General features: G+C 55.8%; 820 protein-coding genes, 21 tRNA genes, 3 rRNA genes, 1 other RNA gene, 9 pseudogenes, 1 riboswitch and 2 other annotated features (2 of these 857 cut by a window edge). Of the genes and pseudogenes, 529 read left to right on the top strand and 325 right to left on the bottom strand.

Annotation, left to right across the window (positions count from 1 at the left end; translation table 11 throughout):
- A protein-coding gene (tcdA, locus tag NWV12_RS17690) for a tRNA cyclic N6-threonylcarbamoyladenosine(37) synthase TcdA (protein ID WP_048979243.1) crosses the window boundary here: on the top strand, positions 1 to 51 show its 3' portion. 756 nt of this gene lie to the left of the window's left edge; the window shows 51 of its 807 coding nt (coding positions 757-807); its start codon lies off the left edge, out of view; the stop codon is at positions 49 to 51.
- Here the strand turns inward: tcdA and csdE are convergent.
- Complete coding sequence (gene csdE, locus NWV12_RS17685; protein WP_047060010.1) at positions 42 to 488, bottom strand: cysteine desulfurase sulfur acceptor subunit CsdE; 447 nt, start codon at positions 486 to 488, stop codon at positions 42 to 44. The two genes, tcdA and csdE, sit on opposite strands and share 10 nt — an antisense overlap.
- Positions 488 to 1,693, bottom strand: coding sequence for a cysteine desulfurase CsdA (gene csdA, locus NWV12_RS17680; RefSeq protein WP_047743884.1), 1,206 nt, complete (start codon positions 1,691 to 1,693; stop codon positions 488 to 490). The genes csdE and csdA overlap by 1 nt, the downstream gene beginning before the upstream one ends.
- A gap of 192 nt (positions 1,694 to 1,885) precedes the next feature.
- Here csdA and NWV12_RS17675 point away from each other — a divergent pair, with 192 nt between their 5' ends.
- From NWV12_RS17675 to rlmM, 4 genes are all read left to right on the top strand, one after another.
- Positions 1,886 to 2,113 carry a YgdI/YgdR family lipoprotein gene (locus tag NWV12_RS17675; RefSeq protein ID WP_008499648.1) on the top strand — a complete coding sequence of 76 codons (228 nt, stop codon included), beginning with the start codon at positions 1,886 to 1,888 and terminating at the stop codon, positions 2,111 to 2,113.
- Positions 2,114 to 2,462: 349 nt separating this feature from the next.
- On the top strand, positions 2,463 to 3,380 hold the full coding sequence (gene gcvA / locus NWV12_RS17670; RefSeq protein ID WP_023309032.1) for a glycine cleavage system transcriptional regulator GcvA: 918 nt from the start codon (positions 2,463 to 2,465) through the stop codon (positions 3,378 to 3,380).
- Positions 3,381 to 3,419: 39 nt separating this feature from the next.
- Positions 3,420 to 3,815 (top strand): DUF423 domain-containing protein, encoded by a 396-nt coding sequence (locus tag NWV12_RS17665; RefSeq protein WP_023309031.1) that lies wholly within the window; start codon positions 3,420 to 3,422, stop codon positions 3,813 to 3,815.
- A complete protein-coding gene (gene rlmM / locus NWV12_RS17660; protein WP_048979244.1) occupies positions 3,808 to 4,908 on the top strand; it encodes a 23S rRNA (cytidine(2498)-2'-O)-methyltransferase RlmM in 1,101 nt (366 codons plus the stop codon). Before NWV12_RS17665 ends, rlmM begins: the two co-directional genes overlap by 8 nt.
- Positions 4,909 to 5,018: 110 nt before the next feature.
- Here the strand turns inward: rlmM and xni are convergent, their stop codons facing one another.
- The 5 genes from xni to queF form a co-directional block, all read right to left on the bottom strand.
- The gene (gene xni, locus NWV12_RS17655; protein WP_048979245.1) at positions 5,019 to 5,774 is read right to left on the bottom strand and encodes a flap endonuclease Xni; all 756 of its coding nucleotides are present in this window, start codon (positions 5,772 to 5,774) and stop codon (positions 5,019 to 5,021) included.
- Between the two features lie 112 nt (positions 5,775 to 5,886).
- Positions 5,887 to 7,254, bottom strand: coding sequence for an L-serine ammonia-lyase (locus tag NWV12_RS17650; protein ID WP_033146431.1), 1,368 nt, complete (start codon positions 7,252 to 7,254; stop codon positions 5,887 to 5,889).
- A 65-nt stretch (positions 7,255 to 7,319) separates the two neighbouring features.
- A complete protein-coding gene (locus NWV12_RS17645; RefSeq protein WP_029741560.1) occupies positions 7,320 to 8,615 on the bottom strand; it encodes an HAAAP family serine/threonine permease in 1,296 nt (431 codons plus the stop codon).
- Positions 8,616 to 9,130: 515 nt separating this feature from the next.
- Entirely contained in the window at positions 9,131 to 10,495 is a 1,365-nt protein-coding gene (gene ppnN, locus NWV12_RS17640; RefSeq protein ID WP_047060004.1) for a nucleotide 5'-monophosphate nucleosidase PpnN, read from the bottom strand.
- A 116-nt stretch (positions 10,496 to 10,611) separates the two neighbouring features.
- A complete protein-coding gene (gene queF / locus NWV12_RS17635) occupies positions 10,612 to 11,454 on the bottom strand; it encodes an NADPH-dependent 7-cyano-7-deazaguanine reductase QueF (protein WP_021241894.1) in 843 nt (280 codons plus the stop codon).
- 69 nt (positions 11,455 to 11,523) lie between these two features.
- On the opposite strand from queF, the gene syd reads away from it, so the two are divergent.
- The 8 genes from syd to NWV12_RS17595 all read left to right on the top strand — a co-directional run bounded on the left by syd (position 11,524) and on the right by NWV12_RS17595 (position 19,837).
- Positions 11,524 to 12,069: a SecY-interacting protein gene (gene syd / locus NWV12_RS17630; RefSeq protein WP_045888075.1), complete on the top strand. Its 546-nt coding sequence runs from the start codon at positions 11,524 to 11,526 to the stop codon at positions 12,067 to 12,069.
- Between the two features lie 630 nt (positions 12,070 to 12,699).
- On the top strand, positions 12,700 to 13,029 hold the full coding sequence (locus NWV12_RS17625) for a YqcC family protein (RefSeq protein WP_047060002.1): 330 nt from the start codon (positions 12,700 to 12,702) through the stop codon (positions 13,027 to 13,029).
- Positions 13,026 to 13,802 (top strand): tRNA pseudouridine(65) synthase TruC, encoded by a 777-nt coding sequence (gene truC, locus NWV12_RS17620; RefSeq protein ID WP_023309023.1) that lies wholly within the window; start codon positions 13,026 to 13,028, stop codon positions 13,800 to 13,802. Before NWV12_RS17625 ends, truC begins: the two co-directional genes overlap by 4 nt.
- 24 nt (positions 13,803 to 13,826) lie before the next feature.
- Positions 13,827 to 14,276 carry a flavodoxin gene (locus NWV12_RS17615; protein ID WP_029741558.1) on the top strand — a complete coding sequence of 150 codons (450 nt, stop codon included), beginning with the start codon at positions 13,827 to 13,829 and terminating at the stop codon, positions 14,274 to 14,276.
- 295 nt (positions 14,277 to 14,571) lie between these two features.
- The gene (gudP, locus tag NWV12_RS17610; protein ID WP_023309021.1) at positions 14,572 to 15,927 is read left to right on the top strand and encodes a galactarate/glucarate/glycerate transporter GudP; all 1,356 of its coding nucleotides are present in this window, start codon (positions 14,572 to 14,574) and stop codon (positions 15,925 to 15,927) included.
- On the top strand, positions 15,927 to 17,267 hold the full coding sequence (locus NWV12_RS17605; protein WP_048979291.1) for an enolase C-terminal domain-like protein: 1,341 nt from the start codon (positions 15,927 to 15,929) through the stop codon (positions 17,265 to 17,267). Before gudP ends, NWV12_RS17605 begins: the two co-directional genes overlap by 1 nt.
- A 15-nt stretch (positions 17,268 to 17,282) precedes the next feature.
- On the top strand, positions 17,283 to 18,620 hold the full coding sequence (gene gudD, locus NWV12_RS17600) for a glucarate dehydratase (protein WP_048979247.1): 1,338 nt from the start codon (positions 17,283 to 17,285) through the stop codon (positions 18,618 to 18,620).
- Between the two features lie 77 nt (positions 18,621 to 18,697).
- On the top strand, positions 18,698 to 19,837 hold the full coding sequence (locus NWV12_RS17595) for a glycerate kinase (RefSeq protein WP_048979248.1): 1,140 nt from the start codon (positions 18,698 to 18,700) through the stop codon (positions 19,835 to 19,837).
- A 95-nt stretch (positions 19,838 to 19,932) separates the two neighbouring features.
- Here NWV12_RS17595 and barA read toward each other — a convergent pair whose 3' ends face one another.
- Complete coding sequence (gene barA / locus NWV12_RS17590) at positions 19,933 to 22,692, bottom strand: two-component sensor histidine kinase BarA (protein WP_033146423.1); 2,760 nt, start codon at positions 22,690 to 22,692, stop codon at positions 19,933 to 19,935.
- 57 nt (positions 22,693 to 22,749) lie between these two features.
- Between barA and rlmD the strand changes: the two genes are divergently transcribed.
- The 5 genes from rlmD (at position 22,750) to eno (ending at position 30,432) form a co-directional block, all read left to right on the top strand.
- Positions 22,750 to 24,048: a 23S rRNA (uracil(1939)-C(5))-methyltransferase RlmD gene (rlmD, locus tag NWV12_RS17585; protein ID WP_048979249.1), complete on the top strand. Its 1,299-nt coding sequence runs from the start codon at positions 22,750 to 22,752 to the stop codon at positions 24,046 to 24,048.
- 51 nt (positions 24,049 to 24,099) lie between these two features.
- Positions 24,100 to 26,331, top strand: coding sequence for a GTP diphosphokinase (gene relA, locus NWV12_RS17580; RefSeq protein WP_023309015.1), 2,232 nt, complete (start codon positions 24,100 to 24,102; stop codon positions 26,329 to 26,331).
- Between the two features lie 67 nt (positions 26,332 to 26,398).
- Positions 26,399 to 27,190: a nucleoside triphosphate pyrophosphohydrolase gene (gene mazG / locus NWV12_RS17575; protein ID WP_032660259.1), complete on the top strand. Its 792-nt coding sequence runs from the start codon at positions 26,399 to 26,401 to the stop codon at positions 27,188 to 27,190.
- A 223-nt stretch (positions 27,191 to 27,413) separates the two neighbouring features.
- Positions 27,414 to 29,051 carry a glutamine hydrolyzing CTP synthase gene (gene pyrG / locus NWV12_RS17570; RefSeq protein ID WP_023309013.1) on the top strand — a complete coding sequence of 546 codons (1,638 nt, stop codon included), beginning with the start codon at positions 27,414 to 27,416 and terminating at the stop codon, positions 29,049 to 29,051.
- An 82-nt stretch (positions 29,052 to 29,133) separates the two neighbouring features.
- The gene (eno, locus tag NWV12_RS17565) at positions 29,134 to 30,432 is read left to right on the top strand and encodes a phosphopyruvate hydratase (protein ID WP_023309012.1); all 1,299 of its coding nucleotides are present in this window, start codon (positions 29,134 to 29,136) and stop codon (positions 30,430 to 30,432) included.
- 53 nt (positions 30,433 to 30,485) lie between these two features.
- On the opposite strand, the gene NWV12_RS17560 is transcribed toward eno, so the two are convergent.
- Both NWV12_RS17560 and NWV12_RS17555 read right to left on the bottom strand, forming a co-directional pair.
- Positions 30,486 to 31,595 (bottom strand): SDR family oxidoreductase, encoded by a 1,110-nt coding sequence (locus tag NWV12_RS17560; protein ID WP_048979250.1) that lies wholly within the window; start codon positions 31,593 to 31,595, stop codon positions 30,486 to 30,488.
- A 358-nt stretch (positions 31,596 to 31,953) separates the two neighbouring features.
- On the bottom strand, positions 31,954 to 32,778 hold the full coding sequence (locus tag NWV12_RS17555) for a MurR/RpiR family transcriptional regulator (RefSeq protein WP_048979251.1): 825 nt from the start codon (positions 32,776 to 32,778) through the stop codon (positions 31,954 to 31,956).
- A gap of 165 nt (positions 32,779 to 32,943) precedes the next feature.
- On the opposite strand from NWV12_RS17555, the gene NWV12_RS17550 reads away from it, so the two are divergent.
- The 3 genes from NWV12_RS17550 to queE are packed head-to-tail and all read left to right on the top strand — an operon-like array spanning position 32,944 to position 35,936.
- Positions 32,944 to 34,503 carry a PTS transporter subunit EIIC gene (locus NWV12_RS17550; RefSeq protein ID WP_048979252.1) on the top strand — a complete coding sequence of 520 codons (1,560 nt, stop codon included), beginning with the start codon at positions 32,944 to 32,946 and terminating at the stop codon, positions 34,501 to 34,503.
- On the top strand, positions 34,503 to 35,210 hold the full coding sequence (locus NWV12_RS17545) for an N-acetylmannosamine-6-phosphate 2-epimerase (RefSeq protein WP_048979253.1): 708 nt from the start codon (positions 34,503 to 34,505) through the stop codon (positions 35,208 to 35,210). The genes NWV12_RS17550 and NWV12_RS17545 overlap by 1 nt, the downstream gene beginning before the upstream one ends.
- Before the next feature lie 54 nt (positions 35,211 to 35,264).
- Positions 35,265 to 35,936: a 7-carboxy-7-deazaguanine synthase QueE gene (gene queE, locus NWV12_RS17540; protein WP_023333236.1), complete on the top strand. Its 672-nt coding sequence runs from the start codon at positions 35,265 to 35,267 to the stop codon at positions 35,934 to 35,936.
- A 28-nt stretch (positions 35,937 to 35,964) separates the two neighbouring features.
- On the opposite strand, the gene queD is transcribed toward queE, so the two are convergent.
- The gene (gene queD / locus NWV12_RS17535) at positions 35,965 to 36,327 is read right to left on the bottom strand and encodes a 6-carboxytetrahydropterin synthase QueD (RefSeq protein ID WP_023309002.1); all 363 of its coding nucleotides are present in this window, start codon (positions 36,325 to 36,327) and stop codon (positions 35,965 to 35,967) included.
- A gap of 306 nt (positions 36,328 to 36,633) precedes the next feature.
- Between queD and cysJ the strand changes: the two genes are divergently transcribed.
- The 3 genes from cysJ to cysH are packed head-to-tail and all read left to right on the top strand — an operon-like array spanning position 36,634 to position 40,901.
- Entirely contained in the window at positions 36,634 to 38,439 is a 1,806-nt protein-coding gene (gene cysJ, locus NWV12_RS17530; protein WP_048979254.1) for an NADPH-dependent assimilatory sulfite reductase flavoprotein subunit, read from the top strand.
- The gene (gene cysI, locus NWV12_RS17525; RefSeq protein ID WP_048979255.1) at positions 38,439 to 40,151 is read left to right on the top strand and encodes an assimilatory sulfite reductase (NADPH) hemoprotein subunit; all 1,713 of its coding nucleotides are present in this window, start codon (positions 38,439 to 38,441) and stop codon (positions 40,149 to 40,151) included. Before cysJ ends, cysI begins: the two co-directional genes overlap by 1 nt.
- A 15-nt stretch (positions 40,152 to 40,166) precedes the next feature.
- Positions 40,167 to 40,901 carry a phosphoadenosine phosphosulfate reductase gene (gene cysH / locus NWV12_RS17520; RefSeq protein ID WP_033146413.1) on the top strand — a complete coding sequence of 245 codons (735 nt, stop codon included), beginning with the start codon at positions 40,167 to 40,169 and terminating at the stop codon, positions 40,899 to 40,901.
- A 116-nt stretch (positions 40,902 to 41,017) separates the two neighbouring features.
- Here cysH and NWV12_RS17515 read toward each other — a convergent pair whose 3' ends face one another.
- Positions 41,018 to 42,061 carry an aminopeptidase gene (locus tag NWV12_RS17515; RefSeq protein ID WP_047650262.1) on the bottom strand — a complete coding sequence of 348 codons (1,044 nt, stop codon included), beginning with the start codon at positions 42,059 to 42,061 and terminating at the stop codon, positions 41,018 to 41,020.
- A 237-nt stretch (positions 42,062 to 42,298) separates the two neighbouring features.
- On the opposite strand from NWV12_RS17515, the gene cysG reads away from it, so the two are divergent.
- From cysG to rpoS, 13 genes are all read left to right on the top strand, one after another.
- Positions 42,299 to 43,657 (top strand): siroheme synthase CysG, encoded by a 1,359-nt coding sequence (gene cysG, locus NWV12_RS17510; RefSeq protein WP_048979256.1) that lies wholly within the window; start codon positions 42,299 to 42,301, stop codon positions 43,655 to 43,657.
- Between the two features lie 9 nt (positions 43,658 to 43,666).
- Positions 43,667 to 44,575, top strand: coding sequence for a sulfate adenylyltransferase subunit CysD (gene cysD, locus NWV12_RS17505; protein WP_010434549.1), 909 nt, complete (start codon positions 43,667 to 43,669; stop codon positions 44,573 to 44,575).
- A gap of 9 nt (positions 44,576 to 44,584) precedes the next feature.
- On the top strand, positions 44,585 to 46,009 hold the full coding sequence (cysN, locus tag NWV12_RS17500) for a sulfate adenylyltransferase subunit CysN (protein WP_048979257.1): 1,425 nt from the start codon (positions 44,585 to 44,587) through the stop codon (positions 46,007 to 46,009).
- Positions 46,009 to 46,614: an adenylyl-sulfate kinase gene (cysC, locus tag NWV12_RS17495; RefSeq protein ID WP_010434543.1), complete on the top strand. Its 606-nt coding sequence runs from the start codon at positions 46,009 to 46,011 to the stop codon at positions 46,612 to 46,614. Before cysN ends, cysC begins: the two co-directional genes overlap by 1 nt.
- Positions 46,615 to 46,672: 58 nt before the next feature.
- A complete protein-coding gene (locus NWV12_RS17490) occupies positions 46,673 to 46,999 on the top strand; it encodes a DUF3561 family protein (protein ID WP_008499610.1) in 327 nt (108 codons plus the stop codon).
- A gap of 166 nt (positions 47,000 to 47,165) precedes the next feature.
- Positions 47,166 to 47,477, top strand: coding sequence for a cell division protein FtsB (gene ftsB, locus NWV12_RS17485; RefSeq protein ID WP_008499609.1), 312 nt, complete (start codon positions 47,166 to 47,168; stop codon positions 47,475 to 47,477).
- 19 nt (positions 47,478 to 47,496) lie between these two features.
- Positions 47,497 to 48,207: a 2-C-methyl-D-erythritol 4-phosphate cytidylyltransferase gene (gene ispD, locus NWV12_RS17480; RefSeq protein WP_033146408.1), complete on the top strand. Its 711-nt coding sequence runs from the start codon at positions 47,497 to 47,499 to the stop codon at positions 48,205 to 48,207.
- Positions 48,207 to 48,686: a 2-C-methyl-D-erythritol 2,4-cyclodiphosphate synthase gene (ispF, locus tag NWV12_RS17475; RefSeq protein ID WP_029741541.1), complete on the top strand. Its 480-nt coding sequence runs from the start codon at positions 48,207 to 48,209 to the stop codon at positions 48,684 to 48,686. The genes ispD and ispF overlap by 1 nt, the downstream gene beginning before the upstream one ends.
- Positions 48,683 to 49,732 carry a tRNA pseudouridine(13) synthase TruD gene (gene truD / locus NWV12_RS17470; RefSeq protein ID WP_048979258.1) on the top strand — a complete coding sequence of 350 codons (1,050 nt, stop codon included), beginning with the start codon at positions 48,683 to 48,685 and terminating at the stop codon, positions 49,730 to 49,732. Before ispF ends, truD begins: the two co-directional genes overlap by 4 nt.
- Positions 49,713 to 50,474, top strand: a complete 762-nt coding sequence (gene surE / locus NWV12_RS17465; protein ID WP_023308990.1) for a 5'/3'-nucleotidase SurE — start codon at positions 49,713 to 49,715, stop codon at positions 50,472 to 50,474. Before truD ends, surE begins: the two co-directional genes overlap by 20 nt.
- Complete coding sequence (locus tag NWV12_RS17460; RefSeq protein ID WP_023333224.1) at positions 50,468 to 51,094, top strand: protein-L-isoaspartate(D-aspartate) O-methyltransferase; 627 nt, start codon at positions 50,468 to 50,470, stop codon at positions 51,092 to 51,094. Before surE ends, NWV12_RS17460 begins: the two co-directional genes overlap by 7 nt.
- A 116-nt stretch (positions 51,095 to 51,210) precedes the next feature.
- On the top strand, positions 51,211 to 52,335 hold the full coding sequence (gene nlpD / locus NWV12_RS17455; RefSeq protein WP_033146405.1) for a murein hydrolase activator NlpD: 1,125 nt from the start codon (positions 51,211 to 51,213) through the stop codon (positions 52,333 to 52,335).
- A gap of 59 nt (positions 52,336 to 52,394) precedes the next feature.
- Positions 52,395 to 53,387, top strand: coding sequence for an RNA polymerase sigma factor RpoS (rpoS, locus tag NWV12_RS17450; RefSeq protein WP_008499600.1), 993 nt, complete (start codon positions 52,395 to 52,397; stop codon positions 53,385 to 53,387).
- Between the two features lie 52 nt (positions 53,388 to 53,439).
- Here the strand turns inward: rpoS and NWV12_RS17445 are convergent, their stop codons facing one another.
- Positions 53,440 to 53,817 carry a DUF4440 domain-containing protein gene (locus NWV12_RS17445; protein WP_048979259.1) on the bottom strand — a complete coding sequence of 126 codons (378 nt, stop codon included), beginning with the start codon at positions 53,815 to 53,817 and terminating at the stop codon, positions 53,440 to 53,442.
- A complete protein-coding gene (locus NWV12_RS17440; protein ID WP_048979260.1) occupies positions 53,814 to 55,016 on the bottom strand; it encodes an MFS transporter in 1,203 nt (400 codons plus the stop codon). The genes NWV12_RS17445 and NWV12_RS17440 overlap by 4 nt, the downstream gene beginning before the upstream one ends.
- Before the next feature lie 108 nt (positions 55,017 to 55,124).
- Between NWV12_RS17440 and NWV12_RS17435 the strand changes: the two genes are divergently transcribed.
- Positions 55,125 to 56,012: a LysR family transcriptional regulator gene (locus NWV12_RS17435; protein ID WP_048979261.1), complete on the top strand. Its 888-nt coding sequence runs from the start codon at positions 55,125 to 55,127 to the stop codon at positions 56,010 to 56,012.
- On the opposite strand, the gene NWV12_RS17430 is transcribed toward NWV12_RS17435, so the two are convergent.
- Positions 56,009 to 56,416, bottom strand: coding sequence for a MarR family winged helix-turn-helix transcriptional regulator (locus NWV12_RS17430; protein ID WP_023308984.1), 408 nt, complete (start codon positions 56,414 to 56,416; stop codon positions 56,009 to 56,011). The two genes, NWV12_RS17435 and NWV12_RS17430, sit on opposite strands and share 4 nt — an antisense overlap.
- A gap of 171 nt (positions 56,417 to 56,587) precedes the next feature.
- Here NWV12_RS17430 and NWV12_RS17425 point away from each other — a divergent pair, with 171 nt between their 5' ends.
- From NWV12_RS17425 to NWV12_RS17415, 3 genes are read left to right on the top strand one after another with little or no spacing between them, the layout of a single operon-like run.
- Positions 56,588 to 57,190 (top strand): non-oxidative hydroxyarylic acid decarboxylases subunit B, encoded by a 603-nt coding sequence (locus tag NWV12_RS17425; RefSeq protein WP_048979262.1) that lies wholly within the window; start codon positions 56,588 to 56,590, stop codon positions 57,188 to 57,190.
- On the top strand, positions 57,180 to 58,607 hold the full coding sequence (locus NWV12_RS17420; RefSeq protein ID WP_048979263.1) for a non-oxidative hydroxyarylic acid decarboxylases subunit C: 1,428 nt from the start codon (positions 57,180 to 57,182) through the stop codon (positions 58,605 to 58,607). Before NWV12_RS17425 ends, NWV12_RS17420 begins: the two co-directional genes overlap by 11 nt.
- Positions 58,608 to 58,617: 10 nt before the next feature.
- Positions 58,618 to 58,839, top strand: a complete 222-nt coding sequence (locus NWV12_RS17415) for a non-oxidative hydroxyarylic acid decarboxylases subunit D (protein WP_033146398.1) — start codon at positions 58,618 to 58,620, stop codon at positions 58,837 to 58,839.
- Positions 58,840 to 58,932: 93 nt separating this feature from the next.
- On the opposite strand, the gene mutS is transcribed toward NWV12_RS17415, so the two are convergent.
- On the bottom strand, positions 58,933 to 61,494 hold the full coding sequence (gene mutS / locus NWV12_RS17410) for a DNA mismatch repair protein MutS (RefSeq protein ID WP_047059973.1): 2,562 nt from the start codon (positions 61,492 to 61,494) through the stop codon (positions 58,933 to 58,935).
- A gap of 113 nt (positions 61,495 to 61,607) precedes the next feature.
- On the bottom strand, positions 61,608 to 61,838 hold the full coding sequence (locus tag NWV12_RS17405) for a SymE family type I addiction module toxin (RefSeq protein WP_023333217.1): 231 nt from the start codon (positions 61,836 to 61,838) through the stop codon (positions 61,608 to 61,610).
- Positions 61,839 to 62,013: 175 nt separating this feature from the next.
- Here NWV12_RS17405 and NWV12_RS17400 point away from each other — a divergent pair, with 175 nt between their 5' ends.
- Positions 62,014 to 62,358, top strand: a complete 345-nt coding sequence (locus tag NWV12_RS17400; RefSeq protein ID WP_048979264.1) for a nitrous oxide-stimulated promoter family protein — start codon at positions 62,014 to 62,016, stop codon at positions 62,356 to 62,358.
- 5 nt (positions 62,359 to 62,363) lie between these two features.
- Here NWV12_RS17400 and NWV12_RS17395 read toward each other — a convergent pair whose 3' ends face one another.
- From NWV12_RS17395 to hypA, 10 genes are all read right to left on the bottom strand, one after another.
- The gene (locus NWV12_RS17395; protein ID WP_048979265.1) at positions 62,364 to 63,584 is read right to left on the bottom strand and encodes an MFS transporter; all 1,221 of its coding nucleotides are present in this window, start codon (positions 63,582 to 63,584) and stop codon (positions 62,364 to 62,366) included.
- 16 nt (positions 63,585 to 63,600) lie between these two features.
- Positions 63,601 to 64,362, bottom strand: coding sequence for an ABC transporter ATP-binding protein (locus tag NWV12_RS17390; RefSeq protein ID WP_048979266.1), 762 nt, complete (start codon positions 64,360 to 64,362; stop codon positions 63,601 to 63,603).
- Positions 64,362 to 65,399, bottom strand: a complete 1,038-nt coding sequence (locus NWV12_RS17385) for an iron ABC transporter permease (protein ID WP_048979267.1) — start codon at positions 65,397 to 65,399, stop codon at positions 64,362 to 64,364. The genes NWV12_RS17390 and NWV12_RS17385 overlap by 1 nt, the downstream gene beginning before the upstream one ends.
- Entirely contained in the window at positions 65,399 to 66,397 is a 999-nt protein-coding gene (locus NWV12_RS17380) for an ABC transporter substrate-binding protein (protein ID WP_048979268.1), read from the bottom strand. The genes NWV12_RS17385 and NWV12_RS17380 overlap by 1 nt, the downstream gene beginning before the upstream one ends.
- Positions 66,398 to 66,550: 153 nt before the next feature.
- Positions 66,551 to 68,623 carry a formate hydrogenlyase transcriptional activator FlhA gene (flhA, locus tag NWV12_RS17375; RefSeq protein WP_048979269.1) on the bottom strand — a complete coding sequence of 691 codons (2,073 nt, stop codon included), beginning with the start codon at positions 68,621 to 68,623 and terminating at the stop codon, positions 66,551 to 66,553.
- A gap of 61 nt (positions 68,624 to 68,684) precedes the next feature.
- A complete protein-coding gene (gene hypE, locus NWV12_RS17370) occupies positions 68,685 to 69,695 on the bottom strand; it encodes a hydrogenase expression/formation protein HypE (protein WP_048979270.1) in 1,011 nt (336 codons plus the stop codon).
- Positions 69,692 to 70,813: a hydrogenase formation protein HypD gene (gene hypD / locus NWV12_RS17365; protein WP_048979271.1), complete on the bottom strand. Its 1,122-nt coding sequence runs from the start codon at positions 70,811 to 70,813 to the stop codon at positions 69,692 to 69,694. Before hypD ends, hypE begins: the two co-directional genes overlap by 4 nt.
- Before the next feature lie 2 nt (positions 70,814 to 70,815).
- Positions 70,816 to 71,088, bottom strand: a complete 273-nt coding sequence (locus tag NWV12_RS17360; protein WP_023308975.1) for a HypC/HybG/HupF family hydrogenase formation chaperone — start codon at positions 71,086 to 71,088, stop codon at positions 70,816 to 70,818.
- Complete coding sequence (gene hypB / locus NWV12_RS17355) at positions 71,079 to 71,942, bottom strand: hydrogenase nickel incorporation protein HypB (RefSeq protein WP_048979272.1); 864 nt, start codon at positions 71,940 to 71,942, stop codon at positions 71,079 to 71,081. Before hypB ends, NWV12_RS17360 begins: the two co-directional genes overlap by 10 nt.
- Before the next feature lie 3 nt (positions 71,943 to 71,945).
- Positions 71,946 to 72,296 (bottom strand): hydrogenase maturation nickel metallochaperone HypA, encoded by a 351-nt coding sequence (hypA, locus tag NWV12_RS17350; protein WP_048979273.1) that lies wholly within the window; start codon positions 72,294 to 72,296, stop codon positions 71,946 to 71,948.
- Between the two features lie 211 nt (positions 72,297 to 72,507).
- On the opposite strand from hypA, the gene hycA reads away from it, so the two are divergent.
- From hycA to hycI, 9 genes are all read left to right on the top strand, one after another.
- Positions 72,508 to 72,972 carry a formate hydrogenlyase regulator HycA gene (gene hycA, locus NWV12_RS17345; protein WP_033146386.1) on the top strand — a complete coding sequence of 155 codons (465 nt, stop codon included), beginning with the start codon at positions 72,508 to 72,510 and terminating at the stop codon, positions 72,970 to 72,972.
- A gap of 70 nt (positions 72,973 to 73,042) precedes the next feature.
- The gene (locus NWV12_RS17340; protein WP_023308971.1) at positions 73,043 to 73,651 is read left to right on the top strand and encodes a 4Fe-4S dicluster domain-containing protein; all 609 of its coding nucleotides are present in this window, start codon (positions 73,043 to 73,045) and stop codon (positions 73,649 to 73,651) included.
- The gene (gene hycC / locus NWV12_RS17335) at positions 73,648 to 75,462 is read left to right on the top strand and encodes a formate hydrogenlyase subunit 3 (RefSeq protein WP_048979274.1); all 1,815 of its coding nucleotides are present in this window, start codon (positions 73,648 to 73,650) and stop codon (positions 75,460 to 75,462) included. The genes NWV12_RS17340 and hycC overlap by 4 nt, the downstream gene beginning before the upstream one ends.
- A gap of 1 nt (position 75,463) precedes the next feature.
- Complete coding sequence (locus NWV12_RS17330; protein ID WP_048979275.1) at positions 75,464 to 76,387, top strand: respiratory chain complex I subunit 1 family protein; 924 nt, start codon at positions 75,464 to 75,466, stop codon at positions 76,385 to 76,387.
- Between the two features lie 15 nt (positions 76,388 to 76,402).
- Positions 76,403 to 78,112, top strand: coding sequence for a formate hydrogenlyase subunit HycE (gene hycE, locus NWV12_RS17325; RefSeq protein ID WP_048979276.1), 1,710 nt, complete (start codon positions 76,403 to 76,405; stop codon positions 78,110 to 78,112).
- Positions 78,113 to 78,121: 9 nt separating this feature from the next.
- The gene (locus tag NWV12_RS17320; protein ID WP_048979277.1) at positions 78,122 to 78,664 is read left to right on the top strand and encodes a formate hydrogenlyase complex iron-sulfur subunit; all 543 of its coding nucleotides are present in this window, start codon (positions 78,122 to 78,124) and stop codon (positions 78,662 to 78,664) included.
- Positions 78,664 to 79,431, top strand: coding sequence for an NADH-quinone oxidoreductase subunit B family protein (locus tag NWV12_RS17315; RefSeq protein ID WP_033146382.1), 768 nt, complete (start codon positions 78,664 to 78,666; stop codon positions 79,429 to 79,431). The genes NWV12_RS17320 and NWV12_RS17315 overlap by 1 nt, the downstream gene beginning before the upstream one ends.
- Complete coding sequence (locus NWV12_RS17310; protein ID WP_033146381.1) at positions 79,428 to 79,838, top strand: formate hydrogenlyase maturation HycH family protein; 411 nt, start codon at positions 79,428 to 79,430, stop codon at positions 79,836 to 79,838. Before NWV12_RS17315 ends, NWV12_RS17310 begins: the two co-directional genes overlap by 4 nt.
- A complete protein-coding gene (hycI, locus tag NWV12_RS17305; RefSeq protein WP_048975984.1) occupies positions 79,831 to 80,316 on the top strand; it encodes a hydrogenase maturation peptidase HycI in 486 nt (161 codons plus the stop codon). The genes NWV12_RS17310 and hycI overlap by 8 nt, the downstream gene beginning before the upstream one ends.
- 102 nt (positions 80,317 to 80,418) lie before the next feature.
- Here the strand turns inward: hycI and NWV12_RS17300 are convergent, their stop codons facing one another.
- Both NWV12_RS17300 and ascF read right to left on the bottom strand, forming a co-directional pair.
- The gene (locus tag NWV12_RS17300; protein WP_048979278.1) at positions 80,419 to 81,843 is read right to left on the bottom strand and encodes a 6-phospho-beta-glucosidase; all 1,425 of its coding nucleotides are present in this window, start codon (positions 81,841 to 81,843) and stop codon (positions 80,419 to 80,421) included.
- Positions 81,844 to 81,861: 18 nt separating this feature from the next.
- Complete coding sequence (gene ascF, locus NWV12_RS17295; protein WP_032660344.1) at positions 81,862 to 83,313, bottom strand: PTS cellobiose/arbutin/salicin transporter subunit IIBC; 1,452 nt, start codon at positions 83,311 to 83,313, stop codon at positions 81,862 to 81,864.
- Between the two features lie 214 nt (positions 83,314 to 83,527).
- On the opposite strand from ascF, the gene NWV12_RS17290 reads away from it, so the two are divergent.
- The 4 genes from NWV12_RS17290 to NWV12_RS17275 all read left to right on the top strand — a co-directional run bounded on the left by NWV12_RS17290 (position 83,528) and on the right by NWV12_RS17275 (position 88,467).
- Positions 83,528 to 84,541 (top strand): LacI family DNA-binding transcriptional regulator, encoded by a 1,014-nt coding sequence (locus NWV12_RS17290; RefSeq protein WP_048979279.1) that lies wholly within the window; start codon positions 83,528 to 83,530, stop codon positions 84,539 to 84,541.
- A gap of 134 nt (positions 84,542 to 84,675) precedes the next feature.
- On the top strand, positions 84,676 to 85,221 hold the full coding sequence (gene hydN, locus NWV12_RS17285) for an electron transport protein HydN (protein ID WP_048979280.1): 546 nt from the start codon (positions 84,676 to 84,678) through the stop codon (positions 85,219 to 85,221).
- A gap of 5 nt (positions 85,222 to 85,226) precedes the next feature.
- The gene (gene hypF / locus NWV12_RS17280; RefSeq protein ID WP_101744644.1) at positions 85,227 to 87,443 is read left to right on the top strand and encodes a carbamoyltransferase HypF; all 2,217 of its coding nucleotides are present in this window, start codon (positions 85,227 to 85,229) and stop codon (positions 87,441 to 87,443) included.
- A 1-nt stretch (position 87,444) separates the two neighbouring features.
- Positions 87,445 to 88,467 carry a HoxN/HupN/NixA family nickel/cobalt transporter gene (locus NWV12_RS17275; protein WP_048975979.1) on the top strand — a complete coding sequence of 341 codons (1,023 nt, stop codon included), beginning with the start codon at positions 87,445 to 87,447 and terminating at the stop codon, positions 88,465 to 88,467.
- A 450-nt stretch (positions 88,468 to 88,917) separates the two neighbouring features.
- On the opposite strand, the gene norW is transcribed toward NWV12_RS17275, so the two are convergent.
- Together norW and norV are read right to left on the bottom strand one after the other, a co-directional pair.
- Positions 88,918 to 90,051: an NADH:flavorubredoxin reductase NorW gene (gene norW, locus NWV12_RS17270; RefSeq protein ID WP_101744643.1), complete on the bottom strand. Its 1,134-nt coding sequence runs from the start codon at positions 90,049 to 90,051 to the stop codon at positions 88,918 to 88,920.
- Positions 90,048 to 91,493: an anaerobic nitric oxide reductase flavorubredoxin gene (norV, locus tag NWV12_RS17265; protein WP_101744642.1), complete on the bottom strand. Its 1,446-nt coding sequence runs from the start codon at positions 91,491 to 91,493 to the stop codon at positions 90,048 to 90,050. Before norV ends, norW begins: the two co-directional genes overlap by 4 nt.
- A 186-nt stretch (positions 91,494 to 91,679) precedes the next feature.
- On the opposite strand from norV, the gene norR reads away from it, so the two are divergent.
- On the top strand, positions 91,680 to 93,194 hold the full coding sequence (gene norR, locus NWV12_RS17260; protein WP_048979284.1) for a nitric oxide reductase transcriptional regulator NorR: 1,515 nt from the start codon (positions 91,680 to 91,682) through the stop codon (positions 93,192 to 93,194).
- Here the strand turns inward: norR and gutQ are convergent.
- The 7 genes from gutQ to srlA all read right to left on the bottom strand — a co-directional run bounded on the left by gutQ (position 93,191) and on the right by srlA (position 98,161).
- Positions 93,191 to 94,156: an arabinose-5-phosphate isomerase GutQ gene (gene gutQ / locus NWV12_RS17255; protein WP_045888106.1), complete on the bottom strand. Its 966-nt coding sequence runs from the start codon at positions 94,154 to 94,156 to the stop codon at positions 93,191 to 93,193. The genes norR and gutQ overlap by 4 nt on opposite strands.
- Positions 94,149 to 94,922, bottom strand: a complete 774-nt coding sequence (locus tag NWV12_RS17250; protein WP_032640855.1) for a DNA-binding transcriptional repressor — start codon at positions 94,920 to 94,922, stop codon at positions 94,149 to 94,151. Before NWV12_RS17250 ends, gutQ begins: the two co-directional genes overlap by 8 nt.
- A 63-nt stretch (positions 94,923 to 94,985) precedes the next feature.
- Positions 94,986 to 95,345: a transcriptional regulator GutM gene (gene gutM, locus NWV12_RS17245; protein WP_048979285.1), complete on the bottom strand. Its 360-nt coding sequence runs from the start codon at positions 95,343 to 95,345 to the stop codon at positions 94,986 to 94,988.
- Between the two features lie 127 nt (positions 95,346 to 95,472).
- A complete protein-coding gene (gene srlD, locus NWV12_RS17240; protein WP_048979286.1) occupies positions 95,473 to 96,252 on the bottom strand; it encodes a sorbitol-6-phosphate dehydrogenase in 780 nt (259 codons plus the stop codon).
- A 14-nt stretch (positions 96,253 to 96,266) separates the two neighbouring features.
- A complete protein-coding gene (srlB, locus tag NWV12_RS17235) occupies positions 96,267 to 96,629 on the bottom strand; it encodes a PTS glucitol/sorbitol transporter subunit IIA (protein ID WP_023308951.1) in 363 nt (120 codons plus the stop codon).
- Between the two features lie 12 nt (positions 96,630 to 96,641).
- A complete protein-coding gene (locus tag NWV12_RS17230) occupies positions 96,642 to 97,601 on the bottom strand; it encodes a PTS glucitol/sorbitol transporter subunit IIB (RefSeq protein WP_023308950.1) in 960 nt (319 codons plus the stop codon).
- Positions 97,598 to 98,161: a PTS glucitol/sorbitol transporter subunit IIC gene (srlA, locus tag NWV12_RS17225; RefSeq protein ID WP_023333189.1), complete on the bottom strand. Its 564-nt coding sequence runs from the start codon at positions 98,159 to 98,161 to the stop codon at positions 97,598 to 97,600. The genes NWV12_RS17230 and srlA overlap by 4 nt, the downstream gene beginning before the upstream one ends.
- 252 nt (positions 98,162 to 98,413) lie before the next feature.
- Here srlA and mltB point away from each other — a divergent pair, with 252 nt between their 5' ends.
- The 19 genes from mltB to NWV12_RS17130 all read left to right on the top strand — a co-directional run bounded on the left by mltB (position 98,414) and on the right by NWV12_RS17130 (position 113,082).
- Complete coding sequence (gene mltB / locus NWV12_RS17220) at positions 98,414 to 99,514, top strand: lytic murein transglycosylase B (RefSeq protein WP_172620295.1); 1,101 nt, start codon at positions 98,414 to 98,416, stop codon at positions 99,512 to 99,514.
- A gap of 269 nt (positions 99,515 to 99,783) precedes the next feature.
- A complete protein-coding gene (locus NWV12_RS17215; RefSeq protein ID WP_048979287.1) occupies positions 99,784 to 100,437 on the top strand; it encodes a metal ABC transporter ATP-binding protein in 654 nt (217 codons plus the stop codon).
- Entirely contained in the window at positions 100,434 to 101,294 is an 861-nt protein-coding gene (locus tag NWV12_RS17210) for a metal ABC transporter permease (RefSeq protein ID WP_048979288.1), read from the top strand. Before NWV12_RS17215 ends, NWV12_RS17210 begins: the two co-directional genes overlap by 4 nt.
- 14 nt (positions 101,295 to 101,308) lie before the next feature.
- Positions 101,309 to 102,187, top strand: coding sequence for a metal ABC transporter substrate-binding protein (locus tag NWV12_RS17205; RefSeq protein WP_048979289.1), 879 nt, complete (start codon positions 101,309 to 101,311; stop codon positions 102,185 to 102,187).
- A gap of 129 nt (positions 102,188 to 102,316) precedes the next feature.
- Positions 102,317 to 102,814 carry a nicotinamide-nucleotide amidase gene (gene pncC / locus NWV12_RS17200; protein WP_023308944.1) on the top strand — a complete coding sequence of 166 codons (498 nt, stop codon included), beginning with the start codon at positions 102,317 to 102,319 and terminating at the stop codon, positions 102,812 to 102,814.
- An 89-nt stretch (positions 102,815 to 102,903) separates the two neighbouring features.
- On the top strand, positions 102,904 to 103,962 hold the full coding sequence (gene recA, locus NWV12_RS17195) for a recombinase RecA (RefSeq protein ID WP_023308943.1): 1,059 nt from the start codon (positions 102,904 to 102,906) through the stop codon (positions 103,960 to 103,962).
- Positions 103,963 to 104,030: 68 nt separating this feature from the next.
- On the top strand, positions 104,031 to 104,531 hold the full coding sequence (gene recX, locus NWV12_RS17190) for a recombination regulator RecX (protein ID WP_033146366.1): 501 nt from the start codon (positions 104,031 to 104,033) through the stop codon (positions 104,529 to 104,531).
- A 131-nt stretch (positions 104,532 to 104,662) separates the two neighbouring features.
- Positions 104,663 to 107,290, top strand: a complete 2,628-nt coding sequence (alaS, locus tag NWV12_RS17185; RefSeq protein WP_048979290.1) for an alanine--tRNA ligase — start codon at positions 104,663 to 104,665, stop codon at positions 107,288 to 107,290.
- 241 nt (positions 107,291 to 107,531) lie between these two features.
- Complete coding sequence (gene csrA, locus NWV12_RS17180; protein WP_000906486.1) at positions 107,532 to 107,717, top strand: carbon storage regulator CsrA; 186 nt, start codon at positions 107,532 to 107,534, stop codon at positions 107,715 to 107,717.
- Positions 107,718 to 108,059: 342 nt separating this feature from the next.
- Positions 108,060 to 108,152 (top strand) — tRNA-Ser (locus NWV12_RS17175).
- A gap of 4 nt (positions 108,153 to 108,156) precedes the next feature.
- Positions 108,157 to 108,233, top strand: a tRNA-Arg gene (locus NWV12_RS17170).
- Positions 108,234 to 108,297: 64 nt separating this feature from the next.
- Positions 108,298 to 108,374, top strand: a tRNA-Arg gene (locus NWV12_RS17165).
- Positions 108,375 to 108,403: 29 nt separating this feature from the next.
- Positions 108,404 to 108,480: transfer RNA gene (locus tag NWV12_RS17160), tRNA-Arg, on the top strand.
- A gap of 160 nt (positions 108,481 to 108,640) precedes the next feature.
- Positions 108,641 to 108,717: transfer RNA gene (locus tag NWV12_RS17155), tRNA-Arg, on the top strand.
- Positions 108,718 to 108,974: 257 nt separating this feature from the next.
- The gene (gene yqaB / locus NWV12_RS17150) at positions 108,975 to 109,541 is read left to right on the top strand and encodes a fructose-1-phosphate/6-phosphogluconate phosphatase (protein ID WP_032648006.1); all 567 of its coding nucleotides are present in this window, start codon (positions 108,975 to 108,977) and stop codon (positions 109,539 to 109,541) included.
- On the top strand, positions 109,538 to 109,966 hold the full coding sequence (locus NWV12_RS17145; RefSeq protein WP_008499541.1) for a YqaA family protein: 429 nt from the start codon (positions 109,538 to 109,540) through the stop codon (positions 109,964 to 109,966). The genes yqaB and NWV12_RS17145 overlap by 4 nt, the downstream gene beginning before the upstream one ends.
- Positions 109,967 to 110,049: 83 nt before the next feature.
- Positions 110,050 to 111,594: a glutamate--cysteine ligase gene (gene gshA, locus NWV12_RS17140; RefSeq protein ID WP_023333180.1), complete on the top strand. Its 1,545-nt coding sequence runs from the start codon at positions 110,050 to 110,052 to the stop codon at positions 111,592 to 111,594.
- Between the two features lie 153 nt (positions 111,595 to 111,747).
- Positions 111,748 to 112,263: an S-ribosylhomocysteine lyase gene (gene luxS / locus NWV12_RS17135; RefSeq protein ID WP_014884972.1), complete on the top strand. Its 516-nt coding sequence runs from the start codon at positions 111,748 to 111,750 to the stop codon at positions 112,261 to 112,263.
- A 54-nt stretch (positions 112,264 to 112,317) separates the two neighbouring features.
- Positions 112,318 to 113,082, top strand: coding sequence for a helix-turn-helix domain-containing protein (locus tag NWV12_RS17130; RefSeq protein WP_101744641.1), 765 nt, complete (start codon positions 112,318 to 112,320; stop codon positions 113,080 to 113,082).
- Here the strand turns inward: NWV12_RS17130 and leuA are convergent.
- From leuA to NWV12_RS17065, 13 genes are all read right to left on the bottom strand, one after another.
- Positions 113,069 to 114,724: a 2-isopropylmalate synthase gene (leuA, locus tag NWV12_RS17125; RefSeq protein WP_048979804.1), complete on the bottom strand. Its 1,656-nt coding sequence runs from the start codon at positions 114,722 to 114,724 to the stop codon at positions 113,069 to 113,071. The two genes, NWV12_RS17130 and leuA, sit on opposite strands and share 14 nt — an antisense overlap.
- Before the next feature lie 96 nt (positions 114,725 to 114,820).
- On the bottom strand, positions 114,821 to 116,368 hold the full coding sequence (gene emrB, locus NWV12_RS17120; RefSeq protein ID WP_032660391.1) for a multidrug efflux MFS transporter permease subunit EmrB: 1,548 nt from the start codon (positions 116,366 to 116,368) through the stop codon (positions 114,821 to 114,823).
- A 16-nt stretch (positions 116,369 to 116,384) separates the two neighbouring features.
- The gene (gene emrA, locus NWV12_RS17115; RefSeq protein WP_048979803.1) at positions 116,385 to 117,557 is read right to left on the bottom strand and encodes a multidrug efflux MFS transporter periplasmic adaptor subunit EmrA; all 1,173 of its coding nucleotides are present in this window, start codon (positions 117,555 to 117,557) and stop codon (positions 116,385 to 116,387) included.
- Between the two features lie 126 nt (positions 117,558 to 117,683).
- Positions 117,684 to 118,214 carry a transcriptional repressor MprA gene (mprA, locus tag NWV12_RS17110; protein WP_023333174.1) on the bottom strand — a complete coding sequence of 177 codons (531 nt, stop codon included), beginning with the start codon at positions 118,212 to 118,214 and terminating at the stop codon, positions 117,684 to 117,686.
- A gap of 313 nt (positions 118,215 to 118,527) precedes the next feature.
- Positions 118,528 to 119,712, bottom strand: a complete 1,185-nt coding sequence (locus tag NWV12_RS17105) for an MFS transporter (protein ID WP_045889178.1) — start codon at positions 119,710 to 119,712, stop codon at positions 118,528 to 118,530.
- A gap of 214 nt (positions 119,713 to 119,926) precedes the next feature.
- Entirely contained in the window at positions 119,927 to 120,922 is a 996-nt protein-coding gene (proX, locus tag NWV12_RS17100; RefSeq protein WP_048979802.1) for a glycine betaine/L-proline ABC transporter substrate-binding protein ProX, read from the bottom strand.
- Between the two features lie 9 nt (positions 120,923 to 120,931).
- A complete protein-coding gene (gene proW, locus NWV12_RS17095; RefSeq protein ID WP_048979800.1) occupies positions 120,932 to 121,996 on the bottom strand; it encodes a glycine betaine/L-proline ABC transporter permease ProW in 1,065 nt (354 codons plus the stop codon).
- Positions 121,980 to 123,191 carry a glycine betaine/L-proline ABC transporter ATP-binding protein ProV gene (proV, locus tag NWV12_RS17090; protein WP_032660399.1) on the bottom strand — a complete coding sequence of 404 codons (1,212 nt, stop codon included), beginning with the start codon at positions 123,189 to 123,191 and terminating at the stop codon, positions 121,980 to 121,982. The genes proW and proV overlap by 17 nt, the downstream gene beginning before the upstream one ends.
- A 331-nt stretch (positions 123,192 to 123,522) precedes the next feature.
- The gene (gene nrdF / locus NWV12_RS17085; protein ID WP_048979798.1) at positions 123,523 to 124,482 is read right to left on the bottom strand and encodes a class 1b ribonucleoside-diphosphate reductase subunit beta; all 960 of its coding nucleotides are present in this window, start codon (positions 124,480 to 124,482) and stop codon (positions 123,523 to 123,525) included.
- A gap of 9 nt (positions 124,483 to 124,491) precedes the next feature.
- Complete coding sequence (nrdE, locus tag NWV12_RS17080) at positions 124,492 to 126,636, bottom strand: class 1b ribonucleoside-diphosphate reductase subunit alpha (protein WP_048979797.1); 2,145 nt, start codon at positions 126,634 to 126,636, stop codon at positions 124,492 to 124,494.
- Positions 126,609 to 127,019 carry a class Ib ribonucleoside-diphosphate reductase assembly flavoprotein NrdI gene (nrdI, locus tag NWV12_RS17075; protein WP_048979795.1) on the bottom strand — a complete coding sequence of 137 codons (411 nt, stop codon included), beginning with the start codon at positions 127,017 to 127,019 and terminating at the stop codon, positions 126,609 to 126,611. Before nrdI ends, nrdE begins: the two co-directional genes overlap by 28 nt.
- Positions 127,016 to 127,255, bottom strand: coding sequence for a glutaredoxin-like protein NrdH (nrdH, locus tag NWV12_RS17070; protein ID WP_045889183.1), 240 nt, complete (start codon positions 127,253 to 127,255; stop codon positions 127,016 to 127,018). Before nrdH ends, nrdI begins: the two co-directional genes overlap by 4 nt.
- A 243-nt stretch (positions 127,256 to 127,498) precedes the next feature.
- Entirely contained in the window at positions 127,499 to 127,825 is a 327-nt protein-coding gene (locus NWV12_RS17065) for a DUF883 domain-containing protein (RefSeq protein WP_023308924.1), read from the bottom strand.
- A gap of 160 nt (positions 127,826 to 127,985) precedes the next feature.
- Between NWV12_RS17065 and NWV12_RS17060 the strand changes: the two genes are divergently transcribed.
- A complete protein-coding gene (locus tag NWV12_RS17060) occupies positions 127,986 to 128,330 on the top strand; it encodes a DUF2002 family protein (protein ID WP_023308923.1) in 345 nt (114 codons plus the stop codon).
- 32 nt (positions 128,331 to 128,362) lie between these two features.
- Here NWV12_RS17060 and alaE read toward each other — a convergent pair whose 3' ends face one another.
- Positions 128,363 to 128,812 carry an L-alanine exporter AlaE gene (gene alaE, locus NWV12_RS17055; RefSeq protein WP_008502567.1) on the bottom strand — a complete coding sequence of 150 codons (450 nt, stop codon included), beginning with the start codon at positions 128,810 to 128,812 and terminating at the stop codon, positions 128,363 to 128,365.
- Between the two features lie 496 nt (positions 128,813 to 129,308).
- Here alaE and stpA point away from each other — a divergent pair, with 496 nt between their 5' ends.
- Complete coding sequence (gene stpA, locus NWV12_RS17050; protein WP_048979794.1) at positions 129,309 to 129,713, top strand: DNA-binding protein StpA; 405 nt, start codon at positions 129,309 to 129,311, stop codon at positions 129,711 to 129,713.
- 38 nt (positions 129,714 to 129,751) lie between these two features.
- Here stpA and NWV12_RS17045 read toward each other — a convergent pair whose 3' ends face one another.
- The 3 genes from NWV12_RS17045 to NWV12_RS17035 form a co-directional block, all read right to left on the bottom strand.
- A complete protein-coding gene (locus tag NWV12_RS17045; RefSeq protein WP_023308920.1) occupies positions 129,752 to 129,931 on the bottom strand; it encodes a hypothetical protein in 180 nt (59 codons plus the stop codon).
- A gap of 79 nt (positions 129,932 to 130,010) precedes the next feature.
- Complete coding sequence (locus NWV12_RS17040; RefSeq protein WP_048979793.1) at positions 130,011 to 130,532, bottom strand: rhodanese family protein; 522 nt, start codon at positions 130,530 to 130,532, stop codon at positions 130,011 to 130,013.
- Positions 130,533 to 130,541: 9 nt separating this feature from the next.
- Positions 130,542 to 130,841: a helix-turn-helix transcriptional regulator gene (locus tag NWV12_RS17035; protein WP_048979792.1), complete on the bottom strand. Its 300-nt coding sequence runs from the start codon at positions 130,839 to 130,841 to the stop codon at positions 130,542 to 130,544.
- A gap of 179 nt (positions 130,842 to 131,020) precedes the next feature.
- Here NWV12_RS17035 and NWV12_RS17030 point away from each other — a divergent pair, with 179 nt between their 5' ends.
- Positions 131,021 to 131,179 carry a YqaE/Pmp3 family membrane protein gene (locus tag NWV12_RS17030; protein WP_023308917.1) on the top strand — a complete coding sequence of 53 codons (159 nt, stop codon included), beginning with the start codon at positions 131,021 to 131,023 and terminating at the stop codon, positions 131,177 to 131,179.
- Here NWV12_RS17030 and NWV12_RS17025 read toward each other — a convergent pair.
- Complete coding sequence (locus tag NWV12_RS17025; RefSeq protein ID WP_045888794.1) at positions 131,176 to 132,105, bottom strand: LysR substrate-binding domain-containing protein; 930 nt, start codon at positions 132,103 to 132,105, stop codon at positions 131,176 to 131,178. The genes NWV12_RS17030 and NWV12_RS17025 overlap by 4 nt on opposite strands.
- Before the next feature lie 320 nt (positions 132,106 to 132,425).
- Between NWV12_RS17025 and NWV12_RS17020 the strand changes: the two genes are divergently transcribed.
- The 7 genes from NWV12_RS17020 to NWV12_RS16990 all read left to right on the top strand — a co-directional run bounded on the left by NWV12_RS17020 (position 132,426) and on the right by NWV12_RS16990 (position 140,932).
- Positions 132,426 to 133,031 carry an ankyrin repeat domain-containing protein gene (locus NWV12_RS17020; RefSeq protein ID WP_039263421.1) on the top strand — a complete coding sequence of 202 codons (606 nt, stop codon included), beginning with the start codon at positions 132,426 to 132,428 and terminating at the stop codon, positions 133,029 to 133,031.
- A gap of 107 nt (positions 133,032 to 133,138) precedes the next feature.
- On the top strand, positions 133,139 to 134,680 hold the full coding sequence (fdrA, locus tag NWV12_RS17015; protein ID WP_048979791.1) for an acyl-CoA synthetase FdrA: 1,542 nt from the start codon (positions 133,139 to 133,141) through the stop codon (positions 134,678 to 134,680).
- Entirely contained in the window at positions 134,680 to 136,095 is a 1,416-nt protein-coding gene (locus NWV12_RS17010; protein WP_048979790.1) for a DUF1116 domain-containing protein, read from the top strand. The genes fdrA and NWV12_RS17010 overlap by 1 nt, the downstream gene beginning before the upstream one ends.
- Positions 136,096 to 136,106: 11 nt before the next feature.
- A complete protein-coding gene (locus tag NWV12_RS17005) occupies positions 136,107 to 137,687 on the top strand; it encodes a hypothetical protein (protein WP_039263425.1) in 1,581 nt (526 codons plus the stop codon).
- On the top strand, positions 137,684 to 138,640 hold the full coding sequence (locus NWV12_RS17000; RefSeq protein ID WP_033146348.1) for a carbamate kinase family protein: 957 nt from the start codon (positions 137,684 to 137,686) through the stop codon (positions 138,638 to 138,640). The genes NWV12_RS17005 and NWV12_RS17000 overlap by 4 nt, the downstream gene beginning before the upstream one ends.
- 1 nt (position 138,641) lies before the next feature.
- On the top strand, positions 138,642 to 140,021 hold the full coding sequence (locus NWV12_RS16995; protein WP_048979789.1) for an amidohydrolase family protein: 1,380 nt from the start codon (positions 138,642 to 138,644) through the stop codon (positions 140,019 to 140,021).
- Positions 140,022 to 140,197: 176 nt separating this feature from the next.
- Positions 140,198 to 140,932, top strand: coding sequence for a bifunctional 2-polyprenyl-6-hydroxyphenol methylase/3-demethylubiquinol 3-O-methyltransferase UbiG (locus NWV12_RS16990; protein ID WP_048979788.1), 735 nt, complete (start codon positions 140,198 to 140,200; stop codon positions 140,930 to 140,932).
- Here the strand turns inward: NWV12_RS16990 and NWV12_RS16985 are convergent.
- The gene (locus tag NWV12_RS16985) at positions 140,926 to 141,528 is read right to left on the bottom strand and encodes a short chain dehydrogenase (protein ID WP_048979787.1); all 603 of its coding nucleotides are present in this window, start codon (positions 141,526 to 141,528) and stop codon (positions 140,926 to 140,928) included. The genes NWV12_RS16990 and NWV12_RS16985 overlap by 7 nt on opposite strands.
- A gap of 97 nt (positions 141,529 to 141,625) precedes the next feature.
- Between NWV12_RS16985 and NWV12_RS16980 the strand changes: the two genes are divergently transcribed.
- The 3 genes from NWV12_RS16980 (at position 141,626) to NWV12_RS16970 (ending at position 144,309) form a co-directional block, all read left to right on the top strand.
- A complete protein-coding gene (locus NWV12_RS16980; protein ID WP_048979786.1) occupies positions 141,626 to 142,513 on the top strand; it encodes a LysR family transcriptional regulator in 888 nt (295 codons plus the stop codon).
- Between the two features lie 20 nt (positions 142,514 to 142,533).
- A complete protein-coding gene (locus NWV12_RS16975) occupies positions 142,534 to 143,715 on the top strand; it encodes a PLP-dependent aminotransferase family protein (protein WP_048979785.1) in 1,182 nt (393 codons plus the stop codon).
- An 84-nt stretch (positions 143,716 to 143,799) separates the two neighbouring features.
- Entirely contained in the window at positions 143,800 to 144,309 is a 510-nt protein-coding gene (locus tag NWV12_RS16970) for a DUF6622 family protein (RefSeq protein ID WP_048979784.1), read from the top strand.
- A gap of 2 nt (positions 144,310 to 144,311) precedes the next feature.
- On the opposite strand, the gene nudI is transcribed toward NWV12_RS16970, so the two are convergent.
- The 7 genes from nudI to NWV12_RS16935 all read right to left on the bottom strand — a co-directional run bounded on the left by nudI (position 144,312) and on the right by NWV12_RS16935 (position 160,606).
- Positions 144,312 to 144,737, bottom strand: coding sequence for a nucleoside triphosphatase NudI (nudI, locus tag NWV12_RS16965; protein WP_048979783.1), 426 nt, complete (start codon positions 144,735 to 144,737; stop codon positions 144,312 to 144,314).
- A 44-nt stretch (positions 144,738 to 144,781) separates the two neighbouring features.
- On the bottom strand, positions 144,782 to 145,129 hold the full coding sequence (locus NWV12_RS16960) for a HigA family addiction module antitoxin (protein WP_033146339.1): 348 nt from the start codon (positions 145,127 to 145,129) through the stop codon (positions 144,782 to 144,784).
- Positions 145,130 to 145,139: 10 nt separating this feature from the next.
- Positions 145,140 to 145,439, bottom strand: a complete 300-nt coding sequence (locus tag NWV12_RS16955) for a type II toxin-antitoxin system RelE/ParE family toxin (protein ID WP_033146338.1) — start codon at positions 145,437 to 145,439, stop codon at positions 145,140 to 145,142.
- A 251-nt stretch (positions 145,440 to 145,690) separates the two neighbouring features.
- A complete protein-coding gene (locus NWV12_RS16950; RefSeq protein ID WP_086374946.1) occupies positions 145,691 to 146,860 on the bottom strand; it encodes an HlyD family efflux transporter periplasmic adaptor subunit in 1,170 nt (389 codons plus the stop codon).
- Between the two features lie 10 nt (positions 146,861 to 146,870).
- Positions 146,871 to 149,069: a type I secretion system permease/ATPase gene (locus tag NWV12_RS16945; protein ID WP_048979782.1), complete on the bottom strand. Its 2,199-nt coding sequence runs from the start codon at positions 149,067 to 149,069 to the stop codon at positions 146,871 to 146,873.
- Entirely contained in the window at positions 149,066 to 150,469 is a 1,404-nt protein-coding gene (locus tag NWV12_RS16940) for a TolC family outer membrane protein (RefSeq protein ID WP_039263438.1), read from the bottom strand. The genes NWV12_RS16945 and NWV12_RS16940 overlap by 4 nt, the downstream gene beginning before the upstream one ends.
- Positions 150,470 to 150,550: 81 nt before the next feature.
- Positions 150,551 to 160,606, bottom strand: a complete 10,056-nt coding sequence (locus tag NWV12_RS16935) for a BapA/Bap/LapF family large adhesin (protein ID WP_048979781.1) — start codon at positions 160,604 to 160,606, stop codon at positions 150,551 to 150,553.
- 761 nt (positions 160,607 to 161,367) lie between these two features.
- Between NWV12_RS16935 and NWV12_RS16930 the strand changes: the two genes are divergently transcribed.
- Genes NWV12_RS16930 through NWV12_RS16920 form a run of 3 tightly spaced genes read left to right on the top strand, consistent with a single transcriptional unit; the run spans position 161,368 to position 163,221 of the window.
- Positions 161,368 to 161,895, top strand: a complete 528-nt coding sequence (locus tag NWV12_RS16930; protein WP_023294382.1) for a tetratricopeptide repeat protein — start codon at positions 161,368 to 161,370, stop codon at positions 161,893 to 161,895.
- Positions 161,896 to 161,902: 7 nt separating this feature from the next.
- Positions 161,903 to 162,433: a sigma-70 family RNA polymerase sigma factor gene (locus tag NWV12_RS16925; protein ID WP_080973605.1), complete on the top strand. Its 531-nt coding sequence runs from the start codon at positions 161,903 to 161,905 to the stop codon at positions 162,431 to 162,433.
- Entirely contained in the window at positions 162,430 to 163,221 is a 792-nt protein-coding gene (locus NWV12_RS16920; protein WP_048979778.1) for an anti-sigma factor, read from the top strand. Before NWV12_RS16925 ends, NWV12_RS16920 begins: the two co-directional genes overlap by 4 nt.
- Here NWV12_RS16920 and NWV12_RS16915 read toward each other — a convergent pair.
- The 4 genes and pseudogenes from NWV12_RS16915 to NWV12_RS16900 form a co-directional block, all read right to left on the bottom strand.
- The gene (locus tag NWV12_RS16915) at positions 163,213 to 163,770 is read right to left on the bottom strand and encodes a YceI family protein (protein WP_045888783.1); all 558 of its coding nucleotides are present in this window, start codon (positions 163,768 to 163,770) and stop codon (positions 163,213 to 163,215) included. The two genes, NWV12_RS16920 and NWV12_RS16915, sit on opposite strands and share 9 nt — an antisense overlap.
- Positions 163,771 to 163,944: 174 nt before the next feature.
- The gene (locus NWV12_RS16910; RefSeq protein ID WP_029740047.1) at positions 163,945 to 164,301 is read right to left on the bottom strand and encodes a hypothetical protein; all 357 of its coding nucleotides are present in this window, start codon (positions 164,299 to 164,301) and stop codon (positions 163,945 to 163,947) included.
- 546 nt (positions 164,302 to 164,847) lie between these two features.
- Positions 164,848 to 165,927, bottom strand: coding sequence for a hypothetical protein (locus tag NWV12_RS16905; protein WP_152680133.1), 1,080 nt, complete (start codon positions 165,925 to 165,927; stop codon positions 164,848 to 164,850).
- A pseudogene (locus tag NWV12_RS16900) lies at positions 165,915 to 166,842 on the bottom strand (tyrosine-type recombinase/integrase); the annotation flags it as partial. The gene NWV12_RS16905 and the pseudogene NWV12_RS16900, both read right to left, overlap by 13 nt.
- 16 nt (positions 166,843 to 166,858) lie before the next feature.
- Here NWV12_RS16900 and NWV12_RS16895 point away from each other — a divergent pair.
- Positions 166,859 to 167,058 (top strand): annotated as a pseudogene (locus NWV12_RS16895) (phage virion morphogenesis protein); the annotation flags it as partial.
- Between the two features lie 2 nt (positions 167,059 to 167,060).
- On the opposite strand, the gene NWV12_RS16890 reads toward NWV12_RS16895, so the two are convergent.
- Positions 167,061 to 167,588 carry a hypothetical protein gene (locus tag NWV12_RS16890; protein WP_048979776.1) on the bottom strand — a complete coding sequence of 176 codons (528 nt, stop codon included), beginning with the start codon at positions 167,586 to 167,588 and terminating at the stop codon, positions 167,061 to 167,063.
- 81 nt (positions 167,589 to 167,669) lie between these two features.
- On the opposite strand from NWV12_RS16890, the pseudogene NWV12_RS16885 reads away from it, so the two are divergent.
- The 3 pseudogenes from NWV12_RS16885 to NWV12_RS16875 form a co-directional block, all read left to right on the top strand.
- Positions 167,670 to 168,215, top strand: a pseudogene (locus NWV12_RS16885) (phage baseplate assembly protein V).
- Positions 168,212 to 168,611 (top strand): annotated as a pseudogene (locus NWV12_RS16880) (GPW/gp25 family protein). The pseudogenes NWV12_RS16885 and NWV12_RS16880 overlap by 4 nt, the downstream one beginning before the upstream one ends.
- A pseudogene (locus NWV12_RS16875) lies at positions 168,598 to 169,106 on the top strand (baseplate assembly protein); the annotation flags it as partial. The pseudogenes NWV12_RS16880 and NWV12_RS16875, both read left to right, overlap by 14 nt.
- 230 nt (positions 169,107 to 169,336) lie before the next feature.
- Here NWV12_RS16875 and NWV12_RS16870 read toward each other — a convergent pair.
- Positions 169,337 to 170,383, bottom strand: a complete 1,047-nt coding sequence (locus NWV12_RS16870) for an acyltransferase (RefSeq protein ID WP_065419812.1) — start codon at positions 170,381 to 170,383, stop codon at positions 169,337 to 169,339.
- Between the two features lie 256 nt (positions 170,384 to 170,639).
- Here NWV12_RS16870 and NWV12_RS16865 point away from each other — a divergent pair.
- Both NWV12_RS16865 and NWV12_RS16860 read left to right on the top strand, forming a co-directional pair.
- A pseudogene (locus NWV12_RS16865) lies at positions 170,640 to 171,385 on the top strand (phage tail sheath subtilisin-like domain-containing protein); the annotation flags it as partial.
- Positions 171,384 to 171,557 (top strand): annotated as a pseudogene (locus NWV12_RS16860) (ogr/Delta-like zinc finger family protein); the annotation flags it as partial. The pseudogenes NWV12_RS16865 and NWV12_RS16860, both read left to right, overlap by 2 nt.
- A 101-nt stretch (positions 171,558 to 171,658) precedes the next feature.
- Here the strand turns inward: NWV12_RS16860 and NWV12_RS16855 are convergent.
- The 3 genes from NWV12_RS16855 to smpB form a co-directional block, all read right to left on the bottom strand.
- Complete coding sequence (locus NWV12_RS16855; protein WP_152680134.1) at positions 171,659 to 172,522, bottom strand: HNH endonuclease; 864 nt, start codon at positions 172,520 to 172,522, stop codon at positions 171,659 to 171,661.
- Positions 172,523 to 172,723: 201 nt separating this feature from the next.
- Positions 172,724 to 173,087, bottom strand: a transfer-messenger RNA (tmRNA) gene (gene ssrA / locus NWV12_RS16850).
- A gap of 89 nt (positions 173,088 to 173,176) precedes the next feature.
- Entirely contained in the window at positions 173,177 to 173,659 is a 483-nt protein-coding gene (gene smpB / locus NWV12_RS16845) for an SsrA-binding protein SmpB (protein WP_008502505.1), read from the bottom strand.
- 156 nt (positions 173,660 to 173,815) lie between these two features.
- Between smpB and NWV12_RS16840 the strand changes: the two genes are divergently transcribed.
- Entirely contained in the window at positions 173,816 to 174,253 is a 438-nt protein-coding gene (locus NWV12_RS16840) for a type II toxin-antitoxin system RatA family toxin (protein ID WP_024908332.1), read from the top strand.
- Entirely contained in the window at positions 174,243 to 174,530 is a 288-nt protein-coding gene (locus tag NWV12_RS16835; protein ID WP_048979774.1) for an RnfH family protein, read from the top strand. The genes NWV12_RS16840 and NWV12_RS16835 overlap by 11 nt, the downstream gene beginning before the upstream one ends.
- A 103-nt stretch (positions 174,531 to 174,633) precedes the next feature.
- Here NWV12_RS16835 and bamE read toward each other — a convergent pair whose 3' ends face one another.
- From bamE to nadK, 3 genes are all read right to left on the bottom strand, one after another.
- Positions 174,634 to 174,972 (bottom strand): outer membrane protein assembly factor BamE, encoded by a 339-nt coding sequence (gene bamE / locus NWV12_RS16830; protein ID WP_008502502.1) that lies wholly within the window; start codon positions 174,970 to 174,972, stop codon positions 174,634 to 174,636.
- Positions 174,973 to 175,110: 138 nt separating this feature from the next.
- Positions 175,111 to 176,772, bottom strand: a complete 1,662-nt coding sequence (gene recN, locus NWV12_RS16825; RefSeq protein ID WP_039263457.1) for a DNA repair protein RecN — start codon at positions 176,770 to 176,772, stop codon at positions 175,111 to 175,113.
- 85 nt (positions 176,773 to 176,857) lie between these two features.
- The gene (nadK, locus tag NWV12_RS16820; RefSeq protein ID WP_008502500.1) at positions 176,858 to 177,736 is read right to left on the bottom strand and encodes an NAD(+) kinase; all 879 of its coding nucleotides are present in this window, start codon (positions 177,734 to 177,736) and stop codon (positions 176,858 to 176,860) included.
- A 122-nt stretch (positions 177,737 to 177,858) separates the two neighbouring features.
- Between nadK and grpE the strand changes: the two genes are divergently transcribed.
- Positions 177,859 to 178,452, top strand: coding sequence for a nucleotide exchange factor GrpE (grpE, locus tag NWV12_RS16815; RefSeq protein WP_023333122.1), 594 nt, complete (start codon positions 177,859 to 177,861; stop codon positions 178,450 to 178,452).
- A 51-nt stretch (positions 178,453 to 178,503) separates the two neighbouring features.
- Here the strand turns inward: grpE and NWV12_RS16810 are convergent, their stop codons facing one another.
- Both NWV12_RS16810 and NWV12_RS16805 read right to left on the bottom strand, forming a co-directional pair.
- Positions 178,504 to 179,790 (bottom strand): HlyC/CorC family transporter, encoded by a 1,287-nt coding sequence (locus tag NWV12_RS16810; RefSeq protein WP_025759264.1) that lies wholly within the window; start codon positions 179,788 to 179,790, stop codon positions 178,504 to 178,506.
- Positions 179,791 to 179,809: 19 nt separating this feature from the next.
- On the bottom strand, positions 179,810 to 180,601 hold the full coding sequence (locus NWV12_RS16805; protein WP_014884879.1) for an inner membrane protein YpjD: 792 nt from the start codon (positions 180,599 to 180,601) through the stop codon (positions 179,810 to 179,812).
- Positions 180,602 to 180,767: 166 nt separating this feature from the next.
- Between NWV12_RS16805 and ffh the strand changes: the two genes are divergently transcribed.
- The 7 genes from ffh to NWV12_RS16770 all read left to right on the top strand — a co-directional run bounded on the left by ffh (position 180,768) and on the right by NWV12_RS16770 (position 186,185).
- Positions 180,768 to 182,129, top strand: coding sequence for a signal recognition particle protein (gene ffh / locus NWV12_RS16800; RefSeq protein ID WP_014884878.1), 1,362 nt, complete (start codon positions 180,768 to 180,770; stop codon positions 182,127 to 182,129).
- 116 nt (positions 182,130 to 182,245) lie between these two features.
- On the top strand, positions 182,246 to 182,494 hold the full coding sequence (gene rpsP, locus NWV12_RS16795; RefSeq protein WP_003863133.1) for a 30S ribosomal protein S16: 249 nt from the start codon (positions 182,246 to 182,248) through the stop codon (positions 182,492 to 182,494).
- A 15-nt stretch (positions 182,495 to 182,509) separates the two neighbouring features.
- Positions 182,510 to 183,049 carry a ribosome maturation factor RimM gene (gene rimM, locus NWV12_RS16790; RefSeq protein ID WP_029741020.1) on the top strand — a complete coding sequence of 180 codons (540 nt, stop codon included), beginning with the start codon at positions 182,510 to 182,512 and terminating at the stop codon, positions 183,047 to 183,049.
- A gap of 31 nt (positions 183,050 to 183,080) precedes the next feature.
- Entirely contained in the window at positions 183,081 to 183,848 is a 768-nt protein-coding gene (gene trmD, locus NWV12_RS16785) for a tRNA (guanosine(37)-N1)-methyltransferase TrmD (RefSeq protein ID WP_014832949.1), read from the top strand.
- A 43-nt stretch (positions 183,849 to 183,891) separates the two neighbouring features.
- Positions 183,892 to 184,239, top strand: a complete 348-nt coding sequence (rplS, locus tag NWV12_RS16780) for a 50S ribosomal protein L19 (RefSeq protein WP_002914145.1) — start codon at positions 183,892 to 183,894, stop codon at positions 184,237 to 184,239.
- 132 nt (positions 184,240 to 184,371) lie between these two features.
- The gene (locus NWV12_RS16775; protein WP_048979772.1) at positions 184,372 to 184,776 is read left to right on the top strand and encodes a DUF2946 domain-containing protein; all 405 of its coding nucleotides are present in this window, start codon (positions 184,372 to 184,374) and stop codon (positions 184,774 to 184,776) included.
- Between the two features lie 38 nt (positions 184,777 to 184,814).
- Positions 184,815 to 186,185, top strand: a complete 1,371-nt coding sequence (locus tag NWV12_RS16770; protein ID WP_048979770.1) for a PepSY domain-containing protein — start codon at positions 184,815 to 184,817, stop codon at positions 186,183 to 186,185.
- Positions 186,186 to 186,187: 2 nt separating this feature from the next.
- Here the strand turns inward: NWV12_RS16770 and NWV12_RS16765 are convergent, their stop codons facing one another.
- The 4 genes from NWV12_RS16765 to NWV12_RS16750 form a co-directional block, all read right to left on the bottom strand.
- Positions 186,188 to 186,673 carry an OmpA family protein gene (locus NWV12_RS16765; RefSeq protein ID WP_029741023.1) on the bottom strand — a complete coding sequence of 162 codons (486 nt, stop codon included), beginning with the start codon at positions 186,671 to 186,673 and terminating at the stop codon, positions 186,188 to 186,190.
- A gap of 12 nt (positions 186,674 to 186,685) precedes the next feature.
- Positions 186,686 to 187,906 (bottom strand): diguanylate cyclase DgcN, encoded by a 1,221-nt coding sequence (gene dgcN, locus NWV12_RS16760; protein WP_029741024.1) that lies wholly within the window; start codon positions 187,904 to 187,906, stop codon positions 186,686 to 186,688.
- Positions 187,899 to 188,435, bottom strand: a complete 537-nt coding sequence (locus NWV12_RS16755; protein WP_033146572.1) for a YfiR family protein — start codon at positions 188,433 to 188,435, stop codon at positions 187,899 to 187,901. The genes dgcN and NWV12_RS16755 overlap by 8 nt, the downstream gene beginning before the upstream one ends.
- Positions 188,436 to 188,587: 152 nt before the next feature.
- The gene (locus NWV12_RS16750; RefSeq protein ID WP_047059300.1) at positions 188,588 to 188,962 is read right to left on the bottom strand and encodes a DUF2799 domain-containing protein; all 375 of its coding nucleotides are present in this window, start codon (positions 188,960 to 188,962) and stop codon (positions 188,588 to 188,590) included.
- A gap of 214 nt (positions 188,963 to 189,176) precedes the next feature.
- On the opposite strand from NWV12_RS16750, the gene aroF reads away from it, so the two are divergent.
- From aroF to NWV12_RS16735, 3 genes are read left to right on the top strand one after another with little or no spacing between them, the layout of a single operon-like run.
- The gene (gene aroF / locus NWV12_RS16745; protein ID WP_033146251.1) at positions 189,177 to 190,247 is read left to right on the top strand and encodes a 3-deoxy-7-phosphoheptulonate synthase AroF; all 1,071 of its coding nucleotides are present in this window, start codon (positions 189,177 to 189,179) and stop codon (positions 190,245 to 190,247) included.
- A 10-nt stretch (positions 190,248 to 190,257) separates the two neighbouring features.
- The gene (gene tyrA, locus NWV12_RS16740) at positions 190,258 to 191,379 is read left to right on the top strand and encodes a bifunctional chorismate mutase/prephenate dehydrogenase (protein ID WP_033146250.1); all 1,122 of its coding nucleotides are present in this window, start codon (positions 190,258 to 190,260) and stop codon (positions 191,377 to 191,379) included.
- Positions 191,380 to 191,439: 60 nt separating this feature from the next.
- Entirely contained in the window at positions 191,440 to 192,312 is an 873-nt protein-coding gene (locus NWV12_RS16735) for an SMP-30/gluconolactonase/LRE family protein (RefSeq protein WP_048979766.1), read from the top strand.
- Here the strand turns inward: NWV12_RS16735 and pheA are convergent.
- The 4 genes from pheA to bamD form a co-directional block, all read right to left on the bottom strand.
- Positions 192,309 to 193,469, bottom strand: coding sequence for a bifunctional chorismate mutase/prephenate dehydratase (gene pheA / locus NWV12_RS16730; protein ID WP_048979764.1), 1,161 nt, complete (start codon positions 193,467 to 193,469; stop codon positions 192,309 to 192,311). The two genes, NWV12_RS16735 and pheA, sit on opposite strands and share 4 nt — an antisense overlap.
- A 30-nt stretch (positions 193,470 to 193,499) precedes the next feature.
- Positions 193,500 to 193,625, bottom strand: a sequence feature (Phe leader region).
- Entirely contained in the window at positions 193,577 to 193,624 is a 48-nt protein-coding gene (pheL, locus tag NWV12_RS16725; protein ID WP_100249759.1) for a pheA operon leader peptide PheL, read from the bottom strand. It overlaps the preceding feature by 48 nt.
- Before the next feature lie 110 nt (positions 193,626 to 193,735).
- A complete protein-coding gene (raiA, locus tag NWV12_RS16720; RefSeq protein ID WP_003863162.1) occupies positions 193,736 to 194,077 on the bottom strand; it encodes a ribosome-associated translation inhibitor RaiA in 342 nt (113 codons plus the stop codon).
- Positions 194,078 to 194,345: 268 nt separating this feature from the next.
- The gene (bamD, locus tag NWV12_RS16715) at positions 194,346 to 195,083 is read right to left on the bottom strand and encodes an outer membrane protein assembly factor BamD (RefSeq protein WP_023308867.1); all 738 of its coding nucleotides are present in this window, start codon (positions 195,081 to 195,083) and stop codon (positions 194,346 to 194,348) included.
- 131 nt (positions 195,084 to 195,214) lie between these two features.
- On the opposite strand from bamD, the gene rluD reads away from it, so the two are divergent.
- From rluD to NWV12_RS16675, 8 genes are all read left to right on the top strand, one after another.
- Positions 195,215 to 196,195: a 23S rRNA pseudouridine(1911/1915/1917) synthase RluD gene (gene rluD / locus NWV12_RS16710; RefSeq protein WP_023308866.1), complete on the top strand. Its 981-nt coding sequence runs from the start codon at positions 195,215 to 195,217 to the stop codon at positions 196,193 to 196,195.
- On the top strand, positions 196,192 to 196,923 hold the full coding sequence (gene yfiH, locus NWV12_RS16705) for a purine nucleoside phosphorylase YfiH (protein WP_039263469.1): 732 nt from the start codon (positions 196,192 to 196,194) through the stop codon (positions 196,921 to 196,923). Before rluD ends, yfiH begins: the two co-directional genes overlap by 4 nt.
- 129 nt (positions 196,924 to 197,052) lie before the next feature.
- A complete protein-coding gene (gene clpB / locus NWV12_RS16700) occupies positions 197,053 to 199,626 on the top strand; it encodes an ATP-dependent chaperone ClpB (RefSeq protein ID WP_048979763.1) in 2,574 nt (857 codons plus the stop codon).
- A 428-nt stretch (positions 199,627 to 200,054) separates the two neighbouring features.
- Positions 200,055 to 201,596: ribosomal RNA gene (locus NWV12_RS16695) — 16S ribosomal RNA — on the top strand.
- Between the two features lie 85 nt (positions 201,597 to 201,681).
- Positions 201,682 to 201,757, top strand: a tRNA-Glu gene (locus NWV12_RS16690).
- Positions 201,758 to 201,940: 183 nt separating this feature from the next.
- Positions 201,941 to 204,845: ribosomal RNA gene (locus NWV12_RS16685) — 23S ribosomal RNA — on the top strand.
- A 69-nt stretch (positions 204,846 to 204,914) separates the two neighbouring features.
- Positions 204,915 to 205,030, top strand: a 5S ribosomal RNA gene (rrf, locus tag NWV12_RS16680).
- The 16S, 23S and 5S rRNA genes sit together here with 1 tRNA gene alongside, the layout of an rRNA operon.
- 209 nt (positions 205,031 to 205,239) lie before the next feature.
- On the top strand, positions 205,240 to 206,535 hold the full coding sequence (locus tag NWV12_RS16675) for an MFS transporter (RefSeq protein ID WP_029741120.1): 1,296 nt from the start codon (positions 205,240 to 205,242) through the stop codon (positions 206,533 to 206,535).
- Here the strand turns inward: NWV12_RS16675 and NWV12_RS16670 are convergent.
- The 5 genes from NWV12_RS16670 to trxC all read right to left on the bottom strand — a co-directional run bounded on the left by NWV12_RS16670 (position 206,532) and on the right by trxC (position 212,252).
- A complete protein-coding gene (locus NWV12_RS16670) occupies positions 206,532 to 206,855 on the bottom strand; it encodes a YfiM family lipoprotein (protein WP_033146245.1) in 324 nt (107 codons plus the stop codon). The two genes, NWV12_RS16675 and NWV12_RS16670, sit on opposite strands and share 4 nt — an antisense overlap.
- Before the next feature lie 44 nt (positions 206,856 to 206,899).
- Positions 206,900 to 208,255 (bottom strand): CDP-diacylglycerol--serine O-phosphatidyltransferase, encoded by a 1,356-nt coding sequence (gene pssA, locus NWV12_RS16665; protein ID WP_023333068.1) that lies wholly within the window; start codon positions 208,253 to 208,255, stop codon positions 206,900 to 206,902.
- 110 nt (positions 208,256 to 208,365) lie between these two features.
- The gene (gene pat, locus NWV12_RS16655) at positions 208,366 to 211,029 is read right to left on the bottom strand and encodes a protein lysine acetyltransferase (RefSeq protein ID WP_048978828.1); all 2,664 of its coding nucleotides are present in this window, start codon (positions 211,027 to 211,029) and stop codon (positions 208,366 to 208,368) included.
- A 35-nt stretch (positions 211,030 to 211,064) separates the two neighbouring features.
- The gene (locus NWV12_RS16650) at positions 211,065 to 211,763 is read right to left on the bottom strand and encodes a tRNA-uridine aminocarboxypropyltransferase (protein WP_039263763.1); all 699 of its coding nucleotides are present in this window, start codon (positions 211,761 to 211,763) and stop codon (positions 211,065 to 211,067) included.
- A gap of 69 nt (positions 211,764 to 211,832) precedes the next feature.
- On the bottom strand, positions 211,833 to 212,252 hold the full coding sequence (gene trxC / locus NWV12_RS16645) for a thioredoxin TrxC (protein WP_023308858.1): 420 nt from the start codon (positions 212,250 to 212,252) through the stop codon (positions 211,833 to 211,835).
- Positions 212,253 to 212,456: 204 nt separating this feature from the next.
- On the opposite strand from trxC, the gene NWV12_RS16640 reads away from it, so the two are divergent.
- On the top strand, positions 212,457 to 213,587 hold the full coding sequence (locus tag NWV12_RS16640) for a tRNA/rRNA methyltransferase (protein WP_029741125.1): 1,131 nt from the start codon (positions 212,457 to 212,459) through the stop codon (positions 213,585 to 213,587).
- A gap of 48 nt (positions 213,588 to 213,635) precedes the next feature.
- On the opposite strand, the gene ung is transcribed toward NWV12_RS16640, so the two are convergent.
- Positions 213,636 to 214,325, bottom strand: coding sequence for a uracil-DNA glycosylase (gene ung / locus NWV12_RS16635; protein WP_023308856.1), 690 nt, complete (start codon positions 214,323 to 214,325; stop codon positions 213,636 to 213,638).
- A 314-nt stretch (positions 214,326 to 214,639) separates the two neighbouring features.
- On the opposite strand from ung, the gene grcA reads away from it, so the two are divergent.
- Positions 214,640 to 215,023, top strand: coding sequence for an autonomous glycyl radical cofactor GrcA (grcA, locus tag NWV12_RS16630; protein WP_029741127.1), 384 nt, complete (start codon positions 214,640 to 214,642; stop codon positions 215,021 to 215,023).
- Positions 215,024 to 215,072: 49 nt separating this feature from the next.
- On the opposite strand, the gene srmB is transcribed toward grcA, so the two are convergent.
- Positions 215,073 to 216,401 (bottom strand): ATP-dependent RNA helicase SrmB, encoded by a 1,329-nt coding sequence (gene srmB / locus NWV12_RS16625; RefSeq protein ID WP_023308854.1) that lies wholly within the window; start codon positions 216,399 to 216,401, stop codon positions 215,073 to 215,075.
- 132 nt (positions 216,402 to 216,533) lie between these two features.
- On the opposite strand from srmB, the gene NWV12_RS16620 reads away from it, so the two are divergent.
- A complete protein-coding gene (locus NWV12_RS16620) occupies positions 216,534 to 217,271 on the top strand; it encodes a tRNA1(Val) (adenine(37)-N6)-methyltransferase (protein WP_048978829.1) in 738 nt (245 codons plus the stop codon).
- Here the strand turns inward: NWV12_RS16620 and nadB are convergent.
- Positions 217,256 to 218,875 (bottom strand): L-aspartate oxidase, encoded by a 1,620-nt coding sequence (gene nadB / locus NWV12_RS16615; RefSeq protein WP_048976589.1) that lies wholly within the window; start codon positions 218,873 to 218,875, stop codon positions 217,256 to 217,258. The two genes, NWV12_RS16620 and nadB, sit on opposite strands and share 16 nt — an antisense overlap.
- Positions 218,876 to 219,214: 339 nt before the next feature.
- On the opposite strand from nadB, the gene rseD reads away from it, so the two are divergent.
- The 12 genes from rseD (at position 219,215) to acpS (ending at position 228,673) form a co-directional block, all read left to right on the top strand.
- Positions 219,215 to 219,301, top strand: coding sequence for a rpoE leader peptide RseD (gene rseD / locus NWV12_RS22130; RefSeq protein ID WP_223862639.1), 87 nt, complete (start codon positions 219,215 to 219,217; stop codon positions 219,299 to 219,301).
- On the top strand, positions 219,298 to 219,873 hold the full coding sequence (gene rpoE / locus NWV12_RS16610; protein ID WP_006176728.1) for an RNA polymerase sigma factor RpoE: 576 nt from the start codon (positions 219,298 to 219,300) through the stop codon (positions 219,871 to 219,873). Before rseD ends, rpoE begins: the two co-directional genes overlap by 4 nt.
- A 31-nt stretch (positions 219,874 to 219,904) precedes the next feature.
- Positions 219,905 to 220,555 carry an anti-sigma-E factor RseA gene (rseA, locus tag NWV12_RS16605; protein ID WP_008502186.1) on the top strand — a complete coding sequence of 217 codons (651 nt, stop codon included), beginning with the start codon at positions 219,905 to 219,907 and terminating at the stop codon, positions 220,553 to 220,555.
- Complete coding sequence (gene rseB, locus NWV12_RS16600) at positions 220,555 to 221,508, top strand: sigma-E factor regulatory protein RseB (RefSeq protein WP_033146239.1); 954 nt, start codon at positions 220,555 to 220,557, stop codon at positions 221,506 to 221,508. Before rseA ends, rseB begins: the two co-directional genes overlap by 1 nt.
- On the top strand, positions 221,505 to 221,981 hold the full coding sequence (rseC, locus tag NWV12_RS16595) for a SoxR-reducing system protein RseC (protein ID WP_048978830.1): 477 nt from the start codon (positions 221,505 to 221,507) through the stop codon (positions 221,979 to 221,981). The genes rseB and rseC overlap by 4 nt, the downstream gene beginning before the upstream one ends.
- Positions 221,982 to 222,166: 185 nt before the next feature.
- Positions 222,167 to 223,966 (top strand): translation elongation factor 4, encoded by a 1,800-nt coding sequence (gene lepA / locus NWV12_RS16590; RefSeq protein WP_032659499.1) that lies wholly within the window; start codon positions 222,167 to 222,169, stop codon positions 223,964 to 223,966.
- A 15-nt stretch (positions 223,967 to 223,981) separates the two neighbouring features.
- Positions 223,982 to 224,956, top strand: a complete 975-nt coding sequence (gene lepB / locus NWV12_RS16585; RefSeq protein WP_048978831.1) for a signal peptidase I — start codon at positions 223,982 to 223,984, stop codon at positions 224,954 to 224,956.
- A gap of 222 nt (positions 224,957 to 225,178) precedes the next feature.
- On the top strand, positions 225,179 to 225,859 hold the full coding sequence (gene rnc, locus NWV12_RS16580) for a ribonuclease III (protein WP_003860711.1): 681 nt from the start codon (positions 225,179 to 225,181) through the stop codon (positions 225,857 to 225,859).
- On the top strand, positions 225,856 to 226,761 hold the full coding sequence (era, locus tag NWV12_RS16575) for a GTPase Era (RefSeq protein WP_006176722.1): 906 nt from the start codon (positions 225,856 to 225,858) through the stop codon (positions 226,759 to 226,761). The genes rnc and era overlap by 4 nt, the downstream gene beginning before the upstream one ends.
- Before the next feature lie 17 nt (positions 226,762 to 226,778).
- Positions 226,779 to 227,486 (top strand): DNA repair protein RecO, encoded by a 708-nt coding sequence (gene recO, locus NWV12_RS16570; protein ID WP_039263761.1) that lies wholly within the window; start codon positions 226,779 to 226,781, stop codon positions 227,484 to 227,486.
- Between the two features lie 75 nt (positions 227,487 to 227,561).
- Positions 227,562 to 228,293, top strand: a complete 732-nt coding sequence (gene pdxJ / locus NWV12_RS16565) for a pyridoxine 5'-phosphate synthase (protein WP_032659491.1) — start codon at positions 227,562 to 227,564, stop codon at positions 228,291 to 228,293.
- Positions 228,293 to 228,673, top strand: coding sequence for a holo-ACP synthase (gene acpS, locus NWV12_RS16560; RefSeq protein ID WP_023294331.1), 381 nt, complete (start codon positions 228,293 to 228,295; stop codon positions 228,671 to 228,673). Before pdxJ ends, acpS begins: the two co-directional genes overlap by 1 nt.
- Here the strand turns inward: acpS and NWV12_RS16555 are convergent.
- Together NWV12_RS16555 and NWV12_RS16550 are read right to left on the bottom strand one after the other, a co-directional pair.
- Entirely contained in the window at positions 228,670 to 228,930 is a 261-nt protein-coding gene (locus NWV12_RS16555; protein WP_008502177.1) for a YfhL family 4Fe-4S dicluster ferredoxin, read from the bottom strand. The genes acpS and NWV12_RS16555 overlap by 4 nt on opposite strands.
- Positions 228,931 to 228,976: 46 nt before the next feature.
- Positions 228,977 to 229,825: a MurR/RpiR family transcriptional regulator gene (locus NWV12_RS16550; protein WP_023308844.1), complete on the bottom strand. Its 849-nt coding sequence runs from the start codon at positions 229,823 to 229,825 to the stop codon at positions 228,977 to 228,979.
- Between the two features lie 117 nt (positions 229,826 to 229,942).
- Here NWV12_RS16550 and murQ point away from each other — a divergent pair, with 117 nt between their 5' ends.
- The 4 genes from murQ to tadA are packed head-to-tail and all read left to right on the top strand — an operon-like array spanning position 229,943 to position 233,412.
- On the top strand, positions 229,943 to 230,836 hold the full coding sequence (gene murQ, locus NWV12_RS16545; RefSeq protein WP_048978832.1) for an N-acetylmuramic acid 6-phosphate etherase: 894 nt from the start codon (positions 229,943 to 229,945) through the stop codon (positions 230,834 to 230,836).
- 11 nt (positions 230,837 to 230,847) lie between these two features.
- Positions 230,848 to 232,209, top strand: coding sequence for a PTS transporter subunit EIIC (locus tag NWV12_RS16540; protein WP_073001690.1), 1,362 nt, complete (start codon positions 230,848 to 230,850; stop codon positions 232,207 to 232,209).
- A gap of 3 nt (positions 232,210 to 232,212) precedes the next feature.
- Positions 232,213 to 232,848 (top strand): phosphatidylglycerophosphatase C, encoded by a 636-nt coding sequence (gene yfhb / locus NWV12_RS16535; RefSeq protein WP_023308841.1) that lies wholly within the window; start codon positions 232,213 to 232,215, stop codon positions 232,846 to 232,848.
- A gap of 24 nt (positions 232,849 to 232,872) precedes the next feature.
- Entirely contained in the window at positions 232,873 to 233,412 is a 540-nt protein-coding gene (gene tadA, locus NWV12_RS16530) for a tRNA adenosine(34) deaminase TadA (protein WP_048978834.1), read from the top strand.
- Here tadA and mltF read toward each other — a convergent pair.
- The gene (gene mltF / locus NWV12_RS16525; RefSeq protein WP_048978835.1) at positions 233,300 to 234,850 is read right to left on the bottom strand and encodes a membrane-bound lytic murein transglycosylase MltF; all 1,551 of its coding nucleotides are present in this window, start codon (positions 234,848 to 234,850) and stop codon (positions 233,300 to 233,302) included. The genes tadA and mltF overlap by 113 nt on opposite strands.
- Positions 234,851 to 235,117: 267 nt before the next feature.
- On the opposite strand from mltF, the gene purL reads away from it, so the two are divergent.
- The 5 genes from purL to glnB all read left to right on the top strand — a co-directional run bounded on the left by purL (position 235,118) and on the right by glnB (position 243,431).
- Positions 235,118 to 239,005 carry a phosphoribosylformylglycinamidine synthase gene (gene purL / locus NWV12_RS16520; RefSeq protein WP_048978836.1) on the top strand — a complete coding sequence of 1,296 codons (3,888 nt, stop codon included), beginning with the start codon at positions 235,118 to 235,120 and terminating at the stop codon, positions 239,003 to 239,005.
- 531 nt (positions 239,006 to 239,536) lie between these two features.
- On the top strand, positions 239,537 to 240,964 hold the full coding sequence (gene qseE, locus NWV12_RS16515) for a two component system sensor histidine kinase QseE/GlrK (protein ID WP_045888300.1): 1,428 nt from the start codon (positions 239,537 to 239,539) through the stop codon (positions 240,962 to 240,964).
- 1 nt (position 240,965) lies between these two features.
- Entirely contained in the window at positions 240,966 to 241,703 is a 738-nt protein-coding gene (gene qseG / locus NWV12_RS16510; RefSeq protein ID WP_048978837.1) for a two-component system QseEF-associated lipoprotein QseG, read from the top strand.
- Positions 241,690 to 243,027, top strand: coding sequence for a two-component system response regulator GlrR (glrR, locus tag NWV12_RS16505; RefSeq protein ID WP_023308835.1), 1,338 nt, complete (start codon positions 241,690 to 241,692; stop codon positions 243,025 to 243,027). Before qseG ends, glrR begins: the two co-directional genes overlap by 14 nt.
- Positions 243,028 to 243,092: 65 nt before the next feature.
- A complete protein-coding gene (gene glnB / locus NWV12_RS16500; RefSeq protein ID WP_003860685.1) occupies positions 243,093 to 243,431 on the top strand; it encodes a nitrogen regulatory protein P-II in 339 nt (112 codons plus the stop codon).
- A gap of 81 nt (positions 243,432 to 243,512) precedes the next feature.
- Here glnB and hmpA read toward each other — a convergent pair whose 3' ends face one another.
- Complete coding sequence (gene hmpA, locus NWV12_RS16495; protein ID WP_048978838.1) at positions 243,513 to 244,703, bottom strand: NO-inducible flavohemoprotein; 1,191 nt, start codon at positions 244,701 to 244,703, stop codon at positions 243,513 to 243,515.
- Positions 244,704 to 245,007: 304 nt separating this feature from the next.
- Between hmpA and glyA the strand changes: the two genes are divergently transcribed.
- Complete coding sequence (gene glyA, locus NWV12_RS16490; RefSeq protein WP_008502165.1) at positions 245,008 to 246,261, top strand: serine hydroxymethyltransferase; 1,254 nt, start codon at positions 245,008 to 245,010, stop codon at positions 246,259 to 246,261.
- A 55-nt stretch (positions 246,262 to 246,316) separates the two neighbouring features.
- Here glyA and NWV12_RS16485 read toward each other — a convergent pair whose 3' ends face one another.
- A complete protein-coding gene (locus NWV12_RS16485) occupies positions 246,317 to 246,739 on the bottom strand; it encodes a DoxX family protein (RefSeq protein ID WP_029741147.1) in 423 nt (140 codons plus the stop codon).
- 173 nt (positions 246,740 to 246,912) lie between these two features.
- Between NWV12_RS16485 and NWV12_RS16480 the strand changes: the two genes are divergently transcribed.
- Positions 246,913 to 248,058 carry a 3-phenylpropionate MFS transporter gene (locus tag NWV12_RS16480; RefSeq protein WP_008502163.1) on the top strand — a complete coding sequence of 382 codons (1,146 nt, stop codon included), beginning with the start codon at positions 246,913 to 246,915 and terminating at the stop codon, positions 248,056 to 248,058.
- Here the strand turns inward: NWV12_RS16480 and csiE are convergent.
- Complete coding sequence (csiE, locus tag NWV12_RS16475) at positions 248,053 to 249,330, bottom strand: stationary phase inducible protein CsiE (RefSeq protein WP_033146227.1); 1,278 nt, start codon at positions 249,328 to 249,330, stop codon at positions 248,053 to 248,055. The two genes, NWV12_RS16480 and csiE, sit on opposite strands and share 6 nt — an antisense overlap.
- A 125-nt stretch (positions 249,331 to 249,455) precedes the next feature.
- Here csiE and NWV12_RS16470 point away from each other — a divergent pair, with 125 nt between their 5' ends.
- Entirely contained in the window at positions 249,456 to 250,094 is a 639-nt protein-coding gene (locus tag NWV12_RS16470) for a DUF1007 family protein (RefSeq protein ID WP_048978839.1), read from the top strand.
- Complete coding sequence (locus NWV12_RS16465; protein WP_048978840.1) at positions 250,085 to 251,065, top strand: nickel/cobalt transporter; 981 nt, start codon at positions 250,085 to 250,087, stop codon at positions 251,063 to 251,065. The genes NWV12_RS16470 and NWV12_RS16465 overlap by 10 nt, the downstream gene beginning before the upstream one ends.
- 40 nt (positions 251,066 to 251,105) lie before the next feature.
- Here NWV12_RS16465 and suhB read toward each other — a convergent pair whose 3' ends face one another.
- Positions 251,106 to 251,909, bottom strand: coding sequence for an inositol-1-monophosphatase (gene suhB, locus NWV12_RS16460; RefSeq protein WP_023308828.1), 804 nt, complete (start codon positions 251,907 to 251,909; stop codon positions 251,106 to 251,108).
- A gap of 131 nt (positions 251,910 to 252,040) precedes the next feature.
- Between suhB and trmJ the strand changes: the two genes are divergently transcribed.
- From trmJ to sseB, 11 genes are all read left to right on the top strand, one after another.
- Positions 252,041 to 252,766 carry a tRNA (cytosine(32)/uridine(32)-2'-O)-methyltransferase TrmJ gene (gene trmJ / locus NWV12_RS16455; RefSeq protein ID WP_033146224.1) on the top strand — a complete coding sequence of 242 codons (726 nt, stop codon included), beginning with the start codon at positions 252,041 to 252,043 and terminating at the stop codon, positions 252,764 to 252,766.
- A 216-nt stretch (positions 252,767 to 252,982) separates the two neighbouring features.
- Positions 252,983 to 253,474 carry a Fe-S cluster assembly transcriptional regulator IscR gene (gene iscR / locus NWV12_RS16450; protein ID WP_023308826.1) on the top strand — a complete coding sequence of 164 codons (492 nt, stop codon included), beginning with the start codon at positions 252,983 to 252,985 and terminating at the stop codon, positions 253,472 to 253,474.
- Between the two features lie 117 nt (positions 253,475 to 253,591).
- Positions 253,592 to 254,806 carry a cysteine desulfurase gene (gene iscS, locus NWV12_RS16445; RefSeq protein ID WP_008502157.1) on the top strand — a complete coding sequence of 405 codons (1,215 nt, stop codon included), beginning with the start codon at positions 253,592 to 253,594 and terminating at the stop codon, positions 254,804 to 254,806.
- A gap of 24 nt (positions 254,807 to 254,830) precedes the next feature.
- Positions 254,831 to 255,217 carry a Fe-S cluster assembly scaffold IscU gene (gene iscU, locus NWV12_RS16440; RefSeq protein WP_003860661.1) on the top strand — a complete coding sequence of 129 codons (387 nt, stop codon included), beginning with the start codon at positions 254,831 to 254,833 and terminating at the stop codon, positions 255,215 to 255,217.
- 13 nt (positions 255,218 to 255,230) lie between these two features.
- Positions 255,231 to 255,554, top strand: a complete 324-nt coding sequence (gene iscA, locus NWV12_RS16435; RefSeq protein WP_003860659.1) for an iron-sulfur cluster assembly protein IscA — start codon at positions 255,231 to 255,233, stop codon at positions 255,552 to 255,554.
- A gap of 79 nt (positions 255,555 to 255,633) precedes the next feature.
- Positions 255,634 to 256,149, top strand: a complete 516-nt coding sequence (hscB, locus tag NWV12_RS16430; RefSeq protein ID WP_039263745.1) for a co-chaperone HscB — start codon at positions 255,634 to 255,636, stop codon at positions 256,147 to 256,149.
- A gap of 14 nt (positions 256,150 to 256,163) precedes the next feature.
- Complete coding sequence (gene hscA, locus NWV12_RS16425) at positions 256,164 to 258,014, top strand: Fe-S protein assembly chaperone HscA (protein WP_048978841.1); 1,851 nt, start codon at positions 256,164 to 256,166, stop codon at positions 258,012 to 258,014.
- Between the two features lies 1 nt (position 258,015).
- On the top strand, positions 258,016 to 258,351 hold the full coding sequence (gene fdx, locus NWV12_RS16420) for an ISC system 2Fe-2S type ferredoxin (RefSeq protein WP_048978842.1): 336 nt from the start codon (positions 258,016 to 258,018) through the stop codon (positions 258,349 to 258,351).
- A gap of 1 nt (position 258,352) precedes the next feature.
- Positions 258,353 to 258,553 carry a Fe-S cluster assembly protein IscX gene (gene iscX, locus NWV12_RS16415; protein WP_003860650.1) on the top strand — a complete coding sequence of 67 codons (201 nt, stop codon included), beginning with the start codon at positions 258,353 to 258,355 and terminating at the stop codon, positions 258,551 to 258,553.
- A 60-nt stretch (positions 258,554 to 258,613) separates the two neighbouring features.
- Positions 258,614 to 259,900 carry an aminopeptidase PepB gene (gene pepB / locus NWV12_RS16410; protein WP_101744640.1) on the top strand — a complete coding sequence of 429 codons (1,287 nt, stop codon included), beginning with the start codon at positions 258,614 to 258,616 and terminating at the stop codon, positions 259,898 to 259,900.
- Positions 259,901 to 260,010: 110 nt separating this feature from the next.
- Positions 260,011 to 260,787, top strand: a complete 777-nt coding sequence (sseB, locus tag NWV12_RS16405; protein ID WP_023333036.1) for an enhanced serine sensitivity protein SseB — start codon at positions 260,011 to 260,013, stop codon at positions 260,785 to 260,787.
- A 17-nt stretch (positions 260,788 to 260,804) separates the two neighbouring features.
- Here the strand turns inward: sseB and NWV12_RS16400 are convergent, their stop codons facing one another.
- The 4 genes from NWV12_RS16400 to NWV12_RS16385 form a co-directional block, all read right to left on the bottom strand.
- The gene (locus tag NWV12_RS16400) at positions 260,805 to 261,575 is read right to left on the bottom strand and encodes a MurR/RpiR family transcriptional regulator (RefSeq protein ID WP_048978844.1); all 771 of its coding nucleotides are present in this window, start codon (positions 261,573 to 261,575) and stop codon (positions 260,805 to 260,807) included.
- On the bottom strand, positions 261,575 to 262,423 hold the full coding sequence (gene sseA / locus NWV12_RS16395) for a 3-mercaptopyruvate sulfurtransferase (protein WP_048978845.1): 849 nt from the start codon (positions 262,421 to 262,423) through the stop codon (positions 261,575 to 261,577). Before sseA ends, NWV12_RS16400 begins: the two co-directional genes overlap by 1 nt.
- A 90-nt stretch (positions 262,424 to 262,513) precedes the next feature.
- Positions 262,514 to 263,881: a 6-phospho-alpha-glucosidase gene (locus NWV12_RS16390; protein ID WP_045888293.1), complete on the bottom strand. Its 1,368-nt coding sequence runs from the start codon at positions 263,879 to 263,881 to the stop codon at positions 262,514 to 262,516.
- 12 nt (positions 263,882 to 263,893) lie between these two features.
- The gene (locus tag NWV12_RS16385) at positions 263,894 to 265,438 is read right to left on the bottom strand and encodes a PTS transporter subunit EIIC (RefSeq protein ID WP_033146216.1); all 1,545 of its coding nucleotides are present in this window, start codon (positions 265,436 to 265,438) and stop codon (positions 263,894 to 263,896) included.
- Positions 265,439 to 265,724: 286 nt separating this feature from the next.
- On the opposite strand from NWV12_RS16385, the gene NWV12_RS16380 reads away from it, so the two are divergent.
- The 12 genes from NWV12_RS16380 (at position 265,725) to NWV12_RS16325 (ending at position 284,264) form a co-directional block, all read left to right on the top strand.
- Complete coding sequence (locus NWV12_RS16380) at positions 265,725 to 270,677, top strand: alpha-2-macroglobulin (RefSeq protein WP_048978846.1); 4,953 nt, start codon at positions 265,725 to 265,727, stop codon at positions 270,675 to 270,677.
- A gap of 1 nt (position 270,678) precedes the next feature.
- The gene (gene pbpC, locus NWV12_RS16375) at positions 270,679 to 273,003 is read left to right on the top strand and encodes a peptidoglycan glycosyltransferase PbpC (RefSeq protein ID WP_048978847.1); all 2,325 of its coding nucleotides are present in this window, start codon (positions 270,679 to 270,681) and stop codon (positions 273,001 to 273,003) included.
- A 156-nt stretch (positions 273,004 to 273,159) separates the two neighbouring features.
- The gene (ndk, locus tag NWV12_RS16370; protein ID WP_003860625.1) at positions 273,160 to 273,591 is read left to right on the top strand and encodes a nucleoside-diphosphate kinase; all 432 of its coding nucleotides are present in this window, start codon (positions 273,160 to 273,162) and stop codon (positions 273,589 to 273,591) included.
- A gap of 169 nt (positions 273,592 to 273,760) precedes the next feature.
- Positions 273,761 to 274,927 (top strand): bifunctional tRNA (adenosine(37)-C2)-methyltransferase TrmG/ribosomal RNA large subunit methyltransferase RlmN, encoded by a 1,167-nt coding sequence (locus tag NWV12_RS16365; protein ID WP_014171168.1) that lies wholly within the window; start codon positions 273,761 to 273,763, stop codon positions 274,925 to 274,927.
- Positions 274,928 to 275,220: 293 nt separating this feature from the next.
- Entirely contained in the window at positions 275,221 to 276,234 is a 1,014-nt protein-coding gene (rodZ, locus tag NWV12_RS16360; protein ID WP_048978848.1) for a cytoskeleton protein RodZ, read from the top strand.
- A 26-nt stretch (positions 276,235 to 276,260) separates the two neighbouring features.
- Complete coding sequence (gene ispG / locus NWV12_RS16355; protein WP_023308814.1) at positions 276,261 to 277,379, top strand: flavodoxin-dependent (E)-4-hydroxy-3-methylbut-2-enyl-diphosphate synthase; 1,119 nt, start codon at positions 276,261 to 276,263, stop codon at positions 277,377 to 277,379.
- Positions 277,380 to 277,459: 80 nt separating this feature from the next.
- Positions 277,460 to 278,734, top strand: a complete 1,275-nt coding sequence (gene hisS / locus NWV12_RS16350; protein ID WP_032622984.1) for a histidine--tRNA ligase — start codon at positions 277,460 to 277,462, stop codon at positions 278,732 to 278,734.
- A gap of 13 nt (positions 278,735 to 278,747) precedes the next feature.
- Positions 278,748 to 279,368, top strand: a complete 621-nt coding sequence (locus NWV12_RS16345; protein ID WP_039263736.1) for a YfgM family protein — start codon at positions 278,748 to 278,750, stop codon at positions 279,366 to 279,368.
- A gap of 10 nt (positions 279,369 to 279,378) precedes the next feature.
- Positions 279,379 to 280,557, top strand: coding sequence for an outer membrane protein assembly factor BamB (gene bamB / locus NWV12_RS16340; protein ID WP_039263735.1), 1,179 nt, complete (start codon positions 279,379 to 279,381; stop codon positions 280,555 to 280,557).
- A gap of 112 nt (positions 280,558 to 280,669) precedes the next feature.
- Positions 280,670 to 282,142, top strand: a complete 1,473-nt coding sequence (gene der / locus NWV12_RS16335; protein WP_023308811.1) for a ribosome biogenesis GTPase Der — start codon at positions 280,670 to 280,672, stop codon at positions 282,140 to 282,142.
- Positions 282,143 to 282,442: 300 nt separating this feature from the next.
- Positions 282,443 to 283,984: a peptide MFS transporter gene (locus NWV12_RS16330; RefSeq protein WP_023308797.1), complete on the top strand. Its 1,542-nt coding sequence runs from the start codon at positions 282,443 to 282,445 to the stop codon at positions 283,982 to 283,984.
- Positions 283,985 to 284,042: 58 nt separating this feature from the next.
- The gene (locus NWV12_RS16325) at positions 284,043 to 284,264 is read left to right on the top strand and encodes a zinc ribbon domain-containing protein (protein WP_048978849.1); all 222 of its coding nucleotides are present in this window, start codon (positions 284,043 to 284,045) and stop codon (positions 284,262 to 284,264) included.
- Here the strand turns inward: NWV12_RS16325 and NWV12_RS16320 are convergent.
- The 3 genes from NWV12_RS16320 to xseA are packed head-to-tail and all read right to left on the bottom strand — an operon-like array spanning position 284,261 to position 287,063.
- Positions 284,261 to 284,611 carry a protealysin inhibitor emfourin gene (locus NWV12_RS16320; protein WP_033146198.1) on the bottom strand — a complete coding sequence of 117 codons (351 nt, stop codon included), beginning with the start codon at positions 284,609 to 284,611 and terminating at the stop codon, positions 284,261 to 284,263. The two genes, NWV12_RS16325 and NWV12_RS16320, sit on opposite strands and share 4 nt — an antisense overlap.
- Positions 284,612 to 285,631 (bottom strand): M4 family metallopeptidase, encoded by a 1,020-nt coding sequence (locus tag NWV12_RS16315; RefSeq protein WP_048978850.1) that lies wholly within the window; start codon positions 285,629 to 285,631, stop codon positions 284,612 to 284,614.
- Between the two features lie 58 nt (positions 285,632 to 285,689).
- A complete protein-coding gene (gene xseA / locus NWV12_RS16310; protein WP_048978851.1) occupies positions 285,690 to 287,063 on the bottom strand; it encodes an exodeoxyribonuclease VII large subunit in 1,374 nt (457 codons plus the stop codon).
- A 158-nt stretch (positions 287,064 to 287,221) separates the two neighbouring features.
- Here xseA and guaB point away from each other — a divergent pair, with 158 nt between their 5' ends.
- Both guaB and guaA read left to right on the top strand, forming a co-directional pair.
- Complete coding sequence (gene guaB / locus NWV12_RS16305) at positions 287,222 to 288,688, top strand: IMP dehydrogenase (protein ID WP_023333022.1); 1,467 nt, start codon at positions 287,222 to 287,224, stop codon at positions 288,686 to 288,688.
- Between the two features lie 67 nt (positions 288,689 to 288,755).
- Positions 288,756 to 290,333, top strand: a complete 1,578-nt coding sequence (guaA, locus tag NWV12_RS16300; protein ID WP_006811514.1) for a glutamine-hydrolyzing GMP synthase — start codon at positions 288,756 to 288,758, stop codon at positions 290,331 to 290,333.
- A gap of 57 nt (positions 290,334 to 290,390) precedes the next feature.
- On the opposite strand, the gene NWV12_RS16295 is transcribed toward guaA, so the two are convergent.
- Positions 290,391 to 291,221, bottom strand: coding sequence for a MurR/RpiR family transcriptional regulator (locus tag NWV12_RS16295; protein ID WP_008502123.1), 831 nt, complete (start codon positions 291,219 to 291,221; stop codon positions 290,391 to 290,393).
- Positions 291,222 to 291,513: 292 nt separating this feature from the next.
- Here NWV12_RS16295 and NWV12_RS16290 point away from each other — a divergent pair, with 292 nt between their 5' ends.
- From NWV12_RS16290 to iolB, 10 genes are all read left to right on the top strand, one after another.
- Positions 291,514 to 293,019 (top strand): CoA-acylating methylmalonate-semialdehyde dehydrogenase, encoded by a 1,506-nt coding sequence (locus tag NWV12_RS16290; protein ID WP_048978852.1) that lies wholly within the window; start codon positions 291,514 to 291,516, stop codon positions 293,017 to 293,019.
- A gap of 11 nt (positions 293,020 to 293,030) precedes the next feature.
- Positions 293,031 to 294,956, top strand: a complete 1,926-nt coding sequence (gene iolD / locus NWV12_RS16285; RefSeq protein ID WP_048978853.1) for a 3D-(3,5/4)-trihydroxycyclohexane-1,2-dione acylhydrolase (decyclizing) — start codon at positions 293,031 to 293,033, stop codon at positions 294,954 to 294,956.
- Positions 294,957 to 295,257: 301 nt separating this feature from the next.
- On the top strand, positions 295,258 to 296,244 hold the full coding sequence (gene iolG / locus NWV12_RS16280) for an inositol 2-dehydrogenase (protein ID WP_038417345.1): 987 nt from the start codon (positions 295,258 to 295,260) through the stop codon (positions 296,242 to 296,244).
- A 31-nt stretch (positions 296,245 to 296,275) separates the two neighbouring features.
- Positions 296,276 to 297,205 (top strand): substrate-binding domain-containing protein, encoded by a 930-nt coding sequence (locus NWV12_RS16275; RefSeq protein WP_033146190.1) that lies wholly within the window; start codon positions 296,276 to 296,278, stop codon positions 297,203 to 297,205.
- Positions 297,206 to 297,253: 48 nt separating this feature from the next.
- Positions 297,254 to 298,801 carry a sugar ABC transporter ATP-binding protein gene (locus tag NWV12_RS16270; protein WP_047060733.1) on the top strand — a complete coding sequence of 516 codons (1,548 nt, stop codon included), beginning with the start codon at positions 297,254 to 297,256 and terminating at the stop codon, positions 298,799 to 298,801.
- Positions 298,802 to 298,812: 11 nt separating this feature from the next.
- On the top strand, positions 298,813 to 299,841 hold the full coding sequence (locus NWV12_RS16265; RefSeq protein WP_028014045.1) for an ABC transporter permease: 1,029 nt from the start codon (positions 298,813 to 298,815) through the stop codon (positions 299,839 to 299,841).
- An 8-nt stretch (positions 299,842 to 299,849) separates the two neighbouring features.
- Positions 299,850 to 300,983 (top strand): Gfo/Idh/MocA family protein, encoded by a 1,134-nt coding sequence (locus tag NWV12_RS16260; RefSeq protein ID WP_047060731.1) that lies wholly within the window; start codon positions 299,850 to 299,852, stop codon positions 300,981 to 300,983.
- Between the two features lie 12 nt (positions 300,984 to 300,995).
- A complete protein-coding gene (gene iolC, locus NWV12_RS16255; RefSeq protein WP_048978854.1) occupies positions 300,996 to 302,900 on the top strand; it encodes a 5-dehydro-2-deoxygluconokinase in 1,905 nt (634 codons plus the stop codon).
- Between the two features lie 11 nt (positions 302,901 to 302,911).
- Complete coding sequence (gene iolE / locus NWV12_RS16250) at positions 302,912 to 303,802, top strand: myo-inosose-2 dehydratase (RefSeq protein WP_048978855.1); 891 nt, start codon at positions 302,912 to 302,914, stop codon at positions 303,800 to 303,802.
- 9 nt (positions 303,803 to 303,811) lie between these two features.
- Positions 303,812 to 304,636, top strand: coding sequence for a 5-deoxy-glucuronate isomerase (gene iolB, locus NWV12_RS16245; RefSeq protein WP_048978856.1), 825 nt, complete (start codon positions 303,812 to 303,814; stop codon positions 304,634 to 304,636).
- Here iolB and NWV12_RS16240 read toward each other — a convergent pair.
- The gene (locus NWV12_RS16240; RefSeq protein WP_039263725.1) at positions 304,602 to 305,816 is read right to left on the bottom strand and encodes an MFS transporter; all 1,215 of its coding nucleotides are present in this window, start codon (positions 305,814 to 305,816) and stop codon (positions 304,602 to 304,604) included. The two genes, iolB and NWV12_RS16240, sit on opposite strands and share 35 nt — an antisense overlap.
- 115 nt (positions 305,817 to 305,931) lie before the next feature.
- Between NWV12_RS16240 and NWV12_RS16235 the strand changes: the two genes are divergently transcribed.
- On the top strand, positions 305,932 to 306,375 hold the full coding sequence (locus NWV12_RS16235) for a helix-turn-helix domain-containing protein (RefSeq protein WP_023308780.1): 444 nt from the start codon (positions 305,932 to 305,934) through the stop codon (positions 306,373 to 306,375).
- A gap of 10 nt (positions 306,376 to 306,385) precedes the next feature.
- Here the strand turns inward: NWV12_RS16235 and NWV12_RS16230 are convergent, their stop codons facing one another.
- From NWV12_RS16230 to NWV12_RS16220, 3 genes are read right to left on the bottom strand one after another with little or no spacing between them, the layout of a single operon-like run.
- Positions 306,386 to 307,129, bottom strand: a complete 744-nt coding sequence (locus tag NWV12_RS16230; RefSeq protein ID WP_048978857.1) for an alpha/beta fold hydrolase — start codon at positions 307,127 to 307,129, stop codon at positions 306,386 to 306,388.
- A gap of 11 nt (positions 307,130 to 307,140) precedes the next feature.
- Positions 307,141 to 307,608 carry a DUF6130 family protein gene (locus NWV12_RS16225; RefSeq protein ID WP_101744639.1) on the bottom strand — a complete coding sequence of 156 codons (468 nt, stop codon included), beginning with the start codon at positions 307,606 to 307,608 and terminating at the stop codon, positions 307,141 to 307,143.
- Positions 307,609 to 307,658: 50 nt separating this feature from the next.
- Positions 307,659 to 308,888 (bottom strand): MFS transporter, encoded by a 1,230-nt coding sequence (locus NWV12_RS16220; protein ID WP_048978859.1) that lies wholly within the window; start codon positions 308,886 to 308,888, stop codon positions 307,659 to 307,661.
- Positions 308,889 to 308,985: 97 nt separating this feature from the next.
- On the opposite strand from NWV12_RS16220, the gene NWV12_RS16215 reads away from it, so the two are divergent.
- Positions 308,986 to 309,876, top strand: a complete 891-nt coding sequence (locus NWV12_RS16215) for a LysR family transcriptional regulator (RefSeq protein WP_048978860.1) — start codon at positions 308,986 to 308,988, stop codon at positions 309,874 to 309,876.
- Here the strand turns inward: NWV12_RS16215 and NWV12_RS16210 are convergent.
- Positions 309,873 to 310,061, bottom strand: coding sequence for a YfgG family protein (locus NWV12_RS16210; protein ID WP_029739958.1), 189 nt, complete (start codon positions 310,059 to 310,061; stop codon positions 309,873 to 309,875). The genes NWV12_RS16215 and NWV12_RS16210 overlap by 4 nt on opposite strands.
- A 352-nt stretch (positions 310,062 to 310,413) precedes the next feature.
- Between NWV12_RS16210 and NWV12_RS16205 the strand changes: the two genes are divergently transcribed.
- Positions 310,414 to 312,654: an EAL domain-containing protein gene (locus tag NWV12_RS16205; RefSeq protein ID WP_048978861.1), complete on the top strand. Its 2,241-nt coding sequence runs from the start codon at positions 310,414 to 310,416 to the stop codon at positions 312,652 to 312,654.
- 4 nt (positions 312,655 to 312,658) lie between these two features.
- On the opposite strand, the gene ppx is transcribed toward NWV12_RS16205, so the two are convergent.
- From ppx to purM, 4 genes are all read right to left on the bottom strand, one after another.
- On the bottom strand, positions 312,659 to 314,197 hold the full coding sequence (gene ppx / locus NWV12_RS16200) for an exopolyphosphatase (protein WP_048978862.1): 1,539 nt from the start codon (positions 314,195 to 314,197) through the stop codon (positions 312,659 to 312,661).
- A gap of 3 nt (positions 314,198 to 314,200) precedes the next feature.
- Entirely contained in the window at positions 314,201 to 316,261 is a 2,061-nt protein-coding gene (gene ppk1, locus NWV12_RS16195) for a polyphosphate kinase 1 (protein WP_032643595.1), read from the bottom strand.
- 207 nt (positions 316,262 to 316,468) lie between these two features.
- Complete coding sequence (gene purN, locus NWV12_RS16190; protein ID WP_023308771.1) at positions 316,469 to 317,110, bottom strand: phosphoribosylglycinamide formyltransferase; 642 nt, start codon at positions 317,108 to 317,110, stop codon at positions 316,469 to 316,471.
- Complete coding sequence (gene purM / locus NWV12_RS16185) at positions 317,107 to 318,144, bottom strand: phosphoribosylformylglycinamidine cyclo-ligase (RefSeq protein WP_008501643.1); 1,038 nt, start codon at positions 318,142 to 318,144, stop codon at positions 317,107 to 317,109. Before purM ends, purN begins: the two co-directional genes overlap by 4 nt.
- Before the next feature lie 266 nt (positions 318,145 to 318,410).
- On the opposite strand from purM, the gene NWV12_RS16180 reads away from it, so the two are divergent.
- The 4 genes from NWV12_RS16180 to NWV12_RS16165 all read left to right on the top strand — a co-directional run bounded on the left by NWV12_RS16180 (position 318,411) and on the right by NWV12_RS16165 (position 322,865).
- Entirely contained in the window at positions 318,411 to 319,841 is a 1,431-nt protein-coding gene (locus tag NWV12_RS16180; RefSeq protein WP_047060721.1) for a 6-phospho-beta-glucosidase, read from the top strand.
- 226 nt (positions 319,842 to 320,067) lie between these two features.
- Positions 320,068 to 320,694, top strand: coding sequence for a uracil phosphoribosyltransferase (gene upp, locus NWV12_RS16175; RefSeq protein ID WP_023308769.1), 627 nt, complete (start codon positions 320,068 to 320,070; stop codon positions 320,692 to 320,694).
- 83 nt (positions 320,695 to 320,777) lie between these two features.
- Positions 320,778 to 322,067 carry a uracil permease gene (uraA, locus tag NWV12_RS16170; RefSeq protein WP_048978863.1) on the top strand — a complete coding sequence of 430 codons (1,290 nt, stop codon included), beginning with the start codon at positions 320,778 to 320,780 and terminating at the stop codon, positions 322,065 to 322,067.
- Between the two features lie 96 nt (positions 322,068 to 322,163).
- On the top strand, positions 322,164 to 322,865 hold the full coding sequence (locus NWV12_RS16165; protein ID WP_211438414.1) for a DnaA inactivator Hda: 702 nt from the start codon (positions 322,164 to 322,166) through the stop codon (positions 322,863 to 322,865).
- Positions 322,866 to 322,906: 41 nt separating this feature from the next.
- On the opposite strand, the gene NWV12_RS16160 is transcribed toward NWV12_RS16165, so the two are convergent.
- The 3 genes from NWV12_RS16160 to celB are packed head-to-tail and all read right to left on the bottom strand — an operon-like array spanning position 322,907 to position 326,607.
- Positions 322,907 to 324,328 carry a M17 family metallopeptidase gene (locus tag NWV12_RS16160; RefSeq protein ID WP_048978864.1) on the bottom strand — a complete coding sequence of 474 codons (1,422 nt, stop codon included), beginning with the start codon at positions 324,326 to 324,328 and terminating at the stop codon, positions 322,907 to 322,909.
- Positions 324,328 to 325,284 (bottom strand): N(4)-(beta-N-acetylglucosaminyl)-L-asparaginase, encoded by a 957-nt coding sequence (locus NWV12_RS16155; protein ID WP_039263716.1) that lies wholly within the window; start codon positions 325,282 to 325,284, stop codon positions 324,328 to 324,330. Before NWV12_RS16155 ends, NWV12_RS16160 begins: the two co-directional genes overlap by 1 nt.
- A 3-nt stretch (positions 325,285 to 325,287) precedes the next feature.
- Entirely contained in the window at positions 325,288 to 326,607 is a 1,320-nt protein-coding gene (celB, locus tag NWV12_RS16150) for a PTS cellobiose transporter subunit IIC (RefSeq protein WP_024907562.1), read from the bottom strand.
- A 146-nt stretch (positions 326,608 to 326,753) separates the two neighbouring features.
- Between celB and NWV12_RS16145 the strand changes: the two genes are divergently transcribed.
- Complete coding sequence (locus NWV12_RS16145) at positions 326,754 to 327,578, top strand: helix-turn-helix domain-containing protein (RefSeq protein ID WP_048978865.1); 825 nt, start codon at positions 326,754 to 326,756, stop codon at positions 327,576 to 327,578.
- Here the strand turns inward: NWV12_RS16145 and arsC are convergent.
- Both arsC and bepA read right to left on the bottom strand, forming a co-directional pair.
- Positions 327,575 to 327,931 (bottom strand): arsenate reductase (glutaredoxin), encoded by a 357-nt coding sequence (gene arsC, locus NWV12_RS16140; protein ID WP_023308762.1) that lies wholly within the window; start codon positions 327,929 to 327,931, stop codon positions 327,575 to 327,577. The genes NWV12_RS16145 and arsC overlap by 4 nt on opposite strands.
- Positions 327,932 to 327,949: 18 nt before the next feature.
- Complete coding sequence (gene bepA / locus NWV12_RS16135; protein WP_048978866.1) at positions 327,950 to 329,413, bottom strand: beta-barrel assembly-enhancing protease; 1,464 nt, start codon at positions 329,411 to 329,413, stop codon at positions 327,950 to 327,952.
- A gap of 221 nt (positions 329,414 to 329,634) precedes the next feature.
- Between bepA and NWV12_RS16130 the strand changes: the two genes are divergently transcribed.
- A complete protein-coding gene (locus NWV12_RS16130) occupies positions 329,635 to 330,699 on the top strand; it encodes an AI-2E family transporter (RefSeq protein ID WP_033146172.1) in 1,065 nt (354 codons plus the stop codon).
- A gap of 96 nt (positions 330,700 to 330,795) precedes the next feature.
- Here NWV12_RS16130 and bcp read toward each other — a convergent pair whose 3' ends face one another.
- Both bcp and NWV12_RS16120 read right to left on the bottom strand, forming a co-directional pair.
- Complete coding sequence (gene bcp, locus NWV12_RS16125) at positions 330,796 to 331,266, bottom strand: thioredoxin-dependent thiol peroxidase (RefSeq protein WP_032659360.1); 471 nt, start codon at positions 331,264 to 331,266, stop codon at positions 330,796 to 330,798.
- Positions 331,266 to 331,835 carry a glycine cleavage system transcriptional repressor gene (locus NWV12_RS16120; protein ID WP_045888584.1) on the bottom strand — a complete coding sequence of 190 codons (570 nt, stop codon included), beginning with the start codon at positions 331,833 to 331,835 and terminating at the stop codon, positions 331,266 to 331,268. Before NWV12_RS16120 ends, bcp begins: the two co-directional genes overlap by 1 nt.
- A 145-nt stretch (positions 331,836 to 331,980) precedes the next feature.
- Here NWV12_RS16120 and dapA point away from each other — a divergent pair, with 145 nt between their 5' ends.
- The 6 genes from dapA (at position 331,981) to ypfH (ending at position 338,438) form a co-directional block, all read left to right on the top strand.
- Positions 331,981 to 332,859: a 4-hydroxy-tetrahydrodipicolinate synthase gene (dapA, locus tag NWV12_RS16115; protein WP_033146170.1), complete on the top strand. Its 879-nt coding sequence runs from the start codon at positions 331,981 to 331,983 to the stop codon at positions 332,857 to 332,859.
- 16 nt (positions 332,860 to 332,875) lie between these two features.
- Positions 332,876 to 333,910, top strand: coding sequence for an outer membrane protein assembly factor BamC (bamC, locus tag NWV12_RS16110; protein WP_033146169.1), 1,035 nt, complete (start codon positions 332,876 to 332,878; stop codon positions 333,908 to 333,910).
- Positions 333,911 to 334,019: 109 nt separating this feature from the next.
- Positions 334,020 to 334,733 carry a phosphoribosylaminoimidazolesuccinocarboxamide synthase gene (gene purC, locus NWV12_RS16105; RefSeq protein ID WP_032659350.1) on the top strand — a complete coding sequence of 238 codons (714 nt, stop codon included), beginning with the start codon at positions 334,020 to 334,022 and terminating at the stop codon, positions 334,731 to 334,733.
- 120 nt (positions 334,734 to 334,853) lie between these two features.
- Positions 334,854 to 335,723, top strand: a complete 870-nt coding sequence (locus NWV12_RS16100) for a neutral zinc metallopeptidase (protein WP_047060716.1) — start codon at positions 334,854 to 334,856, stop codon at positions 335,721 to 335,723.
- On the top strand, positions 335,723 to 337,669 hold the full coding sequence (locus NWV12_RS16095) for a tRNA(Met) cytidine acetyltransferase TmcA (protein ID WP_048978867.1): 1,947 nt from the start codon (positions 335,723 to 335,725) through the stop codon (positions 337,667 to 337,669). Before NWV12_RS16100 ends, NWV12_RS16095 begins: the two co-directional genes overlap by 1 nt.
- 73 nt (positions 337,670 to 337,742) lie before the next feature.
- A complete protein-coding gene (gene ypfH / locus NWV12_RS16090; protein ID WP_048978868.1) occupies positions 337,743 to 338,438 on the top strand; it encodes an esterase in 696 nt (231 codons plus the stop codon).
- Positions 338,439 to 338,476: 38 nt separating this feature from the next.
- Here the strand turns inward: ypfH and NWV12_RS16085 are convergent, their stop codons facing one another.
- From NWV12_RS16085 to NWV12_RS16075, 3 genes are read right to left on the bottom strand one after another with little or no spacing between them, the layout of a single operon-like run.
- Positions 338,477 to 338,674: a YpfN family protein gene (locus NWV12_RS16085; RefSeq protein WP_048978869.1), complete on the bottom strand. Its 198-nt coding sequence runs from the start codon at positions 338,672 to 338,674 to the stop codon at positions 338,477 to 338,479.
- 24 nt (positions 338,675 to 338,698) lie between these two features.
- A complete protein-coding gene (dapE, locus tag NWV12_RS16080; RefSeq protein ID WP_039263709.1) occupies positions 338,699 to 339,826 on the bottom strand; it encodes a succinyl-diaminopimelate desuccinylase in 1,128 nt (375 codons plus the stop codon).
- A gap of 10 nt (positions 339,827 to 339,836) precedes the next feature.
- Complete coding sequence (locus tag NWV12_RS16075; RefSeq protein ID WP_033146164.1) at positions 339,837 to 340,187, bottom strand: ArsC family reductase; 351 nt, start codon at positions 340,185 to 340,187, stop codon at positions 339,837 to 339,839.
- A gap of 386 nt (positions 340,188 to 340,573) precedes the next feature.
- Here NWV12_RS16075 and ypfM point away from each other — a divergent pair, with 386 nt between their 5' ends.
- Entirely contained in the window at positions 340,574 to 340,633 is a 60-nt protein-coding gene (gene ypfM, locus NWV12_RS16070) for a protein YpfM (protein ID WP_015572204.1), read from the top strand.
- Positions 340,634 to 340,742: 109 nt separating this feature from the next.
- Here ypfM and acrD read toward each other — a convergent pair whose 3' ends face one another.
- Both acrD and narQ read right to left on the bottom strand, forming a co-directional pair.
- Positions 340,743 to 343,856, bottom strand: a complete 3,114-nt coding sequence (gene acrD / locus NWV12_RS16065) for a multidrug efflux RND transporter permease AcrD (protein WP_045888589.1) — start codon at positions 343,854 to 343,856, stop codon at positions 340,743 to 340,745.
- A gap of 142 nt (positions 343,857 to 343,998) precedes the next feature.
- Positions 343,999 to 345,693, bottom strand: coding sequence for a nitrate/nitrite two-component system sensor histidine kinase NarQ (gene narQ, locus NWV12_RS16060; RefSeq protein ID WP_048978870.1), 1,695 nt, complete (start codon positions 345,691 to 345,693; stop codon positions 343,999 to 344,001).
- A gap of 152 nt (positions 345,694 to 345,845) precedes the next feature.
- Here narQ and aegA point away from each other — a divergent pair, with 152 nt between their 5' ends.
- From aegA to NWV12_RS16045, 3 genes are all read left to right on the top strand, one after another.
- On the top strand, positions 345,846 to 347,822 hold the full coding sequence (aegA, locus tag NWV12_RS16055) for a formate-dependent uric acid utilization protein AegA (protein ID WP_048978871.1): 1,977 nt from the start codon (positions 345,846 to 345,848) through the stop codon (positions 347,820 to 347,822).
- Between the two features lie 66 nt (positions 347,823 to 347,888).
- Complete coding sequence (gene nudK / locus NWV12_RS16050) at positions 347,889 to 348,482, top strand: GDP-mannose pyrophosphatase NudK (RefSeq protein ID WP_023308745.1); 594 nt, start codon at positions 347,889 to 347,891, stop codon at positions 348,480 to 348,482.
- 101 nt (positions 348,483 to 348,583) lie between these two features.
- Entirely contained in the window at positions 348,584 to 349,627 is a 1,044-nt protein-coding gene (locus NWV12_RS16045; protein ID WP_048978872.1) for a DUF1176 domain-containing protein, read from the top strand.
- A 4-nt stretch (positions 349,628 to 349,631) separates the two neighbouring features.
- Here the strand turns inward: NWV12_RS16045 and tkt are convergent, their stop codons facing one another.
- Both tkt and tal read right to left on the bottom strand, forming a co-directional pair.
- A complete protein-coding gene (gene tkt, locus NWV12_RS16040) occupies positions 349,632 to 351,620 on the bottom strand; it encodes a transketolase (RefSeq protein WP_048978873.1) in 1,989 nt (662 codons plus the stop codon).
- Between the two features lie 19 nt (positions 351,621 to 351,639).
- Complete coding sequence (gene tal, locus NWV12_RS16035; RefSeq protein ID WP_033146157.1) at positions 351,640 to 352,590, bottom strand: transaldolase; 951 nt, start codon at positions 352,588 to 352,590, stop codon at positions 351,640 to 351,642.
- Between the two features lie 289 nt (positions 352,591 to 352,879).
- Between tal and maeB the strand changes: the two genes are divergently transcribed.
- A complete protein-coding gene (gene maeB / locus NWV12_RS16030; protein ID WP_023308741.1) occupies positions 352,880 to 355,159 on the top strand; it encodes an NADP-dependent oxaloacetate-decarboxylating malate dehydrogenase in 2,280 nt (759 codons plus the stop codon).
- Positions 355,160 to 355,206: 47 nt separating this feature from the next.
- Here the strand turns inward: maeB and hemF are convergent, their stop codons facing one another.
- Complete coding sequence (gene hemF / locus NWV12_RS16025) at positions 355,207 to 356,106, bottom strand: oxygen-dependent coproporphyrinogen oxidase (RefSeq protein ID WP_029739984.1); 900 nt, start codon at positions 356,104 to 356,106, stop codon at positions 355,207 to 355,209.
- Positions 356,106 to 356,981 carry an N-acetylmuramoyl-L-alanine amidase AmiA gene (amiA, locus tag NWV12_RS16020; RefSeq protein WP_023308739.1) on the bottom strand — a complete coding sequence of 292 codons (876 nt, stop codon included), beginning with the start codon at positions 356,979 to 356,981 and terminating at the stop codon, positions 356,106 to 356,108. The genes hemF and amiA overlap by 1 nt, the downstream gene beginning before the upstream one ends.
- A 212-nt stretch (positions 356,982 to 357,193) precedes the next feature.
- On the opposite strand from amiA, the gene NWV12_RS16015 reads away from it, so the two are divergent.
- The 10 genes from NWV12_RS16015 (at position 357,194) to pdxK (ending at position 365,531) form a co-directional block, all read left to right on the top strand.
- Positions 357,194 to 357,619: a GNAT family acetyltransferase gene (locus NWV12_RS16015; protein WP_023308738.1), complete on the top strand. Its 426-nt coding sequence runs from the start codon at positions 357,194 to 357,196 to the stop codon at positions 357,617 to 357,619.
- On the top strand, positions 357,606 to 358,055 hold the full coding sequence (locus tag NWV12_RS16010; protein WP_029739985.1) for a DUF2919 domain-containing protein: 450 nt from the start codon (positions 357,606 to 357,608) through the stop codon (positions 358,053 to 358,055). Before NWV12_RS16015 ends, NWV12_RS16010 begins: the two co-directional genes overlap by 14 nt.
- A 63-nt stretch (positions 358,056 to 358,118) precedes the next feature.
- Positions 358,119 to 358,694: an RpoE-regulated lipoprotein gene (locus tag NWV12_RS16005; protein ID WP_048978874.1), complete on the top strand. Its 576-nt coding sequence runs from the start codon at positions 358,119 to 358,121 to the stop codon at positions 358,692 to 358,694.
- A 92-nt stretch (positions 358,695 to 358,786) separates the two neighbouring features.
- Entirely contained in the window at positions 358,787 to 359,686 is a 900-nt protein-coding gene (locus tag NWV12_RS16000) for a Dyp-type peroxidase (protein WP_033146154.1), read from the top strand.
- A gap of 172 nt (positions 359,687 to 359,858) precedes the next feature.
- A complete protein-coding gene (locus tag NWV12_RS15995; RefSeq protein ID WP_023308734.1) occupies positions 359,859 to 360,872 on the top strand; it encodes a sulfate ABC transporter substrate-binding protein in 1,014 nt (337 codons plus the stop codon).
- Positions 360,872 to 361,705, top strand: a complete 834-nt coding sequence (gene cysT, locus NWV12_RS15990; protein WP_004123378.1) for a sulfate/thiosulfate ABC transporter permease CysT — start codon at positions 360,872 to 360,874, stop codon at positions 361,703 to 361,705. The genes NWV12_RS15995 and cysT overlap by 1 nt, the downstream gene beginning before the upstream one ends.
- On the top strand, positions 361,705 to 362,580 hold the full coding sequence (gene cysW, locus NWV12_RS15985; protein WP_023308733.1) for a sulfate/thiosulfate ABC transporter permease CysW: 876 nt from the start codon (positions 361,705 to 361,707) through the stop codon (positions 362,578 to 362,580). Before cysT ends, cysW begins: the two co-directional genes overlap by 1 nt.
- Positions 362,570 to 363,664: a sulfate/thiosulfate ABC transporter ATP-binding protein CysA gene (gene cysA, locus NWV12_RS15980; RefSeq protein WP_008501607.1), complete on the top strand. Its 1,095-nt coding sequence runs from the start codon at positions 362,570 to 362,572 to the stop codon at positions 363,662 to 363,664. The genes cysW and cysA overlap by 11 nt, the downstream gene beginning before the upstream one ends.
- Positions 363,665 to 363,777: 113 nt before the next feature.
- Entirely contained in the window at positions 363,778 to 364,689 is a 912-nt protein-coding gene (gene cysM, locus NWV12_RS15975; RefSeq protein WP_048978875.1) for a cysteine synthase CysM, read from the top strand.
- 5 nt (positions 364,690 to 364,694) lie between these two features.
- Entirely contained in the window at positions 364,695 to 365,531 is an 837-nt protein-coding gene (gene pdxK, locus NWV12_RS15970; protein ID WP_023332955.1) for a pyridoxine/pyridoxal/pyridoxamine kinase, read from the top strand.
- A 44-nt stretch (positions 365,532 to 365,575) separates the two neighbouring features.
- On the opposite strand, the gene crr is transcribed toward pdxK, so the two are convergent.
- The 5 genes from crr to cysZ form a co-directional block, all read right to left on the bottom strand.
- A complete protein-coding gene (crr, locus tag NWV12_RS15965) occupies positions 365,576 to 366,085 on the bottom strand; it encodes a PTS glucose transporter subunit IIA (protein ID WP_003861316.1) in 510 nt (169 codons plus the stop codon).
- A 40-nt stretch (positions 366,086 to 366,125) separates the two neighbouring features.
- Positions 366,126 to 367,853, bottom strand: coding sequence for a phosphoenolpyruvate-protein phosphotransferase PtsI (gene ptsI / locus NWV12_RS15960; RefSeq protein ID WP_023332954.1), 1,728 nt, complete (start codon positions 367,851 to 367,853; stop codon positions 366,126 to 366,128).
- Between the two features lie 44 nt (positions 367,854 to 367,897).
- Complete coding sequence (ptsH, locus tag NWV12_RS15955; protein ID WP_000487600.1) at positions 367,898 to 368,155, bottom strand: phosphocarrier protein Hpr; 258 nt, start codon at positions 368,153 to 368,155, stop codon at positions 367,898 to 367,900.
- Positions 368,156 to 368,472: 317 nt separating this feature from the next.
- The gene (cysK, locus tag NWV12_RS15950; protein WP_014884739.1) at positions 368,473 to 369,444 is read right to left on the bottom strand and encodes a cysteine synthase A; all 972 of its coding nucleotides are present in this window, start codon (positions 369,442 to 369,444) and stop codon (positions 368,473 to 368,475) included.
- A gap of 163 nt (positions 369,445 to 369,607) precedes the next feature.
- Positions 369,608 to 370,369, bottom strand: coding sequence for a sulfate transporter CysZ (cysZ, locus tag NWV12_RS15945; protein WP_048978876.1), 762 nt, complete (start codon positions 370,367 to 370,369; stop codon positions 369,608 to 369,610).
- Positions 370,370 to 370,599: 230 nt separating this feature from the next.
- Here cysZ and zipA point away from each other — a divergent pair, with 230 nt between their 5' ends.
- The 3 genes from zipA (at position 370,600) to NWV12_RS15930 (ending at position 373,885) form a co-directional block, all read left to right on the top strand.
- Positions 370,600 to 371,583, top strand: coding sequence for a cell division protein ZipA (zipA, locus tag NWV12_RS15940; protein ID WP_023308727.1), 984 nt, complete (start codon positions 370,600 to 370,602; stop codon positions 371,581 to 371,583).
- 69 nt (positions 371,584 to 371,652) lie between these two features.
- Positions 371,653 to 373,668, top strand: coding sequence for an NAD-dependent DNA ligase LigA (ligA, locus tag NWV12_RS15935; protein WP_101744638.1), 2,016 nt, complete (start codon positions 371,653 to 371,655; stop codon positions 373,666 to 373,668).
- Position 373,669: 1 nt separating this feature from the next.
- A complete protein-coding gene (locus NWV12_RS15930) occupies positions 373,670 to 373,885 on the top strand; it encodes a DUF3820 family protein (RefSeq protein WP_003861328.1) in 216 nt (71 codons plus the stop codon).
- On the opposite strand, the gene NWV12_RS15925 is transcribed toward NWV12_RS15930, so the two are convergent.
- Entirely contained in the window at positions 373,882 to 374,877 is a 996-nt protein-coding gene (locus tag NWV12_RS15925) for a bile acid:sodium symporter family protein (RefSeq protein WP_048978877.1), read from the bottom strand. The genes NWV12_RS15930 and NWV12_RS15925 overlap by 4 nt on opposite strands.
- 89 nt (positions 374,878 to 374,966) lie before the next feature.
- Between NWV12_RS15925 and NWV12_RS15920 the strand changes: the two genes are divergently transcribed.
- On the top strand, positions 374,967 to 375,902 hold the full coding sequence (locus NWV12_RS15920; RefSeq protein WP_048978878.1) for a LysR family transcriptional regulator: 936 nt from the start codon (positions 374,967 to 374,969) through the stop codon (positions 375,900 to 375,902).
- Here NWV12_RS15920 and NWV12_RS15915 read toward each other — a convergent pair.
- The 5 genes from NWV12_RS15915 to NWV12_RS15895 form a co-directional block, all read right to left on the bottom strand.
- Positions 375,899 to 376,237: a FlxA-like family protein gene (locus NWV12_RS15915; protein ID WP_039263694.1), complete on the bottom strand. Its 339-nt coding sequence runs from the start codon at positions 376,235 to 376,237 to the stop codon at positions 375,899 to 375,901. The genes NWV12_RS15920 and NWV12_RS15915 overlap by 4 nt on opposite strands.
- 188 nt (positions 376,238 to 376,425) lie before the next feature.
- Positions 376,426 to 376,501, bottom strand: a tRNA-Lys gene (locus NWV12_RS15910).
- A gap of 4 nt (positions 376,502 to 376,505) precedes the next feature.
- Positions 376,506 to 376,581: transfer RNA gene (locus NWV12_RS15905), tRNA-Val, on the bottom strand.
- A 29-nt stretch (positions 376,582 to 376,610) separates the two neighbouring features.
- Positions 376,611 to 376,686, bottom strand: a tRNA-Val gene (locus tag NWV12_RS15900).
- Positions 376,687 to 376,727: 41 nt separating this feature from the next.
- Positions 376,728 to 376,803, bottom strand: a tRNA-Val gene (locus tag NWV12_RS15895).
- A gap of 258 nt (positions 376,804 to 377,061) precedes the next feature.
- On the opposite strand from NWV12_RS15895, the gene gltX reads away from it, so the two are divergent.
- On the top strand, positions 377,062 to 378,477 hold the full coding sequence (gene gltX, locus NWV12_RS15890; RefSeq protein WP_033146145.1) for a glutamate--tRNA ligase: 1,416 nt from the start codon (positions 377,062 to 377,064) through the stop codon (positions 378,475 to 378,477).
- 52 nt (positions 378,478 to 378,529) lie between these two features.
- On the opposite strand, the gene NWV12_RS15885 is transcribed toward gltX, so the two are convergent.
- On the bottom strand, positions 378,530 to 378,913 hold the full coding sequence (locus NWV12_RS15885) for a YfeC-like transcriptional regulator (RefSeq protein ID WP_033146144.1): 384 nt from the start codon (positions 378,911 to 378,913) through the stop codon (positions 378,530 to 378,532).
- A 1-nt stretch (position 378,914) separates the two neighbouring features.
- Entirely contained in the window at positions 378,915 to 379,277 is a 363-nt protein-coding gene (locus tag NWV12_RS15880) for a YfeC-like transcriptional regulator (protein ID WP_033146143.1), read from the bottom strand.
- Positions 379,278 to 379,494: 217 nt separating this feature from the next.
- On the opposite strand from NWV12_RS15880, the gene NWV12_RS15875 reads away from it, so the two are divergent.
- The 3 genes from NWV12_RS15875 (at position 379,495) to NWV12_RS15865 (ending at position 382,092) form a co-directional block, all read left to right on the top strand.
- A tRNA-Ala gene (locus tag NWV12_RS15875) sits at positions 379,495 to 379,570 on the top strand.
- A gap of 41 nt (positions 379,571 to 379,611) precedes the next feature.
- Positions 379,612 to 379,687, top strand: a tRNA-Ala gene (locus tag NWV12_RS15870).
- A gap of 212 nt (positions 379,688 to 379,899) precedes the next feature.
- Positions 379,900 to 382,092, top strand: coding sequence for an EAL domain-containing protein (locus NWV12_RS15865; RefSeq protein WP_048980092.1), 2,193 nt, complete (start codon positions 379,900 to 379,902; stop codon positions 382,090 to 382,092).
- Positions 382,093 to 382,136: 44 nt separating this feature from the next.
- Here NWV12_RS15865 and NWV12_RS15860 read toward each other — a convergent pair whose 3' ends face one another.
- Positions 382,137 to 383,324 carry a NupC/NupG family nucleoside CNT transporter gene (locus NWV12_RS15860; RefSeq protein ID WP_008501591.1) on the bottom strand — a complete coding sequence of 396 codons (1,188 nt, stop codon included), beginning with the start codon at positions 383,322 to 383,324 and terminating at the stop codon, positions 382,137 to 382,139.
- 348 nt (positions 383,325 to 383,672) lie between these two features.
- On the opposite strand from NWV12_RS15860, the gene NWV12_RS15855 reads away from it, so the two are divergent.
- Complete coding sequence (locus NWV12_RS15855; protein WP_033146141.1) at positions 383,673 to 384,911, top strand: Nramp family divalent metal transporter; 1,239 nt, start codon at positions 383,673 to 383,675, stop codon at positions 384,909 to 384,911.
- A 32-nt stretch (positions 384,912 to 384,943) separates the two neighbouring features.
- Here the strand turns inward: NWV12_RS15855 and NWV12_RS15850 are convergent, their stop codons facing one another.
- Entirely contained in the window at positions 384,944 to 385,297 is a 354-nt protein-coding gene (locus NWV12_RS15850; protein WP_023308717.1) for a DUF2502 domain-containing protein, read from the bottom strand.
- 127 nt (positions 385,298 to 385,424) lie between these two features.
- Positions 385,425 to 386,423, bottom strand: a complete 999-nt coding sequence (gene mgrA, locus NWV12_RS15845) for an L-glyceraldehyde 3-phosphate reductase (protein ID WP_048980091.1) — start codon at positions 386,421 to 386,423, stop codon at positions 385,425 to 385,427.
- Positions 386,424 to 386,607: 184 nt separating this feature from the next.
- On the opposite strand from mgrA, the gene ipdC reads away from it, so the two are divergent.
- Positions 386,608 to 388,266, top strand: coding sequence for an indolepyruvate decarboxylase (ipdC, locus tag NWV12_RS15840; protein ID WP_048980090.1), 1,659 nt, complete (start codon positions 386,608 to 386,610; stop codon positions 388,264 to 388,266).
- Here the strand turns inward: ipdC and NWV12_RS15835 are convergent, their stop codons facing one another.
- A complete protein-coding gene (locus NWV12_RS15835; protein ID WP_048980089.1) occupies positions 388,267 to 389,502 on the bottom strand; it encodes an ion channel protein in 1,236 nt (411 codons plus the stop codon). It abuts the gene before it with no gap.
- 205 nt (positions 389,503 to 389,707) lie between these two features.
- Here NWV12_RS15835 and glk point away from each other — a divergent pair, with 205 nt between their 5' ends.
- A complete protein-coding gene (gene glk / locus NWV12_RS15830) occupies positions 389,708 to 390,673 on the top strand; it encodes a glucokinase (RefSeq protein ID WP_023308713.1) in 966 nt (321 codons plus the stop codon).
- Positions 390,674 to 390,708: 35 nt separating this feature from the next.
- Here the strand turns inward: glk and NWV12_RS15825 are convergent, their stop codons facing one another.
- Together NWV12_RS15825 and NWV12_RS15820 are read right to left on the bottom strand one after the other, a co-directional pair.
- Positions 390,709 to 391,440 (bottom strand): LytTR family DNA-binding domain-containing protein, encoded by a 732-nt coding sequence (locus NWV12_RS15825; RefSeq protein WP_048980085.1) that lies wholly within the window; start codon positions 391,438 to 391,440, stop codon positions 390,709 to 390,711.
- A 3-nt stretch (positions 391,441 to 391,443) separates the two neighbouring features.
- The gene (locus NWV12_RS15820) at positions 391,444 to 393,150 is read right to left on the bottom strand and encodes a sensor histidine kinase (protein WP_048980084.1); all 1,707 of its coding nucleotides are present in this window, start codon (positions 393,148 to 393,150) and stop codon (positions 391,444 to 391,446) included.
- Between the two features lie 386 nt (positions 393,151 to 393,536).
- Between NWV12_RS15820 and alaC the strand changes: the two genes are divergently transcribed.
- Positions 393,537 to 394,775, top strand: a complete 1,239-nt coding sequence (alaC, locus tag NWV12_RS15815; RefSeq protein ID WP_048980082.1) for an alanine transaminase — start codon at positions 393,537 to 393,539, stop codon at positions 394,773 to 394,775.
- A 52-nt stretch (positions 394,776 to 394,827) separates the two neighbouring features.
- Here the strand turns inward: alaC and ypdK are convergent, their stop codons facing one another.
- Together ypdK and lpxP are read right to left on the bottom strand one after the other, a co-directional pair.
- Complete coding sequence (gene ypdK / locus NWV12_RS15810; protein WP_099458937.1) at positions 394,828 to 394,899, bottom strand: membrane protein YpdK; 72 nt, start codon at positions 394,897 to 394,899, stop codon at positions 394,828 to 394,830.
- A gap of 357 nt (positions 394,900 to 395,256) precedes the next feature.
- Positions 395,257 to 396,177 (bottom strand): kdo(2)-lipid IV(A) palmitoleoyltransferase, encoded by a 921-nt coding sequence (gene lpxP / locus NWV12_RS15805; protein ID WP_024907634.1) that lies wholly within the window; start codon positions 396,175 to 396,177, stop codon positions 395,257 to 395,259.
- 12 nt (positions 396,178 to 396,189) lie between these two features.
- On the opposite strand from lpxP, the gene NWV12_RS15800 reads away from it, so the two are divergent.
- The 34 genes from NWV12_RS15800 to NWV12_RS15635 all read left to right on the top strand — a co-directional run bounded on the left by NWV12_RS15800 (position 396,190) and on the right by NWV12_RS15635 (position 437,049).
- Positions 396,190 to 396,330: a hypothetical protein gene (locus NWV12_RS15800; protein ID WP_162531704.1), complete on the top strand. Its 141-nt coding sequence runs from the start codon at positions 396,190 to 396,192 to the stop codon at positions 396,328 to 396,330.
- Positions 396,331 to 396,961: 631 nt separating this feature from the next.
- Positions 396,962 to 397,459 carry a type VI secretion system contractile sheath small subunit gene (gene tssB / locus NWV12_RS15795; protein ID WP_033146135.1) on the top strand — a complete coding sequence of 166 codons (498 nt, stop codon included), beginning with the start codon at positions 396,962 to 396,964 and terminating at the stop codon, positions 397,457 to 397,459.
- Between the two features lie 32 nt (positions 397,460 to 397,491).
- Positions 397,492 to 399,036, top strand: coding sequence for a type VI secretion system contractile sheath large subunit (gene tssC, locus NWV12_RS15790; protein ID WP_101744636.1), 1,545 nt, complete (start codon positions 397,492 to 397,494; stop codon positions 399,034 to 399,036).
- Between the two features lie 18 nt (positions 399,037 to 399,054).
- Positions 399,055 to 400,392, top strand: coding sequence for a type VI secretion system baseplate subunit TssK (gene tssK, locus NWV12_RS15785; RefSeq protein ID WP_101744635.1), 1,338 nt, complete (start codon positions 399,055 to 399,057; stop codon positions 400,390 to 400,392).
- Positions 400,389 to 401,042 carry a type VI secretion system protein TssL, short form gene (tssL, locus tag NWV12_RS15780; protein ID WP_101744634.1) on the top strand — a complete coding sequence of 218 codons (654 nt, stop codon included), beginning with the start codon at positions 400,389 to 400,391 and terminating at the stop codon, positions 401,040 to 401,042. Before tssK ends, tssL begins: the two co-directional genes overlap by 4 nt.
- 3 nt (positions 401,043 to 401,045) lie before the next feature.
- Positions 401,046 to 402,770, top strand: coding sequence for an OmpA family protein (locus tag NWV12_RS15775; protein WP_199767212.1), 1,725 nt, complete (start codon positions 401,046 to 401,048; stop codon positions 402,768 to 402,770).
- Between the two features lie 5 nt (positions 402,771 to 402,775).
- Positions 402,776 to 403,267, top strand: a complete 492-nt coding sequence (hcp, locus tag NWV12_RS15770) for a type VI secretion system effector Hcp (RefSeq protein WP_023325816.1) — start codon at positions 402,776 to 402,778, stop codon at positions 403,265 to 403,267.
- Positions 403,268 to 403,424: 157 nt separating this feature from the next.
- Positions 403,425 to 406,058 carry a type VI secretion system ATPase TssH gene (gene tssH, locus NWV12_RS15765; protein ID WP_101744633.1) on the top strand — a complete coding sequence of 878 codons (2,634 nt, stop codon included), beginning with the start codon at positions 403,425 to 403,427 and terminating at the stop codon, positions 406,056 to 406,058.
- Between the two features lie 25 nt (positions 406,059 to 406,083).
- On the top strand, positions 406,084 to 406,713 hold the full coding sequence (locus tag NWV12_RS15760) for a hypothetical protein (protein ID WP_101744632.1): 630 nt from the start codon (positions 406,084 to 406,086) through the stop codon (positions 406,711 to 406,713).
- 291 nt (positions 406,714 to 407,004) lie between these two features.
- Positions 407,005 to 409,500 carry a type VI secretion system Vgr family protein gene (locus NWV12_RS15755; protein WP_101744630.1) on the top strand — a complete coding sequence of 832 codons (2,496 nt, stop codon included), beginning with the start codon at positions 407,005 to 407,007 and terminating at the stop codon, positions 409,498 to 409,500.
- A gap of 16 nt (positions 409,501 to 409,516) precedes the next feature.
- On the top strand, positions 409,517 to 411,772 hold the full coding sequence (locus NWV12_RS15750; RefSeq protein WP_101744629.1) for a hypothetical protein: 2,256 nt from the start codon (positions 409,517 to 409,519) through the stop codon (positions 411,770 to 411,772).
- A gap of 11 nt (positions 411,773 to 411,783) precedes the next feature.
- On the top strand, positions 411,784 to 412,659 hold the full coding sequence (locus NWV12_RS15745; protein WP_101744628.1) for an SUMF1/EgtB/PvdO family nonheme iron enzyme: 876 nt from the start codon (positions 411,784 to 411,786) through the stop codon (positions 412,657 to 412,659).
- A 124-nt stretch (positions 412,660 to 412,783) separates the two neighbouring features.
- On the top strand, positions 412,784 to 413,374 hold the full coding sequence (locus NWV12_RS15740) for a hypothetical protein (RefSeq protein ID WP_101744627.1): 591 nt from the start codon (positions 412,784 to 412,786) through the stop codon (positions 413,372 to 413,374).
- A 218-nt stretch (positions 413,375 to 413,592) separates the two neighbouring features.
- Positions 413,593 to 414,135, top strand: a complete 543-nt coding sequence (locus NWV12_RS15735) for a hypothetical protein (protein ID WP_101744626.1) — start codon at positions 413,593 to 413,595, stop codon at positions 414,133 to 414,135.
- A gap of 30 nt (positions 414,136 to 414,165) precedes the next feature.
- The gene (locus tag NWV12_RS15730) at positions 414,166 to 414,432 is read left to right on the top strand and encodes a PAAR domain-containing protein (RefSeq protein WP_101744625.1); all 267 of its coding nucleotides are present in this window, start codon (positions 414,166 to 414,168) and stop codon (positions 414,430 to 414,432) included.
- Positions 414,433 to 414,435: 3 nt separating this feature from the next.
- On the top strand, positions 414,436 to 415,590 hold the full coding sequence (locus NWV12_RS15725) for a hypothetical protein (protein ID WP_101744624.1): 1,155 nt from the start codon (positions 414,436 to 414,438) through the stop codon (positions 415,588 to 415,590).
- Positions 415,577 to 418,993, top strand: coding sequence for an ImcF-related family protein (locus NWV12_RS15720; protein WP_101744623.1), 3,417 nt, complete (start codon positions 415,577 to 415,579; stop codon positions 418,991 to 418,993). Before NWV12_RS15725 ends, NWV12_RS15720 begins: the two co-directional genes overlap by 14 nt.
- Complete coding sequence (gene tssA / locus NWV12_RS15715) at positions 418,993 to 420,588, top strand: type VI secretion system protein TssA (RefSeq protein ID WP_101744622.1); 1,596 nt, start codon at positions 418,993 to 418,995, stop codon at positions 420,586 to 420,588. The genes NWV12_RS15720 and tssA overlap by 1 nt, the downstream gene beginning before the upstream one ends.
- A 20-nt stretch (positions 420,589 to 420,608) precedes the next feature.
- Complete coding sequence (gene tssF / locus NWV12_RS15710) at positions 420,609 to 422,372, top strand: type VI secretion system baseplate subunit TssF (RefSeq protein ID WP_101744621.1); 1,764 nt, start codon at positions 420,609 to 420,611, stop codon at positions 422,370 to 422,372.
- Complete coding sequence (gene tssG / locus NWV12_RS15705) at positions 422,327 to 423,430, top strand: type VI secretion system baseplate subunit TssG (RefSeq protein ID WP_101744620.1); 1,104 nt, start codon at positions 422,327 to 422,329, stop codon at positions 423,428 to 423,430. Before tssF ends, tssG begins: the two co-directional genes overlap by 46 nt.
- The gene (tssJ, locus tag NWV12_RS15700; RefSeq protein ID WP_172620293.1) at positions 423,411 to 423,947 is read left to right on the top strand and encodes a type VI secretion system lipoprotein TssJ; all 537 of its coding nucleotides are present in this window, start codon (positions 423,411 to 423,413) and stop codon (positions 423,945 to 423,947) included. The genes tssG and tssJ overlap by 20 nt, the downstream gene beginning before the upstream one ends.
- On the top strand, positions 423,940 to 424,392 hold the full coding sequence (gene tssE, locus NWV12_RS15695) for a type VI secretion system baseplate subunit TssE (RefSeq protein WP_101744619.1): 453 nt from the start codon (positions 423,940 to 423,942) through the stop codon (positions 424,390 to 424,392). Before tssJ ends, tssE begins: the two co-directional genes overlap by 8 nt.
- A gap of 14 nt (positions 424,393 to 424,406) precedes the next feature.
- On the top strand, positions 424,407 to 424,877 hold the full coding sequence (locus NWV12_RS15690) for a hypothetical protein (RefSeq protein WP_101744618.1): 471 nt from the start codon (positions 424,407 to 424,409) through the stop codon (positions 424,875 to 424,877).
- 103 nt (positions 424,878 to 424,980) lie between these two features.
- Positions 424,981 to 426,312: a VasL domain-containing protein gene (locus NWV12_RS15685; protein ID WP_101744617.1), complete on the top strand. Its 1,332-nt coding sequence runs from the start codon at positions 424,981 to 424,983 to the stop codon at positions 426,310 to 426,312.
- Positions 426,313 to 426,872: 560 nt separating this feature from the next.
- The gene (locus tag NWV12_RS15680; RefSeq protein ID WP_042713604.1) at positions 426,873 to 427,103 is read left to right on the top strand and encodes an AlpA family transcriptional regulator; all 231 of its coding nucleotides are present in this window, start codon (positions 426,873 to 426,875) and stop codon (positions 427,101 to 427,103) included.
- A gap of 10 nt (positions 427,104 to 427,113) precedes the next feature.
- Entirely contained in the window at positions 427,114 to 427,980 is an 867-nt protein-coding gene (locus tag NWV12_RS15675) for a hypothetical protein (protein WP_101744616.1), read from the top strand.
- Positions 427,981 to 427,991: 11 nt separating this feature from the next.
- On the top strand, positions 427,992 to 428,996 hold the full coding sequence (locus NWV12_RS15670; RefSeq protein WP_101744615.1) for a P2 family phage major capsid protein: 1,005 nt from the start codon (positions 427,992 to 427,994) through the stop codon (positions 428,994 to 428,996).
- 107 nt (positions 428,997 to 429,103) lie between these two features.
- A complete protein-coding gene (locus tag NWV12_RS15665) occupies positions 429,104 to 429,676 on the top strand; it encodes a host cell division inhibitor Icd-like protein (RefSeq protein WP_074143522.1) in 573 nt (190 codons plus the stop codon).
- Positions 429,673 to 429,912 carry a hypothetical protein gene (locus NWV12_RS15660; protein ID WP_042713601.1) on the top strand — a complete coding sequence of 80 codons (240 nt, stop codon included), beginning with the start codon at positions 429,673 to 429,675 and terminating at the stop codon, positions 429,910 to 429,912. Before NWV12_RS15665 ends, NWV12_RS15660 begins: the two co-directional genes overlap by 4 nt.
- Positions 429,902 to 430,312, top strand: a complete 411-nt coding sequence (locus NWV12_RS15655) for a hypothetical protein (RefSeq protein ID WP_042713599.1) — start codon at positions 429,902 to 429,904, stop codon at positions 430,310 to 430,312. Before NWV12_RS15660 ends, NWV12_RS15655 begins: the two co-directional genes overlap by 11 nt.
- The gene (locus tag NWV12_RS15650) at positions 430,309 to 432,996 is read left to right on the top strand and encodes a DUF927 domain-containing protein (protein ID WP_101744614.1); all 2,688 of its coding nucleotides are present in this window, start codon (positions 430,309 to 430,311) and stop codon (positions 432,994 to 432,996) included. Before NWV12_RS15655 ends, NWV12_RS15650 begins: the two co-directional genes overlap by 4 nt.
- Before the next feature lie 277 nt (positions 432,997 to 433,273).
- Entirely contained in the window at positions 433,274 to 433,546 is a 273-nt protein-coding gene (locus NWV12_RS15645) for an ogr/Delta-like zinc finger family protein (protein WP_045331406.1), read from the top strand.
- Between the two features lie 450 nt (positions 433,547 to 433,996).
- Positions 433,997 to 435,574: an LA2681 family HEPN domain-containing protein gene (locus NWV12_RS15640; RefSeq protein ID WP_101744613.1), complete on the top strand. Its 1,578-nt coding sequence runs from the start codon at positions 433,997 to 433,999 to the stop codon at positions 435,572 to 435,574.
- 119 nt (positions 435,575 to 435,693) lie between these two features.
- Complete coding sequence (locus NWV12_RS15635) at positions 435,694 to 437,049, top strand: hypothetical protein (protein ID WP_101744612.1); 1,356 nt, start codon at positions 435,694 to 435,696, stop codon at positions 437,047 to 437,049.
- Between the two features lie 4 nt (positions 437,050 to 437,053).
- On the opposite strand, the gene NWV12_RS15630 is transcribed toward NWV12_RS15635, so the two are convergent.
- The 3 genes from NWV12_RS15630 to NWV12_RS15620 all read right to left on the bottom strand — a co-directional run bounded on the left by NWV12_RS15630 (position 437,054) and on the right by NWV12_RS15620 (position 439,460).
- Positions 437,054 to 438,220 (bottom strand): tyrosine-type recombinase/integrase, encoded by a 1,167-nt coding sequence (locus tag NWV12_RS15630; RefSeq protein WP_101744611.1) that lies wholly within the window; start codon positions 438,218 to 438,220, stop codon positions 437,054 to 437,056.
- A 160-nt stretch (positions 438,221 to 438,380) separates the two neighbouring features.
- A tRNA-Arg gene (locus tag NWV12_RS15625) sits at positions 438,381 to 438,455 on the bottom strand.
- 75 nt (positions 438,456 to 438,530) lie between these two features.
- Positions 438,531 to 439,460, bottom strand: a complete 930-nt coding sequence (locus NWV12_RS15620) for a formate/nitrite transporter family protein (protein ID WP_029740160.1) — start codon at positions 439,458 to 439,460, stop codon at positions 438,531 to 438,533.
- A gap of 315 nt (positions 439,461 to 439,775) precedes the next feature.
- Between NWV12_RS15620 and mlaA the strand changes: the two genes are divergently transcribed.
- Complete coding sequence (gene mlaA / locus NWV12_RS15615) at positions 439,776 to 440,528, top strand: phospholipid-binding lipoprotein MlaA (protein WP_023312585.1); 753 nt, start codon at positions 439,776 to 439,778, stop codon at positions 440,526 to 440,528.
- Between the two features lie 44 nt (positions 440,529 to 440,572).
- On the opposite strand, the gene fadL is transcribed toward mlaA, so the two are convergent.
- The gene (gene fadL, locus NWV12_RS15610) at positions 440,573 to 441,856 is read right to left on the bottom strand and encodes a long-chain fatty acid transporter FadL (protein ID WP_033146109.1); all 1,284 of its coding nucleotides are present in this window, start codon (positions 441,854 to 441,856) and stop codon (positions 440,573 to 440,575) included.
- Positions 441,857 to 442,228: 372 nt separating this feature from the next.
- Here fadL and NWV12_RS15605 point away from each other — a divergent pair, with 372 nt between their 5' ends.
- The 4 genes from NWV12_RS15605 (at position 442,229) to sixA (ending at position 446,943) form a co-directional block, all read left to right on the top strand.
- Complete coding sequence (locus NWV12_RS15605; protein WP_048980074.1) at positions 442,229 to 442,513, top strand: YfcZ/YiiS family protein; 285 nt, start codon at positions 442,229 to 442,231, stop codon at positions 442,511 to 442,513.
- Positions 442,514 to 442,790: 277 nt separating this feature from the next.
- The gene (fadI, locus tag NWV12_RS15600) at positions 442,791 to 444,101 is read left to right on the top strand and encodes an acetyl-CoA C-acyltransferase FadI (protein ID WP_048980072.1); all 1,311 of its coding nucleotides are present in this window, start codon (positions 442,791 to 442,793) and stop codon (positions 444,099 to 444,101) included.
- Complete coding sequence (fadJ, locus tag NWV12_RS15595; protein ID WP_048980070.1) at positions 444,101 to 446,248, top strand: fatty acid oxidation complex subunit alpha FadJ; 2,148 nt, start codon at positions 444,101 to 444,103, stop codon at positions 446,246 to 446,248. Before fadI ends, fadJ begins: the two co-directional genes overlap by 1 nt.
- A 209-nt stretch (positions 446,249 to 446,457) precedes the next feature.
- Complete coding sequence (gene sixA, locus NWV12_RS15590; protein WP_032659231.1) at positions 446,458 to 446,943, top strand: phosphohistidine phosphatase SixA; 486 nt, start codon at positions 446,458 to 446,460, stop codon at positions 446,941 to 446,943.
- A gap of 46 nt (positions 446,944 to 446,989) precedes the next feature.
- On the opposite strand, the gene smrB is transcribed toward sixA, so the two are convergent.
- Positions 446,990 to 447,541, bottom strand: coding sequence for an endonuclease SmrB (gene smrB, locus NWV12_RS15585; protein WP_033146105.1), 552 nt, complete (start codon positions 447,539 to 447,541; stop codon positions 446,990 to 446,992).
- Between the two features lie 145 nt (positions 447,542 to 447,686).
- Here smrB and prmB point away from each other — a divergent pair, with 145 nt between their 5' ends.
- From prmB to NWV12_RS15555, 6 genes are read left to right on the top strand one after another with little or no spacing between them, the layout of a single operon-like run.
- A complete protein-coding gene (gene prmB, locus NWV12_RS15580) occupies positions 447,687 to 448,619 on the top strand; it encodes a 50S ribosomal protein L3 N(5)-glutamine methyltransferase (RefSeq protein WP_048980067.1) in 933 nt (310 codons plus the stop codon).
- Positions 448,620 to 448,679: 60 nt separating this feature from the next.
- Positions 448,680 to 449,765 (top strand): chorismate synthase, encoded by a 1,086-nt coding sequence (gene aroC / locus NWV12_RS15575; protein ID WP_048975418.1) that lies wholly within the window; start codon positions 448,680 to 448,682, stop codon positions 449,763 to 449,765.
- Between the two features lie 2 nt (positions 449,766 to 449,767).
- The gene (gene mepA / locus NWV12_RS15570; RefSeq protein WP_024908935.1) at positions 449,768 to 450,592 is read left to right on the top strand and encodes a penicillin-insensitive murein endopeptidase; all 825 of its coding nucleotides are present in this window, start codon (positions 449,768 to 449,770) and stop codon (positions 450,590 to 450,592) included.
- The gene (locus tag NWV12_RS15565) at positions 450,592 to 451,401 is read left to right on the top strand and encodes a sulfite exporter TauE/SafE family protein (RefSeq protein ID WP_038417370.1); all 810 of its coding nucleotides are present in this window, start codon (positions 450,592 to 450,594) and stop codon (positions 451,399 to 451,401) included. The genes mepA and NWV12_RS15565 overlap by 1 nt, the downstream gene beginning before the upstream one ends.
- Positions 451,401 to 451,946, top strand: coding sequence for an elongation factor P hydroxylase (locus NWV12_RS15560; protein ID WP_033146101.1), 546 nt, complete (start codon positions 451,401 to 451,403; stop codon positions 451,944 to 451,946). The genes NWV12_RS15565 and NWV12_RS15560 overlap by 1 nt, the downstream gene beginning before the upstream one ends.
- 13 nt (positions 451,947 to 451,959) lie before the next feature.
- The gene (locus NWV12_RS15555; RefSeq protein ID WP_048980064.1) at positions 451,960 to 452,238 is read left to right on the top strand and encodes a YfcL family protein; all 279 of its coding nucleotides are present in this window, start codon (positions 451,960 to 451,962) and stop codon (positions 452,236 to 452,238) included.
- 58 nt (positions 452,239 to 452,296) lie between these two features.
- Here NWV12_RS15555 and mnmC read toward each other — a convergent pair whose 3' ends face one another.
- Positions 452,297 to 454,294 (bottom strand): bifunctional tRNA (5-methylaminomethyl-2-thiouridine)(34)-methyltransferase MnmD/FAD-dependent 5-carboxymethylaminomethyl-2-thiouridine(34) oxidoreductase MnmC, encoded by a 1,998-nt coding sequence (gene mnmC, locus NWV12_RS15550; RefSeq protein ID WP_048980063.1) that lies wholly within the window; start codon positions 454,292 to 454,294, stop codon positions 452,297 to 452,299.
- Between the two features lie 158 nt (positions 454,295 to 454,452).
- On the opposite strand from mnmC, the gene fabB reads away from it, so the two are divergent.
- Together fabB and NWV12_RS15540 are read left to right on the top strand one after the other, a co-directional pair.
- Complete coding sequence (gene fabB / locus NWV12_RS15545; RefSeq protein WP_023336433.1) at positions 454,453 to 455,670, top strand: beta-ketoacyl-ACP synthase I; 1,218 nt, start codon at positions 454,453 to 454,455, stop codon at positions 455,668 to 455,670.
- Positions 455,671 to 455,877: 207 nt separating this feature from the next.
- The gene (locus tag NWV12_RS15540; RefSeq protein ID WP_048980062.1) at positions 455,878 to 457,056 is read left to right on the top strand and encodes an MFS transporter; all 1,179 of its coding nucleotides are present in this window, start codon (positions 455,878 to 455,880) and stop codon (positions 457,054 to 457,056) included.
- 84 nt (positions 457,057 to 457,140) lie between these two features.
- On the opposite strand, the gene flk is transcribed toward NWV12_RS15540, so the two are convergent.
- Positions 457,141 to 458,145 carry a flagella biosynthesis regulator Flk gene (flk, locus tag NWV12_RS15535; RefSeq protein ID WP_033146097.1) on the bottom strand — a complete coding sequence of 335 codons (1,005 nt, stop codon included), beginning with the start codon at positions 458,143 to 458,145 and terminating at the stop codon, positions 457,141 to 457,143.
- Between the two features lie 113 nt (positions 458,146 to 458,258).
- Here flk and pdxB point away from each other — a divergent pair, with 113 nt between their 5' ends.
- From pdxB to hisP, 15 genes are all read left to right on the top strand, one after another.
- Positions 458,259 to 459,395, top strand: coding sequence for a 4-phosphoerythronate dehydrogenase PdxB (pdxB, locus tag NWV12_RS15530; protein WP_048980060.1), 1,137 nt, complete (start codon positions 458,259 to 458,261; stop codon positions 459,393 to 459,395).
- A 67-nt stretch (positions 459,396 to 459,462) separates the two neighbouring features.
- Positions 459,463 to 460,476 (top strand): aspartate-semialdehyde dehydrogenase, encoded by a 1,014-nt coding sequence (locus NWV12_RS15525; protein WP_039263237.1) that lies wholly within the window; start codon positions 459,463 to 459,465, stop codon positions 460,474 to 460,476.
- Positions 460,476 to 461,288 carry a tRNA pseudouridine(38-40) synthase TruA gene (truA, locus tag NWV12_RS15520; protein ID WP_023312566.1) on the top strand — a complete coding sequence of 271 codons (813 nt, stop codon included), beginning with the start codon at positions 460,476 to 460,478 and terminating at the stop codon, positions 461,286 to 461,288. The genes NWV12_RS15525 and truA overlap by 1 nt, the downstream gene beginning before the upstream one ends.
- 28 nt (positions 461,289 to 461,316) lie before the next feature.
- On the top strand, positions 461,317 to 461,976 hold the full coding sequence (locus tag NWV12_RS15515; RefSeq protein WP_039263236.1) for a DedA family protein: 660 nt from the start codon (positions 461,317 to 461,319) through the stop codon (positions 461,974 to 461,976).
- A 154-nt stretch (positions 461,977 to 462,130) separates the two neighbouring features.
- Positions 462,131 to 463,036, top strand: coding sequence for an acetyl-CoA carboxylase, carboxyltransferase subunit beta (accD, locus tag NWV12_RS15510; RefSeq protein ID WP_003861408.1), 906 nt, complete (start codon positions 462,131 to 462,133; stop codon positions 463,034 to 463,036).
- Positions 463,037 to 463,106: 70 nt separating this feature from the next.
- Positions 463,107 to 464,375, top strand: a complete 1,269-nt coding sequence (folC, locus tag NWV12_RS15505) for a bifunctional tetrahydrofolate synthase/dihydrofolate synthase (RefSeq protein ID WP_039263234.1) — start codon at positions 463,107 to 463,109, stop codon at positions 464,373 to 464,375.
- Positions 464,365 to 465,051, top strand: a complete 687-nt coding sequence (gene dedD / locus NWV12_RS15500) for a cell division protein DedD (protein WP_039263233.1) — start codon at positions 464,365 to 464,367, stop codon at positions 465,049 to 465,051. Before folC ends, dedD begins: the two co-directional genes overlap by 11 nt.
- A 165-nt stretch (positions 465,052 to 465,216) precedes the next feature.
- A complete protein-coding gene (cvpA, locus tag NWV12_RS15495; protein ID WP_000262116.1) occupies positions 465,217 to 465,705 on the top strand; it encodes a colicin V production protein in 489 nt (162 codons plus the stop codon).
- Positions 465,706 to 465,738: 33 nt separating this feature from the next.
- Positions 465,739 to 467,256: an amidophosphoribosyltransferase gene (gene purF, locus NWV12_RS15490; protein ID WP_024908947.1), complete on the top strand. Its 1,518-nt coding sequence runs from the start codon at positions 465,739 to 465,741 to the stop codon at positions 467,254 to 467,256.
- A gap of 89 nt (positions 467,257 to 467,345) precedes the next feature.
- Entirely contained in the window at positions 467,346 to 467,915 is a 570-nt protein-coding gene (locus NWV12_RS15485) for a UbiX family flavin prenyltransferase (protein ID WP_029740194.1), read from the top strand.
- Positions 467,916 to 468,206: 291 nt separating this feature from the next.
- Positions 468,207 to 468,989 (top strand): lysine/arginine/ornithine ABC transporter substrate-binding protein ArgT, encoded by a 783-nt coding sequence (gene argT, locus NWV12_RS15480; RefSeq protein WP_023312560.1) that lies wholly within the window; start codon positions 468,207 to 468,209, stop codon positions 468,987 to 468,989.
- 226 nt (positions 468,990 to 469,215) lie between these two features.
- Positions 469,216 to 469,998, top strand: a complete 783-nt coding sequence (hisJ, locus tag NWV12_RS15475) for a histidine ABC transporter substrate-binding protein HisJ (protein WP_023336423.1) — start codon at positions 469,216 to 469,218, stop codon at positions 469,996 to 469,998.
- An 88-nt stretch (positions 469,999 to 470,086) separates the two neighbouring features.
- Positions 470,087 to 470,773, top strand: coding sequence for a histidine ABC transporter permease HisQ (locus NWV12_RS15470; RefSeq protein WP_023336422.1), 687 nt, complete (start codon positions 470,087 to 470,089; stop codon positions 470,771 to 470,773).
- Entirely contained in the window at positions 470,770 to 471,486 is a 717-nt protein-coding gene (locus NWV12_RS15465) for an ABC transporter permease (protein WP_048980058.1), read from the top strand. Before NWV12_RS15470 ends, NWV12_RS15465 begins: the two co-directional genes overlap by 4 nt.
- Before the next feature lie 8 nt (positions 471,487 to 471,494).
- The gene (gene hisP, locus NWV12_RS15460) at positions 471,495 to 472,268 is read left to right on the top strand and encodes a histidine ABC transporter ATP-binding protein HisP (RefSeq protein ID WP_023312558.1); all 774 of its coding nucleotides are present in this window, start codon (positions 471,495 to 471,497) and stop codon (positions 472,266 to 472,268) included.
- A 48-nt stretch (positions 472,269 to 472,316) separates the two neighbouring features.
- Here the strand turns inward: hisP and NWV12_RS15455 are convergent, their stop codons facing one another.
- Positions 472,317 to 472,826, bottom strand: a complete 510-nt coding sequence (locus NWV12_RS15455; protein WP_048980056.1) for a GNAT family N-acetyltransferase — start codon at positions 472,824 to 472,826, stop codon at positions 472,317 to 472,319.
- A gap of 83 nt (positions 472,827 to 472,909) precedes the next feature.
- On the bottom strand, positions 472,910 to 473,170 hold the full coding sequence (locus NWV12_RS15450) for a helix-turn-helix transcriptional regulator (protein ID WP_048980053.1): 261 nt from the start codon (positions 473,168 to 473,170) through the stop codon (positions 472,910 to 472,912).
- Positions 473,171 to 473,292: 122 nt separating this feature from the next.
- Here NWV12_RS15450 and NWV12_RS15445 point away from each other — a divergent pair, with 122 nt between their 5' ends.
- On the top strand, positions 473,293 to 473,541 hold the full coding sequence (locus NWV12_RS15445; RefSeq protein ID WP_048980052.1) for a helix-turn-helix domain-containing protein: 249 nt from the start codon (positions 473,293 to 473,295) through the stop codon (positions 473,539 to 473,541).
- Between the two features lie 24 nt (positions 473,542 to 473,565).
- Here NWV12_RS15445 and NWV12_RS15440 read toward each other — a convergent pair whose 3' ends face one another.
- The 4 genes from NWV12_RS15440 to yfcG all read right to left on the bottom strand — a co-directional run bounded on the left by NWV12_RS15440 (position 473,566) and on the right by yfcG (position 477,459).
- Complete coding sequence (locus NWV12_RS15440; RefSeq protein WP_048980049.1) at positions 473,566 to 475,386, bottom strand: ATP-dependent endonuclease; 1,821 nt, start codon at positions 475,384 to 475,386, stop codon at positions 473,566 to 473,568.
- A gap of 92 nt (positions 475,387 to 475,478) precedes the next feature.
- Positions 475,479 to 476,372 carry a TIGR01777 family oxidoreductase gene (locus tag NWV12_RS15435; RefSeq protein WP_048980047.1) on the bottom strand — a complete coding sequence of 298 codons (894 nt, stop codon included), beginning with the start codon at positions 476,370 to 476,372 and terminating at the stop codon, positions 475,479 to 475,481.
- Between the two features lie 13 nt (positions 476,373 to 476,385).
- Positions 476,386 to 476,754, bottom strand: a complete 369-nt coding sequence (gene folX / locus NWV12_RS15430; RefSeq protein ID WP_023312555.1) for a dihydroneopterin triphosphate 2'-epimerase — start codon at positions 476,752 to 476,754, stop codon at positions 476,386 to 476,388.
- A gap of 75 nt (positions 476,755 to 476,829) precedes the next feature.
- Entirely contained in the window at positions 476,830 to 477,459 is a 630-nt protein-coding gene (yfcG, locus tag NWV12_RS15425) for a GSH-dependent disulfide bond oxidoreductase (RefSeq protein ID WP_033146088.1), read from the bottom strand.
- Between the two features lie 141 nt (positions 477,460 to 477,600).
- Here yfcG and yfcF point away from each other — a divergent pair, with 141 nt between their 5' ends.
- From yfcF to yfcD, 3 genes are read left to right on the top strand one after another with little or no spacing between them, the layout of a single operon-like run.
- Positions 477,601 to 478,245 (top strand): glutathione transferase, encoded by a 645-nt coding sequence (yfcF, locus tag NWV12_RS15420; protein WP_032643441.1) that lies wholly within the window; start codon positions 477,601 to 477,603, stop codon positions 478,243 to 478,245.
- A 55-nt stretch (positions 478,246 to 478,300) separates the two neighbouring features.
- Positions 478,301 to 478,852 (top strand): phosphodiesterase, encoded by a 552-nt coding sequence (yfcE, locus tag NWV12_RS15415; RefSeq protein ID WP_048980046.1) that lies wholly within the window; start codon positions 478,301 to 478,303, stop codon positions 478,850 to 478,852.
- 55 nt (positions 478,853 to 478,907) lie between these two features.
- A complete protein-coding gene (gene yfcD, locus NWV12_RS15410; RefSeq protein WP_023312551.1) occupies positions 478,908 to 479,462 on the top strand; it encodes an NUDIX hydrolase YfcD in 555 nt (184 codons plus the stop codon).
- 3 nt (positions 479,463 to 479,465) lie between these two features.
- Here yfcD and NWV12_RS15405 read toward each other — a convergent pair whose 3' ends face one another.
- Positions 479,466 to 480,485 carry a LacI family DNA-binding transcriptional regulator gene (locus NWV12_RS15405; protein ID WP_048980044.1) on the bottom strand — a complete coding sequence of 340 codons (1,020 nt, stop codon included), beginning with the start codon at positions 480,483 to 480,485 and terminating at the stop codon, positions 479,466 to 479,468.
- A 234-nt stretch (positions 480,486 to 480,719) separates the two neighbouring features.
- Between NWV12_RS15405 and NWV12_RS15400 the strand changes: the two genes are divergently transcribed.
- The 5 genes from NWV12_RS15400 to NWV12_RS15380 all read left to right on the top strand — a co-directional run bounded on the left by NWV12_RS15400 (position 480,720) and on the right by NWV12_RS15380 (position 484,702).
- Positions 480,720 to 481,163, top strand: coding sequence for a PTS sugar transporter subunit IIA (locus NWV12_RS15400; RefSeq protein ID WP_047060619.1), 444 nt, complete (start codon positions 480,720 to 480,722; stop codon positions 481,161 to 481,163).
- Positions 481,164 to 481,243: 80 nt separating this feature from the next.
- Positions 481,244 to 481,516: a PTS sugar transporter subunit IIB gene (locus NWV12_RS15395; RefSeq protein WP_003861447.1), complete on the top strand. Its 273-nt coding sequence runs from the start codon at positions 481,244 to 481,246 to the stop codon at positions 481,514 to 481,516.
- A 21-nt stretch (positions 481,517 to 481,537) separates the two neighbouring features.
- A complete protein-coding gene (locus NWV12_RS15390; RefSeq protein WP_023312548.1) occupies positions 481,538 to 482,929 on the top strand; it encodes a PTS ascorbate transporter subunit IIC in 1,392 nt (463 codons plus the stop codon).
- Positions 482,926 to 483,756: a transketolase gene (locus NWV12_RS15385; RefSeq protein WP_048980043.1), complete on the top strand. Its 831-nt coding sequence runs from the start codon at positions 482,926 to 482,928 to the stop codon at positions 483,754 to 483,756. The genes NWV12_RS15390 and NWV12_RS15385 overlap by 4 nt, the downstream gene beginning before the upstream one ends.
- Positions 483,749 to 484,702, top strand: coding sequence for a transketolase family protein (locus NWV12_RS15380; protein ID WP_023312546.1), 954 nt, complete (start codon positions 483,749 to 483,751; stop codon positions 484,700 to 484,702). Before NWV12_RS15385 ends, NWV12_RS15380 begins: the two co-directional genes overlap by 8 nt.
- 74 nt (positions 484,703 to 484,776) lie before the next feature.
- Here NWV12_RS15380 and pta read toward each other — a convergent pair whose 3' ends face one another.
- Positions 484,777 to 486,918 (bottom strand): phosphate acetyltransferase, encoded by a 2,142-nt coding sequence (gene pta, locus NWV12_RS15375; protein WP_023312545.1) that lies wholly within the window; start codon positions 486,916 to 486,918, stop codon positions 484,777 to 484,779.
- A 76-nt stretch (positions 486,919 to 486,994) separates the two neighbouring features.
- Complete coding sequence (ackA, locus tag NWV12_RS15370; protein WP_033146081.1) at positions 486,995 to 488,197, bottom strand: acetate kinase; 1,203 nt, start codon at positions 488,195 to 488,197, stop codon at positions 486,995 to 486,997.
- Positions 488,198 to 488,534: 337 nt separating this feature from the next.
- Between ackA and yfbV the strand changes: the two genes are divergently transcribed.
- The 4 genes from yfbV to NWV12_RS15350 all read left to right on the top strand — a co-directional run bounded on the left by yfbV (position 488,535) and on the right by NWV12_RS15350 (position 492,156).
- Entirely contained in the window at positions 488,535 to 488,990 is a 456-nt protein-coding gene (yfbV, locus tag NWV12_RS15365) for a terminus macrodomain insulation protein YfbV (RefSeq protein ID WP_048980041.1), read from the top strand.
- Between the two features lie 92 nt (positions 488,991 to 489,082).
- Positions 489,083 to 489,577: a YfbU family protein gene (locus NWV12_RS15360; protein ID WP_023312542.1), complete on the top strand. Its 495-nt coding sequence runs from the start codon at positions 489,083 to 489,085 to the stop codon at positions 489,575 to 489,577.
- 11 nt (positions 489,578 to 489,588) lie between these two features.
- On the top strand, positions 489,589 to 490,248 hold the full coding sequence (locus NWV12_RS15355; RefSeq protein ID WP_033146080.1) for a sugar phosphatase: 660 nt from the start codon (positions 489,589 to 489,591) through the stop codon (positions 490,246 to 490,248).
- A gap of 75 nt (positions 490,249 to 490,323) precedes the next feature.
- Positions 490,324 to 492,156 carry an SLC13 family permease gene (locus tag NWV12_RS15350; RefSeq protein WP_048980040.1) on the top strand — a complete coding sequence of 611 codons (1,833 nt, stop codon included), beginning with the start codon at positions 490,324 to 490,326 and terminating at the stop codon, positions 492,154 to 492,156.
- 81 nt (positions 492,157 to 492,237) lie between these two features.
- Here the strand turns inward: NWV12_RS15350 and yfbR are convergent, their stop codons facing one another.
- Together yfbR and alaA are read right to left on the bottom strand one after the other, a co-directional pair.
- Positions 492,238 to 492,837 (bottom strand): 5'-deoxynucleotidase, encoded by a 600-nt coding sequence (gene yfbR / locus NWV12_RS15345; RefSeq protein ID WP_023312539.1) that lies wholly within the window; start codon positions 492,835 to 492,837, stop codon positions 492,238 to 492,240.
- Between the two features lie 94 nt (positions 492,838 to 492,931).
- Positions 492,932 to 494,146 (bottom strand): alanine transaminase AlaA, encoded by a 1,215-nt coding sequence (gene alaA / locus NWV12_RS15340; protein ID WP_008500204.1) that lies wholly within the window; start codon positions 494,144 to 494,146, stop codon positions 492,932 to 492,934.
- Between the two features lie 937 nt (positions 494,147 to 495,083).
- Between alaA and lrhA the strand changes: the two genes are divergently transcribed.
- The 14 genes from lrhA to nuoN all read left to right on the top strand — a co-directional run bounded on the left by lrhA (position 495,084) and on the right by nuoN (position 511,594).
- Positions 495,084 to 496,022, top strand: a complete 939-nt coding sequence (lrhA, locus tag NWV12_RS15335) for a transcriptional regulator LrhA (protein ID WP_029741933.1) — start codon at positions 495,084 to 495,086, stop codon at positions 496,020 to 496,022.
- A gap of 631 nt (positions 496,023 to 496,653) precedes the next feature.
- Positions 496,654 to 497,094, top strand: coding sequence for an NADH-quinone oxidoreductase subunit NuoA (gene nuoA, locus NWV12_RS15330; protein WP_014171000.1), 441 nt, complete (start codon positions 496,654 to 496,656; stop codon positions 497,092 to 497,094).
- Between the two features lie 15 nt (positions 497,095 to 497,109).
- Positions 497,110 to 497,784, top strand: a complete 675-nt coding sequence (gene nuoB / locus NWV12_RS15325) for an NADH-quinone oxidoreductase subunit NuoB (protein WP_003861482.1) — start codon at positions 497,110 to 497,112, stop codon at positions 497,782 to 497,784.
- 89 nt (positions 497,785 to 497,873) lie between these two features.
- Entirely contained in the window at positions 497,874 to 499,676 is a 1,803-nt protein-coding gene (gene nuoC / locus NWV12_RS15320; RefSeq protein ID WP_075204759.1) for an NADH-quinone oxidoreductase subunit C/D, read from the top strand.
- A 2-nt stretch (positions 499,677 to 499,678) separates the two neighbouring features.
- Positions 499,679 to 500,179 carry an NADH-quinone oxidoreductase subunit NuoE gene (gene nuoE / locus NWV12_RS15315; RefSeq protein ID WP_006176513.1) on the top strand — a complete coding sequence of 167 codons (501 nt, stop codon included), beginning with the start codon at positions 499,679 to 499,681 and terminating at the stop codon, positions 500,177 to 500,179.
- Positions 500,176 to 501,513 carry an NADH-quinone oxidoreductase subunit NuoF gene (nuoF, locus tag NWV12_RS15310; RefSeq protein WP_023312536.1) on the top strand — a complete coding sequence of 446 codons (1,338 nt, stop codon included), beginning with the start codon at positions 500,176 to 500,178 and terminating at the stop codon, positions 501,511 to 501,513. Before nuoE ends, nuoF begins: the two co-directional genes overlap by 4 nt.
- A gap of 55 nt (positions 501,514 to 501,568) precedes the next feature.
- A complete protein-coding gene (nuoG, locus tag NWV12_RS15305) occupies positions 501,569 to 504,292 on the top strand; it encodes an NADH-quinone oxidoreductase subunit NuoG (RefSeq protein ID WP_048980039.1) in 2,724 nt (907 codons plus the stop codon).
- Positions 504,289 to 505,266 (top strand): NADH-quinone oxidoreductase subunit NuoH, encoded by a 978-nt coding sequence (nuoH, locus tag NWV12_RS15300; protein ID WP_008500211.1) that lies wholly within the window; start codon positions 504,289 to 504,291, stop codon positions 505,264 to 505,266. Before nuoG ends, nuoH begins: the two co-directional genes overlap by 4 nt.
- Before the next feature lie 13 nt (positions 505,267 to 505,279).
- Positions 505,280 to 505,822 (top strand): NADH-quinone oxidoreductase subunit NuoI, encoded by a 543-nt coding sequence (nuoI, locus tag NWV12_RS15295; RefSeq protein ID WP_003861491.1) that lies wholly within the window; start codon positions 505,280 to 505,282, stop codon positions 505,820 to 505,822.
- A 10-nt stretch (positions 505,823 to 505,832) separates the two neighbouring features.
- Positions 505,833 to 506,387 carry an NADH-quinone oxidoreductase subunit J gene (gene nuoJ, locus NWV12_RS15290; RefSeq protein ID WP_023312534.1) on the top strand — a complete coding sequence of 185 codons (555 nt, stop codon included), beginning with the start codon at positions 505,833 to 505,835 and terminating at the stop codon, positions 506,385 to 506,387.
- Positions 506,384 to 506,686: an NADH-quinone oxidoreductase subunit NuoK gene (nuoK, locus tag NWV12_RS15285; RefSeq protein ID WP_003861496.1), complete on the top strand. Its 303-nt coding sequence runs from the start codon at positions 506,384 to 506,386 to the stop codon at positions 506,684 to 506,686. Before nuoJ ends, nuoK begins: the two co-directional genes overlap by 4 nt.
- Positions 506,683 to 508,524: an NADH-quinone oxidoreductase subunit L gene (gene nuoL / locus NWV12_RS15280; protein WP_014884634.1), complete on the top strand. Its 1,842-nt coding sequence runs from the start codon at positions 506,683 to 506,685 to the stop codon at positions 508,522 to 508,524. Before nuoK ends, nuoL begins: the two co-directional genes overlap by 4 nt.
- Before the next feature lie 76 nt (positions 508,525 to 508,600).
- Positions 508,601 to 510,130, top strand: a complete 1,530-nt coding sequence (gene nuoM, locus NWV12_RS15275; protein WP_023312532.1) for an NADH-quinone oxidoreductase subunit M — start codon at positions 508,601 to 508,603, stop codon at positions 510,128 to 510,130.
- Positions 510,131 to 510,136: 6 nt separating this feature from the next.
- A complete protein-coding gene (nuoN, locus tag NWV12_RS15270) occupies positions 510,137 to 511,594 on the top strand; it encodes an NADH-quinone oxidoreductase subunit NuoN (RefSeq protein ID WP_029740937.1) in 1,458 nt (485 codons plus the stop codon).
- A gap of 198 nt (positions 511,595 to 511,792) precedes the next feature.
- On the opposite strand, the gene NWV12_RS15265 is transcribed toward nuoN, so the two are convergent.
- The gene (locus NWV12_RS15265; RefSeq protein WP_033146077.1) at positions 511,793 to 512,797 is read right to left on the bottom strand and encodes a chemotaxis protein; all 1,005 of its coding nucleotides are present in this window, start codon (positions 512,795 to 512,797) and stop codon (positions 511,793 to 511,795) included.
- A 64-nt stretch (positions 512,798 to 512,861) separates the two neighbouring features.
- Positions 512,862 to 513,779 (bottom strand): ribonuclease BN, encoded by a 918-nt coding sequence (rbn, locus tag NWV12_RS15260; protein WP_048980038.1) that lies wholly within the window; start codon positions 513,777 to 513,779, stop codon positions 512,862 to 512,864.
- Positions 513,780 to 513,850: 71 nt separating this feature from the next.
- Here rbn and NWV12_RS15255 point away from each other — a divergent pair, with 71 nt between their 5' ends.
- From NWV12_RS15255 to NWV12_RS15210, 10 genes are all read left to right on the top strand, one after another.
- Entirely contained in the window at positions 513,851 to 514,312 is a 462-nt protein-coding gene (locus NWV12_RS15255) for a GNAT family N-acetyltransferase (RefSeq protein ID WP_033146075.1), read from the top strand.
- A 53-nt stretch (positions 514,313 to 514,365) separates the two neighbouring features.
- Positions 514,366 to 514,671 carry a stress response protein ElaB gene (elaB, locus tag NWV12_RS15250; protein WP_008500219.1) on the top strand — a complete coding sequence of 102 codons (306 nt, stop codon included), beginning with the start codon at positions 514,366 to 514,368 and terminating at the stop codon, positions 514,669 to 514,671.
- 86 nt (positions 514,672 to 514,757) lie between these two features.
- The gene (menF, locus tag NWV12_RS15245; RefSeq protein ID WP_048980037.1) at positions 514,758 to 516,053 is read left to right on the top strand and encodes an isochorismate synthase MenF; all 1,296 of its coding nucleotides are present in this window, start codon (positions 514,758 to 514,760) and stop codon (positions 516,051 to 516,053) included.
- Between the two features lie 88 nt (positions 516,054 to 516,141).
- Entirely contained in the window at positions 516,142 to 517,812 is a 1,671-nt protein-coding gene (gene menD, locus NWV12_RS15240; RefSeq protein ID WP_048980036.1) for a 2-succinyl-5-enolpyruvyl-6-hydroxy-3-cyclohexene-1-carboxylic-acid synthase, read from the top strand.
- Positions 517,809 to 518,585, top strand: a complete 777-nt coding sequence (gene menH / locus NWV12_RS15235) for a 2-succinyl-6-hydroxy-2,4-cyclohexadiene-1-carboxylate synthase (RefSeq protein ID WP_048980035.1) — start codon at positions 517,809 to 517,811, stop codon at positions 518,583 to 518,585. Before menD ends, menH begins: the two co-directional genes overlap by 4 nt.
- Positions 518,582 to 519,439, top strand: a complete 858-nt coding sequence (gene menB, locus NWV12_RS15230) for a 1,4-dihydroxy-2-naphthoyl-CoA synthase (protein ID WP_023312524.1) — start codon at positions 518,582 to 518,584, stop codon at positions 519,437 to 519,439. Before menH ends, menB begins: the two co-directional genes overlap by 4 nt.
- Positions 519,439 to 520,404 (top strand): o-succinylbenzoate synthase, encoded by a 966-nt coding sequence (gene menC / locus NWV12_RS15225; protein ID WP_048980033.1) that lies wholly within the window; start codon positions 519,439 to 519,441, stop codon positions 520,402 to 520,404. Before menB ends, menC begins: the two co-directional genes overlap by 1 nt.
- Complete coding sequence (gene menE / locus NWV12_RS15220) at positions 520,401 to 521,762, top strand: o-succinylbenzoate--CoA ligase (RefSeq protein WP_048980032.1); 1,362 nt, start codon at positions 520,401 to 520,403, stop codon at positions 521,760 to 521,762. The genes menC and menE overlap by 4 nt, the downstream gene beginning before the upstream one ends.
- Before the next feature lie 124 nt (positions 521,763 to 521,886).
- Entirely contained in the window at positions 521,887 to 522,426 is a 540-nt protein-coding gene (locus NWV12_RS15215) for a YfaZ family outer membrane protein (protein ID WP_029740927.1), read from the top strand.
- 93 nt (positions 522,427 to 522,519) lie between these two features.
- Positions 522,520 to 523,719, top strand: a complete 1,200-nt coding sequence (locus NWV12_RS15210; RefSeq protein WP_045354280.1) for a nicotinamide mononucleotide deamidase-related protein YfaY — start codon at positions 522,520 to 522,522, stop codon at positions 523,717 to 523,719.
- A 33-nt stretch (positions 523,720 to 523,752) separates the two neighbouring features.
- Here NWV12_RS15210 and glpC read toward each other — a convergent pair whose 3' ends face one another.
- From glpC to glpA, 3 genes are read right to left on the bottom strand one after another with little or no spacing between them, the layout of a single operon-like run.
- On the bottom strand, positions 523,753 to 524,943 hold the full coding sequence (glpC, locus tag NWV12_RS15205) for an anaerobic glycerol-3-phosphate dehydrogenase subunit GlpC (RefSeq protein WP_048980031.1): 1,191 nt from the start codon (positions 524,941 to 524,943) through the stop codon (positions 523,753 to 523,755).
- Positions 524,940 to 526,157: a glycerol-3-phosphate dehydrogenase subunit GlpB gene (gene glpB, locus NWV12_RS15200; RefSeq protein ID WP_048980029.1), complete on the bottom strand. Its 1,218-nt coding sequence runs from the start codon at positions 526,155 to 526,157 to the stop codon at positions 524,940 to 524,942. The genes glpC and glpB overlap by 4 nt, the downstream gene beginning before the upstream one ends.
- Positions 526,147 to 527,775, bottom strand: coding sequence for an anaerobic glycerol-3-phosphate dehydrogenase subunit A (glpA, locus tag NWV12_RS15195; RefSeq protein ID WP_048980028.1), 1,629 nt, complete (start codon positions 527,773 to 527,775; stop codon positions 526,147 to 526,149). Before glpA ends, glpB begins: the two co-directional genes overlap by 11 nt.
- A gap of 252 nt (positions 527,776 to 528,027) precedes the next feature.
- Here glpA and glpT point away from each other — a divergent pair, with 252 nt between their 5' ends.
- Together glpT and glpQ are read left to right on the top strand one after the other, a co-directional pair.
- The gene (glpT, locus tag NWV12_RS15190; RefSeq protein ID WP_045888627.1) at positions 528,028 to 529,380 is read left to right on the top strand and encodes a glycerol-3-phosphate transporter; all 1,353 of its coding nucleotides are present in this window, start codon (positions 528,028 to 528,030) and stop codon (positions 529,378 to 529,380) included.
- An 11-nt stretch (positions 529,381 to 529,391) separates the two neighbouring features.
- Positions 529,392 to 530,450: a glycerophosphodiester phosphodiesterase gene (gene glpQ / locus NWV12_RS15185; RefSeq protein ID WP_048980027.1), complete on the top strand. Its 1,059-nt coding sequence runs from the start codon at positions 529,392 to 529,394 to the stop codon at positions 530,448 to 530,450.
- Positions 530,451 to 530,555: 105 nt separating this feature from the next.
- On the opposite strand, the gene yfaE is transcribed toward glpQ, so the two are convergent.
- From yfaE to ubiG, 4 genes are all read right to left on the bottom strand, one after another.
- Complete coding sequence (yfaE, locus tag NWV12_RS15180; RefSeq protein ID WP_023294104.1) at positions 530,556 to 530,810, bottom strand: class I ribonucleotide reductase maintenance protein YfaE; 255 nt, start codon at positions 530,808 to 530,810, stop codon at positions 530,556 to 530,558.
- Positions 530,810 to 531,940 carry a class Ia ribonucleoside-diphosphate reductase subunit beta gene (gene nrdB, locus NWV12_RS15175; protein WP_023312514.1) on the bottom strand — a complete coding sequence of 377 codons (1,131 nt, stop codon included), beginning with the start codon at positions 531,938 to 531,940 and terminating at the stop codon, positions 530,810 to 530,812. Before nrdB ends, yfaE begins: the two co-directional genes overlap by 1 nt.
- A gap of 49 nt (positions 531,941 to 531,989) precedes the next feature.
- On the bottom strand, positions 531,990 to 534,275 hold the full coding sequence (nrdA, locus tag NWV12_RS15170; RefSeq protein ID WP_048980026.1) for a class 1a ribonucleoside-diphosphate reductase subunit alpha: 2,286 nt from the start codon (positions 534,273 to 534,275) through the stop codon (positions 531,990 to 531,992).
- A gap of 347 nt (positions 534,276 to 534,622) precedes the next feature.
- On the bottom strand, positions 534,623 to 535,351 hold the full coding sequence (gene ubiG / locus NWV12_RS15165; RefSeq protein ID WP_048980024.1) for a bifunctional 2-polyprenyl-6-hydroxyphenol methylase/3-demethylubiquinol 3-O-methyltransferase UbiG: 729 nt from the start codon (positions 535,349 to 535,351) through the stop codon (positions 534,623 to 534,625).
- Positions 535,352 to 535,497: 146 nt separating this feature from the next.
- Here ubiG and gyrA point away from each other — a divergent pair, with 146 nt between their 5' ends.
- Positions 535,498 to 538,134: a DNA topoisomerase (ATP-hydrolyzing) subunit A gene (gyrA, locus tag NWV12_RS15160; protein WP_048980023.1), complete on the top strand. Its 2,637-nt coding sequence runs from the start codon at positions 535,498 to 535,500 to the stop codon at positions 538,132 to 538,134.
- Positions 538,135 to 538,269: 135 nt separating this feature from the next.
- On the top strand, positions 538,270 to 541,116 hold the full coding sequence (gene rcsC / locus NWV12_RS15155; RefSeq protein ID WP_039263203.1) for a two-component system sensor histidine kinase RcsC: 2,847 nt from the start codon (positions 538,270 to 538,272) through the stop codon (positions 541,114 to 541,116).
- Positions 541,117 to 541,206: 90 nt separating this feature from the next.
- Here rcsC and rcsB read toward each other — a convergent pair whose 3' ends face one another.
- Both rcsB and rcsD read right to left on the bottom strand, forming a co-directional pair.
- Positions 541,207 to 541,857 carry a response regulator transcription factor RcsB gene (gene rcsB, locus NWV12_RS15150; RefSeq protein ID WP_003859405.1) on the bottom strand — a complete coding sequence of 217 codons (651 nt, stop codon included), beginning with the start codon at positions 541,855 to 541,857 and terminating at the stop codon, positions 541,207 to 541,209.
- Positions 541,858 to 541,873: 16 nt separating this feature from the next.
- The gene (rcsD, locus tag NWV12_RS15145; RefSeq protein ID WP_048980019.1) at positions 541,874 to 544,546 is read right to left on the bottom strand and encodes a phosphotransferase RcsD; all 2,673 of its coding nucleotides are present in this window, start codon (positions 544,544 to 544,546) and stop codon (positions 541,874 to 541,876) included.
- Between the two features lie 743 nt (positions 544,547 to 545,289).
- On the opposite strand from rcsD, the gene NWV12_RS15140 reads away from it, so the two are divergent.
- The 6 genes from NWV12_RS15140 to mgtE all read left to right on the top strand — a co-directional run bounded on the left by NWV12_RS15140 (position 545,290) and on the right by mgtE (position 552,657).
- Positions 545,290 to 546,402 (top strand): porin OmpC, encoded by a 1,113-nt coding sequence (locus tag NWV12_RS15140; RefSeq protein WP_033146057.1) that lies wholly within the window; start codon positions 545,290 to 545,292, stop codon positions 546,400 to 546,402.
- Positions 546,403 to 546,516: 114 nt separating this feature from the next.
- Positions 546,517 to 547,572 (top strand): FAD:protein FMN transferase ApbE, encoded by a 1,056-nt coding sequence (apbE, locus tag NWV12_RS15135; RefSeq protein ID WP_047060576.1) that lies wholly within the window; start codon positions 546,517 to 546,519, stop codon positions 547,570 to 547,572.
- 72 nt (positions 547,573 to 547,644) lie between these two features.
- The gene (gene ada, locus NWV12_RS15130) at positions 547,645 to 548,703 is read left to right on the top strand and encodes a bifunctional DNA-binding transcriptional regulator/O6-methylguanine-DNA methyltransferase Ada (protein ID WP_048980017.1); all 1,059 of its coding nucleotides are present in this window, start codon (positions 547,645 to 547,647) and stop codon (positions 548,701 to 548,703) included.
- The gene (alkB, locus tag NWV12_RS15125; RefSeq protein ID WP_048980013.1) at positions 548,703 to 549,359 is read left to right on the top strand and encodes a DNA oxidative demethylase AlkB; all 657 of its coding nucleotides are present in this window, start codon (positions 548,703 to 548,705) and stop codon (positions 549,357 to 549,359) included. The genes ada and alkB overlap by 1 nt, the downstream gene beginning before the upstream one ends.
- A gap of 69 nt (positions 549,360 to 549,428) precedes the next feature.
- Complete coding sequence (locus NWV12_RS15120) at positions 549,429 to 551,072, top strand: multidrug ABC transporter permease/ATP-binding protein (protein WP_048980100.1); 1,644 nt, start codon at positions 549,429 to 549,431, stop codon at positions 551,070 to 551,072.
- A 148-nt stretch (positions 551,073 to 551,220) separates the two neighbouring features.
- The gene (gene mgtE / locus NWV12_RS15115; protein ID WP_032659110.1) at positions 551,221 to 552,657 is read left to right on the top strand and encodes a magnesium transporter; all 1,437 of its coding nucleotides are present in this window, start codon (positions 551,221 to 551,223) and stop codon (positions 552,655 to 552,657) included.
- On the opposite strand, the gene NWV12_RS15110 is transcribed toward mgtE, so the two are convergent.
- On the bottom strand, positions 552,620 to 553,909 hold the full coding sequence (locus tag NWV12_RS15110) for a SulP family inorganic anion transporter (RefSeq protein WP_048980011.1): 1,290 nt from the start codon (positions 553,907 to 553,909) through the stop codon (positions 552,620 to 552,622). The genes mgtE and NWV12_RS15110 overlap by 38 nt on opposite strands.
- Before the next feature lie 187 nt (positions 553,910 to 554,096).
- Here NWV12_RS15110 and mqo point away from each other — a divergent pair, with 187 nt between their 5' ends.
- The gene (gene mqo, locus NWV12_RS15105) at positions 554,097 to 555,746 is read left to right on the top strand and encodes a malate dehydrogenase (quinone) (RefSeq protein WP_032646585.1); all 1,650 of its coding nucleotides are present in this window, start codon (positions 554,097 to 554,099) and stop codon (positions 555,744 to 555,746) included.
- Between the two features lie 135 nt (positions 555,747 to 555,881).
- On the opposite strand, the gene eco is transcribed toward mqo, so the two are convergent.
- Positions 555,882 to 556,385: a serine protease inhibitor ecotin gene (gene eco, locus NWV12_RS15100; protein WP_048980010.1), complete on the bottom strand. Its 504-nt coding sequence runs from the start codon at positions 556,383 to 556,385 to the stop codon at positions 555,882 to 555,884.
- 209 nt (positions 556,386 to 556,594) lie between these two features.
- Here eco and NWV12_RS15095 point away from each other — a divergent pair, with 209 nt between their 5' ends.
- Positions 556,595 to 556,855 (top strand): DUF2534 family protein, encoded by a 261-nt coding sequence (locus NWV12_RS15095; RefSeq protein WP_008500962.1) that lies wholly within the window; start codon positions 556,595 to 556,597, stop codon positions 556,853 to 556,855.
- Between the two features lie 138 nt (positions 556,856 to 556,993).
- The gene (locus NWV12_RS15090) at positions 556,994 to 558,181 is read left to right on the top strand and encodes an MFS transporter (RefSeq protein ID WP_033146051.1); all 1,188 of its coding nucleotides are present in this window, start codon (positions 556,994 to 556,996) and stop codon (positions 558,179 to 558,181) included.
- A gap of 36 nt (positions 558,182 to 558,217) precedes the next feature.
- Here NWV12_RS15090 and NWV12_RS15085 read toward each other — a convergent pair.
- The 3 genes from NWV12_RS15085 to NWV12_RS15075 all read right to left on the bottom strand — a co-directional run bounded on the left by NWV12_RS15085 (position 558,218) and on the right by NWV12_RS15075 (position 560,374).
- Positions 558,218 to 558,294 (bottom strand) — tRNA-Pro (locus NWV12_RS15085).
- 72 nt (positions 558,295 to 558,366) lie between these two features.
- Positions 558,367 to 560,127, bottom strand: coding sequence for an LPS biosynthesis-modulating metalloenzyme YejM (yejM, locus tag NWV12_RS15080; protein ID WP_047060568.1), 1,761 nt, complete (start codon positions 560,125 to 560,127; stop codon positions 558,367 to 558,369).
- Between the two features lie 19 nt (positions 560,128 to 560,146).
- A complete protein-coding gene (locus NWV12_RS15075) occupies positions 560,147 to 560,374 on the bottom strand; it encodes a YejL family protein (RefSeq protein WP_008500958.1) in 228 nt (75 codons plus the stop codon).
- Between the two features lie 134 nt (positions 560,375 to 560,508).
- Here NWV12_RS15075 and yejK point away from each other — a divergent pair, with 134 nt between their 5' ends.
- A complete protein-coding gene (yejK, locus tag NWV12_RS15070; RefSeq protein WP_008500957.1) occupies positions 560,509 to 561,516 on the top strand; it encodes a nucleoid-associated protein YejK in 1,008 nt (335 codons plus the stop codon).
- Between the two features lie 52 nt (positions 561,517 to 561,568).
- On the opposite strand, the gene rplY is transcribed toward yejK, so the two are convergent.
- Both rplY and NWV12_RS15060 read right to left on the bottom strand, forming a co-directional pair.
- Positions 561,569 to 561,853: a 50S ribosomal protein L25 gene (gene rplY / locus NWV12_RS15065; RefSeq protein ID WP_029740955.1), complete on the bottom strand. Its 285-nt coding sequence runs from the start codon at positions 561,851 to 561,853 to the stop codon at positions 561,569 to 561,571.
- 125 nt (positions 561,854 to 561,978) lie between these two features.
- A complete protein-coding gene (locus NWV12_RS15060) occupies positions 561,979 to 563,739 on the bottom strand; it encodes a DEAD/DEAH box helicase (RefSeq protein ID WP_048980009.1) in 1,761 nt (586 codons plus the stop codon).
- A 281-nt stretch (positions 563,740 to 564,020) separates the two neighbouring features.
- Here NWV12_RS15060 and rsuA point away from each other — a divergent pair, with 281 nt between their 5' ends.
- The 3 genes from rsuA (at position 564,021) to NWV12_RS15045 (ending at position 566,563) form a co-directional block, all read left to right on the top strand.
- Positions 564,021 to 564,728 (top strand): 16S rRNA pseudouridine(516) synthase RsuA, encoded by a 708-nt coding sequence (rsuA, locus tag NWV12_RS15055; RefSeq protein WP_045354252.1) that lies wholly within the window; start codon positions 564,021 to 564,023, stop codon positions 564,726 to 564,728.
- A gap of 15 nt (positions 564,729 to 564,743) precedes the next feature.
- A complete protein-coding gene (locus NWV12_RS15050) occupies positions 564,744 to 565,940 on the top strand; it encodes a Bcr/CflA family multidrug efflux MFS transporter (protein WP_008500953.1) in 1,197 nt (398 codons plus the stop codon).
- 278 nt (positions 565,941 to 566,218) lie between these two features.
- A complete protein-coding gene (locus NWV12_RS15045) occupies positions 566,219 to 566,563 on the top strand; it encodes a YejG family protein (protein ID WP_028013883.1) in 345 nt (114 codons plus the stop codon).
- Positions 566,564 to 566,566: 3 nt separating this feature from the next.
- Here the strand turns inward: NWV12_RS15045 and yejF are convergent, their stop codons facing one another.
- The 9 genes from yejF to NWV12_RS15000 all read right to left on the bottom strand — a co-directional run bounded on the left by yejF (position 566,567) and on the right by NWV12_RS15000 (position 578,160).
- Positions 566,567 to 568,156: a microcin C ABC transporter ATP-binding protein YejF gene (yejF, locus tag NWV12_RS15040; protein WP_048980008.1), complete on the bottom strand. Its 1,590-nt coding sequence runs from the start codon at positions 568,154 to 568,156 to the stop codon at positions 566,567 to 566,569.
- A gap of 1 nt (position 568,157) precedes the next feature.
- Entirely contained in the window at positions 568,158 to 569,183 is a 1,026-nt protein-coding gene (locus tag NWV12_RS15035; RefSeq protein WP_023312492.1) for an ABC transporter permease, read from the bottom strand.
- Entirely contained in the window at positions 569,183 to 570,277 is a 1,095-nt protein-coding gene (locus NWV12_RS15030; RefSeq protein WP_045402802.1) for a microcin C ABC transporter permease YejB, read from the bottom strand. The genes NWV12_RS15035 and NWV12_RS15030 overlap by 1 nt, the downstream gene beginning before the upstream one ends.
- Positions 570,278 to 570,286: 9 nt before the next feature.
- Entirely contained in the window at positions 570,287 to 572,092 is a 1,806-nt protein-coding gene (locus tag NWV12_RS15025; RefSeq protein ID WP_047060559.1) for an extracellular solute-binding protein, read from the bottom strand.
- 74 nt (positions 572,093 to 572,166) lie between these two features.
- Positions 572,167 to 573,723 carry a cyclic di-GMP phosphodiesterase gene (locus tag NWV12_RS15020; RefSeq protein ID WP_029740963.1) on the bottom strand — a complete coding sequence of 519 codons (1,557 nt, stop codon included), beginning with the start codon at positions 573,721 to 573,723 and terminating at the stop codon, positions 572,167 to 572,169.
- Between the two features lie 127 nt (positions 573,724 to 573,850).
- On the bottom strand, positions 573,851 to 574,420 hold the full coding sequence (gene mepS / locus NWV12_RS15015; RefSeq protein ID WP_008500946.1) for a bifunctional murein DD-endopeptidase/murein LD-carboxypeptidase: 570 nt from the start codon (positions 574,418 to 574,420) through the stop codon (positions 573,851 to 573,853).
- A gap of 415 nt (positions 574,421 to 574,835) precedes the next feature.
- The gene (locus NWV12_RS15010; RefSeq protein ID WP_172620292.1) at positions 574,836 to 575,549 is read right to left on the bottom strand and encodes a phosphatase PAP2 family protein; all 714 of its coding nucleotides are present in this window, start codon (positions 575,547 to 575,549) and stop codon (positions 574,836 to 574,838) included.
- A gap of 33 nt (positions 575,550 to 575,582) precedes the next feature.
- A complete protein-coding gene (locus tag NWV12_RS15005) occupies positions 575,583 to 576,569 on the bottom strand; it encodes a GTP-binding protein (protein ID WP_047647244.1) in 987 nt (328 codons plus the stop codon).
- Positions 576,570 to 576,693: 124 nt separating this feature from the next.
- The gene (locus NWV12_RS15000) at positions 576,694 to 578,160 is read right to left on the bottom strand and encodes a mannitol dehydrogenase family protein (protein WP_048980006.1); all 1,467 of its coding nucleotides are present in this window, start codon (positions 578,158 to 578,160) and stop codon (positions 576,694 to 576,696) included.
- A 205-nt stretch (positions 578,161 to 578,365) separates the two neighbouring features.
- Between NWV12_RS15000 and uxuA the strand changes: the two genes are divergently transcribed.
- Positions 578,366 to 579,556 (top strand): mannonate dehydratase, encoded by a 1,191-nt coding sequence (gene uxuA / locus NWV12_RS14995; RefSeq protein WP_045888643.1) that lies wholly within the window; start codon positions 578,366 to 578,368, stop codon positions 579,554 to 579,556.
- A gap of 115 nt (positions 579,557 to 579,671) precedes the next feature.
- Here uxuA and yeiP read toward each other — a convergent pair whose 3' ends face one another.
- Positions 579,672 to 580,244 carry an elongation factor P-like protein YeiP gene (yeiP, locus tag NWV12_RS14990; RefSeq protein WP_101744608.1) on the bottom strand — a complete coding sequence of 191 codons (573 nt, stop codon included), beginning with the start codon at positions 580,242 to 580,244 and terminating at the stop codon, positions 579,672 to 579,674.
- Between the two features lie 164 nt (positions 580,245 to 580,408).
- Between yeiP and NWV12_RS14985 the strand changes: the two genes are divergently transcribed.
- The gene (locus NWV12_RS14985; protein WP_023312483.1) at positions 580,409 to 580,663 is read left to right on the top strand and encodes a YkgJ family cysteine cluster protein; all 255 of its coding nucleotides are present in this window, start codon (positions 580,409 to 580,411) and stop codon (positions 580,661 to 580,663) included.
- Here NWV12_RS14985 and setB read toward each other — a convergent pair.
- Positions 580,660 to 581,841: a sugar efflux transporter SetB gene (setB, locus tag NWV12_RS14980; protein ID WP_048980004.1), complete on the bottom strand. Its 1,182-nt coding sequence runs from the start codon at positions 581,839 to 581,841 to the stop codon at positions 580,660 to 580,662. The genes NWV12_RS14985 and setB overlap by 4 nt on opposite strands.
- A gap of 361 nt (positions 581,842 to 582,202) precedes the next feature.
- On the opposite strand from setB, the gene fruB reads away from it, so the two are divergent.
- From fruB to fruA, 3 genes are read left to right on the top strand one after another with little or no spacing between them, the layout of a single operon-like run.
- Complete coding sequence (gene fruB, locus NWV12_RS14975) at positions 582,203 to 583,333, top strand: fused PTS fructose transporter subunit IIA/HPr protein (protein WP_048980003.1); 1,131 nt, start codon at positions 582,203 to 582,205, stop codon at positions 583,331 to 583,333.
- Entirely contained in the window at positions 583,333 to 584,271 is a 939-nt protein-coding gene (gene fruK, locus NWV12_RS14970; RefSeq protein ID WP_014170919.1) for a 1-phosphofructokinase, read from the top strand. The genes fruB and fruK overlap by 1 nt, the downstream gene beginning before the upstream one ends.
- A 16-nt stretch (positions 584,272 to 584,287) precedes the next feature.
- Positions 584,288 to 585,973, top strand: coding sequence for a PTS fructose transporter subunit IIBC (fruA, locus tag NWV12_RS14965; protein ID WP_048980000.1), 1,686 nt, complete (start codon positions 584,288 to 584,290; stop codon positions 585,971 to 585,973).
- A gap of 47 nt (positions 585,974 to 586,020) precedes the next feature.
- On the opposite strand, the gene nfo is transcribed toward fruA, so the two are convergent.
- Complete coding sequence (nfo, locus tag NWV12_RS14960) at positions 586,021 to 586,878, bottom strand: deoxyribonuclease IV (RefSeq protein ID WP_045354228.1); 858 nt, start codon at positions 586,876 to 586,878, stop codon at positions 586,021 to 586,023.
- 64 nt (positions 586,879 to 586,942) lie between these two features.
- On the bottom strand, positions 586,943 to 587,989 hold the full coding sequence (locus NWV12_RS14955) for a YeiH family protein (protein ID WP_048979999.1): 1,047 nt from the start codon (positions 587,987 to 587,989) through the stop codon (positions 586,943 to 586,945).
- Between the two features lie 97 nt (positions 587,990 to 588,086).
- Here NWV12_RS14955 and yieE point away from each other — a divergent pair, with 97 nt between their 5' ends.
- The 3 genes from yieE to cirA all read left to right on the top strand — a co-directional run bounded on the left by yieE (position 588,087) and on the right by cirA (position 592,798).
- Positions 588,087 to 588,953, top strand: coding sequence for a DNA-binding transcriptional regulator YeiE (gene yieE, locus NWV12_RS14950; protein ID WP_023312476.1), 867 nt, complete (start codon positions 588,087 to 588,089; stop codon positions 588,951 to 588,953).
- Between the two features lie 180 nt (positions 588,954 to 589,133).
- The gene (locus tag NWV12_RS14945) at positions 589,134 to 590,603 is read left to right on the top strand and encodes an amino acid permease (protein ID WP_023336352.1); all 1,470 of its coding nucleotides are present in this window, start codon (positions 589,134 to 589,136) and stop codon (positions 590,601 to 590,603) included.
- 224 nt (positions 590,604 to 590,827) lie between these two features.
- Positions 590,828 to 592,798, top strand: a complete 1,971-nt coding sequence (gene cirA, locus NWV12_RS14940; RefSeq protein WP_048979998.1) for a catecholate siderophore receptor CirA — start codon at positions 590,828 to 590,830, stop codon at positions 592,796 to 592,798.
- Between the two features lie 111 nt (positions 592,799 to 592,909).
- On the opposite strand, the gene fghA is transcribed toward cirA, so the two are convergent.
- Positions 592,910 to 593,737, bottom strand: coding sequence for an S-formylglutathione hydrolase (gene fghA, locus NWV12_RS14935; protein WP_048979996.1), 828 nt, complete (start codon positions 593,735 to 593,737; stop codon positions 592,910 to 592,912).
- Positions 593,738 to 593,875: 138 nt separating this feature from the next.
- Here fghA and NWV12_RS14930 point away from each other — a divergent pair, with 138 nt between their 5' ends.
- The 7 genes from NWV12_RS14930 (at position 593,876) to mglC (ending at position 602,070) form a co-directional block, all read left to right on the top strand.
- Complete coding sequence (locus tag NWV12_RS14930) at positions 593,876 to 595,024, top strand: YbfB/YjiJ family MFS transporter (RefSeq protein ID WP_101744607.1); 1,149 nt, start codon at positions 593,876 to 593,878, stop codon at positions 595,022 to 595,024.
- 102 nt (positions 595,025 to 595,126) lie between these two features.
- The gene (folE, locus tag NWV12_RS14925; RefSeq protein WP_023312471.1) at positions 595,127 to 595,795 is read left to right on the top strand and encodes a GTP cyclohydrolase I FolE; all 669 of its coding nucleotides are present in this window, start codon (positions 595,127 to 595,129) and stop codon (positions 595,793 to 595,795) included.
- Between the two features lie 19 nt (positions 595,796 to 595,814).
- Positions 595,815 to 596,972 (top strand): DUF418 domain-containing protein YeiB, encoded by a 1,158-nt coding sequence (gene yeiB, locus NWV12_RS14920; protein WP_048979994.1) that lies wholly within the window; start codon positions 595,815 to 595,817, stop codon positions 596,970 to 596,972.
- Between the two features lie 155 nt (positions 596,973 to 597,127).
- Complete coding sequence (galS, locus tag NWV12_RS14915) at positions 597,128 to 598,150, top strand: HTH-type transcriptional regulator GalS (RefSeq protein WP_029740403.1); 1,023 nt, start codon at positions 597,128 to 597,130, stop codon at positions 598,148 to 598,150.
- 295 nt (positions 598,151 to 598,445) lie between these two features.
- Complete coding sequence (mglB, locus tag NWV12_RS14910) at positions 598,446 to 599,444, top strand: galactose/glucose ABC transporter substrate-binding protein MglB (protein WP_023312468.1); 999 nt, start codon at positions 598,446 to 598,448, stop codon at positions 599,442 to 599,444.
- Positions 599,445 to 599,523: 79 nt separating this feature from the next.
- The gene (gene mglA / locus NWV12_RS14905) at positions 599,524 to 601,044 is read left to right on the top strand and encodes a galactose/methyl galactoside ABC transporter ATP-binding protein MglA (protein ID WP_023312467.1); all 1,521 of its coding nucleotides are present in this window, start codon (positions 599,524 to 599,526) and stop codon (positions 601,042 to 601,044) included.
- Positions 601,045 to 601,059: 15 nt separating this feature from the next.
- Complete coding sequence (gene mglC, locus NWV12_RS14900; RefSeq protein WP_008500921.1) at positions 601,060 to 602,070, top strand: galactose/methyl galactoside ABC transporter permease MglC; 1,011 nt, start codon at positions 601,060 to 601,062, stop codon at positions 602,068 to 602,070.
- A 49-nt stretch (positions 602,071 to 602,119) separates the two neighbouring features.
- Here mglC and NWV12_RS14895 read toward each other — a convergent pair whose 3' ends face one another.
- The 6 genes from NWV12_RS14895 to NWV12_RS14870 all read right to left on the bottom strand — a co-directional run bounded on the left by NWV12_RS14895 (position 602,120) and on the right by NWV12_RS14870 (position 607,485).
- Positions 602,120 to 603,508 carry a glutamine synthetase family protein gene (locus NWV12_RS14895; protein ID WP_101744606.1) on the bottom strand — a complete coding sequence of 463 codons (1,389 nt, stop codon included), beginning with the start codon at positions 603,506 to 603,508 and terminating at the stop codon, positions 602,120 to 602,122.
- Positions 603,509 to 603,632: 124 nt separating this feature from the next.
- The gene (sanA, locus tag NWV12_RS14890; protein ID WP_008500918.1) at positions 603,633 to 604,349 is read right to left on the bottom strand and encodes an outer membrane permeability protein SanA; all 717 of its coding nucleotides are present in this window, start codon (positions 604,347 to 604,349) and stop codon (positions 603,633 to 603,635) included.
- A 126-nt stretch (positions 604,350 to 604,475) separates the two neighbouring features.
- A complete protein-coding gene (gene cdd / locus NWV12_RS14885; protein WP_048979991.1) occupies positions 604,476 to 605,360 on the bottom strand; it encodes a cytidine deaminase in 885 nt (294 codons plus the stop codon).
- A gap of 129 nt (positions 605,361 to 605,489) precedes the next feature.
- Positions 605,490 to 606,185 (bottom strand): CidB/LrgB family autolysis modulator, encoded by a 696-nt coding sequence (locus NWV12_RS14880; RefSeq protein ID WP_029740398.1) that lies wholly within the window; start codon positions 606,183 to 606,185, stop codon positions 605,490 to 605,492.
- Positions 606,182 to 606,577, bottom strand: a complete 396-nt coding sequence (locus NWV12_RS14875; protein ID WP_023312463.1) for a CidA/LrgA family protein — start codon at positions 606,575 to 606,577, stop codon at positions 606,182 to 606,184. The genes NWV12_RS14880 and NWV12_RS14875 overlap by 4 nt, the downstream gene beginning before the upstream one ends.
- A 191-nt stretch (positions 606,578 to 606,768) precedes the next feature.
- A complete protein-coding gene (locus NWV12_RS14870) occupies positions 606,769 to 607,485 on the bottom strand; it encodes a type 1 glutamine amidotransferase (protein ID WP_048979989.1) in 717 nt (238 codons plus the stop codon).
- Positions 607,486 to 607,544: 59 nt separating this feature from the next.
- Between NWV12_RS14870 and NWV12_RS14865 the strand changes: the two genes are divergently transcribed.
- The 8 genes and pseudogenes from NWV12_RS14865 (at position 607,545) to NWV12_RS14830 (ending at position 617,912) form a co-directional block, all read left to right on the top strand.
- Entirely contained in the window at positions 607,545 to 608,342 is a 798-nt protein-coding gene (locus tag NWV12_RS14865) for a helix-turn-helix domain-containing protein (RefSeq protein ID WP_048979988.1), read from the top strand.
- 41 nt (positions 608,343 to 608,383) lie between these two features.
- Complete coding sequence (gene dusC / locus NWV12_RS14860; RefSeq protein WP_032658946.1) at positions 608,384 to 609,316, top strand: tRNA dihydrouridine(16) synthase DusC; 933 nt, start codon at positions 608,384 to 608,386, stop codon at positions 609,314 to 609,316.
- Between the two features lie 302 nt (positions 609,317 to 609,618).
- Positions 609,619 to 610,965 carry a carbohydrate porin gene (locus tag NWV12_RS14855; protein ID WP_048980097.1) on the top strand — a complete coding sequence of 449 codons (1,347 nt, stop codon included), beginning with the start codon at positions 609,619 to 609,621 and terminating at the stop codon, positions 610,963 to 610,965.
- A 155-nt stretch (positions 610,966 to 611,120) separates the two neighbouring features.
- The gene (gene licT, locus NWV12_RS14850) at positions 611,121 to 611,954 is read left to right on the top strand and encodes a BglG family transcription antiterminator LicT (protein ID WP_023616723.1); all 834 of its coding nucleotides are present in this window, start codon (positions 611,121 to 611,123) and stop codon (positions 611,952 to 611,954) included.
- Between the two features lie 24 nt (positions 611,955 to 611,978).
- A pseudogene (bglF, locus tag NWV12_RS14845) lies at positions 611,979 to 613,945 on the top strand (PTS beta-glucoside transporter subunit IIABC).
- A 12-nt stretch (positions 613,946 to 613,957) separates the two neighbouring features.
- Complete coding sequence (locus tag NWV12_RS14840) at positions 613,958 to 615,352, top strand: glycoside hydrolase family 1 protein (protein WP_048979985.1); 1,395 nt, start codon at positions 613,958 to 613,960, stop codon at positions 615,350 to 615,352.
- Between the two features lie 326 nt (positions 615,353 to 615,678).
- Complete coding sequence (gene mdtQ / locus NWV12_RS14835; protein WP_048979984.1) at positions 615,679 to 617,097, top strand: multidrug resistance outer membrane protein MdtQ; 1,419 nt, start codon at positions 615,679 to 615,681, stop codon at positions 617,095 to 617,097.
- Positions 617,098 to 617,147: 50 nt separating this feature from the next.
- Entirely contained in the window at positions 617,148 to 617,912 is a 765-nt protein-coding gene (locus NWV12_RS14830; protein ID WP_075204760.1) for an SDR family oxidoreductase, read from the top strand.
- Between the two features lie 94 nt (positions 617,913 to 618,006).
- On the opposite strand, the gene NWV12_RS14825 is transcribed toward NWV12_RS14830, so the two are convergent.
- Positions 618,007 to 618,579: a DedA family protein gene (locus NWV12_RS14825; protein WP_039263154.1), complete on the bottom strand. Its 573-nt coding sequence runs from the start codon at positions 618,577 to 618,579 to the stop codon at positions 618,007 to 618,009.
- A gap of 157 nt (positions 618,580 to 618,736) precedes the next feature.
- Between NWV12_RS14825 and NWV12_RS14820 the strand changes: the two genes are divergently transcribed.
- Positions 618,737 to 619,324, top strand: a complete 588-nt coding sequence (locus tag NWV12_RS14820; RefSeq protein WP_023312454.1) for a Yip1 family protein — start codon at positions 618,737 to 618,739, stop codon at positions 619,322 to 619,324.
- A 167-nt stretch (positions 619,325 to 619,491) separates the two neighbouring features.
- Positions 619,492 to 620,415, top strand: coding sequence for a D-alanyl-D-alanine endopeptidase (gene pbpG, locus NWV12_RS14815; protein WP_023312453.1), 924 nt, complete (start codon positions 619,492 to 619,494; stop codon positions 620,413 to 620,415).
- 94 nt (positions 620,416 to 620,509) lie between these two features.
- On the opposite strand, the gene NWV12_RS14810 is transcribed toward pbpG, so the two are convergent.
- Positions 620,510 to 621,064: a GNAT family N-acetyltransferase gene (locus NWV12_RS14810; protein WP_048979983.1), complete on the bottom strand. Its 555-nt coding sequence runs from the start codon at positions 621,062 to 621,064 to the stop codon at positions 620,510 to 620,512.
- Positions 621,065 to 621,176: 112 nt separating this feature from the next.
- Positions 621,177 to 622,925: a D-lactate dehydrogenase gene (dld, locus tag NWV12_RS14805; protein ID WP_101744605.1), complete on the bottom strand. Its 1,749-nt coding sequence runs from the start codon at positions 622,923 to 622,925 to the stop codon at positions 621,177 to 621,179.
- Positions 622,926 to 623,114: 189 nt separating this feature from the next.
- Here dld and bglX point away from each other — a divergent pair, with 189 nt between their 5' ends.
- The 5 genes from bglX (at position 623,115) to NWV12_RS14780 (ending at position 629,309) form a co-directional block, all read left to right on the top strand.
- The gene (gene bglX / locus NWV12_RS14800; RefSeq protein WP_048979980.1) at positions 623,115 to 625,412 is read left to right on the top strand and encodes a beta-glucosidase BglX; all 2,298 of its coding nucleotides are present in this window, start codon (positions 623,115 to 623,117) and stop codon (positions 625,410 to 625,412) included.
- 145 nt (positions 625,413 to 625,557) lie between these two features.
- Positions 625,558 to 626,475 (top strand): ABC transporter substrate-binding protein, encoded by a 918-nt coding sequence (locus NWV12_RS14795; RefSeq protein WP_032658918.1) that lies wholly within the window; start codon positions 625,558 to 625,560, stop codon positions 626,473 to 626,475.
- A 12-nt stretch (positions 626,476 to 626,487) separates the two neighbouring features.
- Positions 626,488 to 627,645 carry an ABC transporter permease gene (locus NWV12_RS14790; protein WP_048979979.1) on the top strand — a complete coding sequence of 386 codons (1,158 nt, stop codon included), beginning with the start codon at positions 626,488 to 626,490 and terminating at the stop codon, positions 627,643 to 627,645.
- Complete coding sequence (locus tag NWV12_RS14785; RefSeq protein ID WP_039263145.1) at positions 627,638 to 628,588, top strand: ABC transporter ATP-binding protein; 951 nt, start codon at positions 627,638 to 627,640, stop codon at positions 628,586 to 628,588. The genes NWV12_RS14790 and NWV12_RS14785 overlap by 8 nt, the downstream gene beginning before the upstream one ends.
- On the top strand, positions 628,572 to 629,309 hold the full coding sequence (locus NWV12_RS14780) for an ABC transporter permease (RefSeq protein ID WP_033146011.1): 738 nt from the start codon (positions 628,572 to 628,574) through the stop codon (positions 629,307 to 629,309). The genes NWV12_RS14785 and NWV12_RS14780 overlap by 17 nt, the downstream gene beginning before the upstream one ends.
- On the opposite strand, the gene NWV12_RS14775 is transcribed toward NWV12_RS14780, so the two are convergent.
- Together NWV12_RS14775 and mlrA are read right to left on the bottom strand one after the other, a co-directional pair.
- Complete coding sequence (locus NWV12_RS14775; protein WP_008500895.1) at positions 629,284 to 629,397, bottom strand: protein YohO; 114 nt, start codon at positions 629,395 to 629,397, stop codon at positions 629,284 to 629,286. The genes NWV12_RS14780 and NWV12_RS14775 overlap by 26 nt on opposite strands.
- 69 nt (positions 629,398 to 629,466) lie before the next feature.
- Positions 629,467 to 630,207 (bottom strand): HTH-type transcriptional regulator MlrA, encoded by a 741-nt coding sequence (gene mlrA, locus NWV12_RS14770; protein ID WP_029740179.1) that lies wholly within the window; start codon positions 630,205 to 630,207, stop codon positions 629,467 to 629,469.
- Positions 630,208 to 630,424: 217 nt separating this feature from the next.
- Between mlrA and NWV12_RS14765 the strand changes: the two genes are divergently transcribed.
- Genes NWV12_RS14765 through NWV12_RS14755 form a run of 3 tightly spaced genes read left to right on the top strand, consistent with a single transcriptional unit; the run spans position 630,425 to position 633,340 of the window.
- Positions 630,425 to 632,110, top strand: coding sequence for a sensor histidine kinase (locus tag NWV12_RS14765; RefSeq protein WP_023312444.1), 1,686 nt, complete (start codon positions 630,425 to 630,427; stop codon positions 632,108 to 632,110).
- Entirely contained in the window at positions 632,104 to 632,823 is a 720-nt protein-coding gene (gene btsR, locus NWV12_RS14760) for a two-component system response regulator BtsR (RefSeq protein WP_023312443.1), read from the top strand. Before NWV12_RS14765 ends, btsR begins: the two co-directional genes overlap by 7 nt.
- A 46-nt stretch (positions 632,824 to 632,869) precedes the next feature.
- Positions 632,870 to 633,340 (top strand): DUF1456 family protein, encoded by a 471-nt coding sequence (locus NWV12_RS14755; RefSeq protein WP_045888720.1) that lies wholly within the window; start codon positions 632,870 to 632,872, stop codon positions 633,338 to 633,340.
- Between the two features lie 31 nt (positions 633,341 to 633,371).
- On the opposite strand, the gene metG is transcribed toward NWV12_RS14755, so the two are convergent.
- A complete protein-coding gene (gene metG, locus NWV12_RS14750; protein ID WP_032658904.1) occupies positions 633,372 to 635,405 on the bottom strand; it encodes a methionine--tRNA ligase in 2,034 nt (677 codons plus the stop codon).
- Positions 635,406 to 635,542: 137 nt separating this feature from the next.
- On the opposite strand from metG, the gene apbC reads away from it, so the two are divergent.
- Complete coding sequence (gene apbC, locus NWV12_RS14745; RefSeq protein WP_029740176.1) at positions 635,543 to 636,652, top strand: iron-sulfur cluster carrier protein ApbC; 1,110 nt, start codon at positions 635,543 to 635,545, stop codon at positions 636,650 to 636,652.
- A gap of 93 nt (positions 636,653 to 636,745) precedes the next feature.
- On the opposite strand, the gene NWV12_RS14740 is transcribed toward apbC, so the two are convergent.
- Both NWV12_RS14740 and NWV12_RS14735 read right to left on the bottom strand, forming a co-directional pair.
- Complete coding sequence (locus NWV12_RS14740) at positions 636,746 to 637,201, bottom strand: GNAT family N-acetyltransferase (protein ID WP_232056980.1); 456 nt, start codon at positions 637,199 to 637,201, stop codon at positions 636,746 to 636,748.
- Positions 637,176 to 637,508 (bottom strand): RcnB family protein, encoded by a 333-nt coding sequence (locus tag NWV12_RS14735; RefSeq protein WP_023336316.1) that lies wholly within the window; start codon positions 637,506 to 637,508, stop codon positions 637,176 to 637,178. Before NWV12_RS14735 ends, NWV12_RS14740 begins: the two co-directional genes overlap by 26 nt.
- Positions 637,509 to 637,994: 486 nt before the next feature.
- Here NWV12_RS14735 and NWV12_RS14730 point away from each other — a divergent pair, with 486 nt between their 5' ends.
- From NWV12_RS14730 to NWV12_RS14715, 4 genes are all read left to right on the top strand, one after another.
- The gene (locus NWV12_RS14730) at positions 637,995 to 639,134 is read left to right on the top strand and encodes a polysaccharide export protein (protein ID WP_048979976.1); all 1,140 of its coding nucleotides are present in this window, start codon (positions 637,995 to 637,997) and stop codon (positions 639,132 to 639,134) included.
- Positions 639,134 to 639,568 (top strand): protein-tyrosine-phosphatase, encoded by a 435-nt coding sequence (locus NWV12_RS14725; RefSeq protein ID WP_048979975.1) that lies wholly within the window; start codon positions 639,134 to 639,136, stop codon positions 639,566 to 639,568. Before NWV12_RS14730 ends, NWV12_RS14725 begins: the two co-directional genes overlap by 1 nt.
- A 14-nt stretch (positions 639,569 to 639,582) precedes the next feature.
- Positions 639,583 to 641,763, top strand: coding sequence for a polysaccharide biosynthesis tyrosine autokinase (locus NWV12_RS14720; protein WP_048979974.1), 2,181 nt, complete (start codon positions 639,583 to 639,585; stop codon positions 641,761 to 641,763).
- 76 nt (positions 641,764 to 641,839) lie between these two features.
- On the top strand, positions 641,840 to 642,355 hold the full coding sequence (locus NWV12_RS14715; RefSeq protein ID WP_048979972.1) for a protein disulfide oxidoreductase: 516 nt from the start codon (positions 641,840 to 641,842) through the stop codon (positions 642,353 to 642,355).
- A 36-nt stretch (positions 642,356 to 642,391) separates the two neighbouring features.
- On the opposite strand, the gene NWV12_RS14710 is transcribed toward NWV12_RS14715, so the two are convergent.
- The 4 genes from NWV12_RS14710 to NWV12_RS14695 all read right to left on the bottom strand — a co-directional run bounded on the left by NWV12_RS14710 (position 642,392) and on the right by NWV12_RS14695 (position 647,087).
- Positions 642,392 to 643,858, bottom strand: coding sequence for an aspartate aminotransferase family protein (locus NWV12_RS14710; RefSeq protein ID WP_048979970.1), 1,467 nt, complete (start codon positions 643,856 to 643,858; stop codon positions 642,392 to 642,394).
- 18 nt (positions 643,859 to 643,876) lie between these two features.
- Positions 643,877 to 645,253, bottom strand: coding sequence for a diaminobutyrate--2-oxoglutarate transaminase (locus NWV12_RS14705; RefSeq protein WP_014884533.1), 1,377 nt, complete (start codon positions 645,251 to 645,253; stop codon positions 643,877 to 643,879).
- A gap of 313 nt (positions 645,254 to 645,566) precedes the next feature.
- Positions 645,567 to 646,001: a hypothetical protein gene (locus NWV12_RS14700; protein ID WP_048979969.1), complete on the bottom strand. Its 435-nt coding sequence runs from the start codon at positions 645,999 to 646,001 to the stop codon at positions 645,567 to 645,569.
- Between the two features lie 210 nt (positions 646,002 to 646,211).
- Positions 646,212 to 647,087, bottom strand: coding sequence for a YadA C-terminal domain-containing protein (locus tag NWV12_RS14695; protein ID WP_232056979.1), 876 nt, complete (start codon positions 647,085 to 647,087; stop codon positions 646,212 to 646,214).
- 632 nt (positions 647,088 to 647,719) lie between these two features.
- A riboswitch (TPP riboswitch) is annotated at positions 647,720 to 647,816 on the top strand.
- Between the two features lie 35 nt (positions 647,817 to 647,851).
- Here NWV12_RS14695 and thiM point away from each other — a divergent pair.
- The 3 genes from thiM to NWV12_RS14680 are packed head-to-tail and all read left to right on the top strand — an operon-like array spanning position 647,852 to position 650,208.
- Complete coding sequence (gene thiM / locus NWV12_RS14690; protein ID WP_101744604.1) at positions 647,852 to 648,622, top strand: hydroxyethylthiazole kinase; 771 nt, start codon at positions 647,852 to 647,854, stop codon at positions 648,620 to 648,622.
- The gene (thiD, locus tag NWV12_RS14685) at positions 648,619 to 649,419 is read left to right on the top strand and encodes a bifunctional hydroxymethylpyrimidine kinase/phosphomethylpyrimidine kinase (protein ID WP_048979966.1); all 801 of its coding nucleotides are present in this window, start codon (positions 648,619 to 648,621) and stop codon (positions 649,417 to 649,419) included. Before thiM ends, thiD begins: the two co-directional genes overlap by 4 nt.
- A 42-nt stretch (positions 649,420 to 649,461) precedes the next feature.
- Positions 649,462 to 650,208 carry a GntR family transcriptional regulator gene (locus tag NWV12_RS14680; RefSeq protein ID WP_033146000.1) on the top strand — a complete coding sequence of 249 codons (747 nt, stop codon included), beginning with the start codon at positions 649,462 to 649,464 and terminating at the stop codon, positions 650,206 to 650,208.
- On the opposite strand, the gene NWV12_RS14675 is transcribed toward NWV12_RS14680, so the two are convergent.
- From NWV12_RS14675 to NWV12_RS14665, 3 genes are read right to left on the bottom strand one after another with little or no spacing between them, the layout of a single operon-like run.
- The gene (locus NWV12_RS14675; RefSeq protein WP_048979965.1) at positions 650,182 to 651,135 is read right to left on the bottom strand and encodes a PfkB family carbohydrate kinase; all 954 of its coding nucleotides are present in this window, start codon (positions 651,133 to 651,135) and stop codon (positions 650,182 to 650,184) included. The two genes, NWV12_RS14680 and NWV12_RS14675, sit on opposite strands and share 27 nt — an antisense overlap.
- The gene (locus tag NWV12_RS14670; protein WP_048979964.1) at positions 651,132 to 652,136 is read right to left on the bottom strand and encodes an ADP-ribosylglycohydrolase family protein; all 1,005 of its coding nucleotides are present in this window, start codon (positions 652,134 to 652,136) and stop codon (positions 651,132 to 651,134) included. The genes NWV12_RS14675 and NWV12_RS14670 overlap by 4 nt, the downstream gene beginning before the upstream one ends.
- Positions 652,133 to 653,410 (bottom strand): nucleoside permease, encoded by a 1,278-nt coding sequence (locus NWV12_RS14665; protein WP_033145997.1) that lies wholly within the window; start codon positions 653,408 to 653,410, stop codon positions 652,133 to 652,135. Before NWV12_RS14665 ends, NWV12_RS14670 begins: the two co-directional genes overlap by 4 nt.
- Before the next feature lie 250 nt (positions 653,411 to 653,660).
- Between NWV12_RS14665 and fbaB the strand changes: the two genes are divergently transcribed.
- Positions 653,661 to 654,713, top strand: coding sequence for a class I fructose-bisphosphate aldolase (fbaB, locus tag NWV12_RS14660; RefSeq protein ID WP_023312424.1), 1,053 nt, complete (start codon positions 653,661 to 653,663; stop codon positions 654,711 to 654,713).
- Between the two features lie 68 nt (positions 654,714 to 654,781).
- Here the strand turns inward: fbaB and yegS are convergent, their stop codons facing one another.
- Entirely contained in the window at positions 654,782 to 655,681 is a 900-nt protein-coding gene (yegS, locus tag NWV12_RS14655) for a lipid kinase YegS (protein ID WP_047060495.1), read from the bottom strand.
- Between the two features lie 141 nt (positions 655,682 to 655,822).
- On the opposite strand from yegS, the gene NWV12_RS14650 reads away from it, so the two are divergent.
- Positions 655,823 to 656,323 (top strand): DUF523 domain-containing protein, encoded by a 501-nt coding sequence (locus NWV12_RS14650; RefSeq protein ID WP_045887878.1) that lies wholly within the window; start codon positions 655,823 to 655,825, stop codon positions 656,321 to 656,323.
- 161 nt (positions 656,324 to 656,484) lie between these two features.
- Here NWV12_RS14650 and yegQ read toward each other — a convergent pair whose 3' ends face one another.
- The 9 genes from yegQ to yegD form a co-directional block, all read right to left on the bottom strand.
- The gene (gene yegQ / locus NWV12_RS14645) at positions 656,485 to 657,846 is read right to left on the bottom strand and encodes a tRNA 5-hydroxyuridine modification protein YegQ (RefSeq protein WP_023312421.1); all 1,362 of its coding nucleotides are present in this window, start codon (positions 657,844 to 657,846) and stop codon (positions 656,485 to 656,487) included.
- Positions 657,847 to 658,146: 300 nt separating this feature from the next.
- A complete protein-coding gene (locus NWV12_RS14640) occupies positions 658,147 to 659,727 on the bottom strand; it encodes an alpha/beta hydrolase (RefSeq protein ID WP_048980146.1) in 1,581 nt (526 codons plus the stop codon).
- Positions 659,728 to 660,064: 337 nt separating this feature from the next.
- A complete protein-coding gene (baeR, locus tag NWV12_RS14635; protein WP_032642850.1) occupies positions 660,065 to 660,787 on the bottom strand; it encodes a two-component system response regulator BaeR in 723 nt (240 codons plus the stop codon).
- Positions 660,784 to 662,187 (bottom strand): two-component system sensor histidine kinase BaeS, encoded by a 1,404-nt coding sequence (gene baeS, locus NWV12_RS14630; protein WP_023312417.1) that lies wholly within the window; start codon positions 662,185 to 662,187, stop codon positions 660,784 to 660,786. The genes baeR and baeS overlap by 4 nt, the downstream gene beginning before the upstream one ends.
- Positions 662,184 to 663,599: an MFS transporter gene (locus tag NWV12_RS14625; RefSeq protein ID WP_048980147.1), complete on the bottom strand. Its 1,416-nt coding sequence runs from the start codon at positions 663,597 to 663,599 to the stop codon at positions 662,184 to 662,186. The genes baeS and NWV12_RS14625 overlap by 4 nt, the downstream gene beginning before the upstream one ends.
- Positions 663,600 to 666,677, bottom strand: coding sequence for a multidrug efflux RND transporter permease subunit MdtC (mdtC, locus tag NWV12_RS14620; protein WP_039263116.1), 3,078 nt, complete (start codon positions 666,675 to 666,677; stop codon positions 663,600 to 663,602).
- Positions 666,678 to 669,800: an MdtB/MuxB family multidrug efflux RND transporter permease subunit gene (locus NWV12_RS14615; protein ID WP_048980148.1), complete on the bottom strand. Its 3,123-nt coding sequence runs from the start codon at positions 669,798 to 669,800 to the stop codon at positions 666,678 to 666,680.
- Positions 669,800 to 671,002, bottom strand: a complete 1,203-nt coding sequence (locus NWV12_RS14610; protein WP_048980150.1) for an MdtA/MuxA family multidrug efflux RND transporter periplasmic adaptor subunit — start codon at positions 671,000 to 671,002, stop codon at positions 669,800 to 669,802. Before NWV12_RS14610 ends, NWV12_RS14615 begins: the two co-directional genes overlap by 1 nt.
- A gap of 212 nt (positions 671,003 to 671,214) precedes the next feature.
- Entirely contained in the window at positions 671,215 to 672,567 is a 1,353-nt protein-coding gene (gene yegD / locus NWV12_RS14605) for a molecular chaperone (RefSeq protein ID WP_048980152.1), read from the bottom strand.
- Between the two features lie 130 nt (positions 672,568 to 672,697).
- Here yegD and alkA point away from each other — a divergent pair, with 130 nt between their 5' ends.
- Complete coding sequence (gene alkA, locus NWV12_RS14600) at positions 672,698 to 673,570, top strand: DNA-3-methyladenine glycosylase 2 (RefSeq protein WP_048980154.1); 873 nt, start codon at positions 672,698 to 672,700, stop codon at positions 673,568 to 673,570.
- Here alkA and NWV12_RS14595 read toward each other — a convergent pair.
- Entirely contained in the window at positions 673,535 to 676,864 is a 3,330-nt protein-coding gene (locus NWV12_RS14595; protein WP_048980155.1) for a diguanylate cyclase, read from the bottom strand. The two genes, alkA and NWV12_RS14595, sit on opposite strands and share 36 nt — an antisense overlap.
- Before the next feature lie 343 nt (positions 676,865 to 677,207).
- On the opposite strand from NWV12_RS14595, the gene udk reads away from it, so the two are divergent.
- The 3 genes from udk (at position 677,208) to asmA (ending at position 680,395) form a co-directional block, all read left to right on the top strand.
- Entirely contained in the window at positions 677,208 to 677,849 is a 642-nt protein-coding gene (gene udk, locus NWV12_RS14590) for a uridine kinase (RefSeq protein ID WP_008500855.1), read from the top strand.
- A gap of 91 nt (positions 677,850 to 677,940) precedes the next feature.
- Positions 677,941 to 678,522 (top strand): dCTP deaminase, encoded by a 582-nt coding sequence (gene dcd / locus NWV12_RS14585; RefSeq protein ID WP_048980156.1) that lies wholly within the window; start codon positions 677,941 to 677,943, stop codon positions 678,520 to 678,522.
- A gap of 22 nt (positions 678,523 to 678,544) precedes the next feature.
- On the top strand, positions 678,545 to 680,395 hold the full coding sequence (asmA, locus tag NWV12_RS14580) for an outer membrane assembly protein AsmA (protein WP_048980158.1): 1,851 nt from the start codon (positions 678,545 to 678,547) through the stop codon (positions 680,393 to 680,395).
- 109 nt (positions 680,396 to 680,504) lie between these two features.
- Here the strand turns inward: asmA and NWV12_RS14575 are convergent, their stop codons facing one another.
- Positions 680,505 to 682,088, bottom strand: coding sequence for a TerC family protein (locus NWV12_RS14575; protein ID WP_048980160.1), 1,584 nt, complete (start codon positions 682,086 to 682,088; stop codon positions 680,505 to 680,507).
- 692 nt (positions 682,089 to 682,780) lie between these two features.
- Between NWV12_RS14575 and NWV12_RS14570 the strand changes: the two genes are divergently transcribed.
- The 33 genes from NWV12_RS14570 (at position 682,781) to ugd (ending at position 720,588) form a co-directional block, all read left to right on the top strand.
- Positions 682,781 to 683,920, top strand: a complete 1,140-nt coding sequence (locus NWV12_RS14570; protein ID WP_014170829.1) for a polysaccharide export protein — start codon at positions 682,781 to 682,783, stop codon at positions 683,918 to 683,920.
- 6 nt (positions 683,921 to 683,926) lie between these two features.
- Positions 683,927 to 684,370 carry a low molecular weight protein-tyrosine-phosphatase Wzb gene (gene wzb, locus NWV12_RS14565; protein ID WP_023312405.1) on the top strand — a complete coding sequence of 148 codons (444 nt, stop codon included), beginning with the start codon at positions 683,927 to 683,929 and terminating at the stop codon, positions 684,368 to 684,370.
- 2 nt (positions 684,371 to 684,372) lie between these two features.
- Positions 684,373 to 686,535 (top strand): tyrosine-protein kinase Wzc, encoded by a 2,163-nt coding sequence (gene wzc / locus NWV12_RS14560; protein ID WP_048980161.1) that lies wholly within the window; start codon positions 684,373 to 684,375, stop codon positions 686,533 to 686,535.
- A gap of 151 nt (positions 686,536 to 686,686) precedes the next feature.
- Entirely contained in the window at positions 686,687 to 687,529 is an 843-nt protein-coding gene (gene wcaA, locus NWV12_RS14555; RefSeq protein ID WP_048980163.1) for a colanic acid biosynthesis glycosyltransferase WcaA, read from the top strand.
- Complete coding sequence (gene wcaB / locus NWV12_RS14550) at positions 687,529 to 688,020, top strand: colanic acid biosynthesis acetyltransferase WcaB (RefSeq protein ID WP_023312402.1); 492 nt, start codon at positions 687,529 to 687,531, stop codon at positions 688,018 to 688,020. The genes wcaA and wcaB overlap by 1 nt, the downstream gene beginning before the upstream one ends.
- Positions 688,017 to 689,234, top strand: coding sequence for a colanic acid biosynthesis glycosyltransferase WcaC (wcaC, locus tag NWV12_RS14545; protein ID WP_048980166.1), 1,218 nt, complete (start codon positions 688,017 to 688,019; stop codon positions 689,232 to 689,234). The genes wcaB and wcaC overlap by 4 nt, the downstream gene beginning before the upstream one ends.
- Positions 689,209 to 690,429: a colanic acid polymerase WcaD gene (gene wcaD, locus NWV12_RS14540; RefSeq protein ID WP_039263105.1), complete on the top strand. Its 1,221-nt coding sequence runs from the start codon at positions 689,209 to 689,211 to the stop codon at positions 690,427 to 690,429. Before wcaC ends, wcaD begins: the two co-directional genes overlap by 26 nt.
- 16 nt (positions 690,430 to 690,445) lie before the next feature.
- The gene (wcaE, locus tag NWV12_RS14535; protein ID WP_033145980.1) at positions 690,446 to 691,192 is read left to right on the top strand and encodes a colanic acid biosynthesis glycosyltransferase WcaE; all 747 of its coding nucleotides are present in this window, start codon (positions 690,446 to 690,448) and stop codon (positions 691,190 to 691,192) included.
- 15 nt (positions 691,193 to 691,207) lie between these two features.
- A complete protein-coding gene (gene wcaF / locus NWV12_RS14530) occupies positions 691,208 to 691,756 on the top strand; it encodes a colanic acid biosynthesis acetyltransferase WcaF (RefSeq protein WP_048980168.1) in 549 nt (182 codons plus the stop codon).
- Positions 691,757 to 691,780: 24 nt separating this feature from the next.
- A complete protein-coding gene (gene gmd / locus NWV12_RS14525) occupies positions 691,781 to 692,902 on the top strand; it encodes a GDP-mannose 4,6-dehydratase (protein WP_014884502.1) in 1,122 nt (373 codons plus the stop codon).
- Between the two features lie 2 nt (positions 692,903 to 692,904).
- Positions 692,905 to 693,870, top strand: a complete 966-nt coding sequence (locus tag NWV12_RS14520; RefSeq protein WP_013097874.1) for a GDP-L-fucose synthase — start codon at positions 692,905 to 692,907, stop codon at positions 693,868 to 693,870.
- Between the two features lie 2 nt (positions 693,871 to 693,872).
- Complete coding sequence (locus tag NWV12_RS14515; protein ID WP_029742031.1) at positions 693,873 to 694,352, top strand: GDP-mannose mannosyl hydrolase; 480 nt, start codon at positions 693,873 to 693,875, stop codon at positions 694,350 to 694,352.
- Positions 694,349 to 695,572: a colanic acid biosynthesis fucosyltransferase WcaI gene (gene wcaI, locus NWV12_RS14510; protein WP_048980170.1), complete on the top strand. Its 1,224-nt coding sequence runs from the start codon at positions 694,349 to 694,351 to the stop codon at positions 695,570 to 695,572. Before NWV12_RS14515 ends, wcaI begins: the two co-directional genes overlap by 4 nt.
- A gap of 3 nt (positions 695,573 to 695,575) precedes the next feature.
- Complete coding sequence (gene cpsB, locus NWV12_RS14505) at positions 695,576 to 697,012, top strand: mannose-1-phosphate guanyltransferase (protein ID WP_033145975.1); 1,437 nt, start codon at positions 695,576 to 695,578, stop codon at positions 697,010 to 697,012.
- Positions 697,013 to 697,123: 111 nt separating this feature from the next.
- Positions 697,124 to 698,494: a colanic acid biosynthesis phosphomannomutase CpsG gene (gene cpsG, locus NWV12_RS14500; RefSeq protein WP_048980171.1), complete on the top strand. Its 1,371-nt coding sequence runs from the start codon at positions 697,124 to 697,126 to the stop codon at positions 698,492 to 698,494.
- A 46-nt stretch (positions 698,495 to 698,540) separates the two neighbouring features.
- Positions 698,541 to 699,935, top strand: coding sequence for an undecaprenyl-phosphate glucose phosphotransferase (wcaJ, locus tag NWV12_RS14495; protein WP_033145973.1), 1,395 nt, complete (start codon positions 698,541 to 698,543; stop codon positions 699,933 to 699,935).
- Position 699,936: 1 nt separating this feature from the next.
- Complete coding sequence (wzxC, locus tag NWV12_RS14490) at positions 699,937 to 701,415, top strand: colanic acid undecaprenyl disphosphate flippase WzxC (RefSeq protein WP_048980172.1); 1,479 nt, start codon at positions 699,937 to 699,939, stop codon at positions 701,413 to 701,415.
- Positions 701,416 to 701,432: 17 nt separating this feature from the next.
- The gene (wcaK, locus tag NWV12_RS14485) at positions 701,433 to 702,713 is read left to right on the top strand and encodes a colanic acid biosynthesis pyruvyl transferase WcaK (RefSeq protein ID WP_032658813.1); all 1,281 of its coding nucleotides are present in this window, start codon (positions 701,433 to 701,435) and stop codon (positions 702,711 to 702,713) included.
- Positions 702,710 to 703,930: a colanic acid biosynthesis glycosyltransferase WcaL gene (gene wcaL, locus NWV12_RS14480; protein WP_048980173.1), complete on the top strand. Its 1,221-nt coding sequence runs from the start codon at positions 702,710 to 702,712 to the stop codon at positions 703,928 to 703,930. The genes wcaK and wcaL overlap by 4 nt, the downstream gene beginning before the upstream one ends.
- A 12-nt stretch (positions 703,931 to 703,942) precedes the next feature.
- Positions 703,943 to 705,340, top strand: coding sequence for a colanic acid biosynthesis protein WcaM (wcaM, locus tag NWV12_RS14475; protein ID WP_048980176.1), 1,398 nt, complete (start codon positions 703,943 to 703,945; stop codon positions 705,338 to 705,340).
- A gap of 182 nt (positions 705,341 to 705,522) precedes the next feature.
- Positions 705,523 to 706,518: an NAD-dependent epimerase/dehydratase family protein gene (locus NWV12_RS14470; RefSeq protein WP_048980177.1), complete on the top strand. Its 996-nt coding sequence runs from the start codon at positions 705,523 to 705,525 to the stop codon at positions 706,516 to 706,518.
- A gap of 215 nt (positions 706,519 to 706,733) precedes the next feature.
- Entirely contained in the window at positions 706,734 to 707,630 is an 897-nt protein-coding gene (gene galF / locus NWV12_RS14465) for a GalU regulator GalF (protein ID WP_032641615.1), read from the top strand.
- 352 nt (positions 707,631 to 707,982) lie between these two features.
- Positions 707,983 to 709,068 carry a dTDP-glucose 4,6-dehydratase gene (gene rfbB, locus NWV12_RS14460; protein WP_048980178.1) on the top strand — a complete coding sequence of 362 codons (1,086 nt, stop codon included), beginning with the start codon at positions 707,983 to 707,985 and terminating at the stop codon, positions 709,066 to 709,068.
- Entirely contained in the window at positions 709,068 to 709,931 is an 864-nt protein-coding gene (rfbA, locus tag NWV12_RS14455; protein WP_048980180.1) for a glucose-1-phosphate thymidylyltransferase RfbA, read from the top strand. Before rfbB ends, rfbA begins: the two co-directional genes overlap by 1 nt.
- Positions 709,932 to 709,934: 3 nt before the next feature.
- A complete protein-coding gene (locus tag NWV12_RS14450) occupies positions 709,935 to 710,330 on the top strand; it encodes an FdtA/QdtA family cupin domain-containing protein (RefSeq protein WP_048980181.1) in 396 nt (131 codons plus the stop codon).
- Positions 710,331 to 710,785: 455 nt separating this feature from the next.
- Positions 710,786 to 711,889: a DegT/DnrJ/EryC1/StrS aminotransferase family protein gene (locus tag NWV12_RS14445; RefSeq protein WP_048980183.1), complete on the top strand. Its 1,104-nt coding sequence runs from the start codon at positions 710,786 to 710,788 to the stop codon at positions 711,887 to 711,889.
- Positions 711,890 to 711,891: 2 nt separating this feature from the next.
- Positions 711,892 to 713,148 carry an O-antigen translocase gene (locus NWV12_RS14440; RefSeq protein WP_048980184.1) on the top strand — a complete coding sequence of 419 codons (1,257 nt, stop codon included), beginning with the start codon at positions 711,892 to 711,894 and terminating at the stop codon, positions 713,146 to 713,148.
- Complete coding sequence (locus tag NWV12_RS14435; protein WP_048980186.1) at positions 713,149 to 714,465, top strand: O-antigen polymerase; 1,317 nt, start codon at positions 713,149 to 713,151, stop codon at positions 714,463 to 714,465.
- Positions 714,449 to 715,327 (top strand): glycosyltransferase family 2 protein, encoded by an 879-nt coding sequence (locus tag NWV12_RS14430; RefSeq protein ID WP_048980188.1) that lies wholly within the window; start codon positions 714,449 to 714,451, stop codon positions 715,325 to 715,327. Before NWV12_RS14435 ends, NWV12_RS14430 begins: the two co-directional genes overlap by 17 nt.
- On the top strand, positions 715,327 to 716,013 hold the full coding sequence (locus NWV12_RS14425) for a haloacid dehalogenase-like hydrolase (protein WP_075204820.1): 687 nt from the start codon (positions 715,327 to 715,329) through the stop codon (positions 716,011 to 716,013). Before NWV12_RS14430 ends, NWV12_RS14425 begins: the two co-directional genes overlap by 1 nt.
- A gap of 767 nt (positions 716,014 to 716,780) precedes the next feature.
- On the top strand, positions 716,781 to 717,608 hold the full coding sequence (locus NWV12_RS14420; protein WP_048980191.1) for a glycosyltransferase: 828 nt from the start codon (positions 716,781 to 716,783) through the stop codon (positions 717,606 to 717,608).
- Positions 717,609 to 717,788: 180 nt separating this feature from the next.
- A complete protein-coding gene (gene gndA, locus NWV12_RS14415; RefSeq protein ID WP_028013772.1) occupies positions 717,789 to 719,195 on the top strand; it encodes an NADP-dependent phosphogluconate dehydrogenase in 1,407 nt (468 codons plus the stop codon).
- A 226-nt stretch (positions 719,196 to 719,421) separates the two neighbouring features.
- The gene (gene ugd / locus NWV12_RS14410; protein ID WP_039263831.1) at positions 719,422 to 720,588 is read left to right on the top strand and encodes a UDP-glucose 6-dehydrogenase; all 1,167 of its coding nucleotides are present in this window, start codon (positions 719,422 to 719,424) and stop codon (positions 720,586 to 720,588) included.
- 78 nt (positions 720,589 to 720,666) lie between these two features.
- Here ugd and NWV12_RS14405 read toward each other — a convergent pair whose 3' ends face one another.
- Together NWV12_RS14405 and NWV12_RS14400 are read right to left on the bottom strand one after the other, a co-directional pair.
- On the bottom strand, positions 720,667 to 721,221 hold the full coding sequence (locus tag NWV12_RS14405) for a GNAT family N-acetyltransferase (RefSeq protein ID WP_048980194.1): 555 nt from the start codon (positions 721,219 to 721,221) through the stop codon (positions 720,667 to 720,669).
- A 35-nt stretch (positions 721,222 to 721,256) separates the two neighbouring features.
- Positions 721,257 to 722,261: an NAD-dependent epimerase gene (locus tag NWV12_RS14400; protein ID WP_048980196.1), complete on the bottom strand. Its 1,005-nt coding sequence runs from the start codon at positions 722,259 to 722,261 to the stop codon at positions 721,257 to 721,259.
- Between the two features lie 191 nt (positions 722,262 to 722,452).
- Here NWV12_RS14400 and wzzB point away from each other — a divergent pair, with 191 nt between their 5' ends.
- The gene (gene wzzB, locus NWV12_RS14395; RefSeq protein WP_048980197.1) at positions 722,453 to 723,433 is read left to right on the top strand and encodes an LPS O-antigen chain length determinant protein WzzB; all 981 of its coding nucleotides are present in this window, start codon (positions 722,453 to 722,455) and stop codon (positions 723,431 to 723,433) included.
- Positions 723,434 to 723,471: 38 nt separating this feature from the next.
- On the opposite strand, the gene hisIE is transcribed toward wzzB, so the two are convergent.
- The 9 genes from hisIE to hisL all read right to left on the bottom strand — a co-directional run bounded on the left by hisIE (position 723,472) and on the right by hisL (position 730,708).
- Entirely contained in the window at positions 723,472 to 724,083 is a 612-nt protein-coding gene (gene hisIE / locus NWV12_RS14390; RefSeq protein WP_039263829.1) for a bifunctional phosphoribosyl-AMP cyclohydrolase/phosphoribosyl-ATP diphosphatase HisIE, read from the bottom strand.
- Entirely contained in the window at positions 724,077 to 724,853 is a 777-nt protein-coding gene (gene hisF, locus NWV12_RS14385; RefSeq protein WP_023330862.1) for an imidazole glycerol phosphate synthase subunit HisF, read from the bottom strand. Before hisF ends, hisIE begins: the two co-directional genes overlap by 7 nt.
- Positions 724,835 to 725,572, bottom strand: a complete 738-nt coding sequence (gene hisA / locus NWV12_RS14380; RefSeq protein WP_033145952.1) for a 1-(5-phosphoribosyl)-5-[(5-phosphoribosylamino)methylideneamino]imidazole-4-carboxamide isomerase — start codon at positions 725,570 to 725,572, stop codon at positions 724,835 to 724,837. The genes hisF and hisA overlap by 19 nt, the downstream gene beginning before the upstream one ends.
- Positions 725,572 to 726,162: an imidazole glycerol phosphate synthase subunit HisH gene (gene hisH, locus NWV12_RS14375; RefSeq protein ID WP_032636077.1), complete on the bottom strand. Its 591-nt coding sequence runs from the start codon at positions 726,160 to 726,162 to the stop codon at positions 725,572 to 725,574. The genes hisA and hisH overlap by 1 nt, the downstream gene beginning before the upstream one ends.
- The gene (gene hisB / locus NWV12_RS14370; protein ID WP_048980201.1) at positions 726,162 to 727,229 is read right to left on the bottom strand and encodes a bifunctional histidinol-phosphatase/imidazoleglycerol-phosphate dehydratase HisB; all 1,068 of its coding nucleotides are present in this window, start codon (positions 727,227 to 727,229) and stop codon (positions 726,162 to 726,164) included. The genes hisH and hisB overlap by 1 nt, the downstream gene beginning before the upstream one ends.
- Positions 727,226 to 728,287 carry a histidinol-phosphate transaminase gene (gene hisC, locus NWV12_RS14365; RefSeq protein WP_047061156.1) on the bottom strand — a complete coding sequence of 354 codons (1,062 nt, stop codon included), beginning with the start codon at positions 728,285 to 728,287 and terminating at the stop codon, positions 727,226 to 727,228. Before hisC ends, hisB begins: the two co-directional genes overlap by 4 nt.
- On the bottom strand, positions 728,284 to 729,588 hold the full coding sequence (gene hisD, locus NWV12_RS14360) for a histidinol dehydrogenase (protein ID WP_048980212.1): 1,305 nt from the start codon (positions 729,586 to 729,588) through the stop codon (positions 728,284 to 728,286). The genes hisC and hisD overlap by 4 nt, the downstream gene beginning before the upstream one ends.
- A gap of 5 nt (positions 729,589 to 729,593) precedes the next feature.
- Positions 729,594 to 730,493 carry an ATP phosphoribosyltransferase gene (gene hisG / locus NWV12_RS14355; RefSeq protein WP_028018500.1) on the bottom strand — a complete coding sequence of 300 codons (900 nt, stop codon included), beginning with the start codon at positions 730,491 to 730,493 and terminating at the stop codon, positions 729,594 to 729,596.
- Positions 730,494 to 730,558: 65 nt separating this feature from the next.
- Positions 730,559 to 730,682: a sequence feature (His leader region), on the bottom strand.
- Positions 730,658 to 730,708, bottom strand: coding sequence for a his operon leader peptide (hisL, locus tag NWV12_RS14350; protein ID WP_001364200.1), 51 nt, complete (start codon positions 730,706 to 730,708; stop codon positions 730,658 to 730,660). (Overlaps the previous feature by 25 nt.)
- Before the next feature lie 175 nt (positions 730,709 to 730,883).
- Between hisL and NWV12_RS14345 the strand changes: the two genes are divergently transcribed.
- The 4 genes from NWV12_RS14345 (at position 730,884) to plaP (ending at position 734,309) form a co-directional block, all read left to right on the top strand.
- Entirely contained in the window at positions 730,884 to 731,708 is an 825-nt protein-coding gene (locus tag NWV12_RS14345; RefSeq protein WP_024908072.1) for an SDR family oxidoreductase, read from the top strand.
- Between the two features lie 41 nt (positions 731,709 to 731,749).
- On the top strand, positions 731,750 to 732,679 hold the full coding sequence (locus NWV12_RS14340) for a LysR substrate-binding domain-containing protein (protein ID WP_048980202.1): 930 nt from the start codon (positions 731,750 to 731,752) through the stop codon (positions 732,677 to 732,679).
- A gap of 219 nt (positions 732,680 to 732,898) precedes the next feature.
- The gene (yoeI, locus tag NWV12_RS14335) at positions 732,899 to 732,961 is read left to right on the top strand and encodes a membrane protein YoeI (protein WP_099458931.1); all 63 of its coding nucleotides are present in this window, start codon (positions 732,899 to 732,901) and stop codon (positions 732,959 to 732,961) included.
- Complete coding sequence (gene plaP, locus NWV12_RS14330) at positions 732,951 to 734,309, top strand: putrescine/proton symporter PlaP (RefSeq protein ID WP_023312362.1); 1,359 nt, start codon at positions 732,951 to 732,953, stop codon at positions 734,307 to 734,309. The genes yoeI and plaP overlap by 11 nt, the downstream gene beginning before the upstream one ends.
- Before the next feature lie 112 nt (positions 734,310 to 734,421).
- On the opposite strand, the gene sbcB is transcribed toward plaP, so the two are convergent.
- On the bottom strand, positions 734,422 to 735,858 hold the full coding sequence (gene sbcB, locus NWV12_RS14325; RefSeq protein ID WP_375379103.1) for an exodeoxyribonuclease I: 1,437 nt from the start codon (positions 735,856 to 735,858) through the stop codon (positions 734,422 to 734,424).
- Between the two features lie 198 nt (positions 735,859 to 736,056).
- Here sbcB and dacD point away from each other — a divergent pair, with 198 nt between their 5' ends.
- The 4 genes from dacD (at position 736,057) to NWV12_RS14305 (ending at position 739,461) form a co-directional block, all read left to right on the top strand.
- Positions 736,057 to 737,223 (top strand): serine-type D-Ala-D-Ala carboxypeptidase DacD, encoded by a 1,167-nt coding sequence (dacD, locus tag NWV12_RS14320; RefSeq protein WP_047061153.1) that lies wholly within the window; start codon positions 736,057 to 736,059, stop codon positions 737,221 to 737,223.
- A 119-nt stretch (positions 737,224 to 737,342) separates the two neighbouring features.
- Positions 737,343 to 737,816, top strand: coding sequence for a DNA gyrase inhibitor SbmC (gene sbmC, locus NWV12_RS14315; RefSeq protein WP_048980206.1), 474 nt, complete (start codon positions 737,343 to 737,345; stop codon positions 737,814 to 737,816).
- A gap of 92 nt (positions 737,817 to 737,908) precedes the next feature.
- Positions 737,909 to 738,967: an FUSC family protein gene (locus tag NWV12_RS14310; protein WP_048980207.1), complete on the top strand. Its 1,059-nt coding sequence runs from the start codon at positions 737,909 to 737,911 to the stop codon at positions 738,965 to 738,967.
- A gap of 158 nt (positions 738,968 to 739,125) precedes the next feature.
- A complete protein-coding gene (locus NWV12_RS14305) occupies positions 739,126 to 739,461 on the top strand; it encodes a DUF496 family protein (RefSeq protein ID WP_008499467.1) in 336 nt (111 codons plus the stop codon).
- A gap of 46 nt (positions 739,462 to 739,507) precedes the next feature.
- Here the strand turns inward: NWV12_RS14305 and NWV12_RS14300 are convergent, their stop codons facing one another.
- Complete coding sequence (locus NWV12_RS14300; protein ID WP_101744603.1) at positions 739,508 to 739,843, bottom strand: gamma-glutamylcyclotransferase family protein; 336 nt, start codon at positions 739,841 to 739,843, stop codon at positions 739,508 to 739,510.
- A 53-nt stretch (positions 739,844 to 739,896) separates the two neighbouring features.
- A tRNA-Asn gene (locus NWV12_RS14295) sits at positions 739,897 to 739,972 on the bottom strand.
- Positions 739,973 to 740,133: 161 nt separating this feature from the next.
- On the opposite strand from NWV12_RS14295, the gene emmdR reads away from it, so the two are divergent.
- The gene (emmdR, locus tag NWV12_RS14290; protein WP_123244567.1) at positions 740,134 to 741,588 is read left to right on the top strand and encodes a multidrug efflux MATE transporter EmmdR; all 1,455 of its coding nucleotides are present in this window, start codon (positions 740,134 to 740,136) and stop codon (positions 741,586 to 741,588) included.
- 103 nt (positions 741,589 to 741,691) lie between these two features.
- Positions 741,692 to 741,767: transfer RNA gene (locus NWV12_RS14285), tRNA-Asn, on the top strand.
- Between the two features lie 144 nt (positions 741,768 to 741,911).
- Here the strand turns inward: NWV12_RS14285 and NWV12_RS14280 are convergent.
- The 3 genes from NWV12_RS14280 to shiA form a co-directional block, all read right to left on the bottom strand.
- Complete coding sequence (locus NWV12_RS14280; protein WP_048979817.1) at positions 741,912 to 743,684, bottom strand: aminopeptidase P family protein; 1,773 nt, start codon at positions 743,682 to 743,684, stop codon at positions 741,912 to 741,914.
- A gap of 18 nt (positions 743,685 to 743,702) precedes the next feature.
- Positions 743,703 to 745,157, bottom strand: coding sequence for an AMP nucleosidase (locus tag NWV12_RS14275; RefSeq protein WP_048976440.1), 1,455 nt, complete (start codon positions 745,155 to 745,157; stop codon positions 743,703 to 743,705).
- 73 nt (positions 745,158 to 745,230) lie between these two features.
- The gene (shiA, locus tag NWV12_RS14270) at positions 745,231 to 746,547 is read right to left on the bottom strand and encodes a shikimate transporter (RefSeq protein WP_048979815.1); all 1,317 of its coding nucleotides are present in this window, start codon (positions 746,545 to 746,547) and stop codon (positions 745,231 to 745,233) included.
- Positions 746,548 to 746,803: 256 nt separating this feature from the next.
- On the opposite strand from shiA, the gene pagP reads away from it, so the two are divergent.
- Complete coding sequence (gene pagP, locus NWV12_RS14265) at positions 746,804 to 747,379, top strand: lipid IV(A) palmitoyltransferase PagP (protein ID WP_033145939.1); 576 nt, start codon at positions 746,804 to 746,806, stop codon at positions 747,377 to 747,379.
- On the opposite strand, the gene NWV12_RS14260 is transcribed toward pagP, so the two are convergent.
- Genes NWV12_RS14260 through NWV12_RS14250 form a run of 3 tightly spaced genes read right to left on the bottom strand, consistent with a single transcriptional unit; the run spans position 747,376 to position 752,485 of the window.
- Positions 747,376 to 748,341: an acyltransferase gene (locus NWV12_RS14260; RefSeq protein WP_048979814.1), complete on the bottom strand. Its 966-nt coding sequence runs from the start codon at positions 748,339 to 748,341 to the stop codon at positions 747,376 to 747,378. The two genes, pagP and NWV12_RS14260, sit on opposite strands and share 4 nt — an antisense overlap.
- Positions 748,338 to 751,400, bottom strand: coding sequence for an efflux RND transporter permease subunit (locus tag NWV12_RS14255; RefSeq protein WP_048979813.1), 3,063 nt, complete (start codon positions 751,398 to 751,400; stop codon positions 748,338 to 748,340). The genes NWV12_RS14260 and NWV12_RS14255 overlap by 4 nt, the downstream gene beginning before the upstream one ends.
- On the bottom strand, positions 751,400 to 752,485 hold the full coding sequence (locus NWV12_RS14250; RefSeq protein WP_048979811.1) for an efflux RND transporter periplasmic adaptor subunit: 1,086 nt from the start codon (positions 752,483 to 752,485) through the stop codon (positions 751,400 to 751,402). The genes NWV12_RS14255 and NWV12_RS14250 overlap by 1 nt, the downstream gene beginning before the upstream one ends.
- Positions 752,486 to 752,880: 395 nt before the next feature.
- On the opposite strand from NWV12_RS14250, the gene NWV12_RS14245 reads away from it, so the two are divergent.
- The 5 genes from NWV12_RS14245 to NWV12_RS14225 all read left to right on the top strand — a co-directional run bounded on the left by NWV12_RS14245 (position 752,881) and on the right by NWV12_RS14225 (position 759,887).
- Entirely contained in the window at positions 752,881 to 753,312 is a 432-nt protein-coding gene (locus NWV12_RS14245) for a universal stress protein (RefSeq protein ID WP_023312348.1), read from the top strand.
- Between the two features lie 47 nt (positions 753,313 to 753,359).
- The gene (locus NWV12_RS14240) at positions 753,360 to 756,053 is read left to right on the top strand and encodes a cation-transporting P-type ATPase (protein WP_033145935.1); all 2,694 of its coding nucleotides are present in this window, start codon (positions 753,360 to 753,362) and stop codon (positions 756,051 to 756,053) included.
- Between the two features lie 61 nt (positions 756,054 to 756,114).
- Positions 756,115 to 757,011 carry a L,D-transpeptidase gene (gene ldtA / locus NWV12_RS14235; protein WP_047061146.1) on the top strand — a complete coding sequence of 299 codons (897 nt, stop codon included), beginning with the start codon at positions 756,115 to 756,117 and terminating at the stop codon, positions 757,009 to 757,011.
- A 160-nt stretch (positions 757,012 to 757,171) separates the two neighbouring features.
- On the top strand, positions 757,172 to 758,878 hold the full coding sequence (locus NWV12_RS14230) for an AAA family ATPase (RefSeq protein WP_058842184.1): 1,707 nt from the start codon (positions 757,172 to 757,174) through the stop codon (positions 758,876 to 758,878).
- Positions 758,868 to 759,887, top strand: coding sequence for a hypothetical protein (locus NWV12_RS14225; RefSeq protein WP_048979807.1), 1,020 nt, complete (start codon positions 758,868 to 758,870; stop codon positions 759,885 to 759,887). The genes NWV12_RS14230 and NWV12_RS14225 overlap by 11 nt, the downstream gene beginning before the upstream one ends.
- 109 nt (positions 759,888 to 759,996) lie before the next feature.
- Here NWV12_RS14225 and NWV12_RS14220 read toward each other — a convergent pair.
- Positions 759,997 to 760,072: transfer RNA gene (locus NWV12_RS14220), tRNA-Asn, on the bottom strand.
- Between the two features lie 320 nt (positions 760,073 to 760,392).
- On the opposite strand from NWV12_RS14220, the gene nac reads away from it, so the two are divergent.
- Both nac and cbl read left to right on the top strand, forming a co-directional pair.
- The gene (nac, locus tag NWV12_RS14215; RefSeq protein WP_033145933.1) at positions 760,393 to 761,310 is read left to right on the top strand and encodes a nitrogen assimilation transcriptional regulator NAC; all 918 of its coding nucleotides are present in this window, start codon (positions 760,393 to 760,395) and stop codon (positions 761,308 to 761,310) included.
- A 96-nt stretch (positions 761,311 to 761,406) separates the two neighbouring features.
- Complete coding sequence (gene cbl / locus NWV12_RS14210) at positions 761,407 to 762,357, top strand: HTH-type transcriptional regulator Cbl (protein ID WP_023336219.1); 951 nt, start codon at positions 761,407 to 761,409, stop codon at positions 762,355 to 762,357.
- A 43-nt stretch (positions 762,358 to 762,400) separates the two neighbouring features.
- Here the strand turns inward: cbl and NWV12_RS14205 are convergent, their stop codons facing one another.
- The gene (locus NWV12_RS14205; protein WP_048980132.1) at positions 762,401 to 763,006 is read right to left on the bottom strand and encodes a glutathione S-transferase family protein; all 606 of its coding nucleotides are present in this window, start codon (positions 763,004 to 763,006) and stop codon (positions 762,401 to 762,403) included.
- Positions 763,007 to 763,179: 173 nt separating this feature from the next.
- Between NWV12_RS14205 and NWV12_RS14200 the strand changes: the two genes are divergently transcribed.
- The 3 genes from NWV12_RS14200 to NWV12_RS14190 all read left to right on the top strand — a co-directional run bounded on the left by NWV12_RS14200 (position 763,180) and on the right by NWV12_RS14190 (position 764,911).
- Entirely contained in the window at positions 763,180 to 764,073 is an 894-nt protein-coding gene (locus NWV12_RS14200; protein WP_048980130.1) for a LysR substrate-binding domain-containing protein, read from the top strand.
- Positions 764,074 to 764,250: 177 nt separating this feature from the next.
- Entirely contained in the window at positions 764,251 to 764,604 is a 354-nt protein-coding gene (locus tag NWV12_RS14195; protein WP_048980127.1) for a type II toxin-antitoxin system RelE/ParE family toxin, read from the top strand.
- A gap of 4 nt (positions 764,605 to 764,608) precedes the next feature.
- Positions 764,609 to 764,911: an XRE family transcriptional regulator gene (locus NWV12_RS14190; protein ID WP_029741460.1), complete on the top strand. Its 303-nt coding sequence runs from the start codon at positions 764,609 to 764,611 to the stop codon at positions 764,909 to 764,911.
- A gap of 75 nt (positions 764,912 to 764,986) precedes the next feature.
- Here the strand turns inward: NWV12_RS14190 and NWV12_RS14185 are convergent, their stop codons facing one another.
- Positions 764,987 to 765,907: a LysR family transcriptional regulator gene (locus NWV12_RS14185; RefSeq protein ID WP_048980124.1), complete on the bottom strand. Its 921-nt coding sequence runs from the start codon at positions 765,905 to 765,907 to the stop codon at positions 764,987 to 764,989.
- A 141-nt stretch (positions 765,908 to 766,048) separates the two neighbouring features.
- On the opposite strand from NWV12_RS14185, the gene NWV12_RS14180 reads away from it, so the two are divergent.
- Complete coding sequence (locus NWV12_RS14180) at positions 766,049 to 766,450, top strand: RidA family protein (RefSeq protein WP_048980122.1); 402 nt, start codon at positions 766,049 to 766,051, stop codon at positions 766,448 to 766,450.
- Positions 766,451 to 766,504: 54 nt separating this feature from the next.
- Here NWV12_RS14180 and NWV12_RS14175 read toward each other — a convergent pair.
- The 6 genes from NWV12_RS14175 to NWV12_RS14150 all read right to left on the bottom strand — a co-directional run bounded on the left by NWV12_RS14175 (position 766,505) and on the right by NWV12_RS14150 (position 774,711).
- Positions 766,505 to 766,580: transfer RNA gene (locus NWV12_RS14175), tRNA-Asn, on the bottom strand.
- Positions 766,581 to 766,744: 164 nt separating this feature from the next.
- Entirely contained in the window at positions 766,745 to 768,934 is a 2,190-nt protein-coding gene (locus NWV12_RS14170) for a TonB-dependent siderophore receptor (protein ID WP_045356712.1), read from the bottom strand.
- 26 nt (positions 768,935 to 768,960) lie between these two features.
- Positions 768,961 to 770,286: a lysine N(6)-hydroxylase/L-ornithine N(5)-oxygenase family protein gene (locus NWV12_RS14165; RefSeq protein WP_048980967.1), complete on the bottom strand. Its 1,326-nt coding sequence runs from the start codon at positions 770,284 to 770,286 to the stop codon at positions 768,961 to 768,963.
- Positions 770,283 to 772,025 (bottom strand): IucA/IucC family siderophore biosynthesis protein, encoded by a 1,743-nt coding sequence (gene iucC, locus NWV12_RS14160; RefSeq protein WP_048980969.1) that lies wholly within the window; start codon positions 772,023 to 772,025, stop codon positions 770,283 to 770,285. The genes NWV12_RS14165 and iucC overlap by 4 nt, the downstream gene beginning before the upstream one ends.
- Complete coding sequence (locus tag NWV12_RS14155) at positions 772,022 to 772,969, bottom strand: GNAT family N-acetyltransferase (protein WP_048980971.1); 948 nt, start codon at positions 772,967 to 772,969, stop codon at positions 772,022 to 772,024. Before NWV12_RS14155 ends, iucC begins: the two co-directional genes overlap by 4 nt.
- The gene (locus NWV12_RS14150) at positions 772,969 to 774,711 is read right to left on the bottom strand and encodes an IucA/IucC family siderophore biosynthesis protein (RefSeq protein ID WP_101744602.1); all 1,743 of its coding nucleotides are present in this window, start codon (positions 774,709 to 774,711) and stop codon (positions 772,969 to 772,971) included. The genes NWV12_RS14155 and NWV12_RS14150 overlap by 1 nt, the downstream gene beginning before the upstream one ends.
- 138 nt (positions 774,712 to 774,849) lie before the next feature.
- Between NWV12_RS14150 and NWV12_RS14145 the strand changes: the two genes are divergently transcribed.
- Positions 774,850 to 776,061, top strand: coding sequence for an MFS transporter (locus NWV12_RS14145; RefSeq protein ID WP_048980975.1), 1,212 nt, complete (start codon positions 774,850 to 774,852; stop codon positions 776,059 to 776,061).
- On the opposite strand, the gene mtfA is transcribed toward NWV12_RS14145, so the two are convergent.
- Positions 776,058 to 776,855 (bottom strand): DgsA anti-repressor MtfA, encoded by a 798-nt coding sequence (mtfA, locus tag NWV12_RS14140; RefSeq protein WP_033145920.1) that lies wholly within the window; start codon positions 776,853 to 776,855, stop codon positions 776,058 to 776,060. The two genes, NWV12_RS14145 and mtfA, sit on opposite strands and share 4 nt — an antisense overlap.
- Positions 776,856 to 777,070: 215 nt before the next feature.
- Here mtfA and NWV12_RS14135 point away from each other — a divergent pair, with 215 nt between their 5' ends.
- The 3 genes from NWV12_RS14135 to NWV12_RS14125 all read left to right on the top strand — a co-directional run bounded on the left by NWV12_RS14135 (position 777,071) and on the right by NWV12_RS14125 (position 779,735).
- A complete protein-coding gene (locus tag NWV12_RS14135) occupies positions 777,071 to 777,217 on the top strand; it encodes a DUF2256 domain-containing protein (protein ID WP_071891562.1) in 147 nt (48 codons plus the stop codon).
- On the top strand, positions 777,214 to 778,743 hold the full coding sequence (locus tag NWV12_RS14130; protein WP_172620288.1) for a cryptochrome/photolyase family protein: 1,530 nt from the start codon (positions 777,214 to 777,216) through the stop codon (positions 778,741 to 778,743). Before NWV12_RS14135 ends, NWV12_RS14130 begins: the two co-directional genes overlap by 4 nt.
- Positions 778,744 to 778,835: 92 nt before the next feature.
- Positions 778,836 to 779,735 (top strand): LysR family transcriptional regulator, encoded by a 900-nt coding sequence (locus NWV12_RS14125; protein ID WP_045887829.1) that lies wholly within the window; start codon positions 778,836 to 778,838, stop codon positions 779,733 to 779,735.
- On the opposite strand, the gene NWV12_RS14120 is transcribed toward NWV12_RS14125, so the two are convergent.
- The 4 genes from NWV12_RS14120 to NWV12_RS14105 all read right to left on the bottom strand — a co-directional run bounded on the left by NWV12_RS14120 (position 779,710) and on the right by NWV12_RS14105 (position 785,302).
- Positions 779,710 to 780,498: a substrate-binding domain-containing protein gene (locus NWV12_RS14120; RefSeq protein WP_048980979.1), complete on the bottom strand. Its 789-nt coding sequence runs from the start codon at positions 780,496 to 780,498 to the stop codon at positions 779,710 to 779,712. The genes NWV12_RS14125 and NWV12_RS14120 overlap by 26 nt on opposite strands.
- The gene (locus NWV12_RS14115; protein WP_048980981.1) at positions 780,495 to 781,808 is read right to left on the bottom strand and encodes an MFS transporter; all 1,314 of its coding nucleotides are present in this window, start codon (positions 781,806 to 781,808) and stop codon (positions 780,495 to 780,497) included. The genes NWV12_RS14120 and NWV12_RS14115 overlap by 4 nt, the downstream gene beginning before the upstream one ends.
- A 282-nt stretch (positions 781,809 to 782,090) precedes the next feature.
- Positions 782,091 to 783,740, bottom strand: coding sequence for a class I fumarate hydratase FumA (fumA, locus tag NWV12_RS14110; RefSeq protein WP_023312328.1), 1,650 nt, complete (start codon positions 783,738 to 783,740; stop codon positions 782,091 to 782,093).
- A gap of 53 nt (positions 783,741 to 783,793) precedes the next feature.
- Complete coding sequence (locus NWV12_RS14105; RefSeq protein ID WP_072210827.1) at positions 783,794 to 785,302, bottom strand: anion permease; 1,509 nt, start codon at positions 785,300 to 785,302, stop codon at positions 783,794 to 783,796.
- Positions 785,303 to 785,907: 605 nt separating this feature from the next.
- Here NWV12_RS14105 and NWV12_RS14100 point away from each other — a divergent pair.
- On the top strand, positions 785,908 to 788,688 hold the full coding sequence (locus NWV12_RS14100; RefSeq protein ID WP_048980982.1) for a flavocytochrome c: 2,781 nt from the start codon (positions 785,908 to 785,910) through the stop codon (positions 788,686 to 788,688).
- 94 nt (positions 788,689 to 788,782) lie between these two features.
- Complete coding sequence (locus NWV12_RS14095; protein WP_048980983.1) at positions 788,783 to 789,745, top strand: FAD:protein FMN transferase; 963 nt, start codon at positions 788,783 to 788,785, stop codon at positions 789,743 to 789,745.
- Here the strand turns inward: NWV12_RS14095 and dcuR are convergent.
- Both dcuR and NWV12_RS14085 read right to left on the bottom strand, forming a co-directional pair.
- Positions 789,726 to 790,445, bottom strand: a complete 720-nt coding sequence (dcuR, locus tag NWV12_RS14090; protein WP_033145914.1) for a two-component system response regulator DcuR — start codon at positions 790,443 to 790,445, stop codon at positions 789,726 to 789,728. The genes NWV12_RS14095 and dcuR overlap by 20 nt on opposite strands.
- Positions 790,442 to 792,058 (bottom strand): sensor histidine kinase, encoded by a 1,617-nt coding sequence (locus NWV12_RS14085; RefSeq protein WP_039263791.1) that lies wholly within the window; start codon positions 792,056 to 792,058, stop codon positions 790,442 to 790,444. The genes dcuR and NWV12_RS14085 overlap by 4 nt, the downstream gene beginning before the upstream one ends.
- 164 nt (positions 792,059 to 792,222) lie before the next feature.
- On the opposite strand from NWV12_RS14085, the gene NWV12_RS14080 reads away from it, so the two are divergent.
- Positions 792,223 to 793,086, top strand: a complete 864-nt coding sequence (locus NWV12_RS14080) for an N-acetylmuramic acid 6-phosphate etherase (protein ID WP_048980985.1) — start codon at positions 792,223 to 792,225, stop codon at positions 793,084 to 793,086.
- Between the two features lie 51 nt (positions 793,087 to 793,137).
- Here NWV12_RS14080 and NWV12_RS14075 read toward each other — a convergent pair whose 3' ends face one another.
- Positions 793,138 to 794,211 (bottom strand): porin, encoded by a 1,074-nt coding sequence (locus tag NWV12_RS14075; RefSeq protein WP_048980986.1) that lies wholly within the window; start codon positions 794,209 to 794,211, stop codon positions 793,138 to 793,140.
- Positions 794,212 to 794,495: 284 nt separating this feature from the next.
- Here NWV12_RS14075 and NWV12_RS14070 point away from each other — a divergent pair, with 284 nt between their 5' ends.
- From NWV12_RS14070 to NWV12_RS14060, 3 genes are all read left to right on the top strand, one after another.
- Positions 794,496 to 795,197: a phosphohydrolase gene (locus NWV12_RS14070; protein ID WP_048980988.1), complete on the top strand. Its 702-nt coding sequence runs from the start codon at positions 794,496 to 794,498 to the stop codon at positions 795,195 to 795,197.
- Between the two features lie 61 nt (positions 795,198 to 795,258).
- Positions 795,259 to 796,674: a DNA cytosine methyltransferase gene (locus tag NWV12_RS14065; RefSeq protein WP_048980989.1), complete on the top strand. Its 1,416-nt coding sequence runs from the start codon at positions 795,259 to 795,261 to the stop codon at positions 796,672 to 796,674.
- A complete protein-coding gene (locus tag NWV12_RS14060; protein WP_039263787.1) occupies positions 796,655 to 797,146 on the top strand; it encodes a very short patch repair endonuclease in 492 nt (163 codons plus the stop codon). Before NWV12_RS14065 ends, NWV12_RS14060 begins: the two co-directional genes overlap by 20 nt.
- Here the strand turns inward: NWV12_RS14060 and yedA are convergent.
- Entirely contained in the window at positions 797,118 to 798,032 is a 915-nt protein-coding gene (yedA, locus tag NWV12_RS14055) for a drug/metabolite exporter YedA (protein WP_033145907.1), read from the bottom strand. The genes NWV12_RS14060 and yedA overlap by 29 nt on opposite strands.
- Positions 798,033 to 798,210: 178 nt before the next feature.
- Here yedA and NWV12_RS14050 point away from each other — a divergent pair, with 178 nt between their 5' ends.
- The 3 genes from NWV12_RS14050 (at position 798,211) to dgcQ (ending at position 801,145) form a co-directional block, all read left to right on the top strand.
- Positions 798,211 to 799,122: a DUF808 domain-containing protein gene (locus NWV12_RS14050; protein WP_032658668.1), complete on the top strand. Its 912-nt coding sequence runs from the start codon at positions 798,211 to 798,213 to the stop codon at positions 799,120 to 799,122.
- A gap of 78 nt (positions 799,123 to 799,200) precedes the next feature.
- Positions 799,201 to 799,383 carry a YodC family protein gene (locus NWV12_RS14045; RefSeq protein ID WP_023312315.1) on the top strand — a complete coding sequence of 61 codons (183 nt, stop codon included), beginning with the start codon at positions 799,201 to 799,203 and terminating at the stop codon, positions 799,381 to 799,383.
- Between the two features lie 73 nt (positions 799,384 to 799,456).
- Positions 799,457 to 801,145, top strand: coding sequence for a cellulose biosynthesis regulator diguanylate cyclase DgcQ (gene dgcQ / locus NWV12_RS14040; RefSeq protein WP_048980992.1), 1,689 nt, complete (start codon positions 799,457 to 799,459; stop codon positions 801,143 to 801,145).
- Here dgcQ and NWV12_RS14035 read toward each other — a convergent pair.
- Together NWV12_RS14035 and yodD are read right to left on the bottom strand one after the other, a co-directional pair.
- Positions 801,142 to 801,942 carry a mannosyl-3-phosphoglycerate phosphatase-related protein gene (locus NWV12_RS14035; RefSeq protein WP_033145905.1) on the bottom strand — a complete coding sequence of 267 codons (801 nt, stop codon included), beginning with the start codon at positions 801,940 to 801,942 and terminating at the stop codon, positions 801,142 to 801,144. The two genes, dgcQ and NWV12_RS14035, sit on opposite strands and share 4 nt — an antisense overlap.
- A gap of 301 nt (positions 801,943 to 802,243) precedes the next feature.
- Positions 802,244 to 802,471, bottom strand: a complete 228-nt coding sequence (yodD, locus tag NWV12_RS14030) for a YodD family peroxide/acid resistance protein (RefSeq protein WP_008500310.1) — start codon at positions 802,469 to 802,471, stop codon at positions 802,244 to 802,246.
- Positions 802,472 to 802,600: 129 nt separating this feature from the next.
- Between yodD and dsrB the strand changes: the two genes are divergently transcribed.
- Positions 802,601 to 802,789, top strand: coding sequence for a protein DsrB (dsrB, locus tag NWV12_RS14025; RefSeq protein WP_013097741.1), 189 nt, complete (start codon positions 802,601 to 802,603; stop codon positions 802,787 to 802,789).
- Between the two features lie 101 nt (positions 802,790 to 802,890).
- Here dsrB and rcsA read toward each other — a convergent pair whose 3' ends face one another.
- The 14 genes and pseudogenes from rcsA to fliF form a co-directional block, all read right to left on the bottom strand.
- Complete coding sequence (gene rcsA, locus NWV12_RS14020; RefSeq protein WP_008500313.1) at positions 802,891 to 803,514, bottom strand: transcriptional regulator RcsA; 624 nt, start codon at positions 803,512 to 803,514, stop codon at positions 802,891 to 802,893.
- Between the two features lie 287 nt (positions 803,515 to 803,801).
- Positions 803,802 to 804,594 (bottom strand): annotated as a pseudogene (fliR, locus tag NWV12_RS14015) (flagellar biosynthetic protein FliR); the annotation flags it as partial.
- A 7-nt stretch (positions 804,595 to 804,601) separates the two neighbouring features.
- Positions 804,602 to 804,871 carry a flagellar biosynthesis protein FliQ gene (gene fliQ, locus NWV12_RS14010; RefSeq protein ID WP_008500315.1) on the bottom strand — a complete coding sequence of 90 codons (270 nt, stop codon included), beginning with the start codon at positions 804,869 to 804,871 and terminating at the stop codon, positions 804,602 to 804,604.
- Between the two features lie 9 nt (positions 804,872 to 804,880).
- The gene (fliP, locus tag NWV12_RS14005) at positions 804,881 to 805,618 is read right to left on the bottom strand and encodes a flagellar type III secretion system pore protein FliP (RefSeq protein WP_033145903.1); all 738 of its coding nucleotides are present in this window, start codon (positions 805,616 to 805,618) and stop codon (positions 804,881 to 804,883) included.
- Positions 805,618 to 805,992, bottom strand: a complete 375-nt coding sequence (gene fliO, locus NWV12_RS14000; protein WP_023312309.1) for a flagellar biosynthetic protein FliO — start codon at positions 805,990 to 805,992, stop codon at positions 805,618 to 805,620. Before fliO ends, fliP begins: the two co-directional genes overlap by 1 nt.
- 2 nt (positions 805,993 to 805,994) lie before the next feature.
- Positions 805,995 to 806,408 (bottom strand): flagellar motor switch protein FliN, encoded by a 414-nt coding sequence (gene fliN / locus NWV12_RS13995; RefSeq protein ID WP_023312308.1) that lies wholly within the window; start codon positions 806,406 to 806,408, stop codon positions 805,995 to 805,997.
- Positions 806,405 to 807,409 (bottom strand): flagellar motor switch protein FliM, encoded by a 1,005-nt coding sequence (gene fliM, locus NWV12_RS13990; RefSeq protein WP_023336184.1) that lies wholly within the window; start codon positions 807,407 to 807,409, stop codon positions 806,405 to 806,407. Before fliM ends, fliN begins: the two co-directional genes overlap by 4 nt.
- A 4-nt stretch (positions 807,410 to 807,413) precedes the next feature.
- Positions 807,414 to 807,884 (bottom strand): flagellar basal body-associated protein FliL, encoded by a 471-nt coding sequence (gene fliL, locus NWV12_RS13985; protein WP_023312306.1) that lies wholly within the window; start codon positions 807,882 to 807,884, stop codon positions 807,414 to 807,416.
- 106 nt (positions 807,885 to 807,990) lie between these two features.
- Positions 807,991 to 809,223 (bottom strand): flagellar hook length control protein FliK, encoded by a 1,233-nt coding sequence (gene fliK, locus NWV12_RS13980; RefSeq protein ID WP_048980994.1) that lies wholly within the window; start codon positions 809,221 to 809,223, stop codon positions 807,991 to 807,993.
- Positions 809,220 to 809,663, bottom strand: a complete 444-nt coding sequence (fliJ, locus tag NWV12_RS13975) for a flagellar export protein FliJ (RefSeq protein ID WP_023312304.1) — start codon at positions 809,661 to 809,663, stop codon at positions 809,220 to 809,222. Before fliJ ends, fliK begins: the two co-directional genes overlap by 4 nt.
- 21 nt (positions 809,664 to 809,684) lie before the next feature.
- On the bottom strand, positions 809,685 to 811,055 hold the full coding sequence (gene fliI / locus NWV12_RS13970; protein WP_023336182.1) for a flagellar protein export ATPase FliI: 1,371 nt from the start codon (positions 811,053 to 811,055) through the stop codon (positions 809,685 to 809,687).
- A complete protein-coding gene (gene fliH / locus NWV12_RS13965) occupies positions 811,055 to 811,762 on the bottom strand; it encodes a flagellar assembly protein FliH (RefSeq protein ID WP_023312302.1) in 708 nt (235 codons plus the stop codon). The genes fliI and fliH overlap by 1 nt, the downstream gene beginning before the upstream one ends.
- The gene (gene fliG, locus NWV12_RS13960) at positions 811,755 to 812,753 is read right to left on the bottom strand and encodes a flagellar motor switch protein FliG (protein WP_023312301.1); all 999 of its coding nucleotides are present in this window, start codon (positions 812,751 to 812,753) and stop codon (positions 811,755 to 811,757) included. The genes fliH and fliG overlap by 8 nt, the downstream gene beginning before the upstream one ends.
- The gene (gene fliF / locus NWV12_RS13955) at positions 812,746 to 814,425 is read right to left on the bottom strand and encodes a flagellar basal-body MS-ring/collar protein FliF (protein ID WP_101744601.1); all 1,680 of its coding nucleotides are present in this window, start codon (positions 814,423 to 814,425) and stop codon (positions 812,746 to 812,748) included. Before fliF ends, fliG begins: the two co-directional genes overlap by 8 nt.
- Before the next feature lie 228 nt (positions 814,426 to 814,653).
- Between fliF and fliE the strand changes: the two genes are divergently transcribed.
- Together fliE and yedD are read left to right on the top strand one after the other, a co-directional pair.
- Positions 814,654 to 814,968, top strand: coding sequence for a flagellar hook-basal body complex protein FliE (gene fliE / locus NWV12_RS13950; RefSeq protein WP_008500329.1), 315 nt, complete (start codon positions 814,654 to 814,656; stop codon positions 814,966 to 814,968).
- A 74-nt stretch (positions 814,969 to 815,042) separates the two neighbouring features.
- Complete coding sequence (gene yedD, locus NWV12_RS13945; RefSeq protein ID WP_039263781.1) at positions 815,043 to 815,456, top strand: lipoprotein YedD; 414 nt, start codon at positions 815,043 to 815,045, stop codon at positions 815,454 to 815,456.
- Between the two features lie 102 nt (positions 815,457 to 815,558).
- Here yedD and amyA read toward each other — a convergent pair whose 3' ends face one another.
- The 4 genes from amyA to fliD are packed head-to-tail and all read right to left on the bottom strand — an operon-like array spanning position 815,559 to position 819,328.
- Positions 815,559 to 817,046 (bottom strand): alpha-amylase, encoded by a 1,488-nt coding sequence (gene amyA, locus NWV12_RS13940; RefSeq protein WP_048981003.1) that lies wholly within the window; start codon positions 817,044 to 817,046, stop codon positions 815,559 to 815,561.
- A 51-nt stretch (positions 817,047 to 817,097) separates the two neighbouring features.
- On the bottom strand, positions 817,098 to 817,472 hold the full coding sequence (gene fliT, locus NWV12_RS13935; protein WP_033145899.1) for a flagella biosynthesis regulatory protein FliT: 375 nt from the start codon (positions 817,470 to 817,472) through the stop codon (positions 817,098 to 817,100).
- Positions 817,473 to 817,477: 5 nt separating this feature from the next.
- Entirely contained in the window at positions 817,478 to 817,882 is a 405-nt protein-coding gene (fliS, locus tag NWV12_RS13930; RefSeq protein WP_033145898.1) for a flagellar export chaperone FliS, read from the bottom strand.
- A gap of 21 nt (positions 817,883 to 817,903) precedes the next feature.
- Entirely contained in the window at positions 817,904 to 819,328 is a 1,425-nt protein-coding gene (gene fliD, locus NWV12_RS13925; protein ID WP_033145897.1) for a flagellar filament capping protein FliD, read from the bottom strand.
- Between the two features lie 401 nt (positions 819,329 to 819,729).
- Here fliD and NWV12_RS13920 point away from each other — a divergent pair, with 401 nt between their 5' ends.
- The 9 genes from NWV12_RS13920 to sdiA all read left to right on the top strand — a co-directional run bounded on the left by NWV12_RS13920 (position 819,730) and on the right by sdiA (position 827,640).
- Positions 819,730 to 820,554: a flagellin gene (locus NWV12_RS13920; RefSeq protein ID WP_033145896.1), complete on the top strand. Its 825-nt coding sequence runs from the start codon at positions 819,730 to 819,732 to the stop codon at positions 820,552 to 820,554.
- A 62-nt stretch (positions 820,555 to 820,616) separates the two neighbouring features.
- On the top strand, positions 820,617 to 821,822 hold the full coding sequence (fliB, locus tag NWV12_RS13915) for a flagellin lysine-N-methylase (RefSeq protein ID WP_048980998.1): 1,206 nt from the start codon (positions 820,617 to 820,619) through the stop codon (positions 821,820 to 821,822).
- Between the two features lie 129 nt (positions 821,823 to 821,951).
- A complete protein-coding gene (locus tag NWV12_RS13910; RefSeq protein ID WP_039263779.1) occupies positions 821,952 to 822,671 on the top strand; it encodes an RNA polymerase sigma factor FliA in 720 nt (239 codons plus the stop codon).
- Positions 822,672 to 822,725: 54 nt separating this feature from the next.
- On the top strand, positions 822,726 to 823,277 hold the full coding sequence (gene fliZ / locus NWV12_RS13905) for a flagella biosynthesis regulatory protein FliZ (protein ID WP_008500339.1): 552 nt from the start codon (positions 822,726 to 822,728) through the stop codon (positions 823,275 to 823,277).
- Positions 823,278 to 823,363: 86 nt separating this feature from the next.
- Positions 823,364 to 824,164: a cystine ABC transporter substrate-binding protein gene (gene tcyJ / locus NWV12_RS13900; RefSeq protein WP_033145894.1), complete on the top strand. Its 801-nt coding sequence runs from the start codon at positions 823,364 to 823,366 to the stop codon at positions 824,162 to 824,164.
- Positions 824,165 to 824,270: 106 nt separating this feature from the next.
- The gene (dcyD, locus tag NWV12_RS13895; RefSeq protein ID WP_048980999.1) at positions 824,271 to 825,257 is read left to right on the top strand and encodes a D-cysteine desulfhydrase; all 987 of its coding nucleotides are present in this window, start codon (positions 824,271 to 824,273) and stop codon (positions 825,255 to 825,257) included.
- A gap of 21 nt (positions 825,258 to 825,278) precedes the next feature.
- Complete coding sequence (gene tcyL / locus NWV12_RS13890) at positions 825,279 to 825,947, top strand: cystine ABC transporter permease (RefSeq protein ID WP_014884380.1); 669 nt, start codon at positions 825,279 to 825,281, stop codon at positions 825,945 to 825,947.
- Complete coding sequence (gene tcyN / locus NWV12_RS13885) at positions 825,944 to 826,696, top strand: L-cystine ABC transporter ATP-binding protein TcyN (RefSeq protein ID WP_047061118.1); 753 nt, start codon at positions 825,944 to 825,946, stop codon at positions 826,694 to 826,696. Before tcyL ends, tcyN begins: the two co-directional genes overlap by 4 nt.
- Positions 826,697 to 826,917: 221 nt before the next feature.
- A complete protein-coding gene (sdiA, locus tag NWV12_RS13880) occupies positions 826,918 to 827,640 on the top strand; it encodes a transcriptional regulator SdiA (RefSeq protein WP_033145891.1) in 723 nt (240 codons plus the stop codon).
- A 66-nt stretch (positions 827,641 to 827,706) separates the two neighbouring features.
- Here sdiA and NWV12_RS13875 read toward each other — a convergent pair whose 3' ends face one another.
- Positions 827,707 to 827,931, bottom strand: a complete 225-nt coding sequence (locus tag NWV12_RS13875) for a DUF2594 family protein (RefSeq protein ID WP_008500345.1) — start codon at positions 827,929 to 827,931, stop codon at positions 827,707 to 827,709.
- Between the two features lie 466 nt (positions 827,932 to 828,397).
- Here NWV12_RS13875 and uvrY point away from each other — a divergent pair, with 466 nt between their 5' ends.
- The 7 genes from uvrY to NWV12_RS13840 all read left to right on the top strand — a co-directional run bounded on the left by uvrY (position 828,398) and on the right by NWV12_RS13840 (position 832,830).
- Positions 828,398 to 829,054 (top strand): UvrY/SirA/GacA family response regulator transcription factor, encoded by a 657-nt coding sequence (uvrY, locus tag NWV12_RS13870; protein ID WP_013096026.1) that lies wholly within the window; start codon positions 828,398 to 828,400, stop codon positions 829,052 to 829,054.
- On the top strand, positions 829,051 to 830,883 hold the full coding sequence (gene uvrC / locus NWV12_RS13865; protein WP_048981001.1) for an excinuclease ABC subunit UvrC: 1,833 nt from the start codon (positions 829,051 to 829,053) through the stop codon (positions 830,881 to 830,883). Before uvrY ends, uvrC begins: the two co-directional genes overlap by 4 nt.
- A 56-nt stretch (positions 830,884 to 830,939) precedes the next feature.
- Positions 830,940 to 831,488: a CDP-diacylglycerol--glycerol-3-phosphate 3-phosphatidyltransferase gene (gene pgsA / locus NWV12_RS13860; protein WP_028019572.1), complete on the top strand. Its 549-nt coding sequence runs from the start codon at positions 830,940 to 830,942 to the stop codon at positions 831,486 to 831,488.
- 152 nt (positions 831,489 to 831,640) lie between these two features.
- A tRNA-Gly gene (locus NWV12_RS13855) sits at positions 831,641 to 831,716 on the top strand.
- A gap of 46 nt (positions 831,717 to 831,762) precedes the next feature.
- A tRNA-Cys gene (locus NWV12_RS13850) sits at positions 831,763 to 831,836 on the top strand.
- A gap of 11 nt (positions 831,837 to 831,847) precedes the next feature.
- A tRNA-Leu gene (locus NWV12_RS13845) sits at positions 831,848 to 831,934 on the top strand.
- Positions 831,935 to 832,482: 548 nt separating this feature from the next.
- Positions 832,483 to 832,830 (top strand): hypothetical protein, encoded by a 348-nt coding sequence (locus tag NWV12_RS13840; RefSeq protein ID WP_139153138.1) that lies wholly within the window; start codon positions 832,483 to 832,485, stop codon positions 832,828 to 832,830.
- A gap of 168 nt (positions 832,831 to 832,998) precedes the next feature.
- Here the strand turns inward: NWV12_RS13840 and NWV12_RS13835 are convergent, their stop codons facing one another.
- The 5 genes from NWV12_RS13835 to NWV12_RS13815 form a co-directional block, all read right to left on the bottom strand.
- Entirely contained in the window at positions 832,999 to 833,715 is a 717-nt protein-coding gene (locus tag NWV12_RS13835; protein ID WP_033145889.1) for an ABC transporter ATP-binding protein, read from the bottom strand.
- Positions 833,712 to 834,587 carry an ATP-binding cassette domain-containing protein gene (locus NWV12_RS13830; RefSeq protein WP_048980134.1) on the bottom strand — a complete coding sequence of 292 codons (876 nt, stop codon included), beginning with the start codon at positions 834,585 to 834,587 and terminating at the stop codon, positions 833,712 to 833,714. Before NWV12_RS13830 ends, NWV12_RS13835 begins: the two co-directional genes overlap by 4 nt.
- Entirely contained in the window at positions 834,584 to 835,858 is a 1,275-nt protein-coding gene (livM, locus tag NWV12_RS13825; RefSeq protein ID WP_048980136.1) for a high-affinity branched-chain amino acid ABC transporter permease LivM, read from the bottom strand. Before livM ends, NWV12_RS13830 begins: the two co-directional genes overlap by 4 nt.
- An 11-nt stretch (positions 835,859 to 835,869) precedes the next feature.
- On the bottom strand, positions 835,870 to 836,784 hold the full coding sequence (locus tag NWV12_RS13820) for a branched-chain amino acid ABC transporter permease (RefSeq protein ID WP_033145886.1): 915 nt from the start codon (positions 836,782 to 836,784) through the stop codon (positions 835,870 to 835,872).
- A gap of 99 nt (positions 836,785 to 836,883) precedes the next feature.
- Positions 836,884 to 838,005 (bottom strand): branched-chain amino acid ABC transporter substrate-binding protein, encoded by a 1,122-nt coding sequence (locus tag NWV12_RS13815; protein ID WP_033145885.1) that lies wholly within the window; start codon positions 838,003 to 838,005, stop codon positions 836,884 to 836,886.
- 423 nt (positions 838,006 to 838,428) lie between these two features.
- Here NWV12_RS13815 and NWV12_RS13810 point away from each other — a divergent pair, with 423 nt between their 5' ends.
- From NWV12_RS13810 to NWV12_RS13770, 9 genes are all read left to right on the top strand, one after another.
- Positions 838,429 to 839,097, top strand: a complete 669-nt coding sequence (locus NWV12_RS13810) for a YecA family protein (RefSeq protein WP_048980138.1) — start codon at positions 838,429 to 838,431, stop codon at positions 839,095 to 839,097.
- 380 nt (positions 839,098 to 839,477) lie between these two features.
- The gene (locus NWV12_RS13805) at positions 839,478 to 841,997 is read left to right on the top strand and encodes a type VI secretion system Vgr family protein (RefSeq protein ID WP_101744600.1); all 2,520 of its coding nucleotides are present in this window, start codon (positions 839,478 to 839,480) and stop codon (positions 841,995 to 841,997) included.
- On the top strand, positions 841,994 to 844,141 hold the full coding sequence (locus NWV12_RS13800) for a DUF3274 domain-containing protein (RefSeq protein WP_101744599.1): 2,148 nt from the start codon (positions 841,994 to 841,996) through the stop codon (positions 844,139 to 844,141). The genes NWV12_RS13805 and NWV12_RS13800 overlap by 4 nt, the downstream gene beginning before the upstream one ends.
- Positions 844,138 to 844,833, top strand: coding sequence for a hypothetical protein (locus tag NWV12_RS13795; protein WP_101744598.1), 696 nt, complete (start codon positions 844,138 to 844,140; stop codon positions 844,831 to 844,833). The genes NWV12_RS13800 and NWV12_RS13795 overlap by 4 nt, the downstream gene beginning before the upstream one ends.
- A 3-nt stretch (positions 844,834 to 844,836) precedes the next feature.
- Positions 844,837 to 845,532 carry a hypothetical protein gene (locus NWV12_RS13790; RefSeq protein WP_101744597.1) on the top strand — a complete coding sequence of 232 codons (696 nt, stop codon included), beginning with the start codon at positions 844,837 to 844,839 and terminating at the stop codon, positions 845,530 to 845,532.
- A gap of 3 nt (positions 845,533 to 845,535) precedes the next feature.
- Positions 845,536 to 846,243: a hypothetical protein gene (locus NWV12_RS13785; protein ID WP_048979953.1), complete on the top strand. Its 708-nt coding sequence runs from the start codon at positions 845,536 to 845,538 to the stop codon at positions 846,241 to 846,243.
- Between the two features lie 220 nt (positions 846,244 to 846,463).
- Positions 846,464 to 846,808 (top strand): hypothetical protein, encoded by a 345-nt coding sequence (locus NWV12_RS13780; RefSeq protein WP_158641727.1) that lies wholly within the window; start codon positions 846,464 to 846,466, stop codon positions 846,806 to 846,808.
- 105 nt (positions 846,809 to 846,913) lie between these two features.
- Complete coding sequence (locus NWV12_RS13775; protein ID WP_023333978.1) at positions 846,914 to 847,171, top strand: PAAR domain-containing protein; 258 nt, start codon at positions 846,914 to 846,916, stop codon at positions 847,169 to 847,171.
- Complete coding sequence (locus tag NWV12_RS13770) at positions 847,171 to 848,544, top strand: hypothetical protein (protein ID WP_053085579.1); 1,374 nt, start codon at positions 847,171 to 847,173, stop codon at positions 848,542 to 848,544. Before NWV12_RS13775 ends, NWV12_RS13770 begins: the two co-directional genes overlap by 1 nt.
- 120 nt (positions 848,545 to 848,664) lie before the next feature.
- On the opposite strand, the gene tyrP is transcribed toward NWV12_RS13770, so the two are convergent.
- The gene (gene tyrP / locus NWV12_RS13765) at positions 848,665 to 849,876 is read right to left on the bottom strand and encodes a tyrosine transporter TyrP (RefSeq protein ID WP_048979950.1); all 1,212 of its coding nucleotides are present in this window, start codon (positions 849,874 to 849,876) and stop codon (positions 848,665 to 848,667) included.
- A gap of 229 nt (positions 849,877 to 850,105) precedes the next feature.
- On the opposite strand from tyrP, the gene NWV12_RS13760 reads away from it, so the two are divergent.
- A complete protein-coding gene (locus NWV12_RS13760) occupies positions 850,106 to 850,447 on the top strand; it encodes a hypothetical protein (RefSeq protein ID WP_033145882.1) in 342 nt (113 codons plus the stop codon).
- 36 nt (positions 850,448 to 850,483) lie between these two features.
- Here the strand turns inward: NWV12_RS13760 and ftnA are convergent, their stop codons facing one another.
- Both ftnA and yecR read right to left on the bottom strand, forming a co-directional pair.
- Complete coding sequence (ftnA, locus tag NWV12_RS13755) at positions 850,484 to 850,981, bottom strand: non-heme ferritin (RefSeq protein ID WP_023336146.1); 498 nt, start codon at positions 850,979 to 850,981, stop codon at positions 850,484 to 850,486.
- Between the two features lie 204 nt (positions 850,982 to 851,185).
- Entirely contained in the window at positions 851,186 to 851,524 is a 339-nt protein-coding gene (gene yecR / locus NWV12_RS13750; RefSeq protein WP_023336145.1) for a YecR family lipoprotein, read from the bottom strand.
- A 234-nt stretch (positions 851,525 to 851,758) separates the two neighbouring features.
- Between yecR and azuC the strand changes: the two genes are divergently transcribed.
- A complete protein-coding gene (azuC, locus tag NWV12_RS13745; RefSeq protein WP_014884364.1) occupies positions 851,759 to 851,842 on the top strand; it encodes a stress response protein AzuC in 84 nt (27 codons plus the stop codon).
- 108 nt (positions 851,843 to 851,950) lie between these two features.
- Entirely contained in the window at positions 851,951 to 852,202 is a 252-nt protein-coding gene (locus tag NWV12_RS13740; RefSeq protein ID WP_008500405.1) for a DUF2766 family protein, read from the top strand.
- 42 nt (positions 852,203 to 852,244) lie between these two features.
- Here the strand turns inward: NWV12_RS13740 and NWV12_RS13735 are convergent, their stop codons facing one another.
- The gene (locus NWV12_RS13735; RefSeq protein WP_023312271.1) at positions 852,245 to 853,588 is read right to left on the bottom strand and encodes an anaerobic C4-dicarboxylate transporter; all 1,344 of its coding nucleotides are present in this window, start codon (positions 853,586 to 853,588) and stop codon (positions 852,245 to 852,247) included.
- A gap of 155 nt (positions 853,589 to 853,743) precedes the next feature.
- The gene (locus NWV12_RS13730) at positions 853,744 to 854,247 is read right to left on the bottom strand and encodes a non-heme ferritin-like protein (protein WP_023312270.1); all 504 of its coding nucleotides are present in this window, start codon (positions 854,245 to 854,247) and stop codon (positions 853,744 to 853,746) included.
- 787 nt (positions 854,248 to 855,034) lie between these two features.
- Between NWV12_RS13730 and araF the strand changes: the two genes are divergently transcribed.
- The 5 genes from araF (at position 855,035) to otsA (ending at position 860,990) form a co-directional block, all read left to right on the top strand.
- Complete coding sequence (gene araF, locus NWV12_RS13725; RefSeq protein WP_003859687.1) at positions 855,035 to 856,024, top strand: arabinose ABC transporter substrate-binding protein AraF; 990 nt, start codon at positions 855,035 to 855,037, stop codon at positions 856,022 to 856,024.
- Between the two features lie 71 nt (positions 856,025 to 856,095).
- On the top strand, positions 856,096 to 857,610 hold the full coding sequence (araG, locus tag NWV12_RS13720) for an L-arabinose ABC transporter ATP-binding protein AraG (protein ID WP_029742192.1): 1,515 nt from the start codon (positions 856,096 to 856,098) through the stop codon (positions 857,608 to 857,610).
- A gap of 14 nt (positions 857,611 to 857,624) precedes the next feature.
- Positions 857,625 to 858,611, top strand: coding sequence for an L-arabinose ABC transporter permease AraH (gene araH, locus NWV12_RS13715; protein ID WP_029742191.1), 987 nt, complete (start codon positions 857,625 to 857,627; stop codon positions 858,609 to 858,611).
- Positions 858,612 to 858,787: 176 nt separating this feature from the next.
- Entirely contained in the window at positions 858,788 to 859,591 is an 804-nt protein-coding gene (otsB, locus tag NWV12_RS13710) for a trehalose-phosphatase (protein ID WP_033145880.1), read from the top strand.
- Entirely contained in the window at positions 859,566 to 860,990 is a 1,425-nt protein-coding gene (otsA, locus tag NWV12_RS13705) for an alpha,alpha-trehalose-phosphate synthase (RefSeq protein ID WP_048979948.1), read from the top strand. Before otsB ends, otsA begins: the two co-directional genes overlap by 26 nt.
- Positions 860,991 to 861,005: 15 nt before the next feature.
- On the opposite strand, the gene uspC is transcribed toward otsA, so the two are convergent.
- Positions 861,006 to 861,434, bottom strand: a complete 429-nt coding sequence (gene uspC, locus NWV12_RS13700) for a universal stress protein UspC (protein ID WP_033145878.1) — start codon at positions 861,432 to 861,434, stop codon at positions 861,006 to 861,008.
- A gap of 794 nt (positions 861,435 to 862,228) precedes the next feature.
- Here uspC and flhD point away from each other — a divergent pair.
- The 6 genes from flhD (at position 862,229) to cheW (ending at position 867,661) form a co-directional block, all read left to right on the top strand.
- Entirely contained in the window at positions 862,229 to 862,579 is a 351-nt protein-coding gene (gene flhD, locus NWV12_RS13695; protein ID WP_008500415.1) for a flagellar transcriptional regulator FlhD, read from the top strand.
- Positions 862,580 to 862,581: 2 nt separating this feature from the next.
- The gene (gene flhC, locus NWV12_RS13690; RefSeq protein ID WP_013096051.1) at positions 862,582 to 863,160 is read left to right on the top strand and encodes a flagellar transcriptional regulator FlhC; all 579 of its coding nucleotides are present in this window, start codon (positions 862,582 to 862,584) and stop codon (positions 863,158 to 863,160) included.
- A 123-nt stretch (positions 863,161 to 863,283) separates the two neighbouring features.
- Positions 863,284 to 864,171, top strand: a complete 888-nt coding sequence (motA, locus tag NWV12_RS13685; RefSeq protein WP_008500417.1) for a flagellar motor stator protein MotA — start codon at positions 863,284 to 863,286, stop codon at positions 864,169 to 864,171.
- Positions 864,168 to 865,097, top strand: coding sequence for a flagellar motor protein MotB (motB, locus tag NWV12_RS13680; RefSeq protein ID WP_032658606.1), 930 nt, complete (start codon positions 864,168 to 864,170; stop codon positions 865,095 to 865,097). The genes motA and motB overlap by 4 nt, the downstream gene beginning before the upstream one ends.
- Before the next feature lie 4 nt (positions 865,098 to 865,101).
- Positions 865,102 to 867,138, top strand: coding sequence for a chemotaxis protein CheA (gene cheA, locus NWV12_RS13675; protein ID WP_048979946.1), 2,037 nt, complete (start codon positions 865,102 to 865,104; stop codon positions 867,136 to 867,138).
- 19 nt (positions 867,139 to 867,157) lie between these two features.
- Entirely contained in the window at positions 867,158 to 867,661 is a 504-nt protein-coding gene (gene cheW / locus NWV12_RS13670) for a chemotaxis protein CheW (RefSeq protein ID WP_023312262.1), read from the top strand.
- 104 nt (positions 867,662 to 867,765) lie between these two features.
- Here cheW and NWV12_RS13665 read toward each other — a convergent pair whose 3' ends face one another.
- On the bottom strand, positions 867,766 to 869,031 hold the full coding sequence (locus tag NWV12_RS13665) for a dicarboxylate/amino acid:cation symporter (RefSeq protein ID WP_033145875.1): 1,266 nt from the start codon (positions 869,029 to 869,031) through the stop codon (positions 867,766 to 867,768).
- A 429-nt stretch (positions 869,032 to 869,460) separates the two neighbouring features.
- Between NWV12_RS13665 and NWV12_RS13660 the strand changes: the two genes are divergently transcribed.
- The 11 genes from NWV12_RS13660 (at position 869,461) to cheZ (ending at position 881,077) form a co-directional block, all read left to right on the top strand.
- The gene (locus NWV12_RS13660; protein ID WP_023312260.1) at positions 869,461 to 870,033 is read left to right on the top strand and encodes a spore coat protein U domain-containing protein; all 573 of its coding nucleotides are present in this window, start codon (positions 869,461 to 869,463) and stop codon (positions 870,031 to 870,033) included.
- Positions 870,034 to 870,045: 12 nt separating this feature from the next.
- On the top strand, positions 870,046 to 870,594 hold the full coding sequence (locus NWV12_RS13655) for a spore coat U domain-containing protein (RefSeq protein ID WP_039263671.1): 549 nt from the start codon (positions 870,046 to 870,048) through the stop codon (positions 870,592 to 870,594).
- A gap of 16 nt (positions 870,595 to 870,610) precedes the next feature.
- Entirely contained in the window at positions 870,611 to 871,366 is a 756-nt protein-coding gene (locus NWV12_RS13650; RefSeq protein ID WP_048979944.1) for a molecular chaperone, read from the top strand.
- Complete coding sequence (locus NWV12_RS13645; RefSeq protein ID WP_048979942.1) at positions 871,342 to 873,726, top strand: fimbria/pilus outer membrane usher protein; 2,385 nt, start codon at positions 871,342 to 871,344, stop codon at positions 873,724 to 873,726. The genes NWV12_RS13650 and NWV12_RS13645 overlap by 25 nt, the downstream gene beginning before the upstream one ends.
- Positions 873,723 to 874,685, top strand: a complete 963-nt coding sequence (locus NWV12_RS13640) for a spore coat U domain-containing protein (protein WP_033145871.1) — start codon at positions 873,723 to 873,725, stop codon at positions 874,683 to 874,685. The genes NWV12_RS13645 and NWV12_RS13640 overlap by 4 nt, the downstream gene beginning before the upstream one ends.
- A gap of 84 nt (positions 874,686 to 874,769) precedes the next feature.
- Entirely contained in the window at positions 874,770 to 876,437 is a 1,668-nt protein-coding gene (gene tar, locus NWV12_RS13635; protein ID WP_039263668.1) for a methyl-accepting chemotaxis protein II, read from the top strand.
- A gap of 44 nt (positions 876,438 to 876,481) precedes the next feature.
- Complete coding sequence (gene tap / locus NWV12_RS13630; RefSeq protein ID WP_023312254.1) at positions 876,482 to 878,083, top strand: methyl-accepting chemotaxis protein IV; 1,602 nt, start codon at positions 876,482 to 876,484, stop codon at positions 878,081 to 878,083.
- Positions 878,084 to 878,102: 19 nt separating this feature from the next.
- Positions 878,103 to 878,969, top strand: a complete 867-nt coding sequence (gene cheR / locus NWV12_RS13625) for a protein-glutamate O-methyltransferase CheR (RefSeq protein ID WP_023312253.1) — start codon at positions 878,103 to 878,105, stop codon at positions 878,967 to 878,969.
- Positions 878,966 to 880,015 (top strand): chemotaxis response regulator protein-glutamate methylesterase, encoded by a 1,050-nt coding sequence (locus tag NWV12_RS13620; protein ID WP_029741783.1) that lies wholly within the window; start codon positions 878,966 to 878,968, stop codon positions 880,013 to 880,015. Before cheR ends, NWV12_RS13620 begins: the two co-directional genes overlap by 4 nt.
- A 17-nt stretch (positions 880,016 to 880,032) precedes the next feature.
- Entirely contained in the window at positions 880,033 to 880,422 is a 390-nt protein-coding gene (cheY, locus tag NWV12_RS13615) for a chemotaxis response regulator CheY (protein WP_008500431.1), read from the top strand.
- A 10-nt stretch (positions 880,423 to 880,432) separates the two neighbouring features.
- Positions 880,433 to 881,077: a protein phosphatase CheZ gene (gene cheZ / locus NWV12_RS13610; RefSeq protein ID WP_023312251.1), complete on the top strand. Its 645-nt coding sequence runs from the start codon at positions 880,433 to 880,435 to the stop codon at positions 881,075 to 881,077.
- A 48-nt stretch (positions 881,078 to 881,125) separates the two neighbouring features.
- On the opposite strand, the gene NWV12_RS13605 is transcribed toward cheZ, so the two are convergent.
- The 4 genes from NWV12_RS13605 to NWV12_RS13590 all read right to left on the bottom strand — a co-directional run bounded on the left by NWV12_RS13605 (position 881,126) and on the right by NWV12_RS13590 (position 886,061).
- Positions 881,126 to 882,292 (bottom strand): fimbrial protein, encoded by a 1,167-nt coding sequence (locus NWV12_RS13605; protein ID WP_048979941.1) that lies wholly within the window; start codon positions 882,290 to 882,292, stop codon positions 881,126 to 881,128.
- Between the two features lie 4 nt (positions 882,293 to 882,296).
- Positions 882,297 to 884,816: a fimbria/pilus outer membrane usher protein gene (locus tag NWV12_RS13600; RefSeq protein ID WP_172620285.1), complete on the bottom strand. Its 2,520-nt coding sequence runs from the start codon at positions 884,814 to 884,816 to the stop codon at positions 882,297 to 882,299.
- Positions 884,817 to 884,846: 30 nt separating this feature from the next.
- The gene (locus NWV12_RS13595; protein WP_048979937.1) at positions 884,847 to 885,539 is read right to left on the bottom strand and encodes a molecular chaperone; all 693 of its coding nucleotides are present in this window, start codon (positions 885,537 to 885,539) and stop codon (positions 884,847 to 884,849) included.
- A 129-nt stretch (positions 885,540 to 885,668) separates the two neighbouring features.
- Positions 885,669 to 886,061: a fimbrial protein gene (locus NWV12_RS13590; RefSeq protein WP_233788477.1), complete on the bottom strand. Its 393-nt coding sequence runs from the start codon at positions 886,059 to 886,061 to the stop codon at positions 885,669 to 885,671.
- A 685-nt stretch (positions 886,062 to 886,746) separates the two neighbouring features.
- Here NWV12_RS13590 and flhB point away from each other — a divergent pair.
- From flhB to NWV12_RS13565, 5 genes are all read left to right on the top strand, one after another.
- Entirely contained in the window at positions 886,747 to 887,895 is a 1,149-nt protein-coding gene (gene flhB, locus NWV12_RS13585; RefSeq protein ID WP_033145863.1) for a flagellar biosynthesis protein FlhB, read from the top strand.
- Positions 887,888 to 889,966: a flagellar biosynthesis protein FlhA gene (gene flhA, locus NWV12_RS13580; protein WP_033145862.1), complete on the top strand. Its 2,079-nt coding sequence runs from the start codon at positions 887,888 to 887,890 to the stop codon at positions 889,964 to 889,966. The genes flhB and flhA (NWV12_RS13580) overlap by 8 nt, the downstream gene beginning before the upstream one ends.
- A complete protein-coding gene (locus NWV12_RS13575; RefSeq protein ID WP_033145861.1) occupies positions 889,966 to 890,358 on the top strand; it encodes a flagellar protein FlhE in 393 nt (130 codons plus the stop codon). Before flhA (NWV12_RS13580) ends, NWV12_RS13575 begins: the two co-directional genes overlap by 1 nt.
- A gap of 261 nt (positions 890,359 to 890,619) precedes the next feature.
- Complete coding sequence (locus NWV12_RS13570) at positions 890,620 to 892,203, top strand: MFS transporter (protein ID WP_048979934.1); 1,584 nt, start codon at positions 890,620 to 890,622, stop codon at positions 892,201 to 892,203.
- Positions 892,204 to 892,207: 4 nt separating this feature from the next.
- Positions 892,208 to 893,347, top strand: a complete 1,140-nt coding sequence (locus tag NWV12_RS13565; RefSeq protein WP_048979955.1) for a glycoside hydrolase family 105 protein — start codon at positions 892,208 to 892,210, stop codon at positions 893,345 to 893,347.
- A gap of 35 nt (positions 893,348 to 893,382) precedes the next feature.
- Here the strand turns inward: NWV12_RS13565 and argS are convergent, their stop codons facing one another.
- A complete protein-coding gene (gene argS, locus NWV12_RS13560; protein WP_048979933.1) occupies positions 893,383 to 895,116 on the bottom strand; it encodes an arginine--tRNA ligase in 1,734 nt (577 codons plus the stop codon).
- A gap of 239 nt (positions 895,117 to 895,355) precedes the next feature.
- On the opposite strand from argS, the gene NWV12_RS13555 reads away from it, so the two are divergent.
- Positions 895,356 to 895,916, top strand: a complete 561-nt coding sequence (locus NWV12_RS13555; protein WP_033145857.1) for a VOC family protein — start codon at positions 895,356 to 895,358, stop codon at positions 895,914 to 895,916.
- A 78-nt stretch (positions 895,917 to 895,994) separates the two neighbouring features.
- Positions 895,995 to 896,738, top strand: coding sequence for a copper homeostasis protein CutC (gene cutC, locus NWV12_RS13550; RefSeq protein ID WP_048979932.1), 744 nt, complete (start codon positions 895,995 to 895,997; stop codon positions 896,736 to 896,738).
- A 189-nt stretch (positions 896,739 to 896,927) separates the two neighbouring features.
- On the opposite strand, the gene cmoB is transcribed toward cutC, so the two are convergent.
- From cmoB to NWV12_RS13525, 5 genes are read right to left on the bottom strand one after another with little or no spacing between them, the layout of a single operon-like run.
- A complete protein-coding gene (gene cmoB / locus NWV12_RS13545) occupies positions 896,928 to 897,899 on the bottom strand; it encodes a tRNA 5-methoxyuridine(34)/uridine 5-oxyacetic acid(34) synthase CmoB (RefSeq protein WP_048979931.1) in 972 nt (323 codons plus the stop codon).
- Positions 897,896 to 898,639 (bottom strand): carboxy-S-adenosyl-L-methionine synthase CmoA, encoded by a 744-nt coding sequence (cmoA, locus tag NWV12_RS13540; protein ID WP_029741772.1) that lies wholly within the window; start codon positions 898,637 to 898,639, stop codon positions 897,896 to 897,898. Before cmoA ends, cmoB begins: the two co-directional genes overlap by 4 nt.
- Positions 898,640 to 898,679: 40 nt before the next feature.
- Complete coding sequence (locus NWV12_RS13535) at positions 898,680 to 899,075, bottom strand: MAPEG family protein (protein WP_021240443.1); 396 nt, start codon at positions 899,073 to 899,075, stop codon at positions 898,680 to 898,682.
- A gap of 51 nt (positions 899,076 to 899,126) precedes the next feature.
- A complete protein-coding gene (locus NWV12_RS13530; protein ID WP_045887970.1) occupies positions 899,127 to 899,945 on the bottom strand; it encodes a DUF72 domain-containing protein in 819 nt (272 codons plus the stop codon).
- On the bottom strand, positions 899,942 to 900,508 hold the full coding sequence (locus NWV12_RS13525) for a hydrolase (protein WP_048979930.1): 567 nt from the start codon (positions 900,506 to 900,508) through the stop codon (positions 899,942 to 899,944). The genes NWV12_RS13530 and NWV12_RS13525 overlap by 4 nt, the downstream gene beginning before the upstream one ends.
- Positions 900,509 to 900,771: 263 nt before the next feature.
- On the opposite strand from NWV12_RS13525, the gene aspS reads away from it, so the two are divergent.
- The 6 genes from aspS to ruvB all read left to right on the top strand — a co-directional run bounded on the left by aspS (position 900,772) and on the right by ruvB (position 906,027).
- Positions 900,772 to 902,544, top strand: a complete 1,773-nt coding sequence (gene aspS, locus NWV12_RS13520) for an aspartate--tRNA ligase (protein ID WP_023312238.1) — start codon at positions 900,772 to 900,774, stop codon at positions 902,542 to 902,544.
- A 1-nt stretch (position 902,545) separates the two neighbouring features.
- The gene (gene nudB / locus NWV12_RS13515) at positions 902,546 to 902,989 is read left to right on the top strand and encodes a dihydroneopterin triphosphate diphosphatase (RefSeq protein ID WP_023312237.1); all 444 of its coding nucleotides are present in this window, start codon (positions 902,546 to 902,548) and stop codon (positions 902,987 to 902,989) included.
- A gap of 27 nt (positions 902,990 to 903,016) precedes the next feature.
- Positions 903,017 to 903,757 carry a YebC/PmpR family DNA-binding transcriptional regulator gene (locus NWV12_RS13510; protein ID WP_008500447.1) on the top strand — a complete coding sequence of 247 codons (741 nt, stop codon included), beginning with the start codon at positions 903,017 to 903,019 and terminating at the stop codon, positions 903,755 to 903,757.
- A 34-nt stretch (positions 903,758 to 903,791) separates the two neighbouring features.
- Positions 903,792 to 904,313 (top strand): crossover junction endodeoxyribonuclease RuvC, encoded by a 522-nt coding sequence (ruvC, locus tag NWV12_RS13505; protein WP_003859749.1) that lies wholly within the window; start codon positions 903,792 to 903,794, stop codon positions 904,311 to 904,313.
- Positions 904,314 to 904,393: 80 nt separating this feature from the next.
- Entirely contained in the window at positions 904,394 to 905,008 is a 615-nt protein-coding gene (gene ruvA, locus NWV12_RS13500) for a Holliday junction branch migration protein RuvA (protein WP_023312236.1), read from the top strand.
- Between the two features lie 8 nt (positions 905,009 to 905,016).
- The gene (gene ruvB / locus NWV12_RS13495; protein WP_023312235.1) at positions 905,017 to 906,027 is read left to right on the top strand and encodes a Holliday junction branch migration DNA helicase RuvB; all 1,011 of its coding nucleotides are present in this window, start codon (positions 905,017 to 905,019) and stop codon (positions 906,025 to 906,027) included.
- 58 nt (positions 906,028 to 906,085) lie between these two features.
- On the opposite strand, the gene znuB is transcribed toward ruvB, so the two are convergent.
- Both znuB and znuC read right to left on the bottom strand, forming a co-directional pair.
- The gene (gene znuB, locus NWV12_RS13490) at positions 906,086 to 906,871 is read right to left on the bottom strand and encodes a zinc ABC transporter permease subunit ZnuB (RefSeq protein ID WP_048979928.1); all 786 of its coding nucleotides are present in this window, start codon (positions 906,869 to 906,871) and stop codon (positions 906,086 to 906,088) included.
- A complete protein-coding gene (znuC, locus tag NWV12_RS13485) occupies positions 906,868 to 907,623 on the bottom strand; it encodes a zinc ABC transporter ATP-binding protein ZnuC (protein WP_023312233.1) in 756 nt (251 codons plus the stop codon). Before znuC ends, znuB begins: the two co-directional genes overlap by 4 nt.
- Positions 907,624 to 907,700: 77 nt before the next feature.
- On the opposite strand from znuC, the gene znuA reads away from it, so the two are divergent.
- The 3 genes from znuA to lpxM all read left to right on the top strand — a co-directional run bounded on the left by znuA (position 907,701) and on the right by lpxM (position 911,073).
- Entirely contained in the window at positions 907,701 to 908,645 is a 945-nt protein-coding gene (gene znuA, locus NWV12_RS13480) for a zinc ABC transporter substrate-binding protein ZnuA (RefSeq protein WP_045404493.1), read from the top strand.
- Between the two features lie 15 nt (positions 908,646 to 908,660).
- Positions 908,661 to 909,980 (top strand): murein DD-endopeptidase MepM, encoded by a 1,320-nt coding sequence (mepM, locus tag NWV12_RS13475; protein ID WP_024909694.1) that lies wholly within the window; start codon positions 908,661 to 908,663, stop codon positions 909,978 to 909,980.
- A gap of 121 nt (positions 909,981 to 910,101) precedes the next feature.
- Positions 910,102 to 911,073, top strand: a complete 972-nt coding sequence (gene lpxM, locus NWV12_RS13470) for a lauroyl-Kdo(2)-lipid IV(A) myristoyltransferase (protein WP_048979927.1) — start codon at positions 910,102 to 910,104, stop codon at positions 911,071 to 911,073.
- Positions 911,074 to 911,118: 45 nt separating this feature from the next.
- Here the strand turns inward: lpxM and pyk are convergent, their stop codons facing one another.
- The gene (gene pyk, locus NWV12_RS13465) at positions 911,119 to 912,561 is read right to left on the bottom strand and encodes a pyruvate kinase (protein ID WP_039263653.1); all 1,443 of its coding nucleotides are present in this window, start codon (positions 912,559 to 912,561) and stop codon (positions 911,119 to 911,121) included.
- Between the two features lie 140 nt (positions 912,562 to 912,701).
- On the bottom strand, positions 912,702 to 913,571 hold the full coding sequence (locus NWV12_RS13460) for a MurR/RpiR family transcriptional regulator (protein ID WP_023312229.1): 870 nt from the start codon (positions 913,569 to 913,571) through the stop codon (positions 912,702 to 912,704).
- A 356-nt stretch (positions 913,572 to 913,927) separates the two neighbouring features.
- Here NWV12_RS13460 and zwf point away from each other — a divergent pair, with 356 nt between their 5' ends.
- From zwf to kdgA, 3 genes are all read left to right on the top strand, one after another.
- Positions 913,928 to 915,403 (top strand): glucose-6-phosphate dehydrogenase, encoded by a 1,476-nt coding sequence (gene zwf / locus NWV12_RS13455; protein WP_023312228.1) that lies wholly within the window; start codon positions 913,928 to 913,930, stop codon positions 915,401 to 915,403.
- A 233-nt stretch (positions 915,404 to 915,636) separates the two neighbouring features.
- Complete coding sequence (gene edd / locus NWV12_RS13450; RefSeq protein ID WP_047061092.1) at positions 915,637 to 917,448, top strand: phosphogluconate dehydratase; 1,812 nt, start codon at positions 915,637 to 915,639, stop codon at positions 917,446 to 917,448.
- Between the two features lie 39 nt (positions 917,449 to 917,487).
- A complete protein-coding gene (kdgA, locus tag NWV12_RS13445; protein ID WP_014884307.1) occupies positions 917,488 to 918,129 on the top strand; it encodes a bifunctional 4-hydroxy-2-oxoglutarate aldolase/2-dehydro-3-deoxy-phosphogluconate aldolase in 642 nt (213 codons plus the stop codon).
- 41 nt (positions 918,130 to 918,170) lie between these two features.
- Here the strand turns inward: kdgA and purT are convergent, their stop codons facing one another.
- Positions 918,171 to 919,349, bottom strand: coding sequence for a formate-dependent phosphoribosylglycinamide formyltransferase (purT, locus tag NWV12_RS13440; protein ID WP_048979925.1), 1,179 nt, complete (start codon positions 919,347 to 919,349; stop codon positions 918,171 to 918,173).
- A gap of 170 nt (positions 919,350 to 919,519) precedes the next feature.
- Between purT and NWV12_RS13435 the strand changes: the two genes are divergently transcribed.
- Positions 919,520 to 920,167: a tellurite resistance TerB family protein gene (locus tag NWV12_RS13435; protein WP_047061091.1), complete on the top strand. Its 648-nt coding sequence runs from the start codon at positions 919,520 to 919,522 to the stop codon at positions 920,165 to 920,167.
- 85 nt (positions 920,168 to 920,252) lie between these two features.
- Positions 920,253 to 922,313, top strand: coding sequence for an oligopeptidase B (gene ptrB / locus NWV12_RS13430; RefSeq protein ID WP_048979924.1), 2,061 nt, complete (start codon positions 920,253 to 920,255; stop codon positions 922,311 to 922,313).
- Here the strand turns inward: ptrB and exoX are convergent.
- Positions 922,310 to 922,746 carry the 3' portion of an exodeoxyribonuclease X gene (gene exoX / locus NWV12_RS13425; RefSeq protein ID WP_010432611.1) on the bottom strand. It continues 226 nt past the right edge of the window, so 437 of the gene's 663 nt are visible here — the last part of the coding sequence; its start codon lies beyond the right edge, outside the window; its stop codon occupies positions 922,310 to 922,312. The genes ptrB and exoX overlap by 4 nt on opposite strands.

The raw sequence follows: 922,746 nt of genomic DNA, 5'->3' as shown, positions 1-922,746 counted from the left end.
GTGTCTCACGCCCTCAAGAAAATGCTGGCGAAGGCGGAACGTCAGGCCTGAGCCTGACGTGCGGCATCCAGTACCGCGTCGCTGAGCGCGATTAACCCCTGACCGCGCGAGGCGCTGAGCTGCGCGCGCAGCCCCAGCTCATCAAATAACGCCAGCGGCGAATGAGCCAGCAATTCCGCCGCGCTTTTCCCTTCCACAGCGGTCAGCAATACGGCCAGCAGGCCCCGAACGATGCGGCCTTCGCTGTCGCCGAAGAAGTGCAGCTTCTCGCCGGAGACGCTAACCCCCAGCCAGACGCGGTTTTCACAGCCTGCGATCTCTTTCGCCTGCGCTTTAAGATCGTCTGAAAGGGCCGGGAGCTGTTTACCCAGCAGGATTAGCTGTCGATATTTATCTTCCCACTGCTGGAGCGGGGCGAAGGTCTGTCTTAAGGTCTCTTCTGTGATGACCGTGCCAAACGGATGTCCGGCTAAAGCAGCGCTAGTCATTAATCCACCAGTATTTCAAGGGCGCGGTCAACGGCGGCAACCAGCGCGTCGACATCGCTTTGGGTATTGTACGGCGCAAACGAGGCGCGCAGCGTACCGTTAACGCCAAGCGCCGCCAGCAGCGGCTGGGCGCAGTGCTGTCCGGCACGCAGGGCAATGCCGTATCCGGCGAGCAGCGTCACCATGTCGCTATGGTGAACGCCCGCAAAATCAAAGGCCAGCAGGCTTGAGTCCTGAACGCGGAACGAGCGGAAGCCCGGGCGCTTTTTGAGCTCTTCCTCTGCCAGCGTCGCCAGCCCCCGGCTCCAGCTTTCAGCCTGAACGATGTCGGTTTCAGCCAGCCACTCCAGCGCCGCGCTTAAGCCAATCACCCCCGCCACGTTCGGCGTACCGGCCTCCAGGCGATAGGGAACATCCTGAGTTTTGAAGCCATCGAACGACACTTCGGTGATCATTTTGCCGCCACCGAGCCACGGCGTCATTTTTGCCAGCAGTTCAGGCTTGCCGTACAACGCCCCAATACCGGTTGGCCCGTAGAGCTTATGTCCCGAGAAGGCATAGAAATCGATATCAAGCGCCTGCACATCAGCGGGGAAGTGCACCACGCCCTGAGCGCCGTCGACCATCACCACCATCCCGCTGGCATGGGCAATCCGAATGGCCTGAGCCAGGTCCGGGCAACCACCCGTGACGTTCGACATCTGTCCGAGCGCCAGAATGCGGCTGCGAGGGGTAATCAGTTCGGGGAGACGGGCTACGTCGGGCAGAAGGTCTGCACCCAGTGGGAGTTTCACCACGCGCGCACCCGTTTGCTCCGCCACCATCAGCCATGGCACCAGGTTGGCGTGATGTTCCGCCTCGCTGACGACGATCTCATCGCCCGGCTGAAGCAGCGGGCGCGCGTAGCACTGGGCCACCATATTGATGGCTTCGGTCGTGCCGCGCGTCCAGACGATGTTTTTCCCGCTTTCGGCATTGATCAGGCGAGCGACCTGATCGCGTGCGGCTTCGTAGCGCGCGGTTAATCGCTGCGCTTCGGCAAACTGGCTGCGATGCACGTTCCCGGCGCTCAGGCTGTAGAACTGCTGCGTGGCCTCAATCACCGCCTGTGGCTTAAGGGCGGTGGCGGCGCTATCCAGGTAAATACCGGCATCGGCCAGGGCCGGAAACTGTGCGCGGAACTGCGCAGGACTGAAAGCGTTCATGGGATTCCTCATTTCAATATAGCGATCGTCGCGCAATTTCAGCGGCAGGGCAAGGAGGTTGATATCTATCAGAATTGTCTGCTTATCCTTACGACCTCAAAAAAGCAGGTTATGCTAAATAGTGTTAGGCGGATGTTTTAGCCTGTTATAAATCGAGGTTTGAATAGCATTAATTGCTAAAGGAGAATAATCATGAATAAGACAGCTGCAATCATTTCTGCCTGTGCGTTTACTTTTGCCCTGAGCGCCTGTTCCGGTAACAACTACGTGATGCACACCAACGATGGTCGTTCTATCGTTTCGGAAGGGAAACCGACTACCGATAATGATACCGGGATGATTTCGTACAAAGATGCTAACGGGAACAAGCAGCAGATCAACCGCACGGACGTGAAAGAGATGAAAGAGATCGAGCATTAACAGATCGCAGGCGAAAAAAAAGCACCGCAAATTGGCGGTGCTACATTAATCACTATGGACAGACAGGGTAAATGTACAGGAAGTGAAAAATTGGTAGCGTTGCTACCGTGGTCTGAATCGCAGACCAATTGCAAACACAACAACACAACATCACAACCGTAAGCCAAAAGCCCTTCAGAACACGCATTCCGAAAAAAGCTCTTCGTTCCGGCTCAGGAAGTGCCGCCACTATAGGTATTTGCTGGTAGTTCCTCAACGGACAAATTATAATGGCTCAGATAAAAAAAACTAATAGGTTAAACGTTGTTTCCTGTTTGTTAAATTCCGTTAACATCTAAGCCAGATAACCATGTCAAAGCGATTGCCACCTCTTAATGCATTACGAGTTTTTGATGCAGCAGCACGTCATCTGAGCTTTACCCGCGCAGCAGATGAGCTTTTTGTGACACAGGCCGCAGTAAGTCACCAAATCAAGTCTCTGGAGGATTTTCTGGGCCTTAAGCTGTTTCGTCGACGCAACCGTTCGTTGCTGTTGACTGAAGAGGGGCAGAGCTATTTTCAGGATATTAAAGAGATTTTTTCCCAGCTTACGGAAGCCACGCGTAAGCTGCAGGCTCGCAGTGCAAAAGGTGCTCTGACCGTCAGTTTATTGCCCAGTTTTGCCATTCATTGGCTGGTGCCAAGACTCTCAAGCTTTAACTCAGCTTATCCGGGGATCGACGTTCGAATCCAGGCGGTAGATCGTCAGGAGGACAAGTTGGCCGATGACGTGGATGTCGCCATTTTTTATGGTCGCGGTAACTGGCCGGGCTTGCGCGTAGAAAAATTATACGCAGAATATCTCCTGCCGGTCTGTTCTCCTCTGCTGTTAACAGGTGAGAAGGCGCTGAAGTCACCCGCCGATCTGGCTCAGCATACGCTTTTGCATGATGCTTCTCGCCGCGACTGGCAAACTTATACCCGTCAATTAGGTCTTACACATATTAACGTGCAGCAGGGACCCATTTTTAGCCACAGTGCGATGGTGTTACAGGCTGCCATTCACGGGCAGGGTGTGGCGTTGGCGAACAACGTCATGGCGCAGTCCGAAATTGAGGCAGGCCGCCTGGTTTGCCCTTTTAATGATGTACTGGTCAGCAAGAATGCGTTTTATCTGGTTTGTCATGACAGTCAGGCAGAACTGGGTAAAATAGCCGCCTTCCGGCAGTGGATACTGGCGAAAGCGGCAACCGAGCAAGAAAAATTCCGCTTCAGGTATGAGCAATAACGTTTGTGTGCCGGGCACGCATCAACTCAGGACTTAAACATGACCAGCCGATTCATGCTGATTTTTGCCGCGGTGAGTGGCTTTATTTTTGTTGCACTGGGCGCCTTTGGCGCACATGTATTAAGCAAGTCTTTAGGCGCAGTAGAGATGGGCTGGATCCAGACCGGCCTTGAATATCAGGCGTTCCACACGCTGGCTATTTTTGGGCTGGCGGTGGCGATGCAGCGTCGTATCAGTATCTGGTTTTACTGGAGCAGCGTGTTTATGGCGCTGGGTACCGTGTTGTTCAGCGGTAGCCTGTACTGCCTTGCGCTCTCACATTTGCGCCTGTGGGCGTTCGTTACACCTGTCGGCGGCTTCAGCTTCCTGGCGGGTTGGGTATTAATGTTTATCGGAGCTATCCGTCTGAAACGCAAGGGCGTTGTTCATGAATAAGGTTGTTTTATATTGTCGCCCGGGGTTTGAGAAAGAGTGCGCCGCGGAAATTACCGATAAAGCGGCGAAGCGCGAAGTCTTCGGCTTTGCCCGCGTAAAAGAAAACGCGGGCTATGTGTTATTCGAGTGCTATCAGCCTGAAGACGCGGACAAGCTGGCGCGCGAGCTGCCGTTCAGCTCGCTGATCTTTGCTCGCCAGATGTTTGTCGCGGGTGAGCTGCTGAAGGATCTTCCGCCGGAAGACCGCATCACGCCAATTATCGGCATGCTGCAGGGCGTGGTGGAGAAGGGCGGCGATCTGCGCGTTGAAGTGGCGGATACCAACGAAAGTAAAGAGCTGATGAAGTTCTGCCGTAAGTTCACCGTGCCGCTGCGTGCGGCGCTGCGTGATGCAGGCGTGCTGACGAACTACGAAACGCCGAAGCGTCCGGTGGTGCATATCTTCTTTATCGCACCAGGCTGCTGCTATACAGGCTATTCGTACACCACCAACAACTCTCCCTTCTTTATGGGCATTCCGCGTTTGCGCTTCCCGTCCGATGCGCCAAGCCGTTCCACGCTCAAGCTGGAAGAGGCGTTCCACGTCTTTATCCCGGCGGATGAGTGGGATGAACGTCTGGCAAACGGCATGTACGCCGTCGACCTTGGCGCGTGCCCGGGCGGCTGGACCTATCAGCTGGTGAAACGCAATATGTGGGTATCGTCCGTTGATAACGGTCCAATGGCGCAAAGCCTGATGGACACCGGGCAGGTTACCTGGCTGCGGGAAGACGGTTTCCGCTATCGCCCGAACCGTAACAACATCTCGTGGATGGTGTGCGATATGGTTGAGAAGCCGGCAAAAGTCGCCGCGCTGATGGCCTCCTGGCTGGTGAACGGCTGGTGTCGTGAGACCATTTTCAACCTCAAGCTGCCGATGAAAAAGCGCTATGAGGAAGTATCGCAGAACCTGGCCTACATTCAGGAGCAGATGGACGAGCACGGTATTAACGTGGAGATCCAGGCGCGTCAGCTGTATCACGACCGTGAAGAGGTGACGGTGCATATTCGTCGCTGGTGGGCAGCGGTTGGCGGGCGTCGCGACGAGCGATAGTGCGCTGATTGCCCCTCACCCCGGCCCTCTCCCCAAAGGGGCGAGGGGGGAAAAGACCGCACCGGGCAGTTCCCTCTCCCCCATGGGGAGAGGGTTAGGGTGAGGGGATATCAACGTTCTAACCGCAACTGCTGTAAATTCCCGTCCAGCTGTAAATCCGTCTGTAGCGTTGCGATTTCCCGGCAAATAAACGCCATCTCTTTATGCGCCTCCAGCTTCTTGCGCCACTTTTCTGGCACCTCATCCAGACGGGCGTAAATCCCTTCCAGACTCTGAAAATCCTTCAGCAGCTGCGCGGCGCTCTTCGGCCCAATACCGGCGACACCCGGAACCTTAGAGCTGCTGATGCCTGCCAGCCCCCAGTAATCCGGCAGTTGCTCAGGCGAGACGCCGAACTCGCTGGCAATAAACGGCGCGTCCAGCCAGCGTTTTTGAAAATAGTCGCGAATGCGGATAGTCGGCGAGAGCAGCTGGCAGTAGCCTTTGTCAGTTGAAACGATAGTGGCCTGATGCCCGGCGCTTGCCACCTTTACGGCCAGAGTGGCCGCGAGATCGTCGGCTTCATTTCCCTGTGCACCCCAGCAGGGAACGCCACGCTGTTCAAATGCAGCGCGCAGCATGGGCAATTCAGCGTGAAGATCGTCCGGCATCGGGGCGCGTCCGGCTTTGTAGTCGGGCAGACGCTGGTGACGCCAGCCCGTGTTGCGGGCTTCGTCATCAAATACTGCGACCGCGTGGGTGGGCTCACTGTGGCGGATAAGCTGCTCCAGCGCGTGCAGGCAGGTGTCTTTACAAGGCGTCCCCTGTACCGCATGGATACGGCGGATCAGGTTAAGAGCATCGACGATAAGTAAATGAACGGCCACAGATAATCTCCCTTCTATCTCATGCGTGAAGGGTAACACTGTCAGCAGCGTGAAACTATGAATGGTTGGGAAAACAGGAAGAAGCCTCGCAAAACGAGGCTTCCTGAGAGGCTTAATCGCAGGTCACAATCTTCATCGCCAGGCCGCCACGAGAGGTTTCGCGGTATTTGGCGTTCATATCTTTACCGGTTTCGTACATGGTTTCGATAACCTTATCGAGACAGACGCGCGGCTCGCTGGTGCGGCGCAGCGCCATACGTGCCGCGTTCACCGCCTTCACGGAGGCAATCGCGTTACGTTCGATGCACGGTACCTGTACCTGTCCGGCAACCGGGTCACAGGTCAGTCCCAGGTTATGTTCCATGCCGATTTCCGCAGCAATGCACACCTGTGTAGGGCTTGCACCCAGCAGTTCGGCCAGACCCGCCGCCGCCATGGAGCACGCCACGCCGACTTCACCCTGACAGCCCACTTCTGCACCGGAAATAGACGCGTTCATCTTATACAGCGAACCAATCGCACTGGCGACCAGCAGGTAGCGCGCCAGTGAGTTCGCGTTCACTTCACGGATAAACTTGTCGTAGTACGCCAGCACCGCCGGAACGATACCGCAGGCACCGTTAGTCGGCGCGGTGACCACGCGGCCCCCTGCGGCGTTCTCTTCGTTTACCGCCAGGGCGAACATGTTGATCCAGTCTACAACGGCCATCGGGTCCGTCGTCGTTTTGTCGGTGCTCACCAGCATACGGCGCAGCGCAGCAGCGCGACGCGGCACGCGAAGCTTGCCCGGCAGAACGCCCTCGGTGGTGATCCCGCGCTCAATACCGCCGCGCATCACTTCCCAGACGTTAGTGAAGTGCTGTTCGAGCTCTTCTTTACTGTGAAGCGCCAGCTCGTTTTTCATCATCAGGCCGGAGAGGGAAAGGCCCGTCTCCTGGCAGTGACGCTGAAGATCCGCCGCCGTTTTGTACGGATACGGCACTTCTACAGAAGAGGTATTGGTTTGACCAAAGTGGTCTTCGTCGACGATAAAGCCGCCGCCGATAGAGTAATACGTCTGGCTGTATACCGCTTTGTCGCCGGCCAGCGCGGTAATGCGCATGCCGTTTTCGTGCAGCGACAGGTTGTCCGCATGGAAATTCATGCAGTGGTCAACCGGGAATTCAACCTCATGCTCACCGTTCGCCAGCAGCAGGCGGCCGTGGGTGTTCACATCCTGGATGAAGCCAGGGATCGCATCAATATCAACGGTGTCCGGCAGGTTTCCCGCCAGGCCCATGATAATGGCGATATCGGTATGGTGGCCTTTCCCGGTCAGGGAAAGCGAGCCGTATACATCGACAACCACGCGGGTAATGTCATGCAAGATGCCGCGTGCAATCAAGTCATCCGTGAACTGCTTACCGGCTTTCATTGGTCCGACGGTGTGAGAGCTGGAAGGACCAATACCGATTTTGAAGATATCGAATACGCTAATCATGATGCGTCCATTGCTTTCAGTCAGAGAGGGAGGAGTGCGCCGTCCGAAGACGGCGCGGGTGATAATCAGAACATGGTGTACAGGGAGTAGAAGATCGCAGAGATTGCGATAAGACCCATGATAACCACAAACACGTTGCTCACATGACCGCTGTACTTGCGCATAGCAGGGACTTTCTGAATCGCGTACATCGGCATCAGGAACAGAATCATCGCGATGACCGGGCCGCCCAGGGTTTCAATCATGCCCAGGATGCTTGGGTTCAGGGTCGCTACTGCCCAGGTGGTGAGCAGCATGAACAGTGCAGTGATTTTGTTCAGCTTGTTGATTTCAATGCTCTTGCCTTTACCGCGCAGAGATTTAATCACCATACCGTTGAAGCCTTCACGCGCGCCGAGGTAGTGGCCCAGGAAGGATTTGGTGATGGCGATAATCGCGATGATTGGTGCCATCCACGCAATGACCGGTGCGTTAAAGTGGTTCGCCAGGTAAGACAGAATAGAGATGTTCTGCTCTTTCGCTGCCGCCAGATCCACCGGGGAAAGGCTCAGTACGCAGCTGAAGACGAAGAACATTACGGTCAGTACCATCATGATGTGAGCGCGCGCCAGGATGCTGGAGCACTTCTTCTCTGCGCCATTACCGTACTCTTCACGTTTCGCCACAGCGAAAGAAGAGATGATTGGAGAGTGGTTGAAGGAGAACACCATCACCGGAATTGCCAGCCAGAGGGTCATCAGCAGGCCGTTACCGGTTGCCGATGCGCTGCTCAGGGACAGGGTTTCCAGCGCTGCACCGTTCCACTGTGGGATCAGGTAGCAAGCCAGTACCATCAGAGCAATAACGAACGGGAAGACCAGTACGCTCATTGCTTTCACAATCATCTGCTCACCGAAGCGAACGATGGTCATCATGCCCACGATCAGGATCAGCGACAGAATCGCACGCGGAGGCGGCGTCATGTGCAGCTGGTGCATCATGAAGCTTTCAACGGTGTTGGTGATCGCCACGCTGTAGACCAGCAGAATAGGGTAAATCGCGAAGAAGTAGAGCAGGGTAATCAGTTTACCTGCGCCAACGCCGAAATGCTCTTCAACAACTTCAGTGATGTCCTCGCCCGGGTTTTTACCGGACAGCACGAAGCGGGTCAGACCGCGGTGTGCGAAGAAGGTCATCGGGAAAGCAATGATAGCCATGATGATCAGCGGGATCAGACCGCCGACGCCTGCGTTGATAGGAAGGAACAGTACACCAGCGCCGATTGCTGTGCCGTAAAGGCCAAGCATCCACATGGTATCCGTTTTGCGCCAACCACTTCGGGATTCAATCGAAGCAACGGTGCTGGTTTGAGTGGTTTCCATCTGTATCTCCTGGAGGAAGCAAATTGTCAGGTTTTTAGTCAAATCCGATGAAAAAGTGCCTGACGGTAATATGAAATTCGTTCAGTGACGGTTTTTTAATAATTTTCGCCCGTAACTATTGGCGGGCGGAAAGATACATTCTAGTTATGAATCTATCAGTGATCCTGATCCCAAATGCAATAATCCACTTATGATGTGGGCATCTTTAGACCATTTATCTGTTAAAAAAACGTCAAAGAGAATTTACGGGCGCGAAGGCTACCACCAACGACATGTGAGCTGAAAGACTGGCCCGTGATATAGGTGTCTTTAGCTGTAAAGAAATGGGTTTTTAGTATTTTCTGGCAGGTAATTTGGATTAAGGCTGATAATTTACGGTTGAAAAAACAAGGTAATCGTTTGCGTTTGCGCATAGTTTGTAAAAGACATAAGTGATGCGTATGAATTACCTCGGTAATAAAAAAAGCCGGGACGCGCAACAGGGCGACCCGGCTTTGATGAGATGCTGTTGAGCGTTATGTGCAGATTTCGTAGCAAGGAATATAGGCTGAGCCCGGCAGCTTCATGCGGTGCTGAGCGACAAAGCCCTGCAGCATGTCGTCCATGCGGCGCATCATCTCCGGGTCGCCGTGGATCTTGTACGGACCGTACTGTTCAATGGCGCGGATGCCCATCTCTTTCACGTTGCCCGCCACAATCCCGGAGAAGGCACGACGCAGATCGGCAGCCAGGACTTCCACCGGCTGGTCCGGGTAGAGTTTCAGGTTCGCCATATTTTCGTGCGTTGGCTCGAACGGGATCTGCAGGTCCGGCGCAATACGGATTGACCAGTTAAAGCTGTACGCATCGCCGGTATCGCGACGGTTTTCTTTTACCAGCGGCATCGCTTTTTTCATCTGGCGCGCCACTTCTGCGGCATCGTCAATGATGATGCGATAGTGACGACGCGCGGATTCGCCCAGCGTGTGCACGATAAACTCGTCCAGCACGCGGAAGTAGTCGGCGCTCTCTTTTGGACCGGTCAGGATCAGCGGCAGAACCTGATCTTTGTTGGCCGGGTTCATCAGAATACCCAGCAGATAGAGCAGCTCTTCCGCTGTCCCCACGCCGCCCGGGAAGATGATAATGCCGTGGGCGATACGGACAAACGCCTCAAGACGTTTCTCGATATCCGGCATGATAATCAGCTCGTTAACCAGCGGGTTAGGCGGCTCAGCGGCAATGATCGACGGCTCGGTCATGCCGATAAACCGTCCCTCTTTGTAACGCTGTTGCGCGTGTCCCACTGCGGCACCTTTCATTGGCGCTTCCATCGCACCCGGACCGCAGCCGGTACAGATATTCAGCTCGCGCAGGCCAAGCTGTGTGCCCACCCGACGCGCATAAAGGTATTCGGTTTCGTTAATGGAGTGGCCGCCCCAGCAGACGACCATGTTCGGCGCTTCGCCAACGTGCAGGGCACGGGCGTTACGCAAAATGGAGAACACCAGGTTGGTGATATGGACCGAGCTTTCCAGGTCGAGATGCTGGAAACGGCCTGCGTTGTGGATCTGCCCGTTAACAAACAGGATGTCACGCAGCACGGCAAACAGGTTAGCCTGAAGTGAACGAATGATACGGCCGTCGACAAAGGCCTCTTCCGGCGGGTTGATGACTTCAAGCTTCACGCCACGCTCGCGGCGCAGCACGTTGATATCAAAGCTTTCGAAGCGGGACAGCAGTTCTTTACTGTTATCTGTCAGGCTTCCGGAGTTCAGTACGGCAAGTGAACAGTTACGAAACAGTTGATAAAGATCGCTGCTGGCCGTGCGCTTAAGCATGTCCACTTCCAGCTGCGACAACATATCCATTGAGCCAAGCGGGCTAATATGTGTAATCAAGTGAGCTCCTTACGGGACGATTATCGTCTTTCCCTGTTGATTACAATAGCCCTGGCGCGTGACGTTTCACAACCTAAAGCGCGGAAGATACCGCGCATATTGTGAAAATATTTATATTACTGACGCACCAGCCGCCCCGTTGCTGGCACAAAATCGGTGTTGGTGCGCCACGGGTTGATGTCCAGACCGCCACGGCGGGTGTAGCGCGCGTAAACGCTCAGTTTTTCTGGCTGGCAGAAACGCTGAATATCGCTAAAGATACGCTCCACGCACTGCTCGTGGAATTCGTTGTGATGGCGGAACGACACCAGGTAGCGCAGCAACTTTTCCCGGTCAATTTTCGGGCCGCGGTACTGGATCTGCACCGAACCCCAGTCCGGCTGGTGGGTGATCAGGCAGTTGGATTTCAGCAGGTGGCTGACCAGCGTCTCTTCGACCACCTTTCCGCTCGCCGCGTTTTCGAGGTAATCGGCGCTGAATTCATAATTCTCCACCTCGATATCCTGATCGTCGATGCAGGTCCCGTTAAAATGGGCGACCGGCTGCCCTTCCAGCTCGTGCAGGCGATACAGTGAAACGCTCACCTTTCCCTGCGCGCAGGCGCTTAAATCACGTTCCAGGGTGTGCTGAACGTCGTCCCAGCTGTTGAATTTTGTCTGGTTAAAACTGTTGAGATAGAGCTTAAAGCTTTTGGATTCCACGAGATTAACGCTGGCGTAATCCAGCTCAACGTGGCCCACCGCCACCTGCGGCAGACCGCGCGCGTTAAGCCACGAGAGTTCGTACAGCGTCCAGATGTCACCGCCGACAAACGGCAATGCGTCTGCATGCAGGCCCAGAGGATCGCGGTTCAGGCTGCGCGGCACGCCCTGCAGCAGGCTTGCATCGTAGGTATCGCGGTAATCGGTCGATTTCCCCAGCGTTAAGCCGGTTAACGCCTGATGATTTTCGTAAGACATGTTTCATAGCCACTTTACAGGTACACTTATGGCCTGAGTTTATCCTGTCTGACAAGAAGAGAGAAATCGGTGGACATCGAAACTGCAAATGCCCTCACTAGCTTCACGACCCGCTATTGCGACGCATGGCATGAAAAGGACCAGACATGGCCGCAAAGTGCTGATTTGTATGGCGTACCTTCGCCGTGCATTATCTCTTCAGTCGACGATTACGTTATCTGGCAGCCAAAACCTTTCGACGGCGAGCAAAATGTAAATGCGGTTGAGCGGGCAATGGACATTGTGGTACAACCAGCAGTTCATGCGTTTTATACCACGCAGTTCGCAGGGGATATGCCTGCGCGCTTTGCTGATATCACGCTGACGCTGTTGCAGACCTGGAGCGAAGACGATCTGCAGCGTGTTCAGGAAAACCTGATTGGTCACCTGGTCACGCAAAAACGCCTGAAGCTTTCTCCGACGCTCTTTATTGCCACGCTGGACAGCGAACTGGACGTTATCTCCGTCTGTAACCTGTCAGGTGAAGTGGTTAAAGAGACTATCGGCACCCGCAATCGCGAGACTCTCGCCCCCTCTCTTGCGGATTTCCTTACCCGACTTGAGCCACTTCTGTAATCCTTGATGCTATAGCGCGTGTGAGAGATCTCTTACAACGTTTGTGAGAGATCGCTGAAGATTCAGTATTACCTCATTTAATTCAGATTAATATCACTCTATTTTTCAACGAATTACTTGTTCATCGTATTGTTTTTAGGGATTTCTTACGGCTTACAACCCAGAAAGGGTGGGTTGTAAGACGAAGCGGAATAGCGGATTCTATTTCTGTCGACAGGACGCCGACACGAGAAACGAACATCAGGATGATGGCGTTTCTTACACAGGACTCGTCAGGATGGCGCTTCAGGAAGGCTTCAGGATGAAGCGAAGTGGATAACGCAGGATGCGTAAGGGACACCTCCAGGAAGGAGAACGAGAGCCGGTCAGGATGGTCGGTGGGTCAGGAAGGCCAGGACGTTTCAGGATGAGACAAACACGTCAGGAAGATGTGTGCAGGATGCATCGGCTTACGGATGACCAGGCCTTCGGGCGTCAGGAAAAGTTGTCACGGATGAGCAGGGAGCACGAATTGTAGCTGGAATGCTGCGAAACGAACCGGGAGCACTGTTTTTACAGTGCTCCCTTTTTTTATTTCTGCCTTCCGCAATGCTATGCTGCGCGCCGTTCACTTTTTCAGTTGAGGTTACTATGACGCAACACGATAGCGTTCGTGCTCAGTTGCACGCCATCGAAGCCCTTTTGCGCCAACATCAGCTGTGGCAGGAGACCGCGCCGCAGCCAGAAGCGTTCGCGAGCACTCAGCCCTTCTGCCTGGATACGCTGGCCCCGTTTGAATGGCTGCAGTGGGTGTTAATTCCGCGCATGCACGCCCTGCTTGAGGGCGATCACCCGCTTCCGCAGGCGTTTGCTGTCTCTCCCTACTATGAAATGGCGCTCGAGGCGACACACCCGGCGCGCGACGTGATGCTGGTCGAACTGGAAAAACTGGATGCCCTGTTTGCCGGTGAAGATGCATGACGCTTGAGATCCTCTATCAGGACGAGTGGCTGGTGGCGGTGAATAAACCGTCAGGCTGGCTGGTACACCGCAGCTGGCTCGATCGCGATGAGAAAGTGGTGGTGATGCAGACCGTTCGCGACCAGATTGGTCAGCATGTTTTTACCGCCCATCGTCTCGACAGGCCGACCTCCGGCGTGCTGCTGATGGGGCTTTCCAGCGAGGCGGGGCGTCTGCTGTCACAGCAGTTTGAACAGCATCAGATGCAAAAGCGCTACCACGCGATCGTGCGCGGCTGGCTGACGGAAGCCGCCACGCTGGACTATCCGCTGGTGGAGGAGCTGGACAAAATCGCCGATAAATTTGCCCGCGATGACAAAGGTCCGCAGCCCGCAGTAACGGATTATCGCGGCATGGCGACGACCGAAATGCCGGTTGCAACCAGCAAATTCCCGACCACACGCTACAGCCTGGTTGAGCTTTTGCCTAAAACCGGGCGTAAGCACCAGCTGCGACGCCATCTTGCGCACCTGCGCCACCCGATTATTGGCGACAGCAAACACGGTGATTTGCGCCAGAACCGCAGTGCGGCCGAACACTTTGGCTGCCATCGTCTGATGCTGCACGCCAGCGAGCTGAGCCTGACGCACCCGTTTACCGGCGAGCCGCTGACCATCCGTGCGGGGCTGGACGACGTCTGGATGCAGGCGCTGTCACAGTTTGGCTGGCTGGGACAACTCCCCGAAAATGAAAGGGTTGAGTTTGTATCGGGCAACGTTCAGGATGAACGGTAAACGCATTCATTATGGGAAAATATCATGGCTGAAGTAGGCATTTTTGTCGGCACAATGTACGGCAACTCGCTGCTGGTAGCGGAAGAGGCTGAGGCAATACTCGCCAGCCAGGGCCATAAAGCCACGGTCTATGAAGACCCGGAACTGGCAGACTGGGAAAAGTATAAAGATAAATACATTCTGGTGGTGACCTCCACCACCGGGCAGGGCGATCTGCCTGACAGCATCGTGCCGCTGTTTCAGGGCATTAAAGACCAGCTTGGCTATCAGCCAGACGTGCACTACGGCATCATTGCCCTGGGCGACAGCTCTTACGCCAACTTCTGCGGCGGCGGCAAGCAGTTCGATGCGCTCCTGCAGGAGCAGAGCGCTCAGCGCGTCGGCGAGATGCTGCTGATTGATGCCGGGGAGCATCCTGAACCCGAAAGCGAATCGAACCCATGGGTCGAGCACTGGGCAACTCTCCTTAAATAGTTATCCAGGCCGGGTAAGGCATAGCCGCCACCCGGCGATACACCCCGCTCCAAACGCCAAATCCGTGAACCACCTTCCATTCCCCTGGGCTTATGCCATAAACAACCTCTCATACACCCTTTAATACTGTGTTTCTGCACGGTGAGGTGATGAGGCACTCCTTCATATACTTTTCCGGTCACTATAAAACGGCGTCAGGCCGTACCAAAACGACAAAACACCAATCTCATTCTGATTACCCTACCGGTGCTGTACAGAATGAACCAGGCGAAAGCTATGTTTCAGGAGTGCAACAATGAGTACATTAAGCCACGCAGCGAGCAGCGCTGAAAAGCGCACTAATGCCCGCTACTGGATAGTGGTGATGCTGTTTATCGTCACATCCTTTAACTATGGTGACCGCGCCACGCTGTCGATTGCCGGTTCGGAAATGGCAAAAGATATCGGCCTTGATCCGGTGGGCATGGGTTACGTTTTCTCCGCATTCTCATGGGCCTACGTCATCGGGCAAATTCCTGGCGGCTGGCTGCTGGACCGTTTTGGATCTAAACGCGTCTATTTCTGGTCCATCTTTATCTGGTCGATGTTTACCCTGTTGCAGGGTTTCGTCGATATCTTCAGCGGCTTCGGCATTATCGTGGCGCTCTTCACGCTGCGCTTCCTGGTAGGCTTAGCGGAAGCACCTTCCTTCCCGGGGAACAGCCGAATTGTGGCGGCCTGGTTCCCGGCGCAGGAGAGGGGAACGGCGGTGGCGATTTTCAACTCCGCACAGTACTTCGCGACGGTGATCTTCGCGCCAATCATGGGCTGGCTGACGCATGAGGTGGGCTGGTCGCACGTCTTCTTCTTCATGGGCGGGCTTGGGATCGTTATCAGCTTCGTCTGGCTGAAAGTGATCCACGAACCCAATCAGCATCCTGGCGTGAACAAAAAAGAGCTGGAGTACATCGCGGAAGGCGGCGCGCTGATCAATATGGATCAGAAATCCGCAAAAGCAAAAGTCCCGTTCAGCCAGAAATGGGCGCAGATCAAGCAGCTCGTCGGCTCGCGCATGATGATCGGTATCTATCTGGGCCAGTACTGTATTAACGCCTTAACCTACTTCTTCATCACCTGGTTCCCGGTATACCTGGTGCAGGCACGCGGCATGTCGATTCTGAAAGCGGGATTTGTCGCGTCGGTCCCGGCAATTTGCGGCTTCGTCGGCGGCGTGCTCGGCGGAGTGATTTCCGACTGGCTGATGCGCCGCACCGGCTCGCTGAACATTGCGCGTAAAACCCCGATTGTGCTCGGCATGCTGCTCTCCATGACCATGGTGTTCTGTAACTACGTCAACGCCGAATGGATGATTATCGGCTTTATGGCGATGGCCTTCTTCGGCAAAGGCATTGGCGCGCTGGGCTGGGCGGTGATGGCGGATACGGCACCGAAAGAGATCAGCGGCCTGAGCGGCGGCCTGTTCAACATGTTCGGCAATATCTCCGGGATTGTTACGCCGATCGCTATCGGCTACATCGTCGGCACCACCGGCTCTTTCAACGGTGCGCTAATCTACGTGGGTGTGCATGCGCTGGTGGCGGTGCTGAGTTACCTGGTGCTGGTAGGGGATATCAAACGCGTCGAACTTAAACCTGTTGCGGAGCGTGGATGATGACAACGCAATCGAGCCCAACCGTTACGGAGATGAAGGTTATTCCGGTGGCCGGGCAGGACAGCATGCTGCTCAATATCGGCGGGGCACATAACGCCTGGTTTACCCGTAATATCGTCGTGCTGAAAGACAGCGCAGGGAATACCGGCGTGGGCGAGGCCCCGGGCGGAGAGGTGATTTACCAGACGCTGGTCGATGCCATTCCGCAGGTGGTGGGCCAGGAGGTCGCCCGTCTGAACAAGGTGGTTCAGCGGGTGCATAAGGGCAATCAGTCGGCAGACTTTGATACGTTCGGTAAAGGTGCCTGGACGTTTGAACTGCGCGTCAACGCGGTCGCCGCGCTGGAGGCCGCCCTGCTCGATTTACTGGGTAAGGCGCTCAATGTTCCGGTTTGCGAGCTGCTGGGGCCCGGCAAACAGCGTGATGCGGTTACCGTGCTGGGCTATCTGTTCTACGTTGGCGATCGCAATAAGACCGATCTCCCCTATCTGGCTCGATCCACGGGCGATCACGACTGGTATCGCCTGCGCCATCAGGAAGCGCTCTCCAGCGACGCGGTGGTGCGGCTGGCCGAGGCTGCGCAGGATCGCTACGGCTTTAAGGATTTCAAGCTGAAGGGCGGCGTGCTGCCCGGCGAGCAGGAGATTGATACGGCCCGGGCGCTGAAAAAACGCTTTGCTGATGCGCGGATCACCGTCGATCCCAACGGCGCCTGGCTGCTGGAGGAAGCGATTAGCCTGTGCAAAGGGCTGGGGGATGTCCTGACCTATGCGGAAGATCCCTGCGGTGCGGAGCAGGGCTTCTCGGGCCGTGAAGTCATGGCCGAGTTTCGCCGCGCCACCGGGCTGCCTGTCGCGACCAATATGATCGCCACCAACTGGCGTGAAATGGGTCATGCGGTGATGCTGAACGCCGTCGACATACCGCTGGCGGACCCTCACTTCTGGACGCTTTCAGGCGCAGTGCGCGTGGCGCAGCTGTGCGATGACTGGGGGCTGACCTGGGGCTGTCACTCTAACAACCACTTTGATATTTCGCTGGCGATGTTTACCCACGTTGGCGCGGCGGCGCCGGGTAACCCGACCGCCATCGATACCCACTGGATTTGGCAGGAAGGGGAAGCCCGCCTGACGAAAAATCCGCTGGAAATCATCAACGGCAAGATTGCCGTACCGGATGCGCCGGGCCTGGGCGTGGAGATTGACTGGGATCAGATCCATAAAGCCCATGAGGCGTATAAAAAGCTACCGGGCGGCGCGCGTAACGACGCGGGCCCGATGCAGTACCTGATCCCCGGCTGGACATTTGACCGTAAGCGCCCTGTTTTTGGACGTCACTGATAAAAGGATTACACGATGAGTACTTTTTCTACCCCTGTCGTCACCGCCATGCAGATCGTTCCGGTTGCTGGCCATGACAGCATGCTGATGAACCTGAGCGGCGCGCATGCGCCATTCTTTACCCGCAATATTGTCATTATCAAAGACAATTCCGGGCATACGGGCGTGGGCGAAATTCCGGGCGGGGAGAAGATCCGCCAGACGCTTGAAGATGCCATTCCGCTGGTGGTGGGCAAAACGCTGGGTGAGTATAAAAATGTCCTCAACACCGTGCGCAATACCTTTGCCGATCGCGATGCCGGAGGGCGTGGCCTGCAGACTTTCGACCTGCGCACCACCATTCACGTGGTGACCGGGATTGAATCCGCGTTGCTGGATCTGCTGGGTCAGCATCTGGGCGTTAACGTTGCGTCGCTGTTGGGCGAGGGGCAGCAGCGCAGCGAAGTGGAAATGCTGGGCTATCTGTTCTTTGTCGGCGACCGCAGGCTGACGCCATTGCCTTATCAGAGCCAGCCGGATGAACAATGCGACTGGTACCGACTTCGCCACGACGAGGCGATGACCCCGGATGCGGTGGTGCGCCTGGCGGAAGCCGCGTACGAAAAATATGGCTTTAATGATTTCAAACTGAAGGGCGGCGTGCTGGCCGGTGAGGAAGAGGCGGAAGCCGTTACCGCGCTGGCAAAACGTTTCCCGCAGGCCCGCGTGACGCTGGATCCGAACGGCGCGTGGTCGCTAGATGAAGCGATCAAAATTGGCAAGCAGCTGAAAGGCGTGCTGGCGTATGCGGAAGATCCGTGTGGGGCTGAACAGGGCTTCTCGGGCCGTGAAGTTATGGCGGAGTTCCGTCGCGCCACGGGGCTGCCGACCGCGACCAATATGATTGCCACCGACTGGCGTCAGATGGGACACACCCTGTCATTGCAGTCCGTCGATATTCCGCTGGCGGACCCGCACTTCTGGACGATGCAGGGGTCGGTGCGCGTGGCGCAAATGTGCCACGAGTTTGGCCTGACCTGGGGCTCGCACTCTAATAACCACTTCGACGTGTCGCTGGCGATGTTCACGCACGTTGCCGCCGCCGCGCCGGGCACGATTACCGCTATCGACACGCACTGGATCTGGCAGGAGGGTAATCAGCGTCTGACTAAGCAGCCGTTTGAGATCAAAGGTGGCATGGTGCAGGTGCCTTCCACGCCGGGGTTGGGGGTTGAGCTGGATATGGACCAGGTCATGAAAGCCCATGAGCTGTATCAAAAACACGGTCTGGGCGCCCGTGACGACGCCATGGCGATGCAGTACCTGATCCCCGACTGGACATTCGACAATAAACGCCCGTGCATGGTACGATAAACGCATTGGGACCGCTCCCACAAGCGGTCTTTTACGTGGTGTATGCTTAACGTAACGACTATGCGTAAGGATGGCTTATGAAAATTGTTATCGCACCGGACTCGTATAAGGAAAGTTTGAGTGCGCTTGAGGTTGCGACAGCGATAGAACGTGGTTTTCGCGAGATCTTCCCCGAGGCGGTTTACGTCAAACTGCCGGTCGCGGACGGTGGCGAAGGGACGGTTGAGGCGATGATCGCGGCAACGCAGGGACGCATTGTGCATGTTCCGGTGACCGGCCCGCTGGGTGAGCGCGTGGAAGGATTTTATGGCTTATCCGGTGACGAGCATAGTGCCTTTATTGAAATGGCGGCGGCAAGCGGCCTGGAGCTGGTCGTTCCTTCGCAGCGTAATCCCCTGAAAACCACCTCGTGGGGCACGGGCGAACTTATTCGTCACGCGCTGGACGCAGGCGTTAAGCATATCATCATCGGCATTGGCGGCAGCGCCACCAATGACGGCGGGGCAGGGATGGTGCAGGCGCTGGGGGCAAAGCTGCTGGACGACAGCGGGCAGCCCCTTGGGCAGGGCGGGGGCGAGCTGGGAAAACTCGCGCGTATCGACCTGAGCGGGCTGGACAGACGTCTGGCGGAGTGCCGGATTGAGGTCGCCTGTGATGTGACGAATCCGCTCACCGGAAAGGATGGCGCATCAGCCGTATTTGGTCCGCAAAAGGGGGCCACTCCCGAGATGATCGTCACCCTGGACAACGCGCTGGCGCAGTATGCGAGAGTCATTGCCCGGGATCTGGATATCGATGTGCTAAACCTGGCTGGCGGCGGCGCGGCGGGTGGCATGGGGGCCGCGCTGTACGCCTTTTGCGGCGCGCAGCTGCGCCAGGGCATTGAGATCGTGACCGATGCGCTACACTTGGCCGACCATGTGGCCGATGCGGATCTGGTGATCACGGGAGAAGGCCGCATCGACAGCCAGACGATCCATGGCAAAGTCCCGGTGGGCGTGGCGAAAGTGGCGAAACGCTTTAACAAACCCGTCATCGGCATTGCAGGCAGCCTGACGTCGGACGTTGGCGTGGTACACGATCACGGCATTGATGCGGTGTTTAGCGTGATCTACACCATCTGCTCGCTGGAGGATGCGCTGGAAAATGCCAGCGAGAACGTCAGGATGGCCGCCAGGAATATCGCGGCGGTGCTGAAAGTGGGGCAGGGAATGTAGTTCTCCCTCTCCCTGTGGGAGAGGGGCGGGGTGAGGGCATCAGGCCGCACCCGCAATCATAGGCCCGGTAAGCGTAGCGCCACCGGGCTTTTATCTCAGCTTCCCAGCAACTTCGTCGCTTCCCGCGTTACGTTATCCATCTCATCCAGCAGCTCCAGGAACTCCGGTTCAAGCTCCGATTCCGGCGTGCCGGCACGCAGCTGCTGCTCCAGCAGCTGGCAGAGGTTTTTCAGCCGCGGCACGCCGCTGTACCCGCAGCTGCCGTGCAGCTTGTGGATCGCTTCCAGCAGATCTTCCGGGTTTTCACCCACCAGCTGCTCTTCCACCTTATTGCGAATTTCCGGCAGAAACGCGACCAGCATTTGCAGCATTTCGCGGGCTAAATCGGGTTTACCAGCCGCCTGGCGCAGCGCGAGCTGCCAGTCAAAGGTGGCGTTCTGGTTAACGCTGATTTCAACCGGCTCGCTGGAAACCGTGTACGTCCCGCCAATGTGACCCGGCTTATAGCGTAACAGCAGGTTATGAAGTTTCTCTTCATCGATGGGCTTCGCCAGATAGTCATTCATTCCGGCGCTCAGCAGCTTCTCTTTCTGACCGGCCATCGCGTGCGCGGTGACCGCAATGACCGGGGTTTGCTGCTGGTGCGGCAGCTGGTGGATCAGCTCGCAGGCCCGAATGCCATCCATGCCCGGCATCTGAATATCCATCAGGATTAAATCGAACTGCATCTGCTTCGCCTGTTCAACCGCCTGCGCGCCGCTGGTGCACAGCTCAACGTGCTGAACCTGGTCCTCAAGCAATGCGCCAATCAGCTTCAGGTTGGCCTGATTATCATCCACCGCCATCACGCTCATCGGCAATTTTTGCTCGTCGTCAATCAGAGGGAGAGCATGCTGGCTAAGACGGCAATACTCCGTGAGCGCGGGCAGGAGGCGGGTCGAGGTGAGCGGCTTCAGCAGACACGCGGCGGCTCCGTCGTTTTTCAACTCCTCCGCATTAATCTGGGCGTGGCAGGGTAGCGCCAGCAGCAGATAGTCGGTCATTGACGCGGCTTTCGCCAGCCGCTCCTGCTGCATGGTCAGTTCGCCGGTGAAGGTGACCGGGATCCCCATCAGCAGAATATCGTAATGCTCAACGGCAAGCGCTGAGAAGGTTGGGCTGTAAACCACCTCCAGCGGCGTGGTGCTTAAAATATCGAGCGCGCACTGCGCTGCCGCCGCGTTAGGTTCGACGTAGGCCAGACGCTTGCCTTTCAGGCAGTCCGTCACCGGGCCATCGGTTAGCACGTTCGGGTTGAGGTCCAGATTAATGTGGAACCAGAAGGTTGAACCGCGATTCGGCTGGCTGTGGAAAGAGATATCGCCGCCCATCTCGTTCACCAGGCGCTGCGTGATCACCAGCCCCAGGCCGGTACCGCCATGACGGCGGGAGATACTGGCGTCCGCCTGACGGAACGCCTGGAACAGACGCGACTGATCCCGCTCAGGAATACCGATGCCGGTATCGCGGATCTGGACTTCAATCTGCACCTTATTGCTGCTGATGGAGCGTTTTTCTACCAGAATGTCGATGTTACCGCTTTCGGTGAATTTAATCGCATTCCCGACAAGGTTGGTAATGACCTGCTGCAGGCGCAGCGGATCGCCAATGACGTTATCCGGCACGTCGTTTTTAATGTTGAGCGTCAGCTCAAGGCCCTTGTCGTGCGACGAGTGCGCGAGCAGCGTCACCACCTCATCGAGCGTACTGCGCAGCGGGAACGGAATGCTTTCCAGGATCAGCTTGCCCGCTTCCAGCTTGGAGAAGTCCAGCACGTCGTTGATGATCGCCAGCAGGTTGTTGGCCGAGCGTTCAATGGTGTGCAGGTGATCGCGCTGAGTCGGGTTGAGCTCGCTTTTCAGCGTCAGGCGGGTAAAGCCGATCACGCCATTGAGCGGCGTACGCAGCTCGTGCGACATATTGGCCAGGAATTCCGACTTAATACGTGCCGCTTCCTGGGCGCGCTTTTTCGCCAGATCCAGCTCAACGTTCTGGATCTCCATCTGCTCCAGCGTTTCGCGCAGGTCGGACGTCGCCTGGTCAACGTTGTGCTGCATCTCTTCGTGATACGCCGCGAGCGACATGGCCATTGAGTTGATGCCGTTCTTCAGCATGTCCAGCTCGCCCAGCATAAACCCTTCCACCCGGCTGTCGAGCTGTCCCCGGCGGATGCGGTCAACCGTATTAACCATGTTGCGGATGGGGCCCGTCACGTCGCGCATCAGGCGCCAGCCGAAGATCAGCGCAATGCCAATGCAGAACAGCATCATCACGCCCGAGATGAAAATTTCTTTGTACTGCTGTAGCCGGACCGACTTGAGATCCAGCTCCAGCGCCACATATCCCAGCATATTGTTGCTGGATTTGGCGTCGGATTGCGCTGACTCATCGGGGGAATAGCTTTCCGACACGATCGGCGTGCGCAGGATCATGATATCGCCGCGCCGCAAGACGGTGAGGTGGCGCGGGAATGGTGTACCGTCCGGGATCTTCAGGGCTGCCGGATCGAGATGAAAATTCGAGGTGACAAACAGGCGGTTATGTTCGTCGTAAACGGAAATGGCGCGTACGATGTCCGAGTGACGGCGGTGGAGCACGCTGATTAACTGGCCAATGGATTCGCGGTTTTGCAGGTTCATGCCGTACTCGCTGGAAACGGCAAGCGGTTCGATAATGCTGGCGCCTGCATCTTCAAGCTGTCGCTGCAAATCGTTATAGCGGTGCACCACAAAGAAGATACTCAGCAGCAAACCGATGAGAACGGTGGGGGCGAGGATCAAAATCATCATGCGCGCGCGCAGGCTGTAGTTGGTCATGGCGTTCCGTTATGGGACAATTAAGATAATTATGTTTATGTGAGAAAAATCTCGGCGATGGCGCAATTCTACTCTGCAAAGCGACGCGTGACGACGCGTCAAATCATTACTGTTGAAGCCACGGACCTCGATCCGTTTGGTCAGGGAGTGGCACGTCACAACGGTAAGGCTCTGTTTATAACAGGTTTACTGCCGACAGAACGAGCAGAAATTACGCTGACGGAAGATAAACGCCAGTTCGCGCGCGGACAGGTTAAGCGTCGCCTCAACGATAGCCCGGATCGCGTGAAGCCCCGCTGCCCACATTTTGGCGTTTGCGGAGGCTGCCAGCAACAGCATGCGAGCACAGAATTACAGCAAAAAAGCAAAAGCCGCGCGCTGGCGCGTCAGCTTAAACATGACGTTAACGAAATTCTCGCCGATGCGCCCTGGGGCTATCGGCGACGCGCGCGCCTGAGCCTCAGCTATCAGCCAAAAACGGCGCGGCTGGATATGGGGTTTCGCAAGGCCGGTTCCAGTGACATCGTCGATGTGCAGCAGTGCCCCATTTTGGTGCCCCATCTTGAAGCATTGCTTCCGGAAGTGCGCACCTGTCTCTCCGGGCTGGACGGCGTTCGCCACCTCGGACATGTCGAACTGGTCATGGCCAACAATGGACCGCTGATGGTGCTGCGCCATACCGCGCCGCTGTCGAAAAAAGATCGCGAAAAACTGGAACGCTTTTCGCATTCCCACGACCTGGCGCTTTTCCTTGCACCACAAAGCGAGATACTTGAGCAGGTTACCGGTGAGGCGCCCTGGTATGCGTCAAACGGGCTACGCTTAACGTTCAGCCCGCGGGATTTCATTCAGGTGAATGACGGCGTTAACCAACTGATGGTTGAGAAAGCGCTGACGTGGCTGGATGTTCAGAAAAGCGATCGGGTGCTCGATCTGTTCTGCGGAATGGGCAACTTCACGCTGCCGCTGGCGCAAAAAGCGGCCAGCGTCGTCGGCGTGGAAGGCGTTGAGGCGCTGGTGGCTAAAGGGCAGGAGAACGCGCAGCAGAACGGCTTGCAAAATGTGACATTCTTTCATCAAAATCTTGAGGAAGATGTCACCCAACAGCCGTGGGCAAAACAGGGCTTTGATAAAATTTTGCTCGACCCGGCGCGTGCCGGTGCCCAGGGTGTGATGGCACATATTATTAAACTCGCGCCAAAGCGTGTGGTCTATGTTTCCTGTAACCCGGCAACGCTTGCCCGGGACAGTGAGGCATTAATCCGCGCGGGTTACCAGATTCAGCGTCTGGCAATGCTGGACATGTTCCCGCACACTGGTCATCTGGAATCGATGGTGTTGTTCGAGCACATCTAATTTGTTTGGCTTGTCGACTTCGACAGGCCCAGGTCCCTAAAGGAGAGGACAATGGTTGCGGTAAGAAGTGCACATCTCAATAAAGCTGGGGAATTTGACCCACAAAAATGGATCGCAAGTCTGGGAATTTCCAGCCAGCAGTCGTGTGAACGCTTAACCGAAACCTGGGCCTATTGTCTGCGCACCACGCAGGGGCATCCCGACGCCGATCTTCTCCTGTGGCGCGGCGTGGAGATGGTGGAAATCCTGTCCATGCTGAACATGGATATTGAAACGCTGCAGGCCGCGCTTCTCTTCCCCCTCGCGGATGCGGACGTGGTCAGCGAAGACGTGCTGCGCGACAGCGTCGGGAAATCCGTCGTCGCGCTGATCCACGGCGTGCGCGATATGGCAGCCATTCGCCAGCTGAAGGCCGCGCACACCGATTCCGTCTCCTCTGAGCAGGTCGATAACGTTCGCCGGATGCTGCTGGCCATGGTGGATGATTTCCGCTGCGTGGTCATCAAGCTTGCCGAGCGTATTGCCCACCTGCGTGAAGTGAAGGATGCGCCGGAAGACGAGCGCGTGCTGGCGGCCAAAGAGTGTACAAATATCTACGCGCCGCTGGCGAACCGCTTAGGGATTGGTCAGTTGAAATGGGAGCTGGAAGATTACTGCTTCCGCTATCTGCACCCGGCGGAATATAAACGTATTGCCAAACTCCTTCATGAGCGCCGTATCGACCGCGAGCACTATATCGAGGAATTTGTCGGCGGGCTGCGCCAGGCGATGAAAGAAGAGAACGTGCGCGCCGAAGTCTACGGCCGGCCTAAGCATATCTACAGCATCTGGCGCAAAATGCAGAAGAAACACCTCGCGTTTGACGAGCTGTTTGACGTGCGCGCCGTGCGTATCGTGGCGGAGCGTCTGCAGGACTGCTACGCCGCGCTGGGGATAGTACACACTCACTTCCGTCATCTGCCCGATGAGTTCGATGACTATGTCGCCAACCCCAAACCGAACGGCTATCAGTCTATCCATACCGTTGTGCTTGGCCCTGGCGGCAAAACGGTCGAGATTCAGATCCGCACCAAACAGATGCACGAGGACGCCGAGCTGGGCGTGGCCGCGCACTGGAAATACAAAGAAGGCACGTCCGGCGGAGCGCGTTCTGGCCACGAAGACCGCATTGCCTGGCTGCGCAAGCTGATTGCGTGGCAGGAAGAGATGGCCGACTCCGGCGAGATGCTCGACGAAGTGCGCAGCCAGGTCTTTGACGATCGGGTGTACGTCTTTACCCCAAAAGGGGACGTTGTCGACCTGCCTGCGGGCTCTACGCCGCTCGATTTTGCCTACCACATCCACAGCGATGTGGGGCACCGCTGCATCGGGGCGAAAATTGGCGGACGTATCGTACCGTTCACCTATCAACTGCAGATGGGGGACCAGATTGAAATCATTACCCAGAAGCAGCCCAACCCGAGCCGTGACTGGCTTAACCCGAACCTGGGCTACGTCACCACCAGCCGCGGGCGCTCGAAAATTCACGCCTGGTTCCGTAAACAGGATCGTGACAAGAACATCCTTGCCGGCCGCCAGATCCTTGACGACGAGCTGGAGCATATCGGGATAAGCCTGAAAGAGGCGGAGAAATTCCTGCTGCCGCGCTACAACTTCAACGAGCTTGACGAGCTGCTAGCGGCGATTGGCGGCGGTGATATCCGTCTGAATCAGATGGTGAACTTCCTGCAGGCGCAGTTCAATAAGCCAAGCGCGGCAGAGCAGGACGCGGCGGCGCTGAAGCAGCTGCAGCAGAAAACCTATGCGCCGCAGCAGCGCAGCAAAGACAACGGCCGCGTGGTGGTTGAAGGCGTAGGTAACCTGATGCATCACATTGCCCGCTGCTGTCAGCCTATTCCGGGCGACGATATCGTCGGCTTTATCACTCAGGGACGCGGGATTTCGATTCACCGTTCCGACTGTGACCAGCTTGCCGAGCTGCAGTCGCATGCGCCGGAGCGCATCGTGGAAGCAGTCTGGGGTGAGAGCTATTCTGCCGGCTACTCGCTGGTGGTGCGCGTCACTGCCAACGACCGCAGCGGCCTGCTGCGCGACATCACGACCATTCTCGCCAACGAGAAGGTCAACGTGCTGGGCGTCGCCAGCCGCAGCGATACCCGCGAGCAGCTTGCCACCATCGATATGACCATCGAAATCTACAACCTGCAGGTGCTGGGCCGCGTGCTTGGCAAACTGAACCAGGTGCCGGATGTGATTGACGCGCGTCGTCTGCACGGCGGTTAAACACACTCTTCTGTAGGCCGGGTAAGGCTTTGCCGCCACCCGGCTTGCTTTTTTAATGGAAAACACTATGACTCAAATCGACCGCCTGCTCGGCATCATGAAACGCCTGCGCGATCCTGAAAACGGCTGCCCGTGGGACAAAGAGCAGACTTTCGCCACCATTGCGCCTTATACCCTCGAAGAAACCTACGAGGTGCTGGACGCCATTTCCCGCGAAGATTTTGACGACCTGCGCGGCGAGTTGGGCGACCTGCTGTTCCAGGTGGTGTTCTATGCGCAAATGGCGCAGGAAGAGGGGCGCTTTAACTTTGACGATATCTGCGCTGCCATCAGCGACAAGCTTGAGCGCCGTCATCCCCATATCTTCGGCGATGCCACCGCAGGGAACAGCGCTGAGGTGCTGGCCCGCTGGGAGCAGATCAAAAGCGCCGAGCGAGCGGAAAAATCCCAGCACTCGGCGCTGGATGATATTCCGCTGAGCCTGCCCGCGCTGATGCGCGCGCATAAAATCCAGAAACGCTGCTCCGCCGTCGGTTTTGACTGGACCTCCCTCGGCCCGGTGCTGGATAAAGTGCACGAAGAGATTGACGAAGTCATGCACGAAGCGCAGCAGGCGGTGGTGGATGAAGCAAAGCTTGAGGAAGAGATGGGCGACCTGCTGTTTGCAACCGTCAACCTTTCTCGCCATCTGGGTGTAAAAGCGGAAACCGCCCTGCAAAAAGCCAATATAAAATTCGAACGACGCTTTCGCGAAGTTGAGCGGATTGTCGCCTCGCGAGGCCTGGAAATGAGCGGAATTGACCTCGAAGCGATGGAAGAAGTCTGGCAGGAAGTAAAGCGCCAGGAATCTGATCTCTAACGAGATTTTGCGATCAAGCGCAATCTGTGTGATTTTTTAAATGACAAGCGCTTGATTTGCGTCAAAAACATTTACCCAAAAGGGGCTATTTTCTCACTCCTTATGTTTGTCATGGCCTGGAATGGAGACGGAGAATGAAAGTTTGTGGCGCTCGCCGTGTTCGGGTATACTACTTTCCCGTCCTGGTTATTCCATCGTTTCACCCTAACTTCTCAGGTTCAGCATGACAACGAACTATATTTTTGTGACCGGCGGGGTCGTATCCTCTCTGGGTAAAGGCATTGCCGCAGCCTCCCTCGCAGCCATTCTTGAAGCCCGTGGCCTCAATGTGACCATGATGAAACTGGATCCGTACATCAACGTCGATCCGGGCACCATGAGCCCAATCCAACACGGGGAAGTGTTCGTTACTGAAGACGGCGCTGAAACCGATCTGGATCTTGGCCACTACGAGCGTTTCATCCGCACCAAAATGACCCGTCGTAATAACTTCACGACTGGCCGCATCTACTCCGACGTTCTGCGTAAAGAGCGCCGTGGTGACTATCTGGGTGCAACCGTTCAGGTTATCCCGCACATCACTAACGCAATCAAAGAACGCATTGTTGCGGGTGGCGAAGGCCACGACGTGGTGCTGGTTGAAATCGGCGGTACCGTGGGTGATATCGAATCCCTGCCATTCCTGGAAGCGATTCGTCAGCTGGCGGTAGATATCGGCCGTGAGCACGCGCTGTTCATGCACCTGACTCTGGTGCCGTACATGGCCGCCGCAGGTGAAGTGAAAACCAAGCCGACTCAGCACTCTGTGAAAGAGCTGCTCTCCATTGGTATTCAGCCAGATATCCTGGTTTGCCGCTCCGATCGTGCGGTTCCGGCGAACGAACGTGCGAAAATTGCATTGTTCTGTAACGTGCCTGAAAAAGCCGTTATTTCAATGAAAGATGTCGATTCCATTTATAAAATCCCGGGCCTGTTGAAATCTCAGGGCCTGGACGATTATATTTGTAAACGATTCAGCTTGAACTGTCCGGAAGCGAACCTGTCTGAATGGGAACAGGTTATTTATGAAGAAGCCAACCCGGCAGGGGAAGTGACTATCGGTATGGTCGGCAAGTACATTGAACTGCCGGATGCCTATAAGTCAGTGATCGAAGCGCTGAAACACGGTGGTCTGAAGAACCGTGTTTCCGTGAACATCAAGCTGATTGATTCGCAGGATGTTGAAACGCGTGGCGTTGAAATCCTGAAAGATCTGGATGCTATCCTCATTCCTGGCGGCTTCGGCTACCGTGGTGTAGAAGGCAAGATCGCCACCGCGCGCTATGCGCGTGAAAACAATATTCCATACCTCGGCATCTGTCTGGGTATGCAGGTTGCGCTGATCGAATTTGCGCGCAACGTAGCGGGAATGGAAAACGCGAACTCTACGGAATTTGTGCCAGACTGTAAGTACCCTGTTGTGGCGCTTATCACTGAATGGCGTGACGAAGAAGGTAACGTCGAAGTCCGTACCGAGAAGAGCGATCTGGGTGGCACCATGCGTCTTGGCGCACAGGCCTGCCAGCTGTCTGACGATAGCGTGGTTCGCAAGCTGTACGGCGAGCCGGTCATCACCGAGCGCCATCGTCACCGCTATGAAGTCAATAACATGTTGTTGAAACCTATTGAAGCCGCGGGCCTGCGTGTTGCGGGCCGCTCCGGGGATGATCAGTTAGTCGAGATCATTGAAGTGCCAAACCATCCGTGGTTTGTCGCCTGCCAGTTCCACCCGGAATTTACTTCAACGCCACGTGACGGGCATCCGCTGTTTGCAGGCTTCGTGAAGGCCGCCAGCGACTACCAGAAGCGTCAGGCGAAGTAAAAAAAGTTAGAACGGCAACGCGTACCTTTGGTACGCGTTGTTTGTCTGGAGTTTTAGTTTAACTTGTACTGAGGAAAATCTAATGTCCAAAATCGTTAAAGTCATCGGTCGTGAAATCATCGACTCCCGTGGTAACCCGACCGTTGAAGCCGAAGTTCACCTGGAAGGTGGTTTCGTTGGTATGGCTGCTGCTCCATCAGGTGCTTCTACTGGTTCTCGCGAAGCGCTGGAACTGCGCGATGGCGACAAATCCCGCTTCCTGGGCAAAGGCGTACTGAAAGCGGTTGGCGCTGTAAACGGTCCGATTGCTCAGGCAATCCTTGGCAAAGACGCCAAAGACCAGGCTGGCATCGACAAGATCATGATCGATCTGGACGGTACTGAAAACAAATCTAACTTCGGTGCGAACGCAATCCTGGCAGTTTCTCTGGCGAACGCCAAAGCGGCTGCTGCTGCGAAAGGTATGCCACTGTTCGAGCACATCGCTGAACTGAACGGCACCCCAGGCAAATACTCCATGCCTGTACCAATGATGAACATCATCAACGGTGGTGAGCACGCAGACAACAACGTTGATATTCAGGAATTCATGATTCAGCCAGTTGGCGCGAAATCCCTGAAAGAAGCGGTACGTATGGGTTCTGAAGTGTTCCACAACCTGGCTAAAGTTCTGAAAGCTAAAGGTATGAACACTGCTGTTGGTGACGAAGGTGGCTATGCGCCAAACCTGGGTTCTAACGCAGAAGCACTGGCCGTTATCGCAGAAGCAGTTAAAGCTGCTGGCTACGAGCTGGGCAAAGACATCACCCTGGCGATGGACTGTGCAGCATCTGAATTCTACAAAGACGGTAAATACGTTCTGGCTGGCGAAGGCAACAAAGCGTTCACCTCCGAAGAGTTCACTCACTTCCTGGAAGACCTGACCAAACAGTACCCAATCGTGTCTATCGAAGACGGTCTGGACGAGTCTGACTGGGCTGGCTTCGCATACCAGACTAAAGTACTGGGCGACAAAATCCAGCTGGTTGGTGACGACCTGTTCGTAACCAACACCAAGATCCTGAAAGAAGGCATCGAGAAAGGCATCGTTAACTCCATCCTGATCAAATTCAACCAGATCGGTTCTCTGACCGAAACTCTGGCTGCGATCAAAATGGCGAAAGACGCTGGCTACACCGCTGTTATCTCTCACCGTTCTGGCGAAACTGAAGACGCTACCATTGCCGACCTGGCTGTAGGTACCGCTGCAGGCCAGATCAAAACCGGTTCTATGAGCCGTTCTGACCGTGTTGCTAAATACAACCAGCTGATTCGTATCGAAGAAGCGCTGGGCGAAAAAGCACCATACAACGGTCTGAAAGAGATCAAAGGCCAGGCATAATTGCTTAAGCCTTAAAATGAAAATGCCAGTCGAATGACTGGCATTTTTTTTGGCTATTTAAAATCGACCGCCATTTGCTCCGGAATGGTCAGCCCCTGGGTGGTTTGCACGCAGCGGGCGATATAATCCGTAAACCGGGGCGGCTTCGGCATCCCCATGCTCAGCAGCTTATCGTTGCTGAAGCGCACGTTAAGCGTGGCAAATGCACCGTATAAACGCATGGCTTTCAGCATCAGACGTTCGTTGCACGGCCCAAAAATATGTTTCAGCTCGCGGCGCATTCTGACCAGCGTTTCGTAGCTGACCTGCGCATATTTATCCCCGACGGGGGCTTTCTCCAGCGCCTGCGCCATTGCCTGATCGATATCCGCAAAGCGAACGCTGTTCTCTTCTCCCGCAGAAATGTGCACCACTTCTCCCGGACGAGCGTTGCTGTTGAGCAGCATTAACATCGCGTCGGCGCAATAATCCACCGGAACAACGTCAATCCGGTCTTCCATTGAGCACATAAACTTCTGCAGCATCAGGCCCATGCTAAAGACCCAGAAAATGCTGCTCGACGGCGTGCAGCCGTGACGGGTATGGCCGACGACGATGGACGGACGGGCGATGAGCAGCGGCAGGTTAGGGCACTCCTGGCGCATCAGCTGTTCGATGGTTGACTTCGAAAACGTGTATTCCACCAGGTGTTCAGCATTCTCTCTGAATTCAGCGCTTTCGGCGACCAGTGAATCTTGCTCCGGCGTGCATGACATTGCGGTGCCGACGTGGAGGAAACGCTGCAGGCCCGTGACCTGCTCCATACGGCGCGCCAGCGCGAGCGTACCTTCAACGTTGACCTTCCAGATCAGCGGGTTATTACCAAATGAGGCCACGGCCGCACAGTTAACCACGTGCGTGACCCGATCCAGACGGGGATCGTTCAGGAAGACATCCGGCTGGCTGAGGTCGCCAATCAGGATATTATCCACGCCCAGAGAGGCCAGTTTGTCCTCAGGAACGTTGAACTTGCGCATGTTCTCCTGCACGCGCTCCAGCCCGCTCTGCGGATCGCTGGCGCGCGCAAGCAAAAGAAGTTTTGCGGGTTGATCGCTGGTCAGGATTTTTTCAAGAACTGCACCGCCCAGAAATCCGGTCACGCCTGTAATCAATAACATCTTCATTAATACCGTCTCATTATGATTGATGAGGCGGATTGTAGGCGTGCAAAAGTAAACGGCATTTAAATAATAAAACGCCGAAATCAATGGCGTCTTAAGCTTATTTTAAGGAAAGGAAATCAGGTGGAGATATTGGACATTATCGCAAGGGTAAAAATTCACTATACTAAAATTTAAATTTTAACTCATTGAATTTTATGTTTTTTATCGGGGCCTTGCTGAGTGATGAACGTAATTCAAAATGTAATAAATATAATAATTTGTTACACCAAACATTTATTCAATAAATGTTTTAAACACCACTTAACTCAAATCAGACAACATAAGACGCAGGCCGATTTATTTAGCCTGCGAATGATTTTCAGAGCAAAAGGGGAAGCGTGGCGCTGGCTGTTTGCTGGCTAACGTCGCCGTAATGACCATCCAGCGCAATCATGGACGTGGTCAACAGCTCGACCAGCAGCATCACTCCAACCTTAGCATTGAGCGCGCCTGCACTTAGAGGGCCTTCTGGTTTGGCGGCAACCAGCTGGATGTCGCTCAGAGAGGCCAGTGGGCTGCGGGGCGTATTGCTGAGCGCCAGAACCTTAACGCCGCGCTTGCGGGCAAGCTTCACCACGTGGAGTAAATCCCGCGTTGAACCCGAACTGGAGATGGCCACAACCAGCGTATCTTTCGAAAGCGTTGTCGCATTCATGGCCGCACGGTGCATATCGCTAAACAGCTGTGCGGGTTTGCCCAGCCGCAGCAGCTTGTAATGCAGATACTCCCCGAGGATCGCGCTGGCCGCGACGCCATAAATCTGCACGGATTGCGCCTGATGCAGCGCCAACGCCGCTTTTTCAAGCAGCGCGCGGTCGAGGAGTCTGGCGGTATCCTGCAAAGCCTGCACCGACTCATCCACGACGTTATCAATCTCATCCCCCGCCTGACGCGCGGGCTGGCCCTGCTGAATATCCAGCGCAAGCGCCATTTTAAATTCGTTATAGCCCTTGCAGCCCAGCGTCCGGCAAAGGCGCGTGACGCTGGCTTCGCTGGTGCGGCTCTCGCGCGCCAGTTCAGTGATCGTCAGGTAGAGCACCCGGGCAGGATCGCTGAGGACAAACTCACCGAGTTTTTGTTGCGTTGGGCTGTACCCGGAAGCCTCCTGGCGGAGCTTCAGCAGCAGATTTTCATGGTCCGACATGCCACGTCCTTAATGTGTTTCGCTGCGACTAGTGTGGCGGAAAGGAGGGGAAAGATGCCAGTCATTTTGAAAAAGTATGATCGGCTTCCTGGTTTTTGATGGTAATTTTCACTGGGTGATGTTTATGTGGTAAAAATTTTCATCGTTTAACGGGGAGATGAAAAAATGATGCAAATGTTCAGTGGTGCTTCTTCGGGGGGATGGTTTGAAAAAGCGCAGCGCTTTGGTAAATCCTTTATGTTGCCTATCGCCGTGCTGCCCGCGGCGGGCCTGCTGCTGGGGATAGGCGGCGCGTTATCGAATCCCAATACGCTGGCGGCTTATCCGTTTTTAGATGTGGGCTGGCTGCAGGCCATTTTCACTATCATGAGCAGCGCCGGTTCAATCGTGTTTGCGAACCTCTCGGTGCTGTTTGCGGTTGGTGTTGCCGTCGGGTTGGCAAAAAGCGATAAGGGCACGGCTGGGCTGGCGGCGCTACTCGCGTTTCTGGTGATGAATGCCACCATCAACGCGCTGCTGATCCTCACCGGCAAACTGGCGCACGAGAACCCGGGCGCTGTAGGGCAGGGAATGACGCTGGGGATCCAGACGCTGGAAACCGGCGTGTTTGGCGGCGTGGTGATTGGGCTGGTGACCTGCACGCTCCATCACCGGTTTAATAAAATTGCGCTTCCGCAGTTCCTCGGGTTCTTTGGCGGGTCGCGCTTTGTTCCCATCATCAGCTCGCTGGCGGCGATACTCGTCGGCGCGCTCATGACGGTGGTCTGGCCGCATTTTCAGAAACTGATTTTTGGTCTCGGCGGGCTGGTGGATGCCACCGGCTATCTGGGCACCCTGCTGTACGGCTTCATTTTACGCATGCTGGGCCCGTTTGGTTTGCACCACATCTTCTATCTGCCGTTCTGGACCACCGCGCTCGGGGGCAGCGAGATTGTCAACGGTCACCTCGTCGAGGGCACACAGCGGATCTTCTTCGCCCAGCTGGCCGACCCGAACACGCAGCATTTCTATGAGGGCACGTCCCGCTTCATGTCCGGGCGCTTTATTACGATGATGTTTGGCCTGCTCGGCGCGTGTCTGGCGATGTACCACACGGCAAAACCGGAGAATAAAAAGCGCGTTGCCGGGCTGCTGCTCTCTGCGGCATTAACCTCGTTCCTGACCGGAATTACCGAGCCTATCGAGTTTTCCTTCCTGTTCATTGCGCCGGTGCTTTACGTCATTCATGCGCTGTTTGACGGGTTGGCGTTCATGCTCGCGCACATGCTGCATATCACCATCGGGCAAACCTTCTCCGGCGGTTTTATTGACTTCGTGCTGTTCGGCATTTTGCAGGGAGAGGCCAAAACCAACTGGATGTTCGTTCCGCTGGTCGGCGTGCCGTGGTTCTTCCTTTACTACTTCACCTTCCGCTATCTGATTAACCGTTTTGATTTTGCCACGCCGGGTCGGGAAAAGGAGGCGATGGCCAGTGAAGCGACCTTCTCGCAGAGCGAGCGCGCCGTTGCGGTGATCGCGGGATTAGGCGGAAAAGAGAATCTGGAAGAGGTGGACTGCTGCGCCACGCGGCTTCGCGTCACGGTGAAGGACGGCAGCAAAGTGAATGACGCGGCGCTGAAAGCCACCGGCGCGCGCGGCGTTATCGTGCGCGGTAACGGGGTTCAGGTCATTTATGGCCCGCACGTCACGATTATCAAAAACGAAGTGGAAGAGATCTTATCGTAATGAAAACTGTACTGGATAACCTGAAGGGAAAACTGGTCGTCTCCTGTCAGGCGCTGGAAAATGAACCGCTGCATAGCCCGTTTATTATGTCGCGCATGGCGCTGGCGGCGGCACAGGGCGGAGCCGCTGCCATTCGTGCCAACAGCGTGGTGGATATCGAGGCCATTAAGCAGCAGGTCTCTTTGCCTGTTATCGGCATCATCAAACGGGATTACCCGGAAAGCGAGGTGTTTATCACCGCCACGATGAAAGAGGTGGATGAGCTGATGACCGTCTCTCCGGAAATCATTGCGCTTGATGCGACGGCGCGGGAGCGCCCCGGTGGAGAATCCCTGGAAACGCTGGTCACGCGCATCCGCTCGCGCTACCCCTCAGTACTGCTGATGGCCGATATTTCCACCGTGGGCGAAGCCGTGACGGCGCAGGCGCTTGGCTTTGACTGCGTCGGCACCACGCTTTACGGCTATACGGCGGAAACGGCGGGCCATTCGCTTCCGGAGAACGACTGCGCGTTCCTGAAGGCCGTGCTGGCCGCCGTGACGGTTCCCGTGGTTGCCGAAGGCAACGTGGATACGCCTGAACGCGCGGCCAGATGCCTGGCGCTGGGCGCGCATACGGTCGTCGTCGGCGGCGCGATCACCCGTCCACAGCAAATTACCGAGCGTTTTATGGCGGCGATTGGCGCGCAAAGCACCGATGGAGCATGACCATCCGGCGGGGATCTGCGATACTTATCGTTTATCCCCTTTACTGAGATGACTATGCAGTACCCGATTAACGAGATGTTCCAGACCCTGCAAGGCGAGGGTTACTTTACCGGCGTTCCCGCTATTTTCATTCGTTTACAGGGATGCCCGGTTGGCTGTGCCTGGTGTGATACCAAACATACGTGGGATAAGCTCGCAGATCGGGAAGTGTCGCTGTTTAGCATTCTGGCGAAAACCAAAGAGAGCGATAAGTGGGGCGCGGGCAGTTCAGAAGATCTGCTGGCCATTATTGGTCGTCAGGGCTGGACGGCGCGCCACGTGGTGATCACCGGCGGTGAACCCTGCATCCACGATCTGACGCCGCTGACCGAGCTGCTCGAAAAGAACGGCTACAGCTGCCAGATTGAAACCAGCGGCACCCATGAAGTGCGCTGTTCACACACCACCTGGGTGACGGTATCGCCAAAAGTGAATATGCGCGGCGGGTATGACGTGCTGTCTCAGGCGCTGGAACGCGCGGATGAGATTAAGCACCCGGTTGGGCGCGTGCGTGATATCGAAGCGCTGGATGAACTGCTGGCAACGCTGACGGATGAAAAGCAGCGCGTCATTGCGCTACAGCCGATCAGCCAGAAAGACGACGCGACGCGCCTGTGCATTGAAACCTGTATTGCGCGCAACTGGCGCCTGTCGATGCAGACGCATAAGTACCTGAATATTGCCTAAAAAAAAGCCCGGTTTAGCCGGGCTTTTTTTACTCCCCGCGATAGATACAGCCGGCGGTACAGGTCTCTTTGATCATCACCGCGCTCAGCAGCGGCACCAGCGGCTTCATCTGATCCCAAATCCATTTCGCCAGCACTTCGCTGGTCGGGTTTTCAAGGCCCGGGATATCATTCAGGTAGTAATGATCCAGACGATCGTAGGTCGGCTTAAACGCCGCCTTCAGCTCGGCAAAATCCATGATCCAACCGGTATGCGGATCAACTTCACCGGTGATCTCAAGACGCACCATGAACGAATGCCCGTGCAGACGGCCGCATTTATGCCCTTCAGGGACATGCGGAAGGTGGTGGGCGGCTTCGAAGGTGAAATCTTTAAACAGTGTGGTGGACATGATCGCTCTCAGTAATGCGGAAAAAACCGCCGCATAGTACCGGAAAGCACAATTTTTAGCATTAACTAAAACGGCTCTGAAGCCTGGCGTCTCGTTAACAGGCGTTTTTTGATGCTTTTATCGATAATTTTCAGTGGGTTAATTAATCGCTTTTATCGCTAAGTATGACAACTAAAACAGGTTAGTCCATTTAGTTATTTATTATTTCCATCCCTTCTTTAATTGTTATTATCCTCGCCGTTAACCTTATCTTCAGTTTGGATTTATTCGCTTAAAGTCCGCTTGGCTACTGGAACATAACGACGCATGACAACACAGGCCCCACCTTCAAATTTGCTTCCCCTGAACCCGGAGCAACTGGCGCGCCTTCAGGCTGCCACCTCTGATTTTTCTCCCACTCAGCTTGCCTGGGTCTCCGGTTATTTCTGGGGAATGCTCAATCAGCAGCCTGGCGCAGTGGCGGGTGCACCGGTAACGGCCGTTGAAATTCCGGCTATTACCCTCATTTCCGCCTCGCAGACGGGCAATGCGCGCCGCGTGGCCGAAGCGCTGCGTGACGACCTGCTGGCCGCCAAACTGAACGTGAACCTGGTCAACGCCGGCGATTATAAATTTAAGCAAATCGCGTCAGAAAAACTGCTGGTGGTGGTCGCCTCTACCCAGGGCGAAGGTGAACCAGCTGAAGAAGCTGTGGCCCTGCACAAGTTCCTGTTCTCGAAAAAAGCGCCGAAGCTGGATGGCACGGCGTTTGCCGTATTTGGCCTTGGCGATACCTCGTATGAATTCTTCTGCCAGTCCGGTAAAGACTTCGACGGCAGGCTGGCTGAGCTGGGCGCGGAGCGCCTGCTGGACCGCGTTGACGCGGATGTTGAATACCAGACCGCCGCTGCCGAATGGCGTGCGCGCATCGTTGAGGTGTTGAAAGCGCGCGTGCCGAAAGAGACGTCGGCGCAGGCCTCGTTCACCGCGACGGGTGCCGTCAACGACATCCATACCAGCCCGTACACCAAAGAGGCGCCGCTGACGGCGAGCCTGTCGGTGAACCAGAAAATCACCGGACGCGACTCGGAAAAAGACGTGCGCCATATCGAAATCGATCTCGGCGACTCTGGCCTGCGCTATCAGCCTGGCGACGCGCTGGGTATCTGGTATCAGAACGATCCGGCTCTGGTGAAAGAGCTGGTTGAGCTGCTGTGGCTGAAGGGTGACGAGCCCGTCACCGTTGACGGCAAAACCCAGCCGCTTGCAGAGGCGCTGCAGTGGCATTTCGAGCTGACGGTGAACACCCCGAATATCGTCGAAAATTATGCCACCTTAACGCGCAGCGAATCCCTGCTGCCGCTGGTGGGCGACAAAGCGAAGCTGCAGCATTACGCCGCGACGACGCCAATTGTCGATATGGTGCGTTTCTCTCCGGCTCAGCTGGATGCGGATGCGCTGATCGGCCTGCTGCGACCGCTGACGCCGCGCCTGTACTCCATCGCCTCTTCGCAGGCCGAAGTGGAGAGTGAAGTGCATATTACCGTCGGCGTGGTGCGCTACGACATCGAAGGCCGCGCCCGTGCGGGTGGGGCATCAAGCTTCCTGGCGGATCGCGTCGAAGAAGAGGGCGAAGTGCGCGTCTTTATCGAGCACAACGACAACTTCCGCCTGCCGACGAACCCGGAAACGCCGGTCATCATGATTGGCCCGGGCACAGGCATTGCGCCCTTCCGCGCCTTCATGCAGCAGCGCGCGACAGATGAAGCGCCGGGTAAAAACTGGCTGTTCTTCGGCAACCCGCACTTTACCGAAGATTTCCTCTACCAGGTTGAGTGGCAGCGCTATGTTAAAGAAGGCGTACTGACCCGCATCGATCTGGCCTGGTCCCGCGACCAGAAAGAAAAAGTATACGTACAAGACAAACTGCGCGAACAGGGTGCAGAGCTGTGGCGCTGGATCAATGACGGTGCCCACATTTATGTCTGCGGCGACGCCAATCGCATGGCGAAAGACGTTGAGCAGGCACTGCTGGAAGTGATTGCCGAATTCGGCGGTATGGATGCCGAAACGGCGGATGAATTTTTAAGTGAGCTGCGCGTTGAGCGCCGTTATCAGCGAGATGTCTACTAATGAGCGAAAAACATCCAGGGCCACTGGTGGTCGAAGGTAAACTGACAGACGCCGAGCGCATGAAGCTGGAAAGCAACTATCTGCGCGGCACCATTGCTGAAGATCTGAATGACGGTCTCACCGGCGGCTTCAAAGGCGACAACTTCCTGCTGATCCGCTTCCACGGCATGTATCAGCAGGACGATCGCGACATCCGCGCCGAGCGTGCCGAACAGAAGCTGGAGCCGCGTCATGCGATGCTGCTGCGCTGCCGTCTGCCGGGCGGGGTGATCACCACCAAACAGTGGCAGGCCATCGACAAGTTTGCCGGTGAAAACACGATTTATGGCAGCATCCGCCTGACCAACCGTCAGACCTTCCAGTTCCACGGCATTCTGAAGAAGAACGTCAAGCCGGTGCATCAGATGCTGCACTCGGTCGGGCTGGACGCGCTGGCGACCGCCAACGACATGAACCGTAACGTGCTCTGCACGTCGAACCCGTATGAGTCCCAGCTGCACGCCGAAGCGTACGAGTGGGCGAAGAAGATCTCTGAGCACCTGCTGCCGCGCACCCGCGCCTATGCGGAGATTTGGCTCGATCAGGAAAAAGTCGCGACCACGGACGAAGAACCGATCCTTGGCCAGACCTATCTGCCGCGTAAGTTTAAAACCACGGTCGTGATCCCACCGCAGAACGATATCGACCTGCACGCCAACGACATGAACTTCGTGGCGATTGCTGAAAACGGCAAGCTGATTGGCTTTAACCTGCTGGTGGGCGGCGGCCTGTCCATTGAACACGGTAATAAGAAAACCTACGCCCGCACCGCGAGCGAGTTCGGCTTCCTGCCGCTGGAGCACACGCTGGCCGTGGCGGAAGCGGTAGTGACCACGCAGCGCGACTGGGGCAACCGTACCGACCGTAAAAACGCGAAAACCAAATACACCCTGGAGCGCGTGGGCGTTGAGACGTTCAAAGAGGAAGTGGAGCGTCGTGCGGGCATCAAATTTGAGCCGATCCGCCCTTACGAATTCACCGGTCGCGGCGATCGCATTGGCTGGGTGAAAGGTATCGACAATAAATGGCACCTGACGCTGTTTATCGAAAACGGTCGTATTCTGGATTATCCGGGCCGTCCGCTGAAAACCGGTCTGCTGGAAATTGCTAAGATCCATAAAGGCGAATTCCGCATTACCGCTAACCAGAATCTCATTATTGCCGGCGTGCCGGAAAGCCAGAAGGCGAAGATCGAGAAGCTGGCGCGCGATCACGGGTTAATGGATGCGGTTAAGCCGCAGCGTGAAAACTCCATGGCCTGCGTGTCGTTCCCGACCTGTCCGCTGGCGATGGCCGAAGCGGAACGTTTCCTGCCGTCATTCACTGACAAAGTGGAGGCGATTCTGGAAAAACACGGTATTCCGGACGAGCATATTGTTATGCGCGTCACCGGCTGCCCGAACGGCTGCGGCCGCGCGATGCTGGCCGAGCTGGGTCTGGTGGGGAAAGCGCCGGGTCGTTACAACTTGCACCTGGGCGGTAACCGTATCGGCACGCGCATTCCGCGTATGTTCCGCGAGAACATTACCGAGCCGGAAATCCTTGATTCCATCGACGAGCTTGTCGGGCGCTGGGCGAAAGAGCGCGAAGCGGGTGAAGGCTTCGGCGACTTTACGGTGCGTGCGGGCATCATTCGCCCGGTGCTCGATCCCGCAAGGGATTTCTGGGAGTAACCACGAGAGGTAATTATGTCCGTACTCGATCTAAACGCCCTTAACGATCTGCCTAAAGTCGAACGCATTCTGGCGCTGGCAGAAACCAATGCCCGCCTTGAAAAGCTGGACGCCGAAGGGCGCGTTGCGTGGGCGCTGGAAAACCTGCCGGGAGACTATGTGCTCTCGTCGAGCTTTGGTATTCAGGCGGCGGTCAGCCTGCATCTGGTGAATCAGATCCGTCCGGACATTCCGGTGATCCTTACCGATACCGGCTACCTGTTTCCTGAAACCTACCAGTTTATTGACGAGCTGACGGACAAGCTCAAGCTGAACCTCAAAGTGTACCGCGCGACGGAAAGCGCGGCCTGGCAGGAGGCGCGCTACGGTAAGCTGTGGGAGCAGGGCGTTGAGGGCATTGAGAAATACAATGAGATCAACAAAGTCGAGCCGATGAACCGGGCGCTGAAAGAGCTCAATGCGCAGACGTGGTTTGCGGGGCTGCGCCGCGAGCAGTCCGGCAGCCGTGCAACCTTACCGGTGCTGGCGGTCCAGCGCGGGGTATTTAAAGTGCTGCCGATTATCGACTGGGATAACCGTACGGTGTATCAGTATCTGCAAAAACACGGGCTGAAGTACCATCCGCTGTGGGACCAGGGCTATCTGTCGGTGGGCGACACCCACACCACGCGCAAATGGGAACCGGGAATGGCGGAAGAAGAGACGCGATTCTTTGGGCTGAAGCGCGAGTGCGGGCTGCACGAAGGGTGATTCCTTATCCCCCCCTCACCCTAACCCTCTCCCCTAAGGGGAGAGGGGATTGCTCGGAGCCGTCTTTTCTCCCTCGCCCCTTAGGGGAGAGGGCAGGGGTGAGGGGAAAATAAGCACTAGGCTTTCCCCGCTTTCGCCAGCTCCTTCACCAGCGGCAGCATGACCTTCACCACATCACGACTGCGGTGCTCAATCCGCTGCGGCAGCGCGCTGTCAATGTGCTGCTGATTATCCAGCATCACGTTGTGCCAGCTTGTCCCGTCCGGGAAGGCTTTCGATTTAGCGCGTTGCTGATAGCCATCTTTCTTGCCCAATGCCCAGTTTGTCGCTTCCACGTACAGCACCGGAATGCCCGCCTTATCGAACACTTCCCCGTCGTTGCAGCAGCCTGTTCCGCGTGGGAAAGCAGGATTCCCGCCCGGATTGGTCGTGGCAAAAACGCCATGGCTGCGGGCAATCGCCAGCGCCCGGTCGCGCGTCAGTTTCCGCACGGGTCCCGGCGTACTCTGCCCGCTGTTGAAATAAAGCTTATCGCCGACGATCAGGTTATCGAGGTTGATCACCAGCAGCGTATTTTTCTTCTCCTCAGCGCTCATGCGTTTAAGGAGATTCTCAGCGCCGAGTTTGCCCTCTTCCTCACCGCTGGTGGCCACGAAACGAATGCCATACTGGGTAGGAATATCTTTCATCCGTTCGGCCAGTTCGAGCATCACGCCCAGGCCCGCCGCGTTGTCGTCCATGCCCTGCAGCGTCAGCCCGCCGAGGTTGTTATCCGTATCGGCATCGCTCATCGGGGCGTAGGTATCAAGGTGCGCCATAATAATAATCTGTTCAGCCGCGCGACCTTCATGCGCCGCGATAACCGTACTGCCGGTCACGTTATGCCAGTTTTTCGTTTTATTTCGTGAGGTATAGACGTAGCGGCTGTGAAACGACCGGATATCGCTCTGGTAGCCCATCCCGGCAAACTGCTGGCGAAGATAGTCCGCGGAGAGCATCTCTGCAGGCGAGCCGGTCATGCGGCCAGGAAAGACGGTGGCAATATGCCGCGCCTGCATAGTGGCGATTTCACCATAAGGTTGGTTTTTTGCCTGGGCAGGAAGAATAAAGCAAACGCCGAGCGCCAGGGCAGCAATACGGTGGCGCGTTGCGGAAAACATAGTGAGTCCTTAAAAACTGAGCAAAATATTAACCCGCCTAGTATGAAACTGTGATCGCCCATACACAATTTGAATTGCTCTTAAATGCCCGATATTTCGCGTGTTAAGCACTTTTTGGTATTAGCTTTTTCACGGCGTTATTCCATTGAGTAACTACTCATTCCAATTCGTAATTTCATTCGGTCTAAGCCGCCCCCTATAGTCCCTTTATTCCTCGTTGTTAGTGAGTTGTTGCTTGTGGACTATCTGCCCTTATTTGCCGCGATAAAAGAGAAGCCGGTGCTGGTTGTTGGCACGGGTGAAATTGCCGATCGCAAAATCGCGTTTTTGCAGCGCGCAGGGGCGCAGGTGCGGGTAGTGGCAGAAGCGGATTTTGACGAATCACAAATCGACAGCGTCGTGCTGGTAATTGCGGCGACCGAAGATCGCGACCTGAACCGGCGGATTTCCGATGCCGCTCAGGCCCGCTACCGCCTGGTGAACGTGGTGGACGACCAGCCGTTATGTTCGTTCATCTTCCCGTCGATCGTTGACCGTTCTCCGCTGCTGGTGGCGATCTCCTCCGGCGGTACCGCACCGGTGCTGGCGCGCGTGCTGCGTGAAAAAATCGAAGCGCTGCTGCCGACCAGCCTCGGGCGCATGGCGGAAAAAGCCAGCTACTGGCGCAACCACCTGAAAACGCGCCTGACCAGCGTAACGGAACGCCGTCGCTTCTGGGAGCGCGTGTTTCGCGGCCGCTTTGCCAGCCTGATGCATGCCGGTAATGAGACGGCAGCGCAGAAAATCCTCGAGGACGAACTGGATAACCCCGGCAGCACGGGCGGGGAGATCATTCTGGTGGGGGCAGGGCCGGGCGATGCCGGGCTTCTGACGCTGCGCGGCCTGCAGGTGCTACAGGACGCGGACGTGGTGTTCTACGACCATCTGGTCACCGACGGCGTGCGCGAGCTGATCCGTCGCGACGCGGAGCAAATCTGCGTCGGCAAACGGGCTGGCGAGCACTCGGTGCCGCAGCACGACACCAACCAGATGCTGGTTGCCGCCGCCAAAGCGGGTAAAACCGTGGTGCGCCTGAAAGGGGGCGATCCGTTCATTTTCGGTCGCGGCGGCGAAGAGCTGCAGGCGGCAGCCGAAGCGGGCGTACCGTTCCAGGTGGTACCCGGCATCACGGCGGCCTCTGCGGTAACGGCCTACGCCGGTATTCCGTTGACCCACCGCGATTACGCCCAGAGCGTGACCTTTGTGACCGGCCACTACAAGGCCGACAGCACGCCGTTCGACTGGTCGCATCTCGCCCAGAGCCGCCAGACGCTGGCGATATACATGGGCACGATGAAGGCCGCGGACATCAGCGAACAGCTTATTCAGCACGGTCGCGAGGCGACGACGCCCGTTGCCGTCATTTCTCGCGGCACGCGCGTCGATCAGCACGTTGCGACGGGCACGCTGGAACATCTTGCAACCCTGGCGAAAGACGCCCCGATGCCCGCCCTGATCGTGGTGGGTGAAGTGGTGCAGCTGCACAGCACGCTCGCCTGGTTCCAACACACAACCGATACAGAAGGCTTTGGTTCTTCTGTCGTAAATTTGGCTTAAGGAACGGTTATGGACCAAAAACGTCTTACACACCTGCGGCAGCTCGAAGCGGAGAGTATCCATATTATCCGCGAAGTGGCCGCCGAGTTTTCTAACCCGGTGATGATGTACTCCATCGGTAAAGATTCCAGCGTCATGCTGCATCTGGCGCGTAAAGCGTTTTATCCGGGCACGCTGCCGTTCCCGCTGCTGCACGTGGATACCGGCTGGAAATTCCGCGAAATGTACGAGTTCCGCGACCGTACCGCGAAAGCCTACGGCTGCGAGCTGCTGGTGCATAAAAACCCGGAAGGGGTGGCGATGGGCATTAACCCGTTCGTGCACGGCAGCGCCAAGCACACCGATATCATGAAAACCGAAGGGCTTAAGCAGGCGCTGAACAAATACGGTTTTGACGCGGCCTTCGGCGGCGCGCGCCGTGACGAGGAGAAATCCCGCGCCAAAGAACGTATCTACTCCTTCCGCGACCGCTTCCACCGCTGGGATCCGAAAAACCAGCGTCCGGAGCTGTGGCACAACTACAACGGTCAGATTAACAAAGGCGAAAGCATTCGCGTCTTCCCGCTCTCCAACTGGACCGAGCTGGATATCTGGCAGTACATCTATCTGGAAAACATTGAAATCGTTCCGCTGTATCTGGCCGCCGAGCGCCCGGTGCTGGAGCGCGACGGCATGCTGATGATGATCGACGACGATCGTATCGACCTGCAGCCGGGCGAAGTGATCAAACAACAGATGGTGCGCTTCCGTACCCTCGGCTGCTGGCCGCTGACCGGGGCGGTGGAATCCAGCGCGCAGACGCTGCCGGAGATCATCGAAGAGATGCTGGTGTCCACCACCAGCGAGCGACAGGGGCGCGTGATTGACCGCGACCAGGCAGGCTCCATGGAGCTGAAGAAACGTCAGGGTTATTTCTAAGGAGCCGCCATGAATACCACTATTGCTCAACAAATTGCCAACGAAGGCGGCGTGGAAGCGTATCTGCACGCGCAACAACACAAAAGCCTGCTGCGTTTTCTGACCTGCGGCAGCGTGGATGACGGGAAAAGTACCCTGATTGGCCGCCTGTTGCACGATACGCGCCAGATTTACGAAGATCAGCTCTCTTCCCTGCATAACGACAGTAAGCGTCACGGCACCCAGGGTGAAAAACTCGACCTGGCGCTGCTGGTGGACGGCCTGCAGGCCGAGCGCGAGCAGGGCATCACCATCGATGTGGCCTACCGCTACTTCTCTACCGAGAAGCGCAAATTTATTATCGCCGATACCCCGGGGCACGAGCAGTACACCCGCAACATGGCGACCGGCGCGTCCACCTGCGACCTGGCGATCCTGCTGATGGACGCGCGAAAAGGCGTGCTGGATCAGACCCGTCGTCACAGCTTTATCTCGACGCTGCTGGGGATCAAACACCTGGTGGTGGCGGTCAACAAGATGGATCTGGTGAACTTCAGCGAAGAGAAGTTCGAGGAGATCCGCCAGAGCTATCTGACCTTTGCCGAACAGCTGCCGGGCAACCTGGATATTCGCTTTGTACCGCTCTCGGCGCTGGAAGGGGATAACGTCGCCTCCCAGAGCGCGAACATGCCGTGGTACAGCGGTCCGACGCTGCTGGAAGTGCTGGAAACCGTTGAAATTCAGCGCGTGGTCGACACCCAGCCGATGCGCTTCCCGGTGCAGTACGTGAACCGTCCAAACCTCGATTTCCGCGGTTTCTCAGGCACCCTCGCGTCAGGCTCCGTAAAGGTAGGTCAGCGCGTCAAGGTACTGCCATCCGGCGTGGAATCGACTATCGCCCGCATCGTCACCTTCGACGGTGACCTGCAGGAAGCGGGCGCCGGTGAAGCCGTAACGCTGGTGCTGAAAGACGAAATTGATATCAGCCGGGGCGACCTGCTGGTCGACGCGCAGGAAACGCTGGCGGCAGTGCAGGGGGCTTCCGTGGACGTGGTCTGGATGGCAGAACAGCCGCTGACCGCTGGCCAGAGCTATGACATCAAAATTGCCGGCAAGAAAACCCGCGCCCGCGTGGACGGTATTCAGTTCCAGATGGATATCAACAACCTGACCCAGCGTGACGTCACCGAGCTGCCGCTGAACGGCATTGGTCTGGTCGATCTGACCTTCGACGAACCGCTGGTGCTGGATCCGTATCAGCAGAATCCGGTCACGGGAGGTCTTATCTTTATCGACAGGCTGACCAACGTTACCGTCGGGGCCGGTATGGTTCGCGAACCGATTAAACAGGCTGCCGCGACGTCTGAATTCAGCGTCTTCGAGCTGGAACTGAACGCGCTGGTGCGTAAACACTTCCCGCACTGGGGTGCACGCGACCTGCTGGGAGGCAAGTAATGGCCGCCCATGATGAGAACGTCGTCTGGCATCCTCATCCGGTCACCGTCGCCCAGCGCGAACAGCTCCACGGTCATCGTGGGGTTGTGCTGTGGTTTACCGGGCTGTCTGGCTCGGGTAAATCGACGGTGGCCGGCGCGCTGGAAGAGGCGTTGCATCAGCAGGGCGTAAGCACGTACCTGCTGGATGGCGACAACGTGCGTCACGGCCTGTGCAGCGATTTAGGGTTTAGCGACGATGACCGCAAAGAGAACATCCGCCGGGTGGGCGAAGTCGCCAGCCTGATGGCTGACGCCGGGCTGGTGGTGCTGACCGCGTTTATCTCTCCGCACCGCGCCGAGCGCCAGATGGTGCGCGAACGCGTGGGTCAGGATCGCTTTATCGAGGTGTTTGTCGATACGCCGCTGGAGATTTGCGAAGCGCGCGACCCGAAAGGGCTGTACAAGAAAGCGCGTGCCGGAGAACTGCGCAACTTCACCGGAATTGACGCGGTATACGAAGCGCCTGAATCGCCTGAAATTCACCTGGAAGGTCAACAATTGGTAACAAATTTAGTAAGCCAATTATTAGACCTGCTCAGACGGGACGATATTATCAGATCCTGAGGCGGTATCGTTCGGGAGCTGTCTTCCCGAACGATCAGTCACGGTCACAGGATTAGCTATGCGCAACAGTGAACATTACATCACCACCACCGGGTCGGAGCCGCTAGCGACCGACGACGAAACGACCTGGTCATTTCCTGGGGCCATCATTGGCTTCGTCTCATGGCTGCTGGCGCTTGGCATTCCGTTTCTCATCTACGGCGGCAACACGCTGTTCTTCTTTCTCTACACCTGGCCTTTCTTTCTGGCGTTGATGCCCGTGGCGGTTGTCGTCGGCATTGCGCTGCACTCGCTGCTCAACGGTAAGCTCCTGTACAGCACCGTGGTCACGATTGTGACGGTGGTTCTGATGTTTGGCCTGTTATTTTTGTGGCTCATGGGCTAACTTCAGCCATAATTCAAACCGTAACCAACTGTGTAACGATATTGTGCAGGACGATTCTGCGGAAAAAATGTGGTACATTTGCCCGCGATGTTGCGGCATCTCTGTTACCCCGGCGTAGTGCTCTGGGGAAGTCTTGGGATGATGATGCCGTTTTTCAGGGGGCAGGATGGGTAAACTAACGCTGCTGTTGCTGGCTTTGCTAATCTGGCTGCAATATTCGCTGTGGTTCGGTAAGAACGGACTGCACGACTATAGCCGGGTGAGCGATGACGTCGCGGCTCAGCAGGCAACAAACGCCAAACTTAAGGCGCGAAACGATCAACTCTTTGCTGAAATTGATGACCTCAATGGCGGGCAAGAGGCGATTGAGGAACGCGCACGCAATGAACTCAGTATGACTAAGCCGGGCGAAACCTTTTATCGTCTGGTTCCGGATGCGTCTAAACGCAATCAGGGCTCAGCACAAAACAATCGATAATCAGGCCCAGGATTACGACATGGCAGTAACTTTTTCGGACGTATGCGCCGTGGTGCCGGCCGCAGGTTTTGGCCGGCGCATGCAGACAGAATGTCCCAAGCAGTACCTCTCTATTGGCGATAAAACGATCCTCGAGCACGCCGTGGCGGCGCTGCTGGCGCACCCGCGGGTGACGCGTGTGATCATCGCTATCAGCCCTGGCGATGCGCGCTTCGCGCAGCTGCCGCTGGCAAATCATCCACATATTACCGTCGTTGACGGTGGCGCCGAACGCGCCGATTCCGTGCTGGCGGGCATTCAGGCCGCCGGAAACGCGTCGTGGGTGCTGGTACATGACGCGGCGCGTCCGTGCCTGCATCAGGACGATCTTGCGCGCCTGCTGGCGCTAAGCGAAACAAGCAAGGTTGGCGGGATTCTGGCCGCGCCGGTGCGCGACACTATGAAGCGCGCCGAGCCGGGCAAACAGGCTATCGCCCACACCGTCGATCGCGTCGATTTATGGCACGCGCTGACGCCACAATTTTTCCCCCGCGAATTACTCCACGGCTGCTTAACGCGAGCGCTTAAAGAAGGTGCGACCATCACGGACGAAGCCTCCGCGCTAGAGTATTGCGGTTTCCACCCTGAGCTTGTTGAAGGACGCGCTGATAATATTAAAGTGACGCGTCCGGAAGATTTACAGCTTGCGGAATTTTATCTTACCCGTTCGACCCATCAGGAGAAGGCATAATGCGAATTGGACACGGTTTTGATGTACACGCCTTTGGCGGAGAAGGCCCAATTATCATTGGCGGCGTGCGCATTCCCTATGAAAAAGGACTGCTGGCGCATTCTGATGGCGACGTGGCACTGCATGCGCTGACCGACGCGCTGTTGGGCGCTGCCGCGCTGGGCGATATCGGCAAGCTGTTCCCGGACACCGACCCGGCATTTAAAGGCGCGGACAGCCGCGAACTGCTGCGCGAAGCGTGGCGCCGCATTCAGGCGAAAGGCTACACCCTCGGCAACGTCGACGTGACGATTATTGCCCAGGCCCCGAAAATGCTGCCGCATATTCCGCAGATGCGCGTGTTTATTGCAGAAGATCTGGGCTGCCATATGGACGACGTGAACGTTAAAGCGACGACGACCGAGAAGCTGGGCTTTACCGGGCGTGGAGAAGGAATTGCCTGTGAAGCCGTGGCGCTGCTGCTGAAGGCGAGCAAATGACAGACTTCGACAACCTGACATACCTGCACGCTAAACCGCAGGGGAACGGGGTGCTGAAAGCCAGCCCGGAAGATTTCCTCGTGGTGGAGGATCTGGGCTTTGAGCCGGATGGCGAAGGCGAACATATCCTGGTGCGTATTCTGAAAAATGGCTGCAATACCCGCTTTGTGGCCGACGCGCTGGCAAAATTCCTCAAAATCCATGCCCGCGAAGTGAGCTTTGCCGGACAGAAAGATAAACACGCCGTCACGGAACAGTGGCTCTGCGCGCGCGTTCCCGGCAATACGATGCCTGATTTAAGCAAATTTGAGCTTGAAGGCTGTAAGGTACTGGAGTTCGCCCGCCACAAGCGCAAACTGCGTCTGGGGGCGTTGAAGGGGAACGACTTTACGCTGGTGCTGCGTGAAGTGTCTCACCGCGAAGACGTTGAAAAACGTCTGAACGCGATCAGTGAACGCGGTGTACCGAACTACTTTGGCGCGCAGCGCTTTGGCATTGGCGGCAGCAACCTGCAGGGTGCGCTGCGCTGGGCGCAAAGCGATGCCCCGGTGCGCGACAGGAATAAACGCAGTTTTTGGTTGTCGGCGGCCCGCAGCGCGTTGTTTAATCAGATTGTGAGCGAAAGGCTGAAAAAACCGGACGCGAATCAAGTTGTTGTTGGCGATGCGCTACAATTAGCGGGACGCGGAAGCTGGTTTGTGGCAACGGCTGAAGAAATGGCCGATGTGCAGTCGCGCGTGGACGCAAAAGCGCTGATGATTACCGCCGCGCTGCCTGGTACGGGCGACTGGGGAACACAGGGCGACGCGCTGGCTGCCGAGCAGTTAGCCGTAGCGGATGCGCCAGAATTGCAATCCTTGCTGGTGCGGGAAAAAGTCGAAGCGGCACGCCGCGCGATGCTGCTCTATCCGCAGCAGTTAAGCTGGAACTGGTGGGATGACGTGACCGTCGAGTTACGCTTCTGGCTACCGGCAGGTAGCTTTGCCACCAGTGTTGTCAGGGAACTTATCAACACCTCGGGTGATTATGCGAATATTGCTGAGTAACGATGACGGTATCCACGCGCCAGGCATTCAGACCCTGGCGAAACACCTCCGCGAATTCGCGGACGTGCAGGTCGTGGCGCCCGATCGTAACCGCAGTGGAGCGTCTAACTCCCTGACGCTGGAGTCGTCGCTTCGCACCTTTACCTTTGAAAATGGCGATATTGCCGTGCAGATGGGCACGCCAACCGACTGCGTTTTTCTGGGCGTGAACGCGCTGATGCGGCCGCGTCCGGATATCGTTGTTTCCGGCATTAACGCCGGTCCTAACCTCGGCGATGACGTGATTTACTCCGGCACCGTGGCGGCCGCAATGGAAGGGCGCCATCTTGGATTCCCGGCGCTGGCGGTCTCGTTAAACGGCCACACGCACTACGACACCGCCGCCGCGGTGACCTGTTCGATCCTGCGGGCGCTCGGCCGCGAGCCGTTGCGTACCGGGCGCATCCTCAACATCAACGTGCCGGATCTTCCTCTCGATGAAATTAAAGGCATTCGCGTCACCCGTTGCGGAAGCCGACATCCTGCCGATCAGGTGATCCCGCAGCAGGATCCTCGCGGCAACACGCTTTACTGGATTGGCCCTCCCGGCGATAAGTGCGATGCGGGTCCGGATACCGACTTTGCCGCCGTGGATGAAGGCTATGTTTCGGTTACCCCGCTGCACGTAGATTTAACCGCGTATAGCGCGCATGATGTGGTGTCGGGCTGGCTGGATCGCGCAGGAGTGAACGCGCAATGGTAAACAAACGTGTACAAACTCTTCTGGAACAACTCCGCGCGCAGGGGATCCGCGACGAGCACGTGCTTGAAGCGCTTGCTCAGGTTCCGCGTGAGAAATTTGTAGACGAGGCGTTTGAACACAAAGCGTGGGAAAACGTGGCGCTGCCCATCGGACAGGGCCAGACGATTTCGCAGCCTTACATGGTGGCGCGCATGACGGAGCTGCTGGAGCTGACGCCTGACTCCCGCGTGCTGGAGATTGGCACCGGGTCGGGGTATCAAACCGCGATCCTGGCGCATCTGGTTCATCATGTATGCTCCGTTGAACGGATTAAAGGTTTACAGTGGCAGGCGCGTCGTCGCCTGAAACAACTTGATTTACATAATGTTTCGACACGACACGGTGATGGATGGCAGGGTTGGAAGGCGCGCGCGCCGTTTGACGCGATCATCGTGACGGCGGCCCCGCCTGAAATTCCTGCGGCCCTGTTGTCGCAGCTGGATGAGGGGGGCATTCTTGTTCTGCCCGTCGGGGACGAGCAGCAGCTTTTGAAGCGCGTTCGTCGGCGCGGCGGCGAGTTTATTATCGACACCGTGGAAGCCGTGCGCTTTGTGCCTCTGGTCAAGGGGGAGTTGGCCTGAGACTCGGAATTATCCAGGGTTATTAAGGCAAATTCAGCGTATGGTGTGGCGCGAAAGATTCGTGCCATCACGGTAAATTTTAAGTCACTGGTAGTTAACACATTCCTGGGGGATAAATGAGCGCGGGAAGCCCTAAATTCACCATCAGCCGTGTTGCGGCATTATCACTGGTTTCGCTCTGGCTGGCAGGCTGTACAAGTTCTAATAACGCGCCTGCGCCCGTCAGTTCTGTCGGCGGAAACAGCGGCTCGGGTAACACGTCCGGCGGAATGTTGATCACTCCTCCGCCTAAAATGGGCACCTCTACGGCGCAACAAAATCCGCCAATCCAGCCGGTTCAGCGTCCAATGACGCAGCCGACGCAGATTCAGCCAGTGGAACAGCCTGTTCAGACCCAAAATGGCCGCATAGTCTATAACCGTCAGTATGGGAACATTCCGAAAGGCAGCTATACCGGTGGCAGCACCTATACCGTGAAACGCGGGGATACGCTGTTCTACATTGCGTGGATCACCGGGAACGATTTCCGTGACCTCGCGCAGCGCAATAACGTCCAGGCCCCATACGGTCTGGAAGTTGGGCAAACGCTCCAGGTTGGCAACGCGACGGGCACGCCGCTTACGCCTGGCAACACCGTTTCAGCGGCCGATGTGACGGCTCAAAATAACAGCGTTAAGCCTGCACAAAAATCCACCACGGTGGTTGCTTCACAACCTGTAATTACGTATTCTGAGGATTCAGGTGATCAGACTGCTAACAAAATGTTGCCGAATAATAAAGGGACTGCGACTGTTGTCACAGCACCGGTGACGGCACCTGTGGTTAGCTCTACTGAACCGACTGCCAGCAGTATGACCTCCAGTTCGCCAATCTCTGCATGGCGCTGGCCAACTGACGGCAAGGTTATCGAGAACTTCTCTTCCTCCGAGGGGGGAAATAAAGGGATCGATATCGCAGGGAGTAAAGGACAGGCTATCATCGCGACCGCAGACGGGCGCGTTGTGTATGCCGGTAACGCTCTGCGCGGTTACGGTAATCTTATTATCATCAAACATAACGATGATTACCTGAGTGCCTACGCCCATAACGACACAATGCTGGTCCGGGAACAACAAGAAGTTAAGGCGGGGCAAAAAATCGCTACCATGGGTAGCACCGGAACCAGTTCTACACGCTTGCATTTTGAAATTCGTTACAAGGGGAAATCCGTAAACCCGCTGCAGTATTTGCCGCAGCGATAATTTGACGGGGCATGCCAGCCAGGGTGTCTCGTTCAGGGATCACGGGTAGGAGCCACCTTATGAGTCAGAATACGCTGAAAGTTCATGATTTAAATGAAGACGCGGAATTTGATGAGAACGGAGTAGAGGCTTTTGACGAAAAAGCCTTAGTAGAAGAGGAACCCAGTGATAACGATTTGGCTGAAGAAGAGCTGTTATCGCAGGGTGCCACACAGCGTGTACTGGACGCGACTCAGCTTTACCTTGGGGAGATTGGTTACTCCCCACTGCTAACGGCCGAAGAAGAAGTCTATTTCGCACGTCGTGCTTTGCGTGGTGATGTAGCCTCGCGTCGTCGCATGATTGAAAGTAACCTGCGACTGGTCGTGAAAATTGCCCGCCGTTACGGCAATCGTGGTCTGGCTCTGCTGGATCTGATTGAAGAGGGCAACTTAGGTCTCATCCGCGCAGTTGAGAAGTTTGACCCGGAACGCGGGTTCCGTTTCTCAACCTACGCGACCTGGTGGATTCGTCAGACCATCGAACGGGCTATTATGAACCAGACCCGTACGATCCGCCTGCCGATTCACATCGTCAAAGAGTTGAACGTTTATCTGCGTACCGCACGCGAGTTGTCCCATAAACTGGACCACGAGCCAAGCGCAGAAGAGATTGCTGAGCAACTCGATAAACCGGTTGATGACGTAAGCCGTATGCTGCGTCTCAACGAGCGCATTACCTCCGTTGACACCCCGCTGGGTGGCGACTCCGAAAAAGCGCTGCTGGACATTCTGGCCGATGAAAAAGACAACGGTCCGGAAGACACCACGCAGGACGATGACATGAAGCAGAGCATCGTCAAATGGCTGTTCGAACTGAACGCCAAACAGCGTGAAGTGCTGGCACGTCGTTTCGGTTTACTGGGGTATGAAGCTGCGACACTGGAAGACGTCGGCCGCGAAATTGGCCTGACCCGTGAACGTGTTCGTCAGATTCAGGTTGAAGGTCTGCGCCGCCTGCGTGAAATCCTGCAGGGGCAAGGTCTGAACATCGAAGCGCTGTTCCGCGAATAAGCAACCTTTCGTCAAAAAAGGCCCGTCGTGAGACGGGCCTTTTTCTTTTGCGCTACGGCTTAGCCGTTTCGTGCAGCAGACGCCACACTATCCGATCGCCTTCCTGATTGAGCACCGCGGTTGACCAGCGCACGTTGACGGGCAGGTCCGGCCGGGTTTGCGTCTCCCGGTAGTGGAGCACCGCGCCACGATCCCAGCGCTGGATCGTGGATAATTCGTCAATGACGATCTTCAGTCCTGGACGGCTTCCGCGCTGATTTTCCAGAAAACTGGCAAGACCGATATAGTCGATCTGAATGCCGCCCGGCGGGATCATCAGAAAATCCGGGCTGAAGCGGGCGAGCAGGGCGTCGGGATCTCCTTCTCCTTTGCCTAACCAGTTTTCAAGCGCAATGTGGAGGTCGATAATGTCGTGTTCGAAAGGCGTCATGAATTCTCTTGTCGCAGCTGGGTGAGCACCTGCGTATTGTTAAGACGAAAAACGTACGGTACAGGCAGAAAGGTCATGCCTGCGGCAAAAATAAACATCCCGTGCCAGGCCGCGAGCGGTGGCAGCCAGACCTGCGCCAGGTTCAGCGTCTGCGCCAGCAGCAGGGCGCCGGCAAAAAAGCTCAGCTGACGATTAAGATTCCACAGCGCGCTGGCATCCGGCATCTCTTCCCGGCGCGTCGTCAGAAAAGCGCTGCTCTGAGCCGTACTGCTGCACAGGCTTCCCCCCGCGCCCATCAGGGTAAACGCAACGCCAGGCAGCAGCGTAGCCGAACTGACGTTAATCAAAAGCAGGATACCCGTCGCCTGCAGCAGGCAGCCGATGACGATCAGCGGCCGGGGGCCAATACGGTTAAAATAGCGTCCCGTTGCCGTGATGGCGATAAACGATGCCGCGGACCACGGCAGCATGAGCATCCCCGTTGCGGCTGGGCTCATGTTCGCCACGTGCTGAAGATAAAACATGCCCGTGACGTTCACCCCAATAAACATGCCGGGTACGCAGATATAGACAAGCATGGAAAAACGCAAAAGCGGGTCCGCGAGCAACGACAGGTTTAGCAGCCTGGCCGCTTTCATCGCGGGCATTTCGTGTTTAAGCCACAGGCAGGCCAAAACAAAGGTCACGATAGCGACCGGTAGCGTGGCGAAAAATATCCATCGCCAGCTGAACGTCTGCACCAGCAGGCCTCCGATAGCAGGGGAGCAGGCCGGGGCCAGCAACGCAACCAGCATCACCGCCGAGGAGAGTCGGGCACGCTCGTGAGGCTTAAACTGTTGCCAGGTCAGCGCCTGTCCGACGGGGATCAGTAAGCCCCCTCCCACGCCCTGGAGTACTCGCCAGGCGATCAGGCTTTCAAGCGTTGCAGACAGGCCTGCCGCAGCGGAGGCTGCGCTGAACAGAAAAAGCGAGAGCAGGATGACGCGCTTTGGCCCGATGCGGCGCGTGAGCACGCTGCTAAACGGGATCACCAGCGTCAGGCCGGCAATGTACCCGTTACTGACCCAGGCAAGGGCTGAAGGCGTGGTGTTAAAGGCGTGAGCCATTGCCGGGAAGGCGACGCTGGCAATGAACATGTTGATCAAATCAAGAAAAAAGCCCAGCAGATAAACAGCGGCGACTTTGCTGCGATACGTCATGGTGGATCCTCCGGTGAGGTGGCGTATCGTATCGATCCGGGAAGCACGGATAAACCTGACAAAGCGCGATATACTGTCAAAAAACTTTTGACAGTAAAGGGCGTGATGATGATTAACCTGCAGCGAGCGCAGATGTTTGTCGCGGTGGCCGATACCGGCAGTTTCACTGCCGCAGCCGAGGCAATGGGGCTGACAAAAGCCGTGGTCAGCTTCAATATTCGCCAGCTTGAAGATGAGCTGGGCGTTACGCTGCTGCTGCGCTCCACCCGCCGTCTGACGTTAACCGAGGCGGGCGCGCTCTTTCATCAACGCAGCGTGGCGCTTCTGAAGGATGCGGAACGGCTGCAGGATGATGTCCGCGCGAATCATGCGGGGCTCACTGGCGAACTGCGGATCACGACGACGCCCGAGTATGGCTCACAGGTGGTGGTGCCGCTGCTGGCCAGGTTTAGCCAGCAGCACCCGGATCTTCGCGTGCGGCACGTTTCGTCCTCCCTGCACGCCGACCTTATCTCGGAGCGCTTTGACGTAGCTATCCGGCTGGGAACGCTTGCCGATTCGCGCAACCACGCCGCGCTGATTTCGCACTTCTCGATTCTCCCCGTTGCGACGCCCGAGTGGCTCGTTAACCATCCGATCGAAACGCTTGCACACCTTGCCAACGCCGACTGGATTATTCACGAGCGCCTGGCCTCGCCGCTGCGCTGGCAGGTGAAGGATGCCAGCGGTGCGCCTGAAACGCTGGAGATAAAAAAAGCGCCGCGCCTGTTTGCCGACAGCGCGCAGGCTCTTATGGCCTTTGCACTCGCGGGCGGAGGCGTGGCGTTACTGCCGGAATGGCTGGCGCGCGATGCGCTTGATGCGGGAAGACTGGTCCCGGTTTTACCGGGATATACCTTTGCGCAGCAGGGCATCTATGCGGTTTATCCCGATGCCCGGCACGTGTCGGCGAAGGTGCGCACGTTTATCGATTTTATGCGCACCAGCGTGAATTAATCGTGCATCATCTTTTTGATGAGCGCAGAGAACTGCTCCCGCTCGGCCTTGTTAAGACGTCCTAAAAACGCCTCATCCACCTCGTTGCCAACCGGTTTACAGCCCGCAAGCAGGGCTTCACCTTCTGGGGTCAGGAAGACAAACCGGCGGCGCTTGTCGGCCGGATCGTGCTCGCGTTTGACCAGCCCGCGCGCCTCCATGCGGCTGAGCATTTCCGCCAGGGTTGCTTTCGTGCTGACCGCCACTTCGGTCAACGCCACCTGTTCAATACCCGGATGCTCGGCAATAGAGCGCATCACCGCATACTGTGGCTTGGTCAGTTCCGGTAAGGCATGTTGCCACTGCGCGGTATGCTGTTGAAAAAGCTGACGTAACAGGTGGAACGCCTCTTGTCTTAGTTCCATGAACACTCCGACGGAAAAAATCTCCCCCTATGATAGCCGCTATTGCTCTCAATTTTAACGCGGCATCATTTAGCCATTCGTGTGATCGTATGCGAACGATCTTGTCAGGTAAACGATCCTGGAGTAGCTTATTTATAATGTTCGTACACGAACAAAATATTGAGGTGATGAATGAGATTGATAGTGGGAATGACGGGGGCAACGGGCGCACCGCTGGGCGTGGCGCTGCTGCAGGCGCTGCGGGAAATGCCGGAGGTGGAGACGCATCTGGTCATGTCTAAGTGGGCAAAAACCACCATTGAGCTGGAAACGCCCTACACCGCGCAGGACGTTGCTGCCCTGGCTGACGTTGTCCACAGTCCGGCTGACCAGGCCGCCACCATCTCCTCCGGCTCGTTTCGCACCGACGGCATGATCGTCATTCCCTGCAGCATGAAAACGCTCGCGGGGATCCGCGCGGGCTACGCCGAAGGGCTGGTGGGACGCGCGGCTGACGTGGTGCTGAAAGAGGGGCGCAAGCTGGTGCTGGTTCCGCGTGAAACGCCGCTCAGCACCATTCATCTTGAGAACATGCTTGCACTTTCCCGCATGGGCGTGGCGATGGTGCCGCCCATGCCTGCGTATTACAACCACCCACAAACCGCAGATGACATTACCCAGCACATCGTGACCCGCGTGCTCGATCAGTTCGGGCTGGAGCATAAAAAGGCGCGCCGCTGGAACGGGCTGCGGGAGGCGAAACATTTTTCACAGGAGAATAAAAATGGCATTTGATGATTTGAGAAGCTTCCTGCAGGCGCTCGATGAGCAAGGGCAGCTGCTGAAAATTGAGGAAGAGGTTAACGCCGAGCCCGATCTGGCGGCGGCAGCCAACGCGACCGGCCGCATTGGCGACGGCGCGCCCGCGCTGTGGTTCGACAACATTCGTGGCTTTACCGATGCCCGCGTGGTGATGAACACCATCGGCTCCTGGCAGAACCACGCCATTTCGATGGGGCTCCCTGCGAACACCCCGGTAAAAAAACAGATCGACGAATTTATCCGCCGCTGGGATAAATTTCCCGTCACGCCGGAGCGCCGCGCCAACCCGGCCTGGGCGCAGAATACGGTGGACGGTGAAGATATTAACCTGTTCGATATCCTGCCGCTGTTTCGCCTGAACGACGGTGACGGCGGTTTTTATCTCGATAAAGCGTGCGTTGTCTCGCGCGATCCGCTCGACCCGGACAACTTCGGCAAGCAGAACGTCGGGATCTACCGTATGGAAGTGAAGGGCAAGCGCAAGCTCGGCCTCCAGCCGGTTCCGATGCACGATATCGCCCTGCATCTGCACAAAGCGGAAGAGCGTGGTGAAGACCTGCCGATTGCGATTACGCTGGGCAACGACCCGATCATCACCCTGATGGGCGCCACGCCGCTGAAATACGATCAGTCCGAGTATGAAATGGCCGGCGCGCTGCGTGAAAGCCCGTACCCGATTGCCACCGCGCCGCTGACCGGCTTCGATGTGCCGTGGGGTTCTGAAGTGATCCTGGAAGGGGTGATTGAAGGCCGCAAGCGTGAAATCGAGGGGCCATTCGGCGAGTTTACCGGACACTATTCCGGTGGCCGTAACATGACGGTGGTCCGTATCGACAAAGTCTCTTACCGCACCAGTCCGATTTTTGAGTCGCTCTACCTCGGCATGCCGTGGACCGAGATTGACTATCTGATGGGACCGGCCACCTGCGTGCCGCTCTACCAGCAGCTGAAAGCGGAATTCCCGGAAGTGCAGGCGGTGAACGCGATGTACACCCACGGTCTGCTGGCGATTATCTCCACTAAAAAACGCTACGGCGGTTTTGCCCGCGCGGTGGGTTTACGCGCCATGACCACGCCGCACGGTCTGGGCTACGTGAAGATGGTAATTATGGTGGATGAGGATGTCGATCCGTTCAACCTTCCGCAGGTGATGTGGGCGCTGTCGTCGAAAGTGAACCCGGCAGGGGATCTGGTGCAGCTGCCGAACATGTCGGTCCTTGAACTCGATCCTGGCTCCAGCCCGGCGGGCATTACCGACAAACTGATTATCGATGCCACCACGCCTGTCGCGCCGGACACCCGGGGTCACTACAGCCAGCCGGTACAGGATCTGCCTGAAACCAAAGCCTGGGCTGAAAAACTGACCGCGATGCTGGCAACACGTCAATAAGGAGGAAAAGATGATTTGTCCACGTTGTGCCGATGAGCATATTGAAGTGATGGCGACGTCGCCGGTAAAAGGGGTCTGGACCGTTTACCAGTGCCAGCATTGTTTGTATACCTGGCGTAATACTGAACCGCTGCGCCGTACCAGCCGCGAGCATTACCCGGAAGCGTTCCGCATGACGCAGAAGGATATTGACGAGGCACCACAGGTGCCGACGATCCCGCCGCTGCTGTAAAAAAAAGCCCGGTGGCGCAGCGCTTACCGGGCATACAGGGTTTGTAGGTCGGGTATGGCGAAGCCGCCACCCGACAAAACAGACCGCAGAAAACTAAACCAGACTCTTCAACCTGTAAATCCACTCCAGCGCCTGACGCGGCGTCAGTGAATCCGGGTCGAGGTTTTCCAGCGCTTCCACCGCAGGCGACGTCTCTTCCGCAGGCACCAACAGCGACATCTGCGTACCATCAATCTGCGTCGCTGCCGCATTCGGTGACAGGCTTTCCAGCTCACGCAGTTTCTGACGCGCGCGCTTGATCACCTCTTTCGGCACACCAGCCAGCGCCGCGACGGCCAGGCCATAGCTCTTGCTCGCCGCGCCATCCTGTACCGTGTGCATGAAGGCAATGGTATCGCCGTGCTCCAGCGCATCCAGATGAACGTTCGCAACCCCTTCCATTTTCTCCGGCAGCTGCGTCAGTTCGAAATAGTGGGTGGCAAACAGCGTCATGGCCTTGATTTTATTCGCAAGGCTTTCCGCACAGGCCCATGCCAGCGACAGACCGTCATAGGTTGACGTTCCGCGCCCGACTTCGTCCATCAGCACCAGGCTGTGCTCCGTCGCGTTATGCAGAATGTTTGCCGTTTCGGTCATCTCGACCATGAAGGTTGAGCGACCGCTCGCCAGATCGTCCGCTGCCCCGACGCGGGTAAAGATGCGGTCGATGGGGCCAATCTCCACGTTTTGCGCCGGGACGTAGCTGCCGATATACGCGAGCAGCGCAATCAGCGCCGTCTGACGCATATAGGTACTCTTACCGCCCATGTTCGGACCGGTAATGATCAACATTCTTCTCTGCGGTGACAGGCTCAGCGGGTTGGCGATGAACGGTTCGTTGAGCACCTGTTCTACCACCGGGTGACGGCCTTCAGTGATGCGAATGCCGGGCTTGTCGGTAAAGGTTGGGCAGGTGTAGTTCAGCGTTTCAGCGCGCTCTGCCAGATTCACCAGCACGTCCAGCTCCGCCAGCGCGCTGGCGCTCTGCTGCAGGTCGCCCAGGTGCGGCATCAGCATGTCGAACAGCTCTTCATACAGCTGTTTTTCCAGGGCCAGCGCCTTGCCTTTCGAGGTGAGGACTTTGTCTTCGTACTCTTTCAGTTCAGGAATGATATAGCGTTCGGCGTTTTTCAACGTCTGGCGACGCACGTAGTGAATCGGCGCCAGGTGGCTCTGACCGCGGCTAATCTGAATGTAGTAACCGTGTACCGCGTTATACCCCACTTTCAGTGTGTCGAGCCCAAGACGCTCGCGCTCGCGGATTTCCAGCTTATCGAGGTAATCCGTCGCACCGTCGGCCAGCGCGCGCCATTCGTCCAGCTCTTCGTTGTAGCCTGGGGCAATCACGCCGCCATCACGCACCAGAACCGGAGGCGCATCGATAATAGCGCGCTCCAGCAGTTCGCGAAGCTCGGTAAATTCGCCCATGGTTTCGCGGAGTTTCTGTACCGGCGCGCTGTCAACGTCACCCAGCTGCGCACGCAGTTCCGGCAGCTGCTGGAAAGCATGACGCATCCGCGCGAGATCGCGTGGTCGTGCCGTTCGCAGTGCCAGACGCGCAAGGATACGCTCCAGATCGCCCACCTGGCGCAGAACCGGCTGCAGCTCGGTATAGCGATCCTGCAGCGCGGCAATCGTCTGCTGACGGCAAACCAGCGTCTCGGTATCGCGGATCGGCATATGCAGCCAGCGTTTCAGCATGCGGCTGCCCATTGGCGTTACCGTACTGTCGAGGACCGACGCGAGCGTATTTTCTACGCCACCCGCCAGGTTCTGCGTGATCTCCAGGTTACGGCGCGTGGCGGCATCCATGATGATGCTGTCCTGCTGGCGCTCCATGGTGATAGAGCGGATATGCGGCAGTGCGGTGCGCTGGGTATCTTTCACGTACTGCAGGAGACAACCGGCCGCACATAGCCCGCGCGGGGCGTTTTCAACGCCAAAGCCAATCAGATCGCGGGTGCCAAACTGCAGATTCAGCTGCTGGCGCGCGGTATCAATTTCGAATTCCCACAGCGGACGACGGCGCAACCCGCGACGACCTTCAATCAGCGCCATTTCGGCGAAATCTTCGGCATAGAGCAATTCTGCCGGGTTGGTGCGCTGCAGTTCGGCGGCCATCGTTTCACGGTCAGCCGGTTCACTCAGGCGAAAACGTCCGGAGCTAATATCCAGCGTCGCGTAGCCAAAGCCTTTACCGTCCTGCCACAGCGCTGCCAGCAGGTTATCCTGGCGCTCCTGTAACAGGGCTTCATCACTGATGGTGCCAGGCGTGACGATGCGCACGACTTTGCGTTCCACCGGGCCTTTTGAGGTCGCCGGATCGCCGATCTGTTCGCAGATGGCAACGGACTCGCCCTGATTCACCAGCTTCGCCAGGTAGTTTTCTACCGCGTGGTGCGGGATACCTGCCATAGGAATGGGCTCGCCTGCCGATGCGCCACGTTTGGTCAGCGAGATGTCGAGCAGCTGCGATGCACGCTTAGCATCGTCATAAAACAGCTCGTAAAAATCGCCCATACGGTAAAACAGCAGGATTTCCGGATGCTGTGCTTTCAGCTTCAGATACTGCTGCATCATCGGCGTATGTGCGTCGAAATTGTCGATTGTGCTCATGGAGTTATGATGTCCATTTCTTTGAAAATAAACCGTTTTGATGGGCTCAATGGCCGTTTGTTCCTTCTATTGTCGCATGAAAAAAAGGTCCGGCGCAGAAAAATGTCGTGGCTTTACGAGGCATCTTCCGCCATTAATTCGATGACAATTTTTCCATGCTCCACGCCCACCCTGACTCGGGAATGGGTCGTAAACCCCGCCTTTTCAAGCCAGTCACCTTTTAAGCTCAGCGCCGCATGTACGCTGTAGCGCTTCGGTATCTTTGTATTGCGGTCTTCATGGCGCTTTCTAAAATATCCCACTTTCAAATGGCGATAGGGTTTGCCGATCGTGAGCTCTTGCATAGGGTCTCCAGACAACACGGAAAAAGGTCATTTCTGATGCCTGTATAAAATACCAGTGATTGTTCGCCGGTGCAGGGCTAAAACTGGAATCAGCCTTCAGGAAACGAAATGCAACCGCTGAAATCCAGTGTTGAAAGGTGTATTATCGATGCACTTTATTATTCGGTAATCCGCTATGTCCGGTAAACGCATCTCACGAGAAAAAGAGACCATCGCGAAAATGATCGCGTTGTATGAAAAGCAGTGCCCGCAGGCCTCTCAGGAGGAAGGGTATTATCAGGCGCTCAACGCGTATGCCGATAAGCGCCTGGATAAATGCGTTTTCGGTGAGGAAAAGCCGGCCTGCAAGCAGTGTCCCGTACACTGCTACCAGCCTGCCAGACGTGAAGAGATGAAGCAGGTTATGCGCTGGGCAGGCCCGCGTATGTTATGGCGTCATCCTATTCTTACCGTTCGCCATCTGATGGATGACCGTCGTCCCGTGCCGGAACTGCCGGAGAAATACCGTCCGAAAAAGTGATCGGTTCAGCGTCTCAGCGGGCGGCAAATCACCTTCAGGGCCAGCGCGCTGCTGAGCGGGAAGAGGGCCAGCAGCAGCCAGGGGTACATCGCCTGCGTTGAGGGCACCAGCGCGCGGTCCAGCAGGCTGCCAAACACCAGGTTTCCCGCCAGTACCGCTATGCCTCCGGCGGTGGCGAGTGCGCCGTAGTGCGCGCCAAGCGTGGATTCCTCCGTAAACCGAGGGATCAGATCTTTAGCCGATGGCACCAGCAGCATTTGCCCCAGCGTCAACAGCGTCACAAAACAGACAGAAGGCAGTAAGCGCAGCCAGCCTTCCGGCGGCGTCATCGGGGCAAACGTCGCCACGCTCGCAAATGCGGCTGACAGCAGCAAAAATCCCACCGGCAGAATTCTCACCGCGCCCACGCGACGGGCGAAGCGCGCCAGCGGCAGCTGTAAGGTGATGATCAGAACGGAGGCCAGCATAAAAAGCGGGCCGAGATCTTTCTCGTTACCGCCAGAACGCTGGATTTCCACCGGCAGCGCCAGATAAAGCTGGTTATAGCTTAACAGCCACGAGCTGTAGGCAATGATAAAGGCGACAAAGCGCGGCTGGCGGAACGTTGTCCACCAGGGCTGTATTTTCAGCGTTTGTGAACGGTGGCCAGCAGCAGGCAGGCAAAAGAAGAGCACCACTAGCGCAATGATAAAGACGCCAGCTCCCGCCAGCGCCACCTGACGAAAGCCGAGGCCGGTGAGCAGGGCGCCAGCAACCGGGCCCAGTACCGCGCCGAGCTCTCCGCAGACGGCAAAGAGCGCAAACCACTCCGCGCGGCTGCGTTTGCCTTTTGTCTCGCTTTGAGTGCCCGCTTTTGCCAGCAGTGCCTCAATTGAGGGAGAAAATAACGCGCCGCCAACGCCCGTCAGACACGCGCCCAGAATAATCGGCCACAGGGATTCCCCGAAGGCCAGCAGCAGATAACCTGAAACACGAACAATACAGCCGCTCAGGATAATCACTTTCGCGCCAAACCGGTCCGAGAGCGCACCGCCAACGATAAACATCCCCTGTTGCGAGAAGGTACGCAGGCCCAGGATCAGCCCGATCAGTCCGCCGGAGAGCAGCATGTCGTCGCGCAGGAATATCGCCAGGAAGGGAACGACGGCGTAAAAGCCAATGTTGAAAACAAACTGGCTACCCAGTAAGACGGGCGGCCAGAGCGTGGCGGCAGGGCGAAGGGGCATCGTCGTTCACTCGTCCCTAAACGATAAAGTGGATGTGCTTTTTGCCATGGAACGGCGAGATCTCGATTTTGGTTTTCACCCGGAAGACATCCCACAACAAAGACTCGGATAAGATGTCCTGCGGTGTCCCCGTCGCCACAATTTGTCCTTTCTGCATCACAATCAGCGAGTCGCAGAACATCGAGGCGTGGTTGAGATCGTGGATAGCGACAATGCTGGTGACCGGTAATTCGCTGATCAGCTGCATCAGCTGCATCTGATGATGAATGTCCAGGTGGTTGGTCGGCTCGTCCAGCAGGATTTCCGTTGGGGTCTGAGCCAGGGCGCGGGCAATATGCACGCGCTGGCGCTCTCCGCCGGAGAGGCTCAGCCAGCCCTGGTCGCTTTTATCCAGCATATCCACGCGCTGCAGGGCGGCAGTGACGGTTTCGTCATCGTGGTTGCTCCAGTTGGAAAAAGCGGAGTGGTGCGGAATACGCCCGAGTTTCACCACGTCGCGCACGCGCATGTTGGCGTCCGTCATGCCGTGCTGCTCGACGAAGGCGACCCGGCGCGCCAGCTGCTTTTTGGCGATGCGGGAGATGTCCTGGCCGTCCAGGGTAACGCAGCCAGCATTCGGGCGACGAAGCCCGGCGAGGATCCGTAAAAGAGACGATTTACCGCAGCCGTTAGGGCCAAGCAGCCCTACCGTTTCGCCCCGTGACACCTTCAGCGAGACGTTGTTAACGATGACCTTTTTGCCGACCTTCCAGGTAATATTTTCAGCGCAGATACTCATCACTTATTCCTTGAACGGTAGATAATCACGGCAAAGAAAGGCACGCCAACCAGCGCGGTGACCACGCCGACGGGCAGGCTTTGCGGCGCAATCAGCATGCGCGAGGCAATGTCTGCCAGCACCATCAGGATCGCCCCTGCCAGCGCGCTGGCAATCAGCAGCGTGCGGTGCAGCGGCCCGAACAGGAAACGCATCACGTGCGGGACCACCAGCCCGACAAAGCCGATTGAGCCCGCCATGCTGACAATCGTCGCGGTAATCAGCGCGGTAGTGGTAAAGAGCGTCAGGCGCACCCACGGGACGGCAATACCTAAAGAGGCCGCAGCGTCATCACCGAACGTGAAGGCATCCAGCGCCCGGGAATAGTAGAGGCAAACGGCTAATCCAGTCAGCACCACCACCAGCGCCAGCTGGAATTCCGGCCAGCGAACGCCGCTGAAGCTGCCCAGCAGCCAGAACATCACGTCGCGCGCCTGCTGGGCGCTGGCGGAGGTGCTGATGGTGTAGGCAGTAATGGCGTTGAACAGCTGTGAGGCGGCAACGCCAGCCAGAATGGTACGTTCATTTCCCCCGCGCGCGCCGTTCGTCAGAAACGCGACAAACGCAAAGGCGGCGAACGCCCCGGCAAAGGCCCCGGCAGACAACGACACCGCACCGGTGCCAATCCCCAAAACGACGACCGACACCGCTCCGGTTGAGGCACCTGCCGACACGCCGAGCACGTAAGGTTCCGCCAGGGCGTTCTTCAGCAGGCTCTGCAATACGGCACCGCAGATGGCCAGCCCCGCGCCGCAGCAGGCCGCTACCAGCGCGCGGCTCAGGCGAAAGTCCCAGATCACGCTCTCATAGATGCGGGTGAGCGGAACCTCGGTGAGCCCCATTTTATTGCTGATGGCGTAAAACACCTTATCCAGCGGGATGGACAACTCGCCGACGCTGACGCTCAGCGCGATCGTCAGAAATAACAGTACCAGGGCGAGCAAACCCGAGGTCGTCAGAACCAGGCTCTGCCGGGCCTGAAGAACGGCGGTTGTCATCAGTTCAGCCCCAGCTTTCTGAGCTGTTCGCCGACCTGCTCAGCCCCGTAAATCGTACGGATCGTCGGGTTCATCGCCTGGCCGTCCATCACCACGATATGGCCTTTTTTCACCGCGTCCAGCTGGCTGACCGCCGGATCGCTCTTCAGGAATTTGATTTTTTCTTCCGCGTTATCCAGCGCCCAGCGGTTGCGGTCCAGGCTGGACACCACAATGACATCCGGATTGGCGGCAATAATGCTTTCCCAACCCACGGTTGGCCATTCGGTCTCGGACGTAATGGCGTTATGGCCGCCCATCAGGCTGGCGATAAACCCTGAGGGGCTATTTTTACCGCCGACGTAGGCGTCTGCAGAAGGGGATGAACTGGAGAACCAGAAGACAAACGAAAGGTCTTTGTTACTCTTGCCGAATTCCTTACGCAGGTCGGCCTCGCGTTTTTTGAAATCGGCAATAACGGCCTGACCGCGGTCTTCAACGTTAAAGATTTTGGCGAAATCCTCAATCTCTTTATAAAGATACGTCATATCCCACAGCTTCTGGCGGCTGCCGTACATATCGCCTGTGGCTTTTTTGGTCGCGCACATGCCCGGCGACACGTAGCTGTTCACGCCCAGGGTCATCAGGTCTTCGCGTTTTGCGACCTTACTTTCAGGCCCCAGCAGCAGCGGGGACTGCGCGGGGACAAAGTCAGGATTTTGCGCAAGAACGGATTCAAGGGTCGGGATTTCGACCGTCAGGGTTTTGATTTTTGCGTTCTGTTCCGCCAGCTGCGGCAGCACTTTGGTCGGCCAGAAGGCGCTGGCCTTCACCTTATCTTCCAGGCCCAGCAGGAGCAAAATTTCGACGGTGTTCTGGCCCAGGGCCACGACGCGTTCCGGCGCTTTGGTGAACGTCTCTTTGTAGCCACAGTTTTCAATCGTCAGGGGATAGGTGGTTGCCAGAGCAGAACCGACCGACGCAATCGCCAGGCCTAACGCGCAGATGACCTTTTTCATGAAACGCTACCCTTCATTAAAATTATTATTGATGCAAATGAAACTCATTATTAAGGCGGAATTTTATACAGAGGAAACGATTTTGTGTCAATGAGGGACAATTGCGCAGGGGAACAAAAGGCGGTGTCAGAAAAACACCGCCGGAATAAGGTCTTAAATGAGGCTCTCTTTATCAATCCCGAGACGCTTCATGCGTGACAGAAGGGTGGTGCGTTTTAACCCCAGGCGCTGGGCGGCACCTTTTGGCCCGGCGACCACGCCGTTGGTCTCTTTCAGCACGCGCATAATGAGCTGATATTCATCTTCTCCCTCTTTCGCTGTCTCGGCGGCGGGCGCGGTCACGTCAGGAAGCGTAACCTCAGGCAGGGAGAGTTGCAGCACGTTACCGCGCGTCAGCAGCACCGCGCGTTCGATGACGTTTTCCAGCTCGCGCACGTTGCCGGGCCATTCCATCGATGAAAGAGTGCGCAACGTCTCGGCAGGAATACTGTCGATGTTGCGCCCCATCCGGCGCGCGATCTTCGCGGTAAAGGCTTTGACCAGCAGGGGGATATCTTCCGGGCGCTCGCGCAGCGGCGGCAGGAAGATCGGGAAGACGTTCAGACGATAGTAAAGATCGCTGCGAAACTCGCGGTCGGCGACCATTTTTTTCAGGTCACGGTTGGTGGCGGCAATCAGCCGCACGTCGGTCTGGATAAGCTTGTTGCTGCCCAGGCGCTCAAACTCCTGCTCCTGCAGGACGCGCAGCAGTTTCGGCTGTAGCTCCAGCGGCATATCACCCACTTCGTCGAGGAACAGCGAGCTTTTGTCCGCCAGCTCAAAACGGCCCAGCCGCTGGCTGCTGGCCCCGGTGAATGCACCGCGCTCGTGGCCGAACAGATCGCTTTCCAGCAGTCCCGCAGGCATCGCGGCGCAGTTCATCTTCACCATCCGTCGGCTGTTGCGGTTGCTCAGGTTGTGGATGGCGCGGGCTATCAGCTCTTTGCCCGTGCCGGTTTCGCCCAGAATCAGCACCGTGCTGTCGCTTTGCGCCACCATTTCAACCTGCTTAAGCACGCTGTACATGGCGTCGCTGCGCCCGATGATTTCACCAAACTCGCTGTCCACGTTGTTGAGCTGTTCGGTCAGGGCCAGGTTCTCATCCACCAGCCGCTCTTTCAGGCGATGAATTTCCTGATAGGCGAGGGCGTTATCCAGCGCGATGGAAATACGCTCGGCAATCTGGCGCAGCAGCTTCAGGTTGGCGGTGGTAAACACGCCCTCCTCGCACTGCGCCAGCTTTAGCACGCCCAGCATGGTGTTGCCAGACATCAGCGGCAGCAGACAAAGGGTCTGAATTTTATTGCCCCAGGTGTTAAACAGCATCCGCTCGTACGGCGCGACCGGGTCCTGCTCGTTCAGGTTGAGCAGGAGGATCTCTTTGCTCTTGAAGACCCGCTCGGAAAGGGTGCCCGCTTCGTCCACCTCGCTCTGCTCGTGCGCCGGGTTGGCTTCATCGAGATAGTGCGTGGAGTAGATGTTCAGCTTGCCCTTGCGATGGCCGCGCAGCGCAATGCTGATGGCGTCGATTTTGAAATAGTGGTGGATCTCTTTCGAGACTTCGCTGACCAGCTCGTCCATGTCCAGGCGGGAGAGCACGGCGTTGGTGATGGCGACCAGAATGCGGAAGTTGTCGCGCTCGCGGCTCAGCAGGTCGTAATCGACGTTATTGGTGACGCGGCTTTGGATCTGCTCCGCGACGACGGCCACGATCTGGGTGAAGGTGTGCAGGCGCTCGTATTCCGCCTCGCTCCAGGGCTGGTCGGTCGTGCGGATAAACTCGCAGCCGCCAAAAATCTGTCCCTCAGCCGCCAGCGGCAGCATGCAGTAATGCCCGAAAGGCTGATAGAGGTCGCTCGCCGCCAGCTTCGGCCACGCCTGGCGGAACTCCGCAAAGTTGCAGTGCAGCACTTCAGGCCGGGAGAGTATGCGGCGCACCGGGCCGTGCGCCAGATACGTTTCGTCTTCGTATTCAAACGTTTTGCCATTATCACGCGTCGAGTAGTAGCTCGCGCGCTGCGTTCCGCTATGCCAGAGCACAATCGCGGCGCTGTCCGCCAGCGCCGATTGCCTGACCAGCCGCGTCAGGGCATCGCTCAGCGCGCCGAGATCGGGCTGCTGTAAAAGTGTGCGCGTGATGTCAAACAGGCCCTGCTGTCCAAGATCGCTCATCGGTGTATACGGCATATTGCTTTCCAATAGAAACTGGCAAAAAAGAGATTCAGTGCTGACCGCTTATGGCGCGGTTCTAGCAAATACGGGGTAAGGGTTCCGCGTGCGGCAGATCCAGCGTCCGTTTAACGCCATACAGCCCGGCCAGGCGCACCCCTTTGCGCTCAACCACTTCACCAATCATCGCCGCCTCTTTTCCTGACGGATGAGCCCGCAGCTGTTCAAGAACGGCTTCCGCTGACGCGCGTTCAACGCCAATAACCAGTTTGCCTTCGTTGGCAAAGTTGAGCGGGTCAAGGCCCAGCAGTTCGCAAAGGCCGCGAACGGCAGGCTTCACGGGCAGGCTACGCTCGGTGAGCTCAATCCCGTACCCGCAGCTTGCTGCAAATTCGTGGACCACGGCGTTCACGCCGCCTCGCGTGGCGTCCCGCAGGGCTTTCACGCCGGGAATACTCCGCAGCGTCTGGATCAGCGGGGTGAGCACCTCGCAGTCGCTGCGCAGTTCGCCATCCAGTCCCAGACCTTCGCGCAGGTTAAGGATGGTCGCCCCGTGGCAGCCCAGCGTCCCGGTCACGATCAGCACGTCGCCCACGCTAAGATGCTGTGCCGCCCAGTGAATATCGGCGGGGATCGCCCCCATGCCGGCGGTGTTGATAAACAGCTTGTCGGCCGCGCCGCGCTGCACCACTTTGGTATCGCCGGTGACGATAGCTATCCCCGCCTCGCGCGCGGTGTGCGCCATGCTGTTGACCACTATCGTGAGCGTCTCCATCGGTAACCCCTCTTCGAGGATAAATCCGCAGGAGAGGTAGCGCGGAATGGCGCCGCTGACCGCCACGTCGTTGGCCGTGCCGCAGACGGCGAGCTTGCCGATATCGCCGCCGGGGAAGAACAGCGGGTCAATCACGTAGCTGTCGGTGGAGAACGCCAGCCTGTCGCCCTGCGCGGTGAGGGTCGCGAGGTCAATGCGCGCCTGGTCTTCCTGTTCGGCGAGCCAGGGGTTGTTGAAGGCTTCCATAAACAGCCGGTTAATCAGCTGCTGCATCGCCTGTCCGCCGCTGCCGTGCGCCATTTCAACCGTATTCATGCTTCACTCTCCTGGTTGCGATACTGATACCACGCGGCACACGCCCCTTCGGAGGAGACCATCAGCGCGCCAAACGCCGTTTGCGGGTTACAGGTATCGCCAAATAACGGGCATTGATGCGGTTTGCATTTACCGGTGAGCACGTCGCCGCAGCGGGCCCGGGGATCGTCGCAAACCTGCTGCGGCTGCGGGCGGAAATGCGCTTCGGCGTCGAACGCGCGATAGGTCGGCGTCAGGCGCACGCCGGATTCGGCAATCAGCCCCAGACCACGCCATTCGCTGTCGCCCTCAACGCTGAACACATCGGCTATCGCCTGCTGCGCCCGCTCATTTCCCGCATCCGGTACCACGCGGCGGTACTGGTTTTCCACGGTACTCAGGGCCGCTATTTTCTGCTCAACCAGCATGGTGACACCTTGCAGTAGATCAAGTGGTTCGAAACCAGCGACCACTAACGGACGATTGTACTGTTCAGCGATAAAACCGTAGGCGTCTGTGCCAATTACCATGCTGACATGCCCCGGTGCCAGAAAAGCGTCAATGCCGTTTCCCGGCTCTTCCAGCAGGCTGCGCAGCGTGGGAATGAGCGTAATGTGCTGGCAGAAGAAGAAAAAATTCCCGACGCCGCGCGCTTTCGCCTGCTGCAGCGTGATGGCGGTGGCGGGCATGGTGGTTTCAAACCCCAGGCCAAAAAACACCACCTTGCGCGCGGGGTTGTCCTCCGCCAGCGTCAGGGCATCCATCGGCGAATAGACGATCCGGACGTCGGCCCCGCGCGCTTTCGCCTGCAGCAGCGAGCCGTTTTTCCCCGGCACGCGCATCGCGTCGCCAAAGGTGCAGAAAATGACGTCGGGCTGGCTGGCAATTTCGATACAGCTGTCGATGCGCCCCATCGGCAGCACGCACACCGGGCAGCCGGGGCCGTGGATAAACTCGATGTTCTCCGGCAGCAGCTGGTCGAGGCCAAATTTGAAGATGGCGTGCGTATGTCCGCCGCACACCTCCATGATCCGCAGCGGTCTCTCTTTGGTGTAGTCCAGCAGCGCCGCGCGCGTTTTCAGGTGCCCGATAAGCTGCAGCACCTGCTCGGGCGCGCGGTATTCATCAACGTAACGCATGGCTAACGCTCCTCGCCGTACAGCAGCGCGCCCACGTCCGGCTCCACGTCAAACATGTTTTGCAGGGCATCCAGCGTGTCGCGGGCTTCCGCTTCGTTAATCACGCTCATGGCAAACCCCACGTGGACCAGCACCCACTGGCCGAGACGCGATGCGCCCGTTTCATCGCTGCTGCCCACCAGCGTCAGGTCCACGTCGCGCAGAATGCCGCAAACCTCCACTTTGGCCTGGTTCCCGTCAATGGAATGGATTTGTCCCGGTACGCCTATGCACATCGTTCGTTCTCCAGCCAGTTCAGCCAGGCGTCCATCCCGTCACCGCGCGTGGCGGAGACCAGCAGGAGCTCAATCTCCGGATTCACTTCCCGGGCGCAGGACAGGCACTTATCCACGTCGAAATTCAGGTACGGCAGCAGGTCGACCTTGTTCAGCAGCATGATGGACGCGGCGGCAAACATATGCGGGTATTTCAGCGGTTTGTCTTCGCCTTCGGTCACCGAAAGCACCGCCACCTTGTGGCGTTCGCCCAGATCGAAGCTTGCCGGGCAGACCAGGTTGCCGACGTTTTCAATAAACAGAATGCCGTTATCCGCCAGCGGCAGACGCGGGGCGGCGTCGGCAATCATCTGCGCATCCAGGTGGCAGCCTTTGCCGGTATTGACCTGAATCGCCGGGGTGCCGGTTTCGCGAATGCGCGCCGCGTCGTTAACGGTTTGCTGGTCGCCTTCAATCACCGCGCAGGAGACGCGCCCGTTCAGGCGTTTGAGCGTTTCCGTTAACAGCGTGGTTTTGCCGGAGCCGGGGCTGGAGACCAGGTTCAGCACCAGCTGTTTGCGGGCGGCAAAGCGCGCGCGGTTGCGGGCGGCGATCTGGTTATTTTTGTCCAGCACGTTGATTTCCACCTCCAGCATCTGGCGCTGGCTGATGCCCGGCGCGTGGGTACCCGCTTCGCCGTGGCCGTAGTGCAGATCGCCCGCAGCGGAGCGCTGCGGGGCGAAGGTGATACCGGTTAAAGCCGCAGCTGGCCGCGGGGCAGGCGAAAAGGGCGCGGAGCGAAACGCGGAATGGGGACGGTGTTCATCCCCTTCTATATACAGGTTGCCTTCGGCGCAACCGCAGGTGCTACACATACTTTACTCCTTCTCGATTTCGAGGCGTTGGATCTGCATGCCGTCGTCCGCCACGATGCGAAGACCGGTGCTCTGACACTGCGGACAGCGCTGAACCTTTGATGACAGCAGGGTGACGTACTGCTGGCACTGCTCGCACCAGCACTCCGCCTGCTGCTCTTCAATATGGAGCTCGCAGCCTTCCGCCAGCGTGCCGCGACAAACCAGCTCAAAACAGAAATGCAGGGCGCTGGTCTCGACGCAGGAAAACGCCCCGACCTTCAGCCAGACGCCGGTGACGCGCTTCGCGTGGTTTTGCACTGCCTGCTGTTCGATAAGCTCCAGAGCCCGCTGGCAGAGGGTGATTTCGTGCATGACGCCTCCTCAATGAATTGCGCCATTGAATGCAATAACGGTGCCAGCTTGATTTTTGTTAAGGCGTGACGATGTCAACGCTGTCGAAATGACACGTCGACACCGCGGCGTTGACAGCGGTTTTGTAATTAAATCTATTTAAAATCAGCAATATAAAAACTGGCATGGAATCTGCTTAACAGCCGCTATCTCCATTAACCGGATACCTTCTATGACTATTTGGGAAATCAGCGAAAAAGCGGATTACATCGCGCAGCGTCATCAGCAGCTGCAGGACCAGTGGCACCTTTACTGCAACTCTCTGGTTCAGGGCATCACCCTCTCGAAAGCGCGTCTTCACCACGCGATGAGCTGCGCGGCGCAGGGCGACATGCGCTTCGTCCTGTTCGGCCATTTCACCATTAACGTTACCCTGGCGGATAACTTCAACAGCCACACCATTGAGTACCACCTCGAGACAAAAGACGGCGAAAAACAGTGTATTGCGAAGGCGCAGCTGATGGCCGATGGCATGGTGGACGGCCACGTCAGCAACCGCGATCGCCAGCAGGTGCTGGAGCACTATCTGGAAAAAATCGCGCCGGTCTATAACGGCCTGTACGCCGCCGTTGAACACGATCTTCCGGTCAACCTGAAGCAGCTGATGGATGGAAATACCTCAGCGAACGTGGCCTGACTCCTGCGTGTCGAGAAGTGTCGACAAGACAGTTTTTCGTCAAAAATGACTATCACCAGAGGATAACCCGGTGAACCGTTTTGTAATTGCTGACTCGACGGTCTGTATTGGCTGTCGAACCTGTGAGGCGGCGTGCTCGGAAACGCATCGCCTGCATGGGCTGCAGTCCATGCCGCGCCTGCACGTCATGCGTAATGAAAAAGAGTCTGCCCCGCAGCTCTGCCATCACTGTGAAGACGCCCCCTGCGCGGGCGTCTGCCCTGTGAATGCCATCACCCGCGTGGATGGCGCTGTCCAGCTGAACGAAAGCCTGTGCGTAAGCTGCAAGCTGTGCGGCATTGCCTGCCCGTTCGGCGCGATTGAATTTTCCGGCAGCCGTCCGCTGCATATTCCGGCGAACGCCAACTCGCCAAAAGCCCCACCCGCGCCACCGGCGCCGGCACGCGTAAGTACGCTGCTGGACTGGGTGCCCGGCATCCGTGCCGTTGCGGTGAAATGCGACCTGTGCAGCTTCGATGAGCAGGGCCCGGCATGCGTGCGCACCTGCCCGACTAAGGCGTTGATTCTGGTTAACATTCGCGACATCGCCCGTACCAGCAAGCGTAAACGCGAGCTGACCATCAACAGTGATTTTGGCGACCTTTCTCTGCTACAGGCGCTTAACGAGGGGGCGAAATGAACGCGGCGATGATGATTACCAGCGCGGTAGCCTGTTTTGCTGCCGCCGCTGTTCTGGCGCTGATCTTCTCATTCCATAAAACTCTGAGCGGCGCGATCGCCGGGATCGGCGGGGCGGTTGCTAGCCTGATGACGCTGGCGGCAGGCGGCGATGTCCTGCTCGGCGGCCGGTCCGCAGAGGCCGTGATGCCGCTGATTCGCCACACGGTTGCGATCACGCCGCTGAACGCCATCTGGCTGGTGACGTTTGGCCTGTGCGGGCTGTTTATCAGCCTGTTCAATATCGACTGGCACCGCCATCCGCACGCCAGGGCTAACGGCCTGCTGGTTAACCTGCTGATGGCGGCGGCGGTCTGCACCGTTATCGCCAGCAACCTCGGCTCGCTGGTGGTGATGGCGGAAATCATGGCGCTGTGCGGCGTGTTCCTGACCGGCTGCAGCGCCTCCGGCAAGCTGTGGTTTGCGCTGGGACGCCTCGGGACGCTGCTGCTGACGCTGGCCTGCTGGCTGGTGTGGCACCGCTTCGGCACGCTGGACTTCGCTGCGCTCAACGGCCATCCGCTGGGGAACGACGTCTGGCTGCTGGGCGTGCTCGGCTTTGGCCTGCTCGCCGGGATTATCCCGCTGCACGGCTGGGTGCCGCAGGCGCATGCGAATGCCTCCGCGCCCGCCGCCGCGCTGTTTTCTGCGGTGGTGATGAAAGTGGGTCTGTTCGGGATTCTGGCGATTACGCTGACCGGCGGACAACCGCCGCTGTGGTGGGGCGTCGTGCTGCTGGTCGCCGGAATGATTACCGCGTTCGTCGGCGGCCTGTACGCGCTGATGGAGCACAATATCCAGCGCCTGCTGGCGTACCATACGCTGGAAAATATCGGCATTATCCTGCTCGGTATTGGCGCGGGCGTGACCGGGCTGGCGCTCAATCATCCGGCGCTGATTGCCGCCGGGTTTATCGGCGGTCTTTATCACCTCGTCAACCACAGCCTGTTTAAAAGCACCCTGTTCCTCGGCGCGGGCAGCGTCTGGTTCCGCACCGGTCATCGGGATATCGAAAAGCTGGGCGGGATTGGCAAAAAGATGCCGGTGATTTCGCTGGCGATGCTGGTCGGGCTGATGGCAATGGCCGCGCTGCCGCCGCTGAACGGCTTTGCCGGGGAGTGGGTGATCTATCAGTCCTTCTTCGCGCTCGGCCAGAGCGACGCATTTATCGCACGCCTGCTCGGCCCGCTGCTGGCGGTCGGTCTGGCGATTACCGGGGCGCTGGCGGTGATGTGCATGGCGAAAGTCTACGGCGTGACCTTCCTCGGCGCGCCGCGCACCCGCGAAGCGGAAAACGCCTGCTGCGCACCCTTGTTGATGGGCATCAGCGTGGTCGCGCTGGCGCTGTGCTGCATCGCGGGCGGCGTCGCCGCGCCGTGGCTGCTGCCGCTGCTGGGCAACGCCATTCCGCTGCCGCTGACCGTGGCGAATACCACCGTCTCTCAGCCCATGATTGCGCTGCTGCTGATTGGCGCACCGCTGCTGCCGCTCGTCCTGATGCTGTTCTTCAAACGCGACCGGCTCGCCTCCCGCTCGCGCGGTGCGGCGTGGGCCTGCGGCTACGAACACGAACAGTCGATGGTTATCACCGCCCACGGTTTTGCCATGCCGGTGAAGGAGAACTTCGCCGACGTGCTGAAGCTGCGCCACTGGCTGAACCCGGTAGGCTGGGTACCCGGCTGGCAGAGCGCCGCCGCACCCGCGCTGTTCCGCCGTCTGGCGGTCATCGAGCTGGCGGTGCTGGTGGTCATTGTGATTTCACGAGGAGCCTGACATGAGTCTGTTACTGGCAATTCTTCAGGCGCTGGTGCTGTTCGCCGCTGCGCCGCTGCTGTCGGGCGTCACGCGCGTGGCGCGCGCCCGAATGCATAACCGTCGCGGGCCCGGTGTGCTCCAGGAGTACCGCGATCTCTTTAAACTGCTCTCCCGTCAGAGCGTCGCGCCGGATGCCGCAGGCTGGGTCTTCCGCCTGACGCCGTTTGTGATGGTGGGCGTCATGCTGACCATCGCCACCGCGCTGCCGGTGGTGACGGTGGCGTCGCCGCTGCCCGTGCTTGGCGATCTGATCACGCTTATCTACCTCTTTGCCATCGCCCGCTTCTTCTTTGCGATTGCGGGCCTGGACACCGGGAGCCCGTTTACCGGCATCGGTGCCAGCCGCGAGGCAATGCTCGGCGTGCTGGTGGAGCCGATCCTGCTGCTGGGGCTCTGGGTCGCCGCGCAGGTCGCGGGCTCCACCCACATCAGCTTTATCACCCACACCGTTTACCACTGGCCGGTGGCGCGCTCGATCCCGCTGGTGCTGGCGCTGTGCGCCTGCGCGTTCGCGACGTTTATTGAGATGGGCAAACTGCCGTTCGATCTGGCGGAAGCCGAGCAGGAGCTGCAGGAGGGGCCGCTTACCGAATACAGCGGCTACGGATTCGCGGTGCTGAAGTGGGGCATCAGCCTCAAACAGCTGGTGGTGCTGCAGATGTTTGTCGGCGTCTTCTTCCCGTGGGGGCAGATGACGCACTTCTCCGCAGGCGGTCTGGTGCTGGCCGTGGTGGTTACCGCCCTCAAGCTGCTGATCGGCGTGCTGGTGATTGCTCTGTTTGAAAACAGCATGGCGCGCCTGCGTTTTGTGGAAGCGTCGCGCATCACCTGGGCCGGTTTTGGTTTTGCATTTTTAGCGTTCGTCTCCTTGCTGGTGGCGTGATTAAAGAGAGTATTTATGTCTGAAGAAAAGAAAGGTCAGCAGTATCTCGCCGCGTTGCATCAGGCTTTCCCCGGCGTGGTGCTGGAGGAGTCCTGGCAAACCAAAGACCAGGTAACCGTCACCATTAAGGTGAACTATCTGCCGGAAGTGGTCGAGTTTCTGTACTACCAGCAGGGCGGCTGGCTGTCGGTGCTGTTCGGCAACGACGAGCGCCAGCTGTGCGGCAACTATGCGGTGTACTACGTGATGTCGATGGAGCAGGGCGAAAAGTGCTGGCTCACCGTGCGCGTGGAAGTCGACCCGGCTAAGCCGGAATACCCGTCCGTCACGCCGCGCGTGCCCGCCGCCGTCTGGGGCGAGCGCGAAGTGCGCGACATGTACGGCCTGGTGCCGGTCGGCCTGCCGGACGAGCGCCGCCTGGTGCTGCCGGACGACTGGCCGGACGAACTCTATCCGCTGCGCAAAGACAGCATGGACTACCGCCAGCGCCCGGCGCCGACCACCGACAGCGAAACCTACGAGTTCATCAACGAGCTGGGCAGCAAGAAGAACAACGTGGTGCCGATCGGCCCGCTGCACGTCACCTCCGACGAACCGGGCCACTTCCGCCTCTTCGTCGACGGCGAGAACATCATCGACGCCGACTACCGCCTGTTCTACGTCCACCGCGGCATGGAAAAGCTGGCGGAAACCCGCATGGGCTACAACGAAGTGACGTTCCTCTCTGACCGCGTGTGCGGCATCTGCGGCTTCGCCCACAGCACCGCCTACACCACCTCGGTGGAGAACGGCATGGGGATCGTGGTGCCGGAGCGCGCGCAGATGATCCGCGCCATTCTGCTGGAGGTGGAGCGCCTGCACTCGCATCTGCTGAACCTCGGCCTGGCCTGCCACTTCGTCGGCTTTGACTCCGGGTTTATGCAGTTCTTCCGCGTGCGTGAAGCGTCAATGAAGATGGCGGAGATCCTCACCGGGGCGCGTAAAACCTATGGCCTGAACCTGATCGGCGGGATCCGCCGCGACCTGCTGAAGGACGACATGATCCAGACCCGCCAGCTGGCGCAGCAGATGCGCCGCGACGTGCAGGAGCTGGTGGACATGCTGCTCAGCACGCCAAACATCGAGCAGCGGACCGTCGGCATCGGCCGCCTTGACCCGGAGATCGCCCGCGACTTCAGCAACGTCGGTCCGATGGTGCGCGCCAGCGGCCACGCCCGCGACACGCGTGCCGATCACCCGTTTGTCGGCTACGGCCTGCTGCCGATGACCGTGCACAGCGAGCAGGGCTGCGACGTCATCTCGCGCCTCAAGGTGCGCATCAACGAGGTGTTCACCGCCCTGAACATGATCGACTACGGCCTCGATAACCTGCCGGGCGGCCCGCTGATGGTGGAAGGCTTCACCTACATTCCGAACCGTTTTGCCCTCGGCTTTGCCGAAGCGCCGCGCGGGGACGACATCCACTGGAGCATGACCGGCGACAACCAGAAGCTCTACCGCTGGCGCTGCCGCGCGGCCACCTACGCCAACTGGCCAACCCTGCGCTATATGCTGCGCGGTAACACCGTATCCGACGCGCCGCTGATCATCGGCAGCCTCGACCCGTGCTACTCGTGCACCGACCGCATGACCGTGGTGGACGTGCGCAAGAGGAAAAGCCAGGTGGTGCCGTACAAAGAGCTTGAGCGCTACAGCATCGAGCGTAAAAACTCGCCGCTGAAATAAGGACTCGCCATGTTTACCTTTATCAAAAAAGTAATCAAAACGGGCACGCAGACCAGCCGCTATCCGCTGGAGCCGATGCCGGTGGATAAAAACTTTCGCGGCAAGCCGGAGCACAACCCGCAGCAGTGCATCGGCTGCGCGGCCTGCGTCAACGCCTGCCCGTCGAACGCCTTAACGGTAGAAACGGATCTCAAAACCGGCGAGCTGGCCTGGCAGTTTAACCTCGGGCGCTGCATCTTCTGCGGCCGCTGCGAGGAGGTCTGCCCGACGGTCGCCATTCGCCTGTCGCAGGAATTCGAGCTGGCGGTGTGGAAGAAAGAGGATTTTCTGCAGCAGTCGCGCTTTGACCTGTGCCGCTGCCGCGTCTGCAGGCGCCCGTTCGCCGTGCAAAAAGAGATCGACTACGCCATCGCGCTGCTGCAGCACAACGGTGACGCCCGCGCGGAGCATCACCGCGAAAGCTTTGAAACCTGCCCGGAGTGCAAGCGTCAGAAGTGTCTCCTGCCGTCCGACCGCATTGATATCACCCGCCATATGAGAGAGGCCAGCTGATGGAAAATTTACTCGGCCCGCGCGACGCTAACGGCATTCCGGTGCCGATGACGGTGGAGGAGTCCATCGCCAGCATGAAGGCGTCGCTGCTGAAAAAAATCAAACGCTCGGCCTACGTCTACCGCGTGGACTGCGGCGGCTGCAACGGCTGCGAGATTGAGATCTTCGCTACGCTGTCGCCGCTGTTTGACGCCGAGCGCTTCGGCATCAAAGTGGTGCCGTCCCCGCGTCATGCGGACATCCTGCTGTTTACCGGGGCCGTCACCCGCGCCATGCGCTCGCCGGCGCTGCGCGCCTGGCAGTCCGCGCCGGACCCGAAAATCTGCATCTCGTACGGGGCCTGCGGCAACAGCGGCGGCATCTTCCACGACCTCTACTGCGTCTGGGGCGGGACCGACAAAATCGTGCCGGTGGACGTCTACATTCCGGGCTGCCCGCCAACGCCCGCCGCGACGCTGTACGGCTTTGCCATGGCGCTCGGCCTGCTGGAGCAGAAAATCCACGCGCGCGAGCCGGGCGAGCTGGACAACCGGCCTGCGGCCATCCTGCACCCGGACATGGTCCAGCCGCTGCGGGTGAAGATTGACCGCACGGCGCGCAGGCTGGCGGGCTATCGCTATGGCCGCCAGATTGCCGATGATTATCTGCGCCTGCTGAGCCAGGGCGACCATCAGGTGGCGCGCTGGCTGGAGGCGGAAAACGATCCGCGTCTCAATGAGATCGTGGCAAACCTGAACAGCATCGTGGATGAGGCGCGTATCCGATGAGTGAAACGGTGGTGTTCAGCCAGCTGAGCCGTAAGTTTATTGATGAGAACGATGCCACGCCCGACGCGGCGCAGCAGGTGGTCTATTACAGCCTGGCGATTGGGCATCACCTCGGGGTGATTGACTGCCTGGAGGCGGCGCTGAGCTGCCCGTGGCCCGAGTACCTGGCGTGGATCGCCACGCTGGAGGAGGGCAGCACGGCGCGGCGCAAAATGGAGGGTGTGCCGAAGTACGGCGAGATCGTCATCGACGCCAACCACATTGCGATGCTCGCCAACGCCTTTGACGCGGCGCTCGCCAGGCAAACCCCCGAGCAGCAGTCGTGGAGCAAAACGCTGCTCGGCATGCTGCACGATATTCACCAGGAGAGCGCCATCTACCTGATGGTGAGGAGATTACGTGACTGACGTTTTACTGTGTGTGGGCAACAGCATGATGGGCGACGACGGCGCGGGCCCGCTGCTGGCAGAGATGTGCGCCGCGAATCCGCAGGGCAATTGGGTGGTGATTGACGGCGGCAGCGCGCCGGAAAACGACGTGGTCGCCATCCGCGAGCTGCGTCCGGAGAGGCTGTTAATCGTCGATGCCACCGATATGGGGCTCAACCCCGGTGAGATCCGCCTGATTGACCCGGACGACATCGCCGAGATGTTTATGATGACCACCCACAATATGCCGCTGAACTACCTGGTCGATCAGATTAAAGACGACGTGGGCGAGGTGCTGTTTTTGGGGATTCAGCCGGACATCGTTGGATTTTATTACCCGATGACGCCGCCGGTGAAGGAGGCGGTGGAACGGGTCTATTCACGGCTTGCGGAGTGGGTTGGGGATGGAGGGTTTGAACCCCTCACCCCGGCCCTCTCCCCAGAGGGGAGAGGGTGAAAACCGCGCCGAGCAGTCCTTTATTCCCGGAGTAAAGAGGGTGAAAACCGCACCAAACGGTTCCCTCTCCCCTATGGGGAGAGGGTGAGGGGTAAGGACAGGCTACTCGAGATCCGCCCCGTTACTCGCGATCACCTTCTTATACCACCAGAACGATTTCTTGCGCTTGCGGTCCAGCGTGCCGTTCCCGGCGTCGTCGCGGTCAACGTACACAAAACCGTAGCGCTTGCTCATCTCGCCCGTTGAGGCGGCCACCAGGTCGATGCAGCCCCAGGTGGTGTAGCCCATCAGCGGCACGCCGTCCTCAATCGCGTCGCCCATCGCGCGGATGTGCTCGCGCAGGTAGCTGATGCGGTAGTCGTCGTTGATCTCGCCGTTTTCATCAATGACGTCCTTCGCCCCGAGGCCGTTTTCCACCAGGAACAGCGGCTTCTGGTAGCGGTCGTACATCATGTTCATGGTGATGCGCAGGCCGAGCGGGTCGATGCCCCAGCCCCATTCGCTCACCTGAATATGCGGGTTACGCAGGGACTTCACGATGTTCGCCGCGCTGGTGTTGCCCGCGTTCATATCCGCCGACGCGCAGCGCGAGGCGTAATAGCTGAACGAGACAAAGTCGACGGTGTTTTTTAACAGCTCGTCGTCGCCGGGATCTTTCACAATCACCACGCCTTTTTCGCGGAACACACGGGCGGAGTAGGCCGGATAGCTGCCGCGCGCCTGCACGTCGATAAAGAACAGGTTCTCGCGGTCTTTCTCCAGCGCCATCCACACGTCTTCCGGCTTGCAGGAGTAGGGGTAGAAATTGCCGCCCGCCAGCATGCAGCCCACCTGGTTTTCCGGGTTTACCTCGTGGGCGATTTTGGTCGCCAGCGCGCTTGCCACTAGCTCGTGGTGCGCGGCCTGGTATTTCACCTGGTCTTCGTTTTCGCCTTCCTCAAACACCAGCCCCGCGCCGGAGAACGGGCTGTGCAGCATGATGTTGATTTCGTTGAAGGTCAGCCAGTATTTCACCAGCCCGTTAAACTCTTCAAAGCAGGTGCGGGCGTAGCGGGCAAAGAAATCGACCATCTTACGGTTGCGCCAGGAGCCGTATTCCGTCACCAGGTGCATAGGCACGTCAAAGTGGCAGAGCGTCACCAGCGGCTCGATGTTGTACTTTTTGCACTCCTCGAACACCGCGCGATAGAAGGCAATGCCCTCTTTGTTCGGCAGCGGTTCGTCGCCGTTCGGGTAGAGGCGGCTCCAGGCGATGGAGGTGCGGAACACCGTAAAGCCCATCTCCGCCATCAGGGCAATGTCTTCTTTATAGCGATGGTAAAAATCAATCGCTTCGTGGCTCGGGTAGAACTCGTCGTCACGCAGCGAAACACGCTTTTCCTTACCGAGCTTCACCGCCAGGCGATTCGCGCCGTGGGGGATCATATCGACCGTCGTCAGTCCTTTGCCGCCTTCACGGTAAGCACCTTCACTCTGGTTGGCGGCAAGCGCGCCGCCCCATAAAAATCCTTGTGGAAAAACAGACATTCTTACCTCGCTTTCAATTTATGCTTTTGCTGCGTTGTTCTGTACCGGTGCGGTCTGCAGGGCGCGCGCTTTTTCAGCCTCATCTTCGACCGGGATATCCTCAAACCCTAAAAGCAGGGTCAGAACAAACGACAGCACCACTGCCAGCCCCATCACGCCGAACACCCAGACGATGGTCATCGGGTTCGCCGGGTCAAAGAACTGCACGCTGGTGAACAGCCCCGGTGCCGCCATCGAGTGGCTGGCAAGACCGGCCATGCCGGCGACCGCCCCGCAGATAAAACCGCTTATCAGGCTCGCAATCAGCGGACGTTTCAGACGCACCGCCACGCCGTACAGGGCCGGTTCAGAGATCCCCGCCATAATGGCGGAGGCCGCTGCCGCCAGCGCCGTCTGGCGCAGCTCCGGGTTTTTGGTTTTCCACGCCACCGCCAGCGACGAGCCGCCGAGCGACAGGTTGGCGCCGATTTCCGACGGCATCACCATCCCTTCCTTGCCCGTTTCGGCAATGGTCTGAATGATGGTCGGCGTAAACACGCGGTGCATCCCGGTCATCACCAGCAGCGGCCAGAGCGCGCCCATGATGGCGACGGAGAGCCAGCCCAGGTAGCCGTGAATGGTGTAGACCAGCGCGGAGATGGCGCTACCGATCCAGATCCCCAGCGGGCCAATCAGCACGATGGCGAGCGGGGCGGCAATCAGCACGATCAGCATCGGCTTGAGGAAGTTTTTCGTCACCGCCGGGGTAATGCGATCCACCCAGCGTTCGATATACGACAGGCACCAGGTCATCACCAGCGCCGGGATGACGGTGTAGGTGTATTTCACCGCCGTCACCGGGATAAAGGCGAACTCAACGTGCTCGCCCTGCGCGGCTTTCGCCATCAGCTCGATAAAGCTCGGGTGCACCAGCACGCCGGCAATGGCGATGGCCAGCGACATGTTGGTTTTGAATTTCACCGCCGCCGAGGCCGCCACCATCAGCGGCAGGAAGAAGAAGGCGCCGTCGCCGATGACGGTCAGAATTGTGAGCGTCGGCGCGCCTTTTGGCAGCACGCCGGTCATCTCGAGGATCATCGCCAGCAGCTTGACCATCGAGCCGCCGATGATCGCCGGGATCAGCGGGGACATGGTGCCGATCAGCGCGTCGAGGATCCCGGCGCCAATGCGGCGTAAGGTCATCTTCTGCGGACCTTCCGGCACTGCGGGCTGCAGGTCCGTGGGCAGCAGGCTCACCACTTCGCGGTACGCCTGTGAAACCGTGTTGCCAATAATGACCTGGCACTGGTTGTCGTTGCGTACCACGCCGAGCACGCCGCTGATGCTTTTCAGTCGCGCAGCGTCGGTCAGGCTTTCGTCTTTCAGTACGAAACGCAGACGCGTCATGCAGTGGGTTACGGCGACGATGTTCTCTTTACCGCCCAGCGCGCTGATAACGTCGTTCGCCAGCGCAGCGTAATTTTTGGCCATCGGATGTGATCCTGTTATTGTTGTGAGACATGTAGGAAACCGGTTCCACATAATCATCATGAGTTTCTGTGAATGAAACAAGATCGCTTTTTGACCATTTTTTCGTTTCGTGATGCAGATCGCAATGAGGTATCGAAAGCGTGATTTCACCGCTGCGACAATTTTTTTGCAGTGCAGTACACTGCGCTCCATCAGATTCAGACGGAATAACACTATGACCACGATGCTTGAAGTGGCGAAGCGGGCAGGCGTTTCGAAAGCCACGGTTTCCCGGGTGCTGTCGGGAAATGGCTACGTCAGCCAGGAGACCAAAGACCGGGTGTTTCAGGCCATTGAAGAGAGCGGCTATCGCCCGAATTTGCTGGCGCGAAACCTGGCAACCAAACGTACCCAGACGCTGGGGCTGGTGGTGACGAACACCCTCTATCACGGCGTCTACTTTAGCGAACTGCTGTTTCACGCCGCGCGCATGACGGAAGAAAAGGGGCGGCAGCTGATCCTCGCGGACGGCAAGCACAGCGCGGATGAAGAGCGCGAGGCGATCCAGTACCTGCTCGATATGCGCTGCGATGCGGTGATTATCTATCCGCGTTTCCTGAGCGTGGAAGAGATGGATGAGATCGTCGAGAAGTGCGAGCAGCCGATTATGGTGCTCAACCGCCGCCTGCGGAAAAACAGCAGCCACTGCGTCTGGTCAGATCATAAAGCCTCCAGCCAGGAGGCGGTGTCGCAGCTGATTGCGAAAGGGCACCGGGAAATCGCGTTTATCACCGGCTCGCTGGATTCTCCCACCGGGGTTGAGCGTCTCTCCGGCTACAAGGACGCGCTGGCGCAGCACGGTATTCCGCTGCGCGAGGGGTTGATTGCGCAGGGGAAGTGGAACCCCGCCAGCGGCGCGGCGGCGGTTGTCGAACTGCTTGCGCGCGGTGAACGCTTTACGGCGCTGGTGGCGAGTAATGACGACATGGCGATCGGCGCCATGAAGCAGCTCCACGACAGCGGCGTGGCCGCACCGGACGCGGTATCGGTGATCGGTTTCGACGACGTGGCCATCGCGCCTTACATCGTGCCGTCGCTCTCCAGCGTGCGTATTCCGGTGACGGAGATGATCAAAGAGACCATCAGCCGCCTGATCTTCATGCTCGACGGCGGTGAGTTTAAGTATCAGCAAACCTTCTCCGGCGAGCTTGTCCTGCGCGACTCCGTTATTGACGGCCCGCACCGCTGATGTCGACAGCTGTCATCGTCATAAGTGACGATGACAGCACCATCGTGATTTTTAAATTCATCTAAAATCAACAGGTTAACTATTGGCACGGTTTATGAATATCTCCGCGCATAACTGTAATGCTGGAGAAGCAGATGAACCGTTTTATTATGGCCGATGCCAGTAAGTGTATTGGTTGCCGTACCTGTGAAGTGGCGTGCGTGGTTTCCCATCAGGAGGAGCAGGACTGCGCGTCGCTCACCCCTGACACCTTCCTGCCGCGCATCCACGTCATCAAAGGCGTGAATATTTCCACCGCCGCCATCTGTCGCCAGTGCGAAGACGCACCGTGCGCGAACGTTTGCCCGAACGGGGCGATTAAACGCGAGAAAGGCTTTGTGCACGTCATGCAGGAGCGCTGCATTGGCTGCAAAACCTGCGTGGTCGCCTGCCCGTACGGCGCGATGGAGGTGGTTGTTCGTCCGGTGGTACGCAACAGCGGCATGGGTCTGAGCGTACGTGCGGAGAAAGCCGAAGCCAACAAATGCGATCTTTGCTATCACCGCGACGCCGGTCCGGCCTGCATGGAAGCCTGCCCGACGCATGCGCTGGTCTGCGTGGATCGCGAGAAGCTTGAGCAGATGAGCGCCGAAAAGCGCCGTCGTGCGGCATTCGACACGTCGTCATCGCTGCTGTTCTGAACCGTATGTGCAGTAACGGTGTCCAGCTGCGCTTGCGGGGCAAGGTGCAGGGCGTGGGGTTTCGTCCCTTCGTCTGGCAGCTGGCGCAGGCGCTTCAGTTGACCGGCGACGTCTGCAATGATGGAGAGGGTGTGCTGGTGCGCCTCGCGGGTAATGGGGGGGCCTTTACCGCGAGGCTGCATCAGGACTGCCCACCGCTGGCACGCATTGACCACGTTGAAACGCATCCGTTTACCTGGGCGCAGGTGCCGGAGGACTTTATCATCCGCCACAGCGCGGGCGGGGCGATGGACACCCAGATCGTCCCCGACGCCGCGACCTGTCCGGCGTGCCTGGCTGAAATGCGCGACCCCGGCGAGCGCCGATATCGCTATCCGTTTATCAACTGCACCCACTGCGGACCGCGGTTTACCATTATCCGCGCGATGCCCTATGACCGTCCGGCCACGTCAATGGCCGCATTTCCCCTCTGCCTGCCGTGTGAGACGGAATACCGTAACCCGGCTGACAGACGTTTTCACGCCCAGCCGGTAGCCTGCCCGGACTGCGGGCCAGCGCTGGAATGGCGTGCGGGCGACATCACCGCTTCCCGTGAGGCTGCGCTGAGCGCGGCGGTGGCGATGCTGAAAAGCGGCGGCATAGTCGCGGTCAAAGGGCTGGGCGGTTTTCATCTCGTCTGCGACGCGCGTAATCCGCAGGCGGTCGCGACGCTTCGGGCACGCAAGCAGCGTCCCGCGAAGCCGCTGGCGGTGATGATCCCGAATGCGGACGGCGTGCCGGAGGCGATCCAGACGCTGTTACGCTCCTCCGCAGCGCCGATTGTGCTGACCCCAAAAGCCTCGCTTCCCGGATTTCCCGAAGGGATTGCACCCGGGCTCGATTGTATTGGCATCATGCTTCCCGCTAATCCGCTGCAACACCTTCTGATGATGGACTGCCAGCGCCCGCTGGTGATGACTTCCGGCAACCTCAGCGGCAGACCGCCTGCCATGACCAACCAGCAGGCGCTGGATGAGCTCGGCGACGTCGCGGACGGCTTCCTGCTGCACAACCGCGATATCCTGCAGCGGATGGACGATTCGGTGGTGGATCGCGACGGCGCGATGCTTCGCCGCGCGCGCGGTTTTGTACCCGATGCCGTTACGCTGCCTGCGGGTTTTGAGAATATCCCCGCCATGCTATGCACCGGCGCGGAGATGAAAAACACCTTCTGCCTGGTGCGTGGCAGCCAGGCGGTGCTGAGCCAGCATTTTGGCGATCTCGGAGACGAGGGCGTCGAAGCGCAGTGGCGCGGCGCGCTATCGCTGATGCAGAAAATTTACGCCTTTCAGCCGAAGCGCGTGGTGTGTGACGCCCATCCGGGCTATCACACACAACGATGGGCGCAGGCGCAGGGGCTGCCGGTCGAAACCGTACTGCACCATCACGCCCACGCGGCGGCGTGCCTGGCGGAGAACGGCTGGCCGCTCGACGGCGGAGACGCAATTGCCCTGACGCTGGACGGGATCGGCATGGGCGAGAACGGCGCGCTGTGGGGCGGGGAGTGCCTGCGGGTGAACTATCTCGCGTGCGAGCGTCTGGACGGGCTGCCTGCCGTTGCGCTGCCGGGGGGCGATCTGGCGGCGCGGCAGCCGTGGCGTAATTTACTCGCCCACTGCCTGGCGTCTGTCCCTGACTGGCAGCAGTACCCGGAAACGCGCGCGGTTCAGCGTGAAAACTGGCCGCTGCTGGCAACGGCGATCCGGCGCGGCATCAACGCGCCGCAGGCCTCGTCCTGTGGTCGCCTGTTTGATGCGGTCGCCTGCGCGCTGGGTATTGAAACCCAATCCTGGGAAGGTGAAGCGGCCTGCCGGCTGGAAGCGCTGGCGGCGCAGTGCGCGGGCGTCGACCATCCGGTGACGCTGGACGTGGATAACCTCGCGCAGTTCTGGCAGCAGTGGCTGAGCTGGCAGGCGGAATCCTGCGAGCGCGCGTGGGCGTTTCACGACGCGCTGGCAAAAGGGCTGGCGGAACTCGCCGCGCGCCATGCCCGACGCCAGTCGCTGTCAACAATCTGTCTCAGCGGCGGCGTGCTGCACAACCGTCTGCTGCGCGCGCGGCTGCGTCATTATCTTTCTGACTTTACGCTTCTTTTTCCTTCGCGCCTGCCCGCAGGTGACGGAGCGATCTCCTTCGGGCAGGCGGTGGTTGCCGCTGCCCGGTCATGTTCACAAAGGACTTAAAATGTTACGACTCTTACGCAATGAACCTCGCGCCGCGCTTCTGCTGCTGGCTCTGGTAATGGCAAACCTGCTGGCCTGGGGATGGGCATGGCACGCTTTTAGCGGCAGCACGGCGCTGATGGCCGCCAGCCTGCTAGCATGGTGCTACGGGCTGCGTCACGCGGTGGACGCTGACCACATCGCGGCGATTGATACCGTGACGCGTAAGATGATGCAGCAGGGCAAACGTCCGTCCGGCGTGGGGGCGTGGTTCTCGCTGGGGCACTCCACCATCGTGGTGCTGGCCTCCATTGCTATCGCCGCGACCGCGACGGCGTTTCAGAAAAACATGGAATGGTTCCACGAAACCGGCAGCCTGATTGGCACCGCGGTTTCCGCCACCTTCCTGCTGGCGATGGCGCTGGTGAACATGGTGATCCTGCGCGGCGTCTGGCGCAGTTTTCAGGCGCTGAAACAGGGCAGGCCCGTGCAGGGCGACATCACGCTCCCTGCCCAGGGCGGCGTCATGAACTGGCTGTTTGGCAAAACCTTCCGCCTGGTGAATAAAAGCTGGCAGATGTATCTGGTCGGTTTCCTGTTTGGCCTCGGTTTTGACACGGCCACCGAGATTGGCGTGCTGGGGATCTCTGCCGCCAGCGCGTCAAGCGGGATGTCGGTGTGGTCAATCATGGTCTTCCCGGCGCTCTTCGCCAGCGGCATGGCGCTGGTGGATACCCTCGATAACCTGCTGATGGTCGGCGCCTACGGCTGGGCGTTCAACAAGCCGCAGCGCAAGCTCTACTACAACATGACCATCACCGGCACCTCCGTGGTGGTGGCGCTGTTTATCGGCGGGCTGGAAGCGCTGGGTCTGCTGATGGACAAATTTGCCCTCAGCGGCGGCGTGTGGGATCTGATTGGCACGGTAAACGACAATCTGGGCAACGCCGGGTTTGTGGTGGTTGGGTTGTTTGTCGCCTGCTGGCTGATCTCCATGGTCAACTACCGCTGGCGCGGCTACGACGCGCTGGTGGTACGTTCCTGAACCGGCTCCTGCACGGCGCAACCTCCGCGACTTCCTCAATGGCTGGCGCATAGCGGCATACCGATAAAAAAGATGCTGAAAATGTAGAACTTTTGCGGAATAAATATATTCCGCATTCTTCGCTTGTGTGAAATAACGAGAAAGATAATTGAGTTATTTATAAAAATTCGCCATGATTCGCCTCCTGCTGATGATGTCTTTTCAGACTGAGTCGGCTGACAATAATAAAGCTGGATGATGTTTTTAATCTGTTTCAGATTAAAGTATTTACGAAAATAATAAATAAGGGATTGATAGCGATGATATATCTACTTTGCATTTATTTGATGAATAGAATACGTAAAAAAAAGCCCCGGAATATCGGGGCGGTGAATAATAAAATCCAAAGATTAAGACAGCGTAGACTTGCTGTTGGCCGGGTAAACGAAGCGCTACCCGGCAAAACGAGGGTTAAGCAGGTAACAGTTTCAGCAGAGCGAAAGCCTCCTTCATCCGGTCTTCACTAACCACAAAAGCGCGAATCTGACCCTTGTTATCCGCGCCGCGCGCGACCATTCCCTGCGGTTCGAGGGTAATTTGCCAGTTCAGATCCTGACGCTGTGTTTCACCGGCAAGATGCAGCGGTAATTCCGGCGTTTTGACTTTAATCAGCATGGCGGGTAATTTCAGCGGCGCGCTGCCGCCGAGCAGATTTTTCGCCAGATACATCGCGCTTAATTGAATTGGCTGTAAAAATGGCAGCACATGACCGTTAATTTCAGCGCAGTCACCTAACGCGTAAATATCAGGTTGCGTGGTTTGCAGGTAGCTATTTACCTTCACGCCACGCTGTATTTCGGCGCCTGCGCGATGCGCCAGCGCGGTTTCCGGGCGCAGGCCCGTTGCAGCGATTACCACATCCACCTCAACGCTGCGGCTGCGGTCGAGCGTGGCACGAATGCCGCCTTCGGTTTTGCTCAGGCTTTGCAGCTGCGATTTCAACAGCAGATGCACCCCCATGTCGGTCAGGCGATGCTGTAAGCGACTGCTTACTTCTGCCGGCATCAGCGACGACAGAATGCTCGCCGCATGGTCGACCAGAGTCACGGATTTACCCGCCCGGCAGAAATCCATCGCCAGCTCGGTGCCTATCAGCCCGCCACCAACAATCATTACCCGCTGCGCGTCGCGAAGCGCCGTTTCGCTGGCCTGATACTCCTGCTGGCTGTTGAGGGTGATCGTCAGCTCGCGGCCCTCAACCGGCGGCACAAACGCAGAGGCACCCGTGGCCAGCACCAGTTTGTCGTACTGCCAGGTTTTCTCTTTTGCTTTCACCACGTGGGCGGCGGCGTCGATGTCGGTGACCCAGGTATATGGGAACAGACGCAGGTTAAACTGTTCTGCGAACTCACCCGCCGTCTGGCGGGTGAGGTCCTCGGCGCGCTGATTCTGGCTAATCACGTGGCTTAGATCAGGCTTGTTGTACTCGTCCATGCTGTCGGCGGCGATCACCGTCAGCGGCACGCTGGCGTCCTGCTTGCGGATATTTTTCACCAGCTGGCGGGCGGCAAAGCCCGAGCCGATGATGACGATACCGTTGTTCATTTTGCCTCCGTACCCAGTTCGTCAAAGACGTCTTTCCCGAGTGAACACTCCGGGCAGAGGAAGTTGTCCGGCACCTCACTCCAGGGTGTCCCTGGCGCAACGTCCTGCAGCGGTTCGCCCAGTTCAGGATCGTAAATCCACTGGCAGACGCTGCACTGCATGCGCGGTCCGGGATCGGCGGCTGCGGCGGCGCAGGCGCAGGTTTCCTGCTGTGCGGTGGGTTTTGCCGCTACTTCCGGCAGCGGAGCGAGCGCCCACTGACGTGCAATGTCGCGGCCGTGCTGGCGGCAGATTTCGAGCGCGTCGATATCCGGCCGCCATTTCGCCTTCAGGCTGAGGGACATCTCAAAGCCCGCATCCTGTAAACGGGTGGAGAGACGGTCTACCGCGCCGCCGCTCCAGCCGTGGGAGCCAAAGGCGCTGGCGCGCTTGTTGCGAAAACGCAGGCCGGTCATCTCTTCCACCAGACCGGCAATTTTCGGCATCATCACGTTGTTCATGGTGGAGGTGCCCACCAGCACGCCCTTAGAGCGGAAGACGTTGGTCAATACCTCGTTCTTATCGCTGCGCGCTACGTTGAAGATTTTCACCGCCACGTTCGGGTCCACTTCGTTGATGCCCTGGGCAATGGCGTCCGCCATCATGCGGGTGTTGTTGGACATGGTGTCGTAGAAAATAGTGATGCGGTCTTCCTGATAGTCCGCCGCCCATTTCAGGTACAGCTCCACAATCTGGGTGGGATTTTCACGCCACACCACGCCGTGGGAGGTGGCAATCATATCCACCGGCAGGTTAAAGCCGAGGATCTCGGTGATTTTCGGCGTCACCAGGCGGCTGAACGGGGTCAGGATGTTGGCGTAGTAGCGCTGGCACTGCTCGAAGAGTTCGGTCTGGTCCACTTCGTCGTTGAACAGGCGCTCGTCGCAGTAGTGCTGGCCGAAGGCGTCGTTGCTGAACAGCACCGCGTCGCCGGTCATGTAGGTCATCATGCTGTCCGGCCAGTGCAGCATCGGCGTTTCCACGAAGATCAGCTGCTTGCCGTTGCCGATATCCAGCGCGTCGCCGGTTTTCACGGTGTGGAAGTTCCACTCCGGATGGTGGTGGTGGCCGTTGATTGAGTCGATGGCGTTAGTGGTGCAGTAGATCGGCGTGTTCGGAATGTAGGACATCAGCTCGGTCAGCGCGCCGGCGTGGTCCTCTTCCGCGTGGTTGATGATGATGTAGTCGATGTCGTCCAGGTCGATTTCACTGCGCAGGTTCTGCACGAACTCGCGGCTGAACTTGTGATCGACGGTATCGATCAGCACGTTTTTACCTTCACGAATGAGATAGCTGTTGTAGCTGCTGCCGCGCAGCGTTTTGTATTCCGTCCCGTGAAAATCACGCACTTCCCAGTCACGTTGACCCACCCAATGAATGTTATTTTTAACCAGAATAGACATAGCAACCTCTACGTAATACAGCATTTTCAAATAAGATGGTTTTCCTATATCAAGTTGCGTGCCAGTTTTTAATTTATTGATTTAACTTAATTAATATTTTTATGATCCGTAGTGGGTAGTCATTATGACTATCAAAAGCAATGTCAATATGACAACATCCATTGTCAAAATGACAGCGAGGTCACTATGAGCTTTTCCGTAGACGTGCTGGCGAAGATCGCCATTGAGCTGCAGACCGGTATCGGCCATCAGGACCGCTTTCAGCGGCTGATCTCCACGCTGCGCCACGTGCTGGCGTGCGATGCGTCCGCGCTGCTGCGCTACGAGGGGCGGCAGTTTATTCCGCTGGCTATCGACGGGCTGGCGAAGGACGTGCTCGGACGGCGTTTTACCCTAGAGGGCCATCCGCGTCTGGAAACTATCGCCCGCGCGGGTGACGTGGTGCGCTTTCCGGCGGACAGCGATCTGCCCGACCCGTACGACGGGTTGATTCCCGGACAGGAGAGCCTGAAGGTGCACGCCTGTATCGGCCTGCCGCTGTTTGCCGGACAAAACCTGATCGGCGCACTGACCCTTGACGGCCTGTCGCCGGACCAGTTCGACACCTTTAGCGACGAAGAGCTGCGCCTGATTGCCGCCCTGGCCGCCGGGGCGCTGAACAATGCCCTGCTGATTGAACAGCTGGAGAGCCAGAACATTCTTCCCGGCAGCCCGGCGGCGTTTGAGCAGGTGACGCACACGGAGATGATCGGCCTCTCTCCGGGCATGGCGCAGCTCAAAAAAGAGATTGAGATTGTCGCCGCCTCAGATTTGAACGTGCTGATCTTCGGGGAAACCGGCACCGGCAAGGAGCTGGTGGCGAAGTCCATTCACGAAGCGTCGCCGCGCGCGGTGAACCCGCTGGTGTACCTCAACTGCGCCGCGCTGCCGGAAAGCGTGGCGGAAAGCGAGCTGTTTGGTCACGTAAAAGGGGCGTTTACCGGGGCCATCAGCAACCGCAGCGGCAAGTTCGAAATGGCCGATAACGGCACGCTGTTTCTGGACGAAATCGGCGAGCTCTCCCTGTCGCTGCAGGCCAAGCTGCTGCGCGTGCTGCAGTACGGCGACATCCAGCGCGTGGGGGATGACCGCAGCCACAGAGTGGACGTTCGCGTGCTGGCGGCAACGAACCGTGACCTGCGTGAAGCGGTGCTGGCAGGGCAGTTCCGCGCCGACCTGTTCCATCGCCTGAGCGTGTTCCCGCTTACCGTGCCGCCGCTGCGCGAGCGCGGGGACGACGTGGTGCTGCTGGCGGGCTTTTTCTGCGAGCAGTGCCGTCTCAGGATGGGGCTTTCCCGCGTGGTGCTGAGCCCGGGTGCGAGGTCGCATCTACTGAGCTACGGCTGGCCGGGCAACGTGCGCGAGCTGGAGCATGCGATCCACCGCGCGGTGGTGCTGGCGCGGGCGACGCGTTCGGGTGATGAAGTGGTGCTCCACGCGCGGCATTTTGCGCTGCAGGATGAAACCGCACCGGCTGTCGCCCAGGCAGTACCCGAGATAGCGAATGAAAATCTGCGTGAAGCCACGGAGACATTTCAGCGTCAGATGATTACCCGCGCGCTGGAGCAGAATAACCGCAGCTGGGCGGCGTGCGCCCGGGCGCTGGAGATGGACGTCGCCAACCTGCACAGGCTGGCGAAGCGTCTGGGACTGAAGGGTTAGATAATCCCGGCCTGATAGAAATCCTGCAGGTTGATGGCGCCGCACAGCCTGCCGGCGTCATCCACCACCGGTGCGGCGGTAATTTTGCGCTTCATCAGCACCTCTTTGGCTTCAATGGCGCGGCTCTCGGCGTTCAGCGTCAGCCCGCCTTTGGTCATGGCGTCCGACACGTTGGTTTCCAGCCTGCCGCCGCCCACCAGCCAGCGGCGCAGGTCGCCGTCGGTGAACACGCCCTTAACGCTCCCGCCGTCATCACACACCGCAACCAGCCCAAGACCGGTGCGGCTGAGCTCCAGCATCGCGTCCATGACGCTGGTATCGAGCTTGACCTGCGGAATGGCATCGTCGGTGCGCATCAGGTGGTGAACCTTGTTGAGCAGGCGTGCGCCGAGCGCGCCCGCCGGATGCGAACGGGCGAAATCTTCTTCGTTAAAGCCGCGCGCCTGCATCACCGCCATTGCCAGCGCGTCGCCCATCATCAGGGTGTTAACGGTGCTGGAGGTCGGGGCGAGGTGCATCGGACAGGCTTCACGCTCAACGGAAATATCCAGCGTCGCTTTGGCGGCCAGCGCCAGCGGCGAGCGGGATTTCCCGGTCATCGCCAGCAGGGCGACCGATTTTTCCTGCAGGCGCGGAATAATCAGATCCAGCTCTTTGGCCGAACCGGAGTAGGAGATAAACAGCATCACGTCGCGGCTTTCAATCATCCCCAGATCGCCGTGCAGCGCCTCTGCCGGATGCACGAAGAACGCCGGGGTGCCGGTGCTGGCGAGCGTCGCGGCAATCTTTTTACCGATATGGCCGGATTTACCGATGCCCGCCACGATCACTTTGCCTTCGCAGTGGATAATGGTGTTGGCCGCGCGGACGAAATCCTCGCCCAGACGTTCGGGCAGGCGGCTGGCTTCCTGCAGTTCCAGCATCAGCGTCTGGCGGCCCGTTTCTAACAGAAAATCACTCATCTCTCTCTCCGGTTACGATCACGTCGATTCCTTTCTCTTCCAGCGCTTTCTTGAACGCCGGGTCGATACCCGCGTCGGTAATCAGCTTATCAACGCTTTCAAGGCTACAGACAATGTTGGGGCTTTTGCGGCCAAACTTCGACGAGTCGGCCATCAAAATCACTTCCCGCGCGGCGTTGCACATGGCTTTACTGACGCTGAACACCTCGTTGAACGTCGTAACACCGGCGTTCAGGTCGATGCCGTCGGTGCCCATAAAGAGTTTATCAAAGCTGAAGTGGTCGAAGGCATTCTCCGCCAGCTGGCCGTGAAACGACGCCGATTTTTTGCGGAAGGTGCCGCCGGGCATCAGGATGGTCTGCTCGCTGTCGAACTCCGACAGGGCGTTGACGATGTGCAGGCTGTTGGTCATCACCGTGATGTTATTAAAGCGGCTGAGCAGCGGGATCATCTGCAGGACGGTGCTGCCTGCATCCAGAATGATGGAATCGCCATCGTGGATAAATTTGACGGCGGCTTCGGCAATCAGCGCTTTCTGGTGGGTATTGATCAGCGTTTTGTGATCGATAGGCGGGTCCGCTTCGTCCTTATTGAGCACCACGCCGCCGTAGGTTCGAATGACGGCACCAGAGTTTTCGAGCAATACCAGATCCTTGCGTATTGTCGTGCCGGTGGTGTCAAAGTAGTGGGCCAGATCCTCTACCGAGCATTTTCCCTGCTTTTGCAGATGCTCGAGAATGGCCGCCTGCCGCTGACGAGGTTTCATAGGCGCTTCGTTCCTTAGGTTGCGAAATGATAATTTCGCAAGTCTATAGCTTTCACAACGAAATTATCCATGTTTCAGATTAAGCGCTAATGATAGTGCATTCTGACAGAGTGGATCATGGGGAAAGATCACATCAGGCCGTAATTCCTGCAGCGAAATGCCGTTGATTGCCTGGATTTTCATCGGTCGGGCAAAGACGGTCATGCCGCGCATGATGAGGGAATCGCAGACGTGATTGTTTTCATCCAGCGCAACGGCGACGACCACGCGCGGTTTGAAGCGTCCGCCGGAACGCCCGACCCCGACGCGACCTTTCTGACACAGCGCGTCAAACGCGCGGTTAAACTGGTGGATCTGCCATCCGCCAAACGCCATCTGGCAGATCCAGGCGAGGGCGGCGACGGTGATGAGTGTTGTTACCATGTTGGCTCCTTATTTTTCCCCTCACCCCGTCCCTCTCCCCAAAGGGGCGAGGGGGAAAAGGCTGCACCTGACCGTCCCCTCTCCCCTCCGGGGAGAGGGTTAGGGTGAGGGGGAACAAACCGCTCGATCAGAACATCACCTGCCCACCGGTGACGTTAATCGACTGCCCGGTGCAGTACGAGGCTTTCGGGCTGGCGTAAAACAGCAGCATGTTCAGCACGTCCTGATAATCGCACCCGCGCTTCAGCGGCACTTTATCGATGTAGTACTGCTCCACTTCCTCAGCCTTGATGCCGAGCTTGGTGGCGTACTGCGGCAGCAGGGACTTGAACATCGGCGATTTCAGCAGATTGCCCAGCATCAGCGAGTGCACGGTAATGCCGTACTCGGCCAGATCCAGCGCCAGAGACTGCGTCAGCCCCACGCCGCCAAACTTCGCCGCGCTGTAGCCGGAGTTATGCTTGCTGCCCACTTTCCCTGATTTGGAGTTGATCTGAATGATGCGCCCCTGAACGCCGTCGCGGATCATCAGACGGGAAAACTCGCGGGCGCAGAGGAAATAGCCCACCAGATTCACCTGCAGCGAGCGGTCAAAGTCCCCCAGCTCGAAATCGCTGATAAAGGCCGCTTTCGCAATCCCCGCGCTGTAGACCAGCAGGTCGGTACGCCCAAAAATCTCGTCCACGCCGCGGGCCAGCGCCATCACGCTCTGTTCGCTGGTGGCGTCGGCGCCAAACCCGTACGCCACCCCTTCGCCAAACTCGGTGTTAATGGTGTCCGCCACGCGGGCGGCTTTTTCACTCTGAATGTCCACTACCGCCACGCGGTAGCCCTCTGCGGCAAGCCCACGGCAGAGGAACTCGCCTAAGGTTTGTCCTCCACCAATGACAACGGCAACCTGACTCATGTGTTTCTCCTTAATTACGCAACAAATTTTAACGTGCAGCCTGGGGTGACAGCCTGCGGAACCGGGCCCGCCACGTGAACCGTGCCGGGATATTCGGCCTGCGGCTGGCCGTCGAAACGCAGGGTGATGTGGCCCAGCTCGCGCAGGTTTTGCTCGGCGACGTCGCCGACAGCGGTGACGGCATAGCGCGCCTCGCCCAGCTCAAGCTGGCTCCCGGCCTTCAGCTCGCCCTTCAGCTCGCCGTGACAGTGGATAAAGCAAAACTCTTCTATATCCGCCGGGGCGCCTTCGCGGAAGGTGATCAGCATCTGGTCGCTCAGCGCGTCAGCCGCGCTCTGGCCGATGCGGGTAATGGTGGTCTGGTAAATCACGGTCATCGCAGGAACCTCTTATTGATAAATAAAGCCGGAGACAAACCAGGCAATCAGCACCGTCGGCGCGCCCGTCAGGAAGCGACTGACCAGCACCGACGGCACGCCCACGCGCACGGTGTCCTGGCGCGCTTCGGCCAGCGACAGCCCTACGGGGATGAAATCGCACGCCGCCTGGGCGTTAATGGCGAACAGGGCGGGCAGGGCGAGGTGCGGGGGAATGTTCCCCAGACCAATCTGCACGCCAATCAGCACACCGATCACCTGAGCGATCACCGCGCCCGGGCCGAGGAACGGCGACAGCAGCGGGAAGGAGCAGATCAGCGCCAGCGTCACCAGCCCGAGCGGGTGGCTGGCGAGCGGGGCGAGGCCGTGGGCAATCCAGTCGCCCAGGCCGGACGCCATGATGATGCCGATCAGCGCCGAGACGAATGCCATAAACGGCAGGATGGTTTTCAGCACCGTGTCGATGGTGTCGCGCCCGGACTGGAACAGCACCGCTACGGCGGACCCCATGCCCATCCCGACCTTCGCCAGCAGGCCGTCGCTCTGCTCGGTGATTTTCTTGCTGGTGTCGTACTCGCGCGGGGCCGCTTTTTGCGGCGCGGCAGTGCCATTCACCAGAGTGATGTTGTCCTCCTTCACGCCTGAGACATAAATGTCCTCAAGGATGTACTGCGCCAGCGGGCCGGATTTTCCGGTGGAGTGAATATTCACTGTCGGAATGCGGCGCTTCGGATAGATACCGCAGCGCAGCGTGCCGCCGCAGTCGATCACCGCCACGCCGATTTCCGCTTCCGGCGGCTCGCCCTCCTTGAAGCCGTCGACCGCTTCCCAGCCGGTCAGCTCGCGCAGCCTGTCGACGATCGCCGGGCGCGTGCCTGCGGTGATGTAGACGATCTTTTTGCCTTCGGTGGCGTCGAACTCCAGCGGGCCGCCCCAGCCGCCCGTGCCTTTCTCAATGCGGATCCGGTTCATGCTGTGGCTCCTGAAAGATGGACTTTCTGTTCAAGCTGGATGCCCATTTTTTTCTCAAAAATGGCGGTGGTGAGGTCGGTCACCCAACCGCGGAAGAAGTTGGTGACCAGGCCAACCAGCAGGTAGCTCACCGCCAGCGGGCCGAGCGGCAGGCCAAGGGTGGTGAGACCGCTGGCGATCCCGAGATAGACAAACAGCTCGCCGGGGTTAATGTGCGGGAACAGGCCGTTCATGGAATGGCAGCTGTAGGAGGCGGCGGCGTAGTAGCTCGGCTTGTACTTTTCCGGCATGAAGCGGCCGAGGCTTAAGGTCATCGGGTTGCAGAACACGAAGGTGCCGATGAACGGCAGTACCAGGTAGCGGGACAGCGGATTACCGGCACAGCGCTGGGCGAAGCGTTCGATGCGCTGCTGGCCGATAAAGTTAATCAGCGCGTTCATGATCACCAGCAGGCTGATCAGCAGGGGCAGGATCCCGGTCACCATGCCGGTGAACACTTCTCCGCCCTTCTGAAACAGCCCGATGAACCACTCGGCGCCGTGGGTGATGGTTTCTATCATTCTTCTCTCCTGTGAGGCTTTTTTGTTTTTGTGTTGCGGGGCTAATAATAATCACTTTGAAAGGTTTTAAAGTGTTAGTTAGATCTCACAATGAAAGAAAAATGGATTATTTTGAAAGTTTATTGATGGGGTCAATGATTTTCGGTGGAAAAAAGGGCGGATTTGCGTGGGGGAGGCGTGTACCGCTTCCTTGAGGTGTTGCGGATGCTTTACCATACTGGGTTCTTATCGAACCCGTTAAATGGATGTCTCATGTTCAAGCGTCGTTATGCAGCGCTGTTGCCTGCGCTTATTCTGCTGTCTGCCTGTAGTAGCAAACCTAAGACCGAAGCCGTTCAGCAAACGGCGGGCGCGCCTTCCGGAGGATTCCTGCTGGAGCCGCAGCACAATATGATGCAGATGGGCGGCGACTTCGCGAATAACCCGGCGGCCGAGCAGTTCATCGATAAAATGGTGAGCAAGCACGGCTTTGACAGACAGCAGCTGCACGAAATTTTGTCTCAGGCCAAGCGACTGGACTACGTGCTGCGCCTGATGGACAGGCAGGCTCCAACCGCCCAGGTGCCGAGCGGGCCGAACGGCGCGTGGCTGCGCTACCGCAAACAGTTTATTACCCCGGACAACGTGCAAAACGGCGTGGTGTTCTGGAATCAGTATGAAGATGCGCTCAACCGCGCGTGGCAGGTGTACGGCGTACCGCCGGAAATCATCGTCGGGATTATCGGCGTGGAAACCCGCTGGGGCCGCGTGATGGGTAAAACCCGCATCCTGGACGCGCTGGCGACGCTCTCCTTTAACTATCCGCGCCGCGCGGAGTATTTCTCTTCCGAGCTGGAAACCTTCCTGCTGATGGCACGCAGCGAGCAGGACGATCCGCTCGATCTGAAAGGGTCGTTTGCCGGCGCGATGGGCTACGGCCAGTTTATGCCGTCCTCCTATAAGCAATATGCCGTCGACTTTAACGGGGATGGTCATATCAACCTGTGGGATCCGGTAGATGCCATCGGCAGCGTGGCGAACTACTTCAAAGCGCACGGCTGGACGCCGGGCGGCCAGGTGGCGGTGCAGGCGAACGGTCAGGCACCGGGGCTGGAAAACGGCTTCAAAACCAAATACAGCGTTGCGCAGCTGACGGCGGCGGGCTTAACACCGACCCAGCCGTTGGGCAATGTCGATCAGGTAAGTCTGTTGCGTCTGGATGTCGGGACGGGCTATCAGTACTGGTACGGCATGCCGAACTTCTACGCCATCACCCGCTATAACCACAGTACCCACTATGCGATGGCCGTATGGCAGCTGGGGCTGGCGGTATCGCAGGCCCGCGTGCCGGCAGCGTCTCCGTTTAGTCAGTAAGTCATCTTATTCCCCCTCTCCCTGTGGGAGAGGGCTGGGGTGAGGGCACCCGCGCGCACCTATTTCCTGCAGAAACATTTCGGCACACTCCCTTTTCGAACCCGCCATTTACATCTTCACCGTCTTTCATTATTGTTATGTTATAACATTTAATGTGGTGTCAGAATGTCAACGTCCCTTTTTTCTCTGTCTGCTCTGGTTCGGCTTTTGCTGGCGCTGGTGCTTGTTGCCTTTATCGGGCTGGCCGTGCGCTGGGCGGTGGCATTGCCATGATTATGATGAATGAACTGGTCGCGGGATATGAACGTCAGCCCGTTACGCGGCCCCTTTCGGGCACGATTGAGCGCGGCAGCATGACCGCCATTATCGGCGCTAACGGCTGCGGGAAATCCACGCTGCTGAAAACGCTGGCGGGATTTATTCCTCCCGTCAGCGGCGGCTTCCGCTGGCAGGGTAAGCGGCCGGTAATCGGCTGGCTGGCACAGCGTCACGCGCTGGAGGCGCAGTTTCCGCTGACCGTACAGGACGTGGTAAGCATGGGCTGCTGGCCGGGCATGTCGCTTTTTTCCGGGTTTCGTCGCGAAACGCGGTTGCGCATTGCCAGCGCGCTTGAGCGCGTTGGGCTTGAGTCCATGGTGTTATCCACCATCGATGAACTCTCCGGCGGTCAGTTTCAGCGCATGCTGTTTGCCCGCGTCCTGGTGCAGCAGGCGCCGCTGGTGATGCTGGATGAACCCTTTACCGGAGTCGATGAAGCCACCTGCAACGTGCTGATGGATCTGATGCTGGAGATGTATATGAAGGGGCAAACGCTGCTCGCGGTACTGCACGACAGCGAGCGCGTGTCGCGCCATTTCCCGCAGACGCTGCGGCTGGATGCTGACGTTCCCCAGTGGAAAACCGAGCGGGTGAGGGTGGCATGATCTGGCATCTCTTTTTTCAGCCGTTCATTGAGTACGGCTTTATGCGTCGCGCGCTGGTGGTTTGCCTGGCGCTCTCGGTCAGCACCACCGCGCTCGGCGTGTTTCTTCAGCTGCGTCGGATGAGCCTGATGGGCGACGCCCTTTCTCACGCCATTTTGCCGGGTGTCGCCGTGGGGTATTTGCTCAGCGGTATGTCGCTGCTGGCGATGAGTATTGGCGGTTTTATCGCGGGAATTACCGTGGCGCTGCTGGCCGGTCTGGTCAGTCGACGCACGCCGCTGAAAGAAGATGCCAGCTTTGCCGGGTTTTATCTCGGCTCGCTGGCGCTGGGGGTCACGCTGGTGTCGCTTCGCGGGTCGAATGTCGATCTGCTGCATCTGCTGTTTGGCTCCATCCTCGCCGTGGACAACGACGCCGCGCTGTTCGTCACGGGCGTTTGCATGTTCACCCTTATCACGCTGGCGCTGTTTTATCGCGGGCTGGTGACAGAAGCGTTTGATACCGCCTGGCTGCAGGTGAACGCCCGCTGGCTGCCTGGCCTGCTGCACGGTCTGTTTCTGGCGCTGCTGGTGCTTAACCTGGTGGCCGGTTTTCAGGTGCTCGGCACGCTGATGGCCGTCGGGCTGATGATGCTTCCGGCCGTGGCAGCCCGCTGCTGGGTGCGCACGTTACCTGCCTTACTCCTGATAGCGGGTATCAGCGGTATCTTCTGCGCATGGCTGGGGCTGAGCCTCTCCTGGGCGATGAGTCTGCCGGCCGGGCCGTCCATCGTGCTCACCGCCAGCGCGCTGTTCTTTATTTCCATTTTACTGGGTACGCGAAGCAGGCTCGCTGGCAGCCTGCGGGCGTATTTTTAACGCAAGGGGAAACGATGAAACGTACAGGATTTGTAGTGGCGCTCGCGCTGGGGATGATGTCGCACGGCGTGATGGCGAAAACGCTGAATGTGGTGACCAGCTTTTCGATACTGGGGGATATCACGCAGGAGGTGGGCGGCGACCATGTGAACGTGACGACGCTGGTCGGGCCGGACGGCGATCCGCATACCTTCGAACCGTCGCCGAAAGACAGCGCGGCCCTGAGCAAGGCTGATGTGGTGGTGGTGAACGGCCTGGGGCTGGAAGGCTGGCTTGATCGTCTGGTGAAAGCCTCCGGGTTCAAAGGGCAACTGGTTGTCGCCTCAACTGGGGTGAAAACCCACACGCTTGAGGAAGATGGAAAGACTGTGACCGATCCGCACGCGTGGAACAGCGCGGCGAACGGGGCGCTCTATGCGCAAAATATTCTGAACGGGCTGGTGAAAGCCGATCCTGAGGACAAAGCCGCGCTGGAAGCCTCTGGCAAAACGTATGTCGCGCAGCTCAGCCAGCTGGATAACTGGGCCAAAACGCGCTTTAGCCAGATCCCGCCGGCGAAGCGTAAAGTGCTGACCAGCCATGACGCGTTCGGCTATTTCAGCCGCGCTTACGGCGTGACGTTTATGGCGCCGCAGGGGCTGTCGTCTGAGAGCGAAGCCAGCGCGGCGCAGGTCGCCGAGATTATCAATCAGATTAAAGCCGACGGCGTGAAAACCTGGTTCATGGAGAATCAACTCGATCCGCGTCTGGTGAAACAGATTGCGTCGGCGACGGGCGCACAGCCCGGGGGCGAGCTTTACCCCGAAGCGCTGTCGGCAAAAGGTGGGGTGGCAGACACCTACGTTAAGGCGTTTCGCCACAATGTGAACACTCTCGCTGACAGCATGAAATAACCTTTCCACCGCCGGTGCGTCCGTACCGGCTTTTTTCTGAAGCCCCCTCGTAAAACCTGAAGTCCATCCCCACATCTGACGAGAAAGTGCTATCTTGTGCAGCACGTTTTTCTGATGCCTGGAGCGAGAATGACTGACCATGAATTGATGCAGCTTAGCGAGATCGTTGGCCTTGCGCTGAAGCAGCGTGGCGCGACAATCACCACCGCGGAATCCTGCACCGGCGGCTGGGTGGCGAAAGCGATTACCGATATTGCCGGCAGTTCCGCCTGGTTTGAACGCGGTTTTGTGACCTACAGTAACGAAGCTAAAGCTCAGATGATTGGCGTGCGTGAATCCACGCTTGAACAGCATGGCGCGGTCAGCGAACCGGTGGTGATCGAGATGGCCATTGGCGCGCTCAAAGAGGCGCGGGCAGACTACGCGATTTCCATTAGCGGCATTGCGGGCCCGGACGGCGGCAGCGACGTGAAGCCTGTCGGCACCGTCTGGTTTGGGTTCGCCACCTCCAAAGGGGAAGGGATCACCCGCCGGGAGTGCTTCAGCGGCGATCGTGAAAGCGTACGTCGTCAGGCAACCGTTTATGCGTTAAAAACGCTCTGGCAACAATTTCTACAAAACACTTGATACTGTATGACCATACAGTATAATTGCACCAACAGAACAGAAATCCACGGTGAAGCACAGTCGCTTCTCCCGGCATGACAGGAGTAATAATGGCTATCGACGAAAACAAACAGAAAGCGTTGGCGGCAGCACTGGGCCAGATCGAAAAGCAATTCGGTAAAGGCTCCATCATGCGCCTGGGTGAAGACCGTTCCATGGATGTGGAAACCATCTCCACCGGCTCGCTTTCTCTGGATATCGCGCTGGGCGCTGGCGGTCTGCCTATGGGCCGTATCGTAGAAATCTACGGGCCAGAGTCCTCCGGTAAAACCACCCTGACGCTGCAGGTGATTGCCGCGGCACAGCGCGAAGGTAAAACCTGTGCGTTTATCGATGCCGAGCACGCGCTGGACCCTGTTTATGCCCGCAAGCTGGGCGTGGATATCGACAACCTGCTGTGTTCTCAGCCGGACACCGGTGAGCAGGCGCTGGAAATTTGTGACGCGCTGGCGCGTTCTGGTGCCGTTGACGTTATCGTGGTCGACTCCGTTGCCGCACTGACGCCAAAAGCCGAAATCGAAGGTGAAATCGGTGACTCTCATATGGGCCTCGCGGCACGAATGATGAGCCAGGCGATGCGTAAGCTGGCGGGTAACCTGAAGCAGTCCAACACGCTGCTGATCTTCATCAACCAGATCCGTATGAAAATTGGTGTGATGTTCGGTAACCCGGAAACCACTACCGGTGGTAACGCACTGAAATTCTACGCTTCTGTCCGTCTGGATATCCGCCGTATCGGCGCGGTGAAAGAGGGCGAAAATGTAGTCGGTAGCGAAACCCGCGTGAAGGTTGTGAAGAACAAAATCGCCGCGCCGTTCAAACAGGCTGAGTTCCAGATCCTCTACGGCGAAGGGATCAACTTCCTCGGCGAGCTGGTTGACCTGGGCGTGAAAGAGAAGCTGATTGAAAAAGCGGGCGCCTGGTACAGCTACAACGGTGACAAGATTGGTCAGGGTAAAGCGAACGCGATCTCCTGGCTGAAAGAGAACCCGGCTGCAGCGAAAGAGATTGAGAAGAAGGTACGTGAGCTTCTGCTGAACAACCAGGACTCCAAACCTGATTTCGTGGTGGATGCCGCGGATGCTGAAGAAACTAACGAAGACTTTTAATTGTTTCGTTTAAAAATGAAGGGCTGCTGATGCGGCCCTTTTTGCATTTCTGAATCAGCAGGTTTTTTATGAGTGAACCGACAACACGTCGACCCGCGTATGCACGCTTACTGGACCGCGCGGTGCGCATCCTGGCCGTTCGTGACCATAGTGAACAGGAGCTGCGGCGAAAACTGTCGGCTCCGGTGATGAGTAAAAACGGGCCGGAAGAGATTGATGCCACCGCGGAAGATTATGACCGCGTGATTGCCTGGTGCTATGAGCATCGTTATCTTGATGACGAGCGTTTTGCCTCACGGTTTCTCGCCAGCCGCGGCCGTAAAGGATATGGGCCCGCGCGCATCCGGCAGGAGCTGAACCAGAAAGGGGTGGCCAGGGAGTCCATCGAAAAAGCGATGCGCGAATGCGATACTGACTGGTGCGAGCTGGCCAGAGAACAGGCGATTCGTAAATACGGCGAACCGCTGCCGCGTGAGTTTTCAGAAAAAGTTAAAATCCAGCGCTTTTTGCTCTACCGCGGCTTTCTGATGGAAGATATTCAGGATATCTGGCGTAATTTTGCCGATTGAACGCATGCGGGATTTTACTTCCCACTAAAGAAAACTTATCTTATTCCCACTTTTTCCAGTAGCTGGTCTGTCCAACGGTTTACCGGTACAGGCTGGCTACGACATTTCGTTAGCTTGATTTCAGGATAATTATGAGCAAGAGCACCGCTGAGATCCGTCAGGCGTTTCTCGATTTTTTCCATAGTAAGGGACACCAGGTTGTTGCCAGCAGCTCCCTGGTACCGAACAACGATCCGACTCTGCTGTTTACCAACGCCGGGATGAACCAGTTCAAGGATGTGTTCCTTGGTCTCGACAAGCGTAATTATTCCCGCGCCACAACCTCACAGCGTTGCGTGCGTGCGGGCGGTAAACACAACGACCTGGAAAACGTCGGTTACACCGCGCGTCACCATACGTTCTTCGAAATGCTGGGTAACTTCAGCTTCGGCGACTACTTCAAACACGATGCTATTCAATATGCGTGGGAACTGCTGACCGGTGAAAACTGGTTCAACCTGCCGAAAGAGCGTCTGTGGGTTACCGTCTATGAAACCGATGACGAAGCCTACGAAATCTGGGAAAAAGAAGTCGGGATCCCGCGCGAGCGTATTATTCGCATCGGTGATAACAAAGGCGCGCCATACGCGTCTGACAACTTCTGGCAGATGGGTGATACCGGCCCTTGCGGTCCGTGCACCGAGATCTTCTACGATCACGGCGACCACATCTGGGGTGGCCCTCCAGGCAGCCCGGAAGAAGACGGCGATCGCTACATTGAGATCTGGAACATCGTGTTCATGCAGTTCAACCGTCAGGCCGACGGTACGATGGAGCCGCTGCCGAAGCCTTCCGTCGATACCGGTATGGGTCTGGAGCGTATTGCCGCGGTTCTGCAGCATGTTAACTCCAACTACGAAATTGATCTGTTCAGCACCCTGATCAAAGCCGTTGCGAACGTTACCGGCGCGACCGATCTGAACAACAAATCGCTGCGCGTTATCGCGGACCACATTCGTTCCTGTGCGTTCCTGATTGCCGACGGCGTTATCCCGTCGAATGAAAACCGTGGCTACGTGCTGCGTCGTATCATTCGTCGTGCCATCCGTCACGGCAACATGCTGGGCGCGAAGGACACCTTCTTCTATAAACTCGTTGGGCCACTGATTGGCGTGATGGGTGCTGCCGGTGATGAGCTGAAACGCCAGCAGGCGCAGGTAGAGCAGGTTCTGAAAACCGAAGAAGAGCAGTTTGCGCGTACACTGGAGCGCGGTCTGGCGCTGCTGGACGAGGAGCTGGCGAATCTTAAGGGCGACACGCTGGATGGCGAAACCGCTTTCCGCCTGTACGACACTTACGGCTTCCCGGTTGACCTGACGGCGGACGTTTGCCGCGAGCGTAACATCAAAGTTGACGAAGCGGGCTTCGAAGCCGCGATGGAAGAGCAGCGTCGTCGTGCGCGTGAATCCAGCGGTTTCGGTGCAGACTACAACGCGATGATCCGCGTTGATAGCGCGTCTGAATTCAAAGGTTATGACGCGCTGGAACTGACCGGCAAAGTGACCGCCCTGTTTGTTGACGGTAAAGCCGCGGACAGCATCAGCGCGGGCCAGGATGCGGTTGTCATTCTGGACAAAACGCCGTTCTACGCGGAATCAGGCGGTCAGGTTGGCGATAAGGGCGAGCTGAAAGGCAATGGTTTCAGCTTCAGCGTCAGCGACACCCAGAAATACGGTCAGGCGATTGGTCACCAGGGCAAACTGGTTTCCGGTTCTCTGAAAGTGGGCGAGGGCGTACAGGCTAACGTGGATGAAGTTCGCCGCGCGCGCATTCGTCTGAACCACTCTGCAACCCACCTGATGCACGCAGCCCTGCGCGACGTGCTCGGTACCCACGTTGCACAGAAAGGTTCTCTGGTTAACGACAAAGTGCTGCGTTTCGACTTCTCGCATTTTGAAGCGATGAAACCGTCTGAAATCCGCGCGGTGGAAGATCTGGTGAACGCGCAGATCCGTCGTAACCTGCCAATCGAGACCCACATCATGGAGCTCGAGGACGCGAAGAAAAAAGGTGCGATGGCGCTGTTTGGTGAGAAATATGACGACCGCGTTCGCGTGCTGAGCATGGGCGACTTCTCTACCGAGCTGTGCGGCGGTACGCACGCATCGCGCACCGGTGACATCGGCCTGTTCCGCATTGTTTCCGAGTCGGGTACGGCGGCAGGCGTGCGTCGTATTGAAGCGGTGACCGGTGAAGGTGCGATTGCCAGCCTGCATGCGCAGAGCGATCAGCTGCACGACATCGCGCAGCTGCTGAAAGGCGATAGCCAGAACCTGGGCGAGAAAGTGCGCGTTGCGCTGGATCGCACGCGTCAGCTGGAAAAAGAGCTGCAGCAGCTGAAAGAGCAGGCTGCGGCGCAGGAGAGTGCAAGCCTCTCCAGCAAGGCTGTAGACATTAAGGGCGTCAAACTGCTGGTCAGCGATCTGGCGGGCGTTGAGCCTAAGATGCTGCGTACTATGGTCGACGATCTCAAGAACCAGCTTGGTTCTACCGTTATCGTGCTGGCGACAGTGGCAGAAGGTAAGGTTTCTCTGATTGCGGGCGTCTCTAAGGATGTGACCGACCGCGTTAAAGCAGGGGAACTGATTGGTATGGTCGCTCAGCAGGTGGGCGGCAAGGGGGGCGGTCGTCCGGACATGGCGCAAGCCGGTGGTACGGATGCAGCGGCACTTCCGCAAGCTTTGGCCAGCGTTGAAAGCTGGGTAAGCGCGAAACTGTAATAACTACAAAGCACAAGCAGACGCCATAGCGGTAACGTTATGGCGTCTTGTTCACTGTGCTATCGATAACGATAAAGTCAGGTTGAGTTTGTGTATATCGGCTAAACTTACGTTTAACAGAATGTGATGCCGTGACTGCTTACACTTTACGTGTTTGTCATCGCTTACTTTTTGGCGTTATATGATGGATAATGCCGGGATACAAGAGACCCGACTCTTTTAATCTTTCAAGGAGCAAAGAATGCTGATTCTGACTCGTCGAGTTGGTGAGACCCTCATGATTGGGGATGAGGTCACCGTGACAGTTTTAGGGGTAAAGGGTAACCAGGTACGTATTGGTGTTAACGCTCCTAAAGAAGTATCTGTCCACCGTGAAGAGATCTACCAGCGTATCCAGGCTGAAAAATCCCAGCAGTCCAGTTACTGATATTGTCGCGTCTCGCTGTCGGGCGAGACGCAACCCTCCTGTCATTTTTCCTGCTCAACGTTACCGTTTAATTTCAAACGCTCTCTTTTTAACCACTCCGTTACCCTAAACTCGCCCTTACGCCGCTATTTCTGCAAAGGTTTTCTGTGAAGATGCCTGCAAAATCCGCTTATAAAACACCCTCTTTGCGGCTTTTACATGCGAATTGCGTGTGATTTGTGCAAACGATAAAAGCTTTTGGAAAATTGTTTGACTTATAAGTCCCAGAAAGTAATATATGCGCCACGCAGCGACGAGAAGCTCTTAACGAGTAACTCGAAGCACTCGAAAGAGGCGTTGTGTGGTGAGGTGGCCGAGAGGCTGAAGGCGCTCCCCTGCTAAGGGAGTATGCGGTCAAAAGCTGCATCCGGGGTTCGAATCCCCGCCTCACCGCCATTTTGCATCCGTAGCTCAGCTGGATAGAGTACTCGGCTACGAACCGAGCGGTCGGAGGTTCGAATCCTCCCGGATGCACCATCTATTACTTCATATTGCTTTAGAAGTGATATGAATATCGAGCAGTACAATAGTAAATCCCGATGCATCCGTAGCTCAGCTGGATAGAGTACTCGGCTACGAACCGAGCGGTCGGAGGTTCGAATCCTCCCGGATGCACCATTTACTATTTCTGAAAGCAGTACCCTGATGCATCCGTAGCTCAGCTGGATAGAGTACTCGGCTACGAACCGAGCGGTCGGAGGTTCGAATCCTCCCGGATGCACCATATTCTCCGAGATAATAGCCACGCTGTTGTTTCAAGTTCTGCGAGTTAATCGCGAGCACCAGGGAGGATAACGTTGCTTCAGCAACGGCCCGCAGGGCGAGGCGCAGCCGAGTAATCCTCCCGGATGCACCATTTACTGTTTCTAAAAGCATTTCCCGATGCATCCGTAGCTCAGCTGGATAGAGTACTCGGCTACGAACCGAGCGGTCGGAGGTTCGAATCCTCCCGGATGTACCATATTCTCCGAGATAATAGCCACGCTGTTGTTTCAAGGTCTGCGAGTTAATCGCAAGCACCAGGGAGGATAACGTTGCTTAAGCAACGGCCCGTAGGGCGAGGCGCAGCCGAGTAATCCTCCCGGATGCACCATCTCTTCCGTTATTCCCTTCGCTGTTTATTTCTTAATCACTCTCGTAGTTATGACTTCTCAGTCAGCGACAAAAATCACCATTTACGATAAAGTAATGCTTTGTTAATCGTTTAGCGAGAGCACGATGTACGCACAGTATGACGGTTTGATCTTCGATATGGACGGCACTCTCCTGGATACCGAACCCACGCATCGTCAAGCCTGGACTGACGTCCTGGGCCGCTACGGCATGCGTTTCGATCTTCAGGCGATGATTGCCCTCAACGGATCTCCCACCTGGCGTATTGCGCAGGCCGTGATTGAACTGAATCAGGCCGATCTCGACCCGCACCTGCTCGCGCGCGAAAAAACCGATGCGGTAAAAGCCATGCTTTTAGATACCGTACGCCCTCTGCCGCTGATTGATGTGGTAAAAGAGTGGCACGGGCGCCGCCCGATGTCTGTAGGAACCGGGAGCGAAAGCGCGATTGCAGAAGCTTTGCTCAACCATCTTGGCCTGCGCCACTATTTTTCTGCCGTGGTCGCCGCCGATCATGTTAAACATCACAAGCCCGCACCGGACACCTTCCTGCTTTGCGCAGAATTAATGGGCGTCCCGGCGGCAAAATGTGTCGTGTTTGAAGACGCCGATTTCGGCATTCAGGCCGCGCGTGATGCCGGAATGGATGCGGTGGATGTGCGCTTACTGTGAGTGACGCGCTGTCACTTGCTTCATTATTCGCCAGCAGTTTTTTAAGCGCCACGCTGTTACCGGGAAATTCGGAAGTGGTGCTGGTGGCGATGCTGTTGTCCGGCGTGAGTCAGCCCTGGCTGCTTGTATTAATAGCAACAATGGGTAATAGCCTTGGAGGGCTGACTAACGTTATTCTTGGGCGTTTCTTTCCGCTGCGCGAAAAATCGCGCTGGCAGGAAAAGGCAGTCGGCTGGCTAAAACGCTATGGCGCTGCCACGCTGTTATTAAGCTGGATGCCTGTAATAGGCGATTTACTGTGTCTGCTGGCGGGATGGATGCGCATCTCCTGGGGACCGGTGCTCTTTTTTTTGTGCCTTGGCAAGGCGTTGCGCTATGTTCTCGTGGCGTGGGCAACACTACAGGGTATGACGTGGTGGCACTAATTGGTGGAATGAATACGCGACCTTCAATCGTCAACCATTACAATTATGCTGAGTAACATTACTTTGACAGGCGGGAGGTCAATTTGATCCCGGACGTATCTCAGGCGCTGGCCTGGCTGGAAAACCACCCTCAGGCATTGAAGGGTATTCAGCGTGGTCTTGAGCGTGAAACGCTGCGCGTTAACGCGGACGGTAGCTTAGCGACGACGGGTCACCCGAAGGCGTTAGGCTCGGCGCTGACACATAAATGGATCACAACCGATTTCGCTGAGGCACTGCTGGAGTTCATCACGCCAGTAGAGGGTGATATTGATCATATGCTGACGATCATGCGCGATATCCATCGCTACACCGCGCGCAACATGGGCGACGAACGTATGTGGCCTCTCAGCATGCCGTGCTATATCGAGCAGGGCCAGGAGATTGAGCTGGCGCAGTACGGCACGTCAAATATCGGCCGGCTGAAAACGCTCTATCGCGAAGGGCTGAAAAACCGCTACGGCGCGTTGATGCAGACGATCTCGGGCGTGCATTACAACTTCTCGCTGCCAATGGCGTTCTGGCAGGCGAAATGCGGTGAAACGGATAAAGACGCGATCTCTGAAGGCTACTTCCGCCTGATCCGCAACTATTACCGTTTCGGCTGGGTGATCCCGTATCTGTTTGGTGCCTCCCCGGCGATCTGTTCTTCGTTCCTGCAGGGGAAACCGACCACGCTGCCGTTCGAGAAGACCGAGTGCGGAATGTACTATCTCCCGTACGCCACCTCTCTGCGCCTGAGCGATCTCGGTTATACCAATAAATCGCAAAGCAATCTCGGTATTACGTTTAACGAATTGCACGAATATGTGGCAGGATTGAAGCGGGCGATCAAAACCCCGTCGGAAGAGTACGAGAAAATCGGCCTCGAAAAAGACGGCAAGCGCCTGCAAATCAACAGCAATGTGCTGCAGATTGAAAACGAGCTGTATGCGCCTATTCGTCCTAAGCGCGTAACGCGCAGCGGTGAAACCCCGTCGGATGCGCTGCAGCGCGGCGGGATCGAATACATTGAAGTGCGTTCGCTGGATATCAACCCGTTCTCACCGATTGGCGTTGATGAGCAGCAGATTCGCTTCCTGGATCTGTTTATGGTCTGGTGCGTGCTGGCGGATGCGCCGGAAATGAGTTCAGACGAACTGCTCTGTACCCGTACAAACTGGAATCGCGTGATTCTGGAAGGGCGTAAGCCGGGCCTGACGCTGGGTATCGGCTGCGAAACGGCACAGTTCCCGCTGACCAAAGTCGGCAAAGATCTGTTCCGCGATCTGAAGCGTGTTGCCCGCACAATGGACAGCATTGACGGCGGCGACGCGTATCAACAGATCTGCGACCAGCTGGTGGAATGTTTTGATAATCCGGAACTGACGTTCTCAGCGCGTATTCTGCGTTCTATGATCGATCAGGGCATTGGCGGCACCGGGCGTTCACTCTCAGCGGAGTACCGCGAGATGCTGATGCAGGAGCCGTTAGAAGTGCTGAGCGAAGCGGATTTTGTCGCGGAACGCGATGCGTCCGTGGTGCGTCAGAAAGAGGTTGAAGCGGCGGATACCGAGTCGTTTGAGGCGTTTCTGGCGAAGCAGGCTTAAGCAGAAAAGAAAAAGGCCACATCGCTGTGGCCAAAATATACATCTCTGAATTCAGGGATGATGATAACAAATGCGCGTCTTTCATATACTCAGACGTGCATTCTGTAGAAGAGTTCAGTTTATTTTAAAAAAAATCACTATCGGAGGTGACGTATGCCGTTATTAGATAGCTTTACTGTCGACCATACCCGTATGGAAGCACCTGCAGTACGCGTGGCGAAGACCATGCACACCCCGCACGGCGACACGATCACCGTCTTCGATCTGCGTTTCTGCGTGCCAAATAAAGAAGTGATGCCAGAGAAAGGCATTCATACCCTGGAACACCTGTTCGCCGGTTTCATGCGTGACCATCTGAACGGCAACGGCGTTGAGATCATCGACATCTCTCCGATGGGCTGCCGTACCGGTTTCTACATGAGCCTGATTGGCCAGCCGGAAGAGAAACGCGTCGCTGATGCGTGGAAAGCGGCGATGGAAGACGTGCTGAAGGTGAAAGAGCAGAACCAGATCCCTGAGCTGAACGTTTACCAGTGCGGTACTTACCAGATGCACTCTCTGGAAGAAGCGCAGGACATCGCGCGCCACATCATCGAGCGTGATGTTCGCGTGAACAGCAACGAAGAGCTGGCCCTGCCAAAAGAAAAACTGCAGGAACTGCACATCTAGTGCACCTTTTCCCTCTCCCTCCGGGAGAGGGTAGGGTGAGGGTGGTTTAACCCCATGACCACAACCTCAACATTCTTCTTTACCCATCGTCCCCTCGTTCCGTTTGCCCATGATTACGTTCATGGTGACAGCGAGCCGTGGCATGAGCACGATTGCGCGCAGCTTTTGCACACCCTGAGCGGCGTGGTTCGGGTCGATACGGCTTCGGGCTGTTGGGTTGTTCCTCCCGGTCGCGGCGTCTGGCTACCGGCGGGGACCCGCCACTCGCTTCGCATCACCGGCAACGTGGCGGCGCGAACGCTGTTTATCGATCCGCTGGCGCGGGCCGATCTCCCGGCCACCTGTCAGATCGTGCAGATCGCGCCGCTGTTGCGCGAGCTGATCCTCGTCTCCCTTGCTTTACCTGAATCGTACTCGCCCGGCAGCCGGGATGAACGCGTCTATGAACTCATTCTCGATGAAATCCGCACCATGCCGGTGCTGCCGTTTCACCTGCCGGAGCCGGAAGGCGAGGCGTTACGTCACCTGTGTTTGCAAATCCGGCAAAACGCGGGGGAGAGCTGGAGCAGCGCGCAGGCCGCGAGCATGATGAACATGAGCGAACGCACCCTGAACCGCCATTTTCAGCAGCAGACGGGATTAAGCTACGGCGAGTGGTTGAGAAGGGCGCGCCTGCTGGAAGCCTTAGTGCGGCTGGCGCAGGGCCAGCCGGTACTACGCGTGGCGCTGGATCTGGGTTACGGCAGCCACAGCGCCTTTACGGCGATGTTCCGCCGGGTGATGGGCATCTCACCCAGCGATTACTTTAAGAACGACTGACGGCGTTTAAGAGCGCCTGAAGCGACGCGCGCGCCACATCGCTGTCGATGCCCACGCCCCAGCGGCTGCTGCCGTCCTGGAACAGGCAGCGGATGTAGGCCACCGAGCGGCTGTCGCTGCGTTCGCCTAACGTATGCTCGTGATAATCCTTAATCACGAACGGGGCGCTGATCCAGCGGCTTAAGCCTTGAGCGGCGGCGGACAGCAGACCGTTACCCTGACCTTCCAGCTGACGCGTTCCCCCCTGCGTAGCGATGCTTGCCGTCAAACGCAGCTGGCCGTCCTGCTGGCTGTCGCTGCGGTAGGATTGCAGCGCAAACTGCGGCGAAGCTACCAGGCCGTAGCGGGTGCGGAACAGCTGCCACAGCGCATTTTGCGTCATCTCTTTCCCGTGGCGATCGGTTTCCTGCTGCACGTGCTGGCTGAAATCCTGCTGCAGGGTGCGGGGTAATTTCAGGCCATGATTCTGTTCGATGAGCCACGCGCTGCCGCTTTTCCCTGACTGGCTGTTTACGCGGATCACCGCTTCGTAGGTGCAGCCGATATCCTGCGGATCGACGGGCAGATACGGCATCTCCCAGCGATCGCCAGGCCTGCGGGCATCAAAGCCTTTTTTGATCGCGTCCTGGTGCGAGCCGGAGAAGGCGGTATAGGCCAGCCGTCCGGCCCACGGGTGGCGCGGATGCACCGGCAGCTGGTTGCAGGCTTCCACCACTTCCACGATCCGGTTCATATCGCTAAAGTCGAGATTCGGGCTGACGCCCTGGCTGTAGAGGTTCATCGCCAGCGTCACCAGGCAGACGTTGCCCGTGCGCTCGCCGTTACCAAATAGACAGCCCTCCACGCGATCTGCGCCCGCCATCACGGCCAGCTCGGCGCTGGCGACGCCGGTACCGCGGTCGTTATGCGGATGTACGCTGATGCAGACATCCCGGCGGCGGCTGAAGTGGCGACAGAAATACTCGATCTGGTCGGCATAGACGTTCGGCGTGCTCACTTCGACGGTGGCCGGTAAGTTGATCACCATGGGCCGTTCGTCGCACGGCTGCCAGATCTCCGCCACGGCTTCACAGATCTCCAGCGCAAACTCCGGCTCGGTAAAGCAGAAGGTCTCCGGGGAGTATTCATACTGCCAGCGGGTGTCCGGGTTCTCTTCACACAGCTGACGAATAAGCCGCGTGGATCGCGTCGCCAGCTCAACGATTTGCGCTTTTTCCATGCCGAACACCAGACGGCGGAACAGCGGGGCGGTGGCGTTATACAGATGGACGGTGGCCTGTTTCGCACCGCGCAGGGATTCGAAAGTGCGATGGATGAGATCTTCCCGCGCCTGGGTTAATACCTGAATCGTGACGTCATCCGGGATGCGGTTCTCTTCAATCAGCTGGCGAACAAAGTTGAAGTCTGTCTGCGAGGCGGATGGGAAAGCCACCTCAATTTCTTTAAAGCCGCAGCCCAGCAGCAGATCCCAGAACTGCAGCTTGCGGGTGCTGTCCATGGGCTCAGCAAGGGCCTGGTTGCCGTCGCGCAGGTCGGTGGAGAGCCAGCGCGGCGCACGGGTGATGCGTTGCTCCGGCCAGCGGCGGTCGGGCAGGGAAAGGGTCGGATAGGGTTGGTACTTGTCGGCGGGTGTGTTCAGCATGATGCGCTCCTGTTGTCTTTTCACTATCGTGAATTGATTTCAGGAGCGCTGCTTTATCGACACTGACAATCGCTGTCGCGTTCTGGACAACGCGATTTAGTGCGCGCCACCGCCGCCGCTACCGGCGCCAAACGGTGGTTTAGCAAACCACACCAGCCCCAGCAGGACGATAAAGATCCCCGCCGATATCCAGAAAATCTCGTTGGCGGAGATAATCAGACCCTGGTTGGTGATCTGTTGGGCAATCCACCCTGACGCCTGCTGCTCCGTCATGCCCATTCCCTGCAGCTGGTTGTACATCTGCTGAGAGTTCGGGTTGAACGGGTTCACCGCTTCGGTCAGCTGGGCATGGTGCATCGATTCACGGTTCGTCCACAGGGTGGTGGTGATCGACGTACCTATCGAGCCCGCCAGCGTTCGCGTAAAGTTCGACAGGCTCGATGCGGCCGCCATGCGCTCAGGCGGTAAACCGGAAAGCGTGATGGTGGTCAGTGGCATAAAGAAACACGCCACGGCAAAGCCCTGAATAAACTGCGGCCACGCGGACGCGCCAAAGTCCATTCCCGGTTCGAACGTATACGCGCGCCAGTAGAAGCACACGGCGTACATGATAAAGCTGAACGTCACCAGCCGGCGCATGTCGAGCTTGTGGGCGAAGCGGCCAATAATCGGCGACAGCAGAACCGGAATCAATCCAACCGGCGCCGAGGCTAAACCTGCCCAGGTTGCGGTGTAGCCGTATACCTCCTGCAACAGCTGCGGCAGCAGTACAATCGCGCCGAAGTAGAGCATGTAGGCGAGGCTGATACACAGACAGCCTATGGTGAAGTTTCGCGACTTAAACAGCGACAGGTCGACTATCGGGTTATCGTCCGTCAGCTCCCAGACAATCAGGAAGCTCAGCGACACCACCGCGACAATCGTCAGGATGATGATCTCCCGGGAGTTGAACCAGTCCAGCTCTTTGCCCTGGTCGAGCATGACCTGCAGGCTACCGATGCCGACAACCAGCAGTGCCAGACCAATGGCGTCGATACGCCGCTGTTCCGTCCGGGTTTCTCTGCCGCGCAGCGACTGGAGCGTCAGCATTACCACGAGGGCGCCAATCGGTACGTTGATGAAGAAGATCCAGCCCCAGTGATAGTTGTCGCTGATATAGCCGCCTAAGATAGGCCCGCAAATCGGCGCGACAATCACGGTCATTGACCACAGCGCCAGCGCAATCGAGCGTTTGGCTGGCGGGTAGTTGTTCAGCAGTAAGCTCTGCGACAGCGGGATCAGCGGCCCGGCGACAATCCCCTGAATGACGCGGAAGAAAATCAGCATCGTCAGGCTGCTGGACATGCCGCACGCCCAGGAGGCAAGAACGAACAATACCGTTGACCAGAGGAACAGCTTCACTTCACCGACGCGCTTTGCCAGCCAGCCGGTAATCGGAATGGAGATGGCGTTTGCCACCCCAAACGAGGTAATGACCCAGGTCCCCTGGCTCAGCGACGAGCCAAGGTTACCGGCGATGGTCGGGATCGCCACGTTTGCGATGGTGGAGTCCAGCACCTGCATGAATGTCGCCAGCGACAGCGCGATGGTCATAATGACCAGCTGCGCGCCTTCCAGCGGTTTTTGCGGCTTTTGCTGTTGCATAACGCTCACCTTCGGATTAACCGGCGTTTGCCTTCACGATGTCATCGATCAGCTTGTTGACCGGATCGAGGCTAATTTCACGGGCGTTACTTTCATAAGCCGGGCTGCTGCGCACCTGGCTTGCCAGGATCTGACCGTCGCGGTTGGCGGTGTCGACCGTCACCAGCGTTGAGAGGCCGATACGCAGCGGGTGATCCGCCAGCTGTTTGGCATCCAGCTCAATACGCACGGGCAGACGCTGAACCACTTTGATCCAGTTACCGGTGGCGTTTTGCGCAGGCAGCAGGGAGAAGGCGCTGCCGGTCCCCATGTCCAGGCCGACCACTTTACCGGTGTACTTCACGTCATCGCCATAGATGTCGCTGACAACCGTCGCGGTCTGGCCGATACGCATATGGGCAAGCTGCGTCTCTTTAAAGTTGGCGTCTACCCACAGATTGTCTGCCGGCACGACCGCCATCAGCGGCGTGGTTGGGCTAATCTGCGCCCCTGGCTGGACGGAACGACGGGAGACATAGCCGGTCATCGGGCTGACGATTTTGGTACGCTGCAGGGCAAGCCACGCGTTGCGCACTTCGGTCGCCGACTGCTGTACGGCGGGCTGGTTTTCCAGGCTGGTGCCCAGCACCATCGCCTGGTTGGCGTTGTACTGCTGAATGGCCACATCCAGCTGTGCCTGAGCGCTGGCAACGGCATCGCGGGCGTGCTGCAGCTCTTCACGGCCAATCAGGTTAGCCGTGCCGAGCGGTACGCGGCGGTTCAGGTCGCTCTGCGCCTGCGCCAGCGCCGTTTTCTGCACGTCGATGTTGGCCTGCAGCTGTTTGCTGTTGATCATCAGCTGGCGGGTCTGACGGACGCTGGAGGCCAGCGCGGTCTGTGCTTTTTCAAACGCCTGCTGGGCGTCGGTTGGATCGAGGGTCACCAACACATCGCCTTTTTGCACAAAGTCGGTATTGTCAGCCCAGACTTTCGTCACGCTGCCCGACACCTGCGCCATAATTTGTACCTGGTTCCCTGCCACGTACGCGTCGTCAGTCTCTTCAGCATGACGCAGTACTAAAAACCAATAGATCCCATATGCCACGGCAATAATGATAAAGAGCAAGGTCAACAGAAGAAGGGCGCTCTTACGTTTGCCTTTCTTGTTGGCCGGTTGCTGCGGGGTAGTGCTCTCCGCATTTGCGCTCATTGTTGTTCTCCACGATCTTCTTATTTTCACATCGGCTGAGCCGACCTGTTGTCAGAAAGGCCAGCACTGTGACGTGCTGGCCTGTCGGTTTTCTTATGAATCTGGAATGGTGAGCGTGTCGTCGCGTTAGCGCAGCGCCTCAAGAACGGCGCCGTCTTCATCCATCTGGTCCAGACGGGTGAGCAGCTTGCGAGTGATGTGCTCAAGCTGGTCGCGCTCGGCGGTGCTGAGGACAGACCAGAGTTTGTGCAGGCAATTGTGCTGAGGTGGCAGCACCTCGCGCAGGAACTGGTGACCTTTATCGGTCAGTTGCAGATGCAGGCAGCGGCGATCGTTATCGCTTTCACGGCGCTCAATCCAGCCGCGCTTTTCGAGTTCATCGGCAATACGGGTCGCATTGGTACGGGAGGAGCCCAGCGCGCAGCTCAGTTCGGAAGGCTGAATGCTGTGATTTTCCTGAGACTCCAGCGTAATCAACGCCATAAACAACGTCTCGTTAATCCCTTGAGCTTTCAGCATTTTATTACGGTTTTCCAGTAGCTTACCCTGCATGTGCATGCACAGGCGAGTCAGTAGGATTTCCTGATACGGGAAGTCCTCATGGCGACTGGCGCGGAATTTAAGCATTTGTTCAATGGGCGTAAACGAACTATCCATTTGGGCATAACCTCATTAATTACAGCCGATATAGTAACGATAGTGACAAATAATGTAAATGAATTATTTGTGCGGTTATATCCGCCAAACTTATGTCACCATCAGAAAGCGCCGGGTAAGTCCGTGACCCGGTGAGCACAGAAAGCGTAGGGTGTGAACCCGCGGAAGAGAGGATGTGAGGACGGGGGTCTGAACTATTCATGCCGATTGTAAATATGTCACCCACATTAAAATTTCTGGGATAAATGATTACGTTTACATTAACAGAGTGAAGGGCCTCTTAACACCCTAAGAGGCCAACTCAATGTAAATGTTAGTTAATTGCATCCTGACGGTGATAACCGCGCCACCATACTAGCAGGTTGAGGGTGGCGACGATGGCCCCGATCGCGCATACCCCCGACCAGCCCGCATGCTGCCACGCCGACGCTGAAATAAGCGAACCCGCTGCGCCGCCGATGAAGTAGCTGGTCATGTATCCGGCCGTCAGGCGGTTACGCGCCTCTGGCTTCACGCGATAGATGACGGTCTGATTGGTGATGTGAACGCCCTGAACGGTGAGATCGAGCACCAGGATACCGACGATCAGCGCCAGCACCGAGATGTGTCCGTACCAGATCGCCGCCCAGGAGAGCAGAAGTAAAACCAGCCCTGCGGAGGTGGTCAGGTGGGATTTGCCCTTGTCGGCCAGCCCGCCAGCGGGGCGTGCCCCCAGCGCGCCTGCGGCACCGGCCAGGCCGAACAGGCCAATCACCCCTTCGGAATAATTGAACGGCGGCGCGGCCAGCAAAAACGCCATCGACGTCCACAGAATGCTGAAGTTAGCGAAGGTGAAACAGCCCAGCAGGGCGCGGGTGCGCAGAAGCTTGTCCTGCGTAAACAGGCTGAAAACGGAGGCCAGCAGCTGAGGATAGTTCAGGTGGTTTTCCTGCTTCACTTTTGGCAGCCCGCGCCACAGCGCCAGCGCCATGACGACCATCAGCACGCTCGCCACCCAGTATACGGTGCGCCAGCCGCCGAGGCTTGCCAGCAGCCCTGCAACGGTACGCGCCAGCAAAATCCCCAGCAGCAGGCCGCTCATGATGGTGCCCACCACCTTGCCGCGTTTTTCCGGGGAGGCGAGGGTCGCGGCGAGCGGGACCAGGATTTGCGCCACCACGGAGAACAGCCCCGTTAGCGCGGTACCGACGATCATCATCGTCAGCGACTGGCTGCTGGCGGTGATCAGCATCCCACCGGCGGCCAGCAGGGTCATGGAGACGATCAGCATTCGGCGTTCAAACATATCGCCGAGCGGCACCAGGAACAGCAGCCCGGCGGCATAGCCCAGCTGTGCAGCGGTGACGATAAAGCCTGCGGAGCTGGCGGAGAGATTGAACGCGCGGGCGATGGTGTCGAGAAGAGGCTGCGCGTAATAGTTGCTGGCGACCGCCAGACCCGTTGCCACGGACATTAAAAGGATGAGTGCGGGGCTAAGCCCTTGAGTTGTTTTTGTCATTAGTTTCAGGAATCGTTAGTTGAGTGATTATTTTTCCGGAAACCATAATAGCTAATGATTGTGAAAGTTGGGGGATTGTTGGGTGATGTATTGTGCGGTTTAGGTGGATTGTGCGGTTTGATCCCCTCACCCCGGCCCTCTCCCAAGGGGAGAGGGAGGTCATCGTCCCCTCTCCCTCTGGGAGAGGGTTAGGGTGAGGGGGAGGGTTTTGTTTTTACTTCTGCGCTTCAAGCGCCTCTTTCACCCAGCCGTCAAACTGCTGCTGGTGGGCTTTGATCCAGCCGTCGACGTGGCCTTTCACATCCGCTTCAGACGATTTGCCCGCATGCATCATTGCGTTCTGGGCATTGATGTCCGCCAGCGGCAGCTTCATCACCGAGAATAGCTTCGCCGCCGCCGGGTTTTTCTCCGCCCAGGCTTTATTAGCCACGATGTGCATGGTATTCACCGGGAAGCCGTAGTTCATGCCGTTCGGCAGTTTGGTGTCGATATCCTTCTGCTCGCCCGGCAGGGAGGAGAACGGCACCTGCAGCCACACCACGTCTTTGCCCGGCTTCAGCACGTCGCTTACCCAGTACGGCGTCCAGGTGTAGTAGATCACCGGTTTCCCCTCTTTGAAGCGGGCAATGGTGTCGGCCATCATCGCGGAGTAGTTGCCGTGGCTCACGTCGACGGTTTTCGCCAGATCGAACGCTTTGTTCTGGTGGTTAATCACCGCTTCACAGCCCCAGCCGGGCGAGCAGCCCATCATGTCGGCCTTGCCGTCACCGTTGGTGTCGAACAGTTTGGCGATCTTCGGATCTTTCAGCTGTTCAATGTTGGTGATGTGGTACTGGTCCGCAGTTTTCTTGTCAATCAGATACCCCTGAGCCGCACCCGTCACGAAGGTCCCTTCGCGATAGAACTTCTTGTCACCGCCGGCGGCGGCATACATGTCGTCGTGCAGCGGCTGCCAGTTGACGGCGGTAAAGGTGGCGTCACCGGAGGCAATCGACGTGTAGCCCACGTTGTAATCTACTTCGCTCGGCGTGTTAACCGTGTAGCCCAGCTTCTCCAGCGCGCGGCTGACGATCAGGGTCTGGAAGCTCTCTTCTGAAATGGTGCTCTGCACCGGCTGTACGGTAATGCCTTTACCCGGCAGGTCAGCCGCAAACGCGCTGGTGGAGACAAGGGTGGCAAACGCTGTGGCAAAAAGTACGCTCTGTCGCATCGTTGTTCCTTATTTTGTAAATGGACGGGTCAGTAACCCGACAGGGCCGGTGGTATACCAGCGACGGTTGCCGCGACTGCGTGAATCACGACCGACGGCCTGAGTCAGGCGGTCAAGGATAATGGCGAGGATCACAATGCCGACGCCGCCGACGGTGGCCAGCCCCATGTCGAGACGGCCAATGCCGCGCAGCACCATCTGACCCAGTCCGCCAACGGCGATCATCGAGGCGATCACCACCATCGACAGGGCCAGCATCAGCGTCTGGTTAACGCCCGCCATGATGGTCGGCATCGCCAGCGGGAGCTGAACCTTAAACAGCATCTGGCGCGGGCTGGCGCCGAACGAGCGTGACGCTTCGATCAGGTCCGCAGGCACCTGGTTAATCCCCAGAATGGTCAGACGAATAATCGGCGGCAGGGCGAAGATAATGGTCACCACCACGCCCGGCACGTTGCCTATGCCGAACAGCATCACGATAGGCACCAGATAGACGAACGCCGGGGTGGTCTGCATCGCATCCAGCAGCGGACGAATAATCTTTGCCGCCCGCGGGCTGCGCGCCAGCCAGATCCCCATCGGCAGGCCGATGACAACGCAGAAGAGCAGGGCGGTCAGCACCAGCGCCAGGGTGATCATCGCCTGCGACCACGCGCCAATCGCGCCAATGGCAATCAGCGAAATCAGCGTAGCGACCCCCATCCCTGCGCTACCGAACTGCCAGGCGATCAGGGAGAACAGGATAATCGCCACCGGTGCCGGCATCCCCAGCATCAGCTGCTGGAAGCCGTTCAGGATGTAATCCACCGGGACGCGGATCCCCTGGAAGACCGGACGGAAGTGGGTGACCACCCAGTCGATCCCCTCTGTGACCCAGCTGTCCAGCGGGATCAGCGTTTTATGGAACGGATCCATGATGTTGAAGTGTTCTGGCGCTGGCGCGGGTGCGCTGTTGAGCCAGTCTGCCGCGCCGCCGCCATCGGTCGGCGCTGGCGTGGAACCCCACGCGTCGGCGGATTGCGCAGCGCTGTCCGCTGCCTCAGCGGTGCCCCACGGGTTAGATTGATCGGTCATTGTTTGCCCCCTCGCGATCTAAAGCCTGCAGCAGCATCCGTTTTGAGATGATGCCGACGTACTGTTGTTCCTCACCCACGACCGGCACGGCGCACGGCGCCTGGCCCACGTGAGAAAGCAGCTCGCTGAGCGGCGTTTCGGCGTCCACGGCAAGCGGAGCGTCAATTAACGCCGCATCGATTCCCTGGTTCTCAGTGAGAGCCGTTTTCAGGGAGTCGATGGAGACAATGCCAACAAATTTATTGCCGCGTTCAACCAGATAACCGTATTCACGGTCTTCGTCCTGCAGCAGCTTAAGCGCCGAGCGCGGGCCGAAGCCTGGCGTTTTACGGATAATGCCGTTTGGCGTTCGACGGGCAATATCTTTGGCGCTAAAGACCTGGCTAATATCCACGCCGCGGAAGAAGGTGCGGACATAATCGTTCGCCGGATTATTGAGAATTTCATCCGGCGTGCCGACCTGCACCACTTCACCGTTTTGCATAATGGCAATGCGGTCGCCAATACGCATGGCTTCATCCAGATCGTGGGAAATAAAGACAATCGTTCGCTGATGTTTAGCCTGTAATTTTACCAGCTCATCCTGCATCTCGGTGCGAATTAACGGATCGAGGGCGGAGAAGGCTTCATCCATTAATAATATGTCTGGATTAATGGCTAATGCACGGGCTAATCCCACGCGCTGACGCATACCGCCGGAAAGTTCATCCGGGTACGCATGCGCATAATTTTCCAGCCCGACCTGACGCAGCGCATCAAGGGCTTTTTCCTGACGTTCCTGAGCCGGCGTGCCGGCTAATTCCATGCCGAAAGCGGTATTATCCAGCACCGTCATGTGCGGCATTAGCGCGAATGACTGGAACACCATTGCGATCTTCTTTCTGCGCACCTCGCGAAGCTCTGCGTCTGATATTCTGGCGATATCCACGCCGTCAATCAGCACCTGCCCGCGGGTGGGTTCAATCAGGCGATTGAGAAGGCGAACCATAGTGGATTTACCCGAACCGGATAATCCCATGATGACAAAAATCTCGCCTTCTTCAATGGCCAGACTGGCGTCTTTAACGCCAAGCGATAGCCCGGTTTTTTCCAGAATTTGCTCTTTCGTAAGGCCTTTCTCAATATATTTGAATGCGCGCTGCGGGTGCTCGCCAAATACTTTATAAAGATTTTTCACTTCTAATTTAATTGCCATGCAATAGAGAGTGTCCTGTTATTTGTTTATGCCGATATGATTACCATGGTAAATTGTTAACGGGCATAACCCTAACATACTGAGAATCTGAGACAACCCTGAGTCGGGCTAAGGGCGGAATTTTGAAGTAAGCGAAACGGCTGAATTTCCCATGAATAAAGGGCTGAGGGCGGTTTGAATTTTTCTCAATTTTTTGCTGCTGCATCGGGAAATTTCGCCTGAACCGGAATGATTCAGGCGAATATGACGTGGAAATTACAGTGTAGTTGTTTTGTAAATATTAGAGCGGGAGTTGTTGGGTTTATATTAAATTAACGAACGTTAGCGTTCATTAAAAATCCCAGTCTTCATCCTCGGTTTCCACCGCTTTGCCCATCACATACGATGAGCCAGATCCCGAGAAGAAATCGTGGTTTTCGTCGGCATTGGGCGACAGCGCGGCCAGAATCGCCGGGTTCACCTCCGCCATCTCCGGCGGGAAAAGCGCGTCGTAGCCCAGGTTCATCAGCGCCTTGTTGGCGTTGTAGCAGAGGAAGGCCTTCACGTCGTCCTCCCAGCCGGTGCCGGCGTAGAGTTCCTCGGTATAGCTCAGCTCGTTGTCGTACAGATCCATCAGCAAATCGAGCGCAAAGCCTTTAAGCTCCTCGCGCTTCGCCTCGCTGATTTTCTCCAGCCCTTTCTGATACTTATAGCCAATGTAATACCCGTGCACCGCTTCATCGCGAATGATGAGCCGAATCAAATCGGCGGTGTTGGTGAGCTTGCCCCGGCTCGACCAGTACATGGGCAGCCAGAAGCCGGAATAGAAGAGGAAAGATTCCAGGAACACGCTGGCGATCTTTTTCTTCAGCGGCTCGTCGGCGCGGTAATATTCCAGAACCAGCTCCGCCTTTCTCTGTAGTGACTCGCTCTCTTCACTCCAGGCGTAGGCCGCGTCCACGTCTTTGGTCTGGCACAGGGTCGAGAAAATCGAGCTGTAGGAGCGGGCATGCACCGCCTCCATAAAGCTGATATTCGACATCACCGCCTCTTCGTGCGGCGTCAGCGCATCGCTCATCAGCGCCGGTGCACCGACGGTATTCTGAATGGTGTCCAGCAGCGTCAGGCCAGTAAAGACGCGGATCGTCAGCTGCTGTTCGGCGTGGCCGAGCGTTTGCCAGGCCGGAATATCGTTGGAGAGCGGAACCTTTTCCGGCAGCCAGAAGTTGCTGGTCAGGCGGTTCCATACCTCCAGGTCTTTATCGTCCTGGATTTTGTTCCAGTTAACGGCACTCACGCGTGACAGTTTCATCCTTTCTCCTTACAGCGCGCAGGACACGCAGCCTTCGATTTCGGTGCCTTCCAGCGCAAGCTGGCGCAGGCGAATGTAGTAGAGCGTTTTGATGCCTTTCTTCCAGGCGTAGATTTGCGCTCTGTTGATATCCCGCGTGGTGGCGGTGTCCGGGAAGAACAGCGTCAGCGACAGCCCCTGATCCACATGTTTTGTCGCCTCCGCGTAGGTATCGATGATTTTCTCCGGGCCGATCTCATACGCGTCCTGATACAGCGCCAGGTTCTCATTGGTCATAAACGGGGCAGGGTAGTAAACGCGCCCGGTTTTGCCTTCCTTACGAATTTCAATTTTCGACACGATCGGATGAATACTCGACGTGGCGTGGTTGATGTAGGAAATCGATCCGGTCGGCGGGACGGCCTGCAGGTTCTGGTTATAAATGCCGTAGCGCATCACCTCGTCTCGCAGCTGCTGCCACATCTCGCGCGTCGGCAGGGTAATCCCCGCGCGGGCAAACAGTTCGCGTACTTTTTCGGTTTTCGGCTGCCAGTCGCCTTCGAGATACTGGCTGAAATATTCCCCGCTGGCGTAGCGGGAGTGCTCAAAGCCCGCGAACCGCTGGCTGCGCTCGCGCGCCAGCATCATCGAGGTGTGCAGCGCGTGCCAGGTAATGGTGTAGAAATAGAGGTTGGTGAAATCCAGCCCTTCCGGGCTGCCGTAGGCGATGCCTTCCCGCGCCAGATAGCCGTGCAGGTTCATCTGCCCCAGACCGATGGCGTGCGACGCGGCGTTGCCTGCTTCAATAGACGGCACGCTGCGGATGTGGCTCATGTCCGATACCGCCGTCAGCCCGCGAATGGCGGTCTCCACCGTGCGGCCAAAGTCGGGGGAATCCATGGTGTGGGCAATATTCAGCGACCCGAGGTTGCAGGAGATATCCTTGCCGATGTCCGCGTAGTCCAGGTTCTCGTCGTAGGCTGACGCGCTGTTGACCTGCAAAATCTCCGAGCACAGGTTGCTCATGTTGATACGCCCGGCAATCGGGTTCGCGCGGTTCACCGTATCCTCAAACATGATGTACGGATAGCCGGACTCAAACTGGATCTCCGCCAGCCGCTGGAAAAAATCGCGGGCATTGATGGTTTTTTTGCGAATGCGATCGTCGGCCACCAGTTCGTCATAAAGTTCGCTGATGGCCACGTCGCCAAACGCTTTGCCGTAAATACGCTCGATGTCGTACGGCGAGAAGAGCGCCATCTCGGCATTCTCTTTGGCCAGCTTAAAGGTGATGTCCGGGATCACCACGCCGAGCGACAGGGTTTTGATGCGAATTTTTTCGTCGGCGTTTTCGCGCTTGGTATCGAGAAAACGCAGAATGTCCGGGTGGTGCGCATGCAGGTAAACCGCGCCCGCGCCCTGACGCGCGCCAAGCTGGTTGGCATAGGAGAAGGCATCTTCCAGCATCTTCATCACCGGGATCACGCCGGAGGACTGGTTTTCGATGCGCTTGATCGGCGCGCCCGCTTCACGCAGGTTCGAGAGCAGAAACGCCACGCCGCCGCCGCGTTTGGAAAGCTGCAGCGCCGAGTTCACCGCGCGGCCAATCGACTCCATATTGTCTTCGATACGCAGCAGGAAACAGGAGACCAGCTCGCCGCGCTGGGCTTTGCCGCAGTTGAGGAAGGTCGGCGTGGCGGGCTGGAAGCGTCCGGAGAGGATCTCGTCGGCGAGCTGCTCCGCCAGCGCTTCATCACCCTGCGCCAGGGTCAGCGCCACCATCGCCACGCGATCTTCAAAGCTCTCTAAGTAGCGTTTACCGTCAAAGGTTTTCAGGGTGTAGCTGGTGTAGTACTTCCACGCGCCGAGAAACGTCTGGAAGCGAAAGCCGCTGGCGTGGGCGCGCTCAAACAGCTTCACCATAAAGGCGCGGTCGTAGCGGGTGAGCGTGCGCGCGTCGTAGTAGCCCTCGTTAACCAGATAGTCGAGACGTTCATTCTGGCTCGCAAACGTCACGCTGTTGGGCCGCACGTGGGCGGCAAAAAAGGCGTCCACCGCCTCACGATCTTTATCGAACTGAATGCGCCCCTCCCGATCGTAGAGGTTAAGCATGGCGTTTAATGCGTGGTAATCCGGCGTCGCCTGAATCACCCGTTCTGCGGTTGTCGTTGCCAAAATTCGTTCACTCCTTTACGCACGTTTTCGACGTCCTGCTGTGTCCCCATCAGCTCAAAACGATAGAGATACGGCACGCCGCATTTTTGAGAAATGACATCCCCGGCGCGGCCGAAGGCATCGCCGAAATTGCGATTCCCCGCCGCGATCACGCCGCGGATTAGCCCGCGGTTATGAGGATCGTTCAGAAAGCGGATCACCTGGCGAGGCACGGCTCCTGCCGTACCGCCGCCGCCGTAGCTGGGCACCACCAGAATGTAAGGTTCCTCTACCCGGATCCGCTCCCGCTCGTTCAGCGGAATGCGCACCGCAGGCAGCCCGACGCGCTCAATAAAGCGGAGCGTGTATTCCGAGCTGCTGGAGAAGAAAACCAGCCCACTCATGCCCGGGCGGCCTGAGCGCTCAGGCGGTTAATCATGTCCGGGCGGAAACCAGACCAGCTTGTCTCCCCAGCGACTACCACCGGAAGCTGACGAAAACCCTGCTTGCGCAGGGTATCTGCGGCCTCGGGGACCTGGTCAACATTCACCATTTCAAACGCCACGCCGCGGCTTTCCATTGCCCGTTTGGTCGCGTGGCACTGAACACAATCGTTACGAGTGTAAATAATAATGCTCATGATTCGTATTTCCATTTAAAATGAGAGTGCGGCGCGAATCATCGCGTCGGGTTGTGTATGTCTTGCTAAAAGGAATACTAGATGTAGTTATCTTAAGTTTCAACCATACAAGATATGGGAAATTTAGATTGATGTCGCCCCAGTGATGAGCACAGCGGGGCAGGGCAGGCTGTACGGGTTTTTCAGGCTAACGGGCATAAAAAAGCCCCGGCGCCTGAGGCTACCGGGGCAGAAAACGTGGGATTATTTACGCAGGCTGAGCAGGGCACCGACGAAGATGCCGACCGCCGCGACGGTTCCCAGAGTACATAGCGGTTTTTCACGCACGAAGGTCGTAGCACAGCTTGCCATATCGCAGGCAGCCTGCGTGGCGCGTGAACGTCCGTTCATACGGGCGCGAGTTTCACGGAGCAGAGACTGAGCCTTACGCTTTGCGGCATCCGCTTCGTCCTTCGCGTCACTTCCCCAGGACTTCAGCACCTCTTCCAGCGTGTCCGCTAATTGGCTGACATCATTACGAATATCCTGAGCGTCGTCGTTAATATCGTTTCGGTTCGGTCTGTTAAACATACGATCCTCCGTAATTTTGTGTTCCCGTTCAGTTTAGTTCAGAAATTTAATATCTGAAGCGCATCACGCGTTATCCGGCAGTTTATGGACTATTCTGAAAGCCCTGCTATTGCTGAATACTGTAAGGTTGCCGGGCAGGAAAAGATAACGAGGAAAAGATATGTATTTACGACCTGACGAGGTGGCACGCGTTCTTGAAAAAGAGGGATTCACCATGGATGAGGTGACGCCAAAAGCGTATGGATATCGCCGCGGCGAGAATTATGTTTATGTTAATCGCGAAGCAAGAATGGGACGTACCGCTCTCATTATTCACCCGACGCTGAAAGACAGAAGTCTGTCATTTGCTGAGCCTGCCTCGGATATTAAAACCTGCGATCATTATCAGCAATTTCCGCTCTATTTAGGCGGTGAACGGCATGAGCATTATGGTATTCCGCACGGTTTCAGTTCGCGTATGGCGCTGGAGCGATTTTTGAAGGGACTGTTTGGCGACGTACAGTAAATCCGCGACTGGCGTGCGCCAGTCGCTTCACATCACGCTTTTGCCTGGCTGTACTGGCTGACCTTAAACAGGCGGCGGCAGTAGTCGAGGAAATAGCCGTAAACGGCTCCCATCAACATCGAAATCACAATATTCGAACTGACCGCGGCAGCGATCTGGTGCCAGTCTGCACCGACTGTCAGGAGAATGGCCACGTAAACCGGCGACTGGAACGTCACATACGCCAGAACGTCCGCCAGGTTTTTCACCCAGCCTGCGGGGCTGATACGACGCGCGAAGCGCATTACGGCATCGCGGTATAAACCGTAAGGCCATGCAATGATAATATTGACCGGGATCGCCACCAGACGAGAAGAAAGCGACTGCTCGAAGGACATTCCGGAGAGGAATATTTCGATCAGCATGTTCACGACGGAACAGTAAACAACCATCGCGAAAGTATCCGCCACCGCGTGGCGCAGGCGAGATTGCGGCGAGAACATGTCTGAACTCCTTGAGAAGAACACAAAAGAAACGATTTTCCCTCAGCGGTTAGTGCTTTAGGTTGGTTTGTTTGACGTGTATAGCGTATATCTCTGTGTTTGAACTAACAACTAGTGATTAATTTTTATTTAATCGCCTTTTGTCCACAAAATTCTCTAAAGCTGTTCGTTTTTTGTTCCGATCGTTATAATCTGTCTTGTTTGATGGTTTTTGCATTAAAATCAATGGATTGATTTTGTTAGTGGCGAAAGTCAGGAATCCTCCACCTGACGCGGCGCAGTATGCTGTGATTTGGATTAAAGTTGGCTATTTATATTAATGTGGTGATTGGATTCACCGGTGTCCTGTCAGCGCCTTGCGCTATTATTAACAGTGAGTTCTAAATATATTAACGCTGATGCCCGTACGGACCCCTGGGTAGATATTTCAACTCAAATGAATTATTCTGTCGGCGATTTATCTATTTATCCCCCAAAGAAAAGGTTTTCAAATAATATGTCTTTGACGTTACAGAATCTTAATAATATCCGAACCCTGCGTGCCATGGCGCGTGAATTATCCCTGGACGTTCTTGAGGAAATGCTGGAAAAGGTCAGGGTCGTTACTGAAGAGAAACGCAGCGAGCTGACGGAATTAGAGCAGCAGCGTGCTGAGCAGCAGGAAAAAATTAATGCTCTGCTGGAGCGGATGAAAGCCGATGGCATTTCCCCGACTGACCTGCTGGGTTCTGAACTGGCGCAGACGGGTAAGCCAGCGAAAAAGCGTAAGCCGCGTGAAGCAAAATATCGCTTTATTGACCAGAACGGCGAAGAGAAAACGTGGACCGGCCAGGGCCGCACGCCGAAGCCTATCGCCAGCGCGCTGGCAGACGGTAAATCACTGGATGATTTTCTGATCTAACGGATGAGCCGGGCGGAATACGCCGCCCGGCTGACTGTTCAGCAGACGCCGAAATCACCTTCTTCGGTATAAGGCGCCACGTCGGCGGCTTTCAGCGTATATTTCTCGCCTTGCTCATTGCTGGCCTGGACCGCCACAATGCTGTCACCGTTCACTTCGAGCACTTTCAGTTTCGGGCCGCCTTTACGCGGTTGCACATAATCACCGACAGAAAACATATTACCTCCTCATCGTTTTAGCGATCTTCACCTTAGCCCACGCATGACGCCGGGTACAGCGTAATTCACCGATTACTGCTTATGAGGTACGCCGGTTCCATGGCATCACCTTGAGCAGTCGCGCCATGCCGCAAAAGCCCGTCACACCGGCGAACAGCAGCCCGCCTCCGACAAAACCGCTGAGCAGGAAAAAGCCGCTGGAGATGCTATAGCCCAGCACCACGCCGCAGAGTATCAACAGCCCGGCGGCAATTTGCACCTGACGCATCAGCGGCAGCGGCTGGGATTTGTCTTCGACGGTTGGCAGCCCCGCCAGCTTCCAGCCCTGAATCCCCCCCTCGACCACAAATGCCTCTGCGGGCGCGGCGGCCTGAGCAAGGCGCTCGGCATTCCCCGACGTCCGGGCGCCGGACTGGCAGTGAAAAATCACCGTATCGCCCGCCTGCGCGTTAAGTGTGCCGGGTAAGGTATCCAGCGGCACGGACCGCGCGGCGGGAATATGCTCGCGGGCGTACTCGTCGGCATCACGAATATCAATCAGTTTTGCGCCTTCAGCGACGCGGGCATTCGCCTGGCGCGGTGAAAGAAGAGGAAGTGACATGGCGACTCCTTACGGGCAATAAAGGGTTTTCAGGGTGCTGATAAGCTGATGTACCGCATCGTTTTTAATGGAATAGAGAATGCGCTGCGCGTCGCGGGTGCTGTCGATAAGCCCTTCCTCACGCATGCGCGCCAGATGCTGCGACGTGGCGGAAGGACTTAGCCCCGTGGCTCGCGCAAGCTCCCCCGCGCTGGTGCCGGGCGCTCCGCACAGGGTGCAGAGGATCAGCAGCCGACGCGGGTTGCTCATCGCTCTTAAAAGTGTGGCGGCCTGTCCGGCGCTGGCCTGAAGCTGTTCGAGTTCGGTCATAATAGTTTAGTGTTTGCTTAATTAAGTGAATGCTAAACTAATCCGGTGCATTAAACCAGCGACAAAAGCGTAAAAGAGGGTAAACGCGAGGCCCGGAACTGGTACAGACGAATAAACTGGCTATGCTTACAGCGTTCTCTTTATTATTTACAATGGATTAGATTGAACGGAGTGTTTATATGGGATTTTGGCGTATTGTTTTTACGATCCTCATACCGCCGCTGGGCGTGCTGTTGGGTAAAGGGTTTGGCTGGGCGTTTATTATCAACATTCTTCTGACGCTGCTGGGCTACTTCCCCGGCCTCATTCACGCGTTTTGGGTACAGAGCAAAAGCTAGGCGCGCCACAGTAAATCGCTATAGATATCGGTCAGTACCCCCGCCGGACCAAACTGCTGCTTGATCCACCGCGTGACCTGGCCGGTTGCGGCATGCTGCGTGGCGAGCAGCATGCGCGAGTCCTGACGCGGGTTGTTAATCCGTCGGGTGACCAGCAGCCCCGTGTCTACCGCCTCGCGGACCATGTATTCCGGCAAAAAGCCAATCCCTTCGCCCAGGATCTGACACTGACATTTGGTGTTAAAGTCCGGGACCAGAATCGCCTCCTGCCCGTGCAGCAGCCAGCCAACCTTTTTGTTAATGGTGTGCGCGGTATCTTCCACCATGATGTTGGGATACAGGCGCAGCTGGCTTTCCGCTATTGGTTCCGGGGTGAATGCCAGCGGGTGTTCCGGCGCGATGGCAAACACCCAGCGAATGGCGCCGATCTCGGTGTAATCAATCCCGCCACCGTCCAGCAGCGTGTCCGGCGCGCCAATCGCGATGTTGGCCTGGTTGTTGATGATGGAGTCCCAGACGCCGTTGTAGACCTCGGTGGTCACGGTGATCTGACAGGTGGGAAACTGCTTTTTCAGCACCTGCAGCAGCCGCGCCGTGTGGCGTGGGGTATACAAAAGCTGGTTGATACAGATGCGCACCCGCGCCTCAATGCCCTGAGAAATGGTGTCAATCCCGCGCTTGATGGCGTGAAAGTCATTAAGCAGGTCGGTGGCCTTACGGTAAAAGTAAAAACCGGACTCGGTCAGCTCGATGCTGCGCGTGCTGCGGACAAACAGCACCACGTCCAGCCCGGTCTCCATGCGCTTAATGGTGTAACTGATGGCAGAGGTCGTCACGCCCAGTTCGGCGGCGGCTTTGCTGAAGCTGCCGAAGCGTGCGGCGGTAGTAAAGGCCAGCAGGTTTTCCTCGGTAAAGATGGAATTCATATCTCACTCCCTTCAGCCATCAGTTTTGAACATATTTTAACAGCGTCGTTACAACGCATTTGAAGCCGATCACAGTTCTGACTCTTTGTCGAAAGCCGCACGCAGTAAGGCTTCGTCAGGCATAAGCATAATGCAGCCAGAAGCGCTAAAAAGCGGAGAAACATAAGAAAAAGGTTGCACAGACGCACGTTTTAACCAGTTTATTGAATTTACCTCAACAATGAATTGACTGTCGATGAATCATTTTTAAGCGGATTCTTTTATCACCAGGCTGTTGCTATTCTCAGGTCAACAGAAATAAAAACATCGGGAGTCTGGATATGTCTGCGAACGAACTCGTTACTGAATTTCTGCTGGCGGCAGAAGAGGGCAATAGCGATGCGCTAAAAGCCTGTCTGGAGAAAGGCGTGGATATTAACGCCACCAATCGACAGAAAAGAACCGCCGTTATTATTGCCAGCCTGAAAAAGCATTATGACTGCGTGGCGTTATTAATTGCCGCCGGGGCGGATATTGATAAACAGGATCAGACCTGCTTTAACCCTTTCCTGATTAGCTGCCTGACCAACGATATTACCCTGCTGCGCCTTGTCCTTCCGGCAAATCCGGATCTCGATCGCCTGACGCGCTTTGGCGGCGTGGGCATTACCCCTGCCAGTGAAAAGGGGCACGTGGAGATCGTGCGCGAACTGCTGGAAAAAACGGATATCAACGTCAACCACACCAACTTTGTCGGCTGGACGCCGCTGCTGGAAGCGATCGTGCTCAACGACGGCGGCGCAAAGCAGCAGGAGATCGTGAAGCTGCTGCTGGATCACGGCGCGAACCCGCACATGACCGATAAATACGGTAAAACCCCGCTCGAGCTGGCGCGGGAAAAAGGCTTCGATGCAATAGCTGACCTGCTGCTGGCGGCGGGCGCATAACGCATTCGGTCAGCCGCGTCCGGCTGGCCGTTAATTTAAAAAGCATTTTTACCGACGTGCATTTTGCACGACGGTGGCCCCCTTTTATCCGCGTTCAGGAGAAAATAATGCCCACAAAAATCGTCATAAAAAAGAACACCTATTTTGACTCCGTCTCATTAATGTCCGTTTCCACCAAAGCCAATAAATTACCGGGCGTCGAGCAGGCGTTTGTCGCGATGGCGACGGAAATGAACAAAGGCGTATTAAAAAACCTCGGGCTATTAACGCCGGAATTAGCGGAAGCCAAAAACGGCGACCTGATGATCGTAATTAAAGGCGACGCGGCGAATGATGAAACGCTGGCGGCCATCGAAGCGCTGTTCACGCGTAAAGAGAGCGGCGGCGCCCATGAAGCGCGCTACGCTACGATTGCCAGCGCCAAAACCCATCGGCCGGAGAGCAACCTCGCGGTGATTTCCGTCAACGGCACCTTCGCCGCCCGCGAAGCGCGCCAGGCGCTGGAAAACGATCTTAACGTGATGCTGTTTTCCGATAACGTGTCGCTCGACGACGAGCTGGCGCTGAAGCAGCTGGCGCATAAGAAAGGGCTGCTGATGATGGGGCCGGACTGCGGCACCGCCATCATCAACGGCGCGGGATTGAGCTTCGCCAACGCGGTGCGCCGCGGACCGATTGGCATCGTCGGCGCATCCGGCACCGGCAGCCAGGAGCTGAGCGTGCGCATTCACGAATTCGGCGGCGGCGTGTCGCAGCTGATCGGTACCGGCGGGCGCGATCTCAGCGAGAAAATTGGCGGCCTGATGATGCTCGACGCCATCGACATGCTGGAAGCCGACGAGGACACCCTGGTTATCGCGCTGATCTCCAAGCCGCCAGCGCCAGCCGTGGCGGAGAAAGTGCTGGCCCGCGCGCGCGCCTGCCGTAAGCCGGTGGTTGTCTGCTTCCTTGGGCACAGCGAACCGCCCGCCGATGAAGACGGCCTGCAGTTTGCGCGCGGCACTAAAGAGGCGGCCCTGAAGGCGGTCCTGCTCACCGGCATCAAAAAAGAGTCCCTCGATCTGCATCAGCTCAACTGGCCGTTGATTGAAGAAGTGCGCGCCCGCCTGACCCCGCAGCAGAAGTACATTCGCGGCCTGTTCTGCGGCGGCACCCTGTGCGACGAGGCGATGTTCGCGGCGCTTGCGAAATTCGACGACGTCTACAGCAACATCCAGCCGGATCCGGCTAAGCGCCTGAGCGACATAAGCGTCAGTAAAGCCCATACCTTTCTCGACTTTGGCGACGACGATTTCACCAACGGCAAGCCGCACCCGATGATCGACCCGACCAATCGCATCAGCCGCCTGCTGCAGGAAGCCCGCGACCCGGAAGTCGGGGTAATTGTGATGGACTTCGTGCTGGGCTTCGGCGCGCACGAGGATCCGGTCGGCGTAATGATCGACGCCATTAAAGAGGCGCAGGCCATCGCGAAGGCCGATAACCGTCCGCTGGAAATTCTCGGCTACGTGCTCGGCACCGACCAGGATCCGCAGTCGCTGGCGCAGCAGTGCCAGCTGCTGACCGACGCAGGCGTCATCTGGGCCAGCAGCAGCACCAACACCGGATTACTGGCACGCGAATTTGTCTGCAAAGGGGAGAAAGCATAATGACGACCTTATTCAACCAGCCGCTGAACGTGATTAACGTCGGCATTGCGATGTTCAGCGACGATCTCAAAAAACAGCACGTTCCCGTCACCCAGCTCGACTGGACGCCGCCGGGGCGGGGCAATATGCAGGTCGTTGAAGCGCTCGATCGGCTGGCGGAAAAACCGCTGGCGGAGAAAATCGCCGCCGCTAACCAAATCGCCCTTGAGCGCATTATTCAGTCTCATCCGGTGCTGGTGGGCTATGACCAGGCCATTAACGTTGTGCCGGGCATGACCCGCACCACCATTCTGCACGCCGGTCCGCCTGTCGCCTGGGAGAACATGTGCGGGGCGATGAAGGGGGCGGTCACCGGGGCGCTGGTGTTTGAAGGGCTGGCGAAAGATCTGGACGATGCGGCAAGGCTCGCCGCCTCTGGCGAAATTACCTTCTCGCCGTGCCACGAGCACGACTGCGTGGGCTCGATGGCGGGCGTTACCTCCGCGTCGATGTTTATGCACATCGTTGAAAACAAAACCTACGGCAACCGCGCGTTCACCAACCTCAGCGAGCAGATGGCGAAGATCCTGCGCATGGGGGCCAACGACCAGAGCGTCATCGACCGCCTGAACTGGATGCGCGACGTGCTCGGCCCGATGCTGCGCGACGCGATGAAGATTATCGGCGAAATCGACCTGCGCCTGATGCTGGCCCAGGCGCTGCACATGGGCGACGAGTGCCACAACCGCAACAACGCGGGCACCACGCTGCTGATCCAGGCGCTAACGCCGGGGCTGATTCAGGCGGGCTATCCGGTGGAGCAGCAGCGCGAGGTGTTCGAGTTTGTCGCCAGCAGCGACTACTTCTCCGGCCCGACGTGGATGGCGATGTGTAAGGCCGCGCTGGACGCCGCTCACGGCATTGAGTACAGCACCGTCGTCACCACCATGGCGCGCAACGGCTACGAGTTTGGCCTGCGCGTTTCCGGCCTGCCGGGGCAGTGGTTCACCGGCCCGGCGCAGCAGGTGATTGGCCCGATGTTCGCAGGCTATAAGCCGGAAGACTCCGGGCTGGACATCGGCGACAGCGCCATCACCGAAACCTACGGCATCGGCGGCTTTGCGATGGCGACGGCCCCGGCAATCGTTGCGCTGGTGGGCGGCACGGTGGATGAAGCCATCGACTTCTCGCGCCAGATGCGCGAAATCACCCTCGGCGAAAACCCGAACGTCACCATTCCGCTGCTCTCGTTTATGGGCATCCCAACCGCCATCGACATCACCAAAGTCGCGGGCAGCGGCATTCTGCCGGTGATTAACACCGCCATTGCCCACAAAGACGCGGGCATCGGCATGATTGGGGCGGGCATCGTTCACCCGCCGTTTAGCTGTTTTGAAAAGGCGCTGTTGACCTTCCGCGATCGCTACTTTTTATAAGGCATGCATCCATGAAAAACATGAAGCTGGAGTGGAAAAGAGGTGACTGGGCGGCGTATTTCGGGTTGATGACCAACAACCTGACCAATTTGCTGACCATGATGGGGCTGCTCATTTTTGTCGTCGGCATCCCGAAGGAGATTGTTTATGGACGCATCGCGCCGGCCTTCGGGCTGGCGGTGCTGGTCGCGAGTATTTGCTACGCCTGGTTCGGCATGCAGATGGCGCGCGCCACCGGGCGTACGGACGTGACCGCGCTGCCGTCCGGCCCGAGCGCGCCGTCGATTTTTACCGTGACTTTCCTGGTGCTGATGCCGGTTTATCAGCAGACCGGCGATGCGGACTTCGCGATCCAGATTGGCCTGGTGTGGTGCTTCGTGGAGGCGATGATCCTCGCGGGCGGTTCGTTCCTCGGTGAAACCATCCGCAAGATGATCCCGCGCACCGTGCTGCTGTCGTGCCTCTCCGGTTTGGGCCTGCTGCTGCTGGCGATGAACCCGATGCTGCAGGCGTTCGAAGCGCCGACCGTGTCGTTCATCGTGCTGCTGCTGATCTTCATCAACTGGTTCGGTAAAAAGCCGATTTTCGCCCGTATCCCGACCGGTCTGCTGCTGTTGATTGCCGGTACGGCACTGGCGTGGATCTCCGGCCTGCAAAGCCCGGAAGCGATTAAAGCGTCCATGTCATCCTTCGGCTTTAACCCGCCGGAAGTGCACGTGGACAGCTTCATGCAGGGCCTGCCGCACGCGCTGCCGTATCTGGCATCTGCCGTGCCGCTGGGGCTGGCGAACTACATCTTTGACCTGGAGAACATCGAAAGCGCCCACGCGGCGGGAGATGCGTACCCGACGCGTAAGGTGATGCTGGCGAACGGTCTGGCGTCGATGCTCGGCTGCCTGATGGGGAACCCGTTCCCGGTGACGGTCTACGTTGGCCACCCTGGCTGGAAAGCGATGGGCGCGAGCATCGGCTATACGCTGGCCTCCGGCGTGACTATGTTCATCGTGCCGCTGTTCGGGCTGGGGGCGTTTATGCTCGCCATCATTCCGATGACCGCCATCGTGCCGATTCTGGTGTTTATCGGTGTTGTTACCGCCAACCAGGTGGTAAGGGAAACGCCCAAAGTGGAGGTGCCGGTGATCTTCATCTGCCTGTTCCCGTGGATCGCCAACTGGGCGCTGACGATGATGAACAGCGTGATGGGGGCGGCGGGCACCAGCGCGGCGAAGATCGGCACCGACGTGCTGCACAGCAAAGGAATTTACTACGAAGGCCTGGTGCATCTCGGCAACGGCGCGCCGCTCGCCAGCATGCTGTGGGGCTGTATCGCCATTTTCGCCATCATCAACAAGCCGCTGCGCGGAGCCGTTGCGGCCGCCGTCGGGGCGCTGCTGGCGCTGTTTGGCGTGATCCATGCCCCGGTGGTGGGCTTTGCCGAGGGCAGTTCGCTGATGTTCGTCACCGCGTATCTGATGATGGGCGGCATGTTTGTGGTGAAGCATGTGCTGGATTTCTCTGTTACTCCCCCTCTCCCTGTGGGAGAGGGCCGGGGTGAGGGCACCAGAACGCACCTTCTAAAGGACACAAAATGAAAGAGCTTATGGTCGTCGCCATCGGCGGCAACAGCATTATCAAAGACAACGCCAGCCAGTCGATTGAACACCAGGCGCAGGCGGTGAAAGCGGTGGCAGAGTCGGTGCTGGAAATGCTGGCATCCGACTATGACATCGTGCTCACCCACGGCAACGGCCCCCAGGTGGGGCTGGATCTGCGCCGCGCCGAAATCGCCCACGAGCGGGAAGGGCTGCCGCTAACCCCGCTGGCAAACTGCGTGGCGGACACCCAGGGCGGGATTGGCTACCTGATCCAGCAGGCGCTCAACAACCGCCTGGCCGCGCGCGGGGAGCAAAAAGCGGTCACGGTCGTCACGCAGGTGGAGGTGGATAAAAACGATCCGGGCTTTACTCACCCTACCAAACCTATCGGTGCGTTCTTCACCGAGGCGCAGCGCGACGAGCTGCAGCAGGCACACCCGGACTGGCATTTTGTCGAGGATTCAGGCCGTGGCTACCGTCGCGTGGTGGCCTCACCGCAGCCGCTGCGCATCGTTGAGGCCGACGCCATCAAAACGCTGACGCAAAAAGGCTTTGTGGTGATCGGCGCGGGCGGCGGCGGAATACCCGTGATTCGCAGCGAGCAGGGCGACTACCAGAGCGTCGATGCGGTGATTGATAAAGATCTCTCCACCGCGCTGCTGGCACGCGAGATCGGTGCCGACGTGCTGGCGATCACCACCGGCGTGGAGAAGGTGTGCATCAACTTCGGCAAGCCGAACCAGCAGGCGCTGGACACCGTCAGCGTGGCGCAGATGACGCGCTACAGGGATGAGGGCCACTTCCCGGCGGGCAGCATGCTCCCCAAAATCGTCGCCTCGCTGGAATTTTTACACCACGGCGGCAGGCGCGTGATTATCACCTCGCCGGACAGCCTGCCCGCGGCGCTGCGCGGGGAAACCGGCACCCATATCGTTAATGAAGGAAGATAAGATGAGTGAAAACAAAAGCCGCCGCGAATTTATCAGCCAGAGCGGCAAAATGGTCACCGCCTGCGCGCTGTTTGGCGCCACCGGATCCGTCGCGTATGCTGCTGACTCCGCGAAGCCAACCTGCGAGACGGGCAAACCGATGAGCATCACCGCGAAACATTACTATCTTGACAACGTGCTGCTGGAGGCCGGGTTCAACGTCGACGGCGGCGTGGCGACGAGCACCCGCACCGAGCTGAAAACGCTGGAGATTAAAGACGGGAAGATCGTCGCCCTGCGCGATAACAAGCGCCACGCCGACGCCACGCTGCCGCACTATGACGCAGGCGGCAAACTGATGCTCCCGGCGATGCGCGACATGCACATTCACCTGGATAAAACCTTTTACGGCGGTCCGTGGCGCTCCCTGAACCGCCCCGCGGGCACGACGATTCAGGACATGATCCGCCTTGAGCAGAAGCTGCTGCCGGAGCTACAGCCCTACACCCAGGAGCGTGCGGAAAAGCTGATCGATCTGATCCAGTCGAAAGGCTCCACCATCGCCCGCAGCCACTGCAATATCGAGCCGACCTCCGGCCTGAAGAATCTGGAAAACCTGCAGGCGGTTTTATCGCGCCGTAAGCCCGGCTTTGACTGCGAAATCGTCGCTTTTCCGCAGCACGGGCTGCTGCTGTCAAACTCCGAAAAACTGATGCGCGAGGCGATGCAGGCCGGGGCGCACTACGTGGGCGGGCTGGATCCTACCAACGTCGACGGCGCGATGGAGAAATCCCTCGACACCATGTTCCAGATTGCGCTGGACTACGACAAAGGGGTGGATATCCACCTGCACGAAACCAGCCCGGCGGGCGTGGCGGCGGTGAACTATATGGTGGAAACCGTGGAGAAAACGCCGGAGCTGAAGGGCAAGCTGACCATCAGCCACGCCTTCGCGCTGGCGACGCTCAACGAGCAGCAGGTAGATGAGATCGCCACCCGCATGGCGGCGCAGCAGGTGACCATCGCCTCCACCGTGCCGATTGGCACCTTGCATATGCCGCTGAAGCAGCTGCGTGAGAAGGGCGTGTTCGTGATGACGGGGACCGACAGCGTGATCGATCACTGGTCGCCGTACGGTCTGGGGGACATGCTGGAGAAAGCGAATCTTTACGCTCAGCTCTACATCCGCCCGAACGAGCAGACGCTCTCCCGCGCGCTCGGTATCGCCACCGGCGACGTGCTGCCGCTGAACGACAAAGGCGAGCGCGTGTGGCCGAAAGCGCAGGACGACGCCAGCTTTGTGCTGGTGGATGCCTCCTGCTCCGCCGAGGCCGTGGCGCGCATTTCACCGCGCACCGCGACGTTCCATAAGGGCAACCTTGTCTGGGGCTCGGTGGGTTGACGTGCATTTCTCCCTCTCCCTGTAGGAGAGGGTTGGGGTGAGGTGCATTTCTCCCTCTCCCTGTGGGAGAGGGTTGGGGTGAGGGCATCAGGCCGCACTTCCGTAGGTCGGGTAAGGCGAAGCCGCCACCCGACAATGCAGTATACTGCTATGCATATTCTTAAAGAGGGATCTGCATGGCACAAAATATCTACGACAATCCGGCGTTTTTTGAAGGCTACGCCCGGCTTCCACGCTCGGTGCAGGGTCTGGACGGCGCGCCGGAGTGGCCCGCGCTAAAAAGTATGCTGCCGGATTTAACCGGCAAATCGGTTGTCGATCTCGGCTGCGGCTACGGCTGGTTCTGCCGCGCGGCCCGCGAGCTGGGCGCTGCTGACGTCACGGGGGTCGATATCTCAGAAAAGATGCTCGCCCGCGCGGCGGAGCTTACCGCTGACCCACAGATTCACTATCAGCGTAGCGATCTGGAATCTCTTAAGCTTAACGAGAATAGCCTCGATCTGGTCTACAGCTCGCTGGCGCTGCACTACCTGCCGGAACTGGATACGTTATTCGCCAGGGTTCAGCGCGCGCTCAAGCCCGGCGGCAGCCTGGTGTTCTCAATGGAGCACCCGATCTACACCTGCGCCACCCGTCAGGGCTGGCTGACCGACGATAACGGCGAGCGGTTCTGGGGCGTGAACCATTATCAGGATGAAGGCAAACGCGTCAGCAACTGGCTGGCGGACGGGGTGGTTAAATACCACCGCACGCTCGGCACCACGCTTAACGCGCTGATCGGGGCCGGATTAACGATAAACGACGTCAACGAGTGGGGGCCAGCGCAGGCGCAGATTGACGCCTGGCCCGCGCTGGCCGAAGAGGCTGAGCGCCCGATGCTGGTGCTGATCGCCGCCCGTAAGGCTCAGTAACCCACCCTATACACCCGCCCGCTCTGCACGCCTTCCACGCTGCGGCGATAGGCCTGCGCCACGGTCACGGCGGGAACGCTCTCAAAGCCCGGGAAGAAGCCGTCGTAGGTTTCGACGGATTCGGTGAGTACCGTCGGGCTAATCAGGTTGATGCGGATCCCGCGCGGCAGCTCGCAGGCTGCGGCGCGGACAAACCCTTCCAGCGCCGCATTCACCGTGGTGGCATTCACGCCCTGGGCAATTGGCTCGTGCGCCACGATGCCGCTTATCAGCGTAATCGAGCCGCCTTCGTTCAGATAATGCTGGCCGGTCAGCGCCAGGCGCACCTGCCCAAGCAGCTTGTCCTGCAGGCCCTGGTTGAAGTCGCTGTCCTTCATGGTCGCGAGCGGGCCAAAGTAAAGGCCACCGCTGGCGGAGACAATCGCATCCACCGGGCCGATTTTCTCAAACAGCGCCTGGACGCTCGCCTGCGAGGTGATATCCACCTGCTCGTCGCCCTGCGTGCGGCCGACGCGGATGACCTCGTGGCGACGACTCAGCTCTTCCGTTACCGCTCGACCGACCGTACCGCTGGCACCAATAATGACGATTTTCATAGCTGACTCCTTATGTTGTGAACCCCCATTCTTTAATAAATAAAAATGGAGATAAACTGGGCTAAAGTTAGAAGATTGCTAACCAGGGGTTTGGAATATGGATAAGCTTCGCAGCATGGAGACCTTTATTGCCGTGGTTGAAAGCGGCAGTTTTACCGGTGCGGCGGCCCGGCTGGAGATGTCGGCGGTAATGGTGGGGAAATACGTTGCGCTGCTGGAATCACAGCTTGGTACCCGCCTGCTGGAGCGTAACACGCGGCGCCAGAGCCTGACCGACGCCGGGCGGGTCTATTTCGACGAGGCGAAGCGGGTGCTGGAGCAGGTCGCGATCGCCGAAAGCGCCGTGGAACGCCTGCGCGCCGCGCCGTCCGGTACCCTGCGCGTGACCGCACCCACCTCGTTTGGCGGCAGCGCGATCGCGCCGCTTACGGCCTCTTTTTTACAACGCTACCCGGAGGTGCGCATCGAGCTGGATCTCACCAACCGGATGGTGGACCTGGTGGAGGAGGGCATCGATCTGGCCATTCGCATTGGCGACATTCACAACGACGATCTGGTGGCGAAATACCTCTGCCCTTACCGGATGGTGATCTGCGCCGCGCCGGACTACCTTGCGCGCTACGGTACGCCGCAAGCCCCTGCCGATCTGGTGGATCATCTCTGCTTATCCCACAGCGTGTGGACCGCACGCAACGAGTGGCGGCTGCCGGGCGTCGAGGGCGAGGTGCGCTGGAAGCGGGATGCGGTCTTAAGATGCAACGACGGCTACGGGCTGCGGATGGCCGCGAGAGCCGGGGCGGGACTGCTGCTGCAGCCGGAGGTTCTGGTGGCGGAAGATCTGGAAAGCGGCAGGCTGGTGCGGGTGCTGGAGGCGTATATTCCGGCGCCGAGACCCGTGCATTTGCTGTGGCGTCAGGATTTACGACCTCTCCCTAAGCTAACGGAATTTATCGCCCATATTCTGCTAAGATTGGGCACACTATAAAAAAAGAAGGTATGCAAAGAATGTCTGTGAATAAACTCGCCAGCAGCGCGCAGGGCCTGCAATCATCTGCCATCCGTGAATTATTAAAACATAGCAAAATGGCCGGTGTCATTTCGCTGGGTGGGGGTATTCCTAACCCGGCCTTGTTCGATCACGAAGGGCTGAAAATTGCCGCTGATGCCGTATTATCACAGCATTTTGGTGAGGCCTTTCAGTACGGTCTGACCGAAGGCGTACCGGGGCTGCGGGAAGAAATTCAGCGCATCTGCGAAGGGCGCGGGATCCGCTGCAAGGCGGATGATGTGGTCGTGACCTCCGGTTCACAGCAGTCCCTCGACGTGCTGGCGCGTGCATTAATTAACCCGGGCGATACCGTTGTGGTTGAGCGTCCAACCTATCTTGCTGCGCTGCAGGTATTTGGCCTGGCGCAGGCGAATTTTGAATCCGTTGGCACCGACGGCGACGGCATGAAGGTCGACGAGCTTGAAGCGCTGGCGGCAAATAAAACCATCAAAGCGGTCTATATTGTTCCGACGTTTGGCAACCCTGGCGGGGTAACCCTTTCTGAGGCGCGTCGCAAACAGCTGGTGGAATTATCGAAGCGCTATGACTTCGTCATTATTGAAGACGATCCGTACAGCGAAATTAATTATACCGATGAAGTTTTCCGCCCGTTAATTGCCCATGCCAAAGATATCGGCAACGAAGAGAACGTGGTGTATACCTCAACCTTCTCCAAAATTCTTGCTCCAGGAACCCGCGTGGGCTGGGTGCTGGTGCCGGAATGGCTGAAGCGCGCAGTAGTAAACCTTAAGCAAACCACCGACCTGCACACCAGCACGCTGTCGCAGCTGATGACGTATGAATACCTGAAAACCGGTCGTCTGCCCGATCAGATTAAAACGATCCGCGAAGCCTATCGCCAGAAATACCAGACGTTCGCAACCGAGCTGGAGGCCGAGCTGGGCGATGTGATGTCGTTCCACAAGCCGAAGGGCGGCATGTTCCTGTGGGCGAATATGAAAAATGGTAGTAATACCACCCGCTGGCTGGAAAAAACGTTAAGTAACGGCGTAGTATTTGTGCCGGGCGAATTTTTCTACTGCAATGAGCCAGACCATTCTACGCTGCGTATGTCGTTTGTCACGCCAACGGATGAAGAGCTGAAGGAAGCGGTTCAACGCCTGAAAAAATCGCTGTAAAAGACCTGCGCATAATGGTTTTCCTGCCGTTATGCGCAATACGCGTTCAGGCGGCACGGGCCGCGATCGTCCATGGAGATCTCCATGTTTGAATTTCTGTTCGGTGTCGTTACGCACACGCCCGCCTGGGTGTGGGTGCTGTTTATCTTCCTTATCTCTCGCGGCATTAAAGCCCGCAGGCCTGCCACCGTTACGCTGGAGAGGCTTGCCATCATTCCGGCAATATTTCTAATCTGGGATATCTACGATCTGGTGGTCTACCGCACCCTGACGCCCGGAACTGTCGCATTGTGGACGGCGGGGATCCTCGCCGGGGCCGCGCTGGGGTATATCCTGATTAAGCAGGCGGTTATCACCCGCGCAGATGCGCCGCGCACCCTTTACCGCCAGGCAGACTACACCGCGCTGCCGTTTATGATGCTGGCGTTCGGCGTGAAGTATGTGCTGGGCGTGATGAGCGCGGTCTCTCCCCAGACGATGCAGCAGCCCGCCATGAGCGCGCTGGCGATCGTCTCCGGCGGCGTGTTTGCCGGCGTGTTTCTCGGGAAATTTGCGCGTTACGTTGGGGTGTATAACGCCCGAGTTCAGGCCTGAATTTACAGCAGCCCTTTTTGCGTGAAGGTAACACGCGTTGCTGCGTTGAGATCCAGCTCTTTTAACGATTCCGGATTAACCCAGGCGATCTCCTGAAACTCTTCATTAAACGTGACTTCCCGGTTGGCGCTGATGCAGTCGAAGATCAGATAGATCATGTAAATCTCCTCTGTGGTGCCATCGGCGTAGGTTTTCACCCTAATGTCATCGCGAAAAGCCCATGGCGTAACCGAGACAATCTCCAGCGCTTCGCCCAGCTCTTCGCGGATCTCACGGCGCAACGCTTGTTCCATGGTTTCGCCCGGCTCCATTCCACCGCCGGAGAGAGCCCACTGACCGGGGAACACGCCGCGATCGTCGGCCATTTTACACAGGAGGTAGGCACCGTCATTCTGGATGATGGGGCAGACAATGGTTCGTTGGCGCATGATTTCTTCCTGAAAAAGTATTGATAGGTGAAGTGTTTACCGAATCAGGCTACATCCGGCTGGCCAGATTTTCGCTTAGCCATGACGTCCGCAACGGTCTTTATACGGCTTAGCTCCTCCTGCGTCCTGGGGTTGGATTGAGCTTCCCAGATATCGACGTTCAGCTGTAAGTTAAGCCAAAATTCAATCGTGGTATCAAAGGCTTTTGCCAGTTTGATCGCCATATCGGCAGTCAGCTTGCGATTGTTATTGACCAGCGCGCTGATGGTGTTGCGGTGAACATTGAGCATCTCCGCCAGATCGCTGATTTTCAGATTGAGCGGTTCAAGATACTCATACTGCAACACGTCGCCCGGCGTGGTGGGTTTGCGGAGTGCCTGTTGAAGTGTCATAGGTGATGCCTCACTTGTGTTGCGTGTACTTGTGTGGAGAGAGGTAGAGATCTTCTGCTTTACCCTCTGTCCAGCGAAATACGAGCCTGTATTGCCTGTTTACCCGGATTGAGGAATATCCCTTCAGCGGAGGATTCAATGCTTCATACATATTGCCCGGTGGCGATCGCAAATCCCTGTGCGAGGTTGCTGCCCTGATGATATCGAGCTTTCTCGCAAGCGCTGTTTCCAGATTTGCAGGAATAACATTGCTCGATCTGCCGTAAAGAAAAAAATCCTCAAGCCATTGATCCCGAAAATAACTAATCATAATGGTGCTGAGCTCCAGTCCTTGAAGCTGATTGAATAGTAATGCACTCCTGCACAGTGCGCAAGTGCGTTTTTGTCTGCGGTTAATATTACCTTGGCGATGGCTGAAGGGAAGTGGGATGCATGACTAAAGATTAACATTTCGAGGTAGGTTCCAGTTCTGACGTGCGGTTAAATACCCGGCGGCGCTGCGCTTGCAAGGGCCTCCGGGTATGTAGGCCGGGTAAGGCGGAGCCGCCACCCGGCGATTGACTATCGCTCCCTCAGCGCCTCTTTCGCCCGGTTAAACGGCTTGATCAGATAATCCAGCACCGTTTTCTCGCCGGTCTTAATGTCCACCGTCGCAATCATCCCCGGCACAATCGAGAAGTGCCTGCCGGCCTTATTCACCAGGTAATCCTGGCTGGTGCGGATAAACACCCGGTAATAGAACACTTCCGGCTTGGCCTCGTCCTGGATGGTGTCCGGAGAGATTGTTTCGACGACCCCGTGCAGGCCGCCGTAAATGGCGTAATCGTAGGCAGTGATTTTAACCAGCGCCTCCTGGTTCGGGTGGATAAAGGCGATATCGCGCGGCGACAGGCGGGTTTCGATCAGCAGGTGATCGTCCACCGGCACAATCTCCATCAGCTCGCCGTTGGGCGGGATCACGCCGCCGATGGTGGTGACCTTGATGTTTTTCACGATCCCGCGCACCGGGGATTTTACCGTCAGACGGGTGACGGAATCCTGGCGGCCTTTGAGGATCGCCGAAACCATATCCACCTCGGCGTTGGCCTTGGATAACGCCTCGCGCGCCTGAACGTAATACTGCGAGCGTACGTCGGTGAGCTTCAGCTCCAGATCGCTTTTTTGCCGCTGCAGGCGCAGCACCTCCACGTGGCTGGCGGCACCGGTTTTCACCAGCCGCTGGGTGATCGCCAGCTCCTTATTGGCGAGATCTAACGCGGCGCGCAGCTCCCGCTGGGTATCCTCCAGCTGCGCGCGGCGGGAGTTGTAGAGCCGCGTTTCGTCAGCAATCAGATCCGGCCACTTTGCCAGCGAAGGGGGGAACTTCAGCGGGAGATCGTTCACCTCGGCGTACAGGCGGGCGCTGGAGGCCAGTGAAGCCCGGTAGCGCGCCGCGCTTTCGCCGACGTTCGATTCGGAACGCGTCGGATCGAGCCGCGCCAGCACCTGCCCGGCCTGCACCTGATCGCCCTCGTGGACGTTCAGCTCGGTGAGGATCCCGCCGTCGAGAGACTGTAAGACCTGCTCGCGCGAGCTGGGGATCACTTTACCCGAGCCGGTTGATACCTCATCCAGCACGCCAAACCACGCCCAGACGCCCAGCACCACAAACATCAGCAGCGAGAAGATCACGATCCGACGCGCGCCGGTATAGCCGCTTTCGGAGTCGAGGGCGTTATCCAGATCGTCCATTGCCGCCACGTCACGCTGACTGATTTTCATTTTTCCACTCCCGTCCGGTTGCTGCCTGCTGCTGTTGCTGCTGCATACGGCTGTTGTTCAGCGCCTGGGCCTTTGGCGCGTCCATCACCAGCATCCCTTCTTTCAACACCACGACGCGCTCCACCAGTTCCAGCACCGGTACGCGATGCGTGGCGACAATCAGGGTGCGATGCCCGAGCCAGTCGCCCAGACGCTGGATGAATTCCCGCTCGGTGTGCTCGTCCAGCGACGCGGTGGGTTCATCCATCAGCACAATATTCGGATCGCGCAGCAGCATCCGCGCCAGCAGAATCGACTGGCGTTGCCCGCCGGATAATCCCACGCCGTTTTCCATGATCGGGTAGTCCAGCCCCTTGGGCAGCTTCTGCACGAAGCCTGCCGCGCCGGTCAGCTCCAGCGCCTCGAAAATCTCTTCGTCGGTGGCGCGCGGCATGCCGAGGGTGATGTTTTCGCGCAGGGTGCCGTAAAACAGCCGGGCGTTCTGGGTCATAAAGCCGACGTTGCGCCGGACGTCGGCGACGTCGAGATGCGGCAGGCTGAAGTTATCAAGCCGCAGCTCGCCGGCCGCCAGATCCATTCCGCCCGCCATGGCCTGCAGCAGGGTCGATTTGCCCGCGCCGTTGCGCCCGAGGATCGCCACTTTCTCACCCGGCCTGATCTCCAGCCGGTTAATGCGCAGCGCCATGCGCGGATCGTCCGGCTGATAGCGGAACTGCGCCTGCTCGAAGAGGTAATGACCGCGCAGCACGTCCTGGCGGATCGGCGTCTCCTCGCGCTGATTTTCGGTGGGAAGCTGCATGATGCTGTCCAGCCCCTCTTTTGCCGCTTTGACCTGCTGCCAGCGCGCCAGCACGCCGCACAGCGTCGCCATCGGGGCGATCATGCGGGAGGCCAGCATCGACGCGGCGACCACCGAACCGGTGGTGAGGGTGCCGTCGATCACCATCGGGGCGCCGACCACAATCACCCCGGCGTAGACCAGGCTCTGAATGGTCATCCCCCAGCTAATCAGGTTCTGCGTTAGCTCGCGGGTGCGCAGGCCGGATTCCGCGGTGATCTGGATATAGCTGTTCCACTGCTGCAAAAAGCGGTTTTCCGCCTGCATCAGCTTGATGTCCTCCAGCCCCTGCACGCTCTCCACCAGCACCGCGTTGCGCAGGGTCGATTCATGGGCCGACTGCTTTGCCAGCTCCGCCAGCTTCTTCTGCAGCAGCAGGCCGGGCAGGACCATGATCACCGCCGCGACCGGGGCGATCCACGCCAGCTGCGGGGCGATGATCGCCAGCACCACCACGAACAGGAGAAAGAACGGCAGGTCGACAATGGTCGAAATGGTGGACGAGGTCACCATCTCGCGGATCTGCTCCAGCTCGCGCAGCTGAGAGATAAAGCTGCCGGTGGAGCGGGGGATCGCGCTGTTGCGCAGCCGCAGCGCGTGGCCAAAGACGCGATCCGAAACGCGCATATCCGAGCGCTTGCCGAGCAGATCCATAATGTGCCCGCGCGCCACGCGCAGCACAAAGCCAAACAGGGTGGCAATCAGCACCCCGATGGTCAGGACGTAAAGCGTCGGGTAGGACTGCGCGGGGATCACCCGGTCATAGACCTGCATGGAAAAGACGATCCCGGAGAGCGACAGCACGTTGATAAAGAGGGCGGCCAGCATGACCCAGCTGTAGGGGCGCAGGTCGCGCATCACCAGCCGGTAGAGCCAGTCCGGACGGTATTTTGAGATATAGGCATCCACGCGGCTGTCCTTCAGCGCGGCGAGTGGACGCAGGGCAATGACGTGGCGGATAGCGGGCAGCATCGCCGTCATCGACAGCCGGTTGGTATAGGTTTCATTGTCGAAAAAGCTGACCTCAAGCGTATCGTCCCCGTCGAAATGCTCGATCACGCCGATCCTGCCGTCATTCATCGCCACCACTACCGGCAGACGCCAGCTGTTGATCGCCTGCCGATCGTCGGTAAGGAGCTGAAACGACAGCCCCGCTTCGCGGGCCAGCTGGGTGAGGGCGGGCACCATCGGTTTGCCTTTCAGCCACGGCGCGCCTGCGATCAGCGCGCCGGGAGAGCAGGCCACGCGGTAGCGCGTGGCGACAAAGCCAAAGGCCTGCGCCCACTGCGCCAGAGCCTCATCCGTCATCGTTTCGCCCTGCGGAATTTCGCGTTGCTTCATGGCTGGATCTCCACGGTCTGGATGGTGCGGTTATCTAGATCGAACGCATGACGCAGCTGCCCGGTGTTATACAGGCAGTTGAGCTGCAGCTGGTGCAGCTGACCGAGGGTCTGCTGCTGGGTGAAGCGCGCCTGGTAGACCTCCTGCTCGGCGTTGAGCACGTCGAGCAGCGGGCGCGAGCCGAGATCGAGATACTGCTGCTGGTACAGTTCGCGGGTGCGGGCGCTGAGGGCTTCCTGGCGGCCCTGGATTTGCAGCGTGCTTTGCAGGCTCATCACCTGGCTGCGGGCTTCCAGCAGCTTCTGGCGGACGTCAAGACGCGTACGCTGAACGGTGGACTGCGCCGCCTCCACCGCGTGTCCGGCAGCGTTACGCCGGGCGGTGAGGCCGCCGCCCTGGTAGAGCGGCATCTGCACTTTCACCCATGCGGAATACTGGGTGCGATCCCGGGTTTCGCTCCCCGCATAGCGATCGTTCATGTAGTGACGCACCTCCGGCTCGAGCGAGACGGTGGGCGTCATCTGCGCGTCGGCGTAATCGAGGTTCGCCTGGGCGACGTTAGCCTGCGCCCAGGCGGCAAGTACCGCGGGCACCAGACGGTCATCCGGCTCGGCAATGTCGCAGCTCCGGCCCAGCTTTTGCGGAAAGTCATTGCTGATTGCGTTCAGGCTGTTCCAGCCGAGAAAGCTCATCAGCGTGGCGCGGGCGCTGTCCAGGCTGGCCTGGTACTGCATCAGCTGGGCGCGGGCGCCTTCGATACGGGCATCGGTCTGCACCACGTCAGAAAGCGACGTGGCCCCTTCGTCGTTACGCTGGCGGGTCAGCGTGCCAATGGAGGAGAGGGCGTCGAGCTGCTCTTTAGCGGTCTCGACCATCTGCTGCCAGGTTTGCACCTGCACCATGGCGATGGCGGTATCGTGAGCGATGGTGTCGATACTCACCAGCACGTTGGCCTGCTGCTGGGCAACGCCCGCGCTCTCGGCCCGTACCTGGCTGTCCACTTTGCCAAAGTCGTAGAGCATCTGTGAGAGAGAAAGCACCAGCGACGGCGTAAAGCCGTTCTGGTCACCGTCGTGGGAATAACCGTTGTCCACGCCGGCATTAATCTGCGGATAGTATTTTGATTTAGCGACGTCCACCTCTTCGCTCTGCTGGTAGAGTTTCCCCACGGCTTCGCTGATGGCCGGGTGCCAGGTGACGGCGCGGTTGACGGCATCGCCAAGCTGCAATGAACCGGGTGCGGCTTTGCCGGCCGCAGGTGCGACGCGGCCATTGAGCGAGGGGAGTTCCTGCGTTTCGCGAAGCTGTCCGGTATTGATGATTGCCGCCGGGTTCGCGCAAAGAGCGGGCACAGATATCAGGCAGCACGAGAGCCACCAGTGAGGCATCTTCATTCCCATGTCATGTCCCTATTAAAAAGAGTATGTCTTTATTATTTATGCCCGGGCGCTGTGCGCCCGGGTCATCTCTTGCAGGTGCTATCAGGTAATGATGTGTTGCTGGTTAACAAGCTCGTCGTAGGTGGTCTGAACGCCATCAAGCGTAACGAGCGTGGTATTAGTGTAGGTGCCTCCCGCACCGTCACGGTCGATGGAGATCACGGTATTGCCATTACTATTAGTGACATGGAGATAATTCCCCAGCGTCGCGGCGCTACCGTTCCAGCCCACCAGCAGATCGCCGATGTCGATTTTGTCCCCCTGCGCCAGCGAGAAGCCGGTCCAGTGATCGCCCGCGGTGCTGCTGACGTTACCCGCCGTGGCATTCCCCACCGTACTGTTCAGCACCTGGTAAATCAGCGTATCGCCGTAGGCCGTACCGGTGATGGCGTCGTTATGTTCCGAACTGATGAACTGCGGCGCCATATTGATGGTCAGCGTGGCGCTGTCCGTTCTCCCGGTAGCGTCGGTCAGGGTGTAGTTGAAGGTCTCCTTCGACGTCATGGATGAGAGCGATACCCCGCTGTTGAGGGTATAGGTGTAATGGCCGTCAGCGCCGATCGCCAGGACGCCGTAATGGCCGGTGATGTTCACCGTTGCGCTGCCGGTATATGGATCCAGCGTGGTGGTCACGCCGTTGTACCCGGTAACGCTCAGACGGGTATCCACCGAGTGGAGCTGATCCAGCACGCCGCCAGAATCGGTGCCGTCAAAGATATTGCCGTTGACGGTGTGGCTGCCGGTGACGTCGAAATCACTCAGCGAGTAGGTGGTGCCGTTCACGCTTGGCGTGATGGTGATGTTCCCCACGCTCAGCCCCGGTACGCTACCGGTAAAGTTCAGCGTATAGGTCCCGGCGTTCAGATCCAGCCCGGTGAGCGGGATGTCGATACTGCCGCCCAGCAGGGAGCCGCCGCTAAAGGAGCCGCTGCGGATCACGCCCGAGCCGTCGCTGATGGACCAGTTTACCGTCAGCCCGCCCAGCGCCAGCAGCGAGGCCACGTTAAAGTGGAGCGACACGTTGTGCAGCGCGGTGTTCGCGTCGACCACGAAGGTTCCGCTGCCGGAGCCCTGGGTTGACGAGAGCAGGGCCGTCGTCCAGCTGGCGGTGCCCACGGTCGTATCCGAGTATGCCGACGTGTGGTGCACCGAGGTGAGGTCCATCGTGGCGCTGACATCGTTCACCGCATCCATCGCCCGGGGGGTTGGGGTGATGTTGAGCGATGCCGTATCCTTCGAGCCGTCAGGCGCGGTAACGGTGTAGACGAAAGTATCCGGCGTGCTGATATGGTCCGCCCCCACGCCGCTTCTCAGGGTGTAGGTGTACTGTCCGGACGAATTGATGGTCAGCGTGCCGTATTCCCCCTGAATGGTGGTGGTTCCACTGCTGTTGACCGCCACGCCGTTCACTTCGGTGACCAACGTGCCTGGAGGAACTGGGTCATTCGCCAGCACGTCGCCCGTGGTGGTTTCGCTGATGCTCGCCACGCTGTAGACATGATCCTGCAGGACGCTCAGCGTGTAGCCCGTCAGGACGGCGATCCCCGATGCGGTATTGAGTAAGAACAGGTACTCCCCGGCCGGCAGATTCAGCGTCAGCTGGGATGACGTGCCCCCCAGCAGCGGGGCGCGCAGCCAGCCCGACTCGACGCGAACCTGCTCGAAGGTCTGGGTGGCGTTGTTGAACTTATAGACGTACAGATCGAACACCGATGCCAGCGCCACGCCGCCCACGGAGGCCTGGATGGTCATGGTGCGGGTCGTGCCTTCCTCCACGTTGTAGATAATCGGGTTGGTCATGTCGTCCAGCAGGTTAAGCCCCAGCGTGCTGCCGAGATTAATGCCCACCAGGGTAAAACCGTTCTGAGACGAGGCGCCGTTATTAATCTCGCTCACGGTGGTATCAAAGGTCAGCGAGGCTGTATCGTCCACCGCCACAATGCCGTTGATTACCGTACCGGCACCCAGAGACAGCACCAGCTGCGCCGACGCGCTGACGCCGTTATGGGTGATGGTGTAGGTGAAGTTCTCCGTCCGGCCAACGACCGCGGCGCTGGTGTCGGTCAGGTTGTAGGTGTAGCTGCCGTCGCGGTTGATGGTCAGCGTACCGTATTTGCCCTGGATCACCGTGCCGTCGGCGTTCACGCTGGTGGTGACGCCCTGGGCGTTAGTGACGGCGGAAATGGTGGTTCCGGCCGGCGCGTTGTCGCTGCCGGCTGTCGGGTCCGTATCGAGGATCACGTTGCCGTTGAGGCTGGTATCGCCCGTGACCGTACCCGGACCGGTCTCTTTCACCGCCACGTCGAGGCTGGTGTAGGAGCCGGTTGCCAGCAGGTTGGTGTTGTAGCTGAGCACGCGATAGTTGCCGTCGGCCAGCCCGGTCAGGTTCAGCGATACGCCGGTTGCACCGAGGGTCAGGAGATCGGCAAACTGCGGTTGGCCGGTATCCACCACGGTGGTCCAGGCGCCGTTGACGTAATGCTGAACCACCAGTTCAAGGGTGTTGAGCAGAGAGAGCACCGCACCCGTGGCGTTGGCGTTCACCACGATATCCGCGCTGCCGCCGCTGCCCACCGTGAAGTTGACCTGGGCCGTATCATTGCCCAGCAGCGTCAGGACGTTGCCGACGGCGCCAACCAGCAGGAAGCCGTAATCGCTGTACTGGCTGTTGGTCACGGTTGCCGTGGTGCTGAGGTTCAGCTCTTCGACGTTATTGCTGGCGGAGAGCGGCACCACCGGCGCAAGGGCGGAGCCCGGCAGCGAGGTGTTGCCCGCGGCGTCGGTGGCGGTGATCTGCAGCGTCTGGCCTTCGGTCTGTTTGTTAATGAAGGTGTAGGTGTAGGTGCCGTTGCTGCCCGCAATGGCGGTCACCGTCGAGCCGTCCGCAAGGCGGATCGCGACGGTGCTGCCTGCTTCCGCAGTCCCGGTCAGGACGCTACCGTCGGCGTTGAAGGTCCCGGTCGGCGCCGTTGGAGCGGTCGTATCGACGATAATCGTCGTCACGGCTGACGCCACGCTGGTGTTGCCCGCGGCATCGGTGGCCGTGGCGGTGAAGTTATGCGTGCCTTGCGCCAGCGTGGTGGTTTGCGGCAGGGTCCAGTTGCCGCTGCCGTCGGCGGTCACCGTGCCCACCAGCGTGATGCCATCGTAGATCCGCACCGTGGCATTTGCTTCGGCGGTTCCGCTCAGCGTTGGGCGCGTGTCGTTGGTCGGATTCGTACCGGTCACCGGGCCGGTGACGCTGCCGACGTCATCAATGACCGAACTGATGATCGGTGCGCCCGGCGCGAGGGTATCGACGTTAATCACATACCCGGCGGTCGGCGCGCTCGCGTTGCCCACCGCATCGGTGGCGGTAAAGGTTAAATTGTGCGGACCGTTGCCCAGCGCCGGGGATGGCGTAAAGCTCCACGCCCCGCCGGTCGCCGTCACGCTGCCGATTTGTACGCCGTTATCGAATATTTTCACCGTCGACCCGGCTTCCGCCGTACCGCTGAGGGTTGGCTGCGCGTCGTTGGTGAACCCGCCGTTCGCCACCGGCGTCGCCGCATTGCCCACGTCATCCAGAATGCTGGTCAGCACCGGCAGCGCAGGCGGCGTGGTGTCGACGGTGAGGCTAAAGCTGGTGGACGACACGCTGGTGTTGCCTGCCGCATCCGTCGCCTGCGCGGTGAAGCTGTGCGCGCCAGCGGTCAGCGTGGTGTTGAGCAAGATACTCCAGCTTCCGTTGCCATCCGCGGTGCCCGTTCCGACAAGGGTAGTTCCCTCATAGATCTTCACGGTGGCAAACGGTTCGCTGGTTCCGACAAGGCGCGGTACCGTATCGTCGGTTGTTTGCCCGGACGTAAGCGGGCCGGTGATGGTGCCCACGTCGTCTATCGCCTGGCTGATAACCGGCGCGTTCGGTGCGGTGGTATCCACAATCAGGGTAAAGTCCGGCGAGTTCAGGCTGACGTTGCCCGCTGCATCGGTGACCGTGGCGGTCCAGGTATGGCTGCCGTTGGTCAGCGGCGTTGACGGCGTAAAGCTCCATGCGCCGGTACCGTCCGCCTGAACGGTGCCGACCGGCTGCCCGTTCTCATACACGGTGACCGTGGCGTTGGCGGTCGCGGTGCCGTTTAGCGTCGGCGTGGTGTCGTCGGTGCTCTGCCCGGAAGTGAGCGGAGTTTGAATGCTGCCCGCGTTGTCACCCGCGGTCGAAATGACCGGCGCCGACGGCACGCCCGTATCCACCGTCAGGTTAAACGGTGTCGTCGTGCTGCCGGTATTGCCAGCCACGTCGGTGGCATTGAAGGTGATGGCGTGTGGACCTTCGCCCAGATCGGTACCCGGGGTGAAGGTCCAGCTGCCCTGGGCATTCACCACCGCAGTGCCAATTTCGTTGCCATCAACGATCACGTGCACGGTAGAACCCACCTCGCCCGTACCGTTGAAGGTTGGGCGCGCGTCGTTGGTGCTGTTACCCGACGTGAGCGCCCCGGTGACCGGACCGACGTCGTCAATCACGCTGGTCACCACCGGTACGCCGGGGGCTGCGGTATCAATGGTAAAGGCGAAGACCGATGAGTTAGCCGAGGCGTTGCCTGCGGTATCCGTTGCATACGCGCGCAGGGAGTAGCTGCCGTCGCCCAGCGGCGCGGTCGGCGTAAAGGACCAGTTCCCGCTGCCGTCAACGATCGTCGTGCCAATCTGCGTGCCGTTATTCATGATGTGAATCGTGCTGCCCGCCTGCCCGGTGCCGCTGATGGTCGGGGTGCTGTCGTTGGTCACCTGGCCGCTGGTGAGGTTACCCTGGACGCCGCCAGGGACGTTGTCGCTCACATTATCCAGCGTCGGAACCGTCGGTGCCGTCAGGTCAACCACCACGCTCCAGGGAGCTGAGACCGCGCTGACGTTGCCCAGCGGATCGGTCGCCCGGACGGTGAAGCTGTGCGAGCCTTCGCCGAGCGCGGTGTCAGGAGTAAACGTCCACGCGCCGGTGCCGTCAGCCGTTACCACGGCAATCTGGGTACCGCCGTCGAAAATGGTCACCACGCTGTTTGCGTCCGCTGTCCCCGAAAGGGTTGGCGTGGCATCGTTCGTCTCGGTGCCGCTGACCACCGTGGTGGCGGTGTTACCGACGTTATCCGTGACGTTGGTGATGACCGGCGTGGCGGAAACGGAGTCCACCACGACGGTGAAGCCCGCCGAAGGACCGCTCTGATTCCCCGCCGGATCGGTCTCGCGGATGGTCAGGATATGGTTGCCTTCTGTCAGGACGGGCGTGGTGTAGCTCCAGGTGCCCGTATTGCCGACCTCCGCGGTCCCCAGCAGCACGCCGTTGTTGTAGATGGAGATGGTATCGCCGACCGCGCCGGTGCCGGTGAGGGTCGGCTGGTTGTCGTTGGTGGTCTGGCCGCTGGTCAGCGGTCCGGTGCCCGGACCGACGTCGTCAATCACCGCGCCGATAGCTGGCGTGCCCGGTGCGGTGAGGTCGACGGTGACGCTGGCCGCCGGAGAGCGGCCGCTGGTCTGGCCGTTGAGGGTCGCGGTCACCTCAAAGGTGTGCAGCCCCTCGCCAAGCGCGGCTGGCGTATAGCTCCAGTTGCCGCTGCCGTCGGCGGTCACCGTCGTCAATGGCGTCGCGCTACCGTCCTGATAGATGGTAATCAGGCTGCCCGCTTCGGCCGTACCGGTAAGCGTTGGCGTGGTGTCATTAGTGGTTTTGCCTTTCACATCGCCAGTAATCGGGTCTGCGTCATCGACGATCGCCGTGATGACGGGCACCTGCGGCAGGTCGAGCGGTGAATCGACGACGACAAAAGGCACGCCCGCGCTGGCATTCCCTGCGGCATCCGTAGCGGTCACGGTCAGCGTGGTCGGATCCAGCTGCGCCGGACTCAGCGCAATGGAGAAACTGCCGTCGCTGCCGACAACGCCGGTACCAATGACCGTGGAACCGTTTGTCACGGTAATGATGCTTCCCACGTCACCGGTACCGGTCAGCGGTGTTCCTTCATCAGCCAGCAGCATGTTGCCCGGATCTGCCGGGGCGACGGTGTCTACCGTCACGCTCAGCGGTGCTGAATCACCGGAGGAGTTACCCGCTGGATCGCTGGAAGAGACGGTGAAGGTATGCGGGCCATCCGGCAGCGTCGTGTCGGCAGTCCAGCTCCAGGTGCCGCCCGGCTGGACCGTCACCAGCACCGTAGATGGCGTGCCGTCTACGGAAACGATAACGGTGGTACCGGGTTCACCGGTCCCGGTAAGGGTTGGCGTGCCGTCCTTCGTGTAGAGCACATTATTAGACAGCTGGCTGTCAGCTACGGCGCTAATGACGGGGATCTCAGGCGCAACGGTATCGAGGGTAACGGTAAAGACCGAACTCGGTGCGCTGAGGTTGCCCGCTGCGTCCACGCCCGCCACGGTAATGTTGAGCGGACCGTCCGTTTGCGTTGGAAGCGTCAGGTTCCATTCCCCGTTAGCCACCACGACACGGCCCACTTCGACGCCGTTGTTGTAGACGATCACCGTCTCACCGTTGACGCCGGTTCCGCCCACTGTCGGTGTGGTATCCGTGATGTAGCCACCGTTCGGCTCACCGCCCACTGCACTAATCACCGGCGTATCCGGCGCCAGGGTATCCACGACGATGGTAATCGCTGGAGAAGGGTCAGAGACGTTGCCTGCTTCATCGGTGGCGGTGGCGGTATAGGCGTGGCTGCCCTCGGCAATGTCGCTGCCCGGGCGCCAGCTCCAGTTGCCGCTGCTGTCTACCGTGACGGTGCCCACGACGGTTGATATGCCGTTGACGGTGTCAGTGATGTTGATGACGTCGTTAGGCGTGCCGGTGCCGCTCAGGACCGGGCGCGGATCGTTGGTGGTTCCGCCATCGGGTACGGGGCCGGTGATCTGGGTGACGCTGTCGGTGACGGTCGGTGCCGCAGGCGTAGCCGGCGCTTCGGTATCAATGGTGATGGTTACCGGCTGCGACGGGGCGCTTTCGTTGCCCGTGCCGTCCACGTTGGTGACGGTCAGGGTGATGTCATAGGTACCGCCGGACAGTGGGGGTGATGGCGTCCACGACCAGCTGCCGGTATTGTCCACGACAGCGTCGCCGATTTTGGCGCCGTTGTTGTAGATCGTCACGGTATCGCCCGCCGTGCCGGTACCGCTCAGGGTTGGCGTGGTGTCGCGGGTGGTTTCGCCCGGGTTTAGCGTTGTTGCTGTTCCGTCAGGATTGACGGTGATGGCCGGGACGTCCGGCGTGGCAGGCGCGACGGTATCCACCGTCAATACAAACGGGCTGGAGATGGTGGTATTGCCTGCGGCATCCGTGGCGTGAACCGTCAGCGTATGCGGGCCGTCGGTGAGCGGGGTAACGGGCGTAAAGCTCCAGCCACCGCTGCCGTCGAGGGTGGCGGTACCGAGCAGGGTGGCGCCGTCATAAACGGTGATCACCGCATCAGCCGGGGCGGTGCCCTGCAGCAGCGGTGTGGTGTCATCCGTGGTATCGCCGCTGCTGAGCGTGCCCTGAACGCCGCCGACGTCATCGGTCACGGTGGCGATGGTTGCCGCCGCAGGCGGCGTGGTATCGACGGTCAGGGTGAAGCCACCTGACGGCTGGCTGGTGTTACCCGCCGCATCGGTCGCGACAACGGTAAAGGTATGAGGCCCGCTGCCAAGAGGCGTGGTGAGGGTATAGGTCCACGTGCCGTTGTCGTCGACCAGGACCGTGAAAAGATCGGTGCCATCCAGGCGGATGGTGACGCTTGAGCCAGGTTCAGCCGTGCCGTTGAGCGTCGGCGTGGTGTCGTTGGTGCTGTCGTTGGGGTTGAGCGCGCCGAGGCGTTCCGGCACATCATCCAGCACCTGGGTAATGACCGGGGCGGCAGGCGCGACGCTGTCAATCGTCAGAGTCCAGGTGTTGGAGACGCCGCTGGTGTTACCTGCCGCATCGGTCGCGACGGCGGTCAGGGCGTGCGGGCCCTCGGCGATAGGCGAGGAAGGCGTAAAGATCCATACGCCAAGACCATTGGCGACGGTCGTACCAATAGCAACACCGTCCACGCGCACGGTGACCGTCGCGTTTGCTTCGGCGGTACCGCTGAGCGTCGGGGTGGCGTCGTTAGTGGTCTCATTAATGTCGAGCGAGCCGGTGCGACCGGGAACATCGTCCACAACTTGTGAAATCACCGGGGCGCCAGGTGCCGTGCCGTCGACGTTAATTGTCCACGGGTCTGATAACCCGCTTGGGTTACCGGCGGGATCCGTCGCCTTCGCGGTCAGCACCCAGGTGCCATCGGTCAGCGGTGCGGGCGGCGTAAAGCTCCACAGGCCGGAGGAGGGAACAACCGTCGTACCGAGGACATCGCTGCCGTTATAAATCGTGATGGTCGAGCCCGCTTCGCCCGTCCCGTTCACGGTCGGGGCCCGGTCGTTGGTGAGGCCGTTCTGGCCCACGGGGCCGGTGGTGGCCTGCACGTCATCCATCACCGACACGATAATTGGCGTCTGCGGTGGGGTAATATCCGGTGACGCCGCGGAGGTTGCGGGCCCCGTGTTGCCCGCCGTGTCGGTGGCGTCAGCGGTCAGGATTTCGCCGTTGAGCTTCGGCGGGGTCAGCGTCAGGCTAAAGTTCCCTTCGCTGTCGGCAATAACAGTGCCAAGGGTGACATTACCTTCACGGATGGTCACCGTGCTGCCAGCTTCCGCGATGCCGCTGATGGTGCCGCCATCATTCGAAACCTCGAGATTACCCGGGGCAGACGGCGGCGTGGTGTCCACGGTGAAGATGACGGGCTCTGAGGTAGCGCTCAGGTTTCCGGCGGCATCGGTTTCAGTGACGGTTATGGAGTGTGTCCCGTCCGGGAGCGGGCCGTTCGGCGTGACGCTCCAGGTGCCGTTGGGCAATACCGTCGTTGTGCCAACCACCACGCCGTTATCGTAGATGGTGATGGTTCCGCCGGGCTCGCCGGTTCCCGCGAGGATGGGCAGTGAAGCATCGGTAGGCGCGACAGACGTGATGGTTCCCTTGATCAGGCCCGTATCGTCGGTCAGCACAATCGCGCTCGGCGCGTCCGGCGGAGTAAGATCCACTGTAAGGGTAAACACCGGCGACGCTGGCCCGGTGTTGCCGGCGGCGTCGGTTGCCCGCACGGTAATCTGGTGAGTGCTTTCGCTCAGATCAACCGACGGGGTAAAGGTCCAGGTGCCGTTGCTGGCGACGACCGCTGTACCAATGGCGACCCCGCCGTCATAAATCGTCACGGTCGAGCCCGCTTCGCCGGTGCCGGTAAGCTGCGGGCGCTGATCGTTGGTGCTGCCGCCGTTGCTGACTGCTCCCGTCTGCGGGGCGATATCATCCGTTACGCTGGTGATTGCTGGCGCATCGGGCGCGGTGGTGTCCGGCGCGTTGAGCGTTGTGCCCGGGCTGGTATTCCCGGCGTTATCCGTGGCGGTGGCGGTCACCTGCTCGCCGTTGGTCAACGGTGTGCCGAGAGAGACGGTAAAGCTGCCGTCGCTGCCCGTTTTTCCTGTGCCAATGACGTTGCCGTTCGCGTCTTTCAGCGTGATGGTACTGCCGGGTTCTGCGGTACCGGTGACGGTTTTGCCATCTGAAGAGAACTTAAGGCCGGAAGGCGCGTTCGGCGCTGTCGTATCCGCATTGGCCGAATTGTTACTGCCGCCACTATCACCGCCGCCGGTGCTTGCCGCCGCCGCGATGCCGCCCGCGGCGGCAATGCCGCCCAGTGCCCATGGCCAGATGGCTGCACCACCGGCGTCGCTCCCGGAGGCCGCAAGCAGCACGTCCGTGGACGCGATAGATTCGTACGTGGCGGCTCCGGTCGGATCTTCAATCCACCATAATGCGCCGTTGCTGTCCTGCAGTACCAGCTGGCTCACGCCCTGCGCGTCCGTAACGTAGAAGTTTTTAAGGGTGATCACCTCGCCGGAGTGCAGCGTAACCAGCAGATCGTTACCGTTTCGCGCGAAGTGGGAGACGCTCGCTCGCTCGACATTAAGCTCAACGATAGAGGAATGGCTCAGGGTAACCTGTGTGCCTTCCGTGGTCGTTTCCACGCCAGTAAGTTTCGATATAACAGAGATTTGGCTCATTTAGGCATTACTCCAGCAGATGTGTCATGAACGGCGAGCAAGACGAGCCATCTCTGCAGAAGGTAAAGGGCGCCCCCGGCGCAGTCGCTGTTATTACGCAGCACTGACCGTTGTTTTTAGCGCGCACGATGCCCGCCAGAATTCAGAGTGGCAACATCAGAGCGAATCTAATGACTTATAAAAGAGAACAGTTTTTATGGGTGTTTTGTATCGTGTAAAACCCTGTAATTAATAGGGGAATTATTTTTTAGAATATAAAAATGATATAGACAGAAAACGAAGGTTGTGCAAATTAAGCTTTCGTAAATAAGTGCCAAAACAATGAAGAGGGCATTAATGTATTGGTGTGGTTAATAATTTACTCGGTTCAACCTTTTGTTTTATATGATTTTAGTTTTAACCTGTGACGTTGATTCTGAATGTGATTTACGCAGTATGATAATTGGTAGGGGACATTTTTAATATACTTTAAAACGTTATTGTTTAAGTGCGCTTAATATGTGTTTAAGTTAGGGTAACGTTTTTGATATAATATATATTATATCACCCGCACAATAAAATATATTTTTATGCAGGCTTAAAACTCTGCTATCACGCGAAAATAATAGCGTTAAGTAAAGGGTAAAATAACCTGATTTATTTCCAATGGGGCTACGACGTCAGCATGATTTTGCGACAGCAAAAAATTCACGGGGAGAATGAATAAAAATCGTCAGTCGGGCGTTTACTGACGTCACTTCCTTCTTACCCTGGAGCTTTATATGAACACGACCTCGTTTCGTTTGATCCCGGTGCTGATTTTTTCCCTGCTGTCCCCCCTGGCGCTGGCAATGGGCAATAATAGTACCGAGAGCAAAACGCCCGATTGTCCTTCCGGACAGGTGTATGACAGCGCCACCCAGAAATGCGTGCCGGACAAAAGCAGCAGCCTCAGCGACCAGGACAAAACCAACTATGCGTACCATCTCGCGAAGAAAGGCGAGTACCAGGCGGCGCTGAACCTGCTTGATTCGCTGAAAAATGGCAATACGGCTGAAGCGTGGAACTATCGCGGGTTCGCCACGCGCAAGCTTGGCCGCACGGACGAAGGGATTGGTTACTACCAGCGCGCGCTGGCTATCGCACCGGATTATGCCAAAGCCCGGGAATACCTCGGTGAAGCGTGGATGGTAAAAGGACGTCCTGACCTCGCGAAAGAACAGCTGAAGGTGATTGCCGGTATTTGTGGCCAGTCCTGCGAGGAGTACCGTGACCTGCAGGCCGCCATCAACGGGCATCCGGAATCCTGATTTTCTCGTGGAGGGAAAACACATCGCTACCAGTGAGGTTCGTCAACAGTTAGCCGCACACCTGCCGCGCCTCTGGCGCTATGGGCTGGTGCTGTCGCGAAACAGGGATATCGCCGAAGAGCTGGTTCAGTCCACCTGCGTGCGTGCGCTTGAAAGGAGCAGCCAGTATACGCCGGGCACGCGCATCGACAGGTGGCTGTTCGCGATACTGCACTCCATCTGGATCTCTGAGCTTCGGGCACGACACGTGCGTCAGGGGCAGGGATTTGTGGCCAGCGATGAGCTTCTGGCGCCGGACACCCGCGAACAGGATGAGACGCGTCTGCATTATCTGAAGGTGATGCAGCGCGTCAACGCGCTGCCTGAAGCCCAGCGCAACGCAGTATTTTTGGTTTATGTCGAAGGCTTTACCTACCAGGAGGCGGCGGACACTCTGGCGGTACCTGTTGGTACCGTTATGAGCCGGCTGGCGACGGCGCGGGCTCGGCTTGCCAGATCCGCTGACGCACTGCCTCCGGCAAAGGAGAAACGCTATTGAACTCGCACCGTTTTGCACCGCCCTATAACGACGACGCTATCGTGGCATGGATAGATGGCGAGATGTGCCGCGTCGACGCGCAGCAATTTGAAGAACAGTTGAAAAGTGACGAACGCCTCTCCGGGCGAACTAACGAACTGATGAAAAGCAGCCAGGATTTCGCCGGGGCGTTTGCCCCCCTGCTGGATGAGGCACCTCTGGAGGCAATGCAGGCGCGTCTGGCGGCACTTCCCGATCCACAATCCTCCACGCCTGCTGGCGTCAGCAGGCGGGCGCTGATCGCCGCGTCGGCCAGCTTTTTGATGGTCGGATCCGGGCTGGGCTACCTGCTGCGGCCCGCTTCCGCGCCAGCGGATGAGAATGCCCATATTCGCGACCTCGAAGCGCAATATATGTCCCTGTACAGCGTTGAGACGCTGCTGGATATGGACAGCGCAACGCCGGTCCTGCAGCGCGGGCTGGAACGAGCCGCGCAGGACATCGGCATCAAGCTGCACATGTCGCAGCTTGTCCTGCAGGGGGCAGAGCTGAAAATGGTGCGAATGCTGCGCTATGAAACCATCTCGATCGCGCAGATTGCCTGGATCAACGCCGACTACGGCCCGATGGCGCTCTGTATCTCTCCTGTAGATGAGAAGACCATGGCCTCTCTTCGCCAGGAGCAGCGGCACGGTATGAACCTGGCGTGGTGGCAGGAGGCGGGCTACCAGTTTGTCCTGATTGGCCGCAACCCGCCGTCTCACCTGCGGGGAAACGCGGAGCAGCTACAGCGCCTCATCTCAGGATGACGGCACGTCGTTCGTCTGAATCGCAATGGCGATGGCAATACGATCGTCCACGACCAGCGCAAACTTATCCATCCCGTAGGCCGCGCGCGAGATCGCCGTCGTGGCATCCAGCGTGAGGGCCTGCGCGTGCGGGTCTTTCACGATGGCCTCCAGGATCACCGGGCGGGCAATGTTTCGTACGGTCAGCGTGCCGAACACCCTGAACCGCCCGTCGCCCTGGGCAACCACGCGAGAGCTGATGAACTCGATCGTCGGGTAGCGCTCGGATTCAAAAAACATATCGCTTTTCAGCTGCCAGGTGAGCAGCTTGTTTGAGGCTACGAGAGTCGCTACGGGAATAGTGACGTGAATATGGTCGTCGACGTCGTTTTCCGGGTTGAGCGTCACGGCGCCCGTCACGCCGCTGAACGTCGCCCAGGAGAGGATGCCGCCGAAGGCATGCCACGACAGCCGAATGGCGGTGTTATTGGCGTCAATTATGTAGCTCTTCGGGGCAGCCGTCGCCCACGGACAAATCAAAACAAGCACTATCACCAGGCGTCGCAGCATCTCAGGATCTCTTTTAGGGGGGCAGGGAGTAAACGCGTCACCCCCGGGATCTATTCGGCTTTGTTGACGTTATTTCAACCGGAGCGCGATAACCGGACCTGGTGACAAGTGTAGCCTTGAGAACGCAGAGTTGCGGGGAATAAAAAAGGCCGCTTGCGCGGCCTTTCGAAGGGATTATTCAGTGACTTTCTTTTCCAGCTCGCTGGCACCTTCTTTGGTTTTGTTCCAGCCTTTCTCAGCGCCTTCTTTGGTGGCATCCCACCCTTTCTCGGTGCCTTGTTTGGTTTTATGCCAGGCTTTCTGGGAATCTTCGCTGACCTTGCTGCCCAGGCTTTCGCTTTTACCTTCCGCAGCATGTTTTTGCTTCAGCTTCAGCTCTTCACCTTTGTTCTGCTCTTCGTGCAGTTTTTGCTTCGCCTCGTTGGCATTTGCGTTCGCCGCAGCGACGGTATCGTCAGTTGCATGTGTGGTCGCAGCAAATACTGGGGAAGCCAGCAGAACGGCAGATAATGCGATAATTGTTTTTTTCATAATATCCTCATTTAACGTTATCGGTTATGAGCGTGATTCAGCATGGCACAGGCGAAACGGGATGGCTTTAGGAAAAAACTGTAATGAGATCAATGTGCCCTGCTGAGGGATATTTCGCCTGAGGATTATCCAAAGGATAAAAAGCCTATTTCAGCAAGGGCGGCGAGAGTCAGGAGAATGAAGATAATAACGGTTATGGGTCTGTACATGGTGGGGTTCCTTCCGGGTTGAGCGGCTATTCCGTAGCGCTGGGTGGTGTGGGTAATTTTGCACAGGAGAAGGGGGAAGGGGGTTGATGTTTGTCAAAGGGATGGAAGGAACCGTGGGCATGGGGCACAAAAAAGCCCGCAGGGCTTGCGCCGTGCGGGCTCTTAGGACTTCATCGGATGACTCTGGTAATCACCGATGGAGAATTTTGGTGGAGCTGGCGGGAGTTGAACCGGCGTCCGAAATTTCTACATACCATTTTTATCGTAATAAAAACAGTAATTTTATTTTAAAAACAATGAGCTAGTATTATCTGGTTTATGTACATCTTATGCGATTTTAAAGCTCTGCCGCCAAGTTGCCGCCAACGGTATGTGGTAGCAGAGACAAACTATCAGATACATAATCGGTCCAATCCTGCGATGAAAATGACTGTAAAAAAGAAGCTTTTTGTCTTAAGTTGAATCTCAATTCACCAATATATAAATAATTATAAATGTTGCTATAGTTTGGTAGATCTTCATTATATACTAAGCGAACCAATTTCTTTGATAAATGATATGTCGCTTCTAAGGTATCTGCTAGTATTTGTTCATCCGGCGTGAAGGTCTTTAATTCATATATCCCATACTTCACAAGGCAGTAAACATTAGAAATTGAATTCGCGCAAATTAGGTCAAGTAATGAAGCAATATTGAACGATAACCTGTTTAAGCGGATCATATAGCTGACAGAGTTTTCATCGGGGATAGAGTGTTTATATGATAGAGTATCATCAATTGCACTTAAATGGTTTTTTATATTAGACAATACTTCTGCGTTCGGAGAAAAGTCAGATGATGTTTCCATTGTTGCATTATTGTATATTTTACTGTGCAAAAGGTATGGATTGGAAACTTTTACTTCATCTGAAGTAAATAATTCGAATTTTGTTTCGTCATGCTTAAATTCAGTTAGCTTACCATCGCTGTCTCTAGCACCAGTGAGTTTAAATGTTAATATTTCTTTTGTTTTCTCTATGAAGTTTTTCTCATGAGCTAAATATCTATCCACGGCATTCTTTGTTTCAGATGTATTTATTTGAGCTTCTGTTTGAATAGTTCTATGGATATTATTTACAATTGAGGCTAATGGAACTGAACTTGCCAGTAACAACAATGGGAATTTACTTATCTCATAAAATCGAGCATACCCATGAGCCGAGAGGGCCGGGGTTTTTCCCCACCATGCGAATAACCCAAAATATATAAAAGATATGAACGGAACGCCAACGGAAATCCAAAATAATTTCTGGTGAAATAGATTTCTTTTATCAAGGATATACCATTTTCTACAAATGGCTAAAAATAATAAAATTGCGATAAATGCTCCGTATGAAGCTATACCTGAATGGTCAGTTATGTATTTTAAATATTCCATTGCGTACCTAAATTATATAATGGGTTTTTAGTTACTGCATCCTCCAAATGATCTGGAGAAAAATGCGCATAAATCATTGTCATCTTTATATCGGCATGCCCCAGAATTTCTTTAAGGACCAGTATGTTTCCCCCATTCATCATGAAGTGGCTGGTGAATGTGTGGCGCAGCACATGCGTACATTGTCCTTCTGGCAGATCGATACCGGCCCGCTTCACTGCACGCTCAAAGGCTTTTCTGCATGGTGTGAATAGTTTCCCTTTGTTTTTGGTGAGTTGATCATACAGCTCCTGAGAAGTCGGTACGGTTCGGTTTTTCTTGCCTTTGGTTTTGGTATAGGTGATCCGGTATTTTGATAATTGATAGCCTTGAAGGTTTTCGGCTTCACTCCACCGCGCACCGGTGGCCAGGCATACTTTTGCGATCATTAACAGGCTGGGGCTTTGAGAACCAGCGCAGGTATCAAGCAGGCGTTTAATGTCATCTTGGTCCAGGAACGCCAGTTCCCCCTCTGCGATTTTGAATGTTGGTAGCCCGGCGAGTGGGTTAGGAGCTGACCAGCGGCCTAGCTTTTTCAGGGGGCCAAAAACGGATGATAAGTTACGCTGTTCCAGGTTTACCGTGCGGGGCTTTACTGGCGACGTTAGCGCGCCTTCTTCGTTACTTACCTCACCTTTCAACCGTGCTTCACGATATTTCCTAAAGTCACCGGCGGTTAACTCAGAGGCAACTGGATCGCCCAGCCCATTGCAGATAATGTTCAGTTTCGCCACCAGGCGTTTGGAATCTGCGAGCGTCTAGCCATAAAGAGAGTGCCACTGCTCAATCAGTTCTGACAAACGCCGCCGATCTTCTTTTTCACCCAGCCACGGCTTTTTTCACGTCATACATGGTGAAGTTTTCGAATGCTACAGCAGAGATCGGTCGTGTTGCAGCAAGCGCTGTTTCTGCCAGCATGCAGTTTGCAGGAAAGGTGCAGCGCATTGCGCGGGTACATTACATTATGGCTTACGAGTTCGTGTAAGCCTTAATGGACCGGAGACTCTCTATCCAAAGCGCCATTTACTTGGAATTAACACTGAGGGAGTATCAATTACTCGTGAATGGTTGCAAAGTGATGCACCTAAATAGAATTACCTCCTGTTTCTTCTTTTTTTTCTTTGCATTTTTGGAGTTTGAGGTTTGATTTCAGGTTTTTTAATTTTATCTGTAATTTTTTTAATATTAGCCGTTTTTTTTATCGGGTCTTTGAAAATCTCTGCAACTGAGTAGCCAGCTCTTGCAACACAGACTGTAACTAATATGGTGATTATGAGTGCAAAGAGTTCAATGTGTTGAAAAGCCCATTTTGTAAATGATGGTTGTTTATCGGTAGGGAGATAGGAGAATTCGAGAATAACATATATACCATATATAAAAGTAATCGCTGTTTCTATATTCCATATCGCATTTAATATGTTTTTATAAATATCGAACTTGTCCATTCTAATAAGGCTTGCTGCCTGAATGGTAGCGGATGAAAAAAGTACAAATAAAGAAATAACTACGATTTTATCGTCTGAGTAATCGGCTTTAAACCAAATAAGTATAGAAAAACATAATAGTATAATAATTGATGCATAAACTCCATATGGCAGATTTAAACCAAACTTAGACTTCATGTTGTCCCTCTGTGAAATTGTATAAGTGATGAAACAAATTCTTATTAATACACATTCCTTTATCGTGGGCAAATTAATCGCATGAACGCACAACTCGCAGAAATCATGCGCATTATCACCAACCTGATCCGCACAGGCACCGTAACCGAAGTGGACCGGAAAAACGGGCTGTGCCGGGTGAAGGTAGGCGAGTTTGAAACCAACTGGATTAACTGGCTGACACTGCGCGCAGGCGGTGCCCGTCGCCGGATGAGCAGGTGGTGGTGCTGAGTATGGGCGGTATGCCTTACCTGCGATCTATTCCAACCAGTTCGCGCCGCCGTCGGACTCAGTGGACGGCTGCGTAATGGAATATTCGGACGGTGGCTGGTTTGAATATGAAGCCGTGACCGGCCGCTGGTATGTGCGGGGTATCAAATCCATGGTGATCGAGGCTGCAGACAACATAACCCTGAAAACGGGTGAATTTGTGGTGGAAGCAAGCAACACGTGCATAAACAGCGAGGTGGTGATCAAGGGTGGCGTCATCCATGGCGGGGCGCCATGAGTTCTAACGGGAACATAGTGGATAAACACGGTCATAACGGCGTTAAGTCCGGCGGCGATACATCGGGAGGTCCTGTATAACGCTGTATATCGGTATGAATCAGGGCGATGGCAAAGCCATTTCTGATGCGGACCATTTGAGGCAGTCGGCCCGGGATATTCTGTTGACTCCACAGAAAAGCCGCATGGTCAGCCGGGAATAAGGTTCCCTGCTGTCAGCATTGATTGACAGCCCCAGACCCGGTGCTGCGCCTGCAGATTATGGCTGCTGTTTACGTATCATTGAGTCGCTGGAAGCCACGGCTCACGCTGGATTCCATCACCATCACCATCACCATCACCATCACCATCACCATCAACATCAACATCAACAGCAGCTTTGACGGCTCCATGGTGGTTGATCTATCCGGGAATCGCAATAACGGCGCGCCTGTTTCCCTTTCAGTACCAACAGGAGCAGACAATGGCAGTCATTGACCTTTCCCAGCTGTCCGCCTCGCAGATAGTGGATGTGACGGATTTTGAATCGTTGCTAAAGGTACGGAAATCCGCGTTTGTGGCCCTTTATCCGGCAGACGAGCAGGACGCGGTTAGGCGCACGCTTGAGCTGGAGTCTGAATCCGTGACCAAGCTCCTGCAGGAAAATGCGTATCGTGAAATCCTGCTGCGCCAGCGTATCAACGAGGCGGCGATCTCGATCAGATGCCGGCCAACTACAACGTGAAGCGGCGGACGGTTACACCTGCCGATAACGCCGGGGTGCCGCCGGTCACAGCGGTAATGGAAAGTGACGAGGCGCTGCGCCTGCGTGTTCCTGATGCATTTGAGGGTATGTCCGTTGCGGGCCCGACGGTGGCCTATGAGTTTCACGCTAAAAGCCCGGACGGGAGAATGGCTGATGCCAGCGCAACCAGCGCAGCACCGGCGGAGGTGGTGCTTAACGTGCTGAGCCGTGAGGGCGACGGAACGGCACAGATGAGAAGATGCAAAAAAATACTCAGGTGAAGGCAGCAGAACAGTAAAAAACCGCACTGCTGGTTGTTGCTCAAAGTACTATCAGCCTAGGGCTGACTGAACTACAACTCGGTCTCATCAGCGATGAAGACAAAGTTAAACTGAAATTATGGATACAAACATTCGCGACTTGCAGGCCATAAAAACATCTGAGGCACCTGATATTTTTTGGGCCTGAAAAACCTGAGTTAGCTTAGCTCTAAAGGTGAATTCGGCTTACGTCGCCAGTTCAGGATGAAAGATTTAATGAACTTATTATCTTCAACGAAATGATAGCAAGCCGAAGCCATCACTAAATTAATGAAGGCCAAAAGTGTCCAGATAAACCATGTAGGGAATGATTCAAGGCTGTCATGGTATTTAGTTATGTAAATCATAATGGGTAATTGCATCAGGTAAAATGAGTAACTTATTTTTCCTAAGTATATTAATGGCAGGGTGATGGCGTTTTTATTAATTGCTGCGGCTGCGAGGTGATAAACAACAAAGCATGTTGCTGGTAATGTAATGTAGTTGTTTTGCATCCAGCCATTATTGTTGGTTGGGGAAATAAAAAATAGAGAGGATATTGCAACAATAAAAAGCGTGTTGTTAAATTTGGTAATGCGAAAGCCGCGAGAAAAGATACAACCAATTGCTACTCCTGCGACAAATTCTGGCAGGCGATGAATAGGGCTGACATAATAACGAGGAAAGACAGCGCTATTAGTTAATATCATAGACGTTGGTACGACTATTGATGATATCAATACTGCAATACCTAATGCGAGAACCGGTCTTTTTTTAATTACTGGCAACAGGAATGGGAAAACAAGGTAAAAAAACATTTCGGTTGAAACAGACCAGGAGCCGCCGAAGTTCCATTGGCTAAAACTATCCGGGAACCACGACTGTGCAGTAGTTAAAAATAATAAAGCATATGTTGAGATTTGCGTTGTGTCGTACTCAAGAAGGAAAGGAACTGTAATTAATCCCATGACCAGATAAGCGGGGAATATTCTGGCAATTCTGGAACGATAGTAATTATCCTTAATCCCATTTCTAGATGCCCACGCCATGACAAAACCAGAAAGAACAAAGAAGAAAGACATCCCGATAGCACCATTGTTGATAACAGACTGCAGCCAGTCAGAGACATCAGCCTTATATCTGATATTACAGTGGAATAAAAATACATAGAAAGCAGTAACAAAGCGGAATATCGTTAATCCGTGAAGGTCATTTCTGATGTTCATAGTCATATTCAGGTTAAATTTTTTCTGATGCTAACACAGCATAGGATGGCTATACCCATCGTTTTCTTCATTTTAAGCCAAAATGCAATTTTATACTCCCTGAATTGTACCATCTCTCACACATCCTGCCGAGTGCGCCGCGCGCCTATCAACCAAGAACATACGCACACCCCCTTAAAACCGGAGAGACGGCCTTATGGCACAGGATTACCACCACGGTGTGCGTGTCGTTTAGGTCAACGATGGCACTCGAACAATTTCAACAGTAAGCACGGCAATTGTCGGTATGGTCTGTACCGGTGTTGATGCAGATGCGTCCATGTTCCCCCTCAATAAACTGGTCCTGCTTACCGACGTGCTGACGAGCATCGGTAAAGCAGGCGAGTCCGTCATGCTGGCCCGCTCCCTGGATGCAATTGCCGACCAGGCTAAACCCGTTACGGTAGTTGTAAGCGTTGCGCAGGGCGAAACCGAAGCGGGGACAACCTCCAACATGTCAGCCTACGGCTGCAAAACGGTAGAGGAGGTCATTGCCTACCGCGATAATTTCAGCCAGCGCGAGGGGATGCTGATCTGGCCTGATTTCATCAGTTTTGACACCGAGCTGAATGCTGACGCAACGGCTTATGCCTCAGCCTGTGCGCTGGGCCAGCGTGCCAAAATTGTCGAACAGACCGGCTGGCACTAATCCCTGTCCAACGTGGGCGCGAACGGCGTCACCGGCATTTCTGCTGATGTGTTCTGGGATTTGCAGGACCCTGCCACTGATGCGGAGCTGCTGAATCAGAGCGATATCACCACGCTGATCCGCAAAGACGGTTTCCGCTTCTGGGGTTCCCGCTGCCCCAGTGACGATCCTCTGTTCACCTTTGAAAACTACACCCGCAACGCGCAGGTACTGGCTGACACCATCGCAGAAGCGCACATGTGGGCGGGGGATGGCGTGCTTAACCGTCGCTGGCAGGCGACATTATCGAAGGTATTCGCGCCAAACTGCACAACCAGTTTTCAAGTCTCCACGCAGACCACAGAGCGCTACAACCCGTGTACTAACATTTAGTGCGGACATACCTTCGTGACGCATGAGTCGTTTATGAGATCGGTTTGCCGTCCTGAGAAATTTAGCACCGCGCCACGGCATCCCAAAGGGATGCAGCAACAACTTGTATACTGACCCGCCACGGCGGATTTAATCGTTCGAAACAAATTCATTATAAAAATTTCAGTAGTTTATATTTAGTTGGCTAAGTGACGATGTGACTAAGTCTATCTGGCTTATTCTTCGGGGATCTCTCTACCCTGCTTAACCAAATGCTTAATAGTTGCATAGTCATAATATCCAGCGGCGACTTGTTTAGCATATTCTATCCGTTTTAAGGCAATTGCTTTTTCATACATTGCACTTTTTACCGATATTGCTAAGAAATGGTCAAGTTCCGCTAATTCCTCAGGCGTCCTGTCTACAGTAAATAGATAGCGACGTTCGTGATGCTCAATAGCACCAACCAGAAATGCCGCCCGGTCTGCAATATTATGCAAGGGTTTATCGCCCAGCAGGTTATTACATTGTGGGCAAGATGGTACTGTGTGGCTGCGATCGTAATGCCTTACTCCACCTCTCCAGGCAACTGAAACAACATGGTCACGAACAATGCCTGAATGATAGTCGCCACAATAGATGCATCGTGGTCGGTCTGAGTCATGTTGATTTATATTTAACGTTGATGTCGAGTTAAATTCTTCGCGTACATAAGGGACTGGTTTTTTTCGCTTAGCGCGACTTGCTATGACAGCCCTGATTGCTTCATCAGGTAAAGGCTCATCTTCTATTTTAGATGTTTTCTTTGCTGGGAGTTTTTCAGCCTTGCTTAAAGCATCGCCAGCAAATGATCTTACCTTTGGAGAAAATTTTGTTGTCACAAAAAATCTGTCTAATGTTGAACTACTTATTTCTGCAGATCCTGGCTTTTGGGAGGGTACTTGCTGATTAACGCGACTCTGACCAGAATCAGCCTGAGAAATTGGTGTAGCAATAAAGACATAACCGCTAGAAATTTTATTTACAGTACAAGTAAATTTATCTTCATTATAACGCTTGCGAAAATGCTCTAAAGCCTGCTCTCTTGTGATGAAAGCCATCCGCTCCTCCCATCGATCACTAAACTTATGGATGAAATATTTAATCAGTAGAGCCTACATTCACCAATGGACAATGTCTATTGGACTTACTGATTTGGACTAATACACTGGTATGAGATGTAGGGAAGATTGGCTGTCGCCATTTTGCCGCCAATATTAAAGACAAAGGGGCTACGTTTTCACGTAACCCCTTGTTTTATTTGGTGGAGCTGGCGGGAGTTGAACCCGCGTCCGAAATTTCTACATCCTCGGTACTACATGCTTAGTTTGTCTTTACATTCGCACGCCAGCTGCGGACAGACACGCCACTAACGAACTAGCCTGATTAATTTTAACGCTTCAACCCCAGGCAGGGCTTCCACGCGATCTCTTTTGGGTTTGACCTCTCTTTGATCCCCGTCTTAAGAGCGGAAGCTAGGGAGAGAGGGCTCAGAGCAGGTTATTAAGCTGCTAAAGCGTAGTTTTCGTCGTTTGCGACTATTTTTTTGCGGCTTTTAACGAGGCAAACCGCCCCTCGGCATGCACCTTAGGTTTCGCAAATCCCGTCGAATCCAGAATCAGCCCCAATAGTGTTGAACTAAGTATACCAGATTTCACTTCCTGGATACCAGCCCGGAACGCTAACTTATTGAATAGTACAATAAGTGTGCAGAATCAACGTCCTGCGTTTTTCATGATGCGCGCTTTATCAAGCTGCCACTCGCGCTCTTTCAGGTCAGTACGTTTGTCGTGCTGTTTTTTACCTTTTGCGACGCCAACTTTCACTTTACACCATGCGTTTTTCCAGTACAGCGACAGGGCTACCACGGTGAAACCTTCACGGTTGATGCGTCCGTAGAGGGATTCCAGCTCACGCTTGTTCAGCAGCAGCTTGCGGGTGCGCGTTGGGTCACACACGTAGTGTGAGGAGGCGACGGTCAGCGGCGTAAAGTTCGCGCCGAACAGGAAGGCTTCGCCATCTTTCAGGATCACGTAGCTATCGCCGATGTTGGCTTTCCCGGCGCGCAGCGATTTTACTTCCCAGCCCTGCAACGCAAGGCCAGCTTCGAATTCTTCTTCAATGAAATACTCGTGGCGAGCACGCTTGTTGAGCGCAATGGTCGCCGAGCCTGGTTTATGTGCTTTTTTCTTCGTCATAAGTGTCGTAAAGCCGTCGGTAATCTGATTTCAAAAAGTCACCTCATTGCGTCCTGTGAGGTCTAACGCGCTATCTTAGCACGAGATGAGGCTTAGCGTTTTTTTAACAGGTGATAAATGTTATTATTTGTCCGTTGTGTGACCATGGGAAATGCTATGCCTCAGATTAGCCGTACTGCGCTTGTGCCTTACAGCGCGGAACAAATGTATCAGTTAGTGAACGATGTTCAGTCTTATCCTGAATTTATTCCGGGGTGCACCGGGAGCCGCGTTCTGGAGTCCGGCCCGACGCAGATGACCGCGGCGGTGGATGTCTCCAAAGCGGGGATCAGCAAGACGTTCACCACCCGCAATACGCTGACCAGCAATCAGAGTATTTTGATGCATCTGGTGGATGGTCCGTTTAAAACCCTGATGGGGGGCTGGAAGTTTACGCCGCTGAGCGCTGACGCCTGTCGCATCGAGTTCCAGCTGGACTTTGAATTTACCAATAAGCTGATTGAGCTGGCGTTTGGCCGCATTTTTAAAGAGCTGGCTTCGAATATGGTTCAGGCGTTCACCACCCGCGCCAAAGAGGTTTACAGTGTCGCATAAGATTGCTGTAGAAGTGGTGTACGCGCTGCCGGAGAAGCAGTATCTGCAGCACGTGACGCTGGAAGAGGGGGCAACCGTTGAGGTGGCTATCCGCGCGTCCGGCATCCTCGAACTTCGCAGCGATATCGACCTGGCGAAAAATAAGGTCGGGATTTATAGCCGTCCGGTGAAGCTGGGTGATGTGCTGAAAGAGGGCGACCGGGTCGAGATTTATCGCCCGCTGATTGCTGACCCGAAAGAGCTGCGACGTCAGCGTGCGGAGAAATCGGGTAAGTAGCGTGTTTTCCCCTCACCCTGACCCTCTCCCCAAAGGGGCGAGGGGATAAAAGAAGAACAAAAAAGGTGCTCAATGAGCACCTTTTTGCATTTCTGAGTTCTGATTACTTGGTCAGGGCAGGCTTGTTGTCGATGTTGGTTAACACACCGGCGCTGCTAAAGGTCAGCGTCAGGGTCTGCTGGGTCGCATCTTCGTGGCCCGGCTTCTGACGGAATACATAGAACCAGGTGTTAGTGCCGAACGGATCGGACATCATCGGGGTTCCCAGTGCATAAGCGACCTGCTGTTGTGTCATCCCCACACGGATTTTGGACACATCGTTAGGGGTAAGGTAGTTCCCCTGGTTGATGTCAGGACGGTAAACCACTTTCTCCAGAGTGGAACAGCCTGCGGTCAACATCAGAAGAACCGCTGCGGCAGCGGTCAGCATTTTACAACGCATAGTGATTTGATTCCTTTTCGGGCCCGAGCAGAACGCGGCTCATATGTAATATGCCGATGATAATAGACCTTGTCCCACTTTGAAACCGGTCTGGCGGCGTTTTTGTTGTTCTGTATGACCCTGAGATCCCGAAAAAGTTTATGCCGCCAGCAGTTCTTTCGCGTTCGCGAGCGTATTGCGGGTGACTTCGCTGCCACCGAGCAGGCGTGCCAGCTCCTGCAGACGCGCACGTTTATCCAGCGGCTTCATATGCGTTTCGGTCATTTCACCGTCAGTTTCTTTGCTGACGATAAAGTGATGATGACCACAGCCTGCGACCTGCGGCAGGTGGGTGACACACATCACCTGCGTTGATTCGCCTAGCTGGCGCAGCAGTTTGCCCACCACCGCCGCCGTTGGGCCGCTGATGCCGACATCCACTTCATCGAAAATCAGCGCCGGGGTTTCCATTTTACGCGCGGTAATCACCTGAATCGCCAGCGCAATACGCGACAGTTCACCGCCGGATGCCACTTTGGAGATAGCCTGCAGCGGCTGCCCCGGGTTGGTAGTGACGCGGAACTCAATGCGGTCCGCACCTTCTGCCGTCAGGTGGTTCTCTTCAAAGCGGACATCAATGGTGAAGACACCGTGCGGCATCGCCAGCGTGTGCATGCTGTCGGTGATGTGCTGGCTTAGCTCCTGGGCGTAATGCTGACGGATTTCATGCAGCTTTTGCGCTGTCGCCAGCGCCTGTTCATGGTGCAGGTTCACCGCGAGAGAGAGGGTTTCCTGCGAGTCAGCCTGATCGTCAAGCTGCTGCTGTTCTTCCAGCAGAGACTGATAGAATCCTGGCAGCTCTTCCGGCGTGACGTGGTGCTTGCGCGCCAGTGAAATCTGACGGGAGATACGCTGCTCCAGCTCAAACAGACGGTTCGGGTCGAGATCCAGACGTTCACAGTAGTGGCGCAGTTCGTCACTGGCTTCGGAGATCTGAATGGCCGCTTCTTCCAGCATATCCAGGACGCCAGAAAGCTTGCTGTCCATGCCGACCAGTTCAGTAATGAGCTGGCGGACGTTATACAGCTGGCTTTGCAGGTTCACGTCTTCGCCGTCCGCCAGCAGGTTGAGCGCATTCTGGCTGGTTGAGAGCAGGTGGCCGCTGTTCGCCAGACGTTTGTACTCTTCGTCGATTTGCTCAAACTCACCCGGCTGCGGGTTGAATTCGTTGAGCTCTTTAAGCTGGTACGCCAGCAGTTCCGCACGTGCTGCGCGCTCCTGGCTTTGCTGCTGGTGCTGGGCAAGTTCACGGCAGCTCTGATGCCACTGGCGATAGTGCTCCGCCATAAGCTGAGTAAGCGCGTACTCACCCGCATAGCCATCCAGCAGCGCTTTCTGCTGTTCAGGTTTGACGAGTTGCTGGTGCGCGTGCTGACCGTGGATCTGGATAAGCAGCTGGCCGAGTTCGCGAAGCTGGGAGAGCGGGACCGCCGTGCCGTTGATAAAGCCACGTGAACGACCGTCGCTGCTGATCACGCGGCGAAGTAAACACTCACGTCCATCTTCAAGCTGGTTCTGTTCCAGCCAGCGCTGGGCGGCAGGGGTGTCTTTCAGGGAGAAACGGGCGCACAGGTCGGCACGGTTTGCGCCCATGCGCACCATGTCGCCCTCTGCGCGGCCACCAAGGCACAAGCCGAGGGCATCAATGGCAATGGATTTACCTGCACCGGTTTCCCCGGTGATCGCCGTCATGCCGCTGTGGAAATCGATCTCAAGCTCACGAACAATGGCAAAGTTGCTGATGGTCAGTTGTGCCAGCATAATTGTTTTCCTGTATGAAAAACCATAACTGTGTTTTCATACAGTATAAACTGGTTTTTTATACAGTAAAGTACTGGATGCAAAATCAGAACAATTTTTTTGACCAGCCAAGCTTCGAGCTTAATGTGTTGAAATAGCTGTAATCTTTCGGGTGAATCAGATTCAGATGATAATCACACCGACGAATAAGGACATCTTCACCTTCCTGGATCGGCAGCGCTATCTGGCTGTCGCAGCTGATCTCCAGGTCGTTACGGCGGTGCGAGAAGCGCAGACGTATCGTGCTGTCACCGTTGATAACCAGCGGGCGGGCGGAGAGCGTGTGCGGGAACATCGGCACCAGGGTAATGGCATCCAGCGAGGGCGTCAGGATCGGGCCGCCGGCAGAAAGCGAGTAGGCGGTTGAGCCGGTCGGAGTGGAGATAATCAGCCCGTCGGAACGCTGGGAAAAAGCAAAGATTTCGTCGATATAAACTTCGAATTCAATCATGTGCGCCACTTTCCCGGGGTGAAGAACCACCTCGTTAATTGCGGTGCTGATGCGCTTCTGGCAGTCCTGCTGGCACACTTGCGCTTCCAGTAAAAAGCGTTTCTCACTGATATAGTGGCCTTCCAGCACGTCGGCCAGCTGCTGCTGCGCATTGTCCGGGTCGAGATCGGTTAAAAAGCCGAGATTGCCACGGTTGATGCCGATGACCTTAATGTCATAACGCGCCAGCGTGCGGGCTGCGCCGAGCATGTTGCCGTCGCCGCCCACCACCACGGCGAGATCGGCCTGTTGACCAATTTCCGCCAGCGTGCCGGTTTTGACGCTCTTCAGCTGCAGCTCCTGCGCAATCTGCTGCTCGACCATCACTTCATAGCCTTTGCTACACAACCAGCGATACAACATTTCATGTGTCGTTAGTGCGGTAGGGTGACGCGGATGCCCGACGATCCCAATACACCTGAAATGATTATTCATTTTCTGGAGGTCCTTGTGCCTGATGAATGATGACAATCTGTCTTGTTCCCTTGAATCCCGGAAACTGATCCCCATAATAAGCGAAGTTAGCGAGATGAATGCAGAAAAACGCGGAGAAATTCATGAGTAGTAAAGAACAGAAAACGCCTGAGGGGCAAGCCCCTGAAGAAATTATCACGGAACAGCACGATGAAGTTGAGGCTGTAGAGCCAGACGCATCTGCTGAGCAGGTGGACCCGCGCGATGAAAAAATTGCGAATCTGGAAGCCCAGCTGGTAGAAGCACAGAATCGCGAACGCGATGGTGTTCTGCGCATCAAGGCGGAAATGGAAAACCTGCGTCGTCGTACCGAGCAGGACGTTGAGAAGGCGCATAAATTTGCGCTGGAGAAATTCGTCAACGAACTGCTGCCGGTAATCGATAGCCTCGATCGCGCGCTGGAAGTGGCTGACAAAGCGAATCCGGACAACGCGGCGATGATCGAAGGTATTGAACTGACGCTGAAATCCATGCTCGACGTGGTGCGTAAGTTTGGCGTGGAAGTGATTGCCGATACTAACGTACCGCTGGATCCAAACGTCCACCAGGCGATTGCAATGGTGGAGTCAGAAGAGGTGGAAGCCGGTAAAGTGCTGGGCGTGATGCAGAAAGGTTACACCCTGAACGGCCGTACCATTCGCGCTGCGATGGTGACCGTGGCGAAAGCGAAAGCGTAATTTGCCATTCGTAGTGCCGGGTGGCGGTTTCGCCTTACCCGGCCTACAGCCTTACTCAGCGATACTTTCGCGCAGGGGTTTTACGGGCAGGACTTTCACCTGCTTAATCATATTGTCCTGCACGTCCAGGATATCAATATCGTACTGCTCAATGCGCACCCGCGTGCCCGCCGCCGGGATCTCTTCCAGCGCTTCCAGAATCATCCCGTTAATCGTGCGAGCCTCATCTTCCGGCAAATGCCAGTTAAAGGCTTTGTTGAGTTCGCGAATGTTCGCGCTACCGTCAATCAGCACCGAGCCGTCGTTTTGCGGGGTGACCTCTTCCGCGAGGGAAGGTGACATTGACGTAGTAAAGTCCCCGACAATCTCTTCCAGAATATCTTCGACCGTCACCAGCCCCTGAATGTCGCCGTACTCATTGACCACCAGGCCGACTTTTTTCTTGTTGCGCTGGAATTTCACCAGCTGCGTGCTGAGCGGCGTTCCTTCCGGCACGTAGTAAATCTCGTCGGCGGCGCGCAGCATTACCTCTTTGGTGAACTCTTTTTTCTCGGTCATCAGACGGTAGGCTTCGCGCACGCGAAGCATGCTGATGGCGTCATCCAGCGAATCGCGATACAGCACAATGCGCCCGTGCGGGGAGTGCGTCAGCTGGCGGACGATGGCTTTCCAGTCGTCATTAATGTCGATACCGACGATTTCGTTACGCGGCACCATAATGTCGTTGACGCTCACCTTTTCCAGATCCAGCACTGACAGGAGCATGTCCTGATTGCGCCGGGAGATCTGCGAGCGGGATTCATTCACGATGGTGCGCAGCTCCTCTTTGCTGAGCGCGCTGCTGATGGTGACATCGGCTTTGATTCCTACCATCCGCATCAGTACGCGCGTTACCATGTTCAGCAGCCAGACCAGGGGCATCATCAGGATCTGCAGCGGTGCCAGCAGGAAGCTGCTCGGGTAGGCGACTTTCTCCGGGTAAAGCGCGGCGATGGTTTTCGGCAGCACTTCGGCAAACACCAGCACCACGAACGTCAGCACGCCGGTGGCAATCGCCACCCCGGCGTTGCCGTACAGGCGCATCCCAACGATGGTGCCGAGGGCGGAGGCCAGAATGTTGACAAGGTTGTTGCCGATGAGCACCAGGCTTATCAGGCGATCCGGCTTGCGAAGCAGTTTTTCAACGCGACGAGCGGCACGGTTACCCTGTTTAGCACGATGACGTAACCGGTAGCGGTTTAGGGTCATCATGCCGGTTTCCGAGCCGGAGAAATAGGCGGAGATGACCACCATGACGATCAGGATAACGATCAGCGTGGTGGTAGAGATGTGTTCCAGGGGGAACTCCTTTTGTTACTTAGCCAGCAAATTGCTGTATGAAGCGGCTGCCAAAATAGGCAAGGGTGAGAATGCCCGCACCCGCGACGTTGAACCAGACCACGCGACGACCGCGCCAGCCTTCATGATAATGGCCCCATAACAGGACAATATAGACAAACCACGCGATGATGGAGAGCACCGCTTTATCGATATTCTCCACGCTGAACAGGTTCTTCATGTAAAACAGGCCCGTGCAGAGCGTCAGCGTCAGCAGCACAACGCCCACCTGGGTGATGTGGAACATCTTACGCTCAATGACCATCAGCGGCGGCATCTCATGGTTAAACGCCAGCTTTTTGTTTTTCAGCTGATAGTCAATCCAGGCGAGCTGCATGGCGTAAAGCGCGGCAATGATCAGCGTCGCGTAGGCAAAGAGCGACAGGCCGATATGCACCAACATCCCCGGCGTCGCCTCCAGATGCGTAATGAATTCATTAGGCATAAAGGTGGCGAGGGCCAGATTGATCAGCGCGAAGGTATAGACAATCGGCAGCAGCAGCCAGCCGCGATTTTTAGACGCGACGATGGTCATTACCGTGCAGATCATCAGGCTGACCAGCGAGCCGACGTTAAGGACGCTCAGGTTTTGCACGCTGCCGTCGCCGGGAATGATGCGTGATTCCAGCGCAAACGCGTGGCTGATCAGTGCGATCACCGCGGAAAGAATAGCCATGCGCCGCCAGCCGCTGTTTTTTTGCAGCAGTCCGGGAACGATCAGCGCGAGGCTGACTGAGTAGGCAACAAGGGCGATCAGTGCGAAAACAGGCATATAGGCATCGACAGTTGTCTTAATAAGAAAGAGAAGCAGTATAACGTTACGTGACGCCTGCTCCAACCGTTGCATAACAACAAAGGCGCCTTCATGTTATACTCCGGCAAAATTCCGTGTATGTGTCGCCCATGGCGGCCCAACGTTTCTACTCAGGCGAGAGACAATGTTTGATAATTTAACCGATCGTTTGTCGCGCACGCTGCGCAACATCAGCGGCCGCGGACGCCTTACTGAAGAGAACATCAAGGAAACGCTGCGCGAAGTGCGCATGGCGCTGCTGGAAGCAGACGTCGCGTTACCGGTTGTTCGTGATTTTATCAACCGCGTTAAAGAGAAGGCGGTTGGTCATGAAGTTAACAAGAGCCTGACCCCGGGTCAGGAGTTCGTCAAAATCGTTCGTAATGAACTGGTTTCGGCGATGGGCGAAGAGAACCAGGTGCTTAACCTGGCGGCTCAGCCGCCGGCCGTGGTGCTGATGGCGGGCCTGCAGGGTGCGGGTAAAACGACCAGCGTCGGTAAGCTGGGTAAATTCCTGCGTGAAAAGCACAAGAAGAAAGTGCTGGTGGTTTCTGCGGACGTCTATCGCCCGGCGGCGATCAAACAGCTGGAAACTCTGGCCGAACAGGTCGGCGTAGATTTCTTCCCGTCCGACGTGGCGCAGAAGCCTGTCGACATCGTTAACGCGGCGCTGAAAGAAGCGAAGCTGAAATTCTACGACGTGCTGCTGGTGGATACCGCCGGTCGTCTGCACGTTGACGAAGCGATGATGGACGAGATTAAGCAGGTGCATGCCTCTATCAACCCGGTAGAGACCCTGTTCGTTGTCGATGCCATGACCGGTCAGGATGCGGCGAATACCGCGAAAGCGTTTAACGAAGCGCTGCCGCTAACCGGCGTGGTGCTGACCAAAGTGGACGGTGACGCCCGCGGCGGTGCGGCGCTCTCCATTCGTCACATCACCGGTAAGCCGATTAAATTCCTCGGCGTGGGCGAGAAAACTGAAGCGCTCGAGCCGTTCCACCCGGATCGTATTGCCTCCCGTATCCTCGGCATGGGCGACGTGCTGTCGCTGATCGAAGATATCGAGAGCAAAGTTGACCGCGCGCAGGCCGAGAAGCTTGCCAGCAAGCTGAAAAAAGGCGACGGTTTCGATCTCACCGACTTCCTTGAGCAGCTGCGTCAGATGAAAAACATGGGCGGCATGGCCAGCCTGATGGGCAAACTGCCGGGCATGGGCCAGATCCCTGACAACGTGAAAGCGCAGATGGATGACAAGGTGCTGGTGCGTATGGAGGCGATCATCAACTCGATGACCCTCAAAGAGCGCGCTAACCCGGATATCATCAAAGGTTCCCGTAAACGCCGTATCGCAGCCGGTTGCGGCATGCAGGTGCAGGACGTTAACCGTCTTCTTAAACAGTTCGACGACATGCAGCGCATGATGAAGAAAATGAAGAAAGGCGGCATGGCGAAGATGATGCGCGGCATGAAAGGCATGATGCCACCCGGTTTTCCAGGGCGTTAATCGCTTTTGAGATTGCTTTTTGCCCGAAAATGAGTAAAATTTTCGGGCTTTTAATATGACACCCGGGCTCCGTTCCTCGATGGGGCCCGGTTGTTTTATTCACACAAGAGGATGTTATGGTAACTATTCGTTTAGCTCGTCACGGCGCTAAAAAGCGTCCGTTCTACCAGGTTGTTGTGACTGACAGCCGTAATGCACGCAACGGTCGCTTCATCGAGCGCGTTGGTTTCTTCAACCCACTGGCCGCTGGCGCAGAAGAAGAAACTCGTCTGGATCTGGATCGTATCGCTCACTGGGTTGGCCAGGGCGCTACTGTTTCCGATCGCGTTGCTACGCTGATCAAAGCAGCAAACAAAGCAGCTTAATCTGTCACGGTGGTCATGATGAGCAATAAAGCACCTGTTGAACCGATCGTATTGGGAAAAATGGGTTCTTGCTACGGTATCCGTGGTTGGCTCAGAGTGTTTTCCTCCACTGAAGACGCTGATAGCATTTTTGATTACCAGCCCTGGTTTATCCAGAAAGGCGGTAAGTGGGAAGAGGTCGAGCTGGAAAGCTGGCGTCACCACAATCAGGACATCATCATCAAGCTGAAAGGCGTTGACGATCGTGATGCTGCGAATGCGCTGACTAATTGTGAAATTGTCGTGGATTCGTCGCAGTTGCCACAGCTGGAAGAGGGCGACTACTACTGGAAAGACCTTATGGGTTGCCAGGTAGTCACTACCGAAGGCTACAGCCTGGGGAAAGTCATCGATATGATGGAAACCGGGTCAAATGACGTTCTCGTCATTAAGGCAAACCTGAAAGATGCATTTGGCATCAAGGAGCGGTTGGTTCCGTTCCTCGATGGACAGGTTATCAAGAAAGTCGATCTCACTACTCAAACCATTGAAGTAGATTGGGATCCTGGTTTTTAAATTCTCCGGATAAACGGTAAAAGACGGCGCTATGTGGATTGGCATAATTAGCCTGTTTCCTGAAATGTTCCGCGCGATTACCGATTACGGGGTAACTGGCCGGGCAGTAAAGAATGGCCTGCTGAGCATCCAGAGCTGGAGTCCTCGTGACTTTACTCATGACCGGCACCGTACCGTGGACGATCGTCCTTACGGCGGCGGACCGGGGATGCTAATGATGGTGCAACCCTTACGGGACGCCATTCACACAGCAAAAGCCGCGGCAGGTGAAGGCGCAAAGGTGATTTATCTGTCACCTCAGGGACGCAAGCTTGATCAAGCGGGCGTGAGCGAACTGGCGACGAATCAAAAGCTGATTCTGGTCTGTGGGCGCTACGAAGGGATAGATGAGCGCGTAATTCAAACCGAGATTGACGAAGAATGGTCTATCGGCGATTACGTTCTCAGCGGTGGTGAGTTACCCGCAATGACGCTGATTGACTCCGTCGCCCGGTTCATTCCGGGGGTTCTGGGCCATGAAGCTTCGGCAACGGAAGATTCCTTTGCCGATGGGTTGCTGGACTGTCCACACTATACTCGTCCTGAAGTGTTAGAAGGGATGGAAGTACCGGCGGTGTTACTGTCTGGAAACCATGCCGAGATACGTCGCTGGCGTTTGAAGCAGTCGCTGGGCCGAACCTGGCTTAGAAGACCTGAACTTCTGGAAAACCTGGCTCTGACTGAAGAGCAAGCAAAGTTGCTGGCCGAGTTCAAAACAGAACACGCGCACCAGCAGCATGAACATGATGGGAATGCGTAATACGCTCCCGAATATCAGTTTACCCAGGATAAGAGATTAAATTATGAGCAACATTATTAAGCAACTTGAACAAGAGCAGATGAAGCAGGACGTACCTTCCTTCCGTCCAGGTGACACCGTGGAAGTGAAAGTATGGGTTGTTGAAGGTTCCAAAAAACGTCTGCAGGCATTCGAGGGCGTGGTTATCGCTATTCGTAACCGCGGTCTGCACTCTGCATTCACTGTTCGTAAAATTTCCAACGGCGAAGGCGTTGAGCGTGTCTTCCAGACTCACTCTCCGGTAGTTGACAGCATTGCTGTTAAACGTCGTGGTGCTGTACGTAAAGCTAAACTGTACTACCTGCGTGAGCGTACTGGTAAGTCTGCTCGTATTAAAGAGCGTCTGAACTAAGATTCGCTTAAGCGACATCCTGTTAGAAAGGGCTGGCCGAAAGGCTGGCCCTTTTTTTATCCCTGCGCATTTCTCACGTTAACCCTTTTGTCATAAATCATTTACAATGCTTGCCTCTTGAATGGAGGGGACGTGGATAACGTACTGCATCAGCCTGACCGGAAGCGCGCAGCGGCATTGACCGCGCTGTTTGCGATCCTGCTGATCGTGGTTGCGCCGCTTATCTCCGTCTCCTTGCAGAAAGATCCCATGAGCGCGATGCCGGGCATGCATCATGACATGAGCATGATGTCGATGGACGAGCATCAGGGCGATATGCCGCATACGATGCCTGTCGACCATGCGGAAGCGTGCGGCTACTGCGTGCTGTTAGCGCATGTCCCTGGCGTGATGCTGGCGCTGATCGTCCTGCTCAGCGCGGTATTACAGAGGCTTCGCATTAAGCCGCCGCGCCAGGCGGTTAGCCACTGGCACTTTTTCCCCTGGCTTTACCCTGATACCCGCGCGCCGCCGCGGCAGTCTGCTTTTTCCCTTTAAAACTAAATCGATAACTTTTTGCCTTAAAAAGGAAAAGTATGACTACCTGCACTCCGCGCGCGGCATGGGGAAACCTGCTGCGTCGCCTCCATTTCTATGTCGGGCTTTTTGTTGGTCCGTTTATCTTCTTTGCCGCGCTGACCGGTACGCTGTATGTGGCGACCCCGCAGCTGGAGAATGCGCTCTACCGGCACGCGCTCCACACGAATTCCGTAGGCGAGTTGCAGCCGCTGGCGGAGCAAATCGCCGTGGCGGAAAAAAACGTTGGCTCAGATTTGCATTTGCACGCCGTGCGTCCGGGGCTGGCTGAAGGCGAAACCACCCGCGTGATGTTTGCCGATCCGACGCTTGGCCCATCGGAGAACCGGGCTATCTTTATTGATCCAGTAAGCCTGGCGGTGCTGGGAGATATGACGGTATACGGCACCAGCGGGATTTTACCGCTGCGTCAGACCATTGATTATCTGCATACCTCTTTGATGCTGGGCGACGTGGGGCGGCTCTACAGCGAGCTTGCAGCCTCCTGGATGTGGGTTGCCGCGCTGGGCGGTGCTGCCCTGTGGTTTTATACCCGGCCCAAACGGCGAATCAATAATCGCTTCCAGAATCGTCGTCGGATGCACGTGACGCTGGGCTGGAGTCTGCTGGGCGGAATGCTGTTGTTCTCAGCAACCGGCCTGACCTGGTCCCAGTGGGCTGGCGGGAACGTTGATAAGCTGCGGGCAGAGATGAACTGGCTTACCCCGCAGGTGAACACGATGCTTTCCGGTCAACAGAAGATCGTGGATGAGCACGCCGAACACCGAGGCCATCACGGCGGAATGATGATGCCGGAAATGGCGATGGATCTGACGCAGTTTGACGGAGTATTAAGCGCGGCCCGTAACGCGGGAATTGATGCCAACAGGCTGGAGATCCGCCCGGCAAAAACGGCGGATCGCGCCTGGACCGTGACGGAAATCGATCGTAGCTGGCCGACCCAGGTGGACGCCGTTGCGGTTGATCCTTCTACGATGCAGATCCTGGACAGAACCCGATTCGAGGATTTCCCGTTAATGGCAAAACTGACCCGCTGGGGCGTGGATTTCCATATGGGGATCTTATTCGGGCTGGTGAATCAGCTGCTGCTGGTGGCGTTCGGCCTCGCCCTGTGCGTGCTCATCGTCTGGGGTTACCGGATGTGGTGGATGCGTCGTCCTGCACGGTCGGCCGTGGATCCGGTGCAGACGCTTTGCCAGAGCTGGCTGGCGCTGTCAGGATGGGGAAGAGGCGTTACGGTGGTAATCAGCATACTGCTGGGACTCGCCTTGCCGGTCATGGGCGTGAGTCTGACGCTGTTTGTTGTGGTGGACTGGCTGCGCTGGCGAGCGGCAACCAGGGTGACGCTCGCCGAATCATCCGCTAAATAACTCTATGGCGTGCTGATCACCACTGCGACGCGGCGGTTTTCAGCGCGCCCTTGCGGAGTGCTGTTGCTCGCAACCGGGTATTTTTGACCTAACCCCCGCGTGGTGAGATTGCTGCGCGGGATATTTGCCCCCTTCGCCCAGGCATCGGCCACGGCATTGGCGCGTTTTAACGACAGCGCTTCGTTGTAGCTTTCTTCACCGTAGTTATCCGTGTGACCGTCCATTCGCGCGTGGTTCAGGCCGGTTTCCGCCAGGCGAGAGGCCATGGACTGGATCTGCGTTTCACTTTCCGGGCGCAGTCTGGCGTCATTTTTATCAAACAGGATGGTGTCCGACATGCCAAGCGACCAGTCACCGTTCAGTTCGTTAAAACCGTAAGACTTCATCGCCGAAATTTGCTCAGGAGTGAATTTGCCTTCCGGGGGCGACTGACAGCCTGCCAGAACCAGTGAGGCCAGAACTATCGGCGCGAAGTAACGTTTTAACATAGTGTATCCTTTCTAACTTGTTGTTTTCGTACGCTGGTTTTTCACCTGATACATGTTGCGGTCAGCCCTCTCCAGTAATGCTTCCACGGAAGCATTTTCCCACGCCAGAGCAAAGCCAATGCTGAGTGACATCGATGCTTTTTGTCCGTTATGAAGATCAAACGGACGGATAAACTGCTGCGATAGCGCAGCACAAATGTGTTGAACCTCGAGCTCAGAGTGTACGCCGTACAGCACCATGGCGAATTCGTCACCGCCAAGGCGGTAAGCCTGGTGACGTTTGTCGCCAAACTCCATCATCCTGCTGGCGACTTCTATCAGCACGCAGTCGCCTGCCGCGTGTCCCCAGGTGTCGTTAATAAACTTAAAATTATCACCGTCAAGGAAGAGCAGGGCCGAGTTTGTTTTGGCTGAAGGGTCGTTCATTAAGGCTGCAATGCTGTTACGAAACGCCGCGCGGTTGGCAAGACCGGTGAGCGGGTCGTGCATGGCGGTACGCAGCAGCTGGGCGTTTTTCGCCTGAAGCTTCAGTTGCCACTCCTCCATCTCATCCAGAAGGCTGTTGAAGTCCTCACCAAACTGGTGAAACTCTTCGATACGGCCGTCTTTCACCCGGCGGGAGAAGTTGCGATTAGTACGAACGTCATGCACGACGTCAGTGATGTTTTGCAGGGCCGTGACCATCCCATGGTGCAAAGACTGGGTAATAGTGAGCGCGACGACGGTTGCAAAGAGAATGCAGCCGGTCAGAACGGCAAACGACATCCAGATGAAATGGCCGATCAGGCTGTCACGCGCGGTCAGGCGAATTTCGCCGATCGTTGCGCCGTTATGCATGATGGGCTGCGCAACCGGTACGGGGAAAAGCCAGCGGCTGACCAGTGCGCCCAGCGTGTCGTTGTTGTCCTCCGGGTTCCAGGACCAGTAGGCAAACCGCTTTTTATGCGCGTTAATGACCTCGGCCACGGCAAACTGCCCCTGTTTGCCCAGCGCAGCCAGCGTTTCGTTGGCCGCCAGCGAGTCGTTGAACACCAGCGAGGCTTCCAGGCTGTGGCTCATTGTTGCGCCGGTTAATTCGAGATTCTTTTGCGCGTATTGTTTTAACGTCACGACGGAAGCAAAACAGAGCAGCAGCCATATTAACGTCATCGTGATGATGACGCTTATCATGCTGTTTCGCCTCAACGTTCTTTTAAACGTCGGACGTGGCGTTGAAGTGAAATCTTTATCCATGCTGCTTATTCCGTGCAAGCATTAATACATCCGGATTGACTCTTACGCCACTGCGCGTCAATGCATCCAGATTGACGGCGAACCGTACCTGGCCGCGATCGATTATCAGGCAAAAGGCACTGCCAATTACACATTCCGGATTTTGCTCTGAGATTAATAGCAACGCTCTGCCCTGATATTGACTTATTAATTCAAGTTGTTTTGCCGGTGATTCAGACCCGAAATAGATCGCATCGCACGTCGCGGCCAGGGCTTCCTGATCGTTACGTACAATAACGGGAGTATAAGGTAACTCGCTATGCCCCTCATCGCCGCTGAGGGCGTGCGTATAGTGCGAAGTGGCGTAGACGCAGAGTTTGGGCTGACCGGAAAGTGACGGCCATCGCGTATAGCTCACGATGCCTGAGACAATCGAGCGTACCGATTTATCCGTTTCCGTAAGCGTGCCTGCCGCCGCAGGGCCCACCATAAGGAACAGCATTATCACCAGAGTGAGTCGGAAAAAAGAGATCAAGAATAAATTTCTCACCAGAATCCGCCACATCGCTCTGGAAATAGATGTCCTTAAGAGTTGCGGGCAGAATACCATTGTTTATCAGGGCCGTCATTATGTCAGAAATAGCATGAGGCCGACCTAAGCTAAATCCTACTGTTGTTTATTTTCCGGTGGATAAAAATAGATTAATTCAGTCTGCTGGAGCGCATACTTTCATCCATCCCTTGCTGCCATGACGCACGCAGTTTTGCCGCGTTTTCGGCTGTATCGCAACTGGCAGGGAAAGATTTGCCTGCTAATCCCCAGGCGTGAATAAACCCTTCTTCGCAGACTTTCTTCTGACCATCAGCATAGCCGCGAAGATATTCACTACGATCAACGTGTGTGTCGTTAAAGCTATCGGCCAGGGTCTGGTTATCTTTAACCGGCAGGCCATTCATGGCGTCTTCTTTACCTGCATCAAACCAGGATGGGCTGGTCCAGTCTGGCTGGAAGGTGTAAGGATTGATCTGACAGCCCGTTAAAAACAGCGACAACAGCGCGAGAGCAATTGAACGCATAGCCATTCTCCTTTTTTCTTCAGCATAGCCTGGCTAAAGAAAATCTGTCTGTAATTTAAAGTTTACATTTTTATCGGCTGATTTTTGCAATAAATTGGCTTGTGTAAACTAATGTGTACGTATTTTGGATTGAAATGTTTACTTTTTATGGTATCGTGGTTTCACCTCATTGAGGAATACAACTATCGCAAACGAGCTTTACAGGATCGCCATCATGCAAAAAGACGCGCTGAACAACGTACATATCACTGACGAACAGGTGTTAATCACTCCGGATCAACTGAAAGCGGAATTTCCGCTGAGCGTCGCGCAGGAGGCTCAGATCGAGCACTCTCGCCAGACCATTTCTGACATTATCGCCGGCCGCGATCCGCGCCTGCTGGTGGTATGCGGTCCTTGCTCCATTCACGATCCTGAAACCGCCATTGAATATGCTCGTCGATTTAAAGCGTTAGCGGAGGAGGTCAGCGATAGCCTCTATCTGGTGATGCGCGTCTATTTTGAGAAGCCACGTACGACCGTCGGCTGGAAAGGGTTGATTAACGATCCGCACATGGATGGCTCGTTTGATGTGGAAGCAGGCCTGAAGATTGCGCGTCGCCTGCTGGTGGAGCTGGTCAGCATGGGGCTGCCGCTGGCAACCGAAGCGCTGGACCCGAACAGCCCGCAGTACCTGGGCGATCTGTTCAGCTGGTCGGCGATTGGCGCGCGTACCACGGAATCGCAAACCCACCGCGAGATGGCGTCTGGCCTGTCAATGCCGGTTGGCTTTAAAAACGGTACCGATGGCAGCCTGGCGACGGCGATCAACGCCATGCGCGCTGCTGCGATGCCGCACCGTTTCGTCGGTATCAACCAGGCGGGCCAGGTCTGCCTCCTGCAAACGCAGGGTAACCCGGACGGCCATGTGATCCTGCGCGGCGGGAAAGCACCTAACTACAGCCCGGCGGACGTGGCGCAGTGTGAAAAAGAGATGGAGCAGGCGGGACTGCGCCCGGCACTGATGGTAGATTGCAGTCATGGTAATTCAAATAAAGATTACCGTCGCCAGCCTGCGGTTGCGGAATCCGTGGTCGCACAGATCAAAGATGGCAACCGTTCGATTATCGGTCTGATGATTGAGAGCAATATTCATGAAGGCAATCAGTCATCGGAACAACCGCGCAGTGCAATGAAGCACGGCGTCTCCGTGACGGATGCCTGCATCAGCTGGGAAACCACCGATGCGCTGCTGCGTGAGATCCACAAAGATTTGAAAGGCCAGCTGGCGACGCGTCTGGCTTAAGAGGTTAGTTATGGTTGCTGAATTGACCGCACTGCGCGATCAAATTGATGAAGTGGATAAGGCGCTGCTGGACCTGCTGGCGCGCCGCATGGCGCTGGTTGCCGAAGTCGGTGAGGTGAAAAGCAAATACGGCCTGCCAATTTACGTTCCGGAGCGCGAAGCCTCAATGCTGGCTTCTCGTCGCAAAGAGGCCCAGGCGCTGGGCGTTTCGCCGGATTTAATTGAAGATGTTCTGCGTCGCGTGATGCGGGAATCCTATTCCAGCGAAAACGACAAGGGCTTCAAAACCCTCTGTCCGTCCCTGAGGCCGGTGGTGATTGTCGGCGGGGCAGGACAGATGGGGCGTCTGTTTGAAAAAATGCTGACGCTTTCGGGCTATCAGGTGCGCATTCTGGAAAAAGAGGACTGGGCGCATGCTCCGGAACTCATGAAAGATGCCGGGATGGTTATCGTCAGCGTGCCGATCCACGTGACGGAGCAGATCATCGGGAAGCTTCCTGCTTTACCGAAAGATTGTATCCTGGTGGATTTGGCCTCCGTCAAAAATGGTCCGCTGCAGGCGATGCTGGCTGCGCATACGGGCCCGGTGCTGGGTCTGCACCCGATGTTTGGCCCGGACAGCGGCAGCCTGGCTAAGCAGGTGGTGGTTTACTGCGACGGTCGTCAGCCGGAAGCCTATCAGTGGTTCCTGGAACAGATTCAGGTATGGGGCGCGCGACTGCACCGCATCAGCGCGGTCGAGCACGATCAGAACATGGCGTTCATTCAGGCGCTGCGCCACTTTGCGACGTTTGCCTACGGTCTGCATCTGGCGGAAGAGAACGTGCAGCTTGAACAGCTGCTGGCGCTCTCTTCACCTATCTATCGTCTGGAGCTGGCGATGGTCGGGCGTCTGTTTGCTCAGGATCCGCAGCTTTACGCGGACATTATTATGTCCTCCGAGAACAATCTGGCGCTCATCAAGCGCTACTATCAGCGCTTTGGCGAAGCCATTACGCTGCTGGAGCACGGAGACAAGCAGGCGTTTATCGACAGTTTCCGCAAGGTTGAGCACTGGTTTGGCGATTACGCGCAGCGTTTCCAGAGTGAGAGCCGGACGCTGTTGCGCCAGGCAAATGACAGTCGCCAGTAATGCGATGATGTATATACTGAAAGCCAGCAATGCTGGCTTTTTTTATTTTGGGGAACTGTCATGGCCGAACCGCAGCTGCTATTGAATTACACCGGGCATCTGCCTGAGTGCCCGACGTGGAGCGCAGAAGAGCGCGCGCTCTACTGGGCCGATATTCTGGAAGGGGAGATCCACCGCTACCATCTGCCGACGGCAGAACACACCGTACTCTCTTTCCATGAGGAGGTGGGCTGTTTCGCGCTGCGCGAGCAGGGTGGTTTTATCGTTGCGATGCGAACGGGTATCTGGCTGACCGATAAACACGGCCTGCTGCGCCGCAAGGTGTGCGATAACCCCTCTAACCCGCAGCTCGCACGCTTTAACGACGGCGGCACCGATTCTCTGGGACGATTCTACGCGGGCACGTTTTGGGGGCCGGGAGATTACAACGGTGCCCTGCTGATGCGCATCGACAACGACCTGACGCCGAAAGTGATCCAGTGCGATATTCACGGGCACAACGGCTTAGCGTTTAGCCCTGATAATCAATGGATGTTTACTTCAGATACGCCAAACGGCGTTATTTACCGAACGCCGCTTGATGAGAAGGGCGAACCCGGCAGGCGCGAGGTGTTTCGTCAGTTTAAAGAGGGCGAAGGGATACCGGACGGCGCGGCAATGGATGTGGAAGGCTGCTACTGGAGCGCGCTATTTGACGGCTGGCGTATTGCGCGTTTTTCTCCGCAAGGGGAGCAGCTGGAAGAATATCGCATGCCGGTGCGTTGCCCGACGATGGTCTGCTTTGGCGGCGATGACATGAAAACGCTGTTTATTACCACCACGCGGGAAAATATGGATGCGGACGAGGTGGCGAAGTATCCGCTCTCCGGCGCTATCTTCACCCTGCCGGTGAACGTGGCAGGGATGAAGAAAAGCCGGTTTATCGAGCGTTAAGCCGGGTCAACCGGGACGACGTTTTCGCTGGGATAGCAGCCCAGCACCTTCATGGAACGCGTGATCTCGCCCAGTTCGCGCAGGGCCTTCTGCATGGAAGCAGATTCCAGGTTGGCCTGGATATCGAGGTAGAACATCTCTTCCCACGGGTTACCGTGGATTGGGCGTGATTCCAGCCTGGTCATGATCAGGTTGTGGTTACGCAGCACCAGCAGGGCTTCAACCAGCGCCCCGGCCTGTTGGCCGGTCGCCATCAGCAGCGTGGTTTTGGCCGGCACCTGGTCTGACACATTGATTGCCTTGCGTGCCAGCACCACGAAGCGGGTGATATTTTGCGTCTGGTTCGCCAGGTTGCGTTCCAGCACCTGTAAACCATACAGCGCCCCGCCTGCTTCGCTGCCGAGCGCGGCGACGGTTGGGGTGTTAGCCTGCGCCACTTTTTCCATCGCCGCCGAGGTGCTTTCGGTGTACTCAATTTTCCAGCTCGGATAGCGGTTCAGGAACTGGCTGCACTGCTGGAACGGCTGTGGATGACTGTAAACCGTTTCGATCTTGCTCAGGTCGGTTGAGCCAGAGACCAGCACGCAGTGATCGATAGGGATCGTCAGCTCGCCAACCAGCGACAGGCTGGTGTGTTGCAGCAAATCGTAAACGTCGTTGATGGCGCCGGAGCTGGTGTTTTCAATAGGTACGACGGCGTAATCCGCCTGGCCGGTCTCAACCTGATTAAAAATGTCGGCAAACTTCGCGCAGCCGCTCTCAATAAATTCTTCGAAATGGCGTGCGGCATACTGACGTGCGGCCAGGTGAGAATAAGATCCCTTCGGACCGAGGAAGGCGATACGCGCAGAGTGTGGATTGGTTTTGTTCAGATGCTGCTGGAGCAGCGCTTGCTGAGTGAGAACGGAGTCTTCGATGATGAGCTGGAACAACCGGGTAATGTAGTGGGCATCGAGGTGATGCGCTTTGCCGAGCTGAATGAGACGTTCCAGCAGATCGCGCTCGCGGTCGATATCACGGACCGGGCGATGGGAGTCCAGCTTGGCTTTGCCCACTTCAACGGCAAGCGCGCGGCGTTCGGCCAGCAGCGCCAGCAGTTTCTCATCCAGCGCGCTGATTTTTACTCGCAGATCCAGTAACGGGTTTTCCGGTGTCATAGTGTTGCCTGTCTCATTTTATCGTTATCAATAAAAAAGGCCCCCCGGTGTGGGAGGCCTTGTTGTTCGTCTTCGCATTCTTTATCACACGACGAAACGCCTCCCGTTCAGGGGAAGGTAAAAAAGAATGCGAAGAAGAACGGCGTAAGTTTCATAAAGTCATCCTGTGATTGATACCGTTAAAGTACCCGTACTGTTTTCACCCTGTCAATAAAAAACAAAAAACGCGCCCGAAGGCGCGTTGGCGGTACACTCAATTTAAAGGATTACTCTTCTTCAACTTCTTCCGCGAAGCTGGCGTCTTTCACCGATGTTGCGGCGCGACGGGCTTCACCTTTGTGTTGCACTTTATTGAGCTGCCGTTCCAGCTTGTTGATCAAATCGTTAATTGCTGTGTACATATCCTCATGTTTTGCGCTGGCGACCAGATGGCCGTTTGGAGTATTGATAGTTGCGTCAGCGATGAAACCCTGCGGCTCCTTGGACAGGATGATATGTGGATTAATCAAATGAGTTTGCCATTTATCCAGTTTGGCGAGACGGTCTGCGACGTGCTGGCGGATTGCCGGAGTAATTTCCATTTGTTTACTGGTAATGTTCATTGTCATAAATTTTACCTCTTGTCTTTCCGTCTTGGTGATTCCAGCATACCCGACCTAATGTCAAAATGTGTGATTTAGATCACGTTATTTTGTCGGTTTTTGTCAGGGAATCTTTTTTGTGAGGCAGGGCAGGAAGAGGTGAGATTTACCTTGTCGAAGGCAAAAATTGGGGCCATAGTTGAATGGATGTGTTGAGGCTTAAGCGCTTCAGCGACGCGCTAAAATGAATAAAAAAACGGCAGCCTTCGGGCTGCCGTTTTGCATTGAGGCAATATCAGGTATTGCTGCTGTTCGCGGCGATGATTTTCGCCACTTTTTCAGCCTGAGCGGTCATCTGCATCTGACGGTAAGCATTTTCCATCAGCTTCAGGCCGTCGCGCGTTGCCTGAGTATCCGGATAATCACGCAGCATACCTTCTACGCGGTTAACCACGGCAACCCATGCGCCACGACGGGTATAGTATTCCGCTACGGAGTATTCATATTTCGCCAGACGATCTTTCAGGAACACCAGACGTTTGGTCGCGTCGGTCACGTACTGACTGTTCGGATAGCCGCGCACCAGCTTGGAGAAGTCATTGAAGGCATCACGCGCATGCTGCGGGTCACGGTCAGAACGATCCACGCCGAAGAAGCCCTGCAGCGCACTGTCGTCCAGCGCCATGTTGGTGAGGCCGCGCATGTACATCACATAGTCGATGTTAGGATGAGTCGGGTTCAGACGCATGAAACGATCGATAGTTGCCTGAGCCAGCGGCAGGTCGGCATTTTTATAGTATGCGTAGATGAGATCTAACTGTACCTGCTGCGAATATGGACCAAATGGATAGCGATTATCCAACGCTTCCAGTTGCGTTATCGCCTGTTTCCAGTTACCGTCCTGCAACTTTTGTTGTGCAGTCGCATAGATTTCATTCGGCGGATTGTCAGGGACCTGTTCATTTGAACCGGAGCAGCCCACCAAAGCCAGGCTCAACGTGGCCGCTGCCACCAGATATTTCATGCGCGTCATGACGTTTTGACTTTCCTCAAATGTTTGTCCGGGAGAAACTCTGTTCCTGCTCCCGATTAAGACCAGCTACAATAGCACACTATATTAAACGGCAAAGCCGTAAAACCCAACGTTAAACGAAGAAGCAGTTTATGGCACAACGAGTAGAACTCACCGCAACAGTCTCCGAAAATCAGCTCGGTCAACGCTTAGATCAGGCTTTGGCCGAATTGTTCCCTGATTATTCGCGTTCACGCATAAAAGAATGGATCCTTGACCAGCGCGTGCTGGTAAACGGCAAGATCTGGGACAAACCAAAAGAGAAAGTGTTAGGTGGGGAAGCTGTCGCCATCAATGCTGAAATTGAAGAGGAAATCCGCTTCGAGCCGCAGGATATCCCACTGGACATCGTCTATGAAGATGATGACATTCTGGTGATCAACAAGCCGCGCGACCTGGTTGTTCATCCGGGCGCGGGGAACCCTGACGGTACGGTACTTAACGCACTTCTCCATTATTATCCGCCGATCGCGGATGTCCCGCGCGCGGGCATCGTGCACCGTCTGGATAAAGACACCACCGGTTTGATGGTGGTGGCGAAGACCGTTCCTGCTCAAACCCGTCTGGTGGAATCGCTGCAGCTGCGCGAAATCACCCGCGAGTATGAAGCGGTAGCCATTGGGCATATGACCTCTGGCGGAACGGTGGAAGAGCCAATCAGCCGTCACCCAACCAAACGTACCCATATGTCGGTGCATCCGATGGGTAAACCGGCGGTGACGCACTATCGCATTATGGAGCACTTCCGTATTCATACGCGCCTGCGTCTGCGTCTGGAAACCGGACGTACTCACCAGATCCGCGTGCATATGGCCCACATTACCCATCCGCTGGTCGGGGATCAGGTATACGGTGGTCGTCCGCGTCCACCTAAAGGCGCATCGGATGAGTTCATCAGCGTATTGCGTAAATTCGATCGCCAGGCGCTGCACGCGACTATGCTGCGTCTTTACCACCCTATCACCGGTATTCAGATGGAATGGCATGCGCCTATCCCGCAGGATATGGTGGACCTTATTGACGCCATGCGTGCTGATTTCGAAGAACATAAGGATCAAGTGGACTGGTTATGACCAAACTGATTGTCCCGGAGTGGCCATTGCCTGCAGGCGTGGCCGCCTGCAGTTCAACCCGTATTGGCGGTGTTAGCCAGGGCGCGTGGGAGTCTTTGAACCTCGGTGCGCACTGTGGCGACAACCTGGAACATGTTGAAGAGAACCGCCGACGTCTGTTTGCTGCGGGGAACTTGCCGTCGAAACCGGTCTGGCTGGAACAGGTTCATGGTAACGCAGTGCTGAAGTTGACGGGAGAACCCTATGCTTCTAAACGCGCTGATGCCTCTTACAGTAATACTCCGGGAACCGTTTGTGCCGTGATGACCGCCGATTGTCTGCCGGTTCTGTTCTGTAACCGTGCAGGTACCGAGGTGGCTGCAGCACACGCGGGCTGGCGTGGTCTGTGTGAAGGCGTGCTCGAAGAAACTGTCGCCTGCTTTAGCGATGAGCCAGCCAATATTATGGCCTGGCTTGGCCCGGCCATTGGTCCTCGCGCTTTCGAAGTGGGGCCAGAGGTTCGCGAAGCCTTTATGGAAAAAGATCCGCAAGCGGTTGAAGCCTTCCTGCCTTCGGGGGATAAATATCTGGCCGATATTTACCAGCTCGCCCGTCAGCGTCTGAATAACGTTGGCGTGATGCAGATCTTCGGCGGCGATCGCTGCACATTCACCGAAAAGGGTGATTTTTTCTCCTATCGTCGCGACAAGACCACGGGGCGTATGGCAAGTTTCATTTGGCTGATATAACCTAAAGAATCAAGACGATCCGGTACGTGCCGTTTTCTTTTCACATAATTCAGGTCATTAACCTTGAATAATTGAGGGATGACCTCATTTAATCTCCAGTAGCAAATTTGACCTGTTATGGGAGGAGTTATGCGTCTGGATCGTCTTACTAATAAATTCCAGCTTGCTCTCGCCGATGCCCAGTCCCTCGCACTGGGGCACGACAACCAGTTTATCGAACCTCTTCATTTAATGAGCGCCTTGCTGAATCAGGAAGGGGGATCGGTACGTCCTTTATTAACGTCCGCTGGCATTAATGCTGGCCAGTTACGCACCGCCATCGATCAGGCGCTGAGCCGTTTACCGCAGGTAGAAGGTACCGGCGGCGACGTTCAGCCGTCGCAGGATCTGGTGCGCGTGCTTAACCTTTGCGACAAGCTGGCGCAAAAACGTGGGGACAACTTTATTTCGTCAGAGCTGTTTGTTCTGGCGGCGCTTGAATCACGCGGTACCTTGACCGACCTGCTGAAATCTGCCGGTGCGACCACCGCCAATGTGACTCAGGCGATTGAGAAAATGCGCGGAGGTGAAAGCGTGAACGATCAGGGAGCCGAAGACCAACGTCAGGCTTTGAAGAAATTTACGGTCGATCTGACCGAGCGTGCTGAACAGGGCAAACTTGACCCGGTTATCGGCCGTGATGAAGAAATTCGCCGTACGATTCAGGTACTGCAGCGTCGTACCAAGAACAACCCGGTGCTGATTGGTGAACCGGGTGTCGGTAAAACCGCCATCGTTGAAGGGCTGGCGCAGCGTATCGTCAACGGCGAAGTGCCGGAAGGCCTGAAAGGCCGCCGCGTACTGGCGCTGGATATGGGCGCGCTGGTGGCCGGTGCGAAATACCGCGGTGAGTTTGAGGAGCGTCTGAAAGGCGTGCTTAACGACCTGGCGAAGCAGGAAGGGAACGTTATCCTGTTTATCGACGAACTGCACACTATGGTCGGTGCGGGTAAAGCGGACGGCGCGATGGATGCCGGGAACATGCTGAAACCTGCGCTGGCGCGCGGTGAACTTCACTGCGTCGGTGCCACCACGCTCGACGAGTACCGTCAGTACCTTGAGAAAGATGCTGCTCTGGAACGTCGTTTCCAGAAAGTGTTTGTTGCTGAGCCAAGCGTTGAAGATACCATCGCGATCCTGCGTGGTTTGAAGGAGCGCTATGAACTGCACCACCACGTGCAGATCACTGACCCGGCTATCGTTGCGGCAGCGACGCTTTCACATCGTTATATTGCTGACCGCCAGTTGCCGGATAAAGCGATCGACCTGATTGATGAAGCAGCTTCGAGCATTCGTATGCAGATTGACTCGAAACCGGAAGAGCTGGACAGGCTCGACCGACGCATCATTCAGCTCAAGCTGGAACAGCAGGCGCTGAAGAAAGAGTCTGATGAAGCCAGTAAGAAACGCCTGGATATGCTCAATGAAGAACTGGACGATAAAGAGCGCCAGTATTCTGAGCTGGAAGAAGAGTGGAAAGCCGAGAAAGCATCCCTTTCCGGCACTCAGACCATTAAAGCTGAACTCGAACAGGCCAAAATTGCCATTGAGCAGGCTCGCCGTGTCGGCGATCTGGCGCGGATGTCTGAACTGCAGTACGGCAAAATTCCTGAGCTGGAAAAACAGCTTGAGATAGCGACGCAGTCAGAAGGGAAAACGATGCGTCTGTTACGTAATAAAGTAACGGATGCGGAAATCGCAGAAGTGCTTGCTCGCTGGACCGGTATTCCGGTGGCGCGCATGCTGGAAGGCGAGCGTGAAAAACTGCTGCGCATGGAGCAAGATCTACACAATCGGGTGATTGGCCAGAACGAAGCGGTTGAAGCGGTTTCGAACGCTATTCGCCGTAGTCGTGCAGGGCTGTCCGATCCAAACCGTCCGATTGGTTCGTTCCTGTTCCTGGGACCGACGGGGGTCGGTAAAACCGAGCTGTGTAAAGCGCTGGCTAACTTTATGTTCGACAGCGACGATGCGATGGTACGTATCGACATGTCCGAGTTTATGGAGAAACACTCCGTCTCACGTCTGGTCGGCGCGCCTCCGGGATACGTTGGTTATGAAGAAGGGGGATATCTGACGGAAGCCGTTCGCCGTCGCCCTTATTCCGTCATCCTGCTGGATGAGGTGGAAAAAGCGCATCCTGATGTGTTCAACATCCTGCTTCAGGTGCTGGATGATGGCCGTCTGACCGACGGACAGGGGAGAACGGTCGACTTCCGTAATACGGTTGTCATCATGACTTCGAACCTGGGTTCCGATTTGATTCAGGAACGTTTCGGTGAACTGGACTATAGCCATATGAAGGATCTGGTGCTCGGTGTCGTGAGCCATAACTTCCGTCCGGAGTTCATCAACCGTATTGATGAAGTGGTAGTATTCCATCCTCTGGGTGAGAAACACATTGCGTCGATTGCGCAGATCCAGCTGCAGCGTCTGTACAAACGTCTGGAAGAGCGTGGATATGAAATTCACATCTCCGACGAGGCCCTGAAGCTGCTGAGCGAGAATGGTTACGATCCAGTGTACGGTGCGCGTCCATTGAAACGTGCTATCCAGCAGCAGATCGAAAACCCGCTGGCGCAGCAGATCCTCTCCGGAGAGTTGATTCCGGGCAAAGTTATTCGTCTGGAAGCCAACGACGATCGTATTGTGGCAGTGCAGTAAGTCACAAAACGCAAAAACGAGCCGCTTGCGGCTCGTTTTTGTTTAAAAACCAGGCGAAAATTGAGGTCTGGAGTAAGATTTGCCTGGAAAGTAAGCGGTTAGTAAATAAATGTCACTTTATCCTTGCAGCTTCGGAATTACTCCCTATAATGCGCCTCCACTGACACGGAACAACGGCACACACGCCGCCGGGTCAGCAGAGAAAAGCGAAATTAATCACTTGACTCTGAAGCGGGAAAGCGTAATATGCACACCCCGCGCCGCTGCGAAAAGCGAAGCGGCACTGCTCTTTAACAATTTATCAGACAATCTGTGTGGGCACTCAAAGTGACATGGATTCTTAACGTCGCAAGACGAAAAATGAATACCAAGTCTCTGAGTGAACATACGTAATTCATTACGAAGTTTAATTCACGAGCATCAAACTTAAATTGAAGAGTTTGATCATGGCTCAGATTGAACGCTGGCGGCAGGCCTAACACATGCAAGTCGAGCGGCAGCGGAAAGTAGCTTGCTACTTTGCCGGCGAGCGGCGGACGGGTGAGTAATGTCTGGGAAACTGCCTGATGGAGGGGGATAACTACTGGAAACGGTAGCTAATACCGCATAATGTCGCAAGACCAAAGAGGGGGACCTTCGGGCCTCTTGCCATCAGATGTGCCCAGATGGGATTAGCTAGTAGGTGGGGTAACGGCTCACCTAGGCGACGATCCCTAGCTGGTCTGAGAGGATGACCAGCCACACTGGAACTGAGACACGGTCCAGACTCCTACGGGAGGCAGCAGTGGGGAATATTGCACAATGGGCGCAAGCCTGATGCAGCCATGCCGCGTGTATGAAGAAGGCCTTCGGGTTGTAAAGTACTTTCAGCGGGGAGGAAGGTGTTGTGGTTAATAACCACAGCAATTGACGTTACCCGCAGAAGAAGCACCGGCTAACTCCGTGCCAGCAGCCGCGGTAATACGGAGGGTGCAAGCGTTAATCGGAATTACTGGGCGTAAAGCGCACGCAGGCGGTCTGTCAAGTCGGATGTGAAATCCCCGGGCTCAACCTGGGAACTGCATTCGAAACTGGCAGGCTAGAGTCTTGTAGAGGGGGGTAGAATTCCAGGTGTAGCGGTGAAATGCGTAGAGATCTGGAGGAATACCGGTGGCGAAGGCGGCCCCCTGGACAAAGACTGACGCTCAGGTGCGAAAGCGTGGGGAGCAAACAGGATTAGATACCCTGGTAGTCCACGCCGTAAACGATGTCGACTTGGAGGTTGTGCCCTTGAGGCGTGGCTTCCGGAGCTAACGCGTTAAGTCGACCGCCTGGGGAGTACGGCCGCAAGGTTAAAACTCAAATGAATTGACGGGGGCCCGCACAAGCGGTGGAGCATGTGGTTTAATTCGATGCAACGCGAAGAACCTTACCTACTCTTGACATCCAGAGAACTTTCCAGAGATGGATTGGTGCCTTCGGGAACTCTGAGACAGGTGCTGCATGGCTGTCGTCAGCTCGTGTTGTGAAATGTTGGGTTAAGTCCCGCAACGAGCGCAACCCTTATCCTTTGTTGCCAGCGGTTAGGCCGGGAACTCAAAGGAGACTGCCAGTGATAAACTGGAGGAAGGTGGGGATGACGTCAAGTCATCATGGCCCTTACGAGTAGGGCTACACACGTGCTACAATGGCGCATACAAAGAGAAGCGACCTCGCGAGAGCAAGCGGACCTCATAAAGTGCGTCGTAGTCCGGATTGGAGTCTGCAACTCGACTCCATGAAGTCGGAATCGCTAGTAATCGTAGATCAGAATGCTACGGTGAATACGTTCCCGGGCCTTGTACACACCGCCCGTCACACCATGGGAGTGGGTTGCAAAAGAAGTAGGTAGCTTAACCTTCGGGAGGGCGCTTACCACTTTGTGATTCATGACTGGGGTGAAGTCGTAACAAGGTAACCGTAGGGGAACCTGCGGTTGGATCACCTCCTTACCTTAAAGAACCTGCCTTTGTAGTGCTCACACAGATTGTCTGATGAAAAGTAAATAGCAAGGCGTCTTGCGATTGAGACTTACACGTCCCCTTCGTCTAGAGGCCCAGGACACCGCCCTTTCACGGCGGTAACAGGGGTTCGAATCCCCTAGGGGACGCCACTTGCTGGTTCGTGAGTGAAAGTCGCCGACCTCTATATCTCAAAACTCATCTTCGGGTGACGTTTGAGATATTTGCTCTTTAAAAATCTGGATCAAGCTGAAAATTGAAACGACACATCTTTAATGGTGTGTTCGAGTCTCTCAAATTTTCGCAATCAGAAGTGAAACATCTTCGGGTTGTGAGGTTAAGCGACTAAGCGTACACGGTGGATGCCCTGGCAGTCAGAGGCGATGAAGGACGTGCTAATCTGCGAAAAGCGCCGGCGAGGTGATATGAACCTTTGACCCGGCGATGTCCGAATGGGGAAACCCAGTGTGATCCGTCACACTATCGTTAACTGAATACATAGGTTAACGAGGCGAACCGGGGGAACTGAAACATCTAAGTACCCCGAGGAAAAGAAATCAACCGAGATTCCCCCAGTAGCGGCGAGCGAACGGGGAGCAGCCCAGAGTCTGAATCAGCTTGTGTGTTAGTGGAACGGTCTGGAAAGTCCGGCGATACAGGGTGACAGCCCCGTACACGAAAGCACACAGGTTGTGAACTCGAAGAGTAGGGCGGGACACGTGGTATCCTGTCTGAATATGGGGGGACCATCCTCCAAGGCTAAATACTCCTGACTGACCGATAGTGAACCAGTACCGTGAGGGAAAGGCGAAAAGAACCCCGGCGAGGGGAGTGAAAAAGAACCTGAAACCGTGTACGTACAAGCAGTGGGAGCACCTTCGTGGTGTGACTGCGTACCTTTTGTATAATGGGTCAGCGACTTATATTCTGTAGCAAGGTTAACCGTATAGGGGAGCCGAAGGGAAACCGAGTCTTAACTGGGCGTTAAGTTGCAGGGTATAGACCCGAAACCCGGTGATCTAGCCATGGGCAGGTTGAAGGTTGGGTAACACTAACTGGAGGACCGAACCGACTAATGTTGAAAAATTAGCGGATGACTTGTGGCTGGGGGTGAAAGGCCAATCAAACCGGGAGATAGCTGGTTCTCCCCGAAAGCTATTTAGGTAGCGCCTCGTGAACTCATCTTCGGGGGTAGAGCACTGTTTCGGCTAGGGGGCCATCCCGGCTTACCAACCCGATGCAAACTACGAATACCGAAGAATGTTATCACGGGAGACACACGGCGGGTGCTAACGTCCGTCGTGAAGAGGGAAACAACCCAGACCGCCAGCTAAGGTCCCAAAGTCATGGTTAAGTGGGAAACGATGTGGGAAGGCACAGACAGCCAGGATGTTGGCTTAGAAGCAGCCATCATTTAAAGAAAGCGTAATAGCTCACTGGTCGAGTCGGCCTGCGCGGAAGATGTAACGGGGCTAAACCATGCACCGAAGCTGCGGCAGCGACGCTTATGCGTTGTTGGGTAGGGGAGCGTTCTGTAAGCCGTTGAAGGTGTGCTGTGAGGCATGCTGGAGGTATCAGAAGTGCGAATGCTGACATAAGTAACGATAAAGCGGGTGAAAAGCCCGCTCGCCGGAAGACCAAGGGTTCCTGTCCAACGTTAATCGGGGCAGGGTGAGTCGACCCCTAAGGCGAGGCCGAAAGGCGTAGTCGATGGGAAACAGGTTAATATTCCTGTACTTGGTGTTACTGCGAAGGGGGGACGGAGAAGGCTATGTTAGCCGGGCGACGGTTGTCCCGGTTTAAGCATGTAGGCGGAGGTTCCAGGTAAATCCGGTACCTTTTAACGCTGAGGTGTGATGACGAGGCACTACGGTGCTGAAGTAACAAATGCCCTGCTTCCAGGAAAAGCCTCTAAGCATCAGGTAACATCAAATCGTACCCCAAACCGACACAGGTGGTCAGGTAGAGAATACCAAGGCGCTTGAGAGAACTCGGGTGAAGGAACTAGGCAAAATGGTGCCGTAACTTCGGGAGAAGGCACGCTGATATGTAGGTGAAGCCCCTGCGGGTGGAGCTGAAATCAGTCGAAGATACCAGCTGGCTGCAACTGTTTATTAAAAACACAGCACTGTGCAAACACGAAAGTGGACGTATACGGTGTGACGCCTGCCCGGTGCCGGAAGGTTAATTGATGGGGTTAGCGGCAACGCGAAGCTCTTGATCGAAGCCCCGGTAAACGGCGGCCGTAACTATAACGGTCCTAAGGTAGCGAAATTCCTTGTCGGGTAAGTTCCGACCTGCACGAATGGCGTAATGATGGCCAGGCTGTCTCCACCCGAGACTCAGTGAAATTGAACTCGCTGTGAAGATGCAGTGTACCCGCGGCAAGACGGAAAGACCCCGTGAACCTTTACTATAGCTTGACACTGAACACTGGTCCTTGATGTGTAGGATAGGTGGGAGGCTTTGAAGCGTGGACGCCAGTCTGCGTGGAGCCGCCCTTGAAATACCACCCTTTAATGGCTGGTGTTCTAACGTAGACCCGTAATCCGGGTTGCGGACAGTGTCTGGTGGGTAGTTTGACTGGGGCGGTCTCCTCCCAAAGAGTAACGGAGGAGCACGAAGGTTAGCTAATCCTGGTCGGACATCAGGAGGTTAGTGCAATGGCATAAGCTAGCTTGACTGCGAGAGTGACGGCTCGAGCAGGTGCGAAAGCAGGTCATAGTGATCCGGTGGTTCTGAATGGAAGGGCCATCGCTCAACGGATAAAAGGTACTCCGGGGATAACAGGCTGATACCGCCCAAGAGTTCATATCGACGGCGGTGTTTGGCACCTCGATGTCGGCTCATCACATCCTGGGGCTGAAGTAGGTCCCAAGGGTATGGCTGTTCGCCATTTAAAGTGGTACGCGAGCTGGGTTTAGAACGTCGTGAGACAGTTCGGTCCCTATCTGCCGTGGGCGCTGGAGAATTGAGGGGGGCTGCTCCTAGTACGAGAGGACCGGAGTGGACGCATCACTGGTGTTCGGGTTGTCATGCCAATGGCACTGCCCGGTAGCTAAATGCGGAAAAGATAAGTGCTGAAAGCATCTAAGCACGAAACTTGCCCCGAGATGAGTTCTCCCTGACCCTTTAAGGGTCCTGAAGGAACGTTGAAGACTACGACGTTGATAGGTCGGGTGTGTAAGCGCAGCGATGCGTTGAGCTAACCGATACTAATGAACCGTGAGGCTTAACCTTACAACGCCGAAGCTGTTTCGGCGAAGAGACAGACACGATTTTCAGCCTGATACAGATTAACAGAATTTGCCTGGCGGCTTTAGCGCGGTGGTCCCACCTGACCCCATGCCGAACTCAGAAGTGAAACGCCGTAGCGCCGATGGTAGTGTGGGGTCTCCCCATGTGAGAGTAGGGAACTGCCAGGCATCAATTAGAAGAACCCCGTACCGTAAGGTGCGGGGTTTTTTGCTTTGTGCTTACCCTTTCTGGCCTTTCTCTTAATCCCTTATCCTGCTAATGGAATGTGTGATCCTTGTCGCAATGTTATTTATAACAAAATTATAACATTTCATTTACGAGGTAATTGAGTCTCTTGGCTCAATACGCCGCTGTTTATGGCAGGAGCATAATCACAATGACAGAAAGCATTACATCAAACGGGACGCTGGCTAACAGTGATACCCGAAGAAGGGTATGGGCAATCGTCAGCGCCTCTTCAGGGAATCTGGTTGAATGGTTCGACTTTTACGTCTACTCATTCTGTTCACTCTACTTCGCACATATTTTCTTCCCATCCGGCAACACCACAACGCAGCTGCTACAAACGGCGGGGGTATTTGCCGCAGGGTTTTTAATGCGGCCCATCGGGGGCTGGCTGTTTGGCCGCATTGCGGATCGTCGCGGCCGTAAGGCTTCTATGCTGATCTCGGTGTGCATGATGTGCTTTGGTTCTCTGGTGATCGCCTGCTTACCGGGATATGAATCGATTGGTACCTGGGCACCGGCGCTACTATTACTGGCCCGCTTATTCCAGGGATTATCGGTGGGCGGTGAATACGGTACCAGTGCGACCTACATGAGTGAGATTGCCCTGGAAGGCCGTAAAGGTTTTTACGCCTCATTCCAGTACGTCACGCTGATTGGTGGTCAACTGCTGGCCATTCTTGTGGTTGTGATCCTGCAGCAAATTCTGACGGATGAACAACTTCACGCCTGGGGATGGCGAATTCCTTTCGCGATGGGCGCAGTACTGGCGGTGGTCGCACTTTGGCTACGCCGTCAGTTAGATGAAACCTCTCAGAAGGAAGTCAGAACGCTGAAGGAGGCGGGAACATTCAAAGGGTTATGGCGTAACCGCAAAGCTTTTCTAATGGTGCTGGGCTTTACTGCGGGCGGCTCTCTCAGTTTTTACACGTTCACCACCTACATGCAGAAGTACCTGGTGAACACCACCGGCATGCACGCAAACGTCGCCAGCGTAGTCATGACCGTGGCGCTGTTTGTCTTTATGCTCATACAACCCATTATCGGTGCGCTCTCGGATAAAATCGGTCGACGTACGTCGATGCTGATTTTCGGCGGCCTGTCGGCATTATGTACCGTACCTATTCTGTCGGCCCTTCAGCATGTGACTTCGCCGTATGCGGCGTTTGCGCTGGTGATGCTGGCGATGGTGATTGTCAGTTTCTATACCTCTATCAGCGGAATACTGAAAGCTGAAATGTTCCCGGCGCAGGTACGTGCTTTAGGGGTAGGGCTCTCTTATGCGGTAGCTAATGCGTTGTTTGGCGGATCGGCGGAGTACGTTGCGTTGTCGCTTAAATCATGGGGAAGTGAAACGACATTCTTCTGGTACGTAACGATAATGGGCGCACTGGCCTTTATTGTTTCCCTGATGTTGCATCGCAAAGGGAAAGGCATTCGACTTTAATAGCGCGCCATCTGCCACACGGCATAGCCGGTCGTTGCGCCGGCGACATCCCAGGCGAAATCTTTCCAGCTCCAGCCGCTCCCTGCGGGGCGGCTATCCCACAGTTCTTTTGATGCTCCAAGACTGACTGAGAACATCAACCCTATCGCCGCGCTACGATCCCGGCTGTATCCCTGATGCTGCGCATATTCATTGCCGGCTGCGGACAACATCGCGGAAGCGAGGAAATGCTGGGCTTTATCCTGTCCGGACCAGTTATCGTTGGCCATATGGCTACAGCCAGTCAGAAAGAGGACGCTAAGTAACAGAGGAATACGCATCAACGGCTCCATAAAAAAGCCCTGCGGGTGGCAGGGCCTGGACATTACAGAATACGGCTGATAAGTCGGTCGATACGGATACGACGTAAGCGGCGGATAAGCTTGCGGACTTTTACCGGATAATCGGCAATGCTCTGCAGTTCGCGGTAATGATTAACCACAGTGGTATGCGTGCGAATCAGCTCCAGCTCACGTTCACGTTTTGCGGCTAACTCGTGCTGCGGGTCATGGATTAGGATAGCGTTTTCCAGATCCAGTCGCCACGCGCGTGGGTTCAGGTTATTACCGGTCAGCAGCATCCACTCATCGTCGACCCACATTCCTTTCAGATGGTAAGTGTTGTCCTCATCTTTCCAGAGACGCACAACCAGCTGGTCAGTGTTTACGTAATACTGTAAACGGCTCAGGAAACGGCGCAGGTTGATCTCATAGAGATAAGGCAGCGCACCGATGATTTTGAACGGCTGATCTTCAGGAATGAAAAAGTCGTTTGCGGTTTTATCACCAACGATGATTTCCACTTTTTTACCGTCGCGCAGCAGCTGAATGATATTACGCACCAGCACGGCAGGAAGGTTGAAGTACGGCGTACAGATGGTGAGTTTCTGCTCCGCGCACGGCATCAGATGGAATATCGTTTTGTTCAGCAGGCTTGATTTACCGAGCCCTACCAGCGGGGTAACGGATAACTCTTCGTTGTTCGCATCACCCTGGAAATGATAGACCGCATCACGCAGCTCCTGGCGGAAGGCGCGAACATCGTTTTTGATTTCCGGGCTTTTAGGACGCTCAGGATCGTCAAGGCGATTAACACCGCGGCCATGGACCAGATTTTTATCAACCCAGTTAAACATGATATCGGCCATCTGCGGATTACGGATCAGATGGTAGCGGTCGTAGCGATATTTATCGAGCTGATGAAGGTAAACATCATTCAGACTTGCGCCGCTGTAAAGCACGCTGTCATCAATGATGAATCCCTTGAAATGAAGGACGCCGAGCGCTTCACGGGTATTAACCGGGACGCCATAAACAGGCACATCAACGCCAGGATTTTCCTGCGCCGTGCGGCAATACCAGTCAGCATTGGTGTTTGAGGCGGCAGCGCCAATACGGCCACGCTGAGCGCGATGCCAGTCTACCAGCACGCGAACATCAAGTTCCGGACGCTGACGTTTGGCTTCATAGAGCGCGTTCAGGATCGCGCGCCCACCTTCATCCTGTTCAAGATAGAGCGCTACAATGCAAATGCGTCGCGTGGCGCTGGCAATCTTTTCCAGAAGCGTCTCCCGAAAATGAGCGGGAGCGTAAAAGAACTCTACATCATCAACTGACTGAGAAATCTTCGGTAGTTGAGCAAGGTGTTGTTGATGTTTATTACGCTTAAATTTTGACAACATCACAGTGCGTTTCTTCTCTGTTCATTGAAGGGTTGTCTGTACCATGCAAACAACATAAGCGGACAATGATACCACCAGTCCCGTCCAAAGTGGGTAACATTTCCAGTAGCTTACTCGCGTTTGTCTGCTGATGTCAGACTGAGGGACAAGGCCACAATACCTTCGTCCAGCTGAATATCAACGTCAAACCCAAGTTTTCGCGCAAGGGTCACCATACCGCGATTGTTAGGCATAGTAATGCCATTGAGGCGTAACAATCCGTGATCTCGCGTATAACTGATAAGTTTTTCCAGCAGCCGTCTGCCCAGACCCAGGCCTTTAAGATCGGAGCGCACCAGCACCGCAAACTCCGCATCGACGTTATCCGGGTCAGAAATAGCACGCGTGACGCCGAGGATCTCATCCCCCTTATCGGAGCGACGAACGGCAACAAACGCCATTTCTCGATCGTAGTCGATCTGGGTCATATTGGCTAAATCATCGTGGGTAAATTCGTTGATTTCGCTAAAATAGCGATAATAAAGATCCTCTTTCGTGACCTGAGAGATAAAGGCCCGCAGCTGGGGCTCATCTTCCGGCAGAATAGGGCGGAACAAGGCGCGTTCCCCATTTTTCATCTCAACCCACTCTTCCAGCTGCAGGGGATACGGGCGGATCGCCAGACGGCTCTCTCTGTCTCCTTCGAATGGCGCGATATCAAGGGTCACGTCCAGCGCCGTAAACTCATTGCCCGAGGCGAGCAGCGGATGAATGTCCAGCCGCTGGATTTCGGCACAATCCACAATCAGGTTAGACACCTGCACCAGGAACTGACTTAACCCGGCAATATCAAGCGGGCGCAGCGCACTCCGGCCACGGATCTTTTTACTTTTGATCGCCTGGATGATCAGATAACGCGCCAGGTTCATGTTCAGTGGCGGTAACGCCACCACGGCCTGCTCCTCCGGACGCCACTCAACGCCACCCTCTCCCAGCATGATGAGCGGGCCGAAGACGGGATCGTGTTCGACCACCACCCGTAATTCCTGAGCCCCTGCGCGGTTTGCCATGCTTTGCACCAGCAATCCGTGGATCCTTGCCTGCGGCCAGGCCATTTTGACCCGATCAAAAATGGCATCAGCTGCCTGCTGCACCTCAGTCGCCGTACGCAGGTATAACATAACCCCTTGAACATCAGACTTATGCGGGATATCCGGGGAACGCAGCTTCAGGGCCACCGGATAGCCAATCTGTTCGGCAATATGCACGGCCTCAGCGCTGTCGCTGGCGATCCAGGTCGGCAGGGTTTGCATCCCGTAGCTGCCCAGAATGGGCTGGACCTCATGCGTATCAAGCGAGGTCGCGCCTTCTTCAATGGCCTGCTGCAACAGCCGGTGAACGTCGACGGTGTTCGCCGTCAGATTCCCCGGCAAAGCCGGCGTTTCACGCAGCTGTTTCTGGTTGCGGCGATATTCCACCATATGCATAAACGCGGTGATGGTGCCTTCCGGCGTGCGGTAGGTTGGCAGCCCGGCCTCGCTGAACAAGCGCCGCGCCTCCTGAGAGGAAAACTCGCCGCACCAGTTGGTGAGCAGGGTAACGTATTTACCTCGCGGATGGTTGCGCACGGCGTCAATGAGCGCGCGCGCGCTTTCACTGCCCGGCGCGACCGCGCTGGGGGAGTGGATAATCATCAGCGCGTCGAAATCCTGGCTATCCAGCAAAATGGAGATCGCCCTGATGTAGCGGTCGCTGCTGGCGTCATCGCGCAAATCAAGCGGATTGCCGGGCGTCACGCTGGTCGGAAGCGCTTCTTTCAGGCGCTGCAGCGTCTCTTCACTCAGCGTTGCCAGCTTGCCGAAGCGCCGCCACAGCTCGTCCAGCGCGAGCGCGGCAGGGGCCGCACCGTTACTGACAATCATTAGCTTCTCACCGCGCAACGGGCGCATATGGCTTAACGTCTCAACGGCGGAAAAAAGCTCGTGCGTATCCTGTACCCGCAGCAACCCCGCGCGCTGAATGGCGGCGTCCCAGGCGGGATCCATGCCGGAATGCGAATGCAGAAGACGCTGTGCCGCAGGGCTGCGTCCGCTTTTGATCACCAGGATCGGCTTATTGCGCGAAGCGCTTCGCGCAGCCGAGACAAAACGACGCGCGTCGCTGAGGTGCTCAAGATAAAGCAGGATCGCGCTGGTTTTGCCGTCACGCGCCAGAAAATCCAGCAGCTCATCAACGTCGATATCCAGGCTGTCGCCCAGGGCAATGAAGTAGGAGAATCCCATTTCACGCTGCTGCGCCCAGTCGAGGATGGTGTTCGATACCGCAGCCGACTGCGAGATAAACGCCAGTTTGCCTTTGCGGATCGGGACCGGGGAGAAACTGGCATTCAGCCCCTGCCAGGGGGCGAGCAGGCCCAGACTGTTTGGCCCAAGAATGCGCATTTGATAGCGGCTGGCGCAGGCCAGAAGCTCGGCTTTCTGTTCAGGCGGAGACGAAAGAATAATGCAGGTTTTACACCCTTTCTTGCCGAGTGATTCCAGCAGTTCCGGGTTGCGCTTCGCGTTTGTACAGAGTACGGCAAGATCCGGCACGAAAGGCAAGCTTTGTACATCAGGCCATGCAAGTACCCCCTGAACGGCCTTATAAGACGGCGTGACGGGCATGACGGGGCCGTTAAATCCCCCGGCCAGCAGATTGCGCATCATCAGATAGCCAGCACGATCCGGTTTCATTGATGCGCCGATAACGGCAATGGATTTAGGACGAAGTAGCGCTTCTAACCCTCGCTGGCTCATGCAGGCCTCCTGTGAATGCAAGCGACCTGATGATTTTAAACGCTTTCTGGCTCGGGCGCTGTGACGCTGCCCTTATGAACGGTTTTTCCCGCCAGATAGCGCTCCCGGAAGCATGAGAAATGGTTGCCCAGGGCACCAGCCGCAGCGGTATCTCCCGCTAAATCCAGAAGCGCAATCGCCACTTCGGCGGTGCAGTATTGCCCGTCAGCATGCGCTTCACGCAGGCGGTAGGCGGAGACGCGGGAAAGATCGACAGAAATCACCGGCAGCGCGTCGAGATACGGGCTTTTGCGAAACATTTTTCGCGCTTCGGTCCAGGTACCGTCCAGCATGATAAACAGCGGTGGTTTACCGGATGGCGGCGCTGAAAGCACCTGGCGATCCACACCTGCATATGACGCGGGGAAGACGACCATCGGCTGGTAGTCGGGGCTGGCCACTAAATCGAGCAGGGCCTGAGGCGGCTCTGTACGGGACCACTGAAACGCGGCGGTATCCGGCAGAATATCGGCGATAAGACGCCCCGTATTGCTGGGTTTCATCGGCTCGGTATCGAACATGACCAGACAAAAACGGCTCTGTGCCGTACTCGGTGCCAGCGTCTCGCACAGACAAACCTTCAGCGGCAGCAGGCAGCGCTGACAGCGGCGAATACGGTTGCCTCGTGCGAGGAACGGTCGGGTGGCGCGCGCAAGGCGTTCGGCGCGTAATTTAAGAACGGCGTTATCAGTCATGGGCGAAATGCAGGAAAAACGCTATTTTCGCAGAGGCGGGAGCGGGGCACAAGACGTGCCCCGTGAATGTTACAGCGACTCGTTTAACCAGCTTTCAAAAGGTGCTTTTGGAACCGCACCGTTGAGCATATCGATCACTTCGCCATTTTTGAAAATCATAATGGTCGGGATGCTGCGAATACGAAAACGTGCGCTCAGTTCGGGTTCGGCTTCGGTATTGACCTTAACGAACCGCATTTTTCCGCTGCGCTCTTCGGCCACATCTTCGAAAATCGGCGCGAAGCTACGGCAAGGGCCGCACCATGGCGCCCAGAAATCGATCACGACAGGAAGATCGTCCTTGAGGAGTTTGTCCAGCGTAGCACCCGTCGCGTTAATGACATCGCCATCAAATAATTCATGGCCACAACGTCCGCATTTCGCACCATCTTCCATCCGATCGTCCGGAATGCGATTAAGAGCCTGACAGTTGGCACATACGGTATTCATAACTAACCTCTGATAGAGCCATGGGACAGCGGCACAACGCCGATAATGTTTCTAATATGTTACATATTATCAATGAGCCTGTTTGAAACAACAATGCGTTTTATTCAATGAGAACAATAGTCACAGGCTTTTGTACGAAATTATGGCTATGCGCTGGCACATCGGGTAATCTGCGCGCTTCGCGCAGCGCTGGTGGAGAAAAGCATGAACGACGAAATGAAAAACAAAAGCGGCAAGGTCAAAGTGATGTATGTCCGCAGTGATGATGACTCTGATAAACGCACCCAAAATCCGCGTACCGGAAAAGGTGGCGGGCGTCCGGCGTCTTCTCGTGCAGACGGTGGCCGTCGCCCCGCCCGCGATGACAGAAATAACCGCGGTGATGACCGCAAACGTGACGATCGCAAACGCGATGACCGTCCGCGTTCCGACCGCCCACGCAGTGACCGTCCACGCGACGATCGTCCGCGTGATGACTTCTCACGTGATAACGCCTCACCTTGGCGCACCGTTTCTCGCGCCCCTGGCGATGAGACGCCGGAAAAAGCCGATCACGGCGGTATCAGCGGTAAAAGCTTTATCGACCCGGAAGTGCTGCGCCGTCAGCGTGCGGAAGAGACCCGCGTGTATGGCGAGAACGCCTGCCAGGCGCTGTTCCTGAGCCGTCCTGAGTGTATCGTCCGCGCCTGGTTTATCCAGAGCGTGACCCCGCGCTTCAAAGAAGCGCTGCGCTGGATGGCCGCGAACCGTAAAGCCTACCACGTGGTTGATGATGCCGAGCTGACCAAAGCGTCCGGCACTGAACACCACGGCGGCGTCTGCTTCCTGATCAAAAAGCGTAACGGCACGACCGTGCAGCAGTGGGTCAGCCAGGCGGATGCCGATGACTGCGTGCTGGCCCTGGAAGATGTGGGCAACCCGCACAACCTGGGCGCAATGATGCGTAGCTGCGCGCACTTTGGCGTGAAAGGCGTGCTGTTGCAGGATGCCGCGCTGCTGGAATCCGGTGCCGCGATCCGTACTGCGGAAGGCGGAGCCGAGCACGTACAGCCGATCACCGGCGACAGCGTTCTGGACGCACTCGAGCAGTTCCGTAAAGCGGGTTATTCCATCGTGACCACCTCAAGCCATGCCGGTACGCCGCTGTTTAAAGCGACGTTGCCGCGCAAAATGGTGCTGGTATTAGGTCAGGAACGTGATGGTCTGTCTGACGCGGCGCTCTCCAGTGCGGATCTGAGCGTCTCTATCGACGGAACAGGCAATGTGGAAAGTCTGAACGTATCCGTTGCGACCGGCGTACTGCTGGCCGAATGGTGGCGTCAGAACAAGGCATAAGCCATTATGCTTTTTGTATGCCCGGTGAGCCGGGCATACAAACTCTAACTACTCGCTCTCTGCCGGTAATACAGGCATCCAGTCAATCGGCTTTTCGCCACGTTTTTCCAGCCATTCATTCGCCAGAACAAAATGATTACTGCCAAAGAAACCGCGATGTGCAGACAGCGGTGACGGGTGCGGTGCCTTGAGCACGTGATGACGCTGACGATCGATAATCGCCCCTTTCTTCTGCGCGTGAGAACCCCAGAGTAAAAACACCACCCCTTCACGATGCTCGTTGATAAGGCTGATGACTTTATCGGTAAACGTCTCCCAGCCCAGACTGGCGTGCGAGTGCGCCTGACCCGCCCGTACGGTAAGCACCGTATTCAGCAACAGCACGCCCTGGCGCGCCCAGCTTTCCAGGTAACCGTGGTTTGGCCGGGTAAAACCGGGCACGGTTGCTTCAAGCTCTTTATACATGTTGAGCAGAGAAGGGGGGATAGCCACGCCCGGACGAACGGAAAACGCCAGCCCATGCGCCTGCCCGGGGCCGTGATAGGGATCCTGGCCCAGAATGACCACTTTCACATCGCTCAGTTCGGTGTAGCGAAAGGCGTTAAACACGTCTTTCTGCGGCGGGTAAATCGTCTGTCCGGACTGACGCTCAGCGGCAACGGTGCTGAGCGTATTGATAAAATAAGGTTGCTGCTTTTCTTCTGCCAGCACGTCATGCCAGGTTAAAGGTGTCGTCATCTCGCTCTCCTGCGAATCTCAATCTCTGACTAGCTTACCTGTTTCACCCCGGTGAGCAAAATTACGCGCTGAAATACGTGCTAAGTGGCTAAATTTATTTTGAAAAGATACAGGGTAAGTTGAATTGGCAAGGTTGTTAAATTGATCTAAAACAATAAATTCAAACCACACTCTTTATGTGGTTGATGTTTTTGTTGATTTAAATCAATAAATCGCCGGGGTGTGAATGTTATATATACACACAAGAAACAATGGTTTTACCAATTGGCCGCGAGAGGCCGACACGAGTTAATGTAGCCTAAGGGAGGCAACACATGATTACAGGTATCCAGATTACTAAAGCTGCAAATGACGATCTGCTCAATTCTTTCTGGCTGCTGGACAGCGAGAAGAACGAAGCGCGCTGCGTCGTTGCGAAAGCGGGTTTTGCTGAAGATGAAATCGTACCGGTAAACAAATTGGGCGAAATCGAATACCGTGAAGTTCCTATGGAAGTGCAGCCGGAAGTGCGCGTGGAAGGGGGTCAGCACCTGAACGTAAACGTGCTGCGCCGCGAAACGCTGATGGATGCCGTTGAGCATCCAGAAAAATACCCACAGCTGACTATCCGCGTGTCCGGCTATGCGGTTCGCTTTAACTCACTGACTCCAGAACAGCAGCGCGACGTTATCGCCCGTACCTTTACTGAAAGCCTGTAATGGCTTCAGCAGGGGGGAATAAAAAAGCCGGGGATTTCCCCGGCTTTTTTTACTCTTCAGTTTTCGTCTCTGGTGCGGCAGAGCTTGGCTTACGGCGCTTACCAATATTTTTGGTATCGCGGTGGCGCTGCTTCACGCGCGGTTTCTCTTTTTCTTTCTCTTTTCTCTCAGCACGTTTTGCGAGCGCTTTCTTGGACGGTTTACCCGTCATCTTTTCACTCGGCGCACGCGTGGTCGGGCGGAGTTCGTCAATAACGCGCGCTTTCAGCGGCTCATCAACATAGCGGCCAATTTTCTGCAGCAGCAGGTAGTCATGCGCTTCGACCAGTGAAATCGCAATCCCTTTGCGGCCCGCGCGGCCGGTACGGCCAATGCGGTGCAGGTAGGTATCTCCGCTGCGCGGCATATCGAAGTTAATGACGTGGCTGACGTCCGGGATGTCGATCCCGCGTGCGGCAACGTCAGTCGCAACCAGCACGTTAACGCGGCCATCGGTCAGGCGCTTAATGCCTTCGGTACGCTTGATCTGAGCCATCTCGCCTTCAAGATAGCAGTTGTTGATCCCGGCGTTACGCAGCATCTCAGCCAGCTCGTGCACGCGCTCGCGCTTACGCACAAACACGATTGTGCGCAGAGCATCTTCCTGCTTCAGCAGGTGTTTCAGCAATTCGACCTTGTGCTCAAGGTTATCCGCGCGGTAGTACCACTGGTGGATCTTCTTACGCTCACGGGTGGACGGCGTCGCCGAGACTTCCACCGGATCTTCCAGCAGACGCTCTGCGAAGTCTTTGATCGCTTCCCCTTCGAGGGTGGCAGAGAACAGCATCGTCTGGTTACGCCAGCGCGTTTCCCCTGCAATGTGCTCGATATCCTGTGCGAAGCCCATGTCCAGCATGCGGTCGGCTTCGTCGAGGATCAGCGTTTCAACCGCACGGCAGTCGAAATTCTCTTCTTTAATGTACTGCAGCAGGCGGCCCGTCGTCGCAACGACGATGTCCTGGTTTTCGCTGAACACTTCGGCGTGGTTCATGTACGCAACGCCGCCGGTGATGGTGGCGATATCCAGATGAGTATTTGCCGCGAGTTCACGCGCGTGATCGGCAACCTGCATTGCCAGTTCGCGCGTAGGCGTCAGGATCAAAATACGCGGCGGGCCAGATTTTTTACGCGGAAAGTCGAGCAGATGCTGCAACACAGGCAGCAAATAGGCTGCTGTCTTCCCCGTGCCGGTTGGCGCAGAACCGAGCACATCGCGGCCCTCAAGCGCAGGCGGAATGGCCGCTGCCTGAATGGCGGTCGGGCGTGTAAAGCCTTTGCTCTCAAGTGCATTGAGCAGGCTTTCATCGAGTTCAAGTTCGGAAAAAGTCGTTACAGTCATGTTCTACCTCTGTGTGGGGCGCTGATTATAGACGTTACGGCTGTAATCTTCATCTGTTTGTATGGATATCGCTTTTCGGCCACTTCGCTTTCCCCTATGCTACTCCAGTTTCACTTAGAAGGTTGCCCTGACATGTCTCAACTCAAAGCGCAGCTGCGCCGCGATGGTTTTACGTTTAAACAATTTTTTGTCGCGCACGATCGCTGTGCCATGAAGGTCGGTACAGACGGTATTTTACTGGGAGCGTGGGCGCCTGTCGCAGGTGTTAAGCGTATTCTTGATATCGGTACCGGCAGCGGGCTGGTGGCGTTGATGCTGGCGCAGCGTACGGAAGAACATGTCATCATTGATGCCGTCGAACTGGACGCGCAGGCCGCAGAGCAGGCGAGTGACAATATGGCCGAATCCCCCTGGGCAGCCCGAATGAAGGTGGAATGCGCAGATGTGCTCGCCTGGGCGCCTGAACAAACCGCGCGTTACGATCTGATTGTCAGCAACCCTCCTTACTACGAGCCCGGCGTTGAGTGCGGGACACCCGAGCGTGAACACGCGCGTTATACCGGCTCCCTCGATCATAAAGCGCTGCTCACCAGCGCGGCAGAACTCATCTCCGAAGAGGGTTTTTTCTGTGTGGTCCTGCCAGAGAGTACCGGCAACACGTTTATCGGTATCGCGCAGGAGATCGGCTGGACGTTACGTCTGCGTACCGATATTTCGGATACGGAAGGTCGACTGCCGCACCGCGTGCTGCTGGCTCTGTCGCCAAAAGAGGGTGAATGCTTTAATGACCGAATGGTGATCCGTGGGCCAGACCAGCGCTATTCCGAAGATTACACTGCCCTGACCCAGGCATTTTATCTGTTTATGTAAACCTGCGGGGCGAGTATCGACGGGCCGGATTCAGCAAGCTGATCCGGGTAGTCCAGGGTATAGTGCAGCCCGCGGCTCTCTTTACGCATCATCGCGCAGCGAACAATCAGCTCGGCAACCTGCACCAGATTGCGCAGCTCCAGCAGATTATTGGATACGCGGAAATTAGCATAATACTCATCAATTTCCTGCTGCAGCATGGTGATGCGGCGCAAGGCGCGTTCCAGGCGTTTCGTGGTGCGCACAATCCCTACGTAGTCCCACATAAACAGCCGTAGCTCATGCCAGTTGTGCTGGATCACAACCAGCTCGTCCGGATTATCCACGCGGCTTTCATCCCAGGCTGGCAGGTGCTCTGTCTCGCGGGCGTAAGGCATGCGCTTCGTGATATCTTCCGCCGCCGACCAGCCGTACACCAGACACTCAAGCAGCGAGTTAGAGGCCATACGGTTCGCGCCGTGAAGTCCGGTATAGCTGACCTCACCGATAGCATACAGACCGTCTACGTCAGTACGTCCATGATCGTCAACCATTACGCCACCGCAGGTATAGTGGGCCGCTGGCACAATGGGCACCGGGTCGCGCGTTAAATCAATGCCAAGATTGAGCAGCTTTTCATAAATCATCGGGAAATGCTGGCGAATGAACTCTGCTGGCTTATGGCTGATATCGAGATACATGCAGTCTACGCCAAGGCGCTTCATTTCATGATCGATGGCGCGGGCAACGATGTCACGCGGGGCAAGTTCACCCCGGGCGTCAAAGTCGGGCATAAAGCGGGAGCCATCAGGGCGTTTCAGATAAGCGCCTTCACCGCGCAGGGCTTCCGTCAGCAGGAAGTTGCGTGCCTGAGGGTGGAACAGGGCGGTGGGGTGAAACTGATTAAACTCGAGGTTCGCCACCCGGCAGCCAGCGCGCCAGGCCATAGCGATTCCGTCTCCGGAGGCAATGTCAGGGTTCGTGGTGTACTGATACACCTTGGAGGCGCCGCCCGTCGCCAGTACCACAGCCTTCGCCCGGCAGGTCTCCACCTTCTCTTTATTTCGGTTCCAGACCCAGGCGCCCACCACGCGACGCGTGCCGGGCAGGCCAATCTTGTCAGAGATAATCAGGTCAACGGCATTGCTTCGCTCGAGAACCCGAATATTAGGATGGTTCAGCGCTTTACTGACCAGCGTGGTTTCCACTTCTTTTCCGGTGGCATCCGCTGCGTGCAGGATGCGGCGGTGACTATGGCCGCCTTCGCGAGTCAGGTGGTAGCTCTCTTCACCGTTGGGTTGAACCTGAGTATCGAATAAGACGCCCTGGTCGATGAGCCACTGAACGCAGTGACGGGCATTGCTGGCGACAAACTCTGCGGCGTGTGCATCCACGATCCCTGCTCCGGCAATGAGCGTATCCTCGACATGGGATGCAATGCTGTCTGTCTCATCAAACACGGCGGCAATGCCGCCCTGGGCATAAAACGTGGAACCTTCACTTATCGGTCCTTTACTCAGAACGATAACGTTTTGATGCTCGGCCAGGCGCAGCGCCAGAGAGAGACCGGCAGCGCCGCTGCCGATGATCAGTACATCACAATGGAGTTCAGGTGTTGTGTTCATGATTGTTGTTTAATTTACTAAACAGTGTTGGGTCAGAATAGCACCTGAATGCGATATATCGCACGTATTTTTTTAGAGGCTGTCGCAATGGCTAAACGCGTAAGCGGAGGTAAACGGAGGGTAAATGAGTGAAATTATTTTGCGAAGCAGATCGTTAGCGTCAGATTTTGTGGTGAAATAAAGCCTGTGTTGCGTTACTCTTCTGGCGGGAAAAGATGTTTCTTGTCATAAAGTGGTGCGTATCGTGAACAGACTTATAATGAGAGAAAATAAACGGTCTGCGGCGCGATGAACAAAAACAAAGGCGTTACGGAACTTATTGAAGATCAGACACTCTAAATGGTGCTTGCTCAAAGTGCGGTATTTTTAGAGTGGCGTTTCGATAACGCGTGGAATTTAGGTTTGGGGAGACATTACCTCGGATGAGCGAGCAGTTAACGGACCAGGTCCTGGTTGAACGGGTCCAGAAGGGAGATCAGAAAGCCTTTAACCTACTGGTGGTCCGCTACCAGCATAAGGTGGCGAGTCTGGTTTCCCGCTATGTACCGTCAGGCGATGTGCCTGATGTGGTGCAAGAGTCTTTTATTAAGGCCTATCGCGCGCTGGATTCTTTCCGGGGAGATAGTGCTTTTTATACCTGGCTGTACCGTATTGCGGTCAATACGGCAAAGAATTATCTGGTCGCTCAGGGCCGTCGTCCGCCTTCAAGTGATGTGGACGCAATCGACGCCGAAAACTTTGAAAGCGGCGGCGCATTGAAAGAAATTTCGAACCCTGAGAACTTAATGTTGTCAGAAGAACTGAGACAAATCGTTTTTCGCACGATCGAGTCGCTCCCGGAAGATTTACGTATGGCAATTACGTTACGGGAGCTGGATGGTCTGAGCTATGAAGAGATAGCCGCTATCATGGATTGTCCGGTCGGCACGGTACGTTCACGAATTTTCCGTGCGCGAGAAGCTATTGATAATAAAGTTCAACCGCTTATCAGGCGTTGACGATAGCGGGATACTGGAAAAGGTATTAGGCATGCAGAAAGAAAAACTTTCCGCTTTAATGGATGGTGAAACGGTGGATAGTGAGCTGCTCAACGAGCTGTCTCATTCACCCGAAATGCAAGAGACCTGGGAGAGTTACCATCTCATCCGTGACACCCTTCGCGGTGACACCGGCGAGGTTCTCCATTTCGATATCTCAGCCCGCGTCATGGCGGCGATTGAGAATGAGCCTGTTCATCAGACCACTCCGCTGATTCCTGAAGCTCAACCCGCGCCTCACCAATGGCAGAAAATGCCGTTCTGGCAAAAGGTGCGTCCGTGGGCCAGCCAGCTTACCCAAATGGGTGTGGCTGCATGCGTATCGCTTGCAGTTATTGTTGGCGTCCAGCACTATAATACTCAGTCTGAAACTAATCAGCAGCCAGAAGCGCCAGTGTTTAACACACTGCCGATGATGGGCAAAGCCAGCCCGGTAAGCCTGGGCGTACCGGCTGATGCATCCGCCAGCGGCGGTCAGCAACAGCAGGTTCAGGAGCAGCGCCGTCGCATTAATGCGATGTTGCAGGATTACGAGTTGCAGCGTCGTCTGCACTCTGAACAGCTTCAGTTTGAGCAGGCGCAGACACAGCAAGCTGCTGTGCAGGTGCCCGGAAACCAAACTTTAGGAACGCAATCGCAGTAATGAAGCAACTTTGGTTCGCCATGTCTCTGATGGCGGGTAGCCTGTTCTTCTCTGCCAACGCCTCGGCTGATGTTTCATCCGGGGCGTTGTTGCAGCAAATGAATCTGGCCAGCCAGTCACTCAATTATGAGTTGGCATTTATCAGCATCAATAAGCAGGGCGTCGAGTCGTTACGCTATCGTCATGCCCGTCTTGATAAGCAGCCGCTCGCCCAGCTTTTACAGATGGATGGCCCGCGTCGGGAAGTGGTCCAACGTGGTAATGAAATCAGCTATTTCGAGCCAGGCCTGGAGCCTTTCACGCTGAATGGCGACTATATCGTTGATTCCCTGCCGTCACTCATTTACACCGACTTCAAACGGCTTGCCCCTTACTACGATTTTATTTCGGTAGGGCGTACCCGCATCGCGGACAGACTGTGCGAGGTAATTCGCGTTGTTGCCCGGGACGGAACGCGCTACAGCTATATCGTCTGGATTGATGCCGAAACCAAACTCCCCATGCGTGTTGACCTGCTCGACCGTGACGGTGAAACGCTGGAACAGTTCCGGGTTATCTCCTTCAGCGTGAACAATCAGGTTGGCAACAGCATGCAGAATCTGGCTAAGGCCAGCCTGCCACCGCTGCTTTCTGTTCCTGCCGGGGATTCCGTTAATTTCAACTGGGTACCTGCCTGGATCCCGCAAGGGTTTAGCGAAGTGTCCAGCAGCCGTCGTCAGCTGCCAACGATTGAAACGCCGGTAGAATCGCGCCTCTATTCGGATGGTTTGTTCAGCTTCTCGGTGAATATTAATCGCGCAACGGCAAACAGCGCTGAACAAATGCTGCGTACCGGGCGCCGTACGGTGAGTACAACGGTACGCGATAACGCAGAGATCACCATTGTGGGAGAACTCCCTCCGCAGACGGCGAAGCGCATCTCCGACAGCATTAAATTCAGGGCTGCACAATGATCAAAGAGTGGGCGACGGTTGTCTCCTGGCAAAACGGCATTGCGCTGGTGAGCTGCGATGTTAAAGCCTCATGTAATAGCTGCGCATCCCGCGCCGGCTGCGGCAGCCGCGTGTTGAATAAGCTTGGGCCACAAACATCGCACACGATTTCTGTGCCAAGCGAACAGCCGCTGATGGCGGGACAGAAGGTGGAACTGGGCATCGCGGAAGGCAGCCTGCTCAGCTCCGCTATGCTGGTGTATCTCTCTCCGCTGGTCGGCCTGTTTATCATGGGCGGCCTGTTTCAGATGCTGTTTGGTACCGATGTGGCCGCTATGTGCGGTGCCGCATTGGGTGGCGTGGGGGGATTCTGGCTTGCCAAAGGCCTCTCTCCGACGCTCGCCGCACGCGAGGAGTGGCAGCCTGTCATTCTCAGTGTTGGGCTGGAGCCAGACCAGCTTCGTGTTGAAACGCTCTCTTCTGAGGCCCGGTGATCCATCGGGCTTTATCATTTTTTACACCCTAAAACAGAAAACGGCCTTTCTTCACGCTATACCTGCTTCTAAGTGCATTTCCAGGTAGCGAGGATGTAGTGTAGAATGCTGCGTTTTCGCACTGAAAAACGTCAGGCTAAGAACAGCGGCCTCCAGGAATTCGTAAGGCATAATTATTTAACTATATGAAGAACATACGTAACTTTTCGATCATTGCTCACATTGACCACGGTAAGTCGACGCTGTCTGACCGTATTATCCAGATTTGCGGTGGCCTGTCTGATCGTGAAATGGAAGCCCAGGTTCTGGACTCCATGGACCTGGAACGCGAACGCGGTATCACCATTAAAGCGCAGAGCGTTACGCTTGATTACAAAGCGGCTGATGGTGAAACCTATCAACTGAACTTTATCGACACCCCAGGCCACGTTGACTTCTCCTATGAGGTTTCACGCTCGCTCGCGGCCTGTGAAGGCGCGCTGCTGGTGGTGGATGCCGGGCAGGGCGTTGAAGCCCAGACCCTGGCAAACTGCTACACCGCGATGGAAATGGATCTCGAAGTTGTGCCGGTTCTGAACAAGATCGACCTGCCAGCCGCCGATCCTGAGCGCGTAGCGGAAGAGATTGAAGATATTGTCGGCATTGACGCGACCGATGCCGTGCGCTGCTCCGCGAAAACCGGTGTGGGCGTGACCGACGTGCTGGAACGCCTGGTACGTGACATTCCTGCCCCGGAAGGCGATCCGGATGGCCCGCTGCAGGCGCTGATTATCGACTCCTGGTTCGATAACTATCTGGGCGTTGTCTCGTTGGTGCGTATTAAAAACGGCACCATGCGTAAAGGCGACAAAATCAAGGTAATGAGTACCGGACAGGTCTACAACGCAGACCGTCTGGGCATCTTCACGCCAAAACAGGTTGACCGTACCGAGCTGAGATGCGGCGAGGTAGGCTGGCTGGTCTGCGCCATTAAAGACATCCTCGGCGCGCCGGTGGGCGATACCCTGACCGGCGCACGTAACCCTGCAGATAAAGCGCTGCCAGGCTTTAAAAAGGTGAAACCGCAGGTTTACGCGGGTCTGTTCCCGGTCAGCTCTGACGACTACGAAAACTTCCGTGACGCGCTCGGTAAACTGAGCCTGAACGATGCTTCCCTGTTCTACGAGCCAGAAAGTTCAACGGCGCTGGGCTTCGGCTTCCGCTGTGGCTTCCTTGGTCTGCTGCACATGGAGATCATTCAGGAGCGTCTGGAGCGCGAATACGATCTGGATCTGATCACCACGGCGCCGACCGTAGTCTATGAAGTTGAAACCACCTCGAAAGAAGTGATCTACGTCGATAGCCCGTCCAAGCTGCCGCCTCTGAACAACATTCAGGAGCTGCGTGAGCCTATCGCAGAGTGTCACATGCTGCTGCCGCAGGAATTCCTGGGGAACGTCATTACGCTGTGTATTGAGAAGCGTGGCGTGCAGACCAACATGGTTTACCACGGTAACCAGGTGGCGCTGACCTATGAAATCCCGATGGCGGAAGTGGTACTCGACTTCTTCGACCGTCTGAAGTCGACCTCCCGTGGCTATGCGTCACTGGATTACAACTTCAAACGCTTCCAGGCCTCCAACATGGTGCGTGTGGACGTGCTGATCAACGGCGAGCGCGTGGATGCGCTGGCGCTGATCACCCACAACGACAATGCGCCGTACCGCGGTCGCGAGCTGGTTGAGAAGATGAAAGATCTGATCCCGCGTCAGCAGTTCGATATCGCGATTCAGGCGGCGATTGGCAACCACATTATCGCGCGTTCAACCGTGAAACAGCTGCGTAAAAACGTTCTGGCGAAGTGCTATGGCGGTGACGTCAGCCGTAAGAAAAAGCTGCTGCAGAAGCAGAAAGAAGGTAAGAAGCGTATGAAGCAGGTCGGTAACGTCGAGCTGCCGCAGGAAGCATTCCTTGCCATCCTTCATGTTGGTAAAGACGGCAAATAACCCTAAGGAGTTGGCATGGCGAACATGTTTGCCCTGATCCTGGTCATTGCTACCCTGGTAACAGGTCTGCTGTGGTGTCTGGATAAGTTTATCTTCGCCCCAAAACGTCGTGAACGTCAGGCTGCCGCTCAGGCAGCCACTGGTGATGAGATTGACGCGAAAACCCTGAAGAAAGTCGGCCCGAAACCGGGCTGGCTGGAAACGGGCGCTTCGGTATTTCCGGTGCTGGCGATTGTGCTGGTGGTACGTTCGTTTATTTATGAGCCGTTCCAAATCCCATCAGGTTCAATGATGCCAACGCTGCTGATTGGTGATTTTATTCTGGTAGAGAAGTTTGCCTACGGCATTAAAGATCCTATCTACCAGAAAACGCTGATCGAAACCGGTCATCCGAAACGTGGCGACATCGTGGTGTTTAAATATCCGGAAGATCCGCGCCTGGACTACATCAAGCGCGCGGTAGGTCTGCCGGGTGATAAAGTCACTTACGATCCGGTTGCGAAAGAAGTCACCGTTCAGCCGGGCTGCAGCTCCGGTACCGCCTGTGAAAACGCGCTGCCAATCACTTACTCAAACGTTGAGCCAAGTGACTTTGTGCAGACCTTTGCCCGTCGTAACGGCGGCGAAGCGACCAGCGGGTTCTTCCAGGTTCCGAAAGGTGAAACCAAAGAGGACGGCATCCGTCTGGTTGAGCGCAAAGAGACGCTGGGCGATGTGACGCACCGAATCCTCACCGTGCCAATCGCGCAGGATCAGCTGGGTATGTACTATCGCCAGCCTGGCCAGCAGCTGGCGAGCTGGATTGTACCGCCAGGACATTACTTCATGATGGGTGACAACCGCGATAACTCTGCGGACAGCCGTTACTGGGGCTTTGTGCCGGAAGCGAATCTGGTCGGCAAAGCCACCGCCATCTGGATGAGTTTTGAGAAGCAGGAAGGCGAATGGCCGACCGGTGTACGCCTGAATCGTATCGGCGGAATCCATTAATTCTCAATAAATGAACGCGTAGCCGCTTTAATTAGCGGCTACGTGAATTATTTCCACGATAAATCTCTTCGAACTAACGACATCCCCTGTCGTTGTGTATAGAATATTCCCCCGAAGTTTAAGGTTGGCCCTGCAAGGGTGCCACGGCACACGAAACCGCGTTGGTTTTCTCAGGTCGGTTTCGTGTGCTGCATTTTTGACGCATTCATTTATTGGTATCGCATGAACCCCATCGTAATTAATCGGCTTCAACGGAAGCTGGGCTACACTTTTCATCATCAGGAGTTGTTGCAACAGGCATTAACCCACCGCAGTGCCAGCAGCAAACATAATGAGCGTCTCGAGTTTTTAGGCGACTCTATTTTAAGTTTCGTGATTGCGAATGCGCTTTATCATCGTTTCCCGCGTGTGGACGAGGGTGATATGAGCCGCATGCGTGCCACGCTGGTTAGGGGTAATACCCTTGCGGAAATCGCGCGCGAGTTTGAACTGGGCGAATGTCTGCGTCTTGGACCGGGTGAACTGAAAAGCGGCGGCTTCCGTCGTGAATCTATTCTTGCCGATACGGTCGAAGCATTAATTGGTGGTGTGTTCCTGGACAGCGATATCCAGACCGTAGAAAAGCTGATCCTGAACTGGTATCAGACCCGTCTGGACGAAATCAGCCCGGGCGATAAACAAAAAGATCCGAAAACGCGTCTGCAGGAATATTTGCAGGGTCGTCATCTGCCGCTGCCGTCTTATCTGGTGGTACAGGTGCGTGGCGAAGCGCACGATCAGGAATTTACCATCCATTGCCAGGTCAGTGGCCTGAGTGAACCGGTGGTGGGCACAGGTTCAAGCCGTCGTAAGGCTGAACAGGCTGCCGCCGAACAGGCGTTAAAAATGCTGGAGCTGGAATGAGCGAAGAGAAAACCTATTGCGGATTTATTGCCATCGTCGGACGTCCGAACGTTGGCAAATCCACCCTGCTGAATAATCTGCTTGGGCAGAAGATTTCAATCACCTCGCGTAAGGCGCAGACCACGCGTCACCGCATCGTCGGTATCCATACTGAAGGCGCGTATCAGGCGATCTACGTCGATACCCCCGGCCTGCACATGGAAGAGAAGCGCGCCATCAACCGCCTGATGAACAAGGCGGCGAGCAGCTCGATCGGCGATGTAGAGCTGGTGATTTTCGTTGTGGAAGGCACCCGCTGGACGCCGGACGACGAGATGGTGCTGAACAAGCTGCGTGACGGCAAAACGCCGGTCATCCTCGCGGTCAACAAAGTTGATAACGTGCAGGAAAAGGCCGACCTGCTGCCGCATCTGCAGTGGCTCGGTAGCCAGATGAACTTCCTCGACATCGTTCCGCTGTCTGCTGAGACCGGCCTGAACGTTGATACCATCGCGGGCATCGTGCGTAAGCATCTGCCGGAAGCGATTCATCACTTCCCGGAAGACTACATCACCGATCGCTCTCAGCGCTTTATGGCGTCTGAAATCATCCGTGAAAAGCTGATGCGTTTCCTGGGTGCTGAACTGCCTTACTCCGTAACGGTAGAGATCGAGCGTTTCCAGACCAACGAGCGCGGTGGCTACGATATCAACGGCCTGATCCTCGTTGAGCGCGAAGGGCAGAAGAAGATGGTGATCGGCAACAAAGGGGCCAAGATCAAAACCATCGGTATCGAAGCCCGTAAGGACATGATGGAGATGTTCGAAGCGCCGGTTCACCTCGAACTGTGGGTGAAAGTGAAATCTGGCTGGGCCGATGATGAGCGTGCTCTGCGCAGCCTCGGTTACGGCGAAGACCAGTAACTTAAGACGACGAGCATATGGATGGATGGCAGCGCGCCTTTGTCCTGCATAGTCGTCCCTGGAGCGAAACCAGCCTCATGCTGGACGTCTTCACGGAAGAGTCGGGCCGCGTGCGCCTTGTTGCGAAAGGCGCACGTTCCAAACGTTCTAATCTGAAAGGCGCCCTACAGCCTTTCACACCGTTGCTGGTACGCTTCGGTGGGCGAGGGGAAGTGAAAACCCTGCGCAGTGCCGAAGCCGTCTCCCTGGCGCTTCCTCTTTCCGGCATCACGCTCTACAGCGGTCTGTATGTCAACGAACTCATCTCACGCGTTCTTGAACATGAGACCCGCTTCTCTGAACTTTTCTTCGATTATCTGCACTGTATCCAGTCGCTGGCTGGCGCAACCGGCACGCCCGAACCCGCATTGCGTCGTTTTGAACTGGCGCTGCTGGGCCACCTCGGATACGGCGTAGATTTTCTGCACTGCGCGGGCAGCGGTGATGAGATAGAAGACACCATGACCTACCGCTACCGCGAAGAAAAAGGCTTCATTGCCAGTATCGTGATAGACAACAGCACCTTTACCGGGCGCCAGCTCCGGGCGCTGTATGAGCGCGAGTTTCCCGATCTGGACACCCTGCGCGCAGCAAAACGCTTTACCCGGATTGCCCTCAAGCCGTATCTTGGCGGCAAGCCCTTAAAGAGCCGCGAATTATTCAGGCAGTTTGTGCCGAAACGTTAACGTTTTACCCCTCACCCCAGCCTTCTCCCGGAGGGAGAGGGGGAAGAGAAATGAACCAAAATACCGAGGATTGTCATGGCTGAATTACTGTTAGGCGTCAACATCGACCACATCGCCACGCTGCGTAATGCGCGCGGCACGGCGTATCCCGATCCGGTTCAGGCGGCGTTTATCGCTGAACAGGCTGGCGCTGACGGCATTACCGTTCACCTGCGTGAAGACCGTCGCCATATCACCGATCGCGACGTGCGCATTCTGCGCCAGACGCTGGACACCCGTATGAATCTGGAGATGGCGGTCACCGAAGAGATGCTGGCGATTGCCTGCGAGACCCAACCGCACTTCTGCTGCCTGGTGCCGGAAAAACGCCAGGAAGTAACCACCGAAGGCGGTCTGGACGTGGCCGGTCAGCTCGACAAAATGCGCGATGCCTGCAAGCGCCTGGCGGATGCCGGTATCCTGGTTTCTCTGTTTATCGACGCCGATTTCGCCCAGATTAAAGCGGCGGCCGACGTGGGCGCACCGTATATCGAAATCCACACCGGCTGCTATGCCGATGCCAAAAATGATGCCGAACAGGCCAAAGAGCTGGAGCGTATTGCCAAAGCGGCCACGTATGCCTCAAGCCTGGGACTGAAGGTTAATGCCGGTCACGGCCTGACCTACCACAACGTGAAGGCCATTGCCGCTCTGCCGGAAATGCACGAGCTGAACATCGGCCACGCCATCATTGGCCGTGCGGTGATGAGCGGCCTGAAAGAGGCGGTTTCAGAAATGAAACGCCTGATGCAGGAAGCGCGTCAGTAATGGCCATTCTGGGCTTAGGCACCGATATCGTTGAAATAGCCCGCATTGAAGCGGTGATCGCCCGTAGCGGCGATCGCCTCGCAAGACGCGTGCTGAGCGATAACGAGTGGGCCATCTGGGAAGCCCATCAGCAGCCGGTGCGTTTTCTGGCAAAGCGCTTTGCGGTAAAAGAGGCTGCGGCCAAAGCCTTCGGGACCGGCATTCGTAACGGCCTGGCGTTTAATCAGTTCGAAGTGTTTAACGATGAGCTGGGCAAACCGAGCCTGCGTCTGTGGGGAGAAGCGCAAAAGCTGGCGGAAAAGCTGGGGGTGAATCATATGCACGTGACGATCGCGGATGAACGTCACTATGCCAGCGCGACGGTGATCATCGAAAGTTAAAGTTTGTCCGCGTGGTGCATCAGGACAAACTTATCCCATAGCTGCTCTTCGCTCTCGACGTGGGCCGGATCCTTCAGGATGGTATTCGGGATCGGGCACACTTTCTGGCAGGTCGGCGTTTCATAGTGGCCGATGCATTCCGTGCAGCGGTCGCTGTTAATCTCATAGATGCTGTCGCCCATCGAAATCGCCTGGTTCGGGCATTCGGGCTCGCACATATCGCAATTAATGCATTTTTTGGTAATTAACAGCGCCATCAGGAAATTCTCAGAAACAACACAAACCGGGCGGGCATTATACGCGTCAAACCAGTTTCTTTACCAGTTCTTCGCTGTGACGAATGCGCTCGGGCGCGCGCTCCAGATCCTGCTGCACCAGCGCCATAAACAGCAGGTCCGTCAGCATCATTTGCGCGCTGGTGGACGAGATAGCCGCGCTGCGCGTGGCCTGCTCTTCGGCAATGGTATATAAACAGCGCGTTGCCCGCTGCTGGAGGGCATTCGGCGTAAAACCGGTGATCGCCAGAATTTTACCGCCGACGCGCAGCGCTTCATCAGTTGCCATGTTGATTTCACGGCGCTCGCCGGAGTAGGAGATGGCCAGCAGCAGATCGTCAGGATCCATTGCCTGTACGGTTGCCAGCAGGGCGTGCATATCCTGCTCGACGATGGCGTTAAGCCCAATTTTCGTCAGCTTCCAGCCAAAGTTACGCGCCACAAGTCCGGATGCGCCGATACCGGTCAGAATGATCCTCCGCGCGCCGCGGAGCATCGCCACGCTCTCCAGCAGCTTCTCTTCGGTGTTTACATCGAGCGTCGCGTGCATGGCCGCCACGTTCTCTTTGATCAGCTTTTCGCCGACCAGCCGCATCGGGTCATCGCCGCGGATCTGATTATGCACCGGCATGGACTGCGGGTTGGGGTTGCTCACCAGCGCTTCGCTGATCGCCAGCTTGAGGGCGGGGAACCCCTTAAAGCCAATCTTCTGGGCAAACTTCACCACGCTGGACTGGCTCACGCCGGCTTCACTCGCCAGCTGCTGCGAGCTGAGATGGCGTGCATGGTCGGGTTGAGAAAGCAGAAAATCCGCCAGCTTCTTGTCGCTTTGGGCAAAGCCTGCGTAGCGCTGGCGAATGCGAATTAAACAGTTCATACGGTCTCCTGGCGAAAATGTGATTATCTGCGCAAATACGAATTTTGCTCGCCTGAATGAATTTTATATTCCATTATAGTGTGATTATTATGAATTAAAAATTCTTGAGGTACAAAAATGAATCTTGGCTCACTTGTTTCTGAAACGCGTAACCCGCAAACCATGGATCTGGATGCGCTCTCCACCCTGGAGCTGGTTAACCGCTTTAATCAACAGGATACGCTGGTCGCGCAGGCAGTGAAAGAGACATTACCCGAGGTGGCGAAAGCGGTCGATGCGGCGGCGGAAGCCCTCAAGGCCGGCGGTCGCATTATCTACATGGGGGCGGGCACCAGCGGGCGTCTTGGGGTCCTGGATGCGTCAGAATGTCCGCCCACCTTCGGGGTGCCGCACGGTCTGGTCGTTGGGCTGATTGCCGGTGGACCCGGTGCGCTGCTGAAAGCCGTTGAAGGTGCGGAAGATAACAAACAGCTGGGCGAGGATGACCTGAAGGAGCTGAATCTGACCGAGAAGGATCTGGTGGTCGGGCTGGCGGCATCCGGGCGCACCCCGTACGTCATTGGCGGGCTGGAATACGCCAACCGGACGGGCTGCACGACGGTGGCCATCTCCTGTAATCCGGGCTCCCCGATTGCGCAGGTGGCCGCTATTGCTATCTCTCCGGTTGTCGGGCCGGAAGCGCTCACCGGCTCCACGCGCCTGAAATCCGGGACCGCGCAAAAGCTGGTGCTCAATATGATCTCCACCGGCGCGATGGTGAAGTTCGGCAAGGTTTATCAGAACCTGATGGTGGATATGCAGGCCACCAACGTCAAGCTGGTGGACAGAGCCTGCCGCATGGTGATGGAGGCGACTGGCGCAGGCCGTGAAGAGGCAGAAGCGGTACTCAAGCAGACCGATCACGATGTTAAACCGGCCATTTTGATGATCCTGAGCGGGCTGGATGCGGCGGCCGCGAGAGCCAAACTCGATGCGCATAGCGGCTTCTTACGGGCGGCATTAGAAAACTAACAGAGGCGTCTATGGACAAAACAGCAGCGCTCGCCAGCGATATCCTGCAGGGAATCGGTGGGGAAAAAAACATTCAGCGTCTCGAAAACTGCATGACGCGCGTGCGCGTCGAGGTGCATAACGACGACCAGCTCGACGTGCCGCGCCTGAAGCAACTCTCCGGCGTCAGCGGCTACGTGAAACAGGGGCAGCAGCATCAGCTGATCGTCGGGCCGGGGAAAGCGGCGCAGGTTGTTGATGCCATGCGTGCGCTGATGGGCGTAAGCGCGAGCGCGTCGATTGACGATGCGGAGCGCACCAAAGCGCAGGCAAAGGCCAAATACAAAGCCCCCATGAGCGATGCGCTGCGTCAGCTGGCAAACGTCTTTATTCCGCTGATCCCGGCGTTTATTGCCTCCGGCCTGATCACCGGGATCATCAATATCCTCAAGCGACCGGATATCGTGGGGGATTTCGCCACGCAGTATCCGAATCTGCTGGGGATCCTTGGGATCTTCGGCAGCGCTGTTTTCGCCATCATGAACATTCTGGTCGGGGTGAATACCGCGAAGGTGTTTGGCGGATCGTTGGCCATGGGCGGGGTCATGGCGGGCATCTTGTCCAGCCCGCAGCTGGCGCAGATCACGCTGTTTGGCGAGGCGCTCCAGCCCGGGCGCGGCGGGGTGATTGCCGTGCTGCTGGTGGTCATCCTGATGTGCTGGATCGAGAAAAGGCTGCGCGCGGTTCTGCCTGGCTCGATCGAGCTGATCCTCAACCCGCTGTTGACCACGCTGATTACCGGTAGCGTAGCGATTGTGGCCCTCCAGCCGCTAGGCGGATGGATCTCTGAAGCCATCGCTCACGGCGCGTCTCTGGCTATTGACCGCGGCGGCCTGCTGGTGGGAGCGGTGCTGTCAGGTACCTTCCTGCCGCTGGTGCTGACGGGGCTACATCAGGGGCTGGTGCCGATCCACGTCGAGCTGGTGCAGGCGCACGGCTATAACGCGCTGCTGCCTATCCTGTCGATGGCGGGGGTGGGGCAGGTCGGCGCGGCGATTGCCGTACTGATGAAAACCCGCAACGCGCGTCTGAAAAAAATGATTAAAGGCGCGCTCCCGGTCGGACTGCTCGGCATCGGCGAGCCGCTGATTTTCGGCGTTACGCTGCCGCTGGGTAAACCGTTCCTCGCCGCCTGTCTGGGCGGCGCGGTAGGCGGGGCGCTGATCAGCTACTGGAAAGTCGCTACCGTTATCACCTTTGGGCTCTCCGGTTTACCGCTGGCATTAACCATCGTGACCGGAAAAGTGATGCTCTATCTGTTAGGCTATTTAGTAGCGGTGATCGCCGGGTTCCTGTTTACCTGGCTGTTAGGTTTCAACGACCCAGAGGAGTAAGGTTTGGCAAATCACGCGCGTCGCGTTGTCTTTTTCGACCTGGATGGAACGCTGCATCAGCAGGATATGTTTGGTACGTTTATGCGTTACCTGCTGCGGCGTCAGCCTTTGAATGCGCTGCTCGTGCTGCCGCTCTTACCGGTTATCGGGATCGCGCTGCTGGTGAAAGGCCGGGCGGCGCGATGGCCGATGAGTCTGCTGTTATGGGGATGTACCTTTGGGCACAGCGAAGCGCGGCTTAAGCAGCTCGAAAAGGATTTTGCGCACTGGTTTCGCGGCCACGTCGCCGCCTTTCCGGTGGTGCAGGCGCGCCTGACCAGCTATCTCGACGCGAATGATGCCGACATCTGGCTCATTACCGGCTCCCCGCAGACGCTGGTGGAGCAGGTCTACTTTGATACCCCCTGGCTTCCGCGCGTGAATCTTATCGCCACGCAAATTAGCCGCGGCTACGGCGGCTGGGTGCTGACCCTGCGCTGTCTGGGGCATGAAAAAGTGGTCCAGCTTGAGAAACGCATCGGTACGCCGCTGCGCCTGTACAGCGGCTACAGCGACAGCAAGCAGGACAACCCGCTGCTCTATTTTTGCCAGCACCGCTGGCGCGTCACGCCATCAGGCGAACTTCAGCAACTCGAATAGTCTTCTCTAAAACTGGCGTGTATAATGCCGCCCGCTTTTCGACTGGAGTATCAACCGTTGTCCAACCCTGAACACAATCATGAATACTGGATGCGCCACGCGCTGACGCTGGCTCAACGCGCCTGGGAAGAGGGCGAAGTGCCCGTGGGCGCGGTGCTGGTTCATAACAACCAGGTGATTGGCGAAGGGTGGAACCGTCCTATTGGTCGCCACGATCCTACTGCGCATGCCGAAATCATGGCGCTTCGCCAGGGCGGTCTGGTGCTGCAAAACTATCGCCTGCTTGATACCACGCTGTACGTGACGCTGGAGCCGTGCGTGATGTGCTCCGGCGCGATGGTGCACAGCCGGATCGGGACTCTGGTTTTCGGCGCGCGGGATGAAAAAACCGGTGCGGCCGGTTCGCTGATGGACGTGCTGGGTCACCCGGGTATGAACCACCAGGTGAAGACTATCGGTGGGGTGCTTGCACCAGAGTGTTCGGGGCTATTAAGCGATTTCTTTCGAATGCGCCGTCAGCAGAAAAAGCAGCAAAAGGCAGAACTGAAGATGTCGGACGATTAAGCTCGTCCGGCGCCACGACCGGGTAGCTTTGAGCCAGCTGTTTGGCCTCCGTCGCCTCTTTCTCTTTCTCCAGCAGATACCCGACCAGGCTAATCTGATATTTACGGATATTTTCCACGTAGGCGTAGGCTTCATGTCCCCGCGCGTAGCCGTATGTCAGCTTGTTATACCATGGCTTCTGGCTCAGCAGCGGCAGGCGCTGCTTAACGTCTGACCAGCTGTCCGGATTGCCTTTCGTTTTGGCCGTCAACGCTCGTGCATCAAGCATATGCGCATAGCCCATATTGTAGGCCGCCAGCGCAAACCAGATCCGCTCTTCTTCCGGCACCGTTTCCGGTACTTTAGCCATCATGTCCTGCAGGTATCGCGCGCCGCCGCTGATGCTCTGTTCGGCGTCGGTACGATCGTTCACGCCCAGGCTCAGCGCGGTATTTTTTGTTAACATCATCAAACCGCGTACGCCCGTGGGCGACGTGGCCTGGGTGTCCCAGTGGGATTCCTGATACGAAATAGCCGCCAGCAGCTTCCAGTCAATCTCCTGGGCGTATTTTTCGAACAGCGGCTGCAGGTCCGGCAGGACGCTGTCTACCGCGCGCAGGAAGCTGCGGGTATCAACGTAGTCAAAGTCATCGCCGTGCCCGAGGTACTTTTCCTCCAGACGCGCCAGGGTACCGTCTTCATTGATGGTGTTGAAGAAATCAAGCATCGCGGCAGAGAAGGTCTGGTCGTCATCAAGCTGGCTAAACCAGGTCACGGGCTGCTCGTCGGTGACGTCCAGCGCCACGGCGATTTCAGGATGCACCCGTTGGAACAGGCTGATCGCGACCGAATCGGCGATGGTGTACGGCACCTTCTGATCTTTTACCTGCTCCAGCAGCTCCGTCGTGCCGAGTTTCGGATCCACCGTCCAGCTCAGGTCGGGATATTTCTTCTCCTTGAGCTCCCGCAGATCGTCAATCACCACGTGGCCGGGCGCAATCGTCAGCTGCCGATCGTTAATCGAGGACAGCGAGCGCGGGCGCAGGCTCCCGACGCGGTAAACCAGCTGCTGAGAAACGGAGTAGTAGGTCGGGCCTGGCTGGTAGTTCTTGCTGCGCTCGCTGTTATACACCAGCCCGGCGGCGAGCATATCGGCATCGTCGTTATCGAGGTCGTCAAAAAGCTGGTTGATATTCTGGCGGACGGTGATTTTAAGCTTCACGCCAAGATAATCGGCGAACTGTTGTGCCAGTTCATAATCCAGGCCAATGATTTTGCCGTTGACGTCGCTGTAAATCAGCGGCGAGTTGAGGGTACTGACGCGCAATTCCCCCCGCTCCTGAATGGCGGCGATACGGTTTTCGGCTTTGCCGAACCAGGGGATGGAAGGCCAGAGGGCCACTGCCAGCAGCAACGTTACAATGCCGATGAGCAGATAATTAATCTTTAATTTTTTCAATTAGTTAATTCTCTGCGACGCCGGTTGCCTCAGTCTGCTGTAGCCATGTTAATCATAAGGTTTGCCATTGAATGAGCGGCATTTTGCGTAAACTTGCGCCACTTGGCAACCAATTAGAGAGACAGGTCACATCTATTGTTAAATCTCTGTGCAAATTTTATTTCGACGCAAACGGTTTCGTCGGCGCTCAGGATTCTCTATAATGACGCCCGTTTTCCCCCCTTGCGCACACTGTAAGCGCCCCGGCGCTTCGAAGACGAGAGACTTATGATGGAAATTCTGCGTGGTTCGCCTGCACTGTCTGCCTTCCGTATCACTAAACTGCTGGCACGTTTTCAGGCGGCCGACCTTCCGGTAAGCAATATTTACGCTGAGTATGTCCATTTTGCTGACCTGAATGCCCCCCTGAATGCAGAGGAGCGCGTACAGCTGGAACGCCTGCTCAAGTATGGTCCAAGCCTGAACAGCCATACGCCAACCGGCAAACTGATCCTTGCTACGCCTCGTCCGGGCACCATCTCCCCCTGGTCTTCCAAAGCCACCGATATCGCCCACAACTGTGGCCTGAACCAGATTAACCGTCTGGAACGCGGCGTGGCGTACTACGTGGAAGCCTCTACCCTTAGCGACGCGCAGTGGCAGGCGGTTGCGGCTGAACTGCACGATCGCATGATGGAGAGCGTATTTGCCTCTCTCGATGACGCGCAGAAGCTTTTCTCTCACCATCAGCCTGCGCCGGTACAGAGCGTAGACCTGCTGGGGCAGGGCCGTCAGGCGCTGATTGACGCCAACCTGCGTCTCGGCCTGGCGCTGGCAGAAGACGAAATCGACTACCTGCAGGATGCGTTTGTTAAGCTCAACCGTAACCCGAACGACATCGAACTTTACATGTTCGCGCAGGCTAACTCTGAGCACTGCCGCCACAAGATTTTCAACGCCGACTGGATTATTGACGGCGAACAGCAGCCGAAGTCGCTGTTCAAAATGATCAAAAACACCATGGAGCAAACCCCTGACCACGTGCTGTCTGCCTATAAAGACAACGCCGCGGTAATGGAAGGTTCCGAGGTGGGCCGCTTCTTCGCCGATCGCGAAGCAGGGCGCTATGACTTCCATCAGGAGCCCGCGCATATCCTGATGAAAGTGGAAACCCACAACCACCCGACGGCGATCTCCCCGTGGCCGGGCGCGGCGACCGGCTCCGGCGGCGAAATCCGTGACGAAGGTGCGACCGGTCGTGGCGCTAAACCTAAAGCGGGTCTGGTCGGTTTCTCCGTCTCTAACCTGCGTATCCCGGGCTTTGAACAGCCGTGGGAAGAAGATTTCGGCAAGCCAGAGCGCATCGTGACCGCCCTGGATATCATGACCGAAGGCCCGCTGGGCGGCGCGGCGTTTAACAACGAATTTGGTCGTCCGGCGCTTAACGGTTACTTCCGCACCTATGAAGAGAAAGTGGACAGCCACAACGGCGAAGAGCTGCGCGGCTACCACAAACCCATCATGCTGGCGGGCGGGATCGGCAACATCCGTGCCGATCACGTGCAGAAAGGCGAGATCGTCGTCGGCGCGAAGCTGATCGTACTGGGCGGCCCGGCGATGAACATCGGTCTGGGCGGCGGCGCGGCCTCTTCTATGGCCTCCGGCCAGTCTGATGCGGATCTCGATTTCGCCTCCGTGCAGCGCGACAACCCTGAGATGGAGCGCCGCTGCCAGGAAGTGATCGACCGCTGCTGGCAGCTGGGCGACGCCAACCCGATCCTCTTCATCCACGACGTGGGCGCGGGCGGCCTGTCCAACGCCATGCCGGAGCTGGTGAGCGACGGCGGTCGCGGCGGGCGCTTCAACCTGCGCGACATCCTGAGCGATGAGCCGGGCATGAGCCCGCTGGAAATCTGGTGTAACGAATCCCAGGAGCGCTACGTGCTGGCGGTTGCTGCGGATCAGCTGCCGCTTTTTGACGAGCTGTGCCGCCGCGAGCGCGCGCCGTATGCCGTCATCGGTGAAGCGACCGAAGAGCAGCACCTTTCCTTAAGCGACACCCACTTTGACAACCAGCCAATCGATCTGCCGCTCGACGTTCTGCTCGGTAAAACGCCGAAGATGACCCGCGACGTAACCACCCGCAAAGCGGCGGGCAAAGCGCTGGATCGCCAGGGCATCACCGTGGCAGAAGCGGTAAATCGCGTGCTGCACCTGCCTGCTGTGGCAGAGAAAACCTTCCTGGTAACCATCGGCGATCGCACCGTGACCGGTATGGTATCGCGCGATCAGATGGTCGGCCCGTGGCAGATCCCGGTCGCGAACTGCGCCGTGACCACCGCGAGCCTAGACAGCTACTACGGCGAAGCGATGGCTCTCGGCGAACGCACCCCGGTGGCGCTGCTGGACTTCGCGGCTTCTGCCCGTCTGGCGGTCGGTGAAGCGCTGACCAACATCGCCGCGACGCAGATTGGCGATATCAAACGTATCAAGCTCTCCGCCAACTGGATGGCCGCTGCCGGCCACCCTGGCGAAGATGCTGGCCTGTATGAAGCCGTGAAAGCGGTGGGCGAGGAGCTGTGTCCTGCCCTCGGCCTGACCATTCCGGTGGGCAAAGACTCCATGTCGATGAAAACCCGCTGGCAGGAAGGCAACGAACAGCGCGAGATGACCTCTCCGCTGTCGCTGGTGATCACCGCGTTTGCCCGCGTGGAAGACGTGCGTCACACCGTTACGCCGCAGCTTGCGACCGAAGACAACGCCCTGCTGCTGATTGACCTGGGCAAAGGCCACAACGCGCTGGGTGCTACCGCGCTGGCGCAGGTTTACCGCCAGCTCGGCGATAAGCCAGCCGACGTGCGTGACGTGGCGCAGCTGAAAGGCTTCTACGACGCGATTCAGGCGCTGGTGGCGCAGCGTAAGCTGCTGGCCTACCACGACCGTTCCGACGGTGGCCTGCTGGTGACCCTGGCAGAGATGGCCTTCACCGGCCACTGCGGCGTGGAAGCGAACATTGCGACGCTGGGCGAAGACCGTCTGGCGGCGCTGTTCAACGAAGAGCTGGGCGCCGTGATTCAGGTGCGTGCGGCAGATCGCGACGCGGTTGAAGCGATTCTGGCGAAGCATGGTCTGGCAGACTGCGTGCACTATCTGGGCAAAGCCGTTCAGGGCGACCGCTTCGTCATTGAAGCAGACGGTCACGCCGTGTTCAGCGAAAGCCGCACCACGCTGCGCATGTGGTGGGCAGAAACCACCTGGCAGATGCAGCGCCTGCGTGACAACCCGGAATGTGCCGATCAGGAGCATAACGCGAAAGCGAATGACCAGGATCCAGGCCTGAACGTGAAGCTCTCCTTCGACATCAACGAAGACATCGCCGCGCCGTACATAGCGACGGGTGCGCGTCCAAAAGTGGCCGTTCTGCGCGAGCAGGGCGTCAACTCCCACGTTGAGATGGCAGCTGCCTTCCACCGCGCGGGCTTTGACGCTATCGACGTCCACATGAGCGACCTGCTGGCCGGGCGTACCGGTCTGGAAGATTTCCAGGCGCTGGTGGCGTGCGGCGGCTTCTCCTACGGTGACGTGCTGGGCGCGGGCGAAGGCTGGGCGAAGTCCATCCTGTTCAACAGCCGCGTGCGCGACGAGTTCGAAACCTTCTTCCACCGTCCGCAGACGCTGGCGCTGGGCGTGTGTAACGGCTGCCAGATGATGTCTAACCTGCGTGAGCTGATCCCGGGCAGCGAAGCCTGGCCGCGCTTTGTGCGCAACCAGTCTGACCGCTTCGAGGCGCGCTTCAGCCTGGTGGAAGTGACCCAAAGCCCGTCTCTGCTGCTGCAGGGGATGGTCGGTTCACAGATGCCAATCGCCGTTTCCCACGGCGAAGGTCAGGTAGAAGTGCGCGACGCTGCGCATCTGGCTCAGCTGGAGAGCAAAGGCCTGGTAGCGCTGCGCTTTGTCGATAACTTCGGCAAGGTGACGGAAACCTATCCGGCTAACCCGAACGGCTCCGCCAACGGTATTACGGCAGTGACCAGCGAAAGCGGTCGCGCGACCATCATGATGCCGCACCCGGAACGCGTGTTCCGTACCGTGAGCAACTCCTGGCACCCGGAAAACTGGGGCGAGGACAGCCCGTGGATGCGTATCTTCCGCAACGCGCGTAAGCAGCTGGGTTAAGTTTTAGGCAGTACCTGTAGGCCCGGTAAGCGCGAGCTCGACCGGGCTTTTTTATTTGTGTCGCAATTACGCGACAGACCCGTAATTCAACTGTCTCCAAAAGGCGACATTTAACTCGTTGATTTATATATGGCAGTAAAGGTTCCCGTTAAGGTGTTGCTTAATAGCGACACTTAGCCTGGAAATCATTCAACCGATAATTAACAGGCTAAACGAGTAAAACTCATATATTTCAAACTGTTAATATTTTGTTTTGCATTCTGGCACGGGTGTTGCATAATATTAACCAGTGGCTCATTCACCTTCTTATGTCAGCCCCTTCGGGACGCGCTACATAAACTTCGAATGACGCACAAAAAGGTGCCTGCCGTCCAACTACTGATCATAGCGATGCTTTATCAGGCCAGGGCGAAACGTCGAGTTAGGCACCGCCTCATTCCATGACAAAGCCGGGTTTTTACCCGGCTTTGTTGTATCTGAAGGGCAGACTCAGTTACGCTCTGCGTAAACCCCCATTAAGAGAGTAATGCGTTGAAACGCTGGCCCGTTTTCCCCCGCTCCCTGCGGCAGCTCGTCATGATGGCCTTCCTGCTGATCCTGCTGCCGCTGCTGATCCTTGCCTGGCAGGCGTGGCAAAGCCTGAACGCGCTGAGCGCGCAGGCGGCTTTGACTAACCGCACGACGCTCATCGACGCCAGACGCAGTGAAGCGATGACCAACGCCGCGCTGGAGATGGAGCGTAGCTATCGTCAGTATTGCGTGCTTGACGATCGGACGCTGGAAAAGGTTTATCAGAGTCAGCGTAAACGCTACAGCGAAATGCTGGACGCTCACGCGGGGGTCTTACCTGATGACAAGCTCTATCAGGCGTTGCGTCAGGATTTAAACGATCTCGCGCAGCTGCAGTGCAGCAACAGCGGCCCGGATGCCGTTGCTGCCGCGCGCCTCGAAGCTTTTGCCAGCGCCAACACCGAGATGGTGCAGTCAACGCGCGCGGTGATTTTCTCTCGCGGCCAGCAGCTCCAGCAGGAGATCGCCGAGCGCGGCCAGTTCTTCGGCTGGCAGGCGCTGGTGCTGTTCCTGGTGAGCCTCGGTCTGGTACTGCTCTTTACCCGCATGATCATCGGCCCGGTGAAGGGCATTCAGCGTATGATCAACCGTCTGGGGGAGGGGAAATCGCTCGGGGATACGGTCGCCTTTAAAGGCCCCCGCGAGCTGCGATCCGTAGGCCAGCGCATTATCTGGCTGTCCGAGCGCCTGGCGTGGCTCGAATCACAGCGCCATCAGTTCCTGCGCCATATCTCTCATGAGCTTAAAACGCCGCTGGCCAGCATGCGCGAAGGGACGGAGCTGCTGGCGGACGAAGTGGCCGGGCCCCTTACGCCAGAACAGAAAGAAATTGTCGAGATCCTGGATAACAGCAGCCGCAATCTGCAAAAGCTGATTGAGCAACTGCTGGATTACAACCGCAAGCTGGCTGACGGGGCGGTCGTACTGGAAAACGTTGAAATTGAGCCGCTGGTGGATATGGTGATCTCCGCCCACAGCTTGCCAGCAAGAGCTAAAATGATGCATACCGGCGTTGAGCTGAATGCGCCTGCATGCCTGGCTGAACCCATGCTGCTGATGAGCGTTCTGGATAATCTTTACTCCAATGCGGTGCACTATGGTACTGAATCCGGTAACATTTATATCCGAAGTAATACGAATGGTTCACGGGTGTTTATTGACGTCGCAAACACCGGCACCCCGATCCCCGATGACGAAAAAATCATGATCTTCGAACCCTTTTTCCAGGGGAGTCATCAGCGGAAAGGCGCGGTTAAAGGAAGCGGGCTGGGCTTGAGCATCGCCCGGGACTGCATACGACGCATGCAGGGTGAGCTAAACATTGCCGCGGACGAACGTTCAGATGTTTGCTTCCGTATCGAACTGCCCCTGAGCCGGAAAAATCAATAAAATGAATCTATGTCTGGTGAGTATGTCACACGTCTTTTTCCGCGCCGTAAGTGCGGTGTTTTCCAGCAAAACGCTTCGCCTGAGCCTGCCCTGTTTATTTCTGGCTGGGTGTGTTTCCCATGCGCCACAAAGTGCCATTAGCGATAAACAGGAAGATAAATGGCCCGATAACCAGCTGGCAGACTTCCTCTCAACCCGCTGTGACGACATCTGGAACCTGTCAGGACATGACGTTGAAAGCAACCCGCTGTTCTGGCTGCGTGGGATAGATTGCGCCCAGCGTCTGGCGCCGGTAGACGCCCGCTCGAAGGCGGCGATGCTGGATGACGATACCTGGCAGGACGCTTTCAAGCGTGGGATTTTACTCGCAGATGCGAAAATTACCCCCGTTGAACGTCGCGTCAATGTGACCCGACTGGACACGTTTGTAGTCAATCTTCCCGTGCAGGTACGCCCGGTATACCAGCTCTGGCGCGATGGGCAGACATTACAGCTTCAGCTGTCTGAAGAGCGCTCCCGCTACAGCAAGCTACAGCAGTCAACCGACAGCGAGCTTGATACGCTGCGTCAACAGCAGCAACATTTACGTACGCAGCTGGATACCACCACGCGTAAGCTGGAGAACCTGACGGATATCGAAAGGCAGCTCTCGTCGCGCAAATATCAGCCGGGGAGCTTATCCGCTGCACCGGACAGCGATACGCCGAAACAAGAGGATGTGAAGCATGACGAGCCGTAAACCTGCCCATCTTTTACTGGTGGATGACGATCCCGGGCTGTTAAAGCTGCTGGGGATGCGTCTGGTGAGCGAAGGCTACAGCGTCGTGACCGCTGAAAGCGGGCTGGAAGGGCTAAAAATCCTCAGTCGCGAGAAAATCGATCTGGTGATAAGCGACCTGCGGATGGACGAAATGGATGGCCTGCAGCTGTTCGCGGAGATCCAGAAGCAGCAGCCGGGTATGCCCGTGATTATCCTGACGGCGCACGGATCGATCCCGGATGCGGTTGCCGCGACGCAGCAGGGGGTCTTCAGCTTCCTGACCAAGCCGGTGGACAAAGACGCGCTGTATAAGGCTATCGACAGCGCGCTGGAACATGCCGCCCCGGCGGGGGATGAAGCGTGGCGGGAGTCCATCGTCACCCGCAGCCCCATTATGCTGCGTCTGCTTGAACAGGCCCGGATGGTGGCGCAGTCCGACGTCAGCGTGCTCATCAACGGCCAGAGCGGAACCGGAAAAGAGATCCTGGCCCAGGCGATCCATAACGCCAGCCCGCGCAGTAAAAATGCCTTTATCGCCATTAACTGCGGCGCGCTTCCGGAACAGCTGCTCGAATCTGAACTGTTTGGTCACGCCCGCGGCGCTTTCACCGGCGCGGTGAGCAGCCGGGAAGGGCTGTTCCAGGCTGCGGAAGGCGGCACGCTGTTCCTGGACGAGATTGGCGACATGCCCGCACCGCTGCAGGTCAAACTGCTGCGCGTGCTGCAGGAGCGAAAAGTTCGCCCGCTGGGCAGCAACCGCGATATCGATATTAATGTGCGCATTATTTCCGCCACCCACCGCGACTTGCCAAAAGTGATGGCGCGCAACGAGTTTCGCGAAGATCTCTACTACCGTCTGAACGTGGTGAATTTGAAGATCCCGGCGCTGGCGGAGCGCGCGGAAGACATTCCGCTGCTGGCGAACCATCTTTTGCGCCAGGCGGCCGATCGCCATAAACCGTTCGTGCGCGCGTTTTCCACCGACGCGATGAAGCGGCTGATGGCCGCAGGCTGGCCGGGTAACGTGCGCCAGCTGGTGAACGTGATTGAGCAGTGCGTGGCGCTGACCTCCTCACCGGTGATCAGCGATGCGCTGGTGGAGCAGGCGCTGGAAGGGGAAAACACGGCCCTGCCGACGTTTGCGGAAGCGCGGAATCAGTTCGAGCTGAACTATCTGCGCAAGCTATTGCAGATAACCAAAGGCAACGTGACCCACGCGGCGCGCATGGCCGGACGCAACCGCACCGAGTTCTACAAGCTGCTGTCGCGCCACGAGCTGGAAGCAAACGATTTTAAAGAGTAATGCCGTATGGTACTGTGAGCAATCGATTACGAGGCAGCTTACAGGCAAGAGTTTAAGGACCCACCATGAAAAAGATTGATGCGATTATTAAACCTTTCAAACTGGATGACGTGCGTGAAGCGCTGGCGGAAGTCGGCATCACCGGGATGACCGTGACGGAAGTGAAAGGTTTTGGTCGTCAGAAGGGCCACACCGAGCTTTACCGTGGCGCAGAGTACATGGTCGACTTTCTGCCGAAAGTAAAAATTGAAATCGTGGTCAGCGACGATATCGTCGATACCTGCGTGGATACCATTATCCGCACCGCGCAGACGGGCAAAATCGGCGACGGTAAAATCTTCGTCTTTGACGTGGCGCGCGTGATCCGTATCCGTACCGGCGAAGAAGACGACGCCGCGATTTAAAAATGCCAACGGTTTTGTAGGCCGGGTAAGGTGCAGCCGCCACCCGGCGAAAAAAAGCCCCTCGAACGAGGGGCTTTTTCATTACAGCACCTTATGCGGCCCGAAACATTCGTAATGAATGTTGTCTTTGTTCACACCCAGCTCCACCAGCTGCTGGGCGGCATACTGCATAAACGCTACCGGCCCGCAGACGTAGAACTGCATGTCCGGCGCGCTAAATGCCCCTTCCATCTGGCTTAAATTCATCAGACCTTCGCTGTCAAACCGAGCGGCCGCGCGGTCTTTATCCGTCGGCAGGCGATACCAGGTGTGCGCGGTGAAGCGCGGCAGGGACGCCCCGAGCGTTTTCACTTCATCCGCAAAGGCGTGCACGTCGCCGTTTTCCGCAGCGTGGAACCAGTTGACCTGCGCGCCGTGGTTGGCTTTCGCCAGCGTATCTAGCATCGCCAGCATTGGCGTTTGGCCGACGCCCGCAGAGATCAGCGTAACCGGGGTATTCGCTTCTACGGCCATGAAGAAATCGCCCGCCGGCGCGGCCAGATGGACCACGTCGCCCACGTTAGCTTCGTTGTGTAGCCAGTTGGATACCTGACCGCCGTCCTCACGCTTCACCGCAATACGGTAGCCTTTGCCGTTTGGCTTGCGGGTAAGAGAATACTGGCGGATCTCCTGATGCGGGAAGCCTTCAGGCTTCAGCCACACGCCCAGATACTGGCCCGGCTGGTAATCGGCAACCGGCTGTCCGTCCACCGGCTCAAATTCAAAGCTGGTAATCAGCGCGCTGCGCGGCGTTTTCTCGACGATGCGGAAGGCGCGCGTGCCTTCCCAGCCGCCGTTCTTGCTGGCGTTTTCGCTGTAGATCTGCGCTTCGCGGTTGATAAACACGTTTGCCAGCACGCCGTAGGCTTTACCCCACGCGTCCAGCACCTCCTGACCCGGGCTGAACATCTCGTCCAGCGTTGCCAGCAGGTGGCCACCCACAATGTTGTACTGCTCGGGCTGGATCTGGAAGCTGGTGTGCTTCTGCGCGATTTTTTCCACCGCGGGCAGCAGTGCCGCCAGGTTTTCAATATTGCTGGCGTAGGCCGCGATTGCGTTGAAAAGCGCTTCGCGCTGATCGCCGTTACGCTGGTTGCTCATGTTGAAAATTTCTTTGAGCTCCGGGTTGTGCGTGAACATGCGATCGTAGAAATGGGCGGTGAGTTTAGGGCCGGTTTCCACCAGCAGGGGGATGGTGGCTTTAACGGTAGCGATGGTTTGAGCGTCGAGCATGAGCGCATCCTTCTGATGTGACTTTAATGATGTATTTTAAATGCATCTTATAAAAAATACCCCTGCGTTGTAAATGGTTCTTTGCAAGATGAAAAATATGCATCACAAACCTGAAAAGAAATCCGCTGGAAAGGGCGAGAGCTTTATTCCTCAAACCCTTGCGTGGCGCGTAGGAAAACGTTTGCGTAAAATCGTTTGTCAAGACCTGTTATCACAGAACTAATCAGTTATACTGTTGCCCGTCGTCCAACAGGACTGCCTTTTCAGGCCAAAATTTACTTGTTAGCTGAGTCAGGAGATGCGGATGTTAAAGCGTGAAATGAACATTGCCGATTATGATGCCGAACTGTGGCAGGCTATGGAGCAGGAAAAAGTACGTCAGGAAGAGCACATCGAACTGATCGCCTCCGAAAACTACACCAGCCCGCGCGTCATGCAGGCGCAGGGTTCTCAGCTGACTAACAAATATGCTGAAGGTTACCCGGGCAAACGCTACTACGGCGGTTGCGAGTACGTGGATATCGTTGAGCAGCTGGCTATCGACCGTGCGAAAGAACTCTTTGGCGCTGACTACGCGAACGTGCAGCCGCACTCTGGCTCTCAGGCTAACTTCGCGGTCTACACCGCGCTGCTGCAGCCGGGCGATACCGTTCTGGGTATGAACCTGGCGCAGGGCGGCCACCTGACTCACGGCTCCCCGGTTAACTTCTCCGGCAAACTGTACAACATCATCCCTTACGGTATTGATGAGTCCGGCAAAATTGACTATGAAGACATGGCGAAGCAGGCTAAAGAGCACAAACCGAAGATGATCATCGGTGGCTTCTCTGCTTACTCCGGTATCGTTGACTGGGCAAAAATGCGTGAAATCGCAGACAGCATTGGTGCTTACCTGTTCGTCGACATGGCGCACGTTGCGGGTCTGATTGCCGCTGGCGTTTACCCGAACCCGGTTCCACACGCTCACGTTGTGACCACCACCACCCACAAAACCCTGGCGGGTCCACGCGGTGGCCTGATCCTGGCGAAAGGCGGTGACGAAGAGCTGTACAAAAAACTGAACTCCGCTGTATTCCCAAGCGCGCAGGGCGGCCCGCTGATGCACGTTATCGCGGCTAAAGCCGTTGCGCTGAAAGAAGCGATGGAGCCAGAATTCAAGGTTTATCAGCAGCAGGTTGCTAAGAACGCCAAAGCGATGGTGGAAGTGTTCCTGAACCGTGGCTACAAAGTGGTCTCCGGCGGTACTGAAAACCACCTGTTCCTGCTGGATCTGGTTGATAAGAACCTGACCGGTAAAGAAGCTGACGCAGCCCTGGGCCGCGCCAACATCACCGTGAACAAAAACAGCGTGCCAAACGATCCGAAGAGCCCGTTCGTGACCTCCGGTATCCGTATCGGTTCTCCGGCCGTGACTCGCCGCGGCTTCAAAGAAGCGGAAGTGAAAGAGCTGGCTGGCTGGATGTGTGACGTTCTGGACAACATCAATGACGAAGCGGTTATCGAGCGCGTCAAAGGTAAAGTTCTGGATATCTGCGCACGCTTCCCGGTATACGCGTAATTCCTCTGCTTTGCAGAAATAAAAAAGGCCGCGCTTGCGGCCTTTTTTTTTTGGCTTAACGCCGGTCGAGGGAAATAGCCCCCGGACCAACAATGGCCAGTAAAATAAAGGCGCCAGCAATACTGACGTTCTTATAGAAATTAATCATATTCGGTACGACCGCATCACCGGTCATATCCCAGTAATGGTGACCGATAATCGCCGTGCCCAGCGTATAGAATACAAACAGTACCGCGAGCGGGCGGGTGAAAAAGCCCAGCACGATCAGAATGGCAGCAGGGACTTCCATCACCACCGCAATAATGGCCGCCAGCATGGGCATCGGCGTACCCAGCGAGGTCATATATTGCACGGTGCCGCTAAACCCCGTCAGTTTTGGATAGCCAAAGATGATAAACAGCACGACAAGCGCGATGCGGCCAATCAGCAGCAGCAGGTGACGTGACTGACCGAAATCGAAATAACGTAGTGAGTTCATGGCAGAAAAACCTCTGCAAGTGGAGTAATTTAAACGTAATACATATTTTCATTCCCTGCCATAAGCCAGACGACTGCACAAGATGTTAATTTTTCGTTAATTTATAGCAGGCTATCTACTTGCTTAATTTTTATATTCTCGCCAGACTATGGCCTCGATTTCGGGAGGGATTCATGGTCTTGCATTCCACGCGCTGGCTGGCGCTTAGTTATTTCACCTATTTCTTTAGCTACGGTATTTTTCTGCCCTTCTGGAGCGTCTGGCTCAAGGGTATCGGCCTGACTCCTGAGACTATCGGTGTCCTGCTGGGGGCCGGGCTGGTAGCGCGTTTCCTCGGCAGCCTGCTGATTGCCCCGCGCGTCAGCGATCCCTCCTTACTGATCAAGGCCGTGCGCATTCTTGCTCTGCTGACACTGGTCTTTGTTGCCTGCTTCTGGGTCAGCCACCAGTTTGCCTGGCTGATGGTGGTGATGGTCGGCTTTAACCTGTTCTTCTCACCGCTGGTACCGCTGACGGATGCCCTGGCGAACACCTGGCAAAAGCAGATCACCATGGACTACGGCCGCGTGCGCCTGTGGGGCTCAATTGCCTTTGTGATTGGTTCCGCGCTGGTGGGCAAACTGGTCAGCCTTTACGATTACCGCGCCATTCTCGCCCTGCTGAGTATCGGTATTGCCTCTATGCTGCTGGGTATGCTGCTGCGTCCGTCGGTGATGCCGCAAGGGGAAAGCCGCCATCAGGAGAGCGCAGGCTGGCCCGCCTGGCGGAGCCTGGTGGCCCAGAGCTGGCGTTTTCTGGCGTGTGTCTGTCTGCTTCAGGGGGCGCATGCGGCGTACTATGGCTTCAGCGCCATCTACTGGCAGGGGGCGGGATATTCTGCTTCCGCAGTGGGCTATCTGTGGTCGCTGGGGGTAGTGGCCGAAGTCATTATCTTTGCCCTGAGCAAGAAGCTGTTCCGTCGCTTTGGCGCGCGAGACCTCCTGCTGCTTTCCGCCGTGTGCGGCGTGGCGCGCTGGGGGATTATGGGCTGGACGACCGATCTGCCGTGGCTGATAGTGGCGCAAATTCTCCACTGCGGCACCTTTACCGTGTGCCATCTGGCGGCCATGCGCTATATCGCAGCGCGCGAGGGCGGAGACGTTATTCGCCTGCAGGCCGTCTACTCGGCGGTCGCGATGGGGGGCAGTATCGCGATCATGACGGTCTTTGCGGGGTTCCTCTACCAGCACCTGGGGCATGGGGTTTTCTGGGTGATGGCGCTGGTCGCCTTACCCGCCATCGTTGTTCGCCCTAAAGTGGCCGCTCGCGCCTCGCTATGATTCCAGCATGGCGCGAATATGTTCTTGCTGCTGCGCGTTCAATGTTTCAACGGCATGTATCAGCGGCGGCGAGAACAGCGGCAGGACGGTAGGGTAGGGGGTGATAACCAGCGCGGCTTCGCGCGGTGCACCCTCTTTCTGGAAAGCCTGCAGCGTCAGATAGCGAATGTTGAGCGGCAGCAGCGTCAGCTCGCGAAGCTGCTGTTCAATCAGGTCCTCGCTGGCTTTATCGTCTCCCGTCAGCAGGATCACCTGTTTTTCGTGCAGATCGGTCTCCTGCATCAGCCATGCGCCAAAAATCACCGCGACAAGACTCATCTCTTCATCAGAAAAACGCAGCCCAAACTCCGCTTCCAGCTCAAACAGCGCTTCCTTTGTGGTGCGTAACAGCCGGGGATAGAGACGATGGATCTCCTCCGGCAGGCTATTGTCGATGCCAATTTCAAACAGCGAGCGGTCCAGCGCCTGAGCAAGATGGATATACAGCTGATCGGTCAGCCCTTGCTCATCGCTGAAGTTCATCCCGGTCTGCGAGCGAAAACGGGCGACCATGCGCACGATGGCCCGGCGCAAGCGCTGATCCTGCTGGTGTTTATCGAGCACCGGATCGGGCGTGCGGAGCATCATAAACAGCAGGGCCAGAAACAGCTGTTCATCCCCGTGCGCTCCCTGCGGCACGCGACGTCTCCAGTGACGCACGATCTCCTGGGCCGTAAAATACTCCCCTCTCGACTGGGTCCAGCTGCGCTGAACGTGAGAAAACTGTGGCGTATTCCCGAGCTGGTGCTGAATAAGACAGTATTGCAGATAGAGCTGTAAAAACTGGACGTCGCGACATTCAAACTGGCGCTGGAGCTTGCGGGAGCAGAAGCCGATCAGCGCCCGCAGGTTCGCATCGTCGTACAGCGGTCGCGCAATGCCGTGTTGTTTAAGCGCGGTTTTTAATGCGGGGGTAAACTGGTGTGAGACAAACTGCGGGCAAAGCCGCAGCGCCCGGCGCAGCCAGTGCAGCAGGCATAAACGCTGATTCAGGGCTGTGCCTTCAATCCGGTAGCTGCCGTCGTGGTGCGTGACGATGTCCAGCCGGTGATAGCGCTGGATTTCATCGCGCGTCTCGGCTATATCTTGCCGTGCCATCGCGTCGTCCACCCCGTTGGCAGCGATTATGCTCTCTGCGGTGACGGCAGCATCGGGCAGGTATAGCATCAAAAGCACCTGGCAGCGGCGCTGCGAACTGGAAAGCACAGATGGAATTTCAAGCGTCGTCATCATCTGTCGGGTATCCAGTGTGAATGTTTGATAAGAATAGCTAAAGGATGAGCGCTGAAAAGCGCGCCGGCAGGCCTTTCACTCAGGATTGCTGGGGAACATCACAGAATTTTTGACGTGAGGAATTGATGCAAACAGTTAAACAAAGTGCGATGGCGTTATTTTTGGCGGTTATCAGCTTCACCGCCAGCGCACACCCTCACAGTTTTATTGACCTCCAGACCGAGCTGGTTACCGACGGCACGCAGCTGAGCGGCCTGAAGATGCGCTGGACGATGGATGAAATCACCTCGGCCGATCTGCTCTATGATGCGGGAAACGCGAAGCCTGGCGATGAAATCTGGAAAAAGCTGGCGGCGGAAGTGATGGCCAACGTGCTCGGCCAGCACTACTTCACGGAATTCTGGCACAACGGGCAAAAGGTTAAATTTCTGAACCGGCCAACGGAATACGGGATGACGCGTGACGGGCATCAGGCGCTGCTGACGTTTGTGCTCCCGCTGGCGCATCCGCAGCCGCTGGCCGGGCAAACTTACACGTTTTCCACTTTTGATCCTACCTACTATGTCGATATGCGCTATGACAAAGACGGCGACGTACGATTGCCGGACGCTCTGCAAAAAAACTGCAAAATTGGCGTTCACACCCCGAAACCCAGCGAGGAGACGCTGAACTTTGCGGTCTCGCTTGATAAGGAAGATGCACCGCCTGAGGACATGGAGTTGGGTAAACAGTTCGCGCAGGAGGTAACGTTACAATGTCAGTGATCTCCTCTCCGGTTCGGAAACCGCGCCGCTGGCTGCACCTCTGGCCGCTGGCGCTTTTTCTCCTGCTGGCCGTTTGCGGTTCACTCTGGCTGTGGCAGGCCTGGCCGCAGGTCATGATGAAAAGCATCGTCTGGCAGCGTGAGGTCAACCAGCAGATGAGCGGTCTGCTGAAGGCGGTGGCGGAGAACCCGACCAAAGCGGGTGGTTCCCTGCTGGCGTTCAGCTTTATCTATGGCGTACTGCACGCGCTGGGGCCGGGGCACGGCAAAATCGTGATAACGACCTGGCTCGCCACCCATCCGTCGAAGCTGAAATCGAGTATCGGGCTGACGCTGGCCTCCTCGCTGCTTCAGGGCAGCGTGGCGATTGCGCTCGTCGTAGTCGTGCTTTCGCTGTTGCAGCTTCCCGCGCGCCAGCTGCACATGAGCAGTTTCTGGCTGGAGAAGGGAAGCTACGCGCTGGTGGGCGTGCTGGGGCTGATCCTCTGCTGGCGGGCGATGAAAAAGCTGCGCGTGCTGCTGCAAAAACCGAAATTCAAAACCTTCACGCCGCACCACGTTCATGATGAAAGCTGCGGCTGCGGACATCAGCATTTGCCCACGCAGGAACAGTTGCAGAACGGCGACGACTGGCGCGCGCGGCTGATGATTATTCTCTCGATGGGCATGCGCCCGTGTTCGGGGGCCATCATGGTGCTGCTGTTCAGCAAGGTGATAGGCGTGTTTGGCTGGGGAATGCTCTCTGCGCTGGCGATGGCGGCAGGGACATCTCTCACCATTTCGTCTTTAGCGCTGCTGGTTCACAGCTTCCGTCAGCTGGCGGTCAAACTCAGCGGCAATAAAACGCCGGTGCTGTGGCGACAGGTAGGGTGGACAACGCTTGCGCTGGCGGGCGGGGTGATTCTGCTGGTGGCAGCGGTGACGATGTGGATGAGCACGATGCCGGTGGGAAGAGGATTGCGGCCGTTTTAGTTGGGATTCCCTCTCCCACGGGGAGAGGGAATGACCGGGATTAACGCTTCAGCGCATCGCTCAGTTCATCACGCATGTTGGCCAGCATGGCTTTAACAACGCGTGGGTTACCTGCAACGACGTTGCCGGTAGACATATAGTTATGGCCGCCGGTGAAATCACACACGATGGCGCCTGCTTCACGTGCGATCAGCTCGCCCGCAGCAAAGTCCCACGGCTTCAGCGACAGCTCGAAGTAACCGTCAACGCGGCCGGTCGCCACGTAGGCCAGATCCAGCGCGGCAGAACCGGTGCGGCGGAAGTCCGCGCATTCGGTAAACAGTTTGCCCAGGATATTCATATAGGTGGTCGCGTGCTGTTTCGCCTTGAACGGGAAACCGGTCGCCAGAATGGTGCCGTCCAGATCGCGTGCGTTGCTGCAGCGCAGACGGTAGCCGTTCAGCTGTGCGCCCTGACCGCGGGTAGCGGTGAACAGTTCGTTACGCATTGGATCGTAAACAACGGCGACTTCAGTACGGCCTTTAATGCGTACTGCGATAGACACAGAGAAGTGTGGCAGGCGTTTGACGAAGTTGGTGGTGCCATCCAGTGGATCGATAACCCATTGAACATCCTGATCGGTACCTTCATGTTCACCGCTTTCTTCGGTGATGATGGTGTGCTGCGGGTAAGATTTGCGGATCGTTTCGATAATAATCGCTTCTGCGGCTTTATCGACGTTAGTCACGAAATCATTGCTGCCTTTCTGGCTGGTTTCTACGGAGTCTGGCGTTTCGTAGTGTTTGGCAATTACATTACCCGCCTTGCGCGCTGCGCGCACGGCGATGGTCAGCATCGGATGCATCGGTCTCTCTCACTGGATGTTAAAGAACAGGAAAATCGGCGCAGAGTATAGCAGTGGGATCGGATTATGTCTCCCGTTTATGATAATATGCCGGAATATTCTTCAGACGCTGAATTCAGACATTAAAAATTATGCTGCAAAACATTCGAATCGTGCTGGTCGAAACATCGCACACCGGCAACATGGGCTCCGTTGCCCGCGCTATGAAAACCATGGGCTTAACGAACCTGTGGCTGGTTAACCCGCTGGTGAAACCTGACTCGCAGGCTATCGCCCTGGCGGCCGGTGCCAGCGACGTGATCGGCAACGCTCAGATCGTCGATACCCTTGACGAAGCGCTGGCCGGCTGCAGCCTCGTTGTTGGCACCAGCGCGCGTTCACGCACGCTGCCGTGGCCGATGCTGGACCCGCGCGAATGCGGCCTGAAAAGCGTCTCTGAAGCGGAACAGGCTCCGGTTGCGCTGGTGTTTGGCCGCGAGCGCGTTGGCCTGACCAACGACGAGCTGCAGAAGTGCCATTATCACGTCGCCATCGCGGCTAACCCGGAATACAGCTCGCTGAACCTGGCGATGGCGGTGCAGGTTATCGCCTATGAGGTGCGTATGGCGTGGCTGGCGACGCAGGAGAAACAGGTAGAGCCTAAAGAAGAAACGGCCTACCCGCTGGTGGACGACCTTGAGCGCTTCTACGGTCACCTGGAGCAGACGCTGCTCTCAACCGGCTTTATTCGTGAAGGCCACCCGGGCCAGGTGATGAACAAGCTGCGCCGTATGTTTACCCGCGCCCGCCCGGAAAGCCAGGAGCTGAACATCCTGCGCGGGATTCTGGCGTCGATTGAGCAGAAGAATAAAGAGTAGTGTCGATTTTCCCCTCTCCCCATGGGAGAGGGCAGGGGTGAGGACATCAGGCCGCACCTGGGTTATGAAGGCACGGAACGTTAAATACCTGACTAAAACAGTCAAGTAAATAGTTGACCATTTTAGTCAGGAATGTCAGACTTGGCCCTGCTATGCAATACCCCCATTTTACAATAAAAAACCCCGGGCAGGGGCGAGTTTGAGGTTAAGTAAGACATGAGACTGACATCTAAAGGGCGTTATGCCGTGACCGCGATGCTGGACGTTGCGCTCAACTCCGAAGCGGGCCCGGTTCCGTTGGCTGATATTTCTGAACGACAAGGGATCTCCCTCTCTTACCTGGAGCAGCTGTTCTCGAGACTGCGTAAAAATGGACTGGTTTCCAGCGTTCGTGGCCCAGGCGGCGGTTATCTGCTGGGTAAAGACGCGGGCAGTATTGCAGTTGGTGAAGTGATTAGCGCAGTTGACGAATCCGTTGACGCGACCCGTTGCCAGGGTAAAGGCGGCTGCCAGGGCGGCGATAAGTGCCTGACCCATGCGCTGTGGCGCGATCTGAGCGACCGTCTCACCGGCTTCCTGAACAACATCACCCTGGGTGAACTGGTCAATAACCAGGAAGTTCTGGATGTCTCTGGTCGTCAGCACGGTCAGGATTCCCAACGCAGCACCCGCGCGCAGGACGCTATCGACGTCAAACTGCGCGCGTAATAAAACGATAAAGATTTCAGAATCAGGCCGGGGCGGTCACGCCCCGCGTACTCGGTCGTACATCCAGCCGGTTGCCTGATTCCTTGCATTGAAGCGATGTACGGAGTTTAAAGAGCAATGAAATTACCGATTTATCTCGATTACTCCGCAACCACGCCGGTGGACCCGCGTGTTGCCGAGAAAATGATGCAGTGTCTGACCCTGGACGGAAACTTTGGTAACCCAGCTTCCCGTTCACACCGTTTTGGCTGGCATGCTGAAGAGGCGGTTGATATCGCCCGTAATCAGATTGCCGACCTGGTGGGTGCCGACCCGCGTGAGATTGTTTTCACCTCCGGTGCGACCGAATCAGACAACCTGGCGATCAAAGGTGCAGCCAACTTTTATCAGAAAAAAGGCAAGCACATCATCACCAGCAAAACCGAACACAAAGCCGTGCTGGATACCTGCCGCCAGCTGGAGCGTGAAGGGTACGAAGTGACTTACCTGGCGCCACAGAGCAACGGGATCATCGACCTGAAAGAGCTCGAAGCGGCCATGCGTGATGACACCATTCTGGTTTCCATCATGCACGTTAACAACGAAATCGGCGTCGTTCAGGACATCGCTACCATCGGCGAAATGTGCCGCGCGCGCGGTATCATCTATCACGTTGACGCGACCCAGAGCGTGGGCAAACTGCCTATCGATCTGAGCCAGCTGAAAGTGGACCTGATGTCCTTCTCCGGCCACAAAATTTATGGCCCGAAAGGGATCGGCGCGCTGTACGTTCGTCGTAAACCGCGTATCCGCATCGAAGCACAGATGCACGGCGGCGGTCACGAGCGCGGCATGCGTTCCGGCACGCTGCCTGTTCACCAGATCGTGGGCATGGGCGAAGCGTACCGCATTGCGAAAGAAGAGATGGAAACCGAGATGGCGCGCCTGCGCACGCTGCGTAACCGTCTGTGGGACGGCGTGAAAGATATGGAAGAAGTGTATCTGAACGGCGATCTCGAGCAGGGCGCTCCGAACATCCTCAACGTCAGCTTCAACTATGTTGAAGGCGAATCGCTGATCATGGCGCTGAAAGACCTGGCCGTTTCTTCCGGTTCTGCCTGTACGTCTGCAAGCCTGGAGCCATCCTACGTGCTGCGCGCGCTGGGCATGACCGACGAGCTGGCGCACAGCTCTATCCGTTTCTCTTTAGGTCGTTTCACTACCGAAGAAGAGATTGACTACACCATCAAGCTGGTTCGCAACTCCATCGGCCGTCTGCGCGACCTTTCTCCACTGTGGGAAATGTTCAAGCAGGGCGTGGATCTGAACAGCATTGAATGGTCACATCACTAATCGGTACATAAGGAGAATTCAATCATGGCATACAGCGAAAAAGTCATCGATCATTACGAAAACCCGCGCAACGTTGGCTCTTTTGACAACAGCGACGAATCTGTCGGCAGCGGTATGGTTGGCGCACCGGCGTGTGGCGACGTGATGAAGTTGCAGATTAAAGTCAACAATGAAGGTATCATTGAAGACGCGCGCTTCAAGACCTACGGCTGCGGTTCTGCTATCGCGTCCAGCTCCCTGGTCACCGAATGGGTGAAGGGCAAGTCTCTGGACGAAGCACAGGCAATCAAGAACACGGATATTGCTGAAGAACTCGAACTGCCACCGGTGAAAATTCACTGTTCAATTCTGGCAGAAGACGCGATCAAAGCCGCCATTGCGGATTACAAAAGCAAACGTGAAGCAAAATAATTGAGGTTTGAGTATGTCGATTACCCTTAGCGACAGCGCTGCCGCGCGAGTAAGCTCTTTTCTGGCGAACCGTGGTAAAGGCTTTGGCCTGCGACTGGGCGTACGTACCTCCGGCTGTTCTGGTATGGCTTACGTACTGGAGTTTGTTGACGAGCCGGCGTCTGACGACACCGTGTTTGAAGACAAGGGCGTGAAGGTGGTGGTCGATGGCAAAAGCCTGCAATTCCTCAACGGCACTCAGCTGGACTTCGTTAAAGAAGGCCTGAACGAAGGGTTCAAGTTCACGAACCCGAACGTCAAAGACGAGTGTGGTTGCGGCGAAAGCTTCCACGTTTAACCGCGCGTCATCCGAAACCCCACCGTGGCTTACCCGCTGCGCGTGGGGTTTGTTCTAACAGGCTACCCCTGAGAATGTTATGGATTACTTCACTCTCTTCGGACTACCCGCTCAATACCCGATTGATCTCCAGGCGCTGACGATCCGTTTTCAGGATCTTCAGCGTCAGTATCACCCGGATAAATTCGCCAGTGGTACTCAGTCTGAGCAATTGGCTGCGGTTTCCCAATCTGCGACCATCAACCAGGCCTGGCAGACGCTGCGCCATCCGCTGGCGCGTGCAGAATATCTGCTCTCGCTCCACGGTTTCGATCTGGCGAGCGAACAGCATACCGTGCGCGACACCGCGTTTCTGATGGAACAGCTGGAGCTTCGCGAAGAGCTGGATGAGATTGAACAGGCCAAAGACGAAGCGCGTCTGGAAAGCTTCATCACGCGCGTGAAGGGCATGTTCGATACCCGCCATCAGCAGATGGTGGAGCAACTGAACAACGAGACCTGGGACGTGGCGGCAGACACTGTGCGCAAACTCCGTTTTCTCGATAAACTGCGAAGCAGTGCTGAACAACTCGAAGAAAAGCTGCTCGATTTTTAATTTCGGAAGCAATTATGGCCTTATTACAAATTAGTGAGCCTGGCTTAAGTGCCGCACCGCACCAGCGTCGTCTGGCGGTGGGTATCGATCTGGGCACCACCAATTCCCTCGTGGCGACCGTGCGCAGCGGCCAGGCGGAAACGCTGGCTGACGAGCAGGGTCGCCATCTGCTGCCTTCCGTGGTCCACTACCAGCAGCAGGGGCACGCGGTCGGCTATGACGCCCGCGCCAACGCCGCGCGCGATCCGGCCAACACCATCAGCTCCGTAAAGCGCATGATGGGCCGCTCTCTGGCCGATATTCAGACCCGCTATCCGCATCTGCCGTATCAGCTGCAGGCCAGTGAAAACGGCCTGCCGATGATTGCGACCGCGGCCGGTCTGCTGAACCCGATTCGCGTTTCCTCCGACATCCTTAAAGCGCTGGCGGCGCGCGCGACGGCGACGCTTGGCGGCGATCTGGACGGCGTAGTCATCACCGTTCCGGCCTATTTTGACGATGCACAGCGTCAGGGCACCAAAGACGCCGCGCGTCTGGCAGGCCTGCACGTGCTGCGCCTGCTGAACGAACCGACGGCGGCGGCGATTGCCTACGGCCTCGACTCCGGTCAGGAAGGGGTGATTGCGGTTTACGATCTCGGCGGCGGTACCTTTGATATCTCGATCCTGCGCTTGAGCCGCGGGGTGTTTGAAGTGCTGGCGACCGGCGGGGATTCCGCGCTGGGCGGCGATGACTTCGACCATCTGCTGGCGGATTATATTCGCGAGCAGGCGGGCATCAGCGATCGCAGCGATGCGCGCGTGCAGCGTGAACTGCTGGATGCGGCTATCGACGCCAAAATCGCCCTGAGCGATGCGCAGACGGTTAGCGTAAACGTTGCGGGCTGGCAGGGTGAGATCGCCCGCGACCAGTTCAGCGATCTGATTGCCCCGCTGGTGAAACGCACCCTGCTGGCCTGCCGTCGCGCACTGAAAGATGCGGGCGTTGAGGCGAACGAGGTGCTGGAAGTGGTCATGGTGGGCGGTTCGACCCGCGTGCCGCTGGTGCGCGAGCGCGTGGGCGAATTCTTTGGCCGCACGCCGCTGACCTCCATCGACCCGGACAAAGTGGTTGCCGTGGGCGCCGCAATCCAGGCAGATATTCTGGTCGGCAACAAGCCGGACAGCGAAATGCTGCTGCTGGACGTCATCCCGCTGTCGCTCGGGTTAGAAACCATGGGCGGCCTGGTAGAGAAAGTGATCCCGCGTAATACCACCATTCCGGTGGCGCGCGCGCAGGAGTTCACCACCTTCAAAGACGGCCAGACCGCGATGTCCATCCACGTGATGCAGGGCGAGCGCGAGCTGGTGCAGGACTGCCGCTCTCTGGCGCGCTTTGCGCTGCGCGGTATCCCGGCGCTGCCTGCGGGCGGGGCGCATATTCGCGTCACCTTCCAGGTGGATGCGGACGGCCTTCTGAGCGTCACGGCGATGGAAAAATCGACCGGCGTGGAATCGTCCATTCAGGTGAAGCCGTCCTACGGCCTGACCGATGGCGAAATCGCCTCCATGATTCAGGACTCAATGAGCTACGCCGAGCAGGATGTGAAGGCGCGTATGCTGGCTGAACAAAAAGTTGAAGCCGCCCGCGTGCTGGAGAGCCTGAACGGCGCGCTCGCTGCCGATGCCGCGCTGTTAAGCGCCGCTGAGCGCCAGGTGATTGACGACGCTGCCGCGCATTTAAGCGCAGTAGCAGAAGGCAATGACGCTGACGCAATAGAAGAAGCCATTAAAAACGTTGATAAACAAACCCAGGACTTTGCTGCTCGCCGCATGGACAAATCTGTCCGCGTCGCGCTGAAAGGCCAGTCCGTGGACGAGGTTTAATATGCCAAAGATTGTTATTTTGCCTCATGCGGACCTCTGTCCGGATGGCGCTGTTCTGGAAGCGAAGACCGGTGAAACCATTCTCGATGTTGCCCTGCGTGCAGGTATCGAAGTGGAACACGCCTGTGAAAAATCCTGTGCCTGCACCACCTGCCACTGCATCGTGCGTGAAGGTTTCGACTCTCTCGCCGAGAGCACCGAAGACGAAGACGACATGCTGGATAAAGCATGGGGTCTGGAGCCTGACAGCCGCCTGAGCTGCCAGGCCGCGGTGACCAATGAAGATCTGGTCGTGGAGTTCCCACGCTACACCATCAACCACGCACGCGAGCATTGATATGGGACTGAAGTGGACAGACAGCCGTGAAATCGGCGAAGCGCTCTACGACGCGAACCCGGATCTCGATCCGAAGACCGTACGATTCACCGACATGCACCAGTGGATCTGCGATTTAGAGGATTTCGATGACGATCCAAACGCATCCAATGAAAAAATTCTGGAGGCGATTCTGTTAGTCTGGTTAGATGAAGCAGAATAAATAACATAACGGGCTGCCTTCAGGCGGCCCGTTTGCTAGTTGCTAATAAGGAAAAATAAAATGACCGAAGCGATGAAGATTACGCTCTCGAATCAGCCTGCTGACGCACGCTGGGGCGAGAAAGCCACCTACAGCATTAATAACGACGGCATTACCCTGCACCTGACGGGCAAAGATGATACCGGCCTGATCCAGCGCGCCGCCCGCAAAATTGACGGCCTGGGCATTAAGCATGTCTCCCTGGAAGGCGAAGGCTGGGACACCGACCGCAGCTGGGCATTCTGGGCAGGCTACAAAGGCCCGAAAGGCACCCGCAAAATCGAGTGGGCTAACCTCGACGAAGCCGGTCAGAAAGAGCTGGAAAGCCGCCTGCAAATCATCGACTGGGTGCGCGACACCATCAACGCCCCGGCAGAAGAGCTCGGTCCTGAGCAGCTGGCGCAGCGCGCGGTTGACCTGCTGTGCGGCGTGGCGGGCGAGAAAATGTCCTACCGCATCACCAAAGGTGAAGACCTGCGCGAGCAGAATTACATGGGCATCCACACCGTGGGCCGTGGTTCTGAGCGTCCTCCGGTCCTGCTGGTGCTGGATTACAACCCAACCGGCGATAAAGCGGCGCCGGTCTTTGCCTGCCTGGTGGGTAAAGGCATCACCTTCGATACCGGCGGCTACAGCCTGAAGCAGAGCGCGTTCATGGACTCCATGAAGTCCGACATGGGCGGCGCGGCAACCATCACCGGCGCGCTGGCGTTCGCCATTACCCGCGGTCTGAACAAGCGCGTGAAGCTGTATCTGTGCTGCGCGGACAACATGGTGAGCGGTAACGCCTTCAAGCTGGGCGACATCATTCGCTATCGCAACGGCAAAAACGTCGAAGTGATGAACACCGACGCCGAAGGCCGTCTGGTGCTGGCCGATGGCCTGATCGACGCGTCTGCCCAGAAGCCAGAGCTGATTATCGACATGGCGACCCTGACCGGCGCGGCAAAAACCGCCCTGGGCAACGACTACCACGCGCTGTTCAGCTTTGACGACAAGCTGGCCGCTCGCCTGCTGGCAAGCGCCGCTGCGGAAAACGAGCCGTTCTGGCGTCTGCCGCTGGCCGAGTTCCACCGCAGCCAGCTGCCGTCCAACTTTGCCGAGCTGAACAACACCGCGAGCGCGGCGTACCCGGCGGGTGCAAGCACGGCGGCAGGCTTCCTGTCCCACTTCGTTGAGAACTACCACGAAGGCTGGCTGCACATCGACTGCTCCGCAACCTACCGTAAAGCGGCGGTTGAGCAGTGGTCCGCTGGCGCGACCGGTCTGGGCGTGCGTACCGTGGCGAACCTGCTGACGGCTGAGTAATCTTTATTGCCCTCACCCTAACCCTCTCCCAAGGGGAGAGGGGATGGTTTGCTCCCTCTCCCTTGAGGGAGAGGGCTGGGGTGAGGGGAAATGCATCATCTGGAATTGTTATGTCCGAAACCAAAAACGAATTAGAAACTCTGCTGGAGCAGGCGGCGACCGAGCCCGCCCACCGTCCGGCATTTTTCCGCACGCTGCTGGAATCCACCGTCTGGGTGCCGGGCACCGCGGCGGAAGGTGAGCAGGTTGTCGAAGACAGCGCGCTGGATCTGCTGCACTGGGAGAAAGACGACGGCACGTCGGTGATCCCGTTCTTTACCTCGCTGGAAGCCCTGCAGGAAGCGGTAGAAGACGAACAGGCGTTCGTGGTGATGCCGGTGCGTACCCTGTTTGAAATGACGCTGGGCCAGACGCTGTTCCTTAACGCGAAGCTGCCGACCGGGAAAGAGTTTACGCCGCGTGAAATCAGCCATCTGATTGGCGAAGAGGGCAACCCGCTCAGCACCCAGGAAGTGCTGGAAGGGGGCGAAACGCTGCTGCTGTCTGAAGTAGCCGAGCCGCCCGCGCAGATGATTGATTCCCTGACGACGCTGTTCAAAACCCTGAAACCGGTTAGACGCGCGTTTCTCTGCTCCATTAAAGAGCGCGCGGACGAGCATCCGGTTCTGCTGATTGGTATTGAGGCGGACGGCGATATCGACGATATCATTCAGGCCGCGGGAAGCGTGGCGACCGACACGCTGCCGGGCGACGAGCCGATTGATATCTGCCAGGTGAAGAACGGCGAGAAGGGCATCAGCCATTTTATTACCGAGCACATCACCCCGTTCTACGAGCGTCGCTGGGGCGGCTTCCTGCGCGATCTCAAAACCAACCGCATCATCTGATTATGGCGGGGTGAATATCACCCCGTTGCTTCCAGCAGCAGTAAATCCATCAGCAGCACCAGATTCGACTCAAACGACGTCACCCCCGCGGCTTCAGCGGCAAAGTGCACCGCTTCGTCATAGAGGGCAAAGTGCACGTCCGCCATCCCCGCCAGCGTGTTGGCCGAGGCGCGGGTAAACGCGACGATCGTCATGCCGACGTTTTTGGCAATCCGCGCTTTATCCAGCACCTGCTCCGTTTCGCCGCTGCGCGAGACGGCAATAAACACCTGATAGCGGGCGGCGTTGCTGAGGAAAATATTCCGGCTGTCCCCCGGCCCGGAGATAAACGCCGTTTTGCCCAGCACCTGCAGCTTCTTGGTCAGGTACTCCGCAAACAGATAGGAAAACCCGGCCCCGTAGAGAAAGAAGCTCTCTTTCTGGCGCAGCAGGTCGGCAAACTGCTGGCGCTTTTCCTGCGTGACCCACTGGAAGGTGTGCTGATAGTTGGCGATAAACTGATTAAACAGCGCCGGGAGTTCAGGAAGCGACGGCCCCTGGGCGGCAATATGCGGCGTGTCGGAGAGCAGCTGCTTGCAGTGCCAGATAAACTCGCTAAAGCCGCTGAACCCCAGCTTCTGACACAGCCGCATGATGGTGGCTGTAGAAACAAACGTCGCCTGCGCCAGCTCGCGTACCGTGATGTTGCCCACCAGCAGCGGGTGCTCCGTGAGGTGGGCGAGGACGCGATACTCCGCGCGGGTCAGCGATGTCCCGCGCGTTAACAGCGTGGCCAGGCGGTTATCCATTATTTCGCGGGTTCAACCGGCAGATCGTCCCGCGCACCCCATTCGCTCCAGGCGCCGTCGTAGAGCGTGACGTCGTTCGCGCCGAGCGTGGCGAGCGCCAGGATCGCCACGCAGGCCGTGACGCCGGAGCCGCAGCTGGCAATAATCGGACGATGTAAATCAACGCCAGCACGGTCAAAAATGGCGCGCAGCTCGTCGGTGGTTTTCAGCTCGCCCTCAAACACCAGATCGCCCCACGGCACGTTCAGCGCGCCCGGAATATGTCCGCGCTTCAGCCCTGGACGCGGTTCATCCGCTTCGGCATTGAAGCGCGGAGCAGGACGGGCATCGACGATTTGCGCCGTTTTTTCATGACTCACGACCAGCACGTCGGTCAGGCGTTTCACCACGTGCGCGTCGAACGTGGCGTCGAATTCGCCTTCCGGAAGCGTCACGTCACCCTGCTGGAGCGGCAGCTCGTCACGCTTCCAGCCCGCCAGCCCGCCCGCCAGAATCGAGACTTTTTCCACGCCGAAGTTCTTCAGCATCCACCATGCGCGCGGGGCGGAGAAGAGGTTACCTTCATCATAAACAACGAGGTGTTTGTCTTTGCTGACGCCCAGCTCGCGCATCGCCACGGAAAACGCTTCCGGGCGCGGCAGCATGTGCGGCAGGGGAGAGTTGCGATCGGAGAGGGCTTCGATATCAAAATATACCGCGCCAGGAAGATGTCCGGCACGGTATTCCGCGACCATATCGCGAAGGTGTTCCTGCCCGGCCGGGGCCATACGCGCGTCAATAATCTGAACTTCCGGATCGTCACCGTGCTCAATCAGCCAGTCGGCGGCGACAAAATATGAGGTGGACATGGGTTGCCTCCATTCTTTTCCGTAAAAAAGGATTGTCGGTGTTTTTTCTGACACCGACAAGCAAACCACGTTCAACTCGCGAGCAAGCCCCTATTTTTTCACCGTTTCGCCGTCCTGCCAGGCTTTTTGCAGCGCAGGCCAGTAGTCGCGGTTGGCCTCGATCATCTCATCCAGAATCGCTTTTGCATGCTCCATGGTTGGCACGGTGCGGTTGAGGGTGAACGCCTGCAGGGCTTTCTCATAGCTGCCCTCGATGGTCGCCTCCACCAGCAGCTGTTCAGAGGCGAGCTGCTGTTGCAAAAGGGTCTGATGGAACAGCGGCACCTGACCGACGCGAATCGGTTCCGGGCCTTCGGAGGTGATATAAGCGGGCACTTCCACCACGGCATCGTAAGGCAGGTTGGTAATCGCCCCGCGGTTTTCCACCATCACCAGATGGCGGCTCCGCAGGTTAAAGGCCAGCGAGCAGGCAACATCGACGATAAACTCGCCGTGAACGCCCACGTGGAAGGCATCCGGCAGGATCCCGGTGCGCTTGTATTCTTCAGCTGCGGCGAACAGCTTTTTCTCGCGCCCGTCCATCACTTCATTGGCGCGGGTATAGTCCGGGTTCTGATGCTCGACGATCTGGTTCGGCATCAGGTAGTACTGCAGATACGGGTTCGGCAGATACTCCGGGAAGTTGTCCATGATCGGCTTAATGTTGCGCCAGGTTTTGACCCATGATGGATCGGAATGCTGCGGATCGGTTTTAGCCGCATCTTCCGTCAGCAGGCCAAACTTCGCGATATGTTTACGCAGTTCGGGAAGCTTGTCTTCGCCGTCCACCAGCACGCGGGTAAACCAGCCGAAGTGGTTCAGGCCGAAGTAGTCCACCTCCAGCCTGCGGCGATCGACACCCAGAATCGCCCCCATATTGCGCATCGCGGCGACAGGCATATCGCAGATGTTCAGCACCCGCGCATTTGGCCGCAGCCGCCGCACGCCCTCCGCGACGATCGCCGCCGGGTTGGAGTAGTTCACGATCCAGGCTTTTTCGTGCGCGTAGCGATCGACCAGATCGATAAGCTCCACCATCGGCAGGATCGTGCGCAGTCCGTAGGCCAGGCCGCCGGGCCCGCACGTTTCCTGACCGACCACGCCGTGGCGCAGCGGGATCTTCTCGTCCTGCTCGCGCATCTTGTACTGGCCGACGCGCATCTGGGCGAAGACGAAATGCGCGCCGCTGAACGCCACTTCCGGATCACTGGTGACGGTAAATTTGATGCTCTGACTGTGGTCGCGAATGACCTTCTCGACGACGGGCGCAATGGTGTTCTGGCGCGCCTCGTCGATGTCATAAAGGCGGATTTCGGCTAGCGGGAAATCCTGCAGGCGCACCATCAGGCTTTTCACAATGCCCGGCGTGTAGGTGCTACCGCCGCCGGCAATCGACAGAATGAATGGGGGTGTAAACATCTTTAGCTCCTTTCAGAGAAACGTCTCAACGGCTTCTCGCATTTTTTTGACGTGCAGCCCGTAGACCACCTGAACGTTGTTACCTTGTTTGATAATCCCTTTCGCGCCGGTCGCCTTGAGCCGCGGCTCGTCGATAATGGCGACGTCCTTCACCGTGACGCGTAAGCGGGTGTAGCAGTTGTCCACCACCTCAATATTTTCCCGGCCGCCCAGACCCGTCACGATGGATTCGCCCAGCCCGTCGTTATTGCCCTTCGCCTGGTACTCCTGCTTGCTGTAGAGGCGCGTCTCCCGATCGTCATCCTCACGGCCCGGCGTTTTCATGTTGAAGCGCAGGATCAGGAAGCGGAACACCACGAAGTAGAGGGCGAACATGATCAGCCCGACCACGATGTACATCGGCCAGTTGGACTTCTCCGTGCCGAGCGGCAGGTTGTAGAGGATGAAGTCGATAATCCCGTTGGCGCCGATGGCGTGAACGCCCAGCAGCGAGAACAGCATCATGCCGATGCCGGTCAGCACCGCGTGCACCACGAAGAGCAGCGGAGCGACGAACAGGAAGGAGAACTCAATCGGCTCGGTCACGCCGACCAGCAGCGAGGTCAGCGCCGCCGGGATCAGAATGGCTTTCGCAATGGCTTTACGCTCCGGCTTTGCGGTCATATACATCGCCAGGGCTGCGGCAGGCAGGCCGAACATCTTGCTGATGCCGCGCGCGTCCCACACCACGGTGCTGCTGAGCTGCTTCACGTCCGGGCAGGCCATCTCGGCGAAATAGATATTGCGTGCGCCCTGATAGGTTGCGCCGCACACCTCCTGCGTGCCGCCCAGCTCGGTATAGAGGAACGGGGTATAAACCAGATGGTGCAGGCCGGTGGGGACCAGAATACGTTCCAGGAAACCGTAGATTGCCACGCCCAACGGCCCGGAGCCTTTGATGGCCAGCGCCAGGGCGCTAATGCCGTGCTGGGCATACGGCCACAGCTCACTCATCACCACGCCGAGCAGCATGGAGACGGGGAGCATGACGATGGCGACAAAACAGTGGCCGGAGTAAATCGCCATCGCGCCGTTAAACTGTACACTGGAGTATTTGTTGTACAGATATCCGGAGAGCGCCCCGGTCAGGATCCCGGCAAAAACGCCCATCTCCAGCACCTGCACGCCCAGTACCATGGTCTGCCCGGCCGCTTTCATCTGGGCCGCTGGCGCCAGTGCGCCCTGCAGCTGTAGCGTGACGTTCATGGCGTTGATGAACACGACAAAGGTCACCAGACCAATCAGCGCGGCATAGCCTTTATCACGCGTCGCCAGACCAATCGGGATCCCGACGGCAAACACCAGCGCCAGGTTGACCAGCACCGACACGGCAGATTTCGCGATAAGCTGACCAAGGTGCTGAATCAGCGGATGGCCCAGAAACGGCAGGTATTCAGCGAGATTACCGTTACCCAGCACGTTACCAAAGGCGATAAACAGACCGACGATCGGTAAGATAAGTACCGGTCCGTACAATGATTTTCCGAAATTTTGTAGGGCGTTCACGGCTCGTTTCATGGCTTTCTCTCTTTTTGAACCGCGCACTCGGGGTGCGTCATGGTCATAAAACTAGCAGCCTTCGGGCGAGCTGAGCCAGCTATCCTCTTGTTTTAAAAACAAATGACTTGAAAGGTAACATGTGACGTTATGTGCTGTGATCGCGGTTCCATCACGGCGTAGCGGCGTGATGCCGTTCTGCGAGACGCTTTCGAGATTTTAAAATTGGCCTTTTTGAATTAATGAAACTTGCGGATAATACTTATCCGGACGACGACCAACAGGCTCCTTGGGCCAGGGACAAAGGATGAAACCGTTTCGCTTAGCCGCGCTCTCTCTTGCGCTGCTCACCACGTTTACGCTTGTCGGCTGTGATAACAGCGACGATAAAACTCAGGCTGCGGCTCCCGCGGTATCCACCGCATCCACACCGAAAGCTGCAGAAAAGCCCAATGCTGAAACGCTGGCTAAACTGGCTGCCCGGAGTCAGGGAAAAGCGCTGACGTTGCTGGATACCTCAGAAGTTCAGCTCGACGGTGCCGCCACGCTGGTGCTGACCTTTTCTGTTCCGCTGAATCCCGATCAGGATTTCGCCAAAACGGTGCATGTCGTGGACAAGAAAAGCGGCAAGGTTGACGGGGCGTGGGAACTTGCGCCGAACCTGAAAGAGCTTCGCCTGCGTCATCTGGAGCCTAACCGCAACCTGGTCGTCACCGTTGAACGTGACCTGCAGGCGCTGAACAAGGCGACGTTCGGCATTGATTATGAAAAAGCCCTGACCACCCGGGACATTGAACCCACCGTTGGTTTTGCCAGCCGCGGCTCGCTGCTGCCGGGCAAGGTGGTGGAAGGTCTGCCGGTGATGGCACTCAACGTCAACAATGTTGATGTCAACTTTTACCGCGTGAAGCCGGAATCGCTGGCCTCCCTTGTCAGCCAGTGGGAATACCGTAACTCGCTGACCAACTGGGAATCCGATAACCTGCTGAAGATGGCGGAGCTGGTTTACACCGGTCGATTCGATCTTAATCCGGCGCGCAATACGCGCGAAAAATTGCTGTTACCCCTGAAGGATATTAAACCCCTCCAGCAGTCTGGCGTTTATATCGCGGTCATGAACCAGGCTGGACACTACAACTACAGCAACGCCGCAACGCTCTTTACCTTAAGCGATATTGGCCTGTCCGCTCACCGTTACCATAACCGCCTGGATATTTTCACTCAGAGTCTGGAGAACGGTGCGGCGCAGTCCGGCGTGACCGTCACGCTGCTGAACGATAAAGGCCAGACTCTCGCCGAGGCGAAGAGCGATGCCGATGGTCATGCGAAGCTTGAAACGGACAAAGAAGCCGCGCTGATTCTGGCGAGCAAAGACGACCAGACCACGCTGCTTGACCTCAAGCTTCCGGCGCTGGATCTGGCGGAGTTCGATATTGCTGGTAGCCCCGGCTACAGCAAGCAATTCTTTATGTTTGGCCCGCGCGATCTTTATCGTCCGGGTGAAACGGTGATCCTCAACGGCTTACTGCGCGACAGTGACGGTAAGCCGCTTCCCGATCAGCCCGTAAAACTTGACGTGCTGCGCCCGGATGGACAGGTTGCGCGTACGATTGTCGTCAAGCCAGAGAACGGGCTCTATCGCTTTAACTATCCGCTGGACAGCGGGGCGCAGACCGGTATGTGGCATATCCGCGCCAACACGGGCGATAACCTGCAGCGCCTGTGGGACTTCCACGTCGAAGACTTCATGCCCGAGCGTATGGCGCTCAACCTGAGCGGACAAAAATCGCCGGTTTCACCGCAGGATAACGTGGACTTTAACGTGGTGGGCTATTACCTGTATGGCGCACCGGCCAACGGTAATTCTCTGCAGGGCCAGCTTTTCCTGCGTCCGCTGCGTGACGCGGTGGCTGCGCTGCCGGGCTTCCAGTTTGGTGATATCGCTGAGGAGAACCTGAGCCGCAGTCTGGATGAAGTTCAGCTTACGCTGGATGAGCAGGGGCGTGGGCAGGTAACCACCGAAAGCCAGTGGAAAGAGGTCCACTCTCCGCTGCAGCTGATCCTGCAGGCCAGCCTGCTGGAGTCCGGCGGCCGTCCGGTGACGCGTCGCGCTGAGCAGGCCATCTGGCCAGCGGCTGAGCTGCCGGGTATCCGCCCTCAGTTCGCCAGTAAAGCCGTTTACGACTACCGCACCGATACCACCGTCAACCAACCGATTGTTGACGAGAACGGCAACGCCAGCTTCGACATCGTTTATGCCGATGCCAGCGGAGCGAAAAAGGCGGTTTCCGGTTTACAGGTACGCCTGATCCGTGAGCGCCGCGACTACTTCTGGAACTGGTCTGAGAGCGAAGGCTGGCAGTCTCAGTTCGATCAGAAAGATCTGGTTGAAGGCGAGCAGGAGCTGACTCTCAAGGCCGACGAGACGGGTAAAGTCACCTTCCCGGTGGAGTGGGGCTCATACCGTCTGGAAGTTAAAGCGCCTGATGAGATGGTCAGCAGCGTGCGCTTCTGGGCAGGCTACAGCTGGCAGGATAACAGCGACGGCACCGGGGCTGCACGTCCTGACCGCGTGACGCTGAAACTGGATAAGCCAGCCTATCAGCCAGGCGATACCATTAACCTGCACATTGCAGCGCCGGCAGCAGGTAAGGGCTATGCGATGATCGAGTCCAGCGAAGGGCCGCTGTGGTGGAAAGAGATCGACGTCCCGGCAAACGGGCTTGATCTCGCTATCCCGGTCGACAAAGCCTGGAAACGTCACGATCTCTACCTGAGTACGCTGGTGGTCCGTCCTGGGGATAAATCCAAATCCGCCACGCCGAAACGCGCGGTCGGCCTGCTGCATCTGCCGATGGGCGATGAAAATCGTCGTCTGAACATTGCGCTCGATAACCCGCAGAAAATGCGTCCAAACCAGACGCTCTCTGTGAAGGTGAAAGCCAGCGTGAAAGAGGGTGCGGTTCCGCAGAAAGTGAACGTACTGGTCTCGGCGGTTGACAGCGGCGTGCTGAACATCACCGATTACGTTACGCCCGATCCGTGGCAGGCTTTCTTCGGTCAGAAACGCTACGGCGCGGATATCTACGATATCTACGGCCAGGTCATCGAAGGGCAGGGCCGCCTGGCCGCGCTGCGCTTTGGTGGTGACGGTGATGAGCTGAAGCGCGGCGGTAAGCCGCCGGTGAACCACGTCACCATTATTGCCCAGCAGGCACAGCCGGTTACGCTGGATGCCAACGGAGAAGGCACGATTACGCTGCCGATTGGTGATTTCAACGGCGAGCTGCGTCTGATGGCGCAGGCCTGGACGGAAGACGATTTCGGCAGCAGCGAAAGCAAGGTTGTGGTGGCTGCGCCGGTCATTACCGAGCTTAACACGCCGCGCTTCCTGGCAAGCGGGGACACCTCACGGCTGACGCTGGACCTCACCAACCTGACGGACAAGCCGCAAACGCTTAACGTCGCCCTGACCGCGACAGGAAAACTGTCGCTGGAAGGCTCGCAGCCGCAGCCGGTTCAGTTGTCTCCTGGCGCGCGCAGCACCCTGTTTATTCCGGTGCGTGCGCTGGAGGGTTATGGTGATGGTGAGGTGACGGCTCAGGTTACGGGCCTGCAGCTTCCGGGTGAGACCTTTGCGCCGCAGCAGAAGAGCTGGAAAATCGGCGTGCGTCCGGCATTCCCGGCGCAGACGGTGAATACCGGTGCCATGCTGAACCCCGGCGAGTCCTGGACCGCACCGGCGCAGCATAGTAACGGTTTCTCTCCTGCTACCCTGCAGGGACAACTGCTGCTGAGCGGTAAACCACCGCTTAACCTGGCGCGCTACATTCGCGAACTGCAGGCGTATCCGTATGGCTGCCTGGAACAGACCACCAGTGGCCTGTTCCCGTCGCTCTACACCAACGCGGCGCAGCTGACTGCACTTGGCATCAAGGGCGACACCGATGACAAGCGCCGTGCGGCGATTGATATTGGCATCTCTCGCCTGTTGCAGATGCAGCGTGAGGACGGTGGTTTTGCGCTGTGGGATAAAAACGGTCCGGAAGAGTACTGGCTGACGGCCTACGTGACCGACTTCCTGGTGCGCGCGGGCGAGCAGGGTTACAGCGTACCTGCCGATGCAGTGAATAACGCCAATAACCGCCTGCTGCGCTACCTTCAGGATCCGGGCATGATGTCCATTCGCTACAGCGATGATACTCAGGCCAGCAAGTTTGCCGTGCAGGCCTATGCCGCGCTGGTGCTGGCACGTCAGCAGAAAGCGCCGCTGGGCGCGCTGCGTGAAATCTGGGATCGTCACGCCCAGGCGGCTTCCGGGCTGCCGCTGATGCAGCTGGGCATGGCGCTCAAACTGATGGGCGATGCACCGCGCAGCCAGCAGGCGCTGGATCTGGCGCTCAAAACGCCGCGTAACGACAGCAAAACCTGGATGGCCGATTACGGCAGCCAGCTTCGCGATAACGCGCTGATGCTCTCTCTTCTGGAGGAGTACAAGCAGCTGCCGGATGCGCAAAATACGCTGCTGAATGCTCTGTCTGAACAGGCCTTCAGCCAGCGCTGGCTGTCAACGCAGGAGAGCAATGCGCTGTTCCTGGCCGGACGCTCGCTGCAAACCCTGTCTGGTACGTGGCAGGCGAAAACTTCGCTGTCTGAGACCGCATCAGGCGGCGATAAGTCACTGGTGCAAAACGTGAGCGGCGACCAGCTTGGCGCGCTGCAGGTGACCAATACCGGGACAACACCGCTGTGGGTACGCCTGGACAGCACCGGTTATCCGGAATATGCCCCTCAGCCGAGCTCGAACGTGCTGCAGGTTGAACGTCATATCCTGGCAACCGACGGCAGCAGTAAATCGCTCTCATCGCTGAAGAGCGGTGAGCTGGTGCTGGTGTGGCTGGACGTTAAAGCCAGCCAGAACGTGCCGGATGCGCTGGTGGTGGATCTGCTCCCTGCGGGTCTGGAGCTCGAAAACCAGAACCTGGCGAGCAGCAGCGCCAGCCTGCAGGACAGCGGCAGTGAGGTACAGAACCTGCTCAGCCAGATGCAGCAGGCGGATATTCAGCATATGGAGTTCCGCGACGACCGCTTTGTGGCTGCCGTGCCGGTAAACGAAGGTCAGCCGGTCACGCTGGTCTATCTGGCCCGTGCCGTGACGCCGGGAACCTATCAGGTGCCGGTCCCGATGGTGGAGTCTATGTACGTTCCGCAGTGGCGGGCAACGGGGGCGGCCAGCGGCCCGCTGATTGTTGTTCCGTAATATGCAAATGGCACGTCTGACACGCTCCCGCTGGCTATGGCTGGCGGGAGCGCTTCTCGTTTTATGGGGGCTGATTGTCGCCGCCGACCGCCTGTGGCCGTTGCCTCTGAAAGAGGTTAATCCCGCCCGGGTGGTGGTAGATGAGAAGGGCACGCCGCTCTGGCGTTTTGCCGATAGCGACGGGATCTGGCGCTACCCGGTTACCATTGAAGAGGTCTCTCCCCGCTACCTTGAGGCGCTGATCCAGTATGAAGATCGCTGGTTCTGGGATCACCCAGGCGTAAACCCGCTCTCTGTCCTGCGCGCTGCCTGGCAGGATCTCAGTTCTGGCAAAGTCGTCTCTGGTGGAAGCACGCTCACCATGCAGGTGGCACGCCTGCTGGACCCGCATCCGCGCACCTTTGGCGGCAAAGTTCGTCAGCTCTGGCGGGCGATGCAGCTGGAGTGGCATCTTTCCAAACGCGACATTCTCACCCTTTACCTCAACCGCGCTCCGTTTGGCGGCACGCTGCAGGGCGTCGGGGCGGCAAGCTGGACCTATCTCGGCAAACCGCCGTCGCAGCTCAGCTATTCCGAAGCGGCGCTGCTGGCGGTACTGCCGCAGGCACCCAGCCGCTTGCGTCCGGACCGCTGGCCTGAACGGGCCGAGGCGGCGCGCAACAAAGTGCTCGACCGCATGGTAACGCAGGGCGTCTGGTCCGCGAAGCAGGTTAAAGAATCACGGGAAGAATCGGTATGGCTGGCGCCCCGACAGATGCCGCAGCTGGCACCGCTCTTTGCGCGCATGATGCTCGGCAAAAGTCGCGACGCAAAAATTATCACCACGCTGGATGCCGGACTGCAGCGGCAGCTGGAAGAACTGGCGATGAACTGGAAATCTCGCTTGCCGGCACGCAGCTCGCTGGCGATGATCGTCGTGGATCATACGGATATGAAAGTGCGCGGCTGGGTCGGCTCGGTGGATATTAACGATGACACGCGTTTTAGCCACGTGGATATGGTCAATGCGATCCGATCCCCGGGATCGGTGTTAAAGCCCTTTATTTACGGTATGGCGCTGGACGATGGCCTGATCCATCCCGCCTCGCTGCTCCAGGACGTTCCCAGAAAAACCGGTGATTATCGCCCCGGGAATTTTGACAGTGGGTTCCACGGACCGGTCAGCATGAGTGAAGCGCTGGTGCGCTCCCTCAACCTTCCCGCGGTACAGGTACTGGAAGCCTACGGGCCAAAACGTTTTGCCGGGATGCTGAGCAACGCAGGCTTGCCGCTGATCCTGCCTGCGGGGGCGCAGCCGAATCTGTCCCTGATCCTGGGCGGGGCAGGCGCCCGGCTGGCCGATATCGCCGCGGCCTACAGCGCGTTTGCCCGACACGGTAAGGCGGGAAGGCTGCGGTTACAGCCGGGCGATCCGCTCATTGAACGTCCGCTGTTGTCGCAAGGCTCGGCGTGGATTATTCGCCGTATTCTGGCGAACGAGGCGCAGCCGCTGCCGGATAATGCGTTACCGCAGATCGCGCCGCTGGCGTGGAAAACCGGCACCAGCTACGGCTACCGTGATGCATGGGCCATTGGTCTTAATGCCCGCTACGTAATAGGCATCTGGACAGGACGACCGGACGGCACGCCCGTAGCGGGGCAGTTTGGTTTCGCCAGCGCGGTTCCGCTATTAAACCAGGTGAATAACCTGCTTCAGTCACGCTCAACGGTAGACGAGGCCCGCCTGCCGCGCGACCCGCGTCCGGAGAGCGTCGGGCGGGGCGTGATCTGCTGGCCGGGCGGCCAGTCGCTGCCGGAAGGGAGTGAAAACTGTCGGCGTCGCCTGTCGACCTGGCTGCTGGAAGGGAGTGAACCGCCCACGCTGCTATTGCCCGAACAGGAAGGGATACGCGGCATTCGTTTTCCGGTCTGGCTGGATAAAACGGGTAAACGCGTGGCGGCAGATTGCCCTGATGCAACTGAAAAAGTCCTTGATGTCTGGCCGCTGCCGCTGGAGCCCTGGCTGCCGGCGACCGAGCGTCGCGCGGTACGGGTCCCTCCTTCATCAACCACCTGTCCTCCGCTGTCGCAGGACGCACCTGCGCCACTCATCCTGACAGGCGTGCGCGAAGGGGCCGTCATCAAACGTCTGCCGGGGGAATCCCGCGTTTCGCTGCCGCTTCAGGCGACCGGCAATAGCGGCGAGCGCTGGTGGTTTTTGAACGGTGAACCGCTGAATGTGAAGGGAAGAGTTTACACATTACAGCTTGATAAATCGGGCGATTATCAGTTACTCGTTATGGATGAGACCGGTCAGGTCGCGACGGTGAATTTTACGCTGCAGTGACCTGAAAATAGCTTTCTGATGTGAGCTGTTGCTAAAACTCGTCTTATTTTAAAAAAATGTTACCTGAATCCATAGGCAATGGCGCTATTGCTCATTATAATCCGCGCCACACCATACTCAGGTATGCAAAACAACAGAACATTGACAGAGGTTATCATGGCTATTGAACGTACTTTTTCCATCATCAAACCAAACGCGGTGGCAAAAAACGTTATTGGCAGCATCTTCGCTCGCTTTGAATCTGCAGGGTTCAAAATTGTTGGCACCAAAATGCTGCACCTGACCGTTGAACAGGCTCGCGGTTTCTACGCTGAGCACGAAGGTCGCCCATTCTTTGACGGCCTGGTTGAGTTCATGACCTCCGGCCCAATCGTGGTATCCGTGCTGGAAGGCGAAAACGCAGTACAGCGTCACCGTGACCTGCTGGGCGCAACCAACCCGGACAACGCGCTGGCAGGTACTCTGCGCGCTGACTATGCGGACAGCTTCACCGAGAACGGCACCCACGGTTCTGACTCTGTTGAATCTGCTGCACGCGAAATCGCTTTCTTCTTCGCAGAAGGCGAAGTGTGTCCACGCACCCGTTAATTTAACGGTTTCGTTTACACATTATTTTCGTAAATGCCGCGTCCAGACGTGGCATCCCTGCGCCAGACTTTGTACAATGCAACGCCCCGGACGAGCAGACTGCTTTCCGGGGCGTTTCTATTCAACCCTCCATGGGCCATAACGTGTAACAACGAGGCCGGAAAATATTATGTCTGAATTAGTGAATACCTCCGAAGTCGCCATTCCTGCGGTTCCCAATAAAAATGGAAAAATCAACCTGCTGGATCTGAACCGTCAGCAGATGCGCGAGTTCTTTAAAGAGATGGGCGAAAAGCCGTTTCGTGCCGATCAGGTCATGAAGTGGATGTACCATTACTGCAGCGACAATTTTGATGACATGACTGACATCAACAAGGTCCTGCGCAACAAGCTTAAGGAAGTGGCTGAAATCCGCGCACCGGAAGTGGTGGAAGAGCAGCGCTCCGCAGATGGCACCATCAAATGGGCGATTGCGGTCGGCGATCAGCGCGTTGAGACCGTCTACATCCCGGAAGAAGACCGCGCCACGCTGTGTGTCTCCTCTCAGGTAGGCTGTGCGCTGGAGTGCAAATTCTGCTCTACCGCGCAGCAAGGCTTTAACCGTAACCTGCGGGTGTCAGAAATTATCGGCCAGGTCTGGCGCGCCGCGAAAATCGTCGGTGCGGCAAAAGTAACCGGTACGCGTCCTATCACCAACGTGGTTATGATGGGGATGGGTGAGCCGCTGCTGAACCTGACCAACGTCGTTCCGGCGATGGAAATCATGCTGGATGACTTCGGTTTTGGTCTGTCCAAGCGTCGCGTCACGCTGTCTACCTCTGGCGTTGTGCCTGCGCTGGACAAGCTGGGCGATATGATTGACGTTGCGCTGGCGATCTCCCTGCATGCACCAAACGACGAAATTCGTGACGAAATTGTGCCGATCAACAAAAAGTACAATATCGAAACCTTCCTCGCTGCGGTGCGTCGCTATCTGGAGAAATCCAACGCCAACCAGGGCCGCGTCACCATCGAGTACGTGATGCTTGACCACGTCAACGACGGTACCGAACATGCGCATCAGCTGGCTGAACTGCTGAAAGATACGCCATGCAAAATCAACCTGATCCCATGGAACCCGTTCCCGGGCGCGCCGTATGGCCGTAGCTCGAACAGCCGTATCGACCGTTTCTCCAAGGTGCTGATGGAGTATGGTTTCACCACTATCGTGCGTAAAACCCGTGGTGATGACATTGATGCAGCATGCGGACAGCTGGCTGGTGATGTTATTGACCGTACCAAACGTACCCTGCGTAAACGCATGCAGGGCGAGACGATCGCGGTTAAAGCTGTTTGATTATTATGCACTCACGGCGCATTATCTGCGCCGTGAAGCCTGGTCTTACTGAATAATCAGTCAGATTCGTGATGACTGAACAATAATTACGGTGCGTTTCATCCGACTTTCGGGCAGTATGTAACGACGTAACAACAGTTTAGCCGTACGGGCAGGGCTGTACTGTCATCTCCGGGCTGACAGTCTTATACTCTCTGTTCAAGGTTAACTGACCAGAAGTTTCGCGGTGCGGGTGGCATTGTGACTCACCGGCACCTGAACCCTTATTTTTCACGTACCAGTAGTTGTAGCGAATGAATACTGAAGCCACTCACGACCAACATGAAGCACTCTCCACTGGCGTTCGTCTTCGCAACGCCCGTGAACAACTCGGACTCAGCCAGCAAGCCGTTGCGGAACGCTTGTGCCTGAAGGTTTCCACGGTTCGCGATATTGAAGAAGATAAGGCGCCTGCCGATCTGGCTTCAACGTTCTTGCGCGGTTATATCCGCTCTTACGCAAAACTGGTCCATATCCCCGAAAACGAATTACTGCCAATGATGGAGAAGCAGGCGCCGGTCCGTGCAGCAAAAGTTGCGCCGATGCAGACCTTCTCCCTGGGGAAACGTCGTAAAAAACGCGATGGCTGGCTGATGAGCTTTACCTGGCTGGTACTGTTTGTGGTGATCGGTCTGACCGGCGCATGGTGGTGGCAAAACCACAAGGCGCAGCAGGAAGAGATTACCACCATGGCCGATCAATCCTCCGCTGAACTCAACCAGGCCGGAAGTGAGAATGCCCAGAACGTGCCGCTGAATACTGACGGCGCAGCTTCCTCCAGCGAGCCACAGACCGCAGCGCCAGAAGCGTCGGCGACCGATACAACACAGGCTCCGGCAGCAACGGCTAACACCGCTGCGCCGCAGGCTCAGGATCAAAACGCGGTTGTTGCCCCTTCTCAGGCGAATGTTGATACTGCGGCGAACGCGCCTGCGGCTACTCAGCCTGCAGACAATAGCGCAGCGTCTCTGCCAACCAGCCCGGCGGGTACGGCAACAGCAGCCGATCCCAACGCGCTGGTGATGAACTTCAGCGCCGACTGCTGGCTGGAAGTGACTGACGCGACAGGTAAAAAGCTGTTCAGCGGTCTGCAGCGTAAAGATGGCACGTTAAACCTAACCGGCCAGGCTCCCTATAAACTTAAAATCGGCGCTCCGGCAGCGGTACAGATCCAGTATCAAGGAAAACCTGTCGACCTGAGTCGCTTTATCAGAACTAACCAGGTTGCACGTCTTACCGTTAATGCCGAACAATCAGCAGCACAGTAACAGACGGGCAACGCGGGAGATTTTTCATGCATAACCAGGCTCCGATTCAACGTAGAAAATCGAAACGGATTTACGTTGGGAATGTGCCAATCGGCGATGGGGCACCTATCGCCGTTCAGTCGATGACCAACACGCGCACTACCGATGTAGAAGCGACGGTTAATCAAATCAAAGCATTAGAACGTGTAGGCGCAGACATTGTTCGCGTCTCCGTCCCGACCATGGATGCCGCTGAGGCGTTCAAACTGATCAAACAGCAGGTCAGCGTTCCGCTGGTGGCTGATATCCACTTCGACTACCGCATCGCACTGAAAGTGGCCGAATACGGCGTCGATTGCCTGCGGATTAACCCGGGCAACATCGGTAACGAAGAGCGTATCCGCATGGTCGTGGACTGCGCCCGCGATAAAAATATTCCTATCCGTATCGGCGTTAACGCCGGTTCCCTGGAAAAAGACCTGCAGGAAAAATACGGCGAGCCGACGCCACAGGCGCTGCTCGAATCCGCGATGCGTCATGTCGATCATCTCGATCGTCTTAACTTCGATCAGTTCAAAGTCAGCGTAAAAGCGTCCGACGTGTTCCTGGCGGTAGAGTCTTATCGTCTGCTGGCAAAACAGATCGACCAGCCTCTGCACCTCGGGATCACCGAAGCAGGTGGCCTGCGCAGCGGCTCTGTAAAATCCGCGATCGGTCTGGGGCTGCTGCTCTCTGAAGGGATCGGTGACACCCTGCGCGTCTCGCTGGCGGCCGATCCGGTCGAAGAGATCAAAGTCGGTTTCGATATCCTGAAATCGCTGCGCATTCGCGCACGTGGGATCAACTTCATTGCCTGCCCAACCTGCTCGCGTCAGGAGTTTGATGTGATCGGGACGGTGAATGCCCTGGAGCAGCGTCTGGAAGACATTATCACCCCGATGGACGTCTCCATCATCGGCTGCGTGGTAAACGGTCCGGGTGAAGCATTGGTGTCAACCCTGGGCGTAACCGGCGGTAACAAGAAAAGTGGTCTCTATGAAGATGGCGTTCGTAAAGATCGTCTGGATAATAGCGACATGATCGACCAGCTTGAAGCCCGCATCCGCGCCAAAGCCGCCATGATGGACGAAACACAGCGTATCAGCGTTCAGCAGGTTGAAAAATAACGTGATGGGAAGCGTGCCGCTTCCCATGTATGATTGAACCCATTCTTTGGGTTTTTTTTGTATATAGAAAGAGAATAAACGTGGCAAAAAACATTCAAGCCATCCGCGGCATGAACGATTATCTGCCTGGCGAAACCGCCATCTGGCAGCGCATTGAAGGCACACTGAAGCAGGTGCTCGGCAGCTACGGTTACAGCGAAATCCGTTTGCCGATTGTAGAGCAGACCCCGTTATTCAAACGCGCGATCGGTGAAGTCACCGACGTGGTTGAAAAAGAGATGTACACCTTTGAGGATCGCAACGGCGACAGCCTGACCCTGCGTCCGGAAGGTACGGCGGGCTGCGTACGCGCCGGCATCGAACATGGTCTTCTGTACAATCAGGAGCAGCGCCTGTGGTATATCGGCCCGATGTTCCGCCACGAACGTCCTCAGAAAGGTCGTTATCGCCAGTTCAATCAGCTGGGCGTGGAAGTCTTTGGCCTGCAGGGCCCGGACATTGACGCCGAACTGATTATGCTGACCGCCCGCTGGTGGCGCGCCCTCGGTATCGCCGATCACGTTTCTCTTGAGCTGAACTCTATCGGTTCTCTGGAAGCACGCGCTAACTACCGCGATGCGCTGGTGGCGTTCCTGGAACAGCATAAAGAGAAGCTGGACGAAGACTGCAAACGTCGCATGTACAGCAACCCGCTGCGCGTTCTGGATTCCAAAAACGCGGATGTTCAGGCACTGCTGAACGATGCGCCTGCGCTGGGTGACTACCTGGATGAAGAATCTCGCGAACACTTCGCGGGCCTGTGCAAGCTGCTTGAAGCGGCAGGCATCGCCTATACCGTGAATCAGCGCCTGGTGCGCGGTCTGGACTACTACAACCGTACCGTGTTTGAGTGGGTGACCACCAGCCTCGGTTCTCAGGGCACCGTATGTGCGGGCGGCCGTTATGACGGTCTGGTTGAGCAGCTTGGAGGTCGCGCAGCCCCTGCTGTTGGCTTCGCGATGGGCCTTGAGCGACTTGTTTTGCTGGTTCAGGCAGTTAATCCGGAATTTAAAGCAGATTCCGTTGTCGATATATACCTGGTGGCTTCAGGCGCGGAAACGCAGTCTGCGGCGATGCAGCTTGCCGAACGCGTGCGCGATGCGCTGCCGGGCGTTAAGCTGATGACCAACCATGGCGGCGGCAACTTTAAAAAACAGTTTGCTCGTGCCGATAAGTGGGGCGCAAGTATTGCACTGGTGCTGGGCGAGTCCGAAGTGGCTAACGGCGAAGTGGTGGTGAAGGACCTGCGCTCTGGTGAGCAGACAACGGTAACGCAGGACGGCGTTGCGGCGCACTTGCGCACTCTATTGGGCTAAGGAGAAGGACTGCGTGGAAATTTACGAGAACGAACACGATCAGGTCGACGCGATTAAGCGCTTCTTTGTTGAAAACGGCAAAGCGCTGGTTGTTGGGGTTGTTTTAGGTATCGGTGCGCTGGTGGGCTGGCGTTACTGGAACAATCATCAGGCGGATTCCGCGCGCGGCGCGTCTCTGTCCTATGAAAATACCGTGAGCGCAATTCGTGCCGATCAGCCGCAAACGCTGACTGCGGCAGAAAAATTTGCGGCTGACAACAAAAACACCTACGGTGCACTGGCTGCGCTGGAAGTGGCTCAGCAGTACGTTGATAAGAACGAACTGGATAAAGCCGCTGCTCAGCTCTCGCAGAGCCTTGCTGCGGCCAGCGATGAGAACCTGAAAGCGGTGATCAATCTGCGCCTGGCACGTATTCAGGTTCAGCAGAAAAAAGCTGACGATGCGCTGAAAACGCTCGATACCATCAAAGGCGAAGGTTTTGCTGCCATCGTTGCCGATCTGCGCGGTGAAGCACTGCTGAGCAAAGGTGACAAAGCGGGCGCGCGTAAAGCGTGGCAAGCTGGCGTAGAGAGCAATGCTTCACCTGCGCTGAGCGAAATGATGCAGATGAAAATAAATAATTTGTCCGTCTGAGAGGGACCCGATGCAATTGCGTAAATTACTTCTGCCAGGACTGCTTTCTGTTACGTTATTGAGTGGTTGTTCACTGTTCAGTGGCGAAGAAGACGTTGTGAAAATGTCCCCACTGCCGACGGTTGAAAACCAGTTTACCCCATCCACCGCGTGGGATGTCTCCGTGGGCAATGGGATTGGTGATTTCTATTCCAACCTTCATCCTGCGTATGCAGACAGCGTTGTCTATGCCGCTGACCGCAAAGGTACTGTGAAAGCGGTGAACGCCGATGACGGGAAAGAAGTATGGTCCGTTAACCTGGCGGAAAAAGACGGCTGGTTCTCCCGTAAACCTGCACTGCTCTCTGGCGGTCTGACCGTTGCCGGTGGCCATGTTTACGTGGGCAGCGAAAAAGCGCAGGTTTATGCGCTGAACAGCAGCGACGGCTCTATTGCCTGGCAAACAACCGTAGCGGGTGAATCCCTGTCTCGTCCGGTGGTGAGCGACGGTCTGGTGCTGATTCATACCAGCAACGGCCAGCTGCAGGCGCTGAACGAAGCTGACGGTCTGGTGAAATGGACCGTTAACCTGGATATGCCTGCGCTCTCTCTGCGCGGCGAATCAGCACCGGCTACCGCATTTGGTGCTGCCATTGTGGGCGGTGACAACGGTCGCGTGAGCGCCGTGCTGATGCAGCAGGGTCAGATGATCTGGCAGCAGCGTATCTCTCAGGCCACCGGCTCAACGGAAATTGACCGCCTGAGCGACGTAGACACAACGCCGGTCATCGTTAACGGTGTGGTTTACGCGCTGGCCTATAACGGCAACCTGACCGCGCTGGATCTGCGCAGCGGCCAGATCATGTGGAAACGTGAGCTGGGCTCTGTGAACGATTTCATTGTTGAGGGCAACCGCATCTATATGGTCGATCAGAACGATCGTCTGCTGGCGCTGAGCACCGAAGGCGGCGTGACGCTGTGGACGCAAAGCGATCTGCTGCACCGTCTGCTGACCTCGCCTGCGCTGTACAACGGTAGCCTGGTGGTTGGCGATAGCGAAGGGTATATGCACTGGATCGATCCGGATAACGGCCGCTTTGTTGCACAGCAGAAAGTCGACAGTTCTGGTTTCCTGACCGATCCGGTTGTGGCCGACGGCAAACTGCTGATTCAGGCAAAAGACGGCACGCTGTACGCGATCACGCGTTAATTACCCGGCGGTTGTAGTATACTAAACGGCTCCTGTTCACTCAGGAGCCGTTTTGACATTTTTAAAAACGCCGCGAAAGCGACGTTATTTTGAATTTTATGAGGCTTCAAACATGGTACCTGTGGTCGCGCTTGTCGGGCGCCCTAACGTTGGAAAATCCACTCTTTTTAACCGTTTAACACGCACCCGTGATGCGCTGGTTGCGGATTTCCCGGGGCTGACGCGTGACCGTAAGTACGGTCGTGCAGAGGTGGAAGGACGCGAGTTCATCTGTATTGATACCGGTGGTATTGACGGCACAGAAGACGGCGTTGAAACCCGCATGGCGGAACAGTCGCTGCTGGCGATTGAAGAGGCGGATGTGGTGCTGTTTATGGTGGATGCGCGCGCTGGCCTGATGCCGGCGGACTCCGCTATTGCCAAACACCTGCGTTCACGCGAAAAGCCGACCTTCCTGGTGGCGAACAAAACTGACGGCATCGATGCCGATCAGGCCGTCGCGGATTTCTGGTCTCTGGGTCTGGGTGAAATCTACCCGATTGCGGCATCGCATGGCCGTGGCGTCACCAGCCTGCTGGAAACCGTTCTGCTGCCGTGGGTTGACGAAGTAAACCCGCCGGAAGAAGTAGACGAAGACGCTGAATACTGGGCGCAGTTTGAAGACGGAGAAGAGGGCGAAGAAGAGCCTGAAGACGACTTCAACCCGCAGGATCTGCCGATCAAGCTGGCCATCGTGGGTCGTCCAAACGTAGGTAAGTCTACGCTTACTAACCGTATTCTGGGTGAAGAGCGCGTGGTCGTTTACGACATGCCGGGCACCACCCGTGACAGCATCTACATTCCTATGCAGCGCGATGAGCGTGAGTATGTCCTCATCGACACCGCCGGGGTGCGTAAGCGCGGGAAAATCACCGATGTGGTGGAAAAATTCTCCGTTATCAAAACCCTGCAGGCGATCGAAGATGCCAACGTTGTGCTGCTGGTCATCGACGCACGCGAAGGAATCTCCGATCAGGACCTCTCTCTGCTCGGCTTTATCCTCAATAGTGGGCGCTCACTGGTTATCGTGGTCAACAAGTGGGATGGCCTGAGCAATGAAGTGCGCGAGCAGGTGAAAGAGACTCTCGACTTCCGTCTGGGCTTTATCGACTTCGCCCGCGTGCACTTTATCTCTGCGCTGCACGGCAGCGGGGTGGGTAACCTGTTCGAATCCGTGCGTGAAGCGTACGACAGCTCCACCCGTCGTCAGAGCACCGCGATGCTGACCCGCATCATGAATATGGCTGCTGAAGACCATCAGCCGCCGCTGGTGCGCGGCCGTCGCGTGAAGCTGAAATATGCCCACGCCGGTGGTTACAACCCGCCAATCGTAGTAATTCACGGCAACCAGGTGAAAGACCTGCCGGATTCCTACAAGCGCTATCTGATGAACTACTTCCGTAAATCGCTGGACGTAATGGGCACGCCTATCCGTATCCAGTTCAAGGAAGGGGAAAACCCGTTTGCCAACAAGCGCAACACCCTGACGCCAAACCAGATGCGTAAGCGTAAGCGCTTGATTAAGCACATTAAGAAAAGCAAATAAGCTTTACCTGCTTCACGAAAGCCCGCGTTTATCGCGGGCTTTTTTTTGTCCAATCATACCGCCGGTTTTCTCTGTGTGAAGTCAATCACTATTCACTTTTAACCAAGTTTAAATCTAAGAAAGTAGACAATCGTCGAATTTTCATCTTAAAGTCCAGGGTCCGGTACTAGACAAAACTAGCGCCTGGTTATCAAATGGTTAACTAACTTTTCGCCGCATGTAAAAAATCGGCCAGATACGTAACTGGCCGGCGTACCTGCTGGTGTTTACAAGCACGACGACATACCTTTCGGGAGAATTATGCAATCCACTGTTAATCAAAAAGAGAGCCGAACGTTCTTCGGCCATCCGTATCCGCTCGGTTCCCTGTTCTTCACCGAGATGTGGGAGCGCTTCTCGTTTTACGGCATTCGTCCGTTACTGATCCTGTTTATGGCCGCCACCGTCTATGACGGCGGGATGGGCCTGGCGCGTGAAAACGCCTCGGCGATTGTCGGTATCTTTGCCGGTACCATGTACCTGGCCGCGCTGCCGGGCGGCTGGCTGGCCGATAACTGGCTCGGTCAGCAGAGAGCCGTCTGGTACGGTTCGATCCTGATTGCGCTCGGCCACCTGTCGATCGCGCTCTCTGCGGTGATGGGGAACAACCTGTTCTTTATCGGCCTGATGTTCATCGTGCTTGGCTCAGGGCTGTTCAAAACCTGTATCTCGGTGATGGTCGGCACCCTGTATAAAAAAGGCGACGCGCGTCGTGACGGCGGTTTCTCGCTGTTTTATATGGGCATCAACATGGGCTCGTTCATCGCGCCGCTGATTTCCGGCTGGCTGATTAAAACTCACGGCTGGCACTGGGGCTTTGGTATTGGCGGCATCGGGATGCTGGTGGCGCTGATTATCTTCCGCGTGTTTGCCGTTCCGGCAATGAAACGCTATGACGGCGAAGTCGGCCTCGACTCTACCTGGAACAGCCCGGTGGTGAAGCGTAACGGCGTGGGCGTTTGGCTGCTGGCACTGGCGGCAGGCGTGGCAACGATCGTGACGCTGATTGCGCAGGGCGTGATTGTGATTAACCCGGTCGCGGTAGCCAGCGTGCTGGTCTACGTGATTGCGGCGTCCGTTGCCCTCTACTTTATTTATCTGTTTGTCTTTGCGGGGCTGAACCGTAAAGAGCGCGCCAGGCTGTTGGTCTGCTTTATTCTGCTGATTTCAGCGGCGTTCTTCTGGTCCGCGTTTGAGCAGAAGCCAACCTCGTTTAACCTGTTTGCCAACGACTACACTAACCGCATGATTGGCGATTTTGAAATCCCGGCGGTGTGGTTCCAGTCAATCAACGCCCTGTTCATCATCCTGCTGGCACCGGTGTTTAGCTGGGCATGGCCGAAGCTCGCGAGCAAAAACATTCGCCCGAGCAGCATCACCAAGTTCGTTATTGGTATTTTGTGCGCGGCGGCAGGCTTTGGCCTGATGATGCTGGCGGCACAGAACGTGCTGAGCAGCGGTGGAGCGGGCGTGTCGCCGTTCTGGCTGGTGGGCAGCATCCTGATGCTGACGCTCGGCGAACTGTGCCTGAGTCCGATTGGCCTGGCGACCATGACGCTGCTTGCGCCGGAAAGAATGCGCGGCCAGATGATGGGGCTGTGGTTCTGCGCCAGCGCGCTGGGTAACCTGGCTGCGGGCCTGATTGGCGGCCACGTGAAGGCCGACCAGCTGGATATGCTGCCGGATCTCTTCGCTCGCTGCTCCATCGCGCTGCTGATTTGTGCCGCGGTACTGATCGTCCTTATTGTTCCGGTGCGCCGCATGCTGGAAAATGCGCAGACTAAACCGGCAGCTGAAGCCTGATAATGTTCAGCCTACCGGGGCAGTTATCCTGTCCCGGTAAAACCCAACAGGAGAGAATATGTCGATTACCTGCCCGGAATGCCAGGCACCGCTGGAGCCCCAGAACGGGGTAGCGCACTGCGACAGCTGTAATAAAGATATTGCACTTGAAGCCCGTTGCCCGGAGTGCCATCAGCCACTCCAGGTATTAAAAGCCTGCGGTGCGGTGGACTATTTCTGCCAGAACGGCCACGGTCTTATCTCTAAAAAACGCGTGGAGTTTGTTCGGGCCAAAGGTTAATCGCAGACGCAGCCTTCGCCTTTCTTCCACAGCTCGACCAGCGACTCGGGCGCTTCCTGCTCGGGCACCAGCACGATGATATCGGCGTAGTGCGCCTGATTTTGCCCGGTCCAGACAATCTGGATGCGGAAATAGCGCTGGTCGCCGCTGCCGGGTGAAGAAGCTTGCCCGGGCGGCTGACCGCGTGGAAAAGCCTGCTCCAGGATGCTCACCAGGCGCTGGCGCTGGGCCTCATTGAGCGAGGAGAGCGCGATGGTGCGCTGTCCACTCAGCTTGGGAATAAAAGCGACGCCGCCTTCCCGGGCCAGCTCAACCACGGCGTCATCCGTCAGTTCCGGAACCTGCATTTACAACACTCCCACCTGTTCCCAGGCTTGTTTAATGGCCGCACCAGCGTCGCTGCCGGAGCGTTTCTCTCCGTGCGCGATCGTCAGCTTTGCGAAGGCCTCAAAATCCGCATCCTGCGCCAGTTTGCGATCGCAAACCGTGTCGTACCAGGCATAACCCGCTTTTTCCCAGGCGTAGCCGCCGATCGCCGTCGCGGCCAGATAAAATGCCCGGTTGGGGATGCCGGAGTTCAGGTGCACGCCGCCGTTATCCTCGCGCGTTTTAATGAAATCTTTCATGTGCGCAGGCTGCGGGTCTTTGCCGAGCAGGGGATCGTCATAGGCGGTGCCGGGTTTAGACATTGAGCGCAGCCCTTTGCCGTTAATCCCTTTCGCCAGCAACCCTTCACCAATGAGCCAGTCAGCCTTATCTGCGGTTTGCTTCAGATGGTACTGTTTAACCAGCGAGCCAAACACGTCCGACAGAGACTCGTTCAGCGCGCCCGACTGCTCAAAATAGATAAGCCCGGCTTCGGTTTCGGTCACACCGTGGCTCAGCTCGTGCGCCACCACGTCGATGGCGATGGTAAAGCGGTTAAATATTTCCCCGTCGCCGTCGCCAAATACCATCTGCTGACCGTTCCAGAAGGCGTTCTGATATTCCCGGCCATAGTGAACGGTACCGGTCAAAATAAGCCCTTTATTATCGAGCGAATCACGCTGATATTCTTTCCAGAAGAAATCATGGGTAATACCTAAATAATCGTAGGCTTCATCCACCGCCACATCGCCGTTCGACGGCTGGCCTTCGTAACGCACCTGGGTACCCGGCAGCTCCTGGGTATGCTTCGCGTCGTAAATATCGCGCTCCAGCTGCCCGGCTTTATTCACGTGCGGCGCGGCGGGTTTGCCGGGCATGTGGGCCATCAGCGTCTGGACGTGGGTTAAGGTCTGACGGGCACAGCGCTGCTGCGGCTCGGAACCGCTTTCGATAATACGACGAAGAATATAAGGGGGAATAACGCTATGAAGATGGGGCATGCTGCTCTCCTTATTAAAAAAGGGAATAGCAGCAGTATAGTAAGTAACCGGCGAGGAATTATCCGGTTTTACGCTGACGCGTCTTTTTCACCGGTTTAATTGATTTCACTTCGCTTTCTACCCAGCCGTCTGAAAGACGCGTCGTCAGCACATCGCCGGTATTCACCTGTTTGGTCTGCTTCAGCACTTTGCCGTCCGTCGCCGTCGTCACGCTATAGCCGCGCGCCAGCGTGGAGAGGGGGCTGACCGCTTCAAGATGGGTCACCGCATTGCCAAAACGCTCGCGGGTGGTGCTCAGACGCGTCCGGACGCTCTCCGCCAGACGATACTCCAGCTGCTGGATCCGCGTTTGCGCGCGATAAATTTTCGGCTGCGGGTTCTGCTGGTTCAGGCGCTGCGCCACGCGCTGCTGGCGCGAAACCGCGCGCTTGAGCTGCGCGTCCACCGCAAAGCTCATGCGCTGACGCAGGCGCTCCAGCACGGTCTGCTGACGCGACAGACGCAGCTGCGGGTGCTGCTGCTGAAGACGATGATGAAGCTGGGTAAAGCGGCGGGTACGGTTGGCAAGGAAGTAGTCCATCGCCATCTCAAGACGCTGCTGGCCGTTCTGAATCTGACGCAGCAGCTCCAGCTGGTTGCGGCTGACCACTTCCGCCGCCGCGGACGGCGTAGGCGCGCGCAGATCCGCGACAAAATCGGCTATCGTTACGTCAGTTTCGTGGCCGACGGCGCTCACCACGGGGATAAGGCTTGCAAAGATTGCCCGCGCCACGCGCTCGTCGTTAAAGCTCCACAGGTCTTCCAGCGAGCCGCCGCCGCGCCCGACGATTAATACGTCACACTCCTGACGGGCGTTCGCCAGCTCAATGGCGCGAACTATCTGGCCCGGCGCATCGTCACCCTGAACGGCGGTCGGGTAGATGATGACGGGCAGGGAAGGATCGCGACGCTTCAGCACGTGCAAAATATCGTGCAGTGCCGCACCGGTTTTCGAGGTGATGACCCCAACGCAGTGGGCAGGTGAGGGCAGCGTCTTTTTGTACTGCTGGTCGAACAGCCCTTCGGCAGAGAGGCGGGCTTTTAACTGTTCATACTTCTGCTGCAGCAGGCCTTCACCTGCAGGCTGCATGCTCTCGACGATAATTTGATAATCGCCGCGCGGCTCATACAGGGTGATATTGGCGCGAACCAGAACCTGCTGGCCGTGCTGAGGGCGGAACGTCACGCGGCGGTTGCTGTTGCGGAACATCGCGCAGCGCACCTGGGCGGTGTCGTCTTTTAAGGTAAAGTACCAGTGACCGGAGGACGGCTGCGTGAAGTTAGAGATCTCACCGCTGATCCAGACCTGCCCCATTTCCTGCTCAAGCAGCAAACGCACCGTCTGATTAAGGCGGCTGACGGTATAAATTGAGGGGGATTGAGAGGATAACATGTGAGCGGGATCAAATTCTAAATCAGCAAGTTATTCAGTCGATAGTAACCTGCTGAGAGGCAATCGCAAGCTTTTTTATAAAAAAGTGTAGATGCAATCGGTTACGCTCTGTATAATGCCACGGCAATATTTAACCACCCAGGTCAGAGATATTGCCCATGCTACGTATCGCTAAAGAAGCACTGACGTTTGACGACGTCCTCCTCGTTCCCGCTCACTCCACTGTTCTGCCGAATACTGCCGATCTCAGCACGCAGTTGACGAAAACCATTCGCCTGAACATTCCTATGCTCTCTGCGGCAATGGACACCGTGACTGAAGCGCGCCTGGCTATCGCCCTGGCACAGGAAGGTGGCATTGGCTTTATTCACAAAAACATGTCTATCGAACGTCAGGCGGAAGAAGTTCGCCGCGTGAAGAAACATGAATCCGGCATCGTGTCTGACCCACAGACCGTTCTGCCAACCACCACGCTGCACGAAGTGAAAGCCCTGACCGAACGTAACGGTTTCGCCGGTTACCCGGTTGTGACCGAAGAGAACGAACTGGTTGGCATCATCACCGGTCGTGACGTGCGTTTCGTGACTGACCTGAACCAGCCTGTCAGCGTGTACATGACGCCAAAAGAGCGTCTGGTCACCGTTCGCGAAGGTGAAACCCGCGACGTGGTGCTGGCAAAAATGCACGAAAAACGCGTTGAAAAAGCGCTGGTTGTTGACAGCAGCTTCCACCTGCGCGGCATGATCACCGTTAAAGATTTCCAGAAAGCAGAACGTAAGCCTAACGCCTGTAAAGACGAGCATGGCCGTCTGCGCGTTGGCGCTGCGGTTGGCGCGGGTGCCGGTAACGAAGAGCGCGTTGACGCTCTGGTTGCTGCGGGCGTTGACGTCCTGCTGATTGACTCCTCTCACGGCCACTCCGAAGGCGTTCTGCAACGTATTCGCGACACCCGTGCCAAATACCCTGATCTGCAGATCATCGGCGGTAACGTGGCCACTGGCGCAGGCGCTCGTGCGCTGGCTGACGCTGGCTGCAGCGCGGTGAAAGTGGGTATCGGCCCTGGCTCTATCTGTACTACCCGTATCGTCACCGGCGTGGGCGTTCCGCAGATCACCGCCGTGTCTGACGCGGTTGAAGCGCTGGAAGGCACAGGTATTCCGGTTATCGCTGACGGCGGTATCCGCTTCTCTGGCGACATCGCCAAAGCGATCGCCGCGGGCGCAGCTGCCGTAATGGTAGGCTCCATGCTGGCCGGTACCGAAGAATCCCCGGGAGAAATCGAACTCTACCAGGGCCGTTCTTATAAATCTTACCGCGGTATGGGCTCCCTGGGCGCGATGTCCAAAGGCTCCTCTGACCGTTACTTCCAGACTGATAACGCCGCAGACAAACTGGTGCCGGAAGGTATCGAAGGTCGCGTTGCCTATAAAGGCCGTCTGAAAGAGATCATTCACCAGCAGATGGGCGGCCTGCGCTCCTGTATGGGTCTGACCGGCTGTGGTACCATTGACCTGCTGCGTACTAAAGCGGAATTCGTACGCATCAGCGGTGCGGGTATCCAGGAGAGCCACGTTCACGACGTGACGATCACCAAAGAGTCCCCGAACTACCGTCTGGGCTCCTGATAAGTTTCCGCGCCCGGCTTCTGCCGGGCGCTCTGTTTTTGTTTCACTTGCCTCGGAATTAGCGTCAATGACGGAAAACATTCATAAACATCGCATTCTCATCCTGGACTTCGGTTCTCAGTACACTCAGCTGGTGGCGCGTCGCGTACGTGAACTGGGCGTTTACTGTGAGCTGTGGGCGTGGGATGTCACGGAAGCACAGATTCGCGAATTCAATCCAAGCGGCATCATCCTGTCCGGCGGCCCGGAAAGTACCACCGAAGAGAACAGCCCGCGCGCGCCGCAGTACGTGTTCGAAGCTGGCGTGCCGGTATTCGGCGTTTGCTACGGTATGCAGACTATGGCAATGCAGCTGGGCGGCCACGTAGAAGGCTCTAACGAGCGCGAGTTTGGCTACGCACAGGTAGAAGTCGTCACCGACAGCGCGCTGGTGCGCGGTATCGAAGACTCCCTGACCGCAGACGGCAAACCGCTGCTGGACGTGTGGATGAGCCACGGCGACAAAGTTACCGCCATCCCGTCTGACTTCGTGACCGTTGCCAGCACCGAAAGCTGCCCGTTCGCCATCATGGCGAACGAAGAAAAACGCTTCTACGGCGTGCAGTTCCACCCGGAAGTGACCCACACCCGTCAGGGTATGCGCATGCTGGAGCGCTTCGTGCGTGACATCTGCCAGTGTGAAGCCCTGTGGACTCCGGCAAAAATCATCGACGACGCCGTTGAGCGTATCCGCCAGCAGGTTGGCGATGACAAAGTGATCCTCGGCCTCTCCGGCGGCGTGGACTCCTCCGTGACCGCGATGCTGCTGCACCGCGCCATCGGCAAAAACCTGACCTGCGTCTTCGTGGACAACGGTCTGCTGCGTCTGAACGAAGCCCAGCAGGTCATGGACATGTTCGGCGACCACTTCGGTCTGAACATCGTTCACGTGGAAGGCGAGCAGCGCTTCCTGGACGCGCTGAAAGGCGAGAACGATCCGGAAGCCAAACGTAAGATCATCGGCCGCGTGTTCGTGGAAGTGTTCGACGAAGAGGCGCTGAAGCTGGAAGACGTGAAGTGGCTGGCGCAGGGCACTATCTACCCTGACGTGATCGAGTCTGCGGCCTCCGCAACCGGTAAAGCACACGTCATCAAATCTCACCACAACGTGGGCGGCCTGCCGAAAGAGATGAAGATGGGCCTGGTTGAACCGCTGCGCGAGCTGTTCAAAGACGAAGTGCGTAAGATCGGTCTGGAACTGGGTCTGCCGTACGACATGCTCTACCGTCACCCGTTCCCGGGTCCGGGTCTGGGCGTGCGCGTGCTGGGCGAAGTGAAGAAAGAGTACTGCGACCTGCTGCGTCGCGCGGATGCGATCTTCATCGAAGAGCTGCACAAAGCTGACCTGTACAACAAGGTAAGCCAGGCGTTCACCGTGTTCCTGCCGGTTCGCTCCGTCGGTGTGATGGGCGATGGCCGTAAGTACGACTGGGTTGTTTCCCTGCGTGCGGTGGAAACCATCGACTTCATGACCGCGCACTGGGCGCACCTGCCGTATGACTTCTTAGGGCGCGTGTCTAACCGCATCATCAACGAAGTGAACGGTATTTCCCGCGTGGTGTATGACATCAGCGGTAAGCCACCGGCTACGATTGAATGGGAATAATTCCCCGCTGAATTAACACCAAAACCCTCTGCCTGTGCAGGGGGTTTTTTTATTGCCTTACTTCCCCTCTCCCAACCTATACGCCAGCGCCACCACCAGCGACTGCACCAGGCACAGCGTCGCCGACTGGGAGCGAAACGCATCCACCTGAGCCTCTTTCACCACAAAGCAGAGATCGCTGAACGTCGCCAGCGGGCTTATCTGGCTGTCCGTAATCACGATCTGCCGCGCGCCGACGCTGGCGGCGGTTTCGCTGACCATCACCGTCTCTTCCGCGTACGGCGAGAAGCTGATCGACACCACGATGTCGCGCGCCTTAATGCGGCTGATCTGCTCGCGCAGCATCCCGCCCATGCCGTCGAGCAGGATAGGGCGGCACTCCAGATGGCTCAGGGCGTAGGTGAGGTAGGCCGCGACGCTAAAGGAGCGGCGCAGTCCGGCGATGTAGATGGTGTCGGCGTCGGCCAGCAGCTGTACCGCGCGCTCCAGCATTTCCGGTTCGGCACGGGCGGCCAGCTGCTGGAGCGCCTGGGCGTTCGAGCGGGCAAACTCCTGCAGGATATCGAGCGGCGTTTCCGGCACGGCCTCGCTTTCCATTTCGCGAAACAGCCGGGCGCGGTCGCTGTAGCTGGCGGTCTCCTCCACCAGGTTCATGCGAAACAGCTGTTTCATTTCGTTGAAGCCGGTGAAGTCAAAGGCGTTGGCAAAGCGGATCAGCGTCGAGGGCGGCACGTCGGCGCGCTCGGCAATGACGGCAACCGTATCAAAGGCCACGCTGTTGGTGTTATCCAGCACGTAGCGGGAGACCTGTTGCAGCCTCTTGCTCAGGCTATCGTAGCGATCGCGGATTTGCTGCTGCAGTTCGTTCAGGCTGGTTGCTGTCGTCATCTTATCCCCCAAATACAGTCTTATGATTCTAAACGCAAAACCGCGTCTTTTAAATGTCGGCCATCCATCTGGCAGCAAAAATGAAACAGAAACTTCAGTCATTTCCTCGCCCGAAATCCCTTAATAGCGCACGCTGCGTCAGTGTTGTTGGCTGTTAACATAAAAATCCATCCTTGATCACAATAATCATCATTTATTTTATTTCAACTTAAAATGGAATATTTGTTTCATATATAGTGTTCAGTACACAGTATTCAGTTAACAGTCACGTATCAACAGCGAGAGGTTAAGGATGGAGACGGTAGCGAATTTTATTCACGGCGAATGTGTCACCGGTTCAGGCCAGCGCGTTCAGGCGATCTTCAACCCGGCCACCGGCGAGCAGATCCGCCAGGTGGTGATGAGTACGGCGCAGGAAACGGAGCAGGCGATTGCCGCCGCGCAGCAGGCGTTTCCGGCGTGGGCGCGCCATGCTCCGCTTAAGCGCGCGCGTGTGATGTTCCGCTTCAAGGCGCTGCTGGAAGAGAATATGGAGCGACTGGCCCGCATCATCAGCGAAGAGCACGGCAAGGTCTTCTCCGACGCGGTGGGCGAACTGACCCGCGGCCTGGAGGTGGTGGAGTTTGCCTGCGGCATCCCGCATCTGCAAAAGGGTGAACACTCTGCGAACGTCGGTACCGGCGTCGACAGCCACTCGCTGATGCAGCCGCTCGGCGTCTGCGCCGGGATCACGCCGTTTAACTTCCCGGCGATGGTGCCGATGTGGATGTTCCCGATTGCGCTGGCGACCGGCAACACCTTCGTGCTGAAACCGTCGGAAAAAGATCCTTCTCTGGCGCTCGCGCTGGCGCAGCTGCTTAAAGAGGCCGGCCTGCCCGACGGCGTGTTCAACGTGGTGCAGGGCGATAAGGAGTCCGTTGACGTGCTCCTGACCGACCCACGCGTGCAGGCGGTGAGCTTTGTCGGCTCCACGCCGATTGCGGAATACATTTACCAGACCGCGTCCGCCCACGGAAAGCGCTGCCAGGCGCTGGGCGGCGCGAAAAACCACTGCATTCTCATGCCGGATGCCGACATGGAGATGGCGACCAACGCCATCATGGGCGCGGCCTACGGCGCGGCGGGCGAACGCTGCATGGCGCTCTCGGTGGTGCTGGCGGTGGGGGATAAAACCGCCGATGACCTCTGCGCCCGGCTGGAGAAACAGATTGCCGCGCTGCGCGTCGGGCCGGGCCTGGACCAGTCGCCGGAAAACGAAATGGGGCCGCTCATCTCCTCCGTACACCGCAGCAAGGTGCTGGGCTACATCGACAGCGGCGAGTCGCAGGGAGCGAAACTTCGCGTGGACGGTCGCGGCTTCAGCGTGAAGGGGCACGAGCAGGGCTACTTCGTCGGGCCGACGCTGTTCGATAATGTCACCCCGGAGATGACCATCTATAAAGAAGAAATTTTCGGCCCGGTGCTTTCTGTGGTGCGCGTAGCAGATTACGCCAGCGCGGTGGATCTGATTAACCGCCATGAATATGGTAATGGTTCGGCGATCTTCACCCGTGACGGCGGCTGCGCGCGCCGCTTCTGCGAAGAGGTGCAGGCGGGCATGGTGGGCGTCAACGTGCCGATCCCGGTGCCGATGGCGTTCCACAGCTTCGGCGGCTGGAAGCGTTCCATCTTTGGCGCGCTCAACGTTCACGGCAGCGACGGCGTGCGCTTCTACACCCGAATGAAAACCATCACCGCGCGCTGGCCGGAAATGCAGCAGGAGACAGGCGCTGCGTTCTCCATGCCGACGCTGGGCTGACAGGAGGTTTTATGCAAACCGAACGTATGACCATGGCCCAGGCGCTGGTCCGGTTCCTTAATCAACAGTACGTCAGCGTGGACGGCAACGAAACGCCCTTCGTGGAGGGCGTGGCCACCATCTTTGGGCACGGCAACGTGCTCGGTATCGGCCAGGCGCTGGAGCAGGACCCGGGCCATCTGCAGGTGATGCAGGGCTGCAACGAGCAGGGCATCGCCCATATGGCGACGGGGTTTGCCAAACAGCACCGCCGTCAGCGCATTTTTGCCGTCACCTCCTCCGTCGGGCCGGGCGCCGCCAATATGGTCACGGCGGCGGCCACCGCTACGGCGAACCGCATCCCGCTGCTGCTGTTGCCGGGCGATATCTACGCCAGCCGCCAGCCGGACCCGGTGCTGCAGCAGATCGAGCAGTATCACGATCTCAGCATCAGCACCAACGACTGCTTCCGTCCGGTCTCCCGCTACTGGGACCGCATCAACCGCCCCGAGCAGTTGATGAGCGCGATGTTAAGCGCGATGCGAACGCTTACTGACCCCGCCAATACCGGCGCGGTGACCATCTGCCTGCCGCAGGACGTGCAGGGAGAGGCCTGGGACTACCCGCTGAGCTTCTTCGCGCGTCGCGTGCATCATATTGAGCGTCGTCCGCCCGATCCGCAGCGTCTGGCGCAGGCGCGGGCGCTGATCGCCCGCAAGCGTCGTCCGCTGGTGGTGTGCGGCGGCGGCGTGCGCTATTCCGGCGCGCATGAGGCATTTCGCGAATTTGTCGAGACGCTGCGGCTGCCGTTTGCTGAAACCCAGGCCGGAAAGGGGGCGCTGGTAAGTGACCACCCACTTAACCTGGGCGGCGTAGGGGTGACGGGGGGAATGGCCGCCAACCAGCTCGCGCCGCAGGCCGATTTAGTGATCGGCATCGGCACGCGCCTGACCGACTTTACCACCGGCTCCAAGGCGCTCTTTTCCCACCCGGACGTCGAATTCCTGCTGCTGAACGTGGCCGAGTTTGACGCCCTGAAGCTGGACGCCACCGCGCTGGTTGCCGATGCCCAAACCGGGCTCCAGGCATTGACCCACGCGCTCGGGGATTACCGCAGCGGCTGGGGAGAGGCGATCGCTCAGGCGAAGTCCGCCTGGCGCGACGAGTGCCGCCGCCTGTGGGATCGCCAGTGGCGTCCTGACGACGCGCCCGAAGTGGCGGGGCACCTGGATGCGCAGCTGGCGGAATACGGCGAGGCGCTCAACACCCGCCTGACCCAGACGCGGGTGCTGGGGCTGATCAACCAGCAAACTGAAGATAACGCCATCGTGGTGGGCGCGGCCGGTTCGCTGCCGGGGGATTTACAGCGTCTCTGGCAGGTCAAAACGCCGGACAGCTATCACCTGGAGTACGGCTACTCCTGCATGGGCTACGAGATTGCGGCGGCCATCGGCGCGAAGCTCGCCAGACCCGAACTGCCGGTGTACGCCATGGTGGGGGATGGCTCCTACATGATGCTGCACTCCGAGCTGCAAACCGCCGTTCAGGAGGGCATTAAGGTCACCGTCCTGCTGTTTGATAACGCCAGCTTCGGCTGCATTAACAACCTGCAGATGGGGCACGGCATGGGCAGCTTTGGCACCGAAAACCGCCACCGCAACCCGGAAACCGGGCGGCTTGACGGGCCGCTGGTGAAGGTCGATTTTGCGCAAAACGCGGAAAGCTACGGCTGCCGCGCGTGGCGGGTGAACGATGAGCAAAGCCTGCTGGCGGCGCTGGAGGCGTCGCGGGCGCATCCCGGCCCGACGCTGCTGGACATCAAGGTATTGCCGAAGACCATGACTCACGACTACGCCTCCTGGTGGCGAACCGGTGATGCGCAGGTGGCGGCGTCGTCTGCCGTGCGTGAGGCCGCTGAGCAAACGCAGGCGCAGGTGAAAAAAGCCCGCCAGTATTGAGTTTTCTCTTCGTAACGAAATTTTCATTTCATTTTCCCCTCACCCTAACCCTCTCCCCAAAGGGGAGAGGGGATAGTTTGGTGCGCGCTTTTCTCCCTCGCCCCATTGGGGAGAGGGCCGGGGTGAGGGGAGTTGCCGCACGCTCACTCATGTTGTGAGATTGATAACAAAATTTATCTCATTCATCTCAAAAGTGTTAACCCGCACTCAAAAACATAATTTTCACTATTTATAAAAATGAAATAAATGTTTTATTTATAGGGTCGTTAGTTCACAGCATTCACCAACACCGGGAGCCGTTATGTTTAACATTGCTTTACTGGGCGCTGGCCGAATTGGCCAGGTACATGCAGCTAACATCGCCAGCCACGGCGCGACCACGCTCTGGTCCGTGGTTGACCCGAATCAGGAATTTGCCACCCGTCTCGCCGCGCAGTATCAGGCCCGCCAGCAGAGCCTGAACGAGGCGATGACCGATCCTAACGTTCACGCCGTGCTGATCGCCTCCGCCACCGATACCCACGCGGATCTGATTGAAATGGCCGCCCGCCACGGCAAGGCCATCTTCTGCGAAAAGCCGGTACACCTTGACCTCGCCCGCGTGCGCGATTGCCTGAAGGTGGTCAAAGAGTACGACGTGCCGCTGTTCATCGGCTTTAACCGCCGCTTTGACCCGCAGTTTCGCCGCGTGAAAACCGACGCGCAGGCCGGGCGCATCGGCAAACCGGAATCGCTGCTCATCATCTCCCGCGATCCATCTCCGCCGCCTGCTGAGTACGTGCGCGTCTCCGGCGGCATGTTCCGCGATATGACCATTCACGACTTTGACATGGCCCGCTTCATCATGGGCGAAGAGCCGGTGTCGGTGTATGCCCAGGGCAGCAATCTGGTGGATCCGGCGATTGGCGAGGCGGGGGATATCGATACCGCGTTTATCGTTCTGAAATACGCCTCCGGCGCGATGGCAACCATCGTCAACAGCCGCCGTTCATCTTACGGCTACGACCAGCGCCTGGAGCTGCACGGCTCCGAGGGGCTGCTGTGCGCGGGCAATATTCTTGAAAACCAGGTGCAGCACTACGGCAAACAGGGCTGCACCAGCGCGCTGCCGGAACACTTCTTCCTGCAGCGCTACAAATCCGCTTACGCCGCGGAATGGGAACACTTTGTTGCGGTCCTGCGCGGCGAAGCGGTGCCTGACTGCAGCGGCGATGATGGTGAACGTGCGCTGTACCTTGCGGATAAAGCGCTGGAGTCACTGCGCAGCCAGCGCGAGATCGTCCTCTAAACACAACAACCCTACACAGAGAGACATAATAATGAAAAAACTGATCGTAGCCGCCCTCATCGCCATGACGTCCGGGGCCGCCCTCGCCGAAAACGAGCAAATCGTTTTCAGTACGCCAAACCTGGCCATGCCGTTTGAAGTTCACATGCAGCGCACGGCGGTGAAAGCCGCAAAAGAGATGGGCGTGAAGCTTCAGGTGCTGGACGGGCAGGGCAGCTCGCCGAAGCAGGTAGCTGACCTGGAAAACGCCATCACCCGCGGGGCGCAGGGCTTTATCGTCTCCCCGAATGACGTGAACGCGGTCTCCAGCGCGGTGGATGAAATTCAGGATGCGAAGCTGCCGATCGTCACCCTTGACCGCTCCGTCGACAGCCAGAAGAAAGTGCCGCACTTCGGCGCCAACAACTACAAGGGCGGCCAGGCGGTTGGCGACTTCGTTAAAACCAAATTCCCCGACGGCGCGGACATCATTCTCCTCACCGGTCAGCCGGGCTCCTCTTCCAACATTGAACGCACCAAAGGGATCCGCGACAGCCTGAAGGCGGGCGGGGATAAGTACAAGATCGTCGCCGATCAGACCGGCAACTGGATGCGTTCTGAAGGAATGCGCATCGTTGAAAGCGTTCTGCCTTCGCTGCCGAAACGTCCGCAGGTGATCCTCTCCGCCAACGACGATATGGCGCTGGGCGCGATTGAAGCGCTGCAGAGCCAGGGCGTGAAGCCGGGCGAAATCCTCGTGACCGGGTTTGATGCGGTGCCGGAAGCGCTGGCCCGCGTGCGCGACGGCTGGCTGGCGGTAACGGCGGATCAGCGTCCGGGCTTTGCGGTGCAGACGGCGATGAGCCAGCTGGTGGCTAACGTGCGCGAGAAGAAAGCCATCACCGGGGCCGACTACCCGCCGACGCTGATCACCAAAGAGAACCTGCAGCAGGCTGAGCGTATCGGTGAGGCCGGTAACTAATATGTCCCGAGCCGCCTCTGGCGGCTCATCATGAGGAGGAGCAGACTGATGTCGCAACCCTTACTGAAAGTGACCGACCTGGCAAAAAGCTTTTCCGGCGTCTGGGCGCTGAGCAGCGCTCAGCTGACCGTCGGCAGCGGCGAAATTCACGCCCTGCTGGGGGAAAACGGGGCGGGAAAATCCACGCTGCTGAAGGCGCTCGCGGGCGCGCAGCCGCAAACGCGCGGGGATATCTGGTTCAACGGCGAAACGCTGCCGGTGGACGACTCCCCGGTGGCGCGCCAGAACAAGGGCATTATCACCATCTATCAGGAATTCAACCTGCTGCCCAACATGACCGTCGCGGAAAACATGTTTCTCGGTCGCGAGCCGCGCAGGCGTAACCTGATCGTCGACGAAAGGGCGGTCAACCAGGAGGCGCAGGTCATTCTCGATTACCTCCAGCTGAACGTTGCGCCGACCACGCCTGTCGCCCGCCTGAGCGTCGCCCAGCAGCAGATGGTGGAGATCGCCCGGGCGCTGACCCTCAACGCCCGGTTAATCATTATGGACGAACCTTCCGCCGCGCTGAGCGACAGCGAGGTGGAAAGCCTGCACCGCGTGGTGCGGGAGCTTAAAAACCGCGGCGTGAGCATTATTTACGTTACCCACCGTCTGCACGAAGTTTTCCAGCTCTGCGATCGCTTCACCGTTTTCCAGGACGGCCGCTTTACCGGCACCGGCGCGGTGGCGGAGACCAACGTCGAACAGCTGATCCGTCTGATGGTCGGGCGCGACGTGGCCTTTAACCGCCGTCCGGCCAGCGAAACGCATCATGAAGACAAACCCGTCCGCCTGGCGGTGAAGGGGCTGAGCCGCGAAAAGCCGCCGCTGGATCCGCACGGCATCGCCCTGCACGACATCAGCTTCCACGTCCACGCCGGGGAAGTTCTGGGCATTGCCGGGCTGGTGGGCGCGGGACGTACCGAAGTAGCGCGCTGCCTGTTTGGCGCAGACGCCTTTACCTCCGGGAGCTTTGAGCTGGACGGCGTGCCGTACCAGCCGCGCGACCCGCTGTATGCCCTCGACCAGGGCGTGGCGCTGGTGCCGGAAGACCGCAAAAAAGAGGGGGCGGTGCTGGGGCTGTCGATTCGCGACAACCTGTCGCTCTCCTGTCTCTCCTCGCTGCTGCAGTGGCGCTGGTTCGTGAACACCCGCAAAGAGGACGATCTGATTGAGTCCTACCGCAAGGCGCTGCAGATCAAAATGGTCAACAGCGCGCAGGAGGTGCGCAAGCTCTCCGGCGGCAACCAGCAAAAGGTGATCCTCGCGCGCTGCATGGCGCTCAACCCGCGGGTGCTGATCGTCGATGAGCCGACGCGCGGCATAGACGTGGGGACCAAATCGGAAGTGCACCAGGTGCTGTTTGACATGGCGAAAAAGGGCGTGGCGGTGATCGTGATCTCATCCGATCTGCCTGAGGTGATGGCGGTGTCTGACCGGATCATCACCCTCAGCGAAGGCCGGGTGACCGGCGAGATCCACGGCGACGACGCTAACGAAGAACGGCTGATGACGATGATGGCCATCAACCACAACGCCCTGAACGCGGCATAACGGAGTTTCTCATGACGCAGATGATTTCTAAAACGCAGGCCCCGGTCAAACGCGCCGGACGCATCGATCCCATCGCCTTCTTCGAGCGCTTCGGGGTGCTGATTTTCATGATCCTGCTGCTGATCTTCTTCCAGTCGCAGAACAGCAACTTTTTCTCTGAACGCAATATTTTCAACATCCTGACCGAAGTGTCTATCTACGGGATCATGGCCGTGGGGATGACCTTCGTCATTCTCACCGCCGGGATCGACCTCTCCGTGGGCTCCATTCTCGCGGTGTGTGCCATGACCGCGGCGTACGTCATTAAGGGCGACAACTTCACCACCGTCGACCCGAACGCCTGGGGCGGCATGAGCTGGCTGATTGGACTGGGGATTTGTCTGGCGATGGGCACGGCGATTGGCTTCCTGCACGGCCTGGGCGTCACCCGCCTGCGCCTGCCGCCGTTCATCGTCACCCTCGGCGGGATGACCATCTGGCGCGGCCTGACGCTGGTGATTAACGACGGCGCGCCGATCGCCGGTTTCGACCCTGGCTATCGCTGGTGGGGACGCGGGGAGCTGCTCGGCATCTCTATTCCTATCTGGATCTTCGCCATCGTCGCCGTCGGCGGCTATCTGGCGTTGCATAAAACCCGCTGGGGCCGCTTTGTCTACGCCATCGGCGGCAACCCGGAGGCGGCGCGACTGGCGGGGGTGAACGTCAAACGCGTGCTGGTCAGCGTCTACGTGCTGATTGGCTGTCTGGCGGGGCTGGCGGGCTTCATCCTGAGCGCACGTCTGGGAAGCGCCGAGGCGGTGGCCGGGATCTCCTTTGAGCTGCGCGTCATCGCCTCGGTGGTGATCGGCGGCACCTCGCTGATGGGCGGCTACGGGCGCATCGGCGGCACCATTATCGGCTCCATCATTATGGGCATTCTGATTAACGGCCTGGTGCTGATGAACGTCTCGGCCTACTACCAGCAGATTATCACCGGATTAATTATCGTTCTGGCGGTGGCATTCGATACCTATGCCAAAAGCCGTCGCGGCGCACTGTGAGGATCACGATGAAAGAGGTTCGTATTGGATTAATTGGCACCGGGTATATCGGCAAGGCGCACGCCATTGCCTATGCCCAGGCCCCGACGGTCTTCAACCTGCGCGGCAGGCTGGTGCGCGAGATGGTGGCGGAAGTCACGCCGGAGCTGGCGGCAGCGCGCGCGCAGGCGTTTGGCTTCAACCGCTCCACCGGGGACTGGCGGGCGCTGGTGGCCGACCCGGCCATTGACGTGGTGGATATTTGTTCCCCCAACCATCTGCATAAGGAGATGGCGCTGGAGGCGATCCGCCACGGCAAGCATGTGTACTCGGAAAAGCCGCTGGCGCTGAACGCCCACGACGCGCGTGAAATGGTTGAGGCTGCACAGCGGGCAGGAGTGAAAACGCTGGTGGGGTTCAACTACATGAAGAACCCGACGGCGCAGCTGGCGAAGGAGATTATCGCGCGAGGCGAAATTGGCGAGGTGATCCACTTCTACGGCACCCACAACGAAGACTATATGGCCGACCCGCTCTCGCCCATTCACTGGCACTGCTTCAAAGAGACCGCCGGGCTGGGGGCGCTGGGCGACCTCGCGGCGCATATCGTCAACATGGCCCAGTACCTGGTCGGGGATATCGAGCAGGTCTGCGGCGATCTGAAGATCGTGGTCCCGGCGCGACCGGCGAAGGCCGGATCGTCTGAGATGATTGCCGTTGAAAACGAGGATCAGGCCCACGCGATGGTGCGCTTCGCGGGCGGGGCGCAGGGCGTGATTGAAACCTCCCGCGTTGCCTGCGGACGCAAGATGGGGCTCTCGTACGTCATCACCGGAACGAAAGGCGCCATCAGCTTCACCCAGGAGCGCATGGCCGAGCTGAAGCTCTATCTGCATGACGATCCGGTGAACCGCCAGGGGTTCCGCACGCTGCTCGTCGGCCCGGCGCACCCGGACTACGCCGCGTTCTGCATGGGCGCGGGACACGGGATTGGCTTTAACGATCAAAAAACGGTGGAGGTGCGCGACCTGGTGGACGGGATAGCCGCCGACGCGCCGATGTGGCCGGACTTCGAAGAGGGCTGGAAGGTGTCGCGCGTGCTGGACGCGATTGCGCTCTCGCACCGGGAAGGCCGCTGGCTGAACGTGAACGACATTGTCTGATGAGGTATCAACGTGGAAAAGCAGTTTGATGTGATATGCATGGGCCGCGTGGCGGTAGACCTCTACAGTCAGCAGATTGGTGCCCGTCTGGAGGACGCGTCCAGCTTCGCCAAATATCTCGGCGGGTCGTCGGGCAACGTGGCGTATGGCACCGCGCGTCAGGGTTTACGTTCGTCGATGCTGGCGCGCGTCGGCGATGAACATATGGGCCGCTTCCTGCGGGAAGAGCTCAACCAGGTGGGCTGCGATACCAGCCATCTGATTACCGATAAACAACGCCTCACGGCGCTGGTGCTCCTCGGCATTAAAGACCGGGACACCTTTCCACTGATTTTTTATCGCGATAACTGCGCGGATATGGCGATTACCGCCAGCGATGTGGACGAAAGCTACATTGCCTCCGCACGTTGTCTTGCCATCACCGGGACTCACCTTTCTCATCCGCAGACCCGCGAGGCGGTGCTGACGGCGCTGGGCTATGCCCGCCGTCACGGCGTGCGCACGGTGCTGGACATCGACTATCGTCCGGTGCTGTGGGGGCTAACCTCCTTAGGCGACGGCGAAACGCGTTTTATCGCCGCCGAGAAGGTCACCCGCGAGCTGCAGGAGGTGCTGCACCTCTTCGACGTCATTGTAGGCACCGAAGAGGAGTTTCACATTGCGGGCGGCAGCACGGATACCCTGCAGGCGCTGGGACAGGTGCGTGCCGTCAGTGACGCAGCGCTGGTCTGCAAGCGCGGCGCGCTCGGCTGCTCGGTCTATACCGACGCCATTCCGCCCCGGCTGGACGACGGCCTGACGGTGACCGGCGTGCGCGTGGAGGTGCTGAACGTCCTCGGGGCGGGGGACGCGTTTATGTCCGGCCTGCTGCGCGGCTACCTGAACGACGAAGGCTGGGAGCAGGCGTGCCGCTACGCCAACGCCTGCGGCGCGCTGGTGGTCTCGCGCCACGGCTGCGCCCCGGCGATGCCGAGCAAAATCGAGCTGGATGACTATCTTTCCCGCGCCGCGAACGTGCCGCGCCCGGATCTCGACCCGCGTCTTAACCATCTCCACCGGGTGACCACCCGCCGCCGCGAATGGCCGGAGCTGTGCGTGATGGCCTTCGACCACCGCAGCCAGCTTGAGGATATGGCGATGCAGTGCGGCGCGTCGCTTAAGCGCATTCCGGCGCTGAAGCAGCTGATCCTGCAGGCCAGCCGCGAGGCGGCGAGCCGCGCCGGGCTGGAGGGCAAAGCCGGTCTTCTGTGCGACGGCACCTTTGGTCAGGACGCGCTGAACGCCATCACCGGGGAAGGGTGGTGGATTGGTCGTCCCATCGAGCTGCCGGGTTCCCGGCCGCTGGAGATGGAGCACGGCAACATCGGCACCCAGCTTATCAGCTGGCCGCAGGAGCACGTGGTGAAGTGCCTGGTCTTTTTCCACCCGGAAGATGCCCACGGCCTGCGCCTGGAGCAGGAGCAGAAAATCGCCGAGGTGTACCACGCCTGCTGCCGTTCCGGGCACGAGCTGCTGCTGGAGGTGATCCTGCCCGCCAGCATGCCGCGCAGCGATGAGCTCTACCTGCGTGCCATCTCCCGCTTCTACAACCTCGGCATTTATCCCGACTGGTGGAAGCTGCCGCCGCTCTCCGCCGACGGCTGGACGGCGCTGAGCGAGATTATCGAACGCCGGGACCCGCACTGCCGCGGGGTGGTGATCCTCGGCCTGGACGCTCCGGCGGAACAGCTGCGCGCCGACTTCAAAGCCGCAGCGGGGCAGACGGTAGTGAAAGGCTTCGCCGTGGGGCGCACGCTGTTTGGCGATGCCTCCCGCGCGTGGCTGAAGCACGATATTGACGATGCGCAGCTGGTGGCGCGCATCCGGGACAACTACCTGCAGCTTATCGCCTGGTGGCGCGAGCGCGGACACGCATAATGGAGACGACAATGAGTGTGCAATTAGGCATTAACCCGCTGACGTGGACGAACGACGATCTGCCTTCTCTCGGCGCGGAAACCTCGCTGGAAACCTGTCTGAGCGAAGGGAAAGAGGCCGGTTTTGCCGGCTTCGAACTGGGCAATAAATTCCCGCGCGAAGCGCGCCTGCTTGGCCCCATCCTGCAGCGTCACGACCTGCAGCTGGTCTCAGGCTGGTACTCCGGCCGCCTGCTGGAGCGCAGCGTGGAGGAGGAGATCGCCGCCGTGCAGCCGCACCTGACGCTGCTGCGCGAGCTGGGAGCGAAGGTGCTGGTGTTTGCGGAAGTGAGCGGCTGCATTCACGGCGAGCAGCAGACCCCGGTGCATCTGCGCCCGCGCTTCCCGCAGGAACGCTGGAAGGAGTACGGCGAGAAGCTCACCGAATTTGCCCGCTATACGCAGCAGCAGGGCGTGCAGATTGCCTACCATCACCATATGGGCACGGTGATTGAGTCTGCCGAGGACGTGGACAACCTGATGACTCACACCGGGGAGGCGGTCGGACTGCTGCTGGATACCGGCCATCTGACCTTTGCCGGGGCCGATCCGCTGGCGGTGGCGCAGCGCTGGGCGTCGCGCATCAATCACGTTCACTGCAAAGACGTGCGCGCCGACGTGCTGGCGGACGTCAAAAACCGCAAAACCAGCTTCCTCGATGCGGTGCTGAGCGGCGTGTTTACCGTGCCGGGGGACGGCTGCGTCGATTACCCGCCGATTATGCTGCTGCTGAAGGCGCAGGATTATCACGGCTGGCTGGTGGTCGAGGCGGAGCAGGATCCGGCGATTGCCCATCCGCTGACCTACGCCCGTCTGGGGTATAACAACCTGAGCCGCCTGGCGGGCGACGCCGGACTGATTTGAGGAGGCAGCATGTCACGTCTGTTATCACGCTGGCAACAGCCGAACGCGGAGGGGCGCACCCAGTCCGTCACGCCGGAAAGCGCGGGGTGGGGGTACGTCGGCTTTGAGGCGTATGAGCTACAGGAGGGGCAGACGCTGATGCTGCCCGCCGTCAGCGAAGAGCGCTGTCTGGTGCTGGTCGCCGGACGCGCCTCCATCCGCACCCCTTCCGCGCAGTTTAACGACATCGGCGAGCGGATGAGCCCCTTCGAGCGCATTAAGCCGTGGGCGGTGTACGTCGCCCCGCAGGAATCGGTGCAGGTGAAGGCGCTGACGACGCTGGAGCTGGCGGTCTGCGCCGCGCCGGGCAAAGGCACGTATCCGACGCGGCTGATTGCGCCGCAGGATATCGACGGCGAAGCGCGCGGCAAGGGCCACAACCAGCGCTACGTGCATAATATTTTGCCGGAAGACAGGCCCGCCGACAGCCTGCTGGTGGTGGAGGTGTGGACCAGTGAGGGCTGCACCAGCTCGTACCCGAGCCACAAGCACGACACGGATAACCCGCCGCAGGAGACCTATCTGGAGGAGACCTACTACCATCGCCTCAACCCGGAGCAGGGGTTCTGCATGCAGCGCGTCTATACCGACGACAGAGCGCTGGATGAGTGTATGGCGGTCTATAACCGTGACGTGGTGATGGTGCCGAAGGGCTACCACCCGGTCGCAACGATGGCCGGGTATGACAGCTACTACCTCAACGTGATGGCCGGCCCGGTGCGCAAATGGATGTTCACCTGGGAAGAGGACCACGCGTGGATTAATCGGGATTATCCCGCGGACAGCGGTGGCTAGCGCGGGTTAGCCACCAGAACACCAGCGCCAGCAGGCTGACCGAGGCGCCAAGCAGGCAGACGCCCGGCCAGCCGGCACAGGCATACGTCATCGTTGTGCCGAGCGCGCCGAGCCCGCTGCCGACGGCATAAAACAGCATGTAAAGCCCGACCAGCCGGCTGTGTGCCTCGGGACGGGTGCGGAAAATCATGCTCTGATTAGTGACGTGCAGCGCCTGACCGCCCAAATCGAGCAGTATGATGCCGATAAGCAAGATCCCGAGTGAACGGTCCATCAGCGACAAGGGCCACCAGGCTAACAGTAAGATACTCAGCGCCGCCGCGCTGGTGCGTTGGGCATATCCCCGATCGGCCCAGCGTCCTGCCCGGCCAGCCGCCAGCGCGCCCACCGCGCCAGCCAGCCCAAACGCGCCAATCGCTGTATGCGAAAAGTTAAACGGCGGTGCGCTCAGCGGCAGCACCAGCGCGCTCCAGAAAATGTTGAACGATGCAAACATCAGCAGCGCCAGCACGCCGCGTATCTGCAGAACTTTTTCCTGCCGCAGCAGCGTGAGCATTGAGCCAATCAGGCGCGGATAGCTCATCGTGGCAGTGACGGCTGGCAGGGCGGGGAGTCGCCACCACAGAGGTAACGCAATCATGAGCATCAGCGCGGCAGCGCAAAGATAAACCCCGCGCCAGCCCGCGATATCGCTGATGCCACCGGCAAAGACGCGAGCGAGCAGCAAACCTGTGAACACGCCGCCCTGCGCCGCGCCGACAACGCGTCCCTGTTCATGGGGCGACGCGGCGCTGGCGGCGTAGGCGATCAGCCCCTGCGTCATGGCCGTGCCCAACATACCGGTCGCAAGCATACCGATAAGCAGCGCTGAAGAGGACTGTGCCATGCTGACGGAAACCAGCGCCACCACCAGAGCAATCAGCTGTACTGCCATGAGTCGTCGACGATCCACTTTGTCACCCAGAGGAACGACAAGCAAAAGAGCCAGCGCGCAGCCAATTTGTGTCGCGGTCACCACGCCACCCACGGCCGCATGGCTGATGCCGAAATCGTTCGCCAGCGCGTCAAGCAAAGGCTGGGCGTAATATACGTTTGCCACGCTTAGGCCGCTGGCGGTGGCGAACAGCCAGACCATGCTGCGCGGCATGTCGGCTGAAGGAAGGGCTGACGTCAGTGACATATTCAAAATCCTCGCCTGTGATAACCTGGTTTTAAAATGAAACTGGTTGAATGCTAGGCTAAGTAGTTTTAAAATGCAACTGGTTATAGGGTGGCCTTTGCGAGGAAAACAGGTGATGTCCCGAAATACGGTAAAAGAGGAATATTGTCCCGTTGCCCGCAGCGTTGACCTGCTCGGGGATCGCTGGTCGCTTCTTATTGTGCGTAATGCGTTTGACGGCATGACGCGCTTCGGGGATTTTCAGCGCAGCCTTGGGGTGGCGCGCAACATCCTTTCTGACCGGCTTCGCAAGCTGGTTGAGGCAGAAATCCTGACGTTACAGGGAGCATCGGACGGCACGGCTTATCAGGAATATGTTCTGACCGACAAAGGCGAACGTCTTTTCCCCGTGATCGTGGCGCTGCGTCAGTGGGGAGAGCAAAATCTGTTTGCGCAGGGCGAGCGTCACTCGCTGCTGGTCGACAGGCGGACGGGCAGGCCGGTTCCCTTTATGGCGCCAGCAGCGCATGACGGCACTGCGCTGCTGCCGGTGGATACGGAAGTGCAGAAGATCGAATGAGTCACTCCGGTTAATTACCGCTTATCGCCTGCTCAATCGTCCGGGCAACGATCTGCGGCTGGCTCACCATCGACACGTGGCTTGCCGCCACCTCGGCGGTTTTCGCATGGATCGTCTTCGCCATCGCCCGTTCAAGATCGGGGTTGATCATCCGGTCATGCTGGCTGACCACATACCAGCTCGGTTTATCATGCCACGCCGCGTGGGCGACCTTTTCACCAAACGCCTCGGTCTTAATCGGCCCCTGCGTGGCTGCAATCGTGTTTTGAGTGTCTGGCTTCACGTCAGGCGCGAAGTCCTTTCTGACGGCTCCTGTCGGCAGGTATAAATAGCCGTCCGCCGTTTTAGCAATGCCCGCGCTGCCCGGCGGGGCAGGATAGCTTCCTGCCAGATCCGCAGTCGACTGGCCGGAATCCGGCGCGAACGCCGCCACGTACACCAGCGATTTTACCCGCGCATCGTTGCCCGCCTCGCTAATCACGGTGCCGCCCCAGGAGTGGCCCACCAGCACCACGTCACCCTGGGCGCGGGCGATGGCCCGCCGCGTGGCCGCAACGTCATCCTTAAGCGAGGTGAGCGGGAGCTGGACGGCAATGACCTCGGCGTGCTGCTTCTGCAACAGGGTAATCACCTTATTCCAGCTGCTGCCGTCGGCAAACGCGCCATGCACCAGCACGACGCTGGTTTTACTCTGCGCAAAGGCGCTGGCGGAAAGCGCCAGCAGGCCTGCCGTCACTACAGACAGTGCTTTCATCTTCAGACTCCTTAAAAATGGTGGACCGCCGCGTGGGGCGGGACGGTGAATGCAACGGTTTTGTGGTCGAGCGGCTTATGCGTCGGGTCGGCCAGAATAATGGTCACCTTGTGTTTCCCTGCGGGCAGCCCCACGAGGATCACCGGCTCTCCGCTGGCGTCAGCCCAGTGCCACGGCGCGTCATCCACCACCACGTGAATGTGACCGATGCGCGGGGTGACCTTGAGCGCATCGGGGCCGAATACCGGTTCGATGCGCAGATTTTCGGCACGGTACTGGATAAACACCGCGCCTTTGCTCAGCGGCCCGGCAAGCGGGGGATCGACTATCAGCTTTGCGGGCGGCTGCGGCTGCGCCAGCGACGCAACGGCGGCGGGGCCGTTAACGTCCGCGGCGCTCAGGTTATCCAGCGGCATGGTCCGGGCATGGGCTACAGAGGCCAGGGCTAGCAGGGGGAAAAGTGCATAGCGACGAATCATGGGTTCTCTCCTTATCGGTTGTGAATGACGACAGGGAAAGAAAACCATTTTTATGTATCGGAGATATTTGCCGGAGGCGGCGTTTTGTACCCGTTTGTCAGCGTGGCGCTCTGGATACAGTGCGATACAGTTTGCCTGCGTGGCCTACGTACGATCGCTATCGCCAGCCCGGCAATCACCAGCGTCAGGCCCGTTGATACCCACATTGCACCCGCGATCCCCAGCGTTTTATTCAGCCACGCATAGGCAAACGGTGAGGCTGCCGCCATCAGCTGGCCGGGGATAAGCAGCATGCCCGTGCGGCGGGCATAGCTTTCGGTGCTAAACAGCTCCAGCGGCAGGGTGGCTTTCACGATGGTGACCAGCCCGTTGATGGCGCCGTAACCCAGCACAAACCCGGCCGCACACCATGCAAACAGGGCGCTGCTCATCCCCAGAAGAAAGCAGAGCGGCATGGCGAGCGCGGTAAAAAGCGTCAGTTTGAAGGGGGTTAAGCGGGCACCCGCCAGCACTTCCAGCGAGCGGGCGCCCGTCTGGCCGACTCCCCACAGCATCCCGATGGCGACCGGCAGGCCGAAGTGGGCAATAAACTCCGGCAGATGGGTGGAGGTGCCGTTAGAGACAAAGGTGATGAGGGCAATGAAGGCGGCATAAAGCCAGGCGTTACGCCGCTCGTTGTTCAGCGGCGGCGCGGTGACCTTTGTCGTCACCGTCAGCCGCTGCCGGGGAAGCGTTCGAATCAGCATCGCGCTCAGCAGGCCGAAGAGCGCGTAGACGCGCAGCGCCTCCTGCCAGCTCATGACCTGAAGCAGAGCATCGCCCAGCGGCCAGAAAACGGCGGAGGCCAGCCCGCCCGCCAGCGTGACGCGTGAGATTGTTCTTCGCGCCTGCTGCCCGTAGAGGTTCACCAGCGCGGCGAACAGCGCGTCGTACAGCGACAGGCGCATCCCTACGCCGCCGATCAGCCAGGCGCAGTACCAGCCAAAAAGCGTCTGGGTATACGCCATCCCTGCGCAGCTTGCGGCGATCAGCAACGTGCCGCTCATCACCACTTTCTGACCGCTAAAGCGTGCCAGCAGGCGGGCGACAAACGGAGAAACCGCCGCCATCACCAGCATCGCCAGCGTCAGGCCGAGGTAAATCTGCGGTGATGACCATCCCCGGTCGGCTGAAATCGCCAGCGCAAAGGTGCCGGGCATATAAAACGAGATCCCCCAGTTGATAAGCTGATTACATCCCGCCGTGAGGGCGAGGCGGCGTGGCAGGGCGGGTGTTTCCATTGTTTTTCATTCCGTTATGCAGTTGTCCTGAGCATAACTCGCGCGCTATTGTGCTGGCAGGGCAGCAACCTTATGCGCGGTATAAGAGAAACTTTGAATGACAACGCTTAATCTGGGCTATCTCGCCACCTTCCGTCTGGTGATCCAGCGCGGCAGCTTTTCAGCGGCAGCGGATGCGCTGGGTATTTCCCAGCCCGCCGTCAGCCTGCAAATACGTCAGCTGGAGCAGTTTCTGCAAACGCGGCTGGTGGAGCGGACCGGGCGAGGGATTAAGGCTACGGCTGCCGGGCAGGCGTTGCTGGCGCATGGGGAGCGTATTCAGCTGGCGGTAGATGACGCCATCCGGTCCGTGAGCGCATTCAGCCAAGATGTGAGCGGCACCATTACGCTTGGCACGGGGGCAACGGCCTGCATCCATCTTCTGCCGCCGCTGCTGGAGAAGCTGCGTCGAGACTATCCGCTCCTGAGCGTGGGGGTGACGACGGGCAACACCCTCGACATCGTCAGGGCCATCGAAGAGAACCGGCTCGATATGGGGCTGGTGACGCTGCCGGTGAGCGGCAGAGCGCTGGACGTCATGCCAGTAATGGACGAAGAGTTTGTTTTTATCGCGTCGCGGGAGCAGCAGGATGCTTTCAGGGATTTTACCCCGGAGGCGCTGCACGCTCAGCCGCTGATTGCCTTTGAATCAGGCAGCGGTACCCGGGCGCTGATCGATGGCTGGTTTGCGGCGAATGGATTAGCGATCGCACCGGTGATGCAGCTTGGCAGCATCGAGGCGATCAAACGCATGGTTCGCGCGGGGCTGGGCTACAGTATTGTGCCGCGAATGGCGGTCGAACAGGATGCCGATCGCGAAGGGCTATGCGTGATGTCGCTTACGCCCATGCTGCAGCGGCAGCTGGCGGTGGTAATGCGGCAGGATAAAATCCTCAGCAAAGGGATCGCGGCCATTATTCGGCTCGTGCAAGATCCTGCGGCTGTTTAGCGGTCAGCGGTGTCGACGGTCAGGCTGGATTGCTGCGACTGGGTTTTGTCCTGATGGTGGTACCAGGCGCCAATTGAAGAGTAAACGAAGCGGCCAAAGAAAAACAGGAAGCTGATGAGCAGTATGATGCGGGTCATTCGGGTATTAAATTGATGTCGTTTGCGCATACGCGTGACCTGACTCACTCTGTTTTTCCTGGATAAGCCCTTTTGGGCGACAAGGATATTAAGGCACAGCGGGAAGGCGGGGTCAATTCTGCTGTGTGTAAATAACCGTCAATGTTTACATTGATTAATGTTATTGAAATTAATTAATGCATTTACCATATTGATAATATGAAGAAAATAATTTCAAAAAAACGCCGCAAAAAGTTATTTGCGTAAAGTAGTTTGATTTAAGTCAACGGCTTCCCGGCCCTGATATTTAAAATCCTTCCTCCATACAGTTCGCCCCTCACCTTGCCGGGCGGCGCGTACGTCAGGTTGGATGCCTGTCTTTATTTTCCCTCTGGAGCGAAAGGGGTTTAACCGGGCATCTATGAACATTCTCGCTTTCCTGAAAAAAAATGAAAACCGCTGGTGGGCATTGCCGCTTATTTTGCCTGTGGTTTTACTTCCCGTGCTGAGCATTGCGAATACGTTCACGCAGCTGGGCGACGGCATTGCGGCACTCTATTATTTACCCCTCTCATTTTTGCTTTCGCTGATGATGTTCTTTGGCCTGGAAGCGCTGCCCGGGATCGTATTGTCGCTGTTTATCCGCTATTACCCGTCGGTCGGTATGTTTGAAACCGTCGCGGGGATCCTCCATTTTGTCGTCCCTTTAGTGCTCAGCTGGGGTGGCTACCGGGTGTTTGCGCCCAGACGGAATATGACCGCGTACGGCGACGTTCGGCTGATGGCGCAGCGCATCTTCTGGCAGGCGTTCTGCCCCGCGACGCTGTTTCTGGTGCTGTTTCAGTTTGCGGTGTATTTAGGCGTGTATGAGAGCCGCCAGAGCCTTGCGGGATTAAACCCCCTCAATATTCGCACGCTCATCAACTATCAGACGCTGCTGGTCAGCGGCCTGACGGGCGTGCCGCTGAGCTATCTGCTGATCCGCCTGCTTCGTCATCCGCGCTATATCAAAAGCCTTCTCTCGCAGATCCGTTCCGAGATAGACAAAAAGGTGACGGTCGTTGAGTTGTTGGTGTGGGCTATCGCGCTTGGCGGGCTGCTTTCGCTGCTGCTGCTTCCGATGAATGAGAACAGCTCCATTTTCACCACCAACTATACTCTTTCCCTGCTGATGCCGGTGATGCTCTGGGGCGCGATGCGTTTTGGCTATAAGCTGATTTCGCTTATCTGGACGCCGATACTGCTGGTGTCTATTCACTATTTTTACCGCTATATCCCGGTGAACCCGGGGTATGACATTCAGCTGGCGATCACCTCTTCCAGTTACCTGGTTTTCTCGTTCGTGGTTATTTATATGTCGATGCTGGCGACCCGGCAGCGCGCAGCGAACAAACGCTCCCGCAGGCTGGCGCTGCTCGACCCGGTCGTCCATATGCCTAATCTGCGGGCGCTGTCGCGCGATCTGGCGAAAAACCCGTGGTCGGCGCTCTGCCTGCTGCGCATTCCGGAGCTGGAAATTCTGGGCCGAAATTACGGCGTGTTGCTGCGCATTCAGTACAAACAGCAGCTGGCGCAGTGGGTGAATGGCATTCTCCAGCCCAATGAGCTGGTGTATCACCTGACCGGGTATGACCTGGCGGTACGGCTTAACGCGGAATCGCACCAGCAGCGGATTGAAGCCCTGGACGAGCATATCAAGCAGTTCCGCTTTGTCTGGGACGGCATGCCGCTGCAGCCGCAGGTGGGCGTGAGCTATTGTTATGTCCGGTCCCCGGTTAACCATCTTTATCTGGTGCTGGGCGAGCTGGGCGTGGTTGCCGACCTGTCGCTCTCATCCAACCATCCGGAAAACCTTCAGCAGCGTGGGGCCGTCCATTTGCAGCGCAACCTGAGGGATAAAGTCGCGATGATGAGCCGCCTGCAAAAGGCGCTTGATAACGACGAATTCACCCTGCTGGTTCAACCCGTTCGCGGCATGCGTGGCGATTGCTATCACGAAGTCCTGCTCCGGATGCCGGATATAAACGGGCTATTGATCTCCCCCGACCAGTTCCTGCCCGTCGCGCAGGAGTTTGGTCTCTCTTCGCGGGTAGATTTGTGGGTGCTCGAGCACACCCTGCGTTTCCTGGCCGCGCATCGCGAAAGACTGCCCGGCCAGCGCTTTGCCATTAATCTTGCCCCGTCGACCGTGTGTCGGGTGCAGTTTCCGCTTGAGGTGAATCGCCTGCTGGCGAAATACGCCATTGAGCCGTGGCAACTGATCTTTGAAGTGACGGAGTGCAGCACCTTTTGCAATGCGGAGCAGGCGCTACACATCCTCCGGCAGCTGCAGAAAATGGGGGTACGTATTGCAATTGATGATTTTGGCACCGGCTATGCGAGCTATGCGCGGCTGAAAAGCGTGGACGCGGATATTCTCAAGATTGACGGCAGCTTTATTCGCAATATCGTCAACAACAGCCTGGATTATCAGATTGTGGCGTCTATCTGCCATCTGGCGCGCATGAAAAAGATGCTGGTGGTAGCGGAGTATGTCGAAAGCGAAGAGATACGTAGCGCGGTTCACGCGCTAGGCATCGATTATGTGCAGGGTTATCTGATTGGCAGACCGGCACCGCTTGAGTCACTGCTGGAAGCAGAGGCGTCCACCGCGGACGCCTGAGCCGTTACGCGGCGACGTCGGCGCTCTCTTCTTCAATTTTGAGCAGCCAGCCGGTGACCGCTTCCCAGTACTGCTGCTCTTTTTCCAGGTCCAGCAGGACCAGCGCGTTCTGGCTGAACCAGTCGTGCGGGAAGCTCAGCGTCCAGTGATGGTCGTCGGTTTTAAGCTTCAGCGTAGGCGGCGTGGTGGTGGCCTGACGCTGGTTATTGAGCAGCACGCCCAGACGCAGCAGCTGAATAAGCGGCAGGAACTGTTTTTTCTTGAACAGCGTAAAGCGCGGCAGGTCGTCGAGCTTGATGGCCTTGCGGTGATAACGCACCAGGGTCGCCATCATGGTTTGCTGCTCCTGGTTGAAGCCAGGCAGATCGCTGTTTTGCAGAATGTAGGCCGAATGGCGGTGCATCCCGCTGTGGTTGATGTTCAGCCCCACCTCGTGCAGCATCGCGGCCCATTTCAACAGCGCGGCAAGCTGCGGGTGCGCGAGCTTCGGATTCTGCTCCTGCCACTGTTCGTACATCTGCACCGTGGTGTCCAGCACGCGCTTCGCCTGTTCACGGTCGATGTTGTACTGGTTGGCCAGGCTTTGTGCGGTGCGGCTGCGAATATCCTGATGGCGGAAACGGCCTTCCATCTCATACAGCACGCCTTCACGCAGCGCGCCGTCCGACAGACGCAGCTCTTTTATGGCGAGGGCATCAAACACGCCGCAGAGAATAGCCAGCCCCGGCACGAATACCGCTTTACGCTCGTCGGAAAGACCCGGCAGGCTTAAGGCGTCAAAACTTTTATGCTTCAGCACTTCTTCGGTCAGCAACGTCAGGCGTTCGGGCGTAATAAACCCGTCTTTTTCACCCATCGCCAGCAGCACTTCATGCGCCGCCTTGATGGTGCCCGACGCGCCCAGCGCCACGTTCCAGCTCTGAATACGGTACTGCCAGGCCAGATTTTCCAGCTTCTGGACAGCCGCCATACGCGCGCGCTGGAAGTTCTCGCGGGTGATGGTGCCGCCCGGGAAATACATCTGCGCGAAGCTGACGCAGCCCATACGGCGGCTTTCCACCAGGCGCGGCTCAAAATCTTCGCCGATCACCAGCTCCGTTGAGCCACCGCCGATATCGATAACCAGCTTGCGCCCTTTTTCCGGCTGGGTGTGCTCAACGCCCATGAAAATCAGACGCGCTTCCTCGTTGCCGGAGATGATCTCAATCGGGTAGGGGATCACTTTTTCGGCCCGCTTGAGGAACTCCGGGGCGTTCAGGGCCTGGCGCAGGGTGTGAGTGCCCACGATGCACACGCTGGAGGGCGAGAAGCCCTGCAGGCGTTCAGCAAACAGCGACAGGCAGTTTAACCCGCGCTCCATCGCCTCTTCGCTGAGCATGCTGCGTTCATCAAGACCATCCGCCAGGTGTACGCGCTGCTTCAGACGACCGATGATCTGCAGCGCGCCATCCACCTCACGGGCGATGACCATGTGGAAACTGTTAGAGCCAAGGTCGACCGCGGCGAATTCCTGCGGGCGTGGGGTCTTATCATTTATCGGCATAGGTTAATCGGGTTGCTCGAGTGATTTGATATAGTCGTAAATCGCCAGTTGCGACCGCACTTTGCGGCGGTTGCCGCGCGGTACATAGCGGTTACTGAGTTCTTTGTCGATATAGCGTGCTTTCACGGTATCGCTGAACAGAATCTCGATGATGTCGAGGATCTGCTGCTTCAGACGCGGATCCAGCAGCGGTGCCGCGACTTCAATACGGTAGTCAATATTGCGCGTCATCCAGTCTGCCGAAGAGAGATAGACCTGTTTATCACCCGCATTATCAAAAATATAGATCCGATCGTGTTCCAGGTAACGGTCAACAATGCTGATCACACGAATATTGTCGCTGATGCCTTCCAGTTCCGGGATCAGCGAGCACATGCCGCGGATCAGCAGGTTAACCGGAACGCCGGAGCTGGACGCTGCATACAGCCTGTCCACCAGCCCTTTGTCGACCAGGTTGTTAAGCTTCAGCGTGATGCCGGACGACAGCCCTTTCTGGGCATTGGCGATCTCTTTATCGATCATATCGTACAGCAGGCGGCGCGAGTTCTGTGGCGAGACCAGCAGATAGTCAAAGCTCACCGGACGGTACGGGTTTTCGATAAAGTTAAAGACCCGGCGCACTTCGTTAGTAATGCGGGCGTCGGCGGTTAAGAGCGAGTAGTCGGTATAAATTCGCGCCGTTTTCTCGTTAAAGTTCCCGGTACCGATGTGGGCATAGCGCACTACATCGTCACCCTCTTTACGGGAAATCAGGAACAGCTTGGCGTGAATTTTTAGCCCCGGCGCGGAGAAGATGACGTGCACACCGGCTTCCGTCAGACGGCGCGCCCAGTGGATGTTGGCCTCTTCGTCGAAGCGCGCCTGCAGCTCAACCACCACGGTGACTTTTTTAGCGTTGTGCGCCGCATGGATCATCGCGTCGATGATGCGGGAATCTTTTGCCACGCGGTAGATGTTGATTTTGATCGCCAGCACGCTCGGGTCGAACGAGGCCTGACGCAGCAGTTCGAGCACGTGCTCAAACGTGTGATACGGATAGTAAAGCAGCACATCGCGTTCGCGAATGGCGTCGAATCCGTTGCGGAATTTATCGAACCACAGATGGCGCAGGCGCGGCAGCGGCTTGTTCACCAGATTGGCTTTGCCGACGTTCGGGAAGCCAATAAAGTCTTTAAAGTTGTGGTAACGACCGCCCGGCACGATGGAGTCATAGCGCGAAATGGTCAGTTTATCGCGCAGCATCTCCACCATGGCGTCCGGCATATCGCGCTGATAGACAAAGCGCACCGGCTCGGCCGTCAGGCGCTGTTTTAGGCTGGAAGACATCAGCTCCATCAGGCTGGCTTCCATCTCGTGCACCAGGTCATATTCGGCGTCACGGGTCATCTTCATCGAGTAGGCGTTTAACGCATCGTAATCGAAGAAGCCTTTGAAGATGTCGTCCAGGCAGTAGCGCAGGATGTTGTCCAGCAGGATCATCGGCTTGCGTCTGCGCGGGGTTTCCGGCGGCAGGTTCACAAAGCGCGGCACCTTGTCGGACGGGATCTCCAGCAGCGCGTAACGGATAGACTCACCGCGAATAATTTCCACCGCCAGGTAGGTGTAATCATCCTTCAGGAACTGAACCAGATCGGTTTCGCGGTTGATCAGAATCGGGGTAATGTGCTGGCGCAGATAGTGTTTGAAGTAGTGGCGCAGCCAGTTTTGTTGGTTAACGGAAAGCTGGCGTTCGTTAATCAGGAAGATTTGATTGCGCGCCATCTCCAGCAGCAGTTCGTTATACAGGCCGTCAAATTCCTGATCGGCTTTCAGCACGCGGGACTGGATTTTGCCCAGCAGATGCCGCGAGTGCGAGTTTAAGCCCTGTTCTTCGCTGATGATGATGCGTCTTTTCAGCTCGGCAAAGCGAACCTTGTAGAACTCATCCAGGTTGTTGGAATAAATGCCCAAAAAACGCATGCGCTCGATCAGCGGGTTACTTTTGTCTGCCGCTTCCTGGAGTACACGTTCGTTAAATGCTAACCAGCTTAGCTCTTTCTCGATATATAACTTTTCCTGACCCATTACAGCTCACACTCCAGTTCAATCACAGGACGTGGTAAATCCGTCTCGTCCTTATTATGGCGAGCATTTCCACGATATGTCCAACAGTGCCAGAAAAGTATGACAGTTATTTTTTTTGTTGGGGATTTTAGAAGGTTGGAGAAGGGAATATCGGGTAATGCAATGAACAGGTCGGGTAAGCGCAGCAGCGCCACCCGACGTAACAAACTACTCTTCCGCCGCATAACCCTGCGGGGGTAACTTCACGCCGTCCAGCCAGGCTGCGCCGTCGCGCATCTCGAGACGCCCGTCGACAAACCAGCTGACCACCAGCGGGTAAATGGCGTGTTCCTGGGTCTGCACGCGTTCGGTCACGTCTTCTTCGCTATCGCCGTCAAAGACCGGAACTTTGGCCTGCAGGATCACCGGGCCGCCGTCCAGCTCGTCGGTAACGAAATGCACGGAGGTGCCGTGCTCCTCATCGCCGTTTTCCAGAACCTGGCGATGGGTGTGCAGGCCGGGATATTTCGGCAGCAGGGAAGGGTGGATATTCAGCAGACGACCAGCGAAGTGTTCGACGAAGGCCGGGCTCAGAATACGCATATAGCCCGCCAGCACGACCACGTCCGGCGCGTAGGCATCAATCTCATGCACCAGCTCGCGGTCAAAGGCTTCACGCCCGGCGAACTGGCTGGCTTCCAGCGCGTGCGCGGGAATGTTCGCTTCCCGCGCGCGCTCAAGGCCGAACGCGTCGGCCTTGTTGCTGAAAACTGCCCGAATGGTGCCATTGATTTTCTTCTGCTTGCAGGCGTCTATGATGGCCTGCAAATTGCTTCCGTTGCCGGAAATGAGCACCACGATGTTTTTCATTCAATGACCACACGCTGTTCGGAATCGGAAGCTTTAATCGTACCGATTTTCCACGCGTTTTCACCTTTTTCAGTCAGCAGCTTAACCGCTTTATCCGCTTCGCTTGCCGGCAGGGCGATAACCATGCCCACGCCGCAGTTAAAGGTGCGGTACATTTCGTGAGAGCTCACGTTGCCTGCGGTCTGCAGCCAGTTAAACACGGCTGGCCACTGCCATGAGGATTCGTCGATCACCGCCTGGGTGTTGTCCGGCAGGACGCGCGGGATGTTTTCCCAGAAGCCGCCGCCGGTCAGGTGAGCGATAGCGTGAACGTCGACGTTCTCGATAAGCTCAAGCACGTTTTTCACGTAGATGCGGGTCGGCGCCAGCAGATGGTCAGCCAGCGGTTTACCGTCCAGCTCGGTGGTCAGCGGGTCACAGCCGCTCACTTCGAGGATTTTACGCACCAGGGAGTAGCCGTTGGAGTGCGGGCCGCTGGAGGCGAGCGCGATCAGCACATCGCCATCGGCCACTTTGCTGCCGTCGATAATTTCTGATTTTTCTACTACGCCGACGCAGAAGCCCGCGACGTCATAATCTTCGCCGTGATACATGCCCGGCATTTCTGCGGTTTCACCACCGACCAGCGCACAGCCGGACTGCAGGCAGCCTTCGGCGATACCGTTAATCACGCTGGCAGCGGTATCCACGTCCAGTTTGCCGGTTGCGTAGTAATCGAGGAAGAACAGCGGCTCTGCGCCCTGTACCACCAGGTCATTCACGCACATCGCGACCAGATCGATACCGATCGTGTCGTGACGTTTTAAATCCATCGCCAGGCGCAGTTTAGTGCCTACACCGTCAGTACCCGAGACCAGAACAGGTTCACGATATTTTTGCGGCAGCGCGCACAGTGCGCCGAAGCCACCCAGACCACCCATCACTTCCGGGCGGCGGGTTTTTTTCACCACACCTTTGATTCGGTCAACCAGCGCATTACCTGCGTCAATATCAACACCGGCATCTTTGTAGCTGAGAGAAGTTTTGTTGGTCACGGCTTAAATCCCCACGCGATTGCATAGCTAGTAAGAAAAATCGGCGCAATTCTAACAGTCCAGGCAAACGTTTGCGAGCCTATTCTGGACGTGGGGATCTTTTTTTCTGTGTACCTCGTGAATGCAGCCAAACTTGACTCTGTTCACGAAAATGAAACCGGTTTCTGAGAACTGCTTGCAACAGCTATGCCCTTTGCACATCATCGAACTGAAACCGGTTTCTGTAATTGTTTTTGCAGAAAATAACGCAGAATGAGGGAAAGCGAATGTCAGGATTTAAAGCAGATTTTCTGTGGGGCGGGGCCGTTGCGGCGCACCAGCTGGAAGGCGGCTGGAAAGAGGGCGGCAAGGGCGTGAGCGTGGCCGATGTGATGACCGCGGGGGCGCACGGCGTGCCGCGTGAAATCACCAACGGCGTGCTGGAGGGGAAAAATTATCCTAACCATGAAGCCATCGATTTCTACCACCGCTATAAAGAAGACATCAGACTCTTTGCCGAGATGGGGTTCAAATGCTTCCGCACCTCTATTGCCTGGACGCGGATCTTCCCGAAAGGCGACGAGCTTGAGCCTAACGAGGCTGGCCTGAAATTCTATGACGATCTGTTCGACGAATGCCTGAAGTACGGCATCGAACCGGTTATCACCCTGTCTCACTTCGAGATGCCTTTCCATCTGGTTACGGAATACGGCGGCTGGCGCAACCGTAAGCTGATCGACTTCTTCGTTCGTTTTGCAAAAGTGGTGTTCCAGCGCTACCAGCATAAGGTGAAGTACTGGATGACCTTCAACGAGATCAACAACCAGGCTAACTTCCACGAAGACTTTGCGCCGTTCACGAACTCCGGGCTGAAGTACGCGCCGGGTGAAGACCGTGAACCGGTGATGTTCCAGGCGGCGCACTACGAGCTCGTGGCCAGCGCCCTGGCGGTGAAGGCGGGGCGCGAGATTAACCCGTCGCTGCAGATCGGCTGCATGATTGCCATGTGTCCTATCTACCCGCTGACCTGTGCGCCGGACGATATGATGATGGCGATGAACGCCATGCACCGCCGCTACTGGTTCACCGACGTGCACGTTCGCGGGAAGTACCCGCAGCACCTGCTCAACTACTTCGAACGTCGCGGCTTCGCGCTGGATATCACCGAAGAGGATAAAGCCGCGCTGAAGCAGGGCTGCGTCGATTACATCGGCTTCAGCTACTACATGTCCTTCGCCACCAAGGCGACGGCGGACAACCCGCAGCTGGATTACGACGAAAGCAAGAGCCTGGTCTCTAACCCGTACGTGCAGAAATCCGACTGGGGCTGGCAGATTGACCCGGTCGGGCTGCGTTACTCCCTGAACTGGTTCTGGGATCACTACCAGCTGCCGCTGTTTATCGTTGAGAACGGTTTTGGCGCGATCGACGTGCAGGAGAGCGACGGCACGGTGAACGACCAGTACCGTATTGATTATCTGGCCGCCCATATCCGCGAGATGAAAAAAGCGGTGGTGGAAGATGGCGTGGAGCTGATGGGCTACACCCCGTGGGGCTGCATCGACCTGGTGTCTGCCGGTACGGGCGAAATGAAAAAACGCTACGGCTTTATCTTTGTGGATAAAGACAATGAAGGGAACGGCACGCTGAATCGCAGTAAGAAGAAATCGTTCGACTGGTATAAGCAGGTGATTGCGAGCAACGGCGAGAACCTGTAATTGTCGGGTGGCGCTAACGCTTACCCGACCTACACTACACGTAGGCCGCGTAAGCGCGGTGCCACCGGGCAGAACCCCGCACCCAAGCCGGAGTCTCGCCTCCGGTTTTTTTGTCTCTAAATCACTTTGCTTGATATACGTCAAGCAACATGGGTATGGCCTAATCCGAAAAAAGCGGTATAATCCCGCGATTTTTTTGCGGACGCCACCTCAGAGGAGAAAGAGAATGAAGATTGTGGAAGTGAAACACCCACTCGTTAAACACAAGTTGGGCCTGATGCGTGAGCATGACATCAGCACGAAGCGTTTTCGCGAACTGGCATCTGAAGTCGGCAGCCTGCTGACCTACGAAGCGACCTCTGATCTGGAAACAGAAAAAGTCACCATCGAAGGCTGGAACGGCCCGGTGCAGGTTGAGCAGATCAAAGGTAAGAAAATTACCGTGGTGCCAATTCTGCGTGCCGGTCTCGGCATGATGGAAGGCGTGCTGGAGCACGTGCCAAGCGCGCGTATCAGCGTGGTCGGGATCTACCGTAACGAAGAAACCCTTGAGCCGGTTCCTTACTTCCAGAAGCTGGTCTCTAACATCGACGAGCGTATGGCGCTGGTGGTTGACCCAATGCTCGCGACCGGTGGCTCAATGATCGCCACCATCGACCTGCTGAAAAACGCGGGCTGTAACAGCATTAAGGTGCTGGTACTGGTTGCCGCTCCGGAAGGGATCGCGGCGCTGGAAAAAGCGCACCCGGACGTTGAGCTGTATACCGCCTCTATCGACCAGGGCCTGAACGAGCACGGGTACATCATCCCGGGGCTCGGCGATGCCGGCGATAAGATCTTTGGTACGAAATAATCGAATAACGATAAATAAGCCGACTTTGATAGTCGGCTTTTTTTTGAATAAAACACCAACAATACTACACAGAGGAAAACACTATGACGCGCCGTGCTATCGGGGTGAGTGAAAGACCGCCGCTTTTACAGACTATCCCGCTTAGTTTGCAGCACCTGTTCGCCATGTTTGGCGCAACCGTGCTGGTGCCAATCCTGTTCCACATTAACCCGGCCACCGTGCTGCTGTTCAACGGCATCGGTACGCTGCTGTACCTCTTTATCTGTAAAGGCAAAATTCCGGCGTATCTCGGGTCGAGCTTCGCCTTTATCTCGCCGGTGTTGCTGCTGCTGCCGCTGGGTTATGAAGTCGCGCTGGGCGGCTTTATCATGTGTGGCGTCCTGTTCTGCGTGGTGTCCTTCATTGTGAAGAAAGCCGGTACCGGCTGGCTGGACGTGATGTTCCCGCCTGCGGCGATGGGCGCCATCGTTGCGGTCATCGGTCTTGAGCTGGCGGGCGTCGCGGCGAATATGGCCGGTCTGCTGCCTGCTGACGGCCAGTCACCGGATTCCAAAACCATTATCATCTCGCTGGTAACGCTGGGCGTGACGGTGTTTGGCTCCGTGCTGTTCCGCGGCTTCATGGCGATTATCCCTATCCTGATCGGCGTGCTGGCGGGCTATGCGCTCTCCTTCGCGATGGGCGTGGTGGACACCACCCCGATCGCTCAGGCCCACTGGTTTGCGCTGCCAACCTTCTATACGCCACGCTTTGAATGGTTTGCTATTTTCACCATTCTGCCTGCGGCGCTGGTGGTGATTGCGGAGCACGTCGGCCACCTGGTGGTGACGGCGAACATCGTTAAGCGCGATTTAATCCGCGACCCGGGTCTGCACCGCTCCATGTTTGCGAACGGTTTCTCCACCATCATCTCCGGTTTCTTCGGCTCGACGCCAAACACCACCTACGGTGAGAACATCGGCGTGATGGCGATCACCCGCGTCTACAGTACCTGGGTTATCGGCGGCGCGGCGATTATCGCCATTCTGCTCTCCTGCGTCGGTAAACTGGCGGCAGCGATTCAGATCATTCCTGTGCCGGTGATGGGAGGCGTTTCTCTGCTGCTGTACGGCGTGATCGGTGCTTCCGGTATTCGCGTGCTGATTGAATCCAAAGTGGATTACAGCAAGGCGCAAAACCTGATCCTGACCTCCGTTATCCTGATCATCGGCGTGAGCGGCGCGAAGGTACACATTGGTGCGGCCGAGCTGAAGGGCATGGCGCTGGCGACCATCGTCGGCGTGGGCCTGAGCCTGATCTTCAAGCTGATCTCGGTCATTCGCCCGGAAGAAGACATTCTGGACGCGGACGACAGCGAAAAAGCACCACATTGATCGAAAAGTCGGGCGAGGGATCGCCCGGTTCTCTCCTTGCAGGTTCCGTGTTAAACTCCATTCCGATTTTACGTAGGATCTCTGGTTGAGGTATTTCTGAACGGACCGGCACAGCTCTCTCTGCCACTCTATCTCCCTGACGACGAAACTTTCGCGAGTTTCTGGCCGGGTGATAACCCCTCTTTACTGGCTGCACTGCAAAACGTGCTGCGCCAGGATCACAGCGGATACATCTATATCTGGTCACGCGAAGGCGCGGGGCGCAGCCATCTGCTGCATGCCGCCTGCGCGGAGCTTTCGGCGCGCGGAGATGCGGTAGGCTATGTGCCGCTGGATAAACGTACCTGGTTCGTGCCTGAGGTGCTGGAGGGAATGGAACATCTCTCGCTGGTCTGCATCGATAATATCGAATGCGTGGCGGGGGACGAGCCGTGGGAAATGGCGATCTTTAACCTCTACAACCGCATTCTGGAGTCGGGCAAAACCCGGCTGCTGATCACCGGCGATCGTCCGCCTCGCCAGCTGAATCTGGGGCTGCCGGATCTGGCATCTCGTCTGGACTGGGGGCAAATCTACAAGCTCCAGCCGCTGTCGGATGAAGATAAGCTTCAGGCGTTACAGCTACGCGCAAAGCAGCGCGGGTTTGAGCTGCCGGAGGACGTGGGGCGCTTCCTGCTCAAGCGGCTGGATCGCGAAATGCGCACGCTGTTTGACACGCTCGATCAGCTCGATCGCGCCTCCATTACCGCCCAGCGCAAGCTGACCATTCCGTTTGTGAAAGATATTCTCAAGCTGTAGTTGTGCCGGGTGGCGGCTGCGCCTTACCCGGCCTACGAAAACTAGACATCCCCCAGCAGGTGTTCAACCAAAAGTGGAATTGGTCTTCCCGATGCCACGCTCCTTCCGCTCTCTCGCCACAGCGCCGTACCGCTGATATCCAGATGCGCCCACGGAATGGTCGGCGGGCAAAAGTGGTGCAGCAGCCACGCCGCCGACGCACTGATTGCCGCATTGTTGGTCGGCGTGTTGCACAGATCGGCAATGGCGCTGTCGGTCTGTTTTTTCAGCCGCGCATCCAGCGGCAGGGACCATACTTCATCGCCACTCTGCTTACCTGCCAGCGTCAGCGCCGCACGCAGCGGTTCATCCTGCGTCATCAGCCCGCTCAGCTCATACCCCAGCGCCTTCACGACCGCACCGGTTAAGGTCGCCATATCAATAATATAGCGCGCCTGCGGATGACGAAGGCTGGCCCAGGCGATGGCGTCCGCCAGCACCAGCCGGCCTTCGGCATCGGTGTTGTTGATTTCAACCGTGGTGCCGTTGCAGGCCGTCACCACCGTTCCGGGCTGCATGGCGTCCGGGCCAATGGCGTTTTCCGCCAGCGCCAGCACGCCCATGATGCGCACGGGCAGCGCCAGCTCTGCCACGGTCTGCATCAGGCCCAGCACGTTAGCCGCACCGCACATGTCGTATTTCATGGTGTACATGCCCGCGCCTTCCTTCAGCCACAGACCACCGGTATCGAAGGTAATGCCTTTTCCCACATAGCAGCGCACCGGGCCGTCGTTGACGCCGTCATAATGGATCGCCAGCAGGCGCGGCGGACAGGTCGCCCCTTTGCCAACGGCGTGCAGCAGCCCCAGACCCTGCTCAGCAATAGCCTTTTCGTTCAGCACGTCGCAGCGCAGGGCGGGGAAGGCGGCACAGAGCCTTTGCGCCTCTTCCACCACAAACTGCGGCGTGCATCGGTCGGACGGTATATCCGCCAGACGTCGCGCCGCGACCATGCCGCGGGCGATGGCCTGCTGCTGGCGGAAGACACCCTCCAGTTTTGCCTGCTGTTCCGGCAGGCAGAGGGCGGTGATGTGCGTAAGGCGCACCGCCGATTCATCCGTTTTCTTCAGCTTCAGGTCGCTTAGCCTGTGCGCCTGATTAAAGAGAAAACGCAGCACCTGCGCCAGCACCACATCGTCGATATCGGTAACGTCCAGTATCAGCTCGGGGCTGACGGGCGAGGCCAGCAGCGGGCGCAGCGCCGTCAGCAATCCTTCGGTCAGGCTGTCCTGCCAGAGGGCATCCGGCAGCAGAGTGATCCGGGCAAACGGGGCGCAGCCAAAGCGGGTGTCAGCGATGCTGGCAGACTCGCGCATTTCCGCGACAAGCGCCGTTTCGGGCAAATGCGTACAGGAGGCGGACGCAATCAAATGGCTTTGCGGAGCCGCGTCAGAAAGCGCGGTGATAAACTGATACGTGATCATCATGACTCCTCAATCGGCGCGCGGATCCGCGCGGCATAGGCCTGCATCCACTCATCGTCTACGGCGTAATAATGCGTTTTCTCCCGCAGGCGTTCGGTGCGAAAAACGGTGAGGGGCTGGCGAGCCGTCGCCACCACAAACGAGAAGGTTTTGATGTTGGTGGCGGCACCAAATTCGCCCCTGTTGTTCATGCACACCACGGAAAGATCGCCCGCGCGGCCAAAGCGCGACATCAGCTTGTCCTCCAGCTCGAACACCACCGAATCCGCCGCCTGCTGCGGCGTCATACCCTGCGCCATGCGGCGGACGATTTCGTAGCTGGTGCAGCCTTTCATCAGATCTTCACCGACGCCCGTGGCGGTGGCCGCGCCGGTTTCACTGTCGCAGTAAAAGCCGGAACCAATAATGGGCGAATCCCCGAGTCGACCGCGTTTTTTCATGAACAGGCCGCTGGTGGAGGTGGCGACGCTCATTGACCCCTGTTTATCAAGGCCGATAATGCCGACGGTGTCATGCCCGTCGTAAGGGCTTAAGCCCTTATCCAGCGTTTCGCGGCAGCGTTTGCGGTAGTGCTGCATGGCGCGGTCAGTGAGCATGGTTTTGTCGGCAAAGCCCTGGCTCAGCGCCCATTCCCGCGCGCCCTGGCCGACCAGCAGGCTGTTGTAGCGCTGGCGGCTTAACGCATGCGCCACCCGCACCGGATTGGCGATATCCACCAGGTTGCCCACGGCGCCAAACGCCAGCGTATCGCCGTCCATGTAGGCGGCGTCCAGCTCTACTTCGCCATTTTCGGTGGGCAGCCCGCCGTAGCCGACGGATTTATAAAACGGAAAGTCTTCGACGGCGGCGACGGCATCCACCACCGCTGCAGAGACCGGTTTACCCGCAGCCAGCGCAGACGCAGACTCCGTAACGCCTTCAAGCGCCATTCTCCAGGTCGCGATAATTCCCCACATGCTTTACTCCTGTTTTGCAAGGGTGGTGTCGGTTTGCGTAACGGTGGCCATTTCCGCCGCGCGGTACTGTTTGTCCACGATACGCATAAAAGGCAGGTACAGCATGGCGCCAATCAGCAGGTTGATAAGCTGCATGACGCTGCCGCTCAGGTGTCCGGTAACGATAAAGCCGCTGATAACCGGCGGCAGCGTCCAGGGAATAAACACCCCGGTGGTGACGGCAACCGCGCCAATCTTCATCGCCGCATACTGCACGGTGACCAGCACCAGCGGCACCAGGTTGAACGGGATAAGCATTATCGGGTTCATAATCACCGGCAGGCCAAACAGGATCGGTTCGTTGATGTTAAACACCGATGCCCCGGCGCCGAGGCGCGCCACTTCACGCATGTTTTTGCTGCGGGCGAAAATCAGCATCGCAATCACCAGCGACAGCGTGGCCCCCGCGCCGCCCATCCAGATCATGTCAAAAAACTGTTCGGTGATAATGTGCGGCGGCGTCGTGCCTGCCTGAATCGCGGCGATGTTGTCGGTCTGGTTCTCCATCCACAGCGGGCGAATGATGCCGTTGATCATCGAGCCGGAGTTAATGCCCACTGACCACAGAATGGTGATGCTGAACACCGTCATCAGCGCGCCAAAGTAAGAGGTGCCGTAGTGGCGCACCGGCGTGGCAACCACTTCGTAAATAAACTGGTGGATGGTGTTGTAGTGGGTGTTTTCAAACACGATGCGGATACCGAGTACCAGAATCATCACCAGCAGGGCCGGGATCAGCGCGGCGAACGACTCCTGCACCGCCGGAGGCACGCCGTCCGGCATTTTGATCACCAGTTTTTTGCGCTTGAGCCAGCAGAACAGCTCCGTCCACAGCAGGGAACCGATCATCGCCACGAACAGCCCTTTGCTGCCAATCCACTCCACCGGAATGACGGTAATACCGCCGTTTTCCGCCACTTTGATAAAGGGCGTCAGGATGAGAAAGGCGACCAACGCCAGGATACCGCAGGAGATGCGGTCTTCACCGTAGTGTTCCGCCAGGCGGAAGGCAACCAGGAAGCTGATGAACAGCGACATGGTGGAGAAGACCGCGTTGAACGGGATTTCAATAATGGCGCTCCAGCTCTCACCAAAGGCCTGAGACATAAACTGCTGATAGGCTTGATTCGGGAACGACGAGATCACCAGCAGAATAGAGCCGACGATGATAAACGGCATGAATGACACGTAGGCGCCGCGAATGGCCCCGAGATGACGCTGCTGGGCCGTTTTGGCCGCCAGCGGCATCAGTTTTGCTTCAAGAAATCCCAGAACATTGTTCATTGTGAACTCCGTACAAGATTGAGGGGTGTTGTTTGTGTTATGTCTTAGGATTATCAGTGAAGCGCGGCGAGCGAAAGGTGAAATCGGTCACAAAGCAATCGCTGGCGTAGTATAAATCTCATGAGATTGGTTTTAAGGATCCTGCGATGGAAATTAAACTGCATGCTAATGCCACCACGACGCCGCGCATCCGTCGCTATCTACAGCAGTCAGATAAAAGCGACAGGGAGCTGGCTACCGAGCTGGGTATTTCGGTCACTACCGTCAGGCGCTGGCGCAACCGCGAGCAGGTTTCGGATAATCACACGACGCCAAAAGTGATACACAAAGCATTGAGACAGGAGCAGGTTGCGCTGGTCAATGCCCTGCGGGATATCACTGGCGCCCCGCTGGACGAACTGCTGCAGATGGTCAATAGCGAACTCGGGATCGCCGTGTCCCGCGCGACCCTGAACCGCTATCTCAAACCGGCTTCGATAAAGCAGAAGGGCGCGACGTTGCAGGGAAAAAAGGCGCTGAAGGCAGGTATCGTGCCGCAAAAACTCCTGTTACATCATCAGCCTCTGTCGCTGCATATGGACGATGGCGGGGAACAGCATCTGCTCTGCGCGCGTGAACCCGTGAGTGGCTGGTGCTACGCCCGGCTGTACGCGGGCATTTCTCCGCAGCTGCTGGCCCACTGGACGAACGACGCGCTGGCAGCCTGTCCGGCTGATATTCAATCTGTTGAGACTTTTGGTTTCGAGGTGAAGCTTGAGGAGCGTAATACCACCGTAACGGTGCATCCACAGCAATACCGCGCCGTTCAGGTTGATCTACCGCTATGTGAAATCATCCCACGTCTGAACAGTGAACCGGCAGGCGAGCTGTTGATCCAGCTGTGCGAATTTTACAACCGGGGAAAAGCGCAGAAAAAGCTGGGAGAGAGTACGCCGCAGGCCTTTCTGGAAGCGCTGCGGCATAAGGACTAGAGGATCTCGAGCACGTCTTCCGGCGGGCGTCCAATGCGCGCCTGGCCGTTCGCCACCACTATCGGGCGCTCAATCAGCTTTGGATTTTCAACCATCGCCTGGATCAGCTCAGCCTCGGTGAGACGGCTGTCATCCAGGTTAAGCGACTTATACAGATCTTCTTTCTGACGCATCAGCTCTCTTGCACTGCCCATTCCCAGCATGTGCAGCAGCTGGCGGAGGGTTTGCGCGTCAGGTGGGGTGTCGAGGTACAGCACGACTTCCGGCTCAACGCCGTTAGACTTCAGCAGACTCAGGGTATCGCGGCTCTTGGAGCAGCGAGGGTTGTGATAAATTTTTACGGCGTCTGTCATGACGTGAATTCTCCTTTATTACATCTTCTCGTACGGCTTAAAGCGCTGCTGCAGGCCGCGCAACTGATCGATACGCGCGTCGTAACGGGCCTGCTGGAGGCTGCCGAGCTTGACCTGCGCGCTGGCGCTGCTGAGCGTGGAAATCGCCTGATCGAGGCGGCCCACCAGGGCAAAACCTTCGGCACGCGCCGCCAGCTCCTGATCGCGGTTGACGAGCTGGGCTTCCGCCTGAGCGAGCAGATCCCAGCCGTTTTGATCGTCTTTATTGTTAAAGGTATAGCGGTTCAGAATGGTCGCCGCTTCGCCAGGCTGACCGCCCTGTAAGTAAGCGTTCGCCAGGTTAAGCTGCAGCACCGGGTTGGTACGGACGTCTTTCGCCCCCTTCAGACGGTTAATCGCATCGGCCGTTTTCTTCTGGCCCAGATCGATATCCGTCGACAGATCGAGGTACCACGGGTTGTTCGGGTCTGCAGCCAGAAGCGGTTGCAGCGCTTTGCGCGCCTCGTCGTATTTGCTGGCTTCCATCGCCTGGAGCGCCTGACCATACTGCGCGGCGTTTTTCTCACGCACGTTGCCTTTCGCCAGGGTATCCAGCAGGTCGCTGGTGAGCTGGTTACGCCCGGAATTGTACATCCCCAGGGTTCTAACCTTCGCCATGTAGAAATCCTGCGAAGACTGGACCACCACCGGACGCATCTGGTTAGCACGGTTACGCGCGTCCGACAGGCGGCTTTCGGGTAATGGGTGCGTCAGCAGGATTTCCGGCGGACGGGAAGAGTAACGCGCCTGATCGAGCAGTTTTTCGAGGAAGCTCGGCATGGCCTGCGGGTCAAAGCCCGAACGCTGCAGCACCTGAATCCCGATGCGGTCCGCTTCCTGTTCGTTTTGCTGGGTAAAGCTGATCATCCCCTGGCGCGTTCCCGCCAGCGTACCGGTCAGGGCTGCCATCCCGGCCTGCGGGCTGGCCATCGCCAGCAGAATGGAGCCCAGCGCGCCCACCCAGGTGAGGGGGGCGTTACGTTTCTGGTCTTCCATGGCGCGCGCCAGGTGGCGCTGGGTGACGTGCGAAATTTCGTGCGCCATTACCGAGGCCAGCTGGCTTTCGTTGTCGGAATAACGGAATAATGCCGAATGCAGCACCACGTTTCCGCCAAAGAAGGCGAAGGCGTTGATTTCGTCATTATTGATTAAATAGAAATGGAAGGGCGTTTTTACCGAGTCGGCGTGCGAAACCAGACGCATCCCCAGCCCGTTAATGTACTGTACCAGCAAAGGGTCGTTGATCAGCGGGGCGCTGCCGCGCAGCTGGCGAACATAGTAATCCCCCATTTGCATCTCTTGCCCAATAGAGAGCGTGCTTCCTGCTGTGGTGCCCATGTCCGGCAATGAATCGGACGAGTCAGCAAAAGCGGGCAACACCTGACCGACCGTCACCGCGGCAATCAGTGTTGCAACCAGTGTTTTTCTCAACTGCCTGAACATAACCACTGTCCTGTATGTTGGATGTGCTAATTTGACCGATGAACCGGCATATCGTTCATCTCTGCTGCTCAGCGAGTGTAGCCGTGTTACAGCATGAAGAAAATCCCATTCATCAGGCTTTTGCGGATTGCGATCGGGATACAAAAAGCGAAAGTCTTTTTTGTGACAGTTAGATACAATTCACCGTCTCACCCCCGCCATTCGATTCAGGGAAGGGTTGTATGCTCGAAATGTTAATGCAGTGGTACCGGCGTCGGTTCAGCGACCCGGAAGCCATTGCTTTGTTGGTTATTCTGGTTGCCGGGTTCGGTATTCTGTTCTTCTTCAGCGGCCTGCTCGCGCCACTGCTGGTGGCGATTGTGCTGGCGTACCTGCTGGAGTGGCCGACGGCGCGCCTGGAACACATCGGCTGTTCCCGCCGGTGGGCGACCAGCATCGTGCTGGTGCTGTTTGTCGGCATCCTGCTGCTAATGGCCTTTGTGGTAATGCCGGTCGCCTGGCAGCAGGGAATTAACCTGATCCGCGACATGCCCGGCATGTTGAACAAGCTGTCTGATTTTGCCGCCACGCTGCCGCGCCGTTACCCGGCCCTGATGGATGCCGGGATTATTGACGCGATGGCCGAAAATATGCGCGCCCGCATCATGACGATGGGTGATTCGGTGGTGAAGTACTCTCTGGCCTCGCTGGTCGGGCTGCTGACGCTGGCGGTTTACCTTGTGCTCGTGCCGCTGATGGTTTTCTTCCTGGTGAAAGATAAAGATCAGATGCTCAACGCCGTGCGCCGTATTCTGCCGCGCAACCGCGGGCTGGCAGGGCAGGTCTGGGAAGAGATGAACCAGCAGATCACCAACTACATTCGCGGCAAGGTGCTGGAGATGATTGTCGTGGGGGTCGCCACCTGGATTGGCTTCCTGATTTTCGGCCTGAACTACTCGCTGCTGCTGGCGGTGCTGGTGGGGCTGTCGGTCCTGATTCCGTATATCGGCGCGTTTGTGGTGACCATTCCGGTTGTTGGGGTCGCGCTGTTCCAGTTTGGGCTGGGGACAGAGTTCTGGAGTTGCTTTGCGGTGTACCTGATTATTCAGGGCCTGGACGGTAACCTGCTGGTACCGGTGCTGTTCTCCGAAGCGGTGAACCTGCATCCGCTGGTGATTATCTTATCCGTGGTGATTTTCGGCGGGCTGTGGGGATTCTGGGGCGTGTTCTTTGCGATTCCGCTGGCGACGCTGATTAAGGCCGTGGTCCACGCGTGGCCGGATGTGCCGGCGGTGGAAGAGAAGTAGTTTTTGTGCGGCCTGATGCCCTCACTCCGACCCTCTCCCACGGGGAGAGGGGGAAAACATTAAAAACGGCAACCTGGGTTGCCGTTTTGCTGTTTATCAGGCGCTTGCTTTCAGCCAGTTCAACACCACGTCGTGGTGGTTGCTGGTTTTGAAGTCGTCAAACACATGTTCAACTTTACCGTCAGCGTCAATCAGGAAGCTGATGCGGTGAATGCCGTCGTAGGTTTTACCCATAAACGTCTTTTCGCCCCAGACGCCGAACTGCTCGCACACCTGATGATCTTCATCAGAAAGCAGCGTGAAGTTCAGCAGCTCTTTTTCAGCAAATCGTGACAGCTTTTCTGGTTTATCCGTGCTGATACCCAGCACTTCCACACCGACTTTTTTCAACTCGTCCATGTTGTCGCGTAAGCCGCAGGCCTGTACGGTGCAGCCGGGGGTCATGGCTTTCGGGTAGAAATAGACCAGAACACGCTGTCCCTGGAAGTCGGTCAAATTTACTTGCTCGCCGTCTTGATCCGGTAAGCTAAATTTCGGTGCGATGTCACCGGCTTTCAGTGGGTTCATTACTCAACTCCATCCTGTTCGTGCTGCGAATAATTGACGACGCTTATACTGCCCTGCGCGTTTAATTCTGTACAGAGGGCTTTGAACGCTTGCTCGATATTTGACGCATCCTGTGAGGCAGGGCTGTGCGCGGTAATTTGAATAAACAGCACCGGAAGACCCTGGTCATCGCTTGTCTGCGTACGGGAAACCAGTTCGGCAATATTCATCTGATGATTGTCAAAAAGCGCGGTGAAACGCTCAATCAGATGCGGTGAATCAGGCACTTCAACCTGCACCCAGACGGTAGAAGGCAGTGCCGGACGCGGACGCGCGGTGGTGCGCTTCATGACAATCAGCAAATCCAGTTCGGCCCCCTTCAGCGGCAGGGTCGATTCAATCAACGTAATGGCGTTCCATGTCCCGGAAAGCAACATAATAAATGTGAACTCTTCGCCAAGCATCGCCAGACGGCTGTCTTCGATATTACAGCCGCAGCTGCTTACGTGACGGGTGATGGTGTTCACGATACCCGGCCTGTCGGCACCCAGCGCAGTGATAACCAGGTAATGTTGTGATGAGGTTGTCAAACCTGTTCTTCCTTTGCATGGTTAAGTCTTCCTAAGGAAAGCATAAAAAAAACATGCATACAACCGCCTGCGAGCCTCAGGTCGCTTGCTTTTATTACAGTTCCAAACGTAACATTGAGGCTCTTGTTCGCACAGAGGATGGCTCATGTTCACGGGAAGTATTGTCGCGCTTGTTACACCGATGGATGAAAAAGGTAATGTCTGCCGGTCAAGCATGAAGAAGCTCATTGATTACCATGTCGCCAACGGAACCTCGGCGATCGTTTCGGTAGGGACTACCGGTGAATCCGCAACGCTGAGCCACGACGAGCACGGCGATGTGGTGATGCTGACCCTGGAACTGGCGGACGGACGTATTCCGGTCATTGCGGGGACAGGGGCTAATGCAACCGCAGAAGCTATCAGCCTGACCAAACGTTTTAACGACAGCGGCATCGTGGGCTGTCTGACGGTGACCCCTTATTACAACCGTCCTACTCAGGAAGGTTTGTTCCAGCACTTCAAAGCCATCGCTGAACATACTGACTTGCCACAAATTCTGTATAATGTGCCGTCCCGTACCGGTTGCGATATGCTGCCGGAAACCGTTGGTCGTCTCTCGGAAGTAAAAAATATTATCGGTATTAAAGAGGCGACAGGGAACTTAAGCCGCGTTCATCAGATCAAAGAGCTGGTTTCAGACGACTTTATCCTGTTGAGTGGTGATGATGCGACCGCGCTGGACTTTATGCAGCTCGGTGGTCATGGCGTGATCTCCGTAACGTCAAACGTTGCGGCGCGCGATATGGCTGAAATGTGCAAACTGGCCGCAGCCGGTCACTTTGATGAAGCGCGCGTCATTAATCAGCGTCTGATGCCGCTGCACAATAAATTATTTGTCGAACCCAATCCGATCCCAGTGAAATGGGCATGTAAGGAGTTGGGGCTTGTAGCAACCGATACGCTGCGTCTGCCAATGACACCGATTACCGACCACGGTCGTGACATCGTCAGGGCGGCGCTGAAGCATGCCGGTTTGCTGTAGAGTTTAGGGAGATTTGATGGCTTATTCAGTACAGAAGTCGCGCCTGGCGAAGGTTGCGAGTGTTTCGCTTGTTATGCTGCTCGCTGCCTGTAGTTCAGATTCGCGCTACAAGCGCCAGGTGAGCGGTGATGAATCCTATCTGGATGCGACCCCGCTTGCTGAACTTCACGCACCGGCTGGTATGATCCTGCCGATTCAGAACGGCGATTATAATATTCCCGTGACCAACGGCAGCGGCCTGGTCGGTAAAGCGCTTGATATTCGTCCGCCAGCACAGCCTCTGGCGCTGGTCAGCGGGGCGCGTACCCAGTTCACCGGTGATACGGCGTCTCTGATGGTTGAGAGCGCGCGCGGTAGCACGCTGTGGCCGCAGGTTGTCAGCGTCATTCAGTCGAAGAACTACACCATCGATAAACGCGATGACGCCAGCCAGACGTTAACCACCGACTGGATCGAATGGAACCGCCTGGATGAAGACCAGCAGTACCGCGGTCGTTATCAAGTCTCCGTTAAACCACAGGGTTACCAGCAGGCGGTTAACGTTAAGTTGTTGAACCTGGAGCAGGCGGGTAAACCGGTTGCGGATGCCGCGTCCCTGCAGCGTTACAGCACCGAAATGCTGAACGTGATTGCCGCAGGTCTGGATAAGACCGCTACCGATGCCGCCAACGCCGCGCAGAGCCGCAACGGCGCGACCTTCGATGTGCAAAGCGGTGCGGATGATACCGGCCTGCCAATGCTGGTGGTGCGTGCACCGTTTAACCAGACCTGGCAGCGTCTGCCAGCGACGCTTGAAAAAGTGGGCATGAAAGTGACCGACAGCACGCGTTCAACCGGCAGCATGACGGCAACGTATAAGCCGCTCTCCGACAGCGCATGGCAGGAACTGGGCGCGAAAGATCCTCAGCTTGCCTCCGGTGACTACAAGATTCAGGTAGGCGACCTTGATAACCGCAGCAGTCTGCAGTTTATCGATCCAAAAGGTCATACGCTGACCCAGTCGCAGAACGATGCGCTGGTCGCTGTCTTCCAGGCAGCATTCAGCAAATAAATACGAGGGCTGGTGAATCCAGCCCTTTTTATTTTAGTGCTACGCAAACGTGTGCGTGGCATAATATCCCCAGTTTTGAACACAAATCATCACACCAGGAGTAATGAAGATGCAGAAGCAAGCTGAGTTGTATCGTGGCAAAGCGAAGACCGTATACAGCACGGAAAACCCGGATCTGTTGGTGCTCGAGTTCCGCAATGATACGTCAGCAGGGGATGGCGCACGCATTGAGCAGTTCGATCGTAAAGGCATGGTGAACAACAAGTTCAACCACTTCATTATGACCAAACTGGCCGAAGCGGGCATCCCGACCCAGATGGAAGCGTTGCTGTCCGATACGGAATGTCTGGTGAAAAAACTGGATATGGTTCCGGTTGAGTGCGTTATTCGTAACCGTGCGGCGGGCTCCCTGGTGAAGCGTCTGGGCATTGAAGAAGGTATCGAACTGAATCCACCGCTGTTCGACCTGTTCCTGAAAAACGATGCCATGCACGACCCGATGGTCAACGAATCCTACTGCGAAACCTTCGGCTGGGTGAACCAGGAGAACCTGGCGCGCATGAAAGAGCTGACCTACAAAGCCAACGACGTGCTGAAAAAACTGTTTGATGACGCGGGTCTGATCCTCGTCGACTTCAAGCTGGAGTTTGGTCTGTTCAAAGGCGAAGTGGTGCTGGGCGATGAGTTCTCACCAGACGGTAGCCGCCTGTGGGATAAAGAAACCCTGGATAAAATGGACAAAGACCGTTTCCGTCAGAGCCTGGGTGGCCTGATTGAAGCGTACGAAGCGGTTGCTCACCGTTTAGGCGTTAAGCTCGACTAACTCCCTCACTTGCCAAAGGATGTTCCCATCCTTTGGCGTCTTACCTTTGTTTCCTATGGTAATCTTGCCGTTAACCGCCTACGATCATAGCTATTATAAATGGAATAGTTCGAGGTGGTTATGCGCTGGCAAGGGCGTCGTGAAAGTGACAATGTAGAAGACAGACGCAGTGATGGCGGCGGCGGTCCTTCAATGGGAGGACCAGGCTTCCGGTTACCCAGCGGCAAGGGCGGTATCATCCTGCTGATTGTCGTGCTGGTTGCGGGGTATTACGGCGTTGACCTCACCGGGTTGATGACCGGTCAGCCTCTGCAGCAGCAGGAGCATTCTCAGCGCTCCATCAGCCCGAATGAAGATGAAGCGGCCAAATTTACCTCCGTTATTCTCGCCACAACAGAAGACACCTGGAGTCAGCTGTTTGAGAAGATGGGGCGTACCTACCAGCAGCCGAAGCTGGTGATGTACCGGGGGGCAACCCGCACCGGATGCGGTACCGGGCAATCTGTGATGGGGCCGTTCTACTGCCCGGCAGACGGCACCGTCTATATCGATCTCTCTTTTTACGATGACATGAAACGCAAGCTTGGCGCTGACGGTGATTTTGCCCAGGGCTACGTGATTGCGCATGAAGTCGGCCATCACGTGCAAAAACTGCTGGGAATTGAGCCCAAAGTGCGCCAGCTCCAGCAAAATGCGTCTCAGGCTGACGTGAACCGCCTTTCCGTTAAAATGGAGCTGCAGGCGGACTGCTTCGCGGGCGTCTGGGGCCACAGCATGCAGCAGCAGGGCGTGCTGGAATCCGGCGATCTTGAAGAGGCGTTAAATGCCGCTCAGGCTATTGGTGATGACCGCCTTCAGCAGCAGAGCCAGGGGCGCGTCGTGCCGGACAGCTTCACTCACGGTACTTCACAGCAGCGCTATAGCTGGTTCAAACGCGGCTTCGACAGCGGCGATCCGGCGCAGTGTAATACCTTCGGCAAAGCGATGTAATGCTGGAGTTTGAACAGCTGATAAGCGAGCTTGAGCGCACCGGCCATCGTCGGCTGGTGGTGCTCAGCGGTGAGGCGCAGTGGACGTTAACCCAGGCGCTGACCCTGCGTGACGCCTTGCCCGGAGACTGGGTAAGGCTTGACGAACACCCTTCAAAAGCCATCGGCGGCCTGCTGGGACGCGAGTACCGGCACGCCGTTTTTGACGCCAGCGCCGGGTTTGATGTCGCCGCATTTGCCGCCCTGAGCGGAACGCTGAGCGCCGGAAGCCTTCTGGTGCTGCGGGTTCCGCCGCTCGATGCGTGGCCCGGGTTGCCTGACAGCGATTCACTGCGCTGGAGCGACAGCGCCGAAGCGATAGCCACGCCGCATTTTGTCCACCATTTCTGCCGGACGATTGCCGCCGATCCCGACGCGATTGTCTGGCTTCAGGGCCGCGCGTTATCCCTTCCGCCTTTACCCGACGCGCCAGACTGGCAGCCTGCCAGCGGCGCCCCGCAGCGCGAGCAGGCTGAGATCCTGGATGTGCTGCAGGGGATGTCGGGTGGCATCGTGGCCGTCACCGCCGCGCGCGGGCGCGGAAAATCAGCCCTGGCGGGCATGCTGCTGAACCGCATTGCGGGCAGCGCCGTGGTTACCGCGCCGTCGAAGGGGGCGACGGATATCATCGCCCGCTTTGCCGGAGAGCGTTTTCATTTTATGGCCCCGGACGCGCTGCTTGCCTCTTCACGCCAGGCTGACTGGCTCATTGTCGATGAAGCCGCTGCGATCCCCGGTCCGCTGCTGGAAAAGTTAGCAGTCCGTTTCCCTCGCGTGCTGTTGACCACCACGGTGCAGGGATATGAGGGGACGGGCCGGGGATTCTTGCTTAAATTCTGCGGTCGGTTTGCCGGGCTGCAGCGCTACAGCTTATCTACACCGGTACGCTGGGCTGCGGGCTGCCCGCTTGAGCGGGTTGTTGCCAGCGCGCTGCTGTTTGACGATACGCTGATTGACCGACGCCCGGAAGGGGAGGTGCGTTTAACGTCCCTGACGCCGACGGCATGGGAAAGCCGCCCGGCGCTTGCAGCGAGCGTATACGAGCTTCTCTGCGCGGCGCATTATCGCACCTCGCCGCTCGATTTACGCCGCATGATGGACGCGCCCGGGCAGCAGTTTGCCGTTGCCGAAACGGACCCGGATATCGCCGGGGCGCTCTGGCTGGTTGAGGAGGGCGGGCTCTCCCCTGAGCTTAGCCGCGCCGTATGGGCAGGATACCGGCGTCCGCGCGGTAACCTGGTGGCGCAGTCTCTGGCGGCGCACGGCGGCTCTCCGCTGGCGGCGACGCTCAGAGGACGACGGGTCACCCGCATTGCCGTACATCCTCACCGTCAGCGGGAAGGGATTGGCCAGGCGCTTGTTCGCGGCGCCAGGGGCGAAGACTATCTGTCGGTGAGCTTTGGTTATGCCGATGAGCTGTGGCGTTTCTGGCAGCAATGTGGGTTTGTGCTGGTGAGGATGGGCAGCCATCGTGAAGCCAGCAGCGGCTGCTACACCGCGATGGCGTTGCGGCCGCAGAGCGAGGCCGGGCGTCAGCTGTGCGAGCAGGCGCAGCAGCGTCTGAAGCGCGATGCGCGGGTGTTATCGGCTTGGAACGGTGAAAAGATCCCCGTGGAAGACGGCTGGGAAGCTACCCTTAATAATGACGACTGGCTGGAGCTGGCGGGGTTTGCTTTTGCGCATCGGGCGTTTTCAACCTCGGTTGCCGCACTGACGCGGCTGTTGTTAACCGTGGACATGCCGCTTCCGGCCCTGCGTGGGAAAATGGAAGGGAAAGTGGAAGACGTCGGGCGAAAAGCCTTGCTGGCAACGTTGCGGAATGAAACCGCGCAAGCGATTGAAAGTCTTGACTATCCGCGCTGCCAGCAGCTGAAAGAAGATATTTTGCAATGGCAATTTTTTCAATGACTTCTTCAGTAAAGTGGCATGGTCATTCACGTCCGGAGGCGTAGAATCCAGGTCATCTATTAAGGAGACCACCATGAAACACGACCATTTTGTTGTTCAAGGCCCTGACAAACCGGCTAAACAGTTACTGCTTCTGTTTCATGGCGTTGGCGATAATGCCGTCAATATGGGTCAGATTGGCAGCTGGTTTGCGCCCGTTTTTCCGGAGGCATTGATTGTCAGCATCGGTGGCGTAGAGCCATGTGGTCCGAACGGACGCCAGTGGTTCTCTGTTCAGGGCGTGACGGAAGAGAATCGTCAGGCTCGCATCGACGCCATCATGCCCACCTTTATCGACATCGTCCGCTACTGGCAGCAGCAGAGCGGCGTGGGTGCTGACGCGACCGCGCTGATAGGCTTCTCGCAGGGGTCAATCATGTCGCTGGAAAGCGTAAAAGCGCAGCCGGGTCTGGCGTCACGCGTCATTGCGTTTAACGGCCGTTTTGCGACGTTACCGACAAGCGCGACCACGCAGACCACGATCCACCTGATCCACGGTGGCGAAGACCGGGTGATTGAGCTATCGCATGCGGTTGCCGCTCAGGAAGCGCTGATTCGCGAAGGTGGGGACGTGACGCTGGATATTGTTGACGATCTGGGCCACGCGATTGACGACCGTAGCATGCAGTTCGCGCTCGATCGTTTGCGCTATACCGTACCAAAGCACTACTTTGATGAAGCGCTCAGCGGCGGCAAGCCGGATAACGATGATATTGTAGAGTTTATGTGAGGTTTCCCCCTCTCCCGGGGAGAGGGGAAACTTAACGATTACTTCTTCTGGTCCTTCTTCGACCAGTCGTCGTCATCGTCCCACTTGTCGTTAAAATCACGGTGCGGGGGAAGATCCGGTTTGTTGGCGAGAAATTTTTTATGGTCAACGCGCTTAAGATCTTTAATCACGTTCAGCAGTACGCCAACCAGAAAAACTAACACCAGAATCCACCAGTACTTTGAAAGCCAATCCATTCGCTATTCCTCTCAGAGCGTTCGTCAGGCGACGAGTTGCTCCATAATACGTTGATACATACGGGCCAGCAGTTGCAAATCTGCCGCATTGACACACTCATTGATTTTATGAATGGTTGCGTTCACTGGACCCAGTTCGACAACCTGGGCGCCCATACGGGCGATAAAGCGTCCGTCTGAGGTGCCACCCGTTGTCAGCAGCTGTGGCTTAATTTCATTATAGTGCTCGATGGCGTTCACCACCGCATCCACCAGCTTACCGCGCTGCGTCAGGAACGGCTGGCCGGAAAGCCACCACTCCACGGTGTAGCGCAGGTGATATTTTTCCAGCAGCGCGATAACGCGCGCCTTGATCATCTCATCGGTCAGTTCGGTGCTGAAGCGGAAGTTAAACTGGACGAAGTAATCACCCGGGATCACGTTATTGCTGCCGGTCCCGGCCTTGACGTTCGCAATCTGCATGCTGGTTGGCGGAAAGAATTCGTTGCCTTTATCCCACTCGATGCCCACCAGTTCGCTCAGCATTGGCGCAGCGCGATGGACCGGGTTATCGGCCAGATGCGGGTATGCAACGTGCCCCTGAACGCCGTGAATGGTCAGGTTACAGGTCAGCGAGCCGCGGCGCCCATTTTTGACAACATCACCCACCACTTCGGTACTGGACGGCTCACCGACCAGGCAGTAGTCGAGACGCTCGTTACGCGCCATCAGCGCTTCAACAACCTTCACGGTGCCGTTATGGGCGCTGGCTTCTTCGTCGGAGGTGATTAAAAACGCCAGACGGTTTTTGTGGTTTGGATGCTGAGCCACAAAGCGCTCTGCCGCCACGACCATCGCCGCCAGGGAGCCTTTCATGTCTGCCGCGCCGCGACCAAACAGCATGCCGTCGCGGATGGTCGGTTCAAACGGCGGGTTGATCCAGCGATCCGCGTCACCGGCGGGAACGACGTCAGTATGCCCGGCAAAGGCCAGCGTTTCGCCCTGTCCGCGCCACGCCCAGAAGTTCTGGGTATCGCCAAAATCCATGCGTTCAACGGTAAAACCGATGGCACGCAGGCGCTCAATCATAAGTGCCTGACAACCTGCGTCGTCCGGGCTAAGGGAAGGACGGCGAATAAGCTGCTGAGTCAGCTCAATGACCGGGCATGACATAAACTACACCTCAACGAAAAAAGTCGGAATAAAGGGTTTCACTGAAACCCAGCAGCATAGGCTGCCCTGGCGCGCAGAGCAATGGGCGTTTGATAATTGCCGGCATGTCGAGCATCAGTTTTGCCGCGCTGTCGGCGTTGTTGATGCTGGCGCGCAGAGATTCGTCCAGCTTACGCCAGGTGGTGCCGCGGGTGTTCAGCAGGGCTTCCCACCCCAGCTCGCCGATCGCGCTATGCAGAAATTCTGCATCAAGCCCATCGGCTCGGTAATCGTGGAAACGGTACTCCACGCCGTTTGCTTCCAGCCAGCGACGGGCTTTTTTGATGGTGTCGCAATTTTTAATGCCGTACATCACAACCATGGTGAATCCTTTTGACCTAATGATGATTAAATGTTCAGTAAATTCGAAGATATATCCTTAAGTGGAATATAACACATTCAGGAGTCGTCTGGATTTACTCTTCTTCTTAATTCAACTCACATCTGTACGCTGAATATTCTTTCACCCTTAAGCATAGATGTCCATAAAGTTTAAATTTCGAATAAACTCAGCGGGTAAAATAAAACTCACCCGTTCGGAGGGTTATTTCAAAATATTGCCAGCCGTCACAAAAAATTGAGGCCTCTCCGTTCATATTTATCATAAATCCCCGCAGGACGTGGGGTACAATCACAGCAATTGGTTAAATAGTCTTCACAATGATGGTCCGTTTTTGTAGAATGCGCATAATAATAAGAGAGGTTGTTATGATTGAACGTGAACTGGGGAACTGGAAAGATTTTATCGAAGGCATGCTTCGTAAATGACATTCAGTAAGAATTGCAAGAGCACTAAAATAAGTAAAATAACCATAGTGTGAATTAATCACACAATAAAAAGGCGGCCGATAAAGCCGCCTTTTTTTATTTCAATCACTTACTCAGCCCGTTCCTTTAGCGGGAAGCGACGACGCACCAGCACAAAGAACAACGGCACGAAGTAAATGGCCAGGACGGTGGCCGAAATCATGCCGCCCATCACCCCCGTCCCGACGGCATGCTGGCTGCTGGAGCCTGCGCCCGTACTGGTTGCCATCGGCAGTACGCCAAAGACAAACGCCAGCGACGTCATCAGGATCGGGCGTAAGCGCTGACGGCAGGCGTGCAGCGTGGCGGCCATCAGCTCGTGGCCTTTGGCATTCATCTCGTTGGCAAATTCAACGATCAGAATGGCGTTTTTTGCCGATAGCCCAATCACGGTGAGCAGACCCACCTGGAAGTAAACATCGTTCTCGAGGCCGCGCATCCAGGTCGCCAGCAGCGCACCGATGACGCCAAGCGGCACGACCAGCATGACGGAGAACGGGACTGACCAGCTTTCATACAGTGCGGCTAGGCAGAGGAAGACCACCAGCAGAGAGAGCGCGTAAAGCGCGGGAGCCTGTGCCCCGGAGAGACGCTCCTGGTAGGACATGGCCGTCCACTCCAGACCAAAACCGGCGGGCAGCTGCTGGACCAGTTTTTCCATGGTATCCATAGCGGTACCGGTACTGACGCCCGGCGCGGCTTCCCCGACGATTTCAACCGCAGAGTAGCCGTTATAGCGCTCCAGACGCGGCGAACCGCTCTCCCAGTGCGAGGTGGCAAACGCGGAGAACGGCACCATGCCGCCAGCGTTATTCCTGACAAACCAGCGGTTTATATCATCCGGCAGCATGCGGAACGGCGCGGCGGACTGGACATACACTTTTTTCACGCGGCCGCGATCCATAAAGTCATTCACATAGCTCGAGCCCCACGCCGTCTGCAGGGTGTCGTTGATATCGTTGATCGACACGCCCAGCGCCTGCGCCTTACGCTGATCGATATCCACCTGGAGCTGCGGGCTGTCGTCAAGACCGTTATGGCGAACGCGGGTCAGGCCAGGATCGTTGCCCGCCAGCGCTAACAGCTTATCGCGTGCCGCCATCAGCGCCGTGTGGCCCGCGCCGGCGTGATCCTGCAGCTCCATATCAAACCCGGCGGAACTGCCCAGACCGCTTATCGCCGGCGGGCTGCTGGCGAAGACGCGCGCCTCTTTAATGTGCGCAAAGGCTTTGGTCGCACGTTCAATAATGGCAAATGACGTTCCCGTTCGGGTATCGCGCTCGTCCCAGTCCTTCAGGCGGACGAACATGCGGGCGACGTTCTGCCCGTTTCCGCCCGGGCCAGAGCCCACGGTGGAGAAGACCGACACAACGTTGTCTTTCTCTTTGGTGAAGAAGTACTGCTCCACTTTCTGGACCACTTTCAGCGTCTGCTGCTGCGTTGCGCCGCTCGGGAGCTGCACCGAGGTGGTGAACATGCCGCGGTCTTCCATCGGCAGAAAAGAGGTGGGGAGATGCATAAACAGCCAGACCATGCCGCCCAGCAGCACAACGTAAATCATCATCCAGCGCAGGCTGCGATGGAGCACGCCACCGACGGCAGATTCATACCGCGCGGCATTGCGGTTGAACATCCGGTTAAACCAGCCGAAGAACCCTTTTTGCCCGTGCTGCTCCCCTTTGTGCAGCGGTTTCAGAATGGTGGCGCACAGCGCAGGGGTGAGGATCAGCGCCACCAGCACGGAGAGCACCATCGCCGAGACGATGGTTATTGAGAACTGACGGTAAATCGCCCCGGTGGTGCCGCCAAAGAAGGCCATCGGGATAAAGACGGCCGACAGCACCATCGCGATACCGACCAGCGCCCCCTGAATTTGCCCCATGGATTTGCGCGTCGCCTGGCGCGGGGAGAGTCCTTCTTCGCTCATGATGCGTTCGACGTTTTCAACCACCACGATGGCATCATCCACCAGAAGGCCAATCGCCAGCACCATCGCAAACATCGTCAGGGTGTTAATGCTGTACCCGAACGCGTAAAGCACCGCAAAGGTCCCCAGCAGCACCACGGGGACGGCAATGGTTGGGATCAGCGTCGCGCGGAAGTTTTGCAGGAACAGGTACATCACCAGGAATACCAGCGCGATGGCTTCCAGCAGGGTCTTCACCACGTCCTCGATCGACGCTTTAACGAAGGAGGTGGTTTCATAGGCGACTTTGTACTCCAGCCCGTGCGGGAAATACTGTGAAAGTTCGTCCAGACGGTCTAACACCAGTTTTGCCGTGGCCATTTCGTTTGCGCCGGACGCAAGCTTTATCCCCAGACCGGAGGCCTGATTGCCGTTAAAGCGGCTCAGGTAGTCATATTTTTCCGCCCCCATTTCCACAGTGGCGACATCGCCCAGACGCACTTCCGACCCATCCTGATTCACGCGCAGGGTGATGTTGCGGAACTGGTCCGGCGTCTGCAGCAGGGATTGCGAATTGATGGTGGCGTTCAGGGCCTGCTTATCGACGGACGGCGTTCCCCCCAGCTGCCCCACCGCAATCTGGGCGTTCTGGGCCTTGATGGCATTCGTCACGTCGGTTGCCGTCATCTGGACGCTGTTTAGCTTGTTGGGATCGAGCCAGATGCGCATAGAGTATTGTGAGCCATAGGCGTCGATATCCCCGACGCCGTTGATACGGCTGATGGGATCCTGAATATTACTGGCGACGTAGTCCGCAATGTCCTGTTTATCCATCGAGCCATCTGTCGAGACAAACGCGATGGTTAAAATGTTGGTATCACCGGTTTTACGCACGGTCACGCCCTGATTCTGCACCGCCTGGGGCAGCTTGCGCATGGCCGACTGCAGCTGGTTTTGCACCTGCTGCACCGCTTCGTCCGGGTCCGTGCCCGCCTTAAAGCTCAGGGTAACCGTCGCCTGGCCCGTGGCGCTACTTTGTGAGGACATGTACATCAGGTTATCCAGACCCGTCATGTTCTGCTCGATAACCTGCGTCACGGTGTTTTCCAGCGTTTGAGCGGAAGCGCCGGGGTAGTTTGCCGTTACGCGCACGTTAGGCGGTGCCAGATCGGGGTATTGCTCAACAGGAAGTGAAGTAATCGCCAGGACACCTGTCAGACACAACAGGATGGCAAGCACCCAGGCAAAAATGGGGCGATCGATGAAAAAATTCGCCATGAAAGAGTGACCTCGTTTTGCTGCACGTCATTATTGTTTATTGCCCGCATAACTTTAGCGGTAAGGCTCAGGTCAAACGTGGAGAAATAAAGGAGATAATGTAAATTATCATGCGCTTTTTCCTGCGCGTCCTCCTTTACCGTTATTTACCCGTTAACGGCGCGGGCGCCGGGAACGTCACGCTGACCAGCGTGCCGCCGTTTTGCGGCTGCGAGAAGTGCAGCATTCCGCCGAGCCGTTGCGCGCGTTCGCGCATAATGTTCAGGCCGTAGTGTCCCGGCGGCTCGCTGGCTTCGCCAATCCCGATGCCGTTATCGCGAATGCTGACGCTGTGCGTACCGTCCACGGCGGTCACGCAGCTGACGGTGATCTCGCTGGCCTGCGCGTGCTTAATGGCGTTCAGCACGGCCTCACGCACGATCTGCAGCAAATGCACCTGCTTTTGCGCGTCCAGCGCCAGCGAGGAGAGGCGGCAGTCGAGATGCAGCTTCGCCTGCGTCTGGCTCTGCAGGACGTCGAGGGACTCCTGCAGCGCCGCGGGTAAGTTCGCGTGGTTCAGCGTCAGGCGGAAGGTGGTAAGCAGCTCGCGCAGCTGCTGCCAGGCATTGTTCAGCTCGCGGGAGAAGTCGGTGATAATGGTCTGCGCCGGGGTATTTTCCTCGGGCACGGCGCGTTTGAGCAGCGCAAGCTGAATGCGCAGATACGACAGCACCTGCGCCAGCGAATCGTGCAGCTCGCGTGCAATGGTGGCGCGCTCTTCCATCAGCAGCAGCTGCTGGTAATGTTTTTGCGCCTGGTTAAAGTACAGCCCGCGCCCGAGCATGGTCGCCACGCTTCTCATCAGCGGAAGGGGGACGCTGTCCGTCTCGCTTTGCCAGCGCAGCTCGCCGTAAAGGGTGTCCTGCATCAGTACCGGCAGGTGCTGCAGAGGAATGCCATGTGACTCCGTCCCTTCAGACAGCCGCCAGTCGTCGCTGGTGCGCAGTTCGAGATAATTCATCTGCGTATAGTCATGGACAATCTGCAGGATATGCCGAAAGCAGTGGCTGTCTATCTGGCCGGTATTCAGCGCCTGAGAGCATTTGAACAGCATGTCGAGCTGCTGGTGGGCTTCATGCAGATGCCGAGTCTTTTCCGCGACCGAGGCCTCGAGCGAACGGTAGAGCGTAGCCAGCTCGGCGGACATGTGGTTGAAGGCGCGGGAGAGTTGGCCCAGCTCGTTCGGCAGGGCGGTATCGGGCGCCGGGGTTGCAAATTCCCCTCGCTCAACCCGTTCGCTGGCCGCCACCAGATTGTTAAGCGGCAACACCACCTGGCGACGGATGCGTCGCAGCGTAAACAGCGTCAGCAGCAGGATCCCGAGAGCGCCCGCCAGCGAGAGCAGGGTCACCGTCTGGATTTTATGTTCGGTGTAGTGCTGAAGGGCGAGCACAAAGGCATCAATGCGGCCGACAAAATCCTCAATGTGGGTTTGATACCACGCGCTGTCGCCGCGGGCGATGCGCGCATCCATCTCCAGCCAGGCTACGTGCAGCTGCTGGTAGCGCGCTTTAACATCGTCCGGGACGTACCAGCGGTTCAGCTTCTGCAGGGCAGGCGCGCTCAGCGTCCGTTGCCAGCTGTCGCGATGCGCGGCAAGGGCATGGCTGTTGCGCTGCATCTCGTAGCCCAGACGATAGCTCTGCATGCGCAGCGAACCCGCGATATTAATGGCTTCGGCGTCACGCTGGCTGCTGGCTAGCGTCAGCAGCGCGACGGTACTGGTCAGCACCGATAAGGCAATTATCGAAAAGAAAGCCCAGGCAAGGCTTCCGGAAACGGGTCGTTTAACGGTCACAGAACGGCTCTCTGAATAAAATTGATCTGCTACAGGTTCACTGTAAATAATTCGGCATTCCGGGCATTTGAACATTGCCCGATCGCGCCGTGATGCGTAAATACCTTATTCATACAAAGAATAAGGTTATTGAACCAAAAACAGGTGTGGTTATGAATCGTTTTATTATGGCTAACAGCCAGCAGTGCATCGGGTGTCGTGCCTGCGAAGTGGCCTGCGTGATGGCGCACAACGATGAGCAGCACGTCCTGAGCGAGCGCCATTTTCATCCCCGCATTACGGTCCTGAGGTCCGGCGAGAAGAGTAGCCCCGTCACCTGCCATCACTGTGAAAATGCGCCCTGCGCGCAAAGCTGCCCGAACGGCGCCATCAGCAAATGCGATGACAGCGTACAGGTGAATCAACAAAAATGCATCGGCTGTAAGGCTTGCGTGGTGGCCTGCCCGTTTGGCACGATGGAGATTATCGTCACCCCGCTCGACAGCGGCGGCGTGAAGGCCTCGGCGAATAAATGCGATCTCTGTCTGACGCGGCCACACGGCCCGGCCTGTATCGAAAATTGCCCGGCAGATGTCCTCTCACTGGCGACGCCTGCTGTCCTTGATACTCTGGCGAAATCGCGCCGCCAGCGCACGGCCTGCCTGGAGGCGCAGCCCTGGCACGCGGAAGCCGTCAGAGAAGACGCTTCGCGCACCAAACTGCATCAGATGCAAACAACCCCGCCACGCGGCGAGCCCGACAAGCTGGCTGCCGCAGAACGCGTGAGCCATTTTAACGAAATTTACCTGCCGTTCCGGGACGAGCAGGCCGCCCGCGAGGCGTCGCGCTGCCTGAAATGCGGAGAGCACAGCATTTGCGAATGGACCTGCCCGCTGCATAACCACATCCCGCAGTGGATCGAGCGCCTCAACGCGGGGGATATCGCCGGCGCGGTCGAGCTTTCACATCAGACCAACTGTTTACCTGAAATTACCGGCCGCGTCTGTCCGCAGGACCGATTATGCGAGGGTGCCTGCACAATACGTGAAGAGGCGGGATCCGTGACCATCGGTAACATTGAGCGCTATATCTCCGATCGGGCGCTGGCGATGGGCTGGCGGCCAGATATGTCCGCCGTCACGCCGACAGGTAAACGTGTTGCGATCGTCGGCGCGGGCCCCGCCGGGCTGGCGTGCGCCGACGTGCTGGCGCGCAGCGGCGCGAGTGTGACGGTCTATGACCGGCATCCGGAAATTGGCGGATTGCTGACCTTTGGCATCCCGGCATTCAAGCTGGACAAATCGCTGCTCGCGCGGCGCAGAGAGATATTTACCGCGATGGGGATCTGCTTCGAGCTGAACTGCGAGGTGGGCCAGGACGTGTCGATGTCGCAGTTAAAGCACGAGTACGACGCCCTGTTTATTGGCGTGGGAACCTACCGCTCGATGAAGGCGAGTATCCCGCACGAGGACGCGCCTGGGGTCTATGACGCGCTGCCTTTCCTTGTAGGTAACACGCTGCACGTTATGGGGCTGGAGTCGACGGCCAGCGAACCGTTTATCGACACCCATGGCTTAAACGTGGTGGTGCTTGGCGGGGGCGATACCGCGATGGACTGCGTCCGCACCGCGTTACGCCACGGCGCGGCAAAGGTGACCTGCGCCTATCGTCGGGATGAGGCCAATATGCCTGGCTCGAAGAAAGAGGTGAAGAACGCCCGAGAAGAGGGTGCGGCGTTTGAATTTAACGTCCAGCCGGTTGAGCTGACGCTGGATCCGAACGGTAAGATCAACGGTATCCGGATGCTGCGTACCGAGCTCGGTGAACCGGACGCGCAGGGACGGCGTCGACCGGTTCCCGTGGCGGGCAGCGAGTTCGTGATGGCGGCTGATGCGGTCATCATGGCGTTTGGTTTTAACCCGCACGCGATGCCGTGGCTGCAGGCGCAGGGTGTCGAAACGGACGACCGGGGGCGGATCGTTGCCTCCGTCGAGAGCCGCTACCGTTACCAGACGACTAACCCACAAATCTTCGCCGGGGGCGATGCGGTACGCGGCGCGGATCTGGTGGTGACCGCAATGGCGGAAGGGCGTCATGCGGCGCAGGGGATACTCGACTGGCTTGGGGTTAACGCGCCAAATCATCATTAAACCGGCGGGCGACAAAGCGGGATTCACGGCGTAGTATAAGACGACTCATTGTGTTGTGGAGCCCGTATGACCCTGAAAATTGACGTTATCAAAGACAAAATTCTCTCTGAAAACTACTTTGTCCTGCGTAACATCACCTATGATCTTACGCGTAACAACGGTGAGGTGATCCGCCACAAACGCGAGGTTTACGACCGCGGCAACGGGGCAACCATTCTGCTCTATAACCGTGAAAAGCAGAGCGTGGTGCTGATCCGTCAGTTCAGGGTGGCGACATGGGTTAATGGCAACCCTGACGGACGTCTGATTGAAACCTGCGCGGGCCTGCTCGATGATGATGAGCCGGAAGTTTGTATCCGCAAAGAGGCCGTGGAAGAGACCGGCTTCGAAGTGGGCGAGGTCAAAAAGGTCTTCGAGCTGTTTATGTCGCCGGGCGGCGTAACGGAAATTGTGCATTTCTTCATTGCGGAATACAGCGACGCGCAGCGCACTCACCGGGGCGGTGGCGTGGAGGATGAAGATATCGAAGTGCTGGAGCTTCCTTTTGCCCGGGCGCTGGAGATGATGCGTTCAGGCGAAATCAGGGATGGTAAAGCGGTGATATTACTGCAGTATTTACAGACAACCGGGCTGATGAACACCACTTTCGAACGGATATAGCCTGTTTTTCGGGTATATCTGATAAATCCGATTGAGCAACCCCGGCGGGAACACGAAGATACTGCCCAGTTAAGCGTTTTCGTTCCGGGATTGTGTCATTCATGCGCTACAGCGTCTTTTTGTTTTACCTGTTTTGTGTGCTCCTCGCGCCGCAGGTGCGGGCTGCACCTGCCCAGCAAGCCTTCTCCGACTGGCAGGTAACTTGCAATAACCAGAATTTTTGCCTCGCACGCAACACGGGTGAACACCGTGGTCTGGTCATGACGCTCACCCGTAGCGCCGGGGCGAAAACGGACGCCACGCTGCGTATCGATCTCGGCGGCCTTGATACGCCCTCGGTAAAAGAGCCAGAGATTGCCCCCCGGCTGCTGCTGGATAACGTTCCCCTGAAGCTGGACAAACAGCGCTGGCAGCTCACGCCCTGGCATCTTAAAACGGACGATGCGGCTACCATCACCGCCTTTCTGAAAAACATCCAGGAAGGGAAGGCCCTGACCCTGCGCGACGGTAAGCAGGTTATTTCGCTGAGCGGTCTGAAAGCCGCGCTGCTGTTCATTGATGCGCAGCAAAAGCGCGTCGGCAGTGAAACCGCGTGGATCAAGAAAGGTGACGATCCGCCGTTAAGCGTTCCGCCTGCTCCTGCCCTTAAAAAGGTGGCGGTCGTCAACCCGACCCCGACGCCGCTCTCCCACGCCGAACTGAACGACCTGCTGGATTATGGCACCGGGCGGATGAACACCAGCCAGTGCTCGCTGGATCCTAACCGCCGGGAAGTACGCGTCACCGCGTTAACCGATGACAAAGCGCTGCTGATCGTCAGCTGCGAGGCGGGGGCCTATAACACGGTCGATCTGGCGTGGCTGGTATCGCGTAAAAAACCGTTCACCGCGCGCAGCGTCAGGCTGCGTCTGCCGTTTACGCCGTCAGGCGACGGGAGCGAAATGGAGTTGATGAACGCCAGCTTCGATGAAAAGACGCGCGAGCTGACAACGCTCGCGCTGGGGCGCGGTTTGGGCGATTGCGGGATCCAGACGCGCTGGCGTTTTGACGGCCAGCGCTTCCGCCTGGTGCGCTACGCCGAGGAGCCCAGCTGCGACAACTGGAACGGGCCAGATGCCTGGCCCACGCTGTGGATCACGCGGTAAAACACTACAGTACGCTCAGCGCCTTCTCCACCACGTTCTCAACGGTAAAGCCGAAGTACGGGAACAGCTTATCGGCAGGGGCGGACTCGCCGTAGCCCCGCATGCCGACAATCGCCCCTTTGAGCCCGACATATTTGTACCAGTAGTCGGCAATACCGGCTTCCACCGCTACGCGAGCCGCGACGCTGGACGGCAGGACCGATTCCCGGTACGCCTCGTCCTGGGCGTCAAAAATATCCGTTGAGGGCAGGGACACCACGCGCACCGCGTGTCCTTCGGCAGTCAGTTTCTCCGCCGCTTTCACCGTGATTTCCACCTCGGACCCGGTCGCAATCAGGATCACGTCCGGCTTGCCGCCGCTGTCCTTCAGGATGTAGCCGCCGCGGGCGATGTTTTTCACCTGCTCCGGGGTTCGCTCAATCTGCGCCAGGTTCTGGCGTGACAGGATCAGTGCCGTTGGGCCATTGTGGCGTTCTACCGCCAGCTTCCAGCCCACCGCCGCTTCGACCTGATCGCACGGACGCCAGGTGCTGAAGTTGGGCGTCAGGCGCAGGCTCGCCAGCTGTTCAACCGCCTGGTGCGTAGGCCCGTCTTCCCCCAGCCCGATGGAGTCGTGGGTGTAGACCATAATCTGCCGCGCCTTCATTAAGGCCGCCATGCGCGCCGCGTTACGGGCGTACTCGACGAACATCAGGAAGGTGGCGGTGTACGGCACAAACCCGCCGTGATGGGCGATGCCGTTGGCAATCGCGGTCATCCCAAACTCGCGCACGCCGTAGTGGATGTAGTTCCCGGCAATGTCCTCTTTCAGCGATTTCGAGCCCGACCAGATGGTCAGGTTGCTGGGCGCCAGATCCGCCGAGCCGCCGAGCAGTTCGGGCAGAAGAGGGCCGATTGCGTTCAGGGTATTTTGCGACGCCTTGCGGGTGGCGATTTTCGCCGGGTTGGACTGCAGGTTTTCAATCAGCGCCTGGGTTCTATCGTCCCAGTCCTCCGGCAGGCCACCGCTCATGCGGCGGGAAAACTCGGCGGCGAGATCCGGGTGCGCTTTTTTGTAGGCGGCAAACTTCTCGTTCCAGGACTGCTGGGCCTTTTCACCCGCCTCACGGGCATCCCAGGCTCTGTAGATCTCTTTCGGGATCTCAAACGGTGGATGTTTCCACCCCAGCTTTTGCCGGGTCAGCGCGACTTCCTCCTCGCCCAGCGCCGCGCCGTGCGCCTCCTCTTTGCCCGCCTTATTCGGCGAGCCGAAGCCGATGACCGTGCGGCAGATAATCAGGGACGGTTTATCCTTCACGCTCTGCGCTTCCTGAATCGCTTTTTTCACCGCCTCAGGATCGTGACCGTCGATCTCGTGCACCACGTGCCAGTGGTAGGCTTCAAAGCGTTTTGCCGTGTCGTCGGTAAACCAGCCTTCGGTCTCCCCGTCGATGGAGATGCCGTTGTGATCGTAGAAGCCAATCAGCTTGCCGAGCCCCAGCGTGCCCGCCAGGGAGCAGACCTCATGGGAGATCCCCTCCATCAGACAGCCGTCGCCCATAAACACGTAGGTGTAGTGGTCGACAATCTCGTGGTCCGGCTGGTTAAACTGTGCCGCCAGCGTGCGTTCAGCAATCGCCAGCCCGACCGCATTGGCCAGCCCCTGACCGAGTGGTCCGGTCGTCGTTTCCACCCCCGGGGTATAGCCAATTTCCGGGTGCCCCGGCGTTTTGGAGTGCAGCTGGCGGAAGTTTTTCAACTCCTCAAGCGGCAGATCGTAGCCGGAAAGGTGCAGCAGGCTGTAGAGCAGCATTGAGGCGTGACCGTTGGAGAGAATAAAGCGGTCGCGATCGTACCAGGTCGGGTCATTGGGGTTGTGCTTCAGAAAGTCGTTCCACAGCACTTCGGCAATATCAGCCATGCCCATCGGCGCGCCGGGGTGGCCGGAATTGGCTTTTTGCACGGCATCCATGCTGAGGGCGCGAATGGCATTGGCTAGCTCTTTACGGGACATAGTTCACTCCGTGGCAAGGTTAAAGTTTGGCGGCGAGAAGATCTTCAAGTTTGCGCTGGTCGACGGCGAACTGGCGGATGCCGTCCGCCAGTTTTTCCACGGCCATGGCGTCCTGATTGTGCTCCCAGCGGAATTCCGCTTCGGTCATGGCTTTCGGTTTTGGCAGAACGGTGGAGGTCGGCACCAGCTTGCGGATCACCGTTTCTTCTTTGTCCTGGAGCTCCTGGAGCAGGTTAGGGGAGATGGTCAGACGGTCGCAGCCTGCCAGGGCGAGGATCTGCTCGGTACGGCGGAAGCTGGCCCCCATCACGATGGTTTCATAGCGGTGCTGTTTGTAGTAGTCGTAGATATTACGGACCGATTTCACGCCCGGATCCTCATCCACCACGTACGGATCCATCGGCTGTTTCGCCTGATACCAGTCGTAGATGCGCCCGACAAACGGCGAGACGAGGAACACGCCCGCTTCAGCGCAGGCGCGCGCCTGGGCAAACGAGAACAGCAGGGTCAGGTTGCAGTGGATGCCTTCTTTTTCCAGCACCTCTGCCGCACGGATGCCTTCCCAGGTGGAGGCCAGCTTGATCAGAATGCGTGATTTATCGATCCCCTGCTCCTCGTACAGTTCCACCAGGCGACGCGCCTTATTAATGCTCTTTTCTTTATCGAACGAGAGGCGGGCGTCGACTTCGGTCGAGACGCGGCCCGGGATGCTTTTAAGAATTTCCGCACCAAAATTAACCGCCAGCTTATCGCTGGCTTCGGCGACCTGCTGCTCCTGCGTTTTCCCGCGCTGTTTACCGTAGGCAATGGCGTCATCAATCAGATGGCTAAAATGGGCAAGCCCGGCCGCTTTGAGCAGCAGCGAAGGGTTGGTGGTCGCGTCTTCCGGCTGATAGTGGCGAATCGACTCGATATCGCCGCTGTCTGCAACAACGGTGGTGAATTTTTTGATGCCGTCTAGCTGGTTCATAAATGATTACTCCTTGGAAATAAAAGAGTTAGATGAGTGCGTTAGTTCACACTTCTGGAAAAATCATGATGGACTTAACAAAAAAGCATAGCAGACGGGGGAGGCATTGCTTTTGAGACGGGTAACATGGCTGTTATAAATTGATAACAATTTTTAATGTGTGATGGTGAGAGTTTGGCTGCCTTCAAAGTTTAGGAGGCGGCCTGAGGCGATACTAGGCGGCACACCAGGGTGTGCATCAGGATCGCTTACGTCACCCTTTTGACCGATACGTGAAAGGAAAAATAAGATGGATGAGCAGTTGAAACAGAGTGCCCTCGATTTTCACGAGTTCCCTGTCCCGGGCAAAATCCAGGTCTCCCCAACCAAGCCGCTGGCAACCCAGCGCGATCTGGCGCTGGCCTATTCGCCGGGCGTCGCAGCCCCGTGTCTGGAAATCGAAAAAGACCCGCTGGCGGCCTACAAATACACCGCGCGCGGCAACCTTGTCGCCGTGATCTCTAACGGCACGGCGGTGCTGGGGCTGGGCAACATTGGCGCGCTGGCCGGTAAGCCGGTGATGGAAGGGAAGGGGGTGCTGTTCAAGAAATTCGCCGGTATCGACGTGTTCGATATCGAGGTGGACGAACTCGATCCTGACAAATTCATCAACGTGGTGGCCGCGCTGGAGCCGACCTTCGGCGGGATTAACCTGGAAGACATCAAAGCGCCGGAATGTTTCTATATCGAGCAGAAGCTGCGCGAGCGTATGAACATTCCCGTGTTCCATGATGACCAGCACGGAACCGCGATTATCAGCACCGCCGCGATTCTCAACGGCCTGCGCGTGGTAGAGAAAAATCTCTCCGACGTGCGCATGGTGGTCTCTGGCGCAGGCGCCGCGGCCATCGCCTGTATGAACCTGCTGGTGGCGCTGGGTATGCAGAAACATAACATTGTGGTCTGCGACTCCAAGGGCGTTATCTATAAAGACCGCGAGCCGAACATGGCTGAAACCAAAGCGGCGTACGCGGTCGACGACGACGGTAAACGCACCCTGGACGACGTGATTGACGGCGCGGATATCTTCCTCGGCTGCTCCGGTCCGAAAGTGTTGACCCAGGAGATGGTGAAGAAGATGGCGCGTGCGCCAATGATCCTGGCCCTGGCGAACCCGGAACCGGAAATCCTGCCGCCGCTGGCGAAAGCGGTGCGTGAAGACGCCATCATCTGTACCGGCCGTTCGGACTACCCGAACCAGGTCAACAACGTGCTCTGCTTCCCGTTCATCTTCCGCGGCGCGCTGGACGTCGGCGCAACGGCGATCAACGAAGAGATGAAGCTTGCCGCCGTTCACGCCATCGCGGAGCTGGCGCACGCCGAGCAGAGCGAAGTGGTTGCGTCCGCGTACGGCGATCAGGATCTGAGCTTCGGCCCGGACTACATCATTCCCAAACCGTTCGACCCGCGTCTGATTGTTAAAATTGCGCCAGCCGTTGCCAAAGCGGCGATGGACTCCGGCGTGGCGACGCGTCCGATTCATGATTTCGACGCTTACGTCGATAAGCTCACCGAGTTCGTCTATAAAACGAACCTCTTCATGAAGCCGATCTTCTCTCAGGCCCGCGCCGACGCGAAGCGCGTGGTGCTGGCGGAAGGGGAAGAGGCGCGCGTGCTGCACGCCACCCAGGAGCTGATCACCTTAGGCCTGGCGAAGCCGATCCTGATTGGTCGTCCGAGCGTGATTGAAATGCGTATCCAGAAGCTGGGCCTGCAGATTAAGCCGGGCGTCGACTTCGAGATCGTTAACAACGAATCCGATCCGCGCTTCAAAGAGTACTGGAGCGAATACTACGCGATCATGAAGCGCCGGGGGATCACCCAGGAGCAGGCGCAGAAAGCGGTGATCAGCAACACGACGGTGATCGGCGCGATCATGGTGCATCGCGGCGAGGCGGACGCGCTGATCTGCGGCACCATCGGCGATTACCACGAGCACTTTAGCGTGGTGCAGGAGATCTTCGGCTATCGCGACGGCGTCCATACCGCCGGGGCGATGAACGCGCTGCTGCTGCCGAGCGGCAACACCTTTATTGCCGATACCTACGTTAACGACGATCCGACCCCGGACGAGCTGGCGGAGATCACCGTGATGGCCGCCGAGACCGTCCGTCGCTTTGGCATCGAGCCGAAGGTGGCGCTGCTGTCGCACTCTAACTTTGGTTCGTCTAAATCAGCGGCGGCGTGCAAAATGCGCCAGACGCTGGAGCTGGTGCGCGAGCGTGCGCCGGAGCTGATGATTGACGGGGAGATGCACGGCGACGCCGCGCTGGTGGAGAGCATCCGTAACGAACGTATGCCGGACAGCCCGCTGAAGGGATCGGCCAACATACTGATTATGCCTAACGTGGAAGCGGCGCGTATCAGCTACAACCTGCTGCGCGTCTCCAGCTCTGAAGGGGTGACCGTAGGGCCGGTACTGATGGGCGTGGCGAAACCGGTGCACGTGTTAACGCCGATTGCCTCTGTGCGTCGTATCGTGAACATGGTGGCGCTGGCGGTGGTTGAGGCGCAGACGCAGCCGCTGTAATTTTTACCCTCACCCTAACCCTCTCCCAAAGGGAGAGGGGATAAGGGCTACACCCAGTCCCGAACCTGAATAAACTCACGCAAGGCAGCCTCCGGGCTGCCTTCTTTTGGCTCGTAGCAGTACTCCCAGCGTACCAGCGGCGGCATCGACATCAGAATCGACTCCGTGCGCCCGCCGGTCTGCAGGCCGAACAGCGTCCCGCGATCCCACACTAGGTTGAACTCCACGTAGCGCCCGCGGCGGTAAAGCTGGAACTCGCGCTCGCGCACGCCGTAGTCGGTATTTTTACGGCGCTCGACAATCGGCAGATAAGCGTCGGTATAGCCTTCGCCTACCGCGCGCATAAAGCTGAACGCGGTATCAAAATCAGGCGTGTTGAGATCGTCAAAGAACAGCCCGCCGATGCCGCGCTGCTCGTCGCGGTGCTTCAGGTAAAAGTAGTCATCGCACCACTTTTTAAATTTCGGGTAGACGTCTTCGCCAAACGGCAGGCAAAGATCCCGCGCGGTGGTGTGCCAGTGCACGGCATCTTCTTCGAAGCCGTAGTATGGCGTTAAATCGAAACCGCCGCCGAACCACCAGACCGGGTCGGCGCCCGGTTTTTCCGCAATGAAAAAGCGCACGTTGGCGTGGCTCGTCGGCACGAACGGGTTGTGCGGGTGCACTACCAGCGAAACGCCCATCGCCTCGAAGCTACGGCCCGCCAGTTCAGGACGATGCGCCGTCGCAGATGCGGGCATGGCGTCGCCGTGAACGTGGGAAAAATTCACGCCTGCCTGTTCGAAGATGCCGCCGTTACGCAGCACCCGGCTGCGCCCGCCGCCCCCGGCCTCGCGCTGCCAGTTATCTTCCTGAAATTCACCGCCGTCTGCGGCAGCCAGTTTCTGGCAGATCTCATCCTGCAGCTGCAGCAGGAAGGTTTTGACCAGTTGAGCATCGGGTTTCATCAACGTTTCCTGGAGTGCGCTTTTTGGTTATCGAACCAGTTGAAGTAACTGATAATGCCGGAGGCGATAGCGTTGGCGATCTTCTGACGAAACGCCGTGGTGCCGAGGAGCCGCTCTTCTTCAGGGTTGGTAATGAAGGATGTTTCCACCAGCACGGACGGAATGGACGGTGATTTCAGGACCACGAACGCCGCCTGCTCGGTGCCTTTGCTGTGCAGACGATGCACCGGCTTAATTTTCTTCAGAATATGCGAGCCGAGCGTCAGGCTGTTTTTAATCGTATCCGTCTGCACGAGGTCGAACAGCACCTGCTGAAGCAGGTGATCTTTGTCGGTGGCTTTTTTCCCGGCGACTTCATCCGCGCGGTTTTCGCGGTCGGAAAGGTATTTTGCCATGGCGCTACTGGCGCCACGGTTAGAGAGTGCAAACACCGAGGCGCCGGCCGCAGAAGGGTTGGTAAAGCCGTCGGCGTGAATCGACATAAACAGATCCGCACCGTGCTGGTGGGCGATCTCAACGCGGTCATACAGCGGAATAAAGGTGTCGCCAGAGCGCGTCAGACGGGCGTCAATGCCGTTGCTGCGTAAAATTGCGCGCACGTTTTTTGCAATTGCCAGCACGACGTGTTTTTCTTTCGACCCGTTTTTACCGATGGCGCCGGTATCAATACCGCCGTGGCCCGGATCGAGCATCACCAGACGCTTCGCGCCCGGCTTTTTAGTTTTCGGTTTGCTGTGTCCGTTACTGGTTTTGAGCGTGCTCTCGTCTTTCGCCTGAGCCTGCTTTGCGATGCCCGTTAACGTTAAGGCCGCCAGCCCCGCTTTGAGAACCTGACGACGCGATGTGAGTGCTTTTAATGGTTTGAATGTGCTCATGCGGCCTGAATACTAAAAAATGGGGTCCTGGTGTTATATCGTATCGTGTTTCCCGTTACGACAGTCCATGTTGAGAATTGTTTTACTTTTCATTTCAATACGTGACAAAGTGACATTATGCCAAATTTTGGCGAGATTTTCCCCGGTTATTGGCGAAAGGCGAGCTTCGCGCCATAATCACTGTTTTTAAACCCGAAAAGGCGGTTAATACCATGGAGATACGCGTTTTTCGCCAGGAAGATTTCGAAGAGGTGATCACCCTTTGGGAGCGCTGCGATCTGCTGCGTCCGTGGAACGATCCGGAAATGGATATCGAACGTAAGGTGAATCACGACGTCAGTCTGTTTTTGGTCGCGGAAGTCAATGGCGAGGTTGTGGGGACGGTCATGGGCGGTTACGACGGCCACCGCGGCTCGGCCTATTATCTGGGCGTCCACCCGGAATACCGTGGCCGCGGCATCGCCAATGCGCTGCTGAACCGGCTCGAGAAGAAGCTGATCGCCCGCGGCTGCCCGAAAATCCAGATCATGGTGCGGGAAGATAACGACGTGGTGCTGGGCATGTATGAGCGTCTGGGCTACGAGCATTCCGACGTGCTGAGTTTAGGAAAGCGTCTGATCGAAGATGAAGAGTACTGAGATCCACCCGGCAGACTATGACGCGCAGGGCCGCGTCAGGCTGCCCTTTTTATTCTGGTGCGTTTTGCTGCTCCAGGCCCGCACCTGGGTGCTGTTTGTAATGGCCGGAGCGTCGCGCGGGCAGGGCGATACGCTGCTGAATCTCTTCTATCCCGATCACGATGCATTCTGGATCGGATTACTGCCGGGCATTCCGGCCGTACTGGCTTTTTTGGTCAGCGGACGGCGGCATTTGATACCACGTTTTTGGCGCGCGCTTCGCTGGCTGCTGATCCTCGCCCAGGTTGCGCTGCTCTTCTGGCAGCCGGTACTCTGGTGGTACGGTGAGCCGCTGACGGGCACCGGCGTTGCGCTGGTGGTTGCCGATATTGTGGCGCTGCTGTGGCTGCTGACCAACCCGCGTCTTCGCGCCTGTTTTGCGCATCAGGATGATTAATCCGGCACTTTTTGCCGATGTCGCACTCCAACAAGCGTTGATTTAACAAGAAAGGACGTTTCAATGAAATCGCTGCGTTTACTTTTATGCGCTCTCCCGCTGGCGTTGACCGGCTGTTCGACGCTCTCCTCCATTAACTGGTCCGCCGCGTATCCGTGGAACTGGTTTGGCTCATCAACGGAAGTGACCGAGCAGGGCGTGGGGAAAATTACCGCCGCGACGTCGCTGGATCATGACGCTATTCAGGATGCGCTCAGCAGCGATTACCGCCTGCGCAGCGGCATGAAAACGGAGAATGGCAATATTGTTCGCTATTACGAAGCGCTGAAGGGCGACAAGCTGGCGCTGGTGATTAACGGTGACAAAGGCACAGTAAACCGAATTGCTGTGATGGATGAAGATATTCCGACGGCGAGCGGTGTGAAGGTGGGTACGCCGTTCAGCGAGCTTTATAAGCAGGCCTTTGGCAACTGCACCAGCCTGCCGTCTGACGACAAGGTCGCGGTGGAATGTAAGGCTGAAGGCAGCCAGCACATCAGCTATGTCTTCACCGGAACCTGGAGCGGCCCGGAAGGTCTGATGCCGTCCGACGACACGCTCAGGAGCTGGAAAGTGAGCAAAATACTCTGGAAGCAGTAATTTGCGCCTGAACAAACCGCCTCGCTGAAATCCGGGTATAATAGCCGCCATCAATGCCACGCTGACGTGGCATCTTTATTTCAGGAGGAGCGATGTCTCAGGTTCAGAGTGGCATTTTGCCAGAACATTGCCGCGCGGCGATTTGGATTGAAGCCAATGTTAAAGGGGACGTGGATGCCCTGCGTGCGGCCGGTAAAGCGTTTGTTGATAAGCTGGCCACCTTCCAGGCCAAATTCCCGGAAGCGCACCTCGGCGCCGTTGTTGCCTTTGGCAATAACGTCTGGCGTCAGCTGAGCGGTGGCGAAGGGGCGGAAGAGCTAAAAGACTTCATCCCTTACGGCAAAGGTCTGGCTCCGGCAACCCAGTACGACGTGCTGATCCACATTCTCTCCCTGCGTCACGACGTGAACTTCTCCGTTGCCCAGGCGGCAGTAGCGGCCTTTGGCGACAGCATTGAGGTGCAGGAAGAGGTTCACGGCTTCCGCTGGGTGGAAGAGCGCGATCTGAGCGGCTTCGTCGACGGCACCGAAAACCCGGCGGGTGAAGAGACGCGTCGTGAAGTCGCGGTAATCAAAGACGGCGTGGACGCGGGCGGCAGCTACGTGTTCGTGCAGCGCTGGGAGCACAACCTCAAGCAGCTTAACCGCATGAGCGTGCACGACCAGGAGATGATGATTGGCCGCACTAAAGAAGCCAACGAAGAGATCGACGGCGACGACCGTCCTGTAACCTCTCACCTGACCCGCGTTGACCTCAAAGAAGACGGCAAAGGGCTGAAGATTGTCCGCCAGAGCCTGCCTTACGGCACGGCAAGCGGCACGCACGGCCTCTACTTCTGCGCGTACTGCGCGCGCCTGTATAACATTGAGCAGCAGCTGCTGAGCATGTTCGGTGATACCGACGGCAAGCGCGACGCCATGTTGCGCTTCACCAAACCGGTGACCGGCGGCTACTACTTTGCGCCGTCCGTTGAGCGTCTGCTGGCGCTGTAATGTCCTTTCTCCCTCTCCCTGTGGGAGAGGGCCGGGGTGAGGGCATCAGGCCTTCCCCTTATTCCCTTTTCTGCTTCTAAATCACCAAACGGTATATAAAACCGTTACTCCTTTCATCCCCGTTATAAATATTATGACTATAAGATAGTCATCACATTTATAAGGGTGCGCAATGGCCGTTACTGTACTGAAAAAAGGAACTCTGGCGCTGGCAGGTTTACTGCTGGTGGCACAGGCGCAGGCGACTGAACTGTTGAACAGTTCGTATGACGTCTCCCGCGAGCTGTTTGCCGCCCTTAATCCACCGTTTGAACAGCAGTGGGCGAAAGATAATAACGGCGACAAGCTGACCATCAAGCAGTCCCACGCCGGGTCGTCCAAGCAGGCGCTGGCGATTTTGCAGGGCCTGAAAGCGGATGTGGTGACCTACAACCAGGTGACTGACGTGCAGATCCTGCACGACAAAGGCAAGCTGATCCCGGCAGACTGGCAGAGCCGACTGCCGAACAATAGCTCCCCGTTCTATTCCACCATGGGCTTCCTGGTGCGTAAGGGTAACCCGAAGAATATCCACGACTGGAGCGACCTGGTGCGTTCCGACGTGAAGCTGATTTTCCCGAATCCAAAAACTTCCGGTAACGCGCGTTATACCTATTTAGCCGCGTGGGGCGCGGCGGACAAGGCTGACGGTAACGATAAAGCCAAAACCGAGCAGTTCATGACCCAGTTCCTTAAAAACGTCGAAGTGTTTGATACCGGCGGCCGCGGGGCGACAACGACCTTCGCGGAACGCGGTCTCGGCGATGTTCTGATCAGCTTTGAATCGGAAGTGAATAACATCCGCAAACAGTACGAAGCGCAGGGCTTCGAGGTCGTTATCCCGAAAACCAACATCCTGGCCGAGTTCCCGGTGGCGTGGGTGGATAAAAACGTGCAGGCAAACGGTACCGAGAAAGCGGCAAAAGCCTATCTCAACTACCTGTACAGCCCGCAGGCGCAGACCATCATTACCGATTACTACTACCGCGTGAATAACCCGGACGTAATGAACAAACTGAAAGACAAATTCCCGCAGACCGATTTGTTCCGCGTGGAAGATCATTTCGGCTCCTGGCCTGATGTGATGAAAACGCATTTTGCCAGCGGCGGTGAGTTAGACAAACTGCTGGCGGCGGGGCATAAGTAATGTTTGCAGTTTCGACAAAACGCGTGCTGCCGGGCTTTACCTTAAGCCTCGGGACCAGCCTGCTGTTCGTCTGCCTGATCCTGCTGTTGCCGCTCAGCGCGCTGGTGATGCAGCTTGCTCAGATGAGCTGGGCGCAGTACTGGGACGTGGTCACCAACCCGCAGGTGGTGGCGGCCTATAAGGTGACGCTGCTGTCGGCGTTTGTCGCCTCCATTTTTAACGGCGTGTTTGGCCTGCTGATGGCGTGGATCTTAACCCGCTATCGCTTCCCGGGCCGCACGCTGCTTGACGCCCTGATGGATCTGCCGTTTGCGCTGCCGACTGCAGTGGCGGGCTTAACCCTCGCGTCGCTCTTCTCCGTGAACGGGCTGTACGGCGAGTGGCTGGCGAAATTCGACATCAAAGTGACCTACACCTGGCTCGGTATCGCGGTGGCGATGGCCTTTACCAGCATCCCGTTTGTGGTCCGTACCGTGCAGCCGGTGCTGGAAGAGTTGGGTCCGGAATACGAAGAAGCGGCGGAAACGCTGGGCGCCACGCGCTGGCAGAGCTTCCGCAAGGTGGTTCTGCCGGAGCTCTCTCCGGCGCTGATGGCGGGCGTCGCGCTGTCGTTTACCCGCAGCCTCGGTGAGTTCGGCGCGGTGATTTTTATCGCCGGGAACATCGCCTGGAAAACAGAAGTCACCTCGCTGATGATTTTCATCCGTTTGCAGGAGTTTGATTATCCGGCGGCGAGCGCGATTGCCTCAGTGATCCTGGCGGCCTCGCTGCTGCTGCTGTACTCGATTAACACTCTGCAAAGTCGCTTTGGTCGACGTGTGGTAGGTCACTGATGGCGGAAGTTACGCAATTGAAGCGATACGATGCACCCCGCATTAACTGGGGTAAATGGTTTCTGATTGGGGCGGGCGTGCTGGTTTCCGCCCTCATTCTGGTCGTGCCGACGGTTTATATCTTCGTTCAGGCATTCAGCAAGGGCCTGATGCCCGCGCTGGAAAACCTGGCGAACCCGGATATGCTGCATGCCATCTGGCTGACCGTGCTGATTGCGCTGATCACCGTGCCGGTGAACCTCGTGTTCGGGACCCTGCTGGCCTGGCTGGTAACCCGCTTTAACTTCCCGGGACGTCAGCTGCTGCTGACCCTGCTGGACATTCCTTTCGCCGTATCGCCGGTGGTGGCGGGTCTGGTGTACCTGCTCTTTTACGGCTCCAACGGCCCGTTGGGCGGCTGGCTGGACGAGCATAACCTGCAGATCATGTTCGCCTGGCCGGGCATGGTGCTGGTCACCATCTTCGTGACCTGTCCGTTTGTGGTGCGTGAGCTGGTGCCGGTGATGTTAAGTCAGGGGAGCAACGAAGACGAAGCGGCGGTGCTGCTGGGCGCTTCCGGCTGGCAGATGTTCCGTCGCGTGACGCTGCCGAATATCCGCTGGGCGCTGCTTTACGGCGTGGTGCTGACCAACGCCCGCGCTATTGGTGAGTTCGGTGCCGTTTCCGTCGTCTCCGGCTCCATCCGGGGTGAAACCCTGTCGCTGCCGCTCCAGATTGAGCTGCTGCAGCAGGACTACAACACCATCGGCTCGTTTACTGCCGCAGCGTTGCTGACGCTGATGGCCATCTTGACCCTGTTTTTGAAGAGTGTGGTGCAGTGGCGTTTAGAAAATCAGGAAAAACGTCAGCATCAGGAGGGAAATCATGAGCATTGAGATTGCCAATATTAAGAAGTCTTTTGGTCGCACCCAGGTGCTGAATGATATCTCGCTGGATATCCCTTCCGGACAAATGGTGGCGCTGCTGGGGCCGTCCGGCTCGGGCAAAACCACGCTGCTGCGTATTATCGCCGGGCTTGAGCATCAGACCAGCGGGCACATCCGCTTCCACGGCACCGACGTGAGCCGCCTGCACGCCCGCGATCGTAAAGTAGGTTTTGTGTTCCAGCACTACGCGCTGTTCCGCCACATGACCGTGTTCGACAACATCGCGTTTGGCCTGACCGTGCTGCCGCGTCGCGAACGTCCGGATGCGGCAACTATTAAGGCGAAAGTGACCAAACTGCTGGAGATGGTGCAGCTGGCTCACCTGGCGGATCGTTTCCCGGCCCAGCTGTCCGGCGGGCAGAAACAGCGCGTGGCGCTGGCGCGCGCGCTGGCCGTTGAGCCGCAAATTCTGCTGCTGGATGAACCCTTCGGCGCGCTGGATGCGCAGGTGCGTAAAGAGCTGCGCCGCTGGCTGCGTCAGCTGCATGAGGAGCTGAAATTCACCAGCGTCTTCGTGACCCACGATCAGGAAGAGGCGATGGAAGTTGCGGATCGCGTGGTGGTCATGAGCCAGGGCAACATTGAGCAGGTTGACGAGCCGGAGCAGCTCTGGCGTGAACCGGCGACCCGCTTCGTGCTGGAGTTTATGGGCGAGGTAAACCGTCTGCAGGGCACTATTCGCGGCGGACAGTTCCACGTTGGCGCGCATCGCTGGCCGCTGGGCTATACCTCCGCGCATCAGGGGCCGGTCGATCTGTTCCTGCGTCCGTGGGAAGTGGACGTGAGCCGCCGAACCAGCCTGGATTCACCGCTGCCGGTGCAGGTGCTGGAAGCTAGCCCTAAAGGTCACTACACCCAATTAGTGGTACAGCCGCTGGGCTGGTATACCGAGCCGCTGACCGTGGTCATGCGCGACGACGTGCCGCCGCACCGGGGTGAGCGCCTGTTTGTTGGGTTGCAGCACGCCCGTATTTATCACGGGAAGGAGCGCATCGAGACGCGCGAGGATATTGCTCTGGCGGAGTCAGCCTGATAGGTTAGGATTACGTAGTTTTGCCGGGTGGCGCTGCGCTTACCCGGCCTACAATATGACGTCTGTAGGCCCGGTAAGCGAAGCGCCACCGGGCTTTTTATTGGACAGCGAGCATGAATACATTAGAACACACCATCGGTAACACTCCTCTGGTCAAGCTTCAGCGCACGGGTCCGGACAACGGCAGTGAAATCTGGGTCAAACTGGAAGGCAATAACCCTGCGGGGTCGGTGAAAGACCGCGCGGCGCTGTCGATGATTGTCCAGGCCGAAAAACGCGGAGAAATTAAGCCAGGCGACGTGCTGATTGAGGCCACCAGCGGCAACACCGGTATCGCCCTGGCGATGATCGCCGCGCTGAAAGGCTACCGCATGAAGCTGCTGATGCCGGACAACATGAGCCAGGAGCGCCGCGCCGCGATGCGTGCCTACGGCGCCGAGCTGATTCTGGTGACCAAAGAGCAGGGAATGGAAGGCGCGCGCGACTTAGCGCTGGAGATGGCCGGGCGCGGTGAAGGTAAACTGCTGGATCAGTTCAACAATCCAGACAACCCGTACGCGCACTACACCACCACCGGCCCGGAAATCTGGCAGCAAACCGACGGGCGTATCACCCATTTTGTCTCCAGCATGGGCACCACCGGTACCATTACCGGGGTATCGCGTTTTCTGCGCGAGCAGGAAAAAACCGTCACCATCGTTGGCCTCCAGCCGGAAGAGGGGAGCAGCATTCCGGGGATTCGCCGCTGGCCGGCAGAGTATATGCCCGGCATTTTTAATGCGCAGCTGGTGGATCAGGTGCTGGATCTTCACCAGCGCGAGGCGGAAAATACCATGCGTGAGCTGGCCGTGCGCGAAGGTATCTTCTGCGGCGTCAGTTCGGGCGGCGCGGTAGCGGGTGCGATTCGGGTAGCGCAGGCAAACCCGGGGGCGGTAGTGGTGGCGATTATTTGCGATCGCGGCGATCGCTATCTGTCTACCGGCGTCTTTGGTGAAGAGAGTTATTCGCAGGGGGCGGGGATTTAAGCGTCATGGAGATGATTCTATTCCGGGATAACACCCGGGCGCAGCAAACCGACATTGTCGCCGTGCAGTCGCAGGTGGTTTACGGCAGCGTGGGGAACAGCATTGCGGTACCGAATATTCGTACCCACAGGCTGAACGTTACCGCCGTGCCGACGGTTCTGTTTAGCAACACGCCGCATTACGACACGTTTTATGGTGGGGTGATCCCCGACGAGTGGTTCAGCGGCTATCTTAAGGCCCTGGAAGAGCGCGAGATCCTGCGCGAGCTTAAAGCGGTCACCACCGGCTATATGGGCAGCGCCAGCCAGATCGTCCTGCTGGCTCAATGGCTGAAGGCGGTCAAAGCGCAGCATCCTGACCTGCTGGTGCTGGTCGATCCGGTTATCGGCGATATCGACAGCGGTATGTACGTGAAGCCCGAGATCCCGCAGGCGTATCGGGAACACCTGCTGCCGCTGGCGCAGGGGATTACGCCCAACGTCTATGAGCTGGAAGTGTTAAGCGGCAAACCGTGCCGTACGCCGGAAAGCGCCATCGCGGCGGCGCAGGGACTGCTCTCCGATAGCCTGAAATGGGTGGCGATCACCAGCGCGCCGGTGGCCGATGACCCGGAAAACATCCACGTGGTGCTGGTGACGAATGAAGGCGTGACCGTCAGCGCGCATCCGCGCGTAGAAACCGATCTGAAAGGGACGGGCGACCTGTTCTGTTCAGAGCTGGTGAGCGGAATTGTTGAGGGGAAAACCGTTGCCGACGCCATTCGCATGGCCGGCGATCGGGTGACTGACGTGATGCTCTATACCCAGTCGAAGGGCTACGACGAGCTTATCCTACCGGCATAAACAAAAATGGCGCCCGAAGGCGCCATTTTTCTGTGCGGCAAGAATTACTTCTTGATGCGGATAACCGGGGTTTCACCCACGGTGACGCTGCCAGACAGTTTGATCAGTTCTTTAATTTCGTCCATGTTGGAGATAACAACCGGCGTCAGGGTAGACTTGGCTTTTTCTTCCAGCAGTGGCAGATCGAATTCAATTACCGGGTCGCCAACTTTAACACGCTGGCCTTCTTCCGCGATACGTTTGAAGCCTTCGCCTTTCAGTTCAACGGTGTCGATACCGAAGTGAACGAACAGTTCGATACCGCTATCAGATTCGATAGAGAACGCATGGTTGGTTTCAAAAATTTTACCGATGGTGCCGTCAACTGGAGCAACCATTTTGTTGCCAGTTGGTTTGATAGCAATGCCATCACCAACGATTTTCTCAGCAAACACTACATCCGGCACGTCTTCGATGTTGACGATCTCGCCGGAGAGCGGAGCAACAATCTCAATAGTTCCGGAGTCTTTCTTATCATCAGAAACCAGAGATTTCAGTTTATCGAACAAACCCATGATCTTCTCCTAAGCAGTAATTTGGGCCGCATCTCGTGGATTAGCAGATTGTTTTTTCTTCAATGAACTTGTTAACCAGCGTCATTAACTCGTCCGTTGTCGGTTGAGCAAGAGCCTGCTCTGCTAACACCTTCGCATCTTCGAAGTTCGTGTTACGGATAATCTTCTTAATGCGCGGGATGGAAATGGCGCTCATAGAGAATTCGTCCAGACCCATACCCAGCAACAGAAGTGTAGCACGTTCGTCGCCTGCAAGCTCACCACACATGCCAGTCCATTTACCTTCTGCATGAGAAGCATCAATAACTTGCTTGATCAAGTTCAGTACGGACGGTGACATTGGCTGGTAGAGATGTGAAATCATATCATTACCACGGTCAACTGCCAGGGTGTACTGCGTTAAATCATTGGTGCCGATACTAAAGAAATCAACTTCTTTGGCTAAATGACGCGCAATGGTCGCCGCCGCAGGTGTTTCCACCATTACGCCGATCTCGATTGACTCGTCAAAGGCTTTACCTTCGTCGCGCAGTTCCTGTTTGTAGATTTCGATCTCTTTCTTCAGTGCACGCACTTCTTCAACAGAGATGATCATCGGGAACATGATGCGCAGTTTACCGAAAGCAGAGGCACGCAGGATCGCGCGAACCTGGTCACGCAGGATCTCTTTACGATCCATCGCGATACGGATTGCACGCCAGCCCAGGAACGGGTTCTCTTCTTTCGGGAAGTTCATGTACGGCAGCTCTTTGTCGCCGCCGATGTCCATGGTACGGACGATAACCGCCTGAGAGCCACACGCTTCAGCTACGGCTTTATAGGCAGCAAACTGCTCTTCTTCCGTTGGCAGCGCGTCGCGGTCCATGAACAGGAATTCTGTACGATAGAGACCTACGCCTTCCGCGCCGTTGCGCTCAGCGCCATCAACGTCGCGGACGGTACCGATGTTCGCGCACACTTCAACCTGATGGCCGTCCAGGGTGATGGCTGGCAGGTCTTTCAGCTTAGCGAGTTCGGCTTTTTCAGTCGCAACTTGCTCCTGAACCGCGCGCAGTTTATCGATCTCTTCATTGGTTGGGTTGACGTAAACCAGATTGTTTACGGCATCCAGAATCAGATAGTCGCCGTTTTTCACCTGAGAGGTGACGCTACCGGTACCCACGATGGCAGGCAGTTCCAGAGAGCGCGCCATGATAGAGGTGTGCGAGGTACGGCCACCCGCGTCGGTGATGAAACCGAGGACCTTTTTCAGGTTCAGCTGTGCAGTTTCAGACGGGGTGAGGTCAGCGGCAACCAGGATAACTTCATCCTGAATCGCGCTCAGATCGATGATGGCCAGACCCAGGATGTTGCGCAGCAGGCGCTTACCGATGTCACGTACGTCAGCCGCACGTTCTTTCAGGTATTCATCATCCAGTTCTTCCAGGGCAGTTGCCTGACCTTCGATAACTTCATGCGCAGCCGCGTCGGCCGTCATGCCTTTATCTTTAATCAGGGCTATGATTTCCTGCTCCAGCTCCTCATCTTCGAGCAGCATGATGTGCCCTTCGAAGATGGCTTCTTTTTCTTCACCGAAAGTTTCGCCAGCTTTAGTTTTGATTGCTTCCAGTTGCGCAGATGCCTTGGCACGACCGCTCAGAAAACGTTCAACTTCCTGATCAACCTTGTCGGCAGAAATTTTTTTCCGGTCGATGACGATCTCGTCTTCTTTCAGCAGCAGTGCTTTGCCGAAAGCGATACCCGGGGATGCTAAAATGCCTGAAATCATAACCCTACCTTACTTGTGACTGATATTTAAAAGAACCCGGAAACTTACTCGAGCTCAGCCATCAGTTTTACCAGATGCTCAACTGCTTTCTGCTCGTCTTCACCTTCTGCAGAGATGGTGACAACGGTGCCCTGAGTCAGGCCCAGAGTCTGCAGTTTGAACAGGCTTTTTGCGCTCGCGCTTTTGCCGTTGGAAGTCACAGTGATTTCAGAAGTGAAGCCTTTTGCTTCTTTAACAAACTGAGCAGCAGGGCGGGTGTGCAGACCGTTCGGAGCGGTAATGGTAACTTCTTGCTGGAACATTGTATTTCCCCAACTTATAGGTTTAGTGTTGTGGAACTAAAGTCTAGCCTGGCGACTGAACTTTAGCCTGTATTGTTAGCGCTGACGTTTCGATCGTCATTAAACATTATGCAGCGAAAGCAAGACTTGAACCAAATCATAAAATCGATTCAGCAAGGCTATTTCATTCACCGATTAATTTCACGCATCAAAATAATTGCTGGTTTAAATACCAGACCCAACGGGGTGAAGCAATGCCAGGAGGGGCAAAAGTTTGAAGCAGGCCACAAAAAAGCACCTGAAAAGGTGCTTTTTTACGCGTTATTAACATGCTGGCACTACTGTTGCAGCTCTTTTTCGGTAAACAGATCGGCAAACAGTGCGGTGCTCAAGTAACGCTCGCCTGAAGAAGGAAGGATAACCACAATATTCTTGTTGGTAAAGGCTTCATCTTCCTGAAGCTTGAGCGCTGCCGCAACGGCTGCACCGGAAGAGATACCCGCCAGAATGCCTTCTTCATCCATCAGGCGACGCGCGGTAGAAATGGCTTCTTCGTTAGTGATAGTCACCACTTTATCGATCAGCTTCAGATCCAGGTTGCCCGGAATGAAGCCTGCGCCAATACCCTGAATTTTATGCGGGCCTGGCTTAAGCTCTTCACCCGCCAGTGCCTGGGTGATAACCGGTGAGTCAGTTGGCTCAACGGCAACGGTGATCAGGTCTTTTTTACCCTTTGTGCCTTTAATATAGCGTGACACGCCGGTCAGCGTACCGCCGGTACCTACGCCGGAGATAAAGACGTCAACCTGGCCGTCGGTATCTTCCCAGATTTCCGGACCGGTGGTTTTCTCGTGAATTTCCGGGTTAGCCGGGTTGCTGAACTGCTGCAGCAGCAGATATTTCGCCGGATCGCTGGCCACAATCTCTTCAGCTTTCTGAATGGCGCCCTTCATGCCCTTCGCGCCTTCGGTCAGCACCAGGTTCGCGCCCAGCGCTTTGAGCAGCTTACGACGCTCAATGCTCATGGTTTCTGGCATGGTCAGCGTCAGCTTGTAGCCACGCGCGGCGGCCACATAGGCCAGAGCGATACCGGTGTTACCGCTGGTCGGTTCCACCAGCTCAACGCCAGGCTTCAGTACGCCACGTTTTTCAGCATCCCAAATCATGTTTGCACCGATACGGCATTTTACGCTGAAGCTCGGGTTACGTGATTCGACCTTCGCCAGAATGCGTCCATTACCGATACGGTTCAGTCGAACCAGGGGCGTATGACCGATAGTCAGCGAGTTGTCTTCATAAATCTTACTCATGGCCTGTCCTTAACTGTATGAAATTGGGATACCGACCCAGCATACCTGTTGAGCAGGTAGGGGGAAGTAAGGAATTCGCATATCTATATACTGCAAGGAAATAATGGGGATCAGTATGGAATAAGGGGCGGCATAAGCCACCCCTGCTTTACACATTTTTGCATTATTTCCATAACGCGTGCTTAGCACGGTAGCAGTCGACCCACATCGCCGTCGCGCCGCAGACGGCGACGGGCATGATGAACAGATTCAGGAAGGGAATCATGGTGAACAGGCTGGTCAGCGCGCCAAACTGCATATTGGCGACCTTCTGGCTGCGCAGGGCGGTGCGCATCTCTTTAAACGGCACCTTGTGGTTATCGAACGGATAGTCGCAGTACTGGATGGCCAGCATCCAGGCGCTGAACAGGAACCACAGCACCGGCGCCACCGTCTGGCCAATGCCTGGCACAAAATAGAGGATAAGCAGCACGACCGCGCGGGGCAGGTACCAGGCAAACTTCTGCCACTCGCGCTTCATGATGCGTGGCAGGTCTTTCATGATCCCCAGCACGCCCGTGTCCGGTGGCGTCACACCGGTAAGCCGCGCTTCCAGCTGTTCCGCCAGCAGACCGTTGAACGGTGCGGCTATCCAGTTGGCAATCGTCGAAAAGAAGTACCCAAACACCAGCAGCACGGAGATCACCGCCACCGGCCAGAGCAGGTAGTTAAGCCACTGCAGCCAGTCCGGCACGTAACTCATCAGCGACGGGATCCAGCTCTCCAGCTTTGTGAATAGCCACCAGAACGCGCCGCCCATCAGAATAATGTTGATCAACAGCGGCAGAATCACGAAGCGTCGAATCCCCGGCAGGGAGACCAGTTTCCAGCCCTGAGAAAAATACCATACGCCGCTGCGCGGGGGAGAAGAAGATGTTGAAACCATAGCCAGGCTGTACTCCTTTTTACACAACCAGTGGAATTGCCCGCCTATATTATCCACTTACGGAGCAATGACCAGTTCGGAAATGTTCGAAAAACCAGCAAAAAGCACGATTTCCTTCATCTTTATGCTGTGAATGCTCTGCACACACTTGCACTTGACGTAAACGGCAAATACTCTTAGTGAGTAAATGTTTGCCGTGGTGGCAAGGTGTTAGAACAACAGAGAATATAATGATGCAGGATTTGCGTCTGATATTAATCATTGTTGGCGCGATCGCCATAATCGCTTTACTGGTACATGGTTTCTGGACCAGCCGTAAAGAGCGTTCCTCGATGTTTCGCGATCGCCCACTGAAGCGCATGAAGTCCAGTCGTGACGACGATGACAGTGAAGATGACATCGACGGCAGCGATGACGACGGCGTGGGTGAAGTTCGTGTTCATCGGGTCAATACTGCGCCCGGCGCAGGCCATGGGGAGCATGAAGCGCCTCGTCCTTCGCAGCACCAGTATCAACCGCCGTATGCTTCTGCACAGCCGCGCCAGCCAGCGCCGCAGCCTGTGGAAGAACCGGTGCGCCAGCCGCCGCAACAGCCTGTCTATCAGCAGCCTGCTGCGCCACAGCCGGTTCAACAGCAACCGGTGCAGCAGCCCGTGCAGCAACAGCCTGCTCAGCCGGTACAACAACCGCAGCAGCCTGTTCACGTACAGCCTGCGCCTCAGCCTGCTCCGGCTCCACACGTTGAGCCTGAGCCCGTTGTAGAACCAGAGCCGGTTGTTGAAAAACCGCAGCGTAAAGAAGCGGTGATCATCATGAACGTGGCCGCGCATCACGGCAGCCATCTTAACGGTGACGTGCTGCTCAACAGTATTCAACAGGCAGGATTCAAGTTTGGCGATATGAACATTTTCCATCGCCATCTGAGCCCTGACGGTAGCGGTCCGGCGCTGTTCAGCCTGGCCAACATGGTTAACCCTGGCACCTTTGATCCGGAAATGACCGGTGATTTCGTGACCCCGGGCGTCACTATCTTTATGCAGGTGCCTTCTTACGGCGACGAACTGCAAAACTTTAAGCTGATGCTGCAGTCCGCTCAGCACATCGCTGACGAAGTCGGCGGCGTGGTGCTCGACGATCAGCGTCGAATGATGACCCCGCAGAAGCTGCGCGAGTATCAGGACCGCATCCGCGAAGTTAAGGAAGCTAACGCGTAATCGTCGCGTTTACTTCAACTCCTCCTCAACCCCCGCCTGTCGGGGGTTTTTTCTCATTGATGGTGCGATATGGACTCAATCGAACAACAACTCACTGAACTGCGAACCACGCTTCGCCATCATGAATACCTCTATCATGTTATGGACGCGCCGGAAGTCCCGGATGCGGAATATGACCGCCTGATGCGCGAGCTGCGCGAATTAGAGGCGCAGCATCCGGAGCTTATCACGCCGGATTCCCCTACCCAGCGCGTCGGCGCTGAGCCGCTAGGCGCTTTCAGCCAGGTGCGCCATGAGGTGCCGATGCTGTCGCTGGATAACGTCTTCGATGAAGAGAGCTTCCTCGCGTTTAACAAGCGCGTGCAGGATCGCCTGAAAAGCAGCGACTCCCTCACCTGGTGCTGCGAGCTCAAGCTGGATGGCCTGGCGGTCAGTCTTCTCTATGAAAACGGTGTGCTGGTGCGTGCCGCAACGCGTGGCGACGGTACGACGGGCGAAGACATCACCACCAACGTGCGTACCATCCGCGCGATCCCGCTGAAGCTGCAGGGTGACAACATTCCCGCGCGTCTGGAAGTGCGCGGCGAGGTGTTCCTGCCCCAGGCGGGCTTCGAGAAAATTAACGACGAGGCGCGTCGCACCGGCGGGAAGGTGTTTGCTAACCCGCGTAATGCGGCGGCAGGCTCTCTGCGCCAGCTTGACCCGCGTATTACCGCGAAGCGACCGCTTACTTTCTTCTGCTACGGCGTTGGTATTCTGGAGGGCGGCGAGCTGCCGGATACGCACCTCGGACGCCTGCTGCAGTTTAAAGCGTGGGGCCTGCCGGTGAGCAACCGCGTTCAGCTCTGCGACTCGCCGGAAGCGGTGCTGGCGTTCTACCACAAGGTGGAAGAGGACCGTCCGACGCTCGGTTTTGATATTGATGGCGTCGTCATCAAGGTGAATTCTCTGGCGCTGCAGGAGCAGCTAGGCTTTGTGGCGCGCGCGCCGCGCTGGGCGGTGGCGTTTAAGTTCCCTGCTCAGGAGCAGATGACCGTCGTTCGCGATGTGGAGTTCCAGGTTGGCCGTACGGGGGCGATTACCCCGGTCGCCCGTCTGGAGCCCGTGCAGGTTGCGGGCGTGCTGGTGAGTAATGCCACGTTGCATAACGCCGATGAAATCGAACGCCTCGGCCTGCGCATTGGTGACAAAGTGGTGATTCGCCGCGCGGGCGACGTTATCCCGCAGGTGGTTAACGTCGTGGAGTCGGAACGTCCTGCCGATACGCGCGAGATCGTCTTCCCGACCCACTGCCCGGTGTGCGGCTCCGACGTTGAGCGTGTGGAAGGTGAAGCGGTGGCGCGCTGCACGGGTGGCTTAATCTGTGGTGCGCAGCGTAAAGAGTCGCTGAAGCACTTCGTCTCTCGTCGGGCGATGGACGTCGACGGCATGGGCGACAAGATTATCGATCAGCTGGTTGAGAAAGAGTATGTCCATACGCCAGCGGATCTCTTCAGGCTGACGGCAGGTAAACTGACCGGTCTGGATCGCATGGGGCCAAAGTCAGCCCAGAATGTGGTTAACGCGCTGGAAGCCGCCAAAGAGACGACCTTTGCCCGCTTCCTGTACGCGCTGGGCATTCGTGAAGTGGGTGAGGCGACGGCAGCGGGCCTGGCGGCGTACTTTGGTACGCTGGAGGCGTTGGAAAAGGCTAGCATCGACGAGCTGCAGAAAGTCCCTGACGTAGGCATTGTGGTCGCCACGCACGTCTTTAACTTCTTCGCCGAAGAGAGCAACCGTGAAGTTATCGGCAAGCTGCTTGAAGAGGGCATCAGGTGGCCCGCGCCGGTGGTGGTTAACGCCGAAGAGATCGACAGCCCGTTCGCCGGTAAAACGGTAGTCCTGACCGGCAGCCTGAGCCAGCTTTCACGCGACGATGCGAAAGCGCGCCTGGTGGCGCTGGGGGCCAAAGTGGCGGGCAGCGTGTCGAAGAAAACCGACCTGGTGATCGCCGGGGAAGCGGCGGGCTCTAAGCTGGCGAAAGCCCAGGAGCTCGGCATTGAGGTTATCGACGAAGCGGAAATGATGCATCTGTTAGGAGAGTAACGTGGAGAAAGAACAGCTCGTTGAAATAGCCAATACGGAGATGCCGTTCGGTAAATACAAGGGCCGCAGGCTGATTGATTTGCCGGAGGAGTATCTGCTGTGGTTTGCCCGTAAGGATGAATTCCCGGCAGGGCGACTGGGCGAGCTGATGGCTATCACGTTACTGATCAAAACCGAGGGGCTGACCCAGCTGGTTCAGCCCCTGAAACGTCCTTAAGCCTTCGCGGCGCGGGTCTCTTCCTGCGCCAGCTTTTCGGTCTGGCGCTTGTAGCGACGCGCCAGCACCGCGCAGACCATCAGCTGGATCTGGTGGAAAATCATCAGCGGCAGCACCATCATCCCAATCACCGAGGTCGGGAATAGAATATTGGCCATCGGGATACCGTTAGCCAGGCTCTTTTTCGAACCGCAGAACACAATGGTGATTTCATCCGCTTTGCTGAAGCCGCACCTGCGTGCCACAAAGACGTTTACCGCAATCACAATCGCCAGCAGGACGATGCTGACCACCACGATAAACAGCAGCGAACCTGCGCCCACCTTATGCCAGATCCCGTTCACAACCGCTTCGCTGAAGGCGGAATAGACCACCAGCAGAATCGACGACTGGTCGGTTTTTGAGATCCATTTCTTGTGCTTCGTCACGAACGCCCCGGTCCATGGACGGGATAGATGCCCCAGGACAAACGGCAGCAGCAGCTGTAGGCAAATTTTTCCAACCTGCTCGAGATTGCCTTCCGCGCCGTGCATGTTCATCAGCAGGCCCACCAGCAGCGGGGAAACGAAAATCCCTAACAGGCTGGATGCCGATGCCGAGCAGACCGCGGCCGCAACGTTCCCTCCGGCGAGAGAGGTAAAGGCAATGGCGGACTGTACGGTAGCCGGCAGAATACAGAGATACAGGAAACCGGTGTAAAGCGCCGGGTCGACGTTAACCGGCGCCCACCAGGCAAACAGCACTCCGAGGATTGGGAACAGAATGAACGTGCTGCACATCACCCAGAGATGCAGCCGCCAGTGGCTACCGCCGGCAATAATCGCTTCGCGCGAGAGCTTTGCGCCGTGCATAAAGAACAGCAGCGCGATGGCGGCCGTCGTCAGCCCTTCAAAAAACGGGACGAAGCCCCCGCGGGCGGGGAAGAACGAGGCCAGTAAAACGGTAACCACCAGGGTGAGCGTAAACGGATCAACAATACGAAATAGTTTCATAATGACTCCTGAAAACAGATGTCGCTATTGTGCTTTTTTCCATTTGAGAAATAAAATTGATTTATTGCATCCATTCATGAATGAAACAGATGAATTACTCCTTACGCCAGCTTCGTATTTTCGTCACCGTCGCTCACGCCCGCAGCTTTAGCCGGGCAGGGGAGATGATTGGCCTGAGCCAGTCGGCGGTCAGCCACAGCGTGAAAGAGCTTGAGAATCAGACCGGGGTGAAGTTGCTTGACCGCACAACCCGTGAAGTGGTGCTGACCGAAGCAGGGCAGCAGCTCGCCCTGCGTCTTGAACGATTGCTGGATGAGCTGAACAGCACGCTCAGAGACGTGGGGAGGCTGGGGCAGCAGCTTTCGGGGACCGTGCGCGTCGCGGCCAGTCAGACAATCTCTGCACACCTTATCCCGCAATGTATTGCCGAGGGAAGTCATCGCTACCCGGACATTGATTTTGTCCTGCATGACAGGCCGCAGCAGTGGGTGCTGGAGAGCATCCGCCAGGGAGATGTGGATTTTGGTATTGTTATCGATCCCGGCCAGGCGAGCGATCTGGCGTGTGAAAGCGTACTTTCCGAGCCATTCTTGCTGCTCTGCCGTGACGACGACCCGCTGGCAGAGTTGCCGGAAGTCAGCTGGCAGTCTCTGACGGGCGCGAACCTGGTTTTACAGGATTATGCCTCGGGCAGCCGTCCGCTGATTGATTCCGCGCTGGTGAATCAGGGCGTAAAGGCAACGATCGTGCAGGAGATTGGTCACCCGGCGACGCTTTTTCCCATGGTAGAAGCCGGCATTGGCATCAGCGTGTTGCCCGCCCTGGCGCTTCCCCTGCCGCAGGGAAGCCGGCTGGCCGTCAAGCGATTAACGCCCGTTGTTGAGCGAAAGCTGATGCTGGTGCGGCGAAAAAATCGCTCACTCTCGGGGGCGGCGCAGGCTATCTGGGAAGTGGTGCGTATCCAGGCACAACGATTAACCGAAGCCCGCATACGCGACCCACTGTTTAACGCATCAGAAGATTAGATGTAGATATCAATCTGATTATTGTCTGAAGGGTTATTTACACCTTCCACTTTGCCCAGCTTTTGATCCTGCTTCTTCTGGGCTTCTTCGGCCTGCTGGCGCTGCAGCGCGGCGAGCTGTGCCTGCAGCACTTTGAGCTGGGTCTGAATAAGTTCCTGCTGCTTCTTCTTCTCATCGGTGCTGATGGGGCTGTTCGCCAGCTCTTTTAACTGCTGAGTCAGCTTTTTGATCTTGTCGAGAATGCGGGTGATTTGCGTAGCGATATCGTTGCTGCTGGAAGTTCCACTCGCGCCGCTGGTTTGAATCTGTTGGGTTGAAGCCTGAATGGTCGTCATACTTTTTCCTCGCGTTATAAAACAGAGGTATCGGCACTAACGGGATTAGCTTGAGCAAAACTGCCATATCTGGCAGGGAGTTACATCGATACACAATCAGTATTGATGATGCGGTGAAAGTGTACTGGAAGGCGGAAGTAGACAAACTGCAGATAGCAAAAAGGCGCCTTTAGGGCGCCTTTCTACATTGGTGGGTCGTGCAGGATTCGAACCTGCGACCAATTGATTAAAAGTCAACTGCTCTACCAACTGAGCTAACGACCCGAAATGGTGGGCGATGACGGGCTCGAACCGCCGACCCCCTCCGTGTAAAGGAGATGCTCTACCAACTGAGCTAATCGCCCATTTCGGAACTGGTGCGATAAGGTGAGAATGGTGGGCGATGACGGGCTCGAACCGCCGACCCCCTCCGTGTAAAGGAGATGCTCTACCAACTGAGCTAATCGCCCAATCTCAATTCTTATCTACACTGCGGGCCTACCGAAGTAGATGGTGGGTGATGACGGGCTCGAACCGCCGACCCCCTCCGTGTAAAGGAGATGCTCTACCAACTGAGCTAATCACCCCCGCTGTGTGGAGTCGCATTATAGGGAGAGTTGAAAATGAGTCAACGCATTTTCTAAAGTTTTTATTCGTTCGTCGTAAAATTAAACAAAACGATCGCGAAACGGGCAATGACGCATGATTTCTAAACAAAAATCGCAAACTCGGTCACGATAAAGGGATCAACATTGAGGAATCCCCCCACAGTGATAGAATATTGCCCATCGTTTTTTCCCCAGGATTTGCCGATTGCCGGCATCTTTATAACGTAAGGCCATTTCATGAAAATCAAAACTCGCTTCGCGCCGAGCCCGACAGGCTATCTGCACGTCGGTGGTGCACGTACCGCTCTCTATTCCTGGCTTTTCGCACGCCACAACAAAGGTGAGTTCGTGCTGCGTATTGAAGACACCGATCTTGAGCGCTCCACGCCAGAAGCAATTGAAGCCATTATGGATGGGATGAACTGGCTGAATCTGGAATGGGATGAAGGTCCTTACTTCCAGACCAAACGCTTTGACCGCTATAACGCTGTCATTGATGAGATGCTGGTCGCGGGCACGGCGTATAAGTGCTACTGCTCTAAAGAGCGTCTGGATGAACTGCGTGAAGCGCAGATGGCGAACGGTGAAAAGCCGCGTTATGACGGCCGCTGCCGCCACGACCATAGCGAGCATGCTGCAGATGAGCCTTGCGTGGTGCGTTTTGCTAACCCGCAAGAGGGATCGGTAATCTTTGACGACCAGATCCGTGGCCCAATTGAATTCAGCAACCAGGAGCTGGACGATCTGATCATCCGTCGTACCGACGGTTCTCCAACCTACAACTTCTGCGTTGTGGTTGACGACTGGGATATGGAAATTACTCACGTTGTCCGTGGTGAAGACCATATCAACAATACGCCACGTCAGATCAACATCCTGAAGGCGCTGAACGCCCCTGTGCCAGTTTATGCGCACGTCTCCATGATCAACGGCGATGACGGGAAAAAACTGTCTAAACGTCACGGGGCGGTAAGCGTTATGCAGTATCGCGACGACGGTTATCTGCCGGAAGCACTGCTGAACTATCTGGTGCGTCTGGGCTGGGCTCACGGTGACCAGGAGATCTTCAGTCGCGAAGAGATGATCGAACTGTTCTCTCTGAGCTCTGTAAGCAAATCAGCGAGTGCCTTTAATACCGACAAGCTCCTGTGGCTGAACCATCACTACATCAACACCATGCAGCCAGAATATGTGGCGACGTATCTGCAGTGGCATATTGAGCAGGCAAATATTGATACCCGCACTGGCCCTGAGCTGGCGGACCTGGTGAAACTCCTCGGCGAGCGCTGTAAAACGCTGAAAGAGATTGCCGAAAGCTGCCGCTACTTCTATGAAGAGTTTGAAGAGTTCGACGCGGACGCCGCGAAGAAACACCTCCGTCCGGTTGCGCGTCAGCCGCTGGAAGTGGTGCGCGACAAGCTGGCGGCCCTTACCGAGTGGACCGCTGAGAATGTGCATCACGCCATTCAGGCGACGGCAGACGAGCTGGAAGTCGGTATGGGTAAAGTCGGCATGCCACTGCGCGTTGCGGTGACCGGGGCGGGTCAGTCTCCGGCACTGGATGTGACGGTTCACGCCATCGGCAAGTCACGCAGCGTAGCGCGTATTAACAAGGCGCTGGACTTTATCGCTGAACGTGAAAATCAGCAGTAATTAGGCCTCAGATAAAAAACGGCAGGTTACCCTGCCGTTTTTTTTATGCCTTTTATTCCGTGAGACCGAGCCGCGTCAGGAAGCCGTGTATGCCTTCGCGTTTCAATAAGGCGTCCAGACGCCTCTGCTCTGGCTGAGTCATACTCTCCAGCGTCTCAATAATGCCCGGAGACAGGTTTGAAGAGGGTTCACTGTATGAAGCGGTGACCTCAGCGAGATGGTAAACCGCCTGACGGTTACGGATCGCCGGAAGGCTCATAATATGTTCCTTCACGCGCGCATCAATATGAATGAGCCGCGCGCGACCACCCTTCACGCCGTTGAGGCCTTCGGTTTTCCATCCCTGCTGGCGTATCCAGCGATTAACCGTTTGTCTGGCAACGCCCAAACTCTCCGCCAGCTCTTCCGTGGTCATTTTGCTGCGTAATTTTTTCATATCAGTTCTGATCGCGAATTCCTAAACGTTGCAACAATCCGGTAATCCCTTCCCGCATTAACAGCGATGTCATCTGCTTCTGCTCTTCCGGCGTCATTTCATTGGCCAGCGTCAGGAGCAGCGTGTGAAGCGAACTATCATGACTGACGCCTTCCGGCAGTTCGGACGTTTCAGTTGCCCGACGTGCGCTGCGGATAAAGTCACGGACTTTTTCGTTTACATGTACCAGGCGAGCTTTCCCGCCCTGGACGCCTGGTTTTGGTGATGTAATCCAACCCTCTTTGCGTACCCATTTATTGATGGTCTGGCGGCTATAGCCAGTGAGGAGGGCTAACTCTTCTGGCGTCATTCGTTCCTTGATCATACAATTTCCTGAATATCAGTGGGGTTAATTAACGGCTCATTTTATAGCACCGTTTTACGTGAAAACGTGACAGGCTTAACTCCTGACTGCGAGCAGGCTCGCAAAGTGATTCATTTGCATGAATTTTCGGCGATTGAATGGCTGGGATTGATTTTGCCGTTGACACTCCGCGGTGGAATTCATATTATGCCGCCCGTCAACATGACAGCTTTACGATGGGGCTATAGCTCAGCTGGGAGAGCGCTTGCATGGCATGCAAGAGGTCAGCGGTTCGATCCCGCTTAGCTCCACCAAACTCTGAACCCAACAGAGTGCGGTCAGTAAAGTCACATGTGGGGCTATAGCTCAGCTGGGAGAGCGCTTGCATGGCATGCAAGAGGTCAGCGGTTCGATCCCGCTTAGCTCCACCAAAATTGTAAACCCTCGTCGAAAGACGAGGGTTTTTTTATGTGTTTGTAACACCCTCCACCGTATTTTGTTATCAAAAAGAAGGTATTCCCGTACCTCACCTCAATCGACATCAATAAACCAGTCTAAAAATAGACTTGAACTTGATTCGTGCAATTAATAAACCTATTATCCATCCGGTCAATAATTCTCTCGGAAAATAACGCCCAGGTTAATGAATAGAAAAACTTACAATAATGTAAAGATATTTATGATTGCTCTGGCTTTATGCCTGATTGCGGTACCTGTCTCCCGTTATCTCTCTCCCCGCGCAATTGTTAATGGTCACGACGTTTATTTAGCATGGTTACCTTTAAGCGTAATGCTGGCGGTAATTCTGCTATTTGGGCGCAGGGCTATTCTTCCCATTTTGTTAGGTTTTACTGTCACTAATTTATTCTATGTAAATTTAGCACCGCTACAATATTCAGTATTACTGTTCTGTCAGACCTTTGCGTTGTTCGCGGCGTGCGGCCTTCTGCGCATCATGCTGGGTAAGCGTTGGCGCCACTCCATCCCTAACAAGCACATCGGATTGCGGATATTCTGGCTCGGTTTTATGGTGCCAATAGGGATTAAGCTGTCGATGTATTTGGCGGGCTATTTGTTTGATTTTCCGGTGACAATTTCGACCTTTTTCGGCGAAGGGACGGTAATTTATAACGTTGTGGATATACAAAGCCTGATATGTGCGGCATTGATTTTTACCATGATGTTCTATTACCCGTTAAGAATGATAATTAATCCTCGTTATGCAATAAATTTCTGGCGACGAAGCGTGAAGCCCGTGTTTTTTCACAAGAATTCATTATATATTTTTGCCTGGCTGGTGCTATTAAGTTTCATTCTCGTCATTTTATGTGGTCCTTTTGAATCTCCCGTCATTGCGGGCTATTTGATGCCGCTGATTTTTATTCTTTTTACCTTAGCGATAAGCCGACTGACCTATGCGTTGATTTCTCTGCTGTGGGCTGTATCTGCGCTGCTGCTGTTAACCTACAACTACAACTTCCTTAACGGGGTGGAATCGGGCCATTCGCTCTCTTTTATTCTGTCAGTGCTTATCTCGTTCGCGATCTGCCTGCTTTACATGTCGCGTATTTACCAGCGCAGCGAGTGGCTTAAGCGGGGCTGGCAGGGGAGGGCGCTCACCGATCCGCTGACCGGATTGCCCAATATTCGTGCGCTGGAGGATTATCTTGAGATTCACCCGGATGCAAAAGTGAGCATTCTGCGTATGGATAACCTGGAATTTTTGAGCCGCCACTATGGGATCCTCATGCGGGTCCATTGCAAACGTACGATCGCCACGTCGCTGCAGCCTCTCCTGCAAAAAGATGAGACGCTCTTCCAGCTCCCCGGAAGCGAGCTTGTGCTGGTACTACTGGGCCCGGGAACCGCTGAGCGCCTCCAGCATATGGTTGATCGGCTGAACAGCCGTAAGATTTTCTGGAACAACACCGGGCTGGATATTGAATTCGGTGCGTCCTGGGGAATGGTCGAAAACGGCGAAAAACTGCACCACACGCTGGGGCAGCTGAGCTGGCTGGCCGAGCAATCCTGTGGAACAACAAACAACGTGCTTGCGCTCACGAATAGCCTCGAGGCGGCATCAGGGCAAACGACAGAGCGAGTCCTGATGCTGGCGCGGATTAAGCATGCCCTGGAGGCGGGTCAGTTCCATTTATACGCGCAACCGATCCAGAAGGCGGACGGGAGCGGCTACTACGAAATTCTGGCGCGTATGGAGAGCGAGGGCGAGATCTTCACTCCTGACCGCTTTATTCCGTTGATTGCCCAGTTCAACCTCAGCCACCGGTTTGATATGTGCGTCATGGAGAAATTACTGCTGTGGCTGCGCGATCACCCTTCAACGCAGGCTGGCGCTCGTTTCTCCGTTAATCTGATGCCGCTCACGCTGATGCAAAAAGAGGTGGCGTCCGAGATTTGCGCGCTCTTTGAACGCTACGGCGTTGCGCCTCAGTCCGTCGTGATTGAGATTACCGAAGAGCAGGCCTTCTCAAATTCAGGCAGCAGCATCCACAATATTCAGCAACTGCGGGATTACGGTTTCCGGATTGCTATAGATGATTTTGGTACCGGCTACGCCAACTACGAGCGCCTCAGACGCCTGCAGGCAGACATCATTAAAATTGACGGCTGCTTTATTAAAGACATTTGTACCGATGATATGGATGCGATGATCGTGCAGTCGATGTGTAATCTGGCGAAGACGAAATCGCTGTGCGTCGTAGCGGAATACGTCGAAACACCGGCGCAGCGCGAGATGCTGCTTCGCTTCGGCGTGGATTACCTGCAGGGCTACCTGATAGGCAAACCCAAACCGCTGGAAGAATTGCGGGCATAAAAAAACCGGGAGCCAGGCTCCCGGTTTTTGTTTAACGCTAAACGTTAGAGTACCAGTGCCGCGATAGAAGCAGACAGGACGCTCACCAGCGTAGAGCCGTAAACCAGCTTCAGGCCAAAGCGAGAAACCACGTTGCCCTGTTCTTCGTTCAGACCTTTAATCGCGCCCGCGATAATCCCGATGGACGAGAAGTTCGCGAAGGAGACCAGGAACACGGACAGAATGCCTTCCGCGCGCGGAGAAAGCGTGCTGGCAATTTTCTGCAGATCCATCATCGCAACGAATTCGTTAGAAACCAGTTTGGTTGCCATGATACTGCCGACCTGCAGCGCTTCGTGAGCCGGAACACCCATCACCCAGGCAACCGGGTAGAAGATGTAGCCCAGAATACCCTGGAAGGAGATACCCAGCACCGCGGCGAACAGGGCGTTCAGCGCAGAAATCAGCGCAATGAAGCCGATCAGCATGGCGGCAACGATAATCGCTACTTTGAAGCCCGCCAGAATGTACTCACCCAGCATTTCGAAGAAGCTCTGGCCTTCGTGCAGGTTTGACATCTGAATGTTCTCTTCGCTTGCGTCAACGCGGTACGGGTTGATCAGCGACAGAACGATAAAGGTGCTGAACATGTTCAGAACCAGCGCCGCAACAACATACTTTGGCTCCAGCATGGTCATATACGCGCCCACGATAGACATGGACACGGTAGACATTGCGGTTGCCGCCATGGTGTACATGCGGTTGCGGGACATTTTGCCGAGAATATCTTTATACGCGATGAAGTTCTCAGACTGACCGAGGATCAGGGAACTGACGGCGTTGAAGGATTCCAGCTTGCCCATGCCGTTCACTTTGGATAACAGGAAGCCAATTCCACGAATAACGAACGGCAGAACGCGGATGTGCTGCAGGATACCGATCAGCGCGGAGATGAAGACGATAGGGCAGAGAACCTTCAGGAAGAAGAACGCCAGACCTTCGTCGTTCATTTTACCGAAGACAAAGTTGGTCCCTTCATTAGCGAATCCGAGCAGTTTTTCGAACATTTCGGAGAAGCCTTTCACGAAGCCGAGGCCTACGTTGGAGTTCAGGAAGAACCACGCAAGTAAAACTTCAATGACCAGCAGCTGGACAACATAACGGATACGAATTTTTTTGCGGTCTGTGCTGACCAGCAATGCAAGTGCAGTAACGACAACAAGTGCCAGGACAAAATGAAGGACGCGGTCCATATTTGCTCCAAATATGAGGCAGGTTTAATTTTCGTGCACATTCTATGTAACAAGCGAAAAGAAAACGAGATCGAGGACACACTATAGTTACATCCTGTGACGAGTCTCAAAAATAGTGATCCACAATACATTTTTGTTATGTTAGGTAAATGAGTGAAAAGTTAAGTTTGTGTGCTAGTCTTCACAAAAGCGCGCGCGATTTCGGTTTCTGTTAGATCGCCCCACTTACCCGCCCGTCTATCGTTCAAAGCTATCAGAGAAATCACTGTAAACATCACAAATGATCTTGATAATCATTCTCATTTTGATAGCATTAAACATAGCAAAGGCTATATTTCAGAGGCAGAAATGACAAACAGTCGCGTAGAGGGTAGCAGTGGCAGAGCAGCGCGCAAGTTGCGGTTCGCATTAATGGGACCTGCGTTCATCGCTGCCATTGGCTATATCGATCCAGGTAACTTTGCGACCAATATTCAGGCCGGGGCCAGCTTCGGCTATAAGCTGCTGTGGGTGGTCGTCTGGGCTAACCTGATGGCGATGCTGATTCAGATGCTCTCCGCAAAGCTGGGGATTGCCACGGGTAAAAACCTGGCGGAGCAAATTCGCGACCATTATCCGCGTCCGGCCGTCTGGCTCTACTGGGTACAGGCTGAAATCATCGCCATGGCCACTGACCTCGCTGAATTTATCGGCGCAGCGATCGGCTTTAAGCTGATTCTGGGCGTGTCGCTGTTGCAGGGGGCGGTACTGACCGGGATTGCCACTTTCCTGATCCTGATGCTGCAGCGTCGGGGTCAAAAGCCGCTGGAGAAGGTTATCGGCGGTCTGCTGCTGTTTGTCGCGGCGGCCTATATCGTCGAGCTGATTTTCTCACAGCCGAATCTGGTGCAGCTCGGCAAAGGTATGGCAATCCCAAGCCTGCCAACCTCGGAAGCGGTGTTCCTGGCCGCCGGGGTATTGGGGGCGACTATCATGCCGCATGTGATTTACCTGCACTCCTCGCTGACTCAGCATCTCCACGGTGGGACGCGCAAAGAGCGTTACTCCGCCACCAAATGGGACGTGGCGATTGCCATGACCATCGCGGGGTTTGTCAATCTGGCGATGATGGCTACCGCAGCCGCCGCTTTCCACTTTAACGGCCACACCGGTATTGCCGATCTCGACCAGGCCTATCTCACGCTTGAGCCCTTACTGAGCCATGCTGCCGCCACGATATTTGGTCTCAGCCTGGTGGCTGCCGGTCTCTCTTCTACGGTGGTGGGCACGCTGGCAGGCCAGGTGGTGATGCAGGGGTTTGTCCGCTTCCATATTCCGCTGTGGGTTCGTCGCTCCGTCACCATGCTCCCGTCATTTATCGTGATTCTGATGGGGCTTGATCCTACGAGAATTCTGGTCATGAGCCAGGTGCTGCTGAGCTTTGGTATCGCGCTGGCGCTGGTGCCGCTGCTGATCTTTACCAGCAACAAAACCCTGATGGGCGAACTGGTTAACTCAACGCTGGTGAAACGGACCGGGTGGGCAATCGTGGTGGTGGTAGTGGCACTGAACCTGTGGCTGCTTATTGGCACCGCATTGGGGCTCTAAAAGAAAAAGGAGCCGGGAGGCTCCTTTTTGCATTAATGGTGACCGTGGCCATGACCGTGGCCGCGTCCTTTCCCGCCGCGATCCCAGCCGCCGCGACGGTCGTCACGATCGTTCCAGCCTTCACGGTAGCCGCGCTCATACGCGTTGTCTTTATACCAGCCGCGGTGCCTGCCGTTATCATGTTTCCACCAGCGGTCTCCGCGCCACTCATAGTGACGGTTCCAGTAGTCACGGTCGCGCCAGTAGCCACCGTCCCAGTATCTGCCGTAGTCGTCACGATCGCCAATTTGTAATTTTACTGATGGCAGCAGGGTGATTTCGCCCGCATTGGCGATCAGCGGGGCTGAAGCCAGTAATACCGCTGCAAGAATCAGTGACCTGAACATACTCTTTCTCCTTCACGATCGGGGCCCTTGCGGGGCCTGTTAACGCAATATTACGAGTTGGTAAAGCCTCGTTTCATCGCCTCAACTCCGAATTCCTGAGCGAGAGCACTTTTTGCTAAAGGTGATTCTATTTTGAGCTGTTCAGAATCGTGTCAATACGGACAAGTTCCTCCGCAGAGAAATGGCGGTTTTCCAGCATCCCCACGGCATCATCAATCTGGGCCGTTTTACTTGCCCCAATCAGCACTGACGTCACGTTCTCATGGCGTAATACCCAGGCCAGCGCCATCTGGGACAGCTTCTGACCGCGCTCTTCCGCCATGGCGTTCAGCTTTCTTACCTTCTGCAGCTTCTCTTCGGTGATCTGGTCAGGGTTGAGAAACTGACTGCCGCTTGCCGCGCGTGAGTCTGCCGGAATGCCGTTGAGATAGCGGTTTGTCAATTGTCCACCGGCCAGCGGCGAGAAGGGAATGCAGCCGACCCCTTTTTCCTGCAGCACGTTTAGCAGCCCCTCTTCCGGCGCACGTTCAAAAAGAGAGTATTTCGGCTGGTGGATCAGGCAGGGCGTACCGAGATCGTCAAGGATATCAATCGCCTTGCGGGCCAGTTCTGCAGGGTAGTTGGATAACCCGACATACAGGGCTTTTCCCTGGCGCACCGCATGGTCAAGCGCTTTCATGGTTTCCAGCAGCGGCGTTTGTGGGTCAGGACGGTGATGATAGAAGATATCCACATACTCCAGCCCCATGCGCTTCAGGCTTTGATCGAGGCTTGCCAGCAGATATTTGCGTGACCCCCAGTCGCCGTAAGGGCCATCCCACATGGTATAACCTGCTTTGGTAGAGACGATCAGCTCGTCGCGCCAGGGCAGGAAATCCTCCTGCAAAATACGGCCGAAATTACGTTCGGCCGATCCCGGCGGCGGGCCATAGTTGTTGGCAAGGTCGAAATGCGTAATGCCCAGATCGAACGCGCGCTGTAAAAGTTGACGGCTGTTTTCGATGAGCGTGGTGTCGCCAAAGTTATGCCACAGCCCAAGCGAGATGGCGGGCAACCTGAGTCCGCTTTGCCCGCAGCGACGATACTCCATTGTCCGATAACGATTTTTGTCCGGCTGATAACCCATGCTCATGACCTCTGGCGCTGAAGAAAAAATCAGTGTATGCGTTTACATTAACGCGAAAAAAAGCAGCATAGCGCAGCCTTTTTTGTAAAGCATTCTTTCCATGCTCTTCTTATCGCCAATTCTGGACAGTCATCACGCTTATTTAATACTGAAGGTGAGGTCAACATTAGAAGGATACCTGTTCATGCGTACCCCATACTGCGTCGCCGATTACCTGCTGGACCGTCTTACGGATTGTGGAGCCGATCATCTGTTTGGCGTGCCGGGCGACTATAACCTGCAGTTTCTCGACCATGTGATAGACAGCCCGGATATCTGTTGGGTGGGCTGTGCCAACGAGTTAAACGCCTCCTATGCCGCGGACGGATACGCCCGATGTAATGGCTTTGCCGCGCTGCTGACGACATTTGGCGTAGGAGAGTTAAGTGCGATGAACGGCATTGCGGGCAGCTACGCTGAGCACGTTCCGGTACTGCATATTGTGGGCGCGCCGGGTACGGCGTCACAGCAAAGAGGGGAGCTGCTGCACCATACGCTGGGCGACGGTGAGTTTCGTCATTTTTACCATATGAGCGAACCGATCACCGTTGCACAGGCGATCCTGACCGAACAAAACGCCTGTTATGAGATTGACCGGGTATTAACTACCATGCTCCGGGAGCGTCGCCCCGGCTATCTGATGCTGCCTGCGGATGTGGCAAAAAAAGCCGTCACGCCTCCTGTAAACGCTCTCACTCTCAAACACGCGCATGCCGATAGCGCCTGCCTGAAGGCGTTCCGGGATGCCGCTGAGAACAGGCTGGCCATGAGCAAGCGTACTGCGCTGCTGGCCGATTTCCTTGTCCTGCGCCATGGCCTGAAGCATGCCCTACAGAAATGGGTCAAGGACGTGCCGATGGCACACGCCACCATGCTGATGGGTAAAGGCATATTTGACGAGCGTCACGCCGGTTTTTACGGCACCTATAGCGGTTCGGCGAGCGCCGGTGCGGTAAAAGAGGCGATTGAAGGGGCAGACACGGTGCTGTGCATCGGGACGCGATTTACCGATACCCTGACCGCCGGCTTCACGCATCAGCTAACCCCGTCACAAACAATTGAAGTTCAGCCTCATGCCTCACGCGTCGGTGACGTCTGGTTTACCGGCATCCCCATGCTTCAGGCAATCGAAACGCTGGTAGAGCTGTGTAAACAGCACGTGCACGATGCGCCGGTACCGTCGTCTCAAAGTACGATGGAATATCCGCAGCCGGATGGCTCGCTGACGCAGGAGAATTTCTGGAAAACGTTGCAGACGTTTATCCGCCCTGGAGACATCATCCTTGCGGATCAAGGCACCTCGGCCTTCGGCGCGATCGACCTTCGTCTGCCGGCTGATGTGAATTTTATCGTCCAGCCGCTGTGGGGATCGATCGGCTACACCCTGGCCGCAGCGTTTGGCGCGCAAACCGCCTGCCCGAACCGGCGCGTGATTGTGCTGACGGGGGATGGCGCAGCGCAGCTCACCATCCAGGAGCTTGGCTCGATGCTGCGGGATAAACAACACCCGATTATTCTGGTCCTTAACAACGAAGGGTACACGGTGGAAAGAGCGATTCACGGGCCGGAACAGCGATATAACGACATTGCGCTATGGAACTGGACGCAAATCCCGCAGGCCCTGAGCCTTGATCCTCAGGCCCAGTGCTGGCGGGTCAGTGAAGCGGAGCAGCTGGCGGATGTCCTTGAGAAAGTGGCGCACCACGAGCGGCTCTCGCTAATTGAGGTGATGCTGCCGAAAGCCGATATCCCGCCGCTGCTGGGGGCGATTACTAAAGCGCTGGAAGCGCGCAATAGCGCCTGATTACTTGTCGTTTCGCCAGGCCATCATCATCGGTTTGCCCGCCAGCAGGAGCCAGGCGGGCAACATCACGATACAGAGCAGGGGGAAAAGCGTCGAATCGGGTACCACTACCGCCGCCATAAACAGGCTGAGCCAGGCGTCACGCGTGACCACCAGAACCAGCCCCAGAATAGAGCAGGAGACGGTAATGGCCGCAGGCACCGCATCGACGTGTTCGTGCAACATCAGCCCCAGCGCTACACCGACAAAGACCACCGGGAAGATGCGTCCACCGCGAAAACCGCAGGCTGCAGCCACCACCAGCGCGGCCAGCTTAATCACGGCAAACAGCAGATAGTCGGAGACGCTAAACACCTGGCTGAAGGCCAGCAGCTGCATCTCATCCAGACCTTTGAACAACGTCACCGTCCCGCCGATTGCCCCTAAAATACCGAGGATCAAACCACCAGCCCCCAGAACTAACACCGGGTGTTTGAGTTTATGCATCAGCCGGTGCAGGCGAGGAAGACACCATACCGCTACCATTCCCAGCGCGATGGCGATCGCGACGACGATGGCGCCGCTGAAAATATCGGCTATCTGCATCTGGCCGTAGTGGGGGAGAGAGAGTGAGAAGTGGGGATGGAAAAACAGGCTGGTCGTCAGCGCGCCAGCGGCTGCTGCCATCAGCGGAGCAAAGAGTTTATCCCACAGCGGGACGTCGTTATTGCCGCTGAGCGTCTGAGAAAAGATCAGTGCGGCAGCGACGGGCGTGCCGAAAAGTGCCCCGATGGTGCCTGCGGAGGCGAGGATGGTCCAGTCCAGCGCGCCGACGCGGGGCAAAATGCGTGAACCGAGGAAAACCGCCAGGCCAATATTCACCGCCATAATCGGATGCTCCGGCCCCAGGCTGACGCCGCCGGCCAGACCGATAATCAACGCAATGAGCAGTCCGGGCAGTGCCGAAGGGGGAACCGGGGCGCCAATCAGCGGTTCCTGCGCCGGATCGGGGCCGGCATGGCCGGGACTGAAACGGATCACCAGGCCTACCGCAATACCGGTTAACGTCAGCATCACAACGATCCAGGCAGGGGAATCAGCATTGACCCCCAGTTTTGTCGGAAGCGCTGTCCATAACATGGCTTGCAGCACCGACGCGACTTTCATCACGACAATGAGCACCAGACTTGAGGCCACGCCAATAATTAGCGCCGGAATTGCCAGCAACAGCATGGTTCTGGCTCGCGGGTGGAGCATGATGATTTCCTTGTACAAAACGGTATTACGTTACTTTGCACATTAAGCTTTATGGCAATAGTGCAAAAGGTGCTGAAACGGTAAAGTTATTCTGTGACGAAGATCGATAATCCATGGGCATTCACCTTATGGCCGTTGTTGTTATCACGCCTTGAATTTACAGTGTCCCAAAGATTTATTTTGACTTTAGCGGAGCAGTAGAAGAATGACAAAGTATGCTTTGGTAGGTGATGTGGGCGGCACGAATGCGCGCCTCGCATTGTGCGATGTTAGTAGCGGTGAGATTTCCCGGGCGAAAACCTATTCCGGGCTGGATTATCCAAGCCTTGAGGCCGTTGTCCGCGTCTATCTGGAAGAGCATCAGGTGAGCGTTGAAGACGGCTGCATCGCGATTGCCTGCCCGATAACCGGCGACTGGGTCGCAATGACCAACCATACCTGGGCATTCTCCATCGCCGAGATGAAAAAAAACCTCGGTTTTTCGCATCTTGAAATCATCAATGATTTCACCGCGGTGTCCATGGCGATCCCAATGCTGAAGCCAGAGCATCTGATCCAGTTTGGCGGCGCTGAACCGGTCGAAGGCAAGCCGATTGCGGTGTATGGGGCCGGTACCGGCCTCGGCGTGTCGCATCTGGTGCATGTTGCTCAACGCTGGGTGAGCCTGCCGGGTGAAGGCGGCCACGTAGACTTTGCGCCAAACAGCGAAGAAGAGGGGATTATCCTTGAAGAGTTACGCGCTGAGATCGGCCACGTCTCCGCCGAGCGCGTCCTTTCAGGTCCGGGGCTGGTGAATCTGTACCGCGCGATTGTGAAATCAGACGGTCGTCTGCCGGAAAACCTGCAGCCGAAAGACGTCACCGAACGCGCGCTGGCGGACAGCTGCATTGACTGCCGTCGTGCCCTGTCGCTGTTCTGCGTGATCATGGGACGTTTCGGCGGCAACCTGGCGCTGACGCTGGGCACCTTCGGTGGGGTCTATATCGCGGGCGGGATCGTACCGCGCTTCCTCGACTTCTTTAAAGCCTCGGGCTTCCGCGGTGGGTTTGAAGATAAAGGGCGCTTCAGAAGCTACGTGCAGGACATTCCGGTTTATCTGATCGTGCATGATAACCCGGGACTGCTGGGTTCCGGGGCCCATCTGCGTCAGGTTCTCGGTCAAATCCTCTGATGCAGAGCCCTCTCCCGCAGGAGAGGGCCTTTTCTTTACAGGTGCATCAGCTGACGAAACTCTTTCACCTTGCTGCGGCTTACCGGCACCTGAAAATCCAGATCCTTCAGACGCAAAATGTAGGTGTTGTTAAACCACGGTTCGATCTCGCGGATCTTATTTAAATTCACGCAAAACGACCGGTGGCAGCGGAAAAAGTGGGCAGCCGGGAGCTTGCTGCAGAATTCGGTAATGTTCATCGCCATCACGTACGATTCCCGCCGCGTATAGACAAATGTCATCTTTTCGTGCGCTTCGGCGTAGTAGATATCGTTGACCGGCGTCACGATGATGCGCTCGTCTTTGACCAGATTAATGGTGTCGTTTTCGCGTACCGTTGGGGGGGCGCTAGCGGGAGCGGTCTGCTGCTGCCATGCGGCCTCCAGCTTTTGCAGCATGCTGACAATCCGCGACTCCTGATAAGGCTTAAGAATATAGTCAAACGCCTCCAGCTCGAAGGCCTCTACGGCGTGCTCTTTCCAGGCGGTAACGAAAACGATAAACGGCTTATGGGCAAACTGATTGATGTTTTGCGCCAGCAATACGCCATCTAGCGATGGGATATTGATATCCAGGAAAATCGCATCGACCCGGTTATGCTGCAAAAATTTCAGTACGTCCAGACCATCATCAAACGTGCCTACAATCTCCATCTGGCTGTGGGTTTTGATAAGCCAGGTGAGCTCCTGCTGAGCCAGGAATTCATCTTCTACGATGATAACTTTCATGGGTTACTCCACCTGGGGCAACAGTGATGTCGTCGTATGCGCGCGCGAGCGCTCATTCGGGACGTAAAAAGCAATTTCGGTGCCCGGCTCAAGCCGTTGAATATGCAGACCGTCGCCGTAAAGCAGCTTGACCCGGTGGTGCACGTTCAGCAGACCGATTTTATTCCCCGGCATCTCGTTAGACTCCACGAGCTCAATGACTTTTGGATCAATCCCGTGGCCGGTATCGCGCACGGCAATCCGCACCCGGTTGCCGCTTTCGGTGACGCTAATGGTGACGACGCCTTTGCCTTTACAGGGCTGAATACCGTGAACAATCGCGTTTTCGACCAGCGGCTGAATAAGCAGGCTCGGGATCACGCAGTTGACCTCTTCATCAATATCGTAAATGACCGTGAGCTTGTCGCCAAAGCGGGCCTGCTCAATCGCGATGTAGTCCTTGATCTGATAAAGCTCTTTTTTGATGTCGATCTGCTCGTCATCTTTCAGCTCGATGTTGTAGCGCAGATAGCGCGACAGGTTAAAAATCAGCTGGCGCGCGGTGTCCGGATTAAGGCGAATGGACGAGGAGATAGCGTTCAGCGCGTTAAACAGGAAATGAGGATTGATTTTACTCTGCAGCGCGCGCAGTTCTGCCTTATTTGCCATCTCGCGCAGCTGTTCCGCCCGCGAAACCTCAAGCTGGGTGGAGATTATCTGCGACAGGCCGATGGCCATCTCCTGTAGCGTCGAGGTGATCTGATGCGCGTGGCAGTAATAAATTTTCAGCGTGCCCGTCACGACGCCTTTCTCCCACAGCGGGATGACCAGCATCGAGTGAATTTCCGGCGTTCTGTGGGCTTCATCATTGTTTTTAATAATGATTTTACCGTAGTTAATCGCCTGTCTGGTGGTCGGGCTTATGGTGTCATCGTTGTCGCGATAGTTGTGCTCCCCGACGCCAACGTAGGCCAGCACGTGATCAATATTGGTGATGGCGACGGCGTCAGCGTGGATGTCATGGCGAATGATCTCGCAGACCTGACGCAACGATTCCGCGTTAACGTGGCGGAAAAGCGGCAGCGTTTTGTTGGCGATATCCAGCGCCAGCTTGGCCTGACGGGCGGCGCTGGCCTCTTTTTCCCCTTCAACGCTTTGCACCAGCAGCACGATAAAACCGATGCACACGCTGCCCAGGATCATCGGAATACCGATTTTCGAGACGATATCCAGCCCCAGCGCGGTGGTGGGGGCCCAGACGACGACCAGGATCATGGTCAGCGTTTCGCACACCATGCCTGCGACGATCCCGGCGCGCCAGCGCTGTTTTTTCGGGATTTTGCGGCTGATCCAGCCGGAAAGCACCCCGGCGATAATGCTGGTGATAAAGCACGGCACCGCCGTTACGCCACCGATATCAATCAGATAGCGGTGCGTCCCGGCAATCAGGCCGGTGATAACGCCCACCCACGGACCAAACAAAATCCCGCCGGACATGACGGCGATAATGCGCACGTTAACCAGCGAACCCTCTACCGGCACGCCGGACCAGGTGCTGAACAGGGCGAACAGCGAAAAGATGGCGGTAACGGCCAGCAGCTCTTTTGGCGAGTGGGCTGATTTGTGCAACAGCTCGCGAAACAGGCGAATGCGAATGAGGAAGAACAGGCAAATCAGCATTAATGCCGCACGGTCAAAAACCGCCAGCAGCATAGTGAATATTTCGTGCACGAGTAGACCTGGGAAAACGGGAAAGGACCATGATAAAAAACCTGGCGCGTATTGACCAGCTATCCGTCAGGTTTATCAAATGAGGAAAAACCATAATTTTGAAAGGGGATTATCTGGCGATGACCGAGGCGTCCTGTTTTTTTCTTACCGGCGCATCGTCAGGTAACTGGTTTGATATCATCCTGTTAAATAACAGCTATCAGACAGCCGTTCCCGAAACAGGGGCTTCCGCTTTTAGGCGCAGCCGAGTTCCGGTTTTTAGTCGAGCGCTTTTTTTTTATTTCCCTCTCGACAGCATGATTTTTTTCAGGTTATTTTCTAGTCATGCCACATCGGTGGCAGCGTCGCTCGGACGGTCCGGGCGCTAACGTTAATCTGAGGAATCTATGGCTGAATTCAGTCCTGAACGCCGTTTTACGCGTATCGATCGTCTCCCCCCTTATGTTTTCAATATCACTGCTGAACTGAAAATGGCTGCGCGTCGGCGCGGCGAAGATATTATCGATTTCAGCATGGGTAACCCTGACGGCCCAACGCCACCGCATATCGTTGAAAAGCTCTGCACGGTTGCCCAGCGCCCGGATACGCACGGCTACTCGACCTCTCGCGGTATTCCCAGGTTACGTCGCGCGATCTCGCGCTGGTATCAGGATCGCTATCAGGTTGATATCGATCCGGAAAGTGAAGCGATTGTCACCATCGGCTCGAAAGAGGGGCTGGCACACCTGATGCTGGCCACGCTGGATCATGGCGATACGGTGCTGGTGCCTAATCCAAGCTACCCGATCCATATCTACGGCGCGGTGATTGCCGGTGCGCAGGTCCGTTCTGTGCCCCTGGTGGAAGGTGTCGATTTCTTTAACGAACTGGAACGTGCGATTCGTGAAAGCTATCCGAAACCTAAGATGATGATCCTCGGTTTCCCGTCGAACCCAACGGCGCAGTGCGTGGAGCTTGATTTCTTCGAGAAAGTTGTCGCGCTGGCCAAGCGTTATGACGTGCTGGTGGTTCACGATTTAGCCTATGCAGATATCGTCTATGACGGCTGGAAAGCCCCGTCGATTATGCAGGTCCCGGGCGCGCGTGATGTGGCGGTAGAGTTCTTCACCCTGTCGAAAAGCTACAACATGGCGGGCTGGCGTATTGGCTTTATGGTGGGTAACAAAACGCTGGTGAGTGCCCTGGCGCGCATTAAGAGTTACCACGACTACGGTACCTTCACGCCGCTGCAGGTCGCCGCTATCGCTGCCCTGGAAGGCGACCAGAAGTGCGTCCACGAGATTGCCGCCCAGTATAAGCGCCGTCGCGACGTGCTGGTAAAAGGGTTGCATGAAGCGGGCTGGATGGTGGAAATGCCGAAGGCGTCTATGTACGTCTGGGCGAAAATTCCGGAGCCCTATGCGGCGATGGGATCGCTGGAGTTTGCTAAAAAGCTGCTTCAGGATGCAAAGGTGTGTGTCTCGCCTGGCATTGGATTCGGTGATTATGGCGACACCCATGTGCGATTTGCCCTGATTGAAAACAGCGACCGTATTCGTCAGGCGGTGAGGGGTATTAAGAGTATGTTCCGGGCCGACGGCCTTCTGACCTCAAAGAGCGTCGCTGAACATCCCGCGTCGTCATGACATAAAAAAACAGGAGCCGATGGCTCCTGTTTTTTTGACTGCATGTTCTTCACTAGATCATCAGGGCAAAGGTTCCGGCCCAGACTAAAACAATCACCGAAATGCCCATAAAGAAATATTTCACGTTTCATCGCTCCGCGTATCTTGTGGTACGCATTTAAAAACAGAGTCCACCTGATTATAGAGAACTGAAATCCGGTCAAAACGGAAATGAGAATTTTCCCGTTATGCCGTTAACTCCAGCTCAGAATTCTGTGCTTTCCTGTTGCCAGACGGCGCTAATGTACGCTTAAAAATGAGGGGTGACAAGAGGGATTTTTTTAAATAATTTCCGTCACTTACGAGTGTCGTGGAACGGCGACAGTTTGATTTCACTTCGCAATAAATTCACTTTGGGCGACGCATTAAAAGATAGTTACTCAGCGGGAAGACAGGTGATTGAAAAGGTTAGTTTCTTAGCGAAACTAACCTTCATGAAGGGCTAAATATAGAGCGAGGCTTCGCCAAGAGGGCGGGTTTTGAAACGACGATGCATCCACAGATACTGCTCTGGCGCGCGCATGATTTCAGTTTCGATGACTTTATTGATAAACGCTGCCGCTTCGCACTCGTTTTCCGGATAGTTAGCCATTTCAGGGGAGATGTGCAGGCGGTAGCCTGACTTATCTGCTTTTCTCACCATCGTCACGGTCAGCATAGAGGCACCAGACAGACGCGAAATGACAAAGGTGCCGTTAGTCGTAGCAACGTCTTTCACCGCAAAGAAAGGCGCAAAGCTGCTGCCTTTACGTCCATAATCCTGATCGGGGGCAAACCAGACGGCCTCTCCTTTCTTGAGAGCACCGACCATACCGCGCAGGTTATTACGGCTGATCATCGCCTTATTGGAACGCATACGGCCTCGCGTCTGCACCCATTCCATAAGCGCACTGTTGTGCGGTCTGTAGGTTGCCATCATTGGCTGGCAAAGCCCCATCACGCGGCCGCCCAGCTCCAGCGACATAAAGTGAACGCCGACGACCATCACGCCGCGTTTTTGCATCTGCGCGCGTTTAAGGTTATCCAGGCCTTCCACGTCAAACCATTTGCGGACACGTTCATCTGGCCAAAACCATGCCATGCCGGTTTCAAGCAGCGCCATGCCGATAGACTTGAAGTTTTCAGCGATGAGTTTCTCACGCTCCTCTGCATTGTACTGCGGAAAACAAAGCTCAATATTTTTACGCGCGATGGATTCGCGACGTTTCAGGAAAACGCGGGAAGCGCTGCCCAGTTTTGACCCCAGCAAGCGCAGGACAGGGTACGGAAGTTGAACCAGCAACCAGAGTACGCCAAGGCCAAACCATGTAAACCAGTAACGCGGGTGTAAAAACGCACGTTGAAATTTGGATTGAGACAAAATAGTAGAACCTATGTGAAGCCTGTAAAGGTAGCGCAGAGTTTGCGATACGACGTGCCGATAAGACCGTTCTTCAAGGTGATGGTTGCAGGCTTTACCGAACTTTACGGCGGCGTTGCCTGGCCACTGCTGATTTGGGCGGGCGGCGTAATGTAGCACCGTTATACGATATGTGCTATTACTCGTTTTTGATTAAAAAAGCGGCGATCCGGGAGGTGTTTGATTTTACACTGTATAAACTCCAGAAGGGAGAGCAGTTCTCATGCCTGAGAGGAGAACTGAAGTCTTTGCGCAAAGAGGAGTGGGCCGACAAAAGAGCAGCAGTGTTTATTTTCGGACCCGCATCTACATTTTATTTTCCTTCGAATAATAAATAAGAATTTTCTTTGTGAAAATTCTTATTTATTATTCATGTTATCAATCAATTCGTCACTCTTCTTCATTCATTAACCTCTGTCATTTATCTGCTTGCAATAACCTGTTGCCGTTCTTTCATCTTTTTTTAATATCATGTTGTGATGCAAATCAAAACAAGATGGTTTTATTAGCATCTCTCTGGCTGCGATCCTTTTTACGGTGCAAATATTCGCTTTGTGTGAAAAAAGCAGTGTCTTTCCCTGAGCTGAACGGATAATCCGTAATAATATCTTAGTGGAAAATTCTTAAGAAATTTCTCATTGCGGATAAATGATCTGTGTATTTGATTTTGCATCGATCATTATTCTAATATTGCGCATCAAGAACGATACCGTGAAGTTGGCGTAGCAAAAAAAAGAGGGATGATGAGATGGCTGACAGTTTTCAGAATGAGGTGCCTAAGGCACGTATTAACCTGAAGCTTGACCTGCATACAGGCGGGGCAAGCAAGAAAATGGAATTACCGCTGAAATTACTGGTTGCGGGTGATTTCAGTAATGGGCAAGAGTCTGCTCAAATATCTGAGCGTGAGAAAGTTAACATCACGAAAAATAATTTCGACAGTGTTCTTTCTGAATACTCCCCAAAACTTAATCTAACCGTTAAAAATACGCTCTCTGATGATGGTGGTGAGGAAAATGTTCAGCTGACTTTCCAGAGCATGAAAGATTTCACGCCAGAGCAGGTGGCTGCTCAGATACCGCAGCTGAAGGCGATGCTGGCGATGCGCAACTTGCTTCGCGATCTGAAGGCCAATTTGCTGGATAACCAGACTTTCCGAAAAGAGCTGGAAAAAATCCTTCTGGACCAGTCCCTTAGTGCTGAACTGAGAAATGAACTATCCGCACTGGCATCAAGAAAATCGTAACCATCACGCTGTTTTAACGGATTAATCAAGGAATGCTCATGTCTGTACAAAATAATATTGCCGGTAGTGAAAGCGTGGTGCTGGAACGTCCTGCTGCGGGTGGGGTTTACGCCTCCCTGTTTGAGAAAATCAATCTGAATCCTGTCTCTGAGTTGAGCGCGTTAGACCTCTGGCAAGATGCGCAGGCGATGTCAGATGCAACTGCTGATGAGCGTCTGACTGCAGGTATGCAGGTCTTTCTGGAATGTCTGACCAAAGCAGGCGCGAAGGTCGAAAAACTGGATAAAAGCCTTATCGATCATCACATCGCTGAGCTCGATTACCAGATCAGCCGCCAGCTGGACGCGGTTATGCACCATGACGAGTTTCAGGCGGTCGAAAGCCTGTGGCGTGGGGTGAAATCACTGATTGATAAAACAGATTTTCGCCAGAACGTGAAAATTGAGCTTCTGAGTATGTCCAAAGAAGACCTGCGGCAGGACTTTGAAGATACCCCGGAAATCATCCAGAGTGGTCTGTATAAACACACCTACATTGATGAATATGATACTCCAGGCGGCGAGCCGATTGCGGCACTGATTTCCGCTTACGAGTTTGATGCTTCAGCGCAGGATGTCGCTCTGCTTCGCAACATCTCCAAGGTATCCGCTGCTGCACATATGCCGTTTATCGGCTCAGCAGGCCCGAAATTCTTCTTTAAAGAGTCCATGGAAGACGTCGCGGCGATTAAAGATATTGGTAATTATTTTGACCGCGCAGAGTACATCAAGTGGAAATCGTTCCGCGATACTGATGACGCTCGCTACATCGGCCTGGTCATGCCGCGCGTATTGGGACGTTTACCGTATGGCCCGGACACCGTTCCGGTTCGCAGCTTCAACTATGTCGAAGAAGTCAAAGGTCCCGATCACGACAAATACCTGTGGACCAATGCATCGTTTGCCTTCGCGTCCAACATGGTGCGCAGCTTTATCAATAATGGCTGGTGTGTACAAATCCGTGGCCCGCAGGCTGGTGGTGCGGTTCAGGACCTGCCTATCCATCTGTACGATCTCGGTACCGGCAATCAGGTAAAAATCCCGAGTGAAGTGATGATTCCTGAAACCCGTGAATTCGAATTCGCGAATCTGGGGTTCATTCCTTTGTCCTACTACAAAAACCGTGACTACGCGTGCTTCTTCTCAGCCAACTCCACTCAGAAACCGGCGCTGTACGACACCGCTGATGCGACGGCTAACAGCCGCATCAACGCCCGTCTTCCGTACATCTTCCTGCTGTCGCGTATCGCCCATTACCTGAAGCTGATTCAGCGCGAGAACATCGGTACCACCAAAGACCGCCGACTGCTGGAGCTGGAGCTGAACACGTGGGTCCGCAGTCTGGTGACCGAAATGACCGATCCGGGCGACGAGTTGCAGGCTTCTCACCCGCTGCGCGACGCGAAGGTGGTAGTGGAAGACATCGAAGACAACCCGGGCTTCTTCCGCGTGAAGCTGTACGCCGTGCCGCACTTCCAGGTGGAGGGCATGGACGTCAATCTGTCGCTGGTTTCCCAGATGCCGAAAGCGAAATCGTAAGGCGAGAGGAAATCAGGGATGAAAATTTACCGCCCGCTTTGGGAGGATGGGGCCGCTCTGGCCCCGCAACAGTTCCAGCAGCAGGTTCGCTGGAATGAGCACGTTGCCGACATGGTCGCCCGGATGGGTATTTCTCATCCCTGGGGCGTGGTTGCGGCAGAATTTGATGATGCTGCACTGGCGCTCTCTCGCCTGAATGCCATCCGTCTGGTGGTACGCTTTCAGGACGGTACTCTTGTGGATACCGACCTGGCAGATACGCTTCCTCCGGTCTGTGACTTGTCTGTTGCAGCCGGCAGTGAATCTGTTGAGGTGGTTGTCGCACTACCGCTGCTGAGTGCCAGTGGTGGCAACCTGGATAACGGCCAGGACAGTGAGCGTCCGCGTCGCTGGAAAGCGGAGCGTGTGGTAGTGCAGGAACTGGCCGGGTATGAAAGCGGGGAGTTGGCCATTCTGCGTAATGCGCTAACCTTGCGTCTATCCAGTCAGGAAAACACGGCATACCTGACCTGTCCGGTGGTCCGTTTGGTGCGCAATACGCAGGGGCAGTGGAGCCGGGATCCGGCTTTCATTCCGCCAATGCTTTCCATTTCTGCAAGCCCGCCGCTGACCATCGAACTGGGTGACCTGCTGGTTCGTCTGCAGGCCCGCCGCCGTCGCCTGATGACCATGCGTCGTGAAAGCAATGAGCGGATGGCCGACTTTGCGGTCGCGGATGTGTCTCTGTTCTGGCTGCTGAATGCCCTGAACAGCGCCGAGCCGGTGCTGACGGAACTGCTGGAGACACCGGCTCGTCACCCGGAATTGCTGTACCGCGAACTGACTCGTCTCGCTGGCAGCCTGCTGACCTTCTCACTGGAGCACGATGCCGGGGACATTCCTGCTTATCAACACGATGCACCGGAACGGGTATTCCCGCCGCTGCTGGCACTGCTCGATAAACTACTGGAAGCGAGCCTGCCGTCGAGGGTGGTGAGTATCCACCTGGAGCATCAGGACCAGATCTGGAGAGGTGCCCTGCACGATGCGCGTCTGCGCGAAGGTGCTGACTTCTACCTATCCGTACGCTCCTCTATGCCGAACCATGAGCTTCAGACGAAATTCCCGCAGCTGTGTAAGGCGGGCAGCTTTGAAGATGTTTCGGATGTGGTGAATGTGGCTCTGAGCGGGATGGTTATCAAGCCGCTGACCCATGTGCCGACCGCTATCCCGTTACGTCTTGAGAACCAGTATTTCTCGCTGGATCTGAGTAGTGAGGCAGCGCGGGCGATGCTGGAAGCGGGAAGCTGCACCTTCTATACCCCGCGCTCACTGGGGGATGTGAAACTTGAACTCTTTGCGGTGCTGCGCACATGAATACATCAGAAATAAGTCAAATTGAGCGTATTTTCTACCCCAGCTGGCTGATGGCCAGCCAGCTGCGGGGTGGACAGGAGGTTCGTGACGGGGAAGGTCTCTATCGTCGGGCCTGCCGTCTGGTGCAGGAGGCAAAAGCGGCGCTCACGAAGGCTGGTTACAGCGACATCAGCCGTGACCATATGGTGTATACCCTGTGTGCACTGCTCGATGAGAGCGTGATGAATCGGGGAACCACCGATGATGGCTACCTGATCTGGCGCCGGGACCCGCTGCAGGCACACTTCTTTGGCACCCTCAATGCCGGTGAGGAACTGTGGGAAAGGATCCGAAGCCTGCTGAAAGAAACTGCGCCTGATACCGCTGTCCTGACCTGTATGTATCGGACTTTGCAACTGGGGTTCGTCGGTCAGTATCGCGCTCAGGATGATGAGCGTCGGGAAGATATTGTTCGCGCTCTCGCAGAACGGGTGCCCACCTTCACGCTGGCACAAGACGCCCCCATCGTTGCCCGCGCATCGCGCCTGCGCAGCGGCCGTCGCTGGTACTGGCTGAGCTGGGTTGTGGCTGTCGCCGCCCTGGTTGCGCTCTGGTTCTTCCTTTCGTCTTCGCTTACCGAGCTGGTAAGCCAGATCGTCAGGCCGGAGTAAGCGATGCGGGATACGTACCGAAGTCTGTTAACTGCCCTGGGTACCGTACTGGCGCTGTGGCTCATTCTGGGATTCTGGCCCTTGTCCTCAGGTAGTCGTGTGGCAATCAGCCTGCTGGTTGTTCTGATGTCCGGGGTGATGTTATGGCGTCAGCGTCGGGCTACTCAGGCACGGGCGGCCGCTGTCCGGGATATTGTGGATGAAAACCTGCCGCCGGAAGATTTTCAGGGGGCGGTGATCCTCGCATGTGGCGACAACACTCCGTTGTTTGCGTCCGGCTTCCATCGCCGGGAAACCCGGCAAGGTTGGTATCTGCGGGTGAAGGATGCGGAACAGCTTCCCCTCTTTGCGCAGCACCTGAGTTTGATGCGTCCAGCCCTGGCGTCGCAAATCTCCGTCATGCTGGCGGCGGTACCTGAACAGCACACTTCCGGCGATGATTTTACCCAGTCCCTGCGGGGCTGGCAGCGGGCTGTCGTGCAGTGCCGTGCGGCATTTGGCACGATCCCACCGCTGTGGACCGTGACCTGGATATCGCCTCCTGTGGCCTGCGCGGAAGCTGAACCCGTCTGGTTTAGCACAGTCAGCCCGCGAAGCGGCATTCAGGTGTATCAGCCCGGTCAGGGCAATGTGTCACTGACAGAGTGGATCCGGGAGAGTGGATCTGACGGGCGTCTTTCGCGTCTGAGTCAGGGGCTGTGGCTGGACAGCCTACTTGCGTGGCAGAACAGCGCAGTCAATGACCTGCTGTCGGTGCGCCAGGGCGAACTGCCGGTGATGAAGCCTTGTGTACAGGGCATGTGCATAGTGCCGGTGAGCGGTATCGAGGGCAATCTCTGGCAGCAGCATATCACTACCGTGACGGCGCTGCCACCAGATACCGTTGTGACCACCGAACCACTACCGTTGCCTGAACTGCTGCTGCCGGCGCTGCCGCGCCGACGGGGCGTCAGCCGCAGAATGGTGTTCTGGCGTTACGCCGGGTTTCTGGGCGGGATTTTCCTGGCACTTGCCATGCTGGCATCTTGGATGAACAACCAGCGTCTCATCCGTAATGTGGGCGATCACCTTGCGTTGTATCACCAACTGACGGGAAAGCCTGTGGCACCGAAACTGCGCGCACAGCAGCGCCTCAGAGCCGATGGCGCATTGCTGAACGACTGGGCGCGTCGCGGGGAGCCACTGCGTTATCGCCTGGGTTTGTATCAGGGGCTGCGCCTGGTGCCGCCTGTTGAGGCCGCCGTCAGCGACTGGGCCCCACCGCCGCCGCCGCCACCGGTCATCAAGAAAATCATTCAGGGTCCGAAAACCCTTCGTCTTGACAGCATGTCGCTGTTCGATTCTGGCAAGTCGGCGCTGAAAGCCGGTTCGACCAAAATGCTTGTGAATTCTCTGGTCGGCGTGAAGGCGAAGCCCGGCTGGCTGATTGTCGTGTCAGGGCATACCGATAACACCGGCAATCCGCAACTAAACCAGGCGTTGTCTCTGAAACGTGCCGAAGCGGTGCGCAGCTGGATGCGTGACACCGGCGACGTGCCGGAAAGTTGTTTTGCGGTGCAGGGCTATGGCAAAAGCCGCCCTGTCGCAACCAACGACACCCCGGAAGGGCGTGCGCTTAACCGCCGTGTCGAAATCAGTCTGGTACCGCAGGCAAATGCCTGTCAGATACCCGGCAAACACATGGCGCCATCGCAGGATGATGGCGTCTCAGAAAATAAAACGGAGTAATTAACATGGCAATTCCTGTTTATCTTTGGCTGAAGGACGACGGCGGCGCGGACATCAAAGGGTCTGTTGACGTTCAGGATCGTGAAGGCAGCATCGAAGTGGTTGCACAGGAGCATAACCTGTACATCCCGACCGACAACAATACCGGCAAGCTGACCGGCACCCGCATCCACACGCCGTTCCTGTTCACGAAGGAAATCGATTCCTCCAGCCCGTACCTGTACAAGGCGGTGACCACGGGTCAGACCCTAAAATCCGCTGAGTTCAAGTGGTACAAAATCAACGACGCGGGCCAGGAAGTGGAGTACTTCAACACCAAACTGGAAAACGTGAAGGTAGTGAAAGTGAATCCTGAAATGTATGACATCAAGGATCCTTCTAAAGAGAAGCACAACCACCTTGAACGCGTTGAACTGCGTTACGAAAAAATCACCTGGACCTACAAAGACGGCAACATCATTCATTCCGACTCCTGGAACGAACGCGCCACGGCGTAATCCTGATGCGGGCAGGTTTTCCTGCCCGCAGTTTTTGCTGAATGCCTGAGATGCGGGCACTCAGCAAAGAAAAAACAATCTGCCTGCCTGACCTTATGCGCTTTGGTGAACAGCGAGGGGCGGTAGCGTGCCCAGGAACCGACAAAGAGAGAATCTCATGGAAAATCCAGCCATCCTGTTACGTCGTCTGAACCCTTACTGTGCCCGTGCGATGGAAGGCGCGGCGTCGCTCTGCCAGACCCGCGCCCATGCGGAAATTTTGCCGGAGCACTGGCTGCTAAAACTGCTGGAGCAGGGGGAAGGTGACCTGACGGTGTTGGCGCGTCGCTATGAATGGGATATGGATGGCATCTGGCAGGATTTGCTTGGCTGGCTCGACAGACAACCTCGCTCCGTGCGCCATCGCCCCCAGCTGTCTGATGCCATTCAGACGCTGATGCAGGAAGCCTGGATGATTGCCTCCCTTAACAGCGAAGAGCACATTCGCAGCGTCCATCTGCTGATGGCCCTGGTGGAAAAACCAAAACTGGCACGTTGTGACGGCCTTTGGCCGTTGTTAACGCTTGCTCAAAGCCAGCTGGAGCGCCTGCGGCCTTTGCTGGATGCGCAATCGGATGAACGTCTGGAAATGCAGCGCGAAGCTGAACTGGCGCAGAGCCATGGTGGTGAAATGGAATTTGTCGGGCGTCCGGCTGGTGTGGAAATGAAAGAGGGGGAACTGAGCCCTGCACTGCAGAACTCGCTGGATAAATTCACCCTCGATGTCACTGCCAAAGCGAAGGAAGGGAAGATCGATCCTGTGTTTGGCCGCGATACAGAAATCCGCCAGATGGTGGACATCCTTTCCCGCCGCCGTAAAAACAACCCGATCCTGGTCGGCGAGCCGGGCGTGGGGAAAACTGCACTGGTTGAAGGTCTGGCGTTGCGTATAGTAGAGGGTAATGTGCCGGAATCCCTCAAAACGGTTACCCTGCGCACCCTTGACCTGGGTCTGCTGCAGGCTGGCGCGGGCGTGAAAGGCGAGTTCGAACAGCGTCTGAAAAACGTCATCGACGCGGTGCAGCAATCGCCTGTACCTGTTCTGCTTTTTATTGATGAAGCGCATACCATCATTGGCGCAGGTAATCAGGCGGGTGGTGCAGATGCGGCCAACCTGCTGAAACCGGCGCTGGCGCGTGGCGAACTGCGTACTATTGCGGCCACCACCTGGTCTGAATACAAACAATACTTCGAGCGTGACGCCGCCCTGGAACGTCGTTTCCAGATGGTAAAAGTGGATGAGCCTGACGATGACACTGCCTGCCTGATGCTCCGTGGCCTGAAATCCCGCTATGCCGAACACCACAATGTGCATATCACCGACGATGCGGTTCGTGCGGCAGTTACTCTTTCACGTCGTTATCTGACCGGGCGTCAGCTTCCTGATAAAGCGGTCGATCTGCTGGACACCGCTGCCGCTCGCGTGCGTATGAGTCTCGATACGGTACCGGAACAGCTAACCCGCCTTCGCGCGAGTATCGCTGCGCTCGACATGGAGAAGCAGGGGTTACTGGAAGATATCGCCATTGGCAATCAGTGTCATGCCGAGCGTTTGAGCGAGATTGAGCAGGAAGAGGTGCGCCAGATAGTGACACTCGACGAACTGGAAACCCAGTACGGTCAGGAGATGAAACTTACCGAGCAGCTACGCGAAAGCCGTCAGGATATATCACGCCAGCGTGAGACTCACAGGCTGCAACAGGAGCTTAACGAGATGCAGCGCAGCAACCCGCTGCTCTCCCTGGATGTGGATGTCCGCACCGTTGCCAACGTGATTGCCGACTGGACAGGCGTGCCGTTGTCATCGCTGATGAAGGACGAGCAGATCGAACTGCTGACTCTGGAAAATGAAATCGGTAAACGTGTGGTTGGGCAGGATGTGGCGCTTGAGGCTATCGCCCGACGTCTGCGTGCGGCAAAAACGGGTCTCACCTCCGAGAATGGCCCACAGGGCGTATTCCTGCTGGTGGGACCGAGCGGGGTGGGGAAAACCGAAACCGCGCTTGCGCTGGCCGATGTCATGTACGGCGGTGAGAAGTCACTCATTACGATTAACCTCTCAGAATACCAGGAGCCGCATACGGTTTCCCAGCTGAAGGGCTCACCTCCGGGTTACGTCGGTTATGGCCAGGGAGGGATCCTGACCGAAGCCGTGCGCAAGCGCCCGTATAGTGTGGTTTTGCTCGATGAAGTCGAAAAAGCCCACCGCGACGTGATGAACCTGTTTTATCAGGTGTTTGATCGCGGCTTTATGCGTGATGGCGAAGGGCGTGAAATCGACTTCCGCAACACCGTTATTCTGATGACCTCCAACCTCGGCAGCGACCACCTGATGCAGTTGCTCGACGAACAGCCGGAGGCCAGCGAAGGCGATCTCCACGAGCTGCTGCGTCCGATCCTGCGTGACCACTTCCAGCCCGCGTTGCTGGCCCGCTTCCAGACCGTCATTTACCGTCCGCTGGCGGAAGCGGCCATGCGTACCATCGTGGAAATGAAGCTGTTACAGGTTAGCAAGCGCCTGCATCGACACTACGGCCTGACCACGCACATTGATGAGAGCCTGTATGACGCCCTGACTGCCGCCTGCCTGCTGCCGGACACCGGCGCACGCAACGTCGACAGCCTGCTGAACCAGCAAATCCTGCCGGTGCTGAGCCAGCAACTGCTCACGCACATGGCCGCGAAGCAGAAGCCACACAGCCTGACGCTGGGCTGGGATGACGAAGAAGGGATTGTGCTGGCGTTTGATTAACTGGTTTATCTAAAGGGTAGCAATTATGGACAGCGCAAAAGAGATTGCCAAAGATATGCTTGAGGCCATTCATATCGATGGGTCTGGGTTTATCGGTGCTGTGGCGAAAGGTGTTATTTCCTTACCCATTAGCCTTGCCTATCTTGGCTATGATTTTATAGATACGGAACACCGCAGAGAGAATCAGGATGATAAATTTCGGTTAGCAGCACTGGTTAAAAAAGTAACTTTTAACGATGAGGTTATTAAACCATTTATAGATGATTTTGTTTCTCATGTAGACATGCATAAAATTTCAAATTTTTCAAGAAATATATCTGGAAGTGTTATAGATAAAATGATGTTCTCGCAGTTTACGGGGGTTAACCTCGGAAGGGCGATTATATCTCAAGGAGTTGGTGCCTTTTTTTCTGGTTCTGTTGCTGGTGGTGTATTGGGAGTTGGCGCTGAAGCATCAAGATCTATTTATACATCACGGTACTTGCGTGAAAGAAACCCCATAATGTATGAGAAATTAAACAGTATGGGTGATTTTGATCTTTTTTATTATCTTGTTGAGGACATTGTTAGGCCTTATGAGACGGCTTGCGAAATTGCAAAGATAAATTCTGAAGAGTTTAATAATGTCTGCGAATACTTCTTTGGAGGTTTATGAATATAAAAGATTTTATACTTATCATTGTTTCACGGATCGTAGCCAGTATCGGGATGACACTAGGAACTATCAGTATGATTTACTCTTTCTACTGTTTCTTTTTTTCAGCCAATCCTTACCGCTTTATTCTAGGTGGGGCAAGTATAGTAGCCTTTCTCATAGGTTATGGGCTTTATAAATTCGCCTTGAAATACATTTATGATGAATGGGAACATTATAGATAGTATTCATCATATTTGTTGGGTTTGGTTCTATTTAATATCATTCTAACCCAGGACAGGAATTATAGAAATGGAAAATATATTTAAAATGACAGAGGGTATCCTTAATCGCTATAAACTGGATATTCCTTCCTGCCCTTATCCATTGGATGTGGAACGTTTTGATGGTTTAGAACAAATGAGTGCTCTCTATCATTACACCATTCGTTTTACCAGTTCACATCCGGATCTTACGGCTGAAATGATGTTAAGTAAAACCGCTACGCTGAGCATGGGGGTGGGGAAACTATTAGATTCTGTTGTCGGTAAAATTGTTCATGGTGTAGTGACAAATTTCCGACGCTTGGCTGGTTCACGCGATCAGGTTACGTATGAAATTATTCTGGAACCTTTTATATCCTTACTGGATAAGCAGTTTCGTACTCACCGTTTCTTCGTCAACAAATCAGTGCCGGAAGTGGTAGAGCAAATTCTTGGCGAGCATGGTTTGAAGGGGTGGGAATATGAATTCAAGCTTAAACAAACCTACCCAAAACGGGAACAGATAAATCAGTACCAGGAAAGTGACCTCGCGTTTATCGAACGTCTGCTGGCTGAGGTGGGGATTTTTTACTTCTTCACCCTGCAGCCTGATACTCAGACCGAAGTGGTGCACTTCGCCGACAAGAAGAGTGCCTGGTCGTTTGGTAAGAAATTGCCCCTGAACAGTCCGTCAGGGGCGAATGACAATGCGGCCGACTCGGTGTGGGATGTACATGTCTGGCATAACGTGGTGGAGCGTTCAGTCACCGCCAGTGACTATAACCACCGTGAAGCCCAGAACGTCCTGACCTCGATGCCAGCGGACATGACCCGCGGCGACGGGGAGGGGAATACTTACGGCGATGTGTACCATTATCGCCCGCGTCACCTTGAGCGTGGTGACAAAATTAACCCGACAGCGGAAACCGGTAACTTCTGGGCGCGCCTCGAACATGAACGCTTCCTTTCTGGGCAGACCACGGTGACCGGCAGCAGTACAGACTACACTCTGGGTCCGGCACAGGTACTGACCATCACGGAAACGGCTATTCCGCCAACGCTGCCCCGGGAAACGGAGAATGGTGTTGTTATTATCCGCACTGGCTACTACGGCAGCCGTAAGAATGCCTTGAAAGTGACATGGGTAGCGATGCCGTACTACGAGAACCGCTGCTGGCGTCCTGCTGCTAAAAAGCGTCCGGTGGTCAGCGGCACCCTGATGGCGCGTGTGACCAGTGCCAAAGATAATGACATCTACGCCTGGCAGGATGCATCCGGCATGTACCGGGTGAAGTTTGATGCCGACCGTGATGACAAAAAACAGGGCATGGAAAGCATGCCGGTGCGTTTTGCCAAACCTTACGGTGGTGATAATTACGGCTTTCACTTTCCCCTGATACAGGGTACTGAAGTCGCCATTGCGTTCCATGAGGGCGATCCGGATCGCCCGTATATCGCCCATGCCCTCCACGACTCCCGCCACGTCGACCATGTCACTGAAGCCAACAGCACGCGCAATGTTATCCGCACGGCTGGACTTAACAAAGTGCGGATGGAAGACAAACGCGGCGAGGAACACATCAAGCTCAGTACAGAGTATGGCGGCAAAACCCAACTCAATTTAGGCCATAATGTAGACGCTTCCAGGAAACTTCGCGGCGAAGGTGCGGAGTTGCGTACTGACCGACATGTTTCTATCCGAGGTGGGGCAGGGGTATTTATCACAGCAGATAAACAAACGCTCGCCGGGGACAAAATGCTCTCTATGAAAGAGGCCATTTCCCAGTTGGAAAATGCTCTGATGATTGCAAAAAATTTGTCATCTGCTGCTGAAGGGGCTGATGCCCTGCCAGCAGATACTGCGAGTCAGCAGACGCTTAACGCAGCTCTCAAAGAGCTCGCTAAACCGGGGATCATATTAAATGCGCCTGAAGGGGTGAGCATCACCAGCCCACAGGCGATTCGAATGGCGTCGGGTAGTGCCAGCGTAGGGATCATGTCCCAGCAAAATACTGATATCAGCGCGCTTAAGCGTTTTACTGTGGCTGCGGGTGAAGCTGTGAGTGTGCTGGCCCGAAAGGCCGGAATGAAACTTTTTGCCGCTAAGGGAAAAGTTGAAATTCAGGCACAGGATGATGCGCTTGAGGCTATTGCGAAAAAAGACGTCACGGTGACCAGTGTGGAAGGCAAAGTAGTCATAACGGGTGCAACAGAACTGGTTGTTAACTGTGACGGTGCATTTATGAAGCTTGCGGGTGGACATATGGAGCTCGGTGCTCCGGGAAATATTCTACTGAAGTGTGCCAACGTTCAGAAAATGGGAAGTGCGGACTATGACGCACCTAAACCGGAACTTCCGCAAGGGTATAGTGATAACTTTATTGCGCAGGATAAGGAGTCTGGCGATATCCTGGCTAACACGCGATACCGGATAACTACTGCTGATGGTTCTGTTTATGAAGGGCGCACTGACAGTGAAGGTAAGACAGCAGAAATATTCGGTGCGGCAAAAAGCAAAATCAATATTGAACTGCTCGGTGGCTAATTCAGGGAGCCAGAAGATGACCAAAGGTACACAGCAAAGTAGTCTGGATAACGTGAGTAAAAACACTGTCGTTAACGGAGAGCACGGCCCTCAGGTTTATTTTCACCCGGGCAGTGCAACGTTACTTTGCGTTGATGCAAAAGATAATCGTTTACTCATACAGGAACAGCTGAAAATGACAGCGTTACTGGAAAATCAGAAGAAAGCGCAGATTGCTCTGGATGAACTCAATTTCAAAATGTTGACTCAGGCAGGCAAGCAACCACAACGTGTTTATGACAGCAAACTTCAGAGTACCTATCAACAACTCAATGACGCTAACGAAAAACTAAAGGCAGAGCTTAAAACGCTTACCGCACAGGTTCCTGAAGGGGAACTGCTTGATGAGAACTCCAAGGGCTCCGCGATAGGCCTTATGGAATTGATTCCTCTCCAGAAGACTACTGGGTTTAAGAGTACTTATGTCCGCTCCGACAAAATTCGCAGCCACTGGCGGAAGTACAAACTTAGTGAGGTAGATAAGGAAAGCGGTGAGGCCAGTTTCATTAAATATGAATATAAAGAAATTACTGGTGTCGATGCTAATGGGAATCAAACGAAAAAAACAGTTCGATCGGGGAAGATTGATACCGAAGAGTTAATAAAACAATTAAAAGAAGCGTCAGCCAGCCTTAAGTTTGAAGATGAACTAATAGAAGATAGTAATGTTGTGCTTACTGACTGGGCGAAGAAAATGAATAAAGGGCTTACCTGGCCCAAAGAAAATGATAAGCCCGACGATGAGTCTACTTATCATCAGTACGTCGACATCAGCGCACAGGCACAGCTGATGCGCTATAGCCAGGGGGCCGGGCTGTCTGCTGAATTTAACCCTTTAGAAAAGAAAGCCTCAGCGAAGATGGAAGGCCACTCAAGTTTTGCACTGGGTGAGGCGAAAGCATCGACTGAACTTTTTATTCCCGATCGGCTTGGTATTGCATTGTTGTTTCCTGCCAAAGCATCTGCGGGGTTAGCGAGTGATGTCTGTAACATGGGTGCTATCCGCTACACGATAAATGCGGTGTTATCCGGTAATGTCGGGGCAAGCCTGGGGATTGAGCTGGGTGTGGAAGCTGATTTTAGTGGAGAAATGGCAAAGGGCTATGGGATTAAGGGAAGCCCTGCGAAACTTGCACCTCCGCCACCTCCAGGTCAGAGGAAGATTAATTTGACCATTCCACTGCCGGATGTCCAGGCTGGTGGAGAAATTGGCGCTTTTGCTGGCGTTCAGGCGGGTGGCAATGTCAGCGGTGCTATTGAATGGTTTGATCCGCATCCTGATGACGACAAGCAAATCGCTCACGATAGTAACAAGCAAATTGTGAATAAAGAGAAAAAATTCACCGCGATTGCCAAACTGTCTCTTGGTGTAACTGCTCAGGCTGGGGCTGGTGGATCTGCAGTTTTTTACGTGACATATATTAACAGTCGCTTCAGAATTTATTGTAAGGCTGCGCTTTGCTGGGGTGTGGGTGCCAAAGGTTGTTTAGGATTTGAAGTTGATGGGAATTCGTTTGCGGCATTCATGAAAGGCTTTATGTATATGCTGAGAAATGTTGACTACCAGAAGCTTGAGGACATGATGCCTCTTGATTCATTTAGAGCTTTGTGCGCAATTCCAATAATATTAGTTGCAGAGAAAATTCAAATTGGATCTGAAATGTTTAATCACCTGAATAGTGATGTTCGTGGGATTTTAAGACAATTCAACCAAACTCTTGATAACGAAGATAAGCGTGTGGTTTTAATGAACAGCATTATAGCCAATCCAGATCAGTTGAAGTATACGCCACCAGAAACAAAAGGTTCTATAATATCACAATTAATGAATTTTAACGCCTTTGATATTATAGATCAAAGAAACCAAAAAAAGGATACTAGTAAATGGGGGGTGATGCAGTTAAGGAAAACAGCAATAATGTATTGCTTCAAATGGGTGCAGAGTAAAGCAGATTATAATAATGTTATGCAACACATGACTGCTATACCGGCAGAAGGAAAGGGTAGTGCGGAAGTTAATGAAAAGGCATTGTTGAGTTTTTTAGGAATGACGGAGTTAGGATTGATGGGGAGCTTCTCCACGCAATACGAACAAAATATCCATACTCTCTATGAAAGGCTTCCTGACACAGTTGACCCAGATGAACCTTTTAGACCAATTCCTCATGACGAAATGAAACAATATATTGCATTGATTAATGAACATCACAATGTTAATACTCGAATCGCATAAGGCAGATAGTAATGAAAAATAGAAATGTAGAAAAAACATTGTTGCTCATTGTTTTCATAATGGTTGCTTGTGATGGTTCATCAAAAAAATCAGAATTAGCCAATAATCTTATTAAAAAATCAATTGCCAACATGGTGAGTGTTAATGGCGGTGATTTTCTGATGGGAGACTTTGGACCGTTGGTTGGGGATAAATTACCTTTTAGTATTCAACAAGACGATAAAGTACTTCATAATGTCGTTCTTGGAAGTTTTATGATCTCAAAATATAAGGTCACAAATGCCGACTATAAAATATATCTGGAAGTGACAGGCACACCCTCCCCGCCTGTTGATATTCTTGCAAAGAACTCTACGTTGCTTCTGAGTGATGATTACTCTGTGAGTGTTACCTGGCAGAGAGCAAAGGATTATTGTATATGGCTAGGGGCGCAGTCAGGGAAAAAAATAGATTTACCGACAGAAGCTCAATGGGAGTATGCCGCACGTTCAGAAGGCAAATATTTACCCTTTGCAACTGATAATGGAAAGATTGAGCGTGGCAGAAATTATCCAACTTATGATGAGTTAGATAAATACACTGGTGGGTTAGGGCTTCCAATTTATCCAGTAGGCAAATATCCACCAAATCCTTTGGGCCTTTATGATATGGGATTAAGTGGAAAAGAATGGACCAATGACTGGTATTCATCAGATTACTATTCACATTCTCCAGTCAAAAATCCTCAGGGGCCAGCAAAAGGAGAAAAGAAAGTTCTACGCGGAGCTGTTGGTGGGGATGACCAATATGCGTTAACGATGTTCAGGCAATCTTCACCACCAAGTCCAAAATCAGAAGAAGATCATGATTATGACGATGGTGTTTTTCGTTGTGTGATTAATAAGTAATCACTTTTTGAGTGCTCAGACCTAATTTCAAAACGAACTCCGTTTTCAATTATGATAAAGATGGGATTCTGCCTACCTATGATTTTCGGTGTGTAGTTAACGACTAGATAAAATGGATTTATGTATGAAATTAATACTCCCTAAAGTTCTTGTTGTTTTTTGTTCATTGCTTTTTTCATTAAATTCTCTTGCGAGTAACCAGTATTATCTGGTTAGAGATATTAAGAACCTCAATCTGTACTTATGGAATGGTCCAGATGTTAAAGATCGAATGTTAATTGGATACAATTTATCCGGCGGCATGGATTTCAATGCGACTACCGGGGTTATCTGTGGTGGGGTAGGTGGAGCAAGTCATTATCTATGGGCTGCTGACGTTAAGTCCGGTGTTAAGAGAATACAGTTTCGACCGAGAGATGTGTACTCCAACGTTGCACCCATGAATAATGTTATCATTTCTTCAAGTGATGGCCATTGTATCTTTACTGACGGGAATGGTGTTTATTCTTACAGCATTGACGCTCCAGTATCTAGAATCATGTTTTCCAGGGCAGCAAGCAATGCCTCAGATAAAGCTCACCGAGTTTTCTTTGACGATAAAAATAATGTCACTATTGCTCTTTTTGATAAGCACTTTTCTCTTTTATCAAAGAGCACGAAGGGTAATAAGCTGACAGTGGTCCATTTTCCAAAAAAACATAAATTATTCACTTAAATCACTTGGCGATTTTGCCTCTCTTTCTGATAATGGAGACACTTTATACACAACTGCATCTGTAGAAGATAATGATGGGCATGGGCTCTCTGCGATATTGTCAATTGTCAATTAATGTGCAGAGTGGAGATGTTAATAGTATATTATTGCCTTATTTGTATGGAGTTAAGTATAAAGTAAAATAATTTTATATTGTTGATGGTGGGCACGAAATTGCAATGCTTCTTGAGGGAAAAGCAAAGCCTGCATGGTATGTTTACACAGCGAATTCTGCATCAGGAAAAAATTCTGAAAGCAGTAGTGATAACTACAAATTACTTTTTAATAAATACGATACAGGATTAGAGACTGTACAATATCCAGTCGGTGATGACTACTTTTATTCTGTGACTACAGATAAGGGATATTTAATAAAAATAGATCTTTCTGGTGTTTTTAATGTCACCTCCTTTGATGTTAAAGGTGAAATGAATGGTGCGGTTACGGTTTCGCACGGTGATGCTGCTTATCCGCTTGTAGAACCCAAATTATTCAGCCCAAAGAAAGGTAGTGCTGTGAAAGTGCTGGGTGATTATATGGTTTGTAAGGATTTGAATAACTCTCCTGACAAAAAGAACTGTGGCTCGGCAAGAACTGGTGTTGATGCCATTGTTCAGGAAATAAGAACTATTGAATCTCAGCAATTTGTGAGGATATCGGCAGAGAAAGATCCGACTCTGGTTTTCTGGACGGTTATTGAAAATGTACAGCCAGTCAATTAATTACTTTTTTATAGCAAAAGGAAGATTGTCATGTCCAAAGGATTCGTATTACTCGGTGATAAAACCACCCATGGGGGGCAGGTGCTTTCTGCATCCTCGACCATGATTGTTAATGGCAAAAAGGTTGCTCTGATCGGAGATAAAGTTAGCTGTCCGAAAGAAGGTCATGGTGTTAATGCCATTATTGAAGGTTCGCCTGAATGGTCCTCAGACGGTAAAGCGATTGCTGTGGATGGTTGCCGCTGTGAATGTGGTTGTCAGTTGATATCCAGCGCACCGGATTGTGTAATAGGATAATTAATGAGCTGGGAGCGTGAGAAATCAACGGTATCCAAGAAGCCTGAAGAGCCTTCATTTGTTCTTTGGCTTATGTTGGGAGTTGTCGCAGTTGTAGGGAGTGTGGTGCTGTTCGTCCTGCATGCTAATAAGCTTTCAGGGCCTTTACAGGCATTTAATATTTGGGTCGTCACAGTAAGCCCCATAGTTATCTGGTTTTTCTTCCTTTGCCTGCGGGGATGGCTCTTCAATAGTGCATTTGATAAGCACGAGTTCGAGGTTAATGAGGCTGATTACGCCCAGCAACAATGGACTGAATGGGCCGGCAGAAACATTGCAGTGCTCCATAGCAGTGTCATTTTTCCGGAAGCCCTGACGCCATTTCGTTTTTTGCAGGCCTCAGCTGAGCAGGTGCAGCGCACAACATTGACGCAGCATTTTGATCACTCAACTACAGAAAACTGTTTTTCACAACTACTTGAATGTGTCAGTGATGCCCTGGTCTGGGTTCCATCAGACTTACCCCTTAGTGTCACTTTGCTGACGGATTGGCAGGAAGATCCTCTGATACTTCAGGACGAATTTGCAAAGGTCTGGCAGGACACTGTTCCTTTTCGGCCTGTCCCTGTTTTGAATATACAGACCGCGAAGAGCTTTATCTGGCTGGAAGAACGAATCAAATCGCCAACGCTGGATGTGGATTTTATTCTGGTGCATCAGACCCAAGGGAAAAGGTGTTATAGCGACGCTCTGGCCTCTTTGTTGCTGACATCAGATGATGTCGCCACAAAATATCAACTTACACATGATGCCTGCCTGCTACGGCCAATGTCGTTAGATACGGGTGATATCAATAAATCACTAGGTACGTTTTTCTCAACGCAAACTCAGGCCTGTTCCACAGAAAATATCATAGGCGATCAGGCTGCCTGGGGCGATTCATTTGCTGACCTGCTTGAAGCAGCTGCCGTATACACAGGGTACTGGAAACCAGAACAACTCCACTGGCTGGAAAAATATGCCGGGCTCAGCGGCCCCTTTTCTCCATGGATAATGGCAGCAGTCGCCAGCGATATCGTGAACATACAAAAAGCAGACTGTCTGATGCTTTCTACAGATGGTGAGCAGAAATTTATTAATACAGTGCAAACAGGGAACCGAAACGATGACCACGGGTGATTCAGCATGGCGCGGAGTCTGGGGAAGACTGGGCTTCTCCGCGCTTTTAGCAGGCGGAATTGCCTGGTGTATCTGGCACTTTGGCGATCAAATGGGGCTGCATACTCCGTTACTTAAAGGGTTGGTCATTGCCGGTGCCCTGATTTTATTGATGCTGTTGCGCCATGGCAAAACCATTACACTTGCCATCAAACAGGGCTGGCATCGCTTTCAGTCAAAACGCAAAAATGTTCTGCCCGTCGATGAGGGACGTGTAGAGCAGACTGCCCCCCGTAACGTTACCGTCGACACCATCCGTGACGCCATGCGTAACCTCTACGGCCGGCGCTGGGGACGTAAAACCCGCATCCTGCTAATAACCGGTACGGCCGCAGAAGTGGAGCAACTGACTCCGGGTCTGACGGCGCAGCTCTGGCAGGAAGACCGCGGCACGCTGTTGCTGTGGGGCGGCGACCTCAACACACCAGCAGACGGTGCCTGGTTGACCGCGCTGCGCAAACTGCGTCGCCGTCCGGTGGATGGCCTGGTGTGGGTCACTTCGGCCTTTGACCAGCTCTCAGCACCAGGGCTGGAGCCGCCATTGCCGGTGCCGTCTGAAAGCACCATGGATGCCCTGTCTCACGCCATCAGCGTGCGTATGGAAACGCTTGGCTGGAAGCTCCCGCTGTATGTCTGGTCCTTGCATCCGCGCGCCGGTAAGCCGGAAGGGCGCATTTCGCAGGCGACCGGTTGTCTGTTGCCTGCCGGGTGTCATACCGAAGGGCTGGCAGAGCAGCTCTCCGCCCTGACACCGGATTTGATATCACAGGGTTTGCAGCAGACCTGCGGTGAAGTGAAACATAACTTCCTGCTGACGCTTGCCGACCAGCTGATTCGTGAACCGGAAAGCGTGACCGCACCGCTGTCAGTGATGCTCAATCCGTACCGCCCGCTGCCGCTGGCTGGTGTGGTGTTCAGTCAGCCCTCTACCGGTGCCGAACGTGCCGTGACGCACCACTGGGGCATGGATAAGCGCTGGGATATTCTGCCTGAATCTGTCCGGATGCTTCCTGCTGGACTGCGTCCGTGCAAGCCGGGCGTTCCCTGGCGCAAAGTGTTTGCGTCGGTTGTCGCCCTGTCGATGGTGGGCTGGGCTGCGTGGATGAGCATCGCGTATGTCACCAACCGCAGCCAGATTGACGGTGCGAATGCCCAGGCCGCTCTCGCTGCCCGTCAAAACCAGCCGCTGGAACAGCGCCTGCACGCGCTGTCTGGACTTCAGAAAATGCTGGCCCGACTGCAGTACCGTTCAGAAAACGGCGTGCCGTGGTACGAGAAGGCCGGACTGAGCCAGAATAACGCCCTGCTGGCCGCACTCTGGCCACGTTATCAGGACAGCGCACTACCGCTGTTGCGGGATGCGGCTGCGGACCATCTGCAGACTCAGCTCATTGTCTTTAATGCGCTGCCGCCGGGCAACCCGCTGCGTGAGCAGATGGCAAAAACCGCCTATGATCAGCTTAAGCTCTACCTGATGCTGGCCCATCCGGAACGCATGGACGCCGCCTGGTTCAGTTCTGCGCTGCTGCAGGACTGGCCAAAACGTGATGCCGTAAAAGATGGCATCTGGCAGGGGATGGCGCCGTCACTGCTGACGTTCTATGGCGCGCAGTTGGCTGTGCACCCGGAATGGAAGCTCCGTGCGGATGAGAGCATGGTCAGCCAGGCGCGTTCCCTGCTGGTACGCCTGTTGGGCGTGCGTAACAGTGAGTCGACCCTTTACCAGAAGATGCTCTCCCAGGTGGCGCATCTGTATGTCGATATGCGCCTTGAAGATATGACTGGCGATACTGATGCATCCCGTCTGTTCAGCACCACGGAAATTGTACCTGGCATGTTCACACGCCAGGCCTGGGAGCAGGCCGTCCAGCCCGCCATTGACAAGGTGGTGAAAGCGCGCCGGGATGAGCTCGACTGGGTGCTCACTGACAGCAAGCAGGTGAATAAACAGAATGAGACCTCACCGGAAGCGCTGAAAAAACGCCTGACGGAGCGTTATTTCGCGGACTTTGGCGGAGCCTGGCTGGAGTTTCTGAACAGCCTGCGCTGGAACCAGGCGCCCACGCTGTCGGATTCTATTGACCAGTTGACCCTAATGGCCGACGTGCGTCAGTCACCGCTGGTGGCGCTGATGAATACCCTGAATGTACAGGGTCGTACCGGGCAGACAGGCGAAGCTATTTCGGATTCGCTGGTTAAATCAGCGAAAAACCTGCTCGGTGGTGACAACAAAGATGCCATTGACCAGAGCGTCGGTGTTCACGGCCCGCTGGATGCGACCTTTGGTCCTGTGCTGGCGCTGATGGACAAGAACCGCACGGGGGCACAGGAGCTAAGTTTGCAGTCGTTCCTGACCCGTATCACACAGGTGCGTCTGCGTTTGCAGCAGGTAACGAATGCTGCGGACCCACAGGCTATGACCCAGACCATCGCCCAGACAGTATTCCAGGGCAAAGCGGTAGACCTGACTGAAACTCGTGACTACGGCAGCCTGATTGCCGCCGGTCTGGGTCAGGAGTGGAGCGGATTTGGGCGGACAGTCTTTGTGAGTCCGATGGAGCAGGCCTGGCAGCAGGTGCTTATCCCAGCGGCCAATAGCCTCAACGCCCAGTGGCAGCAGGCGGTGGTTGCTGAGTGGAACAGTGCCTTCGGCGGACGCTATCCGTTTAACAATTCCAGCAGTGATATATCCCTGCCGCTGCTGGCTAAATACCTCAATGCAGATTCCGGGCGTATTGCACAGTTCCTGCAGAACCGCCTCAAAGGCGTGCTGCACAAAGAAGGCAATCACTGGGTGCCGGACAGCATCAACTCGCAGGGGCTGGCCTTTAACCCTGCATTCATGAATGCCATTAACACCCTGAGTTATATCTCCGATATCGCCTTCACTGAAGGCAATGCAGGGATGAACTTCGAACTTCGTCCGGGTACTGCCGATGGCGTGATGCAGACCAACATGATCATCGACAGCCAGAAGCTGACTTATGTTAACCAGCTCCCGGCATGGAAGCGCTTCACCTGGCCTGCTGATACTGAAGCTCCGGGGGCGAACCTGAGCTGGATAAGCACGCAGGCGGGCACCCGCCAGTACGCTGATATCCCAGGTGCATGGGGCTGGATCCGCCTGCTCGATAAAGCCGTCGTCAGTGCTTACCCGGGCGTCGGCAGCAGCTACAGCCTGAGCTGGAAAGCACAGGATGGTCGCACCCTCAATTATACCCTTCGTACCGAAGCTGGAGAGGGGCCGCTGGCACTGCTGAAGCTGCGCAATTTCCGTCTACCGGAAACCATCTTCAGTACCTCCGGTGCAACACTATCAGACCAGGTTATCAGTGCAGGAAATGCTACAGAGGACGTATATTGATGAGCACGCTCTATGCCTTACTTAATGCCTGCCAGGCTGATCAGGGGCCACTGCTTGCCGCCACCCGTGAGCGTGTGGCGCAGTGGGACAGCTGGCTGCAGCCGCTGTCTGGGGCGTCACCCGCTGGCGAAGACCCAGGTTATGACGACGATTTCCAGCAGATTCGCGAGGAAATTAATAAGCTCTCTGGCGCCAACATCGAGCTTATTTGCCTGCATGCAGAAAAGATTTTAACCACCGTTGCGAAAGATATCCGTGTCGCAACCTGGTACTGCTGGGCGAAGCTGCACCGCGAAGGTGAGCAGGGGCTGGGTGAAGGACTTGAACTGCTGGCCGGTCTGCTGGAGCGCTTTGGTACACAACTGCACCCGCAACGTGATCGCAGCCGTAAGGCGGCGCTGGAATGGCTGGCAGGATCGCGCATGACTGACTCTCTTTCCCTGTACCCGGAAGTTGTTAGGGAAGAAGCGATGCGTACCACCGGAGCGCTGCTGCTGATAGCCGGGCTTACTGAAAACGAACCAGATGTAATCCGTCCGGAACTCAATGCGCTGTACGGTGCCCTGGAAAGTCGTTTGCAGAAAGCCGGGGGGATGGATGCGGTGGTACCGCAGAACGCCAGAACCAGCGAAACCCCTTCATCTGTCAGCCATAGCGATGCCCCGGCCATCGGGCGAATCACTTCAGGCCAGGATTTGCTGTCCCAAGCCCGCATACTCACCGAATACTTGCGCGAGCAGCCTGACGGCTGGTTGTCAGCGCATCATCTGATGAAAAGCCTGCGCCATGACACCCTCCGGGCCATCCCGGCTCCGGATGCGCAGGGGCGTACACGCATCGAGCCGCCAAGGGCGGATCAGCGCGCGTTACTCAAACGCCTCTACTTGCAACAGAACTGGGCTGAAATGCTGGAAACGGCCGATAGCACATTTTCCCGCGGTGCCAATCACCTGTGGCTTGATTTGCAGTGGTATATCCACCAGGCGCTGACAAAATCCGGCCAGGAGACGCTGGCCAACATTGTCGCCGCTGACCTGAAAGGTTTGTTGTCTCGCCTGTCCGGACTCGAAACGCTGGCGTTCAGTGACGGTACCCCGTTTGCGGACGAAGTGACGCTGAACTGGATCCAGCTGAGCGTGCTGGACACCGTCGGCGGGTGGGGCAATGAGACCCCAGCCGCTCCGAGCACCGCCGGTAACGATGACATTCTGGCGCTGGAGCCGGAAGCCGTGGCACTGGCCGACAGCGAAAGCCCGGATGTCGCGCTGGGCTGGTTACAGACCCGGCCGGGTATGACCACCGATCGTCAGAAGTGGCTGTTGCGTCTGCTGATGGGGCGCATTGCTGAACAGTACGGCAAAAATGACCTGGCGGTGCACCTGTTTGCAGAGCTGGGTGATCGTGCCAGAGAAGTGACCCTCAGCAACTGGGAACCTGAGCTGTTGTTCGAGGTACAGGCCCGCCATCTGAAACTCCTGCGCCTGAAAGCCGGTCGCAGTGAGGCTGATAAGGCCCGCCTTACGCCGGTAATGGACCAGTTACTTGCCGGACTGATCGCCGTCGATCCTGCTCGTGCCGCCGTGCTTTGCGGTTAAATCCACAGGAACAGAAATAAATGGAAGATTTGACCCTGCGCTATTTCGATGCGGAAATGCGCTACCTCCGTGAAGCGGCCAAAGAATTTGCCCGAACCCACCCGGACCGGGCCGCGATGCTTGACCTGGATAAGGCCGGCACACCCGATCCGTATGTTGAACGCCTGTTTGAAGGCTTTGCTTTCTCGATGGGGCGGCTGCGTGAAAAGATTGACGACGATCTGCCGGAACTTACCGAAGGTCTGGTCAGTATGCTCTGGCCTCACTACCTGCGTACCATTCCGTCACTCTCGGTGGTGGCGTTCACGCCTGTGCTTCAGGCCGTGAAGATGGCGGAAGTCATGCCCGCGGGTCTGGAAGTGTACTCCCGCCCGGTAGGGCCGAAGAACACGGTCTGCCGCTACCGCACCACCCGCGATGTGATGCTCAATCCGCTGAACATCTCAGGGGTAACCATGACCACTGAGCCTGACGGGCGTTCGCTGCTGCGGATGCGTTTTGCCTGTAGCACACAGGCGGACTGGTCCCATGCGGACCTCAGCCACCTGAGCCTCTATCTCGGCGCAGATGCGCCAGTCAGCAGCCAGCTACACCTGATGCTGACCAGGCGGCAAGCCGCCCTGTATATGCGTCTGCCTGGGCAGACTGACCGTATTCGCCTGGACGGGTACTTTTCGCCGGGAGGATTTGCGGAGGAAGACGGGCTGTGGCCGAAGGGGGATACTGCCTTCAGCGGCTACCAGCTGCTGCTGGAGTATTTCACCTTCCGCGACAATTTTATGTTCGTCCACCTCAACGGTCTGGACGGGATTACGCCGCCTGCGGGAGTAGAGTACTTCGACATCGAAGTCGTGTTCAGTACGCTGTGGCCATCAGACCTGCCGGTCACCGATGACGCGGTTCGTCTGCACTGCGTGCCGGTGATTAACCTGTTCACGCTGGAAGCTGACCCGCTCACCATTACGGGGCTTGAAAGTGAGTACCTGCTGCGCCCTAAACGGCTGCAGGACGGACATACCGAGATTTATGCTGTGGATTCGGTCATAGGCTCAAACCGGACCGGTGACGCGGAGTATGTACCGTTCAGCAGCTTCCGTCACAAGGGCGGTATGATGCGTCGTCACGCCCCGCCACGCTATTACCACACCCGCGTTAAGCGGGGCGTTACCGGGCTGTATGACACCTGGCTGATTCTCGGTGGTCACCAGTGGGAGGATGACAGGCTGTTTGAGCGTGAAGCCGTTTCGCTGCAAATTACCGGCACCAACGGTCAGTTACCGCGCCGGGCGCTGCAGAGCACGCTGCTTGACCGCTGTGAGCAGGTGGTGCAGACGCCACTGACGGTGAAAAACCTCTGCAAACCCACACTGCCGGTTTACCCGCCAGCAGAAGACCGTTTTCACTGGCGGGTACTGAGCCACCTCGGCTCCGGGTTCCTGAACATGATGAGCACCGCCGAAGTGCTGCGCGGCACGCTGGCACTCTATAACTGGCAGGAGGATGAACTGAACACCCGCCGTCTGGAGGCGATTCAGCATGTGGAGCACCACCGCCTGCAGCGTTTTGAGCAGGGTTACCTGTTGCGGGGGCTGGATATCGAAGTGACCATCGACAGCAACGGCTTCACCGGTGAGGGCGATATTCACCTCTTCGGTGAAATGCTCAACCGGTTCTTTGCGCTGTATGCCGATATGAACCAGTTTAACCAGCTCACCCTCATTGTTCAGCCAGAAGGAAAATGCATCCGGTGGAAAGAGAATCACAGTCCGCGTCTGCCCGGCTGATAGCGCAACTGGGGGACCGGCTGCCATATATCAACTTTTACCGCTTCTGCCAGCTGCTGGAGCAGAGCCAGCCGGATAAACCGGTCACTGGCAGCACCTGGCTGGTACGACATGAACCGGTACGCTTCCGGCCTCATCCAGGCATGGGATTTCCGGCATCTGAAATCAAAGGAATTGAGCAGTCTGAACATTCCCATCTGCCGCCGAATGTGCGCATCACTTTTATGGGGCTCTACGGCGTGGAGTCCCCTCTGCCGACGCACTATATCGATGACATTACCCAGCGGCGGGAAGGGTATGAGGCCACTGCGGATTTCCTCGATATTTTCAACCACCGGTTGATTGCTCAGTACTATCGCATATGGCGTAAATACTCGTACCCGGCGACCTTTGAAGAGGGTGGGAAGGATAAAATCTCGCAGTACCTGTTGGGGCTGGCGGGACTCGGCATTGACGGCTGTGCACAAAACATTGCCACCCCGGCCTCACGCTTTCTGGCGCTGCTGCCGGTCATGTTGCTGCCCGGACGTACCGCAGAGGGTATGACCTCACTTGTGCGCCTGCTGGCACCCAATACACGGGCGAAAATCTGGCACCATGACAAACGCCGCGTGCCTCTGAAGAAACCTTTGGTTATGAGCGTCAGCCAGCCAGTCACCCTGACAAACCGTCCGGTGATGGGTAACTATGCCACCGACGTAAACAGCCAGGTGCTGATGCGCCTGACAACCACTGACTCAACTGAAGTGCTGGGCTGGTTACCGGGCGGGGAGCTTCACTCGGACCTGATGACGCTGCTGTATGTGTATCTTGGGACTCGCCTGGATGTCCGCCTGCAGCTATCCGTCGACCGTAGCCTGCTGCCGGACGTGACGATGAACATTAAGCCCGATGCCGGAGCCGGGCAGCTGGGCCGCACCGCCGTGATGCGGCCGCTGAATGCAGCGAACACCGTCACGCACTCCAAAACCATAACCATCAATCTTGGCCGCTATGAGCGGGTACAGGAAAATATTCACCGCAGGGAGACCGATGAAGATGGCGATTATCGCTGGTAAATTTCCTCTGGCAGCTCTGGCCGTAGGTATCACACTGATACTTGCTGGCTGTGGGCTGACTCAAAAAGTCACAGATGGCACCGTTGCTGTGACCAAATCGATTTTTTATAAGCAAATAAAGACCCTGCATCTGGATATTCGTGCCCGTGAGGCCGTTAACAGCAATGCTGGCGGCGTGGCACTGTCGACGGTGGTGCGCATCTACCAGCTTAAGGATCGCAAAACGTTTGACAGTACTGACTATCCGTCACTGTTTAAAGAGGACAGTCAGGTCATCAAAGCAGACCTGCTGGTGGAGAAAGATATCCTCCTGCAGCCGGGCGGGGCGGTCACGGTCGATATACCAATGGAGGAAAATGCGCAGTACGTGGCGGTGGCAGGAATGTTTATGTCACCCGACCAGGAGAACAATACCTGGCGTGTGGTAATGAGCCGCGATGACCTCGATCCGGATAAGGCACGCGTCATTGAGGCGGGGAACAACCGCCTGACCCTGAAGGCGCTGAAAGATGAATGAGACGCCCCGTTCCTCGATTTACGAGACGCTATTTGGCAATTTTACCGGTGGGTTCGATCTGCATCAGGTCAGTGAAGAAAACCAGGTCATCCTTTCGGTTCTGGACAACATGCAGCGCGTTCTCAACTGTCGCGCCGGCACGTTGGCGCACCTGCCTGATTACGGGCTGCCCGATATGACAAAAATCCTGCAGGGCATGCCGGGAACGGCCCATGAGCTCATGGGCACATTGTCTGCCGTCCTGCTCAAGTATGAACCGCGCCTGAAAAAGATAGACGTTGTTCTGCTGGAGCAGAACATTCCCGGCGAGCTGCGCTATGCCATTGACGCTGAACTTAAAGGGATTGGCCTGGTGCGCTATGGGACTGAGTTTATGCCCGAAGGACGGGTCCTGTTGCGGCATCTCAGGCAACAGCAGTATCTCGACACAGCACCTCGTATATAAGGTCAGTTAACACCATGTCAGTAAAATCACAGTTCATGAAGAAGTTGCAGGCGCGACAACCTTCACCTGTTCCCGCAGCTAGCAAGAGCCAGGCCGATATTGCAGAGTTTCGCATGCGAATGGCTCAGCTTCAGGAGCAAATGGACGCCTGGCTGTCAGATACCGGACTGAATGCAGAGCCACTGACGGTATACGTTCCTGACCTGCTGGTGGAGGGCGGGGCTTTTGATATTTCCGGTATCGTCCTGCGTTATGGTAACCGGGCGGTTAAGTTTATGCCGATATTTCTGTATGGACAGGGAGTTGCAGGCTGTGTCGAGGTGACTTTTTTTTCCGGGTACAGCGCGATTTCTCAAGGACGCCTGTTTATGCGGGTGGGGAGTGTATATGACTGGATCTTTACTCCCCCTGATACGTCACCTCAGTCAGGAAAACTATTTGATGAAGGTGTTTTTTTCGATCTGATTTTAGCGCTGCTGTCATAGCAATAACATTCATTCCTTTATTCGTCATTGCGTTTCTACACGCAAAACTGCCTTACACATCAACTGACGAAATTAACCGACACGGATATGCAGGCTCTGCAGAATGACCACACATATAACGTTAAAAACCGGCGGCGACCCGCGTACGCTGCCAGATTATGCCGCCCTCCGCGACGAACTCAGTAAGCTTACACATCCTGCTCGCCCTGATGTGAACTGGCAATATGTCCAAAGACTCTGTCTCTCAATATTTGAACAGAACGGTGTGGAGTTGCAGACAGCAGCCTGGTACACCCTTGCTCGTACTCACCTGTCTGGATTAGCTGGCCTGAATGAAGGGCTGGCGATTCTGGAGGCCCTGATTAGCCACCAGTGGGACACCTTATGGCCGAAGACACAACACGCTCGTATGGAAATCCTTAGCGGCCTTAGCCAGCGCTTGCAGCAGCGCATGCGTATGCTTCCATTCAACAGCAGCCATCTTAGTGAGCTTTATCGTGCTGAAGCGTTACTTACCAGCCTGAGCGCGGTGCTCCAGCGCCTTGAGCTTAAACACCTTAGCCAGTTCGATACGTTACGAACGTTGATACGTTCAAGTGCTGAACGGCTGGAAAGCAGTAATGACACGTCCGATTTGAATGTGAACATGAAGCCCGATAGCGAATCGACTCTGGAGAAAGCCGAACCGATCGAAGAAGTGAAATGGGTATATGTTGTGCATCAGGAAAATCAGCCGAATGGGGAGGATCGTACGACAGCCCCCGTGCCTGTCAGACAGTGGAAGCCCTTTATTACCGGGATGTGTTCCACACTGGTGGTGTGCTTCGCTGTGGCGTGGGGATGGGCTTCTTTGTCCAGACCCGACCCCCTGGCGACTCAGGCTTTTGCCTCTCTGGCTCCGTTACCTGAAGTGCTCACGCCTGTGCAGCAAGACGCGTTAACACTGCGAGGTACTTTACCGTCCACGTTTATCACAGACACGCAGCAGCAGCTTGCCCGCTTGGATAAACTGCCTCCTGACTGGAATCTTTCCTACAGCCTTCAGCTGTTAAAGCAGCTCCAGACATTATGGCCGGAGGAGGCGAAACCGCTCACAATGCAGTGGCAGCAAAAATTTAACGCGGCAGCGTTACCTGTCGACGCAATGAACAGCTGGTATCAGGGAATGATGACGCTTCAGCAACTGAGTCATCGGCTGAGTAGTCTGGACGAGCAAAAAGGAAAATACATCACGGTAAGCGAGCTTAAATCGGTAGTTTTTTCGACTATACAGTCATTTAACCAGACGATACCGGCTGAAGAACAACTCAGGCGCCTGTCACAGCATCCAGCAGGAGATGCGCTTCCTGAAGCAGAAAAGACTCAACTGGAGTTGCGTCTTAAACAGCTGGCAACGCGTTACGCTCAAATAAAACAGGATTCTTCTGCTCAGTGAATTCTGGCGGTAGACAGACGAATGTGCTGGAAAAAGCGGGAGGGTAAAGTGTCCCCTGCATAAATAGAACCTAGAGTGTATAGTCTTGAAATATATTATTAATTTAATTTGCCTTATATAAGGTTATACACCTAATTATACACATCAATAAATGCTTGTGTTGTCATCCGAGATGGAGGCATTCTGCAACGCCTCCAGCCTCCAGCCTCCAGCCTCCAGCCTCCAGCCTCCAGCCTCCAGCCTCCAGCCTCCAGCCTCCAGCCTCCAGCCTCCAGCCTCCAGCCTCCAGCCTCCAGCCTCCAGCCTCCAGCCTCTATTTTACAAAATGTTACAAATGCATTCGTCAAATTTGATGATTATCAGTAGTTAACAACCGTTTTCAATGGTTTTCGCTCGTTAACATTCAGTACTCCTCAATATTATTCACCACTTATTCTTATTCAATAAATTTGAATCAATTATTATGGGGCTAACTTTACGAATAAATTCATCTGTGTAAGTATATAAATATCCAATCGAGACCAATAAAGAAGAAATAGTAATTAATAAGTGGGGGAGATATGAGTTTTATGCTTAACAGTGAACCATCCTATAAAAAATTAAGACTTTTACGGATGTCGGATGTAATTGATTTAACGGGTCTACCAAAGTCAACTATTTATTTAAAAATGAAAAGCAAAGAGTTTCCTAGACAGGTGTCTATCGGTGCTCGATCTGTAGCATGGGTCGAAGCCGAGATTAATGACTGGATAGAGAAGAATATTCAGAACAGGAAAGATAATTGCTCATAAGAGGTATGAAATGATTAACCCAAGGAATGCTAATAAAATACTCTCAATCAAGAATGAAAGCACATCACTATTAGAAGCATATCAGGTAAGTATATTTAAAGATGGATATAGTGATGCTGCATGTATCGCAAGAATGATTGAGATTTATCTTTTGAATAAACTTCGCAGTAAAGGACAGAAACTATGTTCTTTAACTGGTCTAATGATCCCAGATACAGAGGCGACTGCCGAAGAAACTAATCTCTTACTGAGCCGATTTGAGGTGCTCTGTCACCGTGAAGAAGAAGAGTTATCCTTCCGACAAAGAGAGGTTAAAACTGCCGAGTACGCATTAAAAAATGCAGGGTTGAATGTTAACTCCAGAACAGTTTCTGAAGTAAAAAACAAAAATGCCGTTAAAGGGGCACGTGATGCTTATGAACGACAGTACCATTCTGCATTTTTACGGCAGAAAGAGCAGCAAACGCGAGTAAGTCTCTTCAGAGGATTCGGAAGTTTGTTACTTGAAGAGGCTGAACATATCGGGAAGAACGTTAGTAAAAAATATCTTAACTCTTTTTCCAGACCGTTAACTTCTCCCGATGAGTTTATTAACGTTTTAAACGATGCGACTTTAGTTCGGGATGTGAGATTTATCTTGGATGCTCTATGCGCATTGGATAATGCTGTTGAGCACATTCTTAAATGTTGCGCATACCCAAATGACCGTTACGAACTGGAAAGAGGTGGGGTATGTCGAACTATGGCCTATCGGGAGTACTACCGCGCTGAAAATGCCATTCTTCGCTCCGTAGTAAGCGATCGAGAGTATGCAGAGCATGCTGTGAAATTTAATCAGCTCTCTGAACATAAGAAAAAAATATTTCGTAAACAATAAAAGGATAAATCATGTACGCATTCAAAGCCGAAAGGCCGGACGCTGCACGCCGTTATCATAGTAAATTCGTATCTGGTACAAATTACCAGGAATCTTCAAACAGAAGATTTGCATTAAGTAAACCAACGGAAAATATTTTGCGAAGCTCAATTCTTGAGTCTGGTTGGTTAATCAATAATATCACTTTGCGTGACGTTAATGCTGTTTCAGGTAATGCCATTAATATTGGAGCCTGCGAGTTACATACAGGACGAGTTCATGGTGGCAGATTCAGTAAGATGTTAGCGATAAATGGCACTGAATTTTTTCTGTCCGAAACTGACACGTGTGCACGAATCAGCTATTTAGATATGTCACATATTTATCATACAGGTGCTCAGGGCGAATTTGATAAATCGGTCAGTGCGTTTTTTAGTCAGGCTTATGCACTTGATATGTTGCGGGTTGGTTTTAATGGAGAGTCTATTGCCGATACGACTGATCCTGAGATCAATAAAAAAGGTGAGGACGTAAATATCGGTTGGCATGCTCTGGCAAAAGATTATCGAGATGGTCAGCAGGTTTTAAGCACCCCTCTAACTCTTGGAGATACCGGGGAATGGAAAAACCTCGATCTGCTTGCTAATCACCTCATCACTGAGTTGATTGCAGAGCCTTATCGGGAAGATCCGCGTCTGGTGGTTCTCGTGGGTGCCGAGCTTGCTGCTAAACAGCGTCTTAAGCTCTTCAACGCGGCTGATCGCCCGACTGATGTGGAAGCTGCGCAAATGGCAGTCAGTTCGGTTGCCGGACGGTTTGCTTTTATCCCGCCGTTCATGCCGGGAAAACGTCTTGCGGTCACTACGCTGGATAATCTGCACATTTATACCCAGTCCCGAACACGATCATTTCGCGCCGAGTTTGATGATGAGAAAAGTGAATACGTTAATTCTTATCTGCGGAATGAAGGATATGCGCTGGGTGAACCAGAGCTTTATGCGGCTGTTGATGAGAGTGCAGTGACTTTTTCTGACTGAGACTGAAAAACAAAAAGACCCGCAAAAAGCGGGTCTTATGCACAGCAACAGGATAATGAAAAACCGTAACTTCGGTCTGAGGTTCAAGAATGCCTGGGTTTATCTTTATGTTCAACAAACAAAATTCGGTTATAAAATTCTTGCGCCATGCTAATTGCTCGGGCTATATTCGCAGCGTTGCCGCAAAATCGGCAACCGGGCGTAGGAACCCGAGTAATCTAACGGCGACACCACACGCGCCAGGCGTGTTTTTTTGTGTCGTAGCTTTGACTCACCCTTATTTTATGGTGTGGTGGTTAACCGTATCTATTCGTTATTTACGCCACATCATCCAAATTATGGTAGTCCAGGCGGGGCAGCTTTCGGGCTGGCCGGTATCCGTTAGAGCCGGTATTCCTACCCCCGTCTGGGCTACCACCCATGAGCGTAGGAACTCCGGTGGTAGCGTTACCCGCTATCTAACGGAGATTGCCGCCATGGCTACGATCCCTGCTTTGTCTCACCCCCAATATACCTTTGTATTTCTCGCTGTTCGCCGTACTGATTATGCCGCGCGTCCATTCGCTGTGCGTACTGTTGCAACCTGCGAGCGTGCTGCCCGCATGAAACTCGTTGCCGATTTTGTACTGAGCTTCGCCGCACGTATTCCGATGAACAAACTCGGGGAGGTGAGCGCATGAGTCATTTACCCATCCCTAACCACGGTTGCACCTTGACTGAAGCAGGCGAGAACCGTCTTTTACGGGCTGCGCTGGCGAGCGAGTTCCTGGCCGAAGTTCTGTCATTTCCTGCGATGAGTGGGCAGAGAACAGTTTCTGCTGAGGGAGCCGCAGCAATCATGGCCTGTATTGCAGAACAGCTGGAGGGTGTGGTGAGAGAAACTAGTACCATTAAAGGAGAAAAGCATGAACGCTAATCTCGTAGTCCATTCACCTGAGTTTCGGGCGGCATTTCTGCGTTCCTGCATTGCTGATGCCTATATTTCCCTGATGGTGCGAATTAATGGGGAGGCTGTGTATATCGAGGATGGCGAGCGTATCGAGCTTACACCTGATCGCGTGGCCATGAATATTCTTTATCACATTGAAGCGCCATGGATTAACGAATTCGGCCAGGAAGAGGGGCATCGTCTGGCGTGTGACGTTCTGGAGCGAATGCTGTCACCTGGTTACATGGCTGAAAATATTCGCCTTTCCGCATTTGGTGTCTCTGAGCTACGTGAAGTGTACCGGGACATCGTTTTCGGTGCGCCCGATGGAGAAGTACCTCCGGGTTTCAGCATTACCACTGCGGGAGTCGGGGAGGTACTGTTATGAAAGTTCAGTCTGTATCTGCGGTTTCGGGGGCAGCAAACGGGCGCTGGCCACACATCCTTTCCGCGTTAGGGATTAATGTTCCTTCCGCCCGACGCCACGGTGCCTGTCCGGCCTGCGGCGGAAAAGATCGCTTTCGTCTTGATGACAAAGAGGGGCGCGGAACATGGTTCTGTAATCAGTGCGGCAATGGCGATGGCCTTGATTTAGTCCGTCTGGTGACTGGACGCTCAGTGAAGGAGGTCGCGGGAATGGTCTGTGAGGTTCTGGCATTGCCTGAAGTACAGGATAAACCCGCTATGCCAGCCAGGAAAAAGACCGGGGGAAACGAGACCGGGGCAGACCGCTATCAGAAACTTAAAAAGCTGTCTCAAAACGGTGAATCAGCCTATCTGACCGGAAAGGGATTACAGGGTTACTCTTTACCGCTTCTTACTGCCACCATCAATCTGGCGGGGATGTCTTTTCCAGCCGGGTCGCTGCTGCTGCCCTTAACTGACATCACCGGGAATGTTACAGGCGGCCAGCTTATTAACTCTGATGGTGATAAAAGTCTTTTACCCGGCAGTCAGCTGTCAGGTGCTTTTATTGCCGTGGCTGATGTTCCGTCTGATGCTCCGGAACAGGTCATTATCACTGAAGGATATGCCACTGCGTTGACGGTCAGCCTCCTGGCTGACGGCTGGATCGTTGCAGCTATTGCGGCCACAAATTTGGTAAAGGTCGCTGAGCAAATCCGCATTCGATGGCCTGACACCCGGATTATCCTGGCTGGAGATAACGATCTTGTTGACGGGAAAGAGAACACTGGCCGGATATGGGCTGAAAAAGCGGCGAAAGCCGTAGATGGTTGGGTAACGCTGCCTCCGGTACGTCATAAAGCCGACTGGGATGATTATCGCCAGGAAACCGGGAAGGAAAGGGCGCGTGAAGCCTTCCGGGAGGAAATGACATTACACGGAAAAGGGCAAACCAGATTGCCGCAGGGGTTCAGGCTCACGAAAGAATATTTGTGGTACGACAAGCTGGTGAACAAATCAGATGGTGACACTGAGATCCGCAATATCAAGATTTGCAGCCCGCTGCGTGTGACAGCTATCACCAGCGATGCTGACGGCAGCAACTATGGCCGACTGCTGGAATGGGAGGACACCAACGGTATGAGCCGAAAATGGGCAATGCCGATGGAAATGCTGGGCGGCAGCGGGGAAGAACTGCGGCGCGTGCTGCTGGTCAATGGGCTTTCTTATATCAATATCAACGGGATGGCCAGAGCACACCTGATGGAATATATCTCCCTGTGCAAACCCGACAGAAAAGTGACCTGTGTAAATAAAACAGGCTGGCATGGCGGGGTTTATGTTCTTCAGGATGAAGTGATCGGCAAAGAGTCACAGTCTGTCATTCTCCAGACTTCCAGCGTTCAGGGGCGTGATTTTCGTGTTACGGGCACCACGGAAGAATGGCGGGAAAACATAGGTCGCTATTGCGTCAATAATGCCCGACTGGCCTTTGCCGTAAGCCTGGCATTCGCCGCGCCGCTTCTGAAGCTGGTTGGCATAGGTGGCGGCGGTTATCACCTGAAAGGTGAATCTACAGACGGTAAAACCACGACCATGAAAGTGGCTGCTTCGGTGTGCGGTGGTACGGATTTCTGGCATACATGGCGTGCTACCGGGAACGCGCTGGAAGGAACGGCCAGCCGCCGCAATGATGCCACACTGATGCTTGATGAGATCCGCGAGGTGGATGGCAGAGAGGCAGGGAATATTGCCTACATGCTGGCGAACGGCCAGGGCAAAGCCCGCGCCCGAACTGATGGTTCGGTACGGGAAACAAACCGCTGGAATTTGTTGTTTCTTTCCACGGGGGAGCTGTCACTGGTCGAGCATGCCGCCAATGCCGGAGAGCGAACCTACGCCGGGGTTGAAGTACGCATGATCCAGATCCCGAGTGATTCGGGCAAGCATGGAGTATTTGAGGAGCTGCACGGCTTTAGTGGTGGTAAAGCGCTGGCGGAGCATCTGGAACACGCCGTTATTCATTATCATGGCTCACCCTTCCGCGACTGGCTGCATTGTCTGACAGCCGATCTCCAGGAACTGACCAGCCAGGCGAAAGCGCTGCTGAAGGACTACACCCGCAGGCTGACCCCAGCGGATGCAGGAAATCAGGTTGGGCGCGCCGTTACCCGTTTTGCGCTGGTTGCTATGGCCGGAGAACTTGCCACACAAGCCGGGATAACCGGATGGCCTGAAGGTGAGGCATTCAGAGCTGCTGAGTGTTGTCTTGCCTCATGGATGGCTGATCGTGGGCATACCGCGAACCAGGAGGATAAAACCGCACTGGAGCAGGTCAGGGATTATATGACACGTAACCAGTTCAGCCGCTTTGCTGACTGGCACGACGACAGGAACCGCCCACTGTCGATGATGGGGTTCAGGAAAGTGGACAAGGGCGACAACGTGACAGAATCCACTGTGACCTTCTACATATTGCCATCTGGCTGGAAAGAAATTTGTAAAGGGTTCGATTCACGAAAGGTGGCCAGATTGTGTGTTGAGGCGGGCTGGCTGAAAGCCGGAGAGGACGGGAGAACGCAAAACAGCGTTCGCCTGCCAGAAATAGGGCTTAAGCGCGTGTACCAGTTTAATACGCAAGTACTGGGTAGCGCCGATCCCGAATAGTTATCGCGTGAGTCTTATTTTTATGAGGTAACACTGGTAACAGAGGTAACAGGCAGTAATGACGAGGCTTGCCACTGTTACCAGTCAGAAATATCCACTGGTAACAGTGGTAACAAAAATCAGTGTGTTACCACGCGTTACCTCTTTATTTGGCTCACTGGTAACAGATTAATTTCAATTGAATCAACGATGTTACACGTGTTACCAGTGTTACACGTTCAGGACAAGAGGGAGGGAACCAAAATCCCTTCTTCTGGCAGGCAACAGAGGTTTAGTTATGCGAGTGATGAAAATTTACTGCCCGGAGTGTATGTCTGCGGCAACGGTGAGGAAAACAAACCGAAAGCACCCCAAATTATCAGATGTGTACTGTTATTGCTCAAATGTAGAGTGTGGGCACACGTTTGTGATGAACGTTTCCTTCTCACACACGATTAGTCCCAGCGCTTTGCGCGGCCAGGGACGGATTAAAGAGCTAATGGATGCCCTGCCACCGGACGAGCGACAAAAAGCATTAGAACTCCTGTTGGCAGCCAAAGAGAGTCACTGAACGGTTCGCCGGGAGTAACTACAATTTTCCCGGCTTCGGTTCATTAAATTTCAGCGGCTTAAGAAAAAATGTCTATAAGAATCAGTTTGTTAACTTTTAAGTGTGCCGTCAGTTATCATGAAAAATCTCACTTAAAAAATTATATCTCTTTACTATCAATAACTTAATTAAAGTCATTACGGTTTTGGAGTAAAGCTAAACTGAAAAAAGCTGAAATTCTTTTCACTCTTTTCAGTTCCATGCTCGCTGTAAATCCCCAGTAGTGGCGCGGTCTGGCGCTATCATTTGTAAAAAATCCCAACTGAAAAATTTTAGCGATCTGAAAACCGCAGGCGGGTGCGGTGTAGTGCAATTTTTGTCATTCTAAAATTTTTTGTCTCAGGTTGCAGTTTTCTTTTAACCTAAATCATATAATGTTAGACACCATAAGCTCGTATTTTAGAGGTTTGAATGGACATTAACTGCGTAGTTTCAAGAATGAGAGATACTGATACTCTTATACAGGAAGGGGCATTTGATTCTGCTTATATTAATGTAAAGAAACTACTTAAAGATATAGAAAAATGGCATTCCAACAATACTAACAAAATCAAAATAATATCTAGCTTGGCTGGGTATTTAATTGATATTGGAAGTTTTAGTAGAAATAAAAGCATAGTTAATGAAGGGTTGGATATTTTAAAAAATAAAAAAGAGGATATTTTAGCTATAACAACAGAGTCATCATATTATTACAATGTAGCTAATGGTATGAGCGCAACACTTGACTTCAATCCTCATTTGGATGCAAATATTGATGATTTTATTCAATTAAACGAAGTTAAAAATAATTATTGGAAATCTTATAAGCATTCAAAAAAAGAAGGGGTGATTCATCCTGAGTTAATGGTCAACTTAGGTAATGCATTAAAAAGACAGTATCGAATATCTGAATCTTTGGATTATTATGGTCAGGCTATAGCAATCGATGATTCGATTCCACAGGCATGGGTCAATAGATCTGAAGCATTAGAATTACTAAACGAGTTATCATCTACATATTCATATAAGATGGTTAAAGAAGTTATTCATGGTTATGAATGTGCTATAGCTACAGGAAAGTGTATCCCTTCATGGATTACAACCTATCAAAGAAAAATTCAGTTCAGCGAAGAGATATTAAAGGAACTAAATTTAAATGATATCGGTGATGAAAGGACTGATGAACAACTCACTAAAGAGGAGTACGAAGCTTTATCCCATTACCAGAAGTTTTGCATAGATAATAATCTTATGCTGTCTGACCACTCTTTATACTGTAATTGTTATGCATCCTCTAAAGATAATTTAACTATTTTGACTACCACAAAGGGAGTTTTTGGTGACTTTATTGTACCGATGGAAATGGTGTTGAATAGACTTAAAGCTGAATACTCATTAGCGAGAAAAATGTTTTTCGAATATAAAGTTGGTAATGAGTTTTTTGATGAAGAGTCTGAAGTTTGTTATTCTGAATTGTATAATAACGAGATCTTATATGAAAATGTTGAGAAGTTGAGAATATCCTTTAGGTCGTGCTTTGGTGTCCTAGATAAAATAGCAGTTGCCTTGTGTAAATTGTTTGATTTAAAACCAAATAGAGGTCACATCTACTTTCATAGTTTTTGGCAAGTCTCAGATGAAAAGAGAAAACAGAAAATAAATAAAATAAACAACAAAGGATTATTTGGATTGTTTAGTATTGCAATGGACTTGAATGATAAACATGGTGAGCTCTCTTTTTTTAGAGAGTGGCGGAATGACTTAGAACACAAGTTATTAGTTATACATGAAAAAAATATCCCTTTGGATTTATATAATTCATATGGTTTTTTTGATGACGTTAAGTTTATTGAAAAAGAAGAGTTTGAGCAGCATTTGTTGCAGTTGATAAAAATTGTGAAGTCAGCAGTTATTTTATTTGTATTCACTATACGTATCGAGGGTATGCGAAATGTACCAGATGGCGGTTTGACCATTACTAATACTATTGATAGAAAAATTTTTTAATTTATCTCTTGGTGAGTGTTGATATGATAGTATTTCACGTTTAAAATTATTTTTTGTTGTAATGATGGTTTTTTATATGAAGTATAATTAACAACTTATAGACTATTGGAAGGTTGTTTATGAATAGGCAGCAAAAAGATCAAATCTCAGGGTTAGTAGAGGCATTCGATCCAAATAAATTCAAAGAATCGATCGCGGAGGTCTACAAAGATCTTGGTGATTACTCTGGTATTTTTATCGGTGACATAGACTTAGGTTCATATATTATTCTTGTATGTAAAGTATATGATCATTTTAGACAGGAAATTACCAGTGAGAATTTTATAACATTACCTTTTAGTTATAATTTTCCCGATTATGGTAGTGGTAACCTAGCCTCTGATTTGACTTCTATAAGTTCTTACCTGCAAAGAAACGATTTTCAAAATGCATTTTCCCTGATACTGAGACTAGCGATTTATCAGCGGGCATATGGTTTTTGGGAGTATAATGAGCGCCGGTATTTAAAAGCTTCCGAGAAAAAAATTCAAACCGATAATGAGTTACTCGAAGCAAAAAAGGCGCTTATAGATGCAAGAATAGCAAGCCTTGATGAGTTGGTTTCTGCAATACAGAGTTCTCATGATAAGTTAGAAGGATTCAATGAAGATAGTATTTCAAAAATAAAATCTTTAGAGTCCGCGTTGCAAAATATTATTTCTAATAACGATATGATTAATAATGTATATAATAATGCGACTACAACAGCTGAAAAGATAAACTCACAGCTTACCTTGTCAGAAAGTAAAAAAAATGATCTGGATAGGTTGTTTACAAGGGCGAATGAACAGGTGGATGAAATTAATAAAAGTATAGCCGAATATAAAGGTGAATATGGATCGACTGCAAAAAAATTTGAAGATCTGACTAATGATTTTAATGAGAAGCTAGAGTTTGTAGAAGGGAAGCACGAGTACTTTACTGAAAGGAATTCATATTTAGACGATCTTATTGGTCGAGAGGTAGGGGCTTCACTTTTTGAGACATTCAAACAGCGAAAAAATGAGTTATCCCCTTCAGTCACATTTTGGAAGTGGGCTGTTCCATTTTTGGCTGTTGCGACAGTTGCATGGATATTTTTACTTTTCCATTGGTCCTCAGATAAAGAAATGAGCTATCAACTGTTAATCATTAACTCGATAAAAGCATTGCCCGCAATTGGTTTGCTTTTATTCGGTATCGCCCAATATGGGAAAGAGAGAAATTTTCAAGAGGAGTATGCGTTTAAATCAGCTGTTGCTTTAACATTGAATTCTTATGCAGAGCAACTCAAAAATATTGAGAATAAAGATGCGTTGATACTTGCTTCAGTCTCTTCAATTTACAAGTCTCCAATATTTCACGCTAAGATTAAGTTAGACGATGGAAAGGGAGTTATGGATTCCCTCACAGAATTAATTGGTCGAGTTAGAGATCCGGGCGCAGCTAAAAAATAAAAGCTTATCGATAAAGGAATGATGAATACCACTGAGTCATTTCTTTACGCTGTTGGAGATATTGCGCATGATTATAAGTGCCTCTTATGGAATTCTTATCAACATGCGCAAGTTGCATTTCAATCCAGGCGCTTTCAAAACCGTGTTCATGCAAAATAGTACTCATGGTATGCCTGAAGCCGTGTCCAGTTAACCGACCATTATAACCCAACAGTTTTATCACTTTATTGATACTAGCTTCACTCATTGGTTTTCTGACATCGTTTCTTCCTGGAAAAACGAGACTGTAATTACCAGTTATATCTTTAAGTTTTTTAAGAATGCTGATCGCCTGTGTAGATAACGGAACAAGATGAGGGCGGCGCTTCTTCATTCGCTCTTTAGGAATTTCCCATAGAGCATTATTTAAATCAAATTCTACCCATTCCGCTGCACGAAGTTCAAAGGTTCGTACACCTGTTAGCATCAACAATTGTGTGGCGTATTTTGTGACTAAACTGCCCTGATAGTTATCCAGAGCATTGACGAATTCGGGCAACTCACTTTCAGTCAGGAACGGGAAGTGCTGAGTTTTAGGCTTGTTGAGTGCAATAGCTAAATCAGGAGCAAAGTTATATTTAGCTCGTCCGGTGGCGACGGCATAACGTAAAACTTCACCACAACGGCGGCGGATCTTACTGGTTTGCTCCAAAGCCCCCCTTTTCTCGATCTTTTGCAGAACGGTTAGCAGCTCTAACGGTTCAATCTGTTCGATTGGGCGCTGACCGATAAAAGGGAAAATGTCCTTCTCCATGCAGTTGAGAACTTCTTTTGCGTACCCTTCTGACCAGGTGGTTTTTTTTGAACCATGCCATTCCCTTGCTACAGATTCAAAACTGTTCTCATGTGCAAACCGCAACGCAATTTTTTCAGCCTTTCTGGCCTCGCTGGGGTTGACCCCTTTGGCCAACATCGAACGAGCTTCGTCGCGTTTAGCACGCGCCTGCGCAAGCGATACATCACCGTACACGCCAAAGGAAATCATCTTCGGCTTGCCTGCAAAGCGGTAGCGATAACGCCAGCCTTTACTGCCTGATGTGTCGATAAGAAGTGACAACCCCATGCCATCGTTCAACGTATAGGGCTTATCCTTTGGTTTTGCTCGTTTTATTTGGATGTCAGATAGCAGCATGTGTATAGAAAAAAGATCGAACTCAGTTATACACAATCTTATACGCAAAGATGTATAGATTCTATTAGAAATAATGGCACTTTACTGGACGAACAAGATTAGTGATTAGGATTTAAATCAGTTAGTTATGGAAGTTATTAGACTTGCTGAGATGTAGCTATGGTGTCCCCTGCAGGAATCGAACCTGCAACTAGCCCTTAGGAGGGGCTCGTTATATCCATTTAACTAAGGGGACGAGGCGGCACGAGTATAGCCTTATTTACACTTTGCGTTAAGCACAGCGCCGCCTGACTGCTCAAAGAGTCACCATTCAGGTCGATTTTTTTGTCGATTTATCATCATTTTCCCGTGCCTTAAGCTCAGCTTTGCGTTTGTTCGACATGTCGTTACGAATTTGGGCATGGCTTAAAAGCGCGAAGATAAACGTTCCGCCGCAAATGTTTCCTGCCAGCGTCGGAAGGGCAAACGGCCAGAAGAAATCGCTCCAGTGAAGCGTACCGTTAAAGACCAGATACAGGATTTCAACGGTACCGACCACAATATGCGTGGTGTCCGCCAGCGCAATCAGCCAGGTCATCAATATGATCACCACAATTTTGGCGCTTCCCGCTGAAGGAAACATCCAGACCATTGTGGCGATAATCCAGCCAGAGATGATGGCGTTTGAGAACATCTCGACCGGCGTGTTTTTCATTACGTCCATGCCGATTTTCACAAACGCATCCCGGGTGGGTTCATCAAAGATCGGCATATATTCAAACGCCCATGCCGCGATGCCCGTGCCGATGATATTACCCAGCAGAACCACGCTCCAGAGCCGCATCAATAAACCGAAATTACCGAGTGTGGGGTTTTGCATCACCGGCAGAACGGCGGTCACCGTGTTCTCGGTAAACAGCTGCTGGCGGGCCATGATGACAATAATAAAGCCGAAGGTATAGCCGAGGTTTTCCAGTAAAAATCCACCGGGTACGCCTTCCAGCTGCACATGAAATATCCCTTTCGCAAGCAGAGATGCGCCCATTGAGAGTCCGGCAGCAATGGCTGACCAGAAGAGGGCCATCGCGTCGCGCTCCATCTCTTTTTCACCATCCTGGCGTATATGCTCGTGGATGGCCATTGCGCGGGAGGGGAGGCGATCTTCATCAATTTCTATCTTCTCGCCGCGCGCTTTCTCCTCGCTTTCAATTTCAAGCTCCTCAGTGCTCTCGCCAATTTTTTCTTCGCCTACATCTTTCATATCTGCTCCCGGAGGTTGATCTTTCTGTTAAGCGTAGCGGCTTTTATCGGGATGCCTGTGGGGATGCTCTTAAATTGGCGGCAATGACAACAAAGGTGATACATCTCTTTCAAAGTCATTATAAAATTGCCAGCGAAACGAATTCCAAAAGCCAGGCTATGCTGAGATCAGAGTCACGGTGGTTACTGCCCGTAATTGTGCTCATAGACATCGGTAAACGTGCTGTTACAATCGCTTGCACGTTTACAGACGGAGCGTCAACGGCTCCGTTACGGATGGCAATCAACGATAGCCATACTGAACAGGGAGATATTTATGAAACTTCGGCTGTCGGCGCTTGCGCTTGGCGCGACGATGCTTGTGGGCTGCGCCAGCTCCGGTGAGCAAACGGGACGCTCCGATCCTCTCGAAGGATTTAACCGCTCAATGTATAGCTTCAACTACAACGTACTGGACCCGTATGTGGTTCGTCCGGTGGCAGTAGCATGGCGCGATTATGTTCCACAACCTGCGCGTAACGGGTTAAGTAACTTTACCAGCAACCTCGAAGAGCCTGCGGTAATGGTGAACTACTTCCTGCAGGGCGACCCGTATCAGGGGATGGTCCACTTTACCCGCTTCTTCCTGAACTCCATTCTGGGTATGGGTGGCTTTATTGATGTTGCAGGTATGGCTAACCAGAAACTGCAGCGTGAACAGCCACACCGTTTCGGCAGCACGATGGGACACTATGGCGTCGGGTATGGTCCGTACGTGCATTTACCGTTCTATGGTAGCTTCACCCTCCGTGATGATGGCGGCGATATGGTGGATACGCTGTATCCGGTCCTTTCGTGGCTGACCTGGCCGCTGTCGGTGGGTAAATGGACGGTGGAAGGGATTGAAACCCGCGCGCAACTGCTCGACTCTGATGGTCTGCTGCGCCAGTCTTCTGACCCGTACATTATGGTGCGTGAAGCGTACTTCCAGAATCATGACTTTATTGCCAACGGCGGCAAGCTGAAGCCGGAAGAGAATCCAAACGCGAAGGCGATCGAAAACGAACTAAAAGATATCGATTCGGAGTAAATAAAAAAGGTGAGCAATGCTCACCTTTTTTGATTCCAGCGCGATTAGAACGCGTAGTTGAAGTTCGTACCGAACAGCCAGGCTTTACCTTCAGAGGTAAACTCGTACGGACCTTCCTTGAACGTTACTTTCTGACCGTGCATATAAGATACGCCCGCATCGATGGATGCATTCTCGTTCAACGCATAGGTCGCACCAGCACTTAACCAGAAGCGGTCCTGATCCGGAATGGAAATGGAACGTTTGTCTGCCGGAACCGGGCTGTCGTCAAATGCGATACCGGAGCGGAAAGTCCAGTTTTTATCGTAGTAGTAGGTGGTACCCAACGCTATACGATAGGCATCGTGGAAGCTTTCGTCCTTATAGAACAGCGTTTGACCATTGGTTCCGGTCGCTTTCAGCTCCTGGAACTGGCTCCAGCTGGTATAGGCCAGGCTATAGTGAATAGCCCATTGTGGTGCAACGCGGTTGTAACCGGAGACTTCCCACATTTCTGGCAAATGCAGCGACAGTGAACCCGGAACGGTCTGGTTGGACGTTCCCCAAGGAATGGTAGTGCCCGCACCTGGAACCAGATTGTTCACAGGCTTCAGGATGCCGCTCTTGTAATCGCCGTCGAAGTCAATTTTCACTTCGGAACGATAGGTCAGGCCCCAACGGTTGTTTTTGTCCAGCTCGTACAGGATACCGGCGTTCCAGCCATAGCCCCACTCATCACCTTCAAGACTGGCAATTTTATTGCTGTTTTTAGGCAGGCGAGCAGTCTGTTCCCCGGAATAACGTTCAATCTTGGCGTCGGCGTAGACGGCATCAAAGCCCAGGCCAAAACTCCAGTTATCGTTCAGGCGATACGCACCGCTCAGGTTGAGGTTCAGCGTAGTAAGGTCTGTTTTACCGCCGTATTCACCAGCCGGGTAGTTGTTATTGAACTCGGTAGCCAGACCGTAGTTAGACGTTACCGATGCACCCCAGCCAAACTGTTCGTTGATAGGTGCAACGAAGTGCAGGTTTGGGATCCATGCTGTTGGGGCAATATTGTCCGCTTTAAGGCTCGCACCCGTGTAAGGCGACTTACCAGAAACGTTGACATCAGGATCGATATAAACCGCACCGGCAGAGAAAGTCGGACGATCGAACATCATGATCAACGCGGGGTTACGACTCGCGTTACCCGCATCATCAGCGATAGCGCCTTCCCCGGAATACGCACGGCCAAGGCCAGAGGAAGAAAATTCGTTTAACTGAAAGCCCGCTGACCAGGCGGAAGTGGAGACGAGTGCCACTGCGACTGCCAGCGCAGTCTTGTTGAACAGGGTTTTCTGGCTCATGACCATAACCTCATTGAGTTATTTTTATTCAATAATTGTTACATACCGTAACAGGAGCGCGAAGTGTAGGGTCTGAGGTATGACAGACAAATCAGACCAGTGGCCAGAGTATAGGTCTGACCAGCCGGAATGTTGCAAGTTTGTTTATTAATATTTTCAAACATGTTTCGTGAAACGAGATCTGGTTGGCAAAATTGTGACCATCGCGACTCACCCAAAAGGGTGGTTTTTGTTTTAGATCATTTTTTAGTGTGATATTGGTCACTTATCCGATTTTGCGCCATTAACGGCTGGAGAGCGCCCGCTCCGGGGCGTAAAATATCAGCATCGTGTCTATCTCGCGCGCTGCGCGAATACAGAGGAAATTGAGCTATGAGTAAATGCAGTGCTGATGAAACCCCGGTTTGCTGCTGTATGGATGTTGGGACCATCATGGACAACACCGATTGCACCGCCTCTTACAGCCGTGTATTCTCCAACCGTGCCGAAGCGGAAGAGACCCTGACCGCGCTGAGCAAGCGTGCGCGTGACGTTGAATCCGATCCGTGTGAAATCAAGTCTACCTTTACCGAAGTGGAAGGCGGCGTGAAGCTGGACATCGACTTTATCTTCGCCTGCGAAGCAGAAACGCTGATTTTCCAGCTGGGCCTGCGTTAATTTCTGCGGCCTGAAGCCCTCACCCCGACCCTCTCCCACGGGAGAGGGTGCAAACATTAAAAACGGTAACCTACGGGTTACCGTTTTGCTTTTACCTTGCGCACCCGGCAACAAACCGCACAAATGCCTCTGCTATGCAGGGGCATTTTCTTTTTCTTCTCTGTGTTTTAGCTCGCACTTTTTCGTTTCCCCGATTGGCTGAATGTAAAAAAATGGTTAAGACTATTATCAGGTCAGACCACTTTATGTTTGCGAAAATTTTTTACAGGGGAGTGTTATGAGTCAGGCATTACCGCTTATTACCCGTCAGGGCGATCGCATTGCCATAGTCAGTGGATTGCGCACGCCATTTGCGCGTCAGGCAACGGCGTTTCATGGCATACCGGCCGTCGACCTGGGGAAAATGGTAGTGGGGGAGATGCTGGCTCGCAGCGAAATTCCGCCTGAGGTCATCGAACAGCTGGTATTCGGTCAGGTCGTGCAGATGCCTGAAGCCCCCAATATTGCGCGTGAAATCGTCCTCGGTGCCGGGATGAACGTGCATACCGATGCCTACAGCGTCAGCCGCGCCTGCGCAACCAGCTTCCAGGCTGTGGCTAACGTCGCTGAAAGCCTGATGGCGGGCACTATTCGCGCCGGGATTGCGGGTGGAGCGGACTCCTCTTCGGTGCTGCCAATTGGGGTCAGTAAAAAGCTGGCTCGCATCCTGGTGGATGCCAATAAAGCCCGCACGACGGGGCAGAAACTCAAACTCTTCTCGCGTTTACGCCTGCGCGACCTTATGCCTGTACCACCTGCCGTAGCGGAATACTCCACTGGCCTGCGCATGGGCGATACCGCCGAGCAGATGGCAAAAACGTACGGCATTACGCGTGAACAGCAGGATGCCCTGGCGCATCGCTCGCATCAGCTTGCGGCAAAAGCCTGGTCGGAAGGCAAGCTGGCCGACGAGGTCATGACCGCCTATATTCCCCCCTACCGTGAACCGCTTGCGGAAGATAACAATATTCGCGGCACCTCAACGCTGGCGGATTACGCCAAACTGCGCCCGGCGTTTGACCGCAAACACGGCACGGTGACGGCGGCGAACAGTACGCCGCTGACGGATGGTGCCGCCGCCGTGATCCTGATGACCGAATCCCGCGCGAAGGAGCTGGGCATCACTCCCCTGGGCTATCTACGCAGCTATGCCTTCACCGCCATTGATGTCTGGCAGGACATGCTGTTAGGTCCGGCGTGGTCCACGCCGCTGGCGCTGGAGCGCGCGGGGCTGACGCTGGCTGATTTAACCCTGATTGATATGCATGAAGCGTTTGCCGCGCAAACCCTGGCAAACGTACAGCTGCTGGCAAGCGAGCGTTTCGCGCGCGATGTGCTGGGCCGCGCCCATGCCACGGGCGAAGTGGATCAGAGTAAATTCAACGTGCTGGGCGGCTCTATCGCCTACGGTCATCCATTTGCCGCCACAGGGGCGAGGATGATCACGCAAACATTACATGAACTCCGTCGCCGTGGCGGCGGGTTTGGCCTCGTTACCGCCTGTGCGGCGGGTGGCCTTGGCGCAGCAATGGTTCTGGAGGCTGAATAATGGATATGCCATCTGCATTTAATCTGACGGTTCGCCTCGATAACGTGGCCGTTATCACGATCGATGTGCCTGATGAAAAGATGAATACCCTGAAGGCCGAATTTGGTGTTCAGGTGCGCGCGATGCTAAAGCAGATCCGCGACAACAAAGCCATTCGTGGTCTGGTGTTTATCTCTGCCAAGCCGGATAACTTTATCGCCGGCGCGGATATCAACATGATCGCCCGGGCGCAAAGCGCTCTGGAAGCCGAAGAGCTTGCGCGTCAGGGCCAACAGGTTATGGCGGAGATCAACGGTCTGCCGATCCCGGTCATTGCCGCGATCCACGGTGCCTGTCTGGGCGGCGGGCTTGAGCTGGCGCTGGCCTGTCACAGCCGGATTTGCACCGACGATGCGAAAACGATTCTGGGTCTGCCGGAAGTGCAGCTGGGCCTGCTGCCTGGCTCCGGCGGAACGCAACGACTGCCGCGCCTGGTGGGCGTAAGCACGGCGCTGGAGATGATCTTAACCGGTAAACAGCTGCGTGCCCGTCAGGCGCTGAAAGCCGGTCTGGTCGATGACGTCGTGCCGCAGTCCATTTTGCTGGAAGCCGCCGTTGAGCTTGCGCTGAAAGGGCGTCAGGCAAAACGTCCTCTGCCGGTACGTGAGCGCGTGCTGGCCGGCCCGCTGGGAAGAACGCTCCTGTTCAACATGGTGGGCAAAAAGACCGAACAAAAAACCAAAGGCAATTACCCGGCGGCAAAGCGGATCCTCGAAGTGATCGAGACCGGGCTGTCGCAGGGAAGCAGCAGCGGCTATGCCGCGGAGGCCAAAGCCTTTGGCGAACTGGCGATGACGCCGCAGTCGCAGGCGCTGCGCAGCATCTTCTTCGCCAGCACGGAAGTAAAAAAAGATCCGGGCAGCGAGGCGCAGCCTGCGCCGCTGCGTGCGATTGGCGTACTGGGTGGGGGGCTCATGGGTGGCGGAATCTCTTTTGTTACCGCCAGCAAAGGCAAATTGCCTGTACGAATCAAAGACATTAATCCTAAGGGGATCAATCACGCGCTACAGTACAGCTGGCAGAACCTTGATCAAAAGGTCAAGCGCCGCCATATCAAGGCAAGCGAGCGCGATAAAACCCTGGCGATGATATCCGGTACGACGGATTACAGCGGTTTTGCGCACCGCGATCTGGTGATTGAAGCCGTGTTTGAAGATCTGGCGCTTAAACAGCAGATGGTGGCAGACGTTGAGCAACATTGCGCCCCGCATACCATTTTTGCCTCCAATACGTCGTCATTACCGATTGGCGATATCGCAGCGAAAGCCGCGCGCCCGGAGCAGGTGATTGGGCTGCATTTCTTTAGCCCGGTCGAAAAAATGCCGCTGGTGGAAGTTATTCCGCACGTGACTACCAGTCCGCAAACTGTTGCCACCGTGGTGAAGCTGGCGAAAAAACAGGGCAAAACCCCGATTGTGGTAGCGGACAAAGCTGGCTTCTACGTCAACCGCATTCTGGCTCCCTACATTAATGAAGCAATGCGGTTGCTGACGGAAGGGGAGAAGATTGAGCACGTCGACGAGGCGCTGGTAAAGTTTGGTTTCCCCGTTGGCCCAATCCAACTTTTGGATGAGGTGGGAATAGACACCGGCACTAAAATTATACCAGTGCTGGAAGCTGCATATGGCGATCGTTTTAGCCCACCTGCAAACATTGTTTCTGCGATTTTGAAGGACGATCGCAAAGGCAGAAAAAATGAACGCGGTTTCTATCTTTACGGCGCGAAAGGGCGTAAAAGCAGGAAACAGGTCGACCCTTCGGTATATGGACTCATTTCGACCACAGGTCAGGGAAAACTGTCCGCCGTTCAGTGCGCTGAGCGCTGCGTGATGATGATGCTCAATGAAGCGGCGCGCTGCTTTGATGAGCAGGTGATTAAGAGTGCACGCGATGGTGACATCGGCGCGGTATTTGGCATTGGTTTCCCGCCGTTCCTTGGCGGCCCGTTCCGTTACATGGATACGCTCGGCGCGGGTGAAGTGGTTGCTATCCTGCAACGTCTGGCTTCGCAATATGGTCCACGGTTTACACCGTGTGACGAATTATTGCAGATGGCGGAACGCGGCCAGACATTTTGGCCTGCAAGGGAAACTGTCCTCGTAAGCTGAGGTCAAAGAAGGGTAAATCCTGAAGTGAATGGACCTGTTCTGGCGATTTTGTAAACAGAGATTGACTATACTTACGCCATTGAGGTAAAAAACAGCGTTTCATTCACCGAATGGATCAGGCACAATGCCCGGCCATCGGGTTTTCTACCTCTTAGCATTTATCGCGCGTAGTTAACGCCGGTGATTCTGGTTAACAAAAGCGGTGCAATATGCAAGTTTTTATCATGCGTCACGGCGACGCGGCACTCGATGCCGCCAGTGACTCAGTACGTCCTTTGACCGTCTGTGGCTGCGACGAATCTCGTCTGATGGCGACCTGGCTTAACGGTCAAAAAGTGGACATCGAACGCGTTCTGGTGAGTCCGTTCCTGCGTGCAGAACAGACGCTGGATGTGGTAGGGGAGTGTATGAACCTGCCGACCAGTGTGGATGTTCTGCCTGAACTCACCCCGTGTGGCGATGTAGGCCTTGTCAGCGCTTATCTTCAGGCGCTGTGCAATGAAGGTGTCGCTTCCGCGCTGGTCATTTCCCACCTGCCACTGGTTGGCTATCTGGTATCTGAGCTGTGCCCGGGCGAAACCCCGCCGATGTTCACGACATCCGCCATTGCCAATGTTTCTCTCGACGAAACGGGCAAAGGTGTCTTCAACTGGCAAATGAGTCCGTGCAACCTGAAGATGGCAAAAGCGATCTGACGTGACGTGCGATATGGCGGGGTGCAATGTGCTTCCCGCCATTCTGTCAGGGCAACTCTGGCGGCTGCCACTCTTCCACTTCAATCAACACCAGCAACGCGGCATCTCCGCCGTACTCTTTCGGTGCCTGATGAAAAGCCATTACGTGTGGGTGCTGAGCCAGCCACAGCGGCGTTTGTTGCTTAAGGATATGTTTACCGTGGCCGTGCATCACGCAGGCGCAAAAAACATGTTCACGGCGACAGGCGGCGATCAACGCCCCCAGCTCTTGTTTCGCCTGCATCTGCGTTAAACCGTGCAGATCGAGAAACAGCTCCGGCGAATAATCCCCGCGGCGTAATTTTTTCAGCTCAAAATGGCTGACGTCTTCGCGTACGTACTTCACAGCCCCTTGCGTGTTGAGCAGCGGCTGAAATTCATCTGAAAAATAGTGGCTGTTATCGGCCTGCTCCTGCAGAAGACGCTTGACCGGTACTTCGCTGATTTTTTTACGCAGCGGGCGATGGACGATGGTGTCCTGCGTGATTTTACGCGTCCCGGTCATCAGCTGACGGAAGAGCGCCTGATCCTCCTCGCTGAGCGATGTTTTCTTTTTCATTCGTCATTCTCATCTCGTATTTCCGACAGTGTACCCGACTAAACGCATTTTTTAACCTCAAGCACGACGCGTCATTGCTGATTTATCGCCGTCTTCATGGCAAACTAGCCGCCGAAAATTATGCGAGCATGCCCTGGAGGAAAGAGTGGATAAAATTTTTGTCGATGAAGCAGTAAACGAGCTGCATACCATACAGGACATGTTGCGCTGGTCGGTTAGCCGCTTCAGCGCCGCCAATATCTGGTACGGTCACGGTACCGATAACCCGTGGGATGAAGCCGTACAGCTGGTGCTGCCGTCTCTCTACCTGCCGCTGGACATTCCGGAAGACATGCGCACCGCGCGCCTGACTTCCAGCGAAAAACACCGCATCGTTGAGCGCGTGATCCGCCGCGTGAACGAGCGCATTCCGGTCGCCTATCTGACCAACAAAGCCTGGTTCTGCGGCCACGAGTTCTATGTCGATGAACGCGTGCTGGTGCCGCGCTCGCCGATTGGCGAGCTGATCAACAACCACTTTGAAGGTCTGATCGGCCATCAGCCGCAGCACATTCTGGATATGTGTACCGGCAGCGGCTGCATCGCCATCGCCTGCGCGTACGCCTTCCCGGAAGCGGAAGTGGACGCCGTCGATATCTCCACCGACGCGCTGGCCGTGACCGAGCACAACATTGAAGAGCATGGGCTCATCCATCACGTTACGCCAATTCGCTCCGACCTGTTCCGCGATCTGCCGACGCTGCAGTACGATCTGATCGTCACCAACCCGCCGTACGTCGATGCGGAAGACATGTCCGATCTGCCGAACGAATACCGTCACGAGCCGGAGCTGGGTCTGGCGTCAGGCTCTGATGGCCTGAAGCTGACACGCCGCATTCTGGCCTGCGCGCCGGATTACCTGACCGACGACGGCGTTCTGATTTGTGAAGTGGGCAACAGCATGATACATCTGATAGAGCAGTACCCGGATGTGCCGTTCACCTGGCTTGAGTTCGACAACGGCGGTGACGGCGTCTTTATGCTGACCAAAGCGCAGCTGCTCGACGCGCGCGAACACTTCAGCATCTATAAAGATTAATCCAGCGGGCTTCGGCCCGTTTCACAACGCTCAAACACAAACTACAACATCGGAGCCGTGATGGCAGGAAACAGTATTGGACAGTTATTCCGCGTGACCACCTTTGGCGAGTCGCACGGGCTGGCGCTGGGCTGTATCGTTGATGGCGTACCGCCAGGCATCGAACTGACCGAAGCCGATTTACAGCACGACCTCGACCGTCGTCGCCCGGGCACCTCTCGCTACACCACGCAGCGTCGCGAGCCGGACCAGGTCAAAATTCTCTCCGGCGTCTTTGAAGGGCGCACTACCGGGACCAGCATTGGCCTGCTGATCGAAAACACCGATCAGCGCTCCCAGGACTACGGCGCCATCAAAGACGTCTTCCGTCCGGGCCACGCCGACTACACCTACGAACAAAAGTACGGCTTCCGCGACTATCGCGGCGGCGGACGTTCTTCCGCGCGTGAAACCGCGATGCGCGTGGCGGCAGGGGCGATTGCTAAGAAATACCTGCAGCAGAAATTTGGCATCGCTATCCGCGGCTGTCTGACCCAGATGGGCGACATTCCGCTGGCGATCAAAGACTGGGATCAGGTTGAACAAAACCCGTTCTTCTGCGCCGATGCCGACAAGCTTGAGGCGCTGGACGAACTGATGCGTGGCCTGAAAAAAGAGGGCGACTCCATTGGCGCGAAAGTGACCGTGGTGGCCGACGGCGTCCCGGCTGGCTGGGGCGAGCCGGTATTCGACCGTCTCGACGCCGACATTGCCCACGCGCTGATGAGCATCAACGCGGTGAAGGGCGTAGAGATTGGCGACGGCTTTGACGTGGTTCAGCTTCGCGGCAGCCAAAACCGCGATGAGATTACGAAAGCGGGCTTCCAGAGCAACCATGCGGGCGGCATCCTGGGCGGTATCAGCAGCGGGCAACAGATTGTTGCCAACATCGCGCTGAAGCCAACTTCCAGCATCACCGTGCCGGGCCACACGATTAACCGCGATGGCGAAGAAGTTGAGATGATCACCAAAGGACGTCACGATCCGTGCGTGGGGATCCGCGCGGTGCCGATCGCAGAAGCGATGCTGGCGATCGTGCTGATGGATCACTTCCTGCGCCAGCGCGCGCAGAATGCGGATGTGACGACCACCATTCCACGCTGGTAAACATGAAAAAAACCGCAATTGCTCTGCTGGCGCTGCTTGCCAGTGGAGCCAGTCTGGCCGCGACGCCATGGCAAAAAATCACCCACCCGGTGGCGGGGAGCGCGCAGTCCATTGGCGCCTTTTCCAACGGCTGTATCGTCGGTGCCCAGGAGCTTCCTCTCCAGTCTGATACCTATCAGGTGATGCGCACCGATCAGCGACGTTATTTCGGCCACCCGGATCTGGTGCTGTTCATCCAGCGTCTGGGAAACCAGGTGCATAACCTTGGGCTGGGCACGATGCTGATTGGCGATATGGGGATGCCTGCCGGCGGTCGCTTTAACGGCGGACACGCCAGCCACCAGACCGGACTGGATGTCGATATCTTCCTGCAGCTGCCGAAAACGCGCTGGACCTCCGCCCAACTGCTGAAACCGCAGGCGCTGGATCTGGTGGCGAGCGACGGTAAGCGCGTGGTGCCGTCCCTGTGGACGCGGGACGTATCCAGCATGATCAAGCTGGCCGCGGAAGATAACGACGTCACGCGTATTTTCGTCAACCCGGCAATCAAGCAGCAGCTCTGCCTGGACGCCGGAACCGATCGCGACTGGCTGCGCAAAGTGCGCCCGTGGTTCCAGCATCGTGCGCACATGCACGTTCGTCTGCGCTGCCCGGCGAATAGCCTGGAATGTGAAGATCAACCGCTACCTCCGCCAGGCGATGGCTGCGGTGCGGAACTGCAAAGCTGGTTTGAACCGGCAAAACCTGGAACCTCTAAGCCTGAGAAGAAGACACCGCCTCCGTTGCCGCCTTCCTGCCAGGCGCTACTGGATGAGCATGTACTTTAATGGATAATTTCGTCGATCTGTTTATGGTGTCGCCGCTGTTGCTGGTGGTGCTGTTCTTTGTGGCCATGCTGGCCGGTTTTATCGACGCGCTCGCGGGCGGCGGCGGGTTGTTAACCGTGCCCGCGCTGCTGGCGGCGGGCATGAGCCCGGCGCAGGCGCTTGCCACCAACAAGCTGCAGGCCTGCGGCGGTTCGCTCTCGGCGTCGCTCTATTTTATCCGCCGCAAGGTGGTGAGCCTTGCCGATCAGAAGCTTAATATCCTGATGACCTTTATCGGCTCCACGTCGGGCGCGCTGCTGGTTCAGCACGTGCAGTCCGATATTTTGCGCCAGATCCTGCCGATTCTGGTCATCTGCATCGGGCTTTACTTCCTGCTGATGCCAAAGCTCGGTGAAGAAGACCGCCAGCGTCGCCTGTACGGCCTGCCGTTTGCCCTGATTGCCGGGGGCAGCGTGGGTTTTTACGACGGTTTCTTCGGGCCGGGGGCGGGTTCATTTTATGCGCTGGCGTTCGTGACGCTGGCCGGGTTTAACCTCGCCAAATCCACCGCCCATGCCAAAGTGCTCAACGCGACCTCAAACGTCGGCGGCCTGCTGCTGTTTATCATTGGCGGCAAGGTTATCTGGGCAACCGGATTTGTGATGATGGCAGGGCAGTTCCTGGGCGCGCGCGCGGGCTCGCGTCTGGTATTAAGCAAAGGGCAAAAACTTATTCGCCCGATGATCGTCATCGTCTCGGCCGTAATGAGCGCCAAACTTCTTTATGACAGCCATGGACAGGAGATCCTCACCTGGTTGGGGATGCACTAATGAACAGTACGCATAAATACGAACAGCTGATTGAGATTTTCGACGGCTGTTTTGCTGACGATTTTAATACCCGTCTGATTAAAGGCGACGACGAACCGATCTATCTTCCTGCTGATGCGGAGGTTCCGTATAACCGCATCGTCTTTGCCCACGGCTTTTATGCCAGCGGCTTGCACGAGATTTCGCACTGGTGCATTGCGGGGAAAGCGCGGCGCGAGCTGGTGGACTTCGGTTACTGGTACTGCCCGGACGGACGTGATGCCGCCACTCAGGGCCAGTTTGAAGATGTGGAAGTGAAGCCGCAGGCGCTGGAATGGCTATTCTGCGTCGCGGCGGGTTTCCCGTTCAACGTCAGCTGTGACAACCTCGAAGGCGACTTCGAGCCAGACCGTATCGTCTTCCAGCGCCGCGTTCACGCGCAGGTGATGGAATATCTTGAGAAAGGCATCCCGGAACGTCCGGCACGCCTGATCGAGGCCTTACAGAATTATTACCACACGCCGGTTATCACGGCGGAATGCTTCCCTTGGCCGGAAGATCTTTAACAGAGGAAAGAAGATGATCGCAGAATTTGAATCACGCATTCTGGCGTTAATTGATGACATGGTGGAACAAGCCAGTGATGATGAGCTGTTCGCCAGCGGTTATCTGCGTGGTCACCTGACGCTCGCGGTAGCCGAGCTGGAAGCGGGGGACGATCACTCTGCCGACGCCGTTCACGCTGAAGTCACTCGCAGCCTGGAAAAAGCCATTCTGGCCGGGGAGCTCTCGCCGCGCGACCAGTCTCTGGTGTTAGGCATGTGGGACACTTTGTTCCAGCAGGCGAAAGCCAAGTAAGTGTTTCACCACCCTCTCCCTGTGGGAGAGGGTTAGGGTGAGGGCACCAGACCGCACCTTACTTAACCTTCTTCCCCTTCAGCAGTTTCCGTACCCACAAGCGATTCGGATTCAGCCCTGCAAGCGTAACCCTGTCCAGCGGCATCGGCTCGCCGCTCATTTGTGCGGCTAACACTTCTGCCAGTAGCGGTGCGGAACAGAGCCCGCGAGATCCTAATCCACCCAGCATAAACAGCTCCGGATACACCGGCGAGGCCGCCGCCGTTTCCTTGCGTTCAGCCAGATCCTGATAGGCCTCAAGCGTAGCATCGTAGTCCGGCACATTTCCCGCCATTGGCAGATGATCGCGGGTGGCGCAGCGCACGCCGCAGCGCGCGTCACCCTCGCTGACGTCAACCTCTTTCGCCCACGCCGCATCCGGGAAACAGTCAATCAGGCGCTGGCGGTTCTGGGCCTGATCCGCTTCGCTGTAGCGCATATCCGTTTCGCCACGATGATAGCTGGCCCCGATGCAGTGGTGGCCGTTAGACGGATTTTGCGGCGTCAGATAGCCGTCATAGCACAGCACCTGACGCAGTTTGTTCACTTCGGGCGCGGAAGGAATATGGCTTACCTGGCCGCCGACCGGATAAACCGGCAATGACTCTGTCTGGATAAACTGGCTGATGTTATGTCCGTTTGCCAGCACAACGCTGGCATGGCTTGCCTCTTTGCCATCAGCAAAACGCAGATTCCAGCGTTCTGTCCGGCTCAACGATTCAACCTTGTGAGCATAATGCGCCGTCAGCCCGCGCGACTGCGCCAGCGCAATGACCGCCGAGGTCAGTTCAGCCGGGCACAGCCAGCCGCCGAGCGGATACTGAATGCCCCCACACCCGGTTTCCACGCCAGCGGTGTCTGCCACCTCTTGCGCACTTACCGCGCGTGCAATCTCGTCAGGCAGGCCCAGCGACAGCATCTGCGTGATTTTTTGCTGGCTCTTTTCATCCCAGCCGAGCTGCGTCACGCCGCACCAGTCATGCTCGAACGCCACCGGCAGGGCGTCGTACAGGCGACGAGCGAAGGTAAACGCCGCCGGGAAAAACCGGAACAGGGCCGGGTCGTGCGCGCTTAAAAGCGGATAGAGCGCACCCTGACGGTTGCCGGATGCGCCGCTTGCTGGCGCGTCGTCGGCACAGTAGAGCGTGACCTGCCAGCCGCGGTGGAGAAGCGCGAGAGACAGCAGAGCGCTGGCGATCCCCCCGCCGACTATCGCCACCTCACGGGATGCGCTGGCGCTGCGTGCAAACCAGGGGGCACTTGCGGGGATGTCCAGCGTCTGCTCCATTCTGCCGACCAGCATGTCGCGCTTGCGGCCAAAACCTTTGGTTTTCTGCATGGTAAAGCCCGCCTCCTGCAGCCCGCGGCGGACAAAGCCTGCCGAGGTGAAGGTGGCAAGCGTTGCGCCCGGGCGCGCCAGCCGCGCCATCGCGCTAAACAGATGCTGGCTCCACATGTCCGGGTTTTTGGCGGGGGCAAAGCCGTCAAGGAACCACGCGTCCACCGTCTGATTCATCGAGTCATCGAGCGTATCGGTCAGGTCATTGATGTCGCCAAGCCATAAATCCAGCGTCACGCGTCCGCCGTCCAGAATCAGACGGTGACAGCCGCCAATGTGGGGTGGCCACTGCGCCTGAAGCTGCTCCGCCCAGGCTGCAAGCTCTGGCCAGCGCTGATGAGCGAGCCGCAGATCGTGCGCGGTGAGCGGGAATTTTTCGAAACTGATGAAATGTAATCTTTGTAGCGTAGCCTCAGGGTGGGCAGCGTGAAACTGGTCAAACGCCTGCCAGAGGGTCAGAAAATTGAGCCCGGTACCGAATCCGCTTTCCGCTACAACAAACTGGCTCCGCGGATGCTCCGGGAAGCGGGTGCTGAGCTGGTTTCCGTCGAGGAAAACATAGCGAGTTTCTTCGAGTCCGTTATCATTAGAAAAATAGACGTCATCAAAATCTCGGGAAACAGGTGTACCCTCAGCGTTGAATTCGAGGTTGGCGGGTTGTATAGCGTTTTGTTTCACGTAAGTTACTCGTCTGACAGGCAGTGGCACGATCTTAACGATGTGAGTCCATCGGTGCAAATTTCCGCAGAAAATGTCTGATCGGACTTGTTCGGCGTACAAGTGTACGCTATTGTGCGACTCGAAACTTACTATAGTGCGACTTACAGAGGTATTGAATGAAACGTGCAGTGATTACTGGCCTGGGCATTGTTTCCAGCATCGGTAATAACCAGCAGGAAGTCCTGGCATCTCTGCGTGAAGGACGCTCCGGGATCACTTTCTCTGAAGAGTTTAAAGATTCAGGTATGCGTAGCCACGTATGGGGTAACGTCAAACTGGACACCACCGGTTTGATTGACCGCAAAGTGGTTCGTTTCATGAACGATGCCTCTATTTATGCTTATCTCTCCATGCAGGAAGCGATCAAAGATTCCGGCCTGAGTGAAGAGGTTTATCAGAACAACCCGCGCGTGGGTCTGATCGCCGGTTCCGGCGGCTCATCAAAAGCGCAGGTATTCGGCGCTGACGCAATGCGTAGCCCGCGTGGTCTGAAAGCTGTAGGTCCGTACGTGGTCACCAAAGCTATGGGTTCTGCGGTTTCCGCGTGCCTGGCGACCCCATTCAAAATCCACGGTGTGAACTACTCCATCAGCTCCGCGTGTGCGACTTCCGCGCACTGCATCGGTAATGCTGTTGAGCAGATCCAGCTGGGTAAACAGGACATCGTATTTGCTGGCGGCGGCGAAGAGCTGGGCTGGGAAATGGCCTGTGAATTCGACGCGATGGGCGCACTGTCCACCAAGTACAATGAAACCCCGGATAAAGCCTCCCGTACCTATGATGCGCACCGTGACGGTTTCGTTATCGCTGGCGGCGGCGGTATGGTTGTGGTTGAAGAGCTGGAGCATGCCCTGGCACGTGGCGCGCACATCTACGCTGAAATCGTGGGCTACGGTGCAACGTCTGACGGCGCCGACATGGTTGCGCCATCCGGCGAAGGCGCTGTGCGCTGCATGAAGATGGCGATGCACGGCGTTGACACCCCAATCGACTACCTGAACTCCCACGGTACCTCTACTCCGGTAGGCGACGTGAAAGAGCTGGGTGCGATCCGTGAAGTCTTCGGCGACAACAGCCCGGCAATCTCCGCGACCAAAGCCATGACCGGTCACTCTCTGGGGGCGGCTGGCGTGCAGGAAGCGATCTACTCTCTGCTGATGCTGGAAAACGGCTTTATCGCGCCAAGCATCAACATCGATGAGATGGACGAGCAGGCTGCTGGCCTGAACATCGTGACCAAACCAACGGAAGCGACGCTGACCACCGTCATGTCAAACAGCTTCGGCTTCGGTGGCACCAACGCCACGCTGGTTATGCGTAAGCTGAAAGCATAAGTTTTACGTTTGATTCCGGAAGGGAGCCATAAGGCTCCCTTTTTTATGCATTGACAAGCGGCTGATCTCACAGGCAAACTTCACCCCTCAACATTATCCTCACGATAATGCGTAAGCGTTTAACGTCAACCAACGCACCTTAATCCTGATAATCAGGTAGAGGGGGCGTGGCATTTCCCCGCCTTACTCTTCATTTCGGAGTAAAGCATGACTGCAGTAACTCAAACAGAAACAACCCCTTCAGCGAACGTCTCGCTGTTCCGTATCGCTTTCGCGGTATTTCTAACCTATATGACCGTCGGCCTGCCGCTGCCGGTGATCCCGCTGTTCGTTCATCAGGAGCTGGGCTATGGCAACACCATGGTCGGCATTGCCGTGGGCATTCAGTTTTTAGCCACGGTATTGACCCGCGGTTACGCCGGACGGCTGGCGGATCAGCACGGTGCAAAACGCTCGGCGCTACAGGGGATGTTTGCCTGTGGGCTGGCGGGCGGCGCATGGCTGCTGGCTTCTCTCCTGCCGGTAGACGCCGCGTATAAGTTTGCGCTGCTGGTGCTGGGCCGCTTAATCCTGGGCTTTGGTGAAAGCCAGCTGCTGACCGGCACCCTGACCTGGGGAATGGGTCTGGTGGGGCCGGCACGCTCCGGCAAGGTGATGTCCTGGAACGGCATGGCCATCTATGGCGCGCTGGCCGCAGGCGCACCGCTTGGGCTGCTGATCAATAGCCAGTTTGGGTTTGCGGCGCTGGCTGCCACCACCATGGCTTTACCCCTTCTGGCGTGGGCGTTTAACGGCTCGGTGCGTAAGGTGCCTGCGCACAAAGGCGAGCGTCCTTCCCTGTGGAGCGTGGTCGGCCAGATCTGGCAGCCGGGTCTTGGCCTGGCGCTGCAGGGCGTGGGTTTTGCGGTGATCGGTACCTTCGTCTCGCTCTATTTTATGAGCCGCGGCTGGGCGATGGCCGGTTTTACGCTCACCGCGTTTGGCGGCGCGTTTGTGCTGATGCGCGTTTTCTTCGGCTGGATGCCGGATCGCTTTGGCGGCGTGAAGGTAGCGGTGGCGTCGCTGGTGATTGAAACCATCGGTCTGCTGCTGCTGTGGAATGCACCCGTTGCATCCGTTGCGCTGCTTGGTGCGGCGCTGACCGGGTGCGGCTGTTCACTGATCTTCCCGGCGCTGGGCGTTGAAGTGGTGAAGCGCGTGGCCCCGCAGGTGCGCGGTACGGCGCTGGGCGGCTATGCGGCCTTTCAGGATATCTCATACGGGGTAACCGGACCGCTGGCCGGGGTGTTAGCCACCTCGTTTGGTTATCCGTCCGTCTTTCTGGCCGGTGCGGTTTCTGCAGTGGTTGGGATCGTGGTGACGCTGGTGGCGTTTCGCAGATCGTAGTTTTTGCCCGGTGGCGCTTCGCTTACCGGGCCTACAACCGCACTAGCCGTAGGCCGGGTAAGGTGAAGCCGCCACCCGGCAGTGTTAAGCAACCAGCCAGAAAATCGCCAGCGCAATCAGTAACGCAATAAACATCAATCCCGGACGCGCAGAGAGCGTTCTGAACGTCTCCACGACTGGCGCAAACAGCGGGCTGTAGATCGGCTGAATGTTTCTCACCTCCGGCACGCCGCCCTCGCGCTCGGCGCGGCGAACGAAGATTTGATTGAGCAGATCCTGCACCTGCGCGGTGGTCAGTACCGTTTGCGGCGTAGCCTGCCAGTTTTGCTGGGCGTAATCCCGAATGACTTCAAACTCGTGCGGCTCAAGCGGCTGCTTCAGTGCCGCCTGGACGGTATGCAGGGTAGGGGCATTCTGTGTGCTGAGCGTCTGGCGCGCCTGGAGCCAGGTCACCAGATGCGTAAACTGTCTGGCCGGGATTAACTCACCCGCCTTCACGCCGGACAGCTCCAGCATGGATTGCCAGATAAGCTTCGTCGGTTCGCCGGTGGCCGCAGCCAGCTTCGTCACCATCTGCTTGAGCGTGTTGTGCTCGGCAGGCAGCAGCGGACGCTCGGTCGCCGGGCGCACCTGAGGCTGCGGGATAGACAGCTCGTTGTTCTGCAGCAGGGTCAGCACGGTTTTGAGCTGGTCGGGCGTCAGCTGGCCCAGCGCGGTCTGACCATACTGCTGGCGAATAAAATCGCTCACCGCCTGCCGGTTATTGCCCTGGCCCAGCAGCTCGGTCAGCTGAGCGACAATCTGGCGCGTGGTGTGGTTCTGCTGCGCGGTATTAATACGCTGGTTCAGGTTTTGCTCGGCCGCAGGGAAATGGCGCGACTGCAGCGGTGCGTCGTTCCTCACGCCTAAATCATGCTTTACCCCGGCCCAGACTTCCGCGTTTTGCTGTGAAGTCAGCGCAATCAGGCGCGTGATCAGTCGCTCCAGCACGGTGCGCTGTTGCGTGGATAGCGGTTGTTCACCGGCAACGTTTGGCGTGACGGGGCCTTCACCCGGAGGGCGTGGCGGCGTACCTGAAATGGGCTGCATCGTCAAAAATCCTTAAAGTCAAAACTCAGCGTAAACCAGGCATACATATATGCCTGGCGGCGAGATTATGGCACACTTGGCAGGTTTTCTTCCTCTCAAACAGGTACTCAGACGTGAAAATCCTCGTTGATGAAAATATGCCTTACGCCCGTGAGCTGTTTAGCCGCCTGGGTAACGTTAAGGCTGTCCCTGGTCGCCCGATCCCGGTCAACGAACTGGATGACGCAGACGCGCTGATGGTGCGCTCGGTGACTAAAGTAAATGAGGCGTTGCTCGCCGGTAAAGCGATTAAGTTTGTCGGAACCGCAACGGCAGGGACCGATCATGTGGATGATAAATGGCTGAAGCAGGCCGGAATCGGTTTTTCCGCAGCGCCGGGCTGTAACGCCATCGCCGTTGTGGAATACGTTTTCTCCTCCCTGCTGATGCTGGCCGAGCGCGACGGGTTTGCGCTGAAGGACCGCACCGTGGGGATTGTCGGCGTGGGTAACGTCGGCGGGCGCCTGCAAAAGCGCCTTGAAGCGTTAGGGATCCGCACGCTGCTGTGCGATCCGCCGCGTAAAGATAACGGCGATGACGAGGATTTCCGCTCGCTGGATGAGCTGGTTGAACAGTGTGACGTGCTGACGTTCCACACGCCGCTGTTTAAAGAGGGGCCGTATAAGTCGCTGCATCTTGCTGACGAGGCGCTGATCCGTCGTCTGAAGGCTGGCACTATTCTGATAAATGCCTGCCGTGGTCCGGTGGTAGATAACGCCGCGCTGCTGACATGCCTGAACGAAGGACAAGACCTCAGCGTGGTGCTGGACGTCTGGGAGCCGGAGCCGGATCTCAACGTTGAGCTGCTTAACAAGGTGGATGTGGGCACGGCGCATATCGCCGGTTATACCCTGGAAGGCAAAGCCCGCGGTACCACGCAGGTTTTCGAAGCCTACAGCGCCTTTATTGGCCATCCGCAGCAGGTGGCGCTGGATACCTTACTCCCCGCGCCTGAATTTGGCCGCATTACCCTGCATGGTCCGCTCGATCAGGCAACGCTGAAAAGGCTGGTGCATTTGGTGTATGATGTGCGCCGCGATGATGCGCTGCTGCGTAAAGTGGCGGGGATCCCGGGTGAGTTTGATAAGCTGCGCAAGAACTACGTTGAGCGCCGCGAGTGGTCTTCCCTGTATGTAATATGCGACGACGCCCCGGCGGCGACGCTGCTGCATAAGCTGGGGTTTAACGCCGTTCATCACCCGGCGCATTAATGTCTTCTTAATGCTCCCTGTCGGATACTCCGGCAGGGACGCTTTTTTATTTCTGGAGTAAACCACCATGTCTGAAGGCTGGAACATTGCCATTTTAGGTGCCACGGGTGCCGTGGGCGAAGCCCTGCTCGAAACCCTTGCTGAGCGTCAGTTCCCGGTGGGCGATATCTATGCGCTGGCCCGTACCGACAGCGCAGGTGAGCATCTGCGTTTTAACGGTAAATCCGTCATGGTTCAGGACGCGGCCGCGTTCGACTGGACGCAGGCGCAGCTGGCGTTTTTCGCCGCGGGCGCTGAAGCGACGGCTGCGTACGTTGAAGAGGCGACCAACGCTGGCTGCCTGGTGATCGACCTGAGCGGTCTGTTCTCAATGGAGCCGGATGTGCCGCTGGTGGTGCCGGACGTGAACCCGTTTGTGCTGGCTGACTACCGCAACCGTAACGTCATTGCGGTCCCGAACAGCCTCACCAGCCAGCTGCTGACCGCCCTGAAACCGCTGATCGACGACGGCGGCCTGTCGCGCATTACCGTCACCAGCCTGCTGTCCGCGTCCGCGAACGGCAAAAAGGCCGTTGACGCGCTGGCCGGGCAGAGCGCGAAGCTGCTGAACGGTATCCCGATTGACGAAGACGATTTCTTTGGCCGCCAGCTGGCGTTCAATATGCTGCCGCTGCTGCCGGATCGCGAAGGGTCTGTACGCGAAGAGCGTCGTATCGTCGATGAAGTGCGTAAAATTCTGCAGGACGATGGCCTGATGATTTCCGCGAACGTCGTGCAGTCTCCAGTCTTCTACGGCCACGCGCAGATGGTTGGCTTTGAAGCCCTCCGTCCGCTGGCGGCAGAAGAGGCGCGCGACGCGTTTGGCCGCGGTGAAGACATCGTGCTCTCCGAAGAGAGCGAGTTCCCGACCCAGGTTGGCGATGCCACCGGCAGCGCGCATCTTTCCGTTGGCTGCGTGCGTAACGATTACGGCATGCCGGAACAGGTTCAGTTCTGGTCCGTTGCCGATAACGTTCGCTTCGGCGGCGCGCTGATGGCGGTCAAAATCGCTGAAAAACTGGTGCAGGAGTACCTGTACTGATGTCAGACGTGGAACAAAAGCCGGTCCATAGAATTGCGCTCGGAATTGAGTACGACGGCAGTAAATATTATGGCTGGCAGCGTCAGAACGAGGTGCGCAGCGTCCAGGAGAAGCTGGAGAAAGCGCTCTCTCAGGTGGCAAACGAGCCGATTAACGTCCTGTGCGCGGGACGTACGGACGCGGGAGTTCACGGCACGGGGCAGGTGGTGCACTTTGAAACCACCGCCGTGCGTAAGGATGCCGCCTGGACGCTGGGTGTAAATGCGAATTTGCCTGGTGACATTGCGGTGCGTTGGGTAAAAGCTGTGCCGGATGATTTTCACGCGCGCTTCAGCGCCACGGCGCGTCGCTACCGTTATGTCATCTACAACCAGCGCCTGCGTCCGGCGGTGTTAAGCCAGGGCGTGACGCATTTTTATGAACCGCTTGATGCGGAACGTATGCATCGCGCGGCGCAGTGTCTGATTGGTGAAAATGACTTTACGTCGTTTCGTGCGGTGCAGTGTCAGTCCCGCACGCCGTGGCGCAACGTCATGCACATAAACGTCAGCCGTTTTGGCGCGTATGTGGTGGTGGATATTAAAGCCAATGCCTTTGTACATCATATGGTTAGGAATATTGTGGGCAGCCTGATGGAAGTGGGTGCCGGACACCAGCCGGAGAGCTGGATTGCAGACCTGCTGGCAGCGAAGGACAGAACGCTTGCGGCAGCCACGGCGAAAGCGGAAGGATTGTATCTGGTCTCAGTAGACTATCCGGATCGATTTGACCTGCCGAAACCGCCAATGGGCCCGCTGTTTTTAGCGGACTAAACAAAGGTGCAATTAGGGCTTAGACAATATGGACGTAATACGTTTTCTGATTGATTTCATTCTGCATATTGATGTTCACCTGGCAGAGCTGGTCGCGCAGTATGGCGTCTGGGTTTACGCCATTCTGTTCCTCATTCTGTTTTGTGAAACCGGTCTGGTCGTTACCCCATTCCTGCCAGGGGATTCACTGCTGTTCGTTGCCGGGGCGCTATCGGCGTTACCCACTAACGATCTGAACGTGCATCTTATGGTTGTGCTGATGGTGATTGCCGCCATTGTCGGTGATGCGGTCAACTATACGATTGGACGGGTGTTCGGTGAGCGGCTTTTCAGCAATCCTGATTCGAAAATTTTCCGTCGCAGCTATTTAGATAAAACCCATGCGTTTTATGAACGCCATGGCGGGAAAACCATTATCCTTGCGCGTTTTGTGCCTATTGTGCGCACATTTGCACCGTTTGTGGCGGGAATGGGGCATATGTCCTATCGTCATTTTGCGGCATACAACGTGGTTGGCGCGCTGCTGTGGGTACTGCTGTTTACCTACGCAGGCTATCTGTTTGGCGATCTCCCGGTGGTGCAGGAAAACCTTAAGTTACTGATTGTAGCGATTATTGTGCTTTCCGTACTGCCTGGCGTTATCGAAATCATTCGTCACAAACGTGCGGCGGCAAAACAAGCGAAGTAAATGCACGCTGGCGGTTCGACCACTTTTTTATCCAAAGTTTCGGGCTGTTATGTTTTAATGTGCAACATTCATGGTCTGTTGGAGGCAAAAATGGCATTATTCGCCTCTTATAGCAAAACTGGCATACGACCAGGTTCAGGCAGAAAGGTTATCAATGAGCTGGATTGAACGAATTAAAAGCAACATTACCCCAACGCGCAAAGCGAGCATTCCTGAAGGGGTATGGACGAAGTGTGATAGCTGCGGTCAGGTTCTGTATCGCGCAGAGCTGGAGCGCAACCTTGAGGTGTGTCCGAAGTGTGACCACCATATGCGTATGTCGGCGCGCAACCGCCTGCATAGCCTGCTGGACGAAGGCTCTCTGGTAGAGCTGGGTAGCGAACTTGAGCCAAAAGACGTGCTGAAGTTCCGCGATTCCAAAAAATATAAAGATCGTCTGGCCTCTGCACAGAAAGAGACCGGCGAGAAAGACGCGCTGATCGTCATGAAAGGCACCCTGCATGAGATGCCGGTTGTCGCCGCTGCCTTTGAGTTCTCCTTTATGGGCGGCTCAATGGGCTCCGTGGTCGGTGCGCGCTTCGTGCGTGCCGTTGAGCAGGCGCTGGAAGACAACTGTCCGCTGATCTGCTTCTCAGCCTCCGGTGGTGCACGTATGCAGGAAGCGCTTATGTCGCTGATGCAGATGGCGAAAACCTCTGCTGCGCTGGCGAAAATGCAGGAGCGCGGTCTTCCGTACATCTCCGTGCTGACCGACCCAACCATGGGCGGCGTCTCTGCGAGCTTCGCGATGCTGGGCGACCTGAACATCGCTGAGCCAAAAGCGCTGATCGGCTTTGCGGGTCCTCGCGTTATCGAGCAAACCGTTCGTGAAAAACTGCCGCCGGGCTTCCAGCGCAGTGAGTTCCTCATTGAGAAAGGCGCTATCGATATGATCGTCCGCCGTCCGGAAATGCGCCTGAAGCTGGCGAGCATTCTGGCGAAGCTGATGAATCTGCCAGCGCCGAACCCGGATGAGCCGCGCGAAGGCGTGGTGGTACCGGATCAGGAACCCGAGGCCTGATAACTGAAAAGGGCAGGGCCGGTTGGCGCTGCCCTTTTGCTTTCTAATCTGTTAATGACAACCGGGCATTATGGAAAATAAAAGCATTCCCCAAGCCACGTCGCCCCTGGCCGCGTGGCTTTCTTATCTGGAAAACCTGCACAGTAAAACCATCGATATGGGGCTTGAGCGCGTAAGCCAGGTCGCCGCGCGTCTTGATGTGCTCAAACCGGCACCTTTCGTGTTCACCGTCGCGGGCACCAACGGTAAAGGCACTACCTGCCGCACGCTGGAATCTGTCCTGATGGCCGCAGGTTACAAAGTTGGCGTGTACAGCTCTCCACACCTGGTCCGCTACACCGAGCGCGTTCGCGTGCAGAACAGCGAGCTGCCGGAATCGGCGCATACGGCGTCGTTCGCGGAAATTGAAGCCGCACGCGGTGAGATCTCATTAACCTATTTTGAATACGGTACCCTGTCGGCGCTGTGGCTGTTCAAACAGGCGCAGCTGGATGTCGTGATCCTTGAGGTCGGCCTCGGCGGACGTCTTGATGCCACCAATATGGTGAGTGCGGACGTGGCGGTGGTCACCAGCATCGCGCTGGACCATATCGACTGGCTGGGACCGGATCGTGAAAGCATTGGCCGCGAGAAGGCCGGTATTTTCCGGGCGAATAAACCCGCCGTGGTCGGCGAGCCGGACATGCCGCACACCATTGCTGACGTGGCAAATGAGAAGGGCGCGCGTCTGCTGCGCCGCGGCGTTGACTGGCAGTATGAGGTTCAGGATAACGGCTGGCGCTTCAGCGATGCCCAGGGCGCGCTGGATAACCTGCCGCTGCCGCAGGTGCCGCAGCCGAACGCGGCCACCGCGCTGGCGGCACTGCGCGCCAGCGGATTAGCGGTCAGCGAGCAGGCAATTCGCGACGGCATTCAGAGCGCAATTCTGCCCGGGCGCTTCCAGATTGTCAGCGAGTCACCGCGCCTGATTCTGGACGTGGCGCATAACCCGCATGCGGCGGCGTATCTCGCGGGACGTCTCAAATCGTTACCAAAAACCGGGCGCGTGCTGGCGGTTATCGGTATGCTTCATGATAAAGATATCGGCGGGACGCTGGCCTGCATGGAGACTGTGGTCGATAGCTGGTATTGTGCTCCTCTGGAGGGGCCGCGCGGCGCGACGGCTGAGCAGTTGATGGAACATCTCGGCAAAGGCGCAATCTATAGTAGCGTGGCTCAGGCCTGGCATGCCGCGATGGCGGATGCTAAACCAGAAGATACCGTGCTGGTGTGTGGTTCATTCCACACGGTGGCACATGTCATGGAAGTGATGGACGCGGGGAGAACCGGTGGCGAGTAAGTTTCAGAACCGTTTAACAGGAACCATTGTGCTGGTCGCGCTCGGGGTGATTATTCTCCCGGGTCTGCTCGACGGGCAGAAAAAGCATTATCAGGACGAGTTTGCCGCTATTCCGCTGGTGCCGAAACCGGGTGACCGCGATGAGCCGGATATGCTGCCAGCGGCGACGCAGGCGCTGCCTGCTCAGCCTCCGGAAGGGGCGGCGGAAGAGGTGCGTGCCGGCGATGCCGCCGCACCGTCGCTCGATCCGTCTCGCCTGGCGGCAGCGAGCAGCAGCGATATCGATCCGGTGCCGGTAGAGCAGCCTAAACCTGTTGAAAAACCGAAGCCGGTTGAGAAGCCGCAGCCGAAACCGCAGCGCGATAAAGCCGCAGAGCAGCTGGCTGCCGCATCAGAAACCCCACCGCCGGCAAAACAAGACGCGGCACCGACCGGAAAAGCGTACGTTGTGCAGCTCGGCGCGCTGAAAAACGCCGATAAGGTCAACGAGGTCGTGAGCAAACTGCGCAGTGCGGGATATCGTGTTTACACTTCACCTTCCACGCCGGTGCAGGGTAAAATTACCCGTATCCTCGTGGGGCCAGAAGCGTCCAAAGATAAGCTTAAAGGTTCGCTCGGCGAGCTGAAGCAGATCTCCGGCCTGAGCGGTGTGGTGATGGGCTACAGCGCGAACTAAGTACGACCTGCTCCTAAAAGAGAGAGGCGATAAGCCACGGCGTTGAACATTTTTTCAGCGCCTTTTTTATTTACGCGCGGGAAGGAAATCCCTACGCAAACGTTTTCTTTTTCTGTTAGAATTCGCCCCGAACTGGATGACAGGGCGTTAAATCGTGGGACACATATGGTCTGGATTGATTACGCCATCATTGCGGTGATTGGTTTTTCCTGTCTGGTTAGCCTGATCCGTGGCTTTGTTCGTGAAGCGTTATCGCTGGTAACCTGGGGTTGTGCTTTCTTTGTTGCCAGTCATTACTACACTTACCTGTCTGTCTGGTTCACGGGCTTTGAAGATGAACTGGTCCGAAACGGAATTGCCATCGCGGTGCTGTTTATCGCAACGCTGATTGTCGGCGCTATCGTGAATTACGTGATAGGTCAGCTGGTCGAGAAAACCGGTCTGTCAGGAACGGACAGGGTGCTCGGGATCTGTTTCGGGGCGTTACGAGGCGTGCTGATTGTAGCCGCGATCCTGTTCTTCCTGGATACCTTCACCGGGTTCTCCAAAAGCGAAGACTGGCAGAAATCGCAGCTCATTCCAGAGTTCAGCTTCATCATCAGATGGTTCTTTGACTATCTGCAAAGCTCGTCGAGTTTTTTGCCCAGGGCATAAACCCTGAGATGTGGCTTAACGAGGAAAAGACGAATGTGCGGTATTGTCGGTATCGCCGGTTTCATGCCGGTAAACCAGTCGATTTATGACGCGTTAACGGTGCTTCAGCACCGTGGGCAGGATGCTGCGGGTATCATCACCATTGATGCAAACAACTGCTTCCGTTTACGCAAGGCGAATGGCCTGGTAAACGATGTGTTTGAAGCCCGCCATATGCAGCGTCTGCAAGGTAATATGGGGATCGGTCACGTTCGTTATCCTACTGCTGGCAGTTCCAGCGCCTCCGAGGCACAGCCTTTCTACGTCAACTCACCGTATGGCATCACCCTTGCTCATAACGGCAACCTGACCAATGCGCATGAGCTGCGTAAAAAGCTGTTCGAAGAGAAACGTCGCCACATTAACACCACCTCTGATTCTGAAATCCTGCTCAATGTGTTCGCCAGCGAGCTGGATAACTTCCGTCACTATCCGCTGGAAGCAGACAACATCTTTGCTGCGATTGCCGCGACCAACCGCCAGATCCGCGGCGCGTACGCCTGCGTGGCGATGATTATCGGACACGGCATGGTGGCCTTCCGCGATCCAAACGGCATTCGTCCCCTGGTGCTCGGCAAGCGCGACCTTGGCGATGGCCGTACCGAATATATGGTTGCCTCTGAGAGCGTGGCGCTGGATACCCTGGGCTTTGAGTTCCTGCGTGACGTTGCGCCGGGCGAAGCGGTCTATATCACCGAGAAGGGCCAGCTGTTTACCCGCCAGTGTGCCGATAACCCGGTCAGCAACCCGTGCCTGTTTGAATACGTTTACTTCGCCCGCCCGGATTCCTTCATCGACAAGATTTCCGTCTACAGCGCGCGCGTCAACATGGGCACCAAGCTGGGCGAGAAGATTGCCCGCGAGTGGGACGATCTCGACATCGACGTGGTTATTCCTATTCCGGAAACCTCCTGCGATATCGCGCTGGAGATCGCCCGCATTCTGGACAAGCCATACCGTCAGGGCTTCGTGAAGAACCGCTACGTTGGCCGCACCTTTATCATGCCGGGCCAGCACCTGCGCCGTAAGTCCGTGCGCCGCAAGCTGAACGCCAACCGCGCGGAATTCCGCGACAAGAACGTTCTGCTGGTGGATGACTCCATCGTTCGCGGCACCACCTCTGAGCAGATTATCGAGATGGCGCGCGAAGCGGGTGCGAAGAAAGTCTACCTGGCCTCTGCTGCGCCGGAGATTCGCTTCCCGAACGTGTACGGCATCGATATGCCAACCGCCAACGAGCTGATCGCTCACGGGCGTGAAGTGGATGAAATTCGCCAGATCATCGGTGCCGACGGCCTGATTTTCCAGGATCTGAACGATCTCATCGACGCGGTGCGTGCCGAGAACCCGGAAATTCAGCAGTTTGAATGCTCCGTGTTCAACGGTATTTACGTGACCAAAGACGTTGACCAGCAGTACCTCGACTATCTTGATTCTCTGCGCAACGACGATGCGAAAGCCGTTCAGATGCAGAACGATCTTGAAAGCTTGGAGATGCACAACGAAGGTTGATGCTCCGGCAGGTGAGGGCGAATGCCCTCACTTGCAACTCCCCGCAAAATCCTGCACAGTCTGCCCTGAAATCAGTAAGGGCGAAAATCATGAAACGACTCATTGTTGGGCTCAGCGGTGCCAGCGGCGCGATTTACGGCGTACGTCTGTTACAGGTTCTGCGTAACGTGGCGGAAGTCGAGACCCATCTGGTGATGAGCCAGGCGGCGCGGCAGACCCTCTCTCTTGAAACCGATCTCTCCCTGCGCGATGTTCAGGCACTGGCGGACGTGGTTCACGATGCCCGTGATATCGCCGCCAGCATCTCCTCAGGCTCGTTTAAAACAGCCGGCATGGTTATCCTGCCCTGTTCAATTAAAACGCTCTCCGGCATTGTGAACAGCTATACCGACACCCTGGTGACGCGCGCGGCGGATGTGGTGCTGAAGGAGCGTCGTCCTCTGGTGCTCTGCGTGCGGGAAACGCCGCTGCATCTCGGCCATCTGCGTTTAATGACTCAGGCCGCCGAGCTTGGGGCCATCATCATGCCGCCGGTACCGGCGTTTTATCATCGCCCGACCTCGCTGGACGACGTGATTAATCAGACCGTCAACCGCGTGCTGGATCAGTTTGACATCGACCTGCCTGAAGATCTCTTCACCCGCTGGCAAGGGGCCTGAATCTGTGCACAAACAGAGTGCATGAAAAGAGACGTTGCCCTGTTTCAGGGCAATTATGCAACGGCGATCATATCCTCGACATTTAATTCGTTTTTTCCCTTTTTCTCTTTCCGGTTCGTTCGGCAGACCTGCTATCTTTCACCATTAAGGCAATATCGCAACGTTTTATTAACATATTTAACGTCGAAGTTTTGACCAGACGGCAATGTGGCATAAGACCTGCAAGATGAAGCCTGCAACACAACACACAACACAATACATAATAAAATCACGGTACTTGAGGGTAAATGTATGAAGAAGACGGTTCTGGCTCTGTCTTTGCTCGTGGGGTTAAGTGCGGCAGCAGGTAGCTACGCAGCGCTTCCACAGACGGTTCGTATCGGTACAGACGCAACCTACGCGCCATTCTCTTCCAAGGATGCGAAAGGCGATTTCGTGGGGTTTGATATCGATCTGGGAAATGAAATGTGCAAACGCATTGCGGTGAAATGCACATGGGTGGGCAGCGACTTTGACGCGTTAATCCCGTCGCTGAAAGCCAAGAAAATCGACGCCATTATCTCTTCTCTTTCCATCACCGAAAAACGCCAGCAGGAGATTGCCTTCTCTGACAAGCTCTACGCCGCGGATTCTCGCCTGATTGCGCCGAAAGGCTCCCCGATTAAGCCAACCATCGACTCGCTGAAAGGCAAGCATGTTGGCGTGCTTCAGGGGTCGACGCAGGAAGGTTATGCCAACGCGACCTGGCGTGAGAAGGGCGTAGACGTGGTGGCTTACCAGAACCAGGATCTGATTTACTCTGACCTGGCCGCAGGCCGTCTGGATGCGGCATTCCAGGATGAAGTCGCCGCGAGCGAAGGCTTCCTGAAACAGCCTGCGGGTAAAGACTATGCGTTTGCGGGCCCGTCGGTAAAAGACAAAAAATACTTTGGTGACGGCACCGGTATTGGCCTGCGCAAGGATGATACCGAGCTGAAAGCCGCCTTCGACAAAGCCTTTGCAGAGCTGCGTAAAGACGGTACTTACGACAAACTGGCGAAGAAATACTTCGACTTCAACGTATACGGTGAATAATGCCTGACGCTAACGCACTGCAAAGGTGCGTTGCGGGAGCGGTTGACCCAATGCGGTGCATTTGTTGCACCGTATTGGATCGCTTTGTGCATACTTACGCATTTATAATGCAAAAATTCCCGCCTGAAGGGCATTAGTCTTTGCCTGAAAGAGGGGATTAATGGCACATTAGCACCACCCCGTCGTCGTAAAAATCCCGTATGAAGACAGTTTGTTGAGGACAAATATGAAAAAACTCGTGTTGTCACTATCTCTGGTGCTGGCCTTTTCCAGCGCCACCGCGGCATTCGCAGCCATTCCGCAGAAAATTCGGATTGGTACCGATCCAACCTATGCGCCGTTCGAATCGAAGAATTCAAAGGGTGAACTGGTCGGTTTTGACATCGATCTGGCCAATGAGCTGTGCAAACGCATCAAAGCACAGTGTACCTACGTTGAGAACCCGCTGGATGCGCTGATCCCGTCCCTGAAAGCGAAAAAAATCGACGTAATCATGTCCTCGCTCTCCATCACCGAAAAACGCCAGCAGGAGATTGCCTTCACCGACAAACTCTACGCGGCCGATTCTCGTCTGGTGGTGGCTAAAGCTTCTGACATTCAGCCAACGCTGGAGTCCCTGAAAGGCAAACGCGTCGGCGTGCTGCAGGGCACCACGCAGGAAACCTACGGCAACGAACACTGGGCGCCGAAGGGGATTGAAATCGTCTCCTATCAGGGCCAGGAAAATATCTACGCTGACCTGACGGCAGGCCGAATTGATGCGGCATTCCAGGATGAAGTCGCGGCAAGCGAAGGCTTCCTGAAAACGCCGGTGGGTAAAGATTACAAGTTTGGCGGCCCGTCTATTAAGGACGTGAAGTTGTTTGGTGTGGGTACCGGTATGGGCCTGCGCAAAGAAGACAACGAGCTGCGTGAGGCGCTGAACAAAGCGTTTGCTGAAATGCGCGCTGACGGCACTTACGACAAGCTGGCGAAAAAGTACTTTGATTTTAATGTTTACGGCGGCTAATCGCCCCGTCAAATAACGTGCGGCCCCTCCCGATGCGGGAGGGGAAAAGACACGGTTCCACCACTCACGATACGACAGGGCTCGCGGTATGCTGTACGGATTTTCTGGCGTTATTTTACAGGGCGCGCTTGTCACCCTTGAGCTGGCTATCAGCTCCGTGGTGCTGGCGGTGCTGATAGGTCTGGCGGGCGCAGGGGCGAAGCTTTCGGCTAACAAACCGCTGGCGCTCATATTTGAAGGCTACACCACGCTTATTCGCGGCGTTCCCGATCTGGTGCTGATGCTGCTGATCTTTTACGGTCTGCAGATTGCGTTGAACAGCGTGACGGACGCGATGGGCATGGGACAAATTGATATAGACCCGATGGTGGCCGGTATTATTACCCTCGGTTTTATCTACGGTGCCTACTTCACCGAAACCTTCCGCGGCGCTTACATGGCCGTGCCGAAAGGACACATTGAGGCGGCAACCGCATTTGGTTTTACCTCTTCACAAACGTTTCGTCGGATTATGTTCCCGGCCATGATGCGCTATGCGCTGCCGGGTATCGGCAACAACTGGCAGGTTATCCTCAAAGCGACAGCGCTGGTCTCGCTGCTCGGTCTGGAAGACGTCGTGAAAGCGACTCAGCTGGCGGGCAAGAGCACCTGGGAGCCGTTCTACTTTGCGGTGGTCTGCGGCGTGATTTATCTGGTCTTTACGACCGCCTCCAATGGTGTGCTGCTTCTGCTCGAGCGTCGCTACTCCGTGGGTGTGAAGAGGGCTGACCTGTGATTGATATTATTCAGGAATACTGGAAATCGCTGCTGTGGACGGATGGCTACCGCTTTACCGGCGTGGCGATTACGCTCTGGCTGCTGATCTCCTCCGTGGTGATGGGCGGCATTCTGGCGGTGTTTCTTGCTATTGGCCGCGTGTCGAACAATAAATTTATCCAGTTCCCGATCTGGCTGTTTACCTACGTGTTTCGCGGTACGCCGCTGTACGTGCAGCTGCTGGTGTTCTATTCGGGGATGTATACGCTTGAGATCGTAAAAGGCACTGAGATGCTGAATGCGTTCTTCCGCAGCGGTCTGAACTGTACGGTGCTGGCGTTGACGCTCAACACCTGCGCCTACACCACCGAGATTTTCGCCGGGGCAATTCGCTCTGTCCCTTACGGTGAGATTGAAGCGGCGCGCGCGTACGGCTTTTCCTCGGTGAAGCTTTATCGCTGCATTATTCTGCCGTCGGCACTGCGTATCGCGTTACCGGCGTACAGTAACGAAGTGATTTTGATGCTGCACTCCACCGCGCTCGCCTTTACCGCGACGGTGCCGGATCTGCTCAAAATCGCGCGCGATATTAACTCCGCGACCTATCAGCCGTTTACCGCGTTTGGCATTGCGGCGGTGCTCTATTTAATTATCTCTTATGTTCTGATTAGCCTGTTCCGTAAGGCTGAAAAACGCTGGTTGCAGCATATAAAACCTTCTTCGACGCACTGAGAAAGATGATGGCTGAGAACAAATTAAACGTTATTGATTTGCACAAACGCTACGGCGAACATGAAGTGCTGAAAGGGGTGTCGCTGCAGGCGAATGCGGGCGACGTGATCAGTATTATCGGCTCATCCGGCTCGGGTAAAAGTACCTTCCTGCGCTGCATTAACTTCCTCGAAAAACCGAGCGAAGGCTCGATTGTGGTGAGCGGGCAGAATATTAACCTGGTCCGTGATAAAGACGGCCAGCTGAAGGTCGCGGATAAACACCAGCTGCGCCTGCTGCGTACGCGCCTGACGATGGTGTTCCAGCACTTCAACCTCTGGAGCCACATGACGGTGCTGGAGAACGTGATGGAAGCACCGATTCAGGTGCTGGGCCTGAGCAAGCAGGAAGCCCGCGAGCGCGCGGTGAAATACCTGGCGAAAGTGGGTATCGACGAGCGCCAGCAGATGAAATACCCGGTACATCTCTCCGGCGGTCAGCAGCAGCGTGTCTCCATCGCGCGCGCGCTGGCGATGGAGCCCGAGGTGCTGCTGTTCGACGAACCGACTTCCGCGCTGGACCCTGAACTCGTTGGCGAAGTGCTGCGCATCATGCAGAAGCTGGCCGAAGAGGGCAAAACGATGGTGGTGGTGACGCACGAGATGGGCTTCGCCCGTAACGTCTCGAACCACGTTATCTTCCTGCATCAGGGGAAAATTGAAGAGCAGGGCCACCCGGACGAGGTGCTGGCGAACCCGCAAAGCCCGCGTTTGCAGCAGTTCCTGAAGGGTTCTTTGAAGTAGAGTTTGCCCTTCTCCCTCTCCCTGTGGGAGAGGGCCGGGGTGAGGGCATCAAGCCGCACCGCACTCCAGCCGATACACCCAGTCGTCATAGCGCACGCCGTCAATTTCATACGCCTTTTCCAGCACCTGCGTACGCACAAACCCGGCTTTCTCCAGCACCCGCACCGAACCGCCATTATCCGCCAGCACGTACGCGTTAATCGCTTTCACGCGGGTCTGGTTAAACGCGTAATCACACACCGCGCGCAGCGCCTCGCTGGCAATCCCTTTTCCCTGCGCGGCAGGCACAACCGTATAGCCAATATCGGCCTCTTCACGATTCTCAGGGCTGATTTGCAGGCCGATATCGCCCAGCGGCGTATCGTCCTCCAGAGAGCGGATCACGAAGACATGCTCCGCCATCAGGCGTGCGGCAAACACGCGGCGGGTCTCTTTTTCCGGCGCGATGGCGGCCATGTAGCGCATGATGCGGCGATCTTCACGCAGCGAACGGAAGAAGGCCCAGTCAGTGGGTTCGAAAGGAGTGAGGTGAAGCCGGGGAGTGGTGATTGTTGCCATTGTTACGCCATTCCGATGAATTTGGCTTATTACCTTAACACCGGAATGGAACTGGCGAACAGAATGGATTTTGGTGACGGAGGTTAGCGTCTGGTCCTGATCAACTTAGAACGATCAACATAGTTGCCATATTGATCGTAATAGCGACTGGGCCAGATCGACGCCGCATCTTTTTCTAGTGCCTCCGCGATGATCTTTTCCCCCTTGGGCCACGGCCTGGAGAGCGCGTTTGCAAGTGTAGAAGAACCTAAACCAGCCTGGCGTGAAAGAGCGGCTAGTGAGAGTTTGCGCTTGTGGAGCATGGCGATGATATCCGCTGGGTGCATGTCCTGATCTCTATTCATATATTTTCCTTTATATATGATTTTGTTTAAATTGCAGACACTAATACTAAGTAATACTTAGTACAATTTCAATAACGGGATACCAGAATCATGACTCTACTTCCAGATTTTGAAGAGTCACCATGCTTCCCCATCGACTTAAAGCGGCGCGACTGAAAGCGGGACTATCACAGCAAAAACTTGGGATCCTCGCGGGGATTGATGAAGCGACGGCTAGCGCACGTATGAATCAGTATGAGAAGGGGATCCACACGCCTGACTTTGCGCTGGCGTGCAAGTTGGCGGAGGTGCTGAATGTACCGGCTAGTTATTTTTATACAGTTGAAGATGACTTGGCTGAATATATTGAAAATTATAAAAAAGCCAACTAGTAAATAGTTGGCTTTTATAATTAATTAACGAAGATGATCAAGATAAGGAGTGTGTAGATTTAAAAATATCTCTCGCCAGTTTTGCGGAATGGTACTAAAATCAGCCCCCCATTCTTCTTGTATAAAATTATATGCTCTATATGGTTTATCTTTTGATGGCGCATCATAGCCGAGAATATCTTCTATACAGTTATTAATCATTATTCTACGTGTCTCGCCTGTTTCGGCTAAAATCAATGGGTTAATTAATTCCGCTTTAGGTGTGCCTATATCAGAATCATGTAATATGATGTAGTCGATTCCTAATGCATTTAGATATTTAGCCATGGAAATCATAACCGCTTTTCCTCTGGCGCGCAAAATTTCGCAATTACCTATAGCTATAGATTTTTGTTCAGGAGAGAGTTTCTTAATGGTTTCTCTTAACACAACTTCTTCAGTGTCACCTTCGACAAATATACATTTATTTGTGAAAAATATTCTAGCAATGTAATCATCTATCTTCAGTAGCATTTTAAGATTTAATTTTTCATTCTCTTGTAAACTTGTGAATGCTTGTTCAAGATTAAAAGAATGTGTTGAAGTAAAATCATTTTCGCTTACAGAGAATTTAGTGAGGCTTAAGCTAGTATCAGATCCTAAATCTATCATATATGGGGAGTGTGTTGTCGCTACAATTTGACTTATGCCCGATGCGAATTTGTAAATTGTATCTCTCATCTGACTTGCAGCAGCAGGATGCAAATATATTTCAGGTTCTTCGAAGCATAAAATTGTTGATCTTTGGGATTCTTCATGTGCATTCAAATAATCTTGAATAAATCTAATTAATTGAAAGGCGGTGCATCTAATAATACCATGACCTTGATAGCTTACTGACGTTCTGACATTGCTTTCCATTTCAACATTAAACAATGGTTTAATCACTTTATCTGCATCATCTAAATTTGCAGTAACATGTATCGATGCATTAGGGAATAAAGAATGTGCCATTGAATTCAGATCTTGTATTAATCGTCCGAAATCTGTTTCCCTGTCCTGTGGATTCATTTCTCTGGCTAGTAGGGAAAGATGTTGTTGAGCTTGGGTATAGTTATCAGATCTGTTTCTAACACTTTTGAATAGGTCGCCTAAGAGATTTAATAGAGCTCCATTTTGGCTAGTTAGTTCAGACATGCAAGATTCTGCTGGGATGATAATTACCTTTGGCAGTTTAGATATTATATTGCCCGGAATACCACCTGGGTTTTTTACCCAAGTAGCTGCAGAATCTGCAACAACGTCCCATAGTTGCGGTAGTTCGTTTGCTTTTTCTTTGTTTGCTTTTGTATTCAGCGATGTTGTTAAATTATCAAAGCCGAAATGTTCTGTTAGAAATTCAATTGTAAAATCCTCGCCCTCAAGTTCTGCAGGAGTTTGCGCTGCAGCATACTTTTCACTTCTATTTTTATTTTTCTCCATTATAAAAATTTCAGGTTTTGTGCTTGTAATACTCCACACCTTCCTGTAAACAATTTTATTGTTTGTTTCACCTGGTAAAGGGTGGTCATTTCTAATAATCCTTCCCTTAAAACCTATCCATGTTTCAGCTTCATCAGGGATATTATGGTATTCTCCTATTATCTCAATCGTTTCTTCTTTTATGTAATCATCACGTTCTTGATTATAACATTTAGAGTAATCATCGGATGAAGGGTTAATGTTTTGATGCAGAAATTGCAATGCCCTGAAAACACTGGACTTACCAGCATTATTGGAACCAATTAGGAACGTCGCATCTCTAAAGTTTATTGTGCAGTCTTTTAACTTTCTAAAGTTTTTAATAGCTAAATTATCCAAACGCATTTTAATTTCCTTATAGATTTATTTGTTTTATAGCTAAACAAAATTACTATAAGTCACTAGTTAAAATGCTGTCAGATGTCTCATTATTGGTTTTATCCCACCACATCCCCCAGCGCCTCTTCTAATTCATACCAGCGGAACGCAAAGCCGGCCGCTTCTAGCCGTTTTGGCAGCGCCCGCTGTCCGCCTAATACCAGCACAGAGGCTTCCCCCATCATCAGGCGAATGACCGTGGCAGGCACGCGCAAAATCGCCGGGCGGTGCAGGGCATGCCCCAGCGCGTGGGCAAACTGTTCGTTACGCACCGGATAAGGCGCAACCATGTTAAACGGCCCGCGCAGATCGTTATCCAGCAGCCAGAGAATACCGTTGACCATATCGTCGATATGGATCCACGCCAGGTACTGACGACCATTGCCGATGGGGCCGCCGAGCCCGAGCCGGAAAGGGGGAAGCATCTTCGCCAGAATGCCGCCCTTCGGCGCAAGCACGACGCCGGTCCGCAGCAGGCAGACGCGGGTACGATCGCTCTGCGCCGCACAGGCGATACGCTCCCACTGGGCGCAGAGCTTATGGGTAAACTCGTTATGCGGCGGCTCTTCCTCGGTCACCACCACCTCGCCGAGATCGCCGTAATAGCCTACCGCTGAACCTGAAATCAGCACCGAAGGCGGCGTGTGGCTATTGCGGATCAGCTCGACCAGCTTTTCGGTAATGTTCCACCGGCTGCTGCATAACAGCTGTTTTTGCTCTTCCGTCCAGCGCTTATCGGCGATGGGTTCACCCGCGAGGTTTATGACGGCGTCGAAGCCGTCGAGATTTTGCTGCTCGGCCAGATTTTTCCAGATATCGACACCCGCCCCGAGCACCTGGCGCGCTTTCTCCGGGCTGCGCGTGACCACGGTAATGTCGTGATGCAAGGCCTGCAGACGCGCAATGAGGTGACGACCAATCAGGCCTGTACCGCCGGTCAGCAAAATCTTCATACAACCTCCAGGGTTACGCCTGGCGTCGCCAGCTTAGCGTCATGGAGACGGAATCGGCGTAGCGCAGGGCGTGAAGTTTATCGATCTCAACTTCAGCATAAGTGACCCAGTGATGTTCGCGTGCGATATCGAGCACATCCTGAGTTAATTTTTCCAGCAGAGAGAAGCGGTTATTCTCCACGTACTGAATGATGTTTTTGGTTATTGTGCGGTAGTTCAGCGCGTCGTTGATGTCTTCGCTGGCCCGCGCTTTGTCTGCGGGATAGTGAATTACCACGTTAATGACAATATCCTGACGGTTGGCGATCTCTTCCTCTTTGATGCCGATGAAGGTGCGCAAGCGTAAATTTTTTATGCGAATAATAGCGTCTGGCTGTGACATTGCAGGTCTTCTCCGTGTCAGTATTTCACGCTCATCATACATGAGAGGCTCGCGGGCACCCAGCCTCATAGAGGGCTAAATCTGCTGGATTTTTTGCATTGCCCGCTCGGTGGCCGGGCGGGTTCGGATGCGCTCAAACCAGTTGTTCACCGCCGGGTAAGCGGCCAGGTCAATTCGGTGTTTTTCATGCGTATTCACCCACGGCCAGCAGGCGATATCGGCAATACTGTAATGATCGCCCCCGAGCCACGGCGTTTTCTCCAGCCTACGGTTCAGAACGTCATACAGCCGTTGAGTCTCAACCTGATAGCGTTCTATTGCATAAGGAATGGGCTGCGGGGCGTAAGCGGTAAAGTGATGATTTTGCCCCAGCATGGGCCCCAGCCCGCTCGCCTGCCAGAAGAGCCATTGCAGGGTATGGTGACGCTCGCGCAGTTCGCCGCTCAGCAGTTTGCCGGTTTTCTCCGCCAGGTAGAGCAAAATTTCACCGGATTCAAACAGGCTCAGCGGCCTGCCCCCGTCCGCCGGGTGGTTATCAATAATGGCCGGGATTTTATTATTCGGCGAGATAGCCAGAAAGAGAGGGCTGAACTGATCGCCTTTGCTGATATCCACGCGAATGATCCTGTAATCCAGCTCGGCTTCTTCAAGAAAAAGGGTGATTTTATGGCCGTTTGGGGTAGGGGCGTAATAAAGGTCGATCATTCTCAACTCCTGTCCATGCGAATAGTGATGCCATGAGAAATGAGTATAGGTGGTTGTTGTAAATCGTGAGTTTTCATCAAGTGACAGCGGGGCAAAGAGATTATATGTTGAGTAAAAACCCGATCAGCCGATGAGGATGTTATGAACCAGCCCGTAATCACGTTGTGGTCCGATGCGAATTTCTTTTCTCCCTATGTTATGAGCGTATACGTTGCGCTGGCCGAAAAAGGACTCACTTTTACGCTGAAGACCGTCGATCTTGACGGCGGTGAACATCTCAAGCCGCAGTGGCAGGGCTACGACCTGACCCGACGCGTGCCGGTGCTGGAGATCGACGGTTTTGCCCTGAGCGAATCGTCTGCGATTGATGAATATCTGGAAGATAGGTTCGCGCCGCCCGAGTGGGAGCGGATCTATCCGCACGACCTGCAAAAACGCGCGCGGGCGCGGCAGATCCAGGCGTGGCTGCGGAGCGATCTGGTGCCGATTCGCGTGGAACGCTCAACGGACGTCGTGTTTGCCGGGGTCAAAAAGCCAGCGCTCAGCGCTGAAGGCCGTGAAAGCGCGCAAAAACTCATTGAAACCGCCACCTCGCTCCTCGCACACGGCAACCCGAACCTGTTCGGCGAGTGGTGCATTGCCGACGCCGATCTGGCGTTGATGCTAAACCGCCTGATCCTCAACGGCGATGAGGTGCCGCAGCTGCTGGTTGATTATGCCGCGTTTCAGTGGCAGCGCGCCTCCGTGCAGCGCTATGTGGCACTCTCGGCTAAGCGCGCGGGCTGATAAGCCCTGACGCTTCAGGTATGATGGGGCAGTCTGTTTTCCCGAGGAGTGACTGATGAAACTGATGTTTGCGTCGGATATCCATGGATCGCTGCCCGCTACCGAGCGTGTCCTTTCCCTGTTTGCACAAAGCGGCGCGCAGTGGCTGATTATTCTGGGGGATGTGCTCAACCACGGCCCGCGCAACGCGCTGCCAGAGGGCTACGCCCCTGCGCAGGTCGCGGAAAAGCTCAACCCGTACGCCTCGCGCATCATTGCCGTTCGCGGCAACTGCGACAGCGAAGTGGACCAGATGCTGCTGCATTTTCCCCTTACCGCGCCATGGCAGCAGGTGCTGCTGGAACAAAGCCGTCTGTTCCTGACGCACGGGCATCTTTTTAGCCCGGATAATCTCCCGGCGCTCGCGGCTGGCGATGTCCTGGTTTACGGTCATACTCATATTCCGGTTGCTGAAAAGCGCGGTGAGATTTATTACTTCAATCCGGGATCGGTCAGCATACCGAAAGGCGGTTATCCAGCGAGCTATGGCATGCTGGATGGAAATACCCTGCGCGTTATCGCACTTAATGATCAGCAAGTTATTGCGCAGGTAGCGATTAATCCGTAAGTTACACCTCAACTGCAAACGCGCCGAAAGAGCGCTAAGAAGAGAAGGTTTCCCGATGGTGGAGCAGAGTCATTTGGCAAGTACAGAGTGGGTTGACATTGTCAGCGAAGAGAATGAAGTGATCGCGCAGGCCAGCCGCGAACAAATGCGTGCGGAGCGTCTGCGCCACCGCGCAACGTACATCGTTGTGCATGACGGGATGGGCAAAATTCTGGTCCAGCGCCGCACGGACACCAAAGATTTTCTCCCGGGTATGCTGGATGCCACCGCAGGTGGGGTTGTCCAGGCAGATGAAGTGCTGCTGGATTCCGCGCGTCGTGAAGCGGAAGAAGAGTTAGGCATCGCCGGCGTGCCGTTTGCCGAGCACGGTCAGTTCTATTTCGAAGACGAAAACTGCCGCGTCTGGGGCGGGCTGTTTAGCTGCGTCTCCCACGGACCGTTCGCTCTGCAGGAAGAAGAGGTGAGTGAAGTCAGCTGGATGACGCCGGAAGAGATCACCGCGCGCTGCGACGAGTTCACGCCGGATTCGTTAAAAGCGCTGGCGCTGTGGATGACCCGCAACGCCAAAAACGAATCGACCAAATCAGAGAAAGAGGAAGAGGCTGAGTAAGCGTCAGCAACTCTCTCTCAGACACAGACTGGACGCGATGGGCTTTTGATCGCGCCAGTCACCGTCATTCAGACGCTCCAGCAACGCTTTCCCGGCTTCAATTCCAATCTTACGATGCGGCACCGCCATCGTCGTCAGCGGCGGCTGACAGACGCGGCTCACGTCGCTATCGCCAAAGCCGACCACCGCCAGATCGTCCGGCACCTTGATTCGTCTGCGCTGACACTCGTACAGCGCCCCGCAGGCCAGCTCGTCTGAGACGCACACCAGCGCATCCAGCTCCGGCCACGCCAGCAGGAATTCAGGCAGCTGTGCCGCGCCGGTCGAGAAGGTCGGTGGCATCGCCGCGTTAATCACCCGGTTCGGCGACATATGGTGGCGAAGCATGGCTTTGTACCAGCCCTGCAAATGCTGCTGGAAAATCCACTGCTCCTGGTTGGCGCACAGCAGGCCAATATTTTGGTAGCCGCGCTTAATCACCATTTCCGTGAGTTCATACATGGCCGCTACGTTATCAATCCCGATATTCATATCAATCGGGTCGGCGCGCATGGCCCCCATCTCCATCACCGGAATGGAGGCGTTTTTCAGCCAGTGGCGAACGGTGTCGGTATGTTCAACGCTGAGCAGGATAGCGGCGGCAATATTCGACGCCAGCAGCGTCTCCAGCAATTTCTCCTCCTGCTCCAGGCGATGCTGAGATTCAGCCAGCATGATCTGATACCCGGCAGGCTGTAGCACCTGCTGTAGCCCGGCGAACATCTCCGAGCAGCCGGCTTCGGAGAGATTTGGCACCACCATGGCTATCGTCCACGACGACGCCGAGGCCAGCGCGCTGGCGGCAAGATTAGGCATATAGCCCAGTTCCTGCACGGCAGCTTCAATTTTTTCTCGTAGTTTATCGGAAACCTGTTCGGGCGTGCGGAGTGCACGGGACACGGTCATCGTGCCCACACCGGCAAGCTGTGCGACATCGGCGAGTGTCACTTTACCGGTACTGCGCCGTTTTCGGGTTAGAGACATACACCTTCCTGCTGACCAGACGCGTTCTTCATTTCCTTCGCTTCACGTGACAGGCAGTATACGCCTTAAATCCCTTTTTTTGCTGTGATTTAGCGACGTGATTGTATTTTGATAGCGCTATCACATTTCTGCATGTTAAGCATTGGTAGCGCTATCTTTGTGATCCCGATCGCAGTCATCCAGCGATGTGTTGAATAAAGTTTGCTCATCTTTAGCGTGTAGCGGGAGTGAAAAGTGCTCAAAAAATGGATATATGATACAACCATCACGCTGCAGGATAGCGTGGAAAACTGGCCGCAGGCGCTGGAGCTGTGCGCGAAGCCGCTTCTGGATTTGCAGGTGATTGAGCCTGAATACGTCACTGCCATCATCCAGCAGCACCACACGTTAGGACCCTATTATGTGCTGGCACCAGGGCTGGCGATGCCGCATGCGCGGCCGGAGGAAGGCGCCAAAGGACTGGGGTTGTCTTTATTAAAACTAAAACAGGGCGTCTCGTTTGGTGCCGGTGAGTTTGACCCTGTCGATGTGATTATTATGCTCGCGGCACCGGATAAACATAGCCATATCGAAATGATATCCGCACTCGCAGAATTATTTTCCAGCGACGAGGATATGGAAAAACTGCATCAGGCGAATACCCTGGAGGAAATTAAAACGATTATTGACCGCTTCTGATTTAATTCTTTAATCCGATTATTCACAACATTACGCGACAGCGTGATGGGGCGTGCTCTACTCAAAATAAGGGGACAACAATGAAAATCATGGCTATTTGCGGCTCCGGCCTGGGCAGCAGTTTTATGGTCGAAATGAATATTAAAAAGGTACTTAAAAAACTGGAGATTGAGGCTGAGGTTGAACATTCCGATCTCTCCTCGGCCACGCCGGGCGCGGCCGATCTGTTCGTGATGGCAAAAGACATTGCGGCCAGCGCCAGCGTGCCGGAAAGCCAGCTGGTGGTGATTAACAACATCATCGACATCAACGAACTTGAAGCGCAGCTGCGCGCCTGGTTCGAAAGACAATAACCCTGATAAGGCGAGGTGGATATGTTTATCCTTGAAACGCTGAATTTCGTTGTTGATATTTTAAAAGTCCCTTCGGTGCTGGTCGGTTTAATTGCGCTAATTGGTCTGGTTGCGCAGAAAAAAGCGTTTTCGGACGTAGTGAAAGGGACGATTAAAACCATTCTCGGCTTTATTGTGCTGGGCGGCGGCGCCACGGTGCTGGTGGGGTCATTAAATCCTTTGGGCGGTATGTTTGAGCACGCCTTTACGATTCAGGGCATTATTCCAAACAATGAAGCGATTGTGTCAATTGCGCTGGAAAAATACGGTGCGGCGACCGCGCTTATTATGGCCTTCGGCATGGTGGCGAATATTATCGTCGCGCGCTTTACCCGCCTGAAGTACATCTTCCTGACCGGGCACCACACGTTTTACATGGCGTGCATGATTGGGGTGATCCTGACGGTAGCGGGCTTTGAGGGCGTGGGGCTGGTCTTTACCGGCTCGCTGATCCTCGGCCTGATCATGGCCTTCTTCCCGGCGATTGCCCAGCGCTACATGAAGCGCATTACCGGCAACGATGAGATTGCCTTCGGGCACTTCGGCACGCTGGGCTACGTGCTGTCCGGCTGGATTGGCAGCAAGGTTGGCAAAGGCTCCCGCTCAACCGAAGAGATGAACCTGCCGAAGAACCTGAGCTTCCTGCGCGACAGCTCGATCTCCATCTCCCTGACCATGATGATTATCTACCTGATCATGGCGGTGAGCGCCGGACGTGAGTATGTCGAGGCCACCTTCAGCGGCGGTCAGAACTACCTGGTCTACGCCATCATCATGGCGATCACCTTCGCGGCGGGCGTGTTCATCATCCTGCAGGGCGTACGCCTGATTCTGGCGGAAATCGTTCCGGCCTTTACCGGCTTCTCGGAAAAGCTGGTGCCGAACGCGCGTCCTGCGCTGGACTGCCCGGTGGTGTATCCCTATGCGCCAAACGCGGTGCTGATTGGCTTCCTGTTCAGCTTCCTCGGCGGGATTGTGGGGTTGTTCATCTGCGGTCAGTTTAGCTGGGTGCTGATCCTCCCGGGCGTCGTGCCGCACTTCTTCACCGGCGCAACGGCGGGCGTGTTCGGTAACGCCACCGGCGGACGCCGCGGGGCAATGATTGGCGCCTTTGCTAACGGCCTGCTGATCACCTTCCTGCCGGTCCTGCTGCTGCCGGTGCTGGGCGCCATTGGCTTTGCCAACACCACCTTCTCGGACGCCGACTTTGGCGCGGTCGGGATTGTGCTCGGCAACCTGGCGCGCTTCCTGTCGCCGCTTGCCATCACCGGACTGGTTGTGGCGTTGTTCGCGCTGCTGGTGGCGTACAACGTCTTCGCGAAAAACAAACCTGCGGGCGGTAACGCGCAGGAAAACACCGGAGCCAAATCATGAATGAGAAAGAGATAACCGAACTCGCGCGTCAGATCCGTCTTGAGACGCTGAAATCCCTGACGCAGCTGGGCTTTGGGCACTATGGCGGCAGTATGTCGGTGGTCGAAACCCTGGCCGTGCTGTACGGCGCGGTGATGAAAATCGACCCGGCGGATCCGGACTGGCCGGAGCGAGACTATTTTGTCCTGTCGAAAGGTCATGCGGGCCCGGCGCTCTACAGCACGCTGGCGATCAAGGGTTACTTCCCGGTGGAAGAGCTGAGCACCCTGAACCAGAACGGCACGCGCCTGCCAAGCCACCCGGACCGTCTGAAAACGCGCGGCGTGGACGCCACCACCGGTTCGCTGGGGCAGGGGATCTCGATTGCCGGCGGTATGGCGCTCTCGCACAAGCTGGCGGGGCGACCGAACCGCGTCTTCTGCATTGTCGGTGACGGCGAGCTGAACGAGGGGCAGTGCTGGGAAGCCTTCCAGTTTATCGCTCATCATCGCCTTAACAACCTGACGGTGTTCGTGGACTGGAACAAACAGCAGCTCGACGGCGAGCTGGACGAAATTATCAGCGCGTTCGACCTGGAGGGGAAATTCCGCGCCTTTGGCTTTGACGTGGCGACGGTGAAGGGCGACGACATCCCGGGCCTGCTGGCGTTGACGTCGCGGGTCCCGGCTGCCGACGCGCGTCCGTTAGTCGTCATCCTTGACAGCATCAAAGGGCAGGGGGTGCCGTACCTGGAACAGCTCAGCAACTCGCACCACCTGCGGTTGACCGCGGAGAGCAAAGCGGCCCTCAACGAGACGATTCGCCAACTGGAGGCTTCACATGATTAAGGTTGCACCGGCAGGAGAGAAAGACGCCGTTGAGATGCGTAAGGTCTACGCGGGCTTTGTGGCAAAGCAGATTGAGGCGGGTAGCGAGATTATCGCCCTGGAAGCGGATCTGATGAGCTCGATGGCGATGGACGGCGTGGCGCGTGATTATCCGCAGCACGTGATTAACTGCGGCATTATGGAGGCCAACGTCATCGGCACCGCGGCGGGGCTGTCGCTTACCGGGCGTAAACCGTTCGTTCATACCTTCACCGCGTTTGCCAGCCGTCGCTGCTTCGACCAGCTGTTTATGTCCCTGGACTATCAGCGCAACAACGTGAAGGTGATTGCCTCGGATGCGGGCGTGACGGCCTGTCACAACGGCGGGACGCATATGTCGTTTGAGGATATGGGCATCGTACGCGGTCTGGCGCATTCGGTGGTGCTGGAGGTGACCGACGCGGTGATGTTTGAGGACGTGCTGCGCCAGCTTATCGACCTCGAAGGCTTCTACTGGGTACGCACCATCCGTAAGCAGGCGCCGAGCGTGTATGCGCCGGGGTCAACCTTCACCATTGGTAAAGGCAACGTGCTGCGCGAAGGAACCGATATAACCCTGATTGCCAACGGCATCATGGTGGCGGAAGCGCTGGAAGCGGCGCGCCAGCTTGAGCAGGAGGGGGTCAGCGCGGCGGTCATCGACATGTTTACCCTGAAGCCCATCGACCGGATGCTGGTGAAAAACTACGCCGAGAAAACCGGTCGCATCGTCACCTGTGAAAACCACAGCATTCACAACGGGCTGGGATCGGCGGTGGCGGAAGTCCTGGTGGAAACCTGCCCGGTACCGATGCGGCGGGTGGGCGTCAAGGAGCGTTACGGCCAGGTGGGGACACAGGATTTCCTGCAGAAGGAGTATGGCCTGACGGCACATGACATTGTATCGGCGGCGCGAGAGCTGCTGTAAATAAAAAAGGCGACCCGTTAAGTGGTCGCCTTTTTGTTGCCCGGTAAGCGCTAGCGCCACCGGGCTTTTTAACATTACTGCTGCTGCGAAGACTGGATCGCGGTCAGAGCGATGGTGTAGACGATATCGTCAACCAGCGCGCCACGAGACAGGTCGTTCACAGGTTTGCGCATGCCCTGCAGCATTGGCCCGATGGAGATCAGGTCTGCTGAACGCTGCACCGCTTTATAGGTGGTGTTACCGGTGTTCAGATCCGGGAAGATGAACACGGTAGCGCGACCTGCAACCGGCGAGTTTGGCGCTTTGGATTTCGCCACGTCGGCCATTACGGCGGCGTCGTACTGCAGCGGACCGTCGATCATCAGGTCAGGACGTTTTTCCTGCGCCAGACGGGTCGCTTCACGCACTTTCTCTACGTCGCTACCAGCACCAGAGGTACCGGTAGAGTAGGAGAGCATCGCAACGCGCGGTTCGATACCGAAGGCAATCGCGGAGTCCGCGGACTGGATAGCGATTTCTGCCAGCTGCTCTGCGGTTGGATCCGGGTTGATCGCGCAGTCGCCGTAAACGTAAACCTGTTCAGGCAGCAGCATGAAGAACACGGAAGAAACCAGAGAGCTGCCTGGCGCGGTTTTGATCAGCTGCAGCGGTGGACGGATGGTGTTCGCCGTGGTATGAACCGCACCGGAAACCAGACCGTCAACTTCGTCCTGCTCAAGCATCAGTGTGCCCAGCACCACGTTGTCTTCCAGCTGTTCGCGCGCAACGGCTTCGGTCATACCCTTGCTCTTACGCAGCTCAACCAGACGGGCAACGTAGCTCTCGCGAACCACTTCAGGGTCAACGATTTCGATGCCAGCGCCCAGCTCAACGCCCTGAGACGCCGCAACGCGGGTGATCTCATCCGGGTTACCCAGCAGCACGCAGGTCGCGATGCCGCGCTCTGCACAGATAGCAGCCGCTTTAACGGTACGTGGTTCGTCGCCTTCTGGCAGAACAACGCGTTTGCCCGCTTTACGCGCCAGCTCGGTCAGCTGATAACGGAATGCTGGAGGAGACAGGCGGCGGCTGCGCTCGGAGGTTGCAGTCAGGGATTCGATCCAGTCTGCGTTGATGTAGCCCGCAACGTATTCCTGAACTTTCTCGATACGCTCGTGGTCATCAACCGGCACTTCCAGGTTGAAGCTCTGCAGGCTCAGGGAGGTCTGCCAGGTGTTGGTGTTCACCATGAAGACCGGCAGGCCGGTCGCAAACGCGCGTTCGCACAGCTTGCTAACGCGTGGGTCCATCTCGTAAGCACCGGTCAGCAGGATCGCACCGATTTCCACGCCGTTCATCGCGGCCAGACAGGCGGCAACCAGCACGTCAGGACGGTCTGCGGAGGTTACCAGCAGGGAACCTGCGCGGAAGTGTTCCAGCATGTGCGGAATGCTGCGCGCACAGAAGGTCACGGACTTCACGCGGCGGGTGTTGATGTCGCCTTCGTTAACGATGGTAGCGTTCAGGTGACGCGCCATATCGATTGCACGGGTTGCAATCAGATCGAAGCTCCATGGCACCGCGCCCAGTACTGGCAGAGGGCTGGATTCCTGCAGCTTAGCCGGGTCAACTTTGATGACTTTCGCTTTGGAAGAGTCGTCGAAAATCTCGGACAGGTCAGGGCGAGTACGTCCCTGCTCATCCACCGGTGCGTTCAGCTTGTTCACGATCACGCCGGTGATGTTGGTATTTTTCGCGCCGCCGAAGCTGCTGCGCGTCAGTTCGATACGCTCGTTCAGCTGCTCTGGGGTGTCGGTGCCCTGAGACATCACGAAAACGATCTCTGCGTTCAGGGTTTTCGCGATTTCAAAGTTAAGAGACTGGGCAAACTGGTGTTTGCGCGTCGGGACCAGGCCTTCAACCAGCACCACTTCCGCGTCTTGCGCGTTAGCATGATAGTTAGCGATGATCTCTTCCATCAGCACGTCTTTCTGGTTGCTGGACAGCAGAGACTCTACGTGGCTCATCTTCAGCGGTTCAGCCGCTGGCAGATTGGAGTTCTTGCGAACGATGGTGGTGGTCTGGTCTGGCGCATCGCCACCAGCACGTGGCTGGGCGATTGGCTTAAAGACGCTCAGACGAACGCCTTTGCGTTCCATAGCACGGATAACGCCAAGGCTGACGCTGGTCAGGCCGACGCTGGTTCCGGTAGGGATCAGCATAATAGTACGGGACACGGTTTATCCTCTTTCGTTACCGCCGCAATTGGGCGGGTTACAAAACAGCACCGCCAGCATTGCTGGCGGTGTGGAATCAGGCAGTCAGGCGGTGCGCGTCTTGCGCAATGACCAGTTCTTCGTTAGTTGGGATAACGAGAGCAGGGCGGGTGCCTTCTTTGTTGATGAAGCCAGACTTGCCGAAGCGGGCAGCCAGGTTACGCTCGTGATCAACGTCGAAGCCCAGAACGCCCAGTTTGCCCAGGGACAGTTCACGAACCATTGCCGCGTTCTCACCGATACCACCGGTGAAGATAACCGCGTCCAGACGACCGTCCATCAGCGCAGTGTAAGAGCCGATGTACTTCGCCAGACGGTGGCAGTAAACGTCCATTGCACGTTTAGCGTCTTCTTTCTCTGCGTAGTTGTCTTCAACGTAACGGCAGTCGCTGGTGACTTCGGTCAGACCCAGCAGGCCAGACTCTTTGGTCAGCATTTTGTTGATCTGGTCAACGCTCATGCCCAGGGTGTCGTGCAGGTGGAAGATGATCGCCGGGTCGATGTCACCGGAACGGGTACCCATCACCAGACCTTCCAGCGGGGTCAGGCCCATGGAAGTATCAACACATTTACCGTTGCGGATAGCAGAAACAGAACCACCGTTGCCCAGGTGGCAGGTGATGATGTTCAGTTCTTCAACCGGCTTGTTCAGAACTTTTGCGGCTTCCTGAGTCACATAGAAGTGGCTGGTGCCGTGCGCGCCGTAGCGACGTACGCCGTGTTCTTTGTACAGGCTGTATGGCAGGGCATAGAGGTAAGACTCTTCCGGCATGGTCTGATGGAACGCGGTGTCGAATACGGCCACGTTTTTGTCTTTCAGATTCGGGAAGGATTTCAGCGCTTCAGCGATACCGATCAGGTGAGCCGGGTTGTGCAGCGGTGCGAAGGACGCAGAGTCCTTGATGCCCTGGATCACAGATTCGTCGATCACGACGGAGCTGGTGTATTTTTCGCCGCCGTGGACGATACGGTGACCAATCGCAGTCAGCTGAGCAGACAGTTCTGGTTTTTGTGCCAGAATAGTGTTAACGATAAAGTTCAGCGCTTCACTGTGAGCGGCGCCTGCACCTAAAGCCGCTTCTTGTTTGCTGCCGTCCATCTTCCACTTGATACGTGCTTCAGGCAGATGGAAACATTCGGCCAAACCAGAGAGGTATTCGTCACCGTTGAGCGCATCGATGATGGCGAATTTCAGTGAGGAGCTACCGCAGTTCAGAACCAGTACTAACTTACTCGACATGGAAGTACCTATTATTGATACGTGGCTAAAAAAACGTCAGTGAGTCTAACAGCGTAACGCATGAGGACTCAGACATTTATGATTAACATCATGCCAAACGAACATTGTGGCATGATGGAAGAAATAACTATGATTTTATGCCATTTTGCACAATTTTCAGCCAATGGCATAATGTGCAATAATTTGACGAGTTAATGATTCTCGTCTAAGGCCCTATCAGGCTGGCACAGGATACCCGATACGGGGTAGAGATGACAAAATATTTTGAACGTTGTCATAGCTTGTTGTGGTTTTGCACGGAAATTTTAATTTTTATATGTGAAGTTGAGGTACAGCCATGTCGACACCAGTGAACCCGTCCGTAAATTTCTTTAGTCTGTTTCGTCGGGGACAGCATTACGCAAAGACGTGGCCGATGGAAAAGCGCCTTGCGCCGATGTTCATTGAGAATCGCACTATCCGCGCTACGCGCTATGCGATTCGCTTTATGCCGCCTGTCGCTGTCTTTACGCTGTGCTGGCAGATTGCGTTGGGCGGGCAGCTTGGTCCTGCAGTCGCGACGGCGCTCTTCGCCTTAAGCCTGCCGATGCAGGGCCTGTGGTGGTTAGGTAAACGGTCCATCACTCCGCTTCCCCCTTCTATTTTACACTGGTTTTATGAAGTGCGCGGAAAACTGGAGGAGGCCGGACAGGCGCTCGCCCCGGTCGAAGGCAAGCCGGACTACCAGGCGCTGGCGGACACGTTAAAGCGCGCTTTTAAGCAACTGGATAAAACATTCCTCGATGATTTGTGATTGATCATCGAAACGACGACGAAAAGAAGGCACAGTAACAATCAGTTACCGTGTCTTTTTTTTAAAGTGCAATGCGCTACAGGAGTCGAAAGATGGAAATGACCCATGCTCAACGTCTGATTTTGTCCAACCAGTACAAGATGATGACTATGCTTGATCCCGATAACGCTGCGCGCTACAGCCGCCTGCAAACCATCGTCGAACGCGGTTTTGGTTTGCAAATGCGTGAACTGGACCGCGAGTTTGGCGAGCTGAAAGAAGAAACCTGTCGCATCGTGATCGACATTATGGAGATGTATCACGCCCTGCACGTGTCCTGGACGAATCTCAAAGATCAGCAGTCCATCGACGAGCGCCGCGTGACCTTCTTAGGCTTTGATGCCGCAACGGAAGCGCGTTATCTGAGCTATGTTCGCTTTATGGTGAATACAGAAGGGCGCTATACCCACTTTGACGCGGGCACTCACGGCTTCAACGCGCAGACCCCAATGTGGGAAAAATATCAGCGTATGCTGAGCGCGTGGCACGCCTGCCCGCGTCAGTACCATTTAAGCAGCAACGAAATTCAACAAATCATTAATGCCTGACGGAGGTGCGTGTGCAGTGTAGAGGTTTTCTGTTTGATCTGGACGGTACGCTGGTGGATTCGCTGCCGGTTGTGGAGCGTTCCTGGTGCCATTGGGCTGACAGACATGGCATCGACCATCAGGACGTGCTGAATTTTATCCATGGCAAACAGGCCATCACCTCGCTACGGCACTTCCTGGCCGGACGCTCTGAGGACGAAATTCAGGCGGAGTTCAAATACCTGGAACATATTGAAGCCACGGATACGGACGGCATCACAGCCTTACCGGGCGCGCGCGAGCTGCTTGAGCATCTGAACGAGGCGCAGATCCCATGGGCTATCGTTACCTCAGGCTCCATTCCCGTCGCCCACGCCCGTCACAAGGCGGCAGGTCTGCCGACGCCAGAAGTGTTTATCACGGCGGAGCGCGTAAAGCGCGGTAAACCGGAGCCCGACGCGTTTTTACTGGGCGCTGAACTGCTGGGCCTCGCCCCTGAAGAGTGCGTGGTGGTGGAAGACGCGGCCGCTGGCGTACTGGCCGGGCTGAACGCCGGAAGCCACGTTATCGCCGTTAACGTTCCGGCGGGATCCTCCCGGCTGGAGGAGGCAGACTTTGTGCTGGATTCCCTGACGGCGCTGGCTGTTTCGAAAGCCTCTGACGGGGTTGTAACCGTCTCGCTAAAAATGTAATCACATGATATAGCCCCACATTGCTGGGGCTTTTTTATGGCACAATTTCTCATCTCCCACTGACAAGGACATGTTGTGAACGGTGAACTGATTTGGGTCCTGAGCCTGCTTTTAATCGCCATCCTTCTTTTTGCAACGGGCAAGGTACGCATGGACGCCGTCGCCTTGTTTGTCATCGTCGCGTTTGTGCTGAGTGGAACGCTCACGCTACCGGAAGCGTTTTCCGGGTTTAGCGATCCCAACGTTATCCTGATTGCCGCCCTGTTTATTATTGGTGATGGGCTGGTGCGTACCGGCGTGGCGACCATCATGGGGTCGTGGCTGGTGAAGGTGGCGGGCAGCAGCGAAACCAAAATGCTGATCTACCTGATGGTGACCGTCGCCGGGCTGGGGGCGTTTATGAGCTCAACGGGCGTGGTCGCCATCTTTATCCCGGTGGTGCTGAGCGTCTCCATGCGGATGCAGATCTCGCCGTCGCGCCTGATGATGCCCCTGAGTTTTGCCGGTTTGATCAGCGGAATGATGACGCTGGTAGCAACGCCGCCGAACCTGGTCGTCAACAGCGAGCTGATCCGGGAAGGATTCCAGGGCTTCAGTTTTTTCAGCGTCACCCCGCTTGGGCTGGTCATTCTGGTGTTGGGCGTGGTCTACATGCTGCTGACCCGGTTTGCCCTGAAAGGTGAAAAACAGGACAAAAATAAAGAAGGATGGAAGCGACGCACCTTCCGCGATCTGATTAAAGAGTACCGTCTCACCGGGCGCGCGCGCCGTCTGGCTATTCGTCCCGGCTCGCCGATGGTGGGACAGCGTCTTGACGACCTGAAGCTGCGTGAGCGCTATGGCGCGAACGTGATTGGCGTAGAGCGCTGGCGTCGTTTTCGTCGGGTGATCGTCAACGTCAACGGGGTGTCGGAGTTCCGCGCGCGGGACGTCCTGCTGATTGATATGTCCACTGCGGACGTGGATCTGCGCGAGTTTTGCAGCGAACAGCTGCTGGAACCGATGGTGCTGCGCGGGGAGTATTTCTCCGATCAGGCGCTGGATGTCGGCATGGCCGAAGTATCGCTGATCCCGGAATCGGAACTGCTGGGCAAAACCGTGCGGGAAATGGGATTCCGAACCCGTTATGGCCTGAATGTCGTGGGGCTGAAGCGCGATGGCGTGGCGATGGAAGGGGCGGTGGTGGATGAGCCGATCCTGCTGGGCGATATCTTCCTGGTTGTCGGTAACTGGAAGCTGATAAGCCAGCTCGGGCAAAAAGGGCGCGATTTTGTGGTGCTCAACATGCCTGTCGAGGAGAGCGACGCCTCCCCGGCGCACAGCCAGGCGCCCCACGCGATTTTTTGTCTGGTGCTGATGGTGGCGCTGATGCTGACCGATGAAATCCCCAATCCGGTCGCGGCAATCATCGCCTGCCTGTTGATGGGCAAATTCCGCTGCATTGACGCCGAAAGCGCGTATAAAGCTATTCACTGGCCGAGCATTATCCTCATTGTCGGGATGATGCCTTTTGCCCTGGCGCTGCAAAAAACCGGCGGGGTGGATCTGATCGTTAGAGGCTTAATGGACGTTGGCGGCGGGTATGGGCCGTACATGATGCTGGTCTGTCTGTTCATTATGTGCGCCACCATCGGTCTGTTTATCTCCAATACCGCGACGGCGGTACTGATGGCGCCGATTGCGCTGGCGATGGCCAAATCTATGGGCGTGTCGCCGTATCCCTTTGCGATGATGGTCGCAATGGCGGCCTCCGCGGCATTTATGACGCCGGTCTCTTCACCGGTGAATACGCTGGTGCTGGGGCCCGGGAATTATAAGTTCAGTGATTTCGTGAAGCTGGGCGTGCCGTTCACCGTGCTGGTGATGGTGGTGTGCGTGGTATTGATACCGGTCCTGTTCCCGTTCTGATAATTTTGCCGGGCGGCGGCTGCGCCTTACCCGGCCTACTACCCGAAGGCCCTGCAAGCGCAGCGCCGCTGGGCAAACAGATTACAACGGTGAATCCTGGCTGATCTCATCCAGAGACAGATGGAAGCTCGGCACAAATACCTGCATAAAATAGTCCATCTCTTCGCTGCGGCGAGATTCCAGCGTTTTTTCCAGACGCGTTTTCGCCAGTAAAAATTCGTTATTCCCCGCAGACAGCTCTTCCAGACACTTCAGATAGGCGCAGAGCGCGTCGGCCTGCTTGACCAGCGACTTTTCATCTTCCGTGTACTGATGCTCATCGATGAGCGGCTCAAAAATGTCGCGCAACTCATCCGGCACCATGTCAATCAGCTTCTGCTGGGCAATTTTCTCGATGGCCTTATATTCCTGCGCAATTTGCGAGTTGAAATATTTCACCGGTGTGGGCAGGTCGCCGGTCAGCACTTCTGACGCATCGTGGTACATCGCCAGCAGGGCGATGCGCTCTGGATTGACCTGACCGTTGAATTTGCGGTTTTTAATGGCGGCCAGCGCGTGAGCGACCATCGCAACCTGCAGACTGTGCTCTGAGACATTTTCCGTGCGGACATTACGCATCAGCGGCCAGCGGTTGATGAGTTTCAGGCGGGAGAGGTGGGCGAAGAAATGACTCTGACTCATAGGTTACCTTTTGTCTTCACTGCGACAGGCGTTCATTGTGCGGGGAGGGGAGGGAAGATGCAAATCAGGCTACCGAAGTAGCCTGATTTTAAGATTACTGATGGTATCCGGAGAGGAAGCGCCCGAAGCGGCTGATGGCCATTTCGAGATCATCTTCGCGCGGCAGCGTCACGATACGCACGTGATCCGGCCACGGCCAGTTAAACGCCGTCCCCTGAACCAGCAGCACTTTTTCCTGAAGCAGGAAATCCAGCACCATTTTCTGATCGTCATGAATATTGAAGCGCTTCGCGTCAATTTTCGGGAACATATACAGCGCGCCATTCGGCTTCACGCAGGAGACGCCCGGAATATCATTGATCAGCTCCCACGCGCGGTTGCGCTGTTCATACAGGCGACCACCGGGAACGATGAACTCGCTAATGCTCTGATAGCCGCCGAGCGCCGTCTGGATCGCGTGCTGCGCCGGAACGTTGGCACATAAACGCATCGAGGCCAGCATCTCCAGCCCTTCGATATAGCCTTTGGCGTGCTTTTTCGGACCGTTTAATACCATCCAGCCCTGACGGAAACCGGCCACGCGGTAGGTTTTAGACAGGCCGTTAAAGGTGACGGTCAGCAGATCCGGTGCCAGCGCGGCGATTGAGTGGTGCTGTGCCGCGTCGTACAGGATCTTGTCGTAAATTTCGTCGGCAAAGATGATCAGGTTGTGCTGGCGGGCGAGCTCGACGATCTCCATCAGCAGCTCTTTTGAGTACACTGCACCCGTCGGGTTGTTCGGGTTAATGATCACGATGCCGCGCGTGCGGGGCGTGATTTTTGCGCGAATATCATCGAGGTCCGGGAACCAGTCGGAGGACTCGTCGCACAGATAGTGCACGGCTTTCCCGCTCGACAGTGATACGGCAGCCGTCCACAGCGGATAGTCCGGCGCGGGCACCAGCATTTCGTCCCCGCTGTTCAGCAGCGCCTGCATCGCCTGCACGATCAGTTCGGAAACGCCGTTGCCGATATAGATATCTTCAACGGTAACATCACGCATACCGCGCGCCTGGTAGTGCTGCATGATGGCTTTACGTGCGGAGTAAAGTCCTTTTGAATCGCAATAGCCTTGTGCAGTTGGAAGGTTGCGGATCACATCAACCAGAATTTCATCCGGCGCTTCAAAACCAAATGGCGCAGGGTTACCAATGTTGAGTTTCAGAACCTTGTTGCCTTCCTCTTCAAGGCGTTTTGCCTCTTTCAGAACCGGGCCGCGGATGTCATAACAGACGTTATCTAGCTTGCTGGATTTTTCGATAGGGGACATGAACCTTTAACCTTTTCGCTATTATTGCCGCTCCCTGCCGTGGAAGTCAGCACGGAATAATGTACTCCCCCCTCGCTTCGTTTTGAAGGGTGTGCAGTAGAAGATTTTGTGCCGGGAGCAAAATTTTGATAAATCTTTTTCGCTGTGCGTTAGCTTTTTTACTGTCTTAAAGTTGTGCGCATGGCACGATGATAGGTTAAATGTGCTATTCATTTGTCAGAATTCTGTATATTGTGCTGGTAAAAATAAGTGGTGAACCTGACAACGGTAGCAATCACCCTGCGTGACTTTTCGTAAAACCTGAATGCTTGATACATGTTCCTGTAAAAGCATAATGTGGCTAAAAGTTACTCATGTGAAATTAATGTTAAGTGCCATTAATGAATGGTCTTAATCTAAATTAAAATTTATTTATTATTAACCTATAAAATGCAACTTTAGTTAATTTTAATAAAATTAGTTTAGAAGCTTAACATTCTTCTTTAATCCTCAATATTGCAATAAGACTTATAAATAAAGTGGATTTGGGTTAAGATGTCTCTCAGGAAAGCAGAGGACAGATGCAAAAATTTTGTATATCTGGCACTGACTTTTCGAATTAATTGATTGTTATTGTTTGAGTTATCTCTGGCCGGAATGTGTCGCACATCTCCTGCTACGTTGACAGCGCTGCGATAAAGATGGCAGAAAAGGTGTTATACCTTTAATGTAATTTACATAAACCTGCGAACATCTAAATATCCTGAACGTTTAAGAGAATAAAAATAACGTCATGAAACGTGCTTTCTGACTGTTGATATAAAGCAGCACAATAACTATCTGTCAGGCAGTCTGCCGGGCCGGGATGCGAGGGAAAACCTTCAGAGGGAATTGCTTAACTGTTACACACAGCTTCAACCCGGGCAGCTCCGCACGAGCAACCTGAAAGTGAATAGATATGATAAATGCAAATCGTCCGATAATGAATCTCGACCTCGATCTGCTGAGAACGTTTGTTGCGGTCGCCGATCTCAACACTTTTGCAGCAGCTGCTGCCGCCGTTTGCCGAACTCAGTCCGCCGTTAGCCAGCAAATGCAGCGGCTGGAGCAACTGGTTGGTAAAGAGCTTTTTGCACGTCACGGGCGTAATAAGCTCTTAACGGAACACGGTATTCAGCTACTGGGTTATGCCAGGAAAATTCTTCGCTTTAATGATGAAGCATGTATGTCATTAATGTTTAGCAACCTTCAAGGGGTGTTAACGTTAGGCGCATCTGATGAGTCAGCGGATACTATATTGCCGTTTCTTCTCAACCGTATTAGTTCGGTTTATCCGAAGCTTGCGCTGGACGTTAGCGTAAAACGTAATGCCTTTATGGTTGAGATGTTAAATGAGCATAAAGTCGACCTTGTGGTGACGACGCATCGTCCCGGGCAGTTTGATTGCCTGACGCTGCGCACATCACCTACGCACTGGTATTGCGCAGCCGAGTACGTGCTGCAAAAAGGGGAGCCGGTTCCGCTGGTCTTGCTGGATGACCCGAGCCCGTTCCGCGATATGGTGCTCACGGCGCTGAATGAGGCCAACATTCCGTGGCGTCTGGCGTATGTGGCTTCCACGCTGCCAGCGGTTCGTGCCGCCGTGAAGGCCGGTCTGGGCGTAACGGCCCGTCCGGTAGAGATGATGAGCCCCGATCTGCGCGTCCTGGGAAAATCCGACGGTCTTCCTGCGCTGCCGGATACGGAGTATCTGCTCTGCCACAATTCGTCCAGCCATAATGAGTTGGCCAAAGTGGTGTTCGAGGCGATGGAAAACTACCATAACCCGTGGCAGTTCGAGCGCGTTACCTCCGAAGGGGGGGATGACTCCCTGATCGTTGAAGGGGATTTTGAGTGATCGATAGCTCAATCTTCTGGTAACAAAATGTAAGTGTAAAAAACAGCCACTCGTGTGATTTTCACATGCAGTGGCTTTTTTTACGCAATAATACCCGCTTATGGCGCAAGGGTTTTCAGGATACTCTCTTATTTATCAATAAGCTGAATACTTTTGCTTAAAACTTGTCCGTTTTCTGTTCTAACTTCGCCCATATCCCTCTCATGTTAAAAAAACAGGAAATATGTTGCCGTTTTCCATGTTGAATTAACAAAAGCGTGTCGCAGATCAAGAAAATACTCCTATTTGGGGGGAGGAATCGTTGGCAAATCCTGTCAAAATAGGAGGGTTATTTTTTTTACTTCCGAAACGGACACGATTCAACAACATACATTTGACGGAAAGTCATGCACCCACCAGGGTTAAAGGGCACCAAATGTTAATGAGAATCGCTCGATGTAATTTAATGTGAAGAAACCTTTGTTAAAGTTGACAATAGGTTATAGAAAGGAGTAAAAAACCCCATCATTTTGCTGTCTACGTCTCATTTCTGACAGTTAGTGTAAGGTTATTTGTTCCTCCCCATGAATCGATGTGATGCCCATCTGCCATTAAGAGCAGTGTCGTTGGTATCACTTTTGATGAGTAAGCAATGAGTATGTCAACATCCACAGAAGTCATCGCTCATCACTGGGCATTCGCAATCTTTCTTATTGTAGCCATTGGCCTGTGCTGCCTGATGTTAGTCGGCGGCTGGTTCCTGGGCGGTCGCGCCCGTGCAAGGCACAAAAACACACCTTTCGAATCAGGTATTGATTCAGTAGGTTCCGCTCGCTTACGCCTGTCTGCCAAGTTCTATCTGGTAGCCATGTTCTTCGTCATCTTCGACGTGGAAGCGCTTTACCTTTTCGCATGGTCAACGTCCATCCGCGAAAGTGGTTGGGTGGGCTTTGTCGAGGCCGCAATTTTCATTTTAGTGCTACTGGCCGGTCTGGTTTATCTGGTGCGTATTGGCGCGCTTGACTGGACGCCTGCGCGTTCACGTCGTGAACACATCAACCCGGAAAACAGTATCTCTAATCGTCAGCAGTAACAGCGAGGCAATAAGATGGATTATACGCTCACCCGCATAGATCCTAACGGTGAGAATGACCGTTACCCCCTGCAAAAACAGGAGATCGTAACCGACCCCCTGGAGCAAGAAGTCAATAAAAGCGTGTACATGGGCAAGCTCGAACATGCCATGCACGATATGGTCAACTGGGGTCGTAAGAACTCCATCTGGCCTTACAACTTTGGTCTTTCTTGCTGCTACGTTGAAATGGTGACGTCATTCACTGCGGTGCATGACGTTGCGCGTTTTGGGGCCGAGGTACTCCGTGCTTCCCCGCGTCAGGCTGACCTGATGGTGGTTGCCGGAACGTGCTTTACCAAGATGGCACCTGTTATTCAGCGTCTGTATGACCAGATGCTGGAGCCAAAATGGGTTATCTCCATGGGCGCATGTGCAAACTCTGGCGGTATGTACGACATTTATTCCGTCGTGCAGGGCGTAGATAAATTTATCCCAGTGGATGTGTACATCCCGGGTTGTCCGCCACGTCCGGAAGCCTACATGCAGGCGCTGATGCTGCTGCAGGAATCTATTGGTAAAGAACGTCGCCCACTGTCGTGGGTTGTTGGCGATCAGGGTGTGTATCGCGCGAACATGCAGTCTGAGCGCGAGCGTAAACGTGGTGAACGTATTGCCGTCACCAATCTGCGTACGCCTGACGAAATTTAATTTGCGCCTGTAGGCCTGGAGAACACCTTCGCATATCACTACTCAAATAGCGCGAAGCCAGGCTCAACAGTCACCACGGACCATTTGCAATGGTGAACAATATGACCGACTTAACCGCGCAAGAAGCCGCCTGGCAGACCCGGGATCATCTGGATGACCCAGTCATTGGCGAACTGCGCAACCGTTTTGGGCCGGATGCCTTTACTGTTCAGGCTACCCGCACCGGGGTACCCGTTGTTTGGGTGAAGCGTGAGCAATTGCTGGAAGTTGTCGATTTCCTTAAGAAATTGCCAAAACCGTACGTCATGCTGTTTGACTTACACGGCATGGATGAACGTCTGCGTACCCACCGCCAGGGTCTCCCTGCTGCGGATTTTTCCGTTTTCTACCACCTGATCTCAATAGACCGTAATACGGATATCATGCTCAAGGTGGCATTGTCTGAAAACGACATGCATCTGCCGACGATCACCAAACTTTTCCCGAACGCGAACTGGTATGAGCGTGAAACCTGGGAAATGTTCGGCATGACCTTCGACGGCCACCCGCATCTGACGCGCATCATGATGCCGCAGACCTGGACCGGCCACCCGCTGCGTAAAGACTACCCTGCGCGTGCAACCGAATTCGATCCGTTTGAGCTGACCAAAGCCAAGCAGGATCTGGAGATGGAAGCGCTGACCTTCAAGCCGGAAGACTGGGGCATGAAGCGCGGTACCGACAACGAGGACTTCATGTTCCTCAACCTCGGTCCAAACCACCCGTCTGCGCACGGTGCATTCCGTATTATCCTTCAGCTTGATGGCGAAGAGATTGTCGACTGCGTTCCGGACATCGGCTACCACCACCGTGGCGCTGAAAAGATGGGCGAGCGTCAGTCCTGGCACAGCTACATTCCGTATACCGACCGTATCGAGTACCTCGGCGGCTGCGTCAACGAAATGCCATACGTGCTGGCCGTTGAGAAACTGGCGGGTATCGTTACGCCGGATCGCGTTAACGTGATTCGCGTTATGCTGTCAGAACTGTTCCGTATCAACAGCCACCTGCTGTACATCTCCACGTTCATTCAGGACGTCGGCGCGATGACCCCGGTCTTCTTCGCCTTTACCGACCGTCAGAAAATCTACGATCTGGTGGAAGCGATTACCGGTTTCCGTATGCACCCGGCATGGTTCCGTATCGGCGGCGTGGCACACGATCTGCCGCACGGCTGGGACCGTCTGCTGCGTGAATTCCTCGACTGGATGCCAAAACGTCTGGCGTCATACGAGAAAGCCGCGCTGCGTAACACCATCCTGAAAGGCCGTTCCCAGGGCGTTGCTGCCTACGGCGCGAAAGAAGCGCTGGAGTGGGGTACGACAGGTGCAGGCCTGCGTGCGACCGGTATTGATTTCGACGTGCGTAAAGCCCGTCCTTACTCTGGCTACGAGAACTTCGACTTTGAAGTCCCGGTGGGCGGCGGTGTTTCCGACTGCTACACCCGCGTGATGCTGAAAGTGGAAGAGCTGCGCCAGAGTCTGCGCATCCTTGAGCAGTGCCTCAACAACATGCCGGAAGGCCCGTTCAAGGCGGATCACCCGCTGACGACGCCGCCACCGAAAGAGCGCACGCTGCAGCATATCGAAACCCTGATCACCCACTTCCTGCAGGTTTCCTGGGGTCCGGTCATGCCGGCGCAAGAATCCTTCCAGATGATTGAAGCGACCAAGGGTATTAACAGTTACTACCTGACCAGTGACGGCAGCACCATGAGCTACCGTACCCGCGTGCGTACGCCGAGCTTTGCGCACCTGCAGCAGATCCCGTCCGCCATCCGCGGCAGTCTGGTCTCCGACCTGATTGTGTATCTGGGTAGTATCGATTTTGTTATGTCAGATGTGGACCGCTAATTATGCACGAGAATCAACAACCACAAACCGAGGCTTTTGAGCTGAGTGAAGCAGAACGTGCCGCGATTGAGCACGAGATGCACCACTACGAAGACCCGCGTGCGGCGTCCATTGAAGCGCTGAAAATCGTACAGAAACAGCGTGGTTGGGTGCCGGATGGGGCGATCTATGAGATTGCGAAAGTGCTGGGTATTCCGGCAAGTGACGTAGAAGGCGTAGCCACGTTCTACAGCCAGATCTTCCGTCAGCCGGTTGGCCGCCATGTGATCCGCTACTGTGACAGCGTTGTCTGCCACATCACCGGTTATCAGGGCATTCAGGCTGCGATTGAGAAAAAGCTCAATATCAAGCCGGGCCAGACCACGTTCGATGGACGCTTTACCCTGCTGCCAACCTGCTGCCTGGGTAACTGCGACAAGGGGCCGACCATGATGATTGATGAGGACACTCACAGCCATCTGACGCCGGAAGCGATTCCTGACCTGCTGGAGCAGTACAAATGAAAACTGTAATTCGTACTGCTGAGACGCATCCGCTGACCTGGCGTCTGCGCGATGACAAACAGCCGGTATGGCTCGACGAATACCAGAGCAAAAACGGCTATGCCGGCGCGCGTAAAGCCCTCGGCGGCATGGCGCCGGATGACATCGTTAATGCAGTGAAAGACTCCGGCCTGAAAGGGCGCGGCGGTGCGGGCTTCTCCACCGGTCTGAAGTGGAGCCTGATGCCGAAAGACGAATCCATGAACATCCGTTACCTGCTGTGTAACGCCGATGAAATGGAGCCGGGCACCTATAAAGACCGCCTGTTGATGGAACAGCTGCCGCACCTGCTGGTGGAAGGCATGCTGATCTCCGCGTTTGCGCTGAAAGCCTACCGTGGCTACATCTTCCTGCGCGGTGAGTACATCGAAGCAGCGGAAAACCTGCGTCGCGCGATTGCCGAAGCCACCGAAGCGGGCCTGCTGGGTAAAAACATCCTGGGCACCGGGTTTGACTTTGAGCTGTTCGTGCACACCGGTGCAGGGCGTTATATCTGCGGTGAAGAAACCGCGCTGATTAACTCCCTGGAAGGCCGCCGCGCGAACCCGCGTTCCAAGCCACCGTTCCCGGCAAGTTCCGGCGTATGGGGTAAACCGACCTGCGTAAACAACGTTGAAACCCTGTGTAACGTTCCGGCTATCCTCGCCAACGGCGTGGAGTGGTATCAGGGCATCTCCTCAAGTAAAGATGCCGGTACCAAGCTGATGGGCTTCTCTGGTCGCGTTAAAAATCCTGGCGTCTGGGAACTGCCGTTCGGTACCACCGCACGTGAAATTCTTGAAGACTACGCTGGCGGCATGCGCGATGGCCTGAAATTCAAAGCCTGGCAGCCGGGTGGGGCAGGGACAGACTTCCTGACCGAAGCCCACCTTGACCTGCCAATGGAATTCGAAAGCATTGGTAAAGCAGGCAGCCGTCTGGGGACGGCGCTGGCGATGGCCGTCGACCACGAGATCGGCATGGTCTCGCTGGTGCGTAACCTGGAAGAGTTCTTCGCCCGCGAGTCCTGCGGCTGGTGTACACCATGCCGTGATGGCCTGCCGTGGAGCGTGAAGATCCTGCGTGCAATCGAACGTGGCGAAGGCCAGCCTGGGGATATCGAGACGCTTGAGCAGCTGTGTCGATTCTTAGGCCCGGGTAAAACCTTCTGTGCCCACGCACCGGGTGCCGTCGAACCTCTGCAGAGCGCGATCAAATATTTCCGCGACGAGTTCGAAGCAGGCATCAAGCAGCCGTTCAGCAATACCCATGCCATCAATGGGATTCAGCCGAACCTGCTTAAAGCGCGCTGGTAACGACAAGAATTTTGATTAACGCTCGGTTTCGACCGAGCCAACTGGAAGCATGCTAATGGCTACGATTCATGTAGACGGCAAAGAATACGAAGTCAACGGGGCGGACAACCTGCTGGAAGCTTGTCTGTCTCTTGGCCTCGATATTCCGTACTTTTGCTGGCATCCGGCGCTGGGCAGCGTCGGTGCTTGCCGCCAGTGTGCGGTGAAGCAATATCAAAACGCGGAAGACACGCGTGGTCGCCTGGTGATGTCCTGTATGACGCCAGCCACCGAAGGCACTTTTATTTCGATTGATGACGAAGAAGCGAAACAGTTCCGCGAAAGCGTTGTGGAATGGTTGATGACCAACCACCCGCACGACTGTCCGGTCTGTGAAGAGGGCGGTAACTGCCACCTTCAGGATATGACCGTGATGACCGGCCACAGCTTCCGTCGCTATCGCTTTACCAAGCGTACCCACCGTAATCAGGACCTGGGGCCGTTCATCTCTCACGAAATGAACCGCTGCATCGCCTGCTACCGCTGCGTGCGTTACTACAAAGATTACGCAGACGGTCAGGATCTGGGCGTGTATGGCGCGCACGATAACGTCTACTTCGGTCGTCCGGAAGACGGCGTGCTGGAAAGCGAATTCTCCGGTAACCTGGTAGAAATCTGCCCGACAGGCGTATTCACCGATAAAACCCACTCCGAGCGTTACAACCGTAAATGGGACATGCAGTTTGCGCCAAGCATCTGCCAGCAGTGTTCCCTCGGCTGTAACACCAGCCCGGGTGAGCGTTACGGCGAGCTGCGTCGTATCGAAAACCGTTACAACGGTACCGTTAACCACTACTTCCTCTGCGACCGTGGTCGTTTCGGCTATGGCTATGTGAACCTGAAAGACCGTCCGCGTCAGCCGGTTCAGCGCCGTGGCGACGACTTCATTACCCTGAACGCTGAGCAGGCGATGCAGGGCGCGGCAGATATTCTGCGCCAGTCGAAGAAAGTGATCGGTATCGGCTCCCCGCGTGCCAGCATCGAAAGCAACTTTGCGCTGCGCGAGCTGGTTGGAGCGGAAAACTTCTATACCGGTATCGCTCAGGGCGAGCAGGAACGTCTGCAGCTGGTACTGAAAGTGCTGCGTGAAGGCGGTATTCATACCCCTGCGCTGCGCGAAATCGAATCTTATGATGCGGTCCTGGTGCTGGGTGAAGACCTGACGCAGACGGGCGCACGCGCGGCTCTGGCGGTTCGTCAGGCGGTGAAGGGGAAAGCACGTGAAATGGCAGCGGCGCAGAAAGTGGCTGACTGGCAGATTGCGGCGATCCTGAACATCGGCCAGCGCGCGAAGCATCCTCTGTTTGTGACCAACGTCGACAACACCCGTCTGGACGATATCGCGGCGTGGACCTACTGCGCGCCGGTTGAAGATCAGGCGCGCCTCGGCTTTGCCATTGCCCACGCGCTGGACAGCAGCTCGCCGGCCGTTGAACTGGATCGTGACCTGCAGAACAAGGTTGACGTGATTGTTCAGGCCCTGGCAGGTGCGAAGAAACCGCTGATTATTTCCGGTACCAACGCCGGCAGCGCGGAGATCATTCAGGCGGCAGCCAACGTTGCCAAAGCCCTGAAAGGCCGCGGTGCGGACGTCGGCGTGACCATGATTGCCCGTGCGGTGAACAGCATTGGTCTGGGCATGATCGGCGGCGGCTCGCTGGAAGAAGCGTTAAGCGAACTGGAGTCCGGTGCCGCTGACGCCGTTGTGGTGCTGGAAAACGACCTGCATCGCCACGCCTCTGCCGCTCGCGTTGACGCCGCGCTCTCCAAAGCGCCGCTGGTGATGGTCATTGACCATCAGCGCACCGCGATCATGGACAAAGCGCACCTGGTGCTCTCTGCGGCAAGCTTCGCAGAAAGCGACGGTACCGTTATCAACAACGAAGGTCGCGCCCAGCGTTTCTTCCAGGTTTATGACCCGGCGTACTACGACAGCAACACCGTGATGCTGGAAAGCTGGCGCTGGCTGCACTCCCTGCACAGCACCGTGCAGAGCCGTGAAGTGGACTGGACGCAGCTCGACCACGTTATCGACGCGGTAGTGGAAAAACTGCCTCAGCTGGCAGGCATTAAAGATGCCGCACCTGAAGCAAGCTTCCGCATTCGCGGCCAGAAACTGGCGCGTGAACCGCACCGTTACAGCGGCCGTACCGCGATGCGCGCCAATATCAGCGTGCACGAACCGCGCCAGCCGCAGGATAAAGACACCATGTTCGCCTTCTCTATGGAAGGGAACAACCAGCCGTCTGCGCCGCGTTCGCAAATCCCATTCGCATGGGCGCCAGGCTGGAACTCCCCGCAGGCATGGAACAAGTTCCAGGCTGAAGTGGGTGGCTCCCTGCGTCACGGCGATCCGGGCGTGCGTCTGATTGAAGCCTCCGAAACCGGTCTGGACTTCTTCACCTCCGTACCGGCGAGCTTCCAGGCGCAGGATGGCAGCTGGCGTATCGCGCCGTACTACCATCTGTTCGGTAGCGACGAGCTGTCTCAGCGTTCGCCTGTCTTCCAGACCCGTATGCCGCAGCCTTACATCAAGCTCAACCCGGCGGATGCCGCGAAGCTTGGCGTAAACGCGGGCGCGAACATCGCTTTTAGCTATGACGGCCAGACAATCAGCCTGCCGCTGATTATCTCCGAAGGTCTGACAGCAGGGCAGGTGGGTCTGCCGATGGGTATGCCTGGCATCGCGCCGGTTCTGGCGGGTGCGCGTCTTGATAATCTGCAGGAGGCAAAAGCATGAGTTGGTTAACGCCGGATCTTATCGACATCCTGCTGAGCATTCTGAAAGCGATTGTTATCCTGCTGGTGGTGGTCACCTGCGGCGCGTTCATGAGCTTTGGTGAACGTCGTCTGCTCGGTCTGTTCCAGAACCGTTACGGACCGAACCGCGTGGGTTGGGGGGGGTCACTCCAGCTGGTCGCGGACATGATCAAGATGTTCTTTAAAGAGGACTGGATCCCGCGCTTCTCGGACCGCGTGATCTTTACTCTGGCACCGATGATCGCCTTCACCTCGCTGCTGCTGGCGTTTGCTATCGTTCCGGTCAGCCCGACCTGGGTAGTCGCTGACCTGAACATCGGCATTCTGTTCTTCCTGATGATGGCAGGCCTCGCGGTGTACGCGGTGCTGTTCGCAGGCTGGTCCAGTAACAACAAATACTCGCTGCTGGGTGCGATGCGTGCTTCCGCGCAGACGCTGAGCTACGAAGTGTTCCTGGGGCTCTCCCTGATGGGCGTGGTGGCGCAGGCCGGTTCATTCAACATGACCGACATCGTCAATAACCAGGCCGACATCTGGAACGTTATCCCGCAGTTCTTTGGGTTTATTACCTTTGCTATCGCGGGCGTGGCAGTGTGTCACCGTCACCCGTTTGACCAGCCAGAAGCCGAACAGGAACTGGCCGACGGTTACCACATCGAATATTCCGGTATGAAATTCGGTCTGTTCTTCGTGGGCGAGTACATCGGTATCGTCACCATTTCCGCGTTGATGGTAACGCTGTTCTTCGGTGGCTGGCATGGCCCGTTCTTACCGCCGTTCATCTGGTTCGCGCTGAAAACCGCGTTCTTCATGATGATGTTCATTTTGATTCGCGCAGCGTTACCGCGTCCGCGTTATGACCAGGTAATGTCCTTCGGCTGGAAAGTGTGCCTGCCGCTGACGCTCGTCAACTTGTTGGTAACGGCGGCTGTCATTCTCTGGCAGCAGCCATAAGGGGCTATAGACCATGACCTTAAAAGAATTACTGGTAGGCTTTGGTACCCAGGTACGCAGTATCTGGATGATCGGCCTGCACGCGTTTGCCAAACGCGAAACCCGGATGTACCCGGAAGAGCCGGTATATCTGCCGCCGCGCTACCGTGGCCGTATCGTGCTGACGCGCGACCCGGACGGTTCCGAGCGCTGCGTTGCCTGTAACCTGTGTGCGGTAGCGTGTCCGGTAGGCTGTATCTCTCTGCAGAAAGCAGAGACGGTAGACGGCCGCTGGTACCCTGAGTTCTTCCGCATCAACTTCTCACGCTGCATCTTCTGCGGTCTGTGTGAAGAAGCGTGCCCAACCACGGCGATTCAGCTGACTCCAGACTTCGAGCTGGGTGAGTACAAGCGTCAGGACCTGGTGTACGAGAAAGAGGATCTGCTGATTTCCGGTCCGGGCAAATACCCGGAATATAACTTCTACCGGATGGCGGGTATGGCAATCGACGGCAAAGATAAGGGCGAAGCAGAGAACGAAGCTAAGCCTATCGACGTCAAGAGCCTGTTACCGTAAGGAGAGGGCAATGGAATTCGCTTTTTATATCTGTGGCCTTATCGCCATCCTGGCTACGCTGCGAGTAATTACGCACACCAATCCGGTGCATGCGCTGCTGTACTTAATCATCTCGCTGCTGGCCATTTCCGGGGTGTTCTTCGCACTGGGCGCGCATTTCGCCGGTGCGCTGGAAATCATCGTCTACGCCGGGGCCATCATGGTGCTGTTCGTGTTCGTGGTGATGATGCTGAACCTGGGCGGCTCTGAGATTGAGCAGGAACGTCAGTGGTTAAAACCGCAGGTGTGGATTGGTCCGGCAATTTTGTCGGCCATCATGCTGGCGGTGATTGTTTACGCCATTCTGGGCGTCAACGATCAGGGCATCGACGGCACGCCGATTGGCGCTAAAGAGGTCGGTATCACGCTCTTTGGCCCATACGTTCTGGCGGTTGAACTGGCCTCAATGCTGCTGCTGGCAGGTCTGGTTGTTGCTTTCCACGTTGGCCGCGAAGAGCGTGCTGGCGAGGTGCTGAGCAACCGCACTGACGACCGCGCGAAAAGAAAAACGGAGGAGCGCGCATGATCCCCTTAACACATGGACTGATCCTCGCTGCGATTTTATTCGTTCTGGGTCTAACCGGTCTGGTTATCCGCCGCAATCTGCTGTTTATGCTGATCGGTCTGGAAATCATGATTAACGCCTCCGCGCTGGCCTTCGTGGTCGCCGGAAGCTACTGGGGCCAGACCGATGGTCAGGTGATGTACATTCTCGCCATCAGCCTCGCGGCTGCCGAAGCGAGTATTGGCCTGGCGCTGTTGCTGCAGCTCCATCGTCGCCGCCAGAACCTGAACATCGATTCAGTAAGTGAGTTGCGTGGATGAACATGCTTGCCTTAACCATTATTTTTCCGCTGATTGGCTTCGTGCTGCTGGCGTTTTCTCGCGGCCGCTGGTCTGAGAATCTGTCTGCGACCGTGGGCATTGGCTCCATCGGTCTGGCTGCGCTGGTGACGGCGTATGCGGGTATCGACTTCTTTAACAACGGGCGTCAGCCTTTCAGCGTGCCGCTGTGGACCTGGATGTCGGTCGGTGATTTCAACATCGGCTTCAACCTGGTGCTGGACGGCCTCTCGCTGACCATGCTCTCCGTGGTCACCGGCGTGGGCTTCCTGATCCACATGTTCGCCTCCTGGTATATGCGCGGTGAAGAGGGTTACTCCCGCTTCTTCGCCTACACCAACCTGTTTATCGCCAGCATGGTTGTTCTGGTGCTGGCCGATAACTTGCTGCTGATGTATCTGGGCTGGGAAGGCGTAGGTCTGTGTTCTTACCTGCTGATCGGTTTCTACTACACCGATCCGAAGAATGGCGCAGCGGCCATGAAAGCGTTCGTCGTGACCCGCGTGGGTGACGTCTTCCTCGCTTTCGCGCTGTTCATTCTTTACAACGAACTAGGCACGCTGAACTTCCGCGAAATGGTGGAACTGGCGCCGGCGCACTTCGCTGCAGGCAACAACATGCTGTGGTGGGCTACGCTGATGCTGCTGGGTGGTGCCGTGGGTAAATCCGCGCAGCTGCCGTTGCAGACCTGGCTGGCCGACGCGATGGCGGGTCCAACCCCTGTCTCCGCGCTGATCCACGCCGCAACCATGGTAACCGCCGGTGTCTACCTGATTGCGCGTACCCATGGCCTGTTCCTGATGACCCCGGAAATTCTGCATCTGGTGGGTATCGTCGGTGCGGTCACGCTGGTGCTGGCAGGCTTTGCCGCGCTGGTGCAGACCGACATCAAGCGTGTTCTCGCGTATTCCACCATGAGCCAGATTGGTTACATGTTCCTGGCGCTGGGCGTTCAGGCGTGGGACGCAGCCATTTTCCACCTGATGACGCACGCGTTCTTTAAAGCGCTGCTGTTCCTCTCATCCGGTTCCGTGATCCTGGCCTGCCATCACGAGCAGAATATCTTCAAGATGGGCGGACTGCGTAAGTCCATTCCGCTGGTTTATGTCTGCTTCCTGGTGGGAGGCGCGGCGCTGGCGGCACTGCCGCTGATCACCGCGGGCTTCTTCAGTAAGGACGAAATCCTTGCGGGTGCCATGGCGAATGGTCATATCAATCTGATGGTTGCGGGTCTGGTCGGTGCGTTCATGACCTCCCTGTATACCTTCCGTATGATTTTCATCGTATTCCACGGTAAAGAACAAATTCACGCTCACGCAGGGAAGGGGATCACCCACCACCTGCCGCTGATTGTGCTGCTGGTACTGTCCACCTTCGTTGGCGCGATGATTGTGCCACCGCTGCAGGGCGTACTGCCAGACACCACCGAGCTTGAGCACGGTCGCGTTCTGACGCTTGAAATCACCTCCGGTGTGGTCGCTATCGCGGGCATCCTGATTGCAGCATGGCTGTGGCTGGGCAAACGTACGCTGGTGACTGCCGTTGCCAACAGTGCGCCGGGCCGTCTGCTGGGCACCTGGTGGTACAACGCGTGGGGCTTCGACTGGCTGTACGACATGATCTTCGTTAAGCCGTTCCTGGGCATTGCGTGGCTGCTGAAGCGCGATCCACTGAACAGCCTGATGAATATCCCGGCGATCCTTTCCCGCTTTGCAGGTAAAGGCCTGCTGTACAGCGAGAACGGTTACCTGCGCTGGTATGTGGCGTCCATGAGCATCGGTGCGGTTGTCGTGCTGGCGCTGCTGATGGTGTTGCGTTGATCGTTAAGTGAATTTTATTCGAATTCGTTGAAAATCAGGCCCCTGCTGGGGGCCTTAAAAAGGAATGTAAATCGCCATGTTACTACCCTGGCTAATATTAATTCCCTTCATCGGCGGCTTCCTGTGCTGGCAGACTGAACGCTTTGGCGTGAAGATGCCGCGCTGGATCGCGCTGATCACCATGGGATTGACGCTCGCGCTTGGCCTGCAACTGTGGTTGCAGGGCGGTTACTCACTGACCCAGTCTGCGGGCATTCCGCAGTGGCAGTCTGAGTTCATCCTGCCGTGGATCCCGCGTTTCGGCATTACGATCCACCTGGCGATTGACGGTCTGTCGCTGCTGATGGTGGTGCTGACCGGTCTGCTCGGCGTTCTGGCGGTACTTTGCTCCTGGCGAGAAATCGAAAAATACCAGGGCTTCTTCCACCTGAACCTGATGTGGATCCTGGGCGGCGTGATCGGCGTGTTCCTTGCCATCGACATGTTCCTGTTCTTCTTCTTCTGGGAGATGATGCTGGTGCCGATGTACTTCCTGATCGCGCTATGGGGCCACAAGGCGTCCGACGGTAAAACGCGTATCACGGCGGCAACCAAGTTCTTCATCTATACCCAGGCGAGTGGTCTGGTGATGTTGATTGCCATTCTGGCGCTGGTGTTTGTTCACCACAACGCGACCGGTACCTGGACCTTCAACTACGAAGATCTGCTGAAAACGCCAATGTCCCACGGCGTTGAATACCTGCTGATGCTGGGCTTCTTCATCGCGTTCGCGGTGAAAATGCCGGTCGTTCCGCTGCACGGCTGGCTGCCAGACGCGCACTCTCAGGCACCAACGGCGGGTTCCGTTGACCTGGCGGGCATCTTGCTAAAAACGGCGGCCTACGGTCTGCTGCGTTTCGCACTGCCGCTGTTCCCGAATGCCTCCGCAGAGTTCGCACCGATTGCCATGTGGCTGGGTGTGATCGGTATCTTCTACGGTGCCTGGATGGCCTTCACGCAGTACGACATCAAGCGTCTGATTGCCTACACCTCCGTTTCCCACATGGGCTTCGTGCTGATTGCTATCTACACCGGCAGCCAGCTGGCGTACCAGGGCGCGGTGATCCAGATGATTGCGCACGGTCTGTCCGCAGCCGGCCTCTTCATCCTGTGCGGTCAGCTGTACGAACGTCTTCATACCCGCGACATGCGTATGATGGGCGGTTTGTGGAGCAAAATTAAGTGGCTGCCAGCGCTGTCCATGTTCTTCGCGGTGGCTACCCTGGGGATGCCGGGTACCGGTAACTTCGTCGGCGAATTTATGATTCTGTTCGGCAGCTTCAAAGTGGTACCGGTGATTACCGTGATCTCCACCTTTGGTCTGGTGTTCGCTTCCGTGTACTCGCTGGCGATGCTGCATCGCGCTTACTTCGGTAAAGCGAAGAGCGAAATTGCTGCACAAGAACTGCCGGGGATGTCGCTGCGTGAGCTGTTCATCATCCTGCTGCTGGTCGTACTGCTGGTGCTGCTGGGCTTCTTCCCGCAGCCGATTCTGGATACCTCGCATAGCGCGATGGGCAACATCCAGCAGTGGTTTGTTAATTCTGCTTCTACTACAAGGCCGTAATTCGCCATGACAATAACTCCACAACAACTGATCGCGCTGCTACCGCTGCTGATCGTCGGATTGACGGTGGTGGTTGTGATGCTCTCCATTGCGTGGCGACGCAATCACTTCCTGAATGCCACGCTGTCGGTCATCGGCCTGAACGCCGCTTTAGTCTCTCTCTGGTTTGTTGGCCAGGGCGGGGCGATGGACGTCACCCCGCTGATGCGCGTTGACGGTTACGCCATGCTGTATACCGGTCTGGTGCTGCTGGCGAGCCTGGCAACCTGTACCTTTGCGTACCCGTGGCTCGAAGGCTACAACGACAACAAAGAAGAGTTTTACCTGCTGGTTCTGATTGCCGCGCTGGGCGGCATTCTGCTGGCGAATGCGAATCACCTGGCCGCGCTGTTCCTCGGTATTGAGCTGATCTCTCTGCCGCTGTTCGGCCTGATTGGTTACGCCTTCCGTCAGAAGCGTTCCCTGGAAGCAAGCATCAAGTACACCATTCTGTCTGCTGCTGCGTCCTCGTTCCTGCTGTTTGGTATTGCGCTGCTGTACGCACAGTCCGGTAACCTCTCTTTCATGGCGCTCGGCAAGAGCCTCGGTGACGGCATGCTGCATGAGCCGCTGCTGCTGGCGGGTCTGGGCATGATGATCGTTGGCCTCGGCTTCAAACTCTCTCTGGTGCCGTTCCACCTGTGGACGCCAGACGTATACCAGGGTGCCCCGGCTCCGGTGTCGACCTTCCTGGCGACGGCGAGCAAGATCGCTATCTTCGGTGTGGTCATGCGTCTGTTCCTGTACGCGCCGGTTGGTGACAGCGAAGCGGTTCGCGTGGTGCTGGGCATTATCGCGTTCGTCTCCATCATCTTCGGTAACCTGATGGCGCTGAGCCAGACCAACATCAAGCGTCTGCTGGGCTACTCGTCTATCTCTCATCTGGGCTACCTGATGGTGGCGCTGATTGCGCTGCAGAGCGGCGAGATGTCGATGGAAGCCGTGGGCGTGTATCTGGCCGGTTACCTGTTCAGCAGTCTCGGCGCCTTCGGCGTGGTGAGCCTGATGTCCAGCCCGTACCGTGGCCCGGATGCCGATTCACTGTTCTCCTACCGAGGTCTGTTCTGGCACCGTCCGATCCTGTCCGCGGTAATGACCGTGATGATGCTCTCTCTGGCAGGTATCCCGATGACGCTTGGCTTTATCGGTAAGTTCTACGTGCTGGCCGTCGGTGTGCAGGCGCACCTGTGGTGGCTGACCGCGGGCGTGGTTATCGGCTCCGCGATTGGTCTCTACTACTACCTGCGTGTTGCCGTGAGTCTGTACCTGAGCGCGCCTCAGCAGCTCAATCGTGATGCCCCAACCAACTGGCAGTACAGCGCCGGTGGTATCGTCGTGCTTATCTCCGCACTGCTGGTGCTGATCTTCGGTATCTATCCGCAGCCGCTGATTGATATCGTGCAGCGCGCGATGCCGCTGATGTAAGGTGAAAGCAAAAAGGCAACGAAAGTTGCCTTTTTTAATGTTTGCGCCCTCTCCCGGTGGGAGAGGGACGGGGTGAGGGCACCAGCCCGCACGTAACGAAAAAACCCGCCTCGGCGGGTTTTTTTATGGTTTGCCCAGCGGCGCTACGCTTGCAGGGCCTACGGGTTTTGTAGGTCGGGTAAGCGTAGCGCCACCCGACTAAGCCAGCTGCTTCCGGCTAATCAACGGCCCGTCAATCTTCTTCATCGAGCGGTCCAGCACTTCCTCAATCACCGACGACAGCTCGTTCAGCTCAAACTTCGCGACGTACCCGTCCGCCTTCACCTTGCGAATATGGTCTTCGTTGGCGTTGCCGGAAAGGGAAGAGTGGATCACGACCGGAATGTCCTTCAATATCGGGTCGGTTTTGATTTTGCGCGTCAGCGTAAAACCGTCCATCTCCGGCATTTCGAGGTCGGTCAGCACCAGAGCGATCTTATCGGTGATGGGAACCCCTTCAGCCTGGGCCTGCGCCGCCAGCACGCCGATTTTTTCCCACGCGTCTTTGCCGGTGATATGCAGCTGTGCCGGGATCTCCATTGCCTGCAGACCTTTCTCCAGCATCGAGCGCGCCACCTTGGAGTCTTCCGCGACGATGGCGACAGCGCCCGGCTTGATATGGAATTTGGTGGTCTTCAGGTTCGTGGCGTGCAGATCGTGATTGGCCGGGGTGATGTCATACAGGATCTGCTCAACGTCCAGCACCATCGCCAGATCGTTGGTATCGGTCTTCTCGTCAAGACACGCAATGCTGGTGATGTAGCGACCGCTGACGGCGGTTTCCGCCGCATGCACCTGCTTCCAGTCCAGACGCATGATGTTCTCAACCGATTCCACGGCAAACGCCTGCACGCTGCGCGCATATTCGGTGATCAGCAGGATGTTCAGCCCGGTGGTGGGCTTACAGCCCGCGACGGCGGCCAGGTCAATCACCGGGATCACCTGATCGCGAATATTCACCATTCCCATCAGCGGTGACTTCATCCCGGCGGGTTTCGTGAACTCCGGCATCGGCACAATTTCACGCAGCTTAAAGACGTTAATGCCAAACAGCTCGGATTTATTTTCGTTCAGAGAGGTGCCAAGACGGAACAGCAACAGTTCAAAACGGTTCGACAGGGTCAGATTCGCCCTGTCATCAATATCTTTCTGGAAATTATCCATTCTACCCTCGAGAGAAATGCTGACCTTTTAATCGTTATCGGCATCCTGAGGGAAAAATGAAGGACTAAACGCTAACCTGAGCGAAATCTTCGGCCAGCTCACATTCCGGGAACAGCGCGCGGCACTCTGCCAGCAGGCTTGCGCATCCCCGCGCGTCGTAGCGCGAGCTGACATGGGTGACGATGAGCCGCCCTACGCCCGCGTCACGGGCAAGCTGTGCCGCCTGACGCGTGGAGCTATGGCCCCGGCTGTTGGCTTTCTCTTCCATCGCCGTTTCAAGCGTCGCTTCATGCACCATGACGTCCACGCCCTGAGCCAGCGTGAGCGCCGCCGGGCACGGGGCCGTATCGCCAAAAATCGCCAGTTTTTTGCCCGGCTGCGGTGCGGCGAGATAATCCTGGCCGTTGATGACGCGTCCGTCCTCCAGCGTGACGGTCTCTCCGTGCTTCAGACGCTGGAACAGCGGCCCGGGTTTTACGCCGTCGGCCATCAGCGCGGCGGCATCCAGCGCGCCGGGTTTGTCATGCGCCTCAATGCGGTAGCCATAGCACTCGACAGGATGATTGAGCGGTTGAGCGGTAACCCGATAATCCCCGTCGTCGAATACCAGGCCTTCGGCAATCTCAACGACCTCCAGCGGATAATCTGTCCATGACCCGCTCAGGCGCAGCGTAGTTTCGACAAATTCACGAATACCCGCTGGCCCGTAAATCGTCAGCGGGTTGGCGTTACCGGCCATCGAGCGGCTGCACAGCAGGCCGGGAAGGCCAAACAGGTGGTCGCCATGCAGATGGGTGATAAAAATTTTATCCAGCTTGCCGGGGTGGTAAGCGGTGTGTAACAGCTGATGCTGCGTCCCTTCACCGCAGTCAAACAGCCACAGCCCGCCGCGGGTGGGATGCTTAAGATCCAGCAGGATCGCCGTCACGTTTCGTGAGCGGGTTGGCACGCCAGCGGACGTACCCAGAAAAATCAGTTCCATAACGCAATCAGCCCTTTGCCGAACGGGGAGGGGTTTAGTATAACGTGATGAACCCCAGGAAGGAGACTGACATGATCCAGTGGCAAGATTTACATCATAGCGACCTCACCGTTCATTCACTTTACGCCCTGCTGAAGCTGCGCTGTGAAGTGTTTGTTGTGGAACAGACCTGCCCGTATCAGGACATCGATGGTGATGACCTTGTCGGTGAGAACCGCCATATCCTCGGCTGGCGGGATAACGAGCTGGTGGCGTATGCGAGGATTCTGAAAAGCGAAGACGATTTTGAGCCCGTCGTCATTGGCCGCGTCATCATTAGCGGCAAAGCGCGAGGGGAAAAACTGGGCTATCAGCTGATGGAAAAAACGCTGGAGGCGTGCCGGAAACAGTGGCCGGACAAGGCGTTATACCTCGGCGCGCAGGCGCATCTTCAATCCTTTTACGGCCATTTTGGCTTTGCGCCAGTGACGGAGGTATACGATGAAGATGGCATTCCGCACGTCGGCATGGCGCGAGAAGTGAAACAGGCGTAATGGCATCTCGTTGGCTATAGTTAGCGGACTGGTGTACTAACATGGAGAAAAATATGTCATTTCAATCCTGGGATACCCGTATCGACGACGACCTGGCCTTGCTGAGCGAAACGCTGGAAGAGGTGCTACGTTCCTCGGGCGACCCTGCCGATCAGAAATATATTGAGCTAAAAGCCCGTGCCGAGCAGGCGCTGCATGAAGTGAAAAACCGCGTCAGCCATGCGTCAGATACTTACTACTACCGTGCCAAAAAAGCGGTGTATCGTGCCGATGACTACGTGCATGAAAAACCGTGGCAGGGTATTGGGGTGGGTGCTGCCGTGGGCCTGGTGCTGGGGCTGCTGTTAGCCCGTCGTTAAGCCGCTTAACCACTCCCTATACGTGGGTACTGCTATTTATGGTCAGTACCCCGTATAATACGAGGTTTTAACAGGGAGAGGTTCGCGTGAATTCGATTTTCCTCGCGCTGGAGCAACTGCGTACCCAGCTATCGCAAGCGTTACCCGCAGCACCCGGCATACGTCATTTCGACGTCTCTTTCCCGTTAAACGACGCCTTCGATCCCCTCGCCTGGCTGGGCGAGCAGCAGTGTTATCCGCAGTTTTACTGGCAGCAGCGTAACGGCGATGAAGAGCTGGCCGCGCTGGGGGCGGTCAACCAATTTTCCTCTCTGGCATTAGCCTCGCAGTTTTTGCGCGAGCAAAATGCGGCGCAAGATACTCGCGTCTGCGGCCTGAACGCCTTTAACCCCGAACAGGGGAGCCTCTTTTTACCGCGACTGCTCTGGCGACGTACCGCCGGCAACGCCACGCTGCGCCTGCAGCTCTGGAGCGACCGCTCGCTTGTGGAGGATGCCCGCGTCGCGCAGGATTTTTTACAGCGGCTTCGTCCTGCCAAATCTATCCGTCCGCTCTCCGTGCAGGTTGAGCACGAAACCCATCAGCCGCAGCAGGCCGAATGGCTGAAACTTATCCGCAGGGCGACGGAGACCATCGCGCGCGGTGAGTTTGAAAAAGTGGTGCTCGCCAGGGCAACCGATCTGCAGTTCACGCAGCGTGTTAACCCTGTCGCGCTGATGGCCGCCAGCCGCGCCCTGAATTTACATTGCTATCATTTCTGCATGGTATTCGACGCCAGCAACGCGTTTCTCGGCTCTACGCCCGAGCGTCTCTGGCGGCGGCGCGGCAAGCTGCTGCGCACGGAAGCGCTCGCTGGCACCGTCGCCAGCCATACCGATGATAGCCAGGCGCAGCGTCTCGGCGAGTGGCTGCTGAACGATGATAAAAACCAGCGCGAAAATATGCTGGTGGTGGAAGATATCTGCCAGCGTCTTCAGCACTCTACGCAGACGCTTGAGGTACTGCCCCCCCAGGTGGTACGCCTGCGTAAGGTGCAGCATTTGCGCCGCTGTATCTGGACCGAGCTCAAACAGGCCGACGACGAGCAGTGTCTGCTCATGTTGCAGCCGACCGCGGCCGTTGCCGGATTACCCCGACAGCCCGCGCGTGAGTTTATCCAGAAGGTTGAACCCTTTAACCGCGAGTGGTATGCCGGTTCGGCCGGGTACTTATCCCCCGAACAGAGTGAGTTCTGCGTGGCACTGCGCTCCGCGCGCGTTCAGGAGGACTCCCTGCGGCTCTACGCCGGTGCCGGTATTGTCAGCGGGTCTGACCCGGAGCAGGAGTGGCAGGAGATTGAAAATAAAGCCGCCGGATTGCGCTCTCTGCTCCTAAGGGATTAATACAGATTCGCGCAATCCCGATTCATATCAAAATTCCAATTTTTTCTATTATTTATACTGTGTCGCATTCTTGATACCGGACAATCTCATGTCAGTAAGTTCTTTTAACCGACGCTGGGCGGCGGTGATCCTTGAAGCCCTGACGCGCCACGGCGTCAGGCACGTGTGTATTGCACCGGGTTCTCGCTCAACGCCGCTGACGCTAGCGGCCGCAGAAAACCGGGCGTTGATTCACCACACCCACTTTGATGAACGCGGCCTCGGCCATCTGGCGCTGGGTCTGGCGAAAGTCAGCAAAGAACCTGTGGCGGTGATCGTCACCTCCGGTACCGCCGTGGCGAACCTCTATCCGGCCCTGATAGAAGCCGGGTTAACGGGTGAAAGACTGATCTTACTGACGGCCGATCGTCCCCCTGAGCTTATCGACTGCGGCGCCAATCAGGCCATTCGCCAGCCGGGGCTCTTTTCTTCGCATCCTTCGCAGACGATTTCGTTACCGCGTCCCACCCAGGATATTCCGGCAAGCTGGCTGGTCTCCACCGTCGATCACGCCATGGAGACGTTGCGCAGCGGGGCGCTGCATATCAACTGCCCGTTTGCCGAGCCGCTCTACGGCGAGCTGGACGACACCGGTCTTGACTGGCAGCAGTCCCTCGGCGACTGGTGGCAGAGTGAAAAACCGTGGCTGCGCGAGCAGACGCATCTTGAGAGCGCGAAACAGCGCGACTGGTTCTTCTGGCGGCAGAAGCGCGGCGTGGTGATTGCCGGGCGCATGAGCGCCGCCGAAGGCAAGCTGGTCGCCGAATGGGCGCAAACCCTCGGCTGGCCGCTGATTGGCGACGTGCTTTCCCAGACCGGTCAGCCGCTGCCGTGCGCCGACCTCTGGCTGGGTAATGCGAAAGCGGTCACCGAACTGGCGCAGGCGCAGATTGTGGTCCAGCTTGGATCGAGTTTGACCGGCAAACGGTTACTGCAGTGGCAGGCCACCTGCACGCCGGAAGAGTACTGGCTGGTGGATTCGCTGGAAGGGCGGCTTGACCCGGCGCACCACCGCGGCCGTCGTCTGGTCAGCAGTATCGACGCCTGGCTGACGCTTCATCCGGCTGAGAAACGCAAGCCCTGGGCGGTGGCTATACCGGACCTTTCGCGCCAGGCGTGGGAACTGACCAATGCGCACTGCGAAGCGTTTAGCGAAGCCGGGCTGGCGCACCGCATTCGCCAGTACCTGCCTGAACAGGGGCAGCTGTTTGTCGGCAACAGCCTCGTCGTGCGGCTGATTGACGCTTTCTCGAAGCTGCCTGCGGGCTACCCGGTGTACAGCAACCGCGGTGCCAGCGGCATCGACGGGCTGATCTCTACGGCGGCGGGCGTGCAGCGCGCCAGCGCGAAATCGACGCTGGCGATCGTGGGCGATCTCTCCGCGCTCTACGATCTTAACGCGCTGGCGCTGCTGCGTCAGGCGTCTGCCCCGTTTGTGCTGATTGTGGTCAACAACAACGGCGGGCAGATTTTCTCCCTGTTGCCAACGCCGCAGAGCGAGCGCGAGCGCTTCTATCTGATGCCGCAGAACGTGCAGTTCGAACACGCCGCGGCGATGTTTAGCCTGAAATACCATCGCCCGGAAAGCTGGGAACAGCTGGACGCGGCGTTAAGCAGCGCCTGGAAACAGCCGGGCGCGACGCTGATTGAGCTGGTGGTGAACGAGGCTGATGGTGCGCAGGCCCTGCAAAGCCTGCTGGCGCAGGTGAGCCAGCTGTGATCCTCTCTGGCATGCAGCAGGCTGGCAAACCGGGCTATCCCTGGCTGGTCTTTTTGCACGGTTTTTCGGGCGACCGCCGCGAGTGGCAGAGGGTCGGTGAAGGGCTCAGCGATTATCCCCGGCTGTATCTGGATCTGCCGGGGCACGGCGGATCCCGGAATCTGGGCGTGATGGGGTTTGACGAGATGAGCACGTTGCTCACCCGAACCCTTCTTAGTTACAACATACTTAAATTCTGGCTCATCGGGTACTCCCTCGGCGGCCGCATTGCGATGTTTCATGCCTGCCAGCAGCCGAAGGGGCTGCTCGGGGTGATTGTTGAAGGTGGACATCCGGGCCTGCAGGATGCCGATGCGCGAAATGCGCGGCTGGCGTCCGACCGCCGCTGGGCAACGCGTTTTCGCACCGAACCGCTGGAGAAGGTGTTCGCTGACTGGTACCAACAGCCCGTGTTTGCCTCCCTCACGGACGCCCAGCGCGATGCGCTTATTACCCTGCGCAGCCAGAACAACGGCGCGACGCTGGCGATGATGCTTGAGACGACCTCGCTGGCCGTGCAGCCTGATTTGCGTGCCGCGCTTAGCGCACGCGATTTCTCTTTTGACTATCTCTATGGCGAACGGGATGAGAAGTTCGCGGCCCTTGCCGCGGAAGTGAACGCCGTTCGCCATGCCATTCCAGACGCCGGACACAACGCCCACCGGGAAAACCCCGATGCGGTTATCGCGAGTCTGGCTCAGATACTGCGTTATCGAATAAAGGACTCTCTATGATCTACCCTGATGAAAACATGCTTTACGCCCCGGTTGAATGGCAGGACTGCTCCGAAGGCTACACCGACATTCGCTACCACAAATCCACCGACGGCATTGCCAAAATCACCATCAACCGCCCGCAGGTGCGTAACGCCTTCCGTCCGCTGACCGTGAAAGAGATGATTCAGGCTCTGGCGGATGCGCGCTACGACGATAACATCGGCGTGATTGTCCTGACCGGCGAAGGCGATAAAGCGTTCTGCTCCGGCGGCGATCAGAAAGTGCGCGGCGACTACGGCGGATACCAGGACGATGCGGGTACCCACCACCTGAACGTCCTCGATTTCCAGCGTCAGATCCGCACCTGTCCGAAACCGGTAGTGGCGATGGTAGCGGGCTACTCCATCGGTGGCGGTCACGTGCTGCACATGATGTGCGATCTGACCATCGCCGCAGAAAATGCCATCTTCGGCCAGACCGGTCCGAAAGTGGGATCCTTCGACGGCGGCTGGGGCGCCTCGTACATGGCACGCATCGTCGGGCAGAAAAAAGCCCGCGAAATCTGGTTCCTGTGCCGTCAGTACAACGCCCAGGAAGCGCTGGATATGGGCCTGGTCAATACCGTGGTACCGATTGCCGATCTCGAAAAAGAGACCGTTCGCTGGTGCCGTGAAATGCTGCAAAACAGCCCGATGGCGCTGCGCTGCCTGAAGGCCGCTCTCAACGCCGACTGCGACGGTCAGGCGGGTCTGCAGGAGCTGGCGGGCAACGCCACCATGCTGTTCTACATGACCGAAGAGGGTCAGGAAGGGCGCAACGCGTTTAACGAAAAACGCCAGCCGGACTTCAGCAAATACAAACGGAACCCGTAATGCGTCGCGCGCAGGTTTACCGCTGGCAGATACCGATGGACGCGGGCGTGGTGCTGCGTGAACGGCGGTTAAAAACCCGTGACGGCTTCTTCGTGCATCTGCAGCAGGACGAGCGGGAAGGCTGGGGCGAGATTTCGCCGCTGCCGGGCTTTAGCCTGGAGTCGCTGGATGACGCGCAGTCTGTATTGCTGGCGTGGGCAGACGCGTGGCGTGAGGGCGCGGATCCGGCGCTGCCGGACGTGCCTTCCGCGGCTTTTGGCATCAGCTGCGCCCTGGCGGAGCTGGACGGCAGCCTGCCTGAAGAGGCTAACTACCGTGCGGCACCGCTCTGTACGGGCGACCCTGACGAGCTGTTCGCGCTGCTCTCCGCCATGCCGGGCGAGAAGGTGGCGAAAATTAAAGTCGGTCTCTACGAGGCGGTGCGCGACGGCATGGTCGCTAACCTGCTGCTGGAGGCGATCCCCGACGTTCATCTGCGTCTTGACGCTAACCGCGCCTGGACGCCGCTCAAGGCGCAGCAGTTTGCAAAGTACGTCAACCCGGCGTACCGCAGCCGCATTGCCTTCCTCGAAGAGCCGTGCAAAACCCGCGACGATTCGCGCGCGTTTGCCCGCGAAACGGGGATTGCCATCGCCTGGGATGAAAGCCTGCGCGAGGACGATTTTGAATTTGTCGCCGAGCCCGGCGTCAGCGCGGTGGTGATTAAACCAACGCTGACCGGCAGCCTGGCGAAGGTGCGAGAGCAGGTCGCGGCAGCGCATGCCTCAGGGCTGACGGCGGTCATCAGCTCGTCGATTGAGTCCAGCCTTGGGCTGACCCAGCTGGCGCGCATTGCCGCCTGGCTAACGCCGGATACGATCCCTGGCCTCGACACGCTGAACCTGATGCAGGCTCAGCTTATCCGCAGGTGGCCGGACAGCGCGCTGCCGTGCCTCAACGTCGCGGCGCTGGAGCCGTTGTTATGAGTTTTACCGACTGGCCGTGGCGGCACTGGCGCGCGCAGTTTGCTGATAAACCGGCCCTCAGGCTGAACGACGAGGTGCTCAGCTGGCAACAGCTGTGCGCCCGCGTCGACCGTCTTGCGGCAGAGTTTCACCTGCAGGGCGTGGAGGAGGGCGACGGCGTGCTGCTGCTGGCCCATAATCATCCGCAAACCCTTCTGGCGTGGCTGGCGTTGCTCCAGTGCGGGGCGCGCATTCTTCCCGTCAATCCGCAGCTGCCTCGCCCGCTGCTGGACGTGTTGCTCCCGCAGATGACGCTGCGCTTTGCGCTGGCGCTGGACGGTACCTGTGACGGTCTTCCTGCCCTGAGCATGCGCGAGCGCGCCGGGGAATATCGCGTTGCGTGGCAGCCGGCGCGGCTGGCGTCCATGACGCTGACCTCCGGCTCTACCGGGCTGCCGAAAGCAGCGGTGCATACCTGCGACGCCCATCTCGCCAGCGCGCGCGGTGTGCTGGCGCTGATGCCCTACGGCGAAGACGACGACTGGCTGCTTTCGCTGCCGCTGTTTCACGTTTCCGGCCAGGGGATTTTATGGCGCTGGCTGCAGGCCGGCGCGCGGTTAACCGTGCGCGAGAAACAGCCGCTGGCGCAGGCGCTGCGCGGCTGTACGCACGCCTCGCTGGTGCCGACCCAGCTCTGGCGTCTGCTTAATACCCACCAGCCTGTTGCACTGAAAGCGGTGCTGCTGGGCGGGGCCGCCATTCCTGTGGAATTGACGCAGCAGGCGCGCGAGCAGGGTATTCACACCTTCTGCGGCTACGGCCTGACCGAGTTTGCCTCTACCGTCTGCGCGAAAGCGGCGGACGGCGAGCCGGACGTAGGCTATGCGCTGCCGGGCAGAGAGGTGCAGGTGGTTAACGGTGAGGTCTGGATCCGGGCAGAGAGTATGGCCTCAGGCTACTGGCGGGACGGCGAATTGGTTCCGCTGACCAACGCGCAGGGATGGTTTGCCACCCGCGATCGCGGGGAATGGCATGACGGTCGCCTGACGATCCTGGGCCGCATGGACAACCTCTTTTTTAGCGGCGGAGAAGGGATCCAGCCGGAAAGCCTTGAGCGCGTTATCGCCCGCCATCCGCAGATTAACCAGGTGTTTATCGTCCCGCTGGACGACGCCGAGTTTGGACAACGTCCGGTGGCGGTGGTGGAGTGCGAGCCGGGAACGGATATCACCTGTTTACCTGACTGGGTCAGGGATAAGGTAGCGCGTTTTGAGCAACCCGTCCGCTGGCTGCTGTTGCCGACCGAACTCAAAAATGGCGGCATTAAAGTCTCGCGCCGCGCGTTGCAGCAGTGGGTGAACGCCTCGCTGAAGGGATAATAGCCGTTTCAAATAATTACAATCTACTGACCTGCCGCACGCAGAGTGCTTGATCCCCGGAAGACTCCGGTTAAAATCTCGCGGTTTTGGGACTTCTTTATAATAATTGTGTGGGATCACGACAATGAAAAAAGTGGCATTAGTGGGCTTCGGCCTGATGGTTGTATCTGCGGCGGCTAACGCCATCAGCATTAACGGCTCGGCGGGTCAGGATTATACCCACCTGGGCTTTGGCATGGGTACCGAGACATCCGGTCTGGCGATGACCGGCGGCTGGACGCATAACGATGACGACGGCGACGCGGCGAGCCTCGGCCTGGGTCTGAACGTTCCTCTTGGCCCGTTCCTGGCCACCGTCGGCGGTAAAGGTATCTATACCAACCCAAATGACGGTGACGAAGGGTACGCGGCGGCAGTGGGCGGCGGCCTGCAGTGGAAAATTGGCGACAGCTTCGGCCTGTTTGGTGAGTACTACTATTCGCCGGACTCCCTCTCAAGCGGTATCGAAAGCTATGAAGAGGCCAACGCCGGCGCGCGCTGGACCATCATGCGTCCGATTACCATCGAAGCGGGCTATCGCTATCTGAACCTGGCCGGCAAAGACGGCAACCGCGACAACGCGCTGGCCGACGGCCCGTACGTGGGCGTCAGCGCAGGCTTCTAATCACTCCGGCGCGGCGTTCTGTCGCGCCAGTTTCTCTCTTCTCCACCCCGCGTTTGCGCTATAGTGTTTTGACCAAATAAGCGGGAGAACATAATGATTAACGTGGAGATGTTATCCACCGGCGACGAAGTGCTGCATGGACAAATTATTGATACCAATGCTGCCTGGCTTGCCGATCTTTTCTTTGAGCAAGGATTACCGTTAACGCGCCGCAATACGGTGGGCGACAATCTTGAGTCGCTGGTCGCTATTCTGCGCGAGCGCAGCGAACACTGCGACGTGCTGATTGTGAACGGCGGACTCGGCCCCACCGGTGACGATCTCAGCGCGCTGGCCGCCGCGACCGCAAAAGGTGAAGGGCTGGTGCTGCATGAGGCGTGGCTTTCGCAGATGGAGCGCTTTTTCTCCGAACGTGGCCGCGTCATGGCCCCCAGCAACCGCAAACAGGCTGAAATTCCCGCCAGCGCCGAGCTGGTCGATAACCCGGTGGGTACCGCGTGCGGGTTTGCCATGCAGCTGAACCGCTGCCTGATGTTCTTCACGCCGGGCGTGCCCTCAGAATTTAAAGTGATGGTCGAGCAGCAGATCCTGCCGCGCCTTCGCGATCGTTTTACCCTGCCTGAACCGCCGCTGTGCCTGCGTCTGACCACCTTTGGCCGCTCGGAAAGCGATCTGGCCCAGAGCCTTGACCCTCTCCCGCTGCCGCCGGGCGTCTCCATGGGCTACCGCTCCTCCATGCCGATCATTGAGCTCAAGCTGACAGGTCCGGCCGAACAGAAAGAGGCGATGCTGGCCCTGTGGCCCGAGGTGCAGCGCGTGGCGGGCGAAAGCCTGATCTTTGAAGGGACGGAAGGGCTACCCGCGCAGATTGCGACGCATCTGCAGTCGCGTCAGCTGAGCGTGACCTTAAGCGAGCAGTTCACCGGAGGCCTGCTGGCGCTGCAGCTGTCGCGCGTCAACGCGCCGCTGCTGGCCAGCGAAGTGGTGCCGTTCCAGCAGGAGACCCTGGCGCAGACCGCCCGCTGGGCTTCCGAGAGAAGGGTGAAGCATTTTGCCGGTCTGGCGCTGTTTGTCGGGGGGCTGGACGAGGAACACCTTAACTTCGCTCTGGCGACGCCGGAAGGCACCTGGGCCCTGCGGGTAAAAATGAGCATCACCCGCCACAGCCTGGCGGTGCGTCAGGAGGTTTGCGCCATGATGGCGTTGAACATGCTGCGCCGTTGGCTGAATGGCAAAGAGGTTGCCAGCGAGCACGGCTGGATTAACGTTGTCGAGTCGCTGTTCATCGAGTAAAACCTGTGCCGGGGCCTTTCGCCCCGGCACTGTTTAGCCCAGCGCCTTCGCCAGCAGGGTGATTGGATGTTCGCAGCGCTTGCTGGTGGACATCTCAATCTGCCACTTGCAGGTTTCGCAGTCCGTTACCACGATATCCGCGCCGCTCTCTTCAATCTGACGGAACAGCGGGGCGCCAATCGCCTGCGACGTTTCGTAGTTTTCACGCTTAAAGCCGTAGGTTCCCGCAATCCCGCAGCAGCGCGAATCCAGCACCGTCAGCTCCAGGCCTGGAATTAACCGCAGCAGCTCAAGCGTATAGAGCGACCAGCCCATTTTCTCCATATGACACGGCGTGTGATACACCACTTTCAGGGGCAATTTCCCCAGCGGCAACGTCTGCCCGCTATCGAGCTTGCGCCACAGGAAGCGTGTCGCCAGCTCGATGTGCTCGCGCAGGCCGGTATTATCCACGTCCAGCAGATGCGGGTACTCGTCGCGCAGGGTGAAGGTGCAGGTGGACGAGGTCGCCAGCACCGGAATACCTTTATCAACAATCGCTTCACGCAGGGAGGTGACATTGCCTTGAGCCTGCCTGCGCGCTTTATCGGTAAACCCGTTGGCGATCAGCGGTACGCCGCAGCACTTCTCTTTGTTCAGTAGCTGAACGCCCGTTCCCATGGCGTTCAGCACCTTCAGCAGATCTTTACCCAGCTGCGGGTGGTTGTAATTCACATAGCAGCCGTGGAAAAAAGCCACCTGGTCGGCGTACTGCGCCTGCTCCGCCGCGACGGATTTGTACCAGCGGCGGAAGGTGCCGTGAGAATATTTCGGCAGGCTGCGGTGATGGTCTATCTTCAGCGTGGCATCCAGCAGCTGACGCACCGGTTTGAGGGAGGTCGCGGCATTCACCAGCGGGGCAAACGGCGTCGAGACGCTGCCCATCAGATCGGTATGGCTCAGAATAGCGTCACGCAGCGTCGGCTTTTGCGTGCTATAGCGCGCCCGGGCGCGCTGGATGATATCGCCGATTTTAACATCCGACGGGCAGGCGACTTCGCAGCGTTTGCAGTTAATGCAGTATTTCAGCGCCTCGTCGTACAGCTTGCCGTCCTTCAGGCGCAGACGCTCGCCGTCCGGTCCGGCCTGCTTTGGCCCGGGATAGCGTGGGTTTACGCCGCTCACCGGGCAGACGGTGGTACACACCGTGCATTTAATGCAGCTTTCAAAACGGGTGTCGTTCATCGTTCAGCCTCCGTGCGCTGGCTAATCTGCTCTGCCACATACAGCGCCGTGACGGCGCAGACCCCGCCACCGCATCCCTGGGCAATCGGATCGTACCCGCCCAGCAGCGAGCCGATGGCAAAAAGATTACTGACGGGCTTACCGGAAAGTTGCGGATGCAGCTGGTTATCGACAATTACGCCGAACTGCTGCCAGGGCTGCGGCGAGAAGAAATCACTTTGATACCAGTCCGCGCGGGAGGCACGCTGGCGAACATCGAGCCCCATAATGGCTTCCCGGATACCCTCCCGGCTGCTCAGCAGCCCGTTGCTGAAGAAGCTGCCGCTTGCCAGCACCGTAAAGCGCGCGCGAAGCGGAATATCGTCGTGGTTGCGCGTCCAGATTTTGCTCACCGCGCCGTCGGTCAGGGTGATTTTTTTCACCTCATCACCCGCCATCCACACGCCGCCCAGCGCGACAAACTGGCGCTGGAGTTGGGTATGCAGGCGAATGCCTGGGACGGAAGGGGGCAGAGTTGGCAGCAGGCCAAGCGAGCAGGGCAGACGATCCGAGAGCCAGCGCCAGAGCCGGTTGTCGCGTAAACCAAAGCAGGCGGGCATCAGCAGGGCGTCACAGCTGTCGCTGAGCGGTCTGAGTGCGTCATACAGCAGCGGCCATTTGTCCTCGTTATCCAGAAAACGGGCGATATTCACCGCGCGAAATTCGCTCGGGTTGTCGCGCAGGACATCAAGCTCAGGCAGCTCTATCTCTGCCGTTTCGGCATTGACGCCCTGGCGACAAAGTGACGCCGCCGCGAGATGGGGCTGAAAATCCAGAAAGCCGCTAATGCCCACGACCCGCACGCGCGCGGCGTTGAAGGGAGCAACGGGCACTTCTTCCGGGCTGAGCCAGGCAGAGCGCAGGGTGCCGAGCGGCGTGACGCGCTGGTGATTGAGCCGGGCGCTTCCCTTCAGACGCGCGCCGCAGTCTGCCAGCAGCGCTTCGGTTTCCAGCGCAAAGCGGTCAATATGCTGGGCGCCAATCAGGTGATACGGGTGCTCCGGCGGCAGCTTATCGCGGTACGCTTCGTCCACCAGATCCAGCGAGCCCGACGAGAAGTGCAGGGCGCTCTGGCCCCGGGTGATAATGGCGCAGCGCAGCCCCTGCTTCGTGAGCTTGATGCCGCAGAGCAGGCCTGCCAGCCCGCCACCGACGATTACGGTATCAAATTTCATCGCGTTGCTCCTTCTCAAGACCGCAAAGCCCCTGGTAGACCCAGCGGGTAAATTCGCTTTCGCGCAGGGCATCGCCCCAGGCGACAGGCTGAATGCCTTTCCAGCGCTCGTTTAAAAACGCGCTGAGCTGATCGAGCGACTGGGTGGCGGTGGTGGTATGAAAACGCTGCAGCAGCCCGGCGGCACGACAGGCGCACAGCTCGCCCTGACAGGTACCCATTCCCACGCGGGTGCGGCGACGAAGATCGAGCAGGCTTGTGACCGTCAGGCTCTCCACCGCATACTGCACCTCACCGGCGGTGACGGCTTCGCACTCGCATACCAGGCTGCGGCTCAGGCGTCCTTCACCGAGCCACTGCGGCGTTCTGTCGCCGTGGCGGTAGATAGCGGATCCGCGCAGCGGCGCGGGCAGGGAGATAATTTTTTGCAGCGTTTTTTCGGTGGACTGACGCGAGCCGGGCAGTGGCTGCTCTGCCGTCACGCACCGTTCGGTATTGCCCAGCTTGCGGCAGACGGCATCGGTCGCCCACTCGGCCATCAGGCGGTAGGTCATCAGCTTGCCGCCGGTGATGGTGATAAACCCGTCCATGCCGTCGCGTTCGGCGTGATCGAGCAGCACGATGCCCCGGCTGACGTTACGTCCGCTCGGATCGTTGTCGCTGGCAACCAGCGGACGCACGCCCGCGTAGGCGCGCAGAATACGCGTCTGCGCCATCACCGGGGCCAGTTTTTCCCCTTCGCGCAGCAGGACGTCGACCTCTTCGGCGGTCACGCGGTTGTAGTCAATCTCGCTGTAGTCGACGTGGGTTGAGGTGGTACCGATTAACGAAATGGTGTCGCCCGGGACGAGGATATCGGCGTCGGACGGTTTGCGGCAGCGGTTGATCACGTGGTTATTGATGCGGTGGTCGAGGATCAGCAGCGAGCCTTTCGCCGGGAACATGCGCACCGACAGGTCCGCGTATTCCGCGATGCGCTGCCCCCAGATCCCCGCCGCGTTAACCACCACGGCGGCATACAGCTCGCTGTGTTCGTTGTACTGCGTATCAAGGATCCGCACGCCGCAGATGCGATGACCTTCCCGGATAAGCCCGGTCACTTCGTGCCCGGTCAGAATGTTCGCGCCATGCTCGCGGGCGTCCAGCATATTGGCGGCGGTCAGGCGGAAGGGGTCAACGGTGCCGTCAGGCACTTTCACCGCGCCGATAAGCGCCGGGTTAACCGACGGTTCCAGCCGCCGCGCCAGCGCCGGGTCCATGGCCTCAGCCTGAATGCCCGCCGCAGTGCAGGCGGTAATAAAGGTGTCCTGAAAGGCGAGGTCATCTTCGGGAAGAGTAATAAAGAGGCCGTCGGTCGGCTCAATGCAGTGGCGGGCGATACGCTTGAGGATCTGGTTTTCAGCAATACATTCGCGTGCGGATTCACCGTCAGTAACCGCATACCGCGCGCCGCTGTGCAGCAGGCCATGGTTACGCCCGGTTGCGCCCGTTGCGATGTCGTGGCGCTCCAGCAGCGTAACGCTTAAGCCGCGAAGGGCGCAGTCGCGTGCTATCCCGGCACCGGTTGCGCCACCGCCAATGATTATCACATCGCTGTAGCGAGGATCGTGAATGGTCATTGTTTACCCTCTATGTTCGTTTTTTTATCATTTAGCCATATCAATAGTGTGGTTTGTTTGATTTCGAACATAAACGCGCGAAATTCGAAAGTGGAACGTGATTCCATGCGCTTTTTTGCGCATTCTGTCATATTTCTGTAACAATCTGTGCGTTGATTCACAGTAACAATCACCGTGATTTCTTAACATCCCCGCCTCTGGAATTCAGGTGCGAGCCACCTTCCCATTCAATTCAAGGCCACGGAGGCTGTTATGCTCAGTATCTTCAAACCTGCGCCGCACAGGGCGCGTCTGCCAGAGGCAGAAATTGATCCGCTATACCGCCGTCTGCGCTGGCAAATTTTCCTGGGGATCTTCTTCGGGTACGCGGCGTACTACCTTGTACGTAAAAACTTCGCGCTCGCGATGCCGTATCTGGTGGAGCAGGGCTTCTCCCGCGGCGATCTGGGGTTCGCGCTGTCGGGGATCTCAATCGCCTACGGTTTTTCCAAATTCATCATGGGGTCGGTATCGGATCGCTCGAATCCGCGCGTGTTCCTGCCCGCCGGTCTGATCCTGGCGGCCGCGGTCATGCTGTTCATGGGCTTTGTGCCGTGGGCAACCTCCAGCATCGCCGTCATGTTCGTGCTGCTGTTCCTCTGCGGCTGGTTCCAGGGAATGGGGTGGCCGCCGTGCGGACGCACCATGGTGCACTGGTGGTCGCAGAAGGAACGCGGCGGCATCGTGTCGGTGTGGAACTGCGCGCATAACGTCGGTGGCGGTATCCCGCCGCTGCTGTTCCTGCTGGGGATGGCCTGGTTCAACGACTGGCACGCTGCGCTCTATATGCCTGCCTTTGGCGCAATCGTCGTGGCGATTATCGCCTTCGCGCTGATGCGCGATACGCCGCAATCCTGCGGCCTGCCGCCGATTGAAGAGTACAAAAACGACTATCCGGATGATTACAGCAAGGAGCACGAAGAAGAGCTGACCGCAAAACAGATCTTCATGAAGTACGTCCTGCCGAACAAACTGCTGTGGTACATCGCGGTGGCGAACGTGTTCGTTTACCTGCTGCGCTACGGCATTCTGGACTGGTCCCCGACCTATCTGAAAGAGGTGAAGCACTTCGCGCTGGATAAGTCCTCCTGGGCCTATTTCCTGTATGAATATGCCGGGATCCCGGGCACGCTGCTTTGCGGCTGGATGTCGGACAAGGTGTTTAAAGGCAACCGCGGCGCGACGGGCGTGTTCTTTATGACCCTGGTCACCATCGCGACCGTCGTTTACTGGCTCAACCCGCCGGGCAACCCATCAGTAGACATGGCCTGCATGATCGTCATCGGCTTCCTGATTTACGGTCCGGTGATGCTGATCGGTCTGCACGCGCTGGAGCTGGCGCCGAAAAAAGCGGCAGGCACGGCGGCAGGCTTTACCGGTCTGTTCGGCTACCTGGGCGGTTCGGTCGCGGCGAGCGCCATCGTGGGCTACACCGTTGACTTCTTCGGCTGGGACGGTGGCTTTATGGTGATGATCGGCGGCAGCGTGCTGGCGGTACTGCTGCTCATTGTGGTCATGATCGGTGAGAAACGTCACCACGCGGAAGTGCTGGCGCGTCGTCAATAAGGAGCATTGCGATGAAATTATCTTACGTAACAACCGGCCTGCTGCTGGCGGGCCTGATGACAGGCTCGGCGCTGGCGGCGGATAAAATCGTTATCGCCCACCGCGGCGCCAGCGGCTATCTGCCGGAGCATACGCTCCCGGCGAAAGCGATGGCCTATGCCCAGGGCGCGGATTATCTGGAGCAGGATCTGGTTATGACGAAGGACGACCAGCTGGTCGTCCTGCATGACCACTATCTTGACCGCGTGACGGACGTGGCGGATCGATACCCGGACCGCGCGCGCAAAGATGGCCGCTACTACGCCATTGATTTCACCCTGGCGGAGATCCGTTCCCTGAAGTTTACCGAGGGCTTCGAGATTGAAAACGGCAAGAAGGTGCAGGTCTATCCGGGACGTTTCCCGATGGGCAAATCTGACTTCCGGATCCATACCTTCCAGGAAGAGATTGAGTTTGTTCAGGGGCTGAACCACTCAACCGGTAAAAATATCGGCATCTACCCGGAGATCAAAGCGCCGTGGTTCCACCATCAGGAAGGCAAAGACATTGCCGCGAAGACGCTGGAGGTGCTGAAACAGTACGGCTACACCAGCAAGAAGGACAAAGTTTACCTGCAGTGTTTTGACGCCGCCGAGCTGAAGCGCATCAAAACCGAGCTGGAGCCGAAGATGGGGATGAACCTCAATCTGGTGCAGCTGATTGCCTATACCGACTGGAATGAAACCCAGGAGAAGCAGCCGGACGGCAGGTGGGTGAACTACAGCTACGACTGGATATTTAAGCCGGGCGCGATGAAGCAGATTGCGCAGTACGCCGACGGAATCGGGCCGGATTACCACATGCTGGTGGCGGAAGGCTCAACGCCGGGCCACGTGAAGCTGACGGCGATGGTGAAAGAGGCGCACGCCAGCAAGATGCAGGTGCATCCGTATACCGTGCGTGCAGACCAGCTGCCGCCGTATGCCACGGACGTGAATCAGCTTTATGAGGTGTTGTATAACCAGGCGGGCGTGGACGGACTGTTTACGGATTTCCCGGATAAAGCGGTCGAATTCATTCACCGGAAGTAGGTTTGGCAGGTCGGGTAAGGCGAAGCCGCCACCCGACAATCAGGCTCTGCGGCCTGATACCCTCACCCTAACCCTCTCCCACCGGGAGAGGGGATAAGGACAACATCACATTTCGATCTCTATATCACCTTTTGCCCGGCAGCAGCAGGGCAAAATTTCCCCTTCGTTGATAAAGGCCAGCGGCTCGGTCAGCCAGTCCACCTGGCCGGCGACCAGACGGCAGCGGCAGGAGCCGCAGTAGCCGGAACGACACTGGTACTCTACTTCTACCTGATGCGCCTCAAGCGCCACCAGCAGAGAAGGGTGCTCCTCCCGACACAGTACCTCAGTGCCGGAAAGACGTAGCGTGACGCGTGACATCAGAGCTGGAAGTTGCTCAGGTCGTCGGTGTTGACTTCAGAATCAATCTGACCGACCAGATAAGAGCTGACTTCCACTTCCTGCGGCGCAACCTGCACGTTATCGGACACCAGCCAGGTGTTGATCCACGGAATCGGGTTAGAGCGCGTCTGGAACGGCAGGTCAAGACCGACAGCCTGCATGCGGATGTTGGTGATGTACTCAACGTACTGGCACAGAATGTCTTTGTTCAGGCCAATCATGGAGCCGTCGCGGAACAGGTAGTCTGCCCACTCTTTCTCCTGCTGAGCCGCCAGCACGAACAGGTCGTAGCACTCCTGCTTGCACTCTTCGGCAATTTCCGCCATCTCCGGATCGTCCGTCCCGCTGCGCAGCAGGTTCAGCATGTGCTGGGTACCGGTCAGGTGCAGGGCTTCATCGCGGGCGATCAGACGAATGATTTTGGCGTTGCCTTCCATCAGCTTGCGCTCTGCAAAGGCGAAGGAGCAGGCGAAGCTCACGTAGAAGCGGATCGCTTCCAGCGCGTTGACGCTCATCAGGCACAGGTACAGCTGTTTTTTCAGCGCGCGCAGGTTAACGGTGATGGTTTTACCGTTCACGTTGTGCGTACCTTCGCCCAGCAAATGCCAATAGCTGGTCATCTCGATCAGCTCGTCGTAGTAATGGGCAATGCCTTCCGCGCGCTTCTGGATCTGCTCGTTGGTGACGATATCGTCAAACACCACCGCCGGATCGTTCACGATGTTGCGGATGATGTGGGTGTAAGAGCGGGAGTGGATCGTCTCGGAAAACGCCCAGGTTTCCACCCAGGTTTCCAGCTCAGGAATGGAGATCAGCGGCAGCAGCGCCACGTTCGGGCTACGACCCTGAATGGAGTCCAGCAGCGTCTGGTACTTCAGGTTGCTGATGAAGATATGTTTTTCGTGATCCGGCAGCGACTGGTAGTCAATACGGTCGCGGGAGACGTCCACTTCTTCCGGGCGCCAGAAGAAGGAGAGTTGCTTTTCAATCAGCTTTTCGAAGATGTCATATTTTTGCTGATCGTAGCGTGCCACGTTGACCGGCTGGCCGAAGAACATCGGCTCTTTGAGCTGGTCGTTTTTCGTCTGTGAAAAGGTGGTATATGCCATGAGTGTGTCCTGTCTTACGAAATAAAGGCGGGGATATCCCCGCCCTTCATTAGATCTTACATGCGCCGCTTTCGCAGCCATCGTCCTGAATTGACGGTACCATGTCGTCCTGCGCGTCTTCCGCACCGTCACGGGTGTTGTGATAGTACAGCGTTTTCACGCCAAATTTGTAGGCGGTGAGCAGGTCTTTCAGCAGCTGCTGCATCGGTACCTTGCCGGACGGGAAGCGCGTCGGGTCATAGTTGGTATTGGCAGAGATCGACTGGTCGATAAACTTCTGCATGATACCCACCAGCTGCAGGTAGCCGTCGTTGTTCGGCATTTCCCACAGCAGCTCGTAGTTATTACCCAGCGTTTCGTAATCCGGTACCACCTGACGCAGCACGCCGTCTTTCGACGCTTTGATGCTGACGTGGCCGCGCGGCGGTTCAATACCGTTGGTGGCGTTAGAGATCTGCGAAGAGGTCTCAGACGGCATCAGGGCAGAGAGCGTGGAGTTACGCAGGCCATGGGTCTTGATGGACTCGCGCAGGCCTTCCCAGTCGAGATGCAGCGGTTCGCTGACGATCGCATCCAGGTCTTTCTTGTAGGTGTCGATTGGCAGAATGCCTTTCGCGTAGGTGGTTTCGTTGAACCACGGGCACGCGCCTTGCTCTTTCGCCAGCTCGTTAGAGGCTTTCATCAGGTAGTACTGAATCGCTTCGAACGTCTGGTGCGTCAGGTTGTTAGCGCTGCCGTCGGAGTAACGCTTGCCGTTTTTCGCCAGCCAGTAGGCGAAGTTGATCACGCCGATACCCAGGGTACGGCGGCCCATTGCACCGCGTTTAGCGGCCGGGATTGGGTAATCCTGGTAGTCCAGCAGGGCGTCGAGCGCGCGAACCGCCAGCACCGCCAGCTCTTCCAGCTCGTCCAGGCTCTTAATTGCGCCCAGGTTGAACGCGGAAAGCGTACACAGCGCGATTTCGCCGTTTTCGTCGTTCACGTCTTCCAGCGGTTTGGTCGGCAGGGCGATCTCCAGGCACAGGTTAGACTGGCGCACTGGCGCAACTAGTGGATCAAACGGGCTGTGGGTGTTGCAGTGGTCCACGTTCTGGATGTAGATACGGCCGGTAGAGGCACGTTCCTGCATCATCAGGGAGAACAGGTCTACCGCCTTCACGCGCTGCTTGCGGATGCTGTCGTCTTTTTCGTATTTGGTGTACAGACGCTCGAACTCGTCCTGATCGGCAAAGAACGCGTCATACAGGCCCGGAACGTCGGACGGGCTGAACAGGGTGATGTCTTCGCCTTTCAGCAGACGGGTGTACATCAGCTTGTTGATCTGCACGCCGTAGTCCATATGGCGCACGCGGTTGCCTTCCACGCCGCGGTTGTTTTTCAGAACCAGCAGGCTTTCCACTTCCAGGTGCCACATCGGGTAGAACAGGGTCGCAGCACCGCCGCGCACGCCGCCCTGAGAGCAGGATTTTACTGCCGTCTGGAAGTGTTTATAGAACGGGATACAGCCGGTGTGGAACGCTTCACCGCCGCGAATCGGGCTGCCCAGCGCACGGATGCGACCGGCGTTGATGCCGATACCGGCACGCTGGGAGACGTATTTCACGATCGCACTGGAGGTGGCGTTGATGGAATCCAGGCTGTCACCACACTCGATCAGTACGCAGGAGCTGAACTGACGGGTTGGGGTACGCACGCCAGACATGATTGGCGTCGGCAGAGAAATCTTGAACGTGGATACCGCATCGTAGAAACGCTTCACATATTCCAGACGGGTGTCACGCGGGTAGTTAGAGAACAGGCAGGCGGCCACCAGAATATAGAGGAACTGGGCGCTTTCGTAGATCTCACCGGTTACACGGTTCTGAACCAGGTATTTGCCTTCGAGCTGCTTCACCGCCGCGTAGGAGAAGTTCATGTCGCGCCAGTGATCGATAAACCCGTTCATCTGCTCGAACTCTTCTTCCGTATAGTCTTCCAGCAGATGCGTGTCGTATTTGCCCAGCTCAACCATTTTCACTACGTGATCGTAAAGCTTCGGCGGCTCAAACTGGCCGTAGGCTTTTTTACGCAGGTGGAAAATCGCCAGACGTGCAGCGAGGTACTGATAATCCGGTGCTTCGCGGGAGATGAGGTCTGCCGCTGCTTTAATGATTGTTTCGTGGATATCAGACGTTTTGATGCCGTCGTAGAACTGAATGTGGGAACGCAGTTCAACCTGGGAGATAGATACGTTGTTCAGTCCTTCTGCTGCCCAGTCGAGAACTCGATGGATTTTGTCCAGATTGATACGCTCGGTAGTACCGTCGCGCTTTGTCACCAGCAGACTCTGATTCATGTGGGTTTTACCTGTCCGTGAAATAAAAAATATCCCCCGTTTATCCACAGATCCGTCTTGTGACTAACTCTGTGGATAAATACTACATGTAGGGGGTTTGCGATAAGAAAAACGCTATATGGTGAGTATTCTAGTATCGAATCTTTTCAGCACAAGGGTTGATTTTGGCGTTAAATTGAGGTTGTGAAAGGGTAAAAAAGGCTAAGTCCTCGTACCGTAAGGCCTGGAAGACATGTCAATAATTAAGAAAAAAAATTCAAAATTTGATCGAGTGCTGATTTCTTCAACGGGAGGTCAGAATTGCGCAACATGATGTCGCGCAATCTTTATAAGAATAACGAATGACGTTAGTCGTTTTTGGCGGTGGTATGCAACATATAGTTAACATCTACGCCCGGTGCGAGCTTGAATTTATCGGTCAACGGATTGTAGTGCAGGCCGGTGATGTGCTGCTCTTTGAGCCACGTCTGGTCAACCCAGCCTAACAGTTCCGCAGGCTTGATGAATTTCTTCACGTCGTGCGTCCCTTTCGGCACCATGCGCAGCACATACTCCGCGCCGACAACGGCCATCAGCCAGGCTTTACCGTTACGGTTGATGGTTGAGAAGAAGACCTGGCCGCCCGGTTTCACCAGTTTTGCACAGGCGTGCACCACCGACTGCGGATCGGGAACGTGCTCCAGCATCTCCATGCAGGTCACCACATCGTACTGATGGGCGTGTTTTGCCGCGTGCTCTTCCACGGTTTCCTGCACGTATTCCACCTGTATGCCGGACTCCAGCGCGTGAAGGCGGGCCACCTGGAGCGGTTCAAAGCCCATATCCAGGCCCGTAACATTCGCCCCTTCGCGCGCCATGCTCTCAGCCAGGATGCCGCCGCCGCAGCCGACGTCGAGCACTTTCTTACCGAACAGACCGCCGGAACGCTCCGCGATATAGCCCAGACGCAGCGGGTTAATGCGATGCAGCGGTTTGAACTCACCTTCGAGATCCCACCAGCGGGACGCCACCGCTTCAAATTTGGCAATCTCTTCGTGGTCAACGTTGTGAACCACCGGGGATTTTTCGGCATTCATGGGCGCTTTTACTCCTTATTTAGCAAGACAAAGGAGTATATCAGGCAATCCCCGTGAATAAAGCGTATAGGTTTACCTCAATCACCTCGGCTGTGTTATAATTTGCGACCTTTGAATCCGGGATACAGTAGAGGGATAGCGGTTAGATGAGCGACCTTGCGAGAGAAATTACACCGGTTAACATCGAGGAAGAGCTGAAGAGCTCCTATCTGGACTATGCGATGTCGGTCATTGTTGGCCGTGCGCTGCCGGACGTCCGCGATGGCCTTAAGCCGGTACACCGTCGCGTACTATACGCCATGAACGTATTGGGCAATGACTGGAATAAAGCCTATAAAAAATCTGCCCGCGTCGTCGGTGACGTCATCGGTAAATATCACCCGCATGGTGATACCGCCGTGTATGACACCATCGTTCGTATGGCGCAGCCATTCTCCTTGCGTTACATGCTGGTAGATGGTCAGGGTAACTTTGGTTCAGTCGACGGCGACTCCGCTGCGGCGATGCGTTATACGGAAATCCGTATGTCGAAAATCGCTCATGAGCTGATGGCCGACCTGGAAAAAGAGACCGTTGATTTCGTCGATAACTACGACGGCACCGAGCGCATCCCAGATGTGATGCCAACCAAGATCCCGAACCTGCTGGTTAACGGTTCGTCCGGTATCGCGGTCGGTATGGCAACCAACATTCCGCCGCACAATATCACCGAAGTGATCAACGGCTGCCTGGCCTATATCGACGATGAAGACATCAGCATTGAAGGGCTGATGGAACACATCCCGGGTCCGGACTTCCCGACGGCGGCGATCATCAACGGTCGTCGCGGTATTGAAGAAGCGTACCGCACCGGCCGCGGCAAGATTTACATCCGTGCCCGCGCCGAAGTGGAAGCGGACGCTAAAACCGGCCGTGAAACCATCATTGTTCACGAGATCCCGTATCAGGTGAACAAAGCGCGTCTGATTGAAAAAATCGCCGAGCTGGTAAAAGAAAAACGCGTTGAAGGCATCAGCGCGCTGCGTGACGAGTCTGACAAAGACGGTATGCGCATTGTGATTGAGATCAAACGCGACGCGGTGGGTGAGGTTGTGCTGAACAACCTGTACTCCCAGACTCAGCTTCAGGTTTCCTTCGGTATCAACATGGTTGCGCTGCACCATGGTCAGCCGAAGATCATGAACCTGAAAGAGATCCTGAGCGCGTTCGTGCGTCACCGCCGTGAAGTGGTGACCCGTCGTACCATCTTCGAACTGCGCAAAGCGCGCGACCGTGCGCACATCCTTGAAGCGCTGGCGGTTGCGCTGGCCAACATCGACCCGATCATCGAACTGATCCGTCGTGCGCCAACCCCGGCGGAGGCGAAAGCCGCCCTGATTTCCCGTCCGTGGGATCTGGGTAACGTCGCCGCGATGCTGGAACGTGCGGGCGATGACGCAGCGCGTCCTGAGTGGCTGGAACCTGAGTTCGGCGTGCGTGACGGTCAGTATTACCTGACTGAACAGCAGGCTCAGGCGATTCTGGATCTGCGTCTGCAGAAACTGACCGGCCTTGAGCACGAGAAACTGCTCGACGAATACAAAGAGCTGCTGGAACAGATTGCTGAACTGCTGCATATCCTGGGCAGCGCAGAGCGTCTGATGGAAGTGATCCGTGAAGAGCTGGAGCTGGTCCGCGATCAGTTCGGCGATGCGCGCCGCACCGAAATCACCGCGAACAGCTCTGATATCAACATTGAAGATCTGATCAACCGCGAAGACGTGGTGGTCACCCTGTCTCACCAGGGCTATGTGAAGTATCAGCCGCTGACCGACTACGAAGCACAGCGTCGTGGCGGTAAAGGTAAATCTGCGGCACGCATTAAAGAAGAAGACTTTATTGACCGCCTGCTGGTGGCGAACACCCATGACACGATCCTCTGCTTCTCCAGCCGCGGTCGTCTGTACTGGATGAAAGTCTATCAGCTGCCGGAAGCGAGCCGTGGCGCGCGTGGCCGTCCAATCGTTAACCTGCTGCCGCTGGAAGCGAATGAACGTATCACCGCCATCCTGCCGGTACGCGAGTACGAAGAGGGCGTGAACGTCTTTATGGCGACCGCCAGCGGTACCGTGAAGAAAACCGCGCTGACCGAGTTCAGCCGCCCACGTTCCGCCGGGATCATCGCGGTGAACCTGAACGAAGGCGACGAGCTGATCGGTGTGGATCTGACCTCCGGTTCTGATGAAGTGATGCTTTTCTCTGCGGCCGGTAAAGTGGTGCGCTTTAAAGAGAACGCCGTTCGTGCAATGGGTCGTACCGCTACGGGCGTTCGTGGTATCAAACTGGCTGGCGAAGACAGCGTTGTTTCTCTGATTATTCCGCGCGGTGAAGGGGCTATCCTGACCGTGACGCAGAATGGTTACGGTAAACGTACGGCGGAAGGGGAATACCCAACCAAGTCTCGCGGCACGCAGGGCGTTATCTCTATCAAAGTGACCGAGCGCAACGGTTCCGTTGTGGGCGCGGTGCAGGTAGACGATGCCGACCAGATCATGATGATCACCGATGCCGGTACGCTGGTGCGTACCCGCGTCTCTGAGATCAGCGTGGTGGGGCGTAACACCCAGGGCGTGATCCTCATCCGTACAGCGGAAGATGAAAACGTGGTGGGTCTGCAGCGCGTTGCTGAGCCGGTGGATGACGAAGAGCTCGATTCCATCGACGGTAGCGTTGCGGAAGGCGATGATGATATCGCGCCGGAAACCGACACTGACGATGATGTAGCGGATGACGCTGACGAGTAATGTCTCCTGATGCAAAAAAGGGCCGGATTCCGGCCCTTTTCTTTTGCACAAGCAGATAAGTCAACGTTGCGACCTGGCGCGTTTACCGCTACCTTAACCACATTCTTTTGACCCCGACGGCGGAGCCTCGCCCCCTTGAAATACCTCGTCTCCTTTCGTACTACGCTGAAAGTTTCTCGCTATCTGTTTCGGGCGCTGGCGCTCTTGCTTTGGCTGCTGGTGGCCTTGTTCTCGGTGTTTTACATCGTTAACGCGCTACACCAGAAAGAAGCGGAGATCCGCCAGGAGTTTAACTTAAGCTCCGACCAGGCCCAGCGCTACATTCAGCGAACGTCTGACGTGATGAAGGAGCTGAAGTATATTGCCGAAAATCGTCTGACGGCGGAAAACGGCATTCTTGCGCTTCGCGGGCGTAACGATAAAACCGAAGTCCCGGACTTCCAGCCGCTGTTCCCGGATTCCGATTGCTCCACCATGAGCAATACCTGGCGCGGGTCGCTGGAATCCCTTGCCTGGTTTATGCGCTACTGGCGCGACAATTTCTCCGCCGCCTATGACCTGAACCGCGTCTTCCTGATTGGCAGTGAAAATCTCTGCATGGCTGACTTTGGCCTGCGCGACGTGCCCGTTGAGCGTGACGATGCGCTGAAAAGCCTGCATGAACGAATTGTGAAATACCGCAATGCGCCGCAGGACGAGCGCGGGAATAACATCTTCTGGGTTAGCCAGGGCCCGCGACCGGGCGTGGGCTATTTCTACGCCCTGACGCCGGTGTATCTGGGCAATCGCCTGCAGGCGCTGCTGGGGATTGAGCAGACCATTCGCATGGAAAACTTTTTCACTCCGGGCAGCCTGCCTATGGGGGTGACCATTCTGGATGAAAACGGCCATCAGCTGATCTCACTCGCCGGGCCGGATAACCGGTTAAACGTTGAACCTCACTGGATGCAGGAGCGGTCGTGGTTTGGCTATACCTCTGGCTTCCGCGAGCTGGTGCTGAAGAAGAGCCTGCCGCCTTCGTCGCTGAGTATTGTCTATTCGCTGCCGGTGGATATGGTGCTTGAGCGGATACGTATTCTCATCATGAATGCGATTCTGCTGAACCTGATCGCGGGCGGGGCGCTGTTTACCCTGGCGCGCATGTATGAGCGGAAAATCTTTATTCCGGCCGAAAGCGACGCCCAGCGGCTGGAGGAACACGAGCAGTTTAACCGGAAGATTGTCGCGTCGGCGCCGGTGGGGATCTGTATTCTGCGTACCCAGGACGGAACCAACATCCTGAGTAACGAGCTGGCGCATAACTACCTGAACATGCTGACGCACGAGGACCGCCAGAGGCTGACGCAAATTATCTGCGGTCAGCAGGTTAACTTTGTCGACGTGCTCACCAGCACGCACACCAACCTGCAGATCAGCTTTGTGCATTCCCGCTATCGCAATGAAAACGTGGCGATTTGCGTGCTGGTGGATGTCTCCGCGCGCGTGAAGATGGAAGAGTCGTTGCAGGAGATGGCGCAGGCCGCGGAGCAGGCCAGCCAGTCGAAATCCATGTTCCTTGCCACCGTCAGCCACGAGCTGCGAACGCCGCTGTACGGGATCATCGGTAACCTCGACCTGCTGCAGACCAAAGAGTTGCCGAAAGGGGTCGACAGGCTGGTGACGGCAATGAACAACTCCTCCAGCCTGCTGCTGAAAATCATCAGCGATATTCTCGACTTCTCTAAAATTGAGTCTGAGCAGCTGAAAATCGAACCGCGGGAGTTCTCGCCGCGCGAGGTGATGAACCACATCAGCGCCAACTATCTGCCGCTGGTGGTGCGTAAACAGCTGGGGCTCTACTGCTTTATTGAACCTGACGTGCCGCTGACGCTGCACGGCGATCCGATGCGCCTGCAGCAGGTCATTTCTAACCTGCTCAGCAACGCCATCAAATTCACCGACGTTGGCTGTATCGTGTTGCACGTCTGCCGGGCGGGGGATTACCTGAGCATTCGCGTGCGCGACACGGGCGTCGGCATCCCGGCGAAGGAAGTGGTCCGCCTGTTCGACCCGTTCTTCCAGGTCGGGACCGGCGTGCAGCGTAACTTCCAGGGCACCGGACTGGGGCTGGCGATTTGTGAGAAGCTCGTCAGCATGATGGACGGCGATATCTCTGTGGATACCGAGCCCGGCATGGGCAGCCAGTTCACCATCCGTATTCCGCTCTATTCGGCGCAGTATCCGGCAAAAGCGACGGTGGACGGGCTGAGCGACAAGCGCTGCTGGCTGGCGGTGCATAACGCCTCGCTGAATGACTACCTGACGGCACTGCTTGCCCACAGCGGCGTGAGGGTGTGTCTCTATGAAGGTCAAACGCCGGATGTGGACGATGTGCTGATCGCCGACGAGATGCCGGAGCAGCCGTGGCAGGGGAGAGGGTCGGTGCTCTTCTGCCGTCGCCACATCGGCATTCCTGTCGAGCGTGCGCCCGGGGAATGGGTACACAGTGTTGCAACGCCGCACGAACTGTTGAGCCTGCTGGCGCGCATCTACAAAGTGGAGCTGGAAGAGCGCGACGGCGCGGGCGGATTGCCGTCACCGGAGTCTCTGGCGTCGGTGAATGACGATATGATGATTCTGGTGGTGGATGACCATCCGATTAACCGTCGCCTGCTGGCTGACCAGCTTGGATCGCTGGGCTACCAGTGCAAAACCGCCAATGACGGTGTGGATGCGCTGAATGTGCTGAGTAAAAATCATATTGATATCGTGCTTAGCGACGTCAACATGCCAAACATGGACGGCTACCGTCTGACGCAGCGCATCCGACAGCTTGGCCTGACGCTGCCGGTAGTGGGCGTAACGGCGAACGCGCTGGCGGAAGAGAAACAGCGTTGTCTGGAGTCAGGCATGGACAGCTGTCTGTCGAAACCGGTGACGCTGGACGTGCTGAAGCAGACGTTGTCGATTTACGCGGATCGCGTGAGAAAAACCAGAATATAAAAAAGGCCCGTAAGGGCCTTTTCGTTTTTTCACCCTCTCCCCGTGGGAGAGGGACGGGGTGAGGGCATCAGGCCGCACACCCGTCCGGGATCAATCCTTGTCCGTTGCGCTCAGCGTAACGGAGGAGAGATAGTTCAGCAGAGCAATATCGTTGTCCACGCCCAGCTTCATCATCGCTGATTTCTTCTGGCTGCTGATGGTTTTAATGCTGCGGTTCAGCTTCTTGGCAATCTCGGTTACCAGGAAACCTTCTGCGAACAGGCGCAGAACTTCACTCTCTTTCGGGGACAGGCGTTTGTCACCGTAGCCACCCGCGCTGATTTTTTCCAGCAGACGAGAGACGCTCTCAGGCGTGAACTTCTTGCCTTTCTGCAGCGCAGCGAGCGCTTTTGGCAGATCGGTCGGGGCGCCCTGTTTCAGCACAATCCCTTCGATGTCCAGATCCAACACCGCGCTCAGGATCGCCGGGTTGTTGTTCATGGTCAGAACAATGATCGAGATATCCGGGAAGTGACGCTTAATGTATTTGATGAGCGTGATCCCATCACCGTATTTGTCCCCAGGCATGGAGAGATCGGTAATGAGCACGTGCGCATCAAGCTTTGGGAGGTTATTGATCAGTGCTGTAGAGTCTTCAAATTCACCGACTACATTCACCCACTCGATCTGTTCAAGTGATTTGCGAATACCGAACAGTACAATCGGATGGTCATCGGCAATAATTACGTTCATATTGTTCATGTATAAGGCTACCTTGCTACAGCAAGCTTTTGACGTAGGCGTCAATGTCGCTGATGTATTTTTCAATGCCAGAGGCATCTTTCTCACGAATTAGATGTTCCAGCGTTTCACATAACTGCTTGCCGGGAACCAGATTAAGCATGGCAAACACCCCTTTAAGCCGGTGTGCTGTCTGTGCCAGCGCTGCAAAATCATTCGCAGCGGACTCAGTATACAACCGCTTAACATCATCTGGTACTGTATCAACAAAGAGTGAATAGTATCCGCTGGCGTGAAGCTCGGCATTTTCATTGCCGCCTAACGGTGACTCCGTTATCTCTTCCTGCGCCAGCTGCTCTTCTATTAGTTGTAGTACAGCTTCCTGCATCGCATTGCTTATATTAAAGTTGACGCGCAGCTGGCCAGGGCCGATTTTCCGCACGCCTGACTCATCATCGCTTAAAAGCAAGCCGGAGGCAGTAAGATTAGACGGATTATCAGTTAAAAACAGATCAAATTCTTGACTTGCAAGTCTTTCATCCGGCGTGATGCAGGCCGCTCCCCAGTTTTCTAACTGACGAACGACAATATTGCGGATCTCGTTCGAGGTCACGTCGACCATCACCACGACGTCATCCAGCAGACGTTCCTCATCTTCTTCCTGCGGATTGGCCGCCATTTTCACGTGCAGAGAATAGCGGGTGCCGAGGGATTCACGGGCTTTGATATTCAGGTGGCCGCCGAGCTTACGCGCCAGCTGATCGCACAGCCAGAAGGTCAGGGCATTGGCCTTGCCGTAGCGATCGCTCTGCGTGTCATTCAGGAACGGGAAGTGCAGATTATCAATTTCACTCGTTGTGACGCCTTCCCCGGTGTCCAGGATGCGGAACGTCAGACGGTCTTCTGCCGACTCCTCGGTGCTGACTTCAAGGGTGATCTTGCCGATCTGCGTGGTGGTCACGGCGTACTGAATAATCATCAGCAGAATACGGCGCAGCGCTTCGCGATCGCCGTGGCGTTCGTCATTCGCAGGGAGATTGTTATTGATCAGCAGCTGCAGCCCTTTGCGCTTGATGACGGGCAGCACTTCCGGCACCACTTCATCGATCAGATCCTGAATGGAGAAGAGGGATGGCGTTCCCTTCCAGAAATCATTCTCCAGCATGTTCGCCAGCTGGATCTCATCAACCATTCTGACCAGCGAATCGGCCTGGCAGGCAAGCTGGTGGCTTTCAGAGGTGTTTAGCGCCGCCGCCTGGGTCGCCAGCGTTTTTAACGGCTGCTTGAAGGCATCGCCAATGTTCTGCATAAATGCGGCGCGCCCCTGCTGGTTTTTCTCATACAGCCTTTGCGCCTGCTTGAGCTTTTTATTGACCAGCACTTCGCGATCCTGGTCGCGAATAATGAAGATTTGCGTGCGGGGAGCCACCTGGCTGCGGAACTGACGGATCTCGTACAGTTCATTGTTGATGGTGGCCTGAATCACCCCCTGGTGTTGATCCGCCATGGTGGTGATGTTTTGCAGGTTAAGATGCGGCAGCAGATGGTCGGCAATTTTGTTGCTCATCACCGTACGATTCGCCTCCTGGTCGTGAACCAGGACCCCAAGCGGCAGCACGGAAACAATCTCTTCATTCAGTGCACGCAATACGCGCAGCTCATTGCTGGTGCCGGCCGGAACCGCAGAGGCGTCGCTCTGACGACCCGTCTGGAAACGGAAGGTGCTGTAGCCAAACAGGGCCAGCGCCAGCAGACCGATATTCAGCAGCAGAGGCAGCAGGATATTTTGCAGGGTGTCGAGCAACAGCGTGCCAAACGGTACCTGCCACACCAGGCGCATACCGGTCGAGTTCAGCGATGAGGCAATTTCGATTTTCGAGCCGTTAAAGGAGATCGATACGCTCTCTGCGGCCTCTTTGTCAGACGCCGCACGCATGTTCTGGGTGCTGGTGTCTGGCTCCAGGCGGAAGCTGTCGAGCGGCATGTCCGGCGGGATTAAATCATTAATCGGTAAATCGAAGGCCACTACCGTCGCCAGATGTCCGGGCTGGTTGAACGTGGTACGCAGGGTAAAATAATGGCCGTTTTGCCAGGCCAGACGACGCAGGGAAGAGAAACTCTCACGTTCATCAAGGGCGTTCGCCTGCTGCAGCATCTCTGCCCGGCGGGAATCGACGATGCTGCCCACGGTTGTTTCTTTAAAGCCGGACGAGAGATCTTTTAACGGCAGCGTAGAGATCAGGATCATGCTGTTATCCTGACCGTTCAGATAGTACATCGACCACGGCACCGTTTCGGCACCCCAGAGGGTATCCAGATAGGTCGAAATACGCTGCGTCATCTCAAGCGTCGCGCTGTCGTGAGAGCCAAAGATAAGGGCCTCGGTCTTACGCTGCGGTTTTTCGAGATAATAGACATCCTGCTTAAGCCGCGTCTCCTGAAGTCCATCTCCGGACGAGGAGGTCGGGGCAGCCGCGATATTGTCGTAAATCTGCCAGGTGGCGTAGCGCCAGGTGTCTATGCGCTTGTGCACTGCGTGGGTGATATCCACGACCTGATAGCTCTTATCCTTCAGCCAGGCGTTAACCGCGCTTTGTACCATCACCCCCATGGTGACTAACAGCACAACGATCAAAAGAAGAAAGAAACGGGTGATGCTCCCGGGGAGAAGGGAGAATTTGCTCGGGGCGGTAGTTTCAGTCTGACTCATTGATATCTTTAACCCGTTATGGTCGTGCTCTGTGGCGATAGGGCAGTATAAAGGGTAATAACTGAATTTCCAGCGCGACTGTCCGGGAAGAGGCGACTTTTTCTCCGGACAATATCGGCGGCAGGGAGTGCAGAAAACATGTACAAACTCGCCATGCGCGTACAAATAATCGACCCACGCCGTCAATAAATAGCACGAATTAACAAGAAATTAAGTCTTGTACCAATTTATGGACTTCGAAGAATACCCGAAGAGAATTTAGTTAATAGTCGTTACAATTACGGTGCGGTAGCACAAAAAAAGAGAAGTTACGTAAAGAAAGGTAAAAAAAAACCGAATGCGAAGCATCCGGTTCAATTAGGGATAAACAGACATTCAAAACTGAATGACGGTAATAAATAAAGTTAATGATGATAGCGAGAGTTATTTTAGAGATTAGCTGCGATCTTGTTTTGTCATTCAGTGCTGTAACGGATTTTATTGTAACTTACTGATGTTTATGGGGTGATTTTTTCGTTTGATTATAAGTGCTAATTTTCTAAGCTATTTGTGCTTTGTAAAAGTTCCTTGATATTTACATTTTGAAACATGTTGATAGATAAATGAAACATCTTCAAAGTTTTCGTATCATATTCGCATTGGATTATTCTGTAATTTTGAGGAGAATGAAATTGCCGACTGGTTAATGAGGGTTAACCAGTAAGCAGTGGCAATTATAAGGCATATAACAGAGGGTTAATAAAATGAAAGTTAAAGTACTGTCCCTCCTGGTACCAGCACTCCTGGTGGCAGGCGCAGCAAATGCGGCCGAAATTTATAACAAAGATGGCAACAAATTAGATCTGTACGGCAAAGTCGATGGTCTGCACTATTTCTCTGACGACAAGGGTGCTGACGGCGACCAGACCTACATGCGTCTTGGCTTCAAAGGCGAAACTCAGGTTAACGATCAGCTGACCGGTTACGGCCAGTGGGAATACCAGATCCAGGGCAACACCTCCGAAAGCGAAAACGATGCCTGGACGCGTGTGGCGTTCGCGGGTCTGAAATTCGGTGACGCGGGTTCTTTCGATTACGGTCGTAACTACGGCGTAATCTACGACGTAACCTCCTGGACTGACGTTCTGCCAGAATTTGGTGGCGATACCTACGGCGCAGACAACTTCCTGCAGTCCCGTGCTAACGGCGTAGCGACCTACCGTAACCAGGACTTCTTCGGTCTGGTGGATGGGCTGAACTTTGCCCTGCAGTATCAGGGTAAAAACGGCAGCGTAAGCGGTGAAAACGTAGGTGGCCGTAGCCTGCTGAAACAGAACGGCGACGGCTACGGTGCATCCGTAACCTATAACCTGGGTGAAGGTTTCAGTGTGGGCGGCGCAATGTCCTCTTCCAAACGTACCGCCGATCAGAACGGCGCAAGCGTTTACGGTCATGGCGATAACGCAGAAGTCTATTCTGGCGGCCTGAAATACGATGCTAACAACATCTATCTGGCAGCGCAGTACTCCCAGACCTACAACGCAACCCGTTTCGGTACCTCTAACGGCGACAGCCCGACTACCGCTTACGGCTTCGCTAACAAAGCGCAGAACTTCGAAGTGGTTGCTCAGTACCAGTTCGACTTCGGCCTGCGTCCATCCGTGGCTTACCTGCAGTCTAAAGGGAAAGACATCGAAGGTTACGGCGATCAGGATCTGCTGAAATATGTTGATGTTGGTGCGACTTACTACTTCAACAAAAACATGTCTACCTACGTGGATTACAAAATCAACCTTGTTGATGAAAATGAATTCACCCGTCAGGCGGGTATCGGTACTGACGATATCGTCGCGCTGGGCCTGGTTTACCAGTTCTAATCGCTTCACCGTGTGACGTAAGGGGCCTGATGGCCCCTTTTTTGTGCTTCCCGGATTCTCACAACTCACCCGTTTTGGTGTACTCTTGCCGCCCTGGCATGAGGATAATAATGAATGGACATGACTTTTTTACGCGCCAGCTTTCTGGCTATGCTTTTTTTCCTGACCGCGTGTAACGATCCCACTCCCGTGGCGAAAACCGACGCACCCGCCGCGACGGTGCTCGAAGGCAAAACGATGGGCACCTTCTGGCGCGTCAGCGTGATGAACCTCGATAAAACGCGCACAGATGAACTTCGCGGCAAAATCCAGTCTCAGCTGGATGCCGACGATCAGCTGCTCTCAACCTATAAAAATGACTCGGCGCTGATGCGCTTTAATCTCTCCACCAGTACCTCCCTGTGGCCGGTGAGCGAAGCGATGGCCGATATCGTGACCGAATCCATACGCGTGGGTTACAAAACCAACGGGGCGATGGATGTGACCGTCGGACCTCTGGTGAACCTCTGGGGATTTGGCCCTAACAAACAGCCGGTGACCACGCCTGAACAGGCGGCCATTGATGACGCCCGCGCCCGGACAGGGCTGCAGCATCTGACGGTGATCAATCAGTACGGGCAACAGTACCTGCAAAAAGATATCCCCGATCTGTTTGTCGATCTGTCGACGGTTGGGGAAGGCTATGCGGCGGATCATCTTGCTGCGCTGATGGCCCAGGAAGGCATTTCCCGCTATCTGGTCTCCGTGGGCGGCGCTTTAGTCAGCCGGGGGATGAACGCCAGCGATAAGCCGTGGCGCGTAGCGATTCAAAAACCGACCGATCGGCAAAATGCGGTGCAGGCGATAGTGGATATCAACGGTCACGGCATCAGTACTTCCGGAAGCTATCGTAACTATTACGAGCTTGACGGGAAGCGTATTTCGCATGTTATCGATCCGCAGACCGGGCGTCCCATCACGCATAATCTGGTCTCGGTGACGGTCATCGCCCCCACCGCGCTGGAAGCGGATGCCTGGGATACCGGATTAATGGTTCTCGGCCCGGAAAAAGCCAAAGAGGTGGTTCGCCAGGAAGGACTGGCGGTTTATATGATCACCAAAGAGGGCGACGGGTTCAAAACCTGGAGCTCGCCGCAGTTCAAGAGTTTCCTGGTGCACGACAAAAATTAAAAAGCAAGGTTGCGGGTTTTTTATCACTGGCGCTCAGGCACGCTCTATGTATGCTTACATGAGGAGCCGATAATGAGAAACCCGACCTTTATTACCGATGAGGATCGCTGGCAGGCCGTGCTGGCCCGCGATCCGCGCGCTGACGAGCGGTTTGTCTTCGCCGTGCAGACGACGGGAATTTTCTGCCGTCCGTCATGCCGTGCCCGCCACGCGCTGCGTAAAAACGTCCGCTTTTATCCCGATGCCCACCATGCCGTTCAGGCAGGGTTTCGCCCGTGCAAGCGCTGCATGCCGGACAAACGCGATCCGCAGGAGCAGAAGCTGGCGAAAGTGGAACACGCCTGCCGTCTTCTGGAGCAGGATCCCACGCTGACCCTTGAGGGGCTGGCGCAGCAGGTCGCCATGAGCCCTTTCCATTTCCACCGTCTGTTTAAGTCCGTGACCGGCATGACGCCAAAAGCCTGGCAGCAGGCGGCGCGAGGCCAGCGCCTGCGCACCGCGCTTGCACAGGGAGACAAAATTACCGACGCCGTGCTGGCAGCGGGGTTTCCCGACAGCAGCAGCTATTATCGTAAAGCCAACGATGCGCTGGGCATGACGGCGAAGCAGTACCGCAAAGGGGATGTGGCGGTGCGTTATGCCATCAGCGACTGTTCGTTAGGACGCTGTCTGGTGGCAGAAAGCGAGCGGGGGATCTGCGCGATCCTGCTGGGTGACAGCGATGAAGAATTAGCCGAAGAGCTTGCCGCGCAATTTCCAAAAGCAGCACATGCGCCGATGGAAGAGGATTTCGCGCGGCGGGTCCAGCAGGTGATTGCCAGTATTGATAATCGCGACATACCGCTTGCGCTGCCGCTGGATATTCGCGGAACCGCGTTCCAGCAGCGCGTCTGGCAGGCCCTTCGCAACATTCCCTGCGGCGAAACGGCAAGTTACCAGCAGGTGGCGCAGGCGATTGGCCAGCCCAGTGCGGTACGCGCCGTTGCCGGTGCCTGTGCGGCAAACACGCTGGCGATTGTGATCCCCTGTCATCGCGTGGTTCGTAACGACGGCGCGCTGTCGGGTTACCGTTGGGGGACAGCGCGAAAAGCGCGATTACTGAAACGTGAGGCGAAACGCCAGGAGGGATAATGCTCGATCTTTTTGCGGATGCTGAACCCTGGCAGGAGCCGCTTGCGCCGGGAGCGGCGATCCTGCGCCGCTTTGCACTCTCCCGTGCGGCGGCGCTGCTTGCCGGTATCGACGAGGTGACGGCGGTTTCGCCGTTTCGCCATATGGTGACGCCGGGCGGCTACACCATGTCGGTGGCCATGGCCAACTGCGGGGAACTGGGCTGGGCGACGAACGAGCGGGGCTATCTGTATGCCCCGAACGATCCCGCTACCGGCCAGCCGTGGCCCCCGATGCCCGCGGTTTTTCAGTCTCTCTGCCACGAGGCCGCCGTGGCAGCGCAGTATCCTGACTTTCGGCCGGATGCCTGCCTGATCAACCGCTACGCCGTTGGCGCGAAGCTCTCGCTGCATCAGGACAAGGATGAACCCGATCTGCGCGCGCCTATCGTTTCGGTATCGTTAGGTCTGCCTGCCGTCTTCCAGTTTGGGGGATTACGCCGCAACGACCCGCTCAAGCGCATCATGCTGGAACATGGCGATGTGGTGGTGTGGGGCAGGGAGTCGCGGCTGTATTATCACGGCATTCAGCCGCTGAAGCCCGGGGTTCACCCGCTCACGGGCGAGTACCGTTATAACCTGACCTTTCGTCAGGCGGGGCACGGTAAACTAAAATAAGAATTATTCTTGATGTACACGCAGGGCAGTTTACACTGCTGGCTGATTTTTATTGTCCGGATTGCCTGCATGCAACTACTTCTCCTCGTCTGGCGTCAGTATCGCTGGCCCTTCATTGCAGTAATGGCGTTAAGCCTCGCCAGCGCCGCGCTGGGTATTGGCCTGATCGCGTTTATTAACGTGCGGTTGATTGAAATGGTCGATACCTCGCTCTCCGTTCTGCCGGAGTTTCTCGGCCTGCTGCTCCTGTTGATGGCGGTTACGCTCGGTTCCCAGCTGGCGCTGACCGCGCTCGGGCACCATTTCGTTTTCCGTTTGCGCAGTGAGTTTATCAAGCGGATCCTGGACACCCAGGTTGAGCGCGTTGAGCAGCTCGGCAGCGCATCCCTGCTGGCGGGGCTGACCAGCGACGTGCGCGCCATCACCATCGCGTTCGTTCGGCTGCCGGAGCTGGTGCAGGGGATCGTTCTGACCTTTGGCTCGGCTGCCTATCTCGCCTGGCTCTCCAGCAAAATGCTGGCGGTGACCGCCCTGTGGATTGCCATTACCATCTGGGGCGGCTTTATGCTGGTGTCGCGCGTCTATAAACACATGGCGGTGCTGCGCGAAACCGAAGATAAACTTTATAACGATTACCAGACGGTGCTGGAAGGGCGCAAAGAGCTCACCCTGAACCGCGAGCGCGCCGAGCATATTTTTAATCATCTCTATATCCCGGACGCGCGCGAATACCGTCATCATATTATTCGCGCCGACACCTTCCACCTGAGCGCCGTGAACTGGTCAAACATTATGATGCTGGGTGCCATTGGCCTGGTATTCTGGATGGCAAACGGCCTGGGCTGGGCTGACACCAACGTCGCGGCAACCTACTCGCTGACGCTGCTGTTTTTACGCACGCCGCTGCTCTCGGCGGTCGGTGCGTTGCCCACCCTGCTGAGTGCGCAGGTGGCCTTTAATAAGCTCAAAAAATTCGATCTCGCGCCGTTTAAAGCCGAATTCCCGCGCCCGCAGACCTTCCCGAACTGGCAGACGCTGGAGCTGCGTAACGTCACGTTCCGCTATCAGGACAGCGCCTTCTCCGTGGGGCCGGTCAACCTGACGATCCGCCGCGGTGAACTGCTGTTCCTCATCGGCGGCAACGGCAGCGGTAAATCTACGCTGGCGATGCTGCTGACCGGACTCTATCAGCCGCAGTCGGGCAAAATTTTGCTGGACGGCAGGGCGCTGAGCGCGGAGAAGCCCGAGGATTACCGCAAGCTTTTCTCGGCGGTGTTCACCGACGTCTGGCTGTTCGATCGGCTGCTGGGGCCGGAAGGGCAACCGGCCAATCCTGCGCTGGTGGAAAAATGGCTGGCGCAGCTGCAGATGTCGCACAAGCTGGCGTTACAGGACGGGAAGATCCTCAACCTGAAGCTTTCCAAAGGGCAGAAAAAGCGCGTGGCGCTGCTGCTGGCGCTGGCGGAAGAGCGTGACATCATCCTGCTGGACGAGTGGGCTGCGGATCAGGACCCGCATTTCCGCCGCGAGTTTTATCAGGTGCTGCTGCCGCTGATGCAGGAGATGGGCAAAACCATTTTCGCCATCAGCCACGACGATCACTACTTCATTCATGCTGACCGCCTGCTGGAGATGCGTGACGGCAAGCTGAGCGAGCTGACCGGTGAAGAGCGCGTTGCGGCCTCGCGTGACGCGGTAGCGCGCACGGCCTGATGCCCTTACCCTGGCCCTCTCCCACTGGGAGAGGGGATAAATCGTGGCCGCGATGCCGCTTTTTTCTCCATCCCGCCGCGTTGTTTATTCTTATTTACATATCCCCGCGCTATGCTTAACCCCAACTCATTTAATGGATTTATGATTGATGTCGGTATTAAAGAAAAACAGCGCCAGACAGCGTGACCAGGAGCGCGCGCGACTCATCTGGCTTCTCACGACCGATAAAGCGGTCACTTCTACGCTTTTAGGCAAACTCACCCTGGCTGAGCAATATGATGTCGGCACCCTGGCCGACGATATTGCTGAGGTAGGTGCGCTGGTTGCTCATTTACCCCCGCCGGATCTGGCGGATACCCTTGAAGCGCTGCCCTCGGAAGAACGTCACGCCCTGTGGCGTCTGGTGCAGGATCACGAGCGCGGGCAGGTGCTGCTTGAGGCCTCCGAAAACGTCTGGGACGACCTGATCGACGAGATGAGCGACCGGGATATTCTCGACGCGGTGCAAACCCTGGATATCGACGAGCAGATTTACCTCGTTCAGCACCTGCCGCGAAACCTGACCGGCCGCCTGCTGGCGTCGCTGCCTGCCGATGAACGCGCGCGCGTGCGCCAGGTGATGCACTACGAGAAAAACAGCGTCGGCGCGATCATGGAGTTCGGCGTTATCACGGTGCGCCCGGACGTGACGCTCGGTACCGTGCAGCGCTATCTGCGTCGCCTGGGCAAAATGCCGGACAACACCGATAAACTGTTTGTTACCTCCCGGGATAAAACCCTGCTTGGCGAACTTGAGCTGAAAACCATCCTGCTCAACAGCACCCAGCGGAAGGTGAGCGAGGTGATGGAAAACGAGCCGATGGTCTTCTCTCCGGAGGACGACGCGGAGAAAGCGGCGCGTACCTTCGAGCGTGACGACCTGGTGAGTGCCGCCGTCGTGGATTCCGTCGGCAAACTGATGGGGCGTCTGACCATCGATGAGATCGTTGATGTGGTCTATGAAGAAACCGACAACGACCTGCGCGCGCTCGGAGGGATCAGCGCCGAAGATGACGTCCATGCCTCCGTCGGCAAGGCGGTGAAAACGCGCTGGGCGTGGCTGGCCATTAACCTGTGCACCGCGTTTATCGCCTCCCGGGTGATCGACGGTTTTGAACACACCATTTCGCAGCTGGTGGCGCTGGCCTCGCTGATGCCGATTGTGGCCGGAATTGGCGGCAACACCGGAAACCAGACCATCACCATGATCGTCCGCGCCCTGGCGCTGGAAAACATTCAGCCCGGTAACTTTGCCTTTCTGATCTTCAGGGAGATGGGCGTGGCGCTGATTAACGGCCTGGTGTGGGGCGGGATTATGGGCGGCATCACCTGGTGGCTGTACGACGATATGGCCCTGGGCGGCGTGATGATGCTGGCGATGGTGCTGAACCTGCTGGTGGCATCAATGATGGGGGTCATTATCCCGCTGACGATGACCAAACTGGGGCGCGACCCCGCGGTGGGGTCGAGCGTGATGATCACCGCCATCACCGATACCGGCGGTTTCTTTATTTTTCTTGGGCTGGCGACGATTTTTCTGCTTTAAGTCGACGCTTAATGCGGGCGGGGAGGAGTGCCATGACGATAATCCCGCCCAGCACGCCAATCGCCAGATTGCCGGTTGATACCGTGGCGGCAACGGTGACCAGCATGACGACCGTTTCTGCTATCGGGGCCGTTTTCACCGTGGCTGGCTGAAGGCTGTGCCAGCTGAAGGTTTTGACGGCGACAATCGCCATAATACCTGCCAGCACCGCCATCGGGATGTTGGCCATCACGTCGCTGAGCGCCGTCACCAGGATCAGCAGCACAATGCCCGCCGCAAAGGTTGAAATGCGGCTTCGACCTTTCCCCATCTCCACGTTGACGATGGTTTGTCCGATCATCGCGCAGCCTGCAATCCCGCCATAAAATCCGGCCAGAATATTGCCGACGCCTAGTCCAATGCTTTCGCGGCGTTTACCTGACGGTGTCGAGGTCAGCTCATCCACCAGCTTTGCCGTCAGCAGGGATTCCAGCAGGCCGACAAACGCGATGCTCAGCGCGCACGGCCAGATAATGCTCAGCGTCTGCACATTGAGCGGGACCAGCAGCTCGGTAAGACCCGGCAAACCGCCGCTCATGGAGCCTTCATCGCCCACGGTCGGCAGGATTTGACCGGTTGAAACGGTGAACAAGGTAAGCACAACAATCGCAATCAGCGGGGAAGGGATGCTTTTGATATAGCGCGGCACCCACAGCACGATCAGCAGCGTCAGGACGAACAGGCCCACAATCAGCGGGCTTCGGCTCCAGAAATGCGGCACCTGAGCGAAGAAGATCAAAATGCCCAGGGCGTTAACAAATCCGGTCATGACCGACTGAGGTATAAAGCGCATCAGCCTTGCCATGCCCAGCACGCCAAACAGAATCTGAATCACGCCCGCCATCAGCACGGCGGGAAGTATGTACTGTACGCCGTGCTGATGCACCATCGGGCCAATGACCAGCGCCACGGAACCGGCCGCTGCCGTGACCATCGCCGGACGGCCCCCGAGTACAGACAGGGCAAGACACAGCACCACGGAGGCGATCAGGCTGACCTTCGGGTCAACGCCCGCCACAACCGAAAATGAGATAACCTCGGGGATCAGCGCCAGGGCGGTAATCACGCCAGCCAGCGTTTCACGCGTCAGCCGCTTTGGGGAACGCAGCACGTTGGCTACGCGGTCTTCGGGGGATACAGCAGAATGGGGTAGGGACATAACAGTTCGCTGGTTAGGGCAGGCTTCCGTGCGCGCGATCACAAAACGCAACATACTAGCCAGTAAAACCGCGCTTTACCAGACGCATCGATAATTCCTCACAAACAATCCATCATTAAATTTCACAATTACAATAATTTCGTAACCTTTAAACAATATTTAAAAGTTGTTACCGTGCCCCCGCAGCTTTTTTCACCTGCAATTTCCACGCATCAAGCACTTTTACACTAAGGCATAAATTATGAAAAAAATGACTGCCATGCTCTTTTCTCTGGCCGTGGGGCTTAACACCGTCTCCATGGCGGCGAAAGCTGACGCACCAAAAGAGCAGGAAACGGACGTCCTTTTAATTGGTGGCGGTATCATGAGCGCCACGCTGGGAACCTATCTGCAAGAACTGCAGCCGGACTGGTCTATGACCATGGTCGAGCGCCTTGATGGCGTGGCGCAGGAGAGTTCGAACGGATGGAATAACGCCGGTACCGGACATTCGGCACTCATGGAACTGAACTATACGCCGCAGAAAAAGGACGGTTCCATTAGTATCGAGAAGGCGGTAGAGATCAACGAAGCATTCCAGGTTTCTCGCCAGTTCTGGTCTCATCAGGTCAACAGCGGCGTGATGCACGACCCGCACTCCTTCATCAACACCGTGCCGCACATGAGCTTTGTGTGGGGTGAGCAGAACGTTAACTTCCTGCGCGCGCGCTACGCCGCTCTGCAGCAGAGCACGCTGTTCCGCGGGATGAAATACTCTGAAGACCACGCGCAGATTAAAGAGTGGGCTCCGCTGGTCATGGAAGGTCGTGACCCGAACCAGAAAGTGGCGGCAACCCGTACCGAAATTGGTACCGACGTTAACTACGGCGAAATTACCCGTCAGCTGGTGACGTCTCTGAAGAAAAAAGAGAACTTCAACCTGCAGCTCAGCACCGAAGTACGCGGTTTCAAGCGCAACGCGGATAACAGCTGGAGCGTGACCGTCGCCGATCTGAAAAACAACGAAGCCGAGCACGTCATCAAGGCGAAGTTTGTCTTTATCGGTGCGGGCGGCGCGGCGCTGAAGCTGCTGCAGGAGTCCGGTATTCCGGAAGCGGACGACTACGCGGGCTTCCCGGTGGGCGGCCAGTTCCTGGTGTCCGATAACCCGGAAGTGGTGAATCGTCATCTGGCAAAAGTGTACGGCCAGGCTTCCGTTGGCGCACCGCCGATGTCTGTTCCGCACATCGACACCCGTATGCTTGACGGCAAACGCGTGGTGCTGTTTGGGCCGTTCGCGACCTTCTCCACCAAGTTCCTGAAAAATGGCTCCCTGTGGGATCTGCTCAGCGCCACGACCACCTCTAACGTCAAGCCGATGATGGACGTGGGTCTGGATAACTTCGACCTGGTGAAATACCTGATTAGCCAGGTGATGCTCTCTGACGACGACCGTTTCGAGGCGCTGAAAGAGTACTATCCGCAGGCGAAGAAAGAAGACTGGCGTCTGTGGCAGGCGGGTCAGCGCGTACAGATCATCAAGCGCGATCCGAAAGAGGGCGGCGTGCTGCGTCTGGGTACCGAAGTGGTAAGCGATAAGGATGGCACCATCGCCGCGCTGCTGGGTGCGTCGCCGGGCGCGTCTACCGCTGCGCCAATCATGCTGCACCTGATGGAAAAAGTGTTTAAAGATAAAGTCGCCAGCCCGGAATGGCAGGCGAAGCTGAAAACCATTATTCCATCCTACGGCACGAAGCTGAACGGCAACGTGAGCGCGACGGAGCAGGAGCTGGAATACACCAGCCGCGTACTGCAGCTGCAGTACATCAAGCCACAGGCTGCGGATGCGGCGCCAAAAGCGGAGCTGAAGCCTCAGCCGGAAAACAAACCGGTTGCGGATATCGCGCTGTAAGATAAAAGCAAAACGGTAACATCCGTTACCGTTTTTAGTGTTTTCTCCCTCTCCCAGTGGGAGAGGGGTGGGGTGAGGGCACCAGAGCGCACCCTTTCCGGGTCGGGTAAGGCGAAGCCGCCACCCGACTTATTTTTAACGTACTACCGCTTGTCCGACAGTCTCATCTGCCTTCCACACGCGATACTTCACTTCCACGTTTTCAGGCGTATAGACCACGATCGGCAGCTTGCTGTTGTAGCGCAACAGACTGTTGTCGCCCAGATACGCCGTTACAAATTTCTTCTCTTTCTTGCCGTCCGGGCAGGCCATCATGGTGGAAACCGGAGAGGTCACTTTGTCAAAGACGTAATAGTCGTAACCCCAGCCTTCCAGGGTTTTGCTTTCCAGCTGACCGCCCAGACGGTGCTGGTTGCAGTCCACTTCGAGCGTCTTGCCAATTAACAGTTCCACTTTAAAGTTCGCTTCATCCTGCTGAACCGGCAGCTGAATCACCTGACGCTTCATCCCTTTGTCCGCCTGCGGGTACGGAGCCACTTTTTCCAGCGGCTGCTGTTTTGGGGTTTCGCTGGCGAAAGCGCTGCTGCTGACGCACGCGGCGGCGATGAGGGCGATGGCAAATTTAGGTGCGTTTTTCATTGTCATTCCTTTATGTCAAAACGATCCTGCGCAGGTTAACATAACAACGATGAATGGTTGGTGTTATTTACTTACATTTTCACTATGGGTAGCGTTATGCGCTTTTAATTTACCTGTTTAGTGGTTGTTTGTGCTGGTGTGGAGTCGAGTGCCAGTTCGTGTTATTTTAGACCCTATATATTGTTATTCATCTGTAAAAGGGAAGAGAGATGGTTCGTGCAAAACTGAAAACGCCTGAAGGCCGCAAGTTCCTCCTGGCGCTGCTGGTCGTATTTATGATTGCCGCCGCGTGCGTGGGGCGGGCAACCATTGTTGGCGTTATCGAACAGTACAATATCCCCCTCTCTGCCTGGACAACCAGCATGTATGTCCTGCAGTCGGCGATGATCTTCGTCTACAGCCTGGTGTTCACCGTTCTGCTGGCCATCCCGCTGGGCATTTTCTTCCTGGGCGGACGTGAGAAGCATTAAGCGTCGACCTGCGATAACTAAGCCATCCTGCCGGATGGCTTTTTTTATGGTCTCATCCCACTCTCCTCAGGTTTTTTTAATCCGCGATATCCTATCCTGTAAGCATTCAGGCAACTGTTTTTAAAGCAGGAGCGGTAGATGCGTTCCAGATTTCCAGTGCTCAGCCAGATCCCCAAAGGCGTCTGGGTTGTGGGAGGCGTCAGTATGTTGATGGATATCTCGTCAGAGAGTATTCACAGCCTGCTGCCACTTTTTATGATGACCACCCTCGGTACGAGCGTGCTGTTTATCGGCCTGATTGAAGGGCTGGCGGAGGCCACTGCGCTTTTTATTAAGGTCTTTTCGGGGGCGATAAGCGACTACCTGGGTCAACGTAAGGGGCTGGCCCTGCTAGGGTATGGCCTGGGGGCGTTAAGCAAACCCCTTTTCGCATTAGCGTCCTCTTCCGGGATGGTTTTAGGCGCACGTCTGATAGACCGTACGGGGAAGGGGATACGGGGCGCACCGCGGGATGCACTGGTTGCAGACGTCACGCCGCCGGAAATGCGTGGTGCGGCATATGGTCTGCGTCAGTCAATGGATACCACAGGCGCATTTCTTGGCCCATTACTGGCCGTAAGCTTAATGCTATTGCTGGACAACGACTTTCGCACTGTTTTCTGGATAGCCCTTATCCCCGGTCTGCTTTCAGTTGCCTTGCTCTATTTTGGCCTTCAGGAGCCGAAAACTCCCCTCGAACATAAACGTACTAATCCCATTAAACGAGAGAATTTAAGGCGGCTGGGTAAAGCGTGCTGGTGGGTGATTGGCCTTGGTGCAGTGTTCACGCTTGCCCGGTTTAGCGAGGCTTTTCTCGTCCTTCGTGCGCAGCAGTCGGGCGTTCCTCTGGCCCTTATTCCGCTGGTGATGGTGGTCATGAACGTACTCTATTCCCTTTCCGCATACCCTTTTGGCAAACTTTCTGATGGCATGAGCCACACCCGGCTTCTGCAGTGGGGGCTAATGGTGCTGATTGGTGCAGATGTTGTTCTGGCGCTGAGCAGCCACTGGATGGGGGTCATTTTAGGCGTCGCGCTTTGGGGAATACATATGGGTATGACCCAGGGACTACTGGCGGCAATGATCGCTAAAACCGCACCGCCCGATCTGCGCGGCACGGCTTTCGGTATTTTTAGTCTGGTCAGCGGCGTGGGATTATTAATCGCCAGCGTGGGAGCCGGCGCGATATGGGAAACGTTTGGCGCGGAATATACGTTTTATGCCGGAGCGGTGATTTGTCTGACTACGCTTGTGTATCTGCGCAAAACGCCGGACGAGGCGAAATAAAAAAACCAGCCATCAGGCTGGTTTTCAATATGTTTTTGGTCGGCACGAGAGGATTTGAACCTCCGACCCCCGACACCCCATGACGGTGCGCTACCAGGCTGCGCTACGTGCCGACGCATAAAAAGAATACTACTCGATTCCGTTTTGAATGCAAGGGAATCTGTCGCTAACTGGTTTATTATTAATCAGTTAGCGATGAAGCGCTTCTCATCCGTCAGGACCTGAAGCAGCAGGCTCAGCTGCGGTTTCTGGTCTTTCAGCCGTTCACCCTGCAGATTATACGTCTGATAATTCCCGTTGCTGTTCAGCACCAGCGTCAGCTTCGGCGTGGTCACCACCAGCGTATTATTCCCCGCCGCCGTCACCCAGCTGTGGCGGCGCGCGGCGCTGAAGAGATCCTGCCCCTGCGAATATTCGTTTGCTGGCGTGCTGACGTGCAGCAGGCGTTGCATCAGGGTGGTCATCACATCTTTATGCTCGGTGAGCATATTGATGCGCTGCGCCGGGGTGCCAGGCCAGTGGATCACCAGCGGAACCTGCAGATTCGGGCGAGACCAGCTCATACTCTTCGTCTCGTCACCTAGCGGGATGCCATGGCCCGCGGTCACGATCACCACGGTGTTGTCCAGCTTGCCCGACTCGCGAAGCGCGTCAAGCACGCGGCCTATCTGCGCATCAACATCGCCAGCCGCGCGGCCGTAGCGGCGCGCAAAGTCACTCTTATTGCTGTTGGCAAGCGTTGTGCCGTTAAAGGCAACCCATGAGAACCAGCGATTATCTTCCTGGGCGTAGCGCTGCAGCCAGTTTATCCATTGGCTGGCGGTCTGCGCGTCGGACTGATTTTGCGCCGTCGGCAGTGAGAAATCGGACAGCAGCGCCTGACGGTAAAGCGGGCTGTTAAAGCCATCGGAGGAGAACAACCCTAACTGATAGCCTTGCTGATTCAGCCCGGTGATCAGCGCCGCAGGCGTGCGGGTAGACAGTACGCCGTCCATGTAGCCGGCTGAAATGCCATAGAAGAGGCCAAAGATGCCCGCATCGGTTGTGTTACCGGAACTCATATGCTGAGTAAACGAGACGTTCTGACTCGCGAAAGCGGCCAGCGCCGGCATCTGCTTCTCGAAGCGGGAATAGTTCAGGCCATCGACGGTGATCAGCAGGACGTTTTGCCCTCGTCCCATATCGCGGTAGTTCAGGTCGCTGAGAGGATACTGAACGCTGACGGCTTCCGGATTACCCTGCTCGATAAGACGGCGCTGGTACTCCTGCGCATCGAGCAGGCCGTGTTTCTCGAGGAAGCGACGGGCCGTCATCGGGTACGAGAGCGGCAGGTTCGCGCGCTGCATGGTAATAGGGCGATAGAAGTTCGCATCCGCCCAGATATACATAATGTGCGAACTGATAAAGGAGACGAAAAAGAGCGCGGCGACGGGCTTCGCATAATGGCGTCGCCGGGTCAGGCTGCGGAGCTTTTGCCAGCTCCAGGTGGCGAACAGCATCTCAATCAGCAGGATCACCGGGACGCTGATAAACATCAGCTGCCAGTCACGGGCCGTTTCGTTCTGGTCGGGGTTAATCACCAGTTCCCAGACGATGGGGTTGAGGTGCAGGTGGAAGCGGGTGAACACTTCACTGTCGATAAGCAGCAGCGTCATCCCCACCGTCGCAAGGATGGCGGACAAGAACCGCATCAGACGCTGCGACATGACGATAAACGTCAAGGGGAACAGGATCAGCAGATAGGTGGCGAAAACCAAAAAGCTAAAGTGACCGACAACGCTTATCCAGGAGTAGATACGCCCGGTTAGCGTTGTTGGCCAGTCTGCGACAAACAGATAACGACAGCCAATGACCGTCGCCAGCAGAATGTTGAACAGGGCAAACCAGTGCCCCCAGCTGACCATCTGGGAGACTTTTTCACGGTAGCGCTGACGATTCGTCACCATAAACTGTTGTTCGTATCCCTTAATGGGCCGGGTCGTTGCTGACGGACGACTGTAAAGCCTGGGCGAACGATTTTGCGATCGCCTGACGCTGAGCCGGAGCAACGCTGGTGTTAATCAGGTTGGTGACCATATTTCCCAAAACCATCAGGGAGAGATCGGTCGGCGTTTTATGTTTTTCCAGTACGTTGACCAGCTCACTGAGCAGTTGTTCAACGTGTTCATCACTGTAGCGGGAATGTTGTGGCATAAATCAAAATCAGTTTGTTGATGAAAGGGCAACATATTACCGTAGCAACAGCTTTTTTTCCCCTTTTTTATCTGTTGTTGCACACATGTCCTGGTGGTGGTTGAATACCGCCCGGTCTAAAAGGAGAGTTTATCATGAGTCTGGAAATCAACCAGATTGCCTTGCACCAGCTTATCAAGCGTGATGAGCAAACCCTTGAAGTGGTGCTACGCGATTCGTTACTGGAACCCACGGCGACCGTGGTGGAGATGATGGCAGAGCTGCATCGCGTCTACAGTGCCAAAAATAAAGCCTATGGCCTGTTCAGCGAAGAGAGTGAACTGGCTGATAGCCTGCGCCTGCAGCGTCAGGGCGAAGAGGATTTCCTGGCGTTTAGCCGTGCCGCCACCGGGCGTCTGCGCGATGAGCTGGCGAAATATCCGTTCGCCGACGGCGGGATCGTGCTGTTCTGCCACTATCGCTACCTGGCGGTAGAGTATCTGCTGGTTACCGTGCTGAATAACTTAAGCAGCATGCGTGTGAACGAGCAGCTGGATATCAGCTCAACGCATTATCTGGATATCAACCATGCGGATATCGTGGCGCGTATTGATTTGACCGAGTGGGAAACCAACCCGGAGTCGACCCGCTACCTGACTTTCCTGAAGGGGCGCGTGGGCCGCAAAGTGGCGGATTTCTTTATGGATTTCCTCGGTGCCAGCGAAGGTCTTAACGCCAAAGCGCAGAACAAAGGGCTTCTCCAGGCGGTTGACGACTTCACGGCTGAAGCGCAGCTCGATAAATCTGAGCGTCAGACCGTGCGCCAGCAGGTTTACAGCTACTGCAACGAACAGCTGCAGGCAGGGGAGGAGATCGAGCTGGAGTCCCTGTCAAAAGAGCTGGCGGGCGTCAGCGAAGTCAGCTTCCAGGAATTCACCGCGGAGAAAGGCTATGAGCTTGAAGAGAGCTTCCCGGCGGATCGCAGTACGCTGCGTCAGTTAACCAAGTTTGCCGGCAGCGGCGGTGGGTTAACCATCAACTTTGACGCGATGTTGCTGGGTGAACGCATCTTCTGGGATCCGGCCACCGATACGCTGACCATTAAAGGCACGCCGCCGAACCTGCGCGATCAGCTTCAGCGCCGCACCTCGGGCGGGAAATAACAGCCATAAAAAAACCCCGCAGAAGCGGGGTTTTTTTTCGACGTGTTTGCGATTACGCGCGAACGAAGTCGATGTGAGACAGTTTTGGCTTGAACGGGTGACGCTGAACAGCCTGAACTTTCACTTTTTCTTCTTTACCGCCAACAACGATGGTCAGAACTTCGCTGTAGAATTCAGCTTTGGTCTGCAGGTTCCACAGTTTGTCGTGATCCAGTTCGATTGCAACTGGAGCAGCTTCGCCACCGTAAACGATAGCCGGGAACTTGTTAGCGTTACGCAGGCGGCGGCTCGCACCCTTACCCTGCACGTTACGTACTTCTGCTTCGATAGTGAACATTGATTTCTCTCTGTATTTAAAACCCTGCTACAGGCGACCCAGCAGCAGGTGAGTGTTCTGCCTCACGGATGTGAAGCGGGCGGCATTTTATACTCAAATGCCCCTCACATCAATGAAAAGTCCCGCTAACCGCGCAATTCGTTGGCGCGACGGAAGCGACCTTCATAGTTAAAAAGTTTCTCGCGCACCTGCCAGAACTGGCTTTTCTTACGGGCGACGACAAAATCCGGATGGCGCAATAACACCTGCTGACGCACGATATCGGCTACGGTTATCCAGCGCAGGGGCACGCCCGGCGTGCGGGTATGCGGGCGGATAAACAGCTGTTCGAAGGCCATTCGCTGGGCAGGCGTCTGAACCCGGAAGCGCTCGCTGACGTCCGCTCCGTCTTCATCGTAATAGGTGATTTTCAGCCACTCGCCTTTTTCATCGGCGCCGGGCTGCAGTGCCATGCCGGAACAGCGCAGCACCAGGGCATCTTTCAGCTTTAGCGCCGCTTTCAGCATGTCGTCCGGGTCAACCAGTACCGTGTCGCATTCCCGGCAGCGGCGAGCGGCAATGTCGTTTTCGGCGTTGCACTGCGGGCAGTTTTTGAACCGGAAGCGGAAATCGCACTGCTCGCGATGCCCGTCATCATCTTCAAACCAGCCCTGACAGCGGCGGCCAAAGTGTTCGATCAGCGTACCGTCGGCGGTGGTTTTTCCCCAGAAGGTGTTGGCAAACCCGCAGGCAGGGCAAAAGACCTGTACGGGCACGTTGTCGCTTTTCCCTTTTGGTGCGCCGACTTCAGGCGTATAGAGATCGTGCGGGTTACCGGCATAATCCAGAATCAGGCAGTCGGTTTTTCCCGGGGCCAGGCGCAGGCCGCGGCCAACAATCTGCTGATACAGACTGACCGATTCGGTCGGGCGCAAAATGGCGATCAGGTCGACGTGTGGGGCGTCAAAGCCGGTGGTCAATACCGACACGTTTACCAGATAGCGGAACCGCTGGGCCTTAAACGCGTCAATCAGGCCGTCGCGCTCCGGGCCGGGCGTTTCGCCGGTGATTAACGCCGCGTCGCCGGCGGGCAATAATCCGGTGATTTCTCGCGCGTGCTCAACGGTGGCGGCAAAGATCATCACCCCTTTGCGCGTCGCGGCGAACTCCTCAATCTGGCTGATAATATGCGGCGTAATACGCTTCTGCTTTTTCAGCTCCTGATTGAGATCCGCTTCGCTGAATAAGCCGTTGCTCTGTGCCTGCAGACGGCTGAAATCGTACTGTACCACCGGCATATCCAGCCGTTCAGGCGGCGTCAGGTAGCCATGTTTAATCATGTAGCGCAGCGGAAGCTCGTAGATGCAGTCGCTAAACAGGGCCTTGTCATCGCCGCGCACCATGCCGTGATAATGATAGCGATAGATCCAGCCTTTCCCCAGGCGAAACGGGGTCGCCGTCAGGCCCAGCAGGCGCAGGTGAGGGTTCACCGCTTTCAGGTGAGCCAGAATTTGCTGATACTGGCTGTCGTCGTCATCGCTGATGCGGTGACACTCGTCAACAATCAGCAGCGAAAATTCGCTGCGAAACAGCTCCAGATTGCGCGCCACCGACTGCACGCTGCCGAAGACCACTTTGCCGTGGCTCTCTTTGCGCTTTAGCCCGGCGGCGAAAATATCGGCTTCCAGCCCAAGCGCACAATACTTGGCATGGTTTTGCGCGACGAGCTCTTTGACGTGTGCCAGCACCAGCACGCGACCACGGGCCAGACGCGCCAGTTCGGCGATGACCAGGCTTTTGCCTGCGCCGGTCGGGAGCACAATCGCCGCCGGCTCGCGATGCATACGGAACCAGGCGAGGGTGGCGTCAACGGCTTCCTGCTGATAGGGACGAAGTGTAAAAGTCATAGGGTCTCGGTTTCGTTATTCCGCACATATACCCGTCATACTTCAAGTTGCCTGTGCGTTGGCTGCACTCGTTCACCCCGGTCACTTACTTATGTAAGCTCCCGGGGATTCACTCCTTTGCCGCCTTCATGCAACTCGAATTATTTAGGGTATAGATAGTATGCCACGAAACTTTTTCCCTTGAGTGACGCAACCAGACCATTATACTGAACCGTTCCAGACTGCTTCTTTTTTCGGACCTGTTGTCCGACTTCCAGCACCATTAAGGCTAAAAAGATTTCATGCGACTTGATAAGTTTATCGCTCAGCAACTCGGCGTAAGCCGCGCTATTGCCGGGCGCGAAATTCGCGCCAGCCGCGTTACCGTGGATGGCGACATTGTGAGAGACAGCGCGTTCAAACTGCAACCTGACCATCAGGTGGAGTATGACGGCAATCCGCTGACCCAGCAGCACGGTCCGCGCTACTTCATGCTCAATAAGCCGGAAGGCTACGTCTGCTCAACGGACGATCCCGATCACCCGACGGTGCTCTATTTCCTCGACGAACCGGTGGCGCACAAGCTGCACGCCGCAGGCCGCCTCGACATCGACACCACGGGTCTGGTGCTGATGACCGACGACGGGCAGTGGTCGCATCGCATTACTTCCCCGCGTCACCACTGCGAGAAAACCTATCTGGTCACGCTGGAGTCGCCGGTGTCGGATGACACGGCAGAGCAATTCACGAAAGGCGTTCAGCTGCATAATGAAAAAGATCTGACCAAACCCGCCGTGCTTGAGGTGATCGCGCCGACGGAGGTCCGTCTGACCATCAGCGAAGGGCGCTACCATCAGGTGAAACGTATGTTTGCCGCGGTGGGGAACCACGTTGTTGGCCTGCATCGTGAGCGGATTGGTGCGATCGAACTCGATCCCGACCTGGCGCCAGGCGAATATCGCCCGTTAACGGAAGAAGAGATCGCCAGCGTCGGTCTGCCTTCGCACTAATTTCAGGAGAGCTCTGTGACCACCAGGCCACACTCGTCGTTCAAAATCGTCTTCATTCTTGGCCTGCTGGCCATGCTGATGCCGCTGTCTATTGATATGTACCTGCCCGCGCTGCCGGTCATTTCCGCGCAGTTTGGCGTTCCGGCGGGCAGCGCGCAGATGACGCTCAGCACCTATATTCTCGGCTTTGCCCTCGGCCAGCTGTTTTATGGCCCGATGGCGGACAGTCTTGGACGCAAGCCCGTTATTCTGGGCGGGACGCTGGTCTTTGCAGCCGCAGCGGTGGCCTGTGCGCTGGCGCAGACCATCGATCATCTGATTATCATGCGCTTCTTCCACGGTCTGGCGGCGGCTGCGGCAAGCGTGGTGATTAACGCCCTGATGCGCGATATCTACCCTAAAGAAGAGTTCTCCCGCATGATGTCGTTCGTGATGCTGGTGACGACGATTGCGCCGCTGGTGGCCCCGATGGCCGGTGGTGCGGTGCTGGTGTGGTTTAGCTGGCACGTGATTTTCTGGATCCTGGCCCTGGCCGCGCTGCTGGCCTCGGCGATGATCTTCTTCTTTATTGATGAAACGCTTCCCGTCGAGCGCCGCCAGAAATTCCACATCCGAACCACAATCGGCAACTTTGCCTCGCTGTTTCGCCACAAGCGCGTGCTCAGCTACATGCTGGCAAGCGGGTTCAGCTTCGCCGGGATGTTCTCCTTCCTGAGCGCCGGGCCGTTTGTCTACATTGAACTGAATCACGTTTCGCCGCAGCACTTCGGCTACTATTTCGCGCTTAACATCGTCTTCCTGTTCATCATGACCATCATCAACAGCCGTTTTGTCCGGCGGGTGGGGGCGCTGAACATGTTCCGCGCCGGGCTGTGGATCCAGTTTGTGATGGCTATCTGGCTGGTGGTGAGCGCGTTTCTGGGCGTGGGCTTCTGGGCGCTGGTGGTCGGCGTAGCGGCCTTTGTCGGCTGCGTGTCGATGGTGTCATCTAATGCGATGGCGGTGATCCTGGATGAGTTTCCGCATATGGCGGGCACCGCCTCTTCCCTGGCGGGGACGTTCCGCTTCGGCATCGGCGCTATCGTTGGGGCGTTGCTTTCAATGGCTACCTTTACGACGGCATGGCCCATGCTGTGGGCGATGGCTTTTTGCGCAACCAGTTCGATACTCTTCTATCTTTACGCCAGTCGACCGCGAAAAGCGGCCCACTAAAATACAGAGAAGGCCCGACAGGGCCTTTTTTGTTGATGCATATCAACCAAACCCCCGTTCGTTTATTCCGTGTTTGTTTATTTTATGTAAAATCTATTTGTGTAAAAAGTCACATCATTGTATTCAAAAAGGTTGAGTTAGATCGCAGAAACGGGTACATATAGCGCCGACGCTAGCCTGGATATCGATAAAAAAGCGCTGAATAGTGCAGGCTGGCGATGATGTGTTACTATAAATGTAAATAAATTGTGAAGTAAATTTGCTTCCGGGGAACGAACGTGAATACATTACAACTCTCCATTGTCCATCGCTTGCCCCAGAGCTATCGCTGGTCGGCGGGTTTTGCAGGTTCGAAAGTTGAACCGATTCCGCAAAGCGTCGCGGGCTGTGAAAACTGCCTGGTGGCACTCAAGCTGCTGAGCCCGAGCGACGAAAATGCATGGCGGGTGATGGAGCGTCTCAGTCAGGCCCTGACGGATATCGAAGTGGACAGCTCCGTGCTGGAGTGTGAAGGTGAGCCGTGCCTGTTCGTGAAGAGCCAGGACGAGTTTGCCGCCACCTGCCGTCTGAAGAATTTTGGCGTTGCCATCGCGGAGCCTTTCTCCGGCCAGTACCCGTTCTGACCGCTAGTCTGCCGACAACAGCTGGCGCGTGTAGCGCTGCGTTGGCGCGCTAAATACGCGCTGGCACTCTCCCTGCTCGACCACTTCTCCCCGTCGCAACACAATCACCTGATGGCATAGCGCCCGCACCACCTGAAGATCGTGGCTGATAAAGATATAGGCCAGCCGGTGCTTTTCCTGAAGCCCTTTCAGCAGCGCCAGGATCTGCGCCTGAACGGTTCTGTCCAGCGACGACGTCGGTTCATCCAGAATAATCAGCTCCGGCTTCAGGATCAGCGCGCGGGCAATGGCGATACGCTGGCGCTGCCCGCCGGAGAATTCAGCCGGATAGCGGTGGCGGGTCTCTGCATCCAGGCCCACTTCGGCCATCACCCGCTTAACTTCCTGCTCGCGCTGCTGAGCGCTCAGGCCGGGCTGATGTACGCGAAGACCCTCCTCGATAATCTGTAACACGCTGAGCCGGGGGTTAAGCGAGGAATTGGGATCCTGAAACACCACCTGCATGCGGGGCCGCACGGGCAGCATCTGGCGGCGGTTCCAGCGGTGCAGCGGCATATCGTCAAAGAAGATCTCGCCCTGGGAGGCAATTAAGCGCAGCAGCGCCAGACCGGTGGTGCTTTTGCCGGAACCGGATTCGCCCACTAGCCCCAGAGATTCTCCCGGGCGCAGCGAGAAGCGGATGTTTTTTAGCACCGGATTCTGGTCGACGATGCGCCGCAGAATACCTTTGCGGATCGGGAACGAGACGGACAAATCCTCAACGCGCAGCAGCGGTGTGCTGTCAGCCGCGAGCGGAACCGGGTCGCCGGAGGGTTCGCTGTCGAGCAGGCGCTGCGTATAGGGGTGCTGCGGCGCGCTCAGCAGCGTGGACGCGCTATTCTGTTCAACGCATCGTCCGTTTTGCATCACCGCGACGCTGTCGGCCAGCTTTCTCACAATGCTCAGGTTGTGCGTGATAAACAGCAGGCTCATGTTCAGCTCGTCACGCAGTTCCCGCAGCAGCGTCAATATTTGCGCCTGTACCGTCACGTCCAGCGCCGTTGTGGGCTCGTCGGCAATCAACAGCTCGGGTCGCGTGAGCAGGGCCATGGCGATCATCACGCGCTGGCGTTCGCCGCCGGAGAGCTGGTGCGGAAAATCATTCAGCCGTTTGGCCGCATTGCGTATGCCCGTTCGTTCCAGACAATCCAGAATTTCTCCCCGCGCGGCCTCTTTGCGCATCCCCCGGTGCAGGGAGAGCACTTCATAGAGCTGTTTCTCGAGGCTGTGCAGCGGGTTGAGGGAAACCATCGGCTCCTGGAAGATCATCGCGATTTTGTTGCCGCGAATACCGCGCAGGGTATGTTCGTCGGCATGCAGCAGCGAGCTGCCGTGAAACAGAATATCCCCTTGCGGGTAGCTCACCGGTGGAGAAGGCAGCAGCCGCAGGATGGAGAGTGCTGAGACGCTCTTGCCTGAACCCGACTCGCCCACCAGGGCCAGCGTTTCCCCGGGCTGGATCTGCAGCGACAGGTCGGTGACCACGGTGCGCGTCTCGTCCTGCTTTGAAAAAGCAATCGACAGGTTATCAATACTCAGAAGAGGCTGGGTCATTTTATACCGCCTTGTTCGGATCGAAGGCATCGCGCACGGCTTCGCCAATAAAAATCAGCAGCGACAGCAGCACGGCCACGGAAAGAAAGGCGGCGATGCCTAACCACGGCGCCTGCAGGTTGTTCTTACCCTGCAGCAGCAGTTCGCCGAGCGACGGGGAACCCAGCGGTAGCCCGAAACCAAGAAAATCCAGCGAGGTGAGGGTGGTGATGGAGCTGCACAGAATAAACGGCAGGAAAGTGAGCGTTGCCACGACCGCGTTGGGCAGCATGTGGCGGAAGATGATCCCCCGATCGCTCACGCCAAGCGCCTGCGCGGCGCGAATATAGTCGAAATTGCGGGTGCGCAGGAACTCCGCGCGCACCACGCCCACCAGCGCCATCCAGCCGAACAGGACGGTGATGCCTAACAGCCACCAGAAGCCGGGCTGCACCACGCTGGAAAGCAGGATGATCAGAAACAGCGTTGGCATGCCTGACCAGACTTCAATAACCCGCTGGCCCCACAGGTCGATTTTCCCGCCGTAGTAGCCCTGAACGGCGCCCGCCACGACGCCCATTACGCTTGAGAAGATCGTCAGCATCAGCCCGAAGAGAAGAGAAATTCGTGTGCCATACAGGATGCGCGCCAGCACGTCCCCGCCGTTAGCATCCGTTCCCAGCCAGTTTTGCGCGGAGGGCGGGGAAGGGAAGGGCGTCGTGGTGGCGAAGTTAATGCTGTTTGCGCCAAAGCGCACCGGCGCCCAGAGCGCCCAGCCGTGCTGCTCAATCTGCTGGCGAAGCCACGGATCCTGATACTCCGCCGGTGTCGCAAACGGGCCGCCAAAGTCGCTTTCGCTGTAGTTGGCGATAACCGGCACATACCAGCGGTCGTTAAAATGCACCAGCAACGGCTTGTCGTTGGCGATCAGCTCCGAACACATGCTTAAGGCAAACAGCACGGCAAAAATCCACAGCGACCAGTAGCCGCGGCGGTTGTGGCGAAAACGGGCCCAGCGGGCCTGGTTGACGGGGCTTAAACGCGGCATCAGCGGCCCTCAAAATCGATTCGGGGATCGACCAGCGTATAGCTGATATCACTAATGATATTCAGCAGCAGGCCAATCAGGGTGAAAATATAGAGTGTGCCAAACATCACCGGATAATCGCGCGATACGGTAGCTTCATAGCCCAGCAGCCCCAGGCCGTTGAGCGAGAACATCACCTCTATCAGCAGCGAGCCGGTAAAAAACATGCCGATGAACGTGGCCGGAAATCCGGCGATCACCAGCAGCATGGCGTTGCGGAACACGTGTTTCCACATGATCTGCTTCTCGCTCACGCCCTTGGCGCGGGCGGTAACGACGTACTGTTTACGAATTTCATCGAGAAAGGCGTTTTTGGTCAACATGGTCAGGGCCGCAAACCCGCCGATGACCGTGGCCAGCACCGGCAGCGTGATATGCCAGAGATAGTCGGTGATTTTCTGATACCACGGCAGGGAGCTGAAATCGGCGGAGACCAGCCCCCGCAGCGGGAAGAGGTCGAAATAGCTTCCCCCGGCAAAAAAGACGATCAGCAGGACGGCAAACAGAAACGCCGGAATGGCATAGCCAATGATGATGAACGTGCTGCTCCAGATATCAAACCGGCTGCCGTTATACACCGCTTTGCGGATCCCGAGCGGTATAGAGACCAGATAGATAATTAGCGTTCCCCACAGCCCCAGCGTTATCGAAACCGGCAGGCTTTGCTTGATCAACGTTAACACTGACGCACTGCGAAACAGGCTATCGCCAAAATCAAAGCGGATGTAATCCCAGAGCATCTTGAAATAGCGCTCGTGAATCGGTTTGTCAAAGCCGTAGCGGTGGGTGATCTCGGCGATCACTTCCGGATCCAGCCCGCGTCCGCCGCGATAATGGCTTTCGCTGATATTCCCTACGCCGGTTCGCGCATGGCTCGCGCCCATCCCTTCACCGCCGCCGCCGGGCATGCCGCCGCTGTTGCCAAATTCAATGGCGGCAATTGCCTGATCGACCGGGCCGCCGGGGGCGATTTGCACGATAAAAAAGTTAATCGTGATGATGGCCCACAGGGTGGGGATAATCAGCAGGAGACGACGGAGAAGATAGGCACCCATGATGATTCCTTATCGCCGCTCAGCGGGAAGTCTGGCGGCTTTGTTAACGTCATACCACCAGGTATCAAAGCCCAGGGAGTAGACAGGGCGCACGGCAGGCACGGAGAACTTGTCCCAGCGCGCAAGGCGATCTTCGCCCATATACCACATCGGCAGCATGTAGTAGTTCCAGGTCAGGACCCTGTCGAGGGCGCGCCCGAGCGGCAGGAGCTTTTCTTTATCCCCCTGCGCCGCCACTATTTTCGCAATCAGCGCGTCAATCGCCGGGCTTTTTACCCCCGGTGCATTGTAGGAGGAGTCAATGTAGCTGGAGGCCCAGGAGATTTGCAGGTCCGAGCTGGGCCATGGCTGGGCGGGCCACAGGCGCTGCATCATGTCGTAATCACGGCTGCGCATGCGGCTGGTGATCTGCGCGTTATCGACCTGGCGAATGTTCATGGTCACGCCCAGCCGCTCAAGGTTGTGCTTAAACGGCAGTACCCACTGATCGTTGCCCCCGGACGAGAGCAGCAGCTCAAAGCTGAGAGGCTTGCCCGTTTTGGCATCCACACGCTTTTGATTTTTCAGATGCCAGCCCGCGTCATCCAGCAGTTTGCTGGCTTTCAGCAGGTTGTCGCGGTCGTAACCGTCACCGTTCGACGCGGGCGGCTGAAACACGGTGGTGAACACCTGGGGCGGCAGCTCCGCTTTCAGCGGCGCCAGCAGAGCCAGCTCGTCGGCTTTCGGGTAATCGCGCGCGGCGTATTCGGTGTTCTGGAAATAGCTGTTGGCACGGCTGTAAGCCCCGTAAAACAGCGCTTTGTTCATCCACTCAAAATCAAAGGCCAGGGAAATGGCTTCGCGCACCCGGCGGTCATTAAATACCGGACGCTGAATATTAAACGCCAGCCAGCGGGTGTCCTGGGCAGACTCATTTTTGTGCTCGTCTTTGACGATATAGCCTTTGGCGAAATTTTTGCCGATATAGCGTGTCGCCCAGTTTTTGGCGCTGCTCTCGACGCGTAAATCGAAAGCGCCGGCTTTAAATGCTTCAAACGCCACGTTATCGTCGAGGTAGTAATCATAGCGAAGGGTGTCGAAATTCCAGCGCCCGCGGTTTACCGGCAGGTCTGCCGCCCAGTAGTCTTTCACGCGAGAGTAAACGACATATTGCCCCATGCGCCAGTCGGTGATGCGGTATGGGCCGCCTGCCAGCGGCGGCGTAGAAAGCGGGTCGCTTAGCTTATGATTTTTCCAGAATGATTCCGGCATCACCGGCAGCGAGAACAGGCTGAGCATGTTCTCTTTGTTCGGTTCGCTCAGCTTGATGCGCACGGTGAGCGGCGCGATGGCTCTAACGGATGCGCCTTTATACACGATGCGGAACTGGGGGACGCCTTCGGTCATGAATTTATGGAAGGTGAACGCGACGTCGCTGGCCTTCACCGGCGTACCGTCGTGAAAACGTGCTCGCGGATTCAGCGAGATTTCCGCCCAGGCGAAGTTATCGGCGTAACGCACGTTTTCGGCAATCAGCGGATAATAGCTGCCGGGCTCATCATCCGACGTGACGAAGAGCGTATCGTAAAGCGATTCCGTTCGCGCGGCCGCCACGCCGCGCAGGGCGAAGCGGTTGAAGTTGTCGAATGTTCCCGTGGCGGAAAGCGTGACCTTTCCGCCCTTCGGCGCGGCAGGGTTAACGTAATCGAAGTGCGTAAAATTGACCGCATATTTCGGCTCGCCAATCACCGCGAAGGCGATATTTTCTTTGATGGCCTGCGCCTGGCTGGACAGGCTCGTTAGTGCCAACATCAGCAACATGAAGCGCATAAGCATCTCGCGGCGGCTCCCTCTTTTACAGACCGGCTCGGTTAAGCTGAATAATAAGTGACGTCACGGGCAATGTGAAATTAATCGCCCTCGGGCGAAATATCAGGCCGCCATTCGCGGAACTGCGCCAGCGGCATCGGGCGGCTAATCCAGTATCCCTGCAGGAAATTAACGCCGTGTTCGCGCAGCCAGGCGGCCTGTTCCGGCGTTTCCACCCCTTCGGCGACGGTCGACATATTCAGTCGTCTTGCCAGCGTCAGGACGGCATCCAGCACCGGCGACGTCACGGTCTCAGTACCAATTGCATTAACAAAACCGCGGTCAATCTTGAGGTAGTCCATGGTGAAATGCTCAAGATAAATCAGCGCGCTGTGGCCGGTGCCAAAATCATCAATGGCTATCTCAAACCCTTCGTTGTGCAGCCATTCGAAAAGGCTGTTGGCTTCCCGATGATTGAGCATGTCGCGCTCGGTAATTTCCAGCACTATCTGGAAGTAATCCTGCGGCAGTAGCGCTTTGAAGGTGCGCATATCGTCTTTGAAGCTTTCCGCATGCAGATGCCCCGGCGCAATGTTGATGCCCACCTTTGCTCCCGGAGGTAACAGGGTTTGTAACACGGGGGCATCGTGAATGATAAGGTCAAAGAGATGCAGCGTCAGCGGGACAATCAGCTTCTGCGCTTCGGCAAAGTTGATAAACGCGTCCGGCGGAATTTCCCCCATTGTCGGGTGTTTCCAGCGCATCAGCACTTCAAGCCCGGTCATCTGGAGCGATTTAGCATCGACGACGGGCTGATAAACCACATAAAACTGACCGCGCTTAATGGCGCTTAAAATCTCTTTACCCGGGTTGAGGCGAATGCTGAGGATATAGTAGTTGAGCGATCCGGCACAAATTCCGCATACCAGCCCGAAGAACAGGGCGTAGAGAATTTCATCGCTGGTCCATGCGTCAGCATACAGGTTGATGGTCAGGGGAACGTCTTTCAGCGTCGCGGTACGGGCCGGAGTTTCATGTAGATCATGCGCAAGGACCAGCGTGCTGGAGCGCGTTGACAGCGCATGATCGCCAATAATGATGGCAATGCCGGCAAATTCGTCCTGGCGCGCGGTGTAGAGCAGGTAAGGCGTTAGATTGAGATTCACCGAGGTAAACACGCCTCCGTCCTTCACTAGCGGGTTACGGTACCAGATGGCAATCGCGGGCTTGTTGGGCAACATCGGGGTGCCTGGAAGCAATTCCATATCAATCTGTTTGTCGATGTGCAGCTCGGGGATCAGCTCCTCCATGGGGACATTCATCGGCCCCGTGGCAGAAGAGCAGAACGCCATTTTGTCTCTGACCAGCAGGAATGCGCGAACGTTAACGCTAAAGGCAGCGCGCGAGGTAAGTTCCTGATTGACGTCGTGACAGTTGTTTAACGTGAGCGGCTGGAGCACATCGATAGAATTTTTTAACTCATCGAAATAGCTCTCCATATAGATGCTCACATCGTGGATAAGGGTGTCGAATTTGACTTCCCGCTTGTGGTAGCTCCAGAAAAATTGCAACGAACCCAGGAGCAGGGCGGCGATCAGGCCTGTGATGATGCTGAGGATCAATATTTTGCGATTGCTGGAGAAATAGCGGGTGAACATAGACGTCGTGATTCCTGAAATGCCGCTGGATGTATTCAGTGTAACGGGCAAAAAAAAACACTGCCGAAGCAGTGCTTTTTTTCATCATATCGCCAGCCAAGGGATAACCAACGATACGATAGTCATATTAACTGCGGGTCAGTACGCGGCGTGCTTCGTTGTAGCGCTTCTTCCAGTACGGTTCATTCATGCTGGAAATGGTCACACCGCTGCTGGTGGAGGCATGTACAAACTGGTCATTACCAATGTAGATGCCAACATGTCGACCTGTAGAACCGGCACGGAACAGAACTAAATCACCGGTGCGCAGTTTGGTACGTGAAATCGACTTGCCCATCTCCTGCTGTTCATAGGTTGAACGCGGAAGATCTAACCCAAATTGCTCACGGAACGTACGCTGTACAAAACCGGAACAATCAATACCTGTTTTTGTGCTGCCGCCAAGGCGATAGCGCACGCCTTTCCAGTCAGCATACTGGTCCATAATGCGGGACTTCACGTCCAGATTACGTACCATATTTTCAAATTCATCCTGAGAGGCTTGCAGTGACGAGGAATCTTCCATTCCCACAACACGCGTCTCAGGATGCATATTCTTTGCGGTGTTCGATGTACTACATGCAGATAACAGTACCGCGACTGCTATCGCCGGGATCCCCCGTAAGATATATCTCAGAAACGGTTGAGATTTGACCATTTTGTTTATTATCCCTTGAAGTCCTTAACGACAAATATCGTTATAAAAATGCCAAACGTGACGAGACTAATTATCTGTTCACATTGAGACAATTCTTTCTGGTCACATTTGTGGCACAGCGCACAAAATTATTCGCCAGTGAAATAATTATCTCTATGGGGCAAAACGAGTTCGAGATTAACCGATTGCCTGGGGTATTGCGAGAAAAAAAAGCCTTTTTTTTATAAGAAAATGTGATACAGAAAGTAAAAACATAGAATTGCTCAAAATAGCGACGGATCCGCTCCGCCAGTATGCAATTGCTTCATTTTTATCATGAATATGATGACGAGAATATGACAGTGGGGAAAGATCGCGGCGAGAACGCTATCAGGGATCATGTCGATCCCTGATAGCTCACGTTAATTTAGGTTAGTTATTTGTTTAATTGTTGTTGCGCTCTTCCGGGAAGATAGCGATCGAACAGCGCTATTATCCTGTCGCTCAGTGGGGTCATCAAACACCACGGCAGCGCAATCAGCGCCACGGAGAGCGAACCGACGGCAATATCGGTAAACCAGTGAGCGCCAATCATTACGCGCGGGAAGGCAAAAACCACAAAAATAATCAGGGCTATGGCAAAAGCTTTTCTGCCGAAATAGCGAAGCATAATTGCGGAAAAAATAAGCAGCATCATGCCGTGATCGCCGGGGAAACTGTCCTTCGACGCATCTTTTGTTGGAATATGCAGCAGTTCGCTGACGCGATAAATATCAGTGAAGAATAGCGTTGGGCTTGAACGCTTAACCGGAATAATGGCAGTTGCCAGCTGGTTAATGACAACGGCAAACAGCAGCATCACCAGACCGATAATGAGAATACGCCGACGCCCGGCTTTATCCTCTTTCAGCCAGAAAGAGAGCATCAGGCAGCCCATGGCCAGCAGCGAGAAACCGTCGAAGGCGCGGTTGTTGGTAATTGCCACCAGCCACAGGAACGCGTTGTTCTTCACCAGCTCCTGGTTGAAGAAGTGAAAAATGGCAGAATCCAGCGGGAACCAGAAACCATGATCCGCCGGGATATACCAGGAGAAGAAAAGCGCCAGACCGGCGACATTAAGCAGTAATATCAGGGGAAATCGAGTTGTCATAACGTTCTGCATAGAGTGAAAACTGGGGCAACGTTAGCCGCCCGAACTTAAACGAATCCTCAACAGGCTGGACTGGAGGGCATTCCAGTCGGCGTTAACCGCACTAATTAACTCTATTCGGCTGTCAGGCGGCGCCACATTCTGCGTTTCAATAAAGAAATCGTCACCCTGACGGTTGATCCGCACCAGCCCGTCTGGCGTGCGCATGATCCCTTTCACGCGATCGACGGGAGCAAGTCGGGCCCACTCCAGGATCCCGATGGTGTCGAAAACGGTTTCAGCATCAAATATCCATCCGCAGGCCTGATATCCCTGGCCGCTGTTCAGGTTACGACGCCAGCGCTGATGTTCCGGCAGGCTGAGAGCGGCTAAACCCTGCTTAACCGGATGACTGTGCGAATGATCCGCGCTGGCAGGCAGCTCGGAGAGGTTCAGACGAGGAAGGTCAAGCAGGGCGCTATCAATATTCCCCTGGGTGGTCTGCACCCGCGTGCGGTTGCCGCCGAAATGTTGCCACCACGCGTCCAGCGCGGCCTGGCTTTCAGCCGTGGCGCGATCTGCTTTATTCGCGACAATAACGTCAGCCGAGGCGAGCTGATCGCGGAAGTTCTCATTGGCCACCGCTTTGTCATCCAGAAGCTGACGCGGATCGAGCAGACACAGGGTGGCGCGCAGGTCGATCCACGGCTCGTAAACCGGGGCGGTCAGTAAATCGAGGATCTGCTTCGGATGGCCCAGCCCGGTGGGCTCAATCAGCAGGCGGTCGGGTTTGCCCTGACGCAGCAGCGTATTGAGCCCGACCTGCATCGGCAGGCCATTGACGCAGCACATGCACCCGCCGGGGATCTCTTTAATCATCGCGCCGCTGGATGACAGCAACGCGCCGTCAATGCCTACCTCGCCAAATTCATTGACCAGCACGGCCCATTTCTCGGCCGGATCTTTATTCGCCAGCAGGTGGAGAATTGAGGTGGTTTTACCGCTGCCGAGAAAACCGGTGATGAGGTTGGTTTTGGTCACGTGCGCTCCAGATGAGGATTGTGATGCTATAACACTAATCTCTCTATCCTGGCGAAAAACGTGACCGGTGAGAAGGGGGAGGGCGAACGGAGGCTTCATCCGTTCGCGTTAAGCGCAATAATCGTTAAATATTTAACGTCTCGATAACAGCCTGACGCGCGCCGTGGCGGGTGATGCGCTGGTATGCCTGGCTGACAGCCTCCACAAACGCGCTGTTTTGCGCGAGATCGTGACCAAAGACCTCGCTCAGCCCCAGCAGGGCGTTAACGCGGTCGGTGTCGCTGCTGGCATTGACCATCGTGCGAATTTTATCGCTGAGGGGATCGCGAACATCAATCGCGTTGCCACGGTCGTCGGTACCGCTGACGTAGCGTATCCAGCCGGCCACGCCCAGGGCCAGCAGCGACCACGGTGTTTTTCGCTCGAGATGAACGCGGATCCCGTCCAGCATTCTTTGCGGAAGCTTCTGGCTACCGTCCATCGCGATTTGCCAGGTCCGATGCTGAAGTGCCGGGTTGGCAAAGCGCTCCAACAGGCTATCTGCGTAGGCGGTGAGGTCGACATCCTTAATGCGTAACGTGGGCGCCTGCTCGTCAAGCATCAGCCGACGGGCGGCTTCGCGGAACGCTGCGTCCTCCATGCATTCATTAATATGGGCGTAGCCCGCGAGGTACCCCAGATACGCCAGGAAAGAGTGGCTGCCGTTGAGCATGCGCAATTTCATCTGCTCCCACGGCAGAACATCCTGCACCATCTGAACGCCCGCGACTTCCCACTCCGGACGGCCGGCGACAAAATTATCTTCCACCACCCACTGAATAAACGGCTCGCTGCTGATGGCGCACGGATCTTCAACGCCGAGCGCGTCGGTGATTTCAGCCAGCGAGGCTTCCGTCGCGGCGGGAACAATTCTGTCAACCATCGTCCCCGGGAAGCTCACGTGGCTATCAATCCATTCAGACAGCGCCGCGGAACGCTTTTGCGCCATGCCCAGCACCGCGTTTTTCACCACGTGCCCGTTATCAGGGATATTATCGCAGGAGAGCACGGTAAACGCAGGCAAGCCGCGCTCGCGGCGGCGGTGAAGCGCTTCGACCAGGATCCCGGGTGCGGAATGCGGCTCTGAGGGGTTTTCAAGATCGTGGATTATCCGGGCGTTGTGCAGATCGAGTTTCCCGGTCGCGGGATCGATGCAATAGCCTTTCTCCGTGATGGTGAGCGACACAATTGCGACCTGAGGCTCGCAAAATTTCTCAATAATGGCGGGCAGAGAGTCCAGCTTTGCGTTAAGGCATTCATGGACGGCACCGACGATAATCGCCTCATTGCCTTCTGCCCCTTTCTCCAGCACGGTGAACAGGTGATCCTGCGCGCGCAGCTGGCTCATCAGCACGTCGCCGCTGAAAAGGCTAATCTCACAAATACCCCAGTCGCCGCCTTTTTCATTCAGCACCCGGTTTGTTAATAATGCCTGGTGCGCACGGTGAAACGCGCCAAAGCCAAAATGGACGATGCGGGAGCGCAGTTGCTGACGATCGTAGCGCGGCTGCTGAACCTGGGCAGGAAGGGCGGTGGAGGCAATTGTCTTCATGAGATACACACCTGATTAACCATTAATTAACAATGCCAGTGTAAAGTTATATGACAGCAAATAAAATTGGTGAGCCGTAAATATCCCCGTTCTGTGAGTTTGATCAATCAATATGTGGCGGTATGTTGACCCTTAGCGGTAAACATGTATGGTAGTCGTCATTGCAGTAACGCATATTGGTATAACAACTTAAGAGGGTGAGGCAATGGAACAAACCTGGCGTTGGTACGGGCCGAACGATCCGGTTTCTCTTGATGATGTGCGCCAGGCAGGCGCAACGGGTGTCGTCACGGCGCTGCATCATATTCCTAACGGTCAGGTATGGCCGGTAGAGGAAATTCAACAGCGTCAGGCGCTGCTGGCGGAGAAGGGGTTAACCTGGTCTGTAGTAGAGAGCATCCCGGTTCACGAAGACATCAAAACCCATTCCGGGGAGTACCAGACCTGGATTGCTAACTATCAGCAGAGCATTCGCAACCTGGCGGCCTGCGGCATTGATACGGTTTGCTATAACTTCATGCCCATCCTCGACTGGACGCGTACCGACCTTGAATATCAGATGCCGGACGGCTCGAAAGCGCTGCGTTTCGACCAGATCGCCTTCGCGGCGTTTGAGCTGCACATTCTGAAACGCCCCGGCGCCGAAGCGGATTACACCGCGGAAGAGCAGCAGCAGGCGCTCGCGTGGTTTAATGCCGCCAGTGACGCGGACATCGAAAAGCTGACCCGTAATATCATTGCGGGCCTGCCGGGGGCGGAAGAGGGGTATACGCTGGATCAGTTCCGCGCGCGCCTGGCGGAATACGGCGATATTGATAAGCAGCAGCTGCGTGAAAACATGGCGTATTTCCTGCGCGCTATCGTGCCGGTTGCTGAAGAAGCTGGTGTGCGTCTGGCGGTGCACCCGGACGATCCACCGCGTCCTATCCTCGGCCTGCCGCGCATTGTTTCCACTATTGAAGATATGCAGTGGCTAAAAGAGACGGTAAACAGCATCTATAACGGCTTCACCATGTGTACCGGCTCCTACGGCGTGCGTGCGGATAACGACCTGGTGCGGATGATTGAAACCTTTGGCGATCGCATTCACTTTACGCACTTGCGTGCGACCTGCCGCGAAGAGAACCCAAAAACCTTCCACGAGGCGGCGCACCTGGGCGGCGATGTGAATATGGTAGCGGTGGTAGACGCCATTCTGGCGGAAGAGGCGCGTCGCAAGCAGGCGGGCGATGTGCGTCCTATCCCGTTCCGTCCGGATCACGGCCACCAGATGCTGGACGATCTGCGTAAGAAAACCAACCCGGGCTATTCGGCGATTGGCCGTCTTAAAGGGATGGCGGAAGTGCGCGGCGTCGAGCTGGCGCTGAAGATGACGAAGTATCCGGAGCTTCTGTAAGCGCTGTTGCCCGGTGGCGCCGCTTACCGGGCCTATAAAAAAACCGGCCTGATAGCCGGTTTTTGTGTTTTTGCAGGTCAGGTAAGGCGAAGCCGCCACCCGACAAACGCCGCAATCAGTCAGCGCGACCCATATAGCGTTTTTCTTCGATATGGATGCGGATTTTCTCGCCAGCGGAGAGGTATTCCGGCACCTGCACAACCAGGCCGGTGGTCAGGGTAGCCGGTTTGTTGCGCGCACTTGCGGATGCGCCTTTGATGCCGGGTGCGGTTTCCACGATTTCCAGATCGACAGTCTGCGGCAGCTCCAGCGCCAGCAGCGCGCCGTCCCAGGTCAGAACCTGCATGTCAGGCATGCCGCCTTCAGGGATGAACAGCAGCTCTTCTTCAATCTGATCTTTGGTAAAGATGTACGGGGTGTAATCTTCTTTGTCCATGAACACGTATTCGTTGCCGTCGATGTAGGAGAAATCAACGTAGCGACGGGTCAGGGTCACGGTATCGACGATATCGTCACCTTTAAAGCGCTCTTCCACCTTCAGGCCGGTACGCACATCGGCGAAACGCATTTTATACAGCGTTGCTGCACCACGGGCGCTGGGTGCCTGAATGTCGATATCTTTCACAATCAGCAGTTTGCCGTTGTAATTCAGCACCATACCTTTCTTAATTTCGTTCGCTCTTGGCATTGCAGTAATCCTGTTTACGGGAGGTAAAAAATATCGCGCCAAATTACTCGCGCGCGGCCTTTCAGGCAAGAGGAATTCGTGGCTTTTGCTATCAATACGCAAAAGGTGTTACTGTGCGCGCGATGCCCGACTGCGCGGGCGATCGTCAGCGAAAGAGAGCATTTATGGATTGCCGTCCCGATTGTGGCGCGTGCTGTACTGCACCGTCCATTTCAAGCCCCATTCCAGGAATGCCGGAGGGCAAGCCTGCCAATACCCGCTGCGTTCAGCTCTCGGAAACGAACCTGTGCATGATCTTTGGCTCACCGCTGCGCCCGAAAGTCTGCTCCGGGCTTCAGCCCACGGCAGAAATGTGTGGCAGCACGCGAGGGCAGGCGATGACGTACCTTCTTGAGCTGGAAGCGCTCACCGCGCCCTAAACGTCTTTAATCCTCGCCAGACAGCCGATCGTCAGCGTGCACATCACCAGCGCAATCCAGAACACCGTGTGATAGTTCCAGATTTCGGCAACGACACCGGCCATTGAGCCCGCGATAATCCAGCCCACGCGGGTGGTATTAGTATAAAGGGTGGTGGCAGAGCCTGCCTGACCCGGCATCAGATCCTGGAAATAGAGCATCCCTATCCCGGCGAGAATGCCAATATAGATGGCGTTCAGCAGCTGTAAAGCCAGCAACAGCCCCGGCGTATGTACCGTCAGCATACCGATATAAAACAGCAGACCGGCGATGGCGGCGATGCGCATTAAAAAACGCTTTCCGAAGCGCTTTGCGTAATAGCCCGCAATCAGCATCGTCGGGATCTCAAGCCCGGCCGCGGTGCCCATCATGATGCCCGCCAGCTTTTCCGACAGATGCAGTTCATCAATAATAAACAGCGGCATATTGATGATATACAGGCTGTTGGTGCCCCACATCAGCGTGCAGATAGCAAACAGGAGCAGGGCATCGCGGCGGTTGCGGCGCGGCGCTTCCAGCACGCCCGTTGCCACTTTCGGCTCTTTGCGCATGGACGGCAGGAAGAACCACACCAGCGCGCCGCACACCACAAACGCGACGGCCGCGCTCAGGTACATCACCGTAAAGCCAAAACCCATCGCCAGCGCGTAGGCCAGCGGCGGGCCAATCACCCATGCCAGCGACACCTGAGCACGCAGGACAGAGCTGAACATCACCGCTTCACGTCCGGTATGGTCGGCGTGTTCGCGGGCAAGGGCGAACATCTGAGGGTTCGCCGTTGAGCCAAAGCTGCTCAGGAATACCCCGACGAAGAGCAGAATGAAATAGTTGCGGTTCCATGCAAACAGAACGCAGGCCATGACCCCGAGCAGACAGCAGAAAACGATCAGGCTTTTGCGATCGCCTTTTCTGTCGGAGCGTCCCGCCAGAAACTGGCTGACCAGGATGCCGATGATGGCGCTTCCGGTAAAAAAGAAGCCGACCATTGCCGGGCGGACGTGAACCTCATTTGTCAGAAATAGGCTCAATGTTGGCGTCTGTAACGCACCGGCAATGCCCGTGAAGAAGGCAACAACCAGGAACGCCGCGGAGGTCAAATCAAAGGGCTTCGGCGAGACGGCCGCAGGGGTGTTATGCATGTTTTATAATTAGCGAGTAGCAGAGAGGGGCGGAGTTTACGCCGTCAGCTAAAAAATAAACAGTGGGTGCGGTCAATGATGCCACGAAAAATCAAAATGGCATTTCAACTTCCGTCCCACCCGGCTGACCTTAGCTGAAACTGTCTTGCTGAACTTCAGCAAAATTCAGCTGAACGAAGAAGAAATGTGCTGTATCTCTAAATTCTGATATCGCAAATACGAGTTTACTTGCAAGACTTTGCAGAAAGCGCAAGACTTTTTGGAACGTTTCAGCGCTATCTTGTTTTAACAAACGGAGCAGGCTAGCGCATTTTTTCTCATTAAAGCTGAAACGATTCAAGTTCAGCAGGAGTGGAGAACCATGTTCCAGTTATCTGTTCAGGATATCCACCCGGGCGCTCAGGCCGGGGATAAAGAAGAGGCTATTCGCCAGGTTGCCGCTGCGCTTGTGCAGGCGGGTAACGTCGCGGACGGCTATGTAAACGGCATGCTGGCCCGCGAGCAGCAGACCTCAACCTTCCTCGGCAATGGCATTGCCATTCCGCACGGCACAACCGACACCCGCGATCAGGTGCTGAAAACCGGCGTTCAGGTTTATCAGTTCCCGCAGGGCGTGCTCTGGGGCAACGGTCAGGTGGCGTATGTGGCTATCGGTATCGCGGCCAGCAGCGACGAACACTTAGGCCTGCTGCGTCAGCTGACGCATGTCCTGAGCGATGACGATGTGGCTGAACAGCTGAAGTCCGCGACCACAGCTGAAGAGCTGCGCGCCTTGCTGATGGGCGAAAAACAGAGCGAAGCGCTGAAGCTGGATAACGAAACGCTGACGCTGGACGTGGTTGCCTCCGATCTGGTGACGCTGCAGGCGCTGAACGCGGGTCGTCTGAAAGAAGCCGGCGCGGCGGATGCCACGTTTGTGACGCGCGTGATTAACGATAAGCCGTTGAATCTGGGTCAGGGTATCTGGCTGAACGACAGTGCTGAAGGCAACCTGCGCAGCGCTATCGCCGTGAGCCGCGCGGCTAATGCGTTTGACGTAGAAGGCGAGCGCGCGGCCATGCTGGTGACCGTGGCAATGAACGATGAGCAGCCGGTTTCCGTGCTGAAGCGTCTTGGCGATCTGCTGCTGAACAACCAAGCTGAAAAACTGCTGAACGCTGATGCCTCCACCGTGCTGGCACTGCTGACCAGTGATGATGCGCCGACCGAAGACGTGCAGACCGCGGAGTTCGTGGTACGCAACGAGCACGGCCTGCATGCCCGTCCGGGCACCATGCTGGTGAATACCATTAAACAATTCGAGAGTGAGATCACCGTGGCGAATCTTGATGGCACGGGCAAACCGGCCAACGGCCGTAGTCTGATGAAAGTGGTCGCGCTGGGCGTGAAGAAAGGCCACCGTCTGCGTTTCACCGCGCAGGGTGCTGATGCTGAACAGGCGCTGAAAGCGATTGGCGACGCCATCGCGGCAGGTCTGGGGGAGGGCGCATAATGAGCAGACGTGTTGCGACTATTACGCTGAACCCGGCTTATGACCTGGTAGGATTTTGCCCGGAAATTGAGCGCGGCGAAGTCAACCTCGTGCGTACCACCGGCCTGCATGCAGCGGGCAAAGGGATTAACGTCGCGAAAGTGCTCAAGGATCTCGGTATCGACGTCACCGTGGGTGGATTCCTCGGTAAAGATAACCAGGATGGTTTCCAGCAGCTGTTCAGCGAGCTGGGCATTGCCAACCGTTTTCAGGTTGTTCAGGGCCGCACCCGCATCAACGTCAAGCTGACGGAGAAAGACGGTGAAGTGACCGATCTGAACTTTTCTGGCTTCGAAGTGACGCCGTCTGACTGGGAGCGTTTTGTTAACGACTCTCTGACCTGGCTTGGTCAGTTTGACATGGTCTGCGTCAGCGGCAGCCTGCCGTCCGGCGTGAGCCCGGAAGCGTTTACCGACTGGATGACGCGTCTGCGCAGCCAGTGCCCGTGCATTATTTTTGACAGCAGCCGCGACGCGCTGGTTGCCGGTCTGAAAGCTTCGCCGTGGCTGGTGAAGCCGAATCGCCGCGAGCTGGAGATCTGGGCGGGTCGTAAGCTGCCGGAATTAAAAGATGTGATTGACGCTGCCCATGCGCTGCGCGAGCAGGGTATCGCTCACGTGGTTATCTCGCTTGGTGCAGAAGGAGCGTTGTGGGTTAACGCTTCTGGCGAATGGATCGCCAAACCGCCGTCGGTTGACGTTGTCAGCACCGTTGGCGCAGGGGATTCGATGGTTGGCGGCCTGATTTATGGTCTGCTGATGCGTGAATCCAGTGAACATACTTTACGTCTTGCCACTGCCGTTGCTGCCCTGGCCGTAAGCCAGAGCAATGTCGGTATTACCGATCGTACCCAGTTAGCCGCGATGATGGCGCGCGTTGACTTAAAACCTTTTAACTAACAGCAGGAGAGGAATAATGAAAACGCTGCTGATCATTGACTCCGGTCTCGGACAGGCTCGCGCCTATATGGCGAAGACCTTGCTGGGAGCGGCGGCGAACAAAGCACATCTCGAGATCATTGATAACCCGGGCGATGCCGAACTGGTCATTGTCCTGGGCGACAACATCCCGGCTGACAATGCGCTGAACGGCAAAAAAGTGTGGCTGGGCGATATTAATCGCGCGGTGGCACATCCGGAACTGTTCCTGAGCGAAGCGAAAGGGCACGCGTCTGTCTATAGCGCGCCTGTCGCGACGGCACCGGCTGCGGCCACGGGGCCGAAACGCGTTGTTGCGGTGACGGCCTGCCCGACGGGCGTGGCTCACACCTTTATGGCGGCTGAAGCCATTGAAACCGAAGCGAAAAAACGCGGCTGGTGGGTAAAAGTTGAAACGCGCGGCTCCGTCGGTGCCGGCAACGCGATCACCCCAGAAGAAGTGGCTGAGGCCGACCTGGTGATCGTGGCGGCGGATATCGAAGTGGACCTGGCGAAATTTGCCGGTAAGCCAATGTACCGCACGTCTACCGGCCTGGCGCTGAAAAAGACCGCGCAGGAGTTTGATAAAGCGCTGGTGGAAGCGAAGCCGTATCAGGCAACCGGCGCGCGTCAAACCGCGACGGAAGGTAAGAAAGAGTCTGCAGGCGCCTATCGCCATCTGTTGACCGGTGTGTCTTACATGCTGCCGATGGTAGTTGCGGGTGGTCTATGTATCGCCCTCTCGTTCGCATTTGGTATTACCGCGTTTAAAGAGCAAGGCACGCTGGCCGCTGCGTTAATGCAGATTGGCGGCGGTTCCGCGTTCGCACTGATGGTTCCCGTTCTGGCAGGCTTTATTGCCTTCTCCATCGCTGACCGTCCAGGCCTGACGCCGGGGCTTATCGGCGGTATGCTGGCCGTGAGCACCGGTTCTGGCTTTATCGGCGGTATCATCGCGGGCTTCCTGGCCGGTTACGTCGCGAAGCTCATCAGCTCGAAGCTCAAGCTGCCGCAGAGTATGGAAGCGCTGAAGCCGATTCTGATCATCCCGCTGATTTCCAGCCTGGTGGTCGGCCTGGCGATGATTTACCTGATTGGTAAGCCGGTTGCGGGCATCCTGGCGGGTCTGACCCACTGGCTGCAAACCATGGGCACCGCGAACGCGGTTCTGCTGGGCGCAATTCTCGGCGGCATGATGTGTACCGACATGGGTGGTCCGGTGAACAAAGCGGCGTACGCCTTTGGTGTTGGCCTGCTGAGTACCCAGACCTACGCGCCAATGGCAGCGATCATGGCGGCAGGTATGGTGCCTCCTCTGGCGCTCGGCCTGGCGACGATTATTGCCCGTCGTAAGTTCGATAAAGCACAGCAGGAAGGCGGCAAAGCGGCGCTGGTTCTGGGTCTGTGTTTCATCACCGAAGGTGCGATTCCGTTCGCGGCTCGTGACCCAATGCGCGTACTGCCGTGCTGTATCGCGGGTGGCGCGGTAACGGGTGCAATCTCCATGGCGATTGGCGCGAAGCTGATGGCACCACACGGCGGTCTGTTCGTGCTGCTGATCCCTGGCGCCATCACCCCGGTCCTGGGCTATCTGCTGGCCATTGTTGCCGGTACGCTGGTGGCGGGTCTGTCATACGCGGTGTTGAAACGTCCTGAAGCGGAAGTCGTGGCGAAAGCAGCGTAAGCGATAAACCACAAAAAAGCCGGGTTGCATAATGCACCCGGCTTTTTTTATGCCGCCTGTTCAGCGGTTTGCTGTGCCTTCAGCCAGGCAATCTCTTCTGCCCAGATGTCCGGATTAATGGTTTCCAGCACCATCGGAATACCGTCGAAGCGGGCGTCCTGCATAATGAAGCGGAACGCATCGTGGCCAATGTTGCCTTCGCCCAGGCTGTGGTGGCGGTCAACGCGGCTGCCAAAGGCGCTTTTCGCATCGTTTAAGTGCATTCCGCGCAGGTACTTAAAGCCAACAATGCGCTCGAACTCATCGAACGTGTTTTTCGTTGCCTCGGTGGTGCGCAGGTCATAGCCGGCGGCAAACGCGTGGCAGGTATCAATGCACACGCCAACGCGGGATTTATCCTCCACGCCGTCGATGATCGCCGCCAGATGTTCAAACCTAAAGCCGAGGTTGCTGCCCTGACCGGCGGTATTCTCTATTACCGCGGTGACGCCTTTGGTCTTGTCCAGCGTGATGTTGATGGATTCGGCAATGCGCGCCAGGCAGGCATCTTCATCGATTTGCATCAGATGGCTTCCCGGATGGAAGTTCAGCAGCGTCAGCCCAAGCTGTTCGCAGCGCTGAACTTCATCAAGGAACGCCTCGCGGGATTTTTCCAGCGCCTCTTCAACCGGGTGACCGAGGTTGATCAGGTAGCTGTCGTGGGGAAGGATCTGGCCTGGCCCGTAGTGATACTTTTCACAGGCGGCTTTGAAATCATCAATCACGTCAGCGGTGAGCGGCGCGGCGCGCCACTGGCGCTGGTTTTTGGTGAACAGGGCGAAAGCGGTCGCCTCGATTTCGGCGGCGCGAATGGCGGCATTCGCAAGGCCACCTGCAGCGCTGACGTGCGCTCCAACATATTTCATAAAAAAACTCCTGCTAACCCGAAACGCTTATGATAGCGGGTTAGCAGGAGAAGGACGAAATGGTTTATGCCATCAGGCTATGGACCGCGAGGTTAATCGCACCGCCCCCGACAATCAGCCAGATGAAGAGCACCAGCGCCATCAGCAGCGGTTTGGCACCGGCTTTTTTCAGCGCGCTGACGTGTGTGGTGACCCCCAGCGCCGCCATGGCCATCGCCAGCAGCACGGTATCCAGCGTCACCAGCATATCCACCACCGCTTTCGGCAGCAGGTGGAAGGAGTTAAAGATAGCAACCACGATGAACAGGATCGCAAACCACGGAATGGTGATTTTGCTTTTCTCGCTGCCGCCTGCCGGAGCCAGCTGCTTAACCCGAGCCGCGAGGAAAATCAGGAACGGTGCCAGCATCATTACGCGCAGCATTTTGGCAATCACCGCCGCGTTTTCGGCTTCCGGGTTAATGGCATGTCCTGCCGCAACTACCTGCGCTACTTCGTGCATGGTCGAACCGATATAGATGCCGTAGGTTTCCGGGCTAAACCAGTGGGCAACCAGCGGATACATCGCCGGGTAGAGGAAGATCGCCAGCGTACCGAAGATCACCACCGTCGCCACCGCCACGGTCACCTTGCTGGCTTCGGCTTTAACGACGGGCTCTGTTGCCAGCACCGCCGCGGCCCCACAGATACTGCTCCCGGCACCGATCAGCCAGCTGGTTTGCTTATCCAGGCCAAAGACTTTCTGGCCGATAAAGCAGGCCAGCAAAAAGGTGCTGGCCAGGGTCAGGACGTCGATAGCGATTCCGCTCACGCCCACGTCCGCAATCTGCGAAAAGGTGAGACGGAAGCCGTAAAGGATGATCCCGAGACGCAGCAGGTGCTGTTTGGCGAAGATCACGCCGCCGTCGCAGGATTTCCAGATATGCGGGTAAACGGTATTTCCCACGACCATGCCCAGCAAAATGGCCAGCGTCAACGCGCTGAAACCTGCGCCCGCGATAGCCGGGATGCTGCCGCCCCATAGCGCTACGGCGGTCACTGCTGCGCTAAGCGCAAGGCCCGGCACGAAGTGCCACACTGTACGATGATGTTGTAGGGTGATTTCTGACATAACCTTCTCCTTTGTCTGGCTAAAGGTTACGGCGCTCTGGCTTAAAAATAAAATTGATTATATACTTATAATCAATCTATATAAGTGGTAAGCAACCATGCACATTACATTGCGTCAGCTGGAAGTGTTTGCCGAGGTGCTGAAAAGCGGCTCGACGACCCAGGCGTCACAAATGCTGGCGCTCTCGCAGTCTGCGGTCAGCGCGGCGTTGACCGATCTTGAAGGACAGCTGGGCGTTCAGCTTTTCGACCGGGTAGGGAAGCGTCTGGTGGTCAACGAGCACGGCCGTCTTCTTTATCCACGCGCGCTGGCGCTGCTGGAGCAGGCTATCGAAATCGAGCAGCTGTTCCGCGAAGACAACGGCGCGATCCGCGTCTACGCCAGCAGCACCATTGGGAACTACATTCTGCCGGAAGTGATTGCCCGCTACCGCCGGGATTTCCCGACCCTGCCGCTGGAGATGAGCGTGGGTAACAGCCAGGACGTTATCAACGCGGTGATTGATTTCCGCGTGGATATCGGCCTCATCGAAGGACCCTGCCATAACGTCGATATCATTGCCGAGCCCTGGCTGGAGGATGAACTGGTGGTGTTTGCGTCCCCGGCTTCGTCGTTATTGCAGGGCGAGGTGACGCTGGAGCGCCTGGCGCAGGCGCAGTGGATCCTGCGCGAGCAGGGCTCCGGCACGCGTGAAATTGTCGATTATCTGCTGCTTTCCCATCTGCCGCATTTCCAGTTAGGGATGGAGCTTGGGAACTCTGAGGCTATCAAGCACGCGGTGCGTCATGGCCTGGGAATCAGCTGTCTTTCCCGGCGCGTCATTGCCGAACAGCTTGAGACGGGGTCGCTGGTTGAAATCCCGGTTCCGTTGCCGAAACTGGTGCGTACCCTGTGGTGCATCCATCATCGTCAGAAACACCTTTCCAGCTCTCTGCAGCGTTTTCTGCGCTACTGCGCCATTTAACGTTTCCCGGTGGCGCTTCGCTTACCGGGGCTACGCGCGCCTGTCACCCCACGTTTTTATGCTTTACTTATAATCCTGGCCGAGTCATGAAGCTCTCTTATAACTGAGTATTTCTGCCGGAAGGAACGCGGATCGTCTGCTACAATCGCGCCTCATTTATTAAATGGACAGCATTTTCATATGGTTTCAGAAATTAAAACCACAGAAGCGCCCACGCTACGTCGTGAACTCAAGGCGCGTCACCTGACGATGATCGCCATTGGCGGCTCAATCGGTACAGGTCTTTTCGTTGCCTCTGGCGCAACGATTTCGGCAGCAGGCCCGGGTGGGGCACTCTTCTCTTATATCCTGATTGGCCTGATGGTGTACTTCCTGATGACCAGTCTCGGCGAACTGGCCGCGTACATGCCGGTATCCGGTTCGTTCTCGACCTACGGTCAAAAATACGTTGAAGAAGGCTTCGGCTTCGCGCTGGGCTGGAACTACTGGTACAACTGGGCGGTCACTATCGCCGTTGACCTTGTCGCCGCACAGCTGGTGATGAACTGGTGGTTCCCGGATACGCCGGGCTGGATCTGGAGCGCCCTGTTCCTCGCCGTCATCTTCCTGCTGAACTACATCTCCGTGCGCGGTTTCGGCGAAGCGGAATACTGGTTCTCTTTGATCAAAGTGGCAACCGTCATCATCTTTATCGTCGTCGGTGTGGCGATGATCGTTGGTATTTTCAAAGGCGCAGAACCTGCGGGCTGGAGTAACTGGGCGATAGGCGATGCGCCGTTTGCCGGTGGCCTTTCGGCGATGATTGGCGTGGCGATGATTGTCGGCTTCTCGTTCCAGGGTACCGAGCTGATTGGTATCGCCGCCGGTGAGTCAGAGAACCCGGAGAAAAATATTCCGCGTGCGGTCCGTCAGGTATTCTGGCGTATCCTGCTGTTCTATGTGTTCGCGATCCTGATTATCAGCCTGATCATCCCGTACACCGATCCAAGCCTGCTGCGTAATGACGTAAAAGACATTAGCGTCAGCCCGTTCACGCTGGTCTTCCAGCACGCCGGTCTGCTTTCAGCTGCGGCAGTGATGAACGCCGTTATCCTGACCGCTGTGCTTTCAGCCGGTAACTCCGGGATGTACGCGTCCACCCGTATGCTCTACACGCTGGCATGCGACGGTAAGGCGCCGCGTATCTTCGCGAAGCTGTCCCGTGGCGGTGTACCGCGTAACGCGCTGTACGCCACAACGGTTATTGCCGGTCTGTGCTTCCTGACCTCCATGTTTGGCAACCAGACGGTGTACCTGTGGCTGCTTAACACGTCCGGGATGACGGGCTTTATTGCCTGGCTGGGGATTGCTATTAGCCACTACCGTTTCCGCCGCGGTTTCGTCAAGCAGGGTCACGATATTAACTCGCTGCCGTATCGCTCCGGCTTCTTCCCACTGGGTCCTATTTTCGCCTTCATTCTGTGCCTGATCATTACGCTGGGACAGAACTATGAAGCGTTCCTGGCGGACACCATTGACTGGGGCGCCGTGACGGCGACCTACATTGGTATTCCGCTGTTCCTCGTCATCTGGTTTGGCTACAAGCTGACGAAAGGAACAAAATTCGTTCGCTACAGTGAAATGGAATTCCCGGAACGATTTAAACAATAACCGCACTTCCTCTCTTTTAACCCGCTCAATCGAGCGGGTTTTTTTATTCCCGCATTCTGATACAAAGATATATTTCTTAACAATTTAATTGATAATAATTATCGTTTGCTTTATCTTTATCAAAAATAAGCGTGTCACCGACCCACCGCAGATGTGGGCGGCAAGGAAGACGCTGTGAGCAATGATGATTTGATTTAGTTGTATTTACCTCATGGAGATATGGAATGTTTAGGTTGAATCCCTTCGTCAGGGGAGGACTTTGTGCGTCCGCAATGTCCCTGGCCCTGCCTGTTATCGCAGCGGAATCCGGCGACACAATGGTTGTAACGGCCTCCGCGACCGAGCAAAACCTGAAAGACGCCCCGGCAAGCATCAGCGTGATTACCCAGGAAGATTTGCAGCGCAAACCCGTTCAGAATCTGAAAGATGTGTTACGGGAGGTGCCGGGCGTTCAGCTCACGAGCGAAGGGGACAACCGTAAAGGGGTAAGTATTCGTGGACTGGACAGCAGCTATACGCTGATCCTGATCGACGGCAAGCGCGTCAACTCGCGTAACGCGGTATTCCGCCATAATGATTTCGACCTCAACTGGGTGCCGGTTGACGCCATCGAACGAATCGAAGTGGTGCGCGGACCGATGTCTTCTCTGTACGGTTCCGATGCGCTGGGCGGCGTGGTGAACATTATCACCAAAAAAATCGGCCAGAAATGGACGGGCACCCTGAGCGCCGATTCCACGATTCAGGAGCACCGCGACCGTGGAGACACCTACAACGGTCAGTTCTATACCAGCGGTCCGCTGGTGGACGGTCTGCTGGGGCTGAAAGCCTACGGTAGCCTCGCGAAGCGTGAGAAAGACGGTCAGCAGAAGTCCTCTACCACGGCGAGCGGTGAAACGCCGCGCATTGAAGGTTTCACCAGCCGCGATGCGAATGTGGAGTTCGCCTGGACACCGTCTGAAAATCACGACTTTACGGCGGGCTACGGTTTCGACCGTCAGGATCGCGACTCGGATTCCCTCGACAAAAACCGCCTTGAGCGTCAGAACTACTCTCTCAGCCACAACGGCCGTTGGGGCGTCGGCAACAGCGAGCTGAAGGTTTACGGCGAAAAGGTGGATAACAAAAACCCGGGCAACAGCAATCCGATCACCTCCGAGAGCAACGCGGTGGACGGAAAATACGTGCTGCCCCTGGGTGAAATCAACCAGCTGCTGACCTTCGGCGGGGAATGGCGTCACGATAAGCTGAAAGATCCGGTCAACCTGACGGGCGGTTCCAGCAGCAGTACCTCGACAAGCCAGTATGCCCTGTTCCTTGAAGATGAGTGGCGTCTCTTTGAACCTCTGGCGCTGACCACCGGCATCCGTATGGATGACCATGATACCTACGGTGACCACTGGAGCCCGCGAGCCTATCTGGTTTACAACGCGACCGATACCGTAACGGTGAAAGGGGGCTGGGCTACCGCGTTTAAAGCGCCGTCACTGCTCCAGCTGAGCCCGGACTGGGTCACCGGCTCGTGTCGCGGTGCCTGTGAGATAGTCGGTAACCCGGATCTGAAACCGGAAACCAGCGAAAGCTTTGAATTCGGTCTGTACTACAGCGGGGAAGAAGGCTGGTTAGAGGGCGTTCAGGCCAGCGTCACCACCTTCCAGAATAACGTGGATGACCGCATCAGCATCAGCCGTACGGCCAATGCGAAACAGGCGCAGGGCTACCCTAACTACGTTGGCCTGAATGCGGACGGTGAACCCATTTTCCGCTACTACAACGTTAACAAGGCGCGTATCCGCGGGGTGGAGACCGAGCTGAAACTCCCGCTGGCGGACGACTGGAAACTGACCCTGAACTACACCTACAACGACGGTCGCGATATCAGCAACGGCGGCAACAAGCCGCTGTCCGATCTGCCGTTCCACACCGCCAACGGTACCGTTGACTGGAAGGCGACGCAGGACTGGTCGTTCTACGTTCAGGGCAACTACACCGGTGAGAAACGCGCGCTGACCAGCAGTGCAGCAACGCCGGGTGGCTATGTCATCTGGAATACCGGCGCCGCGTGGCAGGCGACGAAAAGCGTGAAGCTGCGCGCGGGCGTGCAGAACCTGCTGGATAAAGATCTGAGCCGTGACGATTACAGCTATACGGAAGACGGCCGTCGCTACTTTGTCGGTGTGGATTACAAGTTCTGATGCGGCCAGGGTAAAAGCAAAACGGCAACGTAAGTTGCCGTTTTTAGTATTTGTTCCCTCTCCCTGTGGGAGAGGGCCAGGGTGAGGGCATCAGAGCGCACACACTCGCACTTACCCAAACAAATGCTCCGCATGAAAGCGGAGATGATCCTCAATAAAGGACGCGATGAAGAAATAGCTGTGGTCATACCCCGGCTGGATGCGCAGCGTCAGCGGCCAGTCCTTCTGGCGTGCCGCTTCTGCGAGCACCGCAGGCTGTAGCTGCCCGGCGAGGAACTGATCCGCATCGCCCTGATCGATAAGCATCGGGATCGCATCTGCTGAGCTGCTGGCCAGCATCAGCGCACAGCTGTCCCATTCCTGCCATTTTGTTTCATCTTCACCCAGATAGTTCGTGAAGGCTTTCTGCCCCCAAGGCACCTGCGTTGGGTTCACAATTGGTGCAAATGCCGACACGCTGACGTATTTTCCCGGATTTTTTAACGCCATGATCAGCGCCCCGTGTCCGCCCATAGAATGTCCGCTGATGGCGCAGCGGTCGCTTACCGCAAACCCGGACTGAATCAGCGCGGGCAGCTCGTCGCGAATGTAATCATACATGCGGTAGTGGCGCGCCCAGGGCTGCTCGGTTGCATTGAGATAAAACCCGGCGCCTTTGCCCAGGTCGTATCCTGCATCGTCGGCCACATCATCGCCACGCGGGCTGGTATCAGGCATCACCAGCGCAATGCCCAGCTCGGCGGCAAGTCGCTGCGCGCCCGCTTTGGTGGTGAAGTTTTCGTCGTTGCAGGTCAGGCCCGAAAGCCAGAACAGAACCGGCGGATTTTCCGTCGGCGGCAGGAAAATGCTGAACGTCATCGCACAGTTCAGGACGGTGGAATCATGCCGCCAGCGCTGCTGTCGACCTTCAAAACAACGGTGCTCTTCGAGCAGTTCCATGCAGGGCTCCTTAATGAGAATGCGTATTCATAAAAACCATAATACAGCCTTTTCATTGACCTGTGAGTAACTTTCACTTTCGCCAGACGGCGAGATGCTGCATCATAAATTTACTTTTCTTTAACAATTGGAGCGGTCATGGCGCTGCGTATTGCGCTCAGTGGATTTGTCGTTCTGGTGGTGGCGATGGGGATAGGGCGCTTTGCCTTTACGCCTCAGGTGCCGCTCATGATTGCTGCCGGGCAGCTTACGCTGACCAGCGCGGGTCTGGTGGCGGCGATGAATTATCTGGGCTATCTGGTGGGCGCATGGGATGCCATGCGCGCGCACCGCTTTGTGGAAACGCGCCTCTGGCTTGGCATCACCGGCGCGGTTGCGCTGACGCTGCTCTCCGCGGCGGCGGATAACGCCGTCGTGCACGGCCTGCTGCGCTTCGTGATTGGCTGCATGAGCGGCTGGTCGACGGTACTCATTGCCGCCTGGACCAACGAACGGCTGGGGCAGCTGGGTAAACCGGGCCTGAGCGCCGCCGTGTTTGCCGGGCCAGGGGCGGGCATTGCCCTGAGCGGGCTGCTCGCCGTCTATATCCAGGCGAAATCCCTTTCGGCCGGGGCGGCATGGCAAATCTACGGCGTGCTGGCGCTGGTGCTGATTGCGCTGGTGGCGCGCTACCTGCCGCGATCCGGGCAGCTCCATCGCCCCGGCACCGCGCCGGAGCCGCTGGTGCTGACGGCGGATTTAAAGCGCCTGGTCTGGAGCTACAGCCTGGCCGGGTTTGGCTATATCCTCCCGGCGACATTCCTGTCGCAAATGGCTGCGGTGCGTTTTCCCGGCAGCCTGTTCGCCCAGTTTGTCTGGCCGATTTTTGGTATCGCCGCCGTGGTGGGCATTGCGCTCAGTATTCTTTTACGCCACACCTCAACGGCGAACCGCAGGCTGGCTATCGTGCTGTGGTTACAGGGGGCTGGCGTGCTGGCGGCCTGGCTGCTGCCGGGGATTGGCGGTTTGCTGACGGGCGGGCTGCTGGTGGGCGGCGGTTTTTTGTGTGCCGTGCAGCTCTCTCTTTTATACGGCCGCGAGCTGGCGCCAAACCATACGCGTTATATGGCAGGCCTGCTCACCACCGGGTATGCGATTGGTCAATTGATTGGCCCGATGACCTCGGCGTTATCAACCTGGCTTACCCACCGGCTGGAGCCCGCGCTGGGGCTGGCGGGCGTTGCGCTGTTCGTCGGCGGAGCGCTGGTCTGGAATCGTCACGCTGAAAGGCAACAGCAATTGCAATAATTATCGTCGTGTATACTGGATTATGTGCGCCGCCTCACGCACAATGAGCGCATACTTTTGCCACAACGAGGGCAAAAGACGCCACACCTGCAGGAGAACAAAATGTCATCACTCAGTAAAGAAGCTGCCCTGGTCCACGAAGCCCTGGTTGCGCGCGGTCTTGAAACGCCACTGCGTCCGCCCGTACAGGATTTGGACAATGAAACCCGCAAGCGTCTGATTGCCGGTCATATGACCGAGATCATGGAGCTGCTGAATCTCGATCTGAGTGACGACAGTCTGATGGAGACGCCGCACCGCATCGCGAAAATGTACGTCGACGAAATTTTTTCCGGGCTGGATTACGCCAACTTCCCGAAAATCACCGTCATTGAAAACAAGATGAAAGTGGATGAAATGGTGACGGTACGCGATATCACGCTGACCAGCACCTGCGAACACCACTTCGTGACCATCGACGGTAAAGCGACCGTGGCGTATATCCCAAAAGATACGGTGATTGGCCTGTCGAAAATCAACCGCATCGTGCAGTTCTTTGCTCAGCGTCCGCAGGTGCAGGAGCGTCTGACGCAGCAGATCCTGACCGCGCTGCAAACGCTGCTGGGCACCAATAACGTGGCCGTCTCTATCGACGCGGTTCACTACTGCGTGAAGGCGCGCGGCGTGCGTGATGCGACCAGTGCAACGACCACCACGTCGCTGGGCGGCCTGTTTAAATCGAGCCAGAATACCCGCCAGGAGTTCCTGCGCGCCGTACGTCACCACAACTAAGTCTTACAGGGCAGGAACCATGGAGCGAAACGTCACGCTCGATTTTGTTCGCGGCGTCGCCATTCTCGGTATCCTGCTGCTTAATATCAGCGCCTTCGGCCTGCCGAAGGCGGCTTATCTCAATCCTGCCTGGTATGGCGACATCACGCGCAGTGATGCATGGACCTGGGCTGTTCTCGATCTCTTCGCACAGGTTAAATTCCTCACGCTGTTTGCCCTGCTGTTTGGTGCAGGTCTGCAACTCCTCCTCAAACGCGGTACGCGCTGGATCCAGTCGCGCCTGACGCTGCTGGTTCTCCTCGGCTTTATCCACGGGCTGTTCTTTTGGGACGGCGATATTCTTCTCGCGTATGGGTTAGTCGGGCTCATCTGCTGGCGTCTGATTCGCGATGCGCACAGCGTAAAAAGCCTGTTTAACACCGGCGTGATGCTCTATGTCATGGGGCTTGGGGTCCTGCTGCTGCTGGGGATGATCTCCGGCGAGGCGACGAACCGTTCCTGGATCCCGGATGCCGCTAACCTGCAGTACGAACAGTACTGGAAGCTGAAGGGCGGTACGGAAGCGATAAGCAACCGCGCGGATATGCTGGGGGATAACCTCCTTGCGCTGGGCGCGCAATACGGCTGGCAGCTGGCGGGCATGATGCTGATGGGCGCGTCACTGATGCGCACCGGCTGGCTGAAAGGAGAGTTCAGCCTGCGTCACTATCGGCGAACGGGTGTCGGGCTGGTGCTGATCGGCGTGCTGATTAACCTCCCGGCGATAATCACGCAGTGGCATATCCACTGGGATTACCGCTGGTGCGCGTTCCTGCTCCAGGTGCCGCGCGAACTGAGCGCGCCGTTCCAGACCATCGGCTACGCGGCGCTGATCTATGGCTACTGGCCAACGCTTTCCCGCCTGTGGATCGTCAGCGCTATCGCCTGCGTGGGCCGCATGGCGTTGAGCAATTACCTGCTACAAACGCTGATATGCACCACGCTTTTCTATCGCTTTGGCCTGTTTATGAAATTCGACCGCCTCACGCTGCTGGCGTTTGTTATTCCGGTCTGGGTGATTAACCTGGCGTTTTCTGTTCTCTGGCTACGCTATTTCCGCCAGGGACCGCTGGAGTGGGTGTGGCGTCAGTTAACCGCACATGCTTCAGGGGTATCATTGAGGAACACATCCAGATAACGATCTGGATCACAATCATTAACAAAACGGATGTAAGCGTTTTCATGAGTGTGAGCTTCTTCACGTAGTCCCCTTTCTCTCGCTGCCAAAATAGCCACCTTGCTAAACACAGGGGGTGTCTGTGAGTTGCTGCAATCCTTTGAAGGATGGTGAATATGATCACCATTCGTGACGTCGCCCGTCAGGCGGGCGTTTCTGTGGCTACCGTCTCACGCGTGCTGAACAATAGCGCGCTGGTCAGCCCTGAAACCCGTGAAACCGTAATGAAAGCCGTGACCCAGCTCGGGTACCGGCCAAATGCCAATGCCCAGGCGCTTGCGACGCAGGTCAGCGACACCATCGGCGTGGTGGTAATGGATGTATCGGATGCCTTTTTCGGCGCGCTGGTCAAAGCGGTCGACGTGGTCGCCCAGCAGCATCAGAAATATGTCCTGATCGGCAATAGCTATCATGAGGCGGAAAAGGAGCGACATGCCATTGAAGTGCTGATCCGCCAGCGCTGTAACGCCTTGATTGTCCACTCAAAAGCTTTGAGTGATGAAGAGCTAACCGGCTTTATGGATCAGATCCCGGGCATGGTGCTGATCAACCGCATCGTCCCCGGCTATGCCCATCGCTGCGTCGGGCTGGATAACGTCAGCGGTGCCATGATGGCGACGAAAATGCTCATCAACAACGGGCATCAGCGGATCGGTTATCTGGCCTCCAGCCATCATATTGAAGATGACGACCTGCGGCGCGAGGGGTGGCAAAACGCCCTGAAAGAGCACGGCATTACGCCGTCAGAAAGCTGGACAGGCACAGGTACACCGGACATGCAGGGCGGTGAGGCGGCGATGGTGGAGCTGCTGGGCCGCAACCTGCAGCTTACTGCGGTGTTTGCCTATAACGACAGCATGGCGGCAGGCGCCCTGACGGCGCTGAAAGATAACGGCATTGCGGTGCCACAGCATTTATCACTCATTGGTTTTGATGATATTCCTATTGCCCGTTACACCGACCCGCAGCTGACAACGGTGCGTTACCCCATTGCTTCTATGGCGAAACTGGCGACTGAGCTGGCGTTACAGGGGGCGGCAGGGCTGCTGGATCCGGGCGCAACGCACTGTTTCATGCCGACTTTAGTGCGTCGGCACTCCGTCGCGGCCCGGCAAATTGTGGTTCCGATCACTAACTGATTACTTGAGGTGATGTAACCGTTTTCAATCTGTGAGTAAATTCACAGTATCTTAACAAGACGCTGACTATGATGTCAGCGTTTTAGGGGCTGAAACGCTATGTAACGGTGATTATTCACTTTCACTATAGCCAATGTGCCGCAAACAACGAATAAAACGCATTTCTGGAGCGTTACCGAACACGGAAGATAGAAATTTTATAAGTGAACTTCGGCTGTCAGTAACGTTTTATTAACACCTGCCCGCCGATCGTTATTCACAAGAACTACCCTGCATAAAAAAAACCGGAGATACCATGAATAAGAAGGTGTTGACCCTGTCTGCCGTAATGGCAAGCATGCTTTTTGGTGCAGCAGCGCACGCTGCGGATACCCGTATTGGTGTGACCATCTATAAATACGACGACAACTTCATGTCTGTTGTACGTAAAGCGATTGAGAAAGATGCGAAAGCAGCGCCAGACGTTCAGCTGCTGATGAACGACTCCCAGAACGACCAGTCCAAACAGAACGACCAGATCGACGTTCTGCTGGCGAAAGGCGTGAAAGCCCTGGCCATCAACCTGGTTGACCCGGCTGCAGCAGGCACGGTTATTGAAAAAGCACGCGGCCAGAACGTGCCAATCGTCTTCTTCAACAAAGAACCTTCCCGTAAAGCGCTGGATAGCTACGACAAAGCGTATTACGTCGGTACCGACTCCAAAGAGTCCGGTATTATTCAGGGCGATCTGATCGCGAAACACTGGGCGGCGAACCCGAACTGGGACCTGAACAAAGACGGTCAGATTCAGTTCGTGCTGCTGAAAGGCGAACCCGGCCACCCGGATGCTGAAGCCCGTACCACCTACGTTATCAAAGAGCTGAACGACAAGGGTCTGAAAACCCAGCAGCTGGCGTTAGATACCGCGATGTGGGATACCGCTCAGGCGAAAGATAAGATGGACGCGTGGCTGTCCGGCCCTAACGCGAACAAAATCGAAGTGGTTATCGCGAACAACGATGCGATGGCAATGGGTGCGGTAGAAGCGCTGAAAGCACACAACAAATCCTCCATTCCTGTGTTCGGCGTGGATGCACTGCCAGAAGCGCTGGCGCTGGTTAAATCCGGTGCGATGGCCGGTACCGTTCTGAACGATGCCAACAACCAGGCGAAAGCCACCTTCGATCTGGCGAAAAACCTGGCCGATGGCAAAGGCGCGGCCGATGGCACCAGCTGGAAAATTGAAAACAAAATCGTTCGCGTACCTTACGTGGGCGTAGACCAGTCCAACCTGGCTGAGTTTATCGGTAAATAAGTTAGCGGTACTGTCTCCACTGGGCGCAATTCGTTGCGCCCTTTTATAACGCGATATGCGAGGCCAACAAGGTATAATTATGGTCAGCACAAATACTCAGTCATCCGGTGAATACCTGTTGGAAATGAGCGGTATCAACAAGTCATTTCCCGGCGTTAAGGCACTCGATAATGTTAATTTAAAAGTTCGTCCTCACTCTATTCATGCCCTGATGGGGGAGAACGGTGCGGGTAAATCAACATTATTAAAATGTCTTTTTGGGATCTATCAAAAAGATTCTGGCAGCATTCTTTTTCAGGGGAAAGAGATCGATTTCCATTCAGCGAAAGAAGCACTGGAAAACGGTATCTCGATGGTTCACCAGGAATTAAACCTGGTGCTGCAGCGTTCAGTCATGGATAACATGTGGTTGGGGCGTTATCCAACCAAGGGTGTCTTTGTCGATCAGGACAAAATGTATCGCGACACCAAAGCGATTTTTGATGAGCTGGATATTGATATCGATCCGCGCGCCCGCGTGGGAACATTATCCGTCTCCCAGATGCAGATGATCGAAATCGCCAAAGCGTTCTCCTATGATGCGAAAATCGTCATCATGGACGAACCGACATCGTCATTAACGGAAAAAGAGGTTAATCACCTTTTTACCATTATTCGTAAGCTAAAAGATCGTGGCTGCGGCATTGTGTATATCTCCCACAAAATGGAAGAGATCTTCCAGCTGTGCGATGAGATTACCATTCTGCGCGACGGTCAGTGGATTGCCACGCAGCCGCTGGAAGGGCTGGACATGGACAAGATCATCGCCATGATGGTGGGCCGTTCCCTTAACCAGCGCTTCCCGGACAAAGAAAACAAGCCGGGCGAAGTGATCCTGGAAGTGCGCAATCTGACCTCGTTGCGTCAGCCGTCTATTCGCGACGTCTCCTTCGACCTGCATAAGGGCGAAATCCTGGGGATTGCCGGTCTGGTCGGGGCAAAACGTACCGATATCGTGGAAACCCTGTTCGGTATCCGTGAGAAAGCCGAAGGCACTATTACGCTGCACGGTAAGAAAATTAACAACCACAACGCCAACGAAGCCATTAATAATGGTTTTGCGCTGGTGACGGAAGAGCGTCGTTCGACCGGTATTTATGCCTATCTGGATATTAACTTTAACTCGTTAATTTCTAACATTCGCAATTACAAAAACAAAGTCGGACTGCTGGATAACTCCCGCATGAAGAGCGATACCCAATGGGTTATTGACTCCATGCGCGTGAAAACGCCAGGACACCGCACCCAAATTGGTTCTCTGTCAGGCGGTAACCAGCAGAAAGTCATTATCGGACGTTGGTTATTAACCCAGCCAGAAATTCTGATGCTGGATGAACCGACCCGCGGTATTGACGTCGGCGCGAAGTTTGAAATTTATCAGCTGATTGCCGAGCTGGCGAAAAAGAATAAAGGGATCATTATTATTTCTTCCGAAATGCCGGAATTGTTAGGGATCACGGATCGTATTCTGGTTATGAGCAATGGTCTCGTTGCCGGTATTGTTGACACCAAAACGACAACGCAAAACGAAATTTTGCGTCTTGCGTCTTTGCACCTTTAAGATCAGGGGCTCCTCATGAGTGCGTTAAATAAAAAAAGTTTTCTCACTTACCTGAAAGAAGGCGGTATTTACGTTGTTCTTTTAGTACTGCTGGCTATCATCATTTTCCAGGACCCTACGTTCTTAAGCCTGCTGAACCTGAGTAACATTCTGACCCAGTCCTCCGTGCGTATTATCATTGCGCTGGGCGTGGCGGGCCTGATCGTGACCCAGGGGACGGACCTTTCTGCCGGTCGTCAGGTGGGTCTGGCGGCGGTTATCGCGGCAACCCTGCTGCAGTCGATGGAAAATGCCAACAAGGTCTTCCCGGAAATGGCCACCATGCCGATTTTCGTGGTGATCCTGATTGTCTGCGCCATCGGTGCGGTGATTGGTCTGATCAACGGTATCATTATCGCCTACCTGAACGTGACGCCGTTTATCACCACGCTGGGTACGATGATCATCGTTTACGGTATCAACTCCCTGTACTACGACTTTGTCGGTGCTTCCCCCATCTCGGGTTTTGACAGCGGCTTCTCGACCTTTACGCAAGGGTTCATCGCGCTGGGCAGCTTCCGCCTGTCGTATATCACCTTCTATGCGCTGATTGCGGTGGCCTTCGTCTGGATCCTGTGGAACAAAACGCGCTTTGGTAAAAACATCTTCGCTATCGGCGGTAACCCGGAAGCGGCGAAAGTGTCCGGCGTGAACGTTGCCCTGAACCTGCTCATCATTTATGCCCTGTCCGGCGTGTTCTACGCCTTCGGCGGGATGCTGGAAGCGGGCCGTATCGGCTCTGCAACCAACAACCTTGGCTTCATGTACGAGCTGGATGCTATCGCAGCCTGCGTGGTGGGCGGCGTCTCCTTCAGCGGCGGCGTGGGTACGGTACTGGGCGTGGTGACCGGTGTGATTATCTTCACCGTCATCAACTACGGCTTGACCTATATCGGCGTGAACCCGTACTGGCAGTACATCATCAAAGGCGCCATCATTATCTTCGCGGTTGCGCTGGATTCACTGAAGTACGCGCGTAAGAAGTAATTCCTCCTCGCGTTATCCGGCCCGCTCATCGAGCGGGCTTTTTTATGCCTTATGCCAGCTGTGACTCCTCTCGGGTCACGATGCGCTCAAACCAGTCGAGTTCAGAGAGCTTGCAGGCGACCCACTGTTCGGAAAAAGCGTCGCCCAGGCTGTCGGTGAGGTACTGACAGCGGGCAAAGGTCTCAATCGCCTCCTGCTGAAACAGCGGCAGCGCGGGTTCATCATGCTGCGGTTCGGGCAAATCCTCGTCGTCGATGTTTTCCAGCCCGTACAGCATGCCGGTCAGGATAGTTGCTGCCACCAGATAGGGATTGGCATCGGCCCCGGCCAGCCGGTACTCGATACGACGGTTGCGGTCATCCGAGCAGGGAATACGCAGGGCGGCGGAGCGGGTGTTATAGCCCCAGGAGTTAAATACGGGCTCCGTCAGGTTTTTACGCAGGCGACGAAACGCGTTAACGCCCGGCGCAAGAATGGCGACAGAGGCGGGCATCAGCGCCAGCTGCCCCGCGATGCACAAACGCATCATGCTGTTAAGCGCGTTCACCGGGGAAGCAAAGACGTTTTCGCCGTGACGATTGTTCAGGCTGAAATGGAAGTGCAAACCGCTGCCGGACAGCTGGCTGAAAGGCTTCGCCATAAAGTTGGCCTGCAGGCCGTGCTTTTCGGCAACGTAACGGGTCAGGCGACGAAGCGCCAGCACGTTATCGCAGACCTCAACGACGCGATGGCTGTGCTTCAGGTTTAATTCGTACTGACCGGACTCGGCTTCCGCCACGATCCCGGACAGCGGGATGCGCTGAAGGTGCGCCAGCTGTTCCAGCTCGTCAAACAGTGCCGCATGGGCCGCCGTAGTATCCATGTGAAAACAGCCCTGATTTTGCGGATCGCGATCGTCATGCCCCGTCAGATAGAACTCGATTTCCGGGGCAATCACCGGGAAGAGGCCGTGCTGGTGGAAGCGGGCCAGCACGTTCTGCAGTATCACGCGCGGCTCAAGCGGGCAGGGGTTATCGTCGCTGTCTTTCATCGTCAGCAGGATCTGCGCGTTGTGCTGCGGATCTTGCGGAGAGGGGCGCAGGGAGCCGGCGACCGGAACGCAGAGTCGGTCCGGCTCATCATGAAGCGGGGCGGCGATTTTTCCTTTCTGATCCATCGAATAGACCGAAAGGGGAAAATAACAGCCTTTTTCCAGGCTCAGCATGCTCTCCACCGACAGACGCTTGCCGCGCATCGTGCCGTTGATATCGTTCAGGTAAACGTCTACATGTTTCGTCTGGGGGTAGCGTTCCAGATAATCTGCCACTTCCACTGAAATGTTGTGCTGCAGGGCGTCAATTTTTTCATCAAGCCAGAGACCGGAATTGAGTGCGCCAGGAAGTGATAAACCGGGAAAGTTAAAATACGGGCGGAGACTTTTGAGGAAAAACGCATTCATTATTGAGTTCATAGTCATTCTTCAATGAAGCCGTAGCGGCAGTGAACTCAGCTTAAAAGAGCCGACGTAAAGGGGGGATAAAAAGCGTCAGGCCCGGCGTAAAGAAAGTATAAAGGCGGCCCTGTTATTTCTCTTTTTTCTGCATATCCAGCAGCTGCTCGGGCGTGACGGCCGGGTAACCCTGCGCGTCTTCCGGCACTTCGTGCATCGCCGGAATCGGCACCAGCGGGCCTAAAAAGCGCGGTTCGCGTTTGAAGATATACAGATCGGCCAGGGCGCCAAAACGCGCGCCGAACTCGCGCACGCGCACGCTCAGCATATCTTTTGGCGACGGCACCGCGTAACACTGCGCCTGAATGCCCATATGCAGCGCGATAAACAGCGCGCGCTCGCAGTGGAAGCGCTGGGTGATGATGATGAAGTCGTTGGTGTCGAAGACTTTACGCGTGCGCACGATGGAGTCCAGGGTGCGGAATCCGGCGTAGTCGAGCACGATATCGGCAGGGTCCACGCCTGCGGCAATCAGGTCCTTACGCATCGTCACCGGTTCATTGTAGCTTTGCAGCGCGTTATCGCCGCTCAGCAGCAGGTAGTTCACCTTGCCGCTGTTGTAGGCGTTCAGCGCGCCCTGAATGCGGTAACGGTAATACTGGTTGATCACGCCGGTGCGGTAATACTTGGCGGTGCCGAGCACCACGCCAACCTGACGATAGGGCAGGTCCTGCAGGTCATCAAAGATGTAGGGGGCGGTTTTCCAGCTCATCCAGCGGTCGAGACCCAGCACGATCAACAGCAGTATGCCGACCAGGACAGACAGGCTGTAAAAAACGCGCTTTAACATGGAGATGGCTCGTTCGTGGATGAAATTTAACTCAGGCTACTTTACCCGCCTGGTTAGCGCAAGAAACAGCGACTCAACTGAGGGGTTTTTCAGCAAACTGGCGGGCATTTCTGCCCGCCGGAAGGATTACGCAAGCAGTACGCGGTCAATCGTCGTGCAGCCCAGCGCTTTAAGCGTCGCGGCGGTCGCATCCCACTGAATCAGCGGCGCATCGGCAATTTCTGCCAGAATAGCGCGCTGAATGTCCGGATAGTCATAGCCGTTCAGGCTCAGCAGATTAAGCGCGCCCTGCAGCGGTGGCAGGGTTGGGTTAAACGCGGCGTTTTCCGCGTAGCTGCCGCTAAAGATCCGGCCATCGCGGCACTGCAGCGCCACGCCGCTCGGAGACTTGCTGTACGGCGTGTGGCTTTTGTTGGCCGCGCGAATGGCCGCCTGGCTCAGGTCATCGCCGGACAGGGCGTAACCGTGGTCCTGCTCGTCCATCAGCAGCGTTTTGATCTCCAGATCTTTCGGGCCAAACGCGTCAGGCAGATAATCTTCCAGCGTGTGCGGCGCGCGGCCCGGCAGGTTGATGCGCAGCTGCAGCCCGCTGTTCAGCTCGTTCATAAACTGACGGCAGTGGCCGCAGGGGGTGTAGTTAACGGTAATGGCGCTCAGGGCTTTTTCACCGCGTAGCCAGGCGTGGCTGATGGCGCTCTGCTCGGCGTGAACCGTTTGCTGCATGGTCGCGCCCAGGAACTCCATATTGCCACCGAAGTACCAGGTTCCGCTGACGCCGCGCGCAATGGCCCCGACGTTAAAGTGGGAGAGATCGGCCCGCGCGCAGGCGGCAGCCAGAGGAAGCAGTGCGAAAGCCAGCGCGTCTTCTTCCAGTCCCGTTGCCTGTTTCAGCATCGTGACCTGCTCCGCGGTCAGCAGGGCGGGGAAGTGTGCATCTGCCAGAACGGGAGCCAGGGCTGACTGCAAATTCTCTGCAAGCTGGGCGAAAGCAGCTTGAAAACGTGGGTGCATGGCGTTTGCCTCATAAAGGTTAATGGATCGGTAGTTTACGGAGCCGTCAGGGCTTTATATGTGATCCACTTCTCATTATGTATGCAACTTATGAAATCAAAATGAAATTTGCGCGACGCATCGCAAATTTTAGCCCATCACCGCCAGAATCAGCGGGAAAATGAACGGGGCCAGCAGGGAGGTGATAATCCCGCAGATCACCAGCGCCAGCGAGCTAAACGCCCCTTCCTGATAGTCCAGCTCCGCGCAGCGGGCGGTGCCCAGGGCGTGGGAGGCGGTCCCCATCGACAGTCCCCGTGCAGCTTTAGTGTGAATACGCATTCCGTTCAGCAGGGTGTGACCAAACACCGCACCCAGAATACCGACGAAAATGACGCACATCGCGCTGATGGCCGGGATCCCGCCGAGGCTGCCGCCGACCGCCATCGCGATAGGCGTGGTCACCGATTTAGGCAGGATAGAGGCGGCAATTTGCGGGGAGGCCCCCATCAACAGCGCCACCGACGTGCCGGTGATCATCGCCACCAGGCTGCCCACAAAACAGATGGTAATGATGGATTTCCAGCGGGCGCGGATCTGATGGAGCTGCTCATATAAAGGAAAGGCAAGCGCCACAACGGCAGGCTGCAGCAGGTCGTTTAAAATTTTGCTGCCGGCAAAGTAGCGTTCGTAGGGAATGCCGGTGAGAAGCAGGAACGGAATAATTACCACCATCGCCACCAGCAGCGGGTTCAGCAACGGCATTTTGAAACGTGCGGCAAGCTTGCGCGCGGCGAAGAACACCGCCAGGGTTAACGGCAGCGACCACCAGATATTGGCCATCATTTTTTTGTTTTCTCCCCGACCACGTTACGTTCGCCATGCACCAGATGCGAACTCCAGCTCACCACAAGGAAAACCACCAGCGTACTGACCGCGCAGGAGACCACAATCGGGCCGAACTGGGCCTTGAGCAAATCAAAATACTGCATGACCCCGACGCCGATGGGCACGAAAAGCAGCGCCATATAGCGAATAAGGACGAAGCAGCCCGGATTGACCCATTTTGCAGGCAGGATTTGCAGCGCCAGCAAAACGAAGAGGATCAGCATACCGATAATGCTGCCGGGAATAACAATCGGCAGCAGCGACGCGATGAAAATCCCGGCGTACAGGCAGGCGTAAATCAGGACGAATGCGCGCAGATATTGCCAGATAATGTTCAATGATTTGCTCATGGTGATAGTCCTTGCTGAAACGCATTCATCATACAATTAAACCCAAAAATGTGCCACGGATCACATCATGAAATTTGAGCATACCAGACATTCCAGAATGGAACGTCTGGTATCACCGCACAGGGGCAGGCTACAGTTTAGAGGAAAGGGCGTGCGGTGGCGAAGTGACGAGCCAGAGAAATGCCACTGAGTCAGGCCTCGCGTTGGGCGGCGAGTTTATCCAGAAAAGAAAACAGCGCCTGATTCATTTCGCGATAATCATGCGAGCGAAGTTTTTCCGCCGTTTCGACAAAACGAAATTCAGCCGCGCGGCGGAGATCGTTCTGCGAATGTACAATCAGCAGCTCAACCACCTCCGGCGTCAGTTCCATATGACACTGAAAACCGTAAACCCGTTCGCCATATTGCACGATCTGACGGGGGCAGCCCTCGCTGTAAGCCAGCACTTTAGCCTGCGGCGTCAACCCTGGCATGTCGTTATGCCAGTGACCGACGTTCAGCTCGTGGCCAAAATCCTCAAACAGCGGGTTCGACTTGCCTGCCTCTGTGAGCCTGACGGGAAATTTGCCGATCTCTTTTTCCGGGCTAGGACAAAACGCTGCGCCCAGCGCTTCACCGATAAGCTGCGAGCCCAGACAAACGCCAATCACCGTTTTACCTGCCTCTATTGCGCGGCCGATGAGCCGTATTTCCGCCTGCGCGTCAAACCAGGGGCACTCCTGAAGCGTGGTGGCAGGTGACTGCGGGCCTCCCATGATGATAAGCAAGTCTGTGCTCTGCAGATCCTCGGGTAAGGGATCGCCCTGATAAACTCTGGAGTAGCTCATACTACAGCCGCGATTTTTCCCCCAGATTTCATATGCGCCTGGCGCTTCGAAATGTTCATGAATGATAAAATGAATGTGCATTGCGTCTCTCTCCGGTTACGTGTACAAGCAGCATCATAAGAGGAAGGGAGGAATGTGAAATGCCAACCGTTATCGATAAAACGCCAATTCACGACGATGCCATCGGTTGGTCCCGAGGGGCAATTAGCTATACGCGCGGCGAAGTGGATCCCCCTCACCGGCATTCACAGGGGCAGCTTTTGTTTGCCATCAAAGGGGTGATGCTGGTCGAAACCGGCAATAAGCGTTGGGTCATACCGCCACAGCGCGCGCTGTGGATTCCTCCCTTTCAGGAACACACCTACAGCGTGTTATCCGCAACGGAGCTTCGCGCGGTCTGGTTTAGCCCCGCGCTGATATCGCAATGCGGATCTTTTAAACGGAAAGAAGAGGTTCACGTGATTATGGCGACAGCGCTGTTCAAAGAGCTGATTGCCGGGCTGTTCAGTGCGCAATACCGGCCAGCCAGTCAGCGCAGCATGGCCGTTTTGCTGCTCGAAATCCTCAGCGAGGCGCAGCAGATTTCGGCGGAATTACCGATGCCCGTGGATGAGCGCTTACATCGCGTTGCCTGTGACATCATTGCCAGCAATCTCTGGGACGTTTCGATGGACAGGCTGGCGGAACAGGCCGCGATGTCTGAACGCACATTCTCACGCGCGTTTATCAAAGATACCGGGTTTAGCTTCCGGGCCTGGCGTCAGCGCGCAAGGATTTGTGCCTCGCTGGACCTGCTCGCCAACGGATACCCGGTTAAGCAGGTGGCCTGGATGCTGGGGTTTTCCGGGCAGGCGGCATTTGCGGCGGCGTTTCGCGCCATTGTGGGGGCAACGCCGGCTGACTTTCTCCCTGAACAGAAGCGCTTCCCAGCGATATAGAGAGCGGCTACTATAGCGCGTCTTTTTTCACAGGTACTGTTATGCGTGTTTTACTGGCCCCAATGGAAGGCGTGCTCGACTCCCTCGTGCGCGAGCTTCTGACCGAGGTGAACGATTACGATCTCTGCGTGACGGAGTTTCTGCGCGTGGTCGATATGCTGTTGCCGGTAAAATCTTTCTTCCGCCTGTGCCCCGAGCTGCACAACCAGAGCCGGACCTCTTCCGGCACGCTGGTGCGTATTCAGCTGCTCGGCCAGTACCCCGAATGGCTGGCGGAAAACGCCGCCCGCGCGGTTGAGCTGGGCTCTTACGGGGTGGATCTCAACTGCGGCTGCCCGTCGAAGCTGGTGAACGGCAGCGGCGGCGGGGCGACGTTGCTGAAAGATCCTGAGCTGATTTACCGCGGCGCGAAAGCCATGCGTGAGGCCGTGCCTTCGCATTTGCCGGTGACGGTGAAGGTGCGCCTGGGATGGGACAGCGACGCGCGGCAGTTTGAAATCGCCGATGCGGTGCAGCAGGCCGGGGCCACCGAGCTGGTGGTGCATGGCCGCACCAAAGACGATGGCTACAAGGCCGAGCGCATCAACTGGCAGGCGATCGGCGAGATCCGCAAACGCCTCACCATTCCGGTCATCGCTAACGGCGAAATCTGGGACTACGAGAGCGCGCAGGCCTGTCTGAAGGCCACCGGCTGCGATGCGGTGATGATCGGTCGCGGCGCCCTGAATGTGCCCAACCTCAGCCGGGTGGTGAAATATAACGAGCCGCGAATGCCGTGGGCAGACGTCGTCACGCTGCTGCAAAAATACAGCCGACTGGAAAAGCAGGGCGATACCGGCTTGTATCACGTCGCGCGAATTAAACAGTGGCTGAGTTATTTACGCAAAGAGTACGATGAAGCGCTGGGATTATTTCAGGAGATTCGGACATTACAGACTTCGTCTGATATTGCCAGGGTGATTCAGTCAAAATAATAAGCGTTAAATTGCTCACACTTTTTTAAACCAGAAAACAGTTCTGGTTTTCAACGTGGCGCGACGGTGTTAAGGTGCCACTGTTTTCAACGCAGGATTGTTACTGGCTAACAGGCAAAACCTAAGCGTTTCACAGCATTTTCGCTGTGGAGCGCTTAGGTTTTTTTTTGCCTCTCGTTTACGCAGGAGAGAAATTTGGCTTAGTGCTTTTTACTGATTTTAAAAAAACGAAATATCGACAGGAAATAGAAAAATTTCCTGCGGCCGGTTACGCACAAAATACTCAATCACAGGTTGTTATCATGGCATATAAAAATAAACTCTATGCGCTCGCCTTATTGACGATATCCCCGCTGTCGGTGGCGCAGGACTGGAACGGAACGGTATTAGGCTTTGAAGCTCCTCCGGAGCCTGTTCTGGGCGAAATGCTCGGCATACGTAAAATCCTCAACGATAACGGCTTTACCTGGAACCTCGGATATCTGAATGAAATTGGCTGGAACGGCGGTGGCGGATATAACCACGACTCCCACGTGGCCTATATCGACCAGTTTGCGCTGACCTTCAGCCAGGAACTGGAGCGCTGGACCGGTATCCCGGATGCGCGTATCGAAGGGAACATCGTCAACCGTAACCACAATGACGACCTCACCACCAAACGCGTGCAGGACCCGCGCGTTAACTTTAACGACCTGACCCAGGAGAGCTGGGGCGGGCAGTCGATTACCCGTCTGGGCTGGCTGACCTTTGCCCGCAGCTTTGACGACCGGCGTCTGACCTGGCGCATCGGGATGATGAACAAGGTGCAAACCTTCGATCAAATCATCCCCTGTGATTTCCAGCTCCTGTCGCAGTGCGGCGGGAAGTCAGCCAACTCGCTGACGTGGAACAACTGGAACGTTCACACCTGGGGCACCACGCTTGCGTATAAATTAACGCCGACGCTGACCCTGAAGGGCGGCGTGATGGAGCAAAATCCCGAGGCCTCCAGCCGCAGCCACGCGTGGAGCTGGTCGACGAAGGGCAGCAAAGGGGTCTTACTGCCGGTTGAAATCGAAGCGCGTCCGCTGATTAACGGCCTGCCGGGGGCGTACAACCTGGGCGTGGTGTTTACCAACGCGCCGCAAACCGATCTCTATCGCGGCAAATCCGGCGGTGCGGGCGCGACGGACCCGAACGGCTTTGATACCCACAGCCGGACCTGGTTCATGTACGCCGGGCTGAACCAGCAGCTTACGCAGCATCAGGATGACCCGAATCGCGGGTTGAGCACCTCTTTCAGCATGAGCCTTGCGGATCAGAGTACCAACTACATGCACCAGGTTTACGCCGCCTCGCTGCGCTACCGCGGGCTGTTTGACGCGCGGCCGGAAGACTGGATTGGCTTCGGGCTAACCTGGATTGATATGAGCAGCCAGTACGCCCGCAACCAGCGCTATATGAACAGCCTGAGCGGCGTGTCGGACTATAACGATCCGGCGTATCACCCGGAGCCAGGCCACTCCCTGAACGGTGAGTTTTATTATCGCTTCCGTCCGGTGTCGTGGCTGGAGCTGCAGCCGGGCATTCAGTACTGGCACCATCCCGGCGGGGTCAGTCGCACCCAGGATGCCTGGGTGACGGAGCTGAAAACTGTCGTGACGTTCTAGCAAGTTCGATCCGCGTCACGTTTCTGACGCGTGACGCATTGAGGCTATGAATGAAACTGATAGAGTGCCAGAACTGGATTGTTACTGCTAAGGCAGGCAAAACCTGATTTTCTGGCATCTGCCGGAGGTCAGGTTTTTTTGTTTCTGGGGTTCAGATGAAAATCGCCAAGATACTCAATAATAACGTGGTGGTTGTTCAGGATGAGCGCGGGCGCGAACAGGTGGTGATGGGCCGCGGGCTGGCCTTTCAGAAGCGCGTCGGCGAAGCGCTGGATACCGCGTTGGTTGAAAAGGTGTTTGCGTTACAAAGCGATGAACTGGTGCGTCGACTCGGAGAGCTGCTGAGTCAAATTCCGCTGGAGGTGATGACCACCTGCGACCGCATCATCGGGCTGGCGGCGCAGCGGCTGGGCAAGCTGCAGGAGAGTTTGTATATCACCCTCACCGACCACTGCTACTTTGCGATTGAGCGGCAGAAGAACGGGCTGGCCATCAAAAACGTGCTGCTGTGGGATATTAAACGGCTGTATCCGAAGGAGTTCGAATTAGGACAGGAGGCGCGGGCCATTATTGCCAGACGCCTGAACGTCGAGCTGGAAGAGGATGAGGCCGGGTTTATCGCGCTGCATCTGGTCACCGCGCAGCTCAACAGCGAAATGCCGGAAGTGATGCACGTGACGCGGGTGATGCAGGAGATCCTGCAGCTGGTGAAGTATCAGCTGCAGCTTGAGTATGATGAAGAGTCGCTCAGCTATCAGCGTTTCGTCACCCACCTGAAGTTTTTTGCCCAGCGGATGCTGACCCGCACCGTGGTGGAAGATGACGATGTCTCGCTGCATACGGCAGTAAAAGACAACTACGCGAAAGCGTGGAAATGCGCCGAGAAAATCGCCCAGCACCTGAACAAAAGCTATCAGCGTGAGCTGACAACCGAAGAAATTATGTTCCTCGCCATTCATATTGAACGGGTGAGAAAAGAGGGGCGCTAAGCCTCAAAACAGGATTGTTACTGCATCACGCAGGCAAAACCTGAGCGCGGCCTTCGTCAGAAGGTCGTTCTCGGGTTTTTTTATTTTTTGTACTCAGTCAACAGGTGCCTGCAGGCATCGGATGTAAGGAAATCGAGATGGAATACCAGGCTTTAGCGAAGGATATTCTCGGCCACGTTGGCGGAAAAGAGAACATCGTCAGTCTTGTACACTGCGCGACCCGGCTTCGCTTCAAACTGAAAGAGAATCAACGGGCGGATGCGGAAGGGCTGAAGAAAAACCCGGGCGTCATCATGGTGGTCGAAAGCGGCGGCCAGTTTCAGGTAGTGATTGGCAACCACGTCCACGACGTCTGGCAGGCGGTGCGCCATGAGGCAGGCCTTACCGATGACGCGCCCGTCGTGGAAGAGAGGGGCGAAAAAGGGAATCTGCTGGGCCGCCTGATTGACATTGTCTCCGGGATCTTTACCCCGTTTATCGGCATTCTGGCCGCGTCCGGTATTCTGAAAGGGCTGCTGGCGCTGGCGGTGGTGTGCGGCTGGCTCAGCACCGAGAGCGGCACCTATAAAATCTGGTTCGCCGCCAGCGACGCGCTGTTCTTCTTCTTCCCGCTGGTGCTGGGCTACACCGCCGGGAAAAAATTCGGCGGCAACCCGTTTATTACCATGGTCATCGGCGGGGCGCTCACCCATCCGATGATGATTGCAGCGTTTAACGCCAGCCAGCAGCCGGGCGCGGTATCGGACGCTTTTTTGGGCATTCCCGTCACCTGGTTTAACTACAGCTCGTCGGTGATCCCGATTATTCTCGCCGCGTGGGTCAGCTGCTGGCTGGAAAAGCAGAGCACCAGGCTGCTGCCATCCTCGATGAAAAACTTCTTCGCGCCGCTGATCTGTCTGGGCGTGACCGTGCCGCTGACTTTCCTCGTTATCGGGCCGCTGGCGACCTGGCTGAGCCAGATGCTGGCGAACGGCTATCAGAGCATTTACGTTCTGGCACCGTGGCTGGCGGGCGCGGCGATGGGCGCGCTGTGGCAGGTCTGCGTTATTTTTGGCCTGCACTGGGGGCTGGTGCCGCTGATGATTAACAACCTGGCGGTGCTGGGGCATGACTCCATGCTGCCAATGCTATTGCCCGCGGTGTTTGGCCAGGTGGGGGCGGCGCTGGGGATCTTCCTGCGTACCCGCGACGCCCGTCAGAAGATGCTGGCGGGTTCATCGGTCACGGCCGGGATATTTGGTATTACCGAACCGGCCGTCTATGGCGTAAACCTGCCGCTGCGCCGCCCGTTTATCTTTGGCTGCGTGGCGGGGGCTATCGGCGGGGCGATTGTCGGCTTCAGCGATACCCACGTTTACTCCTTCGGCTTCGCCAATATCTTTACCATCGCCCAGATGATTCCGCCGGGTGGGGTAAACGCCACGCTGTGGGGCGGCGTGATCGGCACCGCGGTAGCGCTGGTGCTGAGCTGTGGCCTGACGCTGGTGGCAGGTATGCCGGGACGCGCAGAGGCGGAAGCTGCGGTTATGGCAAGGGAAAACGATGTTTTATCCCCGATGACCGGGACCGTTCTGGCGCTCGACCAGGTGCCGGATACCACGTTTGCCAGCGGCCTGCTGGGCAGCGGTGCCGCGATTATTCCCTCGGATAACAAAGTGGTGGCCCCGTTTGCCGGCGTGGTGGCCTCGCTGTTTCAGACCAAACACGCCATCGGCCTGCTCAGCAACAGCGGAATTGAAGTGTTGATTCACGTGGGGATCGATACCGTGAAGCTCGACGGCAGGCCGTTTACCGCCCACGTGAAGGTGGGCGACAGGGTACAGCCCGGCGATCTGCTGCTGGAGTTTGACCGACAGGCGATTATCGATGCCGGATACGACCTGGCGACCCCGATCATTATCAGTAACAGCGATGAGTATCGCGATGTGGTGACCGTGGCGGCAACGTCCGTCAGTGCCGGTGCGCCGTTACTCAGCGTAAGCCATCAATAACAGGAGAACGTGATGAAAACTTTCCCGGACGATTTTTTATGGGGCGGCGCGGTTGCCGCGAATCAGGTAGAAGGCGCGTATCTGGAGGAGGGAAAAGGGCTGTCCACCTCAGACGTTCAGCCGCAGGGTGTCTTCGGCCCGGTGGTTGAGCGCGTGGCGGGCGACAGCGGCATCAAGGACGTCGCCATCGACTTCTATCACCGCTACCCGGAAGACATCAAACTGTTCGCTGAGATGGGCTTTAGCTGCCTGCGCGTCTCCATTGCCTGGACCCGCATTTTTCCGAACGGCGACGAGCAGCAGCCTAACGAGGCGGGGCTGGCGTTTTACGACCGGCTGTTTGACGAGCTGGCCGCGCACAGCATTACCCCGCTGGTGACGCTCTCGCATTACGAAATGCCGTGGGGGCTGGTGAAGCAGTACGGCGGGTGGGGCAGCCGCCAGACCATTGGGTTCTTCGAGCGCTACGCCCGTACCGTGTTTGCGCGCTACAAGGAGAAGGTGAAGCTCTGGCTGACCTTCAACGAGATCAATATGTCTCTGCACGCGCCGATGACCGGCGTGGGCCTGCCGGAAACCAGCAGCAAAGGTGAGGTGTACCAGGCGATCCACCACCAGCTGGTGGCCAGCGCGCTGGCCGTGAAGGCCTGCCACGAGATTATCCCGGATGCCAGAATCGGCAACATGCTGCTGGGCGGCCTGATGTATCCGCTGACCTGCAAGCCGGAAGATGTTCTGGAGACGCTGCAGGAAAACCGCGCGTGGCAATTCTTTGGCGACGTGCAGTGCCGTGGCGCCTATCCGGGCTATATGCAGCGCTTCTTCCGCGACAGCGGGATTCAGCTTGAGGTAACGGATGCCGACCGCGAGGCGCTGAAATCGACCGTCGATTTTATCTCCTTCAGCTACTACATGACGGGCTGCGTCACCGCGGATGAGGCCCTCAACCAGCAGGCGCGCGGCAATATCCTGAGCATGGTGCCAAACCCGCATCTGGCAAGTTCCGAATGGGGCTGGCAGATTGACCCCATCGGCCTGCGTACCCTGCTAAACGTGCTCTGGGATCGCTATCAGAAGCCGTTGTTTATCGTGGAAAATGGCCTGGGGGCGAAGGATAAACCGGATGCGGACGGCGTGGTGCAGGATGACTATCGCATCAGCTACCTTAACGACCACCTGGTGCAGGTGCGTGAAGCGATTGATGACGGCGTTGAGGTGATGGGGTATACCAGCTGGGGGCCAATCGACCTGGTGAGCGCGTCTAAAGCTGAACTCTCCAAGCGCTACGGCTTTATTTACGTCGATCGCGATGACAGCGGTAACGGCACGCTGGCGCGCAGCCGTAAGAAAAGTTTCTACTGGTATAAAGAGGTGATTGCCACGAAAGGGGCTTCGCTGAAAGCCTGATATTAATGACGTTGCCCGGCTCTGAGCCGGGCAAATAGATTAGAAAATCATCTTGAATACGCCGGTAACCACTAAGAGCCCTATCAGAAATATAATTAAAATAACCCACAGTAATATTTTCATTCCTTTCTCCCGCTCATGTATGTCCTGAATAAGTGTAGCAGCGTATTTATATTTGGCGTGAATGCATTGAATTTAATCATTCTCTTTGGGAATAAATTTCCGGGTATTAAAATGTATGACAATTTGCGGATTGCCACGCGTTACTAAAAAAATGAACGATATCGAGCGTAACGTGCGCCTTTATTTTTTGAGTGTATGGCGTCATGAAACGTTCTCTTATTTTATCTCTGAGTGCACCCTTCGCTTTTATTCTGGCAGCCTGTGCGCCTGAACATGCCACGGTGTCTCCCGTTAAAACGCAAACCGCTGCGGCATCGGTGAATACAATTCTTAATCATCAGGACTGGCCGAAGAATGAGTGGTGGAAAGCGTATAACGATCCCCAGCTTAACGGGCTGATTGCGAAAGCGTTGAGCGATGCGCCGGATATGCAGATTGCCCGTCAGCGCATTACGCTTGCCGAAGCCCAGGCCAAAGCCGCAATGGCCGCTGACGGTCCGCAGATTGATTTTTCCGCCGATGCGGAACGCCAGAAAATGTCCGCCGAAGGGCTGATGGGGCCTTTCGCCCTTACCGACCCGGCTGCAGGCACCACCGGGCCGTGGTACACCAACGGCACCTTTGGCCTGACTGCTGGCTGGGAGCTCGATCTGTGGGGAAAAAATCGCGCCCGGGTCGAGGCCCGGATTGGCAAAGTGAATGCGCAAAAAGCGGAGCTGGAGCAGACCCGCCAGCTGCTGGCCAGCAGCGTGGCGCGGCTTTACTGGGAGTGGCAAACTCAGGCCGCCGCAGGGGAGGTTCTCGCGCAGATCAAACATGAGCAGGACAACATAATCGGCGCCGATCGCGAACTGTATCAGCACGGGATCACCTCCTCCGTTGAAGGGGTGGAAACCGATATCGACGCCAACAAAACCGAAGAACAGCTGGCAGAAGTCAACGGGAAGATGAAAGCCGTTGAGGCGCGTCTGGTCGCGCTGACGAATTCTTCCTCCGTAACGCTTACGCGGCATGCGCTGCCGACGGTTGACGCCGCGCTACCGCCGACGCTCGGTTATGAACTGCTGGCACGCCGTCCCGATCTTCAGGAGGCGCACTGGTATATCGAAGCCTCCATGAGCGAGGTGGAGGCCGCCAGAGCGGCTTTCTATCCTGACGTGAACCTGATGGCGTTCTTACAGCAGGATGCCCTCCATCTGAGCGATCTGTTTCGCGCTTCAGCGCAGCAGATGGGCGTGACCGCCGGGCTGACGCTGCCGATCTTCGACAGCGGCAGGCTGAACGCCAGCCTGGATATCGCCCAGGCGCAGAACAATCTCTCGGTCGCGAACTACAACAAAGCGGTGGTCGAAGCGGTCAATCAGGTGGCGCGCACGGCCAGCGAAGTCGAAACGCTGACGGCGAAGAACCGCCATCAGCAGCAGGTCGAAAAAGATGCGGCGCGGGTTGTGGCGCTGGCGCAGGCGCGCTTCAGCGCGGGGATTGTTGCGGGCTCGCGGGTCAGTGAAGCCAGGATCCCGGCCCTCAGGGAAGACCTCGCCGGATTGTTGCTGAAAGGCCAGTATGTCGACGCCACGCTGCAGCTGACGTCGGCGCTGGGCGGCGGCTATCATCATGGCTAAAAATGGTCATTATCTATACTTACCTCTTTGCAGTTTTTCAGGAGGTGAGTATGACCAGAGTAGCGATAGTGACCGCATCGGATTCCGGGATTGGTAAAACCACGGCGCTGATGCTCGCAGAGCGCGGGTTTGATATTGGCGTCACCTGGCACTCGGATGAAAAAGGGGCGCTGGAAACCTGCCGCGAAGTTGAAGCGCAGGGGCAGCGCGCAGAGGCTATCCATCTTGATTTAAGCACGCTGCCGGAAGGCGCAAAGGCTATTGAAACGCTGATTGCGCGTTTTGGTCGGCTGGACGTGCTGGTTAACAATGCCGGAGCGATGACCAAAGCGCCGTTCCTTGAGATGCCGTTTGACGACTGGCGGAACATTTTCACCGTCGACGTGGACGGCGCGTTTCTCTGTTCGCAGATTGCCGCCCGGCAGATGGTGAAGCAGGGGGAAGGGGGGCGGATTGTGAATATCACCTCAGTACACGAGCACACGCCGTTGCCGGAGGCCAGCGCCTACACGGCGGCAAAACACGCGCTCGGCGGGTTAACCAAATCCATGGCGATGGAACTGGTTAAGCACAACATTCTGGTGAACGCCGTCGCGCCGGGCGCCATTGCCACACCGATGAACGACATGGACGACAGCGAAGTGAAGGAAGGCTCAATGCCGGAAATCCCGCTGGCAAGACCGGGCCACACCAAAGAGATTGCCAGCCTGGTGGCATGGCTGTGCGACAGCGACGCCAGCTACACGACGGGGCAATCGTTTATTGTCGACGGGGGCTTTATGCTGGCGAACCCGCAGTTTAAGCCGGAGGGGTAGTTTTCCCTCACCCTAACCCTCTCCCAAAGGGAGAGGGAACTAAAAACACCCTCTCCCTTTGGGAGAGGGCCGGGGTGAGGGGAGGAGACCGCACTCACTCCTCATCCCGCGTCTTATCCCGGTGCTTCAGCCACAGCCTGACCCCGATCACCGCCGCAACCACCAGAATCAGCCACGCCCAGTGCTTCAGGTGCTGGTCGAGATTATGCAGCCACGGGCCAATCACTTCGCCCCCGACGTAGCCGAGCGTCGTAAAGATCAGCGCCCAGGCAATCGCACCAAGAACATTGAGCGGCAGGAAAATTTTTGGCGGCAGATGGCTGGCGCCAATCAGTATCGGCCCGATAATGCGAAAGCCATACATAAAGCGCGTGCCGATGACGAACAGATAGGGATGACGTTGAATGAGCCGTTGAGCGCGGCGGATTTTCTTCTGATGCTTTGCGAAACGCTTAAGCAGCGTTGGCCCGAAGCGCAGCCCGAGAAAGTAGAGCAGCTGATCGCCAATCATTCCGCCGAGCGCGACCGCTGCGACGACCAGCGGGAATTTCAGCAATCCCTGATGCGCGGCGACGCCGCCTAACAGCGTGATGGTTTCACCTTCTGCCACGCTACCGACGACCAGCGCGGCATATCCATATTGTTCAATAAGTGCGTTAATATCCATTACGTAAATGTTATCTCCCTCAGCGTACCTCGTTTAATCATATACCCCATGAATCAACAGCGGGGAAATCAACGGAAATTTCCCACTGTACATAAAATAATCTAAAGCCTGCATTATACTTAAGGTATCGCTGACGGGCCGACAACAAGGGGGCGCTATGAACCATGTCTGGGGACTTTTCTCCCATCCCGATCGTGAGATGCATGTCATTAAAAGTGAGAACGAAACGGTCTCGCATCATTACACGCACCACGTGCTGCTGATGGCTGCGGTGCCGGTAATATGCGCTTTTATCGGAACAACACAAATCGGCTGGAACTTCGGTGACGGCACCGTGGTTCAGCTTTCCTGGTTTACCGGACTCTATCTGGCCATCGTTTTTTATGGCCTGATGCTGGCAGGTGTGGCGGTAATGGGGCGCGTCATTCACTGGATGGCGCGTAACTACCCGCAACGTCCATCGCTGGCGCACTGTATGGTCTTTGCCGGATATGTCGCGACCCCGCTGTTCTTAAGCGGTATTGTTGCGCTCTATCCACTGGTCTGGCTGTGCGCGCTGATCGGTACCATTGCCCTCTTTTACACCGGGTATCTGCTGTATCTGGGGGTTCCAACCTTCCTGAATATCAATAAAGAAGAAGGCCTGAGTTTTTCCAGTTCAACACTCGCCATCGGGGTGCTGGTGCTGGAGGCGCTACTGGCGCTGACGGTTATTCTTTGGGGTTACGGATACCGTCTCTTCTGAGTTCACTGCATTGCTGGCGTAAATGCCAGCAATGCAGCATCTGTTCACGATTATCCGCTGGCGACAACGCCCGGTGACCGCTATGATGCCGAAGCCAGCCTGTGTTTATCCGTTGATACAGGCGGTGTACGTCATGACGTGCGTGAATAATTATCAGAAGTCTCACCATGCTGAAATTCCGAGTCTCTTTACTTAGCCTGGCGCTGCTGCTGGGCGCGTCCGCTGCCGTGCCGGCCGTCGCTAAAACGCCCGCGGTGACCGCCGCTGCTGCTCAGCCGCAAATTGCGTCCGGCAGCGCGATGATTGTCGATCTCAACACCAATAAGGTGATCTACGCCAGCCATCCGGACCTGGTGCGCCCGATCGCCTCGATTACCAAATTAATGACCGCGATGGTGGTGCTTGATGCACATCTGCCGCTGGACGAAAAATTGAAAGTGGACATCAGCCACACGCCGGAGATGAAGGGGATCTACTCCCGCGTGCGGCTGAACAGTGAAATCAGCCGTAAAAATATGCTGCTGCTGGCGCTGATGTCGTCTGAAAACCGTGCGGCGGCGAGCCTGGCGCACCACTATCCGGGCGGCTACGACGCGTTTATCCGCGCGATGAACGCGAAAGCCAAAGCGCTGGGGATGACCAATACGCATTATGTTGAACCGACGGGACTGTCGATCAACAACGTCTCCACGGCCCGCGATCTGACGAAACTGCTGATTGCCAGCAAACAGTATCCGCTGATTGGTCAGCTCAGCACTACCCGTGAAGAGATGGCGACCTTTGCGAACCCGGCCTATACGCTGCCGTTCCGCAACACTAACCATCTGGTATACCGCGATAACTGGAACATTCAGTTAACGAAAACCGGCTTTACCAACGCGGCAGGACACTGTCTGGTGATGCGCACCGTGTTTAACGGTAAGCCGGTGGCGCTGGTGGTGATGGATGCTTTCGGCAAATATACCCACTTCGCGGACGCGAGCCGCCTGCGTACCTGGATTGAAACCGGGAAAGTGCAGCCCGTTCCGGCCGCAGCATTGACGTATAAAAAGCAGAAAGCGGAACAGATGGCGACGGCGCAGAACGACTGAGTCGTTTGTGCGCGCTGATGCCCTCACCCCGACCCTCTCCCACAGGGAGAGGGAAAAAACACTAAAAACGGTAACCCAGGTTACCGTTTTGCGTTTATTCCGGCAGCGTCCAGTCCCCATCGTTGAGCGAGCGCTGCATAATCACCGTATCCCGCCAGTCGCCTTTCTTATATCCCACGCTGCGCAGCTGACCGACAATCACGAAGCCGTGCTTTTTATGCAGCCGTAACGAGCCAGCATTATTGTTGCCATCACCCACAACGGCAATCATCTGCCGCCACGGGCCTTGCTCGCAGCGGGCGATCAGCGCATCCATTAATGCCGAACCAAAACCGCGCCCGGTGATGCTGGCATCCACGTAAATCGACTCTTCCAGGGTATAGCGGTAGGCGTGTCGCGGGCGGTAAGGCGTGGCGTAGCAGTAGCCCACCACGATGCCGCGATACAGCGCGATAAGCCACGGCAAACCGCTCTCAGCCACGCTTTTCATACGCTGACGCATTTCGTCGATGGTAGGGGGGACTTCTTCAAATGACGCGCGCCCGTGCAGCACATGCCATGCATAGATGGCGGCGATGGCATGCACATCATCGGGAAGGGCATCGCGCACTTCCAGTTCGGTCTCGGATAAAACATCAACAGCCGACATGATGTGCCTGCTCCTCGTTATAGAAAGCCGGAGAAACGTTCCTCCGGCGTCAGACGGTTACTCTATTACGATTAAGGCGCGCTAAACAATCTCTCAAATTTGGCTATAGGAATTAATCAGACGCTTGCGTTACGCGCTGCTCCGCGTCCGCGCTCTCTTTCCAGTATTTCTTCCGCGTTGTTTTACCAATGCCGGGATTCATGCTGTTTGTAGGGTCATTCTCGCGATAAAACTGCTTAAGTGCGTCAGGGGCTTTATAAAGATGCCCGACGTTATGTTCCGCAGGATATTGTGCGCCGCGTTCACGCAGCAGGGCGAGCATCTGCTCCTTCAGTTCGTGCGCATCGACCCCTTTTTTGACGATGTAATCCTGATGGAAGACATAACACATAAAGTGGCCGTAATAGAGCTTATGCACCAGCTTGCTGTCGATTTCCGGCGGGAGGTGCTCAAACCACTCGGTGTCGTTACGTCGCAGGGCGATATCCAGCGCCAGAATATCTTCCACCTCTTCGGCATGCACCGCCTGATAACGGATGGCGGCGCCTGCGGCGGCAAAACGGTGCAGGAACGCTTTGCTGCCCTCTTCAGGCGTACAGGCAAAGAAATCCCCTTCGGCAGTTTTGAAGAATTCGGTCAGCCAGGACTGCGCTTCGGCAATTCCGTCCCCGGCCATTTTCAGCAGCAGGTGGTGCTCGTACTTATCGCGCCAGGTTTTCATTCGCTCCGGTAAGTGCGCCGGGAAAACGTTGCCCAGCTTCTGCATAAAGCGGTCGGTGAAGTGGGGTTTGAACAGCGACACTTTCTCCAGCATCGCGTCGGTGCGTCCCTTCATGGTGAAGAAGAACGGCATTTTGTCGGTGCCGAGCTTGTCGATCATCAGGAACGTATCTTTGCCGTAACGCTCGGCGATGTCGTAAATGTCCCGGTGCATGTACTCGCCCGCCACCGGCAGATGGGTGAATTCGCCCAGAATATGACGACGAATTTCGGTCAGAACCTCAGGCTGATTGGTACCAATGTAAAACACCTGCTGCTTTTTCTCCGCCGGGAAGGTATCCAGACGTACGGCAAACACGGCCAGCTTCCCGGCGCAGCCGGAGGATTCAAACAGGCGGTCCGGGTCGGCGTTGTAGCGCGCCGGCGTATCGGCGTCGATATCCCGCACGCGGGTCACGTAGTCGTGATCGTGCGCATGACGACCGTCGTGCTGAACGTCTTCGTCCTTCACGCGATCGTCGTCGAGCTTGCTGAGGATCTGTTCCGGCGTCGCGCCGAGATCGATTCCCAGATGGTTCACCAGCGTCAGCTTGCCGTTTTCGTCAATACGGGCAAACAGCGACATCTCGGTGTAGGCCGGGCCGCGCTGCACCAGCGAGCCGCCGGAGTTGTTGCAAATCCCTCCAACCACCGAGGCGCCAATGCAGGACGAGCCAATCACCGAGTGCGGCTCACGGCCCAGCGGCTTAAGCGCTTTTTCCAGGGAGTAGAGCGTCGTGCCGGGGAACGCGAGCACCTGCTCGCCTTTATCCAGCAGGTGCAGCTTGTCGAGGCGCAGGGTGCTGATAATCACGATGTCGCGATCGTAATCGTTGCCGTTCGGCGTGGAGCCTTCGGTCAGGCCGGTATTGGCGGCCTGCATTAAAATAATCTTGTCGGCGGCGACGCAGGCGCTCAGCACGCGCCACAGCTCCAGCAGCGTGCCGGGGAAGACCACCGCCAGCGCTTCGCCCTGACCGGAGCGGAAACCTTTGCGGTAGCGGGCGGTTTTGGCCTGGTCGGTAAGCAGGTGAGAGGAGCCAACCAGGCGCGACAGTTCGTTAATAAAAGCCGTGTTATCGTTTGTTCGAACAGAAGACATCTTCCACTCCTTGTGGTGGGGCAAATTTCTCGCTGTAAAGCATAGCGCGATTAACTGTTAAGCGGTCGAGTATTCACGAGAAAAATCAGAGAATAACCCTGCAACGTTTCGAGGGTTTGTGGCACACTGCGCTTTTCGCACGGTATGGCCGAGATCGTCCGGCGGTTATTGATGAGAGAGTAAAACGACATGAAATGGCTATGTTCTGTAGGTGTCGCCGTCAGCCTGGCGCTGCAACCTGCGCTGGCAGAGGATTTGTTTGGTAATCACCCGCTCACGCCTGAAGCACGGGACGCGTTTGTCACTGAATTGCTCAAAAAAATGACGGTCGATGAGAAAATCGGCCAGCTGCGTCTTATCAGCGTCGGTCCGGATAACCCGAAAGAGGCCATCCGCGAGATGATCAAAGACGGGCAGGTAGGGGCCATCTTTAATACCGTCACCCGCGAGGATATCCGCAAGATGCAGGATCAGGTGATGGATCTCAGCCGCCTGAAAATTCCGCTGTTCTTTGCCTATGACGTGGTGCACGGCCAGCGTACCGTCTTCCCGATTAGCCTCGGTTTAGCCTCCTCCTTTAACCTCGACGCGGTGAAAACCGTCGGGCGCGTGTCGGCTTATGAAGCGGCGGACGACGGCCTGAACATGACCTGGGCGCCAATGGTGGACGTCTCGCGCGATCCGCGCTGGGGCCGCGGCTCGGAAGGCTTTGGTGAAGACACCTATTTAACCTCCACGATGGGGAAAACCATGGTGGAAGCGATGCAGGGCAAAAGCCCGGCGGATCGCTACTCGGTGATGACCAGCGTCAAACACTTCGCGGCCTATGGCGCGGTTGAAGGCGGGAAAGAGTACAACACCGTCGACATGAGCCCGCAGCGCCTGTTCAACGACTACATGCCGCCGTACAAGGCAGGGCTGGATGCGGGCAGCGGCGCGGTGATGGTAGCGCTGAACTCGCTGAACGGTACGCCTGCGACGTCCGATTCATGGCTGCTGAAAGACGTCCTGCGCGATCAGTGGGGCTTTAAGGGCATCACCGTTTCCGACCACGGCGCGATTAAAGAGCTGATTAAGCACGGTACCGCCTCCGATCCGGAAGACGCGGTGCGCGTGGCGCTCAAGTCGGGCATCAACATGAGCATGAGCGACGAGTACTACAGCAAATACCTGCCGGGGCTGGTGAAGAGCGGCAAGGTCACGATGGCGGAGCTGGACGATGCCGCGCGCCACGTGCTGAACGTGAAATACGACATGGGGCTGTTTAACGATCCGTACAGCCATCTGGGGCCGAAGGATTCTGACCCGGCAGATACCAATGCCGAAAGCCGTCTGCACCGCAAAGAAGCGCGTGACGTGGCGCGCGAAAGCCTGGTGCTGCTGAAAAACCGCCTCGACACGCTGCCGCTGAAAAAATCCGGCACCATTGCCGTAGTGGGCCCGCTGGCCGACAGCAAGCGCGACGTGATGGGCAGCTGGTCTGCCGCAGGCGTGGCCGACCAGTCCGTGACCGTGCTGACCGGGATTAAGAGTGCCGTGGGTGATAAAGCGAAAGTGATGTACGCCAAAGGGGCGAACGTCACTAACGATAAAGACATCGTCACCTTCCTCAACCAGTACGAGGAAGCGGTGAGGGTCGATCCGCGCACGCCGAAGGAGATGATCGACGAGGCGGTGAATACCGCGAAACAGTCTGACGTGGTTGTCGCGGTCGTGGGCGAAGCGCAGGGTATGGCGCACGAGGCCTCCAGCCGTACCGACATCACTATTCCGCAGAGCCAGCGCGATCTGATCGCCGCCCTGAAAGCCACCGGCAAGCCGCTGGTGCTGGTGCTGATGAACGGTCGTCCGCTGGCGCTGGTGAAAGAGGACCAGCAGGCTGACGCCATTCTGGAAACCTGGTTCGCTGGTACCGAAGGCGGTAACGCCATCGCCGACGTGCTGTTTGGTGATTACAACCCGTCGGCCAAGCTGCCGATGTCCTTCCCGCGCTCCGTTGGGCAGATCCCGGTCTACTACAGCCACCTGAACACCGGTCGCCCGTATAACGCCGACAAGCCGAACAAGTACACGTCCCGTTACTTCGACGAAGCTAACGGCCCGCTGTATCCGTTTGGTTACGGTCTGAGCTACACCAGCTTCAAGGTTTCTGACGTGAAAATGTCGGCGCCGACCCTGAAGCGTGACGGCAAAGTTACCGCCAGCGTCGAAGTGACCAACACCGGCAAGCGCGAAGGGGCAACGGTGATCCAGATGTACGTGCAGGATGTCACCGCCTCGATGAGCCGTCCTGTTAAGCAGCTGCGCGGCTTCGAGAAGGTCAATCTGAAGCCTGGCGAAACCCAAACCATCAGCTTCCCGATTGACGTGGACGCGCTGAAGTTCTGGAACCAGCAGATGAAATACGATGCGGAACCGGGCAAGTTTAACGTCTTTATCGGGGTGGATTCTGCCCGCGTGAATAAAGGCGAGTTCGAGCTGCTGTAACCTTCCCTTCTTTGCATCCCCCGGCTTCCGGGGGATGCGTCTTACGTTATGCTAAAAAGGCATTTTGCCGGGTAAATCCGCTGTTTTAAGCTACGCTTTTCTCTCAAGCCTCTGAAAAAGGCGATAAAAAAATGAGGATAGCGGAATGACGATTGCAAAGGGGATGTTGGGATCTGCGGTGCTGCTGGCGGCGCTAAGCCTGCCGTTACAGGCGGCGGAGCCGGTAAAAGTGGGCTCAAAGATCGATACCGAAGGCGCGCTGCTCGGCAATATTATTTTGCAGGTGCTGGAAAGCCACGGCGTGAAAACCGTCAATAAAGTTCAGCTGGGCACCACGCCCGTCGTGCGCGGGGCGATCACCTCCGGCGAGCTGGATATCTATCCGGAATACACCGGCAACGGGGCATTCTTCTTCAAAGATGAAAACGATCCGGCATGGAAAAACGCCAAAGCCGGGTATGAGAAAGTCAAAAAACTCGACGCGGAACAGAACAAGCTGGTCTGGCTGACGCCTGCCCCGGCCAACAACACCTGGACTATCGCCGTGCGCAAGGACGTGGCGGAGAAAGGTAAGCTGACGTCTCTGGCGGATCTCAGCCGCTATCTGAAAGAGAAGGGTGACTTTAAGCTGGCAGCGTCGGCGGAGTTTATCGAGCGTCCTGACGCGCTCCCGGCGTTCGAAAAAGCCTACGACTTCAAGCTCGACCAGGCGCAGCTGCTCTCGCTGGCCGGCGGGGATACGGCGGTAACCATCAAGGCGGCGGCGCAGCAAACTTCCGGCGTTAACGCGGCAATGGCCTACGGCACCGACGGCCCGGTGGCGGCGCTCGGCCTGCAAACCCTGACCGATCCAAAAGGCGTACAGCCGATTTACGCCCCGACCCCGGTCGTGCGCGAGGCGGTGCTGAAAGCCTATCCGGATATTGCAGAATGGCTCAAGCCGGTCTTCGAAAAACTGGATGAAAAAACGCTGCAACAGCTGAACGCCAGCATTGCCGTCGAGGGGCTGGATGCCAAAAAAGTGGCCGCCGACTTCCTGAAACAACAAGGGCTTGTGAAGTAACGGGAAAGGGCTGTGCCAATAAAATGTCATAACCGCGTACTGCTGCTGTTGGCCTGCGTGGCCATCGCGGCAGTCGCGCTGCCGTTTGTGAATGTCGCCCCTAACCGCCTGATGTCAGGGGAGGGGCGCTATCTCTGGGAAGTGTGGGCGTTCACGCCGTGGTGGCTGGCGGCGGCGCTGGCCGCGTGGGTTGCTCTTTCATTCTGGCAAGGGCGCACGGCGCAGTGGCTGACGCTGCTCCTCGCTGAAGGGCTGTTTATCATCCTGTTCTGGGGGGCCGGGCAGGCGGCGACGCATATGGCGTCAGCGGAAAGTCCGCTGGCGAGAACCACGGTGGGCAGCGGCCTCTGGCTGTGGCTGGCGCTGTGTCTGCTGGCCAGCAGCGACGCCATTCGTCGACTCATCTCCAGCGCCGTCTGGCGCTGGGTGCTCAACGCGCAGATATGGTGCATTCCCTTGTTCCTGCTGTTCAGCGGTGAGCTGAACAATCTCTCGCTGCTGAAAGAGTACGCCAACCGTCAGGAGGTGTTTGATGATGCCCTGGCGCAACACCTGACGATCCTTTTTGGCACGCTGATCCCGGCTCTGCTGATCGGGATACCGCTCGGCATGTGGTGCTATCGTCATCCTTCACGCCAGGGTGGGGTCTTTGCCGTGCTCAACGTGATCCAGACCATCCCTTCCGTCGCGCTGTTTGGCCTGCTGATTGCCCCGCTGGCGGGGCTGGTGAAGTCATTTCCGGTGCTGGGAACGCTCGGCATAGCCGGAACGGGGTTAACGCCCTCGCTTATCGCGCTGGTGCTGTATGCGCTGCTGCCGCTGGTGCGCGGCGTGGTCGCGGGTCTGGGCCAGGTCGCGCCGGATGTGCTTGAAAGCGCCCATGCGATGGGGATGAGCGCGCGGCAGTGTTTCTGGAAAATTCAGCTCCCGCTGGCGCTGCCCCTGCTGCTGCGCAGCCTGCGGGTGGTGACGGTACAAACCGTCGGCATGGCGGTGATTGCGGCCCTGATTGGCGCGGGCGGCTTTGGCGCGCTGGTGTTCCAGGGGCTGCTCAGCAGTGCCCTCGATCTGGTGTTACTGGGCGTGGTGCCCACGATTGCGCTGGCGGTTGTCGTCGACGCGCTGTTTGCCTTATGGCTCGCGCTGCTCAGGAGAAGAGCCAATGATTGAATTTCATGATGTCAGTAAAACCTTTGCCGGTCGCCCGGCGGCGAGCCATCTGAACCTGAACTTTGCCGAGGGGGCGTTTTCCGTGCTGATTGGCACCTCGGGCTCGGGAAAATCCACCACCCTGAAGATGATCAACCGCCTGGTTGAGCACGACAGCGGGCTGATCCGCTTTGCCGGGGAAGAGATCCGCAGCCTGCCGGTGCTGGAGCTGCGCCGCCGTATGGGCTATGCCATTCAGTCTATCGGCCTGTTTCCGCACTGGACGGTGGCGCAGAACATCGCCACCGTGCTGCAGCTGGAGAAATGGTCGCGGGCAAAAATCGCTGACCGGGTGGATGAACTCATGTCGCTCCTGGGGCTGGAGCCCGCGCTGCGCGACCGCTATCCGCACCAGCTTTCCGGAGGCCAGCAGCAGCGCGTGGGCGTGGCGCGCGCGCTGGCGGCTAACCCGCAGGTACTGCTGATGGATGAACCCTTCGGCGCGCTGGATCCGGTCACGCGCGGGGCGCTGCAGGCGGAGATGACCCGCATCCACCGCATTCTCGGACGCACGATCGTTCTCGTGACGCACGATATTGATGAAGCTCTGCGCCTGGCCGACCATCTGGTGCTGATGGATCATGGCGAAGTGGTGCAGCAGGGCTCGCCGCTTGAGCTATTAACATGGCCGAAGAACGACTTTGTGCGCGAGTTTTTTGGCCGCAGCGAGCTGGGCGTGAGGCTGCTCTCCCTGCGGACGGTCAGCGACTATATGCGTCGGGAGGAGGTACCGGTGAGCGGCGAACCTCTACAGGCGCAGATGAGCCTGCGGGATGCCCTCTCGGCGTTTGTCGCGCGCCAGTGCGAGGTATTGCCCGTCTCGGACTCGCGCGGTACGCCGTGCGGAACCTTACATTTTCGCGATCTGCTGGCCGGGGAGGTGACGCGTGAAGGCACTGCGTGATCCGCTCCTCTGGCTGGTAGCGCTCTTTGTCGCCTTACTGTTTCTGATGCCCCACAGCGCGGCGCTGTTTAACGCCCTTTTTCCGGGGCTGCCGCGGCCGGTTTATCAGCAGGAAAGCTTTATTAATCTCGCCCTGGCGCATCTCTGGCTGGTGGCGCTCTCAAGCGCCATCGCGGTTGTGTTGGGAGTTGGGGCAGGCATCGCGGTCACGCGGCCTGCGGGCAAAGAATTTCGTCCGCTGGTGGAGACGATAGCGGCGATTGGCCAGACGTTTCCCCCGGTGGCGGTGCTGGCGATAGCGGTGCCGGTGATGGGCTTTGGTCAGCAGCCCGCCATTATTGCGCTGATTTTATACGGCGTATTGCCGGTGCTGCAGGGCACGCTGGCGGGCCTCGCGGCGGTACCGGCGTCGGTGCTGAGCGTGGCAGAAGGGATGGGGATGAGTCGCGGCCAGCGGCTGCGCAAGGTTGAACTGCCGCTTGCGGCACCGGTGATTATTGCCGGGATCCGCACGTCGGTGATTATTAACATCGGGACGGCGACCATTGCGTCAACGGTCGGTGCCAATACGCTGGGAACGCCGATTATTATCGGCCTGAGCGGGTTTAATACGGCTTACATTGTGCAGGGGGCGGTGCTGGTCGCGCTGGCGGCAATCGTCGTCGATCGCCTTTTTGAGCGGCTGGCGCTGTACCTCAGCCGACACCGCCGCGAACAATAAACGAGTATCCTGCCAGCATCACGCCGCCGATACCGCTCACGGCCATCAGGACAAAAAGGGTAATAATGGCCAGTTTGGTTGCCTTCATCATGTGCTCCTGTTGTTAACGGAACAATTATACGGTGAAGCGCAGCTGTTAATGAACCATTAAATGCCGTTATGGCTCATCCGGGCCAAGGGAATAAACCGGGTAACCATTCTCTCGCCATTCCGTCAGCAGCTGCTGCTGCGTGGCGGACGGCACTTCTCCACACCAGACTAGCAGGGTCTGACCGTCGAAAAACTCGGGCTTAAGCTGCGCCAGCGAGTGCGCCAGGACATCCACGCGCCAGCCCTTCTGGGTCGCAATCCACGCTTCCAGCCACAGGCGGGTGGTATCGTGCACGTTCCAGCCGACCACCAGCGCATCTTTTCCGGCCTTGTTCTTCGCTGAGGCAAGGCAGACGGCAATATAGTTGATCAGCACCCCGTCGAGTATGCTGAGCAGCGCCTGCAGGGTGGACTGCTGGCATTGCAGACGTCGACGGAGCGGAATGAAAAGATGGGAGATCAGCGTCTGTGCCGGATAGTCGCGGCCCTGCTCTTTTATCCATGCGCGCAGGCGCTGAAGATTCCCCGCCTGCAGAAGCCGCAGCAGGGTTTCCTGTTGTTCGCGCCAGAGATGTTGCGTGTCCGGGTCATCATGGCTCAGCAGGGACTTCACTTTGCCGACCTGCACTCCGTTGTCGATCCAGCTTTTAATTTCGCGGATGCGGTCGATATCGGCCTCATTGAAAAGGCGATGCCCACCGTCGGTCCTCTGCGGTTTAAGCAATCCATACCGTCGCTGCCACGCCCGTAGGGTAACGGGATTGATATCACAAAGGAGTGCCACTTCACCTATCGTGTAAAGCGCCATATTCGCCCCCTGGCTTACGCGTTCCCAGCTTAACTGTAGACCCACTTTGGCGAACCAGGAAGGATTGATTGATTTTTGAACAAACAATGCGAAGCATGCGCGATATTCAGAAAAAGGTGTGATAACGGACACGATTTTGCGCTTTTTTGGGATGCTTCAAAGAAAGTAAACCCGCATCAGTGTATGTTACGCGTTTTTAGCGTGTGCGGTTTTGAGTATGTACGAGTTTAATCTGGTGCTGCTGTTGCTTCAGCAGATGTGCGTGTTTCTTGTCATTGCCTGGCTGATGAGCAAAACGCGCCTGTTTATCCCGCTGATGCAGGTTACCGTACGCCTGCCGCATAAGCTGCTCTGCTACGTTACCTTCTCTATTTTCTGCATTATGGGGACCTATTTTGGCCTCCATATCGAAGACTCTATTGCCAACACGCGCGCTATCGGCGCGGTGATGGGCGGGCTGCTGGGCGGTCCCGTCGTCGGTGGGCTTGTCGGCTTAACCGGGGGGCTGCATCGCTATTCCATGGGCGGAATGACGGCGCTGAGCTGTATGATCTCAACGATCGTGGAAGGGCTGCTCGGCGGCCTGGTGCACAGCTACATGATCAAACGCGGCCGCCCGGATAAAGTCTTTAGCCCGCTTACCGCCGGTGCCATTACCTTTGTGGCCGAAGTGGCGCAGATGGCGATCATTCTGCTAATTGCCCGTCCGTTTGAAGATGCGCTGCACCTGGTCAGCAGCATTGCCGCTCCGATGATGGTCACCAACACCGTGGGTGCGGCGCTGTTTATGCGCATTCTGCTCGACAAGCGCGCCATGTTTGAGAAGTACACCTCGGCGTTTTCCGCCACGGCGCTGAAGGTCGCCGCCTCAACCGAAGGGATCCTGCGCCAGGGGTTTAACGAAGAGAACAGCATGAAGGTCGCGCAGGTGCTCTACAAGGAGCTGGATATCGGCGCGGTGGCCATAACCGACCGCGAGCGGCTGCTGGCCTTTACCGGCACCGGGGACGATCACCATCTGCCGGGTAAACCGATCTCCTCAGCCTATACGCTGCGCGCCATCGAAACCGGTGAGGTGGTGTATGCCGACGGTAACGAAGTGCCTTACCGCTGTTCGCTGCATCCGCAGTGCAAGCTGGGCTCCACGCTGGTGATTCCGCTGCGCGGGGAAAATCAGCGGGTGATGGGGACTATCAAGCTGTATGAGGCCAAAAACCGTCTGTTCAGCTCCATCAACCGCACGCTGGGGGAGGGGATAGCCCAGCTGCTGTCCGCGCAAATCCTCGCCGGGCAGTATGAGCGGCAGAAAGCCCTGCTGACGCAGTCCGAAATTAAGCTGCTGCATGCTCAGGTCAACCCGCATTTCCTGTTTAATGCCCTCAACACGCTCAAAGCGGTGATCCGCCGCGACAGCGATCAGGCCGCGCAGCTGGTGCAGTTTCTGTCGACCTTTTTCCGTAAGAACCTGAAACGGCCGTCTGAGATCGTGACCCTCGCCGATGAGATTGAGCACGTGAATGCCTATCTGCAGATCGAGCAGGCGCGTTTCCAGTCGCGCCTGCAGGTGTCGCTCTCCGTTCCGGACGAGCTGGCGTATCAGCATCTCCCGGCCTTTACCCTGCAGCCTATTGTCGAAAACGCCATTAAACACGGCACGTCACAGCTTCTGGGAACGGGGGAGATAACCATTGCCGCCAGCCGTTTCAACCACCATCTGGTGCTGGATATTGAAGATAATGCCGGGCTTTATCAGCCTTCCGCCTCGGGCGGTTTAGGGATGAGCCTGGTGGATAAACGCCTGCGCGCTCATTTTGGCGACGACTGCGGCATTACCGTCGCCTGTGAGCCAGACCGATTTACCCGTATTACCGTACGACTGCCGCTGGAGGAAAACGCATGTTAAGAGTGCTGATTGTGGATGACGAGCCGCTGGCACGAGAAAACCTGCGCGTTCTGCTGCAGGAGCAGCCTGATATTGAGATTGTGGGGGAGTGCGCGAACGCCATTGAGGCCATCGGCGCGGTGCACAAGCTGCGCCCGGACGTGCTGTTCCTCGACATTCAAATGCCCCGCATCAGCGGGCTGGAGATGGTCGGCATGCTCGATCCGGCGCATCGCCCCTATATCGTGTTTCTGACGGCGTTCGACGAATATGCCGTTAAGGCTTTTGAGGAGCACGCGTTTGACTATTTACTCAAGCCGATTGAAGAGAAGCGTCTGGAAAAAACGCTCACCCGTTTACGCCAGGAGCGAACCGTACAGGACGTCACGCTGCTGCCGGAAAACCAGCAGCCGCTGAAGTTTATCCCCTGCACCGGGCACAGCCGAATTTATCTTCTGCAGATGGATGATGTGGCGTTTGTCAGCAGCCGCCTGAGCGGGGTGTTTGTCACCAGCGCGGAAGGGAACGAAGGGTTTACCGAGCTGACCCTGCGCACGCTGGAGAGCCGCACGCCGCTGATCCGCTGCCACCGCCAGTATCTGGTGAACATGGCGCACCTGAAGGAGATCCGCCTGGAAGATAACGGCCAGGCCGAGCTGGTGCTGCGTGCCGGGCAAACGGTACCCGTCAGCCGTCGCTATCTCAAGAGTTTGAAAGAGGCGATTGGCCTGTAAAACTGGTACACTGCGCGCCATTGCATCATCGACATTCGAAGGCTCTATGCTAAGTAACGACATTCTTCGTAGCCTGCGCTACACCCTGAAAGCAAACAACAACGACATGGTGCGCATTCTTGCGCTGTCGGACATGGAATCCACGTCTGCCGGTTTCGATACCTGGATGACCAAAGAAGACGAAGAGGGCTTCGTTCGCTGCCCGGACATTATTCTGTCGGGTTTCCTTAACGGCCTGATTTACGATAAGCGTGGCAAAGATCCGGCCGCGCCGGAGCTGGCGCTGGAGCGTCGCGTGAACAACAACACGGTGCTGAAAAAGCTGCGCATCGCGTTCTCGCTGAAAACGGACGATATCGTGGCGATCATGACGGAGCAAAAATACCGCGTATCCGTGCCGGAAGTGACCGCCATGATGCGCGCGCCGGATCATAAAAACTACCGCGAGTGCGGCGATCAGTTTCTGCGTAATTTCCTGCGCGGGCTGACCCACCGGGTGCATCACCCTAAACCATAAAAAAAGCCGGAGATTATCTCCGGCTTTTTTGTTATTTCACCTGCTGGCCAGGCTTCGCGCCTTCATCAGGGCTTAACAGGAAGATATCTTTCCCGCCAGGGCCTGCGGCCATCACCATCCCTTCAGAGATGCCGAAGCGCATTTTGCGCGGCGCCAGGTTCGCCACCATCACGGTCTGACGACCGATCAGGACCTGCGGGTCCGGGTAGGCTGAACGGATGCCGGAGAAGACGTTACGCTTCTCGCCGCCCAGATCCAGCGTCAGGCGCAGCAGCTTGTCAGAACCTTCCACGAATTCCGCGTTTTCGATCAGCGCCACGCGCAGGTCAACTTTGGCGAAATCGTCAAAGGTAATGGTCTCCTGAATCGGATCGTCTGCCAGCGGGCCGGTCACCGGTGCCGCAGCCGCTTTAACCTCTTCTTTAGACGCTTCCACCAGGGCTTCAACCTGCTTCATCTCGATGCGGTTGTACAGCGCCTTGAAGGTGTTCACCTTGTGGCCGAGCAGCGGCTGCGCCATGGCATCCCAGGTCAGTTCGGTGTTCAGGAACGCTTCAGCGCGGGCTGCCAGCTGCGGCAGAACCGGCTTCAGGTACGTCATCAGCACGCGGAACAGGTTGATGCCCATGGAGCAGATGGCCTGCAGATCGGCATCACGACCTTCCTGTTTCGCGACAACCCACGGTGCCTGTTCGTCCACATAGCGGTTTGCCAGGTCGGCCAGGGCCATGATTTCGCGCACGGCTTTACCGAACTCACGGGTTTCCCACGCGTCGCCAATGGTGGCTGCCGCGTCGGTAAAGGTTTTGTACAGGGCAGGGTCAGCCAGTTCAGCCGCCATCACGCCGTCAAAACGCTTGGCGATAAAGCCCGCGTTACGGGAGGCCAGGTTCACCACCTTGTTGACGATATCCGCGTTCACGCGCTGCACGAAATCTTCCAGGTTCAGGTCGATATCGTCGATGCGGGAAGAGAGCTTCGCAGTGTAGTAGTAGCGCAGGCTGTCCGCGTCGAAGTGGTTCAGCCAGGTGCTGGCCTTAATGAACGTTCCGCGAGACTTGGACATCTTCGCGCCGTTCACCGTCACGTAGCCGTGTACGAACAGGTTGGTTGGCTTGCGGAAGTTGCTGCCTTCCAGCATCGCCGGCCAGAATAGGCTGTGGAAATAAACGATGTCTTTACCGATGAAGTGATACAGCTCGGCCGTGGAATCTTTCTTCCAGTATTCGTCGAAGCTGACGGTGTCGCCACGCTTGTCGCACAGGTTTTTGAAGGAGCCCATGTAGCCGATTGGCGCGTCCAGCCAGACGTAGAAATATTTGCCCGGCGCGTTCGGGATTTCAAAGCCGAAGTACGGCGCATCGCGGGAGATATCCCACTGCTGCAGGCCGGATTCGAACCACTCCTGCATTTTGTTCGCCACCTGCTCCTGCAGCGCGCCGCTGCGGGTCCACGCCTGCAGCATTTCGCTGAAGGACGGCAGGTCGAAGAAGAAGTGCTCGGAGTCACGCATGACGGGCGTGGCGCCGGAAACCACGGATTTCGGCTCGATAAGCTCGGTCGGGCTGTAGGTTGCGCCGCACACTTCGCAGTTATCGCCGTACTGGTCCGGGGATTTACATTTCGGGCAGGTGCCTTTGACGAAACGGTCTGGCAGGAACATGCCTTTTTCCGGATCGTACAGCTGAGAGATGGTGCGGTTTTTGATAAAACCGTTCTCTTTCAGACGGGTGTAGATTAGCTCCGACAGTTCGCGGTTTTCGTCGCTGTGCGTGGAGTGATAGTTGTCATAGCTGATGTCAAAGCCAGCAAAATCAGTCTGATGCTCCTGACTCATTTCGGCAATCATCTGCTCCGGGGAGATCCCCAGCTGCTGCGCTTTCAGCATGATCGGCGTGCCGTGAGCATCGTCCGCACAGATGAAGTTAACCTCGTGGCCGCGCATTCGCTGGTAACGGACCCAGACATCAGCCTGGATATGCTCCAGCATGTGGCCGAGGTGGATTGAGCCGTTGGCGTACGGCAGTGCGCACGTTACCAGAATTTTCTTCGCGACTTGAGTCATAGTAGGCATTACTTCTTTTAACTGTGAAAAGGGTTTTTGATATTACCAAAAGGGGCATTATTAAGTAAGCACAAACCACGGCCTTTCAGGTAAACTTGTTCATCTAAGGTCTTATTCACAAGAACAAAGGAGTCGGGATGAGTTCTCAATCCCAGGCCAAATCACCGGAAGCCTTACGAGCAATGGTCGCCGGGACGCTGGCTAACTTTCAGCATCCAACCCTGAAGCACAATCTCACTACGCTGAAAGCGTTACACCACGTTGCCTGGCTGGACGATACCCTGCACATTGAGCTGCAGATGCCGTTCGTCTGGACCAGCGCCTTTGACGCGCTGAAAGAGCAGACCAGCTCTGAGCTGCTGCGTATTACCGGTGCGAAGGCGATCGACTGGAAGCTGAGCCACAGCATCGCCACGCTGAAGCGCGTGAAAAACCAGCCTGGCGTGAACGGCGTGAAAAATATCATTGCCGTCAGTTCGGGCAAGGGCGGAGTAGGGAAATCCTCTACCGCCGTTAACCTGGCGCTCGCGCTGGCAGCGGAAGGGGCAAAGGTCGGCATTCTGGATGCGGATATCTACGGTCCGTCTATTCCGAACATGCTGGGCGCGGAAAACCAGCGCCCCACCTCGCCGGACGGGACCCACATGGCGCCAATTATGGCGCACGGTCTGGCGACCAACTCCATCGGTTACCTGGTGACTGACGATAACGCCATGGTCTGGCGCGGCCCGATGGCCAGCAAAGCGCTGCTGCAGATGCTGCAGGAGACGATGTGGCCTGATCTGGATTATCTGGTGCTGGACATGCCGCCGGGCACCGGTGACATTCAGCTGACGCTGGCGCAGAACATTCCGGTCACGGGGGCGGTCGTCGTGACTACGCCGCAGGATATCGCGCTGATCGACGCCAAAAAAGGCATTGTGATGTTCGAGAAGGTGGAAGTGCCGGTGCTCGGTATCGTCGAGAACATGAGCATGCACATCTGCAGCAACTGCGGTCACCACGAACCTATCTTCGGTACGGGTGGTGCAGAAAAACTGGCCGCGAAGTATCACACCCAGCTGCTGGGACAGATGCCGCTGCACATTACCCTGCGTGAAGATCTGGACAGCGGAAAGCCAACGGTGGTCAGCCGTCCGGACAGCGAATTTGCAGAAATGTATCGCCAACTGGCGGGACGCGTTGCGGCGCAGCTCTACTGGCAGGGTGAAATCATTCCAGGGGAAATCGCGTTCCGCGCGGTGTAATTCCTCAGCTCCTAATTGCCGGGTGGCTTCGCTTACCCGGCCTACAAATGGCGCCATCACGTAGGTCGGGTAAGGCGAAGCCGCCACCCGACTTTAACCCAACCGATAGTGCATCAAATAATACTCTCCGTCCGGAGAATTACCCGTCGCCTCTATGTGCCAGCCGTGTCGCTGGTAAAACGCAATAGCCCGCGCATTCTTCACCAGACACTTAAGCGAACCCGTACTGGTAAACGTCTTCTGAACGTGTTCTAGCAACTCATGCCCGACGCCCTGGCTCTGATACTGCGGATCGACAAACAGATTGTGCAGGAAATTATCGTTCGTCCAGACGGAGGCAAAACCCAGGCGATGACCGTTCTTAACAGCAACCCAAATCACTTCGTCACGGGTTGCCGCGTCAAAGTCTTCAAGCTGCCAGTCCGCGCTGTCCAGCCATGGCCAGGCTTCACGCCGGGCGTGAAGGTAGAGCGTGCGCAGGAAAGGGCGATCGCTTTCCTGCCAGGGGCGAATCAGAATTGCGTTAGCGGTGATAGAAAATATCTCCATTGTAGGCTTTGTAGATCTTGCCATCAGCATCGCCGATCAGCACGTAGTTCTCACCCATATAGGTCCAGTGGGTTCCGGCATCCGGAGCTGGCAGGTTACGCAGCTGATACTGTTTGATGGTGTACTCCGGCGTTTGGTACTGCGCCGGCGCCGTGTCGCCAATCTTGAATTTCGTAAAGTCAGCGATGAACTCTTGTTCTTCATAGGCCTTGATGCCCGATGGCGCAGCGGCCGTTTGCGGGGCAGCGAATGCGGATCCCGCCAGAGACAGTAATACACCCAGAAGCAGCAATTTACGCTTAGCCATTTTTTCTCCAGTGATATCGTTACAGATACTTTTCGTCTGCAGGTCGTGCAAAGCGGAGCAGACAGTCCATTTTAAGTATCAACGCAGGGTATGTTTGAGAAAAAATGTAACAAAAGTGGACGGTTTTGTGTAGTCGAACTGGATGATGTTTATCATTGTGGTGAATGTTATATGTGTTATGTATTTTTAATATTTATCATTTCATTGAGCAATTCTAAAAATAAATTTCCACGTCAAAATTGGACTTCTATATAGATGCTTTCTCACTGAACAACATTTAATATTGACTTCGGGTGAGGCGTGCTCACTTTCGTTTTTATAAGGCTGAGTATTCTCATTGTTTTTACTAGAAATGGGATGGATTGCATTTTATTATGCTATAACTGCATGTTTCTGAAATAAAAAAATTAAATTTCAATGGCTTAGCTTATATTTTTTTGCAAAATTAACAATGAACGCAACGGTAAAAAACCAATATTTATATAAATGAAAAATACAACTGCATTTTCTCTGTTATTTCTTACTGTTAGTCAGTTGACGGGGTGTTTTTTTTCCCCAGGTCAGAACTTAAGTGTGTCCGGGAAGAAAGTCGTTTCTGTGGAAGAGGTCAATTATCAGCTTGATAAGCGCGTGGAGATTTTTCCACTGACGCCGGGATTAATTGAAAAGCTACTTCCGACCGTGTCGAAATCTCAGGCAAATCCTAATCTGGATGAACAGATCAAAAACTGGGAATACCGTATTGGTACAGGCGACATCCTGACGGTCACCGTCTGGGATCACCCTGAATTAACGACGCCCGCAGGACAATATCGTAGTGCGAGCGATGCCGGCAATTGGGTCAATGCCGATGGTACGCTCTTTTATCCCTACGTCGGTAAGCTGCGGGTGGCGGGAAAAACGGTTTCACAGGTACGTGAAGAGATTACAACTCGACTGGATAAAGTCATTGAGACCCCGCAGGTGGACGTCAGCATTGCCGCCTTCCGTTCCCAAAAAGCCTATGTCACTGGAGAGGTCGAAAAATCAGGCCAGCAACCCATAACCAATATTCCGCTGACGGTGATGGATGCGGTTAACGCCGCTGGCGGTCTTTCTGCTGATGCAGACTGGCGCAACGTCGTGCTGACGCATGATGGTAAGGACTCCCGCCTTTCGCTCTATGCGCTTATGCAGCATGGCGATTTGACCCAAAATAAACTGCTTTATCCGGGCGATATCCTTTTTATTCCCCGGAACGACTCGCTGAAAGTGTTCGTGATGGGCGAAGTCGTCAAGCAGAGTACGCTTAAGATGGATCGTAGCGGCATGACGCTGGCCGAAGCCCTGGGCAATGCCGGGGGGCTTAACCAAAATATGGCCGATGCAACCGGCATTTTTGTTATCAGGCAGGTAACGAAAAAAGGCGACACGGACAAAATTGCCAATATCTATCAACTGAATGCCGAAGACGCGTCAGCCATGGTGTTGGGTACGGAATTCCAGCTGGAACCGTATGACATTGTCTACGTCACCACGGCACCGCTATCACGCTGGAATCGCGTGATCACCCAGCTTGTGCCTACCATCAGTGGCGTCCATGACCTGACCGAAACCGTTCGTTACATCAGATCGTGGCCGCAGTAATGTTTCAGTCAATCTTAGTAGTCTGTACCGGCAATATTTGCCGTTCACCGATTGGTGAGCGGCTGTTGCGTCAGCAATTACCCGGCAAGCAGGTAACCTCGGCAGGTATTTTTGGACTTGAAGGCCGCCCGGCGGATGCGGCTGCGCAGGCTGTCGCCTGGCGTCATGGCGTTTCGCTGGAAGGGCATGTTGCCCGCAAGGTGACGCGCAGCCTGTTGCAAAAATCCGATTTGATTCTGGTAATGGAGCCGGAACACCTTCGTTTCATTGCCACAATAGCCCCGGAGAACAGGGGAAAATCGCTGCTCTTTGGACAATGGCTGGAAGCCAGGGACATTCCCGACCCGTACCACAAAAGTCGTGAAGCCTATGAATATGTTTTTGAGCAATTGGGAAAAGCCAGTCAGGAATGGGCTCGCCGTTTGAGTCAATAAGGAATGAAGCTGTAATGTCGTCTTCTAAATCAGATAAATATAGTGCTGCGACACCGCAGAATAATGAAATCGATCTTCTTCAGTTGCTTGCTGAGATGTTTGATCATCGGGTAACGATCGCATGTATCACACTCCTGCTCACGGTATGTGCGGGGATATATGCGTTCAACGTCACGCCAGTTTACCAGGCTGATGCCCTGGTACAGGTTGAATCGAAGCAGAAAAACTCGCTGCTCAAGAACTTGACCTCGTTTGAGGCCGATCTCTCTCCAGATGTCGCGCCAGAACTTTTACTCCTTAAATCACGGATGATCCTGGGGGAGACCGTCGATCAGTTAGGGTTGACGTACAACGTCAAGCGGCGTCTGTTCCCGGTCATCGGGTCTTTATGGGAACACGTGCGGGGACGTAAATCCGATAAAATAACGATTGGCACGCTGACTATTCCTCTTCTGGAAGGTAAGCCACAAACGCTTTTACTCACCGTACAGGAGCAAGGGCGGTATCGTCTTGAGGGAAAAATGCTTGTAGCAGACGGCGTTGTGGGAAAAACGCTTGTTAAAGACGGCATATCGATTCTGGTGACATCGCTCAGCGCGGAACCTGGCACCCAGTTTACCCTCGAAACCGTCACAAGGCTTGACGCGATCAACGCTATTCAGAAGAGACTTACGGTTGTGGAGTCGGCTAAACAGAGCGGTATGATCGCATTAACGTTAACGGGTGAAGACTCCGGCAAGATCGCCATGGTGCTTAATACCATTGCTGAAAATTTTCTCAGTCAGAATATTGCGCGCCAGGAAGCGAAAGATTCCCGCAGCCTCACGTTCTTACAGGATCAATTACCTAAGATCAGCCGGGAACTGGATGAAGCCGAAGCGCGACTGAATGCCTACAGAGAGCAACGCGATTCTGTCGACTTATCTCTGGAGGCGAAGTCAGTCCTCGATCAGGTAGTTAACGTGGAAAACCAGCTTAACGAGCTGACGTTCCGCGAAGCAGAGGTTTCCCAGCTTTTCAAAAAGGACCATCCCACCTACCGTGCTTTGCGGGAGAAGAAACAAACACTTGAGCGAGAGCGCGCGCGCCTGAATAACCGCGTCTCATCCATGCCTTCCACGCAGCAGGAAATCTTACGCCTGAGTCGTGACGTTGAATCCGGGCGTACCATATACCTGCAGTTGCTGACTCGTCAGCAAGAGTTGAGTATCTCGCGCTCCAGCGCTATCGGGAACGTGCGGATCATTGACCCGGCCGTGACGCAGCCAGATCCAATCAAACCGCGCAAAGCGTTCATTATTGTACTGGGTATGCTGATGGGGTTGATGCTCTCTACAGGAACGGTTTTAGTGCGTTCAGCCTTTAAGCGGGGCATTACCTCGTCTGAACAACTCGAAGTGCAGGGGATACCGCTTCTGGCGACGCTTCCACGCTCGACGTGGCTCTGGAAAAAAACGCACCTGCGCAGAAGAAATCTGTGTGCTTCCCGATGGAAGCACAGGACGTCGAATATACCTTTTCTTCCCGTTGACCGTCCGGCAGATATGTTTGTCGAGGCGGTGCGCGGCCTGCGCACCAGTCTGCATTTTACCATGATGGATGCCAAAAACCGGATCGTCGTGGTGTCTGGCCCCACGCAGGACTGCGGAAAGACCCTGGTCAGTACTTCACTGGCATCGATTGCCGCTCAGGCCGGACAGCGAGTGCTGTTTATTGATGCGGATATGCGCAAGGGATATGTCCACAATGTTTTCAAACTGAGCAATCATCGGGGATTATCCTGCGTGCTTGGAGGAACCGTTGAGTGGCAGGAAGCAATTCAACGCGTTGAGAAAGGCGGTTTTGATGTATTGACCTGCGGACCCCAACCTCCACATCCCGTTGAGCTGCTCATGAGTGAACGCTTCCAGGCCGTAATGTCGCAGATAGACAAACTGTATGACATCGTGATTGTCGATACCCCACCCGTGCTTGCCGTAACGGATGCCTTGCTGATAGCCAGAGCAGCGGCTACCACGCTTCTGGTCGCCCGCTTTGGTAAAACCAGCGTCAAGGAGATCGAGAACTGCCTGAAGCGTCTGCAGCAAATGGGTGTGCAGGTGAATGGCGCGATCCTCAATGATATCGTGAAATCGGCTGCGCTCTATTACAACTCGGGATATAGCCATTACGACTACGGCTATACACAGGAGTAAACCTGGCGCGACACTTCTTTACAGCGTGATGGCGTTTTGCCCGTTAAGATGACCTTCGTTGAAACATGAGGTCACAATGGATAACCGCAAAATCAGTCGACTGCGCCGCTGGGCGCGGGAAGGGATCATATTCGTTCTGCTGACGCTGGCCGTAGTGTGGGGTGTTGATCGGTATCGAAAACCGACACTCCCCGCCAGTTTTAGTGCAACACCGATGCAGAGCATCGACGGCAATATTCACGATATCGCGGCACTGAGCCAGGAACGGCCGCTGCTGATTTACGTCTGGGCCACCTGGTGCAGTATATGCCGTTACACGACGCCTTCGGTCAATAAACTGGCGAAAGAGGGGGGCAACGTCGTAAGCATTGCCATGCGTTCCGGCGATAACGCAAAGCTTGCGCGCTGGGTTGAAAAGAAACAGCTGAAAATGCCGGTGATCAACGATGAAAACGCTGCGTTGTCGCAGCAGTGGCAGGTGAGCGTCACGCCGACGCTGGTCATTGTGTCGAAGGGTAATGTGGTCAGCACCACGACGGGCTGGACGAGTTACTGGGGATTAAAATTAAGGATGTGGTGGGTAGGCGTATAAAAATAACCCCTCTCCCGGCGGAAGAGGGGTGTTGTATTACTTAGCCAGAACTTCCTGCGCGGTGCGCTCAACCAGAGACAGCAGGATTTTAATATCTTCCAGCGTCACGGTTGGGTTCAGCAGCGTCAGCTTCAGGCAGGTGACGCCGTTGTGCTCGGTCACACCAACGTTCGCACGGCCGGATTCCAGCAGCGCATCACCAATTTTCTGGTTCCGCAGGGCGATGCCCGCGTCATCCTTCTGCACCTGTCCGCGGAAGCGGAACAGAACGCTTGCCAGCTGTGGCTGCATAACCAGTTCCAGAGCAGGCTGCTCTTTCACGTAGGCCGCAACCTGCTGCGCCAGGGTCACGCCGTGATCGATGATCGCCGCGTATTGCTCCTGCCCCAGCGCTTCCAGGCTCATCCACAGCTTCAGCGCGTCAAAACGACGGGTGGTCTGCAGAGATTTGGACACCAGGTTAGGCACGCCCGCTTCTTCATCGAACTCAGAGTTCAGGTACGCCGCCTGATAGCGCATCAGCTCATAGTGGCGCGCTTCTTTCAGCAGGAACGCGCCGCAGCTGATGGTCTGGAAGAACTGCTTGTGGAAGTCCAGGGTGACGGAATCCACCAGCTCGATGCCGTCCAGGTAGTGACGATACTGCTCAGACATCAGCAGCGCGCCGCCCCAGGCCGCATCAACATGTACCCAGATGTTCTGCTTCGCGGCCAGCTCTGCAATCGCACGCAGCGGGTCGATAGCACCGGCATCGGTGGTACCTGCCGTTGCGACGATCGCCAGAATCTGCTCGCCGTTCGCGTTGCACTGTTCGATTTTCGCCGCCAGATCGGTCAGATCCATGCGGGAGAATTCGTCCGTTTTCACCTGCACGACGGACTGGTAGCCCAGACCCATCAGCGCCATGTTTTTCTGCACGGAGAAGTGTGCGTTTTCAGAGCACAGTACGCGAATTTTGCGCAAATCGCCGACCAGGCCGTCCTGCTGAACGGAGTGACCCTGACGCGCAAAGAACGCATCGCGAGCCAGCATCAGGCCCATCAGGTTGCTCTGGGTGCCGCCGCTGGTGAAGACACCGGCGTCGCCGGCCTGATAACCCACGCGGGTACGCAGCCACTCGATCAGTTTAATCTCGATAATGGTTGCGGACGGGCTTTGATCCCAGGAGTCCATACTCTGGTTAGTGGCGTTGATCAGCACTTCCGCCGCCTGGCTTACGACCAGGCTTGGGCAGTGCAGGTGCGCCACACACTGCGGGTGATGAACGGACAAGCTGTCTTTCAGGAAGAACTCCACGGCGCGTTCAATCGCCGCTTCGTTGCCCAGCCCTTTCGGGTTGAAATCCAGCTTAATACGGTCGCGCAGTTCCGCGACCGTTTTGCCCTGGTACATCTCAGGCTGTTTCAGCCACTGCATCACAGCCTGAGTGCTTTGTTCGAGCGCCTGCTGGTAAGCTTCAATGCTCTGCGCAGAGGAGAACAAAATTGGGTTTGAATCAGACATCGTAATCAATAACTCCGGTTACGCCGGGCGAACGCCCGCAGCAAGCAGTGCCTGCTCAAATTTATCCAGGAAGATTTTCAGCTCTTCGTCGCTGATCAGAAGAGACGGCAGCAGACGCAGAACGATACCGTTACGGCCACCGCGCTCCAGAATCAGACCGGCTTCGAAGCACTTCTTCTGAATCAGAGCAGACAGCTCGCCGTCGCCCGGGAAGCAGCCCATGTGGTCAGCGGCTTCGTGTGGCTTAACGATCTCAATACCGATCATCATGCCCAGACCGCGCACGTGGCCGATAACAGGATAGCGTTTCGCCATCTCTTTCAGCTGGCCTTTCAGCCATTCGCCCTGAGCGGCAACTTTGCCCGCGATGTTCTGATCTTTCAGGATTTTCAGCGTCGTCAGACCGGTTGCCATCGCCAGCTGGTTACCGCGGAAGGTACCGGTGTGGTGGCCTGGCGCCCATGCGTCGAACTGCTTTTTGATACCGAGCACGGCCAGCGGCAGACCGCCACCTACGGCTTTAGACATCACGATAATGTCTGGCTCAATGCCCGCGTGTTCGAAGGCGAAGAATTTACCGGTACGGGCAAAGCCAGCCTGAACTTCGTCGAGGATCAGCAGAATGCCGTGTTCCTGAGTCACTTTACGGATGCGCTGCAGCCACTCAGCCGGAGCCGGGTTCACGCCGCCTTCGCCCTGAACGGCTTCCAGAATCACCGCAGCAGGTTTACGCACGCCGCTTTCAACGTCGTTGATCAGGTTATCGAAGTAGTACGTAAGCGCTTTCACGCCCGCTTCACCACCGATACCCAGCGGGCAACGGTACTCGTGCGGGTAAGGCATGAACTGCACTTCTGGCATCATACCGTCAACCGCTTCTTTCGGAGACAGGTTGCCGGTCACGGACAGCGCGCCGTGGGTCATACCGTGGTAACCACCAGAGAAGCTGATGATACCGCTACGACCGGTCACTTTTTTCGCCAGCTTCAGCGCCGCTTCAACGGCGTCAGCACCGGATGGACCGGTGAACTGCAGGCAGTACTCTTTGCCCTGACCAGGCAGCAGAGAGAGCAGGTATTCAGAAAACGCGTCTTTCAGAGGCGTAGTCAGATCCAGGGTATGTAACGGCAAGCCGCTGGTAATGACATTTTGGATGCTTTTCAGCACATCAGGATGGTTATGGCCAAGCGCAAGGGTCCCCGCGCCTGCTAAACAGTCAAGGTATTCTTTATTATCTGCATCGGTGATCCACACGCCTTCTGCTTTAGTAATGGCTAAAGGCAGTTTGCGCGGATAACTCCTGACGTTAGATTCAAACTCGGCCTGACGGGCCAGATAGGTTTCGTTGCTTTTGTGGGCATCTACGGTGTCAATACGGACTTTATCCGTCATCATATCACTCCTACAACCGCCGCTTCGTTATGAGCCACGATTGAATAAAAAGTTAAAAAACAGATGGGGGCCTGAAAAAAACGCCGCCAATATAGAGCCTTTTGCCACGGGGCTCAATGGTTAATTTGTTTACTGTTTTGTGACATGGCGCTCAGGGGAGGGGATATCCCCTTTTTAAGAAAGAAAATTGCACTTTATGGTAAAGAAAAACAGAATGTTACGTGTGTTCTGCCCTGACTGTAAATTCATAAAAAAGAGTGTGACAAATCGTGCCATTCGCTGACCGAAAAGGAGGCAGACTGCCTCCTTGTTCGCTTTATTTCTGCGACACCTGCAAAATGCCGTGGTTACGCCCCGTCGTCTTATTCCAGGACGCCGCCGTAATGCCGTTCTCATTAAGGCTTAGCGATATAACAAAACCATTACCGTGAATCTCATAGAAATGAGCATTCAGACGTTTCACGGTGGCCTTTTTGCCGTTAATGGTGGCGTTAAAAAAGCCGTTTGAAATCGTGGCGTTAACCGCATCCGATGTGAAAGTGGCTTCACGCAAAGGGTCGTGGACCGCAGCTGTTGCGTGCTGCGCCGCATTTTGGGCTTTTGTTTTGTGGATATCACAAGAGCCGTCATTCGCGTTCATCTCAGTGCATCCTGAACGTTCTAATTGAGCACGATAGTGCGCGTTAATCGCATGAGCCGGTGTTGTCGCTACCGTCAACATCAGTGCAATCCATATTAATTGAGTTTTCATGGCTAAACTTTTGTTCACCTTATAAAACGCACAGATAATAGGAGACGTACATCATGCCGATCCAAATACCGACGCCAATGAGCATCAGATACAGGGTCGCTGAAATAATGATATGTCTGAGCATGTTTTTTCTGTCATCGCTATTCTTGCCGGAGGCAAGCAGGTTATTAACTTAATGGCGTAAGTTAATAATGCTTAAGTTGTATTTCGTTAAAATCCCATTCCGACGCCAACTGACGCTCCCATATTATTGGCGGTATCATCAGAGAAGCTCACTTTCGCGATCACATGTGAACTAAAGTTAACGGATGCCCCAACGGCAAGGGCGCTTTCACTATTGTACGTGGCTCCGCCAGCAGAGAACATAACATGCTGATTCGTTTGTACCTGCGGTAATCCTGCCATCGCCATGGCTCCTGAAATACCGGCATTAGCTTGCTTCTTATTATTATCTACTTCATCGTGCAGTGATTTAAATTGCTGGTTGGTATTGTTATTCATTGCCTGTAACGTCTGTTTCGTTGCCAGCAGATCCTGTGCGGTGGCGGTAACTGCCTGGGTATTATTAGCCACTTTAGTTTGTGTTGCTGCGTCTACCTGCATGTGCGTCACGGTGGTCGTCACGCCATCTTTGCCATCTACGCCGTTAGTGGGTTTAGGGGCATTTTCCAGGCTGTCAAGACGGTTATCTTGCACTTTGTTAACGTTTTCCATATTGATAATTTCTGTGCCGTTCGTCATAACGCCCTGTAAAGCCGCATCGCTTTTTTGATTGGCGGTATCTGCAAGCGCACCAGCAAGCAAGGCTTTTTGGTAAGCGTCATTTGTGGCTTGCTCAATAACCAAAACACCTAATTTAGTGGATTGAAGGTCGCTATCAACCTGCGTTAAGCGATTTTCAGTTGAGAGATCGCGAGCAATACTATCAACCCTGTTTTGCGTAATTTGGTCTTGATGGTCATTCACAATATCTGTGATTGATGCGTCATCCCAAACGGCAGCAGTAGCGTTGGTAATATTCATGGCGCTACCGGCGACCACCCCAAATATAAAAATAGAAATAACAGATTTATTGAAAAGTTTCATTCGAAGGACTCACATCATTAACGTATTAAAAAACAAAATTAATCAGAACAGTTTTGGCTTTAGTGGCATGTGGATATCTGTATTTCCGTATGTCAAAACAGAATATTCAATGCCCGGACCTTTTTTAGTGGCGTGAATAAACTATCGATTAAACCCAAATTGATGATTTTGATCTAAATCATAAATGATATGAATAAATGAAAGGGCAGGGTGCGGTATCGAGGAGGTTTATTCAATGTATACATTAACTTATGGATTGTGCGATAAATCAAGGGAAGCGTTAAGCTATTGATCAAAGTACAAATGTTTAATATAGTTAAATAAATTAATACTTTCTTATTCTTTCATGCGAAAGAAGTTTTCATGTCTTATAAAAGCGGAGTGAGCACGTAATAAATAATAAAAATAATAGTCTCAGCAAAAGTACGTAATAAAATTTTTCAATAACGCATTAACAATTACTGAACCAGAATTAACTAAAGCGTAATAAATGTTGGCAAATGACGGGAAAGAGCGCCTGGAGATTTCCGCTGTGACAAACGGTGTGATAAATCGAAACTCCTTGCGCCTGGCCTGGGGGCGCGGTTACACTACATAACGTTAATGAGTTTTATAACTCACTGTTTTAAAAGTATTTTGACTCGGGGTGCCCTTCTTTGTGAAGGCTGAGAAATACCCGTATTACCTGATCTGGATAATGCCAGCGTAGGGAAGTCAGATGCCTTCCAGGTCATCGCTTCTTCACGCAAGGCAGGAGCGAACCCATGCAGCCTGACCTGCTCGATTTACACGTTTTACACCACTTCCGAACCCGTTCTCCACTGACCCACTGTATGACCAACGATGTCGTACAGACCTTCACGGCCAACGTTTTGCTGGCGCTTGGCGCATCACCCGCGATGGTGATTGAGGCCGAAGAGGCTGAACAGTTTGCCGGCATCGCCGATGCGCTGCTGATTAACGTTGGCACGCTGACCTCGCAGCGCGCCCAGTCGATGCGTCGGGCAATAGAAAGTGCGGTGGCGGCAGGCAAGCCCTGGACGCTGGACCCGGTTGCTGCGGGCGCCCTGACGTTCCGCACCCGTTTTTGCCATCAAATCCTTGCTCTGAAACCGGCCGCCATTCGCGGCAATGCCTCCGAGATTCTGGCCCTTGCCGGAATGAGCGCGGGCGGGCGCGGCGTCGATACAACCGATACCGCAGCCAGCGCGGTGCCTGCTGCGCAGGCGCTGGCTCGCCAGACCAATGCCGTTGTGGTCGTCACCGGCGAGGTGGATTACATCACCGACGGACAACGCACACGCACGATAACGGGCGGCGATCCGTTGATGACGCGCGTAGTGGGAACCGGATGCGCGCTTTCTGCCGTTGTGGCGGCGAGCTGTTCGCTGCCGGGCGACCGGATGGATAACGTCGCTGCCGCCTGCGGATGGATGAAGCGGGCCGGAACGGTGGCCGTTGCGCAGTCACGCGGGCCAGGCAGTTTTGCCAGCGCGTTCCTGGATGCGCTCTATACGCTGGAGGAACAGGCATGAAGCGGATTAACGCCCTGACCATTGCCGGCACCGATCCCAGCGGCGGCGCGGGTATCCAGGCCGATCTCAAAACCTTCTCGGCCCTTGGCGCGTACGGCTGCTCGGTCATTACCGCGCTGGTGGCGCAAAACACGCGCGGCGTGCAGTCGGTCTACCGTATTGAGCCGGATTTTGTTGCCGCGCAGCTGGATTCAGTATTCAGCGATGTGCGCATCGATACCACCAAGATCGGCATGCTGGCCGAGACGGACATTGTGGAGGCGGTGGCCGAGCGGCTTAAACGCTATCAGGTGCAAAACGTGGTGCTGGATACCGTCATGCTGGCAAAAAGCGGCGACCCGCTGCTCTCCACCTCCGCCGTGGAGACGCTGCGTACAAAGCTACTGCCGCAGGTGGCGCTTATCACGCCCAATCTGCCGGAGGCCGCCGCGCTGTTAGGCACATCGCATGCGCAAACTGAACGCGAGATGAAAGCGCAGGGAAACGCGCTGCTGGCGATGGGCTGCGGGGCGGTGCTGATGAAGGGCGGTCATCTGGATGACGCTGAAAGCCCGGACTGGCTCTTTACCCGCGACGGCGAAGTACGCTTTACCGCGCCGCGCGTGCAGACCAAAAACACCCACGGCACGGGCTGCACGGTCTCCGCCGCGCTGGCGGCGCTGCGCCCGCGGCATGAAGGCTGGGCCGATACGGTGCGCGAAGCGAAAACCTGGCTCTCGGCGGCGCTGGCAAAAGCCGATACTCTGGAAGTGGGTCACGGTATTGGGCCGGTTCATCATTTTCATGCATGGTGGTAACCCAGTATACTGGCAGGAAACACCACGCCTGAGAAAACAGAGATGGAACAAGCGCATACCCGGTTAATCGCTCAACTGAATGAACGGATCGCCGCGCCTGACAACACGCCGCTGTACCTGAAATTTGCCGAAACGGTAAAAAACGCAGTGCGCAGCGGGGTGCTGGAGCACGGGAATATTTTGCCCGGCGAGCGCGATCTGAGCCAGTTAACCGGGGTGTCGCGCATCACCGTACGAAAGGCGATGCAGGCGCTCGAGGAAGAGGGCGTGGTCACTCGCTCCCGTGGCTATGGCACGCAAATCAACAATATCTTTGAATATTCGCTGAAAGAGGCGCGCGGTTTTTCCCAGCAGGTGGTGCTGCGCGGCCAAAAGCCTAATACGCTGTGGGTCAACAAGCGGGTGGTGAAGTGCCCGGAAGAGGTCGCAAACCATCTGTCGGTCCCTCCGGACAGCGAGGTCTTTTTGCTCAAGCGCATTCGCTATGTGGATGACGATGCGGTATCGATTGAAGAGTCCTGGGTGCCGGTTGGCCTCATTCCCGATCCGGATGCGATTGGCATTTCGCTGTATGACTACTTCCGAAGTCAGAATATTTTCCCGCAGCGCACCCGTTCACGGGTTAGCGCCCGCATGCCGGACAGCGAGTTTCAGGCGCACATTAAGATGGACGAAAAAATACCGGTGCTGGTGATCAAGCAGGTCGCGCTTGACCAACAGCACCGGCCGATTGAGTACAGCATCAGCTACTGTCGCAGCGATCTATACGTCTTTGTGTGCGAGGAGTAGCGCCTCGCGAGTCGGGGCGCAGTCCCCGCCGCGGTGGCTGACTACCCAGGACGCCACGGCATTCCCCAGCAGAACGGCGTCTGCCAGCGACCATCCCGCCGCCAGCCCGGCAAGCGTGCCGCCCGCGTGGCTGTCGCCAGCGCCAATGGTGTCCACAACCGTCGCCGGGAACGCCGGAACAACGCCCGCACCGTCGCCGTCATACCACGCGGCACCGTCTTTATCATGACGCACAATCAGCGCGGCGCCGAAGCGCTGCTGCCACTCCGCACCCAGGTTGTCAGCCGCTACGCCCAGTCGTTCGGCTGCGATCTCTGCTTCCTGACGATTAAGCGACACGATCGGCCTGCAGGCCATAATCCGCGCCATCAGCGCGTCGGGAATATCCGCGATGCGGGGGCCGAAATCGATAAAGGCCGTCACGTCCTGTAATCCCTCCAGCCAGCGCGTCAGCAGCTCGCCGCACGGTGAGGCCAGCTGATAGCCGGATAAATAGACCAGGCTGTTCGACGGGATGTTAAGCACATCAAGCCAGCGCTGCTGCCACTGGTTCTCCACGCCGCTAAAGGACATAAAGGTGCGCTCGCCGTCTGGCTCCACCAGCGCCAGGCACCAGCCGTTGTCGCCGGTTTCGGCCTCAATGGCGCTGTGCAGATCCTGCTTCGCCATCGCGTTGCGGATAATATCCGCCCAGACGCCGTGGCCGACGGGCAGGGCGTTTTGCGAGGCAATGCCGAGCCGCTTCAGGGCAATGGCAATGTTCAGCGCGCAGCCGCCGATATTCACGCCCTGCTGTTTGAGCTCGATATCGCACCCGCGCCAGGGCAGGGCGTAGGCGTCGGCGATGACGTCAATCACCGCCGCGCCCAGCACCGTTACCGGCCGCGCGGCGTGCAGGGTGTCGAGACGTTGGGCAAACGAATTCATACGCCCTCCCTTTGCTCCCGGTAGTGCAGCAGTTTCGCGCAATAGTGGCCGAAATCGAGCCGGTTAACGGCGTCGAGCTCGGCCTTCAGCGCCGGGTCAATGGCCTGGACGCCGTGGAGCGCGCCGCAGATGGCCGTCGCCATCGCGCCAATGGTGTCGGTATCGCCGCCCAGGTTGGCGCATAAAATGGCGCAGCGGTTTGGGTCGGTTCCCGCCAGTTCGACCATCGCAATGGCCGCCGGAACGGACTCGATGGTGCTGGTTCCAGCCCCCACGAGCTGGTACACCTGCTCGCTGGCGGACTCAACCCCGTTGGCTTCCCGCACGGTCTTAAGCGCCAGCTCAATACGTGCCGCCAGCGATGCGCTGAAGGTGGTGGTTTTCGCCTCCTGCGCATAGCGGGCGATACCCGGCAGCGCATCGACGATGTTCTGCCAGCTTTCGCCGTCGATAGCGCGGGAAACCGCCCAGGCAATCACCACCGCGCCGGCAATGGCAAGGTCCGATTTATGGGTCGGGCTGGAGGCCAGCGCTACCTGCTCAAGAAAGTGTTCCAGACGCGTGGCCGGGAGCAGGCAGCCCAGCGGGGAGGCGCGCATCGCTGCCCCGTTAGTCACGCCGTTGTTGTCCAGTTCGCTAACCGGCTTGCCGTCGCGAATCGCGTTAAGCGCGATTTTTGAGGTCGGGCCGAGCACGTTCTTATTAAACGCGTCGAAATCGAGCGCCCAGCGCAGAATATGCTTGCCGATAACGTCTGCGTTAATCTCCCCGTCGCACTCGATGAGCGCGTCCGCCAGGCACAGCGCCATTGAGGTATCGTCGGTGAACTCTGCCTGTTTGAAATAGCAGGCCGCATTATTCTCTGCCGGGCCGGGTAAAAAACGGTCGATCCAGCCGAAATGCGCCTTGACGCGCTTTCTCGGCCACAGCTCCGACGGCATACCCATCGCATCCCCTAACGCCTGCCCGTAAAGGGCACCGAGAACACGTTCTTGTTTCATTTAACTTCCCCTTGTGTCAGCGCGGCATCGCCATCAACCACCGCAATTGCAGCGATCTCTTTATCCGATTCGCGGAAAAACAGCATAAACAGCACGGCAATCACGGCAATCATGATTGCACCAAACGTCCACATTCCGGCCCAGTTGAAGGTCAGCCCATTCACCGGCTCTTTGTATGCGAACATTTTTTCCATCATCACGCCGCCCAGGCGGTAACCCAGCAGGCTCCCAAAGCCCTGACAGCACAGCGTAATCAGGCCCTGCGCGGCGGTGCGCATGTGCACCGGCGCTTTTTTGTCCACGTAGATGTACGCGGTGACGTAATAGAAGTCGTAGCTCACGCCGTGCAGCAGAATGCCGAGGAACAGCAGGGCGTAGGTGAAGTACTGTTCCGCTCCGCCGTAAACAAAGAACCCGTAGCGGATGGCGGCGGTAATCAGGCCCAGCAGTAAGACCTTCTTAATACCAAAGCGTTTGGTAAAGAACGGCAGGGCGAGCATAAAGAAGATTTCGGAGAACTGGCCGAGCGTCATCCAGCCGGTGGCGTTTTTCATCCCCACTTCGGTGAGATAGCCGTTGGCGAAGATGTAATAGAAGGCCAGCGGCATGGCGAACAGGAACGAGCAGAAGAAGAACACCAGGAAGTTTCTGTCGCGCAGCAGGATCAGCGCGTCCAGCCCGAGCATCACTTTGAAATCCAGCTTGCCGGTACTTTTCGGCGGCGTATTCGGCAGGAACAGGGCAAAGACGCCGAGCAGGGCGGAGCTGGCTGCCGTCATCAGCAGCGGGATATTGGTATCGGAAATATCGCTGTAGCCCAGCATCTGCGGCAGGAAACCGCACGCCAGCCCGGAGGCGATCCAGCCGATGGTACCCATCACGCGGATGCGCGGGAAATCGGCCTCAACGTCGTCCACGTTGGCAAAGGCGATACTGTTGGTCAGCGCGATGGTCGGCATATAGGTCAGGGAGTAAACCAGCAGCAGCGGGAAGAAGGTGCTGAACTGGGTTTGCTGCGCGGCGAAGTACATCAGAATGGCTCCGGCGAACATCAGCACTGACAGCACTTTCTGCGCGGCGAAGAAGCGGTCCGTCAGCGAGCCGACCAGAATCGGGGAGAGGATCGCGGCAATAGCGGTACAGGCGTAAGACCAGCCGATTTCCCCGGCGGTAAAACCGCTTTTGCTCAGCCACAGCCACAGCGGCACAAACCACGCGCCCCAGATAAACCATTCAACAAACATCATGAATGACAGTTGGACTTTCGTTTTCATTTTTTAATCCTGCATGTCAGAGAGGGTACGCCTTTAACATACCACTCAATAATACCTTTTAAATACCTTTGTGGCGATTGTTTGATCAATGTAACAGTTTTGTTGTACACGAATCGAGCCAGCAGATTGTGCTGAAAAAAAAAGCAAAGAGTGGAAAATCTGTTAAGTCGGTACCAGGCTTAGTCTGCCCATAAAAGATGGGACTGGATAAACACACACCGACACGACGTCGGACTTACGGGAGTATCACATGACTGATATTGCGCAGTTGCTTGGCAAAGACGCCGACAGCCTTTTACAGCATCGTTGTATGACCATTCCAGCCGACCAGCTGTATCTGCCTGGTCATGACTACGTTGACCGCGTGATGATCGATAACAACCGTCCGCCTGCGGTCCTGCGAAATATGCAGACGCTTTACAACACCGGGCGGCTCGGCGGCACCGGGTATCTCTCTATTCTGCCGGTGGACCAGGGCGTAGAGCACTCTGCGGGCGCCTCTTTTGCGGCGAACCCGCTCTATTTCGATCCGAAGAACATTGTTGAGCTGGCGATTGAAGCGGGCTGTAACTGCGTGGCCTCTACCTACGGCGTGCTGGCCTCGGTTTCGCGTCGCTATGCCCACCGCATTCCGTTCCTTGTGAAGCTGAACCACAACGAAACCCTTAGCTATCCAACCGAATATGACCAGACCCTCTACGCCAGCGTCGAGCAGGCGTTCAACATGGGCGCGGTGGCGGTAGGGGCGACGATTTACTTCGGCTCTGAACAGTCCCGCCGTCAGATTGAAGAGATCTCCGCGGCGTTTGAGCGCGCGCACGAGCTGGGCATGGTCACCGTACTGTGGGCATATCTGCGCAACAACGCGTTCAAGAAAGACGGCGTGGATTACCACGTGTCGGCCGACCTGACCGGGCAGGCGAACCACCTGGCGGCAACCATCGGCGCGGATATCGTGAAGCAGAAAATGGCCGAGAATAACGGCGGCTACAAAGCGGTGAACTTTGGCTACACCGACGACCGCGTTTACAGCAAGCTGACCAGCGATAACCCGATCGACCTGGTGCGTTACCAGCTGGCGAACTGCTACATGGGCCGTGCGGGGCTGATCAACTCCGGCGGCGCGGCGGGCGGTGATACCGATCTGTCAGATGCGGTGCGTACGGCGGTGATCAACAAACGCGCGGGCGGCATGGGGCTGATCCTTGGCCGCAAGGCGTTTAAGAAATCGATGGCCGACGGCGTGAAGCTGATCAATGCGGTTCAGGACGTCTATCTGGACAGCAAAGTCACGATTGCCTGACGGCTCCATCTCCCTCTCCCCGGTGGGAGAGGGTTGGGTGAGGGCATCATTGCTCACCGTGTGATACATCAGCGCAAAAGCACGCAGTCCGGCGGTAGCCGGCACTGCAGCGCGCCGGGCAACACCTCAATGCGGAACTGCGTTCCGCTCAGCGGCTCTCCGTCGAGGTTAAAGGTCATCCCGTGCGGCGCATTCACTTCAAACCACGCCGATTTCCCGGCGATGATATTTGGACTCTCTTCCGGCTGCGTCAGCGTAGTAAACAGCGCGGGCAGCAGGCCGTCGCCCGTGAAAATACGCAGCTGGAGCTGACCGTCATTAATCAGCGCCTCCGGGCAGAGCTGCTGTCCGCCGCCCGCCTGACGCCCGTTGCCAATCCCAATCACCAGCGCATCACCCTGCCACTGAAAATCCTCGCCGTGAATTTCGCAGCGGTCAGGCTTGAGTGTGTCCATGCGCATCAGGCCGTGGATCAGGTACGACACGCCGCCCAGCGCCGCCTTCAGCTTTTCCGGCGTTTCGCTGGTGATGCGCGTGCCAAACCCGCCCGTCGCCATATTGATAAAGCAGGTTTTATCATTCACCTGCGCAATATCCACAGCGGTGGCCTTGCCGAGGATCGCCAGCTGGAGCGCTTTCTCCAGCTCTTCCGGGATCCCGGCGCTGGTGGCAAAATCATTGGCGGTGCCGAGCGGTAAAATACCCATCACCGGCCGGTTTGCCGGGGAGAGGTCGATAAGCGCTGACGCAATCTCATTGATGGTGCCATCGCCGCCGCCGGAAATGATGGTGCTGACGCCAAGCCCGAGGGCTTCATTGATATAGCGTGCCGCGTCGCCTTTTTCCCACGTCACCCTGACGTGAATGCGCGCGCCGTCATCGCGCAAACCCTGAATTGCCTGACGCAACAGATCGTTGCCCGCGCTTTTGCCATTGAGAATCAATAAACTGTCTGGATAGGTTGCCATCCGCGCTGCTCCCTTTTTTAGCGTTAGTAAGAGTGTATAGCAGAGAGGAAAAAAGCGGGTAAGAACAGGATGAAAGGAACAAAATATGCCCGAAAGCGCGTTACACTCCAGCGATGGTAGTAACGTAATCACAGGAAAGTGATGATGAATAAAATTTTGGTAAGCGCGTGCCTTATGGGCTTTAAGGTTCGTTATAACGGAAGTGAAAAAGCGCGAATGAACGAGCTGCTCGCTCGCTGGCAGCAGGAACAACGTCTGGTTATCCACTGCCCTGAACTTGCGGCCGGGATGCCTGTCCCTCGTCCTCCGGCAGAGATTATGTCCGCTGATGGCAAAGACGTAATGCACGGGCAAGCCAGAATTACTGAAAATACAGGGCAGGATGTGACTGAGCAGTATCAGCTTGCAGCCTGGCTCGCGCTACGCGCTGCTCAGGAGTCGGGGTGTAGCGCAGCGCTATTAACCGATGGCAGCCCCACGTGCGGCAGTCAGTTTATTTATGACGGATCTTTTCGCGGGATCCATAAAGCGGGGAGGGGTGTGGCTGCATCGTTGCTCGCAGAGCATGGGATAGCCGTATTCTCTGAGGGGCAAATCGACGAGCTTATTGCCTGGGTTGAGGAGAGAGAAGGCAAAAAATAAGCCCGCGTAAGGGAGATTACGCAGGCTAAGGAGGTGGTTCCTGGTACAGCTAGCATTTATGGGTTATGTTTTTCAGCGGAGGGATAATACCCGTATTGAACGAAGCGGTATGTGATCCGATTCTAAGAATTATCCCAGCGCGAAAAAATTTCCCTGATTAACTATTTGCCGTGTGGGTTTCGGGTGCTTTCACCGTTGAAGTTACGCATCAGCAGCGCAAACTTCAGCTCCACCTCTTCCGGAACCGGCAGCCAGACGGTATGCCCGTCGCCCGGCGCCACGTCAATCGCCTCGCCTTTGCCGTTTTCCAGATGCTCCAGCGTAAAGTTCATGTTGCCCTGCGGGGTCATCAGCTCCAGGCTGTCGCCTTTGGTGAATTTGTTTTTCACCGCGACGGCCGCCAGCGCGCCTTTGCGCTCGCCGGTAAAGTCACCGACAAACTGCTGGCGCTCGGAAACGGAGTAGCCGTGCTCGTAGTTCTGGTAGTCATCGTGAGTATGACGACGCAGGAAGCCCTCGGTATAGCCGCGGTGCGCCAGGCCTTCCAGGGTTTCCAGCAGGCTGGTATCGAACGGTTTACCTGCCGCCGCGTCGTCGATGGCTTTGCGGTACACCTGCGCGGTGCGCGCGCAGTAGTAATAGGATTTGGTGCGGCCTTCGATCTTCAGGGAGTGCACGCCCATCTGGGTCAGACGCTCAACGTGGGCGATGGCGCGCAGATCTTTCGAGTTCATGATGTAGGTGCCGTGCTCGTCTTCAAAGGCGGTCATGTACTCGCCCGGACGTTTGGCTTCTTCAATCATAAACACGCTGTCGGTTGGCGCGCCGATGCCCAGCGTCGGCTCAACGTTGGTTACCGGAATAGGCTCGTGCTTGTGCACGATATTACCGACGTCATCCTCTTTGCCTTCCTGGACGTTATATTCCCAGCGGCAGGCGTTGGTGCAGGTGCCCTGATTCGGGTCGCGCTTGTTGATATAGCCGGAGAGCAGGCAGCGGCCGGAGTAGGCCATGCACAGCGCGCCGTGAACGAAGATTTCGATTTCCATATCCGGCACCTGGGTGCGGATCTCTTCGATCTCTTCCAGCGAAAGCTCGCGGGACAGGATGACGCGGGTCAGCCCCATCTGCTTCCAGAACTTCACCGTCGCCCAGTTGACGGCGTTAGCCTGGACGGAGAGGTGAATATCCATCTCCGGGAAGTTCTCCCGAACCAGCATGATTAAACCCGGGTCCGACATGATCAGCGCGTCCGGCCCCATATCCACCACCGGCTTCAGGTCGCGGATGAACGTTTTCAGCTTGGCGTTGTGCGGCGCGATGTTCACGACCACGTAGAATTTTTTGCCCAGGGCATGCGCTTCGTTGATGCCGAGCTGCAGGTTCTCGTGGTTGAATTCGTTGTTGCGCACGCGCAGCGAGTAGCGCGGCTGGCCCGCATAAACGGCGTCGGCACCATAGGCGAAAGCGTAACGCATATTTTGCAGCGTTCCCGCCGGGGAAAGGAGTTCCGGTTTAAACATGTTTGTTCTCGTTCTGATGACAGGTCAGATCCGCGTGCACCAGGTGCAGCGGTAAGGGGAGATCCCCCACTTTAAGGGCGGGCATTGTAGCGCCGCGGGGCAGGGAGGTAAAGTGCCGGGTTAACCCACAATTTTTTATTACGTCTAACTGTGGTTTATCACAGTCTAATTTTTTAATCATCAGTTAGTTTTCGTATTTTTATTGAAATAAATTTATCATTGGTGGTTGCTTGTTATTCCTGTATGCTGAATCTTGAGCCGAAACAATAATATTAAGGCTCAAATATATATGAATTATATTTATTTTAAAACGTAGCAGCTCCATTCCTTTTTGAAAGATATGCCAATTCTATTAATGGCGGGGATTTTTTGGTTAATTAAGTAATACAAATCATTAAAGACTGAAAACGCGTCGGCAAAATAACTATGGCCAAGTGAGAATATTGGCTTTCCAATATTGCTAACATCTATAGTGTCTGTACTTTGCAGAACAAGAGGCGGCATAGCATTACCAGCTCTTAGATATCCATGTATTTTACCTGAAATATTTACAGGAATATCGTGTTTTGATGAATATAATGTTACATTTTCGAACTGAGAAAAGCATTTCTCGATGTTTTTCATCTTATCTACATCAACATCTGGAGCTGCTAATACTACCGTATGGATATTTTTTTTCTGTCCATTCCAGCGGTTGATAACATCTAGTAACGCTCTATTTCCCATACTATGAGCAACGATGTGAAGTCTTGTTAAATTTAAGTCTTTAGTAATTAAATCGATAAATTGTTCTAAATGAGATGTACTCCAGTCGATAGTGCTTTCGTCTATGTTATATGAAAGGATCTTGGCTTTAGACGCCCAGCTGAAACAAAAAGCAGCACCATCAAATTTAAGATCGTATTTCAATTGTGCTGCTCTGTACAGTGCATCCTCAAAGCTACAATTATAGCCATGAATGAATAGCATTCCTTCTTTACCTGCATAAGTTTCTTTTAGAGATGACTGCCACTTATCTTTATCTATAAGTTCAATAGAGTGAATGGTTATATGTTGGTAAACATCCTCTTCTGTTTCTTTCCATATTTTCCACCAAGGTGCTGGTCTTTCAATTTCACCATATTCATGAACGTTGGGTATCGTTACAAGTGAACGTCCAAAACGTAATTGTTCACTTAGCGCAACTCCGTTATTCCTTTCATCAGTGAATTGAGTTTTGTCGTTTTTTGTAATGCTCGCTCTATTAGTTCCCCAATATATACTAACGTTGTTGGGGTGTGTTTCTTGGTTAAATGATAATGAGTTATACTGCATTTGGTATAAAATATCAGTTGGTTCTATGATTTGTTTGAGTTCTTCAATGTGTAGAAATTCTTCGCTATGATGAAAATATTGATTAACGCGATGGGAAATATCGAATACCTCACCTTTAGATATTGTTTTTTTATCTGGTGGAGGCAAGTGCTCAACAATGAACTGATAAATGTCATCCGATTTCTTGTACTGTCTTATTTCGTGGTGATATTTATAGTAACTATTGTAAAGTTTCAAAACAGAATCTTTGAAAAGGCTTGATCTTACTATATGATAATGAATGTAATTATCTGAAAGACAGATTTTTATGATATTTTTTAAATCTAAAATGTTATTGGTTTTATCAGGAGAGTTGTTCTTATTTAATTCTTCGGCTAAAGTGCTAATTCGATAATACTCATTTTTCGAGATTAGTTCTTTTAACTTGTTTTTTTGCCTGCTTGGTTCTTTGATAAGTGATAGCTTGAAAATACTTTTGAAGGTTAATCTACTAGTTTCTTGTGCGTTAAAGGATATTTTTATATATAATGCAGCTATTATTTCATTTGAAATACCCATGTTTTCCATATGCATCCCTTAAGTACCTTAGATAAATGATGTGTGAAGTTAATTTTACAATTTAGTATATATATCTATTATGATAAAACTGAATGTAATTCAGTAATGTAAGCAGCACAACTGTTGATGTCATAATGTCAGTATTGTTAAACCTATGTGCCAAGGATCCCCATTCTGCATAGATAATGACACAGTGGTTAATAAATTTATTATGGTCAACTCGATTAGGCTAACAAGCTTCGTCTGAATAGCCAGCAAACTGTGTAAGAGTACGATGTTTATAACATACTTACTCTTACACTGACAATATACTTAATAGGGGGAGTGAAAATGTTGCGATTATTTTTCACGCAATCCTGCACGCATCCGCTTCCCAGCGATACCCCACGCCGTACACCGCGCGGATAAACGACTGCTCGGCGTCCAGCGCCTCCAGCTTGCGGCGCAGGTTTTTGATGTGGCTGTCGATGGTGCGGTCGGTCACGACGCGGTAATCGTCATACAGGTGGTTCAGCAGTTGCTCGCGGGAGAACACTTTTCCCGGCTCGTGGGAGAGGGTTTTCAGCAGGCGGAACTCCGCAGGCGTCAGGTCCAGCAGCTTGCTGCGCCAGCTCGCCTGGAAGCGGCTTTCGTCGACAATTAGCGGGCTTTCGGCATCGAGCACCTGAAGCTCGCGCTGCGGCCTGCAGCGGCGCAGAATGGTTTTCACGCGGGCGACCACTTCACGCGGGCTGTAGGGCTTGCAGATGTAATCGTCCGCGCCAATTTCGAGCCCCAGCAGGCGGTCAATCTCTTCAATTTTGGCGGTGACCATGACGATCGGCACGTCGGAGAAGCGACGAATTTCCCGGCACAGGGTCAGTCCGTCAACGCCCGGCAGCATTAAATCCAGCAGGATCAGATCCGGCGGGGTCTGGCGCACGTATGGCAGCACTTGGTCGCCGTGGCTGATCAGCGACGGGGCGTAGCTGGCCGCGCGTAAATAGTCGATCAGCAGCTGCCCAAGCTTGGGCTCGTCTTCCACAATCAAAATGCGCGGCGTGTTTTCGTCAATCGGTAACTCGGTCATACTTCTCTCGATAAATCCCGTTCCAGAGGTAACTCTACTGTAATGCTAACCCCGCCAAAAGGCGAATGGGCGGCGCGGATCGTGCCATTATGCGCCTCGACGATGTTAACGCAAATCGCCAGCCCCAGTCCGGAACCGCCGCTGGCGCGGTTACGGGAGCCTTCGGTACGGTAGAAACGTTCAAACAGTTTTTCCAGCTGCGCGTCCTGCACGCCGGGGGCGGAATCCGCGAAGGTAAGGGCAAAGCGTCCGTTTTCCTGCCTGCCGGAGATGTGCAGCCCGCCGCCGCTGTCGGTGTAGCGCAGGCTGTTTTCCAGCAGGTTATTGAACAGCTGCATCAGCCGGTCCTTGTCGCCAAACACCACAGCGCTGTCCGGCAGGGAGAGGTCGATTTTCAGGTTGCGGCTGGCAAAGCGCTCGCGGAAGGCGCCGCTGATCACTTCCAGAATGTTAATCACGTCCACCGGCGCCTTCTGGTAGGCCAGCGCGCCTTCGTCGGACATGGAGAGCTGGTGGAGATCGTCCACCAGCTTGGTGAGCGTGCCCACCTCCGCCTGCAGAGAGGCCACCGATTCAGGCGTAAACTGGCGCACGCCGTCCTGGATGGCCTCCAGCTCGCCGCGCAGCACCGCCAGCGGCGTGCGCAGCTCGTGGGAGATATCGGCCATAAAGTCGCGGCGCATCTGCTGGTTCTTCTCCAGCGTGCTGGCAAGCTGGTTAAAATCCTGCGCCAGCTTGCCCAGTTCGTCCTGGCTGCGGGTATCGACGCGGGTGGTAAAATCCCCGGCGGCCAGCTTGTGCGTGCCTTCCACCAGTCTTTTCACCGGGGCGAGCAGACCGCGCGCCAGCGGGAAGGTGGCGAGCGCGGCGAGCAGGGTGGAGAGGGCGACAATCAGCCAGCTTGTCCGGCGCTGCTGACGGTCAAAGTTGATGTCGGTGTTGCGCGTCAGGCGCTCCACCGGAGAGGCGATAACCCAGCCGACCGTCGCGTTGTTGACTTTGATCGCACGACGGGTGCCGTCCGGCGGGATCGGCGCACGCGGACCCACCAGCGTGCGCATGTCCTGGTCAATCACCCAGAACTGGGTGCGCCAGCCGTGCGGCGGCATGCCCGGCCCCGGGCGATCGTCACCGGTATCGTGCTCCAGCGAGCGCAGGATCTGGAAAATAAAGCGGTCGTTATTGCGCAGAAAACGCCAGTTGCCGTGCTGGGCGTACTGTTCACTCAGCGCATCGCTTAAGCCCTGTAAACGCTGTTCATTGCCATGCTTGATGTAATCAATAAAACCGCGCTCGAAGCTAATCCGCACCGCCCAGTGCATGGTGATCAGCAGGACGATACAGGTGGCAAATATCGCCACGAAGAGCTTGCCGGTAATGCCCGGACGCCAGAATTTCATGAGCCACTCCTTTTGCCGCGCCTAATCACGACGTTCTTGCTGGTATCATCCGGCACTCTGGCGAAGATGAAAGCGGGCAGGGCGATGATGACCGCCATGCTTAAATAGGTATACAAAAAGACCTGATGCGCCACCGGCGTGTCGACGCTGAGGTGGTGCTGGCCGTACATGCCGAGCAGTAGTCCGTCGATGGTGACCCCGACGCTCATTGAGAGCTGCATGATCATCGACAGCAGGCTGTTGCCGCTGCTCGCCAGATCGTCCGGCAGGTCCTTCAGCGTCAGGGTATTCATCGACGAGAAGCGCATGGAGTTGACGATCCCCTGGCAGAACAGCACCAGCGGCAGAACGTAGTACCAGCCCATCAGCGCCACGGCCATAAACAGCAGGCTGACCAGCGCCAGCCCCAGCGTGGCGGTTACCAGCACGTGACGGTAGCCAAAGCGGTTCACCACCTGCACCACGATGCGCTTCATTCCCATGCTGCCGAGCACCATTGGGATCATCATCAGGCCCGCGTGGAACGGCGAAAATCCCATTCCGATTTGCAGGAAAACGGGCGTCATAAACGGCAGCATGCCGCTGCCGACGCGCCCGGCGAAGCTGCCGAACAGGCCAAGGCGATAGGTGGGTTTTTTAAACAAGCTAAGGCTGAACAGCGCCTTATCGTTACCTCTGGCATGCCGCAGATACCACAGAATGGCGGTGATGCCGATAACGACCAGCATCCCCAGCGCCAGGGGCGAAATGCCCAGCCCTTTTTGCCCGTCGAGCGCCAAGGTAAGCGTGGCCATGCCCGCCGCCAGCAGGATAAAGCCGAAGAAATCAAAGCGCCGGGTCTGCATTTTGTAGTTCGGCATCAGCGTCAGGGTGGCGATGGCGCCGATGATGCCAACAGGAAGATTGATTAAGAAGATCCAGTGCCAGGAGGCGTACTCCACCAGAATGCCGCCGAGCGCCGGGCCCAGCAGCGGCCCCACCTGACCGGGTAACGTCACAAAGGTCATCGCCGCCATGTACTGCTCGCGCGGCACGATCTTCATCACCGTTAGCCGCCCGACGGGCACCATCATCGCCCCGCCGACGCCCTGCAGCACGCGTGCCATCACCAGCTGGTCGAGGGTGTTGGCCTGGGCGCAAAACAGCGAGCCGGTGGTAAACAGCACGATGGCGGTAAAGAAGATATTCCGCACGCCCACTTTGTCCGCCAGCCAGCCGCTGGCTGGCAGCATGACGGCCACCGTCAGCACGTAGGAGACAATCACCATATGCATATGCAGCGGGCTCTCCCCCAGGCTTTTCGCCATTGAGGGGAGGGCGGTGTTGACGATGGTCGTATCCAGCGACTGCATAAAGAAGCCGAAAGCGACTATCCAAAGCTGCCAGCGAACGTTAGCGGGAAGATCGGTCATTTACTCGGTCACCGTGGTTCTGTTTTTACGCGAAAAGCGCAGCCGCAGGCGGTCGAAGAACAGATAGACCACCGGCGTGGTGTACAGCGTCAGCAGCTGGCTCATGACCAGGCCGCCGACGATGGTGATCCCCAGCGGCTGGCGCAGCTCTGAGCCGTCGCCGCCCGAGATAACCAGCGGCAGCGCGCCAAACAGCGCCGCCAGGGTGGTCATCATGATCGGCCTAAAACGCAGCAGGCAGGCCTGGAAGATGGCCTCTTCCGGCGACAGATTGCCGTTGCGCTGGGCGTCCAGGGCGAAATCCACCATCATGATCGCGTTTTTCTTCACGATGCCGATCAACAGCATGATCCCAATGAGCGCGATCAGGCTGAACGGCGCGCCGAACAGCTCCAGCGCCAGCAGCGCCCCCACGCCCGCCGACGGCAGCGTCGAGAGAATGGTCAGCGGGTGAACGTAGCTCTCGTACAGCACGCCCAGCACAATATAAACCGTGGCGATGGCGGCCAGAATCAAAATCACCTGCGAGTTCATCGTCTCCTGGAACACCTGCGCGGTGCCGGCAAAGCTGCCGCGCACGGTGGACGGCACGCCAAGCTGCGTCATCGCGCGGTTGATTGCGTCGCTGGCTTCAGAAAGCGACGAACCGGCGGGCAGGTTAAAGGAGATGGTCGACGCCGCCGAAAGCCCCTGATGGTTCACCGACAGCGGCGCGTTGGCAGGCTGCCAGCTGGCAAAGTAGGAGAGCGGAATCGCCTTGCCGTCGTTGTTAATCACAAACATTTTGTCCAGGGCACTGATGTCCTGGGTGTAACGCGGGTCAACCTCCATCACCACCTTGTACTGGTTCATCGGCTGGTAGATGGTGGAGATCTCGCGCTGGCCGAAGGCGTTGTTCAGCAGGCTGTTGGCGGCCTCAACGTTAATGCCCAGACGCGACATGGTTTCGCGGTCGTAGGTCAGGGCCATCTCGGCGCCGTTGTCCTGCTGATCGGAGTTGACGTCCGCCAGCTCCGGCAGGGCGGCCAGCGCCTTGCGGATCTTCGGCTCCCACTCGCGCAGGGCGGCTAAATCGTCCGAGAGCAACGTGTACTGATAGCTGGCGTTCGCCTGACGGCCGCCGACGCGGATATCCTGAACGGCCATCAAAAACAGGTTTGCCCCCGGCTCTTTGGCGAGCTTCACCCGCAGGCGGTCAATCACCTGCTGGGCGGTTTCGTTGCGCTCGCCGCGCGGTTTCAGGGTAATAAACATCATCCCGCTGTTAACGCGTGACCCGCCGGTAAAGCCGGTGACGTTATCCACGGCTTTGTCTTCACGAATGATCTTCATAAAGTCCTGCAGCTTGCCGCGCATCGCCTGGAACGAAATGCTCTGGTCCGCCTGAATCCCCCCCATCAGCACGCCGGTGTCCTGTTCGGGGAAGAAGGTTTTCGGGATGGTGATGTACATCCAGACGTTCAGCCCAATGGTGGCGATAAGCACCAGGCCGACCAGCCGGGTATGGTTCAGTACCCACTTCAGCGATTTGCCGTAGCCTTCCTGCATGGCCATCAGGAAACGGCCAAAGCCTTTACGGCGCGGCTGCGAATGCGGTTTGCTGCGCTTGAGCATCCAGCCGCACATCATCGGCGTCAGCGTTAAGGAGATCGCCAGCGAAATGCCGATGGCGACGGAGAGGGTGACGGCGAACTCGCGCAGCAGCCGGCCCGGCAGCCCGCCCATCAGCAGCAGCGGCAGGAATACCGCCACCAGCGACAGGCTCATGGAGAGCACCGTAAAGCCCACCTCGCGCGTGCCCTGCAGCGCGGCCTGCAGCGGCTTCACGCCCGCTTCCAGGTGGCGGGAAATGTTTTCCAGCACCACGATGGCGTCATCCACCACGAAGCCCGTCGCTATCGTCAGGGCCATCAGCGACAGGTTGTTGAGGCTAAACCCGCACAGGTACATGGCGGCAAAGGTACCGATCAGCGAGACCGGCACGGCCACCGCCGGAATAAGCGTCGCGCGGCCGGATCGCAGGAACAGGAAGACCACCAGGATCACCAGCGCGACGGAGATAATCAGCGTTTGCTCCACCTCTTCAAGCGAGGCGCGAATAGTCGGGGAGCGATCCTGGGCAATTTGCAAATCGATTGCTGCCGGGATGGTCTCCTGCAGGTCCGGAAGACGGGCGCGAATGCTGTTCACCGTCTCAATAATGTTCGCTTCCGGCAGCTTGCGGATCATCAGCAGAATGGCCGGTTTCGCGTTGGTCATCCCGGCGTTGCGCACGTCCTGCACCGAGTCGGTGACGCTGGCGACGTCGCTCAAGCGCACCGCCGCGCCGTTGTTGTAGTGAATAATGAGCGGCTGATATTCCGCGGCGGTTTTCAGCTCGTCGTTGGTGTGGATCTGCCAGCGGTGGCTGCCGTCCTCAATCGCCCCTTGCGGCTTGCGGACGTTGGCCGTGCTGATGGCGGAGCGCACGTCATCCAGCGACACGCCCTGGTTGAACAGCGCCTGCGGGTTTAGGCCTACGCGCACGGCGGGCAGGGAGCTCCCGCCGACGCTCACGTCACCGACGCCGTTAATTTGTGAGATTGTCTGCGCCAGCTGGGTAGACGCAAAGTCGTAAAGCTGCCCCTGCGAGTACGTATCGGAGGTCAGCGTCAGGATCATGATCGGCGCATCGGACGGGTTGGCCTTGCGGTAGGTTGGGCGGCTCGGCATCCCGCTCGGCAGCAGGCTTTGCGCGGCGTTGATGGCCGCCTGCACGTCGCGCGCCGCACCGTTAATATCCCGGTCGAAGCTGAACTCCAGAATGATGCGCGTGCTGCCCAGCGAGCTGCTGGAGGTCATCTCGTTGACCCCCGCAATCCGCCCGAGCGAGCGCTCCAGCGGCGTGGCAACCGACGAGGCCATGGTCTCCGGTGACGCGCCCGGCAGCGAGGCGCTGACCATGATCACCGGGAAATCCACCTGCGGCAGAGGCGCTACCGGCAGCAGCCGGAAGCCCAGCACGCCGCAGAGGGTAATGGCGAGCGAGATTAAAATCGTCGCCACCGGGCGATAAATGAAGAGGGCGAAAAACTTCACTTATGCCTCCTCTTCACGTTTCGGGAAGCGGCTTTTGGTCCACAGCGCCAGGCGGTCAAACAGCAGGTAGATAACCGGCGTAGTGAAGAGCGTGAGCACCTGGCTTACCAGCAGACCGCCGACCATGCCGATACCCAGCGGACGGCGCAGCTCCGCGCCAACGCCGGTGCTGAGCATCAGCGGCAGCGCGCCCAGCAGGGCGGCCAGCGTCGTCATCAGGATTGGACGAAAACGCAGCAGACAGGCCTGGAAGATGGCGTCGCGCGGCGACATGCCCTGCTCGCGCTCGGCGGCCAGGGCGAAGTCGATCATCATGATGGCGTTTTTCTTCACGATCCCGATAAGCAGGATAATGCCGATGATGGCAATGACGTCCAGCTCGCTGCCCGCCAGCATCAGTGCCAGCAGCGCCCCCACGCCCGCCGTCGGCAGGGTAGAGAGGATGGTGATCGGGTGGATAAAGCTTTCGTACAGCACGCCGAGCACGATGTACATCGCCACGACCGCCGCGACGATAAGCCAGATGGTGTTACCCAGCGCGGCCTGAAACGCCAGCGTGCTGCCCTGGAACTGGGTCTGAATATCGGACGGGAAGCTGAGCTCTTTTTCAGCAGCCTGAATGGCCTCCACCGCTTCGCCGAGAGAATAATTGTCCGGCACGTTGAAGGAGATGGTGGTGGACGGGAACTGATCCAGATGGTTAATCGACAGCGGGGTATAGCGTTCTTCCACCGTGGCGATAGCGCTCAGCGGCACAATGCCGCCGTCTTTGCTGGTCAGGCGCACCGAGTCCAGCCCCGCCAGTCCGGGCGTGTTCTCAGTGTTGTGCTCCAGCACCACGCGATACTGGTTCGCCTGGGTGTAGATGGTGGAGATCAGGCGCTGACCGAAGGCGTTGTACAGGGCGTTGTCCACATCCGACATGGTAATGCCCAGGCGGCTGGCGGTATCGCGGTTGACGTTCACGTATGCCGCCAGCCCTTTGTCCTGCCAGTCGCTGCTGACGTCGGCGAGCTGCGGCAGGGTGTTAAGCTTATTCACCAGCTGCGGCACCCAGGTGCTGAGCGCGTCCAGCGAGGTGGCCTGCAGCGTGAACTGGTACTGCGTGCGGCTGACCTGGGTATCAATGGTCAAATCCTGAATCGGCTGCAGGTAAAGCTCAACGCCCGGCACCCGCGCGACGGTGTTTTGCAGACGCTCAATGACGGAGTTGACGCGATCGTCGCGTTCATCCAGCGGCTTGAGGTTGATCTGCAGACGCGCGCTGTTGAGCGACGGGTTGGTGCCGTCGACGCCCACGTAGGAGGTCAGGCTCTCGACCGCCGGATCCTTCATGATGATTTCAGACACCTGCTGCTGGCGCTGGGCCATACTGGCGAAGGAGACCGACTGCGGAGCCTGCAGCGTGCCCTGAATAATGCCGTTGTCCTGGATCGGGAAGAAGCCTTTCGGAATGAAAACCCACAGCATCACGCTGAGCGCCAGGGTTCCCAGCGCCACGCCGAGGGTGGCCCACGGATGGTTCAGAACTTTCGCCAGCACGCGGCCGTAGGCGGCAATAATCCGCTCGAACATGCGCTCGGAGGCGCGCGAGAAGCGGTTTTGCTTGCGCAGGGACTCGTGGCTCAGCATGCGGGCGCACATCATCGGCGTCAGGGTCAGCGACACCACGGCGGAGATCAAAATGGCGACCGCTAGCGTCACGGCAAACTCGCGGAACAGCCGCCCGACGATATCGCCCATAAACAGCAGCGGGATCAGCACCGCAATCAGCGAGAAGGTCAGCGAGATAATGGTAAAGCCGATTTCGCCCGCGCCCTTCAGCGCGGCTGCCAGCGGCTTTTCGCCTTTCTCGATATAGCGCGAAATGTTCTCGATAACGACGATGGCGTCATCCACCACGAACCCGGTGGCGATAGTGAGCGCCATCAGCGTCAGGTTGTTAATCGAAAAGTCGAGGAACACCATCACCGCAAAGGTCCCGACCAGCGAGAGCGGCACGGCGACGGCGGGAATAATGGTTGCCGGAACGTTACGCAGGAACAGATAGATGATCATGACCACCAGCGCAATCGCCAGCATCAGCTCAAACTGGGTGTCGGTAACCGACGCGCGAATGTTGGTGGTACGGTCGGAAAGCACCTTCACGCTGACCGATTTCGGCAGGCTTTCGATCAGCTGCGGCAGCATGGTGCGGATGCTGTCGGCGGTTTCGATGATGTTAGCGCCCGGCTGGCGCTGCACGTTCATCACGATCGCCTGCTGCCTGTTGGCCCAGGCGCCGAGCCAGCTGTTTTCGGCACCTTGCTCCACGGTCGCCACGTCGCCCAGACGCACCGGAGCGCCGTTCTGGTAAGCAATAATCAGCTGACGGTATTCATCGGCGGACTGCATCTGATCGTTGGCAGAGAGCGTCACGGCGCGGGTGGGGCCGTCCAGCGAGCCTTTTGCCGAGTTAACGTTGGCGCTGCTGATGGCGGTGCGGATGGTTTCGCTGGTCAGCCCCAGCGCGGCAATCGCCTGCGCGTTAAGCTTCACGCGTACGGCGGGGCGCTGGCCGCCCGCCAGGGTGACGAGGCCGACGCCGGAGACCTGAGAAATTTTCTGCGCCACGCGCGTTTCGACCATGTCTTCGACCTGGGTCATCGGCATGGCGGAGGAGGTGACGGCCAGCGTCATGATCGGCGGATCCGCCGGGTTCACCTTGCTGTAGACCGGCGGGTTGGGCAGGTCGGACGGCAGCAGGTTGGTGGCGGCGTTAATCGCGGCCTGCACCTCCTGCTCGGCGACGTCCAGCGACAGCGTCAGCTGGAACTGCAGCGTCACGACGGATGCCCCGCCGGAACTCTGGGAGGACATCTGTTTTAGCCCGGACATCTGGCCGAACTGGCGCTCCAGCGGAGCGGTAATGGCGGACGTCACCACGTCCGGGCTGGCGCCGGGATAGAGTGTGACAACCTGAATCGTTGGGTAATCCACCTCCGGCAGCGCCGACACGGGCAGGAAGCGATAGCCGATAATCCCGGCGAGCAGGATCGCCACCATCAGCAGCGTGGTGGCGACAGGACGGAGGATAAACAGGCGTGACGGCCCGCCTGTAGAGCCTGGAGGCATCACCTGCATCAGGATTTCGCTCCCTGTTTCGCAGGTTCAACCACTTCCACTTTGGCCCCTTCGGTCAGACGGTCAATGCCGTCGGTGACCACGCGGTCGCCTGCGGAAAGGCCGGCGGCGATGACCACCGTCTGGCTGTCCTGGATACCGGTTTTCACCAGGTGCTTGCTGACCTTATTGTCGCTGTTAAGTACCCAGACGAAGTTACCTTCGTTACCCATCTGCAGCGCAGCGGTAGGGATCACCACCGCGTTCTCTTCGGTGGCGACCAGCATGCGCGCGTTGACGAACTGGTTCGGGAAGAGGGCATCGTCCTGATTGTTAAAGCGCGCCTTCAGCTTGATGGTGCCGGTGGTGGTGTCGATCTGGTTATCCAGACTGAGCAGGGAACCTTCGCTCAGCTTCTGCCTGTTGCTGCGGTCCCAGGCTTCCACCACCAGCCCCTTTCCGGATTTTTGCGCCTGCACCACGGTCGCAATTTCGCTTTCCGGCAGGGTAAAGACTAAATCAATCGGGTGAGTCTGGGTGATCACCACGATGCCCGTGGTGTCGCCGCTGGAGATCTGGTTGCCGATATCGACCTGCTTCAGGCCCACGCGCCCGTCAATCGGCGCGGTGATGCGGCTCCAGTCCAGCTGCAGCTGTGCGCTGGCGACGGCGGCCTCGTCGGCTTTGATGGTGCCCTGCGTTTCGCTGACCAGCGACTGCTGGGTGTCCAGCTCCTGACGAGACACGAGGTTGGTTTTCACCAGCTGCTGGTAGCGGGCCAAATCGCGACGAGCGTTGGCGAGCGTGGCTTTGTCCTTCGCGAGCTGCCCCTGCGCCTGGGCGAGGGCGACCTTAAACTGGCTTGGGTCGATTTCCGCCAGCAGATCGCCTGCTTTAACCTGCTGACCTTCCTGGAAGTGAATGGCCATCAGCTGACCGTCGACGCGGCTGCGCACCGTCACGGTGTTGGCGGCGGTAATGGTCCCAAGGCCCGTTAGATAGCGAGGAACGGCTTTATTCACTGCCGTCGCCGCCTGTACCGGCGCCAGCGCGCCGCCGCGCATGCCGTGACGCCCTCCGCCTGCCGGGCGCTGTGCCTGACTATTGGCACCGGCGGGGGCTGCGGTGTTCGCGGATTGACTGTGCCAGTACCAGGCGGCGGCAAGGACCACCACAATGATGCCAGCGGCGATTGCCCAGCGGGATTTGTTACTGCCTTTCATCGTTATACGTTCTCATCCTGAAGACTTCGGGGAATGATACTAGTTTAGTCAGCTAACACAGCGGAAAAATGGAGGAAATATGGAAGACTGTCAGGAATGGTCTGAATGGAGGTAAACGCAAAACGGCAACATCCGTTGCCGTTTTTTGTGTTTTCTCCCTCTCCCTGTGGGAGAGGGCCGGGGTGAGGGCACCAGAACGCACCGCAACAATGCTAGCTAAACATCACCTGCGCCCAGCGCGCCAGCCCGGCGGTGACGGAGCCAAAGTCATCCCCACCGGCAATCGGAATGCCCGGCAGCTGTTCCGCCAGCGCTTTCTTGATCAGCGGCGAACGGGCGCTACCCCCGGTCAGGTAAATCACGTCCGGCTTCTCTTTGCCGTTCTCCAGCGCCAGCTGCACCTGCTCCAGAATACGCTGCAGCGGCTGCGCGAGCGCCGCCTCCAGCCCGTCCTGCGAAATCGCGGTGGTCAGTTCGTCGCAGATAAACGGCAAGGAGACCGCATGCTCAGCGCGGTCGGAAAGGGCAATTTTGCTCTCTTCGGCAGTCCGCACCACGCGATAGCTCAGGCGCTGACGCCACACTTTATACAGCAGGGCGACTTTTTCGGCGTCCTGCGCGTCGCGCACCAGATCGTTAAGGAAGCGGCCGTTCGCGGTGCTGTAAAAATCACTTTGCGCAGGCACATCGTTGATGGCAATCGCGTTCCACCACGGCAGGATCGGCAGGGCGATGCCTTTTTCGGTTTGCCCGCCCATGCCGAGCAGCGGCATCAGGCTTTTGAATGCCAGCGCGATATCGAGATCGTTACCGCCTACGCGGCAGCCGCTGTGCCCCAGCAGGCTATTTTCACGGTCGCGACGGTTATGCCACTGCGGCCCCATCAGCAGCAGCGAGCAGTCCGTTGTGCCCCCGCCGATATCCACGACTAACACGCGCTTCTCTTCCGTCAGCGTGGCTTCAAAATCCAGCCCCGCGGCAACCGGCTCGTACTGAAACACCACGTCGCGGAAGCCTGCCCGGTGCGCCGCGCGTTCAAGGATCCCCTGCGCCTGCTGGTTGGCCTCGTCGCCGCCCAGCCCCTGGAAGTTGATCGGGCGGCCAATGACCGCCTGGGTAATCGCATCGGAGACCTGCGTCTGTGCCTGATTGCGAATATGCAGCATCATCGCGCACACCAGGTCTTCGAACATCGCCACCTGCTGCGGCTTCAGTCCGCTGGCGCCGAGGAAGGATTTTGGCGACTTAACGAAGTAAACCTCTTCAGGATCTTCAATATAGTGCCCGAGCGAAGAGAGGCCGAACTGCACGCTGGAGGGCGTAACGTCGATGTCTTCCTCGCGGTTAAAGCTGACCGCCCGGCGCAGCAGCGCCTGGGTCTCCGCCGCCGTGGCCGGAACCTGATGGTGGCGGAACAGCCATTCGCTTACCGCTTCACGCGTCGGCGCGCAGAGCATTGACGGCAGCAGCGTGCTCTCTTTTTCCATTTTCAGAAGCTGTGGCTGCCCGTCTTGCATAACCGCAACCGAGCAGTTTGCCGTACCGTAGTCGAATCCAATAAACACGATTAATCCCCATGCCAGTGAGAAGGGGCGAGACTTTAACGAAATGTCCGCATGGCGACAACAGGAATATGAAAGCAAGGCGAAACAGGACCTTTCCGTTTATGCTGTGGAGAACCCAAAAGGAGAGACGATGTACACCCTGAACTGGCAACCCCCTTACGACTGGCAGTGGATGTTTGGCTTTCTCGGCGCGCGTGCGGTGACGGGCATTGAAACCGTCACCCACGACTACTACGAGCGCAGTTTTGCCTGCGAAGGGCATCAGGGAATATTTCGCGTAACGCCGGATATCGCCACCCATACGCTGACCGTGACGCTCACTCCGGGGTTAGTTCCGGTTGCGCAGACGTGCCTTGAACGCATCGAGCGCCTGTTCGATCTCGCGTGCAACCCGCAGCACATCGCGGATACGCTGGGGGATCTCGGTGCTGCCCGGCCGGGCTTGCGTTTGCCGGGGGCGATGGACGCGTACGAACAGGGCGTCCGGGCGATCCTCGGGCAGCTGGTGAGCGTGGCGATGGCGGCGAAACTGACGTCGCGCGTGGTGGCGCTGTGCGGTGAGCCGATCGCGGATTGTCCGGGCTATCTCTGTTTCCCCACGCCTGACGCGCTGGCGGCAGCGGACCCGCTGGCGCTGAAAGCGTTGGGCATGCCGGTAAAACGCGCGGAGTCGTTAATTCATCTGGCGCAGTCGGTCATCGACGGGACGTTTCCGCTTTTCCCACCCGAGAATATTGAGGCCGGGATGAAGGCGCTACAGCAGCGGCCGGGAATAGGGCGCTGGACGGCAAACTACCTGGCCCTGCGCGGCTGGCAGGCGAAAGATGTCTTTCTGCCTGATGATTATCTGATTAAGCAACGCTTTGCCGGGATGACGCCCGCGCAGATTCGGCGTTATGCCGAACGCTGGCAGCCGTGGCGCTCTTACGCGCTGCTGCACATCTGGTATACCGACGGCTGGACGCCGTCAGTTGATGGCGAAATAGCTGGTGTTGAGCAGTAGATCCAGCGGCTGCGGCTCGGCGATGGTGTCGCCATAGATAAAATCAATACCGATGCCGGAGAGCGTATCCATCATGATGGGCTGATTGCACGGACCCGCGATGGTTTTCATCCCCAGACGCTGGGCGTGGCCCTGAACAATGGTCACCATCATCTCATCCATCAGGTTGCCATACACGTTGCTTACCACCTCTGCGTCCAGCATCAGATAGTCGGCCATATTGGCGGTCAGGTGGGTGAAGACGTTCATGTCGCGGCCCACCTGGCTGAAGATCACGCGGCAGCCCGCCTGGCGAAGCTTTTGCAGACTCCGCTGCAGGTTTTTATCCGGGCTGCACACCACGTCGGCAGAGATGACCAGATGCAGGAGACGGCCCGGCATGGGGCTTTTATCCAGCAGGGCGAGAAGCTCATCGACCAGCGTTACGCTGGCTAAACCGGCCTCAGAAAGCGGCAGCGCCACCCCCATGCCTTTACTGGCGACCTGTGCGGCAGAGGCGCGGAAAAACTCATTAAAAATACGCCTGTCGAGGGCGTGCAAAAGCTCAGGCTCGGCCAGACCCGAGCGGAAGGCATGCTCTTCCTGGACTTCGCCCTGGCTGGTCCACAGGCGTAACGACAGCAGCCAGAAATTACTGCTTTCCGGGATACGCGGGGAAGCGACGCTACGGGCAATCATCATCAGGTGATTGTCTTTAATCATGTGCCACTGTTCATCAAGCGACATCATGCTGCGCGTGTTGTGATCCCGCTCCTGCTGGGGTTCGTAAACCGTCACCATGCCGCGCCCGCTGTTTTTCGAGGCATAACAGGCTATATCGGCCTGCGACATCACCTCCGACGCCTGATGGTTATTTTCATCAATCAGCGTGATGCCTGCGCTGGCGCCGATCCGGTGCAGGCGGCCTTCCCACATAAAGTGATAGTCATTGATCGTGTGGATCAGGCGCCCGGCGATATAGCGCGCGCTTTCAATATTGCAGTCCGGCAGCAGTAACCCGAACTCATCTCCGCCCAGTCGCGCCAGCACGTCGCTGGAGCGGAGCATGGTCAACATCAGGGAGGAGAGCTCCCGCAGCAGGGCATCCCCCGCCGCATGGCCTGCCGTATCGTTGACGGCTTTGAAGCGATCGAGATCGATAAAGACCAGAGCATGACGCTGGCGCGTTTCGCGAACGGTCTGCAGGAGCCGTTTAAGATGATTTTCGAAGCTGACCCTGTTTGCCAGATGGGTCAGGGCATCGTGGGAGGCGCTATAGCTCAGCTGACGCAGCATTTTGCGCGACTCGGTCACGTCCTGAATCACGATAACCGAGCCAATATTCTGCCCGTCCAGCGTGCTGAGCGGCGTAATGCTGTAGTGAATATCAAAATTCCCGCCGGTACGGCAGTTCAGCACCACGTCCTGATCGATATCGGAACGGGACATATCGCCGCTGTGAATATTCTCCATCAGCGGCCCTTTTTCACCAAAGGTGATGTGCAACACCTTCAGGATCGGCTGGCCGATAGCCTCGGTCTGCAGCCAGCCGCTCATTTTCTCGGCCACCGGGTTCATAAAGGTGACGTTCATGTTGATATCGGTGCACAGCACCGCTTCACCGATGGAGTCGAGGGTGATGTGCAGACGCTCTTTTTCCTGGAAGAGGGCCTCGTTGAGCTGCTTCACCTCGGTCATGTCCATGTTGATCCCGAGCAGCCGTTCGACTTCACCCTGCTTATTGAGCACCCGGTTCGCCAGGGAGCGAATGTGGCGCACGCCTTCCTTCACGCGGATGCGGAATTCCAGCTTAAACGGCAGACGGGAAATCAGCGAGTCCCGCAGCACCTGCTCAGCGTGGGCACGATCTTCCGGCAGCATCGTGTCATGCCAGAGCTGCCAGGTAGGCTTGATGTGCGGCGGGATTTCATACAGCTCAAACATCCGCTTGTCCCAGCTGATAATGTCTGGCTCCAGATCCCACTCCCAGATGCCGATGCCGCCCGCCTCGTTAGCAAGCGTAATGCGCTCCATCAGGCGTTTGTTGACCCACTCGGTCTGCTTCAGGTCGTTAATGTCTTCAATCTGGGCGATAAAATAGAGCGGCGAGCCGTCGGCATGGCGCACGACGGAGACGGCAAGGAGCGCCCAGACCACTTCCCCGTCGCGAGTGTAATAGCGCTTCTCAAGGGTATAGGTATTGATGTCGCCGTTGACCAGCTGTTCGAGCTGTTCCAGGTCGGTGTGCAGATCTTCCGGCCAGGTGAGCTGCTGGAAGGTCAGCGACTGGAGCTCCGTCTGGCTGTAACCGAGGAAATTGCATAGCGCCTTGTTAGCCTGCAGCCATTTGCCCTCAATGCTGACCAGCGCCATACCGATGGCGGAATACTCCATCGCATTGCGAAAACGCTCCTCGCTTTCGGTGATGTGTTTGCGCTCGGCGCGGAAGGCATACATCACCATGGTCATCACGTTGGCAGGCAGGAGCAGCATCAGGAACGGCAGCCAGGGGGCGTTCAGCATCGCCCCGACGTGCTGGGTTGTCAGCGCCACAGGATTTCGGGCAATCATCAGCGACACAACCATCACGGTGACCAGAAACACCAGGAACGCTTCCATTCGCGGCAAGCGCACGGCGCTCCACATAAGCAAAACGATAACGCAGGTGAAAGGCCACGGCAGCCAGGTGATGGCTGCCCAGCTGAGGGCCAGCGTTACGGCCAGCGTGGTCAGGGTTTCCAGCAGCAGTCTCGGGTTACGATGGCGCAGCAGATAATGCGGTTTAAACAGCAGCCCCAACGGTACCACCGCCAGCGCGCCGATGGCTTCGGACAACACCCAGACGAAGAAATTACGCAGGGGTTCAGGGCCGGGAGCCAGTAGGGACACCAGCAAGCCGCCCACCAGCGGCGGGAGCACCGCGCTGCCGATGGCCACGCGGATCCAGTCATTCAGATTCTGCAGCGGGTTGTACCACGGGAGCAATTTGCGCAGCAATAGCGCACCGGTAAAGGCTTCAACCACGTTAATCGAGGTGTAGGTGAGGCTTATCGATCCCCACGAAAAGAGCATCCAGGTGGCCAGAATATTGCCGAACGAACAGGCCAGGGCGATTCCCGGCCACATTTTTCCTGCATGGCGGTAAAACGCCACCATCATAATGGCGGTGGGGAACCAGAGCGGGGCCAGCAGGGTGCCGAACCGGGTAAGCTCCAGGGAAAATAAGGTAAAGATAAAGGTGACCAGGCCCAGACAGACAAGTCGTATTAAAGGATGTGGGGTGGTAACCAAAACCCGCTGGTATTGTTTATTCATTACCGCTTTATCCAGAGACGCCATGCCGTCAGGGAAGATGTCCGAACGCGTGAATTTGATAATTTGGTTTATGCTAGTACAAACAATTTACAATTCATATGGTGACCGCTCAGAATTTGACACCACAGACTTATTAAATAGAGGCTCCGTTAAAAAAAACGGTTAAACGCTGAAAAAACGCTCATTTAAATTTCACTCAGGGAATAAGACGTCACTTTTCGGCCAGTCTCGCAGAACCTGTGCTTTCGACTGGTATCACGCCCGTGAAATCCCTATAATTGCCGCGTTTGACGCTCCGGCGTCGTCCTTCCTTAACATCCAGGTTAATCAGGTCGCTAAATTTATGACTGATAAGTCTCATCAATGCGTCATTATAGGCATCGCCGGCGCATCGGCTTCAGGTAAAAGTCTAATTGCCAGTACGCTTTATCGCGAACTGCGTGAACAAGTAGGTGATGAGCATATCGGCGTCATTCCCGAAGACAGCTATTACAAAGATCAATCCCATCTGTCGATGGAAGAGCGCGTCAAAACCAACTATGACCATCCCAATGCGATGGATCACAGCTTGCTGTTCCAGCATTTAGAAGCGCTTAAGAGCGGCCAGGCCATTGAACTGCCCGTTTACAGTTACGTAGAACACACCCGCACGCAGGAAACCATCCGCATCGAGCCGAAAAAGGTCATTATCCTTGAAGGCATCCTGCTGCTGACCGACGCCCGCCTGCGTGAATCCATGAACTTCTCGATTTTCGTTGATACCCCGCTGGATATCTGCCTGATGCGCCGCATCAAGCGTGACGTGAATGAACGCGGCCGTTCGATGGACTCCGTCATGGCGCAATACCAGAAAACGGTCCGCCCGATGTTCCTGCAGTTTATTGAGCCATCCAAACAATACGCCGATATCATCGTGCCGCGCGGGGGTAAAAACCGCATTGCTATTGATATCTTAAAAGCGAAAATCAGTCAGTTTTTTGAATAAGCCGCGTGAATTGTGTACCGTTCAGAGATAACCTGGTTTTACCCTGAGCGCTTACCGCCTCAGGGTACGATGCATGAAAGGAGAAAGTGGCATGCGTCTTTGCGATCGCGATATAGAAGCCTGGCTGGATGAAGGCCGTTTGTCTATTACCCCGCGCCCACCCGTTGAGCGTATCAATGGCGTGACCGTTGATGTCCGCCTGGGGAATAAATTCCGCACCTTTAGTGGCCACACTGCGCCGTTCATTGACCTCAGCGGGCCGAAGGACGAAGTCAGCGCCGCGCTCGATCGCGTGATGAGTGACGAAATCGTAATCGATGAAGGCGAAGCTTTTTATCTGCATCCGGGTGAACTGGCCCTGGCGGTGACGTTTGAATCCGTCACCTTACCTCCGGACCTGGTCGGCTGGCTTGATGGTCGTTCTTCGCTGGCGCGACTGGGACTGATGGTTCACGTGACCGCGCACCGTATCGATCCAGGCTGGTCGGGGCGTATCGTGCTGGAATTCTTCAATGCCGGTAAATTGCCGCTGGCGCTGCGTCCGGGCATGATGATCGGCGCGTTAAGCTTTGAACCGCTGTCAGCTCCGGCAGATCGTCCTTATAACCGTCGGCAGGACGCAAAATATCGCGACCAGCAGGGCGCGGTTGCCAGCCGTATTGATAAAGACTGATCGTTAGTCCATTGAGGATGCCATGAGAAGAGTTCTGACGACGCTGATGATTTTGCTGGTGGTGCTGGTGGCTGGCCTTTCGGCGTTGGTTCTGCTGGTTAACCCCAACGATTTCCGCGCTTACATGGTGCGGCAGGTCGAGGCGCGCAGTGGTTATCAACTGAAGCTTGACGGGCCGCTGCGATGGCACGTCTGGCCGCAGCTCAGCATTCTCTCTGGCCGCATGTCGCTCACGGCACCGGGGGCGTCCCAGCCGCTGGTGTCCGCAGACAACATGCGTCTCGATGTGGCGCTGATCCCGCTCATTTCCCATCAGCTGCAGGTTAAGCAGGTGATGCTGAAAGGCGCGGTGATTCAGCTCACCCCGCAAACCGAAGCCGTGCGTGATGCCAGTGCGCCGGTTGCGCCGCGCGAAAATACTCTGCCCGATGAACCGTCCGATACCGGCTGGTCCTTTGATATCGGCAAGCTGAAAGTTGCCGACAGCGTGTTGGTTTTCCAGCATGAGCACCAGGAGCAGGTGACCATTCGCAACATTAACCTGCAGATGGAACAGGATGCTCACCATCTTGCGTCGCTGGAATTTAGCGGGCGCGTAAACCGCGATCAGCGCGATTTGACCCTGTCGCTGAATGCTAATGTGAACGCCTCGGACTACCCGCATCAGCTCACGGCCGACATCCAGCAGCTGAACTGGCAGCTGACGGGTGCCGATCTCCCCACCCAGGGAATAACCGGGCAGGGAACGCTGCAGGCCGTGTGGCGCGAAGAGCAAAAGCAGCTCGAGCTGGATAATCTCAACCTGCAGGCAAATGACAGTAGCCTGAAGGGGCAGGCGAGCGTCACGCTCGAAGAGAAGCCGAAGTGGGTGCTGAATCTGCAGTTTGACAAGCTCAATCTGGAAAACCTGCTGCCGCCTCTGCCGGCCAGCGCCACGGACAACGATGCCACCCAGACGGGGCAAAGCCAGGCACCGGCATCACGTCCGGTTATCTCGTCTAATCTCGATCAGCCTGACTATAACGCGCTGCGCGGATTCACGGCGGATATTCTGCTGAAAGCCAATAGCCTGCGCTGGCGCGGCATTGATTTTACCGACGTGAGCAGCCAGATGTTTAACCATAACGGTTTGCTGGTGATCTCCGAACTGAGCGGGAAGATGGGCGCAGGAAACCTCTCGCTGCCCGGCACGCTGGATGTCCGTAAAGACGTTGCCAGCGCCGAATTCCAGCCGCGTCTCGACAACGTTGAGATAGGCACCATCCTGAACGCGTTCAACTATCCGATATCCCTGACGGGGCAGTTGACGCTCGCGGGTGACTTCTCAGGCACGAAAATTGATGCCGATGCTTTCCGCCGCGAGTGGCAGGGGCAGGCGCATCTAGATCTGAAGAATTCCCGTATGGAAGGACTTAACTTCCAGCAGCTGGTGCAGCAGGCGGTTGAGCGCAGCAGCGATGTGAAGGCTCAGGATAACTACGACAGTGCCACGCGCCTCGACAGCTTCACCACGGACCTGACGCTGGACAACGGACAACTCACTCTCGACGGGATGCAGGGCGCCTCTTCACTGTTATCAATGACCGGTGAAGGTAAGCTGGATCTGGTGAAAGAGACGGCGGATACGCGCTTTAACGTGCGGGTACTTTCTGGCTGGCAGGGTGAAAGCAAGCTCATCGACTTCCTGAAAGAGACGCCGGTCCCGCTGACCGTATACGGCAAATGGCAGGCCCTGAATTACAGCCTGCAGGTGGATCAGATCCTGCGCAAGCATCTGCAGGATGAAGCGAAACGTCGGCTTAGCGGCTGGGCGGATCGTAATAAAGATTCACAGGACGGTAAGGATGTGAAGAAGTTGCTGGATAAGCTTTGATGTCCGTTGCGCCGGGTGGCGTTGCGGCCTGATGCCCTCACCCCGGCCCTCTCCCACGGGAGAGGGCGCAAACACTAAAAACGGCAACCGGGTTGCCGTTTTGTTTTACCTAAACCTCAAAATCCAGCTCTTCCTCATCCCGCAGCGGAATGAGCTGAACCTTCTGCACGCGATGGTTTTCAATCTGCAGCGTTTTGAGCAGATAGTCGCCCACCTGAACCTCTTCTCCCGGCTGCGGGATACGCTGCAAATACTCCATCAGCAGGCCGGCAATCGTGTGATATTCCCGTTTTTCATCCAGCGGCAGCGGCACGTATTGCACCAGGTCTTCCAGCGGCATGTGGCCGTTAGCCGTCCAAGACCCGTCTGCGTTTTTCTGAATGTCATGGCGGGCGTCAATCTCATCCACCTCGTTAGGCAGATTACCGGCAATGGTTTCCATGACGTCGCTGAGCGTGACCAGCCCTTCCACCGAACCAAACTCATCCACCACAAAGGCAAAGTGCGTGCGCGCGTTACGGAATTGCTCAAGGGCGGAAAGCAGCGGTAGCCCCTCAGGGAAGACCAGCGGCTGGCGCACCAGAACGCGCAGGTTGAGCGCCTCGCCGTGAAGCTGCTGCTGGAGCAGGTCAATAATGTGCACCACGCCCAGCAGCTCCTCTTCCTCTTCACCGCCGGTCACCACCACGCGGGTGTGCTGGTTTTTATCCAGCAGGGCGCGAATGTGCTCTTCCGGTGCCGTCAGGTCGATATGCTCAATGTCGTGCCGCGAGGTCATGATGCTGCTGACCGTCCGCTGATTCAGATTAAGCACCCGCTCGATCATCCGTCGTTCCTGCGGGTCGAAGATCGGCCCGTCGCTGCGATCGGCCAGCATGGCGGAGGATTCTGCATCCAGCTCCGCATCCTCTTTCTTACCGCTTAGCAGGCGCATAACCGTGTCGGCCGTGCGCTGACGCAGGGTCTGATTCGCGGACAGGAAGCGGCGGCGGTTAAATATCGCCAGCTGATTAAGCGCTTCAATCATGACGGAGAAGCCGATGGCGGCGTACAGGTAGCCTTTCGGAATATGGAAGCCAAAACCATCGGCCACCAGGCTAAAGCCAATCATCAGCAGGAAGCTCAGGCAGAGGATCACGATGGTCGGGTGACTGTTCACAAAGCGGGTCAGCGCCTTGCTGGCCATCACCATCAGCGTGATGGCAATGATCACCGCGGCCATCATCACCGCAAGGTGGTCGACCATCCCGACGGCGGTGATCACCGAGTCGAGGGAGAAGACCGCATCCAGCACCACGATTTGCGCCACCACCGGCCAGAATTTCGCCCCGCGGCGCTGGGTTGGATTCTCGCTGTCTTTGCCCTCCAGCCGCTCGTTGAGCTCCACCGTGGCTTTGAACAGCAGGAACAACCCGCCGAAGAGCATGATCAGATCGCGGGCGCTGAAACTCAGGCCGTGAATGGAGAACAGAGGCTGAGTGAGCGTTACCAGCCAGGAGATAGAGGCCAGCAGCAGTAAACGCATCACCATCGCCAGCAGCAGACCCGTCACGCGCGCGCGGTCGCGCTGGGAAGGGGGCAGTTTTTCAGCGAGGATGGCGATAAAGACCAGATTATCAATCCCGAGCACCAGCTCGATGACGACCAGCGTAACCAGCCCGGCCCAGATTGAGGGATCGGCAATCCATTCCATAGTAATAGCAATACCTTCTGTTATATGACGAATGTCACACTTCGATCATGGATAAAGCTGGGGGAAATTGCAATGCCGGGCTGAGATTTCTCTTAATACGACGGGTAAAAAAGAGAGCATTCTCAATAGGGTGTAAATAAGCGAAATACGTATATTTAATTACAATGAATGCATTTTAGGATATATCGCAGGTGATGATTTTTACTCTCAATTTGTCAATATAAAGAAATTCCTAAAAGGTCAAAAATTTGCTCTTAATATTAATCTTAAAAACCGATATTAGGACAGTTGTCTCCTTGCCTGCTATTAGGTTAGCTGCAACAATTCTCCCAGCATCAAATGTTAAATCTCGGTGTTGCTATTAATGTTCGGTCTTCAGGGATGGTTATTCATTATCCGTCGGGTTTCTCAAGCGACTGATATATTTCCAGAAGACCTTGCTCAAGAGGGTGTCTATCCATAACACATTGTTTAGTCAGTGGATTGGTAACTGAAAGCCAAGGGCGGTAGCGTGCCTGAAAGCGTGTGAATCAGCCTCGATTATTCTGTCAATAGCCAATGGATGAATAAGCTTTTTTTAGGACTGATGCCAGTTATATTTCTATTTGATTAACTGCATGCTGAAACCCAATACGACTCGAGCTTATTTAAATTGCACAGGATAATTACTCTGCCAAAGTGATAAATAATCAATGATGAAATCCAAAATGAAATTGATGCCATTATTGGTGTCTGTGACCTTGATGAGTGGTTGCACGGTCTTTCCCGGCAGCAATATGTCAACAATGGGTAAGGATGTGATCAAGCAACAGGATGCCGATTTTGATCTCGACAAAATGGTGAATGTTTATCCACTTACGCCTCGTCTGGTCGAACAATTACGTCCACGTCCGAATGTTGCCCAGCCGAATATGTCGCTGGACCAGGAAATTGCGTCCTACCAGTATCGCGTGGGGCCGGGTGACGTGATCAACGTGACCGTTTGGGACCACCCTGAACTGACCACGCCAGCGGGCCAGTACCGTAGCTCAAGCGATACCGGTAACTGGGTGCAGTCAGATGGCACCATGTTCTATCCCTACATTGGTAAAGTCCATGTTGCAGGCAAAACGCTTGCCGAGATCCGTAGTGATATTACCGGCCGCTTAGCGCAGTACATCGCCGATCCGCAGGTGGACGTTAATATCGCCGCATTCCGCTCGCAAAAAGCCTATATCTCCGGCCAGGTGAACAAATCCGGCCAGCAGGCCATCACCAACGTTCCTCTGACCGTCCTGGATGCCATCAACGCCGCGGGCGGGTTAACCGACGGCGCCGACTGGCGCAACGTGGTGCTCACCCACAACGGGAAGGAGCAGCGTATTTCGCTGCAGGCGCTGATGCAAAATGGCGATCTGACCCAGAACCGCCTGCTCTATCCGGGCGACATTCTCTACGTGCCGCGCAATGACGATCTGAAAGTCTTCGTGATGGGTGAAGTGAAGAAACAGAGCACCCTCAAAATGGACTTCAGCGGTATGACGCTGACCGAAGCGCTGGGCAATGCTGAGGGTATCGATCTGACGACCTCTAACGCGACCGGTATCTTCGTTATTCGTCCGCTGAAAGGTGAGGGCAGTGCGAAAGGCAAGATTGCCAACATCTACCAGCTGGATATGTCCGATGCGACCTCTCTGGTGATGGCAACGGAGTTCCGTCTCCAGCCATATGATGTGGTGTATGTCACCACCGCGCCGGTTGCCCGCTGGAACCGTCTGATCAACCAGTTGCTGCCAACCATCAGTGGCGTTCGCTACATGACGGATACGGCGCGCGACATTCATACCTGGTAATCCGCGATGTTTAACAAAATTCTGGTGGTATGCGTGGGGAACATTTGCCGTTCCCCTACGGCTGAACGGTTGTTGAAACACTACCAGCCCGAACTGACCGTTGATTCGGCAGGGCTGGGTGCACTGGTCGGTAAAGGTGCCGATGAGCGCGCAACGAGCGTGGCGCGGGATCATCACCTCTCTCTCGACGGCCACGTGGCCCGCCAGGTCACTGGCCGCATGTGCCGGGAGTATGACCTGATCCTGACGATGGAAAAACGCCATATTCATGCGCTGTGCGATATCGCTCCGGAGATGCGCGGCAAGGTGATGCTGTTTGGTCACTGGGACAATGAACGTGAAATCCCCGATCCGTATCGCAAAAGCCATGAGGCCTTTGAGGCGGTTTACACCTTACTTGACCAGTCTGCCCAACAGTGGGCGCAGGCACTGAAAGTTCAGCAGGGATAACAATGACAGAAAAAACAAGACCTTCTGCCGCCCCGACTTCGGGCAGTGATGAAATTGATATTGGGCGCCTGGTCGGCACTGTTGTAGAGGCAAAGTGGTGGGTGCTGGGCATTACCGCCGTGTTCGCCGCGGCGGCCGTCGTCTATACGCTGTTCGCCACCCCTATCTACAGCGCCGATGCGCTGGTGCAGATCGAGCAGAATACCGGCAACTCGCTGGTGCAGGACATTGGTTCCGCGCTGGCGAACAAGCCGCCGGCATCCGACGCCGAAATTCAGCTCATCCAGTCACGCCTGGTGCTGGGTAAAACGGTTCACGACCTCGGGCTCGATATCTCCGTCACCAAAAATACCTTCCCAGTCTTTGGTGCCGGCTGGGATCGGCTGATGGGGCGCAACAACGACACGGTGAAAGTCACTGACTTCGTGCTGCCAAAAGGGGCAGCCGATCAGACGTTTACCCTGACGGTGCTTGGCCCGAAACAGTATCAGCTAACCAGTGACGCAGGTTTTAGCGCCCGCGGCGAAGTGGGGCAGATGCTGACCAAAGACGGCGTCAGCATGATGGTCAGCGCGATTAACGCCCAGGAGGGCGGCGAATTCACCGTCACCAAATTCTCCACCCTGGGGATGATCAACAATCTGCAAAACAACCTGACCGTCACCGAAAACGGTAAGGACACCGGCGTGCTGAGCATGACCTTTACCGGTGAAGATAAGGATCAAATCCGCGACATCCTGAACAGCATTACCCGCAACTACCTTGAGCAGAACGTTGAGCGTAAGTCGGCGGAAGCGGCGAAAAGCCTGGCCTTCCTCGCTAAACAGCTCCCGGAAGTGCGCGCTCATCTGGATGATGCCGAGAACAAGCTGAACGCCTATCGTCAGGATAAAGACTCCGTTGACCTGCCGCTGGAAGCGAAATCGGTCCTCGATTCGATGGTCAACATTGATGCGCAGCTCAACGAGCTGACCTTCAAAGAGGCGGAGATTTCCAAGCTTTATACCAAACGTCACCCGGCCTACCGCACGCTGCTGGAGAAACGCCGTACCCTGGAAGAGGAGAAGGCGAAGCTCAATGACCGCGTGACCGCGATGCCGAAAACGCAGCAGGAGATCGTGCGTCTGACCCGCGACGTGGAGTCAGGACAGCAGGTTTACATGCAGCTGCTGAACAAGCAGCAGGAGCTGAAAATCACCGAAGCCAGTACCGTCGGTGATGTGCGCATCGTCGACCCGGCCATTACCCAGCCTGGCGTGCTGAAGCCGAAGAAAGCGCTGATTATTCTCGGCAGCATTATTCTCGGCCTGATGCTCTCCATCGTGGGCGTGCTGCTGCGTTCGCTGTTCAACCGCGGTATCGAAAGCCCGCAGGTGCTGGAAGAGAGCGGTATCAACGTCTATGCCAGCATTCCGCTGTCCGAGTGGCAAAAATCCCGCGACAGCGTCAAAACCATCAAGGGCGTCAAGCGTTACAAACAGAGCCAGCTTCTGGCGGTGGGTAACCCGACCGACCTCGCCATCGAAGCGATCCGTAGCCTGCGTACCAGCCTGCACTTCGCCATGATGCAGGCCAAAAACAACGTCCTGATGTTAACCGGCGTGAGTCCGTCAATCGGTAAAACCTTCGTCTGCGCCAACCTGGCGGCGGTGGTCAGCCAGACCAACAAGCGCGTTCTGCTGATCGACTGCGATATGCGTAAGGGCTACACCCACGAGCTGCTGGGCACCAATAACGTGAACGGTCTGTCGGAAATCCTGCTCGGCAAAGGTGAAATCAGCCAGAGCGCGAAACCTACAACGGTGCCGAAATTTGACCTGATCCCACGCGGTCAGGTGCCGCCTAACCCGTCCGAGCTGCTGATGAGCGAACGCTTTACCGAGCTGGTGGAGTGGGCGAGCAAAAATTACGACCTGGTGCTGATCGATACGCCGCCAATTCTGGCCGTGACCGACGCCGCCGTTGTTGGCCGCCACGCTGGCACCACGCTGATGGTGGCGCGTTACGCGGTCAACACCCTGAAAGAGGTGGAAACCAGCCTGAGCCGCTTCGAGCAGAACGGGATTGAGGTGAAAGGGGTGATCCTGAACTCCATCTTCCGCCGCGCGACCGGGTACCAGGATTACGGCTATTACGAGTACGAATATAAGTCTGACAGTAAATAACAAAACACACCCCACACCCCTCACCCTAACCCTCTCCCCAAAGGGGAGAGGGGACTGTTCGGTGCTGGATGTGGGGGACGAACGTAATGATAACCACTGGCTGCCTTTCACCCTCTCCCCTTTGGGGAGAGGGCCGGGGTGAGGGGAAAAGATGACCACACAACGCCCTTTAGTTTCAATCTATATGCCGACATGGAATCGTCAGCAGCTGGCGATCCGCGCAATCAAATCCGTCCTGCGACAGGATTACGATAACTGGGAGCTGATCATCGTTGATGACTGCTCTTCCTCGTATGAACAGCTGCAAAAGTTTGTGACTGACCTCAACGACCAGCGGGTGGTCTATACGCATAACGCCATTAACTCCGGCGCGTGCGCGGTGCGTAATCAGGCGATTATGCAGGCCAAAGGGCAGTATCTGACCGGGATCGACGACGATGACGAATGGACGCCGAACCGCCTGTCTATCTTCCTGTCGCATAAAGAACAGCTGGTCACGCACGCTTTCCTGTATGCCAACGACTATGTCTGTCAGGGTGAGGTTTACTCGCAGCCCGCGAGTCTGCCGCTGTACCCGAAATCGCCGTATTCTCGCCGCCTGTTCTACAAGCGCAACATTATTGGTAACCAGGTCTTCACCTGGGCGTGGCGTTTCAAAGAGTGCCTGTTCGATACCGAACTCAAGGCCGCGCAGGATTACGATATCTTCCTGCGCATGGTGGTGGAATACGGCGAGCCGTGGAAGGTGGAAGAGGCCACGCAGATCCTGCACATCAACCACGGGGAGATGCAAATCACCTCCTCGCCGAAGAAGTTCTCCGGCTACTTCCATTTTTACCGCAAGCACAAGGACAAGTTTGACCGTGCCAGCCGTAAATATCAGCTCTTCACCCTCTATCAGATCCGCAACAAGCGCATGAACTGGCGCACGCTGCTGACGCTGCTGTCCGTGCGTAACGGCAAGCGCCTGGCTGACGGGCTTCGGGGGAAATAATGTTTCTGGAAGATTGCCGCGCTAACAGCTGGAGCCTGCGTCCGTGCTGCATGGTTCTGGCGTACCGCATCGCGCACTTTTGCTCGGTGTGGCGTAAGAAAAACGTGCTGAACAATATCTGGGCGGCGCCCGTGCTGGTGCTGTACCGCATCATTACCGAATGCTTTTTTGGCTATGAAATTCAGGCCGCTGCCACTATTGGCCGCCGCTTTACCATCCATCACGGCTATGCGGTGGTGATCAACAAGTTTGTGGTCGCCGGGGATGATTTCACCATTCGTCATGCGGTCACCATTGGCAACCGCGGGCCTGACAGCCTGGCCTGCCCGGTCATCGGCAATAACGTCGAGCTGGGCGCGAACGTGGTAATCATCGGTGACATTACGATTGGTAATAACGTCACGATTGGTGCTGGCAGCGTGGTGCTGGACAGCATTCCGGATAACGCGCTGGTGGTGGGAGAAAAAGCCCGCGTGAAGGTGATTAAATGAACATTTTGCAATTTAACGTACGCCTCGCAGAAGGCGGAGCGGCTGGCGTGGCCCTGGATTTGCACCAGCGCGCGCTGCAAAAAGGACTTCAGTCTCGCTTTATTTACGGCTACGGCAAAGGCGGCAAGAAAAGCGTCAGCCACGATAACTTCCCGCAGGTGCACAAGCACACGCCGCGTCTGACCTCGATTGCCAACATTGCGCTGTTCCGTCTGTTTAACCGCGATCTGTTTGGCAACCTGAACAATCTTTACCGCACGGTTACCCGCACCGCGGGCCCGGTTGTGCTGCATTTTCACGTGCTGCACAGCTACTGGCTGAATCTGGAAGAGGTGGTGGCGTTTTGCCAGAAGGTGCAGGCCCACAAGCCGGACACCCGCTTTGTGTGGACGCTGCACGATCACTGGAGCGTGACCGGACGCTGCGCGTTTACCGACGGCTGCGAAGGCTGGAAAGATAACTGCCAGAAGTGCCCGACGTTAAGCAACTACCCGCCGGTGAAGGTGGATCGCGCGCATCAGCTGGTGGCCGGAAAGCGTCAGCTGTTCCGCGACATGCTCTCGCTCGGCTGTACGTTTATCTCCCCGAGCCAGCACGTGGCCGATGCCTTCAACAGCCTGTACGGGGCAGGGCGTTGTCAGATTATCAACAACGGCATCGACGTGGCGACGGAAGCCATTCTTGCCGAGCTGACCCCGGTGGCGGAAACCGCGGGCAAACCGAAAATCGCCATCGTTGCGCATGACCTGCGTTACGACGGTAAAACCAACCAGCAGCTGGTGCGCGACATGATGGCGCTGGGTGACAAGATAGAGCTTCACACCTTCGGCAAGTTTTCACCGTTCGAAGGGGCCAACGTGGTGAACCACGGGTTTGAGACCGACAAGCGCAAGCTGATGAGCGCGCTGAATGAAATGGACGCCCTGGTGTTCAGCTCCCGCGTGGATAACTACCCGCTGATCCTCTGCGAAGCGCTCTCTATCGGCGTGCCGGTGATTGCCACCCACAGCGATGCGGCGCGTGAAGTGCTGGAAAAGTCCGGCGGGAAAACCTTCACGGAGCAGGAGGTCCTGCCGCTGGTACAGCTGCCGAAGGCGCAGATTGCTGAGATCGTTTTTGGCACTGACCTGGAATCGTTCCGCAACCGCAGCCGCAAGGCCTACAGTGGACAACAGATGCTGGAGGAATATGTCTCGTTCTATCAGAATCTGTAGTTATCTGCTGCTGCCGCTGATCTACCTGCTGGTCAACGTCAAAATTGCCCAGCTCGGCGAAAGCTTCCCGATAACCATCGTAACCTTCCTGCCCGTTCTGCTTCTGCTGTATGTCGATAAAATCAACCTCAAGAAGCTGATGATTGCCTTAGGGCTGGGCACGGGCCTGACGCTGTTTAACTACATCTTTGGCCAGTCGCTGGATGCCAGTAAATACGTCACCTCGACCATGCTGTTTGTTTATATTGTCATTATTATCGGTATGGTCTGGAGTATTCGGTTTAAAACTATTTCTCCGCACAATTATCGGAAAATCCTTAGGTTCTTTTATATTGCCGTTGCGTTAATTGTTATGCTTGCCGCACTGGAGATGTCGCAAATTATTCTCACCGGCGGCAGCAGCCTGATGGAGATAATTTCGAAATATCTCATTTACAGTAACAGCTATGTATTGAACTTCATCAAGTTTGGCGGGAAGCGTACTACAGCCCTCTATTTTGAACCGGCGTTTTTCGCTCTGGCGTTAATCTCAATTTGGCTCAGCATCAAACAGTTTGGTATCAAAACGCCTAAGACCGATGCTATGATTCTTGCAGGAATTGTTCTGTCTGGATCGTTCTCAGGGGTAATGACATTTATCCTGTTTTACCTGCTGGAGTGGGCGTTCCAGTACCTGAACAAAGATGCGATTAAGAAAAAACTGCCGCTGGCGATTATCTCCCTGACGGTATTTATGGTAGGCGTGATATTTGCCTTCCCGTACATCTCAGAACGTCTGGGTGATTTGGGAACGGAAGGGTCTTCGTCCTATTATCGCATCATTGGGCCACTGGTGATGGTGGGTTATTCCTTAACCCATATTGATGGGGTAGTAAGATTCGGCTCACTTTACGAATATGTTGCATCATTCGGAATCTTTAACGGTGCGGATGTCGGTAAAACCATAGACAATGGTCTGTATCTGTTAATTATTTATTTTTCGTGGTTCGCCGTACTGTTGACCCTGTGGTATCTGTTTAAAGTTTTCAAAATGATGATTAACGCGTTTGGTGATAACCAGAACTTTCGCGTTCAGCTTTATCTGTTTACTCCGGTGTCGCTGTTTTTTACCGGGTCAATATTTAGCCCGGAATATGCTTTCTTGATTGTCTGTCCGTTTATTCTGCGCAAGGCGCTTAATATTACGAACGTATGACGAAATGAGGTGATTTATGTTTCTTAGCGTCATTACTGTCGCTTTTCGTAATTACGAAGGGGTGGTAAAAACCTGGCGCTCGCTGCGCAACCTGGCGCGCGATCCAAGCCTCACCTTTGAGTGGATTGTGGTCGACGGCGGCTCGAACGATGGCACGGCGGAGTTTCTGGAAAAACTCAACGGTGAGTTCAACTTACGCTACATCAGCGAGAAAGATAAAGGCATCTACGATGCGATGAATAAAGGCATCAACATGGCGCAAGGCCGTTATGCCATCTTCCTGAACTCGGGCGACATTTTCCATGAAGACGTGGCGCTGTTTGCCCGTCAGCTGGCTCGCCAGAAAGAAGACGCCATGTATATTGGCGATGCGCTGCTCGATTTTGGCGACGGACATAAAGTGTGCCGCAGCGCGAAGCCAGGCTGGTATATCTATCACAGCCTGCCGGCCAGCCATCAGGCAATTTTCTTCCCGGTAAAAGGTCTGAAAAAACAGCCTTACGATTTGCAGTATAAAGTGTCTTCCGATTATGCGCTGGCAGCCAGCCTGTATAAATCAGGTTACCCGTTCCGTCGAATTAAAGGGCTGGTGTCTGAATTCTCCATGGGCGGCGTGTCAACGTCTAATAATCTGGAATTGTGCCAGGATGCCAAAAACGTGCAGCGTAAAATATTACGCGTGCCGGGGTTCTGGGCGGAATTGTCCTATTTATTACGCCTGCGTACCACAGGCAAAACGAAAACCTTATATAACAAAGCCTGAATATAAGGAAACGCAATGCAGGATTTAAAAGATTTCTCCGTGCCGAAAGGTTTTCGGGGCGGGAACGGTATTAAGGTACAGCTGTGGTGGGCCGTTCAGGCAACGTTATTTGCCTGGTCGCCGCAAATAATGTACCGCTGGCGAGCTTTTTTATTGCGCCTGTTTGGCGCAAAAATCGGAAAAAACGTAGTCATCCGACCTTCTGTGAAAATTACCTATCCGTGGAAATTAACGCTGGGGGATTACGCATGGGTCGGGGATGACGCGGTGTTATATACCCTTGGCGAAATTACGATTGGCGCAAATTCGGTGGTTTCACAGAAATGTTATTTGTGCACCGGCAGCCACGACTTTATGAGTCAGCATTTTGATATTACCGCTTCGCCTGTTGTGATTGGCGAAAAATGCTGGCTGGCAACGGATGTTTTTGTTGCACCGGGTGTTTCTGTTGGCGATGGCACGGTAGTCGGTGCCCGCAGCAGCGTTTTTAAATCGCTACCGGCAAATAAAATTTGCCGTGGCAACCCCGCAGTGGTGATACGCGAACGCGTTGAAACTGATTAAATTCATAAGTAGAGGAATATAAACATGTCTAAAGTCGCTCTCATCACCGGCGTTACCGGGCAGGATGGTTCTTACCTGGCAGAGTTCCTGCTGGAAAAAGGGTATGAAGTACACGGTATTAAACGTCGTGCGTCTTCTTTCAACACCGAACGTGTGGATCATATTTATCAGGATCCTCACGCGGCGAACCCGAAATTCCATCTGCACTACGGCGACCTGACCGATACCTCCAACCTGACCCGTATCCTGCAGGAAGTACAGCCGGATGAAGTCTACAACCTGGGCGCGATGAGCCACGTAGCGGTCTCCTTCGAATCCCCGGAATACACAGCCGACGTTGATGCCATGGGTACGCTGCGTCTGCTGGAAGCAATCCGCTTCCTCGGCCTTGAGAAGAAAACTCGCTTCTACCAGGCATCCACCTCCGAGCTGTACGGCCTGGTGCAGGAAATCCCACAGAAAGAGACCACGCCGTTCTACCCGCGCTCTCCGTATGCGGTAGCAAAACTGTACGCCTACTGGATCACCGTGAACTACCGTGAATCCTACGGCATGTACGCCTGTAACGGCATCCTGTTCAACCACGAATCTCCGCGTCGCGGCGAAACCTTCGTGACCCGCAAAATCACCCGCGCTATCGCCAACATCGCGCAGGGTCTGGAGTCTTGCCTGCACCTCGGCAACATGGATTCCCTGCGTGACTGGGGCCATGCCAAAGACTACGTGAAAATGCAGTGGATGATGCTGCAGCAGGAACAGCCAGAAGACTTCGTGATTGCAACCGGCGTGCAGTACTCCGTACGTCAGTTCGTTGAAATGGCCGCGGCGCAGCTGGGCATCAAGCTGCGCTTCGAAGGTACCGGCGTGGAAGAGAAAGGTATCGTGGTTTCCGTGACCGGCCACGACGCTCCGGGCGTGAAGCCAGGCGACGTGATTGTCCAGGTTGACCCGCGCTACTTCCGTCCTGCTGAAGTGGAAACCCTGCTGGGCGACCCAACCAAAGCGCACGAGAAGCTGGGCTGGAAACCAGAAATCACCCTGCAGGAAATGGTTTCCGAGATGGTAGCCAAAGATCTTGAAGCAGCGAAAAAACACTCCCTGCTTAAGTCTCATGGCTACGAGGTTGCCATCGCGCTGGAGTCCTGAGAATGACAAAACAACGTATTTTTGTCGCCGGTCATCGCGGAATGGTGGGTTCCGCGATTGTTCGCCAGCTGGAGCAGCGCGGTGACGTGGAAGTGGTTGTCCGCACGCGCGACGAGCTGAACCTGCTCGACAGCCGCGCGGTACAGGACTTCTTTGCTAACGAACGCATTGACCAGGTGTATCTGGCGGCGGCGAAGGTGGGCGGCATTGTCGCTAACAACACCTACCCGGCGGATTTCATCTACGAAAACATGATGATCGAGAGCAACATCATTCACGCGGCGCATCTGCACAACGTGAATAAGCTGCTGTTCCTCGGATCGTCCTGTATTTACCCGAAAATGGCGAAACAGCCGATCGCCGAGAGCGAACTGCTGCAGGGCACGCTTGAAGCGACCAACGAGCCGTACGCGATTGCCAAGATTGCCGGGATCAAGCTGTGCGAGTCCTACAACCGTCAGTACAACCGCGACTATCGTTCGGTGATGCCGACCAACCTGTACGGACCGCACGACAACTTCCACCCGAGCAACTCGCACGTGATCCCGGCGCTGCTGCGCCGCTTCCACGAGGCGACCGCCGAGAACGCGCCGGACGTGGTGGTCTGGGGCAGCGGTACGCCGATGCGTGAATTCCTGCACGTGGACGACATGGCTGCCGCCAGCATTCACGTGATGGAGCTGGATCGCGAGGTGTGGCAGGAGAACACCGAGCCGATGCTGTCGCACATCAACGTCGGTACCGGCGTGGACTGCACCATTCGCGAGCTGGCGCAAACCATCGCGCAGGTAGTGGGCTACAAAGGCCGCGTGGTGTTTGACGCGACGAAACCGGACGGCACGCCGCGCAAGCTGCTGGACGTGACCCGTCTGCATCAGCTGGGCTGGTATCACGAGGTGTCACTGGAGCAGGGGCTGGCCAGTACCTACCAGTGGTTCCTGGAAAACCAGCACCGCTTCCGGGGGTAACGATGTTTTTAAGTCAGGAAGATTTTGCCACGGTAGTGCGTTCGACTCCGCTCATCTCAATTGATTTGATCGTGGAGAACGAACGCGGCGAGTTCTTGCTGGGGAAACGAACCAACCGTCCTGCACAGGGCTTCTGGTTCGTGCCCGGCGGGCGCGTGCAGAAGGATGAGACGCTCAGCGATGCGTTTGAGCGTCTCACTCTGGCGGAACTGGGCCTGCAGCTGCCGATGGCAGCGGGCCAGTTTTACGGGGTCTGGCAACACTTCTATGACGATAACTTTTCAGGCACCGGGTTCACCACGCACTACATCGTGCTGGGGTTCCGCCTGAAGGTGAGTGAGGCAGACCTGCGTCTGCCTGATTCTCAGCATGACGACTACCGCTGGCAGACGCCAGAGGCGCTGCTTGCCAGCGACAATGTGCATGACAACAGTCGTGCCTATTTCCTGGCTGAACGTCAGGCCGAGGTGCCGGGCATATGAAGATCCTCGTATACGGAATCAACTACTCGCCGGAATTAACCGGCATCGGGAAATACACCGGCGAGATGGTCGAGTGGATGGCGAGCCAGGGACATGACGTGCGGGTCATTACCGCGCCGCCGTACTACCCGGAGTGGAAAGTCGGGGAGCGCTACTCAAGCTGGCGCTACCGTCGCGAAGAGGGTGCAGCGACCGTCTGGCGCTGCCCGCTGTATGTGCCTAAGCAGCCCTCAACGCTGAAGCGGTTACTTCATCTGGGCAGCTTTGCCCTGAGCAGTTTCTTCCCGCTGATGGCGCAGCGTCGCTGGAAGCCGGATCGCATCATCGGCGTGGTGCCAACGCTGTTTTGCACGCCGGGCATGCGCCTGCTGGGCAAACTCTCCGGCGCGCGCACCCTGCTGCACATTCAGGATTATGAAGTTGACGCCATGCTGGGCCTGGGGATGGCAGGCAAAAGCAAAGGCGGCAAGGTGGCGAAGCTCGCCAGCGCGTTTGAGCGCAGCGGCCTGCACAACGTGGATTACGTCTCGACTATCTCGCGCTCGATGATGAACAAGGCGCAGGAGAAGGGCGTTCCGGCAGAGAAGGTAATCTTCTTCCCGAACTGGTCCGAAGTGGCGCGTTTTCGCGATGTAACTGAGCAAGACGCTCAGGCCCTGCGCGCGCAGCTCGGTTTGCCTGAAGATCAAAAAATCATTCTTTACTCAGGCAACATCGGCGAAAAGCAGGGGCTGGAAAGCGTGATTGAAGCGGCCCAGCTGCTGAGTGAACATCCGTGGACGTTTGTGATTGTCGGGCAGGGCGGTGGAAAGGCGCGGCTGGAAAAAATGGCCGGGGAACGCGGCCTGACCAACGTGAAATTTTTCCCGCTTCAGTCTTACGAGGCATTGCCTGCGCTGCTGAAGATGGGCGACTGCCATCTGGTGGTCCAAAAACGCGGCGCCGCGGACGCGGTGCTGCCGTCCAAGCTGACCAACATTCTGGCAGTGGGCGGTAACGCGGTGATCACGGCAGAAGCCGAAACAGAATTAGGCCAGCTGTGCGACAGCTATCCGGGTATTGCCGTGTGCGTGGAGCCGGAATCGGTCCCGGCGCTGGTAACCGGAATTGAGAAGGCACTTGCCATGCCAAAAGTGAACACGGTGGCACGTGAATATGCCGAACGCACGCTCGAGAAAGAGAACGTGCTGAGCCAATTTATTGCAGATATACGGGGATAAATCATGAGTCAAACCACTTTGTATCCGGTTGTGATGGCTGGTGGCTCTGGTAGCCGGTTGTGGCCGCTGTCCCGCGTGCTCTATCCAAAACAGTTCCTCTGCCTGAAAGGGGATCTCACCATGCTGCAGACGACGGTAAACCGTCTGCACGGCGTGGAGTGTGAAAGCCCGGTGGTGATTTGTAACGAACAGCACCGCTTTATTGTTGCCGAGCAGCTGCGCCAGCTGAATAAGCTCACCGAAAACATCATCCTGGAGCCTGCCGGACGCAATACCGCGCCCGCGATCGCCCTGGCGGCGCTGGCGGCAAAACGCAGCAGCCCGGACTGTGACCCGCTGATGCTGGTCCTGGCGGCAGACCACGTTATCCAGCAGGAAGACGCGTTCCGCGACGCGGTGCGTGCGGCGATCCCTTACGCCGAGAGCGGCAAGCTGGTGACCTTCGGCATCGTGCCGGATCTGCCGGAAACCGGCTATGGCTATATTCGTCGCGGCAGCGTGACGCCGGGTGAAGGCGACAGCGTGGCGTTTGACGTGGCGCAGTTTGTTGAAAAACCGAATCTGGAAACCGCGCAGGCGTATGTCGCCAGCGGTGAGTATTACTGGAACAGCGGGATGTTCCTGTTCCGCGCCGGACGCTATCTGGAAGAGCTGCGCAAATACCGCCCGGATATTCTGGACGCCTGCGAGAAAGCCATGGCGGTGGTGGACCCGGATCTCGACTTCATCCGCGTGGATGAAGAGGCGTTCCTCGCCTGTCCGGAAGAGTCCATTGACTATGCGGTGATGGAACGTACGGCGGACGCCGTCGTGGTACCGATGGATGCGGGCTGGAGCGATGTCGGCTCCTGGTCCTCCCTGTGGGAGATCAGCGCCCATACCCCGGAGGGTAACGTCCACCACGGCGATGTTATTAGCCACAAAACGGAAAACAGCTACGTCTACGCCGAATCCGGCCTGGTGACCACGGTCGGGGTGAAGGATCTGGTGGTTGTCCAGACCAAGGACGCCGTGCTGATTGCCGACCGTAATGCCGTGCAGGACGTTAAAAAAGTGGTGGAGCAGATCAAGGCCGATGGCCGCCACGAGCACCATATTCACCGCGAAGTGTACCGTCCGTGGGGGAAATATGACTCCATCGACTCCGGTGACCGCTATCAGGTGAAACGCATCACCGTGAAGCCGGGCGAGGGGCTGTCGGTGCAGATGCACCATCACCGCGCCGAGCACTGGGTGGTGGTCGCGGGTACCGCTAAAGTCACCATCGACGGTGAAGTCAAACTGCTCGGTGAAAACGAGTCCATTTATATTCCGCTGGGGGCGACGCACTGTCTGGAGAACCCGGGGAAAATTCCTCTCGACTTAATTGAGGTGCGCTCCGGCTCGTATCTGGAAGAGGACGATATCGTGCGCTTCCAGGACCGCTACGGGCGGGTGTAGCACTCTGCATTATGCCCGGTGGCGCTGTGCTTACCGGGCCTGCGAATGACAAAAAAATCAATTTGGCCATTACGTGGTCAGGGCCGACTGTTGCCTGAAAAAGGGGTCATCATGGAAAAATTAACCTGTTTTAAAGCCTACGATATTCGCGGCAAGCTGGGCGAAGAGCTGAATGAAGACATCGCGTGGCGCATTGGCCGCGCGTACGGCGAATATTTAAAACCGCAGACCATCGTGCTGGGCGGCGACGTGCGTCTGACCAGTGAATCCCTCAAGCTGGCCCTGGCGAAAGGGCTGCAGGACGCGGGCGTGGACGTGCTGGATATCGGCCTTTCCGGGACCGAGGAGATTTACTTTGCCACCTTCCACCTGGGCGTGGACGGCGGTATTGAAGTGACGGCCAGCCACAACCCGATGGACTACAACGGGATGAAGCTGGTGCGCAAGGGCGCCCGTCCTATCAGCGGCGACACCGGCCTGCGCGACGTGCAGCGCCTGGCGGAAGCCAACGATTTCCCGCCGGTGAACGACGCGAAGCGCGGCAGCTACAAAAAAATCAACCTGCAGAAAGAGTACATCGACCACCTGCTGGGCTACATCAACGTGGCGAACCTCAAGCCGCTGAAGCTGGTCATCAACTCCGGTAACGGCGCGGCCGGTCCGGTTGTCGATGCGCTGGAAGCGCGCTTTAAGGCGCTGAACCTGCCGGTGACCTTCGTCAAGGTGCACAACACCCCGGACGGCAACTTCCCGAACGGTATTCCTAACCCGCTGCTGCCGGAGTGCCGCGACGACACCCGCAACGCGGTGATTGAGCACGGCGCGGACATGGGCATCGCCTTTGACGGCGACTTCGACCGCTGCTTCCTGTTCGACGAGAAAGGGCAGTTCATCGAGGGCTACTACATTGTCGGCCTGCTGGCGGAAGCGTTCCTTGAGAAAAACCCGGGCGCGAAAATCATTCATGACCCGCGCCTTTCCTGGAACACCGTCGATGTGGTGTCAGCGGCGGGCGGCACGCCGGTGATGTCCAAAACCGGCCACGCCTTCATCAAAGAGCGCATGCGCGAAGAAGACGCCATCTACGGCGGCGAGATGAGCGCCCACCACTACTTCCGTGATTTTGCCTACTGCGACAGCGGGATGATCCCGTGGCTGCTGGTGACCGAGCTGTTGTGCCTGAAGGGGCAGACGCTGGGCGAGCTGGTGCGCGACCGCATGGCGGCGTTCCCGGCGAGCGGGGAGATCAACAGCAAACTGGCGCAGCCGGCCGAGGCCATTGCCCGCGTGGAGCAGCACTTTGCGATCCACGCGCTGGAAATTGACCGTACGGACGGCATCAGCATGGCGTTCCCGCAGTGGCGCTTTAACCTGCGCTCGTCCAACACCGAGCCGGTGGTGCGCCTGAACGTGGAGTCCCGTGCTGACACGGCGCTGATGGAAGCCCGAACGAAGGACATTCTGGCGCTGTTGAATCAGTAACAATTGCCCCTCCCGGTGGGAGGGGGAACCGAATACAGGAACAACGATGACGAATCTAAAAAAACGCGAACGAGCGAGAACGAATGCATCGTTAATCTCTATGGTGCAGCGTTTTTCTGATATCACCATCATGGTCGGTGGATTGTGGGCGGTGTGTCGGATCGGCGGGCTGCCGTTCTTATATATGCATCTGCTGATGGCACTCATTGCGCTGGTCGTGTTTCAGATGATCGGCGGGATGACCGATTTCTACCGCTCGTGGCGCGGCGTGAAAATGACCACCGAACTGATGCTGTTGCTGCAGAACTGGACCCTGAGTCTGATCTTCAGCGCAGGCCTGGTGGCCTTCAGCCATGATTTTGATAATCGCCTCGTCACCTATCTCTGCTGGTATTTGATCACCAGCGTCGGCATGGTGGTGTGCCGTTCCCTGATCCGCTTCGGCGCGGGCTGGCTGCGTAACCGCGGTTATAACCGTCGCTTCGTTGCGGTAGCGGGCGATCTTCCGGTTGGTAAGGTTCTGCTCGACAGCTTCCGCAAAGAGCCGTGGTTAGGGTTTGAAGTGGTCGGGATTTACCACGACGCGAAGCCGGGCGGCGTGCCGTCGGACTGGGCGGGCAATTACGAACAGCTTATTGAAGACGCGAAAGCCGGTAAAATTCACAACGTCTACATCGCTATGCAGATGAGAGACGAATCCCGCATTAAGCAACTGATGCGCGAGCTGGCGGACACCACCTGTTCGGTGATCCTGATCCCGGACGTCTTTACCTTTAACATCCTCCATTCACGCATTGAAGAAGTGAACGGCGTGCCGGTGGTACCGCTGTACGACACCCCGCTGTCGGGCATTAACCGCGTGCTGAAGCGCGCGGAAGATATTGTGCTCTCTTCGCTGATTTTACTGCTCATCTCCCCGGTGCTGTGCTGCATTGCCCTCGCGGTGAAGCTGAGCTCTCCCGGACCGGTTATCTTCCGCCAGACCCGCTACGGTATGGACGGTAAGCCGATTATGGTGTGGAAATTCCGCTCCATGAAGGTGATGGAAAACGACAAGGTGGTGACCCAGGCAACGCAGAACGATCCGCGCGTCACCCGCGTGGGGAACTTCCTGCGCCGCACCTCGCTGGATGAACTGCCGCAGTTTATCAACGTCTTCACCGGCGGCATGTCGATTGTTGGCCCGCGTCCCCACGCGGTGGCGCACAACGAGCAGTACCGCTCGCTGATTGAAGGCTACATGCTGCGCCATAAGGTGAAGCCGGGCATTACCGGCTGGGCGCAGATCAACGGCTGGCGCGGCGAAACCGACACGCTGGAAAAAATGGAAAAACGTATCGAATTCGATCTGGAGTACATCCGTGAATGGAGTATCTGGTTCGATATCAAGATTGTTTTTCTGACCATCTTCAAAGGTTTCGTGAACAAAGCGGCGTACTAAGATGAGCTTACGTGAAAAAACCATCAGCGGGGCGAAGTGGTCAGCGATGGCGACCATCGTCATCATTGGCCTCGGTCTGGTGCAGATGACCGTGCTGGCGCGCATTATTGATAATCACCAGTTCGGCCTGCTGACCGTCTCGCTGGTGATTATCGCGCTGGCCGATACGCTGTCTGATTTTGGTATCGCCAACTCGATTATCCAGCGCAAAGAGATCAGCCATCTTGAGCTGACTACGCTCTACTGGCTGAACGTGGGGCTGGGAATTTTCGTGTTCGTGCTGGTGTTCCTGCTGAGCGACACCATCGCCAGCGTGCTGCACAACCCGGATCTGGCTCCGCTGATGCGCACGCTGTCGTTTGCTTTCGTGGTGATCCCGCACGGGCAGCAGTTCCGAGCGCTGATGCAGAAAGAGCTGGAGTTCAACAAGATCGGCATGATCGAGACCAGCGCGGTGCTGGCGGGCTTTACCTTCACCGTTGTGAGCGCCCATTTCTGGCCGCTGGCGATGACCGCTATCCTCGGATACCTGGTTAACTCTGCCGTGCGTACGCTGCTGTTCGGCTACTTTGGCCGCAAGATCTACCGTCCCGGGCTGCATTTCTCTCTCGCATCCGTCTCGTCCAACCTGCGCTTTGGCGCGTGGCTAACGGCGGACAGCATCATCAACTATGTGAATACCAACCTGTCGACGCTGGTGCTGGCGCGTATTCTTGGCGCGAGCGTGGCGGGGGGCTACAACCTGGCCTACAACGTCGCGGTGGTGCCGCCGATGAAGCTGAACCCGATCATCACCCGCGTGCTGTTCCCGGCCTTCGCCAAGATCCAGGACGACACCGAGAAGCTGCGCGTTAACTTCTACAAGCTGCTTTCCGTGGTGGGGATCATTAACTTCCCGGTGCTGCTGGGGCTGATGGTGGTTTCCAGCAACTTCGTGCCGCTGGTGTTTGGCGAGAAGTGGAACGGCATCATCCCGATCCTGCAGCTGCTGTGCGTGGTGGGACTCTTGCGCTCCGTGGGGAATCCGATTGGTTCCCTGCTGATGGCAAAAGCGCGCGTCGACATTAGCTTTAAGTTCAACGTGTTCAAAACCTTCCTGTTTATTCCGGCGATTATCGTCGGTGGGCATATGGCGGGCGCCATCGGCGTCACGCTGGGCTTCCTGATGGTGCAGGTAGTCAATACCGTTCTGAGCTACTTCATCATGATCAAGCCGGTGCTGGGCTCCAGCTACCGTCAGTACATCCTGAGCCTGTGGCTGCCGTTCTATCTCTCGTTGCCGACCCTGGCGGTGAGCTACGGCCTGGGCATCATCCTCAGCGGTCACCTGCCGCTGGCCGCGCTGCTGGCGGTACAGGTTGCCGCGGGCGCGCTGGCATTTGGCGTGATGATTGTGCTGTCACGCAATGCGCTGGTGGTGGAGATGAAGCGCCAGTTTTGCCGTAACGAAAAAATGAAAACGCTGCTTCGCGCAGGCTAGTTATTTAAGAGGCCATTATGAAATTATTAATTCTTGGCAACCATACCTGCGGCAACCGTGGCGACAGCGCCATCCTGCGCGGTTTACTGGATGCAATTAACACCCTTAAGCCTGAGACCGAAGTGGACGTGATGAGCCGTTATCCGGTCAGCTCCTCCTGGTTACTGAACCGCCCGGTGATGGGCGACCCGCTCTACAGCCAGATGAAACAGCATAACAACGCCGCGGGCGTGATGGGCCGCGTGAAGAAAGTGCTGCGCCGTCGCTACCAGCACCAGGTGCTGCTTTCCCGCGTGACCGATACCGGAAAGCTGCGCAACATCGCTATCGCGCAGGGCTTTACCGATTTTGTCCGTCTGCTGTCCGGCTATGACGCCATTATCCAGGTCGGCGGTTCGTTCTTCGTCGATCTCTACGGCGTGCCGCAGTTTGAGCACGCGCTTTGTACGTTCATGGCGAAAAAGCCGCTGTTTATGATTGGCCACAGCGTGGGGCCATTCCAGGACCCGCAGTTTAACCAGCTCGCAAACTACGTGTTCGGCCACTGCGACGCGCTGATCCTGCGCGAGTCGGTCAGCCTCGACATGATGAAGCGCAGCGAAATTGACACCTCAAAAGTTGAGCACGGCGTGGACACCGCGTGGCTGGTGGATCACCAGGACGACAGCTTCCAGCCGAGCTACGCGGTGCAGCACTGGCTCGACGTGGCGGCGAAACAGAAAACCGTCGCGATTACCCTGCGCGAGCTGGCGCCCTTCGATAAGCGTTTAGGTACGACCCAGGCGGCGTATGAGAAAGCCTTCGCCGACGTGGTGAACCGCGTGCTGGACAGCGGGTACCAGGTGCTGGCGCTCTCAACCTGCACCGGCATCGACAGCTACAACAAAGACGACCGTATGGTGGCGCTGAATCTGCGCAATTTGGTTAACGATCCGTCGCGCTATCACGTGGTGATGGACGAACTGAACGATCTGGAGATGGGCAAGCTGCTCTCCGCCTGCGACCTGACCGTCGGCACGCGCCTGCACTCCGCCATTATCTCCATGAACTTTGGCACGCCGGCCATTGCCATCAACTACGAACACAAATCAGCAGGCATCATGCAGCAGCTCGGTATGCCGGAAATGGCCGTGGATATCCGTCATCTGCTCGATGGTTCGCTCGGTGCGATGGTGGGCGACACGCTCGGCCAGCTGCCTGCGATCAATGAACGCCTGGCGGTGGCGGTGAAAGCCGAGCGCGAGAAGGGCATTGGGATGGTGAAATCGGTACTTGACCGCGTACGGGAGGGGAAATGAAGGTTGGTTTCTTCTTACTGAAATTTCCGCTGTCGTCTGAAACGTTTGTCCTGAACCAAATCACCGCGTTTATCGATATGGGATATGACGTGGAGATTATCGCCCTGCAAAAGGGCGATACCCAAAATACCCATGTGGCATATACCCAGTATGGGCTGGAGGCGAAAACCCGCTGGCTGCAGGATGAGCCGTCCGGGAAGCTGAGTAAGCTGCGCCACCGGGCCAGCCAGACCTTGCGCGGGATCCACCGCGCCTCGACGTGGCGGGCGCTGAATGTTTCCCGCTATGGGTCCGAATCTCGCAATCTGATCCTGTCGGCCATCTGCGGGCAAACGGCGCAGCCGTATCGTGCCGACGTGTTTATCGCCCACTTTGGCCCGGCGGGCGTCACCGCCGCCAAGCTGCGCGAGCTGGGCGTGATTGACGGTAAAATTGCGACCATCTTCCACGGTATCGACATTTCCAGCCGCGAAGTGTTGAACCACTACACGCCGGAGTATCAGCAGCTGTTCAGGCGCGGCGACATGATGCTGCCTATCAGCGACCTGTGGGCCGGACGCCTGAAAAACATGGGCTGCCCGGGAGAAAAAATTGCCGTTTCGCGTATGGGCGTGGATTTAACGCGCTTCACTCGCCGCCCTGTAAAGGTGCCGGGAAAACCGCTGCAGATCATCTCCGTTGCTCGCCTGACCGAGAAGAAAGGCCTCCATGTGGCCATTGAAGCCTGCCGCCAGCTGAAAGCGCGCGGGGTGGATTTCCACTATCGCATTCTCGGCATTGGGCCGTGGGAGCGACGTCTGCGCACGCTTATCGAACAGTATCAGCTGGAAGATGTCGTAGAGATGCCGGGCTTCAAGCCGAGCCACGAGGTCAAGGCCATGCTCGACGAGGCGGATGTCTTTCTGCTGCCTTCAGTGACGGGCGCCGATGGCGATATGGAAGGCATTCCGGTGGCGCTGATGGAGGCGATGGCCGTAGGTATTCCGGTGGTATCAACCCTGCACAGCGGGATCCCGGAACTGATTAAGTCTGACCACTCCGGCTGGCTGGTGCCGGAGAATAACGCGATGGCCCTTGCGGACCGATTAGCGGCCTTCAGCGATATTGACCAGCAGGCGCTGGAGCCCGTGCTCCAGAACGCCCGACAAAAAGTGGAAACCGATTTTAACCAGCAGGTGATTAACCGCCAGTTAGCGAGCCTGCTGCAAACGTTGTAACGCCGAGGATGTATGCTGAAAAAGATTACCCGACGCACCTTTGTCTCTTCTCTCTCCGTTCTGGCGGCCACGCCGCTGCTGTCGTCACGCATCGCGCGGGCGGCAAGCGGCAGAACGGTCTCTGTTAATCAGTACAATAACAACGACTGGATCGCCGCCTTTAAGCAGGCGTTTAATGACGGCGACACCGTCGTGGTCCCGGCCGGGCTTACCTGCGAAAACATCAATACGGGTATTTTCATTCCCGACGGTAAAACGCTGCTGATCCGCGGGGCGTTAACCGGCAACGGGCGCGGCCGCTTTGTTCTGCAGGAAGGCAGCAAAGTGATAGGCGAAGGTGCTGGCCGCACGGAAAACATCACGCTCGACGTTCGTGGCTCTGACTGCGTCATCAAAGGGCTGGCCATGAGCGGTTTTGGCCCGGTGACGCAGATCTACATCGGCGGCAAGAAACCGAGCGTAATGCGCAATTTGCTGATTGATAACATCAGCGTAAGCCAGGCCAATTACGCCATCCTGCGCCAGGGTTTCCACAACCAGGTGGACGGAGCCCGCATCACCAACAGCAAATTTAGTCACCTGCAGGGGGATGCGATCGAGTGGAACGTCGCCATCAACGATCGCAACATCCTGATTTCCGATCATGTCATCGACAACATCAACTGCACCAACGGCAAGATCAACTGGGGCATCGGCATTGGCCTCGCAGGCAGCACCTACGATAACGACTATCCGGAGAAGCAAACCGTCAAGAACTTCGTGGTGGCAAACATCACCGGCAGCAACTGTCGCCAGCTGGTGCACGTTGAAAACGGTAAGCATTTTGTTATTCGCAATATTAAGGCCAAAAATATAACTCCCGACTTCAGTAAAAAGGCGGGAATAGACAACGCCACGGTGGCCATTTATGGCTGTGATAATTTCATTATTGATAATGTTGACATGGTTAACAGCGCCGGAATGTTAATCGGCTATGGGGTGATAAAAGGCGATTATTTGTCCATCCCGCAGAACTTCAAGCTCAACAATATTCATCTCGATAACCGCCAGCTTGCCTATAAATTGCGCGGAATACAGATTTCATCCGGTAACGCCACCTCGTTTGTGGCGATAACCAACGTGGAAATGCAGCGTGCAACGCTTGAGCTGCACAACAAGCCGCAGCATCTTTTCTTACGCAACATCAATGTGATGCAGGAAGCCGCTGTGGGGCCCGCCCTGAAGATTAACTTCGACCTGCGCAAGGATGTGCGGGGCAAGTTCATGGCGAAAGACGAGACGTTGCTGTCGCTGGCGAACATAAAAGCTGTGAATGAGAAGGGGCAGAGTTCGGTGGATATTGACCGGGTCGACCAGCAGGTGGTGAATGTGGAAAGGCTTAACTTTGCGCTTCCTTCCGCCAGAAAGTAAGTCGTGGGGTCACATCTCATTGAGTGCGCGGTAATCCCTAAAATTTGTTACTGAACTCAGCGATTTTAGGGTTTATAATCCGTGCCATCTTTTCGTCAGTTCTGTCTTATCATTAGCGATACCTCAGGGAATACAGAGATTACCGGAGGTTTGCCAAACACACATAACGCACTGAGTGGTTTATGAACGATAAAGTTTTGTTTATTGGCGCGTCCGGTTTTGTTGGGACTCGTTTGATCGAGATTTCTAAGGCTGAGTTTAATGTAACCAACTTCGACAAGCAGCAAAGTCATTTCTACCCTGACATTACTGTTTCCGGAGATGTGCGCAATCAGGAGCAACTCGATCACGCTCTTGCAGGTTTCGACACAGTGGTATTACTCGCCGCTGAGCATCGCGATGATGTCAGCCCAACGTCGCTCTACTATGATGTAAACGTTCAGGGTACACGCAATGTACTGGCAGCTATGGAAAAAAATAATGTTAAGAATATTATTTTTACCAGTTCAGTTGCTGTTTATGGTCTCAATAAAGTCAATCCTGACGAATCTCACCCGCACGATCCTTTCAACCACTACGGTAAAAGTAAGTGGCAGGCGGAAGAGGTTCTGAGAGAATGGTTCAACAAAGCGCCTGAAGAACGATCTCTGACCATTATTCGTCCAACGGTCATTTTTGGTGAACGCAATCGTGGCAATGTCTACAATCTTCTGAAGCAAATCGCGGGTGGAAAATTCGCAATGGTGGGCGCCGGAACCAACTTTAAGTCTATGGCTTATGTGGGTAATATTGTTGAGTTTATCAAATTCAGATTGAGCAATGCCAACCCTGGCTACGACGTCTATAACTATGTCGACAAACCCGATCTGAATATGAATCAATTAGTTGCTGAGGTTGAAAAGAGCCTCAGCAAAAAAATCCCTTCAGTTCACCTCCCTTATCCTTTAGGAATGCTAGGCGGTTTTTGCTTTGATATCCTTAGCAAAGTTACCGGCAAGAAGTATGCGATTAGTTCCGTACGTGTAAAAAAATTCTGTGCCACCACTCAGTTTGATGCCACTAAAGTGCACACCTCTGGTTTTAAAGCACCTTATACCCTATCTCAAGGACTGGACCGTACGTTGAAGTACGAGTTCGTGCATGAGAAGAAAGATGACATCACGTTTGTTTCTGAGTAACAACTGACGATCTGGGATTTGTCGGAAACATGTTTTTCCTCTTCTTTATTGGTAGGGTTTCCGACGATTCTGGGTCACACTTATAGCGTAATGAGCTTAAGTAATCAGAGTTCTGAGCCAAACGTGATTTGCATTCGACGGAGTAGACTTTCTTCTTCAGGCATTTTTCCTGACACAGTTTATACTTCGTCAACCATATTAAGGTGGAAGAGATAATGATCAATTTGAAAGCAGTCATTCCGGTAGCAGGCCTGGGCATGCATATGCTGCCAGCCACAAAAGCCATTCCTAAAGAGATGCTGCCGATCGTCGACAAGCCAATGATTCAGTACATTGTCGATGAGATTGTTGCTGCAGGGATCAAAGAAATCGTCCTGGTTACGCACTCGTCCAAGAATGCTGTAGAAAACCACTTCGACACCTCTTACGAACTTGAAGCGCTGCTTGAGCAGCGCGTCAAACGCCAACTGCTGGCGGAAGTGCAGTCTATTTGTCCGCCGGGTGTGACCATCATGAACGTCCGTCAGGCGCAGCCGCTGGGTCTGGGGCATTCTATCCTGTGTGCCCGTCCGGTTGTGGGTGATAACCCATTCATTGTTGTTCTTCCGGACATTATCATCGATACCGCTTCTGCCGATCCGCTGCGTTATAACCTGGCGGCAATGGTGGCGCGTTTCAATGAAACCGGTCGTAGCCAGGTGCTCGCAAAACGCATGAAGGGCGATCTTTCTGAGTACTCCGTAATTCAGACCAAAGAAGCGCTGGAGACGGAAGGGCAGGTGAGCCGCATCGTTGAGTTCATCGAAAAACCGGATCAGCCACAGACGCTGGATTCGGACCTGATGGCGGTAGGTCGTTACGTTCTGAACGCCGATATCTGGGCGGAACTGGAGAAAACCGAGCCAGGCGCCTGGGATCGTATTCAACTGACCGACGCGATTGCCGAACTGGCGAAGAAGCAGTCTGTTGACGCGATGCTGATGACCGGCGACAGCTACGACTGCGGTAAGAAAATGGGGTATATGCAGGCGTTCGTGAACTATGGGCTGCGTAACCTGAAGGAAGGGGCGAAGTTCAGAACCCGTATTGAGAAGTTGCTCGCAAACGACTGATATTGCTGCAACGTCTTGAACAAGCGGCAGTCATTATTTTGGTGTATTGAAATATAGCCAAAATGATGACTGCCGTTTTTTATTATTAATCCTATGATTACATAGAGTTACAGGGTTTAAATCGGGATCGCTTTGTAGCGATTTGTGCTTGTTTCTGAGGTCGTTTAGGACGACAATTAACGCCAGTTTTTTGTCTGGATCCAGACAAGAAAAATCATTTAATCAGACATCGCTCAGTGCACTGGTAGCTGTTAAGCCAGGGGCGGTAGCGTGCTCAATTTCTGAAACCGTCAAAACCGATCGGATTCAGAGCGTAAATATCCAGACATTTCCAACAGACGGAACAGATAACGTGAAAATTCTTGTGACGGGCGGAGCCGGCTTTATCGGCTCAGCGGTTGTACGACATATTATTAAAAATACCCAGGACGACGTCGTCAATGTGGATAAGCTGACCTATGCCGGCAACCTTGAGTCGCTTAGTGAAGTCAGTGACAGCGATCGATATGTTTTTGAGCATGCGGATATTTGTGACAAAAATGCAATGGATCGTATCTTCGCAGAACATAAGCCTGATGCGGTTATGCACCTGGCTGCTGAAAGTCACGTCGATCGTTCTATTACCGGTCCGGCTGCGTTTATCGAAACCAATATCGTCGGCACTTATGTACTTCTGGAAGCCGCTCGTGCGTACTGGTCAACGTTGGATGAGCAGGCGAAGAAAGCCTTCCGTTTCCATCACATCTCTACCGACGAAGTGTATGGTGATTTGCCGCATCCTGATGAGCATCCGGCATCAGCTGAGCTGCCACTCTTCACTGAAACCACGGCTTATGCGCCTAGCAGCCCGTATTCAGCGTCGAAAGCCTCGAGCGACCATCTCGTTCGTGCCTGGCTGCGTACCTACGGTTTCCCGACTATCGTCACCAACTGTTCGAATAACTATGGCCCGTACCATTTCCCGGAAAAGTTGATCCCGCTCGTTATTTTGAATGCGCTGGAAGGTAAAGCTCTGCCAATTTACGGTAAAGGCGATCAGATCCGTGACTGGTTGTATGTTGAAGATCATGCGCGTGCACTATACACGGTTGTCACTCAAGGGAAACCGGGTGAAACGTACAATATTGGCGGTCATAACGAGAAGCAGAACCTGGAGGTGGTGCATACTATTTGCGACCTGCTGGATGAGATTGTGCCGAAGGTGGGGTCTTATCGTGACTTGATCACCTATGTTGCTGACCGACCAGGCCACGACCGCCGTTATGCAATTAATGCTGAAAAAATTAGTCTGGAATTGAGCTGGAAACCCCAAGAAACCTTCGAAAGTGGGATTCGCAAAACTGTAGAGTGGTATCTGGAAAATATGCAGTGGGTAGAAAACGTGAAAGCCGGTAATTATCAGTCTTGGATTGAGCAGAATTACAAGGAACGTAAATAATGAAAGGTATTATTTTAGCTGGTGGCTCAGGTACCAGGTTATATCCAATTACAATGGGCGTTTCAAAGCAGTTACTTCCGATTTATGATAAACCGATGGTTTATTATCCCCTCTCAGTACTGATGCTGGCAGGCATCAAAGATATTCTAGTAATTACCACTCCAGAAGATCAGGCAGGGTTTATCCGTTTACTCGGTGATGGTAGCCAATTTGGTATAGAAATCAAATATGCAACTCAAGCGAGCCCGGATGGATTAGCGCAGGCATTTATTATTGGCGAAAGTTTTATTGGCACTGATTCCGTTTGCCTTGTACTAGGCGATAATATCTTCTTTGGTCAAGGATTCACTCCAAAACTTAAACTTGCCTGTGAGCGTACCCAAGGGGCGACTGTATTTGGATATCAGGTAATGGATCCTGAAAGGTTTGGCGTTGTTGAGTTTGACAGCCACTATAAAGCATTAAGCATCGAAGAAAAACCAATAAAACCAAAGTCAAATTGGGCGGTTACCGGTTTATATTTTTATGACAATGATGTAATAGAAATAGCAAAAAATATTAAACCTTCTACTCGAGGTGAACTGGAAATCACCACTGTAAATGAAGTGTATTTAAAAAATAATGCTTTGAATGTGGAATTGCTTGGCCGTGGTTTTGCTTGGCTCGACACAGGGACGCATGATAGTTTGATTGAAGCGGGTAGTTTCGTTGAGACAGTGCAGAAGAGGCAAGGAATGATGGTTGCTTGTTTAGAAGAAATTGCTTGGAGAAATGGTTGGCTCACAAAAGAAAATTTATTCGACAGAGGCCAACAACTCAGTAAAAATGATTATGGAAAGTATTTAATGAAATTAGTAGGGTGATGTATGAATATTCAACTTATCCCATTACAGATTCATGGTGATGATAGAGGGGCTCTTGTTTCTTTAGAAAGAGATAAGAATATAGACTTCGAAATTAGACGAGTTTATTACATTTATGACACAAAAAAAGGGGTCGTCAGAGGCTATCATGCGCACAAAAATTTGAAACAATTAGTTGTGCCTGTTAAAGGATCGTGTCGTTTTACTTTAGATGATGGAAACGAAAGAGTAAGTGTGTTTTTAGATAACCCTGCTCAAGGATTGCTTGTTAATTCTTTAATTTGGCGGGAGATGTCAGATTTTTCCGAAGATTGTGTCTTAATGGTTTTAGCAAGCAATGAATATGACGAATCTGATTACATCAGGGATTATGATGCGTTTAAATTGGCAGCGAAATGATGTTTGTGCTTAAGCTAAATTTCGTCCAGTTAACATATGTGGGAGAGGTCACTAATAATTTTCAACCATTTTTTTTTCGGTGAAAAATGGATAAAAGGAACTCAGTGTTTGTGTTTATTGTTCCCTTGAGAATCACGTCGCCATTGGAAATTACGTAATTATATTGGATTTTTTATATTTTGGATGGCGTAAGAATAAATGGTTATACATTAATCGGCACTTTTTGTGCCTTAAAAATGATAAATATCATAGTTCAAACAATTATGATCGACAGCCCAATGAAATAATTATTGGTGAAAAAACCAGCGATAAGCGCTATCTCGGCCATTCTACTGAGGATAAAGTCTTAGCTTAAATACCTGATTAGGTGAGGCTCTGTTATGACGAAAGATGTGGCAGACAAAGGTATGTTTTTGGGTAATCCAATATAGAGTTATGAAATTTTTGGAGGCAAAATGATTGATTTTCTTAATTTACAGAAATCTAATGCACGTTATAATGATGAGTTAATTAAGGCTGCAGTAAAAGTTATTGAAAGTGGTTGGTATATATCAGGAGCAGAATTGAATGCGTTTGAGGAAAATTTCGCGAGATATTGTAACGTTAAGCATGCTATAGGTGTTGCTAATGGACTTGATGCTTTGACGTTGACTCTAAAAGCATGGCAAGAACTGGGGAAATTAAAGCGAAATGATGAAGTGCTTGTGCCAGCGAATACCTATATAGCTTCAATTCTGGCCATCAGTGAGGCTGGTTTAAAGCCAGTTTTAGTTGAACCAAATGAGTACAGCTATAATTTGTCGGTTGATAACATTAAGGCCAAAATTACTGACAATACGCGAGTTATACTCCCTGTTCATCTTTATGGTTTGATTTCTCCAATGGATGAAATCATGAGTTTCGCAAGAGAAAACAATCTATTAGTATTGGAAGACAGCGCTCAATCACATGGTGCTTCAATTAATGGTAAAAAAGCAGGAAGTTGGGGTGATGCAGCCGGATTTAGTTTTTATCCTGGCAAAAACCTTGGTGCACTAGGTGATGCGGGAGCCATAACGACCAATGATGCCGACTTAGCAGATGCGGTAAGTTATTTGAGGAATTATGGTTCAAAAATAAAATACAAGCATGAATACAAAGGTGTGAATAGTCGACTGGATGAAATTCAGGCTGCTTTCCTCAACGTAAAACTGAATTATTTAGATGAAGACATTCGTATTAGGCGTAATATAGCAAATCGTTATTTAAATGAAATAAAAAATAATTTAATCGTTCTTCCAACTTTTTCCAGCGAAGAGAACCATGTATGGCATCTTTTTGTCATCAGGGTAAAGGACAGGGATGCACTACAGCACTATCTGACAAAACATGATATTCAGACAGTCATTCATTATCCTACACCACCTCATCGACAACTGGCTTATAAAGAGCTCAAGGATTTGAGTTTCCCACTTAGTGAAGAGTTACACAGAGAAGTCATTTCTATCCCTATGGATCCTACTCTTACGCAAGACCAGGTAAGTTATGTTATCGAAGTATTGAATAAATTTAACAGTTAATCATGAATTTAATTAAAGTCAGTTTTTATAATGGGGTTTCTGTCATAATTAAGATGCTGACTATGCTAGGACTTAACAAAGTCCTAGCTGTTTATGTCGGTCCAGGTGGTTACGCTATAATAGGGCAGTTTCAGAGTTTTGTTCAAACTCTCGCTACATTTTCTGCCGGCTCAATTGCAAATGGAATTACGAAATATACAGCTCAAAATGCAAATGAGGAAAAAGAATTAATAGTTGTATGGAAAACAGCTGGAACTGTCAGTATTGTTTCAAGTTTGTTTGTTTCAATTATTATTTTAATCTTTTTTAAAGATATTAATGCTGTTTTCTTTCATGGTAAAATAGATAATAATCTTTCTTTTTGGCTTGCTGGTTCATTTGTTTTTATGATGCTGAATAGCTATCTGATGGCTATTTTAAATGGAATGAAAGCAATAAAAGCTTATGTGTTTCTTAACATATCCAGCAGTCTGTTGGTCTTGGTGGTGACTGGTTTTTTTGCATTTACCATGGGTCTGAAAGGTGCTTTAATAGCATTAACATTAAATCAATCATTAAATTTCATAATAACCTTTTCATATTTTATAAAACAAAAATGGTTCAAAGTTAGATTTTTGGTGGGGAATCTAAATAAAGCTATTGTAAAAGGACTTGGTCGATTTGCTTTTATGGCTTTATTCTCATCCTTAGCCGTCCCATTTACACAGATGTTTCTTAGAAGCTATATAGGTGCTAATATCTCGTGGGATGTATCCGGTTATTGGGAAGCCATCAATCGAATAAGCACAATAAATATTATGCTGGCAACGACTACATTGACCCTTTATTACTTACCAAAACTTTCAGAAACGAATGAGAAAAGGGGATATAAACACGAGTTAATCAGTATATCAAAATTGTTAGTGCCGGTTACTGCTGTTGGATGTTTTTGTGTTTTTTATTTGAAAGACTATATTGTCAATATACTTTTTACACCTTCATTTATTAATATGTCACCACTTTTTGGTTGGCAAATGGTTGGGGATTTTTTTAAAGTTTTGAGTTGGATGTTTTCATTTGCACTATTGACGAAAGAAAAATGGAAAGCCTTTATAGTTTGTGAGATTTTATCAGCGATTGTCCTTATCATGTCAACTATCATAATTGTTCATTCGATGTCATGGCATTATCTTTCTTTGGCGTATGCTGTAACGTATTTTATATATCTGTTGCTCACCTCAGTTTTCTTCTATCAGTCCATATATAAGAAGGCATTTTAGATGGAGTTTACTCTAAATTTACTTATAATAGTATTGAGCTTTATTCCAGGGTATTATCTAGGGGTGTTTAGGTTTAAAAGACTCAATTATTATTGTGTGCTTTATTGGTCAATGTTGCTATTTTGTATCGTAGGGGCTTTTATAATATATTCTGGTGCAATGGATGGTTCTTTTTTTGTAGAGCCAATTGCAAATAACTTTGAAGCAAAGAGCCTTGGTTTATTTATAAGTACTTTTTCTTTTTTTATATTCTTTCTTTCAGCATTTATTATGGAAGTTATATGTTCATTATGTTTTGCGCATCGTGCCGGAATAGTGAATTGGGATAGATATTATTCACGTCCTATTGTAATGAGTAGCAACAAAATCGCATTAACCCTTAGTGTTCTATCTGGTGGGTTGGTTGTTTATTATATAATATCAATTTATCCAGCCCCATTGTTTATGGCTTTCCAGGGAGCTTCTGCGGATCAAATTGCTGTACGCCGGCTAGATGTTACAAAAAATTATTCGGGAATTGGATATTTCAAAACGTTAGCAAGTATTTTACCTATAATCTTGTCGTATTATTTTTTTATTTCGTTTTTAAGATTTAAAAAACATTTTATTTTTTTCATCTTTATTACTTTTATCTCTATATTAGCATTGACTATAAATGGTGAAAAGGCTCCTCTGGTTTTTTATTTCTTGGGACTTTTAGTATCATATTCATCGGTGAGGAAAATAAGTAAAAAGGTTTATGTATTTTCTGCATTGTTAATTTTCTCACTGATGCTAGTTATGTATATTATTCTTTTCCAGTTTGATAATCCGAACTATCTTATTTATATTCTGGTTGAGAGATTGTTTATTGCGCAAGAGGCGGCTGTATTTTACGCGGCTGATTATTTTTCTTCTCATAGTACGCTCGGTTTTTCCAGTATGGATACAATTTTCAACAAGATACTGAATATCACTCCTGCTGCTAGAGCGTCAGAAATATTCATGAACCAATATCTACCAAGCATGGTGGTGAATGGTGGCTGGAATGTAAATGGTTTTTTTGCACATGAAACTTTTTCTAACTTCGGTTATGTAGGTATTGTTCTTGGAAGTGTGTATGGCGGAGTAGTAAATAGTTTGTTATGCATCTATTTCAGATCCAGAGAGAAAAGCTTGCTAACAATGAGTTTTTTTAGTTTTTACATTGTATCCGTAACAACAACCCTAAGTAGCTTTAATTCTATGTTGTTCAATACACAGTTGATTTTAGTTTTTATTATCTATTTGCTATTTTCATTTATCGACGGGAGAAGAAGGTATGTATTATCAGAGTGATCGGGTTTCTGTCATTGTAATATCATATAATCACGAAAAATTTATTGAAAGTGCAATCACAAGTATACTTTGTCAGACCTATGCCAACATTGAATTAATTATCGTCGATAATAATTCTTCTGATTCTACTCCTGAGATACTTGAAAAATACAAAAACACTAATAATGTGAAGGTAATATATCTCGAAGAAAATCGAGGTGTGACAGGGGGAATTAATGAAGGTTTAAAACATGCTAGCGGAGAATTTGTTAGTTTCTTCGCTAGTGATGACATTATGATTTCAAATCGGATTGAATTACAAGTTAATGCATTAAAACATGAACCTGAAGCGATTGCTTGTTTCGGTAATATGCTTAGAATCAATAGTGATGGCTCAATTAACAAACGTGGCTTGCTGCCAATGGTTAATTTTAAATGGTGGACACTCAACGATATACTTACCGATAGGATATGCTTATACTCGCCAACACAATTATTTAGAACAGAGGTTTTTAAGAAAGAGTCGATAAGTTTCCCAAAAGAGATTAAAATAGAAGATATTTGGCTCTATTTTAAACTCCTCAGTTCTGGTTATAAGTTTATTACCATTCCATATCTTCTGACAATGTATCGAGTACATGATAATAATACGCACACTCGTTACAAAATGATGATGTTGGAGAAAATAAAAATCTTAAATGACTATAAAAATGAATCTTTTTATGCAAAAGCACTTCACTTTATCTATCTTGAACATTTCTCTAATTTTGGCTCGTCGTCCAAGAAAGATGCTTTAAAACTTCTTCCCAAAGTTATACTTAGTATTAAATCTAAATATTTATATATCGGTCTGACCAGACTGTTTTTCGATTGGAGAAAGTAATGTTTAAGCATGTATACGTTGATTTATGTGATACCTTAATCAAAGGCAACACAACGTTCATGTTCCTGGACTCCTTCTTTAGCCATCAGAAAAATAATAGCTATTGGTTTTATAGAAAGGTCAGTACTACCTTTCTGATGAAGGTTTTTTTTAAGTTATTATTTTTTCTTAAAATAGATTTGAACCGAAAAATTGCGGTTCGTTTTTTAAATGGATATGACATTGATTTTCTTAAAGAGCATGTAAGAAAGATGTTAATCAGTGGGTTTTTTATAGAGAATAAAGAACTTGTTGGCGTAATGCGATATGCAAAAACTAAGCATATTCCAGTGACGATTATATCTGCATCCTTGGATTTCATTGTTGAGGTCGTTGCGTCCCATTATGACATAGATTGCTTCAGCAGCAAACTTGAATATAAAAACGGTATATGTCAGGGACGTATTACCCAGGACCTTCTCTTTAACAAGAACAGAATTTTTGAAGAAGTAGAAAAAAATAATAATGATTACTGTTTTATAAGTGATAATATCCAAGATATTATGCTTTTAAAATCCTGCAGTCATGGTTTTGGAGTGCCTAATTTAAAGAATAAAAAAGCGTTTGTTGATAATAATATTAAACTTATCAATTATGATGAACTTATCAATCTGATTATAAAAGCGAGTTATTGTGAAAGAGTATAATATCTTTTATTTGCCATTTTGGTACTCAAAACAAACGAGATTTCGAACAATCCCAAGATTTTTTTCTTGGGTTATTATTTATTTAATCCCTGTTTCTCTGTCTTTTTTGTTAGTGCATCTTGGATTTGATTATACTTATTTATTTAAATCTTTCTTGGGGATTTTTCTTGTCTATAATCTATATGAAATTGGATATATATATAATGATGCCGAAACTATAAAAAATGAAACTTCGCCAACGCTGAGGCTTGATTATCAACAGTTGCAATTCTATGAAAATAATAAGAAGAATATTTATTGCTCTCGTTTTTTTATAGCGGCACTAATAACGTTTGTACTATCTTTATATGAAGGAACATTGTTTTTTTTATTGGCTAGTTGGTCGATAATTCCAGTTTATGTATTATATAATTCGGTTAGAAGTAGATTAAATATACCATTGCATTTCATATTAGTCACATTAAGGTATTCTTCACCTATACTGCTGTTCACAGGACTGGATAAAGCTTATGTGATTGTTCTCTTAATTTTTCTATTCCCGCTAATAAATACTCTGGAGAGATGTTCCGAAAAAAGATTTAACTTAACATTTTTCAGGGGGTTCTTTCTGACTAATAAAAAGAGTGGGCGATACATCTACTATTTCATTTTGCTTGTCTCAGGGCTTTTTTGTTATCACATTTCTGGTGATTTTGTATTTTATATTTTTTCGTGCTATGCATTTTACTATATGACCTTTAGATTCTTATCTGCGCAGGTAAATCTTAATGAATGATAGCTCAAGATCATTTAGTGTATTAATGTCTTTATACTACAAAGAAAAGCCAGTCTTTCTTGACTCATGTTTTGCAAGTCTTGCCAATCAATTATTATTTCCGACAGAGATTGTTTGTGTTTTTGATGGTCCACTTAATGCGGAATTAGAGGCTGTTGTATTAAAGTGGTCTGAAAAATTGAATATCAATATAGTCAGGTTACCGGTAAATGTTGGGTTAGGTAATGCTCTCAATAAAGGTCTTGCACATTGCTCATTTGATATTGTTGCCCGAATGGATTCAGACGATATTTGCCTTCCAGAACGCTTTCAAAAACAAATACCCCTTTTCTTTAATGATAAAGATCTCATATTGCTAGGATCTGGAATTGATGAGTTTGAAGTATGCGAGAATACAATTAAATCAGTCAGGAAAGTTCCATTATCACAGGCTGAAATTCGTGAGTATTGTAAAATAAAAAATCCATTCAATCATATGACTGTGGTTTTTAGGAAAAAAGAAATTTTATCGCTTGGTGGTTATCTACACCATTTCCTCATGGAAGATTATAATCTTTGGCTTAGAGTTATTGCTAAAGGATATAAAGTAGGGAATATCGATAGCTCACTTGTTAAAGCTCGCGTTGGCAATGGGATGGTGGGTAGAAGAAAGGGGATTAACTATATTAAAAGCGAGTGGGAGCTTTTTATGCTTAAGAAAAAACTTGGATTTCAGTCTTTCTTCTCCGGGATATGCGTTTTCTTTATGCGTTCTGTCCCTCGCCTACTCCCCAAAAGAATGCTCTCAATGCTTTATAATATTTCAAGGGCTAAGAATTAAACATTTCGGTTATTATTCATAAAAAGTACATCTTGGTATATGAACGAAACTTGCTGTTTAGCTGTGTTTATTCGTTATCTTAAATGACGACGCTACCAAGCTAAACAATATTGAGTTAACATCAACACCACATTGAAGCCGCGCATAAGCCGTGGCGACCACACCTGACAGGAGTATGTAATGTCCAAGCAACAGATCGGCGTTGTCGGTATGGCAGTGATGGGGCGCAACCTGGCGCTCAACATCGAAAGCCGTGGTTATACCGTCTCCGTTTTCAACCGCTCTCGTGATAAGACCGAAGAAGTCATTGCCGAGAACCCAGGCAAGAAACTGGTTCCTTTCTATACGGTGAAAGAGTTCGTTGAGTCTCTGGAAACGCCTCGTCGTATCCTGTTAATGGTAAAAGCGGGCGCAGGTACCGATGCAGCTATCGACTCCCTGAAGCCTTACCTTGAAAAAGGTGACATCATCATTGATGGCGGTAACACCTTCTTCCAGGACACCATTCGTCGTAACCGTGAGCTCTCTGCTGAAGGCTTTAACTTCATCGGTACCGGTGTATCTGGTGGTGAAGAGGGCGCACTGAAGGGCCCATCCATCATGCCTGGTGGCCAGAAAGAAGCATACGAACTGGTTGCTCCTATTCTGACTAAAATCGCTGCCGTTGCCGAAGATGGCGAGCCGTGTGTGACTTATATCGGTCCGGACGGTGCTGGTCACTATGTCAAAATGGTGCACAACGGCATCGAATACGGCGACATGCAGCTGATTGCTGAGGCTTATTCCCTGCTGAAAGGCGGTCTGAACCTTTCCAATGAAGAACTCGCGGAAACTTTCACCGAGTGGAACAAAGGCGAGCTGAACAGTTATCTGATCGACATCACCAAAGATATCTTCACGAAAAAAGATGAAGAGGGTAAATACCTGGTTGATGTGATTCTGGATGAAGCTGCGAACAAAGGTACCGGTAAATGGACCAGCCAGAGCTCTCTGGATTTGGGCGAACCGCTGTCTCTGATCACCGAATCCGTCTTCGCGCGTTACATCTCTTCCCTGAAAGAGCAGCGCGTCGCGGCATCTAAAGTGCTGTCTGGTCCGCAGGCGAAACCAGCGGGTGATAAAGCCGAATTCGTTGAAAAAGTGCGTCGTGCACTGTACCTGGGTAAAATCGTTTCTTACGCCCAGGGCTTCTCTCAGCTGCGTGCGGCGTCAGACGAGAACAACTGGGATCTGAACTACGGTGAGATCGCGAAGATCTTCCGCGCGGGTTGCATCATTCGTGCGCAGTTCCTGCAGAAAATCACCGATGCCTATGCTGAAAACGCCGGTATCGCCAACCTGCTGCTGGCACCGTACTTCAAGAAAATTGCGGATGAATATCAGCAGGCGCTGCGTGACGTGGTTGCCTACGCTGTCCAGAACGGTATCCCGGTTCCGACCTTCTCTGCTGCAGTAGCCTACTACGACAGCTACCGTGCTGCTGTGCTGCCAGCTAACCTGATTCAGGCACAGCGTGACTACTTCGGTGCGCATACTTACAAACGTACCGATAAAGAAGGCGTGTTCCATACCGAATGGATGGAATAAGTTAACTCACTCGCTGTAATCAAAACCCGGAGCTTGTCTCCGGGTTTTTTTATGCAAAAAGTGTCGCCTGTTATTCGAAGTAGTCTGAATCTCGCCCCGCTCGTAGTGATTACTCCTGGTTTGCCTTGACAGTTCAGTTTGCCAGGAGGTACAAAGCCCAACAGTTATGTTTATCGCGATGGTCTGGCGGCCATCAGTACAGTTAACTCACAGAAGTCATTAGCGAATGAAAATAACAATCTCCGGAACAGGGTATGTCGGTCTTTCTAACGGCATTCTGATTGCCCAGAATCATGAAGTGGTTGCGCTGGATATCGTGCAGGCCAAAGTGGATATGCTCAATCAGAAAAAATCGCCGATTGTGGATAAAGAAATCCAGGACTATCTCAGCAATAAATCGCTGAATTTCCGCGCCACGACAGATAAAGAAGATGCATACCGCAATGCGGATTACGTCATCATTGCGACGCCTACTGACTACGATCCTAAAACTAATTACTTCAACACCTCAACTGTAGAGGCGGTGATCAAAGACGTGATCGCGATCAACCCTGACGCGGTGATGGTTATTAAATCGACCATTCCTGTTGGGTTTACCAAATCTATTAAAGAAAAGTTCGGTATTGATAATATCTTCTTCTCGCCTGAATTCCTGCGTGAGGGGAGAGCTCTTTACGATAACCTGCATCCTTCGCGTATCGTCATTGGCGAACGTTCAGAGCGCGCTGAACGCTTTGCTGCGCTGCTTCAGGAAGGCGCAGTGAAGAAAGATATTCAGGTGCTGTTTACCGACTCCACCGAAGCTGAGGCGATTAAGCTCTTCGCGAATACCTACCTGGCAATGCGGGTGGCTTATTTCAATGAGCTGGACAGCTACGCAGAGAGTCTTGGTCTGAATACCCGCCAGATTATTGAAGGTGTGTGTCTCGACCCGCGTATTGGCAACCACTACAACAACCCGTCATTTGGCTACGGCGGCTATTGCCTGCCAAAAGATACTAAACAACTGCTGGCAAACTATCAGGCTGTGCCGAACAACCTCATATCAGCGATTGTTGACGCTAACCGTACACGTAAAGATTTCATCTCCGATTCCATCCTTGCGCGTCAACCGAAAGTGGTCGGCGTATACCGTCTGATCATGAAGAGTGGCTCTGATAACTTCCGCGCCTCTTCCATTCAGGGGATCATGAAGCGCATTAAGGCGAAAGGGGTTGAGGTTGTTATCTATGAGCCTGCCATGCCGGACGATCAGTTCTTCAATTCCCGGGTGATCCGCGATCTGGATGCATTCAAGAAAGAAGCCGATGTCATCATTTCAAACCGCATGGCGGAAGAGCTGGCTGACGTGGCGGATAAGGTATATACCCGCGATCTGTTTGGTAGTGATTAAGAGAACAATTTAGCTTAAAAGGACAGCTTGTTATTAGCTGTCCTTTTAATCTCTAATCTTAGAGCAGTTAAACCTTTCTTATTTGATTAAAATGCGCTCAGGAAGATATTTTTTAAATTTGTTCATTGAGTGCTGAATGCTGTCTTTCGAAATGGTGAAAAGAACATCATCCTCAGTTTCTTTTTGACGAACAGCACCGAAACGCTCATGGAATCTGATGACAGAATGATTACCTTTACGTACGTCGAAGTGGGCACTGGTAAACCCTAATTTCAAAGCGTAGTGATAGACAAGAAGTGCCGACTCAATTGCAAAGTGTGGAGGTGCATCCTCATGAATGACCCATGATCCCCAGCAGAAAGAATCTTGCTGCTGATCATAAATTCTTACCGTTCCAAAAGGTATATCTTCAAGGTCGGTAATGATGAAGTAGGCTTGACCCTCGCTTTTCAGATAACCTTCGATCCATTTTTCTTGAGCTTTAATATCATCAGAGGTGGTGCTTATAAATCGCCCCTTTTTCTCATTCGTTCTCAGCGCGACAATGAAAGCTGCATCATCGGTTTTTACATTTCTAAGTTTAACAGAGCGACCCACGATAAGATCTGTCTGGTGAATTACTGGAATAGACATAGCAGTTCCTTTTGGCGTAGACATAATGAATGCATTCAAATTTTGTAGAAACGTTTGTACCAGTCTACAAAGTTCTTCACCCCATCTTTAACCGAGGTTTGCGGTTTAAATCCGATCACCTCATAAAGTGCCTGGGTATCGGCACTGGTTTCCAGAACATCGCCTGGCTGGAGAGGCAGCATGTTTTTCTCGGCTTTTTTACCCAGCGCGTCTTCCAGCGCGGTAATGTAATCCATCAGTTCTACTGGCGAGCTGTTACCGATGTTGTAGACCCGGTAAGGCGCTGAACTGGTTGCCGGGGAGCCGGTCTCAACGGTCCAGTTTGTGTCTGACTGAGGAATAACATCCTGCAGACGAATAATTGCTTCAGCGATGTCATCAATGTACGTGAAGTCGCGCTTCATTTTACCGTAGTTATAGACATCGATGCTTTTGCCCTCAATGATCGACTTAGTAAACTTAAATAGCGCCATGTCCGGACGTCCCCACGGACCATATACGGTGAAGAAGCGCAGGCCGGTGGTCGGCAAGTTGTATAGATGCGAATAGGTGTGCGACATCAGCTCATTGGCTTTTTTGGTCGCGGCATAGAGTGAGACCGGGTGATCCACGGAATCGTCAGTGGAGAAGGGCATCTTGCGGTTGAGGCCATATACGGAGCTGGATGAGGCATAAAGCAGATGCTGAACGTTATTATGACGGCAGCCTTCCAGCACGTTGAGATGGCCGATAAGGTTGGCATCTGCATAGGCGTGCGGATTTTCCAATGAGTAGCGCACACCCGCCTGCGCGGCCAGATGAATCACACGATCAAACTTTTCACTTGCGAAAAGCGTGGCCATACCTACCCGGTCAGCTAATTCCAGCTTGTGGAAGGTGAAACTCTCAGATTTTAACAGTTCCAGGCGCGCCAGCTTCAGGTTGACATCGTAGTATTCATTGAGGTTATCGATACCAACAACCTGATGACCGGCCTCAAGGAGGCGTTTACTGACATTCGCACCGATAAAACCTGCAGCGCCCGTGACTAAAAATTTCATAGCTTCCCTCATAAACCCTATTCTATAGATGCCGTAACGCATCACATGGCGTCTATGATAGCGCGAAGGATGCAAGTTACATAACCCATCTTTCCGATATTACTCATCGGATTCTTATAGAAAAATCGCCAGTAATGGATAAACTATACAAACAAAATTATGTTTGCCCTTTTTTATCAGTTAGGGATTGTATGACGCAAAACAACAATAGCCAGGTCAGCCGAAGTAATGACCAGGAGCAAATTGATTTACTTGATTTAGTGCTGCAACTGTGGCGTGGAAAATGGGTGATAGCAACCTTTGTTGTCGTTTGTATCGCCCTTGCAATTGGATATCTCTCTGTTGCAAAGGAAAAATGGACCTCAAGTGCGATTATTACGCAACCAGATGCGGCCCAGATTGCCAGCTACTCTAATGCATTGAATATCCTTTATGGTACTGCGGCACCAACAATGCTTGACAACCAAACGCGCGCTATTGGCCGTTTTAACGCCTCAATCTCGGCGTTGTCGCAGGCGCTTGAGAACCAGAAGGAGCCTGAAAAACTGACTATAGCGCCGACTGTAACTGGGCAGCCGCTCCCGCTGAGTGTTTCCTATACCAGTACATCAGCAGAAGCTGCTCAGAAACAGCTGGCACAGTATATTCAGCAGGTTGATGAGCAAACGGCGAAAGAACTGGCAGTTGACCTTAAGGACAACATCAAACAGCAGATCAAGACTCTGAATGATTCTCTACAAAACCAGGAGAAGGTCGCTCAGGAGCAAAAAGATCTGCGTATCAAACAGATTGCTGAGGCACTGAAGAACGCTGAAGCGGCGAAAATTACCTCGCCTCAGTTGCAGCAAACCCAGGAAGTGACTCAGGAAACGATGTTCCTGCTGGGAAGTGAGGGGCTGAAATCAATGATTGACAACGAAGCTTCTCTCCCTTTGGTCTTCCCAAGAGCATATTATCAGACCAAACGAAATCTGCTGGACATCCAGAATCTCAATGTAAACCCGGATACAATCCACGTTTACCGTTACGTCATGAAGCCGGAACTCCCTGTGCGACGTGACAGCCCGAAAAAAGTGATTGTTCTGATTCTTGCCGTGCTGCTGGGCGGAATGATTGGTTCTGGGGTGGTGCTTGGCCGCAACGCATTGCGCAACTACAAACCAAAAGTCTGATTTGCAGATTAAAAAAACCGGGGATTTTCCCCGGTTTTTTATTTGTGACGTTTGCGAAGATTCTCAATCACCGCCGTCAAATCCAGCTCCTGATCCTGCAGCAGCACCAGCAGGTGATACATCAAATCAGACGCTTCATTCGTCAGCTCCTCGCGGTCATGCACCGTCGCCGCCAGCGCCGTCTCAACGCCTTCTTCTCCCACCTTCTGTGCGATGCGCTTGGTTCCGCTGGCGTACAGTTTCGCGGTATAGGAACTCTCGGGATCCGCCGTTTTACGCTCTGCCAGCAGCTGTTCCAGTTGATACAGGAACAACCACTGGTGGCTCGCCTCGCCAAAGCAGCTGCTGGTGCCCTTATGGCAGGTTGGGCCGATTGGGTTTGCCAGCACCAGCAGGGTGTCGTTATCGCAGTCAGGCGTTATGCTCACTGCATTCAGGAAATGACCCGAGGTCTCGCCTTTGGTCCACAGGCGCTGTTTCGTACGCGAGTAGAAGGTCACTTTGCCGCTGTCGATTGTTTTCGCCAGCGCGTCCTGGTTCATATACCCCAGCATCAACACTTCGCCTGAGACGGCATGCTGGACAACCACCGGCAGTAACCCGTCCGTTTTTTCCCAGTCCAGCTGCGCCTGTTGTTGCTCTGTTAACATACCCTGATCTCCACGCCCTGGTCGGCCAGGTACGTTTTTAACTCACCAATATTAATAATCTGTTTGTGGAATACGGACGCGGCCAGCGCGCCGTCCACGTTGGCGTCGCGGAAGGCTTCGAGAAAGTGTTCCATGGTGCCCGCGCCGCCGGAGGCGATCAGCGGAACGTGGCAGACCGCACGGACTTTTTTCAGCTGCTCGAGGTCATACCCGTTACGCACGCCGTCCTGGTTCATCATGTTGAGGACAATTTCGCCCGCGCCACGCTTCTGCACTTCCTGCACCCAGTCGAGCGTTTCCCACTGCGTCACGCGCGTGCGGCTTTCATCTCCGGTGTACTGGTTCACGTGGTACTTACCCGTTGCGGCGTCATACCAGGTGTCGATCCCAACCACAATACACTGCACGCCAAAACGATCGGCGAGGCGGGTGATCAGCTCCGGGTCGGCCAGGGCAGGGGAGTTAATCGAAATCTTGTCGGCGCCAAACGAGAGAATTTTGGCCGCGTCGTCAGCGGACTTAATCCCACCCGCCACGCAGAACGGAATGTCGATCACTTCCGCCACGCGTGCCACCCAGCTTTTATCGACCACGCGGCCATCGCTGGAGGCGGTGATGTCGTAAAAGACCAGCTCGTCGGCGCCTTCATCGGCATAGCGTTTTGCCAGCGGGACGATGTCTCCAATGATCTCGTGGTTGCGGAACTGCACGCCTTTCACGACCTGACCATCGCGTACGTCCAGGCAGGGGATTATCCGTTTTGCCAGCATTGAATCGCCTCCGTCACAGTAAATTTACCTTCCAGCAGGGCCCGACCCACAATCACACCCTTCACACCGGTACCGCGCAGCGCGGCCACGTCACCGATATCACCGATACCGCCCGAAGACTGGAACGCCACCTGCGGATAACGCGCACAGACCTCTTCATACAGCGAGACGTTAGAGCCCGCCAGCGTTCCGTCGCGGGAGATGTCCGTGCACAACACGTGCTTCAGACCAACGGGAAGATAGATATCGACCAATTCTTCCAGCGTCACACCGGAGTTTTCCTGCCAGCCGCTAACGGCCACCTGCTTATTCCCCTGTTCGTCAATACGCACGTCCAGCGCCAGCACCAGGGCATCGGCACCAAAGCGGCGGAACCAGCCTTTCACGGTCTCAGGATCTTTCACGGCGGTTGAGCCCACCACCACGCGGGCCACGCCAGCGTCCAGCAGCGCCGCGACGTCATCTTCCGTACGCACGCCGCCGCCGACCTGGACGGGCACATCAACGCCCGCAACAAGTTGTTTTAGCAGCGGGATCTGGCGTTTCGCCGGATCTTTCGCGCCCGTCAAATCCACCAGGTGCAGTACCTGCGCACCCTGGGCGGCATAATCCTGCAGACGCGGCAGCGGGTCGTTTCCGTAGTCGCGCTGCTGGCCGTAATCGCCCTGATGCAGACGGACAACCGTACCGTCAATTAAATCTAACGCGGGAATAATCATCACATCTCCAGGAAGTTTTTCAGCAGCTGCGCGCCAGCGGCGCCAGAGCGCTCAGGGTGAAACTGCACGCCGAAGAAATTATCTTTCTGTACGGCCGCCGTAAACGCCTCGCCGTAGGTGCACTGGGCGATCGTATTCACGTTCACCGGCATGGCGTAGCTGTGCACGAAGTAAAAATACGCGCCGTCTTCGATGCCGCGAAACAGCCGGTCGCCCGCTTTGGCGTAGACGCGGTTCCAGCCCATATGCGGCAGAGGCAGGCCGCGATCGGTCATTTTCGGCACGTCTTCATCAATAATGCCCAGCAGGTCAACGCCGTTGCTCTCTTCGCTGCGGCGGCCCAGGATCTGCATGCCCAGACAAATGCCCAGCACCGGCTGGGTACAGGCTTTGATCAGGTCGACCAGCTCTCGTTCGCGAATCTGATCCATCGCCGCCTGCGCGGTGCCCACGCCCGGTAAAAAGAGTTTGTCGGCGCGCAGCACCACGTCCGGGTCGCGGCTTACCACCGGCTCATAGCCGTGGCGCGCAATCGCCGATTTGACGGAGTTCAGGTTGGCGCATCCGGTATCCAGAATGACCACGTTCATTACAGCACTCCTTTCGATGAAGGCAGGGCGTCACCTTCCACGCGAATTGCCTGGCGCAGGGTACGGCCAAAGGCTTTAAAGAGACTCTCCACGCGGTGGTGGTCGTTCTTGCCCTTGGTCTTCAGGTGCAGCGTCAGGCCCATGGTGTAGGACAAGGAGCGGAAGAAGTGCTCCACCATTTCGGTGCTCAGATCGCCCACGCGCTGGTAGGTGAAATCAGCTTTGTATTCCAGGTGCGGACGGCCGGAGATGTCCATCGCGCAGCGCGCCAGACACTCGTCCATCGGCAGGACAAAGCCGAAACGGTTAATGCCGCGCTTGTCGCCGAGCGCCAGCTTCAGAGCTTCACCCAGCGCCAGGCCGGTATCTTCCACGGTGTGGTGATCGTCTATGTAGAGATCGCCTTTTACCGTAATTTCCATGCGGAAACCGCCGTGGGTGGCAATCTGGTCCAGCATGTGATCGAAGAAACCGACGCCGGTGTGGATCTTGCTGCCGCCTTCACGGTCCAGCCAGACCTTCACATCAATCTGCGTCTCTTTGGTGTTGCGCTCTACGTGGGAATAGCGGTCGCGTTTTGTCAGCTGCTCGCCAATTTTCGCCCAGTTCAGGTTGTTGCGGTCGTAGCGCAGCCCCGCGATGCCCATATTTTCCGCCAGCGTGATATCGGTGATGCGATCGCCGATGACATAGCTGTTGGTTTTATCCAGCGCATCTTCAGCCAGGTAGCGTTCTACCAGCTTCACCTTTGGCTTACGGCAGTCGCACTCGTCGGCCGGCAGGTGCGGGCAAATCAGCACTTCATCAAATACCACGCCCTGAGAGGTCAGCACCTGCATCATCAGATTATGCGGGCCGTCAAAGTCCGCCTGCGGGAAGCTGTCGGTACCCAGACCATCCTGGTTGGTGATCATCACCAGCTTAAAGCCTGCTTTTTGCAGCTTGAGCAGCACCGGGATCACGTCCGGTTCAAAAGCCAGCTTGTCGAATCGGTCGACCTGAAAATCGGCTGGTGGCTCCGAAATAAGGGTGCCGTCACGATCGATGAAAAGGATCTTCTGGGTCATACTTTCTCCGCTTTCAGGGCGTCAATTACGCGCTGGCTCTCTGCACGGGTGCCTACGGTAATGCGCAGGCACCCACTCAGAGAAGGTTGTTTATTCTGGTCTCGTAAGATAATGCCCTGATCCCATAAAGATTTAAATACGGCACTCGATGCGGTGAAGCGCGCCAGGATGTAGTTAGTTTCCGAGTCGAATACCTGCTCCACGCAAGGGATATCCTTCAGGGCGGTCACCAGATACTGACGTTCCTCCAGGATTTGCGCCACGCGCTCGCGCATCGCGTTGATCCCCTGAGGCGTCAGCGCCTGTGCCGCAATATCGGCAACCGGCGTTGAGAGCGGGTACGGGGCGATCACTTTCAGCAGCAGGTCGATGACCTCTTTATTTGCCAGGGTGAATCCGCAGCGCAGACCCGCAAGGGCAAAGGCTTTCGACAGCGTACGCAGCACCACCAGGTGCGGATACTCTTCCAGCCAGCCTGCCAGCGTCGCCTGTGGGCAGAACTCGATGTAGGCTTCGTCGGCAACCACCAGCGCTTTACCGCGCGTCATTTCCAGCAAAGTGCGGATATCCTGCGGGTTGATAATCTGTCCGGTCGGGTTGTTCGGGCTACAGACGAACACCACTTTTACACCATCGAGATTGTCGGCGATGCCCTGCAAATCCAGCTGCCAGTTCTCCAGCGCCTGCACGTTGCGGCACGCTACGCCGAAGGTTTCCGCGCTGACGCTGTACATGCCGTAGGTAGGCTGGCAGTACATCACCGCGTCTTTGCCAGGCTCGCAGAAGGCGCGGATCAGCAGTTCAATGCCCTCATCCGCGCCGCGGCTGACCAGCACCTGCTCTGGCTTCACGCCCGCGTACTGCGCGTAGTTTTCAATAACGGCCTTTGGCTGACACTCCGGATAGCGGTTCAGCGTTTGCTGCGACAGTTCAAACTGCACCGCCGTCGGGAATTCGTTGGCGTTCAGCCAGACATCCCCTTTACCGCCCAGACGACGCGCCGACTGGTAAGGCGTCAGGCGACGGACATTTTCGCGGGCTAACTCTTCAATGTTCATGCTTGCTCCTTCAGGGCTGCAACGCGCAGCGTAACGGCATTTTTGTGGGCGGTCAGCCGCTCGGCGGCAGCCAGGGTTTCAATAGTAGACGCCAGTGACGCAAACCCTTCGCGGGAGAGCTCCTGCACGGTCATGCGTTTCTGGAAATCCGCCAGGCCCAGGCTCGAACAGGTTGAGGTGTAGCCATACGTGGGCAGCACGTGGTTGGTGCCGGAGGCGTAATCGCCCGCGGACTCCGGTGACCAGTCGCCGAGGAACACCGAGCCCGCGCTGGTAATGCTGTCAACCAGATCGCGCGCGTTGCGGGTCTGAATGATCAGGTGCTCCGGGCCGTACTGGTTGGAGATGGTAATACACTGGTCCAGGTCGCGCGCCACAATCAGGCGGCTGGCCGCTAGCGCCTGACGTGCCGTGTCGGCGCGGGGCAGGTCGGCAAGCTGGCGCTCAACGGCTTCGCCCACGCGTTTCGCCATATCAGCATCCGGCGTCAGCAGAATGACCTGCGAGTCCGGGCCGTGTTCCGCCTGAGAAAGCAGGTCGGAGGCCACGAAGTCCGGCGTTGCGCCGCTGTCGGCAATCACCAGCACCTCAGACGGGCCGGCAGGCATATCGATGGCCGCGCCGTCCAGACGCTGGCTGACCTGGCGCTTGGCTTCGGTCACGTACGCATTGCCCGGGCCAAAAATTTTGTCGACCTTCGGAATGGATTCCGTGCCGAACGCCAGGGCCGAAATCGCCTGCGCGCCGCCCACGTTATAGACCGCCTGCACGCCGCAGAGCTTCGCCGCATAGAGGATCTCGTCGGCAATCGGTGGCGGTGAGCAAAGCACCACTTTCTGACACCCGGCAATGCGCGCGGGTGTCGCCAGCATCAGTACGGTGGAGAAAAGCGGGGCAGAGCCGCCAGGGATATAGAGGCCAACGGATGCAACCGGGCGCGTGACCTGCTGACAACGCACGCCGGGCAGGGTTTCGACATCCACGGTCTGCAGCTTTTGCGCGGTGTGGAAGGTATCAATGTTTTTCACCGCGACGGCCATCGCCTGCTTGATGTCGTCACCCAGACGATTGCTGGCATCAATGATTTCCTGCTCGGTAACCTGTAATGCACCGACTTCCGTCTTGTCAAACTTCGCGCTGTATTCACGCAGCGCGTCATCGCCACGGGCTTTGACGTTATCCAGGATCTCCGCCACGGTACGTGAGATGCTCTCAGAGGCGGAAATCGCCGGGCGCATCAGCAGCTCGCGCTGCTGTGCGTCGCTACAGGTGTTCCAGTCGATGATTGTGTTAAAGCTCATGGCCATTACTCCATCATCTTCTCAATAGGCAGCACCAGGATGGAGCTTGCGCCCAGCGCCTTCAGTTTTTCCATGGTTTCCCAGAACAGGGTTTCGCTGCTCACCATGTGCATCGCCACGCGCTGCTGATCGCCCGCCAGCGGCAGGATGGTTGGGCGCTCAGCGCCCGGCAGGAGGGCAATTACTTCATCCAGACGCTCGGTTGGGGCGTGCATCATGATGTATTTGGACTCACGCGCCTGAATCACGCCCTGAATGCGGGTCAGCAGCTTGTCGATCAGCTGCTGCTTGGCGTCGGCCATGTCGCCGTCGCGCTGAATCAGGCACGCTTTAGAGCGGTAGATCACTTCCACTTCGCGCAGACCGTTGGCTTCCAGCGTCGCGCCGGTAGAGACGAGATCGCAGATGGCGTCCGCCAAACCCGCACGCGGCGCCACTTCAACAGAGCCGTTCAGCAGGCAGGATTTAAACTGCACGCCTTTCTGGTCGAGATAACGCTTTAACAGGTGAGGGTAAGAGGTGGCGATACGTTTGCCGTTCAGCGCGGCCGGGCCGTCCCACGCTTCGTCAACCGGCGTAGCCAGCGACAGGCGGCAGCCGCCGAAGTCCAGACGACGCAGGGTAAAGTAACGCGGATCTTCGCCCTGAGCGCGGCGTGTCAGCAGCTCTTCTTCCAGCACGTTTTCCCCGATAATGCCGAGGTCAACGACGCCATCCATGACCAGGCCGGGAATATCGTCATCACGCACGCGCAGAATGTCGATGGGCATGTTTTCAGCCAGAGCAATCAGGCGCTGGGTGTGCAGGTTAATTTTAATCCCGCAGCGGGCCAGCAGTTCGCGTGAGTCATCGCTCAAACGGCCTGATTTTTGAATAGCTATGCGTAAGCGTGAGTTATCTAACATTCTTTATTCCTCGTTAACCTGTTTTAACCTGTTTTAACCTGTTTTAACCTGTCTGAATTTGGTCCAAAAAAAAGCCCCCGGAAGAAGATCTTCCGGGGGCTTTTTCATGCGTTCATGCACCACTGGAAGATCCAAACGTCTTCCAGCACACATCGCCTGAAAGACTAGTCAGGATGATGGTGATGATGGTGGTGTTTAAATTGAACGCGTGTCATATAAATTCTCGATGAATGCTTATTCATTTGATGTCTTTTAACCTAAACCAGTTGTACGACATATTGCAAGGGCTTTTTTTGATCATTAATTCATTTCATATTGATGCTATGAATTGTGTGTTCTGCCGGGCTGGCGTAGCCTTATAAAAGACGAGTGAGAGTCAGGAGAATTCGCATGAAAAAGGTCGCGATTGTCGGTTTAGGATGGCTGGGAATGCCGCTGGCGATGTCATTAGCCGCGAAAGGCTGGCAGGTGACCGGGAGCAAAACCACGGCGGATGGGGTAGAGGCAGCGCGCATGTGCGGTATTGATGGCGTTGAGCTGCGCCTTGAACCGGAGCTGGTGTGTGATGCTGACGATCTGGACACGCTGATGAACGTCGATGCGCTGGTGATCACGCTCCCCGCACGGCGCAGTGGCCCGGGCGAGTCGTTTTATCTGCAGGCGATGCAGGAGATCGTCGACAGCGCGCTGGCGCACCATGTTCCGCGCATCATTTTTACCAGCTCGACGTCGGTGTATGGCGAAGTTGAGGGCGTGGTGAAAGAGAGTTCCGAGCGCCGTCCCGTGACGGCGAGCGGTCAGGTTCTGAAAGAGCTGGAAGACTGGCTGCATAATCTTCCCGGCACGCAGGTCGATATTGTCCGTCTGGCGGGGCTGGTGGGCCCTGGCCGTCATCCGGGACGCTTTTTTGCCGGTAAGTCTGCGCCAGACGGCCAGCATGTCGTCAATCTTGTTCATCTTGACGATGTTGTTGCTGCGATTGAGCTACTCTTACAGGCTCCGAAAGGTGGACACATCTATAATATATGTGCACCTTCTCATCCGGCACGCAGCACGTTTTACCCGCTGATGGCACGTCAGCTGGGCCTGGCTCCGCCGGTTTTTGGTGAGGCAAAGGATGACAGCAAAGGCAAAATTGTTGATGGCAATCGCATTTGTCATGAGCTGGGGTTTGAGTATCAGTATCCCGATCCGCTGGTGATGCCCATGGAATAAGACCCGCAGCGGAGACGATCGCGCACCAGAAGGGGGCGAGCATGAAACCGCTGCTGGATGTTCTTATTATTCTGGATGCTCTGGAAAAAGAGGGGAGCTTTGCCGCTGCGTCAGCAAAGCTCTACAAAACCCCATCTGCGTTGAGCTATACCGTTCAAAAACTGGAAAGCGATCTCAATATCCAGATCCTCGATCGCACCGGGCACCGCGCACGTTTCACCCGTACCGGACAGATGCTGCTGGAAAAAGGCCGTGAAGTTCTCCATACCGTTCGTGAACTCGAAAAACAGGCCGTAAAACTTCATCAGGGTTGGGAAAACGAGCTGGTTATTGGCGTGGATGATACTTTTCCGTTTTCTCTCCTGACGCCGCTGATTGAAGCCTTCTATCAACACCACAGCGTGACCCGGCTTATCTTTATCAACGGCGTGCTGGGTGGCTCCTGGGATGCCTTAACGCAGGGCAGGGCGGATATCTTTGTCGGTGCACTCCATGAGCCTCCCCAGCTGAGTGATTTTGGTTTTGCCCGGCTGGGCGTGCTGGAGCAGGTATTTGCCGTGGCGCCCCATCACCCGCTGGCTCAGGAACCCGAGCCGCTTAACCGTCGCGTGATTAAAGGCTATCGCGCCATCGTGGTCGGGGACAGCTCTCGTCCGGAATGCTCGGTCTCCTCGCAGCTGCTTGATGAGCAGGAGGCCATTACCGTTTTCGACTTTAAAACCAAGCTGGAACTGCAAATAAGCGGCCTGGGCTGCGGCTATTTACCGCGCTATCTGGCGCAGCGGTTTATTGACAGCGGCGCGCTTGTTGAAAAACAGGTACTTGCTCAAAGCAGTAATGAATCGGTGTGGGTAGGCTGGAATGAACAAACTGCCGGGCTTGCAAGCGCCTGGTGGCGAGACGAGATTTTAGCAAATAGTGCTATCGCCGCCGTTTACTCTCGGCCCGACGTCCAGAAATCAGCCAGTTAGTAAAAAGAAAATTGTCCCATGCTTTGCAAAGTATTGCCTTTTGTATCCGATGTGGGGCAAAATGCGGCCGCTGCAACCAAATGAATAATCGACGATATAAAAGGCGTCGGTTATTTTTTTTTGCATGTACGAAACGAAACTAAAAACCAAGAGGCCGGGCTTCGTACCGGATAGATATTTACTAAAATCCGACAGTTGTTGTCGCTGAGGAAGAAAGAAATGGGGCAATTTTTCGCTTACGTGGCGGTTATCACCGTAAAGGAGAATAACTATGTCGCATAACGCAACTCCAAACACCTCTCGCGTGGAATTACGTAAAACGCTTACGTTGATTCCGGTTGTTATGATGGGCCTTGCCTATATGCAACCGATGACGCTGTTCGATACATTCGGTATCGTATCAGGCCTCACAGACGGTCATGTGCCGACGGCTTATGGCTTCGCGCTGATTGCGATCCTCTTTACCGCGCTGAGCTACGGTAAACTGGTGCGTCGCTATCCGTCTGCTGGTTCCGCCTACACCTATGCCCAGAAATCCATCAGCCCGACAGTTGGCTTTATGGTGGGCTGGTCTTCGCTGCTCGACTACCTGTTCGCGCCGATGATCAACATTCTGCTGGCAAAAATTTATTTTGAAGCGCTGGTGCCGTCGATTCCATCCTGGATGTTCGTCGTGGCGCTGGTGGCCTTTATGACCGCCTTTAACCTGCGCAGCATTAAGTCCGTTGCCAACTTTAACTCCGTTATCGTTGTGCTTCAGGTTGTCCTGATTGCCGTTATTCTTGGCATGGTGATTTACGGTGTGTTCCACGGCGAAGGCGCCGGCACTCTGGCGAGCAGCAAGCCGTTCTGGTCTGGTGATGCCCATGTGATCCCGATGATTACCGGGGCAACCATTCTGTGCTTCTCCTTTACCGGTTTTGACGGCATCAGCAACCTGTCTGAAGAAACGAAAGATGCAGAGCGCGTGATCCCTCGTGCCATCTTCCTGACGGCGCTAATTGGCGGTCTGATCTTTATTTTCTCGACCTATTTCCTGCAGCTGTACTTCCCGGATATCTCTCGCTTTAAGGATCCGGATGCATCTCAGCCGGAAATCATGCTCTATGTGGCGGGTAAAGCGTTCCAGGTTGGCGCGCTGATCTTCTCCACCATTACCGTACTGGCGTCCGGTATGGCCGCGCATGCAGGCGTTGCGCGTCTGATGTACGTGATGGGCCGCGATGGCGTATTCCCGAAAAGCTTCTTCGGCTACGTTCATCCAACCTGGCGTACCCCGGCGATGAACATCATTCTGGTCGGTGCCATTGCGCTTCTGGCGATTAACTTTGACCTGGTGATGGCAACGGCGCTGATTAACTTCGGTGCGCTGGTGGCGTTCACCTTTGTTAACCTGTCGGTTATCTCTCAGTTCTGGATCCGTGAAAAGCGTAACAAGACGCTGAAAGATCACTTCCAGTATCTGTTCCTGCCGATGTGCGGTGCCCTGACCGTGGGCGCGCTGTGGGTTAACCTGGAAGAGAGCTCTATGGTGCTTGGCCTGATTTGGGCGGGTATCGGCCTGATTTACCTGGCCTGCGTCACGAAGAGCTTCCGTAACCCGGTTCCTCAGTACGAAGACGTCGCGTAATGACTCGCCGGGTGGCGCTTGCCCGGCCTACAAAACGACACACCCGTTGGCCTGTGCCAGCGGGCAAAAAAAAGCCGGAGACATCGCCTCCGGCTTTTTTTATACCGCTCGCTCAGACAATCTCTTGCGCGTACTGGAACAGGGATTTCAACAGCGCCTGTTTCTCAGCATTCCCCTCATACTGGCCATAAAGCATTTCCAGCTCCTGGGCATAGCTATTAAGGAACTCAGGGGTAAAGACATTGCGACGATGCTGCAGCCAGCGATCCTGCTCTGCCTCGTCCAGCGTGCCGGGGAAATTACGTGCGCGGTAGTTAAACATCAGCTTTTCGATGCGTTTATCGGCGAAAGTAATATCCAGCGCCGGTAAGTTACGCGGCTCGGTTTGCAGAACGATATTCATCGCCGCGCGGTCGGCATCGCTGAAGAAGCCGTTGTAGAGCTGGGCATCCACGTTTTCAGACGGCACGAACGGCTCCGCCTCGGCAAAGATAGCAACTACTTTCTCGCGCACCTGCGGGTTATCGCGCAGCACTTTCAGGTTATCGAGGCAGCGCTGACGGTTAATGCCCAGTCTGTCCGCATCTTCCGGGCGCAGCGTATTCGCCTGCGCCAGTACCGGACATTTATTGATATGCACCAGTTTGACCGGCACCGCAGGCAGATCGCCGAGTTCATTTTTCGGGGTATAAAGCCGTTCGCGAAGGCTATCGCTGTCGAGCTCGAGCAGCGGCGAAATATCGCCGGCTAAATCCACCATGATGACCGCATTACGATTGTCCGGATGCCAGGCCAGCGGGGCGACCCAGCTGGTATTCCCGCGCCAGGCGCCAAACATGCCGGAGATATGCACCAGGGGTTTCATCTGCGGTACGTCAATAAGGGTCATGAGCTTCTGTTTGCTGCGGTGGCTCAGCAGATACTCAAACAGTCGGGGCTGCGCGTTTTTCACCAGCTTCGCCATGGCAATGGTGGCATAGACGTCCGCCATCGCGTCGTGGGCATTGCTGTGCTCGATGCCGTTGGCGCGCGTCAGGTGTTCCAGCCGGAAGCTGGTCAGCCCTTCCTCGTTTTCCGGCCAGTTAATGCCCTCAGGACGCAGGGCATAACAGGCGCGCATGATGTCGAGCAAATCCCAGCGTGAATTGCGGTTCTGCCAGCTCCAGGCATAGGGATCGTAGAAGTTGCGATAGAAGATGTTGCGAGTTACTTCGTCATCGAAGCGGATGTTGTTGTAACCGACCACGCAGGTATTGGGGACGGTAAACAGATCGTGGATGCGTCGGGCGAATTCTGCCTCGTTAACGCCTTTCTCGCGCGCTTCCTGAGGCGTGATCCCGGTGACCATGACCGCCCCGGGCTGCGGCAGGTAGTCATCAGCCGGTTTGCAGTAAAAGACCTCAGGCTCGCCAATAATGTTGAATTCGTCGTCGGTACGGATGGCGGCAAACTGCGCCGGTCGGTCCAGCGCCGGGTGCGTGCCAAAGGTTTCGTAGTCATGAAATAAAAAAGTCGGGCGAGCGGCAGAGTCAGACACCAGTAATACCATCCTGTTAAAAAATGACGTCACTATGGTAAACGATCGTGCGGTTCAGACCGAATAAAAAGCACCGCCGTCGAGCAAATTTGCGCGCCAGCTTCAGAGAAAAATCTGTGCTCTGTCACATTTTTTTGCAATTAAGCCAGGTAACGACATCAGAACTCCCGTAAAAAGGTCATCGATTTTTAATGACCTGAGGATATACCGTTGAAACGCCGTCTGTTTATTGCTGTTTCTTTACTCGCTTCGAGTGTCTCATCTGCTTTTGCGGCCGAACCACTGGATTTTTCGCCGCAGCCTCCGGCCATTCAGGCTGGCTCCTGGGTGCTGATGGACTACACGACTGGTCAGATCTTAACGGCGGGCAACGAACATCAACAACGTAATCCGGCGAGCCTGACCAAGCTGATGACGGGGTATGTGGTCGATCGGGCCATTGATAGCCATCGCATTACGCCGGACGACATTGTCACCGTCGGGCGTGACGCGTGGGCAAAAGGCAACCCGGTTTTTGACGGCTCATCGCTGATGTTCCTGAAAGAGGGCGATCGCGTCTCCGTGCGTGATTTAAGCCGCGGTCTGATTGTCGATTCCGGCAACGACGCCTGCGTGGCGCTGGCCGATCACGTGGCGGGCGGTCAGCCGCAGTTTGTGAAGATGATGAACGAGTACGTGCAGAAGCTGAACCTGCGCGATACGCACTTTGAAACCGTCCACGGGCTGGACGCGCCGGGCCAGCACAGCTCGGCCTATGACCTGGCCGTACTCTCCCGGGCCATCATTCACGGCGAGCCTGAGTTTTATCATATGTACAGCGAAAAGAGCCTGACCTGGAACGGGATCACCCAGCAAAACCGTAACGGCCTGCTGTGGGATAAAACCATGAACGTGGACGGGCTTAAAACGGGGCATACCTCGGGAGCGGGCTTTAACCTGATTGCGTCCGCCGTTGACGGGCAGCGCCGTTTAATCGCGGTGGTGATGGGGGCGGACAGCCCGAAAGGCCGTGAGGACCAGGCCCGGAAACTGCTGCACTGGGGGCAGCAGAACTTCGATACGGTGCAAATCCTGCATAGCGGTAAAAAAGTGGGGACAGAGCGTATCTGGTACGGCGATAAGGAGCAGGTGAAACTGGGCACCGACCAGGACTTCTGGCTGGCCTTGCCGAAAGCGGAAGTGCCGAACATCAAAGCCAAATACGTGCTGGATAAAAAAGAGCTGGAAGCGCCGATTGCTGCGCATCAGCGGGTCGGGGAGATCCAGCTCTATGACCGTGACAAGGTGGTGGCGCACTGGCCGCTGGTGACGCTGGAAGCCGTTGATAAGGGCGGACTGTTCTCTCGCATGAGCGATTATCTCCACCACACGCTTTAACCGCTGATGGGCAGACTGGCAGGGTTGCGAGTCTGCTCACATAATAAACACTCCTCGTTTGCCGATAATAGTAATCCAGCTTTATAGTGTATAAATATACAGTAATAAATGGAGGCAGCATGGACTACAGCATCAAGCAGCAACAGAAACGTAAGATTGCCGGTTTTCATTTGGTCGGACCGTGGGAACAAACGGTAAAACAGGGCTTTGAACAGCTGGTGATGTGGGTGGACGGGCGCCACATTGAGCCGCTGGAGTGGGTTGCGGTCTACTACGATAACCCCGATGAGGTCCCGGCAGAAAAACTGCGCTGCGATACGGCCGTTACGGTGCCGGACGATTTCGTTATCCCGGAAAACAGCGAAGGCGTCATGATGACGGAAATCGCGGGCGGTGATTATGCCGTGGCGTCGGCGCGCGTGGAAAACTACGACTTCGCCACGCCGTGGTATCAGTTCTTCAACTCTCTGCTGCAGGACAATAAGTACCAGATGGCGCTTAAACCCTGCTTCGAACGCTATCTCAATGACGGCAATGCAGACGGCTACTGGGATATCGAAATGTATATCGCGGTAGAGCATAAAACGGCTTAGGCCTGCTAAATGAAGGGTTTTTCAGCCGGGAGCGATCCGCCCGGCTGAAAACACAGTACAATTGTGATTTGCCGTGTAGCTGGAGAGCGGGTGTGCGTCCCGACAAATCATTAACCCCTTTTGAAATTCGGTTGTACAAACATTACCGCGTGGTGCACGGGTGCCGCATCGCGCTGGCGTTCGTATTGACGTTTGTACTGGTCCGTTTGCTTGATGTTCCGGAAGGGACGTGGCCGCTGATCACCCTGGTGGTGGTGATGGGGCCCATCTCGTTTTGGGGGAACGTTGTTCCGCGCGCCTTTGAGCGAATTGGCGGGACGGTTTTAGGCTCGGCCCTTGGGCTTATTGCCCTGAAGCTGGAACTCATCTCATTTCCCGTGATGCTGGCATGGTGCGGGGCCGCCATGTTCCTGTGCGGCTGGCTGGCGTTGGGCAAAAGACCGTATCAGGCCTTGCTGATTGGGATTACTCTCGCGGTGGTTGTCGGTGCGCCCGCCGGGGATATGACCACCGCGCTGTGGCGAAGCGGAGATGTCATCCTGGGATCACTGCTGGCCATGCTCTTCACCGGCATCTGGCCGCAGCGCGCTTTTCTGCACTGGCGTATTCAGATGGCGAACTACGTCACCGCCTTTAACCGCGTCTATCAGGCCGGTTTTTCCCCGAATCTGGTCGAACGTCCCCGGCTGGAAAAGCATCTGCAAACAATCCTCAACGACGTGGTCAAAATGCGCGGCCTGATCGCGCCCGCCAGCAAAGAAACCCATATTCAGAAATCGATTTTTGAAGCCATCCAGACGGTAAGCCGCAATCTGGTCTGCATGCTTGAACTGCAAATCAACGCCCACTGGGCCTCGCGTCCCAGCCATCTGTTGATGCTTAACGCGCAGACTCTCAAAGAGACCCAGCAGATGACGCAGCAAACGCTGTTGACCATTGCCCATGCGCTCTATGAAGGGAACCCGCAGCCGATACTGGCCAACAGTGAGCGGCTGAATGAGATCGTCGCGGAGCTGAAGCAGTTAATCAATGAACGCCAGAGCGATAACGTGGCGGAAACGCCTATTCATGGCTACGTCTGGCTGAGCATGGAACTGGCGCGTCAGCTTGAGCTGTTATCGCACCTTATTTGCCGGGCGCTGCGCAAATAAAAGGCGTATGTGACGGCTGCTGCTTCGATTCAGCAGCAATTGGGGTTATGATAGCTTTAAACGATATACTCATTGTCATTCGCAGCCGCTGTCAGTAAGGTTATTGTTACAACGGTTGCCTTAACGAATCCGAATCTCACATTATCAGGGGTGTAAAAATGGAAACTACCAAGCCTTCGTTCCAGGATGTTCTGGAATTCGTCCGCCTGTTCCGCCGCAAAAACAAGCTGCAGCGTGAAATCCAGGACGTTGAGAAGAAGATCCGTGACAACCAGAAACGTGTTCTGCTCCTCGACAACCTGAGCGACTACATCAAGCCAGGTATGAGCGTTGAAGCTATTCAGGGCATCATCGCCAGCATGAAGAGCGACTATGAAGACCGCGTTGATGACTACATCATCAAAAACGCTGAGCTGTCCAAAGAGCGTCGCGACATCTCTAAAAAGCTGAAAGTGATGGGCGAAATCAAAAACGGCGAAGCAAAAAGCGAGTAATCGCAGCGAATAGTGAAAAAGGCTCTCTGGTGACAGAGAGCCTTTTTTATGACTCAGAACGCGGCTGTAGCTGATAAATCCAGGCCTGAACCTGCTTGCCTTCAAGGGTGGTCACCGTGACCTCAACGCGATCGTAGCCGTCTTCAAATTCGTCCAGCATTTGCCAGTGCGCGGCAAGGTTATCCGAGATAAACAGATAGCCGTCGACGCGGGGGCCGTCAGGGTGGAGCACAATTCCCGGGAAGTCCGCCGCGGCGCCCCAGCCGCGTTCGTAAAACGTGCCGGATACGGAACCGGCCAGCCATTCGCCGCCGATGTTTTCAAGAATATGCGCATTAGCGTGGCCCGGGCGCAGCGTGCCGTAGACAAACAGAGCGTTCATTTTCCCTCATCCGCAAAGCAAAAAGCCTGCTTTAAAAGCAGGCTTTTTAAATTTGGCTCCTCTGACTGGACTCGAACCAGTGACATACGGATTAACAGTCCGCCGTTCTACCGACTGAACTACAGAGGAATCGTTGTGGAGGCTTATCTTAGCGGCGAAAAAACTTTTGTCAAACCTGATCTTAGGGAAAATCGACTGATTGCTGATTCTGTCGTCAGTTTGTTGTAAATCCACACATCTTTTTCTGGAAAATACTTTGCAGGATTAGCATTTGTCCCCCATCATTTGAAATGGAGTTTCAACTTTTCTCGCTAAGGTCCATTTTGAACGTCACTGCCTCCTTACGCCAGGCGATAACGCGCACGCCATGGTATGCAAAACGTAAAAGCTATCGTGTCCTGTTCTGGCGTGAAATCACCCCTCTTGCCGTGCCTATCTTCCTGGAAAATACCTGCGTTCTGCTGATGGGGGTTTTGAGCACCTTCCTGGTGAGTTGGCTGGGGAAAGAGGCGATGGCAGGGGTTGGGCTGGCGGACAGCTTTAACATGGTGGTGATCTCGTTCTTTGCCGCCATAGACCTCGGGACGACGGTGGTGGTGGCCTTTAGCCTCGGCAAGCTTGATCCCAAACGTGCACGCGAGGCGGCCCGCCAGTCGCTGATGATCATGACCATTTTTTCGATCGTTCTGGCGGCGGTGATCCACTATTTCGGTAAAGAGATTATCGACTTTGTCGCCGGGGAGGCGACGAACGAGGTTAAAGACCTGGCGCTGACCTACCTGGAAATGACCGTCTTAAGCTATCCGGCGGCGGCCATTGCGCTGATTGGCAGCGGTGCGCTGCGCGGGGCGGGCAACACCAAAATTCCGCTGCTGATCAACGGCGGGATGAATATCCTGAATATCATTATCAGCAGCGTGCTGATCTACGGCGTGTTCTCGTGGGAGGGGCTGGGGTTCGTCGGTGCCGGACTGGGGTTAACCATTTCACGCTATATCGGTGCGGCTGCCATCATCGGGGTGCTGATGGCGGGGATCACCCCCTCGCTGCGCCTGACGCTAAAAAGCTATTTCCGCCCCTTTAATTTCGCCATTATCTGGGAAGTGATGGGCATCGGCATTCCCGCGAGCATTGAATCGGTCTTGTTCAACGGCGGGAAGCTGCTCACGCAGATGTTTGTCGCCGGGATGGGCACCGACGTTATCGCCGGTAACTTTATCGCCTTCTCTATTGCCTCGCTGATTAACCTGCCGGGTAACGCGCTGGGTTCAGCATCCACCATTATTACGGGTAAACGGCTCGGGAAAGGGCAGATAGGCCAGGCGGAGCGGCAGCTGCGGCACGTGTTCTGGCTGTCGACCATTGGGCTGACGCTGATCGCCTGGGGAACCGCGCCGTTTGCCGGGCTGATGGCCTCGTTCTATACCCACGAAGATGACGTTAAAGAGGTCGTTAAGATCCTCATCTGGCTCAACGCGGCCTTTATGCCCATCTGGGCGGCCTCATGGGTATTACCCGCCGGGCTGAAAGGGGCGCGCGATGCCCGCTTTGCGATGTGGGTATCGATGCTCGGCATGTGGGGATGTCGCGTTGTCGCGGGGTATACGCTCGGGGTGATGCTCGGATGGGGTGTGGTCGGCGTCTGGCTGGGGATGTTCCTCGACTGGGCCGTGCGGGGCGCGCTGTTCTACTGGCGAATGGTCAGCGGACGCTGGCTGTGGAAATATCCGCGAAAAAATGCCTGACAATTGCGCGAAGTGGAGAATAATTCGGCAAACGATCGGAAATGTGCATTCTGCCTTTGACATCCCGGGGGAGCATCGATAATATGCGCCCCGTTCACACGATTCCTCTGTAGTTCAGTCGGTAGAACGGCGGACTGTTAATCCGTATGTCACTGGTTCGAGTCCAGTCAGAGGAGCCAAATTTGAAAAGCCTGCTTTTAAAGCAGGCTTTTTGCTTTTCTGCGCAAGGTAAACGCAAAACGGCAACCGGGTTGCCGTTTTTAGTGTTTGCACCCTCTCCCGTGGGAGAGGGCTGGGGTGAGGGCACCAGCCCGCACTATGCACTATCGAACCAAACCAATCGGCGTCGTCGCCTCAACCAGCCACTCACGCGCTTCGCTATTCACCAGAGGTGAGAGCGCCTCGCGTACCTGCCGGTGATACGCATCCAGCCACTGCTTTTCCTGCTCGCTCAGCAGATGCAGCTCAACCTGACTTAAGTCGATCGGGATCAGCGTCAGCGAGGCAAACCTGCAGAAACCCGGACGGCTCTCCACAATCTCCACCTGGTTTTCAATACGAATACCGTGGCTGTCGCCCAGATAGTAGCCTGGCTCGATAGTCATGATATTGCCCGCCACCAGCGGCCACGGGTTAACCTTTTTGGCGATGCGATGCGGGTTCTCGTGGATCAGCAGCTGGTGCCCCACGCCGTGACCCGTACCGTGATCGTAATCCAGCCCCATCTCCCACAGCGGGCGACGCGCAAACGCATCCAGCTGATGCCCCTGAGTCCCGGAAGGGAACTGCAGGGTAATGAGCGACAGGAAGCCTTTCAGCACGGCAGTGTAGTGCAGGCGCTGCTGCGGATCGACCTGACCCCACGCCAGCGTGCGCGTGGCATCGGTGGTGCCGTTAGCATACTGGCCGCCGGAATCGTTCAGGTAAAAATGGTCATGGCCGATGGGCTTATTGCTGGCCTCGCTCGAATGGTAGTGGCACATCGCCGCATTGCTCGAAGAGGCGGAGATGGTTGCAAAACTCTGCTCGATGAACCCGGGCTGCTGTTGACGGAACGCAAGCTGCTGCGTCTGCGCGTCCAGCTCGGTGAGCGGTTGTCCTGCCGCCTCGCGCAGCGGCACTTCGCGGCTCAGCCAGGCGAGGAAGTTGACCCACGCGGCCCCGTCCCGGTGATGGCACTCGCGATAACCCGCCAGCTCGACCGGGTTTTTAGTCGCTTTCATCAGGGTGATGGGGTCGGTCCGCCAGACAATTTCTCCCCGTGGTTCAACGGCGAAGCGCAGGGCAACCGGCGCGGAATCGGCATCAATCATCACCCGTTTGCCTACGGCAATCTGCTGGCAGCGTTCAATAAAGGTATCCTGCGGCGCAACGGTGAACGCATTGCGCACACCGTCAGGCAGGGCGCTGAGCTTATTGTCGTTAACAAACCACTCAACGCTACCATCACGGCTGAGCAGGGCGAAGGAAAGAGGAACCGGGCTAAAGGGGATATCTGATCCACGCACGTTTAGCAGCCAGGCGATATTATCCGGCAGTGTGACGGCGAGATAATCGGCATTGTTTGCGGCCAGCACGGCGGCGACGCGCTGACGTTTGTCCGCGCTGCGTTCGCCGCTGTGTTCAACCGGCATCTCACGGATAAGCCCCACCGGTGCGGCCGGGCGATCGGTCCATAGCGTGTCAAACGGCGAGACCTTCAGCGGCACCAGCTCGCACGGCGTGGCTGACAGTTGCTCAAACTCCGCGTTGGTCATCAGCAGCGCGTCAAAACCGATGCGCGTTCCTGCCTCAACGTTTTCTGCCAGCCATTCCGCCAGCGGCTCGTTGTGCAGGTGGTGGATCTCAACCTCATCCGTATTGACCTGAACGCGCGCCTGAACCTGATAGCGCCCGTCGACGAACAGCAGCGCTTTGTTTTTCAGCACCAGCGCCACGCCGGCCGAACCGTCAAAGCCCGTCAGCCAGGCCAGCTTTTCGTCGTAAGGCGCGCAGTATTCGCTCTGCCAGGCATCCGCCCGCGGGACGATCATCCCGTCGAGATGGCTGGCCTCAAGCCAGTGGCGCAGGGCAGAGAGCGGTGATGTGCTGGACATTGTTTTTCCTTATCGTGATTAGCGGAATGGCGGCTCGTTGAAGGTGCGCAGCTTGCGGGAATGGAGCCTGTCACCTTCTGCCCGCAGCAAATCAATGGCGCGAATACCAATCTGCAGATGCTCTGAGATAGCCCCTTCATAGAAACGGTTGGCCTGGCCCGGCAGCTTAATTTCACCGTGCAGCGGCTTATCGGAGACGCACAGCAGCGTGCCGTAAGGAACGCGGAAGCGATATCCCTGGGCGGCAATGGTGGCGCTCTCCATATCGATCGCCACCGCGCGGCTCAGGTTGAACCGCAGCGCGGAGGCGGAGTAGCGCAGCTCCCAGTTGCGGTCATCCGTTGTGACGACCGTGCCGGTGCGCAGGCGCTGTTTAACCTCTTCGCCCGGCATGCCGCTGACCTCTTTGGTGGCGTCATACAGCGCGCGCTGTACTTCGGCGATGCTCGGGATTGGGATATCCGGCGGCAGGACCGCATCAAGCACGTGATCATCGCGCAGATAGGCGTGGGCCAGCACGTAGTCGCCAATCAGCTGGCTTTCACGCAGGCCGCCGCAGTGGCCAATCATCAGCCACACGTCCGGGCGCAGTACCGCCAGATGGTCGCAGATGGTCTTGGCATTTGACGGGCCAACGCCGATGTTAATCAGCGTGATGCCCTGGCCGTCTGCGGTGATCAGATGCCAGGCGGGCATCTGGTGCTTTTTCCACGCCAGGTCGGAAATGGCCTGCTCGGGCGCTTCGGTCTCCGCGGTGATCCAGATCCCTCCCGCGCAGGACAGCGCGATGTACGGGCTCTCCGGGTCGAGGATCTGGCTGCAGCCCCAGCGGACAAACTCGTCGACGTAGCGGGTGTAGTTGGTAAAGAGCACGAACGGCTGGAAATGTTCGACTGGCGTACCGGTGTAGTGGCGCAGGCGCGCCAGGGAGAAATCGACCCGTCGGGCATCAAAGTGCGACAGGGGAGAAAATTCTGCCGGGTGATAAATCCCGTCGGCCGTCTCATCGCCAATCTGGGAAAGTTCCGTCGTCGGGAAGTGGCGGGTCAGCCCCGCGCTCATGGAGCGGTCAAGGGTTAACGCCGAACCGTCAATCACGTACGGATACGGGATCTCATGCTGCGAGGGCTCAACGGCAATGTGCGCGCCATAATCCTGGTACAGCAGCGTAAGCTGTTCTTCAAGATACGGGCGGAACAGCGCAGGGCGGGTGACGGTGGTGCTGTAGCAGCCGGAGTGGGTAAAGCGCGCGTAGGCGCGGGTTTTGGGATTACTGCTGGCGCTGCCGTCCCAGGTCACAGAGAGCGATGGATAAACAAAAAGGCCCTCGGTTCTGGCCTTTTGGTCGGGAAGTTTCCCTGTTTCGATATATTCGCTGATGGCGCCGCGCAGCGCGTTGACGGACTGTTCGTACAGCGCGTCGAGTTTTTCCAGCGCCTGAGCCGGGGTCAGGCTGGAGCCCTTATTATTCATCTCTGTCTCCTTGTTCCACAGGTGTGCGACTCTACCCGATAGTATGTCACACGCCTGTGAAACAAAAGGGAGATCAGCCGTGGCTCGTCTCTTTCATCAGCAGCGCCGTCGCCGCCGACAGCAGGCAGCCGGCCAGCAGATAAATCGCCACGCTGTGCCAGTTGCCGCCGGAGAAGGTCACCAGCGCGGCGGCAATAAACGGCGTAAATCCGCCGCCGACCACGCTTGCCACCTGGTAGCCCACGCCCGCGCCGCTGTAGCGGTAGCTTGCGCCAAACAGCTCGGTGAACATCGGCTGCTGCACGCACACCACCATGTCGTGAGCGATATTGGCGAGCATGATGGCGAAGAAGACAATCCAGAAGATCGACTGCGCCTCGAGCGCCATAAAGAATGGCCAGGCGCTGAGGGTGCCAATCAGCGCCCCGGTGATGTAAACGCGACGGCGGCCAAACCTGTCAGCCAGCCAGGCGAAGCAGGGGATAGTCAGACAGCTTATCCCGCCGACCAGCAGGCCAATATTGAGGAACAGCTCGCGCGGCAGACCAAGGTTCTGCGTCGAGTAGTTCAGGGCAAAGGCGGTGACGATATACATCGTCAGCAACTCGCACAGGCGCAGGGCGATAATTTTCAGAAAAGCGCCAGGGTGCTGAACCAGTGCTTCCATCACAGGCAGACGCTTTTTGGCGAGCGGTTTTTCCAGCTGTTGTTTTTCAAACTCAGCCGACTCCTCCATCCCGTTACGGATCCACAGCGCGGCGATGACCAGCACGATGCTGAAGATGAACGGAATACGCCAGCCCCAGCTCAGGAACTGCTCGTCGGTGGTGAGCTGGCTGATTAGCGATACCAGCCCGGTGGAAAGCAGAAGGCCCACGCCGTACCCGACCTGTACGCCGCTGCTGTAAAACGCTTTCTTATTTTTCGGCGCGCTCTCTACGGACAGAAGCGCCGCCCCGCCCCATTCGCCGCCGACGGCGAAGCCCTGGATGGCGCGCAGGGTGACCAGCAGTACCGGCGCCCACCAGCCGATAGAGGCAAACGAGGGGAGAATACCAATCAGCGCGGTGGCGATCCCCATCATCCAGACGGTGAGCATCAGCATGCGCTTGCGGCCCAGGCGGTCGCCGAAGTGGCCGAAGATCACACCGCCCAGCGGGCGAAACAGAAAGCCGACGCCGAAAGTGGCAAACGCGGCAAGCGTGCCCATCGCAGGGCTGACCTGGGGAAAAAACTCGCGGTTAAACACCAGGGCGGCAGTGATGCCGTAAAGCAGAAAATCATACCAGTCGACGACGGCACCCGCGAAGCTGCCTAAGGCTGCGCGGCGGGCACGATTGAGCGAAGGTGTCTCCTCGTTGGGACGATCGGAGATGAGGGTGGAGTCCATAGTTGTCCTGTCCGTACTGATTTTTAATTATTGGTATAAGAAAAGGTCACTCACGTTGCGCCCGTCATATAAACGGAACCTATGAGACTACCGCGACAGAACGCCTGAGAAAACGTTTTTATCTTTCCGGATGGTGCTGAATAAATAAATTTCATCTTCCCCTGCCTCGAGATAAATCAGTCTGTTTGGCTCCGGTTAGCGCTGAATGGATTACAGTAATAGTTACCGCTGCGTGGCTTAAGCTGAGGGAATAACGATGCAACGCACCTTTTCGGCATTCTGGATGGTCCTGTTTTTATTCGTCGCACCGCTTCATGCGGAGCCCAACGTCTATGGTGAACAGCGTATCAGCGGCTGGTGGAATGCGCTGACGGATGATATTTCGCAAACCTGGGAAGAGCCTCAGCGTTACGATCTGTACCTGCCGTTTCTGAGCTGGCACGCTCGCTTTATGTACGACAAAGAAAAAACCGACAATTACAATGAAATGCCGTGGGGCGGAGGCTTGGGCGTTTCCCGCTATAACGAAGAGGGCAACTGGAGCGCGCTGTTCGCGATGATGTTCAAGGACTCGCATAACGAATGGCAGCCCGCGATGGGCTATGGCTGGGAGAAGGGCTGGTATCTGGATGATGCCAAAGATTTCCGCCTTGGACTCGGTGCCGCGGCGGGCATCACGGCGCGAGATGATTTTGCAAACTATGTCCCGCTACCGTTTATCTTCCCGCTGTTTTCCGCCGGGTATAAGCGCGTTACCGTCCAGTTCACCTATATTCCAGGAACCTATAACAACGGCAACGTGCTCTTTGCCTGGCTGCGCTTAGGCTTCTAAAGGGTGATCACCTTTTTTGCCACGGCGTTAGACAATACCAGCATGGAGAACAGAACTGAGGTGACGAAGGTGAGCACAATCAGCGCCAGCTTCATACCGAGAGAGGTCACCGGTATCAGCGCCGTCAGCAGATGAAACACCGAGTAGTGCACAATATACACGCCGGTCATCGTTTTGCTGATGGCGGCCAGAATGGACTCCTTAAATTCAGCATTGCGGCGAAAGCGCACGCCGTTCGCCGCAATCACCAGCGCGATGATCAAAATGTAAATCTGCGAGCCGGTGAGAATAAAGGCGTTTCTGTCCGCCTTGAACAGCGCGAAGAAAAAGTGGCGCTCGTAAAACCAGGTGAAGAGGTAGATAAACGGGATGGCGACAACCGCCGCCCTGACGACATTTTTGCGGCTAATCCACTCGGCAATTTTCGGGTCGCAAAAGAGTTGCCCCGTCAGATAAAACAGCAGCCATGTCCACAGCCGATACTGCGGTGAAAGAGAAAGGGCGTGCGTTCCAGGATAGAGCGCTGACAGCAGATCGTATCCGTAGGAAAAGAGCAGCAGGGCGGCAATCGAGCCGCAGAACAGCCTTCGCCGCTGGCTGAGCCACTCCACCGCCGGGTGGAAGGTGTAAATCACCACAAACGCAAACACGAACCAGGGCTGGATTAAATACCCGCGCTGATAGGGCTCCCACAGGTAGTAGATCGTAATCCAGAACAGAAAAACAATCACCAGACTTTTAATTTTACCCAGCTGCCAGCGGGTGCCGTGCCGTGATTGTCCGTCGAGATAGCCCGCAACGACAAAAAACAGCGGCGTGGCAATCGTCGAAATAAAGGTTAAAAACCCCAGGATCCAGTGATAGTCATAATCATAATGATCCCAGGTGTTGTAGATGGTAAAGAAGGTCACCGCCGTCATACAGCCCAGCGTCTTGATAATGTTCAGCCCTGTCGCATTCATTGTTGTTTGGCTTCGTCCTTACGATGGAAACACGCATAGATCACGGGGAGTACCAGCAGCGTCAGGATTGTAGCAAACCCCAGTCCAAACATAATCACAACGGCCATGCTCTGGAAGAACACATCCAGCAGCAGCGGAGCCAGGCCAAGTACGGTCGTAAACGCGGTGAGCAGGATGGGGCGCAGACGCGAGGTCGCGGCGTACACGATCGCGCTGTGCTGATCCTTTTGCGTTTTCTGCTGTTCGATCTCTTCCACCAGCACGATGCCGTTGCGGATCAGCATGCCGCTCAGGCTCAGCAGACCAATCAGCGCCATAAAGCCAAAGGGAATGCCGGTTAGTAAAAATCCCGGCGTCACGCCAATCAGCGCCAGCGGTACGGTCAGCCAGATAGCGACCGCATTTTTTACCGAGCTGAACATCAGCACCGTAATGACAAACATCACCAGATACCCGAGAGGTAGCGTAGTGAATAGCCCCTGCTGCGCTTCGCTGGAGTTTTCCGCGTCGCCCCCCCACTCGATGCTGTAGCCGTGTGGCAGGGTAAGGGCATCTACCTGCGGCTTCACCCGGGCGAGAATGTCCCCGGAGGTTTGCTGGCTCAGCGGGTCCGGGTCCGTCTGCACCGTCAGCACCCGCGAGCGGTCGCGTCGAAGGATGAGCGGATCTTCCCACTCCAGCGAGAAGCGGCTGACGACGTTACTCAGCGGGATATACTGCTGCCGCGTCTGGCTCCAGACCAGCACGTTGTTCAGGTGACTGGCGTCCAGCCGTTCGCTCTCAGGCGGGCGCACCACGACCGGAAGCAGGTCACTGCCTTCCCGGTACAGCCCCGCCCGGCTGCCGGAGAAGTTCATCTCCAGCGCGTTATCAACGTCCTGCTTATCTACGCCAAGCTCGCGGCCAAGGGCGGCAACGTACTGTGGGCGGATCACCTTGCTGCGGTTTTGCCAGTCGTTCCTGACGCTGCCCGTGGCCGGGTCGCGCGTGAGGATATCGTCCACCTGGCTGGCAATCAGGCGCAGCCGGTCAGGGTCCGGGCCTTTAATGCGCACCTCAATGGCGCTGTCGCCGGAGGGGCCAAACATCACGCGTTTGGTGCTGGCGTTGACCTGCGGATAGTTTCGCGCGATGTACTCGTCCACGTGGCGCGTCAGGGCGGAGATGTTGCGCTGGTCGTCCATGCGCACCATGATCTGCGCATAGTTGCTGTACTGGCGCTGTCCGCTGTAGGTCAGAATAAAGCGCATACTTCCCTGACCAATGGTTGAGACGGTGGTCTCCACGCCAGGCTGGCCGTTAATGGTTTTTTCGATATCGCTGGTCATTTTCTCAGTCCACTTGATATCGGTACCGTAGGGTAACCACAGGTCGACAAAGAAAATGGGCGTATTAGACGACGGGAAAAAGTTTTGCCGTACGGCGCCGAAGCCCCAGACAGACGCTGCCAGCAGCGCAGCCATCACAATGAGCGTCGGTGCCTTATGGTGCAACAGCGTGTTAAGCAGGCGCTGGTAGGCGCGGTAGAGTCGTTTATCGTAAGGGTCTGATTCGTCGGTTTTATCGGGCGCGCTGTCGTTTTTAAACAACCACCACTTAATCAGCACCGGGGTGAGGGTGAGCGCCGAAAACCAGCTCAGCATCAGGGAAATCAGCAGCACCTGGAACAGGGATTTACAGTATTCCCCGGTGGAATCCTGCGACAGCCCGATAGGGGCAAACGCCAGGATGGCAATCACCGTCGCCCCCAGCAACGGCAGGGCGGAGCGGCGGATGATGTAGTTTACGGCGGTTAACAGCGGGGAGCCCTGCTGTCGGGCAATCAGCACCCCTTCGACAATCACGATGGCGTTATCCACCAGCATGCTGAGGGCGATAATCAGCGCCCCAAGCGAGATGCGCTGTAGCTCAATGCCACACAGATACATAATCAGCAGCGTGCCCAGCACGTTAAGGGCGAGAGAAACCGCAATGATGATCCCGCTGCGGACGCCCATAAAGATCAGCAGCACGCCGATGACAATCGCCAGCGCCATCAGGAAGTTAATAATAAAACCGTTAACGGAATGGCCCACTTCAGCGGCCTGATCGTAAAACAGGTCTATCCGTATGCCTGCCGGTTTTTCCGCCGACATCTGGTTTAGCTTCGCCTCCAGCGCGTGGCCCACGTCGATCACGTTCACCCCGGGAATAAACGAGACGCCCATGGTGACGGCTTTTTTGCCGTTGGCATGGTAGATACTGGCTGGCGATTCGTTCAGCCCGCGCGACAGCGTGGCGATATCCCGCAGACGCGTCGCCGCCCCGGTGCCGGAAGGCGTGATGATGAGATCCGCCAGTTCATCAAGATTCCCGAACTCGCCGGTCGGGTGCAGGCGAATGGATTCGGTGCCGGAGGTGATTTCTCCTGCGCTGGAAACAACGTTAAGTCTGCTGAGCAGGGCGGAAAGCTGGTTCAGCGTAATGCCGCGCGCGGCCATTTTGCTCAGGGAGATATCAATGTTGACCTGCTGGCTAATCGCCCCACCGATGGCGACCTTCGCAACCCCCGGGACCAGAATTAACTCGCGGCGAAGCTGCTCCGCGTATCTCACCAGTTCAGGGTTACTGAATTCATTCCCGGAAATGGCGAAGAAGAAGCCGAACACGTCGCCGAAATCGTCATTTACAAAGGGCGTGACGACGCTGGGCGGGAACTGACGCGAGGCATCGCCCACGCGGCGGCGCAGTTCATCCCAAATCTGCGGCAGCTCGTTCGAGTGATAGCGTGACGCGATGTTAACGGTGATTTGCGACAGACCGTTTGACGAGATAGAGCTGACGTTATCCAGATAAGGCAACTGCTGAAGGGCATTCTCCAGCGGAAGCGTCACCTCTTCTTCCACCTGCTGAGCGGATGCGCCGGGGTAGTGGGTGACCACCACTGCGGTTTTGATGGTAAAGGCGGGATCTTCCAGCCTGCCGATATTCAACAGGGCAAAAATCCCCCCGATGCCCAGCAGCAGGATCGTTAGCCAGACGCGAACAGGGTTATTAATAAATTGACGAGAGATATCCATTACAGGCCCCGTTCACGCGTCCAGATACGCACCGGCTGGTTAGCATGGAGCTCCCCAACGCCCGCGGCCACCACGCGCTCGCCCGCCTTAAGCCCGCTGGTAATCACCACGCCTTCGGTGCTCACTTGCCCCACGCTGACCTTGCGGTCTTCAAGATGGAGCGCGTCGCCTTCGCCCGTTACGACCCAGACGTGCGGTTCATTGCGCGGGCTGTTGTCCGGGTTAAAAACTGCCTCAACCGGGACGACCAGCGCCTGAGCGTCCGCGCCCGCCGGGAGGTTGGTTAAATTGATGGTCACCGTACCGCTTACGCCGCCGACGGCGGGAAAATCATCTGGCCGCGGCATGGTCAGTATCACCTGCCAGGTCAGGGTATTGCTGTCGCTGCTGCCCGAGTGCTCTTTGTAGACGGCGGTAAATTCCCGATCCGGAATGGCGTTAATTCTCACTACCGGGCGATACTGCGCGTTGCGGATATCAAAGGTCTTAAACAGGTTTTCAGGGATGCTGAACACCACGTCAAGTAGGTCGGTGCGGGTTAACGTCGCAATGGGCTGTCCGGGGGACACCACCTGATGGTTTCGGACATGTACGCTGGCCACCGTCCCGCTGAAGGGGGCGACGAGCGTCATCTGATTCAGCTCTTCCCGGGCAATCTGCAGCGCCGCATTCGCCGAATCGCGGTTCGCACGCTGCACGTCCATTTCCGCTTTCGAAATCGCCTTCCGGCCCGCCAGCGTCTGGAAGCGATCGAACTGCCTCTGGGCCAGCGTCGCCGCCGTTTGTCTGTCGTTAACCCGCTGCTGGGCTTCACGGGCGTTCAGTCTGGCAAGCTGTTGCCCCTGCTTGATGGCTGCGCCCTGACGCACATCGAGCGCTTCAATTTGACCTGCGCGCTTGAAGGAAAGGTCTGTGGCATCGCCCGATTCAATGCGGGCGGGGAAAACGCGCTGCTGGGCGTGACCGGGAACCGTCACCTCCGCCACTTTTACCATCCTGGGAAGGGGAGAGTCTTGCTTCGGTTTCGGGTCGCACGCCGTGAGCGTTAACAAAACGAACGGTAAAAGAGAGAGGTAGCGGTTCACTGTATTCCCCTAATAAATAACTGTTTTATTTATTCCATAACCTGGACAGGGGTGACACTATTCTGCCAGAACAGTGACGACCATATAGGTAAATAAACCAATCGCCGTGCTGGCGATAATGGCAAGCGCAATAAACATACCCAGACGGATCAGGCTTAAACCATACATACATTCCTCCATGAGCCGGAAGCGGTAGCTGACTATGAGCATAGTCGGCGAAAAGATAAATGTTAAATAACCATTATCAGTGGGGAAGCGCTAAACCTGATATTCCTGTGCTACGTTTAATGTTAATCATCTTTTTTTTCCGTAACTGGCATTAAGGGCAACCCCCTGCATTTAATGCGTTTTTTTCTTCATTCACTCTCGTGTTGGTTATAAAAAGGATGCTCGATATGTATAAAAACATTCTCGTTCCGGTGGATGTCTACGAGACAAGCCTTGCGGATAAAGCGTTGCAGCATGCACAGTTTCTGGCGCAAAGCGCATCGGGTGACATTCATTTGCTGCACGTCATGCCCAAATTTTCAGCCGAACTGACGCGTGGTTTTATTTCAGATGCGCGCAAGATGGATGAATATATGATTAATAATTCAAAAGAAAAGCTGTCTGACCTGGTCAAAAAAGTAAATCTGCCAGAAGAGCGTGTTCATCTCCACGTCCGTAGCGGGAATGTTCGTGATGAGGTTATTAAGCTGGCGGATGAACTTACCGTCGGCGCGATTATTGTCGGCTCGCGAAATCCAAATATTCAAACCCATTTGTTAGGATCGGAGGCGGCAAGTATTGTTCGTTACGCACATGTTCCTGTTTTCGTTATTCGTTAATTACATAAAAGCAAGGTGATTTCTGAATAGAACCTGAGGAAGGAACGATGAAAACAGGAAAACCTGAACGTCCGTATTATCAACAAACCGTTGACGAAACCCTGTCGAATATTCACTCCACCCTGGAAGGCCTTAGCGGCACTGAGGCATCAGCCCGGCTTCAGCAGCACGGTGAGAATGCGTTACCGCAAAAAAAGGGCAAACCCGCCTGGCTGCGCTTCCTGGCGCATTTTAACGACGTATTGATTTATGTTCTGCTGGTGGCCGCGTTGCTTAAGCTCTTCATGGGCCACTGGGTAGACATGTTCGTGATCCTTGGGGTTGCCATCATTAACGCGCTTATTGGCCATATCCAGGAGAGCAATGCTGAAAAATCGCTGCAGAGCATTCGCAATATGCTCTCCAGCGAAGCCGTGGTTGTACGACAGGGGAATCATGAAACGATCCCCACCACGGCGCTGGTCCCGGGAGATATCGTGGTGATCCGCGCCGGGGATCGTATCCCTGCGGACCTGCGCGTGATTGAAGCGCATAACCTTCGCGTGGAGGAGGCCATCCTGACGGGCGAATCCACCGTTGTTGAGAAAAACAGCGATGCGTTAAGCGGGGAACTGCCCTTAGGTGACCGGTATAATCTGCTCTACTCAGGCACTACCGTTAGCTCCGGCGGCGGTAAAGGCGTGGTGGTGGCAACCGGGGGCGAGACCGAGTTGGGCCACATCAATCAGATGATGTCCGACATTGAAAAACACCGTACGCCGCTGATGGTGCAGATGGATAAGCTCGGTAAGACCATCTTCATCACTATCCTGGTGATGATGGTGGCGCTGTTTGTCTTTAGCCTCCTGTTCCGGGATATGCCGGTTTCTGAACTGGTGCTGTCGCTTATTAGCCTCGCCGTTGCCGCCGTGCCGGAAGGCCTGCCGGCCATCATTTCCATCATCCTTTCGCTTGGCGTACAGGCCATGGCGCGTCGCAAGGCCATCATTCGCAAGCTGCCTACGGTGGAAACGCTGGGGGCGATGACGGTCATCTGCTCGGATAAAACCGGCACCCTGACGATGAATGAAATGACGGTCAAAGCGGTGATTACCGCTGACACGACCTATCGCGTAGAGGGCGACAGCTACGAACCGGTGGGGAATATTCACCCCGTAGATGACCCGACGCCCGTCAGCGTGACGCAGGGTTCCCTGCTGGAACGCTACCTGCGCACCATTGACCTCTGTAATGACAGCCAGCTGATCAAAGACGAGCAGGGGCTGTGGAAAATCACCGGGGGGCCAACCGAGGGCGCGCTGAAGGTGCTGGCGGCGAAAATCCCGCTCCCACCGGTCGACACCGAAATGCGCAGTAAAATCCCATTTGATTCACAATATAAATACATGTCCACCCTGTACCGGCTGGGCGATGAAGAGGTGATTTTAATCACCGGCGCGCCGGACGTCCTGTTCCGCCTCTGCCAGTACCAGCAGACGAATGACGGACTGCAGCCGTTCGATCAGCCTTATTGGGAAGGGAAGATTGAAGAGTATGCCCGTGAAGGGCTGCGCATGGTGGCTGCGGCCTGGAAACCTGCCCACGAGGGACAACGCGAGCTGGATCATCCGGACCTGCATGACGGCGTGATCCTGCTGGGTATCGCAGGAATGATGGATCCGCCGCGTCCGGAGGCCATTACCGCCATTGCCGACTGTCTGCAGGCCGGGATCCGCGTGAAAATGATCACCGGCGACCACCCGCAAACGGCCATGAGCATTGGGCAAATGTTGGGGATTGGTAACGCCGCAAGCGCTATCACCGGACGTGAGCTGGAGGCGATGGACGATCGTCAGCTGAGCGACGCCGCACAGCAGTACGATATTTTCGCCCGAACCAGCCCGGAGGATAAATTCCGCCTTGTGCAGGCTCTGCAAAGTAAACAGGAAGTCGTGGGCATGACCGGGGATGGCGTAAATGATGCCCCCGCGCTCAAGCGGGCGGATGTGGGTATCGCCATGGGGATTAAGGGGACGGAAGTGACCAAGGAAGCCGCCGACATGGTCTTAACGGATGACAACTTTGCCACCATTGCCAGCGCGGTGCACGAGGGGCGTCGGGTTTACGATAACCTGAAAAAGACCATTCTGTTCGTTATCCCCAGCAACATCGCGCAGGCTCTGCTGATTATCATCGCGCTGCTGGCGGGGAACCTGATCCCGCTGACGCCGGTCCTGATCCTGTGGATGAACATGGCGACGTCGGCAACGCTGTCGTTTGGCCTGGCGTTTGAAGCGGGTGAGAAGGACATCATGAACCGGCCACCGCGCAAGGCGAATCTCCATGTGATGGACGGCTATGCCATCTGGCGCGTGGTGTTTGTCGGTCTGATGATTGCCATCAGCGCCTTCGTGCTGGAAGCCTGGCTACAGCCGCGCGGCTACTCGGCAGAATTTATCCGCACCGTGCTGCTGCAAACCCTGGTCACTGCGCAGTGGTTCTACATGCTCAACTGCCGCGTTAATGACGGCTTCTCGCTGAGCAAAGGCCTGCTGGCGAACAAAGGGATTTGGATCGTGAGCGGCGTACTGCTGGCGCTACAGCTTCTTATCATTTACGCACCGTTCATGCAGATGCTCTTTGGCACCGAAGCGCTGCCGTTCCGCTACTGGGTCATCACCTTCCTGATTGGTTTTGTGATGTTCCTTATTGTCGAGGCGGAGAAAGTGCTGACGCGCAGGTGGCGCAAAACCGAGGCGTAATAGCGTAAACTGAGAAAGCCTGCCTGAGTCCGGGCTTTCTCTTTTTTGAGCGCAGAAAACTATGATTCGACTTACCTGGTTCGTCCTTACGCTGTGTGCCGCTGTACCCGGTGCGTTTGCCGTAACCTATACGCTTCCGCCGGAAGGCAGTCGTCTGGTGGGTACCCCGATTATCATCACCGTTCCCGAAGGCAATACGCTGCCTCTGGAAGCCTTTGCCGCGCAGCACGGGCAGGGGCTGAGCAACCTGCTGGAAGCAAACCCGGGCGTGGATCCTTTTTTGCCCAAACCCGGCACCCGGCTGGTGATTCCTCAGCAGCTGATTTTGCCTGACACCGTCCGCGAGGGCATTATCGTCAATGCGGCGGAGATGCGTCTCTACTACTACCCGCCAGGCGGTAACACCGTTGAAGTGCTGCCCATCGGTATCGGTCAGGCCGGGCGTGAAACCCCGCGTAACTGGGTGACGGCCGTTGAGCGTAAGCAGGAGGGGCCAACCTGGTCTCCAACGCCGAACACGCGCCGTGCCTATGCGGCAGAAGGGAAAACGCTGCCGGCATTCGTGCCCGCCGGGCCGGATAACCCGATGGGGCTGTATGCGATTTATATCGGCAGGCTGTATGCCATTCACGGCACAAACTCGAATTTCGGCATCGGGCTGCGGGTAAGTCAGGGCTGTATTCGTCTGCGTAATAACGACATAAAGTATCTTTTCGATAACGTTCCCGTGGGAACCCGCGTGCAGCTTATCGATCGGCCTGTAAAGATGACCACGGAGCCGGACGGCAGCCGCTGGGTGGAAGTTCACGAGCCATTATCACGTAACCGTGCGGAATTTGAGTCAACCCGGAAAGTGCCGCTGCCTATTTCAGCCGCGCAGCGAACGCAGCTGATAAACGAGGGCGCGGGCGCTGAGCTGGAACGGCGGTCGGGGATGCCGGTTAAGATTGGCATGTGAGGGCCATCTTTCCAGGCACAGAAAAGCAAAAAGCCTGCTTTAAAAGCAGGCTTTTCAAATTTGACTCCCCAGAATCTGGGAGTAAGGGGCAAATTTAATACACAACGATAAATAGTTGATGATATTCTTGACGTATTTCCCCTTCCGCAAGGAAAAGCTAATGAGTGCACTTTCTCTCTGTATTGAATGCTGGCGCAATATTACCGACCAGACCTATGACTTTTCCTTACAGTATCGATATCGCTTTAATCAGGAAAAATCCGTTATAGAAGTTTCTCCCCGGGATGACGCTGTTCCGGTCAATTTTTTTGGCGTCAATGCTGAAGTGGTCTGCCTGACTGGAATAAATGGCAGCGGTAAAACTGCTGTCATGGGCATTCTAAATCTAACAGGGATGAAATTAGAGCGGGGGCAGCGTGTAGATACTGGCGAGCAGGCAATGCGACAGGCTTTCACCTATATCTTTAAACATTCAGCGTGTCTGTATGTGATACAGGTAAAACAGGGTGTGATTATCAATTTATGGAAAGCGCGTTGCAATGACGTCGTTGGCTCAATGGCGCTCCACTGTGAATCTATATCATCAACACCTATCGCTAACACCTGGTATTACGCATCAAATAACGTTCAGTTGAGCGTTGCGTTCAGTAAAATTTCCCGCCACGATTTATCGATTGCGCAACGCCGTCGATATAATAGCTATGCAGCTCCCTATGAAATTTATCATGCCTACCAGGCAATGGATTATTTTGAACTAAGGGAGAGTATCGCTCCACGCTTTTATACCTGGCGTGTTCAGGCTTCCTGGTATCAACATTTTCAGGGAGTAGATGTAAAAATAAAACAAGTCAATCAGCGCTTCTCGAAGAACGTTTATTTGGCTTCGCTTGTTGTATTGAAGCTTTTTTGGTTGATGGTGAGTTATGCCGAAGAAAACACAGGTTTCTGGAAAGAGGCTAATGTATCATTACAGCTACTGGATATCATTCCTGAGCGTATGGAACTGCTTGAAGATATTGTTCAACTTAATTCAAATGCGAAAATACTTGAGTTGCTGGAGAAATTTGAACCATTGTGTCAATCTCTCTTTTTAATCGACACCTATGCATTGGTGAAATTCTTATCATATATTCAAAAAGGCCGTAGTAGTCAAAAAGGTACCGTGCGGTACGAGTTTGGTCCTTCCGAAAATTATGAGAAACCGTTTAACCATGTTCTTCCTGTTTTGCTGAAAATAATGATGCTGATGAGGGAGAAGGTCCCCGAATGTCGGTTTACGATTGATCCGCCCTTCAGCACGGGAGAATGGAAGCTCGTTGATCTTTATGCTACGCTACAACGTAAAGCTGAGGACGCCCGACTAAAATCTAAAAACATTCAGCTACTGCTTGATGAACCAGATTCTGATTTACATCCTAAACGACAGGCACGTTTAATTAAAACGGTGCTTGATATACTGTCTGCCTATCCAGACGTTTATTTTCAGCTCATCATCTCCAGCCACAACCCGATAGTAATTTCAGATTTGCCCCGGGCAAGTGTCATACCCGTTGCGCCAGGCCCTGAAGAGCTGGGTAAAACATTTGGAAGTAATATTCATGATTTGTATAAACATCGCTTTTTTGTGGAGCAATCCGTTGGAGAGTTTGCCAGCAAAAAAATACGAGATGCGCTGAAGAATCCGGATATAGATGAAACAACATTACGTTTTTTGATATCTGAAGTCGGAGAGCCTGTTGTGACGTACGCGCTTCAACGCAAACTGGACAAACCCGCTCTGCTGGAGAGACGTGAAATTGAACACTTTATCTCACAGTTGACGGATGAACAGCGTGCTATGGTCAGAGGAAAACTTAGTGAGAAATGATACGGCTTTTCTTGAATGGTGCGTGCGAAGTAAATTCTTCGAAGGATTCAACAGACCATCACGAGGAAAGGATATACTGAGGGATACTATAATTGCCGTTTTTTTCGCAGGGATAAAGGAAAATTATCTGGCATTTAACAACGCTATCGCCGAAATGCAGAAATGTAAAACATCGTCTGATAAACTTAAAAAGTTGCGAAGTATACTTCAGAATCCGCAGTTTTCATGCGTGAGAGCTGCAGTTCTAATTTCCCCATGGCAAAAAAAAGTATTGAGTGCACAAAGCGTTTCTTTTGAGAAGGCGCTTACAAGTCTACCTGCGGCTTATAAAGTGGTTTTTGATGACTGGATGAAAGAAAATTATACTTGTTTTCGAGATTCAGTTTCAGCACCGCGTTTTGCCGGAGCATTAAATACCCCTGTTTGCCCATACTGTGATAAAGCCTTTCTGGATGTTACTAAAAAATTTTACGGTGAGCTTGATCATTATTTGGATAAATCAACTTACAGCTATTATGCCTTGAACATCTATAACTTTGTCCCGGTATGCGCTGTTTGTAATAAGAAGAAAAGCAAAAAGAAACTTGAGCATTTCCATCCCATGAATGAAACTCTTGACTCAGTTTTTCAGTTTTGTTTATCCGATAGCGACAGAGTTATTGCGCTCTCAAATTACCAGGTGTTAAACGTAAAGATAAAACAGCGTTTCCTGGTGGGAAAATCTGATGCGCTAAAGGAGCTAAATGAGACGTTTGCGCTTGATGATCGTTATGAGAACATGATAGCAGTGGTGGATTATCTGGCACAGCTTAAACGTATTTACACATCAGACTGGCTTAAAGAGTTGCAGTCTATGTATGACCTCACCTTTACTCAGACAGAACTCAGACAATTGCTGCTGGGTCAGTTTAATTTCAGCCAGCCGTCGGTTCGATTACAACCGTTAACCAAGCTTATTGACGATCTGGTAAGAGATCTGGACGTGTTTAACGATAACATTCTGGACTGATTCACAGCCGTAGACATATTCTGACCAGACAAAGAGGCCTCTTCAAAGGCCTCCAGACTGTCTCACCAGAAACGGAAAAAGCCTGCTTTAAAAGCAGGCTTTTCAAATTTGGCTCCTCTGACTGGACTCGAACCAGTGACATACGGATTAACAGTCCGCCGTTCTACCGACTGAACTACAGAGGAATCGTGTGAACGGGGCGCATATTATCGACCTGCGTTCGCCTTGTCAAAGGGTGGATCAACGCCTTTTGATCGTTTGCTGACAAAATCGGCAAAGTGATGTTTTTGGCAGCGGAATGCACCGTCATGGTGCGGGCATACCCCTAATGGGGCAGATCATAAACTGCTGTTTCAGTAATAAAACCCCCCTCCATGATTAGGTTTCCTTATTTTCAGGCGTTTAGCGAACAATTTGGACCGCCTGGTAAAAGTGGCATTCATATTGCAAAACCTGTTCAACAACGACAGCCGGTTCCGGCACAGCATTTCGAACAGGGGGCAAAATGAACTTAAGACGACTGAAATACTTCGTAAAAATCGTCGATATCGGCAGCCTGACTCAAGCGGCTGAAGTGCTGCATATCGCGCAGCCTGCGCTGAGCCAGCAGGTGGCTACTCTGGAAGGCGAGATGGATCAGCAGCTGTTGATCCGCACCAAACGCGGCGTCACGCCAACGGAAGCAGGCAAGATCCTGTATACCCATGCGCGCACCATCCTTCGCCAGTGTGAACAGGCGCAGCTGGCGGTAAATAACGTGGGCCAGACCCTGAGCGGGCACGTTTCTATCGGACTGGCGCCGGGAACGGCTGCGTCCTCTATTACCATGCCGCTGCTGCAGGCCGTCCGCGCCGAGCTGCCTGAAGTGCTGGTGTACCTGCACGAAAACAGCGGTTCCGTACTGAATGACAAACTGCTCAACGGGCAGCTGGATATGGCGGTCCTTTACGATCGCTCCCCGGTCGCCGGCATCACCAGCCAGCCGCTGCTGAAAGAAGATCTCTACCTCGTGGGCACCCGCGACTGTCCGGGCCAGAGCGTAGACCTTACCGCCGTGGCAGAAATGAACCTTTATCTGCCGCGCGACTACAGCGCCGTGCGCGTGCGCGTGGACGAAGCGTTCTCCCTGCGCCGCCTGACGGCCAAAATCATCGGTGAAATTGACTCAATCTCCACGCTCACCGCGGCCATTGCCAGCGGAATGGGGGTGACGGTTCTGCCGGAATCCGCAGCCCGCTCGCTGTGCAGCGCGGCAAACGGCTGGATGGCGCGGATCACCACGCCTTCGATGAGCCTGCCGCTGTCGCTGAACATGTCTGCACGCGGTTCGCTGACGCCGCAGGCGCAGGCGGTAAAAGAGATTTTGATGTCGCTGGTCAGCAAGCCGTCGCTTGAGAACCGTGAACTCCAGCTCGTGAGCTGATATTCCATAAAAGCATAAGATGCTGGTTTTTATTATTTGTTCTGCAGCGCGGCTGACTCTAACAATAGAGCTATGTCAGATGCGCCGGAGTGAATCGTGAATTTCCAGCAACTTAAAATTATCCGTGAGGCGGCCAGGCGGGACTACAACCTGACCGAGGTCGCCAATATGCTTTATACCTCTCAGTCCGGCGTCAGCCGCCACATCCGCGAGCTGGAAGAGGAGCTGGGCATAGAGATCTTTATCCGTCGCGGCAAGCGGCTGCTCGGCATGACGGAGCCGGGTAAGGCTCTGCTCACCATCGCAGAGCGGATCCTCAACGAGGCCAGCAACGTGCGTCGTCTGGCGGATCTTTTCACCAATGACGCCTCGGGCGTACTCACCATCGCCACCACCCACACCCAGGCGCGCTACAGCCTGCCGCCGGTGATTAAAGCGTTCCGCGAACTTTTCCCCGACGTCCGTCTGGAGCTCATCCAGGGCACGCCGCAGGAAATTGAAGTGCTGCTGCAAAACGGTGGGGCGGATATCGGCATTGCCAGCGAACGCCTGAGCAACGACCCGCTGCTGGTGGCCTTTCCCTGGTTCCGCTGGTACCACAGCCTGTTACTCCCGGTCGATCATCCGCTGAATCAGGTTTCCCCTCTGACGCTGGAAGACGTTGCGAAATGGCCGCTGATCACCTACCGCCAGGGGATCACCGGACGCTCGCGCATAGACGAGGCCTTCAACCGCAAAGGGCTAACGCCGGACGTGGTGCTGAGCGCGCAGGATTCTGACGTGATCAAAACCTACGTCGAGCTGGGTCTGGGCATTGGTCTGGTGGCGGAACAGTCCAGCGGAGAACGCGAGGACGGGAACCTGGTGCGTCTTGATACGCGTCATCTGTTCGACGCCAACACCGTATGGCTTGGCCTGAAGCGCGGTCAGCTGCAGCGCAACTACGTGTGGCGCTTTATCGAGCTCTGCAACGCCGGGCTGTCGGTGGATGAGATTAAACGCCAGGTGATGGAGCCGGAAGAAGTGGCGATTGATTATCAGATTTAGGTGCTGATTTGCCCGGTAGCGCTGCGCTGACCGGGCTCATCGCTTAGCTGAACGGATATTTTTTAAAGACCGCCTGTGATTCAAATGATTCGGCAACCGCCTGAATCCCTCTAAAATCCGCTGCGTTAACGACGTGCGGGATCATCGACTGAATAAACGTCCAGACAACCGTGCTCGTGACGGCAACCTGATCGGGAACGGCGGAGGCCGGACGCGTCTCCAGCAAGGCATTCCATTCCCTGCAGGCCGCCAGCAGCTGGGTTGTAATGCGTTCGACCCATAAAGCGTGCTGCTTTTCCACCGGGCGCTGGTGGTGTTCATACACATTTTGCACGGCTTTCTCCGCGGCGGCGAGGATAAAGCCCAGCGTCTGAAGATCGTTTGCCAGCGCATCCGGCTCTACGGGCAGAAGTCTCCGCCCGGGTGCGGCCTGAGTCTCGAAATAATTCAATATCAATGACGAGTCCATCAAACGTATTCCGTTATCCAGAATCAGCGTCGGCGCTTTTACCGCGGGGTTGATTCGGGAGAACGCGTCGAAGGTGCTGAATACCGACAGCGGCTGACTTTCAAACTCAACGCCATAAAGTTCAAGGGAAATCGCCACGCGCCGTACATAAGGTGAATCCATCATGCCAACAAGCTTAATCATCGTTGCCGTTTTCCTGTCTCTGTGAAATAACGCGTCATTGAAGAGGATGAACAGACAGTACAATACAAACTTCCTGGCGAATATCTTCAGTATCTTACCGTAAAGGTTAGTATTACTGACATGTGGGCAAGTTGCCGTTATACATCCAGCGCGGATAAGGAAGTGCTTTCATGTCGGATTTTCCACCCATTGCCAGTTTGCGAAGCTTTGAAGCCGTCGCCCGTCTTGGCAGCGTGACGCTGGCGGCGAAAGAGCTCCACGTTACCCATTCCGCAATCAGCCAGCAGATCAAACTGCTGGAGGAGATGGTGGGCGTAAAGCTCTTTATCCGTCAGGGACGCGGGGTGCAGATCAACGAAGAAGGGCGGCTCTATGCCTTACAGGTACGCGAGGCGTTGAACCATATCGCAGATGCCACTCGGCTTGTACAGGTGAAGCCGAGAAAGCAGGAGCTGACGCTGGCGATGGTTCCGTCTTTTGGATGCCACTGGCTGTTGCCGCGTCTGGAACGCTTTCGGGCGAAATATCCGCTTATCACCCTTCGGATCCAGTCCAGCCTGACGGTCACCAGCCTGCAGCAGGAAGGAACAGATATCGCGATACGAATGGGGAAGGGAAACTGGGAAGGGAGCGAAAGCCAGTACCTTTTTTCCGATGAGCTTATTGTGGTGGCCGCACCCGGCTATAACGACGGCGAGCTGCCCGCTACGCCGGCTGAGATTGCAAAAAGTCATATTATTTTTTCCATGGAGTCGTGGAAAACGTGGTGCGTAAATGCGGGGCTTGAGAAAGAGATCGTGCCTGGCGGTTTATGCATTAACGACTCGAATTTAATTATCGAAGCCGTTCGGCTCGGGAAAGGCATCGCGCTGGAGCGTCGCTCTTTGGTTCAGGATGCCATCACCCGGGGCGAGCTCGTCCAGCTAACCTCAATTACCGCGCCGTATCCCTGGCCTTACTGGCTGGTGAAAGCGCAGTCAACGGAGACGAAGCCCGAGGTGGCTCTTTTTGTCGCGTGGCTGGATGAGGAAGTGGCGGCCTGGCGGCAGTTGCTGGGCTGCTGAACTTTTTCCGATTCTGCTCGTAACAAAATGAATATCCAACAAGGGATACATAGAATTACTCCGGCACGCATTCAGTATTTCCGTAACCCCACAAGATTCTGCTTTTCCATCTCAGCATAATCATCGCTATAGCTTTGCACGTATATAGCTTTTGATCTATATTGGATGGGAGGTCTTGTGTGGGCAATTAACACGACGGACAGGTTTGATCGCTGGTTCACTTCGCTTGACGATACCGATCGCGCCAGCGTACTTGCAGCACTGCTTGTTTTGCGAGAGAAGGGGCCGGGTTTATCGAGACCCTACGCTGATACGCTTAAAGGCTCTCGTTACAGCAACATGAAAGAGCTACGTATTCAGAGTAAGGGCGATCCCTTGCGGGCGTTTTTCGCCTTTGATCCAAACCGCACGGGTATCGTGCTTTGTGCGGGCAATAAGGTCGGCAATGAAAGGCGATTCTACGATGAGATGCTTCTCGTTGCTGACCGGGAATTCACTCACTGGCTGGATAGATTAAAAGAGAGGGAATAGCGCGATGGGAAGAACCCTTGAGCAGCTTATAGCGGATGAAAAGCCGGAGGTTGTCGCCAGCGCTCAGGCGATAGCAACGGATATTTTGCTCAACATTCATCTTGCTGAGTTACGCGAGAAAGTACAAAAAACGCAGGTAGAAATGGCGCAGGCGTTGGGTATCAGGCAACCTACCGTTGCGGTAATGGAAAAGCCCGGGCGCGATTTGAAACTCTCTTCTCTCAAGCGCTACGTTGAGGCTGCGGGCGGAAAGCTGCGGCTTGATGTGGAGCTGCCGGATGGCTCGCACTATGAGTTTGTGCTTTAGGGCAGAAAAGCAAAAAACCTGCTTCAAAACCGCCAGCATGACCGTCACTCGGCGGTGTTGAGCGAATAGATGCAGTTACTTATGGGTAGAAGTGGGGACATGCTGCTGCATCAATTCAACGATCCAATCAATAAAAACGCGCAGTTTGGCGTTAACGTGGCGGTTCGGCGGAAAGGCCAGGTACAGGGGCATTGGGTTAATACGCCAGTCTTCAAATAGCGGAATCAAGGAGCCACAAGCCTGATGTGCTGCCGCCATATAAACGGGTAGCGCAATCACGCCTAATCCCGCGAGCCCGGCTTCGAGGTAGGCATTGCCATCATCCACTGCAAGCACGTAGCTGCCCGTGATTTCAATATGTTCGCTCTCACCGTGCAGTACCAGAGGATCAACCTTACCGGTGCGTGAGGACAAGAATCCCACTATGCGATGGTCCGTGTTTTCCAGCTCTCGCGGATGCGCAGGTGCGCCGAGGCGTTCCACATAGCTCGGTGCGACGTAAACACCGATTTGTAAATCGCCGATATGGCGTGCGATCAGAGACTGGTCATTGATTTCCCCGCCGCGCACGACGCAATCCACGTTGTCGCCGATCAGATCCACCACCCGGTCACTCACGCCCATGTCGAACTGGATATCAGGGTAGCGCGCGTGAAAAGCCGGTAGCGCGGGCACCAGCACCAGGCGGGCGAGAGGAGTGGGCACGTCCACCCGTAGTCGCCCCCGGGGCGTCATCGTCGCACTGGACAGGCTGTTTTCAGCATCTTCCATGTCCGCCAGCAGGCGGATTACGCGCTCGTAGTAGACCGCGCCATCAGGAGTCACACCGAGCCTGCGGGTGGTGCGGTGGAGCAGCCTGACGCGCAGGCGCGCTTCCAGCTGCTGAATAAGCTGCGTCACCGTGGTTTTGCTCATATGAAGCGTTTGGGCAGCCTTGGTGAAACTGCCTGCCTCCACCACGCGAGCAAAGGCGCGCATCGCATCGAAACGATCCATCCGTTGTTCTCTCTTTTCACCGATTGTTTGGATATTACAAACAATGATGGACAAAGTCGCTTGTTTATCCGCCCGCTACAGCAACTGTAAAGTGTCTTTATGTTCACCGGGCCGATTTCGCCCCATTACAGAGGCACAAACATGACAACACGCGAAGCCGTTTTTCCCTTCGGTCGGCAGGCGCTCTACGAGCGCAACCGGTATTCACCCGCCATCAAATCTAACGGCTTTCTGTTTGTTTCGGGACAGGTAGGTAGCCGGGAGGATGGTTCGCCTGAAGAGGATCTCAACGCGCAGATCCGGCTGGCATTCGATAACCTTAATGCTGTTCTTACGGCTGCGGGCTGCACGTTCGGTGACGTGGTTGACGTTACCCTCTTTGTCGTCGATCCCGAGTCAAACCTCGACGCTATCTGGAGTATCCTGCCAGAATATTGGGGGAAAGCGCCTTACCCGACGTTGACCGGGATCGGCGTGACGTGGCTGTACGGATTCCAGTTTGAGATTAAGGTGATTGCCAGGCTGGATGCGATTCAGAGTTAACTTCAGAGATGCAGAAAAGCAAAAAGCCTGCTTCAAAAGCAGGCTTTTTAAATTTGGCTCCTCTGACTGGACTCGAACCAGTGACATACGGATTAACAGTCCGCCGTTCTACCGACTGAACTACAGAGGAATCGTGTGAACGAGGCGCATAGTAGCGGCCTCGGTACGCCTTGTCAAAGGGTGAAAACGCACTTTTCGTTTGTTTGCCGACAATTTCAGCAAATCGCTGATTTTATAGCAAATTAGCGTTGAAATTACACAGCAAAATGCGCCGCCCGCAGGCGGCGCGCAGGATCAGAACAGTACGGAGTAGTTCAGACCAAACGTACGTCCGCGGCCTTTATAGGTATACAGCCCCGGTGCGCCGTAGGTTGGGCTATACAGCCCCGGCGCGCGCTGGCCCCAGGCGGTGGTGTAGTCTTTGTCCAGCAGGTTTTCCACGCTGAAGCTGACCTTACCCACCGGCAGGGCGTAGCTGCCCAGGAAGTCGACCGTGTTATAGCCATCGATCTTCTTGCCGTCGGAGTCTGACACGTCAAAGGTCTGCGTGCTCTGCACGCGCAGGGTCCAGTCGCCCGGCGCCCAGTTGACCCAAGCGCTGGCTTTCGACGGGCTGGCGCTGTCAACCGTCAGCTTCTCCCATTTTCCGTTTTCGCGCGTTTCAGACTTAATGGCGTTAAAGTTCGCACCGGTGCTCCAGTCGCTGTCGGTGAAGAAATAGTCCACCTGACCTTCCACCCCGTAGATACGACGCTTATCGTCTTCCAGGTTGATGGTCATATCCGTCTTGTTAATGGTGATGGTTTTATCCGAGAGCGAGTAATACGCCGCGACCTGCGTGCGCAGGTTATCGCCGGTGTAGCGCCAGCCCAGCTCATAAGCGTTGACCTTGATACCGTCCAGCGTCGAGTCGTTCACGTTGACGCTGTTCAGCAGGCGATAGTGACCGTTGCTGAGCTGATAGGTGCCGGAGCCGTAGTACTTCGCCAGGTCCGGAATTTCGAAGCCCTGGGAGAAGTTAAACCACAGCTGCTGCTGTTCGGTCAGGCGACCGAGGATCCCGGCGTTAAACAGGAAGTTGTTGTAATCGGTTTTTCCGCCCGGCACCGCGTCGGCGGAGGTGGCTTTCCCGGTGGCGATGGCCTGCTGCTGGGTATAACCGACAAAGTCGTCCACCTTGTTTTCGGTGTACTGATAGCGCACGCCGCCGCTCAGGGTGATGGCGTCAATGTCGTAGCTGGCCTGCAGGAACGGGGCGAGGTTGGTGATGCTGTAGCCCGGGTAACGGCCCACGTTGTAGGCGTTATCCAGCTCCATGCCGCCGCTCGCCGCAGCCTTGCTCAGGTTGAAGAACTGCTGGTTGGCATCGAAGGTTTCGTGGTCGGCATCCACACCCCAGGTCAGCGTTAAATCGTCCACCGGCTTGCTGTTCAGCGTCAGCTTGCCGCCGTAGAAATCTGTTTTCTGCTGGGACGCGCCGATGCTGCTCACCACGCCTTTGGTCAGTGTCGGGAATGGATAATAGGTCAGGCTCTCGTCGCGATAGTAAATCTGCGCGACCAGATCCTGGCCCCAGAAATCGGTATTGGAGTACTGCAGGTTAATCAGATGGCGCTCGGTGCCCGGTACGCGGTCAGAATCAAGATTATCTTTGTTGTACGCGGTCGCATCGCCTGTTACCGCCGAGAAGTTTTTCCCGAGATACAGCCCATGCTTGCCGTCGGACTCGCTCTTGTAGTACTGGGTCGTCAGCTGCAGCTGCTGACGATCGTCAATGTTGATGGTGCCTGTGCCCATCACATCTATACGGTCGGAATACTGGAGGCCGGTCTGGGTGTTATCGATAATCACCTCGTTGCCTTTGCCGTCATACCAGCCGCCGTAGCGCTGATACGACACCGACAGACGACCGGAGGCGTTGTCGTTACCGCCGCTTACGGCTGCCGACACGTTCTCATCGTGATCGTTGTGGCTGTTAAACCCGCTCTTTGCCCCGGTCTGGAACTCCACTTCGGTATCCGGCTGGCCCTTTTTGGTGACGATGTTCACCAGGCCGCCGGTGCTGCCGCCGCCGTAGAGCGAGGTGGCGCCGGAGATCACTTCGATACGGTCAATGTTGAACGGATCGATAGAGTCCAGCTGGCGGCTGTCGCTGCGGGACGAGTTCAGGCGAACGCCGTCCACCATCACCATCATGGAGCGGCCGCGCAGGTTCATGCCGTAGTTGGTACGGCCCTGGCTGCTGACGTCCATACCTGGGATCAGCTGCGCCAGCACTTCTTTAATCTCTTTCCCGCCCTGAACCTGCTGCTCAATTTCAGCCCGTTCAATGACCCAGGTGGTCTGCGCCATCTCCGCCACGCTGCGGTGCGCGCGGCTGGCGGAGACCACGATATTTTCTTCCTTTTGTTCTTCCGCCCACGCAGAGGTAGAAAGCATTGCAAGCAAGCAAGGATTTAAAACCCAAAGATGAGAACGTTTCATTGTTATGTTGATCCTGATTGTGTGTGTCAGTACTCGGTGGTTTTTGCTAACGATTTAAAAACCGGGCTGTTCTCCGGGCTGATGGTGCTGCGCCAGTGGATAACGCCGGGTGTGGTAGCCAGCTCAAACGGCTCGTCGGCGTGCGCGCGATTAAGAATTCGCGCCGCGCGCCAGGCCATCAGGCTGAGCTGGGGTTCGGCAATGCCGAGACGGTGCATCCCGGCGTTCACGGCGAACAGGCGGTTGCTCTGCGGACCGTCCCATTCGAGAGTGAAATCATTGTTAATGCAGAAGGTTTCGTCCGTATCCAGATGCAGGCGGTGAGACAGCGGCGCGAGGAACGCGGGCTGCACGGCGCGGTAGCCGGTGGCGAAAATCACCACGTCGCTCTCCAGCTGCTCGCGGCCGCCGTCGAGGTGATGCTGAATGCTCAGGCGATGGCCATTTTCCTGGCGCGTCAGGGACGTCACCGAGCGGGACGGCAGGAGATGCGCCCAGGGTTTTTCACGCAGCACTTCGAAGCGGTGGTACATGGCGCGGTAAATCGCCAGCAGGGACTCGGTGGTGATCCCGTCGGAGGTCATCTTCTGCTCGTGCAGCATCTGACGACGGGCCTCTTCACCCAGCGTGGAGAAGCTGTCCACGTACTCCGGCGTGAAATACTCGTTGGCAAAGGCGGCTTCATCCAGCGCGTTGTAGTTGTTGCGGCGCGATATCCAGTTCAGGCTCAGCGGCTGGCCCCATTCGCCGCGGAAGATATTCAAAAACAGGTCGGCCCCGCTCTGGCCGCCGCCGACGACGGTGACGCGCTTGCCCGCGAGATCCGGCGTGCGCAGCATCATCTCGCTGGCGTGGAAGCAGGTATCGTCCTGCGTCGTGACGCAGTCAGGCAGGTTGATCTGTTTGCCAATCCCCACGCAGACGTGGCGCGCCAGGAAACGGTCGCGCTGGGTCATTACCTCAAACAGGCCGCTTTTCTCATCAAAGCTCACCTGCTGTACCTGCTGGCTGAAGGCGAGGTTGGTAAGGTTTTCCGCCGCCCAGCACAGGTAGTCCGCAAACTCTTCGCGGGAGACGGTGCGCTGCTCGGTAGTCAGGAAGCGGTAGAACTTTTTGCGCTGCACCAGGTAGTTCAGGAAGCTGTGGCGGTTGGTTGGCTCCACGGCGCTGACCAGATCCTTCAGGAAGCTGGTCTGCATGTGGCAGTCCGGCACCATCATTCCCGGGTGCCAGGAGAAGTGCGGTTTACGCTCAAGGAACAGCGAGCTAAAGCCGTCCAGCCCTTCAGCCAGAGCGGCGATGCTGAGGTTAAACGGGCCAATACCAATGCCGATGAAATCATAGGTTTTCATTGCGCTGACTCCCGGGAGGCGAGAAAAAGAGGGTTATCAAGGTCGGTGACATAGTTCGGCAGCATGCGGCTGCCGCCGTCGTGTTCGGAGAAGGTCAGTTTGACCGGGTTGAGGATCACGCGAATAATCTGCGGCTTGAAGAGATCGAATTTGGCGAAGCGTTCTGCCAGATCCGGGTGCGCCGCCATATAACCCCGTAAAACCCCGGCCAGAAGCTGGTAGAAACGCGTTTCGCTCACGCCGCATTGCAGCGTGAGGCGCGAGATAAAGCGCAGCACCGTCACAAAATTACCGGTTTGCAGGTCGTGAATAATGTAATCCGCGCTCAGGCGCGCCGTGACGGCCTTCACCTGCTCCGGCAGGCTCTGGGCCTGCGGGAAATCCTCATCCACCAGGCGCATATCGCCCTGGAAATCTTTCAGCAGAATGCGCTGCGGGACGTAATCCTTCATCACCAGCGTCACGTTCTGGCCGTGGGCGATCAGCGCCACGCCGTAGCGGCAGAGCAGGTGATAGAACGGGATCACCGTTGCCTCAAACAGCTTTTCAAGCCACGCGTCGGCGCTTAGCCCCGAGCGTTTAATCCACGCGTCGATCAGCGGGCGCCCGGCATTGTCGGTTTCCATCAGCGCCGCCATCAGCACCGCCTGTTCACCGTCTTCTACATAACAGGACGGATTCTCGCGCCAGATCACCCCCAGCATCTCCTGATAGCGGTAGGGCGCTTTCGGCAATGCGGCATAGCCCGGATGCGACAGATAACCGGCGGCGGGTTCGCCAAGCACCTGAGCACCGGAGCGGATCAGCGTGGCGTCGGTAGCGAACTGCTGCTGCAGCCAGCGCGAAGCCAGCGGCCCGGCGGCAATGTACTTGCCCGGGATGCCGCGATAGCAGGAGGTGTTGTAGATGGTCAGCGGAAGCTTGATGTCATACGGCGCGCGACGGCTGGCGTTAGTGAGCGTGCGCAGGGACTGCTGCGCCAGATACTCGTCGCCAAATTCGCCCAGCTCAACCATCTCACCGCGCGCCAGCTGCGCCAGGAAATGAACGGCGATCTTCTGCTGCCACTGCCACGGGTGCAGCGGCACCGGCAGCCAGCCGTCGTTGAGACCCAGCGCGTGCCAGCGGGCGTCAAAGCGGGCGCGCTCGGCGTTGTCCATGGCGCTGGCCAGCAGGGCGCTGATATCGCAATCGGCGTCGCTGCTCCAGACCAGATGCTCCCGCTGAACGGCGACCCAGTGCAGGCGAAAACGTCCGCGATACTCAGGCGCGTACTGACGCAGCGCGTCCAGGCCCCAGCCGCGGCGACCTTTGTTGAAAATAAACTTCGGGTGACCGCTCATCAGACACTGTAATTCGTCCGGGTCGAGGTGGATTAGCGCGTCCGCGTCCAGCGCTTCACGCGCCTGCAGCAGCTGCATGTCGCCGCGCAGCGTGGCGTAGAGATCTTCCATATGCTCTGCCGTTTGCGCGTCGCTCATCTCCAGCACTTTCGCCAGCTGCAGCAGCGCGCGTTCCGCTTCCACTGCATCGCCGCTGGCTGTAGTCAGGGTATCCGGGTCGATATGCAGCCAGCCCCAGATCCCGCGCGTGGCGCGAAACTGCCAGGACTCGTTGCCCATGGCGATGCGCCAGCCGTCCGACGAAACCGGCTCAGCGCGCAGGGTGCGTTCGTACTCCAGCTCGGCGAGGATCTTCGCCACCATCTCGCGGTTCACTTTCTGCCAGAGCACGTTCACAGTTCCACCTCGCTGAAGAAGCGGTGGCGCTGGCTCATGATGAGGCGCGAGCGCTTGTGCGGGAAGTCGAACTCTTTAATCGTCTCAAAACCGGCGGAGGCCAGATGGCGGAACAGGCGCTGGTTGTCGAAGCGCGGCTCGGCGACAATTCGCGCGGTGCGCGGTTCATCGAGATACAGATAGTGGCTCAGGCCGCGCAGCCAGCTGCGGATGTACTGCGCGCCGCGCCAGTTCTCTTCGCCCACCAGCATATGCAGGCCGCGGTCAAACGGCTGCCAGCGGTAGTGGCGGCCAATGCGGTCTTCCGCCGCCCAGTAGAGCTCAAAATAGCCGAACGGCTGGTCGTCGAAGTAGCCGATAACCGGGTAGCAGTAGGTCGAGTCAAGCTGACGGCGCAGGTAGCTTTCCTGCTCGGCCTGCGGGCCCGCCATCTCCCAGAAGGCGTTCACGCGCGGGTTGTTCATCCATTGGGTAAAGCGCTCGCCGTCCAGCGCCACGTCGGCTACGCGGAAGCTGAGGGTGCGCTTAATTTGCGGATCGTAACGACGGTACACTTCTCCCTGCGGGCGGTGAGGACGCAGCGGGAAGTACAGCTGACGGCTCTCATCAAACTGCATACCGCCGCTGGCCTGCGGCCGTTCGCCTTTCAGCCACAGCGGCAGCTGCCAGAAGGTGTCGCGTGCCAGATAGTCCCCGTGGGCCAGGCTAAACAGCGCCTGCGCCTGGGGTTCATCCTGCCAGGTCGCCCAGGGCAGGGTAACGCCGGTCAGCGCGGGTGCGGCAACAAACAGCTGATCGAGTGCTTCGACCAGCCAGCCGTCCGGGATCCCATTCAGACGCTCGAGCACCGCGCTGCCGTCGAGACCCAACGTCAGCTGCAGGTTTTTTTCCGTTGCGGTGCAGCGAAAGCCGTAGCCGGAATGGACGATATTCGCGATTGCCATTACGCCTTCTCCTTGTAAAACGGGTTGCTAAAGTCGAAATAGATCACCGCCGGATCGACGATGGTGTTTTCATTGCGATCGTGCAGGTAGCAGAAGAAGTTGCCTTTGCAGTTCCAGGTCGGGCTGTCGAGGACGTAGTCGAGGCAGCGGGTCTGCTTCGCCGTGCGGCGCAGTTCGGCCAGCGCGTCGCGCACGCGGGACATCAGGCTCTCCTCGCTGTCGAAACCGGCGGCGGCGAGGGCGGCGGTGACGGCAAGGGTAGAGTTCAGCAGCAGGTAATAAGGGAAGTAGCGCAGCAGCTGGCTCTCACCGAAGCGGTTTTCCACCTCCGTTTCGCCCGCCTCTTTCAGCCACGCGTCGGCTCCTTCGGTCCACGCGCTGCCCTGGCAGTCGCGGTAGATCAGCCCGACGGGGAAATCCTGCTGCATCTCAACGAGGATATTTTGCTGGTGCGCCAGCAGGACCAGACCGTAGTCCGCCTCGGCGCTGAACAGCGGGAGCAACACGCGGTCGCAGTAGGCGTCCAGCCAGCAGCGGGCGGCCTGGGCGAGGGGTAAATCCAGACGCTGGCTCAGACGGCGCACCGCGGAGGCCAGCAGGCTGTCGCCGCCGTCCGGCGCGGCCTGGGTCAGGCTCACCAGCACGTTGGTCTGGGTGTCTGGCGTATCGAACAGCAGATTGACGCGCAGGGCCATCAGGCTCTCTTCCTGAATAACGCCGCTTTCGTCACGCAGCCCCGCCCAGCCGTCCTCCTGCATCACGCGCATGGTCGGGTAGCGTGACTGTAATTCTTGCCAGCGCTCCGTTTTCGCCAGGCGCGCCAGGCGCATTCCGCGCTTAACTTCTTTGACCGACAGCGTGCGCACGGAGTTGGTCAGGCGCACGCTGAGGGAGAACTTAATCATGTCGCTGTTGGTTTCGCTGTACAGCGAGCGGGAGGAGCTGGTGGGCAGCCACTGCGCGCCCGCTTCACCCAGGTCCTGCAATGCACCGTTTTCCGCCAGACGCTGGCACCAGGCCTGCTCCAGCAGAAAGTCGGCCTGCCACGGATGCATCGGCAGCAGCCAGCGGGTGTCGGTGAAGTGGCCGAGCAGCTCAGGCGCGCTCTGGGCCGCGAAGCGCAGCAGGCGCTCGCGCAGGGAGACGTTCAGACTGTCGCCGGCAACGAGCGCGCTCTCAACGGCAAACCAGCGCAGCGGGAAGCGGGAGGAGAAATCAGGAAGATAGCGACGCGCCTCTGTTTCGTTGAACGGCTCGTGCGACTTCGGCGCCGGGTGAAACGCGTGGCCGACCAGCAGCGCCTGTTCCGCTTCAGCAAAAGTCAGTGGCTTATCGCGCAGGTTTACCCAGCCGTGGCGGAGATCGATCGCCTGCCAGGTGTGGGCATGGCTTTCGAGAACGCGCTGCTTAAAACGCGCCAGCGTATCGGCATCCAGCGAGCCTTTTACTGACGGTTTTTCAAGAATTAAATCAACCAGTTGATCAAATGTGACGGCGTCACCGTCATCACTGTTGCTCTGAAGAAGCGTGGCCGGGAAACGGTACAGATGATGCTGGGTGGGAGAGAAATAGCGTACCGGAACCCGAAGCGCCTGGGTTTGGGACAGCGGGATATGAATGTTCGGTAACGCATCCGCAGCGGTAGCGGGGAGATAGCGCCAGTCCTTCGTTTCGCGCAACAGGGCGTTCAAAAAACACTGGGCTGCAACGTCTGTACCGGCAGAGCGGGGCAGAGCACGCATAGATGTACCTCATTCCATGATTGATAATAATTCTCGTTATGATATTCATTCTGTTTACAGTCGCAACCATTTTTGCAATATTTGTTTTCATAAACTTCATGATTTCCACACATTTATTGACACTATGTTCACATTCTCATGCGCACTGACTCAGAAACATTGACCGAAAAGGTCATCTCAAAAGCCAACTGGCCCCTGGCGCTATGTGCGGGTTTATTAGGTATCGGGCAAAACGGCCTGCTGGTGATGCTCCCGCAGCTGGTGACCCTGACCGGGCTGTCGCTCTCGGTCTGGGCCGGTCTGCTGATGTTCGGATCCATGCTCTTTTTACCGGCCTCGCCCTGGTGGGGACGCCAGAGCGAGCGGCGGGGATGTAAGGCCGTGATGGTGGCCTCGCTGAGCGGCTATCTGGCCAGTTTCGCCGTCATGGCGCTGGTGGTCTGGGCGATGGCGGCCGGAAGGCTGGATACCGTCTGGGGACTGGCGGGACTGATTCTTTCACGTCTGCTTTACGGACTGACGGTCTCGGGGCTGGTACCTGCGGCCCAGACGTGGGCTATTCAGCGTGCGGGGCTGGAGAAGAGAATGGCGGCGCTGGCGACGATAAGCTCCGGCCTCAGCTGCGGACGTTTGCTCGGCCCGCCGCTGGCGGCGCTGATGCTCAGCGTCAGCCCGGTCGCGCCGCTCTGGCTGATGGCGATCGCGCCGTTAATCGCGCTGCTGCTGGTGCTTCGCGAAGCCGCAGACCCGCCGCTGCCGCCGGTGGCGCACCAGGCGACCCGCCTGCAGGCCTCGATGCTGCCGTTCCTGCTGCTGGCGCTGCTGCTGGCGGCGCTGGTCAGCCTGATGCAGCTTGGCCTGTCACCGCATCTTAGCCCTCTGCTGGAGGGCAACGCCCGGGAGATCAGCCATCATGTTGCGCTTCTTCTGAGCCTGGCCGCGCTGGCCACGCTCGCGGCGCAGTTTCTGGTGGTCCGCCCGCAGCATTTCACCCCGGTGACGTTGCTCTGCATCGCGGCGGTGTTAATGGTTGCAGGGCTTGGGCTGATGACCGTCGCCGGTTTAACGCTGTTCTACGTGGGGATTGTTATCACTTCACTCGGGGCGGCGATGGCCACGCCGGGCTACCAGCTTCTGCTGAACGACAGGCTGACCACCGGGAAAGGCGCGGGCGTCATCGCCACCAGCCACACGTTAGGCTACGGCGTCAGCGCGCTGCTGGTGCCTGTAGTGACGCGCTTTTACGGCGAGCAGTCTTTGACGGTGGCCGCATGGGGAATGGCAGTGCTATTTTTAGCGTTGAGCATAGGGGTACGGTCATCCGAGCGGACCCCTGCTGAAAAGTCTTAATGGATCTGGCGGGAGGAATGGCCGCCAGACTCCTCATTTTGCCGCAGACGCTGGAGCGGATCCTGCTGATAAAACTGGCAGAAACGCTGCCACAGCGCCGGGAAGCGGGGCGCGAAAAGCTCTGGCGCGCTGAAGAAATACTCCGAGAGCACCGCAAAGCACTCGGCCGGGTCGGTTGCCGCATAGGCGTCAATGCTGGCCGCGCTTTCGCCCACCAGGTCTATTTCATCCTGAATGTTATCCATCGCCGCGTGCAGATCGTGCTCCCAGCCCGCCACTTCGCGAAGCGGGATCAGCGGAACTCCGCTGGCGCGATCGCCGTTGCGGGTATCGAGCTTATGCGCCACTTCATGGATAACCAGATTAAAACCGGACGCATCGAACGAGTCCTGAATGTCGAGCCAGTTGAGGATAATCGGCCCCTGCTGCCAGCTTTGTCCGGATTGCACCACGCGCTGGTTGTGCACCAGCCCAATGTCATCTTCCCACTCGTCATCGACGATAAAGGGGGCCGGATAGATCAGCACTTCGTGGAAACCGTCCAGCCACTCGATACCCAATTCCAGCACCGGCAGACAGAAAAGCAGGGCGATGCGCGCGTTTTTCAGGGGATCGAGTTCGAAACCCTGCAGTGGAACCAGGCGTTTTTGCTGTAAAAAACGATCCGCCAGCTGAACCAGTTTCGCTTGTTCATCCGGCTTAAGATTAGCCAGAACAGGGATCGTCAGCGCGTCATCCCATGGCAGCGCCATATCCCGGCCAGCTTCATTCGTTTTCCAGGGCCACTTTATCATCGCTTTGCTCGCAAACTCGTCACTTGAACAAAAATGGGAAAGTCAGGTTTGGTTAAGATGCCAGAAAATCGCTCACTGCGACAATTCCAGCCTGAATAAACTATCATTCGTACGTAGCGGTGGGTAGCGGTTTACGGGCATCACCTTCATTTTGTGAAGTCTGTCGTAGCCTGCATCCACCGGTCTGGTGAAGAAATCAGTACAGTATTGAAAAGATGAGCGATTTCAAAGGTAACAAGCAGGACCTGCCCAGCCGGGCGTGCGCGCACTGCCAGCGGCCCATGACGTGGCGCAAGAAATGGGCGAAATGCTGGGATGAGGTCAAATACTGTTCCGAGCGCTGTCGAAGGAGCCACCGTTGACCGAACTGCGCCTGATCCTGGGCGATCAGCTTAATCCGCACCACAGCTGGTTTGATGCCTGTAATCCAAATGTCATTTACGTGATGCTGGAGCTGCGGGCCGAAACCGCGTACGTGCTTCACCACGCTCAGAAAGTGATCGCCATTTTTGCGGCCATGCGCGCGTTTGCCTCTGCGTTAAAGGAGAAGGGGCATCGGGTGAGGTATGTCCGGCTCGCTGACGACTCAAACCGCGGCGCGCTGGAAGACAATCTCAACGCGCTTGTCGCGCATTACGGCGCCGACAGGGTGATATGGCAGGAGCCCGACGAATGGCGCCTGGACACGCAGCTGCAGGCGTGGGCGAAAGCGGCGTCCGTCGAAACGGCCTGCGTCAGCAGCGAGCATTTCTTCACCACCCGTGAACAGGTGAGCGCGTTCTTTGCGACGCGCAAAAGCTGGCGAATGGAGTACTTTTACCGGGAAATGCGTCGTCAGCACGGCATACTGTTAACCTCTGAAGGCGAGCCGGAAGGGGGAAAATGGAATTTTGATGCTGAAAACCGCAAACGCTGGTCCGGCGAGCCGCCCGCGCCGGAGGATTCGCGTCCGCGCCACGATTATTCAGCCTTATGGGCAGAGATCCAACGCTGCGGCGTAAACACCTTCGGTGAACCTCAGGCCGGGAATTTTCGCTGGCCGCTCAACCGTTCGGAAGCTAAAGCCAGGCTGGATGAATTTATCGCTCACGTGCTCCCGCAGTTCGGCGCCTGGCAGGACGCGATGCACGCGGAGGAGCCTTTTCTTTTCCACTCGTTAATTTCGTTCGCGCTGAACACCAAAATGCTTAATCCGCGGGAAGTGGTGGCTGCCGCCCAGCAGGCATGGCGTTTGGGCCATGCGCCGCTGCCAGCCGTCGAAGGGTTTATCCGACAAATTCTCGGCTGGCGGGAGTACGTGCGTGGGATCTACTGGTCTCAGATGCCGGGCTATCGGGAGCTGAATGCCTTAGACCAGCACGCCCCGCTGCCGGACTGGTTCTGGACCGGCAGGACGCAGATGCGCTGCCTGGCGCATGCGATTGGGCAGTCCCTCACCGAGGCTTACGCCCACCATATCCAGCGCCTGATGGTCATCGGGAACTTTAGCCTGCTCAGCGGCCTGTCGCCGCAGGCGGTTCATGAATGGTATCTGGGGGTCTATATTGATGCCTTTGAATGGGTGGAGCTGCCCAATACCCTCGGAATGAGCCAGTTTGGCGATGGCGGGTTGCTGGCCAGTAAACCCTACGTCTCAAGCGCGTCGTATATTCATAAGATGAGTAACTACTGTCAGGGGTGCCGGTATCAACACAGCCAGCGTACCGGAGAGCTGGCGTGCCCCTTCAATGCCCTTTACTGGGATTTCTTTGCGCGCAACCAGGCGCGTCTGGGTAACAATCCCCGCCTGGGCATCGTCTTTAAACAGCTTGCGGACATGAAGGAAGAGGAGCGGCAGGCCATTGCCGATCGCGCCGGGTATATTCGCCTGCATCTCAACGAGCTCTGACGTATTTCACCACCGCGCCGGTTGCGGTGGGTCAATAAGACGCTATTATTTTTGACTTTGTTGCGTATTCCCTGACAGGACATCCAGACGCTATGCCCGTGAATTTTGACCTTAACGATCTTTATGCTTTCAGAGCGTTAGTGGAATACGGTAACTTCCGTGTCGCTGCTGAATCTATCTGCTTATCCCAGTCGGCGTTGAGCCGCAGGATTGAAAAGCTGGAAGCCGCGCTGGGAAACCGGCTGTTTGACCGTACCACCCGCCGCGTGGCCTTAACGTTATACGGGCAAAACTTTGCTGAACGCTCCGCGCAGCTGCTCGACAACGTTGAGTCAATGCTGGCGGATGTCGATAAGGTCAGCGAAGAGCGGACGGGGCTGATCACGGTTGCCACGGTCCCTTCCGCGGCCTGTTACTTTATGCCCGATGTGATCCGTCGTTTTCAGTCTCGCTATCCGCGGGTTCGCATTAAGCTCATCGACAGCAGCGCGGGGAATGTGATTGACGCCGTGGCCCGAAGCCAGGCTGATTTTGGTATCTGCTTCGCAGGAAACCTGCCGTCTGACATCGAATTTTTCCCGCTGGTGGAGGATGTCTATGTTGCGGCGTGCCGAAAGGATCACCCCCTGGCGCAGAAGAGTCACCTGACGTGGCAGGCCTTTTACCAGCAGGATTATATCTCCCTCGATAAAACGTCAGGTAACCGTAACCTGCTCGATCGGATGCTGGGGGATATCGTTCCCGAACGCCCCAGCGTCTGCGAAACGCGCCACGTTACCACGATGCTCGGTATGGTAGAGGCGGGGATCGGCATTGCTGCCGTTCCCGCCATGTCGATGCCGACGTCAGAGCACACGCTGCTGACGCATCTGCCGCTGGTGGCGCCGGAAGTGAAACGCACCGTGGGGCTTATCCGGCGCCGGGGGCGCATCCAGTCCTACATTGCGGCTGAACTGGAAAAGCAGATCACCGAGCAGTATCGCCGGACGTAACGGGGATCATCCCCGTCTTCTGGATGACGGCCCTGGAGGGCGGTGAGGCGAGATAGGTCAGCAGCGCTTTCCCCTCCGCAGGATGTTCTGCGTGACGGGTGACCGCACCCGCGAAGCGCGTGATGTACTGCAGATTATCCGGGATTTTCCCGATAAAGGTGACGCCCTGAACCGGCAGCAGCTCGCTGACCTGCTGGAAACCGACGGCGTATTTTCCTTTCGCCACTTCTGAGGCGACAGGGATACGCTCGACCATTGTCGCTTTACCCGCCACTTCTTTTTCGATCCCCATTTTTTTGAACAACGTCTGGCTGACGTACCTGCCGCTGGCGCTGTCAGAGTAGGCGATGGAGCTGGCCTGCAGCAGCGTTTTGCGCAGAGCCGCCTCGCTGCTGATATCAGGGACATCCGCCCCTTTTTTTACCACCATGCCAACGGGGGAGTCCGCAAGTTCGGTTCGCGAACCCGGCTGGGTCTGGTCGGCTTTTTCGAGCTTCTCCAGCGCATCGCCCACCATAATCACCACGTCGGCTTTCTCGCCGCGCGCCAGTCGGTTTGGGATCGCCTGCAGCGTAGCGCCCATTGAGGGGCCGGGGATAATCACGATTTTATCCCCGGTCCGGCGTTCATAGTCCGGGGCCAGCTTTTCCAGGGCGGCCTTGAAGCCGCCTGAAATCATGACCTTCACGTCCTGGGCACAGGCATTAACGCTCAGGAGCGTCAGCACCAGCGCGCTGGCGGTAAAGCGATAGGTGCGTTTCATACTGCCCCCTGTGACTTGACGGTGTTTTGCAGCGATACCGCGCGGCGGCGGTAGAGGTAGAGCGTGGCCAGCAGGGCGCACACGGCGGCGAAACTCATCCAGTAGCCAGGCGAGGCTTTGTCACCGGTGTATTCAATCAGCGCGGTGGACATGACCGGGGTAAAGCCGCCAAAGACCGCCGTTGCCAGGCTGTAAGCCAGAGAGAACCCCGCCACGCGCACTTCAGCAGGCATAATCTCCGTCAGGGCCGGGATCATCGCGCCGTTGTACAGGCCGTAGAGGAAGGAGAGCCACAGCAGCACGATCAGCATCATGGAGAAGCTGGGCACGCTCGCCAGCAGCGTCAGGGCGGGGTAGCTGGTCGCCAGCGCCAGCAGGGCCATGGCAATCAGCACCGGCTTGCGCCCGAAGCGATCCGACAGCGCGCCGCCCACCGGCAGCCAGATGAAGTTAGAAATCGCCACCAGCAGCGTGACCAGCAGGCTGTCCGAGGCGCTGAGCATCAGCACCTTTTTGCCAAAGGTGGGGGCGTAGACGGTGATCAGGTAGAACGCGGTGGTGGTCATCGCCACCATCAGCATGCCCGCGACCACCACCTGCCAGTTGCCAAGGAGCGTTTTAAAGACCTGACGCATCTCCAGATGCTGGCGGCGCGCGCTGAACTCTTCCGTCTCCTCCAGCTTGCGGCGCAGGAAAAAGATAAACGGCACGATTAAACAGCCGAACAGGAACGGGATGCGCCAGCCCCATTCGCGAATGGCGCTCTCCTCCATCAGGGCATTCAGGGCAAAGCCCATCGCCGCGGCGACCATAATAGCGACCTGCTGGCTGCCGGACTGCCAGCTGGTGTAAAACCCTTTGCGGCCCGGCGTGGCGATTTCAGCCAGATAAACCGAGACGCCTCCAAGCTCCGCACCGGCGGAAAAGCCCTGCAGCAGACGGCCCGTCAGCACCAGCAGCGGCGCCCACAGACCGATGCTTTGATAAGAGGGGATAAGCACGATCAGGAACGTCCCCGCCGCCATGATGGAAAGCGTGACGATCAGCCCCTTTCTGCGACCTACCTTGTCGATATACGCGCCTAGCACGATGGCGCCTATTGGACGCATCAAAAAGCCCGCGCCGAAGACGGCGAAGGTCATCATCAGCGACGCAAATTCACTGCTCGCCGGGAAGAACGTGTGGGCGATGTAGGTGGCATAGAAGCCGAACAGAAAGAAATCGAACTGCTCAAGAAAGTTGCCGGACGTCACGCGGAGTATGGCGCCCGCTTTCGAGCGTACGGTTGCAGGTGAGGTTGAGGAAAACATGGTTATCTCCAGTTTATTGTTGACGTTTTACGCGTCTGTTTTTGAAAACTGGATCAGGATGAGGAAATAGATAAGCGCAAATGCCGCATCGGCTGATGCACGTTTTGCATGAATAGCCTTCGCGGGATCAATACAATTAATGACAACAATAACTTAACAATTGATTGATTTTTTATTCACCACTTTTTGCTAAGTGGCTGATATCACGGTTTTGTGACATGACGCAGGCGCATGTCTGTCTGCGACTGCCGGGCAGCGTTGCGCCACCCGGCCTGTCTCAACCTAGCGCTGTGAACAACCCGCGCACTGTTTGTTCTGGATCTGCTGAAAGAAATCGTTGCCTTTGTCATCCACCAGGATAAACGCCGGGAAGTTCTCGACTTCAATTTTCCAGATGGCTTCCATTCCCAGCTCCGGATACGCGACGCATTCCAGGCTCTTAATGCTGTTTTGCGCCAGCACCGCCGCCGGGCCGCCAATGCTCCCCAGGTAGAAGCCGCCGTGTTTATGGCAGGCGTCGGTTACCTGCTGGCTGCGGTTGCCTTTCGCCAGCATGATCATGCTCGCGCCGTGGGATTGCAGTAAGTCCACATACGAGTCCATACGGCCAGCCGTGGTCGGGCCGAGTGAGCCAGAGGCGTAGCCTTCCGGCGTTTTGGCCGGGCCTGCGTAGTAGATCGGATGGTCTTTAACGTACTGCGGCAGTTCTTCACCGTTGTCGAGCAGCTCTTTCAGCTTCGCGTGGGCAATATCGCGCGCCACGATGATGGTCCCGTTCAGCGACAGGCGGGTAGAGACCGGGTGCGCGGAAAGCTGTGCCAGGATCTCCTTCATCGGCTTGTCCAGATTGATGCTCACCACGTCGCCTTCGCCCTGCTGGCGCAGTGATTCAGGAATATACTGGCCCGGGTTGTGTTCCAGCTTCTCAATCCAGATCCCGTCGCGGTTGATCTTCGCTTTAATGTTGCGGTCTGCGGAGCAGGAGACGCCCATGCCGATTGGGCAGGAGGCGCCGTGGCGCGGCAGGCGGATCACGCGGATATCGTGGGCGAAGTATTTACCGCCGAACTGCGCGCCGAGGCCGAGGTTCTGCGCTTCCTGGAGCAGTTCCTGTTCGAGCTGAACGTCGCGGAACGCCTGGCCGTGTTCGTTACCTTCCGTCGGCAGCGCGTCGTAGTAGCGCGTGGAAGCGAGCTTCACGGTTTTCAGCGTGGCTTCCGCTGACGTACCGCCTATCACAAACGCGATATGGTAAGGCGGGCAGGCCGCAGTGCCCAGGGTGCGCATCTTCTCAACCAGGTAGTTTTTCAGCTTCGCCGGGGTGATCAGCGCTTTGGTTTCCTGATAGAGGTAGGTTTTGTTGGCAGAACCGCCGCCTTTTGCCATGCACAGGAATTTGTATTCGTCCCCGTCCACGCTGTAGAGATCGATCTGCGCGGGCAGGTTGGTGCCGGTATTCACCTCTTTATACATGTCCAGCGCCGCATTCTGCGAGTAGCGCAGGTTATCTTCAATGTAGGTGTTGTACACGCCCTGGCTCAGCGCCGCTTCGTCACCGCCGCCGGTCCAGACGCGCTGGCCTTTTTTACCCATGATGATCGCGGTGCCGGTATCCTGGCAGGTTGGCAGCACGCCTTTTGCGGCAATTTCAGAGTTACGCAGGAACTGCAGGGCAACGTATTTGTCGTTCTGGCTGGCTTCCGGGTCGTTGAGAATGGCGGCAACCTGCTTCTGGTGGGAAGGACGCAGCATAAACGCGGCATCGTGGAAGGCCTGCTGCGCCAGCAGGGTCAGGGCTTCCGGCTCCACTTTCAGCACTTCCTGACCGTCGAATTCGGCAACGGAAACGTGCTCTTTGGTCAGCAGATAGTATTCGGTGTCGTCATGGGAAAGAGGGAAGGGGTTCTGATAAAAAAACGGTTTATTCGACATAGTATTGCTCCACAAAAATAAAACCGCCGGAGGAGAAGTCCGGCGGTCAGGAATCAGAACATCATGGACATCCACGGATAACCAATCAGCAGCAGGGCCGCCAGGAAGATGGCACCGAAGATGGTGCCGAGGCGCCAGTAGTCTTTGGTTGGCAGGTAGCCGCTACCGTAGTAAATCGGGCTTGGGCCAGTACCGTACGGGGTGATGATCCCCATGACGCCCAGCGAGGTCACCATCAGCAGAACGAACACTTCCATATTCATGCCAGGGATGGTGGAGGCGATGGTCAGCATCGCAGGCAGCAGCGCCGTGGTGTGCGCGGTGGTGCTGGCAAACAGGTAGTGCAGCAGGTAGAACGCCAGCAGCAGGACGACGGTCGCCACGCCCGGAGAGATACCGCTCATCAACAGACCGCCTTCTTTACCTAACCAGCTGATAAAGCCGGTCGAGGAGAGGCCATCCGCCAGTGCCACCAGGGTGGCGAACCAGACGAAGGTGTTCCATGCGGCCTTGTTACCGGTGATATCGTTCCATTCCAGCACGCCGGTCCACAGCATCAGACCTACGATGAGCAGGGCCGCCATGGCAGGCTCAATCCACGCGGCAGCGAAGATCCACATCAGCAGCGCACAGCACACGAACACCAGCAGCAGAATTTCGTTGCGGGACAGTTTGCCGAGTTTTTCCAGCTCGCGGGTCGCCCACAGCGGCACTTCGTTATTCACTTTGACTTCAGGTGGGTAGAACCAGTAGGCCAGCAGCGGCATAGCCAGAATCAGCAGGATACCCAGCGGCAGGAAGGCGAGGAACCAGGTGCCCCAGGAGATATCAATCCCAACCGTACTTTTCACCAGCGCCAGGGCTAGCAGGTTTGGCGCGAGGGCGGAGAGGAACATTGAGCTGGTGATACAGGCTGCGGTGATCGCCACCCACATCAGGTATGAACCAATTTTACGCGCGCTTGGGTCATTAGGTTTTGAACCGTACAGCGGCGGCAGGTTAGCGATAATCGGGTAGATGGTCCCGCCGCTGCGCGCGGTGTTGGACGGGGTGAACGGTGCCAGCAGCAGGTCCGCAAACGTGATGGCGTAACCGAGCGTGAGGCTGCGACGGCCGAGGTACTTCACCAGAATCAGCGCCAGACGGCGGCCGAAGCGGGTTTTGTCATAGCCTGCGGCGAACATAAAGGCACCGAAAATCAGCCAGACGGTAGAGTTGCCAAACCCGCTCACCGCCCACTTAAAGGAGGCGCCCGCCAGCTTGAATTTCGGGTCAGCCAGCTGATCGGGGCTGAACAGCACCCACTGGCTGCACAGGGCGATGGCAACCACGCCGGTCAGGCCGATCACCGCACCCGGCAGCGGTTCGAAGATCAGACCGACGATCACGCCGACAAAGATGGCGAAGTAGTGCCATGCGTAAGGCGGCAAGCCTTCAGGAACGGGAACAAACAGCAGCAGTACGGCGACGATGACGGGTAGAGCCATCATCAGCAATCGTTTTGCGTTTCCATTTGATGCCTGGTTCGCCACAGGGGGCGTTACAGCAGTTTTTGTATTCATAGTTTCACGTCTTAAGTTGTCAAAAATTCGGTCGCACTGAAAAAGCACTTTATTTAGTTTCTTTGCTTTTTTTAGTTATTAAAGGTGCTTTTCTGTATTTTCAGTAATAGCGATTTAACGCGTTTTTGTGTGCGCTAAATTAAAAAAAAGATGATGTTTTTATATTGCGCTTTTGAATGCCGTAACTATTGATCGCGATCAAAAAAATAGAATTGCAGCGTTATTTTTATGCTTTTATTAATAACCACTCTGGCGTATGTGGTTATTGCCTGTTTTTTGCGTGTTTTTTATCATTTCTTTAACAATATAGATTTTGGTGTCATTGTAATATATTGTTTTTATTGATTTTGTATGTGTTAAGGTGAATTGGTTTTACCATTCATATTTTAACGTTTTTTAAATTATTGTGAATGGCTGAATTACAATCGCTAACACCAATGTGTTATTTGTGTTATCGCAGGGATTAAATAGTTTTTTAACTAACGTAATAACTTTAGAAACTAAAAAAATCATTATATTAATATCATGACATCGGCAAATAACGACGAAATAAAAAATCAATCCGATAACGAATTCTTAATTTTTAAAAGTTTGGAGTTTCTATTATGAGCACTAACGAACGCATTCTTAGCCCCTTCACATTACCGAATGGTACTGAACTGAAAAACCGTTTGTTAATGGCCCCTATGACAACCTGTACCGGCTATTTTGACGGCACCGTCACCAGCGAGCTGGTGGAGTACTATCGGGCCCGTTCCGGCAGCATTGGCACCATCATTGTGGAGTGTTGCTTCGTCGACGATCTCGGTCTCGCCTTCCCGGGTGCCATCGGTATTGATAATGACGAGAAAATTGCCGGGCTGGCGAAAATCGCGGAGGCCATTAAATCCAAAGGATCGAAGGCGCTGCTGCAAATCTACCACGGCGGCCGCATGGTCGATCCAAAACTGATTGGTGGCCGTACCCCGGTTGGCCCGAGCGCCGTAGCCGCGCCGCGTGAAGGTGCCGCAACGCCGGTTGCTCTGACCGCTGAAGAAGTGGAAGGCATGATTGGCAAGTTTGGTGAGGCGGTGCGCCGCGCCATCCAGGCCGGTTTCGACGGCGTGGAAATCCACGGGGCGAACACCTATCTGATTCAGCAGTTCTACTCCCCGAATTCAAACCAGCGCGACGACGAGTGGGGCGGCAGCCGCGATAACCGCGCGAAGTTCCCGCTGGCCGTGCTGGACATTACCCACAAAATGGTGCGCCAGTACGCGGATGACGCGTTTATTATTGGCTACCGCTTCTCCCCTGAAGAGATGGAAGTCCCGGGCATCCGCTTTGACGACACCATGTACCTGCTGGAAAAACTGGCGGCGCGCGGCGTGGACTATCTGCACTTCTCCGTCGGCGCGACCCTGCGTCCTTCCATTGTCGACACCCAGGATCCAACTCCGCTTATCGAAAAATACTGCGCGATGCGTTCTGAAACGCTGGCGCAGGTTCCGGTCATGGGCGTGGGCGGCGTGGTGAATGCTTCCGATGTGAATGAAGCGCTGGACCACGGTTACGACCTGATTGCCGTTGGCCGCGCCACCATCGCTTATCCGGACTGGACCGACCGCATCGCGGCCGACGAAAGCCTGGAGCTGTTTATGGACAGCACCAAACGCGAAGAGCTCAGCATTCCTGAACCGCTGTGGCGCTTCTCGCTGGTGGAAGCGATGATCCGCGACATGAGCATGGGCGAATCCAAATTCAAACCGGGTACCTTTGCTGAGAAGGTGCAGGATGACGCTAACGAACTGGTGATTAGCGTCAGTCTGGAAACTGACCGCATTGCGGACATCGAACTGGCCTCCGGCCCGAGCGAAGACGTTGAGTTTGTGACCAGCTTTGAAGAGATCCGTACCCGCATTCTGGATGCCAACACCCCGCACGTGGATGCCATCACCGGCGCAACCAGCCAGAGCGAGGCGGTGAAGAAAGCGGTCTCGAAAGCGATGCTGAAATCCCGCAAAGCGCTGGCCGCGGAAGAGGGCGTTGATCCGAACGAAACCCGCAGCGTAGACGTGGTCGTTGTCGGCAGCGGCGGCGCCGGTCTGGCGGCGGCGATTCAGGCTCACGACGAAGGCGCGAGCGTGCTGATTGTCGAGAAAATGCCGACCATCGGCGGAAACACCATTAAAGCCTCTGCCGGTATGAACGCCGCCGAAACCCGCTTCCAGCGCGTGAAGGGCATTCAGGACAGCAAAGAGCTGTTCTATCAGGAAAGCCTGAAAGGCGGCGGCAACAAGAACAACCCGGAACTGCTGCGCCGCTTCGTCGAGAACGCGCCGCAGGCAATTGAGTGGCTGGCCACGCGCGGCATCATGCTGAACGACATCACCACCACCGGCGGGATGAGCATCGACCGTACTCACCGTCCAAAAGACGGTTCAGCGGTGGGCGGCTATCTGATCAGCGGCCTGGTGCGTAACGTCAACAAACGCAACATCGAGGTGATGCTGGATACCTCCGTCAGCGACATTATCTTCGAGAACGGTGAAGTGACCGGCGTACGCCTGACTACCGAAGAGAACGAAACCGTCACCGTGGCAACCAAAAGCGTGATTGTCGCCACCGGCGGCTTCAGCGCCAACAGCCAGATGGTGGTGAAATACCGTCCGGATCTGGAAGGGTTCGTTACCACCAACCACAAAGGGGCAACCGGCGGCGGCATCGCGCTGCTGGAGCGCATCGGGGCGGGTACCGTGGATATGGGCGAAATTCAGATTCACCCAACCGTAGAGCAGAAAACCTCGTACCTGATTTCCGAATCCATTCGCGGCGGCGGGGCGATTCTGGTCAATCAGAAAGGGGAACGCTTCTACAACGAAATGTCGACCCGCGATAAGGTCTCGGCGTCAATTATCGCGCTGCCGGAGAAATACGCATACATCGTCTTTGACGAGCACGTACGTGCCAAAAACAAAGCCGCGGATGAGTACATCGCGAAAGGTTTCGTGACCAGCGCCAGCTCGCCAAAAGCCCTGGCTGAAGCGCTGGGGATGGATTACCACGCTTTCCTCGCGACGCTGGAACGTTACAACGGTTTCGTTGAGAAACAGCACGATGACGATTTTGGCCGTACCACCGCGCTGCGTGCGCCAATCAACGAAGGGCCGTTCTACGCCATTCAGATTGCGCCGGGCGTGCACCACACCATGGGCGGCGTGACCATCAACACCGAAACCTGCGTGCTGGACAGCAACCACAACGTGCTGCCAGGGGCGTTTGCGGCCGGTGAAGTGGTCGGCGGGATCCACGGCGGTAACCGTATCGGCGGTAACGCAGTGGCAGATATCATTATTTTTGGTACGCTTGCAGGACATCAGGCGGCTATGCGTTCGAAAAAGCAGTAAGACCCCTGTGTTGTAGGCCGGATACGCCCAGCGCTATCCGGCATTTTCCCCGGCGGCGCGGTGCTGGCCGGGGCTACATCTGAGGACTCCAGCCATGCCTGATAGCCATCGCGTTTACAGCTACTCCGCCGTCCTGATGGGCTCACCCATTCTCCTGAAACTCTTCTCCCACGACGAAGCCCTCGCGTCCCGCGTGTTTCGCCTGATCAAACAGTACGAAGATCTGCTCACCGTTAACCGCGCGCACTCGCAGGTGATGGACATCAACCATGCGGCTGGCCAGCATCCGGTTACCGTCAGCCAGCCGGTGTTTGAGCTGATCCGCTGTGCCAAAGCGGCAAGTCTGTTCAGGGATAGCGCCTTTAACCTGGCGATAGGTCCGCTGGTGAAGCGCTGGAAAATTGGCTTTCAGGGGGACAGCGTTCCGCCTGCCGATGAAATCGCGTCGCTGCTGGCGATAACCCGTCCTGAGGATGTCCTTCTTGATGAGGCCAGCAGCAGCGTATTCTTGACCAGAGCGGGGATGGAGATCGATCTGGGGGCCATTGCCAAAGGCTATATCGCCGACAGGGTGCGTGATTACCTGCATAAAGAGGGCGCTGAGCTGGGGCTGATCAACCTCGGCGGAAACATTCAGACGTTAGGCTCGCCGGAAGGGGGCTGGAACGTGGGCCTGAAAAAACCGTTCGCCGGTGATGCGCTGATCGGCACGATGACCGTAGAGAACCTCTCCGTCGTGACGTCGGGAACGTACGAGCGCTACTTTGAGCAAAACGGCAGGCGCTATCACCATATTCTCGATCCGCGCACCGGGTATCCGCTGGACAACGAGCTGGACAGCGTAACGATTGTTTCGAAGGACTCCATCGACGGCGATATCTGGACCACGCTGATGTACGGCATGGGCGTCGAAAAAGGCTGCGCCGCCCTGCGCGCGCGCCCCGATATTGAAGCTATCTTTGTGACCAAAACAAAAGAAGTGGTGTTCTCTTCAGCACACCACTTCCGCTTTACCCTGCTGGATAACGACTACCGCGTTACTGACAGTATTGCTTGAGCAGGCCGGTCTGCTCCGGCTGGAGACGGTAGCGATACACCGGACGGCCGGTGGCTCCGTAGTGAATGCTGGTGAACAGAATGTTGATTTGCGCGAGCCAAATCAGGTACTTGCGGCAGGACACGCGCGAGATATTGACCGCGCTTGCCAGGTCATCGGTAGAAAATTCCGTCTCCGGGTGAGCGTCAATCCACTGGCAAATCGTGCGCAGCGTTTGCGGCGTTAACCCCTTCGGCAGCTTTTTACTGTCCGCCAGTTCCGGCGCCCCGCCGTGGATCAGCCGGTCGACGTCGGCCTGCTCATAGTACTGGTGCGAACCCATCAGGCTGTGCTTTGCCTTCCAGCCGTTCAGCGCCTCTTCAAAGCGCGGGAACTGGAACGGCTTGATCAGATAATCCACCACGCCGTAGTGGATGGAGGTCTGGATCGTGGCGGCGTCGGCAGCCGACGAGATCATAATCACATCGATTGGGCGACCGGATGCGCGAATAACGGGCAGCAGATCCAGCCCATTATCCTGCTGCATATAGACATCCAGCAGCACCAGATCGACAGGCTGCCCGGGGTTATTAATGATGGCCTCGGCCTGGTTTAGCGTGGAGGCGACGCCGCAGCAGCTAAAACCATCAACACGGTTGACATACAGACGGTTGAGGTCGGCTACCATGGCGTCATCATCGACAATTAATACATTTATCACGCGATATTCCTCTCGCTATCCCAGGGGATGTGAACAAAAAATTGGGTAAATACGCCTGGCTCAGACTCGACGGTGATATCGCCGCCGAGGTTCTGGATTTGCTGGCGAGCAAGGAACAGCCCAACGCCGCGGTTTTCACCTTTTGTTGAGAAGCCCTTTGTAAAAATAGCCTCCAGCTGAGCGGGTTCAATGCCGGGGCCATCGTCGCTGACTTCGCAGCTGAGCCAGCCATTCTGATAATGCAGCAGCAGGCCGATCTCACCTTCCTGCTGTCCTTCCATCGCGTCGAGCGCGTTTTCAATGAGGTTACCCAGCACGGTGATCAGCACCGCGACCTGCTCTTCGCTCGCGGTATCCGGTATCTGGCATTCATCCGCCAGCGTCAGGGTGACGCCCGCTTCTTTCGCCCGATTGATTTTACCCAGCAGGAACCCGGCAATAACCGGGGATTTTACCTTGCTCTGTATCGTACCGATATCCGTCTGGTAATTATGCGCCGTCTGGATGATGTACTCTTCCAGCTTGTCGTAGCGCTTCATGTGCAGCAGGCCCAGGATCACGTGCAGTTTATTCATAAACTCGTGCGTATGGCTGCGCAGGGCGTCGACGTAGTTAACCATGCCATCAATACGCTGCATCAGCTGGCTGATTTCCGTTTTATCACGGAAGGTGGTGATGGCGCCGATCACCCGATCCTGGCTTTTAACGGGCACCATGTTGCACAGCAATAGACGCCCGTTACAGCTGATCTCCTGATCCTGGCGCGCGACGCCCGTCTTTGAGACTTCGCGCAGGCTGGCCAGCAGGGGGGCGCTGGCATTTTCGGTCTGCTTGCCGGAAGGGAGAAGCAATATTTCTCTGGCGGTCTGGTTGATCATCGTCACGCGCCCGTGAATATCGACGGCCAGCACCCCCTCGCGAAGCGACTGCAGCATCGCCTGACGCTGTTCGAACAAGGCGGAAATTTCGTAAGGTTCGAGCCCGAACAGGATGCGTTTCAGTACCCGCACCAGACCCCAAATCGCCATGGAGCTCATAAAAATACTGAATAAAATGGTCCAGACGGCGTTTAGCCGCCCGCGAGCGATCTGCTCTTCAACCTTTTTCAGGGAGATACCTACCGCCACCACGCCGATCTGCTCGTGCTGGCCGTCGTAGACTGGGGTGAAGACGCGAAGCGCTTCGGCGAGCGCACCCCGGTTTACCGATACGTTCTCTTTGCCTTCAAGCGCGGGAGTTAAATCGTCACCGATAAAATGCAGCCCCAGCAGCGCCTCGTTCGGGTGAGAGTAGCGGATCCCGCGCATATCGGTGACCACGGTGAACAGCAGATCGTTTCGTTTCGTCACCGCCTGGGCGATGGGCTGAATAATATTCTCCTGCGGTGCCTGCATCAGGCCGCGCTGGATCTCCGGGCTGTTGGCCAGCGTTCTGGCAATACCCAGAGCCGTATCTTTTACATCATCGCGGGTCGCCCGGGTGATTTGCACGGAGTAGAGCGCAAAGACCACCAGCAGCACAGAGGCAATAATCGCGCACACCATCAGCGTGACCAGGGTGTTCAGCTTCATGGGGCGCTTGCGCGTCGGAAGGAAAGGCTGCAAATCGCTCATCAACACTCCGCGATGATTAAGAAAGGGGTAATTATCGCCGATGACGCGCTTTTCTTAAAGCCATGTAAAGGCGTGGATTTGGTCCTCTTTTCGTGACCCTCCTCGCAGGTCATCTATATAAAACACTTTATAGTGTGTGGGTACTCATAATAAGGAGGCTGTTTATGAGCGTTATGCTTACCGGTTCGGTCAAGGAAAGACGGCACGCCAGCACGATGAATATTGATAGATTGTCCACGCTGGACATGCTGAAAGTCATTCACCAGGATGATGCACTCATTTCTGCTGCGATTACCCCCTGTTTAGATACTATTGCCCGCGTGGTGGACAACGCCGCCGCGACGCTCAGCCACGGCGGTCGTCTGATCGTCGTTGGTGCGGGGCCGTCAGGGCGCGTAGCGCAACAGATTGCCGATGAATATGCGCCGGGCAAAACCCCTGTGATGGCCGTTACGGCACAAGAAGGGGAAGGGAACTACGAGCGCGGCGTTGCCGATCTGCAGGCCATCAAGTTTGGTGAACACGATATGATGCTGGCCGTGACCGTCAGCGGAAAAACGCCGTGGGTCTGGGGGGCAATGCGACATGCGTGGTCGCTGGGTTCACCGGTCGCTATTGTTACCGGTGATGCGCAAAGCGAAGCCGCGCAGCTGGCGAGCATGGTTATTGCTCCGGAGCTGGGGGCCGACGTCGTCGCAGGCTATATCAACACCAAAGCGGGGATCGCGCAAAAAATGATCCTCTCGATGATTGCCACCGGGCTGGCCGTCCGAACCGGACGGGTTTACAGCAACCTGCGCGTGGATCTTGAGGCAAGCACGACCAAATGGGCTGAACGGCAAATCGCCATTGTGATGGAAGCGGGGGGATGCACACGGGCCGAGGCAAAAGCCGCGCTGGAGAGCTGTAACCATAACTGTAAAACGGCGGTACTGATGGTGCTGACAGGGCTGGATGCGTGGAAAGCCCATGAACTGCTGGCGCAGAATAACGGGTTTATCCGCGTGGCGCTGCAGGAAGCGCCGTAAGATCTTCAGATAGTAAAAAGGCCGCAATTGCGGCCTTTGGTATTTTGGGGATTAGAACTGGTAAACAATACCCATAGCAAACTGATCGTCAGTTGCGTTGCCAGTGATGGCACCGTCTTCTTCGTCCAGCAGGTTAAACTTATAGGCAGTATAAACGTTCATATTTTTATTGAAGTAGTACCAGGTACCCATTTCAATATAATTTACGCGGTCAGCGTCAACGCCTTTATAACCATTGCGGGCATACAGGTCTTTACCCTGTGAGTATACGTAGCCCAGGGATGGACGCAGACCAAAGTCGAATTGATACTGAACAACGGCTTCCACGTTTTGGGTTTTATTGGCGAAGGCATTGTATCCAACTTTAGTCATATTACGGGTTTCACCGTACATCACCGCAGCATAAACGTTGTTTGCATCATATTTTGCAGACAGAGACCAAACTTCCGCTGTATCGCCATAACCGTCAGCAGTCTGCTCATCGGTACGGTCGGATTTACCGTACACGCCAACGAAACCAAAGCCATCAATGTTATAATTCACAGACATGCTGTAACCATCACCATTCGCTTTGAATTCATTGCGGTTATCGTTTTTACCCTGGTACTGTAAAGCAAAGTTAAGACCTTCAACCATGCCGAAGAAATCGGTGTTACGGTAAGTCGCAACGCCGTTGGTACGCTGTGTCATAAAGTTATCAGTGGCAGCCCATGAGTCTCCGCCCCATTCAACCAGCATATCGGTATACGCCGCGCCGTCATAAGCCACGCCGTAATTGCGGCCATAATCGAATGAACCGTAGTCTGCGAATTTCAGACCCGCGAAGGCCAGACGTGTACTTTCGTCCTGCTCACCTTCAGGTGTGCTGGCGTCAATGTTATATTCAAACTGGCCGTAACCGGTCAGTTCGTTATTGATCTGTGTTTCGCCTTTCACACCAAAACGGGCATATGAAGTATCTTCATTTTCACTGTTGCTTGTGTCAGTGTCCGACCAGATGCGTTCACCTACCATCTTGCCGTAGAAATCAACTTTGTTGCCGTTTTTGTTGTACATTTCAGCCGCATTGGCTGCGCCTGCCATTAATAACGCGGGTACCACAATTGCCAGAACTTTTCTTTTCATTATATATTCCCTTCAAACATAATTTATATGAATATATGTAATCACCCTCCGCAATTACAGGCTTGATACTATTCCAGGAAGTGTTATTTAGTTTCAAAAATAAATGTAATTAAATCCTATGAAATATTGCTAAATATTTCTATTAATCTCTTTATTTTTCTGGTGAATTAATTCATTGAATTTATATGGTGTAATTATTATTAAGTATTTCGTGGTTCTATTTTTAAAATGATTTAATTCGGCTATGTTATAATTGATTCTCTTTTAAACATCAGGATATGACGATGGAACTTGCCCGGTGGCAGCAGCGATTTGAGCGCTGGCTTGAGGAAAACCACAGCACCGACGATACCGCACATGATATTTCGCATTTTCGTCGGGTCTGGATGACGGCGCAAAAAATCATGGATTACCAGGCGGTGGAACCGCTGGTGATCCTGACCGCATGCTATTTCCACGATATTGTCAGCCTGCCGAAAAACCATCCCGAACGCAGCCAGTCGTCACGGCTCGCCGCACTTAAAACGTGTGACATTCTGCGCCGCGACTTCCCGGACTTTCCGCCAGAGCATATTGCCGCCGTTGCGCACGCGATTGAGGCGCACAGCTTCAGCGCCGGGATTGCGCCACAGAGCATGGAAGCCAAAATTGTGCAGGACGCAGACCGGCTGGAAGCGTTAGGCGCTATCGGCCTGGCGCGCGTCTTTGCCGTCTCGGGCGCGCTGGGCGTGCCGCTTTTTGATGCAGACGATCCCTTTGCCGATGCGCGTATCCTTGATGACCGTGCGTTTGCCCTCGACCATTTTCAGACCAAGCTGCTGCGATTGCCTGATACAATGCAAACGGAAATGGGCCGCGAGCTGGCACGTCACAATGCCGATTTCCTGATCCAGTTTATGGCGAAACTCAGTGCCGAATTACACGGCGACTGCATCGGGCTGGATAGCCAGGTGTTGAGCCGCTTCCGTCGCAGTTTGCGCAACTGAACTGTGGTAATCTGTTTCCAGTCTTTACTCTCCGGTTAAAAGAATGCAGGAAAATCGATCAGTGACAGAGCCCGCGCCCGAGCAGGCTGAGAAATCAACGGCAACGGTGCAGGCGTTGCTGCGCCAGCTGTTGGATATCTATGATGCTAAAACGCTGGCCAATCTGCTGGTGGCGCACGGCGAGAGCCACTGGAGCCCGGCGATCCTTAAGCGTCTGCTGACCAGCGAACGCGCAGGGCGTCGCCTGAGTGAAGGCGAGTTTCGTTATCTGCAAAACCTGCTTCCGTGTCCTCCTGCCGCGCACCCGAACTACGCCTTCCGCTTTATCGATCTGTTCGCCGGTATCGGCGGCATCCGGCACGGTTTTGAAGCTATCGGCGGACAGTGCGTGTTTACCAGCGAGTGGAACAAACATGCCGTCCGGACCTACAAGGCCAACTGGTACTGCGATCCGCACGAGCACCAGTTCAACGCGGATATCCGCGATGTCACCCTGAGCCATAAAAGCGGCGTGAGCGATGAACACGCCGCCGAGCACATTCGCCAGACGATCCCGGCGCATGACGTGCTGCTGGCCGGCTTCCCGTGTCAGCCCTTCTCGCTGGCCGGTGTCTCCAAAAAGAATGCCCTTGGACGTGCCCACGGCTTTGCCTGCGATACCCAGGGAACGCTGTTTTTTGATGTGGCGCGCATTATTGACGCCCGTCGCCCGGCCATCTTTGTGCTGGAAAACGTCAAAAATCTAAAGAGCCACGACGGCGGAAAAACCTTCCGCATTATTATGCAGACCCTGGATGAGCTGGGTTATGACGTGGCCGACTCGCAGGACATGGGCGCGGACGATCCTAAAATCATTGATGGGAAACATTTCCTGCCCCAGCATCGCGAACGTATCGTGCTGGTGGGTTTCCGCCGCGACCTCAATCTCAAGGGGGATTTCACCCTTCGTGATATTCCGTCTTTGTATCCCGAGCGTCGTCCTACCGTTGCCGATCTGCTGGAACCTGTCGTTGACGCGAAATTTATCCTTACCCCGGTGCTGTGGAAATACCTCTACCGCTATGCCAAGAAGCATCAGGCGAAGGGCAACGGCTTCGGTTTTGGGATGGTAAACCCCAACGATCCGCACAGCGTGACCCGTACGTTGTCCGCTCGCTACTATAAGGATGGGGCAGAGATCCTGATCGACAGAGGCTGGGACAAGGCGCTGGGTGAAAAAGATTTTGACGATCCGCACAACCAGCGTCACCGTCCGCGACGCTTAACGCCGCGGGAATGCGCCCGGTTGATGGGATTTGAGACCCCGCAGGGCTACCGCTTCCGCATTCCGGTTTCGGATACCCAAGCGTACCGCCAGTTTGGTAATTCGGTGGTGGTTCCCGCGTTCGCGGCCGTGGCAAAACTGCTGGCCTCGCGCATCAGACAGGCGGTGGCACTCCGTCAGGGTGAGGCCGTCAATGACGGATGTTCACGATAAGGCCACGCGCAGCAAAAATATGCGTGCCATCGGCACGCGTAACACCGCCATCGAAAAGCGCCTGGCCGGGCTGCTGACGCAGGCGGGGTTTGATTTCCGCGTGCAGGATCCCGCGCTTGCGGGTCGCCCGGATTTCGTCATCGACGCCTGGCAGTGCATCATCTTTACCCACGGCTGTTTCTGGCATCACCACGACTGCTACCTGTTTAAAGTCCCCGCGACGCGCACCGATTTCTGGCTGGATAAAATTGGCAAGAACGTCGAGCGCGACAGACGGGATCTCACCGCGCTGATTGCGCAGGGCTGGCGGGTGCTGATCGTCTGGGAGTGTGCGCTGAGGGGCAGATTAAAACTGAACGATACCGATCTGACCGAGCGGCTTGAGGAGTGGATCTGCGGCGGCGGCCAGACCGCGCAGATCGACACGCAGGGTATTCACCTGCTTACGGTTTCTCCACCTCGCAAGGCGTGACAACCGGTTTTGCGGGCAGTAAATATTTGCCCAGGGTGACCAGCACGACGGCAAAAACAATCACCCCTAATGCCAGCCATTCAACGGAAGAGAGCGTTTCTCCCCCCAATCCCGTCCCGAGCAGCACGGCCACGACCGGGTTGACGTAGGCATAGCTGGTGGCGACAGCCGGGGAGACGTTGCGGATCAGGAACATATAGGCGTTAATGGCGATGATGGAACCAAACAGCGCCAGGTAGCCTACCGCCAGAAAGCCCGACAGCGGCGGCAGGGTCGTCAGCTTTTCTCCCGTCAGCGTGGAGGCGAGCAGCAGTACAATCCCGGCGGCGAGCATCTCAATCGCGCCCGCCATCATGCCGGTCGGCAGTTCGATACGCGAACCGTAGACGGAACCAAACGCCCAGCTCATCGAGCCAATCAGGATGATGATTGCGCCCCACGGATTCCCGCTCAGGTTACCGCCGCTATTCAGCAGAATGATGCCGGCAAGGCCAATACCAATCCCCAGCCATTCCAGCTTGCGGGTGCGGATACCGAAAAGGCGGCTAAAGCAGAGGGTAAACAGCGGTACGGTGGCAACGACCACGGCGGCGATCCCGGACGGTACGTTCTGGTGCTCGGCAATCGTTACAAACCCATTTCCCACCGCCAGCAGCAGCAGGCCGATCAGGGCGGCATTCAGCATCGGGCGCAGCGGGGGAAGCTTATGCCCGCGCAGCAGCAGGAAGGCCAGCAGCAGCACGCCAGCCGAGAGAAAGCGGATGCCCGCCATCATCAGTGGCGGCCAGCTTTCCACGCCGATGCGAATGACAAAATAGGTTGAGCCCCAGATGATGTACAGCGAAAAGAGTGCCCCAATGAGCGGTAGCAATTGCCGGAAACGCATAATCCCTCACGACGAAATAAAAAGGTCGCTGATAGTAAACGCGAAAACTATCTCGCTGGCGAGCCCTTTAATTGTGTAGCTGATGTGAATTTTTTGTTGACGTGAGGTGGGTGTTTCCGGGTTTGCGCTTTTGCTCCATACTATTCACCTAATTACCAAAAAATGAAGGATTAAGATTTTGGCAGGAAGTAGCTTATTAACATTGCTGGATGATATTGCGACCTTACTGGATGACATTTCAGTGATGGGGAAACTGGCGGCGAAAAAAACCGCAGGCGTGCTGGGAGATGATTTATCGCTTAACGCCCAACAGGTGAGTGGGGTAAGGGCTAACCGTGAACTGCCGGTGGTGTGGGGCGTGGCAAAAGGCTCCTTCCTGAATAAGGTGATTCTGGTCCCGCTGGCGCTGCTGATCAGCGCGTTTATTCCCTGGGCCATCACGCCGCTGCTGATGATTGGCGGGGCGTTTCTCTGCTTCGAGGGCGTAGAGAAGGTCCTGCACTCCTTTAGCGCGCGCAAGCAGAGCGATACGCCGGAGATGCGCCAGCAGCGTCTTGAAGCGCTGGCCGCTCAGGATCCGAAAACCTTCGAGCGCGATAAGGTCAAAGGCGCCATTCGGACCGACTTTATCCTGTCCGCAGAGATTGTCGCCATTACGCTGGGTATCGTGTCTGACGCGCCGCTCCTGAATCAGGTTCTGATCCTCTCCGGCATCGCCATTCTGGTCACGGTCGGCGTCTACGGCCTGGTGGGTCTGATCGTCAAGCTGGATGATATCGGCTACTGGCTGGAGGAGAAATCGAGCGCGGTGGCAAGAGGCATCGGCAAAAGCCTGCTGGTGCTGGCCCCGTGGCTGATGAAGAGTTTGTCGGTGGTGGGCACGCTGGCGATGTTCCTCGTGGGCGGCGGGATCGTGGTGCACGGTATCGCGCCGCTGCACCATGCGATCGAACATTTTTCCTCGGCGCAGGGGGCCGTTGTCGCGGCGATTCTGCCCACGCTGCTGAATCTGGTGCTGGGCTTCATCATTGGCGCTATCGTGGTCGCGGCGGTGAAGCTGGTTGAAAAAATTCGTGGCACGTCGCACTAATTGTTACCCGTTATGGGGTGCAAAAAGACCATTCCTCGTCTAAATTGAAACAGTTTCACCCTGATACAGGAGGCAGGTATGGTCTTTTTGGTCAGTGATGAAGTTAAGCCTAAGAAGGGCGGCCCACGTATGATTGTCACCGGGTATTCCAGCGGAATGGTGGAATGTCGGTGGCACGATGGCTATGGCATCAAGCGGGAAGCATTTCGTGAAGATGAGCTTCAGCCGGGGGACGGGCAGCACCAGCGGGACAAGGCTTAATCACATAACGCCCGGCTTTGCCGGGCGTTTTTATCTCCAGTACCGGGTGTAAGGCAGCGATCAGGGAGTGTGTGTGCAGCGCGATACCTTTGTTGTAAGACAATCTTTTTTGCAATGGCTGCATAAGCGTAGCAATCCGGGATTGATTGTTAATCTCTGTTTTCTGGTTGTTCTGGTATTTTCGACTCTACTGACCTGGCGTGAAGTGGTGGTTCTGGAAGAAGCGTACATCTCCAGCCAGCGTAACCATCTGGATACGGTGGCCAGTTCGCTGGACAGGCAGCTGCAGAACAGCGTCGACAGGATGCTGTTGTTCCGTCAGGGCATGCATGATGCGATCCAGACGCCGCTGGCATTTGATGTACTCCAGAATGCGGTGTCACGCTTTAGCTCAGTCCGCATGCTCCCCACCTGGCAGCTTGCCGTTGATAAAAAACGCACCCTTCCCATTAACGGTGTCTCGGATGCCTTCGTCGAGAAAACCACGTTTCTGAATCGTGACGCCGAACGCCTCAGCCACGAGATTTCTGCCACGCTCGAAGTGGGGTATCTGCTCAGGCTGGCGTCGTCGAGAGCGCAAACGGAAGCGCGCGTGATCTACGTCTCCCGCGCCGGGTTTTTCATTTCCACCGATACGCCGGACCAGGCGGGCGACATTACCTCCCGCTATTACCATCTTGTCACGCAGTCCTGGTTTACCCAGCAGTCAGAGCGGAACAATCGCGCTCGCGCGGTGCGCTGGTTCATCTCCACCCCCTCATCCTGGACCAATGATGAACGAATGATCACCGCCAGCGTCCCCATCTATTTCAACCATTACTGGTATGGCGTCGTGGCGATGGATTTTACGTTGGGCACCATGCAGCGTCTGCTGGCCGATGCGACCGAAGACCGAACGGAAGGGGAGTATCAGCTGTACGATACCCGGCTCAATATGATTGCCACCTCTGCCCATACGGAAAACGCGGTTAACCATTTTGACGAACGCGAAACGGCGCAGATTGCGCAGGCGATTGAGCACGCCACCGGCGGCGGGATCCGCCTCGGAAGCCGTTTTGTGAGCTGGGAACGACTCGATCACTTCGACGGCGTTGTCCTGCGGATCCACACCCTGCACGAAGGGGTACAGGACGACTTCGGCAGCATCAGTATCGTGCTGGCGCTGATGTGGGCGCTCTTTACCGCCATGCTGTTGATCTCGTGGCTGGTGATCCGCCGCATGGTGAGTAACATGTACACGCTTCAGCACTCGCTCCAGTGGCAGGCCTGGCATGATCCGCTTACCCGGCTGAATAATCGCGGCGCGCTGTTCGACCGCGCAAAATTGCTGGCGGAAACCTGTCGCCAGCAGTCGCTGCCGTTCTCGGTGATTCAGATCGATCTCGACCATTTTAAAAATATCAACGACCGCTTCGGCCATCAGGCCGGAGATAAAGTGCTCTCCCACACGGCAGGGCTGATTGCCAGCACGTTACGCAAGAATGATGTGGCAGGGCGTGTAGGCGGGGAAGAGTTTTGCGTCGTCCTGCCGGGGATTGGTCTGGAGGAGGCGAGAAGCGTCGCGGACCGTATACGTTGCCGGATCAACAGTAAGGAGATCTTGGTGAAGAAGAGCACGACCCTGCGCGTCAGCGCGTCGCTGGGGGTCAGCAGCGCGGATGAAGCGGGTAACTACGAGTTTGAACAGCTGCAGTCCGTGGCGGACGTCCGGCTGTATCAGGCCAAACAGAGCGGGCGTAACCGGGTCGTCTGGCGCGATTAAGAGAGGAAGTGATCCAGCCCCTCCTGCCAGCCCGCCGGGCCGGGCTGCCGGGTGTGATAAACCCGGGCAGGGTTATCGTCCCGTAGCGTGATGCCCTGGCGGTTAATGCCCTTAATCACCACCGCGAAGTCAACGCTGTCGAGCAGGGGCGCATCATTGGGACCGTCGCCGAGCCCCAGCGTGGTGGGTTCAATCTCTTCCAGCTCGCGGTATTGCTCAATCAGCCAGTTCACCGCAACGTCTTTGCCGCAGCGAGCGTCCAGAACATGCCAGAAGCGCGCGCCCTGCAGGCATTTCAGGCCGACATTCGCCAGCTCCTCTTCAAACTGGACCAGTTTCTCGTCGGTATCGCGCCAGATGAGCGTGACGGACGCTTCATGCTTGCGGGCAAGCGCCGAACGGTACCGCGTCAGTCCGGTCCACTCGCTGATAACGTGCTCATCCACGTCGTCGAAAGTGGTGAATTTATAGCCCGTCTGCAGGCGAATTTGTTCGATTCGCGGGCGAATATCCCGGTGCGTCATCCCCCTGATCTGGCGCTGAACCTTATCCCAGCGCACGTCAGGCTGAATCACCGCGCCGTTCTCGGCAATAAAAGGCAAGCCTTCCAGCCCCAGATCCAGCTGGAGATCGAGCATCTCTGCCGCGGTCTTGCTGCTGCAAAGAATAACCGGAACCTGATTATCCAGCAGCCTGTCCAGCCAGGGCATGGCGGGTTGCCACTCATAGGTGTGAATATCCAGCAGTGAACCATCCAGGTCAGAGAAAATCAGCAATGTATCCCGCAGTGAAGGCATAGCGACTCCTGGTAACAGATGCGTCTCGATCTAAGAAAATTCCTAAAAAATAATGAAGGCGAAAACCGGAGAAAAGAGGAATGCTCCTGGCAAACCCGCATTCGGCGTGTGTTATTGCTCATAACGAAAAGCATTATGTTAAAAATATTATATTCATCGTAAGAATATATGCTTGTCAGCCAAATTCGTTGGGGATAGTGTGGCATGTACATCAGATTTCCTGGTGTAACGAATTTTCAAGTGCTTCTTGCATAAGCAAGTTTTGATCCCGGTCATCCCCATGGCCGGGATTTTTTTCGCCCTACCGATTGGCTTCAGACACGCTAAAGTCGTGAATATCAAGCTCGAAGGCCTCCGCCAGCTCGCGATAGGTGTGATAATCCCTTCCGTTGACAATGACGCGGTCCGAATTGTCGTCCGACCGGCGGACTTCTGACTCACTGATCTCATTGATGGCGGCCAACAGGGCATCGACATCCACCTCGACTTCGCGCTTGATGGTGTCGCTGTACTCTTTATCGGTCTTCATTACGGGGTTCCTCTTTCAGCCGTGTCCAACGGTAAGTATAGACTGTGTATAAAAACGCCAATCACGCCGGGCGGCGATGTGCGTTTTAGCGTTTTGTTCTACACTGGCTCAAAACCAGAGGAGGAATGTATGAAGGTCAACGATCGGGTAACCGTTAAAACGGACGGTGGGCCGCGCCGCCCGGGTGTGGTGCTGGCAATTGAAGAGTTTAGCGAAGGCACTATGTACCTGGTATCGCTTGAAGACTACCCGCTCGGCATCTGGTTTTTTAACGAACTGGGGCATCCGGACGGTATTTTTGTCGAGAAGGCGGAGTAGCACGGCGTCGGGTAGCACAGCGCGTGCCCGACACCCTCTCCAGAAGCAAAAATCTCTGGCCAGGCCAGAGATCAAAGGTAGGGTGCACAGGTCTTAAGCGACTAACGCATGTTGACGAAAATCCCGTTCGTCACATTATCGGTCAGGCGTACCACGTGGTAGATCACTTGCTTATTATGCGTTTTAATTTTCCTTTTAATATTTCCTTTGTGTGACGAAACGGTTTTCGCTTTAATATTCATCTGGTCAGAGATCTGAATAGTTCCTTGTCCCGCCATCCACATTCGCAGCATACTTGATTCAGTCCTGCTTAATGATAGGGTGGGTAAGTTAACCGCTCCTACATTTTTAACTTCTTTATTCAAATAATCACCCAGAATGTCATCTAGCGACTCGGGTTTAATCGATTTAGAACTGATCAATAAATTTTTACGGACCAACAAATACTCATCGAAATGGATATTCGCGATCGCCATAAAAACAATAAACAGGGTTTTTGGATGCTGATTAATGATTTGCTTAATGTGCTGACTGTTGGCTGGATCGTGAATGAAACAGTCCTCATTAATAAACACCACGCCTGGTTTTAGTTCGTCACAAGCGGCTGCGAGTTCGTCAACGGTGTGTGCATCGTTGATGTCTCTCTTTCTTACCCCTCTGCTTGCCAGGTACCCGGTTAACCCTAGCCGGGTGTAGCTGCATAAATCCATAATGATCGTTGACATGGCATACCCTCACTCAATGCGTAACGATAATTCACCATCTGCCTGAGAGCTCAAAACAGCCATACGGGATGGAAAAAAATAATAAACCTGTGAGCATGACAAAGACTTTCAGGCGGACTCACTATCCCGTAAAGTTACGTATAATTTGCCAGGAATCTTCTTAAAGTAAAGTAAATATTAAGTATTGTGAGATGGTTAGAAACAATTAAACCGCGTCAGATATATCCTGGAAGATGTTTTACGTGTTTTATTTTAGGAATATCCTCAGAAAGACAATAGCAACAGTGAGGGCTATTATTTACGTGGCAGCTCGCTGACAATATCCGCTAACAGGTTGAATATCTCGCCGAATAAATGTTCACAGAAGGGAGCGATAAGTGGCATCAGTAATGACATTAATAAAATCCCAACCGTTAGCGTCAGCGGAAAACCAATGACAAACACCGAAAGCTGCGGCGCCATTCGGTTGAGTAAACCTAACGCCAGGTTGACGGTCAGCAGCAGGGTGATGATCGGCAGCGCCAGCATCAGCCCGTTGAGGAAAATCAGCCCCGCAGCGCGGGTAAGCGCGAGGAAAGCGTTGCTGTTCACCGGATTTTCGCCAATCGGCAGCGTATGGAACGTATCCACCAGCATGGAGATAAGCCAGAGATGGCCGTTGAACGACAGGAACAGCAGCATGGCGAGCAGATCGATAATACGCGCCAGCACGGGCATGTTGAGATGACTGCCAGGGTCAACAAACGTGGCGAACGATAGCCCCATCTGCAGGCCGATCAGTTCCCCTGCGGTACGCACCGCGGCAAAGGCGAGCTGCATGGTAAAGCCGACGGCGACGCCAATCATCACCTGCTGCAGGGCCACCCACACCGCGTTCGCCGAGAAGATCGGAATATCCACGGGGGGAAGAGAGGGCGCGACGATAATGGAGATGATAATGCCCAGCCCCACCTTGACGCGCTTGGGTATCGATTTCTCACTGAGAATCGGGGCGGTGGATATCAGCGCCATGATGCGCAGCATCGGCCAAAAATAGACGCCGAGCCACTGAACCCACTGGTCGCTGGTGAAGTGCAGCATCGTCAGGTCAGCCGATGATGTACGGCAGATTGGTAAACAGGTTGCGCATATAGTCCAGCAACAGGTTCAGCATCCACGGCCCGGCCACGATAATCGCCACGAACACGGCGATGATTTTCGGGATGAACGACAGCGTCATTTCGTTAATCTGCGTGGCGGCCTGCAGGATACTGATAATCAGACCGGTAACCAGCGCGACAAGCAGCAGCGGCGCAGCAACGGCAATCGCGATTTTCATCGCTTCCGTGCCCATCATCATGACCGATTCGGGTGTCATTGCCGTTCCTTAACTGTAGAAACTCTGCGCCAGCGAACTGACCAGCAGCTGCCAGCCGTCGACCAGTACAAAGAGCATGATCTTAAAGGGCAGGGCAATGGTCGCGGGCGGCACCATCATCATCCCGAGCGCCATCAGGACGCTGGCGATCACCAGGTCGATAATCAGGAACGGAATAAAGATGGTAAAGCCAATCTGGAACGCGGTTTTCAGCTCGCTGGTGACATAGGCAGGCAGAAGAATACGCATTGGCACCGCTTCCGGTCCCTGCATCTCGCCGGTGTTGGACAGGCGGGCAAAGAGGGCCAGGTCGGCTTCGCGCGTCTGGCGCAGCATAAATTCCCGCAGCGGCTGCGCGCCTTTATCCAGCGCCTCCTGCATGGAGATTTTGTCTTCGCTGAACGGCTGATAGGCGTCGGTATAAATCTTGTCGATAACCGGCGACATAATGAAAAAGGTCAAAAACAGCGCCAGCCCCAGCAGAACCTGGTTTGGCGGCGCGGAAGGGGTTCCCAGCGCGTTTCGCAGCAGACCAAAGACGATGATGATGCGGGTGAAGCTGGTCATCATCAGCAGGATGGCCGGAATAAACGTCAGCGAGGTGATGAACACCAGCGTCTGCACCGGAAGCGACCAGCTTTGTCCGCCGCCCGCGAGAGGGGTGGAGACCAGACCGGGCAGCTGTGCATAGACCGCGGGAGCAAACAGGCCAACGCCCGCAAGCGTCAGGGATAACAAACGGCGCATCAGGATCTCCCGGAACGCTTAAGCAAACTCTTCATGACGGACTGAAAATCCGCAGGGGCGTCTGCGCGCTCGTCCACCACAACAGGGGCGGGCGGCAGCTTGTGTAATACGCTGATGTTTGAGGCCGTGACGCCCAGGACCAGGCGCGCATCGTCTACCTCGACGATGACCACGCGTTCGCGTGGCCCCAGCGTGGTGCTGGCGCTGACCTTCAGGCCGCGGGCACCGGCGGTTTTACCCGCCAGGCCAAAGCGTTTCGCCAGCCAGGCGGCGATAAGAATAAAGGCAATAATACCGAACAATGCCCCGCTCACCTGGAGCAGAGGCGAGCCGGGAACGGCAGAAGGCTGTGATATTGTTGCCTGGGTTTTCATGCTTAACGGCTCAGACGACGCATACGTTCAGACGGGGTAATGATGTCGGTGATGCGTACGCCGTATTTATCGGCAACCACCACCACTTCACCCTGGGCAATCAGATAACCGTTGATCAGAATATCCAGCGGCTCGCCGGCCAGACCGTCAAGGGCCACCACGGAACCCTGCGTCAGGCGCAGCAGCTCTTTAATGGTCATGCGGGTGCGTCCCAGCTCAACGGTCAGCTTAACCGGGATATCCATAATCAGGTCGATGTCCTGCAGCGTGCCGCTGACGTCACCGCCGCCGAGCTGCTGGAATACGGCATCCGCTGCACTTTTGGCCGGGGGTGCTTTTTGCTCGTTTAACGCGTCAGCCCACAGATCGTCCAGTGCTCCGCTGTTCTCATCGGACGGATTGTTCATGTCACTCATTTGGGCTGTTCCTCATTCAGCGAATTCAAAATCGGGTTGATCAAGTGCTCAACGCGTAACGCATACTGACCGTTAATCGTGCCGTACTGGCTTGTCAGCACGGGGACACCATCCACATGGGCAATAATGCGGTCGGGTTTTTCTATCGGCAAAACATCACCGGGTTGTAATTTCAGGATCTGAGATAACCGCAGCGGGATATCGGCGAAGCTCGCCACCAGCTCAAGCTGCGAATGCTGGACCTGGCGGACCAGGTTTTCACGCCAGTTCTGGTCTTCGTTGCGGGAGTTCTCCAGCGGCGGGTTCACCAGCAGCTCGCGCAGCGGTTCGATCATGCTGAACGGCAGGCAGATGTTGAACTCGCCGGTCAGGTTACCGATCTCCACGTGGAACGGCGTGTTAACGACGATATCGTTCGGGGAGGTGGTGATATTGGTAAATTTCACCTGCATCTCAGAACGGACGTACTCCACTTCCAGCGGGTTAATCGCTTTCCACGCGTCGCTGTAAGATTCCAGCGCCAGCTTCAGCATGCGGTTAATGACGCGCTGTTCGGTATGGGTGAATTCACGACCTTCTACTTTGGTCGGGAAACGCCCGTCGCCGCCGAACAGGTTATCCACCGCGATGAACACCAGGCTTGGCGAAAACACCACCAGACCGGTGCCGCGCAGCGGCTTCAGATGAATCAGGTTAAGGTTGGTTGGCACCGGCAGGTTGCGGGCAAACTCATGATAAGGCTGAATGCGGATCGCACCCACCGTAATATCCGGGCTACGACGCAGCAGGTTAAACAGCCCCATACGGAACTGACGTGCAAAACGTTCGTTAATGATCTCCAGCGCCTGCAGACGTTCACGTACCACGCGACGCTGGGTATTCGGGTCATAGGGACGAATATCGCTATCGCCGCCAATACCCGGTTTAGGATCATCATTGTTATCGCTGTCGCCGTTGAGCAGCGCATCGATTTCTGCCTGAGAAAGAATACTGTCGCCCATGTCGTTACCGCAGAATGAATGCTGTATACAGAACGTCAGTGACTTCCTGCTTAGGTTGGCCGTTTACCAGCGGGGTCGCCAGCGTTTGTTTAATGGCGTCGACCAGCTTTTGCTTACCCACATCGGTAGCCAGCGCCGAAGCGTCCTGACGAGAGAACAGCAGCAGAAGGCGGCTACGCACTTCAGGAAGGTAATCGTTCAGACGTGAACGGGTGGCTTCATCTTTCAGGCGCAGCGTAATGCCAACGTAAAGCACGCGATCCGCATCACCCAGGTTGACGGTGAAGGTATCCAGCGGGAAGAACACTGGAGCCGGCGGAGGCGGTGCTTCAGCTTTGGCTGCAGCGGTGGTCGGTTCCTGCTGCATACGCCAGTAACTATAGCCCGCGGTAGCGCAGGCGGCGAGCGTGATCAACACCAGCAGCGGGATCCAGATGGAACGCTTACTTTTTTTGGTGATAGCGGAGTCAGTCATCTGATACGAGCTTCCTGTTTCGGTACAGCTTAATAAGGTGATTATCCCGTGTCCTGCTGTCGTCAAAGCGTGGAAAAGACGGGGATAATCACGCTACCTCTGGCGTTTAGGCGAAGATGTCTACGGCACTGTTACCGCGCGCTGCGGACTGCAGGGCGGCAGGAACAGGCAGTAACTCATCGCTCTCTTCATTAAAACCGCCGGTGTTGCCGGAACGCGAAGCCTGGTGCTGCTGCTGGGACGAGGACTGCTGCTGCCCGGCGAAGCTCTCGCTGCTGACGCTGCTCTGCGCAAGCTGAATGCCGTTTTCCGCCAGTGAGGTCCGCAGTACCGGCAGCGCGGCTTCCAGTGCCGCACGAACATGGCTGTGCGCAGAGACCATCTGCAGCTGGGCCTGGTTATCATCCAGCTTAAGCGAAATTTGCACCTGACCCAGATCTTCCGGGTGCAGGCGCAGCTCTGCCGTCTGCTGGCCCTGCTTAGTGAACAGGGTGATGTGCTGGCTCAGGGACTGCTGCCATTCGTGGGTCCCCAGAGGCTGGCTTAATACCGGCGCGCTGGCGACGGTGGCGGCCGTCTGACTGGTCGCATGGCTGGACATAATCGGTGCCAGAGTAGCTGTTGGTGATGATGATGAGGACGAACTGGCGAGCTCCTGCTTCTCTGCCGCTGCGGCCACGGCCGGTGTAGCAGGCGCGTTGCTCTGCAGGGCCGGCTCGTGATTTTTCACCTGGTTCTGATAAGGCGTAGCACTCTGCGCTTTATCGTGGCTTCCCGCAGACGCGTTCAGGGACGGTTGGCCCGCGCCGTTTGAAAGCGTCGCGGAATTCAGCGTTGAGGTGGCGGAAACGCCCTCGCTGCCTGCCGCGCGAGAGGCGGTAGTTTGCTGCTGGTGCGGCAGCATCGCCATCAGGGCGCTTAATCCGGCCAGCTCTTCTTCGCTCAGCTCGCTCTTACCGTCATCTTTGCTGTTTGCCACATTGAGCGTCTTCAGCGCGTCGCCTTTAGACAGCGGCACCAGCCCGGAAACCAGCGTATCAAGCGACGTGACGGGCGACGTTTCATCGCCGTTCAGCGCGGTCTGGCGCGAGAGCAGGTCGGCAATTTTGGCCTGCAGGGTGGTATCCCCTTTGGCGTCCTCAGCCACTTTTGACAGTTTACTGCCGGCGGCTTTCAGATCAGCCAGGGTTAGCGGCGCATCTTTGCCCTTGCCCGTTGCGTCCGACAGGGCGCCCGCCAGCAGAGAGAGAAAGTCCTGTGCACCGTCGGTGCCTTTCCCCGTTTGCGTGCCGCCTGACAGGTCGCTGTCGCTCATCAGCAGTTGTTGCAGTGTGATCATTCCGGTTTCCTCATTGATGCGCGCTGGGCAAACTCATCCATTTTCTTCTGATCCAGACGGTTTTCCGCCAGGGTCGTTGCCGCGATCTGTCTGTCCTGTAAAGTCTGCCAGGCCTGCAGTCGCTGCTTCTTCTCGCGCCAGAAATTCAGCGCGGTATCGACTTTCTGGGTCCACTGGTTAAGCTGCTGGCGATGCTGATCTATCGCCTTTTCCAGCGTCTGGATAAACTGCTGATAGTTAATCCAGCGCTGGCTGCCAATGCCCTGTGTCATGTCGGTATTGAGGTTGGTGCGATATTCATGCTGATAGTCGATCAACATCTTCAACTGTTCTTCAGCCTGCTGGCACCCGCGTCGCATTGCGCCTAGCTGCAATGCGGCATCATCAACTTCTTTTTCAGCCAGATCTTTCAGCGTTGATAACGCGCTGTTTTGCGCCATGACCTTCGCCCTCCACCTGTGTTACACCTGCGGGAAAATCAGCTCCAGTGCCTGAATTGAATCTTCCCAGTCGGCGCGTTCAAAAATGCCTTGTTGCAAAAATGCCTCCAGCTGCGGCCACAGGCTAATCGCCTTGTCGAGCATCGGGTCGCTGCCTTTGGCATACGCCCCCACGCTGACCAGATCGCGGTTGCGCTGGAAGCTGGAAAGCAGTTGTTTGAAGTTACGCACGCGGGCGTAGTGCTTCTCGGTTATCAGCGCCGTCATTGCGCGGCTGATAGAGGCTTCAATATCGATGGCCGGGTAGTGCCCGGCTTCGGCCAGACGGCGCGACAGCACAATATGACCGTCAAGGATCGCGCGCGCGGAGTCGGCAATCGGGTCCTGCTGGTCATCGCCTTCCGTCAGTACCGTATAGAACGCGGTGATGGAGCCGCCGCCGCTGATGCCGTTCCCCGCGCGTTCCACCAGCGCAGGGAGTTTGGCGAATACCGAAGGCGGGTAGCCTTTGGTCGCCGGTGGCTCACCGATGGCCAAGGCGATTTCACGCTGCGCCATCGCGTAACGGGTCAGGGAATCCATGATCAGCAGCACGTGCTTGCCGCGGTCACGAAAATCTTCGGCGATACGGGTGGCATATGCGGCACCCTGCATGCGCAACAGCGGCGACACGTCTGCCGGTGCGGCGATCACCACCGAGCGGGCGCGGCCTTCCGCACCCAGAATGTTTTCAATAAAGTCTTTTACTTCACGACCACGTTCGCCGATCAGCCCCACGACGATCACGTCGGCCTGGGTATAGCGCGCCATCATGCCGAGCAGGACGGATTTACCTACGCCTGAGCCGGCGAACAGGCCCATACGTTGTCCACGTCCCACGGTCAGCAGGGCGTTAATCGGGCGCACGCCGGTATCCAGCACATGCTCGATAGGGGTACGCTGCAGGGGGTTGAACGGTTGGGTGATCAGCGCGCCGGTTTCGGTGGTGTCCGGGGAGGGCAGCCCGTCGAGCGGTTTCCCGCTGCCGTCCAGCACGCGGCCCAGCAGGGCAGGGCCAAGCGGCAGCTGCTTCCCGCTTTGCAGCCCATCGCCAGAAATGTTTTTGGCATACACGCGCGCGCCGGGCAGAATGCCTTCCACCTCTTCAAGCGGCATCAGGAACAGGCGCTGGCCGTTAAATCCGACCACTTCGCTTTCAACTTCACGCGTTTCCAGTCCATCCTGACGCTCAATGACGCAGGTCGCGCCCAGCGGAAGCTGCAGGCCGGTGGCTTCGAGAACCAGGCCGGTGGCGCGCGTCAGTCGCCCATAACGACGAACGGATGGCAGTTGCGCCATCTTCGTCTCAAAGTTGTCGAGCGTGGTGAGCCAGCGGGTGAGGCGCGCGGTCATCAGACGACTCCCGGTGCCGCCAGGCGGCACAGTTCCTGCCAGCGGGTGGCGACGCTGGCATCCAGATCGCCTTCATCGGCAGAGACTTTGCAGCCGCCGTGATGTAGCGACGGGTCGCCGCGCAGACGCCAGCCGTGCAGGTTAAGCGTCGCGCCCAGGCTCTCTTCAACGCGCTGCAGGTCGTCCGGATGGACGCGCAGCTGAGGTTTCCCGCTGAACAGCGGCTCCTGCTGAAGCAGACCCTGAATTTGTTTGATAAGCGCGGTGTTATCCACCACGGGCGTTTGGCCGATGACCTGACGCGCGGCTTCCAGCGCCATCTGCATCAGTCGCGAGGCAATCACGCTGTCCAGCGCGTCAAGGGTGTGCTGGAACTCGCTGACCAGCTGCTGCATGCGGGCATGGATCGGCGCCTGCTGCTGGCGCGCCTGATCGATACCGTGCTCTAACCCTTTCGCCAGACCTTCCTGATACCCCTGCTCGTGGCCTTTCTGTCGGCCTTCGTTCAGACCGGCGTTATAGCCCTGCTCGTGCGCCTGCATTTGCAGCTGCGCCAGCATCTGGGCCTGCTGCTCCTCTTCGGTCAGCTCGGGCTGCTCGACGTCAGGGTCAAGCTCTTCGGTTGCGATGACGGCCGGCGTGAACTCGGAGAGGGGAGGCGCCAGATCGTCCGGCGTCCAGCGCTTCCAGGGCAGCTCATTAGACATAGGTGTCGTCTCCGCTGCCAATCACCATCTCGCCGGTTTCCGCCAGACGACGAACAATAAGCAGAATGGCTTTCTGTTCGTTTTCCACCTGAGACAGACGAACCGGGCCGCGGTTGGCAAGGTCGTCGCGCAGGATATCGGCCGCACGCTGAGACATGTTGCGCAGGAACTTCTCGCGCAGCGGCTGCTCGGCACCTTTGAGGGCGATAAGCAGCGACTCGGAATCCACTTCCTGAAGCAGGCGCTGGATGCTGCGGTCGTCCACTTCGACGAGGTTTTCGAACAGGAACATCTCGTCGATGATTTTCTGTGCCAGCTCGCCGTCGAATTCGCGAACCGCCGTAATGACGGCCTCTTCCTGCTGCGTTTTCATCAGGTTGATGATTTCCGCCGCCGTTCTCACGCCGCCCATTTTGCTGCGCTTGAGGTTCTGACCGTCGAGCAGGTTGTTCAGCACTTCGGTCAGCTCCGCCAGCGCGGCCGGCTGGACGCCGCCGAAGGTCGCGATACGCAGCATCACATCGTGACGCAGACGCTCTTCGAACAGGGCCAGAATATCGGCCGCCTGACCACGTTTAAGGTGGACAAGGATGGTGGCGATAATCTGCGGGTGCTCGTCGCGGATAAGGTCGGCGGCGCTCTGCGGCTCCATAAAGTTGAGCGTTTCGATACCGCTGGCGGTATCGCGCGTTTCCAGAATGTCTTCCAGCAGGCTGGAGGCACGCTCTTCGCCCAGCGCCTTGACCAGCACGGAGCGCAGGTAGTCGTTGGCGTTAATGTTGAGCGCGGCAAACTGTTCGGCTTCCTGTTCAAACTCTGCCAGCACTTCGGTCAGCTGCTTGTTGGAGATCTGACGCACGTTGGCCATGGCCGCACTGAGAATTTGCACTTCTCGCTGGGAGAGGTGTTTAAACACCTCTGCCGCACGATCTTCGCCAATGGTCATCAGCAGGATGACGCTTTTATCGGTGCCCGTAAGCGTATTACTCATGTTCGTTACCCATCCACTGGCGGATGACCAGCGCCACGACGCGCGGATCGTTATCTGACATTTCGCGAATGCGCTGGCTCATGACCTCAGCGCCCATGCGCTGGTTAGCACGACGCTGCTGTATCTGTTCATCTTTGCTGAGGCGCACTTCAACCGCTTCTTCCGTTTCCTGACGCGTGTTCATCTGCTCGCGAGCCGCTTTTTCGGCTTCAGCACGGCGCTGGAGCTGCGGACGAACGCCCTTACGCCACAGCAGCCACGCGACAATCAGCACCAGCAGCCAGCGTCCTGCGGACATCAGCTGGTCGATAAACGCCTGCTGTTGCCAGAACGGCAGTTCACCGCCGGTCTCATCAACCGAGTTGAACGGTGAGTTCACCACGTTGAGGGTATCGCCGCGCTTCTCGGAGTAACCCATCGCTTCACGGGTCAGGTTTTCAATCTGCTTCATCTGCTCGGCAGTCAACGGCAGCGGTTTGCCGTCCGCCAGCGTTTTGTAGTTCACCACTACCGCAACGGAAAGACGCTGAATATCGCCCACGTTCAGTTTAGTGTGGCGAATCGTCCGATCCACTTCGTAGTTCGTGGTTTCGTTACGGCTGCTGGTGCGCGGACCGGCGTTACTGGTCGTTGAGGTGGTCTGCTGATTATTTTGCTGACCGTTCTGCTGATTGGCCGGCGGCGTAGAGATCGGTGCCGCGTTAGCCGGGGCAGGCTGGTTAGACAGCGCGCCCGGCACGCCGCCCGGGTAGGCACCGCCGACCTGCTCGTTCGAATTGATCTGGCGTGAACGCATCACCGCCTGAGCCGCATCGCCGTTCGGGCTGTACTGCTCTTCAGTTTGTTCTTTGTTCGCGAAGTCGATCTGTGCGGTTACCTGCGCGTGCACGTTGCTGTTACCCACCACCGGGCCGAGGATGGCTTCAATACGGCGCTGGAGACGGCTTTCGACATCGGCGGCATACTTCAGCTGCGCATCATTCAGATCGCGACCGGCGGTATTGGACTGCGTCAGCAGGTGACCGCTTTGGTCAACCAGCGTCACGTTACCCGGCGGCAGGCCGGCGACGGCGCTTGAAACGAGGTGCGTCACCGCGCTGATTTGCCCTTCGTCCAGCGCGCGGCCGGGTTCAAGGTTCACGGTAACGGAAGCCGAAGGTGATTTCTGTTCGCGGACAAATAAAGAAGGTTTAGGCATCGCCAGGTGCACGCGGGCACTCTTCACCGGGCCTAATGTTTCAATGGTGCGGGCCAGTTCACCTTCCAGCGCACGCTGGTAGTTCACCTGCTCGCTGAACTGGCTGATACCGAATTTTTCCTGATCCAGCAGCTCAAAGCCAACGGCACCGCCCTTCGGCAGCCCCTGCTGAGCCAGACGCAGACGCAGTTCGTGCACCTTATCAGCCGGGACCTCCAGCGCACCGCCATTATCGGCAAAGCGATAAGGGATGTTCATCTGGGTAAGCTGGGTGACGATGGCGCCGCCATCCTGATCGGAAAGGTTGCTGTAGAGCGTCCGGTAATCAGGGCTTTTCGCCCAAAGGACCATCGCTACAAGGATCGCAATTGCGGCAGCGCCTGCCACGATCAACGGGATTTTAGGATTCGCGCGAAGGCGGTTCATCCACTCGAGTGATTTATTCTGCGGCGCTGTCGATGCTGTTGCACTCATTGCGCACCTCTTAAATCCTGGTGGTTTACGTTATTCGTGTAGAGAAACAAAACTGACTCCCGGGTCGGCAAACACGACAAAAGTTCCATATTGATGGCCCTGCCATTATTTGATGATTCGTGATTTTCTATGCGTCAAATAACCTGGTTTTTTCATGCTATTTACCGCCATTATCTTATTGACAAGCTGTTAGTCTTGACCGCGTAAAAAACCATCCAGGGGAGAGTCATGGCTATACAGGGCATTGAAGGGGTAATCAGTCAGTTGCAGGCAACGGCGATGACGGCCCGTAATCAGAATGTGGCAGATCAGCAGCCGAGCATCAGCTTCGCGGGGCAACTGCATGCCGCTCTTGACCGTATCAGTGATACCCAGACCGCAGCACGCACTCAGGCAGAAAAGTTCACCCTCGGTGAGCCGGGCGTGGCGCTGAATGATGTGATGACCGATTTGCAAAAAGCCTCGGTTTCCCTGCAGATGGGGATCCAGGTGCGTAACAAGCTGGTGTCTGCGTATCAGGAAGTCATGGGGATGCAGGTTTAATACCTGTCGATCTTCGCTGGCAGCCGCAGCGCTTTAATGCCACAATATTTTTTTCTTCGAATGCAGGAAAGATGATGAAAAAAATAGCAATTGCTGGCGCGCTGCTGGCACTGACCGGGTGCGTTCAGGTCGATAATTATAAAGACGTGATCAAGCATCCTGTCCCGGCGCATCTGGCGGGATACTGGCAGTCGAAAGGGCCGCAGAGCAACATGGTCAGCCCGAAAGCGATTGCCACGCTGGTGGTGACGGAAGAGGGCGATACGCTGGACTGTCGTCAGTGGCAGCGCGTGATTGCCGTGCCGGGTAAAATCATGCTGCGTTCAGACAGTTATTACAACGTGACGCGTAAGCTGGATATCTATCCGCTGGAGCGCGATGGCTCGACGCTTGAGTATGACGGGCTGGAGCTGCAGAAGGTCGACCGTCCAACGGTTGAGTGTGCCGATTACCTGAGCAAGAATCCGCTCGAGAGTAAACTACCCTAAGGGTAAACGCAAAACGGCAACCTCGTTGCCGTTTTTGGTGTTTGCGCCCTCTCCCTGTGGGAGAGGGACGGGGTGAGGGCATCAGGCCCCACGTTTCCCGTTCTACAACGCATCCTCTATCACCCAAACGCTGACGCTTCCCCCATTACAGGTAAACGTCCCTTCGCCATCCGCCGCCGTGGTGATGGTTTCTTCGCGATTGCCGAGAAAATCCCGCCACGTTTTGTTGCCGTAGTTTTCCCCAAGACAAATCACCTTCTCGCCGTCGTCCCCGTTGGACATCACCACTACGCAGCCGGGATCGTCATCGGTGCCGCTGCGGCTGAAAGCGATGCAGTTAGGATGGTCGAAAAACAGCGTTTGCACGCCGTGGGCAAAACGCTGGCGCGCGAGGATCAGCTCGTGAAGCTGCTCAATGACCGGCATATCAATATGGTACGTTTCACCGTCGCCTCCCGCGTCGTCATAGCTGGCGCCGAAGAGATCCGGATAAAAGACGCTCGGCACGCCATTTTCCCGCAGCAGGATCAGCGCGTACGCCAGCGGTTTAAACCAGGCTTCGACCGGTGCTTCAAGCGCCTGCAAAGGCTGGGTGTCATGGTTCGCGACGAGGGTGACCGCATGAAACGGATCGGCTTCCACCAGGGTACCGGTGAAGATTTGGCTCATGTCGTAATCCCGGCCCTGACGTGACGCCTCGTGGAATTTCATCTGCAGAGGGGCATCAAACAGCATGGTTTTGCCTTCGACCTGGTCAATATAGGCCTGAAGTTTATCCACCTCATGGGACCAGTATTCCGCCACGATAAACAGCGGCTGGTCGGCGACTTCCTGGACGTGCTCAATCCACTCCTTGTAAAACCAGGCGGGAATATGCTTGACGGCGTCCAGACGAAAACCGTCGCAGCGCGTCTGTTCCATGACCCAGCGGGCCCAGTATTTGATCTCCTCGGTCACGGCGTGATTGCGAAAGTCGATATTTTCGCCCATCAGGTAATCGAAGTTGCCCATCTCATCATCAACCTGATCGTTCCAGCCTTCGCCGGTGTAGTCGTTGACGATTTTAAAGATGCCATCTTCATCGGGGTTTTCAATATGGTCGACGCCGCTGAAGCATTTGTAGTCCCAGATAAACTGTGAGTACTGCCCGGCCCGGGCTGGGAAGGTGTAGCGAGTCCAGGCTTCGCATTCAATGACCTCGTCATCGATTTGCGTGCGGTCCTGTTCGTTCACGCGCTGAACGCGCACGGGCTCTTTTTCATCGGCGCCCATTTTGTGGTTGACCACCACGTCCAGCAGCACGGCAATGTCGTTGCTTTTAAGGGCATCAATAGCCTCCAGCAGCTGCGCCTTGTCGCCGTATTTCGTGGCGATACTGCCTTTCTGGTCAAACTCGCCAAGATCGAACAGGTCATAGGTGTCATAGCCGACAGAATACCCGCCGGATGCCCCTTTACAGGCGGGCGGCAGCCAGATCATGTTGATGCCGATTTCGTTAAGATTGGGAGCTAACGCCGTGACCTCTCGCCACAATTCACCGCCAGCAGGGTAGTACCAGTGAAAACATTGTAACAGGGTGGGGTTTTTCATCATCCTTGCTCCAGAAGCCATTGGCAGACTTCTGGAGTATGGATGAAGAAATCATAGTTGTGTGTCGCGGGTCAAACTTTCTGGATAAAGAATATTCCCTGACAGCTTTCCATAGGTAGACGTGATGGATTGCTGTTTGCCGGTTTGATCAATCAGATTACGCAGTTCGTCCATGCGGACCTTCAGCAGTGCCTTTAGCGCATTCTCGTTTTCAAGGATCATTTCCAGCAGCGCACGCGCTTGCTCAACCTGAGCCGGAGGGCATGACATGATGGGCGTTTGAGATATCTTTTCCACCAGTTGAACATAATGCATTTCCTGCTCGATAAGCGCATCCCATTGACCAGAATGTGCGAGATTTAGCATAGCAATGCTCTGAGCATGTAACGCCTGCCAGTGGCTAAGCGCTGCGCTGGGATTATTCATCAAAATTATCCTGAAATAGAGGACGCATTGGGGCCGATTTGCTTCCACGCATCCGCAATGTTGTTTAATAAACCCTCGACTTCAACAATTGCGTCTACGTCGTTACTGACATTCGCCAGCAACAAACGTCGAACCATATATTCGTACAAGGAGGCAAGATTACCGGACAACTCGCTCTCAACCTCCATGTTCAGTCCTGCTTTTAAACCGTTGTCGATGATATTGATGGCTTTCGTTAACGCTTCGCCTTTCTCACGAATTTGTCCGGCTTCCATGAACAAACGCGCGCGAACAAGGGCGCTATGCGCCCCGTCGAACAACATGACAATCAGCTGGTGTGGACTGGCATTCATGACTGCGCTTTCGACTCCTATCTGCTGATAGGATTGAACACCAGAGGTCTTATACATATCCACTCCTGAAGGCTACGACTATTTTTGTGAGAACTGTTGGGTCAGGTAGTTGGCTGTATTGGTCATTTTGGTGACTAATACGTCCAGACTGGTGAACTGGGTTTTGTAACGCGCCATGGTGGCATCAATAGTGGCTTCCATAGCATCGTAACGCTCACCCAGAGTTTTTAGCGTTTTGTTGATCCCGTCTTTCGCGTTCTGGATCACCCCGGCGCTGCCGGTACTGGTGCTGAGCATGGTGGTCAGCGTGTTGTTCATCTGAGTGGCCATACCGGTTTTCTTGCCGTCACCGACAAAATACTGCTGTACGGCGTTCGGGTTCTCGGTCAGCGCTTTTTTCAGCTTATCGGTATCGACTTTCAGGTTACCGACGGTACCGTCAGAACCTTTTACCGGGTCCTGGGTAATTCCCAGTTGGGCCATGATCTGTACCGAGCCGCTCTGCACTTCGGTCAGCAGGCCGCGCAGCTGAGACTGGATCCCGCGCACGTTTGCATCACCAACAAGTGCCCCGTTGCTGGCTGACTGGCTGCCGGCGCCTGCATCAACCGGAACATACTTCGTCAGGCTGTTAATGGTGGACTGCAGCGAGTTATACGCCGTGACCCAGTCGGTGATCGCCTTCTGGTTAGCATCCGTTGCGCGAGTCACCTCCAATGTTTCATCTGCCTTGCTTTCTGCTTTCAGCGAGAAAGTCACGCCAGGCAGGGCATCGGTAATGGTATTCGTCTGGCGCTCGATGGAGATGCTGTTCACTACCACAATTGCGTTTTGAGCTCCGGTGTTAACCGTCAGCGCGCCCGTTTTTGTGGTTGAGTTGTAACCAATTGCGTTTTGCAGCTTATCGTCGCCAGTGACGCTGATCGTCATTTCACCATCCGTACCGGTGGTTTTAGATGACAGCATCAGGCGGTAATCACCGTCTTTTGCTTTAATGACGCTGGCGGTGACGTTGCCGTTCGCTTTATTAATGGCGCTCGCAATCCCGGCCAGAGACGTATCGCCATCCGCCAGGGTGACCTCTAAAGGCGTTTTCGTGCCCGGCTGGGTGATGGTGATTTTACGCGTCGTACCTGTCGTATCGCCCAGCAAATCCGTGTTGTTTGCATAGGAGCCGGTAGTCAGTGCCTGTGCTTTTGCAACCTGGTTGACGTTGACAACAAAGGAACCCACGGACGCGTCTGCCGTTGTCGTGGCGGTAAAGGCCGTGTTGGTGCTGCTAACGGACGTTGAGTTCCAGGTGGTTGCTTTACCCAGCGCAGCGGTCGCAGTCTGCAGCGATGTCATGGCGCTCTGCAGTTTGCCGTAAGCGCTTAACTGTGCGTTATACGTTGATTGCTGGGAAGTAATCGTCGTCAGCTTGGTTCTTTCTGCTGCATCCAACTGATTATATAAATCCCCGAGTCCTGCAGAACCTATCCCGAGGTTACTGATAGTAGCCATGCATATTTTCCTTAAAATACGAAAGTAGTTCAGGACTCTTATCGGCCTCTCAACGTAAAAGTTTACGATGGTGAGAAAAAAATAATCCAAAGAATAGGCACGTCCTGGCGGGGTAAATGAAAGGATTGCACTTTAGGGTCATTATCCGTGCATTGAAAACACGAATAAGTGTGTGCCTTTTTTGTCATCTCTTTGCGCGTTAAAAAAGCATAAATAATAACGCTCTGATGGACCTTAATTGATTTTTTAAAAATAAAATGTTTAAAAATCAATGTTTTGCAATTTTTTCAAAATTGATTCTAAAGTCTTTTGGGGACCCGTCGATAACCTTGTTGACGGTGAGAGACGCTGTGAGTGTTAGGCACCGGACCTAAAACCCAATTTTTGAAGGAAACAAAATTATGGCAGTTATCAATACTAACCTGTTGTCCCTGACCACTCAGAACAACCTGAACAAATCTCAGTCTTCTCTGGGCACTGCTATCGAGCGTCTGTCCTCCGGTCTGCGTATTAACAGCGCGAAAGACGATGCTGCTGGCCAGGCGATTGCAAACCGCATGACCGCTCAGATTAAAGGCATGAACCAGGCTGCGCGTAACGCCAACGACGGTATCTCCATGGCGCAGACTGCTGAAGGTTCTCTGAACGAAATCAACAACAACTTGCAGCGCGTTCGTGAACTGGCTGTTCAGGCAAGCAACGGCACCAACAGCACCTCTGACCTGGCCTCTCTGCAGGATGAAGTTACCGCGCGTCTGAATGAAATCAACCGTGTTGCAGGCAAAACTGATTTCAACGGCATCAAACTGCTGGACGGCACTGCAGGTACTGCTGGTGTGGTTAAAATTCAGGTTGGCGTGAACGACGGCGACACCATCGATCTGGACCTGAGCGGTGCAAAAGCTGACACCACGACTCTGGGTGTTGCTGCTATCGACCTGAAAACTATGACCGCTACCGACCTGGGCACCATCGACGCAGCTATCGCTAAAGTTGATAAAGCACGTTCTGGCCTGGGTGCTGTGCAGAACCGTTTCACTTCTGCAATCAACAACCTGAACAACACCTCAACTAACCTGTCTGCTGCTCAGTCCCGTATCCAGGACGCTGACTACGCAACTGAAGTTTCCAACATGTCCCGCGCGCAGATCCTGCAGCAGGCTGGTACTTCTGTTCTGTCTCAGGCAAACCAGGTTCCACAGACCGTTCTGTCTCTGCTGCGTTAATTTTACGCGTGAAACCCCGCTTCGGCGGGGTTTTTTTATCTCTGCTATTTGAGAATCCGCCTGTGAAACAAATCAGTGTCACTCAACCAAAGCTGGTCGCAGATTTTTCATGTGTCGGTGGGGAATGCCGTGAACATTGTTGTCAGGGCTGGACCATCGCGTTTGATAAATCCTCCGTTAATCGCTATCTGAACAGTAAAAATGCCGCTATTCGTCAGACGGCGAAAACGGCGATAAAAGTCACCAAAAAAAACTATGACCACTGGGGTGAAGTGATTTTCCATACGGAAAGTAAAAACTGCCCGTTTATGGATACGGAAAAACTCTGTTCTGTTCATAGCGCCATGGGCATCCAGGCCTTAAGCCCAACCTGTACGTCGTTTCCGCGGACAAACCGGGTCTATAAAAATGAAATCGAAAAATCGCTGAACCTCTCGTGTCCGGAAGTGACCCGACTTCTGTTGAACGATCGGGAGTCTATGTCGTTGATGGAATCTGTCATTGTTCAGCAGGACGTCAATAATGCGCCGATGATTGATTTGAAGGCAAAGGTCATCAATCTCTTCTGCCAGAATATTTTCAGCGTTGAGGGCGTCAGCGTTGAAGAACAGGTTTACGCCGTGGTGAAATTCCTCATGGTGGCGGAAAAGCTCGATAATCTCGAAGAGAATATTAGCACGCTCGAAACGGTCTATTTCTCGCTGGTTAACGAACTGGTGAGCGGTAAAATCAAAACGGAATTAGGCGGATTTAATCAGAACTACAGCCTGAAATTCGCGTTAATTTCGCTCATCCAGAGCTACTTCACGAAGAAAGTGACAGCCCGCGGTGGTGCGGTATTAAACCGTTATTTTACTCAGCTTTATCAACAATTTGAGACTGCGGGTGACACCGTGCCGGCAGACAAGGTCATGGAGAACATCGAGTCCGTCTGGCGCGATGTGGCGGGCAGTTACCTGGCGACCCATGACCATTTATTCAAGAACTTTTTTAAATACAAACTCTGGGAGCAGGGCTTCCCGCAGAACAATGGCCGCAGCATGTTGAATAACCTTTATTTAATCGTTGCGGAGTTCTATTTCCTTAAAACGTTACTTGCCGGTCAGGCGATCGTGGCGGGGAAAATTGAACAAGATAATATTATTGATGTTATTTACAGCTTCCACTCTCTTAGCCAGCATAATCAGGAAGCGGGAAAGCTCTTTCATCAACATATAGATAGCGTCAAACTGGGCGACGATCTTTCATTGTTACAACTGTTAATTTAGCCAGAAAAGTTGCCCCTGTTGTGGGCAACCTCAGAATAACCTCACTTTATCCCCCTTTTTCATCCAATTGAACGCCCTGCAGAATCGGATAATCATGCCGATAACTCAACTAACGCAGGGCTGTTTATCGTGAATTCACTCTATACCGCTGAAGGTGTAATGGATAAACACTCGCTGTGGCAGCGTTATGTCCCGCTGGTGCGTCACGAAGCATTGCGCCTCCAGGTGCGCTTGCCGGCGAGCGTGGAACTCGACGATCTGCTACAGGCGGGCGGTATCGGGTTATTGAATGCAGTTGACCGATACGACGCTCTGCAAGGAACGGCATTTACGACTTACGCAGTTCAGCGTATTCGTGGTGCGATGCTGGACGAGCTGCGCAGCCGCGACTGGGTGCCGCGCAGTGTTCGCCGCAACGCGCGCGAAGTGGCGCATGCGATGGGGCAGCTGGAACAGGAACTGGGACGTAACGCAACGGAAACCGAAGTGGCGGAACGTCTTGGCATTGCTGTTGAAGAGTATCGTCAGATGTTGCTCGATACCAATAATAGCCAACTCTTCTCTTATGACGAGTGGCGCGAAGAGCATGGCGATAGCATCGAGCTGGTGACGGACGAGCACCAGCATGAAAACCCGTTACACCATTTAATGGAAGGGAATTTACGCCAGCGCGTCATGGAGGCTATTGAAGCTCTGCCTGAACGCGAACAGCTGGTATTGACCCTTTATTACCAGGAAGAGCTTAACCTCAAAGAGATTGGCGCTGTTCTGGAGGTGGGAGAGTCGCGGGTGAGCCAGCTGCACAGCCAGGCCATTAAACGCTTACGAACCAAGCTGGGTAAGTTATAGGTGATTGATTCACCTTAAAAATGCCGCACAACGTATTGACAACCAGGAGTTATCATGACGGTGCAGCAATCTAAAAGACGGCCTTTAAGCCGCTACCTGAAAGACTTTAAACACAGCCAGACGCATTGCGCCCACTGTAACAAGTTACTCGATCGTATCACGCTGGTTCGCCGGGGCGAAATCGTCAATAAGATTGCGATTTCGCGTCTCGACACGTTGATGGACGAAGCAGCATGGCTCGAAGAGCAAAAAGAGTGGGTGGCGCTTTGCCGTTTCTGTGGGGATCTCCACTGCAAAGAGCAAAGCGACTTCTTCGATATTATCGGCTTCAAGCAGTTCCTGTTTGAACAAACGGAGATGAGCCACGGCACCGTTCGCGAATATGTCGTTCGCCTGCGCCGCCTTGGGCAACATCTGACCGTAAACAACATTTCTCGCGATCTGCTGAAAACCGGTTATCTGGATGAAAATCTGGAGCCGTGGCTGCCTGCGACCAGCACCAACAACTACCGAATTGCGCTGCGCAAGTATGCTCAATACAAGGTACAAATGCCGGGTGCCATAAAGCAGAAAGCCCACGCCGGAACAACTTCTGATATATATTAAAAAAGAATAAGATGTAGCGCAGTCGCCTTTGACGTTGCAGGCGATTTCTCTACACTACGTAAAAATTCCACTATATCGGGGTATTTATGAAATTTGCACTTCTGGGTCGTCAGGCGCTGATGGGTGTTATGGCCGTTGCGCTGGTTGCGGGCATGAGCGTGAAAACGTTCGCCGCAGAAAACCTGCTGAATAAAGTAAAAGAGCGCGGTACGCTGCTGGTCGGGCTGGAAGGAACCTATCCTCCGTTCAGCTTCCAGGGCGATGACGGTAAGCTGACCGGTTTTGAAGTGGAGTTTGCTGAAGAGCTGGCGAAGCACCTCGGCGTTAAAGCGTCACTGAAACCGACCAAATGGGACGGTATGCTGGCGTCGCTGGATTCCAAACGTATTGATGTGGTGATTAATCAGGTGACCATTTCTGACGAGCGTAAGAAGAAATATGACTTCTCTACGCCGTACACCGTGTCCGGTATTCAGGCGCTGGTGAAGAAAGGCAACGAAGGCGGAATTAAAACTGCCGCGGACCTGAAAGGGAAGAAAGTCGGTGTCGGTCTGGGTACCAACTACGAAGAGTGGCTGCGCCAGAACGTGCAGGGCGTGGATATCCGCACCTATGATGATGACCCGACGAAATACCAGGATCTGCGCGTAGGTCGTACCGACGTCATTCTGGTTGACCGCCTCGCCGCGCTGGATCTGGTGAAGAAAACCAACAATACCCTGGCGGTAGCGGGTGATGCGTTCTCTCGTCAGGAATCAGGCGTTGCCGTTCGTAAAGGTAACGAAGACCTGGTCAAAGCGATTGATTCCGCGATTGCTGACATGCAAAAAGACGGCAGCCTGAAAGCGCTCTCCGAGAAGTGGTTCGGTGCAGACGTCACGAAATAAGCTTCTGCCGTAAAAAAAGGCGCTTTTAAAAGCGCCTTTTTTATTTCTTTCGCGTCTGCGTGCATAATGAAAAATATCACATTTTGTCAGAGTTACCGGAGAACCCATGTCACTACAGAATTTAACGCGCTTTCCCCGCCTGGAGTTCATCGGCGCGCCGACGCCGCTGGAGTACCTGCCGCGATTTTCTGATTATTTAGGGCGCGATATTTTTATCAAGCGTGACGACGTGACGCCGATGGCGATGGGGGGCAATAAGCTGCGCAAGCTGGAGTTTCTGGCGGCTGACGCACTGCGCGAAGGCGCGGATACGCTCATTACCGCCGGGGCTATCCAGTCCAACCACGTTCGTCAGACGGCGGCAGTGGCGGCAAAGCTCGGGCTCCACTGCGTGGCATTGCTGGAAAACCCGATTGGCACGCGGGCAGAAAACTATCTGACCAACGGTAACCGCCTGCTGCTGGATCTGTTTAACGTGCAGGTCGAAATGGTGGATGCGTTGACCGACCCGACCGCCCAGCTCGACGAGCTGGCGACGCGTCTGGAAGCGCAGGGGTTCCGCCCCTACGTTGTCCCCGTCGGCGGTTCGAACGCGCTGGGCGCGCTGGGGTATGTGGAGAGTGCGCTGGAAATTGCGCAGCAGTGCGAGGGCGCGGTAAGCCTTTCCTCCGTGGTTGTCGCGTCCGGCAGCGCGGGCACGCACGCCGGGCTGGCGGTGGGGCTCGAACAACTGCTGCCGGACGTCGAGCTGATTGGCGTGACGGTATCCCGCAGCGTCGCGGATCAGAAGCCGAAGGTGGTCACTTTACAGCAGGCGGTAGCCGCGCAGCTGGAGCTGAAGGCCAGGGCCGATATTCTGCTCTGGGACGACTATTTTGCGCCGGGTTACGGCACGCCTAACGAAGAGGGCATGGAGGCGGTGAAGCTGCTGGCGCGCCTCGAGGGGATACTGCTCGATCCGGTCTATACCGGCAAAGCGATGGCCGGACTGATTGACGGCATTGCGCAGAAACGCTTTAAGGATGAAGGGCCGATTTTATTTGTCCATACCGGCGGGGCGCCTGCGCTGTTTGCCTACCATCCTCATGTCTAAAAATCAGGTCGAAAAATAATAATGCAAGAAAGTATTCAACTGGTTATTGATTCTCTGCCGTATCTGCTGAAAGGTGCGGTATTTACGTTACAGCTCAGTATCGGCGGGATGTTCTTCGGGCTGGTGCTGGGATTTGTGCTGGCATTAATGCGCATGTCACCCATCCTGCCGGTACGCTGGCTGGCGCGCTTTTATATCTCCGTCTTTCGCGGCACGCCGCTTATCGCCCAGCTCTTTATGATCTACTACGGCTTGCCGCAGTTTGGTATCGAGCTGGATCCGATCCCCGCAGCGATGATTGGTCTGTCGCTCAATACCGCGGCGTACACGTCAGAAACCCTGCGAGCGGCGATCTCCTCCATTGACAAAGGGCAGTGGGAGGCGGCGGCCAGTATCGGGATGACGCCATGGCAGACGCTGCGTCGGGCCATTCTGCCGCAGGCGGCGCGCGTGGCGCTTCCACCGCTCAGCAACAGCTTCATTAGCCTGGTGAAAGATACGTCCCTGGCGGCAACGATTCAGGTACCGGAACTGTTCCGTCAGGCGCAGCTCATTACTTCGCGCACGCTTGAAGTCTTTACCATGTATCTGGCCGCCTCGCTGATTTACTGGGTGATGGCGACGGTGCTGTCTGCTCTGCAAAACTACTTCGAAAACCAGCTTAACCGCCAGGAGCGTGATCCAAAATGAGTGCTATCGACGTCAAAAACCTGGTGAAAAAATTCCACGGTCAAACGGTGCTCCACGGAATCGATCTTGAAGTCGAGCAGGGTGAAGTGGTGGCGATTATCGGACCAAGCGGTTCGGGAAAAACGACGCTGCTGCGCAGTATTAACCTGCTTGAACAGCCGGAAGGCGGCACCATTCGGGTAGGGGAGATAACGATTGATACCGGGAAATCCATTAGCCAGCAGAAAGGGTTAATTCGCCGCCTGCGCCAGCATGTCGGCTTCGTTTTCCAGAGCTTTAATCTCTTCCCGCACCGTACGGTGCTGGAGAACATTATTGAAGGACCGGTCATTGTAAAAGGTGAATCTAAAGAGGACGCGACGGCGCGCGCGCGCGAACTGCTCGCTAAAGTCGGGCTGGCGGGGAAAGAGACCAGCTATCCGCGCCGTCTGTCGGGCGGGCAACAGCAGCGCGTGGCGATAGCGCGCGCGCTGGCTATGCGCCCTGACGTGATCCTTTTTGATGAACCGACCTCTGCGCTCGATCCGGAACTGGTGGGTGAGGTGCTTAACACCATTCGCCAGCTGGCGCAGGAAAAACGGACGATGGTGATCGTGACGCATGAAATGAGCTTTGCACGCGATGTGGCTGACAGAGCCATCTTCATGGATCAGGGGCGGATTGTGGAGCAGGGGCCGGCGAAAAGCCTGTTCGCTAATCCTCAGCAGCCGCGAACCCGTCAGTTCCTTGAAAAATTCCTGATGCAGTAGCATTTTTGCACTAATTTGCTCCAGAAATTTAGGCTGGAGCAAATTATTCTCCCTTCGGGGGCAGTCGTTTGTTTTTTTATTCCATCCGGCCCGGATAAATCTTATCAATAGTAAAGTTAATTGTGCTAATGCCGATATTTTGTAGTTAGAAAAAAGTTTTATGTGTTAGGTTATATTCACCATAATAATGATTATCTTTTCAGAGGCTTCATTTAGTAAGTATGAAGGATTCAGACTTTTTCACCTGGCGACGGGATTGCTCCCTCCGGTTTCAGGAATTGACCTGTGTCGACGAGGTATATCAGGAATTACAGCGACAAACTCAGACGCTTGAATTCGATTGTTACTCGCTCTGCGTGCGCCATCCCGTGCCGTTTACCCGGCCTAAGATCTCTGTGCATACCACTTACCCAAAGCAGTGGATGGCGCAATATCAATCCGCGAACTATTTCGCTATTGATCCCGTCTTAAAACCGGAGAATTTCATTCAGGGTCATTTACCCTGGACAGACGCATTATTCGCTGACGCGCAGGAATTATGGCACAGCGCGCAGGACCACGGTTTACGCGAGGGAATAACGCAGTGTCTGATGTTGCCTAATCATGCGCTCGGCTTCCTGTCTGTTTCCCGTACTAGTGTACTGGAAGGGCCGTTTGCCCGTGAGGAAATAGAACTGCGGCTGCAAATGCTGGTGCAAATGGCCTTAACTTCTCTGGTGCGTTTTGAAGATGAGATGGTCATGCCACCTGAAATGAAATTCAGCAAACGCGAGCGCGAAATTCTGAAATGGACTGCGGAAGGGAAGACGTCAGCGGAAATAGCGATCATTCTCTCTATCTCAGAGAATACCGTTAACTTCCATCAGAAAAATATGCAGAAGAAATTCAACGCGCCTAACAAAACCCAGATTGCGTGCTACGCGGCGGCAACGGGACTGATCTGACGGGATAATACGTTCTGCGTGACAGACGAACAAACGGCTGAATGCACTGCATCCAGCCGTTTTTTGTTACTGGCGGTAGGCTTGTTTGATTTGCTTAACGGTGTTAGCAAATACCGCAGATTCAGCCTGGTCTTCCATCTCCGCGATTTGTTTTTCCATTTTAATGATCACACGACCGGCATCCGCCTGGCCCATCGCCTGCAGCATCAGCGTCAGCAGTGCTTTCAGGCAGTTTACTTCCTGTGCCAGTTCCTGGTTATTCTCCGCAGTGGCAAATTCAGGTGTGCTCATTTATTTTCCTCATTATTTAATGGCGCTAAAGCGCGACGACGAAAGTCAAGGCGGCGGAGTATACCACAAGCTGTAGCAAAAAATGCAGCGGTTGTTTTTTGTACTTTTACTTGGATGTTTAATTGCGTAAACAGAACGCACCGGTAAACTAAACCGCCGTGAAAGGCTATTAATTGTTTATGCCCGGTTCGCTTGCCGTTAATTATTGTTACAAAAATTTGAGATCTGTTTTTTTGCAGGAAAAGCCTGAAAGTTTTTTGTAACTTTTTGAATACAGATGCTTAAAAAAAGCTGCAAAAGCCCTGAATGCATGGTCTCTCTTTCCACGGACTGTACAGCCTAATTTCCAAAAACGAGAGCAAAATCGAATAGCCGGTTTTTTAACGTTTTAATCTTGCGAGGAAAACCGTTAATATAAACCAAATTATCACTCAGTAGCGTTATCCCTATTCTGGAGACATTTCCTTTGATCAACGTCCTTCTTGTTGATGACCACGAACTGGTGCGCGCAGGGATACGACGCATTCTTGAAGATATTAAAGGTATTAAAGTTGCCGGTGAGGCGTGCTGCGGCGAAGATGCGGTAAAATGGTGCCGCACAAACTCGGCCGATGTGGTACTGATGGATATGAACATGCCCGGTATCGGTGGCCTTGAAGCAACACGCAAAATCGCGCGTACCTTTGTTGATACCAAAGTCATCATGCTGACCGTGCATACCGAAAACCCACTGCCCGCGAAAGTGATGCAGGCGGGCGCAGCGGGCTACCTGAGTAAAGGTGCTGCGCCGCAGGAAGTCGTCAATGCAATCCGTTCTGTGTTTGCCGGACAGCGCTACATTGCTTCCGACATTGCTCAGCAGATGGCGCTGAGTCAGATCGAGCCCGAGAAAACCGAATCACCGTTTGCCAGTTTGTCCGAGCGTGAATTGCAGATTATGCTGATGATCACCAAAGGTCAGAAGGTGAATGAGATCTCGGAACAGCTGAATCTCAGCCCGAAAACGGTGAACAGCTATCGTTACCGGATGTTCAGTAAACTGAACATTCATGGTGACGTCGAACTGACGCACCTGGCCATCCGGCACGGTTTGTGTAATGCGGAGACGTTGTTAAGTCAGTGAGTGATGTGTTCGATTCAAAAGCATTTCTGAAAACCGTAACCAGCCAGCCTGGCGTCTATCGCATGTATGACGCTGGCGGTACGGTTATCTACGTGGGGAAGGCAAAAGATCTTAAAAAACGCCTCTCCAGCTATTTTCGCAGCAACCTGGCCTCCCGTAAGACCGAAGCGCTGGTCTCACTCATTCAGAATATTGATGTCACCGTCACGCACACCGAGACAGAAGCGCTGCTGCTTGAGCACAACTATATAAAGCTCTACCAGCCGCGCTATAACGTTCTGTTGCGTGATGATAAGTCCTACCCGTTTATTTTTCTGAGCGGCGATACCCATCCGCGCCTCGCGATGCACCGCGGTGCAAAACACGCCAAGGGCGAATACTTCGGGCCGTTCCCTAACGGCTATGCCGTGCGTGAAACGCTGGCGCTGCTGCAAAAAATCTTCCCTATCCGCCAGTGTGAAAACAGCGTTTACCGTAACCGCTCGCGCCCGTGCCTGCAGTACCAGATTGGACGCTGCCTGGGGCCTTGCGTGGAAGGGCTGGTAAGTGAAGAAGAGTATGCCCAGCAGGTGGATTATGTGCGCCTGTTCTTAGCTGGAAAAGACGATCAGGTCTTAACGCAGCTGATCGCGCGGATGGAAAAAGCCAGCGCCGCACTCGAGTTTGAAGAGGCCGCGCGTATCCGCGACCAAATCCAGGCGGTGCGCAGAGTCACTGAGAAACAGTTTGTCTCGAATACCGGTGACGATCTCGACGTCATCGGCGTAGCCTTTGACGCCGGGATGGCCTGCGTGCACGTGCTGTTTATTCGCCAGGGCAAAGTGCTCGGCAGCCGCAGCTATTTCCCGAAAGTGCCCGGCGGTACTGAACTGGGTGAAGTGGTGGAAACCTTTGTAGGCCAGTTCTACCTGCAGGGGAGCCAGATGCGCACGCTGCCTTCTGAGATCCTGCTCGATTTTAATCTTGACGATAAAACCCTGCTGGCCGATTCGCTCTCTGAACTGGCGGGCCGTCGGGTGAATGTACAAACTAAACCGCGCGGCGATCGTGCACGTTATCTTAAGCTGGCGCGGACCAACGCGGCGACGGCACTCACCACTAAGCTGTCGCAGCAGTCGACGGTCAACCAGCGTTTAACGGCCCTGGCGACGCTGCTGAAGCTTCCGGAAGTGAAACGGATGGAGTGTTTCGACATCAGTCACACGATGGGAGAACAGACGGTGGCCTCCTGCGTGGTGTTTGATGCGAATGGCCCACTGCGCGCCGAGTATCGCCGCTTTAACATCACCGGGATCACGCCGGGTGACGATTATGCGGCCATGAATCAGGTGCTGCGTCGTCGCTATGGTAAAGCCATAGAAGAGAGCAAAATCCCGGATGTGATCCTGATTGACGGCGGGAAAGGGCAGCTCGGCCAGGCGAAAGCGGTATTTGAATCGCTTGATGTCAGTTGGGATAAAAACCATCCGCTACTGCTGGGCGTTGCAAAAGGGGCCGATCGTAAGGCCGGTCTGGAGACATTGTTCTTCGAGCCGGAAGGCGAGGGCTTCAGCCTGCCGCCGGACTCCCCGGCGCTGCACGTCATCCAGCATATTCGCGATGAATCACACGATCATGCCATCAGCGGTCACCGCAAAAAACGGGCGAAGGTGAAAAATACCAGTAGCCTGGAAACGATCGAAGGCGTGGGGCCAAAACGTCGCCAGATGCTGCTGAAATATATGGGCGGATTGCAAGGATTACTCAACGCCAGCATGGAGGAAATTGCAAAAGTGCCGGGTATTTCGCAAGGGCTGGCAGAAAAGATCTACTACTCGTTGAAACATTGAGGGCTCTGTAGCAACATAGAGCTAAATTTTACTGACAACAAACAGTTACCGTCATTATGCAATTTAATATCCCTACGTTGCTCACTCTCTTCCGTGTCGTACTCATCCCGTTCTTTGTACTGGCATTTTACCTGCCGGTCGTCTGGGCACCTTTCGCCTGCGCATTGATCTTCCTTATCGCAGCGGTCACCGACTGGTTTGATGGCTATCTGGCGCGCCGCTGGAATCAAAGCACCCGTTTCGGTGCCTTCCTCGATCCGGTGGCAGACAAAGTGATGGTCGCTATCGCCATGGTGCTGGTAGCCGAGCACTATCATACCTGGTGGGTGACGCTGCCCGCAGCAACCATGATCGGCCGCGAGATCATTATCTCTGCGCTGCGCGAATGGATGGCGGAACTGGGCAAACGCAGCAGCGTGGCGGTCTCGTGGATTGGTAAAGTCAAAACGACGGCGCAGATGGCGGCGCTGGTCTGGATGCTCTGGCGTCCGAACGCCTGGGTTGAATGGGCGGGAATTGGTCTGCTGTGGGTGGCGGCAGTGCTGACGCTGTGGTCCATGCTGCAATATTTGAACGCTGCGCGCGGGGATTTGCTTGATCAGTGATCGTTTCGCCGTAATTTTCAGCAAACGATCCAGGGATGCAAAAAATAACGTTGACTCATAACGTCATATCAGTAGAATGCAACGCATCGAACGGCGGCACAGCAAGCCGGACGATAATGAAATCAAGTGGTTAGATGTTTACTTGATGACATGCGGGAATAGCTCAGTTGGTAGAGCACGACCTTGCCAAGGTCGGGGTCGCGAGTTCGAGTCTCGTTTCCCGCTCCAGATTAAAGACATGCGCAGTAGCGGGTGTCAGTTTGAAAAGTTTTACGGCGCGTTAGCAAAGCGGTTATGTAGCGGATTGCAAATCCGTCTAGTCCGGTTCGACTCCGGAACGCGCCTCCACTTTCTTCCCTGGCCGGATGGTGGAATCGGTAGACACAAGGGATTTAAAATCCCTCGGCGTTCGCGCTGTGTGGGTTCAAGTCCCACTCCGGCTACCATGGGAAACAAAGAATAATCAAAGCAATAAGCAGTGTCGTGAAACCACCGAAAGGTGGTTTTTTTGTGTCTGTAATTCTTGTTCACTTTTTTCGTCAGCTTGACTCGCCACAGGAAAAGGACAATATCGTCCCGTACACCCTACATCAACCATATTTCCTTTTTTATTATATAGATAGTCATGTTTAAAGACGGTTGTGTTTTAGTCAAGCACCTTCCAGTTTCGAATGAAATACGGTTCGCATAAATTGACGCAAATCAAACTGATTTAAGTTAATGCATTTTTAATATTAATTAATTCGCGCTAAAAAATAATAGTGATGTATCTTAGCCATATCGAGAAGACGTTTAATTTGATAATTGCTGGTGGTCATTCGCTATATTGTCGGACAAAACCGTCAGTCTTATGTTCACGGGGTTAAGTCCTGCAAGGAATGTCTTTACCAGAAACACACCTATCTCAGTTAACAAAATGTATATTTTACAATAACAAGAAGCCGTATCCCTGTCGGGAGAGACACTAGATTTTATAAGAATTGGATAATTAAAAATGAAAAAAATAATGATAGCTGCTTTTTTATCAGTAGTGATGACGGGATGTGCTAATAATCCTAACGCCTCTGACTATGAATTATGTCAGGCTATGAGCGGTGACACGTTCACCAGTGGGTCGGAAGCGGCTCAAATGATGCAAGCCAGAATACAGGCGGGCACTTCTACGGTCAGTGCGGCAGATTGTGCGGCTATTGCACAAAATACGGCAGCTGGATGGCAACAAAAGGCGGCTAACCTGAATGCAGCTAGCGCTGCATATAATCAAAGTATTCAACCTAAACCTACCCTGGAAACTAATTGTAATCCGACTATAAACGGCGGTTTTACCTGTACGCAGCAATAATGAGTCCTTATAGCTTAACTTTGTGATAAAACGCATTATTCACTATCCCCATCGTTCGCGCTGTGTTGGGCCAACTCCCACTACCATGGGAAACAAAGAATAATCAAAGCTATAAGCAGTGTCGTGAAACCACCGAAAGGTGGTTTTTTTGTGCCTGAAATCTGCCAGTCACACCCCGCCCAGATACGCCTTCCTCACCTCCTGATTTCCCAGCAGCTCCTCGCCGCTGCCGCTCAACCGGATCTGTCCGTTAACCATCACATACCCGCGGTCAGAAAGCTTCAGCGCGTGATGCGCATTCTGCTCCACCAGAAAGATGGTCATGCCGTTGCGGGCCAGCTCGCGCAGCGTCTGGAAGATCTGTTTCACCACAATCGGCGCCAGCCCGAGGCTCGGTTCATCCAGCAGCAGCAGCTTCGGACGGCTCATCAGCGCCCGGGCGATCGCCAGCATCTGCTGCTCTCCGCCGGACATGGTCATCGCGCGCTGCTTGCGTCGCTCCTTGAGGCGAGGGAAGAGGTCGAACATGGTTTGCATATCCTCAGCGGCAAACTGGCTGCCGATGGGGATGGTTCCCATCAGCAGGTTCTCTTCAACGGTCATATCCGGGAAGATTCGTCTGCCTTCCGGCGCCTGCGCAATGCCGCCGGACGCGACGTAGTGGGTGGATTTATGGCTGATATCTTCGCCGCCGAAAAGGATCTGTCCGCTGCGAATACGGGGCTGGCCAAAGATGGACATCAGCAATGTCGATTTACCCGCGCCGTTTGCGCCAATCAGCGCCACGGTTTCACCCTTATTGACCTCGAGGGAAACCTGTTTAAGCGCCTGAATGACGCCGTAAAACACATCCACCTCGCGAAATGCCAGCAGCGGTTCGCTCATAGATTGACCTCGCTTTCATCCGTACCCAGGTAGGCGGCAATGACCTTTTCATCATGCTGGATCTGCTCGGGTTTTCCCCTGGCAATAACATCCCCGTGGTCGAGTACGATAATGTCGTCCGAAATCTCCATCACCATCCCCATATCATGCTCAATCAGCAATACCGTGATGTCATGATGATCCCGCAGAAAGCGAATAATGCTGCTGAGCTTATGCGTTTCAACCGGGTTAAGCCCGGCGGCGGGTTCATCCAGACAGATCATTTCCGGGCCGGTGCACATTGCTCGCGCAATTTCCAGACGCCGCTGCTGGCCGTACGACATCTCTCCCGCCAGACGATTGGCGCACTCCACCAGATCCACCACTTCCAGCCAGTAGAAGGCCCTGTCCAGGGCGTCGCTTTCCGCGCGCCGGTATGCCGGCGTATTTAAGATCCCGGCGAGCAGATTGCGGTTAACGCGCATATGCTGCGCAACCAGCAGGTTTTCCACGACAGACATCTCGCGAAAAAGACGGATATTTTGAAACGTGCGGGCCAGCCCTGCGCGGTTGACCAGATGCGTTCCGCCAAACATTTTGTAGAACAGACGCTGCCCGAACTGCGCGGGGTTAATCCAGTCACCCGGCTGGAATTTTTGTCCGAGCACCTGAATAACGTTGGTCGTTCTATGGCGGGTATTAAATAAAATGTTGCCGCCGGAGGCCCTGTAGAAGCCCGTCAGACAGTTAAACACGGTTGTTTTTCCCGCCCCGTTTGGCCCAATAAGGGCGGTAATTGAGCCACGCTGTACGTCCAGGTTGACGTCGTTTAGCGCCTTAATTCCGCCGAAGTGCATCATCAGATGTTCAACGCGTAATATCGTTCCGTTCATGGTGCGACACCCTTACGCACGGCGAACCCGCTGCGGTTAATGCGGATCAAACCGCGCGGACGCCAGATCATCATCACCACCATGAGCATGCCAAACAGCAGGACGCGGTACTCGGCAAAACTGCGCAGCAGTTCCGGCGTTACGGTGAGCACAAAAGCGGCCAGCACTACGCCAAGCGTCGAGCCCATCCCGCCCAGGACCACGATAGCGAGGATCAGCGCCGATTCAAAGAACGTGAAGGAGGTCGGGTTCACGAACCCCTGATAGGTGGCGAAGAACACCCCGGCAATGCCCGCGGTCGATGCGCCCAGCGTAAAGGCCGACAGCTTAACCAGAACATGATTTAACCCCATCGAGCGGCACGCTATTTCGTCTTCACGCAGCGCTTCCCACGCCCGACCAATCGGCATCCGCGTCAGGCGGTGCTTGATGTAGAGCACCAGCATCACCACCAGGAACAGAACCGCGTAGATAAAAATAAACTTCATGTTCGGGTTGTAGGTCAGGTGGAAAAATTCGTGGAAGGGCACGCCGCCTTCTTTCGCGCGTCGACCAAATTCCAGACCGAAAAAGGTGGGGGGAGGGGCCGACACGCCGTTTGGTCCGCCGGTGAAGGTCAGCCAGTTGTTCAGTATCAGGCGAATAATCTCCCCGAACCCGAGGGTGACGATGGCCAGATAGTCACCGTGCATGCGCAGCACCGGGAAACCGAGCAGGGCGCCTGCGGCGGCGGCCATGATTGCCGCCAGCGGCAGCATGCTCCAGAAACCTAAGCCGAGATACTGGTATCCCAGCGCCAGACCGTACGCCCCAATTGCGTAGAACGCGACATATCCCAGATCCAGCAGGCCGGCCAGACCCACGACGATATTCAGCCCCAGACCGAGAAGCACGTAGATCAGCCCGAGAATGGCGACGGTCAGCACATATTTCGTGGCGACAAACGGAAAGCAAATCGCAAGAGCAATTACCAGAGGAATAATCCAGCGCATGCGGCTTTTGTATTCCGGTGGCCGGACATATACGCCCGCGCTATCGGCTTCGAAGCGTGCCTGGAAACGGACGCCCGCGGCGGTACCTAAAAAGGCGCTCAACAGAAAACGCCCGAGCATGACGATGCCGACCATCCAGGCTAGCCGTTGCCCGGCGAAGTTAAAGCTGTAACCGTCTAGCACCACGCCCGCAATGGGGCCGAAAATAATCAGCGCAATCAGCCCGGAAAAAATCGCGTCCAGCATGCAGCGTTTAAGTGAAAAACCGTGTGATGTCATCATTCTCTTCCTCACACTTTGGCCACAAACGGGCGCCCAAGAAGGCCCTGGGGGCGGAAAATCAGGATCATGACCAGCAGGCCGAACGAAAAGACATCTTTATAGTCCGAGTTCACCATGCCCGAGAACTGGGCTTCCGCCACGCCCAGGATAAGGCCACCGAGCATCGCGCCAGGGAGGGAGCCGATGCCGCCGAGTACCGCCGCGGTAAAGGCTTTAATGCCGATCACGAACCCGACGTAGAAATCAAAGGTGCCGTAATTCATGGTGATCAGCACGCCTGCCAGACCGGCCATCGCCGCGCCGATCACAAAGACCAGCGAAATAATCCGGTCGGTGTTAATGCCCAGAATGGAGGCCATCTTACGATCCTGCTGTACCGCGCGGCACATCCGGCCCAGCCGGGTATGGTTGATAATCCAGGTGAGCACCAGCATGCCGGCAAACGAGGCAACCAGAATAAACACTTTGGTGTAGGTTATCTGTACGAACCCGTCGCCCAGATGCAGGCGAATCACGCCGTCCAGCATGGTCGGCACCCCTTGCTGACGCGGACCCTGGCTCAGCTGCGCGTAGTTTTGCAGGATAAGCGACATCCCGATGGCGGAGATCAGCGGCGCCAGGCGCGTGGAGTTGCGCAGCGGCTTGTAGGCGATACGCTCGATGGTCCAGCCGTACACCCCGGTTACCACGATGGTGAACACCAGCGTCCCGAGGATCAGCAGCGGGAACGACTGCAGACCGAAGAACGAGAGCAGCGCCAGGCCGATGGCGCAGAGATAGGCGGAAATCATATACACTTCGCCGTGGGCGAAATTGATCATCCCGATAATGCCGTACACCATGGTGTAGCCGATGGCGATTAAACCGTAGACGGAGCCCAGCGTTAAGCCATTGATTAACTGTTGCAGGAAGAATGTACTCATCTTAGCGCGCTCGTTTTATAGGCTGCGCGATGCGCGCAGCCTGATGTTTATTACGCGCCGACGGGCAGGCCCGCCGACGTTGAGCGTGACTCCGTCCCGTTACTGCACTTCCTTATATTTGCCTTTGTCGTCCCACTGGTAAACCACGTAGTCAGACACTTTCAGATCGCCTTTGCTGTCCCAGGCTTTTTTGCCCATCACCGTGTCGACGGAATTGGCTTTAAGCCACTCGCTGGCTTTGGCGGAGTCCTTGCCGCCGGTGGCCTTGAAGGCTGCGGCAATGGCCTGTACGGAGGCATAGGAGTAAAGGGTGTAACCTTCCGGCTCGAATTTACCGGCGCGGAATTTCTCGATAACCGCTTTACCGTCCGGGATAAGGCGCGGATCTTTACCGAAGGTCATGTAAATGCCGTTGGTGTATTGCGGGCCACCCGCGGCGGTCACCATCTCTTCGTTGACAATACAGTCGCCGGAGAAGAATTTCGCCTGCACGCCCTGTTCACGCATCTGGCGAACCAGCGGACCGGCTTCCGGGTGACAGCCACCGAAGAACACGACGTCCGGTTTTTGCGCGCCGATCTTGGTCACCAGCGCGTTAAAGTCTTTCTCACCGCGAGATAACCCCTCATACATCACATCCTGAACCCCGCGTTTCGCCAGCGCCGCTTTGGTGGCGTCAGCCAGACCCTGACCATAGGTGTCTTTATCGTGAATAATCACCACGCGCTTGGCTTTCAGCTTGTCGATGATGAAGTCGCTGGCAACCTGACCCTGCTGGTCATCGCGTCCGCACATGCGGAACATGTCGCTCATGCCGCGTTCGGTGATCAGCGGGTTAGTTGAGCCGGGGGTAATCGCAATAATGCCCGCGTCGCTATACACCTCGGAGGCGGGCATTGTGGAAGAGGAGCAGAAATGGCCGACCACGGCGTTGACTTTATCCTGGTCAACTAAACGGTTGGCGACGGCCACGGCCTGCTTGGGCTCGCAGGCATCATCCCCCTGAACCAGTTTGATCTTCTCGCCGTTAATGCCGCCTGCGGCATTAATGTCTTCAGCGGCCTGCGTTGCGCCGTGCCAGTACTGATCGCCATAGGTGGCATTCGGACCCGTGAACGGCCCGGCCACGCCAATCACAATATCTGCCCGGGCGGAAAACGCCGTCACCAGGCAACCGGCCAACACAAGAGAAAGAGGAGTTCTGATTAATTTCAGCGACATTATTATGTTCCTTAGCAAAGAGGTTTTTGCACCACGGCGTAAACCCGAACGCCCGACGGCGCAGCCAATCCGAAACACGAGCAAGAACAAAATGCACTAAACGAACAAGATACAGACGGCATCCTGCATATTACGGCGAGATTTCCCTGCGCAGAGGCGCGCGAAGAACGTTAAGCAAAAACGTTGCCAGAATGGTTAACCCATTGACGGGCATGCGACATGTTTGAGTATAGAGCGCCGCGTTATGCCGCCTTGCGGGAGGAGAAGAAATTACAGCGGAGATCACATATCGTTAACAATAAAGCCCATAAGTTGTGCAAAGGTCACGGTTTGCACGTTTTTGCAGCAATAAAGACCTAAACTTCAGCCCGGAGAGGCGTGAGATATGTGTTAGGATCGTTTCCTTTTGCAGGAGTGTCAGCGATGACTGAAGGCCCATTGAATGAAAGCGAAATGGCGTGGCTTGAAGAGACGTTAATGTCTTACGGTCATGATGACGCGTCCGTGATTGACGTGTCCGAACTGGACGGCATGCTTACCGCAGTGCTTTCCGGTCCTGTTGTCGTTGAGCCAGACGCCTGGCTGGTGGCGGTGTGGGGCGGCGAGAAGTACATTCCGCGCTGGAAAAACGATCGTGAGATGAACCGTTTTATCGATCTCTGCTTTAAGCATATGAACGATATTGCCGAGCGCCTGAGCGAGTACCCGGATCAGTTTGAACCGATGTTTGGTTATAACGACGCGGACGGTGAGAGCTATACCGTGGTGGAAGAGTGGTGCTATGGCTATATGCGCGGCGTGGCGCTGACGGACTGGTCAACCTTGCCGGAAGCCCTGAAGGCCGATCTTGACGTGATTGCGCTGCACGGGACGGAAGAGAACAGCGAAAAGCTGGATGAACTGTCCGAAGAGGAGTATATCGCCAGCATCGAAAGCATCCAGCCTGCGGCACTGCGTTTATATCAATACTGGGTTAACAACCCGCAGCAGCCGGAAGTGAAGAAGCCGACGGTGAACGGCACGAAGGTCGGGCGTAACGATCCGTGTCCTTGCGGCAGCGGGAAGAAGTTTAAGAGCTGCTGTTTGCACTGATACATTTTTGTGGCTTTGGTTCGTTCACCTTAAGACCAGTAGAAAATAATACGTTTTTAACCTGTGACCGAGATAAGGGGCCGTCGAGGCCCCTTATATGGCCAGGCGTATCAGACGTGAATAAGCTCAATGTTATCGTTGCTCACCGAATATCATTGATCTATACGCCTTGAGGTGCTTATTTGTATTCTGATATTGTCATATTTCTTTCTGGTATTTATTTTATCTTTTCATTTAATTCATGAATGTTTATTTTGTGTTTATTTGTGCGTTGAATAAATTAAATCCCTTATCCCTTTTTGCGAAATAATGTTTTAATGAGTGGTCTCCAGGCGTATATTTTGATTAATCTTATCGATTGATCAAAAGGATATTTGACGATGGCAGGACAATCAGACACGCTTCAACAACAGGATACCCTGAATCGTTATTTACTGTATTTCCCACGAAGTAAAACCGTTTCACCGGATGTTCATTCGTTTTGCGGGGAAGAAGAACTCAGTAAGCCCTACCGTTATACCATTCGCTTCACCAGTCCAAATCCGAACGTTGCAGTCAAAGACGTTCTGAACCAGATGGCTGAATTTATTCTGCGCGCGCCTGACCCGAAAGCGAAATCGACCTGGCACAATCAGGAATCCTGGTTGCCGGTACGCCAGATTAATGGCGTGATCACGTCATTTTCCCGTCTGAAGTCGTCCGCTGATGAAGCCCTGTATGAGTGCATGCTGGAGCATGAACTGGCGCTGCTGGATCAGAACTACCGTTCGGCCGTGTACATGGACATGACAGTGCCTGAGCTCGTCACGAAGCTGATGAAGGAGAGCGGGCATTTTCAGGGTTACAACATCGATTTTGACCAACTGAGCCACAACTACCCCAGCCGCGAAATGATTATCCAGTGGAAGGAAACCGATCTCCAGTTTATCCGCCGCCTGCTGGCCGAAGTCGGGATCTGGTTCCGCTTTGAAAATCACGACAAAGTACAAGGTGAAACGGTAGTGATTTTCGGTGACAGTGGTCGCCGCTATGTTTTCAGTAATAAGCAGCTGCCATACGTCCGCCATTCTGGAATGACCAGTCATGAAGAGTACGTAACCGAACTCGAAGAGCAGTACCAGCTCATCCCCGAAAATGTACGGGTCCGTACCTATAACTACCGCGATCCGTTTTCCCCACAGGAGGATAAAACCATTACCGGAAACGACATTCCTGACGGGATAACCAGCGGAAAACAGTACCACTACGCCGATCACTTTCTGGCTGCAGGTGACTTTTACGGCCAGGAGGCAGAAACAGCCTCGTTCTACGCACGCCTGCGTTATGAACGCCTGCTGAACAAACAGAGCGTACTGGGGGTGACAACCAGCGATCCGGAACTGCTGCCGGGCGTGATGTTTCATCCGACAGGGGATATTCCTGCCGGGTTTAAGCCCGGATTTCTTGTGACCACCATGACGCTATCCGGCAGTCGCGCAGAGCACTACCGCGCCATCCTGAAGGGTATCCCTTATCTGAACGGCTACAGCTACCGTCCGGACTCTCTTCCGCGTCCGGTGATAGCCGGTACGGTGCCCGGCCGTGTGGCGGCTATTAATCGCGATCCCACATATGCCGGAGTCGATGCGCAGGGCCGCTACCGCGTGAAGTTTGATTTTGATCTCGATGAAAAACGTGACGGCTTTGAAAGTGCGCTGATGCGTCTGGGCAGGCCGTACGGCGGGGATGTGTTTGGTTTTCACTTCCCGCTGCTGGACGGCACAGAAGTGGCTGTTGCCTTTGAAGGCGGCGATCCGGACAGGCCGTATATCGCGCACGTCATGCATGACGGCAGCCATCCGGATTTGGTCACAAACCGCAACGACACCCGCAACGTGATCCGTACGGCTGCGTCGAACAAGATTCGTCTTGAGGACCGGCGCGGGCAGGAACACATCAAAATTTCCACGGAGCACGGTAAGGGGCAGGTCAGCGTCGGCCACCTGGTGGACGCCGAAGGGAAAAAGCGCGGGGAAGGCGTGGAGGCCCGTACCGATGACTGGATGGCGCTGCGTGCCGCTAAAGGGGTATTACTCACGACAGAGGCCCAGCCGCGCGCGGCAGGCAAACAGCTGGATATGACGGCCGCCATTGCACAACTGGAAAAAGCGCTGTCACTGGCGATGACGCTGCAACAATCAGCGGCGACGGCCGGGGCCGGGAATGTGGAAACCGATCGGCAAAACCAGCTGAGCCAGATGCTGAACAACCTCACTGGTGCGGGTCTGCTGACCTATGCCGAAAAAGGGCAGGCGCATGTCACGCCAGACAGCCTGCAGCTGTCAGCCGGGAAAGACCTGATTGCCACGGCAGGCAGTGATGCCAGCGTGAACGTGGTAAAAAAATTCTCTCTGGCCGTGGGGGAAAAACTCTCGCTGTTCGCCCGCAAGCTCGGCATTCAAATGATTGCCGGTGCCGGTGACATCACGACGCAGGCCCAGCGCGGCGAAATGCACCTGCTTTCGCAGAAGGATTTCACTATGGCGAGTACCGCCGGGAAGATGAACGGCAGCGCTAAAGAGGGGATGCAGTTTGTCTGCGGTGGCGGCGGGATCCGTATCAGCCCTAATGGTCTGGTCACACTCTTCTCACCGACGGGAATCGAACTGAAAGCGCCAAACCTGAAGTATGACGGGCCGGAAAGTGCGCAGGTTACGGTCCCGCCGTTCAATGAGGGTGCGTTTAAACTCCGCTACCAGCTGCACGCCGGAGACGATCCGGAGCAAATTCTCGCGAACAAAAAATTCAGACTGACCAGCTCAGCCGGGAAAGTAGTGGAAGGCGTGACGGACAGCAACGGCCATTCATCGTTGCTCGATGCCGATGACCTGGACACCTACAAAATGGAGTTAATGGAATGACGGTAACCAAACAAAGCCCGTACGTGCCACGGGTGATTTCTGAAGGGGATATCCCGGTACACAAAAGTCTGGGTGAGGCTGCCCAGACGCGCCGCGTAGGTGTACCGCGCCCGATGCCGGGAATTGTGATTCTGGTCCACGGGGTGAATGACGTGGGTGAGGCCTACCAGAATCAGGAGAAAGGCATTCTTGCGGGACTGAGTAAGCGTCTTAATCGTCAGGATTTTTACGCTCATGAGTGGGGGGAGTACAGAATTGCGCACCCCGGCCGCTCACCTGTTATCCCGTTTTACTGGGGGTACAAGCCTGTTACGCATGAAGAATACCGGGCAGACCAGAAGCGGTACCGGGATGAAGTCGGAAAACTTTCTTCCGGTGCCCATCTGCCGTATGACGCCTATCAGGAAGATAACGAGACGAACAAGGCCGCGCGGGGTAATGACGGTAAGGGTTCGTTTAAGTATCAGAATGACAACCTCAAGAATGGTCTTGATTCAAATTTTGCAAAAGGTGGCGGAACGTTCGCGAATGCGACTACCAACATTCCCGATATGCTGGGGCCAGGAGCTGGAGGTGTTGGCGTGGCAGCGGCGGGATTTGCATCACTGCATATGAACGACGGGGATTACACTCACCCCATTTATGAAAACCCGCACCGAATCTATCAGTTTTTTGCTGCCCAGCGTCTGGCAGATTTGATAATTCAGATCCGCCAGCAACAAGAGACGCGTGATGATGTGGTTAATATTGTCGCCCACAGCCAGGGCACGATTATTACTATGCTGGCAAATATACTGGTCAAGCAGGCAGGTTATGACCCGGTTAACTGCGTCATTCTGAATCATTCCCCTTATTCACTGGAGTCCCGCGTTGTTGAAAATATTCAGCCCGGATACCAACAGACGGATGCTGCCAGGCAGAAGACATTCAAAAATTTCTGTAGCCTGATGCATACGCAGTGGAAAGGAGGAGGGATATTAGACGAGGATGAATTACTGGCCCTTGAAGCCTCCTGTACGCTGCGCAAACCCTCTGATAATCCGTTGCGGGCTGATGATCGCTATGGACGTAACAATAACGGTAAAGTGTATAACTACTTCTGTCCAAATGATGGCGTTGTATCGCTGGAAAACGTTCAGGGATTTGGCTGGCGTGGGATCCCTCAGAAAATTGCAGATGGCATTCCTAACCTGTTCCAGCGAGTTTTTTATCAGCACGGCGAAGTAGGGAAAGCACCTGACACTAAACCCTTTGAGTTGCCACAACGAAAAGAAGGTGATGCAAAATATTCGTTTCTCCCGAATGTCAGCTATCGCGCCCATGACGTAGTGGTAAACGGTGAAGAATTGCCGGAGCCCTTTATTTTCAAACTACAGGGTCAGGATAACCATCCGGATAATGACTCTAAAACGAGTGACAAGCCGTATACGTATTATATCGACCCGAACAGCCCGGATGCTTACATCTCCTATTCGGCTAAAGCCAGTGCCATCAAACGCACGGATTCTGCGATGTACATGCTTAACAGTTATCAGCGTATTAGCTGGAAGCCTGGGCATGTTTTAACACCAGATGAGCTGAAGGTGGAAAGCCATGACCGGGAGCATACCGTTATTCACGGGGAAGTTACTGGTTCTAAAGATTATCCTGTGTTGTCCGTTACCTGGATGAAAACCCGTGAAGAACTTGAAAAAGAATGGAAAAAAGCTGACCCGGTAAGCTACAGCCAGCATTCGTCAATTGTCATGAGCGAGTTCGCGCCATCGCACGCGATGGCGTTCGACCTTGCAATTGGTCAGTGTAAGTCGTTTGACTACAAAGCCGGTAAATTCTGGGAAAGCCTGTTGCATCGTGCCGACTGGCGTGATCCGCAGAATGGTTTTCCTGCTGCTAAAGAATATTATCGGACTGGCAAGTTGGATGAACCGCAGACTAAATGGTTTATGAACAAGCCTGATAAAGTGCTGCCTAAAGGGGACTATGGTGTGGAGCATGATTATGCTGGTACCAGACCTCGAGCACGTAATATGAAGGATATTGAGTCGGGAACCGTCAGATCGGAAGATTTTGAGGAAATAAAACTATTGCAATGGGAAATGCCAAAAACCAAATCTGACAGCCAGTTGGGTAAGGATAAGGCATGAAAATATTATGGACCAACTTGGCAAGTGCCGTCATGTTGCTGGCAGTTGCGTGTCAGGCCAAAGAACCGCCAACGCAAATTATTTACCGATTTGATGACCATCGTTATCTGGAGTTGAAAGGCTGGGACTGTGAAGGTGAACTCTGGTACACGGATATAAAACGCGGTATCCATACTGAGCCTGTTAGCCAATATTACAGATTATTTACCCGTAAATTTATCCATCCATCGGAGCGATATATCGCAATCACTGGCTGGGGGGCGGGTGGTTTTATTGTGTCTAAGGATTATGGACAAACCTGGAATTCTGTGCGGTTTGCTCCTGGACCTAATGAACCAAATGGCGATGATTACGCGCCTTATGAGGACGTTCTTTCCTTCTCAGTCGTCAACGATCAGGGATTTTTACAGACGAAACACAGGTTGTATATGTCGTCGAAGCCGTTCGATGACCCTCGTTTATTACCGGGGGGGGCGGGGATTCAATATAAACTTGGCGATGGAACAAAAGGAGATATTAAGGCCGGTTCTGGGGGGTGGGCTTGGGGAATGGTTTATATGACTAAGCAAGGGCTTAAAGGAACAGTTCAGGAACTTCAGTCCAACTGGCAGGATCAGCCGGACAAGGTGCCTGAAATGAAGGGGTACACCGGTTGGGACCATATGCGTTGTGACATGGACGTGGGGAAATAACTCATGAAAGGATTATGTGTAGGGATTATTACTACTGCTGTTTTATTTGCGGCAGCTTGTAAGGCTTCAGAACCGCCAACACAGGTGGTTTACCGATTTGATGACCATCGTTATCTGGAGTTGAAGGGTTGGGACTGTGAAGGTGAACTCTGGTATACGGATATAAAACGCGGTATCCATACTGAGCCTGTTAGCCAATATTACAGATTATTTACCCGTAAATTTATCCATCCATCGGAGCGATATATCGCAATCACTGGCTGGGGGGCGGGTGGTTTTATTGTGTCTAAAGATTATGGACAAACCTGGAGTTCTGTGCGGTTTGCCCCTGGACCTAATGAACCAAATGGCGATGATTACGCGCCTTATGAGGACGTTCTTTCTTTCACCGTCGTCAACGATCAAGGATTTTTACAGACCAAACACAGGCTGTATATGTCATCCAAACCATTTGAAGATCATCGTGTATTAGCTGGTGGTCCGGGGATTCCCTATAAACTGGATGATGGAACAGAGCAAGTATTGGAGGCTCGCTCACCTGGTTGGGCTTGGGGGATGGTCTACATGACTAAACAGCTATTGGAACATAGTACGCAGCAGTATAAGACAAACTGGCAGAGCTTACCCGACAAAGTACCGGAGGTGAAAGGTTATACCGGCTGGGACCATATGCGTTGTGACATGGACGTGGGGAAATAACTCATGAAAGGATTATGTGTAGGGATTATTACTATTGCTGTTTTATTTGCGGCGGCTTGTAAGGCTTCGGAACCGCCAACACAGGTGGTTTATCGGTTTGACGATCACCGTTATCTGGAGCTGAAGGGTTGGGACTGCGAAGGTGAGCTCTGGTATACGGATACAAAACAAGGCGTTCACTCGCAAATCGCCAGCCAGTTCTATCGAATTTTCACGAAAAGATTCGTACATCCTTCCGAACGTTATATTGCTATTCCGTGGTGGGGAGAGGTAACTGGGGGATTTTCTGTGTCAAAAGATTATGGACAGACGTGGGAAAGAGGCGGTGCTTCTATGTCTCCAGGTGAGAATGAGCCAGATGGTAGTAATGCTCCTTACTACGATGATGTTCTTTCTTTCACCGTCGTTAACGATCAGGGATTTTTACAGACGAAACACAGGTTGTATATGTCGTCAAAGCCGTTCGATGACCCTCGTTTATTGCCGGGAGGGGCGGGGATTCAATATAAACTTGGCGATGGAACAAAAGGAGATATTAAGCCCGGTTCAGGGGGGTGGGCTTGGGGAATGGTTTATATGACTAAGCAAGGGCTTAAAGGAATAGTTCAGGAACTTCAGTCCAGCTGGCAGGATCAGCCGGACAAGGTGCCTGAAGTAAAAAGCTACACCGGTTGGGATCATATGCAGTGCAACATGGATGAAGGTCGTTAGTTATGAATATATTAAGAATGATTTTTGTTGTTTTCTTTGCTTTTAATTTAACTGGTTGTTTTACAATTAGCTTATCAAATACCATTAAATATAGTGAATATAGCACAGAAAAAGTCTTATCCGATACGATAACTGATGTTTATATTGATAAAAACTCCCCTTATTCTATTCAACTGGGTGGGGTGAATAGCTCTTTTCTGGTATTGATGATTCGGATGGGTTGAAAAAAATTCTATCTTCATCTTTGATGAATGTTGATAACTTATCATTAAGGCAAAATGGTGAGTTTAGTTTGTTTGATGAAGGTGATTATACAAAAGTTTATGGGAAAGTAGATTTTGTTTATTCATTTAAAAACTTAGATAAAGCTAATGAATTGCTTTCTAACACAAAATGCCAATTAAATGAGATGAATGAATGTGTTTTTGAGATCAGTGAGTTATCTGGCGATTACAATCAGAAGCCTGTGAGAGTTGAAGAACAAAATATTATCCACTTACAAAAACCAGTAATATTGGCTATGAAAAGTATACTGAGCACACGCCTCTCAGCTCTTATGCTTTAATGTTGCTTTATCCTGTGACTATTCTCCTTGATGCTGTGACCATTCCAGTGCAGATTTTCATCATTCCATTTGGGATGGGTACTGTAGGTAAATAAGGACATAACCATGAACGGCGTAATTCGACTCAATGACCCGCTGGTGAGCGGTGGAAAAGTGATTAAAGCGTCCGGCGCGGACTTTATGGGAAAACCTGTGGCCCTAAAAAACGATCTGGTTATGTGCCCTGAGCACAAAGGAACGTTCCCTATCAACGAATGCCACCCGACCTGGACGATGAACGGCCGCGGCGTGGTCGTGGATGGCTGTAAAGCGGCGTGCGGCTGTGCCATTCGCACCACGCTCCCCACTGCGGGGGCTGTTTGATGAACTGGTGGTTATTCTCAAAGCAGAATGAATTTGACGAGAAATATCCCTATTTGTGGATATGTCTCTTATATGTGGTCGTCGTGGTTATCTGCCTGGCCGTCCGGGCTGTCACCTGGCCAGGTAATAAACATGTCGATCTCGATTTTTTTGCCCAGTCCGTGGTTATTCCAGTTGTTTTTCTGACGGGGTTCGTTCAGGTGTGTTCTATCGGGTATCACGTCATGAGGCATTACATGGAAACGAGGCTGCTGATTGCCGCCCGGCAGGAATACAAGCTTGTCAGCTTCGCCAGGGGGAACATTACCCTTGCAGGCTGGTCGGTACTCACTCCACCAAAGGCAACAAAGGAACTGGCATTGAGAATGCTGAAACTTGAGGGCGAGTTTCCGCTGGCCGCTAAAATGCCGTTGAAAATCGAGCTGGAAGAATCTTTCGATTTCACGAGGGCCGGGCAGGCAATATCCCGCGTTCTGGAGCCCATGGCTGGGAAACTTTCTCGGTACCAGCAGATTGAAGTGCTGGTGTGGGTTCGAGGCGGGGATGAATCCTGTAGCGATGAACTCCGGCGCGTGCTTAAACGTTCTGCGATCGCGACAAAGAAAATCACTTTTTTACCTGAATGCCCGGACTATACGCAAGTCACGGAATGGATAAAGCTGGCGAAAAGCTACGTCGTAGAACGGCTGCTTATCTGTGTCGATCTGTATTCTGACGAAGAAGCGTCTAAACAGATGGAAAATGTTACGGCACTTCTCTTCACGAACGACTACGTCAAAACAGAAGGAGAAAAACCGGTTTATTTTTATCAGCCGATGACGGGTGTCACAGACGTAGAAAGCAAAGTGCCCGTGTACCTGAGGACAGAAACCGTTAGCAAGCCTAAGCAACTCTGGTATACCGGGTTATCCCGCACAGAGAAGTATCCGCTGCTGGAAGTGCTGGATCAGTACAAAGTGGTGCCTGACAGGCTGGAGCTTGAAGCATCGCTCGGTGAGGGCTCTGCCGGTTATCAGTGGCTGATGCTGACGCTGGCCGCTGATGCGGTTATTTACGGGCAGGGCGATCAGCTTGTGGCCGTGTCCGAACAGAACCATTTTGCCATGGCCGCGTTATCCTCCCGGTTAACCTGCCAACCAGATTATCCCGAAGAAAAAAGATATACGTTGCCGTGGGAAGTTGGCGGGATCGGCGGTCTGATGTTCTTTTTTGGATTGATGTTAAGCATTGCCAGCGCTGGTGACGACGGCAAAATGTTATCCGGCTGGTTTATAACTATAATGGCTGTTCTGGTAATAGGTTTATTCATTGGGATGGGGGCATTGTTTACCTGGTATTATGGTGACAAAGCTTATGAGCACATGGGGATGTGATGATGAATGAACCAATGATTTTAACGACAGCATAATGGATGGTTATGATCAGGATATAAGGGATTTTTAAAAGGGGAATCGATCTCTATGAAAGCGGGTAGTTTCCCCTTAAACCCTTTTTTATCCCACTTCCGGCAGCATCCCGGCTGCAATCAATACCTGCACCAGAATAATCACCACCCCACAGCCAAACACAACGCACAGCAGCGGTTTTCCTCCCGCCACGCGATATCCCTGCTGAGGATGCTGCTGGCGGCTCTTCCACGCCAGCAGGGAAGGGAGCAGCAGGGCCAGGATAGAGAGCGCCACCCCTGCGTAGCCCAGCGCCATCACAAACCCGCGTGGGTAAAACAGCGCAAAAGCGAGCGGCGGCAGGAAGGTGATGGCACCCGTCTGCAACCGTCCGGCCGCGGTATTGCGACGCTGGAACAGGTCGGCCAGATAATCAAACAGGCCGAGCGCCACGCCCAGGAACGAGGTTGCCAGCGCCAGGTCGGCAAACAGGTGTACCGCCAGCTCCACGTGCGGGGAGGTGACGACCTCGCGCAGCGCCAGCAAAAAACCGTTCAGGCCAGCGTGTTGCGCCATCAGCCCAATAAAGGTTGAAGAGTCAATGCTGCCCAGCGTCACCAGCTGCCAGAAAATATAGGCGATCAGCGGGATCGCGCTGCCGATAACAAAGACGCGGCGCAGCTTGCGGATATCGCCGTTCATATAGCTGACGATACTTGGCACGCTGCCGTGGAAGCCAAACGAGGTGAAAATGACCGGGATAGCGGAGAGCGCCAGCCCTTTTTCCAGCGGCAGCGTCAGCAGGTTGACCTTGTGCACGTGCGGCGCCAGCAGCACCAGCATGACGATCAGGAAGAGAATTTTGGCGCTGAACAGAAAGCGGTTAAACAGATCGACCAGCGATGTCCCCACGCAGACCACGCCGCCGCCGATGAGCGCAAAGAAGATAGCCCCCGTCGCCGGAGTAATGTCAGAGCCAAACCAGTCGTTGACGCTGGAGGCGATGAGTTCCCCGGCGCCGCTGATATAGGCGGCGGTCAGGGCGTACATCAGGAACATCATGCTAAAGCCGGTTATCCACTGGCCGTAGCGTCCCAGATAGCGCGCCGCAAGCGAACCCAGACCGGTGTCTGCGGGCACGTGCTGGTAAACCTCAAGCAGAAGCAGGGCGGTGTAACACATCAGCGCCCAGAGCGTACCCAGCAGCAGCAGGGTCATGCCAAATCCCACGCCCGCGGCAGCCAGGGGCATTGCCAGCATTCCTGCGCCAATCGTCGTTCCGGCGACGATAAAAATACTTCCCAGGGTTCTGTTTCTCACGCTTTCCTCTACAACGATGCTTAACCGCGACAAAATCTGCGGCGCAGAGTAAGGGAAAAGCCGTAACTCGTCAAATCACCGTTACAAGTAGTGTAATGAATTATTTACGAACTGCTTGCGCTCTGACCCTTTTTAGGCGCAGGCCTACTTCATAAGGGCAATGTTGCCAGGCGACATTCCGGCGTAACGTAAACAATAAATATAAATTATCAAATTAAGTGAGGGTTTTATGGCTGGGGCGAATCCATTCACCGCGGCATGGAGCCGGGGAGGCAACCTGTTGTGCCATGGCCACTGGATAATCAGCTGGCAGAACCAGCCCCTGATACTTCCCGAGTCCCGCCGTGAAAAGGATATGGGCACCTGGGCAATCTATTCGGTTATCGATCCTGAAGACGAAACCTTTGCGCAAGGCTTACAGGAAGATGAGTGGATCGTTGAGAATGTCGACTGGTTAACGGATATGTTCTTCGAGGTGGGGATTCCGCTGGAGACGTCCAGCTACCGCTATTTTTACCAGGCGGTGAATCCTCATGACTGGCGCTGCACCAGCTGCGCCGGGTGTATGTAAATTAACGCGGTGCCGGAAACCAGCACCGCGCTAAAATTAATTCTGCGTATCGAGAGTGGAAAGTTCTTTATCAATAAAGTAAAGACCTTCGCCGGATTTACCCACCAGAGATAATTTATCCAGCACGGATTTAAACAGCTTCTCTTCTTCATGTTGTTCAGCGACGTACCACTGCAGGAAATTAAAGGTTGGGTAATCCTGGCTGGTCATTGCGGCATGAACCAGTTCGTTAATTTTCTGCGTGATCAGCTGCTCGTGCTCGTAGGTGGCGCGGAACAGTTCATCGAGAGAATTATACTCAGCGAAAGGTGATGTCACGGTTTCAATGCGCGGCAGGCTGCCCGTATCCGTAAGATAATCAAAAAGACGCTGCATGTGGGTCATCTCTTCCTGAGCGTGACGACGCAGAAACGCGGCCGCACCTTCGAAGCTGTGGTAGCTGCACCAGGCGCTCATCTGCTGGTAGAGCAGGGATGAAAAAAGCTCAAGGTTCATTTGTGCGTTGAGCTTGTCGATCATTTCAGTTTTCAGCATGGTGACGCTCCGGATTATTATTTCTGGTTCACATTGAGCGACACTATAATTTGTTATTTAATTATTTGCAAAACGTAAAATTTTTATTTTATTTATTTAAAATACGAATGGGAATAAAACGCATTGGCGATTTTTATAATTTATTAATGAGAATTGTTTTTGTTCGTAATGAAATATACTGCCAGCAAACGCTGGCAGGGTTGATTAATACCAGGGGTTATTTGACTTAGGGTTAACGGCGTAACCCATACATTTATACTGGATAGTCACGCTCTCGTTCAGGCACAAAGAGCCGCTCGTCAGGGTGCAGGTTTTGATGGGCTGACCATAGGCTGAGGCGGTGGCATACCCCATGCTCTGACACGCTTTTGCCGCCGTGCCGTTATTCACATACTCATCGGAATACGCATTTTGCAGCGCTGCCTGGCCGTAATCGAGGCGGACGATGCCGTTCGGCGCGTCGAGGCTGCTGACTTCAGCCTGGCGGTTGATACTACACCCCGCGAGCAGCAGGATTGTGCCGGCTACAATGACTCTTTTCATGGTTCGCTCTGAGTGGATGGAAATATCTTATCGTACCCGCAGATGCCCGCTGCAATGCCTGGAATAGCCGGACAATCTGCCCTCACTCTTCGCAACGGGTCAGAGGGGAGTGCTATCAGGACAACCTCTTATAAAAATGTGATGAGAATCACAAAATGATTGATTTTTGTGATAATGGTCATATTATAAGCACGTTGACAATAAAGTTGTATAACAAGTTAATGGAGCATCATCGTGAAACTGCGCAAAATCCTGAAAAGCATGTGGGCCAATTACTGCCGCACGTTCAAAGACGTGCCGCCAGGCGCCATGTTCTGATTAAAAAAACCTGCTTCGGCGGGTTTTTTTGTACCTGCAGGCGACGAAGGGAAGATGTCAGGGGGCGTGTTTTGCTACTATGGCGGCCTTTAAATAAGGAGAAAACCCATGTCACAAAACCTGAGCGCCGATCAGGAACTGGTCTCTGACGTTGTCGCCTGTCAGCTGGTTATCAAACAAATCCTTGATGTTCTGGACGTGATTGCGCCGGTTGAAGTGCGCGAGAAGATGTCTACGCAGCTGAAAAACATCGATTTCGCCAGCCATCCTGCTGCCGCTGACCCGGTTACGCTTCGTGCGATCCAGAAAGCTATCGCGCTGATTGAGCTGCGATTCACGCCGCAGGGTGAGTCCCACTAAAGCAGGGGTAGGGGCGACGGCACGTGTCGCCCTTTGAAGCGGTTAAAAGAACGTCTGGACCAGCAGGTAGCTCGCCGCGCACGCGCAGCTTACCCCAATCAGCCCTGGCAGAATAAAGCTGTGGTTGATGATAAATTTGCCGATGCGGGTGGTGCCTGAACGGTCAAAGCCGATGCAGGCCAAATCACTGGGATAGGTCGGCAGGACAAAATAGCCGTAGGACGCCGGGAAAAAGGCGATCAGCATTTTCGGGTCGATGCCGAGCATGAGGCCCATTGGCGCAACGGCCGTCAGCGCAGCCGCCTGGCTGTTCACCAGTTTTGACACCAGAAACAGCACAATGGCATACGTCCACGGGTGGCTCTTCACCACGCCTTCCAGCGCCAGCTTTAACTCGTCGAGATGCGCCTGAAAAAAGGTATCGCTCATCCACGCCACGCCGAACACCGAGAAGATCGCGACCATACCGGCCTTGAACACCGCGCCGTTGGAAATGGCCGACGCATTAACCTTACAGGCCATCAGCATCACGGCGCCCGCAATTAACATCATCATCTGAATGACAAGGTTCATCGACAGCGCCGTCATTTTGCCTTTCACCTCAAAGGCGGGGCGCAGTTCCGGGAATGCCCCCAGCAAAACGACCACGGCAATACCGGCAAAGAAAATCCACGTGGACCAGTAGGCCTGTTTAGGGAAACGCTGATTCATTAACGTCTCCGTACCGCCGTAGATAAACTCGCGCTGCTTAGGGTCTTTCAGCTTTTCCTGAAACTCTATGTCATCAGCCAAATCTTTCCCACGGCGTAAACTCCACAGGGCCGCAATGGCCACGCCGAAAAGCGAAGCGGGAACCGACACGGCGAGAATTTCCAGGATCCCCCACGCGTGGCCGATCCCATGCTGGGCCGCCAGGATAGACACCAGCGACACAACGGCAACGGAAACGGGGGAAGCCGTAATCGCCATCTGTGATGCCACCGAGGCCACGGCCATGGGGCGCTCGGGGCGGATCCCTTTTTTCAGGGCGATATCCGCAATGATGGGGAACATGGTGTAGACCACATGCCCGGTGCCGCACAGAAAGGTCAGCATCCAGGTGGTGAAAGGGGCGAGCAGGGTGATGTGCTGCGGGTGTTTGCGCAGCAGACGTTCGGCAAACTGCATCATGACGTTGAGGCCGCCCGCAGTCTGCAGCGTAGCCGCACAGCCAATCACCGCAAGGATGGTCAGCATAACGTCAACCGGCGGTTTACCCGGTTGCAGACCAAAGACAAAACATAAAATAAAAAGACCAATACCGCTGATTAACCCAAGCCCCATACCGCCGAAACGCGTACCCGTCAGCAGGCAGAGGAGAATGACAACAAACTCAATGGTGATCATGATGCTCCCTCGTCAATGAATATGTAACTAAATAAATCATCACACGTTGTGTGGTTAATCATTGGGAGCCAGATCTGATTTGTTAAATTTCAGCAAAAGCAGAAGGTTGGAGATGGGAGGGGGGCCTGCTCCCCGGGACGGAAGCAGGCCAAAACTCAGTGGTGCTGGACCGCCACAATGTCGAGCAGATGACGGTCGGTTTGCTCAGGACATAAACCCGCCTGCTGCGCATTATGGATCTCATCCGCCAGCGTCTTCAGCAGCATGCCATCCTGCTGCTGCTCTTTGTCCATATCGCGTAAGAATTTGAGCGTCGTAATATCCTGCTGCGCTTTGGCTTCATCGGCAAGTTTGCTGAGCGTGCTGCAGCGTTGCTCGTACTCTTCAAGCGTTTTCTGAAACAGTTCTTCCAGGCAGGAGTAGTTTTCGTTGATCCCATCAAGGGCTTTAACGACAGGATTTGCCCCTGCGGCTTTCAGGAAGTTAAAGACACGCATCATGTGGGTGACGTTACTTTGCGCCTGAGAGCGAAAGAATGTGGCAGACCCCGTAAGACTATTCTCGGCACACCACGCGCTTAAGTGAAGGTGCAGATTCGAGGCGTAGAACTCAAGGTTCATCTGCGCGTTAAGTTTTTGCATCATCGTTTGGGTAGCCATACTCATATCCTTATTGACTGTGGGACGTGATGTCCGTTGCGTAACCTGAGCGCCAGGCAAATACGAAGAGAAGAGCAGAAATAGACATTCTGCCGTGACCGAAGTCGACCGAAATTCACTTCCTGTGTTCGATATAAATAAGCATACCCTTGTATTGGGTCTAAGAAAACTCTTAATCAGACTATATTTACCATACATTACAAAGTTTAATATAGTACAGAAATACAATTAGCTCGCCATGAATTGAATGTGGCTTAATGGCCTAATAATTAACGGTTTTTATCTTGAGGGCACACTGTTACTCTTTCGAAAATATTAAGTTGGAATATTACTCCGGGAAAAGGAAAAATACGGATTAATCATTTCGAATATATGATGTGTCAATAAAATTGCGCTAAATCAAATTCTGCGGAATAACGTTTTTTCAGGTGCGTTGTACATTCGTGATGAAAAACATGTTGAACCCCTTAACGCCAGGTGCCGTTTTGTCCGCTGAGAGGCATCAGGGATATCTTGGCTAATCTTATGGATAATTCTGCTTAACCCTCTTCTATTTGTCTGACAAATTCTGCCTTTTTTATGTCATTTTTCGCTGAATTTATGTACGCAATTACTGTAATTCTGCGGTGTGATGGGGCTCTCTTATGGATGATTAATTTCCCGCTAAAACTATCACCAGCAATAACGCTTATGACGAGGTAAGCGCTAATGCCTTGTTTTAAGTCCGATTAAATAAGAAGCACGCACTTATTCCCTACAGAAAAGCTTGCTAAAGCTGGAGTTTACCATGCACAAATTTACTAAAGCGCTGGCGGCCATCGGTCTGGCTGCCGTTATGTCACAATCCGCTATCGCTGAGAATTTAAAACTCGGTTTTTTGGTAAAACAGCCCGAAGAGCCCTGGTTCCAGACTGAGTGGAAATTCGCAGATAAAGCCGGGAAAGATTTAGGTTTTGAAGTCATTAAAATCGCCGTGCCTGACGGCGAAAAAACCCTGAACGCCATCGACAGCCTGGCGGCCAGCGGTGCAAAAGGTTTCGTTATCTGTACTCCGGATCCAAAGCTGGGGTCGGCAATCGCGGCGAAAGCGCGCGGTTACGATATGAAGGTCATCGCGGTTGACGATCAGTTCGTTAACGCCAAAGGCAAGCCGATGGACACCGTCCCGCTGGTCATGATGGCGGCGACCAAAATCGGCGAACGCCAGGGCCAGGAACTCTATAAAGAGATGCAAAAGCGCGGCTGGGATGTCAAAGAGACCGCGGTGATGGCTATCACGGCTGACGAGCTGGACACCGCCCGTCGTCGTACTACCGGTTCAATGGATGCGCTGAAAGCGGCCGGCTTCCCGGAAAAACAGATCTATAAAGTCCCAACCAAATCCAACGATATCCCGGGCGCTTTCGACGCCGCGAACTCTATGCTGGTCCAGCATCCGGAGGTCAAACACTGGCTGGTGGTCGGCATGAACGACAACACCGTGCTGGGCGGGGTGCGCGCGACGGAAGGCCAGGGCTTCAAAGCGCCTGACGTGATCGGGATTGGCATCAACGGCGTTGACGCCGTCAGCGAGCTGTCCAAAGCGCAGGCTACCGGCTTCTACGGTTCTCTGCTGCCGAGCCCGGACGTTCACGGCTACAAATCCAGTGAGATGCTCTACAACTGGGTAACCAAAGGGGCCGAACCGCCGAAATTTACCGAAGTGACCGACGTGGTGCTGATTACCCGCGACAACTTCAAAGAGGAGCTGGCGAAAAAAGGGCTGGGCGGTAAGTAATACGCTGTGATTGTGCCCCTCATGCATCGTGAGGGGCCAGACGTACACACTACAGGAATCACGGAGACGTTATGCGACAGTCTGATCCGTATCTCTCTTTTCGCGGCATCGGGAAAACTTTCCCCGGTGTTAACGCGCTGACCGATATCAGCTTCGACTGCTATGCCGGCCAGGTTCACGCCCTGATGGGGGAAAACGGCGCGGGGAAATCCACGCTGTTGAAGATCCTCAGCGGCAACTACGCGCCTACGACCGGCACGCTGGCCATTCGCGGCGAAGAGGTGGCGTTTGCCGATACCACGGCGGCGCTCAATGCCGGGGTGGCGATCATCTATCAGGAGCTGCACCTCATTCCCGAGATGACCGTGGCGGAAAACATCTATTTAGGACAGCTCCCGCACAAAGGCGGCGTGGTAAATCGTTCGCTACTTAATTATGAAGCGGGGCTGCAGCTTAAACACCTGGGTCTGGATGTCGATCCCCAGACGCCGCTGAAATATCTCTCCATCGGCCAGTGGCAGATGGTTGAAATTGCCAAGGCGCTGGCGCGTAACGCCAGAATTATCGCCTTCGATGAGCCCACCAGTTCGCTCTCTGCGCGTGAAATTGAAAATCTGTTCCGCGTGATCCGCGAATTGCGTCAGGAAGGCCGTACGATTTTGTATGTCTCGCACCGCATGGAAGAGATATTTGCCCTGAGCGACGCCATCACCGTCTTTAAAGACGGGCGCTATGTCCGCACTTTTACCGACATGCAGCAGGTTAACCATGACCAGCTTGTTCAGGCGATGGTCGGACGCGAGCTGGGTGATATTTATCACTGGCAGCCGCGTCAGTACGGCCCTGAACGCCTGCGTCTGGACAGCGTCAAAGCGCCGGGCGTGCGCACGCCGATTTCGTTATCCGTGCGCAGCGGCGAAATTGTCGGCCTGTTTGGTCTGGTGGGGGCGGGGCGCAGTGAATTAATGAAAGGCCTGTTCGGGGGTACCCGAATTACCGATGGGCAGGTTTCTATTGATGGCGAACGGGTCGATATCCAGAAACCGGCCCACGCGATCAGGGCGGGCATGATGCTCTGCCCGGAAGACCGTAAAGCCGAGGGGATTATTCCGGTGCATTCGGTACGCGACAACATCAATATTTCCGCTCGCCGCAAGTTTATTCGCGCAGGCTGCCTGATAAACGATGGCTGGGAGTCGAGCAACGCCGACCACCATATTCGCTCGCTGAATATTAAAACGCCGGGACCGGAACAGCTGATCATGAATCTGTCAGGCGGAAACCAGCAGAAGGCGATTTTAGGCCGCTGGCTGTCGGAAGATATGAAGGTCATTTTGCTCGACGAGCCGACGCGCGGTATCGATGTGGGGGCAAAACACGAGATTTATAACGTGATCTATGAGCTGGCAAAACGCGGCGTGGCGGTGCTCTTCGCCTCCAGCGATCTGCCGGAGGTGCTTGGCGTGGCCGACCGCATTGTGGTGATGCGTGAAGGCGAAATTGCCGGTGAATTACTTCATGAACAGGCGAATGAACAACAGGCGTTGAACCTCGCCATGCCTAAAGTCAGCCAGGCTGTCGCCTGAGTAAGGAGTTAATGATGTCCTCTGTTACTACATCCGGAGCGCCGAAGTCGAAGTCGGCGCTGAGTTTTGGACGTATCTGGGATCAGTACGGCATGCTGGTGGTCTTTGCCGCACTGTTCCTCGCCTGCGCGATCTTTGTTCCTAACTTTGCCACCTTCATTAATATGAAGGGGCTGGGGCTGGCCATTTCCATGTCCGGGATGGTGGCCTGCGGGATGCTGTTCTGCCTGGCCTCCGGCGATTTTGACCTGTCGGTAGCGTCGGTGATTGCCTGTGCGGGCGTCACGACGGCAGTGGTGATCAACATGACGGAGAGCCTGTGGATTGGCGTTCTCGCCGGTCTGCTACTCGGTGTCATCAGCGGTCTGGTGAACGGGTTTGTTATCGCACGCCTGAAGATTAACGCCCTGATTACCACGCTTGCGACGATGCAAATTGTCCGCGGGCTGGCCTATATCATCTCCGACGGTAAAGCGGTGGGGATTGAAGACGAGCGCTTCTTTACCCTGGGTTACGCCAACTGGCTGGGTCTGCCTGCGCCAATCTGGCTGACCGTGGCCTGCCTGATCCTGTTCGGCTTCCTGCTCAACCGGACCACCTTTGGCCGCAATACGCTGGCGATTGGCGGTAACGAAGAGGCCGCTCGTCTGGCCGGGGTGCCGGTGGTGCGAACCAAGATTATTATCTTTGTGCTCTCGGGGCTGGTTTCTGCCGCCGCGGGAATTATTCTTGCGTCGCGCATGACCAGCGGCCAGCCGATGACCTCTATTGGTTACGAACTGATCGTCATTTCGGCCTGCGTTTTAGGTGGCGTTTCCCTCAAGGGCGGCATCGGAAAAATCTCATATGTGGTGGCCGGTATCCTGATTTTAGGGACGGTGGAGAACGCCATGAACCTGCTGAACATTTCGCCGTTCTCGCAGTACGTGGTTCGTGGTCTGATCCTGCTGGCAGCGGTGATTTTCGACCGTTACAAGCAAAAAGCGAAGCGTACCCTGTAACCCTTTTTCCCGTCTTTTATTGCTCAACTTATAACCATAGTTGACCCCTTAACCGCCCCGCCAGTTTTACTGGCGGGGCGGTTGTCAAATGGCGAGCGACGTCACACTGTCTATACTTACATGGCTATGAAAGAGGTAAAGGCGTTTACCTCTCATAAACCGTAAGGAGGAAAAGGGTGGCTGACATGTTAACCGCACCGCCTGTACTGCCCGGACACTATGCTTTCTTTTTCGATCTCGACGGCACGCTCGCCGGGATAAAACCGCACCCTGACCAGGTGTCTATTCCGGATGCGGTGTTACAGGATTTGCATCAGCTCTCGCTCATGAACGAGGGAGCACTGGCATTGATATCAGGGCGCTCAATGGCCGAGCTGGATACGCTCGCCAGTCCTTACCACTTTCCGCTGGCCGGTGTACACGGAGCGGAGCGCCGCGACATCCATGATCACACGCATATCGTTTCACTCCCTGACGCACTCACGCAAACGCTCCAGAAGCAGCTTTCTGCTGCGCTGGAAGCGCTGCCTGGCACCGAGCTGGAAGCCAAAGGCATGGCCTTTGCCCTGCATTATCGTCAGGCGCCGCAGCATGAGGAGGCCGTACTGGCGCTGGCTCAAACGGTTGCGGATGCCCATCCACAGCTGGCATTGCAGCCCGGCAAATGCGTCGTAGAGTTAAAACCGAAAGGGATTAATAAAGGCGCGGCCATCGCCGCGTTTATGGCGTCGCCGCCTTTCAAAGGGCGAACGCCCGTTTTCATTGGGGATGACCTGACCGACGAGGCCGGGTTTCGCGTGGTGAATCAGGCCGGAGGGATCGCCGTCAAGGTGGGGCCTGGTGACACGGTTGCCGAATGGCGACTGGCGGATGTCGCCAGCGTCTGGCAGTGGATATCTGACATCGCTAACCAGCAACAACAACAAATAGCGCAAAGCAAAGGGGGAAACCATTATGGGTCGCTTAGTCGTCGTCTCTAACCGAATCGCACCGCCTGACGATAAAAAAGCCAGCGCGGGTGGCCTGGCGGTAGGGGTGTTAGGTGCCTTAAAAGCCGCTGGCGGGCTGTGGTTTGGCTGGAGTGGAGAAATCAGTGAAGAAGAGAAACCGCTCAAAAAGGTGACGCGCGGAAACATTACGTGGGCTTCATTTGCATTGAAAGAGAAAGACTATGATGAGTATTACTCGCAGTTCTCAAATGCCGTCCTGTGGCCTGCGTTCCACTATCGTCTTGACCTGGTCAAATTCCAGCGTGAATCCTTCGAAGGCTACTCGCGCGTAAATGCGCTGCTGGCGGATAAACTGCTGCCATTAATAGAGGAAGACGATATTTTATGGATCCACGATTATCACCTGTTGCCCTTCGCGAGAGAGCTGCGAAAGAGGGGGGTGAATAACCGGATTGGCTTCTTCCTGCACATTCCTTTCCCGACGCCGGAAATTTTTACCGCGCTGCCGCCGCATGAAGAGCTGCTGGAGGCGCTGTGCGATTACGATTTGCTGGGCTTCCAGACCGAAAATGACCGCCTCGCGTTCCTTGACTCCGTGTCTGGCAAAGCGCGTCTGGTGACCAAAGGCGGGAAAACCCATACGGCGTGGGGAAAAACCTTCCACACTGAGGTCTATCCAATAGGGATTGAACCTGACGAAATCGCGGAGCAGGCTTCCGGGCCGCTGCCGCCGAAGCTGGCGCAGCTTAAGAATGAACTCAAGCACGTGAAAAATATCTTCTCGGTTGAGCGCCTTGATTATTCCAAAGGGCTGCCGGAACGCTTCCTGGCGTATGAAACGCTGCTGGATAAATACCCGCAGCATCACGGGAAAATTCGCTATACCCAGATTGCGCCGACGTCGCGCGGTGAGGTTCAGGCCTATCAGGATATTCGTCATCAGCTGGAGACAGAAGCAGGCCGCATTAATGGCCGCTACGGCCAGCTGGGCTGGACGCCGCTGTTTTACCTGAATCAGCATTTTGACCGTAAGATCCTGATGAAGGTCTTCCGCTATGCGGACGTTGGGTTGGTCACGCCGCTGCGTGACGGGATGAACCTGGTGGCGAAAGAGTATGTGGCGGCCCAGGATCCTGCCGACCCGGGTGTTCTGGTGCTTTCCCAGTTTGCCGGAGCCGCAAATGAGCTCACGTCGGCGCTCATCGTTAACCCTTACGACAGGGATGACGTGGCGAACGCGCTGAATCGCGCCCTGACAATGCCGCTCACGGAACGTATTTCCCGCCATGCTGACATGATGGAGACGATCCGGAAGAACGATATTAACCACTGGCAGGCGCGTTTTATTCAGGATCTCCGGAATATCGCTCCGCAAAGCCATGAAGGCGATCTGCAAAAAAAGATCGCGACCTTCCCTAAACTCGCCTGATTTACTGCTGGGGGGCTAATGCCCCCCAAGCGGCACTAACAGCACATCGACCTGGCTCGACGCGACAATAGATTTCGCCGCGCAGGCTGCCCGCGATAAAAAGCTGTGGTTATGGTTCCCGCAAATCACTAAATCTATATTTTGTCTGCGACACATATCGAGAATATGGGCGTTAAGTTCCCCGGTCGCAATAACAGTTTCATAAACAGGATATTGTGCCTTTTCCACTAATTCGCGCAGAAATTGCTGCGTTTCTTCCTGCAGAACCTCGCGAATATCCTCCAGCATGGGTGCGGCCAGCTGATTATACATTTCCGGCTCAGCGGCGAGCGTGATGAGGCTGATGCGGGCATTGTGGGGTCTGGCAATGGAAACTGCCCGGGCGACAAGCTGATGGCTTTCGGGGGAAACTGCAACGGAAACAAGAAGATGGGAGTAACTCATGGCGCACTCCTTTGATGTCTGAAAGACAGCGTTTAACCACCTTTACCGCGAAATCTCCGGTTCTGCAAGAGCAGATTACGACATTAGTGTGAAGCTTATCATAATTATTCATTAATTATTCTTATAAGAAGAATAACTGAAAAACGCGCCTAAATGAAAAAAATTAACAACTTAACGTAAATCACACAAATTCACGCCTTGACTGTTAAATCGTTTTGACCCGTTACAAACTCATTTCGAATGATCACGTCCTGAAACATCTTTTTTGTGCTACCTGCATAACTATATGTTTTTTCACGGTAAGAAAAATGTTTCCAGGAGAGGGGCCTGATGTAAATGTTTCCGCGCGGCGCTTACGGTATGAAAAGCACGTTGCATGCCAGTTCGGATCACCCTTCTGCATGAGTATTCGTCAATTAAGAATACAAAACAGTACCGATTGGCTAAATATTGAACAAATTACAAGTCATACTGATGGATTTATGGGTCATATTCACTTAAATTGTGTGACGTGGATCACATTTTTTTTAAATTTGAGGGTGGCTGGATTGTATGTGTCAAAACTGACGAGTAGAGTTTGCGTCGAATTAGGAAAAATCTTAGTTATTTGTAAGAAATGATAAATCATGTAAGAGACGCATTCGCGGTTTCTCTCTTACGGTTTCAGTGAATACAAACCTAAATTCAACTATGCATTTAGCCTTTTCTTTTTTATACCGGGTGATTTCCCGGCGACATCACGGGGTGCGGTCTTTCCGCATAAAAATAATAGTTGGTTATTCGGGATGGGAACAATGCATACATCCGAGTTGCTAAAACATATCTATGACATCAATTTGTCGTATTTACTGCTCGCGCAGCGTTTGATTAGTCAGGACAAGGCGTCCGCGATGTTTCGTCTGGGTATTAACGAAGAAATGGCAACCATGCTGGGCGGCTTAACCCTCCCGCAGATGGTTAAACTGGCTGAAACGAATCAACTGGTTTGCCAGTTCCGTTTCGATGATTCACAGACAATAACGCGTCTGACGCAGGAATCCCGTGTGGACGATCTTCAACAGATCCATACCGGTATTCTTCTTTCCACTCGCTTGCTTAACGAAATCAGCCAGCCTGATGACGTAGCCCGTAAGAAAAGGGCCTAGCAATGAGCGAGAAAAGCATTGTTCAGGAAGCGCGTGACATACAGTTGGCCATGGAGCTGATTACACTGGGTGCTCGTTTACAAATGCTGGAAAGCGAGACTCAGCTGAGCCGTGGTCGTCTCATCAAACTGTACAAAGAGTTACGTGGTAGTCCCCCGCCGAAAGGCATGCTGCCGTTTTCTACCGACTGGTTTATGACGTGGGAGCAGAATATTCATGCTTCCATGTTCTGTAATGCCTGGCAGTATCTTCTCAAAACCGGTTTGTGTAGCGGCGTTGACGCCGTGATCAAAGCGTACAAACTTTACCTTGAACAATGCCCACAGCAGGAAGAAGGCCCTCTGCTGGCGCTGACCCGCGCATGGACGCTGGTGCGTTTTGTTGAGAGCGGAATGCTTGAACTGTCGCGCTGCAACTGCTGCGACGGCAATTTTATTACCCATGCTCATCAACCTGCAGGCAGCTTCGCCTGTAGTTTATGTCAGCCTCCATCCCGCGCAGTAAAAAGACGTAAACTTTCCCGGGATGCTGCCGATATTATTCCACAACTGCTGGATGAACAGATCGAACAAGCTGTTTAACCCGAACGTGTGGGAAAGATTCCAGCAGCGGTAAGCAATTACCGCTGCTTTTTTTTACCCCGCAAACGGTAAACGCTGCGAGCTGGACGTCCTTGCCATAGTCACTAGCGGAAGGATGATGTCGTGCTTATCTTATTAGGTTACCTGGTAGTTCTCGGTACAGTTTTCGGCGGTTACATGATGACCGGCGGGCACCTTGGAGCACTCTATCAACCGGCTGAACTTATTATCATCGGCGGTGCAGGGGTAGGGGCTTTTATCGTTGGTAACAACGGTAAATCGATCAAGGGCACGCTGAAAGCGATTCCGTTGCTGTTCCGTCGCTCGAAATACACCAAAAGCATGTATATGGATCTGCTGGCACTGCTCTATCGCCTGATGGCGAAGTCGCGTCAGCAGGGCATGTTCTCGCTTGAACGGGATATTGAAAACCCGAAAGAGAGCGAAATTTTTGCCAGCTATCCGCGAATTCTTGCTGATGCCATGATGCTGGATTTCATCGTCGACTATCTGCGACTCATCATCAGCGGCAACATGAACACCTTCGAAATCGAAGCGCTGATGGACGAAGAGATCGAAACCCACGAAAGCGAATCTGAAGTGCCGGCCAACAGCCTGGCGCTGGTCGGCGACTCGCTTCCGGCATTCGGTATCGTTGCCGCGGTAATGGGCGTGGTTCACGCCCTGGCCTCGGCAGACCGTCCGGCAGCCGAGCTGGGCGCGCTGATTGCCCACGCGATGGTGGGGACTTTCCTCGGTATTTTGCTGGCGTACGGCTTCATCTCTCCGCTGGCGAGCGTTCTGCGCCAGAAGAGCGCGGAAACCACCAAAATGATGCAGTGCGTGAAGATCACGCTGCTCTCTAACCTCAACGGTTACGCGCCACCGATCGCGGTTGAGTTTGGCCGTAAAACGCTTTACTCCAGCGAGCGTCCGTCGTTTATCGAGCTTGAAGAACACGTGCGTGCGGTGAAAAACCCAAACCAACAGACGACAACTGAGGACGCATGAAAAACCAGTCCCATCCGATCGTCATCGTAAAAAAACGCAAGCACAAGGGCGGCGGGCATGGCGCACACGGCTCGTGGAAAATTGCGTACGCCGACTTTATGACCGCAATGATGGCGTTCTTTCTGGTGATGTGGCTGATCTCCATCTCCAGCCCAAAAGAACTGATCCAGATTGCCGAATATTTCCGAACGCCGCTGGCAACGGCGGTGGCCGGTGGGCCGCGTATCTCTAACAGCGAAAGCCCGATCCCGGGCGGCGGCGATGATTACACCCAGCAGAAGGGTGAGGTGAAAAAAGAGCCGAACATCGACGAGCTGAAAAGAAAGATGGAGCAGGCGCGTCTGAAGAAACTGCGGGGCGATCTCGATCAGCTTATTGAAGCGGATCCGAAGCTGCGCGCGCTGCGCCCGCATCTGAAGATCGACCTGGTGCAGGAAGGGCTGCGTATTCAGATTATCGACAGCCAGAACCGCCCAATGTTTAAAACCGGGAGTGCGGAAGTCGAACCGTACATGCGCGATATTCTGCGTGCCATTGCACCGGTGCTGAACGGCATTCCTAACCGAATCAGCCTGTCAGGACACACGGATGATTTCCCGTATGCCAGTGGGGAAAAGGGATACAGCAACTGGGAGCTTTCTGCCGATCGTGCCAACGCCTCGCGTCGCGAGCTGGTGGTAGGTGGGCTTGATGATGGCAAGGTACTGCGCGTAGTCGGCATGGCCGCAACCATGCGCGTTTCCGACCGCGGGCCGGATGATGCCATCAACCGTCGTATCAGTCTTTTAGTGCTGAACCAGCAGGCGGAGCAGGCCATCCTGCATGAAAACGCCGAAAGTCAGAATGAGTCACTGGACGATTTAAAACAGCCTGGGGCCGTTCCTTCGGCTGCCGTTCCAACATCGCCACCAGCCAATCCGAGGTGATAGCGTGAGCATGGATATTAGCGATTTTTACCAGACATTCTTTGATGAAGCCGACGAATTGTTGGCCGATATGGAGCAACACTTGCTCGATTTGGTGCCCGAAGCACCGGACTCCGAGCAGCTCAATGCCATCTTCCGTGCGGCGCACTCTATTAAAGGCGGAGCCGGAACGTTTGGATTTACCATCCTGCAGGAAACGACCCATTTAATGGAAAACCTGCTTGATGAAGCACGACGCGGTGAGATGCAGCTCAATACCGACATTATCAACCTGTTTTTGGAAACCAAAGATATTATGCAGGAACAGCTCGACGCCTATAAAAGTTCGGCAGAGCCTGATGCCGCCAGCTTTGAATACATCTGCAATGCGCTGCGCCAGCTCGCCCTGGAAGCAAAAGGTGAGGTCGCTGCAGCCGTTGTCCCTGCGGCGAAACTGAGCGTTGTCGATGCGGTTGCTGCCGACGAGGCCGCGCCAGCCGCTGCACAAGCGGGCAAACTGCGCGTTGTGCTGTCACGTCTCAAAGAGAGTGAAGTTAACCTGCTGGAAGAAGAGCTGGGTAACCTGGCGAAGTTAAGCAACGTGGTAAAAGGCAAAGACAGCCTTGCCGCGACGCTTGATGACGGTATTGGCCAGGACGATATCGTGGCGGTACTGTGCTTTGTGATTGAAGCTGACCAGATCGCCTTCGAAACCGAAACGCCCGCGGTTGACGCCCCTGCCGCTGCGGAAGAGGTGGCCGTTGTCGCTCAGGCCGCCGCACCGGCTGTGGCTCCTGCGGCTCCGGCGCTGAAGGCAGTGCCAAAAGAGGCCGCGGCACCTGGCCGCGGTGAGAAACCTGCCGCGCGCTCCAGCGAGTCAACCAGCATCCGCGTTGCGGTTGAGAAGGTCGACCAGCTGATTAACCTGGTGGGCGAACTGGTGATCACCCAGTCGATGCTGGCTCAGCGTTCTAACGAACTGGACCCGGTTACCCACGGCGATCTGATCACCAGCATGGGTCAGCTGCAGCGTAACGCCCGCGACCTGCAGGAATCGGTCATGTCCATCCGTATGATGCCGATGGAATATGTCTTCAGCCGCTTCCCGCGTCTGGTTCGCGACCTTGCCAGCAAGCTGAATAAACAGATTGAACTGACCCTGATGGGCAGCTCAACCGAACTGGATAAGAGCCTGATCGAGCGCATTATCGACCCGTTAACGCACCTGGTGCGTAACAGCCTCGACCACGGTATTGAACTGCCGGAAAACCGCATCGCCGCCGGAAAATCGCCGGTCGGCAACCTGATCCTCTCTGCGGAACACCAGGGCGGGAATATCTGCATCGAAGTGACCGATGATGGCGCGGGTCTTAACCGCGAGCGCATCCTGGCAAAAGCGATTTCGCAGGGGATGGCGGTCAATGAAAACATGACCGACGAAGAGGTGGGCATGCTGATCTTCGCGCCGGGCTTCTCTACCGCGGAGCAGGTGACCGACGTGTCCGGACGCGGCGTGGGCATGGACGTGGTGAAACGTAACATCCAGGAGATGGGCGGCCACGTTGAGATCCAGTCTAAACAGGGTTCCGGCACCACCATTCGCATCCTGCTGCCGCTGACGCTGGCGATCCTCGACGGCATGTCAGTCAAAGTGGCGGACGAAGTCTTTATCCTGCCGCTAAACGCCGTAATGGAATCCCTGCAGCCGCGTGAAGAAGATCTGCATCCGCTGGCGGGCGGCGAGCGCGTCCTCGAAGTGCGCGGTGAGTACCTGCCGCTGGTTGAGCTGTGGAAAGTGTTCGAAGTGGACGGGGCGAAGACAGAGGCCACGCAGGGCATCGTTGTGATCCTGCAAAGCGCGGGCCGTCGCTACGCGCTGCTGGTCGATCAGCTGATTGGTCAGCACCAGGTGGTAGTGAAGAACCTCGAAAGCAACTACCGCAAAGTGCCGGGTATTTCTGCCGCCACCATTCTGGGTGATGGTAGCGTGGCGCTGATCGTCGATGTGTCGGCGCTTCAGGGATTAAATCGTGAACAACGTGTGGCGTACACAGCCGCCTGATTAAGTAGAAGGTAATAACATGACCGGTATGAGTAATGTAACGAAACTGGCGGGCGAGCCATCAGGGCAGGAATTCCTGGTATTCACTTTAGGCGATGAGGAGTACGGCATCGATATCCTGAAAGTGCAGGAAATCCGTGGTTACGACCAGGTTACCCGCATCGCTAACACGCCTGCTTTTATTAAAGGTGTCACCAACCTGCGTGGCGTCATTGTGCCAATCGTGGACCTGCGCGTGAAGTTCAGCCAGGGCGACGTTGACTACGACGACAACACCGTGGTGATCGTTCTGAATCTGGGGCAGCGCGTGGTAGGTATCGTGGTGGACGGCGTATCTGATGTGCTTTCCCTGACCTCTGACCAAATTCGTCCTGCGCCGGAGTTTGCGGTCACGCTGTCGACCGAATACCTGACCGGCCTGGGCGCGCTCGGCGAGCGTATGCTGATTCTGGTGAACATCGAGAAGCTGCTGAACAGCGATGAGATGGCGCTGCTGGATATCGCCGCGAGTCACGTAGCGTAGGTAAATGCAAAACGGCAACCCAGGTTGCCGTTTTTTGTGTTTGCTTCCTCTCCCTGTGGGAGAGGGCAGGGGTGAGGGCATCAGGCCTCACCCTTTTTTTCACCTTACGCTTCCTGCTTTACCAGCTCAGCTTCAGCTTCCGCTTCCCGCGCGCCTTCATTCTGCGACAGCATCGCGGTCGCAATACCATTCCCCAGCACGTTAATTGCGGAACGGCCCATGTCCAGGAAGTGGTCGATCCCCATCAGCAGCAGAATACCCGCCACCGGAATATTAAAGCTCGGAATGGTTGCTGCCAGCACCACCAGTGAAGAACGCGGTACGCCGGCAATCCCTTTCGACGCCAGCATCAGGGTCAGCATCAGCACCGTCACTTCAGAGAAGCTCAGGTGAATGTTGTACGCCTGAGCGATAAACATCGAGGCGAAAGAGCAGTACACCATCGAACCCACCAGGTTGAAGGAGTAGCCAATCGGCAGAACGAAAGAGGCGATGTTGCGCGAACAGCCAAAGCGCTCCAGCTGCTCCAGCGTTTTCGGGTAGGCGGCTTCAGAGCTGCTGGTGGTAAAGGCCACCAGGACCGGATCCTTCAGCATGCTGACCAGGCGAAACACCTCTTTTTTCAGCACCATGTAGCCCACGGCCAGCAGCACCATGCAGGTAAGAAGAATGGCAACATAGTAGCCGCCAATAAAGGAGGCGTAGTTCAGCAGAATGCCCAGACCCTGCGTGGCAATGACGGATGAAATCGCCGCGAAAATGGCCAGCGGAGCAACGTACATCACGTAACCCGTTACCTTCAGCATGATATGGGAAACCACATCCAGCGCGGCCACCAGCGGCGCGTTGAATTTCTGCCCCAGCGACGCGCCGCCGATGCCGAAGAACATCGAGAACACCACAATCTGCAGGATCTCATTGTTCGACATCGCCCCCGCGATGCTGGTCGGAATGGTATGCGACAGGAATGCTTTCAGCGTCATGCCGCCCACGGCCAGGCCGGTATCCACCGCTTCTGTCGGGACCGTCAGGTTCAGACCGCTTCCCGGATGCTCCAGCGTGACGATGAACAGGCCAACCAAAATAGAGAGCACGGATGAGCTGATAAACCACACCATCGCTTTGCCGCCAACGCGGCCAATGGTGGAGGTTTCCCCCAGCTTCATAATGCCGACGGTGAGCGTGCTGAAGACCAACGGTGCAATGACCATTTTGATCAGACGGAGGAAAATATCGGTCAGAAGGGTAATATTATCCGACCAGGCTTTGATGGCATCCGCAGATGCGTACTCATGAATTGCTGCCCCTGAAAGAATACCCGCCAGCATGAATATCACGATGAAGAGTGTGAGTTTGTTTGCACTTGCCACGAAAAAAGACCCTCTATGCGCTTCAGATGTAGCCCGCGTCGATACATATAAATTTTTTATTACGATGCGGGAAATTATTCGGCACATAAATTGACGCAAAGTGTAGGGGGATACAACTCCTTTTTAATTTTTATTAATTTTGTTGCTAATGCGCTGACGATATATTGTGATCGTCGTCACACTTTAATGGATATATTCTCCCCGAATAGAATAAAATCGCTGCCTGAATTAATTTAAATTTCTGTTATTTATAAGAAAATTGAGTCAATAAGACATATGCCTTATGCGTTAACGGGCTGGTGGTCGAAGCGATATCCATAAACTAAATTCTCAATAACCCCCTCAGAGGAACGTTAAGCGGGGCTAACATCTTGAACGACAAAAATAAAATGTGGCAAGGGAACGGAGACGTCTTCTGGAGGGTGGTAAATGAAAAGAAAACTTCTTTTGATCTGCGCAGGCACCTTACTGGCTGCGACAACGGCCCATCAGGCGCTGGCCGTCACCAGCAGCGGCACCATCGGTGCAACGCTGACGCTGACAAACGGGTGTCTGATAAACGGCTCGCCCGCGCAGAGTGGTATTAACTTCGGTACGCTCGATTTCGGTACCCATCCGGCAACCTTTTCCACGCTTACGACGCAGCTGAGCGGCGCCAGCGGCGGAAACACCTTCACCATTCAATGTACGACCGCCAGCTATACGGTCGCGATCACCGGTAATACCCACTCCACCGCGCCCGGCTCGGTTGTCGGTTCGCCGGGCACGCCTGAACGCTATCTGGTGAATACGGCCAACGCGGCACAGGGCGTGGCTTACAGCCTGTACAGCGACAGCGGGTTTAACACCGTGATTGCCAATAACGCCGCGCTGCCGATCGCGTCTACGGCCGGAGGGGTGGACAGTTACACCCTCTACGGACGGATTACCGGCGGCGGTAACAGCGTGACGGTCGTTCCGGGAACCTACACCGACACGATTAACGTCAGCGTCACCTACTAGTCCCGAACCGCCATGAAGGCATCTCTCACAGGTCTGCGCAAACGCGCAGAGGGACGCGTGCAGCCTTTTTTCGCGCTGATCGTCGGATTGCTCACGATGCCCACGGCGGATGCGGTGACATCCCAGTCGTTTAAGGTCAGCGCGACGATTGTCCCGGGATGCGCGGTGGCCACCGGTAGCGGAGGGCTTCTCGGTACGCTGGATTTTGGCAGCCATAACGGCGTCGAGAGCGCGCCGGTGAGCACCAGCTTTGTGCCAAACGGGGCGTTGTCTATTGCCTGTACGCCAGGCGTGGCGCTGAGCATGAGCATTAATGGCGGTCAAAATTATTCATCCGTTCGCCGCATGAAGCGCGCGAACGGCGTCGATATGGTGCCATACCGGCTCTACAGCAGCAGCTCGCTGGCCGCGAACAGCGAAATTGGCGTCAACCAGGCGATAGCGGTGACCTATACCAACAGCAATAATATCGCGCTGCCGCTTTTTGGCGTGGCGCTACTGACCGGGTTTAGCCCGGCGGGAACCTATTCCGATCAGCTCACCGTGACCTTGTCATGGTAATAAAGGGAGAGTGTTGATGAAGCCATTTTTCAGACCGGTTTGTCTGGCGGGCGCGTTGGGAATGGCGGTTGCTGGCCAGGCGCAGGCGGCGGCCACCCTCCTGCTCTGGCCCATCGATCCCTGGCTTGCTGCAGACGCCAACGCCACGGAACTGTGGATCCAGAATCAGGGAAACAGCGCCACGACGATGCAGGTTCGCATCGTGCGCTGGAAGCAGGAGGACGGACACGAGCGCTATACCGCGCAGCAGGACGTGGTCGCCAGCCCGCCCATCGTCACGATTGGCACAGGCAACAAGCAGCTTATTCGCCTTATCAAACAGGCTTCAGTTCCCGCAGGGGTCGAACAGGCCTATCGTATTATCGTCGATGAAATTCCCCAGCCAGATGCCAAAGCCGAACCCGCCATCGGTCTGAAATTGCAGATGCGTTACTCCATCCCTCTGTTCGTATATGGACAGGGGATCCCGACCATCAAAGAGGGCGCGCATCACGCGCTGGCGGAGACCCAAAACCTGAGCTGGCGGGTGACGCAGGCGGAGGGGAAGCCTGCGCTGGAGGTCAAAAATCGGGGTGATGTTCACGTCAGGCTGAGCCAGGTGGCGCTGGAGCAGGGCGGTCAGAAACGCACGGTGGCGGAGGGATTGCTGGGTTACGTCCTGCCGGGCAGCACCCGCAGCTGGCCTATACCCGCTGGCGTTCGTCAGCCAGAGCGGATGAGCGCGCAGATTAATGCCAGGGACGAACAATGGCAGTCGACGCCCGTCAACTGAAGCCGGCGATGATGATACTGCTATGCGTCAGTTCAGCGACCCTGGCCGGGCCCGGCGACGACAGTTTACCGCCGCCTCCCCAGGCACAGGCGATAAATGATGAAGCGGTTTTCCAGCTGGCCATCGTGGTCAATCACTACGATACCGGCCTGGTCGTGCCCGTGACGCAGCGTAAAGGCGCTTTCTTTATCTCCAGCGCCGATTTGCTGCGCGCGGGTCTGCCCCCGGCGCACGTTCCCACCGGCGAGGTAAATCTCTCCTCGCTTGCTCAGGTTCGGGTGGAGTACGACAGCGCCGCGCAGCGCCTGCTGCTTAACGTTCCCCGCGACTGGGTGACGGCCCGCGTGACGCCTTTCAGCGCGCAAGCGGCGCAGGCCAAACCGCACTACGGGCGCGGGGCGCTGCTGAATTACGATCTCTACACCAACCACACGGAACATATCGGTGGTCAGGCGTCGATCTGGCATGAGTTCCGCTACTTCAACGAAAACGGCTCGTTTTCCTCGACCGGTTACGCGCGGGAAAATTTCACCGGTAACGACGGACAGCAGGAAGGGTATGTCCGCTATGACACGACCCTGCTGTTCACCAACGAAGATGACGCGATGAGCTGGAGCGCCGGGGACGTGATCAGCGATGCCCTGAGCTGGAGCTCCAGCGTGCGGATGGGGGGGATAAGCGTCGGGCGGGATTTTTCCCTGCGTCCTGACCTGGTGACATGGCCGCTGCCCGAGTTCGCGGGGGAAGCCGCGGTACCCACCTCGGTCGATCTTTTTATCAACGGCTATCGCTCCGGCTCAACCCAGCTTCAGCCGGGCCCCTTCACCCTGACTAATCTGCCCTATATCAACGGCGCCGGGGATGCGGTGCTGGTCACGACGGATGCGCTGGGGCGCCAGGTAAGCACCACGCTACCGTTTTACGTCACCAGCGACCTGCTCAAGCAAGGGCTGAGCGACGGCGCCGTGACGCTCGGCAGCCTACGGCGTAATTACGGTATCAAGAATTTTGACTACGGTCCGGCAGCCGGCAGCGGCTCGTATCGCTACGGGATGACGGACTGGCTAACACTCGAGGGCCACGTGGAAGGGGCGCAGGAGCTGGCGCTGGGCGGCGCGGGGACAGTGATAAAACTCGGCCAGTTTGGCGTGGTGAATACCTCTTACTCGCAAAGCCGCATGCGCGGTGATGCGGGCGGGCAAATCAACTGGGGTTACCAGTACAGTACCAGCGAGTTTAGCGTCGCCACCCAGCACACGCGTCGCGACCGAGGCTTTGGCAATTTGGCCCTTTACGATCAGCCGACGGTGTATGACGAAAACGATAAGCCCATCGCCAGCTTTAGCCGTAATACGGACCAGTATTCGCTGACCTTCAATCTGGGACGGTACGGCAATATCGGTGCGGCCTGGATAGGCGTGGAGAGTTTTGACAGCCAAAAAACCGAGCTGCTCAATCTCTCCTGGAGCCGAAACCTGTGGGGAGCGAGCAGTATTTACCTGGCCGGCAGCCGGGATCGGCAGCGGGGAGACTGGACGGTCGCGCTGTCGCTGCAGGTGCCGCTGGGGGCGCGCGACAGCGCTGCCGTCACCGTTGAAAACACCCCGGATGCAGGCAGTACCCAGCGCATTAACTACAACCACTCCATGCCTTCTGACGGTGGGTTCAGCTGGAACATGGCCTGGGCCAACCAGTCAAGATCCAGTGATTATCAACAGGGTACGCTGGGCTGGCGCAATAACAACATCGAGCTGCAGGGCGGCGGCTATGGCGAAAGGGATACCATGACCTGGTGGGGCGAGGCGATGGGCGCCGTTGTGCTGATGGACGGCGAGCTGTTCGCGGCGAATAAGATCAACGATGCGTTTGTGGTCATCAGTACCGATGGCCACCCGGACGTGCCCGTCAGCTATGAGAACCAGCCCGTCGGTAAAACCAATAACAACGGCTACCTGCTGGTCAGCGGGGTGTCGGCGTATTACCCGGCAAGCTACCGGATTGATACTTTGAATCTGCCGGCGGATACCCGTCTGAAAGAGACCGAGCGGCGGATCGCGATTCGGCGCCACAGCGGCTATCTGGTCGATTTCCCGATGGAGCAGGAACGGGTGGCCAGCGTTATTCTGCATGACGCGCGCGGGAAGGCGTTGCCGGTGGGAAGCCAGGTTCGACGCGCCTCGCGCAGCAATGCGGTGGTGGGGTATGACGGCATCGCCTGGCTGGAAAATCTCAGCGATGTGAACCCGCTGGAGGTGATCGCACCTGACGGGAGGCGCTGTAAGACTACCCTGACCGTGGGGGCCAATCCGGAGCACAAGCTGAAAACCTACGGGCCGCTGGTTTGCCGGGAGGAGCCATGACGCGCCTGCTGCTATTCATCCTGCTGCTGTTCTCCGGCGGCGGCTGGGCGGCGTGTACCGTCAGTACGGTTAATGCGTCGTTTGGCAGCGTCACCTCGTTCGCGCTTAGCGGAACCGGAGAAGTTCAAACCACCGGCACGCTGGTAGTGGCCTGCGATGCCGTACTGAATCTGCTGACCAGCGACTCGGTAACGCTGACCTACACCGCGGCATCGGTTTCGGGCAGCAGCCGGGCCACGATGAAACGCACGGATAATGCGGCCATCACCGACGTGATCCCCACCCGGCTGTGCGGGTTATCGGGATGCGCGAGCAGCAGCGAGGTACAGATAAGTAAATCATATACCTGGAGCGGGAGTACCCTGCTGGGGTTGCTGGGGTCAAAGCAGTACAACATTCCGCTCTATTTCCGCACCGTCGCCGGGCAAAACGTCACTGCCGGGCCATATCAGGTGCAGTTAACCTTCAGCATTAACTACAGCGTCTGCTCCGTGGGCGCGCTTGGCATTTGCACAATCAATCAGACGGGAACCGCGACAACCACCATCCTGCTGGATATGACCGTTACCAACGACTGCAGCGCCATGACCACGCCAGATGTGAACTTCAACAGCGCGCCGCTGGTGCAAAGTTTCCCCACTGTCTCGCAGGCGATTGCCGTCACCTGTACCAAAGGAAGTTCGTATACCATCGGCATTAATAACGGTGCCAACGCGCTGAACAACGTGCGGCGGATGGTGAGCGGCAGCAACGCCATGAGCTACGACATCTATAAGGAAGCCACCGGTAACCGCTGGGGCGGCAGCGGCAGCGAGCGCTGGTCCAGCGCGGTATCGTCCCAGGTCAGTACCGACGGTTTACTGCGCACCTACAACTACACCGCGAAAGTCCTGACCAATCAGGCCACGCCGCCCGCCGGAACCTACACCGACACGCTGATTGTCGACGTGGCGTTTTAACCCCGCGCTTTTCCCTTTCGCAAATGTAAAGTTCCTGTGGGCTGTGCCGATAACACCGTTAATAAATCTATGAGAAGGTGTTGTATGTTGAACCGTATCCGCGTTGTCACAATGCTCATGATGGTGCTGGTCATTTTCGCACTTCTTCAGCTCATCTCCGGCGGGCTTTTTTTCTCGTCATTAAAACAGAACCAGGACAGCTTCGCGGCCTCGAACGATCTCCGCCTGCAGCAGAGTGAACTCACCTCAACGTGGGATCTGATGCTGCAAACGCGTATCAACCTGAGCCGCTCGTCCGCGCGCATGATGATGGACCCCAACAATCAGCAGAGCAGCGCGAAAACCGATCTGTTGAAAAATGCCCGTGCCACCCTCGCTGACGCCGCGAAACACTACGACGCCTTCAAAAAGATCGCCCCGCAGCCTGCTATGGAGCAGGTGAGCCAGAATATCGATGAAAAATACAATGCCTACCATACCGGCCTGACAGAGCTGATTCAGTTCCTGGAGAGCGGCAATATGGACGCCTATTTCGCGCAGCCAACGCAGGGGATGCAAAACGCACTCGGCGCGGCGCTGGGGGAATACGCGAAGGTCAGTGGCGATCTCTATCACTCGGCCTTTACGGCAAGCCAGAATGACTACCGCTTTGCAAAATGGCAGATGGCCGTGATGGCGCTGGCGCTGGTCATTGTGCTGGTCGCGGTCTGGTACGGCATTCGCCATATCCTGCTGAACCCTCTCGGCCGCGTCATTGCCCACATTCGTGAAATTGCCGGCGGTGACCTGACCAAAACGCTGACCGTTTCCGGGCGCAATGAGATCACCGAGCTGGCAAACAGCGTTGACCATATGCAGCGTTCGTTAATCGAAACCGTTGCCAACGTACGTAACGGGTCGGAGGCTATCTACACCGGCACCAGCGAAATTGCGATGGGGAATAACGACCTCTCATCCCGTACCGAGCAGCAGGCGTCCGCCCTGGAAGAGACGGCCGCCAGCATGGAGCAGCTCACCGCGACCGTGAAGCAGAACGCCGATAACGCCCGCCAGGCGTCTCAGCTGGCGGAAAGCGCCTCCGAGACGGCGCAGCGCGGCGGCCGCGTGGTGGATGGCGTGGTGAAAACCATGCACGAAATCGCCGACAGCTCGAAGAAAATCGCCGACATCATCAGCGTTATCGACGGCATTGCCTTCCAGACCAACATTCTGGCGCTGAACGCCGCCGTGGAAGCGGCGCGCGCGGGTGAACAGGGGCGCGGGTTTGCCGTGGTGGCCGGGGAAGTACGCAACCTGGCCAGCCGCAGCGCCAACGCGGCCAAAGAGATCAAGTCCCTGATTGAAGATTCCGTCTCCCGCGTGGATACCGGCTCCGTGCTGGTGGAAAGCGCCGGGGAGACCATGAATGACATCGTGAATGCCGTCACCCGCGTGACGGACATCATGGGGGAAATCGCCTCTGCGTCCGATGAGCAGAGTCGTGGTATCGACCAGGTTGCTCTGGCGGTATCGGAAATGGATCGCGTGACACAGCAAAACGCCGCGCTGGTGCAGGAGTCCGCTGCGGCGGCCGCTGCTCTGGAAGACCAGGCGAGCCGTCTGAAGATGGCCGTCTCGGCGTTTCGTCTCGCTTCACTCGCTGGAAACACGGTCACCACGCAGGCGACGTATCGAGCGCCAGCCGCTGAATCGGCTGCACACCGTACGCGCACCGCGACGACCGGACAAGATGAAAACTGGGAAACATTTTGACTGACAATTAAACCGCGGCTGCTTGCCGCTTGATGGGAGCGTGGATGTTAAATCGTATTCGTATCTCGACCACACTGTTTTTGATTCTGATCCTTTGCGGTGTGTTGCAGGTTGGCAGTAACGGGTTGTCTTTTTGGGCGTTTCGCGATGGCTATCAGAATTTGCAGGAAGTTGAGGCGAGTAATCAGCAGCGCTCCGCACTGGCACAAACGCGTGCCGTGCTGTTGCAGGCAAGCACTGCGCTGAACAAGGCGGGAACCTTAACCGCGCTGAGTTATCCGCCGGATGACATTAAAGCGCTGATGGCGACCGCGCGCGACAGTCTGAAGCAGGCTGACGCACAGTTTAAAGCCTTTACGGCGCAGGCCGCCGACAGTGAGAAAGAGAAAGCGCTGAAGGCCGCCATGAAGACGAACTTTGAGCAGTGGTACAGCGATCTGGACCACCAGGCGACGTGGCTTGAGAACAACCAGCTTTCGGACTTTATGACTGCACCGGTTCAGGCGTCTCAGGCGGCGTTTGACGGCAGCTTTAACGCGTGGCAGCAGGATATTAACCAGTCTGTTCAGCGTGCCGGTGACCAGAGCCGTCAAAGCTATCACATGTCGGGCGTCATCTTTGCCGTGGTGGTGATTCTGGCAGGGCTGCTGACCGGCGGGGCGCTGCTCTGGTCGCGCAGAATGATCGTGCAGCCGCTGGCGATTATCAGCAGCCACTTCGACAGTATTGCGAAAGGGGACCTGGCGCGTCCGGTGGCGGTGTTCGGCAAGAACGAAATTTCGGCGATCTTTGCCAGCCTGAAGGCGATGCAGGGATCCCTGCGGGAAACGGTGAGCGACGTGCGGCAGGGCAGCTATGCCATGCACACCGGGATCTCTGAGATTGCGGCGGGGAACAACGATCTCTCGTCCCGCACCGAGCAGCAGGCGGCCTCGCTGGCGCAGACGGCGGCCAGCATGGAGCAGTTAACCGCGACGGTAGGCCAGAACGCCGATAACGCGCGTCAGGCGTCTGACCTGTCAAAACAGGCGGCGATGACGGCGAAGAAAGGCGGCGACCAGGCGTCCCATGTCGCCAGCACCATGCAGGAGATTGCCACCAGCTCGCAGAAAATTGGTGACATCATCAGCGTGATTGACGGTATCGCGTTCCAGACCAACATTCTGGCGCTGAATGCCGCCGTGGAAGCGGCGCGCGCCGGTGAGCAAGGGCGCGGGTTTGCGGTGGTGGCGGGGGAGGTGCGTAACCTGGCGAGCCGCAGCGCCAACGCGGCGAAAGAGATTAAGGTGCTGATCGAAGAGTCGGTTTCGCGCGTTCAGCAGGGCTCAACGCTGGTGGATACGGCGGCGAAAACCATGCACGAGATCGTCACCTCCGTGACGCGGGTGAACGACATCATGGGCGAGATTGCCTCTGCGTCGGATGAACAGCGTCGCGGGATTGAGCAGGTTGCCCAGGCCGTCAGCCAGATGGATCAGGTGACGCAACAAAACGCCTCGTTAGTTGAGGAAGCTGCAGCGGCAACCGATCAGCTGGCCAGCCAGGCGGATCGTCTGACCGGACTGGTCGCGGTATTTAATGTGAAAGAGCACGTTGAAGCAGTAACAGAAGTCGGGCGGTCGCAGGCCGTGCCAGTTGTATCCTGAATGTAATTAAGAAGGCGCTATGACATCACCAATGCCCCCTGGGCAAACGTCATTATTGTTGCAGATGACACAGCGCCTCGCGCTGTCCGACGCGCATTTTCGTCGGATATGTCAGTTAATCTACCAGCGTGCGGGGATCGTGCTTGCGGATCATAAGCGGGACATGGTCTACAACCGTCTGGTGCGGCGCTTGCGTACGCTGGGGCTGGATGATTTTGGCCGCTATCTGAGCATGCTCGAGGCGAACCAGAACAGCGCAGAGTGGCAGGCTTTTATTAACTCGTTAACCACCAACCTGACGGCGTTTTTCCGTGAAGCTCACCACTTCCCGGTCCTGGCCGAGCACGCCCGCCGTCGCACCGGGGAGTATCGCGTATGGAGCGCGGCCGCCTCGACGGGTGAAGAGCCGTACTCGCTGGCGATAACCCTTGCTGACACCCTGGGCATGACGCCCGGACGCTGGAAAGTCTACGCCAGCGATATCGATACCGAGGTGCTGGAGAAGGCGCGTAACGGCGTGTATCGCCAGGATGAACTGAAAACGCTGTCGCCGCAGCAGCTGCAGCGTTATTTCATGCGCGGCACGGGCCCGCATGAAGGCCTGGTGCGCGTACGCCAGGAGCTGGCGAACTGCGTCGAATTCGCGCCCGTTAACCTGCTGGATAAGCAGTACAACGTGCCGGGGCCGTTCGACGCCATTTTTTGCCGTAACGTCATGATCTATTTTGATAAAACGACGCAACAGGACATTTTGCGTCGGTTTGTTCCGTTGCTCAAGCCTGACGGTTTACTGTTTGCCGGGCACTCGGAAAACTTCAGCAACCTCGCGCGTGAGTTTAGCCTGCGTGGGCAAACGGTATATGCGCTGAGTAAGGAAAAAGCATGAGTAAAATCAGGGTGTTGTCTGTCGATGATTCAGCGCTGATGCGTCAGATCATGACTGAAATTATCAATAGCCACAGCGACATGGAGATGGTGGCGACTGCGCCCGATCCTCTGGTAGCGCGGGATTTAATTAAAAAATATAACCCCGACGTGCTAACGCTGGATGTCGAGATGCCGCGCATGGATGGCATAGATTTCCTCGAAAAATTAATGCGGCTTCGGCCCATGCCGGTGGTGATGGTCTCCTCCCTGACCGGAAAAGGATCGGAAATCACCCTGCGCGCGCTGGAGCTGGGGGCGGTGGATTTTGTCACCAAACCGCAGCTCGGCATTCGCGAAGGGATGCTGGCCTACAGCGAAATGATCGCGGAGAAGATCCGCACCGCGTCGCGGGCGAAGCTTGCTGCCCATACGCCATTGGCCGCGCCTGCGACCCTGAAGGCCGGTCCCTTACTCAGCTCGGAAAAACTGCTGGTTATTGGGGCGTCAACCGGAGGAACAGAGGCAATTCGTCATGTACTCCAGCCATTGCCGCTTTCAAGTCCGGGTATTCTGATCACTCAGCATATGCCGCCAGGCTTTACCCGTTCATTCGCCGAACGCCTGAACAAGCTGTGCCAGATCAGCGTGAAGGAGGCGGAAGACGGCGAGCGCGTGCTCCCGGGACATGCCTATATCGCCCCGGGCGACAAGCATATGGAGCTGTCGCGCAGCGGCGCTAACTATCAAATCAAAATTCATGACGGACCGCCGGTCAACCGGCACCGCCCGTCGGTGGATGTGCTGTTTCATTCGGTGGCGAAACATGCGGGGCGCAACGCCGTTGGGGTGATCCTGACGGGGATGGGCAACGATGGTGCCGCCGGAATGCTTGCAATGCACCAGGCTGGCGCCTGGACGATTGCGCAGAATGAAGCAAGTTGTGTGGTGTTCGGCATGCCGCGCGAGGCCATCAATATGGGTGGCGTGAGCGAAGTGGTCGATCTTAGCCAGGTAAGCCAGCAGATGCTGGCGAAAATCAGTGCCGGACAGGCAATACGTATTTGACTCAGGAGTATTATTTTATGGCGGATAAAGAGCTTAAGTTTTTGGTTGTGGATGACTTTTCCACCATGCGTCGCATCGTGCGCAACCTGCTGAAAGAGCTGGGCTTCAACAACGTTGAAGAAGCAGAAGACGGCGTTGATGCGCTGAACAAACTGCAGGCTGGCGGGTTTGGTTTTGTTATCTCCGACTGGAACATGCCTAACATGGACGGTCTGGAACTGCTGAAAACCATTCGTGCCGATGCCGGAATGGCGTCTATGCCGGTTCTGATGGTTACTGCAGAAGCGAAAAAAGAGAACATCATTGCCGCTGCACAGGCGGGCGCAAGCGGCTATGTGGTGAAGCCATTCACCGCGGCAACCCTGGAAGAGAAGCTCGGTAAGATCTTCGAGAAACTCGGCATGTGAGGTGATGGAAATGTTGCAACCTGCTATGAAACCCGTTGAAGAACACTCGCCGAGCGATATTATCGTCCGCATCGGCAGCCTGACGCGCATGCTGCGTGACAGCCTGCGTGAGCTGGGTCTGGATCAGGCGATTGCCGAAGCGGCGGAAGCCATTCCTGATGCCCGCGATCGTCTGGACTATGTTGTACAGATGACCGCTCAGGCCGCGGAACGTGCGCTGAATAGTGTTGAAGCGTCACAGCCGCACCAGGATGCGATGGAAAAGGGGGCGAAAGCGCTGAGCAAACGCTGGGACGAGTGGTTTGAGAACCCTATCGAGCTGGCGGATGCCCGTGAGCTGGTGACGGATACCCGTCAGTACCTGGGTGATGTGCCGGGGCACACCAGCTTCACCAACGCCCAGCTGCTGGACATCATGATGGCGCAGGATTTCCAGGACCTGACCGGTCAGGTGATCAAGCGCATGATGGATGTTATCCAGGAGATTGAGCGTCAGCTGCTGATGGTTCTGCTGGAGAACATCCCGGAACCGGCGGCCCGTCCAAAACGCGAGAACGAAAGCCTGCTCAATGGTCCACAGCTCGACGCCAGCAAGGCGGGCGTTGTGGCAAGCCAGGATCAGGTCGACGATCTGCTGGACAGCCTCGGCTTCTGATTGTTCTGATTACCCTCAGGCTGCGGCGTCAGCCTGAGGGTAGTTCGGTTAGCGAAGATCCATCTTCACCGTCACGTTACCTTCAAAGCGGCCGGGGGCCGGGGAGGCATTCGTCGTGCTGACCGGTACAGCCTGAATTTTGACCACACCGTTTCCTTGCGCGTCCATCGTCACCGGAAACTCATAGGTCCCATCCAGCGCGACGTTCTGACTGTTTTCATCATATACACGTACCCCGAGATCGTCCCTGTCCAGAAGTTTTGCAATGTACGGCGTGCTGTTGTCTGCCACGCCCTGATCTGCGGTCAGCGTGAGCTTTATCCGGTCCGTGTTTCCCACTGCGTTATCATCGCAGTGGTAGGCAATATCAACGTTTTTGATGGCATAACGTTTTGGCGGTTGCCCCTTGATGACGAATTGCTTGCTGACGATGCTGCCGAACTCAACCTCAATGGTGCTGCCTTCGTTGATAACGCAGCTTAGCGGCGCAGATAGGGTGCCGCCAAACCAGATATCAGAGACCTGATCTGCCTGTCCAGGATCGCAGCTTCCCCCCGAGCCGAAATAAAGACAGGCATAGTTTTGCGCGACGATCGTCGAAGGGATCACCTCTTGACCCAGGATGGGTTTTTTAACGTGAAGCAGGATCGCAACGACGTTCCAGCGGAAATTACGCTTTACTGTAGCGGCGTTGCTCGGCTGGGTGCCACTACTGCAAACGTTGGCATCTCCCTCCGTTTTGGCGAGTGCATTCTCAGTCGTGTTACGCATATTACTTCTGGACGTCGGGTATTCATTGACAGCTATCGGGGTCAAAGAAGTGCCGTCCGGAGAGTTAATTGCATCAGCGTAGGCGGTGATATCGGCATCGATCTTTTCTGTCAAATAGCCGTATCCGCTTGTTCCAGGTTTGAGCGGGCTTCCAGCGAAGGTTTTTTCATAAACCATGCTCGAAGAAAATATATTTCCGGGACAGCTGCAGTTGGCCACTATCACCGGGCCATTGCCGACCAGATGATTTGGCACATCATAATCATGATTGGCGATATTTTCGCTGGACGAAAACTCATGATCGAACGTCGTGGTGTAGGCTTGCGGCGCACCGAAGCAGTCATGGAGTAAAGTCGCGGCTCCCCTGCACGGGCTGGTTGCGGTCAGGCTCAATACCGTGGCCAATGAAGCCCTGGTGACCTGTTTCTTGAGTATAGTTATCATGTGCTTATTCCTGCTGACAAAGCTCGCTAACCGAGCGAATACCGTTAGGGCTTTCGGTTTGGTTGGCTGACAGTTGCGTAATGCTGGCGCGGCACTGTTGGCCCGTGCCGTTACCCCATTTCACGGTGATCTGCGCGGTCTCTCCAATGCCTGCCAGATAGACGGTGCCGGTTTCATCGACAATGCCGCTCATCACCGGGTCGCTACTGGTCGCGATGGCGCCGAACGGAACGGGGAGACCGTTTGGACGCTTCAGGGTGACCAGCATCCGGTAGCCTGTGTGGGCGTCAAATCTGGCCAGAACTGCCGCGTTGCGCGATGGAATGACGGTGATGGCGGTATCGCTGCTGTCGACATTTTCCGGCAGGCTCGAGGTATCAATACGAATATTGTTCTCCTGGTAGGGAGTGAGCGATGGAATGACTGCGTTACCCTGCCAGTCGGTCCGAATACCCCGCTGGTTCAGGAAACGGATGCCGGAAGCGTCGTTGGCGTTCACGATAGCAAACTGGCTTCCTAAAGGTTGAGCCAGCGTGATGCCCTGAGGATGGGCTACAATAGCGCCGCCAATGCCGTAGTTAAGCTGCTGAGAGTGATCGGTGGAAGCGTAATAGCCTGCGGTCAGATTGGCGTACTGCGAGCGGTAGCTGCCATAGACGCTGCTGATATCTTCCCCGTCGTGGTTGGAGTGGCTCTGCTGCAACGAGTAGCTCAGACGCTCATCCTCCAGAAGCGTGCCGCTGAGGCCCACGTTTTGCCGCGTATAGCCATTTTTAGTGTTGCTGATGTTATAGCTACTCCAGGCGCGTGGCAGCCATCTGGCGAGAGGAATGCTAAATCCCAAAGAGACCATCCTGTCAGACTCGTCGCCGTTGGTTTTGCTGTACGTATAGGCAATGTGATAGCTCGTGCCGGCAACAACGGTATTGAATCCCAGAGACAGGCTGCGCTCTTTTTTAGAGGTGCCCCAGTAATCCTGCTGATAACCGTTAAGATACAAACTCACCCCAGCAACGGTTTGGCTAACGCTGGCCTGAATGCGGTTGCGTTTATTGTAACGAAACTGCAGATCGTCTTCGTGAGCGTCAAGTTTTTGGTTGGCGTCGGCAAAGCTGTAATACCCGCGGCTGGAGTATCGGTAGCTGCCGAGGCTGAAGTTGGTATCGGTCGAATCCAGTTTACCGGTATAAAGCAAACGCCATGACTGGCCGGTATGCTGGCTGTTATCGTCTAGCCGGGTATCGGCCATGGTAACGTCAGCGGACAGCGAGCCCAGCGGACCGAGCGCCAGACCGGCACCGGTATTGGCTGCGTTATAGTCTTTCGAGAGCGTCAGCCCTCCAAACCAGGTGAGAAGGTTATTTAAACCGTAAATCATGCTTCCCTGGAAAAAGTCGGGTTCCTTTTGGTCGCTCCCGCTTTCAGCACGATAACGGCCTGCTGTCATTTCGTACTTCATATGCCCAGGCCGCAGCATAACCGCGATACTGGAGTAGGGCTGCGTAAAGTGATGCTCGGTGCCGTCAGCCTCTTTCACCGTAACGTCCAGATCGCCGCTGTTGGTCGTGGAGTAGAGATCGTCGATTTCGAACGCGCCCGGCGCGACATTTTGCTGATAGATGAGGTAGCCATTCTGGCGCACCGAGACTTCCGCATTTGAACTGGCGATGCCGCGTATGACAGGGGCATAGCCGCGTTGGCTGTAGGGAAGCATCTCTTCATCCGACGCAAGGTTAACGCCCCGGTACTGTAAGCTATCAAATACCTCGCCCCGCGTGTTGCTTTCTCCGGCCGTGAACTGTGCCTTGATGGCGTCAACGTCATGCTGGAGGAAGGTATTGATGTTTTCCCACAGGTTTTCATTCTCTGAATTGCTCCACGTTGAATAATTGCGCACTCGCCAGCCACCCAGGTTGGCGCCGGTGCGCAAATTCAGATATTGACTGGTGGCGCTGTTGTCGCCGCTCTCCTGATTTTTTGATCCTGAGAAAGCGTAGTCACTGAACAACACGGGAACACCGTCGTCCCACCGCGAAGGATCGATGTAATCGCGACCGGTACCCCTTAACGCGGCCTGAGGAATACTCAACGCTAATGTCATGTTTGAAAAATCAAGCCGCGCGGAGGCCTGGGGGATATAGTTGCTGATATCTTTAGGCAAAGCCTTATTGGCGGGTAACGCAAGCAAGGCGGGATACTGGTCGATAGCAACCCCCCATTCCCGCAGCATATCCGGTGTGAGCTGCGGTATCAGTGACCCTTCCGGCGAGCTGACGTAAGCGATACTGGTGGTGCTCAGGCGGTGTTCGTTCACCTGCACTCGTGAGGAATAGGTGCCGGGTAGCTGAGCATTCGACTTTGAAAAGAGTGAAAGGTCGATATCCTGCTGGGCCAGCATGTCTCCTTCAAGCGATGAGGGAGAGAAACGATACTCACGGGCCAGCGTCGAGAAGCTCGCGATGAGCAAGACACCGCCAAGGCAGCGAAGAAGCGGATTCGGTCTAAAGAGCCGCTCGTATGACATATCATTACGTCCTGTCATCATCGCGGTCTTTTAACCCTGCGCCAGGGTGGCGGTGTATTTTTCGGAAGCATTGCCGTAATCGGTTATGCAGCGCCAGGTGACGCTCGTTCCCTGAGCATTGTCAGGGAGAGGAATGTCAGCGCGGGATTTAGGGGCAACCATGTCGGCTTTCTCCACTTTGTGCGCTCCCAGCGCAAGTGAATCAAAGACGCTGTAGAACGCCCCCTCGTTGATTACAGTGAGCTGCTGACCATGACGAGCGAAGCGCAGGTTTTTGCAAGATTCAGAGGGCGTACCGCTCAGTCCAACAGGGCGCCAGAACAGTTTCAGACGCGTTTTATAGATTAACCGCAGGACGTTTTTGTCTCCCTCATCCGTAGCCGTGGCAGGAACGGTTCGTACGTTCATATAGAACAGAGACTCTTTATCGCCTGCTAAGGTTGTCCCGTTCCAGGTAATACGCAGGCTTTGCTCTTTTTGCGGATCGAGCCGAAAGAGAGGCGGTGTCACGATAAACGGTCCGTGTGTTTTACCATCACCTGTATCCGTCCATGACTGTATTAACCATGGAAGCTCTTTATCATTATTTTGTAAGGGCAGGGCAACTTCCTTTTTCGCAGCATCGTAGATTATGCGTGTGCGACCGATCTGAATACCTGCTGCGTGACAAAAGGTGCTCGCAATAACAGGAGTCCATAATAAGACCTGGAGTAAAATGCGCATGGTGAAACCTTTAATAAAGGAGGTTAAGGGGAAATGATAATAGTCCGAGTCCGGACTATTATCAGATCATGACTCCTTAAGCGTCATGACGCCTAAATATATATATTATGAATATCAGTAATACGTTTATTAACGGTAAAGAATATTTACCGTCATATCAGCATCTGCCGGACCGGCGGTAACCGCATCTGCAAATGATTTATAGCGGGCATTAAAATCAGCTTTAATCGTATCTTCGGATTTTGTCGCCAGTTCGATATAGATCTGCCCTTCAGCGCCATCCATCGTGATGAGCTTATCATCTTTACCCGCCGGGCTGACGGCAATGCCGATACCGGTGGCCGCGGTTTCGCCCGTGGTGGTAATTTTACTGACGTCCAGCAGCGTCTTGGTCTTGGTCAGGGTCGTTGGGCCGTTAAAGGTCAGCTGAACAGCCGGAAGCCCAGCGCTTGTTAACGGGCAGTTCGCCAGCGTAATGGAGAACTCCGTAAGTGCGGTCTCCTTCCCAACGGTATTAAACAATGATGTAGGATAGTACCCAGTGGGATAGTACTGTCCGTGCCGTCGTCACCCTGAATGGTGCAGCTTGATTCGATAATTTCACCCGTAAAATGAATCGTGCCGGCATTCATTTCTGCGGCGAAACCATTCATCGACAGTGTTGCAAGGGCTAAGCCCGCAATAATATTCTTTTTGAAATCCATATTAAATGTCCCTTTAAGTAAAAAGAAATACCTGGCATACATTTTGCTTTCTGGTGAAAAGTAAATTATGTCGCGTGAAATTATAACATTTAATTTTCTGCGGGTAAGGGAGTCTCAGGATTAATGTTATGCAGATTCATCCTTTTTAGGATTGTGCGGGCTAATGATTTATATGGTATCGATTGCTCTGAATTATTGAATTTACATGGTTATATCATTCCTGCAATACCGTCTGGTTAAAATCGACGATTATGTTAATTTTCTTTCGGGATATTTTAGAGTAAATGTTCTTTAAAACTGCGCTTAATTCATTTTGTAATATGAAACACATCACAAAAGCTGGAGAATGTTCGTTCGAACATTTCTTGCCCTCTTTTCACTCACCCGAATTGCAGGGGGGGGCTTAAACTGGATAAAAAGACCCGGTTATAGGGGTTTTTCAGCCCATTGATCAAAGGCGGTGCTGGCATGATAGCCGTGACGTAATGGGCTGAGCATGCACTGTGGCAGAAGAGAACGACGACAAAACGGAAGCCCCCACACCCCACCGACTAGAAAAAGCGCGTGAGGAAGGGCAGATCCCCCGATCCCGAGAATTGACCTCCCTGCTGATCCTTATCGTAGGGGTGTGCATTATCTGGTGGGGCGGGGAGTCGCTCGCCCGCAAGCTGGCGGGAATGTTGTCCACCGGCTTACGTTTTGACCACAGCATGGTCAACGATCCGAATCTGATCCTCAGCCAGATTATTCAGCTTATTAAAGGGGCCATGGTCGCGCTGCTGCCCCTGATAACCGGGGTCGTGCTGGTCGCGCTGGTCTCTCCGGTGATGCTCGGCGGCCTGGTTTTTAGTGCCAAATCGCTGCAACCGAAATTTTCCAAACTGAATCCGCTGCCGGGTATTGCGAAAATGTTCTCTGCGCAGACCGGGGCTGAGCTGCTCAAAGCCGTTCTCAAATCGGTGCTGATGGGCAGTTCCGCGGGGTTTTACCTCTGGTACCACTGGCCGGAAATGATGCGTCTTATCAGCGAATCGCCGCTCACCGCGATGAGCAACGCGCTGAATCTGGTCGGGCTTTGCGCGCTGCTGGTGGTGCTCAGCATTATCCCGATGGTGGGTTTTGACGTGATCTTCCAGCTTTATACCCACTTCAAAAAGCTGCGCATGTCGCGTCAGGATATCCGTGACGAATATAAGCAGATGGAAGGTGACCCGCACGTAAAAGGGCGTATCCGCCAGATGCAGCGTGCCGCCGCCCGTCGCCGCATGATGGACGATGTGCCGAAGGCCGACGTCATTGTTACTAACCCGACGCACTATTCCGTTGCGCTGCGCTATGACGAAAACAAAATGAGCGCGCCGAAAGTCGTTGCGAAAGGGGCGGGGCTGATCGCACTGCGTATCCGGGAAATTGGTACTGAAAACCGCGTGCCGATCCTGGAAGCCCCTCCGCTGGCGCGTGCCCTGTACCGCCATGCGGATATCGGACAACAGATCCCGGGACAACTTTACGCCGCCGTGGCGGAAGTGCTGGCCTGGGTGTGGCAGTTGAAGCGCTGGCGTCTGGCTGGCGGTCAGCGGCCTGTGAAACCTGAAAACCTTCCGGTGCCTGCCGCGCTGGATTTTATGAACGAGAAGGACACTGATGGCTAATCTGGTGGCAATGTTGCGCCTGCCCGGCAACCTGAAATCGACCCAATGGCAAATCCTTGCCGGGCCGATTCTGATCCTGCTAATTCTGTCGATGATGGTACTGCCGCTCCCGGCATTCATCCTCGATCTGCTTTTCACTTTCAATATTGCGCTGTCCATTATGGTGCTGCTGGTGGCGATGTTCACCCAGCGTACCCTGGAGTTTGCCGCATTCCCGACCATTCTGCTGTTTACCACCTTGCTCCGACTGGCGCTGAACGTGGCGTCCACGCGTATCATCCTGATGGAAGGTCACACCGGTGCGGCAGCGGCAGGTAAAGTGGTGGAGGCGTTCGGCCACTTCCTGGTGGGCGGCAATTTCGCTATCGGTATCGTGGTGTTCGTTATCCTCGTTATCATCAACTTTATGGTTATCACCAAAGGTGCAGGGCGTATCGCGGAAGTGGGCGCGCGTTTTGTGCTGGATGGGATGCCGGGCAAGCAGATGGCGATCGACGCCGACCTGAACGCCGGCCTTATTGCCGAAGATGAAGCCAAAAAACGCCGTTCGGAAGTGACGCAGGAGGCGGACTTCTACGGCTCCATGGACGGTGCGAGCAAGTTTGTGCGCGGTGACGCCATCGCGGGCATTCTGATCATGGTGATTAACGTGGTCGGCGGCCTGCTGGTGGGCGTATTGCAGCACGGAATGGACATGGGCCACGCGGCGGAAAGCTATACGCTGCTGACCATTGGTGACGGTCTGGTCGCGCAGATCCCGGCACTGGTTATCTCCACGGCGGCGGGTGTGATTGTAACCCGCGTGAGTACCGATCAGGACGTTGGCGAGCAGATGGTGGGCCAGCTCTTCAGCAACCCGCGCGTTATGCTGCTGGCCGCTGCCGTTCTGGGTTTGCTCGGCCTGGTGCCGGGGATGCCAAACCTCGTCTTCCTGCTGTTTACGGCGGGTCTGCTGGGGCTTGCCTGGTGGATGCGTGGCCGTGAAATCAAACCGGCAGCGGAACCTGTTCAGGTAAAAATGCCGGAGAATACCCAGGCCGTCGAAGCGACCTGGAACGACGTTCAGCTGGAAGATTCCCTGGGAATGGAAGTGGGCTATCGCCTGATTCCGATGGTCGATTTCCAGCAGGATGGCGAGCTGCTTGGCCGTATCCGCAGTATCCGTAAAAAATTCGCCCAGGATATGGGCTTCCTGCCGCCGGTTGTACACATCCGCGACAATATGGACCTGCCGCCCGCGCGCTACCGCATTCTCATGAAAGGGGTCGAAATTGGCAGCGGTGATGCCTATCCGGGCCGCTGGCTGGCGATTAACCCGGGCACCGCCGCAGGCACGCTGCCGGGCGAGCAAACCATCGATCCGGCCTTTGGCTTGGCCGCTATCTGGATTGAAAGTGCCCTGAAAGAGCAGGCGCAAATCCAGGGCTATACGGTTGTTGAAGCCAGTACCGTGGTGGCGACCCATCTTAATCACCTGATCGGGCAATTCTCGGCAGAGCTGTTTGGCCGTCAGGAAGCGCAGCAGCTGCTTGACCGCGTCACGCAGGAGATGCCGAAGCTGACGGAAGATCTGGTCCCGGGCGTGGTGACTTTAACCACGCTGCACAAGGTGCTGCAAAACCTGCTCGAAGAGAAAGTGCCGATCCGCGATATGCGCACCATTCTCGAAACCCTTGCCGAGCATGCGCCGATACAAAGCGATCCGCACGAGCTGACGGCGGTGGTACGCGTGGCGTTGGGTCGTGCGATCACCCAGCAGTGGTTCCCGGGAACCGGAGAAGTGCAGGTCATTGGCCTCGATACGCCGCTTGAACGCCTGCTGCTGCAGGCCCTGCAGGGCGGGGGCGGCCTGGAGCCGGGCCTGGCGGACCGTCTGCTGGCGCAAACGCAGGAGGCGCTGGCGCGCCAGGAGATGCTGGGCGCGCCGCCGGTGCTGCTGGTGAACCATGCGCTGCGTCCGCTGCTGTCACGCTTCCTGCGTCGTAGCCTGAACCAGCTGGTCGTGCTGTCGAATATGGAGCTGTCGGATAACCGTCACATCCGCATGACCGCGACGATCGGAGGAAAATAATGCGTAAATGGCTCTGGATTTTGTTCTTCCCGCTGGCGGCGCACGCTGCCGGGGAAGGCACCTGGCAGGCAAGCAGCATGGGAGTGACCCTCAGCAACCGGGGCGTTGCTATGTCATCTAACCCGCTGTCGCCTTCTGAAGGCGTGTCCGGTCAGATGGGCCTTGTGGTCTGGAATTACCGGCTGATTGGCCCAACGCCCGCAGGGCTGCGGGTGCGCCTCTGTTCTCAGACGCGCTGCACGGAAATCGATGGCGAAAATGGCACGACGCAGGCGTTCAACGGCGTACCGGCCATTGAACCTTTGCGTTTCATCTGGGAAGTGCCGGGCGGGGGACGTTTAATCCCGGCGCTGAAAGTACAGAGTAATTCTGTCATCGTGAACTACCGCTAACACCCTGCCTTTTCACCAGCCATCAGCAATTTTGATGGCTGGCTCTCAAAACTGACCTCACCTTTTGATCAAATAGAAACACTGTTTTATAAATCAGTGACGCGCGTGACGGTACTCTTTGCATTATTGCCATTGACCCTCTTAGTGATGGCAGAAACAGAAAGGTATCAACCGGTCGATGCATTTACTGTAGCCGTCTAAAAGCTCCCGGAAGACGCTTGCTTGCAGGGAGTCTCCCAAAACTGATTAGGGGTGACGGCAATGAGAACACGTAAAATTGGGCTCGCAAACTATCTCGCTTACGGGTCAGGCGATTTCCTCGGGGCGGGTACCACCGCCCTGACGGCGGCCTGGCTTTTATATTTTTATACCACCTTCTGCGGGCTCTCACCGATCGAAGCAACGTTTATCTTTGCCGCTGCAAGGGTGCTGGATGCCGTCGTTAGCCCGTTAATGGGCTTTTTAACCGATAACTTTGGGACAACCCGGCTCGGTAAGCGCTTCGGCCGTCGTAAGTTTTTTATCCTGCTGGGGATTCCGTGCGTGTTCAGCTACTCGCTGATGTGGGTTGGGGACATGAGCTTCTGGTACTACCTGCTGACCTATCTGGTGTTTGATATTGTCTACACCATGATTCTGGTGCCGTACGAAACGCTGGTACCGGAAATGACCGATGACTTTAAACAGAAAACCAAGTTCTCCGGGGCGCGTATCTCAATGGCGCAGATGTCCGCCATTCTGGCCTCCTTCCTGCCGGGGATCCTGTTAACCCACTTCGGGAAAGAAAACGCGATCTCCTTCTTCTACGCAAGCCTGGTCTTCTCCTTGCTCTGCGCCCTGATGCTAACCTTCGTCTGGTTCTTTACCTGGGAACGCCCGCGCGAAGAGTGGTCAGAAGCGGCGCTGCGTGCTGAAGAAGAGAAGAAGAAGCTGACGCTGGGGCAGAGCCTCAACCGCCTGATCGTTGAGTTAAGCTCCACGCTGCGCATCAAGATTTTCCGTCAGCATCTGGGCATGTACCTTGGCGGCTATATCGCGCAGGACGTGTTTAATGCGGTATTCACCTACTACGTGGTGTTCGTGCTGATGCAGGAAGCGTCAATGGCGTCCAATCTGCTGGGCACGATGGCTATTTTCCAGTTCTTTGCGGTTATCGCCATGATCCCGCTGTGCATCCGTTTCGGGCCTGCACCGTCCTACCGCATGGTCGTGGTGCTGTTTGGTCTGGCGTCTCTCTCTTACGCCATGCTCTATTACGCGGGCCTGAGTGACGTCTACGCTCTGCTGTTGCTGATCTCAGCGGTTGCCGGTCTCGGTCGCGGCGGTATCAACTACGTGCCGTGGAACACCTATACCTACATTGCTGACGTGGATGAAGCGATCACCGGCCAGCGCCGCGAAGGGATCTTCGCGGGCATCATGACCCTGACCCGTAAGGCGTCACAGGCCGGTGCGGTGATGCTGGTGGGCATCGTGATGCAGATGTCCGGCTTTGTTAGCGGTCAGAAAGTACAGCCTGCGGAAGTGAGCCACACCATTTTGACGATCCTGAGCGTGGGCACCATCCTGGTCCTGTTCTGCGGCTTCCTCGTTTCCCTGCGCTTCAGGCTCAATTTGCAGACCCACAGCACGCTGCGCGAGGAGACCGCAAAAATGCGTGAGTGTGGTCATGCGATGCCTGAGTCAGCGACGCCCCACGCCCGCGCCACCGTCGAGATGCTGGCCGGTATGCCTTATGAGTCACTGTGGGGCAATAACAACATCGGTTATCTGAATCGCAATAAGCCAGCGGCACCCTCGCTGAAGGATCGCGCGGTACTGAATTCGACATACAACAGAGGTTAAGATGATGAAAGTTTGGCCTGTCAAACATACCCCGTTATTACGTCAGCCAGAGCGCTTTATCGCCCGGGACGAACTGAAATCGCTGATTCAAAAGGTGACGCATAGCCTGGTCAATATCCACGACAAAACGGGTGAATTTTTGCTGCGGCTGGACGACGGGCGCGTGATCGACACTAAAGGCTGGGCCGGATGGGAGTGGACGCACGGCGTTGGCCTGTACGGTATCTGGCAATATTACTGCCAGACCGGCGACGAAGGTATGCGAGACATCATCGACAGCTGGTTTGCCGACCGCTTTGCGCAAGGCGCGACCACCAAAAACGTGAATACCATGTCGCCGTTCCTGACGCTGGCTTATCGCTACGAAGAGACCAAAAATCAGGCCTGGCGGCCGTGGCTGGAAAGCTGGGCGGAATGGGCGATGGCCGAGATGCCGCGCACGGAACACGGCGGGATGCAGCACATCACTCTGGCGGAAGAAAACCATCAACAGATGTGGGATGACACGCTGATGATGACGGTGCTGCCGCTGGCGAAAATCGGCAAGCTGCTCAACAAACCGGAATACGTTGAAGAGGCGGTGTATCAGTTCCTGCTGCACGTGCAGAACCTGATGGACCGGGAGACCGGGCTGTGGTTCCACGGCTGGAGCTACGACGGCAACCATAACTTCGCCCGTGCCCGTTGGGCGCGCGGCAACAGCTGGCTCACCATCGCGATCCCGGACTTCCTTGAGCTTGTGGATCTGCCGGAAAACAGCGCCGTGCGCCGCTATCTGGTGCAGGTATTGAATGCGCAGATTGCCGCGCTGGCGAAATATCAGGACGACAGCGGGCTATGGCATACGCTGCTCGACGATCCACATTCTTATCTTGAGGCGTCCGCCACGGCAGGGTTTGCCTACGGCATTCTGAAAGCCGTGCGCAAGCGCTATGTTGGCACGGAGTATGCCGAAGTGGCAGAAAAAGCGATTCGCGGTATCGTCAAAAATATTTCGCCGGAAGGCGAGCTGTTGCAAACGTCGTTCGGCACGGGCATGGGCAGCGATCTTGAGTTTTATCGCCAGATCCCGCTGACGTCGATGCCGTACGGACAGGCGATGGCGATTCTCTGTTTAACGGAATATTTGCGGAAGTATTTCTGATAAGAAAAAACCCGGCGCTTGCCGGGTTTTTTGTATTACATGCGTTCTACGGTTTCGATACCCAGGGTATCCAGACCCAGCTTCAGGGTCTTCGCCGTGAGCTGCGCCAGCTTCAGGCGGCTGTTGCGGACCGATTCGTTTTCCGCAGACAGAATAGGGCAGTGTTCGTAGAAGCCGGAGAACAGCCCCGCCAGATCGTAGAGGTAAGCACACATCACGTGAGGCGTGCCGTCACGCGCGACAACCGTCAGCGTCTCTTCAAACTGCAGCAGGCGCGCTGCCAGCTGTGCTTCACGATCTTCCGTGATGGTCACTGTCGCATTCGCCAGTACGTTTTCATCAATGTTCGCCTTACGGAACACCGAGAGCACGCGGGTGTAGGCATACTGCATGTAAGGCGCTGTATTGCCTTCAAACGCCAGCATGTTATCCCAGTCGAAGATATAGTCGGTGGTACGGTTCTTGGAGAGATCCGCGTATTTGACCGCACCGATACCCACGGCGTTGGCCAGTTTTTCCAGCTCATCGGCAGGCATGTCCGGGTTCTTTTCAGCCACCAGACGGCGAGCGCGTTCCAGCGCTTCGTCCAGCAGGTCGGACAGCTTCACGGTACCGCCCGCACGGGTTTTGAACGGCTTGCCGTCTTTACCCAGCATCATGCCGAACATGTGGTGTTCCAGCGGAACGCAATCCGGCACGTAACCGGCTTTACGCACGATGGTCCACGCCTGCATCAGGTGCTGGTGCTGACGGGAGTCGATGTAGTACAGCACGCGGTCAGCATGCAGCGTCTCGTAACGGTATTTCGCACAGGCGATGTCAGTGGTGGTGTAGAGGTAGCCGCCATCCTTTTTCTGGATGATCACGCCCATCGGTTCGCCTTCCTTGTTTTTATACTCATCAAGGAACACCACCGTTGCGCCTTCGCTCTCTACCGCCAGGTTTTTCGCTTTCAGGTCAGCCACAATGCCGGGCAGCATTGGGTTATAGAGGCTTTCGCCCATCACGTCGTCACGGGTCAGGGTAACGTTCAGACGGTTATAGGTCAGCTGGTTCTGCGACATGGTGATGTCGACAAGCTTGCGCCACATCTCGAGGAAGTATTGGTCGCCGCCCTGCAGTTTAACCACGTAGCTGCGCGCGCGCTCGGCAAAGGCTTCGTCTTCGTCGTAGTGTTTTTTGGCTTCGCGGTAGAACCCTTCCAGGTCCGCCAGCGCCATTTCACCCGCGTTTTCCTGCTGCTGTTTTTCCAGGTAAGCAATCAGCATGCCGAACTGGGTACCCCAGTCGCCCACGTGGTTCGCGCGGATCACCTTGTGACCGAGGAACTCGAGCGTGCGCACCGCGGCATCACCAATGATGGTGGAGCGCAGGTGGCCAACGTGCATCTCTTTCGCCACGTTCGGCGCAGAGTAGTCGATCACGACGGTCTGCGCATCCGGCTGGGAAACGCCCAGACGGTCAGATTTCAGGGCCGCGTCAACGTGGCTTGCCAGGAATGCAGGCTCAAGGAAGATGTTGATAAAGCCCGGACCGGCGATTTCGGTTTTGCTGGCAATGCCGGAAAGATCCAGATGCGTCAGTACCTGCTCAGCGAGCTGTCGCGGCGGCATGCCCAGTTTTTTAGCCACTGCCATCACGCCATTAGCCTGATAGTCGCCAAACTGTACTTTTGCTGACTGACGAACCTGCGGTTCGCAATCCGCAGGTGCGCCTGCGGCAATCAGTGCCTGACTGACTTTTTCGGAGAGAAGAGCCTGAATATTCACCTGGATACCTTACGTTTTTGATGCGGGCTTACAACCGCCCGCGCCAGTTAAAGAATTTAGGGCGGGAGTATACTGCAAATGCCCTCTGGCGTCAGCATTGCGGGGCCTGAAGATTGCTCAGAATCCAGGCGGTGAAGGTGTGCATAATCATGCAGTCGCAAAAAGCCGGATTCTGCGGTTGGTCAAAACAGGGCAACAGAGTAAATTAGCGGCTTTGCGACATGAAAAGAGAGTGACTTATGGCGAACTGGCAATCCATTGACGAACTGCATGATATTTCCGCAGATTTACCGCGCTTCACCCAGGCGTTCACAGAACTTGCCACCCGTCTTGGTCTGGATATCGCGCCGCTTGAGGCCGATCACATCTCTTTGCGCTGTCATCAGAATGCCACGGCCGAGCGCTGGCGTCGCGGGTTCGAACGGTGCGGCGAGTTGCTCTCCGAGAACATCATCAATGGTCGCCCCATTTGCCTGTTCAAACTGCATGAACCGGTGAACGTGGCGCACTGGCAATTCAGCGTGGTTGAGCTGCCGTGGCCGGGCGAGAAACGCTATCCGCACGAAGGCTGGGAGCATATCGAAATAGTCCTGCCGGGTGAGCCGGAAACGTTGAACGCGCGCGCGCTGGCCCTCCTTTCCGACGAAGGCTTAAGCAAGCCGGGGATTTTTGTGAAGACGAGTTCACCCAAAGGCGAGCGCGAGCGGTTACCTAACCCGACGCTGGCCGTCACTGACGGACAGGTCACGGTGAAGTTTCATCCGTGGACCATTGAGCAGATCGTTGCCAGCGAAGCGTAAGAGATGTGAGTTCACGCCGGGACTGAAAACGGACGGCGTGTCATGATGTTTCGTTTAGTGGAATTTCAGGAGGATTAAATGGCGCTGCTGGAGATTTGTTGTTACAGCGTGGAGTGTGCCGTGACCGCGCAAAAGCACGGGGCTGACCGCATTGAACTGTGCGCGGCACCCAAAGAGGGCGGCCTCACGCCGTCCTTCGGCGTATTGAAGTCTGCCCGTCAGGCCGTCACCATTCCCGTTCACCCGATTATTCGTCCGCGCGGCGGTGATTTTTGTTACACGGCGGGCGAGTTCAGTGCCATGCTTGATGATATCGCGCTTGTTCGGGACCTGGGGTTTCCGGGGCTGGTGACCGGCCTGCTGGATGAAGACGGCAACATCGATATACCGCGCATGCGTCAGATTATGAGCGCCGCGCAGGGGCTGGCCGTCACTTTTCATCGCGCATTTGATATGTGTAAAGATCCGCTTCAGGCTTTTGAAACGCTTGGAGAACTTGGCGTGGCGCGCATCCTGACATCGGGTCAGCAGGCGTCAGCTGAAAAAGGACTGCAATTAATTACGGAACTAAAAGCACATTCCGGTGTTCCAATAATAATGGCGGGTGCGGGAGTCCGCGCCAGCAATCTGGAACGGTTTTTAAACGCAGGGGTAGAAGAGCTGCACAGCTCCGCGGGTAAATGGATACCTTCGCCCATGCGTTATCGCAATACAGGATTGTCAATGTCGACGGATGCTGAAGCGGATGAGTATTCACGCTATGGCGTAGAGGGAGAGTCGGTTGCGGAAATGAAGTCGCTGATTGAGCGCCATCACGTGTAGCAACGTACCGATTTTTACCGCGCATCATGTCGCCCAATATGATGCTTGCTTGTACCAGGCCCCTGCAATTTCAACAGGGGCCTTTTTTTATCCCCTCACCCTAACCCTCTCCCCATAGGGGAGAGGGGACGGCTCGGTGCGGTTTTTCTCCCTCGCCCCTATGGGGAGAGGGCCGGGGTGAGGGGAAAACTACGGCTTGGTCGCAATCAACACCGCACGCATCGGGGCTGGATAGCCTTCGATGGTTTTGGTGTGGTCGGCCGGGTCGAGGAACTGCTCCAGCGATTCGGTGATCATCCAGTCGGTGCGGCGCTGTTCCTCAATTGAGGTCACGCTGACGTCGGCAATCCGCACATCCACAAACCCGCACTTCTCCAGCCAGTTTTTCAGCGCCAGCGCGGAAGGGATGAAGTAAACGTTGCGCATCTGCGCGTAGCGATCGCCCGGCACCAGAACGGCATGTTCATCGCCTTCAATCACCAGCGTTTCCAGCACCAGCTCGCCGCCGCTGACCAGCTGATCCTTCAGCTGCCACAGGTGTTCAAGCGGGGAACGACGGTGGTACAGCACACCCATGGAGAAGACGGTATCAAAGGCTTTCAGGGCAGGGAGTTGTTCAATACCCAGCGGCAGCAGGTGCGCGCGCTGGTCGTTACCCAGCAGCTTACGCACCGCTTCAAACTGGCACAGGAACAGCTGCATCGGGTCAATACCTACCGCCAGATGCGCCCCCGCACCAATCATGCGCCACATGTGGTAACCGCTGCCGCAGCCCACGTCCAGAATGGTACGTCCGGTCAGGTCGGAAAGGTGGGGCAGCACGCGATCCCATTTCCAGTCCGAGCGCCATTCAGTATTGATGTTCACGCCGTAAAGTGAAAACGGCCCTTTGCGCCACGGCATCAGGTTACGCATCAGCGTTTCGATGCGGTTGATCTGCCCGGCCGGGAGCGGCTCTTCACTCTCGGCGGTTACGCTGTGCAGAAGATCCAGACGATGTGGGGTCAGTTCGGGCAGATACTCCACCGCGTTTGACCACTGCTTTAACAGGCCGTGCTGCTGATCGCGCTGCCAGGCGGCAATCTGCGCGGGCAAGGTTTCCAGCCAGTGGGAAAGCTGGTTTTTGGCAATCAGCTGATAGAAGTTGCTGAATTCGATCATGCGGATTCTCCCGCTTTCAGCGCCACCAGAGAGCCAAAGTTAAAGCACTGGAACCACAGTTCGCTGTGCTCAAAACCGGCTTTGCTCAGACGCGCTTTGTGGGTTTCTACGGAATCCGTCAGCATCACGTTTTCGAGCATGCTGCGCTTCTGGCTGATCTCCAGCTCGCTGTAGCCGTTCGCCCGTTTGAAATCGTGGTGCATATTGAACAGCAGTTCGCCAACCTCGGCATCTTCGAAGCTAAATTTCTCCGAGAGCACCAGCGCGCCGCCGGGATTCAGCCCCTGATAAATTTTGTCCAGCAACAGCTGGCGGTCTTCAGGCACCAGGAACTGCAGGGTGAAATTCAGCACCACCATCGAGGCGTTATTGATCTCAATCTCGCGGATATCGCCTTCCACCACGTCGACCGGAACAGGGGCTTTATACGCGTCAATGTGGCGACGGCAGCGCTCAACCATCGCCGGGGAGTTATCGACGGCAATGATTCGGCAGCCTTCGTGGTGAACGTTACGACGAACCGACAGCGTTGCCGCGCCGAGCGAGCAGCCCAGGTCATAGACCTGCGTGCCGGGTTGAACGAAGCGCTCAGCCAGCATGCCGATCATAGAGATAATATTGGAATAACCGGGAACAGAGCGCTGGATCATATCCGGGAAGACTTCGGCTACCCGTTCATCGAAGGTCCAGTCGCCCAGGCTGGCGATAGGCGCGGAAAAAAGCGTGTCGCGATCTGACATAACGTAAAAATCCGGGAAAAATAAAGTGGCGTATTGTGCGCTAATGGAGGGAGAAAACCAACTCCCACGGCATATACCACAGGTTAGCCAGCACCATCAGCAAAAGCGAACACCAGGTCGCGCTCATGCCGGAACGACGCCAGCGGATTAAGCGGTGGTGAAAACCGTAATAGTGCATCAGGCGGCCAGCAATAAGAAGCAGGCCACAGATGTGCACCATCCAGGTTTCTGCGCCATTCATCTCCATAAAAAGCAGCAGGATTAAGGCTGCGGGGATGTATTCGACCGCATTGCCGTGAATGCGGATAGCGCTTTGTAGCTCGGAAAACCCGCCGTCACCGTAAGAGACGCGGTACAGCGTTCTGAGGCGCACAACATCAAATGAAAACTTAATCAGCAGTAATGCACCTAACACCGCATACAGCGCGCTGACCATACAAACTCCCTGTTTTTGGCAGATGGCACTTCACTATGATAGGGGGTGATATCAGAAAAGAGAAGATTGTTGTGGGATGGAAGGGGCGCTGCCCACGGACGGCACCGCAGCCTGCAAGGCCTGCCACAGAGCATCGACCAGTTCGGGCGCCTGGGCGATATCCGGCGTGTGCAAAAAGAGATACGGCGTGGTGGTGTGTTCCCACTTCGCTAACGTTTGCAGCCAGACGGCGAACATCGCCTGATTTTGCTGCATGTTATCGCTGCCGATATACCTGACCATTGGGTTATGCGCGGTCACGATGGCATGGACCGGCACTTTCGGTTTTTTACGCTGAGCTTCAACGATGGCTTCGCTATGGGGGACAGCGCTGTGCACCGGCCGGCTATCGAGGATCACCCGGTTAACGGAACGCTCAAGCAGGCCGCGATTGAGCGCTTTTTCTGCTTCGCCCTTCGCAAAAAATTCAGGATGCCTGACTTCAACGCCGTAGGCGAATTCACGGGGCAGGGCATCCAGGAACTGCCAGAGCGCAGGTAAATCGCGCGGGCCAAACGTGGCGGGCAGCTGGATCCAGTACTGACCGATGCGGTTCGCCAGCGGCGACATGCGCGTAAAAAACTCTTCGGTCAAATCCCCGCAGTTGCGCAGCGCGGCCTGGTGGGAAATGGTGGCCGGAAACTTAAAGCAGAAGCGGAAGTCGTCGGTCGTTTGTTCCCGCCAGCGCGTAACAATCTCGGCTTTAGGGAGCGCATACAGGGTGGTGTTACCCTCGACACAGTTGAAGTGCCGGGCATACTCCTCAAGGCTGGTGATGCCAAGGCGCACCCATTTCGGGTGCGACCACTGGGGCAGGCCCACGTACATCATAGCGCGCTGACAATCTCATCCGTGCTGCGCACGCGGCCGATGCGCGGGAAGATATGGGTCATGCTGCCCTGGTGCTGTTCCGCGGAGGCCGCGCTGCAGGCATCTTCGGCGATCACCAGGTTAAAGCCCAGCTCCCACGCGTTGCGGGCGGTAGACTCCACGCCGATGTTGGTGGAAATGCCGCACAGGATGATGGTGTCGATGCCGCGACGGCGGAGCTGCAGCTCGAGATCGGTACCGTAAAATGCGCCCCACTGGCGTTTGGTCACTTCGATGTCGCTGTCGCGTTTGCCGAGTGCGGCCGGGTACGTCCACCAGTTTTCAGGCAGGGCGCGTGCGGAAGCCTTTGCATCAACGGGCTGTTTTAACGCTTCAGCGTAATCAGCGGACCAGCCGACGCGCACCATGACAACAGGCGCACCGCTGGCACGACATGTTTCCGCCAGGCGAGCTGCGCGGCTGACCACATCATCCGCGGTATGCGGGCCGCCGGCGAAGGGCAGAATGCCTTCCTGTAAATCAATCACGACAAGTGCGGTTTTACTGGCATCAAGTGTTAACATCGTTACTCCCGTTAAATGAATCACTTCCAGACACCATACGATGTGATGGCCTGTTCCTGGGCGGATAATTTTGTTAATTTTTGTGAGAATGCGCAATAAGAGTGCAGCAAACGACCGCCAGGCCGTGGTTCGCTCTTATCGTCCGGCGGAATTTCCAGTATAATAGCCGCCTTTTTTCATCCAGTTGTGACATACAGAAAGCTGCGACATAGTAGCCTGCATACCAGGCGACATTTAGCCTGCGGCTAATTAAGGGATATCTCATGCGTACAGAATATTGCGGGCAGCTGCGTCAGTCCCACGTCGGACAGCAGGTAACCCTGTGTGGTTGGGTCAATCGTCGTCGTGATCTTGGTAGCCTTATCTTCATCGATATGCGCGACCGCGAAGGTATCGTTCAGGTGTTCTTCGATCCAGATCGCGCAGATGCGTTGAAGCTGGCCTCTGAGCTGCGTAATGAGTTCTGCATTCAGGTCACCGGCACCGTGCGTGCGCGTGACGAGAAAAACGTCAACGCCGACATGGCGACGGGCGCCATCGAAGTGCTTGCGTCCGATCTGGTGATTATCAACCGTGCAGAAGCGCTGCCGCTGGACTCCAACCACGTCAACACTGAAGAAGCGCGTCTGAAATACCGCTACCTGGATCTGCGTCGTCCGGAAATGGCTCAGCGCCTGAAAACCCGTGCGAAAATCACCAGCCTGGTGCGTCGCTTTATGGATGACCACGGTTTCCTCGACATCGAAACCCCGATGCTGACCAAAGCCACGCCGGAAGGCGCGCGCGATTACCTGGTCCCATCCCGCGTTCATAAAGGCAAATTCTACGCGCTGCCGCAGTCTCCGCAGCTGTTCAAACAGCTGCTGATGATGTCCGGCTTCGATCGCTACTATCAGATCGTGAAATGCTTCCGCGACGAAGACCTGCGCGCTGACCGCCAGCCAGAATTTACCCAGATCGACGTGGAAACCTCCTTCATGACTGCCGAGCAGGTGCGTGAAGTGATGGAAGCTCTGGTGCGTAGCCTGTGGAACGACGTGAAAGGCGTTGAGCTGGGCGATTTCCCTATTATGACCTTCGCTGAAGCCGAGCGTCGTTACGGCTCCGACAAACCCGACCTGCGTAACCCTATGGAGCTGGTGGACGTAGCAGACCTGGTGAAAGGCGTTGAGTTTGCCGTCTTCGCTGGCCCGGCTAACGATCCTAAAGGCCGCGTAGCAGCGCTGCGTGTACCGGGCGGTGCGGCACTGAGCCGCAAGCAGATCGACGACTACGGCAACTTCATCAAGATCTACGGCGCAAAAGGTCTGGCCTATATTAAAGTGACCGAGCGTGCGAAAGGTCTGGAAGGCATCACCAGCCCGGTAGCGAAATTCCTGAACGCGGACATCGTGGAAGCGATCCTTGAGCGCACCGGCGCGCAGGACGGCGACATGATCTTCTTCGGCGCAGACAACAAGAAAGTCGTGGCGGATGCGATGGGCGCGTTGCGTCTGAAGCTTGGCAAAGACCTGAGCCTGACCGACGAAAACAAATGGGCGCCGCTGTGGGTTATCGACTTCCCAATGTTTGAAGACGACGGTGAAGGCGGCCTGACCGCAATGCACCACCCGTTCACCTCGCCAAAAGACATGACGGCGGCAGAGCTGAAAGCGGCACCGGAAGATGCGGTCGCCAACGCTTATGACATGGTCATCAACGGCTACGAAGTGGGCGGCGGTTCCGTGCGTATTCACAGCGGTGAAATGCAGCAGACCGTGTTCGGCATCCTGGGCATCAACGAGCAGGAGCAGCGCGAGAAGTTTGGCTTCCTGCTGGACGCCCTGAAATACGGAACGCCGCCGCATGCGGGCCTGGCCTTCGGTCTTGACCGTCTGACCATGCTGCTGACCGGCACCGATAACATTCGTGATGTTATTGCCTTCCCGAAAACCACTGCCGCAGCGTGTCTGATGACCGAAGCGCCAAGCTTTGCCAACCCGGCCTCTCTGGCCGAGCTGGGCATTGAAGTGGTGAAGAAGGAAGAGAAAAACTGATATGGCATATAAGCTTCCCGTTTCGGTCCTGGTGGTCATTTATGCAGAAGACACGAAGCGGGTGCTGATGTTGCAGCGGCGCGATGATCCTGATTTCTGGCAGTCGGTAACCGGCAGTCTGGAAGAGGGGGAAACCGCGTTGCAGGCCGCCGCGCGCGAAGTAAAGGAAGAGGTCACCATTGACGTTGCCCGCGAGCAACTGACCCTGAAGGACTGCCAGCGCACGGTGGAGTTTGAAATTTTTAGCCATTTACGTCATCGCTACGCGCCGGGTACCGAGCGCAATACGGAGTCGTGGTTCTGTCTCGCGCTCCCCCATGAACGGGAGATCGTGTTTACCGAACACCTGACCTACCGCTGGGTCAGTGCGGCGGATGCCGCCGCACTGACCAAGTCGTGGAGCAACCGGCAGGCGATTGAAGAATTTGTAATTAACGCAGCCTGAGAAGGCGCGATTTTTGGAGAACTTTTTATGGCAGGTCATAGTAAGTGGGCCAACACCAAACACCGCAAAGCGGCACAGGATGCCAAGCGCGGTAAGATCTTTACCAAAATCATTCGCGAGCTGGTGACAGCAGCGCGTCTGGGCGGCGGCGACCCGGCTTCTAACCCGCGTCTGCGCGCGGCGGTAGATAAAGCGCTGTCAAACAACATGACGCGTGACACCCTGAACCGTGCTATCGCACGTGGCGTGGGCGGTGATGAAGACGCGAACATGGAAACCATCATTTATGAAGGTTACGGCCCTGGCGGTACTGCGGTGATGGTTGAATGTCTGTCCGACAACCGTAACCGTACCGTTGCGGAAGTGCGCCACGCGTTCACCAAAACCGGTGGCAACCTGGGTACTGACGGTTCCGTTGCTTACCTGTTCAGCAAAAAAGGCGTCATCTCCTTCGAGAAAGGCGACGAGGATGCGATCATGGAAGCGGCGCTCGAAGCCGGTGCGGAAGACGTGGTGACCTTCGATGACGGTGCTATCGACGTTTATACCGCGTGGGAAGAGATGGGTGCCGTGCGCGACGCGCTGGAAGCGGCTGGCCTGAAAGCGGACAACGCTGAAGTCTCCATGATCCCGTCCACTAAAGCGGACATGGATGCGGAAACGGCACCGAAACTGCTGCGTCTGATCGACATGCTCGAAGACTGCGACGACGTTCAGGAAGTGTACCACAACGGTGAAATCTCTGATGAGGTTGCAGCGACTCTCTGATGAGAGCGTATAAATCCGTTACAGGAGACGCGTGATGTCGATTATTCTCGGGATTGACCCAGGCTCACGCGTCACCGGTTATGGCGTTATTCGTCAGGTGGGACGCCAGTTAACCTACCTGGGCAGCGGCTGTATTCGCACCAAAGTGGACGATCTTCCTTCGCGCCTGAAGCTCATTTATGCGGGCGTGTCGGAGATCATCACCCAGTTTCAGCCGGACTATTTCGCCATCGAGCAGGTCTTTATGGCGAAAAACGCCGATTCGGCGCTAAAGCTCGGTCAGGCGCGCGGTGTTGCCATCGTCGCTGCCGTGAACCAGGATTTGCCGGTATTCGAATATGCGGCGCGTCAGGTCAAGCAGACGGTGGTGGGCATTGGGAGCGCGGAGAAAAGCCAGGTGCAGCATATGGTGCGTACCCTGCTGAAGCTTCCCGCGAACCCGCAGGCCGACGCCGCGGATGCGCTGGCGATTGCGATTACCCACTGTCACGTCAGCCAGAACGCGATGCAAATGAGCGAGTCGCGGCTCAATCTGGCGCGAGGCAGGTTACGATAATCAGAAATCAGGCTGGATAAACATCCAGCCTTTTTTTATTATGTCGGCAGTTAATTTCTCCCAGAACGCAGGAGCGTCACGTGATAGGCAGACTCAGAGGCATCATCATTGAAAAACAACCCCCGTTAGTGCTGCTGGAAGTAGGTGGCGTGGGCTATGAAGTCCATATGCCGATGACCTGCTTCTACGAGCTGCCGGACGCGGGCAAAGAGGCGATTGTCTTTACCCAGTTTGTGGTGCGTGAAGATGCCCAACTGCTGTACGGATTCAATAACAAGCAGGAACGCACCCTGTTCCGCGAGCTGATTAAAACCAACGGCGTCGGTCCGAAGCTGGCGCTGGCGATTTTGTCCGGCATGTCGGCACCACAGTTCGTGAATGCCGTTGAGCGCGAAGATCCTGCGGCGCTGATTAAGCTTCCGGGCATTGGTAAGAAAACCGCCGAGCGCCTGATTGTCGAGATGAAAGACCGCTTTAAAGGTCTGCATGGCGATCTGTTCACTCCGGCTGCCGATTTGGTACTGACCTCTCCTGGCGGCCCTGCAACGGATGATGATGCCGAGCAGGAAGCGGTTGCCGCGCTGGTGGCGCTGGGCTATAAACCTCAGGAGGCCAGCCGAATGGTGAGCAAAATTGCCAAACCGGACGCCAGCAGTGAAACCCTGATTCGTGAAGCGCTGCGCGCTGCATTGTGAGGTAAAGGATGATTGAAGCAGACCGCCTGGTGTCGGCAGGCACTATTCAGGCAGATGACGTGGTGGATCGCGCGATCCGCCCAAAACTGCTTGATGAGTATATCGGCCAGCCGCAGGTTCGTTCCCAGATGGAGATTTTCATCCAGGCGGCAAAGCTGCGCGGCGATGCGCTCGATCACCTGCTCATTTTTGGCCCTCCCGGTTTAGGCAAAACCACGCTGGCGAATATCGTCGCCAATGAAATGGGCGTCAACCTGCGCACCACCTCCGGCCCTGTGCTGGAGAAGGCGGGCGATCTCGCGGCGATGCTGACCAACCTCGAACCGCATGACGTGCTGTTTATCGATGAGATCCACCGCCTGTCGCCGGTGGTGGAGGAAGTGCTCTATCCGGCGATGGAAGATTACCAGCTGGATATCATGATCGGTGAAGGCCCGGCCGCGCGCTCCATCAAAATCGATCTGCCGCCCTTTACCCTGATTGGCGCCACCACCCGCGCCGGGTCGTTGACCTCTCCGCTGCGCGACCGTTTCGGCATCGTGCAGCGTCTCGAGTTTTACCAGGTGGCGGACCTCCAGCACATCGTTGGCCGTAGCGCCCGCTATATGGGGCTCGAAATGAGCGAAGAGGGCGCGTTTGAAGTGGCGAAACGTTCCCGCGGTACTCCTCGTATCGCCAACCGCCTGCTGCGCCGGGTGCGTGACTTTGCCGAGGTGAAGCACGATGGCTCGATTTCCGCGGAGATCGCTGCCCAGGCGCTGGATATGCTGAACGTCGATGCTGAAGGCTTTGACTATATGGACCGTAAACTGCTGCTGGCCGTGCTGGACAAGTTCTTTGGCGGCCCTGTCGGGCTGGATAACCTGGCGGCGGCAATCGGTGAAGAGCGTGAGACAATTGAAGATGTGCTGGAGCCGTATCTGATCCAGCAGGGCTTCCTGCAACGCACCCCGCGTGGACGTATGGCAACGGTGCGGGCGTGGAATCATTTCGGCATTACGCCACCGGCAATGCCGTAATGTTTTGTTCCCTCTCCCCGAGGGAGAGGGCCAGGTGAGGGCTTCAGCGCCCTCCATGTTAATTCGCGGTCTTTTTCATCATACTGAAGATAAACATCACCGCCGCACTTAGCACCACTGATGGCCCCGCAGGCGTGTCATAGAACGCCGAGAACGTTAACCCACCCGTTACCGCAATCATCCCGATAATCACGGCTACGCCGGCCATCTGCTCCGGCGTACGGGCAAAACGACGCGCCGTGGCGGCCGGGATGATCAGCAGAGACGTAATAATCAGCGCGCCGACAAACTTCATTGCGACACCAATCGTTAATGCCGTCACCAGCATCAGCAGCAGCTTCACGCGCTGCAGCTTCACGCCGTCGACAAATGCCAGATCCGGACTGACGGTCATGGCCAGTAAATTCCGCCACTGCCAGAGCAGAATAGCGAGCACCACCACCACGCCAACGGCGATAGCGATGAGATCTTCCGGCGTCACGGCCAGCAGGTCGCCGAAGAGGTAGGCCATCAGATCCACGCGGATGTTCGACATCAGGCTGACAACCACCAGGCCCAGAGACAGGGCACTGTGCGCCATAATGCCAAGCAGCGTATCAATGGCGAGGTGAGGGCGTTTTTCCAGCCAGACCAGACCGGCGGCCAGCAGCAGCGTGACCACAATCACCGCGTAGAAGGGGTTCACATCCAGCAGCAGACCAAAGGCTACGCCCAGCAGGGACGCATGCGCCAGGGTATCGCCAAAATAGGACATTCTGCGCCAGACAACAAACGAGCCGAGCGGGCCCGCGGCGCAGGCAAGCATAATCCCGGCCAGCCAGCCGGGCAGTAATAGTTCAATCATGAGTGTCCATTTCCCCGACGCAGTACGATTCGTCCCTGTAAATCATGGCGATGATTATGATGATGGCGGTAAATGCCCAGCTGTTCAGCGCCGCGAGGGCCGAACATGGAGATAAATTCCGGGTGCATTGACACCACTTCAGGCGTACCGGAGCAGCAGATGTGGTGGTTGAGGCACAGCACTTCGTCGGTTTTTGCCATCACCAGATGCAGGTCGTGAGACACCATCAGCACGGCGCAATCAAGCTCCCGACGGAGCTGGTCGATCAAATCATAAAGCGCAACCTGACCATTCACATCCACACCCTGAGTTGGTTCATCCAGTACCAGCAGCTGCGGGCTGCTCAGCAGCGCGCGGGCAAGCAAAACACGCTGAGTTTCACCGCCGGACAGTTTTTGCAGCGGCGCATCGACAAGATGGCCCGCCTGCACGCGTTTCAGCGCCGGGAGAATATCGGCTTTTCGGGTGCCGGGGCGCAGGCGCAGGAAACGGCTGACCGTCAGCGGCAGCGTTGCGTCGAGATGAAGTTTTTGCGGCACATAGCCAATACGCAATTTTTCCTCGCGCTTAATCACGCCTTCATCGGGGGCGACCAGACCCAGCACCACGCGCACCAGGGTTGATTTGCCTGCGCCATTGGGGCCGAGCAGCGTCAGAATTTTGCCGGGCTTCAGATCGAGCGACACGTCAGAGAGGACGCGGCGCTGCCCGAATGAGACCGAAATATTTTCAAGAGAAACCAATGTCGTCATGTCATTTTAAGCTTGAAGAAGTCAACGAATGTTATAATATCACATTCCACGCATTCACTACGATGATTAGTCGCATTATGTTACATAAAAATACGCTTCTTTTCGCAGCATTATCCGCTGCCCTTTGGGGTACAACCGCACAAGATGTTAACGCTGCGGTTGTCGCTTCGCTTAAACCACTCGGATTCATCGCGTCGGCCATTGCCGACGGGGTAACGGAAACCCAGGTTCTGCTCCCTGATGGTGCATCTGAGCATGACTATTCCCTGCGCCCGTCAGATGTAAAACGCTTACAAAACGCGGACTTAGTCGTCTGGATTGGTCCTGAAATGGAAGCGTTTATGCAAAAGTCAGCAAAACAGGTTGCTGGCGAAAAACAGGTCGCGATTGCCGAACTCTCCGGCGTGAAACCGTTGCTCATGAAAGGGGCGGATGACGACGGCGACGAACATGACCATCATGCCGCAGACGGCGAAAAAGGTGATGGAGATCACCATCACGGCGAGTACAACATGCATCTTTGGTTATCCCCAGAGATAGCGCGGCTTTCAGCGGTTGCAATCCACGACAAATTAGTGGAACTTATGCCGCAAAGTCGAGCCAAACTAGACGCCAACCTGAAGGATTTTGAGGCACAATTAGCCGCAACCGATAAGCAGGTTGGTAATGAGCTCGCACCGTTGAAAGGTAAAGGGTATTTCGTTTTTCATGACGCCTACGGCTATTACGAAAAACACTACGGTTTGACCCCACTGGGCCACTTCACCGTCAACCCTGAAATTCAGCCTGGTGCGCAGCGTTTACATGAAATCAGAACACAGTTGGTTGAGCAAAAAGCGACATGCGTTTTTGCTGAGCCACAGTTCAGGCCAGCGGTCGTAGAAGCCGTGGCCAGGGGAACATCCGTGCGCATGGGAACCCTTGACCCGCTAGGTACGAATATCCAGTTGAGCAAAGCGAGCTATTCGCAGTTTCTCAGCCAACTGGCGAACCAGTATGCGAGCTGCCTGAAAGGAGATTAACGAGGAAGTGAATACGTGCAACAGATAGCCCGCTCTGTCGCCCTGGCATTTAACAATCTGCCACGACCCCACCGCGTTATGCTGGGGTCGCTTACAGTTCTCACCTTAGCGGTCGCCGTCTGGCGGCCCTATGTTTACCACCCGAGTTCTGCTCCTATCATTAAAACCATTGAGCTTGAAAAGAGCGAAATCCGTTCTTTGCTGCCTGAAGCCAGTGAGCCTATCGACCAGGCGGCTCAGGAAGATGAAGCCATCCCGCAGGATGAGCTGGACGATAAAACCGAGAACGAGGCGGGTATCCACGAATATGTTGTCTCTACCGGGGATACGCTGAGCAGCGTGCTGAACCAGTACGGCATCGACATGGGCAATATCAGCCAGCTGGCGGCTGCGGATAAAGATCTTCGTAACCTGAAAATCGGACAACAGCTCTCCTGGACTTTAACGGCGGATGGCGATCTCCAGCGTCTGACCTGGGAAATGTCCCGCCGCGAAACCCGCACCTACGATCGCACTGCAAACGGTTTCAAAATGACCAGCGAAATGCAGAAGGGCGACTGGGTTAACAGCGTTCTGAAAGGCACCGTGGGCGCGAGCTTTGTCTCCAGCGCGCGCGATGCAGGCCTGACCAGCGCTGAAATCAGTTCGGTGATTAAAGCCATGCAGTGGCAGATGGATTTCCGCAAGCTGAAGAAGGGCGATGAGTTCTCCGTCCTGATGTCCCGCGAAATGCTGGACGGCAAGCGCGAGCAAAGCCAACTGCTGGGCGTACGTCTGCGCTCCGAAGGCAAAGATTACTACGCGATTCGTGCCGAAGACGGTAAGTTCTATGACCGCAGCGGTACGGGCCTTGCGAAAGGTTTCCTGCGTTTCCCGACGGCAAAACAGTTCCGCGTCTCCTCTAACTTTAACCCGCGTCGTCTGAACCCTGTAACCGGGCGCGTCGCGCCGCACCGTGGCGTTGACTTTGCCATGCCGCAGGGCACGCCGGTACTGGCGGTTGGCGATGGTGAAGTGGTGGTGGCCAAGCGTAGCGGTGCCGCCGGATATTATGTCGCGGTACGTCATGGTCGTACTTATACGACCCGCTATATGCACCTGCGTAAGCTGCTGGTGAAGCCGGGCCAGAAGGTGAAGCGTGGTGACCGTATCGCGATCTCCGGCAATACCGGACGCTCTACCGGCCCGCACCTGCACTATGAAGTGTGGATCAACCAGCAGGCCGTGAACCCGCTGACGGCGAAACTGCCGCGCACCGAAGGCCTGACAGGTAAAGATCGTACTGATTATCTGGCGCAGGTGAAAGAGGTGATGCCGCAGCTGAGCTTAAACTAAGCCCTCTGTTTTTGTTAAAAAAGCCGGCGCACACTGACGCCGGCTTTTTCTTTTGTGCGTGGACGACTGCCTCGCTACACTATCTGAATAAAATTTTGCGTCATCAGACCCTGGATCCAGCATGGAAACCAAAAAAAACAATATTGAATACATTCCTGAGTTTGAAAAATCCTTCCGCCATCCGCGCAACTGGGGCGCCTGGCTTGGTGTCTACGCCTTTGCGGGGATGGCGATGCTGCCTGCCTCTGTTCGCGATCCTGTTCTGGGTAAAATTGGCCGTCTGGCCGGGCGTTTAGGCAAGAGCGCCCGCCGCCGCGCGCAGATCAACCTCTATTACTGTTTTCCTGAGAAAAGCGACGCCGAGCGCGAGGCAATCATTGATGAGATGTATACCACCGCGCCGCAGGCAATGGCGATGATGGCGGAACTGGCGCTGAAAGGGCCGGATAAAATCGTCGATCGCGTTGACTGGAAAGGGCTGGACATCATCGAGGAGATGCGCCGCAACGACGAGAAAGTCATTTTCCTCGTCCCCCACGGCTGGGGCGTTGATCTTCCGGCGATGCTCATGGCGTCTCAGGGCCAGAAAATGGCGGCGATGTTCCATAACCAGGGAAATAAAATCTACGATTTTGTCTGGAATACGGTGCGTCGTCGTTTTGGCGGACGTTTGCATGCGCGTAACGATGGCATTAAGCCCTTCATTCAGTCGGTGCGTCAGGGGTACTGGGGCTACTATCTGCCGGATCAGGACCATGGCCCAGAGCACAGCGAGTTTGTCGATTTCTTTGCGACCTATAAAGCGACGCTCCCCGCGATTGGTCGCCTGATGAAAGTCTGCCGTGCCCGCGTGATCCCGCTGTTCCCGGTCTATGACGGCAAAACGCATCGCCTGAGTATTGAGGTCCGTCCGCCGATGGATGATCTGCTGACCGCGGACGACCACACCATTGCGCGTCGAATGAACGAAGAGGTGGAAATCCTGGTGGGGCCGCATGCCGAACAGTACACGTGGATCCTGAAGCTGCTTAAAACGCGTAAGCCGGGTGAAACTGAGCCCTATAAACGCAAAGAGCTTTATCCGCGGAAATAAAAAAAGCCCTCTCCATCTGGAGAGGGCTTTTTAACACAGACATTATTACTCGACGGTCATAACGCGCGTGGTGTTGGTTGAGCCGATGGTGCTCATCACGTCGCCCTGGGTCACAATGACGATATCACCGGACACCAGATAGCCTTTGTCGCGCAGCAGGTTTACGGCATCGTGCGCCGCAGCTACGCCGTCACTGGTGCTGTCGAAGTGAACCGGCGTCACGCCGCGGTACAGCGCCGTCAGGTTCAGGGTACGTTCGTGACGGGACATGGCGAAGATCGGCAGACCAGAGCTGATACGAGAGGTCATCAGCGCGGTGCGGCCAGATTCGGTCATGGTGATGATCGCGGTAACGCCCTTCAGATGGTTTGCCGCGTACATCGCAGACATCGCAATCGCTTCTTCCACGTTGTCGAACTGCACGTCCAGACGGTGTTTAGAAACGTTGATGCTTGGGATCTTTTCAGCGCCCAGGCAGACGCGCGCCATAGCGGCCACGGTTTCTGCCGGATACTGGCCCGCAGCGGTTTCCGCAGAGAGCATCACCGCATCGGTACCGTCCAGCACGGCGTTAGCCACGTCCATGACTTCTGCACGGGTTGGCATTGGGTTGGTGATCATCGATTCCATCATCTGAGTCGCGGTGATCACCGCGCGGTTCAGCTGACGTGCGCGACGAATCAGCGCTTTCTGGATCCCTACCAGCTCAGGGTCGCCAATTTCCACGCCCAGGTCTCCACGCGCAACCATTACCACGTCGGACGCGAGGATCACATCGTCCATGGCATCCTGATCGCAAACGGCTTCCGCGCGTTCAACTTTCGCGACGATTTTAGCATCGCAGCCTGCATCACGTGCCAGACGACGCGCATAGTTTAGATCTTCGCCGCAGCGCGGGAAGGAGACCGCCAGGTAGTCAACGCCGATCAGCGCAGCCGTCACGATGTCCGCTTTGTCTTTATCGGTAAGCGCTTCTGCAGAGAGGCCGCCGCCCAGTTTGTTGATGCCTTTATTGTTGGAGAGCGGGCCGCCGACGGTGACTTCGGTGAACACTTTCATGCCCTGAACTTCCAGCACCTTCAGCTGTACGCGACCGTCGTCGAGCAGCAGGATATCGCCTGGCACCACGTCAGCCGGCAGGCCTTTATAGTCGATACCGACTTTCTCTTTATCGCCTTCGCCTTTGCCCAGGTTGGCATCAAGCAGGAATTTGTCGCCGATATTGAGGAAAACCTTACCCTCTTTAAAGGTCGATACACGAATTTTTGGACCCTGCAAATCGCCGAGGATAGCAACGTGGCGGCCCAGTTTGGCTGCGATTTCACGCACTTTATCGGCACGTAATTTATGGTCTTCTGGCGTACCGTGAGAGAAGTTCATACGCACCACGTTGGCGCCGGCGGCGATAATTTTCTCAAGATTATTATCGCGATCGGTGGCCGGGCCTAAGGTGGTTACGATCTTGGTTCTGCGAAGCCTTCTGGACATGTAATACTCCGTTGACTGAAACAACTTTGGTGTTGCGTGAACATTGAATCGGCCTTCATCTGCTGCAAGGCAGCGGAGAGTGGACCGAATGCCGTAAATCGTTACATCGTAATTATTGGTTACGTCTTCGTTATCAACTATCAGGGAACATCGCTCTTTATAAGCAATTCTTTATCAAAACGCGATTCCTTCAGCGCTTCCTTGACCCGCTTCAAGTTATCCCGGAATTTTGCGCCCCGACGTAAGGTAAAACCGGTTGCCAGCACGTCAATCACGGTGAGCTGCGCCAGTCGGGAAACCATCGGCATATAAATGTCGGTGTCTTCCGGCACGTCGAGGGTGATCGCCAGCGTCGCTTCACGCGCCAGCGGCGTGCCTGCCGTGGTGAGGGCAATCACCATGGCATCGTTTTCACGGGCCAGCTGCGCCAGCTCTACCTGACTCTTGGTGCGGCCGGTGTGCGAAATCAGTACCACGACGTCATCTTCACTGCAATTCATACAGCTCATGCGTTGCAGCACAATGTCATCGGAATAAATAACCGGGACGTTAAAGCGGAAAAATTTATTCATGGCGTCATGCGCCACGGCTGCCGATGACCCGAGACCAAAGAACGCAATCCGCTTGGCCTGGGTGAGCAAATCCACCGCGCGATTCACGGAACTCATGTCCAGAGACTGGCGGACGTGGTCAAGCGAAGCCATAGCCGATTCAAAAATTTTCGCGGTATAGGCATCAACGCTGTCGTCTTCATCCACATTACGATTAACATATGGGGTGCCGTTAGCCAGACTTTGTGCCAGATGCAGTTTAAAATCAGGAAAGCCGCGCGTTTCGAGGCTGCGGCAAAAGCGATTGACCGTCGGTTCGCTAACACCCGCTTCCTGTGCCAGAGCGGCGATGCTCGAATGAATCGCCTGAGCGGGGGAGGCGAGAATGACCTCGGCCACTTTTCGCTCGGATTTGCTAAGGTGTTCCAGTTGAAACTGGATTTTTTCCAGCATGTTCATGTTAACAGGACGCTCATGGGTGTAAACGATTTCATAAATTGATGAAATCGTGATTCGATTTAGCCGATATTACCCTTGTGGCTTCCATTAAGGGTAACAATCGACAAGATAATGTTGTTGTTTTTTTTCATTACTTGATCGGTGTCGGGTTTTGCTGTGACCCCGTTGCGTAAAGAAACGACGGTTGTTGCGTCATTGCGCCGTCGTAATCCTCCAAAGGAGGAAAAATCGCGTTATCGCACGCGACGATAAGCGCTAATGGTTTCGGGAATGACGTAAAAGCAGTACAGTGCATTGTAATAAAATTACAACGATACCTGGCAGAAGTACCAGGTGATCCAACTGAGGAGAATGACATGGCGGTAACGCAAACAGCCCAGGCATGTGACCTGGTCATTTTCGGCGCGAAAGGCGATCTTGCACGCCGAAAATTGCTGCCTTCCCTGTATCAACTGGAGAAAGCGGGCCAAATTCATCCGGATACCCGTATCCTGGGTGTCGGGCGCGCCGACTGGGATAAGGACGCTTATACCAAAGTCGTCCGCGAGGCGCTCGAAACTTTCATGAAGGAAAAAATTGATGAAAGTTTGTGGGATACCCTGAGTGGACGCCTCGATTTCTGCAACCTGGACGTTAATGACGTCAGCGCGTTTACCCGCTTAGGCGCGATGCTGGATCAGAAAAACCGTGTCACCATTAACTATTTCGCCATGCCGCCAAGCACCTTCGGCGCCATCTGCAAAGGCCTGGGCGAAGCCAAACTGAACGCCAAACCGGCGCGCGTCGTGATGGAGAAGCCGCTAGGTACGTCGCTGGCAACCTCGCGTGAAATCAACGACCAGGTGGGCGAGTTCTTTGAAGAGTGCCAGGTCTACCGTATTGACCACTACCTCGGTAAAGAGACTGTACTGAACCTGCTGGCGCTGCGTTTTGCTAACTCCCTGTTTGTGAATAACTGGGACAACCGCACTATCGACCACGTGGAAATCACCGTGGCGGAAGAGGTGGGGATTGAAGGTCGCTGGGGTTACTTTGACCAGGCCGGTCAGATGCGCGACATGATCCAGAACCACCTGCTGCAAATTCTGTGCATGATTGCCATGTCTCCACCGTCTGACCTGACGGCTGACAGCATCCGTGACGCAAAAGTGAAAGTGCTGAAGTCACTGCGCCGCATCGATCGCTCCAACGTGCGTGAGAAGACCGTCCGCGGCCAGTACACCGCCGGGTTTGCGCAAGGCAAAAAAGTGCCGGGCTACCTGGAAGAAGAGGGCGCGAACAAGTCCAGCAACACCGAGACGTTTGTGGCGATCCGCGTGGATATCGACGACTGGCGTTGGGCGGGCGTTCCGTTCTACCTGCGCACCGGTAAACGTCTGCCAGCCAAATGTTCCGAAGTGGTTGTTTATTTCAAAAACCCGGAACTGAACCTGTTCAAAGAGTCCTGGCAGGAACTGCCGCAGAACAAACTGACCATTCGACTGCAGCCGGACGAAGGGGTGGATATCCAGATCCTGAACAAAGTGCCGGGGCTGGATCATAAACACAACCTGCAGACCACCAAGCTGGATCTGAGCTACTCCGAAACCTTCAATCAGACGCACCTGGCCGATGCTTACGAGCGTCTGCTGCTGGAAACCATGCGCGGTATCCAGGCGCTGTTCGTGCGTCGCGACGAAGTGGAAGAGGCGTGGAAATGGGTCGACTCCATCACCGAAGCCTGGGCTGCCGATCAGGATGCGCCAAAACCGTATCAGGCGGGTACCTGGGGACCTGTCGCGTCGGTGGCGATGATCACCCGCGATGGCCGCTCCTGGAACGAGTTTGAGTAAGATAATCCTCTAGCTCGAAAGTGTTATTTTACCGGTAACATGATCTAACACAGCTAGTGGCACAATTTTCAACTTTTAAGCTCCGCGTGGATTCACCCGCGGAGCTTTTTTTATTACACTGCCGGAAGTGATTTTGCCCCTGAGCTCCGGACAGCAAGCGTTTCAGCGTTGTTAACAACTGCCAGCGACTTTGTAAACTCCCGAGCCCGGACAGATAATTTAGAGGAGCTTTTATGAATCCGACATTGTTACGCGTAACACAGCGCATTATCGAGCGCTCGAAAGAGACCCGTTCAGCCTACCTCGCCCGGATTGAACAGGCAAAGAGCAGCACCGTCCACCGATCTCAGCTGGCCTGCGGGAACCTGGCGCACGGCTTCGCCGCCTGCCAGCCTGATGATAAAGCGTCGCTGAAAAGCATGTTGCGTAACAATATCGCCATCATTACCTCCTATAACGATATGCTTTCCGCCCACCAGCCGTATGAGGTTTATCCCACTATCATCCGTAACGCGCTGCACAGCGTAAATGCGGTGGGCCAGGTGGCGGGCGGTGTACCTGCCATGTGCGACGGCGTGACGCAGGGCCAGGACGGCATGGAGCTGTCCCTGCTGAGCCGCGAAGTGATTGCGATGTCTGCCGCGGTGGGCCTGTCACACAACATGTTTGATGGCGCGCTGTATCTCGGCGTGTGCGACAAGATTGTCCCGGGCCTGGTGATGGCGGCGCTGTCGTTTGGGCATCTGCCTGCGATCTTCGTCCCGTCCGGCCCAATGGCGAGCGGTCTGCCGAACAAAGAAAAAGTGCGTATTCGCCAGCTGTACGCGGAAGGCAAAGCAGACCGTCAGGCGCTGCTGGAGGCGGAAGCTGCGTCCTATCATGCGCCGGGGACCTGTACGTTCTACGGTACGGCTAACACTAACCAGATGGTGGTGGAGTTTATGGGGATGCAGCTTCCGGGCTCGTCCTTTATCCAGCCGGATGCGCCGCTGCGCAAGGCGCTGACCGAGGCCGCGGCCCGTCAGGTCACGCGTCTGACCGGCAACGGCAACGAATGGATGCCGATGGGCAAAATGGTCGACGAAAAAGTCATCGTCAACGGGATTGTCGCGCTGCTGGCAACCGGGGGGTCAACCAACCACACCATGCACCTGGTGGCCATGGCGCGAGCGGCGGGCATTCTGATTAACTGGGATGACTTCTCCGAGATCTCTTCCGTGGTGCCGCTGATGGCGCGCCTGTACCCGAACGGTCCGGCGGATATCAACCACTTCCAGGCCGCAGGCGGCGTACCGCTGCTGATGCGCGAGCTGCTGAAAGGCGGACTGCTGCATGAAGACGTGAATACCGTGGCGGGCTTTGGCCTTCAGCGCTACACCCAGGAGCCGTGGCTGAACAACGGCGAGCTGGACTGGCGTGAAGGGGCGAGCGCGTCTCTTGATGCGCAGGTGATTGCCACTATCGACAAACCGTTCTCTCCTCACGGCGGCACCAAAGTGCTGAGCGGCAACCTCGGTCGTGCGGTAATGAAGACCTCTGCCGTACCGGAAGAGAACCAGGTTATCGAAGCGCCGGCGGTGGTATTTGAAAGCCAGCATGACGTGTTACCCGCCTTTGACGCCGGTCTGCTCGATAAAGACTGCGTGGTGGTGGTGCGTCACCAGGGGCCTAAAGCCAACGGGATGCCAGAATTACATAAACTTATGCCACCACTTGGTGTATTATTGGACCGCCGTTTCAAAATTGCGCTAGTCACCGATGGACGCCTCTCCGGGGCATCCGGTAAAGTGCCTTCAGCCATCCACGTGACGCCGGAAGCCTACGACGGCGGTCTGCTGGCGAAAGTGCGCGACGGTGACATGATCCGCGTGAACGGCCAGACGGGCGAGTTAACCCTGCTGGTGGATGAAGCCGAGCTGGCGGCACGTCAGCCCCATATTCCTGACCTGAGCGCATCGCGCGTGGGGACCGGACGCGAAATGTTCAGCGCGCTGCGTGAGAAACTCTCCGGTGCGGAGCAGGGCGCAACCTGTATTACGTTTTAAGACGACTTGATTTTAACGATCTGGCGAGAGAAAACTCTGATGAAAAACTGGAAAACAAGTGCAGAAGCAATCCTGACCACTGGCCCTGTCGTGCCGGTTATCGTGGTAAACAAGCTGGAGCACGCTGTACCGATGGCGAAAGCGCTGGTTGCGGGTGGCGTTCGCGTTCTGGAAGTGACCCTGCGCACCGCCTGCGCGATGGATGCTATCCGCGCTATCGCGAAAGAAGTGCCGGACGCCATCATCGGTGCGGGCACCGTTCTCAACGCGCAGCAGCTGGCGGAAGTGACCGAAGCGGGCGCGCAGTTCGCCATCAGCCCTGGCCTGACCGAGCCGCTGCTGAAAGCCGCCACCGAAGGTACCATTCCTCTGATCCCGGGCATCAGCACCGTCTCTGAACTGATGCTGGGCATGGACTACGGTCTGAAAGAGTTTAAATTCTTCCCGGCTGAAGCGAACGGCGGCACCAAAGCGCTGCAGGCGATTGCGGGTCCTTTCTCTCAGGTACGCTTCTGCCCGACGGGCGGTATCTCTCCTGCCAACTACCGTGACTACCTGGCGCTGAAAAGCGTGCTGTGCATCGGCGGTTCATGGCTGGTTCCGGCGGATGCGCTGGAAGCGGGCGACTGGGATCGCATCACCAAACTGGCTCGTGAAGCGGTTGAAGGCGCGAAGCAGTAAGCCACTCGCCGCATGAAAAACGGGCCTTACGGCCCGTTTTTTTATCCTGCAACCTTGACGCTCGCAGCGGCCGCTTTCGCTCTCGCCACGGCGTCGTCAACGTTATCTCCGGTGGCTAATGCCACGCCAAGACGGCGAGTTCCGTCGATCTCCGGCTTGCCGAACAGACGTACCTGCAATCCTGCGCCCACTGCCCCGTCGACGTTATCAAACGTGACGTTCTGGCTGGTTAACTGCGGCAGGATCACCGCCGAGGCGGCAGGGCCATACTGACGTACACCGCCGACGGGCAGGCCGAGGAACGCGCGCACGTGCAGGGCGAACTCGGAGAGATCCTGCGAAATCAGCGTGACCATGCCGGTGTCATGCGGGCGAGGGGAGACTTCGCTGAAAATCACCTCATCACCGCACACAAACAGCTCCACGCCGAACAGGCCATAGCCGCCCAGCGCCAGGACGGTTTTACGAGCGATCTCCTGAGCACGCTCCAGCGCCAGGGCGCTCATCTGCTGCGGCTGCCAGGATTCGCGGTAATCGCCATCCTCCTGACGGTGACCAATCGGGTCGCAGAAATGGACGCCGTCAACGGCGCTGACGGTCAGCAGGGTGATTTCGAAATCAAACTTCACGACGCCTTCGACGATTACGCGACCGGCTCCGGCACGGCCGCCCTGCTGGGCATAATCCCACGCGTTATCCAGGGTACCGCTGTCGCGAATAAAGCTCTGTCCTTTTCCGGAGGAGCTCATCACCGGCTTAACGATGCACGGGCAGCCAATTTCCTCGACGGCCTGCAGAAACGCGGCCTTATCGCCAGCAAAACGGTAGCTCGAGGTGGGCAATCCCAGCTCTTCCGCCGCCAGGCGACGAATGCCTTCGCGGTTCATGGTCAGCTTTGCGGCTTTCGCACAGGGCACCACGCGCTGGCCTTCCTGCTCCAGGGCGATCAGCGTATCGGTGGCGATGGCCTCAATTTCCGGCACGACAAAATCGGGTTTTTCGCGCGTAATCAGTTCGCGAAGGGCATCGCCATCCAGCATGTTAATCACATAAGAACGATGGGCGACGTGCATGGCGGGTGCGTCGGCGTAACGGTCTACGGCAATGACTTCCACACCTAAACGCTGGCACTCAATGGCGACCTCTTTCCCCAGCTCGCCCGATCCCAACAGCATCACTCGCGTCGCCGCAGGCCGCAGCGCAGTTCCTAAACGAATCATAACAATCCCCCTGAAAAAGTTGCGCGCAGTATAAACGAAAACGTTTGCGTCTGTCTCGTGCACGGCTAAGCGAGGGGACAGAAATTTGCGCTTCTTTAGCCCGACCAGACATTTCCTGACGCCTGCTCGCTTACGCTGTGAAACATGTTCACCGTTAAGCGAGGGAAACCATGTCTGGATGGTTAAATCAATTGCAATCCCTGTTAGGGCAGAAAACATCGTCTGGCGAGCGGGACCTCAGCAAACTGCTGGTACCCGGGGCGCTCGGCGGGCTGGCAGGCCTGCTGGTCGCGAATAAATCCTCACGCAAGCTGCTGGCAAAGTATGGTACAGGCGCGCTGCTGGCCGGCGGCGGCGCCATCGCGGGCACCGTGCTGTGGAATAAATACAAGGACAGGGTACGGACCGCGCACAGCGATGAACCGCATTACGGCGAGCACACCTCGCCGCTGGATCTGCGTACCGAACGGCTCATTCTTGCGCTGGTTTTTGCCGCGAAAAGCGACGGGCATATTGACGATAAGGAACGAGCGGCGATCGAGCAGCAGCTGCGCGAAGCCGGCGTTGAAGAGAAGGGAAGAGTGCTGGTGGCGCAGGCGATAGAACAGCCGCTCGAGCCGCAGCGTCTTGCGCAAAGTGTGAAAAATGAGGAAGAGGCGCTGGAGCTCTATTTCCTCAGCTGCGCCGCCATCGATATCGATCATTTTATGGAGCGGAGCTACCTTAACGCCCTGGGCGATGCGTTAAAGATCCCTCAGGACGTGCGCGAGGGCATTGAGCGGGATATCCGGGAGCAAAAACAGGCGTTACAGGGATAGTCGTCGCCGTCGCGACGCTGTTTCGCTTGCATCATGCGTGGGTTTTGCCAACCTTATAGGGTGTAAAACTTAAAAGAATGATGACATGCCACCGAAAGCCCGACGTACTCCTTATGCGATCACCACGCATGGCGATACGCGTATAGACAACTATTACTGGCTGCGGGACGATTCTCGCTCCCGGCCAGAGGTACTCGACTACCTGCACGAGGAAAACGACTATGGCCGCAAGGTCATGTCCAGCCAGCAGACGCTTCAGGACCAGCTCCTGAATGAAATGGTGCAGCGTATTCCCCAGCGCGATATCTCCGCGCCCTGGACCAAAAACGGCTATCGCTATCGCCATATTTACGAGCCCGGCAATGAGTATCCCATCTACCAGCGTCAGTCGGTGTTAAGCGCCGAATGGGATGAGTGGGATATTCTGCTGGATGCCAACCAGCGCGCCGCCCACAGCGAGTTTTATACCCTGGGCGGCATGTCCATTTCCCCTGACAACGCGGTGATGGCGCTGGCGGAGGATTATCTCTCCCGCCGCCAGTACGGCCTGCGGTTTCGCAATCTGGAGACCGGCAACTGGTATCCGGAAATGCTGGAAAACGTCTCCCCGGATTTTGTCTGGGCGAATGATTCCGAGACGGTTTACTACGTTAAAAAGCACGTGTCGACGCTGCTGCCTTACCAGGTGTGGCGACATACCGTGGGAACAGACTCCGCTGACGACGAGCTGGTTTATGAAGAGAAAGACGAAACGTTTTATGTCAGCCTGCATAAAACCTCCTCACGCCACTATGTGATTATCTTCCTTGCCAGCGCGACGACGTCGGAAGTCCTGCTGCTGGATGCCGAACTGCCGGACGCCCAGCCGCTCTGCTTCCTGCCGCGCCGCAAGGATCACGAGTACAGTCTGGATCACTTCCAGCACAGCTTTTATTTGCGCTCCAATCGCGAGGGCAAAAACTTTGGTCTCTATAAAACCAAAGTGCGCGATGAGCGAAAGTGGGAGGTGCTTATCCCCGCGCGGGATCAGGTGATGCTTGAAGGGTTCACCCTCTTTACCGACTGGCTGGTGGTGGAAGAGCGTCAGCGCGGGCTGACCAGTATCCGGCAAATCAACCGTAAAACCCGGGAAGTGGTGGGGATTGCGTTTGATGACCCGGCCTACGTGACGTGGATTGGATTCAACCCTGAACCCGAATCGTCGCGGTTGCGCTACGGCTACTCCTCCATGACCACGCCGGACACCCTGTTTGAGCTGGATATGGATACCGGGCAGCGCCAGGTGATTAAACAGACCGAGGTAAAAGGGTTTGAGTCCGAAAACTACCGCAGCGAGCACCTGTGGGTCACCGCCCGTGATGGCGTGGAGGTGCCGGTCTCTCTTGTTTACCATCGTGCTCATTTCCAGAAAGGCAAAAAACCGATCCTGGTGTACGGCTACGGCTCGTATGGCTCAAGCATGGACGCCGATTTCAGCAGCAGCCGGCTAAGCCTGCTCGATCGCGGTTTTGTTTTCGCCATCGCCCATATTCGCGGCGGCGGTGAGCTGGGCCAGCACTGGTATGAAGACGGGAAATTCCTGAAGAAGAAAAACACCTTCAATGACTACCTCGACGTCTGCGATGCGCTGATTGAGCAGGGATACGGCGATCCGCAGCTCTGCTTTGGGATGGGGGGCAGCGCGGGCGGCATGCTGATGGGGGCGGCGATCAACCAGCGTCCCGACCGCTTTAAGGGGATTGTCGCGCAGGTTCCGTTTGTCGATGTGGTCACGACCATGCTCGATGAATCCATTCCCCTTACTACCGGGGAATTTGAGGAGTGGGGGAATCCGCAGGATGAGATGTACTACCGCTATATGAAAGAGTACAGCCCGTACGATAACGTTGAGGCGAAAGCCTACCCGCATATGCTGGTCACCACCGGTTTGCATGATTCTCAGGTGCAATACTGGGAGCCGGCAAAATGGGTGGCAAAACTGCGTGAGCTGAAAACCGATGACAATCTGCTGCTGCTGTGTACCGATATGGATTCCGGACACGGGGGGAAATCGGGGCGATTTAAATCGTACGAAGGGGTTGCGCTGGAATATGCCTTTTTAATAGGCCTGGCGCAGGACACGCTGCCAGGCCGTGCGGAGCGTTAAGCGTCGCCCAGATAATGTTTCAGCGTTAAGCGCAGCTCCGGGCTCATTCTGTCGAGGTTGTTATACAGCCAGCGCAAATAGCCCGGGTCTTTATCCGCCACCTCGGACACCGGCTTCCCGCGATATTTACCAAAGGTAAACGTGGTCAGAAGCGCGGGACGTCCTGTGATCGTCGCCATGTCATCCGGCGTCCAGCCAGAGATATTCATAATATCAATCAGCAACGCGGCGGTGATATAGCAGTCATACAGGGCGCGGTGATGGTGAAGCCCCTCAGGGGTACGAACGCTGAGCTTACGGGACTTGTACAGCGCCATGTTGCTGTATTTAATCCCCGGCCAGAGACGACGCGCCAGCTTCATGGTGCAAATCCATTCCCCCGGCATTTCAGGCAACACCCGGCGGTCAAAGCTGGCGTTATGCGCGACGTACC

This window comes from Enterobacter sp. Crenshaw, from assembly GCF_024734705.1.
Taxonomy (GTDB): domain Bacteria; phylum Pseudomonadota; class Gammaproteobacteria; order Enterobacterales; family Enterobacteriaceae; genus Enterobacter; species Enterobacter asburiae_B.
Note: the sequence above shows the minus strand (reverse complement) of the source record. Positions and strands in the feature narration are given on the sequence as shown.

Excerpts from the sequence above, each read along its gene's own strand:
- csdE (WP_047060010.1), bottom strand. The coding sequence starts at position 488 with ATGACTAGCGCTGCTTTAGCCGGACATCCGTTTGGCACGGTCATCACA.
- csdA (WP_047743884.1), bottom strand. The coding sequence starts at position 1,693 with ATGAACGCTTTCAGTCCTGCGCAGTTCCGCGCACAGTTTCCGGCCCTG.
- NWV12_RS17675 (WP_008499648.1), top strand. The coding sequence starts at position 1,886 with ATGAATAAGACAGCTGCAATCATTTCTGCCTGTGCGTTTACTTTTGCC.
- gcvA (WP_023309032.1), top strand. The coding sequence starts at position 2,463 with ATGTCAAAGCGATTGCCACCTCTTAATGCATTACGAGTTTTTGATGCA.
- NWV12_RS17665 (WP_023309031.1), top strand. The coding sequence starts at position 3,420 with ATGACCAGCCGATTCATGCTGATTTTTGCCGCGGTGAGTGGCTTTATT.
- rlmM (WP_048979244.1), top strand. The coding sequence starts at position 3,808 with ATGAATAAGGTTGTTTTATATTGTCGCCCGGGGTTTGAGAAAGAGTGC.
- NWV12_RS17650 (WP_033146431.1), bottom strand. The coding sequence starts at position 7,254 with ATGATTAGCGTATTCGATATCTTCAAAATCGGTATTGGTCCTTCCAGC.
- NWV12_RS17645 (WP_029741560.1), bottom strand. The coding sequence starts at position 8,615 with ATGGAAACCACTCAAACCAGCACCGTTGCTTCGATTGAATCCCGAAGT.
- queF (WP_021241894.1), bottom strand. The coding sequence starts at position 11,454 with ATGTCTTACGAAAATCATCAGGCGTTAACCGGCTTAACGCTGGGGAAA.
- NWV12_RS17625 (WP_047060002.1), top strand. The coding sequence starts at position 12,700 with ATGACGCAACACGATAGCGTTCGTGCTCAGTTGCACGCCATCGAAGCC.
- truC (WP_023309023.1), top strand. The coding sequence starts at position 13,026 with ATGACGCTTGAGATCCTCTATCAGGACGAGTGGCTGGTGGCGGTGAAT.
- NWV12_RS17615 (WP_029741558.1), top strand. The coding sequence starts at position 13,827 with ATGGCTGAAGTAGGCATTTTTGTCGGCACAATGTACGGCAACTCGCTG.
- gudP (WP_023309021.1), top strand. The coding sequence starts at position 14,572 with ATGAGTACATTAAGCCACGCAGCGAGCAGCGCTGAAAAGCGCACTAAT.
- NWV12_RS17605 (WP_048979291.1), top strand. The coding sequence starts at position 15,927 with ATGACAACGCAATCGAGCCCAACCGTTACGGAGATGAAGGTTATTCCG.
- gudD (WP_048979247.1), top strand. The coding sequence starts at position 17,283 with ATGAGTACTTTTTCTACCCCTGTCGTCACCGCCATGCAGATCGTTCCG.
- NWV12_RS17595 (WP_048979248.1), top strand. The coding sequence starts at position 18,698 with ATGAAAATTGTTATCGCACCGGACTCGTATAAGGAAAGTTTGAGTGCG.
- barA (WP_033146423.1), bottom strand. The coding sequence starts at position 22,692 with ATGACCAACTACAGCCTGCGCGCGCGCATGATGATTTTGATCCTCGCC.
- rlmD (WP_048979249.1), top strand. The coding sequence starts at position 22,750 with ATGGCGCAATTCTACTCTGCAAAGCGACGCGTGACGACGCGTCAAATC.
- relA (WP_023309015.1), top strand. The coding sequence starts at position 24,100 with ATGGTTGCGGTAAGAAGTGCACATCTCAATAAAGCTGGGGAATTTGAC.
- mazG (WP_032660259.1), top strand. The coding sequence starts at position 26,399 with ATGACTCAAATCGACCGCCTGCTCGGCATCATGAAACGCCTGCGCGAT.
- pyrG (WP_023309013.1), top strand. The coding sequence starts at position 27,414 with ATGACAACGAACTATATTTTTGTGACCGGCGGGGTCGTATCCTCTCTG.
- eno (WP_023309012.1), top strand. The coding sequence starts at position 29,134 with ATGTCCAAAATCGTTAAAGTCATCGGTCGTGAAATCATCGACTCCCGT.
- NWV12_RS17560 (WP_048979250.1), bottom strand. The coding sequence starts at position 31,595 with ATGAAGATGTTATTGATTACAGGCGTGACCGGATTTCTGGGCGGTGCA.
- NWV12_RS17555 (WP_048979251.1), bottom strand. The coding sequence starts at position 32,778 with ATGTCGGACCATGAAAATCTGCTGCTGAAGCTCCGCCAGGAGGCTTCC.
- NWV12_RS17550 (WP_048979252.1), top strand. The coding sequence starts at position 32,944 with ATGATGCAAATGTTCAGTGGTGCTTCTTCGGGGGGATGGTTTGAAAAA.
- NWV12_RS17545 (WP_048979253.1), top strand. The coding sequence starts at position 34,503 with ATGAAAACTGTACTGGATAACCTGAAGGGAAAACTGGTCGTCTCCTGT.
- queE (WP_023333236.1), top strand. The coding sequence starts at position 35,265 with ATGCAGTACCCGATTAACGAGATGTTCCAGACCCTGCAAGGCGAGGGT.
- queD (WP_023309002.1), bottom strand. The coding sequence starts at position 36,327 with ATGTCCACCACACTGTTTAAAGATTTCACCTTCGAAGCCGCCCACCAC.
- cysJ (WP_048979254.1), top strand. The coding sequence starts at position 36,634 with ATGACAACACAGGCCCCACCTTCAAATTTGCTTCCCCTGAACCCGGAG.
- cysI (WP_048979255.1), top strand. The coding sequence starts at position 38,439 with ATGAGCGAAAAACATCCAGGGCCACTGGTGGTCGAAGGTAAACTGACA.
- cysH (WP_033146413.1), top strand. The coding sequence starts at position 40,167 with ATGTCCGTACTCGATCTAAACGCCCTTAACGATCTGCCTAAAGTCGAA.
- NWV12_RS17515 (WP_047650262.1), bottom strand. The coding sequence starts at position 42,061 with ATGTTTTCCGCAACGCGCCACCGTATTGCTGCCCTGGCGCTCGGCGTT.
- cysD (WP_010434549.1), top strand. The coding sequence starts at position 43,667 with ATGGACCAAAAACGTCTTACACACCTGCGGCAGCTCGAAGCGGAGAGT.
- cysN (WP_048979257.1), top strand. The coding sequence starts at position 44,585 with ATGAATACCACTATTGCTCAACAAATTGCCAACGAAGGCGGCGTGGAA.
- cysC (WP_010434543.1), top strand. The coding sequence starts at position 46,009 with ATGGCCGCCCATGATGAGAACGTCGTCTGGCATCCTCATCCGGTCACC.
- NWV12_RS17490 (WP_008499610.1), top strand. The coding sequence starts at position 46,673 with ATGCGCAACAGTGAACATTACATCACCACCACCGGGTCGGAGCCGCTA.
- ftsB (WP_008499609.1), top strand. The coding sequence starts at position 47,166 with ATGGGTAAACTAACGCTGCTGTTGCTGGCTTTGCTAATCTGGCTGCAA.
- ispD (WP_033146408.1), top strand. The coding sequence starts at position 47,497 with ATGGCAGTAACTTTTTCGGACGTATGCGCCGTGGTGCCGGCCGCAGGT.
- ispF (WP_029741541.1), top strand. The coding sequence starts at position 48,207 with ATGCGAATTGGACACGGTTTTGATGTACACGCCTTTGGCGGAGAAGGC.
- truD (WP_048979258.1), top strand. The coding sequence starts at position 48,683 with ATGACAGACTTCGACAACCTGACATACCTGCACGCTAAACCGCAGGGG.
- surE (WP_023308990.1), top strand. The coding sequence starts at position 49,713 with ATGCGAATATTGCTGAGTAACGATGACGGTATCCACGCGCCAGGCATT.
- NWV12_RS17460 (WP_023333224.1), top strand. The coding sequence starts at position 50,468 with ATGGTAAACAAACGTGTACAAACTCTTCTGGAACAACTCCGCGCGCAG.
- nlpD (WP_033146405.1), top strand. The coding sequence starts at position 51,211 with ATGAGCGCGGGAAGCCCTAAATTCACCATCAGCCGTGTTGCGGCATTA.
- rpoS (WP_008499600.1), top strand. The coding sequence starts at position 52,395 with ATGAGTCAGAATACGCTGAAAGTTCATGATTTAAATGAAGACGCGGAA.
- NWV12_RS17445 (WP_048979259.1), bottom strand. The coding sequence starts at position 53,817 with ATGACGCCTTTCGAACACGACATTATCGACCTCCACATTGCGCTTGAA.
- NWV12_RS17440 (WP_048979260.1), bottom strand. The coding sequence starts at position 55,016 with ATGACGTATCGCAGCAAAGTCGCCGCTGTTTATCTGCTGGGCTTTTTT.
- NWV12_RS17435 (WP_048979261.1), top strand. The coding sequence starts at position 55,125 with ATGATTAACCTGCAGCGAGCGCAGATGTTTGTCGCGGTGGCCGATACC.
- NWV12_RS17430 (WP_023308984.1), bottom strand. The coding sequence starts at position 56,416 with ATGGAACTAAGACAAGAGGCGTTCCACCTGTTACGTCAGCTTTTTCAA.
- NWV12_RS17425 (WP_048979262.1), top strand. The coding sequence starts at position 56,588 with ATGAGATTGATAGTGGGAATGACGGGGGCAACGGGCGCACCGCTGGGC.
- NWV12_RS17420 (WP_048979263.1), top strand. The coding sequence starts at position 57,180 with ATGGCATTTGATGATTTGAGAAGCTTCCTGCAGGCGCTCGATGAGCAA.
- NWV12_RS17415 (WP_033146398.1), top strand. The coding sequence starts at position 58,618 with ATGATTTGTCCACGTTGTGCCGATGAGCATATTGAAGTGATGGCGACG.
- mutS (WP_047059973.1), bottom strand. The coding sequence starts at position 61,494 with ATGAGCACAATCGACAATTTCGACGCACATACGCCGATGATGCAGCAG.
- NWV12_RS17405 (WP_023333217.1), bottom strand. The coding sequence starts at position 61,838 with ATGCAAGAGCTCACGATCGGCAAACCCTATCGCCATTTGAAAGTGGGA.
- NWV12_RS17400 (WP_048979264.1), top strand. The coding sequence starts at position 62,014 with ATGTCCGGTAAACGCATCTCACGAGAAAAAGAGACCATCGCGAAAATG.
- NWV12_RS17395 (WP_048979265.1), bottom strand. The coding sequence starts at position 63,584 with ATGCCCCTTCGCCCTGCCGCCACGCTCTGGCCGCCCGTCTTACTGGGT.
- NWV12_RS17390 (WP_048979266.1), bottom strand. The coding sequence starts at position 64,362 with ATGAGTATCTGCGCTGAAAATATTACCTGGAAGGTCGGCAAAAAGGTC.
- NWV12_RS17385 (WP_048979267.1), bottom strand. The coding sequence starts at position 65,399 with ATGACAACCGCCGTTCTTCAGGCCCGGCAGAGCCTGGTTCTGACGACC.
- NWV12_RS17380 (WP_048979268.1), bottom strand. The coding sequence starts at position 66,397 with ATGAAAAAGGTCATCTGCGCGTTAGGCCTGGCGATTGCGTCGGTCGGT.
- flhA (WP_048979269.1), bottom strand. The coding sequence starts at position 68,623 with ATGCCGTATACACCGATGAGCGATCTTGGACAGCAGGGCCTGTTTGAC.
- hypE (WP_048979270.1), bottom strand. The coding sequence starts at position 69,695 with ATGAATACGGTTGAAATGGCGCACGGCAGCGGCGGACAGGCGATGCAG.
- hypD (WP_048979271.1), bottom strand. The coding sequence starts at position 70,813 with ATGCGTTACGTTGATGAATACCGCGCGCCCGAGCAGGTGCTGCAGCTT.
- NWV12_RS17360 (WP_023308975.1), bottom strand. The coding sequence starts at position 71,088 with ATGTGCATAGGCGTACCGGGACAAATCCATTCCATTGACGGGAACCAG.
- hypB (WP_048979272.1), bottom strand. The coding sequence starts at position 71,942 with ATGTGTAGCACCTGCGGTTGCGCCGAAGGCAACCTGTATATAGAAGGG.
- hypA (WP_048979273.1), bottom strand. The coding sequence starts at position 72,296 with ATGCACGAAATCACCCTCTGCCAGCGGGCTCTGGAGCTTATCGAACAG.
- hycA (WP_033146386.1), top strand. The coding sequence starts at position 72,508 with ATGACTATTTGGGAAATCAGCGAAAAAGCGGATTACATCGCGCAGCGT.
- hycC (WP_048979274.1), top strand. The coding sequence starts at position 73,648 with ATGAACGCGGCGATGATGATTACCAGCGCGGTAGCCTGTTTTGCTGCC.
- NWV12_RS17330 (WP_048979275.1), top strand. The coding sequence starts at position 75,464 with ATGAGTCTGTTACTGGCAATTCTTCAGGCGCTGGTGCTGTTCGCCGCT.
- hycE (WP_048979276.1), top strand. The coding sequence starts at position 76,403 with ATGTCTGAAGAAAAGAAAGGTCAGCAGTATCTCGCCGCGTTGCATCAG.
- NWV12_RS17320 (WP_048979277.1), top strand. The coding sequence starts at position 78,122 with ATGTTTACCTTTATCAAAAAAGTAATCAAAACGGGCACGCAGACCAGC.
- NWV12_RS17315 (WP_033146382.1), top strand. The coding sequence starts at position 78,664 with ATGGAAAATTTACTCGGCCCGCGCGACGCTAACGGCATTCCGGTGCCG.
- NWV12_RS17310 (WP_033146381.1), top strand. The coding sequence starts at position 79,428 with ATGAGTGAAACGGTGGTGTTCAGCCAGCTGAGCCGTAAGTTTATTGAT.
- NWV12_RS17300 (WP_048979278.1), bottom strand. The coding sequence starts at position 81,843 with ATGTCTGTTTTTCCACAAGGATTTTTATGGGGCGGCGCGCTTGCCGCC.
- ascF (WP_032660344.1), bottom strand. The coding sequence starts at position 83,313 with ATGGCCAAAAATTACGCTGCGCTGGCGAACGACGTTATCAGCGCGCTG.
- NWV12_RS17290 (WP_048979279.1), top strand. The coding sequence starts at position 83,528 with ATGACCACGATGCTTGAAGTGGCGAAGCGGGCAGGCGTTTCGAAAGCC.
- hydN (WP_048979280.1), top strand. The coding sequence starts at position 84,676 with ATGAACCGTTTTATTATGGCCGATGCCAGTAAGTGTATTGGTTGCCGT.
- hypF (WP_101744644.1), top strand. The coding sequence starts at position 85,227 with ATGTGCAGTAACGGTGTCCAGCTGCGCTTGCGGGGCAAGGTGCAGGGC.
- NWV12_RS17275 (WP_048975979.1), top strand. The coding sequence starts at position 87,445 with ATGTTACGACTCTTACGCAATGAACCTCGCGCCGCGCTTCTGCTGCTG.
- norW (WP_101744643.1), bottom strand. The coding sequence starts at position 90,051 with ATGAACAACGGTATCGTCATCATCGGCTCGGGCTTTGCCGCCCGCCAG.
- norV (WP_101744642.1), bottom strand. The coding sequence starts at position 91,493 with ATGTCTATTCTGGTTAAAAATAACATTCATTGGGTGGGTCAACGTGAC.
- norR (WP_048979284.1), top strand. The coding sequence starts at position 91,680 with ATGAGCTTTTCCGTAGACGTGCTGGCGAAGATCGCCATTGAGCTGCAG.
- gutQ (WP_045888106.1), bottom strand. The coding sequence starts at position 94,156 with ATGAGTGATTTTCTGTTAGAAACGGGCCGCCAGACGCTGATGCTGGAA.
- NWV12_RS17250 (WP_032640855.1), bottom strand. The coding sequence starts at position 94,922 with ATGAAACCTCGTCAGCGGCAGGCGGCCATTCTCGAGCATCTGCAAAAG.
- gutM (WP_048979285.1), bottom strand. The coding sequence starts at position 95,345 with ATGGTAACAACACTCATCACCGTCGCCGCCCTCGCCTGGATCTGCCAG.
- srlD (WP_048979286.1), bottom strand. The coding sequence starts at position 96,252 with ATGAGTCAGGTTGCCGTTGTCATTGGTGGAGGACAAACCTTAGGCGAG.
- srlB (WP_023308951.1), bottom strand. The coding sequence starts at position 96,629 with ATGACCGTGATTTACCAGACCACCATTACCCGCATCGGCCAGAGCGCG.
- NWV12_RS17230 (WP_023308950.1), bottom strand. The coding sequence starts at position 97,601 with ATGAACCGGATCCGCATTGAGAAAGGCACGGGCGGCTGGGGCGGCCCG.
- srlA (WP_023333189.1), bottom strand. The coding sequence starts at position 98,161 with ATGATAGAAACCATCACCCACGGCGCCGAGTGGTTCATCGGGCTGTTT.
- mltB (WP_172620295.1), top strand. The coding sequence starts at position 98,414 with ATGTTCAAGCGTCGTTATGCAGCGCTGTTGCCTGCGCTTATTCTGCTG.
- NWV12_RS17215 (WP_048979287.1), top strand. The coding sequence starts at position 99,784 with ATGATTATGATGAATGAACTGGTCGCGGGATATGAACGTCAGCCCGTT.
- NWV12_RS17210 (WP_048979288.1), top strand. The coding sequence starts at position 100,434 with ATGATCTGGCATCTCTTTTTTCAGCCGTTCATTGAGTACGGCTTTATG.
- NWV12_RS17205 (WP_048979289.1), top strand. The coding sequence starts at position 101,309 with ATGAAACGTACAGGATTTGTAGTGGCGCTCGCGCTGGGGATGATGTCG.
- pncC (WP_023308944.1), top strand. The coding sequence starts at position 102,317 with ATGACTGACCATGAATTGATGCAGCTTAGCGAGATCGTTGGCCTTGCG.
- recA (WP_023308943.1), top strand. The coding sequence starts at position 102,904 with ATGGCTATCGACGAAAACAAACAGAAAGCGTTGGCGGCAGCACTGGGC.
- recX (WP_033146366.1), top strand. The coding sequence starts at position 104,031 with ATGAGTGAACCGACAACACGTCGACCCGCGTATGCACGCTTACTGGAC.
- alaS (WP_048979290.1), top strand. The coding sequence starts at position 104,663 with ATGAGCAAGAGCACCGCTGAGATCCGTCAGGCGTTTCTCGATTTTTTC.
- csrA (WP_000906486.1), top strand. The coding sequence starts at position 107,532 with ATGCTGATTCTGACTCGTCGAGTTGGTGAGACCCTCATGATTGGGGAT.
- yqaB (WP_032648006.1), top strand. The coding sequence starts at position 108,975 with ATGTACGCACAGTATGACGGTTTGATCTTCGATATGGACGGCACTCTC.
- luxS (WP_014884972.1), top strand. The coding sequence starts at position 111,748 with ATGCCGTTATTAGATAGCTTTACTGTCGACCATACCCGTATGGAAGCA.
- NWV12_RS17130 (WP_101744641.1), top strand. The coding sequence starts at position 112,318 with ATGACCACAACCTCAACATTCTTCTTTACCCATCGTCCCCTCGTTCCG.
- leuA (WP_048979804.1), bottom strand. The coding sequence starts at position 114,724 with ATGCTGAACACACCCGCCGACAAGTACCAACCCTATCCGACCCTTTCC.
- emrB (WP_032660391.1), bottom strand. The coding sequence starts at position 116,368 with ATGCAACAGCAAAAGCCGCAAAAACCGCTGGAAGGCGCGCAGCTGGTC.
- emrA (WP_048979803.1), bottom strand. The coding sequence starts at position 117,557 with ATGAGCGCAAATGCGGAGAGCACTACCCCGCAGCAACCGGCCAACAAG.
- mprA (WP_023333174.1), bottom strand. The coding sequence starts at position 118,214 with ATGGATAGTTCGTTTACGCCCATTGAACAAATGCTTAAATTCCGCGCC.
- NWV12_RS17105 (WP_045889178.1), bottom strand. The coding sequence starts at position 119,712 with ATGACAAAAACAACTCAAGGGCTTAGCCCCGCACTCATCCTTTTAATG.
- proX (WP_048979802.1), bottom strand. The coding sequence starts at position 120,922 with ATGCGACAGAGCGTACTTTTTGCCACAGCGTTTGCCACCCTTGTCTCC.
- proW (WP_048979800.1), bottom strand. The coding sequence starts at position 121,996 with ATGACCGATCAATCTAACCCGTGGGGCACCGCTGAGGCAGCGGACAGC.
- proV (WP_032660399.1), bottom strand. The coding sequence starts at position 123,191 with ATGGCAATTAAATTAGAAGTGAAAAATCTTTATAAAGTATTTGGCGAG.
- nrdF (WP_048979798.1), bottom strand. The coding sequence starts at position 124,482 with ATGAAACTGTCACGCGTGAGTGCCGTTAACTGGAACAAAATCCAGGAC.
- nrdI (WP_048979795.1), bottom strand. The coding sequence starts at position 127,019 with ATGAGTGGGCTGGTTTTCTTCTCCAGCAGCTCGGAATACACGCTCCGC.
- nrdH (WP_045889183.1), bottom strand. The coding sequence starts at position 127,255 with ATGAGCATTATTATTTACACTCGTAACGATTGTGTTCAGTGCCACGCG.
- NWV12_RS17065 (WP_023308924.1), bottom strand. The coding sequence starts at position 127,825 with ATGTTTAACAGACCGAACCGAAACGATATTAACGACGACGCTCAGGAT.
- NWV12_RS17060 (WP_023308923.1), top strand. The coding sequence starts at position 127,986 with ATGTATTTACGACCTGACGAGGTGGCACGCGTTCTTGAAAAAGAGGGA.
- alaE (WP_008502567.1), bottom strand. The coding sequence starts at position 128,812 with ATGTTCTCGCCGCAATCTCGCCTGCGCCACGCGGTGGCGGATACTTTC.
- stpA (WP_048979794.1), top strand. The coding sequence starts at position 129,309 with ATGTCTTTGACGTTACAGAATCTTAATAATATCCGAACCCTGCGTGCC.
- NWV12_RS17045 (WP_023308920.1), bottom strand. The coding sequence starts at position 129,931 with ATGTTTTCTGTCGGTGATTATGTGCAACCGCGTAAAGGCGGCCCGAAA.
- NWV12_RS17040 (WP_048979793.1), bottom strand. The coding sequence starts at position 130,532 with ATGTCACTTCCTCTTCTTTCACCGCGCCAGGCGAATGCCCGCGTCGCT.
- NWV12_RS17035 (WP_048979792.1), bottom strand. The coding sequence starts at position 130,841 with ATGACCGAACTCGAACAGCTTCAGGCCAGCGCCGGACAGGCCGCCACA.
- NWV12_RS17030 (WP_023308917.1), top strand. The coding sequence starts at position 131,021 with ATGGGATTTTGGCGTATTGTTTTTACGATCCTCATACCGCCGCTGGGC.
- NWV12_RS17025 (WP_045888794.1), bottom strand. The coding sequence starts at position 132,105 with ATGAATTCCATCTTTACCGAGGAAAACCTGCTGGCCTTTACTACCGCC.
- NWV12_RS17020 (WP_039263421.1), top strand. The coding sequence starts at position 132,426 with ATGTCTGCGAACGAACTCGTTACTGAATTTCTGCTGGCGGCAGAAGAG.
- fdrA (WP_048979791.1), top strand. The coding sequence starts at position 133,139 with ATGCCCACAAAAATCGTCATAAAAAAGAACACCTATTTTGACTCCGTC.
- NWV12_RS17010 (WP_048979790.1), top strand. The coding sequence starts at position 134,680 with ATGACGACCTTATTCAACCAGCCGCTGAACGTGATTAACGTCGGCATT.
- NWV12_RS17005 (WP_039263425.1), top strand. The coding sequence starts at position 136,107 with ATGAAAAACATGAAGCTGGAGTGGAAAAGAGGTGACTGGGCGGCGTAT.
- NWV12_RS17000 (WP_033146348.1), top strand. The coding sequence starts at position 137,684 with ATGAAAGAGCTTATGGTCGTCGCCATCGGCGGCAACAGCATTATCAAA.
- NWV12_RS16995 (WP_048979789.1), top strand. The coding sequence starts at position 138,642 with ATGAGTGAAAACAAAAGCCGCCGCGAATTTATCAGCCAGAGCGGCAAA.
- NWV12_RS16990 (WP_048979788.1), top strand. The coding sequence starts at position 140,198 with ATGGCACAAAATATCTACGACAATCCGGCGTTTTTTGAAGGCTACGCC.
- NWV12_RS16985 (WP_048979787.1), bottom strand. The coding sequence starts at position 141,528 with ATGAAAATCGTCATTATTGGTGCCAGCGGTACGGTCGGTCGAGCGGTA.
- NWV12_RS16980 (WP_048979786.1), top strand. The coding sequence starts at position 141,626 with ATGGATAAGCTTCGCAGCATGGAGACCTTTATTGCCGTGGTTGAAAGC.
- NWV12_RS16975 (WP_048979785.1), top strand. The coding sequence starts at position 142,534 with ATGTCTGTGAATAAACTCGCCAGCAGCGCGCAGGGCCTGCAATCATCT.
- NWV12_RS16970 (WP_048979784.1), top strand. The coding sequence starts at position 143,800 with ATGTTTGAATTTCTGTTCGGTGTCGTTACGCACACGCCCGCCTGGGTG.
- nudI (WP_048979783.1), bottom strand. The coding sequence starts at position 144,737 with ATGCGCCAACGAACCATTGTCTGCCCCATCATCCAGAATGACGGTGCC.
- NWV12_RS16960 (WP_033146339.1), bottom strand. The coding sequence starts at position 145,129 with ATGACACTTCAACAGGCACTCCGCAAACCCACCACGCCGGGCGACGTG.
- NWV12_RS16955 (WP_033146338.1), bottom strand. The coding sequence starts at position 145,439 with ATGATTAGTTATTTTCGGGATCAATGGCTTGAGGATTTTTTTCTTTAC.
- NWV12_RS16950 (WP_086374946.1), bottom strand. The coding sequence starts at position 146,860 with ATGGACGATCTGGATAACGCCCTCGACTCCGAAAGCGGCTATACCGGC.
- NWV12_RS16945 (WP_048979782.1), bottom strand. The coding sequence starts at position 149,069 with ATGAAGCAACGCGAAATTCCGCAGGGCGAAACGATGACGGATGAGGCT.
- NWV12_RS16940 (WP_039263438.1), bottom strand. The coding sequence starts at position 150,469 with ATGGGAATGAAGATGCCTCACTGGTGGCTCTCGTGCTGCCTGATATCT.
- NWV12_RS16935 (WP_048979781.1), bottom strand. The coding sequence starts at position 160,606 with ATGAGCCAAATCTCTGTTATATCGAAACTTACTGGCGTGGAAACGACC.
- NWV12_RS16930 (WP_023294382.1), top strand. The coding sequence starts at position 161,368 with ATGAACACGACCTCGTTTCGTTTGATCCCGGTGCTGATTTTTTCCCTG.
- NWV12_RS16915 (WP_045888783.1), bottom strand. The coding sequence starts at position 163,770 with ATGCTGCGACGCCTGGTGATAGTGCTTGTTTTGATTTGTCCGTGGGCG.
- NWV12_RS16910 (WP_029740047.1), bottom strand. The coding sequence starts at position 164,301 with ATGAAAAAAACAATTATCGCATTATCTGCCGTTCTGCTGGCTTCCCCA.
- NWV12_RS16905 (WP_152680133.1), bottom strand. The coding sequence starts at position 165,927 with ATGGAATATTTAAAATACATAACTGACCATTCAGGTATAGCTTCATAC.
- NWV12_RS16890 (WP_048979776.1), bottom strand. The coding sequence starts at position 167,588 with ATGAAGTCTAAGTTTGGTTTAAATCTGCCATATGGAGTTTATGCATCA.
- NWV12_RS16870 (WP_065419812.1), bottom strand. The coding sequence starts at position 170,383 with ATGAACATCAGAAATGACCTTCACGGATTAACGATATTCCGCTTTGTT.
- NWV12_RS16855 (WP_152680134.1), bottom strand. The coding sequence starts at position 172,522 with ATGGCTTTCATCACAAGAGAGCAGGCTTTAGAGCATTTTCGCAAGCGT.
- smpB (WP_008502505.1), bottom strand. The coding sequence starts at position 173,659 with ATGACGAAGAAAAAAGCACATAAACCAGGCTCGGCGACCATTGCGCTC.
- NWV12_RS16840 (WP_024908332.1), top strand. The coding sequence starts at position 173,816 with ATGCCTCAGATTAGCCGTACTGCGCTTGTGCCTTACAGCGCGGAACAA.
- bamE (WP_008502502.1), bottom strand. The coding sequence starts at position 174,972 with ATGCGTTGTAAAATGCTGACCGCTGCCGCAGCGGTTCTTCTGATGTTG.
- recN (WP_039263457.1), bottom strand. The coding sequence starts at position 176,772 with ATGCTGGCACAACTGACCATCAGCAACTTTGCCATTGTTCGTGAGCTT.
- nadK (WP_008502500.1), bottom strand. The coding sequence starts at position 177,736 with ATGAATAATCATTTCAGGTGTATTGGGATCGTCGGGCATCCGCGTCAC.
- grpE (WP_023333122.1), top strand. The coding sequence starts at position 177,859 with ATGAGTAGTAAAGAACAGAAAACGCCTGAGGGGCAAGCCCCTGAAGAA.
- NWV12_RS16805 (WP_014884879.1), bottom strand. The coding sequence starts at position 180,601 with ATGCCTGTTTTCGCACTGATCGCCCTTGTTGCCTACTCAGTCAGCCTC.
- ffh (WP_014884878.1), top strand. The coding sequence starts at position 180,768 with ATGTTTGATAATTTAACCGATCGTTTGTCGCGCACGCTGCGCAACATC.
- rpsP (WP_003863133.1), top strand. The coding sequence starts at position 182,246 with ATGGTAACTATTCGTTTAGCTCGTCACGGCGCTAAAAAGCGTCCGTTC.
- rimM (WP_029741020.1), top strand. The coding sequence starts at position 182,510 with ATGATGAGCAATAAAGCACCTGTTGAACCGATCGTATTGGGAAAAATG.
- trmD (WP_014832949.1), top strand. The coding sequence starts at position 183,081 with ATGTGGATTGGCATAATTAGCCTGTTTCCTGAAATGTTCCGCGCGATT.
- rplS (WP_002914145.1), top strand. The coding sequence starts at position 183,892 with ATGAGCAACATTATTAAGCAACTTGAACAAGAGCAGATGAAGCAGGAC.
- NWV12_RS16770 (WP_048979770.1), top strand. The coding sequence starts at position 184,815 with ATGACTACCTGCACTCCGCGCGCGGCATGGGGAAACCTGCTGCGTCGC.
- NWV12_RS16765 (WP_029741023.1), bottom strand. The coding sequence starts at position 186,673 with ATGTTAAAACGTTACTTCGCGCCGATAGTTCTGGCCTCACTGGTTCTG.
- dgcN (WP_029741024.1), bottom strand. The coding sequence starts at position 187,906 with ATGGATAAAGATTTCACTTCAACGCCACGTCCGACGTTTAAAAGAACG.
- NWV12_RS16750 (WP_047059300.1), bottom strand. The coding sequence starts at position 188,962 with ATGCGTTCAATTGCTCTCGCGCTGTTGTCGCTGTTTTTAACGGGCTGT.
- aroF (WP_033146251.1), top strand. The coding sequence starts at position 189,177 with ATGCAAAAAGACGCGCTGAACAACGTACATATCACTGACGAACAGGTG.
- tyrA (WP_033146250.1), top strand. The coding sequence starts at position 190,258 with ATGGTTGCTGAATTGACCGCACTGCGCGATCAAATTGATGAAGTGGAT.
- NWV12_RS16735 (WP_048979766.1), top strand. The coding sequence starts at position 191,440 with ATGGCCGAACCGCAGCTGCTATTGAATTACACCGGGCATCTGCCTGAG.
- pheA (WP_048979764.1), bottom strand. The coding sequence starts at position 193,469 with ATGACACCGGAAAACCCGTTACTGGATCTGCGAGTAAAAATCAGCGCG.
- raiA (WP_003863162.1), bottom strand. The coding sequence starts at position 194,077 with ATGACAATGAACATTACCAGTAAACAAATGGAAATTACTCCGGCAATC.
- bamD (WP_023308867.1), bottom strand. The coding sequence starts at position 195,083 with ATGACGCGCATGAAATATCTGGTGGCAGCGGCCACGTTGAGCCTGGCT.
- rluD (WP_023308866.1), top strand. The coding sequence starts at position 195,215 with ATGGCACAACGAGTAGAACTCACCGCAACAGTCTCCGAAAATCAGCTC.
- yfiH (WP_039263469.1), top strand. The coding sequence starts at position 196,192 with ATGACCAAACTGATTGTCCCGGAGTGGCCATTGCCTGCAGGCGTGGCC.
- clpB (WP_048979763.1), top strand. The coding sequence starts at position 197,053 with ATGCGTCTGGATCGTCTTACTAATAAATTCCAGCTTGCTCTCGCCGAT.
- NWV12_RS16675 (WP_029741120.1), top strand. The coding sequence starts at position 205,240 with ATGACAGAAAGCATTACATCAAACGGGACGCTGGCTAACAGTGATACC.
- NWV12_RS16670 (WP_033146245.1), bottom strand. The coding sequence starts at position 206,855 with ATGCGTATTCCTCTGTTACTTAGCGTCCTCTTTCTGACTGGCTGTAGC.
- pssA (WP_023333068.1), bottom strand. The coding sequence starts at position 208,255 with ATGTTGTCAAAATTTAAGCGTAATAAACATCAACAACACCTTGCTCAA.
- pat (WP_048978828.1), bottom strand. The coding sequence starts at position 211,029 with ATGAGCCAGCGAGGGTTAGAAGCGCTACTTCGTCCTAAATCCATTGCC.
- NWV12_RS16650 (WP_039263763.1), bottom strand. The coding sequence starts at position 211,763 with ATGACTGATAACGCCGTTCTTAAATTACGCGCCGAACGCCTTGCGCGC.
- trxC (WP_023308858.1), bottom strand. The coding sequence starts at position 212,252 with ATGAATACCGTATGTGCCAACTGTCAGGCTCTTAATCGCATTCCGGAC.
- NWV12_RS16640 (WP_029741125.1), top strand. The coding sequence starts at position 212,457 with ATGAACGACGAAATGAAAAACAAAAGCGGCAAGGTCAAAGTGATGTAT.
- ung (WP_023308856.1), bottom strand. The coding sequence starts at position 214,325 with ATGACGACACCTTTAACCTGGCATGACGTGCTGGCAGAAGAAAAGCAG.
- grcA (WP_029741127.1), top strand. The coding sequence starts at position 214,640 with ATGATTACAGGTATCCAGATTACTAAAGCTGCAAATGACGATCTGCTC.
- srmB (WP_023308854.1), bottom strand. The coding sequence starts at position 216,401 with ATGACTGTAACGACTTTTTCCGAACTTGAACTCGATGAAAGCCTGCTC.
- NWV12_RS16620 (WP_048978829.1), top strand. The coding sequence starts at position 216,534 with ATGTCTCAACTCAAAGCGCAGCTGCGCCGCGATGGTTTTACGTTTAAA.
- nadB (WP_048976589.1), bottom strand. The coding sequence starts at position 218,875 with ATGAACACAACACCTGAACTCCATTGTGATGTACTGATCATCGGCAGC.
- rseD (WP_223862639.1), top strand. The coding sequence starts at position 219,215 with ATGGTGCTTGCTCAAAGTGCGGTATTTTTAGAGTGGCGTTTCGATAAC.
- rpoE (WP_006176728.1), top strand. The coding sequence starts at position 219,298 with ATGAGCGAGCAGTTAACGGACCAGGTCCTGGTTGAACGGGTCCAGAAG.
- rseA (WP_008502186.1), top strand. The coding sequence starts at position 219,905 with ATGCAGAAAGAAAAACTTTCCGCTTTAATGGATGGTGAAACGGTGGAT.
- rseB (WP_033146239.1), top strand. The coding sequence starts at position 220,555 with ATGAAGCAACTTTGGTTCGCCATGTCTCTGATGGCGGGTAGCCTGTTC.
- rseC (WP_048978830.1), top strand. The coding sequence starts at position 221,505 with ATGATCAAAGAGTGGGCGACGGTTGTCTCCTGGCAAAACGGCATTGCG.
- lepA (WP_032659499.1), top strand. The coding sequence starts at position 222,167 with ATGAAGAACATACGTAACTTTTCGATCATTGCTCACATTGACCACGGT.
- lepB (WP_048978831.1), top strand. The coding sequence starts at position 223,982 with ATGGCGAACATGTTTGCCCTGATCCTGGTCATTGCTACCCTGGTAACA.
- rnc (WP_003860711.1), top strand. The coding sequence starts at position 225,179 with ATGAACCCCATCGTAATTAATCGGCTTCAACGGAAGCTGGGCTACACT.
- era (WP_006176722.1), top strand. The coding sequence starts at position 225,856 with ATGAGCGAAGAGAAAACCTATTGCGGATTTATTGCCATCGTCGGACGT.
- recO (WP_039263761.1), top strand. The coding sequence starts at position 226,779 with ATGGATGGATGGCAGCGCGCCTTTGTCCTGCATAGTCGTCCCTGGAGC.
- pdxJ (WP_032659491.1), top strand. The coding sequence starts at position 227,562 with ATGGCTGAATTACTGTTAGGCGTCAACATCGACCACATCGCCACGCTG.
- acpS (WP_023294331.1), top strand. The coding sequence starts at position 228,293 with ATGGCCATTCTGGGCTTAGGCACCGATATCGTTGAAATAGCCCGCATT.
- NWV12_RS16555 (WP_008502177.1), bottom strand. The coding sequence starts at position 228,930 with ATGGCGCTGTTAATTACCAAAAAATGCATTAATTGCGATATGTGCGAG.
- NWV12_RS16550 (WP_023308844.1), bottom strand. The coding sequence starts at position 229,825 with ATGAACTGTTTAATTCGCATTCGCCAGCGCTACGCAGGCTTTGCCCAA.
- murQ (WP_048978832.1), top strand. The coding sequence starts at position 229,943 with ATGAATCTTGGCTCACTTGTTTCTGAAACGCGTAACCCGCAAACCATG.
- NWV12_RS16540 (WP_073001690.1), top strand. The coding sequence starts at position 230,848 with ATGGACAAAACAGCAGCGCTCGCCAGCGATATCCTGCAGGGAATCGGT.
- tadA (WP_048978834.1), top strand. The coding sequence starts at position 232,873 with ATGCCGCCCGCTTTTCGACTGGAGTATCAACCGTTGTCCAACCCTGAA.
- purL (WP_048978836.1), top strand. The coding sequence starts at position 235,118 with ATGATGGAAATTCTGCGTGGTTCGCCTGCACTGTCTGCCTTCCGTATC.
- qseG (WP_048978837.1), top strand. The coding sequence starts at position 240,966 with ATGAATCTATGTCTGGTGAGTATGTCACACGTCTTTTTCCGCGCCGTA.
- glrR (WP_023308835.1), top strand. The coding sequence starts at position 241,690 with ATGACGAGCCGTAAACCTGCCCATCTTTTACTGGTGGATGACGATCCC.
- glnB (WP_003860685.1), top strand. The coding sequence starts at position 243,093 with ATGAAAAAGATTGATGCGATTATTAAACCTTTCAAACTGGATGACGTG.
- hmpA (WP_048978838.1), bottom strand. The coding sequence starts at position 244,703 with ATGCTCGACGCTCAAACCATCGCTACCGTTAAAGCCACCATCCCCCTG.
- glyA (WP_008502165.1), top strand. The coding sequence starts at position 245,008 with ATGTTAAAGCGTGAAATGAACATTGCCGATTATGATGCCGAACTGTGG.
- NWV12_RS16485 (WP_029741147.1), bottom strand. The coding sequence starts at position 246,739 with ATGAACTCACTACGTTATTTCGATTTCGGTCAGTCACGTCACCTGCTG.
- NWV12_RS16480 (WP_008502163.1), top strand. The coding sequence starts at position 246,913 with ATGGTCTTGCATTCCACGCGCTGGCTGGCGCTTAGTTATTTCACCTAT.
- csiE (WP_033146227.1), bottom strand. The coding sequence starts at position 249,330 with ATGATGACGACGCTTGAAATTCCATCTGTGCTTTCCAGTTCGCAGCGC.
- NWV12_RS16470 (WP_048978839.1), top strand. The coding sequence starts at position 249,456 with ATGCAAACAGTTAAACAAAGTGCGATGGCGTTATTTTTGGCGGTTATC.
- NWV12_RS16465 (WP_048978840.1), top strand. The coding sequence starts at position 250,085 with ATGTCAGTGATCTCCTCTCCGGTTCGGAAACCGCGCCGCTGGCTGCAC.
- suhB (WP_023308828.1), bottom strand. The coding sequence starts at position 251,909 with ATGCATCCGATGCTGACCATCGCCGTGCGCGCAGCGCGCAAGGCGGGT.
- trmJ (WP_033146224.1), top strand. The coding sequence starts at position 252,041 with ATGCTGCAAAACATTCGAATCGTGCTGGTCGAAACATCGCACACCGGC.
- iscR (WP_023308826.1), top strand. The coding sequence starts at position 252,983 with ATGAGACTGACATCTAAAGGGCGTTATGCCGTGACCGCGATGCTGGAC.
- iscS (WP_008502157.1), top strand. The coding sequence starts at position 253,592 with ATGAAATTACCGATTTATCTCGATTACTCCGCAACCACGCCGGTGGAC.
- iscU (WP_003860661.1), top strand. The coding sequence starts at position 254,831 with ATGGCATACAGCGAAAAAGTCATCGATCATTACGAAAACCCGCGCAAC.
- iscA (WP_003860659.1), top strand. The coding sequence starts at position 255,231 with ATGTCGATTACCCTTAGCGACAGCGCTGCCGCGCGAGTAAGCTCTTTT.
- hscB (WP_039263745.1), top strand. The coding sequence starts at position 255,634 with ATGGATTACTTCACTCTCTTCGGACTACCCGCTCAATACCCGATTGAT.
- hscA (WP_048978841.1), top strand. The coding sequence starts at position 256,164 with ATGGCCTTATTACAAATTAGTGAGCCTGGCTTAAGTGCCGCACCGCAC.
- fdx (WP_048978842.1), top strand. The coding sequence starts at position 258,016 with ATGCCAAAGATTGTTATTTTGCCTCATGCGGACCTCTGTCCGGATGGC.
- iscX (WP_003860650.1), top strand. The coding sequence starts at position 258,353 with ATGGGACTGAAGTGGACAGACAGCCGTGAAATCGGCGAAGCGCTCTAC.
- pepB (WP_101744640.1), top strand. The coding sequence starts at position 258,614 with ATGACCGAAGCGATGAAGATTACGCTCTCGAATCAGCCTGCTGACGCA.
- sseB (WP_023333036.1), top strand. The coding sequence starts at position 260,011 with ATGTCCGAAACCAAAAACGAATTAGAAACTCTGCTGGAGCAGGCGGCG.
- NWV12_RS16400 (WP_048978844.1), bottom strand. The coding sequence starts at position 261,575 with ATGGATAACCGCCTGGCCACGCTGTTAACGCGCGGGACATCGCTGACC.
- sseA (WP_048978845.1), bottom strand. The coding sequence starts at position 262,423 with ATGTCCACCTCATATTTTGTCGCCGCCGACTGGCTGATTGAGCACGGT.
- NWV12_RS16390 (WP_045888293.1), bottom strand. The coding sequence starts at position 263,881 with ATGTTTACACCCCCATTCATTCTGTCGATTGCCGGCGGCGGTAGCACC.
- NWV12_RS16385 (WP_033146216.1), bottom strand. The coding sequence starts at position 265,438 with ATGAAACGAGCCGTGAACGCCCTACAAAATTTCGGAAAATCATTGTAC.
- NWV12_RS16380 (WP_048978846.1), top strand. The coding sequence starts at position 265,725 with ATGAAACCGTTTCGCTTAGCCGCGCTCTCTCTTGCGCTGCTCACCACG.
- pbpC (WP_048978847.1), top strand. The coding sequence starts at position 270,679 with ATGCAAATGGCACGTCTGACACGCTCCCGCTGGCTATGGCTGGCGGGA.
- ndk (WP_003860625.1), top strand. The coding sequence starts at position 273,160 with ATGGCTATTGAACGTACTTTTTCCATCATCAAACCAAACGCGGTGGCA.
- NWV12_RS16365 (WP_014171168.1), top strand. The coding sequence starts at position 273,761 with ATGTCTGAATTAGTGAATACCTCCGAAGTCGCCATTCCTGCGGTTCCC.
- rodZ (WP_048978848.1), top strand. The coding sequence starts at position 275,221 with ATGAATACTGAAGCCACTCACGACCAACATGAAGCACTCTCCACTGGC.
- ispG (WP_023308814.1), top strand. The coding sequence starts at position 276,261 with ATGCATAACCAGGCTCCGATTCAACGTAGAAAATCGAAACGGATTTAC.
- bamB (WP_039263735.1), top strand. The coding sequence starts at position 279,379 with ATGCAATTGCGTAAATTACTTCTGCCAGGACTGCTTTCTGTTACGTTA.
- der (WP_023308811.1), top strand. The coding sequence starts at position 280,670 with ATGGTACCTGTGGTCGCGCTTGTCGGGCGCCCTAACGTTGGAAAATCC.
- NWV12_RS16330 (WP_023308797.1), top strand. The coding sequence starts at position 282,443 with ATGCAATCCACTGTTAATCAAAAAGAGAGCCGAACGTTCTTCGGCCAT.
- NWV12_RS16325 (WP_048978849.1), top strand. The coding sequence starts at position 284,043 with ATGTCGATTACCTGCCCGGAATGCCAGGCACCGCTGGAGCCCCAGAAC.
- NWV12_RS16320 (WP_033146198.1), bottom strand. The coding sequence starts at position 284,611 with ATGCAGGTTCCGGAACTGACGGATGACGCCGTGGTTGAGCTGGCCCGG.
- NWV12_RS16315 (WP_048978850.1), bottom strand. The coding sequence starts at position 285,631 with ATGCCCCATCTTCATAGCGTTATTCCCCCTTATATTCTTCGTCGTATT.
- xseA (WP_048978851.1), bottom strand. The coding sequence starts at position 287,063 with ATGTTATCCTCTCAATCCCCCTCAATTTATACCGTCAGCCGCCTTAAT.
- guaB (WP_023333022.1), top strand. The coding sequence starts at position 287,222 with ATGCTACGTATCGCTAAAGAAGCACTGACGTTTGACGACGTCCTCCTC.
- guaA (WP_006811514.1), top strand. The coding sequence starts at position 288,756 with ATGACGGAAAACATTCATAAACATCGCATTCTCATCCTGGACTTCGGT.
- NWV12_RS16295 (WP_008502123.1), bottom strand. The coding sequence starts at position 291,221 with ATGACGACAGCAACCAGCCTGAACGAACTGCAGCAGCAAATCCGCGAT.
- NWV12_RS16290 (WP_048978852.1), top strand. The coding sequence starts at position 291,514 with ATGGAGACGGTAGCGAATTTTATTCACGGCGAATGTGTCACCGGTTCA.
- iolD (WP_048978853.1), top strand. The coding sequence starts at position 293,031 with ATGCAAACCGAACGTATGACCATGGCCCAGGCGCTGGTCCGGTTCCTT.
- iolG (WP_038417345.1), top strand. The coding sequence starts at position 295,258 with ATGTTTAACATTGCTTTACTGGGCGCTGGCCGAATTGGCCAGGTACAT.
- NWV12_RS16275 (WP_033146190.1), top strand. The coding sequence starts at position 296,276 with ATGAAAAAACTGATCGTAGCCGCCCTCATCGCCATGACGTCCGGGGCC.
- NWV12_RS16270 (WP_047060733.1), top strand. The coding sequence starts at position 297,254 with ATGTCGCAACCCTTACTGAAAGTGACCGACCTGGCAAAAAGCTTTTCC.
- NWV12_RS16265 (WP_028014045.1), top strand. The coding sequence starts at position 298,813 with ATGACGCAGATGATTTCTAAAACGCAGGCCCCGGTCAAACGCGCCGGA.
- NWV12_RS16260 (WP_047060731.1), top strand. The coding sequence starts at position 299,850 with ATGAAAGAGGTTCGTATTGGATTAATTGGCACCGGGTATATCGGCAAG.
- iolE (WP_048978855.1), top strand. The coding sequence starts at position 302,912 with ATGAGTGTGCAATTAGGCATTAACCCGCTGACGTGGACGAACGACGAT.
- iolB (WP_048978856.1), top strand. The coding sequence starts at position 303,812 with ATGTCACGTCTGTTATCACGCTGGCAACAGCCGAACGCGGAGGGGCGC.
- NWV12_RS16240 (WP_039263725.1), bottom strand. The coding sequence starts at position 305,816 with ATGTCACTGACGTCAGCCCTTCCTTCAGCCGACATGCCGCGCAGCATG.
- NWV12_RS16235 (WP_023308780.1), top strand. The coding sequence starts at position 305,932 with ATGTCCCGAAATACGGTAAAAGAGGAATATTGTCCCGTTGCCCGCAGC.
- NWV12_RS16230 (WP_048978857.1), bottom strand. The coding sequence starts at position 307,129 with ATGAAAGCACTGTCTGTAGTGACGGCAGGCCTGCTGGCGCTTTCCGCC.
- NWV12_RS16225 (WP_101744639.1), bottom strand. The coding sequence starts at position 307,608 with ATGATTCGTCGCTATGCACTTTTCCCCCTGCTAGCCCTGGCCTCTGTA.
- NWV12_RS16220 (WP_048978859.1), bottom strand. The coding sequence starts at position 308,888 with ATGGAAACACCCGCCCTGCCACGCCGCCTCGCCCTCACGGCGGGATGT.
- NWV12_RS16215 (WP_048978860.1), top strand. The coding sequence starts at position 308,986 with ATGACAACGCTTAATCTGGGCTATCTCGCCACCTTCCGTCTGGTGATC.
- NWV12_RS16205 (WP_048978861.1), top strand. The coding sequence starts at position 310,414 with ATGAACATTCTCGCTTTCCTGAAAAAAAATGAAAACCGCTGGTGGGCA.
- ppx (WP_048978862.1), bottom strand. The coding sequence starts at position 314,197 with ATGCCGATAAATGATAAGACCCCACGCCCGCAGGAATTCGCCGCGGTC.
- ppk1 (WP_032643595.1), bottom strand. The coding sequence starts at position 316,261 with ATGGGTCAGGAAAAGTTATATATCGAGAAAGAGCTAAGCTGGTTAGCA.
- purN (WP_023308771.1), bottom strand. The coding sequence starts at position 317,110 with ATGAAAAACATCGTGGTGCTCATTTCCGGCAACGGAAGCAATTTGCAG.
- NWV12_RS16180 (WP_047060721.1), top strand. The coding sequence starts at position 318,411 with ATGTCAGGATTTAAAGCAGATTTTCTGTGGGGCGGGGCCGTTGCGGCG.
- upp (WP_023308769.1), top strand. The coding sequence starts at position 320,068 with ATGAAGATTGTGGAAGTGAAACACCCACTCGTTAAACACAAGTTGGGC.
- uraA (WP_048978863.1), top strand. The coding sequence starts at position 320,778 with ATGACGCGCCGTGCTATCGGGGTGAGTGAAAGACCGCCGCTTTTACAG.
- NWV12_RS16160 (WP_048978864.1), bottom strand. The coding sequence starts at position 324,328 with ATGATCACGTATCAGTTTATCACCGCGCTTTCTGACGCGGCTCCGCAA.
- NWV12_RS16155 (WP_039263716.1), bottom strand. The coding sequence starts at position 325,284 with ATGTGGGGAATTATCGCGACCTGGAGAATGGCGCTTGAAGGCGTTACG.
- celB (WP_024907562.1), bottom strand. The coding sequence starts at position 326,607 with ATGAACAATGTTCTGGGATTTCTTGAAGCAAAACTGATGCCGCTGGCG.
- NWV12_RS16145 (WP_048978865.1), top strand. The coding sequence starts at position 326,754 with ATGGAAATTAAACTGCATGCTAATGCCACCACGACGCCGCGCATCCGT.
- arsC (WP_023308762.1), bottom strand. The coding sequence starts at position 327,931 with ATGACAGACGCCGTAAAAATTTATCACAACCCTCGCTGCTCCAAGAGC.
- bepA (WP_048978866.1), bottom strand. The coding sequence starts at position 329,413 with ATGTTCAGGCAGTTGAGAAAAACACTGGTTGCAACACTGATTGCCGCG.
- NWV12_RS16130 (WP_033146172.1), top strand. The coding sequence starts at position 329,635 with ATGCTCGAAATGTTAATGCAGTGGTACCGGCGTCGGTTCAGCGACCCG.
- bcp (WP_032659360.1), bottom strand. The coding sequence starts at position 331,266 with ATGAACCCACTGAAAGCCGGTGACATCGCACCGAAATTTAGCTTACCG.
- dapA (WP_033146170.1), top strand. The coding sequence starts at position 331,981 with ATGTTCACGGGAAGTATTGTCGCGCTTGTTACACCGATGGATGAAAAA.
- bamC (WP_033146169.1), top strand. The coding sequence starts at position 332,876 with ATGGCTTATTCAGTACAGAAGTCGCGCCTGGCGAAGGTTGCGAGTGTT.
- purC (WP_032659350.1), top strand. The coding sequence starts at position 334,020 with ATGCAGAAGCAAGCTGAGTTGTATCGTGGCAAAGCGAAGACCGTATAC.
- NWV12_RS16100 (WP_047060716.1), top strand. The coding sequence starts at position 334,854 with ATGCGCTGGCAAGGGCGTCGTGAAAGTGACAATGTAGAAGACAGACGC.
- NWV12_RS16095 (WP_048978867.1), top strand. The coding sequence starts at position 335,723 with ATGCTGGAGTTTGAACAGCTGATAAGCGAGCTTGAGCGCACCGGCCAT.
- ypfH (WP_048978868.1), top strand. The coding sequence starts at position 337,743 with ATGAAACACGACCATTTTGTTGTTCAAGGCCCTGACAAACCGGCTAAA.
- NWV12_RS16085 (WP_048978869.1), bottom strand. The coding sequence starts at position 338,674 with ATGGATTGGCTTTCAAAGTACTGGTGGATTCTGGTGTTAGTTTTTCTG.
- dapE (WP_039263709.1), bottom strand. The coding sequence starts at position 339,826 with ATGTCATGCCCGGTCATTGAGCTGACTCAGCAGCTTATTCGCCGTCCT.
- NWV12_RS16075 (WP_033146164.1), bottom strand. The coding sequence starts at position 340,187 with ATGGTTGTGATGTACGGCATTAAAAATTGCGACACCATCAAAAAAGCC.
- acrD (WP_045888589.1), bottom strand. The coding sequence starts at position 343,856 with ATGGCGAATTTTTTCATCGATCGCCCCATTTTTGCCTGGGTGCTTGCC.
- aegA (WP_048978871.1), top strand. The coding sequence starts at position 345,846 with ATGAATCGTTTTATTATGGCTAACAGCCAGCAGTGCATCGGGTGTCGT.
- nudK (WP_023308745.1), top strand. The coding sequence starts at position 347,889 with ATGACCCTGAAAATTGACGTTATCAAAGACAAAATTCTCTCTGAAAAC.
- NWV12_RS16045 (WP_048978872.1), top strand. The coding sequence starts at position 348,584 with ATGCGCTACAGCGTCTTTTTGTTTTACCTGTTTTGTGTGCTCCTCGCG.
- tkt (WP_048978873.1), bottom strand. The coding sequence starts at position 351,620 with ATGTCCCGTAAAGAGCTAGCCAATGCCATTCGCGCCCTCAGCATGGAT.
- tal (WP_033146157.1), bottom strand. The coding sequence starts at position 352,590 with ATGAACCAGCTAGACGGCATCAAAAAATTCACCACCGTTGTTGCAGAC.
- maeB (WP_023308741.1), top strand. The coding sequence starts at position 352,880 with ATGGATGAGCAGTTGAAACAGAGTGCCCTCGATTTTCACGAGTTCCCT.
- hemF (WP_029739984.1), bottom strand. The coding sequence starts at position 356,106 with ATGAAACCCGATGCTCAACTGGTCAAAACCTTCCTGCTGCAGCTGCAG.
- amiA (WP_023308739.1), bottom strand. The coding sequence starts at position 356,981 with ATGAGCACATTCAAACCATTAAAAGCACTCACATCGCGTCGTCAGGTT.
- NWV12_RS16015 (WP_023308738.1), top strand. The coding sequence starts at position 357,194 with ATGGAGATACGCGTTTTTCGCCAGGAAGATTTCGAAGAGGTGATCACC.
- NWV12_RS16010 (WP_029739985.1), top strand. The coding sequence starts at position 357,606 with ATGAAGAGTACTGAGATCCACCCGGCAGACTATGACGCGCAGGGCCGC.
- NWV12_RS16005 (WP_048978874.1), top strand. The coding sequence starts at position 358,119 with ATGAAATCGCTGCGTTTACTTTTATGCGCTCTCCCGCTGGCGTTGACC.
- NWV12_RS16000 (WP_033146154.1), top strand. The coding sequence starts at position 358,787 with ATGTCTCAGGTTCAGAGTGGCATTTTGCCAGAACATTGCCGCGCGGCG.
- NWV12_RS15995 (WP_023308734.1), top strand. The coding sequence starts at position 359,859 with ATGGCCGTTACTGTACTGAAAAAAGGAACTCTGGCGCTGGCAGGTTTA.
- cysT (WP_004123378.1), top strand. The coding sequence starts at position 360,872 with ATGTTTGCAGTTTCGACAAAACGCGTGCTGCCGGGCTTTACCTTAAGC.
- cysW (WP_023308733.1), top strand. The coding sequence starts at position 361,705 with ATGGCGGAAGTTACGCAATTGAAGCGATACGATGCACCCCGCATTAAC.
- cysA (WP_008501607.1), top strand. The coding sequence starts at position 362,570 with ATGAGCATTGAGATTGCCAATATTAAGAAGTCTTTTGGTCGCACCCAG.
- cysM (WP_048978875.1), top strand. The coding sequence starts at position 363,778 with ATGAATACATTAGAACACACCATCGGTAACACTCCTCTGGTCAAGCTT.
- pdxK (WP_023332955.1), top strand. The coding sequence starts at position 364,695 with ATGGAGATGATTCTATTCCGGGATAACACCCGGGCGCAGCAAACCGAC.
- crr (WP_003861316.1), bottom strand. The coding sequence starts at position 366,085 with ATGGGTTTGTTCGATAAACTGAAATCTCTGGTTTCTGATGATAAGAAA.
- ptsI (WP_023332954.1), bottom strand. The coding sequence starts at position 367,853 with ATGATTTCAGGCATTTTAGCATCCCCGGGTATCGCTTTCGGCAAAGCA.
- ptsH (WP_000487600.1), bottom strand. The coding sequence starts at position 368,155 with ATGTTCCAGCAAGAAGTTACCATTACCGCTCCGAACGGTCTGCACACC.
- cysK (WP_014884739.1), bottom strand. The coding sequence starts at position 369,444 with ATGAGTAAGATTTATGAAGACAACTCGCTGACTATCGGTCATACGCCC.
- cysZ (WP_048978876.1), bottom strand. The coding sequence starts at position 370,369 with ATGGTTTCAACATCTTCTTCTCCCCCGCGCAGCGGCGTATGGTATTTT.
- zipA (WP_023308727.1), top strand. The coding sequence starts at position 370,600 with ATGATGCAGGATTTGCGTCTGATATTAATCATTGTTGGCGCGATCGCC.
- ligA (WP_101744638.1), top strand. The coding sequence starts at position 371,653 with ATGGACTCAATCGAACAACAACTCACTGAACTGCGAACCACGCTTCGC.
- NWV12_RS15925 (WP_048978877.1), bottom strand. The coding sequence starts at position 374,877 with ATGAAACTATTTCGTATTGTTGATCCGTTTACGCTCACCCTGGTGGTT.
- NWV12_RS15920 (WP_048978878.1), top strand. The coding sequence starts at position 374,967 with ATGAATTACTCCTTACGCCAGCTTCGTATTTTCGTCACCGTCGCTCAC.
- NWV12_RS15915 (WP_039263694.1), bottom strand. The coding sequence starts at position 376,237 with ATGACGACCATTCAGGCTTCAACCCAACAGATTCAAACCAGCGGCGCG.
- gltX (WP_033146145.1), top strand. The coding sequence starts at position 377,062 with ATGAAAATCAAAACTCGCTTCGCGCCGAGCCCGACAGGCTATCTGCAC.
- NWV12_RS15885 (WP_033146144.1), bottom strand. The coding sequence starts at position 378,913 with ATGAAAAAATTACGCAGCAAAATGACCACGGAAGAGCTGGCGGAGAGT.
- NWV12_RS15880 (WP_033146143.1), bottom strand. The coding sequence starts at position 379,277 with ATGATCAAGGAACGAATGACGCCAGAAGAGTTAGCCCTCCTCACTGGC.
- NWV12_RS15865 (WP_048980092.1), top strand. The coding sequence starts at position 379,900 with ATGAATAGAAAAACTTACAATAATGTAAAGATATTTATGATTGCTCTG.
- NWV12_RS15860 (WP_008501591.1), bottom strand. The coding sequence starts at position 383,324 with ATGGACCGCGTCCTTCATTTTGTCCTGGCACTTGTTGTCGTTACTGCA.
- NWV12_RS15855 (WP_033146141.1), top strand. The coding sequence starts at position 383,673 with ATGACAAACAGTCGCGTAGAGGGTAGCAGTGGCAGAGCAGCGCGCAAG.
- NWV12_RS15850 (WP_023308717.1), bottom strand. The coding sequence starts at position 385,297 with ATGTTCAGGTCACTGATTCTTGCAGCGGTATTACTGGCTTCAGCCCCG.
- mgrA (WP_048980091.1), bottom strand. The coding sequence starts at position 386,423 with ATGGGTTATCAGCCGGACAAAAATCGTTATCGGACAATGGAGTATCGT.
- ipdC (WP_048980090.1), top strand. The coding sequence starts at position 386,608 with ATGCGTACCCCATACTGCGTCGCCGATTACCTGCTGGACCGTCTTACG.
- NWV12_RS15835 (WP_048980089.1), bottom strand. The coding sequence starts at position 389,502 with ATGCTCCACCCGCGAGCCAGAACCATGCTGTTGCTGGCAATTCCGGCG.
- glk (WP_023308713.1), top strand. The coding sequence starts at position 389,708 with ATGACAAAGTATGCTTTGGTAGGTGATGTGGGCGGCACGAATGCGCGC.
- NWV12_RS15825 (WP_048980085.1), bottom strand. The coding sequence starts at position 391,440 with ATGAAAGTTATCATCGTAGAAGATGAATTCCTGGCTCAGCAGGAGCTC.
- alaC (WP_048980082.1), top strand. The coding sequence starts at position 393,537 with ATGGCTGAATTCAGTCCTGAACGCCGTTTTACGCGTATCGATCGTCTC.
- tssB (WP_033146135.1), top strand. The coding sequence starts at position 396,962 with ATGGCTGACAGTTTTCAGAATGAGGTGCCTAAGGCACGTATTAACCTG.
- tssC (WP_101744636.1), top strand. The coding sequence starts at position 397,492 with ATGCTCATGTCTGTACAAAATAATATTGCCGGTAGTGAAAGCGTGGTG.
- tssK (WP_101744635.1), top strand. The coding sequence starts at position 399,055 with ATGAAAATTTACCGCCCGCTTTGGGAGGATGGGGCCGCTCTGGCCCCG.
- tssL (WP_101744634.1), top strand. The coding sequence starts at position 400,389 with ATGAATACATCAGAAATAAGTCAAATTGAGCGTATTTTCTACCCCAGC.
- NWV12_RS15775 (WP_199767212.1), top strand. The coding sequence starts at position 401,046 with ATGCGGGATACGTACCGAAGTCTGTTAACTGCCCTGGGTACCGTACTG.
- hcp (WP_023325816.1), top strand. The coding sequence starts at position 402,776 with ATGGCAATTCCTGTTTATCTTTGGCTGAAGGACGACGGCGGCGCGGAC.
- tssH (WP_101744633.1), top strand. The coding sequence starts at position 403,425 with ATGGAAAATCCAGCCATCCTGTTACGTCGTCTGAACCCTTACTGTGCC.
- NWV12_RS15760 (WP_101744632.1), top strand. The coding sequence starts at position 406,084 with ATGGACAGCGCAAAAGAGATTGCCAAAGATATGCTTGAGGCCATTCAT.
- NWV12_RS15755 (WP_101744630.1), top strand. The coding sequence starts at position 407,005 with ATGGAAAATATATTTAAAATGACAGAGGGTATCCTTAATCGCTATAAA.
- NWV12_RS15750 (WP_101744629.1), top strand. The coding sequence starts at position 409,517 with ATGACCAAAGGTACACAGCAAAGTAGTCTGGATAACGTGAGTAAAAAC.
- NWV12_RS15745 (WP_101744628.1), top strand. The coding sequence starts at position 411,784 with ATGAAAAATAGAAATGTAGAAAAAACATTGTTGCTCATTGTTTTCATA.
- NWV12_RS15740 (WP_101744627.1), top strand. The coding sequence starts at position 412,784 with ATGAAATTAATACTCCCTAAAGTTCTTGTTGTTTTTTGTTCATTGCTT.
- NWV12_RS15735 (WP_101744626.1), top strand. The coding sequence starts at position 413,593 with ATGCTTCTTGAGGGAAAAGCAAAGCCTGCATGGTATGTTTACACAGCG.
- NWV12_RS15730 (WP_101744625.1), top strand. The coding sequence starts at position 414,166 with ATGTCCAAAGGATTCGTATTACTCGGTGATAAAACCACCCATGGGGGG.
- NWV12_RS15725 (WP_101744624.1), top strand. The coding sequence starts at position 414,436 with ATGAGCTGGGAGCGTGAGAAATCAACGGTATCCAAGAAGCCTGAAGAG.
- NWV12_RS15720 (WP_101744623.1), top strand. The coding sequence starts at position 415,577 with ATGACCACGGGTGATTCAGCATGGCGCGGAGTCTGGGGAAGACTGGGC.
- tssA (WP_101744622.1), top strand. The coding sequence starts at position 418,993 with ATGAGCACGCTCTATGCCTTACTTAATGCCTGCCAGGCTGATCAGGGG.
- tssF (WP_101744621.1), top strand. The coding sequence starts at position 420,609 with ATGGAAGATTTGACCCTGCGCTATTTCGATGCGGAAATGCGCTACCTC.
- tssG (WP_101744620.1), top strand. The coding sequence starts at position 422,327 with ATGCATCCGGTGGAAAGAGAATCACAGTCCGCGTCTGCCCGGCTGATA.
- tssJ (WP_172620293.1), top strand. The coding sequence starts at position 423,411 with ATGGCGATTATCGCTGGTAAATTTCCTCTGGCAGCTCTGGCCGTAGGT.
- tssE (WP_101744619.1), top strand. The coding sequence starts at position 423,940 with ATGAATGAGACGCCCCGTTCCTCGATTTACGAGACGCTATTTGGCAAT.
- NWV12_RS15690 (WP_101744618.1), top strand. The coding sequence starts at position 424,407 with ATGTCAGTAAAATCACAGTTCATGAAGAAGTTGCAGGCGCGACAACCT.
- NWV12_RS15685 (WP_101744617.1), top strand. The coding sequence starts at position 424,981 with ATGACCACACATATAACGTTAAAAACCGGCGGCGACCCGCGTACGCTG.
- NWV12_RS15680 (WP_042713604.1), top strand. The coding sequence starts at position 426,873 with ATGAGTTTTATGCTTAACAGTGAACCATCCTATAAAAAATTAAGACTT.
- NWV12_RS15675 (WP_101744616.1), top strand. The coding sequence starts at position 427,114 with ATGATTAACCCAAGGAATGCTAATAAAATACTCTCAATCAAGAATGAA.
- NWV12_RS15670 (WP_101744615.1), top strand. The coding sequence starts at position 427,992 with ATGTACGCATTCAAAGCCGAAAGGCCGGACGCTGCACGCCGTTATCAT.
- NWV12_RS15665 (WP_074143522.1), top strand. The coding sequence starts at position 429,104 with ATGTTCAACAAACAAAATTCGGTTATAAAATTCTTGCGCCATGCTAAT.
- NWV12_RS15660 (WP_042713601.1), top strand. The coding sequence starts at position 429,673 with ATGAGTCATTTACCCATCCCTAACCACGGTTGCACCTTGACTGAAGCA.
- NWV12_RS15655 (WP_042713599.1), top strand. The coding sequence starts at position 429,902 with ATGAACGCTAATCTCGTAGTCCATTCACCTGAGTTTCGGGCGGCATTT.
- NWV12_RS15650 (WP_101744614.1), top strand. The coding sequence starts at position 430,309 with ATGAAAGTTCAGTCTGTATCTGCGGTTTCGGGGGCAGCAAACGGGCGC.
- NWV12_RS15645 (WP_045331406.1), top strand. The coding sequence starts at position 433,274 with ATGCGAGTGATGAAAATTTACTGCCCGGAGTGTATGTCTGCGGCAACG.
- NWV12_RS15640 (WP_101744613.1), top strand. The coding sequence starts at position 433,997 with ATGGACATTAACTGCGTAGTTTCAAGAATGAGAGATACTGATACTCTT.
- NWV12_RS15635 (WP_101744612.1), top strand. The coding sequence starts at position 435,694 with ATGAATAGGCAGCAAAAAGATCAAATCTCAGGGTTAGTAGAGGCATTC.
- NWV12_RS15630 (WP_101744611.1), bottom strand. The coding sequence starts at position 438,220 with ATGCTGCTATCTGACATCCAAATAAAACGAGCAAAACCAAAGGATAAG.
- NWV12_RS15620 (WP_029740160.1), bottom strand. The coding sequence starts at position 439,460 with ATGAAAGATGTAGGCGAAGAAAAAATTGGCGAGAGCACTGAGGAGCTT.
- mlaA (WP_023312585.1), top strand. The coding sequence starts at position 439,776 with ATGAAACTTCGGCTGTCGGCGCTTGCGCTTGGCGCGACGATGCTTGTG.
- fadL (WP_033146109.1), bottom strand. The coding sequence starts at position 441,856 with ATGAGCCAGAAAACCCTGTTCAACAAGACTGCGCTGGCAGTCGCAGTG.
- NWV12_RS15605 (WP_048980074.1), top strand. The coding sequence starts at position 442,229 with ATGAGTAAATGCAGTGCTGATGAAACCCCGGTTTGCTGCTGTATGGAT.
- fadI (WP_048980072.1), top strand. The coding sequence starts at position 442,791 with ATGAGTCAGGCATTACCGCTTATTACCCGTCAGGGCGATCGCATTGCC.
- fadJ (WP_048980070.1), top strand. The coding sequence starts at position 444,101 with ATGGATATGCCATCTGCATTTAATCTGACGGTTCGCCTCGATAACGTG.
- sixA (WP_032659231.1), top strand. The coding sequence starts at position 446,458 with ATGCAAGTTTTTATCATGCGTCACGGCGACGCGGCACTCGATGCCGCC.
- smrB (WP_033146105.1), bottom strand. The coding sequence starts at position 447,541 with ATGAAAAAGAAAACATCGCTCAGCGAGGAGGATCAGGCGCTCTTCCGT.
- aroC (WP_048975418.1), top strand. The coding sequence starts at position 448,680 with ATGGCAGGAAACAGTATTGGACAGTTATTCCGCGTGACCACCTTTGGC.
- mepA (WP_024908935.1), top strand. The coding sequence starts at position 449,768 with ATGAAAAAAACCGCAATTGCTCTGCTGGCGCTGCTTGCCAGTGGAGCC.
- NWV12_RS15565 (WP_038417370.1), top strand. The coding sequence starts at position 450,592 with ATGGATAATTTCGTCGATCTGTTTATGGTGTCGCCGCTGTTGCTGGTG.
- NWV12_RS15560 (WP_033146101.1), top strand. The coding sequence starts at position 451,401 with ATGAACAGTACGCATAAATACGAACAGCTGATTGAGATTTTCGACGGC.
- NWV12_RS15555 (WP_048980064.1), top strand. The coding sequence starts at position 451,960 with ATGATCGCAGAATTTGAATCACGCATTCTGGCGTTAATTGATGACATG.
- fabB (WP_023336433.1), top strand. The coding sequence starts at position 454,453 with ATGAAACGTGCAGTGATTACTGGCCTGGGCATTGTTTCCAGCATCGGT.
- NWV12_RS15540 (WP_048980062.1), top strand. The coding sequence starts at position 455,878 with ATGACTGCAGTAACTCAAACAGAAACAACCCCTTCAGCGAACGTCTCG.
- flk (WP_033146097.1), bottom strand. The coding sequence starts at position 458,145 with ATGCAGCCCATTTCAGGTACGCCGCCACGCCCTCCGGGTGAAGGCCCC.
- NWV12_RS15525 (WP_039263237.1), top strand. The coding sequence starts at position 459,463 with ATGTCTGAAGGCTGGAACATTGCCATTTTAGGTGCCACGGGTGCCGTG.
- truA (WP_023312566.1), top strand. The coding sequence starts at position 460,476 with ATGTCAGACGTGGAACAAAAGCCGGTCCATAGAATTGCGCTCGGAATT.
- NWV12_RS15515 (WP_039263236.1), top strand. The coding sequence starts at position 461,317 with ATGGACGTAATACGTTTTCTGATTGATTTCATTCTGCATATTGATGTT.
- accD (WP_003861408.1), top strand. The coding sequence starts at position 462,131 with ATGAGCTGGATTGAACGAATTAAAAGCAACATTACCCCAACGCGCAAA.
- folC (WP_039263234.1), top strand. The coding sequence starts at position 463,107 with ATGGAAAATAAAAGCATTCCCCAAGCCACGTCGCCCCTGGCCGCGTGG.
- cvpA (WP_000262116.1), top strand. The coding sequence starts at position 465,217 with ATGGTCTGGATTGATTACGCCATCATTGCGGTGATTGGTTTTTCCTGT.
- purF (WP_024908947.1), top strand. The coding sequence starts at position 465,739 with ATGTGCGGTATTGTCGGTATCGCCGGTTTCATGCCGGTAAACCAGTCG.
- NWV12_RS15485 (WP_029740194.1), top strand. The coding sequence starts at position 467,346 with ATGAAACGACTCATTGTTGGGCTCAGCGGTGCCAGCGGCGCGATTTAC.
- argT (WP_023312560.1), top strand. The coding sequence starts at position 468,207 with ATGAAGAAGACGGTTCTGGCTCTGTCTTTGCTCGTGGGGTTAAGTGCG.
- hisJ (WP_023336423.1), top strand. The coding sequence starts at position 469,216 with ATGAAAAAACTCGTGTTGTCACTATCTCTGGTGCTGGCCTTTTCCAGC.
- NWV12_RS15470 (WP_023336422.1), top strand. The coding sequence starts at position 470,087 with ATGCTGTACGGATTTTCTGGCGTTATTTTACAGGGCGCGCTTGTCACC.
- hisP (WP_023312558.1), top strand. The coding sequence starts at position 471,495 with ATGGCTGAGAACAAATTAAACGTTATTGATTTGCACAAACGCTACGGC.
- NWV12_RS15455 (WP_048980056.1), bottom strand. The coding sequence starts at position 472,826 with ATGGCAACAATCACCACTCCCCGGCTTCACCTCACTCCTTTCGAACCC.
- NWV12_RS15450 (WP_048980053.1), bottom strand. The coding sequence starts at position 473,170 with ATGAATAGAGATCAGGACATGCACCCAGCGGATATCATCGCCATGCTC.
- NWV12_RS15445 (WP_048980052.1), top strand. The coding sequence starts at position 473,293 with ATGCTTCCCCATCGACTTAAAGCGGCGCGACTGAAAGCGGGACTATCA.
- NWV12_RS15440 (WP_048980049.1), bottom strand. The coding sequence starts at position 475,386 with ATGCGTTTGGATAATTTAGCTATTAAAAACTTTAGAAAGTTAAAAGAC.
- NWV12_RS15435 (WP_048980047.1), bottom strand. The coding sequence starts at position 476,372 with ATGAAGATTTTGCTGACCGGCGGTACAGGCCTGATTGGTCGTCACCTC.
- folX (WP_023312555.1), bottom strand. The coding sequence starts at position 476,754 with ATGTCACAGCCAGACGCTATTATTCGCATAAAAAATTTACGCTTGCGC.
- yfcG (WP_033146088.1), bottom strand. The coding sequence starts at position 477,459 with ATGATCGACCTTTATTACGCCCCTACCCCAAACGGCCATAAAATCACC.
- yfcF (WP_032643441.1), top strand. The coding sequence starts at position 477,601 with ATGAACCAGCCCGTAATCACGTTGTGGTCCGATGCGAATTTCTTTTCT.
- yfcE (WP_048980046.1), top strand. The coding sequence starts at position 478,301 with ATGAAACTGATGTTTGCGTCGGATATCCATGGATCGCTGCCCGCTACC.
- yfcD (WP_023312551.1), top strand. The coding sequence starts at position 478,908 with ATGGTGGAGCAGAGTCATTTGGCAAGTACAGAGTGGGTTGACATTGTC.
- NWV12_RS15405 (WP_048980044.1), bottom strand. The coding sequence starts at position 480,485 with ATGTCTCTAACCCGAAAACGGCGCAGTACCGGTAAAGTGACACTCGCC.
- NWV12_RS15395 (WP_003861447.1), top strand. The coding sequence starts at position 481,244 with ATGAAAATCATGGCTATTTGCGGCTCCGGCCTGGGCAGCAGTTTTATG.
- NWV12_RS15390 (WP_023312548.1), top strand. The coding sequence starts at position 481,538 with ATGTTTATCCTTGAAACGCTGAATTTCGTTGTTGATATTTTAAAAGTC.
- NWV12_RS15385 (WP_048980043.1), top strand. The coding sequence starts at position 482,926 with ATGAATGAGAAAGAGATAACCGAACTCGCGCGTCAGATCCGTCTTGAG.
- NWV12_RS15380 (WP_023312546.1), top strand. The coding sequence starts at position 483,749 with ATGATTAAGGTTGCACCGGCAGGAGAGAAAGACGCCGTTGAGATGCGT.
- ackA (WP_033146081.1), bottom strand. The coding sequence starts at position 488,197 with ATGTCGAGTAAGTTAGTACTGGTTCTGAACTGCGGTAGCTCCTCACTG.
- yfbV (WP_048980041.1), top strand. The coding sequence starts at position 488,535 with ATGTCGACACCAGTGAACCCGTCCGTAAATTTCTTTAGTCTGTTTCGT.
- NWV12_RS15360 (WP_023312542.1), top strand. The coding sequence starts at position 489,083 with ATGGAAATGACCCATGCTCAACGTCTGATTTTGTCCAACCAGTACAAG.
- yfbR (WP_023312539.1), bottom strand. The coding sequence starts at position 492,837 with ATGAGTCAGAGTCATTTCTTCGCCCACCTCTCCCGCCTGAAACTCATC.
- alaA (WP_008500204.1), bottom strand. The coding sequence starts at position 494,146 with ATGTCCCCTATCGAAAAATCCAGCAAGCTAGATAACGTCTGTTATGAC.
- lrhA (WP_029741933.1), top strand. The coding sequence starts at position 495,084 with ATGATAAATGCAAATCGTCCGATAATGAATCTCGACCTCGATCTGCTG.
- nuoA (WP_014171000.1), top strand. The coding sequence starts at position 496,654 with ATGAGTATGTCAACATCCACAGAAGTCATCGCTCATCACTGGGCATTC.
- nuoB (WP_003861482.1), top strand. The coding sequence starts at position 497,110 with ATGGATTATACGCTCACCCGCATAGATCCTAACGGTGAGAATGACCGT.
- nuoC (WP_075204759.1), top strand. The coding sequence starts at position 497,874 with ATGGTGAACAATATGACCGACTTAACCGCGCAAGAAGCCGCCTGGCAG.
- nuoE (WP_006176513.1), top strand. The coding sequence starts at position 499,679 with ATGCACGAGAATCAACAACCACAAACCGAGGCTTTTGAGCTGAGTGAA.
- nuoF (WP_023312536.1), top strand. The coding sequence starts at position 500,176 with ATGAAAACTGTAATTCGTACTGCTGAGACGCATCCGCTGACCTGGCGT.
- nuoG (WP_048980039.1), top strand. The coding sequence starts at position 501,569 with ATGGCTACGATTCATGTAGACGGCAAAGAATACGAAGTCAACGGGGCG.
- nuoH (WP_008500211.1), top strand. The coding sequence starts at position 504,289 with ATGAGTTGGTTAACGCCGGATCTTATCGACATCCTGCTGAGCATTCTG.
- nuoI (WP_003861491.1), top strand. The coding sequence starts at position 505,280 with ATGACCTTAAAAGAATTACTGGTAGGCTTTGGTACCCAGGTACGCAGT.
- nuoJ (WP_023312534.1), top strand. The coding sequence starts at position 505,833 with ATGGAATTCGCTTTTTATATCTGTGGCCTTATCGCCATCCTGGCTACG.
- nuoK (WP_003861496.1), top strand. The coding sequence starts at position 506,384 with ATGATCCCCTTAACACATGGACTGATCCTCGCTGCGATTTTATTCGTT.
- nuoL (WP_014884634.1), top strand. The coding sequence starts at position 506,683 with ATGAACATGCTTGCCTTAACCATTATTTTTCCGCTGATTGGCTTCGTG.
- nuoM (WP_023312532.1), top strand. The coding sequence starts at position 508,601 with ATGTTACTACCCTGGCTAATATTAATTCCCTTCATCGGCGGCTTCCTG.
- nuoN (WP_029740937.1), top strand. The coding sequence starts at position 510,137 with ATGACAATAACTCCACAACAACTGATCGCGCTGCTACCGCTGCTGATC.
- NWV12_RS15265 (WP_033146077.1), bottom strand. The coding sequence starts at position 512,797 with ATGGATAATTTCCAGAAAGATATTGATGACAGGGCGAATCTGACCCTG.
- rbn (WP_048980038.1), bottom strand. The coding sequence starts at position 513,779 with ATGGAACTGATTTTTCTGGGTACGTCCGCTGGCGTGCCAACCCGCTCA.
- NWV12_RS15255 (WP_033146075.1), top strand. The coding sequence starts at position 513,851 with ATGATCCAGTGGCAAGATTTACATCATAGCGACCTCACCGTTCATTCA.
- elaB (WP_008500219.1), top strand. The coding sequence starts at position 514,366 with ATGTCATTTCAATCCTGGGATACCCGTATCGACGACGACCTGGCCTTG.
- menD (WP_048980036.1), top strand. The coding sequence starts at position 516,142 with ATGTCAGTAAGTTCTTTTAACCGACGCTGGGCGGCGGTGATCCTTGAA.
- menB (WP_023312524.1), top strand. The coding sequence starts at position 518,582 with ATGATCTACCCTGATGAAAACATGCTTTACGCCCCGGTTGAATGGCAG.
- menC (WP_048980033.1), top strand. The coding sequence starts at position 519,439 with ATGCGTCGCGCGCAGGTTTACCGCTGGCAGATACCGATGGACGCGGGC.
- menE (WP_048980032.1), top strand. The coding sequence starts at position 520,401 with ATGAGTTTTACCGACTGGCCGTGGCGGCACTGGCGCGCGCAGTTTGCT.
- NWV12_RS15215 (WP_029740927.1), top strand. The coding sequence starts at position 521,887 with ATGAAAAAAGTGGCATTAGTGGGCTTCGGCCTGATGGTTGTATCTGCG.
- NWV12_RS15210 (WP_045354280.1), top strand. The coding sequence starts at position 522,520 with ATGATTAACGTGGAGATGTTATCCACCGGCGACGAAGTGCTGCATGGA.
- glpC (WP_048980031.1), bottom strand. The coding sequence starts at position 524,943 with ATGAACGACACCCGTTTTGAAAGCTGCATTAAATGCACGGTGTGTACC.
- glpB (WP_048980029.1), bottom strand. The coding sequence starts at position 526,157 with ATGAAATTTGATACCGTAATCGTCGGTGGCGGGCTGGCAGGCCTGCTC.
- glpA (WP_048980028.1), bottom strand. The coding sequence starts at position 527,775 with ATGACCATTCACGATCCTCGCTACAGCGATGTGATAATCATTGGCGGT.
- glpT (WP_045888627.1), top strand. The coding sequence starts at position 528,028 with ATGCTCAGTATCTTCAAACCTGCGCCGCACAGGGCGCGTCTGCCAGAG.
- glpQ (WP_048980027.1), top strand. The coding sequence starts at position 529,392 with ATGAAATTATCTTACGTAACAACCGGCCTGCTGCTGGCGGGCCTGATG.
- yfaE (WP_023294104.1), bottom strand. The coding sequence starts at position 530,810 with ATGTCACGCGTCACGCTACGTCTTTCCGGCACTGAGGTACTGTGTCGG.
- nrdB (WP_023312514.1), bottom strand. The coding sequence starts at position 531,940 with ATGGCATATACCACCTTTTCACAGACGAAAAACGACCAGCTCAAAGAG.
- nrdA (WP_048980026.1), bottom strand. The coding sequence starts at position 534,275 with ATGAATCAGAGTCTGCTGGTGACAAAGCGCGACGGTACTACCGAGCGT.
- ubiG (WP_048980024.1), bottom strand. The coding sequence starts at position 535,351 with ATGAATGCCGAAAAATCCCCGGTGGTTCACAACGTTGACCACGAAGAG.
- gyrA (WP_048980023.1), top strand. The coding sequence starts at position 535,498 with ATGAGCGACCTTGCGAGAGAAATTACACCGGTTAACATCGAGGAAGAG.
- rcsB (WP_003859405.1), bottom strand. The coding sequence starts at position 541,857 with ATGAACAATATGAACGTAATTATTGCCGATGACCATCCGATTGTACTG.
- rcsD (WP_048980019.1), bottom strand. The coding sequence starts at position 544,546 with ATGAGTCAGACTGAAACTACCGCCCCGAGCAAATTCTCCCTTCTCCCC.
- NWV12_RS15140 (WP_033146057.1), top strand. The coding sequence starts at position 545,290 with ATGAAAGTTAAAGTACTGTCCCTCCTGGTACCAGCACTCCTGGTGGCA.
- apbE (WP_047060576.1), top strand. The coding sequence starts at position 546,517 with ATGGACATGACTTTTTTACGCGCCAGCTTTCTGGCTATGCTTTTTTTC.
- ada (WP_048980017.1), top strand. The coding sequence starts at position 547,645 with ATGAGAAACCCGACCTTTATTACCGATGAGGATCGCTGGCAGGCCGTG.
- alkB (WP_048980013.1), top strand. The coding sequence starts at position 548,703 with ATGCTCGATCTTTTTGCGGATGCTGAACCCTGGCAGGAGCCGCTTGCG.
- NWV12_RS15120 (WP_048980100.1), top strand. The coding sequence starts at position 549,429 with ATGCAACTACTTCTCCTCGTCTGGCGTCAGTATCGCTGGCCCTTCATT.
- mgtE (WP_032659110.1), top strand. The coding sequence starts at position 551,221 with ATGTCGGTATTAAAGAAAAACAGCGCCAGACAGCGTGACCAGGAGCGC.
- NWV12_RS15110 (WP_048980011.1), bottom strand. The coding sequence starts at position 553,909 with ATGTTGCGTTTTGTGATCGCGCGCACGGAAGCCTGCCCTAACCAGCGA.
- mqo (WP_032646585.1), top strand. The coding sequence starts at position 554,097 with ATGAAAAAAATGACTGCCATGCTCTTTTCTCTGGCCGTGGGGCTTAAC.
- eco (WP_048980010.1), bottom strand. The coding sequence starts at position 556,385 with ATGAAAAACGCACCTAAATTTGCCATCGCCCTCATCGCCGCCGCGTGC.
- NWV12_RS15095 (WP_008500962.1), top strand. The coding sequence starts at position 556,595 with ATGGTTCGTGCAAAACTGAAAACGCCTGAAGGCCGCAAGTTCCTCCTG.
- NWV12_RS15090 (WP_033146051.1), top strand. The coding sequence starts at position 556,994 with ATGCGTTCCAGATTTCCAGTGCTCAGCCAGATCCCCAAAGGCGTCTGG.
- yejM (WP_047060568.1), bottom strand. The coding sequence starts at position 560,127 with ATGGTGACGAATCGTCAGCGCTACCGTGAAAAAGTCTCCCAGATGGTC.
- NWV12_RS15075 (WP_008500958.1), bottom strand. The coding sequence starts at position 560,374 with ATGCCACAACATTCCCGCTACAGTGATGAACACGTTGAACAACTGCTC.
- yejK (WP_008500957.1), top strand. The coding sequence starts at position 560,509 with ATGAGTCTGGAAATCAACCAGATTGCCTTGCACCAGCTTATCAAGCGT.
- rplY (WP_029740955.1), bottom strand. The coding sequence starts at position 561,853 with ATGTTCACTATCGAAGCAGAAGTACGTAACGTGCAGGGTAAGGGTGCG.
- NWV12_RS15060 (WP_048980009.1), bottom strand. The coding sequence starts at position 563,739 with ATGACTTTTACACTTCGTCCCTATCAGCAGGAAGCCGTTGACGCCACC.
- rsuA (WP_045354252.1), top strand. The coding sequence starts at position 564,021 with ATGCGACTTGATAAGTTTATCGCTCAGCAACTCGGCGTAAGCCGCGCT.
- yejF (WP_048980008.1), bottom strand. The coding sequence starts at position 568,156 with ATGACCCAGCCTCTTCTGAGTATTGATAACCTGTCGATTGCTTTTTCA.
- NWV12_RS15035 (WP_023312492.1), bottom strand. The coding sequence starts at position 569,183 with ATGCCGCGTTTAAGCCCCGTCAACCAGGCCCGCTGGGCCCGTTTTCGC.
- NWV12_RS15030 (WP_045402802.1), bottom strand. The coding sequence starts at position 570,277 with ATGGGTGCCTATCTTCTCCGTCGTCTCCTGCTGATTATCCCCACCCTG.
- NWV12_RS15025 (WP_047060559.1), bottom strand. The coding sequence starts at position 572,092 with ATGCTTATGCGCTTCATGTTGCTGATGTTGGCACTAACGAGCCTGTCC.
- NWV12_RS15020 (WP_029740963.1), bottom strand. The coding sequence starts at position 573,723 with ATGTTCACCCGCTATTTCTCCAGCAATCGCAAAATATTGATCCTCAGC.
- mepS (WP_008500946.1), bottom strand. The coding sequence starts at position 574,420 with ATGGTCAAATCTCAACCGTTTCTGAGATATATCTTACGGGGGATCCCG.
- NWV12_RS15010 (WP_172620292.1), bottom strand. The coding sequence starts at position 575,549 with ATGACAACTCGATTTCCCCTGATATTACTGCTTAATGTCGCCGGTCTG.
- NWV12_RS15000 (WP_048980006.1), bottom strand. The coding sequence starts at position 578,160 with ATGAAGACAATTGCCTCCACCGCCCTTCCTGCCCAGGTTCAGCAGCCG.
- uxuA (WP_045888643.1), top strand. The coding sequence starts at position 578,366 with ATGGAACAAACCTGGCGTTGGTACGGGCCGAACGATCCGGTTTCTCTT.
- yeiP (WP_101744608.1), bottom strand. The coding sequence starts at position 580,244 with ATGCCAAGAGCGAACGAAATTAAGAAAGGTATGGTGCTGAATTACAAC.
- NWV12_RS14985 (WP_023312483.1), top strand. The coding sequence starts at position 580,409 with ATGGATTGCCGTCCCGATTGTGGCGCGTGCTGTACTGCACCGTCCATT.
- setB (WP_048980004.1), bottom strand. The coding sequence starts at position 581,841 with ATGCATAACACCCCTGCGGCCGTCTCGCCGAAGCCCTTTGATTTGACC.
- fruB (WP_048980003.1), top strand. The coding sequence starts at position 582,203 with ATGTTCCAGTTATCTGTTCAGGATATCCACCCGGGCGCTCAGGCCGGG.
- fruK (WP_014170919.1), top strand. The coding sequence starts at position 583,333 with ATGAGCAGACGTGTTGCGACTATTACGCTGAACCCGGCTTATGACCTG.
- fruA (WP_048980000.1), top strand. The coding sequence starts at position 584,288 with ATGAAAACGCTGCTGATCATTGACTCCGGTCTCGGACAGGCTCGCGCC.
- nfo (WP_045354228.1), bottom strand. The coding sequence starts at position 586,878 with ATGAAATATGTTGGAGCGCACGTCAGCGCTGCAGGTGGCCTTGCGAAT.
- NWV12_RS14955 (WP_048979999.1), bottom strand. The coding sequence starts at position 587,989 with ATGTCAGAAATCACCCTACAACATCATCGTACAGTGTGGCACTTCGTG.
- yieE (WP_023312476.1), top strand. The coding sequence starts at position 588,087 with ATGCACATTACATTGCGTCAGCTGGAAGTGTTTGCCGAGGTGCTGAAA.
- NWV12_RS14945 (WP_023336352.1), top strand. The coding sequence starts at position 589,134 with ATGGTTTCAGAAATTAAAACCACAGAAGCGCCCACGCTACGTCGTGAA.
- cirA (WP_048979998.1), top strand. The coding sequence starts at position 590,828 with ATGTTTAGGTTGAATCCCTTCGTCAGGGGAGGACTTTGTGCGTCCGCA.
- fghA (WP_048979996.1), bottom strand. The coding sequence starts at position 593,737 with ATGGAACTGCTCGAAGAGCACCGTTGTTTTGAAGGTCGACAGCAGCGC.
- NWV12_RS14930 (WP_101744607.1), top strand. The coding sequence starts at position 593,876 with ATGGCGCTGCGTATTGCGCTCAGTGGATTTGTCGTTCTGGTGGTGGCG.
- folE (WP_023312471.1), top strand. The coding sequence starts at position 595,127 with ATGTCATCACTCAGTAAAGAAGCTGCCCTGGTCCACGAAGCCCTGGTT.
- yeiB (WP_048979994.1), top strand. The coding sequence starts at position 595,815 with ATGGAGCGAAACGTCACGCTCGATTTTGTTCGCGGCGTCGCCATTCTC.
- galS (WP_029740403.1), top strand. The coding sequence starts at position 597,128 with ATGATCACCATTCGTGACGTCGCCCGTCAGGCGGGCGTTTCTGTGGCT.
- mglB (WP_023312468.1), top strand. The coding sequence starts at position 598,446 with ATGAATAAGAAGGTGTTGACCCTGTCTGCCGTAATGGCAAGCATGCTT.
- mglA (WP_023312467.1), top strand. The coding sequence starts at position 599,524 with ATGGTCAGCACAAATACTCAGTCATCCGGTGAATACCTGTTGGAAATG.
- mglC (WP_008500921.1), top strand. The coding sequence starts at position 601,060 with ATGAGTGCGTTAAATAAAAAAAGTTTTCTCACTTACCTGAAAGAAGGC.
- NWV12_RS14895 (WP_101744606.1), bottom strand. The coding sequence starts at position 603,508 with ATGAATGCGTTTTTCCTCAAAAGTCTCCGCCCGTATTTTAACTTTCCC.
- sanA (WP_008500918.1), bottom strand. The coding sequence starts at position 604,349 with ATGTTAAAGCGCGTTTTTTACAGCCTGTCTGTCCTGGTCGGCATACTG.
- cdd (WP_048979991.1), bottom strand. The coding sequence starts at position 605,360 with ATGCACCCACGTTTTCAAGCTGCTTTCGCCCAGCTTGCAGAGAATTTG.
- NWV12_RS14880 (WP_029740398.1), bottom strand. The coding sequence starts at position 606,185 with ATGATGGCCAATATCTGGTGGTCGCTGCCGTTAACCCTGGCGGTGTTC.
- NWV12_RS14875 (WP_023312463.1), bottom strand. The coding sequence starts at position 606,577 with ATGAGCAAATCATTGAACATTATCTGGCAATATCTGCGCGCATTCGTC.
- NWV12_RS14870 (WP_048979989.1), bottom strand. The coding sequence starts at position 607,485 with ATGCACATTCATTTTATCATTCATGAACATTTCGAAGCGCCAGGCGCA.
- NWV12_RS14865 (WP_048979988.1), top strand. The coding sequence starts at position 607,545 with ATGCCAACCGTTATCGATAAAACGCCAATTCACGACGATGCCATCGGT.
- dusC (WP_032658946.1), top strand. The coding sequence starts at position 608,384 with ATGCGTGTTTTACTGGCCCCAATGGAAGGCGTGCTCGACTCCCTCGTG.
- NWV12_RS14855 (WP_048980097.1), top strand. The coding sequence starts at position 609,619 with ATGGCATATAAAAATAAACTCTATGCGCTCGCCTTATTGACGATATCC.
- licT (WP_023616723.1), top strand. The coding sequence starts at position 611,121 with ATGAAAATCGCCAAGATACTCAATAATAACGTGGTGGTTGTTCAGGAT.
- NWV12_RS14840 (WP_048979985.1), top strand. The coding sequence starts at position 613,958 with ATGAAAACTTTCCCGGACGATTTTTTATGGGGCGGCGCGGTTGCCGCG.
- mdtQ (WP_048979984.1), top strand. The coding sequence starts at position 615,679 with ATGAAACGTTCTCTTATTTTATCTCTGAGTGCACCCTTCGCTTTTATT.
- NWV12_RS14830 (WP_075204760.1), top strand. The coding sequence starts at position 617,148 with ATGACCAGAGTAGCGATAGTGACCGCATCGGATTCCGGGATTGGTAAA.
- NWV12_RS14825 (WP_039263154.1), bottom strand. The coding sequence starts at position 618,579 with ATGGATATTAACGCACTTATTGAACAATATGGATATGCCGCGCTGGTC.
- NWV12_RS14820 (WP_023312454.1), top strand. The coding sequence starts at position 618,737 with ATGAACCATGTCTGGGGACTTTTCTCCCATCCCGATCGTGAGATGCAT.
- pbpG (WP_023312453.1), top strand. The coding sequence starts at position 619,492 with ATGCTGAAATTCCGAGTCTCTTTACTTAGCCTGGCGCTGCTGCTGGGC.
- NWV12_RS14810 (WP_048979983.1), bottom strand. The coding sequence starts at position 621,064 with ATGTCGGCTGTTGATGTTTTATCCGAGACCGAACTGGAAGTGCGCGAT.
- dld (WP_101744605.1), bottom strand. The coding sequence starts at position 622,925 with ATGTCTTCTGTTCGAACAAACGATAACACGGCTTTTATTAACGAACTG.
- bglX (WP_048979980.1), top strand. The coding sequence starts at position 623,115 with ATGAAATGGCTATGTTCTGTAGGTGTCGCCGTCAGCCTGGCGCTGCAA.
- NWV12_RS14795 (WP_032658918.1), top strand. The coding sequence starts at position 625,558 with ATGACGATTGCAAAGGGGATGTTGGGATCTGCGGTGCTGCTGGCGGCG.
- NWV12_RS14785 (WP_039263145.1), top strand. The coding sequence starts at position 627,638 with ATGATTGAATTTCATGATGTCAGTAAAACCTTTGCCGGTCGCCCGGCG.
- NWV12_RS14775 (WP_008500895.1), bottom strand. The coding sequence starts at position 629,397 with ATGAAGGCAACCAAACTGGCCATTATTACCCTTTTTGTCCTGATGGCC.
- mlrA (WP_029740179.1), bottom strand. The coding sequence starts at position 630,207 with ATGGCGCTTTACACGATAGGTGAAGTGGCACTCCTTTGTGATATCAAT.
- NWV12_RS14765 (WP_023312444.1), top strand. The coding sequence starts at position 630,425 with ATGTACGAGTTTAATCTGGTGCTGCTGTTGCTTCAGCAGATGTGCGTG.
- btsR (WP_023312443.1), top strand. The coding sequence starts at position 632,104 with ATGTTAAGAGTGCTGATTGTGGATGACGAGCCGCTGGCACGAGAAAAC.
- NWV12_RS14755 (WP_045888720.1), top strand. The coding sequence starts at position 632,870 with ATGCTAAGTAACGACATTCTTCGTAGCCTGCGCTACACCCTGAAAGCA.
- metG (WP_032658904.1), bottom strand. The coding sequence starts at position 635,405 with ATGACTCAAGTCGCGAAGAAAATTCTGGTAACGTGCGCACTGCCGTAC.
- apbC (WP_029740176.1), top strand. The coding sequence starts at position 635,543 with ATGAGTTCTCAATCCCAGGCCAAATCACCGGAAGCCTTACGAGCAATG.
- NWV12_RS14740 (WP_232056980.1), bottom strand. The coding sequence starts at position 637,201 with ATGGAGATATTTTCTATCACCGCTAACGCAATTCTGATTCGCCCCTGG.
- NWV12_RS14735 (WP_023336316.1), bottom strand. The coding sequence starts at position 637,508 with ATGGCTAAGCGTAAATTGCTGCTTCTGGGTGTATTACTGTCTCTGGCG.
- NWV12_RS14730 (WP_048979976.1), top strand. The coding sequence starts at position 637,995 with ATGAAAAATACAACTGCATTTTCTCTGTTATTTCTTACTGTTAGTCAG.
- NWV12_RS14725 (WP_048979975.1), top strand. The coding sequence starts at position 639,134 with ATGTTTCAGTCAATCTTAGTAGTCTGTACCGGCAATATTTGCCGTTCA.
- NWV12_RS14720 (WP_048979974.1), top strand. The coding sequence starts at position 639,583 with ATGTCGTCTTCTAAATCAGATAAATATAGTGCTGCGACACCGCAGAAT.
- NWV12_RS14715 (WP_048979972.1), top strand. The coding sequence starts at position 641,840 with ATGGATAACCGCAAAATCAGTCGACTGCGCCGCTGGGCGCGGGAAGGG.
- NWV12_RS14710 (WP_048979970.1), bottom strand. The coding sequence starts at position 643,858 with ATGTCTGATTCAAACCCAATTTTGTTCTCCTCTGCGCAGAGCATTGAA.
- NWV12_RS14705 (WP_014884533.1), bottom strand. The coding sequence starts at position 645,253 with ATGATGACGGATAAAGTCCGTATTGACACCGTAGATGCCCACAAAAGC.
- NWV12_RS14700 (WP_048979969.1), bottom strand. The coding sequence starts at position 646,001 with ATGAAAACTCAATTAATATGGATTGCACTGATGTTGACGGTAGCGACA.
- NWV12_RS14695 (WP_232056979.1), bottom strand. The coding sequence starts at position 647,087 with ATGAAACTTTTCAATAAATCTGTTATTTCTATTTTTATATTTGGGGTG.
- thiM (WP_101744604.1), top strand. The coding sequence starts at position 647,852 with ATGCAGCCTGACCTGCTCGATTTACACGTTTTACACCACTTCCGAACC.
- thiD (WP_048979966.1), top strand. The coding sequence starts at position 648,619 with ATGAAGCGGATTAACGCCCTGACCATTGCCGGCACCGATCCCAGCGGC.
- NWV12_RS14680 (WP_033146000.1), top strand. The coding sequence starts at position 649,462 with ATGGAACAAGCGCATACCCGGTTAATCGCTCAACTGAATGAACGGATC.
- NWV12_RS14675 (WP_048979965.1), bottom strand. The coding sequence starts at position 651,135 with ATGAATTCGTTTGCCCAACGTCTCGACACCCTGCACGCCGCGCGGCCG.
- NWV12_RS14670 (WP_048979964.1), bottom strand. The coding sequence starts at position 652,136 with ATGAAACAAGAACGTGTTCTCGGTGCCCTTTACGGGCAGGCGTTAGGG.
- NWV12_RS14665 (WP_033145997.1), bottom strand. The coding sequence starts at position 653,410 with ATGAAAACGAAAGTCCAACTGTCATTCATGATGTTTGTTGAATGGTTT.
- fbaB (WP_023312424.1), top strand. The coding sequence starts at position 653,661 with ATGACTGATATTGCGCAGTTGCTTGGCAAAGACGCCGACAGCCTTTTA.
- yegS (WP_047060495.1), bottom strand. The coding sequence starts at position 655,681 with ATGGCAACCTATCCAGACAGTTTATTGATTCTCAATGGCAAAAGCGCG.
- NWV12_RS14650 (WP_045887878.1), top strand. The coding sequence starts at position 655,823 with ATGATGAATAAAATTTTGGTAAGCGCGTGCCTTATGGGCTTTAAGGTT.
- yegQ (WP_023312421.1), bottom strand. The coding sequence starts at position 657,846 with ATGTTTAAACCGGAACTCCTTTCCCCGGCGGGAACGCTGCAAAATATG.
- NWV12_RS14640 (WP_048980146.1), bottom strand. The coding sequence starts at position 659,727 with ATGGAAAACATGGGTATTTCAAATGAAATAATAGCTGCATTATATATA.
- baeR (WP_032642850.1), bottom strand. The coding sequence starts at position 660,787 with ATGACCGAGTTACCGATTGACGAAAACACGCCGCGCATTTTGATTGTG.
- baeS (WP_023312417.1), bottom strand. The coding sequence starts at position 662,187 with ATGAAATTCTGGCGTCCGGGCATTACCGGCAAGCTCTTCGTGGCGATA.
- NWV12_RS14625 (WP_048980147.1), bottom strand. The coding sequence starts at position 663,599 with ATGACCGATCTTCCCGCTAACGTTCGCTGGCAGCTTTGGATAGTCGCT.
- NWV12_RS14615 (WP_048980148.1), bottom strand. The coding sequence starts at position 669,800 with ATGCAGGTGATGCCTCCAGGCTCTACAGGCGGGCCGTCACGCCTGTTT.
- NWV12_RS14610 (WP_048980150.1), bottom strand. The coding sequence starts at position 671,002 with ATGAAAGGCAGTAACAAATCCCGCTGGGCAATCGCCGCTGGCATCATT.
- alkA (WP_048980154.1), top strand. The coding sequence starts at position 672,698 with ATGTACACCCTGAACTGGCAACCCCCTTACGACTGGCAGTGGATGTTT.
- NWV12_RS14595 (WP_048980155.1), bottom strand. The coding sequence starts at position 676,864 with ATGAATAAACAATACCAGCGGGTTTTGGTTACCACCCCACATCCTTTA.
- udk (WP_008500855.1), top strand. The coding sequence starts at position 677,208 with ATGACTGATAAGTCTCATCAATGCGTCATTATAGGCATCGCCGGCGCA.
- dcd (WP_048980156.1), top strand. The coding sequence starts at position 677,941 with ATGCGTCTTTGCGATCGCGATATAGAAGCCTGGCTGGATGAAGGCCGT.
- asmA (WP_048980158.1), top strand. The coding sequence starts at position 678,545 with ATGAGAAGAGTTCTGACGACGCTGATGATTTTGCTGGTGGTGCTGGTG.
- NWV12_RS14575 (WP_048980160.1), bottom strand. The coding sequence starts at position 682,088 with ATGGAATGGATTGCCGATCCCTCAATCTGGGCCGGGCTGGTTACGCTG.
- NWV12_RS14570 (WP_014170829.1), top strand. The coding sequence starts at position 682,781 with ATGATGAAATCCAAAATGAAATTGATGCCATTATTGGTGTCTGTGACC.
- wzb (WP_023312405.1), top strand. The coding sequence starts at position 683,927 with ATGTTTAACAAAATTCTGGTGGTATGCGTGGGGAACATTTGCCGTTCC.
- wzc (WP_048980161.1), top strand. The coding sequence starts at position 684,373 with ATGACAGAAAAAACAAGACCTTCTGCCGCCCCGACTTCGGGCAGTGAT.
- wcaA (WP_048980163.1), top strand. The coding sequence starts at position 686,687 with ATGACCACACAACGCCCTTTAGTTTCAATCTATATGCCGACATGGAAT.
- wcaB (WP_023312402.1), top strand. The coding sequence starts at position 687,529 with ATGTTTCTGGAAGATTGCCGCGCTAACAGCTGGAGCCTGCGTCCGTGC.
- wcaC (WP_048980166.1), top strand. The coding sequence starts at position 688,017 with ATGAACATTTTGCAATTTAACGTACGCCTCGCAGAAGGCGGAGCGGCT.
- wcaD (WP_039263105.1), top strand. The coding sequence starts at position 689,209 with ATGTCTCGTTCTATCAGAATCTGTAGTTATCTGCTGCTGCCGCTGATC.
- wcaE (WP_033145980.1), top strand. The coding sequence starts at position 690,446 with ATGTTTCTTAGCGTCATTACTGTCGCTTTTCGTAATTACGAAGGGGTG.
- wcaF (WP_048980168.1), top strand. The coding sequence starts at position 691,208 with ATGCAGGATTTAAAAGATTTCTCCGTGCCGAAAGGTTTTCGGGGCGGG.
- gmd (WP_014884502.1), top strand. The coding sequence starts at position 691,781 with ATGTCTAAAGTCGCTCTCATCACCGGCGTTACCGGGCAGGATGGTTCT.
- NWV12_RS14520 (WP_013097874.1), top strand. The coding sequence starts at position 692,905 with ATGACAAAACAACGTATTTTTGTCGCCGGTCATCGCGGAATGGTGGGT.
- NWV12_RS14515 (WP_029742031.1), top strand. The coding sequence starts at position 693,873 with ATGTTTTTAAGTCAGGAAGATTTTGCCACGGTAGTGCGTTCGACTCCG.
- wcaI (WP_048980170.1), top strand. The coding sequence starts at position 694,349 with ATGAAGATCCTCGTATACGGAATCAACTACTCGCCGGAATTAACCGGC.
- cpsB (WP_033145975.1), top strand. The coding sequence starts at position 695,576 with ATGAGTCAAACCACTTTGTATCCGGTTGTGATGGCTGGTGGCTCTGGT.
- cpsG (WP_048980171.1), top strand. The coding sequence starts at position 697,124 with ATGGAAAAATTAACCTGTTTTAAAGCCTACGATATTCGCGGCAAGCTG.
- wcaJ (WP_033145973.1), top strand. The coding sequence starts at position 698,541 with ATGACGAATCTAAAAAAACGCGAACGAGCGAGAACGAATGCATCGTTA.
- wzxC (WP_048980172.1), top strand. The coding sequence starts at position 699,937 with ATGAGCTTACGTGAAAAAACCATCAGCGGGGCGAAGTGGTCAGCGATG.
- wcaK (WP_032658813.1), top strand. The coding sequence starts at position 701,433 with ATGAAATTATTAATTCTTGGCAACCATACCTGCGGCAACCGTGGCGAC.
- wcaL (WP_048980173.1), top strand. The coding sequence starts at position 702,710 with ATGAAGGTTGGTTTCTTCTTACTGAAATTTCCGCTGTCGTCTGAAACG.
- wcaM (WP_048980176.1), top strand. The coding sequence starts at position 703,943 with ATGCTGAAAAAGATTACCCGACGCACCTTTGTCTCTTCTCTCTCCGTT.
- NWV12_RS14470 (WP_048980177.1), top strand. The coding sequence starts at position 705,523 with ATGAACGATAAAGTTTTGTTTATTGGCGCGTCCGGTTTTGTTGGGACT.
- galF (WP_032641615.1), top strand. The coding sequence starts at position 706,734 with ATGATCAATTTGAAAGCAGTCATTCCGGTAGCAGGCCTGGGCATGCAT.
- rfbA (WP_048980180.1), top strand. The coding sequence starts at position 709,068 with ATGAAAGGTATTATTTTAGCTGGTGGCTCAGGTACCAGGTTATATCCA.
- NWV12_RS14450 (WP_048980181.1), top strand. The coding sequence starts at position 709,935 with ATGAATATTCAACTTATCCCATTACAGATTCATGGTGATGATAGAGGG.
- NWV12_RS14445 (WP_048980183.1), top strand. The coding sequence starts at position 710,786 with ATGATTGATTTTCTTAATTTACAGAAATCTAATGCACGTTATAATGAT.
- NWV12_RS14440 (WP_048980184.1), top strand. The coding sequence starts at position 711,892 with ATGAATTTAATTAAAGTCAGTTTTTATAATGGGGTTTCTGTCATAATT.
- NWV12_RS14435 (WP_048980186.1), top strand. The coding sequence starts at position 713,149 with ATGGAGTTTACTCTAAATTTACTTATAATAGTATTGAGCTTTATTCCA.
- NWV12_RS14430 (WP_048980188.1), top strand. The coding sequence starts at position 714,449 with ATGTATTATCAGAGTGATCGGGTTTCTGTCATTGTAATATCATATAAT.
- NWV12_RS14425 (WP_075204820.1), top strand. The coding sequence starts at position 715,327 with ATGTTTAAGCATGTATACGTTGATTTATGTGATACCTTAATCAAAGGC.
- NWV12_RS14420 (WP_048980191.1), top strand. The coding sequence starts at position 716,781 with ATGAATGATAGCTCAAGATCATTTAGTGTATTAATGTCTTTATACTAC.
- gndA (WP_028013772.1), top strand. The coding sequence starts at position 717,789 with ATGTCCAAGCAACAGATCGGCGTTGTCGGTATGGCAGTGATGGGGCGC.
- ugd (WP_039263831.1), top strand. The coding sequence starts at position 719,422 with ATGAAAATAACAATCTCCGGAACAGGGTATGTCGGTCTTTCTAACGGC.
- NWV12_RS14405 (WP_048980194.1), bottom strand. The coding sequence starts at position 721,221 with ATGTCTATTCCAGTAATTCACCAGACAGATCTTATCGTGGGTCGCTCT.
- NWV12_RS14400 (WP_048980196.1), bottom strand. The coding sequence starts at position 722,261 with ATGAAATTTTTAGTCACGGGCGCTGCAGGTTTTATCGGTGCGAATGTC.
- wzzB (WP_048980197.1), top strand. The coding sequence starts at position 722,453 with ATGACGCAAAACAACAATAGCCAGGTCAGCCGAAGTAATGACCAGGAG.
- hisIE (WP_039263829.1), bottom strand. The coding sequence starts at position 724,083 with ATGTTAACAGAGCAACAACAGGCGCAGCTGGACTGGGAAAAAACGGAC.
- hisF (WP_023330862.1), bottom strand. The coding sequence starts at position 724,853 with ATGCTGGCAAAACGGATAATCCCCTGCCTGGACGTACGCGATGGTCAG.
- hisA (WP_033145952.1), bottom strand. The coding sequence starts at position 725,572 with ATGATTATTCCCGCGTTAGATTTAATTGACGGTACGGTTGTCCGTCTG.
- hisH (WP_032636077.1), bottom strand. The coding sequence starts at position 726,162 with ATGAACGTGGTCATTCTGGATACCGGATGCGCCAACCTGAACTCCGTC.
- hisB (WP_048980201.1), bottom strand. The coding sequence starts at position 727,229 with ATGACCCAGAAGATCCTTTTCATCGATCGTGACGGCACCCTTATTTCG.
- hisC (WP_047061156.1), bottom strand. The coding sequence starts at position 728,287 with ATGAACATTGAAGAGTTAGCCCGCGAAAATGTCCGTCGCCTGACGCCT.
- hisD (WP_048980212.1), bottom strand. The coding sequence starts at position 729,588 with ATGAGCTTTAACACAATCATCGACTGGAACACCTGTAGCGACGCACAG.
- hisG (WP_028018500.1), bottom strand. The coding sequence starts at position 730,493 with ATGTTAGATAACTCACGCTTACGCATAGCTATTCAAAAATCAGGCCGT.
- NWV12_RS14345 (WP_024908072.1), top strand. The coding sequence starts at position 730,884 with ATGAAAAAGGTCGCGATTGTCGGTTTAGGATGGCTGGGAATGCCGCTG.
- NWV12_RS14340 (WP_048980202.1), top strand. The coding sequence starts at position 731,750 with ATGAAACCGCTGCTGGATGTTCTTATTATTCTGGATGCTCTGGAAAAA.
- plaP (WP_023312362.1), top strand. The coding sequence starts at position 732,951 with ATGTCGCATAACGCAACTCCAAACACCTCTCGCGTGGAATTACGTAAA.
- sbcB (WP_375379103.1), bottom strand. The coding sequence starts at position 735,858 with ATGGTATTACTGGTGTCTGACTCTGCCGCTCGCCCGACTTTTTTATTT.
- sbmC (WP_048980206.1), top strand. The coding sequence starts at position 737,343 with ATGGACTACAGCATCAAGCAGCAACAGAAACGTAAGATTGCCGGTTTT.
- NWV12_RS14305 (WP_008499467.1), top strand. The coding sequence starts at position 739,126 with ATGGAAACTACCAAGCCTTCGTTCCAGGATGTTCTGGAATTCGTCCGC.
- NWV12_RS14300 (WP_101744603.1), bottom strand. The coding sequence starts at position 739,843 with ATGAACGCTCTGTTTGTCTACGGCACGCTGCGCCCGGGCCACGCTAAT.
- emmdR (WP_123244567.1), top strand. The coding sequence starts at position 740,134 with ATGGAGTTTCAACTTTTCTCGCTAAGGTCCATTTTGAACGTCACTGCC.
- NWV12_RS14280 (WP_048979817.1), bottom strand. The coding sequence starts at position 743,684 with ATGTCCAGCACATCACCGCTCTCTGCCCTGCGCCACTGGCTTGAGGCC.
- NWV12_RS14275 (WP_048976440.1), bottom strand. The coding sequence starts at position 745,157 with ATGAATAATAAGGGCTCCAGCCTGACCCCGGCTCAGGCGCTGGAAAAA.
- shiA (WP_048979815.1), bottom strand. The coding sequence starts at position 746,547 with ATGGACTCCACCCTCATCTCCGATCGTCCCAACGAGGAGACACCTTCG.
- pagP (WP_033145939.1), top strand. The coding sequence starts at position 746,804 with ATGCAACGCACCTTTTCGGCATTCTGGATGGTCCTGTTTTTATTCGTC.
- NWV12_RS14260 (WP_048979814.1), bottom strand. The coding sequence starts at position 748,341 with ATGAATGCGACAGGGCTGAACATTATCAAGACGCTGGGCTGTATGACG.
- NWV12_RS14255 (WP_048979813.1), bottom strand. The coding sequence starts at position 751,400 with ATGGATATCTCTCGTCAATTTATTAATAACCCTGTTCGCGTCTGGCTA.
- NWV12_RS14245 (WP_023312348.1), top strand. The coding sequence starts at position 752,881 with ATGTATAAAAACATTCTCGTTCCGGTGGATGTCTACGAGACAAGCCTT.
- NWV12_RS14240 (WP_033145935.1), top strand. The coding sequence starts at position 753,360 with ATGAAAACAGGAAAACCTGAACGTCCGTATTATCAACAAACCGTTGAC.
- ldtA (WP_047061146.1), top strand. The coding sequence starts at position 756,115 with ATGATTCGACTTACCTGGTTCGTCCTTACGCTGTGTGCCGCTGTACCC.
- NWV12_RS14230 (WP_058842184.1), top strand. The coding sequence starts at position 757,172 with ATGAGTGCACTTTCTCTCTGTATTGAATGCTGGCGCAATATTACCGAC.
- nac (WP_033145933.1), top strand. The coding sequence starts at position 760,393 with ATGAACTTAAGACGACTGAAATACTTCGTAAAAATCGTCGATATCGGC.
- NWV12_RS14200 (WP_048980130.1), top strand. The coding sequence starts at position 763,180 with ATGTCGGATTTTCCACCCATTGCCAGTTTGCGAAGCTTTGAAGCCGTC.
- NWV12_RS14190 (WP_029741460.1), top strand. The coding sequence starts at position 764,609 with ATGGGAAGAACCCTTGAGCAGCTTATAGCGGATGAAAAGCCGGAGGTT.
- NWV12_RS14185 (WP_048980124.1), bottom strand. The coding sequence starts at position 765,907 with ATGGATCGTTTCGATGCGATGCGCGCCTTTGCTCGCGTGGTGGAGGCA.
- NWV12_RS14180 (WP_048980122.1), top strand. The coding sequence starts at position 766,049 with ATGACAACACGCGAAGCCGTTTTTCCCTTCGGTCGGCAGGCGCTCTAC.
- NWV12_RS14170 (WP_045356712.1), bottom strand. The coding sequence starts at position 768,934 with ATGAAACGTTCTCATCTTTGGGTTTTAAATCCTTGCTTGCTTGCAATG.
- NWV12_RS14165 (WP_048980967.1), bottom strand. The coding sequence starts at position 770,286 with ATGAAAACCTATGATTTCATCGGCATTGGTATTGGCCCGTTTAACCTC.
- NWV12_RS14155 (WP_048980971.1), bottom strand. The coding sequence starts at position 772,969 with ATGGCAATCGCGAATATCGTCCATTCCGGCTACGGCTTTCGCTGCACC.
- NWV12_RS14150 (WP_101744602.1), bottom strand. The coding sequence starts at position 774,711 with ATGCGTGCTCTGCCCCGCTCTGCCGGTACAGACGTTGCAGCCCAGTGT.
- NWV12_RS14145 (WP_048980975.1), top strand. The coding sequence starts at position 774,850 with ATGCGCACTGACTCAGAAACATTGACCGAAAAGGTCATCTCAAAAGCC.
- mtfA (WP_033145920.1), bottom strand. The coding sequence starts at position 776,855 with ATGATAAAGTGGCCCTGGAAAACGAATGAAGCTGGCCGGGATATGGCG.
- NWV12_RS14135 (WP_071891562.1), top strand. The coding sequence starts at position 777,071 with ATGAGCGATTTCAAAGGTAACAAGCAGGACCTGCCCAGCCGGGCGTGC.
- NWV12_RS14125 (WP_045887829.1), top strand. The coding sequence starts at position 778,836 with ATGCCCGTGAATTTTGACCTTAACGATCTTTATGCTTTCAGAGCGTTA.
- NWV12_RS14120 (WP_048980979.1), bottom strand. The coding sequence starts at position 780,498 with ATGAAACGCACCTATCGCTTTACCGCCAGCGCGCTGGTGCTGACGCTC.
- NWV12_RS14115 (WP_048980981.1), bottom strand. The coding sequence starts at position 781,808 with ATGTTTTCCTCAACCTCACCTGCAACCGTACGCTCGAAAGCGGGCGCC.
- fumA (WP_023312328.1), bottom strand. The coding sequence starts at position 783,740 with ATGTCGAATAAACCGTTTTTTTATCAGAACCCCTTCCCTCTTTCCCAT.
- NWV12_RS14105 (WP_072210827.1), bottom strand. The coding sequence starts at position 785,302 with ATGAATACAAAAACTGCTGTAACGCCCCCTGTGGCGAACCAGGCATCA.
- NWV12_RS14100 (WP_048980982.1), top strand. The coding sequence starts at position 785,908 with ATGAGCACTAACGAACGCATTCTTAGCCCCTTCACATTACCGAATGGT.
- NWV12_RS14095 (WP_048980983.1), top strand. The coding sequence starts at position 788,783 with ATGCCTGATAGCCATCGCGTTTACAGCTACTCCGCCGTCCTGATGGGC.
- NWV12_RS14085 (WP_039263791.1), bottom strand. The coding sequence starts at position 792,058 with ATGAGCGATTTGCAGCCTTTCCTTCCGACGCGCAAGCGCCCCATGAAG.
- NWV12_RS14080 (WP_048980985.1), top strand. The coding sequence starts at position 792,223 with ATGAGCGTTATGCTTACCGGTTCGGTCAAGGAAAGACGGCACGCCAGC.
- NWV12_RS14075 (WP_048980986.1), bottom strand. The coding sequence starts at position 794,211 with ATGAAAAGAAAAGTTCTGGCAATTGTGGTACCCGCGTTATTAATGGCA.
- NWV12_RS14070 (WP_048980988.1), top strand. The coding sequence starts at position 794,496 with ATGGAACTTGCCCGGTGGCAGCAGCGATTTGAGCGCTGGCTTGAGGAA.
- NWV12_RS14060 (WP_039263787.1), top strand. The coding sequence starts at position 796,655 with ATGACGGATGTTCACGATAAGGCCACGCGCAGCAAAAATATGCGTGCC.
- yedA (WP_033145907.1), bottom strand. The coding sequence starts at position 798,032 with ATGCGTTTCCGGCAATTGCTACCGCTCATTGGGGCACTCTTTTCGCTG.
- NWV12_RS14045 (WP_023312315.1), top strand. The coding sequence starts at position 799,201 with ATGGTCTTTTTGGTCAGTGATGAAGTTAAGCCTAAGAAGGGCGGCCCA.
- NWV12_RS14035 (WP_033145905.1), bottom strand. The coding sequence starts at position 801,942 with ATGCCTTCACTGCGGGATACATTGCTGATTTTCTCTGACCTGGATGGT.
- yodD (WP_008500310.1), bottom strand. The coding sequence starts at position 802,471 with ATGAAGACCGATAAAGAGTACAGCGACACCATCAAGCGCGAAGTCGAG.
- dsrB (WP_013097741.1), top strand. The coding sequence starts at position 802,601 with ATGAAGGTCAACGATCGGGTAACCGTTAAAACGGACGGTGGGCCGCGC.
- rcsA (WP_008500313.1), bottom strand. The coding sequence starts at position 803,514 with ATGTCAACGATCATTATGGATTTATGCAGCTACACCCGGCTAGGGTTA.
- fliQ (WP_008500315.1), bottom strand. The coding sequence starts at position 804,871 with ATGACACCCGAATCGGTCATGATGATGGGCACGGAAGCGATGAAAATC.
- fliP (WP_033145903.1), bottom strand. The coding sequence starts at position 805,618 with ATGCGCCGTTTGTTATCCCTGACGCTTGCGGGCGTTGGCCTGTTTGCT.
- fliO (WP_023312309.1), bottom strand. The coding sequence starts at position 805,992 with ATGAAAACCCAGGCAACAATATCACAGCCTTCTGCCGTTCCCGGCTCG.
- fliN (WP_023312308.1), bottom strand. The coding sequence starts at position 806,408 with ATGAGTGACATGAACAATCCGTCCGATGAGAACAGCGGAGCACTGGAC.
- fliM (WP_023336184.1), bottom strand. The coding sequence starts at position 807,409 with ATGGGCGACAGTATTCTTTCTCAGGCAGAAATCGATGCGCTGCTCAAC.
- fliL (WP_023312306.1), bottom strand. The coding sequence starts at position 807,884 with ATGACTGACTCCGCTATCACCAAAAAAAGTAAGCGTTCCATCTGGATC.
- fliK (WP_048980994.1), bottom strand. The coding sequence starts at position 809,223 with ATGATCACACTGCAACAACTGCTGATGAGCGACAGCGACCTGTCAGGC.
- fliJ (WP_023312304.1), bottom strand. The coding sequence starts at position 809,663 with ATGGCGCAAAACAGCGCGTTATCAACGCTGAAAGATCTGGCTGAAAAA.
- fliI (WP_023336182.1), bottom strand. The coding sequence starts at position 811,055 with ATGACCGCGCGCCTCACCCGCTGGCTCACCACGCTCGACAACTTTGAG.
- fliH (WP_023312302.1), bottom strand. The coding sequence starts at position 811,762 with ATGTCTAATGAGCTGCCCTGGAAGCGCTGGACGCCGGACGATCTGGCG.
- fliG (WP_023312301.1), bottom strand. The coding sequence starts at position 812,753 with ATGAGTAATACGCTTACGGGCACCGATAAAAGCGTCATCCTGCTGATG.
- fliF (WP_101744601.1), bottom strand. The coding sequence starts at position 814,425 with ATGAGTGCAACAGCATCGACAGCGCCGCAGAATAAATCACTCGAGTGG.
- fliE (WP_008500329.1), top strand. The coding sequence starts at position 814,654 with ATGGCTATACAGGGCATTGAAGGGGTAATCAGTCAGTTGCAGGCAACG.
- yedD (WP_039263781.1), top strand. The coding sequence starts at position 815,043 with ATGAAAAAAATAGCAATTGCTGGCGCGCTGCTGGCACTGACCGGGTGC.
- amyA (WP_048981003.1), bottom strand. The coding sequence starts at position 817,046 with ATGAAAAACCCCACCCTGTTACAATGTTTTCACTGGTACTACCCTGCT.
- fliT (WP_033145899.1), bottom strand. The coding sequence starts at position 817,472 with ATGAATAATCCCAGCGCAGCGCTTAGCCACTGGCAGGCGTTACATGCT.
- fliS (WP_033145898.1), bottom strand. The coding sequence starts at position 817,882 with ATGTATAAGACCTCTGGTGTTCAATCCTATCAGCAGATAGGAGTCGAA.
- fliD (WP_033145897.1), bottom strand. The coding sequence starts at position 819,328 with ATGGCTACTATCAGTAACCTCGGGATAGGTTCTGCAGGACTCGGGGAT.
- NWV12_RS13920 (WP_033145896.1), top strand. The coding sequence starts at position 819,730 with ATGGCAGTTATCAATACTAACCTGTTGTCCCTGACCACTCAGAACAAC.
- fliZ (WP_008500339.1), top strand. The coding sequence starts at position 822,726 with ATGACGGTGCAGCAATCTAAAAGACGGCCTTTAAGCCGCTACCTGAAA.
- tcyJ (WP_033145894.1), top strand. The coding sequence starts at position 823,364 with ATGAAATTTGCACTTCTGGGTCGTCAGGCGCTGATGGGTGTTATGGCC.
- dcyD (WP_048980999.1), top strand. The coding sequence starts at position 824,271 with ATGTCACTACAGAATTTAACGCGCTTTCCCCGCCTGGAGTTCATCGGC.
- tcyL (WP_014884380.1), top strand. The coding sequence starts at position 825,279 with ATGCAAGAAAGTATTCAACTGGTTATTGATTCTCTGCCGTATCTGCTG.
- tcyN (WP_047061118.1), top strand. The coding sequence starts at position 825,944 with ATGAGTGCTATCGACGTCAAAAACCTGGTGAAAAAATTCCACGGTCAA.
- sdiA (WP_033145891.1), top strand. The coding sequence starts at position 826,918 with ATGAAGGATTCAGACTTTTTCACCTGGCGACGGGATTGCTCCCTCCGG.
- NWV12_RS13875 (WP_008500345.1), bottom strand. The coding sequence starts at position 827,931 with ATGAGCACACCTGAATTTGCCACTGCGGAGAATAACCAGGAACTGGCA.
- pgsA (WP_028019572.1), top strand. The coding sequence starts at position 830,940 with ATGCAATTTAATATCCCTACGTTGCTCACTCTCTTCCGTGTCGTACTC.
- NWV12_RS13840 (WP_139153138.1), top strand. The coding sequence starts at position 832,483 with ATGAAAAAAATAATGATAGCTGCTTTTTTATCAGTAGTGATGACGGGA.
- NWV12_RS13835 (WP_033145889.1), bottom strand. The coding sequence starts at position 833,715 with ATGAGCGAACCGCTGCTGGCATTTCGCGAGGTGGATGTGTTTTACGGC.
- NWV12_RS13830 (WP_048980134.1), bottom strand. The coding sequence starts at position 834,587 with ATGAACGGAACGATATTACGCGTTGAACATCTGATGATGCACTTCGGC.
- livM (WP_048980136.1), bottom strand. The coding sequence starts at position 835,858 with ATGACATCACACGGTTTTTCACTTAAACGCTGCATGCTGGACGCGATT.
- NWV12_RS13820 (WP_033145886.1), bottom strand. The coding sequence starts at position 836,784 with ATGAGTACATTCTTCCTGCAACAGTTAATCAATGGCTTAACGCTGGGC.
- NWV12_RS13815 (WP_033145885.1), bottom strand. The coding sequence starts at position 838,005 with ATGTCGCTGAAATTAATCAGAACTCCTCTTTCTCTTGTGTTGGCCGGT.
- NWV12_RS13810 (WP_048980138.1), top strand. The coding sequence starts at position 838,429 with ATGACTGAAGGCCCATTGAATGAAAGCGAAATGGCGTGGCTTGAAGAG.
- NWV12_RS13805 (WP_101744600.1), top strand. The coding sequence starts at position 839,478 with ATGGCAGGACAATCAGACACGCTTCAACAACAGGATACCCTGAATCGT.
- NWV12_RS13800 (WP_101744599.1), top strand. The coding sequence starts at position 841,994 with ATGACGGTAACCAAACAAAGCCCGTACGTGCCACGGGTGATTTCTGAA.
- NWV12_RS13795 (WP_101744598.1), top strand. The coding sequence starts at position 844,138 with ATGAAAATATTATGGACCAACTTGGCAAGTGCCGTCATGTTGCTGGCA.
- NWV12_RS13790 (WP_101744597.1), top strand. The coding sequence starts at position 844,837 with ATGAAAGGATTATGTGTAGGGATTATTACTACTGCTGTTTTATTTGCG.
- NWV12_RS13785 (WP_048979953.1), top strand. The coding sequence starts at position 845,536 with ATGAAAGGATTATGTGTAGGGATTATTACTATTGCTGTTTTATTTGCG.
- NWV12_RS13775 (WP_023333978.1), top strand. The coding sequence starts at position 846,914 with ATGAACGGCGTAATTCGACTCAATGACCCGCTGGTGAGCGGTGGAAAA.
- NWV12_RS13770 (WP_053085579.1), top strand. The coding sequence starts at position 847,171 with ATGAACTGGTGGTTATTCTCAAAGCAGAATGAATTTGACGAGAAATAT.
- NWV12_RS13760 (WP_033145882.1), top strand. The coding sequence starts at position 850,106 with ATGGCTGGGGCGAATCCATTCACCGCGGCATGGAGCCGGGGAGGCAAC.
- ftnA (WP_023336146.1), bottom strand. The coding sequence starts at position 850,981 with ATGCTGAAAACTGAAATGATCGACAAGCTCAACGCACAAATGAACCTT.
- yecR (WP_023336145.1), bottom strand. The coding sequence starts at position 851,524 with ATGAAAAGAGTCATTGTAGCCGGCACAATCCTGCTGCTCGCGGGGTGT.
- NWV12_RS13740 (WP_008500405.1), top strand. The coding sequence starts at position 851,951 with ATGTCACAAAACCTGAGCGCCGATCAGGAACTGGTCTCTGACGTTGTC.
- NWV12_RS13735 (WP_023312271.1), bottom strand. The coding sequence starts at position 853,588 with ATGATCACCATTGAGTTTGTTGTCATTCTCCTCTGCCTGCTGACGGGT.
- NWV12_RS13730 (WP_023312270.1), bottom strand. The coding sequence starts at position 854,247 with ATGGCTACCCAAACGATGATGCAAAAACTTAACGCGCAGATGAACCTT.
- araF (WP_003859687.1), top strand. The coding sequence starts at position 855,035 with ATGCACAAATTTACTAAAGCGCTGGCGGCCATCGGTCTGGCTGCCGTT.
- araG (WP_029742192.1), top strand. The coding sequence starts at position 856,096 with ATGCGACAGTCTGATCCGTATCTCTCTTTTCGCGGCATCGGGAAAACT.
- araH (WP_029742191.1), top strand. The coding sequence starts at position 857,625 with ATGTCCTCTGTTACTACATCCGGAGCGCCGAAGTCGAAGTCGGCGCTG.
- otsA (WP_048979948.1), top strand. The coding sequence starts at position 859,566 with ATGGGTCGCTTAGTCGTCGTCTCTAACCGAATCGCACCGCCTGACGAT.
- uspC (WP_033145878.1), bottom strand. The coding sequence starts at position 861,434 with ATGAGTTACTCCCATCTTCTTGTTTCCGTTGCAGTTTCCCCCGAAAGC.
- flhD (WP_008500415.1), top strand. The coding sequence starts at position 862,229 with ATGCATACATCCGAGTTGCTAAAACATATCTATGACATCAATTTGTCG.
- flhC (WP_013096051.1), top strand. The coding sequence starts at position 862,582 with ATGAGCGAGAAAAGCATTGTTCAGGAAGCGCGTGACATACAGTTGGCC.
- motB (WP_032658606.1), top strand. The coding sequence starts at position 864,168 with ATGAAAAACCAGTCCCATCCGATCGTCATCGTAAAAAAACGCAAGCAC.
- cheW (WP_023312262.1), top strand. The coding sequence starts at position 867,158 with ATGACCGGTATGAGTAATGTAACGAAACTGGCGGGCGAGCCATCAGGG.
- NWV12_RS13660 (WP_023312260.1), top strand. The coding sequence starts at position 869,461 with ATGAAAAGAAAACTTCTTTTGATCTGCGCAGGCACCTTACTGGCTGCG.
- NWV12_RS13655 (WP_039263671.1), top strand. The coding sequence starts at position 870,046 with ATGAAGGCATCTCTCACAGGTCTGCGCAAACGCGCAGAGGGACGCGTG.
- NWV12_RS13650 (WP_048979944.1), top strand. The coding sequence starts at position 870,611 with ATGAAGCCATTTTTCAGACCGGTTTGTCTGGCGGGCGCGTTGGGAATG.
- NWV12_RS13645 (WP_048979942.1), top strand. The coding sequence starts at position 871,342 with ATGGCAGTCGACGCCCGTCAACTGAAGCCGGCGATGATGATACTGCTA.
- NWV12_RS13640 (WP_033145871.1), top strand. The coding sequence starts at position 873,723 with ATGACGCGCCTGCTGCTATTCATCCTGCTGCTGTTCTCCGGCGGCGGC.
- tar (WP_039263668.1), top strand. The coding sequence starts at position 874,770 with ATGTTGAACCGTATCCGCGTTGTCACAATGCTCATGATGGTGCTGGTC.
- tap (WP_023312254.1), top strand. The coding sequence starts at position 876,482 with ATGTTAAATCGTATTCGTATCTCGACCACACTGTTTTTGATTCTGATC.
- cheR (WP_023312253.1), top strand. The coding sequence starts at position 878,103 with ATGACATCACCAATGCCCCCTGGGCAAACGTCATTATTGTTGCAGATG.
- NWV12_RS13620 (WP_029741783.1), top strand. The coding sequence starts at position 878,966 with ATGAGTAAAATCAGGGTGTTGTCTGTCGATGATTCAGCGCTGATGCGT.
- cheY (WP_008500431.1), top strand. The coding sequence starts at position 880,033 with ATGGCGGATAAAGAGCTTAAGTTTTTGGTTGTGGATGACTTTTCCACC.
- cheZ (WP_023312251.1), top strand. The coding sequence starts at position 880,433 with ATGTTGCAACCTGCTATGAAACCCGTTGAAGAACACTCGCCGAGCGAT.
- NWV12_RS13605 (WP_048979941.1), bottom strand. The coding sequence starts at position 882,292 with ATGATAACTATACTCAAGAAACAGGTCACCAGGGCTTCATTGGCCACG.
- NWV12_RS13600 (WP_172620285.1), bottom strand. The coding sequence starts at position 884,816 with ATGTCATACGAGCGGCTCTTTAGACCGAATCCGCTTCTTCGCTGCCTT.
- NWV12_RS13595 (WP_048979937.1), bottom strand. The coding sequence starts at position 885,539 with ATGCGCATTTTACTCCAGGTCTTATTATGGACTCCTGTTATTGCGAGC.
- flhA (WP_033145862.1), top strand. The coding sequence starts at position 887,888 with ATGGCTAATCTGGTGGCAATGTTGCGCCTGCCCGGCAACCTGAAATCG.
- NWV12_RS13575 (WP_033145861.1), top strand. The coding sequence starts at position 889,966 with ATGCGTAAATGGCTCTGGATTTTGTTCTTCCCGCTGGCGGCGCACGCT.
- NWV12_RS13570 (WP_048979934.1), top strand. The coding sequence starts at position 890,620 with ATGAGAACACGTAAAATTGGGCTCGCAAACTATCTCGCTTACGGGTCA.
- NWV12_RS13565 (WP_048979955.1), top strand. The coding sequence starts at position 892,208 with ATGAAAGTTTGGCCTGTCAAACATACCCCGTTATTACGTCAGCCAGAG.
- NWV12_RS13555 (WP_033145857.1), top strand. The coding sequence starts at position 895,356 with ATGGCGAACTGGCAATCCATTGACGAACTGCATGATATTTCCGCAGAT.
- cutC (WP_048979932.1), top strand. The coding sequence starts at position 895,995 with ATGGCGCTGCTGGAGATTTGTTGTTACAGCGTGGAGTGTGCCGTGACC.
- cmoB (WP_048979931.1), bottom strand. The coding sequence starts at position 897,899 with ATGATCGAATTCAGCAACTTCTATCAGCTGATTGCCAAAAACCAGCTT.
- cmoA (WP_029741772.1), bottom strand. The coding sequence starts at position 898,639 with ATGTCAGATCGCGACACGCTTTTTTCCGCGCCTATCGCCAGCCTGGGC.
- NWV12_RS13535 (WP_021240443.1), bottom strand. The coding sequence starts at position 899,075 with ATGGTCAGCGCGCTGTATGCGGTGTTAGGTGCATTACTGCTGATTAAG.
- NWV12_RS13530 (WP_045887970.1), bottom strand. The coding sequence starts at position 899,945 with ATGATGTACGTGGGCCTGCCCCAGTGGTCGCACCCGAAATGGGTGCGC.
- NWV12_RS13525 (WP_048979930.1), bottom strand. The coding sequence starts at position 900,508 with ATGTTAACACTTGATGCCAGTAAAACCGCACTTGTCGTGATTGATTTA.
- aspS (WP_023312238.1), top strand. The coding sequence starts at position 900,772 with ATGCGTACAGAATATTGCGGGCAGCTGCGTCAGTCCCACGTCGGACAG.
- nudB (WP_023312237.1), top strand. The coding sequence starts at position 902,546 with ATGGCATATAAGCTTCCCGTTTCGGTCCTGGTGGTCATTTATGCAGAA.
- NWV12_RS13510 (WP_008500447.1), top strand. The coding sequence starts at position 903,017 with ATGGCAGGTCATAGTAAGTGGGCCAACACCAAACACCGCAAAGCGGCA.
- ruvC (WP_003859749.1), top strand. The coding sequence starts at position 903,792 with ATGTCGATTATTCTCGGGATTGACCCAGGCTCACGCGTCACCGGTTAT.
- ruvB (WP_023312235.1), top strand. The coding sequence starts at position 905,017 with ATGATTGAAGCAGACCGCCTGGTGTCGGCAGGCACTATTCAGGCAGAT.
- znuB (WP_048979928.1), bottom strand. The coding sequence starts at position 906,871 with ATGATTGAACTATTACTGCCCGGCTGGCTGGCCGGGATTATGCTTGCC.
- znuC (WP_023312233.1), bottom strand. The coding sequence starts at position 907,623 with ATGACGACATTGGTTTCTCTTGAAAATATTTCGGTCTCATTCGGGCAG.
- znuA (WP_045404493.1), top strand. The coding sequence starts at position 907,701 with ATGTTACATAAAAATACGCTTCTTTTCGCAGCATTATCCGCTGCCCTT.
- lpxM (WP_048979927.1), top strand. The coding sequence starts at position 910,102 with ATGGAAACCAAAAAAAACAATATTGAATACATTCCTGAGTTTGAAAAA.
- pyk (WP_039263653.1), bottom strand. The coding sequence starts at position 912,561 with ATGTCCAGAAGGCTTCGCAGAACCAAGATCGTAACCACCTTAGGCCCG.
- NWV12_RS13460 (WP_023312229.1), bottom strand. The coding sequence starts at position 913,571 with ATGAACATGCTGGAAAAAATCCAGTTTCAACTGGAACACCTTAGCAAA.
- zwf (WP_023312228.1), top strand. The coding sequence starts at position 913,928 with ATGGCGGTAACGCAAACAGCCCAGGCATGTGACCTGGTCATTTTCGGC.
- edd (WP_047061092.1), top strand. The coding sequence starts at position 915,637 with ATGAATCCGACATTGTTACGCGTAACACAGCGCATTATCGAGCGCTCG.
- kdgA (WP_014884307.1), top strand. The coding sequence starts at position 917,488 with ATGAAAAACTGGAAAACAAGTGCAGAAGCAATCCTGACCACTGGCCCT.
- purT (WP_048979925.1), bottom strand. The coding sequence starts at position 919,349 with ATGATTCGTTTAGGAACTGCGCTGCGGCCTGCGGCGACGCGAGTGATG.
- NWV12_RS13435 (WP_047061091.1), top strand. The coding sequence starts at position 919,520 with ATGTCTGGATGGTTAAATCAATTGCAATCCCTGTTAGGGCAGAAAACA.
- ptrB (WP_048979924.1), top strand. The coding sequence starts at position 920,253 with ATGCCACCGAAAGCCCGACGTACTCCTTATGCGATCACCACGCATGGC.